Source organism: Streptomyces mirabilis (assembly GCF_039503195.1).
GTDB lineage: Bacteria > Actinomycetota > Actinomycetes > Streptomycetales > Streptomycetaceae > Streptomyces > Streptomyces mirabilis_D.
Genome location: NZ_JBCJKP010000001.1, coordinates 6290043 through 7212788, shown reverse-complemented (window position 1 = coordinate 7212788; position 922746 = coordinate 6290043). Strand labels below are relative to the sequence as shown.

Sequence of the window (922746 nt, the reverse complement as noted above, 5' to 3'; positions counted from 1 at the left end):
CTCACCAGGTCCTTGAAGCCCTGACCGGCGCGGAAGCGCGGCACAGAGGTCTTCTTGACCCGAACACGCTCACCGGTCTGCGGGTTGCGGGCGTAACGAGCCGGACGGTCTACCTTCTCGAAGGAACCGAAGCCGGTGACCGAGACCCGGTCCCCGCCGACAACTGCACGGACGATCGCGTCCAGTACGGCGTCGACCGCGTCGGCGGCCTGCTGACGCCCGCCGACCTTGTCGGCAATCGCTTCTACGAGCTGCGCCTTGTTCACGTCTTCCCCTTCGGAGACATTGCCCGAACGAATGCGTTCAAGCTTTTTCGCACGTTAGGCAGATATATACCGCAAATCAAACACGAAACGGGCTAATCACCCTTGTGCCGCAACGAACTCGGGCTGTCGCGGAGTTCCTCAGCGATCCCCTTCGAGGAATCGACCCTCGTCGAGGTCGGTGGTGAACCGCTCCAGCCGCCTTGTCGCGTCGGCGAGATCGTGCTTGGCCACGGCCGTAATGACCAGCAGCTTCCGGGTCAGCGCCATCCGTACGCCCTCCGGGACTTGCAGTGCGCGCACTCTTGTGTGCGCTTCCTTCAGTTGGGCCGCGACTGCCGCATAGAGCTCGAGTTGGCCGTCGTGTTCCATGCACAGATTGTGCCATCTGGGGCGAGTTGTCGCCTGCCCAGGGGGTAACTGCCGCCCCTGGAGAGGGTCCTGGGCGCCCCGGAGCACCGCGTCCCCAAGAGGCGCGTACCCAGGCAATCTCCGTTGTAACTGGGGGAGTTGGAGCCTCTCGAAGGGGCGTTCCAGGGGCGTCCGGGGGCAGACACAGCTGTACCCCCAACCGTCCACGATTGGGGGTACAGAGGGGTGTTGCGGTGGCTGAAATCAGCCCTGCCTCAGCCGCGAAGCGGCGCGGGCGTCAGACCTGGAGCGTCTTCGGCTTGTGCGACGGCCGCTTGGCCTCGTACTCCGCGATGTCGCCCTCGTTCTGGAGGGTGATGGAGATGTCGTCCAGCCCGTTCAGCAGCCGCCAGCGGGCGTTCTCGTCGAGCTCGAAGGCGGCGGTGATGCCCTCGGCGCGCACTTCGCGGGCCTCCAGGTCGACCGTGATCTCGGCCTCGGGGTCCTTCTCCGTCAGCTCCTGCAGCGCGTCCACGATCTTCTGCTCCAGAACCACCGTGAGCAGGCCGTTCTTGAGCGAGTTGCCCCGGAAGATGTCCGCGAACCGGGACGAGATGACGGCCTTGAAACCGTAGTTCTGCAGCGCCCAGACGGCGTGCTCGCGGGAGGAGCCGGTGCCGAAGTCGGGGCCCGCTACCAGGACCGTGGCGCCCTTGCGCTCGGGCTGGTTGAGGATGAAGGACGAGTCCTTGCGCCAGGCCTCGAACAGCCCGTCCTCGAAACCGTCCCTGGTCACCTTCTTGAGCCAGTGGGCGGGGATGATCTGGTCGGTGTCGACGTTACTGCGGCGCAGCGGAACGGCCCGGCCGGTGTGCGTGGTGAATGCTTCCATGACTTCTCAGACTCCAGCGGGCGTGCGGGCGGCAGACGAGTCGGCGAGATCGGCCGGGGAGGCCAGGTGGCCGAGTACGGCGGTGGCGGCGGCGACCTGCGGCGACACCAGGTGCGTACGGCCGCCCTTGCCCTGCCTGCCCTCGAAGTTGCGGTTCGAGGTGGACGCGGAGCGCTCACCGGGGGCCAGCTGGTCGGGGTTCATGCCCAGACACATCGAGCAGCCCGCGTGCCGCCACTCGGCGCCGGCCTCCTTGAAGACCACGTCCAGGCCCTCGGAGACGGCCTGCAGACCGACCCGCGCGGAACCGGGGACCACCAGCATCCGTACGCCGTCGGCGACTTTGTGGCCCTCGACGATCGCGGCGGCGGCGCGCAGGTCCTCGATGCGGCCGTTGGTGCAGGAACCTACGAAGACGGTGTCGACCTTGATGTCGCGCAGCGGCTGCCCGGCGGTCAACCCCATGTACTCCAGGGCCTTTTCGGCGGCCATGCGCTCCGAAGCGTCTTCGTACGAAGCCGGGTCGGGGACGGACGCCGAAAGCGGCGCTCCCTGGCCGGGGTTGGTGCCCCAGGTGACGAACGGCGCCAGCGACGGGCCGTCGATGACCACCTCGGCGTCGAAGACCGCGTCCTCGTCCGACTTCAGGGTCTTCCAGTACGCGACCGCCGCGTCCCACTCCTCGCCCTCGGGGGCGTGCGCACGGCCCTTGAGGTACTCGAAGGTGGTCTCGTCGGGGGCGATCATGCCCGCGCGGGCGCCGGCCTCGATCGACATGTTGCAGATGGTCATCCGGGCTTCCATCGAGAGCTTCTCGATGGCGGAGCCGCGGTATTCCAGGATGTAGCCCTGGCCGCCACCCGTACCGATCTTGGCGATGATCGCCAGGATCAGGTCCTTGGCGGTGACGCCGTCGGGCAGCTCGCCGTCGACCGTGATGGCCATGGTCTTGGGGCGGGCCAGCGGCAGCGTCTGGGTGGCCAGCACATGCTCGACCTGCGAGGTGCCGATGCCGAACGCCAGCGCGCCGAAGGCGCCGTGCGTGGAGGTGTGGGAGTCGCCACAGACCACCGTGGTGCCGGGCTGGGTCAGACCCAGCTGCGGTCCCACCACGTGGACGACGCCCTGCTCGACGTCACCCAGTGAGTGCAGCCGTACACCGAACTCGGCGCAGTTCTTGCGCAGGGTCTCCAGCTGGGCCCGGGAGACCGGGTCCGCGATGGGCTTGTCGATGTCGAGGGTCGGGGTGTTGTGATCCTCGGTGGCGATGGTGAGGTCGAGACGGCGCACGGGACGCCCCGCCTGGCGGAGGCCGTCGAAGGCCTGCGGGCTGGTCACCTCGTGCAGCAGGTGCAGATCGATGAAGAGGAGGTCGGGCTCGCCCTCGGCGCGCCGGACGACATGGTCGTCCCAGACCTTCTCCGCGAGTGTCCTACCCATCGCTTTCCCTCCGGCCGGCCTGTGTGGCGCCGGCCCAACTAGAGATTTCCGGGGCGGCGGCATCCGCACCCCTCGTCCGGACGCCCTCCACCGGGCCCGTTGGTCCGCGGGCCGCTGTGTCTACAAGGGTGGCGCGTTCCACCGAAAATTGAACTTGCGTTTCACAGAGTGAGACGCGAGTATCGTTGCATGGACAACAGTAGCGGCGTCGGCGTTCTGGACAAGGCAGCCCTTGTCCTGAGCGCTCTGGAGTCCGGTCCGGCCACCCTCGCGGGACTGGTCGCGGCGACCGGACTGGCACGACCCACGGCACATCGCCTCGCCGTGGCACTCGAACACCACCGCATGGTGGCGCGTGACATGCAGGGCCGTTTCATTCTCGGCCCCCGCCTCGCCGAACTGGCCGCGGCCGCGGGCGAGGACCGCCTCCTCGCGACGGCCGGCCCGGTGCTCACGCACCTGCGCGACGTCACGGGCGAGAGCGCCCAGCTCTACCGCCGCCAGGGCGACATGCGCATCTGCGTCGCCGCGGCCGAGCGCCTGTCCGGCCTTCGGGACACGGTCCCGGTCGGCTCGACGCTCACGATGAAGGCCGGTTCCTCGGCGCAGATCCTGATGGCCTGGGAGGAGCCGGAGCGTCTGCACCGCGGTCTCCAGGGCGCCCGCTTCACCGCCACGGCGCTCTCGGGCGTACGGCGCCGGGGCTGGGCCCAGTCGATCGGCGAGCGCGAGCCGGGCGTCGCGTCGGTCTCCGCGCCGGTGCGCGGACCCTCGAACCGGGTGGTCGCCGCCGTCTCGGTCTCCGGTCCGATCGAGCGCCTGACCCGGCACCCTGGCCGTATGCACGCCCAGGCGGTCATCGACGCCGCCGCCCGCCTCTCCGAGGCCCTCCGCCGCACCGGCTGAGCCACACCTCCAGTACGACACCGGTCCAGCACGACACCGGGGGACGAGCCGGCCTCAACGCCGCGGCAGGCTCACCCCCGAACACCTCCCTCCCTGCTCCGCCCCCAGGGACGCGAGGAACTGCGCGCTCAACCACGCACAACCCGCACAGCCCGATCAGCCATCGCCCCCAGGGACGCGAGGAACTGCGCGCTCAGCCACACACAACCCGCAGAGACCGACCGACGGTCACCCCCAGGGGCGCGGGGCGCAACCACCCGCAGCCGACCCGCACCATCCGGTCAACCCGCCACTCCCCCGGCCTCAGCTCCCGCCTTGGGCGACCGATGAGCGAACCGGTCCGCCGCCCGCCGCCCCCGCTTCTCCACGGGCAACGCCCCGTACGCGGCCGCGAGCCCGAAGGGCGGCATGTCCGCGTAGATCGACTCGTACGACCCCTCCGGCACCACATACGCCTCGTGCCAGATCCCCACGTGCTGCCGCACCTTCCCCGCCCGTTCCTTGCGGTTGATGATCGCCCACACCTTGTGGTGGAACATGTCGGGCGCCGACGCGTACGCGTACAGCTTCTCCTTGGACTCCCAGTACTGGACGACGTAGTACGTCCGTGGTGACGCCGTCAGCAGGACGCGGCCGAGCAGGCCCCGACTGCCGTCCTTCTCCAGGTCCCGCACCATGCGCAGCATGGCGAAGAACACCGGCACCCACTGGTGCACCGCCCAGAAGTGGTTGACGCGCATGCCGATCAGCAGGACGACCACGTCCCCCTCGGCTGCTGCGGTGGTACGGCCTGCGGTCACCCGGGTACCGGACATCTCGTCCCTTCCGTTGGCGAGCGGCGCTATCCGATGGCGCCATGCTTGGATAGTGACGCCACCCAAGGAAGGGCGCAAGAGATGCGGCTGTCGGAGTTGAGCGAGCGGAGCGGGGTGTCCACCGCGACGATCAAGTACTACCTGCGGGAAGGGTTGTTGGCTCCCGGGCGCCAGGTCAACACGACGACGGCCGACTACGACGAGAGCCATCTGCGCCGGCTGCGGCTGGTGCGGGCGCTGATCCAGGTGGGCCGGGTGCCGGTGGCCACGGCCCGGGAGGTTCTCGGACACATCGACGACGAGTCCCTGGGCCGGACGATCCGGCTCGGCGCGGCCCTGTGGGCGCTGCCGCAGGAGCCCGAACCGGACGATCAGGACCCGGCCGTCCGGTCCGCGCGCCGCGAGGTGGACCAACTGCTGGCGGACCTGGGCTGGGAGACCGCACGGGAGCTCGCACCCCTCTCCCCCGTGCACCGTTCGCTGGTGGCGGCGGTGGCCACGCTGATCCGACTCGGCTATTCCTGGGACGCCGAACTCCTGGCGCCGTACGCGGAGTTGATGCACCAGGTGGCGATGCGGGACCTGGACTACCTGGAGACGCACACGTCCGACGCGGAGCGGGTGGAGACCGCGGTCGCCTCGGCCGTGCTCTTCGAGCCGGTGCTGCGGGCGCTGCACCGGCTGGCGCAGGAGCAGGAGTCGGCGCGGCGGTACGGCATCGAGTGAGCGGTCGTACGGGCAGGGCACGTCGGGCCGTACGACGGGGTGCGGGACCGGCCGGGAAACGCCTACGGGCCCCCACCGAAGTGGAGGCCCGTAGGACTCTGTACCCCCGACCGGATTCGAACCGGCGCTACCGCCTTGAGAGGGCGGCGTGCTAGGCCGCTACACAACGGGGGCCTTGGATCTTGCGTTTCCGCAGATCCGAGCTGGGCTACCAGGACTCGAACCTAGAATGACGGTACCAGAAACCGGAGTGTTGCCAATTACACCATAGCCCATGGTGGTTTAGACCATTAAATGGTTTAGACCAGTACCCCCGACCGGATTCGAACCGGCGCTACCGCCTTGAGAGGGCGGCGTGCTAGGCCGCTACACAACGGGGGCCCTAGCGATCCTGCATGAGAGACAGCGGGTGCGACCCGGACTGTCTTCCTGGGAAGGATCTGTACCCCCGACCGGATTCGAACCGGCGCTACTGCCGTGAGAGGGCAGCGTGCTAGGCCGCTACACAACGGGGGCGTTGCGGAGTTGATCTCCGCATTTGCAGATGAGCTCTGCGAGCTGGCCTACCAGGACTCGAACCTAGACTAACGGAACCAGAAACCGTCGTGCTGCCAATTACACCATAGGCCACTGAAACTCAATCCCTTGCGGGATCTTGTTTTAGCTAGCGCCTCCGAGTCCCGGCCTTTCGGCCCGCTCTCGGCGGCGCAGGAAGAACATTACCTGAAGGTGGACGACGCTCCAAAACGGGTATCGGCGCCGAGGATCGCGGGGAGTTCGGCCAGCGAGGCGATCCGGTGCGGACCCGTCGGCGGATCACCTGCGGCGGCGTGAGTGCCGTCCCGGTCGATCCAGACGGAGAGCAGGCCGGCCTCGGCGGCGCCCCGTCCGTCGATCTCCGGGTGGTCACCGACGTAGGCGACCCGATGCGGCGGCAGTTCCAGGGCTTCGCAGGCCGCGTGGAAGGCGGCCGCGGCGGGCTTGGAGACGCCGAGCTCGGCGGCGCACAGGATCGCCTCGAAGCGGTCGTGCACACCGAGGACCCGCAGCTTGCGGTCCTGCACGAGGAGGCTGGAGTTGGACAGGACCGCGTGTCGGTGGCTGGCGACGAGGCTGTCCAGGACGGGCAGGACGTCCGGGAAGAGGCTCCAGGCGGACTCGTAGTGCGTGATGTAACGGTCGAACCACGCGTCGGCCTCGGTGTCGCTCAACGGCTCCTCCAGGAACACCCTCACGCGTTCCCTGCGCTGGCCCTGCCAGTCCGTCTCACCCGCCGAGAACCGCGCCCACTGCGCGTCGGTGACCTCGCGCCAGCGCGCGAGGGCCTGCTCGACGGACGCGCCGCCGAGCAGGCCCTCGGCCGCCAGATGGTTCCGCATGCCCGCCCTGTCCGCGGCCGTGTAGTCGAAGATCGTGTCGTCGATGTCCCAGACCACCGCGTCGATGCTCATGCACCGACCGTATCCCCGGGCGCGGGCGGCTGTCCCTCAGCCGGCCGTGGTCGTACCCGTCAGAGCGTGGGCCGGCCCCGGGCCGTCGCGCGGCTCGGCGGTCAGCTTCCAGGCGTAGGTGCCGGACGGAACGAAGGCGCCGGAGTCCGTACGGGCGTCCCAGGCGGGGCGGACCGCGGCGGCGGTGGAGCCCAGCTGGACGGTGGCCACGGGTGTGTCGACGCTCGGCGCGGCGTGCGCGGGCGCGGTGAGCACGGCGCACGACAGGGCCGCGGCCCCGCTGAGGGCCACTGCGGCAAGTCTTCGTGGACGGGTCACGTTCCCCTCCCCTGAAACATGGTGCACAGACGCGTCATGAGCACGGGGGAGATACAACTGGCCCGCCGGAGCGGGAGTTGACAGGAATGGTGAACTCCAGGTGATGGGTCGGCGCACACAAGGGGGGCGGCGTCCGAACCGGACACCGCCCCCCTGTGCGTACACCATGTGCCTACGCGGCGAGCCGCTCCAGTGCGGCGTCGACCCGGGCCAGCGTCTTCTCCTTGCCCAGGATCTGCAGGGACTCGAAGAGCGGCAGGCCCACCGTGCGGCCGGTGACGGCGACGCGGACCGGCGCCTGGGCCTTGCCGAGCTTGAGGCCGTGCTCCTCACCGGCGGCCAGGACGGCCTCCTTGAGGGACTCCGGGGAGGACCAGTCGGCGGCGTCCAGCTTCTCGCGGGCCGTGCGGAGCAGGGCGTCGCTGCCCTCCTTCATGGCCTTCGTCCAGGAGGCCTCGTCGACGGCCGGCTCCGGCAGGAACAGGAAGTCGACGTTGTCCGTGATCTCGGAGAGGACCTTCATCCGCGACTGGGCGTACGGGGCGATCGCCTGCCACTTCGCCTCGTCGAAGTTCTCCGGCGCCCAGGGGGCGAACGGGGCCCGCAGCCACGGGGCGCAGCGCTCGGTGAAGTCCTTCACGTCGAGCAGGCGGATGTGGTCGGCGTTGATCGCCTCGCACTTCTTCAGGTCGAAGCGAGCCGGGTTCGGGTTCACGTCCGTGACGTCGAAGGCGGCGACCATCTCCTCGATGGAGAAGATGTCGCGGTCCGCCGAGAGCGACCAGCCGAGCAGGGAGAGGTAGTTCAGCAGGCCCTCGGGAAGGAAACCGCGCTCCCTGTAGAGGTTGAGCGAGGACTCCGGGTCACGCTTGGAGAGCTTCTTGTTGCCCTCGCCCATGACGTACGGCAGGTGGCCGAAGGCGGGGGTCTCCTTGGCGATGCCCAGCTCGATCAGCGCCTTGTAGAGGGCGATCTGCCGCGGGGTGGAGGAGAGCAGGTCCTCACCGCGCAGGACGTGGGTGATCTCCATCAGGGCGTCGTCGACCGGGTTGACCAGCGTGTAGAGCGGCGCGCCGTTCGCCCGGACGATGCCGTAGTCCGGAACGTTCTCCGGGAGGTAGGTGATCTCGCCGCGCACCAGGTCCGTGAAGGTGATCGCCTCGTCGGGCATCCGGAAGCGGACGATGGGCGTGCGGCCCTCGGCCACGTAGGCGGCCTTCTGCTCGTCGGTGAGGTCGCGGCAGTGGCCGTCGTAGCCGGAGGGCTTGCCGGCGGCGCGGGCGGCCTCGCGGCGGGTGTCCAGCTCCTCGGTGGAGCAGTAGCAGGGGTACGCGTGGCCGGCGTCCAGCAGCTTCTGGGCGACATCCTTGTAGATGTCCATGCGCTGCGACTGGCGGTACGGCGCGTGCGGGCCGCCGATCTCGGGGCCCTCGTCCCAGTCGAAGCCCAGCCAGCGCATCGAGTCGAGCAGCTGGTTGTACGACTCCTCGGAGTCGCGGGCCGCGTCGGTGTCCTCGATGCGGAAGACCAGAGTGCCTTCGTTGTGCCGGGCGAACGCCCAGTTGAACAGGGCGGTGCGGACCAGGCCCACGTGGGGGTTGCCGGTCGGGGACGGACAGAAACGTACGCGGACGGTCGCGTTAGCCACGCTTGATCACCTTGTTGGTGAGAGTGCCGATGCCTTCGATGGTGACGGCGACCTCGTCGCCGACGTTCAGGGGGCCGACCCCAGCCGGGGTGCCGGTGAGGATCACGTCGCCGGGGAGCAGCGTCATGGCCTCGGTGATGTTGACGATCAGGTCCTCGACGGAGTGGATCATCTCGCTGGTGCGGCCGAGCTGGCGCTGCGCGCCGTTGACCGTGCACTGGATCGTGATGCCCTCGGCGATCGCGGCGAGGTCGAGGTCCGTCTCCACCCAGGGGCCGAGCGGGCAGGAGTTGTCGAAGCCCTTGGCCCGGGCCCACTGCTTCTCGCGCTTCTGGACGTCACGCGCGGTGACGTCGTTGGCGCAGGTGTAACCGAGGATGACGTCCTTGACGCGCTCGCGCGGGACCTCGCGGCACATGCGGCCGATGACCACGGCGAGCTCGGCCTCGTGGTGCAGCTCGCTGGAGAAGGAGGGGTACTGGATCTCGTCGCCGGAGCCGATCACCGAGGTCGACGGCTTGAAGAAGGCGAACGGAGCGTCGGGCACCTCGTTGCCGAGTTCCTTCGCGTGCTCCGCGTAGTTGCGGCCGAAGGCCACGACCTTGTTGGGGAGCACCGGCGGCAGCAGCCGCACCTTGCTCAGCGGGACCTTCGTACCGGAGAGCTCGAAGTCCGCGAACGGAATGCCCTTGATGATGTCGAGGACGAGCTCGTCCGGCTTGTCGCCCTCGACCGCGCCGAAAGCGACGTTGCCGTCGATGGAGAACCTGGCGATGCGCACGGGATCCTTGCGCCCCTCACTGAGCTGGCTGGAGTCTGACGCTCCAGGCTAACGCGGGGAAGGGGGCACGCCTCGCGTATATCCGCCGGTGGGCCGCAAGCCCTGTGCGCCGACGGCTGACCATCGTGTGTGCCGGGCGGCTGCCCGCCGTGCGCGCCGGTGGGCCGCAAGCCGTGCGCTCCGGCGGCTGCCCGCCGTGTGTGCCGGTTGGCTGTGCGCCGCCGGCCACCAGCGCCGGGGGCCGTCCTCCCCATGCCTCCGGCCATCGGCCGTAGGAGGCGGCCGGCCGCCGACCGTGCGCGCGGGGCGACCGGCGACCATGCGTGCCGTCCGTCGGCGATCGGCGCCTGGCGGCCCATCAGCCACCCGCGTCGCGCGACGCTCGGCCCTGCGCGGCGGCCGGCCCCGGCGCGGTGAGTCGGCGGCGGTCCGCGTGCGTACTACTCGGCGACGGCAGCCGCGACCGGGGCTTCCATCAGGATGGTGCGGCGGGGGTTGGCGGTCTGGGTGGGGAGGTCGACCGAGTGCTCCGGCTGCTCCGGCGTCTGCAGCGCGTCGGCGTCCTCGAGGTGCGCCAGCGTGGTGCGTCGCGGGTTGGCTATGTTGCGGAACATCATGGTCGTCTTCACTGTTGTCCTAGACCTCGTGGTGGTGGGCGCCGCGGGAGGTCAAGGACCGCCTGGTCGGCGCGGGTTGTCGGATTTGCCATCCATGTAAAGCGTCAGGCTAAACATGCAATTCCCGGTCGGAGCCGTGAAGACCTCATGATCGCCATGTGAGTTTGCTCACTTACTAGCAGGCAAACCGGTCAATTCAGGCCGTCGACTCACCTCGACGAAACGGACATTGCTCCACTGAACCCACCATTCCGCTCCTGATCATCGCGACTGGGACACCCCTCGCACACCCATGGCTCGTAGGCATACGCCCCTTATGTACGAGATCACTTTCTACGTCTCGTAACGCATCCCTCACAAGGTGTCACGGTGGTCACAGCCTGGTACACGGGCCTTGTTGGAGATCCTGCACTGTGCTGGAATTCCACGGACCGCCGCGGGATCCAACCGGCGCACAGGGGGCGCGACTCAGCGCCGGGTGGCGGCGGGAAGGGGGAGCAGCGCCGGTCACTCACGACCACACCTGGGGGCGTATCTGCGCCCCTGAACGACGCCGACACCGTCCCGCCGTTTCCGCGGAGGGGCGCCTGGTCCAGAGGTTGCGACGCTAGTGCAGGGACGTTTCAAGAGGGATGGCAGCGCTTCGGCGGAGCCGGAGCCGCACGGCGGGACCGACCGCGGTTCCTCGCCCCAGCACGCCCAGAACCCGGGACAATCAGAACTCGGCGGCGGTGAGCGCTCCGCGCGCCCCGGCGCGACGGCTCCCGACCAACCACCCGCGAAGCCGAAGGGTCCCCCCGGCCCCGGCTCCCGAATAGCTCTGCGCAACTGGCGCATCTCCACGCGTCTGGTGTCGCTGCTCGCGCTCCCCGTGGTCGCCGCGACCACCCTGGGTGCCCTGCGCATCAACCAGTCGATGGACGACATCCAGCAGCTCGACAACATGAAGCTGCTGACCGACATGACCAAGCAGGCGACCGAGCTCGCCGCCGCCCTCCAGAAGGAGCGCGACCAGTCGGCCGGCCCGCTCGCGCACGGCGCGAAGCCCAACGACATCACGGTCAAGGGTGTCCGCGACGCGACGGACGTCGCCAAGCAGCAGTTCATCACCGGCACGCAGGAGATCGACACCGCCAGCGCGAACGGACAGCTCACCGGTGTCCGTGACAGCCTCGTGGCCATCGCGGGCGAGCTGAACAAGCTGAACACCATCCGCAACGGCGCCTACAGCGACCCCAAGAACTCCTCGCAGACGGTCGACGGGTACCACCGCCTCATCACGCAGCTGATCAGCCTCTCCCAGGACATGGCCGAGGCGACCAGCAACCCGGAGATGATCTCGCGCACCCGCGCCCTGTCGGCCTTCTCCTCCGCCAAGGAGTACGCCTCCGTCCAGCGCGCCGTCATCGCCGCCGCGCTGCCCGCGGGCAACACGACCTTCGGCCAGCTCTCCGAGAACGACCGGCTGTACGCGAACTCCGCGCAGGACAGTGAGGCCTCCGAGCGCACCAGCTTCGCGAGCATCTACGGCTCCGGCGCGGAAGACCTCACCAAGCCGATCGACCAGGGCAACCCGACCATCCAGGCCGCCGACGCGTACTCCAACCGCGTACTCGGCTCGACGGGCGGTCTGAACACCCAGGACAAGCGCTCGTACAAGGACTGGGTCGACGACGACACGGCCAAGATCGAGCAGATGTCGAAGATCGAGCTGACGCTGCTCAACCAGATGGAGCAGAAGGCCCGTGAGCTGAAGAACGCCTCCCAGCAGGAAGCGATCATCTCCGGTGCGCTGATCCTGCTGGTCCTCGGCGTCTCGCTGGTCGGCGCCTTCGTCGTGGCCCGCTCCATGATCCGCTCGCTGCGCCGGCTCCAGGACACCGCGACCAAGGTCGCCCAGGACCGTCTGCCCGAGCTGGTCAAGCAGCTCTCCGAGTCCGACCCGCAGGACGTCGACACCTCCGTCGAGTCCGTCGGTGTGCACTCGCGGGACGAGATCGGCCAGGTGGCCGCGGCCTTCGACGACGTGCACCGCGAGGCCGTACGACTGGCCGCCGAGCAGGCCCTCCTGCGAGGCAACGTCAACGCGATGTTCACCAACCTCTCGCGCCGCTCCCAGGGCCTCATCCAGCGTCAGCTCTCGCTCATCTCCGAGCTGGAGTCCCGCGAGGCCGACCCGGACCAGCTGTCCTCCCTCTTCAAGCTCGACCACCTCGCGACCCGCATGCGCCGTAACGGTGAGAACCTTCTCGTTCTCGCCGGTGAAGAGCCCGGCCGCCGCTGGACCCGCCCGGTCCCGCTGGTCGACGTGCTCCGCGCCGCCGCCTCCGAGGTGGAGCAGTACGAGCGCATCGAGCTGTCCTCGGTCCCGACGACGCAGGTCGCCGGCCGGGTCGTCAACGACCTCGTGCACCTGCTCGCCGAGCTCCTCGAGAACGCCACCTCGTTCTCCTCCCCGCAGACCAAGGTCAAGGTCACCGGTCACGCGCTGCCCGACGGCCGCGTACTGATCGAGATCCACGACACCGGTATCGGCCTCTCCCCCGAGGACCTGGCCGCGATCAACGAGCGGCTCGCCTCGCCGCCCACCGTGGACGTCTCCGTCTCCCGCCGCATGGGTCTGTTCGTGGTCGGTCGTCTGTCGCAGCGGCACGGCATCCGCATCCAGCTGCGTCCGTCCGACTCCGGTGGCACGACCGCGCTCGTCATGCTCCCCGTCGATGTCGCCCAGGGCGGCAAGAAGGCTCCGGGCAAGCCGGGTCCGGGTGGTTCCGGTGGTCCGGCCGCCGCACAGGCCTCGGCCGGTGTCGCGGCGGCCCGCCGCGGCGGCCAGGGCGGCGGTCCGTCCCTCGGGGCGGGTGCCCCCGCCGGTGGTGGCGGTCTGCTCGGTGCCCCGGCGCAACGCGGACAGGTCGGCGCAGGTCAGGGTCCGCGGGCCGCGCTCCCCGGCAGCAACCAGGACGGTCGCCCGGGTGGGGCGCGTGGACCGCAGGGTCCCGGCAACCAGGGTCGGCCGGCCCCGGCCGGTGCGGGTGCCTTCGGTCAGGGCCCGCAGGGCCTGCAGGCCGCCGGAACCGGTGCCCCCCAGGGCTTCGGCGACGGACCCGCGGCCCGCCAGGGCTTCGACTTCGGTGACAGCAGTGCCCCTGCGGCCACTCCTCCGCAGCAGCCCGCGGGCAACAAGGGCGGCGGCCGTCGCAGGCCGCAGCTGCCCGGACGCGGTGGTCCGCGCGCCGAGCTGCCCGGTGGCAGCCCGCAGCAGTCCCGGCCGAGCTGGAGCGACGACAACGCGCAGCCGCCGGTGCCGCGCGCGTCCCTCGACACCCCGCGTGGTCACGAGGAACCCGACTCCACTTCGCGGATGCCGCGGATCGACGACCGGCAGGATCCGGCCGCGACCTCGGAGATGCCGCGCATCGACGACCGCCAGGGTCCCGCAGCCACCGCGGGGTTCCCCCGTCCCGACTTCGACGCCCCGCGCCCCGGCATGAACACGCCGCAGAACAACGGGCAGAACAACGGTCAGTTCGTCCGCCCCGACGTGTACGGCTCCTCGGGCACGGCTCCGGCCGCCACGGGCCAGTTCGCCACCCCGGGCTACGGCGCCTCCCAGGACCCGTCGTCCACCGGCCAGTTCGCGACGCCCGGCTACGGCGCCTCCCAGGACCCGTCGTCCACCGGCCAGTTCGCCCGGCCGGGTTACGGCAACGGCCAGGACCCCTCGTCGACCGGCCAGTTCGCGACGCCCGGCTACGGAAACCGCCAGGACCCCTCGTCCACCGGCCAGTTCGAGCGCCCGGCGCCCCCGCAGCAGCGGCCCACGCGTCCGCAGGAGCCCGAGGCGCTGCCGCCGGCGACGGGGCCCGGTGACGGACGTACGCCGCTGTACGACACGCTGGAGACCAACTGGTTCCACGGTCAGGCGAACGGCTCCCAGAACGGCTCCCCCAACGGAGCTCACAACGGCGCCCAGAACAACGGCGTCCACACCAACGGCTCGCAGCCCTCGCAGCAGCCGCCTCAGACCCCCACAGCACCACCGCAACGGCCGGCCGCCGCACCGGCCTCCGCCAACTGGCGCACCTCGCCGAACGACGACCTCGTCCGGCAGGCAGAACGCGTCCGTCAACCGTCGGCGGGCGGGGTCACCACCTCAGGCCTGCCGCGCCGCGTCCCGCGAGCCAACCTCGTCGCGGGCACGGCACAGCAGCAACAGCACCAAACTGGTCCGCAGGTCTCCCGTGCGCCTGATGACGTACGCGGCCGGCTGACCAATCTCCGTAGGGGCATTCAGCAGGGTCGACAGGCCGGTACCGGCCAGACCGGCAGCTTCCCCAGCCCCACTCACCAGCAGGAGCGTTAGTTGAGCCCGATGAGCCAGGCGGCACAGAATCTGAACTGGTTGATCACCAACTTTGTGGACAACACCCCTGGGGTGTCCCACACCGTCGTCGTGTCCGCCGACGGGCTCCTTCTGGCCATGTCCGAAGGATTCCCACGCGACCGCGCCGACCAGCTTGCGGCCGTCGCCTCCGGCCTGACCTCGTTGACCGCCGGGGCTTCCCGGATCTTCGAGGGCGGCACGGTGGCCCAGACGGTCGTCGAAATGGAGCGCGGCTTCCTCTTCCTCATGTCCGTCTCGGACGGCTCGTCCCTGGCGGTCCTCTCCCACCCGGAGTGCGACATCGGCCTTGTCGGCTACGAGATGGCGCTGCTCGTCGATCGGGCGGGTGCCGTACTCACGCCGGACCTGCGCGCTGAACTCCAGGGAAGTCTGCTCCACTAAAGGGCCCTGGTTCTAGAGACTGCACGAAATCACCGTCCGGCCGCCACAATCCCCCCACCGGCCCCAACAGACGGCACGAATGACCGACTTGCTGTCCCGCCCGGAGGATTCATGACCCCGCCCACCGCCTCTCATGATCCGTACGCACAGCCGTACGGGGACGAGGGCGACCAGCCGCTGGTACGTCCGTACGCGATGACCGGCGGCCGGACCCGGCCGCGGTACCAACTCGCCATCGAGGCGCTGATCAGCACTACGGCCGACCCCGCGCAGTTGATGGGGCTGCTCCCCGAGCACCAGCGGATCTGCCACCTTTGCCGTGAGGTCAAGTCGGTGGCCGAGGTGTCGGCCCTCCTGTCCATGCCACTCGGCGTGGCCAGGATCCTCGTCGCGGACCTCGCGGAGGCCGGACTCGTCGCCATTCACCAGCCTGGCGGCGATGAGAACAACGGCGGCGCGCCGGACGTGACTTTGCTCGAAAGGGTGCTCAGTGGACTTCGCAAGCTCTGACGGAGGTCGGACGACCACCTCCGCGAAGATCGTGGTGGCGGGCGGCTTCGGCGTGGGCAAGACCACGTTCGTCGGCGCCGTCTCGGAGATCAACCCGCTGCGCACCGAGGCCGTCATGACGTCCGCGTCCGCCGGCATCGACGACCTCACGCACACCGGAGACAAGACGACGACCACCGTCGCCATGGACTTCGGCCGCATCACCCTGGACCAGGACCTGATCCTGTACCTCTTCGGTACGCCGGGTCAGGACCGCTTCTGGTTCATGTGGGACGACCTGGTCCGCGGCGCCATCGGTGCCGTCGTCCTGGTCGACACCCGCCGTCTGGCCGACTGCTTCCCCGCGGTCGACTACTTCGAGAACAGCGGCCTGCCGTTCGTCATCGCCCTCAACGGCTTCGACGGACATCAGCCCTACAACCCCGAAGAGGTGCGCGAGGCGCTCCAGATCGGACCGGACGCCCCGATCATCACGACGGACGCCCGGCACCGTGCGGATGCGAAGAGCGCGCTCATCACGCTGGTCGAGCACGCGCTCATGGCACGTCTGCGGTAGCACTCAAGTCGACAGCTTCATAAGACAGTTGTCGTAGGGACATTGGAGCCGGCTGTGTCGTTTGACACGGTCGGCCACAGTGTTCATAACGTTTCGACATGGAATTCGGTGGACACCGACACGCATCGCGGTCATTCGGTGTCGCTGTGCTCACAAAAGCCCCGTCTTTTGACGGGGCTCGCTCTTTATGACCGTTTTATCTAGGGGATACGTCACCCGGAACCAGCGGTTCCGAGTGTTTGGAAGGGCGCTGCCTGACGTGCTGGAATGCGCTGAACTGCCCAGTAGTCAAGGGCGCTGGAGACACCGCGGCACAACGTAGGTGCCGACGCCGAGAGGTTGTTGGTCGAGTGAGGCGAAGCAAGAACGGTCCCGAGCCGTCGGCACGGGGCAACTTCACCCCGCCGCCGCGCGGCGCGGCGCCCGCACAGGTGCGCGTCCCGGAGCCCACGCCGGCGCCCCCGCCGAGCGGCGGTCGTCTGTCCCCCCGTAACTGGCGTGTGCCCACCAGGCTGAACGCGATCCTGCTCATACCTGTGATCGTCGGCCTCATCATGGGCGGCTTCCAGGTGAAGAACTCGATCGACACCTGGCAGGAGGCCCGCGACGCCGAGAAGGTCGCCAAGATCGTGGCGGCCTCCAGCGACTACGCGGAGGCTCTGCTCAACGAGCGTGACGTGTCCGCCGAGCCACTGCTCAAGGGCGACCGGAACAACGCCACGGTCAAGAAGGTCCGCGCGACCACCGACCAGATGGCCGACGCCTTCCACAAGGAAGTCGTCGGCATGCCGGCCAAGCAGGGTCTTGAGCGCCGGCTGAGCCTGGTGGTGAAGGCCGAGCCCCAGCTGGACCAGATCCGCAAACTCGCCTTCACCAAGGCCATGGACCCGGTGCAGACCGAAGAGGGCTACGTCACCGTCGAGCACCTGCTGATGGAGTTCTCGAACGAGCTCGGCCTCGGCACGGGCAACATCACGAGCTACGGCCGTTCGGTGTACGCCATCGCGCTCGCCAAGGGCGCCGAGTCGCTGCAGCGCTCGATCGGCACCCACCTGCTGGTCAAGCCCAGCACCGACCCGAAGAACCACGCGCTGCAGGTCACCTCCTTCACCTCGTACGCGTACCTGGAGAACATCGCTCTTCAGGAGTACGTCTCCGGTGGTACCGAGGCGGACGCCGCCCGGCTCACCACGGTGATGGAGCAGAAGACCGCCGAGGGCAAGAGCCAGCTGGCCGCGGCCAAGAGCAAGACCGAGGCCGCGGGCGGGACCTTCGTGGCGCCGCCCGCCATGGACAAGATGATCCAGGCGATCGCCAGCGGCGCCACGCCCACCCAGCTCGCCGCTCAGGGCATCACTCCCGAGACGTGGATGGCCGCCGCCACCCTCAAGTTCCAGGGCTACAGCCAGGTCGAGAACGAACTCATCGACCGGGCCGTCAACGACGCCGGAAGCATCGCCTCCGACGCCCAGCGCCAGGCCTACATCAACGGCGCCATCGTCGTGATCGCCCTGCTCGCCGCGTTCATCCTGGCCGGGCTCATGGCCCGCCAGATGAGCCGCGCGATGCGCCAGCTGCGCAACGCGGCCTTCGGGGTCGCCGAGCAGCGTCTGCCGATGCTGGTCGACCAGCTCTCGCGCACCGACCCGGGCCGCGTCGACACCCGCGTCACGCCCATCCCGATCACCACCACGGACGAGATCGGCGAAGTCGCCCGCGCCTTCGACCAGGTCCACCGTGAGGCCGTACGACTCGCCGCCGAGCAGGCCCTCCTGCGAGGCAACATCAACGCGATCTTCACCAACCTGTCGCGCCGCAACCAGTCCCTGATCGAGGGCCAGCTGACCCTGATCACCGACCTGGAGAACAACGAGGCCGACCCGGACCAGCTGGAGAACCTCTTCCGTCTGGACCACCTCGCGACCCGTATGCGCCGCAACGGCGAGAACCTCCTCGTCCTCGCCGGTGAGGAGCCGGGCCGCCGCTGGGACCAGCCGGTGCCCCTCGTGGACGTCCTGCGCGCCGCCTCCTCCGAGGTGGAGCAGTACGAGCGCATCGAGCTCTCCGGCGTCCCGGAGGCCGAGATCCACGGCCGCGCCGTGACCGACCTCGTGCACCTGCTCGCCGAGCTCCTGGAGAACGCCACCACGTTCTCCTCCCCGCAGACCAAGGTCCGCGTCACCGCGACCCGGCTGCCCGACGGCCGCATCATGGTCGAGATCCACGACAAGGGCATCGGCCTCACCGCCGAGGACTTCGCGGACATCAACCACAAGCTGGCCAACCCCCCGACCGTGGACGCCGCGATCTCGCAGCGCATGGGCCTGTTCGTGGTCGGCCGGCTGTCCGACCGGCACGGCATCCGCGTCCAGCTGCGCCCCTCCGGCGAGCAGGCCGGTACGACCTCGCTCGTCATGCTCCCCGACGCGATCACCCACGGTGGTGGCGGCGGCGAACAGCAGCTCCAGCGCGACGAGTTCACCGTCTCGCAGATCATCCCGGAGCCGCAGAGCTTCCAGCCGGAGCAGGCCTTCCAGTCCCAGGCCCAGCCGATGCGCACCGCCGCCGAACTCGGATTCGACGACAGCCGCTACACGGAGGTCCCCGACGACATCCGGGAGCTGGACCCCGTCGGGCGCTCGCTGATGCGTGAGGAGCGCCGTGCGGCCCTGGAGGCCCAGGCACAGGGCCAGCCGGATGCCATCGAGCCGCCGAGGTACCAGGAGGACTTCGAGGCCCCCCAGCCCGCGTACGACGACGCTCAGGCCTCCTACGGGAACGGGCAGCCCGGGTACGACAACGGCCAGGGTGCCTTCGAGGAGCAGCAGGCCTCGTACGACCAGCAGACGGGGTACGAGGAACCGCAGCAGGGGACGTACGACGAGACGTACTTCCCGTCGAACGGCGGCTACCCGGAACCCGCGTACGCGGAGCCGGTCCAGGAGGAGCACACGGGAGCCCGGAGTTCCGCTTCGGACACCTTCCCGACCTTCGACGAGCCGTCCTACCAGGACGACTGGCCGCAGCAGGACTCGTACCGGAACGGCTACCCGTCCGAGTACGCTCCCGAGGCGGAATCTTCGCAGGCCGCTGACGTGGGTGAGCAGGACCGCGTAGGCTTCAGCCGTCCGGGACCGACCTCCTCCGCCCCCCATGCGCTGACCGACGCAGGGCTGCCGCGCCGCGGATCCACCGCGAGCGGCACCAACGGCCAGCGGCCCGTGGACCATGGCACCCAGGGGGTTCAGGCACCGCCTGCGGCCACCGGGAGCAACGGCGACGGCGACTGGCGTACGTCCAACGACAACCGCTGGCAGCGCGCCGAGCAGCTCAAGAAGCCCAAGGCGGGCGGGGTCACCTCGTCCGGTCTTCCCCGGCGGGTGCCCAAGGCCAATCTGGTCGAGGGAACCGCGGAAACGACCCCACAGGGCGGCCCCCAGGTCTCCCGCGCTCCCGAGGACATCCGGGGCAGGCTGAGCAACCTGCGCCGCGGCGTCCAGCAGGGACGCAATGCAGGTAGTGACACGAACGGCCAGGGCTTCGGTCCTGACAGCACCTACAACCAGGAGCGTTAGTGTGAGCCCGATGAGCCAGGCGGCGCAGAACCTCAACTGGTTGATCACCAACTTCGTGGACAACACCCCCGGGGTGTCCCACACGGTGGTGGTCTCCGCCGACGGACTCCTTCTGGCGATGTCCGAAGGCTTTCCCCGTGACCGCGCCGACCAGCTCGCGGCCGTCGCGTCCGGGCTGACCTCGTTGACCGCGGGCGCGTCCCGCATCTTCGAAGGCGGCGGCGTGAACCAGACAGTTGTGGAGATGGAGCGAGGATTCCTCTTCCTCATGTCCATTTCTGATGGTTCCTCGCTCGCGGTCCTTGCACATCCCGAAGCGGACATCGGTCTCATCGGGTACGAGATGGCCCTTCTGGTGGACCGTGCCGGTACGGTTCTGACCCCGGATCTTCGAGCGGAGCTCCAAGGGAGCCTTCTCAACTAACAGACAGACCGTGCGTCTTGGCGTCCCGGGGCCGTAAGGTTTCGGGACGCGGTCCCACAGTGATGGGTGCCCGGCACAGTCGGAGGAGGAGAAAGTGGCAACACCCCCAGGCGGTTCGTCTTCGGGCAACTGGTCGTACGGCCCCGGCCAGGGGCAGGGCCAGGGCGACGGTTCACAGAACCCGAACCGATACAACTTCCCCTCCGCGCCAAGCCACCGCCGCCAGCAGCCGTACGCGCCGCAGGGCCCCGGCCCCTCGCCGTACGACCAGCCGCCGGCGCCGCGCATTCAGCCTGTGCAGCCTCAGCGACGCACCCCCGAGGCGGCGCCCGCGGGATCGTCGAACAATCCTCTGGTGCGCCCGTACGCGATGACGGGCGGCCGCACCAGGCCCCGCTACCAGCTCGCCATCGAGGCGCTGGTGCACACCACCGCACAACCGCACCAGATGCAGGGCCAGTTGCCCGAGCATCAGCGGATCTGCAACCTCTGCCGGGAGATCAAGTCGGTGGCCGAAATCTCGGCGCTGCTGACGATCCCTCTCGGTGTGGCCAGGATTCTCGTCGCCGACTTGGCGGAGGCGGGCCTGGTCGCCATCCATCAGCCCGGCGGCGACGAGAACGCCGGCGGCCAGCCAGACGTGACTTTGCTCGAAAGGGTGCTCAGTGGACTTCGCAAGCTCTAGCGGAGGGCCTTCCCGCTCCACCACGTCCGCGAAGATCGTGGTGGCGGGCGGCTTCGGCGTGGGCAAGACCACGTTCGTCGGGGCCGTCTCGGAGATCAACCCGCTGCGTACCGAGGCCGTCATGACGTCCGCGTCCGCGGGCATCGACGACCTCACGCACACCGGAGACAAGACGACGACCACCGTCGCCATGGACTTCGGCCGCATCACCCTGGACCAGGACCTGATCCTGTACCTGTTCGGCACCCCCGGTCAGGACCGCTTCTGGTTCATGTGGGACGACCTGGTCCGCGGCGCCATCGGCGCGATCGTCCTAGTCGACACCCGCCGTCTGGCCGACTGCTTCCCCGCGGTCGACTACTTCGAGAACAGCGGCCTGCCGTTCGTCATCGCCCTCAACGGCTTCGACGGCAACCAGCCCTACAACCCGGACGAGGTCCGTGAAGCCCTTCAGATCGGCCCCGACACGCCGATCATCACGACGGACGCCCGGCACCGCGCGGATGCGAAGTCGGCGCTGATCACGCTGGTCGAGCACGCCCTGATGGCACGTCTGCGGTAACACGCCGCAGGACTTGCGGGCCAGTCGCCGAGCGAAGGTTCGTGGTGGCTGGTCGCGCGGTTCCCCGCGGCCCGCACGGTGCGCAGCCCCCGGTACGTGAAAAGGGCCCCCTCCTCAGAGGGGGCCCTTTTCACGTACCGGGGAACGCCGGAGGCTAGCCGTGCCAGCTGTGCGGGGCGCGGAAGCCGGGCTCGCGCTCCAGGCGGCGCCAGCCGGCCTTCGCGCGGCCACGGTGGGTCGCAGTGGTGTCCGGCTGGGCTGCGGCGCGGGCCAGGAGGACGGCCGTGATGGCGGCGACTTCCTCGGGCTCGGCGTGGCCCTTCTCGACGCGGATGTCAGGGGTGTCCATAGGTGTCAGTCTCCGTGAGAGAGGTTTCCGCGGCGGTACCGCGGAGGATCCGCAGGGTTACTGCGGGGGGTTGCCGTGCTTGCGGGAAGGCAGGTCCGCGTGCTTGGACTGCAGCATGGCCAGGGAGCGGATGAGCACCTCGCGGGTCTCCGCCGGGTCGATGACGTCGTCGACCAGGCCCCGCTCGGCCGCGTAGTAGGGGTGCATGAGTTCGGCCTTGTACTCCTTGACCATGCGTACGCGCATGGCCTCGGGGTCGGCGGCCTCGGCGATCTGCCGGCGGAAGATGACGTTGGCCGCACCTTCCGCACCCATCACGGCGATCTCGTTGGTGGGCCAGGCGTAGGTGAGGTCGGCCCCGATGGACTGGCTGTCCATGACGATGTAGGCACCTCCGTACGCCTTGCGCAGGATGAGTGAGATCCGCGGCACGGTCGCGTTGCAGTACGCGTACAGCAGCTTGGCGCCGTGCCGGATGATCCCGCCGTGCTCCTGGTCCACCCCGGGCAGGAACCCGGGCACGTCCAGGAGGGTGATGATCGGAATATTAAAAGCGTCACACATCTGGACAAAGCGCGCAGCTTTTTCGGAGGCCTCGATGTCCAACACGCCCGCGAGGGACTGCGGCTGGTTGGCGACGATGCCCACCACCTGGCCGTCCAGACGGGCCAGCGCGCAGATGATGTTGCGGGCCCAGCGCTCGTGGACCTCCAGGTAGTCGCCGTCGTCGACGAGTTCCTCGATGACCTTCGTCATGTCGTACGGCCGGTTGCCGTCCGCCGGGACCAGGTCCAGGAGGACGTCCGAGCGGCGGTCCGCGGGGTCCTGCGAGGTCGCGTGCGGGGGGTTCTCGCGGTTGTTCTGCGGAAGCATCGACAGGAGGTAGCGCACCTCCGCGATGCAGGTCTCCTCGTCGTCGTAGGCGAAGTGACAGACACCGGAGGTCTCCGCGTGGACGTCGGCGCCGCCGAGCCCGTTCTGGGTGATCTCCTCGCCGGTGACCGCCTTGACGACGTCGGGGCCGGTGATGAACATCTGCGAGGTCTCACGGACCATGAACACGAAGTCCGTCAGCGCGGGCGAGTACGCCGCGCCGCCCGCGCACGGGCCGAGCATCACGCTGATCTGCGGGATGACACCGGAGGCCCGGGTGTTGCGCTGGAAGATGCCGCCGTAGCCGGCGAGCGCGCTCACACCCTCCTGGATACGGGCGCCCGCACCGTCGTTGAGGGAGACCAGCGGCGCGCCGGCCGCGATGGCCATGTCCATGATCTTGTGGATCTTCGTGGCGTGCGCCTCGCCCAGCGCGCCGCCGAAGATACGGAAGTCGTGCGCGTAGACGAAGACCGTACGGCCCTCCACCGTGCCCCAGCCGGTGACGACACCGTCGGTGTACGGCTTCCTGGCCTCCAGGCCGAACCCGGTCGCCCGGTGCCGGCGCAGCTGCTCGACCTCCTGGAAGGACCCGGGGTCGAGAAGCAGCTCGATGCGCTCCCGGGCGGTCAGCTTGCCCTTGGCGTGCTGCGCCTCGGTCGCCTTCTCGCTGGGTCCTCGCAGCGCCGCCGCACGAATCGCGTGCAGTTCGGCCACGCGCCCGCGTGCGTCCGTGGGTTCGCCTGAGGGTGCGGCCTCATCCAAAACGGTCATGTAGCGACCATACGAAGTCGAACAAGAAAACCGGGCCGTCGACTCCGTACAGTCTCCGGCCCGTTTTCCTGGTACCCCTGAACAGAACCGAGACGGCATGCAGGCGATCTGACTGCTCAGAGGGCATCTGGCTTGTAGAGGTCGCACAAAACCGCGGGCTGAGAGCCCGCTCACATTCGTGAGGGGCCCATGCCATCCCTAGAGTGACACGGAGCCTTGGACGAGACCCGTTCGGCGTACACCGCGCCGTCGGCCCGACCCTCGTCCAGGTGGAGCGAGGATACGCAGACTGCCGCGGGAAAGCGGAGAGTGACCGCCGGGAAGCGGGTCGACGAAGCGCGACGTAACGTCGTAACCACATGGCGGATGATGTTGAAACTTGAACGGAATAGGTCTACTGTCTCCCTTGTTGGCCTCGTTGAATCTTCAACAAACTCTCTGCCGCGGTTTTCGGCTTCCCGGCGAATCCGCGACCTGTCCCCCTAGGAGCACGTCATGGGCATCTTCGGCCGCAAGACCACCGACACCCCCGCCGCGACCACGGCCCCCGCCGCTGTGAGCCCCGAACTCGCGGCGCTCACCGGCGAATACACCATCGACCCGTCCCACTCGGAGATCGGTTTCATCGCCCGTCACGCCATGGTGACGAACGTCAAGGGCTACTTCAAGGACTTCGACGGCACCCTGCACCTGGACGGCACCGACCCGTCCAAGTCCACCGCCACGATCGACGTGAAGATGGAAAGCATCGAGACGGGCTCCGCGGACCGTGACGGCCACCTGAAGAGTTCCGACTTCTTCAAGATCGACGAGTTCCCGACGATGACCTTCCGCTCCACCAAGGCGGAGGCCCTCGGCGGCGACGACTACCGGATCACCGGCGACCTGTCGATCCTCGGCGTCACCAAGCCGCTCTCCATCGACCTGGAGTTCAACGGCTCCGCGAAGGACCCCTTCGGCAACGAGCGCGTCGGCTTCGAGGGCAAGGCGGAGATCCTGCGCTCCGAGTGGGGCCTCACCTGGAACGCGGCCCTGGAGACCGGTGGCGTCCTCGTCTCCGACAAGATCAAGCTGACCTTCGACATCTCGGCGATCAAGAAGGCCTGAGCCCTCGACTCACGCCGGTGCCCTGAGCGCGCCCGCCCTCTGACTCCCCCAGCGGGAGGGCGGGCGCTCGGCATGCCCGCGTACGCCGCCCCGCCGCCTGACTAGTCGGGTGGGTTCGGGTGGGCGAGGCCGAGGTCGTAGGCGAGGATGACCGCCTGGACGCGGTCGCGGGCTCCCACCTTCGCCAGGACCCGGCCGACATGGGTCTTCACGGTGGATTCCGCGACGACCAGCCGCTCGGCGATCTCGCTGTTGCTCCAGCCCCGGCCCATGGCGACGAAGATCTCGTACTCCCGTTCGGTGAGAGCACGCACCCGGGGGTCGTCCGCCGTCCTTGGGTCCGACTCACCCGGCCGGCCGGACGCGTCCCGGGGCAGGTGCTTGGCGTAGGCGTCGAGGAGGCGGCGGGTCAGTGCGGGGGCGATCACCGCGTCGCCCGCCGCGACCGCGCGGATGCCGGCCAGCAGCTCCTCGGGGTGGGCGTCCTTGAGGAGGAATCCGCTGGCTCCCGCGCGCAGCGCCGCGTGGGCGTATTCGTCCAGGTCGAACGTGGTCAGGATGAGGACGCGGGAGCGGTCACCGGAGGCGACCACGCGACGGGTGGCCTCGATGCCGTCCATGCCCGGCATCCGTACGTCCATGAGGATCACGTCCGGGCGCAGTTCGGCGGCCCTGCGCACGGCGTCGGCGCCGTGGGCAGCCTCGCCGACGACCTCGGTGTCGGGGGTGCTCTCCAGGAGCATCCGGAAGCCGAGGCGTTGCAGTGGCTGGTCGTCCACGATGAGCACGGTGGTCACACCGCACCGCCCGTGGCGGCCGGCGGCGTGACGTCGGTCTCGGCCGGGGTCTCCGCCGGGGTCTCCGCCGGGGTCTCCGCCGGGGTCTCGGCCGGGGTCTCCGCCGGGGTCTCGGCCAGTGGGGTGAGGTCGAGGATGGCCCGCACCGTCCATCCCCCACCGGGGGCGGGCCCAGCGGTGACGGTCCCGTTGTAGAGGGCTGCGCGTTCTCTCATGCCGGCGAGTCCGTGTCCTTCCTCCTGGAACGGCCCGGGAGGGACGGTACCGCCGCCCCGGCCGGTGTCGTGGACGTCGATGTGCAGTCGCGTGTCCTTGACGCCGACCGCGAGCTCGACGCGGGTGTCGTGGCCGGCGTGCTTGAGGGCGTTGGTGAGTGCTTCCTGCACTATGCGGTACACCGTCAGCTGGACCCCGCGGTCCAGGGTGTCCAGCTCGCCGCCCGTGCGGTAGACGACCTGGGGGCCGGCGGCGCGGATCCGGGCACACAGGGCGTCGATGTCCGCGATGCCCGGCTGGGGGCTGAGCCGGGGCGCGGCGGGGGTCTGGGTCTGCTCGCGCAGCACGCCGAGCATGCGGCGCAGTTCGCCCAGCGCCTGACGCCCGGTGTCACCGATGAGCAGCAGGGCCTGCTTGCCGCGTTCCGGTGCGATGTCGGTCGCGTACGCGCCGCCGTCGGCGAGCGTGATGATGACGGAGAGGTTGTGGCCGACGATGTCGTGCATCTCGCGGGCCACCCGGGTGCGTTCGGCGGCGGCGGCGAGCTTGCTGCGCTGGTCGCGTTCGATCTCCAGGCGGGTCGCACGGTCGCGCAGCACGGCGAGCTGGGCGCGCCGGATCCGTACGGCCAGACCGAGCGCGACCGCCGCGGTGATCGTGCTGAACAGGACGAACAGCGCGTCCAGGACGGACACCGCGGACGGCAGCCGCAGGGCGACCAGGCCGAGGGCGGCCGCGGTGACCGCGCAGGCCACCGGCAGCCGCCGGAGCTGTCCGTGCAGCACCAGGCTGTAGAGGGCGATCAGCAGGGCGACATCCGCGCGCAGCCAGACTCCCAGCGCCACCTGGAGGAAGAGCACCGCGGCGATCACGGCGAAGGCGAGTGAGGGCCTTCGCCGCCGCCACAGCAGCGGCAGGACCAGTCCGGCCTGCAGGGCGACGGTCACCGGCCAGGGCAGGTGGGTGACCTGGGTGTCGAAGGCGTGTCGTCGGCCGTCGTCGTCGTGCACCAGGTCCGGCACGCAGAACATCAGCGCCACGACCACGATCACGCCCGTGTCCAGGACCCACGGATGCTTCCGGTCGCCCTGCTTGAGTCGTCGGCCGAGCCGGGACAGCCCACGGGCCAGGGGGTGATTCCACGGGAGCTCCGCCTCCGCGAGGGGCAGGTCGGAAGGTGCCCCGGGGTGGGCGGTGTCGTCGATGCTCATGGGGGTCACTCGTCCGCGTTCATGGGTGTCACCTGTCCATTGTGTGTCCGGCCGCCTCCCCGTCCGCATGTCTCTCCGGGCGCTCTTCCATCAGGCGTCAGGCGTCAGGCGTCGGTACGCAGGAGGCGGTAGGCGGCGCCCGCCAGGGCCAGCACGGTCCAGCCGAGGAAGACCAGGAGCCCGGCCGTGGGCGAGAGGGTCGTCGAGTCGTGGGTGAGCGCGAACATCGACTCACCCGCGTTGCTGGGCAGGTACGGGCTGATGTTGTCCTGCCACGAGGTGGGCAGCAGCGAGATCAGGCCGGGGACCAGCATCAGCGAGGCGACCAGGACCGATATGCCGCCGGCGACCGAGCGCAGCAGGGCGCCCAGGGCGGTGCCGATCACGCCGACCAGGCCGAGGTAGAGGCCCGCGCCCAGCAGGCTGCGCACGACACCGGAGTGGGAGATCGTGAGGGCCGCCGGGGTGCCGGAGACGATCCCGCTGGTGATCATGAACGCGATGAAGACGCCGATGGTGGAGACGACGAGGGCGACCAGGCCGAACACGACCGACTTGGACCACAGCACCGGCAGGCGGCGCGGGACGGCGGCCAGCGTGGAGCGGATCATGCCGGTGGAGTACTCGCCGGCGGTGACCAGCACGCCCAGGACACCGAGCGCCAGCTGGGCGAAGTTCGTGCCGAACACGGAGAGGCTGAGCGCGGTGGCCGTGGCGTCGTCCGGGCGCAGCCGCTCACCGGAGTTGATCTGGGACTTGTAGTGCGCGGCGGCGATCACGCCGAAGGCGACCAGGAACAGCAGGCCCAGACCGAGGGTGATCCAGGTGGAGCGCAGGGACCACAGCTTGGCCCACTCCGAGCGCAGCACGCGCCGGCCGGTGACCTTGTACTCGGGACGTGCGGTCCGCGCCGGTGCGGGCGCGGAACGGTCGGTGACGGTGATGGTGGTGCTCATGCCGCCCTCCCAGGGGCCTCGACGGTGGCGGTGGCGTGGTACTCGACGGCGTCCCGGGTCAGGTCCATGAAGGCCTGTTCCAGCGAGACGGTCCGGGAGCTGAGCTCGAACAGGGCGATGCCGTGCTCGGCGGCCTTGAGACCGATGGCCCGCGCGGGCAGCCCCGTCACGTGCAGTTCCTCGGAGCCGACCTCGCCGGTGATCTCGACGCCGGGGCCGGCCAGCACCTCGCGCAGGCGGGCCGACTGGTCGGAGGCCACGGTCACGGTGTCGCCGCCGGCCCGCTGGACCAGCTCCTGCACGGTGGTGTCGGCGAGCAGGCGCCCGCGGCCGACGACGATCAGGTGGTCGGCGACCAGCGCCATCTCGCTCATCAGGTGCGAGGAGACGAAGACCGTACGGCCGTCCGCCGCGAGTCCGGTCAGCAGGTTGCGGATCCACAGCACGCCCTCGGGGTCCAGTCCGTTGACCGGCTCGTCGAGCATGATGGTGGCCGGGTCGCCGAGGAGCGCCGCGGCGATACCCAGCCGCTGGCCCATGCCGAGGGAGAAGGCGCCCGCGCGCTTCTTGGCCACGGACTGCAGACCGGTCAGCTCGATGACCTCCTCCACCCGGCGGCGCGGAATGCCGTGGGTGTAGGCCTGCGCCATCAGGTGGTCGAACGCGGAGCGGCCGGGGTGGATCGACTTGGCCTCCAGCAGCGCGCCGACCTCCTGGAGCGGCGCGGTGTGCTCGGCGTAGTGCTTGCCGTTGACCGTCACGCTGCCGCCGGACGGCGCGTCCAGTCCGACGATCATGCGCATGGTGGTGGACTTGCCGGCGCCGTTCGGGCCCAGGAAGCCGGTGACCGTGCCGGGCCTGACGACGAAGTCGAGCCGGTCGACCGCCGTCTTCTCCCCGTACCGCTTCGTCAGCTGATGTGCCTCGATCATCGTTCTTCCTTCGCGCTCGGGGGGTCTGACCCCGCCAGACTGCTCACCCGCCACGCTAGGGGCCCGCGGACCGGGATCCGTGGTACCCGGGAGCTCAATGAGGTGCGGCCCGTAGTACCGAGGTACCACGGGGCCGTGCGCGGGGGATGACGTCACCTCCCGCATACGCCCTGGTGGTTACGGAGGTCAGGGGCCCTCCCCTACAGTCGCCCGCGTGACTGATCTCGCCTACCTCGCCGCCGTTCGGGAGTCGTACAACAGGGTCGCCGCCGACTACGCCGAACAGGTCAAGACACCGGCGCAGCTGGATCCGCTGTCGCGCGCGATGCTCGTCGCCTTCGCCGAGATGGTGCGGACGGCCGACGTCGGCGCACTCGCGGACCTGGGATGCGGGCCCGGCCTGGTGACGGCTCATCTCGCCGACCTGGGGGTGTCCACCTTCGGCATCGACCTCTCCCCCGCGATGGTCGAGCTGGCCCGTCGAGCGCACCCGGGTCTGCGTTTCACCGTCGGGTCGATGACCGAGCTGCCCCTCGACGACGACGAGCTCGGCGGCATCCTCGCCTACTACTCCGTCCACCACACGCCACCGGAGTCGTTGCCCGTCGTGTTCGCCGAGTTCCGTCGCACGCTCGCGCCCGGCGGCCGTCTGATGATCGCCGGTTATGTGGGAGCCGGAGAACGTCTGCGTCCGACGCAGGCGTACGGCGGCCATCCGGTGTCCTTCGAGTCCTACCTGTTGCCGCCGGACCGGGTTGCCGGGCTGTTGGAGCAGGCGGGGCTCGTCGTCACCGCGCGGATGGTGCAGGAGCCCGGCGAGGGAGCCAAGAGGACGGTCGCCACGTTCCTCGCCCGAAAGCCGGAACGGTCATGAGCTCGGATGCCGACAGCACCCCGGCGCCACAGGCCCAGCCCTTCAGCCGCTAGCCCTTCAGGCGTTCCCGCAGTTCCTCGACATCGGTGAGGAACCAGGTCTGCCGCCCCCGGTTGCACTCACGGACGAAGTCCCGCAGCGCCGAACTGGCCTCCGTGTGACGGGAGATGTCGCCGAGGACGACGAGTGCCATCCGGTAGTTGGCGAACTTCTGGACGATGTCACCGGCCACGCGGGTACGCAGCTGAAAGAACGCCTCGTCGAACCGCTCGGCGGGAATGACCACACACTGGGCACCCTGGTAGGAGGCGTTGCCGATGAGATCCAGGACGTCGCCCTCGCCTCCGATGACCTCGCCCTCGGCGGCACACATCATCAAGGGCACGTCATGGATCGTCTGCAGGGTGCTCATGAGGTCCGAGGCTAGGTGTGAAGGCGCTGTGTGGGCCAGGGATTTCTCGGCTACGCGTCCCGGTGTGTGAATATCGCGCCGCCCACCAGCAGCACCCCCAGCGCGTATGCCGCCAGCACCCCCAGCCCCGGCCAGGGGCCGATCGGCAGACGGGCGAGGTCCTTCGTCGCGCGGATGGCGAGGCCGGCCGGTACGGGCGCCCAGCGTTCGAGGCGGTCCTTCCAGGTGGGTGAGCCCAGGAGGGCCGACATGAGCGGGATCACGTAGAGGACTCCCAGGCCCGTGGTGATCGCGGCCGCGCTGTCGCGGAGCAGGACCGCCAGCCCCAGGCCCATGAGGGCTATGAGGATCAGGCAGAGGGTGGAACCGAGGGCGGCGCGGAGGGTGGGGGTGTCGGTGAGGGAGAGGAGGGGGTAGCCCGCCTCTGGGGTGAAGCCGTTGCCCGGGAGGATCCAGCGGGCCGTGGCGAGGGAGGCCAGGATCGCCGTGCCGGCCGCGATGCCCGTCGCCGCGGCCGGCACCGCCGCCTTCGACGCCAGGACTGTCGCCCGGCGACAGACCGGAGCGTGAGGTGGTGCGACGGGCGGGGGCGCTGATGGACCGCCTTGCGGATACCGAGCCTCGGGGGACTTCGTCCGGGACGGCCGATCTTCAGAAGCCGCCGCCGAAGTCTCCTCCGCCGAAGTCGCCGCCGCCGTCCCCGAAACCGCCGCCGAAGTCGCCGGGGTCGAAGTCGGAGCCGGAGACGTCACCACCGCTGTAACCGCCGAAGTCTCCGTAACCGGCGCCGTAGTCGGACGCGTAGGAGGGGGTGGCCATCATGCTGCCGAGCAGGGTGCCGACGAGGAGGCCGGGGAGCAGGCCGCCACCGAAGTAGCCGCCCGCCCAGGGGCCATAGGCCGGGCCGGCGTCCCAGTACGGGCGGCGGCCGTAGTCGGTGTCGACCTCGCGGACCGCCGGGGCGCGGCCGTCCGCCAGACGGGCCTGGTCCGCCGCGCAGACCGGGACCTCGCGGGGAGCGCCGCCTGCCGGGGTCCACGTCGCGTCGGCGACCGACGGGCCGTGTCGCGGGTCGAAGAAGCAGGGGGCGCGTCGTTCGGGCAGGGGCCTGCCCTCGCGACGTGCCGACAGGAGCGCGAGGGAGAAGCGGCCGTCCTCCAGGGACTGGGTGACGGCGCGTACGTCCTCCGGGCGGCGGGCCGCCGCCATGGACGACTTCGCCTGTTCGTAGGCGTCGAGCGCGCGTTCGTAGTCGGCGCGCATCGCGTCGTCGGCGCCGGCCTCGGCGGGGTGGAAGTCGAGCCGGTCGAGTTCCTCGCCGAACGCGGTGATGTCCTCGTCGACGACCACGCGGAGTTTGTCCAGTGCTTCCTGTTGTTCCTGCTCTTTGCGGCGGCGGTTGCGGCGTACGAGGGTGTAGGCGCCCGCGCCGCCGGCCACGGCCACCGCGGCCACCGCGACGAGGGCGCTGGTGGAGACGCCGTTTCCGTCGGTCGAGCCCCAGCTCTTGGGGGCCGAGCCGTTGATGTTGGCCAGGGCGCGGTCCGTGAAGTTGTTCAGCTGGGTCTTCGCGGGTTCGCCCTGGACGCTGGTGACGAGGTTCTGGACCGCGGTGCGGGGCATGACGGCGGTGTCGGCGCGGGCGTCGAAGCGGGTGCCCAGTCTGATGGCGTACAGGCCTGTGATGCCGGTGTCGGTGCGAAGGTTCTGGAAGAGGTTCTGGGTGGGGAAGTCCGCGGGGAGGACGGCCACGAAGACGGGCTTGTTCGCGTTCTTGATCTTCTTGGCCAGAGTGTCGGCGTCCGCCTTGGAGAGTTGCGCGGAGGCTGCTGGGTCCACATAGACGGGGCTCTTGCGGAGGGCTGCCGCCACTGTTCCCACGTCTGTGGTCGCGTGGGCGGGGGGTGCGGTGAGAGTGAGTGCCGTGAGGGCGGCGAGTGTCAGCGCGATCAGCAGTCCGGGGAGTCCTCGGATCAGTGCGGCCTTCATATCTCCGAAGCTACCTGAACGTGCGCAAAACCGGGCATTGGGGTGAGGGCTCGTCCTCGGACGCCGGACGGGCTGAAGATGCGCGCAGCGCCCCTGAAGGGGCGCGGGGAACTGTGTGATCAGCCCCCACGCCCCGTCGTGTATCAGCCTCTGTCCGTCACCTGGCTCGGTAGGCCTCCAGGAGTTTCGTCAGTGCTTGGGTGTAGTGGGCGGTCAGGAGTAGGTGGTCGGCTTCCGCGAAGGGTTTGGCGAGGGCTGGGGTGATGATTGAGCCGGTGCTCTGCTGGACCAGGAGGCGGGCCTTGGTGACCGCGGCGCGGCCCAGTTGCGTCGAGCCGGTCCGGTCTGCCGCCCGAGCGGCGAGAGTGAGGACCTTGAGTGTGGCCTCGCCGCCCCCGGGGACCTTCGTCAGCGTGGTCAGGCCCCAGCCGTAGGGGAACTGGGGATCGTAGGACGCGTCGCCGACGTTGATCGGAAGCTGGGTCTCCGACTTGGGCCAGGTGACGGGGAGCTGGCCGGTGAAGGCGCGCTTGCCGTACAGGACGTCCGCCACGCCGTCGCCCTCCGTGCCGGGCAGCCACGAAGCCACCAGGGCGTCGATCTCACCCAGGCGGTCCCCGATGAGCTGCGGGCGGCCCGAGACGATCAGGACCGCGCACTTCATGGCGGCGCACACCTTGTCCACGGCGGCCTGGTCGGCGGGGGTCAGAGCGAGGTCGTTGCCGTTGCCCACATCGCCGACGCCCTCCGCGTAGGGGGTCTCGCCCACGACGACCACACCCACGTCGTAGCCGGACGTCGGTGCCGAGGCGTCCTTCGAGTAGGTGACGTCACCGCCGGCGTTCCGCATGCCCTGCAGGATCGTCGTACCGTCCGTGTGCTTCCCGGACGCGCCCTGCCAGGTGATCGTCCAGCCGCCGGTCTGGTTGCCGAGGTCATCGGCGTTCGAACCGGCCACGTACACCTTCTGGGACTTCTTCAGGGGCAGTACGCCGGTCGCGTTCTTCAGGAGGACCTGGGACTTGGCCGCCGCCTCACGGGCGACCGCCCGATGGCCGGCGGAGCCGATCTGTGCCGCGCCGCTCGTGTCCGCGTACGGCTTCTCGAAGAGGCCGAGTTTGAACTTCTGGGTGAGGATGCGGGACACGGCGTCGTTCACCCGAGCCTCGCTGACGCGGCCCGCCCGTACCTCGTCGACCAGCGTCGTACGGAAGTCCTTGTAGGCGTACGGGACCATGATCATGTCCAGGCCGGCGTTGATCGACGTACGGACGTCGGACGCGTAGTCGCCGGGGATCTGGTCGATGGCCTGCCAGTCGCTGATGACGAATCCGTCGAAGCCCATGCGGTCCTTGAGCACGCCGTTGATCATGTCCGCGCGGGCGTGCATCTTCACCGGGCCCCGGCCGTCACCGAGGATGTCGAGGGAGGAGTAGGACGGCATGACCGAGCCGATGCCACGGTCGACCGCCGTCCGGTACGGCGCCAGGTGGACGGCCTCCAACTGCTGCCGGGTGACCTTCGTGACGCCCTGGTCGATGGTGTACGAGCCCGTCGTGGACGAGCCGTACTCCGTGCCGCCGTCGCCGACGAAGTGCTTGGCCGTGGCCAGCACCTTGTCGTTGTGCTTCAGGTCCTTGCCGTTCGCGGCGCCCTGGAGGCCCTGGATCATCGTCTCCATGGACTCGACGAGCGCGGGGTCCTCGCCGAAGGACTCGTAGGAGCGGCCCCAGCGTTCGTCGCGGGTGACGCAGAGGCAGGGGGCGAAGTCCCAGGGGATGCCGGTGGCGCGCACCTCGGCCGCCGTCACGGCGCCTGTCCGCTCGGCCAGCTGGGGATCACGGGCCGCGCCGATGCCGATGTTGTGCGGCATGATCGTCGCGCCGGTGAGGTTGTTGTGGCCGTGCACCGCGTCCACGCCGTAGATCAGCGGGATCTGGAACCGTGTCGCCTGCGCCCGGAGCTGGAAGGCGTCGATCATCTTCGCCCAGGCCTCGGGGGTGTTGGGCGTCGGGGTCGAGCCGCCGCCGGACAGGAGCGAACCGAGGTCGTACGTCGCGATGTCGCCCTGCGCGGTGAGCGCGCCGCGTTCGGCCTGGGTCATCTGCCCGGCCTTCTCCTCCAGGGACATGCGGGACACGAGGTCGGCGACCCGTTTCTTCACGGGCAGTTTCGGGTCCAGGTACGGCAGGCCGTGGGCGTCGATGACGATCTGCGGGGTCTCGGCGGGGGCTTTCGCGCCAGTGACCGTGAGTTTCAGGGGGATCGTCTCGGCGGGTTCGGCGGACTTGTCGCGCAGCGTCGGGACCTGGATGGTGCGGGTGGTGCCGGAGGTGGTGCCCGCCGGGAAGGTGATCTCGCCCTTGACCGGTGTGTAGTCCTTGCCGGGCTCGGCGGTGCCGCCCGCGCTCTCGTAGGCGACGGTCACGGGCTCGTCGATCGGGGCGGCTCCGGTGGTGGCGACGGAGAGCTTCACCGTCGCCGTCGCTCCCTCCTTCACCGGGTGGACGACGGAGTCGGCGGTGACGGAGGCCCGCAGGGACTGGTCGGCCTTGCCGTACAACTCGACGTCGTCCATGGCGAACGAGCCCTTGACGCCGACCGGGAGCGTGAGGGCGTACCCCCACATCTGGGTGAGGCCGAGGACCTGGTCGATGCCACCGACGGGCTGGTAGTCCGTGCGGTAGGTGAAGTCGGTGAAGGGGATCTCGATCTGCTTCCAGCCGCTGAAGTCGTCGGTGAAGGACGTCGTCCACAGCTCGGAGGCCTCGCCGTTGGCACCGCCGTCCTTGATCTCGAAGGCGACCTTCTTGGCGTTGTTCTGGCCGTCCCACCAGAAGCGGATGCCCTGGTGAGCCGACCAGTCGTGGGCCGGCTGGTCGAAGGCGAAGTCGTGGGTGAAGCCGCCGTAGCCGCTGATGTCGTAGGTGCCGGTGAGGACCTCGGTGCCCTCGGGGGCGTCGGTACGGGTGGTCAGGGCGAGCGCGGGCGGGTCGTCCGCGTCACCGCCCCAGGTGAACAGGCCCCCGGCGGGAGGACTGGCGAAGGGGACCTCGCCCTCGAAGCGGTCGACGGGTACGGGGGCCGGTTCGTCGGCCGTGGCGGCTCCGGCCGAAAGGAGCGGCAGCAGCCCCGTGAGCAAAGCGGCGGAGGCGAGCAGGGCGGTTCTTCGCATGGACCTTCCCTCGACTCTACGTAGTCCCTGGTGTTCCCTGACCGGGCGCCTGACGGCATCTCCGGCTGGTCTCTTACGACTTAGATCACGGCGTGAGTTAACTGGCGTCCCGGAAGGCCGTCAAGACTTCACGTCAGAACCGGTACACGGGCAATGTGCGGCCGGATCAGGGCAGTTGTTCTTTCACGCCCTGAACGCGAGACCCCTTGACGTGGACCCGAAGCCGTCATTTACTCACGGCTCGCACGCCCCCTCCCCCACACCCAGAAGGGCGACGCGTCATGAGGAGATCCACTCGGGCGGTCCGTTTTCTTCTCGCCGGACTGCTCACCACCGCCGGACTGACCACCGTCACGGCGGCGCCCGCGCACGCCGCGGGCGAACCCGTCACGGCCTGGCTGACCACGACGGACGACGACGGCGGACGCCATGTCGTCCGCGGGCTGCAGGCCCAGACGCCGTTCGCCTTCCAGGCCGGTACCGGTGGCAGCGGCGAGAACATCACCGTCGACGAGAACACCCGCTACCAGACCTTCACAGGCGGCGGCGCGTCCTTCACCGACACCGCGGCCTGGCTGATGAACAGCAGCGGGGCGCTGTCGGGAGCCACCCGGGACGCGACGATGCGGAAGCTGTTCTCTCCGACGGAGGGCATCGGGCTCTCGTTCCTGCGCAATCCGATGGGCGCGTCCGATCTCGCCCGGTACGGGTACACGTACGACGACATGCCGGCCGGGCAGAGCGATCCGTCCCTCTCGTCGTTCTCGATCGCGCACGATCTGGCCGACGTGGTGCCGCTGACCAAGCAGGCGCTCCAGCTGAACCCCTCGCTCACCGTGATGGCCTCGCCGTGGACGGCGCCCGCCTGGATGAAGGACAGCGGGCAGCTCAACGGGGGCTGGCTGAAGGCGGAGGACTACGGGGCGTACGCCTCGTACTTCGTCAAGTACCTCCAGGCGTACCGGGACCAGGGGGTGCCGGTCTCCTACGTCACCGCGCAGAACGAGCCGACGTGCTGCTCGGGGTACCCGTCGATGAGCTGGAACGCGTCGGGGCTCGCGTACTTCACGAAGAGTGAGCTGCTCCCGAAGCTGCAGGCCGCGGGGCTGTCCACGAAGGTGCTGGCGCACGACTGGAACTGGGACGTGTACGACTCGTACGCCGCCCAGACCGTCGACGACGCGGCCGTGCGCGCGCATCCGAACTTCGGGGGGATCGCCTGGCACGGGTACGGCGGGGACGTGGGCAAGCAGACCAGCGTGCACAACCAGTACCCGGGGGTGGACGCCTTCGGGACCGAGCACTCCGGTGGCACCTGGATCGCCAACCAGCAGCGCGAGGACATGCTGAACATCGTCGACTACACGCGGAACTGGGCGAAGTCGGTGACGAAGTGGTCGCTGGCCGTCGATCAGAACCGGGGGCCGCACAACGGGGGGTGCGGGACGTGTTCCGGGCTGATCACCGTCCACAACGGGGACGGGGCGAGTGGGCAGGTCGACTACACGATCGAGTACTACACGATGGGGCAGTTGACGAAGTTCGTGCGGCCGGGGGCGCAGCGGGTGGCGTCTACGGCGAGTACGTCCGTGCCGAACGTGGCGTGGCGCAATCCTGACGGTTCCAAGGCGTTGATCGCCTACAACGACTCCTCGTCCGCGAAGACCGTGACCATCGACTGGGGCTCGCAGCACGCGACGTACTCGCTGCCGGGGAAGACGTCCGCGACGTTCACCTGGGCCGGGGAGCAGGTCGGTGGGGGTGGGCAGACGGGGGCGTTCGTGGGGCTCGCGGGCAAGTGTCTTGATGTGGCCGGGGGGTCGTCGGCGAACGGTACGGCGGTTCAGCTCTACGACTGCAATGGCTCGGACGCGCAGCGGTGGACGGTGGCGGGGGACGGGTCGGTCCAGGCGCTGGGCAAGTGCCTCGACGTCACGTCGGCGTCCACGGCTGATGGGGCGAAGGTTCAGCTCTACGACTGCAATGGGACTGGGGCGCAGCGGTGGTCGTACAACAGTTCGACGGGTGACGTGGTCAATGCGGCGGCGGGCAAGTGTCTGGATGTGACGGGCAACTCGTCGGTGAATGGGGCTCGGGCGCAGATCTGGTCCTGTACGGGAGCGGCCAATCAGAAGTGGGCGCTGCGCTGACAGGGTTCGCCCTCTTTCCTCACCCCCGCCGCCCCTACCCCTCCCCAAGCTCTCGGCTTCGCTCGAGCAGGGCGGACCCCCATCATCCCCAGGGGCTCCGCCCCTTCCACCCCGCCAGGGGCGCTGCGCCCCCTGGACCCCCGCACGGCCTGAACGACCTCGTCCTCAAACTCCGGACGGGCTGGAGGCGTGGACCGGGCGGGTGGGTGCGCCGGACGGGCTGAAAGATGCGCGCCGGCGCACCCGAGGGGCGCGGGGAACTGCACGGCCGGCCCCCACCGGCCGACCGCCGAACGAATCGGCCGAGCGGGGGAAGCGGGGCGAAGCCGCCGCCCTAGCGGCTACTCCGCCGGTTCTACGCCTGCGCGCAGCAGGCCGTACGTGTACGCGTCCTCCAGCGCCTGCCAGGACGCCGCGATCACGTTCTCCGCGACGCCCACCGTGGACCACTCCCCCGCGCCGTCGGACGTGGAGATGAGGACGCGGGTGGTGGACTGGGTGCCGTGCTTGCCTTCGAGGATGCGGACCTTGTAGTCGACGAGCTCCAGCTTGGCGAGCTGGGGGTAGATCTTTTCGAGGGCGACCCGCAGGGCACGGTCGAGGGCGTTCACCGGACCGTTGCCCTCCGCCGTGGCGACGATGCGCTCGCCCTTGGCGAAGAGTTTGACGGTGGCTTCGTTGGCGTGGGTGCCGTCGGGGCGGTCCTCGACGATCGCGCGCCAGGACTCGACCTGGAAGTACGTGCGGGCCCGTCCCTCCGCCTCCTCGCGGAGCAGGAGTTCGAAGGAGGCATCGGCCGCCTCGTACGTGTAGCCCTGGAGCTCGCGCTCCTTGACGCGTTCCACGACGCGGCCCACCAGCTCGCGGTCGCCGCCGAGGTCGATGCCGAGTTCCTTGCCCTTGAGCTCGATCGACGCGCGGCCCGCCATGTCGGAGACCAGCATCCGCATGGTGTTGCCGACCTGTTCGGGGTCGATGTGCTGGTAGAGATCCGGGTCGACCTTGATCGCGGAAGCGTGCAGGCCCGCCTTGTGGGCGAAGGCAGAGACGCCGACGTACGGCTGGTGCGTGGAGGGGGTGAGGTTGACGACCTCGGCGATCGCGTGCGAGATGCGGGTCATCTCGCGCAGGGCGCCGTCGGGGAGGACCTTCTTGCCGTACTTCAGTTCCAGGGCGGCCACGACCGGGAACAGGTTCGAGTTGCCGACCCGTTCGCCGTAGCCGTTCGCGGTGCACTGGACGTGGGTCGCGCCCGCGTCGACGGCGGCCAGGGTGTTGGCGACCGCGCAGCCCGTGTCGTCCTGGGCGTGCATGCCGAGCCGGGCGCCGGTGTCGGCGAGGACCGTGGCGACGACCGCCTGGACCTGGGCGGGGAGCATGCCGCCGTTGGTGTCGCAGAGGATGACGACGTCGGCGCCCGCCTCCCAGGCCGCGCGCACGACCGCCTTCGCGTACTCGGGGTTCGCGCGGTAGCCGTCGAAGAAGTGCTCGCAGTCGACGAAGACCCGGCGGCCTTGTGAGCACAGGTGGGAGACCGTGTCGCGGACCATCTCCAGGTTTTCGTCGAGGGTGGTGCGCAGTGCGAGTTCGACGTGGCGGTCGTGGGACTTGGCGACCAGGGTGATCACCTGGGCGCCGGAGTCGAGAAGGGCCTTGACCTGCGGGTCCTCGCTCGCCTTGCCGCCGGCGCGGCGGGTGGCGCCGAACGCGACCAGCTGGGCGTGCTTGAAGTCGATCTCCTGCTGGGCGCGGGCGAAGAACTCGGTGTCGCGCGGGTTGGCGCCGGGCCAGCCGCCCTCGATGAAGCCCACGCCGAAGTCGTCCAGGTGCCGTGCGATGGCCAGCTTGTCCGCCACGGTGAGGTTGATGCCCTCACGCTGCGCGCCGTCGCGCAGGGTCGTGTCGAAGACGTGGAACGAATCGTCGAGCTCGCTGGTTTCGGTCATGGTGTTCGGCTCCTGATGTCGGATCTCGGTCTGTACCGGAATGACCGGCTCCACCGTCCTCCAATGATCCCTCGCGCTCCCTTCCCGGCTTGAGGTGGGCCAGGAAAACGAAAAACCTCTCGCGGGTGCGAGAGGTCTGCGCGCGGGTCGAGGACGACGATGTCCGCCCGTACGTGGTGGTACGTGGCGGTCACTGCGGACCGGCGCGCCTGCTGCCAATAATCATGGCGAACGAGAGCACGGGGGCAGTCTGGCACATACCGCCCCCGTGCTCACGGGTTGTCTCAGGATGCGAGCCGCGCCTTGGGCTCCGAGGAGGGTTTCCGGCCGGAGCCGACCCGGTTGAGATCCAGGTCGCGGGTCTCCCGCATGGTGACGTAGACCACCAGGGACACCGCGGCGCACCCCGCCACGTACCAGGAGTAACCGGACTCGATACCCGCGTCCTTGAACCACAGGGCGACGTATTCGGCCGTACCGCCGAAGAGGGCGTTGGCGATGGCGTACGGGAGGGCGACACCCAGCGCGCGGACGCCGGTCGGGAACAGCTCGGCCTTCACACAGGCGTTGATGGAGGTGTAGCCGGTGACCACCACCAGGGCGAGCAGGGCCAGCGCGAGAGCGGGCCAGAAGCTGCCCACGTGCCCCAGCATCGTCATGATCGGGACCGTCAGGAACGTCGAGCCCACCGCGAAGGTGATGAGCAGCGGCCGGCGGCCGACACGGTCGGAGAGGCGGCCCGCGAGCGGCTGGAGACAGGCGAAGACGATCAGCGCGGTGAAGGAGACGAGGGTCGCGGTCTCCTTGGACAGACCCGCCGAGTTGGAGAGGTACTTCGTCAGGTAGGTGGTGTACGTGTAGTAGGCGACCGTGCCGCCCATCGTGAGCGCGACGACCAGGAAGGCCTCCCTCCGGTGCTGCCACAGCGCGCGCATCGTGCCGCGCTCCTCGCCGGACGCGGCCTCCTCGTACACCTCGGTCTCCAGCATCGTGCGCCGCAGATAGAAGACGACGGCGGCGCCGAGCGCGCCCACGACGAAGGGGATGCGCCAGCCCCAGCTGTGCAGCGCGTCGTCGGACAGGGTGCGCTGGAGGATGATCTGCAGGCCGAGGCCGAGGATCTGCCCTGCGGTCATCGACACGTACTGGAAGCTGGAGGCGAAGCCGCGCCGCTCGGGGGCGGAGGCCTCGGTGAGGTAGGTGGCGCTGGCCGCGTACTCGCCGCCCACCGAGAGTCCCTGCAGCAGGCGGGCGACGAGCAGGACGACCGCGCCGCCGTAGCCCGCCTCCGCGTAGGTCGGTGCGAGGGCGATGAGGAGCGCCGACAGCGACATCAGCGTGACGGTCAGCGTCAAGGCGGTCTTGCGGCCTCTGCGGTCGGCGATCCGGCCGAGCAGCCAGCCGCCGACCGGGCGCATGAAGAAGCCGACCGCGAAGATGCCCGCGGTGTTCATGAGCTGGGCGGTGGGGTTGTCGTCGGGGAAGAAGGCTCCGGCGAAGTAGGTGGCGAAGCTCGCGTACACGAACCAGTCGAACCACTCCACCATGTTGCCCGCCGAGCCGACCCAGATCTTCTTCCAGTGCTCTCGTCCCGTGAGTGCCATGAGCCGTAACGTGCCCGCTGATCACTGCCGCGACAAGGGCGCCTCACGTTTTGTTCATTGCGTTCATCACGTTCGGCCGAGTGACGGTCAGCTCAGGGATTCGTCCAGAAACTCCCTTACGTGGCGCAGGATCCGCTCTCTGTCCGTGCCGCGCAGTCCGATCGCCACATGGATGGAGAAGCCGTCGAGCAGGGCCCGCAGCCGGGCGGCGCAGCGGTCCGGGTCGACCGGCCGGAACTCGCCGCGCGAGACACCCTCGGCGAGCAGCGCGACCAGGTCGCGGTGCCAGGCGCCCTCGATGGCGACCTGCCGCTCGCGGGCGGCGTCGTCGGCGTTCTGCGAGCGGTTCCAGACCTCCAGCCAGAGCGTCCAGTGCGGGTCGCGGTGGCCGTCGGGGACGTACAGGTCGACGTACGCGTCGAGCCGCTCACGGGCGGTGCCCCGGGCGGCGAGCAACCGGCCGCGCTCGGCGCCGAGCCGCCCCTCGCTCCACTCCAGGGTCTGCAGCAGCAGCTCGTCCTTGGAGTGGAAGTAGTAGAGGAGATGACCGCTGCTCATGCCGACCTCGCGGCCGAGCGCCGCCATGGTGAGCTTCTCCAGACCGCGCTCGGCGATCATGTCCATGGCGGCTGCCAGCACGTCCTCGCGCGGAGGCGCGTTCTTCCTCCGCGGCGTGCTGTCCCCTGCCACGTGCGACTCCTGGTTCAGATCCTCGGCTGCTGCTGGGTGATGCAGTGGATGCCACCGCCTCCGGCAAAGATCGTACGTGCGTCCACCAGTGTCACCGTCCGCTCGGGGAAGAGCCGTCGAAAGACGCCGGCCGCGAGCTCGTCGCGCGGGTCGTCGAAGCCGCACAGGACCACGCCGCCGTTGCAGAGGTAGTGGTTGATGTAGGAGTAGTCGGCCCAGTGGCCGTCGGCCTCCAGGATCGTCGGGGCCTGGACCTCGACGACCTCCAGACGGCGCCCGCGCGCGTCGGTCGCGGCCTGGAGCCGGCCGATGACCTCCTTGGTCACCTCGTGGTCGGGGTGCGCCGGATCCGGCTGGGAGTGCGCGACCACGACTCCGGGGCGGGCGAAGGCGGCCACGATGTCGACATGGCCGAGCGTGCCGAAGCCGTACGGGGGGTAGTCGCCGGTCAGCCCGCGCGGCAGCCAGATCGCCTTGCGGGTGCCGAGGTGGGCGTGGATCTCCGCCTCCACCTGCTCGCGCGTCCAGTCGGGGTTGCGCTCGGGGCCGAGCTGCACCGTCTCGGTCAGGAGCACGGTTCCCTCGCCGTCGACGTGGATCGCACCTCCCTCGTTGACCAGCTTCGAGGCGTACGTCTTCGCCCCCGCGAGGTCCGCGACATACGCGCCGATCTTGGCGTCGTGCTCCCAGCGGGCCCAGTCCTGGGCACCCCAGCCGTTGAACGTCCAGTCCACGGCGGCCAGTTCGCCCTTCCCGTCGGTGAGGAAGGTGGGGCCGATGTCACGCATCCAGGCATCGTCGAGTCCACGTTCGACGGTGTCGACGTCCGGGCCGAGCAGCGCCCGGGCCGCCTGCGACTGGCCCGGCCCGCACACGACCGTCACCGGTTCGAACCGGCGGATCGCGCGCGCCACCGCCGCCCAGGCCGCGCGCGCCTCGGCGAGGTCCTCGGGGTTGTCGAAGGTCGGGTTGGGGCCCGGCCACGCCATCCAGGTGCGCTCGTGCGGGGTCCACTCGGCGGGCATCCGGAAACCGTCGGCGGCAGGGGTCATGACGTGCACCTTCATCACAGGAAGTAGAGGCGGTTGAGGGAGACCGAGTCGGCGGGTTCGGAGCGCAGCGGGTCACCGTCGAGGGTGACCAGGCCCGTGCGCTGGTCGACGTCGACGGATCCGGTACGGGAGTTGAGGCGCAGGTCGGCGGGGCCGATCCCGCGGGTGCCGCGCACGGCGACCCGGCGCCGGCGTGTCGGCATGAGGTCGTTGCCCTGGTCGAGCGCGGCCTGGGCGACGAAGGCGACCGAGATCTCGGCGGGCGTCGCGCCGTGCGCCCCGAACTGCGGCCCCAGGACGAGGGGTTCGCAGGTGTCGGTGGCGGCGTTCGGGTCGCCGACGACGCCGTACGCCGGGAAGCCGGACTTGAGGACGAGCTGCGGTTTGGCGCCGAAGAACTCCGGGCGCCACAGCACGATGTCGGCGAGCTTGCCGACCTCGATCGAGCCGACCTCGTGGGCGAGCCCGTGCGCGATGGCCGGGTTGATGGTGAGCTTGGCCATGTAGCGCAGGACGCGCTCGTTGTCGTGGTCCACGTCCGCCGGGGCGCCGCGCTCGGCCTTCATCTTTCCGGCCATCGCGAAGGTGCGGCGTACGGTCTCACCCGCGCGTCCCATGCCCTGCGCGTCCGACGAGGTGATCCCGATCGCGCCCAGGTCGTGCAGAACGTCCTCGGCGCCCATGGTTCCGGCGCGGATCCGGTCGCGGGCCATGGCCGCGTCGCCGGGCAGGTCGGTCTTCAGGTCGTGGACGGAGACGATCATGCCGTAGTGCTCGGCGACCGCGTCCCGGCCGAAGGGCAGGGTGGGGTTGGTGGAGGAACCGATGACGTTCGGGACCCCCGCCATCTTCAGGACGTTCGGCACGTGACCGCCGCCGCAGCCCTCGATGTGGAAGGCGTGGATGGTCCGGCCTTCGAGGACGCGCAGGGTGTCCTCGACCGACAGGCATTCGTTCAGCCCGTCGCTGTGCAGGGCGACCTGGACGTCGTGTTCCTCGGCGACGCGCAGCGCGGTGTCGAGGGCGCGGGTGTGGGCGCCCATGTCCTCGTGCACCTTGAAGCCGCTCGCGCCGCCCTCGGCCAGGGCCTCGACGAGGGGGGCGGCGTCGGAGGACGAACCCCGGCCCAGGAAGCCGATGTTGACCGGCCAGGCGTCGAAGGCGTTGAAGGCGTGACGCAACGCCCAGGGCGAGTTGACGCCGACGCCCCACACCGGCCCGAACTCCTGGCCGATGATCGTGGTGACGCCGGAGGCGAGCGAGGCCTCCATGATGCGCGGCGACAGCAGGTGCACGTGGGTGTCGACGGCTCCGGCGGTCGCGATCAGTCCCTCGCCCGAGACGATCGACGTCCCCGTACCGACCACCACGTCGACCCCGTCGAGGGTGTCGGGGTTCCCGGCCCGCCCGATCGAGCAGATCCGCCCCTCGCGGATGCCGATGGAGACCTTGCGGATTCCCTGGGCCGCGTCGATCACCACTACGTTGCTGATGACGACGTCGCAGGTCTCGCGGACGGCGGCGGCCTTGAGGTGCAGTCCGTCGCGGGCGGTCTTGCCGAAGCCCGCGAGGAACTCGTCGCCGTAGCGCTGGGCGTCGGACTCGACGCGGATGGTCAGCCCGGAGTCACCGAGGCGGACGCGGTCGCCGGCGCGGGGGCCGTGGGTGGCCGCGTACTCGTAAGGATTCATCGCGGCTCAGCTCCCTGAATTTCGCCGGTCTCCCCGGAGTCCCCGCCGTCTCCGGCGCCCTCGGCATCCCCGGCATCCCCGGCTCCGAGGTATCCGCAGGCGGCGGCCCTGCGCAGGGCCTCTTCCCTGGCCCCGGGCGCGTCCAGCGGCCCGTCGACCAGTCCCGCGAAGCCGATGGCGGTCCGCTCACCGCCGATGGGCAGCAGTCCGACCTCGATGCTCTCGCCCGGTCCGAAGCGCACGGAGGACCCGGCGGGGACCGCGAGCCGCATCCCGTAGGCCGCCGCCCGCGGGAAGTCGAGCCGCGGGTTGGTCTCGAAGAAGTGGAAGTGCGAGGTGACCGAGACGGGCACGGTCGCGGTGTTGGTGACCGTCAGCCGGACCACCGCGGCGGGCTCGACGTGCGCCGGCCCCGGCAGCAGCGCGCCCGGCGCCCGCTCCCCCAGCCCGCCCCCGAGGGGGTCGCTGACGACCGCGAGCCGGGACCCGTCGTCGAAGACGGCCTCGACGTGCACCTCGGTGACGATGTCGGCGACGCCCGGCAGGACGTCGTCCGGGCCGAGCACCTCCCGGGCCGCCGCGATCGCCTCGGCGAGCCGGCGCCCGTCCCGGGCCGCCTCGCACACGGTGTCCGCGATGAGGGCGGTCGCCTCGGGAACGTTCAGCCTGAGGCCCCGGGCCCGGCGGGCGCGGGCCAGCTCGGCGGCCCCGAAGAGCAGCAGCCGGTCACGTTCCGTGGGGGTCAGTCTCATGCCCGGGCACCTCCTTGCCTTCCTCGATTTAGAGCACCACTCTAAACGCGAGATTCATGGAACGGAAACATTGACATCGAGAATCTGGTCACAGACATTGAACGTCGCTCTAACTCTCAGGCGGCCGTCGAAGGAGACCAGCCATGCCGATCGAACAGCGCGGAGTCGACACCATCCCCGACGAGGAACGGACCAGCGGGCCGGCGGACCTCGTCTCGATCCTGCTGGGGTCGAACCTCTGCCTCGGTGTGATCATCTTCGGCTGGCTGCCACCCTCCTTCGGGCTCGACTGGTGGTCGTCGGTGAGCGCGATCGTGGCGGGCACGGTGATCGGCACGGCGCTCACCGCGCCGCTCGCGCTGGTGTCGCTGCGCACGGCGACGAACCTCTCCACCTCCTCCGGCGCCCAGTTCGGGGTGCGCGGACGGCTGGTCGGCTCGGTCGCCGGGCTGCTGCTCGCCCTCGGCTACACCGCGCTGACCGTCTGGATCGGCGGCGATGTGATGGTGAGCGTGCTCGGCCGCCTGTTCGGGCTGCCGGCGAACGGACTGTCGTACGCCGTCGTGTACGCCGTCCTCGCCGCCGCCACCGTCGCGGGCGCGGTGTACGGCTACCGCGTGCTGCTCGCGATGTCCCGGGTCCTCGCGGTCGGCATGACCGCGCTCCTCGCGCTCGGTGTGCTCGCCTACGCGCCGCACTTCACCGCCGCCGCGCTCCCGGAGACCGGCGGCTATCTGCTGGGCTCGTTCTGGCCGACCTGGCTGCTGGCGGCGGTCGCGGCAGGCCTGTCCGGACCGATCGCGTTCATCACCCTGCTCGGCGACTACACGCGCTACATCTCCCCGTCCCGGCACTCCTCCCGTACGGTTCTGCACGCCACGTGGCTTGGCTTGATCGCCGGGCTGCTGGTCCCGCAGCTCTTCGGCACCTTCACGGCGTACGCCGCCCGCGCGGCCCTCGACTACGCGGGGCCGCTGGTCTCCGCCTCCCCCACCTGGTACCTGGTCCCGCTGCTGCTCGCCGCCTCCGCGGGGTCGGTCGGCAACGCGGGCCTGATGCTGTACTCCATGGGCCTGGACCTGGACGCGATCCTGCCGAAGGCCTCGCGCGCCCGGGCCACACTCACGGTCGCCGTCGTCGCGACGGTCTGTGTCTTCGTCGGCCACTACGCCTGGAACGCGCAGTCCGCGATGACGTCCTTCGTCCTTCTCCTGACCGCCATCGGCACCCCGTGGGCGGTCATCACCCTCATCGGCTTCGCCCGCTGCCGCGGAATCTACGACCCGGACGCCCTCCAGGTCTTCAACCGCCGCTCCCGGGGCGGCATCTACTGGTACCGCGCCGGCTGGAACGTCCAGGCGACGGTGGCCTGGGCCCTGGGCGCCTTCGCCGGCCTCCTCGCCGTCTCCCTCCCGTCGTACCAGGGACCGCTGCTGTCCCTCACCGGTGGAGTGGACTGCAGCTTCGTCCTGTCGGGCCTGGTCGGCGGCCTCGTCTATATGGCCCTCTCGCCGAAGCGGGCGTCACACCGGGTCGAGGCCGGGCAGGAACTGGCTCGCGCCGAAAGCGGGCTTTAGGTCGCTGAACCAGGTGGCGTTCTCGTCGTACGCGGCGAAGAACGGGCGGCCCACCAGCTCCGGGTCGCGGGCCTGGATGAGGTGGAGCACGAAGACCTTCTCACCGGCCACCTCCGTGATCCCGTCCACGCACACCTTGCCCGGCATCGCCGACATGACCGGGCCGCGCACGGTCCGCGCGAGGCCGGACACCTGGGCGTAGGCGTCGCGGAAGATCTGGTGACCGCGGGCGAGCGGCACCCCGAAGTAGCCCTGCGGGCCGGTGTCCCGCTCCACGAACTGGTAGTACGGCACCGCCCCCAGCGCGGTCGTCTCGTTCCACAGCCCGGCCCACGCCTCGGCACTGTCGTTGATGCCCCTGACCAGCGGCCCCTGACAGCGGATCACGGCACCCGTGTCACGCACCCGGCGCATCGCCTCCCGCACCACCGGGGGCCGCAGCTCCTGCGGATGGGTGAAGTGGGCCATCAGCGCGAGGTGGCGGCCGCTCGCGACGACCTTCCCGAACAGGCGGAGCACGTCGTCGGCGTCGCGGTCGGTGAGGAAACGGTACGGCCAGAAGGCGAGCGACTTGGTACCGATGCGGATCGACTGAATCGACTCGATCTCCAGGAGCGGTTCGACGTAGCGGCGCAGCACCTCGGTGCTCATCACCATCGGGTCGCCGCCCGTGATGAGCGCGCTGGTGACCTCCGGGTGGGCGCGCAGATAGGCGGATGTGGTGGCGATGTCGTCGGTGGCGATGCGCAGGTCGGACTCGCCGACGAACTGGGGCCAGCGGAAGCAGTACGTGCAGTAGGCGTGGCAGGTCTGGCCCTGGCGCGGGAAGATCAGCACCGTCTCCGGGTACTTGTGCTGGAGGCCGGTGAGGCGCCGCCCCTCGAGCACGGGGACGTTGGCGTCGAGCTGGCCGGAGGGGTGCGGGTTGAGCTTCATCCGGATCGCGTGGGCCGCGCGCAGGACGTCGGCCTTCGGGGCGTCCCGCGCCAGCAGCTCCGCCATCTGCTTGAGGTCGGGCTCGGGCAACATCTCGGCCTGCGGAAACGTGAGCCGGAAGATCGGGTCGTCGGGCACGGCCGACCAGTCGATCAACTCGTCGACCACGTAGGTGTTCGTACGGAACGGCAGGACGGCCGCCACGGCCCGCAGGGCGAGTCGCTCGGCGGGCGGCAGGGACACGCGCCGCAGCAGGCCGTCCAGGTCACGGGGCGTGAAGGCGCGAAAACGGGGGCTCGGGTGCGAAGACCGGGAGCTGGTGTCCGGAGATCGGAGACTCAGGTGCGCGGATCCGGGTCTCGCGGGCTGAGCGGGGTGGAGCGCTGAACTCATGTGTGCCGGGGCCTCTATTCCCTGACCAGGACCAACGGCCGCAACTCGACGAAGGCGCCCGCCGACGCATCGTACTTCTCCGCGAAGCGCTGCATGAGCAGCCCGTGCAGCTCGCTCTCGTCGTCCACGACGATCAGCTCGTGTGCGCCGGAGGCGGTCAAGGCGTCGCTGTAGGCGGAGAGTTGGTCGAGGCGGTGGCGGGCCATGTACGACACGAGGTCGTGTCCGGCGACGTACAGGCAGTCGTCCACGTAGACGAAACGACAGCTGAACGCCCGGCGGCCGTCGGTCGCGTCGACCAGGGTCAGCGGCAGATGGGTGAATCGCTCCATCGGCTTGCTCTGCTGCCACAGTTCGTCGAAGCGTTGTTCGACGAAGGTGCCGAGCGGGGAGTGGACGGCGACCTCCAGCTGGACTCCCTCGCCGGACAGACGCCCGACGGTCAGGAAGGAGACCAGGGAGCGCTCGTCCCAGCGGTAGAGGGTCACGCCGGGGGAGGTGGAGCAGAGGCGTACTTCGAGGAGCTGACGGGAGTTCTCGTCGAGCCGGAGCGCGAACCGGTCCAGCGTGCGCAGGTTGCGCATGATGTCGCGGCGGATGTCGGCGCTCTGCTCGCCCAGTTCACGGCCGCGCAGGATGACCGCGAGGGAGTCGGGGTCGAGGAGGAGGATCTGCACGCGGGCGCCGTGCCCGGTGGCCGCCTTGATGCCGCGGAAGAGGCGCTCGGAGAACTGCGGCCCGAACACGTTGGAGAAGGTGTCGAGGACCTTCACGTTCGAGGTCGAGCCGTAGACCTGGGCGCTGAACCACTCGTAGTCCAGCCGGGTGTGTTCGCGGACCCGGCCCTCCTGGGCGCGGCTGATCAGCGGGCCGATCACGAACACGGTGACGACGACGCCGACGATGTCGGTGCCGAGGTTGAGGGTGAGGTTCTCCTCGTAGTTGTCCATCCGCGAGCTGCTCCAGAGGAGGAGGGCTGCGACGGCGGCGAGCAGGACGAGGACGGTGAGGCTCTGGGGGCGGCGTGGGGTGCGTAAGGTGCGCAGCAGCCAGCGCAGTCGTGGTATCGGCGACCCTGCGCTCACCTGCGCTCCCTCCGTGCGGGCACACGGGAGGGCGGCACGCTCCCCCCGTGGAATCTGTGGATACCCGTGTCACGGAGCCGCTACGCGTCGAACGAACCGCCGGTCCCCGCACTCCTGTTGGGGAGAGAGGGACCGGCGGGAGGCGTGGGTTGCCGTGGACCCACGGGCGCGCGGACCGTCCTAGCCCAGCGGGTGCATCCAGCCGTGCTTGTCCTCGCTGATGCCGCGCTGGATGTCGAGGAGCGCCTCGCGCAGCTTCACGGTGACCTCGCCGGGCTCACCGCCGGACTGCTGCCACTCGGCACCGGTGCGCTTGACCGTGCCGACGGGGGTGATGACCGCGGCCGTGCCGCAGGCGAAGACCTCGGTCAGGGTGCCGTTCTCCGCGTCGCGCTGCCACTGGTCGATGGAGACGCGGCCCTCCTCGGAGGTGTAGCCGAGGTCGCGGGCGACGGTGAGGAGGGAGTCGCGGGTGACGCCCTCCAGGATGGAGCCGGTGAGGGAGGGGGTGATGATCCTGTCCCCGTACACGAAGTACAGGTTCATGCCGCCGAGCTCCTCGATCCACTTGTGCTCGACCGCGTCGAGGTAGCAGACCTGGGCGCAGCCCTGCTCGGCGGCCTCGGCCTGGGCGAGGAGGGAGGCCGCGTAGTTGCCGCCGGTCTTGGCGTCGCCCATGCCGCCGGGGACGGCGCGGACGTGGTCCTCGGAGACCCAGATGGAGACGGGCCTGACGCCGCCGGGGAAGTAGGCGCCGGCCGGGGAGGCGATGACCAGGAAGAGGTACTCGTTGGCGGGCTTCACGCCCAGGCCGACCTCGGTCGCGATCATGAACGGGCGCAGGTAGAGGGACTCTTCGCCGCCGTGCGCCGGGACCCAGGCGCAGTCCTGCTGGACCAGCACGTCACAGGCCTCGATGAACGTCTCCACGGGCAGCTCCGGCATGCCGAGCCGACGGGCGGAGGCCTGGAAGCGCCGGGCGTTCTTGTCCGGGCGGAAGGTGGCGACGGAGCCGTCGGGCTGGCGGTAGGCCTTGAGGCCCTCGAAGATCTCCTGCGCGTAGTGCAGGGTCATGTTCGCGGGGTCGAGGGAGAGCGGGCCGTACGGGACGAGCTGGCCGTCGTGCCAGCCGCGGCCCTCGGTCCACTTGATCGTCACCATGTGGTCGGTGAAGTGGCGGCCGAACCCGGGGTTGGCGAGGATCGCCTCGCGCTCCGCCGCGGAGCGGGGCTGCGAAGAGGGCTTGAGCTCGATCGTGGGCGTCGTCATGTGGTTGTCCTTCACCGGTTGTGTGTGACGGGCCGCGCTCACGCCTGTACTGCCAGTGGCCAGTACTAGGACGTCCGAGCATTCCCTCATTCCCGCGGCTCCGCGTTCGATTATCGCGCGCGCGAAGCCGTGGACGAAACGGGGTGAAGACGGCCCAGGGGTTGCCCAGGGGTTGTTGATGGTGACACCCGGCGAGGGCATAGGAAAAGCCGCCGGGTGCGGATGCGACCCGGCGGCTCCTACGAGACGTAAGTGGCGCGGCGGGTCAGCCGGCTACTCGTACGGCGAGCGCGTCGCCGATTTCCTCGGTGCTGCGGGTGGGCTTGCCCACGCGCTCGGCGAGGTCGGCCGAGACGGCGCCCTCGATGCGGGCGGCCTCGGCCTCGTAGCCGAGGTGGCGCAGCAGGAGGGCGACGGACAGGACGGTGGCGCTGGGGTCGGCCTTGCCCTGGCCCGCGATGTCGGGCGCCGAGCCGTGCACGGGCTCGAACATCGAGGGGAATTCACCGGAGGGGTTGATGTTCCCGCTCGCGGCGACGCCGATGCCGCCGGAGACGGCCGCGGCGAGGTCGGTGATGATGTCGCCGAAGAGGTTGTCGGTGACGATCACGTCGAAGCGCGCGGGGTCCGTGACCAGGTAGATCGTCGCTGCGTCCACGTGGATGTAGTCCGTGGTGACCTCGGGGAACTCCTCGGCCACCCTGTTGAAGACGTTCGTCCAGAGGTGACCCGCGAAGGTCAGCACGTTGTTCTTGTGGACCAGCGTCAGCTTCTTGCGCGGGCGGGCCTGGGCGCGGGCGAAGGCGTCACGGACGACTCGCTCGACACCGAAGGCCGTGTTGACGGAGACCTCGGTGGCGACCTCGTGCTCGGTGCCCTTGCGGATCGTGCCGCCGTTGCCCGTGTACGGGCCCTCGGTGCCCTCGCGGACCACGACGAAGTCGATCTCCGGCTGGCCCGCCAGCGGGGTGGCGACACCCGGAAGGAGCTTCGACGGACGCAGGTTGACGTGGTGGTCGAAGGCGAAGCGGAGCTTGAGCAGGAAGCCGCGTTCCAGGACGCCGGACGGGACCGAGGGGTCACCGATCGCGCCGAGCAGGATCGCGTCGTGCTGCTTGAGGGCGTCGAGGTCGGCCTCGGTGAGGGTCTCACCCGTGGCGTGGTAGCGCTTGGCCCCGAAGTCGAACTCCTTGGTCTCCAGCTTCACATCCTGCGGAAGGACGGCGGAGAGCACCTTCAGCCCCTGGGCCACGACCTCCTGGCCGATGCCGTCACCGGGGATCACTGCGAGATTGATGCTGCGAGACATGAAGGCACCGTACTCCGTGTCCCATGGAATGACACGAGGTGTCCGCCATCCGGACATCCTCGGGGTGTCGCGAACCGTTTCGTCGATGTGCGTTCACCCGTACGTATGGCGGGCGTTGGGACTTGCTGGGAAGTTCACCAGCATGGACCTTCCCGACTTCGGCATTCCGGAGCAGCTCGCGAGCCGGATGAGCATGGCGGAGCAGTACGAGTACCTGCGTACGAAGCTCACGCGGCGCCGCGCCCTGGTGTCGGCGGGTGCGTTCGCGGGCGGCGGGCTGCTGGCCGGCTGCTCGTCCCCGTCGGGAACGGTGAGGCGCGGCTCCGCCCCGAGCCCGAGCGTCACCGGGCAGGCGCACGGTTCCGTCGTCACCCCCTTCGGCCGTCACCTCGCCTTCGGCGCCGACCCGAAGACCCAGATGCGGGTCTCCTGGCAGGTGCCGCTCGCGGTCCGGAGGCCGTATCTGCGGGTGGGCACGCATCCCGGACAGCTGAGCCGGAAGGTCGGGGCCGAGGTCCGCGCCCTGCACACGCCGGGGGTCACGGGCGTACGGCCGGCACTGGACCAGTACTACGTGCACGCGGCCCTGGACGGTCTGCGGCCCGGCACGACGTACTACTACGGCGTCGGCCACGACGGCTTCGACCCGGCCTCGCCGGCGCACGGGTCGACCGTCGGCTCCTTCCGCACGGCGCCCGCGAACCCGGAGAAGTTCGTGTTCACCGCCTTCGGCGACCAAGGTGTCAGCTCGGCCGCGCTCGCCAACGACAAGGTGCTGCTGCGCCAGAACCCCGCCTTCCACCTCCACGCGGGTGACATCTGCTACGCGGACGGGACCGGGAGCGGCAAGAAGTCGGACGGGTTCGACCCCGGGTACTGGGACCTGTTCCTCAAGCAGACCGAACCGGTGGCGAAGTCGGTGCCGTGGATGGTGACGACCGGCAACCACGACATGGAGGCCTGGTACTCGCCGGACGGCTACGGCGGCCAGGCGGCCCGCTTCTCCCTCCCGGACAGCGGCTTCGACCCACGGACGGCACCGGGCGTCTACTCCTTCACCTACGGCAACGTCGGTGTCGTGGCACTGGACGCGAACGACGTGTCGTACGAGATTCCCGCCAACCAGGGCTACTCGGGCGGGCAGCAGACGAAGTGGCTGGACAGGAAGCTGGGCGAGCTGCGCTCCTCGGCGGCGGTGGACTTCATCGTGCTCTTCTTCCACCACTGCGCCTATTCGACGTCCGCGCACGCCTCCGACGGCGGGGTGCGCGCGGCGTGGCTGCCGCTGTTCGACAAGCACCAGGTGGATCTGGTGATCAACGGGCACAACCACGTGTACGAGCGGACGGACGCCGTCAAGAAGGGTGCGGTGGGCCGTGCGGTGCCGGTGGGCGGCTCGACGGATCCGACACGGGACGGGATCGTCTACGTCACGGCGGGCGGCGGCGGCAAGGATCTGTACGGCTTCCCGTCGGGCGTGAAGGACAGTTACGAGGGGCACGTCGGCCGCCACGAGTCGGTGAGCAGCTTCCACTGGACCAAGTCGCAGGACCAGCAGCGGGAGACGGTGGAGTGGTCCCGGGTGCGCTACGCCGGCTTCTCCTTCCTCTCGGTGGAGGCGGAGGCGGGCACGACGCCCCGGCTCAAGGTGTCGGCGCTCGCGGAGAGCGGCGGGCGCATCGACCACTTCGAGGTGCGGCGCGGTCACTGAGCACACGGCGGCGGCCGAGCACTCCGAGGTGCGGCGCGGGGCGTGGACCCCGCGCCGCACCCCGTGCGGGTGCGGCTCCCGGTATGGGGGTGGTGTGGTGCGGGCGGGTCAGTGACCCGTCTCGCCGCCGTTGTCCCTGCGGTCGAGGGCGCGCTGGAGGGCGGCGGCCGCGTTCTTGCGGTCGGACTCGCTCGTGCGGGACACGTGGCGGACTCGGCGGACGGTCGTCTCGGCCATGATGAATCGACTCCTTGCCTCCGGAAAGCGGCCCGGAACGGACCACCGGAAGTGCGATGAGGGAGGGATACGAGACGCCGGGGGCGGGGAACGGTGCCGCAGGGGTTGCCTGCCAGGGGCTCCGGCTCACGACCGCCATTCGCTTGGTCTAGCGAGACGTTCGGCTCCTACAAAACTAAGCGAGGAAGGGGCATCTGTCTCCACAGTTAGTCGGACTTCCTACTATCTGAGACGGTGGATTGGGTCACACGGCCCTGAGCTGGGACAACAGTGCGCGCGGCATCGCCCGCCGCCGGGTGCAGCCGCAGGGCGCCCGCCGTCGGAACGAGACACAGCACGCCGAGCACCACGAACGCGACGGCATACGCCGAGCGCGTCCCGTCCGTCAGCGCCGCGCCCCCGCGAAGCGCGACGGCGGTGACGGCCACGCCCAGCCCCGCGGCCAGTTGGTGGGAGGTCGCGAAGAGGGCGTTGGCGTCGCGCAGCCGCTCCGGCGGGGTCTCGCTGAAGGCGATGGTCGCGTAGCCGCTGAGGCCGACCGAACGGGCGACACCGGAGAGCACCGCGACGACCGCGATCACCGCGACCGGCGTCCCCCGGGTGAACAGCGCGCAGGCCGCGGTGGTGACCGCGAGCCCGAGCGTGGAGACGATCAGCAGCGGACGGAAGCCGAAGCGGTTGATCAGATACGTGGTCGCGGGCTTGACCCCGATGTTCCCGACGAAGACGAACAGCACCACCGCGCCCGACCTCACCGCGCTCCAGCCGAACACCTCCTGGAAGAGCAGCGGGAGGAGGAAGGGCAGGGCGGCGACGACCGCCATGGAGAGCGAGCCGTCGAGCGCCGACACGCGGAAGGACTGGACGTCCAGGGTGCGCAGGTTGACCAGCGGGTGCGGGGTGCGCAGCAGATGCCGCACGGCCGCGGCGAGCGCCACGACGGCGAGCGCGCCGACCGCCACCGTCCGGGCCTGAGCACCTCCGCCTCCGGCCGGGTCGGAGAGCAGGTGCGCGGTCCAGGTCAGGGCGGCGAGGCCGGTGCAGGTGAGCAGGGTGCCGACGAGATCAAGCGGGGGTATCTCGTCCCGCGGGGCCGGTGCGATGAGGCGGTGCGCGACGAGCAGGGCGACCACGCCGAGCGGCACGTTCAGCAGGAAGATCCAGTGCCAGGAGGCGTACGTGGTGATCAGGCCCCCGAGCAGGGGCGCGAGCACCGGGGCGACGAGGCCTGGCCACACGATGTACGCGACCATGCGCGGCAGTTCCCGCTTGGCGGTGCCGGTCAGGACGACCAGCCGGCCGACGGGCACCATCATGGCGCCGCCGACGCCCTGCAGCACACGGGTGCCGACGAGCGCGCCGAGGTTCGGGGCGAACGCGCAGGCGAGGGAGGCGAGGGTGAAGACCGTGATCGCGGTGAGGAAGACCCGGCGTGGGCCGAAACGGGCGGTGAGCCAGCCGGAGAGGGGGATGAGGACGGCGAGGGTGACGAGGTAGGCGGTGATGACCAGGCCCACGGAAGTGGGGGCGGTGTGCAGGTCCCGGGCTATCTGCGGAGCCGCGGTCGACACGATCGTGCCGTCCAGCATCTCCATGAAGAAGCAGCCCGCGACGAGGAGCGCGGTCGCGGTGCCGCGCCGGTGAGAATCCGTCATGGGTCCAGGTTCGGGGCGCCCATTGCTGCACACAAGGTCCGATTGCTTCACGTAGCCTTGCGTCCCATGCAGCATTCAGCGCATGCGTCGTCCGGGTCCGGGCTGACCGCTCCCCTCCCCGACATGAACCTCCTGCCCGCCCTCGACGCCCTGCTGCGCGCGGGAAGCGTGGCGGGTGCGGCGGCCGAACTGAACGTCTCCCCCTCGGCGATGAGCCGCACTCTGGGCCGGCTGCGCCGGGTGGTCGGCGACCCGCTCCTCGTCCCGTCGGGGCGGGGGTTGACCCTGACACCCCGCGCGCGGGAGATGCAGCCTCGGGTGCAGGCCGCGCTGGCGGGCGCGGTGGCGGCGCTGCGACCGCCGACCGACATCGAACTCTCCTCCCTGCGAAGGGAGTTCAGAATCCGTGCCAACGACGGGGTCGCCCTGTCCCTCGGCGCCCCGCTGCTGGAACTGGTGGCCCGGGAGGCACCCGGCGTACGGCTGCGACTGCTGCCCGAGGGCGAGGAGGACCCGGCGGATCTGCGCACCCATGTCGACCTGGACGTGGGCGAGTTGCCGGACCCGCTGCCACACGACGTGCGCGCCTCGACGCTGCGGGAACACCGGATGGTGGCGGTGGCGCGGGCCGGCGCGGAGTTCGCGGGCGAGCCGCTGACGCCGGAGCGGTTCGCCGCGCTGCCGCACATCACGGTGACGCGGCGCGGCCGGGCGCACAGCGTGGTGGACGAACACCTCGCCGGGCTCGGCCTGCGCCGCGACGTCCTGGCGACGGCCCCCACCTTCGGCGCGGCCTGCTTCTTCGTCCTGCGCACCGACGCCCTGGCGCTCGTCCCGGCGGAGGTCGCGAGGGAGGCGGCACGCTGGATGCCGCTGGCGGTGCTGGAGATTCCGCTGGACCTGCCGGGGTTCTCGTCGGGCCAGGCCTGGCACGTACGGCTGGACACGGATCCGGCGCACCGGTGGCTGCGCGGGGCGCTGACGCGGGTGGCGGAGGAGGTCAGGCGCGACATCGAAAATTGATCCTACCTCTGATGCGGTCAGACGCCTTGACAGGCCCATTGCGCACCTTCACTCTCACAATCATCGGATGACTACAGGTGATGACTGCGAGAAGGAGGGTTCCTGATGTCGGTCCAGTTACGCGCCCGCACCATCGTGTTGACGCTCTGCTCCACCCTGCTCGCCACGGCGGTGGCGGCGCTCCCCGCCCGCGCCGAAGGGACGGCGCGGGCCGCCTGGGAGGTGAAGGGGCCGCACGGCTCCCCGACGGCGGTCGTCGCGCTCGATCGGTCCGACGGACGTCCCACGCTCGCCGTCAGACGCGAGGGCAGAACGGTCCTGGAGCCCTCCCCCTCGGCCTGGTCACCGAACAGACCGACTTCTCCCGGGGGTTGACCCTCACCGGACGCTCCGAACGCACGATCACCGAGCGCTACACGAGCCCGACCGGCAAGTCCCGCGAGCGCGTCGCCCGCATGACCGAGGCCCGCTTTCGCTTCCGCACCGCCGACGGAGCCCGGCTCGACCTGGTGACACGAGTCGCCCGCGACGGCGTCGCCTACCGCTACGTCATGCCGCACAACCACGGCAACGTACTGCGCGAGGCCTCCGCCTTCACCCTCCCCACCGGCGCGAACGCCCTCCTCGGCGGCTACCGCGCCGACAACGAGCTCCGCTTCACCCGCTACGAGTCCGCGGCGGCGGCGCCGGCGGGCGCATACATGATGCAGGGCCTGTTCAGGACGGACGGGGGCAACGGCGCCGCCGCCGACGGCGACTACGCCCTGATCGCCGAGTCGGACGTCAACGGCACCTACGCGGGGGCCCATCTGACGCACACCGCGGACTCGTCGACGTACGGACTGAGTCTCTGGAACGACGAGCCGATCCTGACGACCGGCCCGCTCACCACCCCCTGGCGCGCGATCGTCACCGGTGATCTCGTCACCGTCACCGAGTCGACGTTCACCGACGACCTCGCCCCGGCGTCCCGGGTCCGCGACACCTCCTGGATCAAGCCGGGCCCGGCGCTGTGGACCTGGCTGGCGGGCGGCAAGGAGGCGGGACAGAGCCTGACCGCGCAGGAGAAGTACGTGGACTACGCGGCCGAGCGCGGTTGGCCGTACGAAGTGGTGGACGCGGGCTGGTACTACAAGACCGGCGACTGGGAGGTGATCGATCCCCGGTGGCAGACGGACAGCTGGATGCCGGAGCTGGTGCGCTACGCGGCGGCCAAGGGCGTGGGCATCCACGTCTGGCTGCACTACAGCCTGCTGACCGATCCCGTCGAGCGCGAGAAGTGGCTTTCCACGCTCGCGGGTTGGGGCGTCAAGGGCGTGAAGATCGACTTCATGGACTCGGAGTCCCAGGAGCGGATGCGCTGGTACGACGACGTGCTGGAGTCCACGGCCCGCCACCACCTCATGGTGAACTTCCACGGCTCGACGATCCCCAAGGGCATCCAGCGCACCTGGCCGCAGGTCATGTCGATGGAGGGTGTCGGCGGCGAGGAGAAGCGCAACAACACCGCGGAGCAGCTGGCCTCGCTCCCCTTCACTCGCAATGTCATCGGCTCCATGGACTTCACCCCGGGCGCCTTCCACCGCCCGTACCGCCCGAACGTCGCCTCGGACGCGGGTGAGCTGGGCCTGAGCGTCCTGTACGAGTCCGGGATCCAGAACCTCTCCGGCACCCCGGAGTCGTACGACGCGCGGCCCGAGGCCCGCCGCTATCTGGAGCAGCTTCCCGCCCGCTGGGAGGAGACCCGGCTGCTGACCGGCGATCCGGGCCGCTCGGCGGTCCTCGCCCGGCGCGCCGCCGACGGCCGGTGGTTCATCGGCGGCACGTTCACGGGCGCGGCCCGCACGGTCGACGTACCGCTGCGGCTGAGCGCGGGCCGCTGGCTGGTGGAGACCCTGACGGACGGTCCGTCGGGCCTGGTGCGCGAGACGCACGTCGTCCGGGGCGGCGGCACGCTGACCGTACCGGTGGTGGCGGACGGCGGCTTCGCGGCGCTCGCCTGTCGCGCGCGCGAAGGCCGTACGACCTGCGAGAACTGACCCACCTGAGCGACCCGTGGCTCCCCCGGTCCCGAACGGGGTCGGGGGAGCCGTTCGTGCACGGCGACCGCCGACGGCCGAGCAGCGGCTCGCCCACACGACTGATCCTCCGCGCGGCATGCGACATCGGGCTCCGGCAGGGGGAACGGTGACGTCATGAGCGACACGACCAAAGCACTGCTCGAGGGCGGCCCGGACGATCTGCCCGAGCGGATCGTCCCGGTCCCGCCTCCTGGAACGGACGTGAAGATCGAGCTGCGCGGTGGATACGAACACTTCAGGGCGACCCCGCGGCAGGCGGACACGCCGGAGGGCAGGCTGCCGGTGTACGAGTGGTGGGAGCGGACGGAGTTCGCCGGGTAACGCCACCTCCGCCGCGGCGGGGACGGCGGCCCACCGCAGGGCCGCCGTCACCGTCTCCCGAAAGCCCCTCGGATCCTCGGCCCACGGCAGGTGCCCGGTCTCCGGAAGGCACCCGGCGCACCCGGGGCAGCACCCTCTCCAGTGAGTCGACCGCCGAGCGCGGCCGGATGTCGAGCGCTCCGTCGACGACGACCACGGGCAGGTCGCGTTCTTGGCAGGCGGCGTACAGCTCCGGGGTGCCCCGGGTCCCGCTCGCGGTCCACGAACTCGGCGGACCACTGCAGCACCGCACGCTCCCGTTCCGCGGTCTCGGAGCAAACCGGACGGTCCGTCAACTCCTGCCAGCGGGCCATGCGTTCGGGGAGACCGGTCCGTCAGTGCTCCGGCCACGTCCTCGAACATGTCCCCCAGGCCGGGGCCGCCGTGGCACAGCACGAGCGGGGGGCCTTCACCCGACCGCTCCGCCCACAGACGCACTCCGTCGCCGGTCTCGACCGTCTCACTCCGCGTCCGGGCCATGGGGAGATTCTGCCCGCGGACGCCCGGAGACGGAGACGGGCCGGACATGGAGACGGGCCGGGAAGCCTGCCCGGAGGTCGGGCTTCCCGGCCCGGGTTCGGAAGGGCTGATCAGCCCATGTGCGGGTACGTGTAGTCGGTCGGCGGGACCAGGGTCTCCTTGATGGCGCGGGTCAGCGTCCAGCGCATCAGGTTCTGCGGCGCGCCCGCCTTGTCGTTGGTGCCGGAGGAACGGCCGCCGCCGAAGGGCTGCTGGCCGACGACGGCGCCGGTCGACTTGTCGTTGATGTAGAAGTTGCCCGCGGCGTAGCGGAGCTTCTCCATCGTGTACGCGGCGGCCGCACGGTCGCCCGAGACGACCGAGCCGGTCAGCGCGTAGTCGGACGCCGACTCCATCTGGGTCAGCATCTCGTCGTAGTTCTCGTCCTCGTAGACGTGCACGGCGAGGAACGGGCCGAAGTACTCCGTCTTGAAGACCTCGTTCTCCGGGTCCGAGCACTCCACGACGGTCGGGCGCACGAAATAGCCGACCGAGTCGTCGTACGAACCGCCCGCGACGATCGTGCAGGCCGGGTCGGTCTTCGCCCGGTCGATCGCCGCCTTGTTCTTGGCGAACGCGCGCTCGTCGATGACCGCGCCGACGAAGTTCGCGAGGTCGGTCACGTCGCCCATGGTCAGGTAGTCGACCTCGGCCGCGAACTCCTCCTTGAACCCGGAGTTCCAGATGGACGCCGGGATGTACGCGCGGGAGGTGGCCGAGCACTTCTGGCCCTGGTACTCGAAGGCACCACGGGTCAGGGCGGTCTTCAGAACCGCGCGGTCGGCGCTGGGGTGCGCGACCAGGAAGTCCTTGCCGCCGGTCTCGCCGACCAGACGCGGGTACGAGCGGTACTTCTCGATGTTGTTGCCGACCGTCTTCCACAGGTACTGGAAGGTCTTGGTCGACCCGGTGAAGTGGATGCCCGCGAGGTCGCGGTGCTCCAGGGCGACCTTGGAGACCTCGATGCCGTCTCCGGTGACGAGGTTGATGACGCCCTTGGGGAGACCGGCCTCCTCCAGGAGCCGCATGAGCAGCACGGCGGCGTGGGTCTGCGTCGGGGACGGCTTCCAGACCACGACGTTGCCCATCAGCGCGGGCGCGGTCGGCAGGTTGCCCGCGATCGCCGAGAAGTTGAACGGCGTGATCGCGTAGACGAAGCCTTCGAGCGGGCGGTGGTCGAGGCGGTTCCAGACGCCCGGCGAGTTGGCCGGGGGCTGCTCGGCGAGGATCTGGCGCGCGTAGGCGACGTTGAAGCGCCAGAAGTCGACGAGCTCGCAGGGGCAGTCGATCTCGGCCTGCTGGGCGGTCTTCGACTGGCCGAGCATGGTGGAGGCGGCCAGCGTCTCGCGCCAGGGGCCGGCCAGCAGCTCGGCGGCGCGCAGGATGATCGCGGCGCGGTCGTCGAAGGACATCGCGCGCCAGGCGGGCGCGGCGGCGAGGGCCGCGTCGATGGCGTCCTGCGCGTCCTGCTGGGTGGCGTGCGCGCCGGTGCCGATGACGGCCTTGTGGTTGTGCGGCTGCACGACCTCGAAGCGCTCACCGCCGCCGAGCCGCTTCTCGCCGCCGATGGTCATCGGCAGCTCGATCGGGTTCTCCGCCAGCTCCTTGAGCTTGGCCTCCAGGCGGGCGCGCTCGGGCGAACCGGGGGCGTAGCCGTGCACCGGCTCGTTGACGGGGGTGGGGACCTGGGTCACAGCGTCCATGGTTTCCGTAACTCCTTTATGAGCGGGTGGTTCGGGCTCGGCCCGTGGATCAGCCCTTGGTCAGAATCGAGCGTGCGAAGAAGAGGAGGTTGGCCGGCTTCTCGGCCAGGCGGCGCATGAAGTAGCCGTACCAGTCGGTGCCGTACGCGGTGTACACCCGCATGCGGTGGCCCTCGGCGGCGAGCCGCAGGTGCTCCTCGCTCCGGATGCCGTACAGCATCTGGAACTCGTACTCGTCCAGCTTGCGCCCGGCCTTGCGCGCCAGCTCCTGGGCGATGGAGATGAGGCGCGGGTCGTGGGACCCGATCATCGGGTACCCCTCGCCCTCCATCAGGACGCGCAGGACGCGGACGTACGCCTTGTCGGTCTCGGCCTTGTCCTGGTACGCGACCTCGGCGGGCTCCTTGTAGGCCCCCTTCACCAGGCGGACGCGGCTGCCGCTCGCGGCGAGGCGGCGGGCGTCGGCCTCGGTGCGGTACAGGTAGGCCTGGATGACGCAGCCGGTCCGGGGGAAGTCCTTCCGCAGCTCCTCGTGGATGGCGAACATCGAGTCGAGGGTGGTGTGGTCCTCGGCGTCCAGGGTGACGGTGGTGCCGATGGCGGCGGCGGCCTCGACGACGGGGCGCACATTGGCGAGGGCCAGCTCGTGGCCGCCCTCCAGCGCCTGTCCGAACATCGACAGCTTGATCGACATCTCGGCCTTGGTGCCGAGGTCCAGCTCCTTCAGGTGCTCGATGAGCTCCAGGTACGCGTCCCGGGCGGCGAAGGCCTGCTCGCGGGTGGTGATGTCCTCGCCGACGACGTCGAGGGTGACTTCCAGACCCTTGGCGACGGCGTCCTGGACGACCGGAACGACCTGGTCGACGCTCTCACCGGCGATGAAGCGGGCGACCACCTGCTTGGTGCCGGGGGCCGCCGACACGAAGCGGCGCATCCGGTCGCTGCGCGACGCGGCGAGAATCACGGGACCCAGCACGGGGCACCTCCACAACAAGGCGAGCAGAAGGCCGTATCCCGACCATTCGGGTACGGCACGGAGAACCACCGTGAAACCTAAGGATCCCTCCGATCCTGAGCCATCGACAGCTGTCACGCATCCGTGCCCTGGATCTCAGACAGATGTATGAAGGGCTGCGGAATTGCGGGAGAATGCCCGGGTGAGCGACGAACACAGGGAGCACAGAGAGCACCGGGAGCACCGTGTCGATCACGGCGGCTATCAGGAGCTGGTCGACGAGATCTCGGCGCTCCTCGGCGTGCCCGCGACGCTGGAGAACCGGGACTTCGAGCTGATCGCCTTCGGCGCCTACGACAGCGAGGGCGAGCTCGACCCGTCGGCCCTGGACCCCGTACGGACCCGCTCGATCCTCACCCGTCGCTCCACGGCGACGGTCCGTACCTGGTTCGAGGGCTTCGGCATCACACGCGCGACGGCCCCCGTGCACATCCCGCCCACCCCGGAAGCGGGCGTGTACCGGGGCCGGATCTGTCTGCCGGTACGCCATCGGGGTGTCGTCCTCGGCTATGTCTGGCTGCTGGAGGACGACCCCGGCCCGTCCGAGGCACAGCTCTCCGCGGCGATGGAGGTCGCCGCCCGCATCGGCGACCTGCTCGCGGACGAGGCACAGGCGGGCGCGGACCTCACCCGCGAGCTGCGGGCGGTCCTCACCGCCGAGCGCGGCTGGCAGCGGGACATGGCGGTGGCCGAGCTGCGCACCGCCCTAGGCCCGCGCGGCGACGGCCTGCACGCGGTGGTGTGCGTCGCCCCCTGGCCCTCCGCCGACCCCGACGACGCCCCTTCGGTCCGTACGGTGCCGGGCGCGACCGCGCTGTGCACGGTGCCGTGGGGAGCCACCGGCCAGAGCCTGGCCCTGCTCGTACGGCTGCGCTCGGCGGACGTACTGACTCCGGCACTCACGGCGGCGACACGCTTCGTACGGGAGGCGGACGGGGAGCGCGGGGGCGGGCAGGGAACGGCGGCGCCCCGGCCTTCGTCGACTCCCGGGACTTCCGGAACGACGAAGGGCGCCGGGACGACCGTGGCCGCCGGTGTCGCCGGGGCCCGGGTGGGCCTCGCCGAGCTGGGGGCGGCCTGGCAGGAGGCGTCCGCCGCCGCCCGCGCGGTCCTCGCGGAACCCCGCCTCGGTCCGGTCGCCGAGTGGGCCTCCATCGGCCCGTTCCGCCTCCTCACGGCCCTCCCCCCGGAGGCGGCCCACGACCCGGCCGTCCGCACCCTCCTCTCCCCCGCTCACCGCGAACTCGCCCGCACCGCCGAGGTGTTCCTCGACTGCGCGGGCCAGGCGGGGCGTACGGCTGCGGAGTTGGGCATCCACCGGCAGACCCTCTACTACCGCCTGTCCCGCGTCGAGCAGCTGACCGGCCTCGACCTGGACGACGGCGAGGACCGCCTGCTGCTGCACATGGCGTTGAAGGGGGCGCGGCTGTGATGCCCGCGCGCGGCGATCAGCCGTAGGGTGTGCCGTCGAAACGCTCGCCTCGGACTCGGGCGACGGTGCGCTGCGCAGGGAGTAGGGGGACCCGGGAATGCCCACGTCTCAGCAGAAGTTGACCATCAGTCAGGTGGAGGCGCGTCGGCTGGCGCTGTCGCGGCAGTGGCTCGGCGGGGTGCGTCCGCCGGGCGACGGGGAGGGGCTGCGGGCCGTTCTGCGGTCGTTGCGCTATCTGCAGTTGGACCCCATCAGCGTCGTGGCGCCGAGTCATGAGCTCGTGGTGTGGAGCCGCCTCGGGGCGGGAGCCGGTTCGCATCTCGGCGCGTTGTGGTGGGAGGAGCGGTGGCTGTTCGAGTACTGGGCGCACGCAGCGGCACTGGTGCTCACCGAGGACTACCCGATCCACCGGGTGTCGATGGACGGCTATCCCCCGAAGAACCTGTCGTTGACCAAGGTCTGGATGGAGGCCAACGAAGGGCTCCTGGCGCACATCCTCACCCGGCTCGCCGAAGGCACCCCGCTGCCCACCGACGCCTTCGAGGACCGCTCGGTCATGGAGTGGCCCTCCAGCGGCTGGACCGCCGGCCGCAACGTCGAGCGGATGCTGACGTTCCTGTGGCTTCAGGGCCGGATCATGGTCGCGGGGCGCGAGGCGGGCCGGCGGTTGTGGGGCCTCCCGGACGCCTGTCTGCCGCCCGGCGCCGACCGGGTCGCGGTGTCGGCGCGCGAGATGGTGACCACGGCCGTGGAGCACACGCTGCGCGCCCTCGGCGTCGCCCGCCCCCTGGACATCAAGCAGTACTTCCTGCGGGGCAAGTACGACGGCCTGGCCGAGGTGTTGCGTACTCTCACGAGGGAGGGTCGCGTCCTACCCGTACGGGTGGAGGGGGCGACCTCGACCACCGAGACGTGGTACGTGCACGTCGACGCCATGGCCGAGCTGGAGGCGATCCGCGCCGGTGACTGGCACGGGCGCACCGCGCTGCTCTCCCCCTTCGACAACCTCGTGGGCGACCGGCGCCTGACCGAACGCCTGTGGGGCTTCGCCTTCCGCAACGAGATGTACGTGCCCAAGGCCAAACGGGAGTACGGGTACTACCTGCTGCCGATCCTGCACGAGGACCGCCTGGTCGGCCGTGTCTCGCCCCGTCGCGACCGGAACCGGGGCACCCTGCTGGTCGAAGGCCTCTACCTGGAGCCCGACGTCAGACCGACGGTGGCCCTGCGCAAGGCCGTCACCGGGCAACTCGCCGACCTGGCCGCCCTCGTGGGAACCACCGACGTCGAGTACGGCGAGACGGTACCCGAACCCTGGCGCGCGGCCCTGCGCCGGTCCTAGGACCGGTCCTCGGTGCTAGGACCGGTCCTCGGTGCTAGGACCGGTCCTGGCCGGCCGCGAGCCGTCCGGGCCGACCAGCGCCGGCGAGCAGGTCGCCGATCGTCGCGATGCCCTCCGTGATCGCGCGTTCCCCCACGTCACCGAAGCCCAGGACGAGTTGGGGCGGCGCCGTCGCCCGGTTCGAGCGACAGGCGCTCATCCCGTACAGGCCGACGGACCGTGCGCGCGCCCCGTCGACGACGGCCCGTTCGGCGGCCGCGTCCGTGCCGGGCAGGTGCGCGACGGCGTGGAACCCAGCCGCGAGGCCCGTCAGCCGGACCTCCGGGGCGTGTGCGGCGAGGGCCGTGACCAGGGCCGTACGCCGGGCCGCGTAGGTCGTGCGCATGCGGCGCAGATGGCGGTCGTAGCGGCCGGACTCGACGAGTCGGGCGAGGGCGAGCTGGTCGAGGGTCGGGGAGCCGCGGTCGGTGCGCAGCTTGGTCGCCGTGATCGGGGCGGTGAGCGCGGGCGGGCAGAGCAGCCAGCCGATGCGCAGCGCCGGGGCGAGGGACTTGCTGACGGTGCCGATGGAGACGACCCGGTCGGCGGCCAGTCCCTGCAGGGCTCCGACGGGTTCACGGTCGTAGCGGAACTCCGCGTCGTAGTCGTCCTCGACGACGTACGCGTCCCGCCGCGTCGCCCACTCGATCAGCGCGAGCCGGCGTTCGGGCGCCAGGACGACGCCGGTGGGCCACTGGTGCGCGGGGGTGACGACGACGGCCCGTGCCCCGGTCGCCTGCAGCGCCCGTACGTCGATTCCCTGCTCGTCGACCGGGACGGGCACCGCCGTCAGACCCGCCGCGGCCGCGGCCGCCGTCACCGTGGCGGGGGCGCCCGGGTCCTCGTACGCCACGACACGCACCCCCGCCCCGGCCAGGCTCTCCAGGGCGAGGCCCAGGCCCTGCGCGTAGCCGGAGCAGACGACGATCCGCTCGGGGTCGGCCGCGGCGGCACGCACCCGGCGCAGATATCCGGCGACGACCTCGCGCAGCACGCAACTCCCGCGCGGATCCCCGTAGTCGAGGTCCGCGGTCGGCAGGGTGCGGCCCGCCTCGCGCAGCGCCCAGAGCCAGTCGGAGAGCGGGAAGCCGGTCAGGTCCGGCACGCCGTGCCGGAAGTCGGCGATGGGCCGCTCGGGCGCGCTCCGGTGCGGTGCTGGCGCGGGCGGCACGTGGGCGCACGCCGCGACCCGGGTGGCCGAGCCGACGCGCGTCACGAGGTAGCCCTCGGACTGGAGTTGGGCGTAGCAGTCCTGGACGAGGCCCCTGGACAGCCCCATCTCGCGGGCGAGTTCACGCGAGGAGGGCAGCCGCTCGCCGGCGCCGAGGCGGCCCGTGCGGATCGCGTCCCGCAGCTGCCTTTCGAGCTGGGCGCGCAGCTGCTCGCCGCTCTCCCGGTCGACGGACAGGAGCAGTTCGGGTGACAGACCGGCCCACTGCAACGGCATGGAATTGGAGCTTACCGGGGGTCCGGCGGCTGCCTACCGTCGTTCCCATGACAACGACCAGGCCCCGCGTCCCGGCGGCAGCTTCAAGGCCCCCTCTCCTCACCCGCCCCCTGCTGCTCCGTTTCGTGAGCATGGTCGGCGCCTCGGTGAGCTTCTTCCTGCTCCTGTCGGTCGTGCCCCGCTACGCCACGACGTCGGGGGCGGGCCTGGCCACCGGCGCCCTGATGCTCTCCACGGTCCTGGGCGAGCTGGCCGCTCCCCGCCTGGTCGCCCGCTACGGCTACCGGGTCGCGCTGATCGCCGGTCTCACCCTGCTCGGCGCTCCCGCGCTGGTCCTGACCGTCTCCGACGGCATGGCGTGGATCGTGACGGTCTGTCTCGTCCGCGGCCTCGGCTTCGCGCTCACGCTCGTCGCGGGCGGCGCGCTCACCGCGTCGCTCATTCCGGCCGAGCGGCGCGGGGAGGGCCTCGCGCTGGTGGGCGTGGTCTCCGGAGTGCCGTCGCTGATCGCGCTGCCGCTCGGCGTGTGGCTCGCCGCGCACGCCGGATACGGGCCGGTCGCCGTGGCCGCGGGCGTGGCGGCGCTGGCCGCGATCGTCGCCGTACCGGGCCTGCCGGACCGGGAGCCGACGTCCGGGAAGCCGGTGGGGGTGCTGGCCGGGCTGCGCACCGGTGGTCTGATGCGGCCCGGGGCCGTCTTCGCGACCACCGCCCTCGCCGCCGGGATCGTCGTCACGTTCCTGCCGCTGGCGGTCCCGGCCGCCTACGGCACGGTCGTCGCCGTGGCCCTCTTCGTGCAGCCGGCCGCGTCGACCGCGGCCCGGTGGGCGGCCGGCCGGTACGGAGACCGGCACGGGCCCGCGCGACTCCTCGTGCCCGGCCTGGTCCTCTCGGCCGGGGGCCTGTCGATCACGGCGGTGACCGGCAGTCCCGTCGCCGTCCTCGTCGGAGTCGCGGTCTTCGGCACCGGCTTCGGCATCGCCCAGAACGCCACGCTGACCCTGATGTACGCGCGCGTTCCGGCCACCGGATACGGCACCGTCACCGCGCTGTGGAACATCGCGTACGACGGTGGCATGGGCGTCGGCGCGGCGGGTTTCGGCGTGCTGGCCGGGGTGACGGGGTACCCGTCGGCGCTCGCCGTCACCGCCGCACTGATGCTGGTGGCGCTGATCCCGGCGTACCGCGACGCGCGATCCGATCGTGCGACCCGCACCTCACCGACCGGAGTCGTGGCCGGGTGACGCCTCAGTCCCGCGGCCCGGTCGCGCCCTCGATCACCCGTCGCAGCCCCTCCGTGAGGTCGTCCGCCGTGGAGGCGCTCGCCGGGTCGAAGAGCCACTGCACCATCAGACCGTTGAGCAGCGCCTGGTAGAAGCCGCCGAGGGACTGGACGGTGCGCTCGTCGAGCGTCTCCTCGTCCAGACCCGTGAGCATCGCGACGAGCCCGGACCGTCCTTCGATCTGCGCCTTCGCCATCAGTTTCCGCAGCTCCGGAACCCTCTCCCCCTGCGTCACGATCTCCATGCTGGCCGCCCAGACGGGCCGGAACTCCTCGAAGGACTCCAGCATCCGCGCCCACACGCTGTGGAACCGCTCCACGGAACCCCCGGGTGCGTCCTCGCGCTCCTGGTGGGGGCGAACTTCTCGCCCCACTCCTGCACCAGCTCCACGAAGGCCTGCGTCAGCAGCGCGTCCTTCGACCCGTAGTGGTAGCCGATGGACGCCAGGTTCGTCCCGGACTCCTTCACGATGTCGCGCGCCGTGGTGCGCACGAACCCCTTCTCCAGCAGGCAGCGCTTGGCGCCTTCGAGCAGATCCTCACGGTGTCCCATGCCGATCAGCGTACCCCCGATACAGACAAACGTCCCAGACGATTGTTTTAAACAACCGTACTAGACAAGCGTTTAATACGCCCGTACAGTCCCTGCCATGACGAACTCGAAGCACTCGACGAGCACCACCCCCGCACCCGGCGGAGGCCTCGCCGGCCGCCGCGAATGGACCGCCCTCGGCGTCCTGATGCTTCCGCTCCTGCTGGTCTCGATGGACGTCTCGGTCCTCTACTTCGCGATCCCCGCGATCAGCGCGGACCTGGAGCCGAGCGGCACCCAGCAGCTGTGGATCTTCGACATCTACGCGTTCGTGCTCGCCGGACTGCTGATGACGATGGGCTCCCTCGGCGACCGCATAGGCCGCCGCAAGCTCCTCCTCATCGGCGCCGCCGCCTTCGGCACGGCCTCGGTCATGGCCGCCTACGCCGACAGCGCCGAGATGCTGATCGCGGCCCGCGCGGTCCTCGGCATCGGTGGCGCCACCCTCATGCCGTCGACGATGGCGATCATCCGCACGATGTTCACCGACCCCGGGCAGCGCGCGAAGGCGATCGGTCTGTGGTCCGGCGTCATGACCGGCGGCATCGCGCTCGGTTCGGTGATGAGCGGCGTCCTCGTCGAGTACTTCTGGTGGGGCTCGGTCTTCCTCGTCAACCTGCCCGCGATGGTGCTGCTGCTGGTCCTCGGCCCGATCCTGCTCCCCGAGTCCAAGAACCCGGAACCGGGCCGTTTCGACCTGCTCAGCGTGCCGCTGTCGATGGCCGCCGTGCTGCCCGTCATCTACGGCGTGAAGGAAATCCCGTCCGAGGGCTGGAAGTTCGAGTACGGCGCCTCGATCGTCGTCGGTCTCGTCTTCGCCGCGCTCTTCGTCCAGCGCCAGCGCACCGCCAAGTCCCCACTGATCTCCCCCGAGTTGTTCCGGGGCCGGGGCTTCGCACCCGCCGTCGTGCTCAACCTGGTCTCCGCGTTCGGGATGATGGGGTCGGCGTACTTCACCACGCAGTATCTGCAGTCGGTCCTCGGCAAGAGCTCCATGGAGGCCGCGCTGTGGTCACTGCTGCCGACGGTCCTGGTCGGGGTCGCCGCGCCGGTCGCCGCGCAGCTGGTGCAGATGGGCGTCCACCGCGCCCACGTCGTCTCCGGCGGTTTCGTCCTCGGCGCGTGCGGCTACGGTCTGCTGGCCTTCACCGGGACCGACTCGATGTGGCTGGTCCTCGCCGGGGCCGGTGTCCTCGCCTCGGGGATCGTCACCGTGATGTCCCAGATGATGGATCTGGCGCTGGGCACCGTCCCCGTCGGCAACGCGGGCGCCGCGTCGTCGCTGCTGGAGACGGGTGCCGAGTTCGGCGGGGCGCTCGGTATGGCGGTCCTCGGGTCCATCGGTACGGCCGTCTACCGCCACGAGATTCCGTCCGGCGCCCCGGCGCCGGCCCAGGAGACCCTCGGCGGCGCGCTGGCGGTCGCCCACCGGTTGCCGGGCGGCGCGGGGGATGCCCTGGTGCGGGCCGCGCGGGAGGCGTTCACCAGTGGGATGCAGGCGGCGGCGATCGCGGGGGCGGTGTTGTTGCTGGGGGCAGCGGGGGTCGCGTCCGCGACGTTGCGGCGCGTGCGGGTGCGGGAGATCGGGGCCGAGGCCCCCCACCCCGAACAGGCTCCCGCCTGACGCCGCTTCACCAGGGCTACGCCCTTGGAACCCCGGCTGTGCGCTCCGACTACGGGGGGGGCGGGGTCCGGTCGCGCAGTTCCCCGCGCCCTTCGGGCGGGGCTACGCCCCGGATCCCCGCCCTCCCTGAGTGCTTCGCTTGCGGGCCGGTGAGGACCGATCGCGCCGCTCCCCGCGCCCTTCATGCGGGGCTGCGCCCCGAAACCCCGCCCTCCCTGAGTGCTTCGTCTGCGGGCGGCGGGGTCCGGTCGCGCCACTCCCCGCGCCCCTAAAAGCCCCGGCCCACGCCATCCAGCCGGTCCGGCGCTTGAGGACGAGGCCGAAGGGCGATGCCCCGCCCACCCCGCTCAACCCCACCCACCCCGAGCCGCACCACCCAGCCCGTCCGGCGTTCGGGACGAGGCCGTTCAGGCCGACGCGAGAGGTCTGGGGGCGGCAGTCCCCACTGGGGTCGAAGGGGCGGAGCTCCTGGGGATGACGGGGGTCCCCTGCTCGAGCGAAGCCGAGGGCTTGGGGGAGGGCAGGGGCGGCGGGGGCGAGGACAAAGGGGCGGGACCGTGTCGGTGGGGCGTGTCAGGATGGGCGGCGTGGCACAGACATCCGATACGCCGTTCATCGGCCGGGACGACGAACTCGCCCGGCTCACCGGCGTGCTGGACCGCGCCCGCTCAGGCACCCCCCGCGCCGTCGTCCTCTCCGGAGACGCCGGCGTCGGCAAGACCCGCGTCCTGACAGAGGCCGCCGCACATGCCACCCGCACCGGCATGACGGTGCTCACCGGCCACTGCGTGGACCTCGGCGACGTGGGCCTGCCCTATCTGCCGTTCACGGAGATCCTCGGCGTGCTCGGCGGAGACGAGCGCTTCGCCGCCGCCCTCGCGGCACACCCGGCGGTCGAGCGCCTGCTGGGCTCCGGCAGCGGGACCGACACGGACACCGGCAGCCGGCTGCGACTCTTCGAGGGCGTGGCCGGCCTGCTGGCGGACGCCGCCGACATCACCCCCCTCCTCCTCGTCCTCGAAGACCTCCACTGGGCCGACCAGTCATCGAGGGACCTCCTGCGCTTCCTCCTCAGCCGAGGCGTCCTGCAGAACCCGACCCCCGGCTCCCCCACCCACCACCTCGCCCTCTTCGCCTCGTACCGCTCGGACGACCTGCACCGCCGCCACCCCCTGCGCCCCCTGCTCGCCGAACTGGCCCGGCTCCCCTCCGTGGACCGGCTCGAACTGCGCCCCATGGCCGACGCCGAAGTGGCCCGCCTGGTCCGCGCCCTGCGGACCGACGCCCTCTCCGACACCACCGTCCGCCGCATCGTCGACCGCGCCGAGGGCAACGCCTTCTACGCGGAGGAGCTGCTCGCCGCGCTGCCTGGCGACCTCGACCCGGCGGCGCCCGCCATGCCGAGCGGCCTCGCCGACCTCCTCCTCATCCGGATCGAGCAACTCTCCGACACCGCCCAGCAGGTGCTGCGCACGGCCGCGGTCGCCGGGCGGCGCGTCGAGCACGACCTGCTGCGTGACGCCGTGCAACTGCCCGAGGAAGAGCTGGAGTCGGCGTTGCGGGAGGCCGTGGGACGGCAGCTGCTGGTCCCCGGCGACGACGCCACGTACTCCTTCCGGCACGCCCTCGCCCGTGAGGCCGTCTACGCCGATCTGCTGCCCGGCGAGCGGGTCCGGCTGCACGGCGCGTTCGCCAAACTCCTCGCCGGACGCGGTCACACGGCGGAGAGCGCGGCCGAGCGCGCCCATCACTCGCGGGAGAGCCACGATCTCGCGGACGCGCTGACCGCCTCGTTGGAAGCGGCCGACCACGCCCAGCGGGTCGGTGCGCCCGCCGAGGAGCTGCACCACGTGGAGGCCGCGCTCGAACTGTGGCCCGCCGTGGACCCCGGCGCCCGCCCCCGCAAGGGCGACCCGGTCACGCTCACCCTGCGCGCCTCCGCCGCCGCGGCGCACGCCGGGGAGACCCACCGGGCGGTCTCCCTCACCCGCGCCGCCCTCGCCAGGGCGGGGTCGGACGCGGACTCGGAGCTCGCCGCCCGCGTCCGCTACACCCTCGCGGGCAATCTGATGCGCGTCGACAGTCTGAAGGCCGCCTTCACCTACAGCAGCGAGGCACTGGCCATGATCCCGGCCGAGCCCCCGTCGCACACCTGGGTGTGGGCGGCGGCCACCCATGTCATGGCCGCGCGGTACATGGGCCACGACGAGGACGCCGAGCGCGTCGCCCGGCAGGCGCTGCGCACCGCCGAGGAGCTCCGACTCGCCGACGCCCAGGCCGACTTGATCATCTCCCTGGTCGGTCTCGAAGACCACAACCGGCGTACGGCCGAGGGCCGGGAGCGGCTTCGGGAGGCCCGTGACCTGGCCCGGCGCGCCGGCAATGTCTCCGTCGAGATGCGCGCGCTGTTCAACCTCGCCATCGGGGCCTACGAGTCCGGGGCCCTGGACGAGTGCCTGACCTGGCTCGCCGAGGGACTCGAGCGGGCGAACCGCTCCGGCCTCGTCTCCTCCCCGTACGCGCTGGAGCTGCGCTACCTCCAGTCCCTGATCCTCTACACCCTGGGCCGCTGGGACGAGTGCGCGCGGGCGGCCGCCGTCGACGCCGAACGGCTGCCACCGGCGGGCGGCTTCGCCGTCGGGCCCGCGTTGTACGTCGCCCTGGCACGCGGCGAGGAAGGGGCCGCCGAGCGGGCCCGCGCGCTGCTCGACGGACCGTTCGACTGGATGGCCACACTCGTCGCGGGCATCGTGCTGACCGACGCCGCCGCCCTGCGCGGCGACCCCGAGGGCGCCGTCGCCTCCGTACGTGCGACGCTCGCATCGCTCAGCGACGGCTCCGGCAGCGAGCGGCCCGACATCGGTGTGCGGCTCGCGGCGCTGGCTCTGTCGGCGGTCGCGGACGCCGCCGTCGAGCTGCGTCTGACCGGCGACGAGGCGGGCGCCCGGCGCTGGGCGGACCTCGCGACCGAGCTGGTGGAGGTGGCCCGGAGCACGGCCGCGAAGGGGGAGGACGGCTCACGGCAGGGACCGGAGGGGCTGGCCTGGCTCGCCCGCGCCGAGGCGGAGTGGGTGCGCGCGCACTCGGGTCCCGAGGTGGCCGCCTGGGAGCAGGCGGTCGCCGCGTTCGACTACGGCGATCCCTACGAACTGGCCCGCTGCGAAAGACGGTTGGCCGAGGCACTGCTCGTGGCGGACCGCCGGGAGGAGGCCGCCGAGCGGGCCCGCGCGGCGCGCGACACCGCCGTCCGGCTCGGCGCCGTACCGCTGCGCGAGGAGCTGGACACCCTCATCCGGCGCGGTCGGTTCGCCGACTCACCGTCCGCCGCGGACCGTGTCCCGGCGCTGACCGCCCGCGAGAGCGATGTCCTGAGGCTGCTGGCGCGCGGCCGCACCAACCGTCAGATCGGCGAGGAGCTGTTCATCACGGGGAAGACGGCGAGCGTGCACGTCTCCAACATCCTCGCCAAGCTGGGCGCCTCGGGCCGCACCGAGGCCGTGGCCATCGCCTACCGGGAGGGGCTGGTCGAGCCGCCCCCGGGACTCCCGCGCACGACCGGCCCCCGCGCACGGCCGGGGCCCGGTCACCTGAGGTGACCGGGCCCCGGCCCGCGTACTGCGAAGGTCAGACGAGGTTCACCGAGCGCGCCGACGTGGCGCCGATCTCCTCGGCCACCTCGCTCAGCACGTTCTGCGGGACCGTGTCGTCGACGGTGAGGACCGCGAGGGCCTCGCCGCCCGCGGCGGCCCGCGCGACCTGCATGCCGGCGATGTTGATGCCCGCCTCGCCGAGGATGCGGCCGACGGTGCCGACGACACCGGGACGGTCCTCGTAGCTCAGCACGACCATGTGGGCGGCGAGTGCGAGGTCCACGTCGTACTCACCGACGGCGACGATCTTCTGCAGGTGCTTGGGGCCGGCCAGCGTGCCGGAGACCGAGACCTCCTGGCCGTCGCCGAGCGTGCCGCGCACGGTGACCACGTTGCGGTGGTCGGGGGACTCCGAGCTCGTCGTCAGACGGACCTCGACGCCGCGCTCCTGCGCGAACAGCGGGGCGTTGACGTACGACACCGTCTCGTCGACGACGTCCTCGAACACGCCCTTGAGCGCGGAGAGTTCGAGCACCTTGACGTCGTGCTGGGTGATCTCGCCGTACACCTCGACGTCGAGGCGGACCGCGACCTCGCCCGCGAGGGCGGTGAAGATGCGGCCGAGCTTCTCGGCGAGCGGCAGACCGGGCTTGACGTCCTCGGCGATGACACCGCCCTGCACGTTCACCGCGTCCGGGACGAGCTCACCGGCGAGGGCGAGGCGCACCGAGCGGGCGACGGAGACACCGGCCTTCTCCTGCGCCTCGTCCGTGGAGGCGCCGAGGTGCGGGGTGCAGACGACCTGGTCGAGCTCGAAGAGCGGGGAGTCCGTGCAGGGCTCCTTCGCGTACACGTCGAGGCCGGCGCCGGCGACGCGGCCCTCCTTGAGCGCCGAGAACAGCGCCTCCTCGTCGACGATCCCGCCGCGCGCGGCGTTGACGATCCGCACCGACGGCTTGACCTTGTGCAGCGCCTCGTCGCCGATGAGACCGACCGTCTCGGGGGTCTTGGGCAGGTGCACGGTGATGAAGTCCGCGACCTCGAGCAGCTCGTCGAGGGAGAGGACCTTGACGCCCATCTGCGCGGCCCGGGCAGGCTGGACGTAGGGGTCGTAGGCGACGACCTTCATCCCGAACGCGGACATGCGCTGCGCGACCAGCGCGCCGATGCGGCCGAGGCCGACGACTCCGAGGGTCTTCTCGGCGAGCTCGACGCCGGTGTACTTCGAGCGCTTCCACTCACCGTTCTTCAGCGCGGAGTTGGCCTGCGGGATGTGGCGCGCGGTGGCGAGGAGGAGGCCGCAGGCCAGCTCGGCCGCGGTCACGATGTTCGAGGTGGGGGCGTTGACGACCATCACGCCGGCCTTGGTGGCGGCGGAGACGTCGACGTTGTCCAGGCCGACGCCGGCTCGTGCGACGACCTTGAGCTTCTTCGCGGCGGCGACGGCCTCCGCGTCGACCTTGGTGGCCGAACGGATCAGGATCGCGTCGACGTCGGCGATCGCGGGCAGCAGCTCGGCGCGGTCCGCGCCGTTGCAGTGCCGGATCTCGAAGTCCGGGCCCAGGGCGTCAACAGTCGCGGGCGACAGCTCTTCAGCGATGAGTACGACAGGTTTCGAGCTCACGTGAGTCCTCACAGATCCAATGCGGACGGCCGTCCCGACGGCCGCATGCGGTGGAGGGTTGTAGCGGCCCCGGGGAAGTCTAGGTGCGTTCCCGCGTCGTTCGGTGCGTGCTGTCGGCGTGCCGGACGAAGGTCCTCGTAGCGGAGCTACTCGGGCCTTTGGCCGGTGCGGCGAGAGTGCGTGCCGGGCGGCGTGGGGGCGGGCCTGCATTTCTTCGGGGTCGCTCGAGCCGCGTGGAAGACGCACGACGCTGTGGGCCTGACGCGTATGTTGTGCAGCAGTGTAGTGCCGCTACGGGGGCCTTCTTGCGCCTCCGTGGAAGGATCACCCGTCCGTGGCTGGACGGGGTGGACAACGTCGCGCTCACGGGCGTTACCCAGGGTTGACCGAAGGGACCGGAGCGGATGCTCCGGCCCCTCGGCCGTACGGCTTACGCCTCGTCGTTGACCCACGACATGAGCTTGCGGAGCTCCTTGCCGGTGGTCTCCAGGAGGCTGTTCTCGTCCTGCGTCTTGTACTCGTTGTACTTCTTCAGGCCGGAGTGGTACTCCTCCATCCAGTTCTTGGCGAAGGTGCCGTCCTGGATCTCCGCGAGGACCTTCTTCATCTCGGCCTTGGTCGCGTCCGTGATGATCCGCGGGCCGGTGACGTAGTCGCCCCACTCGGCGGTCTCGGAGACCGACCAGCGCATCTTCTCCAGGCCGCCCTCGTACATGAGGTCGACGATGAGCTTCAGCTCGTGGAGGCACTCGAAGTACGCGATCTCCGGCTGGTAGCCGGCCTCGGTCAGCGTCTCGAAGCCCGCCTTGACCAGCGCCGCGGTGCCACCGCAGAGAACGGCCTGCTCACCGAACAGGTCGGTCTCGGTCTCCTCCGTGAAGGTCGTCTTGATGACGCCCGCGCGGGTGCCGCCGATGCCCTTGGCGTAGGACAGGGCGAGCGGGAAGGCGCTGCCCGTGGAGTCCTGCTCGACGGCCGCGATGCAGGGAACGCCGCGACCCTCCTCGTACTGGCGGCGCACCAGGTGGCCCGGGCCCTTGGGGGCGACCATGCACACGTCGATGCCGGCCGGGGGCTTGATGAAGCCGAAGCGGATGTTCAGACCGTGGCCGAAGAACAGCGCGTCGCCGTCCTTCAGGTTGTCCTTGATGGACTCCTCGTAGACCTGGGCCTGGATCGGGTCCGGCACCAGGATCATGATGACGTCGGCCTCGGCCGCGGCCTCCGACGGCGTCACCACGCGCAGGCCCTGCTCCTCGGCCTTGGCCTTGGACTTGGAGCCCTCGTGCAGACCGACGCGGACGTCGACACCCGAGTCGCGCAGCGACAGCGCGTGGGCGTGACCCTGGCTGCCGTAGCCGATGACCGCGACCTTGCGGCCCTGGATGATGGACAGGTCGGCGTCGTCGTCGTAGAACAGCTCGGCCACTGGGGTTCTCCTTGGTGTGCGGTGTTGCGTCCCACCGTACGGCGGGCGGGGGAAGGGAAGTTTTCGGGTCTCGGTATACGGGCGGTCGGTGATCGCCGACCGCCCCTACCAAGGATCAGGCTGATCGGTCGAGCGCGCGAAGCGAGCGGTCCGTGATCGAACGCGCCCCGCGTCCGATCGCGATCGTGCCGGACTGGACGAGCTCCTTGATGCCGAACGGCTCCAGCATCTTGAGCATGGCCTCCAGCTTGTCGCTGCCGCCGGTGGCCTCGATGGTGACGGCCTCCGGTGAGACGTCCACGGTCTTGGCGCGGAACAGCTGGACGATCTCGACGATCTGGGAGCGCGTCTCGTTGTCGGCGCGCACCTTCACCAGAACGAGTTCGCGCTGCACCGCCGAGCCGGGTTCCAGTTCGACGATCTTCAGCACGTTGACGAGCTTGTTGAGCTGCTTGGTGACCTGTTCGAGCGGCAGCGCCTCGATCACGTTCACCACGATGGTGATGCGCGAGATGTCGGGGTGCTCGGTGACACCGACGGCGAGCGAGTCGATGTTGAAGCCGCGGCGGGAGAACAGGGCGGTGATCCGGGCGAGGACACCCGGCTTGTTCTCGACGAGGACGGAGAGGGTGTGCTTGGTGCTCATGGTGGTGGACTCGGCTCTCTCTCGGTCTCAGTCGTCTTCGTTGTCGCCGAAGTCGGGGCGGACGTCCCGGGCGGCCATGATCTCGTCGTTCGAGGTGCCGGCGGCGACCATCGGCCACACCATGGCGTCCTCGTGCACGATGAAGTCGACCACGACGGGGCGGTCGTTGATCGAGTTCGCCTCCGCGATGACCTTGTCGAGGTCCTCGGGGGACTCGCAGCGGATCGCGTGGCAGCCCATGGCCTCCGACAGCTTCACGAAGTCGGGGACGCGGGTGCCGGCGCTCGGCTGCTTGCCGTCCGCGTCCGGGCCGGAGTGCAGCACGGTGTTGGAGTAGCGCTGGTTGTAGAAGAGGGTCTGCCACTGGCGGACCATCCCGAGGGCGCCGTTGTTGATGATGGCGACCTTGATCGGGATGTTGTTCAGGGCGCAGGTGGTGAGCTCCTGATTGGTCATCTGGAAGCAGCCGTCACCGTCGATCGCCCAGACCGTCCTGCCCGGCTGACCGGCCTTGGCGCCCATCGCGGCCGGGACCGCGTAGCCCATCGTTCCGGCGCCGCCGGAGTTCAGCCAGGTCGCGGGCTGCTCGTACTGGACGTAGTGCGCGGCCCACATCTGGTGCTGGCCGACGCCCGCCGCGAAGATGGTGCCCTCGGGGGCGAGCTGTCCGATGCGCTCGATGACCTGCTGCGGGGACAGGGAGCCGTTGTCCGGCTGCTCGTAGCCCAGCGGGTAGGTCTCGCGCCAGCGGTTGAGGTCCTTCCACCAGGCGGTGTAGTCGCCGGCGTGGCCCTCGCTGTGCTCCTTCTGCACGGCCTGGACCAGGTCGGCGATGACCTCGCGGGCGTCACCGACGATCGGGACGTCCGCGGCGCGGTTCTTGCCGATCTCGGCCGGGTCGATGTCGGCGTGGACGATCTTGGCGTACGGGGCGAAGCTGTCCAACTTGCCGGTGACGCGGTCGTCGAAGCGGGCTCCGAGGGCGACGATCAGGTCGGCCTTCTGCAGCGCGGTGACGGCGGTGACCGCACCGTGCATGCCCGGCATTCCCACGTGCAGCGGGTGGCTGTCGGGAAATGCGCCGAGCGCCATCAGGGTGGTGGTGACGGGCGCTCCGGTGAGTTCTGCGAGGACCTTCAGCTCGGCGGTGGCCTTGGCCTTGAGGACGCCGCCGCCGACGTAGAGGACGGGCCGCTTGGCCTGGGTGATCAGCTTGGCGGCCTCGCGGATCTGCTTGGCGTGCGGCTTGGTCACCGGGCGGTAGCCGGGCAGGTCCTGGGTGGGCGGCCACTGGAAGGTGGTCCGCGCCTGGAGGGCGTCCTTGGCGATGTCGACGAGGACGGGGCCCGGGCGGCCGGTGGAGGCGATGTGGAAGGCCTCCGCGATCGTCCTCGGGATGTCCTCGGCCTTGGTCACCAGGAAGTTGTGCTTGGTGATCGGCATGGTGATGCCGACGATGTCCGCCTCCTGGAAGGCGTCGGTGCCGATCGCCTTGGACGCGACCTGCCCGGTGATCGCCACGAGCGGCACCGAGTCCATGTGCGCGTCCGCGATCGGCGTCACCAGGTTGGTGGCACCCGGGCCGCTGGTCGCCATGCAGACGCCGACCTTGCCGGTGGCCTGCGCGTAACCGGTGGCCGCGTGACCCGCGCCCTGCTCGTGCCGCACGAGCACGTGCCGCACACGCGTGGAGTCCATCAGCGGGTCGTACGCCGGAAGGATCGCGCCGCCGGGAATGCCGAATACCGTCTCGGCCCCGACCTCCTCAAGCGAGCGGATGAGGGACTGCGCTCCCGTGACGTGCTCGGGGGCGGACTGCTGTCCTCCGGAACGGGGCCGCGGCTGCGGGTGATGGGCCCCGGTGGCCTGCTCGGTCATCGGCATTCTCTTCTCGATGCTGAGGGTTTTTGCGAGTTTTGTGCGGTGTACGACTGGTGCCTGTGCAACAAAAAACCCCTCGTGCCGTGAGGCAAGCGAGGGGAGCGCGCCGGGTGCGGTCGCTGAGTGTTCCGGGTCCGTCCGGTGGCCACCAGCTTCAGCCGACGCGCTTTCCAAGTACGAGAATTCGGGTGCGCATGGCATTGACCCTCCCCCCGGCACGCACTGACTGTCAAGTGGGTGGGACGGGAGTCTCATTATGTGAGCGGAGGGCCGTACCGCCCCCGAAAACTGCGGGCACACCACTCGTATACACCCCCGCGCCGCCGCCCGCGAACGCGGGCTCGGCCGGGCCGTGCGGCACCGGGTAGTGGCCGCAGGACAGCGCTCTGCGCAGCCGGTACTCGTCGAGCGGACCCGAGAAGGCCATGCCCTGTCCGTGCGTGCAGCCCATCGCACGCAGGGCGACGACCTGCTCGGGCAGGTCCACACCGTCGGCCACGGACTGCAGCCCGAGGTCGGTGGCGATCCGCAGCAGCCCGCTGGTGATCTTGTGCAGCCGGGCGGACTCGACGACACCCTCCACGAGGCCCCGGTCGAGCTTCAGTACGTCGACGGGCAGCCTTCTGAGCGTCGTGATGGCCGCGTAGCCACTGCCGAATCCGTCCAGGGCGATCCGGACGCCGAGCCGTCGCAGCGCGTTCAGCCGCCGCTCCAGCTCGTCCAGGGAGACCCTGGGGTCGGTGTCGGCCAGCTCGACGATCAGGGAACCGGAGGCGAGCCCGTGCCGGGTCAGCAGGGCCTCCACGGAGCCGAGAGGCATCGAGCGGTCCAGCAGACGCCGGGCGCTCATCCGCACGGCGACGGGCACCGTGACACCCGCGGCGGCCCGCTCGACGGCCTGCTCGACCGCCTCCTCGAGCATCCATCGGCCCAGCTCGGCGGTCTTGTCGCTGTCCTCGGCGACGCGCAGGAACTCCGCCGGCGTGAAGAGCACCCCTTGGGAGGAACGCCAGCGGGCCTGGGCGGTGACCGTCACGATCCGGCCGTTCCCGAGGCAGACCACGGGCTGGTGGAGCAGTGCGAACTCGCCGTCCTGGAGCGCGGAGCGCAGCCGGGTGGCCAGCTCCGCCTTGCGTACGACGTCCTGCTGCATCTGCGGCGCGTACAGCTCGACGCGGCCCTTTCCCGCCGCCTTGGCCCGGTACATGGCGAGGTCGGCGTTGCGCAGCAACTCGCCCGCGCCCAAGCCGGGTTCGGCGAAGCCGACGCCGATGGACGCGGCGACGCGGACATCGTTGCCGCCGATGACGTACGGCTGGGAGAGCTTGATCCGCAGCCGGTCGGCGAGCTCCAGGATCTGCTGTTCGCGCGCGCCCCGGTCGCGGCTGCCGTCGCTGACGATGAGCGCCGCGAACTCGTCGCCGCCGAGGCGGGCGGCGGTGTCGCCCTGCCGCACCGAGTCCTGGAGTCTGCGGGCGGCCTGGACGAGGAGCTCGTCGCCCGCCTGGTGCCCGATCGTGTCGTTGACGGCCTTGAAGCCGTCGAGGTCGATGAAGAGGACGGCCGTGCCGCGCAGCGCGGCGCCGCGGTCGGTGGAGCGGCGGCCGGACAGGGCCTGCTGGACGCGCCGGGTGAACAGCGCGCGGTTGGGCAGGTCGGTGAGCGGATCATGTTCGGCGTTGTGCTGGAGCTGCGCCTGGAGCCGGACCCGCTCGGTCACGTCACGGCTGTTGAAGATGAGGCCGCCGTGGTGTCGGTTGACGGTGGACTCCACATTGAGCCAGCCGCCGTCGCCGGACTTGAAGCGGCACTCGATGCGGGTGGTGGGCTCCTCCAGGTGGCTTGCGGCCAGGAAGCGGCGCACCTCGTGCACCACGCACCCGAGGTCCTCGGGGTGGATGAGGGAGGCGAGCTCGGAGCCGACGAGCTCCTCGGCGTTGCGGCCGTAGACCCCGGCGGCGGCCGGGCTGACGTACCGCAGAATGCCGTTCGGTGCGGCGATCATGATGACGTCGCTGGAGCCCTGCACCAGGGAGCGGAAGTGGTTCTCCTGCTGGGCCAGCTCCTGGGTGAGGGTGATGTTGTCGAGCAGCATGATGCCCTGGCGCACCACGAGGGCGAGTACGACGAGGCCGGCCGTGATGAGCACGACGCGGTCGACGCTGCGGCCGTTCAGGACGTTGTAGAGAATGCCCAGCGTGCACACGGCGGCGGCCAGGTAGGGCGTGAGTGCGGCCAGCGATCCGGCGATCGGACGGGTGGTCGGGTACCGGTTGTGGCCACCGTCCTGGGGCTCCTGGGACCCCGGAGGTTCCTGATGCCCTTGAGATCCCTGAGACCCCTGAGATCCCTGGGTGATCCCTGGTCCGCCCTGGCGGGGCCCCGGGATGTGCTCGTGCGCCACGCGCGCGTGCCCGTCCCTACCGGACTCCTCCATGCCGTGACCGTCGGCGACCGGCTGCCCGGGTCGGGGACCGACCCAGGGGGCGTACGCGAGGAGCAGTGACCCGGCGAACCAGCCCGCGTCGAGGAGCTGCCCGGAGTGGTAGTTGTTGTGCAGGAGGGGCGAGGTGAACAGGGCGTCGCACATCACGGTCAGGGCGAGCGCGCCGATCGCGGTGTTCACCGCCGAGCGGTTCACCGACGAACGCCTGAAGTGCAGCGCGAGCACCATGCTGACCAGGGCGATGTCCAGCAGCGGGTACGCCAGCGAGAGCGCGGTGTGCGCGACGCTCGGCCCGTCGAACTTCGCCGCCTGGGCGAGCGCGAGGCTCCAGGACAGCGTGAGCAGGGAACCGCCGATCAGCCAGGAGTCGAGCGCCAGGCAGACCCAACCCGCCTTGGTCACGGGCCTCTTGGCTAGCACGAGCAGTCCTACGATGGCGGGCGGAGCGAAACAGAGGAAGAAGAGATCGGCGTAGCTGGGACTCGGGACCTGGCGGTCGAGGACGACCTCGTACCACCCCCAGACTCCGTTGCCCAGCGAGGCCATGGTGGAGGAGAGCGCGAACAGCAGCCACGCGGGTCGAAAGCGGCTGCGGCGATTGCGGGCGTAGAGGAAGCAGGAGACCGCGGCGGTGCCCGCGGCGGCGCTCAACCCGAAGTCGCCCATGAACAGCGCGAGGCCCGCGGAGCCCCAGCCGAGCGCGGATCCGAAGGCGTAGCCCGCGCACACCAGGACCAGCACGAGTTGCGGAATCAGGCCCGTCCCAGCGCGGTACAACGGCCGACGGGACAGCAGCGCCCCGGGGGAGCTCACCGGGTCCACCTGGTCCGCGCGGGGTCCCGCTGGCCCGTGTGCGCTGGGTGCGCATGCCTTCTGCGACCGCTGTGCCCGCGTGGGTGAGGGCCACCGTGACCACCATGGCCGCTGTGGCCGCGTCTGCGCGTGGCCGCGCGCCAGGGTCGTCGGCGGCCCCGCCGCGTCGGATCGTTGGTCCATAGGCCGTGCATCGCCCGTCGCCCCCCTCGCAGTCCGAATGTCCATCCCCGGCGCCGAACGGTGCGCGGCGCAGCCCCTGTCGGGACGATACACCAGTCTCGTCACTCAGGGACATAGTGCCTCTACGCTCCGTGACGATCAGCGGCGGTGCGGACACCGCCCGCATCCGCCGGACTGCGGAGGGTGTCCAAAGCCGGCTACGCGCCCGTCGTCAGGACCACGTTGCCCAGGGGTTCCCGGTTCACGAAACGACTCAACTGCGCGGTCAGAAGCCGCTTGGCGCGCGGCAGGAACGCGGAGGTGGGGCCGCCGACATGGGGGCTGATGAGCACGCCGGGCGTCTGCCACAAGGGATGTCCCTGGGGCAGCGGCTCCGGATCGGTGACGTCGAGGGCCGCGGTGAGGCGCCCGCTGTCCAGCTCGGCGAGCAGCGCCTTGGTGTCGACGACGGGCCCGCGGGCGACGTTCACCAGCAGCGCGCCGTCCTTCATCCCGGCCAGGAACTCGGCGTTCACCAGGCCCCGTGTGCTGTCGGTGAGGGGCGTGGAGAGCACCACGATGTCGGCCTCGGGGAGCAGTGCGGGCAGTTCCGTGAGTGGGTGCACCGGACCGCGCGCCGTGGTGCGCTCGGAGCGCGCGACGCGCGCCACCCGCGCTACTTCGAAGGGCGTGAGCCGGTCCTCGATCGCAGATCCGATCGAGCCGTAGCCCACGATCAGTACGGACTTGTCGGCCAGCGCCGGATGGAATCCGGAGTGCCACTCCCCCTTGTCCTGCGCCCGTACGAAGCCGGGGACACCCCGCAGCGAGGCGAGGATCAGTGTGAGCGCGAGCTCGGCCGTACTCGCCTCGTGCACTCCGCGCGCGTTGCACAACTGCACACCCGGGGGCAGGGACTGCACTCCCTGCAGAACGTGGTCGACCCCGGCGGAGAGAGTCTGCACGACCCGCAGGGAGGTCATTTCGGCCAGCGGCCGCTGCCCGACGCCGGGCGCCTTCATATAGGGGACGACGTAGAACTCGCAGTCCGCGGGATCCGCGGGAAACTCCTGGTCGCCGTCCCAGAAGCGGTAGCTCAGGCCCTCGGGGAGGCCCTCGATCTCGTCGGCGTGAAAGGGAAGCCACACATCGGAAGTCATGCTCAGGAGGCTATGCCAGGTGCCTGGTCGCGCAGAGGTTAGGTTGGGGTGCCGGAAGAAGGAGGGTCAGGGCCAGGTGGAGCGCAGGACGATCGGCGCGGCAACGCTCGATGTGGGGGCGATCGGGCTCGGGTGCATGCCGATGAGCTGGGCGTACACCTGTTCGCGACAGCGCGGTGAGGAGTCGCTGCGCGCGGTGCACGCGGCGCTCGACCGGGGGTCGACGCTGCTCGACACGGCCGACATGTACGGGCCGTTCACCAACGAGCTGCTGGTGGGGCGGGTGTTGAAGGAGCGGCGCTCCGAGGCCTTCGTGTCGACGAAGGTGGGGCTGCTGGTGGGCGAGCAGCACATCGTGGCCAATGGGCGCCCCGGCTATGTGCGGCGGGCGTGCGACGCTTCGCTGCGCCGCCTCCAGACCGATGTGATCGACCTGTACCAACTGCACCGCGCGGACCCGGAGGTTCCGGTCGAGGAGACGTGGGGCGCGATGGCCGACCTGGTGTCGGCCGGAAAGGTGCGCTCGCTCGGGCTGTGCGCGGTGGGCGCCAGGTCCGCCCGTCGTGCGGGGGCGCGGCTGCACGACGGAACGATCCGGCAGCTGGAGCGGGTGCAGCAGGTCTTCCCGGTGAGCGCGGTGGAGGCGGAGCTGTCGGTGTGGTCGACGGAGGCGCTGGACGCGCTGCTGCCGTGGTGCGCGGCGCGCGGGGTGGGCTTCCTGGCGGCGATGCCCCTGGGCAACGGCTTCCTGACCGGCACCCTCACCCCCGGCGAGGGGTTCGAGCCCGATGACCTGCGCGCCCGCCACCCCCGCTTCACGGCCGAGATGATGGCCGCGAACCAGCCCCTCGTCGTCGGGCTGCGGCGTATCGCCCGGCGCCACGGCCTGCTCGGGAACACGGTCACGCCGGCCCAGGTGGCGCTGGCCTGGGTGCTGGCCCAGGGACGGCACGTGGTCCCGGTGCCGGGGGCCAAGCGGGAACGGTGGGTCACGGAGAACGCCGGGGCGGCGGGGCTGCGGCTGACGGCGGAGGACCTGGCGGAGGTGGCGGCGCTGCCGGGGGCGCGGGGATCCTGGGACTGAGGCCGCCCCGCTCCGGAGGGACCGGGTGTTCGGGTTCGGGAACCCCTGGGGCTCGCGCGGTGTATGAACAGGAGGACCGCCGCGTCGAAGGGACCTCTGATCGTGCAACGTCGAGTGATGAAGGCCGTGTTGGCCGCGGCAGCGCTGGTGGTGACGGCCGGCTGTTCCTCCGGTGGCGGAGGAGGGGCGCCGATCGGCGGCCTGAGCCCGTCGTCGAGCGGTAGTACGGGGACGGGGGCGTCGTCAGCCCCGCGGGCCACCGAGACGGCCGCGCCGGCCAAGGGCTCGGTGAAGGTGCTGCGCACCGTCACCGAGAACCTCAAGTCGCCCTGGGGCCTGGCGCCGCTGCCGGAGGGCGGCCTGCTGGTGTCCTCGCGGGACGAGGGGACGATCACCCGGGTCGACGAGAAGACCGGCAAGAAGACCGAACTCGGCCAGGTGCCCGGCGTGGCCCCCGCCGGCGAAGGCGGCCTCCTCGGCATCGCGCTCTCCCCCACGTACGCCTCCGACCACATGATCTACGCGTACCTCACGACGGCCTCGGACAACCGCATCGTCCGCATGCTGTACGACGAGAAGAAGCCGTCCGGGGAGCAGCTCGGGGCGCCGGACACGATCTTCAAGGGCATCCCCAAGGGGATGATCCACAACGGTGGGCGGATCGCCTTCGGACCCGACCGGATGCTGTACGCGGGGGCGGGCGAGACGGGTGACCGGGGGCAGGCCCAGGACACGAAGGCGCTCGGCGGCAAGATCCTGCGGATGACGCCGGACGGCGACCCGGCGCCCGGCAACCCCTTCGACGACTCGGTGGTCTACTCGTACGGCCATCGCAATGTGCAGGGCCTCGCCTGGGACGACAAGCAGCGGCTGTGGGCGTCCGAGTTCGGCCAGGACACCTGGGACGAGCTGAACCAGATCAAGCCGGGCGACAACTACGGCTGGCCGGTGGTCGAGGGCAGGAGCGACGACCCGAAGTACCACAACCCGGTCGCCCAGTGGCACACGGACCAGGCCTCGCCGAGCGGTATCGCCTACGCCGAGGGCTCCATCTGGATGGCGGGGCTGCGCGGCCAACGGCTGTGGCGCATCCCGTTGAAGGGCACGGAGGCCGCCGCCGCCCCGCAGGCCTTCCTGAAGGGCGAGTACGGCCGGCTGCGCACGGTGGTCCCGGCGGGCGGCGACAAGCTCTGGCTCGTGACGAGCGAGACGGACGGCCGCGGCAGCCCCGGCAAGGGCGACGACAGGATTCTGGAGCTGGAGGTGAAGTAGGCGCCAGGCCTCAGGACTCGTCCGGCTCCGACACGGGTTCCTCCCCCGTGTCCCCCTCCTGCCCGCCCTCCCGCTCCTGGTCTCGCTCCCGCTTGGGCAGCCGTACGACCACCTTGCCGGAGGTCAGGTCTATGGGGCCGCGGCCCGGGTCACCGTCGTTCAGGTCCACACGGCTCAGTTCGAGCCGCTTGCGTTCGTCGTTGGTGTGCTTGCGGCCTGGTGCGAAGAGCTCCTCGAACATGTTGAACACGGCGCCTCCCTCGGCCCGGGTCCCTGCCAGCGTATGCCTCAGCCCGCCGCCCGGGCCGTGGGGGCCTCCTGGGGGAACAACCGCAGTCGGTGCGCCAGCGCCGCCGCCTCCCCCCGGCCCGAGACGTCCAGCTTGGCCAGGATGTTCGAGACATGGACGCTGGCGGTCTTCGGGGAGATGAAGAGTTCCTCGGCGATCTGGCGGTTGCTGCGGCCGGCGGCGACCAGGCGCAGGACGTCGCGCTCACGGCTGGTGAGGCCGAGGGCCTCGGCCGGGTCGGCGGGAGCCGGGGCCGACGGCTCGGGAGCGCGGCCCAGGGCGAGGCGGGCCCGCTGGGCGAGGAGCGCGACGGTGTCGGCGAGCGGGCGGGCGCCGAGATGGCCGGCCGCCGCCCCGGCCAGCCGCAGAAGCTCCGTGGCGCGGGCCCGGTCGTCCTCGTCGGCGCCCGCGATCAGCAGGGACTCGGCCAGGCGGTGCCGGACACGGGCCAGGTCGTAGGGGCGCTCCAGCGGTTCGAAGGCGGTGACCGCCTCGGACCACTCGTGCGGGTCGGCCGTGCCCTCGGCGCGGCGGAGCTCGGCGCGTACCCACTGTTCGTGGGCGAGCCAGACGGGCGCTCCGGTGGCCAGGGACTTGGCGGCCGTGCGCAGCCGCTCCAGGATCCCGGCGCGGCCCGCCTCTGCGACGGGCAGTCCGCGGGCGTCGGCCTCGGCGGTGGCGGCGGCGAGCAGCAGCGGCCAGCCGTCGCGCTGGGTGCCGGGTGGGAAGCCCGCGTCGAGGGCGTCCTCCAGGGCGGCGCGGGCGTCGAGGAGGCGGCCCTCTCCGGCGGCGATGCCGATCGCGGTGCGGACCAGGGGCAGCGAGTGCTGCGGCATGGGGTCGTGGGTGCCGAAGTGGGCGCGGGCGGCGGCGAGTTGGCGTGCCGCTTCGGCGAGGTCGCCGCGGGCGAGCGCGAGGTCCGCGAGGCGCATGGCACCGCTGCCGGACGGTTTGCCGCTGAGCCCGACACCCAGCGCGTTGCGCGCGGCCTCGACGGCCTCGTCCCACCGGCCGAGCGCGTAGAGCGACTCCGAGAGGTTGCCCCACACCCAGGCCTCGGTGTCCAACAGCCCGGATTTACGGGCGAGTTCGATGCCCTCACGCAGGACCGTGACCGCTTCCCGGGAGCGGCCGACGGACTCCAGGTGGGAGGGCAGGTTGATGTGGACGCGCCCCGTGACCATGGAGGGGGCGTGCCGGAGCACCCGCTCCTTGACCTCGTACATCTCCGCGATGCCCGTCTCCACGTCGCCCGCGTCGACCATCAGGCCGCCGAGCGTGAGCCGGGCGTTCAGCTCGATGTCCCGGGCGCCCACCATGCGCGCGTACTCCACGGCGCGCTCGGCTGCCGAGAGGGCGCCGGGACCCGGTTCGTGCAGGCTGCACCAGGCGGCGACCATGGAGAGCACCTCGGCGTGCACCTCCGACGGCGGCAGGCCGCGCACCAGGTCCTGGGCGGTGGCGAGCTCCGTCCAGCCGTCCCCGCGGGCCTGTGCCTGCACCAGGCGGGAGCGCTGGATCCAGAACCAGGCGGCACGGAGGGGGTCGTCCTCGTCCTCCAGGACGCGCAGCGCCCGCTTGGTGATCTTCAGGGCGCGCTCGCGCTCCCCGCACAGCCGGCCCGCGACGGCGGCCTCGGCCATCAGGTCGAGGTAGCGCAGGGGGGTGGTGGCCGGGTCGCAGCCACAGGGGGGAAGACCTCCACGTAATCGATGGGGCGCAGCTCGTCCCGTACGGCTTCGGGGGTGGCCTCCCACAGCTCCATCGCGCGCTCCAGGAGCCTGAGTTGCTCGGAGTGGGCGTGTCGGCGGCGGGCCTCGACGGAGGCGTCGAGGACGGCGGGGAGGGCCTTGGCGGCGTCGTGCGCGTGGTACCAGTAACTGGCCAGGCGGGTGGCGCGCTCGTCGGCCGGGACGAGAGTGGGGTCGGCCTCCAGGGCTTCGGCGTAGCGGCGGTTGAAACGGGAGCGCTCACCGGGGAGCAGGTCGTCGCTGACGGCCTCGCGGACCAGGGAGTGGCGGAATCGGTATCCGTCGCCGCCGGGTGAGGCGTGCAGGATGTTGGCGCCGACGGCGACGCGCAGCGCCTCGATGAGGTCGTCCTCGGCGAGCCGGGCGACGGCGGCGAGCAGCGGGTACTCGACGGTGGAGCCGCCCTCGGCGACGATCCGGGCGATGCGCTGGGCGCTCTCGGGGAGGCCTTCGACGCGGACGAGGAGCAGGTCGCGCAGGGAGTCGGTGAGCCCGGTGCGGCAGCCCTGGTGGGCGGCGACGGCGAGCTCCTCCACGAAGAACGCGTTGCCGTCGGAGCGTTCGAAGATGTCGTCGACCTGGGCGGGGTCGGGTTCGTGGGCGAGGATGCCGGCGATCTGACGGCCGACCTCGGCGCGGCTGAAGCGGCCGAGTTCGATGCGGCGGACCGTGCGGAGGCGGTCGAGTTCGGCCAGCAGGGGGCGCAGGGGGTGGCGGCGGTGGATGTCGTCGGCGCGGTAGGTGGCGATGACGACGAGGCGGCCGCTGCGCAGGGTGCGGAAGAGGTAGGCCAGCAGGTGGCGGGTGGAGGCGTCCGCCCAGTGCAGGTCTTCGAGCGCGACGACGACGGTGCGGTCGGCGGCGACGCGCTCCAGGAGGCGGGCGGTGAGTTCGAAGAGGCGGGCCATGCCCTCCTCGTCGGGTCGGCCGCCGCGGCCGGTCTCGCCCAGCTCGGGCAGCAGCCGGGCCAGCTCGTCCTCCTGTCCGGCGGCCGCGGCGGCGAGCTCGTCGGGGAGCAGTCGGCGCAGGGCGCGCAGGGCGGTGGAGAACGGGGCGAAGGGCAGCCCGTCGGCGCCGATCTCCACACAGCCGCCGCTCACGAAGACGGCGCCCTCGCGGACGGCCGCGGTGGCGAACTCCTCGAGCAGGCGGGTCTTCCCGACCCCGGCCTCACCGCCGAGCAGCAACGCCTGCGGCTCTCCCCCCGTGCTCAGCGCCTGGGAGGTGCCCCCAGTGACCGTACGGGCGAGCGCGTCGTGCAGGACGCCGAGTTCGTCGGTGCGGCCGACGAACACCGGGCTGACGGACCTGGTTTCCACAGGCCCGAGCATCGCACAGGGGTCTGACAGTGCGGCACTGGTTATCGAGCGGGCGACCGTCGCCCCCTTCGTGTGACGGGCGACCGTCGCCGGGTCGCGGCGGTCACCGCTCACCGGGAGGCGGCCGACCCCCGTACGGCCGCCCCCGCCCCCGCGCTCATGCGGCGCGGGCGAACCGGTGCCGGCGGGGACGCGGGCTATGCGCCTGCCCCTCCGGGTCGTTCTGCCCGGACTCGCGCGCGGCGGCGCGACGGCCACGGAGGGCTTCCTGTGCCCGGCGGTGGTCCTGTGCCTCGCGGATCAGCTCGTTGGATCGCATCTGCTGGAGCTCGTACTCGAACATGTCGTGTCCCTCGTGAGGAGTCGGTGTCGTCATCGCTTTCCGCGATGCCTCAACCTTCGTCTCCCAGGGGGGTGCGTCACATCGGGAGAGTTCCGCATCTTGCGCACGCGAAGGGCCTTAGGGCCGCCGTAAGTGGCTTACGGCGGCCCTAAGGCCCCTCAGAGGTACGGAGATCCAGCCGGGGAATCGGCCGGGGATTCAGTCGTGGTCTCAGCTGGTGGACGGCAGTCCGAGAATGATGTCGGAGTACTTGGCGACGGCGAGGACCAGGCCGATCACGCCGAGCGAGACGCCGGCCCAGGCGACCGACTTGATCCAGGCGGCCTGCGGCTTGCCGGGGGCCCCGAAGGCGGGCCGGACCAGGACCACGACGCCGACGATCAACGCGGCCAGCGCGAAGAGGCCGCCGACCAGCGCGGTGGTCGCCCACGCGTCGCCGTAGACCTCCTTGACCTGCTTGGCGACGCTCGCGGTCGAGGAGGTTCCCAGCTGACCGACGAGGGTCTCGCGGGCGGCTGCCACGGTGGCGACCCAGCTGCCGGTGAGGGACACGACGCCAAGGCCCGCGGAGACGACGGCGGCGGCGCCCTGGCCGACCCCGGGGGTGCCCTTCTCGGCCTCGGGGGTGTCCTCGCCCTCCAGGGCCTCGGCGTCGAGGTCGTCCTGGTCCTCGGCGTCCTCGGCTTCGGCGTTGCCGGTCTCCTCGACCTCGGAGTCCGGCGCCTCGTCGGTCTTCGTGGCGTTCACGGTCTCCTCGTCGCTCTTTGCCTCGGTGCCGTTCGCGTCCACGGCTTCGTCAACTGTCTTGGTTCCCATGACCCGCACCGTACGGACGGAGTCTGAGAAGTCTCTTAATGATCGTTGCGAGCGGCGGCCGAGATCATCGTTGCTCACGCGCGCGTGCCGCCCGCCACTCGGGCGCGAGTACCGACCAGACCTCCATGTCGAGGCGTACGCCCCGGTGGGGGTAGCTCTCCCGCAGCACCGCGTCCCGGGTCATCCCGAGCCGCCGGGCGCCGTTCACACTCGGTACGTTCGCGGAGGCGGCTATCCACTCCACCCGATGGATCCCGCGCTCCTCGACCGCCCAGTCGATGAGGATCCGCATCGCCCGGGTGACCAGACCGCGTCCGGTGCCGGCGGGTTCCAGCCAGCAGCCGACCTCGCAGTTGCCGTGCTCGGCGTCGAAGTTCAGGAAGAGCACCCCGCCGACGAGTTTCCCCTCCAGCCACAGGCCGTGCAGGGACCCGGTGTCGGCGGCGCGCAGGTCGGCGTACCGCTGGAGTGTCTCCCGCGCGGAGGGCACGTCCGTGGCCTTGGACCCGAAGGGGATGTACTGCCCGATGAACTCCCTGCCCCGGTCCAGGTGCGCGAGGAACTCCTCCGCGTGCCAGGGCTCCAGGGGCCGCAGTTCCGCGCCGTCGTCACCCAGGGATATCGCGTACATCCCGTTGCCGCTCCTTCTCCAGCTCGTCCTCCAGTACGTCCGCCACCTCGGCGTCCGTCGCGGCGGCCAGCCTCTCATGGGCGGCGCGGCACTCGGGCGGTTCGACGCTGACGCGCGGCAGCCACCGGTCGAGCCGGCGGGGCAGCCACCAGTTGGCGCCGCCGAGCAGATGCATGAGGGCGGGGACCAGGAGGGTGCGCAGGACGAAGGCGTCGAGAGCGACGGCGGAGGCGAGGGCGATGCCGAACATCGCGATGACGCGGTCGCCGCTGAGCACGAAGGCGAGGAAGACCGAGATCATGATGACGGCGGCGGAGTTGATCACCCTGCTGGTCTCGGCGAGCCCGACCCGGACGGCACGCCGGTTGTCTCCGGTTTCCAGCCACTCCTCGTACATCCGGCTGACCAGGAAGACCTGGTAGTCCATGGAGAGCCCAAAGAGGACCGACACCATGATCACGGGAAGGAAGGGCTCGATCGGACCCGCGCGGCCGAGGCCCAGCAGCTCGCTCCCCCAGCCCCACTGGAAGATCGCTACGACCACCCCGAACGCGGCGGCCACGGCGGCGATGTTCATCACGGCTGCCTTCAGCGGGATGCCGAGCGAGCGGAAGGCGAGCAGGAGCAGGACGCAGCCGAGACCGATCACGACGCCCACGAAGAGGGGCAGTCTGCCGACGATGACGGCGGCGAAGTCGTCGTAGCTCGCCGTCACCCCGCCGACACGCACGTCGAGCCCGCTGCCCGCCTCGACGCGTGGCAGCACCTCGGTGCGCAGCCGGTCCACGAGGTCGCTGGTCGTCTGGGACTGCGGCGCGGAGTCCGGGACGAGGGTGAGGTACGCGGCGTCGCCCCCGGTGTCGTAGGCCGCCGGGGTCACCGAGGCGACCCCGGCGGTCGCCCGGAGCGTGCTGTCCAGGCTGTCGAGGGCGAGTCTGTCCTCGGCGCCGCCGACGTGGGTGACCAGGGTCAGCGGCCCGTTCACGCCCGGCCCGAAGCCCTTGGCGAGGAGGTCGTACGCCTGCCGGGTGGTCGCCGACCTGGGGTTGTTGCCCTGGTCGGAGGTGCCGAGGTGGAGCGAGAGCGTGGGCAGCGCGAGTAGCGCCATGACGACCACGGCGACCGCGCCGAGCAGCTTGGGGTGGCGCTCCACGAACACCGACCAGCGGGCGGCGAGTCCGGTGGGGAGTTCCGTCTGGGGCCCGTGCTCGTACAGCCTGCGCCGCTCACGTCGGCTGAGGGCGCGCGGGCCGATGAAGGACAGCAGGGCGGGCAGCAGGGTCACGGAGGCCGCGACGGTGAGGACCACGGTCAAGGAGGCCGCGATCGCGACACCGTTCAGGAAGCTGAGCCGCAGGATGAGCATGCCGAGCAGGGCGATACAGACGGTGGCGCCCGCGAAGACGACCGCACGGCCGGTGGTGGCGACGGCGTTGCGGGCCGCCTCGGCCACGGCGAGCCCGCGTTTCAGCCCGCGCCGGTGCCGGGTCACGATGAACAGCGCGTAGTCGATGCCGACGCCGAGGCCGATCAGCATGCCGAGCATGGGCGCGAAGTCGGCGACCGTCATCGCGTGCCCCAGGAGCACGATCGAGGCGTACGCCGTCCCGACGCCGACCAGGGCGGTGGCGATGGGCAGCAGGGAGGCGGCGAGCGAGCCGAAGGCGAGGAAGAGCACCACGGCGGCCACGACCACGCCGACGACCTCGGCGAGGTGTCCGCCGGAGGACTCCGTGAGCCCGATGGCGCTGCCGCCCAACTCCACCTGGAGCCCGTCGGTCTCGGCGGCCTTGGCGGCGTCGACGACGGCCTGTGCCTCGCTCCTGGAGAGGTTGTCGGCCTGGTCGTCGAAGGTGACGGTGGCGTACGCCGTACGCCCGTCGCCGCTGATCCGGCCCGTGCCCTGCCCTTCGTAGGGGCTGACGACGGAGGCCACGCCGGGCAGCGCGGCGATCTCGTCGAGGGCGCGGGTCATGGTCTGTTCGACGGCGGCGGAGCGGACGGTGCCGGGGCCGGTGCGCCAGACGACGGTGTCGCTGTCGCCGCCGAGACCGGGGAAGCCCTGCCGCAGAAGCCGGTCGGCGCGGCCCGATTCGGTGCCGGGCACCTCGTAGTTGTTCGAGTACGCGGAGCCCGCGACGGCCTCGGCGGCGCTCACCCCGCCGAGGGCGAGGAGCCACAGCAGAACGGTGACGAGGCGGTGCCGTACACACCAGCGTGCAAGGGCTGCCAACGGACGAGCTCCCTGAGTGATCTATGGATCTTTACCGGGAGTTGCCCGCAAAGAACGCATGACGAATACGTCATCACTCTTGCAGCCAGAAGCGACCGTTCATCTCATTCGTGGGCCTGCTCAGGAGAGTGCGAGTTAGTTCACACGACAATCCGATGAACTCTGTCGCACCAAGCGGCCCGGGCACGCCTGGGGGATGCATCGGAGCCGATGCATCCCCCCAGGTGGGTACGTGACGGGTACTCAGCCCTCGCTGACGCCCAGCTTCTCCAGGATGAGTTCCTTGACGCGGGCCGCGTCGGCCTGGCCACGGGTGGCCTTCATGACCGCGCCGACCAGGGCGCCGGCCGCGGCCACCTTGCCGCCGCGGATCTTGTCCGCGACGCCCTGGTTGCCGGCGATGGCCTCGTCGACGGCGGCGGTCAGCGCACCCTCGTCCGAGACGACCTTCAGACCGCGCTTGTCGACGACTTCGTCCGGGGTTCCGTCGCCCGCGAGCACGCCCTCGATGACCTGGCGGGCGAGCTTGTCGTTCAGATCTCCGGAGGCCACGAGCTGCGCCACCCGGGCGACCTGCGCCGCGGTGATGGGCAGGTCCTCCAGGGCCTTGCCCGACTCGTTGGCGCTGCGCGCCAGTTCACCCATCCACCACTTACGGGCGGACGCGGCGTCCGCACCGGCCTCGATCGTGGCGACGATCGGGTCGATGGCACCGGCGTTCAGGATCGACTGCATGTCGTGCGCCGAGACACCCCACTCCTCACGGAGGCGGTTGCGACGCGCGAGCGGCTGCTCGGGCAGACCCGCGCGCAGCTCCTCGACCCACTCGCGGGACGGGGCGACGGGGACGAGGTCGGGCTCCGGGAAGTACCGGTAGTCCTCGGCCTCCTCCTTCACGCGGCCCGAGGTCGTGGACCCGGTGTCCTCGTGGAAGTGGCGGGTCTCCTGGATGATCGTGCCGCCGCTGTTGAGAACCGCGGCGTGCCGCTGGATCTCGAAGCGGGCCGCACGCTCCACGGAGCGCAACGAGTTGACGTTCTTCGTCTCGGAGCGCGTACCGAACTGCTCGCGGCCGTGCGGGCGCAGCGACAGGTTCACGTCGCAGCGCATCTGGCCCTGCTCCATGCGTGCCTCGGAGACGCCGAGCGCCTTGATGAGCTCGCGCAGCTCGGCGACGTACGCCTTGGCGACCTCGGGAGCGCGCTCGCCCGCACCCTCGATCGGCTTGGTGACGATCTCGATGAGGGGGATGCCCGCGCGGTTGTAGTCGAGCAGGGAGTGCGAGGCGCCGTGGATACGGCCGGTCGCGCCACCCACGTGGGTGGACTTGCCGGTGTCCTCCTCCATGTGGGCGCGCTCGATCTCCACGCGGAAGACCTCGCCGTCCTCCAGCTGTACGTCGAGGTAGCCGTCGAAGGCGATCGGCTCGTCGTACTGGGAGGTCTGGAAGTTCTTCGGCATGTCCGGATAGAAGTAGTTCTTCCGGGCGAAGCGGCACCACTCGGCGATCTCGCAGTGCAGCGCGAGACCGATCTTGATGGCGGACTCGACGCCGGTCGCGTTGACGACGGGCAGCGAGCCGGGCATGCCGAGGCAGGTCGGGCAGGTCTGCGAGTTGGGCGCGGCGCCCAACTCGGTGGAACACCCGCAGAACATCTTGGTCTTGGTGCCGAGCTCGACATGGACTTCGAGGCCCATGACGGGGTCGTACGTCGCGAGAGCGTCCTCGTACGACACCAGCTCGTCGGTCGTGGTGGTCACGGTGAAAACTTCCCTCTCAGCCCAGCAGGACGTCGTCGTCGCCCAGGCGCCTGAGCTCCCGGTAGAGGATGGCGAGGCCGGTGACGATGGCGGCGGCGGACACGGCCGCGTCGATGAGGCGCAGCGTGTCGTGCTCCGTACGGGCCTTCTTGGCCTGCTTGGCGACGCCGATCGCACCGAACGCGGTGCTCGCGATGGACAGGTACGTGCCGGACTTGGACTTCTTGAAGCCCTTGGCCTTGGTCAGAGCCTTACTCACAACGACGGAGCCTCCTCGAGCAGCGGGTGGCCCCACTTTTCCACGAAGGCGGCCTCGACGGCGGCGCCGACCTTGTACAGACGGTCGTCCTTCATCGCGGGGGCGATGATCTGCAGACCGACCGGGAGGTTGTCCTCCGGGGCGAGACCGCAGGGCAGCGACATGGCGGCGTTGCCCGCCAGGTTGGTGGGGATGGTGCACAGGTCCGCGAGGTACATCGCCATCGGGTCGTCGGCGCGCTCGCCGATCGGGAAGGCGGTGGTGGGCGTCGTCGGGGAGACGATGACGTCGACCTTCTCGAACGACTTCTCGAAGTCGCGCGTGATGAGCGTACGGACCTTCTGGGCGCTGCCGTAGTACGCGTCGTAGTAGCCGGAGCTGAGCGCGTACGTGCCGAGCATGATGCGGCGCTTGACCTCGGGGCCGAACCCCGCCTCACGGGTGAGGGAGGTGACCTCCTCGGCCGACTTCGTGCCGTCGTCGCCGACCCTGAGGCCGTAGCGCATGGCGTCGAAGCGGGCGAGGTTCGACGAGCACTCGGACGGGGCGATGAGGTAGTACGCCGCCAGCGCCAGGTCGAAGGACGGGCAGTCCAGCTCGACGATCTCGGCGCCGAGCTCCCCCAGCAGGGCGACGGCCTCGTCGAAGCGCTGCACGACACCGGCCTGGTAGCCCTCGCCGCGGAACTGCTTGACGACACCGACGCGCATGCCGGCGACGGAGCCGTTGCGGGCCGCCTCGACGACCGGCGGGACCGGGGCGTCGATGGAGGTGGAGTCGAGCGGGTCGTGGCCCGCGATGACCTCGTGCAGCAGCGCGGCGTCCAGGACCGTACGGGCGCAGGGGCCGCCCTGGTCGAGGGAGGAGGAGAACGCGACCATGCCGTACCGCGACACCCCGCCGTACGTCGGCTTGACGCCGACCGTGCCGGTGACGGCGGCGGGCTGGCGGATGGAGCCGCCCGTGTCCGTGCCGATGGCGAGGGGCGCCTCGAACGAGGCGAGCGCGGCGCTCGACCCGCCGCCGGAGCCGCCGGGGATACGGGTGAGGTCCCAGGGGTTGCCGGTGGGGCCGTAGGCGCTGTTCTCGGTGGAGGACCCCATGGCGAACTCGTCCATGTTGGTCTTGCCGAGGATGACGACGTCGGCGGCCTTCAGCTTCTTGGTGAGGGTCGCGTCGTACGGCGGGATCCAGCCCTCGAGGATCTTCGAACCGACGGTCGTCGGGATGCCCTCGGTGGTGAAGATGTCCTTGAGCGCGAGCGGCACACCGGCCAGGGGGCCGAGCTTCTCGCCCCGCTCCCGCTTGGCGTCGACGGCGCGGGCCTGCGCGAGCGCGCCCTCGCGGTCGACGTGCAGGAAGGCGTGCACCTTCTCGTCGACGGCCTCGATCCGGGCGAGGTGGGCCTCGGTGACCGCGACGGCCGTGAGCTCGCCCGCGGCGATCTTCGCGGCGATCTCGGCCGCCGTCAGCTTGATGATGTTGACGTTGGTGTCCGTCATGGTGATTAGTCCTCCCCCAGGATCTGCGGCACCTTGAAACGCTGCTGCTCCTGGGCCGGGGCGCCGGAGAGCGCCTGCTCGGGGGTGAGCGACGGACGGACCTCGTCCGCGCGCATGACGTTCGTCAGCGGCAGCGGGTGAGAGGTCGGCGGTACGTCTTGGTCGGCGACCTCGCTGACGCGGGCGACCGCGCCGATGATGTCGTCGAGCTGGCCGGCGAAGTGGTCGAGCTCTTCGGCCTTCAGCTCCAGACGCGCCAGCCGTGCGAGGTGGGCGACCTCCTCGCGCGTGATGCCAGGCATGCAGCGATCCTCTGGGTGAGAGTGTGTGGTTTGGGCCAATCCTATGGGTCCGGGGCCGATGCCCGCGCCCGGGTTTGCCTCCGCCCCTGACGGACGGGACCGCGGCGCGCCGTCAGGGGCGCCGGGAACTGCGCGGCCGGCCACAACGGACAAACAGACGCCGATGGCGACGAAGCCCCACGAACCGCCGGAACTACTCGGCGGCCGGCAGCGCGGCACGCGGCCGCTGCCAGCCGCGCGACCCCCGCGCCAGCAGCCACGCCGTCGCCTCCTCCGGAGGCATCGCCGCCGCGACCAGCCAGCCCTGCACCGCGTCACACCCGAGATCCCGCAACCGCTCCCACGTCTCGTCGTCCTCGACACCCTCCGCCACGACGAGCAGCCCCAGCGAATGCGCGAGATCGACGGTGCAGCGCACGATCGCCGCGTCCTCGTTGTCCACGGCGAGCCGCGCGACGAAGGACCGGTCGATCTTCAGCTCGCTCACCGGCAGCCGCCGCAGATGCACCAGCGAGGAGTACCCCGTACCGAAGTCGTCCAGCGACATCTTCACGCCGTGCCCGGTCAGCCCGGCCAGCGTGTCCGCGGCCCGCTGCGGGTCCTCGAGGAGCACATGCTCCGTTATCTCCAGCTGCAACGCCCCCGCCGGGACCCCGTGCCGGGCGAGCCGCGCGGCCACCGAGCCCGCGAAACCGGGGCTGTGGACGTCCCGCGGGGACACGTTCACCGCGACCGGTACGTGCAGTCCCTGCGCCCGCCACCGCGCGACCTGCGCGAGCGCCGTCTCCAGCACGTACTCGGTGAGGTGCGGCATCAGTCCGGACGACTCGGCGATCGCGATGAACTCGTCCGGCGGCACCTTCCCCCGCTCGGGATGCACCCAGCGGACCAGCGCCTCGAGCCCGGCCACCTGACCGTCGAAGCGGACCTTGGGCTGGTAGTGCAGTTCGACGTCACCGGCTTCCAGCGCCCGGCGCAGATCCCCCAGCAGACCGAGCCGGTCCGGTGTGTTCGAGTCCCGCTTGGACTCGTAGACCTCCACCCCCGTGCGGTCCCGCTTGGCCTGGTACATCGCCACGTCCGCGCGCCGCAGCAGCCCCTCCGCGTCCAGCGCGTGGTCGGGGAAGACGGCGAGCCCGGCGCTGGCCTCCAGGACGAGGGTGAGTCCGTCGAGGTCGAGCGGCGAGCCGAGGGCGGCGACGAGGTTGCGGGCGACCCGCGTGGCCGACGTGGTGGAGTCGGCGACGGGGAGTAACACGGCGAACTCGTCCCCGCCGAGCCGCGCGGCCTCCGCCCCGCGCGGCAGTGCCAGCCGCAGCCGGTCGGCTATCTGAAGGAGCAGCCGGTCACCGGCGAGGTGCCCCAACGTGTCATTCACGGAACGGAAGCGGTCGAGGTCGATCAGCATCAGGGCGGAACGCGCGCCGATGCGCTCGGCATCGTCCAGAGCCGTCCAGGTCCGTTCGAGCAGCCACTGGCGGTTGGGCAGCCCGGTCAGCGGGTCGCGCAGTTGCTCCTCGGCCCGGACGCGGGCGATCCACAGGGTGGAGTCGAGTGCGATGAGGGGGATCGAGAACAGCGGCAGCAGCATCGGCTGGGCGATCGCGACCACGCAGATCAGCGGCGCGATACCGAGCAGCGCGACGGCGACCAGGCCCTGCCGGACCAGCGCCGTGCGGGTGGCGGTCGGCAGTCCCCGGGTGCCCGGCGCGTGCAGGTACCAGAGCAGGACGCGCGTGACCGCGAGATAGGCGGTCGCGACCAGCACCACCTCGGGTGCGGCGTAGAAGTTCCAGCTCTCCGGGTTCCAGGGCGCCTCCACGGACGGCACCCGACCGAACATGGCGAGGACCAGCGCTCCGGCGCCGATGCCGAGGATGTCGACCGCGCCGTGCAACACCCCCTGGCGCCAGCGGCCTCGGCGCGCGGCGCCGACCAGCACGACGACGGTCAGACTGACCATCCCGGCGGCCACCCAGCCGTACAGCAGCAGGACCGCGAGGGTGAGCGCGGCGCCGGAGCCCGTGCCGCCCCACCAGCGGGCGCGGCCGAGAGCGACCAGATGGCCGACGATGATGCCGGCCAGCACCGCCAGCGACCAGCCGACCGCGCCGGACGGGAAGAGGGCGTGGTGGCCGCCGAACGCCCGGTAGAAGCCGCCGCCGAGGACGAACGCGGCCACCCCGACGACCGCGGCGGGCAGCGTGGGCCAGGAGATGTGCCGTTCGGGTTCGTGACCGGACGGGCCTCCGCCACGCCCTGCGGCGAGCCTGCCGGCACCCGGGGCGGGGGCGGCTACGGTGAGGGGTGGTGCGGAGCCCTGCCCGCCCGTGCCGGGGCGCTCCGACGGACGCCCCGTCCGGAGGCCGGCCATCCACGCGCCGGTCATCCGGCGCAGGCGCAGCCGTGAGTCCGGGGCGGCGCTCTCGGTCGGTTCCATTCCCGTCCCTCTCACAGCCGGCGGTGCCCACGCCACGCGGCCCGTTGCCGGCGACAACTGCCAACGGCACCGCGTCTGAAAACCCTTCCCCAGACTCTCGCGGAGCAGGGGATGCCCCAACCGCAGCCGGGCACGGCAGGCGCACACCTCAACAGTAGGCCGCAGAAGGCTTCTACGGGCAGCGGTCGACGACGGTTGCCCGAATGCGCCCCGGCCACCCGTATGCATCTGATATGCACCGAACGGGTGGCCTTCAACCGCTACTCCTCGGTCGGGAGGGCGACTTCCGCGGCGGCCTCCGGTCCCTGTTCGAGCAGAACGGCGAAGCCGTCCTCGTTCAGAACCGGCACCTTCAGCTGCATCGCCTTGTCGTACTTGGATCCTGGATTGTCGCCCACCACCACGAAAGACGTCTTCTTCGAGACCGAACCGGTCACCTTCGCTCCCCGGCTCTGAAGGGCCTCCTTCGCGCCGTCCCGCGTGTGGTGTTCGAGCGTGCCGGTGACGACGACGGTGAGTCCTTCGAGCGGCCGCGGGCCCTCGTCCTCGCCGGAACCCTCGTCCTCCATACGGACGCCCGCCGCCCGCCACTTGCGGAGGATCTCGCGGTGCCAGTCCTCCGCGAACCACTCCTTGAGCGAGGCGGCGATGATCGGGCCGACTCCCTCGGTGGTGGCGAGCTCCTCCTCGGTGGCCTGCTCGATGCGGTCGATGGAGCGGAACTCCCGCGCCAGCGCCTCCGCCGCGACCGGCCCGACATGACGGATCGACAGGCCGGTCAGGATCCGGGCGAGCGGGCGCTCCTTGGCCGCCGCGATGTTGTCCAGCATCGCGATCGCGTTCTTCTTGGGCTCGCCCTGCTGGTTGGCGAAGACCGTGGCGATCTTCTCCTCACCGGTCTTCGGGTCACGCTTGGGCAGGCCGCTGTCCTGGTCGAGGACGTACGCCTTGATGGGCAGCAGCCGCTCGATGGTGAGGTCGAAAAGATCGCCCTCGTCGGCCAGCGGCGGTTCGGCCGGCTCCAGCGGCTTGGTGAGGGCCGCCGCCGCCACATACCCGAAGTGCTCGATGTCGAGTGCCTTGCGGCCCGCGAGGTAGAAGAGCCGCTCACGCAACTGGGCCGGACACGAGCGCGCGTTCGGACAGCGCAGGTCGACGTCGGCCTCCTTCATCGGCCGCAGCGGCGTACCGCACTCGGGGCACTCGGCCGGCATCACGAACTCGCGCTCGCTGCCGTCCCGCAGGTCGACGACCGGGCCGAGGATCTCGGGGATGACGTCACCGGCCTTGCGCAGCACCACCGTGTCCCCGATGAGGACGCCCTTGGCCTTCACCACGTCCTGGTTGTGCAGGGTGGCGAACTCGACCTCCGAGCCGGCCACCGTGACCGGCTCGACCTGCGCGTACGGCGTGACGCGGCCCGTGCGGCCGACGCCGACCCGGATGTTGACGAGCTTGGTGTTGACCTCCTCGGGCGCGTACTTCCAGGCGATGGCCCAGCGCGGCGCGCGCGAGGTGGAGCCGAGGCGGCCCTGCAGCGGGATCTCGTCGAGTTTGACGACGACCCCGTCGATCTCGTGCTCCACGGAGTGCCGGTTCTCGCCGTAGTACGCGATGAACTCCCGTACCCCGTCGAGGTCGTCGACCACCTTCGCGTACCGCGTGGTCGGCAGGCCCCAGGAGTGCAGCAGCGCGTACGCCTCGGAGAGACGGGAGAGGCCCTCGAAGCCCTCCAGGGCGCCGATTCCGTGGACCACCATGTGCAGCGGGCGGCTCGCGGTGACGCGGGGGTCCTTCTGACGCAGCGAACCCGCCGCCGCGTTGCGCGGGTTGGCGAAGAGCTTGTCGCCGGCCTGCACCAAGCGGGCGTTGAGCTCCTCGAACTTCTCCATCGGGAAGTAGACCTCGCCGCGGATCTCCACCAGGTCCGGGACGTGGTCGCCCTTGAGGCGGTCCGGGATCTCCGCGATCGTGCGCACATTGGGCGTGATGTCCTCGCCCGTGCGGCCGTCGCCGCGGGTCGCGGCGCGGGTGAGGCGGCCGTGCTCGTAGGTCAGGTTGACCGCGAGGCCGTCGACCTTCAGCTCGCACAGGAAGTGGTGGTCCGAGGTGCCCACGTCCTTGGCGACGCGCTCGGCCCAGGCCGCCAGCTCCAGGTCGCTGAAGGCGTTGTCCAGCGAGAGCATCCGCGAGCGGTGCTGGACCGAGGTGAACTCGGTCGCGTACGCGCCCGCGACCTTCTGGGTCGGGGAGTCCGGGGTACGCAGCTCGGGATACCGCTCCTCCAGTGCCTCCAGCGAGCGCAGCAACTGGTCGAACTCCGCGTCGCTGACGACCGGCTGGTCCTTCACGTAGTACCGGAAGCGGTGCTCCTCGATCTGCTCAGCGAGCTGCGCGTGCTGCTCCCGCGCCTCGGCGGGCAGGGAATTGGGCTGTGCGTCCTTGTCGCCGGCCACCGTGTTGTCCTCCCGTTACTCTGGGTTGTCCGCGAGGGATCTCGCCGCCCGGGCGCAGTGGGCGAGTGCCCGGCGCGCGTACTCCGGGGAAGCGCCCGCGAGTCCGCACGACGGGGTGACCGTGACCGCCTCCGCGAGAAGACCCGGATGCAGCCCCAGCCTGCGCCACAGCGTCCTGACACCCATGACGCTACCGGCAGGGTCTGACAACGGTCCGTCCGTGCCCGGCACGACACCGGCGAACAGCCGGGTGCCGCCCTCCACCGCCTCGCCGATGACATCGTCGTCACGCTCGGTGAGCAACGAGAAGTCGAACGAGACGGCGGCGGCCCCCGCCCTGCGCAGCAGCGCGAACGGGACGTCGGGTGCGCACGAGTGCACCACGACCGGGCCCTCGGTGTGCACCCCGACGACGTCCCGCAGCGTCGCCTCCACCCGTTGCCGGTCGACGGCGCGGTGGGTGCGGTAGCCGCTGGCGGACTTCACCTGGCCGCGCAGCACCGCGATGAGCGAGGGCTCGTCGAGCTGCAGCACGATCTGGGCGCCGGGCACCCGGCGCCGTACCTCGTCGAGGTGCGTGCGCAGCCCCTCGGCGAGCGATCCGGCGAGGTCCCGGCAGGCGCCGAGGTCGGAGAGCGCCGCCTCGCCGCCCCGCAGCTCCAGCGCGGCGGCCAGCGTCCAGGGACCCACGGCCTGCACCTTGAGCGGCCCCTCGTAGCCTTGCGTGAACTCCTCCAGCGCGTCGAGGTCTTGGCCGAGCCAGGACCTCGCCCGCTTGGTGTCGCGCCCCGGCCGGTCCCCGATCCGCCAGCCGCTGGGCTCCACGCGCGCGTAGAGCTCGACCAGCATCCCGGCGGTCCGTCCGATCATGTCCGCGCCGGGTCCCCGGGCGGGCAGTTCGGGCAGGAAGGGGAAGTCGTCGAAGGACCCGGTCACGGTCTTGGCGGCCTCGCGGGCGTCGTCGCCGGGCAGGGATCCGACCCCGGTGGCGGGGCCCCAGGTGAAGCTCATCGTCCCGGCCGCACGGTCAGGTCGTTGACCTCCGCGTCGCGCGGCAGGTCGACGGCCATCAGGATCGTCGTCGCGACGGACTCCGGGTCGATCCACTTCGAGGCGTCGTACTCCTTGCCCTCCTGCTGGTGGACCTTCGCCTGCATGGGGCTCGCCGTCCGGCCGGGATAGACGGAGGTCACCCGGACGCCGTTCGCGTGCTCCTCGTGGCGCAGGGAGTCCGCGAGGGCCTTCAGGCCGTGCTTGGAGGCGGCGTACGCGGACCAGTCGGCGTGCGCGGCGAGGCCGGCGCCGGAGTTCACGAACACGACGTGGCCCTGGGCGACGCGGAGTTGCGGCAGGAAGTGGCGGGTCAGTTCGGCGGGGGCGATCAGGTTGACGTTGAGCTGGTGACGCCAGGACTTGGGGGTCAGCTCCCCGACGGGGCCGAGGTCGACCACGCCCGCGATGTGCAGGAGCGAGTCGACGCGCTCGGGCAGGGACTGGTGCGAGAACGCCCAGGAGAGCTTGTCCGGGTCCGCCAGGTCGCCGACCAGGGTCCGGGCGCCGGGGAACTCGGCCGCCAGTTCCTTCGCGCGGCCCGCGTCGCGCGCGTGGAGCACGAGGTCGTCCCCGCGCGCGTGCAGACGGCGGGCGACGGCCGCGCCGATGCCGGAGCCCGCCCCGGTGATCACATGTGTAGCCATGGACGCCATGCTCGCATCACCGGGTGCCCACGCTCTCCTCCAGGTAGGCCAGCGCGCCCACCGGCTCCTCGGCGAAGAACACCAGGTCGGTGAGCGGGCACGGCAGGAAGCCCTCGGCCTCCATACGGCGGAACTGCTCCTTCAGGCCGTCGTAGAAGCCCGCCGTGTTGAGCAGGACGACCGGCTTCTCGGTCTTCCCGTGCTTCTTCAGCTCCAGGATCTCGGTCGCTTCGTCGAGGGTCCCGGCACCGCCCACCATGATCACGACGGCGTCGGCCTTGGCCAGGAGCAGCGCCTTGCGCTCGGCGAGGTCCCGGGCGATCACCATCTCGTCGGCGCCCGTCCGCGCCGTGGCCGCCAGGAAGTGCACGGAGACGCCCAGCAGCCGACCGCCCGCCTCCTGCACCCCGTCGGCGACCACCTTCATCAGCCCGACGTCGGAGCCGCCCCACACCAGCGAGTGGCCGCCCTTGCCGAGGAGTTCGGCGAACTCCCGGGCGGGACGGGTGTAGCGGTCGTCGAGGTCGGCGGCGGAGAGGAAGACGCAGATGTTCATGTGCCTACGGTACGAGGGAAGAACCCGGGTCCCACGCGCGCTGTACGGGTATGGCCAATGGACACACGATCACCATCGAACAGGGCACGGAGCGGGTACGCGTCGTGCACGGCGACCAGGTGCTGGCGGAGAGCGACCGGCCCCTGGTGCTGCGCGAGACCGGCTGTCCCGTGCGCTACTACCTACCGGCCGAGGACGTCCGCCTCGACCTGCTGACGACCTCCGACACCCACACGCACTGCCCCTTCAAGGGCGACGCGTCCTACTGGTCCCTGCCCGACGCCCCCGACCTCGTCTGGTCCTACCCCGACCCCAAGCCGGACGTCGCCCGGATCAAGGACCACTTCTGCTTCTACGAAGTCGAAGTGGCGTAATCGCACCGGCGCCACGCCGACGGCCCGGGTGTTCCCGGGCCGCTTCGGTGGTCAGCGGGTTCGCCGTCCACGAAGGGCCCGGATCGGCCCCAGGACCTGTCGTTCGGATCAGGCCTGGGCCGCGGGGTCTGGCACGCACACCGGCACCGACCAAGCCCCGTCTCCTGAAACGACCTGATCCAGACGACAGGCCCTAGACGCTCGCCGTCGCGCGGGTGGTCGTCGCGATCGTCGCCGAGCCCACCACGCGCGTGCCGTCGTACAGGACGATCGCCTGGCCGGGAGCGACGCCGCGGACCGGCTCGGTGAACGTGACCTCGAGTCCGCCGTCGACCAGCTCGGCCGCGACCTCCGTCTCGCCTCCGTGGGCGCGGAGTTGGGCGGTGTAGGTGCCAGGGCCGGTGGGGGCGGCGCCGCACCAGCGGGGCTTGATGGCGGTCAGCCCGCTGACGTCGAGGGATGCCGCCGGACCCACGGTCACCGTGTTGCTCACCGGCGAGATGTCCAGGACGTAGCGCGGCTTGCCGTCCGCGGCCGGGGTCCCGATGCGCAGCCCCTTGCGCTGCCCGATCGTGAAGCCGAACGCGCCCTCGTGGGAGCCGATGACCGACCCGGACTCGTCGACGATGTCGCCCTCCGCCTTGCCCAGGCGGTTCGCCAGGAAGCCCTGGGTGTCGCCGTCGGCGATGAAGCAGATGTCGTGCGAGTCGGGCTTCTTGGCGACGGCCAGGCCCCGGCGCTCCGCCTCCGCGCGGATCTCGTCCTTCGTCGTCACCGTGTCACCCAGCGGGAACAGCGCGTGGGCGAGCTGGCGGTCGTCGAGGACACCGAGGACGTACGACTGGTCCTTGGCCATGTCCGAGGCCCGGTGCAGCTCGCGCGTGCCGTCCTCGTTCACGATCACCTGGGCGTAGTGGCCCGTGCAGACCGCGTCGAAGCCGAGGGCGAGCGCCTTGTCGAGCAGGGCGGCGAACTTGATCTTCTCGTTGCAGCGCAGGCAGGGGTTGGGGGTGCGTCCGGCCTCGTACTCGGCGATGAAGTCCTCGACCACGTCTTCGCGGAAGCGCTCGGCGAGATCCCACACGTAGAACGGGATGCCGATGACGTCCGCGGCGCGGCGGGCGTCGCGCGAGTCCTCGATGGTGCAACAGCCTCGCGCGCCCGTGCGGAACGATTGGGGGTTGGCGGAGAGCGCGAGGTGCACGCCCGTCACGTCGTGACCGGCTTCCGCCGCGCGGGCGGCGGCGACGGCGGAGTCCACGCCGCCGGACATGGCGGCGAGGACGCGGAGGGGGCGGGGGCTCTGCGAGGTCTCAGTCATAGCCCCTCCAGAGTACGGGGCCGCGGGAACCGAAGCCCGCGGGTATCCGTTGGTGATCGCAACGGGGACCGCTGGCGGACGGGCGGGTACGGAGCACGGGGGGCGGCGCGATGAGTGAGGACGCGGAGAACACGGGAATCACCGGAGCCACGGGAACCGCCAGGACCACGGGAGCGCCACAAGCCCCTGGGGGTGCCGGGCACGCGGACGGCGCCGAGGAGGGGCGCGTCGGCCGGGACCGTGACCGGCGGATCGGACGGCGGACGCTGCTGATCGGCGGCGCCGCGGCCGCCGTGGGCACGGCGGTGCTCGCACGCGGTGAGCTCGGCCACCTGTGGTGGCGGCTGCCCGGCGTCGAGAAGCCCCGGGTGGCGGGAGCCGTCGACTTCCGGGGTGCGCAGTGGGTGGCCGCCTCGTCGGCGAACTGGCGGCGGGCGGACCGGCCCGACGACTACGGGATAGACCGGGTCGTCATCCACGTCACCCAGGGCAGCTACCGAAGCGCCGTGAAGGTCTTCCAGGACCCGGCACACGGCGCCGCCGCGCACTACATCGTGCGCAAGGACGGACACATCACGCAGATGATCCGTGAGCTGGACGTGGCCTTCCACGCGGGCAACCGGGGGTACAACGAGCGGAGCGTCGGCATTGAGCACGAGGGCTTCGTGGAGCGCGCCTCGTCGTTCACGGACGCCATGTACGCGGCCTCGGCGCGGCTGACGGCCGCCGTCTGCGGGCGGTACGGCATTCCCGTCGACCGTGCGCACATCATCGGACACGTCGAGGTGCCGGGCACGGACCACACCGACCCCGGGCGGTTCTGGGACTGGGACCGGTACATACGGCTGGTACGGCAGGCCCGCACGGCGGCGGAGCCGACACGCACAGCCGGGGCGTAGCCGCTGGAGAGCGCTTTCGATGCGCGCTCACAGACAGCGGCGCGCAGGGCTCCAGTCACCTAATCGTGATGCTGTGAGGCGCCGGCGGGACGGGGCTGTCCCTTGCGTCCCCTGCTGCCGATGTGACCAGCTACACGTCAACTCTCGCTGTTTCCAGGGGAGTTGATCCTGACTTTAAGTCATCGGATTTCACAGCGACGACGGCGTTCTCCTAACTCCGGCCCAGTCTTTACATAGCCCTTAGGCCGAGAGTCCACCGCTATGACTCACACCACGGGCAAGGGCACCGGCAAGGGCATGCACCGCCGCAAGTTCCTCGGCGGCATGGCCGGAGCGGGCATCGCGGCGGTGACCGCCGGCGGCACGGCCATCGCCCTACTGACGAACGCGACGCAGAACAAGGCGCACGCCGCGGGCACCACGCTGACCATCCCCGACCTCCTGGAGGGGACCACCACGGACGGCACCACGACGTACACCCTGGAGGCGAAGACCGGCACCAGCGAGGTGCTCAGCGGAGTGACCAACACGACCGCGGGCTACAACCAGTCGTTCCTCGGCCCCACCATGAAGTGGACCTCGGGCGACACCGTCCTGCTGAACATCACCAACAGCCTCACCGAGGCCACCACCGTCCACTTCCACGGCGCGCACGTCCCGCCCAGCATGGACGGCGGCCCGCAGAACGCCTTCGCCGCGGGGAAGACCTGGTCGCCCACCTTCACGGTCAAGGACGAGGCGAAGACGCTCTGGTACCACCCGCACGCCCTGGGCACCACGGCGGAGCAGGCCACCCACGGCCTCGCGGGCATGATCATCGTCGAGGACGACTCGGACGCGTCCGCGGCCCTGCCCAGCACCTACGGCACCGACGACATCCCGATCATCCTGCAGTGTCTGGCCACGGACAGCGCGGGAGACATCAAGTACAACCTGAGCGGCTACCTCGGCAACGGCCTCAGCTTCCCGCTGCTGTGCAACGGCACGAACGTCGACGACACCACGCTCTCCTTCACCGCCACCAAGAAGCGCACCCGCTTCCGGCTGCTCAACGCCTCGCCGTCCGACATCATCACCATCCAGCGCAGCGACGGCGCGACGCTCACCCAGATCGCCACCGACCAGGGTTATCTGCCCGAGGCCACCGAGGTGGCGTCGATCCGGCTGGTGGCGGGCGCGCGGGCCGAGTTCGTCATGGAGCTCAGCGACGCGGTGACGTTGGAGGCCGTGGTGACGACGGGCTGGGTGCGCGGCGGCAGCGGGACGTACGAGTTCCTGAGCGTCACCCCCGACGCCTCGGACGCTCCGGAGACCCTGCCGACCCTCAACACCATCTCCCGCTACGACACCAGCGACTTCACCGCCCGGACGATCACGCTCGGTCAGAGCGGCACGACGATGACGATCAACGGCTCGGCCGGGACGAGCATGTCCTCGATGGCGATGATCAGCACCACCCTGGGTGCCGAGGAGGTGTGGACGGTCAAGAACAGCACGCAGCTTGAACACTCGTTCCATCTGCATGATGTGCCGTTCCAGCTGATCTCCATCAACGGGGAGGATCCGACGGGCGTCCAGCTGGGCTGGTACGACACGTTCGAGGTGGTCGGCGGCGGCTCCATCGAGATCGCGATGAAGTTCACCGACTTCTCGGACGACACCTATATGTACATGCTCCACTGCCATCTGCTGCAACACGAGGACGAGGGCATGATGGCCTCCCTCATGGTGACGGACAGCTAGCGCCTGTCCGACCGTGCGGGCGGGCGCCGGCGTGTCAGGTCAGGCCTGCCGTCCGTGCCCGCTCCACCGCCGGGCCGATCGCCTTGGCCACCGCCTCGACGTCCGCCTCCGTGGAGGTGTGACCGAGGGAGAAGCGCAGGGTGCCGCGGGCCAGGTCGGGGTCGGTGCCGGTGGCCAGCAGGACATGGCTGGGCTGGGCGACGCCCGCCGTGCACGCGGAGCCCGTGGAGCACTCGATGCCCTGGGCGTCCAGCAGAAGCAGCAGGGAGTCGCCCTCGCAGCCCGGGAACGTGAAGTGCGCGTTGGCGGGCAGCCGGCCCCCGGTCGCGGGGTCACCGCCGAGGATCGCGTCGGGCACGGCGGCGCGTACGGCGTCGACCAGGTCGTCGCGCAGGGCGCCGATCTCCCGGGCGAACCACTCGCGCTGCTCGGCGGCGAGCCGCCCGGCGACCGCGAACGAGGCGATGGCGGGTACGTCGAGGGTGCCGGAGCGCACATGCCGCTCCTGGCCACCGCCGTGCAGCACGGGTACGGGCGTGTACTCACGGCCCAGCAACAGGGCGCCGATGCCGTACGGGCCGCCGATCTTGTGGCCGGAGACGGTCATCGCGGCGAGGCCGGAGGCGGTGAAGTCGACGGGCACCTGACCGAAGGCCTGGACCGCGTCGGCGTGCAGCGGGATCCCGAACTCGGCCGTGACGTCGGCCAGTTCGCGGACCGCCATCACCGTGCCGATCTCGTTGTTGGCCCACATGACGGTGACGAGGGCGACGTCGTCGGGGTTTCGGGCGATGGCCCCGCGCAGGACGTCCGGGTGCACGCGGCCGTGGGAGTCGACGGGCAGGTACTCGACCGTGGCGCCCTCGTGTTCGCCGAGCCAGTGGACGGCGTCGAGAACGGCGTGGTGTTCGACCGGGCTCGCGAGGACCCGGGTGCGGGCCGGGTCTGCGTCGCGGCGGGCCCAGTACAGGCCCTTCACGGCGAGGTTGTCGGCCTCGGTGCCGCCGGAGGTGAAGACGACCTCGCTGGGGCGGGCGCCGAGGGCCTCCGCCAGGGTTTCCCGGGCTTCCTCGACCGTCCGCCGGGCGCGACGGCCGGCGGCGTGGAGGGAGGAGGCGTTGCCCGTGACGCTCAGCTGGGCGGTCAGCGCCTCTACCGCCTCGGGGAGCATCGGTGTGGTCGCGGCGTGGTCGAGGTAAGCCATGATGGGCCCGATTCTACGGGCCGTCCGTCCGCGGCCTCGGCCCCCGTCCGGGTAGCCGCCCGTCCGCCCCTCGTTCCGCCGTGGATCGAACGCCTCGTTCGGCGGCGGCTCAGAAGTTCCAGGACACCGTGCTGTCGAACTGCATGAACGCCACCAGCACCAGCAGATCGGCGATGCCGAGGCCCAGGCCGAGGAAGGCGCGGCCACGGCGGGCGGTGCCGCGCCAGAGGGCGACGGAGGCCAGGGCGATGGCGATCGGGCCCAGGAAGACGTTCAGGACCAGCAGGCCGAGGAGGCCGAGGATGAAGGAGGCGACGGCCATGCCGTCGGCGTCCTTGGTGCCGGTCGCGCGGGTGGGCGCGGCGGGCTTGGTCGCGGCGGGCTTGGTCGCGGCGGCGAGGTGGGTTCGCTCGGTGAGTTCCATGACGTGAGTCAGCTCCCAACGATCAGTTGGTGGAGGTGTGGCGCCGGCGGGCGTTGCGCTCGCGGACCGCGAAGACGGCCAGCCAGACGCCGATGACGACCGCGGCGACGAGGGTGACGGGCAGCGGGGCGTGGGCTATGGAGCCCATCACGACACCCAGCAGCAGGAGGGCGGCGACGAGGAACAGCATGAGGTGCCTCTCGACAGTGAACCCCGATTGTTTCGGGGACTTGACGACTCAGTGAACGGTTGTAGTAACACTTGTTCACTGACTCCAGAGTCTAGCGCGTCGCCCGGCTTTTCAATTACAGAGAACAGTTGTTAACTGCATGGTATGAGTCACACTCTCGGCATCCGGCAGGCCCAGAAGCAGAAGACCCGTCAGGCGCTCCTGGACGCTGCGCTGGAACTGCTGGAGGAGCAGAGCCTGAGCAGCCTGGGTCTGCGCGAGGTCACCCGCGCCGTCGGAGTCGCACCGACCGCCTTCTACCGGCACTTCCGCTCGACGGAGGACCTCGGCGTGGCGCTGGTCGAGGAGGCGCTCGGCAGTCTGCACCCGATGATCGGGGACACGGTCTCCGCGGCCGGCGACAGCGCCGGACGCATCGAGCGCGCGGTCGACCTGATCGCCCACCATGTCGAATCCCATCCCGCGCACGTCCGTTTCATCGCGCGCGAGCGGCACGGCGGCGTCCAGCGGGTGCGTCGGGCGATCAGGGAGCAACTGGAGCGGTTCGCCGAGGAGGTGAAGGTCGAGCTGGCCAAGCACCCCGAGTCGGAAGGGTGGAGCGACGACGACCTGCTGATGCTCGCGGGGCTGTACGTCGACCAGATGCTGATGACGGCCTCGCTCTATCTGGAGGCACTGGAGGCGTCCGAGGAGGAGCGGGAGCGGGTGGCCCGTGTCGCGACCCGCCAGATGCGGCTGATCGCCATCGGCCGCCGCAACTGGCTGGGATGACGCGCCCGTTCCCGAAGGGCGGCGTGACGGCACCCCCGAAGGGCGGCGTGACGGCACCCGTTCACCGAAGGGCGGGGTGACGGCACCCGTTCACCGAAGGGCGAGGTGACGGCACCCGTTCACCGAAGGGCGAGGTGACGCACCCGAGTTTCGAGTACGCCACCCCTGAGAGAACCGGGACGGGCTCAGCCCTGTGCCGCCTGCCCGCTGGGCTGCCCGCTCGGCTGCCCCCGCCGCCCGGGCCGCCGCCGCAGCCGCCCTGACCGCCGCCCCGGCCACCACCCGGACCGCCGGACGGCATGCCCGAGGGACCGCCGGAGGGCATCTTGCCGGTGGGCATGTTCGAGGGTGTCCCGGAGGGCGAGCCCGTGGGCATCCCGGAGCGCCCGCCGCTCGGCATGCCCGACGGGCCTCCGCTCGGCATTCCGGAGGGCCGCTGACAGTTCTGGCTCGAGTTGCCGCTGTTCGAGGACGACGAGTCGTCCGAGCCGCAGGCCGCAAGCAACGGCGCGAGCGCCAGCAGGGCGACGGCGGGGACGAGTCGGGCACGACGGTTCATGGGGTAACTCCCAGTCAAGCCACGTGGACCGGTTCATGAAGGCCGGATGAGTGCGGGATGAGCGATGGACAGAGGACCAGATCCACGTAGGGCCGCGCTGTGCCGAACCTGTGGTTACCTGTGGGTCAACTTCCCTCGTGCGGGGCGCGATCCCCGCCGTACACCGCGCCGATCGCGGCCGCCGCCCCGGCCAGTTCCGCCCGCGCCTCCGGCGGCGACAGCACCTCCACCGTGTCCACGAAGGCCAGCAGCGTGCGGGCCTCGCGGACGACGCCGTACGACAGGTGCGCGAGGACCCACTCGCTCTCGCCGTCGTCCTCCGGAAGCGCCGTGAGGGAGGCCGCGTTGAGCCTGAGGAACATGTCGAGACGGGAACGCCGTACCCGAACTGTGACATCGAGACCGCCCGGCCGCTCCTCGACATGGCGTCGCAACACCTCCCAGACGTCACCCAGTTCGACGCCCGGGCGCCGCTTCACCGGATCGTCCAGGAGCGTCGCCGAGCGCACCCGGTCGGCCCGGAACAGCCGTAGCCGGCCGCGCCGGTCGGCCACGAGGTACCAGACGCCCGCCTTGGACACGAGCCCGTACGGGTCGACGGTGTAGGTGCTGGGCTCGCTGTGCCCGCCGTGCCGGTAGCTGAGCCGCAGCCTGCGGTCGGCGAAGACCGCGTCCTGGAGCACCTCCAGGTCCACGGCCCGCTGGGGGCCGCCCTTCCAGCGCGTCGCGTCGACGAGGATCCGGCGGCTGGTCACCTCGGCGGCCGGACGGTGCGGCGCCGGCAGCGCCGCCATCACCTTGCGCAGCGCGGAACCGAGCGCCGCGTCCAGGCCGAGCGCGGCGTGCGCGCCCTGCGCGGCCAGGATGAACAGCGCGCGGGACTCGTCGGCGGTCAGCCCCGTGACGTCCGTACGGAATCCGGCGAGCAGTTCGATGCCGCCGTGCCTCCCGCGCTCGGCGTACACCGGGACTCCGGAGGCCGAAAGGGCCTCGATGTCGCGGTAGATGGTGCGCACCGACACCTCGAGCCGGTCGGCGAGTTCGTGTGCGGGGACGCGGCCGCGGGTCTGCAGCAGCAGAAGGATCGAGAGCAGACGGTCGGACTTCACGCGCACCAGGATCGCGCACCGCGGATCACGTCCGCCGATCCCCACGGACGCTCGTCCGAAGCTCGTCGTAGAGCCCGTCCTCAATGCTGACGGGAACTGTCAGGTTATCCGGCCAACCTGAGGCGCAACGGCACGACAACGCAACGCCGACACGCGCCGTCCGATACGCGCCACCGCCACACCTACGCCGACAGAGGTCCGCCATGAACATCGACCCCCGCCCCCTCTACACCCGCGCCACCGAGCAGATCGCCGCTCTGGTCGCGACGGTTCGCCCGGAGCAGCTCGCCGGTCCCACCCCGTGCGCCGAGTTCGACGTACGGACCCTGCTGTCGCACATCGCGGGCGGTACCCGCCGGATCGCCGTGGTCGGCGCGGGCGGTGACGGAATGGCCGTACGACCCTTCCTCGACGGCGTCGAGGACGACCGCTGGAGCGCGGCGTACGACGAGGTCAGGACGGAGGTCCGGACGTCCTGGGCGGACGACACGCGCCTGGACGCCCTCGTCACGGTGCCGTGGGGCGAGGCCCCCGGTCGTATCGCCCTGTCGGGCTATGTGATGGAGGCCGTCACCCACACGTGGGATCTCTCCGAGTCCCTCGGACGGCCGCTCGTACTCGATCCGGAGCTGGCCGAGTTCGCGCTCGGGATCGCCCGGCGCGTGCTGCCGGACGAGCGGCGCGACGACGAGGAGTTGCCGTTCGACTCGGCGGTGCCGGCCCCCGAAGGGGCCGACGCCTACGGACGGCTCGCGGCCTACCTCGGCCGGCGACCGCTCAGCTGAGCCGGACCCGGGCGAGCTGTCGGGACTGCGCGACCAGCCGGTCCGCGCTGTCCCACACCTCGGCGTCCTCCTCCAGGAAGCCGCCGGCGAGGTTGCGGGTGGTGATCGACACCCGCAGTGGGCCCGGCGCCGGACGGCAGCGCACATGGACCGTCAGTTCGACCGTCGGTACCCAGCCGGAGATGCCGAGTTCGAAGGCGGTGGGCGGCAGCGCGTCCACCGCGAGGAGCAGCGAGAGGGGGTCGGGGTCACGGCCGTCGGCGAGCCCGAACCAGGAGCGCATCTCGCCCTTCCCGGACGGCGCCCCCAGGGCCCAGCCGAGGGTCGCGGGGTCGAGCTTGAGCATCAGCCGCTCGGTGATGGCGGAGCTGCCGTCGACGGGCGCCGGTCCGTCCTCCGGCCCGAAGCAGTGCTCCATGGGCGGGATCGCGGGAGGTGTCGCCGTGGTGCGGACGTCGTCGGGCAGGGCGTCGAGATCGCCGTACGAGGCGAGTACGCGGATGCGTTCGACCTCGCGGCCCTCGTCGTCGTACTGGAAGAGCGAGGCCTGACCGGTCGACAGGGTCCGCCCCGTCCGGACGACATCCGTTCGGACCACCGCCGGGCCGGGTTGCGACGCGGTCAGATAGTGGGCGGAGACGGTGAACGGGTCGCTGTGCGGCAGGGCGTCGGAGAGGGCGCGGCCCAGGACGGCGAGCAGATAGCCGCCGTTGACGGCGCTGATGATGGTCCATCCGGCGGACAGGTCGATGTCGTAGACGCCGGGTTCGCGCAGGGTGACCGCGGTGTCGCGGTCGAACTCGCTGTCACCGATCGCGGCGCGCGCGGCCTGTGCGGTAGCTGCTTCTGACATGCCTGAACGGTACAACAGGTGATTACTAAGCGGTAGCTTTTACTGTTTCGGGCATGTGAACCCCGTCACCCGAGAGTGAGGTTTCGGCAATTTCTTAGTAAGTGTCCGAACTCTTCCGTGAACCAACGGCATCGGATCCCCCTCTCCAAGGACATAGAACCCGATGCAGCTGCAGACCGTTGATCCAGCCCGTCACAGGAAGAGCCGCACACACCGTGAGCCTCACCGGAACGCCGTTCCTCCTCACCGCCATCGTCCTGGTCGCGGTCGCCCTGATCCTTCCCCTCGTGCTGTGGTCGCGCATTCCCGGCCCCAAGGTGCTGCGCAGCGCGGCCCGGATGGTGATGCTGCTGTTCGCCCAAGGCACCGCGATCACCCTCGTGTTCGTGCTCGTGAACAACGCCAACAGCCTGTACGACAACTGGTCCGACCTGCTCGGCACGGGCAACCACGTGCGGGCGGCCGCCAACCTCGGCCGTGACGGCACCGGCGGCATCTCGCTGCACAGTCTCCCCAAGGTCCGCCAGACGTTCTCGGCGGCCGACGGCCCCGGTATGTCCCAGGCGGGCGGGGTGAAGGTCACCCAGCTGCACGGCCAGGTGTCGGGTGTGGACGCGGAGGTCTACGTCTGGCTGCCGCCGCAGTACAACCAGCCCGCCTATCGCAACCGGAAGTTCCCCGTCGTGGAGCTGCTGCCCGGCTATCCGGGCTCGGCGAAGGCGTGGTTCGGTTCGTTGAAGGTGCATGAGCAGTTGCTGCCGCTGATGCGCGACGGCCAGGTCGCGCCGTTCATCCTGGTGGCGCCGCGCACGAATCTGCTGGCCAAGACCGACACCGGTTGCGCGAACGTGCCCGGCAAGGTGAACGCCGACACCTGGCTCAGCATCGACGTGCCGAAGATGGTGATGGACAACTTCCGGGCGAAGTCCGCGCCGGACGGGTGGGGCGTGGCCGGCTACTCGGCCGGGGCGCACTGCGCGGCCAAGCTGGCCGTCGCCCACCCCGACCGCTACCGGGCCGCGGTGAGCATGTCCGGGTACAACGACCCGATCGGCGAACGCAACTCGCTCGCGGCGCGGAGCCTGACACTGCGCCGGGAGAACAACCCCTACCTGCTGCTCAAGTCGTACCGCACGCCGCCCCGCGTCTCCCTCTACATCTCCGGCGAGGCGCACGACGGCTACGAGGCCGGCGCGGCGCTCCAGTCGGTCGCGAAGGCGCCGACGAGCGTGCAACTGGTGCTGCTGCCGCGGAGCGCGGGCGGCCACAACATGGCCCTGTGGCGGCCGCAGATCCCGGAGACCTTCCGTTGGCTGACCCTGCAGATCGGGCCGGGGGCGCACGCTAAGGAGTCTCCGACTCCGTCGCCGTCGACCGGCGGTGCCAAGCACGCGGCGCTCGCCAGTGGTACCGCATCGCGAGCAACCGCAGGACGAAAGCGGTGACGGCGGCGAGCCCGCTGGTGAACGGGGACAGCGCGTCGTAGCGGATGCACAGGACCACCATCGTGGCGCCGACGATCGCCGGGACCGCGTACAGATCGCGGTCCCAGCGCAGCAGTGAGGGCACCTCGTTGGCGAGGACGTCGCGCAGCACACCGCCGCCGACCGCGGTGGCCAGACCCAGGGCCGCGGACGGGGTGAGGCCGAGGCCGTACTCGTACGCCTTCGTGGTGCCCGCGACGCAGAACAGGCCGAGTCCGGCCGCGTCGAAGACGTTGACCGCGACCTGGATGCGCTCCACCTCCGGGTGAAGGAAGAACACCAGCAGGGCGGCGAGCAGCGGGGTGCTGAAGTAGCCGAGGTCGGTGAACGCGGCCGGGGGTACGGCCCCGATGACCATGTCGCGGAACAGCCCTCCGCCCAGTGCGGTGACCTCGGCGAGGACGGCGATGCCGAAGACGTCGAAGTTCTTGCGGACGGCCAGCAGGGCGCCGGAGATCGCGAAGACGAAGATCCCCACGAGGTCGAGCACATGCTGGACGGAGGGGGTGAACAGTTCCTGAAGCACCCGGACATTCTCACCCGTCGCGGGGCTCGCGCCTTACAAAGAAAGGCCTACAGGGTTGGTTTCCCTGTGGTGAACAGCCAGGTCCGGAAAAGGTCGTCGAGCTGTCGTCCCGAGATCCTCTCGGCGAGGTGGATGAAGTCGGCGGTGTCGGCGTTGCCGTACTTGTGGAGCTTCGTCCAGGCGGGCAGCAGTTCGAAGAACGCGGTGTCGCCGATACGCTCGCGCAGCATCTGGAGGGTCATCGCGCCGCGCTGGTAGACCGCCGAGGCGAACATGGTGTCGCGCTGCGGGTCGGCGACGACGGTCCCCCAGAAGGCGGAGTCCGCGGGCCGCGCGTTGTACCCGGCGAGGAACGAGTCGTGGGCCGAGCGGATCCCCTTGTGCTCGGACCACAGCCACTGGGCGTAGGTCGCGAAGCCCTCGTTCAGCCAGATGTCCTTCCAGCGTTCCACCGACACGGAGTCGCCGAACCACTGGTGGGCCAGCTCGTGCACGATGGTCGACTCCGAGCGCACGGCGGAGTACGCGGGCTTCGACTGCACCTCCAGCGAGAACCCCGCCTGGGGCATGTCGTCGACGATCGCGCCGGTCTCCTCGAAGGGGTAGGGGCCGAAGACCTGCGACCAGTAGTCGGTGGCCTCGGCCGTCACGGCGTACACGTCGACGCTGTTGCTGTTGGTGAGCACCGGGTCGATGGCCACGTAGATCGGCGTCCCGGCCGGGGTCGTCCCCGTCCTCACGTCGAACTTCCCGATGGTCGCGGTCGCGAGATAGGTCGCCATCGGCCTGCTCTCGCGCCAGTGCGCGACCGTGCTGTCGCCTTGGTCGTACGTCGATATCAGCCGCCCGTTGGAGACGCCCGTCAGGCCCTTGGGCGCCTTGATCCGGATGTCGTAGGTGGCCTTGTCGGAGGGGTGGTCGCTGGAGGGGAACCAGGTGGAGGCGGCGTTGGGCTCACAGGCGACGAAGACTCCGTCGGCGGTCTTCATCCACCCGTAGTCGGAGCCGAAGACGATGGGACCGTTCAGGGCTTCGGGGACGCCGCCGTAGGTGACGGTGACGGTGAAGGTCCTGCCCTTGCCGATCGCCCCGTGCGGGGAGATGTGGATCTCGTCGCCGTCGCGGGTGAAGTCGGCGCGTCTGCCGTTCACTTCGACGCGCGTGACCTCCAGTCTCTGCAGGTCGAGGTCGAAGGAGGAGAGGGACTGGGTCGCGCGGGCCGTGAGCGTCGTACGGCCGTCCAGACGGTCGGTGTCCGGGTTGTACGCCACGTTGAGGTCGTAGTGCCGGGCGTCGAAGCCGCCGTTGCCGAGCTGGGGGAAGTAGGAGTCGCCGATGCCGTCGGCGCCCGGGGTCGGGGCGGAGGAGGCGGCGATGACGAGGAAGGAGGCCGCCGCGGTCGCGAGGGCTCCTAAACGTGCCGAACGGGAGAGTGCCATGAGCGTCCCTTTCGTACGTGTTCCGATCGTTCCCGATCAGTTGGACACGCGAGACTCTGCACTCTTCCCTTCGGGCATGCTCATGACTTTGCCCAATCGTCATGGCCTACCCGCCGGTTGACTCCTGACGATCGACTTCCGGTCTCCCCGAACGGGCGGAACCGGTCCGTCATTTGACCACACGAAGACCCCGGCATTTCCGAGTTTTTACCGCCCGAAGCGGCAGGCTCAATTGTTGCTCAACTCCGCAGAATGTGATTGACCGGTCTCGGTCAACTTCATAGTCTCATTCCAGCTTGACGGGCTCCGCCGAAACGGAGGCCGGACCACTTGCATGGGGGAAATTCATGCGTAAGAGAACCAAGCTGGCCACACTCGTCGTCGCCGGAGTAATGCCGCTCGTCGCGGGTGCGGCGCCGGCCTCGGCGGTCGTCACTCCGAAGAGGTCGTGCCCGGTCGATTACGGGGTTCTGATCACCTCGCACTCGGCCTATCGGATTCCCGCCTCGGGGGCCTACTTCAAGGACGGTCCGGGCGGCACCATCACCGCCTCCGTCACCAGGGCGTCCACCATCACGTACAGCCTCTCCGCCTCCCTGGAGGTGAGCGCGAGCTACCTCTTCGCCTCGGCCAAGGCGTCGGTGAGCGGCAGCATCACCAAGTCCGTGGCGATCACGACCGGCCACACGTACTCGCACAACATCCACTCCAACAAGTACGGGAACCTGCAGTACGGCTCCAACGGCTTCAAGGTCGGATGGGAGTCGAACCGCACGAACCCGAACTGTTCGGTGACGACGCTCGCGCGGGGAACGGCCAAGCTTCCGGCGACTTCGGTCGGCTGGCACTACTGGGAAACCAGTTCCTGATAATTCTTCAAAACAAATGCCCCGGTAACCATTCATCTGGTTACCGGGGCATTTGTTTCGGTGAATTCACACCGCCCTGTTCACTTCTGGCTGCCGGTTCCCGACTCCTCCGACGAGTCCGACTCGTCGACGGCGGCCGTTTCGGAGGCCTCTTCGGCAGCAGCCTCCTCAGCGGCGGCGGCCTCCTCGGGGGCGGCCTCCTCAGCGGCGACGGCCTCCTCGGGGGCGGCCTCCTCAGCGGCGGTCTCCTCGGCGGGCTCGGTGGTCGTCTCCGCGGCGGGCTCCGGAGTCTCCTCCGTGGATTCCAGTTCCGCGGCTACCGCAGCCGACGTCTCCGCCGACTCCGCCAGCACCTCGTCGGCCACGAGCGCCGCGGCCTCCTTCGCCGCGGACAGCAGCACGGTGTCCTGGGGCGCCTGGTCCTCGAAGTTCTCCGGGTGGTGGCAGGCGACCTGCTGGCCGGGCTTCAGCTCCAGGAGCGGCGGCTCGGTCGTCTTGCAGACCTCCGTGGCCTTCCAGCACCGCGTGTGGAAGCGGCAACCGCTCGGCGGCGAGATCGGCGAGGGCACGTCGCCCTTGAGCAGGATGCGCTCGCTCTTCACGTTCCGGCGCTTGGGGTCCGGGATCGGCACCGCGGACATCAGCGCCTTGGTGTACGGGTGCATCGGCGCCCTGTAGAGCGAGTCGCGGTCGGCGAGCTCCACGATCTTGCCGAGGTACATCACCGCGATCCGGTCCGAGACGTGCCGGACCACCGACAGGTCGTGCGCGATGATCACGTACGTCAGGCCGAGTTCCTGCTGCAGGTCGTCGAGGAGGTTGACGACCTGCGCCTGGATCGACACGTCGAGCGCCGAGACCGGCTCGTCCGCCACGACCAGCTTCGGGTTGAGCGCGAGCGCGCGGGCGATGCCGATGCGCTGGCGCTGACCGCCGGAGAACTCGTGCGGATAGCGGTTGTAGTGCTCGGGGTTGAGGCCGACGACCGACAGCAGTCGCTGGACCTCCTTCTTGACGCCGCCCTCGGGAGTGACGCCCTGCAGCTTGAACGGGGCACTGATGATCGTGCCGATCGTGTGCCGGGGGTTCAGCGACGAGTACGGGTCCTGGAAGATCATCTGAACGTCACGGCGCATCGGGCGCATACCGCTCACACCGAGGTGCGTGATGTCCTTGCCCTCGAACTCGACCTTGCCCGCGGTCGGTTCGAGCAGCCGCGTGATCAGCCGGCCCATCGTGGACTTGCCGCAGCCGGACTCGCCCACGACGCCCAGGGTCTCCCCGGAGCGCACCTCGAAGTCGAGGCCGTCGACGGCACGCACCGCGCCGACCTGACGCTGCAGCAGACCCTTGCGGATGGGGAAGTGCTTCTGCAGCCCGGTCACCTTCAGCAGGACGTCACCCGGGGCGGCGTCCTTGGTGAGGGTGGCGCCGCCTTCGTCCTGTGCCTGTGCGGGAATGGTCACTTCCGCGTCCTTGGCTTTCTCGCTCACAGCTTCGGCGCAATCTCTTCGGTCCAGATGCGTTCCCGCTGCTCCTGGGTCATGTGGCAGGCGGCCCAGTGCCGTCCGCCGACCTCGGTCAGCTCGGGGCGGACCGTGCGGGTCACGTTGTCCTTGGGAACGTCCGCGTACGGGCAGCGCGGGTTGAAGGCGCAGCCGGACGGGATGTTGATCAGCGAGGGCGGGGAGCCCTTGACGGGGATGAGGCGCTCGGTCTGCTCACGGTCCAGGCGCGGCATCGAGCCGAGCAGCCCCCAGGTGTAGGGGTGCCGTGGCTCGTAGAACACCTTCTCGGCCGGACCGCGCTCGATGCAACGGCCGCCGTACATCACCAGGATGTCGTCGGCGAGCTCCGCGACGACGCCCAGGTCGTGGGTGATGATGATGACCGCGGAGCCGAACTCCTTCTGCAGGTCCCGGATCAGGTCGAGGATCTGCGCCTGGACGGTCACGTCCAGGGCGGTCGTCGGCTCGTCCGCGATGAGCAGTTCGGGGTTGTTGACCAGCGACATCGCGATCATCGCGCGCTGGCGCATACCACCGGAGAACTCGTGCGGGTAGCTGTCGACGCGCTTGTCCGGCTGCGGGATGCCCACCCGGTCGAGCATCTCGACCGCGCGACGCTTCGCCGTCTTCTTGTCCACGTTGTTGTGGATGCGGTACGCCTCCACGATCTGCTGACCGATCGTGTAGTACGGGTGCAGCGCGGAGAGCGGATCCTGGAAGATCATCGCCATCTCGCGGCCGCGCAGCTTGCGTACGTAGTCCGGGTCGGCGGACAGCAGTTCGGTGCCGTTCAGCCAGATCTCGCCGGAGATCTGCGCCTTGCGCTTGCCGTACTGGCCGGCCGTGTGCAGGCCCATGATGCCGAGCGAGGTCACCGACTTGCCGGAGCCGGACTCGCCCACGATCCCGAGGGTCTTGCCCTTCTCCAGCTGGAAGCTGAGCCCGTCGACGGACTTGACCAGACCGTCGTCGGTCGGGAAGTGCACCTTCAGGTCGCGTACTTCGAGGAAGGCGGAGGATGCGGGCGAGTCCTTGACGGGCTCGGCCACCGCTCCGCTCTTGCTGAGTTCGGTCATGACAGCCTCACTCGGGGGTCGATCACGGCGTACAGGACGTCCACCACGAGGTTGGCGATCAGCACCGCGAGAGAAGTGATCAGGGTGACGCCCAGGATGATGGGCAGGTCCTGGTTCTTGATGGCGTCGAGCACCGCACGGCCGAGACCGGGCAGGTTGAACGTGGACTCCGTCAGGATGGCGCCGCCGATGAGGGCGCCGAGGTCCATGCCCAGCATGGTGAGGATGGGGGTCATCGTGGAGCGCATGGCGTGCTTGCCGATGACGACCTGCTCCTTGAGGCCCTTGGCGCGTGCCGTGCGGATGTAGTCCTCGCCCAGGATCTCCAGCATGGTGGCGCGGGTGATCCGGGCGTACATCGCCGCGTAGAGGAACGCGAGGGTGATCCAGGGCAGGATCATGCCGCCGAACCAGCCGCTGAAGCTCTGGCCGAGTGGCACGTACTGCGCGTTGATCCATTTCAGGCCGAAGGCGAAGATCGCCAGGCTGAGCAGACCGGTGAAGTAGATGGGGAGGGAGACACCCGCCAGGGCGACGACCATCGCGCCACGGTCCCAGATGCTGCCCCGCTTGAGCGCGGAGAGCACACCGGCCGCGACACCGAAGACCAGCCACAGCACGGCGGCACCGAGCGCGAGCCCCAGGGTCACCGGGAAGCGGTCGGTGAGCACCGGCCAGACGGCCTGCTCGCTGCGGAAGGAGTAGCCGAAGCAGGGCGCGGCGCAGTGCGTGACATCGCCGCCGCCGGAGTAGGTGCGTCCGACGAAGATGCCCTTGAAGAAGTGCCAGACCTGGGCGTAGATCGGATCGCTCAGGCCCAGCTTCTGCCGTACGGCCTCGACGGCTGCCGGGTCGGCCTGCTTGCCCACGAAGCTCGTGGCGATGTCGACGCCCGCCCACTTGGGGACGAGGAAGAAGATGCCGAAGACCACCATGACGATGACCACGAGCATCACTGCGGCGGCGAACAGCCGCCTGATGAGGTAAGCGAGCACAGCTTACGGCCCGCCGCGGGGCCGCGGGCCACCGGAGGTCATCCGATGGCCCACGGCCACGCCGCGCCGGCCTTCACCTGCCTTTCGTGCCGTACGGCGGGTGTGCCGGGATTACTTTGCGGACTTCAGACCGAGGTTCACGAAGTCGTACGTACCGCTGTAGTTGTCCGTCGTGTAGACGTTCGCGAGGTTGTCGCCGCGCCAGTTGATGAACTTCTCGAAGGTGAAGGGCAGGTAGTACGCGCCCTCCATGACCTTGTGGTTGATCTCGGTCGAGAGCTTGGTCTTGCCCGCGTCGTCCAGCGTGGTGACGTACTGCGAGAACAGACCGTCGATCGTCTTGTCCTTGATCAGCGCGTAGTTGTTGTTGCCGCTCTGCGCGATGTACTTGCTGTCCCACAGCGGCAGACCGAAGCCCTGGACGGTCGGGAAGTCCGGGCCCCAGCCCATGATGATGATGCCGTAGCCCTTCTTCTGGACGTTCGAGGGGCTGCCGATGATGCCGGTGGTCTGCGAACCGTCGTACTGGTCGATCTGGGCGTTGATGCCGATCTTCTTCAGCGACGCCTGGAGCGACTGGGCCGTGGCCACCTCGACGGGCTTGTTGTTGCGCACCGCGATGGTGGTGGAGAAGCCGTTCGGCTTGCCGCACGCCTTCAGCGCCGCCTTGGCCTTCTCGACATTGCCGTTCTTGTCGGCGCCGGAGATGCCGTACGGGTCGTACTTCTGGCCCTCGGCGCCCGGGACGGACGGCGGGAGCATGTTGGTGCCGATGTCACCACCGGCGATCGGGCCACCGCGCGCGGTCTGCAGCGAGACGTGGTCCGCGCCGAGGATCACGGCCTTGCGGCACTCGACGTTGTCGAACGGCTTCACGCTCTGCGGGAAGGCCGCGTACCGGATGTAACCCGAGATCGGGTTGTCCAGGTTGGCCTTGTGCTCCTTCAGGGCGGTGGTGCGGCCCTGCGGGGACATGCCGGTCTGGTTGATGTCCAGGTCCAGGTCACCGTTGAGCAGGCGCTGGTCCAGCTGGTTGGCGTCCGAGAAGAACTGGACGGTGATCTTGTCCGGGTACGCCTTGCGGATCGGGTCCGAGGACTGCTTCCAGTTCGCGTTGCGCACCAGCGTCAGGCTCTTGCCGGGGCTGTAGGAATCGAACTTGTACGGGCCGGAGGAGAACGGCTTCAGGCCGTACTTGGACTTGGTGTCCATGTCCTGGCGGACCGGGGAGGCCGAGACCAGACCCAGCACCTCCTGGAAGTCCGAGTTGGCCTCCGGCAGGTGGAAGACGACCGTCTTGTCGTCCGGCGTGGTGATCGCCTTCAGGCCCAGCTTGTCCTTGGACGTGTCCTTGTAGGGACCCTTGTACTCGCCCTTCGGGTCCAGGAAGTCCTTGAGGTAGGTCGGACCGCCGGACAGCACGTCCTGCGCCCAGACGCGCTCGATGCCGTACTTGACGTCCTTGGACGTGATCGGCTTGCCGTCCTCCCACGTGACGCCGTCACGCAGGGTGTAGGTGTACGTCTTGCCGTTGTCCGTGACCTTCGCGAGACCGGTGGCGAGGTCCGGGGTGAGCTCGGCGCCGGCCTTGCCCGGCTCCGTCTTGCCCGTGACCAGCTGGCGGCTGTAGTAGCGCGCGAAGTTCCACATGAAGCCGTAGTAGCCGCGCGTGGTGTCCCACGAGTCCGCGTCCTGGGCACCGCCGAACCGCAGCGTGCCACCCTTCTTGGCCAGAGAGGCCTGGGCGACCTTGTTGTTCGCGGCGTCGAAGCCGGCGGCGCCGGTCTTCGAACCGTTGTTGTCGCTGCCTCCACCGCCGCACGCCGCCGTGGTCAGCAGTGCGGCGACCGCAGCAGCGGCGGCAAACGCCTGCTTACGCCGCCCTGAGGTGCGTTGGGTAGTCACGATCTCGGATCCTCCGGATTTGATGAGAGACCCCGTGTCGATGCCACGGGACGCTTGGGGTGTGGCAGTTCAGCGGGAAGCCTTCGGGTCCAGCGCGTCCCGCACACCGTCGCCGAAGAGGTTGAAGGCAAGGACGGTGATGAAGATCGCCACACCAGGGACCACCATGTACATGGGGTCGGACTCGTAGTAGTCGATCGCGCTCGACAGCATCTGTCCCCAGGACGAGGTGGGCGGCTTGACGCCCACACCCAGGAAGCTGAGTGCCGCCTCGGTGAGGATGTTCGTGGGGATCATCATCGTCGTGTAGACGATGATCGGTGCGACCAGGTTGGGCAGCAGTTCCTTGAACAGGATGTAGAAGCGCCCGGCGCCCAGCGACCGCGCGGCCTCGACGTACTCACGCTCACGCATCGAGAGCGTCTGGCCGCGCACCACGCGTCCGATGTAGGGCCAGCCGAAGAAGCCGATGACCAGGATCATCACGAACACGCGCACGTTGGAGCCGGACAGGCCCAGCATGTTGTTCGGCATCACCGAGACCAGGGCGATCGTGAACAGGAGTTGCGGGAAGGCCAGCAGGCCGTCCATCACGCGGCTGATGAGCGAGTCCACCCAGCCTCCGAAGAAGCCCGCCAGGATGCCGAGCACGGTGCCGAGGACGACCGCGACGACGGCGGAGAGGAAGCCCACCAGGAGCGAGACGCGGGCACCGTAGAGGATGCGGGCGAGGATGTCGCGGCCGTTGACGGGCTCGACGCCCAGCAGGTGGTGGCCGCTGATGCCGCCCAACGACCCCGTGGGAGTGCCGAACAGAGGGTCGATCAGCTTCTCGTTGAAGGTGTCCGGGTCCTGACCGAGCAGGTTGGTGATCACTGGCGCGAGCAGGGCGATCACGATGAGGACGAGCACGACGATGCCGCCGGTCAGGGCGAGCTTGTCCCTCTTCAGGCGCTCCCAGGCGATCCGGCCCAGGGAACGTCCCTGCACGACCTTTTCGCCGGCGGCGGCAGCCGCCGCTTCTTCGGCCGCACTCGGGGCCGCTTCCGCGGTCGGCTCGTGCAATGGTGCCGTCATCTGGCAGGGACCCCTCTCAACCGGCGGTAGCCGGCCCACACGTGCCGCTTGTAGCGGCGTGATCAGTCCGTCGTACACAGGGGCTAAACCCCCTGGAGCGGGAGTCTTCAACGCCTCGGCGATCTGTAGCCAGACTTGACGGTGAATGGATGCGTAAACGTGATGCTGTCAGGGGGGTTCCGTTATCCGGACGGCGGGTAACGGGGGTCGGACGCGGGGCAATTAGGACACTGGGCGTCAATACGGGCATAACCCGGACGATCCCTAGTCATCTACGCGCGAAGAAATGCAGAGCCGCGGTGAAGGAACCGTGCCGATCCTTCACGGTTCGCCGGATTGCGGATCAGTATCCGCCGGGTGCCGGTGGATAGCCGTACCCACCCGCCATCGGAGCCTGGGCGGGGGCCGCGGGGGCCGCGTGGGCCTCGCGGTCGTAGAACGGCCGCGCGTTGGCGCCCAGCCACATCGCCACCGGGTCGTACTCGTCCGACATCGCGACGGTCGACACGGGCAACCCGTCCGGAACCGCGCCGATGGACTGCTGCATCATCGCCCGCACCGAGTCGACGGCGGGCGGCGACGTGTCGTAGACGTCCAGTCCGATGGCCAGGTACGGCGCCCCGAGCGCCGGCTGCACCCAGGCGCGGCGCAGCGAGCGCACGGCGGTGGTGCGATGGGCGTTCTGCGTGAGCAGGGCGTAGAACTGCGGGATCTCGATGCCGGGTTCGGACAGTCGCAGCGGGCCGGCGGGCTGGCGCTCCAGACCCGCCGCGATTCTGCGCAGATCGAGCCAGGGAATGCCGACCCCGCCGCCCGGGGCGTGCGGATTGAGCCAGAGCCCGAAGTGGTCGGGGTAGAGGGTGCGGGCGACGTCGAGACCGTCGACGACCTCGTACGACCGGTTCCAGCCGCTGGCCGAGAGCTCCTGGGCGGAGGTGACGCACGGCGCGTAGCCGAAGCCCTCCACCTCCATGTTCCCGTACTGGGCGTCCGGGGAGCCCGCCTGGCCGTGCCAGAGCAGCATCCACACCTGACCCGACGACGGGGTCGCGAGCGCGCGAAGGAGCGCCTCGTAGGCGTCGTAACGCCCGGGCGTCACCTGGCGCAGCATGTGCTCGACCTGACCGGCCGCGGCCGTGCCCGACGCGCTCACCTTCAACCGCCCCTTCGCGAAGAAATCATGACGTCGACCAACACCTCGGCCGAACCCCGGCCGAGCCATGGAACCAGCTTAAGCGGCGAATGCGCTCCGCCGGGGAAGCCGTTGGAAGCCCGGGCTCGCTGTGTTTGGGCCGCGGCAGGTCCGTTGTGGTGCTCACGCGGTTCCCCGCGCCCCTGACGGGGCGCTTCTACTGGCCTTGCTGATAAAAGGGCCGTACCTGGGCTCGCATCCAGTCGGCCACCGGGTCCTGGGCGACGTCGAGGAGGACGAGGTTCACCGGCCACTTGACCGCGACGCGGGCGAGGGCGCGGGAGAGGGCGTCCATGGGGAGTGTCCGGAGGTCTCCCTCCCACACGGAGAGTTCGACCCCGACGAACATGACCGGGTCGTCGCCCTCGATGCTGGCCAGACAGCGGCGGGCGGTCAGGACGACTCCCGTCGCCGCGAACTCGGCCGAGGCGGCGGCGAAGAAGTCCACCGGGTCGTCCTGCCAGTCGGGCTCGTAGAGTTTCACCCGGCCACCGCTCGTGGGCCCGTCCAGCGGGGTGCGCCCGGTCCGGCACAGCTCGGCGACCGCGAGGGGCGGCAGCGGCACACCGACCACCCCGTCCGGGTTGATCGCGATGCCGACCTGCGGGGGCAGCCCGCGGGCGAACTCGACCGCGGGCGCGATCGTGTACGACAGATGGCCGCCCGCGACCTGGCGGAACTGCTCCTCGGAGCTGAAGACCGGCACGTACGCCTGGCCCTCGATCTCCAGGGTGGGCAGGTCGAGGGATCCCGCGTGCGGTCCGCCGCCGTTGGGCAGCGGCACCCAGACGAAGCTGCGGCCGAGGACCTCGACGATGCGGCCGCCGGCCGAGGGCACTCCGAGGGACGCGGAGAGCACCTCCTCCAGTTCGTTGCCCGGCCAGCCACCGTGCGAGTGGGGGTGGGGGCCGGGTTGCGGGTACGCCGGTACCGAGAAGTCCGGGAAGTCGGGGATGTCCATCTGTCTACCTGTCTACCGCCTGCGGTGAACCACTGTTCTGGTGTTCTGGCTGGAAAGGTTAGTGGGCCCGTATGACTTCCCGACCGCTCTCGACCGCACTCTCGGCTGCTCCCGACCGCTCTCGGCCACGCGCGGCCGTTTCTCAGTCATCGAAGCCGATCCTCCGCAGTACGTCCGCCGCGTCCCGGTCGAGGAGCACCGCCGAGCCGCAGCCCTCCGGCAGGTCGCCCCGCTCGACGGAGCGCAGCAGCCGGGCGACCGCGCCCCGGTGACGGGCGAACGCGTACCGCGACACACCCCGGCCGCGCTCGCGCTGACCCTCCAGCGCCGTACCGGGCGTGACGTCGAGCAGCAGCAGGTGGAGGGTGCCGCCACGGCGCTGGGCCTCGCGGGCGAGCCAGCGGCGCACCCAGGCCTGTGTACCGCAGTCGTGCACGACGAGCCCGGCGCCGGAGCGCAGGGAGCGACGCAGGCCCGCGTAGTGCGCGAGGCGGACGAGGGGCCGGTAGACGGCATACGGCAGCCGGCCGCCCGTCCACTCGTCCCAGCGGTCCCGGGTGTCCTGGGAGTCGATGCGCGGGCCCTCGACGGCGCGGCGCATCAGGGTCGACTTGCCGCTGCCCGGCAACCCGGTGACCACGACGACGTCGGGCGCCGCGAAGTGCAGACCGTGCGGAGAGTGTCCCGCGCGCTCCCTGAGGTCCCGGACGACGGCTGTCGGCAGCGCTCCGCACGCCTCCCGGGTCCTGGCCGGGGCACCGGGCTGCTCGGGCAGCGCGAGGCCCGAGGTCGTGGCGTACGCCGTGGTCCTGTTCACCGTGATCGTCCTCCCCTTGGGTGTGGAGTCCCATCCCCGTCGAGTGTAAAGAGAAGGTAATGCGCGGTGTCTCTCGTTTCCGTACGCGGACTGCCACAGGCCGGTTACAGATGCGGACTGCCGTGATCGGACGGCGCGTGCGATGATGTGCCCGCCAACTGCATACCGGCCGCTTGAATCCGCGCGGGAGAGTTCCGGGTACCTTCGGGTACCCGGGCGCCGAAGGAGCAAGTCCCTCCCTTGAATCTCTCAGGCCCCGTTACCGCGCGGGCGAGGCACATCTGAAAAGCGGGCCGCTGTCCAGTGGCTCCACCCAAGGTGCAAGTCAGGACCTCCGTTCGCGGGGTCGTGATGAACCTCTCAGGTTCCGATGACAGATGGGGAGGAACGACCTCGCCGTCATGCCTTGGGAGCCCCACCGATGAGCAGTAACGCACCCCGTCTCACCGCGCTCGATGCCCTGCATCGCTCGCTCGGCGCGACGATGACCGACTTCGCGGGCTGGGACATGCCCCTGCGCTACGGCTCCGAGCGCGACGAGCACCTCGCCGTGCGCACCCGGGCCGGCCTCTTCGACCTGTCGCACATGGGCGAGATCACGGTCACCGGGCCGCAGGCCGCCGCCCTTCTCAACCACGCGCTGGTCGGCAACATCGCCTCCGTCGGCGTCGGCCGCGCCCGCTACACGATGATCTGCCGGGAGGACGGCGGCATCCTGGACGACCTGATCGTCTACCGACTGGCCGAGAACGAGTACATGGTCGTCGCGAACGCCTCCAACGCCCAGGTGGTGCTGGACGCGCTGGCCGAGCGTGCCGCCGGCTTCGACGCCCTCGTGCGCGACGACCGGGACGCGTACGCGCTGATCGCCGTGCAGGGCCCCGAGTCCCCCGGCATCCTCAAGTCGCTGACCGACGCCGACCTGGACGGGCTGAAGTACTACGCGGGCCTGCCGGGCACCGTCGCGGGCGTCCCGGCGCTGATCGCCCGGACGGGCTACACGGGCGAGGACGGCTTCGAGCTGTTCGTGGCCCCGTCCGACGCCGAGAAGCTGTGGCAGGCGCTGACGGACGCGGGCGCGCCCGTCGGGCTCGTCCCCTGCGGCCTCTCCTGCCGCGACACGCTGCGCCTGGAGGCGGGCATGCCGCTGTACGGGCATGAGCTGACCACCTCGCTCACCCCCTTCGACGCGGGGCTCGGCCGGGTCGTGAAGTTCGAGAAGGAGGGGGACTTCGTGGGACGTGCCGCGCTCCAGGAGGCCGCCTCCCGCGCCGAGGAGAACCCCCCGCGGGTACTCGTCGGGCTTGTCGCCGAGGGCCGTCGCGTGCCGCGCGCCGGGTACCCGGTCGTCGCCGACGGCAAGGTGATCGGCGAGGTCACCTCCGGCGCGCCCTCCCCCACGCTGGGCAAGCCGATCGCGATGGCGTACGTCGACGCCGCGCACGCCGCGCCGGGCACGGCCGGAGTCGGCGTGGACATCCGGGGCAGCCATGAGCCGTACGAGGTCGTGGCGCTGCCGTTCTACAAGCGCCAGAAGTAGCTTCGGGGCCGAAAGGGCCCCGTCCAGCGCGCCCACGTGACGCACGCCGCTGTGTCACGTCTCGTATCCCAAGACCACTCGGTCATCCCCGTTCATCCGCACTCCCCCGCGTACAGGAGAATTCAGGCCATGAGCAACCCCCAGCAGCTGCGCTACAGCAAGGAGCACGAGTGGCTGTCGGTCGCCGAGGACGGCGTCTCGACGGTCGGCATCACCGAGTTCGCGGCCAACGCGCTCGGCGATGTCGTCTACGCCCAGCTTCCGGAGGTCGGTGACACGGTGACCGCGGGCGAGACCTGCGGCGAGCTGGAGTCGACCAAGTCGGTCAGCGACCTGTACGCGCCGGTCACCGGCGAGGTCGTGGAGGCCAACCAGGACGTGGTCGACGACCCGTCGCTGGTGAACTCCGCCCCCTTCGAGGGCGGCTGGCTGTTCAAGGTACGCGTCACGGACGAGCCGGCCGACCTGCTCTCCGCCGACGAGTACACCGAGTTCTCCGGCTCTTAAGGACTTCTGACTGATGTCGCTTCTGAACACGCCCCTGCACGAGCTGGACCCGGACGTCGCCGCCGCCGTCGACGCCGAGCTGCACCGCCAGCAGTCCACCCTGGAGATGATCGCCTCGGAGAACTTCGCTCCGGTCGCGGTCATGGAGGCCCAGGGCTCGGTCCTGACCAACAAGTACGCCGAGGGCTACCCGGGCCGCCGCTACTACGGCGGCTGCGAGCACGTCGACGTGGTCGAGCAGATCGCCATCGACCGCGTCAAGGCGCTCTTCGGCGCCGAGCACGCGAACGTGCAGCCCCACTCGGGCGCCCAGGCCAACGCGGCGGCGATGTTCGCGCTGCTGAAGCCGGGCGACACGATCATGGGTCTGAACCTCGCGCACGGCGGGCACCTCACCCACGGCATGAAGATCAACTTTTCCGGCAAGCTGTACAACGTGGTCCCGTACCACGTGAACGACGAGACCGGCCAGGTCGACATGGACGAGGTCGAGCGCCTCGCCAAGGAGTCCAGGCCGCAGCTGATCGTGGCGGGCTGGTCGGCCTACCCGCGTCAGCTGGACTTCGCCGCGTTCCGCCGGGTCGCGGACGAGGTCGGCGCGTACCTGATGGTCGACATGGCGCACTTCGCGGGGCTCGTGGCCGCGGGTCTGCACCCGAACCCGGTGCCGCACGCCCACGTGGTCACGACCACGACCCACAAGACGCTGGGCGGCCCGCGCGGTGGCGTGATCCTGTCCACCGCCGAGCTGGCGAAGAAGATCAACTCCGCGGTCTTCCCCGGTCAGCAGGGCGGTCCGCTGGAGCACGTGATCGCCGCGAAGGCCGTCTCGTTCAAGGTCGCCGCCTCCGACGACTTCAAGGAGCGCCAGCAGCGCACGCTGGACGGCGCGCGGATCCTGGCGGAGCGCCTGGTCCAGGACGACGTCAAGGCCGTGGGCGTGGACGTCCTGTCCGGCGGCACGGACGTGCACCTGGTCCTCGTCGACCTGCGCAACTCCGAGCTGGACGGTCAACAGGCCGAGGACCGTCTCCACGAGGTCGGCATCACGGTCAACCGCAACGCCATCCCGAACGACCCGCGCCCCCCGATGGTCACGTCCGGCCTGCGCATCGGCACGCCCGCGCTCGCCACCCGCGGCTTCCAGGCCGAGGACTTCACCGAGGTCGCGGACATCATCGCCGAGGCGCTGAAGCCCTCCTACGACGCGGAGTCACTGAAGACCCGCGTGTCCGCCCTGGCCGACAAGCACCCGCTGTACCCCGGCCTGAAGTAGTACCGCCTGAAGCAGTACAGAACCAGTTCCTGCGAAAGTTCACTTTCGTACAGAAATTCGCACGGAACGTACGATTCACCAGGACGCCGCGCACACTGGAACCGCAGGTGTGCGCGGCGCCCGCCCCCATGCACCACCCCCGTTGTGAGGAGTCCCCGTGGCCATCTCGGTCTTCGACCTGTTCTCGATCGGCATAGGCCCATCGAGCTCCCACACGGTGGGCCCGATGCGTGCGGCGCGCATGTTCGCCCGCCGGCTGCGCAACGAGGAGCTGCTGGACTCGGTGGTCTCCGTCCGGGCCGAGCTGTACGGCTCCCTGGGCGCGACCGGTCACGGCCACGGCACCCCCAAGGCGGTGCTGCTGGGCCTGGAGGGCGCGTCGCCGCGAACCGTGGACGTGGAGGGCGCCGACGACCGCGTGGAGCGGATCAAGTCGTCGGGCCGCCTCTCGCTCCTCGGCACGCACGAGATCTCCTTCTCCTTCGCCGACGACCTGGTCCTGCACCGCCGCAAGGCCCTGCCGTACCACGCGAACGGCATGACGGTCTTCGCGTACGACGCCTCCGGCACGCTCGTCCTGGAGAAGACGTACTACTCGGTCGGCGGCGGCTTCGTGGTCGACGAGGACGCGGTGGGCGAGGACCGCATCAAGCTCGACGACAGGGTGCTCAAGTACCCGTTCCGCTCGGGCGACGAACTGCTGCGGCTGACGAAGGAGACCGGCCTGTCGATCTCCGCCCTGATGCTGGAGAACGAGCGGGCCTGGCGCACCGACGAGGAGATCCGCGAGGGCCTGCTCGCCATCTGGCGTGTGATGCAGGCGTGCGTCTCCCGGGGCATGTCCCGCGAGGGCATCCTGCCGGGCGGGCTCAAGGTCCGCCGCCGCGCCGCCGTCTCGGCCCGCCAGCTGCGGGCGGAGGGCGACCCGCTGGCCCACGCGATGGAGTGGATCACGCTCTACGCCATGGCGGTGAACGAGGAGAACGCGGCGGGCGGCCGGGTGGTCACGGCCCCCACGAACGGCGCCGCGGGCATCATCCCGGCGGTCCTCCACTACTACATCAACTTCATCCCGGGCGCGGACGAGGACGGCGTCGTGCGCTTCCTGCTGGCCGCCGGCGCCATCGGGATGCTCTTCAAGGAGAACGCCTCCATCTCCGGCGCCGAGGTCGGCTGCCAGGGCGAGGTCGGCTCGGCCTGCTCGATGGCCGCGGGCGCCCTCGCCGAGGTCCTCGGCGGCAGCCCCGAACAGGTCGAGAACGCCGCCGAGATCGGCATGGAACACAACCTCGGCCTCACCTGCGACCCGGTCGGCGGCCTCGTCCAGATCCCCTGCATCGAACGCAACGGCATGGCGGCGGTCAAGGCGGTCACCGCCGCCCGCATGGCCATGCGCGGCGACGGCTCCCACAAGGTCTCCCTCGACAAGGTCATCAAGACCATGAAGGAGACGGGCGCGGACATGAGCGTCAAGTACAAGGAGACGGCGCGGGGCGGGCTCGCGGTCAACATCATCGAGTGCTAGGCGAACAGGCCCTGACCAGCGGATTGTGACCAGCAGGTCCGTAGCACGTACGCAACGTCGAATGCCCCTCCGGCGCAGCCGCCCCGGCGGCTCGTCACAGCGAACCCCTCCCGTTCTCCGGTGCCGTGAGCGGCCGGGGCAGGATCGTGCTGCCGGGTGACCCCGGACGGGGCGCGTGTCCGCGCCCCGACAGCGAGAACACCTGGGAGAAATGACGTGCAATTCCGCTGCGCCGTACTCGACGACTTCCAGAACGTGGCGAGCGCATGTGCCGACTGGTCGACGCTGACCGATCGGGTCGAGGTCGTCTCCTTCGCCGAGCACTTCGCCACCGAGGACGAACTCGCCGCGGCTCTCGCCGACTTCGACTTCGTGGTCACCCTGCGCGAGCGGGTGCCCTTCCCGGACTCGTTGCTGAACCGGCTGCCCCGCCTGAAGCTGCTGATCGCCTCCGGCATGCGCAACTCGGTGATCGACTACGCGGCCGCGAAGGCGGCCGGCGTCACCGTGTGCGGCACCCAGAGCTCCTCGACGCCGCCGGTCGAACTCACCTGGGCCCTGCTGCTCGGACTCGCCCGCGGCATCGTCCAGGAGAACAACGCCCTGCGCGACGGCGGCCCCTGGCAGTCCACCGTCGGCGCCGACCTGCACAGCCGCACGCTCGGCCTGCTCGGTCTCGGCAAGATCGGCAGCCGGGTGGCCCAGGTCGGACTCGCCTTCGGCATGGAGGTCACCGCCTGGAGCCGGCACCTCACCAAGGAACGCGCGGACGAGGTCGGCGTCGAACTCGCCTCCTCCAAGGAGGAGTTGCTGGCAAGCAGCGACTTCATCTCCGTCCACCTCGCGCTGAGCGACCGCACCCGGGGCCTGCTCGGCGCCGCCGAGATCGCCCTCCTCAAGCCCACCGCCTACCTGATCAACACCTCGCGGGCCGCGATCGTCGACCAGGAGGCCCTGCTCGCCGCGCTGCACGAGGGCCGTATCGCCGGCGCCGGCGTCGACGTCTTCGACGTCGAACCGCTGCCGGGCAACCACCCGATGCGCACCGCACCGCGGCTGCTCGCCACCCCGCATCTCGGCTATGTGTCCCGCGCCAACTACGCGCGCTACTACGGCCAGGCCCTGGAGGACATCCAGGCCTACCTCGACGGCGACCCGGTCCGGGTCCTCGGCTGACGTGCCGTCGTGAGCCCCGGCGGCAGCGGTGGGACGGAGCTGCCGCGTGTCCGGGTGAGGCCGCACCTGCCGAACGGCCTACCTGAGTGGCTTTCAGCAGGCGCGGGCCCCTCTCGCTGCATACCGTCACCAGAGGAACAGCTCCCGGTCTTGATCGTCATGGGTCGGAGGGGTGAACCGAACACGACGTTCGAGGACGAGCGGCACCGCCGTCGGAGAAGGGTTCCGGGTGCCAAGGAGGTCGGCAAATGGTGACGCGAGAGCCGCGGGTCCGCCGGACACGGGGAAGGACCCGCCGCACCGTCGGAGCATGCGTGCTCGCGGCAGGGTGTGTCTTCGCACACTCCGTGCCGTCGGCCATGGCGGGTCCCCAAGGGGGCGCGTCCCGCCGGTGCGCGACGAAACCCTTCCCTCCGTCGGAAAGTACTCCACCTCCGATCCTGTCGGGCAGCGATGTGTGGAGTTTCGTCTCCGAACCGGGTCTTCACCCCATGCGGGTGACCGTGACCGCGAACAAACCGGGAACGGCTCACGGAGACGTCTTTGTCGCCCCGTTCAGCGCGGACCGGATGGTCGGCCAGACGGGGGCACTGGTCAATGACAACTCGGGTGATCCGGTCTGGTTCCGCCCGCTGCCTTCCACGAACCTCCAGAACGCCGATTTCAAGGTCCAGACCTATTACGACGGCCGCGGGGGCCGGGGACAACCGGTGCTGACCTGGTGGCAGGGGACTCTCGCCCTTCCCCGGCGTATACGAACCTGCCGGCCGGTGCGCCGGAACCGGGCGGGTGCTACTACATCTACGACTCCCACTACCGCCTGCTCAAAACGGTCTTCGCGCATCACGGCTACTACCCGGACGAGCACGAGTTCACCCTGACCCGCCGGGGCACCGCCCTGTTCATCGCCTCCAGACCGGTGCCCATGGATCTCACACCCTATGGAGGTCCGAAGAACGGAGCGATCGAGAACAGCGAGATCCAGGAGGTCGACCTCGCCACGGGGAGACTCCTCTATTCATGGAACGCCCTGGACCATATCGACCCCGCCGATTCCGAGGAGGCGGCCTCCAGCGCGTCGTCGTCCGGCGGAGTGTGGGACGCCTTTCACATCAACTCCGTCGACGAGGGCCCTGACGGCCGGCTGTTGATCTCGGCCCGGAACATGTGGGCGATCTACGACGTCACCAAGAAATCCGGGAAGGTCCGCTATCGGATCGGGGGAAAGAAAAGCGACTTCACCTTCGGTCCGAACGCGGACTTCTACTGGCAGCACGATGCCCGATTCCGGCCAGGAAACCGGATCAGCATGTTCGACGACGGCTGCTGCGACCTGCCCGACGGCGCCCCCGAGCAGCGTTCGCACGGCCTGATCCTCAGCCTTGATTTCCGCAGCCACAGGGCGACGGCGGTCAAGACCTACTACCACCAGCCGCCGTTGGAGTCACCAACCCAGGGAAACACCCAGGCCCTCTCCAACGGCAACGAATTCATCGGGTGGGGTCAGAGCCCGTACTACTCGGAGTACGCGGGTGCGGGGAACACCGAGGCCAACGCCTCGCGGAACCTGCTCTACGACGCGAAGCTGCCGGGCTCCGACATCTCTTACCGAGCCTTCCGGAACAAATGGATCGGCACGCCCTCCTACCCACCGAGTGCGGCGGCACGGTCCGACGGCGGGCACAGCGTCGTCTACGCCTCCTGGAACGGCTCGACGCAGACCGCAGCATGGCAGGTACTCGCCGGATCCGACCCCGATTCCCTGTCGGTCGTCGTCCGACACGCCCCACGGTCCGGGTTCGAGACCGCCGTCACCACACCCGAGCCAGGACCGTACTTCAAGGTCAGGGCGCTGGACGCGAAGGGCAGGGTCATCGGGGACTCCCGCGTGGTGAAACTCTCCGGCTGACCGTTGACGGGGGCACCATGAGGGAGTCACAGCATGACCGAAGTGAGAGAACCGCGCCCGGACCCCGCCCGCCGGCCCCACCTGGGAATGCACCCCGGCGAACTCGACGGCAAATGGTACGCCAAGTACTGGAACCCGGTGATGGCACCAATGCCGGAGCACATCAAGGAGGCGATCGGTCTTGGCCCGCAGCCGCCCCCGCTGTTCGTGTCCTGGCTGGGGCGGCCTGAACTGCGTACCGCTGCCGCGGACACCAAGGACAGCCCGGTGGCCGGCCCGAGCGAATGATCGGAGCGGAGGCCGAAGGGTCGCCGACAGCTGCGACCCCGGGTCGATCGGCCCCACCCCCTTCGCGAGCGCCAAGGGGCGCAGACCTCGACAGCCGTGACCGCGACCACTCGACCCCTGTCGCCTGTCGCCTGTCGTCGAACGCTCATTCGGCCGGCGCCGCCCACCGCAGCCCGTCGGCCGAGGGCACCAGTCCGCCCGGAAAGAGCGCGGCCTCCGGATCGAGATCGCCTCCGAGCACGGCTTGGACCTGGATCTGGGTGCCCTGCTCCATCACGCTACCCATGATGTCCGACTGGTACATGGGGGTGGAATCGTCTCCGCGGGTCCGGTCGACCTGGGACACCGACCGCTCGAGTTCGCCGGCGGTGTGCTTGAACCGTGCCCGGGCCGACTCGGCGTCGACGAAGGTGCCGTCCAGGGAGGCGACGCCGCCCACCAGCTCGACGAACGCCTCGAGCTCCGACTCCGCGAAGGCGGTGACCTTCTTCGCCTGCCAGAAGTACGATTCGTGGTCGCTGTTCATGTCGTAGAACGAGACCAGGAACTCGTAGAAGAGGCCGTACTCGTGGCGGTACCGCGCTTCGAACTCGGCGAAGCTCTCGTCTTCGCCGAGGTCGCCCGCCAGTACGGTGTTGATGGACCGCGCGGCGAGCAGGGCGCTGTAGGTCGCGAGGTGCACCCCTGAGGAGAAGACCGGGTCGACGAAGCACGCGGCGTCTCCGACCAGGACCATTCCCGGGCGCCAGTACCGGCTGTTGCTGTACGAGTAGTCCTTGCGAACGCGCACCTGTCCGTACACGCCCTCGGTGATGCGCTCGGCGTCGGCCAGCATGTCGTCGATCCGGGGGCACTTCGCGATGAGCCGCGAGAGCGCATCGGCGGGATCGCCCTGCACCGAGTCCGCGAACGCGCGGCTCACCACCGCACCCACGCTGGTGATCCGGTCGCTCAACGGGATGTACCAGAACCAGCCTTCGTCGAAGGCGGCGCAGAAGATGTTGCCGTCCCTCGGCGCGGGCAGCCGCTTGCCGCCCTCGAAGTAGCCGAAGACGGCGATGTTGCGGAAGAAGTCCGAGTAGATGCGATCGCCGCCGGCCTCGCGGTGGATCCGGCTCTTGTTCCCGGACGCGTCGACGACGAACCGCGCGCCGACCGTGTGCCGGGCGCCGGTGGAATCGGTGTAGACGAGCCCTCGGACCCGTTCCTCGTCCTCGGTCACCTCGACCACGGAGCACTCCTCCCGCACCTCCACCCCGAGCTTGCGGGAGTGCTTGAGCAGGATGTCGTCGAACTTCATCCGCTCGACCTGGTAGGCGTGCGAGGTCGGGCCCGCCATCCGCGGCGAGATGGCGAACGCGAACGACCACGGCTCGGGGCTGCTGCCCCAGCGGAAGGTGCCACCGTGCTTGCGCATGAAGCCGGCCCGCTCGATCTCCTCGGAGACGCCCAGCAGCCCGCAGATTCCGTGCACGGTCGCCGGCAGCAGCGACTCTCCGATCTGGTACCGCGGGAACGACTCCTTCTCGAGCAGGAGCACCCGATGCCCCTGCATGGCGACGAACGACGCGACGGTCGAGCCGCTCGGGCCGCCGCCGACCACCACGACGTCGAACTCTTCTCCGGTTGACACGGTTGTTCTCCTTCTCTGCTGGTCAAGAGCGGGACGGTGCGGGCGGCGACCGCACCGGGGCGGGGCAGGCCGGGACCGGACGGTCAGTCACCCTTCGGACGGGCACGCGGCCGCAGTACCGGCCGCTCGCGCCTGCGCGCCACGGCCAGTCGGCGCGAGAGCTGCTCGACGGTGGGCGCGCCGAACAGGTCGGGGATGGCCAGTTCGACTCCCAGCGTGGCCCGGATACGGGACACCAAACGCGTCGCCAGCAGGGAGTGCCCGCCGAGGTCGAAGAAGTCGTCGTCGATGCCGACCTGCGGAATGCCGAGCAGTTCGGCGAACAGGCGGCACAGCACTTCCTCGCGCTCGTTCCGCGGGCCCCGGCCGGTCCCGGCGCCGGCGAAGTCCGGAGCGGGCAACCCGCGCCGGTCCACCTTCCCGTTCGGTGTGAGCGGCAGCTTCTCCAGCACGACCAGGGCCGTCGGGACCATGTGGTCCGGCAGCGAGTCCTGCGCGTGTGCCTTCACCGCGGCGACCAGGGACGCGGCGGCGGCGGACCGGGACGGGTCGTTGGTCAAGGGCCGCCGTACCGAGCGCGGCGGCTCGGCCGGCCGGTACCCGCTCGTCGGCACCCCCGTCGCGGCCCGGTCCACGAACAGGACGTCGAACAGTCCGCTCTCGCCCGAAGGCAGCACCATCGCCCGGTAGCCGGCCCGGTCGGCCGGCTCGTGGAAGGCCTCGGGGTCGGGGACGGCCGCGTCCCGTTCCGTCAACCTGGTCCGGGCGGCCGCCGGGCTGCCGCCGTCGGCCAGGATCCGGGCCGCCGCGAGCTCGTGGTCCACCCTCAGGTCGGGGACATCGCGGAGCCGCACGGGCGCCGGGTGCGCCGACGCCAGTTCGGCGCTCAGTGCACCCAGCTCGGTCACCTCGGCGCCCCAACCGAACTCGCGGACGGCCTCGGTGTCGATCCGCTCGCACGGCTCCTTGTGGAGGACGACGTCGTACCGGTGCGCGGTCATCTCGTTGTGGAAGCTCGCCCGCTTGCCCCGCAGGTCCACCGCGGCGGGCAGTGTGGTGAAGAAGGCCGGGTCGATCAGCAGTTCCTTCTCCAGGGCCACGGCCTGCCCGACCGCCTCCCGTACCGCCTCGGCATCCGCCGTGTCGTCCGTTCTGCCCAGTTCGACGGCCGTCCGCAGTGCCTTCAGCAGGTGCAGGTTGCGGACGTCGCCCACGAGCACCCTGCCGCCCGGGGCGAGCAGCCCGAGGACGCCTTCCAGGACCTTCTCCAGGTAGGCGGCGTTCGGGAAGTACTGCACGACGGAGTTCAGCACCACGGTGTCGAAGAACCCCGACGGCAGTTCGTCGAGGACGTGGGCGGGCTGGACCCGCAGTGCGACGCGGTCCGCCAGGCTCGGGTCCCGGGCCACTTGCGCGCGGACTCCGTCGACGACCCGGGCCGAGATGTCGGTGCCCCAGTAGGTCGCGCACTGCGGCGCGACCTTCGCCAGGATCAGTCCGGTGCCGATGCCGATCTCGAGCACCCGCTTCGGCCGCAGCTCGAGAATCCGGTCGACGGTCGCATCGCGCCACTCACGCATCTGCTCAACGGGAATCGGCAGTCCGCTGTAGCTGCTGTTCCAGCCGGAGAAGTCCTCGCCGAATGCGGCCGCGCCGGCAGCGGAGTCGGCGTGGAGCGAGTCGGAGGTGAGCCGCCACTCCCCCACCTGCCGCTCGTCCCGGTCCCGGTCGACAGCCGGGTCGCCCCCGCCCGGCACGAGATAGCCGACCAGCCGCTTGTCGCCCGGCTGGTCGTCCCTGGCCACCACGACCGCCTGGTCCACGCCGGGGTGGGCGGTCAGTACCGCCTCGACCTCACCGAGCTCGATCCGGAAGCCACGGACCTTCACCTGGTCGTCGGCGCGGCCGACGAACTCGAGTTGACCGTCGGCGCGCCACCGGACCACATCCCCGGTCCGGTACATCCGCTCGCCGGGGGCGCCGAACGGGCAGGCGACGAACCGGCCGGCCGTCAGTCCGGGACGCCGGAGATAGCCGCGCGCGAGTGCCTCGCCTGCGATGTACAGCTCCCCCGCGACGCTCGGCGGCGTGGGCCTCAGCCGGTCGTCGAGGACGTAGAGCCGGGTGTTGTCCAACGGCCGTCCGATGGGGGGCAGTTCGCCGACGACCAGCCGGTCGCTGATGGTCGCGCACACGGTGGCCTCGGTCGGACCGTAGGCGTTGACCATCCTGCGGCCGGGCGCCCAGCGGGCGACGACGTCGGCCGAGCACGCGTCACCGGCGGCGATCAGCATCATCCCGGCCGGCAGGCCGTCGTCGGCCAGGGCCGCCAGCACCGGTGGCGGCAGGGTCACGTGGGTGATGCCCTGCTCGTACATCAGCGTGCTCAGCGCCGGTCCTGGCATGGTCCTCGCGCTGGGCGCGACGACCAGCGCCGCACCGGCCAGCAACGCCATGCACATGTCGGAGAACGCGCCGTCGAAGCTGGGGGACGCGAACTGCAGCACCCGGCTGTCCGGCACAACCTCCAGCCGCTCGATCTCACAGCCCATCCGGCTGGCGATCCCTGCGTGCGAGACCACGACGCCCTTCGGGACACCGGTGGAGCCGGAGGTGTAGACGACGTAGACGGCGTGACCCGGCCGCAAGGGGGCCACTCGGTCGCCGTCCGTCAGGTCCGCGTCGGACAGTCCGGACACGGCGGACCACATGTCGTCGTCGAGGACGATCCGGTCGAGCCCAGCGGGCAGCGCAACCGCGACGCGTTCGCCGGTCATCACGCATCGCGGCGCGGCGTCGGCGAGCATGAACTCGATGCGCTCCGAAGGGTAGTCGGGATCGATGGGCAGGTAGGCGGCGCCGGCCTTCAGCACCGCCAGCATGGCCGTGATCAGCTCGACCGACCGGGGAAGCGCGAGCGCGACGAACCGGTCCGGCCCCAGACCGCGGTCGACCAGCAGCCGGGCCAGCCGGTTGGCGTTCCCGTTCAGCTCCCGGTAGGTGAGCGAGGTGCCCTCGTAGCGCACCGCGATCGCCTCGGGGGTCGCCGCCACCTGGGCCTCGAAGAGCGCGGGGAAGGTCGACACGGCGATGTCCCGGTCGGTGTCGTTCCACTCGTGAAGCACCAACTGCCGCTCGGCGGAGCCGAGCAGGTCGATCTCACCGAGCCGCGCCTCGGGATTCGCCACCATCGTCTCGAAGACCTGCACCAGTCGAGACAGCATCCGATCCACGGTGGCCGGGTCGAACAGTTCGACCGCGAACTCGACCACACCGGTCAGACCGCTCGGCGCGCCCTGCTCGTCGAAGCTCTCGAAGGCACTGAACGCCAGGTCGAACTTGGCCGTCTCGGTGTAGAGCTGCTCGGCCTCCACCGCCAGCCCGGGGAGCCGGAACTCCACGTCGGCCAGGTTCTGGAACGCCAGCATCACCTGGAACAGCGGGTGGCGCGAAGCCGACCGGCTCGGGTTGAGGATCTCCACCAGGCGCTCGAACGGCAGGTCCTGGTTGGCGTAGGCGCTGAGGTCCGTTTCCCGCACCCGTGCGATGACCTCCCGCATCGACGGGTCGCCGCTGAGGTCGGTGCGCAGCACCAGGGTGTTGACGAAGAACCCGACGAGGTCGTCCAGGTTCTCGTCGGTACGGCCCGCGATGGCCGAACCGATGGGGATGTCCGTGCCCGCGCCCAGCCGGCTCAGCAGCGCGGAAAGTCCCGCCTGCACCACCATGAACAGGCTCGCGTCGCTCTGCCTGGCCAGCTCGGTGAGCCGGGCGTGGAGGCTCGCACCGATCTCGAACGGAATGGTCGAGCCTCGGTAGCTGGAGACCGCCGGCCGCTGCCGGTCCACTGGCAGCGGCAGCTCGTCCGGCAGTCCGGCCAGTGCTGCCGACCAGTAGTGGATCTGACCGTTGATCAGGCTGTCCGAGTCGTCCTCGACGCCGAACAGCCGGTGCTGCCACAGCGTGTAGTCCGCATACTGGACCGGCAGTTCCGCCGCGCCGGATTCGAGCCCGGCGCACCGCGCCTCGTAGGCCACGGCGAGGTCGTCCGCCAGCGGCGCCATCGACCAGCCGTCTCCGGCGATGTGGTGGATCACCAGGGCGAGCACGTGCTCGGTCGGGGAGAGGGCGAAGAGCCGGGCCCGCAGCGGCGGTTCGACGGCGAGGTCGAACTCCCGGCCGCAGAACCCGGCGATCTCGGCGGCCAACCCGTCCGGGGTGACATCGGTGCACAGAAGTTCGGGCCGGACGTCGAGCACGCGCTGGAAGGGCACTCCGTCGAACTCACGGAACACTGTCCGTAGCGCTTCGTGCCGGTCGCTCACGTCGCCGAGCGCGGCGGCCAGCGCCGCCCGGTCGAGTTCACCCGAGAGTCGGAGCACGGCCGGCATGTTGTACGTCGCGCTCCGGCCCTCCATCTGGCTGAGGAACCACAGACGGCGCTGGGCGAAGGAGAGGGGCACCCGTTCGGGCCGCGTCGTACGGGCCACGGGAGGGCGCGGCGATCCGCCGACCTCGTCCAGTCGCCGCGCGAGCTCCGCCACGGTAGGCGCGCCGAAGACGTCACGGACGGTGAGTTCCACACCGAACGCCGGCCTGATCCGGGCGACCAGTCGGGTGGCGAGCAGCGAGTGTCCGCCGAGGTCGAAGAAGTTGTCGTCGATCCGGACCTTCGGCGCGCCGGTGACGTCCGCGAACAGGCCGCAGAGGATCTCCTCGCGCGGACTCCGCGGGGCCCGGCTCGCTCCGGCGCCGGTGAACCTGGCGGCGGGCAGGGCTCGGCGGTCGAGCTTCCCGTTGGGGGTCAGCGGAAGCCGGTCGAGGACGACGACCGCCGCAGGCACCATGTACCGGGGCAGGACCTCACCGGCCGACCGCCGGGCCGACGCCGGGTCGACCGTCCGCCCCTCGTGCGGGACGACATAGGCGATCAGGCGCTTGTCCCCGGGGGCGTCCTCCCGGACGACCACGGCGACCTCTCGCACGGCCTCGTCGCGGGCCAGCACTGCTTCGATCTCGCCGGGTTCGATCCGGAAGCCGCGGATCTTGACCTGGTCGTCGGCGCGGCCGAGGAACTCCAGTTGACCGTCGGCGCGCCGGCGGACGAGGTCGCCGGTCCGGTACATCCGCGCCCCCGGCGCCAGTCCGGCCTCGGACGGGCAGGCGAGGAACCGCTCCGCGGTCAGGGCCGGACGTCCCTGGTAACCGCGCGCCAGGCCCGGGCCCGCCAGGTAGAGCTCGCCGGCGACGCCCACCGGCACCGGTCGCAGCGCGCTGTCCAGGACGAACGCGCGCATGTTGTCGATCGGGCGGCCGATCGGCGGATTGTCCGTGCCGGACAAGGGGTCCGACATCGTCGCGCAGACCGTGGTCTCGGTCGGGCCGTACGCGTTGAGCAGGCGACGGCCCGGCGACCAGGCCGCCACGGTCTCGGCCGGGCATGCCTCTCCTGCGACGTTGAGGGTCAGGTCCGCGGGCAGTTCGCCGGGCCGCATCGTGGCGAGAACCGCCGGTGGGAGGGTGACGTGGGTCAGAGCGTGTTTGACGGCCAGTTCGGTCAGGGCGACGCCCGGGACGAGCTGGTCGGCACCCGCGAGCACCAGTGCGGCGCCCGAGAGGAGCGCCATCGACACCTCGGAGAACGCCGCGTCGAAGCTCGGGGACGCGAACTGAAGTACCCGGCTGTGCTCGTCCACTCCGAGCCGGGCGATCTGTGCGAACGCGAGCGCCGCGACACCGGTGTGGGTGACGACGACGCCCTTGGGCACGCCGGAGGAGCCGGACGTGTAGACGACGTAGGCAGGGTGGTCCGGCCGCAGGGGGGCGAGCCGGTCGGCGTCGGTCAGATCGTCGTCGGCCAGATCGTCGTCGTGGGTGTGCTGCGGTCCGTCGAGCACGATCCTCGGGATGGTGCCGGGCAGTCCCGCCGGGGTCTCCCTACCGGTGATGACGCAGGCGGGCGCGGTGTCGGAGAGCATGAACGCCAGGCGCTCAGCCGGATGTTCCAGATCGAGCGGCAGATACGCGCCGCCCGCCTTGGACACCGCGAGCATGGCGATGACCAGATCGATCGAGCGGGGCAGGCCCAGGGCCACCACCCGCTCGGGGCCGATGCCCGACTCGACCAGCGACCGGGCGAGCCGGTTGGCGCGAGAGTTCAATTGGGCGTAACTCAGAGCGGTGTCCTCGAAGACCGCCCCGACCGCGTCGGGGGTCCTGGCGGCCTGAGCCTCGAACAGCGCGGGCCACGTGGCCGCCGGATGCGTACGGTCCGTGTCGTTCCACTCGTGCAGAACGCGCCTGCGCTCGGCGGCGTCCAGCAGCTCGATCCGGCCGACCTGCGCGGCCGGGTCGTCCGCCATCGCCTCCAACACCCGCAGGAAGCCGCGCTGATGGGTGTGCAGATCCTCCCCCGGTACAACGACGCGTTGGCGTCGAAGTCGATGCGGAGCCCCTGCCCCTCGCCCCGGTCGTAGACCGTGATCGACAGATCCTCGGCCAGTCCGCCCGCCAGGTTGTGGGAGGTCATCGGGTGGCCGCCGAAGCCGTGGTCGTAGCTGAACGGCACGACGTTGACCACCGGTCCGACGAGTGGTTCGTCCTCCAGGGCCAGCCGTTGGTCGCGGCGTATGTCCTCGTAGCGGTAGCGCTGGTGGCGCAGGGCCTCGCGGGTCCGGGACAGCACATGCCGGGCCAGCTCGGCGCAGGTCTGCTCGCCCGTCACGGTCAACCGCAGCGGCAGCAGGTTGGACACCATCCCGGCGGTTCCGGCGGTGGCGGATCCCGCCCGTGCCGTGACGGGCAGGCCGAGCACGAGGTCGCGCGCGCCGGTCAGCCGGTGCAGATAGGCGGCCACGGCCGTGAGCATGACGGTGGGCAGTGCCCGCCCGGTGGACTCGGAGAGCCGGCGCTGTTCGTCCGTGCCGAGCTGTGCCGAGGAACGCACCAGTCCGTCGGCTTCGGCGGACACCCGGTCGGCCAACGTCGCGGGCTCCGCCCGGTCGGCCAACCGGGACCCCCAGTACTCCTGGTCGAGGAGGAAGGCGTCGGACACGCGATAGGCGAGATCCTCGTCGAGGAGGTCGCGCAGCGGGCGGGGGTCAGGCTGGACGGCCGGCGCGCCGGTGACGAGGGCCGAGTACACCTCGGCGACCCGCCGCACCACCATGGCCCCGCTGTAGCCGTCCAGGATGACGTGGTGGAACTGGAAGTACCAGAAGTAGCGGTCCTGGGCCAGCCTGAACAGCAGCACGGTGTGCAGAGGGTCTCGGGTCAGCTCGAGCCGCCGGTCGAGGTCGGCGCGCATCCGTTCCAGCGCCGCGCCCTCGGGGTCCGGCCGGCGGGAGACGTCCACCAGTTCGACGGCGGCGGTCTCGACGGGTCCGACGTACTGCCGGGGCCCGTCGGCCTCTTCGATGAACCGGACGCGCAGCGCCTCGGTCTCGCCGACGACCTGGCGCCAGGCCGCGTCGAACACCACGGGATCCACCGGGCCGCGAATGTCGAAGTACTCCGCGATCCGGTAGCGCCGGCCACCGGGGTCGAGTTGACATCCGAACCAGATTCCGCGCTGCGCAGCGGAGAGCGGCAGCGTGTCACCGCCGACGTTGCTCATTGTGTTCCCCCGGGGTAGTTGTCGGTGGACCGGCGGAACGTGTCAGGAGGCTTCGCTCAAGCTCTTCGGCCGCATGTCCGTCCAGTGCTCCTCGATGTACGCCAGGCAGGCCTCACGGTCTGCCTCGACGAGCTCCGCGGTCCAGCCCGCAGGAATGTCGGCGAATGCCGGCCACAGCGAATACTGGCCCTCATCGTTGACGAGAACCGAATAGACCGCATCCGCATCCTCAAACGGATTCGTCATTGATCTCCCCTTGTCGAATGTGGAGTGCTCACCGCAGGCTCGCCCGCGCGACGCTGTCCCAGCAAGGGGGCGGACGCCATGGGACGGAACGAGACAGCGGGCATACGTCTGCCGGAAAGGGCGGTTCCTTTTTGTTCAGGTCGTGGTTGACGACCCACAGGCCGACTTGTAGCCTCCAAATGGATCGACACCAAATGATTTCGCGCTGCCAGTGAATCCGCGTAGGAAATACCCCGGGAATCACCATCACTCGGCACTCATTGCGCGAATGTCGACCATTCACCCCCCATCCTGAATTGGAGCCAGCACCTTGATTTCCAAGAAGAGGATCGCGCTCATTTCGAAGGCCGGTCTCACCGGCGCCGCGGCCGTCACGGCCATGCTGGCCGTGTCGGTTCCCGCCACGGCCGCGGCCACGGCGGTCGGCGTGACGGTCACCCCCTCGACCGGTCTCTCCGACGGCGCGAGCGTCACCGTGAACGTCACGGGCTTCGGTGCCGCCGAGGCCGTCTCCGCGACCGAGTGCGCCGGCGACCCCGCGGCCGGGACGCTGGTGTGCGACGTCGCCGGAATCAAGCAGCTCACCACCGACGCCACCGGCGCCGGCTCGACGGCGTTCACCGTGAAGAAGACGTTCCAGGGCCAGGACCAGTCCGGGGCCACGGTGGACGTCAACTGCGCCACCATCGCCGGTGGCTGCTTCATCGGTGCGTCCAACGAGGCCCAGAACCACGACACCGCGGCGATCTCCTTCGCCTGAGCAACACCGCCCGAGGGGCGGTCGCTCCGTATGACCGTGCCGCTGCCCGAGGTGTTCCGGACACCTCGGGCAGCGGCACACTTCGTCGATGGCCGACCGAGTGACGTGCACAGTCCCGGTGACGGGCGTCAGCGGCGAGCGGCACGCCGGAAGCGGTCGACCGCCAACGGCAGGAAGACGGCCAGGATCACCGCGATCCAGCCAAGCGAGACCAGCGCGGGATGCTCGGCGGGCACGCCCGCCACGGGCCGGGCCGGCCGGGGCGTTGCCCCACAGATCGCGCAGCGCGAGCGTGACCGTGCTGATCGGGTTCCAGTCGGCCACCGGTCGCAGCCCGGACGGAAGTGTGTCGCCTGCGACGAACACGTTGGACACGAAGGTCAGCGGGAACAGCAGGAGGAAACCGGCGGTCTGGGAGACTTCGGGGCTGCGCACGGTCAGCCCGATCGTGGCCGAGATCCAGCTCATCGCGTAGGCGAACAGCAGGAGCAGGCCCAGTCCGGCGGCCACCTGACCGAGGCCGGTGTGTGTCCGCCATCCGACGAGCAGCCCGCACAACGCCATGGCCAGCACGGTGACCAGATTGCCCAGCAGGTCGCTGGTGGTGCGACCGAGCAGCACCGCCGCCCGGGACATCGGCATGGACCGGAACCGGTCCATCACTCCCGTCTGCAGGTCGGCGGCCAGTCCCGCGCCCGTCATCGACGAGCCGAACGCCACCGTCTGGACGAAGATCCCGGCCATCAGGTACTCGCGGTAGTTCACCCCCGGCACCTTGATGGAGCCACCGAACACGTACGCGAACAGCAGCACGAACATGATGGGTTGGAGCAGTGTCAGAAGCAGTACGTCCGGCGCCCGTCGCGTCCGGATGACGTTGCGGCGCGCGATGATCCATCCATCGGCCAGCCCGTCGGTCAGCGCGGTCATGCCGTACCCCTCCGTCCCGTCCGCCCCGGTCGGGACGGCCCGGTCCCGGCCCCCGTCAGCTGAAGGAAAACGTCGTCCAGCGTGGGACGCCGCAGCCCGATGTCGACCGGCCGCACTCCCGCCGTGTCGAGTGCGCGGACTCCGGCCGTCAGCGCGTCGGTTCCCCCGGACACGGGGACCGCGATCGTGTTCCGTTCCTCGTCGACGACCGGCGCTCCGATCCCGATTCCGCTCAGCGCCCGCGCGACCAACGAGGTCTCCTCGCGGTTCGCCAGCATGACGTGCAGACTCTCTGTCCACGAGGGCCCGGACGGTGCTCGCCGCTCAGTCGCCGAACTACGGCATGGGACCGGACGTCGCGACGGTGACCACGCATGCGATGGTGACCGACCACTATCTCCGAGGCGCCTACGTCCCGGTCGGCGGCGGGCAGATGCTGGCCGCGACGCTGATCGAGGTCCTGGAGGCGCACGGCGGTGAACTGCGTACCCGCAGCCGGGTCGCCTCGATCGACGTCGCCGACCGGGTGGCCACCGGTGTACGACTGACGGACGGGGCCTCGCTCACCGCGCCGTTGGTGATCTCCAACGCCGACTACCGGCGCACGGTGCTGGATCTGGCCGGAGCGGGACACTTCAACCCGCGGATCGGCCGCACCACCCGCGAGGCGACGATGGGCCTGCCTTTCGCGACCGTCTACGTCGCGCTCGACCGGGAGTTGACGCGGCGGGCCGAGGCGAACATCTGGTGGTACGACCGCGAGGACATCGACGAGCTCTACGGAGGGCTGTACGCCGGCGAGCAGCCGGAGGACGTGCGGTTCCTGTTCGTCTCGGTCGCCTCGCTCAAGAATCCCGGCGCGAGGCACCTCTGTCCGCCCGGACACACGAACATCCAGCTGATGACGATGTGCCCGCCCGGTTACCGGCACTGGGGAGTCGAGCAGGGGCCGGCCGAAGGCGGCCGGTACCGTCGCGAACCCGCCTATCTGGCTGAGAAGCAACGGTTCACCGATGCGGTGGTGCGCGCCGGCGAGCGCGTGCTGGGGCCGTTCCGGGACAGCATCACGCATCTGGAACTGGCCTCCCCGCTCGCCCAGGAGCGCTACACGCTCTCCACCGGCGGCACTCCGTTCGGCCTCGCCACCTGGGGTGGAACCGGCGCCCGGCCGGACACCGCCACCGGCGTCCGGGGCCTGTACGTCGTCGGCCAGAGCACCCGCTACGGCAGCGGGGTGACCGGCGTGATGGTCAGCGGGATCGCCTGCGCGGCCCAGATCCTGGGGCGGCCGCTACTGGCCGAAGCCCACGGCGGCACGGTGTTCGGCGATCCCGGCCGGCTGCCCGCGCGCGGCGCCGGCTGGGACCCGCTCGCGGTCTCCCGAGGTGCGGCACGGCGGAACGCGCGCGGACCGGCCAGGGTGGACTGAACCCCGAAGGCAGGGGGTCCGGTCAGCGCTTCACGGCGAGGGTCAGACCATCGGCGAACGGCAGCATGGACAGGTGCACGCGGTCGTCCTCGTAGAGTTTCGTGTTGAAGGCGCGCAGCGCGCGGGTCTCGTCGTCCTGCACCGACTCGTCGATCACCAGGCCCGACCAGAGCACGTTGTCCGCGACCAGGAGGCCGCCGGGCCGCAGCAGGGTCAGTCCGTACTCGTAGTAGGTCTCGTAGCCTTCCTTGTCCGCGTCGAGGAACACGAAGTCGAACGAGCCGGCCGCGCCCTCCTCCTGGACGAGGGCGGCCAGGGTCTCCCGGGCGTCGCCGACCCGGAGGTCCACCTTGTCCGCGACCCCGGCCCGCTCGCAGTGCCCGAGCGCGACCTCGGCCCACTTCGCGCTGATGTCGCAGGCCGTGACGCGGCCGTCCGCCGGCAGGGTCAGGGCCGTGCGCAGCAGGCTGTAGCCGGTGAAGACCCCGACCTCCAGCGTCCGCTTCGCCCCGATCGCGCGCAGCAGCACGGACAGGAACTGCCCCTGCTCGGGCGAGATCTGCATATTGCGCTCGGCGAGCAGCGAGGTCTCCTCGCGCAGCTCACGCAGCGGCGGCGGTTCGGACAGGGACACGTCCGCGACGTAGTTCTGGAGCTTCTCGGTCAGGTTGACCTGAATGCGCATATCTCCGCTCTCCGTGTGAGGTCGCCCGGCACGAGGTTCACAGCCGGGTCAGGAATCGGTTCAGCTCGGTGACCAGGTGGTCGACCGACTCGACGGCGAAGAGCACCGGCATGCAGTGCATGTCGTCGAAGTTCTGGGAGACGATCTCGGCGATGTCGAACGGCCGCAGGTCCACCTGCGACAGCGACTCCATCTCCGCGACCGAAGACAACAGGGCCGCGCCGTAGACCCGCGGCCGGCCTCCTTCGAGCACGACGCCGACCTCCAGGGTGAACCAGAACACCTGGATCAGGGCCCGCAGAACGTCAGGTGAGGAGACCCGCTTGGCGGTCTGCCCGAAGCGCCGGTAGAGGTCCGCGAAGACCGGGTCGCCGAGCATCACTGCGTGGCCGACCAGTTCGTGGAGGACGTCCGGCTCGGGAGAGTGGTAGGGCGATTCGGGTCGCCGCAGGTACTGCGTCGCGTAGAACCCGTCCTCCTCGAAGGCGCCGAGGAACCGCTCGACGGGAACAGTGCCTTCGGCCGGTCGCAAGTGGAATCCGGTCAACGCGGTCAGCACGGGCGAGACCTCGGCCAGTTGTGGCACCCGCTCCCGTTCCAGGACGACGGACTCGCAGGCGCGCCGGTAGTGCGCACACGCCACGCCCTCGTGCAGCGACCGAAGCTTGGCGGTCACCGTCTCCCAGAGAGCGTCCTCCTCGGGCGTGTACGAGATGGTCGGCAACGGCTCGCCGAGCCGCCATTCCCTGGCCTGTCGCTGTCGCCTGGCCTTCTCCTGCTCGTATTCATCATTCATCGCAATTCTCTTTCGCTGATCCGTTCGCAGCGGCGGAGCGGCCTCGGGAGTTTTCACTCGAACCAGGCGCGCTTAATTCTCCGGGCCAGCCGCGGGAGCGCCCCCATAATCGCTTTTCGATATTAGCCCGCGACCCTGCGGCGAGGACACCGTGAACAGCCGTCTCATTCCGTCCCGTAGCGTCCATGATCTTGCGGGACACCGCCCGCGCAGGTGAAATCTGATTACTGAATCGATGCTCTACGCCCATACCGGAGAACGGGGTTCCGACAGTGGTCAACATCGCTGAGAAGAATTTCGAGAAGATTAAAGAAATCGTCTGCGACATCCTTGAGCTCGAAGAGGACGAAGTCACGGACGAGGGCCTGTTCAAGGAGGAGTACGGCGCGGACTCGCTGCGCGCCATCGAGATCCTGGGGTCACTGGAGCGCGAGTTCGGCGTCGTCATCGACCAGGCCGATCTCGAGCGGATGACGAATCTTCGGGGCGTCTACGACGTCGTGGCCGGATCCGCGGGCTGGACGAAGTAGCGACCGGCTCGCACAGGGAAGGTGGAGCTGATGGCGTCATCCGACAGGCGGGTCGTCCTGACCGGCCTCGGCGTGCTGTCGAGCATCGGTACCGGGGTCGACGAGTTCGTCGCCGGCCTACGAGCCGGACGCAGCGGTGCCAAACCGATCACGGCGTTCGACACCGTCGGCTTCGAGCACTCCACCGGCTGCGGGCTCGGTGAGTTCGACACGGAGGAGTGGGTCCGCGATCTTCCCGTCGGCTCGCTGGGACCGGCAAGCCGGTTCTCGGTGTCGGCGGCACGGATGGCCGTCCAGGACGCCGGGCTGGATCTCGATGTGCTGCGCGGGCAGCCCGGCCTGATCTCCATCGGCACCACCGACGGCGAGTCGCGCGACCTCGACGAACTGGTCGAGACCGAACTGGCGGACGGCTCCGCGGCCATGGACCCGCGGGTCGCGGCCCGGCTGCGGGCCGGCCGGCTCTCCTCGGCCGTCGCCTTGGAGCTCGGACTGTCCGACGTCGAGGCAGTGACCATCCCGACGGCCTGCGCCGCCGGGAACTACGCCATCGGCTACGGCTACGACGCGGTCCGCTCCGGCGACGTCGACTTCGCACTCTGCGGCGGCGCGGACGCCATGTGCCGGAAGACCTTCGCCGGGTTCTACCGGCTGGGCACCATCGCCCCCGACTGCTGCCGTCCCTTCGACATCGAGCGCAAGGGCATCCTCACCGGCGAAGGCGCCGGCGTGCTGGTGCTGGAGAGCCTGGACTCGGCGCTCGCCCGTGGAGCCCGGATCTACGCGGAGGTGCTCGGCTACGGCCTCAACTGCGACGCCTATCACCAGGTCGCGCCGGATCGGTCCAGCGTGGCCCGGGTGATGGCGCTCGCCCTGGAGAACGCGAAGGTGAAGCCGCACGAGGTCGACCTCATCTCGGCGCACGGTACCGGCACCAAGGCCAACGACGTCACGGAGTCCCAGGCGATCCGGGAGATCTACGGCGACCGTCCGCCGCGCGCGGTGTCGGTCAAGTCGATGCTGGGGCACACCATGGGCGCCGCGAGCGCGCTGGCCGCGATCGCCTGCGCGCTGGCGATCACCCACCGGTTCATCCCCCCGACCATCAACCACAACCGCACCGACCCGGAGTGCCGTATCGATTGTGTGCCCAACCACGCCGTCGAGGCCGATCTGCGGATCGTGCAGAACAACGGACTCGGCTTCGGGGGCAACAACGCGGTCGCGGTCCTGGGCCGGTACGAGGAGTCCGTGTGAGCGAGCATCCAGGCTGGCCGATCGCCGGCGCCGGCGCGGTGGCCGCCATCGGCCGGTCCCCCGCCGAGATCTTCGACGCCCTGTGCGCGGGCACGTCCGGGCTGCACCCCATGCGCGGCTTCGACCGGTCGCACTACACCGGCGACCGCCTGTTCGAGATCGACGACCGCGTGGGCTCCGGGGACGTCCCGGGCCGGGCTTCCGCCTTCCTCCTCGACGCGATCGGACAGGCACTCGCAGACGCCGGGATGGGCGAACAGCTGGGAGACACCCCCGTCCTGGTCGGCACGGGGCTGCGTGAACTGCGCTCGGTCGAGCTGTGGGCACGCGAGGGCATCCCGTGGTCCGCCGACCGGCTGCACTTCGGCCACGCGCTACGGGAACGCTTCGGCGCGACGATGACGTACACCTTCTCAAATGCCTGTTCAGCCTCGCTCTACGCGCTCTCGATGGCCTGCGACCTGCTGGCCGGCGGTGCCGAGACCGTGGTCGTGGCGGGCGTCGATGTCGTCACCGAGAGCATGGTCGGGGTCGCCGACCGCCTGCAGTCGGTGGCGCCGGACACCGTGCGACCGTTCGACCGCAACCGGCGGGGCACGATCCTCGGCGAAGGGGCCTCGGCCGTGGTGCTGCGCCGCACCCGCGAGCCGGGTCGCCCGTGCCTCGGCCGGGTGCGCGGCGTCGCCGTCAACTGCGACGCCCACCATGCCACCGCGCCGCACGCCGGGAACATCGCCGCCGCCGTCCACGACGCGCACCGGCGGGCCGGCACCGGACCGAAGGACGTCGATCTGGTGATGCTCCACGGCACCGGAACCCACGCCAACGACGTCGCCGAGGCACAGGCCATGCGTGCGGTGTTCGGAACCACCCCGGAAACGACACTGATGACGGCGATGAAATCGATGACCGGTCACACCTCCGGCGCCTCCGGTCTGCACAGCCTGATCATCGCGCTCAGAGCCATGGCGGACGGGCTCGTTCCCCCGACCCTGGGCCTCGACGAACCGATCGACGAGGTCGCGGACTTCAGGATCGTGCGGGGCGCGCCCGCACCGGCGGACCTGGCGCTGGCGCAGGTCAACGCCTTCGGTTTCGGCGGGATCAACGCCGTCGCGCTCGTGGCCGGTGGCCGATGAACGCGGTCGTGACCGGAATCGGCCTGGCGATGCCCGGTGTCCTCATACCCTCCGACCTGACGACCGGGACCGCCGTCGGCGCGGCGCCGGTCGACCCGGCGGCCCGGATCGGCAAGAAGGGACTGCGCCATCAGGACCGCGCGACCCAACTCGCGCTCTGCGCCGCCCGGGACGCGCTGAACTCCGCCGGGCTGATGCGCGGCGACGCCCGGATGAACACCCAGCGCGGCGGCGCGCCGGTCGTCGACGCCGAACTGCTGGTGCCCGCCGAGTCGGTCGCAGTCGTCGTCAGCTCGAACTTCGGCAACCTCGACTCGGTGTGCGAGGTCGTCGCCGCCATCTCGGCGGACCACGGCACCCGGCTCATCAGCCCGGTCCTCGCACCGCGGCTGTCGAGCAACGTCACCGCTTCCGAGCTCGCGATCCGGTTCGGGCTGCGCGGCCCGAACGTGATGGTGTGCAATGGAGCGACCTCCGGTCTCGACGCCGTGCACTGGGCGACGATCTGGCTGTCGAGCGGCCGCGCCCGGCATGTCCTGGTGGTCGGCGTCGAGCCGGCCAACGACGTCGTCCGGCAACTCGTCGGACAGGACCAGCCGTTGGACGGCGCCGCCGCTCTGCTGCTGGAGACCACGAAAGCCGCGGCCGGGCGCAACGCCCCCGCCCTCGCCGGAGTGGACGGCTATCTCCGCACCGGCGGGCTGGCCGACTGCGTGTCCGCGCTCGCAGGCTCCGCGCGCGCGTGGTTCGCGCCGCGGAACGCACCGGCCTCGACCCTCGCCGGTGTGCTCCGGCACGATCTCGAAGACCGCTGGGGCCCGGCCTCGGGCGCGCTGGGGGTCCTTCAATGCGCCGCCGCCGTCGGCCACTTCGCCGTCGGCGGGGACGGTCCGGTGTACGCGGTGTCCGGCACAGATGCCGACGACGCCGTCGCGGGGCTCGTCCTCACAGCACCGGTTCACACCGCTGCCGGGGACACGGTGAGCCGCCCATGATGCCTACGCACCCGCCCCACCGGGCCGAGCGAGTGGCCCCGGTCCTGCTCCAGCAACGCACGACCGCCGATGCCGGCGAGGCAGGGCCTCGGGTGCTGCTGCTGCACGGCATGGCGGACAGCAGCGCCGTCTGGGACAGGCTGTGCGCGCTCGCGCCGCACCACGACGTCCTGCGGCGAGCCCGGCTTCACTCGGCCGCACTGCCCTGGCGCGGCACCGGACCCTCCGACTGGGCGCACCGTCCCGAGCCCACCACGTGGATCTCCGACACACTGGACCAGATGGCCGCCACAGCCGGCCCGGCCGATGTCGTGGTGGCGCACTCGTTCTCCGCCATGCTGCTGCTCGACCTCCTCTGCGGACCGTCAGCACCCGCCGAACACCGCATCGGGGGAATCGTGCTGGTGTCCCCCTTCTTCCGGCCCCGGCCCGAGGACTTCGACTGGGACACCCTGAAGGGACTGCCCGAGCAGTTCGTCCGCACCATGGAGGAGGGCATTCGCGTCGCGGCCGGGTCGCGGGCGAAGCCCGAACTGCACCGCGCCATGGCGGAACGGCTGTGCGAGACGATCGGCCCCTACGGCTGGTCGCGGTTCCTCGAGACGTACCTCCGTACACCGTGGCTGCGCACGGCGGAGCTGCGGACCACCACGCTGGTCGTGTCCGGCGCCGAGGACCGCATCGCTGTGCCCGCGGAAGCCGAGACCCTGGTCGCGCGGACGCCCTCGGCGGCCCTGCACACGATCGAGGGGACCGGGCACTTCCCGATGTCCGAGCGGCCCGCCCGGTTCGCGGCCGTGCTCGACGGGTTCCTGCGCCGGATCACCGCCCACCCCGAAACGGCCCGGATGCGGCCCCTTTCAACGCTAGTGGAGCGCACCTGATGACTGACACCGAGACCGCGGTCAAGAACGTCCTGACGGAGACCACCACCGTTGCGCTCACGCCCGGGTACGAGGGCGCGAACATCGGAACGTACATCGGTTTCAAGCACGTCAACTACCTTGTCGAGAAGGCGGTGATCGAGCACTTCCGGCGCTCCGGGCTGCCGGTCGGAGAGCTCTATGAGCGCTATGGGCTCGGCTTCGACCTCGTCGACCTGGAGGCCCGGCTGCGCGGCGGGCTGTTCGTCGACGACGAGGCCTCGCTCCAGGTGCAGCCGATGACCGAGCACCACGACACCGTGTTCCGGTTCAAGATCGCGATCACCGTGCTGCGCGACGGGGAGCCGAAGAAGGTCGTCACCGCCTCGGTGTCGGCCGTCCTGCGCCGGGACGAGGACGACCGGCGGCTGCCGGGCCGAGTGCCCTCCCCCGCCGTGCTCGACCGCTTCACCGTTGCCGTCATCGGCACCCCGGAGCCCGGCGAAGAGGTTCCCGCCGCCGGTACGGACCAGCTGGTGTCCGGCGGCTCCACCGACCGGGACCCGGTGCTCGAACACCTCCTGGCCGGCCGCAACGGCTACGGCTGGAAGTTCAGGATCCCCTACCCGTACGTGCACTTCTTCAGCCGGATGCACATGTCGTCCTACCTCCGCCAGATGGAGGAGGCCAAGCACCGCTTCGTCGACGCCCGCGGCATCTCCATCGGAGCGCAGCTCGCCGAACGCAACTGGATCCCCGCGGTGACCCACTCGCGGATCGAGATCCTCGGCGAGGCCCTGCTCGAAGAGGATCTCTACACCGTCTACACGGTCGAGGACATCTTCAAGAACCTGCTCTACACCGCGCGGATGGACTGCTACGTGGTGCGTGACGGCCGACCGGTGCAGGTGGCCACCGGTGTCATCACGCACGGCTACGGTGTCGTGGAGAACGGCAACCAGGCGAGGGTCGTCGCCTGGGACGAGCGGATCGACAGCGCCCTGCGGAACCTGCCCGGCGAGGGCGCATGACCGCGCCGGTCATCTCCGCCTGGTCGGCGATCTCGCCGTACGGCGTCGGCCGAGAGGCGTTCGTGAACGGAGTCGCGGCGGGGACGCCCGCGGTGACCCGCCTCAGCCCCGACCCGTGGCCGGTCCCGCAGCGCCGGGCCGCCCGGGTGCCCGGCTTCGTCACCGAGGAAGTGCTCGGGCGCAAGGGCACCCGGTCGATGGACCGGGTCTCGGCGCTGGCCGTCGCAGCGGTCGGCGAGCTGCTCGACTCGGCCGGTCGCCATCGCACGGTCGCCACCGGCGAGCACGCGGCGCTCGTGCTCGGCACCACCGCCGGCAGCGCCAGGAGCATGATGGAGATCACCCGGGACACACTCACCCGGGCACGGCCGTACCACATCGACACGGCGCGGATCCCCAACGCGATCATGAACAGCTCGGCCGCGCAGTGCGCCATCCGGCACGACCTCAAGGGCCCCAACACGACCGTCGCGGGCGGCCGGGCGGCCGGACTGTTCGCCCTGCGCTACGCCCTCCGGCTGCTCTCCTCGGGCCGCGCCCGCTCGGTGCTCTGCGGCGGTGCGGAGGAACTCACGCCCGAACGGGCTTGGCTGGAGTACCACTCCGGCGACCCCGCACGGCCGGCCGTGCTCGGCGAGGGCTGCTCACTGCTGCTGCTCGAACCCGAGGCACCCGCCGACGCGCCGGTGCTCGCCGAGGTCCTCGGGGTCACGCTGGGGGTGTTCCGGGACGGCGATCTGGCTGCCTCACTGACGCGCTGCCTGTCCCGCTCGCTGGCACAGGCCGGGGCAACGGCAGCGGATCTGTGGGCCGTCTCCCCCTCGGCCGGGCAGGCCCCGGTCCCCTTCGACGGGGCCGACCCGCTGACACTGCCCGGTGAGGACGTCTGGGGGGACGCCGGTGCCGCGGCCGCCCCGTTCCAGATCGCTTCGGTGCTGGCAGCGGCCGAACGAGACCCCGCCGCCCGGGGCCGGATCGCGGCGGTGCTGTCGGCCGACCGCGACAACGTGCTCGGCTGCGCGCTGTTCCGGCTGCGATGAGGGGCAGGACAGCGATGCCGTCCGCCGTACCCCGCTGCCCCACGCCGACTCTTGACGAACTTGCGAAGGAATATGGGAGCGCGCATGTCTGAGACACCGTCACCGGTCGCGCTGGTGAGCGGCGGGTCCCGCGGCATCGGCCGTGCGATCGTGCACCGCCTGGCGCACGACGGCTACGACGTCGCGTTCTGCTACCGCAGCAGCGAGGATTCGGCCCGGGAGCTGGAGAAGGAGGTCGCCCGGCTGGGAAGGCGGGCGGTCCCCACCCGCGTCGACGTCGCGGACGCCGACGGCGTGCGGGCGTGGGTCCGCGGCACCGAGGACGAACTCGGCCCCATCGACGCCGTCGTGACCTCCGCAGGCGTGACCAAGGACGGCGCGCTGGCCCTGATGCCGGACGAGAACTGGCACAGCGTCCTCGACGTCAACCTCGATGGCATGTACAACGTCTGCCGTTCCGCGATCTTCGAGATGATGAAGAGCAAGTCCGGGGTGATCGTCAATCTGTCCTCGGTCGCCGGTGTGCACGGACACGCCCGGCAGACCAACTACGCGGCGGCCAAGGCGGGGATCATCGGCTTCACCCGTTCGCTGGCCAAGGAGGTCGGCCCCTACGGGATCCGCGCGAACGTCGTGGCCCCCGGGTACATCGACACCGACATGACCGCCGTCCTCAGTCCGAAGGTCACCGAGGACGCCGTCGGGCGGACGGCACTGCGGCGGATGGGTCGGGCCGGGGAGGTGGCCGACCTGGTGTCGTTCCTCGTCTCCCCCGCGCGGCCTACATCACCGGGACGGTGCTGGAGATCGACGGCGGCATCTCGCTCTGAACCCCACCGGAAAGGAGGCCACCCGACATGGCCAGGAAACCACCCCGCTGGTACTTCTCCCTGCGCAGCCCCTACTCGTGGTTCGCCTACCACGACCTGCTGAGCCGCTACCCCGACGTGGCGGACACGATCGAGTGGATCCCGTTCTGGGAACCGGACGAGCAGACCCAGGAGCTGCTGGACGCGGACGGCGTCCGGCTGTCGATCGTGGAGATGTCGCGGGCGAAGAACTTCTACATCCTCCAGGACACGCGCCGGCTGGCCGAGGCCCGCGGACTCGCCGTCACCTGGCCGGTGGACCGGGACCCCAACTGGGAAGTCGCCCACCTCGGCTATCTGGTGGCGGAGGAGGCCGGGCTGGGCCGGGAGTACGTGGCGCTCGCCTACCGTGCCCGCTGGCAGCAGAGCCGGGACATCACCGACCGTGCCACCATCGCCGAACTCGCGGTCGAACTCGGCCTGGACCCGGGCCCGGTGGCCGACGCCTCGGATGATCCGGCCGTACGGCGCCGGGGCGCGGACACCCTGATCCGCTCGCACAAGGACGGTCTGTTCGGCGTCCCGTTCTTCATCCACGGCCACGACAAGTACTTCGGCGTGGATCGGCTGCGCGCCTACGTCGCGAAGGCCCGGGGCCAGGAGCCGGGCGAGGAGGTCGAACTCGGCTGGCTGGACGAGGCCGGTCCGCTGCCCGAAACGATCCGCGCCGGCGGGGACGCCGGCCACGCGGGCGGCTGCGGCTGACCTTTCGGTCGGCCCGGAGACGAACAACGGAGGGGAATCCCATGAGTGTCGAGGCCACCTTCGACGTGGACGAGCTGCGCGAGATGATCGCCGATGTGCTGGAGGTCGACGGGGAGTCGATCACACAGGAGATCGATTTCATCCGCGACCTCGGCGTCGACTCACTCCTGGCCATGGAGCTGGCGGTCACGCTGGAACGCCACTATCGAGTCAAGATCGAATCGCATGAGATAGCGGACGTGCGGACGTTGCCGGACATCTGCGCGCTGCTGAACCGGAAACTGCGGAAGGCGACGTGAGCCAGGACCCTGCGGCCACGTCGTACCTGCTCGTCGAAACCCGCTTCGACGGCACCGCGGAACGCTTTCTGGCCGACGCCGCCACGCTGGTACACACCGGCGGTCGGGTGCGCCTGTTTCTCGCGGCCGACGCCGTCGCACTCGGCATCCGGGGGGCGAGCGCGGAGCTGCGCGAGTTCCTCGACGCCGGTGGGCGGGTCTGGATCGACGAGTTCACTCTCGACCACCGGACCCTGCGCGCCGCACCGCTCGAGGCGGGCGTGACGTCCGCCGGTACGGCCGACGTGGCCCGGCTGCTCCTGGAGTCCGGCACCCGGGTGGTGTGGCACTGACCATGAGTCCGATCGTCGAACGCCGCACCTGGGACGTGCTCGTCATCCTCACCGCGCCGCCCCACACCACCGACACCCTGACCACCGTGCTCCGACTGGCACAGGCCGTACTGGACCAGGAGCACACCATCCGGGTCTGGGCGTGCGGGTACAACACGATGCTGACGCAGAGTTCGCTGGGCGATGTCAAGCCGGCCGACCTGCGGGACCCCACGAAGTCGGCGCCGACGGCCGCCGCACTGATCCGGGGCCTGCTCACCGCGTACAAGGGCCGTTTCAGCTGGATCGTCTGCACGGCGTGCAGCGCGGAACGGGGAGCCCGGGACCACATCGCCGCGGTCCGGCTGCGCTCCGACGCCCGGCTGGCGGCCACGATCGCCGCGGCCCACCGGACCGTCTACATCGGAGGTGCGTAGATGGCCTATCTGGTCATCGTCGACCGCGGTTACCGCGGAAGCGCGGAAGCGCAGTTCTTCGACGCGCTCTACGGAGTCCAGATGCTCGGCGACCAACTCGGTGGCATGGATATCATCCTGCGCGGGACGACGGTCACCGCCGCGTTGGCCGATGCCGGCCCCCTGCCCGAACTCCGTGTGGGTCCGACGGTGTTGGACTCCCTGCCGGACCCGCGACGGTCCGTGCGCGCGCTGGTGGACAAGGGGGCGGCCGTCTTCGTCGACCAGCCGGGGCTGGCGGCCTTCGGCCTGGCCGACGCCGCCCTGCTGCCCGGGATCACGCGGCTGGACACCGCCCACCTCGCGCATCGCTGGGGGGACTACGACGGGGTGTGGTTCCTGTGAGAGGGGAACGGACCTACGCCCGGCCGCTCGATGCCACCGACCGGATCACCGCGCGGGCCGACGCGGACGCGCTCCTGATCGAGGCGGCCAAGACCGTCCGGGCGACCGATCCCTATCTCGCCGGTCACTTTCCGGGGATCACGCTCTACCCGGCGATCTTCCTCCTCGACGGCATCCGGCAGGCGGTCGGCGCCGAACTGCACCGCTCCCCCGTGCTCGCCGCCCATCTCGGCCGGGGCGGCCCGCACGGCGACTGGCTCGAACTGGGGACGCTCGGGTCGGCGCGGGTGCTCAGGCCCATGCTCGAGGGGGACGAACTCCTCCTGCGCATCAAGGTCACGGCGGGGCCGCCGGGGGCCCTGCGGGCCGTGCTCGACTGCCGGCGTGCCGACGACACACAGGTCGCGAAGATGACCACCGAGCTCGTTCGGGGAGGGATCGCGTGAGGTCCGGATACGGGCAGATCCTCGCGTCCCTCCCGGTGCGTCATCCGATGGTGCTGGTGGATCGGATCACGGAGTTCAACGCGGACCGCAGCATCGAAACCGCGAAGGCGGTCGCGGGCAGCGAACCGTGCTACCAGGCCATGGCCGACGATCTCCCGCCCGAGCGGTACGCCTATCCCCGGTCGATGATCCTCGAGTCGTTCGGACAGTCCGCGGCACTGCTCTGGCTCGGCAGCCACGGTGGCCCGGACGCCGCCGGGGGCGGCCTGCCGATGGTCGGCCGGCTCCGGAACTGCCGGTTCACCGGCTCCGCTTTCCCTGGCGACGTGATCCGGCACCGTGTACGCATCGACCGGCTGGTGGACGACAACGCGTTCATGTCCGGCGAGAGCCTCGTCGGCGACCGTGTCGTCCTCACCGTCGGATCGCTGATCGCCGTGGCACGCCCGTTGTCCGTCGTGGCCGGGGGTGGGGCAGCGGTATCCACCACCGCTGCCCCACCCGCCCCACGTCGCCCGGGAAACCCACGGAAGTAAGGAGGTGGGCGTACCGCTCACCCCGCCAGCATCGTCCGGCTCTCGCAGGTCGCGCGCCTCATGGTCCGGGCGAAGGCCTGGAGCACTCGGTCCATGGTGAAGCGGCTTCTGCCCACCCCCGCCACGAAGTGTTCCGACTCCAGCAGCCCGGTCAACCGGTCGGCCTCGGCGACCGAGATCCCGGCGAGCGCCGCACTGCTTTCCAGGGTGAACTCCGCATCCTCGGCGAGCGCGAGCGTGCGGAAGAAATACCTCGCGTCGAGGTCGAGCATCCAGTAGGAGGACTCCAGTGCCGCGCGGACCGAGCTGTCCCGGTCGTCGTCGAGTTTCAGCGAGAGCAACCGGTCGTTGTCACGCAACGCGCTGACAAAGTTCTTGAAGCCTTGACCGGGCCGGTCGGCGAACTTGACCGCGGCCAGCCGCAGCACGAGCGGCAGGTACGCACACAGCTCGGCCAGTTCCTCGAGCTCGGCCCGTGCGTCACGCACGTACTCCTCACCGATGATGGCGGTCAGGACCGTGCAGGCGGACTCGGCGCTGAGCACGTCGAGGACCAGTCGGCGCGCGCCCTCCCTGGCCACCAGTCCCGACATCCGGTTGCGGCTGGTGACGATGGTCCGGCAGCGCCCACCGGTCGCGAGCAACGGGCGCACCTGTTCGGTGTCGCAGGCGTTGTCGAGGACGACGAGCATCCGGTGATCGGCTATCAGCGACCGGTAGCACTCCACTCGCCGCCACGGATCCGCCGGCCAGTCGTCCTCGTGCAGGCCCAGGCCGCCCAGCAGCACTCCGAGGGCACTCTCCGTGGTCAACAGGCCGTCGGCACCGCGCAGATCGACATACAACTGGCCGTCCGGAAAGTCGTTGATCAGTCGGTGCGCCCACCGGATCGCGAACGCGGACTTCCCGACGCCGACCGGGCCCGAAACGAGGACGACGTTGTCAGGCGCCTGCAGTCGGCTCACCTCGTCGGCCGCCTTGAGCTCTGCCTCACGGCCGACCAGGAACCCTACGTCGAGCGGGAGATGCCGTGGCACGTTCACGGTTCTCGACGGCTCGACGGTCACCTCGCCGTCCGTGGTCTCCCCCACCTCGCCCTCCGCCGCTTCCGCCGCGTAGAGCGTCCGCCAGCGAGCCAGCCAGCGCTCAGTGGTCTCTGCCACCTTGTCGGGCGGATGATTTCCGTGTACCAGACAAGCTGTCACGAATGCGGAGACGAACTCCGCACGCGGCAGTTTACTGCCCCGCAGGATCGTCGAGATCGTACTTCGCGGCAACGCGTCCACCACGTCACCACTGGGTGCGGTGGTCTGCCCGCCCAGTTGCTGCAGACGCCGCATGGAAGGCTGCCCAGCCCTCAGACGAAGCTCTCGCAAATTCTGAACAAATTCCGTCACACTGTCAGACGTTGCCCAAGACAACTAATCCCCCGTAGTGCCGAATGCTCACCTGGACCAGGCCCGGTGAATTCACCCTTCCCTCAGTGAGCCGTTATGCTTCTCAATTCAACTTCTCCGGTCATTTCTTTCCCGAAGCTCCGCGCCGCCAGCCCGAACAGCACTCCGCCGAGAATGAACCAGGGGTTCCACAAGGCGAGTGTCCAGAATTTCTGCGCGGAGCTGACTCCGTCGACTTCCGCCACACCCGTGATGAGCAGCACCTCTACGAGGATCCCCCGGACGAGCAACAGCCCGCCGATACCCCAGCCGAGCATCTTGAGAAATCCCCACGGGCGCCCGTCGACACCACGTCGACGCAGGCCCAGCGCCACCGAGGCGCCGATCAGACAGAGGCAGCCGACTCCCCACAGGCCGCCGGCCACGAACCAGCCCGGCCGCTCGTCCGCGAGCCGCTGTCCCGCGGAGATGTCCAGCCCGACTTTCCCCCGAGCGCCCAGAAGAAATGCGCACTCGCGAAAATCGTCGCCCAGCCGGCGGCGAGATACCCATACCACCGCGAACTCTTCAATCGCAATCCGTCACCATCCCCCGATTTGTGACTGTTCTGCGTACGGCCTGAAATGCACGATGCCGCACACCCGGCAACGGTGCAATATCCCGACAACGCTCCGTCAGTGACATGCGCCACGTTGACAGACCCTCGGCGCCATTACCATACGATCACCCGGAAACCCTTGCAATGGCATTTTTTGCACGGCCCGGCCGATGGACCGAAAGGATTGGCGGAGCAAGCCCGGCAGGCTCCGCGTCCCCCAAGGGACAGCTCGGCCGGCGCGGGATGTCGGCCAGGCGGCACCGGCGCGTCCGCTGATCCGCCCGGTCCGCGGCGACCTACACGGGTGACTCCTCCTGCGGACCCTGCCCACGTCCGGACCCGGACTCCCCTCCGGCGCCGGACGGGCCCGCCGACCGCGGACCGGTCCGCCCTCCCGCGGGCAGGATGACTATCCGGGCCGTGCCGGAGGCCAGGTCGATGCGCGTGCGTGGCGGAGCACCGTCGCCCTCCTCCTCACGGCGTCCTTCATCCTGTTGCTGCTGTTCGATCTCGATCGACTTGTTGCCGTTGAACATCAGGCCGAACTCGTCGAACGCGGAACCCGTCAGGGGGCGTCTCGCGGGCCCCCGCCGGGAGCGCAGGACACTGCGCCCCTTGAAGCCCCGCATCGCCAACTCCGCCCCGCAGCAGACGAACAACAGTAACGCCAGCGCGGGGAGTGCAGCCTCTGCCCACATGCCTGTCATGTGAGGTAAAACGCGTCTCCTGTCCGGAAGGTTCCATCCCCCGGTTCGGGCCCGGCGGTCGGAGTGGCTCGAACTCGCCCAGAAGCAGAGGCACTTCAGGTCCGAACTTGCCCTCCGCGTTGTCTCGTTCCGTCCGGTGCTGTCCCGAAGCTTGCAACGACAAGCCGACGCGACAGAGTCTGCAGGTGTCCGCACGGTGCACGTATGCCGGCCCCCGTGGCCATCCGGCGAGGGGAGCCGAGCGGGGAATGAAACCGCCCGCGCCGTCAACCCGGGCGCGGTGGGCACGGGCCGGATGGAGCCTGCGCGAGGCGTGCTTGCCACGGTTGCGGGCCGGATCGCCGGACACGCCGCCGGCGAAGGTGACGAAGTAGCCGCGAACGTGCTGCGACCACGGGCGCAGACTGAGGAGATTCGATGATCCCGCTCTCGCACGCACAGCAGCGACTGTGGTTCCTCAACCGGTTGGAAGGTCCCAGCGCCACCTACAACATGCCGGCGGTGCTGCGGCTGACAGGCGCGCTCGACCGGACCGCGCTCGCCGTGGCACTCCAGGACCTGGTCGACCGGCACGAGCCGTTGCGCACGGTCTTCGTCGACCAGGAGGACGTGCCCTACCAGCGCTTCATCGAGCCGGGCGACGCCCGGCTCGATGTGCCCGTCACCGAGGTCGGGTCCGCGGACTTCACCGACCGGATTGCCGAGCTGGCCGCTCGCCCGTTCGACCTGGCGGCCGAGATCCCCATACGGGCCGAGCTGTTCGCGGTCTCCGACCATGAACACGTTCTGGCTCTGGTGATCCATCACATCGCCGCGGACGGCTGGTCGATGGCCCCGTTGGCCCGTGATCTCACCGCGGCGTACGAGGCCCGCCGTGCCGGGCGGGCGCCGGACTGGCCGGACCTGCCGATCCAGTACGCGGACTACACCCTGTGGCAGCAGGAGCTGCTCGGCGGAGAGGACGACCCGGAGAGCCTGATCAGCGAGCAGATCGAGTACTGGCGCAAGGCGCTGGCCGATCTGCCGGACGAGCTGCGGCTTCCGGTGGACCGACAGCGGCCGGCCACGTCGAGCAACGAGGGCGGCAACGTCCCGTTCCACGTCGACGCGACGCTGCACCGGAAACTGTCCGAGCTGGCCGTCCGGTCGGACGCGAGCCTGTTCATGGTGGTGCAGGCGGGGCTGGCCGCCCTGCTCAGCCGGTTGGGCGCCGGCACGGACATCCCGATCGGCTCGGCCATCGCCGGCCGTACCGACGAGGCGCTCCACGAACTCGTCGGGTTCTTTGTGAACACCCTCGTTCTGCGCGTCGACACCGCCGGCAACCCGACGTTCCGCGAGCTCATCGCCCGGTCCCGGGAAAGGGCTCTGTCTGCCTACGCGCACCAGGACCTCCCGTTCGAGCGGCTGGTCGACATCCTCCGGCCGGACCGGAGCCTGGGCAGGCATCCCCTGTTCCAGGTGATGCTCGCGTTCCAGAACAACACGCTGCCACAGCTGCGGCTGCCGGGGCTGGTGGTGGAGGGCGAGCAGCTGTACACCGCCACATCGAAGTTCGACCTGGCGTTCAGCATGGGCGAACAATTCGACCAGGGGGGCGGGCCCGGCGGCCTGGCCGGCACCATCGAGTTCGCCACCGACCTGTTCGACCGGGCGAGCGTGGACCGACTGGGCGCCCGCCTCATCCAGGTGTTCGAGGCTATGGTCTGCGACCCCGACCGGCCGCTCGGCTCTCTGGACGTGCTGGTGCCGGACGAGCGACAGCGGGTGCTCGACACATGGAACCGGACCGCGCACGAGGTCGACGCGGCAGGGTTCGCGGAGATCTTCCGGTCCAACGCCATCGCGCACCCGGACGCGCCCGCACTGGCGTCCGACACGGTCACGCTGACCTACGGTGAGCTCAACACCGCCGCGAACCGGCTGGCACGGCTGCTCACCGAGCGGGGTGCCGGACCGGGGCAGCTGGTGGCGCTGGCGATGCCCAGGTCACCCGAGCTGATCACCGCGATGCTCGCCGTGGCCAAGGTCGGGGCGGCCTATCTGCCGGTCGATCCCGACTACCCGGCCGAACGCATCGCGTTCATGCTCGACGATTCCCGTCCCGCGCTGGCGGTGACCGTCCGGGAACTGGCCGAGCGCCTCCCGGCCGGCATCCCGCGCCTGGTGCTCGACGAGGAGGGCACCCGCGCCGAACTCGACCGGCAGAGCGCGGACGACCTGCCACCGAACCGGTCGCTCGACAGCCCTCTGTACGTGATCTACACCTCGGGGTCCACCGGGACCCCGAAGGGCGTTGTGGTCTCGGACGCCGGAGTGGCCAGCCTGGCCCGCAGCCAGCAGGAACGCTTCGGCGCGGGGCCGGGCAGCCGGGTGCTCCAGTTCGCCTCGCCGAGTTTCGACGCGGCGTTCTGGGACTGCTGCCTGGCGCTGCTCTCCGGGGGCACGCTGGTCATCGGATCCGCCGAGCAGGTCACGCCCGGGCCGCAGTTGGCCGCGTTCGTCCGGGCCATGCGCGTCACGCACGTCACCATGCCGCCGTCGGTGCTGGCGGCACTGCCTTCCGACGGCCTGCCGTCCGGTACGACCGTGGTGGTGGCCAGTGAGGCGTGCCCCGGCCCCCTGGTGGCGCGATGGGCTCCGGGCAACCGGATGTTCAACGCCTACGGCCCCACCGAGTCGACCGTCTGCGCGACGGTCAGCGAGCCGCTGTCCGGCTCCGACGGCCCCCCGATCGGCAGGCCGCTGGACAACACACGCGTCTACGTGCTGGACGAGGCCCTGCGTCCGGTGCCGGTGGGCGTGGTGGGAGAGCTGTACATCGCGGGCGCGGGCCTGGCCCTCGGCTACCTGCACCGTCCCGGGGTGACCGCGGAGCGGTTCGTGGCCTGCCCGTTCGGCGGGCCCGGGGAGCGCATGTACCGCACCGGCGACCTGGCCCGCTGGCGGCCCGACGGGCAGGTCGACTTCGCCGGGCGCGCCGACCAGCAGGTGAAGATCCGCGGCTTCCGGATCGAACCGGGCGAGGTCGAGGCGGTGCTGACCGGGCATTCCGCGGTACGGCAGGCGGCCGTGGTGGCGCGCGAGGACCGCCCGGGCGACCCGCAGTTGACCGCGTACCTCGTCCCGGCCGAGGACGACGGCCACCGTGACCGGGTGGGGGAACAGCAGCAGCTCGGCACCTGGCAGGCGACCTACGATGCCCACCACGCGGGCTTGTCCGCCGGACTGGGCGAGGACTTCTCCGGCTGGAACAGCAGCTACACCGGCCAGGCCATTCCGGTCGAGGAGATGCGGCGGTGGCGCGACGCCACCGTGGACCGGGTGCGGGAGCTCGACCCCCGACGGGTGCTGGAGATCGGGGTCGGCAGCGGCCTGATCCTCGCGCCGCTGGCACCGCACTGCGACGCCTACTGGGGCACCGACATCTCCGAGGTGGTCATCGACCGGGTCCGCGGCCAACTCGCCGACAGGCCCGAACTGGACGGCCGGGTCGAACTGAGGGCACAGGCGGCCCACATCTTCGACGGCCTGCCGACCGGGTTCTTCGACACGATCATTCTGAACTCCGTCGTCCAGTACTTCCCCAGCTCCGGCTATCTGACCGACGTACTCACCCGGGCGCTTGACCTGGTCGTTCCCGGTGGCGCCGTGTTCGTCGGGGACGTACGCAACCTGCGGCTGCACCGCGCCCTGCGGACCGCCGTCGAACTCCGCTCGGTCGACGCCGCGGACGGTGACGCCGCCGAGCTGTGCAAGGCCGTCGACCTGGCCGTCTCCCGGGAGACGGAACTCCTCGTCGATCCAGACTACTTCGCCACCGTGGCCCCGTCCGTCGACCTGAGGATCAAGCCCGGCACGGACCGCAACGAACTCACGGGCCACCGCTACGACGTGGTGCTGCGCGCGGAGCCGACCCCCGCACCGGCTGTCGGCCGGGAAGCCGTGTGGGGCCGGGACATCACCGACGTGGACGCCTTGCGGGCACTGCTGGTCACCCGGCCGGCCGGCCTGCGTGTCACGGGCATACCCAACCGCCGGGTCGCCGGTGAGATCGCCGCCGTGCGGGCCCTCGAAGCGGGCGATCTCGCGGCCGCCCTAGCCGTGCTGACGGAGCCCGAGCCCGAACTGCCCGATCCCCAACTGCTCGCCGGGCTGGGCGCCGAGTGCGGTTACCGGACCGACCTGACCTGGTCGGGCGCCGACCATCGGGGCGGCGGCCTGGAGGCCGTGTTCAGCGCGCCCGGGACGACGGGCGGCGCCTACCGCCCCGGCCCGTCACCGACCCCCGACTCCCGTTCGTACACCAACGCCCCGGCCACCACGCTGACCTCGGCGGCGATGGTCGAGTCGGTGCGCGAGCACCTTCGGAACGTGCTGCCGGACTACCTGATACCGACGGCGTTCGTGGTGCTGGACCGGATGCCGTTGACGCCGAACGGCAAGGTGGACCGGCGCGCCCTGCCGGCGCCCAGCGTCTCCGCCCGGGCCTCCAGCCGTGGCCCGCGCAACGAGCGGGAAGAGGTCCTGTGCCGGATCCTGGCCGAGGTGCTCGGCCTGCCCCGGGTGGGGATCGACGACGGGTTCTTCGACCTCGGCGGCCATTCGCTGCTGGCGACCCGGCTGATCTCCCGGGTGCGGGCCGCTCTGGGAGTGGACCTGTCCATCCGCGACCTCTTCGCCGCGCCGACGGTGGCCGGGCTCGCCCAGGTGCTGGACCGGGTCGCCGGCACCCGGCGCCGGCCGGTGGTACGGGCACGGCGCCCGGAGCGGACCCCGCTCTCGCACGCGCAACAGCGGCTGTGGTTCCTGAACCGGCTGGAAGGCCCGAGCGCCACCTACAACATGCCGATCGCCGTGCGCCTGAAGGGCAGCCTCGACCGTGCCGCACTCACCGCGGCGATCCAGGACCTGTCGGACCGGCACGAATCGCTCCGCACCACCTACCCGGACGTCGACGGCACCCCCTACCAGCGCATCGTGCCGCCGGAGCAGGCCCAGGTCGAGCTCCGGGTCACCGGGACCACGGAGACCGAACTGGCCGAGCGACTCGCCCTCGCCGCCGGCCGCGCCTTCGACCTCGCCGACGAGCTGCCGCTGTGGGCGCACCTGTTCGCGGTGTCGGCGGACGACCACGTGCTGATGCTGGTGCTGCACCACATCGCGGGTGACGGATGGTCGATGGGGCCGCTGACGCGTGACCTCACGGATGCGTACGCCGCCCGGCTCGACGGCCGTCGGCCGCGGTGGACGGAACTGCCCGTCCAGTACGCGGACTACGCGCTGTGGCAGCGGGAGCTCTTCGGCCGCGAGGACGAGCCGGACAGCCTGATCAGCGAACAGATCGCGTTCTGGCGCGAGACGCTGGCCGATCTGCCCGAGGACCTGCGGCTGCCCTACAGCCGGCCTCGAAGCACGAGCGGCGAGTACCACGGTTCCACCTTCTCGTTCCGGATCGGGGCGGAGACCCATCGTCGCCTCGCCGCGCTGGCCAACGACTCCGGCACCAGCCTGTACATGGTCAGCCAGGCGGGGCTCACCGCCCTGCTCACCCGGCTCGGCTCCGGCACCGACATCCCCATCGGCACCCCGGTCGCCGGACGCACCGACCAAGCCCTCGACGAGCTCATCGGCGTCTTCCTCAACACCCTGGTGCTGCGGACCGACACCAGCGGAAATCCCACGTGGCACGAGCTGCTCGGCCGCATCAGCGAGACCAATCTCAACGCCTACGCGAACCAGGACCTGCCGTTCGAGCGACTCGTCGAGATCCTGAACCCGAGCCGATCCAACGGGCGCCTGCCGCTGTTCCAGATCCTGCTGTCGCTGCACGGCGCCACACCGGAGCCGGCGTTCCCCGGCCTGGTCGCCCGGGGCGAAGCGCTCGACCGGATCGTGCAGAACAAGTTCGACCTGGCCATCCACCTCCGCGAGGCCTTCGACGAGGACGGTGCCCCGGCAGGCCTGGACGGCATGGTCGAGTACTCGACCGACCTGTTCGACGAGGCGGCCGTCGAGCAGCTGTCCGACCACCTGGTGCGTCTACTCTCCGCGATGGCCACCGATCCAGGGCAGCGGATCGGTGCGGCCGAACTGCTCGATCCGGCCGGTCGCGAGCGGGTCGTACGGACCTGGAACGACACGGCGCACGAGGTGCCGCGCACGACTCTGCCCGAGCTGTTCGCCGCGCAGGCGGCCCGGACGCCCGACCGGACAGCGGTGGAGTTCGAGGACGCCTCACTGACCTACAGCCAACTGGACCTGCGGGCGGGCCGACTCGCCCGGCTGCTGGCCGAACACGGTGCCGGCCCCGAGCAGTGCGTCGCGGTCGTGCTGCCGCGCTCCGAAGCCCTGGTCGTCACGCTGCTGGCCGTGCTGAAGACCGGTGCCGCGTACCTGCCGATCGACCCCGGCTATCCGGCCGAGCGGATTCAGTACCTGCTCGACGACGCCCGACCGGTGCTCACACTCACCGAGGACCATCCGGTCTTCGGCGTCGAGCCGGCGGGCCCCGTGCTCGGCCGCGACGAGGTCGCATGCGTTCCGGAGCACCCCGCCTACGTGATCTACACCTCGGGATCGACCGGACGGCCCAAGGGCGTGGTGGTGTCCCACGCGAGCATCGTCAACCGACTGCTGTGGATGCAGGACCGGTACGGGCTCGACGAGACCGACCGGGTGCTGCAGAAAACCCCCGCCGGGTTCGACGTCTCGGTCTGGGAGTTCTTCTGGCCGCTGATCACCGGCGCCACGCTGCTGGTGGCCAAGCCCGACGGGCACAAGGATCCGGCGTACCTGGCCGAACTGATCCGCGAACAGCGGGTCACCACAGCGCACTTCGTACCGTCGATGCTGGCCGCGTTCGTCGCGGAGCCGGGTGCGGCACGGCTGCCGGACCTGCGCCGACTGATCAGCAGCGGAGAAGCGCTGCCGGTCGAGCTGGCTCAGCGGGCCCACGCGACGATCGGGGTCCCGGTGCACAACCTGTACGGGCCGACCGAGGCGTCGGTCGACGTGAGCGCCTGGGAGTACCGGGACGAGCCCGGCGCCGTCTCCGTGCCGATCGGCCGTCCGGTGTGGAACACCGCGCTGTACGTGCTCGACGCCGCGCTGCGTCCGGCGCCGGCCGGGGTGGTCGGCGAGCTGTATGTCGCCGGTGCCCAGCTGGCCCGCGGGTATCTGCGCCGCCCGGCCCTGACCGCCGAGCGGTTCGTGGCCAGCCCCTTCGGCGAAGCCGGTGAACGGATGTACCGAACCGGCGACTTGGCGATCTGGCGCGCCGACGGGCAGCTCGAGTTCGTCGGCCGCGCCGACGACCAGGTCAAGGTGCGCGGCTTCCGGGTCGAGCCCGTCGAGATCGAGGCGGCCCTGGCCCGGCACGACGGCGTCGCGCAGGCCGCGGTCGTGCCCCGCGCGGACGACTCCGGGGACACCCGGCTCTTCGCCTATGTCGTCCCGTCCCGGAGGCCGGAGACCGACCAGGACACCGCGGACCGGCCCGAGCCCGCGGCGTTGCGCGAGTTCCTCCTCCGTTCCCTGCCGGAGCATCTGGTCCCGGCTGCGTTCGTGGTGCTGGACGCACTGCCTGTCACACCGAACGGGAAGCTGGACCGACGGGCACTGCCGGCGCCCGACTTCGCCGGCCGGGAGGTGGGACGGGGGCCGCGCGATCCGCGCGAGGCCGCGCTCTGCCGGATCTTCGCGGAGGTCCTCGGTCTGCCCGGAGTGGGGATCGACGACGGGTTCTTCGACCTCGGCGGCCACTCCTTGATGGCGACCCGGCTGATCTCCCGAGTACGGGCCACGTTCGGCGTCGATCTGGCGATCCGCGACCTGTTCGGCACACCGACCGTGGCCGGGCTCGTCCGGGTGCTCGACCGGGCCGGCGACACCCGACGGCAGCCGGTCGTGCGGACGCGGCGGCCGGAGCGGGTGCCGTTGTCGCACGCGCAGCAGCGGCTGTGGTTCCTGAACCGGCTGGAAGGCCCGAATGCCGCCTACAACCTACCGATGGCGGTGCGGCTGATCGGTTCGCTGGACCGGTCGGCGCTGACCGCCGCGATCGCCGACGTCGTCGCGCGGCACGAGGCGCTGCGCACGGTCTTCCCGGACGTCGACGGCGTTCCCTACCAGCTCATCCTCGACCCCGACCGGGCGCAGGTGGAACTCGTGGTGACCGAGGTCGGCCGGGACGAGCTGGCCGCGGCGATCGCGGAGACCGCCGAACGGGGCTTCGACCTCCAGAGGGACCTGCCGCTGCGCGTTCGGGTGCTCACCGTGTCCCCGACCGAGCACGTGCTGGTGCTGGTCGTGCACCACGTCGCCGGCGACGGCTGGTCCCTGGTCCCGCTCACCCGCGACCTGAGCACCGCGTACGCGGACCGCTGCGCGGCCCGAGCGCCCCGGTGGACCGAACTGCCCGTGCAGTACGCGGACTACGCGTTGTGGCAGCGGGAGTTGCTGGGCCGCGAGGACGATCCGTCGAGCCTCATCAACGAGCAGGTCCTGTACTGGCGTGACGCGCTGGCCGGGATTCCGGACGAGCTGCCGTTGCCGACGGATCGTGCGCGGCCGAAGACGCCGAGCTACGCCGGCGGCAGTGTCGAATTCGGCTACGGCCCGGAGCTGCACGCCCGGATCAACAAGCTGGCTGTCGACTGCCACGCGACCGCGTTCATGGTCGTCCAGACGGCGCTCGCGTCTTTGCTGACCCGGCTCGGCGCCGGCACCGACATCCCGATCGGCTCGCCCATCGCCGGGCGTACGGACGAAGCCTTCGACGAGCTCGTCGGGTTCTTCGTCAACACGCTGGTGCTACGCACCGACACCAGCGGCGATCCGACGTTCCGCGAGGTCATCGACCGGGTGCGGGAGGCCAACCTCAACGCCTACGCTCACCAGGATCTGCCGTTCGAGTACCTCGTCGAGGCTCTCAACCCGGACCGGTCGGTGGCCCGGCATCCGCTGTTCCAGGTGATGTTCGCCTTCCAGAACACTCGGGACACCGAGCTGCGGCTGCCCGGCCTCGCCGCCGAGGGCGCTCCGGTCGGCGTCGAGGCCGCCATGTTCGACCTGTCCGTCCACCTGGAAGCCAGGTACCACGCGGACGGCCGGGAGGGCGGTGCGCGCGGCGCGCTCGTCTACAGCACTGACCTGTTCGACCGGGAAACCGCTGAGGCGATCGTCGCCCGCCTGCTGCTGATGCTTGAGGCGATCACTGCCGATCCGGGGCAGCGGATCAGCCAGGTCGAGCTGCTCGAACCGGCCGAGCGGACGCGGATCCTGCGGGAGTGGAACGGCGAGACCGCAGAGGTCCCGGCAACGACCCTGCCGCGGTTGTTCGCCGCCGCGGCCTCCCGTGACGGCACCGCCACCGCGGTCCGCGCGGCCGGCGCGCGGTTGAGCTACGACGAGCTGCGGGCGGCCGCGAACCGGTTGGCACGGCTGCTGGTGGCGTACGGCTGCGGCCCGGATCAGCGGGTCGCGCTGGCCCTGCCGAGGGACGAGCGGCTGCCGATCGCGATGTGGGCGGTGCTGAACTCCGGTGCCGCTTACCTGCCGATCGACCCCGGTCATCCGGCGGAGCGCGTGCGGTATCTGATCGAGGACGCCCGGCCGGTGCTGGTGCTGACGGACAGCGCCGGCGCGGCTGTCCTCCCCGACGACCAGGCCCGGATCGTGCTCGACGACCCGGCGACCGAAGCCGCGCTGGCCCGGCTCGACCCCACCGACCTGGGCGACGCGGACCGACTGGCGCCGCTGCACCCGGACGACGCGGCCTACGTGATCTACACCTCGGGGTCGACCGGGCGGCCCAAGGGCGTGGTGGTCACGCACCGGTCGGTGGCGAACCTGGCAGCGTGGGCACGGGACACCCTCCCCGAGGACGTGTTCGGCGCCGCGCTCGCCTCGACCTCGGCGAGCTTCGACGTCTCGGTGTCGGACATGATCCTGCCGCTGGTGGGCGGTGGATGCATCGAGGTGGTGCGGGACGTGCTCGCTCTCGCCGGGGAGGACCGTCCAGAGGCGAGCCTGGTGTGCACGGCGCCGTCCGCGATGTCGGCGGCCCTCGCTCCGGGCGGTGAGCTCCGGATCGGCACCCTCATCCTGGTGGGCGAGGCGGTCTCGCCGCGGTTGGTGCACGAGCTGCGGGCCGCCGCACCCGGTGTGCGGATCGCAAACCTCTACGGCCCGACGGAGGCCTGCGTCTACGCCACCGCGTGGTTCGACGACGGGAACGCCGCGGGGGTGGCACCCATCGGCCGGGCGATCACCAACTACCGGACGTACGTGCTGGACGACGGCCTCCGTCCGGTGCCGCCCGGTGTCGCCGGGGAGCTGTATCTGGCCGGGGCGGGTCTTGCCCGGGGCTATTTCGGGCGGCCCGCGATGACCGCGGAGCGGTTCGTCGCCTGCCCGTTCGGCCATGCGGGGGAACGCATGTACCGGACCGGTGACCTGGTGCGCTGGCGCTTCGACGGCCAGTTGGAGTTCATCGGCCGGGTCGACGACCAGGTCAAGATCCGCGGTCACCGGGCCGAACCCGCCGAGACCGAGGCCGTGCTCGCCCGGCACGGGTCCGTGGCCCAGGTCGCGGTGCTCGCCCGGCAGGACCGGCGGGGGGACACCACCCTGGTCGCGTACGCCGTCCCTGCCGACGGCCACGAGGTCCGGCCTGCCGAGATGATCGAGTTCGCCCGCCGTGAGCTGCCGGGGCATCTGGTCCCTTCGGCGGTCGTGTCGCTCCCGCGCCTCCCGTTGAACGCAAGCGGAAAGCTGGACCGGCGCATGCTGCCGGCACCCGAGACCGCGAAGGCCATCAGCAGCAGGGAACCACGCGACGCGCGGGAACGGGCGCTGTGCGAACTGTTCGCCGAGGTGATCGGTGTGCCGGCGGTCGGAGTCGACGACAGCTTCTTCGAACTGGGCGGGCATTCCCTGCTCGCCACTCAGCTCGTCGCGAAGGCACGGGCCCGGCTCGGCGTCGAGTTCGCCGTGCGCACCCTGTTCGAGGCGCCGACCGTGGCCGGCCTGGCTGAGCGCCTCGACTCCGACAGCCCGGCCAGCTCGCTGGAGGTCCTGCTGCCGCTGCGTGCCGAAGGCGGCCGGCCCCCGCTGTTCTGCGTGCATCCGGCGACCGGGCTCGGCTGGGTGTACGCGGGCCTGCTACAGCATCTCGACCGGGAGCAGCCGATCTACGCGCTTCAGGCCCGCGGTCTGGCCGGGCAGGTCGAGTTCGCCGAGTCCCTCGACGACATGGCGGCCGACTACGTCGCCCAGATCCGCGCGGTACAACCACACGGGCCCTATCACCTGCTCGGCTGGTCGTCCGGTGGCGCGGTGGCCCACGCCATCGCCGCGTTGCTGCGCGCCGATGGCGAACCGGTGCGCCTGCTCGCCATGCTGGACACCACGGTTCCCGGGCACGGGTACCGGCAACCGGACACCGACGTGCTGTTCAGGGCCCTGCGGGACCTCGGTCTGGATCTGGCGCCGACGGCGGAGGGGGAGCTCGACTTCGCCCGGGTGCACTCGTTCCTGCGCGAAGTCGACCACCCGCTGGCCGGTCTCGGCGAACGCAGCCTGGCCGCGCTGTCGGAGGTCTACGGCCGGCAGACCTCGATGCTGCACGAACCGTTCAGTCGCACGGTCGACGCCGACCTGCTGTTCTTCACCGCGTCCCGCAGCCATCCGGACGATCCGGACTTCGCGATGGCCTGGCAGCCGCTGATCGCGGGCCGGATCACGGAAATCGAGATCGACTGCGAACACAACCAGATGACCGAAGCGGCGGCGCTGTCCCGGATCGCTCCGGTTCTTCGGGCGAAGCTCTCGGCAGCCGATGAGTGAGGAATACCGAAGGAGGAGAGCTCCGGTGTCGTCGGCGGTAGGCAGGTCACCCTGACCTGAACCGCGTCGCCCTGCGCGGCGGCCGCAGGCTTCCACAGCGCGCAGATGCGGCGGTCCGCGGCCGGCCACGGTGCGCGTCGAGAGCCGACCGGATCGAGTGGGCCCGACGGCACTCTCTTCGGCAACGGCGAACGCACGGCGGCATCCGCCTGGCCGCTCTCGCCCTCGACCTCTTGAGCCGCGGTGTCCACCCCCGCCACCCGTACGACGGCGACGGCCTTTTCTGTACCGCTTCCTCCGGCACCCACCTCGGCGTCCCGTCAGTAACGGCTTCGTACGGAAAGTCGACACATTGGAATCGCATGCCCCTGTTGCCGCCGCGTACGCGCCGTCAGGAAGTCTGCTGGGCGCACTGGCCCTGATCCTCGCGGCCGCTTACGTCTTCGCCTGGCTGGCGCGACGGGTACGGCAGCCCATCGTCGTCGGCGAGATCGTCGCCGGCATTGCGCTCGGCCCCAGCGTGCTGGGGCTGTTCCCGGGCGACTTGGTCGACCTCGCGTTTCCCGCGGACGTCAGGCCCTGTCTGCAAGTCCTTGCCCAGCTCGGACTCGTTCTCTTCATGTTCGATGTCGGCTACCACTTCGACAGCTCGCGGCTGAAAGGCCACGGACGCCAGGTGATGGCGGTGTCCCTCAGTTCGGTCGCGCTGCCCTTCGCGCTCGGAGCGGGACTGGCCTGCGCGACAGCCCCCTGGTTCGACCGCTCCGCGATGACGGCGGACGGCCTGCTGGTGCCCGCCCTGTTCCTGGGCGCGGCCATGTCCATCACGGCGTTTCCGGTGCTTGCGCGGATCATCGGCGAGCGGGGCCTGCAGCAGGACCGCATCGGAGCCATGGCTTTGGCGTGCGCCGCCATCCAGGACGTCCTGGCCTGGACTGTGCTGGCGGTGGTCGTCGCGCTCGCGAACAGCACGGGTGCCGGACCGCTGTTACGCATGGCCGTCGCGTCGGTTGCGCTGCTGGTCGGTCTGCACTACGTGGTCCGCCCCGCGTTGACCTGGTTGTTCGCTCCAGAGCGCCGACGGGCGGGCAGCGCCCTCACCCAGGCGGTACTGGTCGTCGGCCTCCTGCTGAGCGCCTGGACCACCGAGGCGATCGGCCTGCACGCGGTGTTCGGCGCATTCGCCTTCGGCGCGATCGTCCCGCGCGCGCGGATCGACGCCACGGCTCCTCAGGTCCCTGAACGCCTTGAGCAGATCAGCCTCTTCCTGCTGCCCGTGTTCTTCATCGTCACCGGTCTGTCGGTGAACCTCGGCGGACTCGGCGGACCGGGACTGCTCCTCCTCCTGGCCGTACTCCTCGTGGCCTGCTTCGGGAAGTTCGTCGGCGCTGCGAGCGCCGCACGACTCACCGGCGCCACCAAACGGGAGGCGGCTACTCTCGGCGTACTGCTCAACGCCCGCGGCCTCACGGAACTCGTCATCCTCAACGTCGGACTCGCGCTCGGCGTCCTCGACGGCCGGCTGTTCACCGGCATGGTCGTGATGGCGGTCGTGACCACGATCATGACCGGACCGCTGCTGGACCGCTTCCACCCGACGGCAGGGACCCTGTCGGTGCACGGCGTGGAGGCCACTCGTACCTGCGCGGCCAAGAGCGACCGCGGTCTCGTGCCGTCGCAGGACGACACCACCTGAGCGCCGAAGGCGGGTGACGGGCGGGCCGTGACGGAACGACGGCGGTAGCAAGGGTTCCGCGTCCGGGCCGGTGTTCGAGGGTGTGGTGGGGGAAGCAGGGGCATCTGACAAGTAGTCGGCCCCCGCACGTATCAGGCAGGACGGTACGTGTACATCCCCCACGCATGGAGGAGTCGCCCATGCTGCGCGGCATCGACGTCAGCGCCTACCAGTCGTCCGCTTTCTCCACCGACGGTCTCTCGTTCGTCTTCGTCAAGGCGACGGAGGGCCATACGTACGTCAATCCGAAACTCACGGCACAGGTGAAGACGGCCCGGGACGCCGGGTGCGTGGTCGGGTTCTACCACTTCCTGTGGCCCGGCAACATCGCCGCCCAGGCCGAGTACTTCGTCGGCAAGGCCCCCGAGAAGGCCGGGGACCTGCTCGCCGTCGACTGGGAGGCCACGGGTGACGGCACGCACGCGAGCAACGCCGAGAAGGACCGTTTCATCCGGATGGTGAAGCAGCATCGGCCGAACCACCGAGTCCTCCTCTACACCAACCGCGACTACTGGCTCACCGTCGACACCACCTCGTACGCCGGAGACGGGCTGTGGATCGCCGACTACGTGACCGCGGGCCAGCCCCGTATCAAAGCCTCGTGGCGATTCCACCAGTTCACCGACGAGCCCCTGGACAGGGACGTCGCGAACTTCGACAGCAAGGCCGCGCTGAAGGAGTGGGCGACGGGGGGCTGACGGCCGGCCGCCGCCCGCCGCGGAACGGACGGAAACCTCGTGGCCGCCGGCTCACGACGCCGGTATCGTCCGGGCTCCCCCGTACCTCCCCCTTCGAAAGCGGTGCGCATGTCCAGCCAGCCGGCGACCACGACCCTGTGGCGCCCCACCGGCCCCGAGGAGCTGGACCTGGTCCGGCAGTCGGGGTGGCGCGCCTGGCCACCCCGACTGCCCGAGCAGCCGATCTTCTATCCGGTGCTCAACGAGGACTACGCGATCAGGATCGCGCGGGACTGGAACGTGAAGCACAGTGGCGCCGGCTACGTCACTCGCTTCGAGGTCGAGTCGGAGTTCCTGAGTCGGTACCCCGTCCAGCAGGTCGGCGGGCGGACCATCCTCGAGTTGTGGGTGCCGGCCGAGGAACTCCACGAGTTCAACGCCCACATCGTCGGAGAGATCCGGCTGACCCATGAGTTCTCCTGACGCATACGCGTCGACGCGTAGGCTCTGACCTGCGGCTCGGTGGGAGCTGCCGAAGAGAGGGGAGCTCTCGCGGATGGGCGGGGCGGTCACGGCGGTCAGCAGTAACGGGACGTATTCCTTCACCAAGCCGAACCGGGAGAGCATCACGCTGCTCGCCGGGCTCGGGGTGGAGGGTGATGTGCACGCGGGAACCACCGTGAAGCACCGGTTCCGGATGGCGAAGGACCCGTCGCAGGTGAACCTTCGGCAGGTGCACCTCATGCACGAGGAGCTGTTCGACGAGCTGCGCGAGAGCGGCTTCACCGTCGCTCCCGGGGAACTCGGGGAGAACGTCACCACCCGGGGTGTCGATCTGCTGGGCCTGCCGGTGGGCACGCTGCTGCGTCTCGGGGGCGAGGCCGTCGTGGAGATCACCGGGCTGCGCAATCCCTGCGCACAGATCGACGACTTCCAGAAGGGGCTGCTCAAGCAGGTCGTCGGGAGGGACGAGGACGGCGGCGGTGTCGTCTACAAGTCCGGTGTCATGAGCGTCGTACGGGAAGGCGGTGTGGTGCGGCCCGGGGACCCCGTCGAGATCGAGTTGCCGGTCGGGCCGCACCTTCCGCTGCGGATCGTCTGACGTTACGCGCGGAAGTCCGCGGAGCGCTCCCGGGACGCCTGGGCCAGCGCCTCGGTCACCTCCTCGACGCCCTTCTGGAGGCCGTATACCGGGGTGCCGGGCTGCTGGCGCCAGGAGTCGTCGAGGCCGCCCGCGTCGACCGTGTCGAAGCCGAGTTCGTCGATGAGCTCACGTACGACGCGCTTGGCGGCCTCGTCGTCACCGGCCACCGGCAGCGCCAGGCGGTCGGGGGCACCGGCCGGACGGTGCCGGTCCAGGATGTCCTGGGCGTACGTGCCGTTGAACGCCTTGACGACGGTGTGGCCGATCTGCCGGGCCGTCCAGCCGCTCTCGGTCAGGCCCTCGTCCTCGATCGCGGCGATCCTGCCGTCACGCTGTTTGGGGTAGTAGTTGCCGGTGTCGATGACGGCGACGCCCTCGGCGGCCTGGTCCACGAGCCCGTGCGGCAGGTTCGGGACCGCCTTCAGGGGAACCGTGACGACGACGACCTCGGCGTCGCGCGCCGCGTCCTCGACCTTGACGGGGGTCGCCCCGGTCTCCTCGGCGAGCGCGGTGAGGGTCTCCGGACCGCGGGAGTTCGCGACGGAGACGTCGTGTCCGAGGGCGGTGAGCCGTCGGGTGAGGTTGCCGCCGATGTTGCCCGCTCCGATGATGCCGATCTTCATGATGGACAGGCCCTTCCGAGGTTGACGCCACTGGACTGACGATGATCATCAACCGTGGTACAGGCACGCCTATTCCAGGACGTACGGCGTTCGGGTGACGGGCCGCCGCAACAGGGCGAGCGTCTCCTCCAGCTCCTCTCGGAGCACCGTCCCCGCCGTGTCCGCGTCCCCGTCCGCGACGGCCCGTACCAGCGCCGCGTGGACGTCGTCGCCCGTGTTGGGGTCGTGCTCCCGCACCCCCACCAGGTCCAGCATCTCGATCAGGCCCGCGGCGCGGCGCAGCCGGCCTTCGCGGAGGCGCTGGAGGCCGGGCGCCGCCGACGCCTGGAGAGCGGCCACGCTTGCGGCGACCGTGGTGCGGTCACGGCTCCTGCGCACCGCGCGCGGCATGACGAAGGGGCGCCCGCCGGATGGTCGGCGGGCGCCCCGGTGTCCGGGTCACCTGGTCAGGGCCCGGGTCACTTGTTCAGGTGGGTCCAGAACTCGTCGAACGAGAGGACCTTGTCCCCGTTGAGGTCGCGGGTGGCGATGATGGCCTCCGCCACCGAGTCGGTGACGTTCCAGTCGCCGCCCTGGGCGAGGGCGCTCTTGAACTCGGCCGCGGTGATGAAACCGTCACCGTCCGAATCGATCCGCTCGAACTGCTTGCGTGCTTCCTCGATGTCCGCCACCGATCCGCCCCTTCGTAGTGCATGACAGCTGTATTGACGGAGGTCAGATTAACGGTCCGCGCCGGCCCTCAGTGCGGCGACCACCCAGCCGAACTCCGCACGGTGCACGGACGGGGTCCCCGCGCCCTTCACCGTGGACAGCAACTCCCGGTACCGGGCGAGCCGGTCGTTGGACGCCGACTCCATGCGTTCGAGGACGGCGGCCGGATCGCCGTCCCCCAGCACCTCCCGCAGGAGCGCCGCCGCCTCCGGCGACTCGGGGGCGATTCCCCGGGCGCGGGCCTCGGTCCCCAACCGGAGCAGGCGCATGGGGAACCACACGGATCGCCCGGCGGCCGCGGCGTGGTCCCGGTCGGCCGCGTTGAACTCGACCACCTCGCGCATCTGCGCCCGGAACTCCGGATCCTGGACCATCTCCGCCAGCTCCACCCAGGCGTCCACCTGCTCTGGGGTCGGCTCCTGAGGCAGGTCCACCGCGGTGGAGCGCATCCGCTCCTGGATGGCCGGATCCACGGAGTCGAGCCCGTGGAACAGCTCCTCCACGAACTCCTCCATGATCCGTTTTCGTTCGGCGGCCGACAGCCGCGCCAGTGTGTTCATGAGCGTCATCTCCTCCGCGGTCGAACCGCGTCGCGCCACGGACGACAGCACCGCCCTCGTCACCTTCAGCGAGCTGATCTGCGCGTCCAGCGCCGCCACATGGGCGGCGGCCACCTCCGCGACCGTCGTCTCGCCGGCCAGCACCTTGCGTACGGCGTCCAGACCGAGGCCCAGTTCGCGCAGGGTGCGGATCAGTTCGAGGCGGGCCACGGACGCGGCGTCGTACAGCCGGTAGCCGCCCGCGGAGCGGGCCACCGGGGGCAGGGCGCCCTCGTCCGACCAGTAGCGGATGGTGCGCACGGTCAGTCCGGTGGCCCGGGCCAGCTCGCCGATGGTGAGAAGTCCGGTGCCGTCGTCGATCATGTCTGCGAGTCTGGGCCTTCCAGTGGGTGGAGACTCAAGGAGCGCGGTGGTGGAGACTCTTCGGGACATTCTCGACGCGGCCGCACGGGGCGTCTTCCCGCCGCCGGACGGTCGTACGACCGTCGTGGCGCAGGCGTCCCACCGGGACGCGGGTGTGCTCGCCTTCACCGCGCACGCGGTGGTCTTCACGGACGAGGATCCGCGGTGGGTGCACGACACGCTGGCCACCGTGCCGTGCGACGCCCTCGCCGCGCCGATGAACGCGCGGTTCCTGGCGGCCTTCCTCGAGCGGACGGGGCGTACGTCCGAGACGATCGACGCGATGCTCGTGGGCTCTCCCCTGCCGGGCGAGCCGGCGCTCCCGCTGCGGGAGATCACGGACGGCGAGCATCCGCGGATCGTGTACGCCCGTAGGCGCCGTGCCGACGTACGCGCGTGGACGACGGAGGGCGGTGTGCTGGTGCTGGGGCGAGGGATCGCGGGGCGGCTCGAGGTCTCCGTCGAGGTGGACGACGGAGTACGGCACCGAGGCCTGGGCCGGGCCCTGGTGACGGCGGCCCGGCAGCTCGCCCCGGAGCCGCTGTGGGCCCAGGTCGCGCCGGGGAACGCCCGCAGCATGCGGGCGTTCCAGGCGGCCGGTTACCGTCCCGTGGGCTCGGAGGCGCTGCTCATCGCCGGATAGGCCTCAGTGCCAGGGCTCGTAGTACGGGTTGCTCTCGCAGTCGCTCATGATCTCGGTCTTGGTCTTCTTGTCGACCGGGCAGACGCCGATGATGTACTGGCGCGCGATACCGCCGGGGAAGGCGACCTCGACCTGGTCGGCCCACTTGTGGGTGTCACCGATGGTCTTGTTGACGTCGACGCCGCCGGGCGCGTCGATGTAGTAGTTGAAGCCCGACTTGTACCAGGTCTTGTACAGGTCGTGGTCGTACGTCGTCGACACGTACGGCGAGGGCTGGTTGACCAGGACGTACTGCTCGATGTCGTACTGCCCGTTGATGACGTCCTTGGGGTGGAAGCCCTGCTCGAAGACGGTGTCGGGGCCCCGGCTGTCGCTGCGGTACAGCGTGCCGCAGGTCTTGCGCCAGACCGGCTCTGGGGTGATGCGGTCGACCTCCACGCGGTGGTCGGCGGCGGCCTTGACCGGGTCGTCGAACTGGGGACAGGCGGGCGCGACGGCCTTGGCGAGCGGGGCGGCGGGGGTCGCGGGGAGCGTCGCGGCGGAGGTCGCGAAGACGGCCGAGAGGGAGACGACGACGGCTGCGGCCCGCCGCCGCAGGCGAGTTGTGATCATGGGGAGCACGATCTCGGTTCTGCGGCGGCGGGCCGGGGATCCTCACTCGTACGGCGGCGTGTCACCGCCTTCCGGTCGACCGGGCGTGGATCAGCGGAAGACGCCGGTGTGGCCGAGCGAGTAGCGGCCCGGCTGCGGGTAGACGGCCAGGCCGTGCGGGCCGCTGCCGACCGGGATGCGGGCCAGCTGGACGCCGGTGCGGGTGTCGATGGCGTACACCTCGGAGTTGTAGCGGCCCGACAGCCACAGGACCTTGCCGTCGGCGGAGACGCCGCCCATGTCGGGGCTGCCGCCGTGCGGCAGGCGCCACTTCTTGGTCAGCCTGTTCTGGGCGAAGTCGAAGACGGAGATGGTGCCCTCGCCCCGGTTGGAGATGTACATCTCGCGCGAGTCACGGCTGACGTACAGCCCGTGGCAGCCCTTGCCGGTCGGGAGGAAGGACGGCTTCGTGAACTTGTCCCCGTCGAGGATCCACACGCCGTTGGCCACCATGTCGGCGATGTAGTACCGCTTGCCGTCGGGGGAGATCTTGACGTCCTGCGGCATGGCGCCGCGGAAGGGCAGCTTCTCCTGGGCGATCACCTTCATCCGCGCGGTGTCGACCTTCAGCAGTTCGCCGCTGAACTCGCAGGAGACGATGAAGTAGCGGCCGTCGAGGGAGAAGTCGGCGTGGTTGACGCCGTAGCAGCTGACCGGCTCGGTCTTCACGCGATCCATGGTGTGCGCGTCGCGGAAGACCAGCTGGCGGTCGAGGGAGGCCATGACGATCGCGTACTTGCCGTCGGGCGTGAAGTACAGGTTGTACGGGTCGTGCACGTCGACGGTCTTGCCCGCCTTGCCGGTCCTCGGGTCGATGGGGGTGAGGGTGTTGCCCCGGTCGTTGTTGACCCAGAGCGTCTTCATGTCCCAGGAGGGGACGACGTGCTGGGGCTGCGCGCCGACCCGGATCGTCTCGATGACCTCGTACGTCTTCGGGTCGATCACGGAGACCGTGTTGGAGTTGGTGTTGGGGACGTACACGCGGGACGGGAAGTCCTTGACGACCGGCGAGAGCTTGTTCGGCCGGTCGGCGGCGTAGACGTCCCTCGGGTCGAGCACGGGCGGCATGCCGGGCAGGCCGTCGGGCTGCTTCGGCTGGGCCGGTTTGACGGCGGCCTGGGTGCCGACGGCCTCGTGCGCGGTGTTCTTGGACTCGCCGTCGCAGCCCGGAAGTACGGCGAGTGCGGCGAGTACCGCGCCCGTGAGCAGGGCGCGCTTCGTGAGGTTCCGGTTGCGGTGCATCAGCTCAGCAGCTCCGTGGTGGTGACCGCGCGCAGACCGCGGCGGCCGAGTTCTTCCAGGACGGCGGGGAGCGCGGCGACCGTGTCCGCGTACCCGAAGTGCATGCTCACCACGGATCCCTCGCGGACCCCGCCGATGACCTGGCGGGTGACGGCGGGGGCGCCCGGCGAGGTGTAGTCGAGCGAGTCGACGTCGTAGGAGAGGACGTGCGGGTAGCCCACGCGGCGGGCCACGCCCGCCACGAGGGCGGAGGCGGTCGGGGTACGGGAGGGCCTGAACCAGGTGCCGATGGACCCGGTCAGCCGCCGCAGCCGGTCCGCGCAGCCCCGGATCTCGGCCTCCGCGTCCGCCTCGGACATCGCGTTGACGGCGAGGTGGCGCAGGGTGTGATTGCCGAGGTCGTGGCCGCCGTCGAGGATGCGGCGGGCGATGTCGGGGTGCTCGTCGAGCCAACTGCCCACCGCGAGCACGGTGACCCGGGCGCCGGCCTTCTCCGCCTCGCCGAGCAGTGCCTTGGCGACGGCCGGGTCGCCCTGGCCGTGGAAGGTGAGGGCGACCCGGGGACGGTCGCGGGGGCCGTGGGTGATCTCGGCGGGCTGCTGCGGGAAGCGGCGGGGCGCGGGCGCGGCGGCGGGCTTGGCAGAGGGGTTCGGGGAGGCGTTCGCCGAGGGAGAGACGGCCGTGCGGGACACGGCGACCGGGTGGGCGACGACGCCGGTCGTGGAACACCCCGCGGCGAGTGTCCCGGCGGCGAGCGCGACACCCGAGCGCAGCGCCGCACGCCGATCCGGAACCGTACGAGGATCCGGCGCCGCGCGCGCGACGCTTCCGTCGGGGCTTCCGTCGAGGGACGGCTGAGGGGGACGAGCGGGCGTGATCACCCGCACCATTTAAGGGTGTAATGGTAAGAAAACGGGCGATTGGTCCGATTGATGAAGGTGCGGGTCGCGGTGCGGACCCCGGGGACGAGCGGTCAGCGATCGGCGACGCGCATCTCGAACCAGGTGGTCTTGCCGCGAGGCAGGAGGTCGACCCCCCAGCGGTCGGAGAGCTTGTCGACGAGAAAGAGACCGCGGCCGCTCAGGTCCATCTCCTGGACCGGCATCAGACAGGGAAGACCGCGGGAGGGGTCACGGACCTCGACACGGATCCAGCCCCGGCGGCGCCGCATCCGAAGTCCGAAGACGCGGGCGCCCGTGTGCCGTACGGCGTTGCCGACGAGTTCGGACACCAGTAACACGGCGTCCTCGGTCATCTTCGGGGAGAGCCCCCAGTGCCGCAGGACGATGACCTGGGTGAGCCGCCGCGCGGTGGCGGCGGACTCGGGGCGGGACGGCAGCGGGACCTCGCCCTCCGTCGGGTTGCCGAACAACTCGAGCGCCTTGAGTGCCCGCTCGTCCTCGACCGCAGGCGACCAGCGCGCCGCGGTCGCACTCCCGTGCCGCCGCGGCTGTTCGATACCCTCCAGCCCCGCCATGCCCCCCATCATGGCCGCCCAGAGCCCGCTTCGGGGCCGTTCCGGAGGAATACACCCCCCGGAACCGCCCATTCCGCACCATCCTGTCGGCATATGCCCCGGGCAGTTCGGGGCTCGTCAAGGCCCATCTGACCTGCCGGAACGACCCAGTTGACGGCAATCGCCAGTAGCCCCCGACAAGGCAGACTTAAGGTTCCCTTAAGGCTGGCATAAACAAGCCCTTCGGGGGACACCGGATAAGACGTCGCGTCAACTGCAAGGCGATCAGAGGAACTTCGCCTTCCCCGGCCCCTCCTCCACGAAGCTGCGCATGCCGCGCTCTCGGTCCTCGGTCGCGAACAGCCCCGCGAACCAGTTCCGTTCAATCGCGAGCCCCGTCTCGAGATCGGTCTCCAGACCCGCGTCGATGGACTCCTTGGCGGCGCGCAGCGCGAGCGCGGGACCCTGCGCCAGCTTCGCGGCCCACGCGTGTGCCTGGGTGTACACCTCGTCGGCCGGGACGACCCGGTCCACAAGACCGAGCGACAGCGCCTCGTCGGCCTTCACCATCCGCCCCGTGAAGATGAGGTCCTTCGCCTTGGAGGGGCCGATCAGACGGGACAGGCGCTGGGTGCCGCCGGCGCCGGGGATCAGTCCCAGCAGGATCTCCGGCTGGCCGAGCTTGGCGTTGTCCGCGGCGATACGGAAGTCCGCGCATAGCGCCAACTCGCAGCCACCGCCCAGCGCGTACCCGGTGACGGCGGCGACGACCGGCTTGGGGATACGGGCCACGGCGCTGAAGGAGTCCTGCAGACCACGGGACCGCACGACCATCGCCGCGTGGTCCATGGCCTGCATCTCCTTGATGTCCGCGCCCGCCGCGAACACCTTCTCGCCGCCGTAGATGACCACGGCGCGCACGTCCTCGCGGCGGGTGGCCTCCTCGGCGAGCTCCTTGAGCCGGTCCTGTGTGGCGACGTCCAGCGCGTTCATGGGCGGGCGGTCCAGGCGGAGGGTGCCGACGCCTTCGGCCACTTCGAGATGCACAGTCATGAAGGCACCGTATCGGGGGTTGTCCCCCGGGGCAGGTGCAGCACGGGGACCAACGACAACGGGCCCGGTGTACTCGGTCACAGAGGTGACCTGGCACAGCGGGCCCGTCGAGGCGAAAAGGTCAGGCGGTCCAGGCCGACCAGGACATGTTCCAGCCGTTGAGGCCGTTGTCCGGGGCGACCGTCTTGTCGTGGGAGTTCTTCACGATCACCACGTCACCGGTGATGGAGTGGTCGAAGAACCAGGCGGCGGGCGCACTGCGGTCGCCGCCGCCACGCACGTCACGCAGGCCCACGCAGCCGTGGCTGGCGTTGTAGTTGCCGAAGGCGTCGCCGCCCCAGTAGTTGCCGTGGATGAAGGTGCCGGAGTCGGTCAGGCGCTGGGCGTCGGGCACGTCCTTGATGTCGTACTCGCCGCCGTAGCCGACCGTCTCACCGTTCATACGGGTCACCCGGAGCTGCTCGCTGATGACCATCTGGCCGTTCCAGGTGTCGTAGCCCGGCTTGCCCGTGGTGATCGGGATGGTCTTGATGACCTTGCCGTCGCGCTTGACGACCATCTTGTGGGTCTTGGCGTCGACCGTGGAGACCTGGCTGCGGCCGATCGTGAAGGTCACGGTCTTGGCCTGCTTGCCGTAGACCCCGGGCCGGCCCTCGACGCCGTCGAGGTTGAGGGTGACGGTGACCTTCGTGCCGGCCTTCCAGTACTGCTCGGGACGGAAGTCGAGGCGGTCGTTGCCGAACCAGTGGCCCTGGACGTCGACGGCCGGCTCGGTCTTGATCTTGATGGCCTTCTCGACGGCGTCCGGGTGCGTGATGCCCCGGGTGAAGCGGACCGAGAAGGGCATGCCGACGCCGACCTTGGAACCGTCCTCGGGCGTGAACATACCGACGAAGGTGTTCTTCGGGGTCAGCGTGGTGAAGGCGGACTCCTCGGCGGCCTCACGGCCGTCGGCGTCCTTGGCCACCGCGTGGACCTTGTACTTGGTGGCGGAGGCGAGGTGGGTCGAGGGCGTCCAGGTGGCACCCCCGCCGGTTATCGCGCCGTCGACCGCGTTGCCCCTGCCGTCCTTGACCGTGACCTCGGTCAGCTTGCCCTTGGCCGCGGTGACCTTGAGGGCCCCGCTGGTGGCCACGCCGTTCGTGCCGTCCTTCGGGGCGATGGTCACCACGGCCTGCGAGACCTTGGTGTCGGCCTTGGTGGAGCTGCCCGTGCTCCTGCCCTTGCCGTTCCCGGAGTCCGAGCCCCCTCCCCCGCCGCACGCGGTCACGGCGAGCAGCAGCACGCCCAGCAGCAGCGCCAGGATCCCCTTGCTCCCCCGTGCCCGCGTTCCAACCGACGCCCCCGATATCGGTCGCCCGTTCAAGTCTGTTCTCCCCTCGCACGGCCTGATCAGGCCCGCACCCCAGCGCGTCGCCGCGCGTATCGCGCTAATTAATCACACGGCTCTGAGAGATGGCTCCCCGGGATTGTCACCGTTCAGTCCCAAGTTCGACCGTGTGGGGGCGCGCTGGAGTCCCCTGCCCTACGACACGTACGTACCCCTTTGACCGGGCCGCTTCGCCGGGCTACTTCACCGCGCTGCCCGCCTTCCACTCCTTCCAGTCCATGTTCCAGCCTCCGAGGCCGTTGTCGGGAGCGACTTCCTTGTCGTCGCTGTTGACGACCTCGATGACGTCGCCGATGAGACTGCGGTCGAAGAACCAGCCCGCGGGGGAGTCGGAGCTGCCGCCCTTCACGTCCTGGAGACCGACGCAGCCGTGGCTGACGTTGCTGTTGCCGAAGACGCCCGAGGCCCAGTAGTTGCCGTGCACGAAGGTCCCGGAGTCGGTGAGGCGCATCGCGTGCGGGACGTCCGGGATGTCGTACTCGCCGCCGAAGCCGACCGTGCGGCTGTTCATCCGGGTCACGTCCAGCATCTCCATGACGACCATCTTCCCGTTGTACGTCGTCCTCTTGGGGGCGCCCGCCGTGATCGGCACCGTGGCGAGGAGGTCGCCGTCGCGGCGTACCTCCATGGTGTGCGCGGCGGCGTCCACCAGCGAGACCTGGCTGCGTCCGATGGTGAACGAGAAGGTCCTGTACTGGAGTCCGTAGACCCCCTTCGCCGCCTCGACGTCGCGCAGCCGCAGCCCGACGGTGACCTTCGTGCCCGGTTTCCAGTACTTCTCGGGCCGGAAGTCGACGCGGCTCTTGCCGAACCAGTGCGGACGGACCTCGACCGCGGGGCTGGCCTCGATGTGGATCGCGCGCTCGACGGCGGACCGGTTCTCGATCTCCCGGTTGAACGCGAGGGAGACGATCATGCCGGTGCCGACGGTGGACCGGTTCTCCGGCGTCACGTATCCGATGAACCGCTCCTCGGGGACGTAGGTCGTGAACGTCGTGTGCCGCGCCGAGCGCCGCCCCTGCCCGTCGAGGGCCACCACGTCCACGGTGTACTTGGCGGCGAGCGCGAGCCGCGGATCGTCGGGGGCCCAGGTCAGGCCGTCGGCGGAGATGTGCCCGGGCACCGCGGACTCCTGCGCGTCCTGGTCCTTGACGACCTGCACGGACTCCAGACGCCCGTCGGGTACCCGCACCCGCAGCGCCTGTCGCGGGCGTACGCCCTTGCTGTTGTCGTCGGGAGAGATCCGGATGACGTCCTCGGCGGCGGGGGGTTTGCCGAGCACCTCCTCCATCCCGTGCGAGGTGCAGCCGGCGGCTCCGGCGAGCAGGCCGGCCCAGGTCAGTACGGCGGCCAGCGCGGCCCCTGCGTGCCGCGCGCGTGTCTGTTCGTGCTTCACAGCGGGCCCAACGAGTGTGCACCTCTGGGGAAACGTGAGTGCGAGCCAAGCGCTGGGCAGAACAGTGGGGAGGACGACGCGAAGGGGAGCCGCGGCCGGGACGCCGCACGCTCCTCTTCCGGCCGTCCACCGAGCCGCAGGAGGCTGAACGGTGTCGAGCGCAGCCGAGCAGGAGGCAGTGCCGGAGGGGCGGGCCACGGGTGAGAAGCTGCCCGCGCAGTCGTCTCCCGTACTGAACGGCGCCCAGCGGGCACCGTCGCCCGCCGTGTCCGTGTGGCCAGGCGCCCCGACCCCGCTCGGGGCGCGCTTCCGCGTCGGCCCCGACGGCGCGGCGGGCACCAACTTCGCCCTGTGGGCGGGCGGGGCGGAGGCCGTCGACCTCTGTCTCTTCGACGAGCGGGACGGCGAGGTCCACGAGACACGCGTACCGCTCACCGAGCTGACCCACGAGATCTGGCACGGCTTCGTCCCCGGCGTGCTGCCCGGCCGCCGCTACGGCTACCGCGTGCACGGCCGCTGGGACCCGTGGACCGGCGCCCGCTGGAACCCGGCGAAGCTGCTCCTCGACCCGTACGCCCGTGCGGTGGACGGCGACTTCAGTCTGCCGCCCGAGGTGTACGGGCATGTCCGGGACTGGCCCCAGCAGCAGGTCGCGGACACCGTGCGCGACGACCGGGACTCGGCGCCCTACGTCCCCAAGGGCGTCGTCGTCCACGATGACGACGACTGGTCGGACGACCACCGCCCGAAGACCCCGTGGGCGGACTCGGTGATCTACGAGCTGCACGTCCGCGGCTTCACACGGCTGCACCCCGGGATCCCGGAGGAACTGCGCGGGACCTACGCCGGGCTCGCCCACCCGGCGGCGATCGAGCACCTGGTCGGGCTGGGCGTCACGGCCGTGGAACTCCTGCCCGTCCATCAGTTCGCCCACGAGGACCACCTCCTGCGGCGCGGAATGAAGAACTACTGGGGCTACAACTCGATCGGCTACTTCGCCCCGCACGCGGGCTACGCGTCCTCCGGGACGACGGGACAGCAGGTCGGCGAGTTCAAGCGGATGGTGCGGGCGCTGCACACGGCCGGTATCGAGGTGATCCTCGACGTGGTCTACAACCACACGGCGGAGGCCGGCGAGTTGGGCCCGATGCTGTCCCTTCGCGGCATAGACAACCGGGGCTATTACCGGCTCCAGTCGGACGCCCGCCGGTACGCCGACTACACGGGCTGCGGCAACACGCTGCACGTGGTGCAGCCGCACGTCCTGCGCCTGATCACGGACTCGCTGCGGTACTGGGTGACGGAGATGGGGGTGGACGGCTTCCGCTTCGACCTGGCGGCGGCGCTGGCCCGCTCGATGCACGACGTCGACATGCTCTCCCCCTTCCTCGCGGTCATCGCCCAGGACCCGGTCCTGCGTCGGGTGAAGCTGATCGCCGAACCGTGGGACGTCGGTTCCGGCGGCTACCAGGTGGGCGCCTTCCCGCCCCTGTGGACGGAGTGGAACGACCGCTATCGCAACGCGGTCCGGGACTTCTGGCGGGGCGCGCACCCGGACGTACGGGACCTGGGGTACCGCCTCTCGGGGTCGAGCGACCTGTACGCGTGGGGCGGGCGGCGCCCCTATGCCTCGGTGAACTTCGTGACCGCCCACGACGGCTTCACGCTGCGCGACCTCGTCTCCTACGAGCGCAAGCACAACGAGGCCAACGGGGAGGGGAACCGGGACGGCACGAACGACAACCGGGCCTGGAACTGCGGGGCGGAGGGGGAGACGGACGAAGAGCGGGTACGGGGGTTGCGGCGGCGCCAGTTGCGGAACCTGCTGACGACGTTGCTGCTGTCCACCGGAGTGCCGATGCTCGTCGCGGGGGACGAGTTCGGACGCACCCAGCGCGGCAACAACAACGCGTACTGCCAGGACAACGAGATCAGCTGGGTCGACTGGAGCCTGCTGGAGGAACCGGGCTGGCGGGCCCTGTTCGACCTCACCTCACGTCTGATCGCGCTGCGGCACCGGCACCCCGTGCTGCGGCGCCGCGCGTTCTTCTCCGGCCGGGCCCATTCCGTGGACGGGTTGCGAGACCTGGCGTGGTTCACCCCCCGCGGGACGGAGATGACGGAACGGGACTGGTACGCACCGGCCGCGACGCTGGGGATGTACCTCTCCGGCCGGGACATCCCCGGACGCGACGCCCGAGGAGCGCCGGTCGTGGACGACAGCTTCCTCGCGGTGCTGCACGCCGGGGACCGTCCGGTGAGCTTCGTCCTGCCGGGGCCTCCGTGGGCCTCGCGCTACGAAATCGTGGTCGACACCTCGACGGAGGATCAGGCGCGGGCGCCGGGCGTGATCCACCGCGCGGGCGGCACGGTCACCGTGCCGGCACGGGCGGTGCTGTTGCTACGGGTGGTGGGCTGAGGCCTTCAGGGGCGCGGGGCGTCAGCCCAGGATGCCCCGGTCGTACGCGACCGCCACCGCCGCCGCGCGGTCGTTGACGCCCAGCTTGGCGTACAGGTGGGTGAGGTGGGTCTTGACCGTGGCCTCGCTGATGAACAGGACGCGGGCGATCTCACGGTTCGAGGTGCCCTTGGCCACCAGGGCCAGGACCTCGCGCTCGCGGGCCGAGAGGGAGTCCTGGGTCGAGGCGGGCGCGCGGACCGCCGAGACCAGGCGGGAGGCGACCGCCGGGGAGAGCACCGTACGGCCCTGCGCCGCCGCGCGGACGGCGGTGAACAGCTCCTCCCGCGGGGCGTCCTTCAGCAGATAGCCCGTCGCGCCCGCCTCGATCGCGGGGAGGGTGTCGGAGTCGGTGTCGTACGTGGTGAGGACGAGCACCTTGGCGCGGGCGGCGCGGCGGGTGAGTTCCGCGATGGCCTCGACGCCGTTGCCGCCGGGCATGCGGAGGTCCATCAGGACGACGTCCGGGTCGAGGGAGGCGGTGAGGGCGACGGCCTCGACGCCGTTCGCGGCCTCACCGAGGACCGTGAATCCCGGCGCGGACTCGAACATGCCGCGCAGACCGTCCCGCACGACGGGATGGTCGTCGACGACGAGGAGGGTGATCGCGGCGTCATCGGCCGGGGCGAACGAGTCATCGGTCATGGCGGACCAACGGTACGCGCGCCGAGACCGCCGTACCCCGGCCGGGTTCGGACTCCAGGGTGAGGGAGCCCGCGACGCGTTCGGCGCGGGCCCGCATGCCGTCCAGGCCGAAGCCGCCGTTGCCGGTGCGTTCGGGCACGGCGGCGGGGTCGAAGCCGCGTCCGTCGTCGCGTACGTCCAGGGTCACCTCGTCGCCCATGAAGGAGAGGGTGACGCCGAGCCGGGCCGCGCGCGCGTGCCGGGACGCGTTGGACAGGGCCTCCTGGGCGATACGCAGGAGCGTCGCCGAGATCTCCTCGTGGAGGTGTTCCGCCGTGCCGGTGAGGGTGAAGTCCGCGCGGACGCCGGTGCGTCGGGCCCAGTCCGCGACCGTCTTCTTCAGCGCCTCGGGAAGGCCGTCGTGTTCCAGGGCGGCCGGAGCGAGGTTGTGCACCGAACGGCGCGCCTCACCCAGGCTCTGGCGGGCCAGCTCCGACGCGCGGCCCAGATGTACGCGGGCGGCCCCCGGATCGGGGGTGTTCGCGACGACCTGGAGCTGCGCGATGATGCCGGTCAGGCCCTGGGCGATCGTGTCGTGGATCTCGGCCGCCAGCCGCCGGCGTTCGTCGGCCACGCCGGCTTCCCTCGCCTGGACGAGGAGTTGGGCGTGCAGGGCGGCGTTCTCGTCGAGGGCCTGTTGCAGGGCGGCGTTGGTGCGTTCGAGTTCGGTGATGGTCTCGGTGCGCTCCCGGGAGCGCTGGGCCTCCTGCTGGGTGAGATGGGCGACCACCATCTGCAGGCCGGAGTTGGCGACCAGGAGCGCGGCGAAGAGGATCCACTGGACGCCGCTCCCGAACGGCAGCCCGCCGGCCTGCGCAGCGGCCACGGTGACCGCGCTCGCGAACAGTCCGAGCCGCTGCCATCTGCCCGGGATCAGCTCGTCGGCGTCCATGTAGCCGGCGGCGGCGTAGAACGCGAAGAACGGGTCCATCCAGGTGAGGGCGAAGCCGATGCCCCAGCGCACGACGTAGTACGCCGTCCCCGCCCGGGACGGGATCCGGCCACGGCCGGCCCGGCGGGCGCGGGTGCCGTGCCACCACAGCTGGAGGGCGACCGCGGCGACGACCAGGGCCCAGGCGGCGTACCACTCGGTGGAACGGTCGATCACGCCGGCGGAGGCGAGCGCCAGGACGACACTGATGCCGAGCAGACCATACGGCCCCCAGGTGTGCAGCTGCTCCCAACGCCGCTCGATCTGCCGGTCCTTGGTGGTCATCTCCCCAGTCTGCACGGCCCCTCGCCTACTCCCATCGGAACCAGCGGGAGGCACCCGCCGTGAGCAGCACCGTCCAGGCCGCGAGCACCCCCAGGTGCGCCCAGCCCGGCCAGTCGCCGGCCGCCGCCCGGTTCAGGGCCTGCGCGGCGGCGCCGAACGGGGTGGAGCCGACGACTCGGGCGAGTCCGTCCGGCATGGCCTGCACCGGCAGCCACACACCCGCGCAGAACATCATCGGGAAGAACACCGCCGACCCGATCGCGCCCGCGATCTTCGTCGTCCGGGACAGCGCGGAGACCACCGCGCCCAGCGCGAGCGCGGCCAGGATCGCGAGGAGCAGGGCGAGGAGATAGCCGTACGGCTGCTCGGGCAGTCGTACGTCGAAGGCGAGTCGGCCCACCGCCAGCGCGCACAGGGCCGAGACGAGCGCCGCCGCGCCGTAGACCAGCATCTGCGCGGACAGCAGGGCGGACGGGCGTACCGGAGTGGTGGACATGCGGCGCAGGATGCCGCGCTCGCGGTAGCCGGTGATGTTCTGCGGCATCGACTGCAGCGCGCCGACGATCATGCCGAGGAGCACGGCGACCGGGACGTACACGTCGACCGTGCGCAGGCCCCCCAGGTCGGCGTGGTGTTGGCGGAAGGACGGGATGGAGCCCAGGATCACCAGCAGCAGGGTGGGGAACGCCAGGATCCAGAAGAGGGCGCCCGGTTCGCGGCGGAAGAGGCGCAGCTCGGCGCGCAGGACTGCGGTGTTCATGGGGTGACCTCCGTCAGGTCCAGGAACGCGTCGTCCAACGTGGCGTCGGAGACGCGGAGTTGGTGGGCGGTGATGTGGCCCCGGGCGAGCAGGGTGATGACCGCGTTGACGGTCTCGTCGGTGCCGGACAGCGTGATCCGGCCGTCCTTGTGCTCGACCGACGCGAGCGCGGGCAGCGCGTTCAGGTCACCCTCGTCCAGCGGCGCGGACGGCGTGAAGCTGATGACGGTGGAGCCCGCCGAGCGCCGGATCAGCCCTGACGGGGTGTCCAGGGCTGCCACCCGGCCCTTGTCGATCACAGCGATCCGGTCGCACAGGCGCTGCGCCTCCTCCATGAAGTGCGTGACGAGCAGGACGGTGACCCCGCTCGCCCGGACGTCCTCGATGAGCTGCCAGGTGTCGCGGCGGGCGCGCGGGTCGAGCCCGGTGGTCAGTTCGTCGAGGACGACGACCCGGGGGTTGCCGATGAGGGCGAGCGCGATGAACAGGCGCTGTTTCTGGCCGCCGGAGAGCTTCGCGAAGCGGGTGGCGAGCTTGGCGGTCAGGCCGAGGCGTTCGGCGAGGGGCCGCCAGTCGGCGGGGTGCGGATAGAAGGCCGCGTACAGCTCCAGGGCTTCGCGGACGGTGAGCTTGGCCTGGAGCTCGCTCTCCTGGAGCTGGGCGCCGAGGACGCGGGCGACCTGTTCGTGGTCGGCGACGGGGTCGAGCCCGGTGACCCGGACGCGGCCCGCGTCGGGGATCCGCAGGCCCTCGACGCACTCGACGGTGGTGGTCTTGCCGGCGCCGTTCGGGCCGAGGATCCCGAAGATCTCGCCCTCCTCGACGGCGAAGGAGACACCGTCGACGACGGGCCGGCCGCCGTAGGACTTGCGCAGTCCGGTGACTTCGATGACTGACATGTCCCGAGGATCCCGGCGGGACGGGAGCGGGCACATCATCCATCGCGCTCGAAGCGGCATCAACCGATCGGTTGATGCGGCGATACGACCGAGCCCCGGGGCACCGGTCCCGGATCCGTGGAACGATTCAGGTCGGGCCAAAACTCGGTGGGCTCTGTCAGTGCCGAACCGTAGGCTCGCTCCTGATGTCCACTTCAGATGCGGTGACCCCGGGCCGAGCCGACCATTCGACCGTACGCAGCCTGCTGCGCCTGTGGCCGTACGTGCGGCCGGTGCGCACGCGGCTGTTCAGCGCCGCCTTCGTCGCGGTCCTCGCCTCCTGTACGGGGCTGGTGTTCCCGCTCGTCCTGAAGTGGATGGTGGACGGTCCCGTGGCCGAGCACGACGCGGCGGGCATCTGGCTCGGCGCGCTGTATCTGCTGCTGCTCGGGATCGCGGAGGCGGTGCTGTTCGGGCTGCGGCGGTGGCTGGTGGCGCGGCCCCTGTCGGGGGTCGAGGCCGACATGCGGGCGGATCTGTACCGGCATCTGCAACGGCTCCCCGTCGCCTTCCACGACCGCTGGGCCTCCGGTCAGCTGCTGTCCCGGGGCACCACGGACCTGATGCTGGTGCGCCAGTTCCTCGCCTTCCCCCTGACGTTCCTGCTGGTCAACTCCGTGACGATCCTCGTCGGCGTCATGATCATGCTGGCCCAGGAGTGGACCCTCGGCCTGGTGCTGCTGGCTCCCGCGGTGCCTCTGATGGTGGTCTGCTGGCTCTTCGAGCGGCACTACTCGCTGGTGGCGCGGCGGGCCCAGGACCAGGTGGGCGATCTCACGACGGTCGTCGAGGAGAGCGTGCTCGGCATCCGCATCATCAAGGGCTTCGGACGCCACCGCAGCCAGGCCCTCGCCTTCCGGGAGCTGTCCCGCACCCTGCGCGGCACGGAGCTGGCCAAGGCGCGCCTCCTCGCCGCCATCCTGACGGTCATCGTCACGCTCCCCGAACTCGCCATCGGCGCGGCCCTCGTGCTCGGCACGGTCCAGGTCGCCGACGGACACCTGTCCGCCGGCACGCTGGTGGCGTTCCTGTCCACGGCGCTGGCGCTGCGCTGGCCCGTCGAGTCCATCGGCTTCCTCCTCGCGATGAGTCAGGAGGCGGCGACGGCGACGGAGCGGTACTTCGAGGTGATGGACGAGCAGCCGGAGTCCACCGGGACGTCCGCGATCGCCGACGGATCGTCCGCCGTCTCCGACGGATCGTCCGCGGTCGCCGCCGGGAAGGGCGAGGGCGGACTCCGCTTCCACGGCGTCCAGTTCCGCTATCCCGACGCCCCGGCGGACGCGCCCCCCGTCCTCGACCGCATCGATCTGCACATCCGTCCGGGTGAGTCGATGGCCCTGGTCGGTGCGACCGGCACCGGGAAGACCACCCTCACCGCCCTCGTCCCACGGCTGCACGAGGTGACGGCCGGGCGGATCACGCTGGACGGCGAGGACATCACGGCGATGCCCCGCGAGGAGCTTCGCGCGCGCGTGGCCGTGGCCTTCGAGGAGCCCACGCTCTTCTCGGCCGCCGTCGGGGAGAACGTGCTCATGGGCGCCCCGGACACCGCGGGGGAAGCGGACCTGGACCGTGCCCTCGCCGTCGCCCAGGCCGACTTCGCGCACGCGCTCCCGCAGGGCACGCGGACCCAGGTCGGCGAGCAGGGCCTGAGCCTGTCCGGCGGCCAGCGCCAGCGCCTCGCCCTCGCGCGGGCCGTCGTCGGCCGCCCCGGCTTCCTCGTCCTCGACGACCCCCTGTCGGCGCTGGACGTCCACACGGAGGCCGCGGTCGAGGCCGCGCTGCGCCGCGTACTGGCGGAGACGACCGCGCTGATCGTGGCGCACCGCCCGTCCACGGTCCTGCTCGCCGACCGCGTGGCCCTGCTCTCCGGCGGCCGTATCACCGCGGTCGGCACCCACCACGAACTGCTGCGCAGCAACGCCGAGTACGCCCATCTGATGTCAGGTGACGAGGAGGCCGACCGATGAGGGCGCCCACGACGACCGCGCCGAACAAGGAACCGGACCGGGAACCGGGCAGGGAACCGGGCAGGGAAGGGGGCACGGCACCCGACGGCGGGGAGCCCGGCACGGACCGTGCGGACGCGCGGGACTCCCACGAGCACCAGGACCCCTTCGACCGCGACGCCCTGCCCACTCCCCCGGGCGCCACCGCAGCGCTCCTGCGTTCCCTCCTCGCCCCGCTCAAGGCCCGTGTGGTGGTGACGATGGCGCTGCTCCTGCTCCAGCAGGCCGCCATCCAGGCGGGCCCACTGATCGTCGCGTACGCCATCGACCGTGCCGTACCGGCCTTCCGCGCGCACGACCACGGCCCGCTGATCGCGGTGGGTGTCGGCTATCTGCTGTGCGCGCTGGCCGCCGGCGGGCTCCAGTACGCCTTCACCCAGGCGTCCGCCCGCGTCAACCAGGACGTGCTGCTCGACCTGCGCGGCCGGATCTTCCGCCACGCACAGGCGCTCAGCATCGACTTCCACGAGCGCTACACCTCGGGCCGGCTGATCTCCCGCTCCACGACGGACGTCGAGTCGCTGCGCGAACTGCTCAGCGAGGGCCTGCAGGAACTCATCACGGTGATCCTGTCCTTCGTCTACATCTCGGCGATGCTGCTCTGGCTGGACCTGGGTCTGGGCGCGGTGGCGGTGGCGTCCTTCGTGCCGCTCCACCTCCTCGTACGGCAGTACCGGCGCCGCGCCGGCCGTATCTACCGCCTCCGCTCGACCGCGATCGCCGCCGTCATCGTGAAGTTCGCGGAGACGATGAACGGGATCCGGCCGGTGCGCGCGTTCCGCCGCGAGGACGCCAACGACGCCGAGTTCCGGGTGCTCAACAAGCGCCACGAACGCACCAACGGCGACGCCCTGCTGGAGATGGCCCGCTATGTCGTCGGCTCCCGGCTGATCGCCAACGCGGCGGTCGCGGGGATCGTGCTGTGGGGCGCGTACCGGGTGGCCGGGGGTTCGCTGGCGCTGGGCGTGCTGGCCGCCTCGGTGCTGTATCTGCGCCGCCTGTACGACCCGATCGACCGGCTGGGCATGTTCCTCAACGCCTACCAGTCCGCGGCGGCCTCGCTGGAGAAGATCGCGGGCCTGCTGGCCCAGACGCCGTCCGTGCCGGAGCCGGCCGAACCGAGGCGGCTGCCCGCGCTCGCCTCCGCGCAGCCGGGCCGCGAGGTCGTCTTCGAGGACGTCCGCTTCGCCTACCGCACCGGCGGCGAGGTGCTGCCCACGTTCTCGCTCACGATCCCCGCGGGGCAGACGGTGGCCGTGGTCGGCTCGACGGGCGCGGGCAAGTCGACGCTCGCCAAGCTGCTGGCCCGCTTCTACGACCCCACGGACGGCCGGGTCCTGCTCGACGGCGTCGACCTGCGCGAGCTGTCCGTGCCCGAACTGCGGCGCGGGGTGGTGATGGTGACCCAGGAGGCCTTCCTGTTCTCGGGCACGGTCGCCGAGAACATCTCCATCGGCCGCTCCGACGCGAGCCGCGAGGAGATCGAGCGGGCCGCCAAGGCGATCGGCGCCCACGACTTCATCAGCGCGCTGCCCGAGGGCTACGACACGGACGTACGCAAACGAGGCGGCCGTATCTCCGCCGGGCAGCGCCAACTCGTCGCCTTCGCACGAGCGTTGCTCGCCGACCCGGCCGTCCTCATCCTCGACGAGGCGACCAGCTCCCTCGACATCCCGGGGGAACGGGCGGTGCAGCGCGCCATGTCGACGGTCCTGCGCGGCCGGACGGCGGTGGTCATCGCCCACCGCCTGTCGACGGTGGAGATCGCCGACCGGGTGCTGGTGATGGAGCACGGGCGGGTGGTCGAGGACGGCAGCCCGGCCGAGCTCGTCGCGTCCACCGGCAGGTTCGCGGACCTGCACCAGGCATGGCGCGACAGCCTCGTGTAGCCGACGGCGAGCGACTCGTACAGCGGACGGCGAGTGAAAGGCATGAGGGCCCGATGATCGACGCTCACGAGGACCCGGGGACGCCCGACTGCCGGGGCGGGTGGCGGTATCTGTGGTGGCTGGTCACCCGGCAGTCGGGGCGCAGCGCGGCCGGCGCGCTGCTCGCCACGGTGTGGATGACGCTCCTGGCGCTGCCGCCGTATCTGCTGTCCCGGGCGATCGACGACGGCCTGGAGCCGGACGACCGGGGCGCGCTGTTCGGCTGGACGGCCGCCGTGCTGGGTATCGGCGTGTTCAACGCCTGGCTGGGCATCATGCGGCACCGGACCATGACCAAGGTCCGGATGGACGCCAACTTCCGCACGGTCAAGGTCGTGGTGGGGCAGTCGGCGCGGCTGGGTGCCGCGCTGGGCCGCCAGGTCGGCGCCGGGGAGGTCGTCACGATCGGCGTCGGTGACGTCCAGACGATCAGCCAGTCGCTGACCGTCGTCGGTCCCGGCATCGCCGCGATCGTCACCTACGGCGTGGTGGCCGCGCTGCTGATGTCGGTCTCGCTCCAGCTGTCGGTGGTGATACTCCTCGGGGTGCCGCTGATCGCCGGGCTCGTCGGCCCGCTGATGGGTCGGTTGCAGGGTGCGGAGACCGAGTACCGCGAGCGGCAGGGGGTGCTGACCGCGCGGATCGGCGACCTCGCGGGGGGCCTGCGTGTCCTCAACGGTCTGGGTGGCAAGGGGCTGTTCGCGGACACCTTCCGCCGCGACTCGCAGCAGCTGCGGGCGCAGGGGTACCGGGTCGGGGCGGCGACCAGCTGGATCCAGGCACTGGGCACGGGACTGCCGACCCTCTTCCTCGCCCTCGTGACCTGGCTCGCGGCCCGGCTCGCCGCCCAGGGCGAGATCTCCATCGGCCAGTTGGTTTCCGTGTACGGCTATGTCGCGGTCCTCGTGATGCCGGTGTACTTCTTCATCGAGAGCGGCTACCAGCTCAGCCGGGCCGTCGTCGCCGCCCGGCGTGTCGTACGGTTCCTGTCCCTGGAGCCCGTCGCCGACCACCCCGACGCCCGGGACGCGCCCGCCTCCCCGGCGGTGCTGCACGATCCGGACTCCGGGGTACGGGTGCTGCCGGGGCGGCTCACCGCGCTGGTCGGAGCCGTTCCCGTGGAGTCCGAGGCCGTCGTCGACCGCCTCGGCCGGTACGCGGAGACGGCGGTCACGTGGGGTGGCGTACGGCTCGACGAGATCGCCCTGGCGCAGGTGCGCGAGCGGATCCTGGTCGCGGACAACGAGGCCGACCTGTTCGCGGGCACCCTGCGCGAGCTGATTTCCGGCCGCCGGGAGCACGACGAGGAGGCGATCGCCCGGGCGGTGCGCGCGGCGGCGGCGGACGACATCGTGCTCGGTCTCCCCGACGGTCTCGACTCGGACGTCACCGCCCAGGGCCGCAGCCTCTCCGGCGGCCAGCGACAGCGCGTACGTCTGGCGCGGGCGCTGCTCGCCGACCCCGAGGTACTGCTCGCCGCCGAACCCACCTCGGCGCTCGACGCGCACACCGAAGCGGCCGTGGCGGCCCGGCTGCGGGCCGCACGCTCGGGCCGTACGACCGTCGTCACCAGCACCTCGCCGCTGATGCTCGACCAGGTGGACACCGTGCACTTCCTGGTCGACGGCAAGGTCGCGGCGAGCGGCAGCCATGACGAACTCCTCGACGGGGAGCCGGCATACCGGGCGCTGGTGGCCCGCGACACGGAAGAGGTCCTGCGATGAGCGCGCATCTGCCGGTCGCCGAACCCGTCGAGGTGCGCCGGGCGGCAGTGCGGCTGATCCGGGCGGACGGGCGGTCCTTCGCCGCCGTGCTCGGCCTCAACTCGCTGGCCGCGGCGGCCGGTCTGGTCGGGCCCTGGCTGCTCGGGCGGATCATCGACGACGTACGGGCCGGGGACGGTGTGGACGTCGTGGACCGGCTGGCGTCGGTCATCCTGGTGTGCTCGCTGGCGCAGCTGCTGCTGGCGCGGTGGGCACGGTACGTGGGGCACCGCTTCGGGGAGCGGACGCTGGCCCGGGTGCGGGAGCAGTTCGTGGAGCGGGCGCTGAGTCTGCCCGCCTCGGTCGTGGAGCGGGCCGGCACCGGCGACCTGACCGCGCGCGGCACCGCCGATGTCACCGTGGTGGGCAACACCCTGCGCGACGCCGGGCCCGAACTGCTCATCTCGTGCGCCCAGGCGTTGTTCATCCTCGGCGCGGTCTTCGTCATCGCCCCGCTGCTCGGCGCCTGCGGGGTGCTCGGGCTCGTCGGCATCTGGTTCGCCCTGCGCTGGTATCTGCGCCGTGCGCGCACCGCGTATCTCGCCGAGGGCACCGCCACCTCGGACGTCGCCGAGATCCTCGCGGCCACCGCGTCCGGTGCCCGTACGGTGGAGGCGTTCGGGCTGCAGCGCGGCCGGATCGCCGCGAGCCGTCGGACGCTGGAGACGTCCCGCGTCCGGCGGATGCGGACCCTGTTCCTGCGCAGCGTGTTCTTCCCGGCCGTGGAGGTGTCGTACGTCGTTCCCGTGGTCGCCGTCCTGCTGGTGGGCGGTGCCCTGCACGCGAGGGGGGCGATGAGCCTGGGTGCGGTGGTCGCCGCGACCCTGTATCTGCGCCAGCTCGCGGAGCCGCTCGACCAGATCCTGATGCAGGTCGAGCAGTTGCAGAGCAGCGGCGCCTCGTTCGCCCGCGTCGAGGGGCTGGCCCGCGCGCCACGGGCCGTGCCGTCGGGCTCGCCGACCCCGGTCGACGACCGGATCGACGTGACGGATGTCCGCTACTCCTACGACCGCGGGGGCGAGGTGCTGCGCGGAGTCGACCTGACCGTGCGGCCCGGGGAACGGCTGGCCGTCGTCGGGCCCTCCGGCGCCGGGAAGACCACTCTGAGCCGACTGCTCGCGGGCATCGACGCGCCGCGGTCCGGCTCGGTGACGGTGGGGGGCGTACCGATCGCCGACCTCGATCCCGAGCAGTTGCGCCGGCAGGTCGTCCTCGTCACCCAGGAGCACCACGTGTTCCTGGGCACCGTTCGCGACAACCTGCTGATCGCCGAACCCGCCGCCGACGACGCGGCGTTGTGGGCGGCGCTGGCCGCCGTCGGCGCCGACGGCTGGGTCCGGGAGCATCCGGACGGCCTGGACACCGAGCTCGGCACCGGCGGCCGCCGGACGGACGGGTCGCGGGCCCAGCAGCTCGCCCTGGCCCGGGTGGTGCTGGCCGACCCGCACACCCTCATCCTCGACGAGGCGACCGCCCTGCTCGATCCGACGACCGCGCGCCACACCGAGCGTGCGCTCGCCGCCGTGCTGGAGGGGCGCACGGTGATCGCCATCGCGCACCGGTTGCACACCGCGCACGACGCGGACCGGGTCGCCGTGATGGAGGACGGACTGCTCACCGAACTCGGCACGCATGACGAGCTGGTGGCGGCCGAGGGGGCGTACGCGGCACTTTGGCGGACGTGGCACGGGGACTGATGCGGGGGCCGAGCGGGGACCAGGACGGGGGCCCGAGCGGGGTCGGAGCGAGGCCCTGAGCGGGGCTCAGGGCGAGGCCCTGAGCGGGGGTCAGGGCCGGGTGCGTCGGGGCTCGTCCGGCCGCTCTGGCGAGGTGCGGCAGGGCCCTCGCACCTCGCCCCGCCACGGACCGGACACGCTCCGGCAAACAGTCCGCATGCCGAACATGAACACCCGGACAACGGACGAATTCCGGCCAAGTTCCTGACGCGGTCCTGACAGAAAGCGAAATCTCCTGCCACTCTTCCCACGGCAACTTCACAGCAACCTCACAGCACCGTCGCCGTGTCGTGGCCGTGGAACCCCAGGCAACTGGTTCCGCGATCCACACTGTTCTGCCCTGTTCTGCCCTGTTCTGCCCGGACGGGTACCCACCCCGACCGGATCCCCACTGGCCGCGCGAGCCGTGGCCACGCAGAAGGAGTCAGTGTGTTGAGCAGCAGTTCCTCCCACAGACGCACCTCCCACACCCAGCGCCGTGTCGCGGCCGTCGCCCTCGTCGGCGTCTCCGCCCTGCTGGCCGCGGCCGTCCAGTCGGGCGCCGCGAGCGCGGCCCCCCAGAAATCCTCCCTCGGCAAGATCAACCGTGGTTCCCTCGCCGTCCAGCTCACACCTTCGCAACGCGCGGAGCTGATACGCGACGCGGACGCCGCCAAGGCGGCCACCGCCAAGGACCTGGGCCTCGGGGCCAAGGAGAAGCTCGTCGTCCGCGACGTCATCAAGGACGCGGACGGCACGGTCCACACCCGCTACGAGCGCACGTACGCGGGACTCCCGGTCCTCGGCGGCGACCTGGTGGTCGACACCACCAAGACAGGGAAGACCGAGCAGGTCATCAAGGCGACGCGGGCCACCCTCAAGGTCGCCTCGCTCACGCCCGCCATCGCCGCCTCCAAGGCGGAGAAGCAGGCCCTGTCCGTCGCCAAGGCCGACGGTTCGAAGAAAACGGACGCCGACCGGGCGCCCCGCAAGGTGATCTGGGCGGCGAACGGCACACCGACCCTGGCGTACGAGACGGTCGTCGGCGGCTTCCAGGACGACGGCACCCCGAACGAGCTGCACGTCATCACCGACGCGGCCACCGGCAAGAAGCTCTACGAGTACCAGGGCATCGAGACCGGCATCGGCAACACCCAGTACAGCGGCCAGGTGACGCTGACGACCACGCAGTCGGGCTCCAACTACACACTCACCGACGGCGCGCGCGGCGGCCACAAGACGTACAACCTCAACCACGGTACGTCCGGCACCGGCACCCTGTTCTCGCAGACCAGCGACACCTGGGGCAACGGCACCACGTCGAACGCCGCGACCGCGGGCGCCGACGCCCACTACGGCGCCGCCGAGACGTGGGACTTCTACAAGAACACCTTCGGCCGCAGCGGCATCAAGAACAACGGCGTGGGTGCGTACTCCCGGGTCCACTACGGCAACGCGTACATCAACGCGTTCTGGGACGACAGCTGCTTCTGCATGACGTACGGCGACGGGGCAGGCAACGCGGACCCGCTGACCGCGCTGGACGTGGCCGGGCACGAGATGAGCCACGGCGTCACCTCCAACACCGCGGGTCTCAACTACACCGGTGAGTCCGGCGGCCTCAACGAGGCGACCTCCGACATCTTCGGCACCGGCGTCGAGTTCTACGCCAACAACTCCTCCGACGTGGGTGACTACCTCATCGGCGAGAAGATCGACATCAACGGCGACGGCACCCCGCTGCGCTACATGGACAAGCCCAGCAAGGACGGCAGCTCGGCGGACAACTGGTCCTCCAGCGTGGGCGGTCTCGACGTCCACTACTCGTCCGGTGTCGCCAACCACTTCTTCTACCTGCTGAGCGAGGGCAGCGGCGCCAAGGTCATCAACGGCGTCAGCTACAACTCGCCGACCGCCGACGGCCTTCCGGTCACCGGCATCGGCCGCGACAAGGCCCTGCAGATCTGGTACCGGGCGCTCACCACCAAGTTCACCTCGACCACCAACTACGCGGCGGCCCGCACCGGCACGCTCGCGGCGACGGGCGAGCTGTACGGCACGACGAGCGCCGAGTACACGGCGGTGCAGAACGCCTGGGCGGCCGTGAAGGTCGGCTCGCGTCCGGGCGGCGGCGGCACCGGTACGTCGTTCGAGAACACCAGCGACGTATCGATTCCGGACAACGGGCCGGCCGTGACGTCGTCGATCGCGGTCACCGGCCGTACCGGCAACGCCCCGTCGAACCTTCTGGTCGACGTGGACATCGTGCACACCTGGCGCGGCGACCTGGTCGTGGATCTGCTGGCCCCGGACGGCACGGTGTACCCCCTGAAGGCCTTCAGCTCCTCCGACTCGGCGGACAACGTCCAGGAGACCTACACCGTCAACGCGTCCTCCGAAGTCGCCAACGGCACCTGGAAGTTGCGGGTCCAGGACAAGGCCGCGCAGGACACCGGCTACATCAACAGCTGGAAGCTGACGTTCCCGTAGACCGCACCTGAACACACGGCACCGACAGGGCGTCGCCCCGGGGTTCGACTCCCGGGGCGGCGCCCTCTTTGCCGCGCCATGACCCTGCTTTTGTTGCCGCTTGACCAAGATCGAGATCCGCTTAACGAACAGCGATCTTCATCCAACGGACGCTTTTCGGCCAAGATTTCATCGCCCTCCTGACATGTACGCGCCCTGGATGTCACTCTTCCACCGCACGGCTCACCCGCACCGCAACTTCGCACCTTCCGTACGGCCACCCCACGCCGTCCGGTCGCCCCCACAAGAGGAGATTGCGTGACCCCCCTCTACGCGCGTCACAAGCGCACCACTCTGGCCATCGCCACCGCTGTCGCTGCCGGAGCCCTGCTCACCACCGGTCTGACCACCGGTGCCTCCGCCCAGACCGAGTCGGCCGCCGCCAAGGCGAAGCTCCCCGGCGCCACGGTCCAGCTCTCCGCCGCCGCACGCACGAGCCTGATCCAGCAGGCCGACGCGGCCGCGCCCGAGACCGCCCAGCAGATAGGCCTCGGCGCCAAGGAGAAGCTCGTCGTCAGAGACGTCCTCAAGGACGCGGACGGCACCGTGCACACCCGCTACGAGCGCACGTACAACGGCCTTCCGGTCCTCGGCGGCGACCTGGTCGTCCACGAGTCCAAGGCCGGCAAGACCGAGGGCGTCACCAAGGCCGTGAAGACGGCCATCAAGGTCGCCTCGCTGAAGCCGCAGGTCACCACCGCGAAGGCCGAGAAGCAGGCTCTCACCGCCGCGAAGGCCGCCGGTTCGGAGAAGACCACGGCCGACCGCGCCCCCCGCAAGGTGATCTGGGCCGCCACCGGCAAGCCCACCCTCGCCTACGAGACGGTCGTCGGCGGTCTCCAGGACGACGGCACCCCGAACGAGCTGCACGTCATCACCGACGCGGCCACCGGCAAGAAGCTCTACGAGTACCAGGGCATCGAGACCGGCACCGGCAAGACCCTCTACTCGGGCACGGTCAGCCTCAACACCACCCTGTCGGGCTCGACGTACCAGCTGACCGACGGGACCCGCGGCGGCCACAAGACGTACAACAAGTCGCACAGCACCTCCTCCTCCACGGGCACCCTGTTCACCGACGCGGACGACACCTGGGGCACCGGCGCGGCCTCCAGCTCCACCACCGACCAGACCGCGGCCGCCGACGCCGCGTACGGCGCGCAGGAGACGTGGGACTTCTACAAGAACACCTTCGGCCGCAGCGGCATCAAGAACAACGGGGTCGGCGCGTACTCCCGCGTCCACTACGGCAACGCGTACGTCAACGCGTTCTGGGACGACAGCTGCTTCTGCATGACGTACGGCGACGGCTCCGGGAACACCCACCCGCTGACCTCGCTGGACGTGGCCGGGCACGAGATGAGCCACGGCGTCACCGCCAACACGGCCGGTCTCAACTACTCCGGCGAGTCCGGCGGTCTGAACGAGGCGACCTCCGACATCTTCGGCACCGGCGTCGAGTTCTACGCCAACAACTCCTCCGACGTGGGTGACTACCTCATCGGCGAGAAGATCAACATCAACGGCGACGGCACCCCGCTGCGCTACATGGACAAACCCAGCAAGGACGGCGGCTCCGCCGACTACTGGTCCTCCAGCGTCGGCAACCTGGACGTGCACTACTCGTCCGGTGTCGCCAACCACTTCTTCTACCTGCTGAGCGAGGGCAGCGGCGCCAAGACCATCAACGGCGTCAGCTACAACTCGCCCACGTACAACGGCACGGCCGTCACCGGCATCGGCCGGGACAAGGCCCTGCAGATCTGGTACAAGGCGCTGACGACGTACTTCACGTCGACGACCAACTACAAGTCGGCCCGCACGGGGACGCTCTCCGCGGCGTCCGCCCTGTACGGCTCGACCAGCGCCGAGTACAAGGCGGTGGCCGCGGCCTGGACAGCGGTCAACGTGAGCTAGTGCCCACGGGGTCCTCGGGACCCCCTCAGGCACCTTGGGCGGTACCCGGAGGGAAGGCACCTCCGGGTACCGCCCTACGCTGTCCCCCATGGTCTCCCCGGACAACCCCTTCACCTACGAGGACGTGGGCGCGACGCGCGACGGCCGCTGCCCGCCGGGGTTCCACCCCCTGCACCTGCGCACCCGCGTCGGCGAGGGCGAGGCCGTCTTCCGCGCGGCCTCCGAAGCGCTGATGACCTGGGAGATGCACCGCGCCATGGGCGTGGGCATCACCGCCACCGCCGACAAGGCAGCCCCCGGAGTCGACGTCACCGTCGGACTCGGCCCCCTCAGAGCCCCCTGCCGTGTGGTCTGGACGGTCGAGGAGTACCGCCGGGCCGGCTGGGCCTACGGCACCCTGCCCGGCCACCCCGAGCACGGCGAGGAGGCCTTCGTGGTCGACCGCACGGGCGACGGCACGGTCTGGCTGACCGTGACCGCCTTCAGCCGTGCGGCCAAGTGGTACACCCGCGCGGGAGGACCGGCGACCCGGGGGCTCCAGCACGCCTACGCACGGCGCTGCGGGACCGTACTGCGTCGGCTGTGCGCGGGGTTCGAACCGTAGGCCCGCAGTCCGCCTTCCGCTTTCGGCCCGCTCAGCGCATCAGGACCCCGGCCTCCTCCCCCACCTCCTCCGAAGGCATCGTGACCAGGCCCAGCTCGGCGCCGGACGCGAGCAGTCGGTGCGTGGGGAGAATACGGACCGTGTAGCCGAACGGGCCGGTGCGGTCCAGGGAGAGCGGCCCCTCGTACACCCAGCGCCCTTCCAGGTCCGGGCCGCCCGCCGGTTTCAGCGGGACGCAGCTCGCGTCCGCGATGCGGTCCTGCGAGTCGACGCGGCCCGAGACCGCCTGGACCTCGACGTCGTCCGGGGCGAGGTCGGCCAGCGCCACCCGCACGCGCAGGGAGAGGGTGGTGCCCAGTTCGGCGGTCGTGGTGGCGGCGGAGGCCTCCAGATGGTCCACCGTGACCCGGGGCCAGGCCGCCCGGACGCGGGACTTCCAGGCGGCCAGTTCGCGGGCCGCCTCCGGGGCCAGGGCGCGGTGGGCGCGGGCCGCGGGGGCGTAGAGGCGCTCCACGTACTCGCGCACCATCCGGCCCGCCAGGACCTTCGGGCCGAGATGGGTCAGCGTCTGGCGGACCATCTCGATCCACCGGTCGGGCAGACCGTGCTGACCCCGCTCGTAGAAACGGGGCGCCACGCGCTGTTCCAGCAGCTCGTAGAGGGCCGCCGCCTCCAGGTCGTCGCGGCGGTCGTCGTCCGTCGCCGTGCCGTCCGCCGTCGGGATCGCCCAGCCGAAGTCCGGCTGGAACCACTCGTCCCACCAGCCGTCCAGGACGGAGAGGTTCAGACAGCCGTTGAGTGCCGCCTTCATCCCGGACGTGCCGCAGGCCTCCAGCGGGCGGAGCGGGTTGTTCAGCCAGATGTCGCAGCCCGGGTACAGCTTCTGCGCCATCGCCATCCCGTAGTCCGGGAGGAAGACGATCCGGTGGCGTACGCGCGGGTCGTCCGCGAACCGGACCAGTTCCTGCACGAGTCGCTTGCCGCCGTCGTCCGCGGGGTGAGCCTTGCCCGCGACCACGATCTGGATCGGGCGTTCGGCGTGCAGGAGGAGGTCCATCAGGCGGTCGCGGTCGCGCAGCATCAGGGTCAGACGTTTGTAGGAAGGGACGCGGCGGGCGAAGCCGATCGTGAGGACGTCCGGGTCCAGCACCCCGTCGATCCAGCCGAGTTCGGCCGTTCCGGCGCCGCGCTGGCGCCAGGAGGCGTGCAGGCGTTCCCGTACCTCGAGGACCAGTTGCTCGCGCAGTACCCGGCGCAGGTCCCAGATCTCCTGGTCGGCGATGTCCGCCACCGCGTCCCAGCGGTCCGAGCCGCCGACCGTCATCGCGTCCTCGGTGCGCTGCGCGCCGATCTGGCGGGCGCCGAGACGGAAGACCTCCGGTGCCACCCAGGTCGGTGCGTGCACGCCGTTGGTGACCGAGGTGATCGGGACCTCGTCCGGGTCGAAACCCGGCCACAGCCCGGAGAACATCTCGCGGCTGACGTGACCGTGGAGCAGCGACACCCCGTTGGCCCGCTGGCCGAGCCTGAGCCCCATCACGGCCATGTTGAAGAGGTTCGGCTCACCGCCCGGATAGGTCTCCATGCCGAGGCCGAGGATGCGCTCGACGTCGATACGGGGGAGTTCGGCGTCCGGGCCGAAGTGGTGGGCGACCAGTTCGCGGTCGAAGCGGTCGATACCGGCGGGGACGGGGGTGTGGGTGGTGAAGACGGTACCGGCGCGGACGGATTCGAGAGCGGCCTCGAAGTCCAGCCCGCCGTTGCCGTCGTCCCCGTCCTGTCCCTCGGCGAGTTCGGCGATGCGTTCCAGGCCGAGGAAGCCCGCGTGGCCCTCGTTGGTGTGGAACACCTCGGGCTGGGCGTGGCCGGTCAGCCGGCAGTACGTCCGTACGGCGCGCACCCCGCCGATGCCGAGCAGCATCTCCTGCAGCAGCCGGTGCTCGCTGCCGCCGCCGTACAGCCGGTCGGTCACCCCGCGTTCGCCCAGGTCGTTCTCCTCGACGTCGGAGTCGAGCATGAGGAGGGGGACGCGACCGACCTGGGCCAGCCAGATGCGGGCGCGCAGGGCGCGGGCGCCGGGGAGGGCGAGGGTGACCTGGGCCGGGGTGCCGTCGGATTCGCGCAGGGGTACGAGAGGGAGTTCGTTGGGGTCGAGGACGGGATAGTGCTCCTGCTGCCAGCCGTCTCGGGAGAGGGACTGGCGGAAGTAGCCGTGCCGGTAGAGGAGTCCTACGCCGATGAGGGGTACGCCGAGGTCGCTGGCGGCCTTGAGGTGGTCGCCGGCGAGGATGCCGAGGCCGCCGGAGTACTGGGGCAGGGCCGCGGTGATGCCGAACTCGGGTGAGAAGTAGGCGATGGCGGCGGGGAGGTCGGGAATCTGGGTCTGGGTCTGATACCAGCGATCGCCGGTCACGTAGTCGCGCAGGTCGTCGGCGACGGCGGCGAGGCGGCGCAGGAAGCGGCGGTCCTCGGCGAGTTCCGCGAGGCGGTGGGGAGGGACGCTGCCGAGCATGCGTACGGGGTCGCCGTCGGAGGCGGTCCAGCGTTCGGGGTCGACGGACTGGAACAGGTCGCGGGTCTCGGCGTGCCAGGACCAGCGCAGGTTGCGGGCGAGGTCGCTGAGCGGGTGAAGGGCGTCGGGCAGTACGGGGCGAACGGTGAATCTGCGGATTGCCTTCACAAGTTCCACCTTCACAAAAGACGTATGCGGCGGGATGTACGTCACCGACGACGGTAGCGGCGAGGGTGTTTCCACGACACGGCGCATCGATGAACTCCGACGTCGTGGGTGGCGGGTGCGTGGGTGGGTCGGGGGGCGCGCGTGGGTGGGTCGGGGGGCGTGGGGGTGCGTCGAGCCCGTCGCCGCCGGATCAGACGTGGGCCGGGCCGGCGAGCCGCTGCTCGATCCGAACGTGAGCGACGGGCTTGCGACACACCCCCACGCCCCCTTCCGCAGTCCGCTGGCCGCGGGCGAGTGGAACACGACGTCAGAACACGCCTGAACACGACGGGGCGCAGCCCCCGCCTCAGGGGCGCGGGGAACTGCGCGACCAGCCCCCACCGGCCGCCGGTCGAGCCAATCGCCCGAGCGGGGGATCGGGGCGCAGCCCCGGCCTGGGGGCGCGGGGAACTGCGCGAACGGACCCCACCGGCCCACAGTCGACGGACTCGGCCGAGGGCGTCGACGAGAGGAACCGTCGGCCGGGAATCGACGCGACCATTCCGCCCCACCCCCGGAGGGTATGGCCGATTCCGCCCGCATGGGCGGCCTTGTGGTGCTTCACACCACACGAGAGGCTGCCAAGTGGCGTACGCGCGACCCCGGTCGCACACCGGTCGGTCCCGGTCGGCGTACGCCGACTTGAGGAGGGGAACTCACGTCATGGCACAGACGAGACAGCGGCGTCTGCGCTGGGCAGGATGCCTCACCGCGGTCACGACGGCCGCGGTGCTTTCGGCCGTCACCCTGCCCGCGCACGCCGCCCCGGAGGGGCGGATACTCGGCGCCGGCGAACCCGGTTCCGTCAGCGGTAGTTACATCGTGACACTCAAGGGGGGTACGAGGGCTCCGTCGTCGGTGGGTAAGGGCATCGCCGAGAAGTACGGAGCGCGAATCAGCCACACGTACGGCACGGCGCTCAACGGGTACGCGGTTCAGGTGCGCGAGAAGCAGGCGCGGCGGCTCGCGGCGGACTCCCGTGTGGCCTCCGTCGTCCAGGACACCCGGGTGACACTCGACCACTTCGAGAAGAACCCGCCGTCCTGGGGGCTGGACCGGATCGACCAGCCCGCTCTGCCGCTCGACAAGGGCTACACGTGGCCGGAGTCGGCGGGCGCGGGCGTGACGGCGTACGTCATCGACACGGGGATCCGGATCACGCACAAGGACTTCGGGGGGCGGGCCGGTTACGGCTGGGACTTCGTGGGCAACGACAAGGCGGCGGGGGACGGGAACGGGCACGGGACGCATGTCGCCGGGATCATCGCGGGGACGACCTACGGTGTGGCGAAGAAGGCCAAGGTCGTGTCCGTGCGGGTGCTGGACAACGCCGGATCCGGCACCACCGCGCAGGTCATCGCCGGTATCGACTGGGTGACCCGGCACGCGCACAAGCCCGCGGTCGCCAATCTGAGCCTGGGCGGCCACGCGAACGCCCAGTTGGACGCCGCCGTCCGCAACTCCATCGCCTCCGGAGTGACGTACTCGGTCGCGGCGGGCAACGACGGACTGGCCGCCGGGCTGTACTCCCCCGCCCGGGTCAAGGAGGCGCTGACGGTCGGGGCGAGCGACAGGGCCGACGCCCGGGCGAGCTTCTCCAACTTCGGGGCGGCGCTCGACCTGTTCGCGCCCGGCGTGGCGATCACGTCGGCGTCGTACGCGAGCGACACCGGGAAGGCGACCTTCTCCGGTACGTCGATGGCGAGCCCGCATGTCGCGGGCGCGGCGGCGCTCTATCTCGCCGGTCACCCGAAGGCGACCCCGGCCCAAGTGGGCACAGCGTTGGTCGGGCGGGCGGTGTACGGGAAGGTCGTCGGTGCGGGGCTCGGTTCGCCGAACAGGCTTCTGCAGGTCGGCTCTTCGTAAAGAACCGCCGTAGCAGGCACCAGCCTCGCCCGTCGGACGAGGCCGGTCTTGTGTGTAGACATACGCGTAAGTAGTTAGCAACCTGCCGGATTGCTCACCCGAATAGGGTGGGAAGGCTCCCCCGGTACGCCCCGCAGGCCCCACCTCCCCACACCGTCATCCGCCCACCCACGTTGACGCGGACAGGAGCGGTCATGCCCGCCACGCACCACACGTCGCCACCCCCGACGACCACCTCCGACACACCCCCCATACACAAGGTCGACGCCGTCCCGCGCGCCCCGGAGCAACCCTCCGAACAGGCGGGTGAAAGGGGCGAGAGCGTCGGACGCATTCCCGTCGTCGACGTTCGGCCCCTCGTCCTGCAAGGCCGTCGCCCCGCCAAGGCGGTCGTCGGCGAGGTCTTCGAAGTCACGGCCACCGTCTTCCGCGAAGGTCATGACGCCGTCGCCGCGAACGTCGTCCTGCGCGATCCGGAGGGCCGCACCGGCCCCTGGACCCCGATGCGCGAACTCGCCCCCGGCACCGACCGCTGGGGCGCCACCGTCTGTGCCGGGACGACCGGCCACTGGACGTACACCGTGGAGGCCTGGAGCGATCCGGTCTCCACCTGGCGCCATCACGCGGGGATCAAGATCCCGGCGGGCATCGACACGGAACTGGTCCTGGAGGAGGGCGCCCGGCTGTACGAGCGCGCTGCCGCCGGAGTGCCGAAGAGCAAGGGCAGAAGGGATGTCGTCCTCGCCGCGGCGGACGCACTGCGGGACACCGGCCGTTCCTCGGCGGCCCGGCTCGCCGCCGCCCGTACCCCTGAAGTGGACAGGGTCCTCACTCGTCATCCGCTGCGTGAGCTGGTCAGCAGCTCGGAGCCGCTGCCCCTGCTGGTGGAGCGCGAGCGGGCGCTGTACGGCTCCTGGTACGAGTTCTTTCCGCGTTCGGAGAGCGGACATCTCGATCCGCCGGTGCACGGCACGTTCCGCAGCGCCGCCGAGCGGCTGCCCGCCATCGCGCGGATGGGTTTCGATGTCGTGTATCTGCCGCCGATTCATCCCATCGGGACCACTTATCGCAAGGGGCCCAACAACACTCTCTCTGCGGGGGCGTACGACGTCGGTGTGCCGTGGGCGATCGGCTCCCCGGAGGGCGGGCACGACGCCGTTCACCCGGACCTCGGCACGATCGACGACTTCGACGCCTTCGTGAGGCGGGCGGAGCGGGAGGGGCTGGAGATCGCGCTCGACTTCGCGCTCCAGTGCTCGCCGGATCATCCGTGGGTGCAGAAGCATCCCGAGTGGTTCCACCACCGGGCGGACGGGTCGATCGCGTACGCGGAGAATCCGCCGAAGAAGTACCAGGACATCTATCCGATCGCCTTCGACCAGGACATGCCGGGGCTGATCCAGGAGACGCTGCGGGTGCTGCGGCACTGGATGAGCCACGGTGTGCGGATCTTCCGCGTCGACAACCCGCACACGAAGCCGGTCGTCTTCTGGGAGCGGGTCATCGCGGACATCAACCGCACCGACCCGGACGTGATCTTCCTGGCCGAGGCGTTCACCCGGCCCGCGATGATGCGCACGCTGGGGGCGGTCGGCTTCCAGCAGTCGTACACCTATTTCACCTGGCGCAACACCAAGGAGGAGCTGACCGACTACCTCGGTGAGCTGTCGGGGGAGGCGTCCGCCTACATGCGGCCCAATTTCTTCGTGAACACCCCGGACATCCTGCACGAGTTCCTTCAGCACGGCGGGCGGCCGGCCTTCGAACTGCGTGCGGTGCTCGCCGCGACGCTGTCTCCGACCTGGGGCGTCTACAGCGGATTCGAGCTCTGTGAGCACACCCCCCTGCGTGCGGGCAGCGAAGAGTACCTGAACTCCGAGAAGTACCAACTGCGTCCGCGGGATTGGGAGTCGGCGGAGCGGGAGGGTCGTAGCATCGCGCCATTGCTGAGGGCGCTCAACGCCATCCGCCGGCGCAGTCCGGCACTGCGCCAGTTGCGCGGCCTCCACTTCCACCACACGGACAAGGACGCGGTGATCGCCTACTCGAAGTCGGTCACGGACGGGAGCGGATCGAACACGGTTGTGGTGGTGGTCAACCTCGACCCCCACCACACCCAGGAGGCGACGGTCTCGTTGGACATGCCGCAACTCGGCCTGGACTGGCACGAGTCCGTGCCGGTGCGCGACGAGCTCACCGGCGAGACCTACAACTGGGGCAGGGCCAACTATGTGCGTCTTGAGCCAGGGCATAGCCCCGCGCACATCCTCACCGTCCTGCGACCGTCCTCACCGCAGATCGGAGGGTCACCCACCACATGATCGTCAACGAGCCCGTCCCGGACACTTTCGAGGACACCCCGGCCAGGGACCGCGACCCCGACTGGTTCAAACGCGCCGTCTTCTACGAGGTCCTGGTCCGCTCCTTCCAGGACAGCAACGGCGACGGCATCGGCGACCTCAAGGGCCTCACCGCGAAACTCGACTACCTGCAATGGCTGGGCATCGACTGCCTGTGGCTGCCCCCGTTCTTCAAATCACCCCTCAGGGACGGCGGCTACGACGTCTCCGACTACACCGCCGTCCTGCCCGAGTTCGGTGACCTCGCCGACTTCGTCGAGTTCGTCGACGCCGCCCACCAGCGCGGCATGCGCGTCATCATCGACTTCGTCATGAACCACACCAGCGACCAGCACCCGTGGTTCCAGGAGTCCCGCACCAACCCCGACGGACCCTACGGCGACTACTACGTCTGGGCCGACGACGACAAGCAGTACGAGGACGCCCGGATCATCTTCGTCGACACCGAGGCCTCCAACTGGACCTTCGACCCGGTCCGCAAGCAGTACTTCTGGCACCGCTTCTTCTCCCACCAGCCCGACCTCAACTATGAGAACCCCGCCGTCCAGGAAGAGATCATCTCCGCGCTGCGGTTCTGGCTGGACCTGGGCATCGACGGGTTCCGGCTGGACGCGGTGCCGTACCTGTACCAGGTCGAGGGAACGAACTGCGAAAACCTTCCGGCCACGCACGAGTTCCTGAAGCGGGTGCGCAAGGAGATCGACACGCACTATCCGGACACGGTGTTGCTGGCGGAGGCGAACCAGTGGCCCGAGGACGTCGTCGACTACTTCGGCGACTTCCCCTCCGGCGGCGACGAGTGCCACATGGCGTTCCACTTCCCCGTCATGCCGCGGATCTTCATGGCGGTACGCAGGGAATCCCGGTACCCGGTCTCGGAAATCCTGTCGAAGACCCCGGCGATCCCGTCCGGCTGCCAGTGGGGCATCTTCCTGCGCAACCACGACGAGCTCACCCTCGAAATGGTCACCGACGAGGAACGCGACTACATGTACGCGGAGTACGCCAAGGACCCGCGGATGCGCGCCAACATCGGCATCCGGCGCCGGCTCGCCCCGCTGCTCGACAACGACCGCAACCAGATCGAGCTGTTCACCGCCCTGCTGCTGTCCCTGCCCGGCTCGCCGATCCTCTACTACGGCGACGAGATCGGGATGGGCGACAACATCTGGCTCGGCGACCGCGACGCGGTACGCACCCCGATGCAGTGGACACCCGACCGCAACGCGGGCTTCTCCTCCTCGGATCCCGGCCGGCTGTTCCTGCCCACGATCATGGACCCCGTCTACGGCTACCAGGTGACGAACGTCGAGGCCTCCATGTCCTCGCCCTCGTCCCTGCTGCACTGGACCCGCCGCATGATCGAGATCCGCAAGCAGAACCAGGCCTTCGGCCTCGGCTCCTACACGGAACTCCAGTCCTCCAACCCCGCCGTCATCGCGTTCCTGCGCGAGGCCCCCTCCACCGAGGGCACAGAGGACGACCTCGTCCTGTGCGTGCACAACTTCTCCCGCTTCGCCCAGCCCACCGAACTGGACCTGCGGGCCTTCAACGGCCGCCACCCGGTCGAACTCATCGGCGGGGTGCGATTCCCGGCCATCGGAGAGCTGCCGTACTTGCTCACCCTCGCGGGCCACGGCTTCTACTGGTTCCGGCTCCGCAAGGACGCCGTCTGATCCAAGGACAGACTCCAGAACCCGGTCGGCGGGGCGGTTTCCTCCGTCCCGCCCTGGGCACGCATCAGTAACACCCCGACTCCCCCGGTCTCCGGGCCCCTGGGGAAAGGACGCGACGTCATGTCGGAAGCCGCAATCCACTCTGTCACGGCCCCCGTCGCACGCCCCGAGTTGCTCGCGTCGCTCGATCCACTCCTACGGGAATGGCTGCCACGGCAGCGCTGGTTCGCGGGCAAGGGCCGTCCGGTGACCGGGTTCTCCCTGGTGACGGCCAACGAACTGCTGCCCTCGACGGCTCAGTTGGGCCTGCTCCACCTGCTGGTCCGGGCGCACCAGCCGCTCACCCCCGCCCAGGGAGCCGGCGCCCAGCCCGGCGACTGCTACCAACTGCTCCTCGGCGTACGCGAGGCACTCCCGCCGCACCTCGCGCCCGCGCTGATCGGGCACGTGGAGGAGGGACCGCTGGCGGGACACACGGTCTACGAGGCACTGCACGACCCGCGCCCCGCCGACGTACTCCTGGAGGCCCTGCGCACCCGGGCCCGCGTCGGCGAGCTGCGTTTCGAACGGGACCGACGCCAGGAGATACGGGGCGATCTGATACCGCGCCTGATCACCGCGGAACAGTCCAACTCGTCCCTGGTCTTCGGAGATACGTTCATCCTGAAGCTGTTGCGCCGCATCGTCCCGGGGGTGAACCCCGATCTGGAGCTGCCGCTGACGCTCGCCCGGGAGGGCTGCCCACGGGTGCCGGCACCGACGGCGTGGATGGCCGCCGACCTGGACGGGGAGACGTACACACTGGGCGTGCTGCAACCCTATGTCCAGGGCGCGGTGGACGGCTGGGAGCTGGCCCTGAGCGAACTGGCCAAGGAGAGCGAACTGGCGAAGGACGGCTGTCGCGACGGCGAGGGCTTCACCGGGGAGGCGCGAGCGCTGGGCCGGGCCACCGCCGAGGTGCACACGGCCCTCGCCCGGGCCCTGCCCACGGTCACCCTGGGGCACGTGCAGATGGAACTGCTCGCCGACGGCATGACCGAGCGGCTGGCCACGGCGGCGCAGGCGGTGCCCGCGCTGCGGCCGTACGCCGCCGGTCTGCGCACCGCCTTCGAGGCGCTGGCCGACCTGGCCTCCGAGGGGCGGACCTGGACCGCCCAGCGCATACACGGGGATCTGCACCTCGGCCAGTGCCTGCGCGCGCCCTCCGGGGAGTGGTCGCTCATAGACTTCGAGGGCGAGCCCTCGAGACCGCTCGCCGAGCGCCGCATGCCCCAGCCGCCCCTGCGGGACATAGCGGGGATGCTCCGCTCCTTCGACTACGCGGCCCACGCCGTCCCCGGGGCCCTCGGCTCCGCTCGAGCAGGGGGCGGCACCCCAGTCCCGGCGGTGCCCGACTGGGCCGACATCTGCCGGGCCGCGTACTGCGCCGGATACGCGGAGGTCGCCGGCCGCGACCCGCGCGCCGATCCCGTACTCCTGCGCGCCTACGAGACGGACAAGGCGATCTACGAAGTCCTGTACGAGGCCCGGCACCGGCCCGACTGGCTGCCGGTCCCGATGGCGGCGATACGCCGACTCGCCGCGTCCCCCTGACCTTCCCCACCTCACCCCGCCGAGGAGGCCCTGCCCGTGACGCCCCGCCCCCCGTCCGACGACAGTCCGAAGAAGAACGGTGCCAAGAAGCCGGCTGCCGCCAAGAAGGCGGCGGTGAAGAAAGCGACGGTCGAGAAAGCGACGGTCGAGAAGGCCGCCGTCAAGAAGGTCGCCGCTCAGAAGCCTGCCGGGAGCAAGGCCGCGAAGGCCGCGAAGGTCTCGACGGTCTCCAAGGTCTCGAAGAAGGGAGCCGCGGCCAGGGTTCCCGAACCGCGCGCCGCGGAGCCGAAGGGCGCCGAGCCCGTGGTCGGGGTTTCCGAGCCCGCCGACAGCGCTCCCGTCTTCGCCGGGGTCGATCCCGGTGACCGCGAGCGGCTGCTCTCCGGCACGCACCACGATCCGCACGGGGTGCTCGGCGCCCATCCGGTGCCCGGCGGCGTGGCCTTCCTGGCCTTCCGCCCGTACGCGCTCGGGGTGACCGTCGTGACGGACGACCTGCGGGCCGAGCTGCACGACGACGGGGACGGGTTCTTCTCGGCGCTGGTGCCGCTGCGCGCGGTCCCGGAGACGTACCGGCTGCTCGTCGCGTACGAGGGGACGGTTCAGGACACCGAGGACGCGTACCGTTTCCTGCCCGCGCTCGGGGAGTTCGATCTCCATCTGCTCGGCGAGGGACGCCACGAGGAACTGTGGCGCGCCCTGGGCGCGGAGCCGATGGTGCACCAGGGGGTGACCGGCACCCGCTTCACGGTCTGGGCGCCGAACGCGCGCGGTGTCCGTCTCGCCGGCACCTTCAACTTCTGGGACGGCACCGGGTTTCCGATGCGGTCGCTCGGCTCCTCCGGGGTGTGGGAGCTGTTCGTGCCGGCGATCGGCGAGGGCGAGCTCTACAAGTTCGAGATCACCCGCCCGGACGGCTCCCGCACCCTGCGGGCCGACCCGATGGCCCGGCGGACCGAGGTCCCGCCGCGCACGTCGTCGATCGTGCACGCCTCGCACCACGTGTGGAGGGACGAGGAGTGGATGGCGGGGCGGGGCGCCCGCCCCGTGCACGAGGCACCGCTGTCGGTGTACGAGGTCCACCTGCCCTCGTGGCGTCCGGGCCTGACCTACCGCCAACTGGCCGAGCAACTGCCCGCCTACGTCTCCGACCTGGGCTTCACCCATGTCGAGCTGATGCCGGTCGCCGAACACCCCTTCGGCGGCTCCTGGGGCTACCAGGTCACCGGCTTCTACGCCCCCACCGCACGGCTCGGCACCCCCGACGACTTCAAACACCTCGTCGACGCCCTGCACCGGGCCGGGATCGGCGTCCTCATGGACTGGGTACCGGCCCACTTCCCGCGCGACGCATGGGCCCTCGCCGAATTCGACGGACGCCCCCTCTACGAACACGCGGACCCCCAACGGGCCGCCCACCCCGACTGGGGCACCCTCGAATTCGACTACGGACGCCGCGAGGTACGCAACTTCCTCGTCGCCAACGCCGTGTACTGGTGCGAGGAGTTCCACATCGACGGCCTGCGCGTCGACGCCGTCGCCTCGATGCTCTACCTCGACTACTCGCGCGAACCGGGACAGTGGACCCCCAACGAACACGGCGGCCGGGAGAACCTCGACGCCGTCGCCTTCCTCCAGGAGATGAACGCCACCGTCTACCGCCGCGCACCCGGCGTCGTGACGATCGCCGAGGAGTCCACGGCCTGGGACGGCGTCACGCGGGCCACCCATCACACCGGGCCCGGCGGGTTCGGGGGGCTGGGATTCGGGCTGAAGTGGAACATGGGGTGGATGCACGACTCGCTGAGCTACGTGCAGCACGAGCCGGTCCATCGCAAGTACCACCACAACGAGATGACGTTCTCGATGGTGTACGCCTACAGCGAGAACTACGTCCTGCCCATCTCCCACGACGAGGTCGTCCACGGCAAACGCTCACTCGTGTCGAAGATGCCCGGCGACTGGTGGCAACAACGCGCCACCACCCGCGCCTACCTCGGCTTCATGTGGGCCCACCCCGGCAAACAACTCCTCTTCATGGGCCAGGAATTCGCCCAGGGCGCCGAATGGTCCGAAACCCACGGCCCCGACTGGTGGCTCCTGGACCCCGCCTACCCCGCCGAACCCGACCACCGCGGCGTACGCGACCTCGTCCGCGACCTCAACACCGTCTACCGCCACGAACCCGCCCTCTGGCAACGCGACACCGACCCCGCCGGCTTCACCTGGATCGCCGGCGACGCCGCCGACGACAACGTCCTCGCCTTCCTCCGCCACGACACCGACGGCACCCCCCTCCTCGCCGTCTCCCACTTCTCCCCCGTCGTCCGCCACGACTACCGCCTCGGCATCCCCGAAGACATCCCCGCCTGGCACGAAGTCCTCAACACCGACGCCGCCCGCTACGGCGGCAGCGACATCCACAACCCCCACCCCGTCAAACCCGAGCCCCACCCCGCCCACGCCCATCCCACCAGCCTGCGCCTGACCCTGCCTCCCCTGGCCACGATCTGGCTCCGCCCCGCCTGAGGGCTTCGGCTGCCACGACGAGGGGCGGGGCGAAGGAGCGTGAACTCCTCGCCCCGCCCGGTGGTCAGACCGTCGCCGCCCGCAGCGCCTGCGGCAGCTCGCCCTCGTACACGATCCCGAGGGCCTGCGTCGCCCGCGTCAGCGCCACGTACAGGTCGCTCGTGCCGTATCGCGCCGGTTCGACCACGAGGACGGAGTCGAATTCCAGCCCCTTGGCCTGACGGGGGTCGAGGAGGACGACCGTCCGGGTCAGGTCGGGCTCCTCCCCCGCCGTCACGTCCTCCAGCCGGGCCGCGAGCGAGGTGTGCAGTTCGCGGGGCGCGATCACCGCGAGCCGTCCCTCGGCGGGGGTCAGTTCGGCGACGGCCTTCGCGACGGTGCCGGCCAGGTCGTCCCCGGCGGCGCGTGCCCACGGCCGTACGCCCGTCGAACGCACCGAACGCGGCGGCTCGAAGTCCGGGTGCCGCGCGCGCAGGACGCCCGCCGCCACGTCCATGATCTCGGACGGGGTGCGGTAGTTGACGGCGAGGCGCTTGTGCTCCCAGCGGTCCTCGACATAGGGGGAGAGGATCTCCGACCAGGAGCCCACTCCGGCCGCTTCCGCGGTCTGCGCGGGGTCGCCGACCAGGGTCATCGAGCGGGTCGGGCTGCGCCGCATCAGCAGGCGCCAGGCCATCGGCGAGAGCTCCTGCGCCTCGTCGACGATGATGTGGCCGAACGCCCAGGTCCGGTCGGCCGCCGCGCGTTCGGCCGCGCTGCGGTGGTCGTCCTCCTCGTGCCGCTCGGCCATCCGCTCGGCGTCGATGATGTTGTGCGCGGACAGGACCTCGGAGTCCTCCTCGTCCTTGTCCTCGAACTCGTAGGTGCGGGAGGCGTAGGACACGTCCAGTACGCCCTGCGCGTACGCCACCTGGGCGCGGCGTTCCTGGTCGGCGAGGGCGCGGGCCACGCGGTCGTCCTCGCCGAGCAGTTCGGCGGCCTCGTCGAGGAGGGGGACGTCGGCGGTGGTCCAGGCCCGGGTGACCGGGCGGCGGATCGCGGCCGCGTCCTCGTCCGGGACGTATCCCTCGGGGTCCGCGAGGAAGTCGGCGACCAGGCGCTGCGGGGTCAGCCGCGGCCACAGCTGGTCGATGGCCGTCCAGACCTCGGGGTTCTCGGCGAGGTCGTCGCGGATCTGGGTGATGTCGCTCGGGTCGAGCAGGTTCGAACCGTCGAAGGGGTCGGTGCCGATGCGCTCGGCCAGCATGTCGGTGAGCGTGTTGAGGATGTGGCCCTCGAAGTACTCGCGGGCCACGTTGTGCGGCAGCTGCGCCTCACGGGTGCGCTCGCGGGCGACCTGGACGAGCCCGGCGTCGAGCATCAGGATGTCCCGGTCGTGCTCGATCGCGATGACCGGGTCGGGCAGCGTCTGGCGGCCCTGGACCACGGCGGCGAGCACCTCGGCCATGTCGGCGCGGCCCTTTACCGCGGCGGCCCGCGGGGCGTCGGTGGCGGTCGCCCGGACGCCGGGGAACAGTTCGCCGACGGTCGCGAGCAGCACGCCCGTCTCGCCGAGCGAGGGCAGTACCTCGCCGATGTATCCGAGGAAGGCGGGGTTCGGTCCGACGATCAGGACGGCGCGCTTCGCCAGCAGTTCCCGGTACTCGTACAACAGGTACGCGGCCCGGTGCAGCGCCACGGCCGTCTTTCCGGTGCCGGGGCCGCCCTCGACGACCATCACGCCCTTGTGCGGGGCGCGGATGATCCGGTCCTGTTCGGCCTGGATGGTCTGCACGATGTCGCTCATGCGGCCGGTGCGCGCCGAGTTCAGCGCGGCCAGCAGTACGGCGTCGCCGGTCGGGTCCTCGTGGCCGGTGCGCTCGTGGTCGCCGAGGTCGAGGATCTCGTCGTGCAGGTCGGTCACCCGGCGGCCGTCGGTGGTGATGTGCCGGCGGCGGCGCAGGTCCATCGGCGTGTGGCCGGTGGCGAGGTAGAAGGGGCGGGCGACCGGGGCCCGCCAGTCGATGAGGATGGGGGTGTGCTCGGTGTCGTCGGCGCGGACGCCGATACGCCCGATGTGATGGCTGACGCCGGAGGTGAGGTCGATCCGGCCGAAGCAGAGCGAGCCGTCCACGGCGTTCAGCGCGGCGAGCAGGCCCGAGCGCTCGGCGACGAGCACGTCCCGTTCGAGCCTGGCCTGCATGGGTGTGTTGCCCTGCGCGAGCGCGTCGCCGACGGAGGCCTCGGTGTCGCCCCGCAGCACGTCCACGCGTGCGTACAACCCGTCGATGAATTCCTGCTCGTGCAGCAATTCATCGTCGGGAAATCCTGTGGTGCCCTCTGCGTTTGCGCCCCTGTTTGACAATTCCGCTCCCGGCCGGATATACTGTGCCCAGTGAACTTCTCCGCGACTCAATTCTCCTGAAGTCGCGAATCATTCAATATACGCAAGGAAATCCCCCGCGCGCAATTGCTCGGGGGATTTCTTGTAGTTCTGCTGTATATCGGGGAGGTCGGGGCACGCCGGACCGTCAGAGCACCTCGGACAGCTCCTCCAGCAGCCGGCGCTTCGGCCGGGCGCCCACCATCGACTTCACCGGCTCGCCACCGCGGAACACCATGAACGTGGGCATCGACAGCACCCGGTAGGCGTTCGTCGTCAGCGGGTTGGTGTCCACGTCCAGCTGGACCACCTTGAGCCGCTCGCCCTCCTCGGCCGCCAGGGCACTGAGCACCGGCCCCATCTGCCGGCACGGCGGGCACCAGTCGGCCGTGAACTCCACCAGCACCGGGAGCTCGGCGCCGATCACCTCCGTCTCGAAGTCCGCGTCCGTCACCGAAGCCACGCCTGCCACCTTGATCACCGTGTCCGCCCTTCCAGTTCGCATACGGGTTCCGGGCCGCCCGGAACCTCCGCCTCGGCCGCCAGCTCGTCACGCGCCCGCTCGGCCCGCGCCAGCTGCGCGCCGACCTCGGCCCGTACGGCCTGCAACTCGTCGATCAGCGAGTCGAGCTCGCCCAGCTTGCGCCGGTAGACCGCGAGCGAGGCCGGACAGGAGTCGCCCTCCGGGTGCCCCGCCCGCAGACACTCCACGAAGGGCCGGGTCTCCTCCAGGTCGAACCCGAAGTCCTGCAGCGTCCTGATCTGCCGCAGCAGCCGCAGGTCGTGCTCGTCGTACGTCCGGTACCCGTTCTCGCCCCGTCGCGCGGGCAGCAGCCCCCGCGACTCGTAGTACCGAAGCGTCCGCGTGGTGGTCCCGGCCCGCGCCGCCAGCTCGCCGATTCGCATGCCCCGACGGTATTCCTTGACGCCGACGTCAACGCAAGGGCAGCAGTGGCTTTCGCGGCACCGGTGAGGACAGGACGATCGAGGTCGTCGTGCGCCCCAGTGCGGAGGTCTGTTCCAGGACGTCCTCCAGATGGAGTGTGTCCGCGACGGCGACCTTGAGGATCCAGCAGTCCTCGCCGACGACGTGGTGGACCTCGATGATCTCCGGGCGGGAGATCAGCTCCAGGGTCCTGGGGTGGCGCAGGGTGTATCCGCCGTGCGGGTCGACACGGACGAAGGCCTGGATGCCGTAGCCGAGGAGAGGTGGTGAGACATGGGCGCCGTAGCCGGTGACGGCTCCCGTGGACTCCAGCCGGCGCACGCGTTCGGCGACGGCCGCCGGGCTCAGCTGGACGCGCCGGCCGAGCTCGCTGAGCCTGATCCGGCCGTCGCTCTGCAGCAGTTCCAGGATCTGCCGGTCCACCGCGTCGAAGGCCACCGACGTTTCGTCGGCGGCGGCGCGCGGTTGCCGTGGTTCCTTCGGTGCAGCGGCCGGATCTCCCATGTCTCCCCCTTCAGACGTGACGCGTACGCCGGGAGAATGATGATCACAGAAGCCCGGTGGGTGCCGGAAGCACGAGGGGGAGGAACGCCGTGCGCGAGACAGGTGTCATCGGCGGAAACCGCTATTTCGGAAAGCGACTGATTGCCCGGCTGCTGGCCGCCGGAGACCACGTCACCGTCATCAATCGCGGTTCCTCCGCGCCGCCCGCCGGAGCGGTCCCTCTCGTGGCGGACCGCAATGACGGGAATTCCCTGGAGAAGGCACTGGGTTCACGCACCTTCGATGTCGTGGTCGACCAGGTCTGCTACACACCGCGGCAGGCGGAGATCGCCCGACGGGTCTTCGCGGGACGCACCCGGCGGTACGTCATGACCTCCACCGTCGAGGTCTACGAGTACGAGGACTCGGCGGATCTCGTACGGGAGGACGCCGTGGACCCGCGTACCGTGCCCGTCGACCTGGGGCTCCCCTGGGACGAGCCGGAGTTCCTCGAGGGCCACTACGGGGAGGGCAAGCGCCAGGCCGAGGCGGTGTTCGCGGCCGACCCCGCGTTTCCGTACGCGGCCGTCCGGGTGGCCCACGTCCTGGGCGGGGACGACGACTTCACCGGCCGCCTCCAGCACTACGCGGAGCGCATCCACGCGGGCGAGGCGATCGCCGTACCGCCCGTGAACCGCCCGGCGACGTACATCCACGTCGAGGAGATCGCCGACTTCCTGTTCTGGGCGGCGGGCGAGGACTTCACGGGCCCGGTCAACGCGGCCTCCCACGGGCCGCTGACCACGCAGGAGCTGTGCGAGGCGATCGCCGCGCACCTCCCGGACGGCAAGACCCTCCTGCGGCCCGTCGAGGTCGGCGCGGTCTCCCCGTTCTCCTTCAGCCGTTCCTACGGCATGGACAACTCCCGGGCCACCCGGCTCGGGTTCGCCTTCGGCGACGCACGGGCGTGGCTACCACGCGCCGTGGCCGAGACCCTGGGCCCCCACCACCCGTAGACGATCCTCGCCGGCGCCGTGTGGTGCGGGGGGTCAGGCGTGCGCGGCCACGCCCGCCGACTCCTCGACCTCCAGCAGCGACGCGCTGTGCCGCTCCTCCTCGAACGCCCTGCGTCCGCCGCGCAGCCCGAAGAGGCGTTTGGCCAGGGCGATGTAGAGGACGGCGAGGATGTTGAGGACCAGGGTGGCGATCTTCAAGTAACTGACGTGCTCGGTGAGTTCGTAGATCTCCAGGGGCAGGAAGGCGGCGGTGGCGACCACCGTCAGATACTCCGCCCAGCGCTTGGCGTACCAAAGGCCGCCCGCCTCGACGAGTTCGATCAGCGCGTATGCCAGCAGCAGCGCGGCCACCAGGGCCAGCGTGGAGTGTTTGTAGCCGAAGGACTTCTGGATGGTGCCGACGACCGGCGAGTGGTCGAGGTCGTAGTGGAAGTGCTTGAAGACCGGCCGGAAGACGTCGAGGTTCTGGTCGAAGAGCCGGCGCACCGAGTCCTGGCTGTTGCTGAACTTCCACACCGCGGCCGCGACCAGCACGATGAACACCCCGCGCACGGCCCGTTCGACCGCCAGGAAGCGCAGGATGAACAGATCGCGCAGCACCTTGCCGCGCGGCACCAGGGGTGCGTCCTCCGCGGGGCCCGAGCCATGTGGTTCGCCCAGCACGAAGTCGCCGCAGCGCAGACAGCGCCAGGCCTCGCCGAGGCTCGTCTCGGCGCGCAGCCGCCGGCGCAGTTCCGGCTCGTCGGGCGCGTACGTCACATGACTTTTGCGCGCGCACGTCCGCCGGTCCCAGTCGATCTTCATACTCCGTGTCCTCCGCAGAACATGCCGTGCCGTGCCGGTCAGTCCGGCACGGCACGGTAGTGCATGTTCTACGAGACGACGGCCCGAGGGTCACGGTTCCGAGGCGGACGGGGGGTGCGCTCAGCGCGTCGCCGCGCCGGTGAGTTCCGGCTGTTCCTCCGCCGCCCGCTCCGGGGCCTCCCCCGGGTGCGCGCCGCCCTTCCTGGGCAGCAGGAAGGCGACCAGCACGGTTCCCACGCCCAGGATCACCGCGCCGATCAGGCTGGTGTGCGCCACCGCGTCCGAGAACGACGAACCGACGGCGTCCGCCATCCGCTGCGCCCCGTGGGCGAGTTGGTCGGCCTGTGCCTTCAGCTGCGCGGCCTTCTCGGCGTTCCCGGCCTGCCCCGCCCGCGCGGCCTGCTCGCCGAGCTGCCGGGCCTTGTCACCGATGCCCTGGGCGACCGCGTAGCCCGCGCCGACCGAGTCCTGCGCCGTGGACAGGGCGCCCGCCGGAAGCTTGCTGCCCGCGGTGGCGTCCGCGAGGTGCGCGGAGTACGAACTCGCCAGCACGGAACCGAGGATCGCGATGCCGAGCGAGCCGCCGAGCTCCAGCGAGGTGTCGTTGACGGCTCCGCCGACGCCGAGTTCGGCCTCGGGGAACGCCCCCATGATGGCGTCCGTGCAGGGCGAGAGCGCGAGCCCGATCGCGAGGCCCAGGATGGCGAGGGGCGGCACGAGATCGCCGTACGAGGATGCCGCGTCGACCCGGGTGAGCAGCGCGAGCGCCGCCGTGCCGCCGACCATGCCCGCGGTCACCGTGATCTTCATGCCGATGCGCGGGGTGAGGTATCCGGTGAGCGCCGAGCCGACGAACACGGCCCCGGCGAGCGGCAGCATCCGCACCCCGGTGTCCAGCGCGTCGTGGCCGAGGACGAACTGGAGGTGCTGGGTGAGGTAGTAGAAGGCGCCGAAGACGGCCAGGAAGAAGAGGGCGACGGCGAGGTTGGAGCCCGCGAACCGACGGTGGGCGAAGCGGCGTACGTCGACGACCGGGCGCGGGTGGCGCAGCTCCCACACCACGAAGGCCACCAGGCCGGCACCCGCGACGACCGCGGCGGTCACGGCTTTGACGCCCCATCCGAAGTGCGGCCCCTCGATGATCATGTAGACCAGCGAGCCGATCCAGACCACGGACAGCAGGCCGCCGACGTGGTCGATGCGGTGGTGGTGCGCGGCCCTGGACGGCGGTACGAGGACGAGGGCGCCGACGATCGCGAGCGCGGCGATGGGGACGTTGATCAGGAACGTGGACGACCAGCCGTGGTGCTCGAGCAGCGCACCGGCGACCAGGGGCCCGGCCGCGATGGCGAGTCCGGCGGTGGCGGTCCACAGGGTGATCGCCTTCGCCCGCTCCGCGCGCGGGAAGGTCGCGGCGAGCAGGGAGAGCGTCGCGGGCATGATCAGGGCGGCGCCGACGCCCATCACGGCACGGGCCGCGATGACCCCGGTGGAGCTGTCGACGAGCGAGCCCGCTACCGCGCCCCCGCCGAACACGACGAGCCCGAGGATGAGCGCCCCGCGCCGGCTGTACTTGTCGCCGATCGCGCCGAGCAGCAGCATCAGCGCGGCGTACGGGACGGTGTAGCCGTCGATGACCCACTGCAGGTCCGCGCTGGACAGGCCCAGGTCCTGGGTCATGTCCGGGGCCGCGACGGTGAGGGCGGTGTTCGCCATCACGATGATCAGCAGGCTCAGGCAGAGCACCAGCAGCGCCCACCAGCGCCGGGCGTAGGGCCGGTCCATCCCCTCGACCGGTTCGTTCATGACGAGACGCATGACTACGGTCGCCCCTTCTCTTCGCTCCATTTGCACATTGGCGTGCAGTTGCACAACCATGTGCAATGTATCGAGATGCACAACGCTGTGCAAATCAAGGAGGTGGAGCCCTTGTGGAGGGCGCGGGTGATCACCTCGCGCGGATCCGGGGGCGTGCAGAATGGCAGCCATGACCACGGGTAGTGCCAGCCGCGCGGATGCGAACCGCCGCCGCATCCTCGACGTCGCGCTCGCCGAACTGCTGCGCGACCCCGACGCGTCCATGGACCAGATCGCACGGGCCGCGGGCGTCGTGCGGCGCACGGTGTACGGGCACTTCCCCAGCCGCGAGGTACTGGTCAGCACGTTGACCGACGGCGCGGTGGAGGCGGTGGCCGCGGCGCACGCGGCGGGCCGGGAGAGCGGCCGGGACCCGGCGGAATCACTGGTCCGCTCGACGCTCGCCGTCTGGGAGATCGCCGACCGCTACCGGCTGCTGGTCGCTCTCGCCCAGCGCAGCGTCACGGTCCAGGGCATCCGCGAGCGGCTCACGCCGGTGCGCGAGGCCTGCGCCGAGCTGCTGCGGCGCGGCCTCGATCAGGGCGTGTTCGAGTCTCCGCTGCCGGCGCCCGCACTGGCGTACGTCCACGAGCAGATGCTGTTCGCCCTCATGGAGGCGGTGAACGACGGCCTGCTGGCACCGCAAGAGGCGGGCCGCTCCGCCGCGATCACCATGCTGACCGCGGCGGGCGTACCCGCCTCCAGAGCCACCGAACTGGTGACCAAGCTGAGCGATTGAGCTCGTCCGACGCATACACCGGGCGGCCAGGTCCACGGGGGAGAACCTGGCCGCCCGGCGGCTTGGGGCGCCCCGAAGGGGCGCGGGGAACTGCGCGACCAGCCACAACGGACCCGCAGCTCCAAACGGCGCTTACGCCTTTGCCAGCTCCTTCTCGCCGCCCTGCTCCGGCACCTCCGGGGCGACGTCGACCGCGTCATCCTCGTCGCTGTCCAGCAGAGTCTTCTCGTCGAACGGCAGCTCCCCGGCGAGAACCCGGTTCACCCGCTCCTTGTCGACCTCACCGGTCCACGTACCGATGAGCAGCGTGGCGACCGCGTTGCCCGCGAAGTTGGTGACCGCGCGCGCCTCGCTCATGAACCGGTCGATACCGATGATCAGACCGACACCGTCCACCAGCGCGGGCTTGTGCGACTGCAGACCACTGGCCAGGACGGCGATACCGGAGCCGGAGACACCCGCCGCGCCCTTCGAGGCGACCATCATGAAGAGCAGCAGACCGATCTGCTGACCGACGCTCATCGGCTGGTCCATCGCGTCGGCGATGAACAGCGAGGCCATGGTCAGGTAGATCATCGTGCCGTCGAGGTTGAAGGAGTAGCCGGTCGGCACGGTGATGCCGACGACCGGGCGGCTGACACCCAGGTGCTCCATCTTGGCGATGAGCCGCGGCAGCGCGGACTCGGACGACGAGGTGGACACGATCAGCAGGAACTCCCGGCCGAGGTACTTCAGCAGCTGGAAGAGGCTGACCTTGGCGACGAGCTTCGTCAGCGTGCCGAGCACGATGACGATGAAGAGCGCACAGGTGATGTAGAAGCCGAGCATGATCGTGCCCAGCGCCTTCAGCGCGTCCATACCGGTCTCGCCGATGACGGCCGCCATGGCACCGAAGGCACCGACGGGCGCGGCCCACATGATCATGCCCAGGATGCGGAAGACCAGCTTCTGGATGTGCTCGACACCCTTCAGCACCGGCTGCCCCGCACGGCCCATGGCCTGCAGCGCGAAGCCCACGAGGAGGGCGATCAGCAGGGTCTGGAGCACCTGGCCCTCGGTGAAGGCCGAGACGAAGGTGGTCGGGATGATCCCGAGGATGAAGTCGACGGGGCCCTCGGCGGCGGCCGCGGCCTGCGTGTGCCCGACGCCCTTCACGGCCTCGGTCAGGTGCATCCCGCTGCCCGGGTGGATGATGTTGCCGACGACCAGGCCGATGGCCAGCGCCACGAAGGACATACAGATGAAGTAGCCGAGCGCGAGACCGCCGACCTTGCCGACCTTGGCGGCCTTGCGTACCGAGCCGACGCCGAGCACGATCGTGCAGAAGATGATCGGGGAGATCATCATCTTGATCAGGCTCACGAAGCCCGTGCCGATCGGCTTGAGCTCCTTGGCGAAGTCCGGCGCGGCGAACCCGACGGCGATGCCGAGCACAACCGCGATGATCACCGCGATGTACAGATAGTGGGTGCGGTCCCGCTTGGCGGCGGGTGCGGCAGGTGCCGTTTGGGTGCTGGCCACGGCTGCCCTCCTTGACGACGTCATCGGCATCATCCGGCGTGCGGCTCACGTCCGGCGGAACCCGGGGTGCGGCCTGCTCCGGGGGATCCCGGGGTGCGGCTCACTCGCGGGGATCCCGGGGTGCGGCTCACTCCGGGGGATGCGGTGACTATCTCCCGCCCTATGAGGGCGGTCACCCTTCCGTTCATTTAGTTCACACTTATAAGCAGAGGCAGACTGAACGACATGCGCTTCCTCCCCGTCCAGCGACCCCGCAGCCTGGCCGGCCAGCTCTTCGCCATGCAGGCCGTGCTCATCGCGGTGCTCGTCGCCGGGTACGCGCTGTTCAGCTACGTCAGCGACCGCAGCCAGGCCGAGGACGCGGCGGGCCGCCAGGCCATGGCCGTGGCCCGCTCGATCGCCGACGCACCCTCCGTCCGGGACGCCATCCGCACCACGAACCCCACCAAGGACCTCCAGCCGTACGCGCTCCAGGTGCAGCGGGACACCGGCGTGGACTTCGTGACGATCATGAACCCGCAGGGCATCCGCTGGACCCACCCCGACGAGACACTGATCGGCAAGCACTTCCTCGGCCACATCGGGCCCGCCCTGCACGGCAAGTCCTTCACGGAGACGTACACGGGCAGCCTCGGGGCGTCCGTCCGTGCCGTCACCCCGGTCCTGGACAACGGCCACATCGTCGGCCTGGTCAGCGCGGGCATCAAGGTCGAGGCGATCACCCAGCGCGTGCAGGACCAGGTGACCGCCCTAGTCGGCGTCGCGGGCAGCGCACTCGCGCTCGGCGGCATCGGCACCTACGTCATCAACGCCCGGCTGCGCCGCTCCACGCACGGCATGAACGCGGCCGAGCTGAGCCGGATGCACGACTACCACCAGGCCGCGCTGCACGCCGTGCGCGAGGGGCTGCTGATGCTGGACGGGCAGTACAGGGTGGCGCTGATGAACGACGGCGGGCGGGAGCTGCTGGGGGTGACGGACGAGGTCGTCGGACACTCCGTGGCCGAACTCGGGCTGCCCGCACCGCTCACGGGCGCCCTGCTGTCGGCGGAGCCGCGGGTGGACGAGGTGCATCTGACGGCGTCGCGCGTGCTGGTCGTCAACACCTCCCCGGTGTCCGGCGGCGAGCGGCGCGGCACCGTGGTCACCCTGCGCGATGTGACCGAACTCCAGTCCCTGATGGGTGAGTTGGACTCCGAGCGCGGCTTCACCCAGGCGCTGCGCTCGCAGGCGCACGAGGCCGCGAACCGGCTGCACACGGTGGTCTCGCTGATCGAGCTCGGGCGCGCCGAGGAGGCCGTCGAGTTCGCCACCGCCGAGCTCGAACTCGCCCAGACGCTCACCGACGAGGTGATCTCGGCGGTCAGCGAGCCGGTCCTCGCCGCCCTGCTGCTGGGCAAGGCGGCCCAGGCGAACGAGCGGGGCGTGGAGCTGGTGGTGTCGGAGGAGAGCGGCATCGACGACGGGCTGCTCCAGACCGGCCTGCCGGCCCGTGACCTGGTCACCGTGCTGGGCAATCTGATCGACAACGCGATGGACGCGGCGCAGGGGACGGTCGGGGCGCGAGTGACCGTCACGGCCTTCACGGACGACGCCGGGCTGGTCCTGCGGGTCGCGGACACGGGCGCGGGAGTCGACCCCGCCCACGCGGAGGCGGTCTTCCAGCGCGGCTGGTCCACCAAACCGGCGGGGCCCGGCGGCCGGGGCCTCGGGCTGGCCCTCGTACGCCAGGCGGTGAGCCGGCACGACGGCACGCTGACGGTGGCGGAGGCGCGCGGGGGCGGGGCGGAGTTCGAGGCGCGGCTGCCGTTGCCTACGGTGGCCCCGGGCGCCCCTGCCGCACCCGTGCCGGAGGCCGCCGAAGAACCGGCCCCGGCCACCACCGAAAGAGCCACCACCGAAGGGGCCACCGCCGAAGGGGCCACCGCCGAGCCCGAGTCCGCCCAGCACACTCTGCCTGGAGGCGACGTATGACCGCCGACCCCATCCGCGTACTCGTCGTCGAGGACGACCCGGTCGCCGCCGACGCGCACGTCATGTATGTGGGCCGGGTGCCCGGCTTCACCGCCGTCGGCAAGGCGCACACGGGCGCGGAGGCGCGGCGCGCGCTGGACCGTACGCCGGTGGACCTGCTGCTGCTCGACCTGCACCTGCCGGACGTGCACGGACTGCAGCTGGCCCGCTCCCTGCGCGCCGCCGGCTATCACGCGGACGTGATCGCGGTGACGTCCGCGCGGGACCTCGCGGTCGTACGGGAAGGGGTCTCGCTCGGGGTCGTCCAGTACGTCCTGAAGCCCTTCACCTTCGCCACCCTGCGCGACCGCCTCGTGCGGTACGCCGAATTCCACGCGGCGGTGGGCGAGGCGAGCGGCCAGGACGAGGTGGACCGCGCCCTGGCCACCCTGCGCGCCCCTGGCCCGGCCGCCCTCCCCAAGGGCCTCAGCGCGCCGACGCTGGAGCGGGTCACCCGGACGCTGCGGGACAGCGCCGAGGGCCTGACGGCGGCCGGGGTCGCGGAGTCGGTCGGCATCTCCCGGATCACGGCCCGGCGCTATCTGGAGCATCTGGTGGAGGCGGGACGGGCGGCGCGGGCCCCGCAGTACGGGCAGGTGGGGCGGCCGGAGCTGCAGTACCGGTGGGTCAAGGGCTGATCGCGCGGGGCGTCAGCCGTTCGGCAGGATCACGGCGCGGCCGTTCACCTTCCCGGCGTGCAGCCGCTCGTACGCGAGGGGTGCCTCGTCGAGGGAGTACGTCTCGGTGTGCACGGACACGGCTCCGGCGCGGGCGAGGTCGAGGACCTCGATCAGCTCGCCGCGGGAGCCCCAGTAGGGGGCGTGGACCGACACCTCGAAGGGCAGCGCGCCGAAGCCGACGGGCAGGGCGCCCCCGCCGATCCCGACGATGCTGATCTCGCCCTCCACCGCGGCGAGCGCCCCGGCGGTCCGCACGGTCGGCTCCGCGCCGACGAAGTCGAACACGGCCTGGGCGCCGATGCCCCCGGTGAGTTCCCGTACCTTCGCGGCGGCCCCGGCGTCGGACAGGACGCTCTCGTGCGCCCCGACCCTCCGGGCGAGCGCGAGCTTGTCCTCGTTGACGTCGAGGGCGATCACCCGGGCCGCGGTCATGGCCCGCAGCAACTGGATGGCGACGTGGCCGAGTCCGCCCGTGCCGATGACGACGGCGGTGGACCCGGGCAGCAGCTTGGGCAGCGCCCGCTTGATCGCGTGGTACGGGGTCAGCCCGGCGTCCGTCAGGGGCACCGCGGCGACCGGGTCGAGACCGTCGAGCGGTACGAGGTGACGGGCGTCGTCGACGATCAGGTACTCGGCCATCGCACCGGGCGCGCCGAGCCCCGGCGGGCGGATGCCGAGCTCGTCGGCGCGCAGACAGTAGTTCTCCTTGCCCTCGGCGCACTTGGCGCAGAGGCCGCAGCCCCACGGCCCGTAGACGGCCACCGGGTCGCCCTCCCTCAGTCCGCTCACTCCGTCGCCGAGCGCGGCGACCGTGCCCGCGCCCTCGTGCCCGAGGGTCAGCGGCAGTGCGTACGGGAAACTCTCGGCGGGCCAGCTCATCACGGCGATGTCCGAGTGGCAGACGCCCGCCGCGGAGACCTTCAACAGGACCTGTCCGGGGCCGGGTTCGGGATCGGGGACGGTGACGACCTCGGGGGCGGCACCGATGGTGCGGTACTGGAGTGCCTTCATTCTTCCAACTCCTTCGAGGAGGGCCGCTGGTGACTCAGACGGCCGTGTAGGCGCCGTCGACCAAGTGGTAGCTGCCGTGGACGAAGGAGGCGCGCTCGGAGAGCAGGAAGGTGACCAGTTCGGCGACCTCCTCGGGGCGGCCGAGGCGGCCTGCCGGGTGCAGCGCGACCAGGCCGTCGTACTGGGCCTTCTCCATCTCCTTCAGCAGTGGGGTGTCGATGAAGCCGGGGCCGACCGCGTTGACGCGGATGCCCTTCGGGGCGTACTCGGCGGCCGCGGCCTTCGTCAGTCCCACCACGCCGTGCTTGGCGGCGACGTACGCGGACGAGCCGGCCGAGGCGACCGAGCCGAGGATCGAGGAGACATTGACGATCGCGCCGCCCGTGCCCGCCGCCTCGATGGCCGGAAGCTCGTAGCGCAGGCAGTGGAAGACCCCGTCGAGGTTCGTGCGTACCACCCGGTTGTAGGCGTCGATGTCGTACGCGCCGATGGGCACGACGGGTCCGCCGACGCCCGCGTTGTTCACGGCGAGGTGCAGGCCGCCGAAGGTGTCGACGGCGAAGGCGACGGCCGCCTCGACGGACTCGGGCCGGGTGACGTCGACCGCGACGGCGGCGGCGTGGAGGCCCTCGGCCCGGAGTTCGGCGGCGGCCTTCTCGGCGCCCTCGGCGTTGTGGTCGGCGATGACGACGCCCGCACCGCCGGCGCCGAGGCGGCGGGCGGTGGCGAGGCCGATGCCGGAGGCGGCGCCGGTGACGAGGGCGGCCTTGCCGGAGAACTCGGTGGAGCAGTCGGGGACGAGGACGCTGGGGGTGGTGAGGACCATGTCGCTGATCACTTTCCTGGTACGGGGGTGGCGCGGTGGGAGGCCGCGAGGGCGGCTTCTCCCATCAGGGCGTCGTAGGCCTGCTCCACGAGAGCGGCGAGGTCGACGGCGTCCGGGTCGTGGTGGTCTTCGGGGCGGTCCCCGGGGTGCGCGTCGCGACGCTCGCCGGGGTCCGCGTCGGAGTGGTCCGCCTGTATGCCGCGCGCCCAGGCGCGCAGCGCGGCGGTGAGGACGCCCGCGGCGGCGTCGACGACGACGGCCGGGCGCAGATCGCGGACGTCGTCGACGTGGAGCCGGTCGGCGATGATGCGGATCGACTCCTCCTGGGCGTCGACCCGGATGCGCTCGTACGCGGCGAACAGCGCGGGTTCGGTGTCGACGAGGGCGAGCAGCGCGCGCATGCGCGGCCGTATGTGCGAGGCCGGGTTCTCCCGGTCGGCGAGCCAGTCGGCGACGGCCCTGCGGTAGGCGAGGAGCGGGGGTTCGTCGGCGGGCCGGGCCCGCAGGAGGGCGTTGATGCGGTCCCCGTCGCCCCGGACGAAGTCGAGGGCGGCGTCCTCCTTGCCCACGAAGTGGCGGCTGAAGGTGCGGCGGGTGACGTCGGCGCGATCGGCGACGGCCCCGACGGTGACGTCGGCGAGGCCACGCTCCAGGATCAGGTCGAGCGCGGCGGCGGCCAGGGCGTTGCGGGTCTGCCGGGCCTTGCGCTGCCGACGGTCCTCGACTCCGTCCTGAGCCGGGACGGGGTCGGGAAAGGTGTCCTCGTTGACCTTCATGTCCCCGACCGTACTCCACAGATGTCCCAGTGGGACATGAGACCCGGTGAGACTCATGTCCCACTGGGACATCTCACGCCCGCCGCCCTCCCTGGGCCACCGCAAGGTCACGAGCCGCTGCAAGGTCATTGACGTGGACTAGTCCACGCTCTTACGTTCACCGGGCAGACAACTCGGCCACCAATGACGTCGGCCAGTAGGAGGTCGTGCCCGTGCGCCCCACCGCCGCCCCGCTGCTCCTCGCCACTCTGCTCACCGCGACCGCGCTCAGCGCCTGCGGATCGGGCTCCGGAAGCGATCCGGACACCGTGAAGGTCTCCTTCAAGCAGTCCACGGACAACTCGATCCGCGTCATGGACACCTACTTGGGGGAGATGAAGAAGGAGTTCGAGAAGGCCAACCCCGGCAAGAAGGTCGAACTCGTCCCGATCAAGGCCCCGGACTCCGAGTACTACACCAAGCTCCAGCAGATGCTGAGATCCCCCAAGACGGCCCCCGACCTGGTCTACGAGGACACCTTCCTCATCAACTCGGACATCACGAGCGGGTACTTGAAGCCCCTGGACCCCTACCTCGACAAGTGGCCCGACTGGAACCAGTTCGTCGACACGGCACAGTCGGCCGCGAAGGCGCAGGACGGGAAGACGTACGGCGTCCCGGACGGCACGGACACCCGGGGCCTCTGGTTCGACAAGGGCATCTTCAAGAAGGCGGGCCTGCCCGCGGACTGGCAGCCGAAGACGTGGGACGAGGTGCTGGCCGCCGCACGCACCATCAAGGCGAAGGTCCCCGGCGTCACCCCGCTGAACGTCTACACGGGCAAGCCGGCGGGCGAGGCGGCCACCATGCAGGGCTTCGAGATGCTGCTGTACGGGACGGGCGACGGTACGTCGGACCCTCTGTACGACACGGCGTCGAAGAAGTGGATCGCGGGCAGTCAGGCCTTCAAGGACGCGCTCACCTTCGTGCACACGGTCTACAAGGAGAAGCTGGGCCCCGATGTCTCGGACGCCCTGGACCCGAACTTCCCCACGAACGTCCGCGGCGAACTGATGCCCAAGGGCAAGCTCGGCATCAACCTGGACGGCAGCTGGCTGCCGCAGGACTGGCTGAAGGGCGCGGGGCACGAGTGGCCCGAGTGGTCGCAGAAACTCGGCCTCGCGTACATGCCGACGCAGACCGGCCAGGCTCCCGGCAAGGTGAGCATGTCCGGCGGCTGGACCTGGTCGATCCCCGCCAAGGCGTCCAACCCGGATCTCGCCTTCAAGTTCATCGAGACGATGCAGACCAGGGCGAACGCGCAGAAGTGGTACATCGCCAACTCCGGCATCGCGGTGCGCAAGGACGTGGCCTCCGACCCCGGGTACGTGAAGGCGCAGCCCGGCATCAAGTTCTTCACGGACCTGGTCGCGAGCACGCACTACCGCCCCGCGTACCCGGCCTATCCCAAGGTCTCGACGGCCATCCAGGAGGCCATGGAGGGCGTGACGACGGGTGACAGCTCGGTCGACAAGGCGGCGAGCGGGTACGACGAGGAACTGAAGACGGCCACCGACAACCAGGTGATCAGGAAGTGAGGCTGCGCCGCAGCCTGACCCGCGCCCTCCCCCTCACCCCCGCCGTCGCCCTCCTGCTCCTCTTCCTGGCGGGCCCGATCGCGTACTGCGCGTACATCGCCTTCACCGACCTCCAGCTCACCGGCCAGGCGCACTCGTCCTTCGTCGGCTTCGAGAACTTCCGGGCGGCGTTCAGGGACGACGCGTTCCTGAACGCGGTCTGGCTGACGCTGGTGTTCACGGTCCTGTCGTCACTGGTCGGCCAGAACACGCTGGGCCTGGCGCTGGCTTCGCTGATGCAGCGGGCGTCGAAGCCGGTGCGGACGGTCGTGGGCGGGATCGTGGTCACGGCGTGGGTGCTGCCGGAGGTGGTGGCGGGGTTCCTGCTGTACGCGTTCTTCCGACGGGAAGGCACGCTGAACGCGATCCTGGACTGGCTCCACCTGCCCACCCAGAACTGGCTGTTCACGCTGCCGATCCTGGCGGTGTCGTTCGCGAACGTCTGGCGGGGGACGGCCTTCTCCATGCTGGTGTACTCGGCGGCCCTGAACGAGATACCGAAGGAGATCACCGAGGCGGCGGAGGTGGACGGGGCGGGTGGCTGGCGCCGCATGTGGCACATCACGCTGCCGATGATCCGCCGCTCGATCGGCACGAACCTGATGCTCAACACCCTTCAGACGCTGTCGGTGTTCGGGCTGATCTGGGTGATGACGAGGGGCGGCCCGGGGAACAGGAGCCAGACGCTGCCGCTCTTCATGTACGAGCAGGCCTTCCAAAAGAGCATGATCGGATACGGCACCGCGGTGGCGCTGCTCCTGCTGGTGGTCGGCTCGCTGTTCTCGCTGGTGTACATGCGGCTGCTGCGGACGGAGGTCTGAGATGCCGGTCCGTACGACACCGAGGTCCCGCCGCACCGGCCGCCGGCTGGCCGCCGACGCGGGCCTGCTGGTGGTGGCGGCCGCCTTCGCCCTCCCGCTCGCCTGGGTGGTCCTGTCCGCCCTCGACCCGCACGCGGGCCTCAGGGTGCAGGTCCCGGACGGTCTCACGCTGGACAACTTCGACGCGGTCCTGAAACCGGACATCACCTACACACCGCTGCTCAACAGCCTGATCCTGTGCGGAGGCGGGACACTGCTCACGGTGGTGTGCGCGGCGCTGGCCGCGTATCCGCTGTCGCGGTTCCGCTCGCGACTGAACCGTCCCTTCCTCCTGACGATCCTCTTCGCGACGTGCCTGCCGATCACGGCGATCATGGTCCCGGTGTACGCGTTGTTCGTACGGGTGAACCTCATCGACACCGTGCAGGGCACGATCTTCTTCTTCGCCGCGTCCCAACTCCCCTTCGCCATCTGGCTGATGAAGAACTTCATGGACGGCGTGCCGAAGGAGCTGGAGGAGGCGGCGTGGACGGACGGGGCGTCGTCGCTCCAGTCCCTGGTACGGATCGTGCTGCCGCTGATGGGGCCGGGGGTGGCGGTGGTGACGGTCTTCTCGTTCGTGATGATGTGGGGGAACTTCTTCGTCCCGTTCATGCTCCTGCTGACACCGGACCAGATGCCGGCGTCCGTGAGCATCAACGACTTCTTCGGAAACCGGGGAACGGTGGTCTACGGACAACTGGCCGCGTTCTCGGTCATCTACTCGACGCCGGTGATCCTGCTGTACGTACTGGTGGCCAGGCGATTGGGCGGGGGGTTCGCGTTGGGCGGCGCGGTCAAGGGGTGAGGGCCGGGCCTGCCCCTACCCGCCGAGGCCAAGGCCGAGGCCTACTCCTCCTCCCACTCCAGCACCCCCACCGTCTGCCCCCCGCTCGTCTCTCCGGTCAGCTTGAATCCCAGCCCGAGATAGAAGCCTTCCGGGCCGGTCTCGCCGGGATGCCAGGTGACCGTGAGACGGGTGCCGCCGCGGCGCCTGATCTCGGCGGCCACGGCCTCGACCGCGAAGCGGCCGTACCCCCTGCCCTGTTCCGCGGCCGCGATGTTCAGACGCCACAGCCCGGAGCGGAGGTCGGTGCCCGTCTCGCCTCCGTCCCAGTTGATGTCGAAGAAGGCCATCAAAAACCCGACGGTCCGCTCCCCGTCCACGATGAGGCGGGGCCAGGCGACACCCGGATACACATAGGCCTCGGCCAGCGACTTCACGACGGGCGCGACCAGGTGCTCCTGATCGGGGCGGACCTTCAGTCCGATCGCGGTGTCGAAATTGCCAGGGGTGATCTGCTCGAGGCGCGGTGCGGTCGTCATGCCCTCACCCTAGGTGACCGAATCAAACGATTTTTCGACGCACCCTCAGGGGCACGGGGAACCGCGCGACCAGCCACCACCCGCCCGCAGGCCACATCCCCGGCCCCGAACCCCTGGGAGGTTCGGACGAGAAGGGGCGGTGAGGGCAGAGCCGTATGTTCGTACGATCCGTGATTGTGGCCGAACAGACCGTAGTCACCGCCGCCCCGGCCCCATACTTTGTGCGCGTGCAGCGACCGCAGGCCCATCAGCCCACCCCGCCCTTCAACGCTCCGGCCGCCCGCAGGCTGCGGGCCGCCCTCGGCATGGGCCCGGAGCACGTCGCGTACGGGATGAGAGCCTCGTACGGGCTGCCGTACGTCACCCCCGACCTCGTCCTGGCCTGGGAGAGAGGGACGACCACCCCCAGCGGGCCCGAACTCACCGCGCTCGCGAGCGTGTTGTGGTGTTCGCCGGGTGAACTCATCGGCGCGCCAAGGACGTTGCGTGAGCACCGCGTGTCACGCGGGCTGGCCCAGGAGGACGTCGCCCGTACCGTCGGCCTTGAACTCCTCGCCTACCAGCGGATGGAGGAGGCCGACGAGTGGCGCGGCAACGACCGGCAGTCGGTCGTCCTCGCCGACACCCTCGAACTGTCGCTGCGGGACTTCATCACCGTCACGGGACGCGACGACAAGCTGGCCGAGCTCTTGCGCAGCGCGGTGACCACGCGCTGGCAGGCGTACGTCCGTCCGGTCGGGAAGATGATCCCGCTGGACCGGCGCCTCCTGGAGGACGTCCTCCAGGCGATGCACTCGGAGTACCAGGGGCAGATGGTGGCCACGCTCAGCTGGAGCGGCGGATCGGCCGCCGCCGACGCCGACGACTCCGGCCGAGACTTCCTCGACCGGATCGTCGATCACTTCTGGGCGATGGTCCAGAGAACCACGTACTGAGTCCGCTCGAACCGAGCCCGTGCGACCCCAGGCCGTACGACGACCAGGCCGTACGACCCGGCCGTACGACCTAGAAGACCGACTCCGCCTCGTCCATCCGGTCCTTCGGCACCGTCTTCAGCTCCGTGACCGCCTCCGCCAGCGGCACCATCAGCACGTCCGTCCCCCGCAGCGCCGTCATCCGGCCGAAGTCACCCCGGTGCGCCGCCTCCACCGCGTGCCAGCCGAACCGCGTGGCGAGCACCCGGTCGTACGCGGTCGGGGTGCCGCCCCGCTGCACATGGCCGAGGATGACCGGCTTGGCCTCCTTGCCGAGGCGCCGCTCCAGCTCGTACGCCAGCGCCGTACCGATGCCCTGGAAGCGCTCGTGGCCGAACTGGTCGATGGCACCGTGGCCGTAGTCCATGGTGCCCTCGACGGGGTGGGCGCCCTCGGCGACGCAGATGACCGCGAACTTCTTGCCGCGGGCGAAACGCTCCTCGACCATCGCCATCACGTGGGACGGGTCGAAGGGGCGCTCGGGCAGACAGATGCCGTGGGCGCCGGCCGCCATGCCGGACTCCAGGGCGATCCAGCCCGCGTGCCGCCCCATGACCTCGACGACCATCACACGCTGGTGGGACTCGGCGGTGGTCTTCAGACGGTCCATGGCCTCCGTGGCCACCCCCACCGCCGTGTCGAAGCCGAAGGTCCGGTCGGTCGACGAGATGTCGTTGTCGATCGTCTTGGGGACACCGACCACCGGCAGCCCCGCGTCCGACAGCATCCGGGCGGCCGTCAGCGTGCCCTCGCCGCCGATCGGGATCAGCACGTCGATGCCGAACTCGCGGGCCATGTCCTGCGCGTTCTCGCAGGCCTCGCGGAGCCGGTCGCGCTGCAGTCGCGAGGAGCCGAGAATCGTGCCGCCACGGGCGAGGATGCCGCTGACCGCGTTGAGGTCGAGGGTGCGGTAGCGGCCGTCGAGCAAGCCCGCGTAGCCGTCCTCGAAGCCGATGACCTCGTCCCCGAAATTGGTGACCGCTCGGTGCACGACCGACCGGATCACGGCGTTCAGGCCCGGGCAGTCGCCGCCTGCGGTGAGAACTCCGATACGCATCGTGCTGTGTCTCCTGCTCGCTGCTGGTACGTGTGAGCCGGTCCGATTGTTTCATGAGCCGAAGGCCACCGACGATTCCCTCCTTCCCACCAGGACGTTTGTCCTGGCGGGCGCCCTATCTACCCTCAGAGGTATTGTCAAGAGGGTTCCGCTCACCCCAGTGGGCCATTTTCCCGAGCCCCGAAACCACCCAGCGCCGCAACGGATGGAGAGCACGCGTGACCCGCAGCGTCTACGTGACCGGGATCGACCGCGGCGACGGCCGCCAGGTCGTCGAGCTGGGGGTCATGGAGCTCCTGACTCGCCAGGTCGACCGGGTGGGCGTCTTCCGTCCACTCGTCCACGACGGCCCGGACCGGCTCTTCGAGCTGCTGCGCGCCCGCTACCGGCTGACCCAGGACCCGGCGAGCGTGTACGGCATGGACTACCACGAGGCGTCCACGCTCCAGGCCGAGCAGGGCGCGGACGAGCTGGTCTCCTCCCTCGTCGACCGCTTCCACCTCGTCGCCCGTGACTACGACGTCGTCCTCGTCCTGGGCACCGACTTCGCCGACACCCAGTTCCCGGACGAGCTGGCGCTGAACGCGCGGCTCGCGAACGAGTTCGGCGCCTCCGTGATCCCCGTGGTCGGCGGACGCGGGCAGACCGCCGAGTCCGTGCGCGCCGAGACGCGCAACGCCTACCGCGCGTACGACGGTCTGGGCTGCGACGTCCTCGCCATGGTCGTGAACCGGGTGGCCCCGGCCGACCGCGCCGACATCAGCGAGCGGATCGACCACCGTCTGCCCGTCCCCTGTTACGTGCTGCCCGACGAACCCGCCCTCTCCGCGCCCACCGTCGCGCAGATCACCCACGCCCTCGGCGGCAAGGTGCTCCTCGGCGACGACGCGGGCCTCGCCCGGGACGCGCTCGACTTCGTCTTCGGCGGCGCCATGCTGCCGAACTTCCTGAACGCCCTGACCCCGGGATGCCTCGTGGTCACCCCGGGCGATCGCGCCGACCTGGTCGTCGGCTCGCTCGCCGCGCACAGTGCCGGCACCCCGCCCATAGCCGGCGTGCTCCTGACCCTGAACGAGCGGCCCAGCGACGAGGTCCTCACCCTCGCCGCCCGCCTCGCCCCCGGCACCCCGGTGATCTCGGTGGCCGGCAACTCCTTCCCTATCGCGGCCGAACTCTTCTCCCTGGAGGGGAAGTTGAACGCCGCCACCCCCCGCAAGGCGGAGACCGCCCTCGGCCTCTTCGAGCGGTACGTCGACACCAGCGACCTGCTCAGGCGCGTCTCCGCGCCGAGCAGCGACCGCCTCACCCCGATGATGTTCGAGCACAAGCTCCTCGAACAGGCCCGCTCCGACAAGCGCCGCGTCGTGCTCCCCGAGGGCACCGAGGCCCGCGTCCTGCACGCCGCGGAGGTGCTGCTGCGCCGGGGCGTGTGCGACCTGACGCTGCTCGGTCCGGTCGACCAGATCCGCAAGAAGGCCGCCGACCTCGGCATCGACCTGGGCGACAGCCAGCTGATCGACCCGGTCACCTCCGAGCTGCGCGAACGCTTCGCCGAGAAGTACGCCGCCCTGCGCGCCCACAAGGGCGTCACCGTCGAGCTGGCCTACGACGTCGTCGCCGACGTGAACTACTTCGGGACGCTGATGGTGCAGGAGGGGCTCGCCGACGGCATGGTCTCCGGCTCCGTGCACTCCACCGCCGCGACCATCCGGCCCGCCTTCGAGATCATCAAGACCAAGCCGGACACCAAGATCGTCTCGTCCGTCTTCTTCATGTGCCTCGCCGACAAGGTCCTGGTCTACGGCGACTGCGCGGTGAACCCCGACCCGGACGCCGAGCAGCTCTGCGACATCGCCATCCAGTCGGCCGTCACGGCCGAACAGTTCGGCGTCGAGCCCCGGATCGCCATGCTGTCGTACTCGACGGGGACGTCCGGGTCGGGCGCCGACGTCGACAAGGTGCGCGAGGCCACCGACCTGGTACGGCTGCGCCGCGACGATCTGAAGATCGAGGGGCCGATCCAGTACGACGCCGCGGTCGAACCGACCGTCGCGGCGACCAAGCTGCCGGACTCGGAGGTCGCCGGGCAGGCGTCCGTGCTGATCTTCCCCGACCTGAACACCGGCAACAACACCTACAAGGCCGTACAGCGCTCGGCCGGCGCGATCGCCGTCGGCCCGGTCCTGCAGGGCCTGCGCAAGCCCGTCAACGACCTGTCCCGCGGGGCGCTGGTACAGGACATTGTCAACACGGTCGTGATCACGGCGATCCAGGCCCAGACTTCGAGCAGGGCATGACCACCACCCTCGACCCAGAAGGCACCCCCGCAGTGACCGCCACCCGCGTCCTCGTCCTCAACTCCGGCTCCTCGTCGGTGAAGTACCAGCTGCTCGACATGCGCGACAGCAGCCGTCTCGCCATGGGCCTCGTCGAGCGCATCGGCGAGGGCACCTCCCGGCTGAAGCACACGGCGCTCACCACGGGCGAGACCCGCGAGACGATCGGCCCCATCGCCGACCACGCCGCCGCCCTCAAGACCGTCGCCGAGGAGCTGACCAAGGACGGCCTCGGCCTGGACTCGCCCGAGCTGGCCGCGATCGGCCACCGGGTGGTGCACGGCGGGCAGCAGTTCACCGCGCCCACGGTCATCGACGAGGCCGTGCTCGCCGAGATCGAGCGGCTGATCCCGGTCGCCCCGCTGCACAACCCGGCGAACCTGATCGGTATCCGTACGGCCCAGGCGCTGCGCCCCGACCTGCCCCAGGTCGCCGTCTTCGACACCGCCTTCCACACGACGATGCCGGAGTCGGCGGCGCGCTACGCGATCGACGTGAAGACCGCCGACGCGTACCGCATCCGGCGCTACGGCTTCCACGGCACCTCGCACGCGTATGTGTCCCGGGCGACGGCCGAGCTCCTGGGCAGGGCCCCCGAGGACGTGAACGTCATCGTGCTGCACCTCGGCAACGGCGCGTCCGCCTCCGCCGTACGGGGCGGCCGCTGCGTGGACACCTCGATGGGGCTCACGCCGCTGGAGGGACTGGTCATGGGCACGCGGTCGGGCGACATGGACCCCGCGGTCATCTTCCATTTGATGCGCGTTGGCGGGATGTCCACGGACGAGATCGACACTTTGCTGAACAAGAAGAGCGGCCTGATCGGTCTGTGCGGCGACAACGACATGCGGGAGATCCGTCGCCGTGTCGACGAGGGTGACGAGCAGGCGCGGCTCGCCTTCGACATCTACATCCACCGCCTGAAGAAGTACATCGGCGCCTACTACGCGGTACTGGGCCGGGTGGACGCGATCGCCTTCACCGCCGGAGTGGGCGAGAACGCCGCCCCGGTGCGCGAGGCCGCGGTGGCCGGTCTGGAGGAACTCGGCCTGGCGGTCGACGCCGACCTGAACGCGGCTCGAGGGGACGGGCCCAGACTCGTCTCCCCCGAGGGCGCACGGGTCGCGGTCGCCGTGGTGCCGACCGACGAGGAACTGGAGATCGCCACGCAGACCTACGCACTCGTGGGCGCGTCCCACGACCTCATCTGAGCGGCACCACGCCACCTCGAACGGGGGGCAGGTGCCACCTCAGCTGAGCGGCAGCGCGCCCCTTTGTATCTTCCGCCAGACGGAATATTCCGTAGCGAAACAAACCGATAGGATCGCCCTATGCGCCGTTCGAAAATCGTCTGTACTCTCGGCCCCGCGGTCGACTCCCACGAGCAGCTCGTCGCGCTGATCGAAGCCGGCATGAACGTGGCCCGCTTCAACTTCAGCCACGGCACGCAGGCAGAGCACCAGAGCCGCTACGACCGGGTCCGGGCCGCCGCGGCCGAGACCGGCAAGGCCGTCGGTGTCCTCGCCGACCTGCAGGGCCCGAAGATCCGTCTGGAGACCTTCGCCGAGGGACCCGTCGAGCTGGTGCGCGGTGACGAGTTCACCATCACCATCGAGGACGTGCCCGGCGACAAGCACATCTGCGGCACGACCTACAAGGGTCTGCCCGGTGACGTCTCCAAGGGCGACCCGATCCTCATCAACGACGGCAACGTCGAGCTGAAGGTCGTCGAGGTCGACGGTTCCCGCGTCAAGACGGTCGTCATCGAGGGCGGTGTGATCTCGGACCACAAGGGCATCAACCTGCCCGGCACGGCCGTGAACGTGCCGGCGCTGTCCGAGAAGGACGTCGAGGACCTGCGCTTCGCGCTGCGGATGGGCTGCGACATGGTCGCCCTGTCCTTCGTGCGTGACGCCCACGACGTGAACGACGTGCACAAGGTGATGGACGAGGAGGGCCGCCGGGTCCCCGTCATCGCCAAGGTCGAGAAGCCGCAGGCGGTCGAGAACATGGAGGCCGTCGTCGCGGCGTTCGACGCCGTCATGGTGGCCCGTGGCGACCTGGCCGTCGAGTACCCGCTCGAGAAGGTCCCGATGGTGCAGAAGCGCCTCGTGGAGCTGTGCCGCCGCAACGCCAAGCCGGTGATCGTCGCGACCCAGATGATGGAGTCGATGATCACCAACTCCCGGCCGACCCGCGCCGAGGCCTCCGACGTCGCCAACGCGATCCTCGACGGCGCCGACGCGGTCATGCTCTCGGCCGAGTCGAGCGTGGGCGCGTACCCGATCGAGACGGTCAAGACGATGTCGAAGATCGTCGTGGCGGCGGAGGAAGAGCTCCTCTCCAAGGGGCTGCAGCCCCTGGTCCCCGGCAAGAAGCCCCGCACGCAGGGTGGTTCGGTCGCCCGTGCCGCCTGCGAGATCGCCGACTTCCTCGGCGGCAAGGGCCTGGTCGCCTTCACCAAGTCCGGTGACACCGCCCGCCGGCTCTCCCGCTATCGCGCGGCCCAGCCGATCCTGGCCTTCACCACCGACGAGGGCACCCGCAACCAGCTCGCGCTGAGCTGGGGCGTCGAGTCACACGTCGTGCCGTTCGTGAAGAGCACCGACGAGATGGTCGACCTCGTCGACCACGAGCTCCAGAAGCTCAAGCGGTTCAACGACGGCGACATCGTCGTGATGACCGCCGGCTCGCCCCCCGGCGTCCCCGGCACCACCAACATGGTCCGGGTGCACCACCTGGGCGAGAGCGGTCGCACCGCCTGACCCGCGGCCCCCGTACGCCACTGAGGGCGCCTCCTGTGACAGGGGGCGCCCTCGGTGTTCGATGCGCACAGGCGGTTCACGGCAGCTCGTCGGCCAACCGCTGGTACGCAGGACTGTGGCCCGGCCCTCCGCGTGAGCGGAGGTACCGGGCCACAGCCCTGTGTGCGGCTCCCGGACGGGTCTTGGTCGCGACCGGCCGTCAGCCGGTCACGTACTGGTGCAGCCCGGGGATCGTCAGCGTGCCGCCGAACTGACCGGCCTGGACGACCTTCACCTTGGTGAAGTAGATCAGCGGTATGTTCAGCGGCGGCGGGTTGTCCGGGCTGAACGTGATCGGGATCAGGCCGAGCAGGTTGCCGGAGATGCTTTCGGTGTACATCACCGTCTTGCCGTCACGGATGGTGGACGTCGTACCGCTGCCGGCCTGCACGTGGTACGTCTTGCCGGACTCCTTGTCGTTCACCGTCTGGTGCAGGTCGCCGATGTCGGTGCCGTCGGAGATGACGTACTTCAGGACCTTCTTGACGGTACCGTTGGCGGTCTTCACCTTCACGATGCCCTGGTAGTCCGCGCCCTTGAGGAGCAGCGAACTGGCGTTCAGGTACCAGGGGTCGTCGGGCAGGGTCACCGGGTTGTCGACGCCGCCCTCGGCGTCGGTGGCGACCGGGCAGTCCGCCGCGTTGGTGGTGGAGCTCGCGGACGGGCTGGGCGAGGTGACCGCGCCGGTCGCGTCCTTGACCGCCTTGGTGGTGTCCTCGGCCGCCTTCGTCGCCGTGTCGGTCGTGTCCTTCACGGTGTTCTTGACCGTGTCGGCGACCTTGCCGGTGGTGTCCTTGAGCGTGCCGGACGTGGTCGTGTCGCCGGTGCCCTTGGTCGCGCTCGCCGGGGCGGACGCGGAGGCCGACGGCGCGGGGCTCGTGGTGGCGCTCGCCGTGGAGCCGCTGCCGCCGGTGAAGATGCCCGTGATCGCGTCGCCGATGGTGCCCAGCAGGTCGCCCCCGCTGCTCGCGGAGGCCGACGGGGGCGCCGTCGAAGCGCTGCCACCGCCACTGCTCTGCGCCGACTTGCTCGCGGACGGCGTCGGTGTGGACCCGGCCTTGTCGTCGGAACCTGAATCCGGCGAAGAGGTCTTGTCCGGCGACGAGGGCGTGCTCGCCGAGGGCGTCGGATCCGGCTTGTCGGCGGACGCGGCGGCGCTCGGCGAGGAAGAGGAGGAGGCCGAAGCGGAGGGAGTCGGACTGGCCGACGTGTCCTTGCCGTTCACAGCCTCGACGCACTTCTGGTACTCGTCGGCGGTCAGGCTCTTGGCGGGCGAGTGGTCGTCGGCCCGGGCGAGTGTCGGCGTGAACCCCATCCCCATGAGAACGGCGGTCGGCATCGCCGCGATGGCGACGGCCTTGCCCGCGGGCACGTGGAACCTGGTGAACAGCGGCTTCCTCGGGGCCGCGTGGCGCGGCCCGGTTCTCACCCGGGACTCGTCCACCTCGATCCCGCGGGTCACCTCGTCAGCCGGCACTGTGCCTCCCGTTCGCCCCGTGAGCGGAGCTCATTCCTGACAGGTCCCTCGGCTCGCCCGACTCGTCGGCGACCGCGGGGCCCGCGCTGTCGGCACCGTGCTGGAGGCCCGTGGACTCCGGGCTCTGCGGCAGGTGCGGGGTTTTCGGGGTGATGTCGGGGGCGCCCGGGGCGCCGCCCTCGCTCTTGTGCGCCGGCGCACGCTGCTCCTCGCCGGGCTCTCCAGGAACCCAGGAGACCGCCATCGCGCCGCCGGTCATGGCGAAGAGGAAGCCGATGAGGAAGCCACCGAGGTTGGACACCGGGATGGAGACCAGCGCGAGCAGGATCGCCGCGACCCCGGCGAAGGTCCGTACGTGCTTCTGGAACCAGAGACTGATGCCCAGGACCCAGAGCAGCACGCCGATGATCAGGGAGCCGGCGCCGGCGGTGGTGGACATCGCCAGCGTCAGATGACCGATCTGAAGGTTCGCGTACGGGAAGTAGGCGATGGGGAAGCCGCCGAGCAGGATGAACAAGCCGGCCCAGAACGGGCGATCGCCCCTCCAGGTACGGAAGTTCCGCCGGAAGACTTGGAGATAGTGCTCGCTCTGCCCGGGTGACTCGGCGCTCATGGAAACGGCTCCCTGGAACGGCTTTACTGTGTGGCGTACGCGCTTGAGTAGTTCACGTACTGCGGGAAAAGGTGGGGCGGGCGGGGCAGCTGCCGGCTCCCCCGCCCGCCCCTGGAGTGCCTAGTAGCACTCCTTGACGCCCTTGGACAGCGACATCTTCAGGCCGCTGAGCTTGAACGTACCGGCGGTGGTCGCCCACGCCGTCTGCTTCACATCGGTAAGGTCGGCCGAATCGGCCTGCTGGGCGAATCCGTACGGGTTCGCCTGGTCACCCTTGGCAATGCCCGGACCCTTGCTGGCGTCCTTGGCCGCAACACCGATGTCGATGTTGTGGAACGTCGCGTCAGCCTGCAGGTCCTCGACGTCGATGTACAGGTTTTCGGCCTGGACCGGCGTGCCACCGCCGCCCGCCTTCAGGACCAGGCTGACCGATCCGAGCAGCGGGATGTTCGGGGTGACCACGGACTGGCACATGTTGGTGATCGACGCGGACTTGAACGCCGAGACCGCGACGGGGTGAGCCGTCTTCTGGCCGTCGAGGGTGTACCCCGAGTCGATGGCTCCGTACTGCGAGAAGCCTTCTCCGTGGAGCGAGTCCGCCGTCACCTTGAACGACTGACCCGACACGCTGAACGACGCGGCGAGAGCGCCCTGCGCGAGGGCGACACCTATCGCTGCCGTGGCGGCCACGCTGGGCACCATCACGACCGCGAACCGCTTCCATCTGGTCCCGCCACGCACCTGGGACTCCATATTTCCTCCTTCTCGGACGTACATCTCCTGGCCCTGACTGACCCAATGTCGGCGGCTCAGCCGGGCAGGGATGGGAGAAGTGCTACGTCCTCGGGAAGGAGAGCGCCCGTACTCGTCGAGCGCCAACTGCGCCCGGCATCACCGGCGATCACCCCCGAGCGACAACCACTGGTCGCGCCTGACACACATCACGCACAACCTGCTGGACAGGCTCCGCCGAACGGCAGAGACCCCCCTGTCCAAGGGCCGGCGCCACTGCCGCCGCCCCTACTCGGTGGGGACCCAGAAAACCCCTTGACCCGATTGGCTGTCGGGGTAGGGGGAATGGACCGAGCGTCGCCGATCGTGGTGCATTCTGGCCGCCCGCACAAGGGGGTTCGTTACTCGCTAGTAACGGCCGGATAACCGAACAACGACCCGGCGGTGTCGGTCGGCGACTCTGGGTGGCACCAAGGGTGACGCCAAAACAGTTGATCCTCGGACAGAATCCGACAGATCAACGCCCCCGACTTACTCCCAGTAACAGCGGCCGCGTTTACCAAGTTTTGGTAAAGCGCGGCCACCTGCCGCTCTCTCGGCAAATCTTTCACCTGGGCATCACACGCCCCGGCGTTTAGGAACAGGTCAGCACACCGGGCGGAACCCGGTCGCGGAGGCGATCAGAACAGCGCCCGCGCCAGTGCCCGGCGCGCCGCGATCACCCGCGGATCGTCGCCGCCCACGACCTCGAAGAGCTCCAACAGCCTCAGCCGTACGGCATCCCGGTCGTCGCCCGCCGTGCGCTGCACCGTGTCGATGAGCCGCCCGAGCGCGTCTTCGACGTGCCCGCCCACCAGGTCGAGGTCCGCGGCCGCGATCTGCGCCGTTACGTCCTTGGGCTTCTCGGCGGCGTCCTTGCGCACCTGGAGCGGGTCGGCACCCTGCACGCGCTGCAGCAACTCGGCCTGCGCGAGGCCGAGCTTGGCCTCCGTGTTGCCGGGGTCGTCGCTCAGCACGTTCTTGTACGCCTGTACGGCACCGCCGAAGTCACCCGCGTCCAAGGCCTGCACAGCGGCCTCCAGGAGCGCGTCGTAGGGCCCTGCCGGTACCTCGTGCGCCGCCGGGGCGCTGCCGGACTCGGCGTCGGGGTCGACCGTCAGGCCGGTCAGGCCGAAGCGCTGCTCGGCGACCTCGACGAGCTGGTCGAGGGTCCCGCGGATCTGCGCCTCTCCGGCCGCACCCTGGAAGAGCGGCAGCGCCTGCCCCGCCACGACGGCGAACACGGCCGGGATCCCCTGGATCCCGAACTGCTGCATCAACATCTGGTTGGCGTCGACGTCGATCTTGGCAAGGACGAAGCGTCCGTTGTACTCGACGGCCAGCCGTTCGAGTACCGGGCTCAACTGCTTGCAGGGCTCGCACCACTCGGCCCAGAAGTCGATGACGACCGGGACCTCGGTGGACCGCTGCAGGACATCTCGCTCGAATCCCGCCTCGTCGACATCGATGACGAGGCCGGCGGGAGACACGGCCCCGCCTCCGCCGCCCTCCCTGGCCGCTTCGGCGCGCGCCTGCTCCGCCTTCGCCTTGGCCTCCTGGGCCGCCTTCACCGCGGCGAGGTCGACGACTCCGCTCATGGACATGTTCCGTGGCTGCATGAGTACATCCTCCCCCTTCCTCGCGCACGTGTGAAAAGCGCTGTGAAAGCCGGGCCGCTTTACGACGCGACCCGACTCGATCCGTGCTGTCGGGCACCGGGTCCCCACCTGGCGCCCATGGTTGTCGCCCGTCCACGAGTCACCGCGTACGAGCTTTCGCTACGGCTCGTAGCGTAACTGTCCCGCTGCCCCCCTGTCCGCCATACCCCGGTGATCTCCCTCACGACTTCACACAACCGCCCGATTTGGCCGGCCGGGGCGGCGGATAAGGTCCTGACATGCAGAGTCGCGCCACCACCCCCCGCACGGGACGCCCGCGCAGCGCTGCCGCGGACGCCGCGATCCTGCAGGCGACGCGGGCGGCGCTGGTCGAACTGGGCTGGTCCAAACTGACGTTGGGGGACGTGGCGACGCGGGCCGGAGTCGCCAAGACGACCCTCTACCGTCGCTGGGCGGGCAAGAACGAGCTCGTGGTCGACGCGGTGGCCGTCCTCTTCGACGAACTGGAACTCCCCGACCGCGGGAGCCTGGCCGCCGACATCGAGGGCGTGGTGCTTCAGTTCGCGGCGCTCCTGAACCGGCCCGAGACCGCGACGGCCCTGATGGCGGTGGTGGCCGAGTCGACCCGCGACGAGCCGCTGCGCGAACGCATCCGCACGTCCATCGTCGACCGGCAGAAGCGGCTCGTCGTGGAGGGGCGGGCCCGGGCCACCGCGCGCGGCGAACTCCCTCCGGAGTCCGACCCCGAGGTCGCCGCGCGTACGGCGGACCTCATCTTCGACGTGGTCGCGGGGGCGGTGGTGCATCGCACACTGGTCAGCGCGGAGCCCGCGGACGAGGAGTGGGTCCGCGCGTTCACCCAGGTCCTCCTCCTGGGCCTGACAGGCACGCCTCCCACCCCCTGAGCGGCCTCGCCCTCAACCGGTGGGCGGGTCGGGGAAGGTGGGACGCGGTGAGTGGCCTCGCCGTCGAACACCGGCCGACCCGAGGCTTTCAGGGGCGCGGGGAACTGCGCGGCCGGCCCCCACGCACCCGCGGTCGAAGAAGGGTGTCCGGGGTCCGGGGCGGAGCCCCAGGGGGTCAGAAGCCCGCCGGTTCCGTGTACACCCCCCACTCGTCGCGGAGCACGTCACAGATCTCGCCGAGCGTAGCCTCGGCCCGCACCGCCTCCAGCATGGGCACGATCATGTTCGACCCGTCCCGCGCGGCGGCGAGCATCGCGTCCAGCGAGGCCCGTACGCGCGCGTCGTCGCGCCCACCGCGCCGCACCCCCAACTCCCGTACCTGCTCCCGCTCCACTTCGTGACTGACGCGCAGGATCTCCAGGTCCCCGGTCACGGACCCGTGATGGACGTTCACGCCCACCACCCGCTTGTCACCCTTCTCCAACGCCCGCTGGTACTGGAACGCCGACTCGGCGATCTCCCCGGTGAACCAGCCGTCCTCGATGCCCCGAAGGATGCCGGAGGTGATGGGACCGATCGGGTGCTGCCCGTCGGGATGCGCCCGCAGCCCCCGCTCCCTGATCTGCTCGAAGATCTTCTCCGCGTCGGCCTCGATCCGGTCGGTGAGCTGCTCGACGTACCAGGAACCGCCCAGCGGGTCGGCGACGTTGGCGACGCCCGTCTCCTCCATCAGCACCTGCTGCGTCCGCAGGGCGATCTCGGCGGCCTGCTCGGACGGCAGCGCGAGCGTCTCGTCCAGCGCGTTGGTGTGAAGGGAGTTCGTGCCGCCCAGAACGGCCGCGAGCGCCTCCACCGCCGTACGGACGACGTTGTTGTACGGCTGCTGCGCCGTCAGCGAGACACCCGCGGTCTGCGTGTGGAAGCGCAGCCACTGCGCCTTGTCCGACTTCGCCCCGTACACGTCCCGCATCCACCGCGCCCAGATCCGCCGCGCCGCCCGGAACTTGGCGATCTCCTCGAAGAAGTCGAGGTGCGCGTCGAAGAAGAAGGAGAGGCCGGGGGCGAAGACGTCCACGTCGAGGCCGCGCGAGAGCCCCAGCTCGACGTAGCCGAACCCGTCCGCCAGCGTGTACGCCAGCTCCTGCGCGGCCGTGGAGCCGGCCTCCCGGATGTGGTAGCCGGAGACGGACAGCGGCTTGTACGCGGGGATCTTCGCGGCGCAGTGCTCCATCAGGTCGCCGATGAGGCGCAGGTGCGGCTCGGGCTGGAAGAGCCACTCCTTCTGGGCGATGTACTCCTTGAAGATGTCGGTCTGGAGGGTGCCGTTCAGAACGGACGGGTCGATCCCTTGCCGTTCCGCGGCGACCAGGTACATGCAGAAGACGGGTACGGCCGGTCCGCTGATCGTCATCGACGTCGTGACGTCACCCAGCGGGATGTCCTTGAACAGGACCTCCATGTCGGCCGCCGAGTCGATCGCGACCCCACAGTGCCCGACCTCGCCGAGGGAGCGCGGATCGTCGGAGTCGCGCCCCATGAGCGTCGGCATGTCGAAGGCGACCGACAGTCCGCCGCCGCCCGCGGCGAGGATCATCTTGTAGCGCTCGTTCGTCTGCTCCGCGTTCCCGAACCCGGCGAACTGGCGGATCGTCCACGTACGCCCTCGGTAGCCGGTCGGGTACAGGCCGCGGGTGAAGGGGTACTCGCCGGGCCAGCCGATCCGCTCGAAGCCGTCGTACCTGTCCCCCGGCCGTGGCCCGTACACCGGCTCCACCGGGTCCCCGGAGAGCGTGGTGAAGTCGGCCTCACGCGTGCGCGAGGTGTCGTACCGGGCCTGCCAGCGTCGGCGGCCCTCTTCGATGGCGTCAGCGTCCATGCTTCGAATTTACTAGGACGTCCTAGTAAATGTCGATGGGGAACCGCCACGGACCACTCCCGTGGCGGTAAGGGTTACGCCTCGGCGACCACGGGAGAGTCCTCCGCGATCTTCGACTCCAGCTCCTGGGTGACCTTCCGCTCCACGAAGAACGCAGCCGTCGGAACGGTGCCCGCGAGCAGCACCCACAGCTGCTTGCCCACCGGCCACTTCGCCTTGGAGCCGAGGTCGAAGGCGAAGACCAGGTAGACGACGTAGAGCCAGCCGTGTGCGAAGCCGACGGCGAAGGTGACGTCACCGGCACCGTTCATGTGGAGCACGTACTTGGCGATCGTAGCGAGGGTCAGCAGGACCAGCAGCACACCGGTGACGTAGGCCATCACGCGGTAGCGGGTCAGCACGCTCTTCTTCATGGGGATGAGCGTAACGACCCCTTTTGCGCGATCTACGAGCACCCCCGCCCCGGCGCGCCTGCGTACCTCTGTTCCCCTGTTCCTCTGTTCCTCGTCTATTCCTCGTCGAAGTCGCTCGCGGCGATGCGCAGGGGCCGCAGCATCGCGAAGATCTCCGCGCACTCCTCGGAGTCGTAGGCCCCGAGCCCGAAGTCCATCGCCATCAGATCGCGGGTCGCCGCGTCGCAGACCTCACGGCCCTTCTCGGTGATGGAGGCGAGCGTTCCGCGCCCGTCGTTGGGGTTGGGCCGCTTGTCGACGAGCCCGGACCTCACCAGCCGGTCCACGGTGTTCGTGACGGAGGTCGGGTGCACCATGAGGCGCTCGCCGATCTTGGACATCGGGAGCTCGCCGGCCTTGGAGAAGGTGAGCAGGACCAGTGCCTCGTAGCGCGCGAAGGTGAGCCCGTACGGCTTGACGACCGCGTCGACCTCGGCGAGCAGGATCTGGTGCGCGCGCATGATCGAGGTGATCGCGGCCATGGACGGCACGGATCCCCAGCGCTGCTTCCACAGTTCGTCGGCGCGGGCGATGGGATCGAAGGCAAGGCTGAGCGGCTTCGGCACGGCATAAGACCTTACCCGCCGGTCATATGCTGGTCAGCCCCGTCTCGCCTTTCGGTCCCGGCCCCCTCCACGACGGGGGTCGCGGCCCCTTCCGTACGCCGCGCCTCCACCGCCAGCAGTACGCAGCAGACGGTGCCGAGCACCCCCGCGCCCGCGACGGTCGCCCGCACTCCGGCGAACTCCGCCGCCACCCCCGACAGCGCCATCCCCACCCCCTGGACGGTCATCAGACCGGCGGTGTTCAGCGTCATCGCCCGCCCTCGCAGCTCCTCGGGCACGGCCCGCACGAACCACTGGTCCAGGCCGAGCGAGTACGCGGATCCGGTGCCCGCGAGCAGCAGCAGGGCCAGCGACCAGCCGAGGCCCGGCCGCAGGACGTAGCCGACGTACGGCAGCAGGGTGACGCAGACGAGCGGGAGGGCGAGCCGGGTGCGGGTGGCGGGCCGCAGCCTCGAACCCGCGTACAGCTCCCCCGCGATCGTGCCGACCGGCAGGGCACACATCAGCAGGCCGAGCCCGGCCGATCCGGCGCCGAGCCCGTCGGCGTAGGGCGCGGCCAGCGCCTCCGGCGCGACGGCGAACATCGGCGGCACCCAGAACAGCAGGAGCAGGGCCCGTACCCGCCGGTCGGCGAGGATCCGGCGGGTTCCGTGGAGCGAGTCCCGCACCAGCGCGCCTTCGTGACGGGCCCGCGCGGGCCGTCGCCGGGTGCCCAAGCGCAGCAGCGCGGCGGAGGTCAGGAAGGTGCACACCGTGATGAGCAGCGCGCCGCGCGGTGACACGACGGTGAGCAGCACGCCGCCGAGCCCGAACCCGGCGAGCAGCGCGCCCTGCGAGACGATCCGCAGCAGCGAGCGGCCCAGTACGAACAGGTCGCCGTCGCCGAGGACGTCGGTCAGCGTCGCCGTCCGCGCCCCCTGGAAGAGCGGTGAGACGACGGCGAGCGCGCAGCGCATGGCCAGCAGTACGGCGATGGGCGCGCCCGGCACCACCATGACGGCCACGCAGCCCGCGCACACCAGGTCGCACACCACGAGGACCCGGCGGGCCGGGAAGCGGTCCGCGGCACCGGCGAGGAGGGTGCCGCCGACGAGGTAGGGGAGGAAGCCGAGCGCGAACGTCAGGGCGCTCATCAGGGGCGAGCCCGTCAGGTCGTAGACCAGGACGGACAGGGCGAGCTCGCTGACCACGAGCCCGAGCAGCGAGAACGCGTGGGCGGCGAAGACGGCGCGGAACTCCCGTACGGCGAAGACTCGGCCGTAGCCCGTGGCTTCGGGCGCGTTCGGTGGGGTGGGCGGCGTCGTTGTGGCCTTCGTCTCCGCCCTCTCTGCTTCCGGCATGGGCACCAGCGTGCTCACCCGTCGGGCCGGCCCGTAGAGTTTCGGCTCCAGCCGAATCTTCAGGGGTGCCTTTCCTTGCCTTCCCTTCTGCACTTCGGGGAGGACGACCTCCTCAACTGCCGTTTCGCGGTGTCGCCCCTGTGGGAGACGCAGGAGGCGGTCCGCACGCTCAACCGTCCCGCGCGGCACGGCTACCACGCGCACTGGCTGCGCCGTATCCGCGCGGCAGCCGCCGGGCTGGACCTCGCACCGCTGTGGCTGCTGATGCCGCAGCGCGGCTACTGCCCCGACTGGCTCTGCCCGCCTCCGATCGGTCCTGCGGCCACCTTCGAGGAGGAGATCGCGGCGGTCCGCGCGGCCGACCCCGAGGCGGCCCGCGAGGAGGCCGCGAGGTCACTCGCGGACACTCCGGGCGCCCTCGAGTCGTCCCGCGGCCGGTCGCTGGTGAAGGATCCGACGCGCATGGTCCAGGAGCTGGCCGACCTGATGGAGACGGCCTGGCACGCGCTCGTCGAGCCGGACTGGCCGCGGCTGCGCGCCCTGCTGGAGGCGGACATCGCGTTCCACTCGCGGCGGCTCGCGGAGGTCGGTCTGGGCGGGCTGCTGCCGGAGATCGACCGTCGGTTCGGCTGGCGCTCCCACACGCTGACCATCGAGTGGAAGGGCCGGCACGAGCGGGACCTCGCCGGCCAGGGCCTGATTCTGGTGCCCAGCGTCTTCATCTGGCCGGAGGTGGTCAGCTCCTTCGATCCGCCCTGGCAGCCCACGCTCGCCTACCCCGCCCGCGGCATCGGCGGTCTGTGGGCCGAACCGACGGACCACACCCCCGACGCCCTCGTGCGACTCCTGGGACGGGGCAGGGCCACCGTCCTCACGGCCCTGGACGAACCCACCACCACGACGGCCCTCGCCCACCGCCTCCGCCTCGCCCCGTCGTCCGTCTCCGCCCACCTCACGGTCCTGCGCGCCGGAGGTCTGCTCACCTCACGCCGCTACGGCCACCAGGTGCTGTACGAACGCACCCCCCTGGGGATGGCGCTGGCATCGGGTCCGGAGCAATAGGCCGCCCCGCGTCGCCCCGGTCAGCCGCGCGTGGTGCGGCGCAGGTGGTGGCGGATGGCTCGTTGGGCGACGGGACCCAGGGTGTCGAGGGCGGCGAGCAGGGCGGCCAGTTGTTCCAGGGCGTCGAGGGCGGCCCGGGAACCCTCGGGGTCGACCCCCTCGTACAGCTCGATGCCGACGAAGGACGCGGCGACGGCACGCGCCAGTCCGGCCGGATCGGCGAACTCGCCGAGCGGGGTCGGCGCGAGGACCCGGACCAGGACGCGCTCGATCTCGGTGATCCACAGATCGAGCCCCGCCGAGGTCGCGGGCGCCAGACGCGCGTCCGTCTGCGCCCCGGCGAGGAGCTGCCCCAGGACGGCGACATGCCCCTCGGCCCGCTCCACCTCGTGCATCTCCCGTCCGAACGCCAGGAGTTCCGCCAGCGACCCGACCTCGGCGAGCCGTTCCCGGTGGTTCGCGACCCGCTGCTCCGCCCCGTGGCGGACCGCGGCCGACAGCAATTCGTCCACGGACCCGAAGTGGTAGAAGACGAGTGCCTGGTTGACCCCGGCGGTCGCCGCGATCGTACGGGCCGAGGCTTTCGCGATCCCCTGCTCGGTGAGCGTCCGCAGGGCGCCCTCCAGCAGTTTCGCCCGGGTCGCCTCACTCACGCGCGCGCCTCCTCGCGGACGGGCCGCAGCCCGGGCCGCACCCCGCGGGTACGGATGTCGGTGTACGTCGCCCGGAAGCTGCCTTCGTAACCGAAGAGCGGACCGAAGCGGCGGTTCACGACCCGGACCCGGATGTGGAAGCGGCCCGTGGAGTCGTCGAAGGACTCGCGCACCTCGGCGTCGGCGCCGATGAGTTCGGGGACGCGGACGTCCACCGGGCCCTCCCGGAAGCGGTGTTCGCCGGAGCGGATCAGCAGGGAACCGTCGGGCTCGGCGCGCAGGTGCAGGTCGCTGGCGAGGTGCTGATGCGTGCCGAGGTAGTCGAGGACGCGGTCGCCCTTCGGGCTCAGCACCATCTGGGCATCGAAGCGGCGGGAGCGGCCGGGCAGGTCGAAGGTGCGCACGAAGCTCACCGTCTCACGGCCGAAGGTGTCGGCGTAGGGCACATTCTCGATCATGAAGGGGACGTTCCGGCCCGCACGCGGGACGAGGATGTTGCGGGTGCCGCCGAGGACCAGGAACGGCTTCACGAAGCCCCTGCCGTGCCAGACGCGGTCCATGACGCCGTGGCCGGTGCACGCCTCGCCGCCGGCCAGGCCCACGGAGAAGCGTCGCCTCAGCTCGGGGTGGAGGCGATCGAAATCGGCGCCCATCGCGGTGCGGAAGATGGAAGGGGTCACCGCTGCTCCAGGGTGGCGAGGACGCGGGGGGCGCGGACCCGCGCGATCGGGGTGCGCAGGCAGCGGCGGGCGGCCGGGGTGCCGGGCAGCGGGGGCGCGAAGAGCGCCAGAAGGGCGGCGACAACCGCCAGTACGGGTGTCGAGTAGAGGGCGAGCGGCGCCAGCGGGCCCGCCGCGTCCACGAGCGCGCCGTACACCGTGCCCGAGCAGGCGGCCAGCAGGACGAAACCGCGCACGGCGCACTCGGCGAGCCAGTGGCGCAGCGCCCGCTCCGGTGTGACGCCCCGCTCCAGCCAGATCCGCAGCCGGTCGAAGGACCAGGCCGTGGCCCAGCCGATGAGGGGGCGGAAGAGGAGCCGGTCGGCCACGGCTCCGAAGCGGCCCCAGCGCGGGCGGTAGTCGTACCCGGTGAGGAAGCGGACGCCGTCGGCGTCGGGGACGTAGCGCCAGTAGCCGCTGCCCTCGGCGAGGAGGGAGAGCGGGTGCGGGGAGGCGAAGCGCAGGGCGGAGGTGCGGGTGCCGTCGGGGCGCTCCTTCTCCCCGGCGCAGGCGCCCGTCCCGGCGACGGTCAGGAAGGGCAGCACCCGGGTGGCGTACCGGAAGCGCTGCGGCTCGCCCTCGACGCGCGGGAGGTAGTCGATGGAGGTGAACCTCAGGTCCCAGCGCTGGTGTTGCGCGGGGTCCTGCGTCCGTGCCCACAAGTCGTCGAGATCGCCTCGTACATGTGCCTCTACGTAGAGCCCCATTTACCGAACCCCCAGATCAGTGACCACTTTTGAGCGATCGCTCAATCGATCGCGCCTGAGATTACCGGGGTTTGAGCGATCGCTCAAACAGTCGGGCGCGAAAAACCCCGGCCCACTGGACCGGGGTTTCGGGTGTTCCCGCCGGAGGCCTACACGGACAGGTGCCTCTCCACCGTCTCCACCTTGGAGGTGAGACCGTCCGTCACACCGGGGCGGATGTCCGCCTTCAGGACGACGGACACGCGCGGCGCCCGTGCCTCGACGGCGGCGACGGCGCGCTTGACCACGTCCATCACCTCGTCCCACTCCCCCTCGACGGAGGTGAACATGGCGTCGGTGCGGTTCGGCAGCCCCGATTCACGCACGACCCGGACGGCGTCGGCGACGTACTCCCCCACGTCCTCGCCGACACCCAGGGGCGTCACGGAGAAGGCGACGATCATGAGGACTTCACGACTCCCTCGCGGCGGGCACGGGACGCGATGACCGCGTCCTCGCTCTCGCGCCGCAGCTTGCGCTCGGCGAAGAAACCGCCGGTGGGCAGCACGGACAGGATGAAGTAGAGGGCCGCCGTCTTCTTGCTCCACTTGGTGCGGCTCCAGGCGTCCGCCCAGAAGATCACGTACAGGACGAAGAGGATCCCGTGGATGGAGCCCATGACGGGCACCCCGTTGAAGTCCGTGGTCCGCTTCAGCACCGAGCAGAGGAGCAGCAGCAGGAAGGAGACGGCCTCGGGGGCCGAGACCAGGCGGAGGCGGCGGAGGGCGGTGGCGGTCTTTATGTCCACGGGTCACCTTCGGTGGGAGATTCGCTTTCGGCGGGGAGCCGCTTTGTGAACGTAAGCACAAGCGTCGACCATTGTGGCACCCGAGCCGGGGCGCCCCCGCCCCGGGGTGCGGGGCGGGGGTGTCCGCTTGGCCCCTAAGGGTCCGCTCAGGGGTGAGATCCACCCGTGGGCCCTGTCCGCGTTCACGCCCTGCCGCTACCTTCACCACGTGGCGATGTTCCGACTTCAAGGCAGCAAGGTGCTGGCCGTCGACATGACCGGGGACGCCGTGAAGGCGAAGAACGGCTCGATGGTCGCGTACGACGGTCAGATGGCGTTCAAGAAGCTGAGCGGCGGTGGGGAGGGGATCCGCGGGATGGTGACCCGACGCATCACCGGCGAGCAGATGACGGTGATGGAGGTGAAGGGGCAAGGGACCTGCTGGTTCGCGGACCGGGCCTCCGAGATCAACCTGGTGAACCTCCAGGGGGACAAGCTGTACGTCGAGTCGAGCAACCTGCTCGCGACCGACGCGGGCCTGCGGACGGGCACGTCCTTCACGGGCCTCAGAGGCGCCTCCCAGGGCAACGGGTTGTTCACGACCACCGTCGAGGGCCACGGCCAGGCGGCGATCACGTCCGACGGCCCGGCGGTGGTGCTGCGCGTCAGCTCCCAGTACCCGCTGACGGTCGACCCGGGGGCGTACATCGCGCACCAGGGCAATGTCCGGCAGTCCTTCCAGGCCGGCGTGACCTTCCGCACGTTCCTGGGCGAGGGCGGCGGCGAGGCCTTCCAGATCCGCTTCGAGGGCGACGGACTGGTCTACGTTCAGCCCAGTGAGCGCAACACGATCGCGGGGGACCTGTGACATGCCGTTCCGCGAAGTGAACTCCAAGATGATCGAGGCGACGGTCCTGCCCGGCCAGCGCCTGTTCAGTCAGCGCGGCGCGATGCTCGCCTACAAGGGTGAGGTCTCCTTCACACCCAACGTCCAGGGCGGCCAGGGCGGGATCATGTCGATGATCGGCCGCCGGGTCGCCAATGAGGCCACCCCGCTGATGACCGTCGAGGGCAGCGGCACGGTCTTCTTCGGGCACGGCGGCCATCACATCCAGGTGATCAACCTCTCGGGCGACACCCTGTACGTCGAGGCGGACCGGCTGCTGGCCTTCGACGGCACCCTCCAGCAGGGCACGATGTTCCTCGGCTCGCAGGGCGGGGTCATGGGCATGGTCCGCGGCCAGGTGACGGGCCAGGGGCTCTTCACGACCACACTCAAGGGGCACGGCGCGGTGGCCGTGATGGCCCACGGGGGCGTGATCGAAGTTCCCATCTCCCCCCAGCGCCCCGTCCATGTCGACCCCCAGGCGTACGTGGCGCACCACGGTGACGTACGCAACAAGCTGTCCACGGCGCTCGGCTGGCGCGACATGGTGGGCCGCGGCTCGGGCGAGGCGTTCCAGCTGGAGCTGAGCGGCAGTGGTGCGGTGTACGTCCAGGCCTCGGAGGAGAAGCTGTGAGCGCGTACGGGACCCCGGGCGGCCCGGTGATCTACGACCCGATGACCCTGCCGGTCGACGACAACGTGAACAAGTACACCTTCTGCGTGGAGCTCAAGGGGAGCCAGTGGTTCCTGCAGAAGGGCAAGATGATCGCCTACTACGGGTCGATGGATTTCAACGGCATCGGGCACGGCCGACTGGACCGTCTCGTGCGCACATCTTTCCATTCGCCTCTGCACGCGAGCGACTGGGTGGTGGCGGAGGGCTCGGGCAAGATGCTCCTCGCCGACCGGGCCTTCGACGTGAATTCGTATGACTTGGACGAGGGCAACCTGACCATTCGCTCTGGCAACCTGCTCGCTTTTCAGCCAAGTCTCGCGCTCAAGCAATCGATCGTGCCGGGCTTTTTGACGCTGATCGGAACCGGCAAGTTCGTGGCGGCCTCTAACGGCCCGGTGGTGTTCATGGAGCCTCCCATCCGGGTGGATCCGCAAGCGCTTGTCGGCTGGGCCGACTGCCCGTCCCCGTGCCATCACTACGACCACGGGTACATGACAGGCCTCATGGGCGGTCTACGTGCACTGACAGGCCTCGGCGGGGCCTCTGGAGAGGAGCACCAGTTCGAGTTCGTAGGGGCCGGCACGGTCCTGCTGCAGTCCACGGAGGTCCTCATGGCCGAGCAGGCCACGGGGGCCGTTCCGCATGAGCCGGGCGTGCCCGGCGGTGGCGGGGTACCCGGTCACCAGGGGCAGCACGGTCAGCAAGCCGGCACACCGCGTCTTCCCGGACAGCTCGGGGACCTCCAGCGTCGCTTCGGTCTGTGAGCGGTAGTCTGCGGAGTGTGACGTCGAACGCGTGCGCGTAGTCACACCACCCTCACTAGTTCGCCTTTCAACATTTTAGGTAGACTTCATTCATGGAGACCGAGACGGCCACGCGCTGGCTGACCGATGCGGAGCAGTGCGCCTGGCGCACCCACCTGGAGGTCAACAGGCTGTTGACGTACCAGCTCGAAAGGGATCTGCAGCCGTTCGGGCTGACGATGAACGACTACGAGATCCTGGTGAACCTCTCCGAGTCGGAGGGCTTCCGGCTGCGGATGAGCGACCTCGCGGCCGCCACCCTTCAGTCCAAGAGCCGGCTCTCGCACCAGATCACCCGCATGGAGAACGCGGACCTGGTCCGGCGCGAGAACTGCGAGTCCGACCGCCGGGGACTGTTCGCCGTCCTCACCGATCACGGCATGGAGACGATGAAGAAGGTCGCCCCGCACCACGTGGCGTCCGTGCGCAGGCACTTCATGGATCTGCTGTCCCCGGAGGCCCTGGAGGAGCTGCACAAGTCGTTGCGGCCGATCGCGGAGCATTTGCGGGGGCAGCGAGGCAAGCCGTAACGGCTCGGTGAGTGCGGACCGGCCGTAGCCGCGGGTTGCCTGTCACTGCGGGTGGTCCGTGGCTGGTCGCGCCGTTCCCCGCGCCCCTAAGGGGCGCGGGTCAGCTCGGGCGTGTCCCTGGAGGCTCCGTGCGACGCCCTCGCCGCACGAGCACCCTGCGCCGAGAGCACGCCCACCGCCACCGCCACGGCCCCCGCGATCGCGAAGCACAGGCCCAGAGGTAGGCGGCCCACCAGAAGGCCTACTCCCGCGGTGCCACTCGCGCTTCCGGCGTTCACCGCGGTGTTGACCCAGGCTCCGGCCTGGGTACGGCGGCCCGACGGGGCCGCCTCGTCGGCGATCAGATACGACGTCGTGAGGGCCGGGGCGACGAAGAAACCGGCGCAGGCCACGGCGACGGTCAGGGCGCCGAGGCCGGGAGCGAGACCCGCGGCCGACAGGGCGAGGCCCAGGCCGCCCGCCAGCAGCGGCAGCCGCGCCCGTGCGGGCGTACGCCAGTCGACGGCGCCGTTCAGGAGGCCGCCCAGGGCGCTGCCCAGCGACAGTGCGGCGAGTACCCAGGCCACCACGTCGTTCCCGTGATGGTGTCGTGTGGCGTAGGCCATCACCAGAAGGTCGACGGCTCCCACCGACAGGCCGACGCCCGCCGCGACGACGACGGGCTGCAGGAGCGCGCGTCCGTCGCGGAAACGGCGCCCCGCGCGTGCGACGGGCTTCGTCACGGCCGGACGTACGCCCGCCACGGCCGGCGACAGGACGAGGGCGAGGGTTCCGGCCCACACCAGCAGGGCGCAGAGCGCGAGCGCGGCGGCCGGGGGTGCGAACTGGACGACCGCGCCCACCAGCAGCGGACCCGAGACGAAGAGGATCTCCTCGGCGATCCCGTCCAGGCTGTACGCCCGCTGCAGGACCCGGTTGTCCTCGATGACCTCGCCCCACAGGGCGCGCACCGTGGGGCCGAGGGGTGGCGTGCAGGCGCCCGCGGTGACGGCGAGGGCGCCGAGGGCGGGTGCCGGTGTTCCGGGCCGCCAGGCCGCTGTCGCGAGGGCCGCGAGCAGGGTGGCGTAGAGCGAGGCCATCGGGATGAGGGCGCGGCGGGGGCCGTGGCGGTCGATCAGGGCCGCCCTGACGGGTGACAGGAGCACGCTGGTCGCGCCGAACAGTGCCATGACCGTGCCGGCGGCGGCGTACGAGCCGGTGGCCTCGGTCACGCTGAGCATCACGGCCAGCGAGACCATGCCGTAGGAGAGTCTGCCGATGAGGGCGGCGGTGAAGGTGTGGCGGGTGTGGGGGATGCGGAAGAACGCGGCGTACGAGGGCCGCGGCGCGGGCGCAGACATGTTGGGGTTCCTCGAGCGGGAGGCGGAAAGGGGTCGCCTGAGTGCCGCGACGGCGCACCCACCGGTGTCCGTCGCGGGCCTGGGCGGGCCCTATGCCAAGAGGAGGAACACGGGCCTTAACGTAACAGCGGGCGCCGAGAGTTGACAGGTACCGGGTCCTCGCCCCCGCCGCCCCTACCCGTCCCTTCCCCAGGGGCTCCGCCCCTTCGACCCCGAACCCCCGCGGGGCTCCGCCCCTGCACCCCACCAGGGGCTGCCGCCCCCTGGCCCCCGCATCGGTCTGACAGCCTCGCCCTGAAACGCCGGACGGCCCCAAAAACGCGCGCCACCGCCCTCAAGGGCCGCGAGGAACTGCACGACAAGCCCCCACCGCCCCGCGGCCGAAGCACTCCCCCGCGGACGCGATCCGGGGCGCAGCCCCGCCCCAGGGGCGCGGGGAACGGCGCAACCAGCCCCCACCCACCCGCAGGCAAGGAACTTGCGGTGGCAGCGGGATTCGGGCGCAGCCCCGCCCCAGGGGCGCGGGGAACGGCGCGACCAGCCCCCACCCACCCGCAGGCAAGGAACTTGCAGCGGACGGGGGATCGGGGCGCAGCCCCGGCCCCAGGGGCGCGCGCGAGCGGCCCGCAGGCGCTCGCAGGCGAAGAACCCGCCCGGGGGTCCGGGGGCGGAGCACCCGGGGGCGGGGTGGGCGGGTGGGAAACCCCGTCTCAGCTCTCCGTCAGGCCCTCCACCAACGAGTCCGCCGCCCGGTAGGGATCCAGCTCCCCCGCCACGATCCGCTCCGCGAGCGCACTCAGGCGGCGGTCACCATGAAGGTCACCGATCCGTTGACGCAGCGCCGTGACGGCGATCGTCTCGACCTCCTGGGACGCCCGGGCGAGGCGGCGCTCGGCGAGGACACCATGCTCCTCCATCCAGGCGTGGTGCTTCTCCAGGGCCTCGACGACCTCGTCGATGCCCTCACCCCGCGCCGCCACCGTCTTGACGATCGGCGGCCGCCAGTCCCCGGGACCTCGGGACTCGCCGAGCCCGAGCATGTGGTTCAGCTCACGCGCGGTCGCGTCGGCACCGTCCCGGTCGGCCTTGTTCACCACGTACACGTCGCCGATCTCCAGGATTCCGGCCTTCGCCGCCTGGATGCCGTCGCCCATGCCGGGGGCGAGCAGGACCACCGAGGTGTCCGCCTGGGAGGCGATCTCCACCTCCGACTGGCCCACACCGACCGTCTCCACCAGGATCACGTCACAGCCCGCCGCGTCCAGGACGCGGATGGCCTGGGGGGCCGACCAGGCCAGACCGCCCAGATGGCCTCGCGTGGCCATCGAGCGGATGTAGACGCCGGGGTCGGAGGCGTGCTCGGACATGCGCACACGGTCGCCGAGCAGGGCGCCTCCGGAGAACGGCGAGGACGGGTCGACGGCCAGGACTCCGACCCGCTTGCCCTGCCGCCGGTACGCCGTCACCAGCGCCGAGGTCGAGGTCGACTTGCCCACGCCCGGAGAGCCGGTGAGCCCGACGACGTACGCGTTGCCGGTCAGCGGGGCCAGCGCCGCCATGACCTCGCGCAACTGCGGGGACGCCCCCTCCACCAGGGAGATCAGCCGGGCCACGGCCCGCGGCCTGCCTTCCCTGGCCTGGGCCACCAGCGAGGAGACGTCCTGCATCACAGCTCCGTTCAGATCCGTTCAGAGTCGTACGCACCGAGGTCGTTCAGAGTCGTACGCACCAGGGTCGTACGGAAAGAGACAACGGCTTCAGGCCTTGGGTACCCGCACGATCAGCGCGTCACCCTGCCCGCCCCCACCGCACAGCGCCGCCGCGCCGACCCCGCCGCCGCGCCGCTTGAGCTCCAGGGCGAGGTGCAGCACGAGGCGGGCGCCGGACATCCCGATCGGGTGACCGAGGGCGATGGCACCACCGTTGACGTTCACCTTTTCCGTGGATACGCCGAGGTCCTTCATTGACTGCACGGCGACCGCGGCGAACGCCTCGTTGATCTCGATCAGGTCGAGATCGGAGACATCGAGGCCCTCCTTCTTCAGGGCGTGCAGGATCGCGTTCGACGGCTGGGACTGGAGGGAGTTGTCCGGACCCGCGACGTTCCCGTGCGCGCCGATCTCGGCGATCCACTGGAGGCCGAGCTCCTGCGCCTTGGTCTTGCTCATCACGACCACGGCCGCGGCGCCGTCGGAGATCTGCGAGGAGGTGCCCGCCGTGATCGTGCCGTCCCGGGTGAAGGCGGGGCGCAGCTTGGCCAGCGACTCCGCCGTGGTCTCGGCGCGGATGCCCTCGTCCTTGCTGAAGACGACGGGCTCGCCCTTGCGCTGCGGAATCTCCACGGGCGTGATCTCCGCCTCGAAGATGCCGTTCTTCTGGGCGGTGGCCGCGCGCTGGTGGGAGAGGGCCGCGATCTCGTCCTGCTCCGGGCGGGCGATGCCCAGGCGTGTGTTGTGCTTCTCCGTCGACTCGCCCATGGCGATGTTCTCGAAGGCGTCGGTGAGGCCGTCGTACGCCATCGCGTCGAGCATCTCGATCGCGCCGTACTTGAAGCCCTCGCGGGACTTGGGGAGCAGGTGGGGCGCGTTCGTCATGGACTCCTGGCCGCCCGCGACCACGATGTCGAATTCACCCGCGCGGATCAGCTGGTCCGCGAGCGCGATGGCGTCGAGACCGGACAGACACACCTTGTTGATCGTGAGCGCCGGGACGCTCATCGGGATGCCCGCCTTGACCGCGGCCTGGCGCGCCGGGATCTGGCCCGCCCCGGCCTGCAGCACCTGACCCATGATCACGTACTGCACCTGGTCGCCACCGATCCCCGCACGGTCGAGGGCGGCCTTGATCGCGAAGCCTCCGAGGTCGGCCCCGGAGAAGGACTTCAGCGAGCCAAGCAACCGTCCCATGGGCGTTCGGGCGCCCGCGACGATCACCGAGGTACTGCTGTTCGTTCCAGACATGAGGTGCGATCCCCTTACCGGCTGCACAGCCGAGGAGTGAACGAGGGTTTACTTGAATGTACTGAGCGGTAGGCCACCCGTCATCCGGCAGTCAGTGTGATCGCGCGCACGTTGCGTAACCGCCGTATGAGCGCTGCACTGACTCCATGCTGACGCGAATCGACCACATCGGTATCGCCTGCTTCGACCTCGACGCGACTGTCGAGTTCTACCGGGCGACGTACGGCTTCGAGGTCTTCCACTCCGAGGTCAACGAGGAGCAGGGCGTCCGCGAGGCCATGCTCAAGATCAATGAGACGTCCGACGGCGGCGCCTCCTACCTCCAGCTCCTGGAGCCGACCCGCGAGGACTCGGCCGTCGGGAAGTGGCTGGCGAAGAACGGCGAAGGTGTCCATCACATCGCGTTCGGCACGGCGGACGTAGACGCCGATGCCGCCGATATCAGGGAGAAAGGCGTACGAGTCCTCTACGACGAGCCCCGACGCGGCTCCATGGGGTCACGAATCACGTTCCTTCACCCAAAGGATTGCCATGGTGTCCTGACAGAACTGGTCACTTCGGCGGCTGTTGAGTCACCTGAGCACTGACCTCCGTATATCTGGGCCGGTAGGGTTGGGGGTGGCCGCTGCCGTTTGGGGGCGGCCCAGGGTCTGTCCGGCGACGGGCCCTGAGGTCATGCCGTCCAAAGGACGGCGTGGTCAAGGGCCGGGGTCCAGGTTTCGGGGGACGAGCGTCGGGGCGACAGCCCGTGCTCCGCTGTTGATCTGACACCATTCCCCGGGGGCCCCGTTCGGCGGATGGACGGGGTTCGTTTGGAGAGACTTGCGACCAGGGGACGGATGGGACCGCGCAGTGCGGGGCTACGAACGCCAGGAGCGAGAGCCGGCGGCTGACGTCGACCACCTCTCTCGGTTCGAGGCCGAGATGGAACGGCTGAAGACCGAGCGGGAGAAGGCCGTCCAGCACGCCGAGGACCTCGGCTATCAGGTCGAGGTGCTGCGCGCCAAGCTGCACGAGGCGCGCCGCAGTCTGGCGACCCGGCCTGCCTACGACAGCGGTGGCGACCTCGGCTATCAGGCCGAGCAATTGCTCCGTAATGCCCAGATCCAGGCCGATCAGCTGCGCGCCGACGCCGAGCGCGAGATGAGCCAGGCCCGGGCCCAGACGCAGCGCATCCTCCAGGAGCACGCCGAGCAGGCCGCCCGCTTGCAGGCGGAGCTGCACCAGGAGGCGGTCGCGCGCCGCCAGCAGCTCGATCAGGAGCTGGCCGAGCGCCGTCAGACCGTCGAGTCGCACGTCAACGAGAACGTGGCGTGGGCCGAGCAGCTGCGCGCCCGCAGCGAGCAGCAGGCCCGGCGGCTCCTGGAGGAGTCGCGCGCGGAGGCGGACCAGGCGCTGAGCGCCGCCCGCACGGAGGCCGAGCGGATCGCCGCCGAGGCCCGCCAGCGGCTGACGAACGACGCCGAGTCGGCCCGCGCCGAGGCCGAGGCGCTGCTGCGCCGGGCCCGCACGGACGCCGAGCGGCTGCTGAACGCCGCGTCGATGCAGGCCCAGGAGGCCACCGACCACGCCGAGCAGCTGCGCAGCTCCACGGCGAACGAGTCGGACAACGCCCGCCGCCAGGCCACCGAGCTGAGCCGGGCCGCCGAGCAGCGCATGACGGAGGCCGAGGCGGCGCTGCGCGAGGCGCGGACCGAGGCGGACAAGGTCGTCGCCGAGGCGAAGGAGGCCGCGGCCAAGGCCCTGGCGAGCGCCGAGTCGGCGAACGAGCAGCGCACGCGGACGGCGAAGGAACAGGTCGCCCGGCTGGTCAGCGAGGCCACCAAGGAGGCCGAGACCACCAAGTCCGACGCCGAGCAGGCCGTCGCGGACGCCAAGGCCAAGGCCGAGAAGATCGTCGCGGAGGCCGAGGAGACCGCGCGCAGCCTCACCGCCGAGGAGACCGCCTCCCAGCTCTCCAAGGCGGCCCGTACCGCCGAGGACGTCCTGAACAAGGCGTCCGAGGACGCCAAGGCGACCAGGAAGGCGGCGGCCGAGGAGGCCGAGCGGATCCGCACCGAGGCGGAGTCCGAGGCGGACCGGCTGCGTGCCGAGGCGCACGACATCGCCGAGCAGCTCAAGGGCACGGCGAAGGACGACACCAAGGAGTACCGCGCCAAGACGGTCGAGCTGCAGGAGGAGGCGCGCCGGCTGCGCGGCGAGGCCGAGCAGCTGCGCTCCGACGCCAATGCCGAGGGCGAGCGGATCCGCTCCGAGGCCCGGCGCGAGGCCGTCCAGCAGATCGAGGAGGCGGCCAAGACCGCCGAAGAGCTGCTCGCGAAGGCCAAGGCGGACGCGGACGAGCTGCGGAACACGGCCACCAGCGACAGCGAGCGGGTACGCACCGAGGCCATCGAGCGCGCCACGACGCTGCGCCGTCAGGCCGAGGAGACCCTGGAGCGCACGCGCAAGGAGGCCGAACGCAACCGCGAGGAGGCCGTCGAGCTCTCCGAAACGATCAAGGCGGAGGCCGAGCGGGCCGCCGAGACGTTGCGCGAGGAGACCGAGCGCGCCATAGCGGCCCGTCGGACGGAGGCCGCCGAGGAGCTGACCCGGCTGCACACCGAGGCGGAGCAGCGGCTCGCCTCGGCCGAGCAGGCGCTGAGCGACGCACGGGCGGACGCCGAGCGGATCCGCCGCGAGGCCGCCGAGGAGAGCGACCGGCTGCGTTCGGAGGCCGCCGAGCGGATCCGTACGCTCCAGGCACAGGCCGAGGCGGAGGCGGAGCGGCTGCGCAACGAGGCCGCCGCGGACGCCTCCACGTCGCGCGCCGAGGGCGAGAACATCGCCGTACGACTGCGCTCGGAGGCCGCGGCGGAGGCCGAGCGGCTGAAGTCGGAGGCCCAGGACACCGCCGACCGGGTACGGGCGGAGGCCCAGGCCGCGGCCGAGCGGCTGGCCACCGAGGGCGCGGAGACGCTGGCCGCCGCCCAGGAGGAGGCCGCCCGGCGCCGCCGCGAGGCCGAGGAACTCCTCGGTTCCGCGCGCCAGGAGGCGGACCAGGAGCGCGAGCGGGCCCGGGAGCAGAGCGAGGAGCTCCTCGCCTCCGCGCGCAACCGTGTCGACGAGGCCCAGGCCGAGGCCGTACGGCTGGTCGAGGAGGCCGACCGGCGCGCGACCGAGATGGTCTCCAGCGCCGAGCAGACCGCGCAGCAGGTGCGCGACGCCGTGGCGGGGCTGCACGAGCAGGCCCAGGAGGAGATCACCGGCCTGCGCAGCGCCGCCGAGCACGCGGCGGACCGGACCAGGACCGAGGCGCAGGAGGAGGCGGACCGGGTCCGCGCCGACGCGTACGCGGAGCGGGAGCGGGCCTCCGAGGACGCGAGCCGTATCCGGCGTGAGGCGGCCGAGGAGACGGACGCCGCCAAGTCGCTCGCGGAGCGTACGGTTTCGGAGGCGATCGCCGAGTCCGAGCGGCTGCGTTCGGAAGCCGCCGAGCACGCCGAGCGGGTGCGCGCCGAGGCCTCCGACACCATCGCGAACGCCGAGCAGGACGCTTCGCGCAGCCGTGCCGAGGCCCGGGAGGACGCGAACCGGATCCGTTCGGACGCGGCCACGCAGGTCGACACGCTCATCACCGAGGCGCGCTCCGAGGCGGAGCGGCTGACGAACGAGACGAACGCCGAGGCCGAGCGCGTGCGCGCGGAGTCCGTGGCCAAGGCCGAGCGGCTGGTCTCGGACGCGACCGGGGACGCGGAGCGGCTGCGCGCCGAGGCCGCCGAGACGGTCGGTTCCGCGCAGCAGCACGCCGAGCGGATCCGCAGCGAGTCCGAGCGCGTCAAGGCCGAGGCGGCGGCGGAGGCCGAGCGGCTCACGTCCGAGGCCCGTGAGGAGGCCGACCGGACGCTGGACGCGGCACGCCGGGAGGCCAACAAGCGGCGCTCCGAGGCGGCCGAGCAGGTCGACACCCTCATCTCGGAGACGGCGTCCGAGGCGGACAAGCTGCTCGCCGAGGCGCAGCAGAGCGCGCAGAAGACCACGGCGGACGCCGAGTCGCAGGCCGACACGATGGTGGGCGCGGCACGCAACGAGGCCGAGCGGCTGGTCTCCGAGGCGACCGTCGAGGGCAACACCCTGGTGGAGCGGGCCCGTACGGACGCGGACGAGCTGCTGGTCGGCGCGCGCCGGGACGCGACCGCCATAAGAGAGCGGGCGGAGGAGCTGCGCGACCGCGTCACCACCGAGATCGAGGAACTGCACGAGCGGGCCAGGCGTGAGTCGGCCGAGGCGATGAAGACGGCCGGCGAGCGCTGCGACGCGCTGGTGCGGGCCGCCGAGGACCAGCTCGCCGAGGCCGAGGCGAAGGCGAAGGACCTGGTCTCGGAGGCCAACTCCGAGGCGAGCAAGGTCCGTATCGCCGCGGTCAAGAAGGCCGAGGGGCTCCTCAAGGAGGCCGAGCAGAAGAAGAGCTCGCTCATCGCGGAGGCGACGGAGATCAAGGCCGAGGCCATCCGCGAGGCGCGGGCCGCGGTCGAGGAGGGCAAGCGCGAGCTGGAGGTGCTGATCCGCCGGCGCGAGGACATCAACGCCGAGATCTCCCGTGTCCAGGATGTCCTGGAGGCGTTGGAGTCCTTTGAGGCCCCGTCCGCAGGCAAGGACGGTGGGGTCAAAGCGGGCGCTGCCGTCGGCGCAACTCGTTCGAGTGGCAAGTCGTCAGAAGGCTAGCCATAACCACCCATTCCGTGCTTTGCACGGACCTTTGCCACAGGTCCTGGCAAGCCGTCTGACAGTTAGCCACCCAAAAGGAGTCTCATTCTCCAGATCAAACACGCATCCGCTCGATGACACACCGCTTTGGCCCCTAGGATTCCCCCTATCACCTCACCGGTCTCATTCGACAGGAACCCCATGAGCGACACTTCCCCCTACGGCTTCGAGCTTGTGCGGCGTGGGTACGACCGCGCTCAGGTGGACGAACGCATTTCGAAGCTCGTCTCCGACCGTGACAGCGCTCTGGCCCGTATCACTGCTCTCGAAAAGCGCATCGAGGAGCTCCACCTCGAGACGCAGAACGCCCAGGCCCAGGTCAGCGACGCGGAGCCGTCGTACGCGGGTCTCGGCGCGCGTGTCGAGAAGATCCTCCGCCTCGCCGAGGAGGAGGCGAAGGATCTGCGCGAGGAGGCCCGTCGCGCGTCCGAGCAGCACCGTGAGCTCGCCGAGTCGGCCGCCCAGCAGGTCCGCAACGACGCAGAATCGTTCGCTGCAGACCGCAAGTCCAAGGCCGAGGACGAGGGCGTCCGGATCGTCGAGAAGGCCAAGAGCGACGCCTCCCAGCTGCGCCAGGAGGCGCAGAAGGACGCGCAGTCCAAGCGCGAGGAGGCGGACGCCCTCTTCGAGGAGACCCGTGCCAAGGCCGCACAGGCCGCCGCCGACTTCGAGACGAACCTCGCCAAGCGCCGCGAGCAGTCCGAGCGCGACCTGGCGTCGCGTCAGGCCAAGGCCGAGAAGCGCCTCGCGGAGATCGAGCACCGCGCGGAGCAGCTCCGCCTGGAGGCCGAGAAGCTGCGCACGGACGCCGAGCGCCGCGCCCGCCAGACGGTGGAGACGGCCCAGCGCCAGGCCGAGGACATCGTGGCCGACGCGAACGCCAAGGCCGACCGCATCCGCTCGGAATCCGAGCGCGAGCTGGCGGCGCTGACGAACCGTCGCGACTCGATCAACGCTCAGCTCACGAACGTCCGCGAGATGCTCGCGACGCTCACGGGCGCCGCGGTGGCCGCCGCGACCACGCCCGCCGAGGACGAGCCGATCTCCCGCGGGGTTCCGGCCCAGCAGTCCCGGTAGGTTCGGGCAGTTTCCGACAGCACTCCGGCCCGCGCTCTCTTCTCGGGAGCGCGGGCCGTCGGCGTGCCCCGCGAGGGGCGCGGGGCGGTGACATTTCGCCGCTCCGCCGCGTGGGCGCGACAAGCCACGATGACGCGGCGGTCGGAGACGGTGAACATGCGGCAAACACACCGCCGCCCAAGTGGCACGGCCCCAGACCGCGTCCTACCGTGTCCGCATGATCGAGCTAGAGGGGCTGACCAAGCGGTACGGCGAGAAGGTGGCGGTCAACCATCTGACCTTCACCGTCAGACCCGGTATCGTCACGGGGTTCCTCGGTCCGAACGGCGCGGGCAAGTCCACGACGATGCGGATGATGCTCGGCCTCGACCACCCCACCGCGGGCGACGTACGCATCGACGGGAAGCACTACGACCACCTCAAGGACCCGCTGAAGTACATCGGCGCCCTGCTGGACGCCAAGGCCATGCACGGCGGCCGCAGCGCCTTCAACCACCTCCTCTGTCTCGCCCAGAGCAACGGCATCCCCAAGGCGCGGGTGGACGAGGTCCTGGACACCGTGGGCCTCACCTCGGTGGCCAGGAAGAAGGCCAAGGGCTTCTCGCTCGGCATGGGCCAACGACTCGGCATCGCGGGCGCGCTGCTCGGCGACCCGCGGATCCTGATGTTCGACGAGCCGGTCAACGGCCTCGACCCCGAGGGCATCCACTGGATCCGCAACCTGATGAAGTCGCTGGCCGGCCAGGGCCGTACGGTCTTCGTGTCGAGTCACCTCATGAGCGAGATGGCGCTGACCGCGGATCACCTCGTCGTCATCGGCCAGGGCCGCCTCCTCGCGGACACCTCCATGGCCGACTTCATCGCGCAGAACTCGCGGTCGTACGTCCGTATCCGCTCCCCCCAGCGCGAGCGGCTGCTCGACGTCCTGCACGGGGCGGGGATCACCGTCGTCGAGAGCGGCAGCGGGACGCTGGAGGTGGACGGCGCGAAGTCGGAGCAGATCGGTGAGCTGGCCGCGCAGCACCAGATCGTGCTGCACGAGCTGAGCCCCCAGCAGGCCTCCCTGGAAGAGGCGTTCATGCGGCTGACCGCGGAGTCGGTGGAGTACCACGCGCACACCGATGCCCCGCCCCAGCAGTGGGGCGGCGGCTGGAACAAGGAGACCTGAGCATGGCGGCGACCCAGGTCCTCAAGTCCGAGTGGACCAAGATCCGGTCGGTCGCGTCCACCGTCTGGACGCTCAGTCTCGCCGCGGTGGTCACGATCGCGCTGGGCATCCTGATCTCGCTGCTGTCGAACAACGAGTTCGACAAGATGGGCGAGAAGGACCGGCTCTCCTTCGACCCGACGTTCATCAGCTTCGCGGGGATGACCCTCGGTCAGCTCGCGATGATCGTGTTCGGGGTGCTCGTGGTCGGCAACGAGTACAGCACCGGCATGATCCGCACCTCGCTGGCCGCGGTCCCGCAGCGCGCCACGTTCCTCTTCAGCAAGATCGCGGTGGCGGCGGGGCTCGCCCTCGTCGTCGGCATGATCACCAGCTTCATCGCCTTCTTCCTCGGACAGGCGGCGCTCGGCACGCACAGCGCGTCGATCAGCGACTCCGGGGTGCTGCGCGCGGTGGTCGGCGGCGGCCTCTACATGACGCTGATCGCGGTCTTCTCGATGGGCGTCGCGACGATGCTGCGCAGCCCGATGCTCTCGCTCGGCATCCTCATGCCGTTCTTCTTCCTGATCTCCAACATCCTCGGCGCGGTGTCCGCGACCAAGAGGATCGGCCGCTATCTGCCCGACCAGGCCGGCAGCAAGATCATGCGGGTGGTGACCCCGATCGGCGACGACACCCCGTACGGCCCCTGGGGCGGCCTGGCGATCATGGTCCTGTGGGTGGTCGCGGCGCTCCTCGGCGGCTATCTGCTGCTGAAGAGGCGGGACGCGTAGACGACCTTCAGGGCCTGAGGTCCTCGCCGTTCGGGTGGGGTTCCAGGGCGTCGAAGTCCGTCCAGCCCTCCCAGCGCCACACGTCCTTGTCCAGGTCCGGCTGGAGCGGCACGAAGCGGCCGAGTTCGAAGTCGCCCGCCTCCAGGTCGAACCAGCGCTCGTCGGCGACCTCGGTGCCCAGGCCCACCGTCCGTGCCGTCAGCCGGACGAGGAGCTTGACGCCGTACGAGCCGGACAGCTCCTTGCCCTGGATACGCCGGAACGGCAGTTCGGCCACCGGTGCCTCGACCGGTATCCACACGGTGAACGGCGCCCCGCGCTCGACCGCGAGCCAGTACCGCTCGTCGGCCGGTTCGCCCTGCGCGTCCAGGACCTTCAGCCACTGCTTGTAGATGACCAGGCTGCCGTCGTGCGGGGAGCGCTCCAGGTAGCGCAGATGGGCACGGGCGCGCAGATCCACGACGGACAGGTTGTCGAAGCGGTTGTAGAAGCGGACGGCGATGATCGCGTCCTCGCTGTCGGCGTGGCGCCTCGAGTAGCCGGGGAAGTCCGCGGTCCAGGCGTGCGAGATGCTGGCCCGCTGCCGCCAGACGAACGGCCGCAGCGCGAACATCTTGATCAGGACGATGCCCAGCAGCACCGCGGGCACCAGGGAGCCCGTGACGGAGGCGACCGTGGCGAGCAACTGGTGCGCGGTGCTGTCCGGCTCGGGGCTGAGATTGTCCGTACCGACACTCGCCCGCAGCACCGCGAGACTCAGGTCGAAGAGCCGCTCCCCGTTCGAGAACCGCTGCGCCATCGACCGCGACGAGTGCTCGGTGAGCGTCCACGCGGTCGCGATGACGACGGAGAGCCCGGCCAGCGCGCCCAGCGTCATCAGAAGGAGGGCGTGGACGGTACGTCCGGCGATCCACCAGCGAACGGACGTACGGAAGCGCGGATGGGCCCGGCCCCGCCCCGAGGACCCCACCCGACTCCACCCGCGTCTCATCAACCTCAACTCACTTCCCCCGTAACCCACTTCGCCCCCACTCGTACAATGGGACGGCATGATTCCCGGTGTCCGTTCCGGCCAACCCCGTCCGGACGGGGAGACCGGGCCCCGCCCCGGGTACACCTCGCGTGGAAGGCTGTTGCCCCTATCGCGCGACCACCCCCGAAGGGCGTCACCGTGACGACGAAGGACCGAAGCCTGCAGGCGCTGGGCCTGGACGACGTGCCCGCGAAGCAGCCGCTCACCTATCCCGGCCGTCCCACCACCGAGCCCTCGCTGCTCACCGGCGGCGAACTGCTCCAGCTCGACGTGCGGCCGCTGCGGCTCGGCGAGTGGTACGTCGAGGAGCGCCAGGAGCAGCAGCGGCTCGACGAGGCGCTCGCCGACCTCGGGCAGGTCGGCACCGGGCACCGCCACCCGGTGATCGCCGTCGGCTCCAACGCCTCCCCCGGCCAGGTCGCCCACAAGCTGACCCGGCTCGGCATCCCGGCGACGGTGCCGATGGTGCCCGTGCGGGTGCACGGCATCGGGGTGGGCTGCTCGGGGCACATCAGTCCGGCGGGGTACGTGGCGGGGACGCCGTACGTGGACCCGCGCGCCGAGACCACGCTCGTCGTCACCTGGCTGGACTCGACGCAGCTGAAGGCGGTCGACGACACCGAGTTCCCGGACTACCGGCGGGCGATACTCCCGGGCGACGCGTTCGCGATGACGATGCCCTCCGGGGAGCGGCTCGGCGGCGCGTACATCTACTTCAGCGCGCACGGGGTGCTCGCCGATCCGGCCACCGGGCAGCCGCGTCCGGGCGGCGGTGACCAGGCGCAGCTGCTCGCCGCACTGCTGGCCGACTCCGCCCGGCTGCGCGAACTGCTCGGTCCCGACCCGGCCACCTGGGTGCGGCGCGCGGGAGCCGACCGCGCGCTGCGCGAGCGGGGCACGCTGGTCTTCGGTGAGGAGGGCTGGGTACTGCCGCAGACGGACTTCCTGCCGTACGTCGACGACGCGTCCGAGCTGCGGCTGTACGACGACCTGCCGCCGCTGGACGACTCGCTTCCCCGTCGGGTGTGAGGCGTGCTCCGTATCGGCTGCGGAGATTCCGTTTCCGGCCTGACCAGGCAAGACGGGTACCTGACAAAGGTAGGGTGCGGGTAAGGCCCCAGGTAAGGCCGTTCTCCTGCCCGCCCCCCGCGTGACCTGCACATTTTTACTTACTCTTGAGTGGAACCGTCAGCGCCCCGATATCCTCCTAACCCTTACGGGGGCGTGCGCCCCGACGTCCTGAACCTTTCGATGGGTGCGGAGCATGATCGAGGCAGTCGGCCTGACGAAGCGCTACGGCGCCAAGACGGCCGTGTACAACCTTTCCTTCCAGGTGCGGCCGGGTGCCGTCACCGGCTTCCTCGGGCCCAACGGCTCGGGCAAGTCGACGACGATGCGGATGATCCTCGGCCTCGACAACCCCACCTCGGGGCAGGTCACCATCGGCGGCTTCCCCTACCGCAAGCTGCCCAACGCGCCGCGCCAGGTCGGCGCGCTCCTCGACGCCAAGGCCGTGCACGGCGGCCGGCACGCCCGCAACCACCTGCTCTGCCTCGCCCAGCTGTCGGGCATCCCGGCCCGCCGGGTCGACGAGGTACTCGGCGTGGTCGGGCTGCAGGACGTGGCCAAGAAGCGCTCCAAGGGCTTCTCGCTCGGCATGGGACAGCGGCTCGGCATCGCCGCCGCGCTCCTCGGCGACCCTCAGGTGCTGCTCTTCGACGAGCCGGTCAACGGCCTCGACCCCGAGGGCATCCTCTGGGTCCGCAACCTGATGAAGGCGCTCGCGGCGGAGGGACGCACGGTCTTCGTCTCCTCGCACCTGATGAGCGAGATGGCGCTGACCGCCGACCACCTGATCGTGATCGGGCGCGGTCAGCTGCTCGCCGACCAGAACATCAAGGACTTCATCTCGCACAACTCGGCCGACTTCGCCCGGGTCCGCACCCCGGAGACCGAGCCGCAGCAGCGCGAGAAGCTGACCGCCGCGCTCACCGAGGCGGGCGGCCAGGTGCTGCCCGAGCAGGACGGCGCGCTGCGCGTGATGGGCCTGCCGCTGCCCCGCATCAGCGACCTCGCGCACTCCGCCGACGTACGCCTGTGGGAGCTCTCTCCGCACCAGGCCTCGCTGGAGGAGGCGTACATGCGGATGACACAGGGCGCCGTCGACTACCGCTCGACCATCGACCAGAAGGCCGGGCTCCAGCAGGAGCTGCCGCCGGGTGCCATGCCGCCGCAGCAGCTGCCGGTCGCGGGCCAGGGCCAGCCGGGCTGGTACGCACCGCCGCCGCCCCAGCAGGGCGGGCAGCCGTTCGCGATGCCGCAGGGCGCCCCGCAGGCGGGTCCCTACGGCGCTCCGGGCAACCCGGGTGCGCCGGGTGCCGCGGACGTCAACCCGTACGCCCAGCCCGCTCCCCAGGCCCCCGCGCAGCCGCCCGTCGCACCCCCGGCGCCCGCCGCTCCCGCCACCCCCGACCTGACCAAGCCCGAGGACGCCCGATGAGCACGCCCCCGCCCCCGATGCCGCAGCAGGCCGCCGCTGCCCCCACCTGGCAGGCGGCGCCCGGCACTTCGTACAGCTCGCCGATCCCGGTCACCCCCACCCACCTCGGCCACGCGCTCACCTCCGAGTGGACGAAGATCAAGTCGGTGCGCTCGACGCTCTGGACGCTCGGCATCTTCCTGCTCCTGGTGGTCGGCATCGGCTTCCTGGTCGCCGCGCAGACCCAGGACTCCGACTTCGGCGACGTGCCGTACACGATCCCGGCCTTCTTCGGGCTGATACTGGGCCAGATCTGCCTGATCACGCTGGGCGTCCTGGTCGTCTCCTCCGAGTACGGCACGGGGATGATCCGCACGACCTTCACGGCCTCGCCGCAGCGCCACCGGGTGCTCACCGCCAAGTTGATCATCTTCTTCGCGGTGGCGTTCACCGTCTCGGTGTTCTCCATCGGCCTGGTCGGCCTCATGACCTCGGCCATGCACAGCGGTTCCTCGCACGTCTCGTGGGGCGGCACGGTCGTCAAGGGTGCGCTGTACGTCTCGCTGCTCGGCGTCCTGTCCCTCGCGGTGGGCTCGATGCTGCGGCACTCGGCGGGCGCGATCACCACGATGCTCGGGGTCGTGCTGGTGCCCGCGATCCTGCCCGCGTTCCTGATGATGTCGCAGAGCATGCGCACGATCGGCGAGAAGATGCAGGAGTACGCCGCTCCCAACGCCCTCGCCAGGGTCTTCGCCCTGAACAACGAGAACGGCAGCGGCGTCGCGCAGCTCGGTCTGCTCGCCGGGGTGACGGCGGCGGCGATCGCCGGCGCGTACGTGCTGCTGGAGCGCCGGGACGTGTGAGTCCGCTCCGGCCCGAAGTGGCCTAGAACCTGGGCGCGTTACGGGACCGCTGCACCCTTGAGGTGCGGCGGTCCTTCGCGTTCCAGCAGGCCTTGTGCCAGTGACGGCGCTCGTCGACGCCCGAGTGCTCGGGCCAGGCCACCACGTGCGGGACGCCGGAGGGGATCATCTGGTCGCAGCCCGGGCAGCGGTAGGTCTTGCCCTCGGCGCTGGCGCCCGCCACATGACGCACGCTCCACTCCTCGCCCTGCCAGCTCTCCGTGGACTGCCAGCCGCCGTACCGCCCGGAGCGGTCGTCCTCCGCGCTCCGGTCGGAGGGGTCGGAACCCTTGGGGCGGTTGCGACGCGGGGACACAGGACACCTCACGGAGCTATACAGGGAGCAGGGCCTGCTCCAGCCTACGCGGAGCGGACAGGGGTAGCCGTACCCCATCAACCCCCTCAGATCGCCCTCCCGTCGGCTCATTCTGCAGACAATCCGCAAATCTCTCCGACAGGCCGTGTCCTCGGCACGTGTCGGGCGGTTATGCCGGTGGGGGAGCTCCGCGTCGGAGCCGAGGAAGCAGGAAAGCACCATGCACGTGGGAAGTTTTGTACTGGCGGCCCAGTTCCCGGGACAGGGCCAGGGGGAGGCCCTGCACCGCGCGGTGCGCACGGCCGAGGTCGCCGAAGAGGCCGGGCTCGACGCGGTGTGGCTGGCCGAGCACCACTTCGTGCCGTACGGGACGTGCCCGTCGGCGGTGACCCTGGCCGCCCTGCTGCTGGGCCGCACCAGCCGCATCCGCGTGGGTACGGCGGTGAGCGTACTGCCCACCGTCCACCCCGTCGCCCTCGGTGAGCAGGCCGCGCTGCTGCACGTGACGTCCGGCGGCCGTTTCACGCTGGGCGTGGGGCGCGGCGGGCCCTGGGTGGACCTGGAGGTCTTCGGCGCGGGCCTGGAGGCATACGAGAAGGGGTTCCCGGAATCACTCGATCTGCTGGTGCGCTGGCTGCGCGAGCCGTCCGTGGAAGGGCGGGGCGAGCGGTTCAGGTTCCGCGAAGTGCCCGTCGTGCCCCGGCCGTCGGAGTCGCTGAGCGGCTCCCCCGGCCCCGAGGTCGTCGTCGCCTGCACCTCGCCGGCGAGCGTGCGGCTCGCCGCCGAGCGGGGGCTGCCGATGCTCCTCGGTATGCATGTCGGTGACGAGGAGAAGGCCGAAATGGTGTCCCTGTGGCGACAGTTGGCACGTGTGGCGGGCCGTTCGACGGACGAGATCCTCGGCGCGGCCCATGTGTCGGCCGGCGTCTGCCAGATCGCGGACCGTCGCACCGACGCCGTCGAGACACTCCTCAAGGCGATGCCCGGCTGGCTGAGGCAGGGGTTGGACGCGCATGTGACGGTCGACGGCCGCGCCCGCGCGATGCGGGACCCGCTGGCGTACACGGAACTCCTGTGCGGGCTGCACCCGGTGGGCACGCCGCGCCTGTGCGCCGACCGTCTCGCGGCCACCTCGGAGCGCACCGGCATCTCCCGCTTCGCCCTCCTCGTCGAGGGCTCCGGCGACCTGGCGGCGACAGAGGAGAACGTCCAACGACTCGGCTCCGAGGTACTCCCCCACCTCGGCTGAGACAGGTCACCGCGGACGGCGTGGGCCCGGGAGAGGGTGCGGGCGCCCTGGGCCCACCAAGGGTCTCCAGGGCCCCACAACCGACTTGTCCCGCCCCGCGGCCCGGACAACTCGGTCTCCCTGACCCGACGCACACACCCACCCACGATCCGCGTCCCGCTGTCGGCCCGGGGACCCGGGGGAGCCTGCCGCCCCGTACAGATGCACCTCCCGCGTACGGAGCGGCAAGCAATGCGGCATCAAGGCGTCACGTCAGCAGTCTCGGAACTCCGGCGACTGATTCAGCAGCTGACTGCGCACCGAGGTGAAGCGTGCCAGCGTGTCGTCCACTGAGGTGTCCAGTGGGAACACCGCCACCCGATGGCAGTTCTGGAAGGCCAGCCGCACACCGAAGTGCCGCTGCAGCGCGCCGCGTATCGCGTCACTCGCGAGCGCACGCAGCAGCTGGCCACGCGCCTGCTCGTCCGGCGGAGGCGTCTGGTTGTCGGCGAAGTTGCCGCCGTCCACCTTCAGCTGAGCCACCAGGGAGCTGATCATCTCCCATGCGTAGGGCAGGGAGGTCCGGACGCAGTCGACGAATTCTGCTTCGTCGACCTCGCCTCGCTCGGCCTTCTCGAGTAGGGCCGGTGAGACGTCGAGCGACATGGGTTCTCCTCTCGCACCCCCAGACCTCGGGGGTTGCCGGACAGGTAAGGGACATTCGCGATATCGAACACTCTGAGTACACGCATCGCGACCTCCCGTTTATACGGTAAGCAACGTACGGTGACGGCACCAGGAGAATGCGCACATAGCGAACTCCCAGTAGGCCCACAATCAGCCACGACCGAACAGGCGTCTTCCAGGGCGAATCGCGTGGACCTCCGCCCGTCGAGTAGCGTTGCGGACCATGCGTCTCGTCATTGCCCGCTGCTCCGTTGACTACGCGGGCCGGCTCACCGCCCATCTCCCGTCGGCCCCCCGTCTCATCCTGGTGAAGGCGGACGGCAGCGTCTCGATCCACGCTGACGACCGGGCCTACAAGCCCCTCAACTGGATGTCGCCGCCCTGCACCCTGAAGGAGGGCTCCGGCGACGAGGAGGGCGTCTGGACCGTCATCAACAAGGCGGGCGAGAAGCTCATCATCACGATGGAGGAAGTCCTCCACGACTCCTCGCACGAACTCGGCGTGGACCCCGGCCTGATCAAGGACGGCGTGGAAGCGCACCTTCAGGAGCTCCTCGCCGACCGCATCGAAACGCTCGGCGAGGGCTACACGCTCATCCGCCGCGAGTACATGACGGCCATCGGCCCCGTCGACATCCTGTGCCGCGACGGCGAGGGCCAGACCGTCGCCATCGAGATCAAGCGCCGCGGCGAGATCGACGGCGTGGAGCAGCTCACCCGCTACCTGGAACTGCTCAACCGCGACCCGCACCTCGCGCCGGTCCGTGGCGTCTTCGCCGCCCAGGAGATCAAGCCGCAGGCCCGCGTCCTCGCCACGGACCGCGGCATCGGCTGCACGGTCCTGGACTACGACGCGTTGCGGGGCATCGAGGACGACAAGCTGCGGTTGTTCTGATTCGAACGACTTTGACTCAATCGGCCATGTAGTTCGCCGGTCAGAAGTGAGGGCCGGGTCCGATGTCGGACCCGGCCCTCACTTCTGTCGTGGTGCTCAGATCACCGAACCGTTCGGCGACCCGGCGGCGCTGCTGCTCGCCGGAACACTCGCAGAACTGCTTTGCGGGGCCCCGGCGCTGGTGCTCGCGGGGACGCTGGAGGCGGGGCCGCTGGCGGTGGTTGTGGTGGTGGACGGCGGCGTGGTCGGAGGGGTGGTGGGCGCGGAGGGCGACGTCGACGACGTGGGACCCGTCGGGCTCACCGACGACGAAGGGCTCGTCGACGGCTTCGGCGACGTCGACGACGACGGCTTGGTCGTCGGCGGCTTGGAAGTCGACTTGGACGGCGACGTCGACGTACCCCCGCCCCCCTTCGTCCCACTCGGGCTGTCCGAAGGCCGCCCGCTCGTGTTCGTCGGCGGCGTCGGGTCGTCCGAGGTCCCGTACGTGCCGTCGGGGCCCGGGTCCGTCGGCGTGGACACCACGCCCGCGTCGCTGCCGCCGCCCTTCTTCGCCTTGTCGGCGCCGAGGCTGTCGTCCTGGCCGCCCTGGCTGGCCGAGGGGTTGACGCCGACCTTCTCGGACGGGTTGTCGGTGTTGTTGTTCGAGGTCGCGCCGAGCGTCACCACGGTGCCCAGCACCGCGACGAGCAGCGCGCCCGCGCCCGCGGCCACCAGGTTGCGCCGGGTGCCGGCCACCAGACGACTGCCCACGCCCACGCGCTTCGACGCCGGACCCGGTTCGGCCCGGTGGGTGACCAGCGTCGAGGGCTCCCCGACCGGAGCGGAGAGCACGAACGCGGCCGGTACGCCGCCGGGCGGCGACACCGACTCCTCGTGCCGTGCGTCGGGCACCTCCTCGCCCGCCGCCGTGCGCCCGCCGGGCAGTACGGCCACGCCGGGCAGTACGGCCCCGGAGCGGTCGGCGATCAGCGCGAGGGCCCGGCGGCCCGCGACGGTGCCGCGCTTGTCGGCGAGGGCACCGCGCAGCCCGATGGAGGACTCCAGCTCGGCGCGGGCCCGGTCCAGCTGACCGGCGCAGAGCGCGAGGATGCCCAACTCGTGGTGGAAGTAGGCTTGTTCGCCGACCTCGCCGGCGAGCCTGGAGGCCTCCGCGCCGGAGCGCAGGGCGCGCTCCCAGGCGTTCCAGTTCAGTCCCGCGGCGAAGGCGGGCGCGGCCGTGCGGGCCAGCCGCACGGCGACGCTCTCGTCCTGCTCGTCGGCCGGGGCCGTGGTGAGCGGGACCAGGACGGTGAGGGCGGCGAGCACGGCGTCGGCCTCGGCGCTGACTCGTTCCGGGGTGACCGAGGGGTGTCCGGCCCACCAGGTGTAGTGCTGGGCCGCGGTGCGGGCCTGCTCCTCCAGCCCGTCGGCGTATCCGGCGGCCTCCAGCTGGGCCTGCACGCCGGCGGCGAGCCGGTAGCGGGAGCCGACCGGGGAGACCAGCGCGCAGCCCGCCAGTTCGGCGAGCGCGGCGTCGGCGTGGGTGTCGTCCACGAGGGCGGGCAGATGCGTCTGGTGCGGCACCTCACCGCCGAGCGCGACGGCGAAGCGCAGGGTGGCACGGGCCGACCCGCTCAGGCGGGAGGCGAGCAGCGCGGCGGGCGCGGCCCCCTCGGCGAGCGAGGGCAGCGGTACGTCGTGGCCGTCGGCGGCCTCGAAGGGCGCGTCGACCGGCAGGTCGACCGGGGCGTCCTGGAAGACGCCGAAGTCGTCGAAGGCGTTCTCCTTGGCCTGCAACTGGTCGCGCTGTCGCAGCAGGGCACCGGCCTGCATGAAGCGCAGCGGCAGACCCTCGGACTCGAACCAGAGGTCGCCCGCCCAGTTCGCCTCCTCCTCGGTCAGCACGCGTCCGACGGTCCGCTCCAAGAGCTCGAGGCCGCCGCTGCGGTCGAGTCCGCCGAGGAAGACCTCTTCGAGGAGGGAGTCGGCGGAGGGCGCGGGGACGTCGGGGGTCGCGGCGATGACGAAGGCGCACTCGGGGGTGGCGTCGAGGAGTTCGTCGAGCGCGGTGCCGCCGATCTCCACGTCGTCGAGGACGACGACCGCGCCGATCCCGTGGACGAGTTCGAGCAGTTCGTCCCGTTCGGGACGGTACAGAGGCGCGCTGTGGACAGCGGCGAACAGGTCGTACAGCAGGTCGGTCGCCGTGCGCCGGTATCCGGAGAGGCGGACGACGCCGTCGGGGGCGAGGTCCGCGCAGTCGTCGGCGACGGCGTCGAGCAGGCTGGTGCGGCCGGAGCCGGCGGGGCCGGTGAGGCGTACGGAGCGCCCGCGCGCCAGCAGGCGGACGAGCCGCTCGCGCTCCTCCTGGCGCTCCAGGAGCGGCAGTCGGGGCTGGGCGGGGCCCGGCGGTACGGGCGGCAGGGCGGCGCGGGCCAGATCGGCTCGCTCGGCGGCACTGAACTTCGTGGGCCGCTGCGGTCGCTCTCCCGGCGGGCAGACCTCTATCTCGCTGCCGTCGACGGGGTTGACCGTGAGCAGGAAGTCGCCCGAGACGAGTTGGACGGTGCGGGCGAGTGCGGGTGTGTACTGACCCAGGTCGGCGGTGAGCGCATCACGCGGTGGGCGCGAGCGAGGCGCCTGGCCGTCGTCGTCATGGCCGTACTCTTCGGGTCCCCGGTTGTTCGGGTCCATGTTCCAAGCCCCCCAAAAGCGTCGTGTGCGGATCTTGTCGCCGGGAGTCCGGTGACAAGGACCCAGGCCCCTCCCGGCCTTGCTGCACACCGCGCTGTCGCTTCTGGTCCGGTGCCCGCTCGTAGGGTTTCGGGTGGCGGGCAGCCGAACCCTAAACCTTCGCACAGTATCTCCGACAGGCCGGGGTACCGCGCCGCCCGAGACGTCACAGTCTCGTGAGGATTGTGCGCGAGGTGCGTTTCGTACGCCGCTCAGGAGGCGTACGCCGGGTCACACCCGGGGCAGTGACTCGACTCCGATGCCGCCCTCGATCGCGAGGATCCGGTGCAGCCGGGTGGCCACCAGCAGGCGCTGCATCTGCGGTGGTACACGGCGCAGCACGAGCCGTCGGCCGCACCGCCCGGCCCTTCGGTGGGCCCCCATGATGACACCGAGCCCGGTGGCGTCCCAGGAGTCCAGCTCGGACAGGTCCAGCACCAGATCGCCGACTCCGTCGTCGACGGCCGAGTGCAGGACCGTACGGGCGTCCGCCGCGCTGCGTACGTCGAGGCGGCCCCCGACGACCAGCTCGGCGTGGTCGCCCCTGATGTACATATGCGCTCCCCGAGAGTGCGTCTCGTCCTCTGCGTCAGTCTCTCTGCGTCGGTGTCGGTCCGCGTTGTGCGTGTGCACCGTCTGACTGGCTTGAGGCCGCAGAGGTTGCCGTCTGTAAGCGAACCGATACCGAATTCACCTCATGGGGTGACACCCCAGAGGCACGTGCGGTTTCCGTGACGGGTGATGCTGGATGACTCGCTTGATTCAGTGCTTGTAGAAGCCCTGCCCGCTCTTGCGCCCGATGTCACCGGCGTCAACCATCCGGCGCATCAGCTCCGGCGGAGCGAACTTCTCGTCCTGGGTCTCGGTGTAGATGTTGCCGGTGGCGTGCAGGAGGATGTCGACGCCTGTGAGGTCGGCCGTGGCGAGCGGGCCCATGGCATGGCCGAAGCCCAGTTTGCAGGCGAGGTCGATGTCCTCGGCGGTGGCCACGCCGGACTCGTACAGCTTGGTGGCCTCGACGACGAGCGCCGAGATGAGACGGGTCGTCACGAAGCCGGCCACGTCACGGTTGACGACGATGCAGGTCTTGCCGACGGACTCGGCGAACTCCCGTGCGGTGGCGAGGGTTTCGTCGCTCGTCTTGTAGCCGCGCACCAGTTCGCACAGCTGCATCATCGGTACGGGTGAGAAGAAGTGGACGCCGACGACCCGCTCCGGGCGCTCGGTGGCCGCGGCGATCTTGGTGATCGGGATGGCGGAGGTGTTCGAGGCGAGCACGGTGTCGTCCCGCACGATCTTGTCGAGCGCGCGGAAGATGTCGTGCTTGACCTCGAGCTTCTCGAAGACGGCCTCGACGACGATGTCCGCGTCCGCGGCGGCGTCGAGATCGGTGGTCGCGGTGATCCGGCCGAGTGCGGCATCGGCGTCGCGCGCCTCCAGCCTGCCCTTGCTCACGAACTTGTCGTAGGAGGCCTTGATGCCGTCGATGCCTCGCGTGAGCGCCTCGTCGGTGACATCGCGCAGAACGACTTCCCAGCCCGCCTGCGCGGACACCTGGGCGATACCGGACCCCATGAGCCCGGCTCCGATGACGGCGAGCTTCCCTGCCACTGTGCGACTCCCCTGACGCGGTGTTTATGTCTGCCTCTCGGGCGGACACTAGCGCTCGTGAGGGCCTGTGTGACGAGTAAGTAATGCGTGTCACGGTCTCACGCCGTGAGACGGTCGTCACGTCTCAACTGACGGACTTGGCGATCCTCCTCCGACCGAAGTCAGGGGGATTCCGACCTAGGCGGTCGGTGCGTTAATTCCGCGCGGTTGCACGCTGGTTGGCGCTTCACGGACCGGCTGGAGCCGAGGTCTCCACGCCCTGTGACCCGCATGCCCGCGGGCCAGCGTGTTCTTCGCGCCGACCGTGTCAGCGTGCTCCTTGTGACCGCAGGCGGTGCACACGAACCTCGCTTGGCTCTTGCGATGGTCCGGATGCACATGCCCACAAACAGGGCACGTCGTTGACGTATGAGCGGGATTCACCGTGCGCACCGTGGCGCCGGTACGGCGGGCACGGTCGCGAACCGCCAACTCGAAGGAATGCCGGCCTTTGTCCTGGATGGAACGGTTGAGTCCGGACTTCTGCCGAACTCTGACACCGGGCTCCGCCACGGATCCCCTGGCAGTGGCGGTCATGGCCCCGGTGTTGAGGTCTTCGAGGACCACGAGGGCATTGCCGTCCACCATCTGACGGGCGCTCTGCGCATGGAAGTCCTGGCGCCGGTCACGGACCCTGCGCATGATGACCCGCATCTTCGCCCGGCATGCCCTTCGCCTCCCGGATCCCTTCCGAGAGCGGGCAAGCTGTTGCTGGAGCCGCCGGTACCGTGCGGCCTCACCAGGAGAGACGAAGCGACGGTCAAGGAATTGGCCGGCGAGGCGGTACTCCACGCCCACCAGCATGGTTCACCACCTTCCCTTCCGGGCGCAGCCAGGGCTCCACTCCGGTTAGCGCCGTTCCCGATTCAAGGACACGGGTACGAAGGGAGAACATGCGCACGGAATCGAACGCCTGAGAGGAACGGTGCAGAGGCGCCGAAGCAGTGCTCGGTCACACGTCGGCTCCCCTCGCGAGACCGTCTAAATTGGCCCCATGGTCAATCTGACGCGCATCTACACCAGGACCGGCGACCAGGGCACCACCGCTCTCGGGGACATGAGCCGGGTCGCCAAGACCGATCCCCGGATCTCGGCCTACGCGGACGCCAACGAGGCGAACGCGGTCCTCGGGACGGCGATCGCACTGGGCGGCCTCGACGAGGAGGTCGTCGCGGTCCTCACCCGGGTGCAGAACGACCTCTTCGACGTCGGCGCGGACCTGTCGACCCCGGTGGTCGAGGACCCGAAGTTCCCGCCCCTGCGGGTCGAGCAGTTCTACATCGACAAGCTGGAGGCGGACTGCGACCGCTTCAACGACGAGCTGGAGAAGCTGCGCTCCTTCATCCTGCCCGGCGGCACCCCGGGCGCGGCACTGCTGCACCAGGCGTGCACGGTCGTACGCCGCGCCGAGCGGTCGACATGGGCGGCGCTGGAGGTCCACGGCGACGTCATGAACCCGCTGACCGCCACCTACCTGAACCGGCTCTCCGACCTGCTGTTCATCCTCGCCCGCACGGCGAACAAGGAGACCGGGGACGTGCTGTGGGTGCCGGGCGGCGAGCGCTAGGGCCCTGTCCTTGGGATCAGGCCTGGCCGCGGGGCCGGCACGCACATCTGCGGCGTTGTCGTCAGTCGCCATGCCTCCCTCCTCCGCCTTGCACCTGCACGCACCAGCCCCCGCTCACCGGCACCGATCAAGCCCCGTCGCCCAAAACGACCTGATCCAAACGACAGGCCCTAGCCGCCGGACCGACCCTGCGTGACCGGGGCCCGTTTGGGCCGGAGGACATACGTCAGGGCGATCAGGCCGTGGATCCCCACCGCCCGTAGCGCCACCCACTGGAAGGCGCGCAGCGACGAGGTGTCGCCGACGCCCACGAACCAGATCGCGCCCTGGAGGAGGGCGCACGCGACGGTCGCCGCGAGGAGGGTACGGAGCCAGAGGCGGCCCTCGTGGGCGGCCCGGGGCCTGCCGAAGCGCGGGGGCTTCGGCGGGGGCGGGCCACCGGCCAGGCGGTGGGCGGCGTGGCCGTCCAACCAGCGGATGGTGTAGTGGCCGTACGCGACGGTGAAGCCGATGTAGAGCGCCGCCAGGCCGTGTTCCCAGCTCGGCTCGGCGCCGTTCCGGAGGTCGAGCGCCGTCACCACGAAAAGCACCACCTCCAGCAGCGGCTCGCACAGCAGCAGGGCCACGCTCGTACGGCGCAGCCTCAGCAGATAGCGGACGGCGAGGCCCGCGGCCAGCAGCAGCCAGAAACCGGCCTCGCACGCGACGATCAACCCGACGATCACGGTTCGCCCCTCTCGGTCACCCCTCCAGGCTCACGTCCGGGGCGGCCCGGATCGTCATCGGCGGTGACGAGGTCCCGGTACATCGAAAGTTGCAGTTCCGGACCCTTCCCGGGCATCAGGCGGTGGGCCGGTGCGCCGTGTTGGATGGAGTCATGGATGCAGTCATGGCCCGGCGACCCGCCCGCCCCCACCGCGACGACGTGGGCATCGCGGCCGGCGGACTGCTCGGCGGGCTCTTCCTGTGGAGCGTCGGTCTCTACAGCCGTACGCCGGACGATCCGATGTCCCGTGCGGACCAGGGCTGGGCCGTCCTGGTGCCGCTGGCCGTGATGGCCTGCTGTGAACCGCTGCGCCGGACACGGCCGCGCACCGCCCTGCTCGTGGGCACACTCGCGCTCGTCGCCGACCTGCTGACCCGCGGCAGCCTGGCCACGGTCGTGATGTTCACGGACCTGGTCTACGCGGCCGTCCTGTACGGCTCCCCCGGCGCGGCCCGCCGCATCCCCTGGATCACCGGGCTGATCACGGTGATCGCGACCGTGTGGCCGGTCGCGGCCTGGCACAAGCCGGAGGGGCTGTTGATCGGCGCGTTCACCGGCCTGGTGACGTTCACCCCCGCCGCCACCGGCTGGATCGTCCGCAACCACCGCGACACCGCCGTCGCCGAACGGCTGCGCGCCGAACAGACGACCCTGCTCGCCGAGATGGACCGCGCCCACGCCGTCACCGCCGAACGAGCCCGGATGGCACGGGAGTTGCACGACATGGTGGCCAACCATCTCTCCGCGATCGCGATCCACTCCACGGCCGCGCTCTCCATCGACGACCCGAACACGTCCAGGGACGCGCTCACCGTCATCCGTGAGAACAGCGTCGAGGGGCTCGCGGAGATGCGCCGGCTGATCGGGATCCTGCGCGACGGCAGCGACGACCGCGAGCCGTCCGCCGCACCCACCCTCGACGGACTCGGCGCCCTGGTGGCCGGCGCCCGCACCAACGGACTCGACGTCACGCTCACCACCGCGCACGGCAAGGTGCCCGCCCCGGTCGAGCTCGCCGCGTACCGCATCGTCCAGGAGTCGCTGACCAACGCCCTCAAGCACGCGCCCGAGGGCCGTGTCACGGTGACGCTCACCCAGCGGGACGGCTCGCTCGCCATCGCGGTGACCAGTCCGTACGGCGGTCCGAGCGGCCCCCGCGCCCCCGGTTCCGGCGCCGGTCTCGTGGGGATGCGGGAGCGGGCCGACCTGCTGGGCGGCAGCTTCGAGGCGGGGCCGGAGCCCTCCCCGGACAGCGGGCACGTCAAGCACCGCAAGGGTGGAAAAGACGGCAAGGACGGCGCGATCTGGACCGTACGCGCCACCCTGCCCCTGGTCCAAGGAGAACCCGGATGATCCGCGTGCTCGTCGCCGAGGACCAGTCCGCCGTACGGGCCGGGCTCGTCCTCATCCTGCGCAGCGCACCCGACATCGAGGTGGTCGGCGAGGCCGCGGACGGCCAGCGGGCGGTCGCGCTCGCCCGCGAACTCCGCCCGGACCTGGTCCTGATGGATGTGCAGATGCCCCGGCTCGACGGGGTGTCCGCCACCCGTCAGGTCGTCGCCGAGCGGCTCGCCGACGTGCTCGTGCTCACCACCTTCGACCTCGACGAGTACGTCTTCGGTGCGCTGCGTGCGGGCGCCTCCGGGTTTCTGCTGAAGAACACGGAGGCGAGGGACCTGCTGGTGGCGGTGCGGACGGTGGCGAGCGGCGAGGGGCTGATCGCCCCGGCCGTGACGCGTCGGCTGATCGCCGAGTTCGCCGCGAAGCCGGTACGGGAGCCGAGCGCCGACCCGGCCGTGCTCGACGCGCTGACGCGCCGGGAGCGGGAAGTGCTGTCCTGCCTGGGTGAGGGGCTCTCCAACGCGGAGATCGCGGGTCGACTGGAGATGGCGGAGGCGACGGTGAAGACCCACGTCAGCCGTCTGCTGGGGAAGCTGGAGCTGCGGAGCAGGGTCCAAGCGGCCGTGCTGGCACAGGAGTTGGGCGTCTGACTCACCGCGCGGGTGCACTGGTCCAGACCTATTGACCTATGGTCCAGACCTTTCTATTCTCGCCGCACTGCGCTTAGCCATGCCCACGACATCCCCGAGGAGAGGCATCATGCGCTTCAGAACCAGAGTCCGACAGCGAACCGTGGCAGGACTCACCACCCTGCTGCTTCCGCTCGCCGCCCTCGTCGGGCTCGCGAGCCCCGCCTCGGCAGCCACCTCCGCCACCGCCACGTACACCAAGACCCAGGACTGGGGTACGGGCTTCGAAGGCAAGTGGACGGTCACCAACACCGGTACCACCAGCATCAGTTCCTGGACGATCGACTGGGACTTCCCCTCCGGTACGTCCGTCACCTCGGCCTGGGACGCGGACGTCACCTCCTCCGGCACCCACTGGACCGCCAAGAACAAGTCCTACAACGGCACCCTCGCCGCGGGCGCCTCCGTCTCCTTCGGCTTCAACGGCGCCGGCTCGGGATCTCCGTCCAACTGCACGCTCAACGGCGGCAGTTGTGACGGCGGCACCACCGTCCCCGGTGACAACCCGCCCGGCGCGCCCGGCACCCCCACCGCCTCCGCGATCACCGACACCTCGGTGAAGCTCTCCTGGAGCGCGGCCACCGACGACAAGGGCGTCAAGAACTACGACGTCCTGCGCGGCGGCACCAAGGTCGCCACCGTGACCACGACCTCGTACACGGACACCGGTCTGACCGCGGGCACCGACTACTCGTACACCGTCCAGGCCCGTGACACCGCCGACCAGACCGGTCCGGTCAGCGGCGCGGTCGCCGTGCACACCACCGGTGGCGGCACCACCCCGCCGCCCACCGGCAACGCCGTCAAGCTCGGCTACTTCACCGAGTGGGGCATCTACGGCCGCAACTACAACGTCAAGAACCTGGTGACGTCCGGCTCGGCCGCCAAGATCACGCACATCAACTACGCCTTCGGCAACGTCACCAACGGCCAGTGCGCGATCGGCGACTCCTACGCCGACTACGACAAGGCCTTCACCGCCGACCAGTCGGTCAGCGGCGTCGCCGACACCTGGGACCAGCCGCTGCGCGGCAACTTCAACCAGCTGCGCGAGCTGAAGGCCAAGTACCCGAACATCAAGATCCTCTGGTCCTTCGGCGGCTGGACCTGGTCCGGCGGCTTCGCCCAGGCCGCGGCCAACCCGACCGCGTTCGCCCAGTCCTGCTACAACCTGGTCGAGGACCCGCGCTGGGCCGACGTCTTCGACGGCATCGACATCGACTGGGAGTACCCGAACGCCTGCGGCCTGTCCTGCGACACCAGCGGCGCCGCCGCCTACAAGAACCTGATGCAGGCCCTGCGCGCCAAGTTCGGCACGAACAACCTGGTCACCGCGGCCACCACGGCGGACGGCACCTCTGGCGGCAAGATCGACGCCGCCGACTACGCGGGCGCCTCGCAGTACGTCGACTGGTACAACGTGATGTCGTACGACTTCTTCGGAGCGTTCAACGCGCAGGGCCCGACGGCCCCGCACTCCCCGCTCACCTCGTACAGCGGTATCCCGACGCCCGGCTTCACCACGGCCGACGCGATCGCCAAGTTCAAGGCGAAGGGCGTGCCCGCGAGCAAGCTGCTGATCGGCATCGGCTTCTACGGCCGCGGCTGGACGGGCGTCACCCAGGACGCGCCGGGCGGCACGGCCACGGGGCCGGCGCCGGGAACGTACGAGCAGGGCATCGAGGACTACAAGGTGCTCAAGACGTCCTGCCCGGCCACCGGCACGATCGCCGGGACGGCGTACGCGCACTGCGGCAGCAACTGGTGGTCCTACGACACCCCGGCGACCATCGGCACGAAGATGGCCTGGGCCAAGAGTCAGGGCCTGGGCGGCGCGTTCTTCTGGGAGTTCAGCGGAGACACCAGCAACGGCGAACTGGTGAGCGCCCTCACCAACGGGCTCGGATAGCCGCCAAGCACCATTGACGCTCCCCGGACTTCGTCCGGGGGGACCCCCACCCAGCGAGTGAGTGTGGCCTCTCAGGCCACATTCACTCGCTGTCCGGGCGGGGCCGCCTCCAGCCACGCGAGGAAACCGGTCAGCGCGTCCTCGCTCATCGCCAGTTCCAGCCGGGTACCCCGGTGCACACAGGCCAGGATGATCGCGTCGGAGAGCAGGGCGAGCTCCTCCTCGCCGTCCGGGGTGCGGCGGCCGGCCACCTCGATCGCCGAGCGTTCCAGCACGCGGCGCGGGCGGGGGGAGTACGAGAAGACGCGGTACCACTCGATGCGGTCGCCGTTGTAGCGGGCGACGCCGTAGCCCCAGCCTTTTCCGTTGGGGTCGCTCTTCTCCGGGACGTCCCAGCGCAGGCTGCAGTCGAAGGTGCCTCCGGAGCGCTGGATCAGCCGGCGGCGGAGGCCGAAGACGAACAGCCCCACCACCACGAGCGCCACTACCAATCCGCACACAGTCAGAGCGAGGACCATCGACACCGACCTCCTCGTCTCCTAGGTAACGGAAAAGAAAAAACCTCCGCATTTGCCTCAGCCGCGGCGGGGTCCGGAGTGATCCGGTCCCCGCCGCGGCTGAGGCAAAGCATCACACAGCGCGGCGACTCAGCGCGCCGACACCGCCCGCAGACGGACGTCCGCGCGGCGCTCGGCGGAGGCATCGCCCTCCGCCTTCGCGCGCTCGAGCTCCCGCTCCACGCGCTGGACGTCGATCTCGTCCGACAGCTCGGCGATCTCGGCCAGCAGGGACAGCTTGTTGTCGGCGAACGAGATGAAACCGCCGTGCACCGCGGCGACGACCGTTCCACCATCACTCGTACGGATGGTCACCGGGCCCGACTCCAGCACACCGAGCAGCGGCTGGTGACCGGGCATGACGCCGATGTCGCCGGACGCGGTACGCGCGACGACCAGGGTGGCCTCGCCGGACCAGACACTGCGGTCCGCGGCGACGAGCTCGACGTGCAGCTCAGCAGCCAAGGTGGGCTCCTCGGGTCACCACCCGGCATGGCCGCCGGGTGTTGGGTCAAAGTCTAATGGGCGTACGGAGGGGGACGGGACGCGCCCCGCGAGGTGCGGCCCCGTCCCCCTCCTTTGCGAACACGAGTTCCTCAGGAACCGGAGCCCCTCAGGTACGCGAGGTTCAGGAGACGCCGAGCTCCTTGGCGTTGGCCTTGAGGTCCTCAATGCCACCGCACAGGAAGAACGCCTGCTCCGGGAAGTGGTCGTACTCACCGTCGATGATCGCGTTGAAGGCCGCGATCGACTCGTCCAGCGGGACGTCCGACCCGTCGACGCCGGTGAACTGCTTGGCGACGTGGGTGTTCTGGGACAGGAAGCGCTCCACGCGACGGGCGCGGTGGACAGTGAGCTTGTCCTCCTCGCCGAGCTCGTCGATACCGAGGATCGCGATGATGTCCTGGAGGTCCTTGTACTTCTGCAGGACCGACTTGACCCGCATCGCGGCGGCGTAGTGATCCGCCGCGATGTAGCGCGGGTCCAGGATGCGGGACGTGGAGTCCAGCGGGTCCACGGCCGGGTAGATGCCCTTCTCGGAGATCGGACGGGAGAGCACCGTCGTCGCGTCGAGGTGGGCGAACGTGGTGGCCGGGGCCGGGTCGGTCAGGTCGTCCGCGGGGACGTAGATCGCCTGCATCGAGGTGATCGAGTGACCACGGGTCGAGGTGATGCGCTCCTGGAGGAGACCCATCTCGTCGGCCAGGTTCGGCTGGTAGCCCACCGCGGAGGGCATACGGCCGAGCAGGGTCGAGACCTCGGAACCGGCCTGCGTGAAGCGGAAGATGTTGTCGATGAAGAACAGCACGTCCTGGTTCTGGACGTCACGGAAGTACTCCGCCATCGTCAGACCCGCGAGGGCCACGCGCAGACGGGTGCCCGGGGGCTCGTCCATCTGCCCGAAGACAAGCGCGGTCTTGTCGATGACGCCCGAGTCCGACATCTCCTCGATGAGGTCGTTGCCCTCACGGGTGCGCTCACCGACACCGGCGAACACGGAGACACCGTCGTGGTTGTTGGCGACGCGGTAGATCATCTCCTGGATGAGCACCGTCTTGCCGACACCGGCACCACCGAACAGACCGATCTTTCCACCCTTGACGTACGGGGTGAGAAGGTCGATGACCTTGACGCCGGTCTCGAACATCTCGGTCTTCGACTCGAGCTCGTCGAAGCGCGGGGCCTTGCGGTGGATGGTCCAGCGCTCGCCCTCGTACTTCTCGTCGGAGTTCAGCACCTCACCGAGGGTGTTGAACACCTTACCCTTGGTGAAGTCACCGACCGGGACGGTGATGCCCGTACCGGTGTCGGTGACCGCGGCCTGGCGGACCAGACCGTCGGTGGGCTGCATGGAGATCGTGCGGACCAGGCCGTCACCCAGGTGCTGGGCGACTTCCAGGGTCAGCGTCTTCTTCTCGCCGGCGTTGGCCGGGTCGGCCACCTCGACGTGAAGGGCGTTGTAGATGTCCGGCATCGCGTCGACGGGGAACTCCACGTCGACGACCGGGCCGATGACCCGGGCGACGCGGCCCGTGGCAACGGCCGTCTCAGAAGTCGTCGTCATTACTTGTCACTCCCCGCGGTCGCGTCGGCAAGGGCTGCGGAGCCACCGACGATCTCGCTGATTTCCTGGGTGATTTCGGCCTGGCGGGCCGCATTGGCAAGACGGGAGAGCGTGGTGATCAGGTCTCCCGCGTTGTCGGTCGCCGACTTCATCGCGCGGCGGGTGGCGGCGTGCTTGGAGGCAGCCGACTGGAGCAGCGCGTTGTAGATACGGCTCTCGACGTACCGGGGCAGCAGGGCGTCGAGGACGTCCTCCGCCGACGGCTCGAACTCGTACAGCGGAAGGATCTCGCCCTTGGGCGCCTCTTCCGCGACCTCTTCGAGGCGCAGTGGCAGCAGGCGGCCGTCGACCGCGTTCTGCGTCATCATCGAGACGAACTCGGTGTAGACGATGTGGAGTTCATCCACGCCGCCGTCCGCCGTCGCCGTTTCGATTGCCTCGATGAGCGGAGCCGCGACCTTCTTGGCGTCCGCGTAGGTGGGCTCGTCGGTGAAACCCGACCACGACTCCACGACCTTGCGCTCGCGGAAGTTGTAGTGGGCCAGACCGCGGCGGCCGACGATGTACGTGTCGACCTCCTTGCCCTCCGCCTCAAGACGGGCGGTCAACAGCTCCGCCGCCTTGATGGCGTTGGAGTTGAAGGCGCCGGCCAGTCCGCGGTCGCTCGTGAGGAGCAGCACCGCGGAACGGGTCGCCGTCTCCGCCTCCGTGGTCAGCGGGTGCTTGGTGTTCGAGCCGGTGCCGACCGCCGTGACCGCGCGGGTGAGCTCGGTCGCGTACGGCGCGGAGGCCGCCACCTTGCGCTGCGCCTTGACGACGCGCGAGGCGGCGATCATCTCCATCGCCTTGGTGATCTTCTTGGTCGCGGTGACGGATCGGATGCGACGCTTGTAGACCCGGAGCTGGGCTCCCATGAGTCAGGTCCCTTCCTTACGTCACTTGGCCGCGGCCGGAACGTCTTCGCCGAGAAGCTTGCCGTCCGAGGTCTCGAACTGCTTCTTGAAGTCCGCGATGGCGTCCGCGATGGCCGTGAGGGTGTCGTCCGACATCTTGCCGCCCTCCTTGATGGAGGTCATGAGTCCCTGCTCCTTGCGGTGCAGGTACTCAAGAAGCTCCTTCTCGAAGCGACGGATGTCGGCGACCGGTACCTCGTCCATCTTGCCGGTGGTACCGGCCCACACGGAGACGACCTGGTCCTCGGTGGCCATCGGCTGGTACTGAGCCTGCTTGAGCAGCTCGACCAACCGCTGACCGCGCTCCAGCTGGGACTTCGACGCGGCGTCCAGGTCGGAACCGAAGGCGGCGAACGCCTCCAGCTCGCGGTACTGGGCGAGGTCCAGGCGGAGTCGGCCGGAAACCTGCTTCATCGCCTTGTGCTGGGCGGAGCCACCGACGCGGGAGACCGAGATACCGACGTTCAGGGCCGGACGCTGGCCGGCGTTGAACAGGTCGGACTCCAGGAAGCACTGGCCGTCGGTGATGGAGATGACGTTGGTCGGGATGAACGCCGACACGTCGTTCGCCTTGGTCTCGACGATCGGCAGACCCGTCATCGAACCGGCGCCCAGCTCGTCGGAGAGCTTCGCGCAGCGCTCCAGCAGACGGGAGTGCAGGTAGAAGACGTCACCGGGGTAGGCCTCGCGCCCCGGCGGACGGCGGAGCAGCAGGGACACGGCGCGGTAGGCGTCGGCCTGCTTCGAGAGGTCGTCGAAGATGATGAGGACGTGCTTGCCCTCGTACATCCACTGCTGGCCGATGGCCGAACCGGTGTACGGCGCAAGGTACTTGAAGCCGGCCGGGTCGGACGCCGGGGCGGCGACGATGGTCGTGTACTCCAGCGCGCCGGCCTCTTCGAGGGCGCCACGCACGGAGGCGATGGTCGAACCCTTCTGACCGATGGCGACGTAGATGCAGCGGACCTGCTTCTTGGTGTCGCCCGAGCGCCAGTTGTCGCGCTGGTTGATGATCGTGTCGACAGCCAGCGCGGTCTTGCCGGTCTGACGGTCGCCGATGACCAGCTGACGCTGGCCACGGCCGATCGGGGTCATCGCGTCGACGGCCTTGTAGCCGGTCTCCATCGGCTCGTGCACCGACTTGCGGACCATGACGCCCGGGGCCTGCAGCTCGAGGGCGCGGCGGCCGGTGGTCTCGATCTCGCCGAGGCCGTCGATCGGGTTGCCGAGCGGGTCGACGACGCGGCCGAGGTAGCCCTCGCCCACGGCGACGGACAGCACCTCACCGGTGCGCTGCACCGGCTGGCCCTCCTCGATACCGCTGAACTCGCCGAGGACGACCGCACCGATCTCGCGCTCTTCCAGGTTCAGCGCGAGACCGAGGGTTCCGTCCTCGAACTTCAGCAGCTCGTTCGCCATCGCCGAGGGAAGGCCCTCGATCTTGGCGATACCGTCGCCGGCGACGGTGACCGTACCGACCTCCTCGCGCGAGGCCGCGTCCGGCTTGTACGACTGGACAAAGTTCTCCAGCGCGTCCCGGATCTCCTCCGGCCGGATCGTGAGCTCCGCCATCTGGGTTCCCTGCTCTCCTTGTTGGGCCCGAAGTTTTCTTGGGGGGTCTGGGGTCAGCCCCCAGGAATCCTCTGCACGGCCCAACCAGGGCCGTAAGTACTACGTGGTTACGCGTATTGAGTTGCTACTGGCCGACGATGCGGCGGCGCGCGTCCTCGAGTCGGTCCGAGACGGCACCGTCGATGATCTCGTCGCCGACCTGCACCCGGATCCCGCCGACGACCTCGGGGTCCACGTCGAGGTTGAGGTGCATCGGGCGGCCGTAGAGCTTCGCCAGAGCGGCGCCGAGGCGCTGCTTCTGTCCGTCGCTCAGCGGGACCGCCGAGGTGACGACGGCGACCATGCGGTTGCGGCGATCGGCGGCGAGCTTGGACAGGGACTCGAGTCCCGCCTCCAGGCTACGTCCCCGGGGCGCGGCCACAAGGCGCGTCACCAGGCGTTCGGTGGTCGGGTTGGCCCGGCCGCCGAGCAGCCTGTGCAGCAGCTCGCTCTTGGCCGCCTTCGAGGCGGTGCGGTCGGTGAGCGCGGCGCGCAGCTCGGTGTTCGAAGAGACGATCCGACCGAAGCGGAACAGTTCGTCCTCGACGTCGTCGAGCGCGTTCGCCCGCTGGGCGGCCGTGAGGTCGGCGATACTCGCCAGCTCCTCCAGCGCGTCCACCAGGTCACGCGACTGCGACCAGCGCGAGCGCACCAGGCCGGCCACCAGGTCCGCGGTCGGCCCGCCGACCTGGGCGCCGAGCAGGCGCTGGGCCAGCTCGGCCTTGGCCTCGCCGGGCTGCGCCGGGTCGGTCAGGACCCGACGCAGCGACACCTCGCGGTTGAGCAGCGCGGTGACGGCGGCCAGCTCGTCGGCGAGCTGGACCGCGTCCACGGACGTCGAGTCCGTCAGCGCATCGAGACGCTCACGAGCTGCAGCGAGGGCCTCGCGGCTTGCTCCGTGTGCGGTCATCGAGTCGCCTCGGCCTTCTCCTCGAGGTCGTCGAGGAAGCGGTCGATGACGCGGCTCTGCCGGGCGTGGTCCTCGAGGGACTCACCGACCAGCTTGCCGGCCAGGTCGGTGGCGAGCTTGCCCACGTCCTGGCGCAGCGCCTGCGAGGCGGCCTTGCGGTCGGCCTCGATCTGGGCGTGACCGGCGACGACGATCTCCTCGCGCTGCCGCTGGCCTTCCGCACGCATGTCGGCGATGAGCTGGGCACCCTGCTCCTGCGCCTCCTGGCGCAGACGCGCGGCCTCGTGCCGTGCCTCGGCGAGCTGGGCCTTGTACTGCTCCAGCACGCTCTGGGCTTCGACCTTCATGGCGTCGGCCTCTTCGATACCGCCTTCGATCGCCGCGCGGCGCTCTTCCAGAACCTTGTTGATGTTCGGGAGGAGCTTCTTCCAGAAGAAGAAGAACACGATGGCGAAGGCGATGGTGCCGACGAGCAGCTCGGGACCCGCCGGGATGAGCGGGTTCTGCTCTTCCTCGGCTGCGAGTGCAACCAGGTTGGCGATCACATCAGTGCCTTTCGTCGTTTCGTGTCAGTAAGGGGTGATTACTTACCGAACACGAACGGCATAACGATGCCGATGAGGGCGAGCGCCTCACAGAAGGCGAAGCCGAGGATCTGGTTGGCGCGAATCAGACCGGCGGCTTCGGGCTGACGGGCCAGGGCCTGGGTGCCGTTACCGAAGATGATGCCGACGCCGACGCCGGGGCCGATGGCGGCGAGGCCGTAGCCGATGGAACCGAGCGAACCGGAGACAGCGGCGAGGGTCTCAGTGGCAGCCATGCTGAATCTTCCTTCTCTTTCTTGGACCGGCGGGGGTTGGCCACCGGACGTTCTGGGGCGTGTGGGGCGGTGACTCAGTGGTGCTCGGCGAGAGCGCCCTGAAGGTACGAGCAGGCCAGCAGCACGAAGACGTACGCCTGGACGGCCTGCACGAAAAGCTCGAAGAGGATCATGACGATGGTCATCACGAACGACACACCGGCCGCCGGGACCATCCAGCTGTTCAGCAGGTACCAGGAGGCGACCGTGAACATCACCAGCATCAGGTGGCCGGCGAACATGTTGGCGAAGAGTCGGACCGCGTGCGTGAAGGGCCGGACGATCAGGTTCGAGAGGAACTCGATGACCATCACGAGCGGCAGCACCCCGCCGAGCGACTTGTCGTAGCCCGTCACGTTCTTGAAGAAGCCGACGAAGCCGTGGCGCTTGAACGTGACCGAGACCCAGAGGATCCAGACCAGCGCGGCGAGTACCACCGGGAAAGCGAAGACCGACGAGACCGGGAACTGGGCCAGCGGGATCACGGACCAGATGTTCATGATCCAGATGAAGAAGAACAGCGAGACCATCAGCGGGACGTACTTCTCGCCCTCGCGTTTGCCGAGCGTCTCGTAGACGATGCCGCGGCGCACGAAGTCGTAACCGGCCTCACCGACCATCTGCAGCTTGCTCGGGATCACCTTGGCCTTGCCGAAGGCCGCCCAGAAGAAGGCGACGACAAGGATGGAGGTGAGGAGGGCGAGCAGCATGACCTTGTTGAACTCGAACCCCCCGACCGTGGCGAGCGGCTTGAAGAGGAACGAGTGCAGGCCCGGAGCCGGAAAGCCACACCCGTTGTCGGACATGATCCGACAGCTCCAGTCAAAGGCGAGCTGGGTCTGGTCAGCACTCACCACGGGCTCCTTCGGCGTGACGCATAGGTACGGCAACCTCGTTGTGTCGGCGCGGCGCGCAGCCGCGGTTCGGCACTGGACTGGTGTAACGGATGTGAGGGCGGCTGTGGGGCATCAAGCCTCGCGATTGAGCAGGCGTCAGCTCAGATGCCCGCGCCCGCGATGCCGCAGTTGGCACCGGACGATAGCAGGATCTCCCACATGGCCTTATCCCACCCCTACCCCTCACGACGAGGACCCTGATTTCTCGGGCTTCTCGCTCTTCTCGGGTTCGGGGTCGACATAGAAGATCTTGGCCTTCATGTGCGCACGCGCCTGCGCCGCCATCCACACGACGGTCGCGAGGACGAGGCCGACCGCGAACGCCCTGGGGTTGAACAGAGACGTGTTCTTGAAGAGTGCCACGAAGATCAGGAGCAGCAGGAGCTGGGCCACGTAGAGCATCAGGCCCATCGCCTGGAACAGCTGCGGGAGCGTTTTTGCCGTCCACTGCAGGACGTAGAGGCCGATCCCCATGAAGAGGATGGCCAGCAGTGTGCCGATACCCGCACCGAGCGCACCCTTGCCACCCGCGACCACGCCACTGACGGCGACGGCGATCACGCCGACAGCCGCCGTGGGGACAGCGGTGTGCAATAGGTTCCGGGCGTCATTGGACGGCATGGCGGCAACTCCGCTTGCTTCGGGGGCAGGGTGTCGTCATGGACGAGCGTAGTCCCGGGCTGAGAGAGAACCTCACGCCAAGGGGCCGCCTCACGACGGTCCTTCGGCTCTATCCCGGGTTCTCGTGAACCGTATCACAAACTATTTGATGCGGTCTTTACCTAGAAGGTGTGCTCGCTGTCACACATGAGAGTGAACCCGCGCGTTTGTGCAATATCGAGGGCGACTTGTCTGGTATTGGCGCGGTTTGCCGATGATCCCTCTTGCAGGATTCTTACTTTGCGTCAGCGTGAAGATTCGGCTTTGCGCCCTTCAAGGAAGCGCGCACGGGGCCCAATGGCCGTCGCTCCGTTGACTCCTGAGACACCCGTGGTGACCGGGGAACGGTGTTCGCGGACGCCCTCTTCCTGCTCCTGGGCCGCCTTCTCGTGGGACGTCGGCTCCTCGTATCCGACGGACGCCATGGCCGCCTCCGCCTCGGCCGCCAGGACGACCCTGCGCCGGCGGCGGTAGCGCGGCGGCACCAGGTGCTCGGCCCAGCGCGGGGCACGCGGCGTGAAGCGCGGCAGCAGGAGCAGTACGAGACCCACCGCGCTGAGCGCCGCGATGCCGAGCACGATCCACATGGACGCCGAGTTCACCGAGAAGGCGAGCGCCCCGAAGGCGATCAGCGCCGACCAGAAGTACATGATCAGGACGGCCCTGCTGTGCGAGTGGCCGACCTCCAGGAGGCGGTGGTGCAGGTGGCCGCGGTCGGCGGCGAAGGGCGACTGACCACGCCAGGTGCGCCGCACGATGGCGAGCACCAGATCGGCGGCCGGGACCGCGATGATCGTCAGCGGCAGCAGCAGCGGGATGTAGACCGGCACCGTCTGGTGCACGGTGTTGCGTTCCGAACCGGAGAACAGGTTCATCGCGTCCGGGTCGATCTGCCCGGTGATGGAGATCGCGCCTGCGGCCAGCACCAGGCCGATCAGCATCGAGCCGGAGTCACCCATGAAGATCCGGGCGGGGTGCATGTTGTGCGGCAGGAAGCCCAGACACATGCCCATGAGGATCGACGCGAAGAGGGTCGCCGGGGCGGCGGCCTCGATGCCGTAGCTGTACCAGATGCGGTACGCGTACAGGAAGAACGCGGCGGAGGCGATGCACACCATGCCGGCGGCGAGACCGTCGAGGCCGTCGACGAAGTTCACCGCGTTGATGGTGATGACGACCAGCGCCACGGTGAGCAGCGTGCCCTGCCACTGGGTCAGCGCGACCAGGCCGACGCCGGGGACGGGCAGCCACAGGATCGTCAGACCCTGCATGACCATCACACCCGCGGCGATCATCTGGCCGCCCAGCTTGATCAGGGCGTCGATCTCGAACTTGTCGTCCAGGACACCGATCAACCAGATCAGCGCGGCGCCGGAGAGCAGTGCGCGGGGCTCGTTGGAGTCCGAGAAGACCGCGTTGAGGTTCCGCAGGTGGTCGGCGACCAGCAGGCCGGCGCACAGACCGAAGAACATCGCGATGCCGCCGAGCCGTGGCGTGGGTTCCCGGTGCACGTCACGTGCCCGGATCTGCGGCATGGCTCCGGCCACGATCGCGAACTTCCGTACCGGCCCTGTCAGCAGATACGTCACCGCGGCCGTGATGCAGAGCGTCAGCAGATATTCACGCACGGGCTTCCCCACAGGTCTCGCTGGCCATCTCAGCCCCACACCCTAGCGATGCGCGCATATGGTTGGGGACTTCCGGGTAGCGACGATGGTTGCACGAGTGGCTGTGCACACGTGTGCGTGTACCCCTCACTCGTCCGGATAGGGCGGAAATCTCCCGGCCAGATCCCTTACTTCTTCACGTGCCCGCTTGCTGTCGGCCTCGTCCCGCAGCACCGCCGCGAACAACTTCGCGACCTGCGACATCTCCGCCTCGCCCATCCCCTGCGTGGTCAACGCGGCCGTGCCCAGGCGCAGGCCGCGGACGTCGCCGTGGGGCAGTGCGCAGGTGTCGAGAACCATTCCGGCGGCGGCCAGACGGCCTCGTGCGCTGCGTCCGTCGAGACCGAGCGGAGTGGTGTCCGCGGTGAGCATGTGGGTGTCGGTCCCCCCGGTGGTGACGGCGAGCCCCTCCGCGGCCAGCCCCTCGGCCAGCACCTTCGCGTTGGCGACCACCTGATGCGCGTACGCCGCGAACGCGGGCGTCGCGGCCTCGCCGAACGCGACGGCCTTGGCGGCGATGGTGTGCATCTGGGCGCCGCCCTGGGTGAAGGGGAAGACGGCCCGGTCGACCCGCTCGGCCAGCTGGCTGCCACAGAGGATCATGCCGCCGCGGGGGCCGCGCAGGACCTTGTGCGTGGTGGCGCAGACGATATCGGCGTACGGCACCGGACTGGGCGCCGCTCCCCCGGCGACCAGGCCGATGGGGTGGGCGGCGTCGGCGATGAGATAGGCGCCGACCTCGTCGGCGATCGCCCGGAAGAGCGCGTAGTCGATGTGCCGGGGGTAGGAGATCGCCCCGCAGACGATGGCCTTCGGCCGGTGCGCACGGGCCAGAGTGCGCACCTGGTCGTAGTCGATGAGCCCGCTCTCCGCCTCCACCCCGTACCCGACGAAGTCGAACCAGCGGCCGGAGAAGTTCGCGGGCGACCCGTGCGTGAGGTGGCCGCCGAACGGCAGCCCCATGGCCAGGACGGTGTCCCCCGGCCGCAGCAGGGCGGCGTACGTGGCGAGGACGGCCGAGGATCCGGAGTGGGACTGCACGTTGGCGTGCTCGGCGCCGAAGAGGGCCTTGGCCCGCTCGACGGCCAGGCGCTCGGCGACGTCGACGATCTCGCAGCCGCCGTGGTGGCGGGCGCCGGGATACCCCTCGGCGTATTTGTTCGCCAGCGGCGACCCGAGGGCGGTCAGCACCGCCTTCGAGGTGAAGTTCTCGGCCGCGATCAGCTGGAGCGTCGTCGACTGCCGCGCCAGCTCCCCCATCAGGATCTCGGCGAGCTCCGGGTCCTGCAGACGCAGAACATCCGCTTCCAGCGTTTGTGTGACCGGCATGGTGGACTCCGGGCCTCGGCGGGGTGCGCTACGTCCAATGTAGAACCGGGACCGGTGGGACGCCCGGTATTACGGCCTATCGGGCGCTCCACAAGAAAACGCCCACACCGACCTACGCGCGCGCCCGCACCCCCGTCAGCGCCGTCACCACCGGATCCAGTGCCTCGTTGATCTCGTCGCCGATCGAACGGAAGAACGGCAGGGGCGCACCGTACGGGTCGAACACCTCGTCCGCCTCCGCCGTCGGGGCCAGCAGCCACCCGCGTAGAGCGGCCGCGGCCCGCACCAGGGCACGGGCCCGTTCGACCACACCGTCCTCCAGGGGAGGAAGCGTGGCGGGGTCTATGGCGCGGACCAGCCTGGTGAACTCCTTCAGGGTGAAGGTGCGCAGGCCCGCGGAGTGGCCCATGGAGATGACCTGGGCGCGGTGGTCGCGGGTCGCGGTGAGGACCAGGTCGGCCCTGATGACGTGGTCGTCGAGGAGCTCGCGGCCGACGAAGCCGGAGGGGTCCGCGCCGAAGTCCGCGAGGACCGTCTCGGCGTTGGCCTCCATGGGGGCGCCCTCGTGCCCCCAGGTGCCGGCGCTCTCGACGATGAGGCCGCCCCACAGGGGGTCGCCCAGCCGGTCCGCGAGGGCATGGCGGGTCAGCCGCTCGGTGATCGGCGAGCGGCACACGTTGCCGGTGCTGACGTGGAGGATGCGGAAGGACCCCCTGGGGGACCCATTGGTCCCCGTGATCCCCGTGCCTATGCCACGCCCCGCGTCAGGGGCTGTCAATTCGCCACCTCGAGGTCGGGTACGACCTTCCGGAGCTCCTCCGCCGACAGCGCACCCGCACGCAGCAGGACCGGCACCTTGCCGGTGACGTCGACGATGGAGGAGGGAACGTTGCCGGGGGTCGGACCGCCGTCGAGGTACACGGAGACGGAGTCGCCGAGCATCTCCTGCGCGGCGTCACAGTCCTCCGGCGCCGGGTGGCCCGTGAGGTTCGCGGAGGAGACGGCCATCGGGCCGACCTCCGTCAGCAGTTCGATGGCGACCGGATGCAGCGGCATACGGATGGCCACCGTGCCCCGGGTGTCGCCCAAGTCCCACTGCAGGGACGGCTGGTGCTTGGCGACGAGGGTGAGCGCACCCGGCCAGAACGCGTCGACGAGCTCCCAGGCCATCTCGGAGAAGTCCGTGACGAGGCCGTGCAGGGTGTTCGGGGAGCCGATGAGGACAGGGGTGGGCATGTTGCGGCCCCGGCCCTTGGCCTCGAGGAGGTCGGCGACGGCTTCCGAGGTGAACGCGTCGGCGCCGATGCCGTACACCGTGTCCGTCGGGAGGACCACCAGCTCGCCACGGCGAACGGCGGACGCGGCCTCACGCAGACCGGTGATGCGGTCGGTCGCGTCGTTGGTGTCGTATCGCCGTGCCATTTAGCGGGCCTCCTCGTACACGTACTGCTGGCTGGGGGTCACGATGCGCGCGCTCACGGCATCGCCTTGCGGGCGGTCGCGAACCGCGGCCGGTTGTTGAGGTCGGGGTGATCGGCCGCGTCGGCCCAGCCCCGCTCCTCGGTGAAGATCCACGGCACCTGCCCGCCCTGGGTGTCGGCGTGCTCGATGACGACGACGCCGCCGGGGCGCAGCAGCCGGTGCGCCGTGCGCTCGATGCCACGGATGAGGTCCAGTCCGTCCTCGCCCGAGAACAGGGCGAGTTCGGGATCGTAGTCCCGGGCCTCCGGCGCCACGTACTCCCATTCCGTGAGCGGGATGTACGGCGGGTTGGAGATCACCAGGTCCACCTGGCCGTCGAGGTCCCTGAAGGCCTCCAGGGCGTCTCCCTGGCGCAGGTCGACCCTGGACCCCTCGACGTTCTTGCGCGTCCACTGGAGGGCGTCCTCGGACAGCTCCACGGCATGTACGCGGGAGCGCGGGACCTCCTGCGCGAGCGCGAGCGCGATGGCGCCCGAGCCGGTGCACAGGTCGACGATCAGCGGCTCGACGACATCCATCGCGCGGACGGCGTCTATGGCCCAGCCGACGACGGACTCCGTCTCCGGACGCGGGACGAACACCCCGGGGCCCACCTGGAGTTCCAGATAGCGGAAGTAGGCGTGCCCGGTGATGTGCTGGAGCGGCTCGCGGGCCTCGCGGCGCGCGGTCACCTCCCAGTAGCGGGCGTCGAAGTCCACGTCCTTGACGGTGTGCAGCTCGCCCCGCTTCACGCCGTGCACGAAGGCGGCGAGCTCCTCCGCGTCGTTGCGCGGCGAGGGCACGCCGGCGTCGGCCAGCCGCTGGGTGGCCTGGGCCACTTCCGCGAGCAGCAGGTTCACGCTGGTCCTCCGGGGCTGAGCTGTTGTCGTACGGCTTGACGAGCAGGGCTTACGGGTACGGCCTCACAAAGCTGCGTCCGGCCGTCCGGCCGTTGCGCCGTTCGGCCGTCCGCCGTTCCGCCTTACGCGGCCGCGAGCTTCGCGGCCGAGTCGGCGTCGACGCACGCCTGGATCATCGCGTCGAGGTCCCCGTCGAGCACCTGGTCCAAGTTGTACGCCTTGAATCCGACGCGGTGGTCCGAGATGCGGTTCTCCGGGAAGTTGTACGTGCGGATCTTCTCGGAGCGGTCGACGGTGCGGACCTGGCTGCGGCGGGCGTCCGCGGCCTCACGCTCCGCTTCCTCCTGCGCCGCGGCGAGGAGCCTGGAGCGCAGGATACGCATCGCCTGCTCCTTGTTCTGCAGCTGGCTCTTCTCGTTCTGGCAGGAGGCGACGACTCCGGTCGGAATGTGCGTGATGCGCACCGCGGAGTCGGTCGTGTTGACGGACTGGCCGCCGGGGCCCGACGAACGGTAGACGTCGATGCGCAGGTCGTTCGCGTGGATCTCGACGTCGACCTCCTCGGCCTCGGGCGTGACCAGCACACCGGCCGCGGAGGTGTGGATACGGCCCTGCGACTCGGTCGAGGGCACCCGCTGCACGCGGTGCACCCCGCCCTCGTACTTCAGGCGCGCCCAGACACCCTGACCGGGCTCGGTGGCACCCTGGCCGCCCTTGGTCTTCACCGCGACCTGGACGTCCTTGTAACCGCCGAGCTCGGACTCGGTGGAGTCGATGATCTCGGTCTTCCAGCCGACGCGCTCGGCGTAGCGCAGGTACATGCGCAGCAGGTCGCCGGCGAACAGGGCCGACTCGTCGCCGCCCGCGCCCGCCTTGATCTCGAGGATGACGTCCTTGTCGTCGCTGGGGTCGCGCGGGACCAGCAGCAGGCGGAGCTTCTCGGTGAGCTCCTCGCGCTGCTTCTCCAGTTCCTTGACCTCGGCCACGAAGTCGGGATCGTCGGCGGCGAACTCCTTCGCCGTGCCGATGTCGTCCCCGGTCTGCTTCCAGGAGCGGTACGTCGCGACGATCGGGGTCAGCTCGGCGTAGCGCTTGTTCAGCTTGCGTGCGTTGGCCTGGTCGGCGTGGACCGACGGGTCAGCGAGCTTCTTCTCCAGATCGGCGTGCTCGCCGATCAGTTCCTCGACCGCCTCGAACATCTCCGGCTCCAATGGACTGTCCCCAGCTCCATCATGGGCTCAGGGACGTAGGTAAGACGAATGTGGGGGCTGCACCGCAAAGCGCCGGTCCCGGCGCCCCCGTGCCGGGGACGCCGAAGACCGGCGCTGTGGGCTCGCTACTTCTTGGCAGCGGCAGCCTTGCCGAAGCGGGCCTCGAAGCGGGCCACGCGGCCACCGGTGTCGAGGATCTTCTGCTTGCCCGTGTAGAACGGGTGGCACTCGGAGCAGACCTCGGCGCGGATGGAGCCGCTGGAGATCGTGCTACGGGTGGTGAACGACGCGCCACAGGTGCAGCTGACCTGCGTCTCGACGTACTCGGGGTGGATGTCGCGCTTCAAGGTGTCTCCTAGTTTCGGGAGGGCGCCGGGTCGCCACCGCGGGATGCGGGTGCGTGAACCGGAGCCGACGTACCAGTCTGCCAGGACTGGCGCCATCCCCCAAAACCGGGGGCTTGGGCGATCTATTCCCGAGCCTGTGTACGGGGCTCGTACGGCCCTCGGCGCGGCCTCCGTACCGGCGCAGCTACGAGCTGACGACGCCCTTCGCGGTGCCCGTGGCCGTGCCCTTCGTGGCCGCCTTCGGGATCGCGCGGTCGTTCTTCAGGGCGGTCCACACCAGCTGCGCCTTGGCCTTGTCGACGAGGACGCGGTTGGCGTCCGCGCTGTCGTACTGGACCGGCATCGTCACCATGTTCATGTTCGACGAGCTGATGCCCTTGAGACCGTTGGCGAAGGACGCGAGGTTCTTGACCGTGCCGAGGTCGGAGTCGGTCGTGACGGTCTTGGTCGCGGTGTCGGCGAGGTCGTACAGCTTCGTGGGGCTGGACAGCACGCCGATGTGCTTGACCTGGTTGACCAGGGCCTTGATGAACGCCTGCTGGAGCTGGATGCGGCCGAGGTCGGAGCCGTCGCCGACGCCGTGCCGGGTGCGGACGAGGCCGAGCGCCTGCTGTCCGTCGAGGGTGTGCGTGCCGGCGGTCAGGTTCAGATGGCTGTCGGGGTCCTTGATGTTCTTGGTGGTGGTCACCCGAACACCGTCGAGGTCGTCGATGAGCTTCTGGAAGCCGCTGAAGTCGACCTCGATGTAGTGGTCCATGCGGATACCGGACATGGATTCGACGGTCTTCACCGCGCAGGCGGCGCCGCCGGTGGAGTACGCGGAGTTGAACATCACGCCGGTCGCGGCGGCGTGGGTGACACCCTTGGCGTCGGTGCAGGAGGGGCGCGGGACGAGGGTGTCGCGGGGTATGGAGACCACGCTGGCCTTCTTGTGGCCCTCGTATAGGTGCACGATCATCGCCGTGTCCGAGCGGGCGCTGCCGTCGTCGGTGCCGCCGCCCAGCTTCTTGTTGCTGCCGGAGCGGGTGTCGGAGCCCAGGACCAGGATGTTCTCGGAGCCGTTGTCGACCTTCAGCGGCCGGTCGGTACCGAGGGCCTGGTTGATGTCGACGGTCTTGATGTTGCCGTTGAGCTTGAAGTACAGGTACCCGGCGCCGGTGCCCCCCAGCACCACGATGCCCGCCGCGGTCCAGGCCGTGATGAGCAGGGCCTTGCTGCGCGTGCTGCGCGGCTTGCGGCGGCTGCCCTTCGCGCGGCCTCGCGGGGCGCTCGTTCCGGGATCACCCGGTGTGCCGGGTTCCGGCATGCTCTCGGCAGACATGGGCTCCTCTTGTCCTCGCTGCGGTCGGTTACCCCCTGCTTTCAGGGCCAAGCCCGGTCCGGTGCGCCATGTAGTTCCTCATGGTCGCTCCGTACGGTCAGACGGGGAAACTCGGGCAAGGGTTGCACAACGCACTGTGCCCACCGCGTGGCGCGATGGGCACAGTGCGTGACGGGTGAGTTCGGGGAAACCCCGCTCACCTGCGATTTCAGCCGAAGATGTCGTACTGCTTGAAATCAGTGCCGATCTTGATGGCTGTGGCAAAGATCTCGCTGGTCGCCTTGCCCGTACCGGGGTAGAGGTAGAGCGTGCCGGCGGGCGTACGGGCCAGGAAGTCGGCCTTGCCGTCACCGGTCACGTCGCCCACCGCGTCGAAGGCGTTGTAGCCGGCCCAGGTGCGCACCTTGATCCGGCTGGAGAACGCGCCGGAGCCCGCGTTGCCGGTGCCCTTGAAGAGGTAGACGTACGAGCCGGTGGTGCTGCGCGCGATCAGGTCGGCCTTGCCGTCGCCGGTGAAGTCGCCATGGGCGCGCAGGGAGTTGTACTGGTTCCAGCCGGAGCTCACCTTGACGCGGGCCGAGAAGGTGCCGTTGCCCTTGCCCGGGTAGATCCACAGGACGCCGCCGGAGTCGACCGAGAGGAGGTCGGGCAGGGCGTCACCGGTGACGTCGCCCGGGGCGACGACGCGGGTGCGGGTCTTCCAGTCGCTGAAGAGCTTGGTGTCGGCCCACTTGCCCGTGGACGGCAGGTAGTGCCACCAGTGGATGTCGCCGTTGGAGGTGCGGCGCTCGACGACGTCCTGGTAGCCGTCCCGGTCCAGGTCCGTCTGCAGGACGACGTTCGACGCGCTCCAGCCGCCCCACGACTGCCGGGCGCCGAACGAGGTCCCGTTGGAGTCCTTCTCGTACAGCGTCTTGGTGGAGGAGTTGCGGACGAACAGGTCGGCCTTGTGGTCACCGCTCAGGTTCGTGTCGTCGACGCGCGGGTAGGCGGCACCGACGTACGTGCTGACCTTGGTGAAGACGCTGTACGCGCCCTTCTCGACGCAGTCCACCACGCCCCAGGAGACGACGCCCACGACGCGGCCGCCGACGATCAGCGGGCCGCCGGAGTCGCCGTTGCAGGCGGAGGTGGTGCCGGTGTCGCTGCCGGTCGCGGGGTTGCCCGCGCAGACCATGTGGCCCTTGATGAACTCGGCCTTGTAGTAGCCGCCGCACGTGGCGTCGGACTTGATGGGCAGCGTGGCCGTCTTCAGGGTCCCGGAGATGTCCTGCGTGGCCGAGGAGGTGCGGCCCCAGCCGTAGAGCGTCGCCTTGGTGCCGGAGGCGTACGAGGCGGTGTCGCCCGACGTCGTCATCCGGATCGGCTTGGCCTTGACGGGCCCGTCCAGCGTGAGGACCGCGATGTCGTTGTCGACGGTCGACGCGTTGTAGGAGGGGTGGTTCCACTGCCGCAGGACGGACGTGGCGGTGCCGCCGTGCAGATCGGTTCCACCTGCCGAGGGAAGCTGAGAAGTGCCGGTCACGACGGCGCCGTGGACCTTCCAGTCGTAGCCCTTGACGCAGTGCGCGGCGGTGAGGATCTTCGTCGGCGAGACGACGGAGCCGCCGCAGAAGAAGCCGACGTCGTCACTGGTGTTGCTGGTGCCCTTGTCGTCGAGGTACCAGAGCTGGGCCATCCACGGCGCCGTGGTGATGGTGGTCGTGGTGCCGCCGATGATCTTCGGGTCGACGGAGGCGCCGCTCGTGTTCGCGCTCGCACCTGTGCTCGTACCGGTGGTCGCGGTCTTGCCCGAGCCGGTACCTGTCGTACCCGTACTCGCACTCGCACTCGCACTCGGCGAGGACTTACTCGTCGGCTGTCCGGCCGTGCCGTCACTCGCCATGGCCCCGCCGATCCGCTTCTCCAGCGTGGCCAGGCTCGGCGAGGTGCCGCTCGTCTTGGCGAGCGGAGCCGGCTGCGCGGTGGCGGCGTTCGCCGACGACATCAGGAGCGCACCCCCGACGGCCGCCGCCAGAGCCGCCGCCGCGACGGGCACGGCGATGCGTATCCGGCGTCTGTGACGACCGCGCCCGGACATGGAGGTATCCACTCAAGTCCCCCTGAGACTCATACGTTGAAAGAGAGCGCGATCGTACATGTGTCCCAGGCAGCACAAAGGGCCGCCCCCGTCACGGGGAGCGGCCCTCAGCTGTGCGGATGTCGTCAGTCGTTGCCCGGCATCGGCGTCGTCTTCTGGATCTGCAGCAGGAACTCGGCGTTCGACTTCGTCTGCTTCATCTTGTCGAGCAGCAGCTCGATCGCCTGCTGCTGGTCGAGCGCGTGCAGCACGCGACGCAGCTTCCAGGTGATGGCGAGCTCGTCGCTGCCGAGCAGGATCTCTTCCTTACGCGTACCGGACGCGTCGACGTCCACCGCCGGGAAGATGCGCTTGTCGGCGAGCTTCCGGTCGAGCTTGAGCTCGGCGTTGCCGGTGCCCTTGAACTCCTCGAAGATGACCTCGTCCATGCGGGACCCGGTGTCGACGAGCGCGGTCGCGAGGATGGTCAGCGAGCCGCCGTCCTCGATGTTGCGCGCGGCACCGAAGAAGCGCTTCGGCGGGTAGAGGGCCGTCGAGTCGACACCACCGGACAGGATGCGGCCGGAGGCCGGGGCGGCGAGGTTGTACGCACGGCCCAGACGGGTGATCGAGTCGAGCAGGACGACGACGTCGTGGCCCAGCTCCACGAGGCGCTTGGCACGCTCGATGGCGAGCTCGGCGACCGTGGTGTGGTCCTCGGCCGGACGGTCGAAGGTCGAGGAGATGACCTCGCCCTTCACCGACCGCTGCATGTCGGTGACCTCTTCCGGACGCTCGTCGACCAGGACGACCATCAGGTGGCACTCGGGGTTGTTGTGCGTGATCGCGTTGGCGATCGCCTGCATGATCATGGTCTTGCCGGTCTTCGGCGGGGCCACGATCAGACCACGCTGGCCCTTGCCGATCGGTGCGACGAGGTCGATGATGCGGGTCGTCAGCACGCCCGGGTCCGTCTCCAGGCGGAGGCGGTCCTGCGGGTAGAGCGGCGTCAGCTTGTTGAACTCCGGGCGGCCGCGGCCGTGTTCGGGCGCCATGCCGTTGACGGAGTCCAGGCGCACGAGCGCGTTGAACTTCTCGCGGCGCTCGCCCTCCTTGGGCTGGCGGACCGCGCCGGTGACGTGGTCACCCTTGCGCAGACCGTTCTTGCGGACCTGGGCGAGGGAGACGTACACGTCGTTCGGGCCCGGCAGGTAGCCGGACGTACGGATGAACGCGTAGTTGTCGAGGATGTCCAGGATGCCCGCGACGGGGATCAGGACGTCGTCGTCGGCGAGCTGCGGCTCGTTGGTGGCGAACTCGTCGCGGCCACGACGGCCCCGACGGTCGCGGTAGCGCCCGCGACGGCCGCGACGGCCGCCCTCGAAGTCGTCGTCGTCCTGCGGGCCGTTGTCACGCTGCTGGCGGTCCTGACGGTCCTGACGGCCGCCGCCCTGCTGCTGGCGGTCCTGACGGTCCTGACGCTGCTGACCGGCGCCGCCCTGGCCCTGGCCCTGCTGCTGCTCGTCGCCCTTGCCACCGCGGCGGTCACGGTCACGGCCGCCCCGCTCGCGGTCGCCACGCTCGCCGCGGTCACGGCGGTCCCGGCGGCCCTGCCGACCGTCGACGCCGTCACCGGCATCGGACCTGGTCTCGGCGGGGGCCTCGACGGCGACGGCCTTCGGCTCGCTCTTCGCCTCGGCGGTGACCGTCTCGGGGCTGCCGGCCTCGGCCACGGCACGACGACGGCGGCGCTCACCCGCGGGGGCGTCGTCGCTGGCCGGCTGGCCGGGGATCTCGATCTGCTGCTGGGCCACGGCCTTCTCGGCCGCGGGCTTCTCGGCGGCCTTCTTCTCGGCGGCCGGAGCGGCGTCGTCGCCGGTACGGGCCTTGGAGGTGGCCCGGCGCTTCGGCTTGGTCTCGGTGGCGGCCTCGGCGGTCTTCGCCGGGGCACCCCCGCCCGCCTGCGCCTCCTTGATGACCTCGATCAGCTGGCTCTTGCGCATCCGCGCGGTGCCCCTGATACCGAGGCCGGACGCGACCTGCTGCAGCTCGGCCAGCACCATGCCCTCAAGGCCGGTACCGCGGCGCCGCCGGAGCCGGCACCGGAGGCAGGCGAGGCAGAGGCGTCCGTGGCGGGCGCGGCAGCGGTCTCCTCGACACGTGCGCCCATCAGATCGGTGGTGTCGCTCACGAAGGGTCCTTCCCTGGAGCGGACGTCGGCCTGTCTGGCTCGGCGACCGGTTGTGCTGTCCGGCATTGGTCCTTGCTGTGTGGACCGTGCCGGGGCGGTGGTCCGCCAAAGAGGCGGAAGACATATCTGGTGATGACGATTCCGGAGCCGTGGCACTGAATTGCGGTGTCATCGGCACGGTCACGCCGGTTCCGGAGCGTGCTCAGCACTGCTCAGCGCATAGCACCCAATGCATGGCACAAAGCAGTTTGGGAGGCTCCCGGAAGAATGGTTGTCCCGGACGGGGACACGAAGCACCTCGCCATGGTGGGGTCGGGTGCAGACTTGAGGTTAACACTACCGGATCCAACAAACATTCCCCCTCTCCAAATCCGGCAACCGCGCGCTTTTAATGGACGCCCGCCGGGGCGAGCGGTAGAACGCACGCCCCCGCCTCGTCGAGGTCCAGCCGATTGGCGGCCCAGCCCTGACCTGCGAGATGGGCGACCTTGTCGGCGGATTCCTCGTCGGCCAGCGCGAGGACTGTGGGGCCCGCGCCGGAGATCACCGCGGGGATGCCGTCGGCCCGCAGCCGCTCCACCAGCGCCGCGCTCTCCGGCATGGCCGGGGCGCGGTACTCCTGGTGCAGCCGGTCCTCGGTGGCGGGCAGCAGCAGCTCGGGGCGCCGGCTGAGGGCCTCGACGAGCAGTGCGGCCCGGCCCGCGTTGGCGGCGGCGTCGACGTGCGGAACGGTGCGCGGCAGCAGACCGCGCGCGGTCTCGGTGAGAACCGGCTTTCCGGGAACGAAAACCACCGGAACGATGGAATCGGCAGGGTCCATCCTGATCGCCCGCGCGGCTCCGGCCTCCATCCAGGAGAGCGTGAATCCGCCGAGCAGACAGGCCGCGACATTGTCGGGATGGCCCTCGATCTCGGTGGCGAGCTCAAGAAGCGCGGTGTCGTCGAGTTTGCTGTCGCCGCCTATGGTCACGGCGCGCGCGGCGACGATTCCGGCGCAGATGGCGGCCGAGGAGGAGCCGAGGCCCCGCCCGTGCGGAATGCGATTGGCGCAGACGATCTCGAGGCCGCGCGGTTGTCCGCCCAGCAGATCGAAGGCGGTGCGCAGGGAGCGTACGAGGAGGTGATTCTCGTCGCGGGGCAGCGTCTCGCTGCCCTCACCTGCGATGTCGATGTGCAGCCCGGAGTCGGCCACCCGGACGACCACGTCGTCGTACAGCCCCAGTGACAGGCCGAAGGCGTCGAAGCCCGGCCCGAGGTTGGCGCTGGTGGCGGGGACGCGCACCCGGACGGCGGCGGCGCGGAACGCTGGACCGGCCATCGCTCGATGACTCTCCTTGAGCTGCGTGATGTACGAGATTTTCGATGTGCTGCGAGAGGAACTGCGTGTTTCGGATGAACTCGGATGAACTGAGAGAGGGACTGCGATACGTACGGAAGACCCGGAGACCGCAGTGACTGTCCTGACTGCACCGACGGCGCGGCACCGCGGCATATGCGGCGGGCGGGTTCGGTACAGCCTATCGAAGGAAGGTTCTGTGGCGACATAGGGCGCACAGGAGGCGCACGATGCGTGTCGTAAGCCCCCCGTGCACCCCCTGTCGGGTTGCGGTAGGGGTGACCTTGACAGGGGCCGGATTCCGCCAACTTCTGGCGAATTCCGCCCGCCGCTGATGGCCTCTGACAGGCCCCGACGGCATTTGGCGGATGTACGCCAGGCGGCTTTACGCCACTCTGCCCACCCCGCCGTCCGCCGGTCCGAGCCCCTTTGCCATACGGCCCTTTTGCCTTACGCGAGTCCGAGCCGCTCCGCCGCCGCGGCCGCGTCCACAGGAACGGTAACCGGTTGCGGGGCGCCCGCAACGGCCCAGTCCGGATCCTTGAGCCCGTTTCCAGTGACCGTGCAGACGATCCGCTGGCCGGGATCGACCTTGCCCTGCTCGGCGGCCTTCAGCAGACCGGCGACCGACGCGGCGGACGCGGGCTCGACGAAAACGCCCTCCTGCGCAGCCAACAGCCGGTAGGCGCGCAGGATCTCACGGTCCGTCACCTCGTCGATGAAGCCGCCGGACTCGTCCCGCGCGGCCAGCGCGAACTTCCACGAGGCAGGGTTGCCGATGCGGATCGCCGTGGCGATCGTCGACGGGTCCTTGACGACCTCGCCGCGCACGATGGGCGCGGAACCGGAGGCCTGGAAGCCCCACATGCGCGGGGTGCGCCCGGCGATGCCGTCGGCGGCGTACTCCGTGTAGCCCTTCCAGTACGCGGTGATGTTGCCCGCGTTGCCCACCGGCAGGACGTGGATGTCGGGCGCGTCGCCGAGCATGTCCACGATCTCGAAGGCGGCGGTCTTCTGGCCCTCGATGCGCACCGGGTTGACCGAATTGACCAGCGCCACGGGGTAGTTGTCGGACAGCGAGCGCGCGAGCGTCAGGCAGTCGTCGAAGTTGCCGTCGACCTGGAGGATCTTCGCCCCGTGCACGAGGGCCTGGCCCATCTTGCCGATGGCGATCTTGCCCTGCGGGACGAGCACGGCACACACCATGCCCGCACGCACGGCGTACGCGGCGGCGGAGGCGGACGTGTTGCCCGTGGAGGCACAGATGACGGCCTTCGCGCCCTCCTCCTTGGCCCGCGTGATGGCCATGGTCATACCGCGGTCCTTGAAGGACCCGGTCGGGTTGGCGCCCTCCACCTTCAGGTGGACCTCGCAGCCCGTGCGCTCGGAGAGCACCTGCGCGGGCACGAGCGGCGTACCGCCCTCACGGAGCGTCACGACCGGCGTGCTGTCGGACACCGGAAGCCGGTCCCGGTACTCCTCGATGATTCCGCGCCACTGGTGGGTCATTGCTGGTTACTCTCCTTCAACCCGCATGATGCTGGCGACACCCCGCACGGTGTCGAGGCTGCGCAGCGCCTGCACGGTCCCGTTCAGGGACGCGTCGGACGCTCGGTGGGTGACGACGACGAGAGAGGCCTCGCCGTCCTTGCCCTGCTGGCGCACCGTATCGATCGATACGCCGTGCTCGGCGAAAACGGTGGCCACCTGGGCGAGAACACCAGGTTTGTCCGCCACGTCGAGGCTGATGTGGTAGCGCGTCACGACCTCGCCCATGGGCGAGACGGGCAGCTGGGTGTACGCGGAGTCGCCGGGCCCGGTCGCGCCGCTGAGCTTGTTGCGGCAGACGGCGACGAGGTCACCGAGCACGGCGGAAGCGGTCGGGGCGCCGCCGGCGCCCGGCCCGTAGAACATGAGCTGCCCGGCGGCATCCGACTCGACGAACACCGCGTTGTACGCGCCGCGCACGGAGGCGAGGGGGTGGCTCAGCGGAATCATCGCCGGATGCACGCGCGCCGTCACCGATCCCCCGTCCGCCGCCCGCTCACAGATGGCGAGCAGCTTGATGGTGCAGCCCATCTCCTTCGCCGAGGCGAAGTCGGCGGCGGTGACCTCCGTCATGCCCTCGCGGTACACGTCGTCGAGGCGCACACGGGTGTGGAAGGCGATTCCGGCGAGGATGGCGGCCTTGGCGGCCGCGTCGAACGCCTCGACGTCGGCGGTCGGGTCGGCTTCGGCGTACCCGAGCGCGGTGGCCTCGTCGAGGGCTTCCTGATAGCCGGCCCCGGTGGAGTCCATCTTGTCCAGGATGAAGTTCGTCGTCCCGTTGACGATCCCCATCACGCGGTTGATCTTGTCACCGGCGAGGGACTCGCGCAGCGGCCGGATCAGCGGGATGGCGCCGGCGACGGCGGCCTCGTAGTAGAGGTCCCGGTCGTTCGCCTCCGCCGCCGCGTGCAGGGCCGCCCCGTCCTGGGCGAGGAGCGCCTTGTTGGCGGAGACGACGGAGGCGCCGTGCTCGAAGGCGGTGGTGATGAGGGAGCGGGCGGGCTCGATACCGCCGATGACCTCGACGACGACGTCGATGTCCCCGCGTTTGACGAGGGCGGTGGCGTCGGTGGTGACGAGCTCGGGGTCGATGCCCTCGCGCACCTTGGAGGGCCGGCGGACGGCCACGCCCGCCAGCTCGACGGGGGCCCCGATCCTGGCCGCGAGGTCGTCGGCGTGCGTCGTCATGATGCGCGCCACCTCTGAGCCGACAACCCCACAGCCCAGCAGCGCCACCTTCAGCGGACGCGTACGCATCATCCGACCTCGTTTCCTCATACCGTCTACGGTTGGACCAGTCTCACTCACCGGACGGGAGTTTCTATCCCTGGTCCGGATCGTGAGACATCTATTTCATTTTTCCGACAGGCGGCGGCAGGAGATCTTCCACCTGCGCCAACCGTCCGTTCCGACCTCGATCAGCCGGTCGTTCCGACCTCCACCAGCCACGGTCGTTCCTCCCCCGACCAGCCACGGTCGTTCCTCCCCCGACCGGCCGGTCATCCGACGTCGAGCCGCAGGAGGTCCTCCTCCGTCTCCCGACGGACGATCACCCGGGCCTCGCCGTCGCGCACGGCGACGACCGGCGGGCGCAGGGCGTGGTTGTAGTTGCTGGCCATGGACCGGCAGTAGGCACCCGTGGCGGGTACGGCGATGAGGTCGCCGGGGGCCAGGTCGGAGGGCAGGAAGGCGTCCTTGACCACGATGTCGCCACTCTCACAGTGCTTGCCGACGACACGGACGAGCATGGGCTCGGCGTCGGAGGTGCGCGAGACGAGGGCGACGCTGTACTCGGCGTCGTACAGCGCGGTCCGGATGTTGTCGGACATGCCCCCGTCGACGGAGACGTACGTCCGCAGCCCATCGAGCGGCTTGATGGTGCCGACCTCGTAGAGCGTGAAGGCGGTGGGCCCGACGATGGCCCGCCCCGGCTCGACCGAGATCCGAGGTGTCCGCAGCTTCGCGGCCTCGCACTCCCGCGTGACGATCTCGCCCAGCGCCTTCGCGATCTCGTGCGGCTCGCGGGGATCGTCGTCACTCGTGTACGCGATGCCGAGACCACCACCGAGGTCGATCTCGGGCAGCTCGACCCCGTGCTCGTCACGAACGGCGGCCAGCAGCGACACCACCCGCCGGGCGGCGACCTCGAACCCGGCCATGTCGAAGATCTGCGAACCGATGTGCGAGTGGATGCCCACGAGCTCGAGCCCGTCGAGCGCGAGCGCCCGCCGTACCGCCTCCGCGGCCTCCCCGTCGGCCAGCGCGATCCCGAACTTCTGGTCCTCGTGGGCGGTGGCGATGAACTCGTGGGTGTGCGCCTCGACCCCCACGGTCACGCGGATCTGCACCCGCTGCCGCTTGCCGAGGGACCGCGCGATGTGGGCGACGCGGACGATCTCCTGGAAGGAGTCGAGAACGATCCGCCCGACCCCGCTCACGATGGCGGTGGTGATCTCTTCCTCGGACTTGTTGTTGCCGTGGAAGGCGATGCGGTCGGCGGGCATCCCGGCGGAGAGGGCGGTGGCGAGCTCACCGCCGGAGCACACGTCGAGGTTGAGCCCCTCCTCGTGCAGCCACCGCACGACGGCGCGCGAGAGGAAGGCCTTCCCGGCGTAGAAGACGTCGGCGTCGTGCCCGAAGGCGGTCCGCCAGGCACGGGCGCGCTCGCGGAAGTCGGTCTCGTCGAGGAAGTAGGCGGGGGTGCCGAACTCTTCGGCGAGCCTGGTCACTTCCATCCCACCGACGCTGACGACTCCGTCGTCCGTACGGCTGACGGTGTGCGCCCAGACCTTGGGGTCGAGGGCGTTGAGGTCGGCGGGCGGGGCGCTGTAATGGCCCTCGGTGAGGACATCGGCGTGACGGGGCCCGGCGGGGTGTGCGGAACGGCTCATTTTTCTCTCACAGACGGTCACAGATAGTCAGGGGCGCTGATGCCGAGCAGGGACAGGCCGCCGGCCAGCACCGTCCCGGCGGCTTCGGCGAGCGCGAGCCGGGCGCGGTGGGCGGCCGAGGGTTTCTCGTCGCCGAGCGGCAGCACGGTGTGCTGGAAGGCGAGGAGGGCGTCGGCGGTGGTGACGAGGTGCCGGGCGAGCCGGTCGGGCGCGCGGTGCAGGGCCGCCTGCGTCAGCACGGCCGGATACCCGGCGAGCGCCCCGACGAGCTCGCCGCCGCCGGATACGTCTTCGGGTACGTCACCGGGGTCGCCGGTGCAGCCGAGCGCGGCGGCGTTGCGGGTGAGGGCCCGGGTGCGGGCGTGGGCGTACCGGACCCGGAAGAGGGGGTTGCTCTCCCGCTGCAGCAGGTGATCGGCACTGATCCGCGGCCGGTCGTGGGACGCGGGGTGCAGCAGGGCCCACCGGGCGGCGTCGGGGCCGAGGGGGGTGGGGTCTTCCGGGGCGGGGGTGGGGCGCAGGGTTGTGATCTGGGGGCGCGGGCGGTGGAGACGGTGGGGGCGCGCGGGATCGACCTGCGGCGCGTTGGTGCGGGGGGGCTCGGCGGGCGAGGGGTCATTGCCGTGTGTCTTGGCCTGCGAGGGGTCGGTGCCGGCGGGCTCGGCGCACGAGGGATGGATATGGATGTGGCGCACCTCCGCACGGCCGCCTTGGGTGGCCACGATCCGTACGAGCGTGTCGGCGACGACTTCGGCCCTGATGTCGTACGGGATCCGGAGCGGGACGATCTGCCCGGCGAGGATGTCGCCGTGCCCATAGGCGTCACTTCGGCGCTGGATCTCCCGTACGAGTGAGGCGCCCGCGCCACCCCCCAGCCGAATGTTGAGGAACCCCGGCCCGGTGATCGCGACGTCGGCGACACCTTCGCTGCGGGTGAGGTGGGGCCGCAGGATCTCCGCGACCTGCCGAGCCGGCCTCCCGGCGGGCCGCGCCAACTGCAACGCGATGTTCGTGGCGTAGTCCCCACACCCACCCGGCCCCGGCGGCGTCACCACCGCCCGCACCGGCACGACCACGCTCAGCTCACCCTCGTCCACGGCACGACGCACCGCGCGCAGCACGGTACGGGAGAGCTCGACGGGGGTCACGGGACAAGCGTAGGGGAGGAGGGGGGTGGGTAGGCGACTCGGTTTGGCAAGGGTCCGGGATGTGGACGGGGCACGGAGGGCGAGGGTGTTCTCACGGACACAGGGGTCGCCGTCCACGTCGTTGAGCGTCGGCCGTGGTGTCGGAGTCCGGGTGACGGCGTGGACGGAGTAAGGGGTACGGCAACACGGACGGAGCGCGGGAAGGCCGGCGAAGTGGGGCCGGAACGCACGAGGGCCGCATCCGGACGACGGACACCGACCACGCTCACGCAACACCGATCACAGACACACGGATCACCGACAGACGGATCACCGACACACGGAGGGACACACGCTCGCGGGGGAGCCAACCGCCGACTCCTCACCCCTCAGCGGCGCGGCGCCCGCTCAATGACCGGCGCGCTGGGCCTCCTCGGCCCCGAGCTCCTCGGCGCCAAGCGCATCGGGACCGAACGCTTCCCCGCCAAAGGCACCGCCGGCACCGCCCCCGCTCCCCCTCCGATCCATCAACTCCCGTACGAGCCGCACAAGTTCGGCAGGCTCGAAGGGCTTGGCGAGAAAGGCATCAACGCCGACGTCGAGCCCGCTCTCGACCTCGTACTGCGTACAGGCACTGACGATGGCGAGGGGAAGGTTCCGGGTCCGGGGGTCGGCACGCAGCCGGGCGGCGGTACGCAACCCGTCGAGCCGAGGCATGACCACATCCAGGGTCACCACATCGGGCCGCACGTGATGCACGACGTCCAGGCATTCGGCACCGTCGGCCGCGGTCACGACCTCGATGCCCTCCAGCTCGAGGTTGACCCTGATCAGCTGCCGGATGACCTTGTTGTCGTCCACAACAAGCACCCGGCCGGACGCGCCTGGCACAACTCGAGAGTAGGTCCGCGCCCACCGCGCCGTCCGGGTTTTCCCCACTTCCACCCCCGTGCGGGGGTCCCGACCACCCCCAGGACGCCCCTCGCGGACGCCTCCACTCCCCCTCCCTCGAACACCGCCCCGCCCCCACATAAACCCATGCCAGTCCCCCACGAAAGAGCTGGTAGGGTTCTACCCGTCGCCGCGAACACCGCGCCCGACACGCCCCCGTAGCTCAGGGGATAGAGCAACGGCCTCCGGAGCCGTGTGCGCAGGTTCGAATCCTGCCGGGGGCACCCCTCATGAGGTGCCCAAAGACCCCGTCATCAGCGGAAACGCTGAGGCCGGGGTCTTCGCGTATCTACGGCCGTGTGCAGCCGTATGCCACCCGACGCGGCCCTATGCCAGACCCTGTGGACTATTCGTGGACAGGATCTTGGAACGTTTCCCCTGATCAGCCCCGCAAAACGGCGAAGGCCCCCGGAGAAGTCCAGGGGCCCAGCGTAGGACGCGCAACGCTCGCGCTGTCAGTCGTACTCGTTCAGAAGATCCTCGATGCGCCGGTTGGCCACTTCCTGACGCCCATCCAGGCACTTCGCGTACCGACCGAGCAGGACCTCAACACTGTTGCCTGCTCGTTCGGCCACCTCAGTCGGGTCAACGCCTGCGTTGAGCCACGTCGACAGCGCGGAGTGGCGGAGGTCGTACGGCCGACGGGCCAACGGAGAGGCCACCGCGGCCGGCGGGAGCGCGAGCGTCCGGGCTTCCTGCCAGGCTCGCGAGTAGGTCGAGGAGGCAACCACTCCCCCGCCCTCGCTGTAGAAGAGGCGCCCGTCGGCAGCAGTCCCGAAGGTGTCGAGCTGTTCGCGGAGGATCACCACGAGTTGGGGCGGGATCGGCACCCGGCGCACGTCTTCGGCCGGCCGGTTCTTCAGCCCACGGTCGTCGTGGCTCTCTCCCGAATCCGTCCACTGCTTGCCGACGCTCGGGCGTGTGCGGTGCAGGAGCACGGCGCCCCAGCCCTGCTCAGGCAGCGTCAGATCAGCTTCGGCCAGGCCGATAGCCTCGGCGGGCCGCAGACCGGCGAAGTACATGCTGGCGAAGAGTCCGACCAGTCGACGACCGCGGGCTCTGCGGTAGCCGCCCACGTAGGACACCGCGTGGAGCAACGAGAGAGCCTGCTTCGGATTCACCACCACGCGCGGATCTACCTCACTGGACACCTTGGGTTTCTGCCAGCGCACGGCCGTCAGAGGGTTCTCTTTGAATTCGCCCAGGTCAACGGCGTAGTGCAGGGCATTGACGAAGGTACGTCGCTTACGGCGGACAGTCTCGGCCGCGGCAGACTTCCCGTCGAGTCGGATCTTGAACGAGTCGAGTACTTCACGCGCCGTCACAGGATCGGCCAGATCATTCAACGGGCGTGACGCCTTGGCGATCCAATGCAGGGTGTTCGCAATCTCGGTAGGCGCTTCCCGCCCGGCCGGCCCAGGGAGGACAAACGCCCAGTTGCGCAGAGCCTGCCTGATCAAAGGAGCACCCGGCCTTCCCGGGCGGTCGCCGAGGAGTGCGATCGTCACCGAGGTCAGCGATTCATTGATTCCGTCGCGGGTGTTGGGGGCAGCGTGCGGCCATTTCATGGCCAAGTACTTCAAGGCGAAGTCGTACCAGGTGAGCTTGGCCTTTTGCTCGGCCATCGGGTCCGGAAGGCCGGTGATGTCGTCGAATTCCTGGCCGTCGCGCGCAACGGCCATGAGCTTGGTCCGGTAGTGATCCGCCAGGCCTTTGGTGCGAAATGTCTCGGAGAAGACCTTTCCCGCCACGGCCCATCGGACGTCGTAGGAGGTCCGCTTTGAGGGGCGCTTGCGGACCCCCCAGATCTTCACGTCCAGGGACTTCACGCGGCTTCCTCCCGCTCCCGCAGCCATGCCGTGAAGTCGCTCCGCCACACCCGCAGCTCACCGTTGGGGAGCTTCATGGCTTTCGGCGCCTGACCCAGCTCCCGCCAGCGGTAGAAGGTGCGCCGGGAGACCTTCCGCAACTCGCTGAGGATCTCTGGGACTGTCATCAGTTCATCCCTCACAGGAGCACTCCTTCCAGAGCGAGTTGGTCGGGTAGGGCTTCGCGTGCGGTTTCGCGGTTGAGTTGGATGTCGCGGCGGATGTTGGCGGCGAGCCAGGATTCGCCGGGGGTGTAGCCGTGGCCGGCGTAGGTCCAGTGGGAGAGCACGAGGGTGGTGGCCTCCGGGTTGTCGTCGGGGTCGGGCAGGCCGAGGGCGGCGCGTTGCTGGGCGGCGCGGTAGTCGGCTCTCACCTGGCGCAGCGCGCCGAGGGTGGTGGAGTAGCGGCGGGACTTGGTGGAGAAGTGGCCGCGGAAGCCGAGCATGTGAGCCCAGTCCCGTAGCTTCCGGTCGGGGTAGAGCGCGTGCAGGTCGAGGCAGGCCTCCATCAGCCGGCGGGGGTGGTCGGGCACGTCGAGCAACACGAGGGCCTCTTTGTTGCCGACCCGGCGGTCAACAGCCCCGGTCGTCTCGGCTGCCTTGGTGGCGTACTTGGCGACGTAGGAGGCAACGGCCTGTTCGGTGAGTTCCTCGCCGTTGCCGAAGGCTTTGATCCGCTGGACGTCGAGCTGTGTGCCCCATCGCAGCGTGCGCGCCGGCTCTGTGAGGACTGGTTGGTCGGGGTCCGGCCGGTATCGGGCCGGGGGCACGTCGACCACGACGCGGGCCGCGGCGGCGCGGATGGCGTCGGTGAGCAGGTCGAGGGTGGCCCAGTGCGGGGGCGGGGTGTCGGGTCCCTCGGGTCCGTCGAAGCGGATCACGGCGTGGAAGTGGACGGCCCCGCGCTTCTGGTATTCGGCGACCTTGCCGAAGGAGACGCGGGACTGTTCGCGGGCGTCCTTCTGGGTGAGGCCGGCTCGCTTTGCGATCTCGCGGCGGAGGTAGATCGTGAAGTAGCGCCACAGGTCGGATGCGTGGTTGTTCCACAGCACGGCGCCCGCGTAGTCGTAGGTCGTCGGGTCGAGCGGGGTGCCGAGTTCGGGCGCGTCCTCCCGGTGGTGCTGGCCGCAGCGGCAGGGCCGGTTGCCGGGGCGGTTGTGGACGGGGCCGAACGAGGGGGCGGTGAGGGTGGCGAAGACGCGGGGGTGATCGCGCACGGTGTGCGGGGTGCCCTTGTCCGGGTCTCCGGTCAGTCCGGCGCGGATCAGGTGGTAAGTGTCGCCGGCGTAGGTCCAGGCGCAGGCCGGGCAGCGGGAGGCACGGCGGTTGCCGCAGGCCACCCGGAGCATGCCGCCCGGCTCGTGCTCGGTCGTGTAGGAGTGCAGCACGGTCTTGGTGGTCGGGTCGATCGTCTTCGTTGCGCCGGTGAGTCGGATCGGGTCGGAGCAGCCGCCGGTGCGGCGGATCTGGTCTTGCCAGCGGTCGAAGTCGGCCGAGCCGGCCACCCTCAGCACGTCGCCGAGGGTGGCCGGGTCGAGACCCGCCAAGGTGGCGGTGTCGGTCACGCGAGCACCTCCGACGCGGCGGGCACGAGGGGGCGCAGTACGGCCGTGACGAGCAGCGGGGGAACGGCGTTGCCGATCTGCTCGAACTGCTTGGTGCGGGAGCCGGCCCACGGGTAGTTGGCGGGGAATGATTGGAGAATCGCCGCTTCCGCGAGCGCGAGGTTGCGTTCCTCGACTCCGTCCTTCACCCACTTGCAGCGGTTCGCTGAGCCGGTGATGGTGAAAGAGGGCTCGCTGATCGCGCGCTCGTACCGGCTAACGCCGCCAGCGAACTGACCAGCGGGCAATTTCCAGCCCTGCCCGGAGCGGAGTTTCCAGGAGCGTGCCCGACCGGTGAGCGCGTTGCTCGGGCCGTCGGCCGAGAACTCGTTGCCACCAGCTGACCGACCCCTCTCGTCAGTTGAGCGGTCGCCACGGGTGTTGACCTTGACCCCGGGCGGCAGACTCAGCGCATCGGCCATGGACACCCACGGGGCCAGGCGCACACCGAACAAGTCCCACTGCGGAACCTTCGCGTGGGTGGGCTCCGGGGGCAGCGCCGAACGGGTGCGGGAGGCAATGAGGAAAGCGCGGCGCCGGGTCTGGGCGAGGCCGAAGTCCGCGGCGTTGAGGACGCCCGTCCAGGTCGAGTAACCGGCGGCAGCCAGGAGGCGGGCGCTGTGCTCGAACACGGGCAGCACCGAGGGAACTTCCTCCAGGGCGATCCACTCGGGGCGCAGGTCCAAGGCGTATCGCAGAGGTTCAACGACCAGGAGGGAACGCGCGTCGGAGCACGCCTCACGCAGACTCGCCCGGGTGTCGTTCCCGCGGGCCATGTCGTCCAAGCCCTGGTGGCACAACGGCAGGTCGTCGTTCCCCGCGCGCAGGCCAGCCGCACTGAAGGTCTGGCAAGGGGCCGAGCTGATCAGACCGGACACCTTCCCGCGAAGCGACATCGTGGGGTAGTTGGCGACGTCGGCGCGGATCGTGAGGTGCCCAGCGGCGGCACGGGTGGTGCAGACAGCGGGGTCGATCTCGATTCCCACCTCACGCACCCCCAGACCGCGCAGGCTCTGAGACCAGCCACCGGGGCCGGCGAAGAGGTCGAGGACGGTCATCGTCGGCCCCCGTTGCGATGGGCGGGGCCGTGGTTGGCGGTGTAGTCCTCGACCAGGGCCTTGACGTCGTTGTCGCCGTTGGCGTGGTCCTCGGCGCCGCAGCCGCACACGTAGTCGCCCTGCGACCGGGTGTACTTCGTGCCGCCACGCACCCGGAGGCCGGGGCTTTCCTCGGTCGGGGTGAGGTCGGCGGGGAGTTTGCGGAACATCCCGGTCACCTCCCGGCGCGGGCGAGGACGGCGACGGGGGCGATGCGTCCGGTGCCCTTGCAGGCCCGGCAGGCGACACGGAGGGTGGCGCGGGAGCCGTCGCGGTTGCGGGTGCCGGTGGTGATCGCGGCGGTGGCGAAACCGTCGCAGTCACGGCAGACGGGCGTGTTCTGGGCGTGCTGAGGCATGATGGGGCTTCCCTTTCGGGTCCGTTGGATCTGGAAGGTGGTGAGGCGCCCGGAGCGGCGGAAGTTTGGCGACCGAGGCCGCTCCGGGGGCCGGTTAGCGCTGCTTGTTGACGTCGCTCAGGAGCGAGCGAAGGACGACCGCGCACAGGGCCACGGACATGGCCGTGATGGCGACGGCGAGGAGCATCGAGACCAGGACCGCACCCACGACGAGGACCACCGCGGTACCGCCACCGACGAGGGCGACGACGGTGCCGGGGGTGAGCTGGACGGTGGGCCGCGCCGGGGCCTGCACCACCGGAGCCGGGGCGGGGGCCGAGGTCACCGGGGTGTTCGCGGCCGGGGCTGGCATGGGGGGCGGGGCGGTGTCGGGGGTCGGGTACTTCGGGGTAAACACGAGCTTTTCTCCCTTCGGGTGGGGTTACTTGATGGCCGTGCCGACGGCGGGGCCGAGGAAGCTGTGGGCGAGGAGGTAGCCGCCGAGCAGGAGCACGGCCACGAGCCACCAGGGCGGGCGGGCGAGCTTGACGCCGAGCCAGCCGATGACGATCAGGGCGAGCCAGAGCGGAACGTCCATCGGGGTCTCCTAGGGCTGGCAGCGGTGGGTGCGGGCGGCGAGTTCGGCGGCGGCGCGGTCGTTGTAGTCGGTGGAGAAGCCGCAGCCGGGGGCGGTGCAGGCCGCCGTGTGCCGGTTGCGTCCGCGGCCGTCGAAGTAGGTGCCGACCTCGACGGGGCCGATGCGGATCAGGTTGCGGAAGCGCCGGTAGACGGGCATGTCTGTCCCTTCTGGTCAGGTGAGTTGGAGTTCTGCCGCGATCGCGGCGGACATCGGGCCGGGCAGTCCGAGCCGGGTGGAGAGAGCGTCCGCGGCCATCGGGGTTCCGGTCGTGGCGCGGTGTGCTTCGGCGATCTTTCGGGCGTGGTCCAGGAGCGCGGCCGGCACCGTCACCGCAGGCGCGGCGGGTTCGGGCAGTGCGGGCGGAAGCTCGGGGGCCGCGGGCGGGGCCGGGGTGTCGGCGCGGTGCATGTCGACCTCGGTCAGGGCCGGTTCGTCCACAGGCTGTGTACGGGGTTCGGCGGGTGCGTGGACCAGGAGGGTGCCGCCGAGGAAGGCGAGCGCGGGCCAGCCGGCGACGAGGATGCACAGCCAGGCCGGGACGTCGTGCAGGTCGAGGAGTCCGGCGGTGGCGATGTTCGCGCCGAGCGAGGCGAACAGGGCGATCACGAACCAGGTCCACGCCGATCGGTCCTTGCGGGCGGTCCGCAGCCGGCGCCATGCGGCCACGAGCAGCAGGTCGACGCTGATGGGGTAGGCCCATGCCTTCCATCCGGTCTGCCCGGCGGCATCGGCAAGGTCGTGCAGGTGGGCGAAGGACAGCGCACCGGCGATCACGGCCTGTACGAGTACGGCGTCCGGGCGGATCGAGCGGGACATGTCCTCACCTCCTTCGCGGGGGTCGGGCCGGGGGCGGGCGGTGAACGGTGTCCGGCCGCCCGGCCCCGGCGGTTCAGTCGGTGGTGGCTTCGCCGGTGCCGAAGCAGGCCAGGCAGATACCGGCCTGTTTGCCGACGGTGCGGCGTTTGCGGCCCACGTGGACCGTGGTGGCGACCTCCCCGGTGCCGTCGCACGGACCGCACTTCGGGGGAGCCGGGGCCGCGGTGGGGGCGGGTCGCGGGGGTGTCTTCTTGGTGGCCACGGGTCACTCCTCGTCGGGGTACTCGGGGCCGTCGGTGGGGTCGAAGCCGGGCGGGAACAGGCCCGGCGGGGGCTCGGGAAGGGATGCCGCGATGGACGGGGCGATCGCGTCCACGAAGGCGTGGTCGGCGCCGTACTGGTCGGCGTACAGGGCCAGGGAGCCGAGCATCAGCACCGTGCGGTGGAAGTCCTCGCAGTGCTCGCACATGCCGCTCACCTCACCTGCCTGGTCTCGGTGTCGGTGGGCAGAGCGGCGGCGTAGCGCTGCACGGCCGCGAGGTAGTCGGCCGCGGCCTTGGCCAGCTTCTCGGCGAACGCCTGGTGGTCGACGATCGGCCGGCTGTCGAACACCGAGATGCTCAGGGAGTAGCCGTCCCCGTCGAGCGCCAGGATCGGCAGGCGCTCGGTGCCGTAGTCGTGGAGGCGGACCCGGCTGGAGGCGTCACCGTGGAAGGTCATCGAGGCGGGCATCGGTCATTCCTCTCTGCGTTCGGGCATGGAGGGGGTAGGGACCTGGCGCGAAGCGGTCGCGCCCACCGGGGTGGAACAGGGGGTGCTACTCGGGGACCGGTACCGGCTTGACCAGCGGCGGCACGCTCTGCGGCGTCGAGCCGGCCGGGACGTGCGGGCGGAACGGGTCGAGCGCGGGCAGGTACGGGACCAGGTGGGCGAACTCCCGGCACACCGCCGTGGCTTCAGCCTGCGTCGTCATCGGAGTACGGATGCGGGACCAGCCACCGGAGGAGTCCGCGGCGACCGCCAGACCAGGCTTGTCCGGCGGGATCGTCGTGACCATCGGGACCGCCTCGGGGGCGACGTCACCGAGGCCCATTTCGGCGGTCTGCTTGTCGTTGACGCGGTGCACCACACGCCCGGTGAGCTGGGCACGGAGCATGGTGGCGCCCTTGCCGAGTTCGGAGCCGAAGCGCTGCCCGCAGATCTCCAGGTAGATCCCGGCGGCACGGGCCATCTGCGCCAGCCGGATCAGCGCCGTCACCAACCGTTCGCGGCGCTCCTCATCCCTCTTCGAGGAGATCAGGAAGAGTTCCGCGATCTCGTCGACGAGGAGCACGATCGGCACCGGCCGTACCTTCTCGGGCAGCTCCCACAGGTCCGAGACTCCATACAGGCTCAGCAGGTCGAACCTGGATTCCATCTCTGCCACCAGGACATCGAGCAGTGCGGCGGCGCGGTCCGGATCGGTGGCCAGGGCTGACAGGCGCGGCGCATAGGCGGACTGTTCGACACCGCGCTTGCAGTCGATGCCCGCCAGCGCCACCGGCAGTTGGGCCAGGCCCTTGACCAGGTTGCGTTGGAACATGGACTTTCCCGACTGGTTGGCGCCCAGCGTGAGGGCCATCGGGACCTTGCGGTAGTCGCGGACGAACGCGGTCCCGTCCTCGCGCAGCGCCACCGGGACGATCACGTCGTGAGGCCGTGCCTTGCGCGGCATCCGCACCCGGCGCAGTACGTCGTACCCGGTCATCCGCAGTTCCACGAACCCGGGCTTCGTCTCGATCACGGTGACCGAGTGCACGCCCCAGGCGTGACGCAGCCGTTCCGAGGAGGCGACCACGTCCGCCGGCTCCAAGCCCGCGGGGAGCCGCAGCGTGACCCGCAGACCGGTGGACGTTCCCCGGACCCGGCGGACCCGCGGCGGCACCGGCGGAACCTCACGCCGGGCGACGTTGCGAACCATGAACGCCCGCAGACCCGACGGCTGCACCGTCAGCCCGCACACATCCATCGTCGAGCGGTACGACAGGGTGAAGCGACCCCAGGCCGCCGGCAGCCCGACAAACGACCAGTACACGCGCGGCGCGCGGAACTTGGCGTAGCCGAGACCACCGGCACCCGCTAAGGCGCCCGACGCCTCCAGCCACAGGGACAGATCAGCCATGGCTCAGGCCACCGCCGTCACGGCCACCGCGCGGAACGAAATGCCGTGCCGCTTCTGCCCGTTGAACTCGTTCTCCCAGTCCCGCGCTTTCAGGCCGATCACCTTCACCGGGATACCCGGCACGAGCCCCTCCGGGAGGCCGGTCTCCGGCACGGCCACCTGATACAGGTTGCCCTCACCCTCGTCGGAGACCAGCAGGCCCACGGTGTAGAGCGTCGCCTTGGTCACCTTGTCGACCGCGAGCTGCCCGGTCTCCTTGTTGATCACCTTCGGTTCAGGCGCGGTCGCCACGAACACGAGAGCGGTCGAAACATCGATCTTGAAGGACGGCATTATGGAGTTCTCCTCTTGTGGGATGAGCCCCGGACTGCGTTGTGATCTTGGCGGATGGCACGCAGTCCGGGGTGCCTTGTTCTCTGACACTCCCGAAGCTACTCGCAGTTTTTCTGCGGGTCAACAGAAAACCTGCGACTAGCAGCAAAACTCTGACTCTGCGAGACTGGGCGCGGGAAGAAGGAGGAGTTATGGCAAACTTTGCTCTCTTTGTCCGATTCACCCTGCGTAAAGGCATGGAGAACGCTTTCGATGCCCTGGTGAAGGAGACCGAAGCGGGAATTCGGGCGCACGAGCCGGGGACGCTGGTCTACGCCTGCCACACAGTCGAGGGGGCGCCCAACGAGCGGATCTTCTTCGAGATCTACGCTGATCGGGCAGCGTTTGACGAGCACGAGCGCCAGCCGCACACGCTGCGCTTCCTGAGCGAGCGCACGCGGTACGTCGAGAAGACTGACGTGGACTGGCTTGAGCCGTACGCCGGCAAGTACCCGCGCGAGGCCACGAAGTGAGCACCCTCCCACCCACAACCGGGCAGAGAATTAAAGAACTGCGGCGGGCAGCAGGCATGTCACAAGCCGACCTTGCCACCGCCATGGGGCGGTCTGAGAGCTGGGTGTCCCAAGTCGAACGCGGCGTGCAGCCCGTTGAACGCCTGGCGATCCTCCAAGGCCTCGCTGATGCACTGGGCGTCTCGGTACGGGAGGTTCGGCCCGACGCTGCTCTCTCCCCGGCGGATCTCGTGGACCACACACCCGAGCCGGAAAGCAACGATCTAGACGGCCTGCGCGTCGCCCTCACGGGCCATCCCGCCTTGGGCAGCCTGTTCGACCGCGGACCGAGTTCCCCTGTGCCCGCGCTTGCCGAGTTCCGCCACCTCGTTGACCAAGCGTGGGAGTACGTGCACGCGTCGAGCTTTGCAGCCTTGAGCGACCACCTCGCCAAGTTGCTCCCCGCCATCGAAGTCGCGGTACGCCACGCGCCGGCAGCCGATCGCGTCGAGCTGCACTCACTCAGGGCGCGGAGCTACCAGGCAGCCGCCGCCAGCTTCACCCGGCAGGACCAGGCCGATGCCGCATGGGTAGCCGCAGACCGCGCCTTGCAAGCGGCCGAGATGGCTGGCCAGCCTCTGGAGGTGGTGGCCGGGCTCTTTCGCATGGCTCACGCGTTCATGCGGCAGCAGCACATGGACCAGGCCGAACAAGCCGCAAAGTCGGCGGTTGAAGTCTTGGACCCACGGACAGAAGACCCCGCCTGCCCACCGGAGGAACTGTCACTTCTCGGCGCCATGAACCTTGTGCTTGCCGTGATCAACGCACGGGAGGGCAACCGACCCGGGACACACGCTCACCTCAACCGGGCAGGACAGATCGCCACCCGCTTGGGCGAGGACCGGAACGACTTCGACACTGAGTTCGGCCCCACAAACGTCAGGCTCCACGCGGTAAGCACAGCCGTGGAATTGGGGGATGCCGGACTGGCATTGGAGATCGCGACGGAAGTCGACGCCGGCGGGCTCTCAGCCGAACGTCAAGCGCGCTTCCTGCTCGACGTGGCACGGGCCCATGCGCAGCGCCGACACGTCGGCGAGGCGACCGCTGCGCTCTTGGAAGCTGAGACCCTCGCGCCTGAGCAGATTCGCGATCACCACTTGGCCCGCGAGATCATCCGCGACCTAATTCAGCTATCGGGCCGACGCGTGCCCGATACGCTCCGGGAGCTTGCCGACCGATGCGGCGTGAGCTGACCTGTTACAGGTTTCTCTACCTCATCAAGTGCCCGCGCAAGCGCGGGCTGGCCCCTGGGGCCCGACCCCTCTGCGCCTTCGGCGCCGGGGCCGGCCCCTGGGGCCGCAGCAAGCAACGGCCCATGTAGAGACCTGGACACGGAGTGCCCCGGTCAGAACATGCCTCCAGCGGGGGCGCTCAGGCTCCGAGATGGCGGGGACGCCGTTCGCGAGTGCCGGCCGGTCAGTGGCGTGCGCGGGGTGCTCCCATCCCGTCCGCCATCGACCCAGGCAGAGCCGAGCGGACGCGGCCCAGGGCGTCAAGGTCGTTCGTACAGTGGCGCGCTCCACCTTGACGCCCTGAACCACGCCCGCTCCACGGTGTGTGGGCCGACGGCAGACGGGATGGGAGCCGGACAAGGTGGTGCGTTGGAGTCAATAGCGGGGTGCTGGCCTGCTCTGTGGTCGTGCGGGCATACATGATCACGTTCCTCTAGCCAGGCCAGGGGCCACCCGCTATCTCAGGTCCACAGGCTGCCGGGGGCGACGGACGCATGCAGAGCTGTGATCACTCGCCGCCAACATCGACTACTAGGTAGAAGTAGCCGCGCAAGCCGCTCTGTTCAGCTCACGGCTTCGGTACTCAGCAACCCGCCACACGAAGATCCTCCGCATGGCAACCTACCTCCATGCAAGAACACTGGGACCTTTCGGGACGCGATGTCGTACCAGACCTACGTGCCACGGCACGTCCAGCTGATGTAGGTGCAGCCGCCCTTCACGCGATGCTGAGTTCATCGGGAACTCGCTGGACACCGCCTTACGAAGAAGTGCGCAAAAATCTGCAGATCAGAAGTAAGCAGGTTGCGCCCGAACTGCAAGATCAAGCAGACCAGCGCTTCAGAACATACATGGCATTGTTCCGTGGAATCGGCCTGCTATACGAAGAAAGCGGCGCGCTGGAGTCTACAGATATTGGCAGAAGCCTACTAGATCTCCTGAATGAACAATACCAGCGTATCGATGACTTTAGCCAGCAGGTCTATGGCACTTACCGCGCTCAGCTGGCCCAGATGGTGGCCCCTAGCCTCGCCAGGTACCAACTCGCAAATCCCCTCACACGGGACTCTTATCCGCCGGGAACCGACATCAGGCCCTTGTTGGCGATCTGGCGTGCGATGAGAAAACTAGACAACAAACTACATTGGGAAGAAATGGGGCGATGTCTCACGACCTGCCTGAAAGAATCAGAAATCGATCCAGCAATCGCTAAGATTGCAGATGCTCGCACGCAGGCTGGCTACGATCCAAACGACACTGTAATCATGGATCGGTTTCTCGGTCCTCGTCGTCCCGACAAGGGGGCCAATCAGTCCGACAGGCTAGACACATGGTTCTCCCGTGCAGCCTTCAAAAATCTCTTGCTTGAATATCGCGATCGACCGGATGGCTACCGCTACCTCAACCCAGAATTCATCCCACTAATCGACGATACGATTGAGGCTTCCTCCGCGCCACGTCAGTTTGAAGACCGAGGGGAGTACGTGCGTTGGCTTGGAAAAATGCCAGAAAAGCCAACACTCGTTCTGGCGCAATCCGACGATAAGTTCCGAAACCTCATCGTCGAGAAATGCCGCCGCTATGGAGATCGTCAGATCGTGGCGCTCGTCGGACCAGCGGGGACTGGAAAAACAAGAGTGGCGCAGGAAGTTGCCATGGCCTTGTCGGAAGGAGACATTACGCGCATTTTGACCGTGCAATTCCATGCCGCATTCACTTACGAGGAGTTCGTGGGCGGACTCGCCCCCAGCGACGGCGGCGGTTTTGAGCCTTCACCCGGGGCCCTTATACAGATAAACGAGTCAGCTCTGGCGTCTCCAGATAAGACGCACGTTCTCATCGTCGACGAGTTGAGCAGAGCCGACGTCGCCAATGTCCTAGGCGAACTCCTCACCTACATCGAGTACAGAAACCGCCCATTCCTAGTCCCCGGACTGAATAAACGGGTATCCATCGCTCCAAACCTGGTGATCATAGCAACGATGAATCCTGCCGACCGAAGCGTCATCAACATGGACGACGCATTGGTAAGAAGGCTGAGGCAGATTGAAATTCCGCCCAGTCGCGATGCTCTCGAAGCAATCCTGACCGAGTCAGGAATGGCCAATGACCTCCGAGGCCAAGTAGTGCAGTGGTTCGAGGGCCTGCCAGCAGATGCCCCCTTCGGGCATGGTCTATTCGTTGGCATGCGCGACGAACATGACCTGCACGATCTTTGGAACGAATCCCTACGATACTTCCTTCGCCGGGGCGGTATCACAACATACCCCAATCCGGAAAAGATCGAGAATGGTTACGTCTGGAGAAACGCGACCTATAACGGGGCAACCAAGGAAGAGATGTGAGAGCCACCACGTACGGACGCGTTCAACTCACGCATGAAGAGGTTGGATACTCCTTCGAAGAGCTTTCTCAGCTTTCTTGGGTTCAAGGAAGAGTCGCTTCTGTGAGGCCAAATCGTTTCGGGTACGACCTCGAGATCGGCCCCTACGCCGGCACTCTCGTCGTCCACGAAAACCTCATTATTACTATCGAAGAGATGATTCCTGGAACTGTCGACGCGTGTCTCAGTCTTTCCTCCAGCGGCCGGCGGCAATCCTCACAAGCAGCCCAACCCGGTTCGACGCTGCCTCCACTCGCTTCCGTTGCACGAGCATTCTCCGAAATGATCGAGAGGGAGTTGGCGCTAGGACCGCAGAAGCAGTACACCGCAACCTCTGCCTACAGTAATCGCGTCAGAGGCAAGATCCATGTCGGCGAGACGGTCCGCAATTTGTGGAGTCGCGGGCGACACGACCTGCTGGCAATACGCTACCGCAATCTAACCGAAGATACAGAGATAAACAGGTACCTTCTGGCTGCTTGCATCCGGGCCGAGCATCTGCTGAATAAGCACGACGAGGAAAGAGTGGCAGTACAGCGATGCATCCAAATGCTTTCGGGAGCAAAAATGCTTCTCGAGCCAACACTTACATCTCCTCCTCCTAACATCAGCGCAAGCCTGAAAGAGACCCTGCAAGTAGCAAGGACTCTGATCCGCGGCGTGCCGTTCAACTTCCGAAATACAGGAAATTCGCCGTTTAGTGCTTGGGTGAACATTGACCGAATCTTCGAAGAAGCCGTGCGCACTATCTGCCGGACTTCGATTCCCACCGACTGTACGGTGACGGACGGGAAATCTCAGAAAATTCCCTTGTTTCACGCAATGGAGGGAGAACCAGCACCTGTAGCCAAAAGAGCCGATCCAGACATCGTCATCCGTGGCGCAACTAGGACCGGACTACTTGATGCTAAGTATAGGAAGTCAGGAGAAAAGGTCACCGAAGACGCTATATATCAGCTGATCTCTCACGCTGGAGCCTTCTCGGCCGACGCTGCTGCACTCGTAGCGCCAGCTCTGCATGGCCCGCCAGGCATCCGCAGACTAGGCCGTATCAGCACGGGGTGCTCTGTGGATGTCATCGCAGTGGATCCCACACGAGCAGACGTGATGAGCGACCTGATCGGTCAGTGGACCGCGAGACTAGCGCAGTGATTTAGCTCACGTCGGGATGATCGGTGAGGCATGCTGTGTTCACAACACACCGTCATGTCCCCATGGCTGTACCGGCTCACCCTCGAGGTCCGATGGTCTCGGATGGTGCGCCAGAGACCGCGCTGTCAGACCGAGCTCTTAGGATCTATCCCATGGACAAGGGTGAACCCGGTTGGGCATACGCCGACCTCTTCAGCGGTTGTGGCGGCATGTCGGCCGGCCTGGCAGCAACAGGCCAGTTTGAGGCGGTCTACGCCGCTGACAACGACCGTTGGGCCAACGCTACTTACGCTGCCAACATCGGCCACACACCGGACGATATGGACCTGCTGACACTGCAGGACCCTGCCGCTCGGCGTTCGTGGGCCGCCCAGATCCGCGAGTCAGTCGGAGCCCGACCCTTCCTCCTCTCTGGAGGACCGCCGTGCCAGGGCTTCTCGTCACACGTCAAAACACGTGGCGACCGCAAGGGGCGAAACCAACTCTTCAGCGTATTCGGCGATTTGGCGGTCACACTCAAGCCAGATGTCGTTATGGTCGAGAATGTCGCTGACCTTGTCTCGGCTCGCTCATGGGATTTGTTCGACGAATTTCGTTCGAAGCTGGAGAAAGCTGGCTACCGCGTTCGAGCGCGGATCATGAATATGGCTCAGCTTGGTGTTCCACAAGAACGCTTCCGGACCGTAGTGTTGGCGTCTCTGCATCAAATGCCAACGTTTCCTTCGGTTCGAAACACGCCAGAGACGTTCGCCACCGTCAAGGAATGGATTGGCCAACTGCCCCATATTTCCAGCGGCGAGGCGAATCCTGATGATCCGATGCACGTCACGTCGCGTCACCGGCCATCCACGATCGAGATTCTGAAGCAAGTCCCTCATGATGGCGGCTCGCGTCCACCGGGGGTCGGTCCGGAGTGCTTGGATCGCACACGTGGGTCCCACGGTGGGTATACCGATGTGTACGGGCGTCTCCCTTGGTCCGGCCCGGCACCTACCATCACTGCTCGATGCCGAACTCCTAGCTGTGGGCGATTCGCTCATCCTGAGCAGGACCGTGGTTTGACAGCAAGAGAAGCCGGGCTTCTGCAGACATTCCCCGCGACGTGGCAGTTCAAGGGGCCTTTCGACGACCGCTACAAGCAGATCGGAAATGCGGTGCCTCCGCTAGCCGCTCAGGCTTTCGGTGAACACATCGCAGCGGGCATGCCGCCCGTGGAATCCGAGGTAGGACTCTTTGAGGTGGCCGACAAGCCAGTTGGTAGTAGCTTCTCGGTGCTGATCCCCGGCATCCGCAGGCGCGGAGGGTTGCTGACCCAGTGACGCTTAATGCAATTGACGCATTTGCTGGCGCAGGTGGACTCAGCCTAGGGCTTACCCGCGCCGGGTATTCGGTTCGATTGGCTTTCGATAACAGCCAGGTCGCCATAGACACGCATCGCAAGAATCTGTCATGCCGTGCCGAAACACTCGATGCCGCTACTACCAGCGGGAGTGAGCTTCTCGACCTTGCTGGACTAAAGCGCGGCGAAGTGGATTTGCTTGCTGGCGGTCCTCCTTGCCAAGGCTTTTCCCTTCAGCGTAGAGGAGAGCGAGAGGACCCAAGGAATCTTCTCGTTCTTCGATATCTCGACTGGCTCGAAGAGATGCGTCCTCGTGCATTCCTTATGGAAAACGTCGCTGCCATCCAGAGCGTGCGCGGGAAGCACATTTTGCGGGCCGTGGAAGAGGCCGCACAGGACCTAGGTTTTCAGGTTCACGCGACAATTCTTGATGCTTCTCAATATGGCGTTCCCCAAAAACGTCGGAGAGCATTTCTAGTAGGACTTCCCGCCGGCACGCATTTCTCTTGGCCTGCAGCGATTACCCAATCTCCACGCACAGTGGGGGACGCCATCCGGGATCTTCCGTCGCCACCAGAAGATGGGTCTAGTCATCCATCAATAGCGAACCACTACAGGGAAGCTAGGCTGAGTGACCTCAACATCGAACGGATCAAACACGTCCCCCCTGGGGGCGGCCGAGAGTACCTTCCTAAGCACCTCCAGCTTGCGTGCCACCAGGGCAACCATCGTCATCTAGACACCTACGGACGCCTCTCGTGGGATGAGCCAGCGGTGACGATTACGGCGCGGTTCGACAGCTTCACCCGCGGCAAGTTCGGCCACCCGGAAGAGCATCGGACTATCACTCTTCGCGAGGGAGCGCGCCTCCAGTCATTTCCGGATGATTTCGTTTTCCTTGGAAATCGAGAAGAAGGCGCAAGGCTGATCGGTAATGCGGTCCCACCCTTGCTCGCACAAGCGATCGGGCAAAGCATCAAGTCAGCCCTGTCCGGAAGTCAGACACCAGGCGACTCCGAACCGGTACAGATGTCTTTGTGGGGTGCCGGCGTCGCTGCTGTTTAAGCGTGGTCGCACTCGAAAGCGTCATCACAGCTTGCGGACCATATGCGGACAGACGGAGCTAGTCGGGAGATCCGCACTCACCTGACCAACGCTTACGAGTGAGGCACACGGGGCCTCCGGAACTGTCGCAGCAGTGCAGCGCAGTAGATCGAACCCGTCGGCCAGCGAAAACCATAGGGGCTGCCGTGGACAGGCTGATCAGCACCTCGAGGTCCGGAGCGACGGTGACAGATCCCGCCTGGCAGTGACCGAGGATCGCTGCTTTGCGGCCCCAAAGCATGCGCTACGGGGCCGCAGGGTCACCTGGGCCGTCGGACGTCCGTCAGAACGTCGTCCAGCAGTCCTCTCACGTCGCTTCCGCCCAGGACCAGCTGTCGATCCAGCAGCCGGTTTCCGGTCTCGCAGGAGGTCTCACTCACCAGGGAGCACCCATGGCAGGCTGAGAGGTTCAGCTGTGAGGCTCCCTGACGGTCACTTTCGATGCAGACTGGGTCGTTGGAGCAGAAGTCCGCGTCGTCCAGGGCGGCCACCAGGAGTGGGATCAGCTTCTTGGGATCCCCGAGCCTGACGAGACCGCCGAGAGTCCCTTGGGCGTCCCCTGCCGCGGTATAGATCAGGATCCCGGCGGTCTTGTCCGTGCGGTCGGAGTTCGCGTAGATCCTTTCCTGCAGCGAGGCAGACGCGTAGCCGCTGGCGAACGCCAGCCGCCGGATGAGCAGGTGCGCCAGCGTGTGCAGGGCGATGTACCTGGGTTCCGGCACGTCAAGGCGGCCGGCCCAGGGAGAGTCGGCCCTTCTCGTCTTGAGGATGCCGGCGCGTGCCTGCACCCCCGGCTGTGCCTCCCATGCGGCGAGCTTCTCTTCGTCGAACCGCAGGAAGATTCCTTCACCGAACAGTTCGATCGCCGGATAGGTGGGCCGATATGACTGGTCCGCCCCCAAATCGGCGTTGATCAGCGTTGCTTCCGCGTCGTGGCGTCGGAACCCCTGCAGGGCACGGACCTCCCGAACCCGGCGTACCTGTCCGATGCCGCTGATCTTGGCGAGGAGGCTCTGCGGTCCCGCGAGCCCTTCGAGGCTTCTCCCGTCGACGACGAAGTCGCTTCCCGTGCGGTCGCGCCCTTCGTCGAGTTTCTTCAGGAACGCCGCCCACTCACCGTCCTTCAGGTCGAGCAGCAGCTCACTCGCGGGGTTTTCCTCCCCCGCCGCGACGCCGAGGACGGTTTCCGCCGTCACTCCGATATCGTCGGCAATCAGCTGCGCCAACACTTCCGACTGGGGTCCGCCGTTGTCGGTCACGACTTTCCCGAAGAGCATGTGACCACGGATCTTGTCGGCCATCTCCGCGGATTGCGGGCGTTCCTCCGGGATGTCGAGAGCCGAGATTTTCTCGACGATGTAGTTGCCGGTGGCACCACGCTGCACCGCAACCAGCTCATACGGGCAAGGCCTCTTGACGGAGGCCTCCGGCTCCCAGGGCTGCCGTCCCGCGCAACGAATCCCGTCGCGGTGCAGGGCCCCCTTCGTCACGAGTTCAGCGAGACTGCGCTCATTCCCGCACCCGTGACACTTCACCACCAGGGCCGCGAGGCCTTCGCCACGAGTGGCCAGCTTGCGGAACCTGAGCGCCTTGTAGTCACGGCAGAAGCGGACCGCCTCGTTCAGGCTCGCCGCACGCCCACGGTGTGCCCACTGGAACCAGTTGATGTCCTGGATGTGGCTGCCTTTTTCGCAGACGGCGACATATCGCATAGGTACGAGCGCGCCGCCGCAGTCGCAGGTGTTGCTCCACTTGCCTTTTTTCCTACCGGTCAGCTTCGAGAGCTTGTCGCAGCGCTCGCAGAACCGCCAAGCGGGAAAGCGCCAGTACGGCAGCGCAGGGGTTTCCTTTGCGGCCCGGCCCGCATGTGCGGGTGGTTGTCTCAGAACACCAGCACCAAGGCGGGCCATCAGACGCTCACAGCTGATCTCATGGGTGAACTTCTTGTCCCACCAGGACGTGTCCGGCGCCATGAGCGACTCGCCTCGCACGTCGACGATCGCTCCCACCCCGAACGGTGAGATCGTCTCGGAGAGGCGCAGGTCATGCTTGATCTTCTCCATGGTGCACCTCCTCCTGCGGTTCCTGGACCTCGACCGCCACATTGGGCTCCACGGACCTCATCGAGTCTGCGACGAGCCACCCTTCGCCGGGCTGGCCGAACTTCTTCAACAAAGCTGCCTGGTCTTTCTTCGTCCGCTGGTAGTACAGAGGCTCGTCCGACTCCCGTGCCTGGGCTGCCCGTCGGTCCCAATCCCTCAGGAGGCTCCATACGGCGGAGCGCGTTTCCGGGGCTTCGAGACCGTCGGCGCGCGTGACGTAGCCGAGGAACCGTTCCACGAGTCGATCGACCGCATCGCGAATCCTGTCGTCCCCGAGGTCGAACCGACCCGCCGCTTCCTTCGGGGCAAGCGTGGTGAACGACTGCCGCAGCAGCGCCACGAGCGCGCCGGCGAGCGATCGCTCGCGCGAGGCCAGCGACCACGGCGTGACGCTCGTGGGCTCCACGCTCCGGTAGAGGGCCTCGTGGTAGCCACGGAAGGTCTCGAAGTGCGACCGATCACGGGCCCTTCCCGACCGGAACAGCGTGACGACGACGCCCTTCGTGTCTCCACGTCCGACACGGCTCGTGGCCTGGATGTACTCGGCCGTGGTCTTCGGCTGCCCCACCATGAGCATCAGCGCGAGCCGCGGGATGTCGATGCCCACGGAGAGCATGTTCGACGAGAGGACCACGTCGACGGCCTCCGGCGACTCGTCGGCCCTGACCCTTAGCGCGCGGAGATCGTTCGGCAGCTCCTCGGCTCCGCGACGGCTCGTCAGTTCCAGGACCTTCCCCGCCCTGACGGGCCGCAGCGGGAAGCCGAGTCTCTCGGCTCGGGGCTCCAGACGACCGTTGACGTCGTCGATGACCAGCGTCCCGGTGCGTCCGAGCTCACGAAGACTGTTGTGGTACATGACCAGCGTCCAGTACGCGTCCCGTGACGCGGCGGACGGGGCGCGGGCGGCGAGCGCCTCCGGCATCTCCACCATGGGGGTGACGGCTGCGATGACGGCCGACGGCTGCGAGACCGACTGCGGCATCAGGCCGACGTAGAGACGTCCTTCTCCGCTCTCCACCGGGCGGGAGAAGAAGGTCCGGTCGTCGTCGAGTCCCGATGGCGGATACAGTGCGACCTCACGCCCGTACAGTCCCTCCACCTGCTCCTCGGACGCGCGGATGGTGGCCGTCGAGGCCACGATCTTGGGGCTGGAGCCCGACCGGCTCAGCAGGACCTGGATCACCGCGTCGAAGACGGCGACGGTGGTTCCGAGCGGCCCCGAGAGCAGGTGCAGCTCGTCCTGGATGATCATGGATGGTTGCCTGAAGGTGGTCCCGAGACCGAGCAGCCTGCCTGCTTCCGGCTTGAACTGCAGACGCGCGAACTTGTCGACGGTGGCCAGGAGGATCGTGGGCGGTTCCTTGTACAGCACCTCGTCGACGACAGCGAGCGGAAGCTCGCCGGCGAAGTCGCACGACGCGTCGACACAGTGGAGCACGACGTCCACGCCCTCCAGGCGCATGCCGTAGTCCTCTGGCTTGTCGCTCCTGAGCCTCGGCACCAAGGGCGTCAGACACCATGGGCAGCTCTCGACCTGGAACTCGTTCGCCTCTTCCGGACGCGCGGCCTTCTGAAGCCGCTTGAGTGCTTCACGTGCGTCTACTCGCGTGCCGGGGGTGACTTCGTTGCCCACCCACAGACCGATCGAGAACGGCGCCATGCCCTTCGCCCGGTCGTCCGTGGCCCGCAGCCGCTCCATCGCGCAGACCAGTGCCGCGGCCCGTTGGAACTGTTGAGAGGTCAGGAGCCGCAGGGTGTAGCGGGTGATGACGGCGGTTCCCCCGCCGGCAGTGCCGTGAGCGAGCCGTCGGCGGAACACCTCGATCGCGGCGAGACCCAGGTATGCCTCAGTCTTGCCGCCACCGGTCGGGAACCAGATGAGGTCGACGAGGTCCCGATCCTTGTGCCCCTCATCGACGGTGGAGGCCAGCGACACGAGCAGGAAGCCGAGCTGGAAGGGTCGCCACCGCGGCTCCGACACCTGCTCCTCCGGCTTCCCGCGGTTGATGGACGCCTGCCGCATCTGAAGACGCATGGCGGCAATGCCGAGGGAGAAGGCCGTTCGAAGGTCCTGTCGTCCCGGCGCCCGGAGGAGGTCTATGCCTTCCCTCATCCTGTCGACGGCGTCCTGCGAACGCTCGGCGATGCGGACGGCCACGGCCCTGTCGTCGCTGAATGCCTCCGCCCGTTCCATCTGTCGGGAGGCCCAGCCGGCGAACGCCTCGAGGAAGGCGTCCAACGATCGAAAGACCGCTTCGGGATTCTTGTCGATCTGCTGGAGGTGCCCCAGCTCCAAGGCCTCGGCCTCGGCCGTCCCTTCGTCGAACCCCGTGGTCTCGACGGCGGGCACCACGAAGGCCGGCACGGGCTCGAGGAAGACCTTGGTACAACGGTCCTCCGCGAAGTCCCAGTCCGCGGCCATTCCGTGCCCGACCGCGTAGACCTTTCGGTTGCGATAGCGCAGGCGCAGCTCGGCGGCTTCCGGGTCGGTGTCGATCGAGCGCGTGGTGTCGTACTCCAGGATCTCCGCCCCGGCGGAGGGAGCGGCGGCCAGGTGGACCTGGAACAGCGTCCGAGGGATGTCGAGTCGGTCGTCGCCCGTTGATTCGGTCAGGACCCGTACGTGGACGGTGACCAACGAGTCGCCCTGGAAGCCGCGCCAACGTGACCCGATCTCGACCGAGACTCCGCCCACGGAAAGGCGCTCGGGCCCCTTCCCTCGCCGGAGGTCGAGGCCGTCGACGGAGAACGGGGTACGCCGCCACCTGGGCGGCCCGTCTCCCTCGACAGCGGCGTACGTACCGCACGAGAAGTCGACGTCGACGGAGTCGCCGTCGGTGACGAAGGAGAGCGCGACGGACGAGGGCTTCCAGTCCTCGGCCAGGGGGGCCCCAGCCCCGCTCTCCTCGACATCGCCGTCGCCGTCGGGGACATCGGCCGATACCTCTTCGTACGTGTTCCCGTCGCCGTGAGAGCCTCGTGCCTCGGCTGCGACGGGGAAGAGCATGCCGACGGCGTACTGTCGGTGAGGCAGGTTCGCGGTGACCTCCTCGTCTCCGGCCTCGGGCCCCACGTAGGAGGCTCGGAGATGGTGGAGGGCCTCCTTTTGGGCCGCTGTGAGGTTCACTTCCCAACCTGCTTTCGAAGAAGTTCCTGGAGCCGCTTCTTGTCGTTCTTGGACGCGACCACGTGGAGCGTGACCCGCGCCCTCGTGACGGCCACGTAGAACGCGGCGAGTGCCCGGTCTTTGTATTCCTGGGGCAGGTCGCAGACGATGACGTGCTCTGCTTCCAGCCCCTTGGCATAGCGGGGGTTGGTCACGAGGAATCCGGCCTCGCTTCTGCGCGGCTCGGCGTCCTCGGACACACTGATGATCCAGATGTCCTGGCGACGGGCCCCGTTGGCCACGAGGTCTCGAGCCACGGTCTCGGCCGCGGACACACCGGCTGTCCCGTCGGACCACCGCCATTCCACTCGGTCGCCATGGACGATGCCCGGGTCCCCGACGTCGGCGCCGAGGTACTCCTGCACGACGTGGACGATCGCACGAGTGTTGCGCACGTTCCGGTCCAGGTCGTACTGGAGCGCCTCCTGCTGTACCAACTCGCATACGTCCGCGTCGAACTCGCCGTCGACGCGTGCTTGGTTGTTGGGGTCGAGGAACATCCTCCACCGGCCGCCTTCTCGACCCCCGCGGATCACAGCGTCCAAGGCATCCATGCCCTCGGCGTTCATGAGGTCCTGTGCCTCGTCGACGAAGACGACGTCGTACTGCTTGTCACCGGACAGGTCCGCGAACGGAAGGAGATCGATGTCTCTGCCCTCGATCCGCGGACCGAAGAAGTCGACCAGGGCGGGCGAGTGGAAGGTGATGAGCACCGACTTCCCTTCACCCGCCTCCTGCTTCGCGCCCTCCGCCAGCACCAGGGATTTCCCGGTGCCCGCGCCACCGAAGATGAGCATCCTCGGGTTCCGGGAGAGCGCGGCCAAGACCCTGGCCTGTCCCTCAGTCGCTCGATTCTGCTCCTCCAGCACGGCGCCCCGCTGCGCATCGATGACGGGCATCCTGGTGAACTCACCGAAGAGGCGCGCCCGGAGAGTCTCGGACCGGGAGACTCTGACTCCGTTGGGAGCGAGCCTCGCCTCGCCGGCAACCTTCTCGAAGGCTTCCGTCAGTGCGGCAATGCTCATCTGCTCCTTCGCCCACCAGTGGCTTCCCTTCCATTCGACGGCTGCCGGAGGCGCGTCTATGTCGGGGGTGAGGGCAACGGCCTCGGTCGCGAACCAACCGACCCCTTCCTCCCGGAGGATGTCGCGCAGCGCGTACATCGCCGACTGCGCCTGGTCCATCGGCGACTCGCGCAACTTCTTCCAGTCACCGTGGCGGTCGATGGAGTACCAGACGCCGTCGTACTTCCTGACGCCCCCGCCCTTGACCTCGACGATGACGACGACGCCGTTCCAGAGCACGACGAAGTCCGCTTCCCCCTGCTGCTTGACCGCGTGGCTCCGCAGCTTTACGGAGTGGAAGGCGACGGCGTCGGGAGGGCCGTCGATCGCTCGCAGCAGTCGGGCCACCCGCCGTTCGGCGTTGCTGGTGGTGGTCGTCTCGATGTCGGCGAGATCCGGTATGACGATCATGATCCCTGCTTCCGCCAGAGGCCCTCGTAGGCACGGAATCCGAGGAAGTCGTTGACCGCGCCGAAGTTGTCAGCGACGTCCACGATGAGGCACTCCTCCTTGCCGCCGTTCTCAGGACCACGCAGACCGCGGCCGGCCATCTGGATGTAGGCGCTGGGACTGAACGTGGGCCTCGCGATGTACAGAGCCCGGACGCCGGGCGCGTCGAATCCCTGGATCAGCAGGTCACAGTTGGCCAGAACCCTGATCTCGTTCCTCTTGAACCTCTCGATGACGTCACGGCGCGTCTGCCGTCCGGTCTGGCCGCTGACCGCCTCGGCCGTGACCTTTCGGTAACGCAGTGTCGCGGCGAGGACCTGGGCGGACAGGACGTTCGGCGTGAACACGAGGATCGGCCATTCCGGATCCCGCTTCAGGATGTCGTCCACGAGGATCTTCATGCGGGCCTGGTCCCGGCCGATGCGGTCGAGGACCTGGGGTTCGAGTTTGCGCAGGGACCGCACCTGTGCGAGTTCGTCCGGCTCCAGCGCGACCTTCACGCCGTCCAGCACTTCATGTCGGACTCTGGCGAGGACACCTCTCTTCGACAGCTCCGGGTAGGCGTTGCCGTCGAAGGCGCTCATCTTGTGGTGCCCGAAGCGGGCCGCCAGTTCCTTCGTCGGCTCGGTGACGTCGCCGCTGCCCTTGAACGGCGTCGCCGAAATGCCCACCAGGGGCCGTTCCCAGCTACGACCGTCGACTCCGAGCCATCTGAGAATCTTCGTGTACATCTTCGACCCGCCGGCCCGGTGCGCCTCGTCGATGAACACCGCGGAGGCCCTGCTCAGCCACTCGTACTCAGGAGTGTCGGCCACCCGGTCGAGCTTGGCGTCGGTGGCCACGACCACGCTGAACTCGGTGTCGGGTTCGTGGACGACGTTGGTGTTCCAGAGCCGGCCGATCGTCAACGGACGCTCGTCCCCGAGCCAACGCCAGACGGTCCCGAACGTCTGGACCGCCTGCTCGCAGAGCTCTTCCGACTGCGCGATCCAGAGCACGGTCCCGCTCACGTCGCCGTCGACGAACAGCCGCAGCACGGTTTCGGTGGCCACCCGGGTCTTCCCGGCTCCCGTCGGGAGCTCCACCATGCCCTTGAGCGCACGACCGTCCCGTCCCCGGGACGTCAGGACCTGTTCCAGTTCCTCCCTGATCTTCTCCTGGAAGTCGTGCAGGGGCTTGAGCTTCACGGCACCGGGCACGACGAACTCATCGTCCTGGTGTCGGGTGCGACGGCCGGCGTACTTGGCGCCGAACCCCATCTTCCGAAGCCAGGCGACGGTCGACGCTCCCCCGGCCCATGTCGTGGGAACGTCCGTGTACCCCTCGGCGCTGAACTCCTCCGCGAGAAGCTTGATCGAGTCGCTGCCGTAGACAGTCAGGAAGAGCTCGGCGACAGACGTGGAGCCGTCCACCAGGCCTTGGCCCTCAAGCGCCTGCCAAAGCCCTTTCGGCAGGTTCTCCTTCAGCGTGTCGTCACCGATGTAGATCGCCAGCCGCTCCACGTCACTGGACGCGGCCCGGGCGTCCTGCCGTTGCGTCTCCAGATGTTGGTCGACGCTAGCCTGGAGGATGTCGCTCAACTCGGTGTTCGACAGGCGCAGGTCGAATGCCTCGTTGACGATCTGCAGGACACGACGTTCGTCGAGTTCTGCCTGGACCACCAGGGTCATTCCCTGACAATGCCACTCGAGCGACTGGTCCTCGACACCGTCCTCTGTGGTCACACGCTTCGTGATCTGGACGGCCTTCGCCACGGTCGCGTTCGTGACCTTGTCCTCGACGAACGTAGAACGCAGTCCGGTGTACAGGTCGATGACGCGCTCCTCGACCTGCTGGCCGTCGACCAAGAGCGAGAAGGAGAAGCTGTCCTCGAACCGTCGGCATCCGACCACGTCGACGAACTCGTCCGCTTCGCCCTCATCCACCTTGAGGTACGGCTTCTGCCTCAAGGTGAGGAACTCGCGTTCCTCCTCGGTCGTCGCCAAGTACACCGCATCGGGACGCCTCCTCTCGATGACGCGTCCCACCCGGGCGGGGATGAACATGGGATGCCCGTTCGGGAATGCGAACCGACTCGCGGTGAGGACGAATCCCGTCAGGGCCACGTTGCTGATTTGCGAGGTGACCTCCGCCTCGAGCGCTTCACGCAGGACCTCCACAGGGACCTCGCCCAGGTCCTTGGGCAGCTGCAGGGCGTCCTCGACGTGGCGCGGCCCTCGGAAGAGAGGCAGCAGGGCCTCGTACTCGACGAGAGACGCGGAGACAACGCGGTCGGGAGTCCGGTAGCCGCGAGCCGACTTCAGCAGGCCGGCTCGGCCAGCCGCCCATCGAACAGGGGACAGGACCCGGTGGCTGAGCCCCGTGTCGATGTCCGTGCAGAGCCAGTGACCTGCCTGGTCGAGCCTGAGCAGTCCTTCCGTCCACCGCTCGCGTACGAGTTCGGACGCGCCCGCGTCCTCCAACATCAGGAGTACCGAGAAGGGACCGGGGCCGTCCCCCCTGTCGAACTCGACCTGCTCAACGAGGCGCTCTCCGGGCCCAAGCCTCCGGTTCACCTCGTCCAGCACGTACTGGCAGTAGTCCTCGAAGTGGACCTCGTCCTCGAGCGAGTACGAGCCGACCGGCTCGGTGATGACGCCTGCCGCGTGTGCGAGCTGGGGAACACACTTCGTCCGGTCCAGAACTCGATCGGGAGCGCCGTCGCCAAGGCCGTCGATGTCCAGCACGTACGTGGGTGAAGCCCAACCACCTTCGCGTGTCGGAACCTTGAGAGCGCCCGCCTTGTTGCCCGCCACGACCTTCTGGGCCTGTGCCATGGGCACATCGGTGGCAGCGTCCCAGAACTTCGGGAGCTCGTCGTCCTCGGCCTCCGGCGACAGCCTGGCCATCCTGGCCTCGAACATCGAGAGCGGATCGAGGTCCCGGAAGCCTCTGTCCCCGAGCTTCTTTTCGACGCCAGGAACGGCCAGGAAGTCCGGATCGACGAAGCACGCTCCTTCAATGTCGACATCCTCCGCACGATGGAGGAAGACCCGGTCACGGTCCTTGATGGACAACATGCCACCGGTCGTCGGTATGACCTTCGCCGGACCGAAGCCGTTGGAATTGCGCAGCACGAAATCGAGCGCCTTCGCTGCAGAGGCCACGTCGGGCCCCTCCGCCCACTCACGCAGCCAGGACAGGACACCTCGCTTGGGGATCCTCTCCAACGCCTTCAAATCATCTCTGGGCCGTGAGTCGGCGAAGGCGGGGGAGACGCTGCACACGTAGAGCGCCCTCAAGCGAGTCACACGCTGCTGACCGTTGGCATAACAACGCCAGTGCGGCACGGCGTCGTCGGTGTGGGGCGATTGGATCCACTCTTCGTGGTCACGTTCGGAAGCCTCACTGACGCCGAAGTCGAGGGGACGGAGCTCCGGCGGCGTGCGTAGCACGCCGGTCGCGTCGGGGATCAGAGCCTTCTCGGAACCGAGCTGCGGTACATGGGCGCAGAGGATCTCGTCGCCGAACGAGTGGGTCTCACGGCCACGGGCCGGCATGTAGTCCAGGTGTGCTGCCGGATCGTCGACGGACGAGACCTTCGGCAGCATGTCGAGGAACATTCCCGAGAGAGTCACGAGGATCTCCCGGTTGTACGTGTTCGAAAGCAGGGTGGTGCGGTCGTCGTTGACGCTCCAGGGGGCGTTGAAAAGGGCGGACGCCGATGTCCTGTCCTGGAGCGGGAAGTACGACCAGAACTCGCCCGTTCTCAGTTGTGCGAAGCGTGCCGGCATCGCAACCGTGACCTTCATTCGGTCACGTGACACCGCTTCGCCGACTTCGATCCGAGCCTCGGGGCTCGGTGCATGCATTCGGTTGTCGACATACCACTCTTCGTGGTCACCGTCTGGGCGCTCGATCCGAAACCTGCCGTCCCCCAGCTCCCGCGACACATGACTCGTCACGAAGTTCGCGTCGGCTCCGATTACCCGGAGCCGGATCTCACGCACCGAGTTGACGAAGAGGAGGAACTCGGACCGAAATTCCTCGATCTCCTTCTTGAGATTCTCCAGCCTCGTCGCATGCGGCAATCTGACTACCGTCACCGCCCACTCCGCCAGCTCGGCAAGGATCGGATCCTTGACGAACTCGACCTCCGCGTCGATCCGGGTCAGGGTCCTCAGAATCGGAAGTCTCTTGGAGGCGGGCCCGATCGTCGCGATCGCCGCCTTCGCCTTTGACGAGTTGAACTCGAAGGCGACCGATCGGCTGAACACCTGTGGACTATCGGTGACCGCGAGCACCGATTTGAAGCCGAGTCCGAACCGCCCGATCTCGTCGCCTCGCTTACCACTGAGATGCGCATGGGCCAGCGTGGTGAGGCCGCTTCGGGAGAACGGACGGCCGGCGTTCGCGCAGTACAGTGTCTGGCGGTCAAGATCGAGGACGATCTCGACTCGCCCTGCCCCCTCCTCGTGCTCGGCAGCCCCCGACATGGCGTCAGCTGCATTCTGCACCAGTTCCAGAAGTGTGCGATTCGAGTAACCGCCGACCCGGATGGACTCCTCTTGGTTGGCGTGCTCCGTAATCAGGTTCGGATTCGCACGATACGAATCGATCGCCCGCCCGAAGAGGTCATCAACCTCGCGGACCAACCCGGCGTCGGGGACCCACTCGGCACGTTTGTTCATCACGACTACACCGCCTCAACTGCTGTCACCACGATGCACCGCTGACAGCCCTGCATTTACGTGGCTCCTGAACTACGATCGCCCTGTTTCTGCTAATGCGTTTCATCGCACGCCGTCGGGCCTGCTGCGGACAGTAAGAACAGCCACCGACAGGTCGGTTCTTGTGGCCTTGGCGGACGAGCCGTGGTCATCCGGCGTCCGAACGTCCAACTCAGTGCAGGTCGATGACTTGGGGCCCTAACCCGCTCTGCAACCAGCGCGTCCTGATGTCAGCGATCGGGTTTACAGGCTGGCATCGCGCATTCATTGCAGGGATCAGCCGAACGTATCGCTCCAACGTGCCGATGTTCAGGGTGGACCCAGACCTCAAGCCACTGAGGCGCGGCCGACTGCCCTGGAAGCGGAAGCCTTCGACATCGACCCTGCATGGACCGCGCCGCGGGAGTGGTCCTGCCAGCTCCAGCGGGGTGCAGCCGGGTCTCCTCGTGTGTGACTGCAGGATCAATGAAGCGCCCGAGCCCCCCGCCTGACCCCCCGCCAGGCACGCACAACGACCTTCACAAGTCCCCCTCTTTCATGGAGCTTAAGCGTTCAATAAAACGCCATGACAGGGAACCCCTGTTACCGATTCGCAATCTATGTGCGGCATGCGGATGCGTCGCAGCAGAGGCATCGCGTCATCAAGAAGTTTGCCTGCCAGACAAAAAGCCCCGCACCGGGAGCTACCTCGACCGAACCAACCGGCCACCTCGACGGCGATCCACGTCTGGCGCCGCACCTCGGTGGCACATGAATCGATCTTCACAAATCCCTATGTCTCGTGCCCTGTTCAAGGGTTCAGGAACCCCTCAGGAAGCGGAAGCCGTTTTGCCGAATCAGCTGAGCCCAGTGGGGCACACCACCGAGAGAGTGCGCCCCTTGTGCGCCCCCGTACCACCCCACCGGATCACGGAACGGCTCACGGCATGCGGCATGGCTCCGATCTCACGGGAACACTCTCGTCCGGAGCTGAGCCATAGGCGAACAGGACCGCGTACAACGGCGGCATCCCCAAGGGTGACGACATGGCCTGAGAAGGCTTCTCGAAACCGAGTGTGGTGGCTGAGTTTGTGCTGGTCAGGCATGATGCTGGGGTGGGTGAGGTAGGTCCGGTGCGTCCGTGGAGGTGGCGTGCTGGAGGTGTGTGATGGCATCGGTGTTGGGGCGGCTGGAGGAGCGGGAACGTGCGGCCCGGAAGCGGGTGGAGGAGTTGCAGACCGAACTGGAGGCGGCGCAGTCGGAGTGGGACGAGTGGCTGATCGCCCGCAGGCGGGTCGGCGAGGTGTGGGACGCGGGTGAGACCGCAGGCCAGAAGGCTGTGGCGGGGAAGCCGCCGGAAGGGAACGAGGCCAGGACGCTGTCGGCGGTGAAGCCCGGGTCGCTGGTTCCGGTCTGGCGGGAGGGGCTGTCGACCGACGTGTTGGCGCCGGAATATCAGCAGGTCATGGGCCTGCTGGCTGAACGTCGCGTCAATGGCGGTGAGCCACTGAACTGCCGTGAGATCACTGCCTTGTTGGGGCTGGAGGTGGTTCCTGCGAAGGTCGAGGGCGTGCGGTGCAAGCTCAAGAGGCTCGTTGCGCGGGGATGGGCGCACGAGCCGGCACCGGGCCGGTTCGCCTGCGGCGACGGCCGAGGCGGCGGGTCATGACCATGGTCATCGACCACAGGATCATCGCCTCCGACGACGCGGGCAGCCGCTCGTAGTCGCGGGCCAGGCGCCGGGAGCGGGTGAGCCAGGCGAAGGTCCGCTCGACGATCCACCGTTTGGGTAGCACAACGAAGCCTTTGTGGCCGTCGCTGCGGCGGATGACGGTCAGCATCAGGTTCAAGGCGGTCGTGCACCAGCCCACCAGCATGCCGGTGTATCCGCTGTCCGCCCATACGCGCCTGAGCCGGTGATGCCGTCTGGTGGTCTGGGCCAGGAGGTCCTGGGCGGCGTCCCGGTCCCCCGTCGAGGCGGGGGTGACCATGACGGCCAGGATCAGGCCGAGGGTGTCCACCACGATGTGCCGCTTGCGCCCTTTGATCTTCTTCCCGCCGTCATAGCCGCTGGTCGCCGCCTCGACCGTCGACGTGCCCTTCGCGGACTGCGAGTCGATCACCCCCGCCGTCGGCTCCGCGTCCCGGCCCTCCGCTTCACGGGTCGCAGCGCGGAGCCGGTCGTGGAACTCGCCGGTCAGCCCCTGCTTGCGCCAGCGGGTGAAGAACCGGTGCACCGCCTTCCACGGCGGGTAATCGGCAGGCAGCGCAGGCCACTTCACGCCGTTGTCCACCACATACCGGATCGCGTCGAGTATGTCCCGGTGGCAGTACTCCTCCGGCCGGCCGCCCCGGCCCTCGGCCCACGCGGGCTTCGGGATCATGCCGCGGACCGCCGCCCACTCCGCGTCCCTCATGTCGGTCGGATAGCAGTGCCCGCCTGACGGATGGTCCGCGGCGTTGCCGTACGTGTGGGCGAAGCAGTCGCACTTCCGTGTGTCCGGAATGGACTCTTTCACAGCAGACCGATACAACTGCGGCAACAGGGCCTCCTGGTGAGCAGTGGCGTAGACACCCTCTGTGCTACCGAGAGGCCCTGCCTTCATGCCGCCGCGCGGCCCCAATCACCTGAACAGCACACCCGTACGCCCCTCCCAACCCCACACTCGGTTTCGAGAAGCCTTCTGAGGACCTCGCTGCTGCACTCGATTGGAGACAACCCAACCTACGGTGCGTGAGCCTTCCTTGACTCCGGCTCTGGCAACGGCCTTTGCGCCCCGCACTGTCCTGAGCACGTGGCAGGAAAGGGATCGCCCCTGCCCTCGTCCGGACACAGGACCGCTACCACGGGGACCCCGTGCCGACGGGCGGTACTAGACCAGTGGCCCGCTCCCCCTTGCTGGTGCCCGGCAGGTGCGCAGGTCGCGGAAATCCAGTAGAGAGTCGCGCTCGCTGCGGCACGGGTGGCGGTCTCCCATTCAACCTGGGTGTAGCGGTTGGCGCGCTCGCCGTGCCAGGACTCGGGGCTCAGGACGGTCAGCGGCTGATCGCCGGTCCACTGGGCGGCGAGGGCACGGACGGCCTCAGGCCACCAGGGCAGGACGGGCGCGCTCATGTCGGGGTGGAGCCGGCGAGAAGACGCACAGGCCGCACCAGCGATCGTTTGCTGTGGACTAGCTATGGACGAACTTCTCCTCGGCGAGCCGGTGAAAAGGCCTGACCTGCGCAGACGTAGCGGTCCTCAACGGCCTCCGGAGCCGTGTGCGCAGGTTCGAATCCTGCCGGGGGCACTCGCCACACAGCCAGCTTGAATCAAGCGCTGAGCTGGGCGGATGCCTAGATTCGAGAGCGGGAGTCAGTCTCACTGACTCCCGCTCTTCTCGTTCTCTCTCACTGTTCGCGCACCATCTGGCGATACACGCGACACACCAGGTGTGGACGCCATGCGGCCGCAGAAGGATGCGGCCACGCCCAAGCCGAAGAGTTTCACTGACGCAGATACCTACTGAGTGTCAGCGGCACCATCCTGGCCACTGAACAAGTCTCCAGGCCTAACGTTTCCACAGGTCACAGCCCGGCCGGGGAAAAGTCCTCAGGCTACTTGCCGGTCGCGCCTCTCAGGGCGTCCGAGCCGGAGCCGTCTCCTCCGGCCGCCGGGGCGGCCGGTGCCTTGCTCGGCGGCATCGGCGCGGCGGTGACCAGCACTCTGGCGTAGGCGCCCATCACGGCCGCGGTCACGACGAGGATCACCAGCCAGCGCAGGTGCAGGCGAGCGGGCAGGCTCAGCGCCCAGCGCAGCAGACCGCCGGACGGTGGACGCCCGGAGCGGCGGCCACGTGCACGTCCGCCTCGGCTCATCGTCTGCTCCTTCTGTTCAGGGCCCGCGAGCGCGGACGGGATCGGCCGATCTGGTCCCGGTATTCGAGAAGTTCCAGGGGCATGTCGAAAGCGACGGCTGCCACGATCTGCGGGCCGTAAGCCGTCTCACGGGTGTAGCGGGCGACGAAGCGCTCGGAGCGCAGCGACCCTTCGGTGATCTCCACATCGGTTCCGAGAGCGGGGATTCCCACGGCCTGGATGCGGGTGCCGTGCTGCTCGGACCAGAAGCGCGGGACCGGTGCGAAGCGGGCGGCGCGGTCCGGGCCGCGCAGCAGCGCGTCAGCGGCGTGCTGGCCCATCTCCACGGCGTGGATGAGGTGCTCGGTCCGGCGCGGCTCGGCGTCGAAGCGCAGATTGGGCCAGCGGGCCACGTCGCCCGCGGCGACGACGTGGGGAGTCGGCCGACCCCAACGGTCGATCGCGTGGCAGGTGGGAGTGCACAGCACACCGTCGGAGACGTCCAGTCCGCTGTCGCGCAGCCATTCCGTGCGCGGTTCGCTGCCCAGGCCGAGGACGACGAAGTCCGCGTCGATCACCTCGCCGTCGTCCAGACGCAGCCTGAGTACGTCACCGTGATCCTGCCAGTCGGTGATCCGTGTACCGAGCCGCACGTCAGCCCCTGCCCTGCGCTGGATGTCGGCGACCACGGCCCCGACCCGCTCGCCGAGGACCCGGCGCAGCAGCGGTGCGCTGTGCACGACGAGGGTGACGTCCAGGCCGCGGGCGCGGAGGGTGCAGGCCAGTTCGCAGCCGACGAATCCGCCGCCCAGGATCACGACGTGGCGAGCGTGCGCGGCGTCCATCGCCCGCCGTACTGCGGCTGCGTCCTGCAATGTGCGGATCGTGCGGATCCGGTCGCTGAAGAGCGGGGCTTCGGGAAGGCGCTTGGCGTCCACCCCGGTGGCCACGACCAGCCCTTCGAAGGGAAGCCGCTCGCCACCCCGCAGATGCACGGCCGACCCGTGGAGGTCGAGCCCGACCATCCCGGTGTCCAGCAGCCAGTGGGCGTCCAGCGCCTCCTCGGCCCTGAACATCAGCTGTTCCGCCTCGAGTTCGCCGGAAAGGAACTGTTTGGAAAGGGGCGGGCGGCTGTAGGGGCGGTGTGCCTCCTCGCCCACGATGACGAGTTCCCCGTCGAAGCCGCGTTCTCTGAGGCGGCTCGCCGCGCTGAGCCCGGCCAGTCCGGCGCCGGCGACGACGATGCGCTTGCGGCCTGCGCGCGCTGACGCCCCGCTGCGCAGGGGACGTCCGGGAAGGCGTTCGCCGGCGGGACCGGAGGTGCGGGTGCGCCCTCCCTCGATCCTGATCGCCTGCATGGGGCAGCAGCGCGTGGCCTGGCGCGCTTTGGCCGCGAACTCAGCCGGAACGGCCCGGGTGTAGTGCAGCGAGCCGCCCTCGGAGATCCTGAAGACCTCGGGCGCCTCCTGCTGGCATATCCCGTAAATGTGGCACCGGTTGTTGTCCACGCTGACCCGGACGGGCTCGTCCTCCGGGACCAGCACGGGGCGCGGCAGATCGAACGACTCGGCAGGGAGCGCGGCGGCGGCCGGGAGTTCGGCCGGGGCCTGAGCCGTCCGGGCCTGGTACGGGACACCCGGCTGGGCCTGCTGGGGGATGAACGGTACGACCCCATGACCGTGTCCCGGTGCCGTGGGCGGGAAGTGCTCCGCCGGATGCCCAGTGTGAGGATGGGTCACCTGGTGGCTCCGGCTCCGCTCGGGAAGGCCCGCTGGCGCAGTCTGGAGCGCGAGGGGAAGAGGCGGATGAGGAAGGCCACGAGCACGGTGCCGGCTCCCGCGGCGATGCCGACCGCGACCAGGTTCAGGTGGCGCGGTTCCGGGTGGACCAGGAAGATGTGCAGCCAGATCAGGGCGAAGGACGCGTAGGCGAACTGGTGGATCCGCAGCCAGCGGTGGTAGCCCAGGCGGTTCTGCAGCCAGACCGAGCAGGCCACGGCGATGGCCAGTTCCGTCCCGAGGATACCCATGCCCACCGGTACGCGCTGGACGCCGCCGAGAAAGGGCAGCGTCAGCTGGGCCCACCCGATCCGCCAGATCGGCTGGTAGAGGAACGTCAGGCCGTGGATGCCCCCGAAGATCATCGCTGAGAGAGCCAGCGTCATGTGAGCGCCGTAGAACGTAGCTCTGTTGACGGCGCGTTGCATGAACCGCAGTCTCAGCATCACCCCCAGGACAACGGTCGCGACCATCAATACGTAGGCGATGATGGCGGCCAGCCGTGCGATCTTGTGCACTCCCATGTCGTACGGCACGTGCTCGCGGTACGCGTCCAACGGTGATCCCGGTATCGGCGGCGCGGCGGCGAAGGCCTCGGGTGCCAGGAGTGCGGTGACGCCGACCACCATCACGGCGACGACCAGCCGCCTGGCGGATCCGGCCACGGCAGGACCGCGCCTGGTCAGCGCCTTGTCCCTCAGCATGTTGTGAGCTCCTCGCATCGACATGCCCGCGGAACACACCAGGCGGGTCGGCCGGTCAATGCCGCCGCACTCGAAGTGCGCTCACACAGGGGATGACATCTATGCCCCCCGAGGGCGAGCCACCTGCGGATGATCCCCTTCCCCACGCAGACGGCACGCTGATGGCGGCAGACGCTACACGAATCCGGGCGGCCCATCGGCGTCTCCGGGAAGGCGAACACAGAAGAAATGCCATGAAATGTTCCCTTCGCGAAGCTGAAAGGGCCGGTTCGGTGGGCAACCTCTGAATGTCCTCTGAATCCTGTGTCGACGTGGCGCTTCACACGGAGATTCCGCCAAAAGTGAGCACCCCGCGTGAAAAGCGCCACTTCATTTGCTCTCGGCATCGATCACCGGAAATTCATCTGCAAATGGAGCACCAACGGAGGAAGTTGCTGCGCCGGGGCCGGCGTGATCCACACGCGCAGGTCTCCTGCCGACTTCATCTCCGCGGTCAGCCGACACCAGCTCCCCCGGCCCGCCGGTGTCTCGGTGTCCGCCATGCCGATCTCCGCGAATACCGCACGCTCCGTGATCGCAGTACTGCTGGACCAGGCGATCGCCTTGCCCGGGATCTTGACACTGCCCGTACCTGCGCGGGTGAGCCTGGTCACGTCGCTCTCGGCAACTACTAGGCACGGTCGTTGGCGACAAACTGCCACCGGCGCCCGGAAAACCGGCGTCGACGCTGGGGGTCGCTACGGTCGTGGGCAGTATCAGGAGCGGTTGGCACTGGGCTGGATCCGGGCTAACGATGTGCCCTGCCGTGTAGTGCCGCCGGTGCCACACGTCCCGGCCATGCCCCCCGACGTGGGCATGCGGAATCCCGATCCGTCCCGCCACGGATTGGCTGCGCGACCCGAGCGCAAGGAAGAAGGTGCCCCATGTCCAGCGTCGCCCTGCTCGCCCGTCCTGGGCTCGGCACCGTGTCGGCCGCGGCAGTCGGCCGGACGATGGCCTTCCTGGACTACTTCGCCGGCGTCTTCACCCTGGTCTCGCTGACCGTCGTGGTGGCATGCGGGCTCGCCGCCACCGACCGGCTGGTGCTGACCCCCCGACTGCGAGTGGCCGTGCAGTCGGTGCACCGGGCGAGCGCCGTCGCAGCGCTCGGCTTCCTCGCCATCCACATCGCGGTCAAGGTCGTCGAGCGGCACGCCGCTCCACAGACCGCGGTGGTCCCCTTCACCGGCGGCACCGCCCTGGCAGTGAGCCTGGGCACCATCGCCGCCGACCTGCTCGTCCTGATCACGGCCACCGGCGTGCTGCGCGGCCGCTTCGCCGGCCACCACCCCTGGCTGTGGCGGGTACTGCACTCGACGGCATACATCTGCTGGCCGATCTCCCTGGCGCACGGACTGACAGCGGGACGCAAGGCACACGCGTGGGTGCTCTGGGGCTACGGCATGTGCGCGGCCCTGGTGGCACTCGCACTGCTGGTCCGTGCCCTTTCACATCTGGGCCGCCACCGGAACCGGACCCGACGGCGTCGCGCCGCCAAGGCATACCGGCCCGCTGCCGTCCGCCCGGCCGCGCTGTCCGCACTGTCCACGCGCTCCACTCGCCCCACGACCGGCGCCCGCCCGATCGCCTGGCACGCAGCACCGACAACGGCGACCCGCCGTTCCGCGCAGAGTAATGGCGTACCCAAACAGCCCAAGCACGCCATGAGACCAGGGCCCCGGCCGCTCCGCCTGGCCCAGCCCGGGAGCAGCGAATGAAGAACGCCCCGCTGAAGCTCCCCGAGGTGCGCTGGCTGGATCCGGCCCGGCTGACACTGGGCCTGGACCGCCATCAGCGCCTGGACCTCTCCACCCACACCCGTGTTCACCCGCCACTCCCCGAACCGGACCAGGAGGATCTGCTCGTCCTCGCCGAGACCGTCGAACTGTCCGGCCGCGGCGGCGCCGGCTTCCCGTTCGCCCGCAAGGCCCGAGCCACGCTCGCCACCGCCGACCGCACCGGCAGGGCACCGGTCATCGTGGTGAACGGCGCGGAGGGCGAACCAGCCAGCGTCAAGGACAAGATGCTGCTCGCCCGCGTGCCGCACCTGGTACTGGACGGCGCCTGCCTGGCCGCGGCCGCGTTCGACGCCGAGGAGATCGTGATCGGCGTCGCCGCGGGCAGCCCCGGCGAGATCTCGGTCCCGGCCGCCCTCGCCGAGCGCGAACTTCCCTGCCCGGCCCGGACCATATCCCTGCCCGAACGCTTCGTCTCCGGCGAATCCGGGGCCCTGATCCGTGGCATCAACGGTCTGCCGGTGACACCGGCGCCGCTGAAGGCCCGCGCGGCCGACGGCGCAGCGGGCGGGGTGCACCGCCGCCCAACGCTGCTCTCCAACGCCGAGACCTGGGCCCAACTCGCCCTCGCAGCCCGACTCGGACCCGACGCCTACACCGCCGTCGGCACCGCCGCCGAACCCGGCACGATCCTGCTCACCGTCAACCGACCAGGCACCGATCCGCTCGTCGTCGAAGTTCCGACCGGCACCCAACTGGGCCCGGTACTGGACGCCTGCGGCCTCCAGCCGGGCGCCGGAGTGCTGGTGGGCGGCTACCACGGCGCCTGGCTGCACCCATCGGACGCCGCCGACGCGCCGCTCTCCCGCGCCGGACTCGCCGCCCTCGGCGGGACCCTCGGCGCGGGCGCGATCATCGCGCTCCCCGACGACACCTGCCCGCTCGGCGAGACCGCCCAAGTCGCGGCCTGGCTGGCGACCGAGTCCACCGGCCAGTGCGGACCGTGCAAACGCGGCCTGCCCGAAGCCGCCGAGGCCCTGGCCCTGCTGGCCACCGGTGCTGCCAAGCCCGCGATACTGGAGGACGCCCGGCGAGCCCTCGGCGCGGCCCAGGCCGGTGGCGCCTGCTCACACCCCGACGGCACGGCCCGCTTCCTACTCACCGCGCTGGACGTCTTCTCCGAGGACGTCGACGCACACCTGTCCGGCCCCGGCTGCGGTCTTCCCGTGCGCGGCGTATTGCCCCTCCCGCCTGCGAAGGGCGCCCGGCTCGAGGTGGACTGGTCCCGCTGCACCGGCCATGGTCTGTGCGCCGTGCTAGCCCCCGACCTCATCCGCCTCGGCCCGCACGGCTACCCCACCTCCGCCACCATCCCGGTCGCCCCCTGGCAGGAACACGACGCCCGCCGCGCCGTCAACCAGTGCCCGGCCCTGGCAGTGCGTCTCCGCCGTCGCGTGTGACGCCCCTTTGAGGACAGGCACCTGCACCTACCTGCCGCGCGGGGCAGGCGAGTCGGAATCGCGTTGATGCTGTGCAGGGTGAGGGAACCAGCACCGCAGGCGGGCGATGCGAACCGGATCAGCCATACGGCGATGAGGATCCCCAAGTGACCTACGCCTCTCAGATATCCGACCTGACGCAACTCACCGAGGAAGCCCTCCAGGACCCAGGACTTGCCGACGACCCCACGAATTAGACGCCGTCCGCTTATCGATCACGGGGCTGGGCTGGTCGAACAGGGTTCCTGATCGGGTGATCGCGTGAGGGCCGACGCATGGCAGCAGGGCCTCTTGGTAGTTCGGGGGTGCGATCCCAACCGAGTACCAGGAGGCCCTGTTGCCGCAGACAACTCGCTGCCACCGTCGTGTGACTGCCTCGCGCACAGGTTCGGCAACGCGGCGGACGGGCCGGACCGCACTCCGAGTTATGGCTCCGACATGTCAGAGGCGGAGTGGCGGGTGGTGCGGCCGTTGCTTCCGGTTCCGGCCTGGCTGGAGGGGCGGGGCGGGCGGCCGGAGGGCTATTGCCACCGCGTGACGCTCGACGCGGTGCGCTATGTCGTGGACAACGGCGTGAAGTGGGCCAACCTGCCCGCGGACTTCCCGCCGTACCGGCGCGTGCATGCCTTCGCCCGCCGCTGGCAGGTCACGGGGCTACTCGCCGAACTCCACGACCGGCTGCGCGACCGCGTCCGGGAGAAGGAGGGCCGCTTGCCGGACCCGACGGCTGCGATCGTGGACTCCCAGTCGGTGCGGGCGGCGGTGAACATCCCCCGCTCGACGTCCGGCTGGGACGGCGGGAAGAAGGTGGGCGGCCGCAAGCGGCACCTGGTGGTGGACTGCCTCGGCCTGGTCCTGGCCGTCGCAGTGAGCGCGGCGAGCGTGCAGGACCGCGACGCCGCCGTGCCGCTGCTTCAGCGGCTGCGAGGGCAGTACTTCTCCATCCGACTGGTGTGGGCGGACGGCGGCTATGCCGGCCGGCTCGTCGACTGGGCCCGCGAGAAGCCCCGGCTCACCCTTCAGATCGTCAAACGCACCGATGACACGGTGGGGTTCGTGGTGCTGCCGCGTAGGTGGGTGGTGGAGAGGACGCTGAGCTGGCTGATGCGCTCGCGTCGCCTGGTGCGCGACTACGAAACACTGCCGGCCATGCACGAGGCCATGGTGCTGTGGTCGATGACCATGCTCATGAGCGGTCGCCTGGCCGGACGCCGCCCGGCCGGCTTCAGACGGCCGGCACCGCGAGAGCGGTGAACACTCCCGGCCGCACCTGGAGTGCCCACCCCCGCTCCACCAGGCGTTTCGCCTTCGATCGCAGTCCCTCGACCTTCGCCGGGACGGCCTCCAGCCCGAGAGCGACGGCCAGTTGCTGGCAGCGCATGCCCTCCCGGCCCGCTTCAGACTCCAGCACCGACAAGATCCGCTGGTAGTCCGGCGCGAGGGCTGTCTCCGCCATGCCCGTCTCCCGCCGGGGCACCGGCGAACCCGCCACCGCGCTGCCCGTCGGCTCCGCGACCACCGAAGGCGGCCCGGCCAGTACCTCGGCCACTGTCACCCGGGCGTCCACCAGCCGCTGAAGCACAGCTTCCGCCTCACCGAGCGCGGCCTGCACCCGCTCGGCTTCCTCCCGCAACCGCGCGATCTCTTCCCGGACCCTCTTCTCCCTGGCCTCCAGCAGACCGAGCACCGACGCCACCAGCGACCTCCACGAGCCAGACGAGCGGATGAACCACGCCCATCTCTCCCGCCACGAACGGCAGTTCATGCCCACCCACCCGAACTAAACGATCACGTTCGGAAAACGGATGGCGTCTGAGACCCGGTCTTGCGTAGACGGGTTACCAGCCCTTGAGTGAACCGACCCGGCATGGCCGCGCACTCCGCCGTACTGCCACGGGTGCGGATCCTCCCCGGACCCTTCCGGGGAATCTATAAATGCTCTGGCTAGGAAGGGACGACGACCTGGTTCACGCCGCTCCCCTCTGGTGGTAGCACAGGCCGAGAGCGCAACTGTCGCCCGCGGTCAGCAACTCTGACGATAGCCCTGGACAGGCCGGCAGCGTCGTGCACATCCGGGGAGGACCAACCTCAGCCTCTGGACTATCCGTGAAGCAGGCCGCGGAAACTTCATCCGTTCACGCTCCTGAGCAGCGCGTTGTCTGTGAGCCGAAGCCCCCTCCGGACCGTTGCACTACAGCAGCGAAGTACGGCAGCCACCGCAAGGCCACGCGAGCTTCAGTTGCTTGGCGTCAGCCGCCGAGCGGCCATGTGCATCCGGCGTCGTTTTTCGGCCGCAGGCCCGGCTCGCGGACCATCGCGGTGATCTCGGCGGCGGCACGCTCAGCACGGCCTGGGCGGCGCAGCCGTCGCTCCAGCGGCGGGAAGCCGACACTGCCGACGGGGGTGTCGTCGACATTGGTGCGGCAACGGACGATCAGCTCACCTTCGGGGGTGTAGACAGCGCCGATGACATCCGCCCACGGGAGGTGGGCAGTACGCCACAGGCCGCGAACGTGCAGTCCCTTGGAGTCGGCGGTGATCCGCCAGATCATCATCCGGAGGCAGACGCTCGCCCAGTACAAACCACCTACCGACCAGAAGGGCAGCTGCCACCACGTAGGGGAACCCGTGAAGAGCGTCCCCAGCAGCATGAGGGTCACGACGATCAACGCCGCTCCGACGGAGCGCGCCACCGGACCGGCCTGCCACCGGACCGGTCCGGTAGCAGGGGTCATCGCGGCGAGGGCGTTTTGGACGCGGGCCTCAGCGGCCCGGCGGTGTGCGGCCGTGCGTGCTGTGCCGGGACGGTATACCCCGGGCTTGCCCGTGCCGTCGGGAGAACCGTGCCGTATCGGGGACGCGGTTCCCTCGACGAGCCACTGCCCGGACTCCGTTGCGCTCGCCAGAATCAACTCACCGCCCTCGCGAGGTGCACCGTAGAGCAGGGCTTGGCGCAGTGCCGTGCGGGTGCGAGTGTGGGGCTCGTAGCTCAGCACCGGGCGCAGGGTGGCGGTGTCGTCGGCGGCGAATATCTCCGTACGCCCCTGATCGTGACGGGTCAGGACGCGCAGTACCGGGACCGGGGCGCGGTGCAGCGCCCTCGCCCGGCGGCGGGAGAGCAGGCCCGAGCCAAGCACGGTGACACCGAGCCCGGCGAGGACGAGTGCCAGCGCCTGACGGCCGCTGCGGTCGCCGTAGGGCTCAGTGGCGAGCCGCATCCAATCGCCGTGCACCAGCACCGGCACGCTACTGCCGACCCGATAGCTGCCCTGCGCGTCGAACCTGTGTCGTGTGTTATCGGAGAGGCGGACGGTGACGGTGTAGTCGTCAGTGTTGTAGGCCACGACTCGGGCGTTCTCCGACGTGGCCGTACGAGCCAGGCGGTCGTCTGCCCGGTCGTCCACGACGACGGTCGTCATCAGGGCACCGGCCACCGCGCACAGGATCGCCCCCGCAATGCCGCGGACCAGGCCCCGGCGCCAAGGGCGGACGTCGTCCGTCGCCGGGGCAGGCACCGTGATGCCGCCGGCCGCGTCGAGCACGAGCGAGCGTTGGCGGCCGCGCGCCCGCAGCCGCGCCACGACGGCCGCCCAGCCCCAGCACAGCCCTGCCACAACGACGGCGTCCGCGATCTTCTCGGCCGGCCCACCCAGCCAAATATCGGGATTGCTCATCCAGATCAGCAGCAACGGAGCGGACACGAGCGCGAGTTCCGGTAGCACAAACAACCACACCAAGTGCGGCAGGAAGAGCATCGATCCGGCCGCATCGAGCCAGTCCGCCCCACAGGGCGTTGCCACCGTGCACATCGAGTCGGGCGAGAGCACCACCGCCGCCATGACCACCGCCACCAGCAGCACCACAGCCGGCCCCACCGGCCGCGCCCACGCGGGCACCCGGACGTCCGCCCACCGCCTGGCATCGGCGGACACCCAGGGGCGAGCGGGAACATCCGCATACGGCACTGAACTCGTCGTCACCCGCGCATTATTCGTCACGGTTGTATGCCCCCTGCGCCTGGGGCCACCCCGAGTAGTACGCCCGGTGGCGAACGCCGATCGATACTGCCGTTGGTCTCAGTTCCGGTCTCATTCACTGACGGTCGCGAGTGTTCGCGACCGTTCGCCGCTCCCCCGCGCTCCTCACGCGCGGACGGGCGGCACGCCGGGGGGCTGTCGCCCCAGGACAGCCACACTGGACGAGTCCCGCCCAAGTTGCTTGGGGACAAGGCAGTCTCTGGCCCACGGCGCCCAGAGTCTTTGTCCGCACGTGGGAATGGGCCAGCACAGCGTCCAGTCGGGGGCTCGCTGCGACACAGCTCCGACGCAGTGTGTGTATCCGTACCACAAGGGACTGGCTCCCGCGCAGGTCAGGCGGGGTGCGAGGCTCGATCGGCGCAATCACTCCGGAGCCGTGTGCGCAGGTTCGAATCCTGCCGGGGGCACGGAAGCCGGAACAGCGTGATCAACCCGCTGACCAGGCAAAGTGCCAGACGTCGAGAGCCGGGCCCAGGCCTACTGGGTCCGGCTCTTTGTCATTGTCACGCACTGATCGCGCGTGAGCAGCGAGTGGGTTTCAGGTACCTGAAGGCCGGTAGCGGACGGCGGGGCACGGGCGTGCCGTGGGTGTCCGAGTTCAGGGCAGTGGAGTGGTCCAGAACATCAGACGGCTTTGGCTCAGCTCTTGCGCCCGCTGTCGTCCCGACGGCCGATCTCGGATCGTCGGCTTGGCGTCTCTTGGTTCGACAGTCCCTGCCCGTGCCCGGAACTGTGGCTTCCATCATGGCGGATGTGATCTTGTCCTGGTGAGATCGCCGGATGCTCGGTTTCCTCCTCCGTCTCCTGCCGTTCTGGGTCCGCGAGCCCCTGCTCATCGCGGTCGGGTCAGTTCTCGGCGTACGCATCATGTATCTCGCCGTCCGCGATCACGATCGGGTCGCGGCCGGTCTCGGCGTGGTGTTCCTCGTGTTCACCGCAATACGCGTCCACGCGGTGATCCGGGCCCTGCGCGCACGCCGGAACCCGAGTCCGGCAGCCTCCGCAGACGGGGCGGCAGTCGATGCCGCCGCCCAGGCGCAGGCCCAGGCGCAGGCCCAGCCTCAGGCGCAGGCGCAGGCGCAGGCGCAGGCGCAGGCGCAGGCGCAGGCGCAGGCCGGAACCGGGTCGCGTCCCAGGCCGGATGTTCCGGAGAAGGAGCACAACGCATGGGGCCAGGCCGTCGCGGCCGTGGCCGTGTTCGGGGCACTCGGGGCCGCGCTGTGGGTGGCCCCACGCTTCATGCCGTCCGACGACAACGCCGCGCAGCCCGCCTCGTGTTCGGGCGGGACACACGAGAAGCTTCCGAAGGCCTACAAGGACACGCCCCGGCCTGTGACCGGTGAAGAGCTGTGCAAGGCGCTCAACCGGCCGGACCTGGCCAAGCTCCTTGGAACGCCTGAAGAGACCGCGACCACTGTTTCCAGCACCAACAACACCGCTCCTCTGACTGATGGGAAGGTCGCCCAACCGGAGGCCGAGGTCACGTTCGACACGTACACCGTGAATGTCTCGGCCACTTACAACGAGCTGTCGACCGACCAGTACGTGAAGCTGATGAAGTTCGGGGATGAGAAGGACGTCAAGACGCTGACGGTTCTCGGTCGGCCCGCGGTCCTCTCCTCGGATCACACCATGAAGCTCGAGATCAATCTCGGGAGTGGCGGATCCGGCGGACCGGTCGAAGAAGGCCCCCTGGCCAGGACACTGTCCGTGGCCCTGGACCGTAAGGACCGAGGCGGCTACTGCGACATCACCGTGTGGAGCACGTCCGGAGCCCTCCCCAACGACAGTGCTCTCCTCAACATCGCCGAGAAGGTTCTTCCGAGGATCCCCGAACGACCTGTCCGATGAGACACCGAAGTCCTCTCGGTGAGAAGATCGGTCCAGTCGCGCCGCGGGCGACCGCATCAGCCTTGTGGAACTTCATTACTGGCTCAACCGCGCTACAACGACGACGTTCCGCGGCTCTCCGTACGGAGCCAACGTCTCGGCGTCGTCGACCGCAGGCCGGTGTGCGCCGGTGGTGAGCGGCCTCACCTGGGCGAAATGGAGTCGACCCGGGTGAACATCCTCAGCTTGATCGTGGTGCAGAATCCGACATGCTTCGGTGCCGGGACTCGTGCGACAGCGGCGGATCTGGGGCAACACCGGTCTGAGGGCGAACAGGACGCCGGCGCCTGTGAACTCGCCGACGTCCCCTCCAAGGACTGCACGATCGCGGTTGGCTGAAGCGGGCGTCTGCTCGTTGCGTGCCCGATCAGCGGGCCGCATCCCCGGCGAGCCTCTTCCTACGGCCTCGCTGTCGTACAGCAGTGAGGTACAGCAACTATCGACACCGGAGTCAACCGTCAGCAGTCCCGCATGACCGTCTGCCCGTCTGCCCGTCTGCCCGTCTGAGCAGGCGAGCAGACCTCAGTGACCGTCGTGCCCATGGTCCGCATCCAGGGGCGCTGACCAGTTGGAAGGTTGCTCAGCCGTGCCAGACGGCTCGGACCTCTTCGGTGTACTCGGCCGCCTGGCGTAGGCCTGCCTGGGCCGCGCCCGGAATGCGGGACGCGTCCAGCGGGTTGCGGCCGAACGCGCGGCGGGCCGCTCGGTCCGGGACCAGTAGGGCGGCCCGGGTACCGCCCGCCTCGAGGGAGGCCACCTGATCGAAGGCGCTCGGGGTCGCGCCCGGCACGTCGGGGATCGGGGCCAAGACCACAACCCGTCGGCAGTCGTGCGCCAAGTCGGCGTTGGTCGTGGAGCGTACGCCCCCGTCCATCCAGCGGCCCGCCCCGATCGTGATCGGCGGGAACAGCGGTGGCAGTGCGCACGTGGCCGACATCGCCGTCACCAGGTCGACACCGCTGTCGGCGCTGAAGCCGGTCGGTTCCCCGGTGAGCGCGTCCACCGCGAACAGCCGCACGGGCCGCTCCGGCCAGTCCTGAACCGGCAGTTGGGGGCGGATCGCGTCGAACACGTCGGCCTCCGTCACGTCGCGCACGTTCAGGGAGAGTCGGCCCAGCCGCTTGACCACGGTCGCCGGATCGCGTGAACCGAGCGCCGCCCACAGGTACTTGACCGTCATGAAGAAGGTGAAGTCCACCTCCATCATGGCTCGCTTCCGGGCGACCTGTACCTCGTACAAGTCGGTGGGCGCCGCTCCTGCGGCCAGTTCCACGGCGAGCAGCGAGCCGGCCGACGTGCCGGCGAGCACGTCGGCGCCGGCGAGGTCCAACCCCGTGTCGGCCAGCCCCGCCAGCATGCCGACCTGCCATGCGTACGCGGTCAGGCCGCCCCCGCCCAACACCAGCGCCGTATCCGCCACGTCCACCCTCCCCACCAACGGGGACTGATCCCCGTTTCTTGCCTCGACGCTAGCACGTAACCGGGGAGCAATCCCCGTTTCTGATCGAAGGGCCCCATCGAAGTACCCCATTGCGGGACCCATTCGCAGCACCCGCCCGAGGTGGCCGACCATGAAGTGACCGACACGGATGCGCCCCGAAATAGTCAGTTATGGGATGATTCTGCTGACATAGTGCGGCCATGGAGATCCACGACCCCCGGCAGCCGAATCAGTTCCATGGCCCGCGCGGCCTCCGCAGCCTCCGTGGCCTCCGTGGTCCCCATGGCCTACGTGGTCTCCTGGGCCTCCGTGGTCTCTCAGGACTCCGTTCCCGCCGTACGGCCCTCCTCCTCACCCTCACCGGCACCGTCGGAATCGGCGGTGCCGTCGTCCTCGTCGGCGCCCTCCCGCACGGAGACCACCCCTCCCCCGCCCGCCCAGGCACCCTCGCCACCACCGCCCCGTCCAGCACCGCTCCCTCCGCCGGATCACTCAGGGCGGCCCCCTCCCCCGGTGCCCCGGGTATCGGCGACGCGCTTCTGCCGCTCGACGGCAACGGGGGGTACACGGTGAGCCGCTACACGCTCGCCTTCGACTGGCGGGCGCCGAGGACGCGCTTCGACGCCAGTACGACCATCAGTGCGAGCGCCACGCAGGCCCTGTCCCGCTTCGACCTCGACTTCGCGGGCAACACGCTGCACTCGGTCACCGTGGACGACGTACCGGCGAGGACCGTGCGCGACGGGGACGAACTCGTCGTCACGCCCGCGAAGCCGATCCCCCAAGGCGGCGCGTTCACCGTGCGGGTCGCCTACACCGCCGACCCGACACAGCGAAGGCACCGCGGCGACGCGATCGGAGACTACGGCTGGGTGCCCACGCCCGACGGCACCGTGCTCTATCCGCAGCCCGACGGGGCCAAGATGATCTTCCCGACGAACGACCATCCGAGCCTGCGGGCGCCGATCACCTTCCTCATCACCACTCCACCGGGTGTCAGTGCGGTGGCCAACGGGCGGCTCGTCGAGCGCGCCCCACGGCCCGACGGACGGGTCCTGTGGACGTACGACTCCGAGCAACCGGTCGCGGCGCAGCTGGTGCAGATGGCGATCGGGAAGTTCACGTTCGTCGAGAGCACCGGTCCGCACGGGCTGCCCGTCCGCGACGTGGTCCCCGGGGACCTGGTCACCGGGACCAAGGCCTATCGCTCGCTCACGCCCGAGCACCTGGCCTGGCTGGAGCAGCGGCTCGGCCCGTACCCGTTTCGCCGCTACGGCGTGCTGGTGGGGGACACGGACCTGCCGGTGGCGTTGGAGACGCAGTCGCTGTCCCTTGTGCCGAAGGGCGACCTGCAGGGTGGCCGGATCGACGCCGAACGTGACCTCGTGCACGAGCTGACGCATCAGTGGACCGGCGACAGCGTGGCCATCCGGCGGTGGTCCGACCTGTGGCTGAGCGAGGGGCACGCCCGTTTCTACGAGCGTCTCTACTCCGAGGCGCACGGCGGCGACAGCATCGAGTCCGCGATGCGGGCGGCGTACGAGCAGCACGACCAGTGGCGTCACAACGACGGGGCGCCCGCCGAACCCCGCACCGAGGCCGCCCTGTTCAAGCAGGTGCGGTACGACGGCTCGGCGCTCGTGCTCTACGCCCTCCGGGAGAAGGTCGGCGAGGGGGCCTTCGAGAGAATCGAACGGTCCTGGGTGACGAAGTACCAGGGGCGGGCCGCCGGCACCCAGGACTTCGTCGCGCTCGCGTCCGAGGTCGCGGGCGAGGACCTGAAGCCCTTCCTGACGCCGTGGCTGTACGGAGACCGCACCCCGCCCATGCCGGGACACCCCGACTGGCAGGTGGACCCCGTCCAGGACTGAGCCGTCACCTCCACCGTACGAAGGAACTCCCGCGGCCCGTGCGACGGCACTCCCGCGGCCCGTACGACGGCACTTCCACGCGCCCGTACGACGGCGCTCCCGCACGCCGCGGCGCGCTCGCGCCGACTCCCCGCCGGGGCGGACGTTCTGCCGCCGACCGGGTGGCCTCTGCCGGGTGGCTGGGCCACACCAGTGACGCTTGGCGCGACGGGGCGTGTCGGGCACGGAAACGTACGGGGGGTGATGCAGAGGGCAACTCCTTTGTCCTGATTGCGACGAGCATGATTGGAGACCCTTGCGATGAGAAGACGTGTCGCCCCTCGTGTCCCCAACTCCCCACGTGAGCACCGCCGTACAGTCCGCATGACCGCTTCCGCGGCGCTGCTGATGCCGCTGCTGGCCGGCCCGGCGGCGTGCGCCGGCGGGACATCGGCCGACCGCCAGCTTCAGAACGTCTTCACAGACGCCGCGAACGAATACCACGTGCCGCGCAGTGTGCTTCTGGGCGTGTCCTACCTGCAGTCGAGATGGGACGCCCGGCCGGGCACCCCGAGCGTCGTCGGCGGCTACGGGCCGATGCACCTGGTCGACGGCCGCCGGGCCAACGCCAGGGGCAAGTCCCCGACACCGGCTCCGTCGGAGTCGCACCGCGGAGGTGCTCAGCCGCCCGCGGCCGCGGCGGGACCCTCGGCCTCGCCCGGGGCGGCGGGCTCCCCGGGCGGACGCTCCGCGCAGCCCGCGGACCTGCGCCGGGCCGCCGGCCTGATCGGAGCCCCGGTGGCACGGCTTCGCACCGACGCCGCCGCCAACGTACGCGGAGGTGCGGCGCTCCTCGCGGAGACACAACGGCAGCTCGGCAAGCCGCTCAGCGCCAACCCGGCGGACTGGTGGGAGGCGGTGGCACGCTTCCCGGGGACGGGCGACACCGCGTCGGCGGCGGAGTACGCGAACAACGTCTTCGCGTTGATTCGCAAGGGCGCGCACCGCACCACCGACTCCGGACAGCAGGTCACCCTCCCCGCCAGCCCGGGCGTACACCCCCGCACCCCTCACCCCCAGGCGGCACGGCGGCCCAAGGAGGTCGAGTGTCCCGCGGCGCTGACCTGCGACTGGCTCGCCGCGCCGTACGTCGAGTACAACGACAACGGCGACTACGGCAATCACGACCTGGCCGACCGGCCCAGGGACCAGAAGATCGAGTACATCGTCATCCACGACACGGAGGCGGACCTGCCGTCCATGCGTCAGACCGTGCAGGATCCGACGGAGGCGTCCTGGCACTACTCGATCCGCTCCAAGGACGGCCACGTCACCCAGCACATCAGGACCAAGGACGTGGCCTGGCACTCCGGGAACCAGTTCGTGAACGCCCGTTCGATCGGCATCGAGCACGAGGGGTTCCTCAGACAGCCCGACGCCTGGTACACGGAGCAGATGTACCAGTCCTCGGCCAAACTGGTGCGTTACCTGGCGAAGAAGTACGACATCCCGCTCGACCGGCAGCACATCTTCGGGCATGACAACGTGGCGTCGCCGACCACCTCGAGCATCCCCGACATGCACGACGACCCCGGCCCCTTCTGGGACTGGCGGCACTACTTCGATCTCCTCGGCGCGCCCCTGCGTGCCACGGCCGGGCCCGACAGCGACCTGGTGACCGTGCTGCCGGACTTCGCCACCCACAAGCCGCTGTTCACGGGGTGCACCAAGAGCGGTGTGAAGTGCGCGCCGCACGGCTCCAGCGCCGTCCGCCTGCACACCAAGCCGGACGAGCACGCGCCACTGATCCAGGACCCGGGCCGTCGCCCCGACGGCGAGGACTCCACGGAGGACGTCAACGACCTGGGGTCGCGGGTCTCCGCCGGCCAGACCTACGCGGTCGCCGGACGCAGTGGCGACTGGACGGCGATCTGGTATCTGGGCCACAAGGCGTGGTTCAAGAACCCGAAGGACCATCCGACGGCCGTCGGAGCGAGCGGCCGGTTCGTGACTCCGAAGGAGGGCTTGAGCGAGATCCCGGTGTTCGGGCGTGCCCTCCCGGAGGAGGAGGCCTACCCGGAGGGAGTGGAACAGCAGTCAGAGTCCCCACTCCCCTACAGCCTCCTCGCGGGCCAGCGGTACGTGGCACAGTCCCGGCCCGTCGGTTCCTACATCGACAGGTCGACCTTCAGCGACACACCGAGCCTGGTGGTGACGGGACGCGAGGAGTACTACGAGATCCAGTTCGGCCACCGGATCGCCTACGTCCGCGCGAGCGACGTGGACCTGGTGCGTGTACCCGGAACGGAAAAGACGCCGTCGGGACACGCGGCGCCCCCCGCTGGGCAATAACGGGTCCCTGCCTGAGCCGGAGGCGTCCACGCGACCGCGTGGGCGCCTCCGGCTCAGGCAGGTACGGGGAGCCGGGCGGCTCAGGCATGACAGGGTGCCGGGCGGCTCAGGCATGACAGGGTGCCGGGCGGCTCGGGCGTGTGGGGGTGCCGGGCGGCTCGGGCGTGTGGGGGTGCCCGGCGGCGGTTCTCTTCGTGGACGCGCCCGCGCCCTCTCCTCGCGCCCGTGAGAGGCCGGAGGCCGGGCCGCGCGCCGCGCCTCTCCTCCACGCCTCCGCAGATCTCCACGTCCCCACAGACCTCCACGTCCCCACAGATCTCCGCCTGCCCAGAGCCCTCCACGTCCGCGTCGCGTCCGCGATCCCGTCGACGGTGTCCGCCCGCCGTTCCGGAACAGGTACACACCACTCGTACGCAGTAAGGCGAATCCCGTGCGCAACTCCTCGCCGGCCCGTCGGGCGGGATCGTGGACGAGGAGTGAAAACGGGCGGCGACCGCTCTGTGCCGCGGGCATCGGGCGTCAGCAGTGAGGACCCCCTGACGCCGTCGAAGGCCAGTGCCATACCGACACGATCCGGTTCGAGTGGCAGCCCCACGGATGGGCGGCTAAGACTGAGTCAACGGTCTTGTGACCGGGCCGGTTTTGTGACCGGACAACAGATTGATCCCGCCTCATGGCTTCCGGATTACTCGCTCCGGCCATCGAAAAGCGCGCGTGCAGGGCGTCGACCGAATTGGCAGGCGGCGTTCGAAAGTTCCTCAAGGAGCTCGTATGGAGGAGAAGTCCGTCGAAGTCCTGACGCCTGGTCCGGGTGAATCCGCACTCGAGAAGCGTGGGTACACCGGACCGAAGAGCGGCATCGAGAAGGAGCTCGCCGAGGTGTTGGCCGGCGTCATCGACGTCGAACGAGTATCGGTCGAGAGTCACTTCTTCAACGACCTCGGCGCCAACTCATTGGTGATGGCCCAGTTTTGCGCACGGATCAGGAAGCGGCCGGATCTCCCCTCGGCGTCGATGAAGGACATCTACCGGCACCCGACGATCCGAAGCCTCGCGACGGGCCTCGCGGACGCCGAACCGCTTCCGGCCGAGTCGTCGGTTCCGGCACCGGCCACGGTGGTGACGCGGGCCGGGACAGCGCGATACGTCCTCTGCGGAGCACTTCAGTTCTTGTTCTTCATGGGATATTCATTCCTCGCCGCAATTGTCGCCGACCGGGGATACGCATGGGTTTCCGCCGGCTCGAACGCGATCGGAATCTACCTGCGTTCGCTCGTCTTCGGCTCCATCGCTTTCGTCGCTCTGTGCACCTTCCCGATCGTGGCCAAATGGATTCTCGTCGGCCGGTGGAAACCGCGCGAATTCCCGATCTGGGGACTGACGTATCTGCGCTTCTGGACGGTCAAGGCGCTGATCCACGCCAACCCGATGATCTTCTTCGTCGGCAATCCCCTGTACGTGCTGTACCTGCGCGCCCTGGGCGCCCGGATCGGCAAGGGGGTCACGATCCTCTCCCGCCAGACTCCGGCCTGCCCCGACCTGCTCACGATCGGCGCCGGAACGGTGATCCGCAAGGACTCGTTCTTCCACTGCTACCGGGCGCACGCAGGGCGTATCCAGACCGGCCGGGTCACTCTGGGCCGGGACGTGTTCATCGGTGAGAAGACCGTGCTCGACATCGACACGGCGATGGGCGACGGGGCGCAGCTCGGCCACACGTCCACGCTGTACAGCGGCCAGACGGTCCCGGACGGCCAGCAGTGGCACGGATCCCCGGCACAGCCCACCGAGCACGACTACGTGAGGGTCGAGTCGGTCGCGTGCGGCACCCTGCGTCGGGTCGGCTTCGGTTTCGTCACCCTGCTTCAGGTGTTCTTCCTCTACGTGCCGCTGATGGTCGGGGGCGCGTACATGCTGATCGATCTGATTCCGGCGCTGCACGACCGACTGGGCCCGGGCTCGGTGGGGTTCACCTCACCGGGTCTCTACGGCGACGCGCTGATGCTGTCCTTCGTGCTGTTCTTCGGCTTCGTCGTCTTCGGCGTGGCCGTGCTGTTCACCGTTCCGCGCCTGCTGAACCTGGTCATCAAGCCGGACAAGGTCTATCCGCTGTACGGCTTCCACTACTCGACGTTCCGCGCGATCGGGCGCATGACCAACATCAAGTTCTTCAAATGGCTGCTCGGTGACAGCTCCTACATCGTCTACTATCTGCGCGGCCTCGGATACGACTTGTCCCGGATCGAACAGACCGGGTCGAACTTCGGCACGGAAGTGCAGCACGAGTCCCCGTATCTGTGCTCGGTCGGCAGCGGCACGATGGTCGCCGACGGGCTCTCCATCGTCAACGCGGACTATTCGAGCTCCTCTTTCCGGGTGTCCAGGGCCTCGATCGGACCACGCAACTTCATCGGGAACAACATCGCCTATCCGTCGGGGGCCAGGACGGGCGAGAACTGCCTCCTCGCGACGAAGGTGATGATTCCGCTCGAAGGCGAGGTGCGCGAGGGGGTGGGCCTGTTGGGCTCGCCGTGTTTCGAGATTCCCCGGTCGGTCGAGCGCGACTCACGGTTCGATCATCTCCGCAGCGGCGAGGAGTTCCGTCGCAGTCTCGCCGCGAAGAATCGATACAACCTCCGCTCGATGGTCCTGTTCCTGACGGTGCGGTGGATCTACTTCTTCGTCCTCACGGTGGTCGCTCTCGCCGATGTCGATCTGTACGACTCCTACGGTCATGTGCTGATCGCCGCGTTCCTGATGTTCAGCCTTGCTTTCACGCCTCTCTACTTCGTGCTGGTGGAGCGCTGCATCGCCGCATTCCGCGGGCTGCAACCGCAGTTGTGTTCCATCTACGAGCCGTACTTCTGGTGGCACGAGCGCCTCTGGAAGGTGCCCGAGAACTACCTCAACATCTTCAACGGGACCCCTTTCAAGAGTCTGATCTGGCGGATGCTGGGCGTTCGGATCGGCAGCAGGGTCTTCGACGACGGCTGCCACCTGACGGAGCGGATGCTCACCACCATCGGGAGCGACTGCACGCTCAATGCGGGAAGCAAGATCCAGTGCCATTCGCAGGAGGACGGCACCTTCAAGTCCGACCGCAGCACGATCGGCGCCGGCTCCACGCTCGGTGTCGGCGCCCATGTCCACTACGGCGTGACGATGGGCGACGGCGCGGAACTCGCCCCCGACTCCTTCCTCATGAAGGGCGAGGAAGTCCCGGAGCGCGCCCGGTGGGGCGGAAATCCGGCGGCCGAAATGCGCGAGGCCCCCTATCAGCCCGCCGCGCTGACGTACGAGGCACAGCGTGACCGCTCCGGCCTGCAGGCCCAGTCAAACGGGAAGATGCGATGAGAGTGCAAGTGGAGGCCGATCGGGAGTTCTGGCGCGGTCAGCTCGTGGCCGGTGGGTTCACCGCGGTGCCGCGGTGGACGCCGCGGCCGGTGGCGGGCGTCGCCGACCACGAGACGACGGTCCCGGAGGACGTCGCGGGACCGCTGCGCGGGCTGGCGCAGGACCTGGCGGTACCGCTCGACTCGGTGCTGCTGGCCGCGCACGCCAAGGTGCTCACCGCGCTGTCCGGTGAGCGCGAGGTCGTGTCCGGCTACGTCCCCGCCGACGGCGGCCGGCCGTTGCCCTGCCGGCTGACGACCGAGCCCCCGACGTGGCGGACGCTGCTGCTGAACGCCCATCAGGCCGCGTCGGAGCTGTTGGCGCACCAGGACTTCCCGGTCGACGACCTCAGGCGCGAACTCGGCCTGACCGAACCGCCGTTCGAGGCTGTCTTCGATCCGGGCGGTGTGGGCGGTGACCTGGCCGAGGACACCGTGGTGCGGATCGGGTTCTCGTGGCGGGACGACCGGCTCGTGCTGCGGCTGCGCTACCGGACCGACGTACTCGACGCGGACTGCGCCGCCCGGATCGCCGGTTACCACGTCACCGCGCTCGCCCTGATCGCCGTCGGTCCGGACGCCGAGCACGGACGGCAGGGCCTGCTCTCCGCCGAGGAACTCCACTTCCAGCTCGAAGGGCTCGCCGGACCCCGCCGGGAGCTGCCCGACCGCCGGATGCACGAGCTGTTCGAACAGCGGGTGCGGGAACACCCGGACGCCGTCGCGGCCGTACACGGTGAACGGCGGTGGACCTACCGCGAGCTCAACGCCCGGGCCAACCGGCTGGCACGCGCGCTGCTGGCGCGCGGGCTGCGCCGGGAGGGCGTGGTCGCGGTGGTGACCGAACGCAACCTGGACTGGCCGGCCGCCGTGCTGGCGGTCTTCAAGGCCGGGGGCGTGTACCTGCCCATCGAGCCGCACTTCCCGGCCGGCCGCATCGCCACCACCCTCACGCGCGCCGGGTGCGCCCTCGTGCTGACCGAGCACGGCAGCACCACCACCCTCGACCAGGCCCTGGAGTCCCTGCCCGGGATCGGGAAGGTCCTCATCGACGCGGCCTACGCGGAGGACCACGCCGACGACGATCCGGGCGTGCCCGTCGCACCGGACCAACTCGCCTACATCTACTTCACCTCCGGCTCCACGGGTGAGCCGAAGGGCGCGATGTGCGAGCACGCGGGGATGCTCAACCACCTCTACGCCAAGATCGACGACCTGGAACTCGGCGAGGGACAGGTGGTCGCGCAGACCGCGCCCCAGTGCTTCGACATCTCCCTGTGGCAACTGGTGTCCGGGCTCCTGGTCGGCGGGCAGACCCTGCTGGTGGAGCAGGAGGTGATCCTCGACGTACAGCGGTTCGTCGACAAGATCGTCGAAGGCCGGGTCGCCGTCCTCCAGGTCGTGCCCTCGTACCTGGACGTCGTCGTGTCCTGTCTGCGGCAGCACCCCCGCGAGCTGCCGGACCTGCGATGCGTGTCGGTCACCGGCGAGGCGTTGAAGAAGGAGCTCACGGAGCGCTGGTTCGCCGTCCAGCCCGGGATCAGGCTGGTCAACGCCTACGGGCTGACCGAGACCTCGGACGACACCAACCACGAGGTCATGGACCGGGCGCCGGACCGCATCCTGCTCGGCCGCGCCGTCAACAACGTACGCGTCTACGTCGTCGACGAACACCTCACCCCGGTGCCGCTCGGCGCCCCCGGTCTGATCGTGTTCTCCGGCGTCTGCGTCGGCCGCGGCTACATCAACGACCCCGAGCGCACCCGGCAGGCCTATCTGAACGATCCGCACCGTGAGGGCGCCCGGCTCTACCGGGGCGGCGACTACGGCCGCTGGCAGCCCGGGGGCAAGCTGGAGTTCCTCGGCCGCCGGGACACCCAGGTCAAGATCCGCGGCTTCCGGATCGAGATCGGCGAGATCGAGAACACCCTGTTGCGGGTGCCGGGGGTGCGCGACGGCGCGGTGGTCGTCGCCGAGCGGGCCGACCAGAGCAAGCACCTGGTGGCGTTCTACTCGGGCCCGCAAGCCCTCGACGACGACGTCCTGCCGGCCCGGCTCGCCGAGTCGCTGCCCGAGTACATGGTCCCGTCGGCCTTCCACTGGCGTGAAAGCCTGCCGCTGACCGCCAACAGCAAGATCGACAGGAAGACCCTGCAGGCGCTCGCCGGAGAGCTCGACGTCGTCCAGGACGACTACCACGCGCCGAACACGCCGACCGAACACCGGCTGGCGGCCGCCTGGGCGAAGGTCCTCGGCGTCCCGCAGGACCGGATCGGACGCCGCGACCACTTCTTCGACCGCGGCGGCACCTCCCTCTCGGCGGTGAAGCTCGCCATCACCCTGGACCGCGCGGTGTCCCTCAAGGACGTCACCGCACACCCGGTCCTCGCCGACCTGGCCGCGCTGGTCGACGGCAGGTCCGAGCGGCGCCCCGGGCTGCTGCACCCGCTGTCGGAATCGGACGACGCGCGGGGCGGGGCCCTGGTGTGCTTCCCGTACGCCGGTGGCAACGCGGTGAACTTCCAGCCGCTGGCCAGGGCGCTGCCGCCCGGCGGGCCCGCCGTCTACGCCGTCGAGCTGCCCGGTCACGACGTGGCCGCCGACCGCGAACCGTTCGCACCGATGACACAGGTGGTCGAACAGGTCGTCGACGAGATCGTCCGGCGTGGCCTGACCAGGATCCTGCTGTGGGGCCACTCCTCGGGCGCCGCGCCGGCCGTGGAGACGGCCAGACGGCTCCAGGAGCGCGGGGTGGACGTCCAGCGGGTGTTCCTCGGCGCGCAACTGCTCGGCGACGCCGCCCGGCGGCGCGCCGCCATCGACGAGCTGACGGCACTGAGCGACGCCGAGATCGCCGCGCGGCTGAGCGCGGCCAGCGGCTACACCGAACTCGGCGAGCTGGACACGGGGCACGCCGAGCACGTGGGTGCCGCCTATCGGCACGACTGTGTGTCCGCACACCGCTGTTTCGCCGACCTCCTGGACGATCCGCCGACGCCGAAGCTGTCCGCTCCGGTCACCGTGGTCGTCGCCGCCGACGACCCGAGCACCGCGGACCACCCGCAGCGCTACCGCGACTGGCAGCTACTGGCCGAACAGGTCGATCTGCACGAGCTCGCCGACGGCGGCCACTACTTCCCGCGCACCCGTCCGGTCGAAGCGGCACAGGCCGTTCTGCGCGCCGCCGAACTGTTCGCTCCTTCCTGAGTGACAACTGACCAGTGACAACCGACCCATGACAACTGACGGATGACAACCGACGAGTGACTGACCCGAGTGACAACCGACTGAGTGGCTACGGAAAGGAAATCGAGATGTCGTCCACTTCCACGGCGTCGATGGTCGACGTGGAACTGCAGCCCGGCAGACCTCCGCTCCTGCGGGCCGAGGTCACCGGTGGCGCGGCGGGCTGGGCAGCCGCGCACCGGGACGCGCTGCGCGCCGTCGTCGCCGAGCACGGCTGCGTCCTGATCCGCGGTCTCGGGCTGCGTGACGCGGCCGAGACCGGTGCCGTCTTCTCGAAGCTCGCCACCGGTCTGATGACCGAGAAAGAGGTCTTCGCACCCCGACGGACCTACTCCGACGGTGTGTACTCCTCGACGAAGTGGCCGCCGAACCAGCCGATGTGCATGCACCACGAACTGAGCTACACGCTCGAGTTCCCCAGCCTGATGATGTTCGCCTGTCTGAGCGCGCCCACCGACGGCGGGGCGACCGCGGTGGCCGACGCGCCGACCGTGCTCGACGCGCTGCCCGCCGAGTTGACCGAGCGGTTCGAGCGCGAGGGCTGGCTGCTCACCCGCAGCTACAACGACGAGATCGGGGCGTCCGTGGCCGAGGCGTTCGGCACCGAGGACCGTGCTGCCGTCGAGAGCTACTGCCGCGCCAACGAGATCGCGTTCGAGTGGCAGCCCGACGGTGGGCTGCGCACCCGACAGCGCCGCAGTGCCGTGGTGCGCCACCCGGTCACCGGCCGCCGCTGCTGGTTCAACCAGATCGCGTTCCTCAACGAGTGGACGATGGCCCCCGAGGTGCGTGAGTACCTGATGGACGTCTACGGGGCCGACGGGCTGCCGTTCAACACCCGCTTCGGCAACGGCGACCCGATCGGCGAGGACGTCGTGGAGCTGCTCAACAGCGTCTACGAGGCCCACACCGCACGTGAGCCGTGGCAGGCCGGCGACCTGATGCTCGTCGACAACATCCGCACCGCGCACAGCAGGGAGCCCTTCGAGGGACCACGCGAAGTGCTCGTGGCCCTGGCCGACCCGGTGCGTCTGACCGACTGCTCCCCCACCGTCGAGGTGACCGCGTCATGACCACCACCCGTTCCACCACGTCACCATCCGCACCGGAATCCGCGCCGAAGTCCACTCCGGCCGCGCCCATCACCGTGCCGCCCTTCGCGGTGATCCCCGGCGCCCAGGTCCAGCGCGCGCTGCGCGGACGCGAGAAGCAGATCGTGGAGTTGGTCGAGGCCACCTACCGGGTGCACGGCGCCGGTGACTCGGTGAACCCGCCGTCGTACTTCCTGCGGTTCCCCGACCGTCCGTCCTCCCGGATCATCGCGCTGCCCGCCTCGATCGGCGGGGAGGTACGGGTGGACGGCCTGAAATGGATCTCCAGCTTCCCGGAGAACGTGGCGGCCGGTATCCCGAGGGCCTCGGCCGTACTGATCCTCAACGACCATGACACCGGCTACCCGTTCGCCTGTCTGGAGAGCTCGATCATCAGCGCCACCAGGACGGCCGCGTCGGCCGCGGCGGCCGCCGACCGGCTCAGCCGTGACCGGCCGCGACCGACGCGGGTCGGCTTCTTCGGGGTGGGCCTGATCGCCCGGTACATCCACACCTTCCTGGTCGGCACCGGCTGGTCGTTCGACGAGATCGGTGTGCACGACCTGTCCACCGACAGCGCGGCGGGTTTCCGGTGCTACCTGGAGCAGTCGGGCGCCACCGGCCGGATCACCGTGCACGACAGCGCCGAGCAGTTGATCCGCAACAGCGACCTGGTGGTCTTCGCCACTGTCGCCGGGCAGCCGCACGTCGGCGATTTGTCCTGGTTCGAACACAATCCTGTGGTACTACATGTGTCGCTGCGCGACCTCACACCGGAGATCCTGCTCGCCTCGACCAACATCGTCGACGACATCGAGCACTGCCTGAAGGCCGACACCTCGCCGCATCTGGCCGAGCAGCTCACGGGCAACCGGGACTTCGTGCACGGCACGTTGGACGACGTGATGGCCGGGCGGGTGACCGTGCCGGCGGACCGGCCGGTGGTGTTCTCGCCCTTCGGCCTCGGGGTGCTCGACCTCGCGGTCGGCAAGTACGTCTACGACGAAGTGGCCCGCTGCGGCGAACTGCACGTCGTCGACGACTTCTTCCACGAACTGAGCCGGTACGGATGAGCCGGCCTCGACCCCGGGCCGCAGAAAACAGCGGCCCCTGACGCAGGGCCCTGTCCGACCCGGATGGACACGGCCTCCCGCCCGAAACAGCGAAGAAGCCCGCCCACGGTCGGACGGACATTCCGAAAGTGCTCTGCTCCAGATTGAGGAGACCGTCGTGCCCGTCATTTCCGTTCCCCAGGCCTTCAACGAAGAGGATCTCTATGTCGACCTCCGGGCGATCATCGGGCACTCGCTCTTCCTGAAGTGCGAGGGCTTCAACTTCGCCGGTTCCATCAAGATGAAGGCCGCCCTCGAGATGGTGGAGGCCGCCGAGCGGGACGGAGTTCTGAAGCCGGATTCGATCCTGGTCGAGTCCTCGTCCGGGAACCTCGGCGTGGCGCTGAGCATGATCGCGGCGAGCAAGGGTTATCGGTTCCTGTGCGTGACGGACTCCCGCGGCAACCTGTCGACCAGGATGATGATGGAGGCCCTGGGCAGCCAGGTGCACATGATCGCCGGTCAGCAGGAGAGCAACGGCGGCTATCTCGGCGCGCGGATCGAGTACGTGCGTGCGCTGTGCGCCTCCGACGACCGGTATGTGTGGCTCAGTCAGTACACCAACCCGAGCAACTGGAAGGCGCACTACCGCAGGACGGCGCCGGAGATCGCCCGTCAGTTCCCGCAACTGGACGTGTTGTTCGTCGGCGCCGGCACCACCGGCACCCTGATGGGCTGCGCGCGCTACTTCCGGGAGTGGCACCGGCCGGTGCGGGTCGTCGCGGTGGACAGCGTGGGCTCGGTGTCCTTCGGAGGTCCGCCCGGCCGCCGCATGATTCCGGGCCTCGGGATGAGCATGCGCCCGCCGCTGCTCGACGAGTCCTACGTGGACGAAGTGATACGAGTCGAGGAGAGGGACACCGTCCGTACCTGCCACCGGCTGGCCAGGAGCGGGTTCGTGTTCGGCGGCTCCACCGGCACGGTGGTCAGCGGCGCGACCGACTGGTTGAGCCGGCACGACGCACGCGAACTCACCGCCGTGGCCATCGGTCCGGACCTCGGCGAGCGCTACCTCGACACCATCTACCAGGCCAGTTGGCTGCGGGATCTCTACGGCGACGACGTGCTCAACTCCGAAGAGATCGCCGCCGAATCCTGGGCGCCCTGCCCCACGCCACCGACACGGTGGGGCCGGCCGGACGACCTCCAGAACGGCGAGCGCGACAAGAGCCAACGCCCTCAGCTCCAGGACCGTAAGAGCTAGGGCCCTGTCTTCACGGGTGGGCGGGGTCCGGTACGTGCCGGGCCCCGCGGCCCGGGCCGCCCACAGCGGGGCGGCACTTCGACGAACTCGGCGGCCACGGGATTCGGTTGTCCGACCAAGGGAGGTGTTGGAGGTACGGGAGCGACATACTGATCGCTGTTTTCGGTGACGTTGCCCACTATGTGATGGGGACATCTAGGCAATTCCTATTTTGTCACCGAAAGTTGGGGACGGAAATCCCCACAGAAAGCAATCGCTCCCCATGCACCGTTCGTCCGACGTTCCCGTACAGCCCCACGCCGTCACCGTCGCCGAAGTGATCCCCGGTGATCTGGTCGCCCTGTCCGAACAGGATGTGGCGGAGAACACCTGGTACGTGGTGATGCACACCCTGCCCGAGACCCCCCACACCATTCGCCTGACATTGCGGCCACCACTCGGCGGAATTGATCACGACAAGGTATTCGAACGCGGTCACCAAGTGACCACGGCCTGCCGCCGAATGGATGTCGGGGCAATTCCCGAGATCACCTCCACCGACCTCGGCCCGGTGGAATTCCGGGACGGCGACCGCATCACCTCACTGCGCGCCGTGGACCCCCGGGCGGTCGAGGAGTCGTACACCCGCAGATGGGGCCACTGGCACCGGGACCTGGACCGCCGGGCCGAGAATCCCGTCCCCGACGAGGAACTGCGGAACCTGGCCGAACAAGTCGCCCAAAAGGGATATATCGTACGGCATTACCCACGCCCGCGACGGGCCGCCGAGGCGTACGCACCCCGCCGGGTCGTCGTCACCGGGCTCGGTGCCGTGACGCCGCTCGGTGTCGGGGTCGAGGAGCTGTGGCGGGGCCTGGTCGAGGGCCGGTGCGGGATAAGCGAGTTGGAGGGCGAGGAGTTCGCCGAACTGCCCGTGCGGGTCGCGGGCAGCGTGCCCGTGGACCCCGTCGGACTGCTGCCCCGGCCGCAGGCGCGGCGGATGAACCGGTCCGCCCAGTTCGCGGTGCTCGCCGCCCGTGAGGCCTGGCAGGACGCCGGGCTGGACCCGGCCGGTACGACGGAGAGCGGGCTGGCGCCCGAGCGGGTCGGCGTCTCGGTCGGGGCCATCCTCGGTGACGCCTCCGTGCTCGTCGGCGCCGACCGCAAGCTGCGGGACAAGGGTCCGCGCGCGGTCTCCCCGCTCACCACTCCGATGACCGTGCCCTCCCAGGCCGCCTCCCAGGTGTCGCTCGCGCTGCACATCACCGGCGAGGCCCGCACCGTGACCAGTGCGTGCGCCTCCGGCACCGAGGCCATCGGACAGGCCATCGACCGCATCCGGTACGGCCGGGTGGACGTCGCCCTCGCCGGGGGCGCCGAAGCCGTCGTCACCCCCGCGATCATGGCCTCGTTCGCCGCCATGCGCGCGCTCTCCACCCACGAACTCGGATCCACCAGCCCCTCCCGGCCGTTCGCCAGCGACCGCGACGGCTTCGTGAACGGCGAGGGCGCGGGCTTCCTGCTCCTGGAGGCCGAGGAGCACGCCCGGGCACGCGGCGCGCGCATCTACTGCGAGGCCGCGGGCTGGGGACTGTCCGCCGACGCCCACCACATGGCCGCGCCCGACCCGTCCGGCAGCGGCGTGGCGCTGGCACTGCGCCGGGCCGTCCACGACGCCGGTGCCCATGTCGTGGACGTCGTCCACGTCAACGCCCATGCCACCGCCACCGTCGACGGCGACCTCGCCGAGGCGAGCGCGCTGCGCGCCGTGCTCGGCGGGAGCGTGCCCGTGACCGCGCTGAAGGGCCACCTCGGACATCTCCAGGGAGCCGCGGGCGGTGTGGAGGCCGTCGCCACGGTGCTCACCCTCCACCACGGCCTCATCCCGCCCACCATCGGCTGCGACGACCAGGACGACGCGATCGACCTGGACGTGGTGACCAAGCGCCCCCGCCGGCTGCCCGCGCTCGGCGACCTCGCCCTGAGCAACTCGTTCGGGTTCGGCGGCCACAATGCGGTGCTGGCCCTGCGGCGTACGGCGTGAGTCGTACGAGGTGAGTCGTACGAGGTGAGTCGTACGAGGTGACGGGGCTCCGGGGCCCGCGGGGGCCCCGGGGGGGTCAGGCCGAAGCGCGTCCCCGCGGGGTGGCCTTCTTCGCGGCCGTCTTCTTCCCCGTCGCCTTCTTGGCGGTCGTCTTCTTGGCCGCCGTCTTCTTCGCGGTGGACCTGGTCGCCGTCGCCTTGCCGGCCGCCTGACCCGTCGACTTCGCCGTGGACTTCGCGACCGTCTTCTTCGCCGCCGTCTTCCTCGCGGTCGACGTGGACTTCTTCCCGCCGACCTCCTTGGGTGCCGTACGGGCCGACCTGCGGGAGGGCAGCGGGGTGATCTCGGCGGATTCGCCGGTCCGCGCCCCGGCTTCCTCGCCCTTCTCCTCGCCCGTCTCCTCGCCCCGGGACGCCTTGGCCGCGCGCACACTCTTCTCCAGGGCGGCCATCAGGTCGAGCACCTTGCCGCCGGCCCGCTCCCCGGCGGGAGGCGCGGCCGGGAGTTCGCCGGAGGCCTTGGCTGCGATGAGTTCCTCGACGGCCTCGCGGTAGTCGTCGTGCAGTTCGGTGAGCTCGACCTCGCCGAGGGTGTCCATGAGGGCGTCGGCCAGGTCGAGTTCCTTGTCCCGTACGGTCACGCTCGCGTCCGGGGCGACCTCCTCCGTGGACCGGATCTCGTCCGGCCACAGCAGCCCGTGCATGGCGATCACGTCGTCCACCACGCGCAGCATGCCGAGCCGCTCCCGCCCGCGCAGTGCGAACTTCGCGACGGCGACCTTCTGGCTGCGCTTGAGCGCCTCGCGCAGCAGGACGTACGGCTTGGTGGCGGGGACGCCGTTCGCGGCCAGGTAGTACGCCGTGTCCATCTGGAGCGGGTCGATCCGCTCGGCCGGCACGAACGCCACGATCTCGATCGTCCTCGCGGTGGGGATCGGCAGCGCGGACAGTTCCTCGTCCGTGATCGGGATCAGCGTGCCGTCCGCGTCCTCGTACGCCTTGCCGATCTCACCGGTGGTGACCTCGCGGTCCTCCAGTTCGCAGAACTTGCGGTACCGGATGCGACCGCCGTCGTCCAGGTGGACCTGGCGGAAGGAGATCGAGTGGCTCTCCGTCGCGTTCACGACCTTGATCGGGATGCTGACCAGACCGAAGGAGATGGCGCCGTTCCAGATGGATCGCACGTGCGGCACCTTCCTGGTGGTTCTTGCTGACGCGGGTTCTTGCCGACGCGGCTTCTTGCTGACACGGGTTCTTGCTGACACGGGTTCTTGCTGACACGGGCTCGCGGGGTGCGGCTGAAAGCCAGGCTAGACGGGTGTGCGCGACCTCACATCCGCAAGGGAGCGGCGGGGCGATCTGGGCGCCTTGATGGCGATTTCATGCGACTCTCGTCGTATGACGCCGATCACGGAAGTGGAGGGACGGCGGCTGGCGCTCACCAATCTGGACAAGGTGCTGTACCCCGCGACCGGCTTCACCAAGGGTGAGGTCCTGCACTACTACGCGACGGTCGCGGAACCCCTGCTGGCGCACCTCCACGACCGGCCGGTCTCCTTCCTCCGCTACCCCGACGGGCCGGACGGACAGGTCTTCTTCACCAAGAACGTGCCGCCCGGCACCCCCGACTGGGTCCGGACCGCCGAGGTCCCCCGGACGGAGGGCCCCGCCCGGATGGTGCTGGTCCAGGACCTCCCCTCGCTGATGTGGGCGGCGAACCTCGTCACCGAGTTCCACACGCCGCAGTGGCAGGTGGACGCGCCCGGGCTGGCCGACCGGCTCGTGTTCGACCTCGACCCGGGGGCGCCGGCGACGGTCGTCGAGTGCTGCGAGGTCGCGTTGTGGCTGCGGGAGCGGCTGGCTGGGGACGGGATCGAGGCGTACGCGAAGACGTCCGGGTCGAAGGGGCTGCATCTGCTGGCGGCGGTGGGGCGGATGCCGTCCTCGGACGTGAGCGCGTATGCGAAGGAGCTGGCCGTGGACGCGGAGCGGGCGTTGCCGGCGCTCGTCACGCACCGGATGACCAAGAGTCTGCGGCCCGGGAAGGTGTTCGTCGACCACAGTCAGAACGCCGCGCGGAAGACGACGGCCACGCCGTACACGCTGCGTGCGCGGTCCGCGCCCACCGTGTCCGCCCCCGTCACCTGGGACGAGGTCGCGTCCTGCGGGGACCCGTCCCGGCTCGTGTTCCACGCCGACGACATCGCTCCGCGTCTGCTCCGACACGGCGACCTCCTCGCCCCCCTCCTCACCCCGTCCCGCTGACCCGACCCGTCCCCCGCCGCCCCTACCCTCCCCCCAAGCTCTCGGCTTCGCTCGAGCACGAGGGACCATCCCCAGGGGCTCCGCCCCTTCCACCCCGCCAGGGGCGCTGCGCCCCCTGGACCCCCGCAGCGGCCTGAACGGCCTCGTCCTCACACGCCAGCCGGGCTGAAAGGCGCGGGCCGGGATGGGCGGGCCGCGGCCACGGCCCCACACGCCGGACGGGCTGGAGGGTGCGGGTCCGGGTCGGTCCGGTGGGACCTCGCCCTCGAACGCCGACCGAGCCGAGGGTCTCAGCGGCGTGAGGAACTGCGCGACCAGCCCCCACCGACCCGCGGCCAAAGAACCTCCAGCGGACGCGGGATCCGGGGCGCAGCCCCGGCCCCAGGGGCGCGGGGAACGGCGCGACCAACCCCCACCCACCCGCAGCCGAACAGATACCGGCCCGCAGCGATCCAGGGCCACAGGGTCACGTTCGTAGCCATGTGTGGCGGTCGCGGGCCATCGCGTGCAGGGCTTCGACGTCCGCCGGCTTCAGGACACCCCCGAGGCGGGCCAGCGAGGACACGTCGGTGTCCTGCAGGACGCGGACCTCGCGGAGGGGGGCGAGGACATCGAGGTCGGCGGGGCCGGCCACGGCCAGGACGGCGTGGACCTCGGCGGTCAGCGCGTACGAGGCCCGGTCGGCGTCGGCTCGGACCCGGCGCAGAAGCGGATACGGCTCCCGGCGGCCGACGGTCACCATGGGGTCGGCGACGAGAACCCGCTGCTTGCGGGCGTACAGGGAGCGCAGGACGAAGATGCCGCCGGGGCCGATCAGCAAGTGGTGGACGCGGTCGCCGCCAGGGAGCGGGATGGAGTGGACGGTGTGCCAGCCCGCGCCCTCCAGATGGTCCAGTGCCTCTCCGACCGCCTGCTCGGCGGCGAGCGCGCGGCGCCGCGGGTCGGGCCGCAGGCGGCGCGCCGGTCCCGGATCGCGGTCGAGGTCGATCACCAGCGCCTCGCCGGGCCGGTTCGGCGCGAGGTCGTCGTCCGGGTGGAGGGTCAGTCGGGCCAGTTCCGCGGGGGTCGGGACCGGTGGGGGCCCCACCGTCACCGGGCCGGTCAGGAACGGGCCGAGCGCGTCGAGCACGTCCTCCCGCCGCTCCTCGCTGAGCAGATTGACGCGCGCTGCGTCACGGTCGTACCAGGCGACGTTCCTCCCGTCGGTCAGGCACACGTACAGGCGCTCCTGCCCGTGGCGCCAGGTCGGTATGACGCGCAGTCCGTTCATGCACCATCACCCCATGACCATGGGACCAGGCGGGGTGCTCCAGGGGCAAGAACCCGGTTACCTTTGTGAGCAGTTGGGGGAGTTGTGGGAGGCGCTGTTGCGGACTCGCAGAAAGCAACCCGATGTGCCCGCTCCGGACAGCCCGTGGAGCGAGATCGTGCCTGGCCTGTGGATGGGCGGACACGCGTTCGCGGGGCGTGCCGGCGAGCCGGAATTCGCGGTCGTGAGGAATGAGTTCGACCTGGTCCTGACGCTGCTGCGGCTGCCGGGGCACGGCCCCGACCCGGGCGTCGAGCACCATGTGTGGCCGATTCCGGACGGTCCCCTGGACGGGACACAGCTCGCGGGGGTGATCCGGCTCGCGCGGGCCGCGGACGACGCGCTGGAAGACGGGCGCCGGGTCCTGGTGCGCTGCTACCACGGCTACAACCGCTCGGGGCTCGTGGTCGCGCACGCGCTGGTCCTCGCGGGACACACCTCCGACGAGGCGATCCGCCTGATCCGCAGCCGCCGCTCGCCCTGGGCCCTGCACAACGAACTGTTCGTGGAGTACCTGCGCGCCGGTCTGCCCACGGCCCGCCTCCTGGAGGAACTGGCGGAATAGCCCCCCGACCCCTGGGCCCCCGCCCCGGATCTCCGGCCTCCGCCGCCCGCACGTCCGGCACCCCACGGCCTCACGCCGTCGTGCCCTCACGGCTTCACGCCCCCGGCCGTCCCGCCCTCACCAGCCCCACCGACCCCACCCGCGAACAAAAAGGACTTCCCTACGAATATGGTGTAGGGCGTTGGTTCCGTCGATTTCACGCCGACCTCGCGCACCGAGCCGTCCCCCTGGCCCCGGGTCGAGGCCGGCCCGGACGCAGGAGCGCAGTGACCCCCACCCGGCCCAGCCGTCTCGTGCTCGCAGCCCTCGCCGCCCTGCTGGCGGCGGCCGTGGCGGGCTGTGGCGACTCCGGTGCCCTGCGGGGCGCGGGAGCGACGCCCACCGCCGTCGGCCCGGCCCGGCTCTGGCCCGAGCTGCCGCCCGCGTCGACGGCCGCCCTCGACTACGGCGAGGCGGACACCGAGTCGGTGACGGGCGTCACGGCGCCGGGCGACGACATCCACAAGGTGGATCCGATCGCCGTGTTCCGAGCCGAGGTCGGCCGCCACCCGGACGAGTACAGCTCCGTCCACGCCCCGTACCGTGAGACGGCCCAGCAGCTCAAGTACTGCACCGGCAAGGACACGCTCGGCGGGAAGTGCCCGATCCTCCAGGCGTACTACCGAGATCTCACGGGTGACCGGAAGGACGACCTGGTGCTCGGCATCCGCTTTCCGCAGAACCAGCTGGCGGTGCGTGTGTACACCTTCGAGCACCACAAGCTGGTCCAGATCATGGGCACCGCGGACAGCACGATCAGCGTCGAGGTCGCGGGCCGTGACGTGATCATCCGCTCGCCCTCGACCCTGCCGGGCTACGAGTACCGCACGGTGTGGACCTGGGACCCGCACCAGCACGCGATGCTGGCGACCCGGGACGAGATCCTCCGGGTGGGCACGCCCCGCCCCACCAGGCGCGGCACCATCGGACCCGTCCCCTCGGCACCCCCCGCCCCACCGGTCTCGCCCTCAGCCTCTCCCGCGGCCTCTCCGTCCGCCTCGCACTTCGTCTCCCCCTCCGCCTCCCCCGCGCCGTCGACCGCCGCGAGCACCCCATGAGGCTGCACGCGCGCCGCTTCCGGCCGCCCCGCCGTCTCCCCCCTGGGCCGCCACCCTCACCTGGAAGGCCGCCGCCTTCATCACGGTGATGTGCTGCGGTCTCGCCGCCCTGCTCGGCGTCCTCGTGCATGTCTCGGTGACCGACCAGACCGTCGGCGAGGCCCGCGGCCGGGCGCTCGACCGGCTGGCGGAGGTGACGGCGGACTATGAAGCGGGCGACCGGCTGCCGCCGGGCGCGGGGCTGGATCTCCCGGGTCTGCCGGCGCCGCTGCGCGAGCTGGCGACGGACGGGCGCCGCGGCACGATGGTCGGGGACAACGACCCGCACCCCACCATGTGGGCGGCCGGACCCGCGAGCGGCGGGCGGGCGCTCGCCGTGCAGTTCGACTACTCGCAGGGCGCGCACGCCATCGACGCCCTGGACCGGTCGATCGTGTGGTCCTCCGCGCTGGCGATCGGCGCGACGCTGCTGGTGGGAGTGTTCGCGGTGACGCGGGTGACCCGTCGGCTGCACGCGACGGCACAGGTGGCCCGGCGGATCAGCGCGGGCGACCTGGACGCGCGCGTCAACGACCCCCGTACGGCCGTGGACCCCCGTACGCGGTACCCGGCCGGCCCCCAGGACGAGGTGGCGGCGGTCGCCGGGGCCCTCGACACGATGGCGTCCTCGCTGCAGAGCAAGCTGACGAGCGAGCAGCGCTTCACCGCGGACGTGGCGCACGAACTGCGCACCCCGCTGACCGGGCTGCACGCGGCGGCGGAGCTGCTGCCGCCGGGCCGGCCGACGGAGCTGGTCCGCGACCGGGTGGCCACGCTGCGGACGCTCACCGAGGACCTGCTGGAGATCTCCCGGCTGGACGCCGGGCGGGAGTTGCTGGAGCTGGACTCGGAGCCGCTGGTCCCGCTGGCCGAGCGGGTGGTGCGGGCGTCGGGCACCGAGACCGAGGTGCGGGTCGTGGAGGACGTCCGGGTGGAGACCGACCGGCGCCGTCTGGAGCGGGTGCTCGGCAATCTGGTGGCCAACGCGCACAAGCACGGCGCGGGCCCGGTGGTACTGACCGTCGACGGCCCGGTGGTGACGGTGCGGGACCACGGCGGCGGCTATCCGGAGTACCTGCTGGAGCACGGGCCGCAGCGGTTCCGTACGGAGGGCGGCTCGAAGGGCCACGGGCTGGGGTTGACGATCGCGCTCGGCCAGGCGGAGGTGCTGGGCGCGCGGTTGGTCTTCGCCAACGCTCCCGAGGGCGGTGCGATCGCGACACTGACGCTTCCTCAGAACGAACGGGGCGCGCCCGGACCGACCGGTGAGGAAGGGCCGACCGGGGCACGCTGAGCGTCCTCGCGTCCCCGATGGCTCAGTGCGGCCTGCGCGTGCCCGAGCTCACTCCTAATGTGGCGATTAGTCAGATTTACCACCTTTCCGGAGGAGCCCCCATGTCCCTGCGCCACACCCTTGCCCGCACCGGGATGGTGCTCGCCGCCGGCACGCTCATCGCGGCCGCGGGCGCCGGACCCGCCTTCGCCGCCGGCAAGCCCACCGCGACCACGGGCGTCGGGCCCGGCCTCATCGACGACACCGGGTCCTTCGCCCGCGACTGGGACAGCCCCGACTGGGACAACGGCGACTGGGACTACGGCGACGACCCCTACTTCGACGAAGACGGTCTGGGCGACGTCCGCTCCGAAGACCCGTTCCACGACGGACGGCCCGACGACCACCACCGCTTCGAGGGCCGGATCATCTCCCGCGACGGCCTCGCGCTGCACAACCGGCCCGACCGTCGCAGCCGGATCATCCGTATCGCGCCGCACGACGAGCGGGTCCGCATCTACTGCAAGACCAGGGGGGAGCGCGTCGGCGGCAACCCGATCTGGTACCTGATCACCGACGGCACCTGGTCCTGGGGCCCGGCGCAGCACATCGCCAACATCGGCCCGTCCCCGCGCTGGTGCTGACGCCGGGTCGCGCCCGCCGGATCCGCCCGTTTGTCACCACCTAACGGGACATCAGGTTCGGTGCTTGCTACGTTCCGGACATGATTCAGCCCGGAATGCCCGGAATTTCCGGTACACGGGGAACCACCGTGGCAGCGGACCCGCCCACCTCCGCCGTCCGCCTGCCCCGGCGCCGTGGCATCGAGTTCACCCTGATCGTCATGGCCGTACTGCTGTCCGTGTTCGGCTACTGCGCGGTCGGATACGCCCGGCACAGCACGCTCCCGCCCGGCGCCGCGGTCTACGGCGCCGGGCTCGGCGTGCTCGCACTCCTCGCGCATGTCGCGGTGCGGCTGCGGGCGCCGTACGCCGATCCGCTGCTGCTGCCCATCGCCGTCCTGCTCAACGGCCTGGGCCTGGTACTGATCTACCGCCTGGACCTGGAGACCCCGGGCGACCGGGCCGCCCCCATCCAGCTCATCTGGTCGACGCTCGGCGTCGCGCTCTTCATCGCGGCCGTCCTCTTCCTGCGCGACCACCGCGTCCTGCAGCGTTACACCTACGTCTCGGTCGTCACGGCGCTGGGCCTGCTGGTCCTGCCCATCCTCTTCCCCGCCGTGAACGGCGCCCGGATCTGGATCCGGATCGCCGGGTTCTCCATCCAGCCGGGCGAGTTCGCGAAGGTGCTGCTCGCGGTCTTCTTCGCCGGCTACCTCGCGGCCAACCGCAACGCGCTCGCCTACGCGGGGCGCCCCGTCTGGCGGTTCAAGCGGCTCCAGCTCCCCACCGGCCGGGTCCTCGGCCCGATCGTCGCGATCTGGCTGCTGAGCGTGCTGGTCCTGGTCCTGGAGCGGGACCTCGGCACCTCGTTGCTGTTCTTCGGACTCTTCGTGATCATGCTGTACGTCGCCACCGGCCGCACCGGCTGGATCGCGGTGGGCCTGCTGCTCGCCTGTGTGGGCGCGGTCGCCGTCGGCTGGCTGGAACCGCACGTCCACAGCCGGGTGCAGGACTGGCTGCACCCCTTCGCGACGATCGAGGCGGGCCAGGGGCCGAACCAGCTCGCCCAGTCCCTGTTCGCGTTCGCCGCGGGCGGGATGCTGGGCACCGGCCTCGGGCTCGGCCACTCCATCCTCATCGGATTCGCCGCCAAGTCGGACTTCATCCTGGCCACCGCGGGCGAGGAACTGGGCCTCTTCGGGCTCTGTGCGATCTTCCTCCTCTACGGCCTCCTCGTGGAACGCGGCTATCGCGCCGGCCTCGCCCTGCGCGACCCCTTCGGACGGCTCCTCGCCATCGGCCTCGCCTCGATCGTGGCGCTCCAGGTCTTCGTGATCGCGGGCGGCGTGACCGGTCTGATCCCGCTGACCGGGATGGCGATGCCGTTCCTCGCCCAGGGCGGCTCCTCGGTCGTCACCAACTGGATCATCGTGGCGCTGCTGATCCGCGTCAGTGACTCGGCACGCAGCCAGTACGACGGGACGGCGGCGCCATGACCAAGTACATCCGCCGGGCCGCCGCGCTCTGCGCCGTGCTGCTGCTGGCGCTCCTCGTCAACGCCACCCGCGTCCAGGTCTTCCAGGCCGGGGCGTACGACGACAACCCGGCCAACCGCCGCCAGACGATCGCCCGTTACGGCCAGCCGCGCGGTGACATCCTCGTCGGGGGCCGGCCGGTCACCGGCTCCAGGGACAGCGGCCAGCAGCTCCGCTACGAACGGACCTACACGGACGGACCGTTGTACGCGCCCGTGACCGGCTTCGCCTCGCAGGTGTACGGGTCGACGTTCCTGGAGAACACCGAGGACGGCATCCTCTCCGGCAGCGACCCGCTGCTCTCGCGTTTCCCCCTGTGGAACGACGCCACCCGCGCCCAGAACCCCGCCGGCAAGGTGATCACGACGATCGCCCCCGCCGCACAGCGCGCCGCGTACCGGGGTCTCGGTTCGCGGCGCGGGGCGGTGGCGGCCATCGAGCCGTCCACCGGCAGGATCCTCGCGCTGGTCTCCACCCCGTCGTACGACCCGGGGGAACTGTCCGGGACGGGCAAGGCGGTCACGCACGCCTGGGAGCGGCTGAACGGGGCGGCGGACAAGCCGATGCTCAACCGGGCGATCCGGCAGACCTATCCGCCCGGGTCGACGTTCAAGGTGGTGACGGCCGCGGCGGCCCTCGACGCGGGGGTGGTGACGGACCTCGACACGTCGACCACCTCCCCGGACCCGTACCGGCTGCCCGGCACCACGACCCGGCTGACGAACGAGAGCGAGGGCTGCGAGGACGCCTCGCTGCGGTACGCCTTCGAGTGGTCCTGCAACACGGTCTTCGCCAAGCTGGGCGTGGACGTGGGGCTGAGCGACATGACCCGCACGGCGACGGACTTCGGTTTCAACGACCACCTGCGGATCCCCTTCTCCGTCGCCCCCAGCAACTTCGACACGACGCTCGACAAGGCGCAGCTCGCGCTCTCCTCCATCGGTCAGTTCAACACCCGGGCCACTCCCCTCCAGATGGCGATGATCTCGGCTGCCGTCGCGGGCGGCGGGTCCGTCAAAACGCCCTATCTGGTGGAGAAGACGACCACCCGGAACGACAGCACGGTGTCGACGACCGGTCCCCGCACGCTCCACCAGGCGATGAACCCGGCGACCGCCATGCGGATGCGGGAGCTGATGACGGACGTGGTGACGGAGGGCACCGGCACCAACGCCGCGATTCCAGGAGCGACGGTCGGCGGCAAGACCGGGACCGCCCAGCACGGCATCGACAACCTGGGGATGCCGTACGCCTGGTTCATCTCCTGGGCCCAGGCGGACGGCGCGATGGAGCCCGCGGTGGCGGTCGCGGTCGTCGTCGAGGACGCGGCGGCCGACCGCGGGGACATCAGCGGGGGCGGGGACGCGGCGCCGATCGCGAAAGCGGTGATGAAGGCGGTACTCGGGTTCTGAGCCGGGAGTCGGGGCCGCCTTGCGGGAATGAACGCCCCCGCCTGAACGGGCGTACCTATACGGGCGTATTTATGGGGAGGGGAACCCACCCACGAGATTCCAGCCCGTGCCCTGCCGGAGGTACCTCGCCCGTGAGCATCACCAAAGCGGCCCCGCCCGGGGCCGACCACCGCGACGCGGACGCACCGGACGGTCCACGGGAACAGACGGACGCACCGGACGGTCCGAGGAAGCAGGCGGCCGCGGCCCACGGCTGGCAGTTCAACTCGCCGCTCGTCCTGGTCATGCTGCTGCTCGTCCTGGTGGTGGCGCAGGGGCCGATCCGCCGGGCGCTGTCGGCGCCGGTGATGCAGAGCTGGATGACCGTGTTCGTCGCGGTGGTCTGCCAGGCGCTGCCCTTCCTCGTCCTCGGTGTGCTGCTGTCGGCGGTCATCGCGGTGTTCGTGCCGCCGACGTTCTTCGCCCGGGCGCTGCCGAAGCGGCCCGCGCTGGCCGTGCCGGTCGCCGGGATGGCGGGGGCGGTACTGCCCGGCTGCGAGTGCGCGTCGGTACCGGTGGCGGGGGCGCTGGTACGACGGGGGGTCACGCCCGCGGCGGCGCTGGCGTTCCTGCTGTCGGCGCCCGCGATCAACCCGATCGTGCTGACGGCCACCGCCGTCGCGTTCCCCCGCAACCCCGAGATGGTCCTCGCCCGGTTCGTGGCGAGCCTGCTCGTGGCCTGCGTGATGGGGTGGCTGTGGCAGCGGCTGGGGCGGGCGGACTGGATGCGGCCGCCGGCCCGGCCCTCGCACGAGGGGCTCGGCAAGGGCGCCGCGTTCTGGGATTCCGTACGGCACGACGTGATGCACGCCGGCGGGTTCCTCGTCATCGGGGCGATGGCGGCGGCCACGCTGAAGGCCGTCGTCCCGGCGACCTGGCTGCACGCCGCGGCCGCCAACCCCGTGGTGGCGATCCTCGCCCTCGCGGTCCTCGCCGTGCTGCTGTCCATCTGCTCCGAGGCCGACGCGTTCGTCGTCTCCTCGCTGACCCAGTTCTCGCTGACCGCGCGGCTGGCCTTCCTCGTGGTGGGACCGATGATCGACCTGAAGCTCTTCGCCATGCAGGCGGGCACGTTCGGCCGCGGGTTCGCCCTGCGGTTCGCGCCCGCCACCTTCGCCCTCGCCGTCCTCGGCTCGGTCCTGGTCGGGACGGTGCTGCTGTGAACCGGCAGGCACAGGCGGCGGTCCTGTTCCTCGTCGGCGCGGCGGTCCTGCACGCCGGACTCACCGACCTCTACCTGCGCTACGTCAAGGCCGGGTTGCGGCCGTTGCTGCTGGCCGCCGGGGTCGTGCTGATCATGGCGGCGGTGGCGACGGTCTGGTACGAGCGACGGGGCCGGGGTGAAGCCGGCGACGGTGACGGACACGGACACGTCCACCGCGAACCCCGGGTCGCCTGGCTCCTCGTCCTCCCCCTCCTCGCCCTGATCCTGGTCTCCCCGCCCTCGCTGGGCTCCTACAGCGCCATGCACGCCGGTACGGCCCTGCAGGCGCCCCTCGCCTACCCGTCCCTGCCGGCCACCGACCCGCTCCCGCTCGGCGTCGTCGACTACGCGGGCCGCGCCGCCTACGACCACGGCCGCACCCTGGCCCACCGTCGGGTCCAAGTCACCGGCTTCGTCGCCCTCGCCAAGGACGGCACCCCGTACCTGGTCCGGATGGCCCTCAACTGCTGTGCCGCCGACGCCCAACCGGTCAAGATCGGCCTGACCGGCAACATCCCGCCCGTCCTTCAGCCCGACACCTGGCTCCAGGTCACCGGTACCTACACCGCCGAGCAGACCAAGGACCCCGTCAACGACGGCCGCATCCCGTTCCTCGACGTCACCGTGGCCAAACCGGTCCCGACCCCGCACGACCCGTACGACGAGAGCTGGAACAACTGACGCGGTGCCCGGCGCGGCCTATGCGGCGCCGGGGACCGCCTCGCGGCGGCTCAGCCATTCCTCGGGTACGTTCCCCACTCCCGTACGGGCGCCCACGATGCCGCCCGTGATGGCGCAGGTCGTGTCGACGTCGCCGAAGCCCTCCGCCGTGCTCCACAGGGCCGAGGTGAGGTCGTCGGGGTGGCGGGCGGCGCACCAGACGGCGAAGGGAACGGTGTCGTCGGCGCGGATGCGCCGGCCGTTGCCGAGGATGTCCGCGGCCTTCCAGGGTTCGGTGGCGAAGGGAAGGCTCGCGGCGCGCCGCAGCCCCTCGCGGACGGCGCTGTCCGGCGTGGCCTCGACGACCGTGCCGATGGTGAGGTCCCAACGAGTCGACAACGCCGCCGCGACGGCCACCGCCACCGCGCCCGCGATGCCCTCCGGGTGGGCGTGGGTCACCTCCGCCGACAGCGTCGCCTGTGCGATCACCAGGCGCAGGTCGTGCCGGAACCAGGCGCCCAACGGGGCCACCCGCATCGCCGCGCCGTTGCCGAGGCTGCCCTCGCCGTCGAAGAGTCCGCGTGCCAGTTCCGCCCAGCGGTCCGGCTCCTGGAGGAGGCGCGGGAGCAGTTGGTGCATGCCGTAGCCGTAGCCCCGGGCCGGGTCGGCGTCGTAGCCGAGGGCGAAGGCCTGGGCCAGTTCCGGTTGCCGGATCTCGCCGTGTTCGTCGAGGACACGGAAGATGCCGAGTGCCATCGCCGTGTCGTCCGTCCAGTGCCAGTCCGGTTCCTCGGGGGTGCGCCGGGCTCGGATCTCCTCGTACGCCTGGGGGCGGTCCCGGAAGAGGGGGAACCAGCGTTCGCCGAAGGCGTCACCCAGGGCCAGACCCTCCAGACTGCGGCGGGCCAGGACGCGTGGTGGGACATGGGGGTTCGGGGCGGATGTCATGATGTGAGCATGCCGGTCCGAGTGGGCCGGCGCACGCGCGTTCGGGCAGGCCGTCTCCGGCGGTTCGTCCTACGAGCCCTCACCCTTCTCGATCATCTCCGTCACCTCCGCCACCCGTTCCCTCTCCTCCGCCGCGAACCGCTCCGCGTCCAACCGCTCGGCCACCTCCTCGTCCTGGGCCATCAGGAGGTCGAGGTTGGAGTCGCCCATCTCGAAAACGCCCATGTCGACGTACGCCCGCTGGAGACGTTCGCCCCACAGGCCGATGTCCTTGACGCACGGGACGATGCGACTGAAGAGCAACTGGCGGAAGAGGCGCAGGAATTCGGACTGTTCGCTGTATTCCTCGGCCTCGGCCTTGGGAATGCCGAAGTTCTCCAGGACCTCGACGCCGCGCAGCCGGTCCCGCATCAAGTAGCAGCCCTCGATGACGAATTCCTCGCGTTCGCGGAGTTCGGCGTCGGAGAGTTGTGTGTAGTAGTCGCGCAGCGCCATCCGGCCGAAGGCGACATGGCGGGCCTCGTCCTGCATCACGTAGGCGAGGATCTGCTTGGGGAGGGGCTTGTCGGTGGTGTCCCTGATCATGCCGAAGGCCGCCAGGGCCAGGCCCTCTATGAGGACCTGCATCCCGAGGTACGGCATGTCCCAGCGGGAGTCCCGGAGGGTGTCGCCGAGGAGCGACCGCAGGTTGTCGTTGATCGGGTAGAGCATCCCGATCTTCTCCTGCAGGAAGCGGGCGTAGATCTCGGCGTGGCGGGCCTCGTCCATGGTCTGGGTGGCCGAGTAGAACTTCGCGTCCAGGTCGGGGACCGACTCGACGATGCGCGCGGCGCAGACCATGGCCCCCTGCTCACCGTGCAGGAACTGGCTGAACTGCCAGGACGCGTAGTGCTTGCGCAACTCGCCCTTGTCCCGGTCGGTCATCTTCGCCCAGTACGGGGTCCCGTAGAGGGTCATCGACTCGTCGGGGGTACCGAGAGCGTCGTGGGGGTCGACCTCCAGGTCCCAGTCGATTCTCTTCTGGCCGTCCCACTGTTTGTCCTTGCCCTTCTGGTACAGGGCGAGGAGTCGGTCGCGACCGTCGTCGTACTCCCAGCTGAAGCGTGCCGCCCCTGAGGCCGGTACCTGCCAGAGGGGGTCTCCCGGGTCCTTGGCGTACAGCTCGTGCGTCGACATACATCGCAGGCTCACACGAGGTAGACGCGTCGTCAACAAGTCGCGCGCAAGGGATTGACGAGCTTGCTGACAAGCAGTCTCATAAGTCGTGACCGCCGGTAACCCGGATGGATCCCGTACTGGACCCCGTACGACGAGGTGGGAACAGCCATGACGACCGTGACGGAAGTGGACGTGCTGCGCGATGCGCTCGGTCTGCTCAAGGACCGGGAGCAGGTCGCCGAGCGGCTGCTCGACTCCTCCGCCAAGCACTCCTTCGACCCGGACAAGGAGCTGGACTGGGACTCGCCCTTCGAGGAGGGCAAGTGGTTCTGGCCGCCGGAGCTGGTGTCGCTGTACGGCACCCCGCTGTGGAAGCGGATGGGCGAGGAGCAGCGGGTTCTGCTCTCGCACCACGAGGCGGCCGCGCTGGCTTCGCTGGGGATCTGGTTCGAGATCATTCTGATGCAGTTGCTGGTGCGGCACATTTACGACAAGGCGGCGACGAGTGCGCATGTGCGCTATGCGCTGACCGAGATCGAGGACGAGTGCCGGCACTCGAAGATGTTCGCCCGGCTGATCTCGCACGGGGGAACGCCGTACTACCCCGTGAGCCGGACGCATCTGAATCTGGGGCGGGTCTTCAAGACCATCTCGACCACGCCCGGGTCCTTCACGGCGACTCTGCTCGGCGAGGAGATCCTCGACTGGATGCAGCGGCTGACCTTTCCGGACGAGCGGGTGCAGAGCCTGGTACGGGGGGTCACCCGCATCCACGTGGTGGAGGAGGCGCGGCACGTGCGGTACGCGCGGGAGGAACTGCGACGACAGATGGTGACGGCGCCGCGGTGGTCGCAGGAGTTCACGCGGGTGACGTCGGGGGAGTTCGCCCGGATCTTCTCCGTCGCCTTCGTCAATCCCGAGGTCTACACGAACGTCGGCCTCGACCAGCGGGAGGCCGTGGCGCAGGTACGGGCGAGCGGGCACCGGCGGGAGGTCATGCAGACCGGCGCCAAGCGGCTGACCGACTTCCTGGACGACATCGGGGTGCTGCGGGGAGTCGGACGGCGGCTGTGGAGGGCGTCGGGGCTGCTGGCCTGAGGGCGGGGCGCCCGACGGCCGTGGTGGGTCGCGGCCGCGGCGGGGAAGGGGCTCGTGTCCTGGCCGTTACGCTGCCGATATGACCTCGCAGGCTCCCACCCCCGCATACCGTCGGCTGAGTGTCGAGGAGCGGCGCTCGCAGCTCCTCGAAGCGGCACTGTCCCTCTTCGCGCACCGGGCACCCGAGGAGGTCTCGCTCGATGACGTGGCGGAGGCGGCGGGCGTGTCACGGCCTCTGGTGTACCGGTACTTCCCGGGCGGCAAGCAGCAGCTGTACGAGGCTGCCCTGCGGTCCGCCGCGGAGGATCTGGAGCACTGTTTCGCGGAGCCCCCCGAGGGGCCGTTGAGCGTGCGGCTGGCCCGGGCCCTGGATCGGTACCTGGCGTTCGTGGACCAGCACGACGCCGGGTTCACCGCGTTGCTTCAGGGAGGCAGTGTCGTCGAGACCTCCAGGACGACGGCCATAGTGGACGGCGTGCGGCGGGCGGCGGCAGAGCACATTCTGGATCATCTGGGCGTGAAGGATCCGGGGCGACGGCTGCGCATGACCGTGCGGATGTGGATCACCGCGGTGGAGGGCGCCTCGCTGAGCTGGCTGGACGGGGGCAAGGAGCCGCCGCTGGACGAGCTGCGGGACTGGCTCGTGGAGCAGTTCGTGGCGATGCTCGTGGTCAGTGCCGGACGTGATCCGCAGACCGCCCGCGTGGTGCGGGCCGCGCTCGTCCTGGAGGGGCGGGAAGGTGCCCTGGGGAAGCTGGCCCGGGCGGTTCTTCCGGTGATCGGTGATGCCGCGCGGCTGCTGTGACGGGTGCGTTTGTGACACTGGTGCCGTGAAGAGCGAAGACACCCCCTTCGAGGGCGGCCCGCTGGACGGGCGTGTGCTGCCCGTCCTGCTCGGTCTGACCGGACACCCGCCGAAGGTGTACCGGGTTCCGGTTCCGGATGCCGACGGCGGTCCGCCGACCGTGCTCGTCTACCGGCGCGTCCAGGCGCGGGTGAGCAAGCGACTGGGGCTGCATCAGGCGTGGAAGTACGAGTACGACCCCTCGGGCGACGCGGGGAGCGGGCGCAAGTGGCCCTGGTCCAAGCCCGGCGGCAAGAGCGCGGGAGCCACGCCGGAGTCCCACGCCGACGAGTGAGGTTCTTGGGCCGAACCGGTCAGTCGGCGCGCGCTCGGGATGCGCCTCCCTGATCCTGCCGGTGCGAGGTGGAGGTACCACCTCGGCACCGGAGGTGATGAAGTGTCAGGAAGGCTTGTACGTCTGGCCTGTACGGCCGCGATGGCGTCGGGGGTGCTGCTGGCCTCCGCGCCGGCGGTGGTGGCCGCGCCGGACCCCGGGGCCGAAGAGCATTCCGTGACTCACCTACTGACGGATCTTCAGCAGCTCTACCAGGACGCCGAGCGCGCCACCGAGACGTACAACGCCACTGCGGAGAAGCTGAAGAAGCAGAAGGCCGAGGTCGCCCGGCTCGACGGGAACCTCGCCAGGGCCCGCCTCTCGCTGCACGACAGCCGCACGGCGGCGGGGCGGCTCGCCCGGCAGGAGTACCAGAACAGCGGCGAGATCTCGTCGTACGTACGGCTGCTGCTCGCCCGTGATCCACAGCATGCCCTGGACGAGGGGCATGTGATCGGGCAGCTGGCGCGGGAGCGGATCGAGACCGTCGAACGGCTGCAGGAGACGGAGCGCAGGACCGACGGTCTTGCACGGAAGGCGCGCAAGGCGCTCGACGGTCAACTCTCTCTCGCCGAACGTCAGAAGAAGGAGCGCGACGAGGTGCGGGGGCGGCTCAAGGACGTCGAGGTGCTGCTCGCCTCGCTCAGCCCCGATCAGCTCGCCAAGCTCGCCCGGCTGGAGAAGTCGGGAGTCACCGAGGCGCAGCAGAAGTTCGTGGCGTCAGGGGCGCTCAGCAGTGCGCGACCGCCCACGCGGGAGGGCGAGAAGGCGGTGCGGTACGCCGTGGACCAGATCGGGAAGCCGTACGTGTGGGGGGCCGAGGGTCCCGGGGCGTACGACTGCTCGGGGCTCACTTCGCAGGCCTGGGGGCACGCAGGGCGGCCCATCCCCCGGACCAGCCAGGAGCAATGGGCCCAGTTGCCCCACATTCCGCTGAACGATCTCCGCCCCGGGGATCTGGTGATCTACTTCCCCAAGGCCACCCATGTCGCCCTGTACCTGGGGGACGGCCTGGTCGTACAGGCCCCGAGACCGGGAACCGACGTCAAGGTCTCCCCCATCGCCGCCAACCCGCTGCTCGGAGCCGTCCGCCCGGACCCGGACGGAAAGCTCCTGCGGCACTACACACCACCAAGAGTCGCGTCCCGTTAGGGGCGCGCCCCCGAGGGGCGCGGGGAACCGCGCGACCAGCCACGGACTCCCCGCGCCCGGAGGGACAGGTCAGGCCCCCGTCACGGAAGCGAGGTACGCCTCCGTCTTCTCCGGCTCATAGAAGAAGTTCTCGAAGTCCGCCGGGTCGTTGAACCCGTTGGCGAAACGATGCGCCACCGCCGGAATCTGTCCCCCGGCCCCGATCAGGTTGAGGACGTGCTCCGGCGGCACGCCCAGCATGGCGTTCGTCCACTTCGTCACGTGCTGGGCCGTGTCCCAGTACCGGTCGAACGCGGACCGCATCCACGCCTCGTCGAACTCCTTGTCCTCGCGCTCGAGGATCGCGCCGAGGTACGCCGCCGCGCACTTGGAGGCGGAGTTGGAGCCCTGGCCGGTGATCGGGTCGTTGGCGACGACCACGTCGGCGACGCCCAGGACCAGGCCGCCGCCGGGGAGGCGGCCGATCGGGTTGCGGACGGTGGGGGCGTAGCGTCCGGACAGTGTTCCGTTGGCGTCGGTGAGTTCGACCTTGGTGGCCCGGGCGTACTCCCACGGCACGAACTTCTCCATGAGTTCCAGGGTCAGGGAGAGGTGTTCGGCGGGGTCCTTGATGCCGTTGAAGGCGTCGACCGGGCCGCCGGGTATGCCCTCCCAGAAGAGGATGTCCGCACGGCCGGAGGTGGTGAGGGTCGGCATGACGAAGAGCTCGCCGACGCCGGGGACCAGGTTGCAGCGGACCGCGTCGTAGTCGGGGTGCTCGGGGCGCGGGCCCAGACCGTGGACGTAGGCGACGGCGAGGGCGCGCTGCGGCTGCGCGTACGGCGAACGGGCGGCGTCCCGGCCGAACATGGAGACCAGCTCGCCCTTGCCGGCCGACACCAGGACCAGGTCGTACGTACGGGCGAAGTAGTCCAGGTCGGAGACCGCCGCGCCGTGGATGACCAGTTGGCCGCCGCGCTGGGCGAAGGTCTCCATCCAGCCGGCCATCTTCACCCGCTGGTCGACCGACTGCGCGTAGCCGTCGAGCCTGCCCACCCAGTCGATCGCCCGCTGGGTCGGACCGGGGTCGTGCGAGCCGGGGGCGGCGACCGAGACGCCGAGTCCTTCGATCTTCGGGGCCTGGGACTCCCAGAAGTTCAGCTGGAGATCGCGCTCGTGCTGGAGTGCCGTGTGGAACATGCACTGCGTCGACATGACGCGGCCGGTGCGGATCTCGTCCGCCGTCCGGTTCGACATCAGGGTGACCTCGTACCCGTGCGACTGGAGGCCGAGGGCAAGCTGGAGTCCGGACTGACCGGCTCCGACGACGAGTATCTTCCGCATGCGCGTCCTAACTCCGTGTACGTCTTATTCGGGGCTCGCGTCGAGCGCGTGCCCCACCAGCGCGAGCAGGGTCTCGACGACCGAGATCCGGCGCCTGGCATCCATGATCATGACAGGTATGTGTGGGGGCACCGTGAGGGCCTCGCGCACGTCGTCGGCGTCGAACCGCTCGCTGCCGTCGAAGTGGTTGACCGCGACGACGTACGGCAGTCCGCAGCTCTCGAAGTAGTCGAGCGCCGGGAAGCAGTCCTTGAGGCGGCGGGTGTCGGCGAGGACCACGGCGCCTATCGCACCGCGCACCAGGTCGTCCCACATGAACCAGAACCGCTGCTGGCCCGGCGTTCCGAAGAGGTACAGGACCAGGTCGTCGTCGAGTGTGATGCGGCCGAAGTCCATGGCCACGGTCGTGGTCACTTTGTCCGGGGTGCCGGTGAGGTCGTCCGTCTCCTCGCTGGCCTGGGTCATCAGCGCCTCCGTCTGGAGAGGCGTGATCTCGGAGACCGCGGTCACCAGCGTGGTCTTGCCCACGCCGAAGCCGCCCGCCACCACGATCTTCGTCGCGATCGGGGCGCGGGTGCGGTCGGTCTGCCAGGCCTGGAGGTTCTCGTCGGACTCGGGCAGCGGCACCGGGGCCAGAGGCATCGGAGCCGAGGCGGGGGAGGCCGTTCTCGGCGCACCCTCAGAGACGACGGAGTCCATTCAGCACCCTTTCCAGCAGAGCGCGGTCCGGCTGTCCCGGGCCGTGACCTGTTCCGTACACACGGATCTTTCCCTGGTCCGCCAGGTCGCTCAGGAGGACGCGGACCACACCCAGCGGCATCCTGAGGAGGGCGGCGATCTCGGCCACCGTACGCATCCGGCGGCAGAGTTCGACGATGGCCCGCATCTCGGGCATCACCCGGGTCGCGAGGGAGCCGTTGGTCAGCTCCTTGCGCTCCTCGGGGGCCTCGAGCGCCGCCACGAACGTCTCGACCAGCAGCACGTGCCCGAAACGGGTACGGCCGCCGGTGAGCGAGTACGGGCGCACGCGGGCCGGTTTGCGCTCCCCGCCACGTATGGGGAGCTTGGGCGCGGAGGAAGAACTCACTGGGCACTCCCCGTCGGCTTGGCTTCGAGTGACTGGCGTAGCTCGCTGCGGAGTTCGGGCGTCAGGACGTGCCCGGCACGGCCGACGAACAGCGCCATGTGGTACGCCACCACGCTCATGTCGCAGTCCGGGGCGCCGTGCACCCCGAGCAGCGAGCCGTCGCTGATCGACATGACGAAGAGGCTGCCCTCGTCCATCGCGACCATCGTCTGTTTCACCCCGCCCGCGTCCATCAGCTTGGCGGCGCCGATGGTGAGGCTGCCGATGCCGGAGACGATGGTGGCGAGGTCCGCGGAGGATCCCTTGGGGCCGGTGGGGCGCGCCTCCGCCCCGGTGCGGGCCTCCGCGTTCCTCCCGGGGTCGGACGACAGCAGCAGCAGACCGTCGGAGGAGACGACCGCGACCGACTGGAGGCCCGGCACCTCCTCGACGAGGTTCGTCAACAGCCAGTGCAGATTGCGAGCTTCACTGCTCAGGCCGAAGGTACTGGGCGCGGTCAACTGCTTGCCTCCTCGACTGTGCCCCCCGATGCGTCTACTGCGTCCTGCCGGCGCACCGCGTCCTGTGCTTGGTCCTGCGCGGTGTTCCGTGCGGTGTGGTGCGGGGTGGGCGTCTGGGCCGTCTGTTCGGCGATCTCGGCCTCCACGTCGCGGCGGCCCTCCGTCGCGCCCCGGTGGAAGCCGCCGAGCCTGCGCCGCAGCGCCTCGGCGTCCACACCACCGGCGCGCGGCCGGGGAACCGGTGCGGGCGCCGAGATCTTCGGCGTCCGCTTGGGCAGTCCCTTGTCGGTGACCCGCTCCGTCTCCTCGTCCGACACCCGTTCGTGGGAGTCGGGGCCGATGGCGTAGGGGTCGGCAGTGGGCGCGGACACTGCGGGCTCGTGCGCCGGAGCCACCGGCTCGTCCGGCGGGACCAGCGGTGCCAGCAGCTCCATGGTGGTCTCGGAGGGCGTCGGCTCGGGTGCGTATGCCGCCTCCTGCGCGGCGGCGTCCGACCGTACGGCCTCCTCCGCGGCGGCGTCCGCGCGTACGGCCTCCTCCGCGGCGGCGATCAGCGGGTCCTCGTCACCGGCGGGAGTGGTCGGAACGGCCGGCCTCGCCTGGCCCCGTGCCGTGAGGGCCGAACGGCCGTGCAGCACGTTCGAGTTGGCCTCCGCGTCGGCGCCCGGGAGGACGGCCGAGGGGGCGGCTCCGGCGACCGGGGAGGCCGAGGGGACCGTGACGGCGGGGGCGGTCGCGAGCAGCGTCCTGGGGAGGACGACCACGGCCGCGGTGCCGCCCTGCTTCTGCTCCCGCAGCTGTACGCGGACGCCGTGCCGGTGGGCGAGCCGGGCCACCACGTACAGGCCGAGCCCGAGTCCCTCGCCGCTCTCCTGGTCGTAGGCGTCCTCCGGGTCGAACGCGGAGAGGCGGGCGTTGAGCTGGGCCATCCGGTCGGCGGCCATGCCGATGCCCTCGTCCTGCACGGAGAGCATCACCTCGCCGTTCTCCAGCAGCCAGCCGGAGACCTCGACGGGCAGGTCGGGTGGAGAGAACGAGGAGGCGTTCTCCAGGAGTTCGGCCACCAGGTGCGAGAGGTCGTCCGCGGCGAACCCGGCGAGGTGCGCGTGCGGCGGCAACACGGCGATACGGACGCGCTCGTACCGCTCGATCTCGCTGACCGCGGCCCGTACGACGTCGACCAGCGGGACGGGGCCCGCGTGGTGCTGGACGTGCTCGTGGCCGGCGAGGACGAGCAGGTTCTCGCTGTGGCGCCGCATGACGGTCGCGAAGTGGTCCAGCTTGAAGAGCGTGCCGAGGCGGTCCGGGTCCTGCTCGCGCTCCTCCAGGCCCTCGATGACCCCGAGCTGCCGCTCGACCAGGCCGAGGGTGCGCAGCGCGAGGTTGACGAAGGTGCCGTGGATGGTGCCGCGCACCTGCTCCAGGTGGGCCGCCGCGTCGGCGAGTTCCGCGCGCAGCCTGTCGCGCTCGTCGGCCATCAGCTGGCGCTGCCCGATGAGGTGCTTGCGGTCCGCCTCGAGGGTGGTCAGCCGTTCATGGAGCGCGGCGGCGTGCGCGTGCAGCGCGTTGACGGAGCGGACCACCTGGGCGAACTCGTCGTTGCGGCCGGTGAACTTGACCGGCTCCCGCGCTCCCGGGTCCGCGGCGAGGCGGGCCGAGCCCAGGCGCAGCACGGCCAGCGGGCGGGTGAGTGTGCGGGCCATGGCCATCGAGACGCCGACCGCGACCAGCAGCAGGGTGCCGATGAGGGCGATCCGGATCTCCAGCGCGGTGACGTCGTCGTCCCGCAGCCGCTCCAGGTCCTTGGTGCGGTGGTCGTTGAGCGCGGACTCGGCGCCGCGCATCAGCTCGACGCGGGCGGAGAGCGCCGCGTCCACCTTGTTCGTGCTGGAGTCGAGCTCGGAGTCGGAGAGCGTCGGCTGGTCGGTGAGGTCGGTGAGGTACTTGTCCGCGGTCGTGACGTCGGGTCCGGTGACCGTGGAGTCGTACGAGTCCTTGGCGTCCTTGGGGGCCGTCTCGCGGAAGTCCGCGAGGGCCGCGTCCGAGCGGAGCCGGGCCTGCTGGGCGGCGGCGCTGAGCGCGTCGCGCTGCTTCGCGCCGGCGGAGGACGAGCTGCTGATGGTGGACGCCAGCCCGGTGACGGGGTTGATGACCGTCTGGGTGGTGCGCGGGATGTTGAGGGCCGCGAGGAGCAGTCCGCGGGCGGCGGCGGACTGCTGGACCGCGGAGTCCAGCTCGGCGAGGGCGTGCGCGCCGGAGCCCGCGCGGGGCGGCAGCTGCTCGGCCAGGTCCTCGGCGAGGGCGTGGAGTTCGGTGATGACGTCGGAGTACGCCTCGTGCGCTTCGAGAGCGGTGCTCTTGCCGGTGAGCGCCGCTCTGCGGGCGGTGCCGATGCCGTCCAGGTCCTTCAGGAGGACGGTGGGCGCGTTCGCGTCCGCCCGCACCTCGTCGACCTGCCGGTCGACCCGGGCGCTGCGCTGCTCGGAGGGCGCCTTGGACTTCGGCCGGCCCGCGGCGATGTACGAGGTGACCTCGTCGCGCTCGTCGGCCAGCGAGTGGGCGAGCGTCAGCGCCTGCTGGGTCCGCCCGGAGAGCGTCACCAGGTTCTGGGAGTCGTTCAGCTGCTCGGAGGCCGCGAGGACCGTGGGGGCTCCGGCGCCGACGATGGCGGCCGCGACGACCGCCACGGCGATGATCAGCCGATTGCGCACGTGAGCGGAGCGGCCCTTGCCCGCAGGGGTCTGCCCCGCGGCGCCCGGCGTGCGCTCCGCGCCCCCTTCGGAGGCCGACTGCCCGGCTCCGGAGGCCGCCTGCTTGCCTGTGCGCCGAGACCGCATCTTCTGCACCGGTGCTCGCATTCCTGACTCGTGTACCCGAGGTCCCGGGTGACGTTCCGTCAACTGGGCGTCCGCCCTCCCCAAGCTCTCGACTTCGCTCGAGCAGGGGGTGTCCCATCGGCTCCCGACCCTCCCAGTGCCGGTGGGCAGTGGTCCCGCATCATCCGGCCCGCCACCCGAAGGAGTGAACCCCGGACCGGAGTTGGCGGGCAAGTTCCTGTGGCGCGTGCGACCCCCCTGCACGGCGGGCCGGTTGGACGTCTGCGGCGCGCTTTGGCAATATTCGCCGCCACGCCTTGCCGGAGTCGATCATTCCATGCCAAACCCGGCGGCTGAGCTGCTGGTCCGCACCGGCCCTGCGACCGTTGCCAGCCTTTCGTGGACCTTGTGAAGGGCTCGTGCAGACTGGCTGAATGCGCACCGAACTCGTCTCAGAGCCGGGCGACCCGGCCCGCCCCAATGAGGACTTCGCATCGGTCGGCCTTCCGGCGTCAGGACAAGGAGGATCACTGGTCGTCCTCGACGGCGTGACTCCCCCGCCGGGCGACGACGGCTGTCTGCATTCCGTCCACTGGTTCTCCGCACACCTCGGCGGAGCCCTGACCGAACTGTCCGTTTCCCGCCGGGATCTGACCTTGGCGGAGATCCTTTCCCGGTCCATCCGGCGCGCTTCCGAGGCCCACTCCGACACCTGTGACCTTTCTCACCCGCGCACGCCGCAGGCAACCGTGGTCCTCGCCCGCTGGTCGGCCGACCTCGTCGAGTACCTGGTCCTCTCGGACTCCGCCCTTTTGCTGGAGTCCCCCGCGGGCGAGGTGACACCGGTCCTGGACGACCGCCTCACCCGTGTCCCCCGCGCCTCTCTCGCCTCGGACGTGATCGCCGACGCGACCGTCCGCAACAAGGAGGGGGGCTTCTTCACGGCCGCCGCCGATCCCTCGGTCGCGGCCCGGGCTGTGACGGGGACCGTGCCCCGGGCCGAGGTCCGTGCCCTGGCCGCCCTGACGGACGGGGCGACCCGTTGGGTGGAGAAGTTCGGGGAGGGCGACTGGGGCGGCCTGTTCACCGTCGTCCGCAAGGAGGGCGCCCAGTCCCTCGTGGACCGCGTACGGACTCTGGAGCGGGCCGACGCCGAGGCGCGGGCACGGCTGAGGCGGAGCAAGACGCACGACGACGCGACGGTGGTCTTCGTGGAGTGGTGAGCGGGGCGGATCGGAGCGTTACTTCTCCATGCCCCGGTTCAGCTGGTGGAGCAACCGGGCCAGTTCGGCGACCTCGCGCGGGTCCCAGCCCGCGAGTTCACGGACGTACCGTGCCCGGCGCGCCTCCCGCACCGTACGGAACCGGTGCCGGCCCTCGTCCGTGAGACGGACGAGCCAGGCACGCCCGTCGACGGGATCGGGCTCACGGGCGACCAGACCGAGCTCCTCCAGGGCATGGAGCTGACGGGACATCGTGGCCTTGCCGACGCCGATGTACGCGGCCAGTTCGGTGGCGCGCTGACGGCCGCACTCGTCGAGGCGGAAGAGGAGCCCGTACGCGGAGGCCTCCAGGTCGGGGTGGACCTCTCGGGCCATCTCGCCGGAACTGGCCCGGGCGCGCCGCAGCAGCAGGGTCAGCTCCCGCTCCAGCGCGGGGAATTCCTCGTCCACGCCCGCCTCCTCCTACTTCTCCATGCCGAGGTTCAGCTGGTGCAGCAGCCGCGCCAGCTCCGCGACCTCGTGAGGATCCCAGTGGGCGAGCTCACTCACGTACCGGGCGCGCCGGGCCTCGCGCACCTGGCCGACCCGGCCGCGGCCCTCCTCGGTGAGGTGGACGAGCCAGGCACGGCCGTCGGCGGGGTCGGGCTCACGGGCGACGAGGCCGAGCTCCTCCAGGGCGCGCAGCTGGCGGGACATGGTGGCCTTGCCGACGCCGATGTAGGCGGCCAGTTCGGTGGCGCGCTGGCGGCCCCACTCGTCGAGGCGTACGAGGAGTCCGTACGCGGCGGACTCCAGGTCCGGATGGACCTCACGGGCCATCTCACCCTGGTTGGCGCGGGCACGGCGCAGGAACACGGTCAACTCGCGCTCCAGGGAGAGGAACTCCGGGTCCGGGCCGCCGTGCGCGGCGGGCTGGTCCACACCCCTGCCCGGCCCGTCGAGGCCGGCCGGACGTCGGCCTCCGTTCCTGTCCTCGCGCACGTCTGCCCCTCACCCGGTTTCCCGACTCTGAAAGTTTCCGCCAAAAGGTGGCCATAGCCACAGCTCCGTAAGTATTTCTCAGGCGTAGACCAACGGCAGCCCACGGCCCCTCTTCCCAGCGCGTTCTCCCCGTGCGTAGCTTCGTGAACAGGCACCCAATGGCATGCCCATGCCGCCAGGTCGACGAGGACCTGACCCCCCACTCACGGCACACATGCCCGCACCACTCACGGCACGGATGTCCGCACCGTTCCCCCCACCTGGCTCCATCGAGCCCTTCGGAGGCCCGTCATGCCCGTGCACAGATCCGGAACGCCGAACCGCCTGCGCCTGCTCGCGCCGGGAACCCTGCTCGCCGCCTTCTCCCTGCTCTGCGCCCTCTCCGCCCCGCCCTCCTCGGCCGCCGACACACCCGCCCGGGGCTCGGCCCGCCTGGGCATGGGCGTCCTCGCGCACGACGGCCAGGCCGGCACGCCCACCACCGGTGACGCCACCCAGACGGAAGGCGTGGACGTCAGCGGCTACCAGGGCAACGTCGCCTGGTCGACCCTGTGGAGCAGCGGGGTCAAGTGGGCCTACACCAAGGCCACCGAGGGGACCTACTACACGAACCCCTACTTCGCCCAGCAGTACAACGGCTCGTACAACGTCGGCATGATCCGCGGCGCGTACCACTTCGCGACCCCCGACACGACGAGCGGCGCCACCCAGGCCAACTACTTCGTGGACCACGGCGGCGGCTGGTCCGGTGACGGCAGGACGCTGCCGGGCACGCTCGACATCGAGTGGAACCCGTACGGGGCCGCCTGCTACGGCAAGACCCAGAGCGCGATGGTCAGCTGGATCAGCAGCTTCCTGGCCCAGTACAAGGCGCGCACCGGCCGGGACGCCGTGATCTACACGGCGACCAGCTGGTGGAGCGACTGCACCGGCAACTACGGCGGCTTCGCCTCCGCCAACCCCCTGTGGATCGCCCGTTACGCCGCCGACCCCGGCGCGCTGCCGGCCGGCTGGGCGTACTACACGATGTGGCAGTACACCTCGTCCGGACCGACGGTCGGTGACCACGACAAGTTCAACGGCGGGCTGGACCGGGTGCAGGCGCTGGCCAACGGCTGACCGAGGCCGATGACCGATGGCGGCTGACGGCTGACAGCTGACAGCTGACAGCTGACAGATTTCAGATTTCAGATTTCAGATTTCAGTCGACCGATGTCGGCCGACAGCCGACACAAACGGCTGACGGCACGGCGAAGGCCCGGGCCTCCCTCACGGGACCCGGGCCTTCCCTTCCGGCAGCGTCCGTCACGCCGCTACCGGAACCTCCGACGTCGCGCCGTTCATCGCCGGCGACAGCGCCAGTTCCAGGACCTGGCGGACGTCCGTGACGGCGTGGACGTCCAGCTTCTCCAGCACCTCGGCCGGGACGTCGTCCAGGTCGGCCTCGTTGCGCTTCGGGATGATGACCGTGGTGACACCCGCCCGGTGCGCGGCGAGCAGCTTCTGCTTCACCCCGCCGATGGGCAGGACACGGCCGGTCAGTGAGACCTCACCCGTCATCGCCACGTCCGTGCGGACCAGTCGGCCGGACAGGAGCGAGGCCAGCGCCGTCGTCATGGTGACGCCCGCGCTCGGACCGTCCTTGGGGACCGCGCCCGCCGGGAAGTGGATGTGCACGCCCCGGTCCTTCAGGTCGCCGACCGGCAGTTCCAGCTCGGCGCCGTGCGAGCGGAGGAAGGAGAGCGCGATCTGCGCCGACTCCTTCATCACGTCACCCAGCTGTCCGGTCAGGGTCAGACCGGCCGCGCCGGTCTCCGGGTCGGCCAGCGACGCCTCCACGAAGAGGACGTCACCGCCCGCGCCCGTCACGGCCAGACCGGTGGCGACACCGGGCACCGCGGTACGGCGCTCGGCCGGGTCCTGGGCGGACTCGGGCACGTGGTGCGGCCGTCCGACGAGCCCGCGCAGGTCGGCGTCGGTCACCGTGAAGGGCAGCACCCGCTCGCCGAGTTCGTGCTGCGCCGCGACCTTGCGGAGCAGGCGTGCGACGGCCCGCTCCAGGTTGCGTACGCCCGCTTCCCGGGTGTACTCCCCGGCGAGCTTGCGCAGCGCGCTCTCGTCGAGCGCGACCTCCTCCTTCTCCAGACCGGCCCGCTCCAGCTGACGCGGCAGCAGGTGGTCACGGGCGATGACGACCTTCTCGTCCTCGGTGTACCCGTCGAGCCGGACCAGTTCCATACGGTCGAGCAGCGCCTCCGGGATGGCTTCGAGCACGTTGGCCGTCGCCAGGAACACCACGTCGCTGAGGTCGAGCTCGACCTCCAGGTAGTGGTCCCGGAAGGTGTGGTTCTGGGCGGGGTCGAGGACTTCGAGCAGCGCCGCGGCGGGGTCGCCGCGGAAGTCGGAGCCGACCTTGTCGATCTCGTCCAGCAGGACCACCGGGTTCATGGACCCGGCCTCCTTGATGGCGCGGACGATACGGCCGGGCAGCGCGCCGACGTATGTACGCCGGTGGCCTCGGATCTCGGCCTCGTCCCGTACGCCGCCGAGCGCGACCCGGACGAACTTGCGGCCCATGGCGTGCGCGACGGACTCGCCGAGCGAGGTCTTGCCGACACCGGGCGGACCGACGAGCGCGAGCACGGCACCGCCGCGCCGCCCGCCGACGACGCCGAGACCACGCTCGGAACGCCGCTTGCGCACGGCCAGGTACTCGGTGATGCGCTCCTTCACGTCCTCCAGACCGGCGTGCTCGGCGTCCAGGATGCCCTTGGCGCCCTGGATGTCGTACTCGTCCTCGGTCCGCTCGTTCCACGGCAGTTCCAGGACCGTGTCGAGCCAGGTCCGGATCCAGCCGCCCTCGGGCGACTGGTCGCTGGACCGCTCCAGCTTGTCGACTTCCTTGAGCGCGGCCTCGCGGACGTTCTCGGGGAGGTCGGCGGCCTCGACGCGGGTCCGGTAGTCGTCGGACTCCTCGCCCTCCTTGGCGTCGCCGTTCAGCTCGCGCAGCTCCTTGCGGACGGCTTCGAGCTGGCGCCGCAGCAGGAACTCGCGCTGCTGCTTGTCGACGCCTTCCTGGACGTCCTTCGCGATGGACTCGGCGACATCCTGCTCGGCGAGGTGCTCACGCAGCTGCTCGGTGGCGAGCTTCAGCCGGGCGACCGGGTCGGCGGTCTCCAGCAGCGTGACCTTCTGCTCGGTGCTCAGGAACGGGGAGTAACCGGAATTGTCGGCAAGGGCGGACACGTCGTCGATGGCCTGCACGCGGTCCACGACCTGCCAGGCGCCGCGCTTGCGCAGCCAGCTGGTGGCGAGGGCCTTGTACTCCTTGACCAGCTCGGCGACATGGCCGGGCAGCGGGTCGGGCACGGTCTCGTCGACCCGGGTGCCCTCGACCCACAGGGCGGCACCAGGACCGGTCGTCCCGGCGCCGATCTTCACGCGCCCACGGCCGCGGATCAGCGCGCCCGGGTCGCCGTCGGCCAGTCGGCCGACCTGCTCGACGGTGCCGAGCACGCCCGTGCTCGGGTACGCCCCGTCGATGCGTGGCACCAGCAGCACCTTCGGCTTGCCGGGCTCCGACCGCGCGGCGGCCTGGGCGGCCTCCACCGCGGCGCGCACATCGGCGTCGTTCAGGTCCAGCGGAACCACCATCCCGGGCAGCACGACCTCGTCATCGAGCGGCAACACGGGCAGGGTGAGCGGTGTGGACGTCGAAGCCATTATCTCTCCCTAGGCAGTCAAGTTGAGCTATGCCGACTCAATGCACGTGAGCCCCGGATTGTTCCCCAGGGTCTGTTCGCTGTGAGCGATCGCTCTCCCGACTCCGCGCCACGGAGACATCCGCACAGGTCGGCGGGGTATCCGCCCCGCTTCCCTCTTGGTCGGCGCCACTCCGCCGCAAATACGCGGCGAGCGCCTGTGGTGCGGTCAACGCCGTCGGCCCGCCGTCCCTTCCCGTACGAGGGCAGAACAGGTCCCGCACGAGGGCAGGAGCAGGGACGGGGACGGGGGTCGACTCGGCGCCGGGTGGTCGTGGGCGCCGGGACGGCGGCCGTCGGGCGGGCCCCGGCCGCCACCGCGCCCGCCGCTCCCGGCGGCCATCGTTCCGGGCGGCCCACCATCCTCGTCGTCGTCACCGACGACCCACCCAGAGGAACGGAGCGGGCGAGGCCCGAGACCGTCGACTGGCTCGGGGGACTCGGCACGGCCAGGACCGACGACCGGCTCACGGCGCACGGCGCACGTCGAGGACAAGCAGCCGATCCACAGCTGGGCGACGTACATCGGCAAGACGGAGCAGTACGGCGACGTACATCGGCAAGACGAAGCAGTACACGGAGTGCTACGGCCTCCGCGTACTCCGGGCCTCCGCGTACTCCGGCCTCCGCCTGGACCGGCAGGGTCGGCTGCCCGGCGGGGTGAACGGCGGCGAGGTCCTGTTTCGCGAGTACTACGGCGCGTACTACGACCTGCGCGGCGACCCGTACCAGCTCACCGACAGGCTCCACGGAGCGCGTGCGCAACAGGAGCGCCGCCTCGGCGTCCCGGAGCGGGCCCGACGGCTGACGGCGGCCCGGGCCACCTGGCCCGACCGGACCGGGCCCGCCCCGAACACCCCGACCACCCGCGGTGCTAGGCGGCGACGGTGCCGGGCGTCCGAGCGGTGTGTACGGCGGCGGGGGTGGCGGGGCCGGAGGCCGCCTGCGTACGGGCGCGGCGCCAGCCCCGGACCAGCGGCCAGGTCGACACCCCGATCGCCAGGGACATCACGTGCCCCCAGTCCGTCATCGGGTCGGCGAATTCGAGCAGGTCCCCGACGACCATCGAGCCGAAGACGACCAGCAGCGGCCAGCGCAGCCAGGGCCTCAGCAGCCCGGCGAGCGCGCCGACGCTCGTGGCGACGCCGAAGCTGATGCCGTAGTCGAGGCGGTGCAAGGAGCTGTCGGGGAGGTCTCCCACCAGCACGGAAAGGCCGACGGGCACCTCGGTGGCCAAGGTGGCCACGACGTGCCCGAGCAGAAAGACTCCGGCGGCCCGCAGGCCGCCTATCCGCCGCTCCAGCGCGGTCAGCACCAGCACGAACCCGATGGCGTACGGCGAGGTGATCCCGCCCGCCATCCACAGCGCGCTGGCCAGCAGCACCAGCACCGGTTCGCGTACGAGGTGCGCGACATCGGTGCTGGACCCCTGCTGCAAGGCGTGGACGAGGGAGGGGTCCGCGTAGTCGGTGACCATCGCGGTGACGGTGAGCACGACCGCGTAACCGAAGGTGAACGGCGTTCCGGTGGGGGTGGGCAGCAGCCGCCAGGGACGAAGTGACCGGAGCCGGGCGAGGGCGCGGGAGACGGGTGGAGCGGATGGGGCGGGAGGGGCGAGTACAGGGGATGTCGTCGCCGGGCGGGGGCGGGCAACACGGCCGTGGCGCCGCGTTGTCGCGGCACCCCGTCCAGGAGAAGCGTGCCTGCCTGTGGGTCCTTGAGCGCGGCATCGGCCGAGGAGGCCGTCGGGGCCGTGGTCGTCGCCACTGCCGTCGCCGTCGCGGTCGTGCTCCGGTCCAAGGTGAGGGGCTCCTTCCGTCCCGCCCCACCTTTGGGGGCTCGCGGCGCCGCTGTCTATGACCGACGCCACGTGGGAGGCGATTCATAGCAACCTGATAAGCGCGTACGGCGTCCGGGGTCGCCGTCTCCGCACACGCGTCCGAGTCAGTCCGTGCGCGCGTCCGAGTCGGTCCCTGCGTGCGAACAAGTCAGTCCTGCATGTGCGTCCGAAGGCAGCCCCGCGCCCGAGACGGTGATCGAGCGCAGCAGCCGGTGGAGGTAGGCCCGCGTCCGAGCGGACATGTCGACGCCCGTGGGGTCGAGGGCCCACTGCAGCTGGATGCCGTCCATGACGGCGGCGAACTCCTCGGCGAGCGCCTCGCAGTCGGTGTCGGGCTTCAGTTCGCCGCTCGCGACCGCCTCGTGCAGTGCTACGCCGACCTCGACGAGATCGGCGTAGCACTGCACGAAGAACGCGTGGGCGGGGTGGCCGGGATCGCCCGCCTCGGCGAGCAGGACGCGGACGGCACCTTCGCCACCGACGGGCCCCTCGTGCACGCCCCGCCCCCGAGCTGATCGAGGGCAGGGGACTGACCCACTTCAACCTCGTCGGCCAGTACGGCGTGCGCGAGACGGCCCAGTGGGTCAACCAGGTCCAGGAGCCGGCCGCGAGCACCCGTCTGGGCATCCCGGTCACCCTCTCCACCGACCCGCGCCACGCGTTCACCGACCACCCGGGCGCCTCCTTCAACTCCGGCGCCTGCTCCGCCTGGCCCGAACCCCTGGGCCTGGCCGCGATCGGCGACCCGGCGCTGGTGGAGCGCTTCGGGGACACGGTCCGTCGCGAGTACCTGGCGGTGGGCTTCCGGGTCGCGCTGCACCCGCCGATCGACCTGGCCACCGAGCCGCGCTGGTCGCGCCGGAGCGGCACGTTCGGATCCAGCGCGGAGCCGACGAGCGAGCTGGTTCGGGCGTGCGTACGCGGTCTCCCGGGGACGAGGCTCGGACCGGACTCCGTCGCCGCCATGGTCGAGCACTTCCCCGGCGGCGGACCGCAGAAGGACGGCGAGGACCCGCACTTCGCGCAGGGCAAGGAGCAGATCTACCCGGGCGGCCTGCGTGAGTACCACCTCCAGCCCTTCGAGGCGGCCGTGGAGGCCCGCCTCCGAGCAAGTGGCCGCCGCGTACGGCAATGTCGTCGCCGATCCCGTCGACGCGGACCTCGCGGTCCTGCGGCTGCGCACGCCCTCCGAGGAGCGCCTCGGTCTCTTCGAGTCCTTCTTCCACTCGGGGTCGCTGGCCTTCCCGGAGGACGAGCTCAAGGAGATCCTGCGACTGCTGGACGCGGTGCCCACGCTGGTGTGCGTCAACCTCGAACGGCCCGCCGTCCTCACCGGGATCGCCGCGAAGGCGGCCGCGCTGGTCGCCGACTACGGCGCGAGCGACACGGCACTCCTGGACGTCGCCATCGGACGGGCGCGGGCCCAGGGGCGACTGCCGTTCGAACTGCCGCGCTCCATGGGGGCGGTCGAGGCGTCACGGCCGGACGTCCCCGGCGACACCGAGGACTCCGTGTTCCCTTACGGGCACGGACTGAACCTCTGACCTCCCGAGGGTTAATTCGGCTGCCCATCCTGGTGAAAGTGCCAGGATGGGAGCCATGACTGCCTCGTACGACATCCCTGTAGTCATCGATCGCCGGGAAGGCCCCTACGGCGAGGTCGTGTTGCGGCGTCACGGGGCGCTGCTGCAGATCATCGCCAACGGGTGCTTCCTGATGGACACCTCCGACGGCCGCTCGGAACGGCTGCTCGTCGACGCCGCGCTGGACGCCCTGGACGGACGGGCGGAGCCCAGGGTGCTGATCGGGGGGCTCGGTGTCGGGTTCTCCCTCGCACACGCCGCCGCCGACCCGCGCTGGGGGCACATCACCGTCGTCGAACGCGAAGGGGCCGTCATCGACTGGCACCGTGACGGACCGCTGGCGGAACTCTCCGCGGCGGCGCTCGCCGACCCCCGGACCGAGATCGTGAGATCCGATCTGCTCGCTCACGTCAATGAGACTTCCGACACGTACGACGCGCTGTGCCTCGACATCGACAACGGCCCCGACTGGACCGTCACCGAAGACAACACCGGGCTGTACGGACCGGCCGGACTGGCAAGCTGCGCAAGGGTGTTGAAGCCGGGCGGGGTGCTCGCCGTGTGGTCGGCGCAGCCCTCTCCGGAATTTGAAGGAACGCTGCGGAATGCCGGATTCCACCAGGTGCGTACCGAAGAGATCCCCGTTGCCCGGGGCGTTCCGGACGTCGTCCACCTCGCGGTCGGGCCTGGATAGCCGAGCGAAGGTGACTGCCCGTACCCTGCTTCCCTGGCGCAGATCATTCAAGCGTCAAGCGCAGTCATGGGATCACCCCACGGATTCCGGAAAGCACACCTCAGGGGCGGGCGATGGAGCAGACACACACCTCGCACAACGGCACGGCGGCCACGCCAGGCGCTCAGCGCCGGGTGCTGGTGGTCGAGGACGACCCGACGATCGTCGACGCCATCGCGGCCCGCCTGCGAGCCGAGGGATTCCTCGTGCAAACCGCGGGCGACGGACCGGCCGCCGTCGACACAGCAGAGGCCTGGCAGCCCGACCTGCTGATCCTCGACATCATGCTGCCCGGCTTCGACGGCCTGGAGGTCTGCCGACGCGTGCAGGCCCAGCGCCCGGTGCCGGTGCTGATGCTCACCGCGCGCGACGACGAGACCGACATGCTGGTCGGGCTCGGCGTCGGCGCCGACGACTACATGACCAAGCCGTTCTCGATGCGCGAGCTGGCCGCGCGCGTGCACGTCCTGCTGCGCCGGGTCGAGCGGGCCGTGGTGGCCGCCTCGACGCCACGCAGCGGGATCCTGCGCCTCGGCGAGCTGGAGATCGACCACGCGCAGCGCCGGGTGCGGGTGCGCTCGGAGGACGTGCACCTCACGCCCACCGAATTCGACCTCCTGGTATGCCTCGCCAACACTCCGCGCGCGGTACTCTCCCGCGAGCAGTTGCTGGCCGAGGTCTGGGACTGGGCGGACGCCTCGGGCACTCGGACCGTGGACAGCCACATCAAGGCGCTGCGCCGGAAGATCGGTGCCGAGCGGATCCGTACCGTCCACGGCGTGGGCTACGCCCTGGAGACCCCGACTCCCTGAGCCGGGTCTCCGCAGGGACCAGGAACCTCATGTAGGGGGCTGATGTCATGAGCGGGCTCGGTGAATCGGGCAGAACCACGGGCGTCGTGAGCGGTCCCGGTGAGCCGGGCCGCGGCGAGGGGTTCTGGGGCTCCGTACGCCCCTTCTCGATCAAGACCAAGCTGGGCGCTCTGGTCGTCATCTCCGTGCTCATCACCACGGGCCTGTCGATGATCGCGGTGCACACCAAGACGGAGCTCCGCTTCATCACGGTCTTCTCGATGATCGCCACACTGCTGATAACGCAGTTCGTGGCCCATTCGCTCACGGCTCCGCTGGACGAGATGAACACGGTCGCCCGCTCCATCTCGCACGGCGACTACACCCGCCGGGTGCGTGACGACCGGCGGGACGAGCTGGGCGACCTGGCCCAGACGATCAACCTCATGGCCGACGAACTGGAGGCCCAGGACCGCCAGCGCAAGGAACTCGTGGCGAATGTCTCGCACGAGCTGCGCACCCCCATCGCGGGCCTGCGCGCGGTCCTGGAGAACGTCGTGGACGGCGTCTCCGCCGCCGATCCCGAGACGATGCGTACGGCCCTGAAGCAGACGGAGCGGCTGGGCCGGCTGGTCGAGACGCTGCTGGACCTCTCCAGGCTGGACAACGGCGTCGTACCCCTGCGCAGGCGCCGTTTCGAGGTGTGGCCGTACCTGTCCGGCGTGCTCAAGGAGGCCAACATGGTCGCCTCCGTGCGCGCGGGCATCGCCTCGGGCTCCGGCAGTCACACCCGCACCGACGTCCATCTGCACCTCGACGTGTCCCCGCCGGAGCTGACCGCGCACGCGGACCCGGAGCGGATCCACCAGGTCGTGGCGAACCTCATCGACAACGCGGTCAAGCACAGCCCGCCGCACGGCCGGGTGACGGTCAAGGCGCGGCGCGGCGACTACCCGGAGTCACTCGCCCTGGAGGTCCTGGACGAGGGCCCCGGCATTCCGCAGTCGGAGTGGCACCGGGTCTTCGAGCGCTTCAACCGTGGCGGGGTGCCCTCGCCGCACGGCCCGGGCAGCGACGGCGGTACGGGGCTCGGGCTCGCCATCGCCCGGTGGGCGGTCGATCTGCACGGCGGTCGGATCGGCGTGGCCGAATCCCAGCGGGGCTGCCGGATTCAGGTCATCCTTCCAGGGCTTCCTTCTCTCCCAAGTTGACGTAAAGTTCGAACCGGAGCCACAAGATCCACCGTCGTCCCGTGCTCGTGGACACGTGTGATCAGGCACAGGGCCGTGTGAGTCGTACCGCGACCCTGGATCGACGTACCCATTCCGGACCGAAACCCCGCTTGTTTCCCGCCATTTCCTTCCCCGAAACACGCTTTCCGATGTGACTTACACGACGTTGGACCGGCCCGGCCTGACCTTCTCGGCCATGGGGGCGTAGCCTTAATTCCCGCTGTCCATCACCTTGTGAAGCGGAAGAGGGCGGTTGCCGCCGTGTCGCCACAGTCCCCCAGTAACTCGAGCATCTCGACCGATGACCAAGCCGCCGGGAAGAACCCCGCGGCCGCGTTCGGTGCGAACGAATGGCTCGTCGACGAGATCTATCAGCAGTACCTCCAGGACCCGAATTCGGTAGACCGAGCCTGGTGGGACTTCTTCGCCGACTACAAGCCGGGGGCTCCTGCCGCCTCGGCTTCGGCGGGTACTGCGGCCGCGGGGGCCGCAGGGACCACCACCCCGTCAGCGACGCCACAGGCCGCGCCTGCCGCTCCGGCGGCCCCGGCCGCACCCGCGGCGCCCGCAGCCCCGGCTCAGGCCGCTCCTGCGCCCGTCCAGGCCGCCGCTCCCGCCGCCGCTCCGGTGGCGCCGAAGCCCGCTGTCGCCGCCCCGGCCCCCGTGAAGGCCGCTCCGGCCGCCGCGAAGCCGAAGGCCGAGCCCGCGACCCAGGCCCCCGATGGTCCCGAGTACGTCACGCTGCGTGGTCCCGCCGGTGCCGTCGCGAAGAACATGAACGCCTCCCTGGAGCTGCCCACGGCCACGTCCGTGCGCGCGGTCCCGGTGAAGCTGCTCTTCGACAACCGCATCGTCATCAACAACCACCTGAAGCGCGCCCGGGGCGGGAAGATCTCCTTCACCCACCTCATCGGCTACGCGATGGTGCAGGCCATCAAGGCCATGCCGTCGATGAACTGGCACTACGCGGAGAAGGACGGGAAGCCCACCCTCGTCAAGCCCGCGCACGTCAACTTCGGTCTCGCCATCGACCTGGTGAAGCCGAACGGCGACCGCCAGCTCGTCGTCGCCGGCATCAAGAAGGCCGAGACGCTGAACTTCTTCGAGTTCTGGCAGGCCTACGAGGACATCGTCCGCCGCGCCCGCGACGGCAAGCTGACGATGGACGACTTCACCGGTGTCACGGTCTCCCTGACCAACCCCGGCGGCCTCGGCACCGTCCACTCCGTCCCGCGTCTGATGCCCGGCCAGTCGGTCATCATGGGCGTCGGCTCCATGGACTACCCGGCGGAGTTCCAGGGCACCTCCCAGGACACCCTGAACAAGCTCGGCATCTCGAAGGTCATGACGCTCACGTCGACCTACGACCACCGGGTGATCCAGGGCGCCGCCTCCGGCGAGTTCCTCAGGATCGTCGCGAACCTCCTCCTCGGTGAGAACGGCTTCTTCGACGAGATCTTCGAGGCCCTGCGCATCCCCTACGAGCCGGTCCGCTGGCTCAAGGACATCGACGCCAGCCACGACGACGACGTCACGAAGGCCGCCCGCGTCTTCGAGCTGATCCACTCCTACCGGGTCCGCGGCCACGTCATGGCCGACACCGACCCGCTGGAGTACCGCCAGCGCAAGCACCCCGACCTCGACATCACCGAGCACGGCCTCACCCTGTGGGACCTGGAGCGCGAGTTCGCGGTCGGCGGCTTCTCCGGCAAGTCGATGATGAAGCTGCGCGACATCCTCGGTGTGCTGCGCGACTCGTACTGCCGCACCACCGGCATCGAGTTCATGCACATCCAGGACCCGAAGCAGCGCAAGTGGATCCAGGACCGCGTCGAGCGCCCGCACTCCAAGCCGGAGCGCGAGGAGCAGCTGCGCATCCTGCGCCGCCTGAATGCGGCGGAGGCCTTCGAGACCTTCCTGCAGACGAAGTACGTCGGCCAGAAGCGCTTCTCCCTGGAGGGCGGCGAGTCCGTCATCCCGCTGCTCGACGCCGTGATCGACAGCGCCGCGGAGTCCCGCCTGGACGAGGTCGTCATCGGCATGGCCCACCGCGGCCGCCTGAACGTCCTCGCCAACATCGTCGGCAAGTCGTACGCGCAGATCTTCCGCGAGTTCGAGGGCAACCTCGACCCGAAGTCGATGCACGGCTCCGGCGACGTGAAGTACCACCTGGGCGCCGAGGGCACCTTCACCGGCCTCGACGGCGAGCAGATCAAGGTCTCGCTGGCCGCGAACCCCTCCCACCTGGAGACGGTCGACCCGGTCATCGAGGGCATCGCCCGCGCCAAGCAGGACATCATCAACAAGGGCGGCACGGACTTCACCGTCCTGCCGGTCGCCCTGCACGGTGACGCGGCCTTCGCGGGCCAGGGTGTGGTCGCCGAGACGCTGAACATGTCGCAGCTGCGTGGCTACCGCACCGGCGGCACGGTCCACATCGTCATCAACAACCAGGTCGGCTTCACCGCCGCCCCGGAGTCCTCGCGCTCCTCCATGTACGCCACCGATGTGGCCCGCATGATCGAGGCGCCGATCTTCCACGTGAACGGCGACGACCCCGAGGCCGTCGTCCGCGTCGCTCGCCTGGCCTTCGAGTTCCGCCAGGCGTTCAACAAGGACGTCGTGATCGACCTCATCTGCTACCGCCGTCGCGGGCACAACGAGTCGGACAACCCGGCGTTCACGCAGCCGCTGATGTACGACCTGATCGACAAGAAGCGCTCGGTGCGCAAGCTCTACACCGAGTCCCTGATCGGCCGCGGCGACATCACCCTCGAAGAGGCCGAGCAGGCGCTGCAGGACTTCCAGGGCCAGCTGGAGAAGGTGTTCACCGAGGTCCGCGAGGCCGTCTCGCAGGGGGCCGAGGTGCAGATCTCGGACCCGCAGGCGCAGTTCCCGGTGGCCGTGCAGACCGCGGTCTCCCAGGAGGTCGTCAAGCGGATCGCCGAGTCCCAGGTCAACATCCCCGACAACGTCACCGTCCACCCGCGTCTGCTGCCGCAGCTGCAGCGCCGGGCGGCGATGATCGAGGACGGCACGATCGACTGGGGCATGGGCGAGACCCTCGCCATCGGCTCCCTCCTCCTGGAGGGCACCCCGGTCCGGCTGTCGGGCCAGGACTCCCGCCGCGGCACCTTCGGCCAGCGCCACGCGGTCCTGATCGACCGGGTCACGGGCGAGGACTTCACCCCGCTCCAGTACCTCTCCGACGACCAGGCCCGCTACAACGTCTACGACTCCCTGCTCTCCGAGTACGCGGTCATGGGCTTCGAGTACGGCTACTCGCTGGCCCGCCCGGACGCCCTCGTGATGTGGGAGGCGCAGTTCGGCGACTTCGTCAACGGCGCGCAGACGGTCGTCGACGAGTACATCTCGGCCGCGGAGCAGAAGTGGGGCCAGACGTCCGGCGTCACCCTCCTCCTCCCGCACGGCTACGAGGGCCAGGGCCCGGACCACTCCTCGGCCCGCATCGAGCGCTTCCTCCAGCTGTGCGCGCAGAACAACATGACGGTCGCCCAGCCGACGCTCCCGTCGAACTACTTCCACCTCCTGCGGTGGCAGGTGCACAACCCGCACCACAAGCCGCTGGTCGTCTTCACCCCGAAGTCGATGCTGCGCCTCAAGGCCGCCGCGTCGAAGACGGAGGAGTTCACCACGGGCGCCTTCCGCCCCGTCATCGGCGACGACTCGGTCGAGGCCGCGGCGGTCCGCAAGGTCGTCTTCTGCGCCGGCAAGCTGTACTACGACCTCGAGGCCGAGCGGCAGAAGCGCGGCGTCACGGACACCGCGATCATCCGCATCGAGCGCCTGTACCCGCTCGCGGGTGCGGAGCTCCAGGCGGAGATCGCCAAGTACCCGAACGCCGAGAAGTACCTGTGGGCCCAGGAGGAGCCGGCGAACCAGGGCGCGTGGCCCTTCATCGCCCTCAACCTGATCGACCACCTGGACCTGGCCGTCGGCGCCGACATCCCGGGCGCCGAGCGGCTGCGCCGCATCTCCCGCCCGGCCGGCTCGTCCCCGGCCGTGGGCTCGGCGAAGCGGCACCAGGCCGAGCAGGAGCAGCTGGTGCGTGAGGTGTTCGAGGCGTAGCCCTCGACCCGCTCACGTCCGGTGAAGGGCCCGGCTTCCGAGAACACCGGAGGCCGGGCCTTTCCCTGTGCCACCGTTCCTGCGGTGCTACGGGGTCCGAGGCCCTCCGGGCGCCCCGTGCGCCCACTTATCCTTTTCTCAGCGTTCCCCTTCACTTTCACCGACGGAGCACCATCCATGTACTTCACCGACCGTGGCATCGAGGAACTGGAGAAGCGGCGCGGCGAGGAGGAGGTCACCTTCGAGTGGCTCGCCGAGCAGCTGCGTACGTTCGTCGACCTCAATCCGGACTTCGAGGTGCCCGTGGAGCGGCTGGCGACGTGGCTGGCGCGGCTGGACGACGAGGACGACGAGGAGTAGGCCCCCGACGTCGGGAGCGGGTGGGCGTCAGTCGAAGGCGCGCAGCCGGTCGTACGCGAGGCCGAGCGCCCCGTGGAACATCAGGAGCGTCCCCGCGACGATCCAGCCTGCGCTGTGGCGCCGTACGCCCCACACGGTGAGCGGCAGCCCGGCGGCCAGCTGCCCGGTCGCGAGGACACGGGCCCGGCGCCCGCGCAGCCAGGAACTCCCACCGGCGCCTTCCACCGCCTCCAGCTCCGCCCGGACCGCCGCCCGCCACCCGTGCCACTCGATCTGCTCGGCACCTGGCTGGGTCCGGGCCACCTCGAGGAGCCGGTCGGCCGGCTCCCCGGGTCCGAGCCCGGCCGGCAGCAGCACCCCCGCGCGCGTGAGGACGGCGAGCAGTCCCCGCAGGCGCGCGCGGGCGTCCGCCCCGGATCCCGGCCTGGTCAGCGGGTCGAGCGCCTGCATGTCGAGGACCGGGTCGAGGCCGAGCCGCGCGGCGAAGGTGCACATCGCCTCGTCCTCACCGACCGGGGTGCCGTTCGCCAGCCATTCGTAGCCCACGGTGCGCCGGAAGCCCGCCGCGAGGGTGAGGCCGCTGCGGTCCGCGTCCCACCACAGGGCCAGTACGGGCCAGGGAGCGCTGACGGCCAGGGCGGTGGCCCACCCCGTGACCACGCGGTCGACGGGCTCGGCGCCGTGCAGCCAGGGCTCCCCCTCCGGAACGAGCACGCTCCACCCGGGTCCCGCCCCGGTGAGCAGCATCCGCTCCCGCAACAGCTGGGCGGCCAGACCGACGGACTCGTGCCCTGCCCGGCAGAGCAGCAGGGCGCCGGCGGCCTTGGCCTGGGACGGGTCGGGCGTCGTGGGCATGGGCACACCGTAGATCGACGGCGACCGCAATGGCCCGTTTTGCCCACCACGTCCCCGCCACTCACCCGCAAGCCCCGACAGCGAGGGCGTCACTTCCCCCAAACGAGTGCCTTGACTTTCCGCACCCGCGATATATCGTGAATAGCGGAAGACGCGATATGGCGCGTCGAGTCCAGATTACGTCGAGTCCAGACGCGCGCCCGGTCTGGTCGGGTCGTTGGGAGGTCTGCACCATGTCCGAGTGGTCCGTCGCAGAGCCGAGGAAGCTCACCTTCGACGACCCCGTGACGGCACTTCATGTGCGCGTCGTCAACGGAACGGTGAACGTCGTGGGGACCGACGAGGGTTCCGCCCGCCTGGAAGTCTCCGAGCTGGAGGGCCCGCCACTGCTCGTGACCCAGCAGGACGGCACGCTCACGGTGGCATACGAGGACCTGCCCTGGAAGGGCTTCCTCAAGTGGCTCGACCGCAAGGGCTGGCGCCGCAGCGCCGTCGTCACGTTGGCCGTCCCGGCCGGCACCTCCGTCGAGGTGGGCGTCGTCGGCGCCGCCGCCGTGGTCTCCGGGATGGAGAACCGGGTGGCGGTCAGGGGCGTCACGGGCGACACGACCCTCGTGCGGATCACCGGCCCCGTCCGCGTGGAGACCGTCTCCGGGAGCCTGGAGGCCCAGGCCGTCTCCGGCGACCTCCGCTTCAACTCCGTCTCCGGCGACCTGACCGTGGTCGAGGCCTCGGGCTGCTCCGTGCGCGCCGAATCGGTGAGCGGCTCGATGATCGTGGACCTCGATCCCAGGGGCACCCCCACCGACGTCCAGCTGTCGAACGTCTCGGGGGAGATCGCCATCCGCCTCCCGCACCCCGCGGACGCCGAGGTGGAGGCCAACACCGCCAGCGGCACGGTCTCCAGCGCCTTCGAGGACCTCCGGGTCAGCGGCCAGTGGGGCGCCAAGAAGATCACCGGCCGACTGGGCGCGGGCAACGGCAAGTTGAAGGCGATGACCGTCTCCGGCTCCATCGCCATGCTCCGCAGGCCGACGGCGGAGGACGAGCCCCGCGAGGACGGGTCGTCCGCTTCTCCGGAGACCCCGACCGACAAGAAGGTGCTCTGACATGCCTCCCGTCTTCGCCCACGGCCGCCTGCGCCTCTACCTGCTGAAGCTGCTGGACGAGGCCCCCCGCCACGGGTACGAGGTGATCCGGCTCCTGGAGGAGCGCTTCCAGGGGCTGTACGCGCCCTCGGCGGGCACCGTCTACCCCCGGCTGGCGAAGCTGGAGGCGGAAGGGCTGGTCACCCACACCACCGAGGGCGGCCGCAAGGTGTACGCGATCACGGACGCGGGCCGCGCCGAACTGGCCGACCGCAGCGGCGAACTGGCCGACCTGGAGCTGGAGATCCGCGATTCGGTCGCGGAGCTCGCCGCGGAGATCCGCGCCGATGTGCGGGGCGCGGCGGGCGATCTGCGCCGAGAGATGCGGGCCGCTGCCACCGAGGCGAGGCGCACCGGCAAGAGCGGCACCGGTACCGGCACCGGCACCGGAGAACACGAAGGTCCCGCGGGCGAGTTCGGGGACTTCGGAGACTCCCGGGACAAGGAATCGTGGCGGGTCGCCAAGGAGGAGATGCGGCGGGTCAAGCAGGAGTGGAAGGAGCAGAACCGGCGCGCGAAGGACGAGAGCCGCCGGGCCCGCGACGAGGCGCAGCGCGCGCGGCGCCAGGCCAAGGAGGCGCAGGAGGAGATGCAGCGCATGGCCAAGCGGGTCCAGGAGCAGGTCCAGGACCGCTTCGCGCGCGGCGACTGGCCGAACGGGGTCCGTGAGGGCCTGAGCGAACTGGCCAAGGAGTTCGGCGACTTCGGAAAGACCTTCGGCAAGGACTTCGGCTTCGGCCGCGCGGGTGCGGCGGCCACCGGGTCGGCGAAGCCCGAATACGCCGAGTACACGGACACTCCGGAGGAGTTCCCTGCCGACTACGCACCCTCCTGGGCCCACGAGGACTCCACCGGCGACCCGGCCCGTGACCTCGAACGCCTCCTGGACCGCTTCCGCGACGACATCCGCGACGCCGCCCGTGACCACGGGGTGACGGAGGACCAACTCCGCTCGGCCCGCCGCCACTTGTCGACGGCTGCGGCGCACATCGGGGCCGCGCTGCGCACGTCGAAGAGCTGACACCCATCGCCGCCCGGGGCTTTCCGAGCCCCGAGGGGATCCCCGGGCTCCGGCCGGGGACCTCGGAGAAGCCCCCGGCGAAGTCCCCGGTGCCGACCGCTCACTCACCCCGCCTTGGCCTCCCCGCCGCCGTACAGCACGCGCGTGACCGCCTCATAGGTGACCCCGTGGTCGGCGAGCACCTCCGCCGGCACACCGGGTCGAGCAGTCAGGGCCATCAGCAGATGCTCGTCGCCGATGTGCCGGTCATGACGGGCGAGCGCCGCACGAAGGGAACGCGTCAGCACGTCCTTGGCCCCCGGGGCGAACGGCCGACGCCTGGAACGGCGACCGCCGCCCCCTCCGTTCCCCGATCCCAGCGCCCCGACCCCGTGGGCCTCCTCCACCCGGGAGACAATCTCCGAGAGGTCGATCCCGAGCCCGGAGAGCGCCTCCGTGTCGGCGCGGGAGAGCCCGCCCCGCCGGCGTGCCTCGGCGAGCGACCGTTCCATGGAGTCCCGACGACCGGCCGCCCCGAGTGAGACCAGCGCGAACGAGCCGCGGCTGCCCTCCCGATCGAGGAGGGCGAGAAGCATGTGCTCCTCGTCCACCGCCTCGGCACCCGTGCGTTCGGCGTGCCCGACCGCTCCCGCGACCACGGCCCGGGCGTCCTTCGTGAACCGCTCGAACATCACTGCCTCCCGTATTTCTTGTGCACGGCCTGCCTGCTCACTCCGAGTTCCGCGGCGATCTCCTGCCACGACCAGCCCTGATTGCGCGCACTGCGCACCTGTACCGCTTCCAACTGCTCCAGCAGCCTCCGCAGCGCGGAGACCGCCCGCAGTCCGATCCGCGGATCGCGATCACCCGCACGCTCGGCGAGATCCGTTGCTTCGGTCATGCTGTCAATCTAAGTTGACAACTGGGCGGGCGTCAACCCCAGTTGACAGACGGCACGCGAAACGGCGGGCTCGAATCCTCCCGAGCCCGCCGCGACCACCCCGCACTGCACCTCGGCCGGAACGGCCGAGGCTTCCCTCATCCCTCATCCCACCGTAAGAACGATCTTCCCGAACTGATCGCCCGCCGCCAGCCGCTCGAACCCTTCCCGGGCCTGGTCCAGCGGAAGCACCTCGTCGATGACGGGGCGCACACCCGTGGCGGCGCAGAAGGAGAGCAGATCCTCCAGCTCGTCCTTGGTGCCCATCGTGGAGCCGACGACCTTGAGTTCCAGGAAGAAGATGCGGGTGAGCTCGGCGTGCGAGGGGCGGTCGCCGCTCGTGGCGCCCGAGATGACCAGCGTGCCGCCGGGACGCAGCGACTTGATGCTGTGCGACCAGGTGGCCGCGCCGACCGTCTCGATGACCGCGTCCACGCGCTGCGGCAGCCGTGCGCCGGACTCCAGTGCCTCCACGGCGCCCAGCTCGACCGCCCGCTTGCGCTTGGCCTCGTCGCGACTGGTGGCGAAGACGCGAAGACCGGCGGCCTTGCCGAGCACGATCGCGGCGGTCGCCACGCCGCCGCCGGCGCCCTGGACGAGGACGGAGTCGCCGGGCCGTACTCCGGCGTTGGTGAAGAGCATGCGGTACGCCGTCAGCCATGCGGTCGGCAGACAGGCGGCCTCCTCGAAGGAGAGTTCCTTGGGCTTGGGAATGACGTTCCACGTCGGGACGGAGACCTGTTCGGCGAACGTGCCCTGGTAGCGCTCGGTGAGGATGGAGCGGGGCTCCTTCGGGCCGACCCCGTGCCCCGTCTGTCCGATGACCGAGTGCAGCACGACTTCGTTGCCGTCCTCGTCGACGCCGGCCGCGTCGCATCCGAGGATCATCGGCAGCTTGTCCTCGGCGAGACCGACGCCGCGCAGGGACCAGAGGTCATGGTGGTTCAGGGACGCTGCCCTGACGTTCACGGTGGTCCAGCCCGGCCTCTGCTCGGGGGCCGGGCGCTCCCCCAACTCCAGGCCGGTGAGCGGCTGGTCACGGTCAATGCGGGCGGCGTAGGCAGCGAACATGACCTTGACGATAGGCTCCGCCCCCGCCCGACGGAACCACGTCCCCCTGTGACACACGTCCCGCCACCCTCACGCTCCACGTCACACCGGTCCGCGCCGGCCGCAAGCGAAAGCAACCGCCGACCTCCCACCCGGGGCTCCGCCCCGATTCCCCACCCGCCCGCGCGCACTCGGCCGCGGGCGCGTGGGGGCTGATCGCGCAGTTCCCCACGCTCCTCAGGTAGGGCTCCGCCCCATCCCCCGCTCCCCGCTCTCCCCTGCCGCGCGCCCGCCGAGGGGCGGACAAGGGCCCCCGTACGGACCAGTCCGGGACACGAAGCAGGGCCCCGCCGGGAGCACCCCGGCGAGGCCCTGAAATCACGCGACCGCGTCAGCGACGGGCAACGCCCTCGGCCCGAGCAGCCGCGGCCACCGCCGCGGTCACCGCAGGAGCCACCCGCTCATCGAACGGCGACGGAATCACGTAGTCCGCGGCAAGGTCGTCCCCGACGACCGCGGCCAACGCCTCGGCCGCCGCGATCTTCATCCCCTCGGTGATCCGGGACGCCCGCACCTGCAACGCCCCCGCGAAGATCCCGGGAAACGCCAGCACGTTGTTGATCTGGTTCGGGAAGTCCGACCGCCCGGTGGCGACCACGGCCGCGTACTTGTGGGCGATCTCGGGGTGCACCTCGGGATTCGGGTTGGCCATGGCGAAGACGAAGGCCCCCTCGGCCATCGACGCCACCGCCGGCTCCGGCACCGTACCCCCGGACACGCCGATGAAGACGTCCGCACCCGCGAGCGCCGACTCCAGCGACCCCGTGAGCCCCGCCTTGTTGGTGATCCCGGCGAGCTCCCGCTTGACGTCGGTCAGATCGTCCCGGTCCGCGGAGACGATGCCCTTGCGGTCCGCGACCGCGACGTCACCGATCCCCGCCTCCAGCAGGAACTTGGCGATGGCGACCCCGGCCGCCCCCGCCCCCGAGATCACCGCACGCAGATCACCCAGCGTCCGACCGGTCAGCTTCGCGGCATTCCGCAGCGCCGCCAGCGTCACGATCGCGGTCCCGTGCTGGTCGTCGTGGAAGACGGGAATGTCGAGCCGCTCCTGGAGCTTGCGCTCGATCTCGAAGCACCGCGGCGCGGAGATGTCCTCCAGGTTGACGCCCCCGAACGAGGGAGCGAGCCGGACCACGGTCTCCACGATCTCGTCGACGCCCGTGCAGTCCAGCGCGATCGGCACGGCATCCACCCCGCCGAACTGCTTGAACAGGATGGCCTTGCCCTCCATCACGGGAAGGGAGGCCTCCGGGCCGATGTCACCGAGTCCCAGCACCGCCGTACCGTCCGTCACCACAGCGACGACGGACGACTTCCACGTGTAGTCGTGGACGAGCTCGGGCTGCTCGGCGATGGCGCTGCACACCTTCGCCACGCCGGGCGTGTACGCCAGGGACAGGTCGTCCTTGTCACGGACGGGCACGGTGGCCTGCACGGCCATCTTGCCGCCACGGTGCAGCGCAAAGGCAGGGTCGAAGTCGAGGGAGTCGACGGAACCGTCGGAACCGACGGTGTCGACGGAGCCGGCGGAATTGACCGGCTCCACGTCGCCTTCAAGACCCGTACTGCTGTCGCTGCGAGGATTGACGATCTCCGCTGCCACTTTGTTTTACCCCTTAAGTCTTCATTGATTTGAGGGTGACCACTCCTGGTTGAGGGGTGGGCGGGCACCGCGTAACCCTGCCGCCGTGGTGGTGCGTACGGGCGGATACGCGACGGGCGCGCCGCACACGCGCCCTGAGCCCCGGATGAGGGGTGTTGAGAACCTTCTTACCGGACGGACCAGGTCGGCGACGAGTCCATACCGCGAAGCTCACACGCCGGTGACATGACTCATACCTGGATATGCGGACAAGTCCAGGACATGACCTCAAGACACTACAAGTGCGGAGTCGTGGCGGCCCGCATCATGAGATGCGCCGAAGATCTTCCGGCCGGAAGGAGGGATTCCCGTACAAGGTCCGGCCCTGATGGAGCCGTCCGCGACGGTTCGGGGATCACCCGTTATCCGATTTTGACATAGCGAGTCCCCTGAAGCGCGCAGTCCGAATGGCAAGATGCCGTCATCACACGAGGTCGCGACACCCAAAGGTGTGTGTTCTCGTCGACCCATCGGCAACTCCCTCATCCGCCGGAGGCACCCACCATGACCGCAAGCACCACCCGTCGTTCGACCGCCGCGCAGTCCCGGATAGCAGCGGTCGGTGCGATCGCGGTCGCCGGGGCCCTGGTCCTCACCGGCTGCGGTGACCAGACCAAGAAGGACTCCAACAGCTCCTCCTCGAGCGCCGCCTCAGCTCCGCTGGCCTCGAAGCTGCCCGCGTCGATCCGTGACGCGGGTGTCATCAAGGTCGGCTCGGACATCGCGTACGCGCCGGTCGAGTTCAAGGACAGCTCCGGCAAGACCGTGGGTATCGACCCCGATCTGGCGGACGCGATGGGCAAGCAGCTCGGAGTGAAGTTCGAGTTCCAGAACGGCACCTTCGACACCCTGATCACGGGTCTGCGCTCCAAGCGGTACGACATGGCGATGTCCGCGATGACGGACACCGCGGACCGCCAGAACGGTGTCGACGCCGACACCGGCAAGAAGGTCGGCGAGGGCGTCGACTTCGTCGACTACTTCACCGCGGGTGTCTCGATCTACACCCCCAAGGGCAAGACCCAGAACATCAAGACCTGGGCCGACCTCTGTGGCAAGAAGATCGCGGTGCAGCGCGGCACGGTCTCGGAGGACCTCGCCAAGTCCGAGTCGAAGAAGTGCACGGGCGGCAAGAAGATCGCCATCGAGTCCTACGACAACGACCAGCAGGCCCAGACCCGGGTGCGCGCCGGTGGCGCCGACGCCGGTTCCTCGGACTTCCCGGTCGCCGCGTACGCGGTGAAGACCTCGGGCGGCGGCAAGGACTTCGAGCTCGTCGGCGAGCAGGTCGAGGCGGCGCCGTACGGCATCGCGGTCGCCAAGTCCAACACGCAGCTCCGCGACGCACTGCAGGCCGCGCTCGACGCGATCATCAAGAACGGCGAGTACGACAAGGTGATAGCGAAGTGGGGCGTCGAGGCCGGCGCCGTCAAGACGGCCGCGGTCAACGGAGGAAAGTGACCGCGGGCGCGAGCGGGCACTGAAAGGCAACAACACCCGTGACTGTTGACATCGACAAGACGGCAGGGCCGGAGGGCACTCCTCCGGCCGGGCCGGAGGCCATCAAGGCCATCCCCGTCCGGCACTACGGACGCTACCTCTCGGCTGTCGTCGCGATCGCCGTGCTCGTCGCGATCATCTACGCGTTCGGCCAGGGCAAGATCAACTGGCATGCGGTGCCGGACTACTTCTTCGACCACCGCATCATCAAGGGCGTCGGCCAGACGCTGCTGCTGACGGTGCTCTCGATGGCGATCGGCATCCTCGGCGGCATCCTGCTCGCGGTGATGCGCCTGTCGAAGAACCCTGTGACCTCGTCCATCGCGTGGTTCTACATCTGGTTCTTCCGCGGCACCCCGGTCCTCGTCCAGCTGTTCGTCTGGTTCAACCTGGGTCTGGTCTTCGAGTACATCAACCTCGGGCCGATCTACAAGGACTACTGGTCCAGCTTCATGACGCCGTTCCTGACGGCGCTGCTGGGCCTGGGCCTGAACGAGGCCGCGTACATGGCCGAGATCTGCCGCGCCGGTCTGCTCTCGGTCGACGAGGGCCAGACCGAGGCCGCGCACGCGCTGGGCATGAGCCACGGCAAGACGCTGCGGCGGATCATCATCCCGCAGGCGATGCGCGTGATCGTGCCGCCCACGGGCAACGAGGTCATCAACATGCTCAAGACGACCTCCCTCGTGTCGGCGGTGCAGTACTACGAACTCCTGCGGTACGCCCAGGACATCGGACAGACCTCCGGCGCCCCGGTGGAGATGCTCTTCCTGGCCGCCGCCTGGTACCTGATCATGACCTCGGTCCTGAGCGTGGGCCAGTACTACGTCGAGCGGTACTACGCCCGCGGTTCGAGCCGTCAGCTGCCGCCCACCCCGTGGCAGAAGATCAAGGCCAATGTGACGTCCCTGTCGAGCCGGAAGGGGGCGACGGCATGACCGAGAAGGAAACCGGCAAAGACATTTCCGGTACGCCGATGGTGAAGTCCGAAGGCGTCCACAAGTCCTTCGGCGCGGTCGAGGTCCTCAAGGGCATCGACCTGGAGGTCAGGCCCGGCGAGGTCTTCTGCCTCATCGGCCCCTCCGGCTCCGGCAAGTCGACCTTCCTGAGGTGCATCAACCACCTGGAGAAGATCAACGCCGGCCGGCTGTACGTCGACGGGGAGCTGGTCGGCTACCGCCAGAAGGGCGACAAGCTGTACGAGCTCAAGGACAACGAGGTCGCGCTGAAGCGCCGGGACATCGGCATGGTCTTCCAGCGCTTCAACCTGTTCCCGCACATGACGGCGCTCGAGAACGTCATGGAGGCCCCGGTCCAGGTCAAGGGCATCAGCAGGACCCAGGCCCGGGCGCGTGCGGAGCAGCTCCTGGAGCGCGTCGGCCTGGCCGACAAGGCGGCCAGCTACCCTTCGCAGCTCTCCGGCGGTCAGCAGCAGCGTGTCGCCATCGCCCGCGCGCTGGCGATGGACCCGAAGCTGATGCTCTTCGACGAGCCGACCTCGGCGCTCGACCCGGAACTGGTCGGTGACGTCCTCGACGTCATGCGCGACCTCGCCGAGTCCGGCATGACGATGATCGTCGTCACCCACGAGATGGGCTTCGCCCGCGAGGTGGGCGACTCGCTGGTCTTCATGGACGGCGGTGTGGTGGTCGAGTCCGGCCACCCGCGTGACGTACTGACGAACCCGCAGCACGAGCGGACGCAGTCGTTCCTGTCCAAGGTGCTCTGAGCCACGGACAAGCGTGAAGGGGCGGTACGGGATTCCCGTACCGCCCCTTCTTCGTCCGGTCCGGGCCCGGACTCCTCGTCCGGACCCCCGCGGCCTGCTTACTTCACTGCCAGCACCAGCGCGTCGGACGGCGACCGCCACACCGCCCGCGCCTCCCCGAAGCCCCTTTCGCGCAGCACGCGCGTGTGCCAGTCGACGGACGGCATGTCGCCGTCGGCGTGCTCCCCGTAGATCTCGAAGCGGCGGGCGGTCGGCGCGGCGAGGGCGGGGTCCTGGGCCGCCAGCTCCCACCAGGCGGCCCAGTCGAGCACCCCGCGCGCCCTGGCCTGGTCCATCCGGGCGTGCCGCTGGGCGCGCTCGGCCTCGTTGATCCGGGGCGTGGACTCGTCGATCATGTGGTCGGCGTTCATGAAGACGCCGCCGTCGCGGACGAGCTGGGCGACCTGGCCGTAGAGGACCGCGAGGGGTTCGCTGTGCAGCCAGTGGAGGGCGGTGGCGGTCAGGACGGCGTCGTACGAGTCGTACGGCAGCCGGGTCGCCCAGTGCGGGTCCTTGAGGTCGGCCGTGACGAAGGAGACCCTCGCGTCGCCCGCGAAGGTGCCCTCGGCGATGGTGAGCAGCGCCGGGTCGAGGTCGACGCCGGTGCTGGTGGCCTTCGGGAAGCGGTCGAGGAGCCGGGCCGTGATGGTGCCGGTGCCGCAGGCCAGGTCGAGGACGCGCGGCTCCGGGCCGCACAGGGCCTCGACCATGTCGAGCATCACCCGGAAGCGCTCCTCGCGGTCCGGCATGTACCACTCCTGTTGCCGGTCCCAGCTCTCCTGCCAGGCGTGCCAGTCGGTGCCGTTGCCATGGGTCTCGTCGCTGTCGATTCCGGTGCCGACGGTCATGGAAGCCTCTTCTCCGTTCGTCCTCACTCGCCCGCGTAATACCCTGGAAGTGCAATCAGCCGTTACCTGACCGCACGCACGACGATAGAGCGCCTCCGTAAGGACTACAAGTGGAACTGGCCTATTACTCGGATTACGCGGTACGCCTCGTCAACACCGAGGAGCCGACCCGGGGCAAGGATTCGCTCACCTCGGTCGAGGCGGTCCGGGACCTCTTCGGAGGGAACTCCTCCGCGGCCCGCCGCGCCACGGACGCGGACGTCACCCGCTTCCGGTCGGTCCGCGCCCGGCTGCGCGCCGTCTTCGAGGCGGCCGACGGCGGCGACGAGACCCTGTCCGTGGACCTGCTGAACTCACTCCTCCTGGAGTTCCCCGTCAGCCCGCAGATCTCCGGGCACGACCACCGGGACGACGACGGGCGCCCGCTGTGGCACATGCACCTGGCGGACCACCCGTCGAACGCGACCGCGGGCTACGCGGCGATCGCCGCCATGGGACTCGCCTTCCACCTCACCGCGTACGGCGTGGACCGCCTCGGCCTCTGCGAGGCGGCCCCCTGCCGCAACGCGTACCTGGACACGTCGACGAACCGCTCCCGGCGCTACTGCTCGGACCGCTGCGCGACGCGCGCCAACGTGGCCGCCTACCGGGCCCGCAAACGCCTGGAGGCCGACCGGTCGGAGAGCACCGGCCTGGCGGCGCCGAGCGCCCAGCGGACGACCGCGAGCGGCGAGCGCTGACCCGGGAGGTGGGGCCGGTAGCGGAAACGCACCTTCCCGAGGACGAGGTCCTCGGGCACGGTCCCGTAGTCGGTGCTGTCCCCACCCGCGTAGGCGTTGTCCCCGAGCACCCACCAGCCCCCCTCGCGCCGCTCCGCGATCCGCTTCACGACCAGCAGGTCCTGCTGGAACGGATGGCGCAGAACGACCACGTCACCGGGCCCGACCCGGGCCCCGTACTGCACGACGAGCCGATCCCCGTGCTGGAGCGTGGGCACCATGGAGGGCCCCGTCACCTCGGCCGCCCCGAACGGCAGCACGGCCCTCCCACGCTCGGTCTCCTGCGACAGCTCCGGCATCACCGGCACCTCCCCGGTCCATCCTCCACCAGTCCCAGTCTCACCCTGGACTTTTGTCCTAAGCCCATGGGGGCACTCGAGAAAAGACGTCTCCTACGGAGTAATGTCCCACCTGAGAAGACGATCACGAGGAAGGACAGCTCAATGCTCTCCCGCCTGTTTGCCCCCAAGGTCAAGGTCAGCGCGCACTGCGACCTGCCCTGCGGCGTGTACGACCCGGCCCAGGCCCGCATCGAGGCGGAGTCGGTGAAGGCCGTCCAGGAAAAGATGGCCGCAAACGACGACCCGCACTTCCAGGCTCGCGCCACGGTCATCAAGGAGCAGCGCGCCGAGCTCGCCAAGCACCACGTGTCGGTGCTCTGGAGCGACTACTTCAAGCCCCCGCACTTCGAGAAGTACCCGGAGCTGCACCAGCTGGTCAACGACACCCTGAAGGCCCTCTCGGCCGCCAAGGCGTCCACGGACCCGGCCACGGGCCAGAAGGCGCTGGACTACATCGCCCAGATCGACAAGATCTTCTGGGAGACCAAGAAGGCCTGACCTTTGGTCATACGGCTCGACCCGCGACCTGTTCGGTTTCTCAGGTCGCACGGTCGCTCTGCCCGCACCCGGCCCGCGGGACGCCGAACTCGGCGTCCCTGACGGTCCGGGTGCGGTCTTCTTTCGCCGGACTTCTTCCGCCGGCGTCTCGTTCGTCCTTCGTCGGGGCTTCGTTGCTCCTTCGTCGGGGCCGTTGGGCCTTCGTCGGGGCTTCGTTCGTCCGACGTCATTCGGACACGGCGACCACGTGCTTGCCGACGACGCCGCCGCGTTCGAAGGCCTGGTGCGCCGCGGCGATGTCCGCGAGTGGGTACACGCTGTTCACCACCGGGCGCAGCGCTCCCGAGGTGACGTGGTCGGCCAGGGCGCGCAGCACGGTGGCGTCGGGGTTGGCGCTGAAGGTGCGGACGCGACGGGCGCCGTACACGCTGGACGCCGCGATCGCGGCCAGGGCGGGGGCCGACAGCCCGACGGTGACCATCCGGCCGCCCTTGGCCAACCGGCTCCGGTAGCAGTTCAGTTCCGTACCGACCGTGTCGACGACGACGTCGAAGGGGCCGATCCGGTCCGAGGTGGTGGAGCCGTGGTCGAGGACCTCGTCGGCGCCGAGGTCGGTGAGGGCGGGGGCGTGACGGGCGCGGGCCAGCGCGGTCACGTGGCAGCCCAGGGCGTGGGCGAGTTGGACGGCGGCCGTGCCGACGCCGCCCGCCGCGCCACGGACCAGCACCTTCTCTCCGGGCGCGAGGCGTACGGTGTCCCGCACCGCGATCAGCGCCGTCGCACCGGCGACGGCCAGGGAGGCCGCTTCGGCCGCGGAGAGTGCCGCCGGGGCGGGCGCGAGCCGGTCCGCGGGGACGACGACGTACTCGGCCGCCCCGCCGATGGTGTGTCGCTGCCGGGGGTGAACCGTGCCCCACACCCGGTCCCCGACCCGCAGGCCCTCGACGCCGGTGCCGGATCCGGTGACGACGCCGGCGAAGTCCAGCCCTGTGCCGAGCGGGAACCGGCGCCCCGAGACGATCTTCATCTCCCCGGAACGGACGATCACGTCGTGGCCGTTCACGCTGGACGCCTCGACGCGGACCAGTACGTCACCCGCGCCGGGGACGGGCCGGTCGACGTCGTTGATCCGCAGCACGTCCACCGCGTCGCCGTAACTCGTGATCTGAGCGGCCTTCATGGCGCTGTTCCCTTCCGCGGTCGGCTGTTGCGGTGCAGATCCTGGTAGCGGGCCGCGGCATCACGGTCGTTCGCCTTTTCCCCGGTTCGGCTTTCCTGGGTCCGGCAGACCCACCCTCGCGGGCCGCGCCGCGGGGATACTGAAGCCGTGACCGACGAACCCGTCGCGGTGAGCGACGATCCCCGACACGAGCTCGGGGAGTTCCTCCGGACTCGCCGCACCCGGCTGCGGCCGCAGGACGTCGGTCTGGAACCCGGTCCGCGGCGGCGCGTCGCCGGGCTGCGGCGCGAGGAACTGGCCCTGCTGGCCGGGGTCAGTTCGGACTACTACCAGCGCATGGAGCAGGGCCGCGACGTACGCCCCTCCGAGCAGGTCCTCGACGCCCTCGCGCGCGCCCTCAACTTCACCGCCGAGGAGACCCGGCATCTGCACAGCCTCGCCGCCGCCGTGCGCACGCCCGCGAAGCGCCCGCGCCACCACGCGCCCGAGGAGGTACCGCCCACCACCCTGCGGCTGCTGCGTACGATGACCTCGCCCTCCGTGGTCGTCGGCCGCTTCCTGGACGTACTGGCGTGGAACCCGCTCGCCGGTGCCCTGCTCGGCGAGTTCACCCAACGCCCGCGGAGCGAACGCAACCTGCTGTCGCTGCTGCTCCACCCGGAGGCCGACCGGACGTGCCCGGAGCGGGCCGCCACCGTCGCCGAGCTGGTCGCGATGCTGCGCACGCAGGTCGCGGCCGAGCCCGGACATCCGCGCGCCGTCGAGCTGGTCGGTGAACTCGCCGTCCGAAGCGACGAGTTCGCGGACCTGTGGGCGCGTCATGACGTGGCGGAGACCACGCGCGGCCGGATGCGCGTCCGGCACCCCCTGGTCGGGGAGCTGAACCTGGACTGGGACGCGTACCCGATGCCGGACGCCACCGGCCCCGTACTCATCGCCTTCACCGCCGAGGAGGGCGGGCCCGACGCCGAGCGTCTCCAACTGCTCGCCGGCCTGCTGGTCGCCCCCGGCCCGGCGGCGGCGTCCCCTCCCCGTCGTTGACCCACCGGCCTCTGTCAGTGGCGCGTGCCATCCTGAAGAAATGACTCTGGAGGATCTGGTCCGGCTGCGCCGGGCACGCGACCGGATGGACCGCGAGTACGCGGAGCCGCTGGACGTCGCCGCGCTCGCGCGCACCGCGCTGATGTCACCCGGGCACTTCCAACGGAGCTTCCGGGCGGCGTACGGGGAGACGCCGTACAGCTATCTCATGACCCGCCGAATAGAGCGGGCCAAGGCCCTGCTGCGGCGGGGCGACCTGACGGTCACGGAGGTCTGCCTCGCCGTGGGCTGTACGTCGCTCGGTTCGTTCAGCTCCCGCTTCACGGAGCTGGTCGGCGAGACCCCGAGCGCGTACCGGGCCCGGCCGCACGACCACGGCGCCCCGATCCCGCCGTGCGTGGCCCAGCGCCTGACCCGCCCGACCCGCCACCGCAACCCGGAAGCGGAACCGGGTACACGGCTCTAGGACCTGTCCGGCCGATCACGGGGGAGGAAAGCCGCGGCGCCTCGTCGATACCGGCCGTGATCGGCCGGACAGGTCCTAGCGTGGAGCCATGGACCTGAAACTCTCACAGTGCTTCATCGCCGTGGACGACCATGACAAAGCGCTCGCCTTCTACCGGGACGTCCTCGGTCTGGAGGTCCGGGGTGACGTCGCCTTCGAGGGGATGCGCTGGGTGACGGTCGGCTCCCCGCTCCAGCCGGACGTCCAGATCGTCCTGGAGCCCCCCGCCGCGAGCCCGGACATCTCCCCCGCCGACAAGCAGGCCATGGCCGAGCTCCTCGCCAAGGGCATCCTGCGCGGTGTCATCTTCTCCACCGCCGACTGCGACGCCCTCTACGAACGCGTCCGCGCCTCCGGCGCCGACGTCCTCCAGGAGCCGATGGACCAGCCGTACGGCGTCCGCGACTGCGCCTTCCGTGACCCGGCGGGCAACCTCCTGCGCTTCACCGAGCGCCCCGATGCCTGACCCCGGCCACCCCCGCCTCGGCCGGCGCGAGGCAGACTACGTCCGTCTGTTCCCTGGGAGCGGGTCGCCCAGGGAACGGAACGTCTGAAGTCCCGCAGTCCGAGGAGTCATCGATGCCGTCCGCGCGCCCCCGCGTCCTCTACGTCAGTGACCTGGCCTACCCGGCCAAGGGGCGGCGGTACTGCGACGAGGACATCTTCCTCACCTCCCGGCTGCGTGAGGAGTTCGACCTGGCCGTGTGCCACCCCCTGGACGCGGCCGCGCTGATGACCGGCTTCGACGCCGTGGTCGTGCGGAACAGCGGGCCCGTGCTGCACTACCAGGCGCAGTACGACGCGTTCCGGAAGCAGGCGGTCACGGAAGGTGTCCGCGTGTACAACCAGCTGTCCGGCAAGGGCGACATGGCGGGGAAGGGGTACCTGCTGGACCTCACCGCGGCGGGGTTCCCGGTCATCCCGACCATCGACCGCGCGGACGACCTCGACCGGCTTCCGGACGTCGACACCTACGTCGTGAAGCCCAAGCTGGGAGCGGATTCCATCGGCCTGGAGTTCGTACCGCGCGACCGGCTGCCCGAACTGCCGTACGGCAACATCCTCGTCCAGCCACGCATCGACTTCCGCTACGAGGTGTCCTTCTACTTCGTCGACCACACCTTCCAGTACGCCCTGTACGCCCCCCGCCCGGAGGAGCGCTGGGCCCTGGAACCGTACGAGCCGACCGAGCGGGACCGGGAGTTCGCGCAGCGGTTCGTCGACTGGAACGACATCGCGTACGGCATCCAGCGCGTCGACGCCTGCCGGGCCCCCGACGGCGAACTGCTCCTCGTGGAGCTGGAGGACCTGAACCCGTACCTGTCCCTGGACGTCCTCTCCCCCGACGCGCGGGACACCTTCGTCTCACGGGTGAAAACATCGTTGCGCGGGCTGATCGGACAGGAGACGGTACGAGCCGCACACGGCGTCTGAGAGGGAGCGGGAAACGGCCCATGGCTGACCCCATTCGATGGACCTACGCCTTCGTCGACCGGCCCATGAAGGACTTCGGTCGCGCCTGCGGCTTCTGGACCGCGGTCACGGCGACGAAGCTGTCCGAACCGCGCGGTGAGCAGGGCGAGTTCGTGACCCTGCTGCCCGACGGCACCGACGCCTGCGTCAAGGCGCAGGGCGTCGACGCGGGCGAGGGCGGCGCCCATCTCGACCTCGCCGTCGAGGACGTACCGGCGCTGGCGGAGTCGGCCCGGCGGCTCGGCGCCGAGATCGTCACCACCGAAGAGGACCTGGTCGTCCTGCGCTCCCCCGGTGGTCAGCCGTTCTGCGCGGTCCGCTGGCACGGCGAGTCGGCGCGGCCTCCGGTCGTCCCGGGCCCCACCGGCACCACCAGCCGCCTCGACCAGGTGTGCCTGGACGTGGCGCCCACTCGCTTCGAGGCCGAAGTCGCCTTCTGGAGCGCCCTGACCGGATGGGAGTCGCACCCCGGCGCGCTCCCGGAGTTCCACCTGCTCAGGCCACCCGCCGGGCTCCCCTTCCGCATCCTCCTGCAACGCCTCGACACCGCCCGCCCCGCCGCCGCCCACCTCGACATCGCCTGCTCGGACATCGAGGCGGTACGCGCCCACCACGAGCGGCTCGGTGCCGTGCTCCTCGGCCACGGCGCCCGCTGGACCGTCATGCGCGACCCGGTCGGCGGCACGTACTGCCTGACCGGCCGGGACCCGGCGACGGGCAGCCTCCCGGCCCCGGCCTGATCCGGAGAACGGCCCGAAGCGGACGGCCGCGGACGACCCTACGCGGACTCCCACACCTCCACGTCCACCACGGCCGCCACCGGAATCGGCCCATAGATGTGCGGGAACTCCTCGCCCCCGGGCTTGACCGCCTCGTAGCGCACCGGCACGTCCAACCGTTCGGGATCGATGACCAGGAGCACCAGCTCGTCGGGGCCGTCGTACCCGCCGTACAGGAAGGAGGCGACCCCGGGGACCTGGTGCCGTAGCGAGCAGTGGATGAAGCCCTCCTCCTGGAGGGTGCGGCCACGGGTGGACATCTCGTACGCGCCGGACGCGCGCGCCGCGTCCCACAGGGAGCGCTCGGTGAGGTGCAACAAGGGTTCGGACATGCCCACACGCTACGGCCTCGGCCGGGCCGCCCGCGGCTTCGAGTAGCGCCGCTCGGGGAGCCCGAGAGTCCCGCGGGCGCGTCCCGCTCAGATGTCTCCGGCGCCGTCCAGGACGGGGCGGATGACCACCGGGTCGTTCGTGGCGCCCTCGGGTCCTGGGCAGCGGGTGACGCGCTCGGCGATCTCGGTGACCCGCTCCAGACTCGCGCACTCCAGGACCCAGTAGCCGGCGATCAGCTCCTTGGTCTCGCCGTACGGCCCGTCGGAGATGCCGGCCTTCCCGTCCTGCCCGGCCGTGACCAGGCGGGTCTGTGCCGGTTCGGCCAGCCCCTGCCCGTCGACGAGCTGACCGGACTTCGAGAGGTCGTCGTTGATCGCGCCCATGTACGCGTACATCGCCTGCAGCTCCTGCTCGCTCCAGGCCGGGGCGTGCGCGGAGCCCTTGCCCCGCGTGCCCTCGTAGCCCGTCGGCGTGCCCTGCACCATCACCAGGTACTTCATGAGTCGGCTTCCTCGGCTTCCTCATTTTTCCGCGACGGACTCCCCGGGATGCTCCCGGGGCTCCCCGGCGTCCCCGGTGTCCCTGCCGGGCTCGGCTCCGGTCGCGGGCACGGACCGGGACCCCGTGCCGCCTCCGGCTCCGGCTCCGGCTTTGGCGCCGCCGCCGGACCTGGCTCCGCCTCCGGCCCCGGGCCCGCCGACGTACGCCTCGCACTCCGGGTTGTGGCAGGGGCCGGGACCCCACACGGGAACGAACGCGCCCAGCGTCTTGTGGCGCCGCACGACGGTGGTGACCGGCTGCCGACAGGCGGGGCAGACATGCTCATCGGTGCCCATGCATTCAGGGTAGGGCGGGAGACGCTTCACCGCTTCCCGCTGTACGTCCGCATGAAGACGCCGCTCTTGAACGCGCGCGCCTCGGTCGAGCGGCGCCCCCGCGGGCCGCGCACCGCCGCCAGACGGATGCCGAACCCGCCGTCCTCCGACTTGCCCGATCAGACCCCCCGCCCGGGCTGCGGCTCGCGCCACATCGGCCACATCCGCGGACCGTCCGGCAGATCGAGAGGGCGCCCCGTGAGAGCGAAGCCGAGACGCTCGTAGAGGCGGCGGCTACCGGCGTTGCTCGCCTCCAGATAGGCGGGCAGACCCTCGCGGTCGCAGCGGTCGAGGACCGACCGGACGAGCGCGGTACCGAGGCCCTCGCCCTGACGCTCCGGCGCCACGCCGATCATCCACAGGTACTCGTGGGCGCGGCCCGCGGGGTGGATCCCGGCCGTCAGGCGGCCGATCAGCTCGACGCGCTCGTTGTCCGGGTCGACGGCCTCACGCAGCCGTACGGGACCGTCGTCCTCCTCGTCGGCGTGGCCTGCGTCGGCGGGCACGGGCAGCCACAGCGCGCACGCCGTGCCGTCCTCCGTGACGTCCACACGGCCCTCGGCGAGCACGACCTCGGTGAACATCCCCATCAGCCCGGGGTGCTTGGCGCGGCGGTGCGCCGCGTCCGGAAAGACCCAGACACTCACCGGGTCGTCCTGGAACGCCTCGTCGAGCAGCCGGGTGACCAGCTCCCGATCGCCCTCGTCCGCCGTCCGGATCACCACGCCCATGTCCCACCCTCTCGCCTCAACCGCCGCTGATCGTACGGCTGTTGCAGCCTAGGGCCTTCGGGCCTGTCCGGCCCTGGGAGGGGCGGGCCCCGCACACCGTGGGGATGCGCGGGACCCGCTCCGGCCGGAGCCCGGTGCCGTACGGAGGTCAGGTGCCGTACGGTCCTGGAGGCCCCGGGGTCTTCAACCGCCCTTCTGAAGGGTCGAACGGGTCATCCGAAGGGTCGAACGCGTCAGTTGCTGCGCCGCGTCACGAACTCCGCGAGCGCGAGGAGGCCGCCCGCCGCCTCCGGGTCGGGGATCGCCCGGGACAGCGCGTGCATCGCCCGCGACATCCGGTCGGCCGCCTGGAGCTGCGCCCAGTCACGGCCGCCCGCCCGCTCGACGGCCAGGACCGTGCGCTCCAACTCCCCTTCCTCGTAGGGAACTCCATACAGCTCGGCGAGTTCCGTCGCCGCCGGGGTGCCGGAGGCGAGCGCAGCGACCACGGGCAGCGACTTCTTGCGGGCGATGAGGTCCGCCCCGGCCGGCTTGCCGGTGCGGCTCGGGTCCCCCCAGATCCCGATCACGTCGTCGATCAGCTGGAAGGCGAGGCCGGCCTCCCGGCCGAACGCGTCCAGCGCGTCGACGTCCTGCTCGTCCGCGCCCGCGTACAGCCCGCCGAGCGCACACGCGCAGCCGAGCAGCGCGCCGGTCTTGGCCTCGGCCATGGCGAGCACTTCGTCGAGGGTGACCTCGGCGGGTCCGCGCTTCTCCATGGCCGTGTCCGCGTGCTGCCCCTCGCACAGCTCGACGACACAGGAAGCGAGCCGGGCGGCGGCGGCCTGGGACGCCGGGTGCGAGTCCTCGGCGAGCATCCGCTGGGCGAGCGCCTGCATGGCGTCCCCGGCGAGGATCGCGTCGGCGTCGCCGAACACGGTCCACGCGGTGGGGCGGTGTCTGCGGGTGGTGTCCCGGTCCATGACGTCGTCGTGCAACAGCGTGAAGTTGTGGATCAACTCCACGGCGGCCGCCGCCTGTACGGCGGCCTCGTGCTGACCGCCGAGCGCTCCCGTGGCGGTGAGCACCAGGGCCGGGCGGATCGCCTTGCCCGCGTTGCCCGCCGCCGGGGTGCCGTCCGCGTGCTCCCAGCCGAAGTGGTAGAGCGCGATCCGGCGCATGGATCCCGGCAGCGAGTCGACGGCCCTGCGCAGCGCGGGGTCGACGGACGCCCGCGCGTACTCCAGGATGCCCGTCGCCTCCTGTCCGTCCACCGGGCCGGGCGCGACCTGCCGATCCATGGGCCTCCCGTCCGCGGAACCGCCGTCCGAGGGCCTGCCTTCCGTGGGCTTGCCGATGCGGCCCCGCCTGTCCAGGGTCTCGGCCGGACTCCGCCTCGTCCCCGGTGTTCCCGCCTGATCGGGCGGGAACACGGCGGCGGGCGTCGGGAAGGTCACCGCCAGCGGCCGATCTCGACGTTCTCCAGGATGCCGAGGGCGTCCGGCACGAGAACCGCCGCCGAGTAGTACGCCGTCACCAGGTAGGAGATGATCGCCTGTTCGTTGATCCCCATGAAGCGCACCGACAGGCTCGGCTCGATCTCGTCGGGGATGCCCGCCTGCTGGAGGCCGATGACACCCTGCTCGGCCTCGCCGGTACGCATGGCGATGATCGAGGTCGTACGGGCGTCGCTGACGGGGATCTTGTTGCACGGGAACAGCGGCACACCGCGCCAGGTCGGGATGCGGTTGCCCGCGATCTCGACGCTCTCGGGGACCAGCCCACGCTTGTTGCACTCGCGGCCGAACGCGGAGATCGCGCGCGGGTGGGCGAGGAACAGCTTGGTGCCACGCCGGCGGCTGAGCAGCTCGTCCAGGTCGTCGGGGCTGGGCACCCCGTCGTGCGGCTGGAGCCGCTGGTCGTACTCGCAGTTGTTGAGCAGTCCGAACTCCCGGTTGTTGATGAGCTCGTGCTCCTGGCGCTCCTTCAGCGCCTCGACGGTGAGGCGGAGCTGCTGCTCCGTCTGGTTCATCGGCTGGTTGTAGAGATCGGCCACACGCGTGTGCAGGCGCAGCACGGTCTGGGCGATGCTCAGTTCGTACTCGCGCGGTGCGGCCTCGTAGTCCACGAAGGTGCCGGGGATGTCCTGCTCCCCGGTGTGGCCGGCCGCGAGGTCGATCTCCTTCTCGCCGTACTTGTTGGTGCGCTGCTCCGGAATCGCGCGCAGCGACGTGAGGTGCTCGCGCAGGGCGTCGGAGCGCTCGGCGACCTGCTCGAGGTCCTGGCGGGGCAGCGCGAGCACGGTGACCGCGGTGACGGCGCGGGCCGTGTACTCCCAGATGGCGTCCGGGTCGATGAGCGCCTGCTCGCCGAAGTACGCGCCGTCGGCGAGGACGCCGAGGACCGCGTCGTCGCCGTACGGGCCGGTGCCGATCTTCTCCACCTTGCCGTGCGCGAGCAGAAACACCTCGTCGGACGGGCTGCCGAACGAGGCGAGCACTTCGCCCGGTACGAACTCCCGCTGCTGGCATCGCTGGGCGAGCTCGCCCAGCACCTCCTGATCCTCGAACGAGCGGAGCACGGACAGCTCGCCGAGCTCCGCGGGGATGACCTGCACACGGTCACCGGTCTTCACGAACGTCACGCGGCCGTCGCCCACGGAGTAGCTGAGCCGCCGGTTCACGCGGTACGTGCCACCCTGCACGTTCACCCACGGGAGCATGCGCAGCAGCCACCGTGAGCTGATCTCCTGCATCTGGGGTGCGGACTTGGTGGTGGTGGCCAGGTTCCGCGCGGCCGATGTGCCGAGACTCTGCTGCGGCTTGCCCTGACCCGCACGGACCTCTTCGCCTACCGACATGAAAATTGCCCTCCCGGTCGTGCACTGATCTGCGCCGACCAGCCTTCCATCACGGAGCGTGCCCGTGCTATTACACGAATGAGCGGGAATGGATCACGGGGGATTGGGCAGAGGATCCGCTTTTGTCGATCGATCGAACAGACGGTGCCGTCGCCCTCGAACAGCCGCAGCCCTCGCCTTCGAACAGCGCGGAGCCGTTGCGAGCGGGAACTCCGAGATCAGGCCAACCGTTTGACGCGGTGACGGACGACGACAGGAGACGGCAATGGCAGGCTTCCTGGACCGCGCCAAGGAACAGGCGCAGCGAGGGCTCACTCAGGGCAAGCAGAAGCTCGACGAGGTGCAGGCGCAGCGTGCGGGCGGCGACCTCCTGAAGAAACTGGGCGCGGCGTACTACGCGGAGCGGCGCGGCAGCGGCTCCCCCGAGGCGACCCAGCAGGCCCTGCAGGCGCTGGAGAGCCACATCGCCGTGAACGGGGACGCGTTCCTGCGCTCCTGACGGGTCTCGCGGACGCACCGCAGACACACTGCCGACGCACCGCGAAGGCGCCGTGAACGCGCTGGTCAGACGCGCCCGCGCCCCTGACCGGATCGACTCGCACGCCGTACGAACGGCTGGGCCGGAGCCCCGGGTTCCGGGTACAAGCTGCGGTACGAGACGGCCGCGACCGGTGGCCGCCGCGCAGTGCGAAGGAGGCGGTCATGGCCCCACCCATGTCCGCGGGCGGTTTCCTGAACCGGCTCGGGGAGGAAGGCGTCACCGTCGTCGAGGTCGGCGACTGGGAGCATCACAACCGCAATCACAAGGGGCCCTGGGGTCCGGTGTACGGCGTGATGATCCACCACTCGGTGACGTCGGGCAGCGAGCACACCGTCGGGATCTGCCGTGCGGGCCGCCCGGACCTGCCCGGTCCGCTGTGCCACGGCGTCATCACCAAGGACGGTGTCCTGCACCTCGTGGGCTACGGCCGGGCCAACCACGCGGGCCTGGGTGACGACGACGTGCTGCGCGCCGTGATCGCGGAGAAGGCGCTCCCACCGGACGACGAGGCGAACACCGACGGCAACCGCCACTTCTACGGCTTCGAGTGCGAGAACCTCGGCGACGGAAGGGATCCGTGGCCCGAGGTGCAGCTGGAGGCCATCGAGAAGGTCGCGGCCGCGATCTGCCGCCACCACGGCTGGACGGAGCGTTCGGTCATCGGCCACCTGGAGTGGCAGCCGGGCAAGGTCGACCCGCGCGGCTTCACGATGGCCTCGATGAGAGAGCGCGTCCGCGACCGCCTCAAGTGACGGACGGGCACGGGGTGGCCGCCCGTATACCGGACAGGTGTCCGACAATGGTGGGGTGCCCAGCCCCACACCCCCGGACGACCCCACCACCCCGGACGGCCCGACCACCCCGGCCACTCCGGACGTCCCCGAAGCGCTCGACCCGACGGTGCTGCGGCCGAGGCTGCCCTCGCCGCTGTGGCAGGTCGAGGACGAGCGCTTCACGCGCCGTGGCGTGCGGCTGCTGCTCAAGCGGGACGACCTGATCCACCCGGAGCTGATCGGCAACAAGTGGCGCAAGCTCGCCCCGAACCTCCGCGCGGCGGCGGGCCGCACGGTGGTCACGTTCGGCGGCGCGTACTCCAACCATCTGCGCGCCACCGCCGCCGCGGGCCGCCTCCTAGGGCTGACGACCGTGGGGGTGGTCCGCGGCCAGGAGCTGGCCGACCGCCCCCTCAACCCCTCACTGACCCGCTGCGCGGCCGACGGCATGCGACTGCACTTCGTCGACAGATCGACGTATCGCCGCAAGGGCGAACCGGAGACGCTGGCCGCCCTGCTGCGCTCGGTGGGCGCCGAGGACGCGTACGTCGTCCCGGAGGGCGGCAGCAATTCCCTTGCCGTACGCGGCTGCCGGGAACTCGGCGCGGAGCTGCGGGGCCATGACGGTGTCCACGTGGCCGCGCTGGCCTGCGGCACCGGCGGCACCCTCGCCGGCCTGGCCGCCGGCCTCGCCCCCGACCAGCGGGCCCTGGGGATCCCCGTCCTCAAGGGCGGCTTCCTGGGGAGTGACATAAGCGCCCTCCAGGAAGCCGCCTTCGGTGGCCGGCGCGGCACCTGGTCACTCGACGACCGCTTCCACTTCGGCGGCTACGCCCGCACCACGCCCGAACTCGACACCTTCGCCGCGGACTTCGAACAGCGCCACGGCCTGCCCGTGGAACATCTCTATGTCGCCAAGTTGCTCTACGGACTTGTCACCCTGGTGGAGGAGGGGGCGTTCGTGCGGGGGACGACGGTGGCGGCGGTGATCACGGGGGCGCCGCTCTGAGCCCTCGTACGGCGCCTCACGCTGCTTCCCGGTAGGCCGCCGCCTCCTCCAGGTCGAGTCTGCGCAGGAGCGTGCGGAGCATTTCGTCGTCGATGTAGCGGTGGTCGCGGAGTTTCACGAACATCTCGCGTTCGGCGCTGATCATCTCGCGGGACAGGCGGCGGTAGGTGTCGTCGGCGGTCTCCCCGGTCACCGGGTTGACGGCGCCGAGCCGCTCCCAGACGGCGTTGCGGCGGCGTTCCAGGACCGAGCGGAGCCGGTCGGCGAGCGGCGGGGGCAGGGCGTTGCGCTCGTCGGTGAGGAGTGCGTCGAGGCGCTCCTCGGCGACCCGGGACGCCTGCGCCTGGGCGTTCGCCTCGGCGAGCGTCTCGGCCTGGACGTCGCGCCCCGGCAGCTTCAGCAGGCGGATGAGAGGGGGCAGGGTCAGCCCCTGGACGACCAGGGTCCCGATCACGGTGGTGAAGGTGAGGAAGAGGAGCAGGTTGCGATCGGGGAAGGAGGCACCACCGTGCACGGTGAGCGGGATGGAGAAGGCGATGGCGAGCGAGACCACCCCGCGCATGCCGGCCCAGCCGATGACGAACGGGCCCTTCCAGGTGGGGGACCCCTCGCGCTCCCGGATGCGCGCCGACAGGAGCCGTGGCAGGAAGGTGGCCGGATAGACCCACACGAACCGGGCGGCGACCACGACCAGGAAGACGGCCACCGCATACCAGGCGGCCTGGGCTCCCTGGTACTGGCCGAGGCCTTTGAGGACGACCGGCAGTTGCAGTCCGATCAGGGCGAACACCGCCGACTCCAGGACGAACGCGACCATCTTCCACACCGCCTCCTCCTGGAGCCGGGTCGCGAAGTCCACCTCCCAGGCACGGTGCCCGAGGTAGAGCGCGACGACGACCACCGCGAGCACTCCGGAAGCGTGCACCTGCTCGGCGATCCCGTAGGCGACGAAGGGGATCAACAAGGAGAGGGTGTTCTGGAGAAGCGCCTCATTCAGGTGCGTGCGCAACCAGTGGATCGGAACCATCAGGACGAGACCGACGACCACACCCCCGACCGCCGCGAGGAGGAACTCACGGACACCGCCCGCCCAGGTCGCGCCCTCGCCGACCGCGGCGGCGAGGGCCACCTTGTAGGCGGTGATCGCAGTCGCGTCGTTCACCAGGGACTCGCCCTGAAGGATCGTGGTGATCCGCGAGGGCAGCCCCACCCGGCGCGCCACCGCCGTGGCCGCCACCGCGTCCGGCGGCGCCACCACCGCTCCGAAGACCAGCGCCGCGGGCAGCGGCAGGCTCGGCACGATCAGATAGGCGGCCCAGCCGACGGCCAGCGTCGCGAAGAGCACGTACCCCACCGACAACAGCGCGATGGGCCGCATGTGCGCCCGAAGATCGAGGTACGAACTGTCGGTGGCCGCCGTGTACAGCAGCGGGGGCAGCACCAGCGGGAGCACGATCTCCGGGTCGAGTTCGTATCCGGGCACTCCAGGGACGTACGAGACGGCCAGGCCCGCCGCGACGAGCAACAGCGGCGCCGGCACCGGGGTACGACGGGCGAGCCCGGCGACCGCGGCGCTCCCCGCGACCAGCAACAGCAGTGGCAATACGTCCATCGTCTTCCGCCCGCCCTCGTTTTCGCGCGACATGCCGCACGCCCGACGTAACCTGGCAATCATGAAACAGTGCACGCACGCCGACGAGCTGCCGCACCCCGAACCCGGACCGCTGAGCGAGACGTGCCTGGAGTGCCAGGCCGCCGGTACGCATCCGGTGCAGTTGCGGCTGTGTCTGAGCTGCGGGCACCTCGGCTGCTGCGACTCCTCGCCGCTGCGGCACGCGACGGAGCATTTCAAGGAGACCGGACACCCCGTGATGCGGACCTTCGAACCCGGTGAGAGCTGGCGCTGGTGCTTCGTCGACCACGTACTGGCGTGACCCACGGCCCGGACGGTTCGACCGTCTGACGCCTGGGTACGTCAACCCGGCGCGCGCTCTTCCTATTTGGGCCCGCAGACCCCTAGCCACTGTGCGTACTCGTAGGCTTACTATGAGTGACAGCAAGGGGCGGGGTCCCCAGGACAGGAAAGTTGGGAGCGCGGTAGCGTCACCGCTGAACCACCTAGCGCGTTACCCCGGGGGGCGACCCTCGGCCCCCGAAAAGAGCTCGAAAGAGCTTGTACCACCTTGGAGGTGAGGGTGTCCCAGATCGCAGGCGAGCCCGCGACGAAGGACTTCGTGGAAGTCCGGCTGCCGGCCGCGGGTGCCTACCTGTCGGTGCTGCGTACGGCTACGGCCGGTCTCGCGGCGCGTTTGGACTTCACCCTCGACGAGATCGAGGACCTCCGCATCGCGGTGGACGAGGCCTGCGCGATTCTGTTGCAGCAGGCCGTCCCCGGATCGGTGCTCAGCTGTGTCTTCCGGCTCATCGACGACTCGCTCGAGGTGACGGTCTCAGCTCCGACCACCGATGGTCACGCTCCGTCACGGGACACGTTCGCGTGGACCGTCCTGTCGGCGCTCGCGGGCAAGGTCGACTCCACCGTCGCCGAGGACAAGACCGTTTCGATCAGCCTCTACAAACAGCGCGGCGCGGGACCCGGGCCGGCGTGAGGAACGGGGACGGGCCGGTGCGGGACGAAGAGCGCGGCACACGGGAGCTTCCCACCGGACGCGTCGACGGCCTCGACGGGCCGCGGCGCGCGGTGGAAGGCGTCGACGGCATCCCCGAACAGGCCCGGCCGCACCCGGAGGACGCACAGGAGAGCCTCTCCGGCCAGGACGACGGGCAACGGGATCCGGAGGGTGCCGCGCCGAGCACGTCCTCGGAAGGGCGGCGGCTGGTGACGGGCGGGACTATGAGCGAGCACGAGCGACACGACAAGCCAGGGGTGCAGAGCGTGCAGGGCACGCAGCAAGGGCCGAGCGCCCAGCACATCCAGCACGACCCGCAGGACCGCAGCGGCGCGCGGGCGATGTTCATCGAGCTGCGCAAGCTGCAGGACGGCAGCGCGGAGTACGCGGAGCTGCGCAATCAGCTGGTCCGCATGCACCTCCCGCTCGTCGAGCACCTCGCGCGCCGCTTCCGCAACCGCGGTGAGCCGCTGGACGACCTCACCCAGGTCGCGACCATCGGCCTGATCAAGTCGGTCGACCGCTTCGACCCGGAGCGCGGCGTCGAGTTCTCCACGTACGCGACTCCGACGGTCGTCGGTGAGATCAAGCGGCACTTCCGCGACAAGGGCTGGGCGGTGCGGGTGCCGCGGCGCCTGCAGGAACTGCGCCTGGCCCTGACGACGGCGACGGCCGAGCTGTCGCAACAGCACGGGCGCTCTCCCACGGTCCACGAGCTGGCCGAGAAGCTGGCCATCTCGGAGGAGGAGGTCCTGGAGGGCCTGGAGTCCGCCAACGCGTACTCCACGCTGTCGCTGGACGTCCCCGACACGGACGACGAGTCCCCGGCGGTAGCGGACACGCTGGGTGCCGAGGACGAGGCCCTGGAGGGCGTCGAGTACCGGGAGTCGTTGAAGCCCCTGCTCGAGGACCTCCCCCCGCGAGAGAAGCGGATCCTGCTCCTTCGCTTCTTCGGCAACATGACCCAGTCGCAGATCGCACAGGAGGTCGGCATCTCCCAGATGCATGTCTCCCGCCTGCTGGCCCGCACCCTCGCTCAGCTCCGCGAAAAGCTCCTGGTCGAGGAGTAACCGGGCAGCCGCCGAGCGGGGGCGTCGCCACGGAGTCCCCGGTAGGCGGACGAGCCCGGCCCTCCGGGCGCGGATCCCGCCTTTTCAGCGGGCGCGCAACTGGTGTGGATCCCGCCGGCAGGCCGAAGCTACTTGGTTTCCTCGGCGGCACCGGGGCCACGGATGCCCAGCGCCCGGGTGGTCTCGGGATTGACGAGCAGGACCAGCGCCGTGAGCGCGACCGCCGCGAGGGCGATTCCGGCGGGGATCGCCACGCTGTCCGCCTGGAGCAGGCTGTAGGCGACGGGCAGCGCCATGATCTGGGTGATGACCGCGGGCCCCCGGCTCCAGCTGCGGCGCAGCAGCAGGCCGCGGGCGGCCAGCAGGGGCAGCAGCGCGAGCACGATCAGCGTCACACCCAGGGTCACGCCCTGCTGCCGGTCTCCCGAGTCACTCGTGGCCCCCAGGACGAGCATCCACACGCCCCCCACGGCGAGCACCAGCCCCTCCAGCCCGGCCAGCGCGGCCGCGGCGGTCAGCCGTCCGGGACGGGGCTCTGCGGAGGGGGCGTCAGGGGTGGGGATCTGCTCAGCGCTCACCCCCGAAGGGTATCCCTCGGGCCCCGGCGCGCGGCCCGACCCCGCCCGCCACCCCACCGCGTCCCGCACCTGACCGTGTCGAGACTCACGTCCCCATCTCTTACCGGATCCCTACTCTGTCTGGGACCAGTACCCCTCGGTAGGTACGCTGCATCGCATGCGTGCACTTCTCGTGGTCAATCCGGCAGCTACCACCACGAGTGCGCGCACGCGCGATGTCTTGATCCACGCGCTGGCGAGCGAGATGAAGCTCGAGGTGGTCACGACCGAGTACCGCGGGCATGCCCGGGACCTCGGTCGGCAGGCCGGGGAGAGCGACGACATAGAACTGGTGGTCGCACTCGGCGGCGACGGCACCGTCAACGAGGTCGTGAACGGTCTCCTGCACAACGGCCCCGACCTGGACCGTCTGCCCCGCCTCGCGGTGGTCCCCGGCGGCTCCACCAATGTCTTCGCCCGCGCCCTGGGCCTGCCCAACGACGCCGTGGAGGCCACCGGCGCCCTGTTGGACGCGCTCAGAGAGGACCGTGAGCGCGCGATCGGCCTCGGTCTCGCCGCGGGTACCCCGGGCACCGAGGACGAAGCCGTCCCCTCCCGCTGGTTCACCTTCTGCGCGGGACTCGGCTTCGACGCGGGGGTGATCGGCCGGGTCGAACAGCAGCGCGAGCGCGGCAAGCGTTCCACCCACGCCCTCTATTTGCGCCAAGTGGCACGTCAGTTTTTGGACGAACCTCACCGCAGACACGGAACGATCACACTGGAGCAGCCCGGCCAGGACCCGGTCACCGATCTCGTGATGTCCATAATCTGCAACACCTCGCCCTGGACGTTTCTCGGCAATCGTCCGGTGTACGCGTCACCTAAGGCTTCGTTCGATACCGGGCTCGACGTACTCGCTCTCAACCGCATGTCGACGGCCTCGGCCGCCCGGTATGCCACCCAGTTGCTCACTTCGTCCCCCGAGCGCGGACCCCACGGCAGGCACGCCCTGTCCCTGCACGACCTGACCGACTTCACCTTGCATTCGAAGGCGCCGCTCCCCCTCCAGATGGACGGCGACCACCTGGGACTGCGCACTAGCGTGACGTTCACAGGCGTACGCCGTGCACTGCGTGTGATTGTGTGAGCGGAAGGGCCCAAAGTCCTTTCACTCGAACGTTTAGACCAGGGTCCACCCCATGGAAGTACGGCTGTGACCTAGTCGACACCGAGGAATCAAAAAAAACTTTCCAGAAGGGGTTGTATCCGCCGCTGAGGTTTGCGAGTCTCTACGTGGCGATCGGGACGGCCCGCAACATCGGCCCCACAGAGAGCCAGAACCCCTCCTCAAATCACAGGACCACGTCAGGGAATCCTGGCAGTCGGCCCTTCACTTGTTGAGGGATTCGTGAAAGCGTTCACATTCACAAGCAACGTGCATGTAATACCAAGGAGAGGTAGCAGCCATGGACTGGCGTCACAACGCCGTTTGCCGCGAGGAAGACCCCGAGCTCTTCTTCCCCATCGGCAACACCGGTCCTGCGCTGCTGCAGATCGAGGAAGCCAAGGCCGTCTGCCGCCGCTGCCCCGTCATGGAGCAGTGCCTGCAGTGGGCGCTCGAGTCCGGCCAGGACTCCGGCGTCTGGGGTGGCCTCAGCGAGGACGAGCGCCGCGCGATGAAGCGCCGTGCCGCCCGCAACCGGGCCCGTCAGGCCACCGCCTGACACCCCACCCCGTAACGAGCCTGAGCCCGGCGGCGCGTACAGCGAGTACGCATCTCCCGCCCCCGAGCCGCAGCGCGCAGTACCCCCGATGCGCATAGCAACGTAAGCAGTGGCCCCGGACCTTCTGGTCCGGGGCCACTGTCATGCGCGAGGTGTGGGTGCGTCAGATACTTCTGCTGGTACTTCTGCTCGCGCCCCTACGTGTACTCCTACTTGTGCGCCCGCACCGGAATGTCCAGGATGACCTGCGTGCCGCGCTCCGGGGCCGCCACCATGTCGAAGCTGCCCCCCAACTCGCCTTCCACCAGCGTCCGTACGATTTGCAGCCCGAGGTTGCCCGAGCGGTGCGGGTCGAAACCCTCCGGGAGACCGACCCCGTCGTCCTGGACGGTGACCAGCAGGCGGGCGTCCTTGCTGGTGCCTCCGCGCACCGCCGAGACCTCGACCGTGCCCCGGTCGCCCTCGCGGAAGCCGTGCTCCAGCGCGTTCTGCAGGATCTCGGTGAGCACCATGGAGAGCGGGGTGGCGACCTCGGCGTCGAGTATGCCGAAGCGGCCGGTACGGCGGCCGGTGACCTTGCCGGGTGAGATCTCGGCGACCATGGCGAGCACCCGGTCGGCGATCTCGTCGAACTCCACCCGCTCGTCCAGGTTCTGAGACAGCGTCTCATGCACGATGGCGATCGAGCCGACCCGCCGGACGGCCTCCTCCAGGGCCTCACGGCCGCGCTCCGACTCGATGCGCCGGGCCTGGAGCCGCAGCAGCGCCGCCACCGTCTGGAGGTTGTTCTTGACCCGGTGGTGGATCTCCCGGATGGTCGCGTCCTTCGTGATCAACTCGCGTTCGCGGCGGCGCAGTTCGGTCACATCACGCAGCAGGACGAGCGAACCGACCCGGGTGCCCTTGGGCTTGAGCGGGATCGCACGCAGCTGGATCACCCCGTCGGCGCTCTCGATCTCGAACTCGCGGGGTGCCCAGCCGCTGGCGACCTTGGACAGGGCCTCGTCCACCGGACCGCGGGACGGGGCGAGTTCGGCGGTGGTCACACCGAGGTGGTGGCCCACCAGGTCGGAGGCGAGGCCGAGGCGGTGGTACGCGGACAGCGCGTTCGGGGACGCGTACTGGACGATGCCCTCGGCGTCCAGGCGGATCAGTCCGTCGCCGACCCGCGGGGAGGCGTCCATGTCGACCTGCTGGCCGGAGAACGGGAAGGAGCCGGCGGCGATCATCTGGGCGAGGTCGGACGCGCTCTGGAGGTACGTGAGCTCCAGCCGGCTCGGGGTGCGCACAGTGAGGAGATTGGTGTTGCGCGCGATGACACCGAGGACGCGCCCCTCCCGCCGTACCGGAATGGACTCGACCCGTACCGGCACCTCCTCGCGCCACTCGGGATCGCCCTCGCGCACGATCCGGCCCTCGTCCAGCGCGGCGTCCAGCAGCGGACGACGGCCGCGTGGGACGAGGTGGCCGACCATGTCGTCCTGGTACGAGGTCGGGCCGGTGTTGGGCCGCATCTGCGCGACGGAGACATAGCGGGTGCCGTCGCGGGTGGGAACCCACAGCACGAGGTCGGCGAAGGAGAGGTCGGAGAGCAACTGCCACTCCGAGACCAGCAGATGCAACCACTCGAGATCGGAGTCACCGAGAGCGGTGTGCTGGCGGACGAGGTCGTTCATGGAGGGCACATCTGCGAGCGTACCTGGGGCTTTGGCCCGGCTCCGAAAACACCCGCGGGCCGCGGCGCCTGGGAGGGACCCTCAACCCTCCCGGCACCGCAGCCCGGAGCAGCAACGGCCGCGGGGTGTGCGGTCCCGGTCGGCCGAAGGAGAGGACCCGGAGCAGTCAGGGCAGAGAGCGCCGGTTCCTCGGTCCGCCTTCCTGTGCGGGGAAGACGGATGCTTGTGTGGATCAACGCCTCGCCGTAAGCGACGCTTCGTCGATCGAAGGCTTTACCTGCACATTGTGGACTAGACCACGTGCCGCGTCCATGCGCCGGCGGATGTTAGTTGTTGTCTCTTTTTCGAACTTCCAACAGCATCCACCACGCAGACTAGCCCGGTTCGGCCCCCGGTGGGGGCCGGATCGGCTCATGAACAAGGCCGGATCACCTTGGCCTCGTCCACCCGTCCGGGGGCGCGTCGGTCAGCGGGTCTCGGTCACCTTCGCCAGGGCGCGCGGCGCGTCCGGGTCCTGGCCGCGGGCGATGGTGACCTCGTAGGCCAGGAGCTGGAGCGGGAGGATCTCAAGGATCGGCTGAAGCTCCTCGGCCACCCCCTCGGTGGGCAGGACGAACCCGCCCGAGGCCTGCTCCACCTGGGCCCGGGGGCCGATGACGACCAGGTCGGCGCCGCGCCCGCGCAGCCGGTCGAGCACGGGCTGGAGCGCCTCGCCGCCCTTGCCGTCGGTGACGACCGCGATGACCGGGGAGATGTTGTCGACCATGGCGAGGGGGCCGTGCAGCAGATCGGCGCCGGAGTACGAGAGGGCCGGGATGTAGCTGGTCTCCATCAGCTTCAGAGCGGCTTCCTTGGCCGTGGGGTAGCCGTAGCCGCGCGAGGTGATCACCATGCGCTCGGCGAAGCGGTAGCGGGAGGCGAGCGTGCGGATCTCGTCCTGGCGGGTGAGGAGGTGCGCGGCGAGGTCGGGCAGCGCCTTGGCCGCGGCGCCGTCGCCGCCGCGCAGTCCTTCGACGAAGAGATAGAGGGTGAGGAGGGAGGCCGTGTAGGTCTTGGTGGCGGGCAGGGCCTTCTCGGGTCCGGCCATGATGTCGAGGTGGTACTCGGAGACGGCCGCCAGCGGTGAGTCCGGGTTGTTGGTGACCGCGAGCGTGATGGCGCCGGCCTCACGGGCGGCCCGGGTCGAGGCGACCAGGTCCGGGGAGCCGCCGGACTGGCTGACGGTGACGACCAGGACGTCGGTGAGATCGGGCCGCGCGCCGTACGCCGTGGTCGTCGACATCGAGGTGAGCCCGCACGGCAGGCCCAGCTGGATCTCCAGCAGGTACTTCGCGTACAGGGCGGCGTTGTCGGAGGTGCCGCGGGCGGTGAGCAGTACGAAGCGGGGCTCGCGGGCCGCGATCTGCCGGGCCACTTCCTGGATCCGCGGTGCGCCCGCCTCCAGGATCCGGCGCAGCACGTCGGGCTGCTCGGCCATCTCGCGGGCCATGATCCGACCCGGGCGGTCGTCGCCGGTCCGGGGGTCCGGGGTAGGGGCGGACATGGGGCCTCCTGGGGACGTCCGGTCGTACGCGTCGACCGTGGCCGATACGGGGTGGTACGGGCGGTGCGGGGTGGTACGGGCGGTACCGGGTAGTGCGTGCGGTGCGATCTCGAGGATCGGTATCAGCATCTCATCGCCTGTGTGGGCAGGGCTTTGTCGGGTGTGCCGTTACCCATGGGGGTGTCGAGCGGGCGTCCGGGCGGCGGGCCTGGACGCGTCGTGAAACCGTGACGGGCCGCGGAGGGGACTCCTTTGCTAGATTGGTCTACACCACATGTGTTCCCTCACGGTTCCCGGCGAGTCACTCTCCAGATCGGCAGGCCCAGCGTGGAAGTTGTCATCGTTCCCGACGCCAAGGCGGGCGGCGAGCTGATCGCCGAGGCCATGGCGGAGCTGCTCCGGCGCAAGCCCGACGCTCTGCTCGGCGTGGCCACCGGCTCGACGCCGCTGCCCATCTACCAGGCGCTGGCGGCGAAGGTCGGCTCCGGTGCCGTGGACGCCTCGCGGGCGCGGGTCGCCCAGCTCGACGAGTACGTGGGACTGCCGGCCGAGCACCCCGAGTCGTACCGTTCGGTGCTGCGACGCGAGGTGCTCGAACCGCTGGGGCTGGGCATGGACGCGTTCCTGGGCCCGGACGGCACCGCCGAGGACGTGCAGGCCGCGTGCCAGGCGTACGACAGGGCGCTGGCCACGGCCGGTGGCGTCGACCTCCAGCTGCTCGGGATCGGCACCGACGGGCACATCGGGTTCAACGAGCCCTGCTCCTCGCTCGCCTCGCGGACCCGGATCAAGACGCTGACCGAGCAGACCAGGGTCGACAACGCGCGGTTCTTCGAGGGCGACATCGAGCAGGTGCCGCACCACGTCATCACCCAGGGCATCGGCACGATCCTGGAGGCGCGGCATCTCGTCCTGCTGGCCACGGGTGAGGGCAAGGCGGACGCGGTCGCGGCGACCGTGGAGGGGCCGGTGGCCGCGGTGTGCCCCGCCTCGGCGCTCCAGCTCCACCCGCACGCGACGGTCGTCGTGGACGAGGCCGCCGCGTCCAAGCTGAAGCTGGCGGACTACTTCCGCCACACGTTCGCGAACAAGCCGGACTGGCAGGGGATCTGACCCCGAGGGGGCGAAGAAGAACACGCAAGGGAAGAAGAAGGAAGGTGCCGGGCCCCTGGGGTCCGGCACCTTCCTTCTTCTTGTCCTGCGTGCTCCTCCTCGCGGGCCGTCACTCCCCCGCGATGACCTCCGCCGCCGCCCGGCCGCACACCCTCGCCGCGCCGTGCGTGGCGATGTGGAGGGCGCCCCGGGGCGGGGCCTGGGGGACGCCCATCTCGACCACGATCGTGTCGGGGCGTTCCCTCAACAGCGTGTCCAGGGCGGCCGCCATCCAGGGGTGGCGGTGTTCGTCGCGGACGACGGCGACGACGCGGCGGCTGCCCGCGGCGGCCAGGGCCGCCGTCGCCGCCCCCTCCCCGCGAAGCTGCCCGTCTCCGTGCCGGGCAGCAGCCTGGCCAGTTCCGCGGCCACGCCCCAGGGGGTCTCGTCCCCGACGGCGATGTTCGCCACGGGGGTGAAGGCGGCGACGAACGGCGCCGCGCCCACCGGCTCGTACGACGGCGCGCGTGTCACCGCCAGTGCGCGCCGGGCGGCGACGAGCCCCACGTCGGCCGGCTCCCGCTCGGCGGCGGGCGGAGCCGCGGAGGCCGCCGCCGTCCAACCGGCCAGCGCCCGTACCCGCTCCGCCGCGTCCGCGAGGCGCTCCTCGGGGAGTTCACCGGTGCGCACCGCCGTGACAAGGGCGTCGCGCAGGCGCCGTACCGTCTCGTCGTCCGCGAGCCCGCCGCCCACGCAGATCGCGTCCGCGCCGGCCGCGATGGCGAGGACGCTGCCCCGCTCGATGCCGTACGTCCCGGCGATGGCCTGCATCTCCATGCCGTCGGTCACGATGAGGCCGTCGTAGCCGAGTTCCTCGCGGAGCAGGCCGGTGAGGATGCGGCGGGAGAGGGTGGCCGGGCGGTCCGGGTCCAGCGCCGGGACCAGGATGTGCGCGCTCATCACGGCGCGTGTGCCCGCGGCGATCGCGGCGCGGAACGGGGCGAGTTCGCGGGCCTCGATGACCGAGAGGTCGGCGTCGATGCGCGGCAGCGCGTGGTGCGAGTCGACCGCCGTGTCGCCGTGGCCGGGGAAGTGCTTGGTGCAGGCCGCGACGCCCGCGGACTGGAGCCCGGTGACGTAGGCGGCGGTGTGCCGGGCCACCAGGTCGGTGTCGGCGCCGAAGGACCGTACGCCGATGACCGGGTTGTCGGGATTGGAGTTCACGTCCGCGGAGGGGGCCCAGTTCAGGTTCACCCCGCAGGCCGCGAGGCGGTGGCCGAGTGCCGAGGCCACCTCGCGCGTCAGCTCCACGTCGTCGACCGCGCCCAGCGCGTGGTTGCCGGGGTAGGAGGAGCCGGCGCGGACCTCGAGGCGGGTGACGTCGCCGCCCTCCTCGTCGATGGCGACCAGGACGTCGTCGCGCTCCGCGCGCAACTGGGCGGTCAGGGCCGCGAGCTGTTCGGGAGAGGCGATGTTCCGGCCGAACAGGCCGACGGCGGCGAGCCCTTCGCCGAGGCGGCGCAGCAGCCAGTCGGGGGCGGTGGTTCCGGTGAAGCCGGGCTGGAGGACGGTGAGCGCGTCGCGTGCCAAGCCGTTCCGGCCGGAAGAGGACGCGGTCGTACCACTGGCGAGTGTCGTCATCGGGTGGCGTTATCCCTTCACGGCGCCCGCGGTCAGCCCCGCGGCCATCTTGCGCTGGACGATGAGGAAGAGCACGACGATCGGCACGGCCATCATCGTGGCGCCGGCCATCATCGGGGCGTACTCGGTGCCGTGCTTGGTGGTGAAGTTGCCGAGCCAGACGGTGGCGGTCTGGTGCTCCTGGCTCATGAGCATCAGGGCGTAGATGTACTCGTTCCAGGCCTGGATGAACGCGTACACGGACGTGGCGACCATGCCGGGCGCGAGCAGCGGGAAGACCACCCGTATGAAGGCTCCGGTGCGCGAGCAGCCGTCGACCATGGCCGCCTCCTCCAGCTCCTTCGGGATGTTGACGATGAAGCCGCGCAGCGTCCACACCGTGAAGGGGAGGATGAAGGTCAGGTACGTGATGATCAGGCCGGTGAGCTTGTCGTACTGATTCAGGTCGTTGAGCAGCAGGAAGACCGGGATGATCATGGCGACCAGCGGGATCATCTGGACCGCGAGGATGCCGACGATCACGATCTTGCGGCCGCGGAAGGCGAAGCGGGAGATGGCCAGCGCGGCCAGCATCCCCACCACGACGCCGATCACGACGACCGACAGGGAGACGATCAGGCTGCGGCCGACGGGGCCCCAGAAGTCCGCGATGTCCAGCGCGCGACGGAAGTTGTCGAGCGTGAGCCCCGTGGGCAACAGGCTCGGGTCCGGGTCGATGGCGTCCTTCGCCGGCTTGAACGCCGTGTTCAGCATCCAGTAGACGGGGAAGCCCGCGGTGACGAAGACGAGGAGGCCGAGGAGGTTCCAGCCGAGCTTGGACTTCCCCCGGCGCCGGCCCGCCGTGGCGAGGGTGCTCATTCGACCTCTCCGATCTGCAGCATCTGACGCATGTACACGGCGACCACGCCCAGCAGCAACAGCACGGTCAGCAGGGCGATCGCCGACCCCTGCGCGTAGTCGTTGACGACGAAGGCGCGGTCGTAGGAGTACGTGGTGAGCAGTTGGAACTCCGCCTCCGGGTGGCCGCCCCGCATCACGAAGACCTGCGGGAAGACGCCCATGTCCCAGATGACGGAGAGCGTCGTGAGCATCACGACGATGGGCTTGAGGAACGGGAGCGTGACGTAACGGAAGACACCCCAGGCGCCGGCACCGTCCAGCCGGGCCGCCTCCTCCAGTTCGCTCGGCACCTGGGTCAGCCCCGCGCTGAGCGTGATGACGACGAAGGGCACCGCGCCCCACACCACCAGGAGCATGATCACGGCCAGTCCCTGGGGACCGCTGGCGAACCAGTTGTGGCCGATCATGTCGACGCCCGGCAGCTTGCTCAGCAGCGCGTTGAAGACGCCGTAGTCGGAGTCGAAGAGCCACTTGAAGACGGTGGTGGCCACGATGATGGGCATGCCCCAGCTGGCCACCAGCGCGATGTTGATCAGCGTCTTCACCCAGCCCGAGACACGCTGGAGGAGCAGCGCGATCAGCATGCCGATGACCATGGTGAAGACGACGGACCCGACGGCGAAGACGATCGTGCGGACGACGACCGTCCAGAACTCGCTGTCGCCCAGCACCTCGCCGAAGTTGTCGAAGCCGACCGACTCGGCCGGCTGGAAGCCCCACAGCTGGGACTGTCCGAACTTCTGGAAGGAGAGGGTGACCAGGCGGACCAGGGGATAGCCCATGACCAGCGCGAGGATCAGCAGACAGGGCGCGAGCAGGGCCCAGGGGACCGCCCCTCCGCCCGAGGTCCGCCTTCTGCGTGGCGCCTTGGGGACGGCCGGTGGCGGTGCCTGCCGCGGCGGCGGCACCTTGGCGGGGGTGGTCGTGTCTGCGGCACTCATCGCGCGCTCCTCAGCGGTCCCTCAGGTCGTACGTGGTCGAAGCCCCGCACGGGGTCGTACGCGGGGCAGGCCCCACACGGTCGAACACAGGCGAAACACGCCCGGGCCGTGCGCGGCCGGCGCCTCGCACGGTCGTACGCGGCCCGGCTCCGCACGGTCTGCGCGGGGGCGGACCCTCGCGATCCCACACGGGGCGGACCTTCGCGGTCGTACAGGGTCCAGGACCCGGTGCGGTCGCATCCGGGCGAAAGCCGCCCGGGACGCACACGCCCCGAACCCCGCACGGTGGTGCACAGTCCGAGCCCCGCACGGTCGTGCGCAGTTCGAACCCCGCACGGTCGTGCACGGCCCGAGCCCCGAGCAGGTCGTCCACCGGGGCCGACCCTCTCGGTCGTACGCGGCCCCAACCCCGCACGTCGTGCACGGGGGCGGACCCCCGCGGTCGTACGCGGGCCGAGCCCGCGCAGGTCATGCATGGGGGCGGGCCCCCGCGGTCGTACGCGGGGCGCTCGCCGGGGCGGGCTCTCGGTCGTGCGCGAGGCGGCCCGGCCGGTCCTGCCCCGCCCTGGTCGGTCCAGTTCGGTCCGAGTCAGGGGCGGGTCGTGCGTGGTCCGAACCCGGTGCGGTCGGTTCCGGTCGGGGGCCGCCCGGGTCGTGGACCGGCCGGACCCACCCGGCCCGCCCTCGCACGGTCGTACGCGGCGGGGGCCCCGCGCGGTCGTACGTCGCCGGGTCCCGCGCGTCGTGCGGGAAGCGGCTGGAACCCGGGCCCGAAGAGGACCCCGGCAGGCGTGCCCAGGAACATCCCTGGAACGTCCCGGGATCGCCCCGACGTACTCGGACGTACCCCCAGAGGCACACCCCGGACGCCCCCCGGGGCGGACCCTGGGCGCACCCCGGGTGAAGCCCCGGACACGCCCCGGGGTCCCACCACGCCCCGCGCTCACGTCACTTGGTGTTGATGACCTTGTCGATCGCGGCGTCCGCATCCTTCGCGGCGGCCTCGACCGACTTCTTGCCGGTGCCGATGTTCTGCAGCATGGTCTGCAGGACCTGGGCCTTCTCGACCTGGCCCCAGCCGGGAGCCATCGGCACGAACCAGTTGGACTCGGCCGCGGTGGCCGGAACCACGGTCGCCGGGTCGTTCTTGAGGGTGGCGAGGTCGGTCTTGTTGTTGGGCAGGTTGCCCTTGGCCATCAGACCCTTCTGACCGGCGGAGCCCGTGAAGGCGTTGATCCACTCGGCGGCGAGCGCCTGCGCCTTGGACTTCACCGGGACGGCGAGGTCGGAACCGCCGAGGAAGACGGGGATGTTCTTGCCGGACGGGCCGGGCATCACGAAGTTCTCGAGGTTGCCCTTGAGCTTGCCGGTCTTGTCGTTCTTCGGGTCCTCGGAGGTCGCACCCTCCCACGCGGCGCCGAAGATCATGGCGGACTTGCCCTGGCCGTAGACGATGTAACGGTCGGACTCGTCCTTGGTCTTGTCGCCGTGCATGTACTTGTCGACGATGGTCTTCCAGTCGTTGAGCCCCTTGATGGACTCCGGAGACGACAGGTTGGCCTTCCACTGGCCGCCGTCCTCCTTGGCGATGGAGCCGCCGGCGTCGTAGACGAAGGACATCGCGGCGTACCAGTCGCGCGTCGGCTGGTACCAGGCGCTGAACTTGCTCCCCTCCTTCTTCTGGATCTTGTCCAGGTCGGAGATGAGTTCCGTGTACGTCTTCGGGGGCGTCTTGACACCGACCGAAGCCGCCACGTCCTTGCGCCAGTTGCCGACGCGGCCACCGGCGTAGTACGGCACGCCGTAGGTCTTGCCGTCGTAGGTGACGGAGGCCTTCAGGCCGTCCAGCCACGCGGCCGAGTTGTCGAGCTTCGACGCGTCGATGGGAGCGAAGGCGCCCTTGACCATGTAGCCGAGCATCTCGGTGTTGCCCATCTCGACCACGTCGGGCGCCTTGTCGGTGGCGAGGACCGCGTCGAGCTTGGTGTTCTTGTCCGGCCAGCCGTAGTACTCGTGGTTGATCTTGACGCCGGGGTGCGCCTTCTGCACCGCCGCGTCGGCGGCCTTGACCAGCTCGGGCCAGTTGTTCTGCGCGTCCACCGTGAGCCAGACGGTCAGTGCCTTCGCGTCCGCGCCCTTGTCCGACCCCCCGGACTTGTTGTCGCTGCTCCCGCACGCCGCGATGGAGACCATCATGCCCGCGATACCGATCGCGGCTGCCAGCTTCCGCTTCACGCCACCCTCCTCAGGGATGCCATAAACCCCCCTGCCCACCGCGGTGACACATGCCGAAGCGCTGCCGAGTACTGCCCGTGGGACTGGGACTGGACCAATGGTGTAGACCAGTACGGGGAGCTTGGCCTAGACCTGGAGGGGTGTCAAGGGTGTGTAAGCCCGACTGGTCGTCCGTTATGGGACCTACATATGCAAGGACCTTTAAGTAGGTAAGTGGCATAAACGGCGGGGCCGTTCACCGGCCCCACATGCCTCCCGGTCGACCCGAGTCCACACTATGGACTAGACCAACGGGTACGCCGACGGTATATAGAGGGGATCACGGAGCGTGCGGGGGACACTCGCACACGAAGCCGTGCCACGATGTGAGCCGTGGCCGACGGGATGTCGGTCGCTTCGGCACCCGGAGCCGGGAAGGCAGAGCATGAGCACCGACGTCAGCAGTGCGGAGAACGAGGGTGGGGCCCCCATCCGTACCGCGCGCGTGCCCAAGTACTACCGCCTCAAGAAGCACCTGCTCGACATGACGGAGACACTGCCACCCGGCACGCCCGTACCGCCCGAGCGCACCCTCGCCGCCGAGTTCGACACCTCGCGCACGACCGTGCGCCAGGCCCTCCAGGAACTGGTCGTCGAGGGCCGCCTCGAACGCATCCAGGGCAAGGGCACGTTCGTCGCGAAGCCCAAGGTCTCCCAGGCGCTCCAGCTCACCTCGTACACCGAGGACATGCGCGCCCAGGGCCTTGAACCCACCTCGCAGCTCCTGGACATCGGCTACATCACCGCCGACGACACCCTCGCCGAGCTGCTCGACATCTCGGCCGGCGGCCGGGTGCTGCGCATCGAGCGGCTGCGCCTCGCGAGCGGCGAGCCGATGGCCATCGAGACGACCCACCTCTCCGCGAAGCGCTTCCCCGCCCTGCGCCGCAGCCTGGTGAAGTACACGTCCCTCTACACCGCGCTCGCCGAGGTGTACGACGTCCATCTCGCCGAGGCCGAGGAGACCATCGAGACCTCGCTGGCCACCCCGCGCGAGGCCGGCCTGCTCGGCACCGACGTCGGCCTGCCCATGCTGATGCTCTCCCGGCACTCGCTGGACCGGCAGGGCGAGCCGGTGGAGTGGGTGCGGTCGGTGTACCGGGGCGACCGGTACAAGTTCGTGGCACGGCTCAAGCGCCCGCAGGAGTAGCGCACCTGCCGCGTTGCCCGGACCGAGATACGGACGAGGGGTTCCGCTTGGCTGACGCCGTCGCCTAGATTGCCTGCGCATTGCACAGGTGAACAGCGAGGGGACGGAGTCGCCGTATGTCAGACGTGTCGGACGTGCCAGACGCGCCGAAGGTCGAACCGCCGGTGGTGACACCGATCCGGGTGGTCATCACCCTGTGCCTGATAGCCCCGTTCGTGGCGATGCTGTGGGTCGGCTCCTACGCCAAGACCGACCCGGCGTTCATCGGCATCCCGTTCTTCTACTGGTACCAGATGCTGTGGGTGCTCGTGTCCACGGCGCTCACCGTGACCGCGTACCAGCTGTGGCAGCGTGACCAGCGCGCCCGCGCGTCCCAGGGCGGGGGTGCGGCGAAATGAAGGACGGCGTGAACGGCGTCGCGCTCGGCGTCTTCATCTTCTTCTTCCTGGCCGTCACGGTCATGGGCTTCCTGGCCGCACGCTGGCGCAGGGCGGACGACGAGCACAGCCTCGACGAATGGGGCCTGGGCGGACGGTCGTTCGGCACCTGGGTCACCTGGTTCCTGCTCGGCGGCGACCTCTACACGGCGTACACCTTCGTCGCCGTACCGGCGGCGATCTACGCGGCGGGCGCGGCCGGCTTCTTCGCCGTTCCGTACACGATCCTCGTCTACCCGCTGATCTTCATGTTCCTCCCCCGCCTGTGGTCGGTCTCCCACAAGCACGGGTACGTGACGACCTCGGACTTCGTGCGCGGGCGCTTCGGTTCGAAGGGCCTGTCCCTCGCCGTGGCCGTGACCGGCATCCTCGCGACCATGCCGTACATCGCACTCCAGCTGGTCGGCATCCAGGCCGTCCTGGACGTGATGGGCGTGGGCGGCGGCGAGAACACGAACTGGTTCGTGAAGGACCTTCCGCTCCTCATCGCGTTCGGCGTACTGGCCGCGTACACCTACTCCTCGGGGCTGCGGGCCCCCGCCCTGATCGCGTTCGTGAAGGACACCCTGATCTACATCGTGATCGCGGTGGCCATCATCTACATCCCGATCAAACTGGGCGGGTTCGACGAGATCTTCAAGGCGGCGAGCGACAAGTACACGGCGGCGGGGGCGGGCGGGCTCGTGCCCGCCGAAGCGGGCCAGTGGACGTACGCCACGCTCGCGCTCGGATCGGCGCTCGCGCTGTTCATGTACCCGCACTCGATCACGGCGACGCTCTCCAGCCGCAGCCGTGAGGTGATCCGCCGCAACACCACGATCCTCCCGCTCTACTCCCTGATGCTGGGGCTGCTCGCCCTGCTCGGTTTCATGGCGATCGCGGCCGGGGTCAAGGTCACCAACGGCCAGCTCGCCATACCCCAGCTCTTCGAGAACATGTTCCCGGACTGGTTCGCGGGAGTGGCCTTCGCGGCGATCGGCATCGGAGCGCTCGTCCCGGCGGCCATCATGTCCATCGCGGCCGCGAACCTCTTCACCCGCAACATCTACAAGGACTTCATCAAGCCGGACGCGACCCCGCAGCAGGAGACCAGGGTCTCCAAGCTGGTGTCGCTCCTCGTGAAGGTGGGCGCGCTGGTCTTCGTCCTGACGATGGACAAGACCGTCGCGATCAACTTCCAGCTTCTGGGCGGCATCTGGATCCTCCAGACCTTCCCGGCGCTGGTCGGTGGCCTGTTCACCCGCTGGTTCCACCGCTGGGCGCTGCTCGGGGGCTGGGCGGTGGGCATGCTGTACGGCACGTTCGCCGCGTACGGGGTCGCCTCTCCCACCCAGAAGCACTTCGGCGGCAGCTCGAAGGAGATCCCGGGCATCGGGGAGATCGGCTACATCGGTCTGACGGCCTTCGTCCTGAACGTCGTGGTCAGCGTCGTCCTCACCTTCGCCCTCCGCGCCTTCAACGCGCCGGACGGCGTCGACGAGACGTCTCCGGAGGACTACACGGCGGACGCGGGCGATCCGGGCGTCGAGACGGAGCTTCCCCGGCCACGGCCGGTTCCACCCACTGACCCCGGGGGTCCGCCCCCAGACCCCCGGTTTGCGCGTCGGCTGCGATCACCCCCCACCCGCCCGCAGCCGAAGAACCGCGCCAATCAACCCCCACGGGCCGTCGGACATAAATCCGGCGGCCCGTTCCCGCACCCTGTTGCACACTCACCGGCATGGACATCCGCATCCGACACGCCCACCCCCACGAATACGACCGCATCGGCGAGATCACCGCACAGGCCTACCTCGGCGACGGCCTGCTCGACTTCGGGGAAAGCGACGAGTACCTCGGCGAACTGCGAGACGTGGCGAAACGGGCCACCGCCGCGGAGGTCCTCGTCGCCGTGGACCACGACCACGTCCTCGGCGCCGTGACCTTCGTACCGCGCGGCGGCCCCATGGCCGACATAGCCCGCCCCGGCGAAGCCGAGATCCGGATGCTCGCCGTCGCACACGAGTCCCGCGGCCGAGGCGTCGGCGAGACCCTCGTCCGCGCCTGCGTCGACCACGCACGCGCGACCCCCGGCTGCGTACGCGTCGTGCTCTCCACCCAGCGCACCATGCGCCCCGCCCACCGCATCTACGAACGCCTCGGCTTCACCCGCACCCCCGACCGCGACTGGAACCCGCTCCCGGACCTCGACGACATCACTCTCCTCACCTATGAGTTGACACTCTGACACCGGCACGACACAACATGTGGGGGTGTCACCTCAGCCCGGCACAAGATGTATGCTCATGCTCGCTGTCGCCGCAGGGGAATCCGGTGCAAATCCGGAACTGTCCCGCAACGGTGTACTTGTACGTGTTCGCACACCCGCGCCCACGTACTCGCGTCAGTCCGAGGACCTGCCGACAGCGCGCCCGGCCATCCGGCCCGGGTGCATGACGTCCGGGCCTCGCGGAATGGGCCGGTGGACGCGACGCCGCGTGCGCTCGTGAGCTGCCCTGCCCTCCGCCAGGCCCCGTGCCGAGCGAGGGAGAGCCCCAAGTGACCATCGCGCCAGCCGATCCGGCTTCAGCTACCGCTTTCGCACAGCAGAAGCAGGAGCAGCAGCGGAAGCAGGCCCCGGTGGAGACGGACGGTCCCGGTACCACGCTGCTGCGTACCCTGACCGACCTCACCGCCGACCTCCCCGACGCCGACCCCGGCCGGGTCGCCGCCGCCGCGCTGCGCGGCCGGTCCGCGCACGCGGACGACACGGAGCTGCGCGAACTGGCCACCGAGGCGGCCGCGGGCCTCATCTCCGAGGACCCCGTCTACTCCCGACTGGCGGCCAGGCTGCTGACGATCAGCATCGCGGCGGAGGCCGCCTCGCAGGGCGTCACGTCCTTCTCCGGGTCGATCGCCGCGGGTCACCGCGAGGGCCTGATCGCCGACCGCACGGCGGAGTTCGTCCGGCTGCACACGGCCCGGCTGGACGCGCTGATCGACACCGAAGGCGACGACCGCTTCGGCTACTTCGGCCTGCGCACCCTGCACAGCCGCTATCTGCTCCGGCACCCGATCACCCGCAAGGTCATCGAGACGCCCCAGCACTTCATGCTGCGCGTGGCGTCGGGCCTGGCCGAGGACGACACGAACCGCGCCCTGGACGAGGTCGCGGCGCTCTACGGGCTCATGAGCCGCCTCGACTACCTCCCCTCCTCCCCCACGCTGTTCAACTCCGGTACGCGGCACCCGCAGATGTCGTCCTGCTACCTCCTCGACTCCCCGCTGGACGAGCTGGACTCCATCTACGACCGCTACCACCAGGTGGCCCGCCTCTCGAAGCACGCGGGGGGCATCGGTCTTTCGTACTCCCGGATCCGTTCGCGCGGTTCGCTGATCCGCGGTACGAACGGGCACTCCAACGGGATCGTCCCGTTCCTGAAGACCCTCGACGCCTCGGTCGCCGCGGTGAACCAGGGCGGCCGGCGCAAGGGCGCGGCCGCGGTCTACCTGGAGACCTGGCACTCCGACATCGAGGAGTTCCTGGAGCTGCGCGACAACACCGGTGAGGACGCCCGCCGTACGCACAACCTGAACCTCGCGCACTGGATCCCGGACGAGTTCATGCGCCGGGTCGACACCGACGGGCAGTGGTCCCTCTTCTCTCCCTCCGACGTGCCCGAGCTGGTCGACCTGTGGGGCGACGAGTTCGACGCGGCGTACCGCAGGGCGGAGGCGGCCGGCCTCGCCAAGAAAACCATCCCGGCCCGTGACCTCTACGGCCGCATGATGCGCACCCTCGCGCAGACCGGCAACGGCTGGATGACCTTCAAGGACGCCGCCAACCGCACCGCCAACCAGACGGCGGAGCCGGGCCACACCGTCCACTCCTCGAACCTCTGCACCGAGATCCTGGAGGTCACGGACGACGGGGAGACGGCGGTCTGCAACCTCGGCTCGGTCAACCTCGGCGCCTTCGTGGTCGACGGGGACATCGACTGGGAGCGGCTGGACGAGACGGTCCGTACCGCCGTCACCTTCCTCGACCGTGTCGTCGACATCAACTTCTACCCGACCGAGCAGGCCGGCCGGTCGAACGCGAAGTGGCGGCCCGTCGGCCTCGGCACGATGGGCCTGCAGGACGTCTTCTTCAAGCTGCGCGTCCCCTTCGACTCCCCGCAGGCCAAGGCCCTCTCCACCCGGATCGCCGAGCGGATCATGCTCGCCGCGTACGAGGCCTCGGCCGACCTCGCGGAGCGCAGCGGCCCGCTCCCGGCCTGGGAGAAGACCCGTACGGCCCGTGGCGTCCTGCACCCCGACCACTACGGCGTGGAGCTGACCTGGCCGGAGCGCTGGGCGGCACTGCGGGAACGTATCGCCGCGGTCGGCATGCGCAACTCCCTCCTCCTCGCCATCGCCCCCACCGCCACCATCGCGTCCATCGCGGGCGTGTACGAGTGCATCGAGCCCCAGGTGTCCAACCTGTTCAAGCGCGAGACGCTCTCCGGTGAGTTCCTCCAGGTCAACTCCTACCTGGTGGACGAGCTGAAGAAGCTCGGCGTGTGGGACGCGCAGACCCGCGAGGCGCTGCGCGAGTCCAACGGTTCGGTGCAGGGCTTCACCTGGGTGCCGCAGGACGTCCGCGACCTGTACCGCACGGCCTGGGAGATCCCGCAGCGTGGCCTGATCGACATGGCCGCCGCCCGCACCCCGTTCCTGGACCAGGCGCAGTCCCTGAACCTCTTCCTGGAGACGCCGACCATCGGCAAGCTCTCCTCGATGTACGCGTACGCCTGGAAGTCGGGTCTGAAGACGACGTACTACCTGCGCTCGCGCCCGGCGACCCGTATCGCCCGTGCCGCCCAGGCGCAGGCCCAGCCCGAGAAGACCATCCCCGTGCAGGCGATCCCCGACGAGGACGCCGTCGCCTGCTCCCTTGAGAACCCCGAGTCCTGCGAGGCCTGCCAGTAATGAGCTCCACCGAAAAGAACCTGCTCGACCCGGGCTTCGAACTCACGCTCCGCCCCATGCGCTACCCCGATTTCTACGAGCGCTACCGGGACGCCATCAAGAACACCTGGACCGTGGAGGAGGTCGACCTCCACTCGGACGTGGCCGACCTGGCGAAGCTCTCGCAGGGCGAGCAGCACATGATCGGCCGGCTGGTCGCGTTCTTCGCGACGGGCGACTCGATCGTGTCGAACAACCTCGTGCTGACCCTCTACAAGCACATCAACTCCCCCGAGGCGCGCCTGTATCTCTCCAGGCAGCTGTTCGAGGAAGCGGTCCACGTCCAGTTCTATCTGACCCTGCTGGACACCTACCTTCCCGACCCGGAGGACCGCGCCGCGGCCTTCGACGCCGTCGAGAGCATCCCCTCGATCCGCGAGAAGGCCGAGTTCTGCTTCAAGTGGATGGACTCGGTGGAGAAGCTGGACCGTCTGGAGACCAAGGCGGACCGGCGTCGCTTCCTGCTCAACCTCATCTGCTTCGCCGCGTGCATCGAGGGCCTCTTCTTCTACGGCGCCTTCGCGTACGTCTACTGGTTCCGCAGCCGGGGTCTGCTGCACGGTCTCGCCACCGGCACCAACTGGGTGTTCCGCGACGAGACGATGCACATGTCCTTCGCCTTCGAGGTGGTGGACACCGTGCGCAAGGAGGAGCCGGAGCTCTTCGACGACCAGCTCCAGCAGCAGGTCACCGACATGCTGAGGGAGGCCGTCGAGGCCGAGCTGCAGTTCGCGCGCGACCTGTGCGGTGAGGGTCTGCCGGGCATGAACACCGACTCGATGCGCCAGTACCTGGAGTGCGTGGCCGACCAGCGTCTCCAGCGCCTCGGCTTCGCCCCGGTGTACGGCTCCGAGAACCCCTTCTCCTTCATGGAGCTCCAGGGCGTCCAGGAGCTGACCAACTTCTTCGAGCGCCGCCCCTCGGCGTACCAGGTGGCGGTGGAGGGCTCGGTCGGCTTCGACGAGGACTTCTGACGGACGGGAACGTCCGGCGGTACGAGGACTTCTGACGGTACGACACCGGTGATGCCGGGCCGCATGTCGCGGCCCGGCATCACCGCGTCTCGTCCATGGGCCGTCCATGCACCGTCCATGGACCCCCTATGGGGCGGCAAAGTTCTTCGGGCGTGGCTATCCGGCGTCATTGGCCCCGGCTAGGTTCTGCCCGTCCTGACATGTCACGTACAGCGGCACGACAGGGCGAGCAGTTTGGCATGCCCATGGCACATCCGCACTTCTCTCACGCTACGCGCGTCACGGGCCTGCCACGCAACGCCGAGAACCCCCACTTCCGGCTGTGGAGCCGTGCGCGGCCCTACCCCGGCCCCCACGGCACCCGCCTCAAACCAATGGAGGCAGCACCCATGCGTGAGACACCCCCCAGCAGGCCGGCCCGGCGACTGCGAAGACTTCTGACCGCCGCCGCGCCCGCCCTCGCCCTCACGGTCGCCGGACTCATGGCCGCCCCGGCCGCGAACGCGCAGCCGGCGCCGACCACCGCCAAGCCCTCCCGGACCGCCCAGAACGCGAAGGCCCTGACCGCCCCGGGCGCGCAGGCCGTGCACTCCACGGGCAAGGCGGGCCAGAAGGTGCCGACCACGCACCTGTGCGGCGCCCCGACGGCCGGACACGCGACCTGTTTCGCGCAGCGCCGCACCGACATCAAGCAGAAGCTGGCCGCAGCGATCTCGCCGAACGCCGCCGCCGCGGTGTCCGGTCTGAGCCCGGCCAACCTGCACAGCGCCTACCACCTGCCCTCCACCGGCGGCTCCGGCCTGACCGTCGCCGTGGTCGACGCGTACAACGACCCCAACGCGGAGTCGGACCTCGCGACCTACCGTTCGCAGTTCGGCCTGTCGGCCTGCACCAAGGCCAACGGCTGCTTCAAGCAGGTCAGCCAGACCGGCTCGACCAGCTCCCTGCCGACCAACGACACCGGCTGGGCGGGTGAGGAAGCGCTCGACATCGACATGGTCAGCGCGGTCTGCCCGAACTGCAACATCGTCCTCGTCGAGGCCAACTCGGCCACCGACTCCGACCTCGGCACCGCCGAGAACGAGGCCGTGGCGCTGGGCGCGAAGTTCGTCTCCAACAGCTGGGGCGGCTCCGAGTCCTCCTCGCAGACCAGCGAGGACACCTCGTACTTCAAGCACCCGGGCGTCGCCATCACCGTCTCCTCCGGTGACTCCGCCTACGGTGCCGAGTACCCGGCCACGTCCCAGTACGTGACGGCCGTCGGCGGCACCGCGCTGTCCACCAGCTCCAACAGCCGCGGCTGGACCGAGTCCGTGTGGAAGACCAGCAGCACCGAGGGCACGGGCTCCGGCTGCTCCGCCTACGACCCGAAGCCGAGCTGGCAGACCGACACCGGCTGCTCCAAGCGCATGGAGGCCGACGTCTCCGCGGTCGCCGACCCCGCCACCGGCGTGGCCGTCTACGACACCTACGGCGGCTCCGGCTGGGCGGTCTACGGCGGTACGAGCGCCTCCTCGCCGATCATCGCGGGTGTGTACGCCCTCGCGGGCACCCCGGGCTCCAGCGACTATCCGGCGAAGTACCCGTACTCCCACACCTCGAACCTGTACGACGTGACCAGCGGCAACAACGGCTCCTGCTCGCCCTCGTACTTCTGCACCGCGGCCACCGGGTACGACGGCCCGACCGGCTGGGGCACCCCGAACGGCACCACCGCCTTCGCCTCGGGTACCAGCACCGGCAACACGGTGACCGTCACCAACCCGGGCAGCCAGTCCACCACCACCGGCGGTTCGGTCAGCCTGCAGATCTCGGCGAGCGACAGCGCGGGCGCGACCCTCACCTACAGCGCGAGCGGTCTGCCGACCGGTCTTTCGATCAGCAGCTCCACCGGTCTGATCTCCGGCACCGCGAGCACGGCCGGTACGTACAGCGTCACCGTCTCCGCCTCCGACAGCACGGGCGCCTCCGGCTCCGCCTCCTTCACCTGGACCGTCAGCACCTCCGGCGGCACCTGCACCTCGGCGCAGCTGCTCGGCAACCCGGGCTTCGAGTCGGGCAACACGACCTGGAGTGCCAGCAGCGGCGTGATCACCAACTCCAGCAGTGAGGCCGCGCACGCCGGTTCGTACAAGGCGTGGCTGGACGGCTACGGCTCGACGCACACCGACACGCTCTCCCAGTCGGTGACGATCCCGTCCGGTTGCAAGGCCAGCTTCACCTTCTACCTGCACATCGACACCGCGGAGACCACCACGGGCAGCCAGTACGACAAGCTGACGGTCACCGCCGGATCGACCACCCTGGCGACGTACTCGAACCTCAACGCCGCCTCCGGCTACGCCCAGAAGACCTTCGACCTGTCCTCGTTCGCCGGGTCCACCGTCACCCTGAAGTTCAGCGGGGTCGAGGACTCCTCGCTCCAGACCAGCTTCGTCGTCGACGACACCGCCGTCACGACCAGCTGACCAGTGGGGCCCTGGCCGGCGTCGCGGCCAGGGCCCTGTGTCCCTGTGTGGATCCTGATGCGGGGGTGGCACGTCCAAGCGACAAGGAGGTGCCACCCCATGCGCCGTACGACCCACCATCGGATCCTCGCCCTCACGGCCCTGACACTGCTCCTCGCGGGCTGCGGCACACAGGGCGGCGGTGACGCGGGCGGCAGCCGCTCCGTGTCGCCGTCCCCCACGACGAGCCACCCGAGCTGCGACACGGCTCCCGCGGAACTCGGCGCCGCCGACACCGGCCACACGTACTGCCTCACGGCCGGCGGCGTACTCCGCCTCACCCTGGACGGCACCCCCAGTCGGCCCTGGACACCCGTCAAGGTCAGCGGCACCGGGCTAGAGGCCACCAACAGCGGCATCGTCCTCCAGGCGGGCGACGCGAGCTCCGCCTTCAAGGCGGTCTCGGCGGGAACCGCCCACCTCACCTCGTCCCGGCCGCTCTGCGCGACCGCCCCGGGCAAGGTGTCGTGCAAGGGCATTCAGGAGTGGACGGTCACGGTGCTGGTCACGAAGTCCTAGCTGACGGTCGATGCGCCGCTCGTGGGCCGCGCCGATCAGCGCGGGCAGGGCCACGACCACGAAGAGCGCGAGGACCGTCAGGATTCCGGCGGTGGTGTCCATGAGTGTCTTCATGAACACCACTGTCGTACCGCTCACCCTTCGGCGTCAGTGGCAGGACTGCCGTACACCCTCGATTTCCTGCCACCGACGAGGCACACTGGCGGGCATGCTGAAAAACGTGGCCGCGGTCCTGCTCGACGGTGTGCACCCCTTCGAACTCGGGGTCGTCTGCGAGGTGTTCGGCATCGACCGCAGCGACGACGGCCTGCCCACTTACGACTTCGCGGTCGCCTCCGCCGAGGGCCCGACCCTGAGCACCCACGCGGGGTTCTCGCTGACCACGGAGCACGGCCTGGAGCGACTGGAGAGCGCCGACCTCATCGCTCTGCCCGCCGGGAACTCCTATGTGTCCCGGTCCTATCCGACCGAACTGCTCGACGCCCTGCACCGCGCCACGGACCGGGGCGCCCGGGTGCTCAGCGTCTGCTCCGGTGTCTTCGTGCTCGGCGCGGCCGGGCTCCTCGACGGGCGGCGCTGCGCCGTGCACTGGCACCACGCCGAGGAGCTCACCCGGCAGTACCCGAAGGCGATCGTGGAACCGGACGTGCTGTACGTGGACGAGGACCCGGTGATCACTTCGGCGGGCACCGCCGCCGGAATCGACGCCTGTCTGCACATCGTCCGCAAGGAACAAGGCCCCGAGGTCGCCAACGCCATCGCCCGCCGGATGGTGGTGCCCCCGCACCGGGACGGCGGGCAGGCCCAGTACATCGAGCGTCCGCTGCCCCGCTCCACCTGCGACACGGTCGGCGAGGTACTGGTGTGGATGGAGCGCCACCTCGACCGGGAGGTGACCGTCGAGCAGCTCGCTGCCCGCGCCCACATGTCACCGCGCACCTTCGCACGCCGCTTCCAGCAGGAGACCGGCACCACCCCGTACCGCTGGATCCTGCGCCAAAGGGTGCTGCTGGCCCAGGAGTTGCTGGAGGCGTCGGACGAGACGATGGACGCGATCGCGGGCCGCACCGGTTTCGGTACCGCGGCCGCGCTGCGCCACCAGTTCGTCCGGAGCCTGGGGACGACCCCGCAGGCGTACCGGCGCACGTTCAGGGGCCCGCGGGCTGCCTGAACGCGCACCGGTACGGACACGGGGTCACCGCGGACGACACCGCGCGGTCACCGCGGCAGGGCCCTCAGCAGCAGCCGGTACGGACGCAGGGTGATGCCGACGCGGGTCGCGTCATTGGACCCGGAGACCTGCTCGAACCGCCACCGGGACGCCACCGTCGCCGTGATCAGGCTGAGCTGCGCCATCGAGAAGTGGTCGCTCGGGCACTTCCGGTTGCCCACACTGAAGGGGCTCATGGCGTGCTTCGGGACGTCCTTGGCGCGTTCCGGAAGCCAGCGGTCGGGGTCGAAATCCAGATGCCCGTCGTACGAGCGCGGATCACGCTGGATGGCGAACGGACTGTAGACGATGTCGGCACCGGCCGGTATCCGATAGCCGCCGAGTTCGGTTTCGGTCACCGCCCGCCGGGTCAAAATCCATACGGCAGGGCGCAGCCGCATCGACTCGACAACGACATTGTTGGTGTACGACAGCTTCCGGACGTCGTCGAATGCGACGGGCCGGTCCCCGACGACGGATTTGACCTCCTCGGCCACCCGCGTGGCGTGTTCCGGGTGTTCGGTGAGGACTTGCAGCAGCCACATGATCGTGGACGCCACGGTTTCGCTGCCGGGCGTGAGTATCGCTACGACTTGGTCGTGGATCTCCTGTTCGCCGATCGGCCCGCCGTTCTCGTCCTTCGCTTCCAGCAATGCCGTCAGCAAATCGTCCGGCTTTTGACCGGATGCGCGGCGCTCGGCGACGATCTCGTCGACGAGAAGATGCAAATCGGCCAATGCGCGGTCGAATTTTCGGTTGGCCGGAAGCGGCAGCCGATAGAGCGGGCCCGCCGGGATCACCATGCGCCGGTACATGCCGCGGAACACGGTGGCGAGCGCGACGCTCAGCCGTTCGGCGCGCTCGTCCATGAACTCGCCGCGCAGCAGACAGCGGGCCGCGATGCGCACGGCGACGCGGAACGACTCGGAGGTGCAGTCGACGGGCTCGCCCGACCCCATGCGCGCGGCGAGCGCACGCGCCTCCTCCTCCATGATCGGTCCGTACTCGGGGATGACGTCGAGCCGGAACGCGGGCTGGATGGTGCGGCGCTGGCGACGGTGCCTCGGCCCGTTCGCGGTGGCGACGCCCTCCTTGCCGAGCAGGCCTTCCAGGGACTCCCAGAGGGGTCCGTCGATCTTGAAGTCGGTGCTGAGCGCCATCGCTCCGGTGAGGGCCGGCGAGGTGAGCGCGTACACCGTCTTGGGGCCCAGCTTGAGCCGTACGACGTCGCCGTGGTCGCGGAGCCGGGCGAGGAAGCCCAGCGGGTCGCGGACCAGTTTCCAGCCGTGGCCCAGGACGGGTACGCCGCCCCCGGCCAGGGGTGGGACGGGCAGCTGCGGTGCCGCGGGTTGCGCGGGCTTCACGGACTCGACGGTCATGACTCACCTGCCGCTTCGTTGTTGACGTACGGGGGTGTGGAGCGGTCGTCCCAGCTGTCGACGGTGTACCGGCCGGACTCGTGGTGGAACCAGTACACGGAGCTGAACCAGTTCCGCATATTGCCGAGGCACGCTTTCACGGCGAGACTCAATTCCTTGCCGTGCACGGTGCCGTCCGCGAGGGTGTCGGCGAACCGGTTGAGGTCGTTTTCCGCGTCGAGGAATTCGGTGATGCATTCCTCGATCCGCCGCCGGGTGTCCTGGACCGCTTCTTCGAGTGTCAGCCCCTCGTGATGAATGAGGCTGATTCCGAGATTGTGGACCTCGTCGCCCGCGATTTCTTTCGGGAGCGAGCAGAGGTCGTTGTACCACGCGGCGAATTCCTGACTCAGCAGCGCCGCTCGCCGATATGCGAAATGGTTCCGCACGGCGGTGGGAAGTTCACAGCCCGCACTCGGCTCCAGCAGGTCGGTCCAGATCCAGTGCGCGAAGGTGAGCCGCCGCAGTTCCAGATATTCCTCGACCGTGGGGACGGTGCCGTTGACCCGGTTGCGGAATTCCCGGTCGTACGCCTCGATCACCGCGTGGAAATGCCGGGCGAAGCGCGCGTTCCACTTCTTGGTCAGGAACGAGTACAGGCGCACCATGCTGTCCGCGAACCCCGCGACCAGTGGATCCCGGTGGTGCAGGTGCTCCCTGGGGGAGTCCAGAGCCGCGTGCAGCTGGAACCTGAGCCTCCGCCAGGCGCCGGGCCTGGCGTGGATGACATCGCGGTCGTGACGGTCGTCCCAGACGAAGAACCACGCGCTGTAGTCCGCTATCGCCTGCAGGACCTCGTCGGGAGCGCCAATGTAGTAGCCCGCCATCAGGTCCGTATAGCAAAGGCCGTCGGCATATTCGTCGACCTTGTCCGCCGACATGAGGCGTTTTTCCCTCAGCCACGAACGTGTGTTCTCCTGAAGCCTCGGCCAATACGGGTGCAGTTGACGGGGAAACGCGGACTCGATCACCGGGAGAGAGAGCGCCGGTGGAACCGCGACCACGGTCGGTGTCGATGAAGTGCCGTGTGAGAATGCATGCACGAACAAACCCCTCTCAGCCGCCAGTTGACGCTGCGCCCCTCCCGCTGTGCCGGGCGTGCGCCGTTGCGTATCCCCGCACTTCCCATTCAGCACCACAACTGACCGTTCTGGGAACGGATTTACTCCACTCACTACCTCACAGTGCTGAGAATCTCCCCTTGTGTGACTGAATATGGATCACTTGAGGAGCACAGGGGATCGAACGTGCGACGCACATACGAACGGCGCCTGGTCAGGGAGTTCCCCCTGACCAGACGCCGCTCGGGCCGACCCGCGCGTGCGCGCGAACCCCAACTGTCCTGCCGCGACTCAGTCGTTCGCGACGATCGGGTAGCGGGGCTCGTTCTCGGCCATCTGCCGCAGGGCTTCCTTGCGCTCGCGCTTGGAGAGCCGGTCGATGTAGAGGTAGCCGTACAGGTGATCGGTCTCGTGCTGGAGGCAGCGCGCGAAGTATCCGGTACCGCGCACCTTGATCGGGTTGCCCTTCTCGTCCTGCCCGGTGACCTCCGCGTAGTCGGGGCGGGCCAGCGGCGCGTACGCGGTCGGCACCGAGAGGCAGCCCTCGTTGCTGTCGTCGAGGCGGCGCTGCTCGGCGGGCAGCTCGACGAGGACGGGGTTGCAGACGACACCGACGTGCCGCTTGCCCTCGTCGTCCTGGCAGTCGTAGACGAAGACCTTCAGGTCGACGCCGATCTGGTTGGCCGCCAGGCCCACGCCCTCGGCGGTGCGCTGGCTGGCGAACATGTCGGCGACCAGCTGGTCGAGCTCGGGCCCGAACTCGGTGACGTCCTTGCACTCCTTGTGCAGCACCGGGTTGCCGACGACCGTGATCGGCCGCGAGGTACCGCGCTCACGGTAGGCCGCCTCGCGCTCCTCACCGTCCTCGGTGTCGTTGACGAAGCCCTCGTCGTCCACGGGGAGCACTCCAGAGTGCTGCTGCTCGGTGTCCTGCTGCGCCATGACCGACGTACGCCTTCCTCGAAACCAGGGGTGTGGTGCTCATACAGGGTACGGGGGTGGCATCCCGCGAAGGCGCGGGACCGTGTTGATCTGCGGCTCCGCCGCGTGGGCGCGACAAGCCCCCACCGACCCGCGGTGAACCCGCAGCACTCAGCAGACCTCTTCGAGATCCCGCCAGTCCCGGGAGTCGGGACTGTCCGCGACCCACCCGTCCAGCAGCCCCCTGACCAGCGGAGCCGGCGCAGCCACCCCGCACTCCCGCTCCGGCACCCACAGCTGCCCGTCGGTGCGGTGACCGAGCGGCCCCGGATGCCCGGGCTCGCTGTGGTCGTGCGGGTCGAGATGCTCACCGTCGCCCTCGTCGGACGGCATCCGCGACTCGGAACACATCCGGCACAGCAGCCGTACGGACGAGGACCAGTCCTCCGCGGCGAAGCCGGCGTCCGCCGCGAGCTGCTCCAGGGCGTCCCGGTCCTCCTCGGTGGCTGCCTCCAGGAGGACCACCCAGGTGGGCACCGGGGAGGGCGCCCACAGCTCGATCTCGTCGAAGACGGGATAGGCGTGCCCGGCGGCCGTCGTCCGCTCCCCGTGCGGCACACCGTCGTGCAGAACGACCTCGCCCCAGCGCCGCCCCGAGGACGGCAGCGGAATGGACAGGACCTCCACCCGGGCCGGATCGAGCCTGCGCCCCCACACGACCTCGGCCTCGCCCTCCGGCGACAGCCGTACGGCCGCACTGCCGAGGTCCATCCCCACCGGCTCCCCGGAGACGGCGGCCCCGCCGGGCACCCGCAGCCCGTACGCCTGCCAGGCACGGCGGGCCAGCGGCCAGTCCTGCAGAGCGGTGGCGGCGATCCCGACGTTCCACCAGTCGGGGGCGCCCGCCTCCCGGTCGAGAAGTGCGACGGCCCTGAGGCCCGCGGCCCGCGCCTGCTCCCAGTCGTGCCGGAACTTGTGCAGCAGGGCCAGGTTGAACCAGGACTCCGACAGCCAGGGCTCCAGGTCCGCGGCGCGCGTCAGCAGCGCTCCCGCGTCCTCGTACCGGCCGTCGCCGATCAGCGTGAACGCGCGATCGGTGGCCTGCCGCCATGAGGCGGAGGGCCGGTGCCGTCCCTTGCCGAAGATCCTCACGATTCCCGCCTGCCAGTTCCTTGCGTTTCCCGCCTGCCGGTCCCTTGAAGAGTTTCTTGAAGACAGCGCGGCCCCGGGCCGACCCGTGCCCCCGAACACCCTCTTCCTCGCATCCAACCACGGACCGTTGGACGGGCGCTCATTACCCATGGGTTACCCAGCCTGGGGCAGGGTAAGGGTGCCCCGCAACAGGACCCTGGCCAGCGACTCCACCACCTCGGGCTGATAGTCGCGGGCGGTGGCCAGGCGCAGCTTCTCCAGGGCGGTGAGGGGCCCTCCCGGGCCTGCTTCCCTGGCCATCTCCTCGTACGCGTTGACGGCCCGCACGATCCGTGCCGTGACCGGCTGTTCCCGGTACGGATCGGCCTGCCGCTCCACGACCACGGCGACCTCGGCGTCCACGCCGGTCTGGCGTACGACGGCGCCGCCGAGGAGGGCGATGCGCCGCTGCTCGTCGGCGGAGAGCACGGAGGTGGCGCCGGCCGGCACCGGGTCGACGAGGCTGAGCTGTCCGATGTCGTGCATGAGCGCCGCGTACTCCAGGACGGTCAGATCGGGCTCGGACAGGCCCAGCTCACGGCCGACGGCCCGGCTGAGCGCGGCGACCCGCCGGGCGTGCCCGGTGGGGGTGTACCCGGCGATCTCGGTGGCCCGCGCGAGTGAGGCGATCGTCTGCCGGTAGGTGACGCGCACGGCGGCGTACCGCCGGACGGAGAGCTGGGTGAGCAGCAGGGGCAGCGAGAACACGGGCAGCGCCCACAGCCCGACGACCGCCACCGCGAGCGACATCACGGCCCCGGTCGCGCAGACCGCCGACCCGATGCCGAGCGTGGCCCGCAGCTCGTCCCGCAGCAGCGGTCCGAAGGGCCAGCGGGTCCGGGCGTGCGCCATCGCCGCCGCGAGCACGGCGTCGCACAGCGCGGTGAGCACCAGCAGGGAGACCAGCAGCAGGGCGTACGAGGGGCCGCCCCAGCCCATCAACCTTCCCTGGCTGTAGAGGGGTTGGAAGCAGACGGCGGCGAAGCCGACGGTGAGGACGCGCCGGGTGAGGTGGTCGGCGGTGGGCCCGCGGCCCCGGGCGACGTGCGGTACGCAGCCGATGAGGGCCGCGGCCACGACGACGGCGACGATCTCGAGGACGCCGTGGTCGGTGCGGTGTCCGGCGTTCTCGCCGAGCAACGCGTACGCGAGGGCTCCGGCGGCGGCGAGGGGCGCCGGCTCTCGCTCCTCGGCCCCGCTCCAGCGGGTCAGCTCCCCCACGGCGATGAGGATCCCGAAGGCGAGCGCGGCACCTCGTTCGTCCAGACCGTGCCAGAGGACGACGGCCAGCGAGACAACGGCGAGGAGCAGGGCGACCGCGTGAACGAGGGTGAGGGTGAACGGGGCTCGCCCGACGACCCCGTACCCGGGAATCTCCACCCCGACGGCACTCATGACCGCCCCCGCCCGACGACACCGCTCGACGGAGGATCGACACCATCCGGGTCCCGGCCCGCGCCACGCCCGTCGGCGCCCGTCGGGGAAGGGTCTTTGTCTTTCGGGTGCTCCTCTGTCCGACTGGAAACGGGCGGAGCGGGCGGGTAAACCCCCGCGGTCACCGCAGGATGCCACCCGTGTCGGTTCAGCGCTCGCACCAGGGCCCGTACCATCCCCGGATCGAACTGCGCCCCCGCACACCGTTCCAGTTCCTCCAGTGCCACCGGCACCGGCCGGGCCCGCCGGTAGGACCGGGTCGACGTCATCGCGTCGAACGCGTCGGCGACGGCCACCACGCGCGCGAACTCCGGGATCTGGCGTCCCACCAGCCCGTACGGATACCCGCTCCCGTCGATCCGCTCATGGTGGTGCAGGATCGCCGAGCGCGCCTCCCCGAGGAAGCCGATGCCGCGCACCATCTCGTGCCCGTACTCGGGATGCAGCTCGATGATCCGCCGTTCCTCCGGCGTCAGCGGCCCGTCCTTGCGCAGGAGCCGCGTGGGCACGCCCAGCTTCCCCACGTCGTGCAGGATCCCGGCGAACCGCAGCACTTCGACGCGCTCGTCGTCCATGCCCAGCTCACGGGCGATCATCATGGACGCCTGCCCGACCCGCTCACTGTGCCCGCGCGTGTACCCGTCCTTGATGTCGACGGCCTGCACGAGGGCCCGGATGGTGGCCTGGTGGGCGGCCCGCTCCCGGTGGTACTGGGCGAACGCCCAGCAGGACACATACATCGGCAGCAGCACGAGCAACGCGGCGACGGGACCGTACTGACTGCGCCACAGCACCGCCATCATCAGCCCGGCGAGCCCGTGCACGGCGACCGAGGCGAGGGAGCGCGAGAAGAGCCCGCGCCAGGCACCCCGCACCGGCACCCGCTCGGCGAGCGCCAGGATCCCGCCGTCGAGCGCGGTCAGGACCAGACAGAAGGTGAGCACCGCGGCCCCGGCGGGCACGAGCGCGTACGGGAAGTGGGGCAGGGCGATCGCGTCCCGGCCGCCCAGCGCCCAGTGCACCCGGGACGCCGCCCAGACCGCGACGGCGAGCTGGGCCGCGCGCCAGACCCGGCGCAGCCACCGCGGCCGCTGCTCCACACGGGCGAGCAGCGCGCCCGGCAGCGCCACGAGCGCGGCGGCCGACGGCGGCAGCAGAAAGGCCCCGGCGAGCAGCACGGGCAGGAAGGTGCCCAGCCCTCTGGGGGCGCCTCGCTCGGCTGCGCGGGCGGCGGCACCCTTGGGGCTGTGCGGGAAGGGGATCCGCTCGCAGCCGGCGTACAGCGCGGCGAGCAGGGCGACGATCCACCAGGGTGCGTGCACGGCGGGCAGCGGAGCCAGGCAGGCCACGGCGGCCAGGACGACACAGACGAGGTAGACACGGGCCCACGTCGGAATCGACCCCATCGCCTCGTTCCCTCCCCCGGACGTCCCCTGCCCCGGTCAGGATCCGGAGCCTAGGGCGGTGGGAACGGTACGGGGGCGGCAATGGCCGAATCCGCGGGCTCGGAGCCCGCGGATTAGCACGTTCGGGTGATAACCGGACGATCTCCCCGGGGAGTTCAGGACTCCTGGGGCGTCGCGGTGACGTCGTGCTCGGGCACGGTCTGACCGGACCGGATCAGGTCGATGCGCCCCATGACCTTGGCGCGCAGATCGGTCGGCACGTCGTCCTGGCCGCAGCACCGCTTGACCAGCTTCTTCACGGCCTTCTCGAGTCCGTACTTCTCGAGACACGGGGAGCACTCCTCGAAGTGCACCTCGAACTTGGTGCAGTCCGAGTCCGGCATCTCATGGTCGAGGAACTCGTACAGGTGGTCGAGTACCTCACTGCAATCCGTCTCGTGCGGCTCTCCGCAGCTCATGAGCCCGAGCCTTTCGCTTCGTTCGACTCTCCGGCGCCGGCCGGGACCAGCCCGCGGTCACGGGCGTAGTCCTCGAGCATGCCGCGCAGTTGGCGACGGCCCCGGTGCAGCCGGGACATCACCGTACCGATGGGTGTCCCCATGATGTCCGCGATCTCCTTGTACGCAAAGCCTTCTACATCAGCGAGATAGACCGCGATGCGGAATTCCTCGGGGATCGCCTGCAGCGCAGCCTTGACATCCGAGTCGGGCAGGTGGTCGAGCGCCTGCGACTCCGCGGAGCGCAGACCGGTCGACATGTGCGACTCGGCACGCGCGAGCTGCCAGTCCTCGATCTCCTCGGCCGCACTGCGCTGGGGTTCGCGCTGCTTCTTGCGGTACGAGTTGATGAAGGTGTTGGTGAGAATGCGATACAGCCAAGCCTTGAGGTTGGTGCCCTCGCGGAACTGGTGGAAGGACGCGTACGCCTTCGCGTACGTCTCCTGCACCAGGTCCTCGGCGTCGGCCGGGTTGCGCGTCATGCGCAGGGCGGCCGAGTACATCTGGTCGAGGAATTCGAGCGCGTCCCGCTCGAAGCGCGCGGTGCGCTCGGCGGACGACTCCGTGCTCGTGCCCTGGCCCTCGGGCTGCTCCGCCTGGCCGTGATCGGTCCCTGCGTCGGTCCCAGTGACCGGACCCACCTCCTCCAGCGACGTGGCAGGACCGAAACCGGTCCCACTCGAATCGGAGGATAGACGAACATCCACACCCGCCGCCGCTCGAACGGGGACGGTCTTCGCCGCGTGCAGCACCGTCCAGTCCAGCTCAGGGCTACTGCTGCGGTTCGGGCAGATGGTCGAACCCATGCGGCGGACTTCCTCTCGTTCGAACGGTTCAGCACGCTCCGTGCTGTCTGCTCGGCACAACAGTGGTCCACCGCCCGACATTCCCGTGCGTCACCCGAGTGACGCGATCCACCCCACGACGCCCTCGGTGATGACCTCCAGGGCCGCATCCTGGTCGATCGGTGCCCGTTTCGGGACGGCGAATCCATGATCGCCGTACGGCACCTCGATCAGCTCGTGCGAGCCGTTCGGGAACTCCGCGGGCTTGCCGAACGGGTCGTTGCCGCCCTGGACGACGAGGGTGGGCACCCCGGCGCCGAGGAGTTCGTCGGCGCGGGACTTCTCGGGCCTGCCGGGCGGATGCAGCGGGAAACTGAGGGCGAGGACGGCGGTGGCGCCGAGTTCCGTCGCCGTACGGCAGGCGACACGGGCTCCGGCGCTGCGCCCGCCCGCGACCACCGGCAGTCCGGGCTTCGCGACCGTGGGCCACAGGCCCCGCCATCCCACGTCCAGGGTCTTGGGCGCGGGCGCCACCTTCTTTCCGGCCACCCGCCAGGGCTGCTCGACGAGCGCGACGCTCACGCCGTGCCCGGGCAGCACCGCGGCCAGCGCCTGGAGATCACGCGCCTCGATACCGCCGCCCGCACCGTGACTCACAGCGAGCACGAGGCGTGGCTTCTTGGCCCGGTGCCACGTGATGCGGGCTGGACCGGCGTCCGTCTCGACCGTCTCGATCGCGTCCATGATCTCCGTCACGTCAGATTTCCATGGCCTCCGTCGCGGAAGGCTTCCATGACCTCCGTCACGTCAGAAGAGTGTGCCCTCTTCGGGGCCCTCCAGCTCCTTCAGCAGCTCCGGCCCGTTGTTGCGGACGTTGCTGACGGCCGTGGAGACGGGATAGGCGCGCATCAGCCCGGCGGGCGGCGGCGCGAGCAGCTCGCGCAGGCCGTCGACATCCGTACGGGCCGGGTCGAGCCAGGCGTCCCAGCGGTCCGGGGTGAGCATCAGGGGCATCCGGGGGTGGATGTCGGCGAGGGCGTACGGCCCCTCGGCGGGCGCGACCGCGAGCGGCGAGGTCTCCGCCTCGGTCGTGATCACCGAGCACGTCGCCCACCAGGCCCGGGGGTGGTCGTCGGGGAGCGTCCGGTCGCGCCAGAACTCGTACAGACCCGCCATCGCGAAGACCGAGCCGTCCGCGGGCAGCACGAAGTACGGCTGCTTGCGCGGCCGCTTCTTCTTGCCCTCGACCTCGAGATCGCGCTCGCCGGACCCGGTGACCCACTCGTAGTAGCCGTCGGCGGGGACGATGCAACGCCGGGCGGCGAAGGCACGGCGGTACGAGGGCTTCTCGTGCACGGTCTCCGCGCGGGCGTTGATCATCCGGGCGCCGCCCTCGGGCGTCTTGGCCCAGGACGGGACGAGCCCCCACTTGAGTCTGCGCAGCTGGCGAACCGGCTTCGGGCTCTGGGCGTCCTTAAGGGGACGGTCGAGGACGGCATAGACGTCCTTGGTCGGAGCCACGTTGTAGTCGGGGTCCAAGGTCTCCTCGGGCTCCCACTTCTCGACCTCAAAGATTCCTGCGAGATCCTCGGGCCCACGACTCGCTGCATACCGTCCGCACATACGTGCCACACTGCCAGATTCCGCGACACCAGAGGGAGCCACCGCAGACAATGGACAGCACCGCAGCCACCTCGCTGGCCTCGCTCTGGGACCAGGTCTCCGGCACCCAGCCGGACCCCGACCTGTGGGTGGTGATAGCCACCATGGTCGCCGCTCTCGCGGTGATCGTCCCGCACGGCGTCTGGCGTGTCTCCCGCAACGCCATCACCATCGCGCACGAGGGCGGCCACGGGCTGGTGGCGCTGCTGACCGGGCGGAGCCTCAGTGGTATCCGGCTGCACTCCGACACCAGCGGCCTCACCGTCAGTCGCGGCAAGCCCACCGGCCTCGGCATGATCCTCACCGCGTCGGCCGGCTACACCGCTCCCCCGCTGCTCGGCCTCGGCGGCGCCGCGCTGCTGGGCCTGGGCCGCATCACCCTGCTGCTGTGGCTGGCCACGGCCCTGCTCGTCGCGATGCTGGTGATGATCCGCAACGCCTACGGCGCGCTCACGGTGGTCCTCACCGGCGGCACGTTCCTGGTGGTGTCCTGGCTCGCCGGACCCCAGGTGCAGGCGGCGTTCGCCTACGCCGTGGTGTGGTTCCTGCTGCTCGGCGGCGTCCGTCCGGCCTTCGAGCTCCAGGCCAAGCGCAGCCGGGGCGGCGCCGGCGACTCCGACGCCGACCAGCTCTCCCGCCTCACCCACGTCCCGGCGGGGCTGTGGCTGTTCCTGTTCCACGCGGTGTCCCTGTGCTCTCTGCTGGGCGGCGGCCGCTGGCTGCTGGGGCGTTGAAGTGCGGGGCGGCGAGCGCGGGGGCGTTGGATGCGGGGGCGTTGAGCGCGGGGGCGTTGAGGCACCCCTGAAACTTTCGCTCACATTCCGTCACTTTTGATCAAGATCTACCCCCACCCCCACCCACTAAAGTGGGCGCATGACCGCGAACCCCGCCCACACCGCCCTCTGGCCCGCCCCGCACGCGAGCGGAGCCGTCGACGCGACGGTCCACGTGCCGGGGTCCAAGTCGGTCACCAACCGTGCCCTGGTCCTCGCCGCGCTCGCCTCGGAGCCGGGCTGGCTGCGCCGCCCGCTGCGCTCCCGGGACACGCTGCTGATGGCGGGCGCGCTGCGCGCGATGGGCGTCGGCATCGAGGAGACGGTGGCGTCCAGCTCCACGGTCGCCGCCGGCCCGGACGCCTCCGGCGAGGCCTGGCGGGTCATCCCCTCGGGTCTCCAGGGTCCGGCCACGGTCGACGTCGGCAACGCCGGCACCGTGATGCGCTTCCTGCCCCCGGTCGCCGCCCTCGCGGACGGCCCCATCCGTTTCGACGGCGACCCCCGGTCGTACGAGCGTCCGCTGAACGGTGTGATCGACGCGCTGCGTCTGCTCGGCGCCCGCATCGACGACGACGGCCGCGGCGCGCTGCCGCTGACCGTGCACGGCGGCGGCGCCCTGGACGGCGGCCCGGTGGAGATCGACGCGTCCTCGTCGTCCCAGTTCGTGAGCGCCCTCCTCCTGTCCGGCCCCCGCTTCAACCAGGGGGTGGAGGTCCGCCACACCGGCTCGACGCTGCCCTCGATGCCGCACATCCGGATGACGGTCGACATGCTGCGCGCGGTCGGCGCGCAGGTGGACACCCCGGAGTCGGGCGGCGAGCCCAACGTCTGGCGGGTCACGCCCGGCGCGCTGCTCGGCCGCGACCTGATCATCGAGCCGGACCTGTCGAACGCCCAGCCGTTCCTGGCGGCGGCCCTGGTGACCGGCGGCACGGTCGTCGTCCCCGACTGGCCCGCGCACACCACCCAGCCCGGTGACCGGCTGCGGGAGATCTTCACCGAGATGGGCGGTTCCTGCGAACTGAACGACAGCGGTCTGGAGTTCACCGGTTCGGGTGCGGTCCACGGCATCGACGTGGACCTGAGCGAGGTCGGCGAGCTGACCCCGGGCATCGCGGCGGTCGCGGCCCTCGCCGACTCCCCGTCCACCCTGCGGGGCGTGGCGCATCTGCGCCTGCACGAGACGGACCGGCTGGCCGCGCTCACCAAGGAGATCAACGAACTCGGCGGTGACGTCACCGAGACCGCCGACGGCCTGCACATCCGCCCGCGCCGACTGCACGGCGGCATCTTCCACACCTACGACGACCACCGCATGGCGACCGCCGGCGCGATCATCGGGCTGGCGGTGGAGGGCGTACAGATCGAGAACGTGGCGACGACGGCGAAGACCCTGCCGGACTTCCCCGATCTGTGGACCGGAATGCTCGGGAACTGACGGGCGGACCGGGATCATGCGCCGCTACGGCAAGCACACCGACGAGGACGACATCCGCCAGCGCCCCAACCGCAAGGGCAACCGTCCGCGTACGAACATCCGCCCCAAGCACGAGGAGGCGGTCGAGGGCATGGTCGTCACCGTCGACCGGGGCCGTCTGACCTGCCTCGTCGAGGACCGCCTCGTGATGGCGATGAAGGCCCGCGAGCTGGGTCGCAAGGCCGCCGTCGTCGGGGACCGCGTCGCGATCGTCGGTGACCTGTCCGGCGAGAAGGACACCCTCGCCCGCATCGTCCGCATCGAGCCGCGCAGCTCGGTGCTGCGCCGCACGGCCGACGACGACGATCCCTACGAGCGCGTGGTCGTCGCCAACGCCGACCAGCTCGCGATCGTCACCGCCCTCGCCGACCCCGAGCCGCGCCCCCGCCTGATCGACCGCTGCCTGGTCGCGGCGTACGACGCAGGCCTGGAGCCCCTGCTGGTGCTGACCAAGTCGGACCTCGCCCCGCCCGACGAACTCCTCGAGCTGTACGGGGCCTTGGGCGTCCCCTACGTCGTGACGAGCCGTGCGGAGCTGGAGAGCGGCACGGCGGTGGACCGGGTGCGCAAGCAGCTGGACGGCAAGATCACGGCGTTCGTCGGGCACTCCGGCGTCGGCAAGACGACCCTGGTCAACGCGCTGGTCTCGCTGGAGCGCCGGCGCAGCACGGGCCACGTGAACGCCGTCACGGGCCGCGGCCGGCACACCACGACCTCGGCGCGCGCGATCCCGCTGCCGGGCAGTGAGGGCTGGGTCATCGACACCCCCGGCGTCCGCTCCTTCGGCCTGCACCACGTCGACCCGTCCCGGGTCATCCACGCCTTCCCCGACCTCGAACCCGGTACCGAGGGCTGTCCGCGCGCGTGCAGCCACGACGAGCCGGACTGCGCGCTGGACCAGTGGGTGGCGGACGGACACGCGGACCCGCAGCGGCTCTACTCCCTGCGCCGACTGCTGGCGACGCGGGAGCGCACGGAGGGTGACTGAGTCCCCTGAGCCCCCTTGTGACCTCCGCGTTGTTTGCGTGGGCGGCCCGTCGGTAAGTGCTTAGCCGGTCGGCGAATGCATAATCGCACCAAGCCGGAACCAGGCCAGGCGAAGCAGTCGACGTGCTTACACCGGAGGACGAGACATGGCGTGGCTGCTGGTCGTTGTGGCGGGACTGCTCGAAACCGGCTTCGCCGTCTGTCTGAAGCTCTCGCACGGCTTCAGCAGACTTTGGCCGACGGTCGCCTTCTGCGTCTTCGCGCTGGGCAGTTTCGGCCTGCTGACCCTCTCGCTGAAGAAGCTCGACGTCGGCCCGGCGTACGCGGTGTGGACCGGCATCGGCGCGGCGGGCACCGCCATCTACGGCATGATCTTCCTCGGCGACCTGGTGTCGACACTCAAGATCGTCTCCATCAGCTTCGTCATCATCGGCGTCATCGGCCTCCAGCTCTCGGGCTCCGCCCACTGAAGCGTCCCCGTGGGGCACGGGGAACTGCGCGACAAGCCACAACGACGCCGCACCCGCCGACGCACGCTCCCCGGCATCCCGGTAGGCGAGTCATCTCCACTGCCGCGGCAGCGCACCTCGCACCAGCTCCGTCACTCCCCCCTCCCCCGGCGGAGCCGCCACACACGACAACGACAACCGCACCACCAACTCGCACGCCCCCGCCAACTCCCCCAGGTCCCCCCGCATCGCCCCGGGCCCGGACAACGCCGTGACGGCCCGATCCCGGACGAGCGCCACGAAGTCCGCCGGCGAGGGCAACGGCCCGTCCGCCCTGCGCTGCGCGGGCACCGCGGACGACGACGGCACCGCCGAGAGCGTCGGCGACGGCAGTCGCTCACTCCAGCACCCGGTCAGCATGGCCCGTACGAGCGCGTTGCCCCGGGCCGCCGACGTGGTCCACTCGGCGGTCGCGAGCAGCCGCTCGCGCGCGTCCGCGTGGGTGGCCAGCGCGCGCTCGACACCGGCGAGAAAGCCGTCGGCCTCCCTCCGTACGAGGGCGCGTGCGAGCCCCTCCTTGCTCCCGAACTCGTTGTAGAGCGTCTGGCGGGACACACCGGCCACGGCGGCGACGTCGACCATCCGCACCGTGGACCACGGGCGGTGTGCGAGCGCCGTATAGGCGGCATCCAGAAGGGATTCCCGCGCTGCAGGCATCTTTCGCCTCCCTGGGGGCGAGCGGGCGGCACTGCAGCTCAGATTTGACGCGCGCGGGGGCACTGTCAAGGGTTCGCGGCGGCGTCGAGGGGCGTACGTCGACCCCCGCACGCCGCGATGATCAATCAGGCCGTGCGGCCCGCGCCCCGGAGGCGCCCCGAGCCCCATGACCGTGCCCGATGATCCCCCAGGCCGTATGGCTGTGGCCCGAGTGGGCCATATACGGTGCAGTCATGCCCGACTATCGCGATGACCTGCGCCTGGCCCATGTCCTGGCGGACGCCGCCGACGCGGCGACGATGGACCGGTTCAAGGCGCTCGACCTCAAGGTCGAGACCAAGCCGGACATGACACCGGTCAGCGAGGCGGACAAGGCCGCCGAGGAGCTGATCCGCGGCCACCTCCAGCGGGCACGGCCGCGCGACGCGGTCCTCGGCGAGGAGTACGGCATCGAGGGCACCGGTCCGCGCCGCTGGGTGATCGACCCGATCGACGGCACCAAGAACTACGTCCGCGGGGTGCCCGTCTGGGCCACGCTGATCTCCCTGATGGAAGCCGGCGAGGGCGGCTACCAGCCGGTGGTCGGAGTGGTCTCCGCCCCCGCGCTGGGCCGCCGCTGGTGGGCGGCGAAGGGGCACGGCGCGTTCACCGGCCGCAGCCTGTCCTCGGCCACGCGCCTGAAGGTCTCCCAGGTCTCGCGGATGGCCGACGCGTCCTTCGCGTACTCCTCGCTGTCCGGCTGGGAGGACCAGGGCCGCCTCGACGGCTTCCTGGACCTGACGAAGGCGGTCTGGCGCACGCGCGGGTACGGCGACTTCTGGCCCTACATGATGGTGGCGGAGGGCTCGGTGGACATCTGCGCGGAGCCCGAGCTGTCGCTGTGGGACATGGCGGCGAACGCGATCGTGGTGACCGAGGCGGGCGGATCCTTCACGGGCCTCGACGGCCGCCCGGGCCCGCACAGCGGCAATGCGGCCGCGTCGAACGGCATCCTCCACGACGAGCTGCTGGGTTATCTGAACCAGCGCTACTGAGCCGACGGGCTGCCGGGACACCTGAACCAGCGGTGCTGAAGAGCCGTTGGCGCGCCCTTGTGACCCATGGGCGCCCCCGAAACTCACCGCACGCCCTCTTGTTGACCCTCCCTTTAACTGCGACTCTGAGAGTCCCCCCACTTGTGAAATTGTGAATCGCTTCTCTTGGCGCTTCACCAAGGAGGTGGCTCCAGCCCATGCTCGTCCGCGACGCCATGAGCACGGTGGTCCTCACCATCGGCCCGGCACACACACTCCGCCAGGCGGCCTGCCTGATGTCCTCCCGCCGCGTAGGCGCGGCCGTCGTCCACGACGAGGACTCCTCCGGCCTCGGCATCCTCACCGAACGCGACATCCTCAACTCGATCGCCCTCGGTCAGAACCCGGACACCGAGACCGCGGGCACCCACACCACGACCGACGTCGTCTTCGCCGCCCCCGTCTGGACCCTGGAGGAAGCCGCGGCGGCGATGGCACACGGCGGTTTCCGACACCTGATCGTGCTCGACGACACCGGCCCGGTCGGCATCGTCTCGGTCCGCGACATCATCCGCTGCTGGGCCCCGAAGCGGCAGCGGGTACCCGCGTAGACGCCCCCGCACCCCTCCCGGGCACCACTGCCGGGCCCGCTCATGCCGACGGGCCGGACCCCTCATCACGCAGAGGGATCCGGCCCACCGCCCACGACAAGCGATCCAGTGCCGGTGGTCAGCCGCGCAGGGCCCGGACCGCGGCCGCCAGCCGCTTGCCGCATTCTTCGTCAGCCTGACGGAAGTTGTTGATCGCGCGCTCGGCGATGTCGTCACGGGAGACCTTGGCGATGAAACCCGCCAGATTCGCGATCAGACGCCCCTGCTCGTCCTCCGACATCAGGCGGTACAGACTGCCCGCCTGCACGAAGTCGTCGTCCTCGGAGTGGGACGCCGCCTCGGTCTCACCGGTGTGGCCGGTCACCGCGATCGGCTGCCACAGCGGACGGTCCGTCTGGAACGGACCGCCGAAGCTGTTCGGCTCGTAGTTCTTCGCGCCCTTGTGGCGACCGTCGTACAGGGAGCCGTCACGGGAGTTCGTGCGCGCCTCGGCGGCGTGCGGGCGATTCACCGGCAGGTGGTCGGCGTTGATGCCGACGCGGTAGCGGTGCGCGTCGCCGTAGGCGAAGAGCCGCCCCTGAAGCATCCTGTCGGGGGAAGGCCCGATCCCCGGCACGAAGTGCGCCGGCGAGAAGATCGACTGCTCGACCTCGGCGAAGATGTTCTCCGGGTTGCGGTTGAGCTCCAGCCTGCCGATCTCGATCGGCGGGTAGTCCTCGTGCGGCCACACCTTGGTGAGGTCGAACGGGTTGAACCGGTAGGTCGCCGCGTCGGCCGCCGGCATGATCTGCACCTGCACGGTCCAGGACGGGAACTCACCGCGCTCGATGGCCTCGCGCAGGTCGCGCTGGTGGGAGTCGGGGTCCTCACCGGCGAGCCTGTCGGCCTCCGCCTGGGTGAGGTTCTTGATGCCCTGGTCGGTCTTGAAGTGGTACTTGACCCAGAACACCTCGCCGGCCTCGTTGTTCCACTGGTACGTGTGCGAGCCGTACCCGTGGAGATGCCGGTAGGAGGCGGGAATCCCCCGGTCGCCGAAGAGCCAGGTGACCTGGTGCGTGCTCTCGGGGCTGAGGCCCCAGAAATCCCACACGTTGTCGGCTTCCTGCGAACCGGTGTACGGGTCGCGCTTCTGCGTGTGGATGAAGTCGGGGAACTTGATGGCGTCCTTGATGAAGAACACCGGGGTGTTGTTGCCGACGAGGTCGTAGTTGCCCTCCTCGGTGTAGAACTTCAGCGCGAAGCCGCGGGGGTCACGGACCGCGTCCGCGGAGCCGAGGTTGCCTGCCACCGTCGAGAACCGCAGAAAGGTCTCGGTCTGCTTGCCGACCTCGGAGAGGAACGTGGCGCGGGTGTACGGGGTGACATCCGCGGTGACCGTGAAGGTGCCGTAGGCGGCGGCGCCACGGGCGTGCACGACACGCTCCGGGATGCGCTCACGGTTGAAGTGGGCGAGCTTCTCGAGAAGCAGCTGGTCCTGAACGAGCACCGGGCCGCCGACGCCTGCGGTCTCGCTGTTCTGGTTGTCGGCCACCGGCGCGCCGGCCTCCGTCGTCAGCGGTCCCTGCGTCACGTGCGCCTCCTGCGTCATTCCGCACCGGTCCTGCCCGGTCCCACCCGACATCCAATATCGAACCGATCCTACATTAGACAAAATCCAAATCAAGCACTCATCCAAATTCACACCTATTCGGGATCTGGTCACCTTGCTGTTAAGCTGACGTGTATGAGTGACCTGTTGGAACGACTGCGCGGACGCGGATGGCGAATGACCGCGCAGCGGCGTGTCGTGGCCGAGGTCCTCGACGGCGATCACGTCCACCTGACGGCCGACGAGGTGCATGCCCGGGCCGTCGCCAAGCTGCCCGAGATCTCCCGGGCGACCGTCTACAACACGTTGGGTGAGCTGGTCTCGCTCGGCGAGGTGCTGGAAGTCGCGACGGACAAGCGCGCCAAGCGCTACGACCCGAACGCGCACCGTCCGCACCACCACCTGGTCTGCGCCCAGTGCGGCTCGATCCGCGACGTCCACCCGAGCGGCAACCCGCTCGCCGACCTCCCCGACTCGGAGCGTTTCGGCTTCACGGTCTCGGACGTAGAGGTGACATACCGGGGCCTGTGCCCCACCTGCGCCTCAGCCTGATTCTCCCGAAGCCCCGGCCTCCACGGACGCCGGGGCTTCGCCGTGTCCGCCGCACCCCGAAAACGCCGAAGGACCCAGATCTCAATGATCTGGGTCCTTCGCCTTCAAGTAGCGGGGACAGGATTTGAACCTGCGACCTCTGGGTTATGAGCCCAGCGAGCTACCGAGCTGCTCCACCCCGCGTCGATGAACTGAACATTACGTCAACCAGGTGGACCAGTGCAAATCCCATGGACGCCGCCTTGAACACGGGGCGAGGAGAGCCTCCAGGCCCGCGAGATACGACGAGAAGAGAAGCACCCACGGGGCACGGGGCGAGGCCCCCGCCGGGATTGCAGGGGCGCAGTCCCGCCGGGGGCCGAGGGCCCGGTCCGACGGCGTGCAGGGACGCAACCCCGCAGAGATCCCGGGGCACGGCCCCACAGGGGTCCAGGCCCGGTCCGCCGGAGTTCAGGGGCGCAGCCCCCAGGAAGCCAGGGCCGGCCTGGCGGGGTACAGGGGCCCAGGATCAACCTGGTGGGACACAGCCCCGCGAAGGTCCAGGGGCACGGCCCGGCGGGGTCCAGGGGCGCAGCCCGCAGGAGGCCAGGGGGCTCGCCCCGCGGGGCGCGGGGGCGCAGCCCCGCCGGGGTTCAGGGGCGGAGCCCCGGGCGAGGTTCGGGGCGGAGCCCCAGGGATGGGTCGGGTAGGGGCGGCGGGGGCGAGGACAACCCGAGACCAGCCCCCACCCACCGCCACAAAATCACGCAGACAACTCCTGCCGCAACGCATCCCGCAACCGAGCCGCCCGCTCAGCCACCTCCGCTGGCCCCAGCGCAGCGGCCCGATCAGCCCACCGCTGCCCCTCCGCCAACTCCCCCCGCCGCGCATACACGAGCGCGAGCCGAAGCGCCGCCCGCCCATGCCCCGCATCCGCCGCCCGGGTCCACCACAACGCGGCCTCCGGCTCACTCCCCTCCCGAGCCAACAACAGCCCCAGATTGAAGGCCCCGTTCCGAGACCCGGCCTCCGCGGCCGACCGGTACCACCGAGCCGCCTCCACCACATCGCCCCGAGCCGCGGCGAGCATCCCGACCCGCACCTGCGCCCGCCGATGCCCGAGGGAGGCAGCCCGCTCGTACCACTCCTCGCACTCGCTCTTCTCCTGCGTCGGCTCCCCGAGCTCGTGCGCGGGCGGCGGCGGCCGCCGGGCGTCGAGCACGGCGGCCAGCCGGTACGCGGCCTCCGCGCTACCGCCCCCCGCCGCACACCGCAGATGCCGCTCGGCCTCCAGCTCGTCCCCGTCCCGCAGCCGCGCGATACCGACCTGCAGCGCCGCCTCGGTGTGCCCGGCGGAAGCCGCCCGCTCGTACCACCGCAGCGCCGCCTCCTCGTCGTCCTCGCTCCCCCGCCCGGCGTGCAGGATCCCGAGATTGAACGCGGCGTCCACACTGCCGGCCTCCGCGGCCTTGGAGAACCACGGCTCGGCCCCGGCCGAGTCCCCGACCTGAAGCAACAGGATCGCCAGCGCGTTCGCGGCCTCACGGTGCCCCGCGTACGCGGCCCGCCGGTACCACTGCTCGGCCTGCGCGGTCCGCCCCTGCTCGGCGCAGAGCAGCCCGAGGTTGTACGCGCCGTTCACATCACCGGCGTCCATGGCGGCCCGGTACCACCGCTCCGCGGTCTGCGTCTCGCCGCGCTCGGCGTGCAGCGCCCCCAGCGCGTTGGCGGCGTTCCCGTCCCCGTCCTGCGCGGCCCGCAGCCACCACACGGCCGCGCTCTCCGTGTCCCCCGCGTCCCTCAGCAGGAACCCGAGTGCGCAGGCGGCCCGCGCCTCGCCGTCCTTGGCGGACGTCAGATACCAGCGCCCCGCCTCCTTGAGGTGCCCCCGCTTCTCCAGGATCGCCCCGAGGTGCAGCGCGGCCCGCCGGTGCCCCCGCGCGGCGGCCTGCCGGTACCACTGCTCGGCCTCTTCACCGGCGGCTCCTATGACCCCGATGACACCGTTGTCGCCCCTGCCCTCGCCCGCGTCCGCCGCCTTGCGGTCGAGCGTGCGCGCGAGCCGGTACGCCGCCTCGCGGTGCCCCCGCTCGGCGGCCGCCCGCATCCACTGCTCCGCGCCGACGTCACTGCGATGCTCCAGCAGATCGGCGAGCGCGTACGCCCCGAGGGCGTGCCCCTGCTCGGCGGACTGGCGCAGCCAGTACTCGGCGGCGGGCTCGTCTCCCCGCTCCCGGTGATAGCGCCCGAGCGCGTGCGCTGCGGCCGCGGACCCGGCGACGGCGGCGATCCGCCACCACCCGGCGGCCTCGTCGGTGTACCCGCGCTGATGCAGGAGGACACCAAGGTTGTTGGCGGCGGCGCGGTCACCGACGGCGGTGGCCGCGCGCAACTGAGGCTCGGCTCCGTCGAGATCGCCACGGCGCAGCAGCATCGCCCCGAGGACACTCATCGCCTCGACGTCGCCGGCCTCGGCGGCGAGCCGCTGACGTGCTTCCTCGGCAGCCTCGCCGGTTTCGTCCCGGTCTGAAGGCTGCACAAAACGCCCTGTATCCAACAGAGTTGCCTTGTCCCCCATAACGTCCATCGTCGCACCACCTGCAACCTGGGTACACCTGGTATACCGCAGTCAGTGAGGTCACTTCAGCGTTTTGTCGACATGCCCACAGAGAGACAAGTCAAACACAGTTATCCCAACTCCCCACGGATGGCGCAGCCTTCGGCGCGTCGCCCATGGTCGTCGCACGCACCCCGCGCACGCGTCCTACTCGGGTCGTCATACGGGTGCGGTACACGTGTGCGCACACGGCGAAGGCCCGGATCCTGTGAGGATCCGGGCCTTCGCTTTTCAGTAGCGGGGACAGGATTTGAACCTGCGACCTCTGGGTTATGAGCCCAGCGAGCTACCGAGCTGCTCCACCCCGCGCCGTTGTGTTGCAACCGTACCACGGCGCGGAGGGGGCCTCTGACCAGCGGCGAAAGGGGCCTCCGACCAGCAGCTGAGCCAGAACCGGACCAGCCGCCGACCGGCCCGACGGACCGGCCGGCGCCCCGGCCCGTACCGCCGCCCTAGGTCGTACCGCCGCTGGGACTACTGCTGCCGCTGGGGCTCGGACTGCTGCTGCCGCTCGGGCTCGGACCACTGCTCGGGCTGCTGCCCTTGTCGTTGTTCTTGCTGCCGCCGCCGCCACCGGTGGCGCTCTTGTCGGCCTTGGCCTGAGCGTCCTCGGCCCGCTTCAGCGCGTCCTGAAGATCCTTCTGCGCCTGCCCGTACGCCGTCCAGTCGCCCTTCTTGAGGGCGTCCTGGCCCTCGTTGAAGGCCTTCTGGGCGTCGGTGAGCGCCTGTTGGACCGTCGGGTTGCTCGACGTCGGCGGTGGAGTGGTCCCCGTGTCGGCCGGTGGACTGGTCGTACTGTCCGTCCCGAAGATCTTGTTGAGCGCCTGGTCGAGCGTGTCCTCGAAGGCGGTGTTGCCTCCGTAGGTCACCAACACCTTGCGCAACAAGGGGTACTTGAGGTCGCCACCGCGTACGTAGACGGGCTCCACGTAGAGCAGTCCTCCGTCGAGCGGAACCGTCAGCAGATTGCCGTACTCGACTTCCGAGTCCCCGCCCTTGAGAAGTCTGATCGACTCGGCGATGTCCTGTTGGGAGTTGAACTGGCTCTGGACCTGTTTGGGCCCGTCGACGGGTTCGCTGGTCGGCAGTTTCAGGATTCTGATCTTGCCGTAGTCACTGGTGCCCGCCTCGGAGTCGACCGACATGAAGGCGCTCAGGTTGTCCCGGCCGTTCGGCGTGAACGTCGTCGTCAGTGAGAACGTCTGCGCCTGCTGGTCGGGCATCCGCATGCTCAGGTAGTACGGCGGCACCGCGTTGCCCGACTTGTTGGTCGGGTCGTCCGGGACCTGCCACACCTCGCTGCCGCTGAGGAACGTCTGCGCGTCCTTCACGTGGTAGCGGGTGAGCAGCTCGCGCTGGACCTTGAACAGGTCCTGCGGGTACCGCAGATGGTCCATGAGCGACTGCGAGATCGCCGTCTTCGGCTCCACCGTGTTCGGGAACGCCTTCATCCAGGTCTTGAGGACCGGGTCCTTGGTGTCCCACTGGTAGAGCTTGACCTCGCCGGTGTACGCGTCGACGGTCGCCTTCACCGAGTTGCGGATGTAGTTGACCTGGTTCTGCTGGGCCACCACCGCGCGCTGGTTGTTGGTCGCGGTGAGCGAGTCCGCCGTCGTGTCACCGAGGGTGGTGCGGGAGGCGTACGGGTAGCCGTTGGTCGTGGTGTAGGCGTCGACGATCCACTGGATCTTGCCGTCGACCACGGCCGGGTAGGCGTCGCCGTCGATGGTCAGCCAGGGGGCCACCGCCTCGACGCGGTCCTTGGGGGTGCGGTTGTAGAGGATCCGGGAACCCTCGCCGATCGCGCCCGAGTAGAGGATCTGCGGCTCGCCGAACGCCACCGCGTACGCGGCGCGGTTGATCGGGTTGGAGAGGCTGACCCCGCTCTTGCCCTGGTAGCTGGTGGTCTTCTCACCGCTGTCGTCGGAGTAGTCGATCTCCTTCTGGGGACCGCCGACGATCGAGTACTGCGTGGTCTTCTCGCCGTAGTAGACCCGCTGCTCGTACGTCCCCAGGTCGCCCTTGGACGGCAGGTCGGACTCGGTGAAGACGGGCCGGCCGCCGGAGGTCGCCGTGGTGCCCTTGGCGGCCACCACACCGTATCCGTGCGTGTAGCGGAAGTGGTCGTTGATCCAGTTGTTCTTCGGAATGCCGTTCAGGTTCAGCTCGCGCAGTCCGATGACCGTGTCCTGGTCCTTGCCGTCCTTGCTGTACCGGTCGACGTCCAGGTTGGTCGGGAACGCGTAGTAGTTCTTCATCTGCTGCAACTGCTGGAACGTCGGCGAGACGATGTTCGGGTCCAGCAGACGGATGCTCGCCGTGGTGTCGGCGTCGTCGCGCTGCTTGGTCTTGTCCTTGGTGTCGCTCTTGCCCGCGTACTCCGAGACCTGGGTGCCGTCGATGCCGTAGGCCTCGCGGGTCGCCTTCAGGTTCTTCTCGACGTACGGCGCTTCCTTGGCCTGCTCGTTCGGCTGGACCTGGAACTTCTGCACGATCGCCGGGTAGAGACCGCCGATGAGGATCGCCGAGAGGACCATCAGGCCGAAGCCGATGACGGGCAGCTGCCAGGTGCGCCGCCACAGGGTGGCGAAGAACAGCAGCGCGCAGATGACGGCGATGCAGAACAGGATCGTCTTGGCGGGCAGATACGCGTTGGCGTCGACGTACCTGAGACCCGTCCAGTTGCCCGTCGCCTTGAAGTCGCTTGACTTCACGGCGAGTCCGTAGCGGTCGAGCCAGTAGGCGACCGCCTTCAGGGCGACGAAGATGCCCAGCAGCACCGACAGGTGCCCGGTCGCCGCGGCCGTGGCGCGCGCGCCCGGGGAGGTGACCCTGAGCCCTCCGTAGAGGTAGTGCGTGAACGCGGCGGCGATCAGCGAGAGCACGGCGGCGGCGAAGCCGAAGCCGAGCAGGAACCGGTACCAGGGCAGGTCGAAGGCATAGAAGGAGACGTCGAGGTGGAACTGGGGGTCCTTCTGGTCGAAGGGGACCCCGTTCACCCACATCAGCCATGTACGCCACTGGCCCGACGCCGACGCGCCGGCGATCAGCCCCACCAGGGAGGTGATGCCGACCAGCAGCCACCTCTTGTAGGGCGCGATCCCCATCCGGTACCGGTCGAGGCTCTGCTGCTCCATCGACATCGCGCTCAGCGGCGGTCGCAGCCGGTGGGCCAGCCAGATGTTCACGCCGACCGAGGCCGCCATGATCAGGCCGAAGACGAAGAAGAGCCCGATCTTGGTCCACAGGGTGGTCGTGAAGACGGACGAGTAGTGAACCGACCGGTACCAGAGCCAGTCCGTCCAGAACCCCGCGAACATGACGAACGCCATGGCCAGCACGGCCAGCACGCCCAGTGTCATGAGCAGGGTCCGGACACGCCGGGACGGTCGGCCCACTCTGATCCGTGGCCCCGTCGGGCCTCCGCCGCGGTCCGGCATCTGGAAAGCCAAGGTGCGCACCTCGAAGTTCGCTGTTGATCCGTCAGGTCCCCGTGAAGCGGACCACCCGTCAGGCTCCGTGATCGTGGAGCCTCATCTATGCAACTTACTCACGCTTTACTCGGTTCCCGGATCCGGGTACTAACGAGGCAGGATTGTGACCATGTCCAACACTCCCATGGCAGCGAGCCCGCTCACCCGGGCCGTACTCGAGATCGACGAGTACGCCTCCGGCCTCGGCTGGGACCAGCCCGCTCGCCTTTTCGCCCTCGTAGACACCGCGCGACTGCGGGCCCAGGAGCCCGGCCTCGCGGCCCAGCTCGGCCTGCAGGACGAGCCCGAGACCACCGGTCTCACCCCCATCGAGCAGGACGAGATCCCTGCCGACAAGCCGCTGGACGAGTTCCTCGGCACCATCGCCTGGCCCGACGCCGTGGTCGGCTGCGCGCTCACCGTGGAGCGGCTGATGCTGCCGCCGTCCGCGGAGGCCTCCGTCCCGGAGGGCCTGAGTGACAAGAAGCTCGCGAAGTGGGTCGCCGAGCACCCGGACCGCCAGGAGGTCCGTATGACGGTCGGCGTCCTGCGCGACGGCACCCGCGACTCCGCACTGCGTCTGCGCGAGAAGGACACGCCGACCGAGGTCCTCACGGGCGCGAGCCTGGTGCCGGGCCTGGCGGAGGCGCTGTCGGCGACGTTCGCGGACTGACGTCCTGGTGTACGTGATGGGGGCGACCCCGGACTTCCGGGGGCGCCCCCATCACGCCGTACGGCCCATGCCTGCCGTCGCCGGTCGCTCCCTCAGCCCTTGGTGGTGCACTTGGGCAGGTCGGCGGTCTTGCCGGAGCTGATGTCCTTCAGAGCGTTCATCGCGTCGTCGATGGTGTTGACCTTGACGAGGGTGAGCCCCTTGGGGGTGTCCTTGGCGGCGGCCGCGCAGTTGTCCTTGGGCGTCAGGAAGTACTGGGCGCCCTTCTCGCGCGCTCCGATCGTCTTCAGCTCGATGCCGCCGATCGGACCGACGGTTCCGCTGTCGTCGATGGTGCCGGTGCCGGCCACGAACGTGCCGCCGGTGAGGTCGCCCGGGGTCAGCTTGTCCACGATGCCCAGCGCGAACATCAGCCCGGCGCTCGGACCGCCGACGTCGGCGAGCTTGATGTCGATGCTGAACGGGAACGTGTGATCGGTCCCGGCCGAGATGCCGACGATGGCGCGGGACGCCCCACTGTCGCTGGACTTCGCCGTGGTGATGGTCACGTCCGTGGTCGCGGTGGCCGTCTTGCCCGCCTTCTCGGCGGCGGCCTGCTCCTTGGCGGGCACCACCGTGAAGACGACCTTCTCGCCGGGCTTGTGCTTGGTGACCAGCTTGGCGACGTCCTCGGGTGCCTTGACGGCCGTACCGTCGACGCTCTTGATCACGTCACCGGCGTGCAGCCGGCCCTCGGCCGGGGAGCCCTTGACGACGGTCGACACGATCACCCAGGACTTCACCGGGATGCCCAGCTCCTTCAGAGCGGCCACCTTGGCGCTCTCCTGGGACTGGCTGAACTCCTCGGCGTTCTCCTGCGTCGACTGCTGCTCGGTCTTGCCGTCCGGGTAGAGCGTGTCGTGCGGCACGACCTTGTTGTCATGCGCGAGCCACCCGTACACGGCCTCTACGAGGTTCATGTTGTAGTCGGCGCTGGTGACCCGCACAGTGGTCATGTTCAGGTGCCCGGTGGCCGGGTACGTCTTGCGTCCGGAGATCTGCAGCACCGGCTCGCCGTCGTGCTCGCCCAGGGTGTTCACCGTCGGCCCCGGTGACATCTCCGAGTACGGCACTTTGATGAACACTCCCGCGCACAGGAGCGCGATCAGGATCAGGGTGGAGGCGAGCATCGTCGCGGTGCGGCGTGGCATGCCACGACAGTACGGGACGGTGCTGTCAGCGCACTGTCGGGGCCGTCCGTACGGGGCCCGGGCGGCCCTTGCGGGGCCCTGGGCTCAGACCGCGTCGGAGTGCGGCTTCTCCCCGGCACCGGGCCGCACCATGACGGCCTCGGAGCGCTCCATGGCCGCGCGGAAGCGCGCGTACCCCTCGAGCTCGACGCCGTCGCCCACCGTCTTGCGGTTCCGGCTGGCCCAACCGCCCCACAGTCCGGCACCGATCGCAGCCAAAAGCGGAATCAACAACCAGGCGAGCGACGCCATGCCGACCTCCCAACCCCACGAGCGACCGCAACTGACTGATCAGCAGATTAACCATCCGCCGTGTTAACGCTCATACCAGGGGGTCGGTTACGCAACCGGAGCAAGGGTGAGAACTCGGTGAGGCCGGACTCACACGTCCGGCCGACTCCCTCAACAGGCTCCGACCCACTCCTCCGTGCCGTCGGAGAACTTCTGGTGCTTCCAGATGGGCACCTCGTGCTTGAGGTCGTCGATCAGCTTGCGACACGCCTCGAAGGCCTCACCGCGGTGCGGACACGACACCGCGACGATCACCGCGAGATCACCGACGGCCAGCTCACCGACCCGGTGCACGGCGGCCAGCGCCCGCACCGGATACTCGGCGACCACCTTCTCGGCGATCCGCCGCATCTCGGCCTCCGCGCTGGGATGACACGAATACCCCAGCCCGTCGACGTCGGCACCGCCGTCGTGATTGCGCACGGTCCCCACGAAGAGCGCGGTCCCCCCGGCGGCGTCGTCCCCGACGGCCCTGAAGACCTCGTCCAAGGAGAGCGGCTCGTCCCGAATCGCCAGCAGCCGAATCGGATCCTGCGCGCCCGACTCACCCGGATGCTCAAAGGTAGGTGCCATGGCCCCATCGTGCCGCACCCCACGGCACCCACGAAATACGCCGTTCCCCCGCGCACTCACCTGACTTTTGGAGCCTCCTACAGATCGGACAAGCCCGTACCCACCCACCCCGACGAGCCCGTTCAGTCCCCACCGGCGTCCGGGGCGAAGCCCCGAGGCCATCGGGAACACGAACCCACCGAGATACCGGGGCGCAGCCCCACCGGGCCCACCGAGATACCGGACGGAGCGCCGGGGTACAGAGGCGGAGCCCCGCCAGGGGTCCGGGGGCGCAGCCTCCGGGGATGGGACGGGTAGGGGCGGCGGGGGCGGAACACCGGCCCCCAGCCACAACGCACCCGCAAACGCCCCCCAGAACTCAGATCCGCCGCCGAGCCTTCCGAGCCCGCCGAACCAACGCGGCCGTACCCAGAAGAGCAACCGTCGCCCCCGCGGCCCCCGCCGCAGTCGCGTCCTTCCGCCCCAGCCGCCGCCCAGCCACGGTGTGCCGCCCGGCAACCTCCTCCAGCAGCTCCGCGAGAACCTCCTCGTTGGTCCACTGCGGCCGCCACCCGGCGTCATGCATCCGGCTCCCACTCACCACCCAGGGGTACATCGTGTACGCCAGATCCCCGGCGGGCGAAGGAGTGAGCCCAATCCGGTGAAGTCGCGCGGCAGCCCCCAGCGCGACGGCGGACGGCAACTCCATCCGCCGAATCCCGCTGAGCTCCTCGACCTCCTCCTGCTCCAGCCACCCGTCGCACCCGACGGCCAGCTCCCCCTCCACCTTCTCCAGGACGGCGTACTCCAGAGCACTGCACAGATCCTCGATGTGGCAGAACTGCCAGGCAGGCCGTGACCCCGCCACCACAAGGAGCCGAGGAGACTCGAAGTACCTGGTCAGGGCGGTGTCGGTACCACCACCGACCAGGACCCCCGGCCGCACGACGGTGACATTGAGCCCCGGATGCGCGCGCGGCGCCCGCCGGGCGAGCCGCTCGATCTCCAGCAGGTCCCCGACCCCCGTGGCCTCGGCGGTCGCCCGCAGTTCGGCGTCTTCGGAGAGGGGCAGTTCGTTGTCGGGCAGCGCCCCGTAGACCATCGCGGAGGTGCACAGCACGACCCGGTGCACCCCGGCCGCGGCGGCGGCCGTCAGCACGGTCTGCGTCCCCCGGACGTTGTACGCCGTGCGCGCCGCCGCGTCCGTCTCCAGGTCGAGGTCGAGCGCGAGATGCACCACGACGTCCGCGCCACGCAGCTTCTCGGCGATCGCCGGGTCCCGCACGTCGAGGATCTGCCACTGGGCGCCCTCGCACTCGCCGCGACGCTCGTCGATGGCGATGACCTGCTTGATCTCCTCGCTGGCGGCAAGCCGCTCGGTCAGCATCGCGCCCACGCCGGACGCGGCGCCGGTGACCGCGACGACGGGCCCGCGCAAGGGCGGACTGGTTGAGTGGTTTCGCGCTGCGCGAACCTGTGGATCTGGGGAACTCACCGGGCGTCTCCAGCGGTTGTCTTCAGTAACGGACACGCGTGACGCGTCCGTACCAGGTGGCATCCATCCTGCCGCAGGCCAAGAGTCGGCGAAGCACCGAGGCCCGATCGGGTTCGGGTGTCTACGCTGGGTGGTGTTGTCGGGCAGTCGCCGTCGGAACGAACCGGCGGCCTTACCAGCCGAGGAATCCCGTGAGTGACACCCCATTCGGATTCGGCCTTCCGCCGGAGGAGCCGGAGAACGGCGACGAGGGCAAGAAGAAGGACCAGCAGAGCGGCGGTGGACAGGGACCGTTCGGTTTCGGGCCGCCCGGAGCCGGCGGCCCAGGTGCCGACAATCCGCTCGCAGCGATGTTCGGTTCCATGAACCCCAACGATCTGGGGGCCGCGTTCCAGCAGCTGGGCCAGATGCTCTCGTACGAGGGCGGCCCGGTGAATTGGGACATGGCCAAGCAGATCGCCCGCCAGACGGTCTCCCAGGGCACTTCTGACGGCACCAAGGACGCGAGCGTCGGTCCCGCCGAGCGCACCGCGGTTCAGGATGCCGTGCGCCTGGCCGACCTGTGGCTGGACGACGCGACGTCCCTGCCGTCCGGCGCCGCCTCCGCCGTGGCCTGGAGCCGCGCGGAGTGGGTCGAGGCGACCCTGCCGGTATGGAAGGAGCTCGTCGACCCGGTCGCCGAGCGCGTCGGCGCGGCGATGGGCGATGTCCTGCCGGAGGAGATGCAGGCCATGGCGGGCCCGCTCATCGGCATGATGCGCTCCATGGGCGGCGCCATGTTCGGTACGCAGATCGGGCAGGCCGTCGGCGTGCTCGCGGGCGAGGTCGTCGGCTCCACCGACATCGGCCTGCCGCTCGGCCCGGCCGGCAAGGCCGCGCTGCTGCCGCTGAACATCGCGTCGTTCGGCAAGGACCTGGGCATCCCCTTGGAGGAGGTGCGGCTCTACCTCGCCCTGCGCGAGGCCGCCCACCAGCGTCTCTTCTCGCACGTGCCGTGGCTGCGCTCGCACCTGTTCGGCGCGGTCGAGGGCTACGCGCGCGGGATCAAGGTCGACACGGCCAAGCTGGAGGACGTGGTCGGCCAGCTCGACCCGCAGAACCCCGAGCAGCTGCAGGACGCCCTCCAGCAGGGCATGTTCCAGCCGGAGGACACGCCGGAGCAGAAGGCGGCGCTGGCCCGTCTGGAGACGGCGCTCGCGCTCGTGGAGGGCTGGGTGGACGCGGTCGTGCACGCGGCCGCGAAGCCGCGTCTTTCCTCCGCGGACGCGCTGCGCGAGACGCTGCGCCGGCGCCGCGCCACGGGCGGTCCCGCCGAGCAGACGTTCGCCACGCTGATCGGCCTGGAGCTGCGCCCGCGCCGACTGCGGGACGCCTCGCGCCTGTGGGCCTCGCTCACCGACGCGCGCGGTGTCGACGGCCGCGACGGCCTGTGGGCTCACCCGGACATGCTGCCGACCGCGTCCGACCTCGACGACCCGGACGGCTTCGTGCACCGTGAGCAGCTGGACTTCTCCGAGATCGACAAGATGCTCGGCGAGGCGGCGAGCGGCTCCGCCGAGAAGACGAACCTGAAGAAGGACGACGCTCCCGCGGACGAGGACAAGGACGACGACAAGGGCGACGGCACCGAGTGACCCTTCACGACGACGCCGTCCTCGTACTGAAGCAGTACGAGGACCAGGAAGAGCTGCGCCAGGTCTATCTGGACCATCTGTCCGAGCATCCCGACGGCATGTGGAAGGCCCGCACGGCGGGGCACGTCACGGCCAGCGCCCTGGTCATCGACCCGGTCGGCGGCCGCGTCCTGCTGACGCTGCACCGCAAGCTGGAGATGTGGCTGCAGATGGGCGGCCACTGCGAGCCGGGCGATCCGACGCTGGCGGCGGCCGCGCTGCGCGAGGCGACCGAGGAGTCGGGCATCGAGGGTCTGATCCTGCTGCCGGGCGGCCCCGTGGCCCTCGACCGGCACGCCATCCCGGCGCCGTGCAACTGGCACCTGGACGTCCAGTACGCCGCGCTCGCCCCGGCCGAGGCCGTGGCGGCGATCAGCGACGAGTCCCTGGACCTGCGCTGGTTCCCCTACGAGGAGGTCGCGGACGTGGCGGACGCCTCGGTCGTACGGCTCCTGGAAGCAACCCGCGCACGACTCTCGGCCTGAGGCACGGGTGGCACGGGTAAGGGGCGATCGCCATGGCGATCGCCCCTTACGTTCGTTTCCCGGACCGTCACCCGGTCGACTGACCGCCGGTCGATCAACCGACGTCGGGTCCGGCCGATCAGCCGACCATCGGCGGGTCAGCTCCAGACGTTGCCCTGGTTCTGTGCCCGGGCCCCCTGCTGCCCCATGCCGTACTGGGCGCGCAGCCCCTGTCCGATCACCGCGTTCTGGGGCGGCAGCAGCTCGCTGGGCTGGACGAGCGCGAAGCCCTGGCCCAGGAAGCTGAGCTCCCAGCCCTCACCGGTGTTGCCCCGCCGCCGCCACACCCCGGAGGAGTGTGTCTGGGCCTGCATCTGGACACGCAGGCCGGTGGACCAGGCGACGATCGCGTCGGCGTCACAGTTGACGTACTTGTCCGGCGTGACCTGCATCATCAGCGGCATGCCCGAGGTCATCAGGGCGACCTTGCCACGGCCGGTGATGTTGAGCTGGTACTTGCCGGAGCCGGAGATGCCGTACTGGCTGTCCACGGCGATGACCTCGTGGTGCAGCGAGGAGTCCATGGCCAGGACGTAGCTGCTGTCGACGGTCAGCCCGTCCTGCTCCACGTCGACCACGTGCACGTGCTGGGCGAGGTTGGCCAGATAGACCGTCCCCTGCCCATGGCAGCGCATGAGGTCGAGGCCTTCACCGGTGTACGCACGTGCGCGGTGCTGGCTGTTGTTCTGGTACTCGGCGTCGAACTCCACGAGCCCCTGATACGCGACCATGGTTCCCTTGCGGGCCAGGATGTCGTCGTGCCCCTCCATGACGACTCGCAGCATCTGCGAGTTCTGGAGGCTGTAGCGCTCCTGGGTCTGCTGCTCGTTGTAGCCGAAAAGCGGGCTCTGCATGATGTGGTGGTCCCCCTCAGCCCCGGATCCGGAGGCGGTCGGTGCTGTCCTCGCTGGGCTGGACGACGACGATGCCCTGTCCGGAGAACGCCATCTGGTACGCCTCGCCGCTGCCGCGTCCGATCAGCGACTGCGCCTTGAAGCTGCGCTTGCCCTTCACCTTGAGGTTCGGGGACCAGGCGACGAGCGCGTCCGGATCGACGTACGTCTCGTCCTCACCGCCGCCGCAGTCGACCACGATCGGCTTGCCGCGCGAGGTCAGCGCGACCCAGCCCTGACCGGAGATCTTGGTGTTCCACAGGCCCTGTCCGGCGAACTTGGCGAGCCCCTTCACCCGCTCGACGCCCCACTGGAGATGGGCATCGAAGGCGAGCAGGTTGGTGGCGTTGACGGAGATCGCGTCCCCGTTGAGGTTGATGACGACGACGTTCGCCCCGTAGTCGGCCAGGTAGAGCAGGCCGTCGCCGGTGCACTTCATGAGGGGCGCGCCCTCACCGGTCATCCAGTCCCGCGCGATCTGGCGTACGGCGGGCGGGTTGGGCTCGTACTGGACGAACCCTTCGTAGGCGACCATCGAGCCCACGCGCGCGAAGAGGTCGTTTCCGGTCTGCATGGCGACCTTGAGCATGTGGTTGCCGTGGTTCTCCATGCGGGCGGTGACAGGTGCCGGGGCGAAGCCCGCGAGTGGCTGGTTCATGACGGGCTCCCTCAGACCTCGTACGGCTGGACGACGATGAAATTGCCGGGCGCGCCGCGGAACTGGAGGTTCACGCTCTCCCCGGTGTCGCCGGGGTAGGCGTTGCGGCGCATCCGCACCTGGCTGGAGACGATCACCTGGGAGGCCGCGGACCAGGCGACGACGGCGTTGCAGTCGGCGAAGGTCGTCGGCGTCACGGGCAGCACTACGGGGGCGCCGTGCGTCTTGACGACGATCGTTCCGGTCCCCTGGAACTGCATGGTGAACAGCGCGCCTCCGGGGATGCCGTGGCCCTCGATACGCCGGACCTCGTACTGGAGGGACTCGTCGAAGGCGAGCACGCTCTCCGCGGAGACGCAGATCGCGTCGCCCTGGAGTTCGATGGGATGCACGTGGCTGGCGTTCTCGGCGAGGAACACCTGTCCCTGGCCGGTACAGCGCATGAGCTGCATCTCCTGGCCGGTCGCGTTGCCCACGATCCGCCCGGCGAAGCCGGCGCCCTTGTAGCTGAAGTCGACCTTGCCCTGGTAGAGCACCATGCTGCCCTGGCGGGCCAGCACGGGCTGGCCGCCGATACCGAGGTCGACGCGGATGAGCTTCTTGTTCTGCTGGGTCCACCGCTGACCGGTGGGCGTCTCCTTGTAGGCCCCCAGCGCGGCGGCCACACCGGCACCGCCCTGCGGGGCGCCCTGAGGAACGCCGTACGGGGACGGCGCGCCGGGCTGACCCGGCGCCTGGCCCGGAACCTGGCCGTACGGCGGCTGCTGGCCGTAGCCGGGAGGCGCCGTCGGGGCCTGCTGCCCGTAGCCGGGGGGCGCGGGCGGTGTCTGCTGGCCGTAACCGGGCGGCATGGGAGCCGTCTGACCGGGAGGCTGCTGTCCGTACCCCGGCGGCGGACCGGGCGGACCGGGCGGCTGGATGTACGGAGCGGGGCCCGGCGGTGGCACGGTGCCGCCCGGCGGGGTGTGCAGCGGGGCGATGATGGTCGGCGCGGCGTGCACCGAGGGCGCGGCGGGCGGCGGCGCGAATCCCTGCGCGGCGGGCTGCGGCGCGGGGGCCGGAGCCGGGGCGCCGAACGCGGGGGGTGCGGTGGCCTGGGCCGGCGGAGCGAAGGACGGTGCGGCAGTGGCCTGCGGCTCCTGCGCGGCGGGCTGCTCGTCGGCGACCTCACCACCGAAGTTCTTGAGCAGCGCGTCGAGGCCGCCGTCGAAGCCCTGCCCCACGGCGGCGAACCGCCAGACGTCCTTCAGGTAGAAGTCGCCCAGCATCACGGCACGCTCGGTGGAGAACTCCGCGCCACTGAACGAGTACCGGGCCACCTCCTCGCCGCCCGCCACAACACGGAGGTATCCGGGGGCGATCTGCGACATCTGTCCGGCGCCGTCGATCGTCGCCGTGAACGACAGCTTCTGGATCTGCGCCGGGATCCGGTCGAGCGTGACGCGGAAGGACTCCGTGTCACCCGACTGGGCGCCGAGGAGCTGGATGGATTCTTCGGGGGTCTTCGGCTGGTTGAAGAAGACGAAGTACCGGTCGTCCGAAAGCCTTTCGTCGGCGTCCAGACCGAAGCAACTGATGTCGAAGGTCAGTCCGGGACCGGTGATCTGTACACCTACGTACAGATCCGTGCCCGCGGTGAGGTCACTGATCCTGGCCTTGTGGCCGCGTTGGAATTCCCTGGCCATGCGTAACGACCGTCCCCCATCCCGAGTGCGATTGCGTCGCGTCAGGCTAACGGGAAACTCTGGGAGTGAACGCCGCCGGTACAGACCCGGTACACAATCACCTCCCGGCAGGGACGGTCCGCCGCCGCCCGCCCGCTACTCGTCGCTCGCCACGGGCAGATGTGGCAACCGTTCGGCCGCGACCACCCCTTCGAGATAGCCGCGGGCACGCTCCGTACGTGGGTACGCCTCCAGCAGCCGCCAGAAACGGGGCCCGTGACCGGGCACCAGAAGGTGCGCGAGTTCGTGGACGAGGACGTAGTCGACGACATACTCGGGCATGCCCTGCAGGCGATGCGAAAGACGGATACTGCCCTCGGCCGGGGTGCAGGACCCCCAGCGCGTGTTCTGATTGGTGACCCAGCGGACCGAGGCGGGGCGGGCCCGGCCGTCGAAGTACTGCTCCGACAGCCGCGCGGCGCGCTCGGTCAGCTCGGCGTCGCCGAGCACCCGTTTGCTCTCCTGGGCGGCCAGCTTGTCGAGCATGACGGTGACCCAGCGCTGTTCCTCCGCCTCGGACATACGGGCGGGGATGAGCACGACGGTGCGATCGCCCTCGCGGTACGCGGAGACCGTTCTGCGCCGGCGCGCGCTCCTGCGAACCTCGATCGCGCTCGCCCCCGAGCCGCTTGGCGGCGGGCTCGTCGTGCTGCGCTGTGGCTTTCCGGCGCGGTGCAGTGGGTCGGCGGGCACGCCCCGACGTTACCCGCTGCACATGGGGGAAGTCCCGTCCCCTGGACGGTTCGATGCCGATCCGCACCCCGTGCGCTTGATTCATACGACGAACACCACCGCCTGTGGACAACTTTCGGCACGGTTCGGCCGGGCGGGGCATGCTGACATTCGATCGGCGGGGCCCGGGACGGACCCCGCCGACACACGGGGATGCTCTACGGGGACGGGGGTCGGTCATGCACCCGATGGTGAAGCCCGCGCTGCGGCGCGGCTGGCGGGATCTCAACACCGTGCAGTTCGGGATGGCGCCCGCGCACGCGATGGTCCTTGGCCCGGTGGACACGGCGACAGGCAGCTTTCTCGACCTGCTCAACGGAACACGCGGGCTGCCGCTCCTTCGCGACCTGGGTCGCGCGATGGGCCTGCCCGACGGCCATGTCGACGCACTCGTGGAGCGACTGGCCCGCTCGGGTCTGCTGGACGACGCGACGGGCGGCGGCCGGGCCGCGGACTCCCTGCGCGAGAAGAAGGAGGTCCTGGACCGGCTCCGCCCCGACCTCGCGTCCCTGTCCCTCGTCGCCCGCGCGCCGGGCGACGCCCTGAAGCATCTGGCCGCCCGCCGCTCCCTGCGGGTGCAGGTGCGGGGCGCCGGCCGGGTGGGAGCCGTCCTGGCCTCCCTGCTGGCCGGCGCCGGTGTCGGCCAGGTCGAGGTGCGCGACATCGGCAGCGTCGAACCCTGGGACGTGGCACCGGGCGGACTGCCCTCGGCGTCCATCGGCGAGCGCCGGGAGGAAGCCGCCCGGCGCGCGGTGCGCCCATCTGCACCGGATCGGCCACCACGGCCCACTGCCGAAGGCGAGGAACTCGGTCTCTCCCTGGTGATCCTCGCGCCCCGGGACGGCCTGGCGGTGCACGCCCCCGACCCCGCCGTCGCCGAGCCCCTGATCACCTCCGGCACACCCCATCTGTACGCGGGGGTCGTGGAGGGAACAGGTGTCGTCGGCCCCCTGGTGCTGCCCGGCGACACCGGCTGCGCGGGCTGCCTGGACCAGCAGCGCATCGACCGGGACCCGACCTGGCCACGCCTGATCGCCCAGTGGCGCTCCGGAGCCTCGCACCAGGTCCCGGCCTGCGACCTCGCCCTGGCGACCGGGGTCGCCGGACTCGCGGCGGGACACGCCCTCGCCTTCCTCGACGGACGGCTGCCCTCCAGCGCCGGAGCACGCTGGGAGTCCTCCGTGCCGGGCTTCGACTGGCATGCGAAGCCGGTGTGGTCGCATCCCGCATGCCCGTGCGGCGCGGCGGAGAAAAGTAAGAAGGGGGAGCGCGCCGTCGAGGACGGGCAGCCGCACGAGACAATGGCCGGGCAACAGCCGCACGCGGCACGGCTGTCTGGGACTTGGAGGGCGCATGTCTGATCTTCCCCGGAAGGCAGTCACCCGAACTGCCAAACTCGCCGCACTACCGCTCGGCTTCGCCGGGCGAGCGACCTGGGGGCTGGGCAAGAGGATCGGCGGGAAGTCCGCGGAGATCGTCGGCCGTGAACTGCAACAGCGCACGGCGGAGCAGCTCTTCAAGGTCCTCGGCGAGTTGAAGGGGGGTGCCATGAAGTTCGGACAAGCACTGTCCGTCTTCGAGTCGGCGCTGCCCGAGGAAGTCGCGGGGCCCTATCGCGCGGCGCTGACGAAGCTCCAGGAGGCGGCGCCGCCGATGCCGACGCGCACGGTGCACTCCGTTCTGCGGGAGCGCCTCGGCGAGGACTGGTCCGAGCTGTTCCAGGAGTTCGAGGACAAGCCGTCCGCGGCGGCCTCGATCGGCCAGGTGCACCGGGCTGTGTGGCACGACGGACGCGAGGTCGCCGTCAAAGTGCAGTACCCGGGGGCGGGTGAGGCTCTGCTGTCCGATCTGACCCAGCTCAGCCGATTCGCCAGGCTCCTGGGTCCCCTGATCCCCGGCATGGACATCAAGCCGCTCATCGCGGAGCTGCGCGACCGGGTGTCCGAGGAGCTCGACTACGCGCTGGAGGCAGAGGCCCAGGAGACGCATGCCACGGAGTTCGCCGGCGATCCGGACGTGCTCGTCCCCGCGGTGGTCCACCAGTGCGACCAGGTCCTGGTGACCGAGTGGATCGACGGGATACCGATGTCGGAGGTGATCGCCGAGGGCACCCAGGAGCAGCGGGACCGCGCGGGCCAGCTGCTGGCCCGGTTCCTCTTCTCGGGTCCCGCCCGTACCGGACTGCTGCACGCCGATCCGCACCCGGGCAACTTCCGCCTCCTGCCGGACGAGGAGAGCGGCTGGCGGCTGGGCGTCCTGGACTTCGGCACGGTCGACCGTCTTCCCGGCGGTCTGCCCTCGACGATCGGCTACTCCCTCCGGATGACTCTCGAGGGCGAGGCCGAAGCGGTCTACGAGCTGCTGCGTGAGGAGGGCTTCGTCAAGGAGTCCATAGAGCTCGAACCCGACGCGGTCCTGGACTACCTCCTGCCGATCATCGAACCGGCCCAGGTCGACGAGTTCACGTTCACCCGTGGCTGGATGCGCAGTCAGGCCGCCCGCATCGCCGACCCCCGCTCCCCCGCACACCAGTTGGGCAGGCTGCTCAACCTGCCGCCGTCGTATCTCCTGATACACCGTGTGACGTTGAGCACCATCGGAGTCCTGTGCCAGCTGGGCGCGGCGGTGCGGCTGCGCGACGAACTGGAGGAGTGGTTGCCGGGTTTCGTGCCGGGAGAGGACCCGACGGAGGAACTGCTGGACGAGGAGGAATCAGCGGCCGGAGCATGACTCGGGCCGCCTTCGGCCAGCGGGCCTGCCTGGGCGTGACCCGGGCCTGCCTGGCGTGGCCTACCACCAGGCCGAGTCCAGCCGTCCCTCGATCGCCCTGAGGTTGCTGCGGGCGCAGTTGTCGCAGAAGTAGTGGCGGGTGCCGTTCTCCATGGAGCAGGTCCACGTCAGCGGAGGTCCGTCGGCCGGGGTGCCGCAACGGGCGCACACGATGTGCCGGGCCTCGGCCGTGTCGGGCCGCGGCATGGAGCCGGTGCTGTCACTGTCCCCGGGAAGACTCGTCACTCGGCGACGATAACGCCGTGGTCGGCGGTTCGCCCGGCACAACGCACCGCGGGGGCCGGTCCGTTCGGACCGGCCCCCGCGAAGAGCTGCTTACTGATACTGCAGCGACTGCCTTCGGCTAGTGCATGACCGCCATGGCCAGCGCGCGCCGGGCGCGCATGGAGGCGCGCTCGGCCCGACGCTGCATCCGACGGGCGGAGGCCAGGCGCACGGCCAGGCGTTCCCGCTCGGCCTCGTGCAGTCGCTCGTGCATATGCGCACGAGCCAGGGCTTCTGGGATGAGTTGCATCTCGCGGGTCCTGTTCTGACGCGAGTCGCTCGCGCCGGTGGTGGTGAAGTCTGGGATGGCGGAGCCTGCGGGCTCGCTGGTGGACGGCTTCATCGGGGCCTGTTTCTTGGGGTCGTGCGTCAGGGGGCGATCGATCGTTCCTACGGTGTTCATGCCGCAACCGGGTTCTTGCGCGGGCGGCCACGCGGCCGCTTGCGGGCCACGACGACACCCTGAACGAAGAGCTCGCCGCCCCAGACACCCCAGGGCTCGCGCCGCTCCTTGGCGCCGGCGAGGCAGGCCTCGATCAGCGGGCAGGTGCGGCAGAGGGACTTGGCGTACTCGACGTCGGCCGGCGACTCGGCGAAGAAGACCTCCGGGTCGTAGGAGCGGCAGGGGACGGGTACGCCGAGGTTCTCGATGGCGTCGTCGAGCGCGGTGAGCGCAGTGAGCGGGATCAAGGTGGAGTCCTCCGTGAGGCCGGGCGGGGGGATCGTTTCGGAAGGCGGTACGGACGGGGCGTGCGCTTCGAGTTGCACGGTTGGTCTTCCTCGTCTGGTCGTGCCGGCCGGGTTGGCCGGTTGGCGGCTGGTACCGGGTTCTTTTCTTGTCCCGAGGCCCCTTCGCTCTGCCGTCCCCGGTCGGGGACAAACAGAAGGGCCGCGGATCCCGGGTGGGGTTCCGCGGCCCTGAAGGCGCCGGCCTGATCGAAGATCAGGCTGGATCACTCCAGGGTTCAGGCCCACGGAAGGCCCACATCGTGTGGTGCTGCTTCGTCTGCTTCAGGGATCCGGCACCGGCTGCCGCAAAGGCATAGGCCTGGGCCTCTGCCACTACTGCCGCTTCCAGTGCCTTCATCGGTCGCTCATTGCGCTCACGGATGGGAAGAACCGCGAGAGACAGAGGGGAGGCCGGCCGGACGGCAGCGATGCCGGACAGACCGGTGCCCAGGTTCGAGACGCCGAGCAGGCACGTGGAGACGACCGAGCGATCGGTCATTTTGGCGGTGCTGATGGAGCTGATGTTGATGCTGATCACTGGAATCGCCTCCTCTCGGCGTCTTGGGGGACTGGGGTGAGCCAGTCCGACGGCTATTAAGTACAGCACGGAACCAGGGCCTTGGAGAAGGCCGCTGCTGCCGTGGTTAAGAACCTATGGGGATTGCTGGGGCATGCGCAAACTATTTTTTCGACGAGTTTGCATCAGTCACCCTCGCGGCCCTCCGTAGGCTCTTGACCTGCACAGATGGCCAGAACATCGGCCCCGAAGCGGTTGAACTTGCGCACGCCGACCCCGGGGATCCGCGCCAACTCGCCCTCGTCGTCCGGCGCGGCCTCGGCGATCGCCATGAGTGTCTTGTCGGTGAAGACGCAGAACGCGGGCTGCCCACTGCGCTGCGCCTGTACCGCCCGCCACTCCCGCAGCCGCTCGTAGAGGCCTTCGTCCATGTCGGAGGGGCAGTCCTCACAACGCATCAGTTTCATCTCACCGGCGTCGGTCAGCGTGCGCCCGCAGACCCGGCAGCGGGCCGGGGTCCGGCTCGTCCGCCGTACGATCGTGCCTCCGCTGCTTCCGATGCCGCGCTCGATGCCTCCTGGGCCGCCGCCGGCGCTGCGGCCCGCGGTGGCGACGGAGCCGGGGCGCAGCCCGTCGAGGAAGCGGCTGGGCCGGCGGTTGGGTCGGCCGCCGGGTGAGCGGGACAGGGCCCAGGAGACGAGGAGGTGTTCTCTGGCGCGGGTGACTCCGACGTAGAGGAGTCGGCGTTCTTCCTCGATCTGCTCGTCGGTCTTTGCGTAGGTGATCGGCATCATCCCCTCCGCGACGCCGACCAGGAAGACGACGTCCCACTCCAGTCCCTTGGCGGAGTGCAGGGAGGCGAGGGTGACGCCCTGGACGGTCGGGGCGTGCTGGGCACTCGCACGCTCGTCGAGTTCGGCCACCAGGTCACCGAGGGTGGCGCCCTGTTTGGCGGCGGCGAAGTCCTGGGCGAGATGGACGAGGGCGGCCAGTGACTCCCAGCGCTCTCTGACGGCGCCGGATCCGGCCGGGGGTTGGCTGGTCCAGCCCTCGCCGGAGAGCACCGCTCGGACCTGGGAGGGCAGGTCGACGGCGTCGTCGAGGAGGGAGTCGTTGGCGCCGAAGCGGGCGGCCGCGCGCAGGGCGGCGCCTGCTTTGCGCACCTCAGGGCGGTCGAAGAACCGCTCGGCGCCACGCAGCTGGTAGGGCACTCCGGCGTCGGCGAGGGCCTGTTCGTAGATCTCGGACTGGGAGTTCGTGCGGAAGAGGATCGCGATCTCGCCCGCGGGGATGCCGGAGGCGATGAGGTCGCGGATGCGGCCGGCGGCACCCTCGGCCTCGGCGGGTTCGTCCGTGTATTCGGCGTAGACGGGCTCGGGGCCCGGGGCGCGCTGGGAGATCAGTTCCAGGCGGTGGTCGGCGGCCCGGCCGCGGGCCTGGGAGAGCAGGCCGTTGGCGAGGCGCACCACCTGGGGTGAGGAGCGGTAGTCGCGGACGAGCTTGACGACGGTGGCCCCGGGGTGGCGGGTGCGGAAGTCGAGCAGGTGGTCGGGAGTTGCACCGGTGAACGAATAGATCGTCTGGCTGGCGTCGCCGACGACGCAGAGGCTGTCGCGCTCGCCGAGCCACAGTTCCAGGAGACGCTGCTGCAGGGGGCTGACGTCCTGGTACTCGTCGACCACGAAGTGCTGATACTGGGAGCGGACCTGCTCGGCGATGTCGTGACGGTCCTGGAGGATCGCGACGGTCAGCAGCAGGACGTCCTCGAAGTCGATGACGGCGCGGTCGCGCTTGAGGTCCTCGTACGTGGCGTAGAGCTGGGCGATCTCGGCCGGGTCGCGGGGCGAGAGACGGCCGGTCTTGGCCGCGGCGGCCGCGTAGTCGGCGGGTACGGTCTGGGTGACCTTGGACCATTCGATCTCGGCCGTGACATCGCGCAGCTCGCCCCGGTCGAGGCGGATGCGGCAGGCGGCTGCCGCGTCGGCGACGAGCTGGATCTTGCGGTCGATGAGCCGGGGCAGGCCGCCACCGACCGCTTTCGGCCAGAAGTACTGGAGTTGGCGCAGCGCGGCGGAGTGGAACGTGCGGGCCTGGACACCACCAGCGCCGAGCTGGCGGAGCCGGCCGCGCATCTCGCCCGCGGCCCTGTTGGTGAACGTGACGGCGAGCACACTGGAGGGCTGGAGGATCCCGGCACGCACCCCGTAGGCGATGCGGTGGGTGATCGCTCGTGTCTTGCCCGTGCCGGCGCCTGCCAGCACGCACACCGGACCGTGCAGGGCGGTGGCGACCTCGCGCTGCTCGGGGTCGAGCCCGTCGAGCACCGCGTCGGCCGTGTCCGGTGCCTGCGGGAAGAGGGTGGAGTGCGTTGCTGCTGTCACCCCGCCATGCTGCCAGGTCGGCGGGGACGCATGAGCCGGTTGTCCACAGGGAGGCCCTTGCAGTCGTACTAATGCGGCAGGCGCTGGGCGTGCTCTTGCTCACCCGTCCCCCGCGAGGTGCACTCGTGTACCGGGCCGGGGTACCCGGGCACGGGAATGGTGGCCCGCTCGCGTACGTTCCACCTCTGCGACAACGCACCCCCAGCAGCAAAGGAGCGCGAGACACATGCCGGGCACTGTGACGATGTACAGCACCACGTGGTGCGGCTACTGCACGCGACTGAAGGGCCAGATGGACCGCGCGGGCATCGCGTACAACGAGATCAACATCGAGCAGGACCCGGAGTCCGCGGCCTTCGTGGAGAAGGCGAATGGCGGAAACCAGACGGTTCCGACCGTGCTGTTCGCGGACGGCTCGACGCTCACCAACCCTTCGCTGGCGCAGGTCAAGCAGAAGATCGGCGCGTAAGCGGATCATCATCGGAGCGCCCCCGGCGGTTGCCGCGGGCAGTGACGGGGGCGGTCCTTGAGTCAGACTCAAGGACCGCCCCCGTTGTGTGACTTGCGCCACTCGCCCGAGTGGTGTGGTGTGTCGGTCAGGCGGCTACCGCTCCCGGGCGCGGCAGGGGCTTGCCGTACCAGAGCTCGATCAGGCGGGCGGCGATGGAGATGCCGAACGGAGGCAGTACCTCGCCGGACTCGAAGGCGGTGCGCAGGTCCTCGCGGGAGAACCAGCGGGCCTCGTGGATCTCCTCGCCGTCGACGTTGATCTCGGACGAGGTGGCGCGGGCCATGAAGCCGAGCATGAGGCTGGAGGGGAACGGCCAGGGCTGGCTGGCGACGTAGTCGACCTCGCCGACCGTGACCCCCGCCTCCTCGAAGACCTCGCGGCGCACGGACTGCTCGATGGACTCGCCGGGTTCGACGAAGCCGGCGAGCGTGGAGAAGCGGCCCTCGGGCCAGTGCACCTGGCGGCCGAGCAGGATGCGGTCCTCGTCGTCCGTCACCGCCATGATCACGGCCGGGTCGGTGCGCGGGTAGTGCTCGGCGCCGCAGGCGGGGCAGCGGCGGATGTGTCCGGCCGCCGCGATCACGGTGCGCTCGCCGCAGCGTGAGCAGAAGCGGTGCAGCCGCTGCCAGTTCTCCAGGGCGACGGCGTGCACCATCAGACCCGCGTCGCGGGGTGAGAGCAGGAGTCCCGCCTCGCGCAGGCCCGCCGCGCGGGCGGACTGGTCGATGCGGCCGGGGAGGGCGTCCTTCTGGAGTGCGAAATAGCTCACACCGTCGTCGTCCGTGCCGAGGAAGTAGCGGTGCGCCTCGGTGAGCGGGGCCTCGAAGGAGGGGGTCATGACGAGTTCGGTGGTGCCGTCCGTCGTCTCGTCGATGAGCACCTGACCGCCGGAGACCACGAAGACGCGGGTGGTGGGGTGGCTCCAGGCCGCCGCGAGCCAGGCCTCGTCGAGCCGGTGGTGGGCGGCCCTGTCGATGCCGCTCGGGGCGGTGAGCGAGATGGGGCGGTCGGCGGTTCGGTCGGTCCAGGTGGTCACGGGTGCTTCCAACTCCCCCGGTGGAACGGTTATTTCGGCGGGCGGTTCAGCAGGGCGGGTGCGAAGGGCGCTGTTCGGGGTGGGGACGGACTTTTCAAGAAGGGTGGAGACGGGCTCTTTCAGTGTGCCTCGCGCCAGTTCTCGGCCAGGTCGCCCCACAGGTAGGCGCTGGTTTCGACGCCCTTCATGAGGAGGTCGAGTTCGACCTTCTCGTTGGGGGCGTGCCAGCCGTCGGAGGGGACGGAGATGCCCAGGAAGAGCACGGGAGCGCCGAGGACTTCCTGGAGGTCGGCCGCGGGTCCCGAGCCACCCTCGCGGGTGAAACGGATCGGCTGTTCGAAGGCGCGGCTCATGGCGCGTACGACGGACTGCAGGGCGGGGTGGTCCAGCGGTGTGAGGCAGGGGCGGGTGGCGGCGCCGAACGTGATCTCGTGCCGGATGCCGGCGGGCAGCCGGTCGGCGGCCCAGGCGCGGACTGCCTTCTCGATGTGGTCCGGGTCCTGGCCCGCCACCAGCCGGAACGAGAGTTTCACGGTGGCCGAGGACGGGATGATCGTCTTGCTGCCGGGGCCCTGGTAACCGCCGCCGATGCCGTTGACCTCGGCGGTGGGGCGGGCCCAGATGCGCTCCAGGGTGGTGTGTCCGGCCTCTCCGTAGGTGGCCGTCGACTTGGCCGTGCTCAGCCAGCGCTCCTCGTCGAAGGGCAGTTCGGCGAAGAGCTCACGCTCGCGTTCGGTGAGTTCGGTGATGCCTTCGTAGAAGCCGGGGACGGCTACGCGCGCGTGCTCGTCGTGAAGGGCCGCCACAAGGCGGGCGGCGGCGGTGGCCGGGTTGGGCACGGCACCGCCGAAGGAGCCGGAGTGGATGTCCTGTCGCGGCCCGTACAGCTCGATCTCGCATTCGGCGAGGCCACGCATGCCGGTGCACACGGTGGGGGTGTCCTCGGACCACATGCCGGTGTCGGAGACGATCACCGCGTCGGCGGTGAGCCGGTCGGCGTGGCTTTCGACGAGGTCGCGGAAGTGCGGGGAGCCGGACTCCTCCTCGCCCTCGATCAGGAGCTTGAGGTTCACGGCCGGTGCGCCGCGCCCGGTGGCGGCGAGGTGCGCGCGGACTCCGAGTGTGTGGAAGAACACCTGACCCTTGTCGTCGGCGGCACCGCGCGCGTGGAGGCGGTTTCCGCGGATCACCGGTTCGAAGGGGTCGGTGTCCCAGCCGTCCTCGCGGGCTGCGGGCTGCACGTCGTGGTGTCCGTAGACGAGAACCGTGGGGGCCCCGGGGTCCTCGGCGGGCCATTCGGCGAAGACGGCGGGGGCGCCCTCGGTCGCCCAGACCTCGGTGATCGGGAAACCGGTCTCCTGCAGCTTGGCGGCGAGCCAGTCGGCGCTGCGTGCCACGTCCGCGGCATGGTCGGGCTGGGCCGACACCGAAGGGATGCGCAGCCACTCCGCGAGGTCGTCGAGGAAGGCCGTGCGGTGGTTCTGGATGTACGTGCGGACGGTGCTGACGGCGTTGTCAACGGGCTTGCTCATGCTCACGAGCCTATCCGCCCACGGAGGCGTGTTCGTCCGGCGGATCCCCGGCGGAAGCTTGCTGTGGGTCCGCCGGGTCCTGGGTGAGCAGTCGTTCCAGTGCCGCGCGGTCCGGGAGCCCGTCCGGGTGGACCACCTCCCCGCTGCGGACGTACAGGAACGCGGCCTTGACGGACTCCAGGGGCACGCCTTGCTGTTCGGCCCAGGCGAGGCGGTACAGGGCGAGCTGGAGGGGGTCGGCGGTACCGGTGCGGCTGGTCTTCCAGTCGACGATCTCGTACGTCGTGCCGGCGTCGTCCTGCGCCCGGTAGACGGCGTCGATCCGGCCCCGTACGACGCGTCCCGCGATGGCGAGCTGGAACGGTGCCTCGACGCGGTGGGGGGTGCGGTGCGCGTAGGGAGTGCGTTCGAAGGCGTCCTTGAGCTCCTCCAGGTCGCGTTCGTCGGCGATCTCGGCGTCGCTGCCGGGGAGCTCCTCCGGTTCCAGCATCGGCAGCCGCAGCTCTTCGAAGCGGGACTCCAGCCAGGCGTGGAAGCGTGTTCCGCGGCGCGCGGCGGGCTGTGGGGGGCGTGGCATGGGGCGTGCGAGCTCCTGCGCGAAGCCGTCCGGATCGGTGGCCAGGCGCATGAGCTGCGTCACGGTGAGCGAGGCAGGCAGGGGGACGTCGGTGACGCTCGCGCGGGCGCGCAGGAGCTCTCCGGTCAGGGCGTCGAGGTCGCGGTCCCAGGAGGCGAGGGTGCGGGCCTCCTCCGGGGTGAGGTGCGCGGGTTCCTCAAGGTGCGGTTGCTCAGGAAGGTGCGGTTGCTCAGGGTGCGGTTTCGCAGGGTGCGGGCGAGCCCCCGGAGCCGGCGCCTGGTGCGGGATCGTCGGGCGGTCCTGCGCGGGGCGCGTCGGACGGTCCTCCGGGCGGTCGACCGACCAGGAGTCCCAGTCGGAGGCGTCCCCGTCGGGGAAGCCGTCGTCGGGGAAGTCGTCGTCCCCGTAGGGCACGTCGTCGTACGCGGGATCGTCGTCCTCGGGCGGAGGTGGCCAGTCCGGATCGAGGTACGGGGTGGGGTCGTGGTCGGCCGTGTGCCGGGCTCCCTCCGCCCCGGGGTGGGGCTCTTCGTGGGACGCCGCGCGCTCCAGGTGGGCGAGTACGGTCTCGGCGGCGGCGCGGCGGCGGGCCAGTGCCGCGTCGTCGAGCGGGAGCGGCCACGCGTGGTCGGCGGCCGCCTCGCGCAGGGCGGGGTTCTCCTCGTCCTCGGCGGGCTCCTCGGCCCAGACCTCGATCTCGCCGTGTCCGGCGGCGCAGTGCTCGTAGAGGGCGTCCAGGAAGTCCGAGGGGCCGCGCGGCTTCTTCTGGGAGGGGCCCCACCAGTGGCCGGAACCGAGCAGGAGCGAGCGGGGGCGGGTGAAGGTGACGTAGCCGAGGCGGAGCTCTTCGGTGTGCTGGTGGTCCTTCATGGCCTCGTGGAAGGCCTTGATGCCCTTGGCGTCCCAGGTGCCGATCTCGGGGAGCGTGTCGGCGTCGCCGCGCAGCTCGTGCGGCAGGACCTTGCCCTGGGCGGTCCACTTCTCGCGGCCCTGGCCGCTGGGAAAGGTGCCGGTGACGAGTCCGGGGACCACGACGACGTCCCACTCCAGGCCCTTGGACTTGTGCGCGGTGAGCACCTTGACGGTGTTCTCGCCGCCGGGCAGGGCGTTGTCGAGGCCCTTCTCGTACTGGGCGGCGGTGCGCAGGAAGCCGAGGAAGGCCAGCAGCGTGGCCTCGCCGTCGCCCGCGGCGAAGGACGCGGCGACGTCGAGGAAGTTCGACAGGGTCTCTCGGCGGCGGGCGGCCAGCGCGTGCGGGGACGCGGAGAGCTCGACCTCGAGGCCGGTGACGGCGAGCACCCGGTGCAGGACGTCCATCAGGGGGTCGGCGAGCGAGCGGCGCAGGTCGCGCAGCTCGGCGGCGAGCCGCGCGAACCGCACCCGCGCGTCCGGCGAGAAGGGCAGCCCGTCGTCGTCCCCTTCGGCCTCGATGGGCATCTCCAGGAACGTGTCGAGGGCGTCGGCGAGCGATACCACCTCGGCCGGGTCGACCCCCTCCACGGCCGCCGCGAGCCGGCGGTCCGGGTCCTCGTCGGCGCCCACGCGCGCGTGGGACACGAGCAGGCGGGCGCGCCGCCCCAGAAGGGCGAGGTCGCGCGGGCCGATACGCCAGCGGGGGCCGGTGAGCAGACGGACCAGGGAGGCGTTCGCCCCGGGGTCCTGGAGGACTTCGCAGACGGCGACGAGGTCGGCGACCTCGGGCAGGTGCAGCAGGCCGGAGAGGCCCACCACCTCGACGGGGATGTCCCGGGCGACGAGCGCGCCCTGGATCTCGGCGAAGTCGCCCGCCGTACGGCACAGCACGGCGATCTCGCCGGGTGCCTTTCCGGTGCGCACCAGGTGGGCGATGGAATCGGCGAGCCAGTCGATCTCCTCGGCGTGGGTGCGCAGCAGCGCGCAGCGGACCTGGCCTTCGTGCTCGGCTCCTGGGGCCGGGCGCAGGGCCTCCACGCCCTCGTGCATGGCGCGCAGGGGCTCCGCGAGGCCGTTGGCGAGGTCGAGGAGGCGGCCGCCGCTGCGACGGTTCTCGCTGAGCGCCTGGCGGGCCGCGGGGCGGCCGTCGGCGTGTGCGAAGTGCTCGGGGAAGTCGTCGAGGTTGGCGACGGAGGCGCCGCGCCAGCCGTAGATGGCCTGGCAGGGGTCGCCGACCGCGGTCACGGGATGGCCGGTGCCGCCGCCGAAGAGTCCCGCGAGCAGGATGCGCTGGGCCACCGAGGTGTCCTGGTACTCGTCCAGCAGCACCACCCGGAACTCGTCGCGGAGGATTTCCCCGACCTCGGGGCGGGTGCGGGCCAGGGTGGCCGAGAGGGCGATCTGGTCGCCGAAGTCGAGGAGGTCGCGCTCGCGCTTGGCCGATCGGTAGCGGCCCACCAGCTCGGCCAGTTCACGCCGGGCCGCGGCCGCCTCGGGGACTTTCCGCAGGTCGGCGTTGGTGAGTTTGGCGCCCTCCAGGGAGCGCAGCAGCTCGGCGTCGTAGGCGCGCAGATCCTCGGGCCGTACGAGGTGTTCGGCGAGCTCGGAGTCGAGTGTGAGGAGATCACCGACGAGGTCCGGGAAGGAGCGGGTCAGCGCCGGGTACGGTCCCGGGGCCTCGCGCAGTACGCGGGCGGCGAGCTGGTAGCGGGTGGCGTCGGCGAGCAGGCGGGAGGTCGGTTCGAGTCCGATGCGCAGGCCGTGGTCGGTCAGCAGGCGGCCTGCGAAGGCGTGGTAGGTGGAGATCACCGGCTCGCCGGGCGGGTTGTCGGGGTCGATCACGTCCGGGTCGGTGACTCCGGCCTTGATCAGCGCCTTGCGGACGCGCTCGGCGAGTTCGCCCGCCGCCTTGTTGGTGAACGTGAGACCGAGGACCTGTTCGGGGGCGACCTGTCCGGTGCCGACGAGCCACACCACACGAGCCGCCATCACCGTGGTCTTGCCCGATCCGGCTCCGGCCACGATCACCTGCGGGGCGGGCGGTGCGGTGATGCAGACCGTCTGCTCCGGGGTGAACGGGATGCCGAGGAGCTCCTTGAGCTGCTCGGGGTCGGTGATACGGGCGGGCATGTCGGAGAGGCTAGCGGCGCCCACTGACAGCGGAGGCCACATCGGCCGCCGGGACAATAGAAGTGCTGGTCAACACGTGTGGTGCCGTACGTCACTCGCTGACGTGACGTCCCCTTGGGCCCCTCACTCGACCACGTGGCGTCCCTCGGGCCGAGCACTGCACGATGCCCGGAAAGCACAGTGTGTGCAGTGTTGTCCCGTGGTCGGTGAGAACCGTTCGTCGAGGACCTTCCCGGCCGCGGTGGCCAGCAGGTCGCCGACCCACTCGCCTTCGAGGGGCTCCTGGGCCTGCACCTTGGGGAGGGTCTCGCCGCCGTTCTTCTTGGCGGCGCCCTGACGCAGCTGGACGAGTTCCGCGCCGCCCGGCTCGGGGCGTACGCCGTCGAAGGTGTCGTCGACGGCCCCCTCGCGGACGGCGAGCTGGTAGACGGCGAGCTGCGGGTGGTGCGCCACCTCCGCGGCGCTGGGCGCGTGTTTGCCGGTCTTGAAGTCGACCACGTAGGCGCGGCCCTCGGTGTCCGTCTCGACGCGGTCCATGGAGCCCCGGATGCGCACCTCGTAGTCGCCCGCCTCCAGGGTCACGTCGAAGTCGTGCTCACTGGCCACCGGCACGCGTCCCGCACGGACGCCGTTGGAGTCGACGTGCCACTTCAGGAAGCGTTCGAGCGCCACACGCGCGTGCTCCTTCTCCTGTGCGGACTTCCAGGGCGCGTCGAAGGCGAGCGCGTTCCACACGGAGTCCAGACGTTCCATGAGGACGGCGAGGTCGGCGGGGGTGCGTCCGGAGGCGACCTCGTCGGCGAGGACGTGCACCACGTTGCCGAAGCCCTGGGCGGCGGTCGCGGGCGCGTCGGCCTTGACCTCGCGGCCCAGGAACCACTGCAGGGCGCAGGTGTTGGCGAGTTGGTCGAGGGCGCTTCCGGAGAGCACGACGGGCTGGTCGCGGTCGCGCAGCGGCACCTTGCTCTCGGTCGGCTCGTACATGCCCCACCAGCGGTAGGGGTGCGCGGACGGCACGAGCGGGCGGCCGTCCTCGTCGCCGAGGGCGGCGAGCTTGGCCAGGCGGTGGGCCGCGGCCTGCCGGAGGGTGTCCGAGACCCGCGGGTCGACCGTGGTGGCGCGCAGTTCGGCGACCAGGGCGGCGACGGACAGCGGGCGGCGGGGGCGGCCGGTGACGTCCCTGGGTTCGACGCCGAGTTCGGTGAGGAAGCGGGAGGGCTGGTCTCCGTCGTCGGCGGGGGCCTTCACGGCGGTGACGATCAGGCGTTCACGCGCGCGCGTGGCGGCCACGTAGAACAGACGGCGCTCTTCGGAGAGGAGCGCTCCGGGGGTGAGGGGTTCGGCGAGGCCGTCGCGTCCGATGCGGTCGGCCTCCAGCAGGGAGCCGCGGCGGCGCAGGTCCGGCCACAGGCCCTCCTGAACGCCCGCGACGACGACCAGGCGCCACTCCAGGCCCTTGGAGCGGTGCGCGGTCATCAGGCGTACGGCTGCGGGGCGCACCGCCCTGCGGGTGAGCGTGTCGGCGGCGATGTCCTGGGCCTCGATCTCCTCCAGGAAGTTGAGGGCGCCGCGCCCGCCTGTGCGTTCCTCGGCGCGGGCCGCGGTCGCGAACAGCGCGCAGACGGCGTCGAGGTCGCGGTCGGCGTTGCGTCCGGCCGCGCCACCACGCCGGGCGGCCCGCTCCAGGCGCTGCGGCCACGGTGTTCCCTCCCAGAGGTCCCAGAGCGCCTCCTCGGCCGTCCCGCCGCCCGCCAGGCGCTCCCGTGCCTTGCGCAGCAGCGCGCCGAGGCGCTGGGCTCCCCGGGCGTACGCCGGGTCGTGCGCGACGAGCCGCTCCGGCTCGGCCAGCGCGCGGGTGAGCAGTTCGTCGGAGGGCTGCGGTACGTGGTTGCCCGCGGCGCGCTCCTCCTCGCGCAGCGCGCGCCCCAGACGCCGCAGATCGGCCGCGTCCATGCTCGCGAGGGGCGAGGCGAGCAGGGTGAGCGCGGTTTCGGTGTCGAGCCAGGGCGCGGCTTGCGGGTCGGCATCCTCAGGTGCGTCGGCGTCTTCAGGTGCGTCGGCGTCTTCAGGTGCGTCGGCGTCGCCGCCGGAGGGCGTGGCCGTACCCGACTCCGCGCGCGCCACCGCCCGCAGTGCCGTCAGCAAGGGCGTCACCGCCGGTTCGTGCCGCAGCGGCAGGTCGTCGCCGTCGATGTCGAGCGGCACACCCGCCGCGGTGAGCGCCCGCCTGATCGTCGGGATCGTGCGGGAACCGGCGCGCACCAGGACGGCCATGTCGCCCCAGGGGACGCCGTCCTCCAGATGGGCGCGACGCAGGAGGTCCGCGATGTTGTCCAGCTCCGTGCCCGCCGTCGGGTACGTGTAGACCTCGACGGCGCCGCCGTCCCGTACCGGAGACAACTGGCGGTGGGCGCGTACCTTCTCCGCCGGAAGGCGGGTCAGCGGCATGCGCTGGGTGATCAGACGCGTGGCGGTCAGCAGGGCGGCGCCGGAGCGGCGGGAGGTGCGCAGCACCTCGACCGGCGCGGGGCGGCCGTCCGCACGCGGGAAGGCGTCGGGGAAGTCCAGGATGCCGTTCACGTCCGCGCCCCGGAAGGCGTAGATCGACTGGTCGGGGTCACCGAAGGCGACCAGGTTGCGGCCGCCGCCGGCGAGGGCGCGCAGCAGCCGGACCTGCGCGGGATCGGTGTCCTGGTACTCGTCCACGTAGACGGCGTCGTACTGCGCGGCGAGGCGTTCGGCGACGCCCCGACGCCCGGCGAGCAGGACCGCGCGGTGGACGAGTTCCGCGTAGTCGAGCACTCCTTGGAGGTCGAGAACGTCCAGGTACTCGGCGAGGAAGGCGGCAGCCGCGCCCCAGTCCGGGCGGCCGATGCGCCGGGCGAAGGCGGTGAGGGCGTCGGGGCTCAGGCCCAGTTCGCGGCTGCGCGCCAGTACCGCGCGGACCTCGTCGGCGAAGCCTCGCGTGGTCAGGCAGGCGCGCAGCTCGTCCGGCCAGCGGACATGGGCGAGGCCGAGCCGCTCCAGGTCGGGCTGGCCGGCGAGCAGTTCGCGCACCGCCACGTCCTGTTCGGGTCCGGACAGCAGCCGCAGGGGCTCCACGAACAGGTCACTGTCCTGGTGGGCGCGGACCAGGGCGTAGCAGAACGAGTGGAAGGTGGTCGCCCGGGGAGCGCGGGCGGCCCCTATGCGCAGCGCCATGCGGTCGCGCAGTTCGACGGCCGCCTTGCGGCTGAACGTCAGCACCAGGATGCGTTCAGGGTCGCCGCCCCGCGTGATCCGCGCCGCGACGGACTCGACGAGCGTGGTCGTCTTGCCGGTGCCGGGGCCGGCGAGCACGAGCAGCGGTCCCGTGTCATGGTCAACCACCGCGCGCTGCTCTGCGTCCAGACGAGGGGGCCCCACTCGGACCGGCGCGGTACGTACCAGTCGGTACGCGCCGCGGGTCCCCTGCCGCACCTGGGGGTGCGACAGGCGCCGGGTGGAAGAAGAGGAGCTCACGTGGTTCGCCGGTCCTGGAGGTTGTGCGGGATATCACTGCCGGCGCGGAGCGCCGTCGTTGAGGGGTGGTGGTCGGGCGACGGGTGGGAGGAGCGCCGCGCGTTCAGGGCGGTGGCCGCGGGGTGAGGGGGATGCGTGCCGTCGACGCTACGCCGGTGGGCAGCGTGGAAGGAGGGCTTCCCCTTCTTCCCTCGCACCACGTGCGTCCCCCGGCTCTCGAACGTACGGCATGTCACGGGCGTGCCCCGTTTCCCCCGTACGGGCCACAGGTTCCCCCTCGCCCCGTCCGATGCCGGAAGCTGTCAGGTGTGACCCTGCGCGCGTTCGCCGCCGTCCCATCGTGCCCGTCTCATGTCGATGCGCGGCAGATGCCCCTCGGAGGCCCTGCTCGCCTCCTTCAGGGGCGTGCCCTCGTCGCGGTAGTGGCCCAGCGCATCGAGTTCGTGGCCCGGGAGCAGCGCGCCGTCCGCGCGGACGACCCGCCACCACGGGACCGCTCCTCCATAGAGGGCCATCACCCGGCCCACCTGGCGCGGTCCGCCCTCCTCCAGCCACTCGGCGACGTCCCCGTACGTCATCACGCGCCCGGGCGGGATCGACTCGGCGACCTCAAGGACGCGCTCCGCGTACTCCGGCAGGGCATCCGTCGGAAGGCTCTCCTCGCTCATCCGCCCCATCCTGCCCCATCCCACCGACAGTGCGACGATTCGGTGACTGTGCGTATCCCTCGCCACGAAGGCGCACTTGGGGCAGACTGTGCGCCCCCGTATTTGCACCCTGATGCCCCCGTGTGTCGGTGGGGCATGCCACCATCGTGCGGGCGGTGACTGGTGATACGAGATCAAGAAGAGACGATGAGGCAGCAGGGCGTGCACCCCGAAGACGCGGAGAGCACCTCCGCGGCCTCGTCGCGTCCGGACACCGGCGACAGCGACCCGAAGGACCCGGGCGAGGCTGCGGACGAGCCCACCACGACGGTGGACGAAGAACCCGTTCCTGACACCCACGGACGAGCCCAGAAGCGACTCGATCCGGCGGACGACTGCGGCGACGAGGTCCACAACGACGAGGTCGAGGGCGACGAACCGCTGCTGCCCGCGCGTGTGCACCGTCCGTCCGATCTGATGCGGCTCATGGTCGGCGTCCTCGCCATCGTCGTGCTGCTGGCCGTCGCCGCGTTCGCGCACGGCACCACCTCGGGGCTCGAACAGGACATCAACAAGGGCACCGGCCAGGCACCCGATCTGCTGATCAAGATCGCGGGTCTGGCGTCGAGCATCGCGATCCTCCTGGTGCCGGTCGCCTTCGCGATCGAGCGACTGATCAAGCGGGACGGGCTGCGCATCGCCGACGGCGTGCTGGCCGCGGTCCTCGCGCACGGAGTGACACTCGCCACGGACCTGTGGGTCGCCAAGGGCGCCCCGAACTCCATCCAGGAGGCACTCACCCAGCCCTCGCCGGGTGACATCCACGCCCTGACCGATCCGGTGCACGGCTATCTGGCGCCGGTCATCGCGTACATGACTGCCGTCGGGATGTCCCGCAGACCGCGTTGGCGCGCGGTGCTGTGGGTGGTGCTGCTCCTCGACGCCTTCTCCATGCTGGTCACCGGCTACACCACGCCGTTCTCGATCATCCTGACGGTGCTGATCGGCTGGAGCGTCGCGTACGGGACGCTGTACGCGGTCGGCTCACCGAATGTGCGTCCGACCGGGCGGACGCTGATGGCGGGCCTGCGGCACGTCGGTTTCCACCCCGTCAGCGCGGCCCGCGAGGACACGCCCGACACCACCGAGAACGGCGACCGCGGGCGGCGCTACTTCGTCACCCTGGAGGACGGCCCGCCCCTGGACGTCACAGTGGTCGACCGTGAGCAGCAGGCACAGGGCTTCTTCTACCGAGTGTGGCGCAACCTGACGCTGCGCGGTCTCGCCACCCGTCGCAGTCTCCAGTCGCTGCGCCAGGCCCTGGAGCAGGAGGCGCTCCTCGCGTACGCGGCCATCGCGGCCGGGGCCAACGCCCCGAAGCTGATCGCGACCTCCGAGCTCGGCCCGGACGCCGTGATGCTCGTCTACGAGCACACCGGCGGGCGCACACTGGACTCGCTGCCCGACGAACTCATCACCGACGATCTCCTGCGCGACACCTGGCATCAGGTGCAGGCCTTGCAGTCGCGACGCATCGCACACCGCAGGCTCGCGGGTGACGCGATCTTGGTGGATCGTTCCGGCATGGTGATCCTCACCGACCTTCGCGGCGGTGAGATCGCGGCCGGTGATCTGCTGCTGCGCATGGACATCGCCCAGTTGCTGACCACACTGGGGCTGCGCGTAGGCGCCGAGCGCACGGTGGCGTCGGCCGTCGGTGTGCTCGGCCCGGACGCGATCGCCGACTGCCTGCCGCTGCTGCAGCCCATCGCACTGACCCGCTCCACCCGCGCGACGCTGCGCAAGCTGGCCCGGGAGCGCGCCCAGCGAGAACGCGACGCCGTCCTGGACGCCTCCCGGCAGAACAAGCTCGCCCGCGCGGAACAGACCCAGCACGCCGAGGCCGCGGTGGAAAAGCCCGGCAAGAAGGCCGTTCGCGCGGAGCAGCGGGCCGAGAAGCGGGCGATCGACGAGGCACTGGACGAAGCACGCGAGGAGGATCTCCTCACCCAGATCCGCCACCAGGTACTGCTGATCCGCCCACAGGCGCCGGTCGAACCGGCCCGCCTGGAGCGAGTGCGGCCACGCACACTGATCAGTTTCATCGCCGGTGCCATCGGCGGGTACTTCCTGCTGACGCAGCTCACCCACATCGAGTTCGGGCCCCTCTTCGACAACGCCCAGTGGGGCTGGGTCGCCGCGGCCGCGCTGTTCTCCGCGGTGAGCTACTTCGCGGCGGCGATGGCGCTGCTCGGCTTCGTACCGGAGCGGGTGCCGTTCATGCGGGCCGTCGGGGCGCAGGTCGCCGGCTCGTTCGTGAAGATCGTGGCGCCCGCCGCGGTCGGCGGTGTGGCCCTCAACACGCGCTTCCTGCAGCGTGCGGGGGTGCGGCCGGGGCTCGCGGTGGCGAGTGTCGGCGCGTCCCAGCTGTTCGGGCTCGGCTGCCACATCCTGATGCTGCTGTCCTTCGGCTATCTGACCGGTACCGAGAAGACGCCGTCCCTGTCGCCCTCCCGCACGGTCATCGCCGGTCTGCTGACGGTCGCCGTACTGGTGCTCGTCGTGACGTCGGTGCCGTTCATGCGCAAATTCGTCAGCACGCGCGTGAGGTCGCTGTTCGCGGGCGTCGTACCGCGCATGCTCGACGTGCTCCAGCGACCCCAGAAGCTGATCACCGGCATCGGCGGCATGCTGCTGCTGACCGCCTGCTTCGTGATGTGCCTGGACGCGTCGATCCGCGCCTTCGGCCACCAGCAGCCCACCACGCTCAGCCTCGCCAGCGTCGCCGTCGTCTTCCTCGCCGGTAACGCGCTCGGCTCCGCGGCGCCGACCCCCGGCGGTGTCGGCGCCGTCGAGGCGACCCTCACGGTCGGTCTGATCGCCGTGGGGCTCCCCAAGGAGGTCGCCGCTCCCGCGGTGCTGCTGTACCGGCTGCTGACACTATGGCTTCCGGTGCTTCCGGGCTGGCTGTTCTTCAATCACCTGACCCGCAAGGGCGCCCTCTAGAACCCCGCGCCGACCCTCCCGTACGAGCCCCCCGCGCGCCCTCACCCGCACGGCCCGCGCCCCGAGCGCCCCGCCCCGCACGACCGCAGGATGGGGAGCATGCCGAACCCGTCTCCGCCGCGCGCCGCTGCGCTGGTGCTCTCCGTCGCTGTGCTGTCCACCGTGCTGACGGGTTGCAGCGACGACTCGAAAAGCGAGGACCTGCCGGCCCAGAAGCTGAGCTGGAAGGACTGCCCGGCCCCCGCCGAGTCCGAGGGCGGCGGCAACGCCCCCTCTCCCCTGCCGGGTGGCACACAGTGGCAGTGCGCCACCATGAAGGCACCCCTCGACTGGGCCGATCCCAAGGGCGACACCATCGGGATCGCGCTGATCCGTGCGCGGACGAGCGGCGACCAGAGCAAACGCATCGGCTCCCTCATCTTCAACTTCGGCGGCCCCGGAGGCTCCGGCGTCACCACGCTGCCCGCCTTCGGCGAGGACTACGCGAAGCTGCGCACCCGCTACGACCTGGTGAGCTTCGACCCGCGTGGGGTCGGCCGCAGCGCGGGCGTGCAGTGCGAGGACGACAGCAGGCTCGACGTGTTCTTCCAGCAGGACGCCACCCCCGACGACACCGCCGAGCAGAAGAACCTCCTCAACACCACGAAGACGTTCAACGCGGCCTGCGAGAAGAACTCCGGGCGGACCCTCCCCCACGTGCGCACCACCGACGCGGCCCGCGACATCGACCTCATGCGCCAGGTGCTCGGCGACGCCAAACTGCACTACTTCGGCATTTCGTACGGCACCGAACTCGGCGGCGTCTACGCCCACTTGTTCCCCAAGAAGGTGGGGCGCGCCGTCTTCGACGCGGTCGTCGACCCGACGCAGAACCCGGAACAGAGCGCGCTCGGGCAGGCCAGGGGCTTCCAGCTCGCGCTCGACAACTTCGCCACCGACTGCACCTCGAAGACCGAGCCCTGCCCGATCGGCGACACTCCGCAGGACGTCAAGAACCGCATCGCCAAACTCTTCAAGGACCTGGACAGCAAGCCCATCCCCGGCGTCTTCCCACGCCAGCTCACCCAGACCGAGGCCACCAACGGCATCGCGCAGGCCCTGTACTCCAAGGACTTCTGGGAGTACCTGACGGAGGGTCTGGACCAGGCATACAGCGGTGACGGCAAGGTATTGATGCTGCTGTCCGACTCGATGAACGGGCGCAGCCAGAACGGCCAGTACAGCAACCTCTACGCGGCCAACGTCTCCATCAACTGCGCCGACGAGAAACCGCGGTACACGATCTCCGACGTGCAAGCCGGTCTGCCGGCGTTCCGGGCCGCCTCACCGCTCTTCGGCGACTATCTGGCCTGGGGCATGCTCAGCTGCACCAACTGGGCCGTCCCGGGCGCCGCCGACCACCCGGACGTCAGCGCCACCGGTGCGGCGCCGATCCTCGTGGTCGGCAACACCGGCGACCCGGCCACGCCGTACCAGGGCGCGAAGAAGATGGTGGACGCGCTGGGCAAAGGCGTCGGCGTCGAGGTGACCTACAAGGGCCAGGGGCACGGCGCGTACGACAGCGGGAACAAGTGCGTGCACAACGCGGTGAACGGCTATCTGCTGGACGGGACCGTGCCGCCCGCGGGAACCGTCTGCACCTAGAACCAACGCCATCCCCACCGAGAAAAGCGCAGGTCAAAGGGTTATCCACAGGCGTCCGCGGCGTCGGCCGCGGACGCCTACCATGGCCTGCATGTGATCCGCGACATCCGGCGGACCACGGGCGAGGGGGGGAAGTTCATGACGCGTTTCGCACGGTGGACGGCCGCGGCGGCCGCCGCGTTGCTGGTGGCGGGCTGCGGCAGCGGCTCGTCGGGGGACGGCAAGGACGAGGGGAAGAACAGCGGCCGGCCGTCGACCGGGGCGCCTTCCTCCGGCACCGCCTCGGGGCTGCCCGCCTCGCTCACCTCGCAGAAGCTCGACTGGGGCCACTGCAAGAGCTCCTCCGCGCCGGGCAGCGGCTGGCAGTGCGCGACACTCAAGGTGCCGCTGGACTACGCGAAGCCGGACGGCGAGACGATCGGCCTGGCGCTGATCCGCTCGAAGGCGACCGGCGGCCAGAGCAAGCGCATCGGCTCACTCCTGTTCAACTTCGGCGGCCCCGGCGGCTCGGGCGTCGACACGATGCCGTCGTACGAGAGTGCCGTCGGCCCGCTCCACGAGCGCTACGACCTCGTGAGCTGGGACCCGCGCGGCGTCGCCGCCAGCGAGGGCGTGCGCTGCCGCAGTGACAAGGCGATCCAGGCAGCCGAGTCCGTGGACGCCACCCCGGACGACGCGGCCGAGGAGACCGCGTACTTCAAGGACGCCGCCGACTTCGGCAAGGGCTGCGCGAAGGCCGCCGGAAAGCTGCTGTCACACGTCTCCACGACCGACACGGCCCGCGACATGGACCTGATGCGCCAGGTCCTCGGCGACGGGACGATGCACTACCTCGGCTTTTCGTACGGGACCGAACTCGGCGGCGTGTACGCCCACTTGTTCCCCAAGAACGTGGGCCGTCTGGTGCTGGACGCCGTCGTCGACCCGAGCGCCGACACGGTCGGCCACGCCAAGAACCAGACCCTGGGCTTCCAGCGCGCCCTGGACGACTACCTCAAGTCCACCGGCCAGGACCCCAAGCAGGGCTCCCAGAAGATCGTGGACCTGCTGAAGCGCATCGACGCGAACCCCCTGCCGACGGCCGACGGCCGCAAGCTCACCCAGACGCTGGCGCTCACCGGCATCGTCCTGCCCCTGTACAGCAAGGAGGGCTGGCCCCGCCTGACCAGCGCTCTCAAGGGCGCCGAGGGCGGTGACGGTTCGGGACTGCTGGCCCTCGCCGACGGCTACAACGACCGCGATTCCTCGGGACACTACGGCACGACGACCCACTCCCAACGGGTCATATCGTGCTTGGACGACAAGCAGCGGCCGACCCCCGCGGAGACGAAGAAGCTGCTGCCCGAGTTCGAGAAGATCTCGCCCGTCTTCGGGGACTTCATGGGCTGGGACACCGCGGGCTGGTGCCACGACTGGCCGGTCGCCGGCCAGTACGAGAACCCGGAGGTCAGCGCGCCCGGAGCCGCGCCCATCCTGATCGTCGGCAACACCGGGGACCCCGCGACTCCTTACGAGGGCGCCCGCAGAATGGCCGACGAGCTGGGCCAGGGCGTCGGAGTGGAGCTCACCTGGAAGGGCGAGGGCCATGGCGCCTATGGGAGCGGGAGCGAGTGTGTCGACTCCACGGTGAACAGCTATCTGCTGGACGGGACGGTGCCGAAGGACGGAAAGGTCTGCGCGTCGTAGTGGCGGGTGCGGCCGACGGGCGCGGGCCTGTACCCGCGCCCACACGGCCGACGAGCACTCGGCCGGCGAACCCCGGGCCGACGAGCAACCGGCGGGCGAACCCCCCGCCGGCGAAGACCCGGCTCACGGACGCCCGTTCGGCGAACCCGCGGCCCGCGAGTGACCGGTCAACGGAAAGGGGCCCGGCACGCACGGTGCCGAGCCCCTCCCGAAAAGCCGTTCACGTGGTGCGCCGGCGCCTAGTACACCGGCTTCTCCGGCTCGATCTGATGGACCCAGCCGATCACACCGCCGCCGACGTGCACCGCGTCCGAGAAGCCCGCGGACTTCAGCACGGCGAGCACCTCCGCACTGCGGACGCCCGTCTTGCAGTGCAGGACGATCTTCTTGTCCTGCGGAAGGGTCTCCAGGGCGGTGCCCATGAGGAACTCGTTCTTCGGGATCAGCTTGGCGCCGGGGATCGAGACGATCTCGTACTCGTTGATCTCGCGGACGTCGATGATCTCGATGTTCTCGCCGTCGTCGATCCACTCCTTGAGCTGCTTGGGAGTGATCGTCGAGCCGGCCGCCGCCTCCTGGGCCTCCTCGGACACGACACCGCAGAAGGCCTCGTAGTCGATGAGCTCGGTGACGGTCGGGTTCTCGCCGCAGACCGCGCAGTCCGGGTCCTTGCGGACCTTGACCTGGCGGTACTGCATCTCGAGGGCGTCGTAGATCATCAGGCGGCCGACGAGCGGCTCACCGATGCCCGCGAGAAGCTTGATCGCTTCGTTGACCTGGATGGAGCCGATGGACGCGCACAGCACGCCCAGCACGCCGCCCTCGGCGCAGGAGGGGACCATGCCCGGCGGCGGGGGCTCCGGGTAGAGGCAGCGGTAGCAGGGACCGTGCTCGGACCAGAAGACGGAGGCCTGGCCGTCGAAGCGGTAGATCGAACCCCACACGTACGGCTTGTTGAGCAGGACGCACGCGTCGTTGACCAGGTAGCGGGTCGCGAAGTTGTCCGTGCCGTCGACGATCAGGTCGTACTGGCTGAAGATGTCCATCACGTTCTCGGCCTCGAGCCGCTCTTCGTGAAGGACCACGTTCACGTACGGGTTGATGCCCAGCACGGAGTCACGGGCCGACACGGCCTTGGAGCGGCCGATGTCCGCCTGACTGTGGATGATCTGGCGCTGCAGGTTCGACTCGTCGACCTCGTCGAACTCCACGATGCCGAGCGTGCCCACGCCCGCGGCGGCCAGGTACATCAGCGCCGGCGATCCGAGGCCGCCAGCGCCCACACACAGCACCTTGGCGTTCTTCAGCCGCTTCTGCCCGTCCATGCCCACATCGGGGATGATCAGGTGGCGGGAGTACCTGCGGACCTCGTCTACGGTGAGCTCAGCAGCTGGCTCAACCAGGGGTGGCAGCGACACGGGGACTCCGTTGGTCGGTCAATCACTACAGTTGTTCTCCCCGTAACACTGCCACGCCCTTCTTCATTCCGAGACACCCGTTCCGATCCGCGAGACGATCTCGTCCCAGTAGCCGGGCATCGTCTCCCAGGGGTCGGCCCGTCCACCGTGATCCGTGCGGTCGGTGAAGTAGATCGTCGCGGCGCCCTGCCAGCGGGCGATGCGCAGCGCTTCGTCGAGATGACCGCGCGGTACCCCGTGCACGAAGTGGCAGAAGCGCTCGGGCGGATAGTCGGCGGTCCACTCGGCCACCTGCGACCAGCGGTAATCGCTCCAGGTGCCGGAGAAGGTCACCAGTTGGTCGGCGCTTTCGGCATAGCCGGGGTAGGGGTGGGTGCCGTGACCGAAGACGAGGTGCGCGTCGTCGAGGAGCGTGCGCAGCGCGGTGGCCGCCCGGCGGACCTCGGGGAGCGCGGCGCGCTCGGTGGGGCAGCGGTGCAGGAGGAAGCCACCGACCCGGTACCAGTCGAGATACCGGTGTGCGTCGGAGATCACCTCGGCGAAGGCGCGTGCGCCGTACGTCACGTCCAGGTGCCCCAGGACGCGCACACCCGCGTTGCGGAGTCGGCCGGCGGCCTCCAGGCAGTGCGGGTCGGGGCGGATGCCGGGACCGTTGGCCACGTTCAGGACGGCCCAGTGCACGGGGGTCCCGGGGCGGGTGAGTTCGCCCCACTCGGCCGGAGCGACGAGGGGGTGCGCATAGCCGGGGACGCCGAGGCCGACCCTTAAGTCCGTGCTCGCGATGTCCGTCGCGGCGCTGGTCAGATGCGGCATGCCGCCTCCATCCAGATATCGGCGAGGGATTCCTCGAGGTTGATCCGGGGCCGCCAGCCGAGCCGGTCGCGTGCGGTGCGCACATCGGCCTGCTGCCAGCTGCCGCAGCCGTCCGGGTAGGGGTACGCGACCGGCGCCCCGTGATCCGCTTCGGTGCGGGGATGGCCGATGGCCGACCTCATCGGTCCGGGTGGGCCGTCGAGTTCGTGCAGCGTGCCTCCGTAGCCGGCCACGCGGGCGAGGACGGCGGCGGCGTCGCGCAGGCGGACGGCGCGGCCCGAGCCGATGTTGATGACGCCCTGCGCGGCGGAGAGCGAGGCGGCGTGCACGGCGCGGGCGACATCGCGGACGTCGATGAAGTCGCGCTGGACGCCGAGTCCGCCGAGTTTGAGTTCGCCGTCGCCGGACTGCATGGCGCGGCGCAGGGCCTCGGCGAGGCGGCCGAGCGGGGATCCGGCGGGGGTGCCGGGGCCCGCGGGCGAGAAGACGCGCAGGACGACGGCGTCGAGGCCGGAACCGAGGACCAGTTCGGTGGCGGCGAGCTTGCTGACGCCGTACGGGCCGCCGGGGCGCGGTACGGCGTCCTCGGCCGTGGAGGAGCCGGGCTGGCTGGGCCCGTACTCGGCGCCGCAGCCGATCTGCACCAGGCGGGCACCGCAGCCGCTGCGGCGCAGGGCCTCGCAGACGGTGGCGACGGCGACGGTGTTGTGCCGGGTCAGTTCGCGGGCTCCGCCGCGGGTGGCGCCCGCGCAGTTGATGACGACCCCGGGGTGCACCGCGTCCAGGAAGCGGGTGAGGGCGCCGGGGCTGCCCGAGGCGAGGTCGAACCGTACGTCGGCGTCGTCGCCCCGGCCGAGGGCGGTGAGCTGCACGGCCGGATCGGCGAGCAGTCTGTCGGCGACGAAACGGCCGAGGTATCCGTTGGCTCCGATCAGCAGGACCCTCATCGGGCGGCTCCCGGGGCGGATTCTCCGGTTCGGGAGGTGATCATCTGGCGTTCTCCTTCGGGGTGGTGCCGTGTGTCGGACGGAGCGCCCGCGGTGTCGGCCCCGCGGGAGGGTGCGCCCGGCACGAGGGCTGGACCCTCGGGCGCCGGTCGCGGCTCATGGCGTCCCGCCCGGTGTGGCGTGGGCCGAGGCCCGGGTCAGGGTGCGGGTCGCGTGAATCAGGAGGACGAGCGCCGCCGCGCCGCACACCAGGGCCGGGACGGCACCCGGACCCCAGGCGTCGGCGACGGTCTCGACGGGGGTGGCGACGAACGAGCAGCCGGGCAGGCGGGCCGCGAAGACCGTGGTGAGGGCGGTCACTTCGGCCGCGCCCGCGGCGCCGAGGACGACGGCCGGGGCGTGGGTGAAGCCGCGCGTCGTGAGCAGGCGCGCGAGCAGGAGCAGCGCGCCGAGGGCGCCCGCTCCGACGTACGCGCCGGGCCCGTTGTAGGCGCCGTCGCTCGGCGCCGCCCGGCACAGTGCGAGCAGCGCGCCCAGGGCGCAGAGGAAGAGGGCGAAGACTCCCAGGAGCAGGGGCCGCACGGAGACGGCGAACTCCTCCAGTCCTCGGCTCGTGGTCAGTTTGCGGCGGGCGCCCGCAGTGAAGAGGTGGGCGCACCAGACCGCGGGGGCGCACGCCAGGGCGAGGGCCAGCACGGGTGCGGTGGCGGGGGGCCACGGGCCGTCGGGGCCGCCTTCGATGCCGACGCTCAGCAGTCCGTCGCCGAGCAGGGCGTACGCGATCAGCCAGCAGGTCCAGGCAAGGGTGCCGCTCGTCGTGCGGTGCGTGGTGCCGAGGGGACCTCGGCGCAGCGCGGCACGCAGGCCGAGCGTCACCGCGAGGGTGCCGCCGGCGGCGACCGCGAGGCGCGGCTGCCCTTCGGTGAGCCGCAGCCCGGCCACGGTCGCCGCGCACAGCGCGCCCGGTAGCAGGGAGAGCACGGCCCAGTCGGCGCGCGCGCCGGGGTGTTCGGGGGCCGCGGGCCGCGGCGCCGGGTCCGAGTCGCGGGCCGCGCGCGCGTACATCTCCTCGGCCAGCGAGAACACGTCCCGGTGCCGGAACCGTGCGGCCGTGCGGTCGGTCACCCCGTGTGCCTCCAGGCCCGCCGCGATCTCCAGGGGGTCGACGGCACGCTCGCAGAGTTCACGATGCCGGTGCATCAGCGCCTTCACGGGGTCCACGGCACCGCGGCGACCACCGCCGAGGGACGTGCGCGCGCCCCCCGAGGCACTCCCCGGATCGCCCCCGGCGTCGCCGCGCGCAGCACCCGAGCCGTCCCGTACGAGGTCGCTCATCACGCGCCCTCCCCCGCGGGCAGCGGAACTGTGGCACGCACCGGCGCCCCCGCCGCCCAGCGCGGGCGTCCCATGGCCATGAGGCGGGCCTCGGTCCAGCGACCGGGTACGTGGGCCTCGGCCGGCACGCCGAACGGCAGGGGATCCCCCGCGTCGTCCACGACGAGCCGCCGGACCGGCGCACGCGAGACGATCTCCAGGTAAATGCCGTGAAATGCCGTGATGTTCTGCTCGACCGTGAAGAGTTCGAGGGCTCGCGCGCGGGCCGCCGCGCCCAGGCGCGCACGCCGTTCGGGGTCGCGCAGCAGTGCTACGCACGCCTCGGCGAGCGCCCGCGGATTGCGCGGCGGCACCACCAGCCCCGTACCGCCGATGACTTCGACGACCGCGCCGACGTCCGTGGACACGGTGGCACGGCCGCAGAACATGGCCTCGACCAGGCTGATCGGGAAGCCTTCGACGACGCTGGAGAGGACGACCACGGCGCCGGACGCGTACGCCTCCGCGAGGCTCGGGACCTCCGGGCCGCCGATCTCCTCGAAAGACACCGGGTTGTCGCCGACCGCGTGCACGCCCTCCGCCTCGTCGGGGAAGAGTTGAGCGGCCAGCGCCTTGCAGTGGGCCAGGTACGGCGCGCCCTCCGGCCCGTCGGCGGGCGCGCCGACGATCCGCAGCCGCGTCTTCGGTGCCTCCTTGCGGACCTCGGCGAAGGAGTGCAGCAGTGAGATCAGGTCCTTGGCCGGTTCGATGCGGCCGACCCAGACCAGGGTGTCCGGGGCCACGCACCCGGAGCCGTCGGCCCGCTCGCCCACCTCCGCGAAGCGGGCGGCCTCCATGCCGGGGTAGACGGTGCGCAGTTTGGCGCGGTCGGCGCCGCAGCGCTCCTGCCAGCGGCGCGCGTGGGTGTTGCCGGGCGTGATGAGCGCGGCCCGGCGGTAGACCTCGGCGGCCAGCGCGCCGTGGAAGGCCGCGAGCAGCGCCCGTACCGCGGGGGACTCCTCGGCGGCGGAGGAGGCGAGGTAGTGCGCCCGCAGCTGCACGCCGTACTCCGTCACCAGCAGGGGCACCCCGGCGAAGTGCAGGGCGAGCAGGCCGGGCAGAGCGGCCTCGCCGCCGGCCGCCGCGTGGCAGAGGTCGACCGAGCCGAGCCCGTCGTCCTCGTACCAGTCCAGCGAGAGGGGGCGCAGCGCGCGCTCGACGTGAGCGGCGACGCACAGCAGGTCGGGCACACGCGCGGTACGCGCGGCGCGCAATGCGCCGGGCGCACGGCAGGCGCGCTCCAGGGCGCGCACGGCCCCCTCGGAGCGCAGCGCCCCGACCAGCCCGCCCTCGTCGCGGGCCAGTTCCGCGAGGCCGTACAGCGCACTGCCGAAACGGTCCGCCACCACTCCGCGAGAGGCCTCCGACGCCGTCACACCGCCAGAGACCTCCGATCCGTCGAGGACCGCGGGCGCGGTACACACCGCCGCCGCCAACTCCCCGAAGCACTCGGCGAACCGCCGGCGCGCCCGTCGCCCGTGTACCACGCCGTCGTCCTCGGCCGTCCACAGCGGAGCCGTCCGCACCCGGCTGACCTGCGGCGGCAGCTGGATCCAGCCCTCGTCCTCCTGCCGCTCGCTGCGACTGAGCGCGTAGATGTCGAACTCGTGCTGCCCGAGCCCGCGCACGAGCCGGTCGCACCAGAGTCTGGCGTCACCGCTCACATACGGATAGCCACCCTCCGTAAGCAGTCCGATGCGCACCAGTGCACCCCCGATCTCCCTATGGGGAGCCGCCGTTGACCCGGCGGCTCGCAGCGGGAAGAACGTATGCGCACATGGCGGTGGCGCGACGGACGGTTGTCCATCGCGCCACCAAAAGGGGTGAACGGTCGTAACTTTCCCGTGCGGGTCGCGTTCCGTCGCGCTACGAGATCAACCAGTCACGTTGCATCACACCGCCGTCAGCTGCCTCCGAGCCGTCCGTCGCTGCGCCGCGACCTCCGGATCCAACGCCGGTACGGCGGCCAGCAGCTGCTTGGTGTACGGGTCGCGCGGCGACTCGTACACCTCGTCGGCGGGCCCGTACTCGACGATCCGGCCGCGTCGCATCACCGCGACCCGGTCGCTGACCTGGCGGACCACCGCGAGGTCGTGCGCCACGAACACGAGCGCGAGCCCGAGTTCCCGCTGCAGTTCGGCGAGCAGGGCGATCACCTGGGCCTGGGTGGTCACGTCGAGCGCGGAGACCGGTTCGTCGCAGACGATGACACGTGGATCGGCGGCGAGCGCCCGGGCGATGCCCACACGCTGGCGCTGTCCGCCGCTGAACTCGTGCGGGTAGCGGTCGTAGTGCGCCGCTTCGAGCCCCACACGCTCCAACAGTTCCCGTACGCGCCCCCGAATGCGCGCCTCGTCCCGTTCCCCCTGCGCGCGCAGCGGATCGGCGATCGACTCGCCCACGCTGCGGCGCGGGTTGAGGGAGGAGACGGGGTCCTGGAAGACCATCTGGACGTCCGGGCGCACGCCTCCGCCGGGCTTGATCTCCCCCGCCGTGGGCTCCAGCAGCCCCACGAGCATCCGTCCCAGGGTGGTCTTGCCGCTGCCGCTCTCGCCCACGATTCCGAGGGTCTCGCCCCGGTGGATCGTCAGCGACACGTCGTCGACGGCCGCGAACGCCTTCTTCCCGCGCCCGAATTCGCGCCGCAGGCCGCTCGCCTCGAGAACGACCTCCTCCGTCACCGCGGAGGCGGTGCGCGGCGCGTCCACACGGGGCACCGCACCGAGGAGCTCTTGGGTGTACGCCTGCGCGGGCGCCCCGAGGACGGCACCGACGAGGCCGTGCTCGACGGCCCGCCCGTGCCGCATGACCAGGATCTCGTCGACGCTCTCGGCGGCGACGCCCACGTCGTGCGTGACGAGGAGCAGGCCCATTCCGGTCTCCTCGCGCAGGGTGTGCAGCAGGTCGAGGATCTGGGCCTGGACGGTCACGTCGAGGGCCGTGGTCGGCTCGTCGGCGATCAGCAGGTCGGGTTCGCAGGCCAGCGCCATCGCGATCAGCGCGCGCTGGCGCATACCGCCGCTGAACTCGTGCGGGCGGGAGCGCGCCCGGCGCGCGGCGTCCGGGATGCCGACGCGGTCGAGCACCTCGACGGCACGCGCGCGTGCGGCACGCCGGGAGGTCTTCACGTGCACCCGGTACACCTCGGCGATCTGGTCGCCGACCGCGTAGTACGGGTCGAGGGACGACAGGGGGTCCTGGAAGACCATGGCGGCCTTCCCGCCGCGCAGCCGCCGCAGTTCGGCGTCGGACGCCTCCTGTACGTCGATGCCGGCCACGCGCACCGAGCCGCCGACGTCGGCTCCCGTGCCGCGGTGCAGCCCCAGGAGGGCCGAGGCGACCGTGGACTTGCCCGAGCCGGACTCACCGACCAGGCCCAGCGCGGCGCCCTTCGCCAGCCGGAAGGACAGGCCGTCGACGGCGCGCAGCGATCCGAACCCGACCGTCAGGTCGGTGACTTCCACCAAGCTCATACGAGCACCACCCGTCGGTCGGCCACCGCGTACAGCACGTCCGCGACGGCGTTGGCGATGACCACGAAGAAGCCGATGACCAGGACCATGCCGACGACCACCGGCAGGTCGACGACGTTCACCGCGTGCACCAGCTCCTGTCCGATGCCGGGCAGTCCGAAGAGCGTCTCGGTGAGCACCGCGCCGCCGACCGCCGAGCCGACGTTGTTGGCGTTCAGCGCGATGATCGGCGCGAACGCCCCGCGCAGCGCGTGCCGCCCGATGATCGACCGCTCACCGACGCCGTACGCCCGGAAGGTCCGGATGTGGTCCTCGGCGAGGGTCTCCAGCATCGCGGCCCTGGTCAGCCGGGCGAACGCGGCGGCTTCGATGAGGGCGAGGGAGAGCCAGGGCAGCAGCAGGTTCCAGGCCCACTGTTCGGGATCGTCGGTGAGGCCGACGTACTGCGGGAAGGGCAGCAGTTGCAGCTGGCCGCAGACGACGATCATGAGCACCAGGCCGATCACGAAGACCGGTGTGGCGACGCCCGCGAGGGTGATGCCGGTCAGCACGCGCTCGGTGAGCCGACCGCGCCGCCACGCGGAGAGGATGCCGGTGCCGACGCCGAGGATCAGCCACAGCACCATCGCGCCGAACACCAGGGACAGGCTGACCGGCAGCTTCGCCAGGATCAGCTGGGTGACCTGGGTGTCGCCCTGGTACGACAGGCCGAGGCAGGGCGCCGAGCAGTGCTCCACCGAGGTGCCGGTGGAGAAGTCCTGCCCGACGAGGATGCCCTGCAGGAAGTGCCAGTAGCGCACGTACAGCGGGTCGTCGAGCCTCAACTGCTGGGCGACCTGGTGCACTTGTTCCGGAGAGCAGCGCGGGCCGCAGGTGATCTGGGCGACGTTGCCGGGGGTGGCGTAGAACACCACGTAGACGATCACCGAGATGGCGAGCAGGGTGATCACGGTGCCGACGGCGCGGCGCAGGACGAATCCTCCGAAGCCGCTCATGCCTTGGCCTCCTTATTGGTGCTCGCGTCCACCGCGGCCTTCTCGGCGCTCGCGTCCGCCGCGGCCTTCTTGGAGTCCGCGGCCGCCTTGGCCTCCCGTTTGCGGCCCGTGCCGACGCGCAGGCGCGAGGCGGCGCGTGGGTCCAGGGCCGTGCGGACGCCGTCGCCGAGGACGGTCAGGGCCAGCACGGTCACCAAGAGCGCCCCGGCGGGCAGCAGCAGGTACTGCGGGGCCGCCTGGTACCAGACGTTGGCGGCCGTGAGCATCTGCCCCCAGGACGGCGTCGGGGGTTTCACTCCGACGCCGAGGAAGGACAGCGCGGCCTCGGCGGAGATGTTCATCGGCACGAGGAGCGCGGCGTAGGTGATGACGGGGGCGGCCAGTCCGGGCAGGAGTTCGCGGCGGGCGATGCGCCACGTGTTCCAGCCGCTGAGCCGCGCGGCGGAGACGTAGTCCAGCCCCTTGAGGGTGAGGGTCTGGGCGCGCACGATCTTCGCGGTGTTGCCCCAGGCGATCAGGCCGATGACGAGCGCGACCAGCAGGGGCCGCGGGAAGCTGCTGGGCACGATCGCCAGCAGGGCCAGCGACATGATCATCAAGGGCATCGCGACGAAGATGTCGGTGATCCGGCTCAACAGTTGATCGATCCATCGGTTGCCGAGTGCGGCCGCGACGCCCACCACGACACCGACGAGGACCTGTACGACGGTCGCCCCCAGCGCGACTCCCAGCGAGACCCGGGCGCCGTACACGAGCCGGGCGAAGAGGTCGCGGCCGGTCTGCGGTTCGACGCCGAGCCAGTGGTCGCCGCTGACGCCGCCGAACGAGCCCACGGGCACACCACCGCGCGCCGAGTCGATGAGGGACGGGTGGTAGGTGGTCGGGTCCTGGCCCTCGATCGCGGTGAGAAGCGGGGCGGCGAGCGCGAGCAGGACGAGCAGCGCGACGACGCCCGCCGCGACGAGGGCGGCGCGCTGCGTGCGCAGCCGCCGCCAGAACTGACGGGCCCCCGAGGCCCCCGGGACGGACACGAGGTCCGTCCCGGGGGCCTGAGAGGCGACGATTGCCTCGCTCACAGCGCTACTTCACCGCGACCTGGGAGATGTCCAGCACGCCGGTCCAGTCGCTGATCACGATGTTCTTGACCGCGCTGCCGTACAGGCGCTTGTAGACGGGGTGGAACAGCGGCACGGTCAGGGCCTGCTGGCCGATCTTCTTGTCCAGTGCGCCCCAGCGCTTGGCGGCCTCGTCAAGATTCGTCAACTTGTTGATCGCGTCGATCTCGTCATTGACGGACTTGTCGTCGAGGAAGCCGGTGTTGAAGTTCGCGCCGTCCTTGACGATCTGGCGGCCGTCGAAGATCGGGGCCAGGAACGGGCCGCCGGAAGGCCAGTCGGCACCCCAGTGGGCGAGGAAGAAGCCGGGCTCGGTCTTCACGCCGTGGATCTTGTCCCGGTAGTCGTTGTCCTCCAGGCCCTGGAGCTTGACCGTGATGCCGGCCTTCTTCAGGGCGTCCTGGAGGGCGGTCGCGATCTCCGGGCTGGTCTCGAAGTTCTTGTCGTTGGAGTGCGTGAGGGTGACGGTGATCCCGTTCGGGTGACCGGCCTCCTTCAGCAGCTCCTTGGCCTTCGCCGGGTTGCCGGACGCGCCCGCCGGGAACTGGTCGTAGGGCGTGTAGCCGAAGGACTTCTGATTCGGCAGATACGTGGTCGCGGCCTCGGCCAGCGACGAACCACCGGCCGCGTTGATCACCGACGAACGGTCGACGGCGTACGCGATCGCCTGCCGCACCTTCGGGTCGTCGAACGGCTTCACCTTCGGGTTGAAGGCGATGTAGTTGGTGTAGCCGAAGTGGCCGGTGCCGACGCGTGCCGCCAGCGCCTTGTCACCCGTCACCTTGGCGAGCTCGGCCGGGCCGAGGTTGGTGTCCGTGGTGACGGCGGTGGCATCCGCCCCCTGGGACGCGGACAGCCGCTGGTTGATCACGGAGGAGTCCAGGCCCGACCGTACGTCGATCTTGTCCGGGTAGGCCTTGCGCTCGGCGTCGGTCGCCGCGGACCAGTACGGGTTGCGCTCCAGGGTGATCCGCTCGCCGTCGTTCTCGTTCTTGACGACCTTGTACGGACCGGAGGAGATCGGGTGCTCCTCGTACTTCGTGCCGTTGTCCTTGGCCTTCGGGACCGGCGTGAACTGGGTCTGCGTGGCGAGGTAGGGGAACTCGCCCTCGGGCTTGTTCAGGTGGAAGACGAGGGTCAGGTCGTCCGGGGTCTCGATCGAGGCGAGGCCCTTCTTGTCCTTGTACGGCCCCTGGTAGTCGGCTCCGCCGATGAGCCAGTCCCGCAGGTAGGGCGCGCCGCCGGAGAGCTCGGCCGCGAAGGAACGCTCGATGCCGTACTTGATGTCGGCGGAGGTGATCGGCGTACCGTCCTCGTACTTGAGGCCCTTCTTCAGGGTGTACGTCCACACGGTCGCGTTCTCGCTCGGGCGGCCGGTGTCGGTGGCGAGATCGGGGACGACCTTGGCGCCGGCGGCCCCGCTCTCGCGGTTGCGCGTGGTCAGCGTACGGAAGACGAGGGAGGGGACGTTGCCGCCGCCGGAGGTGTAGAGGCGCGCCGGGTCGAAGTCCTCCTGCGGACTCGCGTTGAGGACGGTGAGCGTGCCTCCCTTCTGCGGCTTGGAGTCGCCACCGGCGCCCTTGGCATCGTTGTCCTTCGGCCCGCAGGCGGCCGCGCCCGCTGCCACGACCAGGGTGACGGATGCCGCGGCCACGCGGCGGGCTATGACGGACGGTTGACGCATCGGAAGACGACCTCTCGAATGATGAGACAGATTGACGAGGAGTGAGACGGAAGTGAACGGACGTCTGCCCCGGCGTCAGGTCGTCGAAAAGAGGTCGCGAAGTCGGAGAACCAGGGACCAGAAAAAGGTCACCCACGGTCACGACGGAAGCGGAAGCACGACGCACACGCCAAGGGCGGGCGTCAGCGACAGTGGATGTCTGCGACGCAGAGCGCGGTCACGCCGATCAGCGCCAGCTCGATGGCGGCGCGACGGACGACATGACTAGACCACATGCGCAGAAATATGAACGAACTTTCGGAGCATGTCAACGTGGCCCCAGTGGCCCCCCGCGAACCCTCCGTCAACTCCCAGGGTAGGGCCAGGGGTTGGCCCGGCAGTGAATTCCGTCATGGTCGAGGAACTTCGTCTGCTGCTGCATGACGGGCGCGAGCTCGCCGTCCTTGTCGCAGGTGACATGGCCGTATCCGAGGCGGTGGCCGACCTCGTGGTTGATGAGCATCTGCCGGTACGGGTGAATCGCGTCACCGTAGGTCTTGGAGCCCTGCGCCCAGCGGTACGCGTTGATCATCACGCGCTCGGTGGAGGCCGAGTCGCACGACACGTTGTCCTCGGTCGTGTCCAGCCCGGACTTGGCGCACCACTCGGCGGTGGTGCCGGGACTCGCCAGCGTGATCACGAAGTCGGGCTTGCCGGAGGAGATCCGCTCGAAGGTACGGGCGCCGTTGTGGGCCCAACTCCGTTTGTCGTTCAGCGTCTTCTGGACTGCCTGCGCGAAGAGGGCGACGTCGAGGCCGAGGCCCTTCTCCACGTCCACCCGGTATGTGTACTTCTGACCCTTTCCGGGCGCCTTGTCGAACCCGGGGACGGCGTCGAACTTCCCCGAGGCCTTGAGGGTGGCACTGAGCGGGTACCTCACCGCCATCTTCTGGTCGTACGTCAGCGGTGTCGCGCTCGGCGTCACGGACGGGGTCGACCCGGTGTCCCCGGGCGAGGCGGACGCGCGGGCGTCCAGTCCGCCACCGGCGGCGGACTGCGTCTGCGCGGTGGCGTCGTGCCGCCCGGCGGCCACCTGTCCCGCCACCACCACGGCGAGCACGGTGGTGACGGCGGCCGCGGCGATTCCGGTGAACGCCCGCCCCTTGGCGCCCTTGCCCTTCTCCGCCTCCTCGGTCCCCGACTCGTCGGTCCCCGGCCCCTCGCCGCCGCTGCCCTCGCTCTCGTCGAAGGCGTCCACGTAGGCCTGCCGGAGCCCCGGGCCGGGCCCGAGCCCGGCATCGGTCTCCTGCCGCTGCCGGGGGATCCGCGGTCCGGGTGCCCCCTGGGGCATGCCTTGCGGCGCCCCCTGCGGCATGGCCTGCGGCCCGCCGTCCGTGGTCCCCGCCGTCCGCGGGCCACCCCTGAACGCGCCCCAGCCACCGCCGGGTTCACGCTGCTCGGGGTGCCCCGCACGCGCCTGGGGCACACCACGCGCGGGGGTGCCATCGGCGAACCGCGGAACACCGTGGGCCGGCGTGCCCTCAGGAAGACGCGGGAAACCGTGCGCCGGAGTCCCGTCCGGAAGACGCGGAACACCCTGCACCGGCGCCCCGCTCGCCATCCGCGGGAAACCGTGCGCCGGAGTCCCATCAGGAAGACGCGGGAAACCGTGCGCCGGAGTCCCGTCCGGAAGACGCGGAACACCCTGCACCGGAGTCCCCACTTGGGGGCGGGGAGTGCCGGTCGGTGTGGGGCGTCGAGGTCCTGGTGGTTGTGGGCCCAGGGGGCCGCGCGTGGCCCCCTGCGGCGAGGTCGCCGCAGGGCCCGTACCCGGCGCCATCCCTTGAGCCGTGCCCGGTGCGGCACCGGGTGCCGGAACCCTCGGCATCTCCCCCGTGTCGCTCCTACCGGCCCGCCCCCGGCGACTGTGACGTCCCACGCCCCGCCTCAGCTCCCCGCGTCCGCACCGGCCGGGGAGGTCAACTCGCCCGTTTCCGCGAGGAGTTCGCGGAACGCCGAGGCCACCGTCTCCGGATACTCCATCATCGCGACATGCCCCGCGTCCGGCAGCGACAGCAGCCGGGAGTCGCGGAAGGCGCGCGCCGCGCGTCGGGCCATACGGTACGCGACGAGCTGGTCACGGCCGCCGTAGACGAGCAGCGTCGGCGCGAGCACCCGCTCGGCCTGGCGCCACAGCCCGTGCTGGCCGCCCAGCGTGTACGCGTTCACCAGACCGCGCGACGAACGCGCCATGGCGTCCCAGAAGTAGGGCAGCGCGAGCCGCCGCTCCATCTCCTCGACCGCGTCGCGGAACCCCTCGGGCGTCACCATGCCGGGATCGCCGTAACAGAGCGCCATGACCCCGCGAACGCGCTGCTCGGCACTCCAGTCCTTGGTGAGCCGGGTGAACAGCCGCGCCACACCCGGCACCGAGAGCAGCGCCGTCGGCCACGCGGTGCGCTGCGCGCGGATCTCCGGGAGCGCGGGCGAGATCAGGGTGAGCGTCTCGACCAGGTCGGGCCGTACCGCGGCGACGCGCGTGGCGACCGCTCCGCCGAGCGAGTTCCCGAAGAGGTGCACGGGGCCACGCTCGGCCGCGTCGAGATAACGGATGACCGCGCGCGCGTGCCCGGTCACCGAGTAGTTGCCGTCGTCGGGCGGCGGCGAGTCCCCGAAGCCGGGCAGATCGACCGCCTCGCTGTCCACGAGCCCGTCGAGCAGCGGCATCAGCGCCGACCAGTTCTGCGACGAACCGCCCAGTCCATGGACGTACAGGGCGGCCGGCAGTCCCTCTCGCGCGGGCGGTCTCGAACGCACGGTCAGGGTGATCCCGGGCAGCCCGACCGATCGCAGACGCTCCCCCTCCGCGACCCGGACGGTCCCGACCCTCGGCGTGACGGTGGTGGCCAGCACGGCGGGCAGCTCGGTCGAAGACATGCGGCAATGTTACGAGACGATCACGCAGTGGTTCATGTGTTCGCTGTCACAGATCGTGCGCGGATCGTCTAGCGCCTCGATCGGGTGTCTCCTAGGCTTCGATCGAGGGCACTCGTACGTACACCAGGATCCCTACCCAGGGATCCGCACCCAGGGATCCGTACATCAGGAGCGCACTCGCACCGCTCGGGAAGAGGAATCATGACAGTCGACCCGACAGACCCCGAGACCTTCAACGACCGGTTCCGGGAGATCCTTGACCCGGAAGCCCCGGAGGCGGACCTCGCCGAGCAGCTCAGCGAACTGGATCCGGTGGACGACATCGACCCCGAACCCCCCGGTGACCCCCTCAACGCCAACGAGGCCGACCTCGCCGAGCAGGCCAGGGTCGTCCGACTCAACGAGGACGACTACAGGGGATGACCCCATGTGACCGGACCCCGCCGACCAGCGGTATCCGGCGCGGCTTCACGCCCTTCTCGCCCCGTTCGTCACCCTCTGTGTCGTTATCGCACGCGTCCGGTCCGTGAAATTCTGCGCTCGCACCGCGCACAGTGGGGTTACCGAAAAGTACGATGGCGGCGCGGCGCACACCGCATGTGGACAATTTTGGGAGGCGGCGTGACAGCCATCGAGCAGACAGAGGCGGCACGCCCGCGGGGCACTCGCCTGCCGCGCCGTGCCCGACGCAACCAGCTCCTCGGCGCCGCCCAGGAAGTATTCGTTGCGCAGGGGTATCACTCGGCCGCCATGGACGACATCGCCGAGCGCGCGGGCGTCAGCAAGCCGGTTCTCTACCAGCACTTCCCGGGCAAGCTCGACCTCTACCTCGCGCTGCTGGACCAGCACTGCGAGTCCCTGCTGCATGCGGTGCGGACGGCGCTCGCGTCCACCACGGACAACTCGCTGCGCGTCCGCGCCACGATGGACGCCTACTTCGCGTACGTCGAGGACGACGGCGGTGCCTTCCGGCTCGTCTTCGAGTCCGACCTGACGAACGAGCCCGCGGTCCGCGAGCGCGTCGACAAGGTCACGCACGAGTGCGCGGAGGCGATCTGCGAGGTCATCGCGGAGGACACCGGTCTCTCGCGCGCCGAGTCGATGCTCCTCGCCTCGGGCCTGGGCGGCCTCGCACAGGTGGTGGCCCGCTCCTGGCTGCACAGCGACCGCAGCGTCCCGCGCGACCAGGCGGTGCAGCTGCTGACGTCACTGGCCTGGCGGGGTATCGCGGGGTTCCCGCTGCACGGCACCGATCACCACTGACTCACGCCCGACGCCTCACGCCCGACCGCCCCGACCGTGTCTTTGTTCCCGTCCGCTGTTCGCTCTTGGCGTTCTCGGCCGGAACGTGCACGTCCCCTCACCGGGCTAATGTGTGCAGCGTACGGCGCGGAGAGACGCGCACATGACTGACCGTCGGAGGGACAAAGCCGTGGAGGTCAAGATCGGCGTGCAGCACGCGCCCCGCGAGATCGTTCTGGAGAGCGGTCAGACCCCGGAAGAGGTCGAGCGCGCGGTGTCCGAGGCGCTGGCCGGCAAGTCGCAGCTGCTGAGCCTCGTGGACGACCACGGCCGCAAGGTCCTGGTTCCGGCCGACCGCCTCGCGTACGTGGAGCTCGGCGAGCCCACGCAGCGCAAGGTGGGATTCAGCGCGCTGTAGTTCAGGCGAGCGAAAGGGGGCCCGGTGACACTGTCGCCGGGCCCCCTTCGCATGCGCGGAACCGCATCCTCCGCGCGCGTCGCGCCGGGCCCGTACCCCTGGTCTCACCACCACGGATGGAGCACAGCACATCCACAGGGGAGGATTGCGTTCCGCACCTCGGGGGTAGACCCGCTACGACCGATTTGCACCGGCCGTGCGGGAGGGACCCCCACCATGTTCTTGGAAGCGCTCGGCGCCGCGATGCTCGGTCTCGCGCTGGCATGGGGGGCGGCGTACCGACTGCCGCACCGTCTGCCGAGCCGCGGCCTGGTCCTGTCGACCGGTGTCGCCGGAGCCCTGTTCGGGGCCTTCCTGACGCACACGGCCCTGGGCTCCGGTCACTTCCTGGTCATCCTCGCCGGCGCCGTGATCGTCTCCGCCGCGCTGCTGTCGCTTCTGCTGCGCCCCGCGGAAAGATTTCGCCGCCGCTCGGCGACGGCGTGACCGAAGCGGGCGACGGCAAAACTCCTGAGGCCGACAAGCACCAAGGGAACCAAGGGAACCAAGGAAACCGAGGAAACCGGGTCTAGGCCGCCAGGCCCAGTGCCGCCATCCGCTTGGTGTGGGCCTCGGTGATCCGCGAGAACATCCGGCCGACCTCCGCGAGGTCGAACCCGTCCGCCACACCGCCCACGAGCATCGTCGACAGCGCGTCACGGTCCGCGACGACCCGCTGCGACTGCGACAGCGCCTCGCCCATCAGCCGCCGCGCCCACAGCGCGAGCCGACCGCCCACGCGCGGGTCCGCGTCGATGGCGGCGCGCACCTTCTCGACGGCGAAGCTCGCGTGCCCGGTGTCGTCGAGGACGCTGAGCACGAGCCCGCGCGTGTCGGCGTCGAGGCGCGCGGCGACCTCACGGTAGAAGTCGCTGGCGATCGAGTCGCCGACGAACGCCTTGACGAGGCCCTCCAGCCAGTCCGAGGGAGCCGTCTGCCGGTGGAAGCCGTCGAGCGCGGCGACGAACGGTTCCATCGCCTCGGTCGGCTCCGCGCCGACCGAGGCGAGCCGGTCCCGCAGCCGCTCGAAGTGGTGGAACTCGGCCGACGCCATCTTCGCCAGCTCGGCCTTGTCACTGAGCGTCGGGGCCAGCTTGGCGTCCTCCGCGAGCCGCTCGAACGCCGCCAACTCGCCGTAAGCGAGCGCTCCGAGCAGGTCCACGACCGCGGCGCGGTACTGGGGGTCGGCGGCGGCCGTGTCCCAGTTCTGCGCGGCGACTCCGGTGGCCGCGGGGGTGGTCTTGTCGGTGGCCTCGGCGGACCGGTCAGCGGCGTTGTCAGGCGTCGTCATGAAGCGCACAATAGCCCGCTCAACGCACCAGGGAAGTCCCTGGTCAATCAGTGTGACGACGACTACGTGACCAAATCGGCCATCGCATATGCGCGATTCCGGGGTATGGTGGTAATGCGCCCGGCGAGTATTCGACGGGCCGCACGAATGAGGATGCCCGGTCGGTGGCCCGATCGGCTCCGACCCGACAGCCCTCCTCGTCCGTACGGCACATTGCGTACGACATCCGGAGGGAACCCTCAGCGGTACGAGAGCTCGAGCGTCGGCAGTGGTCCCATGCCACTCGGCCAGCCCGTCAAGAGCGGCCGACGTCCCCGGCACGGTCCCCGACACGACCCCCGCGCTCGCCTCGCGCCGCGTACACAGAAGAGGCAGCACCCTGACTACGACTTTCCGAGAGCTCGGAATCCTTCCCGAGACGGCCGAAGCCCTTGAAGCCGTCGGCATCATCACTCCCTTCCCCATCCAGGAGATGACGCTCCCCGTAGCCCTCTCGGGCTCCGACGTCATCGGCCAGGCCAAGACCGGCACCGGCAAGACGCTCGGCTTCGGCCTCCCGCTCCTCGAGCGTGTCACCGTCCCCGCGGACGTCGAAGCGGGCCGGGCCCAGCCCGAGCAGCTCACCGACGCCCCGCAGGCCCTCGTCGTCGTCCCGACGCGCGAGCTGTGCACCCAGGTGACCAACGACCTGCTGACCGCCGGCAAGGTCCGCAACGTACGCGTTCTCGCCATCTACGGCGGCCGGGCGTACGAGCCGCAGGTCGAGGCCCTCAAGAAGGGCGTCGACGTCATCGTCGGCACCCCGGGCCGACTGCTGGACCTCGCGGGCCAGAAGAAGCTCAACCTCAAGCACATCAGGGCGCTCGTCCTCGACGAGGCCGACGAGATGCTCGACCTGGGTTTCCTGCCCGACGTCGAGAAGATCATGAACATGCTGCCGGCCCGCCGTCAGACCATGCTGTTCTCGGCGACCATGCCGGGTGCGGTCATCGGTCTCGCGCGCCGCTACATGTCGCAGCCCACGCACATCCGCGCCACGGCGCCGGACGACGAGGGCGCGACGGTCCGCAACACCGCGCAGTTCATCTACCGCGCGCACAACATGGACAAGCCCGAGCTGGTCGCACGCATACTGCAGGCCGACGGTCGCGGGCTCGCGATGGTGTTCTGCCGCACCAAGCGGACGGCGGCGGACCTCGCCGACCAGCTCCAGCAGCGCGGCTTCGCCTCCGGCGCGGTCCATGGCGACCTCGGCCAGGGCGCCCGCGAGCAGGCACTGCGCGCGTTCCGCAACGGCAAGGTGGACGTCCTCGTCTGCACCGACGTCGCCGCCCGCGGCATCGACGTCGAGGGTGTCACCCACGTCATCAACTACCAGTCCCCCGAGGACGAGAAGACGTACCTGCACCGCATCGGCCGTACGGGTCGCGCGGGCGCCAAGGGCATCGCGATCACCCTCGTCGACTGGGACGACATCCCGCGCTGGCAGCTCATCAACAAGGCACTGGACCTCGGCTTCGGCAACCCGCCGGAGACGTACTCCACGTCCCCGCACCTCTTCGAGGAACTGAACATCCCGGCCGGCACCAAGGGTGTCCTGCCGCGGTCCGAGCGCACCCGCGCCGGCCTCGCGGCCGAAGAGGTCGAGGACCTCGGCGAGACCGGCGGGCGTGGCGGTCCGCGCGGTCGCGGCGGCCGTTCGTCGGCGCCGGCGCCCGTGGAGCGCGAGCGCGAGCATGAGCGCCCGGCGCGCACGCCCCGCCGCCGTCGCCGTACGCGCAACGGTGCCGCGCTGGAGGAGACGTCCACGACGCCGACTCCGGAGGCGACCACCGAGCCCGCCGCCGTGGAGGCCACCGAGCCCCGCACCCCGCGTCGCCGTCGCCGTACGCGCGCCGGGGGTACGGCGGAGACAGTGGCGGCTGCCGCTACGGTCTCCGAGCCGTCGGTGAGCGAGACCTCGCAGGCCGCGGAGACCGCGGTCTCCGCGGCCGAGGGCGCGGTCGAGGCCACGCCGGAGGACGCGGTCGCGAAGCAGCGTCGACGTCGGACCCGTAAGACGGCGGAGGCCGCTCCTGCCCCGGTCGAGACCGTGGCCGTCGTGGCGGAATCCGCGCCCGTCGTGGAAGCCGTCACCGAGGCTGTCGTCGAGGCCGTCGCGGAGGCTCCGGCCAAGCCGGTTCGTCGCCGTACCCGCAAGGCCGCCGAGGCCGTCGTCGACGCGGCCGAGGGCGTGGTCGAGGCCGCGCCGGAGGCCCCCGCCGCCAAGCCGCGGCGTACGCGGGCCAAGGCCACGGCCGAGGCGCCCGCCGAAGCGGCCGTGGACAGCGCCGAAGCCACCGCCAAGCCCGTCCGTCGCCGCACTCGCAAGGCCGTCGCGGAGCCCGTCGCGACTGTCGAGGCCGTGGCGCCCGTAGAGGCCGGGATTCCGGCGCAGACCGCCGCCGTCGTCGAGGCCGTCGCGGAGGCTCCGGCCAAGCCGGTTCGTCGCCGTACCCGCAAGGCCGCCGAGGCCGCGGAGGTCGCGGTCGACACGGCGGAGGGTGTCGCCGAGGCGCCGGTCGCCAAGCCGCGGCGTACGCGCAAGGCGGCGGTGGCCGTGGTCGACGCGGTCGAGGCCGCGCCGGAGGCCCCCGCCACCAAGCCGCGGCGTACGCGGGCCAAGGCCACGGCCGAGGCGCCCGCCGAAGCGGCCGTGGACAGCGCCGAAGCCACCGCCAAGCCCGTCCGTCGCCGGACCCGCAAGGCCGTCGCGGAGCCCGTCGCGGAGCCCGTAGAGGCGGCGATCCCCGCTCAGCCGGCCGCCGGTGACGAGCCGGAGGCCAAGCCGCGTCGGCGTGCCCGCAAGGTCGTGGAGCCCGCGGTCGCCGCGGAGGCCGCGCCCGAGGCGGCAGCGCCGCGTCGGCGTACGCGCAAGGCGGCGGCTGCCGCGGAGAGCTGATTCTCAGCCGATGGCCCGGTCCCACAACACGCAGTGGGGCCGGGCCATCGGCGTTCTCCCGACCCCCCGGGTGGGTTCATCGGCTGCGGGTGGGTGGGGGCTGGGAGGGCAGTTCCCCGCGCCCCTGGGGCACGGGGCTGCGCGCCGGCGCCCCATCGGCCTGACGGCCTCGTCCTCACACGCCGGACGAGCTGGGGGCTTTCAGGGGCGCGGGGAACTGCGCGCTCAGCCCCCACCGGCCGTCAGCCGGACAACTACGGGCGGGCGGGGAGCCGGGGCGCAGCCCCGCCCGATAGCCTCGGGGCATGAGCAGGCCCCCCTCCTTCGCGCCGCCCGCCGGTGTCCGTGCCTACCGTCTCCGCACCGACCGCGGCGAGTTCGCCGCGCTCGACGCCGCGCCGCAGGCGCGGCTGAAGGGAACCGTGCTGCTGCTGCCGGGTTTCACCGGCAGCAAGGAAGACTTCATCGCGCTGCACGAGCCGCTCGCGGCGCGCGGGTACCGTACCGTCGCCGTGGACGGCCGCGGGCAGTACGAGAGCGACGGTCCCGAGCACGACGAATCGGCGTACGCGCAGGCCGAGTTGGCGAAGGACGCGCTCGCCCAGGCGGCAGCCGTCGGCACTCCCGTGCACATTGTCGGCCACTCCCTCGGCGGACTGGTCGCCCGCGCCGCCGTCCTCCTCGACCCGACCCCCTTCGCCTCACTCACCCTCATGGCCTCGGGCCCCGCCCAGATCTCCGCCTCCCAGCAACAGCGCGTCGAACTGCTCCGGGACGCCCTCGCCGTGATGGACATGGCCCAGGTGTGGGACGCCATCCAGGCGATGGAACCGCCGGAGGAGATCGACACGGCCGATCTCGACGGTGGGCTGGACGACCGCGAGGACCTGCGGCGCCGCTGGCTGCTCACCCGACCGGCCCAGCTGATCGCGACCGGCCGTCAGCTGTGCACGGAGCCGGACCGCGTCGCCGAGCTGGCCGCCGTACACCTGCCCAAGCATGTGCTGTCGGGTGCGTTCGACGACACCTGGCCGGTGCCGCTCCTGGACGACATGGCCGTACGTCTCAAGGCCCGGCGCACGGTCGTACGGGGAGCCGAGCACTCCCCGAACACGGACCAGCCCGAGCAGACGGCCCTCGCCCTCGCCAAGTTCTGGGATCAGACGCAGGAGTGATCCGGGGGCGGCCCGGTAGCAGCTAGTACTGCGCCTGCAAGTGCTCCCAGAAGCCGTCCCGGAGCGCGCGGCGCAGGTCCGCCTGGCCCCGCAGGGAGTACTGCAGCAGCCCCTCGGCCTCGACCAGCAGATCCTGGTCGACCGAGCCGGGCAGGTAGGGGTGGCCCGGCAGCAGTTCCACCAGCGCCTCGCGACCCCGCGCGGCCAGCCACTTCGCGGCGATCTGGGCGCCCACGAACCGCACGTCCTCGCGGGAGGGCCGGCTCGCCGCCGTCGGGTCGTAGGTCGCGGAGGTGCGCCGGGACACGTAGGGCTTGAAGAATTCGAGGTCGAACGTGCGCTGGCTGTCGACCTCCCACAGCAGCGGCTCGGCCTGGTTGCGGCCCTCGGGCGCCTCGATACCCCAGAGGTGGACCCGCGCCCCGTACCCCTGCGCCGCCTCGACCGCCGACACCAGGTCCTCGTCGCCGCCGAGCAGTGCGGCGTCGCTGATGGCGCGGTGCCGGGCGAGGGACTCCAGGTCGGAGCGGATGAGGGAATCGACGCCCTTTTGCTGGTTGTTGGCGTTGAGGTTGCCCAACCGGACCTTCACGTCCGGGAGTTCGGCGATCGTCTGCTGTTCCGCGGTGTGGATACGGCGGCGTGCGCCGTCGTACCAGTAGACGCGCAGCAGCCTGCTGTCGGCGAAGATGGTGCGGGCCCTGTCGATGAGCGCGTCGATGAGACCTTCGGCGTCGAGGTCGAAGGCGCGGCGGTCCTCGGTCCCGGCGACGAGCCGCCCCGCGGCCGCGTACAGGTATCCGGCGTCGACGAAGATCGCATGGGTCGAGGGCGTCTTCGCCACCTCGGCGAGCATGCGCTGGAGCAGCTCGTTCGTGCGGTCGATGCGGGCGCCGAGCGCCGCGTGGTCGTCGTTCATCACCTCCATTGTCCCGGCGGTCACGCTGCGAACACAACCGGTCCCGTTCAGTCTCCTCCAGACTTCTTACCGGACAGTAATTAGGTTCTCGAAAAATTTCCTTAGCGTAGGGAATGTTTGTAACACGCACCCCGTTGAATACGAACGGAAGCGCGAGCACCGACGTCTCGCGCACCGCACGCCAGTAGTTCTCCTCAGGAGGATGACCAGACGAAGGGAGAAGCCCATGCGCTTCGAAATCATGCGACTCGACGATGTCGACGGCACGCCCGTGGACACCACCGTTGTAGACGCCGCCTCCGTCAACCGGATCGTTCAGCAGGCCGCCGCCATCGGGCAGCGACTGTGGATCCGCCCGACCGAATCGTCCGCTTCATAACATCTCAGAGCAGTTCGAAGCATCACGGAGCAGTTCACCTCCGGGGGACGCCTTCAGCTTTCAAAGCCCCGTACGGCACGACGCCGTACGGGGCTTTGCACGTTCTCACCGGCTCACGATCAGCTCGCCCGGATCACCTGGGTGATCCCGTTGATGATCTGCTGCACGGCGATCGCGGACAGCATCATGCCCGCCAGCCGCGTCACCAGCACGACACCGCCGTCCTTGATGACGCGGATGATCAGCAGCGAGTAGCGCATGACCAGCCACAGCACGACGTGGATGGCGAGGATCGCGGCCCACACGGACACCTGGGTGGCGACGGTGTCGGCCTTCTGGACCGCGAGGATCACCGACACGATCGCGCCGGGGCCCGCGAGCAGCGGCATGCCGAGCGGTACGAGGGCGACGTTGACGTCCTTGGTCTGCTTGGGCTCGTCGGTCTTGCCGGTCAGCAGGTCGAGGGCGATCAGCAGGAGCAGCAGCCCGCCCGCGATCATCAGCGCGGGCACGGACACATGCAGGTAGTCGAGGATCTGGTGGCCGAGGAGGCCGAAGACGGCGATCACGCCGCCGGCCACGCAGACGGCCTGGAGGGCCATCCGCTTCTGCACCTTGGCGGGGCGTCCCGCGGTGAGCGCGAGGAAGATCGGGGTGATCCCGGGGGGATCCATGATGACGAAGAGGGTGAGGAAGAGGGAGCCGAAGACGGCGACGTCGAACATGAGTGAGTGAGGCCTTGCGGAGGTGGGGAAACCGGCGCGGCGAGATCTGCCGCCACCGCTGGGGAAGGGCGTTCCGCCGGGCGGAACGGGGGCACACGACGGCCGGCGTCGGGTACGTTGCCGAGGCCTTGGGCAGGCGCTTGGGCAGGCGCTTCGTCAGGTGCCCTGTCGGGTGCTTCAAGGAACCTGGGGCGTGAAGGCGGGCGTCAGACTCCGCCGGCGCCCGGCACGGGGAACGCCCCGGTCGCACGCCGGGTGATCTCGCCGTACACCTCGGGGTCGGTGGTGAACTCCCCGAGCACGCAGGTCTTGCGGCTGCCGTGGTAGTCGCTGGATCCGGTGGCGAGCAGTCCCAGGTCGGCGGCGAGGCCGCGCAGCCGGGCGCGGGTGGCCGGCTCATGGTCCATGTGGTCCACCTCGATGCCGTCGAGCCCGGCGGCGGCCAGGTCGGCGATCGCGGACTCCGGCACGGTCCGGCCGCGCTTGGCGGCGGCCGGGTGCGCGAACACGGTCACGCCGCCCGCGGCCTTGACGAGACGGATCGCCTCGAAGGGGTCGGTCTCGTGCTTGGGGACGTAGGCCCGGCCGCCGTCGGCCAGCCAGTCCTGCGTGAAGGCGTCGGAGACGCTGTCCACGACCCCCAGCTCGACCAGGGCGGAGGCGACGTGCGGTCGCCCGACGGATCCGTCGCCCGCGATGCGCGCGACCTGCTCCCAGGTGACCGGCACACCGAGCTCCTGGAGCTTGGCGACCATGGCCCGGGCGCGCGGCACGCGATCGTCGCGCACCAGCTCGCGCTCGGCGAGCAGCCCGGGCTCCTCGGGGTCGAAGAGGTAGGCCAGCACGTGCATGCTGATGCCGTCGAGGCGGCAGGAGAGCTCGGCGCCCGTGACGAGGGTGAGCCCCTCGGGCAGCGCGGCCAGCGCCTCCGCGTACCCGCGGGTCGTGTCGTGATCGGTCAGCGCGACGACGTCGAGACCGGCGGCGCCGGCGTTGCGCACCAGCTCGGCCGGGGTGTCCGTACCGTCCGACGCGGTGGAGTGGGTGTGCAGATCGATGCGCACGACGCGGACTCCAGGCGATGACGGGGTGACAGGGGACGCTCAAGCATAACGGGATTTCCGAGCGCCTTGTCACAGCCGCAAGTACCGGGCGCCCCCTACAACCACCCTGCGCGAAGCGCCCCGTCAGGGGCGCGGGGAACCGCGCGCTCAGCCCAGAGCAAACCCGCACGCCTCCACGCAACCACCCAAGGACCCAAACCCGAGGACCCAAGAACCCCAGAACCCGAGGCACCGCACACCCCAGCGGAGCGCTACGGCTCCAGGATCCGTGGCGACAACGCCCCGCACGGCAACAGATCCACTTCCGCCCCCGCATCCCGCAGATCCGTCAGCACCAGCTCGTCGTACATCAGCAGCCCCGACTGCTCGGGCCACACCACCGCCCACACCCACAGCCCCAGCGCCTCGCCCGCGAAGACGGCACGGTCGTCGGGGCTGCCGGCCACATGCCAGAGCGGGGTCGGGCGGCCGGCCGCGAGGACCTTCGCCTGGGGCGGTTTCTCGACGTTCATGTACGGCCCCGGGTCGGGTCCGTCGATACCCGCGTACCGCGCGCCGAGGCCGACGCCGAGCTCCTCGGCGACGAGGATCAGCTCCCCTATGCCGCCGAGCGGCCCGGGACCCGAGCAGGCCACGGCCGTCGCGCGCCCTCCGCTGCGATCGTCACCGGCGAAGGCCGCACCGGTGAACAGCCAGCCGACCGGCAGTGGCCACGGCATCCACACCGGCACCTGGGCACGGTGCACCACTACACCGAGGGCCTCGACGCTGGGCGGGATCACGGGCTGCAGCGGATACACGGCCCCGTGCGCATCGCACTGCCAGGAGTCGGCAAAGAGGCCGGGAGCCCTGACCCGGCCACCACACTTCGGGCAACTGGGTTCGCCCCTCATAGGGCCCCACGGTCCTCCCCGTATTTCGCCGCGTCAAGGACGATCACCCGTCCGGAGGGCGCCGGTCACCCGATGGAACTAGATGCAGCTTGCATTAATTAGTCCTTCTAACTTATTATGTGTATACGCCAACGATCTAGCCATCGATCCACCGATCTCTCCCTACGCAGTCGAGGAGCGAGCATGACCAACACCACGGGAGGTCCCGCCGAGGGGGACACATTCGACGCCGGCGCGGGCAGCATCCTGCGGCAGCCGAAGGCCGTCTGGGCGACCGCCGGCGCATCCGTCGTCGCCTTCATGGGCATCGGGCTCGTCGACCCGATCCTGCCCTCCATCGCCAAGGGCCTGGACGCCACCCCGAGCCAGGTCTCGCTGCTGTTCACCTCGTACTTCCTGATCACCGCGGTCGCGATGCTGGTGACCGGCTTCGTCTCCAGCCGCATCGGCGGCAAGAAGACCCTGCTGCTCGGCCTCGCGCTCGTCGTGGTCTTCGCGGGGCTCGCGGGCACGTCGGGCTCGGTCGGCGAACTCGTCGGCTTCCGGGCCGGCTGGGGTCTGGGCAACGCGCTGTTCGTCTCCACCGCCCTCGCCGTCATCGTCGGCGCGGCGGCCGGCGGCAGCGCCGCGGCGATCCTGCTCTACGAGTCCGCGCTCGGCCTCGGCATGGCGTGCGGGCCGCTGCTCGGCGCCCTGCTCGGCAACGCCAGCTGGCGCTACCCCTTCTTCGGCACCGCGTTCCTGATGGCGGTCGGCTTCCTGTGCATCACGGCGTTCCTGAAGGAGCAGCCGAGGCCCGCGAAGAAGACCTCACTGCTCGACCCGATCAAGGCGCTCGGCCACGGCGGCCTCGCCTCGGCGGCCGTGTCGGCGTTCTTCTACAACTACACGTTCTTCACCGTGCTGGCCTTCACCCCGTTCGTGCTGAACATGACTCCCTACAAGTCGGGCGCCGTGTTCTTCTGCTGGGGCCTGCTGCTCGCCGTCTTCTCGGTGATCGTGGCGCCCCGGATGCAGGCACGGTTCGGCTCGCTCAAGGTGCTGGGCGGCTCCCTGGTCCTGCTCGCCGCCGACGTGCTCGTGCTCGGGTACGGCAACCACACCGCGGCCGTGGTCTGCACGATCCTGTCGGGCGCCTTCATCGGCGTGAACAACACCGTCTACACCGAGCTGGCCCTCGGCGTGTCGGACGCACCGCGCCCGGTGGCGAGCGCCGGCTACAACTTCGTCCGGTGGTTCGCCGCCGCGGCCGCGCCCTACTTCGCGCCGAAGATCGAGGAGTGGAGCGACATCCACATCCCGTTCGTGGTCGCCGCGATCACCGCCGTGATCGGAGCGGTCGTGGTCTTCGTACGCCGGAACGCGCTCTCCCACGAGGCCGAGGAGCTCCAGCCGAAGCACGCCACCGAGGACAGTGTGACCGTGTTCGCCAACTGACTGTTTTCGGCCAGGAGACCGGCCTGGTCTCAGGCCGGCGGAGCCGGGCGAGAAGTACTCAATCCAGCGGAACGGACCTGCGCGAGGGATCGCGCAGGTCCGTTCCGCCGTTCAGCCAACGTTCCTGAAGGGCCCCGGCGCCGTGCACACGCTTCCACGCGGCCTCGTTCGGCGTCATCGGGAGCAGCGGCAGGAACCGTACGGGATCGGCGGGCGCGTCCAGCTCCAGGTCCTCGACCAGACCACCGGACTCGGCGACCAGGACCGAGGTGAACGGCGCGCCGGGCCACAGCGCCCCGCCCACGTCGAGCGAGGCACCGGGGGCCACGATCAGCCCCTCGACCTGCGGGGACGCGGCGAGCACGGCGAGCGGGCGGAGCACCTTGTCGGTGTCGGCGGTACCGGGGCGGACCGACAGGACCAGCTCCGCGCGCGGGCCCTTCACCGGGTCGGCGAGGACCGCCGTGGGGTCCGCCATCGGCTGGGCGGACATACCCAGCGTGGCGTAGCGGACGACGTCACCCTCTGTGAAGCGCAGCACCTCGATACGGTCGGTGCCGAGGAAGGTGACCGCGGCCCGGGCGTCGGGTTCGCCCAGCGCGGAGCGCAACCGAGCCTCGACCAAAGGAAGAACATCAGCCATGAGCCGAGCATAGAACTCGTCAGCAACGGGCAAAGCGGCGGCTTGACGCTTCAGTGCGCTGATAGTCTTGGCCGCTGGTCGGGGCAGCACGCAGAAGCGTCGCTCTCAAGCTCCGACGCACTGAGACTGACTGTCTTCCCCACGGGGGGAGCCAGCTCCCCCACGGGGGATGGATCGTCCCTCACGGGGGACCGACCGGAGGAGGTGGGGCTGCAATGGACCGAAGTCGACCTGGCAGTACCACCCGCTCTTCCGGTCGCTGAAGTTCCGTAGCTGGTTCCAGCCGCTCCCCGGCTCTTGTAGCTCTGTCGGCTGCTTCCTCCTGCAAACGTGTGCATACGTGTCAGCGTTGTCCCGGTGCACCACGGAAGAGCGCTTCGTTTCCGCCTGATCCATCCGATCTGTCTGATCTGAATCAGTAGCGAAGCTGCCACCGCGACGGTGCGGTGCTCCCCGCTTTGTGGACGTGCCAAACATCCGCAGTCAGGACGTCCCCATTCCGGGTAGTTCCAACCGTCGTCGGTCGCCTCCGTTGCGAAGGAGCCCGTCATGTCGATGATTCGTGACCTGCGTGCCGCGGTCCGCCCCCGTCCCTCGCTGCGCAAGGACAGTGGCTCGTACGACCACACCCGCGCCCCCGGGACCAACTCCGCAGTGGTCGACTGCGCCGTCTACCGCGACGGTGCCCGCGTCCAGACCCCCGAGCCGCTGACGCCCCAGGAGGCGATGCGGCTGGTGCATCGCGACGGGGGCTTCGTGTGGATCGGCCTGCACGAGCCCACGGAGGCCGAATTCGCCGGTATCGCGGGCGAGTTCGGGCTGCACCCGCTGGCCGTCGAGGACGCCGTCCAGGCCCACCAGCGGCCCAAGCTGGAGCGCTACGACGACTCCCTGTTCACCGTCTTCAAGACCATCCACTACGTCGAGCACGACGAACTCACCGCCACCAGCGAGATCGTGGAGACCGGCGAGGTCATGTGCTTCACCGGGCGGGACTTCTTCATCACCGTCCGGCACGGCGGGCAGGGCTCGCTGCGGGCCCTGCGGCACCGGCTGCAGGACGACCCCGAGCTGCTCGCCAAGGGCCCCTCCGCCGTGCTGCACGCCATCGCCGACCACGTCGTCGACGGGTACATCGCGGTCGCGGACGCCGTGCAGGACGACATCGACGAGGTGGAGACCGAGGTCTTCTCGCCGGGCCGCAAGGGCACCCCGCGCGGCACGGACGCCGGCCGCATCTACCAACTCAAGCGCGAGGTGCTGGAGTTCAAGCGGGCCGTGTCCCCGCTGCTGCGCCCCATGCAGCTGCTCAGCGAGCGCCCGATGCGGCTGATCGACCCGGACATCCAGAAGTACTTCCGCGACGTCGCCGACCACCTCGCCCGTGTCCAGGAGCAGGTCCTCGGCTTCGACGAACTGCTCAACTCCATCCTCCAGGCCAACCTCGCGCAGGCGTCCGTGACGCAGAACGAGGACATGCGCAAGATCACTTCCTGGGCCGCGATCATCGCCGTACCGACGATGGTCTGTGGCGTGTACGGCATGAACTTCGACTACATGCCGGAGCTGCACTGGAAGTTCGGCTACCCGCTGGTGCTGGGCGCCACGGTCGGGATGTGTCTGGCGATCCACCGGATCCTGAAGCGCAACGGCTGGCTCTGAGCGCACCGGGTGACCGCCCGGTGCCCCTGGATAGGCTGGGCCCATGACGGAACAGCTGCTCGACCGGGCCCTCGTCGAGGAGGCCACGAAGAAGTCCGGGCTGATCTGGGTGCGGAGCGGCGGCGTGCCGGCGCCCGAGGCGACGGGTGCCGAGGCGCCCACCCGGGCGCTGTGGCACGTGTGGCACGACGGCGCGGCCTGCCTGGTCGGCGACGGGCCCGGAGAGCAGCCGCTGCCCGGGCTCGTCGACGGGGGCGACGCGGTCGTCGTCGTCCGCAGCAAGGACAAGGGCGGGCGGCTGGCCGCGTGGACCGCGAAGGTGGTCGAACTCGCGCCCGGCTCCCCCGCGTGGGAGGCGACCGTCGCCGAGCTCAAGGGCAAGCGTCTGAACGCGCCGGACGGCGAGGAGATGCCGGCCCGCTGGGCCCGCGAGTGCCGGGTGCTGCGCCTGGAGCCCCGGGCGGGCACCCTCCCGCTGCCGGAGGGCTCGCTGGCCGCCGCGCCGGTCCCGTCCCCCGCGACCACCCGCCAACCGATCCCGGCCGCCGTACCGCGCCTGCTCTTCAGGAAGCGGGGACGCCGCCGCTAGTGCCTGTCCGGCGGACAGGCCCCAGGGCTACGACGTCGGCAGCTGCTGGCCGTAGTCCACGGTCTCGTCCTTGGCGGGCTCCGCGAGGGCGAAGTTCTTGCCCCAGTCGGTGAGGCTGAGCGTGCCGGCGTCGCCCGCGCGGACCAGGAGCAGCGGGTACGGGGTTCCCTTCAGGGAGACGTCCAGGGTGCCGCCCGCGCCCTTGTCGCCGGTGATACGGATGGTGCGGACGCCGGACTGCTCGTGGTGGCCGTCCGTGGCGAGGGAACCGTGCAGGGTCAGCAGACCGTCGAGCAGGACGTCCTTGTCCGTGAAGCTGATGAAGCGCTTGTAGGCCGGGTCGCCGCTCGGGACCTTCACGTACTTGCCGTCGAGCTTGTCGGCGGCCGCGGTGTCCGCCGAGGAGGTGGCACCGCTCTTGCCGCCCTGGTGGTTCCAGAACTCGGCGCCGGCCTTGAGGAAGAGGTGCCGGCCGACCCGGAGCAGATGGAAGCTCGCCCCCTCCGAGGTGACCGAACCGGTGCCGCCGTCGGACGTCAGCCGCATGTCGAGCTTGTACGTGCGCCCGTTCGACACCACGGTCCCGGCGAGTCGTACCGCCTCGGCCGACGTGGCGGCCTTGCGCGTCTTCGACTGGATCTCGGTGGCGGACAGCTTCCCCACCCCGTTCGTGCCCGCGTCCGGATCCTCACTACCGCACCCCGTCAGCACCGTCCCCGTCACGACCAGTGCGCACAGCGCGCCCACCAATGCGGCCCTGCGGGTACGGCCCTGGGAAATCGCAGTCACAGGTAGGGCTGCCTTTCATACGGGGGTCCATGCGGGTGTCCAAGCGCGTGTCCGTGCGCGTGTCCGTGCGGGTGCCCATGCCGGGGTGGCCGTGCCGGGTGTCCCCAACGGCGTACGGCAGCGTACCGGTGCCGTACGTGCCCGGCGGAGCCAGTCCGTCCGGACCGCTCACCAGGGCGTATCCGACCGGGACGGGCTAGCCTGAAGCCCACCTGAGCGGACAGGTCGGGACCAAACGCCCGTACGGAGAAGGTCGGCACGCGTCCGGAGCAGCACACGACGCGCAACACACGACCAGCGACACGGAAGAAAGAGCAACGCGGAAAGAAGGAGGCGCGGGCATGGCCGCAGGCGCCCCCCGGATCTTCGTCTCGCACCTCGCCGGTGTCGCCGTCTTCGACCCCAGCGGCGACCAGGTGGGCCGCGTGCGGGACCTGGTCGCCATGCTCCGTGTCGGACGCCGGCCGCCCCGGTTGCTCGGGCTGGTCGTGGAACTCTCCACCCGGCGACGCATCTTCCTGCCCATGACCCGCGTCATCGGCATCGAGTCCGGCCAGGTCATCACCACCGGTGTCCTGAACGTGCGCCGCTTCGAACCGCGGCCCACCGAGCGGCTCGTCTTCGGCGAACTGCTCGACCGGCGGGTCCAGCTCGTCGAGACCCACGAGGAGGTGACCGTGCTCGACGTGTCCGTGCAGCAGCTGCCGGCCCGCCGGGAGTGGGAGATCGGCCGCGTCTTCGTGCGCAAGGGCCGCAGCGGGACCTTCCGGCGCACCAAGGGCGAGACGCTGACCGTCGACTGGTCCGCCGTCACCGGGTTCTCGCTGGAGGAGCACGGACAGGGCGCCGAGAGCCTCCTCGCCACCTTCGAGCAGCTGCGCGCCGCCGACCTGGCCAACGTCCTGCACCACCTGTCGCCGAAGCGGCGCGGGGAGGTGGCCGCCGCCCTGGACGACGACCGCCTCGCCGACGTCCTGGAGGAGCTCCCCGAGGACGACCAGATCGAGATCCTGGGCAAGCTCAAGGAGGAGCGCGCCGCCGACGTCCTGGAGGCGATGGACCCCGACGACGCGGCCGACCTGCTCGCCGAACTGCCCGAGGACGACGTGGAGCGACTGCTGACGCTGATGCGGCCCGACGACGCGGCCGACGTACGACGGCTGATGTCGTACGAGGAGCGGACCGCCGGCGGTCTGATGACGACCGAGCCCATCGTGCTGCGGCCCGACGCCACGGTCGCCGACGCGCTCGCCCGGGTCCGCAACCCCGACCTGTCCCCGGCGCTCGCCGCGCAGGTGTACGTGTGCCGCCCGCCGGACGAGACACCCACCGGCAAGTACCTGGGCACGGTGCACTTCCAGCGGCTGCTGCGCGATCCGCCGTACACGCTGGTCAGCTCGATCCTCGATGGCGATCTGCAGGCGCTCGCGCCGGACGCGGCGCTGCCCGTCGTCGCGGGCTTCTTCGCCACGTACGACATGGTCGCGGCGCCCGTCGTCGACGAGAGCGGCTCACTGCTCGGCGCGGTGACCGTGGACGACGTACTGGACCACATGCTGCCGGAGGACTGGCGCGAGACCGAGTTCCATCTGCGCGAGGACGACCCCCAGGACGAACACCTGGACGAACCTCAGGACGGGCGCCTTCGCGAACCTGAGGACGACCGGGGAGACGACGAGGAAGGCGACCAGAAAGACGGCCGTGAAGGCGTGGACGAAGGGGGGCGCGATGGGACCTGACCGCGAGACCCGCGAACGGGCCGCCACCGGGGCGACCGCCACCACCCGGCCCCGCACCCGCCTCGACCAGCCGCTGCCGCCGCGCCGCAGGCTGGTGCCCGAGTGGGACCCGGAGGCCTTCGGGCGGCTCTCGGAGCGGATCGCGCGTTTCCTCGGCACCGGACGGTTCATCGTCTGGATGACGGTCGTCATCATCGTGTGGCTGATGTGGAACATCGCGGCACCGCGCCATCTGCGCTTCGACCCGTACCCGTTCATCTTCCTGACCCTGATGCTCTCGCTCCAGGCCTCCTACGCCGCCCCGCTGATCCTCCTCGCGCAGAACCGCCAGGACGACCGCGACCGGGTCAACCTCGAACAGGACCGCAAGCAGAACGAGCGCTCTATCGCGGACACCGAGTACCTCACCCGCGAGATCGCCGCCCTGCGCATGGGCCTCGGCGAGGTCGCCACCCGCGACTGGATCCGCTCCGAATTCCAGGACCTGATCAGGGAGCTGGAGGAACACCGCGCCGACGGCCGGGTCGTATTCCCGGCAGAACGGCCGCCACGACGTGACGTAGACGACCGCTGACGGGGCTTTCCGGGCCCCGGGCCCGGCGCCGTACCATCGTCCTATGGCTACGGAAGACGCGGTGCGTGAAGCACTGGCGACGGTGAACGACCCCGAGATCCAGCGACCCATCACCGAGCTGGGGATGGTCAAATCGGTGGAGATCGGAGCGGATGGCGCGGTCGCGGTCACCGTGTATCTGACCGTCTCCGGCTGCCCGATGCGCGAGACCATCACGAAGAACGTGACGGAGGCGGTCTCGGCGGTCGAGGGTGTCACCCGCGTCGACGTGACCCTGGACGTGATGAGCGACGAGCAGCGCAAGGAACTGGCGACCGCGCTGCGCGGCGGTCAGACCGAGCGCGAGGTGCCCTTCGCCAAGCCGGGCTCACTCACGCGCGTGTACGCGGTCGCCTCCGGCAAGGGCGGTGTCGGCAAGTCCTCGGTGACCGTGAACCTCGCGGCGGCGATGGCGGCCGACGGCCTCAAGGTCGGCGTGGTCGACGCGGACATCTACGGCCACTCGGTGCCCCGCATGCTCGGCGCGCACGGCCGTCCGACCCAGGTCGAGAACATGATCATGCCGCCGTCCGCGCACGGCGTGAAGGTCATCTCCATCGGCATGTTCACCCCGGGCAACGCACCGGTGGTCTGGCGCGGCCCGATGCTCCACCGCGCCCTCCAGCAGTTCCTGGCGGACGTCTTCTGGGGCGACCTGGACGTCCTGCTCCTCGACCTCCCGCCGGGTACGGGCGACATCGCGATCTCGGTGGCCCAGCTGGTCCCGAACGCCGAGATCCTGGTCGTCACCACCCCGCAGCAGGCGGCGGCCGAGGTCGCCGAGCGCGCGGGCTCCATCGCCGTACAGACCCACCAGAAGATCGTGGGCGTGGTCGAGAACATGTCGGGCCTGCCGTGCCCGCACTGCGGCGAGATGGTCGACGTCTTCGGCACGGGCGGCGGTCAGACGGTCGCCGACGGCCTGACCCGCACCACCGGCGCGAGCGTTCCGGTCCTCGGCTCCATCCCGATCGACGTCCGCCTCCGCGAGGGCGGAGACGAGGGCGAGCCGGTCGTCCTGACCGACCCGGAGTCCCCCGCGGGCTCCGCCCTGCGCGCCATCGCCGGCAAGCTCGGCGGCCGCCAGCGCGGCCTGTCCGGCATGTCCCTGGGCATCACCCCGAGGAACAAGTTCTAGCCCATTCCCCGGCAGCACGTGGACGGGGGCGCCCCGCTGAGGAGCGCCCCAAAGGGGCGCGGGGAACTGCGCGACCAGCCAGAACCGGCCCGCAGCCGCCGAACGAGCCGACGCCCACATCGGCCCGCGTTCCCGTCCCCTGCCCGGAGGGCAGGGCACCGTCACTCGTACGCCGCGATGTCCTTGATCTTGGCGAAGGCCAACCCGTACGCGCTCATCCCCCGCCCGTACGCCCCCAGATGGACCCCCTCCTGGGTGGAACCCGCGAGGACCCAGCCGAACTCCAACTCGCGGTAGTGGAACGGCGTGGGGACGCCGTCCACGGGGAGGGACAGCGAGGACCAGTCGGGCCCTTCGAGGTCGTCCGCGAGGACCCACGCCGTCTCGGTCTGCTGGTCCAGCCAGTTGTCCCGCCGGGTGTGGTCCATCTGGCCGGGCCAGGTGAAGGACAGCAGCCCCACACCGGCCAGCCAGGCCGCCGAGGACACCGACGTGGCCTCGAGGAGCCCGGTACCGTCCGCGCTGCGGCGCGAGGGGCTGGCGGCGACGGTCACCACGACCGCGAACCGCTCCTTGTCCTCCGTCGACTCGCTGCGCACCGACGGCTCTTCCCCGTGCCCGATCGAACCGTGCTCGACGGCACCGTCCGCCGACGTACCGACCTGCATCAGCCAGCGCGGCCCCGTGAAGGCCTCGTCGAGGCCGTACCACGGGAAGGGTGCCAGCAGGTATCCGTCTACTGTGCGGCGGGCGGAGGGGACCTGCTGTCCGTCTTCCGCGGCCGGCGCCTGCGCGCCTACCCGACTTGTCGTCTCCATCTGCCCGGACGCCTCCTTGCTCTCGTCGGACCGGGTGGCCCGCCCCCCTCGGGCGTCCTCAGCGGTCCGCACAACAACTGGGCAGCATAGCCACACCGCTCCGAACAGCAGGGAAAGCACCCGGCGCGTGGGGCGCGCACGCGACATTTTCAGGCCGTGTCACACGCCTGCGGGTACGACTCGGGTCGTGTCACACGCCTGCGGGTACGACTCAGGTGGCGTCCGCGTCGAAGGGCGGGCGCTCGTCCGGATCGGTCTTCTCGGGCTTCTTGGTCATGTCGATCGGGCCGCCGGAGGAACCGGAGGACGAGGAAGACGAGGAGGAGTCCGTGTCGCGGCTGTGCACCGCGTCCGTGACCTCGGCCATCTCCTTCTTCAGGTCGAAGCCGTTGCGGATCTCCTTGAGCCCCAGCTCGTCGTTGTCCAGCTGCTTGCGGATGAACGTCTTGGGGTTGAGGTCCTCGAACTCGAAGTCCTTGAACTCCGGGCCGAGTTCCTCGCGGATGTCCGCCTTTGCGCTCTCCGAGAACTCGCGGATCTTGCGGATGGTGCGGGTGACGTCCTGGATCATCTTCGGGAGCTTTTCCGGACCGAAGACGAGCACGGCAAGGACAACGAGCGTCACCAGCTCGAGCGGTCCTATGTCATTGAACACCTGAAGCTCCTTGCGATGTCCTCAGTCCTCGGCCCTCGGGATTCTTCCGTGGTCCAGGCCGGGTCCACGGTACCCGTCGATCCCGTCCGTCCGGAACTGTCCCGGGGCTTCCGGGTTCGTGTACACGACGAGTTTCCGCGGATGTTCGCCGCTCAGCACGGACTTCGGGGCCCCTCCTGTGAAGTTCATGTCAATTGCTGTCGAAAGAGGTCAGCCGCCGCTCGCGGAGCCGAGGACCAGGGTGACCGTCCGCTGCGAGCCGCCCCGCCGCAGGGTCAGCCGGAGCCTGTCGCCGGGACGGTGGGCGCGTGTCTTCACGATCAGCTCCTCACCGGAGTGGACGCGCTGTCCGTCGACCTCGGTGATGACGTCGCCGGCCTTGATGCCCGCCTTGGCCCCGGGGCCACCCGCGGTGACCGGCGCGCCGCCGCCCTTCGTCCCGACCCGGGCGCCGTCGCCCGGGTAGTCCATGTCGAGCATGACCCCGATCACCGGGTGGGTCGCCCGGCCGGTGTTGATCAGCTCCTCGGCGACGCGCCTGGCCTGGTTGACGGGGATGGCGAAGCCGAGCCCGATGGAACCGGCCTGGCCGCCCTGGAGGTCGGTGCCGCCGTCGGCGGAGCGGATGGCGCTGTTGATGCCGATGACGCGGGCCCGGGTGTCGAGGAGGGGGCCGCCGGAGTTGCCGGGATTGATGGGCGCGTCGGTCTGCAGCGCGTCGACGTACGAGACGTCGCTCCCGTCGCCCTTCGCGCCGCCCGCCGTGATGGGCCGCTCCTTGGCGCTGATGATCCCGGAGGTGACGGTGTTGGCGAGGTCGAAGGGCGCGCCGATGGCGACGACGGGGTCGCCCACCTGGACGCTGTCGGAGTTGCCCAGCGCCATGGGCCGCAGCCCGACGACTCCCGACACCTTGACCACGGCGAGGTCGTAGCCGCTGTCGCGCCCGACCACGGTGGCCCTGGCGCTCTCGCCGCCACTGAACGTCACGGTTATCTCACCGCCGCTGCCGGCCGGCTCGACCACGTGGTTGTTGGTGAGGATGTGACCCCGGGTGTCGAGCACGAACCCGGTGCCGGTGTCCGCTTCGCCGGAGCCGCGCACATGCAGGGTGACCACGCTGGGCAGCGCGCGGGCCGCTATCCCGGCCACGCTGTCCGTGGCCCGCCCGGGCGCCTCCTTGGCGGCCTGGGGCAGTGTGATGTCACCGACCCCGCCGTTGCGCTCCAGATAGGCCCCTACGGCGCCTCCGACGCCTCCGGAGACGAGGGCGAGCGCCACGGCCCCGAGGACCAGCGCCTTCCTCGCCCGCTTGCGCCGCTCGGTCTTCGTCTCGACAGCCGCCCCGTTCTGCTGGAGCGGTCCCGGGGCGGCCCACGGGTCGTAGTTCTGCCACGGGGCGGGGGCCGGGTGGGGGTTGCTCGGATACGGGGCCGGGAGCGGCGCCGGGGCGGGGAGCGGGGCCGGGAGCGGCGCCGGGGCCGGAAGCGGAGGCGGGCCCGGGGGCATGGCGGTGCCGTGCGCGGGGGTGGCCGCCGGGTGCTGGACGGGCGGGGCGGGCGCCCAGGGGCCCGGCTCGCCGTACGGCGGGGTGCTGTAGGGGTCGGGGTCGTGCAGGGGCCGGGGGCGGTCTTCGGGGGCCTGCTGCGCCGGTACGGCGGCGACGGGGGCCCGGCCCGCGGGCACGACGTCGCAAGGGCCTCCGACCGCCTCCGCATCCGCCGCGCTTCCCTGAAGAGCCGCGGCAGGACGCTCCAGCTCGAAGTCACCGTCGCCGACACCACTCCTGGCACCGGACCCCGCCGGTGCGACGTACGGCGAAGCCTCACCGACCGCATCGACCGCACCGGCCACACCCGTCGGAGCCGTGGCCGTCGCCGGCCGGTCCAGTTCGTAGTCCCCGTCGGACTGGTGATCCCTCTCGGGCCGGTGGTCCCGGTCGGAGTGGTGGTTCGCGTCGGAGTCGCGGTCCACTCCGGGTCCGGAGATGTCCTCGACCGGGCCCACCTCGCCGACCCCCGGAGGGACCTGGCGGGGCCGACTCCACCACTTCGCCTTCGTGGGCTTCCCCTCGTTCATGCTCTCCCCACACCTGGCCCGCGGCACAACACGCCGACGGTCACCGCAGATTGCCGACTCCGCGTCCGGGAATCCCTCCGGCGGACGCGGCCCACCCTGGATTCAACCAGGTTCCGGGGCCGGGGCGCAGAGGGCCGGTCAGTGGGCGGTACGGGAGGAGGGGGACGGGGAGGAAGAGGGGGACGGGGAGGTGGCCGGGGCGGCGAGGAGCCGCGGAGGCGTGAGGCCGGGCGGCGTCGACCAGGAGGTCTGCGCGATCGGCTGGGTCTCGGTGAGCGGATGTATGAGCGGGGACATCACGGCGGCACCGGCCACCACGGGGGTGGTCAGCGTGTGCATGACGTCGTCTGCCCGGGTCACCGGAGCGGGGACTCCGGGGAGCAGGGGCGCGGACACCGAGGTCGGCACCGCGGGCGCCACGCCGAGCGCACGCTCGCCCTGGGCGAGCAGCGGCCCGTCGGAGCGGCGGCGCTGTGTCTCGGGGGCCGTCGCGGGCCCCGAGCCCGGCGTACGCGCCGGCGTCACATTGCTGCCGCCGGAGCCCCCGCGCGCGTCCGTGGTGTCGGCCGGCACTCCGGTCGACACCCCGCCGAGCGCGACCGCGGCCAGCGACACCGCACCGGCGGCGGCGAAGGCGAAGCGCAGCCCGCGCGAGGCCGATCGGTCGGTCTCGTGACGGCTGACGTCATGGATGCGGAAACCGCGCCCGGAGGCGGGCGGCAGCACGTCGCCGTGCGGCGCGGCGGGCACGTACCCGAAGGGCTCTCCGCGCACTCCGAAGACACCGGTCACCGGGGCGCCGGAGGGGAGTCTTCCGCCGAATCCGCCCCCGCCGAACGGTGAGCCATCACCGCCGTCGAAGTCACCTCCCCCGGGCAGTCCCTGGAGACGGGCCAGGAAGCTCTCGGAGGGGGGCGGCGGGGCGACTTCCGCGAAGACGTTCTTCAGTCGGCGCTGGGCGTCCGCCTCGGCCTTGCACTTCGCGCAGGTGACGAGGTGGGCCAGGACACGATCACGCGACTCATGACCGAGCTCTCCGTCCACCAGGGCGGAGAGTCGGTCCCCAAGATGCTGGTCGGCAACACGCCGCTCCGTAGAGTCGGGCCGGGATCCACTCACGCGGTCGCGCCCCCTCCTCCCAGCGCGGGAACTCCCGTGATCGCGAAGCCGCGGCGCTCGGCACGGGCCTCGGGAGACCGGTGTGCCAGGGCCTTGCGCAGCTGCGAACGGCCACGGTGGATCCGGCTGCGGACCGTACCGAGCTTGACGCCCAGGGTCGCGGCGATCTCCTCGTACGAAAGTCCCTCGATGTCGCAGAGGACGACGGCGGCGCGGAACTCGGGCGCGAGGGTGTCCAGCGCCTGCTGGACGTCCGCGTCGAAGTGCGCGTCGTTGAAGACCTGCTGGGGGAGGGCTCGCGGCTGGGCAGGCGCTCGGCGGCGTCGTCGCCGAGGGCGTCGAAGCGGATGCGCTGCTTGCGGCGCACCATGTCGAGGAAGAGGTTCGTGGTGATGCGGTGCAGCCAGCCCTCGAAGGTGCCGGGCGTGTAGGTCGACAGGGAGCGGAAGACGCGGACGAAGACTTCCTGTGTGAGGTCCTCGGCGTCGTGCTGGTTGCCCGTCAGGCGGTAGGCGAGCCGGTAGACCCGGCCGCTGTGCGTGCTGACGATCTCCTCCCAGGTGGGCGGAGTCCACGCCTGCGACTCCGCGTCGGTGGTGAACGTCGCGGTCTGCGCCGGGGCAGCAGCATGGAACTTGTCAGCGATGTCGGTCACGGATTTCGGCTCACCCGCTGATCTGAGAAGGCGCCGCAGCACCCCGCCCCGATCCGCAGGCGCAGCCGCACCTCCCCTGTCGGCTCTGGTGGTGTCCAGTGGAGCCCCTACCATAGCCACCTCGCCCGTTAGCTCCGGATAAGCGGTTTTACGAGAATTTGATACGTGCTCATATGCCTGCGTCAGCATGTGGTCGCCACCCCGCTCCCCGGACCGCTCCGCGCACTGTTCCATCGACTTCCCCCCGCTCTGTTTCCGCACCCTTCTAAACGCCTGGTCCCATCTGCGGGTTCCCGGCACCAACGGATACAGTCACGCCCAGGCAACCACGGGGACAGGGAGAGGGTCATTACCGGCAACCGGCAGACGAGCTGGGCGTTCGCCGACGCCTTTGTCGCCGAGGACGAAGCGCTGCGCTGGGCCCGCGACCGGGCCCACGAGGCAGGGCTGCGCCCGGTGTCGCCCGGCACGGGCGCCGCGCTGCGGTTGCTCGCCGCCACCGTGGACGCGAAAGCGGTGGCGGAGATCGGGACCGGGACCGGCGTCTCCGGAATTCATCTGCTGCACGGCATGCGGCCGGACGGGGTACTGACCACGGTCGATCCGGAACCGGACCGCCAGCAGTTCGCCCGCCAGGCCTTCCGCGCGGCGGGCTTCGCCAGCAACCGCGCCCGCTTCATCCCCGGCCGCGCGCTGGACGTCCTGCCCCGGCTCGCGGACGCGGGCTACGACCTCGTCTTCTGCGACGGCGACCGTCTGGAGTGCCTGGACTACCTCGCTGAATCGTTGCGCCTGCTGCGTCCGGGCGGGCTGGTCGTCTTCGAGGGGGTCTTCGCGGACGGCCGCACGGTCGAATCGGGCCCGCAGCCCGCCGAGGTCGGCCGGCTGCGCGAACTGCTGCGCGCGGTGCGCGAGAGCCAGGACCTGGTGCCCTCGCTGCTGCCGGTGGGCGACGGGTTGCTGTGCGGGGTCAAGCGCTGACCGCACGTTCGACCTCGTACCCGCGATTCATGCCTGACCTGCGTCGATGCGTACAGGCACACCGCTGTCGCACTCCAGGAAGACCACTGCCCCGGCACCGAATACGATGCCGGGGCAGCCGAAAGGTATGGTCGCGTTCCGCGTCAGCCGACGACCTTCTTGAGGGCGTCGCCGAGCGCGTCGGCCTCGTCAGGGGTCAGCTCGACGACGAGCCGACCGCCGCCTTCGAGCGGAACGCGCATGACGATGCCCCGCCCCTCCTTGGTCACCTCGAGCGGGCCATCGCCCGTCCGCGGCTTCATGGCCGCCATGCTCGTTCCCCTTCCTGAAACCAGCTCATCGTCGCCGACGGCCCCTTGAAGGGCACGCACGTCCCCTCATAGGACACACGTCACCGGCATCGAACACATTGCTTCCAGGCCATTATCCCGCATCTCAGGACCCGATGACCAACATCAGTCGGCATCGCTTGCGCAACGCGCTTGAGCAAAACCACTCAATTCGGCGATGTGACTGCGATACTGCGCCGCCGCATCGACTTCCAGGGCGTGGAATTCTTTGACGCAGGTCACATGTCCTGTCCACGCCCCGGACCGTGATCTCCGCCATGCTGTCCTGCATGCTGTCCTCGTACGCAGGACGTACCGACCGGTACGTCGGAGCCGCGACACCGGAGGAGACCCACCATGGCCGACACCGTGCTCTACGAGGTGAGCGACGGACTCGCGACGATCACGCTGAACCGCCCCGAGGCGATGAACGCGATGAACACCGAGACCAAGGTCGCCCTCCGGGACGCGGCCCAGGCCGCCGCGGCGGACGGCGGCGTACGGGCGATCCTGCTCACCGCCGCAGGTGACCGGGCGTTCTGCGTCGGGCAGGACCTCAAGGAGCACATCGGGCTGCTGGCCGCCGACAAGGAGTCGGGGTCGCGACACACGATGAGCACCGTGCGCGAGCACTACAACCCGATCGTGCGCGCCCTGACCGGGGCCCCGAAGCCCGTGGTGGCCGCGGTGAACGGCGTCGCCGCGGGGGCCGGCTTCGGCTTCGCCCTCTGCGCGGACTACCGGATCGTCGCCGACACCGCCGCCTTCAACACGTCCTTCGCCGGGGTCGCGCTGACCGCCGACTCGGGCATCTCATGGACCCTGCCGCGGGTGATCGGACCGGGCCGCGCCGCCGATCTGCTGCTCTTCCCGCGCAGCATCACCGCGCAGGAGGCCTTCGAGCTCGGGATCGCCAACCGGCTCGTCCCGTCGTCCGAACTGCGCGGCGAGGCGGAGAAGGTGGCACGGGCGCTGGCGGCGGGGCCGACGGTCGCGTACGCCGCGCTGAAGGAGTCCGTGGCGTACGGGCTCACTCATTCTCTGGACGAGACGCTGGAGAAGGAGGACGAGCTGCAGGCGCGGGCCGGGGCGTCCGAGGACCATGTGATCGCGGTGCAGGCGTTCGTCAACAAGGAGAAGCCGAAGTACTTGGGGCGGTGACGCTTCGCCGGCTTCGGCGGTCGGAGGTCGGTACGGGAACTGCGGGCCGTCCGCGGACGGTCGCGCAGTTCCCCGCGCCCCTTAAGGGGCGCTCCGGGCCGCGCAATCCTCCAAGTGGTCGTTGACCAGGCCGCACGCCTGCATGAGCGCGTACGCCGTGGTCGGACCCACGAAACGGATGCCGCGCTTCTTGAGGGTCTTGGAGAGGGCCGTCGACTCGTCGGTGACGGCCGGGACGTCGGCCAGCCGCTTAGGGGCCGGGCGGGCGGCCGGGTCGGGGGCGAAGGACCAGATCAGCTCGTCCAGCTCGCCCGGCGCCCAGTCGGCCAGCACGCGCGCGTTCGCGACGGTCGCCTCGATCTTGGCGCGGTTGCGGATGATGCCCGGGTCGCCGAGGAGGCGCTCCTTGTCGGCGTCCGTGAACGCGGCCACCGAGGCGATCTCGAAGTCGGCGAAGGCGGCACGGAAACCCGGCCGGCGGCGCAGGATCGTGATCCAGGACAGGCCCGACTGAAAGGCCTCCAGGCAGAGCCGCTCGTACAGCGCGTCGTCGCCGTGGACCGGGCGGCCCCACTCCTTGTCGTGGTACGAGACGTAGTCCTCGGTGGACAGGGCCCAGGGGCAGCGCAGCGCGCCGTCGGGCCCGGCGAGCGCGTCGCTCACTGCTGCTCCCCCTCGGCCGGCTTGCGCAGCGACATGGTCGCGGTGGCGCGGGCGCCGGCCAGCGCGGCCTCCAGGTCGGCGATCCTGGCGTCCCGCTCGGCGAGCTCGGCGCCGAGCCGGCCGAGGGCGTCGTCCACGTCCGCCATGCGGTAGCCGCGGGCGACGAGCGGGAAGCGCACGGACTCCACGTCCGCGCGGTTCACCGGCCGGTCCTGGGGCAGCGGGTCCACCAGCCGATCGGGCTCGGCGTCGGGAAGGGGGGCGCTCTCGCCGCCGCCCACCACGGACAGTGTCACCGCGGCGACCACGACGGCGAGCGCGACGACCAGGAACAAGAACATGAACATCGCTGAGGTCCCCACGCTCTGGTGCCGACGCGTTGGGCGCCGACGCGAAAGTACTGAAGCTGCTGAAAAATGTCTGACGAGTGCCGAAGCGGTCCGGCGCTGAAAGTGTCAGGGTCCGATCGTGCCATGCGAGTCTGACAGTTAAGGTCGCAGGCGGCTAAGCAGCGGGACTTATAGGAGAGGTCACAGGGGATGCTCAGGCTGGGCAGGCACGAATTCGACCCGCACGAGCCGGTGATCATGGCCATCGTGAACCGGACCCCCGACTCCTTCTACGACCAGGGAGCCACCTTCCGCGACGAGCCCGCGCTCGCGCGTGTGGACCAGGCGGTGGCCGAGGGCGCCGCCATCATCGACATCGGCGGGGTCAAGGCCGGGCCCGGGGAAGAGGTGACCGCCGAGGAGGAGGCGCGCCGTACGGTCGGTTTCGTCGCCGAGGTGCGGCGGCGGTTCCCGGACGTGATCATCAGCGTCGACACCTGGCGGCACGAGGTCGGGGAGGCGGTCTGCGAGGCGGGGGCGGATCTGCTCAACGACGCGTGGGGTGGCGTGGATCCGCGGCTCGCGGAGGTGGCCGCGCGGTACGGGGTGGGGCTGGTGTGCACCCATGCCGGGGGCGCCGAGCCTCGTACGCGGCCGCATCGGATCGCCTACGACGACGTCGTGGCCGACATTCTGCGGGTGACCGTGGGGCTGGCCGAGCGGGCGGTGGCCCTGGGCGTGCCCCGGGAGTCCGTGTTGATCGACCCCGGGCACGACTTCGGGAAGAACACGCGGCACAGCCTGGAGGCGACGCGGCGGCTGGGCGAGATGGTGGAGACGGGGTGGCCCGTGCTTGTCTCCCTCTCCAACAAGGACTTCGTCGGGGAGACGCTCGACAAGCCGGTGAAGGAGCGGGTGGTGGGGACGTTGGCCACGACGGCGGTGTCGGCGTGGCTGGGGGCACAGGTGTATCGCGTCCACGAGGTCGCCGAGACGCGTCAGGTCCTGGACATGGTGGCGTCGATCGCGGGCCACCGCCCACCGACGGTGGCCCGCCGGGGTCTGGCGTAGTCTTCCTCGCCCCCGCCGCCCCTGCCCTCCCCCAAGCTCTCGGCTGCGCTCGAGCAGGGGGGACGCCCATCGCCTTGGCGGGCCGCTCCGCTAGCGGCCTGCCTCCTTGGAGACCAAGGCGACCGCCTCTTCCACCTCGTCCGTGAGGTGGAAGAGGAGGAGGTCCTTTTCGGCGGCCTTGCCCTGGGCGATCAGGGTGTTCTTGAGCCAGTCGACGAGACCGCCCCAGTACGCCGTGCCGAACAGGACGATCGGGAAGCGGGTGACCTTCTGGGTCTGTACGAGGGTGAGGGCCTCGAAGAGTTCGTCGAGGGTGCCGAGGCCGCCGGGCAGCACCACGAAGCCCTGGGCGTACTTGACGAACATCATCTTGCGGACGAAGAAGTACCGGAAGTTGAGGCCGATGTCGACGTAGGGGTTGAGGCCCTGCTCGAAGGGGAGCTCGATGCCCAGACCGACCGAGATGCCCTTGGCCTCGCAGGCGCCCTTGTTGGCGGCTTCCATCGCGCCGGGCCCGCCGCCCGTGATGACGGCGAAGCCGGCTTCGACCAGGCCTCGGCCGAGCGCGACTCCCGCCTCGTACTCGGGCGAGTCCACCGGCGTACGGGCGGAGCCGAAGACGCTGATCGCGGGCGGGAGTTCGGCGAGCGTGCCGAATCCTTCGATGAACTCCGACTGGATGCGCAGGACCCGCCAGGGGTCGGTGTGCACCCAGTCGGAGGGGCCGCCCGCGTCGAGCAGCCGCTGGTCCGTGGTACTCGCCTGCACTTGACCCCGCCTGCGCAGTACCGGCCCCAGCCGCTGCTCCTCCGGTGGCTGCTTCTTGCCCTCGGGGTTGCCAGTAGCCATGTGCGCTCCCTCCGCTTGCAAGTGGTTCAGACCCAGCGTAGATCTACGCGGGTTACGGAGGGGGGACATGCGCATGTCCGCCGTGCACCGCGAAGGTTCGAGCGGGTCCTCAGGACGTCAGCCAGGCGCGCAGGCGCTCCTCGGCCTCGGGGATCTCCGACGCCCGCACCCGCTCGTCCACCTTGTGGGCGAGGAGCGGCGCGCCGGGCCCGTAGTTCACCGCGGGCACCCCGAGCGCGCTGAAGCGGGCGACGTCCGTCCAGCCGAACTTGGGGCGGGCCTCGCCGCCGACGGCCGTCAGGAAGGCCGCCGCGGCCGGATGGGTCAGGCCGGGCCGGGCCCCGCCGGTGTGGTCGTCGACGATGAACTCGTCGATGTCGCAGTCGGCGAAGAAGTCACGCACGAAGGCCTCGGCCTCCGCCTCGCTGCGGTCGGGCGCGTAGCGGAAGTTGACGACGACGGTGCAGGCGTCGGGGATGACGTTGGTGGCCACGCCCCCTTCGACGCGGACGGCGTTGAGGCCTTCGTGGAACCGGAGGCCGTCCACGACCGGCGTGCGCGGCTCGTAGGCGGCGAGCTTGGCGAGGATCGGGGCCGCCGCGTGGATCGCGTTGGAACCCATCCACGCGCGCGCGGAGTGGGCACGCTCCCCCTTGGTCTTCAGGAGCACCCGTAGCGTGCCCTGGCAGCCGCCCTCCACCTGGCCGTCCGTCGGCTCCAGGAGGATCGCGAAGTCGCCCGCCAGCCAGTCGGGGTGGGCCTCGGCGACGTGCTTCAGGCCGTTCAGGTGGGCGGCGACCTCTTCGTTGTCGTAGAACACGAAGGTGAGGTCGCGGTTGGGTGCGGGGACCGTGGCCGCGATGCGCAGCTGTACGGCGACGCCGGACTTCATGTCGCAGGTGCCGCAGCCCCACAGGACGCCGTCCTCGTCGAGGCGCGAGGGCACGTTGCCGGCGATGGGGACCGTGTCGATGTGGCCGGCGAGGATCACGCGCTCGGCCCGCCCCAGGTTCGTACGCGCCACGACGTTGTTGCCGTACCGGTCGACCGTCAGATGCGGCAGGGCGCGCAGCGCGGTCTCGACGGCGTCCGCGAGCGGCTTCTCGTTGCCGCTCTCCGAGGGGAAGTCGACGAGCCGCGCGGTGAGCTCGGCGGCGTCCAGCGTGAGGTCAAGGGTGGTGTCGGCCATGCCCTCGACCCTAGCGCCCCCTGCTCGGCGCTCCGCCGCACACGAGTTGTCCACAACCCCATACGTCTCCAACCGTCGCCTCCAGTACCTTGTAGGCGTGCCAGAGCCGTCCCCCACTCCTGTCCGGCGCGGCCGCCTCTTCCGTTTCGGGGCAGCCGTCGTAGTCACGCTCGCGCTCGCGGGTTACCTCGCGGTGCAGTACCTCACGGGAGGGACGGGTGCGCCGCGCTGCAGAGTCGTCTCGGGCAAGAGCGACGGCGCGTCGTACGAGTTCACCCCGGAGCAGGCGGTGAACGCGGCGACGATCTCGGCGGTCGGCACCACCCGCGGGCTGCCGGAGCGCGCCGTGGCCATCGCGCTCGCGACCGCGCTCCAGGAGTCGGGACTGCGCAACATCCAGCACGGCGACCGGGACTCGCTCGGCCTGTTCCAGCAGCGCCCCTCGCAGGGCTGGGGCACGACGAAACAGATCATGGACCCGACGTACGCGGCCGGCATCTTCTACGAACACCTGGCCAAGGTGCCGGGCTACACGCGGCTGCCGCTCACCGTCGCCGCGCAGCGCGTGCAGCGCAGCGGCTATCCGCAGGCGTACGCGAAGCACGAGCCGGACGCGACGCTGCTGGCCGCGGCCCTGACCGGCCACGCGGCGGCCACGCTGACCTGCGAGGGCCGCCCGGGTGCGACCCCGGTCGGCGGCCCTGACTCGGTGCGCGCAGCGCTCGTGAGGGACTTCGGGCGTGAGGTGCTGCAGGAGGCGGGAGCCGATGTGAGCACCGCGGGCTCCCCCGCCTCCTCGACGGCTTCGCCGACGCTCGCCCCCTCGCCTAGCGTCTCCGGCCGGACCGTGACCGTGCCCGTGCGCAAGGACCCCACCGGCGCCTCCACCGTTCGCCAGCGCGGCTGGGAGCTGGCGCACTGGGCGGTGGCCAACTCCTCGACGCTGCACATCCAACGGGTCTCCTACGCGGGGCGGGAGTGGACGGCCGGGGAGAGGAACGGCGAGTGGCGTGCGGCGGTCGCCAAGGGCGGTTCGACGACGACGCAGTCCGCCGTCGAGGTCCGCATCGTCACCGCGCAGTAGTACGGGGCCTCACCTGTACGGGGGATGCGCGGCGTGGCGCGTTGCCGCTGCGACCAGGTTTTCGCGTGCTCACTCCGGAATCCGCCGGACCCCTTGAAAACAAAGGGCCGTAAGGATTCGGCAGACTTTCCGACCGGATACTCTTTGCCCGTTTTTATCCACAACTGATAATGCGACGCATTGCCAACTCTTTACGTCGGGCCACCGCAACCTTCGCGGGTCTCGAGCGGTAGTCACTGCGTCCGAGCCCGGAACGATCAACGGGTCGCCCGACAGCCGGTCGGCGGCCGGTCGGTCAACTCCCGGGCACGGGTGGATACTTCACCGTTCTCTTCCGTCTAAGGAGCATCATGTCCCTCCCCCTGACCCGTCGGATCGCCCGTGCCGCGCTGCTCATCGCAGCGGGAGCGGCGCCCGTGGTCGGTGCGGCCGGCTCCGCCAGCGCGGCGGCCGAACTCCCGGCCACCCCCGACCTCGGCGGGCTGACCGCTCTGGACGGCGCGCACGTCGGCAACACGGTCGACGGTGCGACGCAGAACGTCACCGGGCTCGCGGGCGCGACCGGCGGCAACGCCCTGAAGAAGGCCGTCCCGGCCGCGGGCAAGACGGGTGGCAGTGTCGCCAGGACGGCGACGCCGGCCGCGCAGAAGGTGGCCGGGGACGCGGCGGGGCAGGCCGGGGGTCTGCTCGGCGACACCGCGAAGACCGCAGGTGGTGGTCTTCCGACGGACGCGGTGACCAAGGGTGGTCTGCCGACGGGGCAGCTGCCGCTGAAGGGGTTGCCGCTCGGCTAGCCGTCGGGGCCGTACGCATGCTGTAGCTGTACGGAGAAGGGGTCCAGGGATGTTCCCTGGACCCCTTCGTGCGTGTCAGTTCCTGGCGTGCGGGCCGGTGGGGGCGGGGCGCGCCCACGCGGCGGAACAGCACATGTCAGAGCCCCGCGCCCCTGGCGGGGCGCGTCTGAGGAGACGGCCCTAAAGGGGTGCCAGACGCTCTACCGCCGCCGCCACTCGCTCGTCCGTCGCCGTCAGGGCCACGCGGACGAAGTTTTCGCCCGCCTCGCCGTAGAAGTCGCCCGGGGCGACGAGGATGCCCAGTTCGGCCAGGTGGGCGACGGTGTCCCAGCAGGACTCGCCACGGGTGGCCCACAGGTACAGGCTCGCCTCGCTGTGCTCGATACGGAAGCCGTGGCGCAGCAGGGCCTCGCGCAGGGCGGTGCGGCGGGCCGCGTAGCGCTCGCGCTGTTCTCGGACGTGGACGTCGTCCGCGAGGGCGGCGACCACCGCGGCCTGGGTCGGCGCGGACGTCATCATGCCGCCGTGCTTGCGGATCTGGAGCAGGTCCCCGAGGACGGCGGGGTCACCGGCGAGGAACGCGGCGCGGTAGCCGGCCAGGTTCGAGCGCTTCGAGAGCGAGTGGACCGAGACGATCCCCTCGTACGAGCCGCCGCAGACGTCCGGGTGCAGGACCGAGACCGGGTCGACCTCCCAGCCCAGCTCGAGGTAGCACTCGTCGGAGAACACGAGGATGTCGTGCTCACGGGCCCACGCGACGATCCGGGCGAGTTCCGGGGCGGACAGCACCCTGCCCGTCGGGTTCGACGGGGAGTTCAGCCACAGGAGCTTCAGGTCCGTCGGGTCCAGCTCCGTGGGGTCGTCGTAGACCACGTGCTCCGCGCGGGCCAGGCGCGCGCCGACCTCGTACGTCGGATAGGCGAGGCGCGGGTACGCCACCTTGTCGCCGGGGCCCAGGCCCAGCTGGGTGGGGAGCCAGGCGACGAGTTCCTTGGAGCCGACGATCGGGAGCACGTGCTGGTGGGTGATGCCGCGTGCGCCGAGTCGCCGCTCGACCCAGCCGGTGAGCGCGTCGCGCAGTTCGGGCGTGCCCCACACCGTGGGATAGCCCGGCGAGTCCGCGGCCGCGACCAGAGCTTTCTGGATCAGCTCGGGCACCGGGTCGACCGGGGTGCCGACGGACAGGTCGACGATGCCACCCGGATGAGCGGCGGCCGTCGCCTTGAAGGGCTCCAGCTTGTCCCAGGGGAAGACGGGAAGCCGGTCGGAGACTGCGGACACGGGATCGGGCTCACTTTCTCGTTCGTACGACCCGTACACACACGGCCTGCGCGCCTGTGGCCGGTACGGGCCGCTACGGCAAACGCCTCGGCCCCGCACGGCGATCGAGGGGATCGGGCCGTACGGGACCGAGGCGGCGCGTAGGTGCGGCCGCTTACTGGTTCTGCGGCGGCAGCGCTGCGATGAAGGGGTGGTCGCGCTCGATCAGACCGAGCTTGCTGGCGCCGCCGGGCGAGCCGAGCTCGTCGAAGAACTCGACGTTCGCCTTGTAGTAGTCCTTCCACTCTTCCGGAGTGTCGTCTTCGTAGAAGATCGCCTCGACCGGGCACACCGGCTCACAGGCTCCACAGTCGACGCATTCGTCCGGGTGGATGTACAAGGACCGGGAGCCCTCGTAGATGCAGTCGACCGGGCACTCCTCGATGCACGCCTTGTCCTTGACGTCGACACAAGGCTGCGCGATGACGTAGGTCACGCTGTCGTTCCTCCTCGATAGGGCGCTGGCGGGCCTCCGTAGGCTCCGCCGCCTGGCGCGCGGGAGCGCGGCGTCGTCGATGCCCGCACCTAGTATCTCCGTTCCGGGGCGTGATCCATACAGGAGGGGTGAACTGACCTGTGGAAATCTCTGCGGCCGGACGTCTCGAGGTCCGAATCACCGCTGCTGACGTGGGCAAACGTGTCTCTGTTCGGCGGATGATCACAGATATCGAAGGTGCCGCCGGCAGTGAGAAGTTCACTGACACGGTCGGTGTTCTCACATCATGGGACGAGAGTGTGCTGCTGATCACACGGCGCGACGGCGAAGTCGTCCGGATTCCGGAATCCTCACTGGTCGCGGGCAAGGTCGTACCGGCCGCCCCGGCGCGTCGGCGTGGCCCCGCGGCCTCGTACGAGGAGCTGGCGCGGGTCGCGGCGCGGGCCTGGCAGCCGGTGGAGAGCGAGCGGCTCGGCGACTGGGAGCTGCGGGCGGCCTCCGGGTTCACCCGGCGCGCGAATTCCGTGCTGCCGCTCGGCGACCCGGGCGTGCCGCTCGACGAGGCACTGACGTACGTACGCGACTGGTACGCGGCCCGTGACCTGCCCGCCTACGTCCAGACCGCCACCGGGGCCGAGGGCACGCAGGAGGTGCTGTGCGCGGAGCTGGAGGCGCGCGGCTGGGCGCGTGAGGTGAGCGCCGGGCTGTGGATCGGCGCGCTCGCGCCGCTCGCCGACCGTGAGGTCGCAAAGGCCCCCGGGGTGGTCCTCGCCCGCGCGGCCGACGAGGCCTGGCTGGGCCGCTACCAGCGCAAGGGGCTGAGCGAGGTCGCGCTGCACGTCCTGGGCAGCGGGCCCTCGGTGTGGTTCGCGACGGTGCCCGGCGCCGAGGGGGGACCTCCGGCCGCGATCGGGCGGTGCGTCGTCGACGGGCGGTGGGCCGGTTTCGCGGCCGTCGAGGTCGACCCCGCCCAGCGTCGCCGGGGCCTCGCCACCGCCGTCATGGCCGCGCTCGCCCGCCGTGCCCTGGACGAGGGCGCCTCGGCGGCCTGGCTCCAGGTGGAGGCGGACAACGCGGGGGCGCGGGCGCTGTACGCCGGGATGGGCTTCGCGGCGCATCACACGTACCACCACTACCGCGCGCCCGAGACATCCGCCGACGACCGCCGTCGAGCGGCGTGAAGGGGTACCAGACCGCCATGCCTTCCCCCATCCCCCGGAGCCGGAGCGAGCCGCCGAGGTGCGGCGGAGGTTCGCCGAGGAGGCACGGTCCGAACGGCCCGACCTGGCGGCGCTGTGTCTGCTGATCGGGGCGGCGGCGGACGGCACGCTGGACGAGGCGGGGACGGACGCGGCCCAGATCGAACTCGACCGGCTCGCCGGACAGCTGCCGTTCCGGCCCGGTGGGGCGCTGTCCTGGGCGACCGCGCTCGCCGAGCTGCTCGGCGGACGCTGCGGGTTCCGGGGCTCGCCCGGGGACTATCAACGGCTGGAGTCGTCGCTGCTGCACGCGGTGCTGCGGCGGCGGCGCGGGCTGCCCATCCTGCTCTCCGTGGTGTGGATGGAGGTGGCCAGACGGGCCGGCGCGCCGGTGTACGGGGTCGCCCTGCCCGGGCATTTCGTGGTGGGCTTCGGGCCGGCCGAGCAGCAGGTGCTCGCCGATCCCTTCGACGGGGGGCGGGTGCTGAGCGGCTCCGATGCCGAGCTGCTCGTGCAGGGCGCCACCGGGGCGCCTCTCGATCCCTCGATGCTCGTCCCCGCCCCTCCCCTCGACGTGGTCGTGCGGATCCTGAACAACGTCCGGGCGTGGGCGGCGGCGCGGCCGGAGCGGTCGGATGTCGGCCTGTGGGCCGTGGAGTTGGCGCTGCTGTTGCCGTCGCATCCTGCGCGGTTGCGGTACGAGCGGGCTCAGTTGCTGGTGCAGCGGGGAGATTTCCTGGGTGGGGCCGCGGAGTTGGATGCCTACGCCGATGTGGTCGCCGCGGTGGATCCGCCTTCGGCGGAGAAGGTTCGGGGGCAGGCTCGGGCGGCTCGGGCGATGTTGAACTGAGTTCGCCCAAGCGCCGCTCGACTTTGGACACAGGGCGGCTGCGGGTTCGGTTCGGCTGAGCGCGCCCACGCGGCGGAGCCGCCTAATGTCACAGCCCCGCGCCCCTGGCGGGGCGCTTCCCTGCCCTGGATTTTTACAGCCAGCCCTTTTCCCGTGCTATCCGGACCGCCTCCGCGCGATTGCGGGCCGTCAGTTTCTGGATCGCCGTCGAGAGGTAGTTGCGGACCGTGCCCTGGGAGAGGTGGAGGGTGGTGGCCAGTTCGGCGTTGGTGGAACCGTCGGCCGCCGCGCGGAGGACCTCGCGTTCGCGGTCGGTCAGGGGGTTGGCGCCCTCGGCGAGGGCGGCGGCCGCGAGAGTGGGGTCGATGACCCGTTCACCGGCGAGCACCTTGCGGACCGCCGCGGCGAGTTGGGCGGCCGGGGCGTCCTTGACGAGGAAGGCGTCGGCCCCGGACTCCATGGCGCTGCGCAGATAGCCGGGGCGGCCGAAGGTCGTGAGGATGAGCAGTTTGATGCCGGGGAGTTCCTTGTGGACCTCGGCCGCCGCCTCGATGCCCGTCTTGCCCGGCATCTCGATGTCGAGGAGCGCCACATCCACGTCGTGGGCGCGGGCCGCGGCCAGCACCTCGTCGCCGCGCGCCACCTGGGCGACCACCTCGATGTCGGGCTCCAGGCCCAGCAACGCGGCCAGCGCCTCGCGGACCATCGACTGGTCCTCGGCGAGCAGGACCTTGATCGTGCGGCTCATGCACCGGATCCTACGGGGTGATCGGCGGCCTCGAAGGGGGCCTGCGCCGGTACCCGTGCGACCAGTCGGAAGCCGTGCCGCACCCGGCCCGCCTCCAGGGCTCCGCCCGCCTTCTCCAGCCGCTCGGTCAGGCCCGTCAGACCATTGCCGGGACCATGGCCCGAGCCGCCCGAACCGTCGTCCTCCACGCTCAGTTCGAGCATCGGGCCGTCCAGCGTCTGGCGGCGGACGAGCTCCACGGTGCAGCGCCGGGCTCCGCTGTGCCGTACGACATTGGTGACCGCTTCCCGCAGGGCCCAGGCGAGCGCGGACTCATTCTCCTCGGCGACGTCGGTGAGGTCCGGCTCGGCGGGCAGGTCCGCGGTGACGCCCGCCGCCGTCAACGCGACCTGCGCGCCCGCGAGTTCGCCGGACAGCCGGGGGCGCCGGTAGCCGGTGACCGCCTCGCGCACGTCGACGAGGGCCTGTCGGCTGACCTGCTCGATGTCGGCGACCTGCTGGGCCGCCTTCTCCGGGTGGTCGGGGAGCATCCGGCCGGCCAGCTCGCTCTTGAGGGTGATCAGGGAGAGCGAGTGGCCCAGCAGGTCGTGCAGATCGCGGGCCAGGCGCAGGCGCTCCTCGTTCGCGGCCAGTTGGGCGACCGTCGCACGGGCCTCGCGCAGCGCGATCGTCGTGCGGATCAGTTCGCGGACGCCGGTCATGGCGAACCCGCCGAGGAAGGCCGGGATGAGCAGCCCCGCCAGATACGCCTTGCCGCCCGACACGGTCAGGGCGATCCCCGTCAGCACGGCGGAGACGGCCGGGATGGCCCAGCGCGCCATCCGGAGCGGAAGCACCGCGCCGGACGCGATCGAGACGTACACGAACAGGACGAGCCACTCCCGCCCCAGGGTGAAGGAGAGCAGGGCGGCCTCGGCCGCGAGGAGCCCGAGCGAGACGAACACGAAGGGGGTCGTCTCGCCGCGGCCGGTGCGGAAGACCAGCGCCGCGTACCACCCGACGAAGGCCACCAGGCCGAACCAGCCGAGTACGACGACACCGGTGCTGTGCCCGCCGTGCACCAAGTCGCTGACGGGCGCGCTCAGATAGACGAGCCAGATGCCGGTCCAGATGGCCTTGACCATCTTCTGCCTGCGATTCTGCGGGCGTTGCCCGATGCCGGTGCTGCTCACGCCTTCAGCGTGTCCTTCCGGTACAGCCATGCCGCGCCGCCCGCGAAGAGGAGGAAGGAGACAGCGAGGATGGCGAGGTCCTTCGCGTGCGGGGCGTCGCCCAGTTCGATGGATCGCCCGAGGGCAGCGTACGCGTGCGTGGGCAGCCAGGACGCGATCTTCTGGAGCCAGTCGGGAAAGGTGGTCGTGGGCATCCACAGGCCGCCGAGCACCGAGAGCCCGAAGTACAGGATCATCGTGATCGGGCGGACCGCGTCGCCGCTCGCGAGATAGCCGATGGCCACGCCGAGCGCGGCGAAGACAAGGCTGCCGGCCCAGATCGCGCCGGTGAGCGCGAGCCACTGCCAGGCGTCCAGCCGTACGTGCTTCACGGCGGCGGCGACCGCGAAGACGACCACGATCGACGGCAGGCTGATCACGGCGGCGCTGGCGGTCTTCGCCAGGACATAGCCGCGGCCCGGCAGGGTGGTGAGCCTGAGCTGCCGTACCCAGCCGCTCTCGCGCTCCTTCGCGATGCGCTCGCTGTTACCCATCAGGACCGCGGTCAGGGCGCCGAAGGAGGCCATGGAGACCATGAAGAAGGTCGGCAGGGTGAGCCCGGTGCCGTCCACCTTGGTGGTGCTGTCGGCGCTGCCCGCGATCAGCAGGAACAGGGCCGAGGGGTAGACCACCGAGAAGAACAGGAACTTCTTGTTGCGCAGGGCGCGGGTGATCTCGAGCTTGATGAGGCTGTTCACTGCGACTTCGCCTCCTCGGCGGCCGTGATGGCGACGAAGGCCTGCTCGAGCCCGAGCCCGGCGACTTCGAGATTGCGCGGGTAGAGGCCGAGCCCGTACAGCGCGTGTACGGTCGCGTCGGCGTCGGAGGACTGGATGCGGACGGTGTGCCCGGAGACGTCGATCGAGGTCAGGAAGGGCAGGGCGCCCAACGGGGCCTCGTCGATGGGGCCTTCCAGGTCGAAGGCGATACGCCGGGCGCCGGCCTTCGCCTTGATCTCGGCGGCGGTGCCGTCCGCCAGCAGGCGGCCCCGGTGCAGCACGAGGACGCGGTCCGCGATGGCGTCGGCCTCCTCCAGGTAGTGCGTGGCGAACAGGACGGTCCTGCCCTGGTCGGCCTGCTCGCGCATGGTGGCCCAGAAGGCCTGGCGGGCGGAGACGTCCATGCCGGTGGTGGGCTCGTCCAGGACGATCAGGTCGTTGGCGCCGGCGGTGGCGAGCGCGAAGCGGACGCGCTGTTCCTGGCCGCCGGAGAGCTTGTTGACCTTGCGGTCGGCTATCTGCGAGATGCCCGCGCGGGCCAGCACGTCACTGACCTTGTACGGCTTCGGGTGCAGATCGCAGGCCAGCTTCACCAGCTCGCCGACCGTCACCTCGTCCATCAGGCCGCCGCTCTGCAGCATGGCGCCCACCCGGCCGCCGACGATCGCCTCGCGAGGGCTCGCGCCGAACACCCGGACCGCGCCGGTGTCGGCGTGCTTGAGGCCGAGGAGCAGGTCCAGCGTGGTCGACTTGCCGGCCCCGTTGGGACCCAGCAGGGCGACGGTCTCGCCCGGGTGCAGGTCGAGCGTCAGCCCGTCGACGGCCCGTACGTTCCCGTAGCTCTTGCTCACCTGATCGAACCCGACCACCGGGGTGGTGGCGGGCGCCGCTGTTGTCGTCATGGGGACCATCGTGGCCGCGCGGGCCGGGTGCGCGGCAGTGTCGGCGGTCCTGACTGCCGGATGACAGATGTCATGTCGTGCCTGGTGCTGGTCGAACCCTTCGGCACGGTGGCGGCCTCGGTGCGCGTGGAGCGCGTAGGCACATGCCGGCAATTTGGTGGCATGCACGTGCCAAGATAGGTAGTTTGATCGCCGCTCGGCTTGACCCGCCAGGCACCACCACCACAAGGGGGAAACTGTGATGCGCACACTTCTTGCCGGCGCCGCCACCGCCATGGCCGCCGTCGCCGGCCTCGCCTTCGCCGCCCCGGCGCAGGCGGCGCCGTCGGACACGGTCTCGGTCCAGGACATCAACTGCCACGCCAAGGAGAGCGTACGGATCCGGCAGTCGAAGTCGACCAGCTCGACCGCCCTCGGGCTCTTCCCCAAGGGCGCGGGGCAGACTGCGGCGGGGCCTCGGAGGGGGGCACCTACACCGCCTGCGGCCACACCGACGGATACTTCTGGATCGCGATCAACTACCAGGGCGTCAAGGGCTACATAGCCCTGTACTGCATCACGCGTCCGTGACCTCGTGAAGCCCGTGGAGGCCCGTCCTCCCAGGACGGGCCTCCACGCGTGCGCCCTGCGACGACGGAGCCCCTGCCCGGTGCGGGCAGGGGCTCCGTTCATCCGGACGACCAGGGGTCAGCTCACTTTGGTGGCGATGACCCCGACGCGCTCCGCCGGCGTCTTGCCGCGCAGGGCCTTGCCCAGTGCGGTGACGACGTCCTGTGGCGTGACAGCGCGCTTCCCGCTCGCGGTCTGGATCTGCACGCCGTCGAAGGTGGCGCCGTACGCCTTCTTGAGCGCCGTGAGGTCGTACGTCTCCACGAGCTTGCCGTTGACGGCCTTGAAGCCGAGGATCTTCGGCAGTGACAGGGCGCCGAACGGGATGCTGTGTGCCGCGTCGGTCTGAATGGTGACGCGGGCGGACATCGCAGGCTCGGCGAACTCCTTCATCATCCGATCGACCTCGGCGTTCGAGACGGTCGGCTGACGGGTCGTGGTGGCGACCTTCACCGGGGTGGTGGTGCCGCTCTCGACCTGGGCGCGGTACGCGTCCTCGACGGCCTGGGTCGAGGCCGCCACGTCGATGCCCTTGCCCGCCTTGCCGTACACGGCGACGGCCTTGCCGGACTCGAACTTGATGGTGCCGTCACTCGCCGAACCGGAGCCGCTCGCGGTGCGCTCCAGGGCGGCCTGGAGCTTCTCCTCGTCGACGGGCATCGCCGGCTCGACGACGCGCTGCTGACCGAACAGCGAGCCGATCACGGAGACCGGGTTGTAGTCGCTGCCCGCCGCGGCGCGGACCGTGTCCTGGGCGTTGAACTGGAGCCCGGCCTGGTCCGGCTTGAGCGAGACCGTGGTGCCGTCCACCGACAGCTGGAGCGCCTTGTTCATACGGGCCCCGAAGGCGTCGTCGAGCTTCTTGACGGCCTCGTCGCGGGTGCCGCCGCCGATGTCGACGCCGAGCACCGTGGTGCCCTTGGGGACGTCCGAGCGGTTCATCAGCAGCCCCGCGCCGTAGACGCCACCGCCGAGGAACACCACGCCGACGACCAGGAGCGTCAGCTTGCTGCGGCCCTTCTTCTTCGCCGGCTTCTTCGAGGAGGCGGCGGGCTTCGGGGCCGGCTCGGGCGCCTTCGGCGGGGTGTGCGGCAGCGGTCCGTCGGAGTGCGCGCCCGGCCCGAACGGCGAGTTCTGGGCCGGCGGCACGACGGGGATGCCACTGGTCAGGGTGTGCCCGGAGACGTTGTCCACCGGACCGCCGTAGCCCTGGCCGCCCGGATCGGGCGCGGGCTTCTGCGGGGTGAGGATCGCGGTGTCGTCGCTGAGGCCGCCCCCGGGGTACCCCGCGCCGTGCCCGCCGGGGACGCCATGGCCGCCGGGGCCACCGGGGCCACCGGGGCCACCGGGGCCACCGGCCAGGCTGCCCGGAGCCGCGCCCGGGCCGACCGGCGGCACCAACGGGCCGTCGCCGGTGACCGGACCGCCGGTCGGGCCCGCGGGACCGCCCCGGCCGTTCCCCGAGAAGTTCTCCGCGAAGTACGGGAGGTCGTCACGGCGCGGTTCGCCACCGGGCCCTGCAGGGCCACCCGGGCCTCCGGAGCCACCCGGGCCGCCAGGACCACCGGGCCCCCCCGGGCCGTCGCTTCCTATGGCCGGGAACGAGGCCGTGTTGCCCAGCGCCGCGGAGACGTCGAAGGAACCGGTGCCGCCGCCGTGACCGGGGGCCACGGGTCCGGCGCCGGTGGCGCCGGGCAGACCGGCACCGTTCGTACCGCCGTTTCCGGGGCGGGGCGCGTTCGCCCCGCCGGGCCGGGCACCGCCCGCGCCGCCCAGGGGACCGGCACCGTTCGCGCCACCGGGGGCACCCGGACGCGCACCTCCGGTGCCGTTGCCGCCCGGCGCGCCCGCGCCCTGCGGCGCCGCGGGTCCCGTGGGTCCCGAACCGCCGGGCAGACCGGCCCCGTTGGTGGACCCGCCGCCCGGGCCGCCGCCCGGCGCACCGGACTTGCGGGGCGCGAACCAGTCGCTGGTCTTCTCTCTGGCCGGAGCACCGCCCGCGGCGGCGGCTTCGGCCGAGGTCTCGGTGGCCGTGGCCGCTGCCACGGGCGCACTCACGGCACGCTGCGCCTCCGCGGGGGCTCCCGCGGAACCGGCGGACTCGGGGGGCGACTCGGCGTCCCCGACCGGTGTGCGCACGACGACCGGCGGGATGGGCCGCGATCCGGGGATGTTGATCCGGATCCGTGTCGTCAGCGTGGTCTCGGTCTTGCGCTCCTCCGGCGGGGCGCCAGTGGCCGAACGGCCCGCGTCGGCACCGTTCTCGGAAGCCGTGGGGGTCCCGTAGGGGGGCGTCCCCGACGGGTACGCGGCTCCACCGCGCCCGTTGGGCCCGGAGGACGAACTGTCAGTTTCACGACTCAAGGCAGGTTCTCCCGGTTGGCTCCGCCGCCCGTTTACTCGACCTCATCTCGGGCAGCTCGGCGGCGCGCACCACCATACTGGCCGTATTCGGCGCGCAAACCTCGCCCGCCCAGGAAACTCGCACGGGACCCGCACGTGTCCGGTACGGCGAAGTGGGACGTCACTTCCCAAGTCGGACGACGGAGTCGTGCGGTTGCCGCCCCAGACCAAGCGTGGCGCACATCACAGCCACGGCCATCCCGCCGAGCAGGAAGAGGTAGGAACCGAATCCCGCGCCGAAGAAGAAGTCCCCTTCCGGGCGGGTGGAGGTGAGCAGGACGACCGCGATCATCCAGCCCGCGGCGGGCGCGACGGCGCCGGCCCGGGAGCCGGTCGCCCGCGATCCGCCCAGGAAGAGCCCGGCCGCGCCGGCCAGGGCGAGCAGCAACCCGCCCGGGAACCAGGCGGCTTGCACCAGCGTTCCGGCGGCCCCGACCACCGCGCCGAACAGGAAGAGGCCCAGGTGGGCAGCGATCCGCCCGGCCGAGGGCCGCGGCAACGGCTGGGCGAGCGAACTCCCCCGCTGTCCCGACATGCTCATCACGCGTCCGCCCTTCCCTGCTCGCTCCCCGTGGATCTCTGCTCGATCCCCGTGGAACCCTGTTCGATCCCCGCGAAGAGGTCGGTCTCACGACCGGGTCCCGCGCGCTCCCCGCGCACCAACTCGTAGTACTCGGTGGTGAACAGCGGTTGCGCGAGTGCGTTCGACAGCGCGAACCAGGGTTCGGCCACCTCGATCTGGGTGGCGTGCGCCCGCATGGCGGCGGCCTTCGCGGCGGCGTACGCGGTCCCGTCGATCGCGGTGGTGACCACCGTGTCGTCGACCACGCCGGGTACGTCGGCCACGGCGGCGGAGTGCTCGAAGGGCAGTCCGGGCAGGGCCTCGCGCAGCTGCCGGAAGCCCTCCTCGACGACGGAGCGCGGGGCGCGGTTCCAGTAGACCTTGGTGATCTCCCAGGGTGCGCCGAGGTCGGGGCGGGCGGCGGGGTCCGCGGCCCGTTCGACGGCGCGCACGGCGACGCGGTGGGCCTGGATGTGGTCCGGGTGTCCGTAGCCCCCGTCGGGGTCGTAGGTGACGAGCACCTGGGGACGGACCTCGCGGATCACCTCGACCAGGTACTCCGCGGCCTCGTCGACGTCGGCGGACCAGAAGGCGCCCGCGCGGTGGTTCTGCTCCAGGCCCATCATCCCGGAGTCGCCGAAGCGCCCGGGACCGCCGAGGAAGCGGTGGTCGGTGACCCCGAGCTCCTTCATGGCGGCGGCCAGCTCACCGATCCGGTGCGGGCCGAGCCCGCCCTCGCGGTCGGGCGCGAGATGCGCCAGCTCGGGCGGGATGACCTCGCCCTCCTCGCCGAGGGTGCAGGTCACCAGCGTCACATGGGCGCCCTCGGCCGTGTACCTGGCCATGGTCGCGCCATTGTTGATCGACTCGTCGTCCGGGTGCGCGTGCACCAGGAGCAGACGCCGGTCGGGCAGTTCCGTCATGGAACCCACCCTACGAGGCGCCCGGCCCCCGGCCGAGGCGGGCACGGGTCGTGGCGCCGAAGCCCCCGCCAGGGCGTGAGGCTCCCCGTCAGGACGTGAGACTCCCCGTCAGGACGTGAGACTCCCCGTCAGAACTTGAAGCTGCCGATCATGTCCGCGACGTTCGTCGTCAGGTCGCTGATCGTGGGGGCCATCGTCGAAGAGGCGAGATAGAAGCCGAACAGGACACACACGACCGCATGGCCGGCCTTCAACCCGGACTTCCTGACCAGGATGACGACGATGATCGCCAGCAGCACCACCGCCGAAATCGAGAGTGCCACGGCGGCTCACCTCCAAAGATCCCAGGGACATGGGGGGGGTCGGACATGGGGGTCGGTAAATCCATACAGCGGCCAGCGGGTTCATACCCACACACCGCCAGTGATCATAACTATCCATACGCGCGCATCGATCGGCGCACGGCCGCACAAGGGGGCGCATGGCCAATATGGTCAAGGCATGACGACCGAGCCTCTCTCCTTCCCCCGCCGGTACGCCCGGACGCAGCGCTTCACCCTCGGCGCGCCCCGCGCGTTCACCGTCTCCCCGGACGGTTCCCGGGTGGTGTTCCTGAGGTCCTCCTCCGGCACGGACCGGGCGAATCAGCTGTGGGTCCTCGATGTCGCCGAGGGGCAGGAGCGCGTCGCGGCCGACCCGCGGACGCTGCTCGGCGGCGCCACGGAGCGCCTGTCGGCGGCGGAGCGTGCGCGCCGCGAGCGCAGTCGCGAGGGCGGCGCGGGGATCGTCGGCTACGCCACGGACACGGCGGTCGAGCTGGCCTCTTTCGCCTTGTCAGGGCGGCTTTTCACGGCGGAGTTGCGAGCCGGTACGGCACGTGAACTCCGGGTCCCCGGACCGGTGATCGACCCGCGTCCCTCGCCCGACGGACGGCTCGTGGCGTACGTCCGCGGGGGCGCGCTGCGGGTCGTCGGCGCCGAGGGGGACGGCGACCGGGCGCTCGTGGAGCCGGAGTCCGATGCGGATTCGGGGACGGTTTCCTATGGATTGGCCGAGTTCATCGCCGCCGAGGAGATGGGGCGTTCGCGCGGTTTCTGGTGGTCTCCGGAAGGGGACCGGCTGCTGGTCGCGCGGGTCGACGACGCGCCCGTGCGGCGCTGGTGGATTTCCGATCCCGCACAACCGGAACGCGCTCCGCAACAGGTCGGCTACCCGGCCGCCGGAACGGACAATGCGGACGTAAGGCTCTTCGTGGTGGGCCTCGACGGGGTGCGCACGGAAGTGGTGTGGGACCGGGCGCACTACCCGTACCTGGCGCATGTGCACTGGTCAGCGGCAGGCGCGCCGCTGATTCTGGTGCAGGCGCGGGACCAGCGCAGTCAGCTGTTCCTGGCCGTCGACCCGGACACCGGGGCGACCCGGATGGTGCACGCCGACGAAGATCGACAATGGCTGGATCTTTTCCCCGGCGTGCCGTGCTGGAGCCCCGCGGGACAGCTCGTACGGATCGCCGACGAGGGCGGGGCGCGGGTCCTGGCCTTCGGTGAACGCCCGTTCACGGGACCGCAGTTGCATGTGCGCGCGGTGCTGGACGTCTCGGACGACGACGTCCTGATCGCGGCGTCGGCCGGTGAGGCGGCGACCGCCCCGGAGACGGGCGAGGTGCATGTCTACCGCGTCAACGAGCTCGGTGTCGAGCGCCTCTCCCAGGAACCCGGCGTGCACGCGGCGGTGCGCGGCGGGGGCGTGACCGTACTGGTCTCCTCGGTGCCGGACCGGCCGGGAGCCCAGGTGCAGGTGCTGCGGGACGGAAAGCGGGCGGCGACTGTCACGTCGTATGCCGAAAGTCCCGGTCTGTCCCCGCGCGTGACGTTCACCGAGGGGGGCGCACGGAAAATCTCATGCGCCCTGCTTATGCCTACTGACTACGACGGTGTCACTCCCCTCCCCGTCCTCATGGACCCCTACGGCGGTCCGCACGGCCCCCGGGTGCTGGCCGCGCACAACGCGCACCTCACCTCGCAGTGGTTCGCCGACCAGGGCTTCGCGGTGGTCGTCGCCGACGGCCGCGGCACCCCCGGCCGCTCCCCCGCCTGGGAGAAGGCGGTCCGCGACGACTTCACGCTCGCCCTCGACGACCAGATCGACGCGCTGCACGGCCTCGCGGAGAGGTTCCCGCTGGATCTGTCCCGGGTGGCGATCCGGGGCTGGTCGTTCGGCGGCTGGCTCGCGGGGCTCGCCGTGCTGCGCCGCCCCGACGTCTTCCACGCGGGCATCGCGGGCGCCCCGGTCACCGACTGGCGGCTGTACGACACCCACTACACGGAGCGCTACCTCGGTGATCCGGCGACGGCCGCGGAGGCGTACGCGAAGAGCTCGCTGATCACGGACGACGGGCTGTCCGCGCCCGCCGAGCCGCACCGGCCGCTGATGATCGTGCACGGCCTCGCGGACGACAACGTGGTGGTCGCGCACGCCCTGCGGCTCTCCTCGGCGCTCCTGGCCGCGGGCCGCCCGCACGAGGTGCTGCCCCTGTCGGGCGTCACCCACATGACCCCGCAGGAACAGGTCGCGGAGAACCTGCTCCTGCTCCAGGTGGACTTCCTGAAGCGCGCCCTGAAGCTTGCCTGAGCCACGGAAAATCCCACCCGGCACCGCAACCATCAATTGAGGAACCCCGACGAAGCGCCAGCCAGGTCCGCGAGAGCGGCGCCGGTTTAGGCGCAACATGCGACGGGCCGGGGCGACATGGCGCGCCCCGGCCCATCTACGGCACCCGCACGGCCGTACGCTGATTACCTTGACGCGTCCGTATATCGGTGCCGCTTCGGTCAAGTTGCCTGCGTGTTAACGAAGTTCGCCATCATTTGCGCGGTTATGTCGCCCGCTCGGGCGGTTCCTCCGGCGGTACGACCCGCTTCTCCTCGGCGAAATGACAGGCCGAGTCGTGCGCGGCCGGGCCCTCCACGAAGCGGAACTCCGCGGGCACCGCGAGCGCCGGCACCTCCAGCGCGCAGCGCTCCTGGGCCTTCCAGCAGCGGGTGCGGAAGCGGCAGCCGGAGGGGATGTTCGCCGGGGAGGGCACGTCTCCGGCGAGGATGATCCGCTCCCGGCGCTCGCGGGCCTCCGGGTCGGGGACGGGCACGGCGGAGAGCAGGGCCTGCGTGTACGGGTGCGTCGGGTGGTCGTAGATCTCGGCGTCCCTGCCGGTCTCCACGATCCGTCCGAGGTACATCACGCCGACCCGGTCGGAGATGTGCCGCACGATGGAGAGGTCGTGCGCGATGAAGACGTAGCTCAGGTCGAACTCGTCCTGCAGCCGCTCCATCAGGTTGATCACCTGCGCCTGCACCGAGACGTCGAGCGCCGAGACGGGCTCGTCGGCGACGATGATCTCGGGGCGCAGCGCCAACCCCCGCGCGATGCCGATGCGTTGGCGCTGGCCGCCGGAGAACTGGTGCGGGTAGCGGTTGATGTACTCGGGGTTGAGGCCGACCACGTCCAGCAGGTCCTGGACGCGCTTCCTGCGGTCACCCTTGGGCGCGACCTCGGGGTGGATCTCGTAGGGCTCCCCGATGATGTCGCCGACCGTCATGCGCGGGTTGAGCGAGGTGTACGGGTCCTGGAAGACCATCTGGATGTTGCGGCGTACGGCCTTGAGCGCCCTGCCGGACAGTCGGGTGATGTCCTCGCCCTTGTACTTGATCGTCCCGTCCGTCGGTTTCTCCAGGTTGACCAGCATCCTGGCGACCGTCGACTTGCCGCAGCCGGACTCGCCGACGATGCCGAGGGTCTCGCCCGCGGCGAGTTCGAAGTCGACCCCGTCGACGGCCCTGACCGCGCCGATCTGCTTCTTGAAGAGGATCCCCCGCGTCAGCGGGTAGTGCTTGACCAGGCCGCTGACCTCCAGAATCGCCTCAGTCATCGAGGCACTCCCGCCAGAAGAAGCAGGCGCTGGTGCGGGCCCCGGCTTCCTGGTCCACCTCTGCGCGGTCCACCCCTTCGCGGTCCACCTCGAACAGCGGCGGCACCTCGGCGCGGCAGATGTCCTGGGCCATCGGACAGCGCGGGTTGAAGGCGCAACCGGGCGGGATGTGCATCAGGTTGGGCGGCAGGCCCTTGATCGCGTAGAGCTCCTGGCCCTTCTGGTCGAGGCGCGGGATCGACTCCAGGAGGCCCTTGGTGTACGGGTGGGCGGGGGCCTTGTAGATGTCGTGGACCGGCGCGGACTCGACGATCCGGCCCGCGTACATGACGGCGATCCGGTCGGCGACGTCCGCGACGACGCCGAGGTCGTGGGTGATGAGGATGAGCCCCATGTCGAGCTCGCGCTGCAACTCGGCGAGCAGGTCCATGACCTGGGCCTGGACGGTGACGTCGAGGGCGGTGGTCGGCTCGTCGGCGATGATCAGGGCGGGCTCCAGGGCCAGCGCCATGGCGATCATGATGCGCTGGCGCATACCCCCGGAGAACTGGTGCGGATAGTCGCGCACCCGGTCGGCGGCGGCCGGGATGCGCACCCGGTCCATCAGCTCGATCGCCCTGGCGCGGGCGTCCTTGCGGGACATCCCGCGGTGCACGGTGAACATCTCGCCCAGCTGGTCGCCGACGCTGAGCACGGGATTGAGGGAGGACAGCGCGTCCTGGAAGATCATCGCCATCTCGGCGCCGCGGACCTTGCGCCGCTCGTCCTCCTTGAGCTTCAGCAGGTCCCGGCCCTGGAAGAGGATCTCGCCGCCGGTGATCCGCCCGGGCGGCATGTCGAGGATGCCCATCACGGCCTGCGCGGTGACGGACTTGCCGGAACCGGACTCGCCGAGGACCGCGAGCGTCTCGCCCTCGTCCACGCCGTAGTCGACCCCGTTCACGGCCTTGGCGACCCCGTCCCGGGTGCGGAACTCCACGTGCAGATCGCGTACTTCGAGCAGCACGGCCGTCACCTCAGCTTCGGGTCGAGGGCGTCGCGCACCGCGTCGCCGAGCATGATGAACGCGAGCACGGTGATCGCGAGGGCGCCGGCGGGCCACAGCAGCATGTGCGGGGCCGTGCGGATGTAGGCGGAGGCCGAGGAGATGTCGATGCCCCAGCTGACCGTGGGGGGCTTCAGGCCCACGCCGAGGTAGGAGAGCGTCGCCTCCAGCGCGATGTAGGTGCCGAGCGCGATGGTGGCGACGACGATGACCGGCGCGACGGCGTTGGGGGTGATGTGCCGGAGCATCAGGCGGGAGTTCGAGGCGCCGAGGGCACGGGCGGCCTGGACGTAGTCGTTCTGCTTGATGGTGATGACGGAGCCGCGGGCGATGCGCGAGATCTGGGGCCAGCCGAGCAGCACCATGAACCCGATGACCGGCCAGATGGTGTTGCTGGTCACCACGGAGAGGAGGACCAGGCCGCCGAGCACGACGGGGATCGCGAAGAAGATGTCGGTGATCCGGGAGAGGACCGAGTCGCCCACTCCGCCGAAGAACCCGGCGAGCCCGCCGAGCACCGAGCCGAGGATCGCGACGCCGAGGGTGGCGCAGACGCCGACGCTGATCGACACGCGGGTCCCGTACACCACCCGTGTGTAGACGTCGCAGCCCTGCCCGTCGAACCCGAAGGGATGTCCCGGCTGCGAGCCCTCCTGGGCCTTGGCGAGGTCGCACTTGAGGGGGTTCTGGGTGGCGATCAGCGAGGGCCACAGGGAGATGACGACCAGGAAGAGGATGAGGAGCCCGGAGACGATGAAGACGGGGTTGCGCCGCAGATCGCGCCAGGCGTCGGACCACAGGCTCCTGGGCTTCTCCTGGGGGCCCGTGCCCTCGGGGCCGCCCGGTGTCCGCTCCAGGGTGGCGCCCTCGCTCGTGGCGAGGTCCATGGCGCCGCCCGCGCCGGTCGCGGCGATGGCGCCCTCCCGCTGGTACGGCGGCGGCTGCTCAGGCATAGCGGATCCTCGGGTCGAGTACGGCGTAGAGGAGGTCGACGAGCAGGTTGGCGACCAGGAACACGAGCACGAGGACGGTCACGAAGCCGACCACGGTCTGGGTGTTCTGCCGCACGATCCCCTGGTAGAGCTGGTAGCCGACGCCGTGGATGTTGAAGATCCGCTCGGTGACGATCGCGCCGCCCATGAGCGCGCCGATGTCCGTGCCGATGAAGGTGACCACGGGGATCAGCGAGTTGCGCAGCAGGTGCTTGGTGATCACCCGGTGCCGGGGCAGACCCTTGGCGACGGCCGTACGGACGTAGTCGGACCGCTTGTTCTCGGCGATGGAGGTCCGGGTGAGCCGGGTGACGTAGGCGAGGGAGACGGAGGCGAGGACCAGTCCCGGCACGATCAGTTCGCCGAAGGTCGCGTCCGTGGAGACCGAGGGTCGGATCCAGCCCCACTCGACACCGAAGAGCAGTTGCAAAAGCAATCCGGTGACGAAGGTCGGGATCGAGATGACGACGAGGGTGAGCAGCAGGACACCGGTGTCGACGGGCCGGCCGCGGCGCAGTCCGGTGACGACGCCCAGCAGGATGCCGATGACGATCTCGAAGAGGATCGCGACGATCGTCAGCCGGATGGTGACGGGGAAGGAGTCGGCCATCAGCTCGGTCACCGGCTGCCCGGTGAAGGCGGTGCCGAAGTCGCCGGTGAAGACATTGCCCATGTACGTGAGGTATTGCTGCCACAGCGGCTTGTCGAGGCCGAACTCCTTGCGCAGCTGGGCGGCGGTGGCGGGGTCGCACTGCCGCTCGCCGCACAGGCCCGCGATGGGGTCGCCCATCACGTTCACCATCAGGAAGATCAACAGCGTGGCGCCGATGAAGACCGGGATCATCTGGAGCAGACGCCGGATCACATACCGTCCCATGAGGGCTCCGGAGGTAGTACGGGGCCCACGTCCGGGTTCGCTTCAGCAACCCGGCGTGCACCCCGTGGACGGCTCAGCTGACCTTGATCTCGTTGTAGACGGGCACGCTGAACTGGTTGAGCGCCACGTTGGAGATCCTGTCCGAGTAGCCGGCGCTGCCGTTCTGGTACCAGAGCGGGATGGCGGCCATGTTGTCCCGTACGACCCCTTCGGCCTGCTGGAAGAGCTGGATGGCCTTGGCCTTGTCGGTAGCGGCGTTCGCCCGGTCGACGAGCTTGTCGAACTCCTTGTTCGACCACTTGCCGTCGTTGGAGGAGGCGTTCGTGTAGTACAGCGGCTGGAGGAAGTTCTGGATCAGCGGGTAGTCCATCTGCCAGCCGGCCCGGAACGGACCCGGCATCTTGTGCTGCCCGATCTGGTTGCGGAAGTCGGCGAAGGTGCCGATCGGGTTGCCGACGCAGGCCTTGTCGTTGCCCAGCGCGTTGTTGATGGAGTTGCAGACGGCGTCGATCCACTCCTTGTGGGAGCCGCTGTCCGCGTTGTACGAGATCTTGATCTGGCCGCCGGGCAGTCCGCCGCCGTCCTGGATCAGCTTCTTCGCCTGCGCGGGGTCGTACCGGCAGGAGGCGCCGCACAGGCCGTCCTGGAAGCCGCCGGCCGCGCCGAGCACCGGTGAGGTCCAGTCGGAGGCCGGGGTGCGGGTCTTCTGGAAGATCGTGCTGGTGATCTGGTCCCGGTTGATCGCCATGGACAGACCCTTGCGGACGTTCTCCATGCCGCTCTTGTCCCAGGCCTGGTCGTAGAAGGGGAAGGCGATGGTCTGGATGATGCCGGCCGGGGTGTTGATGTAGCGGCCGCCGAGATCCTTCTTCACGTTCTTGAGCTGGGCGGCGGGCACGTCGTCGACGAGGTCGAGGTTGCCCGCCATCAGGTCGGTGTAGGCGGTGTTGTTGTCGGTGTAGACCTTCAGGTCCACCCCGCCGTTCTGCGCCTTGTCCGTCCCCGGGTACGCGTCCCACTTCCGCAGGGACATCATCGAGCCCTTGGTGTACGAGTCGACGGTGTAGGGCCCGTTGCCGACCGGCTTCTTCAGCCAGGCCGCGTGGTCGCTGAAGAACGCCTTGGGCAGCGGCGCGAACGCCACGTAGCCGAGGGTGTCGGGGAAGGTCGAGAACTTCTGGTTGAGCTTGACGGTGAAGGTGTGGGCGCCGGTGACCTTCAGCCCCGACAGCGTGTCCGCGCTCTGCGTTCCCGTCTCGGGGTGGACCTTGTCGTAGCCCTCGATGTACCCGAAGAAGTACGCGTTCTTCTGGTTGTTCTTGAGACTGGCCCCGTAGTTCCAGGCGTCCACGAAGGACTGCGCGGTGACGGGCTCTCCGTTGCTGAACGTCCAGCCGTCCTTGACGGTGATCGTGAAGTTCTGCGAGTCCGAGGTGTCGATCTTCTGCGCCAGCATGTTCTGGGCGGCGCCGGTCCTGGCGTCGTACCGCTTCAGACCCCGGAAGATCATGTCGAGGACCTTGCCGCCCTGCACCTCGTTGGTGTTGGACGGCTCCAGCGGGTTCTGCGGGTCCCCCCAGGAGGAACTGAGCACTCCGGACGCGCCGCCGCTGCCGCCGCCTCCGCCGCCTCCGCCGCCTCCGCAGGCCGTCGCCACGAGGGCCACCGCCGCCGCGCCCACGGCCCATGTGGCGTGCGTCGCTCCACGCATGGAGTGCCTCCCAGAGTGCGCTGCCGCCAGCGCCGCGGCGCTGTTCCATTACCGGCCAATATCAACCGGCAACGCACATACCGCACATTCAGGCCACCCGTACGTGGAGTCACACACCCGCATGTGTCAGGCGCGCGCGACCAACTCCACCTCGAAGCCGTCCACGTCCTCCAGGTACGCGGCGCAGTGCTCCGGACCGCCCGCGTGCGGATAGCGGTCCGGAAAGAGGGGTGACCAGCCGTGGCGGGGCGCCTCGGCCACGAGCCGGTCGAGTTCGGTGCGGTCCGGCACGTGGAAGGCGAGGTGGTTCAGGCCGGGGCGCAGACGGTCGTGGGAGTCCGTCGTCAGCGCGGGCGACTGCTCGACGACGAGATAGGTCTCGTCCCGGCGCCAACTGCGGCCGTGCGGCCACTCCTGGTACGGCTCACAGCCCAGGCTCTCCAGCAGCCATCCCCAGGAGCGGACCGCGCGCTCCAGGTCCGGCACCCACAGTTCGACGTGATGCAGCATCTTCCCCCACCTGACCCCCGCCCGGCCCCCGCCCGATCTTCTCCCACCCGTTCCCGCCCCACCCGAAAACGCCGGTTCCCGGCACCGCGGTGGCGGTGCCGGGAACCGGCCTGTCGATCACGGGACGCACGGCGCTCAGGCCGCGTGCACGACGTCCTTCTCCTCGGCGAAGTGGCACGCCGACTCATGGGCCGCCGGCGAGTCCACGCCCATGAACACCTGGGGCACCGCGAGGATCGGGGTCTCCGCGGCGCACTTGTCCTGCGCCTTCCAGCACCGGGTGCGGAAGCTGCAGCCCGACGGCGGGTTGGCCGGGGACGGCACGTCACCGGTCAGGATGATCCGCTCGCGGTGCTCACGGGCCTCCGGGTCCGGCATCGGCACGGCCGACAGCAGCGCCTGGGTGTAGGGGTGCGTCGGGTGGTCGTAGATCTGCTCGTCGCTGCCGATCTCCGCCATCTTGCCGAGGTACATCACGCCGACCCGGTCCGAGATGTGCCGGACGATCGACAGGTCGTGCGCGATGAAGAGGTAGGACAGGTTGAACTCGTCCTGGAGCCGCTCCATCAGGTTGATGACCTGCGCCTGCACCGACACGTCGAGCGCCGACACCGGCTCGTCGCAGATGATGATCTCGGGGTTGAGCGCGAGACCGCGGGCGATGCCGATGCGCTGACGCTGACCGCCCGAGAACTGGTGCGGGTAACGGTTGATGTACTCGGGGTTGAGGCCGACCACGTCCAGCAGTTCCTGGACCTTGCGCCGCCGGTCGCCCTTCGGAGCCACCTCGGGGTGGATGTCGAAGGGCTCACCGATGATGTCGCCCACCGTCATACGGGGGTTGAGCGAGGTGTACGGGTCCTGGAAGACCATCTGGATGTTGCGGCGCACGGCCTTCAGAGCGCGCCCGGACAGCTTGGTGATGTCCTGGCCCTTGTAGAAGATCTCGCCCGCGGTGGCCCGCTCCAGGTTCATCAGGAGCTTGGCCACGGTGGACTTGCCGCAGCCGGACTCGCCCACGATGCCCAGCGTCTCGCCCTGGTGCAGATCGAAGGAGATGCCGTCGACGGCCTTCACCGCGCCGATGTGCCGCTTGAACAGGATGCCCTGGGTGAGCGGGAAGTGCTTCACCAGGTTGCGCACCTGAAGGATCGGCTCGCCACGGTCCACCGGCGCCTCGATCGCGGCGACCGCCTCCGTTTCGGAGTGGGCGTCGACGACCTCCACGTCGGAGACGTTCGGGGTGGCCTCCTGCTCGTCGTTCTTGCTGAGCTCAGCCATGGATCGTCTCCTTCCAGAAGTGGCAGGCCGAACCGCGGCCGACCAGCTCGGTGCCGTCCTGCTCGCTCACCGGGAGCAGCGCCGGCACGTCGGTGCGGCAGATGTCCTGGGCCTTGGGGCAGCGCGGGTTGAACGCGCAACCCGTCGGAATGCGCAGCAGGTTGGGCGGCAGCCCCTTGATCGCGTACAGCTCCTGGCCCTTCTGGTCCAGGCGCGGGATCGAGTCCAGCAGACCCCGCGTGTACGGGTGCGCGGGGCGCTTGTACAGCTCGTGGACCGGGGCGCGCTCCACGATCCGGCCCGCGTACATCACGGCGATCTTGTCCGCGACGTCGGCGACGACGCCGAGGTCGTGGGTGATCAGGATCAGGCCCATGTTGTACTCGCGCTGAAGGTCCGCGAGCAGGTCCATGACCTGGGCCTGGACCGTCACGTCGAGCGCCGTGGTGGGCTCGTCCGCGATGATCAGGTCCGGCTCCAGGGCCAGCGCCATCGCGATCATGATGCGCTGGCGCATACCGCCCGAGAACTGGTGGGGGTAGTCGTTCACGCGGGCCGCGGAGGCCGGGATCTTCACCCGGTCCATCAGCTCGATCGCCTTGGCCTTGGCCTCCTTCTTGGAGAGGCCCTGGTGCACCCGGAACATCTCGCCGAGCTGGTAGCCGACGGACAGGACCGGGTTGAGCGAGCTGAGCGCGTCCTGGAAGATCATGGCGATCTTCTGTCCGCGGATCTTGCGGCGCTCCTCGCCGGACATCTTGAGCATGTCCTGGCCGCGGAAGAGGATCTCGCCCTGCGGGATCCTCGCCGGCGGCATGTCGAGGATGCCCATGATCGCCTGCGCGGTCACGGACTTGCCGGAGCCGGACTCGCCGAGCACGGCGAGGGTCTCGCCCGCGCTGACGCTGTAGTTGACGCCGTTGACCGCCTTGGCCACGCCCTCGCGGGTGTGGAACTCGACGTGCAGGTCACGCACTTCGAGCAGCGGCCCGTCGTCGGCGCCGCCCTTACGCGGGGCGGGCACCGGGACGGAGTCTTCTTCGATGATGGTCACGTACGCCTCCCTCAGCGCAGCTTCGGGTCGAGGGCGTTACGGACGGCCTCACCGAGCATGATGAACGCCAGCACCGTGATGCTGAGCATGATCGACGGGTACAGCATGATCCACTGCGCCACGCGAATCTGGTTGCCGCCGTCCGAGATGTCGTTGCCCCAGGACACGCCGTTGAGGCCGAGTCCGAGGAAGGACAGGGTCGCCTCGGCGGAGATGTAGACACCGAGCGAGATGGTGGAGACGACGATCACGGGGGCGAGGGTGTTCGGCAGGATGTGCCGGAACATGATCCGCGGGGTGCTCGCACCCAGGGCCTTGGCCGCGTGTACGTAGTCGGCCTGCTTGGTGGTGATCACCGCGCCGCGCATCACGCGGGCGATCTGCGTCCAGCCGAAGGCGGCCAGCGCCCCGATGACGACCCAGGTCGTGCGGTCCGGGAAGGAGGTCAGCACGACCATGGTGGCGAGCAGGAACGGGATGCCGAAGAAGACGTCCGTCAGGCGCGACAGGATCGAGTCGACGATGCCGCCGAAGTATCCGGCGATCATGCCCATCAGGCCACCCACGACCGTCACCGCGAGGGTGGTGCCGAAGCCCACGGCCACGGAGGCCCGGGTGCCGTAGATCGTACGGGCGTAGACACTGCGGCCCTGCTGGTCGTAGCCCAGCCAGTCCGCGGAGAACACGTGGCCCCACTTCGGCTTCTGCAGGAAGTGCTTGGCCAGATCGCCCTTGATCGGGTCGGCGTCGGTGAACAGCCCCGGGAAGAAGGTGATGGTCAGCAGCAGCAGGATCAGCACCGCCGAGACCCCGAAGATCCAGCTGTGCCGGAGGTCGTTCCAGGCGTCGCCCCACAGGCTGCGGGACTTCTCCGGCTTGGCCGCGGGGACCGCCACCGGGGTGGTCCCGCCGTCGGTCGCCACCGCCGTCTGCACGTCGGTCTTGGTCACGTCAGGCATAGCGAATCCTCGGGTCCAGGACCGCGTACAGCAGGTCGACGAGCAGGCTGGCGAGGAGGTAGACCAGCACCAGGATGGTCACCAGACCGACGAGCGTGGTGCCTTCGCGCCGCACGATGGACTGGTAGATCGTGCCGCCGATGCCCTGGATGTTGAACAGGCCCTCGGTGACGACGGCTCCGCCCATCAGCGCGCCGATGTCGGTGCCCAGGTAGGTGATCACGGGGATCAGCGAGTTGCGCATGAGGTGGACACCCACCACACGACGCCGCGGCAGGCCCTTGGCGATGGCCGTACGGATGTAGTCGGCGCGCAGGTTCTCGGCGACCGACGTACGGGTGAGCCGGGTCACATAGGCCAGTGAGGCGGTCGCGAGGACGAACGCCGGCATCAGCAACTCGTTGTAGTTCGTGGAGTCGTTCACGTTCGGCGGCAGCCAGTTGAGCTGGAAGGCGAAGACGACCTTCAGGATGAAGCCGAGAACGAACACCGGAACGGAGATCAGCAGCAGCGAGACCAGCAGGATCGCGTTGTCCGCGAACCGCCCGGCGCGCATGCCCGCCCAGACGCCCAGGATCAAGCCCAGGACCAACTCGATGGCGAAGGCCAGCCCGCCAAGACGGAGGGTCACCGGGAACGCCTCGCCGAGCACGTCCGTGACGGGGCGGCCGCTCGCGATCTGCGTGCCGAAGTCGAAGTGAAGGATCATGTCCTTCATGTAGTGGTAGTACTGCACCAGGATCGGCTGGTCCAGGCCGTACTGATGTCTCAGTGAGGCGATGACGGCGGGGCTTCCGCCCTTGTCGCCGAACAGGCCTCGCACGGGGTCGCCGGGCAGGGCGTAGACCATGAGAAAGATCAGCAGGGTTGTCCCGATGAAGACCGGGATCATCTGGAGCAGTCGTCGTGCGACGTAGCGCCCCATCGTGCCTCCATGTAGTTACTACGACGACAGCCGACGGGCCCTTTCCCCGCGCACCCCTGAACGATGCGCGTGGAAAGGGCCCCCCGGCCGCTGCCGTCCCCGGGTGCGGCGCACGAGGCGGCGCCGCACCCGGGATCACGGGCTGATTGCGGTTACTTCTTGACCTGAACGCCGGTCAGGATCGGGTCGCCGTCCTGGGCGTACGCGACGCCGGTGACCTTGTCCGAGTAGCCCGCGTTGACCTTGTAGTACCAGAGCGGAATGCTCGGCATGTAGTTGACGAGCTCCTTCTCGATGTCCTGGTACTTCTTCTCCGAGTCCGCGAGCGAGCTGGCCGTGTCGGCAGCGGCGATGTCGGCGTCGATCTTCTTGTTCGAGAAGCCGCTCTGGTTGCCGTCCGACTTGCTGCCGTACAGGTCACGGATGAAGTTGGCGTTCATCGGGAAGTCGAGCACCCAGCCACTGCGGTACATGGACTTGACCTGGTGGGCGTCACGCGCGTTGAGGTCGGCCTGGAAGTCGGCCTTGGAGTCGCCGGAGCACTTGACACCGGTGGCGTTGGTGATCGAGTTGCAGACCGCCTCCACCCACTCCTTGTGACCGCCGTCAGCGTTGTACTGGATGGTGATGGCGTTGCCCGGGACGCCGCCGCCGTCCTTGATGAGCTGCTTGGCCTTGGTCGGGTTGTACGTGAAGACGTCACCGCCGACGTTCGGCTCGTAACCGAGCACACCCTTCGCGACCCAGCCGGTGGCGGGCTCACGGGTGCCCTGGAGCACCGTCTTGGTGATGGTGGCGCGGTCGATCGCCATCGACAGGCCCTGCAGGACCTTCGGGTCGATGTTCTTCCACTGCTTGGTGTAGAAGGCCGGCGCGATGGTCTGGATCGCCGAGTACGCCTTGTCCACCGCGCGGCTGCCGAGGTCCGACTTGTAGACCGGCAGGTCCTTCGGGGCGATCTGACGCAGGACGTCGACGTTGCCCGACTTCAGGTCCTCGTAGGCCGTCTCCAGGTTGGTGTAGTTCTTGAAGATCACACCACCGTTCTTGGCCTTGTCCGGACCCTGGTAGCCGTCGAACTTGGCGACCTCGATCTGCTTCTTGTGCGACCAGCTGACGAACTTGTACGGGCCGTTGCCGACCGGGTGCTCGCCCGCGGCCTTCGGGTCCTTGTAGAAGGACTCGGGCAGCGGCGAGAAGACCTCGTAGCCGAGCTTGTAGACGTAGTAGGGGATCGCCTTGGAGAGCGTGATCGTGAAGGTGTTGTCGTCGACGACCTTCAGACCGGACATCTCCGTGGCCTTCGGCTTGCCCTTCGCCGGGGCGACGTCGTCGTAGCCCGCGATGTCGGAGAACCAGAAGCTGTTGGTCTGCTTGTTCGCCGGGGCGGCCGCCCAGTTCCACGCCTTGACGTAGGACGTGGCGGTCACCGGGGTGCCGTCGTGGAACTTCCAGCCCGACTTCAGCTTGACCGTGTAGGTCTTGTTGTCCTTCGTGTCCACCGACTGGGCGTTCACGTAGACGATGTTGCCCTTGTCGTCGTAGCTGACCAGCTGCGAGAAGAGCGACTTGATGACGATGCTGCCGTTGGACTCCATGGTGTTGGCCGGCTGCAACGGGTTCTGCGGCTCGCCCACCTCGACCGAGAACTTACCGGCCGGGTCGACGGCGGCCTTGCTGTTGCTGCCCTTGTCGCCACCGCCACCACCACAGGCGGTCGCTCCCAGCGCCACAACCGCGGCTATCGCGACCCACTTGGCGCTCTTGGCACCGCGCATGGGTTCCTCCTCATGAGTCCATTGGTTCACCGCAAAAGGGAGCACTAGTCACACTGCCGACACTTGGGACGGAGAAAGTGCTGGTGCCCCCTGCGCTCGCAAGCCGACGCCACCTGAAGGCGTATGGCCCGTTGATCCGAGCTCTACGCGCCTAACTATCTGCCATGGGCCAGACCCCGACCACACTCACAAGGTCTCGGTTCGATCACACCTGACGCCTACTTCTTCCAAAATCCGGACAAAGGGTTTGCTGAAAGATCCCTGCGAAACGGACTTGTTACACATCTATCGGTCTCGACCGTCCGCATTGCGGACAGGCGGAGCGAAAAAAGAGGTTGCGGCTATCGTTGCCGTCATGTGGGGGTGCCATCGGCGTGCCCACCCACCCCGGACCGGCGGAGGCAGCTGCCCCGTTTCGCGGTCAACGGGCTTCCATGACGAGGCCGTTCGCTGATCCAGCGGGTACGTCCCCGACAGTGTGATCACGGCACCGAGACGCGCCGTGCGGCCGGAACCCACGTGATTGCAGGGTAGTGGGAACCGGCCATTTTGGAGGGCTCCTCCTCCGTAATGAAGGGTTTTCCCTACCCTCTCCTCGTTCCCCGCCCTATCGCAGCCCCGTACCGCTGTGCAAGCTGCTCGGCGCGCGCCCCAACGCGACGGGCACCCCGCGGATGCGAGGTGCCCGAAATCACTGCGGAACGGTCGAGGTCAGCCGTGCTTGGCCCGGCTGGCGGTGCGACCGCGCTCCTTCTGGTCGAGGACGACCTTGCGGATGCGCACGGCCTCCGGGGTCACCTCGACGCACTCGTCGTCGCGGCAGAACTCCAGGGACTGCTCCAGGGAGAGCTTGCGCGGCGGGACGATCGCCTCGAACGAGTCGGCGGCGGCGGAGCGCATGTTGGTGAGCTTCTTCTCCTTGGTGATGTTCACGTCCATGTCGTCGGCGCGGGAGTTCTCGCCGACGATCATGCCCTCGTACACCTCGGTGCCGGGGTCGGTGAACAGCACACCGCGCTCCTGGAGGTTCGTCATCGCGAAGGCGGTGACCGCACCGGCACGGTCGGCGACCAGCGAGCCGTTGTTGCGGGTCGTCAGCGTGCCGAACCACGGCTCGTGGCCCTCGTGGATGGAGTGGGCGATGCCCGTGCCGCGCGTGCCGGTCAGGAACTCGGTCCGGAAGCCGATGAGGCCGCGGGAGGGCACGACGAACTCCAGGCGGACCCAGCCGGAGCCGTGGTTCGACATGTTGTCCATACGGCCCTTGCGGACGCCCATGAGCTGCGTGACCGCGCCCATGTGCTCCTCGGGCACGTCGATCGTCATGCGCTCGACCGGCTCGTGCACCTTGCCGTCGATCATCTGGGTGACCACCTGCGGCTTGCCGATGGTCAGCTCGAAGCCCTCGCGGCGCATCTGCTCGACCAGGATGGCGAGCGCGAGCTCACCACGGCCCTGGACCTCCCAGGCGTCCGGACGCTCGGTGTCCAGCACCCGCAGGGAGACGTTACCGACCAGCTCGCGGTCGAGACGGTCCTTGACCTGGCGGGCGGTGACCTTGCGGTCCTTGACGGCGGCCTTCGCGGAGGCGCCCTTACCGGTGCCGCCGCGGCCGACCAGCGGCGAGGTGTTCGTACCGATGGTCATCGAGATGGCCGGCTCGTCGACCGTGATCAGCGGCAGCGCGATCGGGTTCTCGGGGTCGGCAAGCGTCTCGCCGATCATGATGTCCGGGATACCGGCGACCGCGCAGATGTCACCCGGGCCGGCCTTCTCGGCCGGCTTACGGGTGAGCGCCTCGGTCATCAGCAGTTCGGTGATGCGGACGTTGGACATCGAGCCGTCTCGCTTGATCCACGTGACGGTCTGGCCCTTGCGCAGCTCGCCCTGCTCGACGCGCAGCAGCGCGATACGGCCGAGGAAGTTGTCGGCGTCCAGGTTGGTGACGTGCGCCTGGAGCGGGGCGGACTCGTCGTAGGACGGGGCCGGGACGGACTCCAGGATCGTGGTGAAGAACGGCTCCAGGTTGTCGCTGTCCTGCGGGACCGTGCCGTTCTCCGGCTTGGTCAGGGAGGCGACGCCGTCACGCGCGCACGCGTAGACGATCGGGAACTCGATCTGGTCCTCGTCGGCGTCCAGGTCGAGGAAGAGGTCGTACGCCTCGTTCACGACCTCGTCGATGCGCGAGTCGGGACGGTCCGTCTTGTTGATGCACAGGATGACGGGCAGGCGGGCCTGCAGCGCCTTGCGCAGCACGAAGCGGGTCTGCGGCAGCGGGCCCTCGGAGGCGTCGACGAGGAGGACGACCGCGTCCACCATCGACAGACCGCGCTCGACCTCGCCACCGAAGTCGGCGTGGCCCGGGGTGTCGATGATGTTGATGGTGATGACCTCACCACCATCCTTCGGGTGGTACTTCACGGCCGTGTTCTTGGCCAGGATCGTGATGCCCTTCTCACGCTCCAGGTCGTTCGAGTCCATCATGCGGTCGTCAAGCGACTCGGCGGCGTGCGCGGCGAAGGCACCGGCCTGCTTGAGCATGGCATCGACCAGGGTGGTCTTGCCATGGTCGACGTGGGCGACGATGGCGACGTTGCGGATGTCGTGGCGCGTGGCCATATTGAGGCGCTTCTCCCGGAGTGAGTGGACGGCCTGCGCGTACGTCAGTGCTACGCGGACCCTGCCGGGCTGGACACGCCACGGCCTTACCCCATGGTACGTGGCCTTGACGGGCACGGCCTCCGCGGGCTATTCCGCGGAGGCCGTGAGCGGCGTCGATCGCCCTTCCTGCCTGCCCTTCCTACCTGTCCTTCTTCGTTGTCGTTCCCCCCTGCGCGCCCTTCTTCAGAAAGCCCATGTCCTCGTAGAGGGGGGTCTGGAACCCGAAGGCGCCGACGTTGGCGAGGTTCAGGCGGGTGGCCATGAGCTGGGGGCGCTGATACAGGGGAATCGATCCGGCGGCGGCCCAGATCCGGGCGTCGGCCTTGCGGACCAGGGAACGCGACTCGTCCTCGTCCAGCGTCGCGATGGCCTGGTCGAAGAGCTGGTCGACCTGGTCGGTGCCGACCCGGGTGTAGTTCTGCTCGACGGCGAGGGAGCCGTCCGCTGCCGGGACCGGCTTCGCGTAGATCGGGCGGGCGTCCGTGGCGGGGAAGGCCGAGGCGGGCCAGGAGTACAGCGCCAGGTCGTACTGGCCCGAGGCGATGTGGTCCTTGAAATAGCTGTCGTCCGGCACCCTGGACGTCTCGGTACGGATGCCGATGTGCTCCAGCATCCGCGAGATCTGGTCGGCGACCGTGCGCAGCGAGTCCGAGCCGGGACCCGAGGGCAGGACGAAGCGCAGCGTCAGCGCCTTGCCGTCCTTGGCGAGCGCGCCGGCCGCGGCGCCCGCCGGGGCGGCCGTGCCCTTGGGCGCGTACGCGCCGGGCGCCCCGCCCTGCCGGTTGTCCTTGGGGGCGTACTGCCTGCCGTCGAGATGCTTGCCGGCCTCGTCGTCCGCGTGCTCCTTCCCGTTCTTCCCGTGCTTGTCGGCGTGGTCCTTCGGGTCCTTCCTGTCCCGGTCGGCCTCGCCGTTCTTGTCGTCCTCGCCGACGATGAACGTTCCGTCGTCCGGGTCGGCGTCGGAGTCCGCCTTCTTGCCCTCGGGACCGGCCGCCTTGTCCTTCTCCTTCTTCTGCTGCTGTTGCTGCTCGTTCACCGGTCCCCCGGGCACCCATCCGGCATCCGCCAGCAGCGCCTGCGCCTCCTTGGTGTCCTGACCGCCGAGCGCGCCGCTGTTGTCGGCGTAGTCCGGCTGGCCGGAGAGCGCGAGGTGGCTGCCGACCGGGACGGCGGGCAGGCCCAGCGGGCCCAGGACGGCCTTGACGAGTTCGTCGCGGTTGATCGCGCGGGCGACGGCGCGGCGGACGCGCTCGTCGGCGAGCGGGCCCTCGGAGCCGTTCAGGGCCAGCTGGGTGTACGCGGGCTCGAGGGACTTGCGGACCACGAAGTCGCGCAGGGACGTCTGCTGACGGGCGTACGTCGCGATCGCCGAGCGCTGCAACTTGCGGGCCTTGATCTCGTCGGACGCGGCCTTCTCGTCGGAGCCGTGCGCGACCGCCCAGGAACGCAGCGCCGTCGCGGGCGTGAGCACGGAGCCCGGTCCCTGCGGCGGGGCGGTCCCCTTGTCACGGGCGGCGAGGGTGATCCGGCCGGCCTCTTCGGGGTCGATCTCGGCCAGGTCGACCTTGTCGGCGGCGAGCGCCTCGGCCCGCTGGTCGCGCGGGACGGCGACCAGCGCGATCTCGGAGAGCTTGGCGGGGCGGCCCCACCAGCGCGGGTTGCGGGCGAGGAGGACCTCGCCGCTCTTGTGGTCGATCGTCTGGAGGGTGAACGGGCCCGCGGTGGCCTGGAGCTTGCGGCGCGCCCCGTCGTTGAAGGCGTCCGCGGTGCCCATCACGTCCTTGGGGTACAGCGGCGAGAAGAGTGACTTCCAGTCGGCGTAGGGGCGACTGAAGGTGACGCGGACCTCCAGGTTGCTCTTGCCGCGCTCGATCTTCTCGATGCGGTCGTAGCCGGCGTTGCGGGCCGTCCAGTACGCGCTGTCCTTGCCGGACAGGGCGCGCCACTGGGCGGCGAAGTCGGCGGCGCCGATCTCGCGGCCGTCGCTCCAGACCGCCTGCTGGTTGAGCTTGTAGAGCACGACCTGCTTGGGCTCGGTCTCGACGATCTTGGCCGATTCGAGGTAGTCGGGGTTGAGCTGGGGGGCGCCGTTGGAGTCGAGGCGGTACAGGGAGGGCAGTACGGCGCCGGCGATCCGGGAGGTGCCGGCGTCGGCGTCCGCCTGGAACGTGTTGAGGGTCTGCGGTACGGCGTCCACCGCCCAGCGGAGGGTGCCGCCGTCCGCGATCCGGTCGCGGGTCGCGGGTGCGATGTCCTGCGCGGCGAGGGGCTTGGTGACCTCCTCGTCGGCGCTGCACGCGGCGAGGGCGGGTACCGCGAGTGCGCCCGCGGTGAGGAACGCGACCGAGCGCATCACCGCGCGCAGTCCGACGCCGTCGTGGGACATCACTGCAACCTCCGGTGGGGAGAACGGGGCCGGATCTGATCACTTTTGGCGGAATATGCGGTTGATCAGATGTATGTGCCCACTGAAGGGGAGGGGGAGCGTGGGGGTGCGGCGACACGACGTGGGGCACCCGGAACGCCACCCGTCCGGCCCAACGCTTCCGCCTCCGCCGCCCCTGCCGGCCGGCGGCCGTAGAACTTCGGGCGAGCGGGGATATGGGGCGCAGCCCCACCCCTGGGGGCGCGGGGAACTGCGCGACCAGCCCCCACCGGCCGGCAGCCGAGCGGCCACGGCCGAACGGGGATCCGGGGCGCGGCCCCGGGCCAGGGAGCGGATTCACTCACGTGTGGATGCAAATCGGCCCCGGGGGGGCGCATTCCGGGGGCCGTGAGCCGTCAATCCGTGCAGATCCCTTCCCACGGCTCGGTGTGACGCGCAACACTCGCAGGCGCATGAACGTTGCCGCCTTGGACCGCAGGGTCCTGGAAGTGAGGGCAAGTCATGTCCGTACACGACGATTTGACGTCAGTTCAGCGATGCATCGACGACCTCGTGAGGTCGGTGGGACGCCTGGAGCAGCAGATCGGCGGAGGCGGCCTGGAGATGCGCCGCGTCCGCGCCGACGCCGACCACCTGCGCGAGAGCGTCGCCCTGCTGCGCGAGTCCGCCCCCGGCCTCTCCCCGCCCCGGCGCCCCGATCTCGTCCCGATCCCCGACACCCCGTACGACAGCTCCTTGTGGACGGACTCGGACGACGAGGGACTCGGCGCCCACGACCGCCACGCCCCGTGAGCGCCCCGGAGGCGAAAAGTTGAGCACTGGCACTGAACCCCATCCGACCCGCGGCGGCGTACACACCGGTACCCGCGCCGCGATCACCGCCCCGCATCTGCGCACCGACCGCTGGTGGCTGGCGCCCGCCGCCACCGCCGCCGGGCTGCTGGCCTTCGTCGTGTACTCGACCTGGCGCGCGTTCGCGGACACGAACTACTACTCGGCGCCGTACGTCTCGCCGTTCTACTCGCCCTGTCTGGCCGAGCGGTGCCGGACGATGCACGCGGGCCCCAACGCGGACCTCTTCGGGAGCTGGTGGGGCATCTCCCCCGCCATCATCATCCTGATCTTCCCGCTCGGCTTCCGGCTGACCTGCTACTACTACCGCAAGGCCTACTACCGCGGCTTCTGGGCGTCGCCGCCGGCCTGCGCGGTCGCCGAGCCGCACACGAAGTACACCGGCGAGACCCGCTTCCCGCTCATCCTGCAAAACGTCCACCGGTACTTCTTCTACGCCGCGATCGTCGTCGCCGGGATCCTGACCTACGACACCGTGCTCTCCTTCCGCGACGAGCACTACCGCTGGGGCCACATGGGCCTGGGCACCCTGGTCTTCCTGCTCAACATCACGCTGATCTGGGCGTACACCCTGTCCTGCCACTCCTGCCGGCACATCGTCGGCGGAAAGCTCAAGCACTTCTCCAAACATCCCGTGCGCTACCGGATGTGGCAGTGGGTCGGGAAGCTGAACGCCCGCCACATGCTGCTCGCCTGGGCGTCGCTGATCAGCGTGGCGCTCGCCGACTTCTACGTGTACCTCGTCGCGTCCGGCGCCTTCGACGATCCGCGCTTCTTCTAGCTGAGTGGGGCCCTCTGATGTCCGTGGTTGACAGGCAGGAGTGGGACGTTGTCGTGGTCGGCGCCGGTGGCGCCGGACTGCGCGCCGCCATCGAGGCGCGCGAGCGTGGCGCCCGTACGGCCGTGATCTGCAAGTCGCTGTTCGGCAAAGCCCACACGGTGATGGCCGAGGGCGGCATCGCGGCCGCGATGGGCAACGTCAACTCCGGCGACAACTGGCAGGTCCACTTCCGCGACACCATGCGGGGCGGCAAGTTCCTGAACCAGTGGCGGATGGCCGAGCTGCATGCCAAGGAAGCCCCGGACCGGGTGTGGGAGCTCGAGACCTGGGGCGCCCTGTTCGACCGTACGAAGGACGGGCGGATCTCGCAGCGCAACTTCGGCGGCCACGAGTATCCGCGGCTCGCCCACGTCGGCGACCGGACCGGACTCGAACTCATCCGGACCCTCCAGCAGAAGATCGTGTCGCTCCAGCAGGAGGACATGAAGGAGACGGGCGAGTACGAGAGCCGGCTGAAGGTGTACCAGGAGTGCACCGTCACGCGTGTGCTGAAGGACGGCAACCGCGTCTCCGGCGCGTTCTGCTACGAGCGCGAGTCCGGGCGCTTCTTCGTGCTCGAAGCTCCCTCCGTCGTCATCGCCACCGGCGGTATCGGCAAGTCGTTCAAGGTGACGTCGAACTCGTGGGAGTACACGGGCGACGGGCACGCCCTCGCGTTGCTCGCCGGGGCGCCGCTGCTCAACATGGAGTTCGTGCAGTTCCATCCGACGGGCATGGTCTGGCCGCCGTCGGTGAAGGGGATCCTGGTCACCGAGTCGGTGCGCGGGGACGGCGGGGTGCTCAGGAACTCCGACGGCAAGCGGTTCATGTTCGACTACATCCCGGACGTCTTCAAGGAGAAGTACGCGCAGTCCGAGGAGGAGGGCGACCGCTGGTACGAGGACCCGGACCACAACCGGCGTCCCCGGAGCTGCTGCCCCGCGACGAGGTCGCGCGCGCCATCAACTCCGAGGTGAAGGCGGGTCGCGGGTCGCCGCACGGCGGGGTCTTCCTCGATGTGTCGACCCGTATGCCCGCCGAGGTGATCCGGCGCCGACTTCCCTCCATGTACCACCAGTTCAAGGAGCTCGCGGACGTCGACATCACGGCGGAGGCGATGGAGGTCGGGCCCACCTGTCACTACGTGATGGGCGGCATCGCGGTCGAATCGGACTCGGCGGCCGCGCGCGGCGTACCGGGCCTGTTCGCCGCCGGTGAGGTCGCGGGCGGCATGCACGGTTCCAATCGGCTCGGCGGCAACTCCCTCTCCGACCTGCTGGTCTTCGGACGGCGGGCGGGACTGCACGCCGCCGGGTACGCCGCCGACCTGGCCGGGGACCGCCCGCCCGTGGACGACATCCAGATCGACACCGCGGCGGCCGAGGCCCTGCGGCCCTTCTCGGCCGAGGGTCCGGAGCCCGGTACGGAGAGCGGACGCCCGCCCGAGAACCCGTACACCCTCCACCAGGAACTCCAGCAGACCATGAACGACCTGGTCGGCATCATCCGCCGCGAGGCCGAGATGGAACAGGCCCTGGAGAAACTCGCCGACCTGCGGGTACGGGCACGGCGGGCCGGAGTCGAGGGCCACCGGCAGTTCAACCCCGGCTGGCACCTCGCCCTCGACCTGCGCAACATGCTCCTGGTCAGCGAATGTGTGGCCCGCGCCGCCCTGGAGCGCACGGAGTCACGCGGCGGCCACACCCGCGAGGACCATCCGACGATGGAGCGGACCTGGCGTCGCGTGAACCTCCTGTGCCAACTCACCGACCCCACGGGCGGGTTGGCGGCCACCGACCCGGTGCACGGCCAGATCGACCTCAGCCGCGAGACCACCGAACCCATTCGTCCCGACCTGCTCGCCCTCTTCGAGAAGGAGGAGCTGGTCAAGTACCTCGCCGAAGAGGAGCTCTACGAGTGAGCAGCTACGAGGCCCGCTTCAAGGTGTGGCGCGGGGATGTGAAGGGCGGCGGCCTGGAGGACTTCGCGGTCGAGGTCAACGACGGTGAGGTGGTGCTCGACATCATCCACCGGCTCCAGGCGACCCAGGCCCCGGACCTGGCCGTCCGCTGGAACTGCAAGGCGGGCAAGTGCGGTTCGTGCTCGGCGGAGATCAACGGACGCCCCCGGCTGCTGTGCATGACACGCATGTCGGTGTTCACGCGGGAGGAGACGATCACCGTCACACCGCTGCGCGCCTTCCCGGTCGTCCGGGATCTCGTCACGGACGTGGGCTTCAACTACGCGAAGGCACGCCAGATCCCCGCCTTCGTCCCCCCGGCCGGTCTCGGCCCCGGCGAGTACCGCATGCAGCAGGAGGACGTGGACCGCTCGCAGGAGTTCCGCAAGTGCATCGAGTGCTTCCTGTGCCAGGACACCTGCCATGTCGTGCGCGACCACGAGGAGAACAAGCCGGCGTTCGCGGGCCCGCGCTTCCTGATGCGCGTCGCCGAACTGGACATGCACCCGCTGGACGCGGCCTCCGACACCGGCCTGGACCGCAAGCGCACCGCCCAGGACGAGCACGGCCTCGGCTACTGCAACATCACCAAGTGCTGCACGGAGGTCTGCCCCGAGGGCATCAAGATCACGGACAACGCCCTGATCCCCTTGAAGGAACGCGCGGTCGACCGCAAGTACGACCCGCTGGTGTGGCTGGGTTCGAAGATCAGAAGGCGGGATTCGTCTTCATAGGACCCTTGGGGCTCTAGGGAGTCGTAGGAGCGGTGGGGCCGCGGCGGCGGTCTCGGGTCGCCCGGTGCATCAGGGCGGCCCCGGTGATCAGGCCCGCGCAGCTCACGAGGGCGCCCGCGAACTGGAGGAAGCCGGGGCCCGAGAAGGCCAGGTTCAACGACTGGAGCGCGACGGCCGCCGTCACCAGCAGCGCGCCCTGGCCCCACAGGCGGCGGCGGACGACGGGACGACGCTCCCACCCCGGCACCCGGCCGCCGCGCACGGCGACGATCCCGACGGCCGCCGCGAGTCCGAGGACCACGCCCTCGCCGAGGCCCGCCGCGAAGAGCCAGCGCGCTGTCATCGGTGTTCGGGGATGTCGGGGCCACCGGGACGCCGCGAGGCCATCTGCAGCACCATCCCCGCGATGAACAGAGCCATACCGATCATCGCGAAGGGCGCCATGCTGAGGTCGGGCCCTCGGAACGGGCCGATGAACATGTACAGGGACATCCCGGCGGCCCCCACCACCGAGCCGTACCCCCACAGCTTCGGCCGGAGGACCCGGGGCGCAGCCAGGGCGGCACCCAGCCCGTGACGATCCCGGCGATCCCCATCAGCGCCGCGCCGGTCATCGCCAGCGCGGCGAAGCCCACCAGATACGGGTGCACCGTCTCTCCCTCCCCCACGGCGCGCCGACCAGGCGCGCCCCCAGATCATGGCACGGGGTCCTCCAGCAGCGTGAGGGTCTGCCCCATGCTGTGTTCCGCGATCGCCCGCATGAACTCCGGATCCGGGAAGTCGCCGTCGAGGAGCCGGAGCGGGCCGGCGACCAGCGAGAGGTGCATGGCCAGGCGGTAGAGCCGCAGCCGGTCCTCGTCGAGGCCGTCGGCGCGCAGTGCCTCGTAGGCGTGGTGGAAGCGCTGGCGCAGGAAGACGTGCTCCCACTCGGCGTCGAAGTAGAGCAGGCCCTCGATGTCGATGAGGGCGGGGTGGCCGTACTCGTCCACGAGGACGTGGTCCGGGCCGAGTTCGCCGTGGACCAGGCCGACGCGTCCGCGCGGTCGGACCCTCCCGGCGAGCGCGTGCAGACGGCCGTACAGGGCCTCGCGTACGGCGGCGATCCGAGGGTCGCGTGCGGCGGCCTCCGCCAGGTCGGCCAGGGCCCGTTCGAGGACGACCTGCTCGCACGAACCGCCGTACGCGCTGCCGCCGTTGTCGACGACGGCGACCTTGCCGTGGCGGGGTGCGGGGTGGGCGTGCAGGGTGTGCAGGGCCTCGGCCAGTTCCCGCAGGGGCCCTTCGGCGGCCTCGGGGTCGCGGTGCAGCAGGTCCTCCAGGCTGCCGCCGCGCACGTCCTCCACCACGGCCACGTCCGAGGGCAGATGGGTGTGGCTGCGGTCGGCGAACAGCAGGCGGGGGGTGCGGATGCCGAGGCCGGTGAGCCTGTCGTACGCGGCGGTGAAGAGGTCGAGCCCGGAGGCGTGCGAGAAGGAGTCGCGAGGGTCGGCCGGGGCCGCGTCCCAGTAGTCCTCGGCCGGGTCCCAGACGTAGGCGACCGCGGTGGAGCCGTCGTCGATGAAGAGCCGGTAGACACCCTTCTTGCTGCCGCCGCGCAGCCGGGTGACCGCGGTGAGCGTCCGGGCCCGGCCGAGAGCGGCACGGGCGAGGGGCGCGAGCGCGTCCCTCGTGAGCGGCCTGCGCGTGACGGTCATCGGACCCAGCCTTCCTCGTACGCCCTCCAGTCCTTCTCCCGGGCGGCGAAGTCCACGTACAGGGCGACGCCGAAGTGTTCCCTGGTGCGGTCGGTGCGGGAGAGGCCGAGGCGGGTGCCGCGGACGGCAGCCGCGACCGTCTCGGCGGAGCCGTGGTGGTCCATGTTGTCCTCGTAATAAAAGGGCAGGCCCATCAGCAGGTCGGTCGACTTCGGGGTGACTTCGAGCGCGAGGGAGGTCTGCTCGGCGACGTAACCCCCGTACAGGCTCTCCAGCGGAAGCGCCGTGTCGTACGACATCACGGCGATCTGGTCGACCCGGCGGGCGACCTGTCCGAAGAAGGACTGGGACCACCACTTGGGGTGCGCGGTGAAGGCGCCGACGACGGAGTGGAGGTTCGGGAGCGGGTCGATCTGGTGGGCGGCGACGGAGAGCTGGGCGTCGTGGGCGCGGGTGACGCGGCGCAGCTCGTCGAGCAGGGAAAGGTAGTTCGAGTCGTCGGAGTGCAGGGGCTCCAGGTCGAAGTGGGCGCCCTCGAAACCGGCGTCGAGGATCTGCCCGGCGGAGCGGACGACGGCGGCCCGGGTGGCCGCCCGTTCCAGGCGCATCCCGACCTCCCCCTCGGTGGCGAGCACGTCGCCGAGCCAGGCCTGGACACGGACACCGGGCAGTTCGCGGTGCACGGCCTCGACCAGCCAACGCGCCTTCGGGTACGCCGCCTCGGGCAGGGTTCCGTCGTGCTCCAGCGGTCCCGCGTGCACATACAGATCCCGGATCCCGGTCGCCCGCAGCCGCTTCGCGAGCGACTTGACGTCCGCGTCCTTCTTCCGGCCGTCCACCCAGGCGTGGCCCATCCAGAGGGCGTCGCGGTTCCTGGTCTGGGTACCGGGGGCCGGATCTCCGGAGTAATTGATCCGCAGGGCGATGCCCGTGGCGAGCGTGGAGAGGACCACCATCAGAACGAGGGCGAGCGCGACCCGTTTGGGCCAGCGGAGGCGGGGGTGCCGCCAGCCCCGGCCCACCGTTCGAAGCCAGGCGGGGACCCGGCCCGGGGAGGTACGGCCCTCGTCGTCCTCCGGCCCGCCCGCTCCCCTGTCCGTCCCTGCCCCGCCCGGTGTCGCCGGCGTCTCCGCCCCCGGCTCCGCCCCCGTGTCCACCTCGGTCCCCGTGCGCTGCTCGTCCATCCCCCGTGCCCCCTCCGTATGCCCCCGTATCCCCGGTACCTTAAGCGGCCCCGCCTCGGCGCACCCCCGGTCGCGCCCCGGCGCAAGCGGTCATACGCTCCCAAATGTGACGTCGCCCCTGAGCCGAAGCCGGTCGCGCCGAGCCACGTCCCACATAGCCGTGCGGGTGGCGCATGCCGTGCTCGGGGGGCTGCTGGCGGTGGGGTGGCTGCTGCTGCCCGTCACACGGGCCGGAGCCGACGAGGTGCGGGACGCGCCCGGGCGGGGTGGGACGAGCACCGGCGATCTCGTACTGCCCCTCGTCGCGGTGCTCGCCGCGGGAGCGCTGGCGGCGTACTCGTACGCGCGGCGGACACGACGGGCCCGAACCCGCACGACGCCCGGCGGCGGCACCCCGCACCCCGTGCCGTTCGCCGAACTCGACCGGCGGGCAGGGCGGTTGCTCGTCGAGATCGACGACTGCGTGCGCAGCAGCACGGAGGAACTCGGCTGGGCCGCCGACCGGTTCGGGGAGGAGGCCGTCGCGACGTGCACGAAGGCACTGGTGTTCGCGCGCTCCGAGCTGACGGCGTCCTTCCGGCTGTGGCAGCGGCTGGACGACACCCTCACGGACGACAGCCTCGTGAGGCGACAGCTGCTGGAGGAGATCGTCGCCCGCTGTACGGAGGCGGGGCGGCGGCTGGACGCGGAGGCGCCCGGGTTCGACCTGCTGCGCGCCCTGGAACGGACGCTGCCCGCCGCGCTGGAGTCGGCGGAGGCCCGCTTCCGGGAGCTCACCGCGCGCACCCCGGCCGCGGAGGCGACGTTCACCGAACTGCGCGAGCGGTACGCGCCCTCCGCGTCCCTGTCCGTCGCGGGCAACGTCGAACAGGCCAAGGACCGGCTCGTCTTCGCCACCACGCGCCTGGACCGGGCCCGGCAGTCCCTGGACCGGGGGAGGGCGCCCGGGCGACGGCGTATCTGCGGGCCGCCGAGGCCGCCGTCGACCAGGCGGACCTCTTCGTGGCCGGTATCGACCGGTTGGCCTCCGAACTCTCCTCCGCGACGGCCTTGTTGCCCGGTGCGCTGCGTGACGCGGACGCCGAGCTCGTGGCCGCGCGCGGCTTCCCGCCCGTCGGTGCGCTGCCCGGTCGGATCACACACGCCGCGTCGGCCGTCGCCGACGTGCGGCGGGACATCACGGGCGGCGTCCGTCCGTACGACCCCCTCGGCGCCCTCCGTCGCCTCGCCGACGCCGGGGCACCGCTCCTGGCCGAGGACCGCGTGCCCGTCGACCGGCCCTTCCTCGACCGGGCCTTCCTCGACCCCGCGCTCCTAGTGGCCCGCAGTGTCGTCGCCCTCGCCTCCGACTTCGTCACGACACACCGGGGAGCGGTCGGGGTCGAGGCCCGGACCCGGCTGTCGGAGGCGGAGCGGCTCCTCGCGCTCGCGCCTCGCACCCTCGTCGACGTCCGGTGCGCCGATGGGCTCGCTCTGGAGGCCCAGCAGCTCGCGGAGCGGGACGTGCGGGCGTACGGGAATCCGTACGCCGGGCCCGAGGGCGCGGGCGTCGGCGGTGCGGTGCTCGGCGGGATCCTGCTCGACGACACGCCCGGCGCCCCCGCGGCGAGCTTCGGCGGACCGAGGACACGCGGGCGCAGGGACTTCTGAGGGCGCGAAGGTTTTCAGGAGCGCGGGGGCTTTGGGCAGCGCGGCGGCTTTTAGGAGCGCGGCGGCCCTTTTAGGGGCGCGGCGGCCTTTTGCCTTTTTTGGGGGCTCGGGGAGTTGCGCGACCAGCCCCCACCGGCGCGCAGCCGAGGAACCACCGGCCGGGCGGGGAACCGGGGCGAAGCCCCGCCCAGGGGGCGCGGGGGAACTGTGCCGTCAGAACAGGCTCAGCAACGCCTCCGCCGGATCCGTGAGGGGCGTGCCGCCGTCCGGGAGCGGGAGTTCGAACCAGACCGTCTTGCCGCGCGGCGTCCGCCGCGAACCCCATGAGGCGGAGAGCAGACCGACGAGCTGCAGCCCCCGGCCCCCCTCGTCCGTGTCGCGGGCGCGGCGCCGGCGCGGCTGGACGAGGCCCGCGTCCCACACCTCGCACACGAGGGTCCGGTCCAGCAGCAGGCGCAGCCTGATCTCACCCTCGCCGTAGCGCAGCGCGTTGGTGACGAGTTCGCTGACCAGGAGCTCGGCGGTGTCGACGAGCGGCTCCAGGTCCCAGGCGGTGAGCTGGGTGCGCGCGTACTCACGGGCCCGCCCCACACTGCGCGGCTCGCGCGGCAGCGTCCAGTCGCCGACGGAATCGGCGGGCAGCCCCTGGACGCGAGCCATCAGCAGCGCGATGTCGTCCTCGCCGTGGTGGGTGTCGAGGGTGTTGAGGACGTGGTCGCACACGTCCTCCAGGGGGCGGGAGGGGTCGGTGAGCGCGCCGACGAAGGCCTGCAGACCCTCGTCGAGGGGGTGATCGCGCGATTCGACCAGTCCATCCGTGTAGAGCGCCAACAGTGCGCCTTCGGGTAGTTCGACCTCCACCTCCTCGAAGGGCTCGCCGCCCACCCCGAGCGGCATGCCCGGCGGCACGTCGAGCATCAGCGCGCTCTCGCCGGGTTCGACCAGCACCGGCGGCAGATGGCCCGCGTTGGCGAAGGTGCAGCGGCGGGTCACGGAGTCGTACACCGCGTACACACAGGTCGCCAGGTACACCTCGGAGAGGTCGGCGTCGCGGGGCTGGCGGGCCGCGCGGGTGGCCTGCTGGACTCCGCCGGGGGTGCCGAGGCCGCGAGCGATCTCGTCCAACGCCGAGAGGACTTCGGCGGGTTCGAGGTCGAGGAGGGCCAGGGTGCGCACCGCGGTGCGCAGTTCGCCCATGGCGACCGCCGCCCGCAGACCGCGCCCCATGACGTCGCCGACGACCAACGCCGTGCGGTGACCGGGGAGCTCGATGACGTCGAACCAGTCGCCGCCGACCTCGGTGGCCGCGTTGCCGGGCAGATAGCGACACGCGATGTCCAGACCGGAGGCCTCCGGGTCGCCCGGCGGGAGGAGCGAGCGCTGCAGGATCAGCGCGCGTTCGTGCTCGCGGCGGTACAGGCGGGCGTTGTCGATGCAGACCGCGGCCCGCGCCGCGAGTTCCACCGCCAGCGCCCGGTCGCGGTCGCCGAAGGGCTCGCTGCCCTTCGTACGGGAGAACTGGGCGAGGCCGACCACCGTGTCGTGGGCGACCATCGGGACCGCCAGCGTGGACTGGATGAGCCCGCCGTCCTCGGCGGGGACGTGCTGGGGGCGGGCGGTGCGCAGGGCGTCCGCGCAGGGCGAGTTGAACGGGTAGTGGTGGACGGCGCCCACGGCCACGGGGGCCGGTCCGCCGATGAACGGCGCGTCGGACACGGCGCTGGCGAAGGCGACCCGACGCAGCTCCGCGCTGCCGTCGGCGAGCGCCCGCGGGGTCTCGTCGCCCGCCAGCAGGCCCTGGTACAGGTCGACGGTGGCGAGGTCGCAGAAACCGGGCACGACGACGTCGAGGAGTTCGCGCGCGGTGGTCTCCAGGTCGAGGGAGTTGCCGATGCGGGCGCCCGCCTCGTTCAGAAGAGCGAGATTGCGCCGGGCGGCGGCCGCTTCCCGGGCCGCGGCCCGTCGGCTGGTGATGTCGGTTCCGAGCCAGGCGATACCGATGGGGCGGCCGGTACCGCTGTGTACGCGGTAGAGGTTGATCGACCAGTGCCGACGCTCGTCGGAGCCGGGTATGAAACCGGTGACGTGCATGTCCGTGATGGAGTCGCCGGTTTCGAGGACGCGGCGCAGCGTCGCGGCGACCCGATCGCCCTCGGAACGCGGCAGATAGTCGTGGACCGTACGGCCACGGTGGCTCTCCACGTTTCCGCCGAACACCGAGGCGAACCGCTTGTTGGCGCGCCGGACCCGCAGATCCGTGTCGATGAGCAGGAAGCCGAACGGAGATTGACCGAAAATCGCCTGCGAGGCGGCGAGGTCCGTCTCGATGCTGCGGAGGGTGCGGACGTCCACGACGATGCACACGGCGGCCCGCTCGCCGTCCTCCGTCGTGGTGGGCATCACATAGACCTCGGCGAGGCCCTCGGCGCCCGGCTCGCCGTCCTCGTCGGCCGGCATGCGGAAGGGGACCACACCGGTCCACTCGCGGCCGTCCAGGATCTCCGCCATCTTGCGCTGGCCGCGCTCGCGCTGGTCGGGTTCGAAGAACGCCTCGATGGGGTCCATGCCGAGGGCGCGCTCGGGGGATATACCGAAGAGCTGCTCGGCACGCAGGCTCCACTGGTCGACGAGGCCGTCGGCGCCGATGGAGAACGAGGCGACCTTGATGTAGTCGTAGATCGAACCGGGCGGGCTGCTCTGCCACATCGCGTCGCCCATGGGCTCGCCGGACGGTTCGACGGGCGGTACGTCGGACGGTTCGCCTGGTGGTAGGACGGATGCTCCGCCCTGCGGTCCACCAGGCGACACGGCCGTGGCCCGGTCGATGTCCACGCCGTTGTCCGCGCCCGCGTCCGTGCCGGAGTCCGTCGGATCGCCCGCCCGGGAACCCGTCGAGGCGCCCGCCGTCCGGTGCCTCGCGGCGTCGCTCGGTCCGGAGGGTGCGCCGCCCCATGGTGTGTTCGTCGGCTCGGTTCTCGCGTCGCCCCGCGGTCGGGTCATGGCGTCGCCCGTCGCCCCGCCCGTCGCTCCGGCCACGGCGGAATCGCCCGCGGCCCCCGCCCTCGCGCCGTCCGACGGGTCCTCGGACTCCGTGGCCTTCGCTGGTATCTCGCTCACGCGAACCGTCCCCTCCAGCTCACCGCGTCCGGCACCGGTCACCGGGGGCGGCTGCCCGCAGTATCCAGCACTACGGCGCCGCACAACACGGTGTTCACGATCACAGCACGGTCCCGATGGTTTTTGGACCGGCCGCGACATACTCCCAGTCTTCTAACCAGGTGGCGCCCCATCGAATCAAAGACTCCGGACAACTCTGGTGGCCTGAACCGATCGGTCGCCCCACCCTCCGCCCGACACACCCTCAGCACGACAGCCGACGCACCCTCAGCCGGGCACCGTCCACACCCTCGACCAGGTACCGTCCACACCCCCAACCGGCCATCGCCGGCACCCTCAACCGGGCACCCCCAGTTCGAACCACACCGTCTTTCCAGTGTCCCCGGGCCGGGTACCCCAACGCCGCGACGACCCCGCCACCAGTTGCAGTCCTCGACCACTCTCGTCGTCCTCGTCGGCGGACCGCTCACGGGGCGGGTCGGGCAACGGGTCGGAGACCTCCACGAGGAGAGCGCCCGACAGTCCCCCGGGCCTGACCAGACGGACACCGATGGGGCCGGCGGCATGCCGCAGCGCGTTGGTCACCAGCTCACTGACCAGCAGCGCGGTCACATCACCGAGGGAATCCAGCCCCCAGGTGCGCAGCTGGCCCCGGACGACGGCACGGGCGGTACGGACGGCACCGGGCTCCGCGGGAAAGCTCCACTCGGCGCAGTCGCCTTCGGTGTCGATCACGCCGATCACTTCCCAGGCCAGGAACCCACCCATGTCCGGTTTCGTGGGGTTAATGGGCACATACCCGATATCCGGGACGCTTTACCGCACATGCGGGCGCACTGTGGCACGAACGGCGTACGGGACTTCGAGCCGCGGACACGGCTCGCGCCCTCCCGCTCCCGAAAGCCGTACACACAGCGCCGCGCACCGGCACCCGCGCCCGCACCCCGTACGTCACCGGTGTCACCCAAAGAGAGGAGTCGGTGCACGGCACCCGACCCCGCGGCCCGCCGGCGCCTAGGACAGGTCCTGGCCGTCCCAGCGCCGCAGCACCGCCTTCACGGCGGGGACGTCCTGGTCCAGCCAGGCCACGTCCCAGAGCTCGTCCGGACTCAGCCAGCGCAGGTCGTCGTGATCCTCGAGGGGCGTGGGGGCGGCCGAGCCCGGGAGCAGCCGCGCGGTCCACACACGCAGGACGTACGGCGTCCGCAGGGGCCACTCCCCCGGGACGCGCTCGACGGACTCCGCCGTGACGCCGAGTTCCTCGCGCAGTTCGCGTACGAGGGCGGCTTCGGGGGCCTCGCCCGGTTCCACCTTGCCGCCGGGCAGCTCCCAGCGCCCGGCCAGTTCGGGGGGCGCGCTGCGGCGCGCGGCGAGGAGGCGTCCGTCGTGCAGCAGGGCGCCGCCCACCACCACGATCGTTTCGTCCATGCGCCGGAGCCTACGGCAGGGCGCGCCGGACACGGAGCAGGACGTCGGACCGTCGAAGCCGGGGCCCTCACACCGTCACTTGGATCCGTTCTGCGCGATCCGCTCGACCCAGTAGAGCTGCTTGTGGCCGCGGTCGTCGAGGCTGTCCGCGATCTTCTGGGCCTCGGCCCTGGTCGCGTACCTGCCGACGCGGTAGCGATTGCCGTTGTCGTCCTGCCGTATGACGAGCCAGGGAAGAGTGATCGTGCCGTCGTTCATCGAGCCCCTCCACTTCCCGCCCCCGGCCCGCGCCGTGCCCCGCACCCTAACGAAACCGCAATCCGCATATGCCCGAGCCTACGCCTAACCTTCACGCAGCGAATACGCCTTTACACAAAGAGGTACGCAACCAGCCAAGACGGAGGGGGCGCACGGGTACGAACGCGCCGTCGAGCGCCCTCCGTGCGCCCGTCAGGCAGCGCGAACTCCGCTCCGGGCCGGGCATTTGAGAAAGGCCAGATTGCAACTGACGCTGCACGCGGGGCACTTGGCGGTCGGCTCGCCCGGGAACGAGGGGTCCCCACCCGGCGGACGCCGACCGCCCGTGAACTCCTGCGTCTACTTCACGGGCAGGTGGTACGCGATGCGATACCGGTCCGCCGGTACGACGACGTCGGCCGTCTCCACCGGGCGCCCCGAGGCGAAGTACGTCCGCTGGATGACGACGACCACGTGTCCGGGGACACCGCCGAGCGCGAGGAGTTCCTCGGCGAGGCCGGGGCGGGCGCCCACTTCCTCCGTCACGTTGTCCACGATCACGTCGATGGCCGCCATCCGCTCGACGACGCCCATGCCCCCGAGCGGACCTTCTTCGGGGAGCATCACCGGGGTGCGGCCCGTGACGGCGAGAGGCTCCCAGGAGGTGGAGAGCATCATCGCCTCGCCGGCGTCCCGGAAGACGTAGTTCGTGCACATCACGCGGTCGCCGGGCCGGATCGAGAGGCGCTCGGCGATCGCCCCGCTCGCCTCGGCCTGTTCGCTGTGCGACTCCCAGGTGCCGCGCACGGCCAGGTCGGCCTGCTCCTGGCGGAAAGGGGTCGCTCCACTGTCCGGGCGGTACCCGGAGCGGGCGACCCGGCGCGGCACCGGCCGCTCCCGCACATACGTCCCCGAGCCGGAGCGGCCCTCGACCAGCCCTTCGGCCATCAGCACCTTGCGCGCTTCCAGGGCGACCGTGTCCGAGACGCCGTACTCCTCGCGGATCCTGGCCTGGGAGGGGAGGCGGGTGTGCGGTGGCAGCGAACCGTCGACGATCTTCTTGCGGAGATCACCCGCGACACGCAGATACGCCGGCTGCTCACCGAAAGTCACTGGCCGCTCCCATCAGGTTGTACAGACAGCTACAGCCTGGCAACCGTGGGTTGTGCCATGCAAGCGAAGGCCAAAGAATCACTCGATGTGATTACTAATCCCCGCCGTGGGCTTTACCCAGGCACTTTCTCCCCGCTGTAGCCCGCGTCACACCTCCAGAGCGCCACCGCTTCCCCCGTTGCCCCGACTGCCCCCGCCCCCGCCGTTCGACAGCGGGGTGGTGGTGGGGCCCAGAACCTTGCGTGCGGTGACCGTCCTCCTCGGGTCGATGAGCTTCAGGCCCTTCTTGTAGGGGGCGGAGAAGACGTCCGCGTCCGTGGCGACCGCCGCCTTCGTCCACCACCCTTCGGCTTGCTCGCCCTGCAGCGCACCTCGCGGCTCGTCCTCGCGGCGGGGTGGGTCACGGACCCGGAGCGGTTCCCCGAGGACGTCGAGGCGCACGCATAGCCTGCGCACATGACACCTTTGCCGGATCGCTTCTGCCCGGCGGACGGTACGCGCGTCCCCGGTGGCTCGCTCGACTGGTGCTGCCCGGTCTGCCGCGGCCCGCTCGACCTGGACTTCGCACCGACCCCCGCGCCCCTCACCTCCCTGACCGGGCGGATGAACTCACTGTGGCGGTACACGGAGTGCCTGCCGCTCGCGGCGCCCACGGTCAGCCTGGGCGAGGGCCGCACCCCGCTGGTGGAACTGCGCGGGGGCATCTCGGCCAAGCTGGACTTCCTGATGCCGACCCTGTCCTTCAAGGACCGCGGCGCCGTCCTGCTGGCCGAGCTGGCACTGCGGCTGGGCCCACGGCTGGTGATCGCGGACAGCAGCGGAAACGCGGGGACGGCGATCGCCGCGTACTGCGCGCGGGCCGCGCTGCCCTGCACGGTGTACGTCCCCGAGGACACCTCGCCGAAGAAGCTGGAGCAGATCGAGGCGCACGGGGCGCGGGTGCACCTCGTGGACGGGGACCGGGAGGCGACGGCGCGGACGGCGCGCGAGGCCGCGGACCTCCCGGGCACCTTCTACGCCTCGCACGTCTTCAACCCCTACTTCCTGCACGGTACGAAGACGTACGTGCACGAGCTCTGGGAGGACCTGGGCGGGCGCCTGCCCGACGTGATCGTCGTCCCCGTCGGCAACGGCACCCTGCTCCTCGGTGCCGCCCTCGCCGTCGCCGAGCTGCACGGGGCGGGGCTCATCGACCGGCGGCCCGCGCTGTACGCCGTCCAGGCCGCCGCGGTGGCGCCGCTCGCGCACGCCTGGGCCGAGGGCGCGGACGACCTGGTCGGCGTCACCCCTTCGGCCCCCACCTTCGCCGAGGGCATCGCCATCCCGCGCCCGCCCCGGGCCCGCCAGATCCTGCGCGCCGTACGCGACTCCGGTGGCACGTTCCTCACGGTGACGGAGGACCAGATCCGCCACGCCCAGAGGGACTTGGCGTCACGGGGTCTGTACGTCGAGTCGACGGGAGTGGCGTGCTGGGCGGCGGTACGGGAGGGGGTGCTCGCAGGACGTACGGCGGTGGTGCCGTTGTGCGGGGCGGGCGTGAAGACGGGACTGGCCCGGGGGTAGGCGCGGGGCCGGCCGTCGAAAGACATGTCCCTCAGGGCTGCCGCGCACCACCCTGCCCAGGCCCCACGACGCCCGCCAGTCGTATGTGCTCCTCCTCCACGATGCGGCGGGCGAGGGCGCTGTCGGAGACGTCGACCGCGTCCGGGCTCTGCTCGGCGGTGTCGCTGCGGCGGGCGTAGGCGTCGAAGAGGCGGGTCTTGTTCTTGAGGATGTGCAGCAGGCGCTGGTCGACGCTGTCGGTGGCGAGGAGGCGGTGCACCTGGACGGGGCGGACCTGGCCCATCCGGTGGGCGCGGGCCACGGCCTGGTGTTCCATGGTGGGCTTGACCTGCGGTTCGCACAGGACGACCACGGACGCGGCCTGAAGGTTGAGGCCGATACCGGCGGCCTCGATCTGGCAGAGGAGGACCGCGTGGCCGGGAGCGGCCGTGAAGTCGTCGACGAGACGCTGCCGGCGCGCGGCGGGCACGGCACCGGAGACCGGCCCGAACACGCCCTCTCCCAAGGCTTGTCGGACCAGTGCCAGCACATCGCGGAAGTAGGAGAACACCACCACCTTCAGGCCGTTCTCCGCCGCTTCGGCCACCAGTTCGCGCAGTCGTCCCAGCTTCGCGGACTTCTCCGCGTCGGCGTACGCGGCCCGGCGCATCGCCATGAAGTTTCCGTCCGCGACCGCTTTGAGGTACGCCTCCCGGTCCGCGGCGCTGAACTCCTCCCACTCGTCGACCTCCACCAGCGCGGGCAGTTCGGTGAGGACGTCGCGCTGGTTGCGGCGCAGATAGGCGGGGGCGACGGACTTGCGGAAGGCGTGCGGGCCGGCGGCCGCGGTGGTGTGCCGTATCGCGGGGAGGAGGGCCGGCTGGAGGTAGCGGACGAGGGTGCGGAACTCCTCGACCCGGTTCTCCATGGGCGTCCCGGTGAGGAACAGGACGCGCTCGCAGTGCCCTGTCCAGGCCGCGACCGCCCGGGAGCGGCGGGTGTCCGGATTCTTCACGTAGTGCGCCTCGTCGACGACCACCATCCCCGGCTTCGTGCCCTCGCCGTCCGGGGCGGGCAGCCGGTGCAGCATGTCGTACGTGGTGATCGCGACGCCCCCGCGCTCCCGCCACTCCTCGTAGGCGTCCAGCCGCTCCGCGCCGTGCACCGGCAGGGCCCGCAGTGTGCTGCGCGCGCCGATCTCGCGCGTCCAGTTGATCAGTACGCTGGCCGGGCAGACGACCAGGAAGTGGCTGTGTCCGTCCGCCGCGAGATGCGCGAGTACGGCGATGGCCTGCACGGTCTTGCCGAGCCCCATCTCGTCGCCGAGGACGACCCGGCGCTGGGCGAGCGCGAACCGGGCGCCGAAGTCCTGGTAGCCGCGCAACGAGACCCGGCGCCGGGTGTCGTCCAGCGTCTGGGCGTGCACCCGCTCGGCGACCTCCGAGGGCAGGAAGCCCTCGACGGCCGCCACGTCCGAACGGTGCTCGCAGACCTCCGCGAGCTGGCTGTAGTACTCCGCGGAACGCAACTCGAAGTCGACCCACGCCTCGATCTCGGAGGCGGGCGTCCGCAGCAGGTCGGTCGAGGCCTGCGCGAGCAGCAGGCGTACCTCACGGGCGCCGGCGTCGGCGGTCAGCTCGCGCAGTTCGGCGACCGCGCCGAGCGCGCTCCGTCGGCGCTCCCGCCCCGCGAGCACCATCCCCAGCCGTCCGCCGGCGGGCCTGGCCGCGGGCAGCAGCGCCCCGAGCCGCTCGTCGAGCCGCGTCGCCGCGTCCACGGCCCGGCGCAGCTCGGGACCGGCCTCGACGAGGGTGCGCAGCGCGATCACCAGGGCGGTCGTGCGGGGCTCGGGCCGGTCGACGTCCATCCGTACGGAGACGGTCTCCTCCACCGCCCTCGCGAGCTGCCGGGCCGCCGCGAGGGCACGGTCGGCGGTCTGCGCGCCCACCCCGGGCAGCCGGCGCAGCTCGTACCGCCCCGCCTCGTACACCGCCCGCACCGACGCGAACCCGGCCGTCTCCAGCGCTCCGAGCCGCAGCCGCCCCTCGGTGACGTCCTTCAGCCGGGAGACGGGGATGGACTCCAGCTCCTTGCCGACGAGTTCGGCGTGGATCGGGGCCAGCGCCGCGCGCACCGCGTCGAGCGCGCGGGCGTGATCGGCGAGCACACCCCGCGCGGCCTCGTGCAGTCCGACGCCCTCGGCGAGCAGACTCCGCTCACGTTTCCCCACCGGCCCGACCTTACTGCCCACCACCGACAGCCCGGCCCGGCTCCGGGTACGCCGACGGAGGCGAGCCCCTACGTCATCGGCCAGGAAGGTCGATCATCTCGTTGACGGTCTCACGGCTCGGGCGGGGTCGCGGTGCCGGGGACGGCGAGCATGTCACGCACCAAGGCGTCATAGTCGTTCCAGCGCCACGTCACCGCGGCCACGCTCGATGAGCGGGATCGCGCGTGCCAGGAAGGCCAGCCGGAACCGCAGACCCGACGAAGTGGACCTGCCGAGCCACCGGCCCACTGTCTGTACCGACGAGGTCGATCTCGGGACCTGCAGATTTGCCAGGCCGCCAACGTGGCGGTACGTCACCGGCTACACGTTGAAGCGGAACTCCACCACGTCGCCGTCCTGCATGACGTAGTCCTTGCCCTCCATGCGGGCCTTGCCCTTGGCGCGGGCCTCGGCGACCGAGCCCGTGTCGACGAGGTCCTCGAAGGAGATGACCTCCGCCTTGATGAAGCCCTTCTGGAAGTCGGTGTGGATGACTCCGGCGGCCTCGGGGGCGGTGTCGCCCTTCTTGATGGTCCAGGCGCGGGATTCCTTGGGCCGGCCGTCAGATAGGTCTGCAGACCGAGGGTGTCGAAGCCGACGCGGGCGAGGGTGGCGAGGCCCGGCTCCTCGGCGCCCACCGACTCCAGGAGCTCCATGGCGTCCTCCTCGTCGAGCTCGGCGAGGTCCGCCTCCAGCTTGGCGTTGAGGAAGATCGCCTCGGCGGGGGCGACCAGGGTGCGCTGCTCGGCCTTGAAGTCCTCGTCGACCAGCTCGTCCTCGTCCACGTTGAAGACGTAGAGGAACGGCTTGGTGGTCAGGAGGTGGAGGTCGTGCAGGAGCTCCTCGTTGCCGGAGCCCTGGACGATGCCCTGCGAGAAGAGCGTGTCGCCCTTCTCCAGGATGTCCTTCGCCGCCTCGACCGCCGCGACCTTGGGAGCGATGTCCTTCTTGATGCGCGACTCCTTCTGGAGGCGCGGCAGGACCTTCTCGATGGTCTGGAGGTCCGCGAGGATCAGCTCGGTGTTGATCGTCTCGATGTCGTCCTTGGGCGAGACCTTGCCGTCGACGTGCACGACGTTCTCGTCCTTGAAGGCACGGATGACCTGGCAGATCGCGTCCGACTCACGGATGTTCGCGAGGAACTTGTTGCCCAGCCCTTCGCCCTCCGAGGCGCCCTTCACGATGCCCGCGATGTCGACGAAGTCGACCGTCGCCGGAAGCACGCGCTGCGAGCTGAAGATCTCGGCCAGCTTGGTCAGCCGGGCGTCGGGGACACCGACCACGCCCACATTGGGCTCGATCGTGGCGAACGGGTAGTTGGCCGCGAGCACGTCGTTCTTGGTCAGGGCGTTGAACAGGGTCGACTTGCCGACATTGGGCAGACCGACGATTCCGATCGTGAGCGACACGTTGCGACTTCCCGTACGTGAGGGTGGGCGACAGGTCCGCGAAGGTGCGCGGGCCGATCCACCAGTCTACGGGGTGCGAGGTCCCTTACCGGCGACGCATCGAACGCATGGCCAAGGTCGGCCCATCGGCGTGTCTGAGGCGCTATTCCGCACATAAACCGACCTAAGTTGGTCCAGTGGAGCAACACAGGACGCGTCCCCCTCAGTACAGACCGCGACGCGGCGCACCTCTTCCCGCCCAGACCGGGCGCGCCGCCGCCGACCGTGTACGCAGGAGTGCGCCCCCCACGCGGCGACCCGCGCCTGCTCCCAGACCCGCTCCAGCGCGACGGCGGATGCCGAACCCCCGGCTCACCGGGCTCGGCGGCGGACTGTTCTGCGGGGCGACGATGTTCGCGCTCGCCTGTCTCGACCAGCTGCTCTTCGAGGCGTCGCTGGTGGTCTACGGGGTGCTGTTCCTGCCGGTGTCCGCGCTGACCGCGTTGTGGGTGCGACGGGGAGACATCGTCACCGCGCCCGTCGTCGTGCCCATCGCCTTCGCGTTCGGGCTGCTGCCCGTCGCCGACGGGGGCGGCGGTATCGGGGGCGAACTGATGGGGCTGGTCACCGCGCTGGCGACCCAGGCGGGATGGCTGTACGGGGGGACGCTGGTCGCGGGGGTCATCACCACCGTACGGAAGGTCCGCCTGATGACCCGCAGGGCCGCCCAGCGCAGGGCGGCCCGGGGGCCCCGCCCGGAGATCCAGCCGCGCCGCCGTCCGGTCTGACGGACATGAGGGACGCGACGGATACGACGGCTCGACGGACACAACGGGGCCGACGGGCGCGACGGGGCCGACTAACCCGACGGGCGCGGCCCCACCGGCGCCGGCTCCCGGCCCCGCCCCGCGCGCCCCGGAGGGTTTACGCGGACTTCGCCGCCCGCATCGCCGCCCCCACGATCCCCGCGTTGTTCTGCAGCTGCGCCGGGACAATCTCTGCCTTGATGCCCTCGATCAGCGGCAGGAACTTGTCGGCCTTGCGGCTGACGCCGCCGCCGATGATGAAGAGCTCGGGCGAGAAGAGCATTTCCACATGGGCGAGGTACTTCTGCACCCGGTGGGCCCAGTGCTCCCAGGTCAGCTCGTGGTCCTCCTTCGCCTTGGTCGAGGCGCGCTTCTCCGCGTCGTGGCCGTTCAGTTCGAGGTGTCCCAGCTCCGTGTTCGCCACCAGCTCGCCGTCGGCGAAGAGCGCGCTGCCGATGCCCGTACCGAAGGTGAGCAGGAGGACCGTGCCCCGACGGTCGCGCCCGGCGCCGAACTGCATCTCGGCGACACCCGCCGCGTCCGCGTCGTTCAGCACCGTCACCGGCAGGCCGCCCAGCCGCGCGCTCAGCAGGGCACGCGCGTCGGTGTCGATCCACGCCTTGTCGACGTTGGCAGCCGTACGAATGGTGGCGCCGTCGGTGACCACCCCGGGGAAGGTGATGCCGACGGGTCCCGTCCAGCCGAAGTGACCGACGACCTCCTTCACGCCGTCGGCCACCGCGTCCGGGGTCGCCGGACGGGGAGTGAGCACTTTGTAGCGCTCCTCCGTCAGTTCGCCGCGGTCCAGGTCCACAGGGGCACCCTTGATCCCGGATCCGCCGATGTCCACGCCGAAGATCTGCATGGCCCTACGCTACGTCGTACGACAGACAGTCACTTCTCGGAGGGGGCGGCAGAACCCGCCGCCGTGCGCTGCTCCACCAGCGCCGCCGCCTCCGCGCGCAGATCCCGGCGCAGCTCCTTGGGCAGCGAGAAGGTGATGGACTCCTCGGCCGCCTTGACGATCTCGACGTCCTCGAAGCCACGGGCGGAGAGCCACTCCAGGACCTGCTCGACCAGGACCTCCGGGACGGAGGCGCCCGAGGTGACACCGACCGTCGTCACACCCTCCAGCCAGCCCTCCTCGATCTCGTCGGCGAAGTCCACGAGGTACGCCGCCCGCGCCCCCGCGAGCTTGGCGACCTCGACGAGACGCACGGAGTTGGAGGAGTTGCGCGAGCCGACCACGATGACCAGGTCCGCTTCCTCCCCCATCCGCTTCACGGCCAACTGGCGGTTCTGCGTGGCGTAGCAGATGTCGTCGCTGGGCGGGGAGATGAGCTGCGGGAACTTCTCCTTCAGCGCGTCGACCGTCTCCATCGTCTCGTCGACCGACAGCGTGGTCTGGGAGAGCCAGACGACCTTGGACGGGTCGCGGACCTCGACCTTGGCGACGTCCTCGGGACCGTCCACGAGGGTGATGTGGTCGGGCGCCTCACCGGAGGTGCCGATGACCTCCTCGTGGCCCTCGTGGCCGATCAGCAGGATGTCGAAGTCCTCGCTCGCGAACCGGACGGCTTCCTTGTGCACCTTGGTGACCAGCGGGCAGGTCGCGTCGATGGTGGCGAGCCTGCCGGCCGCGGCCTCGTCGTGGACGACGGGGGCGACGCCGTGCGCCGAGAACATGACGATGGACCCCTCGGGGACCTCGGCCGTCCGCTCGACGAAGATCGCGCCCTTCTTCTCCAGGGTCTGCACGACGTACTTGTTGTGGACGATCTCGTGGCGGACATAGATCGGGGCCCCGTACTGCTCGAGGGCCTTCTCGACGGCGATCACGGCGCGGTCCACGCCCGCGCAGTAGCCACGGGGGGCGGCGAGCAGGACACGGCGGCCAGACGAAGCAGTCATGGCACCCATCGTAAGGCCGCGCCCGACGCGTCAAAGATGGCCTCCGTGACCGGCGGGTCCGCGGGCGCTGTCGAAGACCGATTCCGGGGTGCCGCGGGCCGCGCTGCCGTGCGCCGCGGTCATCACGCCGGTCGCGGCGGTGTGGGCGGCCCGGCACGACGGGCCCGACCGCCCGGTGTCGGTGGTCGGCATCGGCGCGCTGACCGCGTTCACGCCGCCGCACGCGAGTGTGGCGGCGGCACGTCGCTCCGCGGGCCTTTCCTCGCCGCTCCGCGGCGATCTCCCACCCGCCCACCCTCACTGGCGCTCCGCGCCAAGAACCGGTGCGGGCTCTGTGTCAGTGAGGGCCGTTAGTCTCGGGCGCATGGCTCTCAACACGTCCGCGGACGCCCCGCTGCCCGTCGGCGAGGTGTCGCGGCTCATCGGAGGGTGGATCGACCGGCTCGGCGCGGTGTGGGTCGAGGGACAGATCACCCAGTTGTCGCGGCGCCCCGGCGCGGGCGTCGTCTTCCTGACTCTGCGCGACCCGTCGTACGACATCTCGGTGAGCGTCACCTGCTACCGGCAGGTGTTCGAGGCGGTGGCGGACGTGGTGAGCGAGGGCGCCCGCGTCGTCGTCCTGGCGAAACCTGAGTGGTACGCGCCGCGCGGGCAGCTGTCGCTGCGGGCCACCGAGATCAAACCGGTCGGCGTGGGGGAACTCCTCGCACGACTCGAGCAGTTGAAGAAGTCCCTGGCGAGCGAGGGGCTGTTCGCGGCCGATCGCAAGAAGGCCCTGCCGTTCCTGCCGCAGCTCATCGGACTGGTGTGCGGGCGGGCGTCCGCGGCCGAGCGGGACGTGCTGGAGAACGCGCGGCACCGCTGGCCGGCCGTCCGCTTCGAGGTGCGCAACGTCCCCGTGCAGGGGGTGCACGCGGTGCCGCAGGTCGTGCAGGCCGTCAAGGAGCTGGACGCGCTCGACGCCGTCGACGTGATCATCGTGGCGCGCGGCGGCGGCAGTGTGGAGGATCTGCTGCCGTTCTCGGACGAGCAGCTCGTACGGGCGGTCGCGGCCTGTCGTACGCCGGTCGTGTCGGCCATCGGGCACGAGCCCGACAACCCGTTGCTGGACTTCGTGGCCGACCTGCGCGCGTCCACGCCGACGGACGCGGCCAAGAAGGTCGTGCCGGACGTCGGGGAGGAGTACGAGCGGGTGCGGTTCCTGCGGGACCGGGCGCGGCGGAGCGTCCAGTCCTTCATCGACCGGGAGGAGCGCGGGCTCGCGCACGCGCTGGCCCGGCCCTCGATAGAGGATCCGCACCGGATGGTCGACGAGCGCGCCGACCAGGTCGCCGCGCTGCTGGACCGCGGGCGGCGCACGCTCGGTCATCTGCTCGACCGCGCCGACTCGGAGCTGACGCACACCCGCGCGCGTGTGGTGGCCCTCTCCCCCGCCGCGACCCTGCAACGGGGGTATGCGGTGCTCCAGAAGGCCGACGGTCATGTGGTCCGGGATCCGGACGAGGTGGCGGCGGGCGAGGCGTTGCGGGCGCGGGTCGCCGAGGGTGAATTCACGGTACGAGTCGATGCATAGGGTGGGCGCATGACCAGCAAGGTGGACGAGGCGCTCGGGTACGAGCAGGCGCGGGACGAGCTGATCGAGGTCGTACGCCGGCTGGAGGCGGGCGGCACGACGCTCGAGGAGTCACTGGCGCTCTGGGAGCGGGGCGAGGAGCTGGCGAAGGTCTGCCGCCGCTGGCTGGAGGGCGCACGGGCCCGCCTGGACGCGGCGCTGGCCGAGGAGGAGTCGGAGAGCGGGGACGGAGACGGGCACGGGGACGGGGACGGGGGCCGCGACTCCGGGTGACGTCATGGCGTTCGCTCCCTTCCGCAAGCCGCTGACACCCGGCGACATCCCCAGTGACACCCGGCCGCCGTCCCGCTCGGTGACGGCGGCCTCGTCGTTCCCCCGGAACCCCGGCGCCCGGAAGCGACCTCGCTCCCCCTCACTCCCTGTGAAGCGGATCACCTCACCCCGTTTTTGGTTGAACCTTAAACCTCCTCCCCGTACTGTCGACATCGCCAACCGATCCCCCCGGATCCACCGCACATACCGAGAAGGTTTTAGATGTCCCTCGTTCTTGACCCCGCCGCCCAGGACCTGCTGTTCCGCGAGGCCCGTACCGCCAACACGTTCACCGACGAGCCGGTGACCGACGAGCAGGTGCAGGCGATCTACGACCTGGTCAAGTACGGCCCGACCGCCTTCAACCAGTCGCCGCTGCGCATCACCCTGGTCCGCTCCGCCGAGGCCCGCGAGCGCCTGGTGCAGCACATGGCCGAGGGCAACCAGCCCAAGACCGCCACCGCCCCGCTGGTCGCGATCCTCTCCGCGGACAACGAGTTCCACGAGGAGCTCCCCGCCCTGTTCCCGCACTTCCCGCAGGCCAAGGACGTCTTCTTCGCCGAGCGCCCGGCCCGTGAGGGTGCCGCCGCGCTGAACGCCGCGCTGCAGGCCGCGTACTTCATCATCGGCGTCCGCGCCGCCGGCCTCGCCGCCGGCCCGATGACCGGTCTCGACTTCGCGGGCGTCCAGAAGGAGTTCCTGGACGACGACCACACCCCGCTGATGGTCGTCAACATCGGCAAGCCGGGCGAGGACGCCTGGTTCCCGCGCTCCCCGCGCCTGGAGTTCGACCAGGTCATCACGACCGTCTGAGTCCCCGCGTACGCCCCGCGCGTACGCGCGTGAGACGAGAAGGGCCCCCGTCAATGGCGCCGGGGGCCCTTCTCACGCGTACACGGCCGTACGAGGCGGACGCATCACGACGTCACAGCATCACGACGTCGTGACGTCACTACGTCATGACGTCCTCAGCGCCTCCGCCATCTTCGTCAGCTGCCCGAACGACGCCGTCCCGGTCACCACGGTGGTCGCCCCCTTGGCCCTGAGCACGAGGGCGTCGTACTGGTCGCCCTCGTACCGCTGCCACGTCGCGTCACCGATCCGCTGGGTGGCCTTCGTCTCCTTGGCGCCCTGGCTGGCCGAGTCGATGAAGACGGCCGCGGGCTGAGTCGACTGCTCGATCGCCACGTACTGACCGTCGGGGTCGTGGAAGCCCAGGTGCCAGGCATCGAACTCGCTGCCGTCGTACCGCACCGAGGTCGCCTTCCACGCCGTCGGCAGACCCACGGGTGCCGCCACGGGATACGACGCCGCGCGGCGCGCCGTGAGCAGCTCGACGCGGTAGTCGACGCGCTTGAGAGGAGGCGCGGAGTCGTCGTGCGGGATGAAGATGTAGATCACGCCCGCCATGAGCCCGATCAGACCCAGGGAGAGGAGCATGTCCCGGACGCTCTGCTTGCCTTTCGTACCTGCCACGCCCCTATCGTCGCAGGTGCCCTGGTCTGCTCATCCGTGGGGCCCCCTGCTCATTTTGTCAGCCTGACGATAGAGTCGGGGCACACCCTCATCCGGCCGTCGTCGTATCAGAAAGGTGCGCTCCGATGACCGAGCATCATCTGCCGTCCGAACTCGAGGTCCCTTCCGAGGCCCCCGACCGAAATCTCGCCCTGGAACTCGTCCGGGTCACCGAGGCCGCCGCGATGGCCGCGGGCCGCTGGGTAGGCCGCGGCGACAAGATCGGCGCCGACGGCGCCGCCGTCCGGGCCATGCGGACCCTCGTCTCCACCGTCTCGATGAACGGCGTCGTCGTCATCGGTGAAGGCGAGAAGGACGAGGCCCCGATGCTCTTCAACGGGGAGCGCGTGGGCGACGGGACCGGCCCCGAGTGCGACATCGCCGTCGACCCGATCGACGGGACCACACTGACCGCCAAGGGCATGAGCAACGCGATCGCGGTGCTGGCCGCCGCCGACCGCGGCACCATGTTCGACCCGTCCGCGGTCTTCTACATGGACAAGCTGGTCACCGGGCCGGAGGCCGCCGACTTCGTCGACATCAACGCGCCCGTATCGGTGAACATCCGCCGGGTCGCCAAGGCCAAGAAGTCCTCGCCCGAGGACGTCACCGTCGTGATCCTCGACCGGCCGCGCCACGAGGGGATCATCAAGGAGATCCGCGAGACCGGCGCCCGGATCAAGCTGATCTCCGACGGCGACGTCGCGGGTTCGATCCTCGCGCTGCGCGAGGGCACGGGCATCGACCTGCTCCTCGGCGTCGGCGGTACGCCCGAGGGCATCATCTCCGCCTGCGCCGTGAAGTGCCTGGGCGGCACCATCCAGGGCAAGCTGTGGCCCAAGGACGACGAGGAGCGACAGCGCGCGGTGGACGCCGGGCACGACCTCGACCGTGTGCTGCTCACCGACGATCTGGTCTCCGGCGAGAACGTGTTCTTCGTCGCCACCGGGATCACGGACGGGGAGCTGCTGCGCGGGGTGCGGTACCGGGCGGAGACCGCGACCACCGAGTCGATCGTGATGCGGTCCAAGTCGGGTACGGTGCGCCAGATTCGGTCGGAGCATCGGCTGAGCAAGTTGCGGGCGTACAGCGCGATCGACTTCGACCGCGCCAAGTAGCTCCGCGGGGGCGTTCCGCCGGAAGTGCCGGGGAACTGCGGGTTGTGGGTCACTGCGGGTGCGTCGTGGCCGGTCGCGCAGTTCCCCGCCCCTTATATGGGGCGCTCTTATGGGGCGCTTGCCTTACGGGGCGCGTGAAGAAGTACCTACGGCCAACGTAATGAAGTACGTACGGCAGAGGGGCCGGCCCTGTGCGGAGGGCGGCCCCTTTGGCGTACGTACGCTCAGCCGGCTGCGGCTATCGTGCCGCGGGCGGCCTTCTTGAGTTCCAGGTCGCGCCGGCGGCGCCGGGCGAGCACCACGCGGCGCTCGGCGGCGGTGAGGCCGCCCCACACTCCGTACGGCTCGGGTTGCAGCAGCGCGTGTTCGCGGCACTCGACCATCACGGGACAGCGGGCGCAGACGCGCTTCGCCGCCTCCTCGCGGGACAACCGGGCGGCCGTGGGCTCCTTGGAGGGCGCGAAGAACAGGCCGGCCTCGTCCCTGCGGCACACCGCCTCCGTGTGCCATGGGGCTTCCTGATCCCTGTCCCGCACTGGCGCCCGCTGGGCCGGAACGGCAGCTACCTGCAGGGACTGATGCGGCGGTTGCAGCACGGTCTACTCCTGACGACGGCTTCGCGGGCGTGCCGGGCACCGCGGGAAGTCCCACAGCGCCCTCCAAGAGGCGATGCAGCAAGCCCTACCCGCTGTGCGCGCGCCTATGCACTGAGTTCCCGAGAGCGGAGCCGGTCGTTCAAAACGGGGTGCGGGTGAGTGGACCAATGCGCCCCGCGCGCCGTCGCGTTCACAGGCGTCAACGGTCGAGGTGCTTGCGCAAAGTCCTGTCCACGCGGTCCATCGTGCGGTCGAGGATGTCGGCGACGAGCTTGCCGCGCTTGGGCCGCGCCTCGATGTTCCCCAGCACCGCGAAGCCCTCGACGTAGACCACGGGGGCGTCGGGCTCGCCCGCGTCCGTGGTGTGCGTCTCGAAGTTGCCGAGGACTCCGCCGCCGCTGCCGCGCAGCGAGACGTTCTCCGGGACCTTGATCTCGACGTTGCCGAAGACCGATATCGCCTTGATCACGACCTGTTGGTACTCGAAGATCGCCTCGCTGAGGTCGATGTCGACGGAGCCGAAGACGGCGTACGCGTGGATGCGACGCCCGGCGCGCCAGCGGCCCTTGCGCACGGCGGCGCTGAACACCGCCACCACGTTCTCGTCGGCCTCCGCCGGGATGCCGCCCGGCTGGGGGCGGTTGGGCACGGACGTGTACGCGGGGGTCGCGCGGCCCGCGCGCGCGGCGGGCAGGTCCTGGACGAACCGGTCGAGCTCCCCCACCGTCTTCGTGGCCAGCACCCCCTCGATCCGCTCGGCGTGCTCGTCGGCGGTGAGGCGCCCCTCGGCGAGGGCATCGCGCAGAATGTCGGCGATCCGGTCACGGTCGGCGTCGGAGGCCCGGAGTTCGGCGTCGGAGGCCCGGGTTTCGGTGCGCTTCTGAAGGTCCACGACAGCAGCGTACCCAAACGCGATAGATCGCGACTACCCCTTCTCGCGACCTGTGGAAAACCGCCCCTTCACGCCAACTGAGCCTTACCTCACAGACTCACCGTCCGCGCCAGGTTCTACGCTGGTGGACGCTGCCAATGGAGGCATGCCGCTGTCTGTCGAGTGAGGAATGGGCTAGTGCCTGAGTTCGCGTACACCGATCTGCTCCCCCAGGGAGAGGACACCACCCCGTACCGGCTGGTGACCTCCGAGGGTGTCTCCACCTTCAAGGCCGACGGGCGCACGTTCCTCAAGGTCGAGCCGGAGGCGCTGCGCAAGCTCGCCGCGGAGGCCATCCACGACATCCAGCACTATCTGCGGCCCGCGCACCTGGCGCAGCTGCGGCGCATCATCGACGACCCCGAGGCGTCCGGCAACGACAAGTTCGTCGCCCTGGACCTGCTGAAGAACGCGAACATCGCGGCCGCGGGCGTGCTGCCGATGTGCCAGGACACCGGCACGGCGATCGTCATGGGCAAGCGCGGACAGAACGTGCTCACCGAGGGCGGCGACGAGGAGGCCCTCTCGCGTGGCATCTACGACGCGTACACCAAGCTGAACCTGCGCTACTCGCAGATGGCTCCGCTCACCATGTGGGAGGAGAAGAACACCGGGTCCAACCTTCCCGCGCAGATCGAGCTGTACGCGACCGACGGCGGCGCCTACAAGTTCCTGTTCATGGCCAAGGGCGGCGGTTCGGCGAACAAGAGCTTCCTCTACCAGGAGACGAAGGCCGTTCTGAACGAGGCCTCCATGATGAAGTTCCTGGAGGAGAAGATCCGTTCGCTGGGCACGGCCGCCTGCCCGCCGTACCACCTGGCGATCGTGGTCGGCGGCACGAGCGCCGAGTACGCCCTGAAGACCGCGAAGTACGCCTCCGCGCACTACCTGGACGAGATTCCGGCCGAGGGCTCGGCGCTCGGTCACGGCTTCCGGGACAAGGACCTGGAGCAGAAGGTCTTCGAGCTGACCCAGAAGATCGGCATCGGCGCGCAGTTCGGCGGCAAGTACTTCTGTCACGACGTGCGCGTGGTGCGTCTGCCGCGGCACGGCGCGTCCTGCCCCGTCGCGATCGCGGTGTCCTGCTCCGCCGACCGTCAGGCCGTCGCGAAGATCACCGCCGAGGGCGTGTTCCTGGAGCAGCTGGAGACGGACCCCGCGCGCTTCCTGCCGGAGACCACGGACGAGCACCTGGACTCCGCCGGGGACGACGTCGTCCGGATCGATCTGAACCAGCCGATGGACGACATCCTCGCCGAGCTGACGAAGTACCCGGTCAAGACCCGGCTCTCGCTCTCCGGCCCGCTCGTCGTGGCGCGCGACATCGCGCACGCCAAGATCAAGGAGCGGCTGGACGCGGGCGAGGAGATGCCGCAGTACCTGAAGGACCACCCGGTGTACTACGCCGGTCCGGCCAAGACTCCCGAGGGTTACGCGTCGGGTTCCTTCGGCCCCACCACCGCCGGCCGCATGGACTCCTATGTGGAGCAGTTCCAGGCCGCGGGCGGTTCCAAGGTGATGCTCGCGAAGGGCAACCGTTCCGCGCAGGTCACGGGCGCCTGTGACGCGCACGGCGGCTTCTACCTCGGCTCCATCGGCGGCCCCGCCGCGCGGCTCGCCCAGGACTGCATCAAGAAGGTCGAGGTCGTCGAGTACGAGGAGCTCGGCATGGAAGCGGTCTGGAAGATCGAGGTCGAGGACTTCCCGGCGTTCATCGTCGTCGACGACAAGGGCAACGACTTCTTCCAGGACCCGGCGCCGCAGCCGACGTTCACTTCGATCCCGGTGCGGGGTCCCGGGCTCGCATAGTGCCTTTCGGGGCGGCAGGGGAGGGAATTCGCCCCGGCCGCCCCTACCCGTCCCCTCCTCAGGGGGCCCCGCCCCTTCGCCCCCGCCGGGGCTGCGTCCCAGACCCCGCTTCGGCCTGGACGGCCTCGTCCTCCCCGCCCCTTCGACGCCGCTCGGGCTGCCGCCCCAGGACCCCGGTTCGCGCGGCGATTCCGGTGCGCGGCGCCGGGCTCGCGCGGCGTCCCGGGACACCAGAGGCAGTTGTTCGCCACCTGGACGCGTCCCGCCACGCCCCAATACCGTCCCACTTCGTCCCAGGAACGTATGGGACAGCATTTTTGTGAGCTTTGCCGGAAACCCTCCGTGATGACCGGATCACAGCCTGTGGTCCGCAGGTCATCTCGGAGGGAAATCCCATGATTGGTCGCACTTTGCGCAACGGCCTGGTGGCCGCGATCGCGGCTGTCGCCGTCTTCCCGGTGACAGCCGCCGCCTCCGCCGCCCCGGCCGCCCCGCACGTTCCCGGCCGGGGCGCCGCGTCCTCGCCGGTCGCGTCGTCGAACTGGTACCCGGCGTCCCCGCAGTCCTTGATCCCCGGCCTCCAGCGTGCCCCGCACACCCTGCCACTGGCCCCGCGGCACCACCACAAGCACTACGCGATCACCCCCGTGCGCCACCACGCCCGGCACCACCTCACCCGGCCCGTCCTGGGCCGGGTGACGACCCACCACATGCGTCTGCACGTCCGGTCCGGTCCGGGTACCGGCTACCGGATCGTCGGCTCGCGGCGGGCCGGCCGCGTGGTGACTCTCGTCTGCAAGAAGAGCGGTTCCTCCGTCATGGGCAACTCGCGCTGGTACAAGCTCGCCCACGGCCGGGGCTACGTCTCCGCCCACTACGTCCGCAACAGCCGCGCCGTCCGCTGGTGCTGACGAACACCCCGCCGCTCGCCTCCTGAGGTCCGGCGCCGGCCGGCGGGGCGCGGTCCGCCCCGCCGGCCCGTAGGACAAGTCGATCAGCCGACGACCCCACTCCCCTGACGAAACAGCAGGTCAACTCCCCTTCATATTCGGTTCGCATTCGGGCGATCGGGGTGTGCCCGGGCACCGCGCGAGGGAACACATCAGGGCGGTCACCCCGGCAGGCCGAGGGAGCGAGAGGAAGAGCCACGTGAGGGTCAAGAGACAGCCGCTGCCCGACTCGTTGGATGAGACAGAACACAGCAAGGCAGTACGTACGGGAACAGAACACATCAACATGGAGCACCTCAGCACCGAACGCATCAATATGGAACGCATCGGTACGGAGGACATCGGCACAGAGGACATCGACGAGGAGCAGCTGCTGATGCAGCGGCTCCGGTGCCTCAAGCAGCGGACGGGGCTGAGTCTGGCCGCGCTGGCCTCCGTCACCCCGTTCAGCAAGTCGACCTGGCACCGCTACCTGAGCGGTGATCAGTTTCCGCCGCGCTCGGCGGTCGAGTCGCTCGGCCGTCTGGCGGACACCGACCCGGGTCCCCTTCTCTCCCTGTGGGACGCCGCGTCCCGGGCCCAGTCCAGGGCGGCCACCCCGCCCCTGGGGGCCCCGGTCCCACAGGCCGCGGTTCCGGACGCGCCGGTTCGGGGCCGGCGCGTCCGGGGTCCAACCGGGCCGTCATCGCCCTCGCGGCGATGGCGGCCACGGTGGTGGTCACCGCGGGCGCAGCCGACGTCCTCGACCCCGACCTGCCCGTGGCCCCCGCCGGCGCCTCCTGCCGGGGCCACGGCTGCCAGGGGCAGTTCCCGACCTCCGAGGCCTGCGGCCGTGACGCGCGTACGGAGAGCACCGTCACGCGCGCCGGGCAGGTCGTGCTGCTGCGCTTCTCCCCCTCGTGCGCGACGGTCTGGTCGGAGGTCCGCACCACGACCGGCGGGGCGCGGGAGATCTCGATCAGATCGGACCAGGACGAGCTGTCCGCCGCCTACCCGGGTGACCCCTCGGACGGCTACAGCAGCCCGATGCTGGCCGCGTCGAGCCCGCGCGGGGCGGAGGCCTGCGCCAAGGTCGGCGGGATGTCGGCGTGCACCGGCCCGCTCGGCGGCTCACGGCGCTGACTCCTCGGGAGAGCGGCTCACGGCGCTGACTCCCCGGGAGAAACGGGAGCCGCCTCGCCGGGAACACGGGGCACGTCCGCGATGCTGTCCCCACTGGAGGTGATCGTCGATGGCCGACGAACAGGCAGCCCCGTACCGGATCGAGCACGACTCCATGGGTGAGGTCAGGGTGCCCGCGGACGCGAAGTGGCGCGCCCAGACCCAGCGGGCCGTGGAGAACTTCCCCATCTCGGGTCAGCGTCTGGAGCGCGCGCACATCGAGGCGCTGGCACTGATCAAGGGCGCGGCGGCCAGGGTCAACGCGAAGCTGGGGGTGGTCGACAAGGACGTGGCCGAGGCCATCCAGGAAGCGGCGGCCGAGGTCGCCGAGGGTCGCTGGGACGCGCAGTTCCCGGTGGACGTCTTCCAGACGGGTTCCGGTACGTCCTCCAACATGAACACCAACGAGGTCGTCGCCACGCTCGCGACCGAGCGGCTCGGCAGGGGCGTACACCCCAATGACCATGTGAACGCCTCGCAGTCGTCGAACGACGTCTTCCCGTCCTCGATCCACATCGCGGCCACCGCCGCCGTGACCAGGGATCTCGTCCCGGCTCTGGAACACCTCGCCGCCGCCCTGGAGCGGAAGGCCGAGGAGTTCGCGGACGTCGTGAAGTCGGGGCGTACGCATCTCATGGACGCCACGCCGGTGACGCTCGGACAGGAGTTCGGGGGGTACGCGGCGCAGGTGCGGTACGGCGTCGAGCGCCTCCGGGCCTCGCTGCCCCGGCTCGCCGAACTGCCGCTCGGTGGGACCGCCGTGGGCACCGGGATCAACACGCCGCCCGGGTTCTCCGCGGCCGTCATCGCGGAGGTGGCGCGGGCCACCGGGCTGCCGCTCACCGAAGCCCGTGACCACTTCGAGGCGCAGGGCGCGCGGGACGGGATCGTCGAGACGAGCGGGCAGCTGCGGACCATCGCGGTCGGGCTGACGAAGATCGCCAACGATCTGCGGTGGATGGCGTCCGGTCCGCGCACCGGGCTGGCCGAGATCAGCCTGCCCGACCTCCAGCCCGGCTCCTCGATCATGCCCGGCAAGGTTAATCCGGTCATTCCCGAGGCGGTGCTGATGGTCGCGGCCCAGGTGATGGGCAACGACGCGACGGTCGCCGTCGCCGGGGCCGCCGGCAACTTCGAGCTGAACGTCATGCTTCCGGTCATCGCGAAGAACGTCCTGGAGTCGATCCGTCTCCTCGCCAACGTCTCGCGCCTGCTCGCCGACCGCACCGTCGACGGGATCGTCGCCCACCGCGAACGGGCCCGCGAGTACGCCGAGTCCTCGCCGTCGGTCGTGACACCGCTCAACAAGTACATCGGCTACGAGGAGGCCGCCAAGGTGGCCAAGAAGGCACTGGCGGAACGCCGGACGATCCGCCAGGTCGTCCTGGAATCCGGGTACGTCGAGCGCGGTGACCTCACCCTGGAACAGCTGGACGAGGCGCTCGATGTCCTGAGGATGACGCATCCGTAAACGGCGTTCACTCCCCGGATGACCTTGGAAGCCGTGGGATGACGCCTCCGTTACGTCATTCGCTCCATGGCGCGAACCGTGACGCGCACCGCAGCGTCGTATGCCCGTGGCACCTAATATCTGGTCATGGCAGAGGGTGGAGCGGTGAGGCGAGTGACGGCGGGCGGGTCGACGGTGTACTGGGCCCCCGGGAGTCACATTCTGTGGCGGTACCGGGAGAACGCCGGTGAGCACTTCCACATCTGCCGCCCCGTGACCGTCGTACGGGACGACGAGGAACTGCTCGCGGTGTGGATGGCGCCCGGCACCGAGTGCGTGAAGCCCGTGCTCGCCGACGGTACCCCGGTGCACGGAGAACCGCTGGAGTCCCGCTACACCAAGGCGCGAACGGTGCAGCGGGGCCGCTGGTTCGGCAACGGAGTACTGAAGCTGGCGCGGCCCGGCGAGCCCTGGTCGGTGTGGCTGTTCTGGGAACCGGGCTGGCGGTTCAAGAACTGGTACGTGAACCTGGAGGCGCCGCTCGCCCGTTGGGAAGGCGGGGTCGACTCCGAGGATCACTTCCTGGACATCTCCGTGCACCCGGACCGCAGTTGGCACTGGCTCGACGAAGACGAGTTCGCACAGGCGCAACGGGCCGGATTGATGGATACTCAACTGGCCGCACAGGTTAGAGAGGCAGGGCACTGCGCGGTGGAGGTGATCCGTGCCTGGGGCGCGCCGTTCTCGGACGGCTGGCAGCACTGGCGCCCGGATCCCGCCTGGCCGGTTCCTTCCCTGCCGGATGACTGGGACCGTACGCCCGCGCACGTGTCCTCATGAGACCCTTGATGCGCCCCCGTGGTACAACCGTAGGATCGTCCTCCGCAAGGGCGCACAGCAGCAACTCCCGCAGCATGCGCTGGGCTTGACCAGACGTCACCGAGGGGCGGCAGGACGTGAGCGAGGGGTACGAGGGCCACGGCGGTACGGTCGGCGGACGGCCCGTCGGGCCGCACAGGGCGTTCGGCCCGACAACGGCGTTCACGTCGGCGACGGGCAGGCCCCGTCCTGACGACGCGCAGATTCCGTTCCCGGGACACACATTCCGGGTATCGGGGCTGCGGGACGAACTGCACGCACGGCGCGCAGCCCCGGACGGATGGATTCGACACGCGTGACGGAGCACCCCACCTCGCACGAGCGCCGCCAGAGCGGCGCCGGCCGGCCCTCCACCCCCGCGGACCCCCGCGGGGCGCTCCTGCGTACCCCGGAGCCGCAGCGCGCGCCCGGCGCATTACCCGCACAACCCGCCCGCACGGGCGACGCCCCCACCGGTTCCGCTCCGAGCACGCCCTACGGCCGGCACGGATCGCCCGCCACCCAGGCGTCGGCGAGCACCGACACGCCGTCGCCCTCGGGCACCGGCGCGTCCACGCCGTCGCCCGCCTCCCCCGGCCCCGAGCACTCCCAGCCCTCGGCCAGCGAGCCCGACGCGCACCGCCCGCGCCCGGCCCCCGAGGGCATCCCGGCCCAGCCGGGCATGGAGGGCGACCGGCCGTCCGGGACCTCCACGGGCACGGACCGGCGTACCGGGCAGGGGCTGCCGCACGCGGGCCCGATGCCGATGCGGCGTGACGGGGACCGGCTGCGCTTCGTGGGCGCGGCGACCCGGCGGATCGCCCGCGGCATCGACCTGGACGAGATCGTCATGGGCCTGTGCCGGGCCACCGTGCCGACCTTCTCGGACGCGATCCTCGTCTATCTGCGCGACCCGCTGCCGGTCGGCGACGAGCGGCCCACCGGGCCCCTCGTGCTGCGGCTGCGGCGCACCGACCGGATCCCCGAGGAGCGGGACACCGAGAACGGCTTCATGCCCGCACTGCGGCCCGAGCCGAACGAACTTTCGGCGATGACGGCCGAGCTGTGCGAGGTGCGCCCCGGCGGCGCCCTCGCCGAGGTGCTGCGCGGCGTGCGCCCGGTCTTCGCGGACGCGCCCGCCGCCCGGGCCGCGCTGCCCGAGCTGCTCGGCGACGAGCTGATCGTGCCCACCGGCCAGCGCGCGATCCTCGCCCCACTGCGCGGGCGGCGCCGGGTGATCGGCGCGGCGCTCTTCGTGCGCCGCCCCGAGCGGATGGCGTTCGAGACCGACGATCTGCTGGTCGCGGCCCAGCTCGCCACGCACAGCGCGCTCGGCATCGACAAGGCGGTGCTCTACGGCCGCGAGGCGTACATCGCCGACGAGCTGCAGCGCACCATGCTGCCCGAGACGCTGCCGCGCCCCACCGGAGTGCGGCTGGCCTCGCGCTATCTGCCGGCCGCGGAGACCGCCCGGGTCGGCGGCGACTGGTACGACGCGATCCCGCTGCCGGGCAGCCGTGTCGCCCTCGTCGTCGGTGACGTCATGGGCCACTCGATGACTTCCGCCGCGATCATGGGCCAGCTGCGCACCACCGCGCAGACCCTCGCGGGGCTCGACCTGCCCCCGCAGGAGGTGCTGCACCACCTGGACGAGCAGGCCCAGCGCCTGGGCACCGACCGCATGGCGACCTGCCTGTACGCCGTCTACGACCCGGTCGCGCACCGGATCACCATCGCCAACGCGGGCCATCCGCCGCCGGTGCTGCTGCACCTGGGCGGCCGGGCCGAGGTGCTGCGGGTGCCGCCGGGCGCCCCCATCGGCGTAGGAGGAGTGGATTTCGAGGCGGTCGAGCTGGACGCGCCCGCCGGGGCGACGCTCCTGCTGTACACGGACGGCCTGGTCGAGTCGCGCCTCAGGGACGTGTGGACCGGCATAGAGCAGCTGCGCGAGAAGCTCGCCGCCACCGCGCAGCTCACCGGCCCGGACCATCCGCCGCCGCTGGAAGCGCTCTGCGACGAGGTGCTGGACATGCTCGGTCCGGGCGACCGGGACGACGACATCGCGTTGCTCGCCGCCCGCTTCGACGGGATCGCGCCGAGTGATGTGGCGTACTGGCACCTGGAGCCGGAGGACGCGGCTCCCGGGCGGGCCCGGCGCCTCGCCCGCCGGGCGCTGTCCCGCTGGGGCATGGAGGACATGAGCGACTCCGTGGAGTTGCTGGTCAGCGAGGTCGTCACCAACGCCGTGCGCTATGCGTCACGCCCGGTCACCCTCCGTCTCCTGCGCACGGACGTGCTGCGCTGCGAGGTGGGCGACGACGTGCCGCAGCTGCCCAGGCTGCGGCAGGCGCGCGCCACGGACGAGGGCGGGCGTGGCCTGTATCTGGTCAACAAACTGGCCAGACGGTGGGGCGCCACGCGTCTGAGCACCGGAAAGGTGGTCTGGTTCGAACTGAGCCGGGGCTGATTGGACCGGGGGCCGAGGGGTACGCGATCCGCCTCGCCCCACGGTGGCCCGGTTGCCGACATCCTGTCGGCAGAGTTGACTGCTGAGGTGAGCGAAGCGATCTGAAGACTCTCTTCTTGACGGGAGGACGCTCGTGACGCAGGCACCCCAGAAGGCTCCGTACACCACGAACAACGTCGGCATTCCGGTGGAGAGCGACGAACACTCGCTGACCGTCGGTCCCGACGGCCCGATCCTGCTCCAGGACCACTACCTCATCGAGAAGATGGCCCAGTTCAACCGGGAGCGGGTCCCCGAGCGGGTGGTGCACGCCAAGGGCAGTGGCGCATACGGGTTCTTCGAAGTAACGAATGATGTCAGTCAGTTCACCAAGGCCGACCTTTTCCAGCCGGGCAGACGCACCGAGATGCTGGCCCGTTTCTCCACCGTGGCCGGCGAGCAGGGCTCGCCCGACACCTGGCGCGACCCGCGCGGCTTCGCGCTCAAGTTCTATACCGAGCAGGGCAATTACGACCTGGTGGGCAACAACACCCCGGTCTTCTTCGTCCGTGACACGATCAAGTTCCAGGACTTCATCCGCTCGCAGAAGCGCCACCCGGCTACCGGGCTGCGCAGCAACGACATGCAGTGGGACTTCTGGACCCTCTCGCCCGAGTCGGCACACCAGGTGACCTGGCTGATGGGCGACCGGGGCATCCCGAAGACGTACCGCAACATGAACGGCTACGGCTCCCACACCTACATGTGGATCAACGGCGCCGGTGAGAAGTTCTGGGTGAAGTACCACTTCAAGACCGACCAGGGCATCGACTTCCTCACCCAGGCGGAGGCCGACGAGCTGGCCGGGTCGGACGCGGACAAGCACCGCCGGGACCTGTACGAGTCGATCGAGTCCGGGAACGCGCCGAGCTGGAGCCTGAAGGTCCAGATCATGCCGTTCGAGGACGCGGCGGACTACCGCTTCAACCCCTTCGACCTGACCAAGGTCTGGCCGCACGGGGACTATCCGCTGATCGACGTCGGCCGGATGACCCTCGACCGGAACCCCGAGGACTACTTCATCCACATCGAGCAGGCCGCCTTCGAGCCGTCCAACCTGGTGCCGGGCATCGGCCCCTCGCCGGACAAGATGCTGCTCGGCCGGCTGTTCTCCTATCCGGACACACACCGGTACCGGATCGGCCCGAACTACGCCCAGCTGCCGCCGAACCGTCCGCACGCCCCGGTGAACTCGTACGCCAAGGACGGCCCGATGCGCTACGAGCCGTCGCTCGCGGCCCGCCCGTACGCGCCCAACTCCTACGGCGGCCCCGCGGCCGACTTCTCCCGCTTCGGCGACCCGGCGAGCTGGGAGGCCACGGGCGAGCTGGTGCGCGAGGCGTACAAGCTGCACCGCGAGGACGACGACTGGGGCCAGCCGGGCACGATGGTCCGTCAGGTCCTCGACGACGCGGCCCGCGACCGCCTGGTCTCGAACGTCACCGGCCACCTGTTGGCCGACGTCTCCCGCCCGGTCCTGGACCGCGCCCTGCAGTACTGGCGCAACATCGACAAGGAACTGGGCGACCGGATCGCCCACGACGTCAACGGAGGCTGAGCGAAGACGTCAACGGAGGCTGAGCGCCGGAGCGTCCGGTGCGTGGCGCCCGAGGTGGAATCGAACCGACTCCGCCTCGGGCGCCACGCGCTTGTGGTGTCGTAGGGGAGGCGGCATCCGGACGTGAGGACGAACCGTGCAGCTTCAAGACGTACCGTGCAGCTTCAAGACGTACTGAACCGTCTCGACCGGTGGCTGGAAGTCAACGTGCCGGATGATTTCGGCACGTTGAACCCGCCCGCGACGGCGTCGGAGATCGATGCGATCACCGAGAACAGGTTCTCGCTCGCCCCGGAGATCCGGACGTGGCTGGAGCATCACAACGGCGTGTCGACCCACTCCCGGCACAGCGGCCCCGGCGGCTTCAGGGGCCGACGCACGGCGCCGTCCTGGAGATCGACCAGGATCTGGAACTGTGGGGAGTCGTGCGCTGGAAGAGCCTGTCCGAGATGTTCCAGGGGACACTCGAATCCCTGGAGACCGGACGGCCCGTCGTCACGGCGATCGGCAGGGAGATCCGTCCCGAGACGGTCCGCGAGTCGGACGGTACGAGCACCATCGTCTGGACGTGACGCCGGACGGCCCACCGTGGGGGACCGGCCGTACCGGCGGCCCCCCACGTCCGTCGCCCTAGAAGGGCGGTGGTTCAGGGACGGATGACGCAGACGTCATCGGGACTGCACCCCTCCATCTGCGGAACCTCCATGTAGAACGCCCCGCCGTTGTGCACCCGTGCCTTCGTGAAGAAGCCCGACAGTCCCGGGCCTCTACCCGCGTCTCCGTTCTGCTTGCCCGGCATGGAAGAACGCCCGCAGATCTCCTTCCACGTGGGCGGTTCGTACCCGTCGTCGTCGAAGAGGCGCCAGGTGCCGTCGTCCTGCTTCTGCGCGAAGAGCTGCGCGCAGATCCCTCCGTTGACGACCGGTGGCGATATTCCAGGCACGACAGGAATTGAGCGCAGTCAGCCGGTCAGCGCGCAGCGCAAGGTGTCGCCAAGATTCCCTCCCCGTTGGCGGGAGAATGGTCCAGACACCCCACCCGAGTCAACGAATTTCTCATGGACCTCTAAAGTTCCGGCCTTTGTGGCCGATAATCAACCGGCAATAAATCGCCCCACCAAGGGAATCGGCCAGATATACGCGATCATCGCGACCGTGAGCTTCGGTCCGGTAGACACGAGAAGGGCGCCCGGTGGGTCACCGGACGCCCTTCTCCTCAGGCCCTGGTGGGCCTTTTTGACGGTTACTGCTGGTTGTTCGGGTTGAACGGGTCCTGTGGTGTGATCTGGTCGGTGGGGGTCCCCGTCGGAGTGGTCGGGGGTGTCGTCGCCGGGGTGGTCGGGGGCTCGGACGTCGGGGTCGGCGGAGCGCTGGTGGTGGGCGGCTCGCTCGTCGGGGGCTCGGTGGTCGGGGTCTGCGACGGCGTCTCGGTCGGCGTGTCGCTGATCGTCGGCGTGATGGTGGGCTCCATCGCCGCGCCCTGGGTGGTGTCCAGCTCGAACGTGCTCACACTGCCCATCGCGTTGAAGGTGTACGCCGCCCATATCTGGGCCGGGAAGCCGCCACCGTTGACACGGCCGCCGCCCGCGGCGCCCTTCAGGGAGACCTGCGTCCCCTGCTTGACCACCTTGCCGCCGCTGTCCTTGCGGTCCTTGGGGACCTCTCCGAACAGACCGACCGAGGTGACCAGGTTCGGCGTGTAGCCGGTGAACCAGGCCGACTTGTTGTTGTCGGACGTACCCGTCTTGCCCGCGACCTGCTGGCCGTTGCGGTCGACCGCCTGGGCCACCGAGACCTGGGCCGTACCGTCGTTGACCACGCCGGTGAGCACCGAGGTGACCGTGTCGGCCGCCTGGGGACTGATGACCTGGTCGCCGATCGGGTTCGGGAAGTCGACCCGGCTGTCCTTGTGCTCGGCCGAGGCGACGACGGCCGGGGTGACCTTGCGACCGTGGTTGTCGAGGGTCGCGTAGATGCCCGCCATCTCCAGCGGGCTCGCGCCCATGGTGCCGAGGGTCTGCGCGGGCACCGCCTGCATGCCCTTGGTGTCCATGCCGAGCTTGCCGGCGACCTTGAGGACCTCGTCCATGCCGACGTCGACGCCCATCTGCGCGAAGACGGAGTTGATGGACTTGTTCATCGCGGTCTGGACGGTGACGTCGCCGTAGTCCTGGTTGTCCTCGTTGGGCGGCGCGAAGCCGATGCTGCTGCCCTTGACGGAGCGACCGCTGGTGCCGTCGTAGACCGTGTCCGCCGTGATGTCCTGGCCGTCCTGCGTCTTGGCCTGCTCCTCCAGGGCCGCCGCGAAGATCAGCGGCTTGAAGGTGGAGGCGGGCTGGTAGTCGGGGCGGGTCGCGTTGTTCACGTAGTGCTTGAAGTAGTCCTCGCCGCCGTACATCGCCACGACCTTGCCGGTCTTGGGGTCGACGGACGCGGCACCGGCCTCGACATCACCGTCGACCCTGCGCTTCTTGGCGTCCAGCTTGCCGGTGAGCTTCGTCTTGACGGCGACTTCCAGCTGCGTCTGCTTCTTCTTGTCGATGTTGAGGGTGATCGTCCAGCCGCCCGCGTCGACCAGCGCCTTGGCGTCCTCGTAGTTGGCGGCGGCGCCCTTGGCCACCAGCCGGTTGGCCAGCGCGCTGTTGGCCGCGTCCACCAGATAGCCGGTCTGGCCCTCCATGCCGGGCACGCCCTTGGGGTCCTGCGGGACCGGGAACTTCATGGTCGCGCGCTTGGCGGCGGGCAGCCAGCCCTCCTCCACCATGTTGTTGAGGGTGTAGTTCCAGCGGGCCGTCACCAGCCGCTTGCCGGTGTCCGTGGCGACACCCCAGTCGTACTGGCTCGGGGCCTGGAGCAGCGAGGCGAGGTACGCGCCCTGCTCGACCGTGAGGTCGCTCGCGTCCTTGCCGTAGTACGCCTGGGCCGCCGCCTGGATGCCGTAGGAGTTACGGCCGTAGTAGCTGGTGTTGATGTAGCCCGCGAGGATGTCGTCCTTGGTCTGCTGACGGTCCACCTTCAGCGCGATGACCAGTTCCTTCAGCTTGCGCGTGACGGTCTGGTCCTGGGTGAGGTAGAAGTTCTTGACGTACTGCTGGGTGATCGTCGAACCACCCTGCCTGCCCTTGCCGGACAGGGTGTTGATCAGACCGCGGGCCGTGCCCTTGAGGTCGACGCCGGCGTCCTTGTAGAAGGACTTGTTCTCCGCGGCGACGAAGGTCTTCTGGACGTCCTTGGGCACCTTGTCCAGGCCGACGATCTCGCGGTTGACCTTGCCGGTTCGGGCGAGCGTGCTGCCGTCGCTGTACTTGTAGATGTTGCTCTGCTGCGTGGCGGCCGCGTTGCTCTGGGGTATGGACACCACCATGTAGAGGACGATGAAGGCACCCATGCCGAGCAGACAGAAGCCCAGGAAGGTGCCGAGGATCGTCTTCCAGTTCACGAACCGGCGTATGCCGGTGCGGCGGGGCTTTCCTCCGGACGAGGGCATGGCCGCCGCGCGGCGGCCACCGTGCTGCCGCGCTCGTCTCTCTTCCGCTCGTCCCATGGCTGCGTCCGCTCCGCTCGCTCTCGTGTCGCGCTCTCTTGTACGCGTGTCCTGCCGCGTTCACTCACGCGCTCGGGTGTCGCGTTCGTGTTCGCGCGTCACGCGGGTTCGCCGCTGAGGTCGACTCAGCAAACTAACACCACGCGCTATGACAAAGGGCTGCCGATCCGGTCTTTTGCGGACGTGACAATCAGCACGTACCACTCAGGACATCGCATCCGCCCCAACTCAACCGACGTGCGGGAGGGGTGGAAGGTTGCCGTGCCGGGTAAAGTGATATCACTTAGATAGGCCTCGACGGCCATGGACGGGCGGGAGCCACACGGGCTCCCGCCGTACGAAAACGGGGGCACCAATGCCGGAACACGACTCCACTCCCACCGACTCCTCCGCTCCCGCGGACGTGCCGCGGATGCCTGATCCGCGGGTACGGGAGTTCGCCGCGCACAGCATCGGCGGCGGGCTCGCACTACTGTTCGGGCTGGTCGGGCTGCTGCTCGGCGCCGGCATGATCGCGGCCGCCACGACGGTCGACGCCGGCGGGGCGAAGGCCGCGCTGATCGTCCCCGGCATCCTGATCGGCCTCGCCGCGTTCATCGCGATGTGCGGGCTGAACACGGTGGCGCCCGGTGAGGCGCGGGTCGTCCAGCTCTTCGGGCGGTACCGGGGGACGATCCGCCAGGACGGGCTGCGCTGGGTGAACCCCTTCACCTCCCGCACCAGGATCTCGACCCGGGTACGCAACCACGAGACCGCCGTCCTCAAGGTCAACGACGCCTACGGCAACCCGATAGAGCTCGCCGCGGTCGTGGTCTGGAGGGTCGAGGACACCGCGCAGGCCACCTTCGAGGTCGACGACTTCCTGGAGTTCGTCGCCACCCAGACCGAGGCGGCCGTGCGGCACATCGCGATCGAGTACCCCTACGATGCCCACGACGCGGACGGTCTCTCGCTGCGCGGCAACGCCGAGGAGATCACCGAGAAGCTCGCCGTCGAACTGCACGCTCGGGTGGAGGCGGCCGGGGTCTCGATCATCGAGTCGCGCTTCACGCATCTCGCGTACGCTCCCGAGATCGCCTCCGCGATGCTCCAGCGCCAGCAGGCCGGGGCGGTGGTCGCGGCGCGGCGGGAGATCGTGGACGGGGCGGTCGGGATGGTCGAGGCCGCGCTCGCCCGGATCGCCGAGCGGGACATTGTGGAGCTGGACCCCGAGCGGAAGGCGGCGATGGTGTCGAACCTGTTGGTGGTGTTGTGCGGTGACCGGGCTCCGCAGCCCGTCCTGAACACGGGGTCCCTCTACCAGTGACGGATCCCTCCGGGGGGTCGGTCCCCGAGCGTCGGCCACAGCCGCAGCAGCCGCAGCCGCGCAAGCAGGTTCTGCTGCGACTGGATCCGCTGGTCCATGAAGCGCTGGCCCGGTGGGCGGCGGATGAGCTGCGCTCGGCGAACGCGCAGATCGAGTATCTGTTGCGGCGGGCGCTTGCGGAGGCGGGACGGTTGCCGGGTGGGGCGGGGCCGATTCCTCGACGGGGGCGACCGTCCGCGTCCGCGCCGGACGCGGCGGAGGAGTAGGCACCGCCGGGTTCCTCTCCCGCCGCGTCCGCCTGTCTGCCGCCTGTGGGTGAGTGGGGGCCGATCGCGCCGTTCCCCGCGCCCCTGAAAGCCGGGGGTCGCACTACGACTGCGGGTGAGCGGGGGCCGGTCGCGCCGTTCCCCGCGCCCCTGAGGACCGGGGGTGGTTCTTCGGGTGCGGGCCGGTGGGGGCCGGGCGCGCCGTTCCCCGCGCCCCTAAAGGCCTCGGTCCTCGCGATGTTCCAGAACGGGGCCGGTGCCCCGCCCGCCCCGGCCCGCGGCATTCGGGCCGTCCCTCGATCGAGAACAAGGCGAGGGTCACCCCCCACCCACTCCAGCCCGCTCCCTGCGGCCCTCCGGCGTTTGAGGACAAGGCCGAAGGCCGGCGCTCCCACTCACCCGGCCCCCGCCCACCCCGGTCCCCTTCTTTCAGCCCGTCCGGCGTCCGAGGACGAGGCCGTTCAGGCCGATCAGGGGGGTCTGGGGGCGCAGCCCCCAGTGATGGGACGGGTAGGGGCGGCGGGGGCGAGGGAATCGCGGTGACGGAACCGTGACAATCCGGCGTGACCTGCACGAACGCGGGGCCCACCATGATCTATTCGCGGTGTGTATACGTGCGGTGTATACGCCGTGTGTAGAGTGCTCGGCATGTCCATCGGTCACACCCTCCTAGGACTCCTGGAGTCCGGGCCCCGCCACGGTTACGACCTGAAGCGGGCCTTCGACGAGAAGTTCGGTCACGACCGGCCGCTGCACTACGGCCAGGTCTACTCGACGATGTCGCGACTGCTCAAGCACGGACTCGTCGAGGTCGACGGGATAGAGGCGGGCGGCGGCCCGGAGCGGAAGCGGTACGCGATCACCGACGCCGGGATCACCGACGTACAGCGGTGGCTCGCGACGCCGGAGAAGCCCGAGCCGTATCTGCAGTCGACCCTCTACACGAAGGTCGTCCTCGCGCTGCTCACGCACCGGGACGCGTCCGAGATCCTCGACACACAGCGCTCCGAGCACCTGCGGATGATGCGCATCCTGACGGACCGCAAGCGCAAGGGCGACCTCGCCGACCAGCTGATCTGCGACCACGCCCTCTTCCACCTGGAGGCCGACCTGCGGTGGCTGGAGCTCACCGCCGCGCGCCTCGAAAAACTCGCCGAGGCGGTAACCCGATGACCCCCGCAGGCTCCCTGCTCACGGCCCACGACCTGCGCAAGGCGTACGGCCCCACCAGCGCCCTCGACGGCGCCGAGTTCTCGATCCACCCGGGCGAGGTCGTCGCCGTGATGGGCCCCTCCGGCTCCGGCAAGTCGACCCTCCTGCACTGCCTGGCCGGCATCGTGACACCGGACTCCGGGTCCATCGTCTACAACGGCCAGGAGATGGCGACCATGAACGACGCCCAGCGCAGCGCGCTGCGGCGCAGCGAGTTCGGGTTCGTGTTCCAGTTCGGGCAGCTCGTTCCCGAACTGACCTGCGTCGAGAACGTCGCCCTCCCGCTGCGGCTCAACGGCACCGGGCGCAAGGAGGCCGAGCGAACCGCCCTGTCCTGGATGGAACGGCTGGAGGTCGACGACCTCAAGGGCAAGCGGCCGGGCGAGATATCCGGCGGCCAGGGACAGCGGGTCGCCGTGGCCCGGGCACTGGTCACCAGCCCGCGCGTACTCTTCGCGGACGAGCCCACCGGAGCACTCGACTCCTTCAACGGCGAACGCGTGATGGATCTGCTCACCGAGGCGGCCCGCTCGACCAACGCCGCCGTCGTCCTCGTCACGCACGAGGCACGGGTGGCCGCCTACTCGGACCGCGAGATCGTCGTACGCGACGGAAAGTCCCGCGACATGGAGCGGGTGGTATGAGCGCCGCTCCCAGCCTCCGGCAGTGGTCCAGAGACCTGGCCATGGGCGCCAAGTTCGCCTTCACCGGCGGACGCGAGGGCTGGATGCGCGCGGTCCTCACGGCCGTCGGGGTCGGGCTCGGCGTCGCGCTGCTGCTGCTCACCACGGCGCTGCCGAGTGCGCTCCAGGCCCGCAGCGACCGCGAGAAGGCCCGTACGGACATCACGTTCACCGATGTGGGCATACCCAAGGCGTCCGATCGGACCCTTCTCGTCGCGGCCGTCGACGACACCTACCGCGACAAGGACATCCGCGGACGCGAGGTGCAAGCCGAGGGGGCCCGGGCGCCGCTGCCGCCAGGGGTGAAGAAGCTCCCGGCGCCGGGCGAGATGGTGGTCTCCCCCGCGCTGGCGGACCTGCTGAAGTCCGGCAGCGGGAAACTGCTGCGCGAGCGGCTGCCCTACCGCACCATCGGCACCATCGGGGAGCCCGGTCTCGTCGGCGCGAACGAACTCAGCTTCTACGCGGGCGCCGACAACCTCGCCCCGCGGATCGACGGCTCCAGAGTGACCCGTATCGACCACTTCGGGGAGCCCCTCGGGCCGCCCGACCGACTGGACCCGGTACTCCTCCTCCTGATCATCGTCGTCTTCGTGGTGCTGCTGCTGCCGGTCGGTGTCTTCATCGCCGCGGCCGTGCGCTTCGGCGGCGAGCGGCGCGACCGGCGGCTCGCGGCACTGCGCCTGGTCGGCTCCGACAGCCGGATGACCCGGCGGATCGCCGCGGGCGAGGCCCTCTCGGGCGCCGTCCTCGGGCTCGCCTTCGGCACCGTCTTCTTCCTGCTGGCCCGTCAACTGGCGGGATCCGTGGAGATCTTCGGCAAGAGCGTGTTCCCGAGCTATCTGAACCCCACGCCCGCACTGGCCGCCCTGGTCGCCGTCGCGGTGCCCGCGGCCGCGGTCCTCGTCACCCTGCTCGCACTGCGCGGGGTCGTCATCGAGCCGCTCGGAGTGGTCCGTGCGGCCAAGCCCGCGCGGCGCCGGCTGTGGTGGCGACTGCTGCTGCCGATCGGCGGGCTCGCGATGCTCTACCCGATGATCGGCAAGGGCAACACCAGCGGAAACTTCAACCAGTACCTGGTGATCGGCGGTGTCCTGCTGCTCCTGATCGGCGTCACGGCGCTGCTGCCCTGGATCGTCGAAACGGTCGTCGCCCGGCTCGGGTCCGGCTCGGTGTCCTGGCAACTCGCCATCCGCAGACTCCAGTTGAGCAGCGGAACGGCGGCCCGCATGGTCAACGGCATCGCGGTCGCGGTGGCCGGCGCCATCGCCCTGCAAATGCTGTTCGCCGGGGTCGAGGGCGACTACACCAAGGACACGTCGAACGACCTCCAGCGGGCGCAGATGCAGATCCGCCTCCCGTACGACGTCCCGCTCGACCAGGCCCGCGAGCAGTTCACGCGGACCAAGGGCGTACGACAGGTCACCACGATCGGCTCCGGTTCGCTGGGCGACAAGAAGCGGGACCCCACCACGTCCACGACCGTGACCGTCGGCAACTGCGCGTCGCTGCGCGAGGTGGCCACGCTGCCGACGTGCCGCGACGGCGACGTCTTCCTCGTCAAGGGCCCCGACAGCGACCTGGACGCGACGAAGCTCGGCAAGCCCGGCCGGACCCTCTACATCGACCCCTCCTACGCCGAGAGCTTCAGGGGCAGGCAGGCCGCCTGGACCGTGCCTCAGGACATCAAGGCAGCCCGGATCCGCACGGATGCGACGAACGGTCTGACCGGCGGCATCCTGTTCACCCCGAGCGCACTGCCGGCCGGGGCCGCGCAGGCGATCGAGGGCAACGCCTACCTGCAGATCGACCAGTCGGCACCGGACGTCTACGACCTCGTTCGCAACGCCACGGCGAAGCTCAGCCCGCTGGCCCACGCCTGGACCTGGGCGTCGACCGAGCAGGACAACCGCTACACCTCCATCCGCACCGGCCTGTCCGTCGGCGCGGCCTGCGTCCTGTTCCTGATCGGCGCGAGCCTGCTGGTCTCCCAGCTGGAACAACTGCGCGAGCGAAAGAAACTGCTCTCCGTCCTGGTCGCCTTCGGCACTCGACGCCGCACGCTGAGCCTGTCGGTGCTCTGGCAGACCGCGATCCCGATCGCGCTGGGTCTGTTGCTCGCTTCCGTGGTCGGCGTGACCCTGGGCGTGGTCCTGCAGAAGATGACGAGCGTCTCGGTGCGCGTGGACTGGCCGAGCCTGCTGTCGATGACCGGCATCGGCGCGGGAGTCGTCCTGCTGGTGACCGCACTCAGCCTGCCACCGCTGTTGCGCCTGATGCGGCCGGACGGCCTGCGCACCGAGTGACGGGTCCCGTGGGCCGGGGCGCTCAGGCGTCCCGGTCCCACACCCGTACAGGCAGCGGTCGCAGCGCTTCTCGGAGCGCTGCGGCCAGTTCTTCGTACTCGCCGCCGCGCGCGGCCCCGGCGCGCATCGCCAGCGCGATCCGCCGGGTCGGCGCCGGGTCCGCGAAGTAGCCGGTGAGGAGCTGGTTGCTGCGGGTCGTCTCGACCTTGACGGCGGTGCGCGGCAGCAGGGTGCAGCCGAGGCCGCCGGCGACGAGCTGGACCAGGGTCGACAGGCCCGCAGCCGTGGTGGTGACCGGCGCGTCCTCCCGGCCCGCCTCGCGGCAGATGTCCAGGGCCTGGTCGCGCAGACAGTGCCCCTCGTCGAGCAGGAGCAGATTGAGCTCGCGCAGGGCTTCGCGGGGGATTCCCTCCCGGCCGCCCAGCGAGTGGTCGAGCGGGGTGACGAGCACGAAGTCCTCGTCGAACAGCGGGAGTTCGGTGATGCCGGGCACACCGAGGGGGACGGCGAGCAGCAGCAGGTCGAGACGGCCGGAGGTCAGGCCGTCGAGGAGGTTGGCGGTCTGCTCCTCGTGGACCTGGAGGTCGAGGTCCGGGTAGCGGTCGTGGACCAGGTTGAGGACGGTGGGCAGGAGGTAGGGCGCGACGGTGGGGATGACGCCGAGGCGCAGGGCCCCGGTGAACGGCGCCCGTACCGCCTCCGCCTCCTCCATGAGCGCGCCGACCTCGTCCAGTACCGCCTTCGCGCGTACGGCGAGACGCTCGCCGGCGGGTGAGAGCAGCACCTTGCGGGTCGTACGCTCCAGGAGGGTCACGCCGAGCGTCTCCTCCAGGACGGACACCGCGCCCGACAGCGCGGGCTGGCTCATGCCGATCGCGGCGGCCGCGTCACGGAAGTGCAGGTGCTCGGCCACGGCGGCGAAGGCGCGCAGCTGGGCGAGGCTCGGCTGACGGCGCCCGTTCCCCTTGGAACTCATGGCTCCCTTGCCGCTCATGGAGCCCTTGGAGCTTGCGTTGCCCATCGGGCTGGCCATGGCCGTACCTCTTACTCATAGTCACTGATAGATGCAGTCGATCAACACGACCGAGTGTAGCTATTTCCGTAATCAATGCAGCGTGTGCCAACATCAGCTTCGTCCAACCCTCGGGAAACGCCCCCAAAAAGGGCTTTTCCCCGCTGCAAGGAGAGCGCGTGCTCACTGTCGGTGACAAGTTCCCCGAGTTCGATCTGACCGCCTGTGTCTCGCTGGAGAAGGGCGAGGAGTTCCAGCAGATCAACCACAAGACCTACGAGGGTCAGTGGAAGGTGATCTTCGCATGGCCCAAGGACTTCACCTTCGTGTGCCCGACCGAGATCGCGGCCTTCGGCAAGCTGAACGACGAGTTCGCCGACCGTGACGCTCAGGTGCTCGGCTTCTCCGGCGACTCCGAGTTCGTGCACCACGCCTGGCGCAAGGACCACGACGACCTGCGTGACCTGCCGTTCCCGATGATGGCCGACTCGAAGCACGAGCTCATGCGTGACCTCGGCATCGAGGGCGAGGACGGCTTCGCCAAGCGTGCGGTGTTCATCGTCGACCAGAACAACGAGATCCAGTTCTCCATGGTGACCGCCGGTTCCGTCGGCCGTAACCCCAAGGAGGTCCTCCGGGTCCTCGACGCGCTCCAGACGGACGAGCTCTGCCCGTGCAACTGGACCAAGGGCGAGAACACCCTCGACCCGGTGGCGCTCCTGGCGGGTGAGTAACCCTCCATGTCCCTCGACGAACTGAAGTCCGACCTGCCGGACTACGCGAAGGACCTGCGGCTCAACCTCGGCTCCGTCATCGGCAACTCGGACCTTCCGCAGCAGCAGCTGTGGGGGACGGTGCTGGCGTGCGCGATCGCGGCGCGGTCGCCGCGGGTGCTGCGGGAGCTGGAGCCGGAGGCGAAGGCCCAGCTGTCGCCGGAGGCGTACACCGCCGCCAAGTCGGCTGCCGCGATCATGGCGATGAACAACGTCTTCTACCGCACGCGGCACCTGCTGTCGGACCCCGAGTACGGGACCCTGCGGGCCGGTCTGCGGATGAACGTCATCGGCAACCCCGGTGTCGAGAAGGTCGACTTCGAGCTGTGGTCGCTGGCGGTGTCCGCGGTCAACGGTTGCGGGCAGTGTCTTGACTCCCATGAGCAGGTGCTCCGCAAGGCGGGCGTCGACCGGGAGACGATCCAGGAGGCGTTCAAGATCGCTTCCGTGATCCAGGCGGTCGCCACGACGCTGGACGCCGAAGCCGTTCTCGCGGAGTAACCTCCGCCTCTTCTCTCAGGCCCCGTTCACCCTGCCCGGGTGGGCGGGGCCTCGCCTTTCACCCCGGGGCTCCGCCCCCGGACCCGGGTGAGTTCTTCGGCTGCGGCTGAGTGGGGGCTTGGCGCGCAGTTCCCGTGCCCCTGGGGCACGGGGCTCCGCCCCGGCGCCCCAGGCTTTCAGGGGCGCGGGCAACTGCGCGACCAACCCCCACAGGGCCTGCTGCCAAACGAATCCGGGCGGGCGGGGGATGCGGGGCGAAGCCCCCGCCTCAGGGGTGGAATCGTCACAGAGACGGGGGACGCACCGGGGCCACATCCACCGCGGTGGCGCCGCGCGGCTCCGGCGCGTGGCGCAGTGCCGGCTCGCGGGAGTACGAACGCAGGTATCCCACCACCGTGTTGGTGACCGCCACCAGCGGCACCGCCACCACGGCCCCGCCGATCCCGGCGACCAGCCCACCCGCCGCGACGGACAGCACCACCGCCAGCGGATGGACCCGCACGGCCCGCCCCAGAATGAACGGCTGGAGGATGTGGCCCTCGATCTGCTGGACCGCGAGCACGACGAGCAGCGTCATCAGCGCGGTGAACACACCCTGCGTCACCACCGCGACCACCACCGCCAACGCCCCCGACATCACCGCGCCCACCAGCGGAATGAACGCGAAGAGGAAGATGAAGACGGCGAGGGGCACGGCCATGGGGACGTTCAGGAAGTAGATGCCGAGGCCGATGAAGATCGCGTCGATCAGAGCCACTATCACCGTGCCGCGCACATAGGCCGTCAGGGTCCGCCACGCGCGGGGCCCCGCCCCGGCCACCCCCGGCCGTGCCGCCGCCGGCACCAGCTTCAGCGTCCACTCCCAGATCCGCTTGCCGTCGTAGAGAAGGAAGAGCGTCGAGAACATCGTCAGAAGGATGCCGGTCAGGGCTTCCACTATGACCGTCACGCCCTCCAGCCCCGCCGACGTGATCTGGTCCGTGTTCGCGCCGATCGCGTCCCGCAGGTTCTTGGCGATCTCGTTGATCTGCTTGTCCGTCACGTGGAACGGGCTGTTGAGGAGCCACTTGCGCAACTCGTCGATGCCGTCCTGGATCTGGTTCGAGAGGTTGTCGATGTTCTCCTGGACCTGCCAGACCACGAACCAGCCGACCAGCCCCATGATGACGAAGCCGAGGATCGCGGTGAGCGCGGTGGCGAGGCCCCTGGGGAATCCCACTCTCTTCAGGCGCGCCACGGTGGGCTGAAGGAGCGCGGTGATGAGCAGCGCGGCGACGAAGGCCAGTACGACTAGTTGTACGGCGCTGATCACCCGCATCAAGACCCAGAGGGTGCCCGCGAGAACGAGCAGCCGCCAGCCGGCCTCGGCCGCGACCCGTACGCCCCACGGCACGGCCAGGACGGGATCGGGCCGGGTGTCCGTCTCCGGCCCAAGGGTGTAGTGGGCGGCGGGGGCGGAGACGGCGGAGGGCTCCGACTCGGAATCGGATCCGGGTTCACGTTCGCGGATGGGTTCGGGAGCGGCGTCGGCAGGGGATGCGGAAGGCTTCGCGTCCGTCCATGCCGTCGTCGTGGAGCCGCGCGGCGACCGGTCGTCGGTCTCGTCGATCAGGTCGAGCGAGCCCCCCGACTCCTTCTCCACCTCGGCGCGGCGCTCGTCCAACCGCGCACCCAGCTCGGTCAGCCCGGCGCCGAGCCGACCGAGCAACCCTGGCACTCTCGACATGATCCGTCCTTTTCCCCCGCTTCTCCCCACCACTCCCCCCTGGAGTCGTCGGTTCCGACCGTACATGGCCGAAGCCCCTCCCCCTAGGACGGGGAGGGGCTTCGAAAGGTTGAGCGGCCGGAGGTGACGACGGCTCAGTAGTTGCCGTGAGCCTGCCAGTACGACCAGGCATCGCAAGGGCTGCCGTAGCGGTCGTTCATGTAGTTGAGGCCCCACTTGATCTGCGTGGCCGGGTTGGTCTGCCAGTCGGCACCGACGGACGCCATCTTGCTGCCGGGCAGCGACTGCACGAGACCGTAGGCGCCGGACGAGGGGTTCTGCGCCCTGTAGTTCCAGGTGGACTCGTGGTCCACGATGTTGCTGAAGCACTGGAACTGACCGCTGGGGATGATCTGGCGCGCGATGGCCTGGACCTCAGCGACGGTGTACGAGGACTGCGGGGCCAGGCTGACAGCGGCAGCGGCACGCGTCTGGGAGCGGCTGGCCGCTTCCGCGGCATCCTTGCGCGCCTTGGCTTCCGCCGCGGCCTTCTGCTTCGCGACCGCGTCCTTGGCCGCCTGCTTACGGGCAGCCTCCTCCGCGTCCTTCTTGGCGCTCGCGTCCGCGGCGATGGCCTGTGCGTCGGCCTGCTGCGTCAGGGACGCGGTCTGCACCTGGGCCTGCTGGCCCGCGGGTATGTCCGCGAGGAGAGTCGAGTCGCTCGCCATCGCCTCGGCGTCGTTCGACGGCTGGCCGGTGTTGCCCGAGGCAACACCACTCACGGCGCCGACAGCGGTGACCGCGGTGGCCGAGGCCACTGCGAGTCCCCGGACCGAAATCCGGCTCACACGGTTTCCTTCCAGCATCGCCCGCTTAGGTGACCCTCGCGGACGCAATCGTGCCCCTGAACGCTGGCCTCCCAACTGCGGGGTCACGGGAGGCACGGGCCCGGTGGGCAACTCCCGTGACGGAAGTGCCGCGTGGTGCGCGGGCGGCATACGACGACTCTATGGAGTTCTGGTGTTCCTGAGGTGCGGTACCGCTGGGGGTACACGTGTGTCGTATGCGGGGCCTGACAGGAATGAGACTCTGCCGTAACCCGACGCCGCGAGGCAATTCCCAGTTGCGTGTGAAAGCTCACACCCCGTTTGCCCCAGGAGTTTTGCGGAAACAAGCGCGCACGAAGACGCCGCCCGGCTAGGCTCTTGGCCTTTTGCCGGGCGGCGTCAACTACCGTGCATCCACCACGTTTTGACCAACCGGGTCAAGTGGTGCCAGATGGATCCAGATGGGCCCAGGTGGAGTCAGACAGAGCCATAGGGAACCAGGTGGAACCAGGTGGGTCAGATCTGTCCGTCCTCCAGCATTTCGGTCACGAGCGCCGCGATCTGGGACCTCTCGGAGCGGTTCAATGTCACGTGCGCGAAGAGCGGATGACCCTTCAGTTTCTCCACGACGGCGACCACGCCGTCGTAGCGGCCGACGCGCAGATTGTCCCGCTGTGCCACGTCATGGGTGAGAACCACCCGCGAGTTGGCGCCGATGCGGGACAGAACGGTCAGCAGCACGTTCCGTTCCAGTGACTGGGCCTCGTCCACGATCACGAAGGCGTCGTGCAGGGAGCGGCCGCGGATGTGGGTGAGCGGCAGGACCTCCAGCATGCCGCGCGCGGTGACCTCCTCGATGACCTCGCGCGAGGTGACCGCCGACAGCGTGTCGAAGACCGCCTGCGCCCAGGGGCTCATCTTCTCGGACTCGGAGCCGGGCAGATAGCCGAGCTCCTGCCCGCCCACCGCGTACAGCGGCCGGAAGACCATCACCTTCTGGTGCTGGCGCCGCTCGAGCACGGCCTCCAGACCCGCGCAGAGCGCGAGCGCGGACTTGCCGGTGCCGGCCCGGCCGCCCATCGACACGATCCCGATGTCCGGGTCGAGCAGCAGATCGAGCGCGATGCGCTGCTCGGCGCTGCGGCCCTTGATGCCGAAGGCCTCCCGATCGCCGCGCACCAGCCGGACGTTGCCCTCGGAGGTGACACGGCCCAGGGCCTTGCCGCGCTCCGACTGGATCGTCAGACCGGTGTGCACCGGCAGGTCGGCCGCTTCGGGGACGTACGCGTGTCCCTCCTCGAAGAGGATGTCCACCTGCTCACCGGACAGGGTCAGTTCGGACATTCCGGTCCAGCCGGAGGAGCCCGTGATGGCCAGTTCCGCGCGGTACTCCTCGGCCAGGAGGCCGACGGACGAGGCCTTGATCCTGAGCGGCAGGTCCTTCGAGACGACGGTGACGTCGTACCCCTCGGCCTGCAGGTTGCGGGCGACCGCGAGGATGCGGGAGTCGTTGTCCCCCAGGCGGTACCCGCTGGGCAGGACGCTGGGGTCCGAGTGGTTGAGCTCGACGCGTACGGTCCCGCCGAGGTCCCCGATCGGGATGGGGGAGTCGAGGCGGCCGTGCCGCACCCGGAATTCGTCGAGCAGGCGCAGGGCCTGCCGGGCGAAGTAGCCGAGTTCCGGATGGTGCCTCTTGGCCTCCAGTTCCGTCACCACGACGATCGGAAGCACGACCTCGTGCTCGTCGAAGCGGCTCAGGGCGTTCGGGTCGGCCAGCAGGACGCTGGTGTCGAGAACATAGGTGCGCCGGTCGGGCTTGTGGCGCTTTGTGCTGGTCACCACGGAAGGACGTACCCCCTCGGATGAGGTCGGGGAGCGACGGAGAGGAGCTGGACCGGTCCTGGCCGCATTGCGCGGGCCGGAGACCGGCCCTCCGTCTCGTCCGTACTGACCGCACGGTCGGGCTGGTGCAAAGGGCCTCCCGGGCGGACGGCCCCGTGCCGTCCGCTGAGATACGACACCCGTGGTTCGGGCGTCGACCTGCATGGCTTATGCCCTCGAACATGCGCGGCCATGCAAGAGCATGTGACCACGCGTTCGTTAACTCCGGATGACGCGTACCCCTCGCACCCCTCTGGGTCAGCCTCCGTAGCGGCGGTGTCGCGCCGCGTAGTCGCGCAGGGCACGCAGGAAGTCGACCTTGCGGAACGCCGGCCAGAAGACTTCGCAGAAGTAGTACTCCGAATGGGCGGTCTGCCACAGCATGAATCCGGACAGCCGCTGCTCGCCGCTGGTACGGATCACGAGGTCGGGGTCGGGCTGGTCACTCGTATAGAGGTGCTTGCCGATGAGGTCGATGTCCACCGACTCGGCGATGTCCTCGATCGAGGAGCCCTTGTCGGCGGCGTCGAGGAGCATGGAGCGCACGGCGTCGGCGATCTCCTGGCGGCCGCCGTAGCCGATGGCGACGTTGACCAGTATCCCGTCGACGTGCGCGGTGGCCTCCTCGGCCTCCTTCAGCGCGGTCTGCATCTGGGAGGGCAGGATGTCCGGCGTGCCCACGTGGTGCACCCGCCAGCGGCCGTCGGCGGCGAGGGTGCGTACGACGCCCTCGATGATGCCGAGCAGGGGGACGAGCTCGTCCTCGGGGCGGTCGAAGTTGTCCGTCGACAGCAGCCAGAGGGTGACGACCTCGACGTCGGTCTCCGAGCACCAGCCGAGGAACTCCTCGATCTTGTCGGCACCGGCACGGTGCCCCTGGGCGGCCGTGCTGCCCGCCGCCTTCGCCCAGCGCCGGTTGCCGTCCATGATGACGCCGATGTGCTTGGGCACCTGGTCGTGGTCGAGGTGGCCCTCCACCCTGCGCGTGTAGAACCTGAGCAGCAGCCGGCGCAGGTTGTCCCGCAGGTTCACGTGTTGTCAGCCCCTCCGTGCGGATCGGACGGGCGCGGCAGAGCGGCCTCGCTCAGCGCAACCCCTGTCCATATGACGGTCCCCGGGGGCGAAGCCTACCCCCGTGAAACCAACGGTCCGGCAAGGGCCTGTCCGGTCGATCATGGTGGAGGAAAGCGGCGGCGCCGCGTCGATACCGGTGAACGGGGTGGGGGCGCTGCGTCACCAAGGCCGGTCGCCGGGGCCAGGGGGGCGCACGGGGGCGCAGGCCGAGGCGGCGGTGGGGTGGGGCGTGGGGGGACAAAAACGGGCCGGTCCGTGGGGGGAGACGGACCGGCCCGAGGGGGGGTTTCCACCATAACCCTTCGTAAGTGATGCTGCGTGCATCGGCGTGCCACAACTACTCTCCGAAACCGGACGACGACGCCACGGTGGCCCCGGAACCTCTCATTCAGGGCTCGATCATGGCCGAATCACAGCGGATTCAAAGGGAATGGAGAGGAAAACGGAGAGATCCGGAGAGTTTGCGACCAACTGCGCCTTCCCTGCCGACTCGCCCCCCGTACTCCGGGAGAGTGACGCGCCTTCGTGTCGCCCGCTTGACGGCGCCGCTAACTTCGCACCCATGGCCATGCTCACCACGCCGGGGATACCCGCACCGGTGCCGCTGGAGGTCGCCGCGTCGGCCCACGCCAGGCGCCGTGGACTGCTCGGGCGCGACGGGATCGACGGGGCCCTGCTGCTCTCGCCGGCCGCCGCGGTGCACACCCTGGGGATGCGGTTCGCGATCGACGTCGCCTATGTGGACCGGAAATTCCGCGTCCTGGCGGTACGGACGATGAAGCCGGGGCGCATGGGGTGGCCCCGTCCACGCTCCCGCCACATTCTGGAGGCGGAGGCCGGGGCGATGGAACGGTGGGGCGTACGGCGTGGGACACAGCTCACGGTGCACGACCGATGATGTGGCATGGGCCGCAGGTCACGGTGCACGACCGGTGATGCGGCGTCAGACGGGGGCGCAGCACCGCGCAGCCCCCTCCACTGCGCGGTGCCACACGCGCAGCTTTGCTCACGCGAATTACCTTGGTCCGAACTTACGTGAGGCGAACAGCCCAGACGACCCACCCCCGATAACGATGTGGAAAACCTGTGCAGAAGTCCGTCATGCGGACGGACATGTCAGCCATGACAGGTCGCATCAGGGTGTTTTCGGTCAATCGGTTCCCGGGTGCTCCAGCGGACAAGTTCTGACCTCATTCCCTCCTACCTTCGCCGCATGACCCTGAAGATCACATGGAACGAGGCGAGCGCGCGCCGCATGGAGCGCCAGTCCCTGGCCGTTCCGGCGCGCGGCGGGACCACGGTCGCCGATGTCGTCGGCGCGATGCTCGGCGCGCACGCACAGGTCCTGTCGGCGGCCGAGGTGTCCGTGGGCGTACGCGCCGACGGGGTCACGCGGGCAGACGTACGCTCCGCGCTCTGGGAGGACCGCTCGCTGGTGAAGACGTACGGACCGCGCGGCACCGTCCATCTGCTCCCCACCGCGGAACTCCCCCTCTGGACGGCCGCGTTGACGGCGATCCCGTCCGGCCGGAGCCCCTTCGCACCCGCCGTCCGGCTCACCGAGGAGCAGGCGGACGAGGTCGTGGCGGCGATCGGGGACGCCCTGGACGGCGCGCGGCTGACCATCGACGAGTTGAGCGACGAGGTGGTGGCACGCACCGGGTCCTGGGCCGGGGACCTGGTGATGCCCGCGTTCCAGGGCATGTGGCCGCGCTGGCGGCAGGTCATGCACCGGGCGGGTCAGCGCGGCGCGCTGTGCTTCGCCCCGAACCGGGGTCGCAAGGTGACGTACACCCGGCCCCCGCACTTCGAGCCGCTCGCCGCCGACGAGGGGCTCGCCCTGCTCGTAGGGCGCTATCTGCGCGCGTACGGACCGGCGACGCCGGGGCGGTTCGCCAAGTGGGCTGCGGCCCCGCGCGGTTGGGCCACGGAGTTCTTCGCCTCGCTGGCGGGGGCGGGGGTCATCGAGGAGGTCGACTTCGAGGGGCCGGCGTGGGTCGCGGCGGGCGACACGGAGTTTCCGGGGGCGCCGGTGCGCGGGGTGCGGCTGCTTCCGTACTTCGACGCGTACGCCATCGCCGCGGGTCCCCGCGAGATGCTCTTCCCCGGACCGGCGTACGCGCGTGCACTCGCGGGCGGTCAGGCCGGGAACTTCCCCGTGCTGCTGGTCGACGGTGTGGTGGCCGGGGTCTGGCACCAGAGGCGCCGGGGAGGGCGTACGACGGTCGCCGTGGAGCCGTGGGAAGGGCTGACGGCACAGCGGGAACGGGAGTTGGCGGAGCAGGTGGAACGGGTGGGCGAAATCCTGGAGGCGAGAGCGGAGTTGGTGGTGGGGAGGGTGACGGCGGGCCCGCACGCCTGAGCCACCGCTCCCCTACGGGTGACGCGGCTTGCGCGCCTCGATCAGGAAGCGGGCGCTGTGGGCGACGAACGGGCCCTTCGCCTCGATCCGCTCGTGCAGGGCACGCAGCTCGGTCCGGTACCGGTCGACGGTGAAGCCGGGGACCATCCAGACCACCTTGCGCAGGAAGTGGACGACGGCACCGATGTCGTGGAACTCGATGCGCAGCCGCTCCGCGCGCAGGTCGACGACGTCGAGCCCGGCGGCCTCGGCGGCGGCGCGGGCGCGGTCCGGGTGCCGGCCGTTCCTGACGTCCTGCGACAGCGGTCCGAGGAAGTACTCGACGAGTTCGAAGACACTCGCCGGGCCGACCTGCTGGGAGAAGTACGTGCCGCCGGGGCGCAGGACGCGCGCGATCTCGGACCAGTGCGTCGTGACCGGGTGCCGGCTGGTGACCAGGTCGAAGGCGCCGTCCGCGAAGGGCAGCGGGGCGTCCTCGGGAGAGGCGACGACCACGGCGCCACGGGGGTGCAGCAGGGCGGTGGCCTTCGCGACGTTCGGGGGCCAGCCCTCGGTGGCGACGATGAGCGGGGGCAGCGACGGCGCGGAGGCCAGCACCTCACCGCCACCGGTCTGGATGTCCAACGCGGCGGACGCGCACGCCAGCCGCTCCCCCATCGCCCGCGCATACCCCCAAGAGGGCCGCTCCTCGGTGGCACGCCCCTCGAACCAGGAAAAGTCCCAGCCCTCGACGGACGCCGCCACACCCTCGTCCACGAGGGCTTCGAAGGTACGGGTGGTGGTCATGGGGGGATCTTCTCAAGGGAGTGGCGGGGAGACGAGGGATTTTCCTTCGGGCAACGGGGTTCCGGGGCCGGGCGGCCAGGGTGCTCGTCGCCCGTGCCTTCACTCCCCAGGGAGTACGAGCAGGGTGTGGTCGTCGTCGCCGTGGCGGATGGTGTCGTGGTGGTGGAAGCCGTGGCGTTCCAGGAGGCGTATGGACGCGGTGTTGCCTGTGAAGGGGTCGGCGTACAGGGGGCGGTTCTTCTCCCGTTCGAGGAAGTGGGTCAGAGCCTTGGTGCCGATCCCCCGGCCCCAGTACGGGCGGCCGAACCAGTAGCCGATGAAGCGCCGCTCGCCGTCCCACCAGGAGACGAGGTTCCCCGCCGGCACACCGTCCACGGTGACCGTCTGCACGAGGACGGTGTCGTCACCGAGGATCCTGGTCCTCCAGTGGGACATGAACGCCTCCCGCGTCCGGGGCTCGAACCTCGACCGCCGGGCCGCCTCGGGATCGTGCTCGTAGACCAGGAACAGGTCGAGGTCGGCTTCGACCACGTCCCTCAGTCGCACGTCGTCATCGCTCATACCGACGAGTGTGGCAGCGGGTACTGACAACCTCCGGCCTACGTGATGAGCGGCCGTACTCCCTCCGCCGCGAACCGTACGAAGGCCTCGGCGTCCGGTTCGTCGGCGGTCGGCTGGAGGACCACGGTGTCGGCACCCGCCTCCGCGAGGCGCTGTACGGCCTTGGCGACCGCCCCCGCGTCCCCGGCGACGCCGTGCTCCGGCAGCGGATCCTCACCGTTCGCCTCGATCTCGGCGCGCAGCCGGGCCGCCGCGTCCGGACCGGTGGCCGTGTGGAGGTAGACGACCACCCGGTGGTGGTCGGTCCGGCCCGCCGACTCCCGCCCCTCGTCGATGAGCCGACGTGCCCGCCGTACTCCATCGGGCCCGGTGGCGGCGGTGAGGACGGTCCCGTCGGCGGCGGCCCCGGAGAGCCGGAGCGAACGCGGCCCGCCGGCGCCCGCGAGCACCTCCGGTGCCCCCGCCGGGGGCCAGTCGAGGGCGACGCCGTCCAGCTTCACGTACCGGCCGTCCGTACTGACCCGCTCGCCCCGCAGCAGCGCGCGCAGCGCGTCGAGGTACTCGTGCAGCAGCGTCACGGGCGACTCCGCACGCGCACCGACCTGCCCCATCCAGTCCTGTACGCCGTGACCGACGCCCAGGATCGCGCGCCCCGGGAACATCCGGTGCAGCGTCGCGGCCTCCATCGCGGTGACCGCGACGTTGCGCAGCGGGACGGGCAGCAGGCCCACGCCGACCCGGACCCGTTCGGTCCAGGCGAGGGCGGCCGCCGCGGCCGAGATGCCCCCTTCGAGGAAGCAGTCCTCCCACAGCCACAGCTCCTCCAGGCCCGCGTCGTCCGCCGCGCGCGCGACGGCCCGCAGACACTCAGGGGGCAGTTGGGGCCGGAACACCACGCCAAGAACAGTCATGGAGCCTTCCTACCGATGCCCCGGCTCGCGGACAACACCTTTACGCGTCGGCGGTTCCGGTAGCGGGGGCGGGGGCGGTGCTGTCGCGTTCGTAGCGCAGGAGTACGACCCCGTTGCCGAAGGCCCGTGACTCGGCGAACCGGAGACCGGTCGGGGTGTGCGACTCCGGGAACAGGGGTTTGCCGCCGCCGATCAGCACCGGATGGACGTACACCCGGAACTCGTCGACCAGGTCGTGCCGCAGGAACGCGGCCGTGAGGTCGGCGCCGCCGAGGCCGAGGTCCCCGCCGGGCTGTTCCTTGAGCGCCCTTACCTCGTCCGGTACGACGTCCCGGACGATCGTGGTGTTCCAGTCGGCGCTCCCCAGCGTCCGCGAGTACACGTACTTGGGGATGTCCCGCCAGATCCCCGCGAACTCGGCCACCTCGGCCGTACTGTGCGGATCCTGGTCGGCGGTCGGCCAGAACCCGGCCATCAGCTCGTGCGTCACGCGGCCTTCCAGCAGGCCCCCGAGCTTCCTGATCTCCTCGTTGAAGTGCTGGTGCAGCTCCGCGTCGACGCGGTGCCAGTCGATCTCACGGTTCGGTCCCTCGATGAATCCGTCCAGGGACACCGACATCATCAGGACGATTCTTCTCATGTCACCAGGTTCTCAGCTCTGGGCTCCCGAGGAGGCGCTGTTCACCGCACCGCGTGGGAACGTCACCTCCACCCGGCGGTTCTTCCGGCGGCCCTCCTCCGAGGTGTTGTCCGCGATCGGGTAGTCCTCGCTGTAGCCGCGCACCTCGAACGTGACGTCCGTCGAGCCGAGCGCCGCCGCCAGTTCGTCGTGGACGATCTCCGCGCGCTTCTTGGAGAGGACCAGGCCGTGGGCGTACGAGCCGAGGTTGTCGGTGAACCCGAACACCCTGACCGTCGTCGCCTTCTGGTTCTTGATCTCGTCCGCGATCGCCTGGATACGGGAACGGGCGTCGGGGTTCAGCTTCGAACTGTCCTTGGGGAACAGCACCTCCGCCTGCAACGCGAACGTCACGTCCGAGTTCGTGTCCTCCCGCCGCTCCTCACCCCCGAGGTCCTCGACGACCGACTTGATGTCCAACACCTTGGCCGGCGCGAGCGTGGCGCCGTCGGCGAGCTTCAGGCCGGGGCTGGTGGGGTCGACGGTGGGGGGTGGGGAGGTGGTCAGACTGCCCGGAGGTGCGCTCGGGTTCCCGCCGTCCGCGTACGCCTGGGAACCGCTGAGAGTCAGAGTGCCCAGGACGGCGATCGTCGTGAACATGGTGGCCACAGTGCGGGAGGTCAGGGCCATGGGTCACTCGCCGTCGGAGAGTGTGAGGGTGGCCGGGGGCATGGTCGGTACCTGGAACTGCACGCTCGTCGTCCCGGCGGGCGGCGCCGGGAACTGGGCGAACCAGTCGACGGTGGCGCCCTGGGAGACACCGCCCTGGAACTTCGTGCAGAGGCAGTGCCCTTCGGTGTCCCGGAGGATGAGGTACTTCTTCTTGCCCTTCTCGTCGACCAGACTGGCTCCGGCCAGGGATCCGCCGTTGCTCTTCAACTCGGTCTCGTCGCTGATCCATTCGGCGCCGATCCAGATGCCGGAGGTACCGTTGGTCACCGTGCCGTTGACAGTGACGAACCCACCCTGGTCGCGCTTGGCCGAGGTGATCGTCAGCGTGAGGCCGTTGCTCTTCACTTCGGCGATCGCTTGATTCACAGCAGGTGATCCGCTTTCCTTCGCCTTGCCGTCACCGGTGTTCCGGGCAGATGACGAAGTCGGCGCCTGCTTACCCGACTTGGCGTCTCCGCCCCCTCCGCAACCGGCCACCGTGAGGAGCAACCCAGCCGTGATCGCCAGTGCGCTCAGCGCCCTGCGGCCCTTCATGGTGTGCCGGAGATCCATCGGTACGGCTTCCTCTCACTCGGCCAGATGCACAGAGAACAGCACGGACGGGTCCGGAAGGTCGACCGGATCGAACTTTCCGGGGTCGATGTTGACGATCTGTCCGTCGCAGTTCAGTTCGACGGGCTTCTTGGGATCCGCGGCCGGATCGAAGTCGCAGCGCGGCTGGATGACAGCGGTGGCATGGGCCGTCGCATGCTTGTCCTCTGTACCAGGAATGATCGACTTGCCAACCGTGTACCGGGTCTCGATATCCACTCGGTAGCCCGGAAATCCGTTCACTGCGGTTGGTTTAAAACCCTGCACGGTCGAGTGGTTCTCGGCGGCCAGCCGACCGGCCGCAGCCTCGGCTCCAGTGCCCTTGAACAGGTTGCCCTTGAGCCAGTCCAGCCAGTGGTCATTCGTGCCCACGGCCCCCGTCAAGCCTGTCATCAGCTCGTCGCGGGAGTCCCGTGCGGCCGCCAACGCCGCAGCGTCCGCCGCGGATTGAGCTCCATTCCGGGCGGACGCTGCTTGGGCGAACACGAAGAAGGCGATCGCGGCGAAGAGCAGAATCCCCGTCATCCAGATGTAGATGGGGAGGGTCTGTCCTCGGTCGCTGTGCGGTGGGCCGCCGATCAAGCTCCGCCGATGACTCTGTTCACTGCGTTGCCGATCGCCTGCGAGATCTTTCCGTTCAGGCCGAGCTGATCGATGAGGGTGTAGATCCCCGCGATCAGAATCATCAGGCCCGCGTACTCCACAAACCCCGCCCCGGCATCCCGCCCGCGTCCGCGCATCCGGGTGGAAACCGTCTCCGTCCAGTCCTGCAGAGCGCGCTCCACCCGGACCCCCACCCTCAGCGTCCAGTCCCTCGTCACCATGGCCCCTGTCCTCCCACCCGACGCCACCACTACCGACCCGAGCACCGTACGTGAGACCACGCCTACTCCGGGTGGGCCCAGGGGCCCAACTTGCCGTTGGTGGAGTCATCGGCTCCACCCCTCACGTGCCGTGCCCAGCCAGTGGGCGATCGCTTCGCTGCGCGAGGAACTGTGCAGCTTTGCGAAGATGCGGTTGATGTGGTTCTTGACGGTCTTCTCGCTGATGAAGCAGGCGGCGGCGATCTGCTGATTGCTCATGCCGGACGCGATGAGATCCATGACCTCCACCTCCCGTGAACTCAGGCCGAAGTTGAGCCGGTTGGGCACGCGGCGGTGGAGCCTCGCCGCGAAGCCGGACCGGGCCTTCGACGACTGTCCCACAACCAGTTGCAGATGCGAAGGGAAATCGTTCGGTTCGTACGAAACACCGAGCGAATCCGGGACAGTCGTCTTCGCCTGCCGTACCTCCCGTACGGCGGAGATCAGTTCGGCGGCCGTGAACTCGCCGTGGACGAGATAACCGACCGCGCCCCGCCGCAACGCCTCGGCCACGACCTCGGGTTCGCCGCTGTAGGTCAGCATCATCACGGGGGCGAGCAGGGAGAGGGCGGGAAGGGCGGTCAGGCCGTCCGTGCCGGGCATGCGGACGTCGAGGAGGACGACGTCCGGGCGCAGTCGGGTCGCGGCCGCGATGGCCGTCTCGCCGTCGGCCGCCTGCGCGACGACCTCGAGGTCCGGGTGGCCGTCGAGCAGCGCGGCCAGGCCGGCCCGGACGACCGGGTTGTCGTCGGCCACGAGTACACGGAGGTTCGGGCCGGGAAGTGCCTGGTCAGGCATGTGCGGCCTCCTCTTGGGGGGTGGGGGGACGGTGGGGGACGGCGGAGGATCGCGGGAGGGTCAGATGAATCTCCGCGCCTCCTTGCGGGGAACGGTTCAGGTCGATACGGCCGCCCAGCGACGCGGCTCGCTCCGCCATGCCGAGCAGCCCGAAGTGGCCGGATCTGGTCAGGTCGTCGAGGGTCGGGTCGTCGAGGGCGGCGGGCGGGGGCAGACCGACTCCGTCGTCCCGTACGCGTACGGCGCACTCGGTTTCCGACACGTCGAGTTCCACCGTCACCCGCGTCGCGCCCGCGTGGCGGTGCGCGTTCTCCAGCGCCTCGGACACGATCGCCAGGACGTGGTGGGCGGTGGCGTACGGGAGGATCGGGGGCTCGCCCCGGTGGTGGAGGGATGTGGGGAGGTGGGTGCGGGACTCGAAGGCCCGCACCCGAGAGTCGAGTTCGGACAGGACGTCCGTGTTCGCACTCGTGAGGTCCGTGTGGCGGCGCAGGTCGGAGAGGAGGTCGCGGGACTCCGCGGCCGCCCGGCGGGCCGCGCCCGCGACCATCGTCGCCTGCCGCCCCAGCGTGTGCGGGTCCGCGTCCCCGGCGGCGGCCGAGGTGGCGAGGGCCTCGGCCGCCAGGGCCAGGCCGTGCAGGGTCTTCGCGACCGAGTCGTGCATCTCGCGGGCCAGGCGTGCCCGTTCGGACTCCACCGCCTCGGCGACGGCCAGGCGGGAGTTCGCCTCCGACAGCGCCTGGCTCGCCGTACCGAAGCGGAACATCAGGTTTCGCAGGGTGACGCCGATGATGCCGGCGCCGACGCAGAAGCCCGCCACGAGGAGGGTGCTGGCGCCGGATCCCGGGTGGTGTTGCCAGGCCCTGTACACCGTCACCAGCACGATCAGCTGCAGGCCGGTGAAGATGCCCGAGCCGCGCCAGCCGTACAGCAGGCCCGCAAGAAGTGGGGTGCAGACCGTCGCGTACGCGAGGGGGGACGCGGGGGACGCCGTCAGGAGCAGGACCGCGCCGAAGGTCAGGTCCACGGCCATGAGGCCGGGGTGCGCGAGGAGGCGGGGGCCGAACCGTTCCCAGTCCCTGAGCATGGCGTACGAGCCCATGACGCCGAGGACGGCGGCGGCCAGGACCGTGTAGCGGGGCGGGCCGTTCACGGCGTTGGTCATCGCGAAGGGGGCGCCGATGGCGATCGCGGCGAGGCGGACGCCGAAGGCCTGGCGACACAGTGCCTGGAGGGCGTTGAGCTGGAGGCGGACGCTGCCGGGGGCCGGGGCGTCGTCGGCCAGGTAGCCGTCCTCGGTGCTCGCGAGGTGCCGCCGCGCCCACAGCCGGGTCAGCCACGGCGGCGGCTGCGACAACCACTGAGGGAGCGTCCAGGGCGGTGACGGCCTCGGCAGGGGAGCACGGCGGCTGGTCATCAGCGGCCCAGGATCGAACCGAAGTTCGTGCCCGACCCCAGGAACATGCCCGTGGCGATCAGGATCATCGTCGCCGGGAGCATGAAGACGAGGGTCACCATCGTCGCCTTGGGGATGGTCTTGGCGGCGCGGCGGCGGGCGTTCTGGGCGTCCGTGCGGCGCATGTCCGTGGCGAGTTGGATGAGGGTCTCGGCGATGGGGGAACCCAGCTCCTCGCCCTGCTGCAGCGCCGAGACGAACTGGGCCACCTGCTCGGAGGAGTTGCGCTTGCGCAGTCCGTCGAAGGCCTGACGGCGGCTGACGCCCATGTCCATCTGGCGCAGCGTGATGCGCAGTTCGTCCGCCCAGGGGCCCTCGTACTTCTCCGCGACCCGGTCCAGCGCCTGACGGAAGCCGAGGCCCGCCGAGACCACGACCGCGAGGACGTCGAGGAAGTCGGGGAGGGTGCGGTCGATGACCTCCTTGCGTTCGCGGACGGCCTGCCAGATGAGGGCGTCGGCGGCGACGAGCCCGAAGGCCAGGGTGAGCACGGCGAACAGGAGCTGGCCGTTGGAGAGGAAGACGAGGCCGAGGACGACGCCGAAGACGCCGTACACCGCCCGGCGGGCGGCGTAGCGGTTGAGGGTCAGGCCGCCGGGATTGCCCGCCATGTCGATGCGGCGGCGTTTGGCCTCGACGCGGCGGGGGCCCATCAGACGCAGGACCGTGGGCGCGAAGCGCATGCCGAGGCGGTCGACGGCGGACTCGGCCGTGGAGACGCGGGTTCCGCCGACCTCCAGGGCGAGCGCGAGGTCGCTCGGGAGTTTGGCGTCGGCGCGGATCATGCGGATGCCCAGCAGGGCGCCCGCGACGGCTCCGGCCGTCAGGAGGGCGAGCAGCAGCGCGAGCAACGTGACCCCTCCTCTCTCAGACTTCGATCTTGCCGAGGCGGCGGATGACGAAGAAGCCGACGGTGTAGAGGCCGAGCGAGATCAGGACGAGGGTCTGGCCGAGGCCGGAGCCGGTGACACGGGCGAGGGCGCCCTCGTTCGAGGAGTTGATCAGGAGCAGCGAGCCGAGGCCGAGCATCGGGACCGTGAAGGCGGTGGCGTTGACCTCGGAGAGCATGGTGCGGACCTCGCGACGGGTCTCCTTGCGGTCCTCCAGGGTGTGGGTGAGGTTGCGTAGGGAGCTGACGACCGAACCGCCGGCCTTGTTGGCGAGGACCAGGGTCGTGACGAGGACGATCAGCTCACGGGACGGGAGGCGCTCGGAGAGTTCACCGAGGGCGTCGTCGATGGTGCGGCCCAGCATCAACTGGTCGGCCACGTGGGCGAGTTCCTCGCCCGCAGGGGCTTCGAGCTCCTCCGCCGCCATCGCCAGCGCCGTCCGCAGGGCCAGTCCCGCGGCGGTGGCGTTGGCCAGCAGGCGTGCCACGTCGGGGAGTTGGCCGATGAAGGCCTCGATGCGTTTCTGGCGCTGCCAGTTGAGGAAGATGGCCGCGCTCCACACGCCCACGAGGGCGGCGATCGGACCGAAGAAGGGGGCCAGCACCGACGCGGCGATCAGCCACAGCGCGACGACGACGGCCGTGACGTACGTGGCGAACTCCCCCGCCGTCACGTCCAGGCCCGTCGCCGACAGGCGCAGGTGGATCGTCCGGCCGAGGCGGGTGCGGCGCAGTCGGCGGTCGATCGCGGCGAAACGGCGTACGCGGCCGGCCGCGGTGCGCAGCGGGCCGCCGCCGGAGAGGCGGTCGACGAGGGCCTGGCGCTGGGCACGGCCCGAGGCGTACAGGTGGACGCCCGCGACGGCGAGGGTGCCGCACAGCACGGTGGCGCCGAGGGCGAGGAGTGCGGGGTCGTTCATGGCTGCCTCCCTTCGGGGGCGGGGTCGGTCATCCGATGGCCCGCCTCGTGTCGAGTACGTCGAGGACCTCGGCCACGCCGAACGCGGGCGGCAGCGGTTCGTTGGCGACGTACAGCTTCTCGGCGACCTGGCGCGGCACCGGCAGGTGCTCGAAACGGCCGTGCACGACACGGTCGGGTCCTGCGGGGCGGGGGACGAAGCGGGTGACGGGGACGACGCGGAACTGTTCGCGGCCGTGTGAGACGACCAGGGCTATCTCGGTGACCTTGCGGGAGCCGTCGGCGTGGCGGGTGAGCTGGACGACGACGTCCACGGCCGAGTTGATCTGGTCCTTCAGCGCCTCGAAGGGGATCTGGACCTCGGACATCGAGCCGAGGGTCTGGAGCCTCATGAGGGCGTCCTCGGCGGAGTTCGCGTGGACGGTGGCCAGGGACCCGTCGTGACCGGTCGACATCGCCTGGAGCATGTCGAGGGTCTCGCCGCCGCGGACCTCGCCGACGATGATGCGGTCGGGACGCATACGGAGGGAGTTGCGGACCAGGTCGCGGATGGTGATGTGGCCCTTGCCCTCGACGTTCGGGGGGCGGGACTCCAGCCGGATGACGTGTTCCTGCTGGAGCTGGAGTTCGGCCGAGTCCTCGATGGTGATGATGCGCTCGCGGGACGGGATCAGGCCGGAGAGGGCGTTGAGCAGGGTCGTCTTCCCGCTGCCGGTGCCGCCGCTGACGATGACGTTGAAGCGGGCCCGCACGAAGGCCGCGAGCAGCATCAGCATCTGCTCGTCGAGCGAGCCGAGATCAATGAGTTCGGGGAGGGTGTAGGCACGGGGGAAGCGGCGGATGGTGAGGGTGGGGCCGGTGAGGGCGAGCGGCGGGATGATGACGTTGACGCGCTCGCCGGTGGGGAGTCGGGCGTCGACCATGGGGTTCGACTCGTCGACGCGGCGGTTGACCGTGGAGACGATGCGCTCGATGGTCTGCATCAGCTGGTCGTGGGAGGCGAAACGGAGAGGGAGCTGTTCGACCCGTCCCGCCCGCTCCACGAAGATGGAGTCCGGCCCGTTGACCATGATCTCGGTGATCGACGCGTCGGCGAGCAGCGGTTCCAGGACGCCGAGGCCGAGGGCCTCGTCGACGACCCGCCGGATCAGCTGGGAGCGCTCGGCGGAGGACAGGACCGGGCCCTCACGGCTGATGATGTGGCCGAGCACGCGCTCCAGGCGTACCCGGCGTTCGGCCGCCGCCAGGCTCGACATCTCCGCGAGGTCGATCTCCTCGAGGAGCTTGGCTCGGTAGACGGCGACGAGGTGTCCGTCCTCGCGGGCGGGGCCCGACTCGTCGGGGGTGGAGAGTCGGCTGCGCAGACTCATGGGTTCAGCTCCTCCCGGTCATTCGTCGGTGTTCCGTTTCCGGGTCAGTTGTCGGTGGGCATGGTGGCGTGGCGGGTGACGGTGTAGGGGCCGAAGAGGGGGATCACTCCGGGGACTCTCACGGTGACCGTCGCCGTGGTGAGGTCGGCGCCCTCGTCGGGCGTCACGTTCGGCTTGAGCCAGCCGCTCACGGCGGCATGTCCGGCCGCCGTGCCCGCGTCGTTGCCCTCCTGCGAGGCGACCCGTGCCGCCGCCCGCGCCCCCGTCCCCGCCTGGTTGATCCCGTACCCGATGAGGCCCAGCTGAATGGCGGCCATCCCGATGACGAGCAGGATGGGCAGGAACCCGGCGAACTCCAGCATGGAGACGCCCCGGTCGTCGCGGAGCCGACGCCTCAGCCACCGTAGGGGCCTCATCCGTTGTTCCCCTCCAGCGCGGCGCCCGCGTTCCCCTTCACCTTGAAGCCGGCGTCGAAGCCCGGGAAGAAGAGCGGCACGTCGACCTTCACGGTGGCCTTCATCACCGAGCCCGCCGCGCCGCAGCTGATCTTGGCACCGTTCCAGGCGCCCGGCAGATGCTTGCTCCCGGCCGTCTGGCACGCCCCGGGTACGTCACCGTTGACCGCGTACGCCGCCGTCGCCGCCCGCGCCGCCTCGTCCGCCGCGTTCCCGGCCAGCGAGTACGAGTAGCCGTACAGCACGCACTGCCACAGGATCGTCATCACGACGAGCAGGATGGGGAACATGCCGGCGAATTCGAGGGTGACCGCGCCCCGGTCGCCGCCCTTGCGCCGCAGGGCCAGTGCGCCCCGGTCCGAGGAGGTCTTGCGGCGCCTGCCGCCTCCCCCGCCGGTCTCCTGGGCGACCACGAGACCGAGTTCCCCCGCCAGCGCCCACAGCGCCTGCTTGACCGTGGAGCGGGTGTCCAGGTCCTGGAGGCGCCCCGCGTCGACGACGGACTGGAGTTCCTTGAAGGCGGCGGGGACGGGGGTGCGGGCGACCTTGGTGCCGGTGACGCGTTCGACGAGGGAGGGCTGGATCTCCGTACCGCGGGCGAAACGGTTGACGACCGTGGTCGTCTCCTCCGCCTTGCGGATCTGGAGGCGGTCCCACATGCGGACCATGCGTTTGGCGGCGCGCACGGCGACCACGTCGGGGGTGACGAGGAGCAGGGCCCGGTCGGCCATCTCGACGGCCGCGGCGGTCGCGGAGTTCATCTGGGCGCCGCAGTCGACGACCACGACGTCGTGGCGGGAGCGCAGGGCGCCCAGGACCTGGCGGGTCACCCGGTCGGTGACCTCCTCGCCGCGCTCGCCCTCGGCCGGGGCCAGCAGGAGGCCCACTCCGCTGTCGTGGGTGTAGACGGCGTCCTGGAGGACGCGGTGGTTGATGTCGCTGATTCCGGCGAGGTCGGCGATCGACCGCCGGAACTGGACGTCCAGGTACGAGGCCACGTCCCCGGACTGCAGGTCGAGGTCGACCAGCGCGACGCTGCGCCCCGACGCCTGGGCGGCGAGGGCGAGTTCGACGGCGGTGACCGTCGCTCCGACGCCGCCCTTCGCCCCGGTGACGGTGACGACGGTGCCGCCGGGGCCCGCGTACAGCTCGGGGGTGCCGCTGCCGAGGTGGCGGCGCATGCCGAGCGACCACCCGGCGGCGGCCTGGACGCGTTCGGCGAGGGCGTCGTAGCCCAGCGGGAGGCCGATGATGCCGCGGGCGCCGGAGTCCATGGCGGCGGTGAGGACTCCGGTGCTGGTGTCCGCGGTGATGAAGACGACGCCGATCGCGGGGAAGCGCATGACCACGTCGCGGATCAGGTCCAACGCCGGTACGGGACCTATGCGTTCGTGGACCAGGACCACTTCGGGCAGCTCGTCGAGGGACTCGGTGGCGAGCCGCGCCAGGGTGTCGAGGAGCGCCGTCGAGTCGGAGACGGGCGGGGCCGGCTCGGCGTCCGCGAGCTGGCTCAGCAGGGTGGCGAGCGCGCGGGCCGAGTCGACGTCACCGACGGCCGGGAGGATACGGATGGTCATCGGCACAGCCCCGTGGGCGTGGACCTCATGCGCGGCCTCCTACTTGTCCTCGTCGAGGGTGTACGTACGGTCGCCGGGGGCGACGGTCGCGTCGGAGCCGCCCGCGACCAGGGCGAGGCGGACGTGTTCGGCGAACGACTCGGCGTACGCGACGCGTTGGGCGTCGGCGGTGTCGAGCGCGAAGGTGATGGGGACGGCCTGGGTGGCGCTGTTGCGCCGGTCGTTGGTGGACTGGCCGGGGTCGAGGGCGGTGAGCTTGCCGACGTCGATGACGCGGGCGTTGGCGACGATGACCTTGGACTGGTCCTTCTGCTTGTCGTTCTCGGCCTTGAAGGTGGCGTAGATGTTGACCCGGGAGCCGGGGTCGATCTTTCCGGCCACGCCGGTCGCCGCGTCGATCATGATCGCGATCTCCTGCTGGCCCGCCTCCAGCGCGGGCCGGTCCACGATCATGTCGGCCTGGAGCAGGGAGCCCTTCTGGAGCTGGGTGACGGCGATCTTCCCGCGGATCTGGCCGAGGTTCGTGACCGCTGTGCTCGACAGCCAGCGTTTGGGCATCGAGACCTTCTGGAACTGGTCGGCCGACAGCTCCTTGTAGGGCGCGATGTCGTCCTTCAGGCGGTACGCCGCCACCTCCGGGCCGACCTTGGAGTTCACGTCGCGGATGACCGAGAGCACTCCGGCGAAGGCGCCCAGGGCGCACAGGACCGAGAGGACCAGCAGGATGACGCCGCGGCGCTGGCGTGAGTTCATGACGCGGACAACCTCGATCGTGGGGCGGGGACGGCGGGGTCGAGCGGTCGTGCCTGGTGCTCTTCACGTGTACTGCGGGTGCTCAAGTTGCGCCTCGGGGCAGAGCGCGTACTGAGGATGCTGCCCGCACCGTGGCCGTCGGAAGCTCGGGAGGCGGGGGCAGCGGCGCGGCACAGAACCCGCAGCGGTCACCGATGAGTTCGAGACCGCACCAGTGGCACTCCTCCCGGCGGACGGACGACACGAGCTGGTAGAGCACGGAGACGTCGTACAGACCGGCGGCGAACTCGGCGAGCTTGGTGGTGCCCCACCAGCGGGCCGACTCCTGCGGCAGCGGTACGGTCGCGACGCCCTGCACCCGCCAGGCGGGCGCGAGGGTCGCCGTGACCCAGTCGGAGGGCGGCTGGCCCGCGGCGACGAGCAGCCGGGTGCCGAACTCGGGCCCGGTCAGCTCGTCCTGCCCGATCCGGGCCAGCTGCGGGCGTGGATGGGACAGTACGGCGAACTGGGCGCCCGGCACCCATGACTTGGCGTGCGACTTCAGCGTCACCGGAACCCGGTCGAGCTTGGCGACCGAGCCGAGCAGAGCCCCGGCGTAGATGTAGTGGGCGAGCAGCCGGGCGGAGGAGGCGAGCACGCCCGGGCTGAAGTCGCAGACCGACAGCTGCCGCAACTGCTGGCCCAGCAGGGCCACTCCGAGCGGCGGCAGGTCGATGCCGAGCAGGGCGATGCGGTCACTCTCCAGGACGGAGCGGACGGTGTGCAGCCGCCGGGTGACCGCGTCCTCGACCGAGGCCGGGTAGAGCGCGATGACGTACCCGTGCTGCTCGATGAGGGCGTGCATGCCCGTGAGGGAGCTTTCGAGACTGTCGAGGGGCTGGACCACGGCGGGTGGGGTCTGCCGGTCGTGCGGCGGGAGCACCAGATCGGGACTGGTGACGGCTATCGCGGTCGGCACGCTGCACACACCCCGTTCACTGTGGCGGGGTGGTCGACCACCGCCTCAGATGGCCCCTGTGACGTCCTCTTGCATCAGCACCATATCCACGGCATGGCCGCCTCAACACCGAATCTTCCACATCAACTCACGGAAGGTACGGCCTTGATCAACGGAGAGTGAGACGAATATGCCACAAGTCGCCCACCCCGTGGGCCCATTGAGGCACCCGGCCACCCCTGTCACCCGCCAGAGGTCTTGACAACCCAATTGGTCTGGACCAACTTGTACGCCAGCAACGTACGACGGTGGCCACCGTTCCGCATCCCCTCTTCTCCCCCTCCCCTCCCCTCACCGGAGGTCCCAGTGGACCGCGTCATACGTATGCCCCGACCGCCCCGACGGAGATGGGCGGGCGCCCTCGCCGCCGTCGTCACCGCCTCCGTCCTCTCCCTCACCGGTCTGGCGGGCCAGGCCCAGGCGGCGGACGTCAACAACGCGAAGAACGGCGGCTACGAGTCGGGCCTGAGCAACTGGACCTGTACGGCGGGCAGCGGTACGACCGTCTCCTCGCCGGTGCACGGCGGCTCGGCCGCGCTCAAGGGCACGCCCGCCGGGCAGGACAACGCCCAGTGCACCCAGGCCGTCGCGGTCAAGCCCAACGCGACGTACACGCTGAGCACGTGGCTGCAGGGCGGGTACGCCTATCTGGGCGTGACGGGCACCGGCACCACGGACGTCTCGACCTGGACCCCCGACTCCGCCTCCTGGAAGCAGCTCTCGACCACCTTCACCACGGGCGCGTCGACGACCTCGGTGACGGTGTACACGCACGGGTGGTACGGCCAGGCCCCGTACTACGCCGACGACCTCTCGGTCTTCGGCCCCGATGGCGGCGGAGGCGGCGACCCGGCCCCCACGATCCCGGCGGCGCCCACCGGTCTGACGGTCTCCTCCACCACGTCCTCCTCCGTCTCCCTCTCCTGGAACACGGTGTCGGGCGCGACGGGCTACAACGTCTACCAGGCGGGTACGAAGGTCCAGTCGACGACGGGGACCTCGGCGACCGTCTCGTCCCTCGCGGCCTCCACCTCGTACTCCTTCCAGGTCACGGCGACGAACGCGGCGGGTGAGTCGGCGAAGTCGACGGCGGTGACGGGCACGACGACCGCGTCCTCGGGCGGCGGTGGCGGCACCCTGCCCAAGCACGCCGTCACGGGCTACTGGCAGAACTTCAACAACGGCGCGACGGTCCAGAAGATCTCCGCCGTGCAGTCCCAGTACGACATCATCGCGGTGGCCTTCGCGGACGCGACGACCACGCCGGGCGCGGTGACCTTCAACCTCGACTCGGCCGGGCTGGGCGGCTACACCGTCGACCAGTTCAAGGCGGACATCAAGGCGAAGCAGGCCGCGGGCAAGAAGGTCGTCATCTCCATCGGCGGCCAGAACGGCACGGTGTCGATCAGCGACTCCACGTCCGCGACGAACTTCGCGAACTCCGTCTACTCCCTGATGCAGACGTACGGCTTCGACGGCGTCGACATCGACCTGGAGAACGGCCTCGACGCGACGTACATGACGCAGGCCCTGAGGTCCCTCTCCGCCAAGGCGGGCTCGTCTCTCATCATCACGATGGCCCCGCAGACGATCGACATGCAGTCCACGTCGAACGCGTACTTCCAGACGGCCCTGAACATCAAGGACATCCTGACGGTCGTCAACATGCAGTACTACAACAGCGGTTCGATGCTGGGCTGCGACGGCAAGGTCTACAGCCAGGGCTCGGTCGACTTCCTCACCGCCCTCGCCTGCATCCAGCTCCAGGGCGGCCTGGCCCCCTCCCAGGTAGGCCTGGGCCTGCCGGCCTCGACGAGCGGCGCGGGCAGCGGCTATGTCTCTCCGACGGTGGTGAACAACGCGTTGGACTGCCTGGCCAACGGCACCAACTGCGGTTCCTTCAAGCCCTCCAGGACCTACCCGGACCTGCGCGGCGCGATGACCTGGTCGACGAACTGGGACGCGTCGGCGGGCAACGCGTGGTCGAACTCGGTGGGGGCGCACGTGCACGCGCTCGGCTGACGCGCCTCTCTCCACGTCCCCTGAGCACGGCCCGCCCCGCCCGAGGCCGTCGTCGCATACCGGCTTGTTGCCCGGTGCGATCGGTCTCGGCGGTGGCGGGCCGAGGGGTTTGTTCCGGCGACCTGTCCTGGGTCGGCGCCAGAACAAGTGCTCACCGTCGGTCTCGGCTCAGGCGGCCGAGTGGACCGCCTCGGCCTGGTGGCGACCATGGCGTTCCCCGCAGTCCCGGCAGAGGGCGCGCGGATCAGATGTGCGGAAGGCGCGTTCGAGCTGTACTCATTCACTCGTTCGCCTTGTGGTCGACCACGACCCCTCCGAGTTCCCGGGCCGCTTCCTGCCCGGTGGCGGTGTCGCAGAACTGGATGGTCCAGTTCCCCGCCGTGGCGATGTGGTAGGGAACGTGGTCGTCGCTGAGGAGCAGCCGGATGTAGTCGTTCCGGGCGGCGGAGCTGTCGTGCAGCACGAGGTGGGCGTCGCTTCCGTCGCCGGACCGACCGCAGGGGCGCGTCTTCGCCGCCTGCGTCGCACACAGCACTTGGTCGGCTGACTCCGTCTTCCGCCGGTCGCAGCCGACGGACTTGCCCAGCGCGTCGGCGAGCGCGTCAACGCTCTTGTATCGGGCTTCTGGGGGGATGGCGGGCAGGCGATACAGAGGAGGAAGGACGACGGCGTCGAGGGCTTTGGCGATCTTTACGGAGTAGTCGGGGGAGCCGTTGGGCAGGACGCGGATGAACCAGTTGCCGGCGGCCACGACGGTGTTGCCGCTGCTGCGCCAGCTGGCGATGGAGTCCCCGACCTCGTTCCGGCTGGACTTCTTGGGATCCAGCACCTGGATCTGGTTCTCCACCTCCGCTCCGTCGATCGCTGTCCTGCAGTCGAGGCCACCGGCCTTGCGCCGGAGCACGTCACAGGTGATGCCCCCTCGCTCGAGCGCAGCCACCACGTCATCCGCCGTCCGGTACTGCGGCGTCGTAGGGACGTTGCCGGGCATGGGGGTGAGCTGATCGGAGCTGGGGGCCTTGAAGGCGTCACATGCGGTGAGCGGTACCGCCAGGAGACATGCGATCAGCGCTGCTGCGGTCCTCTTCATGGGGTCAGTGGGCTCCTGGCGGCGTGGGGGTCGGGCCGGGGCTCGGTGACGGTGTTCCCGGTTCGGGCTCGCCGGTGCCGGTGCCCGTGGTCTGGCCGGTGCTGTGGAGCGGGTCGAGGGAGACGTGGTGTCCTGCGGGAGTCTGCGACTCCAACTGCGCGATGGCCTTCGCGCGTTCATCGTCGCTGAGTGCGTTCCAGGCCATCGCATCGTCGAGGTGCGGCTCCATCTTGTCCCAGTTCTTGCCTCGGACCTTGATGTCGGCGCCGCGGTGGTCGGAGTCGTCACCGTACTGCTCGTTCTTCTCCCGCACGTCCGGGGTGTCGGCGGCGTAAAGGGTGAACAACTGCTTGTCCGTGTCGGCGCCGTAGGGATCGTCGCGCAGGTCCGAGAGGTGGTACGCGCTCAACCGGACGTCCAGGTCGGGGTGCCCTCGATGTTCGCGGCGAGTTCGGCGTCGCTCAGGTCACTGAGGTATCTGCCATCTTCGAGCTGGAACGCCTCGCGGTGCTGGTCTACGACCGACCGGGCCGTCTCCAGCTTCATGTGCGTGATGCCCAGCGACTTGTCGGGCTTCGCTCCGAGGGTGAGGCTCCAGTCGAAGAACCGACCGAACTCGGTCAGCGGCCCGCTCAGGCTCGGGTTGGAGTTCTGGTACCACTGCTGCTCCTGCCACAAGATGGCCAGCAGCAGCTTCTGGCTGACCCCGGTCTCGGCAGAGGCCAGTTTCACCTCGTTGAGGACGTTGGGCGGAACGCTGGGCCGGGTGGGGTCGGCGGGGTAGGCGGTCGCGAGGGGGCATGCGGACATCGGTCCTCCTGGGGGAGGGCAGCGGTGGCCTGTCGCGGGCAGGGGCCTGCGGGTGCACTTCCAACTGCCAAGAGTGGCTGGCGCGTTACCGAATGCAGGGATTGCGGGGTCACTGTGTCCATCACCTTGGGGATAATTACCCCCTTAGGGCGTGGGCCTGCCCCGCCAGACGCAGGCAGACTGTCGCCATGGCAACCAGAACCACCCCGACGGAACGGCAGAAGCGTCTCGGTGCCGAGCTGCGAAAGATGCGCCTGGCGGCGGGATCCACCACGGAGTACGCGGCGGGTCTTCTCGGCATCGACAGAACACGGCTGTCCAACATGGAGTCGGGTATCCGCCCCTTCTCGCCCGAGCGTGTCCGCACCCTCGCATGCAACTACGCCTGTACGGACAAGGGTTATGTCGAAGCCCTGGTGGCCATGGCGGACGGAAAGGAGCGCGGCTGGTGGGAGCGCCATCGGGGCACGCTGCCCTCCGGGCTCCTGGACATCGCGGAGCTGGAGTGGCACGCCACCCGTGTCCGGACCGCTCAGGTCATGCACGCACCGGGGTTGCTCCAGACCGAGGAATACGCCCGAGCCGTCTTCGCCGCCGTCCTGCCGCCGCTGACCCGGCTCGAGGTCGAACTGCGGGTCGCACATCGGATGGAACGCCAGCAGGTCTTCGAGCGGCCGGACCCGCTCCCGTACACCGCCTACGTCCATGAAGCAGCCCTGCGCATGCCGTACGGCGGGGCGGGCGCGACCCGGCAGCAACTCGGCCATCTGGGCGCCCAGTCCGAGCGCGAGAACATCGGGGTCCGTGTGATCCCCACGTCCAAGGGCGGGTTCCCCGGCGCGGGACACGCGGTGCTCTTCGCGGACGGGGCCGTGCCCCGGCTCGACACCGTGCAACTGGACTCGGCCCACGGACCGGAATTCACCCACGCCGAGGCTCAGCTCACGAAGTACCGTGCCCATCTGGACTGGATGGACGGTGCGGCGATGACCCCAGCAGCGTCACGCGACCTCATCCAACGGATCACCCACGAACTGTAGGAGACGTCGTGACCGACCACATCGCCTGGGAAGACCCGTTCTGCGGTGAAGGCAACAACTGCTTCCGCCTCGGCACCGACCCCCAAGGCAACGCCTACATCGCCATAGCCGGCGCTGAAGACACCTACCTCACCGACACCCGCGAAGCGCTCCGCACCATGATCCTCGACATCAAGGCGGGCAGGGCCGACCACCTGCTCTGAGCCGTCGGACGGCTACCCCATCGGCCGGTAGTACCCCAACACCCACGCCAACTGTGCGAACCACCCCCGCAGCAACTCCCGCGGCTTCGCGGTCACCACGCACTCGTAGACCCTGCCGTCCAGGTGGACCACGGCGACCATCAGGGCCTTGCCGTTGGGGCTCGCCTTGTAGTGGACGCTGCGGATCTCGGGCCAGGGGAAGTCGACCGTGATGTCGTACATCTCGAAGGCCACACCCGACGCGTCGACCACGACCGAGTTGTGCTTGTCGACCGCAAGGAACTCCGGGCCGGGCGCCGGGGGCTGGGGCGGCTGCGGGGCGTACTGCGGGGCATACCGCGGAGGGGGCGGGCCGAAGCCCGGTGGGGTGGAGGCGGGCGGCTGGTCAGTCACTCCGGCAACCTATCCGGCGTACGGGGATCCCCTACGTGGAGGGCCCTCTGTGGGCCCCTTCTGGACCTTCTCGTCGTCCGCTGAAACATTTCCGGGGGGCCGGCGCATCAATGAGGTGAAGGCGGCGGTACCACAGACACGGGGGCGGGATGAGACAGGTACGGGGGGACGAGTACGCCGAGTTCGCGGCGGCGCGGGCGGGGCATCTCTACCGTTCCGCCTGTCTGCTCACCGGCGGGGACACCCATCTCGCCGAGGACCTGGTGCAGGAGACCCTCGGTCGCCTGTACGTCCGCTGGTACCGGGTCTCCCGCGTCGGCAACCCCGCCGGATACGCGCAGACCGTCCTCACCCGTACCTTCCTCGCCCACCAGCGGCGCCGCAGCAGCCGGGAACGCGCCACGGACGAGTTCCCCGACCTTCCCGACCCACGCGCGGCCGACACCGACACACCCCTGCGGCTGACCCTGGTCGAGGCGCTCGGCCGGCTGTCCGCCAAGGACCGGGCCGTGGTCGTGCTGCGCTACTGGGAGGACCGCAGCGTCGAGGAGACCGCCGAGGCCATGAACGTGAGCTCGGCCGCCGTACGCACCCGCTGCACCCGCGCGCTCGCCCGGCTGCGGCTGCTGCTCGGGGACGCCCTCGGCGAGCACGCAAGACCCTGACCCCGGCCCGGCGCCAGCGCCGACGACCGTACAGACCGCTCCGACAGACAGCCCTTACGGAGAGCAGAGAGGGTGATTCGCCATGCCCGTTGACGACCGCGACCACGAACACGACCCGTACCCCGACCACCATCGCGACCACGACCACGAGGACCGTTTCGAGGAACGGCTCGGCGAGGCCCTGCACCAGGCCGGCGGAGCCTACGAGACCGACCGGCGCGCCCTGGTCGCCGCCGGCGAGACGCGCGGCCACCGACTGCTGCTGCGGCGCAGGGCCGCCGTCGTGGCGGGCGTGGCCTCGGTCGCGCTCGTGGGCCTCGGCGGGGCACTCCTCGTACCGGGCGGCGACGACGGGCGGCAGTCCGTGGCCACCGGTGCGAAGACCCCCGTCGCTTCGGCCACCCCCAAGGCGTCGTACACCGGCGACGAACTGATCGGCATCCTCGAGAAGCTGCTCCCGCGGGGCAAGTTCAGCTCGGCGGAAGCACGCGGCACGGACGAGCAGCTGCCGCCGTACGCCCAGGTCGTCTACAACGACGGCAAGGGCGAGGCGGCCATCGCCGTCGGTCTCGGCCGGGACCTGCCGGGCAGCGAGCAGACCCGCCAGGCCGTCGAGTGCCCGGACAAGGTCCTGGCGCCGTACGACAGTTGCGTCGTGACCAGGCTCCCCGACGGCTCGGCGCTCAAGATCTTCCAGGGGTACGAGTACCCGGACCGCCGTGCGGACACGAAGCTGTGGACGGCGGACCTCGTGACCCCCAGGGGTCAGCACGTCAGCGTGAGCGAATGGAACGCCGCGGCCGAGAAGGGCGCGCCGGTCAGCAGGGCCGAACCCCCCCTGTCTCCCGGACGGTTGAAGACGCTCGCCACGGCCGGCGCGTGGCTGGGCGTCGTCGACGCGATCCCGGTGGACCCCAGGGCCCCGACGGCGGCACCCGCACAGCCCTCGGGCATCGACGGCGGCGCGGTCGCTTCCACGCTCGTCTCGCTGCTGCCCAAGGGCGTCAAGGTGGTCGCCAAGAGCGGCCCGGACAGCGGGTACGCCTATGCCGTCGTCGACGACGGCAAGGGCAGGAGCCTGGTCCAGATCAACGTGCAGCCGAGCATGTCGGACGTCGAGCACCAGCTCTTCGGGGCGGGCACCGAGACGCTGGCCGACGGCACGAAGGTCATCACGCGCGAGGAGCCGGGCAAGAAGGGCGGCGCCGGCGTCGTCATGTGGACCGCCGACACCATCAGGACCGACGGGTTCCGCGTGGTGGTCAGTGCCTTCAACTCCGGCAGCCAGGTGACCGCCGCGACGCGCACCACCCCCGCGCTCACGACGAAGCAGCTCCGGGCGATCGCCCTCAGTGCGAAGTGGCGCGGCCTGGGCTGAGTTCCCCCACCCACTCGGACCCCGTCGGGCGGACCTGCCGGCGGGGTCCGCCGCATGACCGGTTTCCGCCACCGGCCCTTTAGCGACTCTTGACCTGCGCATGCCAACCCCTCACCATGAGCGCCACACCCGCACTCCGTACGTCGCACTGGTTCCACCCCCCACACTCCGCCAAGGAGACTTCATGCGACTTCACAGACGCGGCAGGCGCACCGCCACCCTCGCGACCCTGCTCGCGCTCGCCCTCGCCGCCCCGATCACCGCCACCGCCACCCACGCCACGGCGACCGGAGCGAAGGCCCCCGCGCCCTCGGCCGACGACATCCGCCAGTACGAGATCCACCAGAGCACCACCCCGGTGACCCGCACCGCCATCCAGCGGACCGGCGTCACCGTGGACGAGGCCGACGAGGAGACCGTCGTCGTCTCGGGCCGCGCCGACCAGGTCGAAAAGCTGCGCCGACTCGGCTACGAGGTCTCCCTGTTGGGGTCCGCGCCGAACCGGTCCGACGGCGCCGGTGACGTCCGCCTCCTCGACTTCCCCTCGGCCGACTCGAAGTACCACAACTACACCGAGATGAACACGGAGATCGACCAGCGGCTCGCGGCCTACCCGAGCATCATGAGCAAGCGGGTGATCGGCAAGTCGTACCAGGGCCGGGACATCGTCGCCATCAAGGTCAGCGACAACGTGGCCACCGACGAGAACGAGCCCGAGGTCCTCCTCACCTTCCACCAGCACGCCCGCGAGCACCTGACCGTCGAGATGGCGCTGTATCTGCTGCGCGAGCTCGGGGCCGGGTACGGCAGCGACTCCCGGGTCACCGACATGGTGAACAACCGTGAGATCTGGATCGTCCCGGACCTCAATCCGGACGGCGGAGAGTACGACATCGCGACCGGCTCCTACCGCTCCTGGCGCAAGAATCGCCAGCCCAACTCCGGTTCCTCGTACGTCGGTACGGACCTCAACCGCAACTGGAACTACAAGTGGGGCTGCTGCGGCGGCTCGTCCGGCTCCACGTCCTCCGAGACCTACCGCGGCGCATCCGCCGAGTCCGCGCCCGAGGTGAAGGTCGTCGCGGACTTCGTGCGCGGCCGGGTCGTCGGCGGGAAGCAGCAGATCAAGGCCGGGATCGACTTCCACACGTACAGCGAACTCGTGTTGTGGCCCTTCGGGTACACCACGGCCGACACCGCGACCGGCATGACCGCGGACGACGCCGCCGCGTTCAAGGCGGTCGGCCAGAAGATGGCGGCCAGCAACGGGTACACCCCGGAGCAGTCCAGCGACCTGTACATCACCGACGGGTCGATCGACGACTACCTCTGGGGCAGTCAGAAGATCTTCGACTACACCTTCGAGATGTATCCGACGTCCAGTTCCGGAGGTGGGTTCTACCCACCCGACGAGGTCATCGAGCGGGAGACCTCACGGAACCGGGACGCGGTGTTGCAGTTGCTGGAGAACGCGGACTGCATGTACCGGTCGATCGGGAAGGCGACGCAGTACTGCAGCTAGGAATGGGACAAACCGGTGGGTGGGGAACTGCGGGCCGGATGTGGCTGGTCGCGCAGTTCCCCGCGCCCCTACGGGGCGCTCTCGTCCGGGGCCTCTTCAGAATCCTCACCGTCTTCGAAGTAGGCGTCCAGGACCGCGTCCAGCTGGTCCTCCCACTCCTTGAAGCGCGTCCGGGCCGTCGCCTCGATCTCGATCGGGTACCAGCGGCGGTCCGGGGTGTGCACCGTGATGGTGAACCGCTTCCCGAAGCGGGGCGACTCCGTCTCGACGGCGCCGATCTCGTCCCAGCGGAACTCCGCCTCCTGGTCGTCCAGACGCAGCCGTACGCCGCTGTGGTCGGCCTTGATCGAGGCGCGCCGGTCGGACGCCTCGAACACCGGACCGTCCGGGTCCGGTTCGGGCTCGGAGTCCGAGTCGGATTCGGAGGTGGCCTCCTCTTCGGGCTCGGCGGATGCCTCCTCGGCGACCGCCGTCTCGGGGGCGGCGTCCTCGACAACAACCGCCTCCTCGGACGCGGCCTCTTCGGACGCGGCCTCCTCGACGGCCGCGTCCTTCGGCTCCGCCTTCGCGGGTGACGTGAGCCCGGGGATGTACGCCGGGTTCACCGCGGCGGCGTCCAGGGGCTGGCTCTTCGAACCTATGCGCTGCTCCACAGCGGGCAGTATGGTCGAAGATCCTGTGTCGGACACAGCCAGCCCCCAAGTTGGCAACGCGACTGTTGCACGAAGTGGCCCCGTACCTACACGAACAGGCTCACCACCGCCGCCACCGCGAAGCCCGCCACCGACAGCACCGACTCCAGAACCGTCCAGGTCTTGAGGGTGTCCCGTTCGGAGATGCCGAAGTACTTCGCGACCATCCAGAAGCCGCCGTCGTTGACGTGCGAGGCGAAGATGGAGCCCGCCGAGATCGCCATGATGACCAGGGCGACGAAGGCCTGGGAGTGGTCGCCCTCGGTCAGCAGCGGGGCCACGATGCCGGCCGTGGTGACGATGGCGACCGTGGCCGAGCCCTGGGCGACACGCAGGACCAGGGAGATGAGGTAGGCGAGGACGATCACCGGCAGGCCGACGTCGTTGAAGGTGTCGGAGAGGGCCTGGGCGACCCCGCTGCCCTTGAGGACCGCGCCGAAGACCCCGCCGGCGCCGACCACCAGCAGAATGTTGCCGACCGGCTTCAGCGAGGCCGTGGACACCGTCTCCAGCGACGTGCGGGACCAGCCGCGGCGGATGCCGAGCAGGTAGTACGCCAGGAGCAGCGCGATCGTCAGCGCGACGAAGGGATGGCCGAAGAACTCGATGACCGAGCGGCCCGTGGAGGGGTCGAAGGCGATCGAGGAGAAGGTCGCGAGCAGGATCAGCACCAGCGGCGTACCGATGATGGCCAGGACCGTGCCGAGCGGCACCGGCTTCTCCTGCGGCGCGACCCCGGCGGCCCGCTGCTCCTCGACCAGCGCGGCCCTCGCCTCGTCGGCGGCCTCGGCCATGTCCTGCGGTACGGGGACGAAGATCCGCCTGCCGATCCACGCGGACCAGACCCAGGCGGCGAGCACGGCGGGGATGCCGCAGACGATGCCCATGAGGATGACCCAGCCGAGCTGTACGTGGAGCAGTCCCGCCGCGGCGACCGGGCCCGGGTGCGGCGGCAGGAACGCGTGGGTCATGGAGAGACCCGCGAGCAGGGGCAGGCAGTAGAGCAGGATCGACTTGCCGCCGCGTTTGGCTGCCGCGTACACGATCGGCGCCAGGACGAAGATGCCGACGTCGAAGAAGACCGGGATACCGAAGATGAGGCCGGTGAGGCCCATGGCGAGGGGCGCCCGCTCCTCGCCGAAGAGGTTCAGCAGACGGGACGCCAGCACCTCAGCCCCGCCACTGACTTCGAGGATCGCGCCGAGCATCGTGCCGAGCCCGATGATGATCGCGATGTGGCCGAGGGTGCCGCCCATGCCGGACTCGATGAGGGAGACGGCGTCGGAGCGCTGGACCGTGCCGAAGAGTTCGGTGACGGAGAGACCGGCCGCGAGGCCGACGGCTATGGAGACCGCGAGCAGCGCCACGAAGGGCTGGAGTCTCGCCTTGATGATCAGGACGAGGAGCAGGGCGATGCCGAGCGCGGCGACGGTCAGCAGACCGGCGGTGCCGTGGATGAGGGCGATCAGGCCGCCGGTGTGGGGTGGGACCGGTGGTGCGGTGGTGGCGGCGAGCAGCATGGGTGAGGACATGGGCGGGGGACCTCTGCAGTCGGGTAAGTGGGGCATGCGGCTTTCGGGCAGGGGGGATCGCGGTACGGCGTCCCATGGGGAGGGAGGCCGTGCCGTGATGACGTACGGGGTGCGGGAGTTCGAGGGGGTCGCTCAGCCCAGTACGGCGAGCGCGTCGATCTCGATGAGGAGGCCGGCCGGCAGGCCGACGTAGACCGTGGTGCGAGCGGCGGGGGGCGCGGTGAGGCCCTGCTCCTCGAAGTAGGTGTTGTAGATCTGGTTCATCTCGGCGAAGTGGTCGACGTCCGTGAGGTAGACGCGGATCATCATCGCGTCGTCCCAGCTCGCGCCGCCCTCTTCGAGGATCGCCTGAACGTTGGCGAGGGTCTGGAGGGTCTGTTCACGCAGGGTGGGACCGGCGGGCGTGGGCGGCTTGCCCTCCTCGGCCGGGAGGAAGCCGACCTGTCCGGCGACCTGGAGGATGTTCCCCTTCTTCACGCCGTGCGAGAACTTCGCGGGCGGCGTGGTGTGGGTCTTGGGGGTGAGGGCGGTCTTCTCGGTCATGGACGTCGGGAACTCTCTTCCTTGGCTGGGGGCTTGCCGGAGTACTCGTGGCTGATGGCGTCGGCGGTCCGGCGCACCAGCGGGAGCAGGGTGAGGAGTTCGTCGGCGGTGACGACGACGTTCGGCGCGGAGACCGACATCGCGGCGACGACGCGTCCGTCGGCGCCGCGGATGGGGGCCGCGACGCAGTTGATGGACTCCTCGTGGCCACCGAGGTCGGTGGCCCAGCCCTGTTCGCGCACCGTGGCCAGCTCCTTGAGGAAGGCGGGCGCGTTGGGGGTCGAACGGGCCGTGTACATGGGGTAGTCGAGCTTGTCCGCCAGGGCGCGGCGTTCGGGCTCGGGGAGATCGGCGAGGAGGAGTTTGGCGACGGCGGCGACCGTGATGGCGACCGGCTTCCCGATCCGCGAGTACATGCGTACCGGGTAACGGCTCTCCACCTTGTCGATGTAGAGGACCTCGTTCTCCTCGTACACCGCGAGGTGGACGGTGTGCCCGCACGTCTCGTTGAGCCGTACGAGGTGGGGGTGGGCGATCTCGCGGACGTCGAGGTTCTCGACGGCCTCCTGGGCGAGGGCGAAGAGGCGGGCGCCGAGGCGGTAGCGCTGGTCGGACTGGCGGTAGACGAGGCCGTGCTCGTGCAGGGTGCGCAGGAGGCGGAGCGCGGTGGACTTGTGGACGCCGAGGCGGTCGGCGACCTGGCCGAGGTCGGCGGGGCCCTCGGCGAGCAGCGGCAGGATGCTCAGCGCTCGGTCGACGGTCTGGCTCATGGGGTACGTACCTCCTCCTGGGCCCGCGTGACGGCTTCGGTCCAGCCGGGGCCGAGTCGAAGTGTCTCCCACGCGTCGTCGTCCAGAGCGGCCAGCCGGTCGGCGTGGTCGCGGGAGGGGGGTGCGGCGAGGTCGCCGTGGACGGTGAGGGCGGCGGCGGCCATGAGGTGGCCGTGCCGGAGCCGCTCCCGGGCGGGCAGTGCGCGCAGGGTGGCGGAGAGGAACCCGGCGGCGAAGGCGTCGCCCGCGCCGACGGCCGCGATCACGTCGACGCGCAGGGCGCGGACGAACGTGGCGGTGTCGGGGGCGTCCTGGCCGGCCTCCGAAGGCGTGCGGCCCGCCGCGGCCCTCTCGAACACGGTCGCCCCGTCCCCGCCCTGCTTGACGACGAGGACGGCCGGTTCCGGCAGCGCGTCACGGATCGCCCGTGCCCCGGACAGCCCCCAGGCGGCGCGGGCCTCGTCGTCCCCGACGAACACGATGTCCGCGCCGCGCGCGAGGTCGAGCAGGACGCGTGGTCCGTCGGCGTCGCGCCACAAACCGGCGCGGTGGTTGACGTCGAAGGAGACGAGGGGGCGCCTCGCGCGGGGCGCGGTGAGTTCGCGCATCAGGCCGAGGCAGTCCTCGGAGAGCGCGGCGGTGATGCCGGACAGGTGCAGTACGCGGCCCGAGCGCAGGGCGTCCAGGTCCACGTTGTCCTTGGTCATCGCGGAGGCGGCGGATCCGGCCCGGTAGTACGCGACCTCGTGGGCGTCGCTCGCCCGGTCGCCCGCCGTGCGGAAGTAGATGCCCGTCGGGCGCGCGGGATCCCTTCGTACGGCGGAGGTGTCGACGCCGTACGCGGCGATCGCCTCGACCAGGTGGTCGCCGAACCCGTCGGTGCCGACCCGGCCGACCCAGCGCGCGGTGTGCCCGGTCGCGGCGAGCACGCACGCCACGTTGGACTCGGCTCCGCCGATCCCCCGTTCGAACGACGGCACGTCGGCGAGGCGCCCGGGCCGGGTGGGCAGGAACGTGACCATGGACTCGCCGAGCGCGACGACATCCACGACGTCCGGGGCGTCGACAGGTCCGTTGGGGGTCACGATGTCTGGGGCTCCTCGTTCTCGCGGCCGACGGGGACCGGGCGGCACCGTTGACCCTGCGTTGGCTGGGATGTTAGACAGCAGTAAACGACATACGCAATGACCGTTGCACATGATGCAACGCAGCGCAGCACCCTTGAAGGGATGGCCCCATGACCGCCTCCGAAGCCGCCGCCCGTCTGGCGGCGGACCGTCTCGCCGCGGACCGCGTCGACCACCGCTTCAAGGGCTTCCCCCGGACGCCGAGGGTCTGACCGTCGGCGAGCTGGCCGCCCAGCGCCGCGACCTCTTCACCGGCGGCTTCACCACCCCCGTCCTCGCCCTGTCCGCCGAGCGCCTGACGCACAACCTCGAACTGATGGAGACGTACGCCGTCCGCCACGGCCTCGCCTTCGCCCCGCACGGCAAGACCTCGATGGCCCCCCAGCTGTTCTGGCGGCAGATCGAGCACGGCGCCTGGGGCATCACGCTCGCCGTGCCCCACCAGGTGCGCGTGGCACGGGAGTTCGGAATCGAGCGGATCTTCCTCGCGAACGAACTCGTCGACGCGGCGGCGCTGCGCTGGATCGCGTCCGAGCTGGCGGCCGACCCGGACTTCCGCTTCGTCTGTTACGTCGATTCGGTGCGCGGCGTCGAGCTGATGGACGCGGCGCTGCACGGCTCCACCCGTCCGGTGGACGTGGTCGTCGAGCTCGCCGCCGGCGCGGGGGCCCGCACCGGGGTGCGTACGGAGGCCGAGTGCGCGGCGGTCGCGGACGCGGTGGCCGCGACGCGGACCCTGCGGCTGGTCGGCGTGGCGGGCTACGAGGGCGAGGTCCCGGCGGCGGACCCCGAGCGCGTGCACGCCTGGCTGCGGCGGCTGACCGCGCTGGCGGTGGACTTCGACAAGGCGGGCCGGTTCGAAGGACTGGCGGAGATCGTCGTCAGCGCCGGCGGCAGCGCCTGGTTCGACGCCGTCGCGGACGTCTTCTCCGAGCTCCCCGACCTCTCCCTGCCCGTACTGAAGCTGCTGCGCTCGGGCGCCTACGTCTCGCACGACGACGGCCACTACCGCCGGCTGACCCCCTTCACCCGGGTCCCCGAGGAGGGCGCGCTGCACCCCGCGTTCCGCCTCTGGGCCCAGGTCGTCTCCCGGCCCTCCCCCGAGCAGGCCTTCGTCAACGCGGGCAAGCGGGACGCGGCGTACGACCTCGATCTGCCCGAGGCCCAGGTGGTGCGGCGGGACGGTGCCGAGCGGCCGGCGACGGGTCTGACGGTGACCGCGCTCTCCGACCAGCACGCGTGGCTGCGCACGGACCCGGAGGCGGACGTGGAGGTCGGGGACTGGGTGGGCCTCGGGCTGTCCCATCCCTGCACGTCCTTCGACAAGTGGCAGCTGATTCCGCTGGTGGAGGCGGACGGCACGGTCGTGGACTACGTCCGTACGTTCTTCTGAGAGGCCGTTGTGACGCATGTTTCCAGGAGGCCCCTGTGATGGATCTCGTCATCCGCGACGCGGAGGTCGTCGACGGCACCGGAGGGCCCTCGTACCGCGCCGACGTGGGCATCGAGGGCGGCAGGATCACCACCGTGCTCAAGGAGGGCGCGGCGGCCGGCTGTCTGCGGCCGGTCGCCCGGCGGGTTCTTGACGCCGAGGGACTGGCCCTCTCCCCCGGCTTCATCGACATGCACGCCCACAGCGACCTCGCCCTCCTGCGCGACCCGGACCACAGCGCGAAGGCGGCCCAGGGGGTGACCCTGGAGGTCATCGGCCAGGACGGACTGTCGTACGCGCCGGTCGACGACCGCACCCTCGCGGAGGTCCGGTCGACGATCACCGGCTGGAACGGACCCGGCGACGACATCGACTTCGGCTGGCGTTCGGTGGGCGAGTACCTGGACCGGCTCGACCACGGCTTCGACGGCGAGGGCATCGCCGTGAACGCCGCGTATCTGGTCCCGCAGGGCACCGTCCGGATGCTCGCCGTCGGCTGGGAGGACCGCCCGGCGACGGCGCGGGAGCTGGAGCGGATGCGGCGGCTGGTGGCCGACGGGATGCGCGAGGGCGCCGTCGGCATGTCCTCCGGCCTCACCTACACCCCCGGCATGTACGCCCAGGACGCCGAACTCACCGAGCTGTGCCGGGTGGTGGCGGAGTACGGCGGCTACTACTGCCCGCACCACCGCTCGTACGGGGCGGGCGCCCTGGCGGCGTACGAGGAGATGGTGTCCCTCACCCGTGAGGCGGGCTGCCCGCTCCACCTCGCCCACGCCACCATGAATTTCGCCGTCAACGAGGGCAGGGCCCCGGAGCTGCTGGCCCTCCTGGACGACGCCCTCGCCGCGGGCGCGGACATCAGCCTCGACACGTACCCCTACACCCCCGGCTGCACCACGCTCGTGGCGATGCTGCCGAGCTGGGCGAGCGAGGGCGGCCCGGAGGCGATCCTCGCGCGCCTGAAGGACGAGGAGGCGGCCGAGCGCGTCCGGCACCACATGGAGGTGATCGGGGCCGACGGCTGCCACGGCGTGCCCATCGAGTGGGACACGATCGAGATCTCGGGGGTCACCGACCCGGCGCTCGCGTCGTACGTCGGCAGCACGGTCCGGCAGTCCGCCGACCGGCTCGGCGAGACCCCCTGGACGACCGCCCGCCGCCTGCTCCTCGACGACCGGCTGGGTCCGACGATCCTCCAGCACGTCGGCCACGAGGAGAACGTCCGCGCGATCATGCGGCACCGTGTGCACACCGGCGGTTCGGACGGCATCCTGCGCGGCGACAAGCCGCACCCGCGCGCGTACGGCACGTTCCCGCGGTATCTGGGGAAGTACGTACGGGAGTTGGGCGTCCTCTCCCTGGAGGAGTGCGTCGCCCATCTCACCGGCCGTCCGGCCGCCCGGCTGCGGCTGCCCGACCGCGGCCTGGTCCGCGAGGGGTACCGCGCCGACCTGGTCCTCTTCGACCCGGCCACGGTCGCGGCGGGCTCGACGTTCGAGGAGCCGCGCAGACTCCCCACGGGCATCCCGTACGTCCTGATCGACGGCCGGTTCGTGATCGAGGACGGGCGGCGGACGGACGTACTGGCGGGGCGGGCGGTCCGCCGGACTCCCCGGTGACCGCCCGCCGTCGCGCAGGTGTCACGGCTTGGGCAGGGTGCATCCGCTCGCGCTCAGGTTGAGCTTGTTGCCGGTCGTGAAGCACGCCGGGATCTGGTAGGTCTCCTCGGCGTAGTTGATGCCCGGGTGAATGGTGACGTTGCCGCTCGCGTCGACCTCGCAGGGGTTGTTCACCGTGCAGGTCTCGCCGTCCTCGTTACCGGTGTTGTTGACGGCGACGACCTTGCCGGTGGCCTGGTCGATGACCGGCGAGCCCGAGGTGCCGCCGATGGTGTTGCAGGCGGAGGTGTAGCGGATGGAGTCCTTCCAGGTCCAGTCGCCCTCCTTGAGGCGGTACGCGAACCCGTCGATGCTGCAGTTGTAGAGCCGCTTCCAGTAACCGGAGGCGACCGTGATGGCGGTGCCGACGGTCGGGTGCGTGTCCTGCACGGTCAGCGCGCTGATGCCGTACGAGTTCTTGATCGTCGTGTAGGTGCTGGTGAGCTGGTAGATCGTGACGTCCGTGTCGGTCATGGTCGAGTACGCGACCTTGCCGGCCCGCAGGGTCGCCACCCGGGTGCCGGCGGAGTTGAGCAGGCCGAAGGTACGGCTGGACGCCTGGTCGACGATCACTTCACCGGGCTCCGGGAAGCCCGTCTCCAGGCAGTGGCCGTTGGAGAGCACGAGCGCCGGGTCGCTGTCCGCGGAGTTGGGGAAGCGGATGACGGAGCCGGAGCAGTTGCTGAGCGCGACGGTCCCGGCGAGGCTGACGGCCTGGAGGGTCGGCGCCGCCGCCTTCGTGTCCGCCTTGACCGCGGACACGGACGCGGACGTGGACGCCGCCGCGGGTGCGGGTGCCGCGACCGCGGGTGCCACGCCGGCTCCGGTGATCACCAGGGCGAAGAGCGCGGCGACGAGAGGCTTTCTCATGTGGGGGTCCCCTCTTGCGACTTGGGCGACCGGAGATCTTCCGGCCACTTCCAGTTTTGTCATGCGCATTGTCAATCGAGGGGACGGGGGCGACAAGGAGCGGTTTCCGGCCATGGGCATGCCGGAGCGGCGGGACGGGGCGTGTCGTCCAGGCGGGCGAGCGACCGGGGGCGAACACCACCGCGGGGTCTGCCGTGGCCCGGACAGAACCCGGGGGATTGCGGCTACTTCGGCCGCTTGGTGGCGCCCTGACCGTGGCCAGGGTTGCCGTTGCCGGCACCGCGACCCGTGGTCGCGGTGGGGCTGGTGGTGGGGGTGGTGGAACTGGTGGGGGTCCCGGCCGACGGGGACCGCGGCGCCGTCGGCGACGGCGTCGCCGAGGTGGACGCGGACGCGCCCGGAGAGGTCCGCCCGGTGCTCGCGCCGGAGGCGGCGGGCGAGTCGCCCGGCGTCGTCTCCGCCGCGCCGGCGGTCGCGCCACCCGCGGAAGCCGTCGGCTCCGGGGACGCGGACGCGCCCCGGCCGTCACCGTCGCTCCACCCCGAGGGCGAGGAGCCCCCGGACGACCCGGAGTCGAACAGTCCCACGACCACCGCGCCGAGGACGACCGCGCACACCGCGCCGCCCGCCACCGCCACCCGCCGCCGCGGGAGCCGCTTCCGGCGGCGGCGCCGCGAGCCGTCACGGCGGCCGGCCCCGGAACGCGCCACGGCGCCGTCGCCGCCCGCCCCCGGCTCGTCGCCATCGGCCGTCCGCACACCCGGCCCGTCGTACGCACCCGCCCCGTCGTACGCGTCCTGCCAGCCGTGCGCCGCCGCCGGATCCGCGTACGCCTCGTACGCCGGGGGCGCCTCGCCGCCGCCACTCGGGAGGTACACCCCCGGCTCGGCCTCGGTCTCACCGTTCTGCCAGGACATCGGCGCGGATTCTAGGGACTGCAAGGGCTTACGGCACAACGCCGGGGAATAAAGCCACCCAAAACGCCACGTCTCACGTGGTGGAAAACACCCCCCGCCGAGCGTTACGCGGCCGTAAGCTCACCGTCATGCAGGTGATCCAGTCGACCAAGCTCGCCAACGTCTGTTACGAGATCCGGGGCCCGGTGCTCGAGGAGGCGATGCGGCTGGAAGCGGCGGGGCATCGGATCCTCAAGCTGAACACCGGCAACCCGGCCGCGTTCGGGTTCGAGTGCCCGCCCGAGATCCTGGAGGACATCCTCCGGAACGTGTCGACGGCGCACGGCTACGGCGACGCGAAGGGCCTGCTCGCCGCCCGCCGCGCCGTCGTGATGCACAACCAGACCCTCGGCATCGAGACCGACGTCGAGCACGTCTTCATCGGCAACGGCGTGTCCGAGCTGATCGTCATGGCGATGCAGGGCCTGCTGGACGACGGTGACGAGGTCCTCGTACCGGCGCCGGACTACCCGCTGTGGACCGCCGCCGTGTCCCTGTCCGGCGGCACCGCCGTGCACTACCACTGCGACGAGCAGTCGGACTGGATGCCCGACCTCGCGGACGTGGAGCGCAAGGTCACCGACCGCACCAAGGCGATCGTCATCATCAACCCGAACAACCCGACGGGCGCGGTGTACGACGAGGCGATGCTGCGCGGGCTCACCGACATCGCCCGCCGCCACAACCTCCTGGTCTGCTCGGACGAGATCTACGACAAGATCCTCTACGACGGCGCCACGCACACCCCGACCGCCTCGGTCGCGCCCGACCTGCTCACCCTCACCTTCAACGGCATGTCGAAGGCGTACCGGGTGGCGGGCTACCGGGTCGGCTGGATGTCGATCTCCGGCCCCCGTGCGCACGCCGACTCCTATATCGAGGGCCTGACGATCCTCGCGAACATGCGCCTGTGCGCGAACATGCCCGGTCAGCACGGCGTGGTCGCGGCGCTCAGCGGGCGGCAGACGATCAACGACCTGGTGCTGCCCGGCGGCCGACTCAAGGAACAGCGGGACGTCGCCTACGAGCTGCTGACCCAGATCCCGGGCGTGAGTTGCGTGAAACCCAAGGGCGCGCTCTACCTCTTCCCCGGCTCGACCCGAAGGTCTTCAAGATCAAGGACGACCGCCGGATGGTCCTCGACCTGCTCCGCCGAGAGAAGATCATGGTCGTCCAGGGGACCGGCTTCAACTGGCCCGAATCGGACCACTTCCGGGTGGTCACCCTGCCGAGCGTGGGCGATCTGACCGACGCGGTGACCCGGATCGGGAACTTCCTGGACGGTTACAGCCAGCCGTGACGCTCACACAGTGTGCGCGGGACGACAAGATGCGCGACATGGCTCAACTTTAGACGAAATCCAAGCTAGGATGGCTTCCTGAAAGAGCACAGGAGGCCGTCCCCATGTACGAACCGATCCGCACCAAGTCGGTCCACACGACGGCCGGCACCCCCTCCGACTTTCCCCACCGGTCGCGCGAGGAGGAGCTGGACATCCAGCTCGCCGGACACCTCGCGGCGCTCCTCGCGGTGACCGACGAGATCCGCGCGATCGGGCCGTCCGCCGACCTGGACGCGGCGGCCGAGAGGCTCGCCGAGCAGGTGGCGCGGCTGCGGGGAGGAGTGGCGCCGGTCCGCGCGTCGTCGGGCGCCGCCGTGCGCGAGCCGCACGTCGCCGCTCTCCACCAGCGGGCCCATGCCCTCGCCGGCCGTGCCCTCGTCGTCGCCGCGTCCCGCGCGGACACCGCGGTCGCGATCCTGGCCGCCGAGCGCATGGACGCCCACGCCCCGGCCGCCGAACCCCGCGAACTCGCGGCTCGCTGAGAGCCGCGTCCGAGCCCTCGGGCTCCCCCTGTACGGCCCCGGTCCGCGCGCACCCGCAGCGACGTGCGGACCGGGTGCCACACACCCGTCGGTCAGCCAAGGGCAGTGGCTGTCGTCTGCAACCCGAGCGTCGCGAGCAGCGCCAGTTGCCGCGCCGCCGCCGTGCCCGGCGCGGCCGAGCAGATCGTGATCCGCAGGTCCCCGCCCGGCACCGCGAGCGTGTCGCAGTCCAGGAGGATCGTCCCCACCTCGGGATGGTGGACCGTCTTGGTGTCGGCCTTGTGGAACCCGACCGCGTGCGAGGCCCACAGCTCACGGAACGGCTCGCTCTCCCGCCGCAGATCCGCGATCAGCGAACGCAGCCCCCGGTCGCCGGGATAACGGGCGGTGGCGGACCGAAGATCCGACACCAGGGCCGTGCGCAGCCTCTGCTTCTGCTCCGGGGTGTGCGTGGTCCGGCTGGGCAGGCCCGTGAACTGCCGCCACACGTAGTTGCGTTCCCGCCCGCGCCACCCGGACGGGTCCCCCGCCAGCGCGGCCCACAGCGGGTTCCACGAGATGAGGTTGTACGCCGCGTCGTGGACCCCGATCGGGGACTGACTCAGCTGGTCCAGGAGGCGCTGCACGCTCGGCGGGATGTGCTGCGAGATGTGTCCGGCCGCGGGCGGGGCCTGCCCGGCCAGCCGGTAGAGGTGGCCGCGCTCGGGCTCCGACAGGCGCAGGGCGCGGGCGAGCGCGCCGACCACCTGGCCGGAGGGGGCGGTGGCGCGGCCCTGTTCGAGGCGGGTGACATAGTCCACCGAGAGCCCGGCGAGCTGCGCCAGCTCCTCCCTGCGCAGTCCGGGCGCCCGCCGCGCGCCGCCCCTCGGCAGCCCGGCCTCCTGGGGTGTGGTCCGGTCGCGCCAGTACCGCAGCGCGGTACCGAGCTCTCCGTGCTCGCGAGGGTCTCGTTGGCTCACCCCTCCATGGTGCTCCCCCGGCGCCGCCACAGCCTGGTACTGCCAGTCCCCCCCGACACGGAGGGCTCTGTGCGGGCTCTCAGCGCCTCCGGCAACACCGCGATCTACACGTCGCTGGAGAAGGCGTACGAGCATCTGGGCGCGGGCGGCGACACGTTCACGTCGATCGTGCTGATGACGGACGGCGAGAACACGAGCGGCGCCGACCCCCCAGGACTTCGACGGCTTCTACGGTCGGCTGCCGGGCGGGCAGAAGGAGATCCCGGTCTTCCCGATCCTGTTCGGCGACTCCGACCGGGGCGAGCTCCAGCACATCGCCGACCGGCCGCCTCCTCGATGCCCGCAAGGGTTCGCTCGACGGCGCCTGGAACCTCATCGGCAGCGCCTGCGGGCTCATCGGTCCGGCCCTCACCTTCGCGGGGGTCGCGGGCCCGTACTGGCCGGTCGTCGTCGCGGGGCTGTACGGGGCGGGCGCCCTGATCGCCCCGCCGGAGCGGCCGCCGCTGCCGGACTTCCCGGATCCCTCGGCCCAGTTGGAGGAGCTACGTGGCGACTTCGGCCGCCTGCGGGAGTATCTGGACGATGTGGAACCACCCCCGGCGGCGGCGGGCCGGCTCACCGAACTGGCCGAGCTCCTGACCGCGCTGGATCCCGGCTGGGTCGCCGAGGTGATCGCGCGGGACCCGGAGGGCGTGCACGGGCTGTCCCGTGCCGTACGGCAGGACATTCCCGAGGCCGTCGACACCTACGTACGCACACGGTGGTGGACCCGGCTGACGCCCGGCACCGAACCGCCGGAGCGCCACCTGGAGCGCCAGCTCACCCTGCTGCACGAGGAGGCGGACCGGCTCGCGGCGGCCCTGCGGGAGGTCGAGGCCCGGCGCCATGAGTCGCACACGCGTCATCTGGAGGACCGCGGCCGCTCGCAATGAGCCACCATCGGCCCTGGGTCAGGCCGGTTCGGGCGGCTGGGAGGCATCGGTGGAGCGGGCGGCGAGCGGGGAAAATGCGTGACCTCGGGGGGTGCTCGCCGGATGCGGTGGCGGGATCTTCGGGTGCAGCCGGGCGAGGGTGAAGGGATCGTCCGGCTGACGAAAGCGGCGGAGCCGTTCGTCGCGCCCGGCCGGGACGACCACCAAGGCGTCGCACAACCAGTGGGCATCGGCTCGCCGCGGCCGGCTCGCGCACGTCCAGAACCTGGAAGCCGGTGTCAGAACCCTCGCGCACCGGCTGTTCCGCGGAAGTGAGCGGGAAGTCGACGTCGAACTCCGACAGGTCGAGTCCCTTCCGGCCGTCGTGCCTCGGTGTGAGCGCGGTGATGATGGCCTATCAGAGGATGAAGAGGGCATTCGGGTGGTCTGCAAACCCCAAGCGCCTGCCGCCTGGCAGCTCGCCAGGACAGCCTCGTAACGTCGGCGAAGATGACGGTGGTTCGGAATCCGGTACCGCTGGCAACGCCGCGGTCTTTCGCTATCGGCCGTCTGAGATCAGCCGCATCCATCCGTCCCTCACTATTCCACGAGATGTGACCAAGTGAAACGTAGGCGATTGTGGGCAGGCCTCGCCGGAACGCTGGCCGTTGCCACAGGCGTGACCGTCTGGGCGATTCAGCCCCATCCGACCCCGGCCACGGAATCCAAGTCCGCGCCAGGAACCTTGGCGCAGCGCCATCAGGTCGAAGTGCTCATGCAGACCGCTCTTCTGCAACAGAGTGAGATCCACGACTCCAAGGGGGCGGCCGATACCTACAGGCGGCTGCTGAAACTGGACCCTCGCAACAAGGTCGCCTGGTACAACCTGGGCGTCATCGGGCAGCAGGACGGCATGCCGGACGACGCCCGTACAGCCTACGACAAGGCCTTGGAGATCGATCCGTCGTTCACGTCGGCTCTCTTCAACGAGGCCATCCTGCTGAAGTCGAGCGACCCCGACCGGGCCATCGGACTCCTGAAGAAGTGCATCGCCGCCGACCCGAAGGCCGCCACGGCCTATCTGCAACTCGGTGACATCCTGGCGGAAAAGGACCGCGACGAAGAGGCCGGGGAAGCATTCCGTCGTGCCGTCGCGGCCGACCCCTCACTGCATTCCCAAGTACCGGAACCCTTTCGCAATTCCGTAACCCCTTCCCCGACATCGAGCCAAGCAGGGAGCACCAGATGACGTCGACCGCGACTCCGAGGTTCTCCGTCTTCACGCCCAGCCACCAGCCACGTTTTCTCGACGAGTGCCTGGCGACCTTGCAGGCGCAGACCTGTTCGGACTGGGAGTGGATCGTCCTGCTCAACAACGGCGCCCGGTGGCGGCCGGAGCGACCCGACCACAGGGTCCGGGTGGAGATCGCGGACGACCTCCGCGGCGTCGGCGCGGCCAAGCGCAGGGCCTGTGAACTGACGCGCGGCGAGATCCTCGTGGAACTCGACCACGACGATCTCCTGGCCAAGGCCTGCCTGACGGAGCTCGGCAAGGCGTTCGACGCGCATCCCGAAGCCGTTTTCGTCTACAGCAACACCGCGCAGATCACCGAGGACGGAAAGCGGGACGAGAGCCGTTTCGACGAGACGTGCGGCTGGCAGTACGAGGAGGTGAACGTCGACGGCCGCAAGCTGCTCCAAGTCATCTCCCTGGCGCCGACGCCGCACAACGTCTCCTACATCTGGTACGCGCCCAACCACGTGCGCGCGTTCCGCAGGGACAGCTATGAGAAGGCTGGCGGGTACGACGCCGCGCGTACGGTGCTGGACGACCAGGACCTGATGTGTCGCCTCTTCCACGTCGGCGACTTCCACCACATCAACCGCTGCCTCTACCTCCAGCGGGTGCACCCCGCGAACACCCAGAGCGACCCGGAGATCAACGGGCACATCCAGCGCGAGACCGTCGCCCTCTACGACAAGTACATCGAGGCCAACGCCCTCGCCTGGACCCAGCGGCGCGGACTGCTCGCGCTGGACCTCGGCGCGGCCCACCGGAAGCCGCCCGGCTACGTGGGCGTGGACCAGCGCCCGGAAGAGGGCGTCGACATCGTCGCGACCCTGCCCGAGAAGCTGGACCTGCCCGACGGCTCCGTCGGCCTGATGCGGGCGGTGGAGTTCTTCGAGCACGTGCCCGCGAAGGTGCCGCTGATCAACGAGCTGTACCGGCTGCTGGCGCCCGGCGGCATGCTCCTCGTCATGTCGCCGAGTTCCGACGGCCGCGGGGCCCACCAGAACCCGGCGCACGTCGCCCACTACAACGAGAACTCGTTCTGGTACTACACGGACGACCAGTACCGTACCTTCGTGCCCGAGATCGAGGCCCGGTTCCAGTCGTCGCGGCTGGTCACCTACTTCCCGACCGAGTGGCACTCCCAGAAGGACATCTCGTACGTGGTCGCCAACCTCATCGCGATGAAGGAGGGCACCCCGCGGTGCGGCGGACCCCTGCTGGTTTAGGCCCTGTATGCGGAAGGCGCCCGGCGGGACTGTCGCATTCCGCCGGGCGCCTTCCTGCGTTCGCCGGTGCCTCGTGCTTCAGGGCCTTTTCCGTCCCGGTCGTGGCCTTGGTTTCCTCAGGTCGGCAGGCTTCCGCCGCTCGTGCGCGCCGCGGCGGCCAGAGCGGCGAAGGCGGGCGTCTTCAAGGCCGCGGTCAGCTGGTCGTCCCAGCGGGGCAGTGGCGCGAGACCGGCCCGCAGCCAGTTGCCGTGACCGAGTACACCGAACGCCGGGCGGGCCGCCGGACGCGGGAACTTGTCCGAGTCGACCGGGCGGACGCGCTCAGGATCGAGTCCGCTGAGACGGAAGGTCTCACGGGCCAGACCGCACCACGTGGTGTGGCCGGCCGCCGTGCCGTGGTAGATGCCCGCCGGTGCCCGACCGGCCAGGGCGGCACGGCCGAGAGCCGCCAGCTGCCGGGCGAGCGCACGGGACCAGGTGGGCTGACCGTGCTGGTCGGCCACCACATCCAGGGTCTCGCTCCGGCCGGCCAGTTCGAGCATGGTGGCCACGAAGTTGGGACCGTGCGCGCCGTAGAGCCAGGCGGTGCGCACGATGTAGCCGGTACTCGGCAGCAGTTCGGCGACTGCCCGCTCCCCTGCCAGCTTGCTCCGTCCGTACGCGTTGACGGGTCCCGTCGGTGCGTCTTCGGGGTACGGCCGACGGGAGTCGCCCGGGAACACGTAATCGGTGGAGATGTGCAGCAGCAGGGCGCCGCTGTCCGCGCAGGCGCGCGCGAGATGGCGGACGCCTGCGCCGTTCACGGCTGTGGCCGCCGCCTCCGCCCGCTCGGCGCCGTCGACGTCCGTCCAGGCGCCGCAGTTGACGACCACCCCGTGACCGGTGACGGCCGCACGGACGGCCGTAGGGTCGGTGATGTCGAGCTGGTGACGGCCCAGTCCCGTCACCGTGGCATCCGGATCGGCAGCGAGTTCGGCCAGCACGTCCTGGCCGAGGAGTCCGCGCGCACCGGTCACCAGCCAGCTCGTGGTCGTCACAGCACGGCCCTCTCCTTCAGCGGCTCCCACCAGGAGCGGTGTTCGCGGTACCAGGCGACCGTGGCGGCCAGGCCCTCCGTAAAGGACACCTGCGGCGCGTAGCCGAGTTGCTCGCGGATCTTGCTGTCGTCCAGCGAGTAGCGCAGGTCGTGGCCTTTGCGGTCGGCCACGTACTCAACGCTGTCCCAGCCCGCGCCGACCGCGTCCAGCAGCAGGCCGGTGAGCTTGTGGTTGCTCAGCTCGGTCCCGCCGCCGATGTTATAGACCTCCCCGGCCCTGCCGCCGTGCAGGACCAGGTCGATGCCCCGGCAGTGGTCGGAGACGTGCAGCCAGTCGCGGAGGTTGCGGCCGTCTCCGTACAGGGGGACCGTGTTCCCGTCGATCAGGTTGGTGATGAAGAGCGGGACGACCTTCTCGGGAAACTGGTACGGCCCGTAGTTGTTGGTGCACCGGGTGACCACGACATCCAGGCCGTGGGTGCGGTGGTGGGCGAGCGCCAGCAGGTCGGAGCCGGCTTTCGACGCGGAGTAGGGGGAGTTCGGCGCGAGGGGCCACCCCTCGGTCCACGAACCTTCGCTGATCGAGCCGTACACCTCGTCGGTGGAGACGTGGACGAAACGGCCGACGCCGTGCCGGTGAGCCGCGTCCAGGAGCACCTGCGTGCCCATCACATTGGTGCGGACGAACGGACCGGCGCCGTCGATCGACCGGTCCACGTGGGACTCGGCGGCGAAATGGACCACCGCGTCCTGGCCCGCCATCACCTGGTCGACGACATCCGGGTCGCAGATGTCGCCCCGGACGAAGGTGTAGCCCGGGTGTTCAGCCACCGGTGCCAGATTTGCCTCGACCCCCGAATAGGTGAGTTTGTCGAGGACGGTGATCCGCGCTGCCGGATCCGAATTCAGCCGCCGCCGGATGTATTCCGAACCGATGAATCCAGCGCCGCCGGTCACAAGGATGCGCATAGTTCTCAGAGTCTTTCTCACTGCCCGGGATCCAGCACCGAGGCTTCGGACGCCAGGTCGCGGGCGCGGACGCAATGCGGACGGTGCCCGCGAGGCCGAAGCCTCGGGGGCACCGTCCGCTCGATCTCAGCGAAAGCGGTTGGCCGACAGTGCGCCACCGTTCGCGTGGGAGTTACAGATCGTTGCAGATCACGTAGCCGTCGGTCGTGGCAGAACCGGGCGGTGCCGTGATGGCGGCCGGCGTGCCAACCTGCCAGCCGATGGGGGTGCTTCCCGTCGTACTGGGGATGGGCTTGCTGACCGCGACGTTGGCGCCGCCTGAAGCGAATCCGCCGCCGGTGGCTTCGTCACCGGGCAAGCAGAAGATGTCCACGAACTTGGTGGGCTCAGTGAACGAGTCGTGGACGACGTACGTGTGGATGGTCGCGCCCTGCGCGCCCTGGGCACCCTGCGCGCCCTGCGCGCCCTGGGCACCCTGCGCGCCCTGGGCACCCTGGGCACCCTGGGCACCATTCTTACCCGGGTCACCCTGCGGACCCTGGGCGCCCTGCGCACCCTGGGCGCCCTGCGCACCCTGGTAGCCCTGCGGACCCCGCGGACCCTGCGGACCCTGGGGGCCCCGCTTGCCCTCGTGGCCGCGCGGTCCCTGCGGCCCGCGCTCACCATGACCGCCGCCGACGTCACTCTTGACGCCGTTCGGGCCGGGCAGCCCCGCGCTGACGTCGGCGCCGGACCTGTGGATCGCGTCGGCGATGGCCGTCGTGCTCGGGACGACGTTGAGCGCTACGGCAAGCGCACTCGCAGACACCAGAGTCGCGGTCTTCACGCGGGAACTTCGGATCGTTCTACGGCTCACCAGAGAACCTTTCTTACGAACTTGGAGTGACCACATCGCATGCGCGCGCACTCGGTGCGCTTTACTCGCAAACGTGTCGCGTCGCCTACGCCTACGGCTACGGACAGGCCCATTCTTCACAATCCGCGATTGAATGATCACGAGTTGCCCGTGTCGTAAACGAGGATCACCCGTGCGGCCTCAATGGCAGACGATCCGGGACGACCGGGACGACAACAGCCGAATTTCTCCGCAATTTCCTCGGGTTTCCATTGCCGGGCGGAGAGGTGCTGATCCGGCGTACTGCTGACCTTTCACAACGCGATGTCGTGGAGGGTGACACCCGGTGATCCGGGCGGCGAGCCGCCCCGCCGCAAGGGCGGGGCTCTGCCGAAGGGCAGCCCTCTCAGGCCCTGCTCACGAGACTTCTGCGATACGCACTGCAGTCCTCGAAGGAGGGCAGCAGCCCGTGCCGCTCGGCTTCCGCCAGCGTGGGCGCCGCGGCGTCCTTGTCGGAAAGACGCGGTGCGAGGTCCTCGGGCCAGGCGATGGCCAACGTCGGGTCCAGCGGGTCGATGCCGTGCTCGCGCTCCGGCGCGTATCCCTGTGAACACAGGTAGACGACGGTGGAGTTGTCCTCCAACGCCATGAAGGCGTGGCCCAGCCCTTCCGACAGATAGACACAGCGGTGCGTGGTGTCATCGAGCCGAACCGCCTCCCATTTCCCGAAACTCGGGGAGCCGGTGCGAATGTCGACCACCACGTCGAGGACGGCACCGCTGACGCAGGCGACGTACTTGGCCTGACCCGGCGGGACCGACGCATAGTGGATACCGCGAAGAGTTCCGCGAACCGAGCGAGAGCAGTTCGCCTGCTCGAGTGGGAACCCCTGGCCGATGGAATCGTGGAACCTGTCGTTCTTGAACCACTCGTGGAACCGCCCCCTGCTGTCCTCGAACGCCCTGGGTGTGTCCACCCAGGCCCCTTCGATGCCAAGTGGTCTCACGTGACTACTTCCTTCCGCCGCTCAGGTCTCTTCGCCGATTACTACGTCCTTGCCTTCGGGACATCCGTCGCGGAACTTTAGGCCGCACGGCGGCTCCCGTGTACGGCCATTCAGTGGATTCTGACTACACAAGAGTTTGAACGAGGTCGATTAACGCAGGCTGCTGGCATCTTGATGGCCGCCACTCCCGGTTCCCTGAAGGGCTCTCGATGCAGAAATCGCCCACCAAAAGCGCAACGGTCCCGATGCAACAACCGCTCTTGCAGAAAGAGGCGATGACCGACCCGCCTCCCAAGGGCCGCTTCGACGGCACATGGTGGATCTGGGCCATGACGGGAGCGCTGTTCGTGATGTACGCGGCGGTGTCGCTCCGTCTCCACCAACGGATGCTCACGAGCAGCTACGACCTGGGAATCTTCGAACAGGTCGTCCGCTCCTACGCGGAAGGACACTTGCCGGTCTCCGAAGTGAAGGGCCAGGACTTTCCCGTCCTGGGCGATCACTTCTCTCCCATCCTGGCGCTGGTGGCGCCTTTCTACTGGGTATGGCGGGGAGCGGAAACGCTCCTTGTCGTGCAGGCCGCGCTCATCGCCGTGAGCGTCATCCCGCTGGCCTTGTGGGCGCGCCGGACCCTGGGTGGCCCGGCCGGTGCGGTGATCGGTGCCTGCTACGGGCTCTCCTGGGGAATCGCGAGTGGGGTCGGCTACGACTTCCACGAAGTGGCCTTCGCCATTCCGCTCCTGGCGTTCTCGCTGACCGCCCTCGGGAATGACCGGCTGATGGCCGCGGCATGCTGGGCTCTGCCCCTGCTGTTCGTGAAGGAGGACCTCGGACTCACGGTTGTCCTCATCGGTCTCGTCATCGCCCGGCGGGGCGACCGCGGTCTCGGACTGTTCACGGCCACAGCCGGCCTCTGCGGGTCGGTGCTGGCGCTGTTTGTGGTTCTGCCGGGCTTCAACCCGAGCGGGTCCTTCGCCTATTGGTCCCTGGTCGAGGACGGTTCCGGAGCAGCGGGATCCAACGGCGGCAGCGCGGGCGGTCTGCTGGATCTGCTCCACCGGGGCACGATCGGTCTGGTCACCCCCGAGACCAAGGTGTCCACACTCCTCCTCGTGCTCGCCCCCACCCTGTTCCTGGCCACGCGGTCCCCACTGCTGTGGGTCGCCGTGCCGACTCTGGTGTGGCGCTTCACTTCGAGCAACGGCCTGCACTGGGGGACCGGCTTCCACTACTCGCTCGTCCTGATGCCGACCGTTTTCGCGGCCTTCATCGACGCCCTGGTGCGACGTGGGACGAACGGGCGCAGTCTGCGCCGCTACCTCGCGGGCTCTGCCGCCATCACCCTCGTGATCCTTCCGAACTTCCCTTTGTTCCACCTGGTCCAGCCGGACACCTGGCGGACCGACCCTCGCGTCGCCGTCGCCCATCGCCTGATGGACAAGATCCCCGACGGCGCCAGGGTCCAGGCGTCCAACGAACTGGTACCCCAGCTCGTCCACCGTACGAGCGTCGGCCTCTACGGCTCGCCGGGCAGCCGTCCCAACCCTCAGTGGATCATGGTGGACACATGGGTTCCGGACAGCGGACGAGGATGGCCGGGCGAGCCACTGAGCGTTGAGGCGGAACAGTCGCAGTTGGCGGAGAACCGCCGTACGGGGTACGACCTGGTGGCGGAGCAGAGCGGCTTCGTGCTGCTGCACCAGCGAGAGGCGAAGCCGCGCCACCGGAGCTGATCGAGCATCAGAGGCATTCGGCGGGGCATCCGTCCGGTCCGGGTCTCCGGGATGCCGGTGGCCGCCGCCGTCCACCCACATCTTGTGCGGGCGGGGTGGGACGGGCGGCTGCGACCACCGTCACACAGGAGCTCCCGGCCCTGTCCGCAGCGGTTCTTCGCGGCGCGATCCGCTGCCCCTTTGGGGCATGACGACGTAGCGGGAGTCCTCCAGAAGCCCCAGCAGATACTGGCCGTATCCGCTCTTGAGCAGCGGCTGGGCCAGCTGCCGGAGCCGGTGGTCGTCGATCAGGCCGGCCCGCCAGACCGCCTCCTCGACGCAGCCGACCTTGAAGCCCTGGCGCTCCTCGATCACCCGAACGAATTCCGAGGCCTGAACCATGGAGTTGAAGGTTCCGGTGTCAAGCCACGCGGTGCCCCGGTCGAGCCGGGTGACGTGCAGCGCCCCGGCCTCCAGATAGACACGGTTGAGGTCGCTGATCTCCAACTCGCCCCTGACACTCGGCCGTAGAGCGCGGGCGATGTCCACGACCTGGTGGTCATAGAAGTACAGTCCGGGCACGGCGTACCGGGAGCGGGGCCGGTCCGGTTTCTCTTCGATGGACAGCGCTCGGCCCAGTTCGTCGAACTCCACTACGCCGTAGGCCGAGGGGTTGGCGACCTGATAGGCGAATACCCTGCCGCCCTTCAGATCGTCGTGGCGGGCCAGTCGTGTGCCAAGGCCGCTGCCGTGGAAGATGTTGTCGCCCAGAATCAGGGCGACCGGCTCACCGTCGATGAAGTCGGCTCCCAGTACGAAAGCCTGAGCAATGCCCTCCGGGCGTTCCTGTGCCGTGTATTCCAGCCGCAGGCCCAGTTGGCTGCCGTCGCCGAGCAGACGACGGAACTGGAACTGGTCTTCGGGGGTGGTGACAATGAGAATCTCACGGACACCGGCCATCACCAGTGTGGTCAGCGGGTAATAGACCATGGGCTTGTCGAACACCGGCAACAGTTGTTTCGACACCGAGCGGGTCAACGGCCAAAGTCGCGAGCCGGTGCCTCCGGCCAACAGGATTCCACGCATGGCGTCACCATAGGCGAATTACCCACGAATCAGCCCTTTTCGCACCGTTTCACGGCGCGCATAAGGGCAGACCTGACGCGGATCACGTGCAGTCGCCACCGCCGGCCGCATCGTGCCGTGTGCCAAAACGGGCCCGTGTGCGCGCCGTACGTCGTTGCACGGCGCGCACACGGGCCCGTTCGTGATGTCGTCCCCGCGGCCGGCCTGGCGACGTCGCAGGTCAGGGCAAGTCGGACCGGCCGCGGAGTTCGAGGGTGGACTGCGGCCGCGAGGCCGCCGTCCACTGGGGGCTAGCCCAGGCGCCGCACCAGCGCGCGGTACTCGTCCCACAGCTCCTTCGGGGTGTGCTCGCCGAAGGTGTTGAGGTGCTCGGGCACGAGCGCCGCCTCCTCGCGCCACACGTCCTTGTCGACGGTGAGCAGGAAGTCGAGGTCGGCCTCGGAGAGGTCGAGTCCCTTGGTGTCCAGGGCGCCCTTGGCCGGCAGGATGCCGATGGGGGTCTCGACGCCCTCGGCGCGGCCGTCGAGGCGGTCCACGATCCACTTCAGGACACGGCTGTTCTCACCGAAGCCCGGCCACACGAACTTGCCCGCGTCGTTCTTGCGGAACCAGTTCACGTAGTAGATCTTCGGAAGCTTCGCCTGGTCCTTGTCCTTGGCGACGTCGACCCAGTGCCCCATGTAGTCGCCCATGTTGTAACCGCAGAACGGCAGCATGGCGAAGGGGTCGCGGCGCAGCTCACCGACCTTGCCCTCGGCGGCGGCGGTCTTCTCGGAGGCCACGTTGGCGCCGAGGAAGACGCCGTGATTCCAGTCGAAGGACTCCGTCACCAACGGTACGGCGGTGGCGCGGCGTCCGCCGAAGAGGATCGCCGAGATCGGCACGCCCTTGGGGTCCTCCCACTCGGGCGCGATGATCGGGCACTGCGAGGCGGGGACGGTGAAGCGGGCGTTGGGGTGGGCGGCGGGCGTACCGGACTCCGGCGTCCAGTCGTTGCCCTTCCAGTCGATCAGGTGGGCCGGAGTCTCCTCCGTCATGCCCTCCCACCAGATGTCGTTGTCGTCGGTGAGCGCGACGTTGGTGAAGACGGAGTTGCCCCACAGCGTCTTCATCGCGTTGGCGTTGGTGTGCTCACCGGTGCCGGGCGCGACGCCGAAGAAACCGGCCTCGGGGTTGATCGCGTACAGCCGGCCGTCCTCGCCGAACCGCATCCACGCGATGTCGTCGCCGATCGTCTCGACCGTCCAGCCGGAGACGGTGGGCTCCAGCATGGCGAGGTTGGTCTTGCCGCAGGCGCTCGGGAAGGCGGCGGCGACGTACTTGGACTCGCCCTGCGGCGGGGTCAGTTTCAGGATGAGCATGTGCTCGGCGAGCCAGCCCTCGTCACGCGCCATGACGGACGCGATACGCAGGGCGTAGCACTTCTTGCCGAGCAGCGCGTTGCCGCCGTAGCCCGATCCGTACGACCAGATCTCGCGGGACTCGGGGAAGTGCGAGATGTACTTGGTGGAGTTGCACGGCCACGGCACGTCCGCCTCGCCCTCGGCCAGCGGCGCTCCGAGCGTGTGCACAGCACGCACGAAGAAGCCGTCGGTGCCGAGCTCGTCGAGGACGGGCTGCCCCATGCGGGTCATGGTGCGCATGGACACGGCGACGTAGGCGGAGTCGGTTATCTCGACACCGATCGCGGAGAGGTCGGAGCCGAGCGGGCCCATGCAGAACGGGACGACGTACATCGTCCGGCCCTTCATCGAGCCGCGGAAGATGCCCTTCTCCCCCGCGACGCCGTTTCCTTCTCCGGTGAAGATGGCCCGCATCTCGGCGGGCGCCTTCCAGTGGTTGGTCGGACCCGCGTCCTCCTCCTTCTCGGAGCAGATGAACGTCCGGTCCTCGACCCGCGCGACATCGGTCGGGTCGGAAGCGGCGTAGTAGGAATGCGGGCGCTTGATCGGATCGAGCTTCTTGAAGGTGCCCTTGTGAACGAGCTCCTCACACAGGCGCTCGTACTCGGCCTCGGATCCGTCACACCAGACCACGTTGTCCGGCTGGGTCAGTTCTGCGATCTCGTTGACCCACGAGATCAGTTCCTTGTGCTGGGTGGGGACGGTGGAGGGAGCCGCGATGTCGCGCGCCACGATTGCTCCTAGATGAGGGGTTTTTTGTTGAGGCCCCGTGGGGGCTGCGACCCGGATGCTTCGGGGGTGTGGATTCCCATGGCGCTCATCCGGTGCCGACCGCACTCATTTGATCATCCGACGGGTTCGCCCATATGTCCAGAGGGCCTCACACGTGAGCGGAGTGACCATCGCCACGTGTATCCGCGATTCTTTGCGTACACGTTGGGTTCAGCTGAAGGTTCTTTTGCATGGACGCCGCATTGCGCCACGCTCGTGAGAACATGGCCACTCCTGGCTGTTCAGTGCGTCGTACTGACACGTAACTTACGGTTCCGTAGGTAGGATTCCGCCTATGACTGCGCCCGTCCCCGACGCGCCCACGGACTCGCCGGCCGCAGGCCACAGTCCCGCAGCGCTCTCCCCGTCGCATCCGGTCAAGCCCAAGCTCCGCGGCTGGCTGCACCTCGGCATGTTCCCGGCCGTCCTGATCTCCGGTCTGGTCCTCACCGCTCTGGCCAGTTCCACCCGGGCCCGCATCGCCTGCGGGATCTTCGTTCTGACGGCCTGCCTCCTGTTCGGAGTGAGCGCGCTCTACCACCGCGGCAACTGGAGCCCGCGGATGGACGGCGTGCTGCGCAGACTCGACCACGCCAACATCTTCCTGATCATCGCCGGCACGTACACACCGCTGACGATGCTGCTGCTCCCCGGCGCCAAGGGGCAGTGGCTCCTGTGGAGCATCTGGGCCGCCGCGGCGGCCGGGATCATCTTCCGGGTGTTCTGGGTCGGCGCCCCGCGCTGGCTCTACACCCCCTGCTACATAGCGATGGGCTGGGCGGCCGTCTTCTTCCTGCCGGACTTCATGCGCACGGGCGGCATCGCCGTGCTGGTCCTGGTGATCGTCGGCGGACTGCTCTACAGCGCGGGCGGTGTGATCTACGGGCTCAAGCGCCCCAACCCCTCACCTCGCTGGTTCGGCTTCCACGAGGTCTTCCACTCCCTCACCCTGGCGGCGTTCGTCGTGCACTACGTGGGCATCTCACTGGTGGCCTACCAGCACGGGTAACACACCCCCCTTCCTCCTTGAATGGCCGCGGCTTCCGAGCCGTGGCCATTTTTGTATGCCCTGACAGTACATTCCTATTGACACTGGCCACCTTTTGACAGCTACTCTCATTTCATGGTTACTGTCACTCAAGACAATGGCGTGCGGCGCGATCCGCGCCGCTGGTGGGCCCTCGGGGCCTTGGTCGCGAGCATGCTCACGCTCGGCTTCGACACCACGATCCTCAACGTGGCCCTGCCGACGATGGCGGGCGAACTCGGCGCCACCACCGGCCAGCAGCAGTGGATGGCGGACGCGTACGTGATCGTCTTCGCCGCGCTGATGCTCCCGGCGGGACTGCTCGGCGACCGTTTCGGACGACGCCGGATGCTCGTCGTGGGGCTCGGGATCTTCCTCGCCGGTTCCGTGGCCGGCGCCCTGGCCGACGACGTCAACTGGGTCATCGCGGCCCGCACGGTGATGGGCCTCGGCGCCGCGCTGGTCATGCCGCTCGCCCTGTCCGTGCTGCCCTCGCTCTTCGGACCCGACGAGCGCACCAAGGCCGTCGGCATCATCTCCGCCGCCTCGTCGCTCGGTCTGCCGCTCGGCCCGATCATCGGCGGCTGGCTGCTCAACCACTTCTGGTGGGGCTCGGTCTTCCTGGTCAACGTCCCGATGGCCGCGATCGGCATCGCCGCCTGCGTCTTCCTGCTGCCCGAGACCCGCGACCCCGCCTCCCCCAAGGTCGACGCCCTCTCCACCGCGCTCACCGCGGCAGGCCTCGGCGCCCTCATCTACGCGATCATCGAGGCGCCCAGCCGCGGCTGGGGCGACCCGCTGATCGTGGGCATGCTCGCCGGGGCCGCCGTTCTGATCGCCGCCCTCGTGCTCCGCGAGCGGCGCGTGGAACGCCCCATGCTCGACATGTCGCTGCTCACCCACCGCGGGTTCCTGTTCAACACGATCGCGGCGACCCTGGTGATGTTCGTCCTGTCCGGCCTGCTGTTCGTGCTGCCGCCGTATCTCCAGGCGGTGCTCGGCCACGACGCCTTCGGCACCGGCCTGCGGCTGCTGCCCATGATGGGCGGTCTGATCGTCGCGGCCCGGGTCGCACAGCCGGTCGTCGCCCGGTTCGGCTCCCGCGCGGTGGTCAGCGCGGGACTGGTGGTGCTGGCCTTCGCCGCGCTGCTCGGCAGCCGTACGACCGTCGACTCGGGCTACGGCTTCACCGCACTGTGGCTGTCCATCACCGGCTTCGGCTTCGGTTTCTCGGTCGTCCCCGCGATGGACGGCGCCCTCGGCGCCCTGCCCCGCGACCGGGCCGGCAGCGGCTCCGGGCTCCTCATGACGACGCGCCAGGTCGGCAGCGCGATCGGCATCGCCCTCCTCGGCAGCCTGCTGGTCGGCGCTTTCCGCGACCGCCTCGACGTCACCGGGCTGCCCGCGCAGGCCGCCGACACCGCCGGGGAGTCCGTGGTCGCGGCGCACATCGTCGCCCAGAAGGCGGGCTCGGCCGATCTCGTGGCCTCCGCGAACAGCGCGTACGTCCACGGCATGGGCCTGGTCCTGCTGGTGTGCGGCATCGCGGCCCTCGTCACCGCTTTGCTGGCCGCGGCGTTCCTGCCGAACACCCCGGTCACGCACGCCACGAAGGAGGACGAGGACCCGGCCATGGCCACCGCTGCGGCGGATGCCGGACAATGAACCGCATGACGGCCGCACCCTCCCCCTTCAGCCCCGCCGACCGCCCTCAGCTGGGCCTGCGCGAGCGGAAGAAGATCAAGACCCGCGAGGCGATCCGCACCGCGACGTACGCACTCGTCAGGGAACAGGGGTACGACGCGACGACGATCGAGCAGATCGCCGAGCGCGCCGAGGTGTCGCCGTCGACCGTCTTCCGCTACTTCCCCACCAAGGAGGACATCGTCCTGACGGACGAGTTCGACCCGCTCATCATGGAGGAGCTGCGGGCCCGGCCCGCGGACGAGCCGTGGATGGACACCCTCCGGTACGTGATGCAGAAGGCCATCCGGCTCGGCATCAAGGACGACCCCGAGGTGTCCCGGCTGCGGACCCACCTGATGGTCCAGGTCCCGGCGGTGCGCTCGCGGATGATGGAGAGCATGTCGGTCACCGGCACCATGCTCTGCCAGGCCATCGGCGAGCGCACCGGCCGGGACCCGGACAGCCTGGAGGTGCGGGTCTACGCGATGGCGATCATCGGCGGCCTGATGGAGACGTCCCTGTACTGGGCGGAGAACGACCACCGGGACGACTTCAAGGACCTGGTGGACCGCACGATGGACGTCCTGGAACACGGCCTCTCCGCCGAAAACCCCTGAGGCCACGGCTCTCCGGCGTGACATCCTGACCGGGTGAACGGACCGGAGATCCATGTCGCCTTCGCCCCCGAGCTGGGGATGTTCGTGCCGCACAGGCGTCGTTCGGGAGCCACGGCGGTCGCCACCGACGGCTCCTCCACCCTCGGCCATGTCGTCGAGTCGCTCGGCGTCCCGCTGACCGAGGTCGGCGCCCTCGTCGTGGACGGCCGCGAGGTGCCCGTCTCGCACCTCCCGGGGGCCGGCGAGAGCGTCGACGTACGGGCGGTCGAGCGCCCGCAGCGGGTTCCCGGCGCCCCGCTGCGCTTCCTCCTCGACGTCCACCTCGGCACCCTCGCGCGCCGACTGCGCCTCCTCGGGGTCGACGCGGCGTACGAGTCGACGGACATCGGCGACCCGGCCCTCGCCGCGCGCTCCGCCGCCGAACGTCGCGTGATGCTCAGCCGCGACCGGGGGCTGCTGCGCCGCCGCGAGCTGTGGGCGGGCGCGTTCGTCTACAGCACCCGGCCCGATGACCAACTCCGTGACGTGCTGGGCCGGTTCGCACCCGACCTCAGGCCCTGGACACGCTGCACCGCCTGCAACGGCCTGCTCAAGGAGGCCGCCAAGGAGCAGGTCGTGGACCAACTGGAGGGCGGCACCGAGCGGTCCTACGACATGTTCGCGCAGTGCGAGGAGTGCGGGCGCGCCTACTGGAAGGGCGCGCACCACGACAACCTGGAAGCCATCGTGGAGCGCGCCCTCACCGAGTTCGGGAGCCAGACGCCTAGCGACGCTTGAGATCCTTGGCGCCGCAGGCCAGCCCGTCCCCGTTGGGATCGAGACCCAGCGGGTCGTCCTTGCCGTTGACCTTCAGACGGCCGTAGTCGTTCGTCTTCAGCCACGCGCAACGCGAGGCCGTCGTCTTCTTGACGCCGTCCGGGAAGACGGTCGGCACACAGACGTTGATCGTGCCGTAGTGCCGGTCGCAGCCGGAGATCGTGGTGCTGACCTTCTGCGAGGTCCGCTTCTTGCCGCCCTGGGTGACCGTGCCCTCGAGGGAGTCGGCGAAGGAGTGGACGTGCGCCGAGGCGGTGTCCGTGGCCAGGGCGGCGGGGCCCTGGAGGTGCACCCACTTGGCGACCGAGGGCACCCCGTTGGCGTCGACCGCGAAGAGCATGTACCAACCGGGCGGGGCCATGTTGGGGTTGCTCGTCACGTTCAGGTCGACGTTGTTGCCGTCCACCGACAGGGGCAGGTCCACGAAGCGCTGGTTCGGGTCGGACGAGTGCGTCACGGCGGCGGGGCGGATCAGCTCGGCCTTCACGATGGGCCGGTCGACCGTGATGCGCTGCGTGTCCCCGTACACCCACTCGTTGTCGATCACCGAGGTGATCGTCGGACGGGTGCCCTTGAGGAGGTAGGGCGGGGTGTAGATGGACACGTTGTGGTTCCAGGTGCCGTTGCCCGGGTTGTCGCCGGTGGCCATCACCCGGCCGTCGGGCAGCAGGAACGCGGAGGAGTGGTAGCCGCGCGCCTCCGGGTCGGCGGCCACCGGGTCGAAGGTGGAGGTCGCCGGGTCGAACATCGACGCCTCGAACACCGGGTTGGCGCGGTTGTGCAGGCCACCGCCCGTCTCCAGCACCTTGCCGTCCGGCAGGAGGACGGCGGAGACGTACATCTTGCCCTGGTTGCCCGTCTCGGCGACCTTGCCGTTGCCGAGGTCGACCGTGCCCTGCGGGATCTGCGGGCCGACGGTGTACGCCGGGTTCGCGGCCTTCAGGTCGATGATGTCGGTGAGCCGGTTCGCCTCCGGGTTGGAGTCGATGTTGCCGCCGCCGATCGTCAGCACCTTCTGGTCCTGGGCCGGGGGCAGCAGCACGCTCGCGGACTGGTCGCGCTCGTCCTTGTCCTGGAGCCCGGGGATCGCCGTGACGGTGTTCGCGTCGTAGTCGTAGATCGCCGAGCCCGTGCCGGGCGTGCCGTTGCCGAAGACGTGGCTGCCCGAGTAGAAGAGCCGCCCGTCCTGCATCAGGATCATCGACGGGTACAGACCCCAGTACGACCAGGTCTGGTTGACCTGCGTGAACGGCAGCCACTGCTGCTGCGCCGCCGACCAGCGCTCGGCCGTCACCGACCCGGTGGAGTCCTCGCGCAGTCCACCGAACGAGATGACGTCCCCGTTGCCGAGCTCGGTGGCCGACGGGTACCAGTGGCCGTCGTTCAGGTCGTTCGTCTTGCTGTACGTCTCGGTGACCGGGTCGAAGATGTACGAGTCCTTGTACCCCTCGTAGCCGTGCCCGCCCGCGACCGGGAACGCCTTGTTGCCGCTCATCACCAGCACCCGCCCGTCGGCGAGCTGGACGTGACCCGAGCAGAACATGTCCTTCGGCGTGGGGATCACCTTGTACGTGCCCTTCACCGGGTCGTAGACCGCGGAGGTGAAGGTGCCCGCGTCGAAGTTCTCCTCGCTGTTGCCGGACCCGGCGATCAGCAGCACCTTGCCGTTGTTGAGGACGACGGAGTGCATGGAGCGCACCGGGTTCTGCGTGGGCAGCACGTCCCAGCGGCCGCCCGCGCACTCGTCGGTGGTGGCGGTGCAGGTGGCCGGCGGGATCGGGTCGGAGACCTGTTCCATCGTGTAGTCGTCGGTGGTCGCCGAGCCGGTGCCGTACACCGAGACGCCCCAGGTGATGCGGTCGGTACCGGCCGGGACGGCGGGCGTACGGACGCTCGCCTGCGTCCAGCCCGCCGCCATGTCCAGCGTCTTGAGGTCGGTCCAGTACTGCCAGCCCGCCGTGGCGTCGTGCCGGAAGAGGGTGATCGCGGTGTCCGGTGTCGTCGACTTGTACCAGAGGCCGAGGTCGTACTGCTTGCCCGCGGTGACCACCGGCGCGCAGGTCGCGGACTCCGTGATCAGGGCCTTGCGGTCGCCGTCGACGCGCCGGGTCAGCGTGACCTTCATGGCCTTGGAGCCGGAGTGGGAGTCGGCGACGGTGGCGAAGGTGAAGTCGTTGTCGCCCCAGCCGGACTTCTCCCAGCAGGACGGCATGCCGTCCGTGCCGTCGGACTCGAAACCCGGGTTGGTGACGAGGTTGGCGGCGGAGGCGGGCTGCGGCGAGGCGAGCAGCAGCCCGGCGGCCAGGCCCGCCACGGCCAGCAGTGAGGTTCTCCGTCTGGGTCGTGCCAGATGTTTCACGCGGCTCTCCTTGCTGTGCGGCTCCCGCCCGCAGCCTCACTGCTGCGGCGCGGCAGATAGACCAGCGCCTCGGTGCCCACGAAGCGCAGGACGAACGTCATCACCAGGGCCAGCGCGGTGGCGGACAGGGCGCCCATCCCGAAGTGGCCGACGAACAGGGCGATCAGCGGGATGCGCAGCACCAGGTCGGCGTTGGCGAGCAGCGCGAACCGGCCCACCCGGTCCCACCAGCTGCGGTGCTTTCGGCGCTCGCGGAACAACAGATGCTCGATGAGCAGGAAGTTCCAGGCGACGCCCAACTGGTTGGCGAGGATCTCGGCCGGTACGTAGTGCATGCCGGCGGCGGTGAGCGCGTACAGGCCGATCAGGTTCGGCAGGAAGCCGGTGGCGCCGATCAGACCGAAGACGACCATCCGGGCGACCGGCGAGGCGGTGCGCAGCCCGACGAGGTGACGCAGGAACCGGAAGCCCTCCTGCGCGGTCGACTTGGACTCGCCCGCGAACCGGTCCTGGAAGACGAAGGGCACCTCGGTGACCTCGCGGGGGCGGCTGCGGACGGCGAGTTCGAGGAGGATCTTGTAGCCGAGCGGCCGCAGGATCTCGGCGGTGACCGCGCTGCGGCGGATCGCGAAGAAGCCGCTCATCGGATCGCTGATACCGCGCAGTCGGCGCGGGAAGAGCGTCTTGGTCAGCCAGGTCGCACCGCGCGAGACGGCGATGCGGTAGCCGCCCGCGAGGCCCTCGCGGCTGCCGCCCTTGATGTACCGGCTGGCGACGACGAGCCCGGCGGCGGACCGCTCCCCCGAGGCCACCAACTCCGGTATCAGGGACGGCGGATGCTGGAGATCGCCGTCCATGACGACGATCCAGTCGGAGCTCGCCGCCTTCAGTCCCTCGACGACGGCACCGCCGAGCCCGCCCACGGCTTCCTCGCGGTGCAACAAGGTCACCGGAAACGGGCAGTCCTGCGCCTCCCGGGAGATCACCTCGGGGGTGTCGTCCGTGGAGTCGTCCACGAAGACCACCTCGCAGGGCAGCCGGTCGGGCACCGACTCGGTGATCCGGCGCAGGAGTTCACGGATGTTCGCGGACTCATTGAAGGTCGGTACGACGATGGTGACGGCGCCCGGTTCGGGCACCTCGACCGCCCTTACGGCGGGATCGCCGAGCTCCCCGGGGACGGTGCTCTCGAAGCTGCTCATCGACTGCCCCCGGACGTCGTCGTGGTCATGGTGTTTCCCGTGCTCTCGTCGATCTGCCGGATCTCGATCCGGTCGGCGCCCTTGCCGAAGGTGGCGACCGGCGTCGAATGCTCGATGGCCGCCTTGACGTTGGGCAGGTCGACCGCGTCACGCCGCACCGTCGGAGAGGCGACGACGTAGTCGATGTCCTTCCAGCCGCGCGGCATCGTCCTGGTCACCGCGGGGTCGAGGTCAGCCTTGTAGAACCAGATGACGCCGAGCCCGGGCCGGTAGCCGTCGTGGACCAGGTCGAGCCAGAGGGCGTCGTCGACCAGGACCCGGGTGTCCGCCGGGTCCTGGACCTCGGTCTTCAGCCAGGTGGCCGCCGCCCGGTAGGGGGCGTTGGCGTCGGCGGTCACGGCGGTGTGGTCGCCGTCGTACCAGTGCGGCAGCACATAGAGCGCGGCGACCGCCACGAGCGCGGCCGCCGTCACCCGCCGTCCCCAGGTGACGTACGGCTTCTCCTCGTCGCTCCGCCACCTGCGCAGCACCAGATGGGCGAGGCTGGCGGCGCCTCCGGCGAGGACCAGCGCGAGGAACGGCAGCGCCTGGATGATGTACATCGCGGGCAGATAGCCGCTCGGGCGCAGCGCCACCAGGGCGAGGATCGCCACCGTGAGGGCGGGTCCGGCGAGGGCGCGGGCGGTGACGGACCAGCGCCAGGTGGCCAGGAGCAGCAGCGCTCCGGCGAGGCCTCCGACGATCAGCACCCGGTCGTAGTAGAGCCAGGAGTGCAGCACGCCGTACGAGCCGGAGCCGGGGTCGAGGATGAAGCCGGAGCCGGGGCGGCTCATCTGGTACGTGATGCCGTCCCAGAGCGAGACATGGCCCGCGCCCGGGAACAGCTCGCCCTTGAGCAGGGCGAACAGCGGGTACGCGAGGCCGATCAGGACGCAGGCGGTGATGGCTCCGGTGAGCGCGAACTTGCGGGTGTCGCGGTGGCCGTGGCGCCACATGGTGACCAGGAGCGCGGGCAGGACGACGAGCATCGTCTCCTTGGTGAGCACGGCGGCCGCGGCCGCGATGCCCGCCCCGAAGTGGTGCCAGAGGTGCCGGCTCGGGGACGCGGCGAGGCAGAACGCGAGCAGCGTCCACATCACCGCGATGTTGTCGAGGAAGATCTCGCGCTGGAGCACCACCGACAGCGGGGAGAGCCCGAAGAGCACCATCGCGAGGCCCGCGGCCCAGCGCGGCAGCGAGAGACGGCGCGCGAGGACGTACAGCAGGACCGCGCTGGCGGCGCCGACCGCGAGCATCGCGACGCGCATCGAGCCGACCGTCATCAGCGAGGGGCTGACGTGGGCGGGGATCCAGGTCAGGGCGGCTATCTGGATCCAGCCCAGGGGCGGGTGGTCGTACCAGTACGTGTAGTGCGCGAGGCCCTTGCCCTGCTGCACGGCCCACGCCTGGGCGAGATAGGTGCCCTCGTCGTCGCTGAGTGTCGGGTAGTCGGTGATGTTCCAGCCCTGCACGACGATGATCGCCAGCAGCAGGGCGCCGCACAGCAGCAGGTCGGCGCGCGAGGTGCGCAGCCGCTGCAGCGGCGGGTGGTCGTGGACGATGTCGGGCGCGGCGGGTCGCGTCGCGGGGACCGTGGACGGGGTCACCGCGGGAAGTGTCGAGGTCACGCGGGAAGGTCCTCTCGGGACTTTCGGTACGTTCGGGATGTTCGGGCCCAAGGACTGCGGCACCAGTGCCTGCGGAACCGGGGCATGCGGAACCAAGGCGTACGGAACCAAGGCGTGCCCGCCGGCGGGCACGCCCGGCGGGTGACCTCAGGTCCTAGTGGGTCGCTTCGGCCTCGGTCAGGTGCGCGCCGACATGACTGGTCAACTCCCAGTCGTTGCGGCCCCTTTGCTCACGCCATACGGCACGGACGGCCGCACCGGCGAGAAGCACCTGATAGAAGGGGCCACCGACCACGAGCTTCAGGTAGTGGACGAACCGGACGCGCAGCCCGTACTGCTTGCCGAAGTCGTGCAGTCCGACGAGCTCGAAGACGAAGGTGACCAGGGCGGTCACGGCCGGCAGGAAGGTGATGAAGGCGATCCCGACGGGCACGTCGAGGAAGAGCGCGATGGCCACGTTGAGCGGGATGACCACCCCGGAGACGGCTTGCAGATACGGCGTCATCAGCGTGTAGCGGGCGAGCAACCGCTGTCCGAAGCCGGGCAGTTGCTTCCAGTCCTTCTTGCGGTAGACCTGCAGGAAGCCCTGGTTCCACCGGGTGCGCTGCTTCATCAGCGACACCAGGCTGCCCGGGGTCTCCTCCCGGGTCACCATGTCGGAGTCGTAGGCGACGACGACCTTCTTGCCGACGCTGGAGAGCCGTACCCCCAGGTCGCAGTCCTCGGCGAGGCACTCGGGGTCCCAGCCGTCCGCTTCCCGCAGTACGTCCGTCCGAACGAAGACGGTGTTGCCGCCGAGCGGGATGAAACCTTTTTGCGCATGCAGGTGCAGCCGCGAGCGGAACCAGAAGAAGTACTCCAGGCAGTTGCGCAGGCTGTACCAGTTGGAGTGGAAGTTGATGAGCTGGACCCCGCCCTGGACGACGTCCGCACCCGTCGTGCGGAACGCGTGGTCGACATGGGCGAGCAGCTCCGGATGGACCTGGTCCTCGGCGTCGAAGACCCCGACGACGTCGCCGCGGCAGTGCGGCAGCGCCGTGTTCATGGCCTTCGGCTTGTTCTTCTTCTCATGGTGGTCGACGACGACCCGCACCCGCCCGTCGCGGGCCTCGGCCTGCCGGGCGACCTCGGTGGTCTCCGGATCGTCGTGCCCGACGATGACGATGATCTCGAAGTCGGTGTGGCTCGATTCCAGCAGTCGCTGGATGGTGTGGTCGAGCACGGCCTGTTCGTGGCGGGCCGGCAGCAGCAGCGAGAACGCCAGCCGGTCGTCGCCGTCCGGTCTGCTGAACCGGGTGGACGCCAGTACCTCAGGCGTGCGCCACGCGTGCATCTGCCACCAGAGAGTGAACGCCGCCATCCAGAACAGGGCCAGTGAAACGGCAGCGATAAAGACAGACGTGAGCAACAGATCCCCCCAGATCCCAAAACCCCCAGTCGCGACGATGTGTCACATCTGCCGCGTCACGTTGCCGAGACTATGGGCGATCTGTGAAGCGCACAGACTGTTCTGGTGAAGAGCGTGTTTCATCACAGTCGGATCATTTGCTGAACAATTCGAACGCTGGTCGCGTTTCAGCCGGTTGATGAACAGTCTGATGATCTGTATTTCAGCTGCTCAGAGCCGTACGAAGCCGGTCGGGATCGGTCGTCGGAGCGTCACAGGTGAAGTTACGGCAGACATACGCGGCGGGTTCGCCCTGCACGAGGGGGCGGTCGGCAAGGAGCGGCAGCTCGTCACTCTCCGGAGTGCCCACGGCGACCACGGCGCCCGGCGCGGTACCGAGCAGGGCCGTCCGGTGCAGTGCTTTTGTCAGGGGATGCCCCTCCGGCCCCACGACCGCGACCTCACGCGGTCCGTCGAGCAGCGCCTCCGCCACCGCGAGCCCCCAGCCGATGAAGCGGGGAGCGCGCGGCCCGAGCGCCTTCACGACGCCCAACGCCCTTTCGGCGCCGGTCCGATGGGGCTCGGCGCCGGTCTGGGCGGCATAGCTCAGCAGGGCACCGGCCGCCGCGCTCCAGCCGGAGGGCGTGGCGTTGTCGGTGGGGTCCTGGGGCCGGCGGATGAGGCGCTCGGCGTCGGCCGCGGTGTCGTACAGCGCGCCGGACTCGGGATCGGTGAACTGCATGATCACCTGATCCAGCAGGAACCCGGCGAATTCCAGCCACACCCCTTCCCCGGTGACGGAGGCCAGCGCGAGGAACCCCTCGGCGACGTCCGCGTAGTCCTCCAACACCCCCGCGTTGGCCCCGGCCTGCCCGTCCTTGCTGGTACGCGACAGTCGCGCCCGGTCGTCCATGTGCACCCGTACGAGGAGATCCGCGGCGGCGATCGCGGCGTCCACGAGGTCGGGGCGGTCGAAGTAGGCGCCGGTCTCCGCGAGGGCGGCGACGGCGAGCCCGTTCCAGGAGGCGACGATCTTGTCGTCGCGCCCTGGAGCGGGTCGCTCGGCCCGCGCGGCGAGCAGCCGACGCCGGATGCCGGCCACCTTCTCCGCGTCGAACAACTCGTCCTGCTGCGGCAGTTGCAGCACGGAGGAGCCCTCTTCGAAGGTCCCCTCCTCCGTCACTCCGAAGTACCTGGCGGCGAGTTCGCCGTCCTCCGGGCCGAGCACCTCGCGCAGCTGCCGCGGGGTCCACACGTAGTACGCGCCCTCGACGTGCCTGCCCGTGCCGTCGTCACTGTCGGCGTCGAGCGCGGAGGCGAACCCGCCTTCGTTCGTGCGGAGTTCGCCCACCATGAAGTCGGCGGTCTCCAGGGCGACGCGACGGGCGAGCTCGGAGCCGGTGGTACGCCAGAGATGCGCATACACCCTGCACAGAAGTGCATTGTCGTACAACATCTTCTCGAAATGGGGCACAACCCACTCGCGATCCACGGAGTACCGCGCGAACCCCCCACCCAACTGGTCGTAGATCCCACCCCGCGCCATCCGCTCACAGGTGTCCTGCGCCATCTGGAGAGCGCCCTCGGAACCGGTCCGCGCGTGGTGTCGCAGCAGGAACTCGATCACCATGGACGGCGGGAACTTGGGCGCGCCCCCGAAGCCGCCGCGCGAGGCGTCGTACTCCCTGGTGAGCCCGAGTAGCGCACCGGCCAGGTCCTCCTCGCCGGGCACCTCGCCGCTCCCGAAGCTCATCTCCCGCTCGGCGAGATCCCGCACGATCTTCCCCGCGACCTCGGCGACCTCGCTCCGACGGTCGGTCCAGGCCCCGCGCACCCCCTCCAGCACCTGCCGGAACGACGGCATCCCGTGCCGGGGCGCGGGCGGGAAGTAGGTCCCGAAGTAGAAGGGCTCGGCATCCGGCGTGAGAAACACGGTCATGGGCCACCCGCCCTGCCCCGTGGCCGCCTGCACGGCCTCCATGTAGACGGCGTCGACGTCGGGCCGCTCCTCACGGTCGACCTTGACGCTGACGAAGTGCTCGTTGAGGTAGGCGGCGGTCGCCTCGTCCTCGAAGGACTCGTGCGCCATGACATGACACCAGTGACAGCTGCTGTACCCGACGCTGAGCAGCACGGGCACACCCCGCTTGCGCGCCTCTTCGAAGGCCTCGGCCGACCAGGGCCACCAGTCGACGGGGTTGTCGGCGTGCTGAAGCAGGTAGGGGGACGTCTCGTGGGCCAGTCGGTTCGGCATGGGTCCATCCTGCCTGACGGGGTCCATCCAGCCGTAGGACCGCCCGGCCCTCGGACGGTCGCTCATGCCGACGCAACCCGATCCGCGCAACGCCCCGGTCCGACAGCCGCCGACTCCTTACCCGCGTCTCCGCCTCCGCGACCTCCAGTGATCGCACAGCTTGCGCCGAACCATCTTGCGAGTACGGGTCTCGCACACCCTGCGGGTCGGCCTCAACGCGTCCTGGCTGACCGGTCAGCGCGGCACAGAACCTGACGAGATCCTCCGCACGGCGGTAGAGACGGTCGTCCGCGACGCAGATCACCCCTTCGATCGGCTGTCCGCTGTCGGTGCGCCCCCGCGTCAGGCCCGCGATCAGGCGGTCGAATCCCGGCCTCACCACCCCGGCCCTGGAGGCGCTGCGGCCGTTGTCGCTGTAAGTGGCAGCGGTAAGTGGCAACCACCGCGCATCCGTATGCGTACGCGGCCCGTTCGTTGATCCGTAGCTGGTGACGGACCCCGTGCCCGTCGCGCGGGCGGGTGTCCTGCGATGTACGCGCGTAGGACGCGACGGGGATCAAACCCGCCGACTCGCGCACAGCACGGTGGTTCACGACACTCCCCGTTCGACCAATAGCCCGACAGTCACAAGAACGAGCGAGCGATCTCGAAGTCACCGAACCAGCCTCGTGATCGCCGCCCCCTCGCGCTCACGCCCCCCACCAAGGACACTTGAACGTAAAGGAGTTGCCGCCGGAGGGGGACGTGACATGCGGGAAGGCCATCGGGCGGAGGCCGAGCGGCTGTTGACCCGGGCCGTGGAGGAAGAGGTACGGCGCTCGGGCGGGCGGAGCGACGGGGCCGTGTTGTTGTCGCGGGCCCGTGTCGCGCTCGACACCATGGCGGAGGCCGCCGCCGAGGAGTACGGGGCGTACACCCGGGCGCTGGACGAGGCGGAGGCCGGCCGGCTGACGTTCGGACAGCGGTACGCCCGGGAGGGCGCCGGAACTCCCCTGCTGGTGGCGGTGGTCGCCGCCGTCGCGGCCTGCGCGGCGGACCTGGCGCTGGGCACGGGCGCCGGAACGGCCGTCGGCGCGGGGGCGACCGTCGCCGTGGTGGGCGCGGCGGCCACCGTGCTCAAGGTGACCGCCTCGCACGTACCGGCCGCGAGCCGCCGGGCGGGAGCCCTGGGCCAGCCGGGCGGCCCCGAGCAGTTGCGGCTCCAGTGGCTGACGGCGCTGGAGGTACGGGGCATCCGGCCGTTCCTCGATCAGCAGCGCGTGCTCAGCGCCTCCGCGGGGGCCAAGCAGGGTGCGCCCCAGCTGCGGCGCACCGACAAGAGTGCCGCCGCGCGCAGACGCAACGTACTGGAGCAGTCGTTCGGGCAGCTTCCCGAGCCGGCCGGCCCGTTCACGGGGCGCCGGACCGAACTGTCCCGGGTGGCGCAGTGGGTGCAGGCGGCCCGCGCCAGCACCGAGACGAAGCCGACCGTGGTCGTCCTGCACGGCGCCCCCGGCTCAGGCCGCAGCACCCTCGCGATCCGGGCGGCGCACAGCCTGAAGGACCAGTTCCGCGGCGCGTGCGTGGTGGACCTGCGCGGCGACAGCACCGAGGAGCCGCCCCTCACCACCCGCGACGCCATGCTCCACCTCCTCAACCGGCTCGGCGCACCTCGCGAGCAGCTCCTCTTCCGTGAGCGTTCCTCGCAGGACCAGCAGGTCAGGCGCCTCGGCGAGCTGTACCACCAGCACCTGACGGGCCTGCCGGTCACGATCGTCCTGGACGACGCGAGCGACGCCGAACAGGTCCGCGCCCTGGTCCCCGAGCGCTCGGACAGCCTGGTCCTGGTCACGGCCCGCAAACCGCTCGACCTGCCCGCCGACCTCCCCGCCTGGGTGCACCAGCTCCCGGTCGACGCCCTGGACGCGGCGGGCGCCGAGGAACTGCTGAACGCGGCGGCGCAGGAGAAGCCGGACCCGTACGACGCCGAGGCCTCCGACCAGGTACGGGAGCTGTGCGGCAGCCTCCCCCTCGCCCTGCGCATCGCGGGTTCCTCCCTCGGCCCGCGGACCCCGCGTCAACTGGCTTCCGACCTCGGCGCGTACGGCCCCGTGGAGCCGGTCGAGCGGGTGCTGTGGCTGCGCTACACCGACCAGACCGACACGGCGAGGCGCCTGCTGCGCCGGCTGGCGCTGGCCGGCCGGGCCTCGCTCGGCGCCGCCGCCGCTGCCTCCCTGTTGGCGACGGACGAACAGGAGGCCACCCGCCACCTCACCGCGCTCGCGCAGGCGGGCCTCATCGACCACGTCCGCGGCAGCCGCTACCGGCTGCACGACCTCGTCCGGGGCTTCGCCCAGGCACGGCTGCTCGACGAGGAGGAGCCGTCCGAGCGGACGGCGGCCCAGGAGCGCCTGATCGTGAACTACGCGGAGCTGGCCGACTCGGTGATCCGCCTGGTCGACGGCAAGACGTCGACGCGGGCGGATCAGTTCGGGCCGCACGGCTTCACCTCCCTCGACGCGGCCCTGCGCTGGCTGGACGACGAGTCGAGCTTCATCACGGCCGCCCTGCGCCACGCGGAGGGCGTGAACCAAGCGGCCGTACTGAACCTCCTCGGCGCCCTGTGCGACTACTGCCTGCTGCGCGGCGACCTCTACCGCCTGGGCGAGATCAGCGAGTTGACGCAGGCCGTCGACCAGGGCCTGCTGGTGCGCTCGGTGCAGTGGCGCACCGGTATCGCGGCCCGCCAGCTCGGCGAGCTGGACAAGGCCCACACCACCCTGTCGTCCGTGGTGAACCTCTATTTCGAGGCGCACCACGACGCGGGCGCGGCCCGGGCCCTGTGCTCTCTCGGCATCACCCTGCACCACCAGGGCAACCTCACCGAGGCGGCCGCCAAGCTCCATGAGGCCATGGACCTGCAGGCCTCCCCCGACCTGGCGGCGGACCGCGCCTGGACGATGCACGCGCTGGCCGCCGTGGAGCGCGACCGGGGCCATCCCACCCTCGCCCTGGACCTGCTCACCGAGGCCCTGGTCCTGCACCGCGCGGGCGAGTCCGTGCACGGCGAGGCGTGGGCCCACTTCCAGCTCGGCCAGCTGGGCCTGCGGATGGGCGACGTTCCGCGCGCGGAACGGGAGTTGCGTGACGCCCTCGACCTGTACGGCCGTACGCGCGACGCCCGCGGCGAGGCCTGGGCCCTGACCCAGCTGGCCCGCGCCCGTCTCGTCGACGGCGACCCGTCCTCCGCGGCCGAGGGCCTGCGCCAGGCGGCCTCCCGGCACCGGGAGAACGAGGACGCGCGCGGCGAGGCCTGGACGGTCTACTACCTGGGCCAGTCCCTGGAGGAGACCGGCAACCTGGACCAGGCGGTCCGTGAACTGGAGCGCTCCCGCACGATGTTCTCGCGGATGCGGGACGTGTACGGGCTCGCCTGCGCCCGCCACCACTCGGCGCGCGTCACCCGGGACCAACGGGCCGCCCAGACCGGCTCCCTGCGCAACTCGGGCTTCGCCCGCCAGCTCCTGGTGGACGCGCGCGCCGACTTCCAGCGCATCGGCGTGGCCCACGGCGAGGCGTGGACCTGCCTGGAGCTCGCGGTGGTCGACGCCGGAAACGCCCGTACGCCGGGGGCCCTCGCCCTGTGCGACGAGGCGGCCGGCCTGTTCGCCTCGTACGGGGACCGGCGCGGCGAGGACTGGGCCAGGTTCCTGAGGTGCACCCTGCTGCCGTACGGCTCCCCGGGCGGTCTCGAAGTGGGCAGCGCCGTCGCCCAGGAGGAACTGGCGCAGCTCTCCCGCACCGGCCACCCGCTCCGCGACGGAAAGCTCGACGACTACGTGGAGGCCTACCAGCTCTTGCTGGAACGGGGGGTCGACCTGGACGCGGGATGGCAGGCTTGGCGCCTGGGAATGGTGCCGAGCCGGCATGCCCGGGAGGTCATGGGGGTGGCGGTGACCGCGGCGCGGTAGGGCCTGTCCGGCGGATCAGGTCGCAGGAAAACAACGGTGCTTCATCGGCGCAGATGTGCGTGCCAAGCCCCGCGTCTGCGGCATGATCCGGCTGACAGGCCCCGGCTCGGTGGGGATGTTCGGGTACGAGGGGGACTTCGGTGTCGTTCGTCGGGCACATACGCGACCTCGCCGCGGCACGGCGGGAGTTGGAGACCAGACGGCTCCTGGTGGTGGGCGGCGTTCCCGACGCGGACCGGTCCGCGTTTCTCGACGCGGTGGCAGGAGAGGTCGCGGACGAGGCGGGACTTCCGGTGTACCGCTTTCGGGTGGCGGACGCCGGGGAGCGGCCGGGGGAGGCCGGGCGGACGCCGGGCGAGGCGGCGGACGCGGTCGTCGAGGCCTGCCGGGGCGTGTGCGTCGTACATCCCTGCGTCCTGGTGGTGGACGGAGTGCCCGCGGGGGCGGCGGACGCAGTCCCCACCGGGACCGCTGGCGGGTCCCTTCTCGCCTGCCTGATCAGCGCCTTCGCCGAGTCGGAGTCCTTCCTTCTGGTGGGCTCGACGGACGCCCGGGAGGGCGCCTCCGCCCTCCTCTCCGACCGGTGCGCCGACGGCTGGGCGCTGCTCACCCGGGCCGCCGTCCACTGCGACCGCGGTGATCCGCGCGCGGCCGGTCCGCTGCTGCGGCGGGCCGTGGAGGCCCACCAGGTCGCGGGCGACCGGCGCGGCGAGGCGTGGGCGGTCTTCCTGTACGGGCGGATGTGCCGATTACGGGGCCGGGCCGAGGACGCGCGCAGGCTGTTGCACCTCGCGCGGGAGAGGTTCCGGGCGGTCGGTGAGACGCCGGGTGAGGCGTGGGCGGGCGGCGAACTCGCGCGGCTGGCCACTGGGTCGGGCGCCCCGGATCCGGACGCCCTCGCCGAGGCGCGTCGGCTGCACGAGCGCGCGGGCGACCGGCGCGGCGCCGCGTGGGCGCACCTGTGGTGGACCGTGGCGCGGGCGGACGAGCCCGGCTTCGCCTGGCGGGAGGAGTTCGCGAACGCCCAGGGCCGCTTCCATGAGGTCTCCGACCGGCTCGGGACGGCATGGACACTGCATCACCACGCGCTGACCCTGGCCCGTACGGACGGGACGGACGGCGTGGACGGGGCGGGCGGAACGAGCGGGACGGACAGGGCGGGCGAGCGTCGGCGCGAGGCCGACCGGCTGTTCGAGGGGGCCTTGGCGCTCTTCGAAGAGGCGGACTGCCCGCACGGGCGGGCCTGGACCATGCTCGAGTACGCGCTCCGCTCCCCCGCCCACCGTTTCCTGAACGGCGAGTGGGCGGCCGAGATCCGCCATGTGTTCCATGGGATCGGCGACGAGGCGGGCGAGGCCTGGGTGGACCTCGCCGAAGCCGGACCGTCCCCGGACGGCGAGCCGCCGTACGAACTGGCCTGCCGCTACCCCACCGCCCTGCTGGACACGCTCGGGTGGACGGAGGCCGGCGAACCGCTGATCCCGCGCGCCGCCCGCGACACCCAGCCCGAACCGCGACCCGGCTTCCCACGCCCCGGTGACCGCCCCGACGACTCCGGGGCCCACGTCCGGCTGACCCTTCTCGACGACGTACCCGTCCCGGACGTGCCCGCCCGTATCGCCCTCCAAGTCGTGCCCGGGCCCGGTCACCCGTGGTCCACCGCCCCGCTCCCCCCGCTCACGGCCCGCGCGACCTCCCTCGGCCATGCGGAGATCGACCCCGCACACGGCGTCCCCGCCGACGGGGCGGAGTTCCGCTTCACCCCGCACCGCCCCGGCTCGCACCGGCTGCGTTTCACCGTCGAGGACCCCGCCACCGGGACCGTCCTCCAGCAGGTCGAGGCCGAGATCGACGTCGTCCCGTGCGATCCGGGGCCGCACCGGCCCTCCGCGCCCCGCCCCTCCGCGCGGAGGACCTGAGCCCGATGGCCCGCGAACTTCTCAGCCAGGTCGTCCAGGACCCCAGCCGCGGCTTCACCCGCCACCCGGCTCCCACCGTCCGTCACCCGGACCTGGTCCTCGCCCTCGACGCCCACGCCGACGACCACATCCGGGCCCGGCTGTACGGCCCGGCCGCGCCCCCGTCCGCGACCGAGCACGCGCTGCGTCTGAATGTGAAGCCGGCCGCCGTCACCGCCGCCGCGGCGCATCTGCGGGCGCTGTGGAAACGGGAGCTGGTCGACTTCCAGCCCGTCGACGAGCACGGGATCCCGGTCGGGGGTCGCCCCCACTTCCCGTACGCCACCTGCCCGGATCTCACCGCCGAGCCCCGGCAGGAACTGCGCGGGATCCTCGACGAGCTCGCCCGCCAGGGCTCCCACCTGCTGTACGGGGGGCTGCTCGGCGACGGCGGCCGGGGCACCCGGCGCTTCGGCGCGATCCTGACCGACGCGCTGAGCCGCGAGGAGCCGTTGCGCATCCGCGTCGACTCCGACCTGTTCCTGCCCTGGCCGATGCTCGCGCTGCCCGAGGACACCACGAACGGGCCGGGCGGTCCCGGCGGCGAACCCTTCCGGCGTTTCCTCGGCTACCGGCACCAGATCGAGCAGACCGGCGGCCACCACCCGCGCTTCCCGGTCCCCGCCGGCGAGGAGCACGAGGCGCCGCCGCCCTTGTCACCGGTGGTGAGCCTGAATCACGACAAGGGCATCGACCCGCAGGGCGTCACCCGGGCCGCCGAGGTCGCCGGCGCCCTCGCCACCGGCACCGTCCGCGTCGAACGCGCCCTGCGCGACGAACTGCTGCGCGCCCTGCGCTCCGGCGGGCTCGACGAGCAGCTGATGTACTTCTGGTGCCACGGGCACTTCAGACCCGTCGCCGGCGACGGCGCCCCGCTGTTCGTTTTTCGGCTGAGCGACGGCAAGGACATCGACGTCCCTGCGGTCCTCACCGAGCGCGGCCCCGCCGACCCCCTGCTCGCACAGCGCCCCTTGGTGTTCCTCAACGCCGGTTACGCCGGGCTGCCCGCCACCGCCGAGCCGGCACGCCTGGGCGGCGCGCTCATCGAGGCGGGCGCGGGCGGGGTGCTGGGGCCGCAGATCGAGATGCCGCAGCTGTTCGCCGCCGAGTACGCCCACGCCTACGTCACCCGCTATCTCGGCGGCCGGGAGACGGCGGGCGAGATCGTCCACGGGCTCGCCCGGCACTTCGCCGACGCGTGGAGCAACCCGCTCGGCTTCGCGTACGCCCTGCAGTGTGGCATGGACAACAGACTGGAGCGGCCCGCGGTGTGACCGCGGCGAGCCACGGTACGACCATGCCGACGGCCACCGCTGCGTACGGAGTGACCCCTTCGTACGAGAGGACGGTGCCGAGGGTGAGGGTGCGCACTCCGACCACCCGTGGCCGGAGTCCGCACACCAGGCTCAGCCCTTCGCAGGCGAGGCCTTCCCGCCGGGACCGGCACCGGAGCCGCTCCCCTTGCCGGAGGCCACGGCGCCCTTCTCGGGCTTCTCCGGGTCCTCCTCGAAGGTGACCTTCCCCATGTGCCGGTTCATGGACTTCATCAGGCCCCACACCGCCAGGGCCAACGCCGCGAAGACGATGAAACCGAGGACGCCGGGGGTGACCTTGTTCTCGTCGACCTCCTTGGCGAGGGGAACGAGGTGCGTCAGTGCCAGGCTTGCGCTCATATCAGGCATTGTCGCGGATGCCCGCGAAGAGGTCGTCCTCGGGGAGGGAGGTGTCGACCAAAGAGGTGGCGAGCTCGTACTCCTCGGTCGGCCAGACCTCCTTCTGGATCTCCATCGGGACCTTGAACCAGCCGCCGTCGGGGTCGATCTGCGTGGCGTGCGCGATCAGCGCCTTGTCACGGATCTCGAAGAAGTCCGCGCACGGAACGTGCGTGGTCAGCGTGCGCTCGGTGCGCTCGAACTCGCTCCACCGCTTCAGCCAGTCCCCGTACGGCGACTCCAGACCGCGCTCGAGGAGGGCGTTGTGCAATGCCTCGGTCCTCGGGCGGTTGAAGCCCTGGTTGTAGTAGAGCTTCTGCGGCTGGAACGCCGGGCCGTACTCGGACTCCGGGTACTTCTCGGTGTCCGTCGCCCCCTCGAACGCCACCATCGAGATCTTGTGGGTCATGATGTGGTCGGGGTGCGGATAACCACCGTTCTCGTCGTACGTGGTGATCACCTGCGGACGGAACGAGCGGATCTGCCTGACCAGCTCTCCGGCCGCCTTGTCCACGTCCTCGAGCGCGAAGCAGCCCTCGGGGAGCGGCGGCAGCGGGTCACCCTCCGGAAGGCCGGAGTCCACGAATCCGAGCCACTCCTGCTTGATGCCGAGGATCTCGCGGGCCTCGTCCATCTCCTTCTTGCGTACCTCGTGGATGTGCTCCTCGATGTACTGGTCGCCCTGGAGCTTCGGGTTGAGGATGGAGCCGCGCTCCCCGCCCGTGCAGGTCACGACCAGCACGTCCACCCCCTCGGACACGTACTTCGCCATGGTGGCCGCGCCCTTGCTCGACTCGTCGTCGGGGTGGGCGTGCACGGCCATCAGTCGCAGCTGGTCAGTCAAGACTCGATCCTCAGTAAGTCGGCCGGTGAGGCCAGTCGGCAAGTCGGCGCCCGGCGTGTTTCGGCGTCATGGGCGGCTTCTATAGTGACGGAATCGGGGGACGAATAATTCCGGGACCCCGTCCCCGAGAGGACGATCATGAGCACGGCGAGCACACAGCTGCCCGAGGGCCGGTACGGCCGCTCCGAGGACGAGCGCGCGGACCGGAAACTCAAGGTCATCGGCAGTGTGCTGGGCGTGGCCCTGCTCGCCCTGATGGGCTGGTTCGCGTACTACTACGTCTTCTCGAGCAAGATCAGCGCCGAGGTGATCACCTTCAAGGCCGTCTCGGACAACGCGGTCGAGGTGCACCTGGAGGTGCGCAAGGACGCGGGCGCCCACGGCTACTGCACGCTGCGCTCACAGGCCGACGACGGCAGCGAGGTGGGCCGCGCGGACTTCCGTTTCGACCAGGACTCCTCCCGTATCGACAAGGTCGTCACGCTCCGTACCACCTCCCGCGGCGGCACGGCGGAGCTGCTCGGCTGCCACGCCGACTGACACCACCGCTGTCGCCCCCTCTCGCCCCCCTTGCACCGCCCGCCACCTCCGGCATCACCCGTGGCACCTACGCGCTGACCTGCGTTGACGTAATTCTGATGTCTTATGTCCTCCCCCTTCCGCCCGGTAATTGTTAGGCTCGTGGTTTCGCCCACCCGTGAAAGCACATTCTTCTGGGTAGGGCGATGCTTTGTATTCCCAGTACCTACGAGGAGCACCTGTGACCCAGACCAGCGAGAACGTCACCTGGCTGACCCAGGAGGCGTACAACCAGCTCAGGGCCGAGCTGGACTACCTGTCTGGTCCTGCGCGCACGGAGATCGCCGCCAAGATCGCGGCCGCGCGCGAGGAGGGCGACCTGCGCGAGAACGGCGGGTACCACGCGGCCAAGGAAGAGCAGGGCAAGCAGGAGCTCCGTGTGCGCCAGCTGACCCAGCTCCTGGAGAACGCCAAGGTGGGCGAGGCCCCCGCGGCGGACGGCATGGTCGCCCCCGGCATGGTCGTCACCATCGCCTTCGACGGCGACGAGGACGACACGCTGGACTTCCTGCTCGCCTCGCGCGAGTACGCCAGCGCCGACATCGAGACCTACTCGCCCCAGTCCCCCCTGGGCTCCGGCGTGAACGGCAAGAAGATCGGCGAGGACGCCCAGTACGAGCTGCCCAACGGCAAGCTCGCCTCGGTGAAGATCCTCAAGGCCGAGCCCTACAAGGGCTGAGCCGGGACCGACCACTGCGACGATGCCCCCGGCCGTGCCGGGGGCATCGTCATGCCCGCGTCACCGCCGTCACCGTCGTCTTCATGGGGCCGGGCCAAGTACCTCGTCGGCGCTGCGGGGCTCGATGCGCGGCTGCTGGTTGAGCTTGTGGCGCTCGATGGAGGATCGCCGGTAGACCTCCTTGCGGGCCCGCATGATGTTGCCCAGGGGCGCGTGCTCGGCGGTGACCCGCCAGGGCGTGAAGGACAGTGAGTCCATCTTCTCCAGGTTCTCCGGGCCGGAGATGTCCTGCTGCGGCAGCCGCAGCCTGGCCACGGTGACGGACGGCGAGAGCTGCTCGGGCCACTCCACGGTGGTGTCCTCCACCGGCATGCGCTCCAGGTCGGTGCAAAGCTGTACCTGGATGTCGAAGGCGTAGGGCCGCTCCTGCAACTCTGCTTGCAGGGCCGGTCGGAAGACCTCCTGCGCGGAGGCCGGGTCGATGGTGCGCCGGACCACCGCGGCGGCGAAGGACGGATCGGGGGTGATGCGCACCTTGGCGACGTAGTCCCCGTGCCGGACCGCGCCCATCGTCCAGTAGCTCGACAGCAGCAGGTTCGCCGGAGGGGTCTTCGACAGGCGCAGGAAGGCCAGGAACTCGTCCCACGCCCAGTTGTCCTGGTCCAGGGTTCCCTTGCCGGTCACGAACTCGGTGAAGAAGCGATGCGCGCCGGGTCGGCCCTGGGAGAAGTAGGCCGGCGCGTTCAGGAACAGTTCCTGGATGAACAGGTAGTGCTCGACCGTGTTGCAGAAGAAGATCGGCCCGTTGATGTTGGCGTAGTCGAATGTGCCCGTGTCCGGTTCGTCCTCCAGCAGGGTCGGGCCGGGGATGTCGAAGATCTTCAGCGCCAGTCCGGTGGCGGCGCCCAGTCGCGCGTCGGCTCCGGCGTGAGGCGATCCGTTGGAGAAGCGGATGAGCGCACCGTGGGTTCCCGGAGTCGCGTAGATTCCCTGGGCGTACTCGGGGGGCAGCCCGTCCAGGATCTCCACCTCCCCCCGGACCAGCCCATAGCCCTTGGCGTGGGCGTCGCGGAGGGCCCGTCCGGTGCCACCGGCCTTGACCGACTCGGCGATGTACCTCTCGGTCTTCTCGATCACCGTCTGCAGGTTGCGGTCGAAGTTCGGTTCGTCGTCTTCGACGTCAGGCGTGTAGCGGACGAACTGTGCTGCCATGACTGCGACCTCTCCTCGGAGACCGTGATGGGACCTCAGGGGCAGGAATTGCCGTCAGTCCTGCAGTTCGGCGAGCCAGCGCAGGGCACGCAGACCCGGCACGAAGCAGTACTCACCGCCCCGGGTGACCACGAAGCTCGGCAGATTCCGCAGGCGGCGCCGGACCGGCTTCTCCGGGATGGTGACGCTGCCCGTTCCGCCGTGATGGCCGGCCACCGGGTCCTGCTCCCCGGGATACCCGATGAAGTTGCCGTCGTTGACCCACTCGGCCTTGATGAATTCAAACTGCCGTTCAAGGTGTGCTCCGAGGAAGACTCCGACCAGCCCCCGGTCGGCGCCGTCGTCCTCCAGCACGCCCTCCGGCAGCGGCGGGCCGTAAGTGGTGCCGCGGCGGATGAGGCGGTGCATCCGTGCGTCGCCGATGATGGTGGAATCGCGGGGGTTGGTACGCCGGATGTGCGCACCGGCGGGGCACCGGAAGCCGCGATCGTCGTTCTCCCGGTACAGGAAGTTGTTGTTGCGGTGCGGATCGGCCGCCAGCTCCGGATCATCGTGCTCCGGCGTCAGCGTCAGCGGCGCCCCACTCGGCCAGCGCCCGACCAACTTCGCCGCCAGCAGTGCCTCCTCCTGGGCGGTGGAGGTGTGCGCACGCAGGTACTGCCGCCAGGCCGCCACGTTGGTGTGGATCTTGCGGACGGCCGCGTAGGTTCCGTTGCGCCCCAGCACATCGGGGCTGGGCATGGGCGGCAGGCTGCCGGTTTCGTCGGGGTAGCCGAGGATGAACTCGCCGGCCTTGATGGGGGCTTCCTGCGGGTTGGAGCCGGGCAGTCCGACGCCCTCGATGTTCGGATGGCTGATCCCGTCGCGGAAGCCGAAGGTGGTACGCCCGGTCGGGAGCTGTCGGACCTCCTGCTGCCAGATCACCTGGACACCGGGCGTGTCCTCGTAGGCGACGCGGGCCCGCTCCAGTTCCTTGTCCAGCTGCGCCGCATCGGAGGAGAGAGCACTCAACGCGATATGAACATCGCCCGTTCCGAACGGTGCCTCCCAGTGGGCCGGTGCGCTCTCGCCCACGTCGCCGATCAGCTCCGCCCGAGCGGCCATGCCCTCACGAAACGCCCGCGGAAAGCTGTCCAGCGACTCCTGAGGCACCCCCAGGGCCCTCAGTCCCTGGTAGGTGAACGCCACAGCCACCCAGGCATCCTGACTGCGGTCCACGCTGGGCAGACCACCCGCGGTCACCGGGAGCAGCCGCCGCAGCAGGGCGCGCCCGGCATGGCGGTCATCGACGCGCAGGAAGATGAACTTCCCCTCGTACGGCACAGGCCGTGGACGCAGTGCCCCGCTTTGGACGTCGTCGATCTCTACGCCCATACCGGCCGCGCTGCCGCTTGCCACCGTGTTCATGATCGCCTGTGCCTCCCTGTCGGCCTCCGCGTGGACGGACGTGCGGCCACGACCCGCGCCCGACGCGGTCCACCGATGTCGGGTCGGCTCTGAGGGTCGGTCGCGTCCGACTTCTACGCCGCGGCTTCCTCCAGCAGCTTCTGGAAGGCCGGCGTGGCCAGCAACTCGGCGTTCGCCGGGTTGTCCAGCGCCGCCCGGAACTCGGCGGTGTCCAGCACCGCCTCGAACGCCTCCTCCACGCGATGGTCCTTGTAGATCTGCTGAACGGTCAGATCGGGATAGGCGCTGACGAAGACCTCCGCGGGCTCCTGCTGGGCGACGAACCAGTCCTTCACGCCTGGGTCGGTGACGCCGGGGAACCCTTCGCTGTGCGAGAAGACCTTGTCGAAGCGGGCCCCGACCACCGTCTGGGCGAAGTCGTCGATGTACGTGTCCCAGGAGCCGTCGAAGACACTGGCGAACATGAACCGGGTGTCATTGTCGAAGATCACGTGCCGTGCGTCGTGCAGGGTGCCGATCTGGCGCACCGCCGCGTGGACGTTCTCGCTGGCCGCCGCGTCGGCGAGGGCGACGAGATCCTCACGCAACGCGTCGGCATGGCCCGGCTTGATCTTGGTAAAGACGGTGAACTCGCTGCAGACCCCATCCGACCTGCCCGGGCGCTCGGGCTGAGCTGATGGGGCCGCACCTGTCGTCGCGGTCATCGTGAGATTCACCTGCCACGGATCGGTCCGAGGGGCGCCAAGCGCTCGAATATGAGGCGCCATCGCCCTCACCTCCAATCCTGGATCCATACGCACCGCCTCGCACTCCGGCCAAGGTCGGGGTCCCGCGTTCCGAGGAGCTCCCGAGGACAGATCCCGAAAGGCGCAGGAAGATGGAGTTCGGCGTTCACAGGGACCACTTCCGGGACGGCTGCGCCCCACGGCCCAGGACCCCGGCAGTTCCGGCGTATGTGCACGACAGTCCCGCAGCCGGCCGCACAGGTAGTCGGGTCACCCACTCTCACCAAGCCTTGCCCAAGTCGATCGCCGCCCTGACCCATCCACCAGGAGGTAATCATGGGCAAAGTTGTCGGTGACGTGCTGGGTCTTGCGGCCGGCGTCGCGATCAGCCCGCTCCCGATCATCGCCATCATCCTCATACTCGCCACGCCTCGGGGACGTCTCAACGGCCCCCTCTTCACCGTCGGCTGGATTCTGGGGCTCTCGGCACTGGGCGCGGTGATGCTGGCGATCGCTTCCCCCGCAGGTGCCTCCACCCACAATCAACCGGCCACGTGGGTGGGAGCCCTCAAGCTCGCTCTGGGCCTGTTCCTCGCCCTCTTCAGTGCCCGGCAATGGCACCGACGACCGAAGGATCCCTCGCAGGCCCAGCTGCCGAAGTGGATGGGCGCGATCGACCGCCTCACGCCGGTCAAGGTCTTCGGACTCGGACTGGCCCTGGCCGCGCTCAACGCCAAGAACGCCCCGCTGACCATCGCCGCGGCCGCCTCCATCGGCTCAGCCGGACTGCCGGTCGGGCAGCAGATCGCATCGCTGGCGATCTTCGTCCTGATCGCCACCCTCGGCCTGCTGGCCCCCCTGGGAATCTTCCTGCTCGGAGGAGAGCGAGCCAGAACCACGCTCGGCAGCTGGAAGGACTGGGCAGCCCAGCACAATGTCGCCGTGATGGCGGTCCTCTTCTTCGTCATCGGGCTGAAGCTGCTCGGTGACGGCATCTCCATCCTCACCTCCTGACAGGCAACGACAGAGGCCCCGGCGTCTGCCAGGGCCTCCGGTCAATCCTTGCTCGGTCAGGCTGCGCCTAGTCGGCGGCCGTGCAGGGGGCGCGGTGAAGAAGCGTGATCAAGCGTCCGCCCGGCGGTACTTGCGTACCGCGAGCGTTCGGAACACCACGACGATCAGCACGGACCACAGCAACGATGCCCACACCGGGTGCTGCATGGGCCAGGCGTCCGGCACCGGATAGCCCGCCGGGAGGTTGCCGAAGAGCTGGCGGCAGGCCTGCACGGTGGCGCTGAACGGGTTCCAGTTCGCGATGGTCCGCAAGAACGCGGGCATGTTCTCCGACGGCACGAACGCGTTCGAGATGAACGTCAGCGGGAACAGCCAGATCAGGCCGCCGGAGGTGGCCGCCTCGGGGGTGCGTACGGACAGGCCGATCAGTGCGCCGATCCACGAGAACGCGTAGCCGAGCAGGAGCAGCAGGCCGAACCCGGCCAGCACCTTGCCGAAGTTCTCGTGCGTGCGCCAGCCGACCAGGACGGCGACGACCGCGAGGACCACCAGGGTGAGGGCCGTCTGCACCAGGTCGGCGAGGGTCCGGCCGGTCAGGACCGCGCCGCGCGCCATGGGCAGCGAGCGGAAGCGGTCGATGAGGCCCTTGTGCATGTCGTCGGCGATGCCCGCTCCGGCGCCCGCGGTGGCGAAGGTGACGGTCTGCGCGAAGATGCCGGCCATCAGGAACTCGCGGTATCCGGAGGGGCTGAGGCCCGCACCCGGGACGTTGATCGAGCCGCCGAACACATAGCTGAACAGCACCACGAACATGATCGGCTGGATCAGCCCGAAAATGACCATCTCGGGAATCCGGGTCATGCGGATCACGTTCCGCCGGGCGATGACCAGGGAGTCGCGCACGGACTGGACGACGGCGCCCTGGGGGGCCGTCGCGGGGACGGCGTCTGTCACGGCACTCACTTCGTGGCCTCCGTCTGCGCGGTTTCCGTCTGCGCGGTTTCGTTCTTCGCCGGGTCCTTCACGGGGTCCTTCTTCGGCTTGCGGCCCCTCGCCTCGCCCGCCACCCCGTTCTCCTCGTCCTTCACCTCGGCGACATGTCCGGTCAGGGAGAGGAAGACGTCGTCGAGCGTGGGCCTGCGCAGCCCGATGTCGTCGATCTCGATACCGCGGCTGTCCAGCTCGCGGATGACCTCCGCGAGGAGCTTCGCGCCGCCGGTGACGGGCACGGTGAGCTTGCGGGTGTGCTCCTCGACGGTCGTCTCGCCCTTGCCGAAGCCGCGGAGCACCTCCGAGGCCGTCGCTATGTGCTCGCGCTCGTGCACGACGACCTCGACGCGCTCGCCACCGGTCTGCGCCTTGAGCTGGTCGGCGGTACCGCGGGCGATCACACGGCCGTGGTCGACCACACAGATGTCGTGCGCGAGGTGGTCGGCCTCTTCCAGGTACTGCGTGGTCAGCAGCAGGGTCGTACCGCCGGAGACCAGTTGCTTGATGACCTCCCACAGCTGCTGCCGGTTGCGCGGGTCGAGGCCGGTCGTCGGCTCGTCCATGAACATCACCGGCGGTGAGACGACCAGCGCGGCGGCCAGGTCGAGCCGGCGGCGCATACCGCCCGAGTACGTCTTCGCGGGACGGTCGGCGGCCTCCGTCAGGTTGAACTGCTCGAGGAGCTCGGCCGCGCGGACCTTCGCGGCCTTCGCCTTCATCTGGTAGAGCTGGCCGACCATCTGGAGGTTCTCGCGGCCGGTCAGATACTCGTCGACGGCCGCGAACTGTCCGGAGAGGCCGACCCTGCGCCGCACCGCGTCGGGGTGCTTGAGCACGTCGACGCCCGCGACGATCGCCTTGCCGCTGTCGGGGCGCAGGAGGGTCGTCAGACAGCGGACGGCGGTCGTCTTGCCCGCGCCGTTCGGTCCCAGCAGACCCAGGACGGTGCCTTCCGGGACATCGAGATCGACGCCGTCCAGAGCCCTTACGTCACCGAAGGTCTTCACCAGACCTTCGGCATAGATGGCGCCTGGCATGTGAGTTCTCCACGTCGTTGGGGAATTTTCACGGTAACTTCTTACCTTTGCCCATCTCGTCCCGCCTCACAGGCTGCGACGAGTGCAGCGAGAGGCCGAGCGAGAACCGAGCACGACACACCGTAACGCGATGTATCGCGTTACTCAACAGATTTTTCCAAGGTTCGAGGACAGGGGCCTGACCTCGGACGATGGATGTCAGTCGATCAGTCGATGACCCTGTAGCCGGCCTCGCGCAGGGCGCGGCCGACCTCGGCGCAGTGCTCCGGACCCTTCGTCTCCAGGTGCAGCTCGACCTCCACCTCCGTGAGCCCGAGCCGGGGATCGGTCCGTACGTGGCTCACGTCGAGGACGTTAGCGTCCGCCACTGACAACACCCCCAGAAGTGTGGCCAGAGCGCCGGGACGGTCCGTCAGCCGCAGCGTGACCGCGAGGTAGCGGCCGCTCGCGGCCATGCCGTGGCGCAGGATGCGCTGCATCAGCAGCGGGTCCACGTTGCCGCCCGACAGCAGCGCGACGACCGGGCCCTCGAAGGTCCCGGGCTCGCTCAGCAACGCCGCGACGGGGCTCGCGCCCGCCGGTTCGACGACCAGCTTGGCCCGCTCCAGACAGAGCAGCAGCGCGCTCGACAGATGGCTCTCCGACACCGTGCGAACCTCGTCCACCAGCTCCTCGACGATCCGGAACGGCACATCGCCGGGCCGTCCGACCTTGATGCCGTCGGCCATCGTCGACGGGTTGTCGATCGCCACCGGGCGCCCTGCCGCCAGCGAGAGCGGATACGCCGCCGCGCCCGCCGCCTGCACGCCGATGATCCGTACATCGGGGCGCAGCGCCTTCACCGCGACCGCTATGCCCGCGGCCAGCCCCCCGCCGCCGATCCCGACGACGATCGTGCGCACCTCCGGGCACTGCTCCAGGATCTCCAGGCCGACGGTGCCCTGACCCGCGATGATGTCGGGGTGGTCGAAGGGGTGGATGAACACCGCGCCCGTTTCGGCCGCGTACTCCTGCGCGGCGGCCAGCGTCTCGTCGACCACCTGACCGTGCAGCCTCACCTCGGCGCCGTAGTCGCGGGTGGCCGCGACCTTCGGCAGCGGGGCGCCGGTCGGCATGAAGACCGTGGAACGCACGCCGAGCAGCGAGGAGGCGAGGGCGACGCCCTGCGCGTGGTTGCCCGCGCTGGCCGCGACCACACCCGCGGCGCGCTCCTCCGGAAGCAGCCCGGCGATCCGCACATACGCGCCACGCAGCTTGAACGAACCGGTGCGCTGGAGGTTCTCGCACTTGAAGTGCACCGGGGCGCCCACCAGCTGGGACAGGTACCTGCTGCCCTCCATCGCGGTCGTCCGCGCCACGCCCGTGAGCATCTTCTGGGCGCCTCGTACGTCGTCCAGAGTCACCCTGGGCAAGGAGTCGGCCGTGCTGTAGCTCATGACCACCAGTCTCCCAGTTCACACCCGAGGACTCCTGGTGTGACCACGGGCCGAGACCGGTTTTACTCAGCGTCGGTACGACCCGCGTCCGGGCCGCGTACCCTTTCCCCCAACCCAGCTCCCCACGCATGAATTGAGCCCCCGGCCATGCCCACAACACCAGAAATGTCGATGGACATGACGACCGTCGGTGACACCGGTCTCCTCGACACGCTTCAGCACGAGGTCGCGTTGTTCGCGCGCCGTGCCGAACAGACCCGGCTCGGTGGGGTGGGGCAGGTCCGCAACTCCATGGACCGCGCCGCATACCTGCTGCTCAACCGCCTCGACAAGGAAGGCCCGATGGGCGTCAAGGCGCTCGCCGCGAGCATGGGCATCGACTCCTCGACGGTCACCCGGCAGGTGGCGCCGCTGGTCGACACCGGTCTCGTCAAGCGGACCTCGCACCCCGAGGACGGACGCGCCGTGGTGCTCCAGCTGTCGCCGCGCGGGCAGTCGCGCCTCGACGAAGTGCGCTCCTCCAGGCGTCAGTTGATGGCCGAGCTGACCCACGACTGGGCGCCGGAGGAGCGCGAGGCCTTCTGCTCGCTCCTCACGCGCTTCAACAGCGCGCTCTCGTCCCGGATGGCCACGCCGGGGGGCGCGGCGGGGGAGCAGCCTGCTTCCTGACCCCTCCCGCGGGCTGCCTGACCGCCCCGCCGTTTCCTGGCCGTCCCGCCACTTCGTGAGCCTTCACACGTGTGTGTGTGTTCGCGGCTTCACCCGCGCGTGTCCTTTCGACTTCACACGTGTGTGCCCGCCGGACTCTTGACCGCGGGGCCGCGTCTGGCCTCATATGAGACCGGGTCCTTGTCGCACACGGTGCGGCCCGTCGTACACGGCCGGGCCCTTGGTTCCGTCAGGGTCGTCCTCGGGCGGGAGGCGTGGTGCGAGAACGGCGCGCGTTCCAAAACGCCCGCCGGGCCCGGGAGTTCGAGGCGTTCGTCGCGGGCGCGGCAGGGCGGCTGCTGCATGCCGCCACACTGCTCACCGCGGAGCCTCCGAACGCCAACCCGCGCGCGCGGCGCCTGCTGACACTGGCACTGGCCCACACGTACGCCTCCTGGGACCGGCTGCGCGGTGAGGACCCGTACGACCGGGCCCGCCAGCAGCTGGCCGTCCGCTTCGCGCGCGGGGCGTGGCACCAGTACGGGGCCCTGGGACGCTCCCGCCCGGCCCCATCCCCCTCCGTCTCCGGCTCCGTCCTGGCCCGGCTGACGCCCCAGGAGCGGCTGGTCCTGGTCCTGAGGATGTACGAGGGGGTCGCCGAGGAACAGACGGCGGCCCTGCTGGGGCTCCCCGTGGAACGGGTCAGGGCGATCTGTGCCCGGGCGATGACGACACTGCTGCACCCGCCGCGCGGACCGGCGCCGACCATGGCGAAGGTGGTGCCCTCATGAAGCACGGTGGTGCCGTCATGAAGCACGGTGGGGCCGTCATGAAGCACGGTGGTGCCGTCATGAAGCACGGTGGGGCCGTCATGAAGCACGGTGGTGCGCTCGTGAGGTTGGTGGTGTGGACGTGAACCTGCCCGAGCGCGAGGCGAACGTACGGCGGCTGCTGGAGCAGCGGCAGCCCTCCGTGCCGCACGACCTCTACGCGGACGTCGTGCGCCGCGGGAGCCGGATGCTGCGCCGCAGGACGCTGGCCCGGCGGGTGATGTGGCTGCTGCTGTTCGCCGCGGCCGTCGCCTTCGTGGTGTGGGCGTCCATGGCCCGTCCCTGGGTGGAGCCGCCTTCGCAGACGACCCCACCGCTGACGGGCTGGTGACCCCGAGGGGCCGACGCTGGGACTAGCCGAGGGCCTGCTGCAGATCCTGGAGCAGGTCGTCGACGTTCTCGATGCCCACGGAGAGGCGGACGAGGTCGGCGGGGACCTCCAGGGCCGAGCCGGCGGCGGACGCGTGCGTCATGCGCCCGGGGTGCTCGATCAGGGACTCCACGCCGCCCAGGGACTCACCGAGGGTGAAGACCTTGGCGCGGTTGCAGACCTCGACGGCCGCTTCCTCGCCGCCCTCGACCTGGAAGGAGACCATGCCGCCGAACGCCTTCATCTGCTTGGCGGCGATCTCGTGACCGGGGTGCTCCGGGAGGCCCGGGTAGAGAACGCGGGTCACGCGCGCGTGCCGGGTGAGCATGTCGGCGACCTTGGTGGCGTTCTCGCTGTGCCGGTCCATGCGCACCGAGAGCGTCTTGGTGCCGCGCAGCACCAGCCAGGAGTCGAAGGGACCGGCGACCGCGCCCATCGCGTTCTGGTGGTAGGCCAGCTCCTCGCCGAGCGCTTGGTCGCCGACGATCAGCGCGCCGCCGACGACGTCCGAGTGCCCGCCCATGTACTTGGTCAGCGAGTGCACGACGACGTCCGCGCCGAGCGCGAGCGGCTGCTGCAGATAGGGGGTGGCGAAGGTGTTGTCGACGACGAGCCGGGCGCCCGCCTCGCGCGCGATCTGCGCGACGGCGGCGATGTCGGTGATGCCGAGCAGCGGGTTGGAGGGGGTCTCCACCCACACGACCTTGGTCTTCGGCGTGAGGGCGGCGCGTACGGAGGCCGGGTCGCTGGTGTCGGCCACGGACCACTCGACGCCCCACCGCGAGACGACCTTCGCGAAGAGGCGGAACGTGCCACCGTACGCGTCGTTCGGGATGACCACGTGGTCGCCGGGGCTGAGCAGCGTACGCAACAGGCAGTCCTCGGCCGCCAGTCCGGACGCGAACGCGAGGCCGCGACGACCGCCCTCCAGGGCGGCGAGGTTCTCTTCCAGGGCGGTCCTGGTGGGGTTGGCGCTGCGGCTGTATTCGTATCCGCCGCGCAGCCCTCCGACGCCGTCCTGCTTGTAGGTCGAGACCTGGTAGATCGGCGGGACGACCGCGCCGGTGAGGGGATCGGCGGTGTTGCCCGCGTGGATCGCGAGGGTCTCGAAGTGCTGACTGATGTGCCTGTCGCTCATGGGTCCCGAGCGTAGTGCGCCCGTGGGCCTGATGACGGCTCACGGCCTGTGCGGGGGCGCCTCAAGGTCGGCGCGGGGGCGCGTCACGGCCTGCGCGGGGGCGCCTCAAGGTCGGCGCGGGGACGCGTCACGACCTGCACGGGGGCGCCTCGTGGTCTGCGATCGGGGCCGGGGCCGGATCGGAACCGGACCGGGTTGGCCAATTGTCGGACCCGTCTGGTTCGCTTGAGGCATGGAGATTCTCTGGGTCCTGATGGCGCTGGCCATGTTCAGCCTGGTCCTGCTGCCGGTCCTCAGGCGCAGGCGCACCGGCATACAGCTGGTCTCGCCCGGCGACCCGGACGCGGCGGACCCGGCGAACTACGGATTCCTGCGTCAGGAGGAGCTGGACATCCGTATGCCCGGACCGGACGGGGACCTCCTGGACGTCCTGGACCTGGTGCAGCGCACGCAGGAGTACCAAGCGGCCTCGCAGCTCCTGGCGGGCACGGAGATCTCGGGCGAGACACGCTGGCAGCGGGTGCAGGCCTTCGCCGGCGCCGCGTCCCTTGAGCTGCAGCAGCGTCCGGGCGGGGTCAGCGAGACGCCGGGCGGGCAGTGGTTGCGGGTGTGGCGGGCCGAGAAGCCCAAGGACGCGGGCGGCGCGGCGGTGCACGCGGAGTTCCTGGTCCAGCAGGCGTGGCGGACGTCGACGCCAGGGACGGACGAGTTCCGGATCATCATGGAGGAGGCGAGGACGGCATGCGGCGAGGCGGCCCTGCTCTCCCCCGGTGACCCGATCCCGTACATCATCGAGCTGTCGGTGGCCCGCGGACTCGCCTACCCCCGGCCGGAGTTCGAGGCGCTCTGGCTGAAGATCCTGGACCGCGCGCCGGCCCACATGGGCGCGCATCTGGCGGCCCTGCACTACTGGTGCGAGAAGTGGCACGGCTCGCGCGAGGTGGCGTACTCCTTCGCTGAGGCCGCGGCCGCCCGCGCCCCTCAGGGCTCCCTGCTGGCCGCCATGCCCCTCTTCGCGGTCTTCGAGCACCTCCCCGAGGTGAACCTGGTGCGCGGCTTCTACCAGAGCGAGGTCGTCACCAAAGCGGTCCACGGCGCGCTCTACGCGGTGCACGCGGCCCGCCCCGACGACCCGATGCTGGCTCACGTGCGCCACCTGCTGGTGCTCTTCCTGGTCCGCGGCGAGCGCTGGGCGGAGGCCATGAACCAGTTGGTGCACGTGGACGGCCACGTGGGCGCCCTCCCCTGGACGCTCACACCCGACCCCGCGGCGGACTACGCGCTCTACCGCGCCCTGGCGGTGGCGGGCTACGAGGCGAACGGCGGAACGCCGGCGTCACTGCCCCGCTGAGGGCGTACGAGCCCGGAATCCCGACCGGGGCTCACCCGTTGAACACCACGGCGCCCCGGCCCCGTGCCCCTGTGAACCCGTGGAGACCGCATGTTCCCGCACAGCCGTACCCCTCAGCTCCCGACCGCCGAACAGGCACTGCGCGGCCGCCCGGAGCCGATCTTCACGGTCCCCGGCCGGCACACCGTCCTCGGCAACCCCCTCCTCGGCCCCTACCCCCAGGGCCTGGAGATCGCCGACTTCGGCATGGGCTGTTTCTGGGGCGCCGAGCGCAAGTTCTGGCAGCTCCCGAAGGGCGTGTACACGACCCTGGTCGGCTACCAGGGCGGCTTCACCGAGCACCCCACGTACGAGGAGGTCTGCTCGGGCCTGACCGGCCACGCGGAGGTCGTCCGCGTGGTCCACGACCCCGGCCTGATCTCCTACGAGCGCCTCCTCCAGGTCTTCTGGGAGTCCCACAACCCGACCCAGGGCTTCCGCCAGGGCAACGACGTCGGCACCCAGTACCGCTCCGCCGTCCACACCCACACCCCAGCCCAGGCAGCCACGGCGGCCGCCTCCCGCGACGCCTACCAGAAGGTCCTGACCTCCTCCGGCTACGGCACCATCACCACCGAACTCCTCCCCGCGGAAGGCCGCACCTTCTACCCGGCCGAGGGCTATCACCAGCAGTACCTTTCGGGCAGCAAAAACCCGGACGGGTACTGCGGGCTGGGCGGGACGGGGGTCAAGCTGAGTACCCCATCCGAAACTGACTGGGGTGCTTCGTGTCCGACGGGCATTGCGCCTGTTGAGAGCTAGGCAAGGCCCTCGATCGATCCTCTGATCGGGGCTGTTGGAAGGGCGGGCTGACAGACATGGGTGAACTCTGGAGTGCGGTCGGCGCTACCAGCGGCCCGGCGGCCACGGCGTACCGGGAGTTCCACCGGGCGGCCACCGAGGACGCCGTACGCATCCGTGAAGTGATGAAGCTGCGGGAGGGGCCGTACGGCTGAGCCGGGACGGGTTCAGCGAACACGACCCGGAGGTGCTCGAACAGATGCAGCGCATCCAGGTGGACATCCACAGCGCAGTCGACAAGCTCTCCACGCCGAACCCGGAGATCGGGACGGGCGATGCTCCGTCACCACCACGCAGCAGCCTCGACTCCTTCTGACCTGAGCAGCCGCACACCAGGCACTCGCTTCGCACGCCCAGTTGCCGACACCAAGGGGGATCATGTCGACGAGGCCCGCCGCCGACGACGGCCGCATAGCCATCTCCTTCTCGACCCTCCACGTCTGGGAAGCACTCGCCCTCCGCCTCGTACTGCCGGCGGTCGACGCATCGCGCTTCCGGTCGCTGACCGCGGACGAAGACGCTGCCGTGGTGACCGGGCTCTTCACCCTGCTTGGGCAGTTCCGTGAGTCCAGGACGTCGAGCGATCACACACGGACGTACCGCTCGACGCGCATCGCTCCAGCCCGCGAAGTCACCAACGACTAGTCCGCCCGGGCGGCCGCGAGGTCGGCTTCCACGGCGACGACACCGTCGACGCCCTGGCACAGGCCCACGACCACCGGGACGAGCCGCGATTCCGGGACGTGACCCCGGAGGGTAACGTCCCCGTCCCGGACCTCGACCGCGACGGTGCCCTCTTCCAGGCCGAGGATGCGCCCCAGGACGTCCCGCTCGACCTCGCCGCGGATCTCAACGTCGGAGCGGATGAAAGTGTCCAACAGGTCGCTGCGGCTGACGATGCCGGTGAGGAGCCCGTGGTCGCCGACCACCGGCAGCTGCTTGACGTGCCGCCTGCGGAGTTCCCGCGCGGCCCGGGGGATTGTCCAATCGGCACGGGCGGTGAAGACGGGGCTGCTCATGAGCGCGCTCGCCGTCCGGGCCCGGGCCTTGCCCCAGGCACGCTCGTCGTTCCCGTCCTGCCCCTGCGGATCGGGCATGCCGGTCTCGCGCCGCAGCACGTCGGACGCGGACACGACGCCGATGGGGGCGCCCTCGTCGTCGATGACCGGGGCCGCGACGATGTCGTTCGCGTCCAGCAGGGCGGCGATCTCGTGGAACGGTGTGTTGGGGCGGAGGGTGATGACCTCCTCGGTCATCACGTCACCGACCGTGCGGCGGTGCAGCATGGCATCGGCCTCCTCCGCTTCTCGACGGGGCGGCGCCCCGGCCTGCGCGGCCGCTCGTCCACGCCCGTCTCCCTACCCATGACAGCACCGCGCCGCTCCGGCGGCCAGTGACGTTCGGCCTGACGGGAAGGGTCGGCGGTCCCACGGCGGCGTCCGGCGAGCCGAGGTACTCGCTTCGCACGCCCAGTTGCCGACATCAAGGGGAGTACCGGTCCGGCACGATCGCGTTCTCGTCCTCGGACTCCGGGTAGCGCCGTGCCGGCCACCCGACACCGCGACAGACACTGCATGGTGATAGTCCTCGGCCGGTGGGATGCCCTGCAGCTCCTGCTTCTCTTTCAGAGGCCGGCTGGGTGGCGGGAGAGCCGGTCGGTGTGCCGCCCGCGAAGCCGGTCGCGTTCCGCGGGTGTGGCGAGGATGACGTCTGCGCCGCCGTCGTAGGGGGGGTGGATGCGTCGTAGTTCCGAGCAGTACCTCGACAAGAAGCCGGCGGGCTACTGCGGCACAGGAGGGACGGAGGGCAAGCTGAGTGCCCCGTCCGAGAGCAACCGGGGGGCGTCCCGACCGACGGGCGTCGCGTCGGCTCCGGAGGTGTCGGAGAAGTAGCCGGAGGTACCGGAGGTGTCGGAGAAGCAGCCGGAGGTACCGGAGGGATCGGCGAAGGGGCCGAACCGGCCTGAGTCCGGCCCGACCGGGGCCATGGCGTCGATCGTCATTGGCGCGGCGCCACGGCCGGGTCGTCCTGCCGGGCCGAGAGGTGCGGGAAGGTCGCGAAGGGAGAGCGCGGGGAGGAACATCGGAGTCACGTAGGCAAGGTGGTGGCTATGGGGATGCCGTCGATGCATTTCAGCGAGAGTCCTGAGGATCCGTTCGCCCTCGGCCGCGGCGCCTCGGCCGTGCTCGACGATCGAGGCGACGTGGTCGGCTGGAGCACACGGGCACAGGAGCTGCTGGGCTATCCGGCCAAGGAAGTGATCGGACGGGCGTGGCAGGACCTCCTGGTGGACGCTCGTGACCTGCCTGTCGTACGGTCCGTCGTCGTGGACGCCATGAGGACGGGGGGCTGGTTCGGGGTCCTGCCCGTCCGACACCGCGACGGACGGCGGGTGGAGATGGGTTTCCGGGCCCGCGCGATCACTCGGGACGGGGACGGTCAGGAGTGGGTCCTGGTCGGAGCCCCCGCCGCGGAGGTCATTGCCTGGCAGCGGGACCGTGCGCTGCTGGACGGCCTGTACCGCCGGTCACCGATCGGTCTGGTCACTTACGGCCCGGACAGCAGAGTGATCCGGGTCAACCGCGCGGTCGAGAAGGCAAGCGGTGTCCCGGCCGAGGCGCCGGTAGGCCGTCGTCCTCGCGAATTCATGGTCGACGAGGACGCGGGTCCGACCGAGGAGCGGGTACGGCACGTCCTGGAGACCGGCGAGCCGTTGATCTTCACGGAACAGTCGGCCAGGGCACGCCATGATCCGGGCCGGAACCGGATCGTGTCCGTCTCGGCGTTCCGGATGGAAGACCCCGCGGGCCGGGTTCTCGGCGTGGCCGAGACGATCGAGGACGTGACCGACCGCCACCGGGCCCAACGCAGGCTCGCCCTGCTGAACGAGGCGAGCGCCCGGATCGGAACCTCGCTGGACGTGGTACAGACGGCCCGGGAACTGGCCGAGGTGGCCTCCCACGGCCTCGCCGACTACTGCTCGGTGGACCTCATGAAGCCGGTGACACTTGGTGACGAACCACCCCCCGGTGTGAGAGGTCCGCTGCTCCGAGTGGCCCTCTCGCCCCCGGAACGCCGGGTCCCGTACCAGGAGGGCGAGGTGGTCCCGCTCCTTCCGGAGTCCCCGCAGGCGCGGTGCTTGGCCGAGCGTCGCCCGATTCTCGACCGACTGCTGTCCCTGCGCCCCGAGTGGTACGCCATGGACCGGCGGCGGATCGAGATAGCCATGGGTCTCGGCGTTCATTCGCTGATCGTGGTGCCCCTGGTGGCTCGCGGCCTGGTACTGGGCGTGGTGAGCCTGTGGCGCGTGCGCCATTCGGAGCCTTTCGAGGACGACGATGCCGCGGTGGCCCATGAGTTTTCCTCGCGTGCGGCCGTCTGCATCGACAACGCGCGCCGCTTCACCCAGCAGCAGAGCGCCGCTCTGACTCTGCAGCGCAGTCTGCTGCCGAGCGCGGTGTCCGACCTGCCGGCGGTCGAGGTGGCCTGCCGATATCTCCCGGCGAGTGGTGAACCGGGCATCGGCGGTGACTGGTTCGACGTGATCCCGTTGTCCGGGGCCCGGGTCGCACTCGTGGTGGGAGACGTGGTCGGCCACGGGCTTCACGCCGCGGCCTCCATGGGCCGCCTGCGCGCCGCCGTGCGCACCCTGGCCAGCCTCGACCTGGAACCGGACGAGGTGGTGGCACGGCTGGACGATCTGGTCAGTCTGCTGGCCTCCGAGCTGGAGGCGAACGCCGACGACAGCGGGTCCACAGTGGAGCAGATGCTCGGAGCCACCTGCGTGTACGCGGTCTACGATCCGGTCTCCCGGCACTGCTCCCTGGCACGCGCCGGTCACCCGGCACCGATGCTGTCCACCCCGGACGGCGAGGTGACCGTGCTCGACCTGCCCGCGGGTCCACCGCTGGGTCTGGGCGGGCTGCCGTTCGAAACGTACGACCTCGACCTCCCCGAGGGCAGCCTGCTCACGCTGTACACCAACGGTCTTCTGGAGGCGCGCAACGGCGACATCGACGCCGCGCTGGAGCACCTGGACGAATGTCTCACCCACGTCGCCGATCCTCTGGACAGCACCTGCCACGCCGTGGTCGAAGCGCTGCTGCCGAAGGAGCACCTCCCCACCGACGACGTCGCGCTGCTCATCGCCCGTACCCGGGTGCTACCGCCACAGGATGTCGCCATCTGGCAGCTGCCCCTGGAAGCGACCGCCGCCGCCCGTGCCAGGGAGCTGGCCACGGCGAAACTGACCGAATGGGGGCTGACGGAACTGACCTTCACCACCGAGCTGGTCGCCAGCGAGCTCGTCACCAACGCCTACCGGTACGCGGCCGGCCCCGTCACCCTGCGCCTCATCCGTACGCACTGCCTGATCTGTGAGGTGTCGGACGCCAGCCACACGTCCCCTCACCTCCGACGGGCCCTCAGCACGGACGAGGGCGGACGAGGGCTCTTCCTGGTCGCGCAGCTCACCGAGCGCTGGGGCACCCGCTACAGCCACGACGGCAAGACCGTCTGGACAGAGCAGCCGCTGCCGCACCCGTGACCCGCAATCCCCGATGGCAGCGACCAACGCGCCGGCGCGAGTCGTCCTCCCCGCAACGCAGGCGCCGTCCCTCGCCGGACCAGCCCGTGAACGCGGCCTGACGACCTCAGCATCTGCCGACGTCAACTCAAGCGCGCACCGGCCCGCATCCAGTAGGACCCCGACCGCGACCTGCACCTGCGCCCCCTGACGTACCGAACGGACTACCGCCGTTCGGGTCGCCCGAGGCGGCCCTTCAGGTGATTGCCGGACGCCTCATGAGCCAGGCAGCCGTCGCAGGGGTACGACGTCCCAGCAGAGGACGAACCCAGAACGCCGTGAGGAGTTTGTCGATGTACGCAGCGATCCGGCGGTACGAAGGGGTGACCGATTCGGCCGAGGCCGCACGTCTCGTGAACGAGGGGTTCGTGCCGCTCATGCGCCAGGTTCCCGGCTTCGTGGCCTACTACTGGATCGACACCGGGGACGGAGCGATGGTCTCGACCAGCGTCTTCCAGGACCGGGCCGGTGCCGACGAATCGATCTCGAGGGCTGCGGACTTCGTGCGGGACAACCTCGCGTCACTGCTCCCCAATCCTCCCCAGGTCATGGCCGGCGAGGTGGTGGCTTCCGCATGACGGTGTTCGGGCCGGCCGCATGAGGCGTCACGGCCTTGGTCCCCGGTGGCGGGGCAGCGCAACTGGCAACAGCCCTTGAATCCACGGCCGTTGGAGATGGGCAGCCCGTTCTGGGTGAGCGGACGGGTCAGGCACCGGGCCATGGGGATACTGACCTGTATGTCGGAGTGGCTCATCTTCGCGGGCTATCTGGTGATCGCGTTGACGGCGTGGTCGCTCGACGGCAATGCGCGCGGCACTGCCGAAGATGCCCGGCTGAAGGCGTTCGTGGACCAGGACCGGCGCAGCGCCGTCGTTGAACCGGATGCCGGTGGAACGACTCGGTCCACCGGCCCCCCGCCGGGTGGAAGCGGGACCGAATGACGTGAATCACCAAGCCGCGTTCACAGCCCCTCTTTTCGTGCCTGGAGGGAGGCCGTCCGCGCCTTTGCGGGCCTGGCCGGCGACCGCGTGGCCACCCGACGACCACCGCCGGTCTCATGCGATCGATCGATAAGGTCGGCGGATGACCAGTCGCAGCCGCGACCGCGTCGCAGACGTCCGCGGCGTCGTGGTGACGCACATGCCCGACTATCAGATCGACTCCGTTGTGCCGCTTGGCGAGGGCCTGGACAACCTGGCGTACGAGGTCAACGGTGAGCTGATCGTGCGCTTCAGCAAGGAACCCGACCTGGCACGGCGGGCATCGCTGGTGGGCCGCGAGGCCCGCGTACTTGCTGCCGTCGCCGATATCTCGCCGCTGCCCGTCCCCGAACCGACGTTCACGGTCGCGGAGCAGGGATGTCTGGCCTACCACAAGCTCCCCGGCGCGCCGCTGTTGGACATGTCGCGGCACCAGCGATCGGCCCACGGCACGACGATCGGCGCCACGCTCGGCGAGCTGCTCACTGCGCTGCACGCTGTTCCGATCGAACGGCTGGCCGATCTGGTGGAAGTGGACCATCAGTCGCTGGCCGAGTGGCGACAAGAGGCCACGGAGAACTATGTGACGGTAGCCGGGCAAGTACCGGCGGCGCACCGTCGACCCGTCGAGGCGTTCTTGGATGCCGCACCACCGCACGATGGATACATCCCAACGTTCTCCCACAACGATCTGGGGATCGAACACGTTCTCATCGACCCGGTCGCATGGACGGTGACCGGCATCATCGACTGGAGCGATGCAGCCGTCGTCGATCCGGCCCATGACTTCGGGCTGATCTACCGGGATCTCGGCCCTGCCGCCACCCGCGCCGCCATCAGCAGCTATCGAACCGACGCCAACGACGTCGCGGCCCTCAGTGAGCGCGCCGTGTTCTACGCCAGGTGCAGTGTCTTCGAGGACCTGGCACACGGCATCGAGGCGGAACAAGGCAAGTACGTCGACAAGAGCCTCGCCGCGATGGAATGGCTGTTTCCGACATAGGTGTGTGCGGGCGGCTACGAACGGGGGCGCTGGAGATCGGCCGCGCGTGCGGCGCGGAAGCGTCGGCTACGCGCAGGCCGCTGACGCCGCGCACACGCAGCTTCGGGTCGACGACGGCCGTCTCGTCGGTGCCGATCCGGCAGGTTCCGGCGCGTAGTGGCTGTAGGTGCGCAGGTTCTTGTGCAGGTACGCGGTCCCTTGCTCGTCGTCGTGACGGCGGGGCCCGGCAGCACTTCCTCGCCGCGCCAGTCGGTCGGGGCGGGGGTGTTGCTCTCACGACCCGAGCCCTGAACCTCATCCGTCGTGCCAGCCATCATCACGACAGCTTGACGAAGGACGTAGGGGCACCCCCCGCAACCGGAAGTGCCCCGCTCACTCAGTGGTTCGGGCCTTTGGCCTGGTGATGAGAAACCTGTGCCCGTGCCGTCCGCCACCGTGACCGAGTCTGCTCGACGACGCTGTCCCACTGTCGGTGGACCTCGTGGTCGGAAGGGCGGTGGCCCTGGCGGATCCGGCTGAGCTCGTCCCGTACTTCTCGTCCCAGTGCCGCCGACGCGACCAGGACGAGCATGGCTGCGAAGAGGCCGGAGATCATCGCGAAGACGGCGCCGACCACCCCGTAGCGTGCGGCGGAGGAGTTGAAGAGGCGCGGCATGTAGAGGGCCGCGCCCACCGAGTAGGCCACCGTCAGAACGGCGGCGGTGACGCCGAAGGGGAGCAGGTCCAGCCGGCTGATCCGCTTCGCCGACAGGATCCGGCCGCTCCAGACAAGGAACGCGGCGGTCACCGGTACCTGGCACACGGAGGCGGCCAGACCCAGCGCGCCCCCGCCAAGGAGCGCGGAGAGCGTCGCGGCGACCACCCCGTAGCCGCCGAGAGTGAGGATCCACCACAGGCCGTTGCGCGTGTTGCGCACGCTGAGAGGCTTGAGTTCCCACGTCTGTTCGAAGAGCCGCTGCACGGCTCGCGCGAAACTCAGCACCGAGATCGTCAGAAACACGACCCCGAAGATGCCCACGCTCGCACTGGTGCCTTCGGCAGGAGAGAAGAGGGAGTTGACTGCCGTGGCGCCCGCTCCGGTGAGGTCGTAGCGCTTGATGATCCGCTCTGCGGCGTCGTAGTGCACGAAGTTGCCGAGGACGGCGCCGAGGAGGATGGAGAGCGGGACCAATGCCGTCAAGGCGCTGGACGCCAGGGCCATCGAGCGGTCGAAACCCACGATCTTCTGGAACCGGTTGATGACCCGCAACGCGAAGGCGGGACGCAGCCAGAAGGTCAGCGTTCTGACGAGGCGCTCTCGGTTGATCCCCGCCGTGTTGCCCTCCGTGAAGATCGGGACCTGTGGGACGAGGCGAGCCTAACGGACGGTCGCCGGACCGCTGAGGGGCGACACGAGCAGCCACCTGCCGGGCTCGAGCGCCGTGTCGGTGCTCGAACGCGGTGTCAGTTCTGGTCGACGAGCAGGTGGATGGGGCCGCGCAGGACGGGGCTGGGGCGGTACGGGGGTGGGTCGGTCACCAGGGTGGGGTCGGCCAGACGGCGTACCAGTGCGGTCAGGGCGATCTGGGTTTCCAGTCGGGCCATCGGGCCGCCGAAGCACAGGTGGATGCCACTGCCGAAACCCAGGTGCTGGTTGTCCCGGCGATCGGGGTCGAAGCGGTCGGGATCGTGGAAGCGCTCCGGGTCGCGGCTGCCCGAGGCGAGCATGAGCATGATCTTCGAGCCCTTGGGGATGACGGTGTCACCGACGGAGATGTCGCTGTACGCCGCCCGCCACGGAATGATGTGCACGGGGGGCTCGTAGCGCAGCAGTTCCTCGACCAGCCGTACGACCAGGTCCGGTTCGGCGCGCAGACGTTGCAGCACGTCAGGGCGGCGCAGCAGCGTCAGCATGCCGTTGGTGATGAGGTTGACGGTGGTCTCGTGGCCGGCGATGAGCAGCAGGTTGGCGGTGCTGACGATCTCGGCGTCGGTCATCCGCCCGTCGGGCCCGTCGTCGTTGGCCAGCCGTGTCAGGAGGTCGTCGCCGGGGCGGCCGTGGCGTTGTTCCAGCAGTCCGCCGAGGTAGTGGCGCAGGTCTTTGGTGGCCTGTACGCCGTTGTCCAGTTTCTCCTGCGGGTCGGTCTTGGGGTTGAAGTCGATCGAGTCGATGATGGCGTTCACCCACACGTGGAACCGTGGTTCGTCCTCGCGCGGCACACCGAGCAGGTGGCAGATCACGGTGACGGGGAACGGATAGGCGAAGTCGTCGACGATGTCGATCCGCTGCTTGCCCGCGAAGTCGTCGATCAGACCGGCGACGATGGCGGTCAGGTCGGGTTCCATGCCGGTCACGAGGCCCGGGGTGTGCGGGGGGCCGAAGTGACGCATCGCCAGGCGCCGCAGACGGTCGTGCTCGGGCGGGTCGAGGTTGATGAACGACGGTGTGGCGCGTTCCTCCATCGCGGGCATCGGATGCGTCAGGTTGCGGACGTCGGAGCTCAGGTGCGGGTCGTGCAGGATGCCGCTGAGTTCGCGGTAGGTGCTGATGACGTAACTGCCGTCCTCCTGCAGGGCCACCGGCGTCTTGCGCAGCTCGGCGTAGAGCGGGTACGGGTCGGCCCGGTTCGAGTAGTCGAGGATCCGGGGCAGGATGTCGGGCGTCTCGGTCGTGGTCATGTCGCTTTCCCTCCTGTTCCGTCCTGCCTGTTCCCTCCTAGCGGTGCTGCCGCATGGCGGTGACGCGCCGCTCGCCGGGGTCATGGCCGGTGACGACCACCGTGGCGCCCTGGGCGAGCAGGGTGGGGCCGGGGAAGTCGACGGGCACCGGTTTCGCGTCGAGGGGCTGGTCGGGCGTGGGGCAGGGGGGCGGGAAGGGCGCGGCCCTCTCGATCAGCTGCCGGTAGTGGTCCAGCCACTTCGCGTTGTTGAAACTGACGGCGGCGGTGACGCGCCCCTGGTACCCGTATGCGGCGACAAAGCGGTGGTCGGCCACGGATCCCTGGGTGACGACGACCTCGTCGGCGTAGGTCGGTACACCGACGGACTTGATGTTGACGCCGAACTGGATCGACCAGAACGTCGGGATGGACAGGTGCGGCCAGCGGTTCGCCTGGGTGCTGACCATGTTGTGCGCGGCGATCTCGGCCTGCTCCACGGCGTTGGCCCAGTGCTCCAGCGAGATGAACCGGTACTCGTACATCGGGTTGGGGCTGCGTGCCACGTCTCCGGCGACGAAGATGTCGTCGGTGACCAGGCCGTTGAGGTCGAAGGCGCGGCAGCCCGCGTCGCAAGCGACTCCCCATACGCCCACCGCCAGTCCCGAGTCGCGCAGCCACTCGGTGTTGCGGATGCCCCCGAGCGCGACCACCACCACGTCGGCGTCGACCGTACTGCCGTCGGAGAAGTGGGCGCGGCGAACCCGCCCCTGCGCGTCGCCCTCCAGCTGGGTGACCTTGACACCGCAGCGCAGGTCGACGCCGTGGGCGCGCTGCATGTCCGCCGCGATCTCGCCGATCATGGCGCCGAGTCCCCCGACCAGTGGGGACGGCGCGAGTTCGGCGACGGTCACCGGGATGTCGCGCTCGCGGCAGACGGAGGCGATCTCGGAGCCGGTGAAGCCCGCACCGATGATCAGTACCCGGGAGGGCCCGGCGGCGACCGCCCGCTGCAGGCCGGCCGCGTCCTCGCGCGTGCGGACCACGAAGACTCCGTCCAGGGCCGCCTCGGCCTCGACGGGCCAGGGCCGGGCCCGTACGCCGGTGGAGATCAGCATGCGGTCGAAGGGCACCGTGCGGCCGTCGGCGAGCCGCACATGGTTGTTCGCCAGGTCCAGTCCGTCGGCGGGGACGCCCAGGAGCCACTCCGCGTCGATGTCACGACGCCGTGGCAGGGTGGTGCCGTCGGCCGGCACCCATCCGGTCAGTACCTGCTTGGACAGTGGGGGGCGGTCGTAGGGCTCCCCCAGCTCGTCACCGATCATGGTCAGCTTCCCGGTGAACCCCTCGTCGCGCAGGGCCTCCGCGGCGCGCAGTCCCGCCAGTGACGCCCCGACGATCACGACGCGGCCGTCGCGCTTGAACCCCTGCAGGGTGTCCGCAGTGCTCATGACGGCGACGTCCCCACCGGCGCGTCCCGGCCCTCCAGCTGGTCGACCAGAATGGCCTGGAGGGGGCAGGCCGCCGCGGCGCGCAACACCTGGTGGCGCTGGGCGTCGTCGGGGTTCGAGGAGTACATCAGCGCTTCCTCGCCGTGCATCCGGAACGCGTCCGGGGCCAGGAACGCGCACTGCGCATACCCCTGGCACCGGGAAAGATCAACGACAACTCTCATCCCGACCTCCATTGCAGGGACCGCGAAGCCGCGGGTCCTGAGGCAGCACTCCTACGGCGTCCGAAGCGCGAGGCACGCCTTCTTCGAAGAAAGGAGTCGGCAGGTTTCCGCAGGAAGAATCGATCATCGCGAATGAGGCCTCGGCGTCTGCAAAACCGCCCGGAGAACCTGACCTTGCCGTCAAAAGCGTATCCCCCGTGCACGCCGTCCGCACGGTGAGGATTCAGGAGGTGAGGATTCAGGAGGTGGGGATTCAGGAGGTGGGGATTCAGGAATACGTCGACCGCACACCGACCGGCCGCACGATGTGGGCGGGCCTCAGAACACCTCGGTCATCCCCGCCACTCCGCCGATGAACGCGCTGAGCAGCATCAAGGCGCCCAGCGCACCGAGCAGCACCAGCAGCCCGCGCGGTACTCGACGCGCACCGCCCTTGCCGCAGACGACCAGAATCCCCAGCAGCAGCACCATCAGGCCGAGCAGGGAAATCGCCAGCCAGCCGAACGAGGACGCGGTGCCCGTCTGCTCGTATCCCCCGGAGGCCACCCGCTGCAACGCGACCGTGTCGCCGACGGGCAGGTTCTTGCCGATCGAGGCGTTCGGGTCGACGACGGTGCCGTCGGAGGAGCGGAAGATGCCACTGCAGTGCGGATACCGGTGGCCCCCGACGTGTTCCCAGGCGCACGCTTCGACCCGGAGATGCCCCGGGGTGCCGGCCAGGCCCGTGGCGTAGGCGAAATGCGTTCCGGCGAACCAGGTCAGCCCGATGCCCGCGGCCACGAGAACGACGACCATGACCGCCGGACGGCCTGCCCGAACTCTTTCCCCGCGCCGACCCCAGCCGTTCATCCGCTCTCCCCGAGAGTGCCCGCCCGAAACAACGCCCCGGTCGCCCCGGTCGCCCCGGCCGTCCCAAGCTACGCCTGGGTCACGACGTCGCTGCCGGGAGTCGTGCCCGGGAGCAGGCCGTCGTGGTCGGCGAGGTCGCGCGTACCGGCGACGGCGGCGTCCGTCGGGTCGGCCGACTGCGTCAAGGGTGCGTCGGCGCAGCGGTGTTCATCCCCTCCCCCGGCCTTCGGCCGAACCGCTTCCTCCGACACCCGAGCCGAAGCGCCGCTGGTGGCAGCGCCGCGGCTGATGCACGGAGGACGCGGTGGGCGGGCGGGCCCGCCCGCGGCTCGGGGCGGGGAAGGCACCTGCCGCTCGGGCACCTCGCCCGGGTCCTCGGCGAGCGCTTCGACGCGCCGATCGACTTCGGCGGCCTGCGCGGCTACCGCGTCTCCCTCCCCGAGCGGGGTTTCGCATGATCAGGTGACAACCCGTCGGTGGCTGGTGCCTCACTTCCGGTAGCCGAGGATCGTCATCATGCCGGACTCCGAGTGGTACTGGTTGTGGCAGTGGAGCATCCACAGGCCCGGGTTGTCGGCGTAGAAGTCGACGACGAGTTTGTGGTGCGGCACCACGTGGGCGGTGTCCTTGCGGGCACCGACCACGCCGAAGCCGGTGAGGGCGAAGGTGTGGCCGTGCAGGTGCATGGGGTGCCACATGTCGGTGGCGTTGATGAGGGTCAGGCGGATCCGTTCGCCGTAGCTGACCGGGTGGCGTTGCTCGACGGAGTACGGCCGGTGGTCGAAGGCCCAGTCGAACTTCTTCATCCCGCCGGTCAGCCTGATGCGCAGCTCGCGGTCCGGTTCGTCGTCGGTGAGGGCCACCGAGTCGTCCGGCACGAGGCGTCTGGCCGGGACGAGCTTGCCGTCGAGTTCGTCCGGGTGCACGGAGGGGCGGGGAATGTCCCCACCGCCGGTACGCAGGACGGCCAGGGCCCTGGCGTTCTTGCCCTCGGCGAGCGCGACCAGAGGGAACACCCCGTCCTTGGCGGTGATCAGCACGTCGTAGCGTTCGGCCATGCCGAGCAGCAGCGCGTCCGTCTGCGTGTGCTCGACGGGGTAGCCGTCCGTGTGCGTGATGGTCATCTCGTGGCCGCCCAGCGCCACCCGGAAGGCCGTTTCGGCGCCGGCGTTGATGATCCGCAGCCGGATACGGTCCCCCTTACGGGCCCGGAAGACCGAAGGAGCCTTCGGGAGACGGCCGTTGACCAGGTAGAACGGGTAGTCGACGCTGCCTCCCTCGCTGTGCAGGATGCGGCTGTGGGAGTTCCGCAGGACGCGGGAGGGGCCGTGGGGCTTCTCGTGGGCGGCCTTGTCATGGGCCTTGCCCCCGGGTTCGTCGTCCTCACCCATGCCCATGCCCGTCGCCATGCCCTTGCCGTCGAGCAGCTGTGCGAGCACCCCGTCGGGGGTGGAGCCGGCCACGCCGTCCACCCAGTCGTCCAGGATGACGACCCACTCCTTGTCGTAGGACAACGGCTCCCTGGGGTCCTCGACGATCAGCGGGGCGTACAGGCCGCGGTCGAGCTGCAGCCCCGAGTGCGAGTGCAGCCAGTACGTGCCCGGGTGGTCCACGGCGAAGCGGTAGTTGAAGTCGTCGCCGGGCCTGATGGGGTGCTGGGTCAGGCCGGGTACTCCGTCCATGTCGCAGCGCATGCGGACACCGTGCGAGTGCAGTGTCGTGGACACGGGCAGATGGTTGGTCAGGTTGAGATCGAGGATGTCGCCCGATTTGATCCGCACCTCCCTGCCGGGCAGCGAGTCGCCGTACGCCCATGATCTGACGGTCCGTCCACCCAGGTCGAGGGTGGTCTCGGCGGCCGTGAGCCTGAACGAGCGAACGGGGCCGGACCCGCGTTTCCTCTCGACGGCGAGGACCTCGGGATCGGACGGGTTCACGTACCCCTTGGGCCCCCTGGGGACGAAGGGTCTGCCGCCGTGGCTGCTCCCCTGGTGCTCGCCGGGGCCGGGGTGCGAGCCAGGTCCGGAGGGAGAGTCGGACCCGGAGCAGCCGGCCAGGAGTCCCGAGCCGGCGGCCGCGATCGAGGCACCGAGCACGGTGCGCCGCGTAGGTGAGTGCATGAATGAATAACACACGTTTTACGCTGATATGTCCTCGAACCCGGCACGGCGTGTCCCCCATCGGAGCAGACCCCGTCACCCCGAAACAGCGACTAAGGTTAGGCTTACCTCATCGATTGATCGGAGTATTTCGTGCGCACCTTGGGGTCGAAGGCCGTCCTGGCGGTTGCCGTCGTCGGCGGTCTGCTGGCCGGATGTTCGTCCGGGAGCGGGGACGGCGACAACGGCTCCGCGCAGAGCAGGAACACCTCCAGCGGCGACCGCAATCTGGTGAGCGGGGCCTCCGAGGGCCCCGCCGTCGCCCCCAGCGCCGTCGCCGCCGGGATGGGCGCGGGCAGCGCCAAGGACGGCGAATTCCCTCGGACCGTCGGGCACTTCGAGGGCAGGACGGAGATCAGGAGCGCGCCCAAGAAGATCGCCGCGCTCAGCACCGGTCAGCTGGACGACCTGCTGACCCTGGGCATCGTGCCGACCGTGACGACCCGCGCGGACAACGCCGGGCCGGCGCCGGACTATCTGAACGACGCCTTCCCCGCGTACAAGAAGCAGTTGTCGGCCATGACCGACGCGGGGACCCGCACCGCGCCCAACCTGGAGACGCTCGCCGCCACCAAGCCCGATCTGATCCTGATCAACGACTCGCTCGGCGACCTCTACCCGAAGCTGTCGAAGATCGCGCCCACCGTCGTGACGGCCGGCAACGGCATCAACTGGAAGCGGGATCTGCTCCTCGTCGGTGACGCGGTCGGCAAGGGAGACAAGGCGCAGGAACTGCTCGACGGCATCGTGAGCGACGCCGCCACGCGGGGGAAGCAGCTCGGCGATCCCGCCGTGTCCATGGTGCGGTTCACGCCGGACCGGACGCGGATGTTCGGCGTGTCGTCGTTCACCGGCTCCATCGCCGTCGACATGGGGCTCTCCCGGCCCAAGTCGCAGCAGTTCACGGCGATTTCGCAGGACATCGGGGCGGAGAGCATCGATGTCGCGGACGGGGACTGGATCTTCTACTCCGTGCAGGGCGACGCCTCCAGGACCGACGCGGGCAGCGTGCTCGCCGGGCCCCTGTGGAAGTCGATGAAGGCGGTCAAGGCCGGGCACGCGGTGAAGGTCGACGACGACCCCTGGTACCTCAACGCCGGCCCCACCGCCGCCCGGCTCGTCGTGCGACAGCTCGCGGACACCCTCGGCAAGTGACCGGTCCCACGTCCGTCGCGCGCCGCACGTCCGCCCCGACGGGCGCGCGGCGTGCGACCTGGCTGGGTGTGGCCCTCCTCCTCGCCGTCACCGCCGCCGCCCTCAGCCTCGCCGTCGGCACCCGCCCCGTCCCGCTGTCCGCCGTCCTCGACGCGCTGGTGCACGGCGGGAGTTCACCGGACGCTCTGGTCGTACGGTCGCTGCGGGTGCCGCGGACCGCGATCGGACTGACCGCCGGTGCCGCCCTCGGACTCTCGGGGGCTGCACTCCAGGCGGTCACCCGCAATCCGCTCGCCGACCCCGGCATCCTCGGGCTCAGTCAGGGCGCGGCGGCCGGTGTCGTGTTCGCCATCGCGCTCGGCTGGGCGAACGGCTTCGACGGGTACGTCTGGTACGCCTTCACCGGCGCGGTCCTCGCCGCCTGCGTCGTGTACGCCATCGCCTCGCGCGGACGCGGCGGCGCCTCCCCGGTGAAGCTGGCGCTCGCCGGCACCGCCCTGTCGGCGATGACGGCGGGAGCCACGACCGTGGTCCTCACTTCGAGTTCGGCCACGCTGGACCAGTTCCGGTTCTGGCAGGTGGGCGCGCTCAGCGGGCGCGACGCGGCAACCGTGGGGCGCATGCTGCCCTTCCTCGCCGCCGGTGCGTTGCTCGTGCTGGCCTGCGCCCGCGGCCTGGACGCACTCGCGCTCGGCGACGACACCGCACGGGCACTCGGCCACCGCGTCACGCTCGTACGGGGCTGTGCGGCGCTCGGCGCGACCGTGCTCACCGCGGCCGCGGTCGCCGCCACGGGCCCCATCGCCTTCGTCGGCCTCGCCGTCCCCCACCTCGCCCGCCGACTGGTCAACGGCGGCCACCGCTGGACCCTTCCCCTCTCCGCGCTCCTCGGCGCCGCCCTGCTGCTCGTCGCGGACGTGGCGGGCCGGGTGGTACGCGCCCCGGCGGAAGTGCCGGCCGGGGTCATGACCGCGCTGGTCGGCGTGCCGGTCCTGGTCGTACTCCTCCGACGCAAGGGCATGGCCTCGTGACCACAGCACCCACGACATCCACCGGGCCCACCACGAGCCGCACCCCGTACCCGCACTCGGCCGGGCTCTCCGTGCTCCGCCACCGGCGCCTCTCCCTCCTGCTGCACCGGCGCGCCGCCGTCGTCGTCACCGTCCTCCTCCTGCTCCTCGCGGGCGTGATGCTGCTCGCGGCGTGCGTCGGGCAGACGTATGTCCCGCCGGGCGAGGTCTGGCGGGTGCTGCGCGGCCACGGCGGCCCCTACGACCTGGTCGTCGGCGAACTGCGGGTCCCGCGGATCGTGCTCGGCGCGCTGGTCGGGGCGGCACTCGGGCTCTCCGGGGCGCTCGTACAGACCGTGACGCGCAACCCGCTGGCCAGCCCGGACGTCATCGGCGTCGGGCACGGGGCCGCCGCCGCGACCGTACTGGCGCTGGCCGCCGGAACCGTCGCCTCCCCCGGCGCGCTGCCGGCCGTCGCCGTCACCGGCGGACTCGCCGCCGCCGCCCTGGTGTCCGTACTGGCCTGGCGGCACGGAATGCAGCCGAGCCGGTTCGTCCTGACGGGGGTGGGCATCGGTGTCGCCCTCTCCGCCGTCGTCCAGCTCTACCTCACCGACAGCGAACTGGCCGCCGCCGAGCAGGTCAAGCTGTGGCTGACGGGCAGTCTGAACGGGCGCGGCTGGGAGCAGGCGGGGCCCCTCGCCCGGGTCCTCCTCCTCTCGCTGCCCGCCCTGGTGTGGGCGAGCCGAGCGCTGCGCCCGCTCGGCCTGGACGCCGACACGGCCGCCGCGCTCGGCGTCCGCGTGCAGCGCACCCAGCTCGGCCTGACCGTGCTCGGGGTGGTGCTCGCCGCGGTCGCGACCGGCGCGGCGGGCCCGATCGGCTTCGTCGCCCTCACCGGCCCCCAACTGGCCCGCCGCCTCACGCGCACCCCGCACCTCCCGCTCGCCGCCTCCGCCCTGACGGGCGCGCTGATCGTGGTCGGCGCCGACCTGGTGGCCCGCACACTGGTGCCGCCGCTGGAGATCCCGGTCGGGGCGCTCACGTCCTTGGTGGGCGGTCCCTATCTGCTCTGGCTGTTGGGCAGGTCGGGCCGCCGCTGACGGGATCGCTGTACGCACGGTGGAAACACCGAGGGCGCCGACCGGTCGTACGACCGGTCGGCGCCCTCCGAACGCCTGCGACTAGATGGTGGCGGTGTCGATCACGAAGCGGTAGCGGACGTCGCTCGCCAGCACCCGCTCGTAGGCGTCGTTGATCTCGGACGCGCTGATCAGCTCGATCTCGGCACCGAAGCCGTGCTCGGCGCAGAAGTCCAGCATCTCCTGGGTCTCCTGGATGCCGCCGATACCGGAACCGGCGAGGGTCTTGCGACCGCCGATCACGGAGAAGAGGTTGAGCTTGACGGGCTCCTCCGGGGCGCCCACGTTCACGAAGGCGCCGTCCGTCTTCAGCAGGGACAGGTAGGCGTCCAGGTCCAGCGGGGCGGACACGGTCGACAGGATCAGGTCGAAGGTGCCGCGCAGTTCCTCGAAGGTCTTCGGGTCGCTGGTGGCGTAGTAGTGGTCGGCACCCAGCTTCAGCCCGTCGTCCTTCTTGCGCAGGGACTGCGACAGGACGGTCACCTCGGCACCGAGCGCGTCCGCGATCTTGACGCCCATGTGGCCGAGGCCTCCCATGCCGAGGATCGCGACCTTCTTGCCGGGGCCGGCGTTCCAGTGCTTGAGCGGGGAGTACGTGGTGATGCCGGCGCAGAGCAGCGGCGCGGCCACGTCGAGGGAGATGCCGTCGGGGATACGGACGGTGTAGTTCTCGTCGACGACGATCTTCTCGGAGTAGCCGCCGTAGGTCGGCTCGCCGTTCTTGTCGAGGGCGTTGTACGTGCCGACGCCGCCTCCGGTGCAGTACTGCTCCAGGCCGGCCTTGCAGTTGTCGCACTCGCGGCAGGAGTCGACGAGACAGCCGACGCCCACGCGGTCGCCGACCTCGAACTTGGTGACACCGGAGCCGACCTCGGAGACGATGCCGGCGATCTCGTGACCCGGCACCATCGGGAAGATCGCCTCGCCCCAGCCCTCCCGGGCCTGGTGGATGTCCGAGTGGCAGATACCGGCGAACTTGATGTCGATCAGGACGTCGAACTCACCGACCGGGCGGCGCTCGATGGTGGTGCGCTCCAGCGGAGCCTTGGCGGCGGGAGCGGCGTACGCAGCAACAGTGGTCATGCCGGGGGTTCTCCTAAGGAGTGGTATGTCCTGTGCCCCGCTGCCTTCGGCCGGGCACGCTGTACAGCCTGCCCCAGCGGAGAGCCTTCACCCAGGCCACGGCTTTGCGTACGTCCGCTGGTCCTACTACTGGCGGGGTCAGGTTCACCGGCGTACGACCGTGAATACTGGACGTATGGACGAACAGCCCTCCCCGCCCCTGGACCGGCGTGCCGAGCTCAGCGAGTTTCTGCGCACCCGCCGGGCCCGGCTGAAGCCGGAGGACGTGGGGCTGCCCGACTTCGGCCGGCACCGCCGGGTACCCGGGCTGCGGCGCGAGGAGCTGGCGCAGCTGGCCGGGGTGTCCGTGGCGTACTACACGCGCCTGGAACAGGGCAACGGACGGAACGTGTCGGCGGAGGTGCTCGACGCGATCGCCCGCGCCCTGCGCCTGACGGACGCCGAGCACGCGCATCTCACGCACCTCGCGAAGCCCAAGGCGCACAAGAAGAGGCAGCCGGCACGGCCGCAGCAGGTACGGGGCGCGCTGCGGCAGCTGCTGGACTCGATGGACGGCGTCCCCGCGTACATCAGCGGGCGACGCTCGGACATCCTGGTCTGGAACCGGATGGCGGCGGCCGTGTTCGGTGACTGGTCGGAGCTGGCGCCGCAGGAGCGGAACTGGGCGCGGCTGGTGTTCCTGAAGCCCGAGTACCGCGATCTGTACGTGGACTGGGAGCAGAAGGCGATCGACATCGTCTGTCTGCTGCGCATGGACGCGGGCTGTCACCCGGACGACCCGCGACTCTCGGCCCTGGTCGGCGAGCTCTCGGTGAAGAGCGAGGACTTCCGGCGGCTGTGGGCCACGCACGACGTGAAGGAGAAGAGCCACGGGGTGAAGCGGTTGCGGCATCCGCTGGTGGGTGATCTCTCCCTCCAGTACGAGTCGTTCCGGCTGCCCGACGACAGCGAACAGTCGCTGGTCACCTACCACGCGGAGCCGGGGTCCGCCTCTGCGGAGGCGCTGCGGTTGCTGGCCAGCTGGGGCACGGACGCGACCCGCGCGGGCGCGACGACGCCCCAGTAGCCCCGCCCGCGCCCCTGAAAGCCCCGGTCAGGGCTGGTACGGCGGGGCCGCTCCCCATGTCCACCTCGGTACCGGTTGGTCGCCCGGAGGGGTCGCGTCCGGGGCGGAGAAGTGGACGGCCAGCCGTGTGCCCCATTCGGCGTAGGCGAGGAAGGCGGAGCGGAACTCGGCGTCCGTGGGCAGGCCCGCGTCGTCCGCGGCGTCCTGGAGCAGGTTGACCCACCGGCGTCGCTGCACCTCGGTGATGTTCTTGCCGAGGTGTTTGGCGACCATGTGGCCATGGCCGCCCTGGGCCTCGGAGTAGGCGGGCGGCCCGCCGAAGACCTCGCCGAGCCAGAGGGCGACGTGGACGGCGTGTTCGGGGGCGAGGCCGGAGAAGACCGGTGCGAGGACGTCGTCCTTGAGGACCTTGTCGTAGAAGACCTCGGTGAGGCGGGCGAAGGCCTCGGCGCCCCCGGCCCAGGCGTAGAGGGTGGGGACCGACGCGCCCGGGCCCCGTACCGTCGTCGGCGTGTAGTGGCGCATCTCCTCGATGTAGGGGATGTAGGGCCGGATCTCGGCGAGGAAGGCGGGGAACAGCTCCGACTTCCGGAATCCCTCGACGTGGTCCTCGGTCGAGGTCCAGGTGATGCGCAGGACGAAGTGCTCGAAGTCCTCCTCGCAGCGCGCCAGCTCGTAGTCCACGCAACTCGGCGACGCGGCGAGCTGGGCCGCGGCCCGCGTGTAGGCGGCCAGGAACTCCGCGGACTTCTCCTCGGGAATGCGATACCGGACGTACTCCACGGTCTGGTTGGTCATGGTGCCCACGGAAACACGGACGGCCCGCCGGAAGCTGCTCCTCCGACGGGCCGTTCGCTATCGGCACACTTCACGTGGCCGCGCTACGGATCACTTTCCGTAGTACGCGTTGTAGATCGAGACCGTCGACTTGTTGCCCTGCTTGTCGGTGATCTTCGCGTGGAAGGAGATGCCCATCCCCTTCGCCGGGTTCTTGACGGTGATCTTGCCGTTCTTGACCTTGAGCATCTTCCAGGTCTGGCCGTAGTCGTACGAGACGTAGACGTACAGCGACTTGAGGTTCCTGCCCGCGGCCGAGCCCTGCACGGAGACCGGGATCGTGACCGTCTTGCCGGCCGCGACACGGCTGTCGAGGCCGGTGGTGGCGTTGAAGCGGACCGTGGAGGTGGGCAGCTTGGCGAAGTCGGCCTTCTTGGACTTGAAGGTCCAGCTGACGTCGATCCGCGTGGAGGCCGCGGCGACCTTCACCGTGCGCTTGACCGAGGTCGTGAGCTTGTAGGTGGCCTCGGCGGCCGGGACCTTGAACTCCTTCATCCCGACGAGCGGGTCGTCGTTCGAGGCCACCTTCGCGCCGTTGCGGTACAGCGTCGTCGTCACGGAGGTGTACAGCGAGGAGCCGGGGTGACCGCTCCCGTCGGCGAACAGCGGCAGGTAGCCCGAGATGCTGTTGCCGTCCCGGAAGACGCCGTAGTCCGCGTTGATCTTCGGACCGAAGACGGCCGTGTTGTACGTCCTCGTGTAGCTCTTGCCCGCCATGAGGGTCTGCGGGTAGTCGTCCGTGTAGTAGGCGTCGATGATCGGGGTCCCGGTGGCGTCGACGCCCGCGTCCTGCTCGAGGTCGAACGCCCACTGGACCTTCTCACCGGTCGACACGTACAGCGTGCGCGAGGCCGGCAGCGTCTGGGGGACCCCGACGCTCATGCTGTCGTCGTCGGGCAGGAAGCCGTACGCGGTGACCGCGCCCGTCTTGCCGGAGGCCGCGGCCCCGAGGTTCGCCTTCACCTTGGCCAGCTCGCTCGCCTTGTAGTGCTTGACGTGCGCGCCCTGGAGCTGGGTGGTCCTGGTGCCGGTGAAGGTGTCGTACTCGGTGCCCGCACCCTTGGTCCACTGTCCGGACCAGCTCTGGAAGAGGCCGGAGGAGACCGCCGCGCCGACGTGCGCCACGCGCACGTCCTGGAAGGAGGCCAGGCCGATGCCGATGCCGATGCCGGTGGTGTCGTCGAAGTAGTTGACGAGTGCCGACAGCGGCTTCGCCCCCGCGTCCGGCACCGTGATGTCGGCGCCCTTGGCCGTACGCGCGTCGAGGGTCACCGTGGTGTTCCCGGTGACGCTCAGCCGGGGCTGGATCAGCCAGTCGACCCCGCCCTTCGCCTGGACCAGGTCCTTCACGAAGAGGGAGTTGAGCACGTACTTGCCCTTGGGAACGCGCAGGGTCGCGGTGTCGGCCGTGCTCTGCGACGTGTAGTCCCTGGCCTCGCCGACGCCGGAGTAGCCCGCAAGGTCGGTGAGGTGGGTGGGCGTCTCACCGGCACGGTTGACGTACTTGAGGGTGACGTCGTACGACTCCACCTCGCGCTCGACCGCGACGGCCGTGCGCACGGCCTGGCCGCCGCCGCTCGCCGTCACGTACGCCGAGTACGCGCCGTCGAGGGTTCCCCCGAGCTTCGTGTTCGAGGTGACGTCGACGGAGGCCTTGCCGCCGGCCGGGACGGTGACCGTCTTGGCGCCGAGCGCGAAGAAGCCCGCCGGAGCCGCCTGGCCCTTGGGGTTGGTCGCGGAGATGGCCAGGGTCAGGGTGACGTCCTTCGTACCCAGGTTGCGGTACGTCAGCTGCTTGGTCGTCGCCGTGTCGTCGGTGTGCGGCCACTGCGCCACGCCGAAGCTCACCGAGGACGGGTCGGCGATCACGGTCTGCTTGATCGCCTTGTCGACGGCGATCCGGCCCGAACCCTGCTGGAACGGCGTGTACTTGCCGCCCTTCGCGGAGCCCGTCAGCGCACTCTTGAGCTCGGTGTACGTCCAGTCCGGGTGTTCCTGCTTGAGGATGGCCGCGGCGCCCGCGACGTGCGGGGTCGCCATCGACGTACCGGAAATGGTCAGGTAGCCCGCCGGCTTCTCGCCGACTTCCTGGTCGATGACACTGCCCGGGGCCGCCGCCGCCGTGATGTCCACGCCGGGCGCGGTGACGTCCGGCTTGATGGCGCTGTCGCCGACGCGCGGACCGGTGCTGGAGAAGTCCGCGAGCTTGTCGTTGCCGTCGACGGCGCCGACGGTGAGCGCGGCGTCCGCGCTGCCGGGGGAGCCGATCGACTCGGGGCCCTCGTTGCCCGCCGCGATCGCGAAGAGGATGCCCTTCTCGGCCGAGAGCTTGTTGACCTCGGCCTCCAACGGGTCGATGTCGGGGGTGTCCTGGCCGCCCAGGCTCAGGTTCACGATGTCGGCGCCCTGCTCGGCCGCCCACTCCATGCCCGCGAGGATGCCCGAGTCGTCGCCGCTGCCGGTGTCGTCGAGGACCTTGCCGTTGAGGATCTTCGCGCCGGGCGCGACACCCTTGTACTTGCCGCCCGACTTGGCGCCGGTGCCCGCCGCGATGGACGCGACGTGGGTGCCGTGGCCGAAGTGGTCGGTGGCGTCGGCGGCGGTGGAGAAGTTCTTGGACTCGATCACCTGGGTCTTGAGGTCCGGGTGGCTCGCGTCGACGCCGGTGTCCAGGACGGCGATCTTGACGCCCTTCCCGTCGTATCCGGCCGCCCATGCCGTGGGGGCGCCGATCTGCGGCACGGACGTGTCGAGGCTCGCCTTGCGGACGCCGTCCAGCCAGACGTGCGCGATGCCGGAGGCCGTCTTCCCGTCGTCGGTGACCGCGGACCACAGCTCGGCCGCGTCCCGCTGCGGCGTCTGCACCGCGTCCGCGTTCAGGGCCTTGAGGCTCCTGCGGAGCGTGCCGGCGTCGCGGACCTCGGCCTTGGCGGCCGCCGCGGCTCCCCGGTAGCCGACGATCACCTTCAGGCCCCGCTGCTGGGACTTGCGGACCGCCGCCTTGTTGAGCTCGGTGACATCGAAGAGCCGCCGGTCGAGCTTGCCGCCGGCTATCAGCGCCTGGGCGTCGGCCGGCACCACCAGCGTGTGGCCGTCGGCCTTGCGGATCTGCACGGGCACGTGCTCGCGGCCCTTGGCCCGCTCGAAGCCGACGACGCGCCCCTTGGCGTCGACGACCACGCGGTCACCGGTGATCAGGGTGATGCGGTGCTTGGCCGTGATCCCGGCCGCTTTCCCGGCCGCGGACACGCCCGCGGTGCGCTGCTCCGCTCGCGCCGACGCCGGGCTGGTCATACCCGCCGCCAGCGCCACCGACGCCGCCATGGCGATGGTCGCCGCGCACGCTCTTTTCACTTGTCTGCGCAAGTCTCCCCCTGGAGATCAGGTCCGGACGAATCCCCGTTCATCCGGTCGGGGGAAGCCTCGTACGCATGCACGTACACCCCCCGGAATACGAAAGTATGCCCGGGGGGTGATCGTCCCCTCAATAGCGGGGTGAGGGTGAAGAGTTGACGGAGTTGTTCCGCTAAGCCCCCGCACGCTCCTTTTGCGCTTCTTTAAGCACCCGCGTTTTCCTTGACGGAGATCTTCCCCTTGCGAATCGTCGCGAGGCGCGGGGCCTTCTTCGCGATCGAGGAATCGTGCGTAACCATGATGAAAGTGAGCCCGTGCTCCTTCCACATGGCCTCGAGCACCTCCATGATCTCGTCGCGCATGGACTCGTCGAGGTTGCCGGTGGGCTCGTCGGCGAGCAGCACCTTCGGCTGCTTGACCAGGGCGCGGGCGATCGCGACACGCTGCTGCTGGCCACCGGAGAGCTCGGCGGGCAGATGCCCGAGCCGCTCGGCGAGTCCCACCGACTCCAGTGCGTCGGCGGCCCGTTGCCGCCGTTCCTTCACCTTCACACCGAGGGGTACGAGGGCGGTCTCCACGTTTTCCTGGGCGGTGAGCGTGGGAATCAGGTTGAAGCTCTGAAAGACGAATCCGATGTTCTCGCTGCGTACTTTGGTGAGCTTCGCCTCGGACAGTTTGGCCATGTCCGTGCCGTCGAGTTCGACACTGCCCTCGGTGGGCCGGTCGAGACCGCCGAGCATCTGGAGAAGGGTGGATTTTCCGCCACCGGTGGGGCCCTGGATGACGAGCCGGTCGCCGTCCGCGATGGTCAGGTCGACCCCCGCGAGCGCGTCGACCGTCTCCTTGCCCCGGGTATAGCGCTTGGTGACGCCTCTGAGTTCGTACATGGTGCAACTCCTGGATGAGGTGAAGGGGGTGCCCGGTACAGCGAGCAGCAGTGGGCGATGTCGGGCACCCCCTTGAGAGGGGCTGGGCCTATTCGACGCGGCGCAGGGCGTCCGCGGGGCGGAGTCGGGAGGCACGCCAGCCGCCGAAGGCGCCGGCGATCAGACCACCGGTGATGGCGAGGGCCACCGCGCCGACGATGGTGCCGAGGCTGACGGGCGCGGTGAGCGCGACGTCGAGGGCCTTGGCCGCGGCCTGCCGGCCGGGACCGCCGAAGCCGGGACCGCCGAAGCCGCGCCCGCCGCCGGGGCCGCCCTGGCCTCCGCCGCCGCCCGAACCGCCCACCTGCGCCTGCAGGGTGGGGCTGATCTCGGTGACGACGTAGGCGCCCGCGAGACCGATCGCGATACCGAGGGCGCCGCCGACCAGACCGTTGACCATGGCCTCGCCGACGACCTGCCGGGTCACCCGGCCCGACTTCCAGCCGAGCGCCTTGAGGGTGCCGAACTCGCGCACGCGCCGGGAGACGGCGGAGGAGGTGAGCAGGCCGGCGACCAGGAACGCGGCCACGAGCACCGCGATGGACAGCCACTTGCCGACGTTCGACGCGAGGCTGGAGGCGGTGGAGAGGGAGCCGGAGACGGTGGACGCGAGGTCGGCGGAGGTGGTGACCGTCGTCCCCGAGATGTTCTTCTGGATGGTGCTCTTCACGCTGGAGATCTGCTGCGAGTCCGACGCCTTGACGTAGATCGTGGTGACCTTGTCCTTGGAGCCGCTGAGCGTCTGGGCCTGCTTGAGCGGGATGTAGAGGTTGGCCGCCGCGTCACCGCTGTCGGGCGTGGCGATGCCGATGACCTTGTACTTGACGCTCTTGATGGTGACGGTGGAACCGACCTTGAGCTTCTTCTCCTTGGCGTACGAGACGTCGGCGACGACCACCTTGGCATCGGTCTCGGACGTCTGGAACGTACGACCGCTGGTGATCTTCGAGGAGGTCAGCGGGCCGAGGGCGGGCTTGGTGACGTCGGTGCCGTACACCGAGTAGTTGTTGACGTCGAAGTTGGCGCCGCCGCCCTCGACACGACCCTGCGGGGACTGCTGGGCGTCCGGGCGCCCGCCCCTCTGGCCGGTGCCGCTGTTCTGGTTCTGCTGGAACTGACCCCGCGTGAACTGGCCGTCGATCCTGATGACCTGGAGGCTCAGTCCGCCGACGGAGTCCGCGACGCCCTTCTGGGAGTCGACCTTGGTGACCGTGGAGGCGGCCAGGGTCTGGAAGCCCTGCACCATGACGCGGTCGCTGCTCTGCTCCTTGGTGGAGCCGTTGTCGTTCGCGTCGAAGTTGAAGCGCGGACGCTGGCCGGTGCTCGTCGCCGGCGCCGCCGCCTTGGTGACGGTCATGTCCGTACCCAGTCCGTACAGCGACTGGAGGACCTTGCCCTGCGCCTTCTCCATGCCGGACGACACGGAGCTGACCACGATGACCAGGGCGATGCCCAGGGCGAGTCCGGAGGCGACGACGAGCGCCGCCTTCCTGCGGCGGCGCAGTTCGCGCCTCAGGTAGGTGAAGAACATGGCGGAAAGCTAGGTACGGCGCGTGATGGCGCGATAAGCCCCGCATAAGAGAAGGATGAGAAGGCTGTGGCAGCCCGGAAGTTCACCTGTGGGCGGTCCCTGAAGGCTGTGAGAACGCCGATGGCGGCGGCGACCCGTGAGGGCCACCGCCGCCATCGGCGAACGAGGGATTGCGGCGCGATCAGGCGGCCGAGCCGGCCTTCCAGGCGGACCAGCTCAGGTTCCAGCCGTTGAGGCCGTTGTCCGGGGCGATGGTCTTGTCACCGGTGTTCTTGACGACCACGACGTCACCGATCAGCGAGTGGTCGTAGAACCAGGCCGCGGGCGTGTTCGGGTCGCCCGCACCCTTGGTGTCGGACAGACCCACACAGCCGTGGCTGGTGTTCACCGCGCCGAAGATGGACTTCGCGCCCCAGTAGTTGCCGTGGATGAAGGTGCCGGAGTTCGACAGACGCATGGCGTGCGGCACGTCCTTGATGTCGTACTCGCCCTTGCCGTCGGTCTTCGTGAAGCCGACCGTCGAGCCGTTCATCCGGGTCTCCTTGAACTTCTCGGAGATCACCATCTGGCCCTGGTACGTCTTGTGCTCCGGGGATCCCGAGGAGATCGGGATCGTCTTGATCGTCTTGCCGTCCTGCGTGACCTTCATGGTCTTGCTCTGCGCGTCGACGATCGAGACCTGGTTGCGGCCGATCTTGAAGGTGACCGTCTTCTGCTGCACGCCGTAGACACCGCTCGCGCCCTGGACGCCGTCCAGGTTGAGCTTGAGGGTGACGGTGGAGCCGCCGGTCCAGTAGTTCTCGGGACGGAAGTCGAGGCGGTTGGCGTTGAACCAGTGGCCGACGACCTCCTGGCCGCTGCTGGAGGAGACGGTGATCCCCTTCTGCACGGCGGCCTTGTTCGTGATCGCCTTGTTGAAGTTGATCGAGACCGGCATGCCGACGCCGACGGTGGAACCGTCCTCAGGCGTGAAGTTGCCTATGAAGCTGTTCGCCGGGGAGACCGTGGTGAACGAGGCGTTCTCGTGGGCGACGAGGCCCGCGGAGTCGGTGGCCTCGGCGGCCACCTTGTACGTGGTGGCGCGGTCGAGCGGGGAGGCGGGCTTCCAGCTCTTCTTGTCGGCGGATATCTGACCGGACACCGGCGTGCCCGACTCGGTCGTCATGGTGACGGCCGTGAGCGTGCCCTTGCTCACGGTGACCGCCGCGGCGTTGTTGATGGAGGCGTTGTCGGAACCGTCCGCGGGCGTGATCTTGATCTGGGCCTGCGAGCTCTTCTTGGCCGCCGCCGCATCGGCCTGGGCCTGCGAGGTCTCGCCGTCCGAGGCGCTGGCCTTGCTGCCACCCCCGCTGCTGCACGCAGAGAGCACCAGCACTCCGCCGAGCAGTGCGGACGCGGCCATCAGACCCTTGCGCCGCTTACTGTCCGTCATCACACGCTTCTCCATCGTCGCCAAATCACCTGGAACCACATGAGCCCCGTTCGAACCATCAACGCTACGACCGGTTCGTCCCATTCCTTATACTTCTGAGGTGTGGGTAACACCACGTCGGCCCACGGCGTCAACCGAATCGACCCGAGCCGGACCCCGATCGAGTGGTACCGACAGCCGGACCGAATTCTGGTGCGGAGGTGGTCGGTGCGTCGTCGGAGACGACAGAACCCCGGGCAGCGGTTGCCACCCGGGGTCACGTTTTCCCCAAGAGGCGTCAGCCGACTCCGACTTCCTCGTCGTCATCCTCGCCGCCATCATCCTCGTCGAGGTCCCATTCCGGCGAATCGGGGTCGTAGTCGATCGGCTCGCTGCTCCAGGAGGCCTGGGCGAGGTCGACCCCGGGCACCTCGCTGACCAGGTCGAACGGGTCTACGAGATAGGCCAGGGCCTCGGCAGTGTCTTCCGTCACTGCGTTCTCGGCGTGGGTCCGCTCGTCGGCCGGCATGCCGGAGTCGTCCGCGATGCGGCGCAACGCGGCCTTGGTGACGGCGTCCGCGTCGTCGACTTCCAACACCAGCTCCACGCGAAGCCGGACAAATCGTGATGTCTCAGGAGTACTCATGGGACGGAGCGTACGGCCCGTGGCTCCCACGACTTTCCCACGACCCGCGCCTTTCATTAGCATCGGCCCACACGGCCAATTCGCCAGCGCCACAAGGGGATCGATATTACGTGTCCGCCGCTCGTCGCTCGTTGCTGACCGCCACCGCAGCGGGAACCCTTCTGGGGGCCCTGTGGTTCGTCCCGTCCGCCAACGCGACCCCGGAAAAGCCTGCTCAGCACAGCAACATGTCGACGAACACCACGTCGAGAACCGCGCTGCAGGCCTCCACCGAGTCCGGCGACACCCAGCCGGGCGCCGCCGACGCGAGCGACGCCGGAGCGAACGACACGGGCTCCGACACCACCGGGTCGCAGGACAGCGGGACCCGGCTCGCCGACACCGGAAGCGTCGACACGACGCCGTACGTCGTCGGCGGAACCCTTTTCCTGGGCCTCGGCGCCGGCTTTGTGACCTACTCGGTGCGCCGGGAGCGCACGGCGGCCTTCTGAGCGCGACGCTCCGGCCCGGAACCCACGGGATACCCATGCGAGACCTGACCGAGCTGACTGATGTCGAGGAGCCGGCATGGCCGCTCCTCTCCGAGGCGATCTCCAACAGCAGGGTGTCCATGGATGTGCTGCCGGTGGACCCGGCGCAGGCCCGTGGATCCCTGCTGCAACTGCAAGCCACCGCGCGCTCCTCGCTCGGCTCCTTCGTGCTCAACTGCGGCGGGGTACTGCTGGACAGCGGCTGGCTGCGCATCTACGGCAGCCCCGACGACGACGCGCCTGCGGGGACGCCGAGCTTCGCCGAGATCAACGACCTCCCCGAGCGGTTCGACCCGGCATGGCGGCCGGAGGGCGGGCTCGTCATCGCCCATGACGTCCTCGGCGGCGTCTTCGTGGTCAACGGACCCGACCCCGCGCAGATGAACCGCCCCGGCGGTCCCGGCGAGGTGCTGTACTTCGCGCCGGACTCGCTGCGCTGGGACGCGCTCGGCGTGGGCCACGCGGACTGGCTCAACTGGCTCCTGGACGAAGGGGGCATAGAGCAGTTCTACGACACCCTGCGCTGGCCCGGCTGGCGCGCCGAGACGGGGCCCATGCCGGGCTCCCACGGGATCACCTTCGACCCGGTCCTGTGGACGGCCGCCAACCGCCGCGACCTTCCCGCGGCCCGCCGCCGTGCCATCCACATGTCGGATCTCATGGACCTCCACCGAGGCACCGGCCTGGAACTCGACAAGATCGACCCGGGCTTCCTGGGCAACTTCGACTACTGAGAAGTTCCCGCGCCCCTGGGAGCGCGCCCGCGGGGGCGCTCCCAGGGGCGCGGGGAACTGGGCGCGGGGAACCGCGCGACCAGCCCCCACCGGCCCGCGGACACAGACGAACCGGGCTACGCCGCGCGACGCCCGCCGCCGCCCTGCCCGCCACGCTCCGTACGCCGCTGCTGCGGAGCACGCCCACGACCACCGGAGCGACCCGCGCCCCCGGTACCGCCACCCGTACCGCCACCGGCCGTACCGCCGGCGGCACGCCGCGGCTGACGGCCCTGCGACTCCGAACCCGCGCCCGTTCCGGCCGGACGCCTCGCGCCGCCTCCGACCCGCGGCCGTGACCGCTTCTTCGGCTGTTCGGGCTGCTGCGGCACCTCGATGACGATCGGGACGCCGGAGGGCTCACGGGCGCCGGTGAGGCGGGCGAGCTCCTCGTCGCTGGACGCGATCCGCGCCGTGCGCGGGGTGATGCCGGCGTCGGCCATCAGCCGCGTCATCTCCCGCCGCTGCTCGGGCAGTACGAGGGTGACGACGCTGCCGGACTCACCGGCCCGGGCGGTACGTCCGCCGCGGTGCAGGTAGTCCTTGTGGTCGGTCGGCGGGTCGACGTTGACCACGAGGTCGAGGTCGTCGATGTGGATGCCGCGCGCCGCGACGTTGGTGGCGACGAGCGCGGTGACCTGACCGTTCTTGAACTGGTCCAGGGTGCGGTTGCGCTGCGGCTGGCTGCGCCCGCCGTGCAGCGCGGACGCCCGGACACCGCTCGCGAGCAGCCGCTTGGTGAACCGGTCGGCGCCGCGCTTGGTGTCGACGAAGAGGATCACCCGGCCGTCGCGCGCCGCGATCCGCAGGGCGACGGCCTTCTTGTCGGTCTCGTCGGCGACGTGGAGCACGTGGTGCTCCATGGTGGTCACCGCACCCGCCGAGGGGTCGACGGAGTGCACCACGGGGTCCGTGAGGAACATCTTCACGAGCCGGTCGATGTTCTTGTCGAGCGTGGCCGAGAAGAGCAGTCGCTGACCGCCCGGCTCGACCTGCTTGAGCAGCGCGGTGACCTGCGGCATGAAGCCCATGTCGGCCATCTGGTCGGCCTCGTCGAGGACCGTGATCGCGACCTGGTCGAGGACGCAGTCGCCGCGCTCGATGAGGTCCTTGAGCCGCCCGGGGGTGGCCACGAGCACCTCGGCGCCGCGCCGCAGCGTGCCGGCCTGCCGGCCGATCGACATCCCGCCGACGGCCGTGGCCACGCGCAGGTTGACCGCGGTCGCGTACGGCGTGAGCGCGTCGTCGACCTGCTGGGCGAGTTCGCGCGTGGGGACGAGGACGAGCGCGAGCGGCGCCTTCGACTCCGCCCGGCGACCCGCCGTACGGGCCAGCAGGGCCAGTCCGAAGGCGAGCGTCTTGCCGGAGCCGGTGCGGCCACGGCCGAGGACGTCGCGTCCGGCGAGGGAGTTGGGCAGCGTCGCGCCCTGGATCGGGAAGGGCTCGGTGACGCCCTGCGCGGCGAGGGTCTTGGTGAGGGCCGCCGGCATGTCGAGCGCGTCGAAGGAGTCGACGGCGGGCAGCGCCGGGGTGATGGTCTCGGGCAGGGAGAACTCCTGCGGCGCCACGGCCTTGCGGACCGGGCCCTTACCGGTGCCACGGCCGCCGCCGCGGCCCGCGCCCTTCGCGAAGCCGCCGGTCTGGGCGCCACCTCGTGCGTTTGCCGGCCGCTTACGGACGGGACGTTCGGATCGAGTCATGCTGGATCTGGATTTCCTTCCTGGGCCCCACGGACTGCACGCACAGCGCTCGCAACTGACAAGCACTCACAGCACGAGCCGGGACCCGCACCCCGAAGGTGCGGGCCCCGGCTCTGGAAAAGCGCGTCCCCGAAATCAGGCGGGGATGATGTTCTCCGCCTGCAGGCCCTTCTGGCCCTGCGCGACGTCGAACGAGACCTTCTGGCCCTCCAGCAGCTCACGGAAGCCGGAGCTGGCGATGTTGGAGTAGTGGGCGAAGACGTCGGGGCCGCCGCCGTCCTGCTCGATGAAGCCGAAGCCCTTTTCCGAGTTGAACCACTTCACGGTGCCAGTTGCCATGTTTTTCTCCTGAATAGGTAGGGCCCCAATCCGGAGATGCACCGGGAAAAGCCGGAGATGCCGGTAAAACAAAACGCGCCTGCGGAGGATTCCGATCAGGCGCACAAAGTAAATGGGTACCAAAAACGTATCAATGAGACAGTAGCACACTTCGGGCCGCCCCTGTGACAGCGGCGGCCCGAAGGCGCTCCGGTCAGGCCAGCGGTCCGGTCACCGGCTCCACCGCCGCCACCACCCGGCCGCCGCGCACGAACGCGTCCGCCGCCTCCAGGTCCGGGGCGAGGAAGCGGTCGGGGCCCGGGCCCTGGACGCCGGCCGCGCGGACGGCCTCGATGACGGCCTGCGAGGCGGGGGCCGGGGTCAGCCCCTCGCGCAGTTCGATCGCGCGGGTGGCCGCGTACAGCTCGATCGCGACGATACGGGTCAGGTTGTCCACCGCGGTGCGCAGCTTGCGCGCGGCCGACCAGCCCATGGAGACGTGGTCCTCCTGCATGGCGGAGGAGGGGATGGAGTCCGCGGACGCCGGTACGGCGAGGCGCTTCATCTCGCTCACCAGCGCCGCCTGGGTGTACTGGGCGATCATCAGGCCCGAGTCGACGCCCGCGTCGTCCGCGAGGAACGGCGGCAGACCGTGCGAGCGGTTCTTGTCGAGCAGCCGGTCGGTGCGGCGCTCGGCGATCGAGCCGAGGTCGGCGGCGGCGATGGCGAGGAAGTCGAGGACGTAGGCGACCGGGGCGCCGTGGAAGTTGCCGTTCGACTCGACGCGGCCGTCGGGCAGCACGACCGGGTTGTCCACGGCGGAGGCGAGCTCGCGCTCGGCGACGAGCCGGGCGTGCGCGAGCGTGTCGCGTCCGGCGCCCGCGACCTGCGGGGCGCAGCGCACGGAGTAGGCGTCCTGGACGCGCGGGGCGCCGTCCTGGTGGTGGCCGGTCAGCTCCGAGCCCTTCAGGACGGCCAGCATGTTGGCGGCGCTGGCGCTCTGTCCCGGGTGCGGGCGGATGGCGTGCAGCTCGGGGGCGAGCACCTTGTCCGTGCCGAGGAGCGCTTCGAGGGAGAGCGCGGCGGTGACGTCGGCCGACTTGTAGAGCGTCTCCAGGTCGGCGAGGGCCATGACCAGCATGCCGAGCATGCCGTCGGTGCCGTTGAGAAGGGCGAGGCCCTCCTTCTCGCGCAGTTCGACGGGGGTGATGCCGGCCTCGGCGAGCAGCTCGCCCGCGGGCCGTACGACACCGTCGGGACCCTCGGCGTCACCCTCGCCCATCAGCGTCAGCGCGCAGTGGGAGAGCGGGGCCAGGTCGCCGGAGCAGCCGAGCGAGCCGTACTCGTGGACGACCGGGGTGATCCGGGCGTTGAGGATGTCTGCCATGGTCTGGGCGACCTCGGGCCGCACACCGGTGTGCCCGGAGCAGACGGTCTTGAGCCGCAGGAACATCAGCGCGCGGACGACCTCGCGCTCCACGCGCGGGCCCATGCCGGCGGCGTGCGAGCGGACGATGTTGCGCTGCAGCTGGGCGCGCAGCTCCGGGCTGATGTGCCGACTCGCGAGGGCGCCGAACCCGGTGGAGACGCCGTAGACCGGCTCCGGCTTGGCGGCCAGCGCGTCCACGATCTCGCGGGCCGCGGCGAGGGCCGCCACCGCCTCTTCGGAGAGCTCGATCCGGGCGCCGCCGCGCGCCACGGCGAGTACGTCGGACGCGGTCACTCCGGACGTCCCCACCACCACAGTGTGCATATCCATATTCAGGAGCGTACGCAGTGAATTCGATGATGTCACTAGTGGGTGGGCGGTTGACCCCTTACTTCGACGTACGTCACACACGCCCGCGCGGACTCAGGGGCGGGGGTGCTCGTGACGCCCACGGAAGCGGCGGCGTTCCCCCGCGCCGGGGAGGGCGCGTCGGCGAGACGCACGACCGGGTCGTCGGGGCCCTCGCGCCCGGCGACGACGGGCTTCGCGGCCCGTACGGCCTTCGCGCGGTACTGGGCGGCGTCGGCCAGCCGGAAGAGCCGCCGTGCCGAGCGCACCGGACCGATCGGGTCCGCGGTCGAGGCGACCCCGCACGCCACCCCCTCCCCCAGCTCCAACTCGGCGGCGCGGCGGCAGAGTTCGTCCGCGATGCGGACGACCTCGTCGGCCGGCGGGCCGACCGCGAGCAGGCAGAACTCGTCACCGCCGAGGCGGGCGGCGAGCGTGCCCGGGAGCATCGCCCCGCACAGCGACAGCACCGATCCGAACCGCTCCAGGAGCCGGTCGCCGACGGCGTGCCCGCGGGTGTCGTTGACGTTCTTGAGTCCGTTGAGGTCACAGACGACGAGGCTGACCGCGGCCCCTTCCTGCCGGTGCAGCTCGATGGCCTCGTCCAGGCGTACGTCGACCGCGCGGCGGTTGGCGAGTCCGGTGAGGGCGTCCGTGAACGCGAGGCGCCGGGCCTCCTCCAGGCGCTCGGTCTGGGCGAGCCCGGCGGCGACGACGGAGGCCAGCACGGTCGCGAAGTCCGCGTCGGCCCGGTCGAAGACGGGTGCCGTGACCGGACGGGCCACGTACAGCTCGCCCCACGCCCGCCCGTGCAGCACGATCGGGGCGACGACGCAGCAGCCGCGGCGGCGCCGGCGCAGGGCGGCGACCCTCCCCCGGCCAACACCGGGAGGTGCCCCCAGATGGCAGTAGCCGACGGGACCGGCCGCCGGCCCGTCGGCGGTCTCCACCCAGGCGTTCGGGCCACCTCCCCCGGCCCAGCGCTCGTGCAGGAACTCGGTGATCTCCGGGAACTGGTGCACGGGGTAGGCCTCGCCGTCCGGGAACTCCTCCTCGTCCGGCGCGCGTTCGCCCACGTTCGCCAGGACCCGCAGCCGGCCGAGCTCGCGCTCCCACACGGAGAGCGCGGCGAAGCTCCCGGCGAGCGCGTGGCAGGCGCCGAGCGCCGCGGCCCGCCAGGACTCGCGTGGGGTGCGTGCCGCCGCCATCCCCTGCGCCAGCTCCACCACGGCCCTCAGCCGTCTGTCCTCACCCATCACTCCAGGCTAGGGATATTCACGACGATTCGGGATATTGGTGAGGCGAACAGGGGTCCGAGTGGCCGTACCTGCCGGAGGGCACCGGAAAGCGTGGGGGGCTACTCCCCCGGCCACTGCGGCGGGCGCTTCTCGTTGAACGCGGCGACTCCCTCCGCGCGGTCCCCCGAGAAGGCGACGGACCGCCAGGCCGCGTCCTCCACCTCCAGGCCCGCGCGCAGGTCGAGCCCGTGCCCGAGCCGCAGCGCACGCTTGGCGGCGCGCAGTCCGACGGGGGAGTTGGCGGCGATGCGGGCGGCGAGCGCGAGGGCTTCACCGCGGTCCTGGCCCGCGTCCACGAGTTCGTCGACGAGGCCCAGCTCCCTCGCCTCGCCCGCCTCCAGCCGCCGTGCCGAGAAGATCAGCTCGGCCGCGCGGGCCGCCCCGACCCGCCGCGGCAGCAGCTGCGTACCGCCGCCTCCGGGAATCACCCCGACCGACACCTCGGGCAGCCCGAGCACCGCCGTACGGTCGGCCACGATCAGGTCGCACGACAGGGCGAGCTCGAAGCCGCCACCGAGCGCGAAGCCGTGCACGGCGGCGATCGTCGGCATCGGCAGCTCCAGGACGCCGGTGTACGCGGCCCGTGCGACGGGGCGCTGGCGGACCAGGTCGGCATCGCTGAAGGAGTTGCGCTCCTTCAGGTCGGCGCCGACGCAGAAGGCGCGCTCGGCGGTGGAGGTCAGCACGACCACGCGTACGTCGCGCGCGCCGCCGAGCGCCTCGCAGGCGGCCGTGATGGAGCGGGCCATGTCCGTGGACACGGCGTTCATGGCCTTCGGCCGGTCGAGGGCGAGCTCCGCGACGTACGCGTGCCGCCGTACGACGACGAACTCCCCGAACCGCCGCTCGTCCCCTTGCTCCGCCATGACACCCTCCCGGTGAACGGTTAACGCGGGTTAACTCCCGACGCCTCCGATCATCGCAGCCACCCCCGCCCGGCGAAACCCGTCCCCTGCCCTCCCCTCGCCCCGCGCTCCCCGTTCGAGTGACATCCCGCCCAACTCCCGCCCCACGCCCGCAAAACGCGCATAACCTGCGCACCACCCGGTGCTTCGGGGGGCGCGGGCACATCGGGGAGGGATGACCATGACGAACGGCACGACGACAGACGTGACGAGGCCGTCGAGAACACCGACGGACTCTCCACTCACCCCGTACTCCCCGCCCACGGCCTGGCGCGTACCGGTTCCCCCGGGCACGCGTGAACCCGGCGGCACGGCAACCCGCCCCGCGCCCCGGCCCGCGGCCCGCCCCGTGGGGGGCGACCGCACGCCCGCCGGTCGCCCGGCGGCGGACCCCGCACCCGCCTCCGGCGCCTCCGCGAGCCTCGCGGAGGGCGAGGCGGTCGGTCCGCTCCGCGAGCGCGGCGGCCGGGGGCGGCACCGTAAGCCGCGGCCCCGGCGGGCGCTGTTCGCCGTGGGTGGCCTCGCGCTGGCCGCGGGGGCGTTGAGTCTGGCGCGGATGGCGCCGGAGTCGGTGGTCGGCGGCGGGAGCGGGAACACGGAGGCCGAGCCGAGGCCCGGGGTCGCCACGGACGAGGCGCTCGACGCCGCGCCGACCGTCTGGGCCGTGCCCTCCGCGCATCCGGCGTCCCCGGGTTCGACCGGCGCGCAGGGCGGGGCGAGCGCGACCCCGACCTCGGGCGTGAGCCCGGCGCCCACGGCACCGCCGACGGCCGCCTCGCCCTCGGCGACGGCGACGATCCCGTCCGCCCGGGCGAGCGCCCCCGTGGGGAGCGTGCCCGACACGACCGGCATCCCGACCGCGCCCGTCGTCGTACCGTCGCAGCCACACACGCGGCCGACGCCCGCCCCGAGTCCCACCACCCACACCCCGACCCCGGCACCCACCCAGAACCCACCGGGTCTGTGCGTGCCGATCGTCGGCATCTGTGTGAACGATCTGGCGGGCCCCGCCGGAGGCCATTGAGGGAAACAGGGCTTGAGGGCCAGGGCCTACGGCTGGTCGCCGCTTCGGCGGGCCAGCAGCCACGGTTCGACCACACCGAGGCCGCGGACGGGACGCTGCCACATCGGCTGGAGGGCGAAGCGGTAGACGGGCGGCTCCTCGCCCTCCTTCTCCGCGGTGGCCGCGGCCTCGGCGGCCTCCGCCTCGGAGGCGGGCGCGTCCCCGGTGCGGATCAGTTCCTCCGCGAAGGCGCCGTCCACCAGGACGGCGTCCCGTGGCGCTATCGACGTGAGCCGCGAGGCGAGGTTCACCGTCGTACCGAAGACGTCGCCCATGCGGGTCGTCACGGTGCCGAAGGCGATGCCGACGCGCAGCTCCGGCATCGTCTCGTCGTTGGCCATCGTCTCGATGAGGCGCAGCGCGATCTCGGCGGCGATCCCGGCGTCGTCCGCGGCGTACAGCACCTCGTCACCGAGGGTCTTGATGAGGCGCCCCCCGTGCGCGGCCACCAGGTCGGCGGCGGTGGTCTCGAAGGCCTCGACGAGCTCGCCGAGTTCCTCCTCCTCCATCCGGCGCGTCAGCCGCGTGAAGCCGACGAGGTCCGCGAAGCCGACGGCGAGGCGGCGGTCGACCATCTCCTCGTCGTCGCCGGCCTGGACGACGCGGCCGGTCGCGGCGGCGAGCTGGCGCCGCCAGACGTAGACGATGAACTCCTCCAGCTCGGGCAGGAGCAGCTCGATCAGGGGGTACGTGACCTCGGTGCGCGTCATGCCCGGTTCGGGGGGCTCGGTCAGGCCCTCCAGGAAGGAGTCGATCTGCCATTCGGCCAGGCGGGCCGTGGTCTGCCCGGTGGAACGGGCGACCTGGACCGCCATCGCCTCGCTCAGCAGGCCCGCCTCGACGAGACCGGCGAGGCGCCGCAGCGCCAGCACGTCGGCCTCGGTCAGCGCCTTGGCCTGGCCGATGTCGGCGAAGCCCATGGCCCGCCAGAAGCGCGAGGCCAGTTCCATGGAGACGCCTGCGCTGCGGGCGGCCTGGAAGGGGGTGTAGCGGCGCTCGGCGCCGAGGATGAGCGTTTCGAGGCGCAGCGCGAGGGGGTCCTCGCCGGAGTCGACGGACTCCTCGTCCATCCGGTTCTGCGCGTCCAAGCGGCTCTGTCCGTCCATCCGCCCGGTCGTCTCACCGGTCGGCCCGACGGTCCTCTCGCCGGCCATGTCACCGTTCGTGTCGACGCGCGCGGGCGCCGGGTCGGTGACCGGCCCGGCGGTACGCCCCGGCTCACCGTCGGGGGCGGGGTGTGCACCCGTGCCGGAGCCCGTGTCGTCGACGGTCACGCCTGCTGCCCTTCCGATCTGCCGTGGTCAGGGATCGACCGCGCTCAACTCTACGGCAGGTGTGCGCTGGCTCACTCCTGACTCGTACGCCCGGTCGGAGCTCGGCACCACGATCGGTTCCGGGCCCCACCGCTCAGTACGGTCCACCGACCTCCTCGGCTCACGCCGGCCGCAGATGAACGATGTCCCCCGCTCCCACCGGCTGCTGTACGCCCTCCTCCGTGGCCAGGACCAGACGCCCGTCCCCGTCGACCGCCACCGCTTCCCCGGTGATCGACGTGCCGCCGGGCAGTTCGGCACGCACCACCCTTCCGAGGGTCGCGCATCCCGCGGCATACGTCTCCTGGAGACCGGAGGCGGCGGGGTCGCCACCCGCGGACCGCCACTTCTCGTACCACTGCTCCAGGGAGCGCAGCACGGCCCGAAGCACCGTGTCACGGTCCGTGGTCGTGGCGCCCGCGAGGGCGAGGGAGCCCGCGCCGGGCACGGGGAGTTCGTCCTCGCGCAGGGTGACATTGATTCCGATGCCGACGACGACCGCGTCGTTCCCGGCGCGCTCGGCGAGGATGCCGCCCGTCTTGCGCTCCTCGCCGCCCACCGTGACCAGCAGGTCGTTGGGCCACTTGAGCGCCGTGTCGACACCCGCCACCTTGGACAGGGCCGTGGCCACCGCGACCCCGGTGAGCAGCGGGAGCCAGCCCCAGCGCTCGACGGGAACCCCGGTGGGCCTCAGCAGTACGGAGAAGAACAGGCCCGAGCGGGCCGGTGCCGTCCACTGGCGGTCCAGACGGCCCCGCCCGGCGTTCTGCTCCTCCGCGACGAGGACGACGCCCTCGTCGGCCTTCTCGTCCGTGGCGAGGGCCACGAGGTCGGAGTTGGTGGACCCGGTGCGCGGCGTGACCCGGACATCACCCCAGAGCCCGCCCTCGCGGACCAGTGCCCGGCGCAGGGCGGTCCCGTTCAGCGGTGGACGGTCCAGGTCGGACCACCGGTTGTCGTTCGCGTCTGAAGCATCTCGCGGCGTCATGCAACCCACCCTAGGTGTGGTAAACGCCGCACTGCCGAACGGTATCGACACCACTACCCTACGAGTCAGTAGCAACCCCCTGAGCACATCACCCTCATATTCGCACTGAGCAGGCAGGGAGCCGCATCCCGATGTCCGAGCCGGAAGAGCTGCACCACCCCGACATCCACACGACCGCGGGCAAACTCGCGGACCTGCGGCGCCGCGTCCAGGAAGCGACGCACGCCGGCTCGGCACGCGCTGTCGAAAAGCAGCACGCCAAGGGCAAGCTGACGGCCCGTGAGCGGATCGAGCTGCTGATCGACGAAGGCTCGTTCGTCGAGCTGGACGAGTTCGCGCAGCACCGCTCGACCGACTTCGGCATGGAGAACAACCGGCCCTACGGCGATGGTGTCGTCACCGGCTACGGCATGGTCGACGGCCGTCCCGTCGCCGTCTTCTCCCAGGACTTCACCGTCTTCGGCGGCGCCCTGGGCGAGGTCTTCGGCCAGAAGATCATGAAGGTGATGGACTTCGCGCTGAAGACCGGCTGTCCGGTCATCGGCATCAACGACTCCGGCGGCGCCCGCATCCAGGAGGGCGTCAGCGCGCTCGGCATGTACGGCGAGATCTTCCGCCGCAACACCCACGCCTCCGGCGTCATCCCGCAGATCTCGCTCGTCGTCGGCCCCTGCGCGGGCGGCGCGGTGTACTCCCCCGCGATCACCGACTTCACGGTCATGGTCGACCAGACCTCGCACATGTTCATCACGGGGCCGGACGTCATCAAGACGGTGACGGGCGAGGACGTCGGCTTCGAGGAGCTCGGCGGCGCGCGCACCCACAACGCGGTGTCGGGTGTGGCCCACCACATGGCGGGCGACGAGAAGGACGCCATCGAGTACGTCAAGCAGCTGCTGTCGTACCTGCCGTCCAACAACCTCAGTGAGCCCCCGGTCTTCCCCGAGGAGGCGGACCTCGCGCTCACGGACGAGGACCGCGAGCTGGACGTGATCGTGCCGGACAGCGCGAACCAGCCGTACGACATGCACGCGGTGATCGAACACATCCTGGACGACGCCGAGTTCTTCGAGACCCAGGCGCTGTTCGCGCCGAACATCCTCACCGGCTTCGGACGGGTCGAGGGCCACCCGGTGGGCATCGTCGCCAACCAGCCGATGCAGTTCGCCGGCTGTCTGGACATCGACGCGTCCGAGAAGGCGGCCCGCTTCGTGCGCACCTGCGACGCCTTCAACGTCCCCGTCATCACCTTCGTGGACGTCCCCGGCTTCCTCCCGGGCGTCGACCAGGAGCACACGGGCATCATCCGTCGCGGCGCCAAGCTGATCTACGCGTACGCCGAGGCGACCGTCCCGCTCATCACGGTCATCACCCGCAAGGCCTTCGGCGGCGCCTACGACGTCATGGGCTCCAAGCACCTGGGCGCGGACCTCAACCTCGCCTGGCCGACCGCCCAGATCGCGGTGATGGGCGCGCAGGGCGCGGTGAACATCCTGCACCGTCGCACGATCGCCACCGCCGAGGACCAGGACGCCACCCGGGCCCGCCTGATCCAGGAGTACGAGGACACCCTCCTCAACCCCTACACCGCGGCCGAGCGCGGCTACATCGACGCGGTGATCATGCCGTCCGACACCCGCTCCCACGTCGTACGGGGCCTGCGTCAGCTGCGTACGAAGCGGGAATCACTCCCTCCGAAGAAGCACGGCAACATCCCGCTCTAGAACCCCGGACCCTTGGGAGCAGACATGACGATCAAGGTCGTACGGGGCAATCCGACCCCGGAGGAGCTGGCCGCCGCTCTGGCGGTGGTCCGAGCGCGCGCCGCGGCGGCCACCACGCCACCCGGCGCGCCCGGCACCCGGGACTCCTGGTCGGACCCGTCCCGCATAGCCGCCCAGCACCTGCCCCAGCCGGGCCCCACGGCATGGACGCGGACGTACTGGCCCGCCTAGAAGCACTCCGCCACCTCCTCGGCCATCACCTCGTACCCGGCGTCATTGGGGTGCAGGTGATCGCCGAAGTCGTACACACCCCGTAGGCGATCCGGATCCTCCGGATCGGCCAACACCCCGTTGAGGTCCACCACCGCGTCCCACTCCCCCGCCCCGAGAATCCACCCGTTCACCTCACGGCTCACCTTCGCCGCCCGCTCCCCCCAGTGATCGGACCCCCCGAAGGGGAGCAGCGTCGCCCCGATCGCCCGCAGCCCCCGCCCCCGCCCCCGAGCCTGCCGTATCAACTCCCGGTACCCGTCGATGAGTTCATCGGCCTCCACCACCGGCGCGGGCTTGTACGTCGGCTGTTCGTCCGTCTCGCTGAACCCGATGTCGTTGAGCCCCAGCAGCACGACGACCGCCTCGACCCCGGCCTGTTCGAGAACGTCCCGCCCGAACCGCCGGACGCCCTTCTCCCCGTACCAGGCGGAGTCGTTCAGCAGCAGGTTCCCGCCGATGCCCGCGCCCAGCACGGGTCGCCCCGTGCGCTCGGCGAGCGCGTCCGACCAGCGGCGGTTCGCGCCCGGCGTCGAGCCGAACCCGTCCACGATGGAGTCCCCGAAGAGCACGACACCGTCCGTACGGCCCGCGTCGACCTCGACGGCCGACAGGAAGTACCAGGACTCGCTCGTCTCGCCGAATCCGTCGCCGTCGAGGTCGTCGAGGCGGTCACCTCCGCCCCGATGGCTCGTCGCGAAGGCCTGGGCGTGGAAGGTCGCGGGCCCGGTGGCGGCGTCGAGGTGCAGGGTGACGGTCACGGACTCCAGGGCCTCCACCACGAGTTCGGCGGGGTCGCTGGCGATCTGTCCGCGTGCCGGGATCTCGACGCCCCCGGCTCCCTCGAAGGTGAGCCGCCGCAGTGAGCCGGGCTCGACACCGGCCCCCTCGCCCGCACGGGCCACGGTGGCCCCGGCGATCCGCAGCGGCGAGGTGCCGTACGCGTTCGACAGTCGTATACGAACCCGGCCGCCGCCCGCCCCGATGCGGACGACCTGGCGCAGGGACTGGCGCCAGAAGCCCTCCTGGGACCAGTTGGGGGTGAAGCCCACGGCGGGGAGCTGGGGCGATGCGGTCCAGGCGGTGGTGAACACGGCGACTGCCTCCCTAAAAGGGACCAGAGTTCCTTTAGTGACGCCATGACCGTAGCAGGCGGACGCGTACTAAAGGAACCCTGGACCCGTTTAATCGGGTCGAGGGCAAGTTGAGTACGCGTACTCAGGCGGTCGGCGCCCTCGCCGCCGCACGATCGAAGGCATGCTGTGGTCCGACCCGGAGAACGAGCCGCCCAAGGAACTTCGCGACATGCAGGAGATGTTGCGGCGGCTCGGCCTTCTCATGGCGTTGGCCATGCTGCTCGCGATGATCGTCCTCGGAGTGATGTGATCGACGCCGTGTGATCGGCGCGAGGTGATCGGCGCGAGGTGCGACAGGGCGACGGGGGACGACACGCCCACGCCGATACCCTGACCGCATGACTGATCAGCCGCGCCGCCGCCTCGTGCTCGCCTCGCAGTCCCCCGCCCGGCTCGGCCTGCTGCGCCAGGCCGGACTCGACCCCGAGGTCATCGTGAGCGGCGTCGACGAGGACGCCGTCTCCGCCCCGACCCCCGCCGAACTCGCGCTCGCCCTGGCCGAGGCCAAGGCCTCCGTCGTGGCCGCCCGGCCCGAGGTCCAGGGCGCCCTGGTGATCGGCTGCGACTCGGTCCTCGACCTGGACGGCGAGGCGCTGGGCAAGCCCGCGGACGCCGAGGAGGCCACCGCCCGCTGGAAGGCGATGCGCGGCCGGGCCGGCACCCTCCAGACGGGGCACTGCGTCTACGACACGGCCGCCAAGCGCTACGCGTCGGGGACCGCGTCCACGGTGGTCCGCTTCGGCGACCCGACCGACGCCGAGATCGCCGCGTACGTCGCCTCGGGCGAGCCGCTCCACGTCGCCGGGGCCTTCACGCTCGACGGCCGCTCGGCCCCCTTCGTCGAGGGCATCGACGGCGACCACGGCAACGTCATCGGCATCTCCCTGCCGCTGGTGCGTCGCCTGCTGGCCGAACTGGGCGTGGGCATCACGGAGTTGTGGACCCCGCGGGAGAAGTGATCAGGACACGCTCGGTGTCGGGGGCGCCGTGACCGGGGATCCCCCCGTACCTCCGTCCGTACCACCGTTCGTGTCTCCGTTCGCGTCCCCGTCCGCGCCTCCGTTGCCGTCCTTGCCGCCCGCGCCGTCGCCCGGCGCGGCGTCGGCGGGACCCGCGCCGCGGTCGAAGGCCAACAGAGTGAACACGATCAGCCCGAGCGCCACCATCATGAACACGAACGCGCCCCAGCCCACCAGGCCCACCGTGAACGCGCCGAGCAGACCGTGCACCACGGCGGCGCTGATCAGCAGGATGCGGCCGAAGAGACCCGGGGCGCGGTCGCGCACCGCGACGAGCAGCGCGGCGACGCCGCACAGCGCGAAGTAGAGGCCGAAGACCAGCCCCCCGACCTTGGACGAGACGGACATCATGTTCGAGTCGAGACCCGCCAGAGACATGTCCTGGCGGTCGACGACCACGCCGAGGAACCAGTTCAGCAGCGCAATGCCGATCGCCTCCACGAAAAGCACGATCGCCGCCACCCACGCCACCGGTCTGCGCGCCACCGGTCCCCACCCACTTCCGAGTGCTGTTACCCCAAGTATGTTCGAGACCTCCCGCACGCTACTAACGGGTAAACGCCGGGACAAGGGTTCGGCCGCGGGCAAAGAATCGTTGGGCCATTCGTAGGGACTCCACAAAGAAACGCTGTGCGTCGCAGCACGGCCTCACAGAGACCTTGGCCACACAGGAGGGCTAGGGTTCAGCCAAGGATTCCTGCGTACCGCGGTGTGACAAGGGATCTCGCGGGTCGAGCGAGCCTCGAATCACGCTCCGTGTGGGCAAGCTCACCATTGGGGACGGGTCGAAAGGTCGTGTCGGCAGTCCCTAAACTCGGCTTGTTTCAAGGAGGGAGCCATCGTGCGCAAGGTGCTCATCGCCAACCGTGGCGAAATCGCTGTCCGCGTGGCCCGGGCGTGCCGGGATGCCGGGATCGCGAGCGTTGCCGTGTATGCGGAACCAGACAGGGACGCTCTGCATGTCCGGGCGGCGGACGAGGCGTTCGCTTTGGGCGGTGACACCCCCGCCACCAGCTACCTGGACATCGCCAAGGTCCTCCAGGCCGCCAAGGACTCCGGCGCGGACGCCATCCACCCGGGCTACGGCTTCCTGTCGGAGAACGCCGAGTTCGCCCAGGCGGTCCTGGACGCCGGCCTGACCTGGATCGGCCCGCCCCCGCAGGCCATCCGCGACCTCGGCGACAAGGTCGCCGCCCGCCACATCGCCCAGCGCGCGGGTGCGCCGCTGGTGGCGGGCACCCCCGACCCGGTGTCCGGCGCCGACGAGGTCGTCGCCTTCGCGCGGGAGCACGGGCTGCCCATCGCGATCAAGGCGGCCTTCGGCGGCGGCGGACGCGGCCTGAAGGTCGCCCGCACCCTCGAAGAGGTCCCCGAGCTGTACGACTCCGCCGTGCGTGAGGCGGTGGCCGCGTTCGGCCGCGGCGAGTGCTTCGTCGAGCGCTACCTCGACAAGCCCCGCCACGTCGAGACCCAGTGCCTGGCCGACACCCACGGCAACGTCGTCGTCGTCTCCACCCGCGACTGCTCCCTCCAGCGCCGCCACCAGAAGCTGGTGGAGGAGGCGCCCGCGCCGTTCCTGTCGGACGACCAGGTGGCGGAGCTGTACTCCTCCTCCAAGGCGATCCTCAAGGAAGCCGGCTACGTCGGCGCCGGCACCGTGGAGTTCCTCGTCGGCATGGACGGCACGATCTCCTTCCTCGAGGTCAACACCCGCCTCCAGGTCGAGCACCCCGTCACCGAGGAAGTCGCCGGCATCGACCTCGTCCGCGAGATGTTCCGCATCGCCGACGGCGAGGAACTCGGCTACGGCGACCCCGCCCTGCGCGGCCACTCCTTCGAGTTCCGCATCAACGGCGAAGACCCGGGACGCAACTTCCTGCCCGCCCCCGGCACGGTGACGCTGTTCGCCCCGCCGTCGGGTCCGGGTGTGCGCCTGGACGCGGGCGTCGAGTCCGGCAGCGTGATCGGCCCGGCCTGGGACTCCCTGCTCGCCAAGCTGATCGTCACCGGCGCCACCCGCGAGCAGGCGCTCCAGCGCGCCGCCCGCGCCCTCGAGGAGTTCCAGGTCGAGGGCATGGCGACCGCCATCCCGTTCCACCGCGCGGTCGTCAAGGACCCGGCATTCGCTCCCGAACTGACCGGTTCCACCGACCCGTTCACGGTCCACACCCGCTGGATCGAGACCGAGTTCGCCAACGAGATCCCCGCGTTCACGGCCCCCGCGGACACGGAGACCGACGAGGAGCCGGGCCGCGAGACGGTCGTCGTCGAGGTCGGCGGCAAGCGCCTCGAGGTCTCGCTGCCGTCCTCGCTGGGCATGTCCCTCGCCCGCACCGGCCTCGCCGCCGGCGCCAAGCCCAAGCGCCGCGCGGCCAAGAAGTCCGGCCCGGTCGCCTCCGGTGACACGCTCGCCTCGCCCATGCAGGGCACGATCGTCAAGGTCGCGGTCGAGGAGGGCCAGGAGGTCAAGGAGGGCGACCTCGTCGTCGTCCTGGAGGCCATGAAGATGGAACAGCCCCTCAACGCCCACCGCTCCGGCACCATCAAGGGCCTGAGCGCGGAGGTCGGCGCGTCCATCACGTCCGGCGCCGCGATCTGTGAGATCAAGGACTGACGACTAGGTCGTACGACATCCGAAGCGCCCGCCGAACCGAACAATCGGTCCGCCGGGCGCTTCGCCGTCTCCGGCAACGACCGGATCGCTTACCCCTAGGCCGAGCCACAGCCAATCCGTCCGAGCCGGAGCCCGGGGACCGGAGGCCGGAGCCCAGGGAAATCGTCGCCTCAGCCGGGCGAGCGGCCGGGAAGATCCGGCCCGCGCCGGGCGGGCGACCGAGACGGTCCGGCCCGCGCCGGACCCGCACCTCGCTCATGCCCGCGCCGGACCCGCACCTCGCTGATGGCGGCGGCCCGCAGACCGCCCTCCCGACCCCCGACCCACGGACCGCCTCTCCCAGCGGCAGGCCGCAGACCATCCTCCCTGCCGTAGCCCGCACACCATCTCCGCCAGCCGCGACCCACCGACCATCTCTCCCGGCCGCAGGCCGGAGAATTCGTCGCCTCAGGCAGGTGCGCGGCCGGGATGGTCCGGGGCGGGGCGGGTTCGGATCTCGCTGATCACGGACCAGGCGACCGACACCATCGGGACGGCGACCACCGCGCCGATCACACCGGCGAGGATGCCGCCCGAGATGACGGACAGGGCCACGACCACCGGATGCAGCCGGACCGCCCAGCTCAGCACGAGCGGGTGCAGGACATGACCCTCGATCTGGCCGACGACCACGATCATGGCGAGCACCACGAGCGCGATGACCGGCCCCCGTGAGGCCAGCGCGACGACCGTGGCCACGGCCAGCGCGATGGGCGAGCCCACCAGCGGGATGAACGCGGCGAAGAACTCCAGCAGCATCAACGGCAGGGCCAGCGGCACGCGCAGCGCGAACAGGGCGATCCCGACCAGTACGGCGTTGGTGGCGGCCACGATGATGATGCCGCGGGTGTACCCGGCGAACGTCCGCCACGCGACCCGTCCTGCACGGCCCCAGGGATCCCGGGCGCTCTCGGGCAGCAGGCCCTGGAACCAGTGCCAGAACCTGTCTCCGGAGTGGATGAAGAACAGCGAGCAGAACAGCGCGAGCACCGCTCCGGTCAGCACCTCCACCGCCCGCCCGGCACCGCTGAGCGCGCTGCTGATCACTGTGGAGCGGTGCTCCTTGACGTACGTCGTCACCTTGCCCTGAAGGTTAGACAGCACGGTATGGCGCACGCGGAAGGGAGGGCCTTCCAGCCACCGCTGGATCCGCGCGATGCCCCCGGCGAACTGCTGCCCCAACTGGTCCGACTCGCCCGCGACCTGGCTGCCGACCAGCGCCAGCAGCCCGAGCATCAGCACCAGACTGCCCACGACGCTCACCACGACGGCCAGGGACCGGGGCATGCGCCGCGCCAGCAGATCGGCCAGGGGACGCAGCACCGAGGTCACCACCAGCGCGAGGAACAGCGCCACGGCGACCAGTTGCAACCGGCCCAGGATCTTGAAGGCCGCGTACACGGCCACCCCGAGCACCAGCAGCCGCCATGCGTACGCCGCGGCCACCCGCAGCCCCTGGTTCACCGGAACGTCGTCGCGCTCCGCGGCACGCCGCACCGCCGTCCCCGACGTACGGGCCCGTGCCACCGCCCTCACCCCGCGGGCGGACCCGCGGGCGGACCGGCTCCCCAGGACGACGTACCGCATCCGTCGCCGGTGCGAACGGCGCGATCCGTCGTTCACCTGTGCGTCACCGCCTCCCGTCGCCGTGTCAGGGACAGGTTGCGGGTGGACGAGGAGCCGTCGCAAGCCGGGACGCATGCGGACAAACCGCACCCATACGCCGTGAGCTGGGCCGCTTCCCCGTAGCGCGGCGGGGGGGATGGCCGAGGGGAGGGTGCCCGGCGTACGCCATACGGCCCATGGGGGTGCACGCCGGTCGAGTCGGTCAGCGGCGGCGCAAATCCGCCACTCGCGCCCGCTCTCCCGGGGACTGCTCGCCCAGGACGGTAGCGCTGCGCAACTGCGGTCCCGCACCCGGCACCTGGCCGCGGCGCGGACCGGGGAGGGGCATGTCCCGGCGCGGCTGGCGCCCCGTCGGGACCGCATCCCCTCCCGTGCCGCCGCCCGACTGCCCGGCCACCGCGATCTGCACGCCCTGGTCCGCCAGGGCCTGCAGTTCGGTGACCGCACGGTCGTCATGCGCCGGCGGCTCGTCCGTGACCAGGCGGGTGATCAGATCGGTCGGCACCGTCTGGAACATGGTGTCGGTGCCGAGCTTGGTGTGGTCGGCGAGGACGACGACCTCCGCGGCGGCCTGCACCAACGCGCGGTCGACGGACGCCGACAGCATGTTGGAGGTGGACAGCCCGCGCTCGGCGGTGAGCCCACTGCCGGAGAGGAAGGCCCGCGAGACCCGCAGCCCCTGGAGGGACTGCTCGGCGCCGCTGCCGACCAGGGCGTAGTTGGAACCGCGCAGGGTGCCGCCGGTCATCACGACCTCGACGCGGTTGGCATGGGCCAGCGCCTGTGCCACCAGCAGGGAGTTGGTGACGACGGTCAGCCCGGGCACCCGCGCGAGCCGGCGCGCCAGCTCCTGCGTAGTGGTGCCCGCGCCCACCACGATGGCCTCGCCCTCTTCGACGAGACCCGCGGCGAGATCGGCGATGGCCGTCTTCTCGGCGGTCGCGAGATGCGATTTCTGCGGAAAGCCGGACTCCCGCGTGAACCCGCCCGGCAATACCGCACCGCCATGCCGGCGGTCGAGGAGTCCTTCTGCCTCCAGTGCGCGCACGTCCCGCCGTACGGTCACTTCGGAGGTCTGGACGACGCGGGCGAGCTCACGGAGCGACACGGCCCCGTTCGCTCGCACCATTTCGAGGATCAATTGGCGACGTTCTGCAGCGAACACGAAACTGACAGTAACCCCAACGACCGTCTGCTTTCAGCAGTTTGCGCCGAATAACAGAAGTTGTTCGCATGGCAGTACGTGAAGTGGTATACGCGCCTACTCGCTCCGCCTATGCCGTACGAATGGTCGACAACTCCCCGTGACCAGCGGGAAGTCGGGGTGGGGCGTCAGCCTTCGTCGCCCGCCTTGCGGGTGTGCAACTGCCGTGCGACCTCGGCGATCGAGCCCGAAAGGGAGGGATAGACGGTGAACGCGTTCGCGATCTGTTCGACCGTCAGATTGTTGTCGACCGCGATCGAGATGGGATGGATCAGTTCCGAGGCGCGCGGCGCGACGACCACGCCACCGACGATGATCCCGGTGCCGGGGCGGCAGAAGATCTTGACGAAGCCGTCCCGGATGCCCTGCATCTTGGCGCGGGGGTTGCGCAGCAGGGGCAGCTTGACGACCCGGGCGTCGATCTTGCCCGCGTCCACGTCGGCCTGCGAGTAGCCGACGGTGGCGATCTCGGGGTCGGTGAAGACGTTGGACGAGACGGTCTTCAGGTTCAGCGGAGCGACCGCGTCGCCCAGGAAGTGGTACATGGCGATGCGTCCCTGCATCGCCGCGACGGAGGCGAGGGCGAAGACGCCCGTCACGTCACCGGCGGCGTACACACCCGGGGCGGTGGTCCTGGAGACCTTGTCGGTCCAGATGTGCCCGGAGTCCCTGACCCTGACCCCGGCCTCCTCCAGACCCATTCCGCTGCTGTTCGGGATGGCGCCGACGGCCATCAGACAGTGCGAGCCGCTGATGACCCGGCCGTCGGAGAGCGTGACCTCGACCCGGTCGCCGACGCGCTTGGCGGACTCGGCGCGGGAGCGGGCCATGACGTTCATGCCACGGCGCCGGAACACGTCCTCCAGCACCGCGGCGGCGTCCGGGTCCTCGCCCGGCAGCACGCGGTCGCGGCTGGAGACGAGCGTGACGCGCGACCCGAGCGCCTGGTAGGCGCCGGCGAACTCGGCACCGGTGACACCGGAACCGACGACGATGAGCTCCTCCGGGAGCTCGTCGAGGTCGTAGACCTGCGTCCAGTTCAGAATCCGCTCGCCGTCCGGCTGCGCGTCGGGCAGCTCACGCGGATGCCCGCCGGTCGCGATCAGCACCGCGTCGGCGACGAGCGTCTCCTCGGTCCCGTCCGCGGCCCGTACGACGACCTTGCGCGAGCCGTCCAGGGACTGCATGCCTTCCAGTCGCCCACGCCCGCGCAGCACCCGCGCGCCGGCCCGCGTCACGGAGGCCGTGATGTCGTGCGACTGCGCGAGCGCGAGCCGCTTCACACGCCGGTTGACCTTCCCGAGGTCGACGCCGACGACCCGGGCCGCCTGCTCCGCGGGAGGGGTGTCGTCGGCGACGATGATCCCCAGCTCCTCGTACGACGAGTCGAAGGTGGTCATCACCTCGGCCGTCGCGATAAGGGTCTTCGACGGCACGCAGTCGGTGAGCACCGACGCCCCGCCCAGACCGTCGCAGTCGACGACGGTCACCTCCGCGCCGAGCTGGGCGGCAACCAGCGCCGCCTCATATCCGCCGGGTCCGCCACCGATGATCACGATCCGAGTCACGTACTCCATTGTCCCGCACGCTTCAAGATGCTTCCGCCCGGGGGCCGCGCCCGCCCCCATCCGAGCCCCTTCCGTTATGTGCTCCTCCGTTATGCGCTTATGCGTTCTGTTACGCAAGAGGCTCGTGTGTTCCCTGCCGTACCCTCGACCTCATGTCGCTCTACGCCGCGTACGCCGGCAATCTCGACCCGCGGCTCATGACGCGCCGCGCCCCGCACTCGCCGCTGCGCGCCACGGGCTGGCTGAACGGCTGGCGGCTGACGTTCGGGGGCGAGCACATGGGCTGGGAAGGCGCGCTGGTGACCCTCGTGGAGGCCCCCCGCTCGCAGGTCTTCGTGGCGCTGTACGACATCGCCCCCCTGGACGAGGACTCCATGGACCGCTGGGAGGGCGTGGGCCTCGACATCTATCGCCGGATGCGCGTACGGGTGCACACACTGGAGGGCGAGGAACCCGCGTGGGTGTACGTACTGAACGGGTACGAGGGCGGACTCCCCTCCGCGCGCTACCTCGGTGAGATCGCCGACGCGGCGGAGTCGGCGGGCGCGCCCCACGACTATGTGATGGAACTGCGCAAGCGTCCCTGCTGAGGGGCCCTTCCGCGCCCCGGGCGGCCCTGCCGGGGGCACCCCTGGTGGGGAGCGCCGGCCCACCGCGTTCCCACCCCTTCGTCGGAAACGACAAGACAACGATCGCAAGACCGTGACCTCCGTCATCTACGCGCGTAGGCCTGGACCAGCTACCCTCATGCGCGTGAACGCATCTCTTCTTCCGGACGACATCCAGGGCGACCCCCACGCCGCCGCCGACGCCGCCGCCACCCGCCTGCGGGAGCTCACGGGCGCCGAGACCCACGACGTCGCGCTCGTGATGGGCTCCGGCTGGGCTCCGGCCGTGGACGCCCTCGGCACCCCCGAGGCCGAGTTCCAGGTCACCGAGCTGCCCGGGTTCCCCCCGCCGGCGGTCGAGGGGCACGGCGGCAAGATCCGCTCGTACAAGGTCGGTGACAAGCGGGCCCTGGTCTTCCTCGGCCGCACCCACTACTACGAGGGCCGCGGGGTCGCCGCCGTCGCGCACGGCGTGCGTACCGCCGTCGCCGCGGGCTGCAAGACCATCGTGCTCACGAACGGCTGCGGTGGCCTGCGCGCGGACATGCGCCCCGGCCAGCCGGTGCTGATCAGCGACCACATCAACCTGACGGCGACGTCCCCGATCGTCGGGGCGAACTTCGTCGACCTGACCGACCTGTACTCGCCGCGGCTGCGCGCCCTCTGCAAGGAGGTCGACCCCACCCTGGAGGAGGGCGTCTACGCGCAGTTCACCGGGCCGCACTACGAGACGCCGGCCGAGATCCGGATGGCTCGTGTCCTCGGCGCGGACCTCGTCGGCATGTCGACGGTTCTCGAGGCGATCGCGGCGCGTGAGGCCGGTGCGGAGGTCCTCGGCATCTCCCTCGTCACCAACCTCGCCGCCGGTATGACGGGCGAGCCTCTCAACCACGAGGAGGTCCTCCAGGCGGGCCGCGACTCCGCGACCCGCATGGGCTCCCTGCTCACCCAGGTCCTGGACCGCCTGTAGGGCTCGATCGCCCCCGCCGCCCCTGCCCTCCCCCGCGCTCTCGGCTTCGCTCGACCAGGGGGCACCCCCATCATCCTCAAACTGGGGGCTCCGGCCCAGACCCCCATCGGCGTGAAGGGCCTCGTCCTCGAACGCCGGACGGGCTGGAGGGTGCGCGCAGCACCCCTTCAGGGGCGCGGGGAACTGCGCGACCGGCCCCACCGGCCCGCAGCCGACACACCCACCCCCTGGCCGGGTACACAAGCAAGGGCAGCACAAACAGAGAGGTTCACCCGACGTGCAGGACGAACTCATCGCACGGGCCGAGGCGTGGCTCGCCGAGGACCCCGACCCGGAAACCCGCGAGGAACTCGCCGAGCTCATCGCCGCCAAGGACGTCCCCGAGCTCACCGCACGCTTCAGTGGCACCCTCCAGTTCGGCACCGCCGGCCTCCGGGGCGAACTCGGCGCGGGCCCGATGCGCATGAACCGCGCGGTGGTCATCCGTGCCGCCGCCGGCCTGGCCGCGTACCTCAGGAAGCAGGGCGAGACGGACGGCCTCGTCGTCATCGGCTACGACGCCCGCCACAAGTCCGCCGACTTCGCCCGCGACACCGCCGCGGTGATGACGGGCGCGGGCCTGCGCGCCGCCGTCCTCCCCCGCCCCCTGCCGACGCCCGTCCTGGCGTACGCCATACGGCATCTCGGCGCCGTGGCCGGCGTGGAGGTCACCGCCAGCCACAACCCGCCCCGCGACAACGGCTACAAGGTCTACCTGGGCGACGGTTCGCAGATCGTCCCCCCTGCGGACGCCGAGATCGCCGCCGAGATCGCCGCCGTCGGCAGCCTCGCCGACGTCCCCCGCCCGGACTCCGGCTGGGAGACCCTCGACGAGGGCGTCCTGAACGCCTACCTGGCCCGTACGGACGCCGTCCTCGCCCAGGGCTCCCCCCGCACCGCCCGCACCGTCTACACGGCGATGCACGGTGTCGGCAAGGACGTCCTGCTCGCCGCCTTCGCCCGGGCCGGCTTCCCGGAGCCCGTGCTCGTCGCCGAGCAGGCGGAACCGGACCCCGACTTTCCCACCGTCGCCTTCCCCAACCCGGAAGAGCCCGGCGCGATGGACCTGGCCTTCGCGAAGGCCCGCGAGACCGGACCCGACCTGATCATCGCCAACGACCCGGACGCGGACCGTTGCGCGGTGGCCGTCAGGGACGGTGCCGACTGGCGCATGCTGCGCGGCGACGAGGTCGGCGCGCTGCTCGCCCAGCACCTGGTGAACCGCGGCGCGCGCGGCACCTTCGCGGAGTCGATCGTCTCCTCCTCCCTCCTCGGCCGGATCGCCGAGAAGGCGGGCCTCCCCTACGAGGAGACGCTCACCGGCTTCAAGTGGATCGCCCGGGTGGAGGGCCTGCGCTACGGCTACGAGGAGGCGCTCGGGTACTGCGTCGACCCGGACGGCGTACGCGACAAGGACGGCATCACCGCGGCCCTGCTCATCACGGAACTCGCCTCCGAGCTGAAGGAGGCGGGCCGCACCCTCCTCGATCTCCTCGACGACATCGCCGTGGCACACGGTCTGCACGCCACCGACCAGCTCGCGGTCCGCGTGGAGGACCTGTCGGTCATCGCGAACGCGATGGGCCGGCTGCGCGAGCAGCCCCCGACGGAGCTGGCGGGCCTGCCCATCACCAGGTCCGAGGACCTGACGAAGGGCACGGACACGCTTCCGCCGACCGACGGGCTGCGGTACACGCTGGCCGGCGCCCGCGTCATCGTCCGCCCCAGCGGCACCGAGCCGAAGCTGAAGTGCTACCTGGAGGTCGTGGTCCCGGTGGGCTCGCACGCCGAGCTGCCCACGGCCCACGCGAAGGCCGCCGAGCTGCTCGCGGGGATCAAGCGGGACCTGTCGGCGGTGGCCGGCATCTGATCCCGCGTCTCGGATCCCGCGCCTCGGATCCCGCGTCTCGGATCCGGCGCCTCGGATCCGGCGCCTTCGCGAGGGCCCGAGTCCAGCACCCAGCCACGTACGGGTGAATTCCGCCCGGCAGTTGACGCAGCGCTCCGGTGCGCCACCATCCGACCGAGGAACGGTTGGCGGTAGCGCACCGCCGAGCCCCAGGAGCTGCCGCGTGTCCTCGACCGCCTCCCGGCCGACATCCTCCCCACCCCGGAACGCTCCCGGCGAATTCCCCGCGACCACGAACACGAACACCAGTACGGGCACCAGCACGTGGGCGCGCACAGGCACCCTGTGCGCCTTCCGCACCCAGCTGCGCCGGGCGGCCCCCGCCCTGCTCGCCTACGGGGCCGTACGCCTCGTGAGTCTGCTGTTCCTCACCCAGTGGGCGCACCATCAACACCACGGCGTGTGGCCCGTCCTGGCCACGCAGTGGGACGCGGACTGGTATCTGGGCATCGCCCAGCACGGCTACACCCACCACCTGGGCACCCGGTACGACGCGAACAACCTCGCGTTCTTCCCGCTGTACCCGTTGCTGGTCAAGGCGGCCGCGGTCCTGACCCCGGGTACGCGCGCCACGACGGGCCTGGCGATCTCGATCGTCGCCTCCTTCCTCGCCGCGTGGGGGGTCTTCGCCGTCGGCCACCATCTCCACGGCCGGCGCGTGGCCCTGCTGCTGACGTTCCTGTGGGCGGCCCTTCCGGTCGGCCAGGTCCAGTGGATGGGTTACACCGAGTCCCTCTTCACGGCGTTCGCCGCCTGGTCGCTGTACGCGGTGCTCACCGGCCGCTGGCTCTGGGCGGGCACCCTGGCGTCGTTGTCGGGCCTGACCCGCCCGACGGGCATCGCGGCGGCGGCCGCGGTCACCGTCACGGCCCTGCTCTCCCTGCGGCACCGCTTCTCGCCCCGCGTCCTCGCGGCCGCGGCCCTCGCCCCGGCGGGCTGGTTCGCCTACGTCGGCTGGGTGGGCGTGCGCCTGGGCCGATGGGACGGGTACTTCGCCGTGCAGCGGCTGTGGCACAACGACTGGGACGGCGGCGCGGAGACCCTGCGCCGTGTGCGGGAGGTCCTCGCGAACGACTCCAGGCCGGAGCTGTTCCTGGTGATGGTGACGCTCACGCTGATCGTGTCCGTGGTCCTCTACGCCCTGGGGGCCTGGGACCGGCAGCCGCTCCCTCTGCTGGTCTTCACCGGTGTCCTGCTGCTGATCGTGCTGGGCAGCGGCGGCGTCTACTTCCCCCGTGCCCGCTTCCTCCTGCCCGGCTTCCCGCTCCTGCTCCCGCTGGCCCTCCATCTGTCCCGCGCCTCAGCCCGCTTCCGGGTCCTCGCCGTGACCGCGGCGCTGCTGAGTTCGGCGTACTGGAGCGCGTACATGGCGCTGGTGTGGCCGAGCGCGCCCTGAGCCGGCGTCCGTACGGCACCACACCTGGATTCGAACGTCTCGCGCTTCACGGGGAGTTGGGCTGTCGCATGCCCCGTCCGTTCGCTCGGGGTCGCCCCATCACTCGGGCCCCCCACTCGGCTCGCCCCATCCCTCGGCCTCGTCCCACGGGACCACCCCACCCGACCGAGCTCGGCCAGGAGAACCGGAAACGTTCGTAGGCGGCCCGGCGCGTCGAGTACCGCTCGTAGGCACGCGAGGACACGGCCACGGCGCCGCCGTTGCCGTCACGCAGCCGCCAGACCCATCCACCGCCTTCCGCGGTGTGGTGCACCGCGCCGGGTAATTTCCCGATGTCGGCGCACAAGCACTCGAACGCCGCACGGCACTCGCCGTAGTTCCGGTACGGCCGACCCGTCCGGTCTCCAGCAGGTCAACGCCACGCTCTACCACGGCCCCTTCGGCGCCCCGGACAGCACCGTCGCCTCGACGGCGACCTGCGGTCCGACGGGTCGCCACCACGACCACCTGCACCCTGACCTTCGCCCTGCCCCCCGGCACCGCCCCGGCCGACGACTCGTTGGGGGCGATGGGTCAGGGTCGGCGCTGCGCGACGACGGACACCGGTCCGCCGCGCCGTCCTGGCGTCACCCCACCGCCAGCAGGATCACCAGGACCACGGCCCCCGCGAGCGCGGGAGCCATGACCTCGTACGCCCACCGCACGCTCACCTCGCCCTGCGCGCCCGCCGAGGCCGCCCGGGCCTCGGCGAGTTCGCGCAGGTCGTCCATGACCTGGTCGGAGTGCGAACGGGTGGGCCCGCTCGCCACCGAGGAGGTACGGCCGCTGCTGTCGGCTGCGGCGTTGCGCGCCTGCCGTCGGGCCGCGGCCTTGCGGGCGCGCAGCGAGACGGGGATCGCCCAGAGCTGGAACTTGGCGCCCTCGGCGTCGACCACCTCGTTGGAGTACCCGGAGCGCAGGGAGGCGACCTTGCTCCAGGGCAGCACGACGACACGGAACGGGTTACGCACGCGCAGCCGGTCCTCGTTGGCGTAGACGGCGGGGCGCAAGGTGAAGGCGGCCACCAGCGGAACCAGGAGGATCAGCGCGGCGAGTGCCAGCCAGGGGGTGCGGCCGTGGCCGGTGACCAGCGCGTCGATGCCGAGCCAGCCCGTGATGGCGAGCAGCAGTACGCCGCCGGCGATACCGGCGTGCGACCGGTAGATCCGGTCCTGCGACTCGGGTCGCGGGGCGTCCGGCGCGGGTGGCTGGTCATCCGGGGTCGTCATGCCTCCGATTCTGCCCGACGCCTCCTGAACACTTCCTTCACCCCCGCCCACGCCGCCGCGTCGCCGCGGGCGGGCGGGGATTCGTTCGTCTACGGGTGGACAAGGGCTGATCGCGCAGTTCCCCGCGCCCCTGAAAGCCCGGCCCCCCGGCGTTCGAGGGCGAACCATTCGGGCGATGCGGGGATCCAGGGGCGGACGGCTGACCGGTGCAGGCGAACCCCCGGCGGAGTCGAAGGGGCGGAGCCCCCTGGGATGATGGAGTCCCCCTGCTCGAGCGAAGCCGAGAGCTTGGGGGAGTCTGGGGGCGGCGGGAGATGTCCGGGCGTGCACTGCCCCACACCCGCCCCCGGGGGTGTACAGCCGCTACGCGCGTAGATATGCTCAGCTCGTGACCATGCCCACCACTGCACCCGCACTCGGCGACGTAACCGCGTCGGACAGCACGCTGCGCCGCTTCCTCCACGGGCTCCCCGGCGTCGACACGGTCGGCCTGGAGGCGCGCGCCGCCTCGCTCGGCACCCGTTCCATCAAGACGACCGCGAAGGCGTACGCCATCGACCTCGCCATCTCGATGGTCGACCTGACGACGCTGGAAGGCGCGGACACCCCGGGCAAGGTCCGGGCGCTCGGCGCCAAGGCGGTCCACCCCGACCCCACGGACCGTACGACGCCCACCACCGCGGCCGTCTGCGTGTACCCCGACATGGTGGCCACCGCCAAGGACGCCGTCGCCGGCTCCGGCGTGAAGGTCGCCTCGGTCGCCACCGCCTTCCCGGCCGGCCGCGCGGCCCTCGACGTGAAGCTCGCCGACGTACACGACGCGGTCGCCGCCGGCGCCGACGAGATCGACATGGTCATCGACCGCGGGGCGTTCCTCGCGGGCAAGTACATGAAGGTGTACGACGAGATCACCGCCGTGAAGGAGGCCTGCGGGACCAGTGCCCGCCTGAAGGTCATCTTCGAGACCGGCGAGCTCTCGACGTACGACAACATCCGCCGCGCGAGCTGGCTCGGCATGCTGGCGGGCGCGGACTTCATCAAGACCTCGACCGGCAAGGTCGCCGTCAACGCGACCCCGGCGAACACGCTCCTCATGCTGGAGGCGGTCCGCGACTTCCGCGCCCAGACCGGCGTCCAGGTCGGCGTGAAGCCCGCCGGCGGCATCCGCACCACCAAGGACGCCATCAAGTTCCTGGTCCTGGTGAACGAGACCGCGGGCGCGGACTGGCTGGACAACCACTGGTTCCGCTTCGGCGCCTCCTCGCTCCTGAACGACCTGCTGATGCAGCGTCAGAAACTGGCCACCGGCCGCTACTCCGGCCCCGACTACGTGACGGTGGACTGATCACCATGGCATCCGCATCCGCATTCGAGTACGCACCGGCGCCCGAGTCCCGCTCCGTCGTCGACATCGCGCCCTCCTACGGCCTGTTCATCGACGGCGAGTTCACCGAGGCGGCGGACGGCAAGGTCTTCAAGACCGTCTCCCCCTCCACCGAAGAGGTCCTGTCCGAGGTCGCCCAGGCGGGCGCGGAGGACGTGGACCGCGCCGTGAAGGCCGCCCGCAGGGCCTTCGAGAAGTGGTCGGCCCTGCCGGGCTCCGAGCGCGCCAAGTACCTCTTCCGCATCGCCCGGATCATCCAGGAGCGCAGCCGCGAGCTCGCCGTCCTGGAGACCCTGGACAACGGCAAGCCGATCAAGGAGACCCGCGACGCCGACCTCCCCCTGGTCGCCGCGCACTTCTTCTACTACGCGGGCTGGGCCGACAAGCTCGACCACGCCGGCTTCGGCGCGAACCCCCGCCCGCTGGGCGTCGCGGGCCAGGTCATCCCCTGGAACTTCCCCCTCCTGATGCTGGCGTGGAAGATCGCCCCGGCGTTGGCGACCGGCAACACGGTCGTCCTCAAGCCCGCCGAGACGACCCCCCTGTCCGCCCTGTTCTTCGCGGACATCTGCCGCCAGGCGGGCCTGCCCAAGGGCGTCGTCAACATCCTCCCGGGATACGGCGACGCGGGCGCCGCGCTCGTCGAGCACCCCGACGTGAACAAGGTGGCCTTCACCGGCTCCACCGCCGTCGGCAAGGCGATCGCCCGCCAGGTCGCGGGCACGGACAAGAAGGTCACCCTCGAACTCGGCGGCAAGGGCGCGAACATCGTCTTCGACGACGCCCCCATCGACCAGGCCGTCGAGGGCGTCGTCACCGGCATCTTCTTCAACCAGGGCCAGGTCTGCTGCGCGGGCTCCCGTCTCCTCGTCCAGGAGTCGATCCACGACGAGCTGCTGGACTCGCTCAAGCGCCGCCTGTCCACCCTCCGCCTCGGCGACCCCCTGGACAAGAACACGGACATCGGCGCGATCAACTCCGCCGAGCAGCTGTCCCGTATCACCTCGCTCGTCGAACAGGGCGAGGCCGAGGGTGCCGAGCGCTGGTCCCCGGCCTGTGCACTCCCCTCCTCCGGCTACTGGTTCGCCCCGACGCTCTTCACGAACGTCACCCAGGCGCACACCATCGCGCGCGACGAGATCTTCGGCCCGGTCCTGTCCGTCCTCACCTTCCGGACCCCCGACGAGGCCGTCGCCAAGGCCAACAACTCCCAGTACGGCCTCTCCGCCGGCATCTGGACCGAGAAGGGCTCCCGGATCCTCGCCGTCGCGAGCAAGCTGCGCGCGGGCGTCATCTGGTCCAACACGTTCAACAAGTTCGACCCGACCTCGCCGTTCGGCGGTTACAAGGAGTCGGGCTTCGGCCGCGAGGGCGGTCGCCACGGCCTGGAGGCGTACCTCGATGTCTGAGAAGACCGACAAGACCGAGCAGCAGCGACTGAGCGTCTTCAAGACCTACAAGCTGTACGTGGGTGGGAAGTTCCCGCGTTCCGAGAGCGGCCGGGTGTACGAGGTGACCGACTCCAAGGGCAAGTGGCTGGCCAACGCGCCGCTCTCCTCCCGCAAGGACGCCCGTGACGCGGTGGTCGCCGCCCGTAAGGCGTTCGGCGGCTGGTCCGGCGCGACGGCGTACAACCGCGGTCAGATCCTCTACCGCGTCGCCGAGATGCTGGAGGGCCGCAAGGACCAGTTCGTCCGTGAGGTCGCGGACGCGGAGGGCCTGTCGAAGTCCAAGGCTGGCGCGGTCGTCGACGCGACGATCGACCGCTGGGTCTGGTACGCGGGCTGGACCGACAAGATCGCCCAGGTGGTGGGCGGCGGCAACCCGGTCGCGGGTCCCTTCTTCAACCTGTCCACCCCGGAGCCGACGGGCGTCGTCACCGTCCTCGCGCCCCAGGAGTCGTCCTTCCTGGGCCTGGTCTCGGTGATCGCCCCGGTGATCGCGACCGGCAACACGGTGATCGTGATCGCGAGCGAGAAGTCCCCGCTCCCGGCGCTGTCGCTGGGCGAGGTGCTGGCGACCTCCGACCTTCCGGGCGGTGTCGTCAACGTCCTCTCCGGAAAGACGGCGGAGATCGCGGCGCCCCTCGCCGCGCACCAGGACGTCAACGCGATCGACCTCGCGGGCGCGGACGACGTACTGGCGAAGGAGCTGGAGATCGCCGCGGCCGACAACCTGAAGCGGGTCGTCCGTCCACAGGCTGTGGATTATTCACGGACGCCCGGCATCGAGCGCCTGACGGCCTTCCTGGAGACGAAGACGGTCTGGCACCCGACGGGCGCGCTCGGCGCCTCCGGCTCGTCCTACTGAGCGTTTCCCCGTGCCCCGGGACGGGGCACGGGGCACGGGGAGACTCACGCACCCCCCAGCGACCCCAACGCCTGCCCCACCACCGGCACGCTCCCCACCGACCGCGCCTGCGCCAGCGGCCCCGTCAGGGCCCGCGAGGTCAGCGGCTTGAAGTCCGCGAGCTGGGTGCCCACCCCGTTGTCGAGCGGGTCGACCCCCGTGCCGGCGAGCGGGTTGGGCTTGAGGCCGGCGATCGGACCGGTGACGTATCCCACCGAGCCGGTCAGGACCCCCAGGCCCGCCTGCGGGTCGAGGTTGCCCAGCGAGGTGGGCTGGGTGCGCGTCAGATCCACGGCGGGGGCCGCGACGGCCGGACTCGCGGCGGCCGCACCGGCGGCGACCACCCCGAGCGCGACGGCGATGCGCGTGGTGGTGCGGGCCAGGGGGGTCTGCTGGTGTGCGTGTCGCGCCATCGGGTGTCCTCTTCGGTGAACGTAACGAATGCGGGCGGAGAGCAACGGGATTCGCACGCAGAGTAGTTGACCCGGATGCCGTTCCGGGCGGCGATGGCGGCGGATTCCCCTGTGCGGGTCAACAGGCATACGGACGTAACCCCGATAATCCTTCGGGATAATGTTCCGGAGGCCTGCCGAAGCGCGGCGTGGCCCGGCCGAGTCACAGAAGGTACAGAGAATTGGGTTCCCATCCTCCGATACCGACCCGTGTGGTGCTGCTCTGCGGCCCCTCCGGCTCTGGAAAGTCCCTTCTCGCGGCCGCCTCCGGACTTCCCGTGCTCCGCCTCGACGACTTCTACAAAGAGGGCACCGACCCGACGCTCCCCCAGGTCGAGGGCAGCTCCGACATCGACTGGGACCATCCGCAGTCGTGGGACGCGGACATCGCGGTCGCGGCGATCGAGGAGCTGTGCCGTACGGGACGCACGACCGTTCCCGTCTACGACATCGGGCTGAGCGCCCGTACCGGCGCGGAGGCGCTGCACATCGAGCGGACACCGCTGTTCATCGCGGAGGGCATCTTCGCCGCCGAGATCGTCGAGCGCTGCCGGGAGCTGGGGATGCTGGCCGACGCGCTGTGTCTGTCCCGCGGCCCGCTGACCACGTTCCGTCGCCGTTTCCTGCGGGATCTGCGGGAGGGCCGCAAGTCGGTCCCGTTCCTGCTGCGCCGCGGCTGGCGCCTGATGCGCGCCGAACGTTCGATCGTGGCCCGGCAGAGCGCGCTGGGCGCCCACCCCTGCGACAAGGACGAGGCCCTGGGCCGACTGGCCGCGGCGGCCGCCGGACGCTGCACGGCACCGGCGTAGTCAGGGGCCCTGCGCCGGGACACGCGAAGAGGCCACCCACCGCGAGGGGCCAGAACGCGAAAAGAGGCCCAGGCGGACCCCCCGTCCGCCCGGACCTTTTCTCGTTTCCCCCGTGCTCCTCAGGGGTCCCCCGACCCCGTTGGCTTTCCCCCCGGTACTGCTCCCCCGTACCAACCGGTACCACCGGTTGCCCCGCTCCCCACAGACCTTCAGGCGACGAGCTCCCCGAAGGACTCCTCCTCGTCACGGCCGAAGCTGAGGACCTCGTCCTCACGCATCCGGCGCAGCGACCGCCAGATGCTCGACTTCACCGTGCCGACACTGATGTCGAGGATCTCCGCGATCTCCGGGTCCGTGCGGCCCTCGTAGTAACGAAGGACCAGCATGGTGCGCTGGAGTTCGGGCAGCCGGGCCAGCGCCTGCCACAGCACGGCGCGCAGCTCGGTGCCGCGCATCGCGTCCGTGTCACCGGCGGTCTCCGGCAGTTCCTCGGTCGGGTACTCGTTCAGCTTGCGGCGGCGCCACGCGCTGATGTGCAGATTGGTCATGGTGCGGCGGAGGTAGCCCCCGACCGCGGCCTTGTCACTGATCCGGTCCCAGGCCCGGTACGTCGAGAACAGCGCGCTCTGCAGCAGGTCCTCGGCCTCGAAGCGGTCCCCGGTCAGGTGGTAGGCGGTTGCGTACAGGGAGGCGCGGCGCTCCTGGACGTAGGCGGTGAACTCCGCCTCCGACACCGAGCGACGTTCCCCCGTGGCCTCCCTGTACGCGGCTCCCCCGTGAGCTCCCCCGTTACCGCCGTTCTCCCCCGTGAAGGCGTCAACCACCGTCATGTACGTGGTGTGCTGACGCCCGGTGCCGCGAGCGCACCCCCGCCCGCTCACGGCACCGGACTTCTCCGAACCCCTGACGTCGTGGAGCCGCGTGACAACTGCGCTAGTGCTGGTGCTGTGCAGCGTGTTCATCTCGCGCCCCCCGTCGTGGAGTTCCGGTTCTTCTGTTCGTTCCGTCGTGCTGTGTTGCCGTCTTGCCGTCGTGCTCTCTTGCTTGTGTCGAAAAGCTTGCCCGGGCCACTTCATGGCCGTGTCCGCCGACTGTCACAGACCTGTCACAGGGCCCCTCCCCAGACGCGTCACGGCACGATCACAGCGCGGTCACAGAGGAGAGCGGTACGGCTACGCGGACGCCCTTCGGGCGCCCCCTTCTGTGCGAGAGATGGGTGGGAGCGCTCCAACTGTCGAAAGAGTCCCTCGCCATGGGCCAGAATGACGTTCGTGCCTTCCCTGTTGCTGATCGAGGACGACGACGCCATCCGGACGGCCCTGGAGCTCTCTTTGACGCGCCAGGGACACCGGGTGGCCACCGCTGCCACCGGCGAGGACGGTCTGAAACTGTTGCGTGAGCAGCGGCCGGATCTGATCGTGCTGGACGTGATGCTGCCCGGCATCGACGGGTTCGAGGTGTGCCGGCGCATCCGGCGCACGGACCAGCTGCCGATCATTCTGCTGACCGCGCGCAGCGACGACATCGACGTCGTGGTCGGACTCGAGTCCGGCGCCGACGACTATGTCGTCAAGCCCGTGCAGGGGCGGGTGCTCGACGCCCGTATCAGGGCCGTGCTGCGGCGCGGGGAGCGTGAGGCCAACGACTCGGCGACGTTCGGTTCCCTCGTCATCGACCGTGCGGCCATGACGGTCACCAAGAACGGCGAGGATCTGCAGCTGACACCCACCGAGCTGCGGCTGCTCCTGGAGCTGAGCCGCCGGCCCGGACAGGCGCTGTCCCGCCAGCAGTTGCTGCGGCTGGTGTGGGAGCACGACTACCTGGGCGACTCGCGGCTGGTGGACGCGTGTGTCCAGCGGCTGCGCGCGAAGATCGAGGACGTTCCGTCCTCGCCCACCCTGATCCGTACGGTCCGCGGAGTCGGCTACCGACTGGACACTCCTCAGTGACCCCACCGCACGACGAGCTCCGCGGCTGGGCCGCGGCGCGCCGGGCGATCCTGGCGGGGTTGCGCTTCACGAGCCTGAGACTGCGGCTGGTCGTGGTGTTCGGACTCGTCGCGCTCACGGCCGCCGTGTCGGCGTCGGGCATCGCGTACTGGCTCAACCGCGAGGCCGTGCTGACGCGTACGCAGGACGCGGTGCTGCGCGACTTCCAGCAGGAGATGCGCAACCACGCGAGCATGCTGCCGGTGCACCCGGCGCAGGACGAACTGCAGCGCACGGCGGGCCAGATGGCCAACAGCAGCCAGCGCTTCAGCGTGCTCCTCGTCGCCCAGGACGGCAACGGCAAGAAGGTCATCGGCAACTCCGCGCTGGACACCTTCACGCTGGACGACGTACCCAAGTCCCTCCAGAAGGCCGTGAACAAGGAGCAGCCGCTCTCCTCGAACAACAAGTCGGCCTATCACCTGTACTGGCAGCGCGTCACCGACCACGACAAGCCGTACCTGGTGGGCGGCGCGAAGGTGATCGGCGGGACGACGACCGGCTACATGCTCAAGTCCCTGGAGCCCGAGGCCAAGGACCTCAACTCGCTGGCCTGGTCACTGGGCATCGCGACCGGCCTGGCCCTGATCGGCTCGGCGCTGCTCGCCCAGGCCGCCGCGACGACGGTCCTCAAGCCGGTGCACCGCCTCGGCATCGCGGCCCGCCGTCTGGGCGAGGGCAAGCTCGACACCCGGCTGCGCGTCTCGGGTACGGACGAACTCGCGGACCTCTCCCGTACGTTCAACCACACCGCGGAGTCCCTGGAGAAGCGCGTGGCCGACATGAGCGCCCGCGAGGAGGCGTCCCGCCGCTTCGTGGCGGACATGTCCCACGAACTCCGTACGCCGCTCACCGCGATCACCGCCGTGACGGAGATCCTGGAAGAGGAACTCGACGCGGAGACCGGCAGCGTCGACCCGATGATCGAACCGGCCGTCCGGCTGGTCGTCAGCGAGACCCGCCGCCTCAACGACCTCGTCGAGAACCTCATGGAGGTCACCCGCTTCGACGCGGGCACCGCCCGGCTGGTCCTCGACGACGTGGACATCGCCGACCAGATCACCGCGTGCATAGACGCGCGCGCCTGGCTGGACGCCGTCGACCTGGACGCCGAGCGCGGCATCATGGCGCGCCTCGACCCGCGCCGCCTGGACGTGATCCTCGCGAACCTCATCGGCAACGCGCTCAAGCACGGCGGCAGCCCGGTCCGTGTCTCGGTCCGCGTGGAGGCCGACGACCTTCTCATCGAGGTCCAGGACCACGGGCCCGGCATCCCCGAGGACGTCCTCCCGCACGTCTTCGACCGCTTCTACAAGGCGAGCGCCTCCCGCCCCCGCTCCGAGGGCAGCGGTCTGGGCCTGTCCATCGCCCTGGAGAACGCGCACATCCACGGCGGCGAGATCACCGCGGCCAACACGCCCAAGGGGGGCGCCGTCTTCACGCTCCGCCTCCCCCAGGACGCGTCGGAGCTGCTCGCCGACGACGAGCGCGAGCGCGGACGGAACGGGAACGGTACGGAGGGCAGCGCCGGATGACGACCTTGGTACGAGGCCGAGGCGGGCGCCGACGGACGCCTCTCGCCTCTCTCTCCCTCCTCTCGCTCCCCCTCCTCGCCGTCCTGCTCGCGGGCTGCGGTATCCGCTCCACCCAGGTCCCGACGGACTTCGGTCCGGCGCCGTCCCGGGTCCCGTGCGCGCTGTCCGGCCAGGACATCACCACCCAGTCCTCGCGCGGCATCCCGGTGCAGGTCTTCCTGATCTGCTCCGGGCAACTGGTGACGGTCGACCGGTCCGTGCGGATTCCCGACGGTACGGCGGAGGGCGTGCGGCGGGTTCTGGTGGCGCAGGGGCTCCTCGACGAGCTCGCCGAGACGCCCTCCACGCCCGAGCAGCAGGCCGGCTACACGACCGACGTGCGGGGCGGGATGACGGTGAGCGGGCCTCGGCCCAAGGACCCCGAGGACGCGCTCCGCCTCAGCACCCCTCCTCAGGACCTGACCTCCGCCGCCCTCGCCCAGATCATCTGCACCTTCTCCGACTCCGCCGCCGCGCGGGACGACGGTTCGGTCATCCTCGGTGGCCCCGACGCCACCCCGCTGCGCAGCTACGAGTGCCCCACCGACGTGCGCGCCAACCCCACCACCAAGTCCCCTCCGTCCACACCGATCTCCGGCGCGTAGTCAGGCGCGCGGGGAACCGCGCGATCCATCCCCACCGGCCCGCGGACGAGCGCCTACGCACGGGCAGGGATACGGGGCGAAGCCCCGGGCTCAGGCGCGCTGGGAACCGCGCGACCCGGCCCCCACCGCCCCACGGCCACACCCCTATGCGCGCGCCGAGCCGCCCCGCTCCGCCCCGTACGTGTGGCGCATCCCTCACCCCTCGGCCCCAAGCTCACCAACAACCCGGAACCGATCCTGCCGACCCCCGCGTCTTGGGAGGCGTGCAACGTCAAGGCGAAGGCGGCGGCAGCGCCGTGACCCGCGTCCGTGCGACAGGAGCTCTCCTCCTCGTCGCACATCTCGCGCTCGTCGCCTGGATCACCCTGCGTCCCCTGGACGTCCCCTGGGTGAGCCCCGCCAACCTCCGCCCGTTCGCCGGCATCAGAGCCGATCTCGCGCTGGGCCCGGCGGAAGCCGCCCGCCGGATAGGCCATGGCCTCGGCCTGCTCGCCCCACTCGGCGTCCTGCTCCCCATGGCCGGCGGCAGGCTGACGGCGTCCCCGCTCGGCTCCCTCGTCCGCACGGTCGCCGCCGGCGCCCTGATCTCGCTGGGCATCGAACTGCTGCAGACCGGCGTTCCCGGCCAGGTCGTGGATGTCGACTCCCTGCTGCTCAACACGGTCGGCGTCGCCCTGGCCCATCTCGCGATCGTGCCGGCCGCCAGGGTCAGGTTCCGCCGCCGGGCCGAGACCCGGCGCCGCGCGGCCCTCCCCCGGGAGGACACGGCTCAGGGTCGGACCCCGACGATTCCCAGGGTCGGCATCGCCCCATAGAGCGACGCTTCGCCCCCTTCGTCACCGTAGCGTTGAAGACGTCGAAGCCGGAGACATCGAAGAAGACGCCGAAGACGACGTCGATGTCCCAACACCCCGGCATCCCGCCACGGTTCACGAAGGAGCCATCATGACCGCCCTTGCCCGCCCCACCAACGGCCGCATGATCGGCGGAGTGTGCGCAGCGCTGGCGCGGCGCTTCGGCACCTCCGCGACCACGATGCGCGTGATCTTCGTTCTCTCCTGCCTGCTCCCGGGCCCGCAGTTCCTGCTCTACATAGCGCTGTGGATCCTGTTCCCCTCCGAGGACAAGGCCCGCACGGCCTGGTGACCCCCGGCCCGGCTCAGGGCATGACACGTCGGTGGGGCGCACCCCATCAGGGTGCGCCCCACCGGCGTTCGTACGGGCGAAGGACCGAAACAAGCGGAAGGCGTCAGCCGATCGGCAGCCCGTTCACCGGCAGACCGTGCGTCGGCAGGCCCTGCAGCGGCAGCCCCCCGAGCAGACCGGCCAACGGCGCCGCCGGACCGTCGGCAAGGACCTTCGCGACGGCGGGCTGGGCCGCGGCCACCCCCGCGCCGAGCGCGCCCTGCCCGTGGGCGAGCGCCTCTCCCGCACCCGGGAGCGCCGCCGCGGCGTTCTGCGCGGGCAGCGTCTGGGTAACGGTGTCCAGCGCCTGGGAGGCGTCCGGCACGGCCGGGGCGGCGTTCGCGGCGCCCGCGCCGACGGCGGCGAATGCGGCACCGAGAGCGGCGACACCGAGGGTCTTGGCAGCAGACTGCTTCATATTGAATGCGTCCTTGGATCCGTGTGACGGGGATGTGAGCGGTCCAAAAACGTAAACACGCAGAGCCACCCTCCGCAAACATCGGAAAGCAGCCGAGTCATGGAGAACAAGTGAAGACCCGGCCGCTTTTCGCTCCTTCGATCAGCCCTGTTCCTTCAAGGAACCCCTGGTGGAGGCGGTCTGCTGGAACAGCCATTCGGACTTGAGCTCTGCATATCCAGGCTTGATCACGTCATTGATCATGGCCAGTCGTTCATCGAAAGGAATGAATGCTGACTTCATAGCATTGACAGAGAACCACTGGATATCATCGAGCGAATAACCGAACGCCTCGACCAGGTGCTCGAATTCACGCGACATGCTCGTCCCCGACATGAGCCGATTGTCCGTGTTCACGGTCGCCCGGAAGTGCAGGCGCCGCAGCAGACCGATCGGGTGCTCCGCGTAGGAGTCGGCGGCGCCGGTCTGGAGGTTGGAGCTGGGGCACAGTTCCAGCGGGACGCGCTTGTCACGGACGTACGAGGCCAGCCGTCCGAGCTTCACCGAGCCGTCCGCCGCGACCTGGATGTCGTCGATGATCCGCACACCGTGGCCGAGCCGGTCCGCACCGCACCACTGGAGCGCCTGCCAGATGGAGGGGAGCCCGAAGGCCTCGCCGGCGTGGATGGTGAAGTGGTTGTTCTCGCGCTTGAGGTACTCGAAGGCGTCGAGGTGACGGGTGGGCGGGAAGCCCGCCTCGGCGCCCGCGATGTCGAAGCCCACCACACCCAGGTCGCGGTAGCGGTTGGCCAGTTCGGCGATCTCCAGGGCACGGGCCGCGTGCCGCATGGCGGTCAGCAGGGCGCCGACCCGGATGCGGTGGCCGTTGTCCCGGGCACGCCGTTCACCCTCCCGGAAGCCCTCGTTGACGGCCTCGACGACCTCTTCGAGGGTGAGTCCGGTCTCCAGGTGCTGCTCGGGCGCGTAGCGCACCTCGGCGTAGACGACCCCGTCCTCGGCGAGATCCTCGGCGCACTCGGCGGCGACCCGCACCAGCGCCTCACGCGTCTGCATGACGGCACAGGTGTGGGCGAAGGTCTCCAGGTACCGCTCCAGGGACCCGGAGTCGGCGGCCTCGCGGAACCAGACGCCGAGTTTGTCGGGGTCGGTCTCGGGGAGCCCGGAATAGCCGGTCTCCTGGGCGAGTTCGACGATCGTCCCGGGGCGCAGGCCCCCGTCGAGGTGATCGTGCAGCAGGACCTTGGGTGCCCGGCGGATCTGTTCCGAGCTCGGGGTGTTCTGGATCTGGCTCGTCATTTTCGCACTGTAGCCCCTACGCGCGTAGATCTCTTGTCGCGGCGTCCGTCGATACGTAACGGTGACCACGCGGACGGGTGGCGTACACCGTCACTTCTGACACTGTTCTGTCATGGCACAGCAAGCGACGCCGGTTCGCAGCGCCCGGCTGGGGAGGACGATCGGCCCGGAGCCGACGGCCGTCAGCGGAGTGGTTCTGCTGCTCCCGGGCGGCGACGAGGTCTCCGCGCGCAGACCGTCCCCGATGTGGGCGACCGCCTCCGTACGCGCGCTCGGCCGCCGGCTCATGCGCGCGGGACACGCGGAAGGCCTGGCCACCCATGTCGTGCACTACCGCTTCCGCGGCTGGAACGGCAGCGAGGCGCACCTCGCGAACGACGCGTCCTGGGCCGCCGACGAGGTCGTACGCCGCTACGGGGACGTGCCGGTGTGCCTCGCCGGTGTGGGCATGGGAGGCCGCGCGGCGCTGCGCGCGGCCGGGCACACGGCCGTCAACTCCGTTCTGGCGCTCGCCCCCTGGCTGCCCGAGGACGACGTGGCGGCGCCACCCGAACCGGTGAAGCAGCTCGCCGGGCGGCGCGTGCTGATCGTGCACGGCACCAACGACGAGCGCACCGACCCGGAGTTGTCCTTCCGGCTCGCGGCGCGGGCGAAGAAGTCCAACCGGGACATCTGCCGGTTCGAGGTCCACTCCGACGGGCACGGGTTGCACCAGTACCGGTCCGAAGTGCACGCGCTGGCGGAGGACTTCGTGATGGGGGCGTTGTTCGGACACGGGGTGTCGCGCCCTCTGGAGGACGCGCTGGCCGCGCCGCCGCCGTTGGGGTTGCGGATGCCGCTTGCCTCCGGCTTCGGGCGGGCGTTGCGTCGTTAGGTTGTTGGTGTCTGCGGGTGCGTGGGGGCTGGTCGCGCCCACGCGGCGGAGCCGCATATGTCAGAGCCCCGCGCCCCTGAAGGGGCGCTCCTGGTGCCCCTAGTCGGGCAGCAGATGGCCCCTTCGCGACAGTAGGAACCTTTTGAAGGCGGCCACCGGTGGGGTGTCCGGGTGGCCGTCCAGCCATGCCACTCCGATCTCGCGGACCGCTCTCGGGGCCGTGACCGTCAGTTCGACCACCCCTGGGCGGGGCACGGCCGGCGGAGGCAGGAGGGCGACTCCGAGGCCGGCGGCCACCAGGCCCCGTAGGGTCTCGGCCTCCTCGCCCTCGAAGGCGATGCGGGGCTTGAAACCGGCCTCCTGACAGAGGTCGTCGGTGATGCGGCGCATGCCGTAGCCGGGTTCGAGGGTCACGAAGGTCTCGTCGGCGGCCTCGGCGAGGCGGATGCGCTTGCGGGCGGCGAGGCGGTGGTCGGCCGGGACGACGAGCCGGAGCTTCTGCTCGTCGAGGAGGCGGCCCACCAGGTCGGGCGCGTCCGGCACCGGCGAGGTGAGGCACAGGTCCAGCTCGCCCGAGCGCAGTCCCTCCAGCATCGCCTCGCCGTAGTTCTGGACGAGGCTGAAGCGGACCCGGGGGTGATCGGCGCGGAAGGCGCGGATCAGGCCGGGGACGGTCTCCGAGCCCATGGTGTGCAGGAAGCCGAAGGCGACCTTGCCGGTGGCCGGGTCGGCGTCCGCGCGCACCTCCTCGGCGGCGCGCTCGATCTCGGCGAGGGCCCGCTCGACGGAGGAGAGGAACGTACGGCCCGCGGGGGTGAGGGAGACCGTGCGGCCCCGGCGGGCGAACAGATCGACGCCCAGGTCATGTTCGAGCCGGGCCATGGCCCGCGACAGCGTCGACTGGGGGACCCGCATCTCCTGCGCGGCGCGCGTGACGTGCTCCGTACGGGCGACCCCGGCGAAGTACGCGAGGCGTGGGGCGAGCAGCCTCGACATGCCCGCGCTGTCTTCTGTGTCACTGGACGGTGACAGGTGAGGCCCTGACCTTTGCTGATGCGCCATGGGAACGATTATGGCGATTCCATGCATTGGACGGATGAGCGACGGCTCTTTAGTTTCGAAGCATGCCTTCCGCCAGTACCGGGGCGTCCACCACCGTGGGCGCCACCTCCTCCGTCACGTCCTCCACCGCCGCCGTCGACTCCCGTCTCACCCCGGGTGGGCCCGGCTACCGCCGCATGAGCTTCGCGCTCTTCCTCGCGGGTGTGGCGACCTTCGCGCTCCTCTACTCCACACAGGCCCTCCTCCCGCTCGTCTCCACGGACTTCGGGGTCAGCGCGAGCGAGGCGAGCTGGACGGTGTCCGCGGCGACGGGTGCGCTGGCGCTGTTCGTCCTCCCCATGAGCGCGCTGTCGGAGCGGTTCGGACGGCGTACGTTGATGACGACGTCGCTGGCGGTCGCGGTAACGGTCGGGCTCCTGGTCCCCTTCGCCCCGTCGATCGGCGCGCTGGTCGCGCTGCGGGCGGTGCAGGGCGCGGCGCTGGCGGGCCTTCCGGCCTCCGCGACGGCCTATCTGGCGGAGGAGGTCCGCCCGAAGGCCCTGATCACGGCGATCGGCCTCTTCGTGGCGGGCAACAGCGTCGGCGGGATGAGCGGCCGGGTCATCACCGGCTGGGTCGCGCAGGAGTGGGGATGGCGGGTCGCCGTCGCCACGATCGGGATCATCGCGGTGGCCTGCGCGGTCGCCTTCCGTATGCTCCTGCCCGCGCCGAAGCACTTCACGCCCGGCTCGCTGCGGCCGCGGGTGCTGGCCCGTACGGTCCGTGACCACCTCGCGAACCCGCTGCTGCGTCGGCTGTACGCGATCGGCGCGCTGTTCATGATGGTCTTCGGCGGGGTCTACACGGTGATCGGCTACCGCCTGACCGAGGCCCCGTTCTCCCTCCCCCAGGGCATCATCGGCTCGATCTTCCTGGTGTACCTGGTCGGTACGGTGTCGGCGTCCACGGCGGGCAGGCTGGTCGCCCGCCTGGGCCGGCGCGGCTCCCTGTACCTGGCGGGCGGCACCACGACCGCCGGCCTGCTCCTCTCCCTCGTCGACTCCCTCCCCCTCGTCCTGCTCGGCCTGGTGCTGATCACCGCGGGCTTCTTCGCGGGCCACGCGGTGGCGTCCTCGTCGGTCAGCCACACCGCCAAGCAGGGCCGCGCCCAGGCCTCCGCCCTCTACCAGTCCGCGTACTACATCGGCTCCAGCGCGGGCAGCACGCTCGGCGCGGTCGCCTTCCACGCGGGCGGGTGGGCCGGGACGGTGGCACTCGGACTGTTCGCGGTCCTCGGCGTCGTCACGATCACACTGCTCGGCTCCCACGCGGCCCGCGCCCAGGCCCGCCACGAACCGGCCCTGGCGCACTGAGCGTCCCAAACGCTCCTACGGTCCCCCTGGTCGGACCCCGTTGTCAGTGGCGGCACCTAGCCTCCACGCCGTCAACCGGCCCGAACAGGGGGATCTTTCATGGAGTTCCGCGTCGATCGCGACGACCTCGCCGAGGCGGTGGCCTGGGCGGCCCGCACCCTGCCCGCCCGCTCGCCGGTACCGGTGCTGGGCGGACTGCTGCTGGAGGCCGGTCCTGGACGACTCGGCATCTCGGGGTTCGACTTCGAGGCGGCGGCGAGCATCGAGACCGATGCCGAGACGGGGGCGGACGGCCGGATCCTCGTGCTGTCGCCGTCGCGGCCGGGCGCGACGACACACTGCCGGTCCTCACCGGCGTACAACTGCGGCTGTCCGGCGAGGACATGACACTCTCCGCGTCGGACCGCTACCGGTACGCCGTGCGCACCCTGGCCTGGAAACCCGAGGCCCCCCCTCGACGGCGTCGTGGAGGCCCTGCTGCCCGCGCGTCGGCTGCACGAGATCGCCCGGTCGCCGGCCCGCTCCGGTGACGTGCGCATCGGGCTCGACCCCGCGGGCGGCGGGATGTTCGGCTTCGAGGGCGGGCCGATGCGGACGGCGGTGCGGCTGATGGAGGGGCGGCTGCCGCGGCACGGCTCGCTGTTCTCGGTGCCCGAAGCCGCGGTCGCGGAGGTGGAGCGCGAGGCGCTGGCGGAGGCCGTACGGCGCGTCGCCGTCGTCGCGGAGGTGAACAGTCCCGTACGGCTGGACTTCACCGGTGACGGCGAGGGGTCCGTTCTGCTGCGCGCCGGATACGCCGACGACGTGGCCTCGCAGCGACTGCCCGCGGCGCTGACCGGCACGGCGGAGATCACCGTCGCCTTCAACCCGGCCTATCTGCTGGACGCCCTGAACTCCTTCGAGCAGCCGCGGGTACGGCTGGAGCTGCTGGGGCCGGGGCAGCGGGCGCTGCTGAGCGGGGCCGAAGCCAGGGCCGAGGCGGTGGACGGAACCGGGGGCGAAGCGGGCGGTGCGCACCGGCATTTGCTCATGTCCGTGAAGCAATTGGTCTGAGCTCCGCTTTTTCCCACTCCGGGGGCCATTGTCAGTGGGCTGCGGTAGCTTCCGAAGTGCCGGCGCAACGAGGCGACGGTGCGACGGGAACGGCCACAGGGGTGGGTTGGCTATGAGCGACGGTACGGCGACGACAGATCTGGACGTGCGGCTGGAGAAGCACCGGGTCGAGCTGACCGGGTACTGCTATCGGATGCTCGGCTCCTCCTTCGAGGCGGAGGACGCGGTGCAGGACACGATGGTCCGCGCCTGGCGGAGCTACGACAAGTTCGAGGGCCGTTCGTCGATGCGGTCCTGGCTGTACCGGATCGCCACCAACGTCTGCCTCGACATGCTGAACGCGGGCAACCGGAGGGCGCGTCCGATGGATCTGAGTGGTCCCTCACCCCTGGCTCAGGCGGCGCTCACCCCGCGCCCGGACAACACCTGGCTGGAGCCGATGCCCGACGCGCGCGTGCTGCCCACGGTCGGTGACCCCGCCGAGGCCGCGGTGGCCAAGGAGTCGGTGCGCCTCGCCTTCATGGCCGCCCTGCAGCAGCTGCCGCCCAAGCAGCGCGCCGTGCTCATCCTGCGTGAGGTCCTGGCCTGGAAGGCGTCGGAGGTCGCCGAGCTGCTCGGGACGACGGTCGCCTCGGTCAACAGCGCGTTGCAGCGGGCCCGCGCGACCCTCTCGGAGAGCGACAGCGCCGAGGCCGCCGTCTCCGACCCGCTCGACGAGGAGCAGCAGAAGCTGCTCGAGCGCTATGTCGCCGCGTTCGAGGGGTACGACATGACGGCGCTGACCGCGCTGCTCCACGAGGACGCGATCATGACGATGCCGCCGTTCGACCTGTGGCTGCGCGGCACGGGCGACATCACCGGTTTCATGACGACCCTCGGTGCCTCCTGCGCGGGTTCGCGCCTGCTGCCGGTCGCGGTCAACGGTCTGCCGGGATTCGCGCACTACAAGCCGGATCCCGAGGAGGGCGGCTTCAGTGCCTGGGCGATCCAGGCACTGGAGATCTCAGACGGCCGCATCACCGGGTTCCACTGCTTCCTGGACACCAAGCGCTGGTTCCCGCTCTTCGGCCTCCCCCTCCACCTCGAAGCGGAGTCCGACTAGATCGAGAAGCAGGAGGAGAGGCGGGGCCGGGGCGCGCAGACGGACGCGGCCCCCGGCCCGGCGGGCGGTGAGCTGCATCCTGGCCAGGGCGTCGACGGTGGCCAGGCCGGGTGGACCGAGGCCCGCGACATCGCAGACCACCACCCCGGCGCCGGTCGCCGCCAGCCGCGCGCGCACGTCGTCACAGAGCCCTGGCACCTGGTCACGGGTGACGGGGCCGGGCAGCACGAGTACGGCGGGTGTCGTGGCGTCCACAGTCAGTAGACCGGCCGGAGGCACGGAACTCATCGCGCCGAGCCGACCCGTTCGAGGCGCGCGCCCGCAAAGGATCACATTGACCTGCGCCCCTCCCACCCCAGAGGGTTGGGTGTATGCCCCATGAATCAGCGCCTTCCGTGATACCCGACGGCCTCCTCCGACCGACGGGGGCACCGTGCAAGGGGTGCTGACGGGCTTCGCGGTCATCGCCGTCGTCATCGGAGTCGGTTACGTCATCGGACGCCGCGGCTATCTCGGGGAGAACGGGCGGGAGGTGCTGACGAAGCTCGCCTTCCATGTGGCCTCTCCCGCCCTGCTGTTCACCACGCTCGCCCGGGCCGACCTGTCGGTGATCTTCTCCAGCCGGCTCCTGGTGACGGCGATGAGCACGGCCGCGGCGGCCGGGGTCTTCGTCGCGGTCGGGGTCGTACGCGGCTGGGGCGTGGGCCGGACGACGATCGGCGCGCTCTGCTCCAGCTACGTCAACTCGGGCAACCTCGGCATCCCGATCGCGGTGTACGTGCTGGGGGACGCCTCGCTCGTCGCGCCCGTACTGCTCTTCCAGCAGATCATGGTCACGCCCCTCGCGCTCACCGTCCTCGACCTGTCGGGGGACGGCGAGAAGGGCCCCCTGTGGCAGCGGCTGATCACTCCCCTGCGCAACCCCATCGCGGTCGGCTCGCTGAGCGGGGTCGCGGTGTCGGCGACCGGTCTGACGCTGCCGGGACCGGTCATGGACCCGCTCACGCTGATCGGCAACATGTCGGTGCCCGCGGTGCTGCTGGCGTTCGGCATCTCGCTGTGCGGCAGCACGCTGCCCGGCCGGGGCGCGGACCGGTACCCGGTGCTGCTGTCCGTCGCCCTGAAGTCGGTGGGCCAGCCGCTGGCCGCCTGGGCCCTGGCGGTGGGCCTGTTCGGGCTGCACGGCGCGCCGCTGCTCGACGTCGTGGTCACCTCGGCGCTGCCCGCCGCCCAGAACCTCTTCACCTACGCCTCGCGTTACCGGGTCGGCGAGACGCTGGCGCGGGAGTCGATCCTGCTGTCGACGATCCTGTCGGTGCCGGTGCTGGTGGTGATCGCGGCCGTGCTCGGCTGACGAGTACTCGGCTGACGGCACCGGCCCAGGGCACGCGAAAGGGCCGGCGCGTCCGCGCCGGCCCTTCCACCGCCGTACGAAATCAGCTGCCGGACGGGGCAACTGCCGCACGGAGTCAGGCGATACGTTCCAGCACGACCGGCGTGGCCTTGAAGTCCGTGCCCGCGGCGGCGATGTCGTAGGAACCCTCGACCGACTCCAGGGCGTACTCGAAGCGCTCGGGGGTGTCGGTGTGGAGGGTCAGCAGGGGCTGGCCCGCGGTGACGGTGTCGCCGGGCTTGGCGTGCAGTTCGACGCCCGCGGCGGCCTGCACCGGGTCCTCCTTGCGGGCGCGGCCCGCGCCGAGGCGCCAGGCGGCGATGCCGATGTCGTAGGCGTCCAGGCGGGTCAGGACGCCGGAGGACGGGGCCGTCACCACGTGCTGCTCGCGGGAGGTGGGCAGCGCGGCGTCCGGGTCACCGCCCTGCGCGGCGATCATGCGGCGCCAGACGTCCATCGCGGAGCCGTCCGCGAGGGCCTTCGCCGGGTCGGCGTCCTTGATGCCCGCCGCGTCCAGCATCTCGCGCGCCAGGGCGAGGGTGAGTTCGACGACGTCGGCCGGACCGCCGCCCGCCAGGACCTCCACCGACTCCCGTACTTCGAGCGCGTTGCCGGCCGTCAGGCCCAGTGGGGTCGACATGTCCGTGAGGAGTGCGACCGTCTTCACGCCGTGGTCGGTGCCCAACCCGACCATCGTGGCGGCGAGTTCACGGGCGTCCTCGATGGTCTTCATGAAGGCGCCGGTGCCGACCTTCACGTCCAGGACCAGCGAGCCCGTGCCCTCCGCGATCTTCTTCGACATGATGGAGGAGGCGATGAGGGGGATCGCCTCGACCGTGCCGGTGACGTCGCGCAGCGCGTACAGCTTCTTGTCGGCGGGGGCCAGGCCGTCGCCCGCCGCGCAGATGACCGCGCCGGTCGTGTCGAGGACGTTCAGCATCTCCTCGTTCGACAGCAGGGCGCGCCAGCCGGGGATGGACTCCAGCTTGTCCAGCGTGCCGCCGGTGTGGCCGAGGCCGCGTCCGGACAGCTGCGGGACCGCCGCGCCGCAGGCGGCGACCAGCGGGGCCAGCGGGAGGGTGATCTTGTCGCCGACGCCGCCCGTGGAGTGCTTGTCGGCGGTCGGGCGGGAGAGGGAGGAGAACTCCATGCGCTCGCCGGAGGCGATCATCGCGGCGGTCCAGCGGGCGATCTCACGACGGTTCATGCCGTTGAGCAGGATCGCCATGTTGAGGGCGGCCATCTGGTAGTCGGCGACCTCGCCGCGGGTGTACGCGTCGATGACCCAGTCGATCTGCGCGTCGCTGAGCTCGGCGCGGTCCCGCTTGGTGCGGATGACGGAGACGGCGTCCATGGCCATGGCTTTCCTTCCGAAGACTTCCGAAAATCCGCGGCCCCTCCCGATCGGTCGTTCATCGTCCGGTCGTCGGAAGGGGCCACGCAGGCGTTACTTGGTGAGATTCTCCGGCCCGAAGGCCTGCGGCAGCATCTCGGAGAGCGGCAGGATTCCGGCCGGGGTCTCCAGGAGCAGATCGGCCCCACCGAACTCGTACAGCAGCTGCCGGCAGCGTCCGCACGGGACGAGGATCTCGCCCTGTCCGTCGACGCAGGTGAAGTGCGTCAGCCGACCGCCACCGGTGTTCAGCAGCTGGGAGACCAGACCGCACTCGGCGCACAGTCCTAGCCCGTACGAGGCGTTCTCGACATTGCAGCCGGTGACGGTCCTGCCGTCGTCGACGAGGGCCGCGACACCGACCGGGAAGCCCGAGTAGGGGGCGTAGGCCCGGGACATGGCGTCCCGCGCGTGCTCCCGCAGAGCCTCCCAGTCGACGGCCGCGGACCCGGCGTCGGCGGACGTCACTTGCCCTGTCCTCTCCGGTACGGCATGCCGTCCGCCTTCGGCATCCGCAGGTGCTGCGCGGACAGCGAGAGAACGAGCAGGGTCACGATGTACGGCGTCGCGCTGACGACCTGCTTGGGGACATCGCTGGTGGTGACGTACCAGACGAACATCAGCGCCGACACCGCGGCGGTGACCAGCGCGGGCACGAGCCGCTTCTTCCACGCGAGGTAGGCGGCGCCGAAGACCAGCAGAATCGCGATCAGCAGGATCAGCGCGTGCACGTTGGTGGTGCCGCCGCGCAGGTTGAGGCTGTCGGTGTAGCCGAACAGACCCGCTCCGAGGGCGAGACCGCCCGGCATCCAGTTACCGAAGATCATCGCGGCGAGACCGATGTATCCGCGGCCGGCCGTCTGACCGTCCAGGTACACGTTGGACGCGACGATCGAGAGGAAGGCACCGCCGAGGCCGGCGAAGCCACCGGAGATGATCACGGCGAGGTACTTGTACTTGTAGACGTTGACGCCGAGGGACTCGGCGGCCATCGGGTTCTCGCCGCAGGAGCGCAGCCGCAGGCCGAAGGACGTACGCCACAGCACCCACCACGTCGCCGGTACGAGGGCCACGGCGACGACCGTGAGCGGCGACAGGTCGGTGACCAGCCCGCCGAGCAGGCCCGCGATGTCCGAGATCAGGAACCAGTGCTTCCCGTTGAGCGTGTCCAGACCGCTCGACAGTCCCGGAATGTCGAAGGTGCCGAGCGAGTCGATGGGCGGGGACTGCTTGGAGGAGCCCTGCGGCGCGTTCTCGAAGGTGAACTTCGACAGGTAGCGGGTGGTACCGAGCGCCAGGATGTTGATGGCCACACCGGAGACGATGTGGTTGACGTTGAAGGTCACCGTGGCGATGGCGTGCAGGATGCCGCCGAGCACACCGCCGATGATGCCGAAGGCGACACCGGTCCACGGGCCCCACTGATAGCCGGCCCAGGCTCCGAACCAGGTGCCGAGGATCATCATGCCTTCGAGGCCGATGTTGACGACGCCCGCGCGCTCGGACCACAGGCCGCCGAGGCCCGCGAGTCCGATCGGCACCGCGAGGCGCAGCGCCGTGGACATCTGTCCGGTCGAGGTGATGCCGTCCGCGCCGGTGATCAGGCGGACAGCCGAGGTCAGGATGAGTACGCCCGCGATGATCAGCAGGAGCACGGGGAGCGAGAATCGGCGGCTGCCCTTGCCGGGCTGCTGCGCCTGCGGCTTGGCGACGGTCGCGGTGCTCATCGGGCAGCCACCTCCTTCGGGGAGTTGTTGTTGGCGGCGGCCGCGGCCAGTTCCTCACCGACCCGCTTCTGCTGGCGGCGCAGGCCCCAGACACGTACGGCCTCGTAGGAGATGACGACCGCGAAGACGATCAGACCCTGCATGATCGTGGCGATCTCCTTCTCGTACGCCACCGGGGTCGCGTAGTCGAGCGCCGGGGACGCCTTGTCGAGGAAGGCGATCAGCAGGGCGGCGAAGGCGATGCCCACCGGGTTGTTGCGGCCGAGCAGGGCGATCGTGATGCCGGTGAAGCCGAGTCCGGTCGGGAAGCTCAGGCTGTAGCTGTGCGCGTCGCCGAGCAGCAGCGGCAGGCCGGAGAGGCCCGCGACCGCGCCGGAGATCAGCATCGCGGTGAGCACCATCTTCTTGGCGTCGACACCGGAGGCCGCGGCGGCGGTCTCGGAGGCACCGGTGGCGCGCAGGTCGAAGCCGAAGCGGGTGCGGTTGAGGACCACCCAGTACAGGACGCCCATGAGGACCGCGAGGAAGACCAGGCCGTAGATCTCGCCGACGTCCGAGCCGAGGTTGATGCCGGGAACCCAGCCGGACTTCTTCATGATGCCGGTCGTGTTGTTGTTGCCGACCTGCACACCCCAGATGTTGTCGAGGGTGAGATAGCCGATGAGGCTGGTGGCGATCGCGTTGAGCATGATCGTCGCGACGACCTCGCTCACTCCCCGGGTGACCTTCAGGACACCGGCGATGCCGGCCCAGAAGGCACCGGTGAGCATGCCGACGAGCAGCAGCAGCGGCACCTGCAGGACGCCGGGCAGCGCGATGTGCGTGCCGACGACCGCGGTCATCATCGCGGCGAGGCGGTACTGACCGTCGACACCGATGTTGAACAGGTTCATGCGGAAGCCGATGGCCACCGCGAGCGCCGCCAGGTAGTACAGCGACGCCTGGTTGATGATCAGCACCTGGACGTCGGAGTACGTCGCCTGCTGGAGCATCAGGGAGTACGGCTCGAACGGGCTCTTGCCCGAGGCGAGCAGCACGACCGAGGTCAGCGCGATCGCCGCGACGAGCGCGATGACCGGGCCGGCCACCGCGAGGAGCACGCGCTCCTTGTCGAACTTCTTCATCGGGCCTCGTCCTCCGGGGCGGCGCTTTCCGCTACGTGCTCCAGGTGTCCGGAGGCGGCGCCGGTCATGGCCGAGCCGAGTTCCTCCGGGGTGACGGTCGCCGGGTCGGCGTCCGCCACGAGCCTGCCGTTGTAGATCACCCGCAGGGTGTCCGACAGGCCGATCAGCTCGTCCAGGTCGGCCGAGATCAGCAGCACGGCCAGGCCCTCGCGGCGGGCCTCGCGGATCTGGTCCCAGATCGCGGCCTGCGCGCCGACGTCCACACCGCGGGTGGGGTGGGCGGCGATCAGGAAGCGCGGCTTGTGGCTCATCTCGCGGCCGACGATCAGCTTCTGCTGGTTGCCGCCGGAGAGCGAGGCGGCGGTGACGTCGATGCCGGGGGTGCGGACGTCGTACTCCTCGACGATCCGCCTGGTGTCCTCCTGGGCGCCCTTGATGTCGAGCCAGAAGCCCTTCGCGTTGGGGGCCTCGGTGACATGGCCGAGGATGCGGTTCTCCCAGAGCGGGGACTCCAGCAGCAGGCCGTGGCGGTGGCGGTCCTCGGGGATGTACCCGATGCCCTTCTCGCGGCGCTTGCGGGTGGCCCACCCCGTGATCTCGTCGCCGAGGAACGTGATGGCTCCCGCGTCCGCGGCCTTGAGGCCGATCAGCGCGTCGATGAGCTCGGTCTGACCGTTGCCCTCGACACCGGCGATGCCCATCACCTCACCCGCGTGGATGGTGAAGGTGACGTCGTCGAGGATGCGCCGCACCGCGGCGGCGGTCTCGGCGGTGTCCTCGGTGAGCAGCCCGGCGCCCGTCGGCTCGGCGAGCTCGCCGAGGGAGGGGGCACCGCTGGCGAAGACCGTGAGGCCCTCGACCTGGATGACCGGCTTGTCCGTGACGGTGGACTCGGCGGTCTCCGGGGTCGGGAGCTCGCTGCCGACCATCATCTCGGCGAGCTGGCGGGGGGTCGTCTCGGCGGGGACGGCCGTGCCGACCGTCGTACCGCGCCGGATGACCGTGATCTCGTCGGCGACCGAGAGGACCTCGCCCAGCTTGTGCGAGATGAAGATGACGGCCAGGCCCTCGGACTTGAGCTCGCGCAGGTTGTCGAAGAGCGCGTCCACCTCCTGCGGCACCAGTACGGCGGTGGGCTCGTCCAGGATCAGGGTGCGGGCGCCGCGGTAGAGGACCTTGAGGATCTCCACGCGCTGACGCTCGGCGACACCGAGGCCCTCGACCAGGACGTCCGGGCGGACGTTCAGGCCGTACCGGTCGGAGATCTCCTTGATCTTCTTACGGGCGCCGCCGCCGATGCCGTACAGCTTCTCGCTGCCCAGGACCACGTTCTCCAGGACGGTGAGGTTGTCGGCGAGCATGAAGTGCTGGTGGACCATGCCGATGCCGCGCGAGATGGCGTCGGCGGGGCTGTGGAAGGTGACCTGCTCGCCGTCGACGGTGATCGTGCCCTCGTCCGGCTTCTGCATGCCGTAGAGGATCTTCATCAGCGTCGACTTGCCGGCACCGTTCTCGCCGACGAGGGCGTGGACCGTGCCCTTGCGGACCGTCAGGTGGATGTCATGGTTGGCCACCACACCGGGGAAACGCTTGGTGATCCCCGCCAGCTCGACCGCGGTCGACTGCGCGGTGAGCGGAGGGCTGCTGGACGCGTCGATGGCGCACTCTCCTTGGAAAAGGGGCCTATCTACGCGCGTAGCGCCCCTGCTTTGAATTGCACTCGGACGGACCGGGCTCTTTCCGGACTGCCTTCGGTCCGATCCGATCCGATCCGAGCATTCTGCCGCGCGAACGGGGCACGGGAAGGTCATCCTCCCCACACCCCGTTCCGTGGCCGTAACGCTGCCATTACAGCGTTGCCATGGCCATGGTTTCGACGTCTGGTGATGACGTCGTGACCTGGGCCGGGATCAGGGCTCCGGTCAGGAGGTCTTGACCGTGATCGAGCCGTCCTTGATACCCGCCTCGGCCTTCTTCAGCGCGGCCTGCAGGTCGGCGTTGTTCTTGAACGCCGGGTTCGAGTCGGCGAGGCCGACACCGCCGGTGGCGAGGCTGGCACGGACGACGCCGGTCGCGGGCTTGCCGTCCGCCACCGACTTCGCGAGGTTGTAGACCGCCCCGGCGACGTCCTTGGTGGCCGAAGTCAGGATGTAGTCCTTGTACTTGGCCAGCGCGTCCTGCTTGTACTGGTCGGAGTCGACGCCGATGGCCCACACCTTGTGCGAGGCGGCGGACTGGATGACACCCTGACCCGACAGGCCCGCGGCGGCGTAGATCACGTCGGCGCCCGCCTCGATCTGACCCTCGGCCGCGTCCTTGCCCTTGTCGGGGCTGGAGAAGCCACCCTCCTGGGGCGTCTGGGTCAGGTACTGCTTCTCGATCTTTATCTTCGGGTTGACCGACTGGGCACCCTGGACGTAACCGGCCTCGAACTTGTGGATCAGCGGGATGTCCACGCCGCCGACGAAGCCGATGTGGTTCTTCTTGGTGGCCTTCGCCGCCGCGACACCCGCGAGGTAGGAAGCCTGCTCCTCGTGGAAGACCATGTCGGCGACGTTCGCGGCCTTGTCCTGCTCGTCGTCGATGATGCCGAAGGTGATCTTCGGGTACTTCGCCGCGACCTCCTTGACGGCCGGCGCGTACACGAAGCCGACGCCGATCACCGGGTTGTAGCCGGACTTGGCGAGCTGCTCCAGGCGCTGGACCTTGTCGGCGTCGGACTCGCCGTCCTGCGGCTCGATGTCCCGGCCGCCGATCTTGAGGTCGGTCTCGGCCTTCTGGAAACCGGCGTACGCGGCGTCGTTGAAGGACTGGTCGCCCTTGCCGCCGATGTCGTACGCAAGGCCGATGCCCTTGGTCTTGGCCGAGCCGCCGCTCGAGGCTTCGGTGGACGAGCCGCCACAGGCGGAGAGAGCAACGGCGAGGGATGCGGTCGCAACGCCCGCAACCGCGATTCGGGACACCCGGCGCATGAACGTGACTCCTTTGTGCAGGCGCCCAAACCAGGCGCTGATTCCGCCGCAGCGTAACGCGCGTAGACAGAGCAGAGAACCCACGTCGCCAGAGTGTTATCCGACCGTTTTGAACCCTCGGCGAACAATCTCCGAACACCTAGGGCGCACCTGGGGCTTCCACTCGGCAAAGGCGCCCGGACCCCGGGCGCGGTGTCCACGCGGTGTCGACACACCTTCGACGCGGCATCGACGTATGCGATGCCATATACGAGACCATGGTACTTTGCGGGATTCTGACCAGGTTTGATCTTTTCGCCGGGATCATCGTCGTGCCAGAACGACCCCGCGAGAACGCATGAACGCATGAACGCATGAACGCATGAATCCTGAACGCGTGAATGAGGGAGCCCCCGGCCCGTACATCGGGCCGGGGGCTCCCTCATCGGTGATCAGTGACGCCAGGTCGGTGATCAGTGACGACGGGCGCGACTCACTGGGTCGTCTTGACGGTGACCTTGCCGTCGATGATGTCCTGCTTGGCCTTGTCGACCGCCGCGACCACGTCCGTCAGGGCCTTGTACTTCGGGTTGGAGTCGGCGAAGCCGACGCCGCCCGACTTGAGGTCACCACGCACGACGCCGCTCAGCGGCTTGCCGTCGACGACGGACTTGGCCAGGTCGTACACCGCGCCGCCGACGTTCTTCAAGGCCGAGCCGAGGATCCAGTCCTTGTACTTGGCCAGCGAGCTCTGCGCGTACTGGTCGGAGTCGACACCGATGGCCCACACCTTCTTGGACGCGGCCTCGGAGATCACGCCCTGACCGGACAGGCCGGCCGCGTGGTAGAGCACGTCGGCGCCCTTTTCGATCTGGCCGGCCGCCGCGTCCTTGCCCTTGTCGGGGCTCGAGAAGCCACCCTCCTGGGGCGTCTGCGTCAGGTACTGCGACTCGATCTTGATGCTCGGGTTGACCGACTTCGCGCCCTGGTCGAAGCCCGCCTCGAACTTGTGGATCAGCGGGATGTCCACGCCGCCGATGAAGCCGATGTGGTTCTTCTTGGTGGCCTTCGCCGCCGCGACACCCGCGAGGTAGGAGGACTGCTCCTCGTGGAAGACGAGGTCGGCGATGTTCGCGGCCTTGTCCTGCTCGTCGTCGATGATGCCGAAGGTCACCTTCGGGTACTTCGCCGCGACCTCCTTGACGGCCGGCGCGTACACGAAGCCGACGCCGATCACCGGGTTGTAGCCGGACTTGGCGAGCTGCTCCAGGCGCTGCACCTTGTCGGCGTCGGACTCGCCGTCCTGCGGCTCGATGTCCCGGCCGCCGATCTTGAACTCGGTCTCGGCCTTCTGGAAACCGGCGTACGCGGCGTCGTTGAAGGACTGGTCACCCTTGCCGCCGATGTCGTACGCGAGACCGATGCCCTTCCCGGTGTAACCCGACGAGCTCTTCTTGGAGTCGCTGCTCGTGTCGGTGCTCGACTTGCCACAACCGACCGCCGCGAGGGCGATGACCGAGACGGCCACCGCTGCTTGGGAGAACCTGGTCCTCCGAGACATCAGACGCACAGCAAGCACCCTTCATCCCCACGGCCGTCGCCGGTCCGCTTCCCCAACACGCCGCCGACGCAGCGATTTCGGCGCACAGTAACGCGCGTAGAAGGGGAGGGGAACGGTGTTTCTCCGGGCCGTTATCGAACCGTGCCGCCACCGGGTTACGTTTGCACGCCACCCGTTACGGCGGGGTGACGCAAGCGGACAAAGAGGTGCCGATCGGGGCATCGGCGGACCGGCGGACCGGGTACCCCTACGTCACTTGTGCGCCATCTCCGAGTGAGCGTCTCGTGTTCGGGGGACCGCGTCCAGACCCTGTCCGGCGGATCGCGCCGGACAGGCCCTGGACCTACAGGCCTGGCAGGCCCTAGCGGATCGCGTCCAGCAGGGCCGCCGCGGTGAAGAGCTCGACTCCGACCGTGATGGCCGACTCGTCGGCGTCGAAGTCGCCGCGATGGAGGTCACGGGTGGTGCGCTCGCCCGGCGTACGGACGCCGAGGCGCGCCATGGCACCGGGCACGTGCTCCAGGTACCAGGAGAAGTCCTCGCCGCCGAGGCTCTGCTCGGTGTCCTCGACGGAGTGCGTGCCGCGCCGCGAGGTCATGGCGTCATGGAGGAGCTCCGTGACCGCCGGGTCGTTGACGACCGGCGGGACGCCCCGGATGTAGTTGATCTCGGACTTGGCGCGGTACAGGTTCGCGATCTCGTCGATGGCCGCGTGCACCAGGTCGGGCGCCTGCCGCCAGGCCTCGAGGTCGAGGCAGCGGACGGTCCCGGACAGCTCGGCGTGCTGCGGGATGACGTTGCAGGCGTGCCCGGACTCGACGCGTCCCCAGGTCACCGCGAGCCCGCTGCGGGCGTCCACCCGCCGGGCGACGAGCGACGGCACGTCGGTGACGACGCGCGCGGCGGCGGTGACGAGGTCGGTGGTGAGATGGGGACGCGCGGTGTGACCGCCGGCGCCGTCGAGTGAGACTTCCAGCCGGTCGCAGGCGGAAGTGATGGGACCGTGGCGCAGTCCGATCCGTCCGGCGTCGACCTTCGGATCGCAGTGCACGCCGATGATCCGCCCCACGCCGTCCAGCACTCCGGACTCGATGGCGTCGGGCGCGCCCCCGGGCAGGACCTCTTCGGCGGGCTGGAAGATCAGCCGTACGGGATGCGGCAGGAGCCCCTGGCGATGCAGCTCGGCGAGGACGAGCCCGGCGCCGAGGACGACGGTCGTGTGCACGTCGTGGCCACAGGCGTGCGCGCGGCCGGGCACGGTCGAGCGGTAGGCGCAGTCACTCTTCGTGTCCGGGATGGGCAGCGCGTCGATGTCGGCGCGCAGGGCGAGCATGCCGCGTCCGCCGTCGACCACACGGTCCCGTGCGCGGTCGCGCGCCCCGCCCCCTTCGCCCTCCCCCGCACCTTCACCGGCGTCGATCCCGATGTCACAGATGAGCCCGGTTCCGATGTCGAGCACGCGGGGCTTGAGGCCCGCCTGCTCCAGGCGCGCCTTGAGTGCCGCGGTGGTGCGGAACTCCTGGTTGCCGAGCTCCGGGTGCATGTGCATGTCGCGCCGGAACGCGATCAGCTCGGCACGCAGGGCGTCGGGCAGGGTGCCGGGGAGCGCTGCTCCCCCGGGGACATCGGCCTCGTACTCTCGGGACATCAATTGGTTCACCCTTTGAAGGGTAGGGCGGCGGGGCGGCCAACTGACCCACGATCAACAAAACTTCAGCCCGTTAGGGGAAGAAACTTGGCCACGCGCCGCATAGATTTCCGGTGGGATGGGTATGCTCGCCCGTCTTTCCGGACGATGGGATCTTGAGCCAGACGGTATGCGCGCCCTGCCCGGACCGCATCCGGACCGAAGGCCGACGGTCGCGTCCGGGACGATGGCCGACTGCCATGTCCGCCACGATGGCCGACTGCGGTGACGGCCCGTGACCACGGGGTGACGCGGGCCCTTGATGCGGGCCACCGCCCCTCTCCAGATCCAGTCCGCCGGGGCTGCCGGCGAACTCCCATAGGGAAACGCTCGGGGTGTCCGAACCCATTCCCGTACCCTACGGTCCCACAGACCTGACCAAGATCATGCGCACGCATGCCCGAACACCACCCCCTGTCGACCCGGGCGCGAGGGGGCCGCCGGGGTCCGCGCCGGAGGGGCGTGGGGACGACCTGGGGCGCCTGGCCGGTCGACGGCGTCGGACAGCCGTACTGCCGACCATGAGGATCTTGATCGCGCCGGCGTCTTCGCCGTTTCCTACGGGGTCAGACATCAAGATCCCCGCGTATATCCAGCTCCGCCCAGACGGTCTTGCCGACGGTGAGTTTCTCCACGGACCAGCGGTTCGCCAGTGCGCGGACGATGAGGAGGCCTCGGCCGAACTGGTCATCCGCGACGGGCGTGGGCGGATACGGAAGCCGCTCACCTCTCGGGTCGGTCACGGCGACGCGCAGGGCGTTGCCCGTCAGCGACGTCTCGACGCGGAACAGGCGGTCCCGTAAGCACCCGTGGAGCAGGGCGTTCGTGCACAACTCGCTCGCCAGCAGCGCCGCGTCACCGGCGACGTCGGGGTGGCCCCAGTCGACGGCGAGTTGGGCGACGCGTCTGCGGGCGCGGGGGATGTTGCCCGGGTAGGGGGTGTAGTCCACGGAGTCGTAGCGGTCGTCGCCCTTGCGGAAGCGAGGGGGAGGACAGGAGTTGGTCACGGGGTGCGTCTCCTTGCGCGAGGGCGGGCGCCAGGTGGGGTGGCTCTGCCGCGCGGTGCCCGTTCGGGAGCACGGTGCACTTCCGCCGCCTGGTGTCATTGAGTAACCGTCCGGACACCGAAGGTAGCGTTATTCCCGAGGGCCATCAACTATGAGGCCATAAATTTCTACTCGAACTTGCTTGCTCACAGTGCGCCGACGGCACAGACTGTGACCAACTCGGCTGGAGGGAACGCGAGATGGCAGGCAGAAGCCCTGATCGCGGAGTGTCCGTGTCGACCGTGCTGGCACGACGACTGGGCGGCGAGCTGTTGCGTATGCGCGAGGCACACGGGTTGCGTCAGGCACACGCGGCCGAGGCGCTGTCGGCGTCGGTGGCCAAGGTCGCCAAGATGGAGCGTGGGTTGGTGCCGATCCGCGACCCGGACATCCGTGCGTTGTGCCATCTGTACGGCGAGACCGGCGAGCCGGCGATCGGGAGGCTGCTGACCCTGGCCCGCACGGATCGCGAGAGACGCAAGGCCCACGGCTGGTGGAACCAGTACCCACAGCTTCCCGCCATGGTGGAGTACGTCGCCCTGGAGGACATCGCCACCAGCATCCGAACCTGGCAACTCGCCTTCATCCCTGGCCTGTTGCAGACCCCCGACTATGCGCGGGCGGTGGCCGTCGGAGCCGGTTCGTGGGAGGACCCGAGCGAGATCGAGCCATTCGTCGAGGCGAGGCTGGCCCGTCAGGCGCGACTGCGGTCGGAACGACCTCTAGAACTCTGGGTCGTGCTCCACGAGGGGGCGCTGCGCCAACTCGTGGGCGGTCGCGAGGTGATGAGGGAACAACTGGGGCAACTGCTCGACTTGGCCGACATGGATACGGTGAAGGTGCAGGTGGTCCCCTGGCTGGCGGGGGCGAACCCGGGCATGACCGGGTCGTTCAGCGTCGTCTCGTTTGCCGAGCTTGGCGCGCTGGACGTCGTACATATGGACGTACCGTCTTCTACGCTCTGGTTGGAAAGCGAGGAGGATGCCGCCCGGCACGGCCGGATCTTCGACCGCATCGCGCGGATCGGGCTGGCGGAACGCAACGCCCTCGACCTCATCGAAGCCATTCGCAAGGAGATGTAGCCCCGGTGGCCGATTTCGTGTTCGTCAAGTCCAGCTACAGCGGCGGCGATGCCGGCCAGGAGTGCGTCGAAGTCGCCCGCAACATACCCGGCACCGTCGCCGTCCGTGACTCGAAGGACGTGGACGGGTCCCTAGTCGTGGTCGCTTCGTCCACCTGGGCGGCGTTCGCGGTGTACGTGGGGCAGCGAACGGGCCGAGCGCTTCACTGACCGGCGTCCGGCCCGTAGTCCGCGCGCGGATACCCGAGTCGTTGGGAGACGAGGGTGAGCCAGCCGCTGGGGCTGTAGGGAGCCGGCGGGTCGACCTCCATGCCCAGTTCGGCGACGGCCAGGGCGTAGTCGGGCTCGTCCAGGTCCAGGGCGAGGAGTTCGGACAGTTCGCCGACCAGGCGGGCGACAAGCTGGGGGTGGGTACCGGCCGCGTAGTCGCCGACGGCGGCGTCGTGGTCGTCGAACTCGTCCGGCATGTCCTGGGAGAACCAGCCGCCGAGGAACTGGGCGAGTTCGGGGAAACGGGCGCGCCATTCCCAGTGGGTGACGGGGGTGGCCGGGGGCGGGGCGTCGCCGGTCTCGACGCTGTGCTTGATGTGGTCGGCGAGGCAGGTCAGCCACTGCTCGATGTCCGACTCGGGCAGCCCGACGTCCGGGATCGCGTAGAACTCGCCGAGGCGCAGGCGGAGTCGGCCCGGCGGGTTGCGGGCGTACTCCCGCAGCTGGGTCTCCGCCGTGGCCAGTGCCCAGGGACGGGTGTGCCAGGTGTGGCGGAGGTAGGCGGTCAGGGCCTGGCTGGGCTTGTCCGGGGTGTCGTCGGCGGGCTGCCCGGCGTAGGCGCGGATCACCTGGTCCAGTTCGCCGTGGCGACGGTCGTGTTCGAGGGGGCTCAGGGGCACGGTGATCAGCCTCTACTGGTCTCTACGGGGCTCTACGGGGCTCTACGGAGCTCTACAGATAGACGGGGAAGGTGGTCTGGACGACGAAGCCATGGGGGCGGGTCGCGTCGCGCCTGAGCACCACGCGGGCCGCGCGTACGTCGACGGGCTCACGGCCCGCCAGCATCATCGCCTGGATCAGCACCCGGCCGACCGGCTCGGTGCGCGAGGGCCACGACGCCTCGATCGTCAGACGGGGACGGGTGGCCTGGGCGAGCCAGCGGTGGATCAGCTGCTCATTCGCGGTGACGACCTGCTGGGTGGCCCATTGGGCGGTTTCGCGGTCGGGGTAGGTGGCGGAACGGGTACGCATGGTGTGCCGATTGTCCCTCGTCGTGAATTTACCTGGGTTCCCACATCGGTGAGTGGAACTCTCTCATGTGCTCGCTGCAGAGGCGGGCGAAGAGGGGGAGGAAGTCGGTGAATTCGTCGCTACCCGAACCGCCGTGCATTCCAGCCTCGCAGAAGAATCTGTCCAATTGATCCTCGGTGTGGAAAATCGCCAGAGCTTCGTGGCATTCGGCGACAGCAGCCGGAAGATTCCACGGGCATCCAGGGTGCGTCTCGTCGATGTACATGCGGATGCCCTCCTCCGTGCTCGCGTCCTGCATGTCGTCACTTACGGCCGCACCATCCTGCCCGAAATAGAGGGGCAGGATACTACTCAGACGCGGGAAGCGCATGATCAGTTCTCGAGCGGTTACCGGGGTATTGCTGATTGCTTCCATGTCCAGCGGGGAAGCCCACTGTTCCACATAGTCGGCGATTTCCCGAAAAATGGCAGCCGTACGTTCCATGGGGTACCCCATGGGAAAATTCTTCAAGGCGTGGTGCGAGCCATCTGGATGGGTTTCAAACAAATCGGCGGCAGTTCGGAGTTGCGCTCCGATCTCGTACCGGTTCCTACCGCCGTCCATTTCCGAGTTCCAAATTCCACGAACTACAGGAAAGAGCTCCTTCTTCCACTCCGAAGCGTCGTCCGGAATATTATCTTGATAGCGCCCGTAGAGCTTGAGAAGGTTTCTTGCTCCTTCGAGGTGAAAATACTCAATTACATCCTGGCGTGTAATTGCCATTCTGGGCACCCGTCTCCGCTTGACCGGCATGGACGTCATGACGGTGAACTTCATCATCGCCTGAATCAGCGCCCTGTCGACCGGCTCGGTGCGCGAGGGCCACGACGCCTCGATCGTCAGACGGGGCTGGCCTGGGCGAGCCAGCGGTGGACGAGCTGCTCATTGGCGGTGCCGACCTGCTGGGTGGCCCATTGGGCGGTTTCGCGGTCAGGGTAGGTGGCGGTGCTCTGTTGGCGGTCGGCCTTGTCATCGCCCTGAGACTCCATGCAACTCGGCGAGGTGTTCATTTCCCTTCCGGACGATCTCCAGCAGAACATTGCGAGACACCCAAGGGATGCTCTGCGAAAGTGTCGAGCGCAGAACGTCCGGATCCGGAAAGAGGAGCAGGTCTTCTTGTGCCTGCGCTATGAGAGCCGTTGCCCTGCTCGCGCATTCTCCGGGGTGCATGCTGTCGAACCCGGCCCACAAACACTCGTCGAGTGTTTCGAACTCGTCGGTCTCCACCCAGTATTTGAAGTCGATCACTTCCGGAAACGCGAGGGAGACCTCCCAGGGAGCCATGGGAAGCTCTCCGTAGCCGGGCACAATCTCACTGTCGAGTTTGCGGATGGCCGAGGCGGCGTCCGACAGATACTCCTCCACCGGACGACCGCCGGCCGCGAGGCTCAGCCTCTCCTCAAAACCTGCCGGAAGTCGGGTTCGCAAGGAGCTCACGAACACCTCTGCGACAAGATCCACCGTGGCCGCGGCAGTGGCCAGCGGCAGCACCCAGGAGGCACCCTGCGCACGCTGCATGCTCCAGCAGAGGCGAGCAATCTCGTGCTCGAAGTCCTCGTCCTCCGAGGTGTTCGCGCGAAGGGACAGGTCGAGCAACCGCGTAACAAATCCGTTGTTGAACACTGCCCCGATGTATGTGGTCAACGCCGGCGACACCTTTCTTGCTTCCTCTTGAACGCTCACGGGCCAGGCAGTGTCGGCTCACGGCGTCATGGGCATGGAGGCGAGGACCACGAACTTCGGTTCCACGGCTTGTTTGTAGCGCAGCACTACTCGTCAAATGGGGTTGAACGACCAGAAGACACCGACCTCTTCCGGCGAGACGACGACGAATCCGAAGTCGCCGTCGTACTGAGTGAGAGACAGCCACCCGTCGACTCCGCCGGTGAGATCAGGCGACGGAGTCGCGCGCGCACGGGTGATGTTGCTGTAGCAGGAGATCTGCTCCCCGTACCGGCTCAACAAGGTCCGGGCATCGGCATACGCGTCCGCTGCCGCGTCCTCGTCCTCGTCCTCGTCCTGGGGGACCGGGCCCCAGTCGTAGGTCATCGTCACCAGCAGGCGCTCGGCCGTCGCCGGCGTGACGGGGAACAGCCGCTCTTCCAGGTGCTCGCGGGAGGGCGGGCGGAAGGGGAAGGACGGACCGGCCGTCGCCCGCTCCTCCTTGTCCGTCTCCCAGTCGAGGACGTTCCAGCCGCGCGGGTCGTCCACTTCGTGGTTCATCACGGCCAGCACATCGTCCCGCCAGTCGGAGTGGGCCCTCGGGCCGGTCGCCGCGAACGCGTAGACGTCGTCGAGCAGGCGCACGGAAGCTTCCTCCCATGCGGTTCGGTTCACCGTTTCCATTCTCGTTCCAGATCTCATTCTTCCCGACGGAATTGGTCAGCGCGCCGGCATGGAAGTCATGACGACGAAGGGGGGATCGAGGCTGGGATCGTACTTCAGGCGGGTATCGATGTTCTTCACCTCCAGGGGCTTGGCGTCCATACCACCTTGCTTGAAACCGGTCATCGGATCGTTCGGGTCGTACGGTTGCTTCGTGACGCTCGTACCCGTGACTTCTCCGTTGGGTCCCGGACCGACCAGCTTCTTCACTTCCCCGTCCTGGGGCGGTGGCGGCCCGTCAAGCCATGCTTTGATGTCGCCGGAGTACTGGTCGATGTTGTACTGCGTGTACCGCTGCGCGCTCTCCAGGTTGTCGAAGCTGGAGGCCGCACTGACCTTGGGCTTACCGTGCGGCCATGCGTCAGTGGCGGGATCACCCTGGTCACGAAGACGTTGGGCGAGTTGCTCGGAGGTCTTCCCGACGTGCTTGTCCAGGGTATGGCCGTCGTTCAACCATTCGCTGCTGGCCAGGTCAATCTTGTAGACGCCGTTCTTGGTGTCCTCCGGATTGGTCCACGGGTGCTCTTTCTTGAATTCGTCGAGCGCCCTCACACCGAAAGCCTCGGCGCGTGCCTCTTCCGCGGAATATCTGGGAACGCTGCGCTCCGCCTCTTCCAGCGCATGCTTGAGTTCGATCAAGTTGCCGGCAAGGGTGTGGATTTCTCGGTTGTACATGTCGACGGCATGGTTGAGGCGACCCGTGTCGATGTTCGAGACGAACTCCAGGGCCAGCTCAGGAAGTTTGAGGGCCAGTTCCAGAGCGGCCTCGATGCTCTTCGCGACAAAGGTCTTCTCAGCCGCGTGCTTGTAGACATCGGTGATCGTGGACCTGATCTTCGTCACTTCCGCACTCAGCGCGTCGCACGCCGTCGCGACGTCGCGTGCGGTGTCCTGGAGGACATCCAAGGCGGGGCGCTGGCCGTCCTCCTGGTTCCACCGGTAACGGCCGTTGTGACTCGCTTTGCCCCAGGCCGTACTCCCCCAGATCGCAGAACAGAACTGCTTCATCGCGCTCTGCCACTCGTCGTGTCCCGGCGCGGGGTTGGTGAGATACGCGATGGCGTCGTCGAAGGTGTCCGCGGACGTCTTGGCGTCCTTGGCCGCCGTCCGCCACGCCAGCGCGATCTTGGGAAGGTCGATGTCGTCGCCGCCCGGCGTGATGTCGGCGACCTTCCCGTGCCGCAGCGCGTACTCCAGGATCGGGCGCAGGACGTAGTCGCCGACCCGGCTCAGGCCCCCGGCGACGTCGTCGATGATCTCGTTGCCCCAGCCCGCCTCCGCAGGGGCGTTGCCCCAGCCGAGTTCGGCCACGGGTCCGCCCGCGCCGGCCTTCTTCAGGACGTCCGGGACTTTTTTCCTCACTACAACCGGGCTCAGCGGATTGGTCGCGTGCTCCGCCTGCGCGTAGTTGTTCGCCGTCACCGTGAGGCCCACCGCAGCGCCGCCGACACCCTCCGTCGCTCTGCTCCACACTTGCAAGAAGAGATCGGCGACTTCGGCGTACGCCTTCGCGAAGGCCTCAGGGCCGGTCCCACAGCCCGCCGCATGCGCGTACCCGTCCAGGGTGTCGACGAGACTCTTGGCCCGGTCCGCGAAGTCGTACTGGGCGTTCCGCAGTACGTACGACGCGTAGTACACGTGCTTCGGCTGGATGTCGAAGCCGACGGCGTTGCCCGGCGCGGCGGGCTTCATCGCCGCCAGTTCGTCGGAGCGTTGACGCCGCGCCGAGCCTGAGTCCTGCTGTGAAATGTTCTTGCCCTGGGGGTCCTTGAGAGAGCCGGGAGAGGGGGCAGGGGTCACACCCGAGCCGGACGACGGGGCGGGCAGCGCGCCGTTGCCCGTGGTGGCCGGGGGCGTGGTCGAGGGCGAGGGCGTTGCCATCAGGCGACTCCCCAGCCCCGCAGAACCGCCCGGTGCGCCGCCGCATAGTTGGCGTGGCCGGTGGTCACGTACTCGTGCAGCCACTTCTGGGCCGCCTGGAGGTCCTGCGCCGAGCGGTCCCACTCATCGAGCTTCTTCACGAAGACCTCGCGGGCCTCGCCCTTCCATGACAGGACAACGGGTTCGGCGCGGTCGTAAAGGTCGTCGAGCTTGCCGTTGAGCTGCTTGAGGATGTCTTCCAGTTCGCCGGCGAGGTCGTGGAGCGTGGCGAAGGAGACGGCTATGCGGTCGTCGTCGGTGGCCCCGGTCGACATGATCCCCCTAGGTGTCGGAAACGGCGGGGTGCGAAGCGAGTACTTGGCGGTTCTCTCGGAACGCCGGATTCAGAAGGAGTCGAGGCTGCTGCGCGCCGGTGACGACTCACCATTCGCCCCTGCCGCCGGACTCGGCGTGGAGAGTCTGCCTACCTCGCTGTCGACGTCCACCTGGATCCGCCGAATCTGTTCGAGCACGTCCAGGTCGCGCTCGGTGAAACCGTCGCGGCTGAGCCGTACGGCCCGCTCCAGCAGCTTCATCACTTCGCGGATGCGTACGGCGTCCTCGGTCGCCGCCCAGTGGAACTCGCGGTACGCCGTCGCCGCCGGGCCCCGCCAGCCCGCCTCGATGCGGTCGACGATCGCGTCCATGCGCTTGACCTGCTGGTCCAAGTGGTTCTGCATGTCGTCGAGGTCGTCAGCCAGCTTCGTCAGGTCCTGCCCTGACACCCTCAGGTCGGAGCCACCGCCTCCTTGTCCCCCGCCTGCTCCGTGCACTCTCATGCCGTACCTCCGCCCCCGTCACATCGGCATCGCACGTCACGTACGCCCAAGAATCTTACGAGGTTTCAGGTGGCGTCGAAGGACCAGAAGAGGCCGAGTTCGGTCCCGGAGACCGCGATCAGGCCGAGGTCCCAGTCGTACTGGGAGAGAGGGGTGCAGCCGGTGGTCGCCTCGTAGAAGTCCGGGGCGTCGGTTTGGCTGTCACTCCTCGATCTCGGGTACCCGGCGTTCGTGTGGAAGGACGTTTCCTCCGGAAAGCGGGAGAGGATCACCCGGGCCTTCCGCTCCAATTCCGGACGACGGGTCTCGAAGTCATTGCGGGCGCGTTCGCGCGGGACGTCCAGCCATGTGGTGGACAGCATGACCAGCAGTCTTTCCACCGATGTCCGGGGCACCGTCCGCAGTCCGCGCCGCCACGCGGCCGCGCCTTGTGGAACGGAGGGCGGCAGGACGAAGGGGAAGGACGGCTCCTCCAGCCGTTCCTCCTCGCCTTCGTCGACGTCGAGCCACCTCCAGGACCGGGGATCCGTCACCCCCCGGCGCATGACTGCCGCGACATCCCGCACCCAGTCCTGGTGGGCGCGGGGCCCCACCGACACGTACGAGTACCGCTGCTCGTACATGCTGAGCGCCTCGGCCCAGGCCCGAGCATCCGGCGTCGGCATCGCGGCTCCCTTTCGGCGGTCGGGTTCGGTGAGGGGACACCACCGACGATACGGCCGCCATCAGGTCGACCATGGTCACCAGGGTGCGGCGCAGCTTGCGCGGGGCCACGTCGGAGATGAACAGCGCGGTCCCCACGGCCAGCGGCACGGAGGGCGTCACCGCGACGGCGGCGATCAGCAGGGTGCCGGTGAGGACGGCCGCGATGCCGAACCGGTGGACGTCCGGCTGCCATGCGGCGGTGGTGAGGAAGGAGAAGCCGGTGGCCTTGAGTGCCTGACCGGCGATCAGGAGCAGGAAGAGGCCGACTCCCGCCATGACGGCGAGGACGACGACACCGGCGGCCGTCAGCTGGTACCTGAAGATGCGGTCACCGAGCCCACGGGCGGCGTACGGCCGCCGGGACGCGGGTCTGTCGGAGTCCGATCTGTCGGACTCCACATGTGCGGACGCCACGTGTGGTCCCCCCGCTGCGTAAGCGAAACAGGCGTGCGGCGACCGATTGGTGCCGTTCGGGGAGATTCAATGGCTGGATGGTGTCGGTCCAACGCGCGATCCAGGGATGGCCGACGAACAACACGTGTCCGTTCGGTGCAACCGGTGTGGAGAAGATTCGGGGTTCCTGTGTCCCGCCCGGAAGGGGCCGCCGCCGCGAACTCAGTCGTGGAGCCTCTCGATCCTTGCCAGGAGGAGTTCGAGATCCCGCGTGGCACGGATGCAGAAGTCCTGGTCCTCGTGCTTGAGGTCGGACAGGACACCCGGGTACCCCGGAGCGGCTCCGGAGAGTTCGTCCCGCACCCTCCGTGGCTCGAGGCGCCAGCTCTCGGCCGAGACGTCCGTGACCCACCCGACCTTTCCCTCGAACGTCTCGACGGTCGGCGGGATCGCCAGGCGTACCCGGTCCTGCGGGTCGGCGTAGCGCCAGACGACCAAGGGCGGACGGACGAGGCAATCCAGCGGATCCACCCCGGCCGAGATCCGGAACCACGCGATCGTTCCGTGGGCGCGCAGTGCCCGCAGCACCTCCGCCGAGCCGATCACGAGAACGGCCCGGCGCAGCCCGGAGACCTCGGCCTCAACCCCGGATCGATCGACTTCATCGGTCTCCCGCAGTGACTCGCCGGACGGTGCGCGGCTTCCCTACGCCGACGTCACCGCCGACAACCGGTGTACGTCCCGTGCCGTTCCCGTCACCCCGGACAGGAAACCCTGGGCGCGCGGAGAGGCGTTCTCCGTCAGCCAGGCCGGGTCGATGTCGCAGACGGCGACGCGGACCTCGGTGCCGGCCAGGGCCAGCGGCAGCGTGTGGACGACCGTGGAGGGGAAGCTGAGGATCGTGCGGCCGATGGGGCCGCGGCGGGCGATCAGTTCCAGGGGGAGATCGGGGCGGACGATCTCCAGGCCCGTCTCCGCGGCCAGCCGGTGGAGCTTTTCGACGCTCTCGCGGCGGTGGGCGAAGTAGCGGGTGGCGCCGTGGGACTTGGCGAGGGTGCGGACCGCCTGGAGATAGCGGTCCGGGTCGACCACACCCGTCTCGACGAGGGACGTGCCGACCAGGTCCGCGCCCTTGGTGAGGCGGGGCGGCCCGAAACGGGCCCGGGTCCAGGAGAAGTCGTTGGCGCTGACGCGCACACCGATCGGGGTCTCGTCGATCGGCATCGAGGAGAACACCTCGACCGTACGGCGCTCACTGGGCGTCAGCCGGCGCCTGGCCAAGGAGGACACCGGGGCGAAGAGCAGGTCGCGCGGGCCCGGGCGGCCACCCTTGCGGTGCCAGCGGACCAGTCGTTCGCCACGGGCGAGCTGGGCGACGAACTCCATCGTCGCCGTGCCGTCGTCGACCACGACCAGGTCGGGAGCGTGGGTGATGGTCAGGAGGAGTTGCACATAGCGGGAGAACGGGTCTCCCATGACGATGCGGCGGGCCCTGCGCAGCAGCGGGGCGAGGCCGCCGATGGTGTGGAAGGGCGCCGTGGTGCCACCGCGCGCCTCCTCCCAGCGGACCGAGTGGCCCTCGTCGCGGGCCAGTTCGGCCATGCGGCGCAGTTGGCCACGGGTCATCGGGTCGTTGGGGGACAGGACGACGAGGGTGAGCCCCGCGCCGGGCGCCGTGCCGTGGTGGGCGGAGGTGTGCGCCCATTCCAGCACGTTCAGGAGCTGTACCGGACTCTCGACGAAGGCGAGAGTGTGGGGGCCGGTGGATCCGGCGCGGGGGCTCATCGACGTACGACCGTCCTGTCGTGAGGAGTTGTCGTAGGGAGGTGGGAGGTAACGCGTGGGGGGTTCTGGAGGTCAGGACCTCAGACCGTGACCGGCTCGCCCGCGGCCGCGGCGATCTCGGCCTCGGCGACGACGCCGGTGACGCGGCGCAGCTTCTTCATGGGGCCGAGCTCGGACTCGTAGACCTTCTTGACGCCGTCGCCGAGGGAGGCCTCGATGGTGCGGATGTCGCGGACGAGGCGGGTGAGGCCCCCCGGCTCGACGGAGGCGGCCTGGTCGGAGCCCCACATCGCGCGGTCGAGGGTGATGTGGCGCTCGACGAAGGCGGCGCCCAGGGCGACCGCGGCCAGCGTGGTCTGCAGGCCCGTCTCGTGGCCGGAGTAGCCGATCGGGACGTTCGGGTACTCGGCCTGGAGGGTGTTGATGACGCGGAGGTTGAGCTCCTCGGCCTTCGCCGGGTACGTCGAGGTGGCGTGGCAGAGCAGGATGTTGTCGCTGCCCAGGACCTCGACCGCGTGGCGGATCTGCTTCGGGGTCGACATGCCCGTGGAGAGGATGACCGTGCGGCCGGTGGCGCGCAGGGCGCGCAGCAGCTCGTCGTCGGTGAGGGACGCGGAGGCGACCTTGTGGGCGGGGACGTCGAACTTCTCGAGGAAGGCGACGGCCTCGGTGTCCCACGGGGAGGCGAACCAGTCGATGTTCTTGCTCTTGGCGTACTCGTCGATCTGGCGGTACTCGTCCTCACCGAACTCCACGCGGTGGCGGTAGTCGATGTAGGTCATGCGGCCCCAGGGGGTGTCGCGCTCGATGTCCCACTGGTCGCGCGGGGTGCAGATCTCCGGGGTGCGCTTCTGGAACTTGACCGCGTCGCAGCCGGCCTCGGCGGCGGCGTCGATCAGCTTGAAGGCGTTCTCGAGCTCGCCGTTGTGGTTGATGCCGATCTCGCCGACGACGTAGACGGGGTGGCCGGGGCCGGCGGTCTTCGAACCGAACTGGCGCAGACGGGAGTTGGTGCTCATGGTGGAGAAGTTCCTTACTTGTCGAGGGAGTCGAGAGAAGGGCCGAGGATCCAGCTGGCGATCTCTCGGATCGCGCCGTCGCCGCCGGGGACGGTGGTGACCGCGCGTGCGGCGCCGCGCACGACGTCGTGGGCGCTCGCGACCGCCACGGGCCAGCCCACGAGGGCGAAGCACGGGAGGTCGTTGACGTCGTTGCCGACGTAGAGCACGCGCTCAGGCGCGATGCCCTGCTCCTCGCACCACTGCTTCAGTGCGAGGTCCTTGCGGTCGATGCCGTGCAGGACCGGAATCTTGAGCTTCCGGGCCCGGGCGGCGACCACCGGGTTCTGTTCCGTGGACAGGATCAGCATCGTCAGCCCGCTCTTGCGGAGGGCGGCGATACCGAGGCCGTCTCCGCGGTGCACGGAGACGAACTCCCGTCCGTCGGAGTCGATCAGCACCCTGTCGTCGGTCTGGGTGCCGTCGAAGTCGAGGACGACCGCGTCGATGTCCTCCGCGGTCGGAAGCGAACCGGCTCGGTTCGCGTCGAAGAGGGGGGCCAGCGCGCGGGCGCGGGCGAGGTCGTGCGGGTCGTCGATCTCCAGCACGCGGGCCGGGTCGGTGCGGACGAGCTCCGTGCGGCCGAAGAAGCGGTGCTGGTGCTCGCGCAGGCCCGCCGCGGCCATGGCGTAGGCCGCGCCGGTCTCCAGGAGGTCCTGGGGCCGGTCCTGGCGGCGGGGCCGGAAGGACTTGTCGTGGTTGACGCCGTTGCCGCCCTCGGTGGACTCGTCGGCGGCGTCGCGCCAGATGAAGCCGTGGAAGTCGGCCACCGTCAGCGCGGTGTCGGCGCCGTTCTCGACGACCGCCCCGGCGACCCCGTCGATGTCCTCCCGCGTGATGAACGGGCTGGTGCACTGGACGAGCAGGACCACGTCGACCGCGGATCCGTGCAGCGCCTCGTGGGCGTCCAGGGCGTGCAGGACGGCGGCCTCGGAGGTGGCGGTGTCACCGGCGATGGCGGCGGGGCGCAGTACGACCTCGGCGCCCGCCTCGCGGGCGGCGGCGGCGATCGCCTGGTCGTCGGTGGAGACCACGACGTCCGTGACGAGCCGCGTCGCCCGGCACTCGCGCACCGCGCGGGCCACCAGCGGCACTCCGCCGACCGGGAGGAGGTTCTTGGCGGGGACGCCCTTGGAGCCGCCGCGCGCGGGAATCACCGCGAGCACCCGGCGCACCGGCGCCGCGTGACCCGCTTCCGAGTTGGTCATGCGCTGTTCTCCTTGACGAGGGACACGGGGAAGGCTTGGGATCGGCGGAAGGCCCGAGCGATCGGCGGTGGTCACAGCTCCCCCATCCGCCGGATCACGGGGGCCACGCGCTGCACTCCGTGGCGGTAGGCGCCGCGGGCCGCCCGGCGGACGATCTGCCGTACGGGGCTGGGCTCCTTGTCGGCCGCGGGGGCGCCGGGCAGCGGGCTGCCGTCCGGGGCGAGGTGGTGGCGGGCGAGGATCCCGGGGAGGTACCCGGGGGCGGTGACGGGCGTGTAGTAGGGGGCGAGGGGCAGCAGTCCGGGGGCCGCCAGCAGGCCGGTGATCCGGGCGCGCGCCTCGTCGAAGGCCGTCTCGTACCGGCCGTCGGCGGCGACGCCCTGCCGGGCCACCCACACCGGGTCGGGGGCCGGCTCGTGTCCGGCGTCGAGCTGGTCCCAGGAGGCGAGGCAGCCGGAGCCCACGAAGTGGTGGTTGCCGAGCGCCTCGCGCACCCCGAGGTCGCTGAGGACGACGGTGGGGATGCGGCGGTGCAGGGACTCCAGGGCCGCCGTGGAGCTGATGGTGACCAGCAGGTCGGTGCGGTCGAGCACCTCGCCCATGTGGCCGTACACCAGCCGGAAGTTGGCGGGCAGATCGGTCTTCTGCGCCAGCTTCTGGTAGGGCAGCTCCTCGATGTGCGTGGTGTGCTCGCCCGGCTTGGAGCGCAGCTTCAGCAGCACCTCGCGGTCCGGGTGGAGGCGGGCGTGCTGGATCAGCCGGTTCAGCAGGTACGTACGGTCCTTGCGGTTCTCCGGGACCGAGGGCTGGGCGGCGAAGACGACCGTGTACGGGTCGTGCTTCTCGTAGGCGGCGCCCCCCAGGAAGGGCAGTGCCACCTCCGTCACCGAGGAGGCGTCGGCGCCCACTCCCTCGTACACGGCCCGGAACCGTTCCGCGTCCTGTCGGGAGTTCGCGAGGACGAGGTCCGCGCCGTGCCGCAGCAGCAGGCCGTCGGCGAGCTTCTCGTAGACGACGCCGACATAGCCGGTGACGACCACGGGCCGCTTGCTCCGCCCCTCCCAGACGTGGGCCAGCCCGTGCAGGATCGCCTGCACACCGCCGCCCACGAGGGCGATGACGAGGACGTCGTACGGTTCCCCTTCCATGGCGCGCAGGAATTCGACGGCGGTGACCTCGCGGAGGGAATCCGCGCGGACGCCGACTTCTTCGAGCTGGCGGGCGGTGGGGGTGGCTCGGCCACGCAGGAGATAACCGTCGAGCAGAATGTCCGATTCAGTCGGCGAAATGCGATTCGCGGTGAGCGAACCCCATTTCCACCGGGTGTCGGAATCCGCGAGAACGGCGACCCGCAGGGACTTCCTGGTACTTGCTGGCACGTCCAAGACGCTAGGAAGCCATTCCGAGTTGCGGCCCAACCTGAATGCAACAAACGGTTAACAGCACATCGACGAATGGCGAATCAGGCCGTGCTCCAGCCGGAAATCAGCTGGGTTCACGGCTTCGCCACGCGTCGTTCACCTGACATCTCACCAACGGTCAAGACGAATGCCGGGCTGCCGCCTAACGTCACGTGGGTGGTCAAGCTCTCCGTCATCGTGCCGTTCTACAACGTGCAGCAATATGCACCCGACACCTTGAAGAGCCTGCGTGCGAACGCACGTGAGGACTTCGAATTCGTTCTCGTGGACGACTGTTCGCGAGACGAGACTCCGGACATTCTCGCGCGCGCGGAGCGCGAGCTCCCGGGCGCGGTGTATGTCAGACACGAGAAGAACGGAGGACTGGCGACCGCGCGCAACACGGGCATCGACGCGGCGCACGGCGAATACCTCACGTTCCTCGACGGGGACGACTGGCTCGCCCCCGGCTATTACGAACAACTCGTTGCCTCCATCGAGCAGCTGGGCTGTGACTTCGTCCGTACGGACCATGTCCAGTGCACCGCGCGGGCCCGCACCATCCACAGGGTCCCGCACGGCCGGCGCGGAGTGGTGCTGAACCCCCGCGACGCGATACTGCCCGCCGACCGCTCCACCCCCGTCGACTACGCCTACGCCTGGGCGGGCATCTACCACCGCCGGCTGGTCGACCGGGGGCTGTTGCACTTCACCGACGGCCTGCGGACGGCCGAGGACCGGCCCTGGATCTGGAAACTGCACCGGGAGGCGGAATCCTTCGCCACGGTGGGGCTTCTCGGTGTGTTCTACCGACGTGGCGTGGCCTCCTCCCTCACCCAGATCGGGGACGTGCGTCAGCTCGACTTCATTCGCGCGTTCGACCAGGTGGTGGCGGAAACCGCGGCGGACCGCGACGCCGAAAAACTCCTGCCCAAGGCCGTGCGCACCTATTGCGCGATTATTTCCCATCATCTGGGATCCATCGAAAGGTTCGAGCCGGCAGTGGCACGGAAACTGAAGTCGATGAGCGCCGTCGCTCTGCGGAACATGCCGCAGGACGTGCTCGACGACGCCCTCGACTCGATGGACGTGCAGCGCGCCACGCGGCTGCGCCGGCTGCGCCGCCGTCCGGCTTCCACCACGGGGGTGGCCGCGTGACCACCCAGATCTTCATGGCGTCCACGCTGTACGGCACGGCCACGCTCGCCGCGGCCCTGGACAGCGATTGCTTCCGCCCCGCCGACCGGCGCATCCTGCTCGTCTCCAACAACGCGGCGACGCCCGAGACGACGCCCGGCCTCGACGAGATGCCCGGGTTCGAGCAGCTGCGCGGCCGCTTCGACGACGTGATCTCGTGGAACGAGACCATCTCCCCCTTCCACCCGGGCGGCTGGGCCCCTCGGCTCGACGACGTCCCCCTGTGGGAGCGGCACCTGCGGCTCGCCTGGAACCTCGGCGACGACGACATCGAGCTGGCCGTCGAGTCGATCCAGGTCAACCCGGCACTCGGCATCTCGCAGATCTTCATGGGCGCTCCCGTCACCGTGTACGCGGACGGCCTGATGAGCTACGGACCCACCCGCAACAAGATCGACCCGCTGGTCGGCACGCGCGTGACCCGCCTGCTCCATCTGGACCTCGTCCCCGGCCTCAAGCCGCTGCTCCTCACCGAATTCGGCGTCGAGCCGGAGATCGTGCCGACGGACGCGTTCTCGAAGGTGCTCGCCGAACTGGTCGACACCGGCGACGAGCTGCCCTTCGTCGACGAACCGGCCCTCCTGCTCGGCCAGTACCTCTCCGCGCTGGACATCCTCACCGCCGAGGAGGAGGAGAACCTCCACGTTCGGATGCTGAAGGGCGCCCTCGCGCTCGGCCACACGCGCGTGGTGTTCAAGCCGCACCCCTCGGCCCCGGCCCGCTGGTCGCGCCTGCTGGAGAAGGAGGCCGAGAAGCTCGGTGCCGACCTCACCGTGCTCGACACCCCGGTCCTCGCCGAGGTGCTCTACCAGCGGATGCACCCCGCCCTGGTGGTCGGCTGCTTCTCCACCGCGCTGCTCACCGCGTCGGCGCTGTACGGCCTGCCGGTCGCCCGCGTCGGCACCGGCCCCCTCCTCGACCGTCTCACGCCGTACGAGAACAGCAACCGCGTCCCCGTCACGATCGTGGACGCACTGCTGCCCGAACTGACGGACGAGTCGGCGGTCAACGAGCAGCGCCGGAGCATGGACGTGACGGCCCTGACGGACCTCGTCCGGGCCGTCGGCTTCGCGATGCAGCCGAAGATCTACCCGGACCTGCGCCCGGCCGCCGAGACCTACCTGACCAGGCATCTGAACCACCACACCCGGCGCTACTTCAAGCGCAAGCGCCTCACCTCGCTGGCGCTGCCCGGCGCGGTCCCGGCGCAGCTGGCGTTCATCCCGCGCAACGCCACCGTGCGCCGCGTGGCGCGCCGCGCGCGCTCGCTGAAGCGGGCGGTGGGTCGCTGATCCGGTTCCTGGGCCGGGCCGCGCGAACCGGCCCAGGAACCCGAAACGACGTGCGAGTGAACGCGTAGGGACCGTCGGGCGAATCGTCGGTCGGACGGCCAGGTAAACCTTATTGATCGGATTAGTGTGCTGTGGGTCCACTGAGTCCCGTTGAGGGGAAACCTGTGATCGACTCGCGCGAGGCCGTCCAAGTGGCCTCCACGGGCACCGTGGCCCGCACCGTCCTGCCGCCCACGGACGCAACGCCCCCCGCGATACCGGCCAAGCGCCGGGAGACGCGGCTGCGCGCACTGGACGGACTGCGGCTGGTCGCCGCGCTGATGGTGGCCGCGTACCACTACGGCGGACGCGACGGCGAGGTCGCGAAGGCCTGGGGCAGCTCGCCGCGCCACCAGTTCCCCGTGCTGCACGGGTACTTCGCGTACGGCTGCCTGGGCGTCCAGGTGTTCTTCGTGATCAGTGGCTTCGTCATCTGCATGAGCGGCTGGGGCCGCCCCCTGCGCTCGTTCTTCGCCTCCCGCGCCTCCCGGCTGCTGCCCGCGTACTGGGCCGCCATCATCCTGGTGACGGTGGTGTTCGCGCTGCCGATGGTCGCGTTCAAGACGGTCTCGCCGAGCGACACCCTGGTCAACTTCACGATGCTGCAGTATCCGCTCGGCGTCGACCGGGTGCTGGGCGTGTGCTGGACGCTGTGGGCGGAGGTCCGCTTCTACGCCCTCTTCGCGCTGTGCATCGTCCTGCCGGGCGCGAACCGCCGCCGCGTGATCATGTTCTGCGCCGGCTGGACGCTGGCCTACGTCATCGCGCAGGGCGCCAAGATGCCGCTGCTGGACATCGTCCTGATGCCCGAGTACGCGCCGTACTTCGTCGGCGGCGTCGGCCTCTACCTGGTGCACCGCGACCGCAAGGACGTGTACGCCTGGGGCATCGTGGCCGTGAGCTGGCTGATCGGCCAGCACTACGCGGTGCAGGGGCTGTGGCACGCCCCGCAGGCGGGCGGCTTCTCCTACCGCACCACCTACGGCATCGTCCTCGTCGTCACCTTCGGCTACGTCGCGGTCGCCGCGATCGCCCTGGGCTGGCTGCGCTGGGCCAACTGGCGCTGGCTGACGGTCGCGGGCGCGCTGACGTACCCCTTCTACCTCGTCCACGAGCACCTGGGCTGGGTCGTCATCAAGGCCCTCCACCAGGGGCTGCACATCCCGTCGTACGCCACGTTCCTGCTGACGGCGGCGAGCATGCTGCTCCTGGCCTGGCTGCTGAACCGGTACGTGGAGAACTGGCTGACGCCCCAACTGCGCACGGCGCTGGCGAAGCCCCGGCCGACCGTGGGGACGCCTCGGCCGTAGGGCCGGTCGTAGTCCTCGAACAGCTCCGCGCCCGCCGCGGCCGACCGAGGGAAGTCGGCCAACCCCCTGTTCCTCGGTGACGCCGCCTCTTCCTGATCCGCCCCGACGGTTACGTGGGGTGGACGGGCGACACGGCTTCGAGGCTGCCGGAGTGCGCGAGGCGCTTGGGCGTCCCAGGACCTGGCCGAGGAGCTGTCCTAGGCGCTGGCCAGGGTGAGCTTCACGGCGAAGCCCAGGAACAGGGCGCCCGCCGCGGTCGTGGCCCCCGCCGAGAGCCGCTTGCGCCGCCGGAAGGCCGCCGCCAGCTTCGTCCCGCTGAAGATCAGCGCGGTGAGGTACAGGAAGCTGGCGAGCTGGGCGAAGGCGCCCAGGACGACGAAGGAGAGGGCCGGGTAGGCGTAGCCCGGGTCCACGAACTGCACGAAGAAGGCGACGAAGAACAGGATCGCCTTCGGGTTGAACAGGCTGATCACCAGCGCCCGCCGGTAGGGCCGCTCCTCGGCGGCCGGCGCCGCGGCGGCCTCGCTCTCCTCGGCCCGCTCGTGCCGGGTGCGCCACATGCCCCACGCGGCGCGCAGCATCCCGACCGCCAGCCATGTCAGATATCCGGCCCCGGCGTACTTCACGATCCCGAACAGCACGGCGTTGGCCTGCAGCAGCGAGGCGACTCCGGCCGCGGACAGGGTCATCAGCACGGTGTCCCCGCACCAGACACCCGCGGCGGCCGTGTATCCCGTGCGTATGCCCTTGCGGGCGGCGACGGACAGCACGTACAGCGAGTTCGGACCGGGAAGCAGAACGATCAGCACGAGTCCCGCGAGATAGGTCGGGAGGTCGATAACACCAAGCATGAGGTGGAGTGTCGCACGAGAGTACGACACTCCACCTTCGGACGTCGGTGGTCAGTCGCCGTCGAGGAGGGTGTCGACGGAGAGGTCGAGCGTGACACCGACGAACTCGGGCACACCCCTCCAGCTCACGGGTGAGCCAGGCCTCGGCCTCGATGACAGTCGTCCGCCTCTGTGACGACACCGCCGCGCCAACTCCTCCCCGGATGAACCCCGTTCACAGAACGTATCCGGATCGGCACCCTCAGAACGCATCCGACGGCACATACGCCCCCCAAACCCCCCGCAACGCGTTGCACACCTCGCCCACCGTCGCGCGGGCGCGCAGGGCGTCCTTCATGGGGTAGAGGACGTTGTCCGTGCCCTCGGCCGCCTTCTTGAGGTGGGCGAGGGCCGCGTCCACCGCCGACTGGTCGCGCTCGGCGCGGAGCTTGGTGAGGCGTTCGGCCTGCTGGGCCTCGATGGCCGGGTCGACGCGGAGGGGCTCGTACGGCTCCTCCTCGTCGAGCTGGAAGCGGTTGACGCCGACCACGACCCGTTCACCGGAGTCGGTCTCCTGCGCGATCCGGTAGGCGCTGCGCTCGATCTCACCCTTCTGGAAGCCGTGCTCGATCCCGGACACCGCGCCGCCCAGCTCCTCGACCCTCGCCATCAGTTCGACCGCGGCCGCCTCGACGTCGTCGGTCATCTTCTCGATGACGTAACTGCCGGCGAAGGGGTCGACCGTCGCCGTCACGTCCGTCTCGTACGCCAGGACCTGCTGCGTCCGCAGGGCCAGGCGCGCGCTCTTGTCCGTCGGGAGCGCGATCGCCTCGTCGAAGGAGTTGGTGTGGAGCGACTGCGTACCGCCGAGGACCGCGCCCAGGCCCTGGACCGCGACGCGCACCAGGTTCACCTCCGGCTGCTGGGCGGTCAGCTGGACCCCGGCGGTCTGGGTGTGGAAGCGCAGCATCAGCGACTTCGGGTTCTTCGCGCCGAACTCCTCCCGCATCACCCGCGCCCAGATGCGCCTGGCCGCACGGAACTTCGCGACCTCCTCCAGGATCGTCGTACGGGCGACGAAGAAGAAGGACAGGCGGGGGGCGAAGTCGTCGACGTCCATGCCGGCGGCCACGGCCGTGCGGACGTACTCGATGCCGTCGGCGAGGGTGAACGCGATCTCCTGCGCGGGCGAGGCACCGGCCTCGGCCATGTGGTAGCCGGAGATCGAGATCGTGTTCCACTTCGGGATCTCGGCCTTGCAGTACTTGAAGATGTCCGCGATCAGCCGCAGGGAGGGCTTGGGCGGGAAGATGTACGTGCCGCGCGCGATGTACTCCTTGAGCACGTCGTTCTGGATCGTGCCCGTCAGCTGGTCGGCCGGGACGCCCTGCTCCTCCCCCACCAGCTGGTACATGAGCAGGAGCAGCGCCGCGGGAGCGTTGATCGTCATCGACGTGGACACCTTGTCCAGCGGGATGCCGCCGAACAGGATCCGCATGTCCTCCACCGAGTCGATGGCCACGCCGACCTTGCCGACCTCGCCGTGCGCGATCGGCGCGTCCGAGTCGTGGCCCATCTGGGTGGGCAGGTCGAAGGCGACCGACAGGCCCATCGTGCCGTTCGCGATCAGCTGCTTGTAGCGCGCGTTCGACTCCACGGCCGTGCCGAAGCCCGCGTACTGGCGCATCGTCCACGGGCGGCCCGTGTACATCGACGGGTAGACACCGCGGGTGAAGGGGTACGCGCCCGGCTCGCCCAGCTTCTCGGCCGGATCCCAGCCCTCCAGAACCTCGGGTCCGTAGAGGGGTTCGATGGGCAGTCCGGACTCCGACTCGCGCGCCATTGCTGTGCCTCCCGCTGAAGTTACTTACTGGTAGGTCCGACCCTCGCCACGGACTGTAGCGGCGGCCGTGCGCGGGATGGAGAGGACCGCGCTGGGACCTTGCTCACAGGCTTCATGGCTCTCAGGATTCATTGGTCACACGCTTCATTCCCCAGGATGGCGCGTCGTTCGCAACCGGGCGCGCGTGGGGAGCATCTCAGGGGACACGACGACGCACCGGGGGTTGGAATGCGTACGACTGGTATGGGGAGATCGCTGGCCGCCCTCGTGGCACTCGTCGCGGTGAGCGGCTGCACGGCCCAGGCCGTGGACGCGCACGGGAGCACGCAGGGAAAGACGTCGGGCAGCACGCGGGGCAACACGCCGCCGTCCGCCTCGAAGACGGACCCTTCGGCCACGCCGGGGGACGACAGGCCGGGCGGCACGACGCCGTCCGCCGCCGCCAAGGTCCTCTGGTCCCGCGGCGACAAGGGGAACGACGTCCGTGAGGTCCAGGCCCGGCTGCACCAGCTCGCCTGGCTCATCCCGGCGCCGACGGGGACGTACGACACCCCGACGGTCACGGCGGTGAAGGGGTTCCAGGGCAAGCGCGGGCTGCCGCGGACCGGCGAGCTGGACGCCGTCACCTGGGAGCGGCTGCGGGGGATGACGCACAAGCCGGCCGCGTGGGAGTTGTACCCGTACGGCGGGCAGCCCGCCGCGCGGCCCGACCCGCGCTGTATGACGGGCCGAGTGCTGTGCGTCAGCAAGACGAGCCGCACCCTGCGCTGGATGATCGATGGGAGGACGGTCTCGGAGATGGACGTGCGGTTCGGCTCGCAGTACACGCCGACCCGGGAAGGTGTCTTCAGCGTCTACTTCAAATCCCGCTACCACGTGTCGACGATCTACCACACGTCCATGCCGTACGCGATGTTCTTCAGCGGCGGCCAGGCGGTCCACTACTCCCCCGACTTCGCGGCCCGCGGCTACTACGGCGCCTCGCACGGCTGCGTCAACGTACGGGACGAGGGGAAGATCGCGGCGCTGTTCGCCCAGGTCCGGAACGGGGACAAGGTCGTCGTCTACTGGTGACGGCCGGCCCGGAGGGGGCGGAAGGAGTGATGGGGCGCGGGCGGGACCGGGGGAACGTGTCCCGCCCGCGCCGATGTGCACCGGGCCTGGGTACGGGGGGAACCCCGGCTCGGTGCGACGGCCGATGACCAGTCGGCTCACCCAGTACTGCGTCGGCGCGGCCGAAAACGTCACACCCGGGCGGAAGAAATTTCCGAGGGAGTAAGAAACCGCAGGTCAGACGGAAGATTGCAGGGTTCTCGGAGTTCGCGTGGCTGAGAACACGCCCGGGCCGGATGGCCGAAAGCTCGCCCAGAGGGCCGACAGCGGCGACTGCCCGGAGGGTCGGCCTCAGGGCCGACCGGAGGGCCGGCCTCAGCGGCTGCTCAGAGGGCCGACCGCAGCGGCGCGACGACCGAGCTCGGCGACGGGGCGAGGATCCCGCTGTGGCCCTGATGGCTCCCCGTACCGCCGGAGCCTGTGTGGCCGTCGCCGTCACCGCCGTTGTCCCCGCCATCGGAGCCGCTGCCCGAACCGTCGCCGAAACCGCCCCCGGCCCCCTGGCCGGAGCCGGAGTCCGAGCCCTGATCGCCCCGGCCGTCGCCCGCCCGGCCCAGGACGCCCTTGCAGTACTTCGTCACGCGCCAACCGCCGCCCGCGGCGTCCACCAGGACACGTCTGCGGCCGGACTCCAGGGTCTTGCCGTCCAGCACGTCGCGGCAGTACGAGCGTGTCTTGGCCCACCACTCGCGGGCGCGGGCCGACCGCCCCGCGTCGGAGGAGTCGGGCTGTCCGCTCGGCGCGCCGGGCCCCTGGGCCTCGTCGTCGCCGGAACCGGCACCGGCCGGCGCGCTCGTGGTGGCGCCCGGGACCGGCACCTGGGAACCGTCGCCCTTCGACGCCTCCGGCGACGGCGAGAGGGACGGCTGCCGCGGTGTCTGTGCCGCGGAAATCGTCGCGGCCGGGTGCGGCGAGTCGTCACGGAACGGAGTCGGCAGCACTCCGGTTCCGGCCGCGACGGCGACCCCGCCGATCATCCCCGCGGCCAGCGCGGCGACGATCCCGAGGCGCACCGGGCGGCCCCAACGGGGCCCCCGCGGGGGCGGACCCGGACGGCCCAGCCGGACGAGACCCGCATCGGCGGAGTGGGCCGCGGCCCCCGGGCGCACCCGTCCGCCGCGCTGGGCGACCTCACCGTTGCGGTCCGCGCGAGCCCGCTGGAACGCGGCCAACGCGACAGCCTCGCCGGGGAGTTCGGCACTGGTCGGCGTGGGTTCGGGGGCCAGCGCACCGAGCACGTCGGCGAGCCGCTTGGCCCGGCCCTGGGTGTCGGCGTCGACGGCTTCCAGCGGCTCACCACGCAGCAGACGCTCCGCGGCGTCAGGGTCCAGCCACTTGTCCTGCTCGTCGGCCATCACATGTCCTTCTGCGTCCGCGAACGCGTATGCGTCACACCCGCGGACGTCACCGCGCGTGTGCGCGACTCTGTTCGTGACTCTCTTTGTGGGGGGACGGCACCGAGGCCGCCGGCGGATTCCGGATCCGCGCCGAGCAGCTCCGCGAGCCGCTTGAGACCGCGGTGCGCCGCGGTGCGGACGGCTCCGGGGCGCTTGCCGAGGGTCTCGGCCGCGGTCTTGGCGTCGAGGCCGACGACCACGCGCAGTACGACGGCCTCCGCCTGGTCCTGGGGGAGTTGGGCGATCAGCGAGAGGGTGCTGTTGGTGGCCAGCGCCTCGATCGCCTCGCCCGCGGTGTCGGAATCCCCCGCCTTCGCGGTCAGTTCCGTCTCGTCACCGCCGATCGCAGGGCGGCGCCCGCGCATGCGTATGTGGTCGAGGGCGCGGTTGCGGGCGATCCGGGCGGCCCAGCCACGGAAGCGGTCCGCGTCACCGCTGAACCTCTCCAGGTCACGGGCGATCTGCAGCCAGGCCTCGGACGTGACGTCCTCCGCGTCCGGGTCGCCGACCAGCGTCCGTACGTATCCGAGCAGCCGTGGGTGCACCGAGCGGTACACAGTCCGGAACGCGGTCTCGTCCCCGTCCTGTGCCGCAAGCACCGCGGCGGTCAGCTCCGCGTCGTCCCCCAGCACCGCGCGCCCTTCTGCGCCTAAGCCGGCGCCGCTTTCGCGGACCGGGCTGCTCGCCGTTGTGGTTCCTCGATTGGTGGATGCGGTCCTAGGCCCCTCATGGGTGTGGTTGTCCGTCCTCCGCACCCCGGCGCGAATGGCACGTTACGGCCTGAAACCGCTCCCCGTCCATGTTCGTACAGGATGCAACTAACTGGTGACACAGCGAGGTGTGACAGAAAACGCAGCCGCGGCGCTGTAGAGAGTACGGGTCGCCGCGCGGCCCGTGCCGCGCGACGGTCGGGGCCTCTCCTGTGGGGGGTGGCGGCCCCGGCCGTTGCCATCGGCCTTCTGACTCTCCTTGAACTTGCGCCCCGGTCGGCGCTGCTCGCGCGGTCGCCAGTCGTCGCGCCACCGGGTCCGCGCCCCCTGCGCCCCGCCCTCGCGAGCGGCCCGGTACGCGGCGACGGCCCGCCCCTCGGCCTCCGGATCTACGGGAACACCCCTTACGGCGAAGGCGAGCAACACGTCGAGGGAGGTCCCGTTCTCCCCCAAGCCCCTGCCCGCCCCTGCCCGTCCTCGGTCGACCGCTTCCCGACGCTCGTCCCGAATCCCTTGGCGTCCAGGGATCGTTGGGCGTCACACCCCGGACTCCCCGTCGGCGCCGAGCTGCTGCGCCAGGCGCTTGAGGCCACGGTGGGCGGCGGTGCGGACCGCGCCCGGGCGCTTGCCGAGGACACGGGCGGCGGCGGGACCGTCGAGCCCGACGACCACCCGCAGCAGTACGGCCTCGGCCTGGTCGCGGGGCAGCCGTGCGACCAGTTCCAGGGCGCGCTCCGTGGAGAGGCTCTCCAGCGCCTGGTCGGGGGTGCTGTGGGTGCCGGGCAGTTCCAGTACGTCGTTCTCGAGCCCGGTCGCCCTGGGCCGTACCTTCTGCCTCCGCAGATGGTCGAGCGCGCGGTGCCGCGCGATGGTCGCGGTCCAGCCGCGGAACCCCGCCCCGTCCCCCTTGAACCGCCCGAGGTCCCGCGCGATCTCCAGCCAGGCGTCGGACGCCACGTCCTCCGCGTCGTCCCCGACGATCCCGCGCACGTACCCGAGCAGTCCGGGCTGCACGATCCGGTACGCCAGCGCGAAGGCCGCCTCGTCCCCCTGCTGCGCCCGCGCCACGGCCGCACCGAGCTCACCGTCGTACACCTGTACGCGGCGGGGTTCCCCTCCCTGGCCCAACGCTGTCCTCGTTCGCCCCGAGTCGGTCAGAATGCGCACCGTGCGACACGGTCGGCCGTGTCGACGCCCACGTGGTCATCTGCGTCGGGCCCCACATAAATGTCACAGCTCGTCAGGCACCCCGGGCGTCCCTCGGAACACGTCCTGGCTCAGGCGTCCGTCTCCACCGGTTCGGGCAGCGGAGCCGGCCGCGCCTGGGAGGCCGGCATCCGGTCCGCGTTCACCACGAACCCGGCGATCAGCGCGGCCAGCAGCAACGCTCCCATCGCCCACCAGGTGGCCACGTTGAAGCCGTGCACGGCGGCCCTGGAGGCGAGGGCGCGACGGTCGACGCCGGGGGCCGCGTGCGCGGTCGCGTACCGGGTCGTCACGCTCGCGGCGATCGTGTTGAGCAGCGCCGTGCCGATCGAACCGCCGACCTGCTGGGCGGTGTTGAAGGTGGCGGAGGCCGCGCCCGCGTCCCGGGGCGCGACACTCACCGTGGCCAGCGAGATGGAGGTCATCATCGCCGTGCCCATGCCGAGGCCGAGCATGAGCATGCCGGGCAGGATGTGCGAGACGTACGCGGGTGCCACCCCGACCTGCGCGATGATCGCCAGCGCGCCCGCGGCCAGCAGCAGCCCGGGGACGATGAGGGCGCGCGGCGGGACCCGGTTCAGGAGGCGGGCCGCGACCTGCGTGGAGCCGGTGATCATGCCGACGGTGATGGGGAGGTAGGCGAGTCCGGTCTTCATCGGCGAGTACCCGAGCACGCGCTGCATGTAGTAGGTGAGGAAGAGGAAGACCCCGAACATCCCGATGGTGACGAAGAGGATGGTGAGGAACGCCCCGACCCGCTGCCGGTCCCTTACCACCGACATCGGCAGCAGAGGCACCCGGGCGCGGGTCTGCCAGAGACCGAACACGCCGAGCAGCACGACCCCGGCGGCCAGCAGTCCAAGGACCAGTCCGTCGCCCCAGCTCCTCGACTCCGCCTCCGAGAAGCCGTAGACCAGCGAGAGCATTCCGGCGGAGCCGAGCACCGCGCCCGGCACATCGAGGCGCGCGTCCTCGTAGCGACCGCCGCCGCTGAGCACCGCCAGGGCGCCGGCGAACGCGACCAGGGCGATGGGCACGTTGACGTACAGGCACCAGCGCCAGTCCAGGTACTGGGTGAGGAAGCCGCCGGCGAGCAGCCCGAACGCCGCGCCCGCGCCGACGATCGCGCCGAACACGCCGAACGCCTTGCCGCGTTCCGCGGGGTCGGTGAACGTCGTCGTGAGCAGCGACAGGGCGGCGGGAGCGAGCAGTGCGGCGAACACGCCCTGGAGGGCGCGCGCCCCGAACAGCATCCCGGAGTTCGCGGCCGCGCCGCCCAGCGCGGACGCGGCGGCGAAGCCCAACAGGCCGATCATGAAGGTGAGTCGGCGACCCGCGAGGTCGGCGATCCGGCCGCCGAGCAGCAGCAGTCCGCCGAAGGCGAGGGTGTACGCGGTGATGACCCACTGCCGGTTGCCGTCCGACATGTGCAGGTCGCTCTGGGCGGAGGGCAGGGCGATGTTCACGATGGTCATGTCGAGGACGACCATCAACTGGGCGAGCGCGATGACGACCAGCGCCCACCAACGGCGGTTGTCGGCCACGAGGCCTCCCGGGTCCGGCGGTTGTCCTCATGTTCACTCCGGAGACCGCCGTTTGGGAACGGTCGCGTACCTTAAGAACCGGCAATCTCGCCGCCGTTCGGCACGCTTCCCCCTATCCCACGGCCTCGCGGCACAGCAGCCGCAGCGAGCCGTCGCCCGCGTAGCAGCGGCGGGCCTCGTCGATGGGATCCCACAGGCGCCCGTCGGGGGTGCGCAGCCAGTGCTCGCCGCCCGTCTCCCACCACTCGGCGCCGGTGCGCCGGACGACGACCTCACCGGCGTACGCGCCGAAGCCGCGCAGCACGGTGTGGAGGGCGGCGTACGGCGCCCCCTCCCGGCGTATCTCCTCGATCAGCCGGTCGACGCGCCACAGGCTCTGCGCCGAGTAGTCGAGGCGCAGCCGTGCGCCCTCGCGCATCGTCGCGACGGTGTCCGCGGCCCAGCGCACGGGCTTGGTCGCGGCGGAGGGCCTGGTCGCCCGGATCGGGTTCGCACTCGTAGCGTTCACACTCGGAAGAGCGCCTTCCGGACGGGATTCGTCACGCGTCCCGGGCACCTTCGCGACACCGGCCCAGGACCCCCATCTCCGGCCCCGAGACGGTCACAGGAACCCCTCAGGGAAACAGGTTTACGACCGTCCGCGCGCCCGGCGCGACACCACCGCGCGCAGGACGCGCCGCCCCTCCGTCGACACCTCCAGGGCGGGTCGCAGGCCGCCCGCGCCGCGGCCCGCGAGCAGTTCCAGGACGGCGACCTGGCGGCGCCGTTCGGCCGCGACGAGGGGGCCGTCGCCGTCGGCGGCGACATCGAGGAGCCGGTGGATCTGCAGGGCCGCCGCCGAACAGGCGTCGGCCCAGGCGCGCAGGGCGGACGCGCAGGGGTCGCCGGGGGCGGTGGCGAGCATGCGGCGGGCGAGTGCGGCGGCACGGTCCTCGTCACTCACGGCGGCCTCGGTCGCGGTCTCGGCTCCTGAGCCGGATCCGGGGGCGGGGACGAGGCTGGGGACGGTGTCGGCGGAGGGGTCGGCGCAGTCCAGTTCCGCCCGTGCCTTGGCGAGCCGTTCACCCCAGGCGTCGCCGTCCGCGCCGCCGTCCGCGAGGCTCGACCAGAGCGGTCGCAGAACCTCGTCGTCGCCGCCCAGCAGCGGTACGCACCGATCCAAACAAGCCAGCCCGCTCGCCGCCAGACCACGCTCGTCGGCCCGAGCGATCAGGTCCACCAGGCTCATCACGCCTCCCTCGACAGGGCGCTCCCGCTTACGGAGCCCGCACTTTCCCTTACTGCGTGCTCCGGAGCGGGAGTGTCACAGGGGCACCACTCCGAGCCGGTCGAGGAACCGGAAGAGCAGGTTTTCGGCCAAGGGGTCGGCGTCCGCGGTCAGCACGGCGAGCAGGGGCTCGGCCACCACCGTGTGCCCGGCCTCCGCGGCCCAGGCGACGGCCCGTGCCGCGGCGTCGGAGGGCTCCAGGAAGTAGTCGTCGACGGTGAGCCCCTCCTCGCCCTGCCCCAGGTGCGCGGCCATCGCCGTGCGCGCCAGACAGGTCGTCCACGCGCCGCTCCCGGGACCGGCCGCCTCGACGACCACACAGTCGCTGTTCATGACGTACCCGAAGAGCGCGGGCGCGCCGGTCTCCCGGGCGAGCGTGTTCATGCTCCCGACGTCGCCGTCACCGCTCGGGTACTCCCAGACCTGCCAGCCGTCGGGCGCCGTGGTCCGCAGCACCATCCCGTGCGCCGCGCCCAGCGCGTCCAGCTCCGCTAGCGGCCGCTCGCTTCTGCCCACGACGTAGTAGCCCCAGTAGCCCATGCCGGTTTCCCCCCGGTGGTGTTTCGGTTCGGCCGCGCCGAATACACCACAGGGCCAAGTGAATTGGCCAGGGAATCGGCCGAACCGGCGCGCCGCCTGCCTCCGACGGCCCAACGCCGACGGTCAGCGGTGGTCCCGGACGGCCGCCGGGACCGGCTCCCCGGGCGGGACCGGGCCGCGCAGGGCCTTCTCGTTCTGCATCCGGGTCAGCCGCAGGACGACGAGGATGGCGAGTACGGCGGCCACGACGCCGGTGACGTCCGCGAACAACACGTCGCCCGCGGCGACGTAGAGCTCCGCGGCGGTCTCGGCGCTGCGGTAACGGACGAACCCGGTCCGGCCGACGACCAGTGTGATGATCCACATCGCCCACCAGGCGTTGACGAGCCCGTGTGAGGTGCGGGTGCCGGCGGGACGGCTCGCGTCCCAGGTGTTGAGCATGATCCGGCGCGGGAACCAGAGGTTCACCACCGGCACGAACCAGCCCCAGCCCGTCCAGGCGCGCCCCATCTCGTGCCCGAACGGGTCGAACACCTCGGCGTTGATCCGCACCCGGTGGAACCAGACGAGGTAGACGACGACCGTGGCGACCAGGGAGGCCACTTGCACGACCCCGACCGCGGCCATGACCGAGTCCGCGTGGGCCGCGTCCCGCTGGACCGCCTCGCCGACCTCGCCGTCCACGATGGTGCCCGTGACGTCGTAGACCTTGACGCCCGCCCAGATCGCGAGGAGACCCACGGCGACGACCATGCCGAGCAGCACCGCGACCGCCCTCCCGAGACCCACCGGCGAGCGCAGCCAGGCATCCCCGTGCGGCGGCGCCGTGGTGCCCCCGGGCACGGGCATGGGCGTACTGGACATGAAACCCCCCGAATCACCGGCACATGAGTCCGTGCCGGTGGAAGAAACCGGGCGCGCTCCTCCCCAGGGGCACACCCGGCACACGAATCACCAGGGAAGATACGCCTCAGCCCAGCCGGTTCGCCAAATTCTTGAAGTCCGTCCAGGACAGCGTCGGCCGGCCCGGGTCCCACAGCTTCTGGATCGTGGCGCGCAGCGGCATCCTGATCCCCGCCGCCACCTGGTCCTGGGTCTGGGAGTTCGCGCGGTCGGACCAGACGGCGAAGCTCCCGCCGAGGATCTGGCCGTCGTACTTGGCGGGGACCGGTGTGGTGCCGCGGACGACGAGCGGGGTCCACTGCTCGTAGATGCGCTGCCCGGTCGGGTAGACGAAGGTCTGCGGCTCACCGAGGACGTAGTAGAGGTACTCGTCGTTGTAGTTGATGAGTTTGCGGCCCGCGCTCAGGTATTCGACGGGCGGCCGCGCGCCGAGCTCCTTGCCCGTCCAGTACGCGACCTCCAGGTCCTTGTCCGCCTGGACCGTGCCGCCGCGGAAGAACCCGTCGTTCCAGGCCCGTGCGGTCCGGTCGTGGCCGCGCACCACCTGGGCGCGGGCGTTGAGCCAGCCGGTGGCGAGGTCCGCGACGGTGGCGCCGGGGCCGTAGGCCTGCTTGGCGGCCGCGGCCAGCTGAGGGTAGGAGGTCGACGGGCTGGCCACGGTCAGGGCCTGGTACTCGTCGCCGCCGAGGTGCCAGTACGGGCCGGGGAAGAGACCGGCGTACTCGTTCAGCAGGTCGTCGACGAGGGAGGCCGCGGCGGGCTTGGAGATGTCGACGGTGCCGCGCGGGGCGGTTCCCGCGACGCTGCGCAGCTGGAGGTCGGGGTGGGCGGCGATCACCGCGCCGAGGTGGCCCGGCGAGTCGATCTCGGGGACGACATGGATGTGGCGGCTCTCCGCGAGGGCGACGATGTCGCGGACGTCCGTCTTGCTGAGGTGGTCCTTCGACACGATCTCCGGGTGGGTGTCCGACTGGATACGGAAGCCCTGGTCGTCGGAGAAGTGCAGCCCCAGTTCGTTGTACTTCAGATCGCCCAGTTCCCGGATCCGGTCCTCTATCCAGGCCGCGGAGTAGGGCTTGCGCGCGATGTCGAGCATGAACCCGCGGCGTGGCTTGGCGGGCTGGTCGCGCACGACGCCCTCGGGCGCCGTACCGCCCCCGTGCACCTCCTGCTTGAGGGTGCGGGTGCCGTAGAAGACGCCCGCCTCGCCGGGCGCGGAGATGGTGACCCGACGGTTCTTGACGGTCAGGGTGTAGGACTCCGGGTCGGCGCCGCCGCTGTTCAGGCCGAGCTCGACGTCACCGTCCTTGGCCCCCGTCTGTCCGGCGTACGACAGTTTCAGCTCGTCGGCGAGCAGCTTTCCCTCGTCGGCGAGGGCGGCGTCGTCGACGACCACGCGGGCGCCCGCCGCGGGACGCCAGCCGGGGCCGCGCGCCGGGGTGTGCTCGCGCACGGCGGGGATGGTGCGCGGGGCCCGGGAGAGAGGGTAGGTCCGGGTCGGTGTGGGGGACGGTGGGGGCGCGGCCCCGGCCGCCGTCCGGCCCGGAGTGACGCTCGCCCCGGTCGGCGCGCCGGCGTCACCGGACGGCCACAGCGTGACGGTCGCCGCCACGGCACCCGTCACCACCGCCACCCCGACCGCTATCAGTACCGGCCGCTTCCCGTCCTGCACCGGCGCCCGTCGTCGCCTGCCCGTGCTCACCGCACCACGCCCTTCGCTTCGGTAACCGAGGCCCACGCCCTGACGTACGCATCGAGCGCCTCGTACACCTCACGTCGTACCCCCCCGGACGTTCCACGCTCCCCCTCTCCACGTCACCCGTCCACCGCAGGCTCCGAAACTCTCCCGTCCGGGTGACATTCGGGCATCCGTCGGACACCTCCCGTCAATCATGGATAACGTGGTGGCACGACTCTCACTTCTTCCCCTGCCGCACCACACGTGACGTTCACAGGACGTCACGGCATCCCGTCGACATCCCACCGCCGAGGACCCACGCTGCCGTCGCACCGTCTTCCACGCCTCCCCGGCCAGGTCGCCCCACCCCAGCAGAAGAGCGTGCCGTCGTCCCCGGCGCGCCTGGAGCCGTTCAACTCAGCGCCCGCCGACTCCGTCGTGCGCGCGCTCCTGACCTGCTGCCGCAGCCTGCGCTGGGCCCACCGGCTGGCCGATCACCGGCCCTACCCGGACCTGGACGCCTTCCTGGCCGCGGCCGACGAGGCGGGCTACGACCTCACCCCGGCCGACCTGACCGAGGCCCTCGCGGGCGAGTCCCTCACGCTGCTCCCGGACGGCGCCTACTCCGCCGCCCACACGGCCCTGAGCGCGGCCCACGCGGCCTACGAAAGCCGATTCGGGCACGTGTTCGTCATCTGTCTGGACGACTTCTCCCCGGAGGAATCACTGGATCAGGTGCTGGCCGGAATCCGATCACGATTGACAAACGATCCCGAAGAGGAGCGGCTGGTCACGGCGGAGGAGCTGCGCCGTCTGGCCAGGGGGCGCCTGACGCGCCTCCTCGGGGACGCGGCGTCCTGGACCGTCCGGAATAGCCCGAACGTGCCTGATTGATTGCCAGTTTGATCACATAGATAGGGCCGCTGTAAACGTTCCGACAAGTCGTCGCTACGATGGCCGGGGCCGGTGGACCGTACCCGGCCGGGCCGACCGACACAGAAGCCGGCAGGCCCCAATCCCCGCTCCCGGAGGGTTCTTCCGTGCCGGCTGGAACGCTGTACCGCGGCCGGGAAGGAATGTGGTCCTGGGTGGCTCATCGAGTCACCGGCGTCCTCATCTTCTTCTTCCTGTTCGTACACGTGCTGGACACCGCTCTCGTCCGTGTCTCCCCCGAGGACTACGACAGGGTCGTGTCCACGTACAAGAATCCGATCGTCGCGCTGCTGGAGTACGGCCTCGTCGCCGCCATCCTCTTCCACGCGCTCAACGGCCTGCGCATCATCGCCGTCGACTTCTGGTCGAAGGGCCCGCGCTACCAGAAGCAGATGCTCTGGTCCGTCGTCGGTATCTGGGTCGTGCTGATGGTCGGGGCCCTCTACCCCGTCCTCGGTCACGCATTCCGCGAAGTCTTCGGGAGCTGACGCAGATGTCCACTACTGAGACCGCCGCTTCCGGCATCGGCCCCGTCGAGGGCGCGGGTGAGTTCTCCGCGTACAGCGTCGACAACCCGGCGCCGTTCATCGAGGCCCCGCGCAAGCGCACCAAGAAGACCCCGAAGTCCACTCGTGGCAACTTCGAGATGTACGGCTGGCTGTTCATGCGCCTGTCCGGCATCGTGCTGGTCGTCCTCGTCATCGGCCACCTGCTCATCCAGCTCGTCCTCGACGGCGGTGTCTCCAAGATCGGCTTCGCGTTCGTCGCGGGCCGCTGGGCCTCCCCGTGGTGGCAGGCCTGGGACCTCGCGATGCTGTGGCTCGCGATGCTGCACGGCACCAACGGCCTGCGCACGGTCATCAACGACTACGCGGAGCGCGCGAACACCCGGCTGTGGCTCAAGGGCCTGCTCTACACCGCCACGGTGTTCACCATCCTGCTGGGCACGCTGGTGATCTTCACCTTCGACCCGAACATCCGCTAGGCACGGGGCTGAGGTAACCGACTCATGCAGATCCACAAGTACGACACCGTCATCGTGGGCGCCGGCGGCGCCGGCATGCGCGCCGCCATCGAGGCGACGAAGCGCAGCCGCACCGCCGTGCTGACGAAGCTCTACCCCACCCGCTCCCACACGGGCGCGGCGCAGGGCGGCATGGCCGCCGCGCTCGCCAACGTGGAGGAGGACAACTGGGAGTGGCACACCTTCGACACGGTCAAGGGCGGTGACTACCTGGTCGACCAGGACGCCGCCGAGATCCTGGCGAAGGAGGCCATCGACTCGGTCCTCGACCTCGAGAAGATGGGCCTTCCCTTCAACCGGACGCCCGAGGGCAGGATCGACCAGCGCCGCTTCGGCGGTCACTCCCGCAACCACGGCGAGGCCCCGGTCCGCCGGTCCTGCTACGCCGCGGACCGCACCGGCCACATGATCCTCCAGACGCTGTACCAGAACTGCGTCAAGGAGGGCGTGGAGTTCTTCAACGAGTTCTACGTCCTCGACCAGCTGATCACCGAGGTCGACGGCGTCAAGCACTCGGCCGGTGTGGTCGCCTACGAACTGGCGACCGGCGAGATCCACGTCTTCCAGGCGAAGGCCGTGATCTACGCGTCCGGCGGCACCGGCAAGTTCTTCAAGGTGACCTCCAACGCGCACACCCTGACGGGTGACGGCCAGGCGGCCGTCTACCGTCGCGGGCTGCCGCTGGAGGACATGGAGTTCTTCCAGTTCCACCCGACCGGCATCTGGCGCATGGGCATCCTGCTGACGGAGGGCGCCCGCGGTGAGGGCGGCATCCTCCGCAACAAGGACGGCGAGCGCTTCATGGAGAAGTACGCGCCGGTCATGAAGGACCTCGCGTCCCGTGACGTCGTCTCGCGCTCCATCTACACGGAGATCCGTGAGGGCCGCGGCTGCGGTCCCGAGGGCGACCACGTCTACCTCGACCTCACGCACCTCCCGCCGGAGCAGCTGGACGCCAAGCTCCCGGACATCACGGAGTTCGCGCGCACCTACCTCGGCATCGAGCCCTACACGGACCCGATCCCGATCCAGCCCACCGCGCACTACGCCATGGGCGGCATCCCCACGAACGTCCAGGGTGAGGTGCTCCGCGACAACACGACCGTCGTGCCGGGCCTGTACGCCGCCGGCGAGGTCGCCTGTGTGTCCGTGCACGGCGCCAACCGCCTCGGCACCAACTCGCTCCTGGACATCAACGTGTTCGGGCGCCGCGCGGGCATCGCCGCCGCCGAGTACTCGGCGAAGGCCGGCTATGTCGAGCTGCCCGAGGACCCCGCCTCGCAGGTCGTCTCGCAGGTCGAGCACCTGCGCAACTCCACGGGCACGGAGCGGGTCGCCGCGCTGCGCCTGGAGCTGCAGGAGTGCATGGACGCCAACGTGATGGTGTTCCGCACCGAGCAGACGATCAAGACGGCGGTCGAGAAGATCGCCGAGCTGCGCGAGCGCTACCGGAACGTCTCGATCCAGGACAAGGGCAAGCGGTTCAACACGGACCTCCTCGAGGCCATCGAGCTGGGTAACCTGCTCGACCTGGCCGAGGTCATGGCCGTCTCCGCGCTCGCCCGCAAGGAGTCCCGCGGCGGTCACTACCGCGAGGACTACCCGAACCGCGACGACGTCAACTTCATGCGCCACACCATGGCGTACCGCGAGGTCGGCGACGACGGCACCGAGTCCATCCGTCTCGACTACAAGCCGGTCGTCCAGACCCGCTACCAGCCGATGGAGCGTAAGTACTGATGGCTACCCCGACCCTCGACAAGGCGGACAGCGCCGGCCAGCCCGAGGCGGGCTTCGCCGACTCGCCGTACATCACCGCCACCTTCCGCATCCGCCGCTTCAACCCCGAGGTCGCGGCGGAGGCGGTCTGGGAAGACTTCCAGCTGGAGATCGACCCGAAGGAGCGCGTCCTCGACGCCCTCCACAAGATCAAGTGGGACCAGGACGGAACCCTCACGTTCCGTCGCTCCTGCGCGCACGGCATCTGCGGCTCGGACGCCATGCGGATCAACGGCAAGAACCGTCTCGCCTGCAAGACGCTGATCAAGGACATCAACCCCGCCAAGCCGATCACGGTCGAGCCCATCAAGGGTCTGACGGTCCTCAAGGACCTCGTGGTCGACATGGAGCCGTTCTTCCAGGCGTACCGCGATGTGATGCCCTTCCTGATCACGAAGGACACCAACGAGCCGACGCGCGAGCGTCTGCAGTCCGCCGAGGACCGCGAGCGCTTCGACGACACCACCAAGTGCATCCTGTGCGCGGCGTGCACGTCGTCCTGCCCGGTCTTCTGGAACGACGGCCAGTACTTCGGTCCGGCCGCCATCGTCAACGCGCACCGCTTCATCTTCGACAGCCGTGACGAAGCGGGCGAGCAGCGCCTGGAGATCCTCAACGACAAGGACGGCGTGTGGCGTTGCCGCACCACGTTCAACTGCACGGACGCCTGCCCGCGCGGTATCGAGGTCACGAAGGCGATCCAGGAAGTGAAGCGCGCGCTGATCACGCGTCGCTTCTGACGCTTCTGTCAGCTTTCGCATCAAGAACCCCGCCTCCGTACAAGCTACGTACGGAGGCGGGTTTTTCTTTCCACATGTGACCGTATACGGTCAATCCGATCCCTCTGCCACAGTTCGAACCCCGATGTCCACAGCAACGGGGGCGGCATAAGCACGCCGGCCACTCGGGCGGTTGCCGGCCAGCGGTCCCAGTACCCCCGCTCCTGGCCCTGCTCCTCCAGCCCTTTCAAGTCCGGGCCGTACGCGTGCTGGAAGTCACTGTGCCCCGTGCAGCTTCCGGCGCGCACAAGGCTCCAGAAACCGCCGACCATTTTGGACACAAGGGAGTGGACCTGCCCCGCGTGCGGCACGGTCCATGACCGGGACCACAATGCCGCGAAGCATGTCAAAACGGCCACCGGACTGGCGGTCGCAGCAGCGAACGAGAAGCCCCGAATCCTCGGGCTCGAGCCCGAGGAGCATTCTCGCGTCCCGCCCCCGCGCGGCCCTCGATCCCTACGGCACCGGCACCCCCGGCGTCTTCCTGTGCTCGGCGGCGGCCCCGCCCGGCCCCGGCGTGCATGGCAGGTGCGGCTACCCCGCGGCGCGCCCGGCCTTGCACCACCTGGGGGACCCGCACGGTCAGCCACCGGGACCCCGGCGCGGCCCGTACCTAATCTGATGGCATGTCAGATGATGTGTCGTACGAGCTGCTCGGCTTCGACAACGTGCTGCTGCCCGTCGGGAACCTCGGTGCCGCGGTGGAGTTCTACGGGCGGGCCGGCATTCCGGTGGCGTTCCGGCTCGATGAGGCCGGGATCGCGCTGCTGAAGGTGGGCAAGGAGACGCCGGGACTGCTGCTGCGACTGGAGGAGGAGCTCGGCCCGCGGCCGCCGCTGTGGGCCTCGGCGCGGGTGTGGCTTGAGGTCAGGGACGCGCGGGCCACGGCCGACGCGCTGGCCTCGGCGGGCATCCGGCCGCTCGCGCCCGTCTTCCCGGTCGCCACCGGCTGGACCGTCGAGATCGCCGACCCCTGGGGCAACGTCATCGGCTTCACGGACTACGGCAAGCGGCCCGAGCTGGGCCGCCACCAGGCGTGACCCGCCTCACCCCACACCGCGCACCCTCCTGACTTGAACATGTTCAAAAGCAGGTCTACATTCCTTCTCGACAGCGTTTTGAACGCGTTCAAGAAGGGGTGGGGACATGGACCTCACGGTCGTCGCGTACGTCATCTATCTGCTGGTCAGCATCGCGCTGACGGTCTGGGTGGCACGCACGCTCAGCCACAACGGGCGGATCTTCCTCGCCGACGTGCTGCACGGGAACGAGAAACTCGCCGACGCCGTCAACCACCTCCTGGTGGTGGGCTTCTACCTCGTCAACCTGGGCTTCGTCGCGCTCTATCTGAACGGCGACGACGCCGGGATCACCGACACCCGCGGGATCTTCGAGGCCCTGTCGACCAAGCTCGGCGTCGTCCTGCTCGTCCTCGGGGTCATGCACCTCGGCAACGTGTACGTGCTCAACAAGATCCGGCGGCGGGGCGTCATGGAGCGGGAGCAGCTGCCGCCCGTCGCGCCGACGGACTGGGTGGCGCCGACGGCCGGGGCGTGAGCACCATGACCGGCCTCGAGGCCACCCGTGACCGGGACGCCGCACGCGTCCCGGTCCTCGGGCTCACCGTCCTCTACGACGCCTCGTGCTCGCTGTGCACCTTCCTGCGCGACTGGCTGGGCAAGCAGCCCCAGCTGGTGCCGCTGCGGCTCGTGCCGGCCGGTTCCGAGCTGGCCAGGGCACTCTTCCCCGCCCTCGACCACCGCGCCACCCTCGACGAGATCACCGTCGTCGGGGACGGCGGTCAGGTCTACCGCGGGGCCGCCGCCTGGGTCGTCTGCCTGTGGGCGCTGCGCGAGCACCGGCCGCTCGCCCACCGGCTGAGCACCCCGGCAGGGGCCCGGCTCGCCAAGGGCGCGATGCTCGCCGCCGCGAAGTGGCGCTCCGCGCACGCCCAGCAGGGATGGGGCGGGGGCGCGTACCGGCGGGGGGACGGGTGGGTGTACGAACCGGGTGGCGGATGGACGTACCGGCCTCCCGGCTGTGACAGCGGCTCCTGTTCGACTCGTTAGGCTCTGTTCCCGTGCCAGCACCGACAGACAGCCCCGGCCCGGACGACACCAGCGCGCCAGGAAAGGCCCAGGAAAAGGGTCCCGCCAAGAGCGAGCAGACCCGCGCGCTGATCCTGGAGACCGCGCTGCGGCTGTTCCAGGAGCGGGGGTACGACAAGACGACCATGCGGGCGATCGCCCAGGAGGCCGGGGTCTCCGTCGGCAACGCGTACTACTACTTCGCCGGCAAGGAGCACCTCATCCAGGGCTTCTACGACCGGATCGGCGCCGAGCACCAGGCGGCGATCCGGCCGGTCCTGGAGCGCGAGAAGGATCTGGAGGCGCGGATCGCGGGCGTACTGAAGGCGTGGCTGGACGTGGCGGAGCCGTACCACGAGTTCGCGGCGCAGTTCTTCAAGAACGCCGCCGACCCGGAGAGCCCGCTCAGCCCCTTCTCCCCCGAGTCGGCGGGCCCGCGCGAGGAGTCCATCGCCATACACCGCGAGGTGCTCGCCGGATCGAAGGCGAAGGTTCCGGAGGAGCTGAGGGACGTCCTGCCCGAGCTGATGTGGCTGTCGCAGATGGGGCTCGTCCTGTACTGGGTCTTCGACCGCACGGAGGGGCGCGAACGCAGCTACCGGCTCGCCGAGCGCGGCGCCCGCATCACCACCCGGGGCGTCTCACTGGCCCGCTTCCGCGTCCTGCGCCCGCTCGTCCACGAGGTGCACGAGCTGTTCACGGACTTCCTGCCGGGGATGACGAAGCTGCTGCCGGATCCGGGGCGGGGCTCCACGACCGGGTGACGAGACGTTCGACCTACGAGGATGTTCTCGACACCAGCCATGGGAGGCACGTGATGTCCGCGGCAGCTGTCGAGCGACCGCACGAGGACCGGCCGCTGATCGCCGAGGCGAACCTCCTCATGGAGAGTCTTCCGGGCCGCCGCGTCGCACCAGGTTGGCGGTAGTCGTCGTCGACCACCGACAGGTCGGGGATCACGTAGTCCTCTGGACCGCTGGGCAGCCAGAGGCCGATTCCCTGCAGGACTCGCACCAGGCCCAGTTGCATGAACGGGGCAGCGAAGAGCTCAGGGCCTCGGAGTGAGGGCCGTCCGCGGGACAAGGTCTCCTCCTACGCCAGGGCCCGCATCCCCGTCTGCGTCATCGTCGACCGCCAGCACCCGCGCCTCCACGTCCTCACCGATCCGGCCGCGGACCGCTACACGGTGCATGGCGTCCACACCGCCGACGAACTCGTCACGCTCCCCGAGCCCGTCGGCGGCAAGGTCACCCTCGATGTGAAAAGGATCCTCGAAGCCGGGCACCCCACGGCTAGTTGACGGCGTCCACCTCCCCCTCCGTCAACTCCAGGTCGTGCACCAGCGGTTCGTCGGTCACGATGACGTGCCGGGCGCGGGCTCCGTACGAAGAGGCCGTCGCCGACAGCAGGTACGTGCCAGGAGCCGGTACCGAGACGATGTACGAGCCGTCCGCCAGTGAGGTCACCCGGTCCAGTTGACGCCCGCCCTTGCTGAGCAGGGTGAGGACCGCCCCGTCGACCGGCGCTCCCTCCGCGTCACGGACGAAGCCGTGCACGACCGTCGGTCCTCCCGTCGAAGCCCGCGGCAGCTCCGCCTCCTCAGCCGGCTCCACCGCCAGGTGCGGCAACCGCTTCTCCAGACCCGCCGGCAGCCACCAGTTGGACTTGCCCAGCAGATGCATCGCGGCCGGCACCAGCGCCGTACGGAGAATGAACGCGTCCAGCGCGACCGCCGCCGCGAGGCCCACGCCCGCCATCGCCGCCCCCGAGTCACCGCTGAGGACGAAGGCGAGGAAGACGCAGACCATGATCAGAGCGGCGGAGTTGATGACACGGCTGGTCTCCGCGAGGCCGACCCGGACCGCCCGCGCGTTGTCCTTGGTGTGCACCCACTCCTCGTGCATCCGGCTCACCAGGAACACCTGGTAGTCCATGGAGAGGCCGAAGAGGAGGGAGAGCATGATGACGGGCAGGAAGGCGTTGATCGGCCCCTCCTTGCCGAGGCCCAGCAGGCTCAGCCCCCAGCCCCACTGGAAGATCGCGACGAGGACGCCGAAGGACGCGGCGGCCGCGATCAGGTTCATCAGGGCGGCGGTCAGGGGCACCACCAGGGAGCGGAAGGCGACCATCAGCAGCAGGAAGCCCAGGCCGATGATGGTGGCGATGAAGAGTGGCAGCCGGTCACCCGTGACGGTCGAGAAGTCCTTGGAGATCGCCGTCACACCGCCGACGTGCGCCTGTGCCCCGGCGTCCGGGATCACCTTGTCCCGCAGGGTGTCGATGAGCTGGTCCGTCTTCTCGGACTGCGGTGACGTGGTCGGTACGACCTGGATCACCGTGACGCCCTGCGCGGGCGGCAGCGCCGCGACCTGGGCGACGCCGTCGGTCGCGCGGATGCCCTGCACCAGCTTGTTCGTGTCGCCGCTGGTGGAGACCACCTGGAGCGGGCCGTTGAAGCCGGGGCCGAAGCCCTCCGCGAGGAGGTCGTACGCCTTCCGGGTCGTCGTCGACGCGTCGTCGTTGCCCTGGTCGGTCGCGCCGAGCCGCAGCGACAGCACCGGGATGGCGAGGATCGCCATGACGACGACAGCCATCACGGCGATCGAGCGCGGGCGCTTCTGGACGTTCGCCGACCAGCGGGCCGCGAAGCCGCTGGCCCGCTCCTGCTCGGGGCCTTCGGCGGCCAGCTTGCGCCGCTGGCGGCGGCTGAGCACCCGGGAGCCGAGGAAACCGAGCAGCGCGGGCAGCAGCGTGACGGCCGCGAGCACGCTGAACACGACGGTGAGCGAGGTGCCGATGACCACGCCGTCCAGGAAGCGCAGGTTCGTCACGAGCATCCCGGCGAGCGCGATGCACACCGTGCCGCCCGCGAACAGCACCGCGCGGCCGGAGGTGTTGAGGGCGGTGACCGCCGACTCCTCCGGGTCCATGCCGCGCAGGATGCCGCGCCGGTGCCGGGTGACGATGAACAGCGCGTAGTCGATGCCGACACCGAGGCCGATCAGCGTGGCGAGCAGCGGTGCCAGGTCGGGCACCGACGTCACATGGCTGAGCAGCTGGGTGGAGAACAGGCCCGTGCCCACCCCGAAGATCGCGATGCCGATCGGGAGCAGCATCGCGAAGAGCGAGCCGAAGGCGAGGAAGAGGACGACCGCCGCGGCCAGGATGCCGATCATCTCGGCGAGTCCGGTGGGCGGTTCCTGGACGCGCTGGATCGCCTGACCGCCCAGCTCGACGTGCAGACCGCCGCGTCGGGCGCCCTGTGCGGTGTCGACCACGTCCTGCACCAGCTGTTTGGGCACCGCGTTCGCCTGGTTGGCGAAGGTGATCTGGGCGTAGGCGATCCTGCCGTTGGCGCTGATCTGCGCCGCGCCCCGGTCGCCGGCGTACGGGCTGGTCACGCCGCCGACCCCCGCCATCTTGCCGATCCTCTCCAGCGCGGGCTGGATCCGGGACTGTACGGACTGGTCCCGGACGGTTCCCGTGTCGACCTTCCACACCACCGTGTCGGTGTCGCCCGCGCGCTCCGGGAAGGCCTTCTCCATCTGGTCGTACGCGCGCTTGGAGTCCGTGTTCGGAAGGGAGAAGACGTTCGCGTAATCCGTGCCCGCGGTCGAGGCCGCGGCCCCGAGCCCGAGCAGTGCCCCCACCCACAGCAACAGGACCACCAGCCGGTGCCGATAGCACCACCGTGCCAATGTCGCCACGCTCAACGCTCCTTAGTCGACCGGTCATCCGGTCGTTCGGTTGTCGGTTGGTCCCCCAGGTCCTGGGACCAACCATCGACCGGCACGCTCGAGCGACGACACAGACCGCCCATGACTCTCAAGGAACTCCAAAGGGGGGAGCCGCCCCCTGGCGCGACCCGCGTGCGGATACTGGGGGCATGACCGCTCACGAGGGGGCCACCGTTCTCGTCGTCGAGGACGAACCGAGCATCGCGGACGTCCTCGCCATCGCGCTGCGCTACCACCGTTTCGAGGTGATGACCGCGGGCACCGTCCGTCAGGCGCTCACGCTCGCCGAACGCACCCGCCCCGACGCGGCGCTGCTCGACGTGATGCTGCCGGACGGCGACGGGCGGGCGCTGGGCCGTGAACTGCGCCTGCGCCGGCCCGACCTGGCGATCGTCTTCCTCACCGCGCGGGACGCGCCCGCCGAGATCGTCGGCGCGCTCGGTTTCGGCGACGACTACATCACCAAGCCGTTCAACATCGACGAGGTCGTCGCCCGGATCACGGCCGTACTGCGCCGCACACGCCCCGACGACGTCCTTCCCCAGCGCCCGCCCCTTCGCTACGGCGAACTCGAACTGGACGAGACGACGTACTCCGTGCACCGCGGGGACCGCACGGTGGAGCTCACCCCCACCGAGTACGCCCTGCTGCGTTTCCTCGTCCGCAACGGCGGCCGGATCGTGCCCAAGGAACAACTCCTGCGGCACGTCTGGCAGTACGAACACTCCGCCGAGTCGACCGTCGTCGAGACGTACATCAGCTATCTGCGCCGCAAACTCGAACCCCTCGGCCCACCGGTGATCCAGACCCGCCGGGGCGTCGGATACGGCCTCGCATGACCCCGGCATCCCCGGACCCGGGGGCCGCCGCGGCGCAGGCGGAGCCCTCCCCGCGCGGAACCGGCGTCCCGGACCGAGCTCGCCCTCTGTGCGGGGATTCCCGCGTACGTGAGTGTGCGGCGCCCCCGGCGTCACCGCGGGATCCACTCGTTGCGCGGCAAACTGACGCTCGCGAACGTGGGGTTGCTGGCGCTGGGCATCATCGTGGCGACCGCCGTCAGTCTGATGGGGATGCGGCACTATCTGCTCGACCAGGTCGACACGGAACTGTCCAAGACGCGGGAGTCGCTGACCGGTTCGCGGCTCACCCTCCACCAGATCGACTCGCTCACCGCGCTCGCCTTCGTACGCGAGCGGATGGTCCCCGGCGCGGACCGGTCCGACAAGCCCGACTCGATCTTCGCGGCGGTGGACGGCCACGGGACCCCCCTCAGCGTCGGCGGTTTCAAGCCCACCGACATCCAGCGCGCGCTGGTCGCCGCGGCGGACGACCCGGGCGCCCTCGCGCACGACCCCGCCCCGCACGACACCACCGTGCACGGCGCCTCCTACCGGGTCACCGGAGCCCGGCTCGCCGACGGCACGTACGTGCTGCTCGCCGCCTCCACCGACGCCCTGCACAAGGGCATCGCCAAGGCCCTCAAACTCGATCTGGGCGTCGGCACCCTGCTGTTGTCGCTGCTCGCGGTGCTGACCATGATCAGCGTGAGCCGCCGGATGCGGCCACTGGAGGACATGGTGGAGACCTCGTCCGCCATCGCCGAGGGAGACCTCACCCGGCGCGTGCCCTCCAGCCACCATCCGACCCAGGAGGTCGAACAGCTGCGGCTCGCCCTCAACTCCATGCTTCACCAGGTGGAATCGGCGTACCGGACCCGCGAGCGCAGCGCGACGCAGCTGCGCCGGTTCGTCGCGGACGCCTCGCACGAGCTGCGCACCCCGCTGTCGGCGATCCGCGGCTACCTCCAGCTGTACGAGAAGGGGATGCTGCGCGAGCCGGGTGAGCGCCGACGGGCCTGGGACCGGATGAACGCCGAGGCCGACCGCATGGGGCGCCTCGTGGACGAACTGCTCATCCTGGCCCGCCTCGACCAGAGCCCCGAGCTGCGTTTCAAGAACGTCGACCTGAGCCGTCTGGTGCGCGACGCAGCCGAGGATCTGCGGGCCCAGCAGCCCGGTCGTCCGGTGACCGTGGGCGCCGACGGGACACTGCTGGTGCACGCCGACGAGTCGGGGCTGCGGCAGGTGCTGGGCAACCTGGTGGCCAACGTACGCACCCACACGCCCGCCGACGTGCCGGTGCGGCTCGGTCTCGAACGGGAGGACGGGACCGTACGGCTGTGTGTCGCGGACCAGGGGCCCGGGCTGGCGGAGGAGGACGCGGCGCGCATCTTCGACCGGTTCTTCCGGGCGGGCGGTGGCGCGGGCAGCGGGCTGGGAATGGCGATCGTGCAGGGAGTGGTGGCCGCGCACGGGGGTGACGTGGCGGTACGGACGGCGCCGGGAGCGGGGCTCGAGGTCACGGTGACGCTTCCGACGCGGTGAGCTGCTTTAACAAGCACAGTGAGGTGCTTGAACAAGCTCGGTGACTCGCTTGAACATAAGCAAACCCGGATGATTGAACACCGGCCGGTACGACCTCGTACCCAACAGATGAAGGCGGCCTCGACCTCAGCCTGGTCCGCCGCGCCACCACCGGGCTTCGCACGGAAGGACCGCCGGGTTGTCGTTCAACACGAGCTCTCGACAGCTGTCGAAAACGGACGAGGCGCCGGAGGACCAGCCCTCGCAGGAGGTCACACCCCTGGAGGCCCCCGCCCCGAGGGACACCGTCCAGACCTCCGAGGCGGAGACCCCCGAGGTGAGCGCTCCGGAGGCGAAGGCCCCGGAAGCCCCGGAGACGGAATCTCCGGAGACGGAAGCCCCGGAGACGGAGACTCCCGAGGCGGAGACGTCTGCGACCGAGACATCCGAGACCGAGATCACTGAGACGGAAAGCCCCGAGACGGAAGCCCCGGACGCCGACGTTCCGGAGGGCGAGGTCGACGCCCCGGAGCAGGCCGCCGCCGCACCCGACCCCGCCGTGTCCGACGCCGACACCCCCACCGCCCCCCGCCCACGCGGGTGGCGGCGCGTCTGGGGTGGGTGGCGGGAGAAGTACCCGGTAGCGGCCCGCGTTCTCGCGTGGACCACCACCGCCGTGGCCCTCGCTGTCGTGGTCGTCGCGCTGCTCATGCCGACCCAGGCGGACAAGGTCCGGCTGGCCGCTTTCGTGCGTCTCCCGGTGGAGGCGATCTTCGGCGCCGCCCTGCTGATCGTCCTGCCCCGCAAGCCGCGGATCGCCGTGGCGGCGTTCGCCGGGCTCGGCCTGGGCGCCCTGACCGTCGTGAACTTCCTCGACATCGGTTTCAACGAATACCTCGGGCGAGGCTTCAACGTCGTCCTCGACTGGTCGCTCTTCAGTGATGCGCTGGGATACCTCCAGGACACGTTCGGCAAGGGTGGCGCGCTCGGCATCGCGGCCCTGGCCGTGACGCTCGTGATCGCCGTACTCGCCCTCACGACGATGTCGGTGATCCGACTGGGCAACCTGGCGGCCCGGAACACCGAGACGGCGACCCGCACGACGCTGGTGCTGGCCATCGCCTGGGTCACCTGCGCGGCGCTGGGCGTGCAGTACGCCGCGGGGATACCCATCGCTTCGGAGCACACCATGCAGGCCCTCCAGTTCAAGGCGGAGCAGGTGCGGCGGACACTGCGGGACGAAGCCGAGTTCGCCAAGATCGCGAAGAAGGACGACTTCGCCAACACGCCGCCCGACCAGCTGCTCACCGGGCTGCGCGGCAAGGACATGATGATCACCTTCATCGAGAGCTACGGCCGCAGCGCGATCGAGGACCCGGTCATGGCGCCGGGCGTCGACGCGACGCTCACCGCCGAGAACAAGAAGCTGACCGACGCCGGGTTCGCGGCGAAGAGCGGCTGGCTGACCTCGGCGACGTACGGCGGAAGCAGCTGGCTGGGTCACTCCACCTTCATGTCGGGCCTGTGGATCAGCAACCAGCAGCGCTACCGCACCGTCACCGCGGGCGAGCGCCTGACCCTCCCCGGCGCGTTCAAGAAGACGGGCGCCTGGGACACGGTCGGCGTGATGCCGGGCGTCCAGAAGGCGTGGCCCGAGCAGAATTTCTACGGCATCGACAAGCTCTACGACTCCCACAAACTCGGCTACAAGGGCCCGAAGTTCAGCTGGTCGACCATGCCCGACCAGTACGCGCTGACCGCGTTCGAGCGCCTGGTGCACAGCAAGAAGCACGACAAGCCGCTGATGTCGACGATCATCCTGACCTCCAGCCACCAGCCCTGGGCGCCGATCCCCGAGCTGGTCCCGCAGGACCAGGTCGGCGACGGCTCGATCTACAACGCGATCGAGAAAGCCGGCAAGAAGCCCGCGGACATCATCACCGACTCCACCAAGTCGAAGCAGGAGTACGGCAAGTCCATCCAGTACTCGGTGTCGAGCCTCATCAACTACCTGGTGAAGTACGGCAACAAGAACACCGTGCTGATCTTCCTCGGCGACCACCAGCCCATCGCCCGGGTCAGCGGCAACCACGCCAGCCGTGACGTGCCGGTCTCGATCGTCGCCAAGGACCCGAAGGTCCTGGACAAGATCGCCGCCTGGAACTGGGCGGACGGCCTGCAGCCGAAGCAGGACACCCCGGTCTGGAAGATGAACTCCTTCCGCGACCGCTTCCTGACGGCGTACGGCTCGACCCCGGCGCCGTGATTCACGGGGCCGGGGACGCCACGAGCGCCCACACGGTCTTGCCGTGGCGGCCCCGGCTCCACACCCCCCACGCCACGGCGACGCCCTCCACGAGGTGCAGGCCGCGGCCGGTCTCCTCCCCCACGGAGACCGGCCGCGGCCGTGGTACGGCGAGGCCCTCGTCGGAGACCTCGACGAAGCAGGAACCGTCGGCGAGGGCGGTCACCGCGACCTCGAACTCCCCTTCGTGACCTTCGTGAAGAGGTCCGTGGCGTACGGCGTCGGTCGCGAGCTCGGAGACGATCAGGACGACGTCCGTGAGGGCCGGGTCGTCGGTGCCGTGGCCCCAGTCCCGCAGATGGTCGCGTACCCGGCGCCGGGCGAGTCCGACGGAGGCCGGGTGCCGGGGCAGCCGGAACGCGTTGCGTCTCAACACCTCAGCCCCTCACCGTGCGCACACCTCCGGCACATAGTGCGCGCATGGTGCCGCGTTGGGCGAGAGCCCGATGTCACCGGGGTGGGGGGCCACCCCGCGGGATCACGTCACGTGTCATATCCAGCTCAGCCGCCAGAGGCGGAAGACGCCGGTCCCGTCCGACAGGTACTGGCCGCCTCCGACGTCCTCACTGCTGAGTACATACTCCTTGCGCTGCCACAGGGGAATCAGGGGAACATCGCGGGCCACGATTTCCTGCAGTGTCTGGAAGTCGTCGGACGTGCGGCTGCGGTCCTCGTACTGCTGACTGTCCTGAATCAGCCGGTCCACGTCCTTGTCGCTGTACCCGTTCTTCATGCTGTTGCCGGTGCCGACGAGCGGGGCGCTGAAGGTGTCCGGGTCGGGGAAGTCGGCGACCCAGCCGACCGCCCAGGCGTCCAACTGGCCCTCGGCGTACCGCTTCTGGAAGTCGGTCCACTCGTAGCCCTTGATGTCCACCTTGAACAGGCCGCTCGCCTCCAGCTGACGCTTGAGCTCGGTGGCCTCCTCGCCGGCGGCGCCCCGTCCCTCGGCGTACCCGTAGGTGAAGCGCACCGGCGTCGACACCCCGGCCTCGGCCAGCAGGGCCTTCGCCTTCTTCGCGTCGGGCTTGGGGTAGGCGTCGAAGAACGACGTCGAGTGCCCCGTGATGCCCGCCGGGATCAGCCCGTACAGCGGATCGGTCGTCCCCTTGTAGGTCTGGCTGACCAGTTGCTCGCGGTTGATCAGTACGGCGACGGCCTGCCGTACGAGGCGGTTGTGCAGCGGCGAGTTCGCGCGGACGTTGAGGACGAGGTTGCGGGTCTCGGCGCTGTCGGACTCGGTGACGTGCTGGTTCGGGTCGCTCGGCGAGAGGGTGGCGAGCGTCGCGGGCGGCAGCTGACGCGTCGCGACGTCGACCTGCTTCGCCTTCCAGGCGCTCTCCAGCGCCTTGGGGGTCGCGTAGTAGCGCAGCACGGTGGGCGTGCCGCTCCCCTCGACGGAGCCCTTGTAGTGCTTGTTGGGCACGAGGACGGCCCGCTTGTCCTTCGTATACGACTTCAGTACGTACACTCCGGTGCCGTCGGCGCCCGCGTCCTTGCGCAGGGCGTGCTTCGGGTAGCGGGTGTGGTCGACGATCGACCCGGCTCCGGTGGCCACCTTGAAGGGGAAGGTGGCGTCCGGCGAGGACAGGTGGAAGGTGACCTTGAGGCCCCGGGCGTCCACCGAGCCGAGGGTGGAGAGCAGGGACGCGGGCCCCACCTCGGAGTTGATGGCCTTGACGCGGTCGAAGGAGAACTTCACGTCCTCGGCGGTCACCTTGCTCCCGCTCGGGAACGTCAGGTCGTCGCGCAGGGTACAGGCGTAGGTCCGCAGTCCCGCGCCCACGAACCCGCAGCTCTTCGCCGCGTCCGGCACGGGGGCGGCGCCGCTGGGATCGAACGTCAGCAGTGACTGGAACACGTTGCTGAACAGGGCCCAGGAGCCGGCGTCGTAGGCGCCTGCCGGGTCGAGTGACGTGACGGCGTCCGTCGTCCCGACCGTGATGGTCCTGTTGCCGTTCTCCTTCGACGGCAGTAACTGCCAGCCGCCCACACCCACGGCCGCCAGTACCACCAGCACCGCGAGAATCCGTATGCGAACCGATCGCATCGGCGCCCCTCCCCAGGCCACGCCCCGTGTCACTCCCCAGTGACGCGGATCACCCAACCACAGGTGTTTCGTCTGTGGGAAGAGGTGTCCGAAGAATCAGACGGGGTATTGGGAAAGACCGTTTCGCCCCTGTTTCACAGCCGGTTCTCAGGCTTGCGGGGACGCCAGTTCCACGACGGTGATGTCCGACGGCGCGCCCACCCGCGTCGGCGGCCCCCAGGCGCCCGCGCCCCGGGAGACGTACAACTGCGTGTCGCCGTACCGCTCCAGGCCCGCGACCGTGGGATTGGCCAGTTCCGCGATGTAGTTGCCCGGCCAGAGCTGGCCGCCGTGGGTGTGCCCGGAGAGCTGGAGGTCGACACCGTGCTTGACGGCGTCGTGGATCTGGACCGGCTGGTGGGCGAGCAGCACCACGGCCCGCGCGGTGTCCCGGTCCCCCAGCGCCCTCCCGAAGTCGGGCCCGTGCCCCTCGCTCTCCCCCGCGACGTCATTGACGCCCGCGAGATCGAATCCGGCCATTTCCGTCCGGGCGTTCTCGAGCGGGTGCAGACCCAGTTCCCGTACTTCCCTGACCCATTGCGCGGCACCGGAGTAGTACTCGTGGTTGCCCGTGACGAAGTACGAGCCGTGCCGTGCCCGCAGCCGCGCGAGAGGCGCCGCGGCGGGGCCGAGGTCCTTCACACTCCCGTCGACGAGGTCCCCGACCACCGCGATCAGGTCGGGCTGCGTCGAGTTGATCGTGTCGACGACCCGCCGGCAGAAGTCCCGCCCGAGGGTGGGGCCGAGGTGGATGTCACTGACGACGGCGATCCGGTAGCCGTGCGCGGACCGGGGCAGTTTGGCCAGCGGCACGGTGACCCGCTTCACCCGAGGCCCGCGCAGCACCCCGTACGTCCCGTGTCCCACGGTCCCCAGGGCGACGGCCGCGGCGGCCCCGCCGACGGCACGCGAGACGAAGAGCCGCCGCGAGGGGGTGGTGACGGGCCGTGGCGGTTCGGCGGGCGAGGGCTCCTGGGGGGCCGCCGCTCCCGTCGGCACCGGCTCCGGGTGCGGTACCGGCTCCGGGTGCGGTACGGGTGCCGGGTGCGGTACGGGTGCCGGGTGCCGTACGGGTGCCGGGTGCCATACGGCCGCAGAGGGGGCCGCGCGCCGCTCCATGACCCGGCGCAGCAGCGGTCGTACGACCTCTCCCGCCACCACCCCCAGCAGCAGGTAGATCGACAGCGCCATCCACAGGAACCCCGGCCAGGCCAGCGCCTGCTGGAGCCGGAAGGGCGCACCGGCGCGCTCCGCGGTGACCGCGGCGATCATCAACACCGGCCCGGCGACGAAGACCACCGTGCCCGCGCGCCGGGCGAGCCCCGGACCGGACGTGGTGTCACGCACCAGACGGCGCCACACGTACCAGTACAGCCCCGCGACCGCGGCGAGGGCGAGCAGTCCCACCAGTACGAAGACGATCACCAAGACGCCGTATCCCCCGTTGCCCGCCGTTGTGTTCTGTTGTCCCCCGTTTGTCCCCTGTTGCTATGACGTCTGGCGCAATGCGCGCAGTCCGCGGAACCCGATGCCGCCGACGACCGTCCCCAAGACAAAGGAGACGACGGCGAGCGTCAGGTGCACCCAGAAGTACGCCGTCGGATTCCCCGCGTCGTTGAACGCGAGCCCGCTGCCGTCCTTCCACAAATTCTTGACGAAAGTGACCCAGATGATCCAGCTCCATACTCCGAAGACGAGCAGGAACCAGGAGACGGGGCGGCTGAGCTTCATGGGTCCAGTATCGCCGTCGCCGGCCGGGACCCGGCGCCGGGGTGGCCGGGACCAGGGGACTCCAGCATCGGGTGAGGGGACTTCCCGGCCCACGCCCTGTAATTTCTCGACCGTGCCCGCCACCAAGAAGACCATCCGGCGATCGATGCTGGTCACTTCCGCCACCCTGTTGACCCTTTCGCTGACGACGACGGTCCCCGTCTTCGCGGCCGACAAGCCGTCGTCGTCACCGTCACCGACGGCGAGCCCGAGCGCGACTCCCCCGGCGCACATGTCGACGGTGGGCGGAGCGCGGCTGGGGGAGGCCGGGACGCAGGTGGACCTCGGCATGGGCGCCCCGGTGCTGCCCAAGGATGTGACCGCACGCTCCTGGATCGTCACCGACGCCGAGTCGGGCGACGTGCTGGCCGCCCACAACGCGCACTGGCGGCTGCCCCCGGCGAGCACGCTGAAGATGCTCTTCGCCGACACCGTGCTGCCGAAGTTCCCCAGCACCGAGCAGCACAAGGTCGCCGTCACCGACCTCTCGGGCATCGGCGCGGGCTCCAGCATGGTGGGGATAAAGGAGGAGGAGACGTACAGCGTGCACGATCTGTGGCTCGGCGTCTTCCTGCGCTCCGGCAACGACGCCGTGCACGTGCTGTCGGCGATGAACGGCGGCGTGGAGCAGACGGTCAAGGACATGCAGGCGCACGCCGAGGACCTGCAGGCCCTCGACACGCACGTGGTCAGCCCCGACGGCTACGACCAGCCGGGCCAGGTGTCGTCGGCGTACGACCTGACGCTGTTCGCCCGCTCCGGGCTGCAGAAGAAGGACTTCCGGGAGTACTGCTCGACGGTGCGGGCGAAGTTCCCGGGCGAGACGAAGAAGGACGACAAGGGGAAGACGACCCGCGAGTCCTTCGAGATCCAGAACACCAACCGGCTGCTGACCGGTGACACCGACGTCTCCACGTACCAGGGCATCGCGGGGGTGAAGAACGGCAACACCACCAACGCGGGCGCCACCTTCACCGGTGTCGCCGAGCGGAACGGCAAGGTGCTCCTTGTCACCGTGATGAACCCGGAGAAGGACGAGCACAACGAGGTCTACAAGGAGGCCGCGCGGCTGCTCGACTGGGGCTTCAGCGCGGCCGGCAAGGTCACACCGGTGGGTGAGCTGGTGCCGCCGAAGGGCGTCGACACCGGCGTGCAGGCGGGTGCGACCGCGTCCGCCGGGTCCAACACGCCGGTGTCGTCCGGAGACCAGGGGGCCAAGGCCTCGTCGTCGCCGGTGGCCGCCTCCGCGGCGGCGAAGGGCGGTTCCAGCGGGATCGGCACCGCCCTGGCCATCACGGGCGGTCTGCTCGCCCTGGTCGCCGGCGCCGTCTTCCTCGTCAACCGCCGCTGGCCCCTCCCCGACCTGATGCGCCGCCGCCGCTGACCTCCTCGAGGTCCTCGGGCTCCGCGGGCCTGTCGGGGTCGTCGGCGCGTTGCTTCGGGCCGGAGTCGGCATGTCCCGTGGCCGTCCAGGCGGCGCAGAACAGGACGAGTTTCGAGGTGAAGTTGATCCACAGCAGCAGCGCGACGGGCACACCGAAGGCGCCGTACATGCTCTTCGACGCCACGCCCCGCATATAGCTGCTGAGCAGCAGCTTGAGCAGTTCGAAGCCGACGGCGCCCATCAGCGCGGCGACGACGAGCCGGTGGCGCGGCGGCTCGACGCCCGGCAACAGGGTCAGGACGTACAGGAGCACCAGGAAGTCGGTGAGTACGGCGACGGCGAACGCGGCGGACTGCAGCAGCACGCTCCCCCAGCCGTGTTCGCCGAGGCCGAGCTGCCGGGCCGACCAGCCGACCAGTGAGGACGCGACGGTGGAGACGGCGATGGTGACGAGTACGGCACCACCGAGTCCGACGAGGATCCCGGCGTCCAGGAGCTTGCGCAGGAGGGGGTTCTCCTCCCTGTCGGGCAGCTCCCAGACCGCGCGCAGACAGTCCCGCATCGAGCCGACCCAGCCGATGCCGGTGAACAGCAGGACGGCGCCCGCGATGAGCCCGATGGTGCCGGCGTTCTGGACCAGTGCGTTGATGTCGAGTTGGTCGGAGATGCCCGGCACCTGCTCGGCGATCTTGTCCTGAAGCTCCTTCTGCCGCTGGCTGGTGAGGGTGGCGGCGGCGATCGCGGCGCCGACGGTCAGCAGCGGGAAGAGCGCCACGAAGCTGATGAAGGTCATCGCGGCGGCGAGCCGCGTCCACTTCACCCGGTCCAGACGCTCGTACGACCGCCACCCGTGGGTGGCCATCAGGCGGGTGACCAACGGCCCCACGCCGGGGAGCTTTTTCAGCCAGTCCATGATCCGACTCTGCCCTCACCTCGGAAAACCCATGTCCGGGTACCCCAAAAACGCAGGACCGTGGCGAGTGCCATACCGATCCCCGCACCGGAGACCGTGTCGGCGCGTCGCGAGGTGAGCCCGAGGCCATAGTGGCTGACGGCGACGCACAGGAGCTGGACGAGGGCGCCCGCGAGGTTCACGGCGAGGAACGCGAAGAAGTCGGCGTACCGCCGGGGCCCCCGCACGGGGTGGTGCCGGTACGTGCCGAGCGCGTTGCCGGTGTACGCGACCGAGCAGCCCGCCACGAACGACAGCGCCTTGGCGGTGAGCGGGTCGAGGCCCACCGGGCCGCGCAGCCAGAGGAAGAGGCCGAGGTCGGCGGCGTAGGCGAGGACGCCGACGGTGGCGAAGCCCAGGAGCTCCTGGGTCAGGGGCCGCCGGGCGAGGCTCACCAGTTCACGACCGCGAGCCCGTACATCGCGAGCCACACCAGTCCGATCAGGGCGAGCGCGCGGTCGCGCAGGACGACGTCCTCGGGCTCGCCCGCCGCGCCCCGGTCGGCGAAGACGGCGTACCGCAGGACGGCCAGGATGAAGGCGACCATGGACAGCTGACGCCAGGGCAGCACCCCGGCGCTGGGCGCGCCGCCCTCCTCCAGGGCCCACAGGCAGTAGGCGAGCACGGCGACCCCGGCGGCCAGTTGCCAGACGAAGCGCAGATAGCCGGTGGTGTACTCGGTGAGCAGCGCGCGGGTGGCACCGGCGTTCCCGCCCAGTTGGACGGCCTCGGAGTACCGTTTCGCCGCCACCATGAAGAGCGCGCCGAAGCCCGTGGTGATCAGGAACCAGCGGGAGAGCGGGATGCCGAGGGCGAGCCCGCCGATCATCGCCCGCATCAGGAACCCGGTCGTCACGACGGCGAGGTCGACGACCAGGACGTGCTTGAGGCTCACGCAGTACGCCAGTTGCATGCCGAGGTAGGCGGTCAGCAGTGCCGCGGTGACCGGGGAGGACAGCAGGGCGGCGGCGGTCGGGGCGAGGACGGCGAGCACGCCTCCCGTGGCGTAGGCGAGGGGGACGGGGACCTGGCCCGTGGCGACCGGGCGGTGGCGCTTGACCGGGTGGGCGCGGTCGGCTTCGGCGTCCCGGGCGTCGTTGATCAGGTAGACGGCGGCGGCGCAGGCCGTGAACAGGACGAAGACGAGCGCGAGTTGGATCACCGCGTGCCGGGAGAAGAGCTGGCCCGCCGCCGCCGGGGCCGCCACGACCAGCAGGTTCTTCACCCACTGGCGGGGGCGGGTGGTCCTGAGGAGACCCCGGGCGAGGCTGGTGAGGGTCCGCACGGGAACCGGGGCGGTCGGCGTGGGGTCCAGGAGCACCGTGCGTTCAGCCATGGCCGGCCTCGATCCAGTGGGCGCCCAGACGGGCCGTCAGGGCGCCCAGGGCGGCGCCCGCGAGCACGTCCGAGGGGTAGTGGACGCCGGCCACCAGCCGGGAGAGGCACATCGCGGCGGCGAGCGGCGGCAGCGGGCGGACTCCGAGCGCGCCGAAGGCGACCGCCGCGGCCGTCGCGGAGGCCGCGTGGGAACTGGGGAACGAGTGACGTCCGGCCGTGCGCACCAGCGGGACGATGTGCGCGGGGCGTGGACGGCGCACGATCTGCTTCACGCCCATGCTGGCGAGGTGCGCGGTGGCGGTGAGCGCCGTGCCGCGCAGCCACGCGCCGCGCCGCCCGCGGTCGACCACCGCGCCCGTGAGCCCGGCAGCGAGCCACAGCACGCCGTGCTCCCCGCTCCAGGACAGGGCGCGTGCGACGGCCGCCACGCGTGGATCCGTGCCGCGCTCGTGGAGGGCCGACAGCAGCCGACGGTCCATGCCGTCCCACCGTCGGCGGTCCATGTCGTCAAGGTCGTCCATGTGATCTCACTCTTCTAGGGAGTGGCCGCAGAATTACGGAAATCTTGTACGACATCCCATTAATCACCCATTTCGGTGAGGAGCCGGGAAGACGGGAGAGGTGAGGGCTTTATGCACCTTTTTCGCCGATACGGTCACGGTCATGCCTGCCGACACCGCCTCCGCCCCGGCCGAACCCGTCTCCGTCACGGGCTGGGGCCGCACCGCCCCGACCACCGCCCGTGTGGTCCGCCCGCGCACCTACGAGGAAGCGGCGGCCGCCGTCCGCGCCTGCGGGGTCCGCGGAGGCATCGCCCGGGGCCTCGGGCGGGCGTACGGGGACGCGGCGCAGAACGCGGGCGGGGCCGTGCTCGACATGACCGGCCTCGACCGCGTCCACACGATCGACGTCGACGGCGGGACCGTGCTCTGCGACGCGGGCGTGAGCCTGCACCGGCTGATGGAAGTCCTGCTCCCGCTCGGCTGGTTCGTGCCGGTCACGCCCGGGACCCGCCAGGTGACCGTCGGCGGCGCGATCGGCGCGGACATCCACGGCAAGAACCACCACGTGTCCGGCTCGTTCGCCCGCCACGTCCTCTCCTTCGAGCTGCTGACCGCGGACGGCGCGATCCGCACGGTGGGCCGGGGCACCCCCCTCTTCGACGCCACCGCGGGCGGCATGGGCCTGACCGGGGTGATCCTCACGGCGACCGTCCGGCTCCAGCCCGTCGAGACCTCGCTGATGTCCGTCGACACCGAACGCGCGGCGGACCTGGACGACCTGATGGCCCGTCTCACCGCCACGGACCACCGCTACCGGTACTCGGTCGCCTGGATCGACCTGCTCGCGCGCGGCCGCTCGACGGGACGCTCGGTGCTCACCCGCGCGGAACACGCCCCCCTGGGCGCGCTCCCCCACGCGCGCGCCGACGCCCGCTGGCGTTCCGACCACCGCGGTTCCCGTCCGCGCCCCCCTTCGTACCGGAGGGACTGCTCGGCCGCGGGACGGTGGCCCTCTTCAACGAGCTCTGGTACCGGAAGGCACCCCGCGCGCGTGCCGGTGAACTACAGCGGATCCCGGCCTTCTTCCACCCGCTCGACGGGGTGCCGCACTGGAACCGGATCTACGGGCGCGGCGGCTTCGTGCAGTACCAGTTCGTCGTCGGACACGGGCGCGAGGAGGCCCTGCGGCGCATCGTGCGGCGCGTCGCCGAACACCGGTGCCCGTCCTTCCTCGCCGTCCTGAAGCGTTTCGGCGAGGGCGATCCGGGCTGGCTCTCCTTCCCGATGCCGGGCTGGACCCTCGCCCTGGACATCCCCGCGAGCCTGCCGGGCCTCGGCGCCTTCCTCGACGAGCTGGACGAGGAGGTGGCCGGGGCGGGCGGACGCGTCTACCTGGCGAAGGACGCGCGACTGCGGCCGGAACTGCTGGCCGACATGTATCCACGACTGACCGAATTCCGGCAACTGCGGTCCGAGTTGGACCCGCGCGGGGTGTTCACCTCCGACCTGTCCCGCCGCCTCGACCTCTAGAACCGGTCGACCCTCCCGCCGCCCCGGCCTCCAGAACCGGTCGACCCTCCCGCCTCCTCACCCCTCTAGGAGTTGTCATGAAGGACGCCTTCGGAGCCCCCCAGTCCCTGCTGATCCTCGGCGGCACGTCCGAGATCGCGCTGGCCACGGCGCGCCGTCTGATCGCCCGGCGCACCCGCACGGTGTGGCTCGCCGGACGGCCCTCGCCGGCCCTGGAGCGGGACGCCGAGCACCTGCGCGCACTGGGCGCGGACGTCCGTACCCTCGCCTTCGACGCGCTCGACCCCGAGTCCCACGAGACGGTCCTCGGCAAGGTCTTCGCCGAGGGCGACCTCGACATGGTGCTGCTCGCCTTCGGGGTCCTCGGCGACCAGGCCCGGGACGAGCGGGAGCCGGTGGCCGCCGCCCGGATCGCGCAGACCAACTACACGGGCGCGGTGTCGGCCCTGCTGGTGTGCGCGCGGGCCCTCCAGACCCAGGGGCACGGCTCCCTGGTGGTGCTCTCCTCGGTCGCGGGCGAGCGCGCCCGCCGCTCCAACTTCATCTACGGGTCGAGCAAGGCGGGGCTGGACGCCTTCGCCCAGGGTCTGGGCGACGCGCTGCACGGCACCGGCGTCCACGTGATGGTCGTACGCCCGGGGTTCGTCCGTACGAAGATGACCGCGGGGCGCGCGGAGGGACCCATGGCCACCACACCGGAGGCGGTCGCGACGGCCGTCGAGGTGGGGCTGCGACGGCGCTCGGAGACGGTGTGGGTGCCAGGGGCGCTGCGGCTGGTGATGGCGGCGCTGCGGCACGTACCGCGAGCGGTGTTCCGCCGCCTGCCGATCTAGCCCGACCGCGGCTGCCCGACTCGACCACGGCTGTTCGGCTCGACCGCGGCTGTTCGGCTCGACCGCGGCTAGCGGCTGGCGATGGTCCCGCGCTCCACGTCCGCGTGGCCCGCCTGCGGTGGCACCACGGATCCACCGAAGGCGAACTCCCGGAGCTTGCGCCACACACTGTCGGAGCCCTGTTCGTAGAGCGCGAACCCCGTGCAGGGCCACTCGGCGTCGTAGTCGGCGAGTTCCTGGAACGCGCGGTCCATCGCCGCGTCGTCGATGCCGTGCGCCACCGTGACGTGCGGGTGGTACGGGAACTGCAGTTCGCGCGCCACGGGTCCGGAGGCGTCGCGGACCCGCTGCTGGAGCCAGGTGCAGGCCTCGGCGCCCTGGACGACCTTCACGAACACCACCGGCGACAGGGGCCGGAAGGTGCCGGTGCCCGACAGCCGCATCGGGAAGGGCCGGCCGGCCACGGCGACCTCGGTCAGGTGTGCCTCGACGGCCGGCAGGTCGGCGGCGTGGACCTCCGTCGGCGGCAGCAGGGTGACGTGCGTGGGGATGCCACAAGCCGCGGGGTCGCCGAAGCCCGCGCGCCGCTCCTGGAGCAGGCTGCCGTAAGGCTCCGGGACCGCGATCGACACGCCGATCGTTACGGTCCCCACGTCGTCTCCTGTCGTCGTGTCCGGTGCGTCGTCGGTCGCGTCACCGGTTGCGTTGTCCTTCGCGTCGCCGGGCGCGTTGTCTGGTTCGTACTCAGCCGTCCGGCTATCGACTGTAAGGCCACGGCTGTGTGGTGGGCAGGCGCAGCCGTAGTGATGTGCAGCGCTCTGCCCAGTGGTACGTGTGTGCGGTCGTACGCCTCAGTGCTTGGCGGGCAGGAAGCCCACCCGGTCGTACGCCTGCGCGAGCGTCTCCGCGGCGACGGCGCGCGCCTTCTCGGCTCCCTTGGCCAGGATCGAGTCGAGCGTCTCCGGGTCGTCCAGGTACTGCTGGGTGCGCTCCCGGAACGGGGTCACGAAGTCGACCATGACCTCGGCGAGGTCCGTCTTGAGCGCACCGTAGCCCTTGCCCGCGTAGTTCTCCTCCAGTTCCGCGATACCGGTACCGGTGAGGGTCGAGTAGATGGTCAGCAGATTGCTGATACCCGGTTTGTGCTCGCTGTCATACCTGATGACGGTGTCCGTGTCGGTGACCGCGCTCTTGACCTTCTTGGCGGTGGTCTTCGGCTCGTCGAGCAGGTTGATGAGGCCCTTCGGCGTGGACGCCGACTTGCTCATCTTGATCGACGGGTCCTGGAGGTCGTAGATCTTCGCCGTCTCCCTGAGGATGTACGGCTTCGGGATCGTGAAGGTCTCGCCGAAGCGGCCGTTGAAGCGCTCGGCGAGGTCGCGGGTGAGCTCGACGTGCTGGCGCTGGTCCTCACCGACCGGAACCTCGTTCGCCTGGTACAGCAGGATGTCCGCGACCTGGAGGATCGGGTACGTGAACAGGCCGACGGACGCGCGGTCCGAGCCCTGCTTGGCGGACTTGTCCTTGAACTGGGTCATGCGGGAGGCCTCGCCGAAGCCGGTGAGGCAGTTCATGATCCAGGCGAGCTGGGCGTGCTCGGGGACATGGCTCTGCACGAAGAGCGTGCAGCGGTCCGCGTCGAGACCGGCGGCGAGCAGCTGCGCGGCGGCGAGCCGGGTGTTCGCGCGCAGGTCCGCCGGGTCCTGCGGAACGGTGATCGCGTGCAGGTCGACGACCATGTAGAAGGCGTCGTGGGACTCCTGCAGGGCCACCCACTGGCGGACGGCGCCGAGGTAGTTGCCGAGGTGGAACGAGCCTGCTGTGGGCTGGATTCCGGAGAGCACGCGGGGACGTTCAGAGGCCATGTTCACCATTCTCTCAGGTACACCCGGGAGCTCGGGAACAGGTGGGAACGGAGCTCTCCCCCAAGGGGGACCTGGGCGGATACTCGGGCGGGTACTCAAGGCACGTACCGGGGCGGCGGACGGGGGACGCATGGCGGGCCGGGGCAGACGGGCGAGGTCGGGGATCGCGGGGTTCGTGGGGTTCGTGGGGTTCGTGGGGGTGGTGCTCGCCGTGCTGGGGGCGCACCCGGCGCGGGCTTCCGCACCGGCCGCGGGGCGCGGTGCCCCGGACGTCGCGCTGGTCATCGAGGGCGGCACGGGGCGCACGACCGCGCTGCGCTCCGGGGAGCGGGACTTCACGCGGCTGTGGGACCTGCTGACTCCCACCTACATGGGGACGGAACGGGTGCCGGACGCGTGGACGGCGGGCGGCTTCCCGCCGGTACGGGCCACCGTGATGTGGGGGCTGAGCGGGGTCGGGGGCTGGCCGCGGACCGACAGCGCGCCGGGGGCCGACGTCGCCATGGGACGCCAGGACCAGCTGTTCCTGGCCGCGGACGGCACGCCCTGGGTACGCACGGACCCCTCGCCCGACGTGGTGGACGACGACATCCGCTGGCACCGCGCGTCGCGCTCGGTGTACGAGCGGGTGGTCGAGCGGGGGAAGCTGCTCGGCGCCGCCGCAAGCGCACCGGGCTCGGAACGGGGTGTCGAGGAGCGTGCGCGGTGGGTGCTGCCGGGGCTGGGAGCGGGTCTGCTCCTCGGGGTCGGCGGCACCCTCCTGGTACGCCGCGCGGCGGCCTGGCGCGAGGGCGCCGGACCGCCGCGGGAACCACGACAGGAGCTGATCGACCTCTGAACCCGGAGGTGGGTCAGCCGAGGTCGATCTCCGGGTAGAGCGGGAACGGGGCCAGCAGGTCGGTGGCGCGGTGGGAGATCTCGTCGGAGATCTTCCGGTCCAGGACGTGCTGGGCCTTGGACGGGGCGCCCTTGGCGGTGGTGCCGGGCTCTGCGGCGGTGAGGACGCGGTCGATGAGACCGGCGATCTCGTCCATCTCGGTGGTGCCCAGGCCACGGGTGGTCAGCGCGGGCGTGCCGATACGGATGCCGGAGGTGTACCAGGCGCCGTTCGGGTCGGCGGGGATGGCGTTGCGGTTGGTGACGATGCCCGAGTCGAGCAGCGCGGACTCGGCCTGGCGGCCGGTGAGGCCGTAGGAGGAGGCGACGTCGATCAGGTTGAGGTGGTTGTCCGTGCCGCCGGTGACCAGGGTGGCGCCGCGCCGCATCAGGCCCTCGGCGAGGGCGCGGGCGTTGTCGACGACGGCCTGGGCGTAGTCGCGGAACTCGGGGCGGCGGGCCTCGGCGAGCGCGACGGCCTTGGCGGCCATGACGTGCGGGAGGGGGCCGCCGAGGACCATCGGGCAGCCGCGATCGACCTGCTCGGCGAGGCTCTCGTCGCACAGGACCATGCCGCCGCGCGGGCCGCGCAGCGACTTGTGCGTGGTGGTGGTGACGATCTGGGCGTGCGGGACGGGGTCGAAGTCGCCGGTGAGGACCTTGCCCGCGACCAGACCGGCGAAGTGCGCCATGTCGACCATCAGGGTCGCACCGACCTCGTCGGCGATCTCCCGCATGATCCGGAAGTTCACCAGGCGGGGGTAGGCGGAGTAGCCGGCGACGATGATCAGCGGCTTGAACTCACGGGCCGACGTCCGCAGCGCCTCGTAGTCGATGAGGCCGGTGGCGGGATCGGTGCCGTAGGAACGCTGGTCGAACATCTTTCCTGAGATGTTCGGGCGGAAGCCGTGGGTGAGGTGGCCGCCGGCGTCCAGGGACATGCCGAGCATGCGCTGGTTGCCGAAGGCCTGGCGCAGCTCGGCCCAGTCGGCCTCGGAGAGGTCGTTGACGTTGCGGACGCCGGCCTTCGCGAGGGCCGGGGCCTCGACGCGGGCGGCGAGCACGGCCCAGAAGGCGACCAGGTTGGCGTCGATGCCGGAGTGCGGCTGGGCGTAGGCGTGCTCGGCGCCGAAGAGCTCGCGGGCGTGTTCGGCTGCGAGGGCCTCGACGGTGTCGACGTTGCGGCAGCCGGCGTAGAAGCGGCGGCCGACGGTGCCCTCGGCGTACTTGTCGCTGAACCAGTTGCCCATGGCCAGCAGGGTGGCCGGGGAGGCGTAGTTCTCCGACGCGATCAGCTTGAGCATGTCGCGCTGGTCCGCGATCTCCTGGCCGATCGCGTCGGCGACGCGGGGCTCCACGGCCCGGATCACGTCGAGGGCGCTGCGGAAGGCGGTGGACTCGGTGGAAAGGGGCTCGGGCATTGACGGCCTCCGGACGTGGCGTTCAGCGTTCACGGGTCGGCCCAGGCGCACGGCACACGGTTCATGGGCCGCTCCCCGATGGTCGGTCCCATCCCAGCGCGCCAGTCACGGCCCCGCCCGCCAGCCTACCGGGCGCGCCGGATCACCGGGTTCGCCCGTCCACCATGCGAGCGACGATAGGAAGGGAGCCACGAGCCCGCCCCCCGTGCAGTGGTCCCCGCGCTGCAGGAAACGGAGATCCCGTGACCACCACCGAACGACTCATCGCCTCGGCCGACGCGCACGGCGCGCACAACTACCACCCGCTGCCGGTCGTCGTGGCGACGGCGGACGGGGCCTGGATGACGGACGTCGAGGGCCGCCGCTTCCTCGACCTGCTGGCCGGCTACTCGGCGCTGAACTTCGGCCACGGCAACCGGCGGCTGCTCGACGCGGCGAAGGCGCAGCTGGAGCGGGTGACGCTGACCTCGCGGGCCTTCCACCACGACCGGTTCGCCGACTTCTGCGCGCAGCTCGCACAGTTGTGCGGCATGGAGATGGTGCTGCCGATGAACACGGGTGCGGAGGCGGTGGAGACCGCCGTGAAGACGGCCAGGAAGTGGGGGTACCGCGTCAAGGGCGTCCCCGACGGCCGGGCGAGGATCGTCGTGGCGAGCGACAACTTCCACGGCCGTACGACGACACTCATCAGCTTCTCCACGGACGCGGAGGCGCGGACGGACTTCGGGCCGTTCACGCCGGGCTTCGACATCGTGCCGTACGGGGACCTGGCCGCGCTGCGGGCGGTGGTCACCGAGGAGACGGTCGCGGTGCTGCTGGAGCCGATCCAGGGCGAGGCGGGCGTGCTGGTGCCGCCGCCCGGCTACCTCGCCGGGGTGCGGGAGCTGACGCGCGAGCGGAACGTCCTCTTCGTCGCGGACGAGATCCAGTCCGGTCTTGGGCGCACGGGCCGCACCTTCGCGTGCGAGCACGAGGGCGTGGTGCCGGACATGTACGTACTGGGCAAGGCGCTCGGGGGCGGGGTCGTACCGGTGTCGGCGGTGGTCTCGAGCAGGGAGGTGCTCGGGGTGTTCCGGCCCGGTGAGCACGGGTCGACGTTCGGCGGGAACCCGCTGGCCTGCGCGGTGGCGCTCGAGGTGATCGCGATGCTGCGGTCGGGCGAGTACCAGCGGCGCGCCGCGGAACTGGGTGACCACCTGCACCGGGAGCTGGGGCTGCTGGCGGGCACGGGGCATGTCACGGCGGTGCGCGGGCGGGGGCTGTGGGCGGGCGTCGACGTCGCCCCCGAGTACGGCACGGGACGCGAGATCTCCGAGCGGCTGATGGACCGGGGTGTCCTGGTCAAGGACACCCACGGGGTCACGGTCCGGATCGCCCCGCCGCTGGTCATCAGCAAGGAGGACCTGGACTGGGGGCTGGCTCAGCTGCGTGCGGTGCTGGGTGTCGGCTGAGCGCCGACCGGGCGCCTAGAGGATCACGTGGGGCAGGAAGCGGGCGTACTCGTCCGTGACCAGCCCGGACGACTCACGGATGCCGAGCCCCGCCGACTCGCCGTCCACGACCCAGGCACCGAGGACGACATGGTTGCCGTCGAAGGAGGGAAGGGGGGCCAGTTCCTGGTAGCAACAGGGCTCGTCCTCGCGTACGACGGGGGCGGCGCCCGGCGCGTGCACCGTCACCCCGGCGCCCTCGCGGCCGAGGAGCGGCTTGGCGACGTACCCCTGGGTGGTGGCCAGCTCCCGGGGTCCGTCGAGGTAGGCGGGGAGGAGGTTGGGGTGGCCCGGGTACAGCTCCCAGAGCACGGCGAGGAGGGCCTTGTTGCTGAGGAGCATCTTCCAGGCGGGCTCGATCCACAGGGTCGTGCCCGTACCGCCGCCGTTGTCGAGGGTGTCCAGGACGTGGTCGGCGAAGCGGTCGGTGGTGAGCCACTCCCAGGGGTAGAGCTTGAAGCAACTGCGGATGAAACGGAGCTGGTTGTCGACGAAGCGGCCGGAGAGGGGGTCCCAGCCGATCTCCTCCACCGAGATCCAGTCGGTGTCGAGGCCCGCCTGCTGCGCCGTCTCCTTCAGGTACGCGACGGTCATCAGGTCCTCGCCGAGTTCGTCGGCGGCGGAGTGCGCGAAGTAGAGGGGGCTGCCCGGCGGGAGGAGGACGGCCTGCTTCTTCCAGGCGGCGACGAGGCGTTCGTGCAGGGAGTTCCACTGGTCGGCGCCGGGGAAGCGGTCCTCCATCCAGAACCACTGCGGGCTCGCCGCCTCGACGAGGGACGTCGGGGTGTCCGCGTTGTACTCCAGCATCTTGGCGGGGCCCGTGCCGTCGTGACGCAGGTCGAAACGGCCGTAGACGGAGGGGAGTTCGCCGCGGCGCTGCCAGGCCTCGGCGACCGCCCGCACCACGCGCGGGTCGGTGATGCCGAGGTCGGCGAAACGGTTCTCCGTGACGATGTGCTCGGCCGCCGCCAGGCACATGCGGTGCAGTTCCTCGACGACCTCCTCCAGCGCCTCCACCTCCGGGAGTGAGAAGGCGTAGTACGCGCTCTCGTCCCAGTAGGGGCGCAGGGAGTCGTCCGGGTAGCGGGTCAGGGGGTAGATGAGACCCTGTCGCTCGACGGTCTGCTGCCAGCCGGCTCGGGGCTCGATGGTGCGGCGCTCCATGGCGTACGGGTCCGATCGGTGCTGGGCGCGCGGCCCACGGCTACGGGTGCGGTGACGTGGTGTCGCGTCGCTCAGCCGCCGGAGCTGCCCTTGCCGCTGCCGAAGCCGCCGCGGTCGACGGAGTGGTGGCTGCCGCCGCTGGTGCTGCTGCCGGATCCCTTGCTCGCCTTGGTGAAGGAGCCGCCGTCGACCCAGCCGCCCTTCTTCTTGCCGCCGTAGTACCAGCCGCTGCTGACCGAGGTCTTCGTGGTCCTGGTCTTGGTGGTCTTGACGGACTTGGTGGTCTTGCAGTTCTTGTCGGCGATGACCTTGTAGCCCTTGAGCGAGGTGTAGCTGTCGCGGTCGACGCAGCGCTTGTCCGGCTCCGAGGAGCAGGCGGTGAGGGCCGCCGCGAGGAGTCCCATGCCGCCGAGTACGACCGTGCCCGAGCGCAGTTGCCGTCGTGTGTCCGCCATCTTCGATCCCCCGTTTGTCATGAGCGTGCGCGCGCTTTGCTTGACGCAGGCGATCAGATTAGAGGTCCTTTGCGCAAGGCGGGCGAGGGACCCCTTCGATTCGGCGTCGCCTACAGTCACTTCGTGCTCTTTGGAATGGTGTGCGCGCTCGGCGCGGCGGTCTGCTTCGGTACGGCGACGGTGTTGCAGGCGATCGCCGCGCGGGCGGCGGCCGACAGCGGCGGCTCGGGCGGGGACGCGGCTCTGCTGCTGCGGGCGCTGCGGCAGTGGCGGTATGTGGCGGGCCTCGCGCTGGACGGGCTTGGCTTCCTGTTGCAGATCGCGGCGCTTCGCTCCATCCCCATCTACGCGGTCGGGGCGGCGCTGGCGGCGAGCCTCGCGGTGACGGCGGTGGTCGCCGCGCGGCTGCTGCACGTGCGGTTGAGCGGGGTGGAGTGGGCCGCGGTGGGAGTGGTGTGCGCGGGGCTGGCGATGCTCGGGCTGGCGTCCGGGACGGAGGGCAGCGAGGCCGGGTCCATGACGCTGAAGTACTGGATGCTGGGGACCGCGGTGGTGGTACTGCTGCTCGGTCTGGTGGGCGGGCGGTTGTCCGGGCGGGGCCGGGCGTTGGTCCTCGGGCTCGGGGCCGGGTTCGGGTTCGGGGTCGTAGAGGTCTCGGTACGACTGATCGACGACCTCGCGCCCGCCACGCTGCTGACCAACCCGGCGACGTACGCGCTGCTCATCGGCGGAGGCGCCGCGTTCATCCTGCTGACCTCGGCGCTGCAGCGCGGCTCGGTGACGACGGCCACGGCCGGTCTGGTCATCGGCGAGACCATCGGACCGGCCCTGGTGGGCGTGATCTGGCTGGGCGACCGCACCCGCGAGGGCCTGGCCTGGCTGGCGGTACTGGGGTTCGCGGTGGCGGTGGCGGGCGCGTTGGCGCTGGCACGGTTCGGGGAGGCGCCGGTGGAAGAACCGGCGAAGGAGCCCGTGCAGGAGGGGTGACGGAGCCCTCGGCGTAGCAGTCGAACCGCTTGATCTTGCCGTCGACGAGCTCGAACACGTACGGAACGAACACCACCGGAGAGGCCCGAGCAGGACAAGGAGCGCTGGAGCGTACCGACGAGCTGCAGCACCGCAGCCCTGACAGCACGCGCAAGATCCCCGAGTGCTCCGCGGCCGCGGGTGCGTCTCGCCCCGGCCGGCGATCGTGGTCGGCGTACCAGGACCCCGCGTTCGAGCGGCTCCACGCGGGCGCGAGTGGGCGGCCCCCGTTCGCGTCCGGGCCGCCGCGGATCCCTGGAGGGAGAAGCACGGCGCAGCCCCGCCGCAGGGGGCCGTCCGCGGCGGCGCGCCCCTCCGGTCCTCAGGTCATCGCCTCCACGATCCCGTCCCACAACCGGACCCTCGCCTCCAGGGCCAGCGTCGCTGTTTCGACCGCCTCCTGCCAGCGCGTGTCGTCCGTGCCGCAGAGGTCGGCCACCATCTGCAGGGCCATGGGGGTGTGTTCCTCGCCGTCGACCTCGATATGTCGGGCCAGGTAGTCGCAGAAGAGCGGGAAGCGGTCGGTGCCCTCCTTCTTGATGACCTGATCGAACATGTCGGGGATGAGGTCCTCCCGGGAGAAGGCGAACGCGGCCGCCCGGCAGTGCAGCGGCCGGTCCGAGATGATCTCGAAGGTGGTGCGGACGAACCCGGCTGCGGGCGCGGGGACTTGGGCGACGCGGAGCGCGGAGGGCACGTCGTGGCCCTCGGCGATCAGGGCGAGGAAGGTGTCGATCCTGGTCCCGTCGGCGTCCGCCTCGGTCATGCCCGCGCGGTACAGCTCGAAGTGGCTGGTGAAGCCGCCGTTCAGTTCGTCGCTCTCCTCGACCAGGACGATGTCGTTGATCAGGCGTCGGCTCGCCTCCGTGCCACGCGGCACCCAGGGGACGTCGACGCAGGTCAGTTCCCGTTGGAGGGACTTCAGGAGCGACATGAAGTCCCATACCGCGAACACATGGTGCGCCATGAACGTCGCCATGTCCTCCCGGCTGTTCATCCGCTGGTAAATCGGGTGGGTGGTGACCTCCTTGCGAGCGGGTTCGATCACGGAACGCGCCCGCTCGATTTCCTCGTGGTTCATATTCCAGTCGTACCTGGACATGGGATCTCCTTCTTGGTGCAAGAGAGGGGCCGCAGCGGCGACGGATGGCGATCGTGCAGCTTTATCTGCGGGCCTCGCAAGCACTTTCTGAAATTACGGGAGAGTTACCAGGAGTATCGATCTGCAGAAGATGCCAAGACAACCGAAAGGTAAACAAAAGGTCACGATCCGGACGCTCGGGAAACTTCGTTGAAGATTTGAACGCGCTGTACGCGCTTTCCGTACTCGATGGCGTGACCAGGAATCCCGTAACCGTCACCGTGGCGTATCACGTGATCCCGGGCCGCGAGACCGACTTCCACTCCTGGGGGTGGGCCGTACTGCGGGCGAGCTCGCGCGAACCGGGCTTCCTGGGGGGTGGTGTACTTGCCGACGGAGGGGCGGAGTGGCATGTGGTCTACCGCTTCGACAGCGAAGGGTCGGCCCTGGCCTGGGAAGACTCGACCATCCGGGCGCAGTGGGCCACCCGGGCGGACCCGTTCGCCCGGGAGACGGGCCGGCGGAGCGTGCGGGGCTCCAAGAGCTGGTTCGATGCCCAGACCGGCCCGCCGAAACCGCCGGCCGCACCGCCCTCGCCCGCGAAATGGAAGCTTTGGTTCGTGAATATGAGCGCGGTTTTCCCACCGGTGCTGCTATTCAATCTGCTAGTGATTCCGTATCTCGGTGGTCTCAATCCGCTCATCCGAACACTGCTGTTGTGTCTGTGTGTGACGGCCCTCGTCACCTGGATTCTCATGCCGCGCCTTCAGCGGTTCTTCAAGAAATGGCTGTACCCACCGCTCCAGGCGCTCCGCGGACGCCACAAAAGACGGACCGCGTAGGCCCGAGAACGATCAAAGGGAGGTGGGCGGGTGAAGACCCTGCTCATCGACAATTACGACTCGTACACGTACAACCTGTTCCAGCTGATCGCCGAGGTCAACGGCGAGGAGCCGGTGGTGATCCTCAACGACGCCACCCCCGACGGAACAGAAGGAAGAACTCCGGATCTCTCGGAATTCGACAATGTGGTGGTGTCGCCGGGACCGGGGCACCCGGCCGAATCCCGTGACTTCGGGATCAGCGCCGGAGTGCTCGCGGAGTCCACGATCCCGGTGCTCGGTGTCTGCCTGGGCCACCAGGGCATCGCACTCGGGGAGCGGGGCCGGGTGCTGCCCGCCCCGGAGCCCCGGCACGGGCATCTGTCGAGAATCCGGCACGACGAGCGGGACCTGTTCCAGGGGCTGCCGCAGCACTTCACCGCGGTCCGCTACCACTCGCTGTCCGTGCGCGAGCCGCTGCCCGAGACACTGGAGGCCACGGCCTGGTCCGAGGACGGCGTCCTGATGGGGCTGCGGCACCGAACCCGGCCGCTGTGGGGGGTGCAGTTCCACCCGGAGTCCGTCCTCACCGAGTACGGCCACCGGATGCTCGTGAACTTCCGCAACCTCACGGCGCAACGCGCCCGCAAGACCCGTACGAAGAACACCGCGGTCCCCCCGTCCGCGGCGGCCGTCCCCGCCCCCGCCACGCCCTCCCGCCCCGCGCGGACCGTCCGCCCCGCCCACCGGCTGCACACCCGCCGCATCGCCACCCCCGTCGACGCGGAGGCCGCCTTCACCCGCATGTACGCCGCCTCCCCGCGGGCGTTCTGGCTGGACAGCGCGCGGGTCGAGGAGGGGCGGTCACGGTTCTCGTTCTTCGGTGACGGCTCCGGGCCGCTCTCGGAGTTCGTCCGGTACGACGTCACGAGCGGCCGCTGCGAGATCGAGCGGGCCGGCCGGCCCGCGCGCAAGGTCCGGGCGAGCGTCTTCGACTACCTCAAGCGGCAGTTGGCGAACCGCCGCGTGGACGCCACCGGGCTGCCCTTCGACTTCACCGGTGGATACGTCGGCTACTTCGGTTACGAGACCAAGGCCGACTGCGGCTCCCCGAACCGCCACCGGGCCGAAACCCCCGACGCCTGCTGGCTGTTCGCCGACCGGCTGATCGCGGTGGACCACCAGGAGGGCTTCACCTACGCCGTCTGTGTGGCCGAGGACACCCCCCAGGCCACCCGGGAGGCCACCGACTGGCTCGACGGCGCACTCGCCCAGCTCACCTTCGTCGGCCCCGACCCGCAGCCGTTACCGCCCGCTCCCGTGTCGGCCGAGCCGGACCTCGACGCCGCCGAACCGTGGCTCGTCCGCGACCGGTCCGCCTACCTCGCGGACATCGAGGCCTGCGCGCGCGAACTCCGCGCGGGCACCAGCTACGAGATCTGTCTGACCAACGCCGCCCGCCTGCCCGCGCCGACCGACGCCTACGACTTCTACCGGGTGCTGCGCCGCGTCGACCCGGCGCCGTACGCGGCCTTCCTCCGGTTCGGCGACCTCGACGTGGCGGGCGCCTCCCCCGAGCGCTTCCTGCGGATCGCCCGCGGCGGCGTCGCCGAGGCCCGGCCCATCAAGGGCACCGCGCCCCGGGGCGGCACCCCGGAGGAGGACACACGTCTGCGGGACGCGCTGGCCGCCGACGCCAAGACCCGCGCCGAGAACCTGATGATCGTCGACCTGCTCCGCAACGACCTGGGCCGGGTCTGCCGGACCGGGACGGTACGCGTCTCCCGGCTCATGGCCACCGAGACCTACGCCACCGTGCACCAGCTCGTCTCCACCGTCGAGGGCCGGCTGCGCCCGGAGACGGACGCGGTGGACTGCGTCCGCGCCTGCTTCCCCGGCGGCTCGATGACCGGCGCGCCGAAGCTGCGCACCATGGAGATCATCGACACGCTGGAGACCGAGGCGCGCGGGGTGTACTCCGGCGCCCTCGGCTACCTGGGGTGCAGCGGCGGCGCCGACCTCAGCATCGTCATCCGTACCGCCGTACTCGCGGACGGGCTGACGCACCTGGGCGCGGGCGGCGCGATCGTCCTCGACTCCGATCCGGCCGCGGAGTACGACGAGATGCTGCTGAAGACGGCGGCACAGATGCGGGCCCTGCGGGAGCACCAGGAAGCCACCCCGGCAGGGGTGAGCGCCCGTCGGGCGGACACCCCCCGCCGAGCCGCCGTAGAGGAGCCCGCCCGGTGACGATCCCCACGTCCACGCCCACTCCGCAGTCGCCGACCGGCACCCACACGGACTCCGACGCCCCCGGCAACCTCGCCACCCATCTCGCCGCGCTCGCCGAGCGGCGCGGCTGGGGCGACCGGATCGCCTTCCACCAGGGCCACCGGGCCTGGACGCACGGCGAGGTGCACGAACTCGCGGGCCGCGCGGCCGGTGTGCTCCGCGGGCACGGCGTGGGCGCGGGCGACCGGGTACTGCTCGCGCTGCCCGACGGCATCGCCTGGGTGGCGGCGTTCCTCGCCACCGCCCGGCTGGGCGCCGTCGCGGTCCTGGTCAACCCCGAACTGCCCCCGCCCGAGCACGCGTTCATGGCCGAGGACGCCAAGGCCGTGCTCTGCGTGACCGGACCGGGCCTGGAGGACCGCTTCACCGACCGTGTGCGCCTCGGCGCCGATCAGCTGATGGCGCTCACCGCCGACGCCGAACCGGCCACCGCGCACCCCGTCGACGCGCACACCCCGCTCTACGTCCAGTACACCTCCGGCACCACCGGCCGGCCCAAGGGTGTCGTGCACTGTCACGGCGACCCGAAGACGTACCACGACCTCATCGGCCGACGGCTGCTGCGGATCACCCCGGACGACGTCACCCTGTCGGTGTCGAAGCTGTACTTCGCGTACGGCTTCGGCAACGCCTTCGTCTTCCCGCTCTTCTCCGGCTCCTCCGCCGTCCTGGTGGACCGGCGTCCGAACCCCGCCGCCGTGGACGAACTGGTCGCCCGGCACCGGGTCACCCTGCTTTACTCCGTGCCCTCCGCGTACGCCGCCCTCGTCGCCGACCGGGGCAGCGGCCACGCGACCTGCTTCGCCTCCGTACGCGCCGCCGTGTCGGCCGGGGAGTGCCTGCCCGAGGGGCTCGAGAAGCAGGTCGCCGATCTACTGGGCGCGCCGGTCCTGGAGCAGATCGGCTCCACCGAGGCCGGTCACGCGTTCTGCGCCAACAGCTTCGAGCACCACCACCCGGGCACGGTCGGCCGCCCGGTCCCCGGTTTCGAGGTGGAACTGCGCGACGGCGCCGGTGTGCCGGTGGAGGACGGCGCGGAGGGCGAACTCTGGGTGCGCGGCCCGACGCTGACGCCCGGCTATCTGAACCGGCCCGAGGAGACGGAACGCACCCTGGTCGGCGGCTGGCTGGCCACCCACGACCGGGCGCGCCGGGAGCCGGACGGCAGCTACCGGCACCTGGGACGCACCGACGACCTGGAGATGGTCGGCGGGATCACCATCTCCCCACTGGAGGTCGAGGCCGTACTGCGGACCCATCCTGCGGTGAAGGAGGTCGCGGTCGCGGCCATGACCGACTGGCGCGGCTTCAGCCGGCTGCGGGCCTTCGTCGTCCCCGTCTCACCCCTGCCGCACGGCCTCTCCGGACTGTCCGGGCCGTCAGGTCTCGAGACAGAACTCGTGAGCCTGGCACGCGAGCACCTCGCCGCGTTCAAGGTCCCCAGAGCCATCAGCTTCGTCCCGTCCCTGCCCCGCACCTCGACCGGAAAACTCCGCCGCCACCTCGTCCGCCAGGGCGCCTGGTGACCCCCGCGGCACCACGACCACAGACCACGACCACAGACCCGGACCACAGCCACAGCCACAGGACAGACAGGACAGAAGGGAACGGGCCCATGCGACAGCAGCAGCCCCTGCTCGCCGACCGCGGTTTCTACCTGGGCCCGATGTTCCGCCACGCGGCGGACCGCCACGGAGCCGTGTTCGTCACCCTGGACCGGCCGCTCGACGTCCGTCCCGGCCTCGGGGTCGACCTCAGCTATCCGGTACTGGCCGAGGTGGTCGAGGAGCTCTCCGGACGGCTGTGGGAGGCCGGGGTCCGGCCCTCGGAGGAGGTGGTCGTCCACAAGACGGACAACGTCGACATCGTCCTGCTGACCTGCGCCGTCTCCCGTATCGGGGCCGTTCCCGTCCTCCTGTCCCCCGCGCTCGCAGGCCCGGTGGTGGGCCGGCTCCTCGAACGGCTCCACCAACCCTGGCTGATCACCGACAGAGCCAAGCTGGAAGGCCCGCTGGCGGACGTCGGCCTCTCCACCCTCGTACGACGGACGCTCTCCGTGGACGACGCGCCCGGGGTCGAACCCCTGGAGAAGTACGCCGGGGCGGAAACCCCCTCGCCCGTCCGGCTGCATCCGCGCGAGCCCGCCCTGATCACCCACAGCTCGGGCACCACCGGCCTGCCCAAGCTCGCGGTGCACTGCGCGAACACCATGTGGAACCGGCTGGTCCCGCAGAAGGCGATGGGCTGGCCCACCCGCGGCGAGACCGCCGCGCTGCACATGTCGTTCGTGCACTCGCGCTTCTACCACCTGCTCGGCGTCCTGCTGCACTTCGGCAGCCCGCTCGTGCTCATCACCGACCCGGACCCCGCCACGGTGGGACCGCTGCTGACCCGGCACCGACCCGGCATCGTCGAGACCCACCCCAACACCTTCGTGCTGTGGGAGGAGCTGGCCGACGCGCCCGGAGCGCCGCTGTCCCGGGTCCGCTCGTACGGCTCCACGTTCGACGCGATCCATCCGCGGACCGTACGGCGGCTGCTGGACGCCTCGAAGCGACGCACGCCCTGGCTGATCCAGCTGTACGGGCAGAGCGAGACGGGTCCGGTGGCCTTCCAGTGGTTCACCCGGCGCAGCGCCGCCCGCGCCGACGGGCGCCGGGTCGGGATAGGGATCCCCGGCTTCACCCGGGTCCGGGTCACGGACGACTCCGGCGGGCGGGCCAGGCCCGGCACGCCCGGCCGCATCGAGGCCCGCACCAGAGGGCGGATCCTCACCTATCTCGGCGCCCGGGAGCAGTACCTGCGCCAACTGGACGGCGGCGGCTGGTGGCAGATGGGCGACATGGGGTACCAGGGCCGGCTGGGCGGGCTGTATCTGATCGACCGTGAGATCGATCGGATCGACTCGGTGCACAGCAATCTGGAGGTCGAGGACGCGCTGATGGACCGGCTGGAGGAACTGCGTGAGGTGGTCATCGTGCCCGGCGCGGACCGCGAACCGGTGCCGGTGGTGTGCGTGCGCGGCGAACAGCCGCTGGACCCGGCGCGCTGGCGGGAGGCCACGGCCGATCTGCCGCCCCTGGCCGAGCCCCGGCAGTGGCGCTTCGAGGCACTGCCGATGACCGCGACCTGGAAGGTGAAGCGGGTGGAGATCACCCGCATGCTGGCCGAGGGCGCGCGCACGTGAGCGGCGACGCCCCCGGCCGACCGGTCCTCGTGGTGGGTGCCGGGCCCGTCGGGCTTTCGGCGGCGCTCGCGCTGCGCGCGCACGGGCTGCCGGTCGTGCTCCTGGAGGCGGACCCCGAGGAGCGCGAACGCGCGGGCAGCCGCGCCCTGTTCGTCCACCGGGAGACCCTGCGGCTGCTCGACGGGATGTGCCCGGGGCTGGCCGCCGAGATCACGGCGTACGGGCGCACCTGGCACACCAGACGGACCCTGTACCGGGGCCGCGAGGTGTACGCCCGCACCTTCCCGCCGCCGTCCACGCCCGGCCTCCCGCCCTTCACCAGCCTGCGTCAGGTGGACACCGAGCGTTTCCTGCGCACCGCGTGCGAGGGGGCCGGAGTGGAGTTCGCGTGGGGGGTGCGGGTGACGGGGGTGCGCGTCGCACCGGCGGAGGTCGTGCTCACCGGCGAGGACGGCCGCGTCTGGACCGGCACGCACGCCGTCGCCGCGGACGGGGCGCGCTCGGCGGTCCGGGGCGAGCTGGGCATCCCGATGGAGGGGACGCGCGCGGACGGCTTCCATGTCGTCGTGGACGTCGCCGACCTGCCCGGCGCCGAGCTGCCGTTGGAGCGGGTCTTCCACTACGAGCACCCGGGGGTGGGCGGCCGCAGTGTGATGCGGGTGCCGTTCACCGGGGGCTTCCAGGTCGACCTGCAGTGCCGGGACGACGACGCGCAGGAGACGTACGGGACCGAGGAGGCCGTACGGGAATGGCTGCCCGCGGTGGTGGGCGACGGGTACGCCGAGCGGATCCTGTGGGTGTCGACGTACCGTTTCCTGCGCAAGGTCGCCGTCTCGTTCAGCGACCCGCACCGGCGGGTGCTGCTGGTCGGCGAGGCCGCCCATCTGTTCCCGCCGTTCGGCGCGCGCGGGATGAACAGCGGGATCGCGGACGCGGCGGCCGCCGCGCGGGCGATCACCGACGGGACGGCCGAGGCCGTCGCCGGGTTCGCCGAGGTCCGGCGGGCTGCGGCCGTGTTCAACAGCGCGGCTGCCGGCAGCGCGCTGGACCATCTGCGACCGCACCGCCGGATCGTCCGCGTCAAGCAGCGGGCGGCTGCGGCGCTCGCGCCCGTGCTGCCGTGGTGCGGTTCCTGGCTGGAGCACGCGCCGTACGGGCCACGGAACGGTTCGCCCGCTGCCGCGGGTCGCAAGTACTGAGACCGAGAGGGGTACGCAGTGACACAACCGGCCATCGCGGAGGAGTTGTTGGCGTGGGCGCCAGGCCGTGGGCTGACCTCCGGTCCGGCCCCCGGTACGTTGCCGGGCGGCCGGCTGCTCGTCGCGGACTCGTGGCTGCTGCGCGACGGCCGGATGCGCGGCTTCGACCGGCACCGGGAACGCTTCCTGCGGGCCTGCGGCGACTGCGGCGGCCCACCGCTGGACCGGCTCGTCGCGTTCTGGCGGGACATGACGGCCGCGCTGCCGCGCACCGGGGAGTGGTTCCCCCGGGTCGAACTGGCCTCGGGTTCCATGGAGTTGCGGCTGCTGCTGCGGCACGCGCCGCCGCTCGGCACGGGTGTACGGGTCTGGGCGGCGGGGCAGAGCGATCCACGGACCGTCCCCCGCCGCAAGGGGCCCGACCTGGACACCCTGGCCCGGGTGAGGCGGCGGGCCTCCGGGGAGGGCGCGGAAGAGGCGGTGCTGATCGCGTCCTCCGGTGTGGTGCTTGAGGCGGCCACGGCCAGCGTGCTGTGGTGGGAGGACGACACCCTGTGCCTGCCCTCGCCGCAGCTGCCCGTCCTGGCCGGAGTGACGGCCGGCCTCATCCAGGAGCGGGCCCACCGGTCCGGGATCCGTGTCGCCCACCGCGAACGGACCGTGGCCGAGCTCGACGGCCGTGAGGTGTGGCTCGTGAACGCGCTGCACGGAATTCGGCCGGTGACCGCCTGGACGGCGCGGCCGATGAGCCCGGCGCCGGCCGTGCGCGCCCCGGAATGGCGGCAGTGGCTGGACGACGTCATGGAACCGCTGCCGGCCGACTGAATTCCGGGCACAAAAACCGAAGAAGGACCGACGACCGAAAAGCAGCGCCGGGACGAATTCGATTCGTCCCGGCGCTCCCTCTCGTGCCCTCGTTCCCGAATTCAGCTTTTCTTCTGGGCCGGCTGATGGGCACCCGGCACCATACGGGTCGCGATCGCGATCCGGTTGTACGCGTTGATGACGGTGGCCGCCCAGATCAGCGCCGCGATCTGGGCCTCGTCGAAGACCTCCGCCGCCGCGGCGTAGACCGCGTCCGGCACGTGTCCGTCGTGGACCAGCGTCACGGCCTCGGTCAACGCCAGTGCGGCACGCTCCCGTTCGGTGAAGAACGGGGTCTCCCGCCAGGCGTTCAGGGCGTAGATCCGCTGCTCGGTCTCGCCCCCGGCGCGGGCGTCCTTGGTGTGCATGTCGAGGCAGAACGCACAGCCGTTGAGCTGCGAGGCGCGAATCCTGATCAGCTCCAGGAGTTCCGGTTCGACCTTGGCGTCCTGCGCCGCAAAAACGGCGGCACCGTGCAAGGCGCCCATGGCACCGGAAACCTCGGGGGTAATCTTCTTCAGAGCCACGCGGGACAGGGCTTCACTATTACTCATGAGGCGACTCTATTCCACGAAAAAGACCGTCGTCTCCCTCGTTGCGGAAAGTGCCGTTGAAAGTGCTGGGGAAGGTTCCATTGAAAGTGCCGTTGAAAGGCAGTGCCGCGCACAAGGCGTCCAGCGCCCCGGACCACCCGTGGTCCGGCGGTGTCCCGTACCCCACCACCAGTGCGTCGGTCCGCTCGGCGGGCGACTCCGGGTGGCGGTAGCGGTCGAGCCCGTGCACCGCGAGCCCCTGCCAGGCCGCCGCCCGCAGCGTCTCCTGCTCGGTGCCGGGCGGCAGGCGCAGCACCACGTGCAGGCCCGCCGCGATGCCCGTGGCCCGGACCCCGGGAGCCTGTTCGGCGAGCCGCGCCACCAGGGCGTCCCGGCGGCGCCGGTAGCGCAGCCGGGACGCGCGGACGTGGCGGTCGTAGGCGCCCGACGTGAGGAACTCCGCCAGGGTGAGCTGGTCCAGCACCCCGCACGACCAGTCCACCCCGCCCTTCGCCGCGACCACCTCCGGGGCGAGCGACGGCGGCAACACCAGCCAGCCCAGCCGCAGACCCGGGGCCAGCGACTTGCTGGCCGTGCCCACATGGACCACGTGGTCGGGATCGAGACCCTGAAGGGCGCCGACCGGCTGACGGTCGTAGCGGAACTCCCCGTCGTAGTCGTCCTCCAGGATCAGACCGTCCCCGCGCCGCGCCCAGTCCACCACCTGCGCCCGCCGGTCGGGGTGCAGCGGTACGCCCATCGGGAACTGGTGGGCGGGCGTCATCAGCACCGCCCGTACGCCTCCCAGCGCGTCGCCGCCCTGCGAGCCGGCCGCCAACTCCTCCGTGCGCGTGCCGAGTTCGTCGAACCCGAGCGGCACCGTCCGCAGCCCGGCCCGCTCCAGCAGCCGCCAGTGGACGTCGAGCCCGTAGGACTCCACGGCCAGCGAGTTCAGTCCCCGCCCGCGCAGCACCTGGCCGAGCAGCATCAGGCCGTGCGCGAAGCCGGAACAGATGACGATGTGCTCCGGGTCCGTGCGGACGCCCCGGGCGCGGGCCAGATAGCCGGCCAGGGCGGTGCGCAGTTCCACCCGGCCGCGCGGGTCGCCGTAGTCGAGGGCCTCGTGCGGGGCGACGGTCAGGGCGCGGCGCGCGGCCTTCAGCCAGGCCGCGCGGGGGAAGGAGGACAGGTCGGGGGAGCCGGGGACCAGGTCGTACGCCGGGCGGGCGTGGGTCGGGCGGCCGGGTGCGGAGGTGGCGGAGGGGGCGGGCACCGGGCGGCGGGCGACGCTCGTGCCCGAGCCCTGGCGGGCGGTGAGCCAGCCCTCCGCCACCAGGTCCGCGTACGCCTCCGCGACCGTGTTGCGGGCGACGCCCAGGTCCGCGGCGAGGGAGCGGGAGGAGGGCAGCCGGGTGCCGGGCGCGAGGCGGCCACTGCGGACCGCCTCGCGGAGGGCTTCCGTCAGACCCCTGCGGACACCGGGTCCGGTCGGCTCGACGTGGAGGTCGACCCCGAAAGTGGCCCAAGATTTCGCCATGTAAATGGACCATACTCCTGGGCTGCTTCGCTCGTAGGGTCGAGAACATGACGACGAACGACACCACCATCGAGACGACCGCCACGACCGACACCACCGCCGGGTACGCCCCCGAGCACAGCCCTCGCCTGCACTGGGCCAAGCACGCCCCCGAGGTCTACAAGGCCATGCTCCGGCTGGAGACGGCCGCGCAGCAGGGGCTGGAGCCGAAGCTGCGCGAGCTGGTGAAGATCCGTGCCTCGCAGCTCAACCACTGCGCGTTCTGCCTCGACATGCACACCAAGGACGCGCTGGCCGCCGGGGAGAGCGTGCAGCGGATCGTCCAGCTCAGCGCGTGGGAGGAGTCGAAGCACTTCTACACGGCGAAGGAACTCGCGGCGATCGAGCTGACCGAGGCCGTCACCGTCCTCACCGACGGATTCGTGCCGGACGAGGTGTACGAGAAGGCGGCCCAGCACTTCGAGGAGGCCGAGCTGGCGCAGCTGATCGCCGCGATCACGGTGATCAACGCGTGGAACCGGTTCGGCGTGAGCACGCGGATGGTCCCGGGGCACTACGAGGCGGGCCGGCACCAGTGACGGAGCGCGGCGATGCCACGAGGGAGCGTACGAAGCTGCTCGACCCGGCGGTCGGGCGGGCCCTGTCCGCGCTGAGCGCCGCCGCGAAGAAGGGGCTCGGCGAGCCCGCGCTCGCCGAACTCGTCATGATCCGCGCCTCCCAGCTCAACCACTGCGCCTTCTGCCTCGACATGCACCTCGATCTGGCCCGCAAGAACGGCGAGTCCGAGGACCGCCTCCAGCTCCTCGACGCCTGGGAGGAAGCGGAGGACCTCTACAGCGGGCGCGAGCGGGCGGCGCTGGCGCTGACGGAGGCGGTGACCGTCCTGACGGAGGGCTTCGTGCCGGACGAGGTGTACGCGCGGGCGGCCGAGCACTTCGACGACGTCCGGCTCGCGCATCTCATCGCCCTGGTCACCGCGATCAACGGCTGGAACCGGGTGATGGTGAGCCGTCGGATCCCACCGGGGGGATACGCGCCGTGAGCGTGGTCGAGGCCGCGCAGGACGTCCCGGCGGGCGCCGACCGCGGGGATCGGTCGGCGCCCCCGTCGACGTGCTGCCACTGCCGCGGGCGGGGATCCCGGGCCCGGTCAACGGGGTCGCGCGGTGGCCGGGGTCACGACAGCCACGCGCGCCACGTCGACGCGTGGCTGTCGACCCACTTCTTCGCCGCGTCCTGCGCCGACAGCTTGTCGTTCGCGATCATCAGGGAGACCTCGTTCTGGTCCTCGGTGGTCCACTTGAACTTCTTCAGGAAGGCGGCCGCCTTGCCGCCGCTCTTCGCGAAGTCGGCGTTCAGGTACTTCTGGAGCGGTGTGTGCGGGTAGGCGCAGGCGACCTTGGCCGCGTCGGCGTCGCAGCCCTCCTTGTACGGCGGCAGCTTCACCTCCGTCATCGGGACCTTCTTGAAGAGCCACTGGGGCGAGTACCAGTAGGTGAGGAAGGGCTTCTTCTCCTTGGCGAACTGCTTCATCTGGGTGATCTGCGCGGCCTCCGAACCGGCGAACACCACCTGGTAGTTCAGCTTCAGGTTGGCCACCAGGGCCTTGTCGTTGGTGACGTAGGAGGGCGAGCCGTCCATGAGCTGGCCCTTGCCGCCGCTCTCCGCGGTCCGCATGTGGCCGGCGTACTTGTTGAGGTTCTTCCAGTCGGTCACGTCGGGGTGCTGCTTGGCGAAGTACGTCGGGACGTACCAGCCGATGTGCCCGGTGACGCCCAGGTCCCCGCCGGGGGCGATGGTCTTCTTGTCCTCGACGTACCGCTTCTCCTGGTCGGGGTGACCCCAGTCCTCCAGGATGGCGTCGACCCGGCCCTGGCTGAGCGCGTCCCACGCGGGGACCTCGTCGACCTGGACGGTGTCGACGCGGTAGCCGAGCTCGTGCTCCAGCAGGTACTGCGCGACGGCCACGTTGGCCTGCGCGCCGACCCAGGACTGGACGGAGAGGGTCAGGCTCTTCGAGCCCCGCGCGTTCGCGAAGGGCGAGGCCTGCTTGGTCATGTCGACGGCGCCGCAACCGGTCAGCGTCAGCAGCGCGGCCGCACCGGCCATCACCGAAGTCGTACGTAGGCGCATGTCACGCTCCCTTCTTCGTGGTCCGCGCGGTCGGCTGGGTCACCCGGTCGAGCATCAGGCCGAGGCAGACGATCGCCGCGCCGGCCACGAGGCCGGTCGCCAGGTCACCCTGCGCGAGGCCGAACACGACGTCGTAGCCGAGTGCGCCACCGCCGACCAGACCGCCGATGATGACGACGGCGAGGACGAGCACGACGCCCTGGTTGACGGCGAGCAGCAGCGACTGGCGGGCCAGCGGCAGCTGGACCTGGCGCAGCTGCTGGGCGCCGGTGGCGCCGAGCGAGCGGGCCGACTCCAGCGCGGCCGGGTCGACGGCGCGCAGGCCCTGGGTGGTGATGCGGACGACGGCGGGCAGCGCGTAGACGACCGCGGCGGCCACGGCGGGCGCGCGGCCGACGCCGAACAGCGCCACCACCGGGATCAGGTAGACGAACTGCGGCATCGTCTGGAAGACGTCCAGGACCGGCCGCAGCAGCCGCTCGACGCGCTCGCTGCGTGCCGCCGCGATACCGGTCGCGAAGCCGAGCACGAGGGTCACGGCGACCGCGGCGAGGACCTGCGACAGCGTGTCCAGGGACGGCTTCCACACGCCGAGCACCCCGATCGCGGCCATCGCGAGGACCGCGGTGAGGGCGGTGCGCCAGGTGCCGATCAGCCAGGCGAGGGCGGCGACGATCAGCAGGACCGACCACCAGGGCAGCCACTGGAGGCCGTCCCGGACGGGGTCCAGGACCCAGGTGGTGAAGTGGCCCGCCCAGTCGGCGGTGCCGCCGATGTAGGGGACGCCGGAGTAGAGGTGATTGGTCATCCAGTCGACGACCCGGTTCACGGGCTCGGCGATGGAGAGGGTCCAGGAGGCGGGCCAGTCGAGCCGGCCGGTGAGATGTCCGGCCAGCGCCACGGCGAGGGCCGCGGCGGCGGCGTACGCCCAGCGCAGTGCCGTCGCCCCGGAGTCCGAGCCGAGCCGCTCCCCCGCCGCTCCCG

799 protein-coding genes, 8 tRNA genes, 23 pseudogenes and 4 riboswitches (2 of these 834 running past the window's edge) are annotated in these 922746 nt (G+C 70.2%); of the genes and pseudogenes, 349 read left to right on the top strand and 481 right to left on the bottom strand.

Going from position 1 to position 922746, the window contains the following annotated elements:
* From AAFF41_RS33190 to leuC, 4 genes are all read right to left on the bottom strand, one after another.
* Positions 1-266, bottom strand: partial view of an HU family DNA-binding protein gene (locus AAFF41_RS33190; protein WP_054235399.1) — the start only. Its footprint begins 394 nt before the window's first position; the window shows 266 of its 660 coding nt (coding positions 1-266); it begins with the start codon at positions 264-266; the stop codon falls past the left edge of the window.
* Positions 267-404: 138 nt separating this feature from the next.
* A complete protein-coding gene (locus tag AAFF41_RS33185; RefSeq protein WP_054235400.1) occupies positions 405-635 on the bottom strand; it encodes an SCO5555 family protein in 231 nt (76 codons plus the stop codon).
* Between the two features lie 277 nt (positions 636-912).
* On the bottom strand, positions 913-1506 hold the full coding sequence (gene leuD / locus AAFF41_RS33180) for a 3-isopropylmalate dehydratase small subunit (protein ID WP_054235401.1): 594 nt from the start codon (positions 1504-1506) through the stop codon (positions 913-915).
* Between the two features lie 6 nt (positions 1507-1512).
* Positions 1513-2946 (bottom strand): 3-isopropylmalate dehydratase large subunit, encoded by a 1434-nt coding sequence (leuC, locus tag AAFF41_RS33175; protein ID WP_060901228.1) that lies wholly within the window; start codon positions 2944-2946, stop codon positions 1513-1515.
* A 189-nt stretch (positions 2947-3135) separates the two neighbouring features.
* On the opposite strand from leuC, the gene ndgR reads away from it, so the two are divergent.
* Complete coding sequence (gene ndgR / locus AAFF41_RS33170) at positions 3136-3852, top strand: IclR family transcriptional regulator NdgR (RefSeq protein WP_015036427.1); 717 nt, start codon at positions 3136-3138, stop codon at positions 3850-3852.
* Between the two features lie 281 nt (positions 3853-4133).
* Here ndgR and AAFF41_RS33165 read toward each other — a convergent pair whose 3' ends face one another.
* Complete coding sequence (locus tag AAFF41_RS33165) at positions 4134-4667, bottom strand: DUF4188 domain-containing protein (RefSeq protein WP_054235403.1); 534 nt, start codon at positions 4665-4667, stop codon at positions 4134-4136.
* Between the two features lie 81 nt (positions 4668-4748).
* Between AAFF41_RS33165 and AAFF41_RS33160 the strand changes: the two genes are divergently transcribed.
* A complete protein-coding gene (locus AAFF41_RS33160) occupies positions 4749-5393 on the top strand; it encodes a MerR family transcriptional regulator (protein WP_319747157.1) in 645 nt (214 codons plus the stop codon).
* Positions 5394-5494: 101 nt separating this feature from the next.
* Here AAFF41_RS33160 and AAFF41_RS33155 read toward each other — a convergent pair.
* The 10 genes from AAFF41_RS33155 to AAFF41_RS33110 form a co-directional block, all read right to left on the bottom strand.
* Positions 5495-5567: transfer RNA gene (locus AAFF41_RS33155), tRNA-Glu, on the bottom strand.
* A 29-nt stretch (positions 5568-5596) separates the two neighbouring features.
* Positions 5597-5668: transfer RNA gene (locus tag AAFF41_RS33150), tRNA-Gln, on the bottom strand.
* Between the two features lie 33 nt (positions 5669-5701).
* Positions 5702-5774: transfer RNA gene (locus tag AAFF41_RS33145), tRNA-Glu, on the bottom strand.
* A 62-nt stretch (positions 5775-5836) separates the two neighbouring features.
* Positions 5837-5909 (bottom strand) — tRNA-Glu (locus AAFF41_RS33140).
* A 42-nt stretch (positions 5910-5951) separates the two neighbouring features.
* Positions 5952-6023 (bottom strand) — tRNA-Gln (locus AAFF41_RS33135).
* A gap of 89 nt (positions 6024-6112) precedes the next feature.
* On the bottom strand, positions 6113-6844 hold the full coding sequence (locus tag AAFF41_RS33130) for an HAD family hydrolase (RefSeq protein WP_319747155.1): 732 nt from the start codon (positions 6842-6844) through the stop codon (positions 6113-6115).
* Positions 6845-6880: 36 nt separating this feature from the next.
* A complete protein-coding gene (locus AAFF41_RS33125; protein WP_319747152.1) occupies positions 6881-7162 on the bottom strand; it encodes a T9SS type B sorting domain-containing protein in 282 nt (93 codons plus the stop codon).
* A gap of 172 nt (positions 7163-7334) precedes the next feature.
* Complete coding sequence (gene gltX, locus AAFF41_RS33120; RefSeq protein ID WP_319747150.1) at positions 7335-8810, bottom strand: glutamate--tRNA ligase; 1476 nt, start codon at positions 8808-8810, stop codon at positions 7335-7337.
* The gene (locus AAFF41_RS33115; protein ID WP_319747147.1) at positions 8803-9591 is read right to left on the bottom strand and encodes a fumarylacetoacetate hydrolase family protein; all 789 of its coding nucleotides are present in this window, start codon (positions 9589-9591) and stop codon (positions 8803-8805) included. Before AAFF41_RS33115 ends, gltX begins: the two co-directional genes overlap by 8 nt.
* 440 nt (positions 9592-10031) lie before the next feature.
* Entirely contained in the window at positions 10032-10220 is a 189-nt protein-coding gene (locus AAFF41_RS33110; RefSeq protein WP_097286380.1) for a hypothetical protein, read from the bottom strand.
* Positions 10221-10818: 598 nt separating this feature from the next.
* Between AAFF41_RS33110 and AAFF41_RS33105 the strand changes: the two genes are divergently transcribed.
* The 8 genes from AAFF41_RS33105 to AAFF41_RS33070 all read left to right on the top strand — a co-directional run bounded on the left by AAFF41_RS33105 (position 10819) and on the right by AAFF41_RS33070 (position 21306).
* Positions 10819-14571: a sensor histidine kinase gene (locus AAFF41_RS33105; protein ID WP_319747145.1), complete on the top strand. Its 3753-nt coding sequence runs from the start codon at positions 10819-10821 to the stop codon at positions 14569-14571.
* 9 nt (positions 14572-14580) lie between these two features.
* The gene (locus tag AAFF41_RS33100) at positions 14581-14994 is read left to right on the top strand and encodes a roadblock/LC7 domain-containing protein (RefSeq protein WP_010984127.1); all 414 of its coding nucleotides are present in this window, start codon (positions 14581-14583) and stop codon (positions 14992-14994) included.
* 111 nt (positions 14995-15105) lie between these two features.
* Complete coding sequence (locus AAFF41_RS33095; RefSeq protein ID WP_054235411.1) at positions 15106-15504, top strand: DUF742 domain-containing protein; 399 nt, start codon at positions 15106-15108, stop codon at positions 15502-15504.
* Positions 15485-16060 (top strand): GTP-binding protein, encoded by a 576-nt coding sequence (locus AAFF41_RS33090; RefSeq protein ID WP_054235412.1) that lies wholly within the window; start codon positions 15485-15487, stop codon positions 16058-16060. The genes AAFF41_RS33095 and AAFF41_RS33090 overlap by 20 nt, the downstream gene beginning before the upstream one ends.
* Before the next feature lie 350 nt (positions 16061-16410).
* A complete protein-coding gene (locus tag AAFF41_RS33085) occupies positions 16411-19635 on the top strand; it encodes a sensor histidine kinase (RefSeq protein WP_319747143.1) in 3225 nt (1074 codons plus the stop codon).
* 10 nt (positions 19636-19645) lie between these two features.
* The gene (locus AAFF41_RS33080; RefSeq protein ID WP_054235443.1) at positions 19646-20059 is read left to right on the top strand and encodes a roadblock/LC7 domain-containing protein; all 414 of its coding nucleotides are present in this window, start codon (positions 19646-19648) and stop codon (positions 20057-20059) included.
* A gap of 94 nt (positions 20060-20153) precedes the next feature.
* A complete protein-coding gene (locus tag AAFF41_RS33075) occupies positions 20154-20744 on the top strand; it encodes a DUF742 domain-containing protein (RefSeq protein WP_054235413.1) in 591 nt (196 codons plus the stop codon).
* Positions 20725-21306, top strand: coding sequence for a GTP-binding protein (locus AAFF41_RS33070; RefSeq protein WP_026248371.1), 582 nt, complete (start codon positions 20725-20727; stop codon positions 21304-21306). Before AAFF41_RS33075 ends, AAFF41_RS33070 begins: the two co-directional genes overlap by 20 nt.
* A 154-nt stretch (positions 21307-21460) precedes the next feature.
* Here the strand turns inward: AAFF41_RS33070 and AAFF41_RS33065 are convergent, their stop codons facing one another.
* The gene (locus AAFF41_RS33065) at positions 21461-21655 is read right to left on the bottom strand and encodes an acyl-CoA carboxylase subunit epsilon (protein ID WP_319747141.1); all 195 of its coding nucleotides are present in this window, start codon (positions 21653-21655) and stop codon (positions 21461-21463) included.
* Between the two features lie 57 nt (positions 21656-21712).
* Positions 21713-23302: an acyl-CoA carboxylase subunit beta gene (locus AAFF41_RS33060; RefSeq protein ID WP_319747139.1), complete on the bottom strand. Its 1590-nt coding sequence runs from the start codon at positions 23300-23302 to the stop codon at positions 21713-21715.
* Positions 23303-23797: 495 nt separating this feature from the next.
* On the opposite strand from AAFF41_RS33060, the gene AAFF41_RS33055 reads away from it, so the two are divergent.
* A complete protein-coding gene (locus AAFF41_RS33055) occupies positions 23798-24409 on the top strand; it encodes a YceI family protein (protein ID WP_319747137.1) in 612 nt (203 codons plus the stop codon).
* Between the two features lie 101 nt (positions 24410-24510).
* Here AAFF41_RS33055 and AAFF41_RS33050 read toward each other — a convergent pair whose 3' ends face one another.
* The 4 genes from AAFF41_RS33050 to AAFF41_RS33035 all read right to left on the bottom strand — a co-directional run bounded on the left by AAFF41_RS33050 (position 24511) and on the right by AAFF41_RS33035 (position 28521).
* Positions 24511-25206 (bottom strand): response regulator transcription factor, encoded by a 696-nt coding sequence (locus tag AAFF41_RS33050; protein WP_319747135.1) that lies wholly within the window; start codon positions 25204-25206, stop codon positions 24511-24513.
* Positions 25203-26633, bottom strand: a complete 1431-nt coding sequence (locus AAFF41_RS33045; protein WP_343325094.1) for a sensor histidine kinase — start codon at positions 26631-26633, stop codon at positions 25203-25205. The genes AAFF41_RS33050 and AAFF41_RS33045 overlap by 4 nt, the downstream gene beginning before the upstream one ends.
* Positions 26634-26737: 104 nt before the next feature.
* Complete coding sequence (locus AAFF41_RS33040; protein WP_319747131.1) at positions 26738-27589, bottom strand: ABC transporter permease; 852 nt, start codon at positions 27587-27589, stop codon at positions 26738-26740.
* On the bottom strand, positions 27586-28521 hold the full coding sequence (locus tag AAFF41_RS33035; RefSeq protein WP_343325093.1) for an ABC transporter ATP-binding protein: 936 nt from the start codon (positions 28519-28521) through the stop codon (positions 27586-27588). The genes AAFF41_RS33040 and AAFF41_RS33035 overlap by 4 nt, the downstream gene beginning before the upstream one ends.
* Before the next feature lie 214 nt (positions 28522-28735).
* Between AAFF41_RS33035 and AAFF41_RS33030 the strand changes: the two genes are divergently transcribed.
* Positions 28736-29395, top strand: coding sequence for a class I SAM-dependent methyltransferase (locus tag AAFF41_RS33030; protein WP_343325092.1), 660 nt, complete (start codon positions 28736-28738; stop codon positions 29393-29395).
* A 49-nt stretch (positions 29396-29444) separates the two neighbouring features.
* Here the strand turns inward: AAFF41_RS33030 and AAFF41_RS33025 are convergent, their stop codons facing one another.
* The 4 genes from AAFF41_RS33025 to AAFF41_RS33010 all read right to left on the bottom strand — a co-directional run bounded on the left by AAFF41_RS33025 (position 29445) and on the right by AAFF41_RS33010 (position 34971).
* Positions 29445-29807 (bottom strand): DUF4180 domain-containing protein, encoded by a 363-nt coding sequence (locus AAFF41_RS33025; protein WP_343325091.1) that lies wholly within the window; start codon positions 29805-29807, stop codon positions 29445-29447.
* A 50-nt stretch (positions 29808-29857) separates the two neighbouring features.
* Complete coding sequence (locus AAFF41_RS33020; protein ID WP_319747123.1) at positions 29858-30328, bottom strand: hypothetical protein; 471 nt, start codon at positions 30326-30328, stop codon at positions 29858-29860.
* A gap of 130 nt (positions 30329-30458) precedes the next feature.
* Positions 30459-31796, bottom strand: a complete 1338-nt coding sequence (locus AAFF41_RS33015) for a hypothetical protein (protein WP_343325090.1) — start codon at positions 31794-31796, stop codon at positions 30459-30461.
* Positions 31797-31953: 157 nt separating this feature from the next.
* The gene (locus AAFF41_RS33010; protein WP_319747120.1) at positions 31954-34971 is read right to left on the bottom strand and encodes a glycoside hydrolase family 3 protein; all 3018 of its coding nucleotides are present in this window, start codon (positions 34969-34971) and stop codon (positions 31954-31956) included.
* A 281-nt stretch (positions 34972-35252) separates the two neighbouring features.
* Between AAFF41_RS33010 and AAFF41_RS33005 the strand changes: the two genes are divergently transcribed.
* On the top strand, positions 35253-37121 hold the full coding sequence (locus tag AAFF41_RS33005) for a ricin-type beta-trefoil lectin domain protein (protein WP_343325089.1): 1869 nt from the start codon (positions 35253-35255) through the stop codon (positions 37119-37121).
* 341 nt (positions 37122-37462) lie between these two features.
* On the opposite strand, the gene cimA is transcribed toward AAFF41_RS33005, so the two are convergent.
* The 6 genes from cimA to ureA all read right to left on the bottom strand — a co-directional run bounded on the left by cimA (position 37463) and on the right by ureA (position 44856).
* Positions 37463-39067, bottom strand: a complete 1605-nt coding sequence (gene cimA, locus AAFF41_RS33000; RefSeq protein ID WP_319747116.1) for a citramalate synthase — start codon at positions 39065-39067, stop codon at positions 37463-37465.
* Between the two features lie 284 nt (positions 39068-39351).
* Positions 39352-40671, bottom strand: coding sequence for an MFS transporter (locus AAFF41_RS32995; RefSeq protein ID WP_319747114.1), 1320 nt, complete (start codon positions 40669-40671; stop codon positions 39352-39354).
* Positions 40672-40758: 87 nt separating this feature from the next.
* On the bottom strand, positions 40759-41295 hold the full coding sequence (locus tag AAFF41_RS32990) for a TetR/AcrR family transcriptional regulator (protein ID WP_079065152.1): 537 nt from the start codon (positions 41293-41295) through the stop codon (positions 40759-40761).
* An 80-nt stretch (positions 41296-41375) separates the two neighbouring features.
* The gene (locus AAFF41_RS32985; protein WP_319747112.1) at positions 41376-42413 is read right to left on the bottom strand and encodes an agmatine deiminase family protein; all 1038 of its coding nucleotides are present in this window, start codon (positions 42411-42413) and stop codon (positions 41376-41378) included.
* A gap of 14 nt (positions 42414-42427) precedes the next feature.
* Positions 42428-44104, bottom strand: a complete 1677-nt coding sequence (locus AAFF41_RS32980; RefSeq protein WP_095852443.1) for an urease subunit alpha — start codon at positions 44102-44104, stop codon at positions 42428-42430.
* The gene (gene ureA / locus AAFF41_RS32975) at positions 44101-44856 is read right to left on the bottom strand and encodes an urease subunit gamma (protein ID WP_343325088.1); all 756 of its coding nucleotides are present in this window, start codon (positions 44854-44856) and stop codon (positions 44101-44103) included. Before ureA ends, AAFF41_RS32980 begins: the two co-directional genes overlap by 4 nt.
* 143 nt (positions 44857-44999) lie before the next feature.
* Here ureA and AAFF41_RS32970 point away from each other — a divergent pair, with 143 nt between their 5' ends.
* Positions 45000-46433, top strand: a complete 1434-nt coding sequence (locus tag AAFF41_RS32970) for a cytosine permease (protein WP_343325087.1) — start codon at positions 45000-45002, stop codon at positions 46431-46433.
* On the opposite strand, the gene AAFF41_RS32965 is transcribed toward AAFF41_RS32970, so the two are convergent.
* From AAFF41_RS32965 to AAFF41_RS32950, 4 genes are all read right to left on the bottom strand, one after another.
* Positions 46380-47612, bottom strand: a complete 1233-nt coding sequence (locus AAFF41_RS32965) for a KamA family radical SAM protein (protein WP_343325086.1) — start codon at positions 47610-47612, stop codon at positions 46380-46382. The genes AAFF41_RS32970 and AAFF41_RS32965 overlap by 54 nt on opposite strands.
* Before the next feature lie 164 nt (positions 47613-47776).
* A complete protein-coding gene (locus AAFF41_RS32960) occupies positions 47777-48847 on the bottom strand; it encodes a hypothetical protein (protein ID WP_319747104.1) in 1071 nt (356 codons plus the stop codon).
* A 180-nt stretch (positions 48848-49027) separates the two neighbouring features.
* A complete protein-coding gene (locus AAFF41_RS32955) occupies positions 49028-50116 on the bottom strand; it encodes a branched-chain amino acid aminotransferase (RefSeq protein ID WP_319747102.1) in 1089 nt (362 codons plus the stop codon).
* A gap of 265 nt (positions 50117-50381) precedes the next feature.
* Positions 50382-51425 (bottom strand): 3-isopropylmalate dehydrogenase, encoded by a 1044-nt coding sequence (locus tag AAFF41_RS32950; protein WP_343325085.1) that lies wholly within the window; start codon positions 51423-51425, stop codon positions 50382-50384.
* A gap of 142 nt (positions 51426-51567) precedes the next feature.
* Between AAFF41_RS32950 and AAFF41_RS32945 the strand changes: the two genes are divergently transcribed.
* Positions 51568-53136, top strand: a complete 1569-nt coding sequence (locus AAFF41_RS32945; RefSeq protein ID WP_343325084.1) for a purple acid phosphatase family protein — start codon at positions 51568-51570, stop codon at positions 53134-53136.
* Between the two features lie 108 nt (positions 53137-53244).
* Here the strand turns inward: AAFF41_RS32945 and AAFF41_RS32940 are convergent, their stop codons facing one another.
* Positions 53245-53373 (bottom strand): hypothetical protein, encoded by a 129-nt coding sequence (locus AAFF41_RS32940; RefSeq protein WP_097286358.1) that lies wholly within the window; start codon positions 53371-53373, stop codon positions 53245-53247.
* Positions 53374-53579: 206 nt separating this feature from the next.
* Positions 53580-55028, bottom strand: a complete 1449-nt coding sequence (locus AAFF41_RS32935; RefSeq protein ID WP_319747099.1) for a DHA2 family efflux MFS transporter permease subunit — start codon at positions 55026-55028, stop codon at positions 53580-53582.
* Positions 55029-55094: 66 nt separating this feature from the next.
* On the opposite strand from AAFF41_RS32935, the gene AAFF41_RS32930 reads away from it, so the two are divergent.
* The 3 genes and pseudogenes from AAFF41_RS32930 to AAFF41_RS32920 all read left to right on the top strand — a co-directional run bounded on the left by AAFF41_RS32930 (position 55095) and on the right by AAFF41_RS32920 (position 58453).
* Entirely contained in the window at positions 55095-56051 is a 957-nt protein-coding gene (locus AAFF41_RS32930) for a LysR family transcriptional regulator (protein WP_319747097.1), read from the top strand.
* Positions 56052-56156: 105 nt separating this feature from the next.
* Positions 56157-58090 (top strand): annotated as a pseudogene (locus tag AAFF41_RS32925) (glycoside hydrolase family 97 protein).
* Between the two features lie 156 nt (positions 58091-58246).
* On the top strand, positions 58247-58453 hold the full coding sequence (locus AAFF41_RS32920) for a DUF5988 family protein (protein ID WP_054234564.1): 207 nt from the start codon (positions 58247-58249) through the stop codon (positions 58451-58453).
* Between the two features lie 629 nt (positions 58454-59082).
* On the opposite strand, the gene pruA is transcribed toward AAFF41_RS32920, so the two are convergent.
* Both pruA and AAFF41_RS32910 read right to left on the bottom strand, forming a co-directional pair.
* Complete coding sequence (gene pruA, locus AAFF41_RS32915) at positions 59083-60714, bottom strand: L-glutamate gamma-semialdehyde dehydrogenase (RefSeq protein ID WP_099920514.1); 1632 nt, start codon at positions 60712-60714, stop codon at positions 59083-59085.
* Positions 60715-60763: 49 nt separating this feature from the next.
* Entirely contained in the window at positions 60764-61690 is a 927-nt protein-coding gene (locus AAFF41_RS32910) for a proline dehydrogenase family protein (protein WP_054234566.1), read from the bottom strand.
* Positions 61691-61871: 181 nt separating this feature from the next.
* On the opposite strand from AAFF41_RS32910, the gene AAFF41_RS32905 reads away from it, so the two are divergent.
* The gene (locus AAFF41_RS32905; protein WP_343325083.1) at positions 61872-63161 is read left to right on the top strand and encodes a PucR family transcriptional regulator; all 1290 of its coding nucleotides are present in this window, start codon (positions 61872-61874) and stop codon (positions 63159-63161) included.
* A gap of 97 nt (positions 63162-63258) precedes the next feature.
* Entirely contained in the window at positions 63259-64503 is a 1245-nt protein-coding gene (locus tag AAFF41_RS32900) for a winged helix-turn-helix domain-containing protein (RefSeq protein WP_319747093.1), read from the top strand.
* A gap of 34 nt (positions 64504-64537) precedes the next feature.
* Here the strand turns inward: AAFF41_RS32900 and pdxR (AAFF41_RS32895) are convergent, their stop codons facing one another.
* Positions 64538-65989: a MocR-like pyridoxine biosynthesis transcription factor PdxR gene (pdxR, locus tag AAFF41_RS32895; RefSeq protein WP_319747091.1), complete on the bottom strand. Its 1452-nt coding sequence runs from the start codon at positions 65987-65989 to the stop codon at positions 64538-64540.
* A 47-nt stretch (positions 65990-66036) separates the two neighbouring features.
* On the opposite strand from pdxR (AAFF41_RS32895), the gene AAFF41_RS32890 reads away from it, so the two are divergent.
* The gene (locus AAFF41_RS32890) at positions 66037-67233 is read left to right on the top strand and encodes an MFS transporter (RefSeq protein WP_319747089.1); all 1197 of its coding nucleotides are present in this window, start codon (positions 66037-66039) and stop codon (positions 67231-67233) included.
* A gap of 4 nt (positions 67234-67237) precedes the next feature.
* Here the strand turns inward: AAFF41_RS32890 and AAFF41_RS51715 are convergent.
* Positions 67238-67824, bottom strand: a pseudogene (locus AAFF41_RS51715) (TetR/AcrR family transcriptional regulator).
* Positions 67825-67921: 97 nt separating this feature from the next.
* Between AAFF41_RS51715 and AAFF41_RS32875 the strand changes: the two are divergent.
* Positions 67922-69487: an MFS transporter gene (locus tag AAFF41_RS32875; RefSeq protein WP_319747085.1), complete on the top strand. Its 1566-nt coding sequence runs from the start codon at positions 67922-67924 to the stop codon at positions 69485-69487.
* 587 nt (positions 69488-70074) lie between these two features.
* Positions 70075-73083, top strand: coding sequence for a helix-turn-helix transcriptional regulator (locus AAFF41_RS32870; RefSeq protein ID WP_425526180.1), 3009 nt, complete (start codon positions 70075-70077; stop codon positions 73081-73083).
* 28 nt (positions 73084-73111) lie between these two features.
* Here the strand turns inward: AAFF41_RS32870 and serA are convergent, their stop codons facing one another.
* The 6 genes from serA to AAFF41_RS32840 all read right to left on the bottom strand — a co-directional run bounded on the left by serA (position 73112) and on the right by AAFF41_RS32840 (position 83238).
* Entirely contained in the window at positions 73112-74701 is a 1590-nt protein-coding gene (gene serA, locus AAFF41_RS32865) for a phosphoglycerate dehydrogenase (protein WP_319747083.1), read from the bottom strand.
* A 430-nt stretch (positions 74702-75131) separates the two neighbouring features.
* On the bottom strand, positions 75132-76130 hold the full coding sequence (ilvC, locus tag AAFF41_RS32860; protein WP_054234574.1) for a ketol-acid reductoisomerase: 999 nt from the start codon (positions 76128-76130) through the stop codon (positions 75132-75134).
* A 115-nt stretch (positions 76131-76245) separates the two neighbouring features.
* Complete coding sequence (gene ilvN / locus AAFF41_RS32855) at positions 76246-76776, bottom strand: acetolactate synthase small subunit (RefSeq protein WP_054234575.1); 531 nt, start codon at positions 76774-76776, stop codon at positions 76246-76248.
* A 27-nt stretch (positions 76777-76803) separates the two neighbouring features.
* Positions 76804-78660, bottom strand: coding sequence for an acetolactate synthase large subunit (locus tag AAFF41_RS32850; protein ID WP_319747081.1), 1857 nt, complete (start codon positions 78658-78660; stop codon positions 76804-76806).
* 226 nt (positions 78661-78886) lie between these two features.
* On the bottom strand, positions 78887-81916 hold the full coding sequence (locus tag AAFF41_RS32845) for a putative bifunctional diguanylate cyclase/phosphodiesterase (RefSeq protein ID WP_343325080.1): 3030 nt from the start codon (positions 81914-81916) through the stop codon (positions 78887-78889).
* A gap of 380 nt (positions 81917-82296) precedes the next feature.
* Positions 82297-83238 (bottom strand): 2-hydroxyacid dehydrogenase, encoded by a 942-nt coding sequence (locus AAFF41_RS32840; RefSeq protein WP_319747077.1) that lies wholly within the window; start codon positions 83236-83238, stop codon positions 82297-82299.
* Positions 83239-83314: 76 nt separating this feature from the next.
* Between AAFF41_RS32840 and AAFF41_RS32835 the strand changes: the two genes are divergently transcribed.
* Together AAFF41_RS32835 and AAFF41_RS32830 are read left to right on the top strand one after the other, a co-directional pair.
* Positions 83315-84322, top strand: a complete 1008-nt coding sequence (locus tag AAFF41_RS32835) for an aldo/keto reductase (RefSeq protein WP_343325079.1) — start codon at positions 83315-83317, stop codon at positions 84320-84322.
* A gap of 117 nt (positions 84323-84439) precedes the next feature.
* Positions 84440-85594 (top strand): PQQ-dependent sugar dehydrogenase, encoded by a 1155-nt coding sequence (locus tag AAFF41_RS32830; protein WP_319747073.1) that lies wholly within the window; start codon positions 84440-84442, stop codon positions 85592-85594.
* 10 nt (positions 85595-85604) lie between these two features.
* Here AAFF41_RS32830 and AAFF41_RS32825 read toward each other — a convergent pair whose 3' ends face one another.
* The 15 genes and pseudogenes from AAFF41_RS32825 to AAFF41_RS32755 form a co-directional block, all read right to left on the bottom strand.
* Positions 85605-85844 (bottom strand): DUF6191 domain-containing protein, encoded by a 240-nt coding sequence (locus tag AAFF41_RS32825; protein WP_319747071.1) that lies wholly within the window; start codon positions 85842-85844, stop codon positions 85605-85607.
* 38 nt (positions 85845-85882) lie between these two features.
* A pseudogene (locus AAFF41_RS32820) lies at positions 85883-88965 on the bottom strand (helix-turn-helix transcriptional regulator).
* A 145-nt stretch (positions 88966-89110) separates the two neighbouring features.
* The gene (locus tag AAFF41_RS32815) at positions 89111-89296 is read right to left on the bottom strand and encodes a hypothetical protein (RefSeq protein ID WP_319747067.1); all 186 of its coding nucleotides are present in this window, start codon (positions 89294-89296) and stop codon (positions 89111-89113) included.
* Between the two features lie 210 nt (positions 89297-89506).
* The gene (locus AAFF41_RS32810) at positions 89507-90112 is read right to left on the bottom strand and encodes a hypothetical protein (RefSeq protein ID WP_319747065.1); all 606 of its coding nucleotides are present in this window, start codon (positions 90110-90112) and stop codon (positions 89507-89509) included.
* A 64-nt stretch (positions 90113-90176) separates the two neighbouring features.
* Positions 90177-90743 carry a GNAT family N-acetyltransferase gene (locus AAFF41_RS32805; RefSeq protein WP_319747063.1) on the bottom strand — a complete coding sequence of 189 codons (567 nt, stop codon included), beginning with the start codon at positions 90741-90743 and terminating at the stop codon, positions 90177-90179.
* A complete protein-coding gene (locus AAFF41_RS32800) occupies positions 90721-92976 on the bottom strand; it encodes an MMPL family transporter (protein WP_343325078.1) in 2256 nt (751 codons plus the stop codon). The genes AAFF41_RS32805 and AAFF41_RS32800 overlap by 23 nt, the downstream gene beginning before the upstream one ends.
* A 243-nt stretch (positions 92977-93219) precedes the next feature.
* Positions 93220-94737, bottom strand: coding sequence for an Asp-tRNA(Asn)/Glu-tRNA(Gln) amidotransferase subunit GatB (gene gatB, locus AAFF41_RS32795; protein ID WP_319747059.1), 1518 nt, complete (start codon positions 94735-94737; stop codon positions 93220-93222).
* Positions 94738-94753: 16 nt separating this feature from the next.
* Positions 94754-94996 (bottom strand): hypothetical protein, encoded by a 243-nt coding sequence (locus tag AAFF41_RS32790; protein ID WP_054234587.1) that lies wholly within the window; start codon positions 94994-94996, stop codon positions 94754-94756.
* Positions 94993-96498, bottom strand: a complete 1506-nt coding sequence (gatA, locus tag AAFF41_RS32785) for an Asp-tRNA(Asn)/Glu-tRNA(Gln) amidotransferase subunit GatA (RefSeq protein ID WP_054234588.1) — start codon at positions 96496-96498, stop codon at positions 94993-94995. The genes AAFF41_RS32790 and gatA overlap by 4 nt, the downstream gene beginning before the upstream one ends.
* A 5-nt stretch (positions 96499-96503) precedes the next feature.
* Positions 96504-96800, bottom strand: a complete 297-nt coding sequence (gene gatC / locus AAFF41_RS32780) for an Asp-tRNA(Asn)/Glu-tRNA(Gln) amidotransferase subunit GatC (RefSeq protein WP_010984178.1) — start codon at positions 96798-96800, stop codon at positions 96504-96506.
* 193 nt (positions 96801-96993) lie between these two features.
* Positions 96994-99240, bottom strand: a complete 2247-nt coding sequence (locus tag AAFF41_RS32775; RefSeq protein ID WP_319747057.1) for a putative bifunctional diguanylate cyclase/phosphodiesterase — start codon at positions 99238-99240, stop codon at positions 96994-96996.
* A 260-nt stretch (positions 99241-99500) separates the two neighbouring features.
* The gene (gene ligA, locus AAFF41_RS32770) at positions 99501-101696 is read right to left on the bottom strand and encodes an NAD-dependent DNA ligase LigA (protein WP_319747055.1); all 2196 of its coding nucleotides are present in this window, start codon (positions 101694-101696) and stop codon (positions 99501-99503) included.
* A 15-nt stretch (positions 101697-101711) separates the two neighbouring features.
* Positions 101712-102707: a methionine synthase gene (locus tag AAFF41_RS32765; protein WP_319747053.1), complete on the bottom strand. Its 996-nt coding sequence runs from the start codon at positions 102705-102707 to the stop codon at positions 101712-101714.
* Positions 102704-103402 carry an SDR family oxidoreductase gene (locus tag AAFF41_RS32760; RefSeq protein WP_067370876.1) on the bottom strand — a complete coding sequence of 233 codons (699 nt, stop codon included), beginning with the start codon at positions 103400-103402 and terminating at the stop codon, positions 102704-102706. The genes AAFF41_RS32765 and AAFF41_RS32760 overlap by 4 nt, the downstream gene beginning before the upstream one ends.
* 7 nt (positions 103403-103409) lie before the next feature.
* Complete coding sequence (locus AAFF41_RS32755; RefSeq protein ID WP_319747051.1) at positions 103410-103949, bottom strand: LOG family protein; 540 nt, start codon at positions 103947-103949, stop codon at positions 103410-103412.
* Between the two features lie 50 nt (positions 103950-103999).
* Between AAFF41_RS32755 and AAFF41_RS32750 the strand changes: the two genes are divergently transcribed.
* A complete protein-coding gene (locus tag AAFF41_RS32750; RefSeq protein ID WP_060901251.1) occupies positions 104000-104323 on the top strand; it encodes a DUF427 domain-containing protein in 324 nt (107 codons plus the stop codon).
* Positions 104324-104516: 193 nt separating this feature from the next.
* On the opposite strand, the gene mnmA is transcribed toward AAFF41_RS32750, so the two are convergent.
* A complete protein-coding gene (gene mnmA / locus AAFF41_RS32745) occupies positions 104517-105644 on the bottom strand; it encodes a tRNA 2-thiouridine(34) synthase MnmA (protein ID WP_343325077.1) in 1128 nt (375 codons plus the stop codon).
* 110 nt (positions 105645-105754) lie between these two features.
* Between mnmA and AAFF41_RS32740 the strand changes: the two genes are divergently transcribed.
* Positions 105755-106543, top strand: a complete 789-nt coding sequence (locus tag AAFF41_RS32740; RefSeq protein WP_343325076.1) for an N-acetylmuramoyl-L-alanine amidase — start codon at positions 105755-105757, stop codon at positions 106541-106543.
* Between the two features lie 261 nt (positions 106544-106804).
* Positions 106805-108286 (top strand): multicopper oxidase family protein, encoded by a 1482-nt coding sequence (locus tag AAFF41_RS32735; protein WP_343325075.1) that lies wholly within the window; start codon positions 106805-106807, stop codon positions 108284-108286.
* Between the two features lie 34 nt (positions 108287-108320).
* Here AAFF41_RS32735 and AAFF41_RS32730 read toward each other — a convergent pair whose 3' ends face one another.
* The 3 genes from AAFF41_RS32730 to AAFF41_RS32720 form a co-directional block, all read right to left on the bottom strand.
* On the bottom strand, positions 108321-109490 hold the full coding sequence (locus tag AAFF41_RS32730) for a cysteine desulfurase family protein (protein ID WP_319747043.1): 1170 nt from the start codon (positions 109488-109490) through the stop codon (positions 108321-108323).
* A 109-nt stretch (positions 109491-109599) separates the two neighbouring features.
* Positions 109600-109812, bottom strand: coding sequence for a hypothetical protein (locus AAFF41_RS32725; RefSeq protein ID WP_054234680.1), 213 nt, complete (start codon positions 109810-109812; stop codon positions 109600-109602).
* A 124-nt stretch (positions 109813-109936) separates the two neighbouring features.
* Positions 109937-110104: a hypothetical protein gene (locus tag AAFF41_RS32720; RefSeq protein ID WP_097286339.1), complete on the bottom strand. Its 168-nt coding sequence runs from the start codon at positions 110102-110104 to the stop codon at positions 109937-109939.
* Positions 110105-110248: 144 nt separating this feature from the next.
* Between AAFF41_RS32720 and AAFF41_RS32715 the strand changes: the two genes are divergently transcribed.
* Entirely contained in the window at positions 110249-110875 is a 627-nt protein-coding gene (locus AAFF41_RS32715; RefSeq protein ID WP_054234597.1) for a TetR family transcriptional regulator, read from the top strand.
* Positions 110876-111174: 299 nt separating this feature from the next.
* Positions 111175-111315 carry a hypothetical protein gene (locus AAFF41_RS32710; RefSeq protein ID WP_343325074.1) on the top strand — a complete coding sequence of 47 codons (141 nt, stop codon included), beginning with the start codon at positions 111175-111177 and terminating at the stop codon, positions 111313-111315.
* Positions 111316-111559: 244 nt separating this feature from the next.
* Here AAFF41_RS32710 and AAFF41_RS32705 read toward each other — a convergent pair whose 3' ends face one another.
* Positions 111560-112543, bottom strand: a complete 984-nt coding sequence (locus AAFF41_RS32705; protein WP_343325073.1) for a helix-turn-helix transcriptional regulator — start codon at positions 112541-112543, stop codon at positions 111560-111562.
* Positions 112544-112746: 203 nt separating this feature from the next.
* Between AAFF41_RS32705 and AAFF41_RS32700 the strand changes: the two genes are divergently transcribed.
* Positions 112747-113328 carry a TIGR03086 family metal-binding protein gene (locus AAFF41_RS32700; protein WP_319747038.1) on the top strand — a complete coding sequence of 194 codons (582 nt, stop codon included), beginning with the start codon at positions 112747-112749 and terminating at the stop codon, positions 113326-113328.
* Here the strand turns inward: AAFF41_RS32700 and AAFF41_RS32695 are convergent.
* Positions 113321-114181 carry a thioesterase family protein gene (locus tag AAFF41_RS32695; RefSeq protein ID WP_054234599.1) on the bottom strand — a complete coding sequence of 287 codons (861 nt, stop codon included), beginning with the start codon at positions 114179-114181 and terminating at the stop codon, positions 113321-113323. The two genes, AAFF41_RS32700 and AAFF41_RS32695, sit on opposite strands and share 8 nt — an antisense overlap.
* A gap of 215 nt (positions 114182-114396) precedes the next feature.
* On the opposite strand from AAFF41_RS32695, the gene AAFF41_RS32690 reads away from it, so the two are divergent.
* The gene (locus AAFF41_RS32690; RefSeq protein ID WP_319747036.1) at positions 114397-115626 is read left to right on the top strand and encodes an alpha/beta hydrolase; all 1230 of its coding nucleotides are present in this window, start codon (positions 114397-114399) and stop codon (positions 115624-115626) included.
* Here AAFF41_RS32690 and AAFF41_RS32685 read toward each other — a convergent pair.
* Positions 115526-116191, bottom strand: a complete 666-nt coding sequence (locus AAFF41_RS32685) for a trimeric intracellular cation channel family protein (RefSeq protein WP_082417539.1) — start codon at positions 116189-116191, stop codon at positions 115526-115528. The genes AAFF41_RS32690 and AAFF41_RS32685 overlap by 101 nt on opposite strands.
* A 47-nt stretch (positions 116192-116238) precedes the next feature.
* A complete protein-coding gene (locus AAFF41_RS32680; protein WP_319747034.1) occupies positions 116239-117630 on the bottom strand; it encodes a M1 family metallopeptidase in 1392 nt (463 codons plus the stop codon).
* 347 nt (positions 117631-117977) lie between these two features.
* On the opposite strand from AAFF41_RS32680, the gene AAFF41_RS32675 reads away from it, so the two are divergent.
* Entirely contained in the window at positions 117978-118499 is a 522-nt protein-coding gene (locus AAFF41_RS32675) for a hypothetical protein (protein WP_060896609.1), read from the top strand.
* A gap of 80 nt (positions 118500-118579) precedes the next feature.
* Here the strand turns inward: AAFF41_RS32675 and AAFF41_RS32670 are convergent, their stop codons facing one another.
* From AAFF41_RS32670 to AAFF41_RS32635, 8 genes are all read right to left on the bottom strand, one after another.
* The gene (locus AAFF41_RS32670; protein WP_343325072.1) at positions 118580-119965 is read right to left on the bottom strand and encodes an ABC transporter ATP-binding protein; all 1386 of its coding nucleotides are present in this window, start codon (positions 119963-119965) and stop codon (positions 118580-118582) included.
* A 23-nt stretch (positions 119966-119988) separates the two neighbouring features.
* Positions 119989-121083, bottom strand: coding sequence for an ABC transporter ATP-binding protein (locus AAFF41_RS32665; RefSeq protein ID WP_319747030.1), 1095 nt, complete (start codon positions 121081-121083; stop codon positions 119989-119991).
* The gene (locus AAFF41_RS32660) at positions 121080-122078 is read right to left on the bottom strand and encodes an ABC transporter permease (protein ID WP_319747028.1); all 999 of its coding nucleotides are present in this window, start codon (positions 122076-122078) and stop codon (positions 121080-121082) included. Before AAFF41_RS32660 ends, AAFF41_RS32665 begins: the two co-directional genes overlap by 4 nt.
* Positions 122079-122189: 111 nt before the next feature.
* Positions 122190-123983, bottom strand: coding sequence for an ABC transporter substrate-binding protein (locus AAFF41_RS32655; protein WP_319747027.1), 1794 nt, complete (start codon positions 123981-123983; stop codon positions 122190-122192).
* Positions 123984-124052: 69 nt separating this feature from the next.
* On the bottom strand, positions 124053-125060 hold the full coding sequence (locus AAFF41_RS32650) for an ABC transporter permease (protein ID WP_319747025.1): 1008 nt from the start codon (positions 125058-125060) through the stop codon (positions 124053-124055).
* A gap of 343 nt (positions 125061-125403) precedes the next feature.
* Positions 125404-126213 carry an enhanced serine sensitivity protein SseB C-terminal domain-containing protein gene (locus tag AAFF41_RS32645; RefSeq protein ID WP_319747021.1) on the bottom strand — a complete coding sequence of 270 codons (810 nt, stop codon included), beginning with the start codon at positions 126211-126213 and terminating at the stop codon, positions 125404-125406.
* 196 nt (positions 126214-126409) lie between these two features.
* Positions 126410-127213 carry an enhanced serine sensitivity protein SseB gene (locus AAFF41_RS32640; RefSeq protein WP_319747019.1) on the bottom strand — a complete coding sequence of 268 codons (804 nt, stop codon included), beginning with the start codon at positions 127211-127213 and terminating at the stop codon, positions 126410-126412.
* 142 nt (positions 127214-127355) lie between these two features.
* Positions 127356-128036 (bottom strand): AAA family ATPase, encoded by a 681-nt coding sequence (locus AAFF41_RS32635; protein WP_319747418.1) that lies wholly within the window; start codon positions 128034-128036, stop codon positions 127356-127358.
* 168 nt (positions 128037-128204) lie between these two features.
* Positions 128205-128305: riboswitch (glycine riboswitch) on the top strand.
* Positions 128306-128417: riboswitch (glycine riboswitch) on the top strand. It abuts the riboswitch before it with no gap.
* 34 nt (positions 128418-128451) lie between these two features.
* Between AAFF41_RS32635 and gcvT the strand changes: the two genes are divergently transcribed.
* The 7 genes from gcvT to AAFF41_RS32600 all read left to right on the top strand — a co-directional run bounded on the left by gcvT (position 128452) and on the right by AAFF41_RS32600 (position 136251).
* The gene (gcvT, locus tag AAFF41_RS32630) at positions 128452-129570 is read left to right on the top strand and encodes a glycine cleavage system aminomethyltransferase GcvT (protein ID WP_054234609.1); all 1119 of its coding nucleotides are present in this window, start codon (positions 128452-128454) and stop codon (positions 129568-129570) included.
* Between the two features lie 129 nt (positions 129571-129699).
* A complete protein-coding gene (gcvH, locus tag AAFF41_RS32625) occupies positions 129700-130077 on the top strand; it encodes a glycine cleavage system protein GcvH (RefSeq protein WP_054234610.1) in 378 nt (125 codons plus the stop codon).
* A 13-nt stretch (positions 130078-130090) separates the two neighbouring features.
* A complete protein-coding gene (gene glyA, locus AAFF41_RS32620; protein WP_319747009.1) occupies positions 130091-131353 on the top strand; it encodes a serine hydroxymethyltransferase in 1263 nt (420 codons plus the stop codon).
* A 157-nt stretch (positions 131354-131510) separates the two neighbouring features.
* Positions 131511-132878 carry an L-serine ammonia-lyase gene (locus AAFF41_RS32615; protein WP_343325071.1) on the top strand — a complete coding sequence of 456 codons (1368 nt, stop codon included), beginning with the start codon at positions 131511-131513 and terminating at the stop codon, positions 132876-132878.
* A 216-nt stretch (positions 132879-133094) separates the two neighbouring features.
* A complete protein-coding gene (locus tag AAFF41_RS32610) occupies positions 133095-134054 on the top strand; it encodes a D-2-hydroxyacid dehydrogenase family protein (RefSeq protein WP_343325070.1) in 960 nt (319 codons plus the stop codon).
* A gap of 721 nt (positions 134055-134775) precedes the next feature.
* The gene (locus AAFF41_RS32605; protein WP_343325069.1) at positions 134776-135963 is read left to right on the top strand and encodes an arylsulfotransferase family protein; all 1188 of its coding nucleotides are present in this window, start codon (positions 134776-134778) and stop codon (positions 135961-135963) included.
* Between the two features lie 33 nt (positions 135964-135996).
* Complete coding sequence (locus AAFF41_RS32600; protein ID WP_319746997.1) at positions 135997-136251, top strand: hypothetical protein; 255 nt, start codon at positions 135997-135999, stop codon at positions 136249-136251.
* A gap of 145 nt (positions 136252-136396) precedes the next feature.
* On the opposite strand, the gene AAFF41_RS32595 is transcribed toward AAFF41_RS32600, so the two are convergent.
* From AAFF41_RS32595 to AAFF41_RS32580, 4 genes and pseudogenes are all read right to left on the bottom strand, one after another.
* Positions 136397-137884 (bottom strand): tryptophan 7-halogenase, encoded by a 1488-nt coding sequence (locus AAFF41_RS32595; RefSeq protein WP_319746993.1) that lies wholly within the window; start codon positions 137882-137884, stop codon positions 136397-136399.
* A gap of 83 nt (positions 137885-137967) precedes the next feature.
* Positions 137968-144123 (bottom strand): annotated as a pseudogene (locus AAFF41_RS32590) (amino acid adenylation domain-containing protein); the annotation flags it as partial.
* Positions 144057-145499, bottom strand: coding sequence for a condensation domain-containing protein (locus AAFF41_RS32585; protein ID WP_343325068.1), 1443 nt, complete (start codon positions 145497-145499; stop codon positions 144057-144059). The pseudogene AAFF41_RS32590 and the gene AAFF41_RS32585, both read right to left, overlap by 67 nt.
* A 42-nt stretch (positions 145500-145541) precedes the next feature.
* Positions 145542-145745: an MbtH family protein gene (locus AAFF41_RS32580; protein WP_054234618.1), complete on the bottom strand. Its 204-nt coding sequence runs from the start codon at positions 145743-145745 to the stop codon at positions 145542-145544.
* A gap of 310 nt (positions 145746-146055) precedes the next feature.
* On the opposite strand from AAFF41_RS32580, the gene AAFF41_RS32575 reads away from it, so the two are divergent.
* Positions 146056-146505: an enediyne antibiotic chromoprotein gene (locus AAFF41_RS32575; RefSeq protein WP_319746989.1), complete on the top strand. Its 450-nt coding sequence runs from the start codon at positions 146056-146058 to the stop codon at positions 146503-146505.
* Positions 146506-146838: 333 nt separating this feature from the next.
* On the opposite strand, the pseudogene AAFF41_RS32570 reads toward AAFF41_RS32575, so the two are convergent.
* Together AAFF41_RS32570 and AAFF41_RS32565 are read right to left on the bottom strand one after the other, a co-directional pair.
* Positions 146839-147435: pseudogene (locus AAFF41_RS32570) on the bottom strand (ABC transporter permease); the annotation flags it as partial.
* On the bottom strand, positions 147432-147713 hold the full coding sequence (locus AAFF41_RS32565; RefSeq protein ID WP_343325067.1) for a hypothetical protein: 282 nt from the start codon (positions 147711-147713) through the stop codon (positions 147432-147434). The pseudogene AAFF41_RS32570 and the gene AAFF41_RS32565, both read right to left, overlap by 4 nt.
* 35 nt (positions 147714-147748) lie before the next feature.
* Here AAFF41_RS32565 and AAFF41_RS32560 point away from each other — a divergent pair, with 35 nt between their 5' ends.
* Positions 147749-148864, top strand: coding sequence for a phytoene desaturase family protein (locus tag AAFF41_RS32560; protein ID WP_343325066.1), 1116 nt, complete (start codon positions 147749-147751; stop codon positions 148862-148864).
* Between the two features lie 22 nt (positions 148865-148886).
* Here the strand turns inward: AAFF41_RS32560 and AAFF41_RS32555 are convergent, their stop codons facing one another.
* Together AAFF41_RS32555 and AAFF41_RS32550 are read right to left on the bottom strand one after the other, a co-directional pair.
* Complete coding sequence (locus AAFF41_RS32555) at positions 148887-149549, bottom strand: O-methyltransferase (RefSeq protein WP_054234625.1); 663 nt, start codon at positions 149547-149549, stop codon at positions 148887-148889.
* 37 nt (positions 149550-149586) lie between these two features.
* Positions 149587-150345 (bottom strand): phenylalanine 4-monooxygenase, encoded by a 759-nt coding sequence (locus AAFF41_RS32550; RefSeq protein ID WP_319746974.1) that lies wholly within the window; start codon positions 150343-150345, stop codon positions 149587-149589.
* 272 nt (positions 150346-150617) lie between these two features.
* On the opposite strand from AAFF41_RS32550, the gene AAFF41_RS32545 reads away from it, so the two are divergent.
* The 15 genes from AAFF41_RS32545 (at position 150618) to AAFF41_RS32475 (ending at position 161187) form a co-directional block, all read left to right on the top strand.
* Positions 150618-150875: an acyl carrier protein gene (locus AAFF41_RS32545; RefSeq protein WP_054234627.1), complete on the top strand. Its 258-nt coding sequence runs from the start codon at positions 150618-150620 to the stop codon at positions 150873-150875.
* Positions 150876-150905: 30 nt separating this feature from the next.
* Positions 150906-152132: a beta-ketoacyl-[acyl-carrier-protein] synthase family protein gene (locus AAFF41_RS32540; RefSeq protein ID WP_319746972.1), complete on the top strand. Its 1227-nt coding sequence runs from the start codon at positions 150906-150908 to the stop codon at positions 152130-152132.
* Positions 152129-153271 carry a beta-ketoacyl synthase N-terminal-like domain-containing protein gene (locus AAFF41_RS32535; RefSeq protein ID WP_319746970.1) on the top strand — a complete coding sequence of 381 codons (1143 nt, stop codon included), beginning with the start codon at positions 152129-152131 and terminating at the stop codon, positions 153269-153271. The genes AAFF41_RS32540 and AAFF41_RS32535 overlap by 4 nt, the downstream gene beginning before the upstream one ends.
* Positions 153272-153279: 8 nt before the next feature.
* Positions 153280-154266, top strand: coding sequence for a beta-ketoacyl synthase N-terminal-like domain-containing protein (locus AAFF41_RS32530; RefSeq protein ID WP_343325065.1), 987 nt, complete (start codon positions 153280-153282; stop codon positions 154264-154266).
* Entirely contained in the window at positions 154263-155150 is an 888-nt protein-coding gene (locus AAFF41_RS32525) for an alpha/beta fold hydrolase (protein WP_343325064.1), read from the top strand. Before AAFF41_RS32530 ends, AAFF41_RS32525 begins: the two co-directional genes overlap by 4 nt.
* Entirely contained in the window at positions 155150-156160 is a 1011-nt protein-coding gene (locus AAFF41_RS32520) for an acyl-CoA thioesterase family protein (RefSeq protein ID WP_319746964.1), read from the top strand. The genes AAFF41_RS32525 and AAFF41_RS32520 overlap by 1 nt, the downstream gene beginning before the upstream one ends.
* Positions 156157-157200, top strand: a complete 1044-nt coding sequence (locus AAFF41_RS32515) for a beta-ketoacyl synthase N-terminal-like domain-containing protein (RefSeq protein WP_319746962.1) — start codon at positions 156157-156159, stop codon at positions 157198-157200. Before AAFF41_RS32520 ends, AAFF41_RS32515 begins: the two co-directional genes overlap by 4 nt.
* Positions 157201-157284: 84 nt before the next feature.
* Complete coding sequence (gene fabG, locus AAFF41_RS32510) at positions 157285-158133, top strand: 3-oxoacyl-ACP reductase FabG (RefSeq protein ID WP_343325063.1); 849 nt, start codon at positions 157285-157287, stop codon at positions 158131-158133.
* Positions 158058-158774 carry a 2-hydroxychromene-2-carboxylate isomerase gene (locus tag AAFF41_RS32505; RefSeq protein ID WP_097286312.1) on the top strand — a complete coding sequence of 239 codons (717 nt, stop codon included), beginning with the start codon at positions 158058-158060 and terminating at the stop codon, positions 158772-158774. The genes fabG and AAFF41_RS32505 overlap by 76 nt, the downstream gene beginning before the upstream one ends.
* A gap of 41 nt (positions 158775-158815) precedes the next feature.
* A complete protein-coding gene (locus AAFF41_RS32500) occupies positions 158816-159073 on the top strand; it encodes an acyl carrier protein (protein ID WP_054234636.1) in 258 nt (85 codons plus the stop codon).
* Positions 159070-159405: a hypothetical protein gene (locus tag AAFF41_RS32495; RefSeq protein ID WP_319746959.1), complete on the top strand. Its 336-nt coding sequence runs from the start codon at positions 159070-159072 to the stop codon at positions 159403-159405. The genes AAFF41_RS32500 and AAFF41_RS32495 overlap by 4 nt, the downstream gene beginning before the upstream one ends.
* A gap of 2 nt (positions 159406-159407) precedes the next feature.
* On the top strand, positions 159408-159821 hold the full coding sequence (locus tag AAFF41_RS32490; protein WP_060894791.1) for a DsrE family protein: 414 nt from the start codon (positions 159408-159410) through the stop codon (positions 159819-159821).
* Positions 159822-160205: a hypothetical protein gene (locus tag AAFF41_RS32485; RefSeq protein WP_343325062.1), complete on the top strand. Its 384-nt coding sequence runs from the start codon at positions 159822-159824 to the stop codon at positions 160203-160205.
* Complete coding sequence (locus AAFF41_RS32480; protein ID WP_054234640.1) at positions 160202-160651, top strand: hypothetical protein; 450 nt, start codon at positions 160202-160204, stop codon at positions 160649-160651. The genes AAFF41_RS32485 and AAFF41_RS32480 overlap by 4 nt, the downstream gene beginning before the upstream one ends.
* On the top strand, positions 160648-161187 hold the full coding sequence (locus tag AAFF41_RS32475; RefSeq protein ID WP_319746955.1) for a 3-hydroxyacyl-ACP dehydratase FabZ family protein: 540 nt from the start codon (positions 160648-160650) through the stop codon (positions 161185-161187). The genes AAFF41_RS32480 and AAFF41_RS32475 overlap by 4 nt, the downstream gene beginning before the upstream one ends.
* Positions 161188-161204: 17 nt before the next feature.
* Here the strand turns inward: AAFF41_RS32475 and AAFF41_RS32470 are convergent, their stop codons facing one another.
* The 3 genes from AAFF41_RS32470 to AAFF41_RS32460 all read right to left on the bottom strand — a co-directional run bounded on the left by AAFF41_RS32470 (position 161205) and on the right by AAFF41_RS32460 (position 163880).
* Positions 161205-162350 carry an NB-ARC domain-containing protein gene (locus AAFF41_RS32470; protein WP_319746953.1) on the bottom strand — a complete coding sequence of 382 codons (1146 nt, stop codon included), beginning with the start codon at positions 162348-162350 and terminating at the stop codon, positions 161205-161207.
* A 317-nt stretch (positions 162351-162667) separates the two neighbouring features.
* On the bottom strand, positions 162668-163141 hold the full coding sequence (locus tag AAFF41_RS32465) for a DUF3995 domain-containing protein (RefSeq protein WP_343325061.1): 474 nt from the start codon (positions 163139-163141) through the stop codon (positions 162668-162670).
* Positions 163142-163478: 337 nt separating this feature from the next.
* Entirely contained in the window at positions 163479-163880 is a 402-nt protein-coding gene (locus AAFF41_RS32460; RefSeq protein ID WP_319746947.1) for a DUF6191 domain-containing protein, read from the bottom strand.
* A gap of 426 nt (positions 163881-164306) precedes the next feature.
* Here AAFF41_RS32460 and AAFF41_RS32455 point away from each other — a divergent pair, with 426 nt between their 5' ends.
* From AAFF41_RS32455 to AAFF41_RS32435, 5 genes are all read left to right on the top strand, one after another.
* Positions 164307-175739 (top strand): amino acid adenylation domain-containing protein, encoded by an 11433-nt coding sequence (locus tag AAFF41_RS32455; RefSeq protein ID WP_343325060.1) that lies wholly within the window; start codon positions 164307-164309, stop codon positions 175737-175739.
* A gap of 352 nt (positions 175740-176091) precedes the next feature.
* On the top strand, positions 176092-177435 hold the full coding sequence (locus AAFF41_RS32450; protein WP_319746942.1) for a cation:proton antiporter: 1344 nt from the start codon (positions 176092-176094) through the stop codon (positions 177433-177435).
* A 179-nt stretch (positions 177436-177614) separates the two neighbouring features.
* Positions 177615-178172: a glycoside hydrolase family 25 protein gene (locus AAFF41_RS32445; protein WP_319747416.1), complete on the top strand. Its 558-nt coding sequence runs from the start codon at positions 177615-177617 to the stop codon at positions 178170-178172.
* A 108-nt stretch (positions 178173-178280) separates the two neighbouring features.
* Positions 178281-178634 carry a hypothetical protein gene (locus tag AAFF41_RS32440; protein WP_054234646.1) on the top strand — a complete coding sequence of 118 codons (354 nt, stop codon included), beginning with the start codon at positions 178281-178283 and terminating at the stop codon, positions 178632-178634.
* A 73-nt stretch (positions 178635-178707) separates the two neighbouring features.
* The gene (locus AAFF41_RS32435; RefSeq protein ID WP_319746940.1) at positions 178708-179253 is read left to right on the top strand and encodes an MOSC domain-containing protein; all 546 of its coding nucleotides are present in this window, start codon (positions 178708-178710) and stop codon (positions 179251-179253) included.
* 2 nt (positions 179254-179255) lie between these two features.
* Here the strand turns inward: AAFF41_RS32435 and AAFF41_RS32430 are convergent, their stop codons facing one another.
* The 4 genes from AAFF41_RS32430 to AAFF41_RS32415 all read right to left on the bottom strand — a co-directional run bounded on the left by AAFF41_RS32430 (position 179256) and on the right by AAFF41_RS32415 (position 181552).
* Positions 179256-179927, bottom strand: coding sequence for an NADPH-dependent F420 reductase (locus AAFF41_RS32430; protein WP_343326387.1), 672 nt, complete (start codon positions 179925-179927; stop codon positions 179256-179258).
* 60 nt (positions 179928-179987) lie between these two features.
* Positions 179988-180296: a hypothetical protein gene (locus tag AAFF41_RS32425; protein ID WP_343325059.1), complete on the bottom strand. Its 309-nt coding sequence runs from the start codon at positions 180294-180296 to the stop codon at positions 179988-179990.
* Between the two features lie 80 nt (positions 180297-180376).
* The gene (locus AAFF41_RS32420) at positions 180377-180589 is read right to left on the bottom strand and encodes an EF-hand domain-containing protein (protein WP_054234650.1); all 213 of its coding nucleotides are present in this window, start codon (positions 180587-180589) and stop codon (positions 180377-180379) included.
* Between the two features lie 48 nt (positions 180590-180637).
* Positions 180638-181552, bottom strand: a complete 915-nt coding sequence (locus tag AAFF41_RS32415) for a helix-turn-helix domain-containing protein (RefSeq protein WP_343325058.1) — start codon at positions 181550-181552, stop codon at positions 180638-180640.
* Between the two features lie 49 nt (positions 181553-181601).
* Here AAFF41_RS32415 and AAFF41_RS32410 point away from each other — a divergent pair, with 49 nt between their 5' ends.
* A complete protein-coding gene (locus tag AAFF41_RS32410; protein WP_343326386.1) occupies positions 181602-182234 on the top strand; it encodes a GNAT family N-acetyltransferase in 633 nt (210 codons plus the stop codon).
* Positions 182235-182237: 3 nt separating this feature from the next.
* On the opposite strand, the gene AAFF41_RS32405 is transcribed toward AAFF41_RS32410, so the two are convergent.
* The 7 genes from AAFF41_RS32405 to AAFF41_RS32375 all read right to left on the bottom strand — a co-directional run bounded on the left by AAFF41_RS32405 (position 182238) and on the right by AAFF41_RS32375 (position 189422).
* Positions 182238-182846, bottom strand: a complete 609-nt coding sequence (locus tag AAFF41_RS32405; protein ID WP_319746928.1) for an ADP-ribosyltransferase — start codon at positions 182844-182846, stop codon at positions 182238-182240.
* Between the two features lie 90 nt (positions 182847-182936).
* The gene (locus tag AAFF41_RS32400) at positions 182937-184127 is read right to left on the bottom strand and encodes a YncE family protein (RefSeq protein ID WP_343325057.1); all 1191 of its coding nucleotides are present in this window, start codon (positions 184125-184127) and stop codon (positions 182937-182939) included.
* Positions 184127-184900: a polysaccharide deacetylase family protein gene (locus AAFF41_RS32395; protein ID WP_415925858.1), complete on the bottom strand. Its 774-nt coding sequence runs from the start codon at positions 184898-184900 to the stop codon at positions 184127-184129. Before AAFF41_RS32395 ends, AAFF41_RS32400 begins: the two co-directional genes overlap by 1 nt.
* A gap of 200 nt (positions 184901-185100) precedes the next feature.
* Positions 185101-185604, bottom strand: a complete 504-nt coding sequence (locus AAFF41_RS32390) for an ATP-binding protein (RefSeq protein WP_054234655.1) — start codon at positions 185602-185604, stop codon at positions 185101-185103.
* A 264-nt stretch (positions 185605-185868) separates the two neighbouring features.
* On the bottom strand, positions 185869-186636 hold the full coding sequence (locus AAFF41_RS32385; RefSeq protein ID WP_319746922.1) for an enoyl-CoA hydratase/isomerase family protein: 768 nt from the start codon (positions 186634-186636) through the stop codon (positions 185869-185871).
* Positions 186637-186757: 121 nt separating this feature from the next.
* The gene (locus AAFF41_RS32380; protein WP_319746920.1) at positions 186758-188002 is read right to left on the bottom strand and encodes a L,D-transpeptidase; all 1245 of its coding nucleotides are present in this window, start codon (positions 188000-188002) and stop codon (positions 186758-186760) included.
* A gap of 202 nt (positions 188003-188204) precedes the next feature.
* Positions 188205-189422, bottom strand: coding sequence for a L,D-transpeptidase (locus tag AAFF41_RS32375; protein WP_319746917.1), 1218 nt, complete (start codon positions 189420-189422; stop codon positions 188205-188207).
* 151 nt (positions 189423-189573) lie between these two features.
* On the opposite strand from AAFF41_RS32375, the gene glgX reads away from it, so the two are divergent.
* On the top strand, positions 189574-191841 hold the full coding sequence (gene glgX, locus AAFF41_RS32370; protein ID WP_343325056.1) for a glycogen debranching protein GlgX: 2268 nt from the start codon (positions 189574-189576) through the stop codon (positions 191839-191841).
* Positions 191842-191862: 21 nt separating this feature from the next.
* Here glgX and AAFF41_RS32365 read toward each other — a convergent pair whose 3' ends face one another.
* The 4 genes from AAFF41_RS32365 to AAFF41_RS32350 are packed head-to-tail and all read right to left on the bottom strand — an operon-like array spanning position 191863 to position 195439.
* The gene (locus AAFF41_RS32365) at positions 191863-192525 is read right to left on the bottom strand and encodes a response regulator transcription factor (protein WP_319746911.1); all 663 of its coding nucleotides are present in this window, start codon (positions 192523-192525) and stop codon (positions 191863-191865) included.
* A complete protein-coding gene (locus AAFF41_RS32360; protein WP_319746909.1) occupies positions 192515-193780 on the bottom strand; it encodes a sensor histidine kinase in 1266 nt (421 codons plus the stop codon). Before AAFF41_RS32360 ends, AAFF41_RS32365 begins: the two co-directional genes overlap by 11 nt.
* A 25-nt stretch (positions 193781-193805) precedes the next feature.
* The gene (locus tag AAFF41_RS32355; protein WP_343325055.1) at positions 193806-194540 is read right to left on the bottom strand and encodes an ABC transporter permease; all 735 of its coding nucleotides are present in this window, start codon (positions 194538-194540) and stop codon (positions 193806-193808) included.
* Positions 194537-195439 carry an ABC transporter ATP-binding protein gene (locus AAFF41_RS32350; RefSeq protein WP_319746904.1) on the bottom strand — a complete coding sequence of 301 codons (903 nt, stop codon included), beginning with the start codon at positions 195437-195439 and terminating at the stop codon, positions 194537-194539. Before AAFF41_RS32350 ends, AAFF41_RS32355 begins: the two co-directional genes overlap by 4 nt.
* A 185-nt stretch (positions 195440-195624) precedes the next feature.
* Between AAFF41_RS32350 and AAFF41_RS32345 the strand changes: the two genes are divergently transcribed.
* The 7 genes from AAFF41_RS32345 (at position 195625) to AAFF41_RS32315 (ending at position 207946) form a co-directional block, all read left to right on the top strand.
* A complete protein-coding gene (locus AAFF41_RS32345) occupies positions 195625-197451 on the top strand; it encodes an ABC transporter ATP-binding protein (protein ID WP_319746901.1) in 1827 nt (608 codons plus the stop codon).
* Positions 197448-199379, top strand: coding sequence for an ABC transporter ATP-binding protein (locus AAFF41_RS32340; protein ID WP_343325054.1), 1932 nt, complete (start codon positions 197448-197450; stop codon positions 199377-199379). The genes AAFF41_RS32345 and AAFF41_RS32340 overlap by 4 nt, the downstream gene beginning before the upstream one ends.
* Positions 199380-199432: 53 nt before the next feature.
* Complete coding sequence (locus AAFF41_RS32335; protein ID WP_343325053.1) at positions 199433-201142, top strand: ABC transporter transmembrane domain-containing protein; 1710 nt, start codon at positions 199433-199435, stop codon at positions 201140-201142.
* Positions 201139-202878 carry an ABC transporter ATP-binding protein gene (locus tag AAFF41_RS32330; protein WP_319746895.1) on the top strand — a complete coding sequence of 580 codons (1740 nt, stop codon included), beginning with the start codon at positions 201139-201141 and terminating at the stop codon, positions 202876-202878. Before AAFF41_RS32335 ends, AAFF41_RS32330 begins: the two co-directional genes overlap by 4 nt.
* Before the next feature lie 471 nt (positions 202879-203349).
* The gene (locus AAFF41_RS32325) at positions 203350-205386 is read left to right on the top strand and encodes a M4 family metallopeptidase (protein WP_343325052.1); all 2037 of its coding nucleotides are present in this window, start codon (positions 203350-203352) and stop codon (positions 205384-205386) included.
* A 297-nt stretch (positions 205387-205683) separates the two neighbouring features.
* Complete coding sequence (locus AAFF41_RS32320; protein WP_319746891.1) at positions 205684-207342, top strand: M4 family metallopeptidase; 1659 nt, start codon at positions 205684-205686, stop codon at positions 207340-207342.
* Between the two features lie 88 nt (positions 207343-207430).
* A complete protein-coding gene (locus AAFF41_RS32315; protein WP_319746889.1) occupies positions 207431-207946 on the top strand; it encodes a DUF1990 domain-containing protein in 516 nt (171 codons plus the stop codon).
* Positions 207947-207977: 31 nt separating this feature from the next.
* Here AAFF41_RS32315 and glgP read toward each other — a convergent pair whose 3' ends face one another.
* Complete coding sequence (glgP, locus tag AAFF41_RS32310) at positions 207978-210626, bottom strand: alpha-glucan family phosphorylase (RefSeq protein ID WP_319746887.1); 2649 nt, start codon at positions 210624-210626, stop codon at positions 207978-207980.
* A gap of 702 nt (positions 210627-211328) precedes the next feature.
* On the opposite strand from glgP, the gene AAFF41_RS32305 reads away from it, so the two are divergent.
* From AAFF41_RS32305 to glgB, 5 genes are all read left to right on the top strand, one after another.
* Positions 211329-212531, top strand: coding sequence for a S8 family peptidase (locus tag AAFF41_RS32305; RefSeq protein WP_319746886.1), 1203 nt, complete (start codon positions 211329-211331; stop codon positions 212529-212531).
* A gap of 194 nt (positions 212532-212725) precedes the next feature.
* Positions 212726-214852 (top strand): alpha-1,4-glucan--maltose-1-phosphate maltosyltransferase, encoded by a 2127-nt coding sequence (locus AAFF41_RS32300; RefSeq protein WP_319746883.1) that lies wholly within the window; start codon positions 212726-212728, stop codon positions 214850-214852.
* Positions 214849-216567, top strand: a complete 1719-nt coding sequence (treS, locus tag AAFF41_RS32295) for a maltose alpha-D-glucosyltransferase (RefSeq protein ID WP_054232351.1) — start codon at positions 214849-214851, stop codon at positions 216565-216567. The genes AAFF41_RS32300 and treS overlap by 4 nt, the downstream gene beginning before the upstream one ends.
* Positions 216568-216687: 120 nt before the next feature.
* Positions 216688-218160, top strand: coding sequence for a maltokinase N-terminal cap-like domain-containing protein (locus AAFF41_RS32290; RefSeq protein ID WP_343325051.1), 1473 nt, complete (start codon positions 216688-216690; stop codon positions 218158-218160).
* 36 nt (positions 218161-218196) lie between these two features.
* A complete protein-coding gene (gene glgB, locus AAFF41_RS32285; protein ID WP_343325050.1) occupies positions 218197-220689 on the top strand; it encodes a 1,4-alpha-glucan branching enzyme in 2493 nt (830 codons plus the stop codon).
* Positions 220690-220753: 64 nt separating this feature from the next.
* Here the strand turns inward: glgB and AAFF41_RS32280 are convergent, their stop codons facing one another.
* From AAFF41_RS32280 to AAFF41_RS32265, 4 genes are all read right to left on the bottom strand, one after another.
* Complete coding sequence (locus AAFF41_RS32280) at positions 220754-223051, bottom strand: HelD family protein (protein WP_425526258.1); 2298 nt, start codon at positions 223049-223051, stop codon at positions 220754-220756.
* Positions 223052-223199: 148 nt separating this feature from the next.
* A complete protein-coding gene (locus tag AAFF41_RS32275; protein ID WP_190174271.1) occupies positions 223200-223514 on the bottom strand; it encodes a thioredoxin family protein in 315 nt (104 codons plus the stop codon).
* A gap of 14 nt (positions 223515-223528) precedes the next feature.
* Positions 223529-223957, bottom strand: coding sequence for a MerR family transcriptional regulator (locus AAFF41_RS32270; protein ID WP_054233164.1), 429 nt, complete (start codon positions 223955-223957; stop codon positions 223529-223531).
* 28 nt (positions 223958-223985) lie between these two features.
* Complete coding sequence (locus tag AAFF41_RS32265) at positions 223986-224501, bottom strand: Lrp/AsnC family transcriptional regulator (protein WP_343325048.1); 516 nt, start codon at positions 224499-224501, stop codon at positions 223986-223988.
* Positions 224502-224590: 89 nt separating this feature from the next.
* On the opposite strand from AAFF41_RS32265, the gene AAFF41_RS32260 reads away from it, so the two are divergent.
* On the top strand, positions 224591-225496 hold the full coding sequence (locus AAFF41_RS32260; protein ID WP_343325047.1) for a Rossmann-fold NAD(P)-binding domain-containing protein: 906 nt from the start codon (positions 224591-224593) through the stop codon (positions 225494-225496).
* A 33-nt stretch (positions 225497-225529) separates the two neighbouring features.
* On the opposite strand, the gene AAFF41_RS32255 is transcribed toward AAFF41_RS32260, so the two are convergent.
* A complete protein-coding gene (locus AAFF41_RS32255; protein WP_319746118.1) occupies positions 225530-226300 on the bottom strand; it encodes a DUF2127 domain-containing protein in 771 nt (256 codons plus the stop codon).
* A gap of 120 nt (positions 226301-226420) precedes the next feature.
* Positions 226421-228118, bottom strand: a complete 1698-nt coding sequence (locus tag AAFF41_RS32250; protein ID WP_319746120.1) for an MFS transporter — start codon at positions 228116-228118, stop codon at positions 226421-226423.
* A gap of 160 nt (positions 228119-228278) precedes the next feature.
* Between AAFF41_RS32250 and AAFF41_RS32245 the strand changes: the two genes are divergently transcribed.
* A complete protein-coding gene (locus AAFF41_RS32245; RefSeq protein ID WP_319746122.1) occupies positions 228279-228896 on the top strand; it encodes a TetR/AcrR family transcriptional regulator in 618 nt (205 codons plus the stop codon).
* Positions 228897-229028: 132 nt separating this feature from the next.
* Here AAFF41_RS32245 and AAFF41_RS32240 read toward each other — a convergent pair whose 3' ends face one another.
* Positions 229029-230450 (bottom strand): cation:dicarboxylate symporter family transporter, encoded by a 1422-nt coding sequence (locus AAFF41_RS32240; RefSeq protein ID WP_388407155.1) that lies wholly within the window; start codon positions 230448-230450, stop codon positions 229029-229031.
* A gap of 192 nt (positions 230451-230642) precedes the next feature.
* On the opposite strand from AAFF41_RS32240, the gene AAFF41_RS32235 reads away from it, so the two are divergent.
* Positions 230643-232391, top strand: a complete 1749-nt coding sequence (locus AAFF41_RS32235; RefSeq protein WP_343325046.1) for an ATP-binding protein — start codon at positions 230643-230645, stop codon at positions 232389-232391.
* Complete coding sequence (locus AAFF41_RS32230) at positions 232388-233068, top strand: response regulator (RefSeq protein WP_054233170.1); 681 nt, start codon at positions 232388-232390, stop codon at positions 233066-233068. Before AAFF41_RS32235 ends, AAFF41_RS32230 begins: the two co-directional genes overlap by 4 nt.
* Before the next feature lie 12 nt (positions 233069-233080).
* Here the strand turns inward: AAFF41_RS32230 and AAFF41_RS32225 are convergent, their stop codons facing one another.
* The 3 genes from AAFF41_RS32225 to AAFF41_RS32215 are packed head-to-tail and all read right to left on the bottom strand — an operon-like array spanning position 233081 to position 235723.
* Entirely contained in the window at positions 233081-234121 is a 1041-nt protein-coding gene (locus AAFF41_RS32225; protein ID WP_319746128.1) for an NAD(P)-dependent alcohol dehydrogenase, read from the bottom strand.
* A 34-nt stretch (positions 234122-234155) separates the two neighbouring features.
* Positions 234156-234947, bottom strand: a complete 792-nt coding sequence (locus AAFF41_RS32220; RefSeq protein ID WP_319746130.1) for an SDR family NAD(P)-dependent oxidoreductase — start codon at positions 234945-234947, stop codon at positions 234156-234158.
* A gap of 8 nt (positions 234948-234955) precedes the next feature.
* Positions 234956-235723 (bottom strand): TetR/AcrR family transcriptional regulator, encoded by a 768-nt coding sequence (locus AAFF41_RS32215; RefSeq protein ID WP_319746133.1) that lies wholly within the window; start codon positions 235721-235723, stop codon positions 234956-234958.
* Between the two features lie 206 nt (positions 235724-235929).
* On the opposite strand from AAFF41_RS32215, the gene AAFF41_RS32210 reads away from it, so the two are divergent.
* From AAFF41_RS32210 to AAFF41_RS32200, 3 genes are read left to right on the top strand one after another with little or no spacing between them, the layout of a single operon-like run.
* Positions 235930-237300, top strand: a complete 1371-nt coding sequence (locus tag AAFF41_RS32210) for an extracellular solute-binding protein (protein WP_343325045.1) — start codon at positions 235930-235932, stop codon at positions 237298-237300.
* On the top strand, positions 237297-238160 hold the full coding sequence (locus AAFF41_RS32205) for a carbohydrate ABC transporter permease (RefSeq protein WP_319746137.1): 864 nt from the start codon (positions 237297-237299) through the stop codon (positions 238158-238160). The genes AAFF41_RS32210 and AAFF41_RS32205 overlap by 4 nt, the downstream gene beginning before the upstream one ends.
* A gap of 1 nt (position 238161) precedes the next feature.
* Positions 238162-239007, top strand: coding sequence for a carbohydrate ABC transporter permease (locus AAFF41_RS32200; protein ID WP_319746139.1), 846 nt, complete (start codon positions 238162-238164; stop codon positions 239005-239007).
* A 41-nt stretch (positions 239008-239048) separates the two neighbouring features.
* Here AAFF41_RS32200 and AAFF41_RS32195 read toward each other — a convergent pair whose 3' ends face one another.
* On the bottom strand, positions 239049-239525 hold the full coding sequence (locus tag AAFF41_RS32195; protein WP_319746141.1) for a GNAT family N-acetyltransferase: 477 nt from the start codon (positions 239523-239525) through the stop codon (positions 239049-239051).
* A 305-nt stretch (positions 239526-239830) separates the two neighbouring features.
* Here AAFF41_RS32195 and AAFF41_RS32190 point away from each other — a divergent pair, with 305 nt between their 5' ends.
* Entirely contained in the window at positions 239831-240460 is a 630-nt protein-coding gene (locus AAFF41_RS32190) for an XRE family transcriptional regulator (protein WP_319746825.1), read from the top strand.
* 70 nt (positions 240461-240530) lie between these two features.
* On the opposite strand, the gene AAFF41_RS32185 is transcribed toward AAFF41_RS32190, so the two are convergent.
* Positions 240531-241556 (bottom strand): ATP-dependent 6-phosphofructokinase, encoded by a 1026-nt coding sequence (locus tag AAFF41_RS32185; RefSeq protein ID WP_319746143.1) that lies wholly within the window; start codon positions 241554-241556, stop codon positions 240531-240533.
* A gap of 218 nt (positions 241557-241774) precedes the next feature.
* On the opposite strand from AAFF41_RS32185, the gene pta reads away from it, so the two are divergent.
* The 3 genes from pta to pyk all read left to right on the top strand — a co-directional run bounded on the left by pta (position 241775) and on the right by pyk (position 246657).
* Complete coding sequence (gene pta / locus AAFF41_RS32180; RefSeq protein ID WP_319746145.1) at positions 241775-243853, top strand: phosphate acetyltransferase; 2079 nt, start codon at positions 241775-241777, stop codon at positions 243851-243853.
* Between the two features lie 32 nt (positions 243854-243885).
* Positions 243886-245103 (top strand): acetate kinase, encoded by a 1218-nt coding sequence (locus AAFF41_RS32175; protein ID WP_319746829.1) that lies wholly within the window; start codon positions 243886-243888, stop codon positions 245101-245103.
* A 120-nt stretch (positions 245104-245223) separates the two neighbouring features.
* Positions 245224-246657: a pyruvate kinase gene (gene pyk / locus AAFF41_RS32170; protein ID WP_319746147.1), complete on the top strand. Its 1434-nt coding sequence runs from the start codon at positions 245224-245226 to the stop codon at positions 246655-246657.
* Positions 246658-246856: 199 nt separating this feature from the next.
* Here the strand turns inward: pyk and AAFF41_RS32165 are convergent, their stop codons facing one another.
* From AAFF41_RS32165 to AAFF41_RS32150, 4 genes are all read right to left on the bottom strand, one after another.
* Positions 246857-248173 carry a hypothetical protein gene (locus tag AAFF41_RS32165; RefSeq protein WP_343325044.1) on the bottom strand — a complete coding sequence of 439 codons (1317 nt, stop codon included), beginning with the start codon at positions 248171-248173 and terminating at the stop codon, positions 246857-246859.
* A complete protein-coding gene (locus AAFF41_RS32160; protein ID WP_319746152.1) occupies positions 248163-248786 on the bottom strand; it encodes a DUF6114 domain-containing protein in 624 nt (207 codons plus the stop codon). The genes AAFF41_RS32165 and AAFF41_RS32160 overlap by 11 nt, the downstream gene beginning before the upstream one ends.
* Before the next feature lie 120 nt (positions 248787-248906).
* Positions 248907-249539, bottom strand: coding sequence for a DUF6230 family protein (locus AAFF41_RS32155; RefSeq protein ID WP_054233181.1), 633 nt, complete (start codon positions 249537-249539; stop codon positions 248907-248909).
* A 659-nt stretch (positions 249540-250198) separates the two neighbouring features.
* Complete coding sequence (locus AAFF41_RS32150; RefSeq protein ID WP_319746155.1) at positions 250199-251176, bottom strand: tetratricopeptide repeat protein; 978 nt, start codon at positions 251174-251176, stop codon at positions 250199-250201.
* A gap of 278 nt (positions 251177-251454) precedes the next feature.
* On the opposite strand from AAFF41_RS32150, the gene AAFF41_RS32145 reads away from it, so the two are divergent.
* Positions 251455-252081 (top strand): TetR/AcrR family transcriptional regulator, encoded by a 627-nt coding sequence (locus AAFF41_RS32145; RefSeq protein ID WP_054233183.1) that lies wholly within the window; start codon positions 251455-251457, stop codon positions 252079-252081.
* 175 nt (positions 252082-252256) lie between these two features.
* On the opposite strand, the gene icmA is transcribed toward AAFF41_RS32145, so the two are convergent.
* The 4 genes from icmA to AAFF41_RS32125 form a co-directional block, all read right to left on the bottom strand.
* Complete coding sequence (gene icmA, locus AAFF41_RS32140) at positions 252257-253957, bottom strand: coenzyme B12-dependent isobutyryl-CoA mutase large subunit (protein ID WP_343325043.1); 1701 nt, start codon at positions 253955-253957, stop codon at positions 252257-252259.
* A gap of 74 nt (positions 253958-254031) precedes the next feature.
* On the bottom strand, positions 254032-254370 hold the full coding sequence (locus AAFF41_RS32135) for a DUF3817 domain-containing protein (RefSeq protein WP_319746159.1): 339 nt from the start codon (positions 254368-254370) through the stop codon (positions 254032-254034).
* A 95-nt stretch (positions 254371-254465) separates the two neighbouring features.
* Entirely contained in the window at positions 254466-254975 is a 510-nt protein-coding gene (locus tag AAFF41_RS32130) for a MarR family winged helix-turn-helix transcriptional regulator (protein WP_054233186.1), read from the bottom strand.
* Positions 254976-254986: 11 nt separating this feature from the next.
* Positions 254987-256315: an MFS transporter gene (locus AAFF41_RS32125; RefSeq protein ID WP_319746162.1), complete on the bottom strand. Its 1329-nt coding sequence runs from the start codon at positions 256313-256315 to the stop codon at positions 254987-254989.
* A gap of 75 nt (positions 256316-256390) precedes the next feature.
* Between AAFF41_RS32125 and AAFF41_RS32120 the strand changes: the two genes are divergently transcribed.
* On the top strand, positions 256391-257377 hold the full coding sequence (locus tag AAFF41_RS32120; protein WP_319746164.1) for an ArsR/SmtB family transcription factor: 987 nt from the start codon (positions 256391-256393) through the stop codon (positions 257375-257377).
* A gap of 20 nt (positions 257378-257397) precedes the next feature.
* On the opposite strand, the gene AAFF41_RS32115 is transcribed toward AAFF41_RS32120, so the two are convergent.
* The 5 genes from AAFF41_RS32115 to AAFF41_RS32095 all read right to left on the bottom strand — a co-directional run bounded on the left by AAFF41_RS32115 (position 257398) and on the right by AAFF41_RS32095 (position 260243).
* Positions 257398-258030, bottom strand: coding sequence for a TetR/AcrR family transcriptional regulator (locus AAFF41_RS32115; RefSeq protein ID WP_343325042.1), 633 nt, complete (start codon positions 258028-258030; stop codon positions 257398-257400).
* Positions 258027-258683 carry a DUF4166 domain-containing protein gene (locus tag AAFF41_RS32110; RefSeq protein ID WP_319746832.1) on the bottom strand — a complete coding sequence of 219 codons (657 nt, stop codon included), beginning with the start codon at positions 258681-258683 and terminating at the stop codon, positions 258027-258029. Before AAFF41_RS32110 ends, AAFF41_RS32115 begins: the two co-directional genes overlap by 4 nt.
* Positions 258684-258706: 23 nt before the next feature.
* Positions 258707-259456, bottom strand: a complete 750-nt coding sequence (locus AAFF41_RS32105) for a hypothetical protein (protein WP_319746168.1) — start codon at positions 259454-259456, stop codon at positions 258707-258709.
* A gap of 149 nt (positions 259457-259605) precedes the next feature.
* Positions 259606-259899, bottom strand: coding sequence for an MTH1187 family thiamine-binding protein (locus tag AAFF41_RS32100; protein WP_319746170.1), 294 nt, complete (start codon positions 259897-259899; stop codon positions 259606-259608).
* On the bottom strand, positions 259896-260243 hold the full coding sequence (locus AAFF41_RS32095) for a DUF3817 domain-containing protein (RefSeq protein ID WP_319746174.1): 348 nt from the start codon (positions 260241-260243) through the stop codon (positions 259896-259898). The genes AAFF41_RS32100 and AAFF41_RS32095 overlap by 4 nt, the downstream gene beginning before the upstream one ends.
* A gap of 214 nt (positions 260244-260457) precedes the next feature.
* Between AAFF41_RS32095 and AAFF41_RS32090 the strand changes: the two genes are divergently transcribed.
* The 4 genes from AAFF41_RS32090 to AAFF41_RS32075 all read left to right on the top strand — a co-directional run bounded on the left by AAFF41_RS32090 (position 260458) and on the right by AAFF41_RS32075 (position 263117).
* Positions 260458-261090: an AIM24 family protein gene (locus AAFF41_RS32090; protein WP_054233193.1), complete on the top strand. Its 633-nt coding sequence runs from the start codon at positions 260458-260460 to the stop codon at positions 261088-261090.
* Position 261091: 1 nt separating this feature from the next.
* A complete protein-coding gene (locus tag AAFF41_RS32085) occupies positions 261092-261742 on the top strand; it encodes an AIM24 family protein (RefSeq protein ID WP_075028947.1) in 651 nt (216 codons plus the stop codon).
* Entirely contained in the window at positions 261739-262548 is an 810-nt protein-coding gene (locus AAFF41_RS32080; RefSeq protein ID WP_060900268.1) for an AIM24 family protein, read from the top strand. The genes AAFF41_RS32085 and AAFF41_RS32080 overlap by 4 nt, the downstream gene beginning before the upstream one ends.
* 92 nt (positions 262549-262640) lie before the next feature.
* Complete coding sequence (locus AAFF41_RS32075) at positions 262641-263117, top strand: MarR family winged helix-turn-helix transcriptional regulator (RefSeq protein ID WP_168511268.1); 477 nt, start codon at positions 262641-262643, stop codon at positions 263115-263117.
* Between the two features lie 86 nt (positions 263118-263203).
* On the opposite strand, the gene AAFF41_RS32070 is transcribed toward AAFF41_RS32075, so the two are convergent.
* From AAFF41_RS32070 to AAFF41_RS32060, 3 genes are all read right to left on the bottom strand, one after another.
* On the bottom strand, positions 263204-264457 hold the full coding sequence (locus AAFF41_RS32070; RefSeq protein ID WP_343325041.1) for an MFS transporter: 1254 nt from the start codon (positions 264455-264457) through the stop codon (positions 263204-263206).
* A 710-nt stretch (positions 264458-265167) separates the two neighbouring features.
* Positions 265168-266124 carry a methylmalonyl Co-A mutase-associated GTPase MeaB gene (gene meaB / locus AAFF41_RS32065; RefSeq protein ID WP_319746180.1) on the bottom strand — a complete coding sequence of 319 codons (957 nt, stop codon included), beginning with the start codon at positions 266122-266124 and terminating at the stop codon, positions 265168-265170.
* Between the two features lie 90 nt (positions 266125-266214).
* A complete protein-coding gene (locus tag AAFF41_RS32060) occupies positions 266215-267417 on the bottom strand; it encodes an acetyl-CoA C-acetyltransferase (protein ID WP_099943358.1) in 1203 nt (400 codons plus the stop codon).
* Between the two features lie 146 nt (positions 267418-267563).
* Here AAFF41_RS32060 and mce point away from each other — a divergent pair, with 146 nt between their 5' ends.
* The 5 genes from mce (at position 267564) to AAFF41_RS32035 (ending at position 275181) form a co-directional block, all read left to right on the top strand.
* Entirely contained in the window at positions 267564-268004 is a 441-nt protein-coding gene (mce, locus tag AAFF41_RS32055) for a methylmalonyl-CoA epimerase (protein WP_054233200.1), read from the top strand.
* A 265-nt stretch (positions 268005-268269) separates the two neighbouring features.
* On the top strand, positions 268270-272121 hold the full coding sequence (gene scy, locus AAFF41_RS32050; RefSeq protein WP_319746183.1) for a polarized growth protein Scy: 3852 nt from the start codon (positions 268270-268272) through the stop codon (positions 272119-272121).
* A gap of 183 nt (positions 272122-272304) precedes the next feature.
* Positions 272305-273240, top strand: coding sequence for a coiled-coil domain-containing protein (locus AAFF41_RS32045; protein ID WP_060901293.1), 936 nt, complete (start codon positions 272305-272307; stop codon positions 273238-273240).
* 217 nt (positions 273241-273457) lie between these two features.
* Entirely contained in the window at positions 273458-274408 is a 951-nt protein-coding gene (locus AAFF41_RS32040) for an ABC transporter ATP-binding protein (protein WP_054233260.1), read from the top strand.
* Positions 274409-274410: 2 nt separating this feature from the next.
* Positions 274411-275181 (top strand): ABC transporter permease, encoded by a 771-nt coding sequence (locus AAFF41_RS32035; protein ID WP_343325040.1) that lies wholly within the window; start codon positions 274411-274413, stop codon positions 275179-275181.
* 7 nt (positions 275182-275188) lie between these two features.
* Here AAFF41_RS32035 and AAFF41_RS32030 read toward each other — a convergent pair whose 3' ends face one another.
* Positions 275189-276058, bottom strand: a complete 870-nt coding sequence (locus AAFF41_RS32030; RefSeq protein WP_343325039.1) for a hypothetical protein — start codon at positions 276056-276058, stop codon at positions 275189-275191.
* Positions 276059-276352: 294 nt separating this feature from the next.
* On the opposite strand from AAFF41_RS32030, the gene AAFF41_RS32025 reads away from it, so the two are divergent.
* The 3 genes from AAFF41_RS32025 to AAFF41_RS32015 all read left to right on the top strand — a co-directional run bounded on the left by AAFF41_RS32025 (position 276353) and on the right by AAFF41_RS32015 (position 279556).
* A complete protein-coding gene (locus AAFF41_RS32025; RefSeq protein ID WP_319746191.1) occupies positions 276353-277243 on the top strand; it encodes a hypothetical protein in 891 nt (296 codons plus the stop codon).
* A gap of 235 nt (positions 277244-277478) precedes the next feature.
* Positions 277479-278714 (top strand): ABC transporter ATP-binding protein, encoded by a 1236-nt coding sequence (locus AAFF41_RS32020; protein ID WP_343325038.1) that lies wholly within the window; start codon positions 277479-277481, stop codon positions 278712-278714.
* Positions 278711-279556, top strand: coding sequence for an ABC transporter permease subunit (locus tag AAFF41_RS32015; RefSeq protein WP_097286255.1), 846 nt, complete (start codon positions 278711-278713; stop codon positions 279554-279556). The genes AAFF41_RS32020 and AAFF41_RS32015 overlap by 4 nt, the downstream gene beginning before the upstream one ends.
* Before the next feature lie 22 nt (positions 279557-279578).
* On the opposite strand, the gene AAFF41_RS32010 is transcribed toward AAFF41_RS32015, so the two are convergent.
* Positions 279579-279911 carry a hypothetical protein gene (locus AAFF41_RS32010; protein ID WP_054233208.1) on the bottom strand — a complete coding sequence of 111 codons (333 nt, stop codon included), beginning with the start codon at positions 279909-279911 and terminating at the stop codon, positions 279579-279581.
* A 220-nt stretch (positions 279912-280131) separates the two neighbouring features.
* Between AAFF41_RS32010 and AAFF41_RS32005 the strand changes: the two genes are divergently transcribed.
* Positions 280132-281160, top strand: a complete 1029-nt coding sequence (locus AAFF41_RS32005; protein ID WP_143628128.1) for an LLM class flavin-dependent oxidoreductase — start codon at positions 280132-280134, stop codon at positions 281158-281160.
* A gap of 252 nt (positions 281161-281412) precedes the next feature.
* Here the strand turns inward: AAFF41_RS32005 and AAFF41_RS32000 are convergent, their stop codons facing one another.
* Entirely contained in the window at positions 281413-281805 is a 393-nt protein-coding gene (locus AAFF41_RS32000) for an SCO5389 family protein (RefSeq protein WP_067369067.1), read from the bottom strand.
* A 244-nt stretch (positions 281806-282049) separates the two neighbouring features.
* On the opposite strand from AAFF41_RS32000, the gene nucS reads away from it, so the two are divergent.
* Entirely contained in the window at positions 282050-282721 is a 672-nt protein-coding gene (gene nucS / locus AAFF41_RS31995) for an endonuclease NucS (RefSeq protein ID WP_060901300.1), read from the top strand.
* A 96-nt stretch (positions 282722-282817) separates the two neighbouring features.
* On the opposite strand, the gene AAFF41_RS31990 is transcribed toward nucS, so the two are convergent.
* The 4 genes from AAFF41_RS31990 to AAFF41_RS51710 all read right to left on the bottom strand — a co-directional run bounded on the left by AAFF41_RS31990 (position 282818) and on the right by AAFF41_RS51710 (position 287890).
* Positions 282818-285397 (bottom strand): ATP-binding protein, encoded by a 2580-nt coding sequence (locus AAFF41_RS31990; RefSeq protein WP_343325036.1) that lies wholly within the window; start codon positions 285395-285397, stop codon positions 282818-282820.
* Between the two features lie 270 nt (positions 285398-285667).
* Positions 285668-285991 (bottom strand): STAS domain-containing protein, encoded by a 324-nt coding sequence (locus AAFF41_RS31985; RefSeq protein ID WP_030596935.1) that lies wholly within the window; start codon positions 285989-285991, stop codon positions 285668-285670.
* A 207-nt stretch (positions 285992-286198) separates the two neighbouring features.
* Positions 286199-287047 carry a 3-hydroxyacyl-CoA dehydrogenase family protein gene (locus AAFF41_RS31980; protein WP_319746200.1) on the bottom strand — a complete coding sequence of 283 codons (849 nt, stop codon included), beginning with the start codon at positions 287045-287047 and terminating at the stop codon, positions 286199-286201.
* Positions 287048-287224: 177 nt separating this feature from the next.
* Positions 287225-287890, bottom strand: coding sequence for an RNA-guided endonuclease InsQ/TnpB family protein (locus AAFF41_RS51710; RefSeq protein ID WP_351520281.1), 666 nt, complete (start codon positions 287888-287890; stop codon positions 287225-287227).
* 190 nt (positions 287891-288080) lie between these two features.
* Between AAFF41_RS51710 and AAFF41_RS31975 the strand changes: the two genes are divergently transcribed.
* A complete protein-coding gene (locus AAFF41_RS31975) occupies positions 288081-288653 on the top strand; it encodes a cob(I)yrinic acid a,c-diamide adenosyltransferase (protein WP_054233214.1) in 573 nt (190 codons plus the stop codon).
* A gap of 170 nt (positions 288654-288823) precedes the next feature.
* On the opposite strand, the gene AAFF41_RS31970 is transcribed toward AAFF41_RS31975, so the two are convergent.
* Entirely contained in the window at positions 288824-289378 is a 555-nt protein-coding gene (locus AAFF41_RS31970) for a hypothetical protein (protein WP_319746203.1), read from the bottom strand.
* A 164-nt stretch (positions 289379-289542) separates the two neighbouring features.
* Between AAFF41_RS31970 and AAFF41_RS31965 the strand changes: the two genes are divergently transcribed.
* The 3 genes from AAFF41_RS31965 to AAFF41_RS31955 all read left to right on the top strand — a co-directional run bounded on the left by AAFF41_RS31965 (position 289543) and on the right by AAFF41_RS31955 (position 293358).
* Positions 289543-290772: a sensor histidine kinase gene (locus AAFF41_RS31965; RefSeq protein WP_343325035.1), complete on the top strand. Its 1230-nt coding sequence runs from the start codon at positions 289543-289545 to the stop codon at positions 290770-290772.
* Complete coding sequence (locus tag AAFF41_RS31960; protein ID WP_319746208.1) at positions 290769-291410, top strand: response regulator transcription factor; 642 nt, start codon at positions 290769-290771, stop codon at positions 291408-291410. The genes AAFF41_RS31965 and AAFF41_RS31960 overlap by 4 nt, the downstream gene beginning before the upstream one ends.
* 109 nt (positions 291411-291519) lie before the next feature.
* Entirely contained in the window at positions 291520-293358 is a 1839-nt protein-coding gene (locus AAFF41_RS31955; RefSeq protein ID WP_319746210.1) for a glycoside hydrolase family 18 chitinase, read from the top strand.
* Between the two features lie 71 nt (positions 293359-293429).
* Here AAFF41_RS31955 and AAFF41_RS31950 read toward each other — a convergent pair whose 3' ends face one another.
* The 26 genes and pseudogenes from AAFF41_RS31950 to AAFF41_RS31825 form a co-directional block, all read right to left on the bottom strand.
* Positions 293430-293876 (bottom strand): DUF2550 domain-containing protein, encoded by a 447-nt coding sequence (locus tag AAFF41_RS31950; protein WP_054233219.1) that lies wholly within the window; start codon positions 293874-293876, stop codon positions 293430-293432.
* A 129-nt stretch (positions 293877-294005) separates the two neighbouring features.
* Positions 294006-294380: a F0F1 ATP synthase subunit epsilon gene (locus AAFF41_RS31945; protein ID WP_054233220.1), complete on the bottom strand. Its 375-nt coding sequence runs from the start codon at positions 294378-294380 to the stop codon at positions 294006-294008.
* A 163-nt stretch (positions 294381-294543) separates the two neighbouring features.
* Complete coding sequence (gene atpD, locus AAFF41_RS31940; protein WP_319746212.1) at positions 294544-295980, bottom strand: F0F1 ATP synthase subunit beta; 1437 nt, start codon at positions 295978-295980, stop codon at positions 294544-294546.
* Complete coding sequence (locus AAFF41_RS31935) at positions 295980-296894, bottom strand: F0F1 ATP synthase subunit gamma (protein ID WP_054233222.1); 915 nt, start codon at positions 296892-296894, stop codon at positions 295980-295982. The genes atpD and AAFF41_RS31935 overlap by 1 nt, the downstream gene beginning before the upstream one ends.
* Before the next feature lie 21 nt (positions 296895-296915).
* Entirely contained in the window at positions 296916-298505 is a 1590-nt protein-coding gene (atpA, locus tag AAFF41_RS31930; RefSeq protein ID WP_319746214.1) for a F0F1 ATP synthase subunit alpha, read from the bottom strand.
* A 124-nt stretch (positions 298506-298629) separates the two neighbouring features.
* Positions 298630-299454: a F0F1 ATP synthase subunit delta gene (locus tag AAFF41_RS31925; RefSeq protein WP_319746216.1), complete on the bottom strand. Its 825-nt coding sequence runs from the start codon at positions 299452-299454 to the stop codon at positions 298630-298632.
* Complete coding sequence (locus AAFF41_RS31920) at positions 299451-299999, bottom strand: F0F1 ATP synthase subunit B (protein ID WP_099920646.1); 549 nt, start codon at positions 299997-299999, stop codon at positions 299451-299453. Before AAFF41_RS31920 ends, AAFF41_RS31925 begins: the two co-directional genes overlap by 4 nt.
* 38 nt (positions 300000-300037) lie before the next feature.
* On the bottom strand, positions 300038-300274 hold the full coding sequence (locus AAFF41_RS31915) for an ATP synthase subunit c family protein (protein ID WP_015657805.1): 237 nt from the start codon (positions 300272-300274) through the stop codon (positions 300038-300040).
* A 74-nt stretch (positions 300275-300348) separates the two neighbouring features.
* A complete protein-coding gene (gene atpB / locus AAFF41_RS31910; RefSeq protein WP_487007382.1) occupies positions 300349-301167 on the bottom strand; it encodes a F0F1 ATP synthase subunit A in 819 nt (272 codons plus the stop codon).
* 225 nt (positions 301168-301392) lie between these two features.
* Positions 301393-301830 (bottom strand): Cg1360 family ATP-synthase-associated protein, encoded by a 438-nt coding sequence (locus AAFF41_RS31905; protein ID WP_054233227.1) that lies wholly within the window; start codon positions 301828-301830, stop codon positions 301393-301395.
* Between the two features lie 284 nt (positions 301831-302114).
* Positions 302115-303497 carry an MraY family glycosyltransferase gene (locus tag AAFF41_RS31900; RefSeq protein WP_319746218.1) on the bottom strand — a complete coding sequence of 461 codons (1383 nt, stop codon included), beginning with the start codon at positions 303495-303497 and terminating at the stop codon, positions 302115-302117.
* A gap of 126 nt (positions 303498-303623) precedes the next feature.
* Positions 303624-304865 (bottom strand): serine hydroxymethyltransferase, encoded by a 1242-nt coding sequence (locus AAFF41_RS31895; RefSeq protein ID WP_319746220.1) that lies wholly within the window; start codon positions 304863-304865, stop codon positions 303624-303626.
* 112 nt (positions 304866-304977) lie between these two features.
* Positions 304978-305643, bottom strand: a complete 666-nt coding sequence (locus tag AAFF41_RS31890; protein WP_054233230.1) for an arsenate reductase/protein-tyrosine-phosphatase family protein — start codon at positions 305641-305643, stop codon at positions 304978-304980.
* On the bottom strand, positions 305640-306287 hold the full coding sequence (locus AAFF41_RS31885; RefSeq protein WP_054233231.1) for an L-threonylcarbamoyladenylate synthase: 648 nt from the start codon (positions 306285-306287) through the stop codon (positions 305640-305642). Before AAFF41_RS31885 ends, AAFF41_RS31890 begins: the two co-directional genes overlap by 4 nt.
* Positions 306288-306340: 53 nt before the next feature.
* Positions 306341-307186, bottom strand: a complete 846-nt coding sequence (gene prmC / locus AAFF41_RS31880; protein WP_054233232.1) for a peptide chain release factor N(5)-glutamine methyltransferase — start codon at positions 307184-307186, stop codon at positions 306341-306343.
* A gap of 122 nt (positions 307187-307308) precedes the next feature.
* The gene (prfA, locus tag AAFF41_RS31875) at positions 307309-308385 is read right to left on the bottom strand and encodes a peptide chain release factor 1 (RefSeq protein WP_097227448.1); all 1077 of its coding nucleotides are present in this window, start codon (positions 308383-308385) and stop codon (positions 307309-307311) included.
* Between the two features lie 137 nt (positions 308386-308522).
* Positions 308523-308744, bottom strand: a complete 222-nt coding sequence (gene rpmE / locus AAFF41_RS31870; RefSeq protein WP_033323852.1) for a 50S ribosomal protein L31 — start codon at positions 308742-308744, stop codon at positions 308523-308525.
* 184 nt (positions 308745-308928) lie between these two features.
* A complete protein-coding gene (locus AAFF41_RS31865; RefSeq protein ID WP_319746222.1) occupies positions 308929-310065 on the bottom strand; it encodes an LCP family protein in 1137 nt (378 codons plus the stop codon).
* Positions 310066-310273: 208 nt separating this feature from the next.
* Positions 310274-312145, bottom strand: coding sequence for a trypsin-like serine protease (locus AAFF41_RS31860; protein WP_343325034.1), 1872 nt, complete (start codon positions 312143-312145; stop codon positions 310274-310276).
* 125 nt (positions 312146-312270) lie between these two features.
* Positions 312271-314315, bottom strand: a pseudogene (rho, locus tag AAFF41_RS31855) (transcription termination factor Rho).
* A 388-nt stretch (positions 314316-314703) separates the two neighbouring features.
* Positions 314704-315633: a homoserine kinase gene (gene thrB / locus AAFF41_RS31850; protein WP_054233236.1), complete on the bottom strand. Its 930-nt coding sequence runs from the start codon at positions 315631-315633 to the stop codon at positions 314704-314706.
* Between the two features lie 468 nt (positions 315634-316101).
* On the bottom strand, positions 316102-317160 hold the full coding sequence (thrC, locus tag AAFF41_RS31845; protein ID WP_054233237.1) for a threonine synthase: 1059 nt from the start codon (positions 317158-317160) through the stop codon (positions 316102-316104).
* Positions 317161-317166: 6 nt separating this feature from the next.
* On the bottom strand, positions 317167-318456 hold the full coding sequence (locus AAFF41_RS31840) for a homoserine dehydrogenase (protein ID WP_319746836.1): 1290 nt from the start codon (positions 318454-318456) through the stop codon (positions 317167-317169).
* Positions 318457-318698: 242 nt separating this feature from the next.
* Positions 318699-320090: a diaminopimelate decarboxylase gene (gene lysA / locus AAFF41_RS31835; RefSeq protein WP_319746228.1), complete on the bottom strand. Its 1392-nt coding sequence runs from the start codon at positions 320088-320090 to the stop codon at positions 318699-318701.
* Positions 320091-320107: 17 nt separating this feature from the next.
* Positions 320108-321238: an ArgS-related anticodon-binding protein NrtL gene (gene nrtL / locus AAFF41_RS31830; protein WP_319746231.1), complete on the bottom strand. Its 1131-nt coding sequence runs from the start codon at positions 321236-321238 to the stop codon at positions 320108-320110.
* A gap of 387 nt (positions 321239-321625) precedes the next feature.
* Positions 321626-322162 carry a response regulator gene (locus AAFF41_RS31825; RefSeq protein ID WP_319746233.1) on the bottom strand — a complete coding sequence of 179 codons (537 nt, stop codon included), beginning with the start codon at positions 322160-322162 and terminating at the stop codon, positions 321626-321628.
* Between the two features lie 158 nt (positions 322163-322320).
* Here AAFF41_RS31825 and AAFF41_RS31820 point away from each other — a divergent pair.
* Positions 322321-322392 (top strand) — tRNA-Arg (locus AAFF41_RS31820).
* 231 nt (positions 322393-322623) lie between these two features.
* Here the strand turns inward: AAFF41_RS31820 and AAFF41_RS31815 are convergent.
* The 15 genes from AAFF41_RS31815 to AAFF41_RS31745 form a co-directional block, all read right to left on the bottom strand.
* Positions 322624-323997, bottom strand: coding sequence for a tyrosine-type recombinase/integrase (locus tag AAFF41_RS31815; RefSeq protein ID WP_343325033.1), 1374 nt, complete (start codon positions 323995-323997; stop codon positions 322624-322626).
* Positions 323994-324164: a helix-turn-helix transcriptional regulator gene (locus AAFF41_RS31810; RefSeq protein ID WP_328671422.1), complete on the bottom strand. Its 171-nt coding sequence runs from the start codon at positions 324162-324164 to the stop codon at positions 323994-323996. Before AAFF41_RS31810 ends, AAFF41_RS31815 begins: the two co-directional genes overlap by 4 nt.
* Positions 324165-324175: 11 nt before the next feature.
* On the bottom strand, positions 324176-325600 hold the full coding sequence (repSA, locus tag AAFF41_RS31805; protein ID WP_343325032.1) for a replication initiator protein RepSA: 1425 nt from the start codon (positions 325598-325600) through the stop codon (positions 324176-324178).
* Positions 325597-326697 carry a DNA cytosine methyltransferase gene (locus AAFF41_RS31800; protein ID WP_343325031.1) on the bottom strand — a complete coding sequence of 367 codons (1101 nt, stop codon included), beginning with the start codon at positions 326695-326697 and terminating at the stop codon, positions 325597-325599. The genes repSA and AAFF41_RS31800 overlap by 4 nt, the downstream gene beginning before the upstream one ends.
* Positions 326694-326906: a hypothetical protein gene (locus AAFF41_RS31795; protein WP_343325030.1), complete on the bottom strand. Its 213-nt coding sequence runs from the start codon at positions 326904-326906 to the stop codon at positions 326694-326696. Before AAFF41_RS31795 ends, AAFF41_RS31800 begins: the two co-directional genes overlap by 4 nt.
* Before the next feature lie 5 nt (positions 326907-326911).
* A complete protein-coding gene (locus AAFF41_RS31790; RefSeq protein ID WP_343325029.1) occupies positions 326912-327094 on the bottom strand; it encodes a hypothetical protein in 183 nt (60 codons plus the stop codon).
* Between the two features lie 94 nt (positions 327095-327188).
* Positions 327189-327491 carry a SpdD protein gene (locus tag AAFF41_RS31785; RefSeq protein WP_425526179.1) on the bottom strand — a complete coding sequence of 101 codons (303 nt, stop codon included), beginning with the start codon at positions 327489-327491 and terminating at the stop codon, positions 327189-327191.
* A 24-nt stretch (positions 327492-327515) separates the two neighbouring features.
* Positions 327516-327671, bottom strand: coding sequence for a hypothetical protein (locus AAFF41_RS31780; RefSeq protein ID WP_343325028.1), 156 nt, complete (start codon positions 327669-327671; stop codon positions 327516-327518).
* Between the two features lie 9 nt (positions 327672-327680).
* On the bottom strand, positions 327681-327869 hold the full coding sequence (locus AAFF41_RS31775) for a mobile element transfer protein (RefSeq protein WP_343325027.1): 189 nt from the start codon (positions 327867-327869) through the stop codon (positions 327681-327683).
* A 15-nt stretch (positions 327870-327884) separates the two neighbouring features.
* The gene (locus AAFF41_RS31770; RefSeq protein WP_343325026.1) at positions 327885-328529 is read right to left on the bottom strand and encodes a DUF2637 domain-containing protein; all 645 of its coding nucleotides are present in this window, start codon (positions 328527-328529) and stop codon (positions 327885-327887) included.
* 73 nt (positions 328530-328602) lie between these two features.
* Positions 328603-328791 (bottom strand): hypothetical protein, encoded by a 189-nt coding sequence (locus AAFF41_RS31765; RefSeq protein WP_343325025.1) that lies wholly within the window; start codon positions 328789-328791, stop codon positions 328603-328605.
* Positions 328792-328794: 3 nt separating this feature from the next.
* Entirely contained in the window at positions 328795-328998 is a 204-nt protein-coding gene (locus tag AAFF41_RS31760) for a hypothetical protein (RefSeq protein WP_343325024.1), read from the bottom strand.
* Between the two features lie 5 nt (positions 328999-329003).
* Positions 329004-329261 (bottom strand): hypothetical protein, encoded by a 258-nt coding sequence (locus tag AAFF41_RS31755; RefSeq protein WP_343325023.1) that lies wholly within the window; start codon positions 329259-329261, stop codon positions 329004-329006.
* Positions 329262-329346: 85 nt separating this feature from the next.
* Positions 329347-330690 (bottom strand): FtsK/SpoIIIE domain-containing protein, encoded by a 1344-nt coding sequence (locus AAFF41_RS31750; protein WP_343325022.1) that lies wholly within the window; start codon positions 330688-330690, stop codon positions 329347-329349.
* A gap of 3 nt (positions 330691-330693) precedes the next feature.
* Positions 330694-331023, bottom strand: a complete 330-nt coding sequence (locus tag AAFF41_RS31745) for an SCO3933 family regulatory protein (protein ID WP_343325021.1) — start codon at positions 331021-331023, stop codon at positions 330694-330696.
* Positions 331024-331214: 191 nt separating this feature from the next.
* On the opposite strand from AAFF41_RS31745, the gene AAFF41_RS31740 reads away from it, so the two are divergent.
* The 6 genes from AAFF41_RS31740 to AAFF41_RS31715 all read left to right on the top strand — a co-directional run bounded on the left by AAFF41_RS31740 (position 331215) and on the right by AAFF41_RS31715 (position 338748).
* Positions 331215-331535, top strand: a complete 321-nt coding sequence (locus AAFF41_RS31740; protein WP_075031197.1) for a putative quinol monooxygenase — start codon at positions 331215-331217, stop codon at positions 331533-331535.
* Positions 331532-332770 carry a helix-turn-helix domain-containing protein gene (locus AAFF41_RS31735; protein ID WP_343325020.1) on the top strand — a complete coding sequence of 413 codons (1239 nt, stop codon included), beginning with the start codon at positions 331532-331534 and terminating at the stop codon, positions 332768-332770. Before AAFF41_RS31740 ends, AAFF41_RS31735 begins: the two co-directional genes overlap by 4 nt.
* Positions 332771-333534: 764 nt before the next feature.
* The gene (locus tag AAFF41_RS31730; RefSeq protein ID WP_343325019.1) at positions 333535-335154 is read left to right on the top strand and encodes an McrB family protein; all 1620 of its coding nucleotides are present in this window, start codon (positions 333535-333537) and stop codon (positions 335152-335154) included.
* Positions 335151-336344 carry a 5-methylcytosine restriction system specificity protein McrC gene (locus AAFF41_RS31725; RefSeq protein WP_343325018.1) on the top strand — a complete coding sequence of 398 codons (1194 nt, stop codon included), beginning with the start codon at positions 335151-335153 and terminating at the stop codon, positions 336342-336344. Before AAFF41_RS31730 ends, AAFF41_RS31725 begins: the two co-directional genes overlap by 4 nt.
* Positions 336345-336496: 152 nt before the next feature.
* Positions 336497-337663: a DNA cytosine methyltransferase gene (locus tag AAFF41_RS31720; RefSeq protein ID WP_343325017.1), complete on the top strand. Its 1167-nt coding sequence runs from the start codon at positions 336497-336499 to the stop codon at positions 337661-337663.
* Positions 337660-338748 (top strand): DNA cytosine methyltransferase, encoded by a 1089-nt coding sequence (locus tag AAFF41_RS31715; RefSeq protein ID WP_343325016.1) that lies wholly within the window; start codon positions 337660-337662, stop codon positions 338746-338748. Before AAFF41_RS31720 ends, AAFF41_RS31715 begins: the two co-directional genes overlap by 4 nt.
* A gap of 299 nt (positions 338749-339047) precedes the next feature.
* Here AAFF41_RS31715 and drmB read toward each other — a convergent pair whose 3' ends face one another.
* Genes drmB through AAFF41_RS31695 form a run of 4 tightly spaced genes read right to left on the bottom strand, consistent with a single transcriptional unit; the run spans position 339048 to position 350239 of the window.
* Positions 339048-340850, bottom strand: coding sequence for a DrmB family protein (gene drmB, locus AAFF41_RS31710; RefSeq protein ID WP_343325015.1), 1803 nt, complete (start codon positions 340848-340850; stop codon positions 339048-339050).
* The gene (locus tag AAFF41_RS31705; protein WP_343325014.1) at positions 340831-344016 is read right to left on the bottom strand and encodes a helicase-related protein; all 3186 of its coding nucleotides are present in this window, start codon (positions 344014-344016) and stop codon (positions 340831-340833) included. The genes drmB and AAFF41_RS31705 overlap by 20 nt, the downstream gene beginning before the upstream one ends.
* Positions 344013-345530 carry a nuclease-related domain-containing DEAD/DEAH box helicase gene (locus AAFF41_RS31700; protein ID WP_343325013.1) on the bottom strand — a complete coding sequence of 506 codons (1518 nt, stop codon included), beginning with the start codon at positions 345528-345530 and terminating at the stop codon, positions 344013-344015. The genes AAFF41_RS31705 and AAFF41_RS31700 overlap by 4 nt, the downstream gene beginning before the upstream one ends.
* Positions 345527-350239: a DEAD/DEAH box helicase gene (locus AAFF41_RS31695; protein WP_425526257.1), complete on the bottom strand. Its 4713-nt coding sequence runs from the start codon at positions 350237-350239 to the stop codon at positions 345527-345529. Before AAFF41_RS31695 ends, AAFF41_RS31700 begins: the two co-directional genes overlap by 4 nt.
* A 1186-nt stretch (positions 350240-351425) precedes the next feature.
* Between AAFF41_RS31695 and AAFF41_RS31690 the strand changes: the two genes are divergently transcribed.
* A complete protein-coding gene (locus AAFF41_RS31690) occupies positions 351426-351926 on the top strand; it encodes a hypothetical protein (RefSeq protein ID WP_343325011.1) in 501 nt (166 codons plus the stop codon).
* Here the strand turns inward: AAFF41_RS31690 and AAFF41_RS31685 are convergent.
* From AAFF41_RS31685 to AAFF41_RS31660, 5 genes are all read right to left on the bottom strand, one after another.
* Positions 351841-352674: an IS5 family transposase gene (locus AAFF41_RS31685; protein WP_343325010.1), complete on the bottom strand. Its 834-nt coding sequence runs from the start codon at positions 352672-352674 to the stop codon at positions 351841-351843. The genes AAFF41_RS31690 and AAFF41_RS31685 overlap by 86 nt on opposite strands.
* Before the next feature lie 1180 nt (positions 352675-353854).
* Positions 353855-354115 (bottom strand): hypothetical protein, encoded by a 261-nt coding sequence (locus AAFF41_RS31675; protein WP_343325009.1) that lies wholly within the window; start codon positions 354113-354115, stop codon positions 353855-353857.
* Entirely contained in the window at positions 354112-355833 is a 1722-nt protein-coding gene (locus AAFF41_RS31670) for an FAD-dependent oxidoreductase (protein ID WP_343325008.1), read from the bottom strand. Before AAFF41_RS31670 ends, AAFF41_RS31675 begins: the two co-directional genes overlap by 4 nt.
* Entirely contained in the window at positions 355830-356576 is a 747-nt protein-coding gene (locus AAFF41_RS31665) for a ferric reductase-like transmembrane domain-containing protein (protein WP_343325007.1), read from the bottom strand. Before AAFF41_RS31665 ends, AAFF41_RS31670 begins: the two co-directional genes overlap by 4 nt.
* Before the next feature lie 389 nt (positions 356577-356965).
* Complete coding sequence (locus AAFF41_RS31660) at positions 356966-357229, bottom strand: hypothetical protein (RefSeq protein ID WP_343325006.1); 264 nt, start codon at positions 357227-357229, stop codon at positions 356966-356968.
* Between the two features lie 270 nt (positions 357230-357499).
* Between AAFF41_RS31660 and AAFF41_RS31655 the strand changes: the two genes are divergently transcribed.
* From AAFF41_RS31655 to AAFF41_RS31645, 3 genes are all read left to right on the top strand, one after another.
* The gene (locus AAFF41_RS31655) at positions 357500-358333 is read left to right on the top strand and encodes a hypothetical protein (protein WP_343325005.1); all 834 of its coding nucleotides are present in this window, start codon (positions 357500-357502) and stop codon (positions 358331-358333) included.
* The gene (locus AAFF41_RS31650; RefSeq protein WP_343325004.1) at positions 358330-359811 is read left to right on the top strand and encodes an NADH-ubiquinone oxidoreductase-F iron-sulfur binding region domain-containing protein; all 1482 of its coding nucleotides are present in this window, start codon (positions 358330-358332) and stop codon (positions 359809-359811) included. The genes AAFF41_RS31655 and AAFF41_RS31650 overlap by 4 nt, the downstream gene beginning before the upstream one ends.
* A 477-nt stretch (positions 359812-360288) precedes the next feature.
* Positions 360289-361104, top strand: coding sequence for an IS5 family transposase (locus tag AAFF41_RS31645; protein ID WP_343325003.1), 816 nt, complete (start codon positions 360289-360291; stop codon positions 361102-361104).
* Here the strand turns inward: AAFF41_RS31645 and AAFF41_RS31640 are convergent.
* Positions 361076-361546: a hypothetical protein gene (locus tag AAFF41_RS31640; protein ID WP_343325002.1), complete on the bottom strand. Its 471-nt coding sequence runs from the start codon at positions 361544-361546 to the stop codon at positions 361076-361078. The genes AAFF41_RS31645 and AAFF41_RS31640 overlap by 29 nt on opposite strands.
* A 553-nt stretch (positions 361547-362099) precedes the next feature.
* The gene (locus tag AAFF41_RS31635) at positions 362100-363830 is read right to left on the bottom strand and encodes a hypothetical protein (protein ID WP_343325001.1); all 1731 of its coding nucleotides are present in this window, start codon (positions 363828-363830) and stop codon (positions 362100-362102) included.
* Positions 363831-364667: 837 nt separating this feature from the next.
* Between AAFF41_RS31635 and AAFF41_RS31630 the strand changes: the two genes are divergently transcribed.
* Together AAFF41_RS31630 and AAFF41_RS31625 are read left to right on the top strand one after the other, a co-directional pair.
* A complete protein-coding gene (locus tag AAFF41_RS31630) occupies positions 364668-365738 on the top strand; it encodes a DUF6215 domain-containing protein (protein ID WP_343325000.1) in 1071 nt (356 codons plus the stop codon).
* A 210-nt stretch (positions 365739-365948) separates the two neighbouring features.
* Positions 365949-366116, top strand: a complete 168-nt coding sequence (locus AAFF41_RS31625; protein WP_319746278.1) for a hypothetical protein — start codon at positions 365949-365951, stop codon at positions 366114-366116.
* Between the two features lie 241 nt (positions 366117-366357).
* Here the strand turns inward: AAFF41_RS31625 and AAFF41_RS31620 are convergent, their stop codons facing one another.
* Complete coding sequence (locus tag AAFF41_RS31620) at positions 366358-367197, bottom strand: patatin-like phospholipase family protein (protein WP_319746280.1); 840 nt, start codon at positions 367195-367197, stop codon at positions 366358-366360.
* Between the two features lie 221 nt (positions 367198-367418).
* Here AAFF41_RS31620 and AAFF41_RS31615 point away from each other — a divergent pair, with 221 nt between their 5' ends.
* The 8 genes from AAFF41_RS31615 to AAFF41_RS31580 all read left to right on the top strand — a co-directional run bounded on the left by AAFF41_RS31615 (position 367419) and on the right by AAFF41_RS31580 (position 383488).
* Positions 367419-369089, top strand: coding sequence for a M1 family metallopeptidase (locus AAFF41_RS31615; RefSeq protein ID WP_343324999.1), 1671 nt, complete (start codon positions 367419-367421; stop codon positions 369087-369089).
* A gap of 363 nt (positions 369090-369452) precedes the next feature.
* Positions 369453-371420, top strand: a complete 1968-nt coding sequence (locus AAFF41_RS31610) for a peptidoglycan recognition family protein (protein ID WP_319746284.1) — start codon at positions 369453-369455, stop codon at positions 371418-371420.
* Between the two features lie 771 nt (positions 371421-372191).
* Positions 372192-374774, top strand: coding sequence for a Pls/PosA family non-ribosomal peptide synthetase (locus tag AAFF41_RS31605; protein WP_319746286.1), 2583 nt, complete (start codon positions 372192-372194; stop codon positions 374772-374774).
* Positions 374771-378019 carry a non-ribosomal peptide synthetase gene (locus AAFF41_RS31600; RefSeq protein ID WP_343324998.1) on the top strand — a complete coding sequence of 1083 codons (3249 nt, stop codon included), beginning with the start codon at positions 374771-374773 and terminating at the stop codon, positions 378017-378019. Before AAFF41_RS31605 ends, AAFF41_RS31600 begins: the two co-directional genes overlap by 4 nt.
* A 107-nt stretch (positions 378020-378126) precedes the next feature.
* Entirely contained in the window at positions 378127-379131 is a 1005-nt protein-coding gene (locus AAFF41_RS31595) for a TauD/TfdA family dioxygenase (protein ID WP_319746290.1), read from the top strand.
* Positions 379128-380222 (top strand): 2,3-diaminopropionate biosynthesis protein SbnB, encoded by a 1095-nt coding sequence (sbnB, locus tag AAFF41_RS31590; protein WP_319746293.1) that lies wholly within the window; start codon positions 379128-379130, stop codon positions 380220-380222. Before AAFF41_RS31595 ends, sbnB begins: the two co-directional genes overlap by 4 nt.
* A 157-nt stretch (positions 380223-380379) precedes the next feature.
* A complete protein-coding gene (gene sbnA, locus AAFF41_RS31585) occupies positions 380380-381465 on the top strand; it encodes a 2,3-diaminopropionate biosynthesis protein SbnA (protein WP_319746295.1) in 1086 nt (361 codons plus the stop codon).
* A 262-nt stretch (positions 381466-381727) separates the two neighbouring features.
* Positions 381728-383488 (top strand): beta-ketoacyl-[acyl-carrier-protein] synthase family protein, encoded by a 1761-nt coding sequence (locus AAFF41_RS31580; protein WP_343324997.1) that lies wholly within the window; start codon positions 381728-381730, stop codon positions 383486-383488.
* Between the two features lie 76 nt (positions 383489-383564).
* Here the strand turns inward: AAFF41_RS31580 and ku are convergent, their stop codons facing one another.
* Positions 383565-384671, bottom strand: coding sequence for a non-homologous end joining protein Ku (ku, locus tag AAFF41_RS31575; protein WP_415925844.1), 1107 nt, complete (start codon positions 384669-384671; stop codon positions 383565-383567).
* 214 nt (positions 384672-384885) lie between these two features.
* Between ku and ligD the strand changes: the two genes are divergently transcribed.
* Positions 384886-385752 (top strand): non-homologous end-joining DNA ligase, encoded by an 867-nt coding sequence (gene ligD, locus AAFF41_RS31570; RefSeq protein ID WP_319746301.1) that lies wholly within the window; start codon positions 384886-384888, stop codon positions 385750-385752.
* A gap of 466 nt (positions 385753-386218) precedes the next feature.
* Here the strand turns inward: ligD and AAFF41_RS31565 are convergent, their stop codons facing one another.
* Positions 386219-387022, bottom strand: coding sequence for a nuclease-related domain-containing protein (locus AAFF41_RS31565; RefSeq protein WP_343324996.1), 804 nt, complete (start codon positions 387020-387022; stop codon positions 386219-386221).
* 97 nt (positions 387023-387119) lie between these two features.
* Between AAFF41_RS31565 and AAFF41_RS31560 the strand changes: the two genes are divergently transcribed.
* The 8 genes from AAFF41_RS31560 to AAFF41_RS31525 all read left to right on the top strand — a co-directional run bounded on the left by AAFF41_RS31560 (position 387120) and on the right by AAFF41_RS31525 (position 395529).
* Positions 387120-387626, top strand: coding sequence for a protein-tyrosine phosphatase family protein (locus AAFF41_RS31560; protein ID WP_079090273.1), 507 nt, complete (start codon positions 387120-387122; stop codon positions 387624-387626).
* 266 nt (positions 387627-387892) lie between these two features.
* Positions 387893-388723: a hypothetical protein gene (locus AAFF41_RS31555; protein ID WP_319746305.1), complete on the top strand. Its 831-nt coding sequence runs from the start codon at positions 387893-387895 to the stop codon at positions 388721-388723.
* An 88-nt stretch (positions 388724-388811) separates the two neighbouring features.
* Positions 388812-390056 (top strand): ATP-binding protein, encoded by a 1245-nt coding sequence (locus AAFF41_RS31550; RefSeq protein WP_425526178.1) that lies wholly within the window; start codon positions 388812-388814, stop codon positions 390054-390056.
* Between the two features lie 101 nt (positions 390057-390157).
* Positions 390158-390679: an SH3 domain-containing protein gene (locus tag AAFF41_RS31545; RefSeq protein ID WP_343324995.1), complete on the top strand. Its 522-nt coding sequence runs from the start codon at positions 390158-390160 to the stop codon at positions 390677-390679.
* A gap of 80 nt (positions 390680-390759) precedes the next feature.
* Positions 390760-392154: an FtsW/RodA/SpoVE family cell cycle protein gene (locus AAFF41_RS31540; RefSeq protein ID WP_343324994.1), complete on the top strand. Its 1395-nt coding sequence runs from the start codon at positions 390760-390762 to the stop codon at positions 392152-392154.
* Complete coding sequence (locus AAFF41_RS31535; protein ID WP_319746312.1) at positions 392151-393605, top strand: penicillin-binding transpeptidase domain-containing protein; 1455 nt, start codon at positions 392151-392153, stop codon at positions 393603-393605. The genes AAFF41_RS31540 and AAFF41_RS31535 overlap by 4 nt, the downstream gene beginning before the upstream one ends.
* Before the next feature lie 131 nt (positions 393606-393736).
* Positions 393737-394807: a permease gene (locus AAFF41_RS31530; protein WP_319746314.1), complete on the top strand. Its 1071-nt coding sequence runs from the start codon at positions 393737-393739 to the stop codon at positions 394805-394807.
* On the top strand, positions 394804-395529 hold the full coding sequence (locus tag AAFF41_RS31525) for a TIGR03943 family putative permease subunit (RefSeq protein WP_319746316.1): 726 nt from the start codon (positions 394804-394806) through the stop codon (positions 395527-395529). The genes AAFF41_RS31530 and AAFF41_RS31525 overlap by 4 nt, the downstream gene beginning before the upstream one ends.
* Before the next feature lie 18 nt (positions 395530-395547).
* On the opposite strand, the gene AAFF41_RS31520 is transcribed toward AAFF41_RS31525, so the two are convergent.
* On the bottom strand, positions 395548-396456 hold the full coding sequence (locus AAFF41_RS31520) for an ADP-ribosylglycohydrolase family protein (protein WP_343324993.1): 909 nt from the start codon (positions 396454-396456) through the stop codon (positions 395548-395550).
* A 69-nt stretch (positions 396457-396525) separates the two neighbouring features.
* Positions 396526-397632 (bottom strand): ferritin-like domain-containing protein, encoded by a 1107-nt coding sequence (locus AAFF41_RS31515; protein WP_343324992.1) that lies wholly within the window; start codon positions 397630-397632, stop codon positions 396526-396528.
* Positions 397633-397782: 150 nt separating this feature from the next.
* On the opposite strand from AAFF41_RS31515, the gene AAFF41_RS31510 reads away from it, so the two are divergent.
* The 4 genes from AAFF41_RS31510 (at position 397783) to AAFF41_RS31495 (ending at position 401042) form a co-directional block, all read left to right on the top strand.
* Positions 397783-398712 (top strand): AurF N-oxygenase family protein, encoded by a 930-nt coding sequence (locus tag AAFF41_RS31510; RefSeq protein WP_343324991.1) that lies wholly within the window; start codon positions 397783-397785, stop codon positions 398710-398712.
* 79 nt (positions 398713-398791) lie between these two features.
* A complete protein-coding gene (locus AAFF41_RS31505) occupies positions 398792-399517 on the top strand; it encodes a TetR/AcrR family transcriptional regulator (protein WP_319746325.1) in 726 nt (241 codons plus the stop codon).
* Between the two features lie 25 nt (positions 399518-399542).
* Positions 399543-399851: a hypothetical protein gene (locus AAFF41_RS31500; protein WP_054236694.1), complete on the top strand. Its 309-nt coding sequence runs from the start codon at positions 399543-399545 to the stop codon at positions 399849-399851.
* Positions 399852-399953: 102 nt separating this feature from the next.
* Positions 399954-401042 carry a C40 family peptidase gene (locus AAFF41_RS31495; RefSeq protein WP_319746327.1) on the top strand — a complete coding sequence of 363 codons (1089 nt, stop codon included), beginning with the start codon at positions 399954-399956 and terminating at the stop codon, positions 401040-401042.
* Positions 401043-401111: 69 nt separating this feature from the next.
* Here the strand turns inward: AAFF41_RS31495 and AAFF41_RS31490 are convergent, their stop codons facing one another.
* From AAFF41_RS31490 to AAFF41_RS31470, 5 genes are read right to left on the bottom strand one after another with little or no spacing between them, the layout of a single operon-like run.
* Positions 401112-402365: a styrene monooxygenase/indole monooxygenase family protein gene (locus AAFF41_RS31490; RefSeq protein ID WP_319746329.1), complete on the bottom strand. Its 1254-nt coding sequence runs from the start codon at positions 402363-402365 to the stop codon at positions 401112-401114.
* A gap of 24 nt (positions 402366-402389) precedes the next feature.
* Positions 402390-403064, bottom strand: a complete 675-nt coding sequence (locus AAFF41_RS31485) for a GTP-binding protein (protein ID WP_060894584.1) — start codon at positions 403062-403064, stop codon at positions 402390-402392.
* On the bottom strand, positions 403045-403452 hold the full coding sequence (locus AAFF41_RS31480; protein ID WP_319746333.1) for a DUF742 domain-containing protein: 408 nt from the start codon (positions 403450-403452) through the stop codon (positions 403045-403047). Before AAFF41_RS31480 ends, AAFF41_RS31485 begins: the two co-directional genes overlap by 20 nt.
* The gene (locus AAFF41_RS31475; RefSeq protein WP_054236699.1) at positions 403449-403952 is read right to left on the bottom strand and encodes a roadblock/LC7 domain-containing protein; all 504 of its coding nucleotides are present in this window, start codon (positions 403950-403952) and stop codon (positions 403449-403451) included. Before AAFF41_RS31475 ends, AAFF41_RS31480 begins: the two co-directional genes overlap by 4 nt.
* Positions 403949-406789: a sensor histidine kinase gene (locus AAFF41_RS31470; RefSeq protein WP_343324990.1), complete on the bottom strand. Its 2841-nt coding sequence runs from the start codon at positions 406787-406789 to the stop codon at positions 403949-403951. The genes AAFF41_RS31475 and AAFF41_RS31470 overlap by 4 nt, the downstream gene beginning before the upstream one ends.
* A 413-nt stretch (positions 406790-407202) precedes the next feature.
* Between AAFF41_RS31470 and AAFF41_RS31465 the strand changes: the two genes are divergently transcribed.
* The gene (locus tag AAFF41_RS31465; protein WP_343324989.1) at positions 407203-407991 is read left to right on the top strand and encodes a protein phosphatase 2C domain-containing protein; all 789 of its coding nucleotides are present in this window, start codon (positions 407203-407205) and stop codon (positions 407989-407991) included.
* Positions 407992-408009: 18 nt separating this feature from the next.
* On the opposite strand, the gene AAFF41_RS31460 is transcribed toward AAFF41_RS31465, so the two are convergent.
* Positions 408010-408441 (bottom strand): MarR family winged helix-turn-helix transcriptional regulator, encoded by a 432-nt coding sequence (locus tag AAFF41_RS31460; RefSeq protein ID WP_319746339.1) that lies wholly within the window; start codon positions 408439-408441, stop codon positions 408010-408012.
* Positions 408442-408453: 12 nt separating this feature from the next.
* On the bottom strand, positions 408454-408972 hold the full coding sequence (locus AAFF41_RS31455; RefSeq protein WP_388407375.1) for a MarR family winged helix-turn-helix transcriptional regulator: 519 nt from the start codon (positions 408970-408972) through the stop codon (positions 408454-408456).
* 291 nt (positions 408973-409263) lie between these two features.
* Here AAFF41_RS31455 and AAFF41_RS31450 point away from each other — a divergent pair, with 291 nt between their 5' ends.
* Positions 409264-410091 carry a lysozyme gene (locus tag AAFF41_RS31450; protein WP_319746341.1) on the top strand — a complete coding sequence of 276 codons (828 nt, stop codon included), beginning with the start codon at positions 409264-409266 and terminating at the stop codon, positions 410089-410091.
* 186 nt (positions 410092-410277) lie between these two features.
* Here AAFF41_RS31450 and lon read toward each other — a convergent pair whose 3' ends face one another.
* The 3 genes from lon to AAFF41_RS31435 all read right to left on the bottom strand — a co-directional run bounded on the left by lon (position 410278) and on the right by AAFF41_RS31435 (position 415070).
* Entirely contained in the window at positions 410278-412695 is a 2418-nt protein-coding gene (gene lon, locus AAFF41_RS31445; RefSeq protein ID WP_319746343.1) for an endopeptidase La, read from the bottom strand.
* A 912-nt stretch (positions 412696-413607) separates the two neighbouring features.
* On the bottom strand, positions 413608-414228 hold the full coding sequence (locus tag AAFF41_RS31440; RefSeq protein WP_425526177.1) for a rhomboid-like protein: 621 nt from the start codon (positions 414226-414228) through the stop codon (positions 413608-413610).
* A 449-nt stretch (positions 414229-414677) separates the two neighbouring features.
* Positions 414678-415070 carry a TetR family transcriptional regulator C-terminal domain-containing protein gene (locus AAFF41_RS31435; protein ID WP_319746347.1) on the bottom strand — a complete coding sequence of 131 codons (393 nt, stop codon included), beginning with the start codon at positions 415068-415070 and terminating at the stop codon, positions 414678-414680.
* A gap of 65 nt (positions 415071-415135) precedes the next feature.
* On the opposite strand from AAFF41_RS31435, the pseudogene AAFF41_RS31430 reads away from it, so the two are divergent.
* The 7 genes and pseudogenes from AAFF41_RS31430 to AAFF41_RS31400 form a co-directional block, all read left to right on the top strand.
* Positions 415136-415621 (top strand): annotated as a pseudogene (locus tag AAFF41_RS31430) (glycoside hydrolase family 3 N-terminal domain-containing protein); the annotation flags it as partial.
* A gap of 10 nt (positions 415622-415631) precedes the next feature.
* Entirely contained in the window at positions 415632-416117 is a 486-nt protein-coding gene (locus tag AAFF41_RS31425) for a glycoside hydrolase family 3 C-terminal domain-containing protein (RefSeq protein WP_343324988.1), read from the top strand.
* A gap of 55 nt (positions 416118-416172) precedes the next feature.
* Positions 416173-416850, top strand: coding sequence for a spermine/spermidine synthase domain-containing protein (locus AAFF41_RS31420; protein ID WP_319746844.1), 678 nt, complete (start codon positions 416173-416175; stop codon positions 416848-416850).
* A gap of 113 nt (positions 416851-416963) precedes the next feature.
* A complete protein-coding gene (locus AAFF41_RS31415; RefSeq protein ID WP_054236710.1) occupies positions 416964-417701 on the top strand; it encodes a response regulator transcription factor in 738 nt (245 codons plus the stop codon).
* A 47-nt stretch (positions 417702-417748) separates the two neighbouring features.
* The gene (locus AAFF41_RS31410; RefSeq protein WP_225900459.1) at positions 417749-418891 is read left to right on the top strand and encodes a HAMP domain-containing sensor histidine kinase; all 1143 of its coding nucleotides are present in this window, start codon (positions 417749-417751) and stop codon (positions 418889-418891) included.
* A 282-nt stretch (positions 418892-419173) separates the two neighbouring features.
* Positions 419174-423001, top strand: a complete 3828-nt coding sequence (locus AAFF41_RS31405; protein ID WP_343324987.1) for a multifunctional oxoglutarate decarboxylase/oxoglutarate dehydrogenase thiamine pyrophosphate-binding subunit/dihydrolipoyllysine-residue succinyltransferase subunit — start codon at positions 419174-419176, stop codon at positions 422999-423001.
* Between the two features lie 177 nt (positions 423002-423178).
* Positions 423179-423361 carry a DUF6104 family protein gene (locus AAFF41_RS31400; RefSeq protein WP_005312030.1) on the top strand — a complete coding sequence of 61 codons (183 nt, stop codon included), beginning with the start codon at positions 423179-423181 and terminating at the stop codon, positions 423359-423361.
* 27 nt (positions 423362-423388) lie between these two features.
* Here AAFF41_RS31400 and AAFF41_RS31395 read toward each other — a convergent pair whose 3' ends face one another.
* Positions 423389-424216 carry a hypothetical protein gene (locus AAFF41_RS31395; RefSeq protein ID WP_343324986.1) on the bottom strand — a complete coding sequence of 276 codons (828 nt, stop codon included), beginning with the start codon at positions 424214-424216 and terminating at the stop codon, positions 423389-423391.
* A gap of 233 nt (positions 424217-424449) precedes the next feature.
* On the opposite strand from AAFF41_RS31395, the gene AAFF41_RS31390 reads away from it, so the two are divergent.
* Positions 424450-425325 carry a DUF4097 family beta strand repeat-containing protein gene (locus AAFF41_RS31390; protein ID WP_343324985.1) on the top strand — a complete coding sequence of 292 codons (876 nt, stop codon included), beginning with the start codon at positions 424450-424452 and terminating at the stop codon, positions 425323-425325.
* A 1-nt stretch (position 425326) separates the two neighbouring features.
* Positions 425327-426385 carry a PadR family transcriptional regulator gene (locus AAFF41_RS31385; protein WP_343324984.1) on the top strand — a complete coding sequence of 353 codons (1059 nt, stop codon included), beginning with the start codon at positions 425327-425329 and terminating at the stop codon, positions 426383-426385.
* A gap of 104 nt (positions 426386-426489) precedes the next feature.
* Here AAFF41_RS31385 and AAFF41_RS31380 read toward each other — a convergent pair whose 3' ends face one another.
* The 4 genes from AAFF41_RS31380 to AAFF41_RS31365 all read right to left on the bottom strand — a co-directional run bounded on the left by AAFF41_RS31380 (position 426490) and on the right by AAFF41_RS31365 (position 430020).
* Entirely contained in the window at positions 426490-427056 is a 567-nt protein-coding gene (locus AAFF41_RS31380; RefSeq protein WP_343324983.1) for a Clp protease N-terminal domain-containing protein, read from the bottom strand.
* Entirely contained in the window at positions 427056-427265 is a 210-nt protein-coding gene (locus AAFF41_RS31375; protein ID WP_010984411.1) for a helix-turn-helix domain-containing protein, read from the bottom strand. The genes AAFF41_RS31380 and AAFF41_RS31375 overlap by 1 nt, the downstream gene beginning before the upstream one ends.
* A 144-nt stretch (positions 427266-427409) precedes the next feature.
* Positions 427410-428375, bottom strand: coding sequence for a zinc-binding dehydrogenase (locus tag AAFF41_RS31370; RefSeq protein ID WP_319746361.1), 966 nt, complete (start codon positions 428373-428375; stop codon positions 427410-427412).
* Between the two features lie 370 nt (positions 428376-428745).
* Entirely contained in the window at positions 428746-430020 is a 1275-nt protein-coding gene (locus AAFF41_RS31365; protein ID WP_054228111.1) for an NAD(P)-dependent malic enzyme, read from the bottom strand.
* Between the two features lie 543 nt (positions 430021-430563).
* Between AAFF41_RS31365 and AAFF41_RS31360 the strand changes: the two genes are divergently transcribed.
* Genes AAFF41_RS31360 through AAFF41_RS31350 form a run of 3 tightly spaced genes read left to right on the top strand, consistent with a single transcriptional unit; the run spans position 430564 to position 433288 of the window.
* Complete coding sequence (locus AAFF41_RS31360) at positions 430564-431520, top strand: ABC transporter substrate-binding protein (protein WP_319746364.1); 957 nt, start codon at positions 430564-430566, stop codon at positions 431518-431520.
* Between the two features lie 38 nt (positions 431521-431558).
* Positions 431559-432497: an amino acid ABC transporter permease gene (locus AAFF41_RS31355; RefSeq protein WP_343324982.1), complete on the top strand. Its 939-nt coding sequence runs from the start codon at positions 431559-431561 to the stop codon at positions 432495-432497.
* Positions 432494-433288 (top strand): amino acid ABC transporter ATP-binding protein, encoded by a 795-nt coding sequence (locus AAFF41_RS31350; RefSeq protein ID WP_319746369.1) that lies wholly within the window; start codon positions 432494-432496, stop codon positions 433286-433288. The genes AAFF41_RS31355 and AAFF41_RS31350 overlap by 4 nt, the downstream gene beginning before the upstream one ends.
* 98 nt (positions 433289-433386) lie before the next feature.
* On the opposite strand, the gene AAFF41_RS31345 is transcribed toward AAFF41_RS31350, so the two are convergent.
* Positions 433387-434175 carry a class I SAM-dependent methyltransferase gene (locus AAFF41_RS31345; RefSeq protein ID WP_319746372.1) on the bottom strand — a complete coding sequence of 263 codons (789 nt, stop codon included), beginning with the start codon at positions 434173-434175 and terminating at the stop codon, positions 433387-433389.
* 110 nt (positions 434176-434285) lie between these two features.
* On the opposite strand from AAFF41_RS31345, the gene AAFF41_RS31340 reads away from it, so the two are divergent.
* On the top strand, positions 434286-434915 hold the full coding sequence (locus AAFF41_RS31340; protein WP_319746375.1) for a CGNR zinc finger domain-containing protein: 630 nt from the start codon (positions 434286-434288) through the stop codon (positions 434913-434915).
* Here AAFF41_RS31340 and sodX read toward each other — a convergent pair.
* On the bottom strand, positions 434819-435253 hold the full coding sequence (sodX, locus tag AAFF41_RS31335; RefSeq protein WP_054228272.1) for a nickel-type superoxide dismutase maturation protease: 435 nt from the start codon (positions 435251-435253) through the stop codon (positions 434819-434821). The genes AAFF41_RS31340 and sodX overlap by 97 nt on opposite strands.
* A gap of 144 nt (positions 435254-435397) precedes the next feature.
* On the opposite strand from sodX, the gene sodN reads away from it, so the two are divergent.
* Positions 435398-435793, top strand: a complete 396-nt coding sequence (sodN, locus tag AAFF41_RS31330; RefSeq protein ID WP_020136639.1) for a superoxide dismutase, Ni — start codon at positions 435398-435400, stop codon at positions 435791-435793.
* Between the two features lie 226 nt (positions 435794-436019).
* Here the strand turns inward: sodN and AAFF41_RS31325 are convergent, their stop codons facing one another.
* Complete coding sequence (locus AAFF41_RS31325; RefSeq protein WP_343324981.1) at positions 436020-436973, bottom strand: NAD(P)-dependent alcohol dehydrogenase; 954 nt, start codon at positions 436971-436973, stop codon at positions 436020-436022.
* Positions 436974-437120: 147 nt separating this feature from the next.
* Between AAFF41_RS31325 and AAFF41_RS31320 the strand changes: the two genes are divergently transcribed.
* The 5 genes from AAFF41_RS31320 to AAFF41_RS31300 all read left to right on the top strand — a co-directional run bounded on the left by AAFF41_RS31320 (position 437121) and on the right by AAFF41_RS31300 (position 440732).
* On the top strand, positions 437121-438014 hold the full coding sequence (locus AAFF41_RS31320) for a helix-turn-helix transcriptional regulator (protein ID WP_319746381.1): 894 nt from the start codon (positions 437121-437123) through the stop codon (positions 438012-438014).
* Positions 438015-438054: 40 nt separating this feature from the next.
* Positions 438055-438480: a helix-turn-helix transcriptional regulator gene (locus tag AAFF41_RS31315; RefSeq protein ID WP_054228117.1), complete on the top strand. Its 426-nt coding sequence runs from the start codon at positions 438055-438057 to the stop codon at positions 438478-438480.
* 88 nt (positions 438481-438568) lie between these two features.
* Positions 438569-438985 (top strand): VOC family protein, encoded by a 417-nt coding sequence (locus tag AAFF41_RS31310; RefSeq protein WP_054228118.1) that lies wholly within the window; start codon positions 438569-438571, stop codon positions 438983-438985.
* A 113-nt stretch (positions 438986-439098) separates the two neighbouring features.
* On the top strand, positions 439099-439953 hold the full coding sequence (locus AAFF41_RS31305) for an ATP-grasp domain-containing protein (RefSeq protein ID WP_319746384.1): 855 nt from the start codon (positions 439099-439101) through the stop codon (positions 439951-439953).
* Between the two features lie 20 nt (positions 439954-439973).
* A complete protein-coding gene (locus tag AAFF41_RS31300; protein WP_343324980.1) occupies positions 439974-440732 on the top strand; it encodes a VOC family protein in 759 nt (252 codons plus the stop codon).
* 38 nt (positions 440733-440770) lie between these two features.
* Here AAFF41_RS31300 and AAFF41_RS31295 read toward each other — a convergent pair whose 3' ends face one another.
* The 6 genes from AAFF41_RS31295 to AAFF41_RS31270 form a co-directional block, all read right to left on the bottom strand.
* Entirely contained in the window at positions 440771-441103 is a 333-nt protein-coding gene (locus AAFF41_RS31295) for a DUF952 domain-containing protein (RefSeq protein ID WP_060898647.1), read from the bottom strand.
* Between the two features lie 87 nt (positions 441104-441190).
* Positions 441191-441604: a YciI family protein gene (locus AAFF41_RS31290; protein ID WP_319746391.1), complete on the bottom strand. Its 414-nt coding sequence runs from the start codon at positions 441602-441604 to the stop codon at positions 441191-441193.
* Between the two features lie 21 nt (positions 441605-441625).
* The gene (locus AAFF41_RS31285) at positions 441626-441940 is read right to left on the bottom strand and encodes a hypothetical protein (protein WP_343326500.1); all 315 of its coding nucleotides are present in this window, start codon (positions 441938-441940) and stop codon (positions 441626-441628) included.
* 158 nt (positions 441941-442098) lie between these two features.
* Complete coding sequence (locus AAFF41_RS31280; RefSeq protein WP_054228123.1) at positions 442099-442710, bottom strand: GNAT family N-acetyltransferase; 612 nt, start codon at positions 442708-442710, stop codon at positions 442099-442101.
* A 233-nt stretch (positions 442711-442943) separates the two neighbouring features.
* Positions 442944-443990, bottom strand: coding sequence for a family 2 encapsulin nanocompartment cargo protein polyprenyl transferase (locus AAFF41_RS31275; protein ID WP_319746395.1), 1047 nt, complete (start codon positions 443988-443990; stop codon positions 442944-442946).
* Between the two features lie 152 nt (positions 443991-444142).
* A complete protein-coding gene (locus tag AAFF41_RS31270) occupies positions 444143-445549 on the bottom strand; it encodes a family 2B encapsulin nanocompartment shell protein (protein ID WP_319746397.1) in 1407 nt (468 codons plus the stop codon).
* Positions 445550-445814: 265 nt separating this feature from the next.
* Here AAFF41_RS31270 and AAFF41_RS31265 point away from each other — a divergent pair, with 265 nt between their 5' ends.
* The 3 genes from AAFF41_RS31265 (at position 445815) to AAFF41_RS31255 (ending at position 447872) form a co-directional block, all read left to right on the top strand.
* Positions 445815-446048 carry a hypothetical protein gene (locus tag AAFF41_RS31265; RefSeq protein ID WP_054228125.1) on the top strand — a complete coding sequence of 78 codons (234 nt, stop codon included), beginning with the start codon at positions 445815-445817 and terminating at the stop codon, positions 446046-446048.
* 203 nt (positions 446049-446251) lie between these two features.
* On the top strand, positions 446252-446842 hold the full coding sequence (locus tag AAFF41_RS31260) for an N-acetylmuramoyl-L-alanine amidase (protein ID WP_319746401.1): 591 nt from the start codon (positions 446252-446254) through the stop codon (positions 446840-446842).
* Positions 446843-446990: 148 nt separating this feature from the next.
* Positions 446991-447872, top strand: a complete 882-nt coding sequence (locus AAFF41_RS31255; protein WP_343326381.1) for a 1-aminocyclopropane-1-carboxylate deaminase/D-cysteine desulfhydrase — start codon at positions 446991-446993, stop codon at positions 447870-447872.
* Positions 447873-447888: 16 nt separating this feature from the next.
* Here AAFF41_RS31255 and AAFF41_RS31250 read toward each other — a convergent pair whose 3' ends face one another.
* Positions 447889-449484: a Na+/H+ antiporter gene (locus tag AAFF41_RS31250; RefSeq protein ID WP_319746403.1), complete on the bottom strand. Its 1596-nt coding sequence runs from the start codon at positions 449482-449484 to the stop codon at positions 447889-447891.
* Between the two features lie 61 nt (positions 449485-449545).
* Here AAFF41_RS31250 and AAFF41_RS31245 point away from each other — a divergent pair, with 61 nt between their 5' ends.
* The 3 genes from AAFF41_RS31245 to AAFF41_RS31235 all read left to right on the top strand — a co-directional run bounded on the left by AAFF41_RS31245 (position 449546) and on the right by AAFF41_RS31235 (position 451572).
* Complete coding sequence (locus AAFF41_RS31245; RefSeq protein WP_054228128.1) at positions 449546-449806, top strand: UBP-type zinc finger domain-containing protein; 261 nt, start codon at positions 449546-449548, stop codon at positions 449804-449806.
* A gap of 261 nt (positions 449807-450067) precedes the next feature.
* Positions 450068-450481: an ATP-binding protein gene (locus AAFF41_RS31240; protein WP_054228129.1), complete on the top strand. Its 414-nt coding sequence runs from the start codon at positions 450068-450070 to the stop codon at positions 450479-450481.
* Positions 450482-450498: 17 nt separating this feature from the next.
* Positions 450499-451572 (top strand): RNA polymerase sigma factor SigF, encoded by a 1074-nt coding sequence (locus AAFF41_RS31235; protein ID WP_388407427.1) that lies wholly within the window; start codon positions 450499-450501, stop codon positions 451570-451572.
* A gap of 128 nt (positions 451573-451700) precedes the next feature.
* Here the strand turns inward: AAFF41_RS31235 and AAFF41_RS31230 are convergent, their stop codons facing one another.
* Complete coding sequence (locus tag AAFF41_RS31230) at positions 451701-452150, bottom strand: hypothetical protein (RefSeq protein WP_343324979.1); 450 nt, start codon at positions 452148-452150, stop codon at positions 451701-451703.
* 157 nt (positions 452151-452307) lie between these two features.
* Between AAFF41_RS31230 and AAFF41_RS31225 the strand changes: the two genes are divergently transcribed.
* Together AAFF41_RS31225 and AAFF41_RS31220 are read left to right on the top strand one after the other, a co-directional pair.
* Positions 452308-453276 (top strand): diacylglycerol/lipid kinase family protein, encoded by a 969-nt coding sequence (locus tag AAFF41_RS31225; protein ID WP_319746408.1) that lies wholly within the window; start codon positions 452308-452310, stop codon positions 453274-453276.
* 319 nt (positions 453277-453595) lie between these two features.
* Positions 453596-453853, top strand: coding sequence for a WhiB family transcriptional regulator (locus AAFF41_RS31220; RefSeq protein ID WP_006380970.1), 258 nt, complete (start codon positions 453596-453598; stop codon positions 453851-453853).
* A 209-nt stretch (positions 453854-454062) separates the two neighbouring features.
* Here the strand turns inward: AAFF41_RS31220 and AAFF41_RS31215 are convergent, their stop codons facing one another.
* Both AAFF41_RS31215 and AAFF41_RS31210 read right to left on the bottom strand, forming a co-directional pair.
* Positions 454063-455529 (bottom strand): sensor histidine kinase, encoded by a 1467-nt coding sequence (locus AAFF41_RS31215; protein ID WP_319746847.1) that lies wholly within the window; start codon positions 455527-455529, stop codon positions 454063-454065.
* A 466-nt stretch (positions 455530-455995) separates the two neighbouring features.
* Positions 455996-457072: an SIS domain-containing protein gene (locus AAFF41_RS31210; RefSeq protein ID WP_319746410.1), complete on the bottom strand. Its 1077-nt coding sequence runs from the start codon at positions 457070-457072 to the stop codon at positions 455996-455998.
* A gap of 327 nt (positions 457073-457399) precedes the next feature.
* Between AAFF41_RS31210 and nagB the strand changes: the two genes are divergently transcribed.
* Complete coding sequence (gene nagB / locus AAFF41_RS31205; protein ID WP_319746412.1) at positions 457400-458185, top strand: glucosamine-6-phosphate deaminase; 786 nt, start codon at positions 457400-457402, stop codon at positions 458183-458185.
* Between the two features lie 109 nt (positions 458186-458294).
* Here nagB and AAFF41_RS31200 read toward each other — a convergent pair.
* From AAFF41_RS31200 to AAFF41_RS31185, 4 genes and pseudogenes are all read right to left on the bottom strand, one after another.
* A pseudogene (locus AAFF41_RS31200) lies at positions 458295-459805 on the bottom strand (glycoside hydrolase family 3 protein).
* A 9-nt stretch (positions 459806-459814) separates the two neighbouring features.
* Positions 459815-460663: a carbohydrate ABC transporter permease gene (locus tag AAFF41_RS31195; protein WP_319746416.1), complete on the bottom strand. Its 849-nt coding sequence runs from the start codon at positions 460661-460663 to the stop codon at positions 459815-459817.
* A complete protein-coding gene (locus AAFF41_RS31190) occupies positions 460660-461646 on the bottom strand; it encodes a carbohydrate ABC transporter permease (RefSeq protein ID WP_319746418.1) in 987 nt (328 codons plus the stop codon). The genes AAFF41_RS31195 and AAFF41_RS31190 overlap by 4 nt, the downstream gene beginning before the upstream one ends.
* 948 nt (positions 461647-462594) lie before the next feature.
* The gene (locus AAFF41_RS31185; protein WP_060901328.1) at positions 462595-463881 is read right to left on the bottom strand and encodes an extracellular solute-binding protein; all 1287 of its coding nucleotides are present in this window, start codon (positions 463879-463881) and stop codon (positions 462595-462597) included.
* A gap of 424 nt (positions 463882-464305) precedes the next feature.
* On the opposite strand from AAFF41_RS31185, the gene AAFF41_RS31180 reads away from it, so the two are divergent.
* The 9 genes and pseudogenes from AAFF41_RS31180 (at position 464306) to AAFF41_RS31140 (ending at position 475667) form a co-directional block, all read left to right on the top strand.
* Positions 464306-465070: a GntR family transcriptional regulator gene (locus AAFF41_RS31180; protein ID WP_054228140.1), complete on the top strand. Its 765-nt coding sequence runs from the start codon at positions 464306-464308 to the stop codon at positions 465068-465070.
* A 116-nt stretch (positions 465071-465186) separates the two neighbouring features.
* Complete coding sequence (locus tag AAFF41_RS31175; protein ID WP_319746423.1) at positions 465187-465468, top strand: DUF3311 domain-containing protein; 282 nt, start codon at positions 465187-465189, stop codon at positions 465466-465468.
* A pseudogene (mctP, locus tag AAFF41_RS31170) lies at positions 465465-467074 on the top strand (monocarboxylate uptake permease MctP). Before AAFF41_RS31175 ends, mctP begins: the two are co-directional and overlap by 4 nt.
* A gap of 153 nt (positions 467075-467227) precedes the next feature.
* Positions 467228-467734: a GNAT family N-acetyltransferase gene (locus AAFF41_RS31165; protein WP_319746427.1), complete on the top strand. Its 507-nt coding sequence runs from the start codon at positions 467228-467230 to the stop codon at positions 467732-467734.
* A 52-nt stretch (positions 467735-467786) separates the two neighbouring features.
* A riboswitch (cobalamin riboswitch) is annotated at positions 467787-467925 on the top strand.
* Between the two features lie 120 nt (positions 467926-468045).
* Positions 468046-470457 (top strand): ribonucleoside-diphosphate reductase subunit alpha, encoded by a 2412-nt coding sequence (locus tag AAFF41_RS31160; protein WP_425526176.1) that lies wholly within the window; start codon positions 468046-468048, stop codon positions 470455-470457.
* Positions 470457-471470 (top strand): ribonucleotide-diphosphate reductase subunit beta, encoded by a 1014-nt coding sequence (locus AAFF41_RS31155; protein WP_054228144.1) that lies wholly within the window; start codon positions 470457-470459, stop codon positions 471468-471470. The genes AAFF41_RS31160 and AAFF41_RS31155 overlap by 1 nt, the downstream gene beginning before the upstream one ends.
* A gap of 389 nt (positions 471471-471859) precedes the next feature.
* Positions 471860-473938: a putative Ig domain-containing protein gene (locus AAFF41_RS31150; RefSeq protein ID WP_319746429.1), complete on the top strand. Its 2079-nt coding sequence runs from the start codon at positions 471860-471862 to the stop codon at positions 473936-473938.
* A 99-nt stretch (positions 473939-474037) separates the two neighbouring features.
* The gene (locus tag AAFF41_RS31145; protein ID WP_319746431.1) at positions 474038-474496 is read left to right on the top strand and encodes a hypothetical protein; all 459 of its coding nucleotides are present in this window, start codon (positions 474038-474040) and stop codon (positions 474494-474496) included.
* 208 nt (positions 474497-474704) lie between these two features.
* Entirely contained in the window at positions 474705-475667 is a 963-nt protein-coding gene (locus AAFF41_RS31140) for a GlxA family transcriptional regulator (protein ID WP_054228277.1), read from the top strand.
* Between the two features lie 47 nt (positions 475668-475714).
* Here AAFF41_RS31140 and AAFF41_RS31135 read toward each other — a convergent pair whose 3' ends face one another.
* The 10 genes from AAFF41_RS31135 to AAFF41_RS31090 all read right to left on the bottom strand — a co-directional run bounded on the left by AAFF41_RS31135 (position 475715) and on the right by AAFF41_RS31090 (position 486042).
* Entirely contained in the window at positions 475715-477085 is a 1371-nt protein-coding gene (locus AAFF41_RS31135; RefSeq protein WP_343324978.1) for a bifunctional albaflavenone monooxygenase/terpene synthase, read from the bottom strand.
* Positions 477082-478167 carry an epi-isozizaene synthase gene (cyc1, locus tag AAFF41_RS31130; protein ID WP_319746853.1) on the bottom strand — a complete coding sequence of 362 codons (1086 nt, stop codon included), beginning with the start codon at positions 478165-478167 and terminating at the stop codon, positions 477082-477084. Before cyc1 ends, AAFF41_RS31135 begins: the two co-directional genes overlap by 4 nt.
* A gap of 309 nt (positions 478168-478476) precedes the next feature.
* Positions 478477-479127 (bottom strand): peptide deformylase, encoded by a 651-nt coding sequence (def, locus tag AAFF41_RS31125; RefSeq protein ID WP_054228148.1) that lies wholly within the window; start codon positions 479125-479127, stop codon positions 478477-478479.
* Between the two features lie 150 nt (positions 479128-479277).
* The gene (locus AAFF41_RS31120; RefSeq protein WP_060897921.1) at positions 479278-480258 is read right to left on the bottom strand and encodes a tetratricopeptide repeat protein; all 981 of its coding nucleotides are present in this window, start codon (positions 480256-480258) and stop codon (positions 479278-479280) included.
* Positions 480259-480411: 153 nt separating this feature from the next.
* Positions 480412-481692 (bottom strand): HD-GYP domain-containing protein, encoded by a 1281-nt coding sequence (locus AAFF41_RS31115; RefSeq protein ID WP_319746438.1) that lies wholly within the window; start codon positions 481690-481692, stop codon positions 480412-480414.
* Positions 481689-483137, bottom strand: a complete 1449-nt coding sequence (locus AAFF41_RS31110; RefSeq protein WP_319746440.1) for an HD-GYP domain-containing protein — start codon at positions 483135-483137, stop codon at positions 481689-481691. The genes AAFF41_RS31115 and AAFF41_RS31110 overlap by 4 nt, the downstream gene beginning before the upstream one ends.
* Before the next feature lie 155 nt (positions 483138-483292).
* Positions 483293-483595: a mycothiol system anti-sigma-R factor gene (rsrA, locus tag AAFF41_RS31105; protein WP_319746443.1), complete on the bottom strand. Its 303-nt coding sequence runs from the start codon at positions 483593-483595 to the stop codon at positions 483293-483295.
* Positions 483592-484275: an RNA polymerase sigma factor SigR gene (gene sigR, locus AAFF41_RS31100; protein WP_054228152.1), complete on the bottom strand. Its 684-nt coding sequence runs from the start codon at positions 484273-484275 to the stop codon at positions 483592-483594. Before sigR ends, rsrA begins: the two co-directional genes overlap by 4 nt.
* A gap of 255 nt (positions 484276-484530) precedes the next feature.
* Positions 484531-485163 carry an alpha/beta hydrolase family protein gene (locus tag AAFF41_RS31095; protein WP_319746855.1) on the bottom strand — a complete coding sequence of 211 codons (633 nt, stop codon included), beginning with the start codon at positions 485161-485163 and terminating at the stop codon, positions 484531-484533.
* A gap of 63 nt (positions 485164-485226) precedes the next feature.
* On the bottom strand, positions 485227-486042 hold the full coding sequence (locus AAFF41_RS31090; RefSeq protein WP_319746445.1) for an SOS response-associated peptidase: 816 nt from the start codon (positions 486040-486042) through the stop codon (positions 485227-485229).
* Between the two features lie 50 nt (positions 486043-486092).
* On the opposite strand from AAFF41_RS31090, the gene AAFF41_RS31085 reads away from it, so the two are divergent.
* The 4 genes from AAFF41_RS31085 (at position 486093) to AAFF41_RS31070 (ending at position 489791) form a co-directional block, all read left to right on the top strand.
* Positions 486093-486815 carry a M50 family metallopeptidase gene (locus AAFF41_RS31085; RefSeq protein ID WP_054228154.1) on the top strand — a complete coding sequence of 241 codons (723 nt, stop codon included), beginning with the start codon at positions 486093-486095 and terminating at the stop codon, positions 486813-486815.
* Between the two features lie 139 nt (positions 486816-486954).
* A complete protein-coding gene (aroA, locus tag AAFF41_RS31080; RefSeq protein WP_343324977.1) occupies positions 486955-488295 on the top strand; it encodes a 3-phosphoshikimate 1-carboxyvinyltransferase in 1341 nt (446 codons plus the stop codon).
* 16 nt (positions 488296-488311) lie between these two features.
* On the top strand, positions 488312-489322 hold the full coding sequence (gene rsgA, locus AAFF41_RS31075; RefSeq protein WP_343324976.1) for a ribosome small subunit-dependent GTPase A: 1011 nt from the start codon (positions 488312-488314) through the stop codon (positions 489320-489322).
* Positions 489323-489467: 145 nt separating this feature from the next.
* A complete protein-coding gene (locus AAFF41_RS31070) occupies positions 489468-489791 on the top strand; it encodes a DMT family transporter (protein ID WP_054228157.1) in 324 nt (107 codons plus the stop codon).
* Between the two features lie 90 nt (positions 489792-489881).
* Here AAFF41_RS31070 and AAFF41_RS31065 read toward each other — a convergent pair whose 3' ends face one another.
* Entirely contained in the window at positions 489882-490487 is a 606-nt protein-coding gene (locus tag AAFF41_RS31065) for a TetR/AcrR family transcriptional regulator (RefSeq protein WP_343324975.1), read from the bottom strand.
* Positions 490488-490720: 233 nt separating this feature from the next.
* Between AAFF41_RS31065 and hisN the strand changes: the two genes are divergently transcribed.
* Positions 490721-491521 carry a histidinol-phosphatase gene (gene hisN / locus AAFF41_RS31060; protein ID WP_319746453.1) on the top strand — a complete coding sequence of 267 codons (801 nt, stop codon included), beginning with the start codon at positions 490721-490723 and terminating at the stop codon, positions 491519-491521.
* A 197-nt stretch (positions 491522-491718) separates the two neighbouring features.
* Entirely contained in the window at positions 491719-492111 is a 393-nt protein-coding gene (locus AAFF41_RS31055) for a CBS domain-containing protein (RefSeq protein WP_319746496.1), read from the top strand.
* A gap of 118 nt (positions 492112-492229) precedes the next feature.
* On the opposite strand, the gene AAFF41_RS31050 is transcribed toward AAFF41_RS31055, so the two are convergent.
* Complete coding sequence (locus AAFF41_RS31050; protein ID WP_343324974.1) at positions 492230-493699, bottom strand: catalase; 1470 nt, start codon at positions 493697-493699, stop codon at positions 492230-492232.
* A 135-nt stretch (positions 493700-493834) separates the two neighbouring features.
* Between AAFF41_RS31050 and AAFF41_RS31045 the strand changes: the two genes are divergently transcribed.
* Positions 493835-494251: a Fur family transcriptional regulator gene (locus tag AAFF41_RS31045; protein ID WP_054228161.1), complete on the top strand. Its 417-nt coding sequence runs from the start codon at positions 493835-493837 to the stop codon at positions 494249-494251.
* 109 nt (positions 494252-494360) lie between these two features.
* Here AAFF41_RS31045 and AAFF41_RS31040 read toward each other — a convergent pair.
* From AAFF41_RS31040 to AAFF41_RS31025, 4 genes are all read right to left on the bottom strand, one after another.
* A tRNA-Met gene (locus tag AAFF41_RS31040) sits at positions 494361-494434 on the bottom strand.
* 559 nt (positions 494435-494993) lie between these two features.
* On the bottom strand, positions 494994-496817 hold the full coding sequence (locus AAFF41_RS31035; RefSeq protein WP_319746501.1) for a tetratricopeptide repeat protein: 1824 nt from the start codon (positions 496815-496817) through the stop codon (positions 494994-494996).
* Between the two features lie 265 nt (positions 496818-497082).
* Positions 497083-497156: transfer RNA gene (locus tag AAFF41_RS31030), tRNA-Met, on the bottom strand.
* 143 nt (positions 497157-497299) lie between these two features.
* On the bottom strand, positions 497300-500287 hold the full coding sequence (locus AAFF41_RS31025; protein ID WP_343326379.1) for a UPF0182 family membrane protein: 2988 nt from the start codon (positions 500285-500287) through the stop codon (positions 497300-497302).
* A gap of 163 nt (positions 500288-500450) precedes the next feature.
* On the opposite strand from AAFF41_RS31025, the gene AAFF41_RS31020 reads away from it, so the two are divergent.
* Positions 500451-500993 (top strand): PPA1309 family protein, encoded by a 543-nt coding sequence (locus AAFF41_RS31020; RefSeq protein ID WP_054228163.1) that lies wholly within the window; start codon positions 500451-500453, stop codon positions 500991-500993.
* A gap of 92 nt (positions 500994-501085) precedes the next feature.
* On the opposite strand, the gene AAFF41_RS31015 is transcribed toward AAFF41_RS31020, so the two are convergent.
* The 4 genes from AAFF41_RS31015 to AAFF41_RS31000 all read right to left on the bottom strand — a co-directional run bounded on the left by AAFF41_RS31015 (position 501086) and on the right by AAFF41_RS31000 (position 504560).
* Positions 501086-502183, bottom strand: coding sequence for a YlbL family protein (locus AAFF41_RS31015; RefSeq protein WP_319746503.1), 1098 nt, complete (start codon positions 502181-502183; stop codon positions 501086-501088).
* Positions 502184-502267: 84 nt separating this feature from the next.
* Entirely contained in the window at positions 502268-502474 is a 207-nt protein-coding gene (locus tag AAFF41_RS31010) for a hypothetical protein (RefSeq protein WP_319746505.1), read from the bottom strand.
* 150 nt (positions 502475-502624) lie between these two features.
* Positions 502625-503086, bottom strand: coding sequence for a molybdenum cofactor biosynthesis protein MoaE (locus AAFF41_RS31005; RefSeq protein ID WP_319746507.1), 462 nt, complete (start codon positions 503084-503086; stop codon positions 502625-502627).
* A gap of 358 nt (positions 503087-503444) precedes the next feature.
* The gene (locus tag AAFF41_RS31000; protein WP_319746509.1) at positions 503445-504560 is read right to left on the bottom strand and encodes an SDR family oxidoreductase; all 1116 of its coding nucleotides are present in this window, start codon (positions 504558-504560) and stop codon (positions 503445-503447) included.
* A 191-nt stretch (positions 504561-504751) separates the two neighbouring features.
* On the opposite strand from AAFF41_RS31000, the gene AAFF41_RS30995 reads away from it, so the two are divergent.
* Entirely contained in the window at positions 504752-506194 is a 1443-nt protein-coding gene (locus AAFF41_RS30995) for a zinc-dependent metalloprotease (RefSeq protein ID WP_319746511.1), read from the top strand.
* Positions 506191-506718: an NUDIX hydrolase gene (locus tag AAFF41_RS30990; RefSeq protein WP_343324973.1), complete on the top strand. Its 528-nt coding sequence runs from the start codon at positions 506191-506193 to the stop codon at positions 506716-506718. The genes AAFF41_RS30995 and AAFF41_RS30990 overlap by 4 nt, the downstream gene beginning before the upstream one ends.
* A gap of 137 nt (positions 506719-506855) precedes the next feature.
* On the opposite strand, the gene AAFF41_RS30985 is transcribed toward AAFF41_RS30990, so the two are convergent.
* The 4 genes from AAFF41_RS30985 to AAFF41_RS30970 all read right to left on the bottom strand — a co-directional run bounded on the left by AAFF41_RS30985 (position 506856) and on the right by AAFF41_RS30970 (position 510725).
* Positions 506856-507611 carry an AIM24 family protein gene (locus AAFF41_RS30985; protein WP_060900241.1) on the bottom strand — a complete coding sequence of 252 codons (756 nt, stop codon included), beginning with the start codon at positions 507609-507611 and terminating at the stop codon, positions 506856-506858.
* A gap of 16 nt (positions 507612-507627) precedes the next feature.
* On the bottom strand, positions 507628-508308 hold the full coding sequence (locus AAFF41_RS30980; protein ID WP_054228171.1) for an AIM24 family protein: 681 nt from the start codon (positions 508306-508308) through the stop codon (positions 507628-507630).
* An 11-nt stretch (positions 508309-508319) separates the two neighbouring features.
* The gene (locus tag AAFF41_RS30975) at positions 508320-509993 is read right to left on the bottom strand and encodes a TerD family protein (RefSeq protein WP_319746515.1); all 1674 of its coding nucleotides are present in this window, start codon (positions 509991-509993) and stop codon (positions 508320-508322) included.
* Positions 509994-510128: 135 nt separating this feature from the next.
* Complete coding sequence (locus tag AAFF41_RS30970) at positions 510129-510725, bottom strand: M48 metallopeptidase family protein (protein WP_075028823.1); 597 nt, start codon at positions 510723-510725, stop codon at positions 510129-510131.
* A 218-nt stretch (positions 510726-510943) separates the two neighbouring features.
* Here AAFF41_RS30970 and AAFF41_RS30965 point away from each other — a divergent pair, with 218 nt between their 5' ends.
* Complete coding sequence (locus AAFF41_RS30965; RefSeq protein ID WP_343324972.1) at positions 510944-512125, top strand: TOMM precursor leader peptide-binding protein; 1182 nt, start codon at positions 510944-510946, stop codon at positions 512123-512125.
* Positions 512118-513494: an ABC1 kinase family protein gene (locus AAFF41_RS30960; RefSeq protein WP_343324971.1), complete on the top strand. Its 1377-nt coding sequence runs from the start codon at positions 512118-512120 to the stop codon at positions 513492-513494. Before AAFF41_RS30965 ends, AAFF41_RS30960 begins: the two co-directional genes overlap by 8 nt.
* A gap of 60 nt (positions 513495-513554) precedes the next feature.
* Here the strand turns inward: AAFF41_RS30960 and AAFF41_RS30955 are convergent, their stop codons facing one another.
* The 5 genes from AAFF41_RS30955 to AAFF41_RS30935 form a co-directional block, all read right to left on the bottom strand.
* Positions 513555-513779, bottom strand: coding sequence for a hypothetical protein (locus AAFF41_RS30955; RefSeq protein ID WP_129592095.1), 225 nt, complete (start codon positions 513777-513779; stop codon positions 513555-513557).
* 118 nt (positions 513780-513897) lie between these two features.
* Positions 513898-514221: a hypothetical protein gene (locus AAFF41_RS30950; protein WP_099943232.1), complete on the bottom strand. Its 324-nt coding sequence runs from the start codon at positions 514219-514221 to the stop codon at positions 513898-513900.
* The gene (locus AAFF41_RS30945) at positions 514218-514586 is read right to left on the bottom strand and encodes a WhiB family transcriptional regulator (protein ID WP_054228178.1); all 369 of its coding nucleotides are present in this window, start codon (positions 514584-514586) and stop codon (positions 514218-514220) included. Before AAFF41_RS30945 ends, AAFF41_RS30950 begins: the two co-directional genes overlap by 4 nt.
* A gap of 175 nt (positions 514587-514761) precedes the next feature.
* On the bottom strand, positions 514762-515085 hold the full coding sequence (locus AAFF41_RS30940; protein ID WP_054228179.1) for a hypothetical protein: 324 nt from the start codon (positions 515083-515085) through the stop codon (positions 514762-514764).
* Positions 515086-515249: 164 nt separating this feature from the next.
* Complete coding sequence (locus AAFF41_RS30935; protein ID WP_343324970.1) at positions 515250-517445, bottom strand: ATP-dependent DNA helicase UvrD2; 2196 nt, start codon at positions 517443-517445, stop codon at positions 515250-515252.
* A 226-nt stretch (positions 517446-517671) separates the two neighbouring features.
* Here AAFF41_RS30935 and AAFF41_RS30930 point away from each other — a divergent pair, with 226 nt between their 5' ends.
* Positions 517672-517914: a mycoredoxin gene (locus AAFF41_RS30930; protein WP_054228181.1), complete on the top strand. Its 243-nt coding sequence runs from the start codon at positions 517672-517674 to the stop codon at positions 517912-517914.
* A gap of 127 nt (positions 517915-518041) precedes the next feature.
* Here the strand turns inward: AAFF41_RS30930 and nudC are convergent, their stop codons facing one another.
* The 5 genes from nudC to AAFF41_RS30905 form a co-directional block, all read right to left on the bottom strand.
* On the bottom strand, positions 518042-518992 hold the full coding sequence (nudC, locus tag AAFF41_RS30925) for an NAD(+) diphosphatase (protein ID WP_319746524.1): 951 nt from the start codon (positions 518990-518992) through the stop codon (positions 518042-518044).
* Positions 518993-519111: 119 nt separating this feature from the next.
* Positions 519112-520524 (bottom strand): dipeptidase, encoded by a 1413-nt coding sequence (locus tag AAFF41_RS30920; protein ID WP_343324969.1) that lies wholly within the window; start codon positions 520522-520524, stop codon positions 519112-519114.
* A 10-nt stretch (positions 520525-520534) separates the two neighbouring features.
* Positions 520535-524143: an ATP-dependent helicase gene (locus AAFF41_RS30915; RefSeq protein ID WP_343324968.1), complete on the bottom strand. Its 3609-nt coding sequence runs from the start codon at positions 524141-524143 to the stop codon at positions 520535-520537.
* A 123-nt stretch (positions 524144-524266) separates the two neighbouring features.
* On the bottom strand, positions 524267-527644 hold the full coding sequence (locus tag AAFF41_RS30910; RefSeq protein ID WP_343324967.1) for an ATP-dependent helicase: 3378 nt from the start codon (positions 527642-527644) through the stop codon (positions 524267-524269).
* A gap of 302 nt (positions 527645-527946) precedes the next feature.
* Positions 527947-528312, bottom strand: a complete 366-nt coding sequence (locus tag AAFF41_RS30905) for an MGMT family protein (protein WP_054228186.1) — start codon at positions 528310-528312, stop codon at positions 527947-527949.
* A gap of 186 nt (positions 528313-528498) precedes the next feature.
* On the opposite strand from AAFF41_RS30905, the gene AAFF41_RS30900 reads away from it, so the two are divergent.
* From AAFF41_RS30900 to AAFF41_RS30890, 3 genes are all read left to right on the top strand, one after another.
* A complete protein-coding gene (locus AAFF41_RS30900) occupies positions 528499-531297 on the top strand; it encodes a lysylphosphatidylglycerol synthase domain-containing protein (protein WP_343324966.1) in 2799 nt (932 codons plus the stop codon).
* A 99-nt stretch (positions 531298-531396) separates the two neighbouring features.
* On the top strand, positions 531397-532941 hold the full coding sequence (locus AAFF41_RS30895) for an alpha/beta hydrolase (protein ID WP_319746535.1): 1545 nt from the start codon (positions 531397-531399) through the stop codon (positions 532939-532941).
* A gap of 138 nt (positions 532942-533079) precedes the next feature.
* The gene (locus AAFF41_RS30890) at positions 533080-534627 is read left to right on the top strand and encodes an alpha/beta hydrolase (protein WP_343324965.1); all 1548 of its coding nucleotides are present in this window, start codon (positions 533080-533082) and stop codon (positions 534625-534627) included.
* A 239-nt stretch (positions 534628-534866) separates the two neighbouring features.
* Here AAFF41_RS30890 and moeZ read toward each other — a convergent pair whose 3' ends face one another.
* The 12 genes from moeZ to AAFF41_RS30830 form a co-directional block, all read right to left on the bottom strand.
* Positions 534867-536045: an adenylyltransferase/sulfurtransferase MoeZ gene (gene moeZ / locus AAFF41_RS30885; RefSeq protein ID WP_343324964.1), complete on the bottom strand. Its 1179-nt coding sequence runs from the start codon at positions 536043-536045 to the stop codon at positions 534867-534869.
* A gap of 63 nt (positions 536046-536108) precedes the next feature.
* On the bottom strand, positions 536109-536858 hold the full coding sequence (locus tag AAFF41_RS30880; protein WP_343324963.1) for a spherulation-specific family 4 protein: 750 nt from the start codon (positions 536856-536858) through the stop codon (positions 536109-536111).
* Positions 536846-537805, bottom strand: coding sequence for an NAD-dependent epimerase/dehydratase family protein (locus tag AAFF41_RS30875; protein WP_054228192.1), 960 nt, complete (start codon positions 537803-537805; stop codon positions 536846-536848). Before AAFF41_RS30875 ends, AAFF41_RS30880 begins: the two co-directional genes overlap by 13 nt.
* Before the next feature lie 156 nt (positions 537806-537961).
* Entirely contained in the window at positions 537962-539140 is a 1179-nt protein-coding gene (locus tag AAFF41_RS30870; RefSeq protein ID WP_343324962.1) for a hypothetical protein, read from the bottom strand.
* The gene (locus AAFF41_RS30865; RefSeq protein WP_319746546.1) at positions 539140-540882 is read right to left on the bottom strand and encodes a DUF3492 domain-containing protein; all 1743 of its coding nucleotides are present in this window, start codon (positions 540880-540882) and stop codon (positions 539140-539142) included. Before AAFF41_RS30865 ends, AAFF41_RS30870 begins: the two co-directional genes overlap by 1 nt.
* A gap of 189 nt (positions 540883-541071) precedes the next feature.
* On the bottom strand, positions 541072-542652 hold the full coding sequence (locus tag AAFF41_RS30860; protein WP_319746548.1) for an ABC transporter ATP-binding protein: 1581 nt from the start codon (positions 542650-542652) through the stop codon (positions 541072-541074).
* Positions 542649-543647: an ABC transporter permease gene (locus AAFF41_RS30855; RefSeq protein WP_067368552.1), complete on the bottom strand. Its 999-nt coding sequence runs from the start codon at positions 543645-543647 to the stop codon at positions 542649-542651. Before AAFF41_RS30855 ends, AAFF41_RS30860 begins: the two co-directional genes overlap by 4 nt.
* On the bottom strand, positions 543644-544723 hold the full coding sequence (locus AAFF41_RS30850) for an ABC transporter permease (protein WP_343324961.1): 1080 nt from the start codon (positions 544721-544723) through the stop codon (positions 543644-543646). Before AAFF41_RS30850 ends, AAFF41_RS30855 begins: the two co-directional genes overlap by 4 nt.
* 4 nt (positions 544724-544727) lie before the next feature.
* Complete coding sequence (locus AAFF41_RS30845; RefSeq protein ID WP_343324960.1) at positions 544728-546446, bottom strand: ABC transporter substrate-binding protein; 1719 nt, start codon at positions 546444-546446, stop codon at positions 544728-544730.
* Between the two features lie 182 nt (positions 546447-546628).
* The gene (locus tag AAFF41_RS30840) at positions 546629-546721 is read right to left on the bottom strand and encodes an Ms4533A family Cys-rich leader peptide (protein ID WP_319746554.1); all 93 of its coding nucleotides are present in this window, start codon (positions 546719-546721) and stop codon (positions 546629-546631) included.
* 68 nt (positions 546722-546789) lie between these two features.
* Entirely contained in the window at positions 546790-548046 is a 1257-nt protein-coding gene (locus tag AAFF41_RS30835) for a DUF3152 domain-containing protein (protein ID WP_425526175.1), read from the bottom strand.
* A gap of 326 nt (positions 548047-548372) precedes the next feature.
* A complete protein-coding gene (locus tag AAFF41_RS30830; protein ID WP_319746558.1) occupies positions 548373-549362 on the bottom strand; it encodes an alpha/beta fold hydrolase in 990 nt (329 codons plus the stop codon).
* Between the two features lie 201 nt (positions 549363-549563).
* On the opposite strand from AAFF41_RS30830, the gene AAFF41_RS30825 reads away from it, so the two are divergent.
* The 4 genes from AAFF41_RS30825 to AAFF41_RS30810 all read left to right on the top strand — a co-directional run bounded on the left by AAFF41_RS30825 (position 549564) and on the right by AAFF41_RS30810 (position 551508).
* Positions 549564-549785: a hypothetical protein gene (locus AAFF41_RS30825; protein WP_067368536.1), complete on the top strand. Its 222-nt coding sequence runs from the start codon at positions 549564-549566 to the stop codon at positions 549783-549785.
* Between the two features lie 198 nt (positions 549786-549983).
* Entirely contained in the window at positions 549984-550625 is a 642-nt protein-coding gene (locus tag AAFF41_RS30820) for a TetR/AcrR family transcriptional regulator (RefSeq protein WP_054228200.1), read from the top strand.
* A gap of 169 nt (positions 550626-550794) precedes the next feature.
* Complete coding sequence (locus tag AAFF41_RS30815) at positions 550795-551022, top strand: DUF3107 domain-containing protein (protein ID WP_028801993.1); 228 nt, start codon at positions 550795-550797, stop codon at positions 551020-551022.
* Between the two features lie 216 nt (positions 551023-551238).
* The gene (locus AAFF41_RS30810) at positions 551239-551508 is read left to right on the top strand and encodes a hypothetical protein (RefSeq protein WP_054228201.1); all 270 of its coding nucleotides are present in this window, start codon (positions 551239-551241) and stop codon (positions 551506-551508) included.
* A gap of 82 nt (positions 551509-551590) precedes the next feature.
* On the opposite strand, the gene AAFF41_RS30805 is transcribed toward AAFF41_RS30810, so the two are convergent.
* Positions 551591-552352 (bottom strand): ferritin-like fold-containing protein, encoded by a 762-nt coding sequence (locus AAFF41_RS30805; protein ID WP_082416308.1) that lies wholly within the window; start codon positions 552350-552352, stop codon positions 551591-551593.
* 472 nt (positions 552353-552824) lie between these two features.
* Here AAFF41_RS30805 and AAFF41_RS30800 point away from each other — a divergent pair, with 472 nt between their 5' ends.
* The gene (locus tag AAFF41_RS30800; protein WP_343324958.1) at positions 552825-555293 is read left to right on the top strand and encodes a DEAD/DEAH box helicase; all 2469 of its coding nucleotides are present in this window, start codon (positions 552825-552827) and stop codon (positions 555291-555293) included.
* Positions 555294-555598: 305 nt separating this feature from the next.
* Positions 555599-556468 carry an alpha/beta fold hydrolase gene (locus AAFF41_RS30795; protein WP_319746565.1) on the top strand — a complete coding sequence of 290 codons (870 nt, stop codon included), beginning with the start codon at positions 555599-555601 and terminating at the stop codon, positions 556466-556468.
* 22 nt (positions 556469-556490) lie between these two features.
* On the opposite strand, the gene AAFF41_RS30790 is transcribed toward AAFF41_RS30795, so the two are convergent.
* The gene (locus AAFF41_RS30790; RefSeq protein WP_179858560.1) at positions 556491-557396 is read right to left on the bottom strand and encodes an NYN domain-containing protein; all 906 of its coding nucleotides are present in this window, start codon (positions 557394-557396) and stop codon (positions 556491-556493) included.
* A gap of 217 nt (positions 557397-557613) precedes the next feature.
* Between AAFF41_RS30790 and AAFF41_RS30785 the strand changes: the two genes are divergently transcribed.
* Entirely contained in the window at positions 557614-557766 is a 153-nt protein-coding gene (locus tag AAFF41_RS30785; protein ID WP_097286158.1) for a hypothetical protein, read from the top strand.
* A gap of 119 nt (positions 557767-557885) precedes the next feature.
* Here AAFF41_RS30785 and AAFF41_RS30780 read toward each other — a convergent pair whose 3' ends face one another.
* From AAFF41_RS30780 to AAFF41_RS30770, 3 genes are all read right to left on the bottom strand, one after another.
* A complete protein-coding gene (locus AAFF41_RS30780) occupies positions 557886-558491 on the bottom strand; it encodes a MarC family protein (RefSeq protein ID WP_075028797.1) in 606 nt (201 codons plus the stop codon).
* Between the two features lie 206 nt (positions 558492-558697).
* Positions 558698-559555: a PHP domain-containing protein gene (locus AAFF41_RS30775; protein WP_099920771.1), complete on the bottom strand. Its 858-nt coding sequence runs from the start codon at positions 559553-559555 to the stop codon at positions 558698-558700.
* Between the two features lie 251 nt (positions 559556-559806).
* Entirely contained in the window at positions 559807-560448 is a 642-nt protein-coding gene (locus AAFF41_RS30770) for a DUF6758 family protein (RefSeq protein ID WP_054228207.1), read from the bottom strand.
* 183 nt (positions 560449-560631) lie between these two features.
* On the opposite strand from AAFF41_RS30770, the gene AAFF41_RS30765 reads away from it, so the two are divergent.
* On the top strand, positions 560632-561885 hold the full coding sequence (locus AAFF41_RS30765; RefSeq protein WP_054228208.1) for an MFS transporter: 1254 nt from the start codon (positions 560632-560634) through the stop codon (positions 561883-561885).
* A gap of 58 nt (positions 561886-561943) precedes the next feature.
* On the opposite strand, the gene AAFF41_RS30760 is transcribed toward AAFF41_RS30765, so the two are convergent.
* Complete coding sequence (locus AAFF41_RS30760; RefSeq protein ID WP_054228209.1) at positions 561944-562528, bottom strand: suppressor of fused domain protein; 585 nt, start codon at positions 562526-562528, stop codon at positions 561944-561946.
* Between the two features lie 549 nt (positions 562529-563077).
* Between AAFF41_RS30760 and AAFF41_RS30755 the strand changes: the two genes are divergently transcribed.
* Positions 563078-564190: a magnesium and cobalt transport protein CorA gene (locus tag AAFF41_RS30755; RefSeq protein ID WP_266642050.1), complete on the top strand. Its 1113-nt coding sequence runs from the start codon at positions 563078-563080 to the stop codon at positions 564188-564190.
* A gap of 43 nt (positions 564191-564233) precedes the next feature.
* Complete coding sequence (locus tag AAFF41_RS30750) at positions 564234-564779, top strand: hypothetical protein (protein ID WP_319746571.1); 546 nt, start codon at positions 564234-564236, stop codon at positions 564777-564779.
* A gap of 27 nt (positions 564780-564806) precedes the next feature.
* Here AAFF41_RS30750 and AAFF41_RS30745 read toward each other — a convergent pair whose 3' ends face one another.
* Positions 564807-565568, bottom strand: a complete 762-nt coding sequence (locus AAFF41_RS30745) for a hypothetical protein (RefSeq protein WP_319746573.1) — start codon at positions 565566-565568, stop codon at positions 564807-564809.
* Between the two features lie 341 nt (positions 565569-565909).
* On the opposite strand from AAFF41_RS30745, the gene AAFF41_RS30740 reads away from it, so the two are divergent.
* Genes AAFF41_RS30740 through AAFF41_RS30730 form a run of 3 tightly spaced genes read left to right on the top strand, consistent with a single transcriptional unit; the run spans position 565910 to position 569058 of the window.
* Entirely contained in the window at positions 565910-567307 is a 1398-nt protein-coding gene (locus AAFF41_RS30740; protein WP_319746576.1) for a magnesium transporter MgtE N-terminal domain-containing protein, read from the top strand.
* The gene (locus tag AAFF41_RS30735) at positions 567297-567881 is read left to right on the top strand and encodes a DUF1003 domain-containing protein (RefSeq protein WP_319746579.1); all 585 of its coding nucleotides are present in this window, start codon (positions 567297-567299) and stop codon (positions 567879-567881) included. Before AAFF41_RS30740 ends, AAFF41_RS30735 begins: the two co-directional genes overlap by 11 nt.
* A 43-nt stretch (positions 567882-567924) precedes the next feature.
* Positions 567925-569058 (top strand): Mrp/NBP35 family ATP-binding protein, encoded by a 1134-nt coding sequence (locus AAFF41_RS30730; protein WP_343324957.1) that lies wholly within the window; start codon positions 567925-567927, stop codon positions 569056-569058.
* 161 nt (positions 569059-569219) lie between these two features.
* On the opposite strand, the gene AAFF41_RS30725 is transcribed toward AAFF41_RS30730, so the two are convergent.
* The 5 genes and pseudogenes from AAFF41_RS30725 to sigE all read right to left on the bottom strand — a co-directional run bounded on the left by AAFF41_RS30725 (position 569220) and on the right by sigE (position 574498).
* On the bottom strand, positions 569220-569876 hold the full coding sequence (locus AAFF41_RS30725) for a hypothetical protein (RefSeq protein WP_319746584.1): 657 nt from the start codon (positions 569874-569876) through the stop codon (positions 569220-569222).
* A 211-nt stretch (positions 569877-570087) separates the two neighbouring features.
* Complete coding sequence (locus AAFF41_RS30720) at positions 570088-570531, bottom strand: sec-independent translocase (protein ID WP_319746587.1); 444 nt, start codon at positions 570529-570531, stop codon at positions 570088-570090.
* A 210-nt stretch (positions 570532-570741) separates the two neighbouring features.
* On the bottom strand, positions 570742-572610 hold the full coding sequence (locus AAFF41_RS30715) for a trypsin-like peptidase domain-containing protein (protein ID WP_343324956.1): 1869 nt from the start codon (positions 572608-572610) through the stop codon (positions 570742-570744).
* A gap of 138 nt (positions 572611-572748) precedes the next feature.
* Positions 572749-573729 carry an anti-sigma factor family protein gene (locus AAFF41_RS30710; RefSeq protein WP_319746593.1) on the bottom strand — a complete coding sequence of 327 codons (981 nt, stop codon included), beginning with the start codon at positions 573727-573729 and terminating at the stop codon, positions 572749-572751.
* A pseudogene (gene sigE, locus AAFF41_RS30705) lies at positions 573726-574498 on the bottom strand (RNA polymerase sigma factor SigE). The gene AAFF41_RS30710 and the pseudogene sigE overlap by 4 nt, the downstream one beginning before the upstream one ends.
* 342 nt (positions 574499-574840) lie before the next feature.
* Here sigE and AAFF41_RS30700 point away from each other — a divergent pair.
* On the top strand, positions 574841-575365 hold the full coding sequence (locus tag AAFF41_RS30700; RefSeq protein WP_054228219.1) for an O-methyltransferase: 525 nt from the start codon (positions 574841-574843) through the stop codon (positions 575363-575365).
* A gap of 143 nt (positions 575366-575508) precedes the next feature.
* Here the strand turns inward: AAFF41_RS30700 and AAFF41_RS30695 are convergent, their stop codons facing one another.
* A complete protein-coding gene (locus tag AAFF41_RS30695; protein ID WP_003966491.1) occupies positions 575509-575676 on the bottom strand; it encodes a DUF3117 domain-containing protein in 168 nt (55 codons plus the stop codon).
* Positions 575677-576051: 375 nt separating this feature from the next.
* Here AAFF41_RS30695 and chcB point away from each other — a divergent pair, with 375 nt between their 5' ends.
* Entirely contained in the window at positions 576052-576855 is an 804-nt protein-coding gene (gene chcB, locus AAFF41_RS30690; protein WP_343324955.1) for a 2-cyclohexenylcarbonyl CoA isomerase, read from the top strand.
* A gap of 81 nt (positions 576856-576936) precedes the next feature.
* On the opposite strand, the gene AAFF41_RS30685 is transcribed toward chcB, so the two are convergent.
* The gene (locus AAFF41_RS30685) at positions 576937-577518 is read right to left on the bottom strand and encodes a DNA-3-methyladenine glycosylase I (RefSeq protein ID WP_099920783.1); all 582 of its coding nucleotides are present in this window, start codon (positions 577516-577518) and stop codon (positions 576937-576939) included.
* Positions 577515-577865: a DivIVA domain-containing protein gene (locus AAFF41_RS30680; RefSeq protein WP_319746601.1), complete on the bottom strand. Its 351-nt coding sequence runs from the start codon at positions 577863-577865 to the stop codon at positions 577515-577517. The genes AAFF41_RS30685 and AAFF41_RS30680 overlap by 4 nt, the downstream gene beginning before the upstream one ends.
* A 192-nt stretch (positions 577866-578057) precedes the next feature.
* Between AAFF41_RS30680 and folP the strand changes: the two genes are divergently transcribed.
* The gene (gene folP, locus AAFF41_RS30675; RefSeq protein WP_054228223.1) at positions 578058-578918 is read left to right on the top strand and encodes a dihydropteroate synthase; all 861 of its coding nucleotides are present in this window, start codon (positions 578058-578060) and stop codon (positions 578916-578918) included.
* A gap of 90 nt (positions 578919-579008) precedes the next feature.
* Here folP and AAFF41_RS30670 read toward each other — a convergent pair whose 3' ends face one another.
* Complete coding sequence (locus AAFF41_RS30670; protein ID WP_319746603.1) at positions 579009-579767, bottom strand: LOG family protein; 759 nt, start codon at positions 579765-579767, stop codon at positions 579009-579011.
* A gap of 109 nt (positions 579768-579876) precedes the next feature.
* The gene (gene dapE, locus AAFF41_RS30665; RefSeq protein WP_319746605.1) at positions 579877-580956 is read right to left on the bottom strand and encodes a succinyl-diaminopimelate desuccinylase; all 1080 of its coding nucleotides are present in this window, start codon (positions 580954-580956) and stop codon (positions 579877-579879) included.
* A gap of 97 nt (positions 580957-581053) precedes the next feature.
* On the opposite strand from dapE, the gene AAFF41_RS30660 reads away from it, so the two are divergent.
* On the top strand, positions 581054-582040 hold the full coding sequence (locus AAFF41_RS30660; RefSeq protein ID WP_343324954.1) for a VldE C-terminal domain-containing protein: 987 nt from the start codon (positions 581054-581056) through the stop codon (positions 582038-582040).
* 350 nt (positions 582041-582390) lie between these two features.
* Positions 582391-582834 carry a hypothetical protein gene (locus AAFF41_RS30655; RefSeq protein ID WP_054228227.1) on the top strand — a complete coding sequence of 148 codons (444 nt, stop codon included), beginning with the start codon at positions 582391-582393 and terminating at the stop codon, positions 582832-582834.
* A 180-nt stretch (positions 582835-583014) separates the two neighbouring features.
* Here AAFF41_RS30655 and AAFF41_RS30650 read toward each other — a convergent pair whose 3' ends face one another.
* Both AAFF41_RS30650 and fdxA read right to left on the bottom strand, forming a co-directional pair.
* Entirely contained in the window at positions 583015-584115 is a 1101-nt protein-coding gene (locus tag AAFF41_RS30650; protein WP_343324953.1) for a bifunctional succinyldiaminopimelate transaminase/glutamate-prephenate aminotransferase, read from the bottom strand.
* A 154-nt stretch (positions 584116-584269) separates the two neighbouring features.
* On the bottom strand, positions 584270-584590 hold the full coding sequence (fdxA, locus tag AAFF41_RS30645) for a ferredoxin (RefSeq protein WP_018089397.1): 321 nt from the start codon (positions 584588-584590) through the stop codon (positions 584270-584272).
* A gap of 140 nt (positions 584591-584730) precedes the next feature.
* Here fdxA and AAFF41_RS30640 point away from each other — a divergent pair, with 140 nt between their 5' ends.
* The gene (locus AAFF41_RS30640) at positions 584731-585771 is read left to right on the top strand and encodes a GNAT family N-acetyltransferase (protein WP_343324952.1); all 1041 of its coding nucleotides are present in this window, start codon (positions 584731-584733) and stop codon (positions 585769-585771) included.
* 58 nt (positions 585772-585829) lie between these two features.
* Positions 585830-586639, top strand: coding sequence for a transglutaminase family protein (locus AAFF41_RS30635; RefSeq protein WP_343324951.1), 810 nt, complete (start codon positions 585830-585832; stop codon positions 586637-586639).
* Positions 586640-586772: 133 nt separating this feature from the next.
* On the opposite strand, the gene AAFF41_RS30630 is transcribed toward AAFF41_RS30635, so the two are convergent.
* From AAFF41_RS30630 to AAFF41_RS30615, 4 genes are read right to left on the bottom strand one after another with little or no spacing between them, the layout of a single operon-like run.
* Positions 586773-587387, bottom strand: a complete 615-nt coding sequence (locus AAFF41_RS30630; RefSeq protein WP_060901376.1) for a response regulator transcription factor — start codon at positions 587385-587387, stop codon at positions 586773-586775.
* Entirely contained in the window at positions 587384-588559 is a 1176-nt protein-coding gene (locus tag AAFF41_RS30625) for a sensor histidine kinase (RefSeq protein WP_319746613.1), read from the bottom strand. Before AAFF41_RS30625 ends, AAFF41_RS30630 begins: the two co-directional genes overlap by 4 nt.
* A complete protein-coding gene (locus AAFF41_RS30620) occupies positions 588556-589296 on the bottom strand; it encodes an ABC transporter permease (RefSeq protein WP_101400493.1) in 741 nt (246 codons plus the stop codon). Before AAFF41_RS30620 ends, AAFF41_RS30625 begins: the two co-directional genes overlap by 4 nt.
* Positions 589293-590219: an ABC transporter ATP-binding protein gene (locus AAFF41_RS30615; protein ID WP_319746614.1), complete on the bottom strand. Its 927-nt coding sequence runs from the start codon at positions 590217-590219 to the stop codon at positions 589293-589295. Before AAFF41_RS30615 ends, AAFF41_RS30620 begins: the two co-directional genes overlap by 4 nt.
* A 241-nt stretch (positions 590220-590460) precedes the next feature.
* Here AAFF41_RS30615 and AAFF41_RS30610 point away from each other — a divergent pair, with 241 nt between their 5' ends.
* The gene (locus AAFF41_RS30610; protein ID WP_343324950.1) at positions 590461-590763 is read left to right on the top strand and encodes a hypothetical protein; all 303 of its coding nucleotides are present in this window, start codon (positions 590461-590463) and stop codon (positions 590761-590763) included.
* Between the two features lie 143 nt (positions 590764-590906).
* Here the strand turns inward: AAFF41_RS30610 and AAFF41_RS30605 are convergent, their stop codons facing one another.
* The 4 genes from AAFF41_RS30605 to AAFF41_RS30590 form a co-directional block, all read right to left on the bottom strand.
* A complete protein-coding gene (locus tag AAFF41_RS30605; protein ID WP_343324949.1) occupies positions 590907-593192 on the bottom strand; it encodes a peptidoglycan binding domain-containing protein in 2286 nt (761 codons plus the stop codon).
* Positions 593193-593352: 160 nt separating this feature from the next.
* The gene (locus tag AAFF41_RS30600; RefSeq protein WP_319746621.1) at positions 593353-593772 is read right to left on the bottom strand and encodes a DUF6113 family protein; all 420 of its coding nucleotides are present in this window, start codon (positions 593770-593772) and stop codon (positions 593353-593355) included.
* Positions 593772-594716, bottom strand: coding sequence for an N-acetyl-1-D-myo-inositol-2-amino-2-deoxy-alpha-D-glucopyranoside deacetylase (mshB, locus tag AAFF41_RS30595; protein WP_319746623.1), 945 nt, complete (start codon positions 594714-594716; stop codon positions 593772-593774). Before mshB ends, AAFF41_RS30600 begins: the two co-directional genes overlap by 1 nt.
* Before the next feature lie 128 nt (positions 594717-594844).
* Positions 594845-595039 carry a hypothetical protein gene (locus AAFF41_RS30590; RefSeq protein WP_054228237.1) on the bottom strand — a complete coding sequence of 65 codons (195 nt, stop codon included), beginning with the start codon at positions 595037-595039 and terminating at the stop codon, positions 594845-594847.
* A gap of 178 nt (positions 595040-595217) precedes the next feature.
* Here AAFF41_RS30590 and AAFF41_RS30585 point away from each other — a divergent pair, with 178 nt between their 5' ends.
* On the top strand, positions 595218-597347 hold the full coding sequence (locus AAFF41_RS30585; protein WP_319746625.1) for a prolyl oligopeptidase family serine peptidase: 2130 nt from the start codon (positions 595218-595220) through the stop codon (positions 597345-597347).
* 244 nt (positions 597348-597591) lie between these two features.
* Here the strand turns inward: AAFF41_RS30585 and AAFF41_RS30580 are convergent, their stop codons facing one another.
* From AAFF41_RS30580 to AAFF41_RS30520, 13 genes are all read right to left on the bottom strand, one after another.
* Complete coding sequence (locus AAFF41_RS30580; protein WP_319746627.1) at positions 597592-598641, bottom strand: ABC transporter ATP-binding protein; 1050 nt, start codon at positions 598639-598641, stop codon at positions 597592-597594.
* The gene (locus tag AAFF41_RS30575) at positions 598634-599647 is read right to left on the bottom strand and encodes an ABC transporter ATP-binding protein (protein ID WP_319746629.1); all 1014 of its coding nucleotides are present in this window, start codon (positions 599645-599647) and stop codon (positions 598634-598636) included. The genes AAFF41_RS30580 and AAFF41_RS30575 overlap by 8 nt, the downstream gene beginning before the upstream one ends.
* A gap of 5 nt (positions 599648-599652) precedes the next feature.
* The gene (locus tag AAFF41_RS30570; RefSeq protein ID WP_075028759.1) at positions 599653-600639 is read right to left on the bottom strand and encodes an ABC transporter permease; all 987 of its coding nucleotides are present in this window, start codon (positions 600637-600639) and stop codon (positions 599653-599655) included.
* On the bottom strand, positions 600632-601555 hold the full coding sequence (locus AAFF41_RS30565; protein ID WP_054228241.1) for an ABC transporter permease: 924 nt from the start codon (positions 601553-601555) through the stop codon (positions 600632-600634). The genes AAFF41_RS30570 and AAFF41_RS30565 overlap by 8 nt, the downstream gene beginning before the upstream one ends.
* Before the next feature lie 73 nt (positions 601556-601628).
* Complete coding sequence (locus AAFF41_RS30560) at positions 601629-603266, bottom strand: peptide ABC transporter substrate-binding protein (RefSeq protein WP_319746631.1); 1638 nt, start codon at positions 603264-603266, stop codon at positions 601629-601631.
* Between the two features lie 126 nt (positions 603267-603392).
* Positions 603393-603776: a VOC family protein gene (locus AAFF41_RS30555; protein WP_319746633.1), complete on the bottom strand. Its 384-nt coding sequence runs from the start codon at positions 603774-603776 to the stop codon at positions 603393-603395.
* A 135-nt stretch (positions 603777-603911) separates the two neighbouring features.
* Complete coding sequence (locus AAFF41_RS30550; protein WP_319746635.1) at positions 603912-605057, bottom strand: ABC transporter ATP-binding protein; 1146 nt, start codon at positions 605055-605057, stop codon at positions 603912-603914.
* Complete coding sequence (locus AAFF41_RS30545; RefSeq protein WP_054228245.1) at positions 605050-606111, bottom strand: ABC transporter ATP-binding protein; 1062 nt, start codon at positions 606109-606111, stop codon at positions 605050-605052. Before AAFF41_RS30545 ends, AAFF41_RS30550 begins: the two co-directional genes overlap by 8 nt.
* 11 nt (positions 606112-606122) lie before the next feature.
* Positions 606123-607070 (bottom strand): ABC transporter permease, encoded by a 948-nt coding sequence (locus AAFF41_RS30540; RefSeq protein WP_319746638.1) that lies wholly within the window; start codon positions 607068-607070, stop codon positions 606123-606125.
* Positions 607063-607995, bottom strand: coding sequence for an ABC transporter permease (locus tag AAFF41_RS30535; RefSeq protein WP_319746640.1), 933 nt, complete (start codon positions 607993-607995; stop codon positions 607063-607065). The genes AAFF41_RS30540 and AAFF41_RS30535 overlap by 8 nt, the downstream gene beginning before the upstream one ends.
* Positions 607996-608147: 152 nt before the next feature.
* On the bottom strand, positions 608148-609773 hold the full coding sequence (locus AAFF41_RS30530; RefSeq protein WP_319746642.1) for a peptide ABC transporter substrate-binding protein: 1626 nt from the start codon (positions 609771-609773) through the stop codon (positions 608148-608150).
* A 711-nt stretch (positions 609774-610484) separates the two neighbouring features.
* Positions 610485-612392 (bottom strand): translational GTPase TypA, encoded by a 1908-nt coding sequence (gene typA, locus AAFF41_RS30525; protein WP_054228249.1) that lies wholly within the window; start codon positions 612390-612392, stop codon positions 610485-610487.
* Between the two features lie 181 nt (positions 612393-612573).
* Positions 612574-614820, bottom strand: coding sequence for an ABC transporter family substrate-binding protein (locus AAFF41_RS30520; RefSeq protein WP_343324948.1), 2247 nt, complete (start codon positions 614818-614820; stop codon positions 612574-612576).
* Positions 614821-615321: 501 nt separating this feature from the next.
* On the opposite strand from AAFF41_RS30520, the gene AAFF41_RS30515 reads away from it, so the two are divergent.
* The 4 genes and pseudogenes from AAFF41_RS30515 to AAFF41_RS30495 all read left to right on the top strand — a co-directional run bounded on the left by AAFF41_RS30515 (position 615322) and on the right by AAFF41_RS30495 (position 619186).
* Positions 615322-615612 (top strand): hypothetical protein, encoded by a 291-nt coding sequence (locus AAFF41_RS30515; protein ID WP_054228251.1) that lies wholly within the window; start codon positions 615322-615324, stop codon positions 615610-615612.
* A gap of 19 nt (positions 615613-615631) precedes the next feature.
* Positions 615632-616453 (top strand): hypothetical protein, encoded by an 822-nt coding sequence (locus AAFF41_RS30510; protein WP_319746647.1) that lies wholly within the window; start codon positions 615632-615634, stop codon positions 616451-616453.
* Between the two features lie 17 nt (positions 616454-616470).
* A pseudogene (locus AAFF41_RS51705) lies at positions 616471-618413 on the top strand (fumarate reductase/succinate dehydrogenase flavoprotein subunit).
* The gene (locus AAFF41_RS30495; RefSeq protein ID WP_343324947.1) at positions 618410-619186 is read left to right on the top strand and encodes a succinate dehydrogenase/fumarate reductase iron-sulfur subunit; all 777 of its coding nucleotides are present in this window, start codon (positions 618410-618412) and stop codon (positions 619184-619186) included. The pseudogene AAFF41_RS51705 and the gene AAFF41_RS30495 overlap by 4 nt, the downstream one beginning before the upstream one ends.
* Before the next feature lie 13 nt (positions 619187-619199).
* Here the strand turns inward: AAFF41_RS30495 and AAFF41_RS30490 are convergent, their stop codons facing one another.
* The 4 genes from AAFF41_RS30490 to AAFF41_RS30475 all read right to left on the bottom strand — a co-directional run bounded on the left by AAFF41_RS30490 (position 619200) and on the right by AAFF41_RS30475 (position 622064).
* Positions 619200-619529, bottom strand: coding sequence for a hypothetical protein (locus AAFF41_RS30490; RefSeq protein ID WP_343324946.1), 330 nt, complete (start codon positions 619527-619529; stop codon positions 619200-619202).
* Entirely contained in the window at positions 619526-619678 is a 153-nt protein-coding gene (locus AAFF41_RS30485) for a hypothetical protein (protein WP_343324945.1), read from the bottom strand. The genes AAFF41_RS30490 and AAFF41_RS30485 overlap by 4 nt, the downstream gene beginning before the upstream one ends.
* 203 nt (positions 619679-619881) lie before the next feature.
* Entirely contained in the window at positions 619882-620880 is a 999-nt protein-coding gene (locus AAFF41_RS30480) for a phosphotransferase family protein (RefSeq protein ID WP_343324944.1), read from the bottom strand.
* Positions 620877-622064, bottom strand: coding sequence for a glycoside hydrolase family 18 protein (locus AAFF41_RS30475; protein WP_343324943.1), 1188 nt, complete (start codon positions 622062-622064; stop codon positions 620877-620879). The genes AAFF41_RS30480 and AAFF41_RS30475 overlap by 4 nt, the downstream gene beginning before the upstream one ends.
* Before the next feature lie 106 nt (positions 622065-622170).
* On the opposite strand from AAFF41_RS30475, the gene AAFF41_RS30470 reads away from it, so the two are divergent.
* Together AAFF41_RS30470 and AAFF41_RS30465 are read left to right on the top strand one after the other, a co-directional pair.
* On the top strand, positions 622171-623382 hold the full coding sequence (locus tag AAFF41_RS30470) for a hypothetical protein (protein ID WP_343324942.1): 1212 nt from the start codon (positions 622171-622173) through the stop codon (positions 623380-623382).
* On the top strand, positions 623328-623714 hold the full coding sequence (locus AAFF41_RS30465) for a hypothetical protein (RefSeq protein ID WP_343324941.1): 387 nt from the start codon (positions 623328-623330) through the stop codon (positions 623712-623714). The genes AAFF41_RS30470 and AAFF41_RS30465 overlap by 55 nt, the downstream gene beginning before the upstream one ends.
* 213 nt (positions 623715-623927) lie before the next feature.
* Here AAFF41_RS30465 and AAFF41_RS30460 read toward each other — a convergent pair whose 3' ends face one another.
* The 6 genes from AAFF41_RS30460 to AAFF41_RS30435 form a co-directional block, all read right to left on the bottom strand.
* Positions 623928-626831, bottom strand: coding sequence for a SpoIIE family protein phosphatase (locus AAFF41_RS30460; RefSeq protein WP_319746660.1), 2904 nt, complete (start codon positions 626829-626831; stop codon positions 623928-623930).
* A gap of 336 nt (positions 626832-627167) precedes the next feature.
* Positions 627168-627599, bottom strand: a complete 432-nt coding sequence (locus AAFF41_RS30455; protein ID WP_319746662.1) for an ATP-binding protein — start codon at positions 627597-627599, stop codon at positions 627168-627170.
* Between the two features lie 246 nt (positions 627600-627845).
* Complete coding sequence (locus tag AAFF41_RS30450) at positions 627846-628259, bottom strand: (deoxy)nucleoside triphosphate pyrophosphohydrolase (protein ID WP_319746665.1); 414 nt, start codon at positions 628257-628259, stop codon at positions 627846-627848.
* A gap of 75 nt (positions 628260-628334) precedes the next feature.
* A complete protein-coding gene (locus AAFF41_RS30445) occupies positions 628335-628517 on the bottom strand; it encodes an SPOR domain-containing protein (RefSeq protein WP_054228261.1) in 183 nt (60 codons plus the stop codon).
* Positions 628518-628856: 339 nt separating this feature from the next.
* Positions 628857-629609 carry a GntR family transcriptional regulator gene (locus AAFF41_RS30440; protein ID WP_054228262.1) on the bottom strand — a complete coding sequence of 251 codons (753 nt, stop codon included), beginning with the start codon at positions 629607-629609 and terminating at the stop codon, positions 628857-628859.
* 147 nt (positions 629610-629756) lie between these two features.
* The gene (locus AAFF41_RS30435) at positions 629757-630065 is read right to left on the bottom strand and encodes a hypothetical protein (protein ID WP_343324940.1); all 309 of its coding nucleotides are present in this window, start codon (positions 630063-630065) and stop codon (positions 629757-629759) included.
* On the opposite strand from AAFF41_RS30435, the gene AAFF41_RS30430 reads away from it, so the two are divergent.
* Positions 630066-631172 (top strand): pyridoxal-phosphate dependent enzyme, encoded by a 1107-nt coding sequence (locus AAFF41_RS30430; protein WP_319746669.1) that lies wholly within the window; start codon positions 630066-630068, stop codon positions 631170-631172.
* Positions 631173-631203: 31 nt separating this feature from the next.
* On the opposite strand, the gene AAFF41_RS30425 is transcribed toward AAFF41_RS30430, so the two are convergent.
* Complete coding sequence (locus tag AAFF41_RS30425; protein WP_343324939.1) at positions 631204-633381, bottom strand: DEAD/DEAH box helicase; 2178 nt, start codon at positions 633379-633381, stop codon at positions 631204-631206.
* A 360-nt stretch (positions 633382-633741) separates the two neighbouring features.
* A pseudogene (ychF, locus tag AAFF41_RS30420) lies at positions 633742-634829 on the bottom strand (redox-regulated ATPase YchF).
* A gap of 335 nt (positions 634830-635164) precedes the next feature.
* On the opposite strand from ychF, the gene AAFF41_RS30415 reads away from it, so the two are divergent.
* Positions 635165-635596, top strand: coding sequence for a DUF6542 domain-containing protein (locus AAFF41_RS30415; protein ID WP_319746674.1), 432 nt, complete (start codon positions 635165-635167; stop codon positions 635594-635596).
* Positions 635597-635732: 136 nt separating this feature from the next.
* On the opposite strand, the gene ppgK is transcribed toward AAFF41_RS30415, so the two are convergent.
* Genes ppgK through AAFF41_RS30400 form a run of 3 tightly spaced genes read right to left on the bottom strand, consistent with a single transcriptional unit; the run spans position 635733 to position 637738 of the window.
* Positions 635733-636479, bottom strand: a complete 747-nt coding sequence (gene ppgK / locus AAFF41_RS30410) for a polyphosphate--glucose phosphotransferase (protein WP_343324938.1) — start codon at positions 636477-636479, stop codon at positions 635733-635735.
* Between the two features lie 29 nt (positions 636480-636508).
* Positions 636509-637534 carry a 4-hydroxy-3-methylbut-2-enyl diphosphate reductase gene (locus tag AAFF41_RS30405; RefSeq protein ID WP_319746679.1) on the bottom strand — a complete coding sequence of 342 codons (1026 nt, stop codon included), beginning with the start codon at positions 637532-637534 and terminating at the stop codon, positions 636509-636511.
* Between the two features lie 21 nt (positions 637535-637555).
* Positions 637556-637738 (bottom strand): hypothetical protein, encoded by a 183-nt coding sequence (locus AAFF41_RS30400; protein WP_319746681.1) that lies wholly within the window; start codon positions 637736-637738, stop codon positions 637556-637558.
* A gap of 151 nt (positions 637739-637889) precedes the next feature.
* On the opposite strand from AAFF41_RS30400, the gene xseA reads away from it, so the two are divergent.
* From xseA to AAFF41_RS30385, 3 genes are all read left to right on the top strand, one after another.
* Positions 637890-639098 (top strand): exodeoxyribonuclease VII large subunit, encoded by a 1209-nt coding sequence (gene xseA / locus AAFF41_RS30395; RefSeq protein WP_343324937.1) that lies wholly within the window; start codon positions 637890-637892, stop codon positions 639096-639098.
* Positions 639099-639107: 9 nt separating this feature from the next.
* The gene (locus AAFF41_RS30390; protein ID WP_319746685.1) at positions 639108-639371 is read left to right on the top strand and encodes an exodeoxyribonuclease VII small subunit; all 264 of its coding nucleotides are present in this window, start codon (positions 639108-639110) and stop codon (positions 639369-639371) included.
* Between the two features lie 261 nt (positions 639372-639632).
* On the top strand, positions 639633-640223 hold the full coding sequence (locus tag AAFF41_RS30385; RefSeq protein WP_060901389.1) for a malonic semialdehyde reductase: 591 nt from the start codon (positions 639633-639635) through the stop codon (positions 640221-640223).
* Positions 640224-640367: 144 nt separating this feature from the next.
* On the opposite strand, the gene AAFF41_RS30380 is transcribed toward AAFF41_RS30385, so the two are convergent.
* Positions 640368-640886 carry a DUF4245 domain-containing protein gene (locus tag AAFF41_RS30380; RefSeq protein WP_319746687.1) on the bottom strand — a complete coding sequence of 173 codons (519 nt, stop codon included), beginning with the start codon at positions 640884-640886 and terminating at the stop codon, positions 640368-640370.
* Between the two features lie 125 nt (positions 640887-641011).
* Here AAFF41_RS30380 and glpX point away from each other — a divergent pair, with 125 nt between their 5' ends.
* A complete protein-coding gene (gene glpX / locus AAFF41_RS30375; protein ID WP_054235023.1) occupies positions 641012-642043 on the top strand; it encodes a class II fructose-bisphosphatase in 1032 nt (343 codons plus the stop codon).
* Between the two features lie 224 nt (positions 642044-642267).
* Here the strand turns inward: glpX and AAFF41_RS30370 are convergent, their stop codons facing one another.
* Together AAFF41_RS30370 and AAFF41_RS30365 are read right to left on the bottom strand one after the other, a co-directional pair.
* Entirely contained in the window at positions 642268-642639 is a 372-nt protein-coding gene (locus AAFF41_RS30370) for a WhiB family transcriptional regulator (RefSeq protein WP_075028724.1), read from the bottom strand.
* A 199-nt stretch (positions 642640-642838) separates the two neighbouring features.
* The gene (locus AAFF41_RS30365; protein WP_319746689.1) at positions 642839-643531 is read right to left on the bottom strand and encodes a DUF1707 SHOCT-like domain-containing protein; all 693 of its coding nucleotides are present in this window, start codon (positions 643529-643531) and stop codon (positions 642839-642841) included.
* A 177-nt stretch (positions 643532-643708) separates the two neighbouring features.
* On the opposite strand from AAFF41_RS30365, the gene AAFF41_RS30360 reads away from it, so the two are divergent.
* The 9 genes and pseudogenes from AAFF41_RS30360 (at position 643709) to AAFF41_RS30320 (ending at position 654434) form a co-directional block, all read left to right on the top strand.
* Positions 643709-645379 (top strand): fumarate hydratase, encoded by a 1671-nt coding sequence (locus tag AAFF41_RS30360; protein WP_319746691.1) that lies wholly within the window; start codon positions 643709-643711, stop codon positions 645377-645379.
* Positions 645380-645774: 395 nt separating this feature from the next.
* On the top strand, positions 645775-646290 hold the full coding sequence (locus AAFF41_RS30355; RefSeq protein WP_319746693.1) for an SH3 domain-containing protein: 516 nt from the start codon (positions 645775-645777) through the stop codon (positions 646288-646290).
* Positions 646291-646615: 325 nt separating this feature from the next.
* Positions 646616-646858: pseudogene (locus tag AAFF41_RS30350) on the top strand (helix-turn-helix domain-containing protein); the annotation flags it as partial.
* 170 nt (positions 646859-647028) lie between these two features.
* On the top strand, positions 647029-647451 hold the full coding sequence (locus AAFF41_RS30345) for a DUF2690 domain-containing protein (protein WP_343324936.1): 423 nt from the start codon (positions 647029-647031) through the stop codon (positions 647449-647451).
* Between the two features lie 109 nt (positions 647452-647560).
* Positions 647561-648961, top strand: a complete 1401-nt coding sequence (locus tag AAFF41_RS30340; protein ID WP_319746699.1) for a class II fumarate hydratase — start codon at positions 647561-647563, stop codon at positions 648959-648961.
* Between the two features lie 126 nt (positions 648962-649087).
* Positions 649088-649780 (top strand): cytidylyl-2-hydroxypropylphosphonate hydrolase, encoded by a 693-nt coding sequence (gene fomD / locus AAFF41_RS30335; RefSeq protein WP_319746701.1) that lies wholly within the window; start codon positions 649088-649090, stop codon positions 649778-649780.
* A gap of 319 nt (positions 649781-650099) precedes the next feature.
* Positions 650100-652265: a SpoIIE family protein phosphatase gene (locus AAFF41_RS30330; RefSeq protein WP_319746703.1), complete on the top strand. Its 2166-nt coding sequence runs from the start codon at positions 650100-650102 to the stop codon at positions 652263-652265.
* Between the two features lie 133 nt (positions 652266-652398).
* Positions 652399-653862 (top strand): catalase, encoded by a 1464-nt coding sequence (locus AAFF41_RS30325; protein ID WP_319746705.1) that lies wholly within the window; start codon positions 652399-652401, stop codon positions 653860-653862.
* Positions 653863-654167: 305 nt separating this feature from the next.
* Positions 654168-654434 carry a hypothetical protein gene (locus AAFF41_RS30320; protein ID WP_343324935.1) on the top strand — a complete coding sequence of 89 codons (267 nt, stop codon included), beginning with the start codon at positions 654168-654170 and terminating at the stop codon, positions 654432-654434.
* A gap of 74 nt (positions 654435-654508) precedes the next feature.
* On the opposite strand, the gene AAFF41_RS30315 is transcribed toward AAFF41_RS30320, so the two are convergent.
* Both AAFF41_RS30315 and AAFF41_RS30310 read right to left on the bottom strand, forming a co-directional pair.
* Positions 654509-654805: a hypothetical protein gene (locus tag AAFF41_RS30315; RefSeq protein ID WP_319746709.1), complete on the bottom strand. Its 297-nt coding sequence runs from the start codon at positions 654803-654805 to the stop codon at positions 654509-654511.
* Between the two features lie 299 nt (positions 654806-655104).
* On the bottom strand, positions 655105-657405 hold the full coding sequence (locus tag AAFF41_RS30310) for a transglycosylase domain-containing protein (protein WP_319746711.1): 2301 nt from the start codon (positions 657403-657405) through the stop codon (positions 655105-655107).
* Positions 657406-657760: 355 nt separating this feature from the next.
* On the opposite strand from AAFF41_RS30310, the gene AAFF41_RS30305 reads away from it, so the two are divergent.
* From AAFF41_RS30305 to AAFF41_RS30285, 5 genes are all read left to right on the top strand, one after another.
* Positions 657761-658711: an SPFH domain-containing protein gene (locus AAFF41_RS30305; RefSeq protein WP_319746714.1), complete on the top strand. Its 951-nt coding sequence runs from the start codon at positions 657761-657763 to the stop codon at positions 658709-658711.
* A complete protein-coding gene (locus AAFF41_RS30300) occupies positions 658708-658977 on the top strand; it encodes a type II toxin-antitoxin system antitoxin (protein WP_319746716.1) in 270 nt (89 codons plus the stop codon). The genes AAFF41_RS30305 and AAFF41_RS30300 overlap by 4 nt, the downstream gene beginning before the upstream one ends.
* A gap of 648 nt (positions 658978-659625) precedes the next feature.
* Positions 659626-660150, top strand: a complete 525-nt coding sequence (locus AAFF41_RS30295) for a PadR family transcriptional regulator (RefSeq protein WP_101400410.1) — start codon at positions 659626-659628, stop codon at positions 660148-660150.
* Positions 660147-660833, top strand: a complete 687-nt coding sequence (locus AAFF41_RS30290; RefSeq protein ID WP_097286090.1) for an ABC transporter ATP-binding protein — start codon at positions 660147-660149, stop codon at positions 660831-660833. Before AAFF41_RS30295 ends, AAFF41_RS30290 begins: the two co-directional genes overlap by 4 nt.
* Complete coding sequence (locus AAFF41_RS30285) at positions 660830-663178, top strand: ABC transporter permease (protein WP_343324934.1); 2349 nt, start codon at positions 660830-660832, stop codon at positions 663176-663178. The genes AAFF41_RS30290 and AAFF41_RS30285 overlap by 4 nt, the downstream gene beginning before the upstream one ends.
* A 22-nt stretch (positions 663179-663200) precedes the next feature.
* Here AAFF41_RS30285 and AAFF41_RS30280 read toward each other — a convergent pair whose 3' ends face one another.
* Complete coding sequence (locus AAFF41_RS30280; protein WP_319746862.1) at positions 663201-664154, bottom strand: LysR substrate-binding domain-containing protein; 954 nt, start codon at positions 664152-664154, stop codon at positions 663201-663203.
* Positions 664155-664369: 215 nt separating this feature from the next.
* Here AAFF41_RS30280 and AAFF41_RS30275 point away from each other — a divergent pair, with 215 nt between their 5' ends.
* On the top strand, positions 664370-664924 hold the full coding sequence (locus AAFF41_RS30275) for a peroxiredoxin (protein ID WP_054235005.1): 555 nt from the start codon (positions 664370-664372) through the stop codon (positions 664922-664924).
* 6 nt (positions 664925-664930) lie between these two features.
* On the top strand, positions 664931-665464 hold the full coding sequence (locus AAFF41_RS30270; RefSeq protein ID WP_343324933.1) for an alkyl hydroperoxide reductase: 534 nt from the start codon (positions 664931-664933) through the stop codon (positions 665462-665464).
* Positions 665465-665747: 283 nt separating this feature from the next.
* Here AAFF41_RS30270 and AAFF41_RS30265 read toward each other — a convergent pair whose 3' ends face one another.
* The 4 genes from AAFF41_RS30265 to AAFF41_RS30250 all read right to left on the bottom strand — a co-directional run bounded on the left by AAFF41_RS30265 (position 665748) and on the right by AAFF41_RS30250 (position 670909).
* Entirely contained in the window at positions 665748-667190 is a 1443-nt protein-coding gene (locus tag AAFF41_RS30265; RefSeq protein ID WP_319746720.1) for an AI-2E family transporter, read from the bottom strand.
* A gap of 134 nt (positions 667191-667324) precedes the next feature.
* A complete protein-coding gene (locus tag AAFF41_RS30260) occupies positions 667325-668017 on the bottom strand; it encodes an aggregation-promoting factor C-terminal-like domain-containing protein (RefSeq protein WP_319746723.1) in 693 nt (230 codons plus the stop codon).
* A gap of 495 nt (positions 668018-668512) precedes the next feature.
* Positions 668513-669838, bottom strand: coding sequence for an RNA 5'-3' helicase PhoH2 (gene phoH2, locus AAFF41_RS30255; RefSeq protein WP_054235001.1), 1326 nt, complete (start codon positions 669836-669838; stop codon positions 668513-668515).
* Positions 669839-670135: 297 nt separating this feature from the next.
* Positions 670136-670909 (bottom strand): isoprenyl transferase, encoded by a 774-nt coding sequence (locus AAFF41_RS30250; protein ID WP_319746725.1) that lies wholly within the window; start codon positions 670907-670909, stop codon positions 670136-670138.
* Positions 670910-671513: 604 nt separating this feature from the next.
* Here AAFF41_RS30250 and AAFF41_RS30245 point away from each other — a divergent pair.
* A complete protein-coding gene (locus AAFF41_RS30245) occupies positions 671514-671849 on the top strand; it encodes a DUF192 domain-containing protein (protein WP_319746727.1) in 336 nt (111 codons plus the stop codon).
* Between the two features lie 315 nt (positions 671850-672164).
* Positions 672165-673313: a winged helix DNA-binding domain-containing protein gene (locus tag AAFF41_RS30240; RefSeq protein WP_319746729.1), complete on the top strand. Its 1149-nt coding sequence runs from the start codon at positions 672165-672167 to the stop codon at positions 673311-673313.
* Between the two features lie 12 nt (positions 673314-673325).
* Here the strand turns inward: AAFF41_RS30240 and AAFF41_RS30235 are convergent, their stop codons facing one another.
* The 17 genes from AAFF41_RS30235 to AAFF41_RS30155 form a co-directional block, all read right to left on the bottom strand.
* Positions 673326-674099, bottom strand: coding sequence for a class I SAM-dependent methyltransferase (locus tag AAFF41_RS30235; RefSeq protein ID WP_319746731.1), 774 nt, complete (start codon positions 674097-674099; stop codon positions 673326-673328).
* Positions 674100-674198: 99 nt separating this feature from the next.
* Positions 674199-674660 (bottom strand): GNAT family N-acetyltransferase, encoded by a 462-nt coding sequence (locus AAFF41_RS30230; RefSeq protein ID WP_319746733.1) that lies wholly within the window; start codon positions 674658-674660, stop codon positions 674199-674201.
* Positions 674661-674698: 38 nt separating this feature from the next.
* Positions 674699-675571 (bottom strand): LLM class flavin-dependent oxidoreductase, encoded by an 873-nt coding sequence (locus tag AAFF41_RS30225; protein WP_319746735.1) that lies wholly within the window; start codon positions 675569-675571, stop codon positions 674699-674701.
* A 40-nt stretch (positions 675572-675611) separates the two neighbouring features.
* Positions 675612-676211 (bottom strand): dihydrofolate reductase family protein, encoded by a 600-nt coding sequence (locus tag AAFF41_RS30220; protein WP_319746737.1) that lies wholly within the window; start codon positions 676209-676211, stop codon positions 675612-675614.
* A gap of 12 nt (positions 676212-676223) precedes the next feature.
* Positions 676224-676850, bottom strand: a complete 627-nt coding sequence (locus AAFF41_RS30215; RefSeq protein ID WP_343324932.1) for an OmpA family protein — start codon at positions 676848-676850, stop codon at positions 676224-676226.
* A gap of 33 nt (positions 676851-676883) precedes the next feature.
* Entirely contained in the window at positions 676884-677474 is a 591-nt protein-coding gene (locus tag AAFF41_RS30210; RefSeq protein ID WP_343324931.1) for a hypothetical protein, read from the bottom strand.
* 15 nt (positions 677475-677489) lie between these two features.
* On the bottom strand, positions 677490-678095 hold the full coding sequence (locus AAFF41_RS30205) for a pilus assembly protein TadG-related protein (protein ID WP_343324930.1): 606 nt from the start codon (positions 678093-678095) through the stop codon (positions 677490-677492).
* Positions 678092-678337 carry a hypothetical protein gene (locus AAFF41_RS30200; RefSeq protein WP_054234991.1) on the bottom strand — a complete coding sequence of 82 codons (246 nt, stop codon included), beginning with the start codon at positions 678335-678337 and terminating at the stop codon, positions 678092-678094. Before AAFF41_RS30200 ends, AAFF41_RS30205 begins: the two co-directional genes overlap by 4 nt.
* A gap of 105 nt (positions 678338-678442) precedes the next feature.
* Positions 678443-679174 carry a response regulator gene (locus AAFF41_RS30195; RefSeq protein WP_343324929.1) on the bottom strand — a complete coding sequence of 244 codons (732 nt, stop codon included), beginning with the start codon at positions 679172-679174 and terminating at the stop codon, positions 678443-678445.
* Positions 679167-680531: a sensor histidine kinase gene (locus tag AAFF41_RS30190; RefSeq protein ID WP_425526174.1), complete on the bottom strand. Its 1365-nt coding sequence runs from the start codon at positions 680529-680531 to the stop codon at positions 679167-679169. Before AAFF41_RS30190 ends, AAFF41_RS30195 begins: the two co-directional genes overlap by 8 nt.
* A gap of 59 nt (positions 680532-680590) precedes the next feature.
* Entirely contained in the window at positions 680591-681481 is an 891-nt protein-coding gene (locus AAFF41_RS30185) for a DUF5936 domain-containing protein (protein WP_343324928.1), read from the bottom strand.
* 16 nt (positions 681482-681497) lie between these two features.
* Complete coding sequence (locus tag AAFF41_RS30180; protein ID WP_343324927.1) at positions 681498-682439, bottom strand: type II secretion system F family protein; 942 nt, start codon at positions 682437-682439, stop codon at positions 681498-681500.
* 28 nt (positions 682440-682467) lie between these two features.
* Positions 682468-683808, bottom strand: coding sequence for a TadA family conjugal transfer-associated ATPase (locus tag AAFF41_RS30175; protein ID WP_060901399.1), 1341 nt, complete (start codon positions 683806-683808; stop codon positions 682468-682470).
* A gap of 44 nt (positions 683809-683852) precedes the next feature.
* Positions 683853-684224: a TadE/TadG family type IV pilus assembly protein gene (locus tag AAFF41_RS30170; RefSeq protein ID WP_319746745.1), complete on the bottom strand. Its 372-nt coding sequence runs from the start codon at positions 684222-684224 to the stop codon at positions 683853-683855.
* Complete coding sequence (locus tag AAFF41_RS30165) at positions 684221-685840, bottom strand: CpaE/TadZ family protein (RefSeq protein ID WP_343324926.1); 1620 nt, start codon at positions 685838-685840, stop codon at positions 684221-684223. Before AAFF41_RS30165 ends, AAFF41_RS30170 begins: the two co-directional genes overlap by 4 nt.
* A 39-nt stretch (positions 685841-685879) precedes the next feature.
* Complete coding sequence (gene cpaB / locus AAFF41_RS30160) at positions 685880-686593, bottom strand: Flp pilus assembly protein CpaB (protein ID WP_319746749.1); 714 nt, start codon at positions 686591-686593, stop codon at positions 685880-685882.
* A gap of 82 nt (positions 686594-686675) precedes the next feature.
* Positions 686676-687551 (bottom strand): hypothetical protein, encoded by an 876-nt coding sequence (locus AAFF41_RS30155; protein WP_319746750.1) that lies wholly within the window; start codon positions 687549-687551, stop codon positions 686676-686678.
* A 363-nt stretch (positions 687552-687914) separates the two neighbouring features.
* Between AAFF41_RS30155 and AAFF41_RS30150 the strand changes: the two genes are divergently transcribed.
* Entirely contained in the window at positions 687915-689612 is a 1698-nt protein-coding gene (locus AAFF41_RS30150) for a chitinase (RefSeq protein ID WP_343324925.1), read from the top strand.
* A gap of 280 nt (positions 689613-689892) precedes the next feature.
* Here AAFF41_RS30150 and AAFF41_RS30145 read toward each other — a convergent pair whose 3' ends face one another.
* From AAFF41_RS30145 to AAFF41_RS30135, 3 genes are read right to left on the bottom strand one after another with little or no spacing between them, the layout of a single operon-like run.
* On the bottom strand, positions 689893-690702 hold the full coding sequence (locus AAFF41_RS30145) for a hypothetical protein (protein WP_343324924.1): 810 nt from the start codon (positions 690700-690702) through the stop codon (positions 689893-689895).
* Positions 690703-690706: 4 nt separating this feature from the next.
* Complete coding sequence (locus AAFF41_RS30140) at positions 690707-691111, bottom strand: hypothetical protein (RefSeq protein ID WP_319746756.1); 405 nt, start codon at positions 691109-691111, stop codon at positions 690707-690709.
* A complete protein-coding gene (locus AAFF41_RS30135; RefSeq protein ID WP_343324923.1) occupies positions 691108-691512 on the bottom strand; it encodes a hypothetical protein in 405 nt (134 codons plus the stop codon). Before AAFF41_RS30135 ends, AAFF41_RS30140 begins: the two co-directional genes overlap by 4 nt.
* A 188-nt stretch (positions 691513-691700) precedes the next feature.
* On the opposite strand from AAFF41_RS30135, the gene AAFF41_RS30130 reads away from it, so the two are divergent.
* Together AAFF41_RS30130 and AAFF41_RS30125 are read left to right on the top strand one after the other, a co-directional pair.
* Positions 691701-692552, top strand: coding sequence for a helix-turn-helix domain-containing protein (locus AAFF41_RS30130; RefSeq protein ID WP_343324922.1), 852 nt, complete (start codon positions 691701-691703; stop codon positions 692550-692552).
* Between the two features lie 8 nt (positions 692553-692560).
* Complete coding sequence (locus AAFF41_RS30125; protein ID WP_099920878.1) at positions 692561-692755, top strand: hypothetical protein; 195 nt, start codon at positions 692561-692563, stop codon at positions 692753-692755.
* 12 nt (positions 692756-692767) lie between these two features.
* Here the strand turns inward: AAFF41_RS30125 and AAFF41_RS30120 are convergent, their stop codons facing one another.
* Positions 692768-693148, bottom strand: coding sequence for a hypothetical protein (locus tag AAFF41_RS30120; RefSeq protein WP_319746762.1), 381 nt, complete (start codon positions 693146-693148; stop codon positions 692768-692770).
* Between the two features lie 149 nt (positions 693149-693297).
* Here AAFF41_RS30120 and AAFF41_RS30115 point away from each other — a divergent pair, with 149 nt between their 5' ends.
* The 3 genes from AAFF41_RS30115 (at position 693298) to AAFF41_RS30105 (ending at position 696713) form a co-directional block, all read left to right on the top strand.
* Positions 693298-693813 carry a SigE family RNA polymerase sigma factor gene (locus AAFF41_RS30115; RefSeq protein WP_343324921.1) on the top strand — a complete coding sequence of 172 codons (516 nt, stop codon included), beginning with the start codon at positions 693298-693300 and terminating at the stop codon, positions 693811-693813.
* 82 nt (positions 693814-693895) lie between these two features.
* Positions 693896-695191 (top strand): hypothetical protein, encoded by a 1296-nt coding sequence (locus AAFF41_RS30110; protein ID WP_319746767.1) that lies wholly within the window; start codon positions 693896-693898, stop codon positions 695189-695191.
* 184 nt (positions 695192-695375) lie between these two features.
* Positions 695376-696713, top strand: a complete 1338-nt coding sequence (locus tag AAFF41_RS30105) for a M14 family metallopeptidase (RefSeq protein WP_319746770.1) — start codon at positions 695376-695378, stop codon at positions 696711-696713.
* A gap of 68 nt (positions 696714-696781) precedes the next feature.
* On the opposite strand, the gene AAFF41_RS30100 is transcribed toward AAFF41_RS30105, so the two are convergent.
* The 5 genes from AAFF41_RS30100 to AAFF41_RS30080 form a co-directional block, all read right to left on the bottom strand.
* Positions 696782-697366 carry a hypothetical protein gene (locus AAFF41_RS30100; protein ID WP_319746775.1) on the bottom strand — a complete coding sequence of 195 codons (585 nt, stop codon included), beginning with the start codon at positions 697364-697366 and terminating at the stop codon, positions 696782-696784.
* Between the two features lie 86 nt (positions 697367-697452).
* A complete protein-coding gene (locus AAFF41_RS30095; RefSeq protein ID WP_319746778.1) occupies positions 697453-698937 on the bottom strand; it encodes a GntP family permease in 1485 nt (494 codons plus the stop codon).
* Between the two features lie 132 nt (positions 698938-699069).
* Entirely contained in the window at positions 699070-699480 is a 411-nt protein-coding gene (locus AAFF41_RS30090; protein ID WP_054234976.1) for a RidA family protein, read from the bottom strand.
* Positions 699477-700250: an IclR family transcriptional regulator gene (locus AAFF41_RS30085; RefSeq protein WP_060899204.1), complete on the bottom strand. Its 774-nt coding sequence runs from the start codon at positions 700248-700250 to the stop codon at positions 699477-699479. Before AAFF41_RS30085 ends, AAFF41_RS30090 begins: the two co-directional genes overlap by 4 nt.
* Positions 700247-701335, bottom strand: a complete 1089-nt coding sequence (locus tag AAFF41_RS30080; RefSeq protein ID WP_319746785.1) for a sugar kinase — start codon at positions 701333-701335, stop codon at positions 700247-700249. The genes AAFF41_RS30085 and AAFF41_RS30080 overlap by 4 nt, the downstream gene beginning before the upstream one ends.
* Before the next feature lie 152 nt (positions 701336-701487).
* On the opposite strand from AAFF41_RS30080, the pseudogene AAFF41_RS30075 reads away from it, so the two are divergent.
* Both AAFF41_RS30075 and AAFF41_RS30070 read left to right on the top strand, forming a co-directional pair.
* Positions 701488-702770: pseudogene (locus AAFF41_RS30075) on the top strand (amino acid deaminase).
* 38 nt (positions 702771-702808) lie between these two features.
* Positions 702809-704431, top strand: a complete 1623-nt coding sequence (locus AAFF41_RS30070; RefSeq protein ID WP_319746789.1) for an N-acyl-D-amino-acid deacylase family protein — start codon at positions 702809-702811, stop codon at positions 704429-704431.
* 21 nt (positions 704432-704452) lie between these two features.
* On the opposite strand, the gene AAFF41_RS30065 is transcribed toward AAFF41_RS30070, so the two are convergent.
* Both AAFF41_RS30065 and AAFF41_RS30060 read right to left on the bottom strand, forming a co-directional pair.
* Positions 704453-705340, bottom strand: coding sequence for a S1 family peptidase (locus AAFF41_RS30065; protein ID WP_319746791.1), 888 nt, complete (start codon positions 705338-705340; stop codon positions 704453-704455).
* A gap of 224 nt (positions 705341-705564) precedes the next feature.
* Positions 705565-706257 carry a hypothetical protein gene (locus AAFF41_RS30060; protein WP_343324920.1) on the bottom strand — a complete coding sequence of 231 codons (693 nt, stop codon included), beginning with the start codon at positions 706255-706257 and terminating at the stop codon, positions 705565-705567.
* Between the two features lie 128 nt (positions 706258-706385).
* On the opposite strand from AAFF41_RS30060, the pseudogene AAFF41_RS30055 reads away from it, so the two are divergent.
* Positions 706386-707596, top strand: a pseudogene (locus tag AAFF41_RS30055) (pyridoxal phosphate-dependent aminotransferase).
* A gap of 104 nt (positions 707597-707700) precedes the next feature.
* A complete protein-coding gene (locus AAFF41_RS30050) occupies positions 707701-708120 on the top strand; it encodes an SCO4983 family protein (protein ID WP_319746795.1) in 420 nt (139 codons plus the stop codon).
* A gap of 92 nt (positions 708121-708212) precedes the next feature.
* On the opposite strand, the gene AAFF41_RS30045 is transcribed toward AAFF41_RS30050, so the two are convergent.
* A complete protein-coding gene (locus tag AAFF41_RS30045; RefSeq protein ID WP_343324919.1) occupies positions 708213-709079 on the bottom strand; it encodes a helix-turn-helix transcriptional regulator in 867 nt (288 codons plus the stop codon).
* A 72-nt stretch (positions 709080-709151) separates the two neighbouring features.
* On the opposite strand from AAFF41_RS30045, the pseudogene AAFF41_RS30040 reads away from it, so the two are divergent.
* The 4 genes and pseudogenes from AAFF41_RS30040 to AAFF41_RS30025 form a co-directional block, all read left to right on the top strand.
* Positions 709152-709456 (top strand): annotated as a pseudogene (locus tag AAFF41_RS30040) (hypothetical protein); the annotation flags it as partial.
* Positions 709454-710011 (top strand): hypothetical protein, encoded by a 558-nt coding sequence (locus AAFF41_RS30035; RefSeq protein ID WP_343326376.1) that lies wholly within the window; start codon positions 709454-709456, stop codon positions 710009-710011. The pseudogene AAFF41_RS30040 and the gene AAFF41_RS30035, both read left to right, overlap by 3 nt.
* 658 nt (positions 710012-710669) lie before the next feature.
* Complete coding sequence (locus AAFF41_RS30030) at positions 710670-711239, top strand: tetratricopeptide repeat protein (protein WP_343324918.1); 570 nt, start codon at positions 710670-710672, stop codon at positions 711237-711239.
* On the top strand, positions 711236-712510 hold the full coding sequence (locus AAFF41_RS30025; RefSeq protein ID WP_343324917.1) for a glycosyltransferase: 1275 nt from the start codon (positions 711236-711238) through the stop codon (positions 712508-712510). Before AAFF41_RS30030 ends, AAFF41_RS30025 begins: the two co-directional genes overlap by 4 nt.
* A 116-nt stretch (positions 712511-712626) precedes the next feature.
* Here the strand turns inward: AAFF41_RS30025 and rfbD are convergent, their stop codons facing one another.
* From rfbD to AAFF41_RS30005, 4 genes are all read right to left on the bottom strand, one after another.
* On the bottom strand, positions 712627-713547 hold the full coding sequence (gene rfbD, locus AAFF41_RS30020) for a dTDP-4-dehydrorhamnose reductase (RefSeq protein WP_343324916.1): 921 nt from the start codon (positions 713545-713547) through the stop codon (positions 712627-712629).
* Positions 713544-714515, bottom strand: coding sequence for a dTDP-glucose 4,6-dehydratase (gene rfbB, locus AAFF41_RS30015; protein ID WP_343324915.1), 972 nt, complete (start codon positions 714513-714515; stop codon positions 713544-713546). The genes rfbD and rfbB overlap by 4 nt, the downstream gene beginning before the upstream one ends.
* Before the next feature lie 172 nt (positions 714516-714687).
* Complete coding sequence (locus AAFF41_RS30010) at positions 714688-715341, bottom strand: hypothetical protein (protein ID WP_343324914.1); 654 nt, start codon at positions 715339-715341, stop codon at positions 714688-714690.
* A 415-nt stretch (positions 715342-715756) separates the two neighbouring features.
* On the bottom strand, positions 715757-716356 hold the full coding sequence (locus tag AAFF41_RS30005; protein WP_343324913.1) for a dTDP-4-dehydrorhamnose 3,5-epimerase family protein: 600 nt from the start codon (positions 716354-716356) through the stop codon (positions 715757-715759).
* Between the two features lie 275 nt (positions 716357-716631).
* On the opposite strand from AAFF41_RS30005, the gene AAFF41_RS30000 reads away from it, so the two are divergent.
* Positions 716632-718089: a DUF2079 domain-containing protein gene (locus AAFF41_RS30000; RefSeq protein ID WP_319753590.1), complete on the top strand. Its 1458-nt coding sequence runs from the start codon at positions 716632-716634 to the stop codon at positions 718087-718089.
* 120 nt (positions 718090-718209) lie between these two features.
* On the opposite strand, the gene rfbA is transcribed toward AAFF41_RS30000, so the two are convergent.
* A complete protein-coding gene (gene rfbA, locus AAFF41_RS29995) occupies positions 718210-719154 on the bottom strand; it encodes a glucose-1-phosphate thymidylyltransferase RfbA (RefSeq protein ID WP_319753589.1) in 945 nt (314 codons plus the stop codon).
* Between the two features lie 290 nt (positions 719155-719444).
* Positions 719445-721289 (bottom strand): phosphoenolpyruvate carboxykinase (GTP), encoded by a 1845-nt coding sequence (locus AAFF41_RS29990; protein WP_319753588.1) that lies wholly within the window; start codon positions 721287-721289, stop codon positions 719445-719447.
* A 334-nt stretch (positions 721290-721623) separates the two neighbouring features.
* Between AAFF41_RS29990 and trhA the strand changes: the two genes are divergently transcribed.
* From trhA to AAFF41_RS29970, 4 genes are all read left to right on the top strand, one after another.
* Positions 721624-722337, top strand: a complete 714-nt coding sequence (trhA, locus tag AAFF41_RS29985; RefSeq protein WP_319753587.1) for a PAQR family membrane homeostasis protein TrhA — start codon at positions 721624-721626, stop codon at positions 722335-722337.
* Positions 722338-722451: 114 nt separating this feature from the next.
* Entirely contained in the window at positions 722452-724020 is a 1569-nt protein-coding gene (locus AAFF41_RS29980) for an MFS transporter (RefSeq protein WP_319753586.1), read from the top strand.
* 5 nt (positions 724021-724025) lie between these two features.
* On the top strand, positions 724026-724658 hold the full coding sequence (locus AAFF41_RS29975; protein ID WP_450531020.1) for a TetR/AcrR family transcriptional regulator: 633 nt from the start codon (positions 724026-724028) through the stop codon (positions 724656-724658).
* Between the two features lie 33 nt (positions 724659-724691).
* Entirely contained in the window at positions 724692-725435 is a 744-nt protein-coding gene (locus AAFF41_RS29970) for a Mut7-C RNAse domain-containing protein (RefSeq protein WP_319753583.1), read from the top strand.
* Here AAFF41_RS29970 and AAFF41_RS29965 read toward each other — a convergent pair.
* The 5 genes from AAFF41_RS29965 to AAFF41_RS29945 all read right to left on the bottom strand — a co-directional run bounded on the left by AAFF41_RS29965 (position 725422) and on the right by AAFF41_RS29945 (position 734343).
* Positions 725422-727824 carry a galactose oxidase family protein gene (locus AAFF41_RS29965; protein WP_319753595.1) on the bottom strand — a complete coding sequence of 801 codons (2403 nt, stop codon included), beginning with the start codon at positions 727822-727824 and terminating at the stop codon, positions 725422-725424. The genes AAFF41_RS29970 and AAFF41_RS29965 overlap by 14 nt on opposite strands.
* Positions 727825-727829: 5 nt before the next feature.
* Positions 727830-729035, bottom strand: coding sequence for a glycosyltransferase family 2 protein (locus AAFF41_RS29960; protein ID WP_319753582.1), 1206 nt, complete (start codon positions 729033-729035; stop codon positions 727830-727832).
* The gene (locus AAFF41_RS29955) at positions 729032-730702 is read right to left on the bottom strand and encodes an ArnT family glycosyltransferase (RefSeq protein WP_343324912.1); all 1671 of its coding nucleotides are present in this window, start codon (positions 730700-730702) and stop codon (positions 729032-729034) included. Before AAFF41_RS29955 ends, AAFF41_RS29960 begins: the two co-directional genes overlap by 4 nt.
* 154 nt (positions 730703-730856) lie before the next feature.
* The gene (locus AAFF41_RS29950) at positions 730857-732110 is read right to left on the bottom strand and encodes a glycosyltransferase (RefSeq protein ID WP_319753580.1); all 1254 of its coding nucleotides are present in this window, start codon (positions 732108-732110) and stop codon (positions 730857-730859) included.
* Between the two features lie 202 nt (positions 732111-732312).
* Complete coding sequence (locus tag AAFF41_RS29945; RefSeq protein WP_343324911.1) at positions 732313-734343, bottom strand: thioredoxin domain-containing protein; 2031 nt, start codon at positions 734341-734343, stop codon at positions 732313-732315.
* Between the two features lie 749 nt (positions 734344-735092).
* Between AAFF41_RS29945 and AAFF41_RS29940 the strand changes: the two genes are divergently transcribed.
* The 3 genes from AAFF41_RS29940 (at position 735093) to AAFF41_RS29930 (ending at position 741525) form a co-directional block, all read left to right on the top strand.
* Positions 735093-738293 (top strand): tetratricopeptide repeat protein, encoded by a 3201-nt coding sequence (locus AAFF41_RS29940; RefSeq protein WP_319753578.1) that lies wholly within the window; start codon positions 735093-735095, stop codon positions 738291-738293.
* A gap of 140 nt (positions 738294-738433) precedes the next feature.
* Positions 738434-740212, top strand: a complete 1779-nt coding sequence (locus AAFF41_RS29935; RefSeq protein ID WP_319753577.1) for a tetratricopeptide repeat protein — start codon at positions 738434-738436, stop codon at positions 740210-740212.
* A gap of 5 nt (positions 740213-740217) precedes the next feature.
* Positions 740218-741525: a hypothetical protein gene (locus AAFF41_RS29930; RefSeq protein ID WP_319753576.1), complete on the top strand. Its 1308-nt coding sequence runs from the start codon at positions 740218-740220 to the stop codon at positions 741523-741525.
* Positions 741526-741657: 132 nt separating this feature from the next.
* Here the strand turns inward: AAFF41_RS29930 and AAFF41_RS29925 are convergent, their stop codons facing one another.
* Positions 741658-741933 carry a hypothetical protein gene (locus tag AAFF41_RS29925; protein WP_079174528.1) on the bottom strand — a complete coding sequence of 92 codons (276 nt, stop codon included), beginning with the start codon at positions 741931-741933 and terminating at the stop codon, positions 741658-741660.
* Complete coding sequence (gene mca, locus AAFF41_RS29920; protein ID WP_075032337.1) at positions 741926-742786, bottom strand: mycothiol conjugate amidase Mca; 861 nt, start codon at positions 742784-742786, stop codon at positions 741926-741928. Before mca ends, AAFF41_RS29925 begins: the two co-directional genes overlap by 8 nt.
* Positions 742787-742945: 159 nt before the next feature.
* Between mca and AAFF41_RS29915 the strand changes: the two genes are divergently transcribed.
* The gene (locus AAFF41_RS29915; protein WP_054234774.1) at positions 742946-743347 is read left to right on the top strand and encodes a DUF4307 domain-containing protein; all 402 of its coding nucleotides are present in this window, start codon (positions 742946-742948) and stop codon (positions 743345-743347) included.
* Between the two features lie 220 nt (positions 743348-743567).
* Complete coding sequence (greA, locus tag AAFF41_RS29910; protein ID WP_054234773.1) at positions 743568-744065, top strand: transcription elongation factor GreA; 498 nt, start codon at positions 743568-743570, stop codon at positions 744063-744065.
* A gap of 81 nt (positions 744066-744146) precedes the next feature.
* Here the strand turns inward: greA and AAFF41_RS29905 are convergent, their stop codons facing one another.
* The 3 genes from AAFF41_RS29905 to AAFF41_RS29895 all read right to left on the bottom strand — a co-directional run bounded on the left by AAFF41_RS29905 (position 744147) and on the right by AAFF41_RS29895 (position 747388).
* Positions 744147-745277 carry a catalase family protein gene (locus tag AAFF41_RS29905; protein WP_319753575.1) on the bottom strand — a complete coding sequence of 377 codons (1131 nt, stop codon included), beginning with the start codon at positions 745275-745277 and terminating at the stop codon, positions 744147-744149.
* Between the two features lie 54 nt (positions 745278-745331).
* Positions 745332-746684, bottom strand: coding sequence for a Dyp-type peroxidase (locus tag AAFF41_RS29900; protein WP_319753574.1), 1353 nt, complete (start codon positions 746682-746684; stop codon positions 745332-745334).
* A 113-nt stretch (positions 746685-746797) separates the two neighbouring features.
* The gene (locus tag AAFF41_RS29895) at positions 746798-747388 is read right to left on the bottom strand and encodes a hypothetical protein (protein ID WP_319753573.1); all 591 of its coding nucleotides are present in this window, start codon (positions 747386-747388) and stop codon (positions 746798-746800) included.
* Positions 747389-747745: 357 nt separating this feature from the next.
* Between AAFF41_RS29895 and AAFF41_RS29890 the strand changes: the two genes are divergently transcribed.
* On the top strand, positions 747746-748423 hold the full coding sequence (locus AAFF41_RS29890; protein WP_319753572.1) for a GAP family protein: 678 nt from the start codon (positions 747746-747748) through the stop codon (positions 748421-748423).
* 108 nt (positions 748424-748531) lie between these two features.
* Here the strand turns inward: AAFF41_RS29890 and AAFF41_RS29885 are convergent, their stop codons facing one another.
* The 3 genes from AAFF41_RS29885 to ilvA all read right to left on the bottom strand — a co-directional run bounded on the left by AAFF41_RS29885 (position 748532) and on the right by ilvA (position 751886).
* Entirely contained in the window at positions 748532-749386 is an 855-nt protein-coding gene (locus tag AAFF41_RS29885; protein WP_319753571.1) for an ABC transporter permease, read from the bottom strand.
* On the bottom strand, positions 749383-750450 hold the full coding sequence (locus AAFF41_RS29880) for an ATP-binding cassette domain-containing protein (protein WP_319753570.1): 1068 nt from the start codon (positions 750448-750450) through the stop codon (positions 749383-749385). Before AAFF41_RS29880 ends, AAFF41_RS29885 begins: the two co-directional genes overlap by 4 nt.
* Before the next feature lie 206 nt (positions 750451-750656).
* Positions 750657-751886 (bottom strand): threonine ammonia-lyase, encoded by a 1230-nt coding sequence (gene ilvA / locus AAFF41_RS29875; RefSeq protein WP_060899017.1) that lies wholly within the window; start codon positions 751884-751886, stop codon positions 750657-750659.
* Between the two features lie 165 nt (positions 751887-752051).
* On the opposite strand from ilvA, the gene AAFF41_RS29870 reads away from it, so the two are divergent.
* From AAFF41_RS29870 to AAFF41_RS29860, 3 genes are all read left to right on the top strand, one after another.
* Complete coding sequence (locus tag AAFF41_RS29870) at positions 752052-752555, top strand: MarR family winged helix-turn-helix transcriptional regulator (protein WP_067368082.1); 504 nt, start codon at positions 752052-752054, stop codon at positions 752553-752555.
* 257 nt (positions 752556-752812) lie between these two features.
* Entirely contained in the window at positions 752813-753325 is a 513-nt protein-coding gene (locus AAFF41_RS29865) for a sigma factor-like helix-turn-helix DNA-binding protein (protein WP_319753569.1), read from the top strand.
* Between the two features lie 121 nt (positions 753326-753446).
* Positions 753447-753695: a hypothetical protein gene (locus tag AAFF41_RS29860; protein ID WP_319753568.1), complete on the top strand. Its 249-nt coding sequence runs from the start codon at positions 753447-753449 to the stop codon at positions 753693-753695.
* A gap of 22 nt (positions 753696-753717) precedes the next feature.
* Here AAFF41_RS29860 and AAFF41_RS29855 read toward each other — a convergent pair whose 3' ends face one another.
* Positions 753718-754872 carry a cystathionine gamma-synthase gene (locus AAFF41_RS29855; RefSeq protein ID WP_054234766.1) on the bottom strand — a complete coding sequence of 385 codons (1155 nt, stop codon included), beginning with the start codon at positions 754870-754872 and terminating at the stop codon, positions 753718-753720.
* A gap of 232 nt (positions 754873-755104) precedes the next feature.
* Here AAFF41_RS29855 and AAFF41_RS29850 point away from each other — a divergent pair, with 232 nt between their 5' ends.
* From AAFF41_RS29850 to AAFF41_RS29835, 4 genes are all read left to right on the top strand, one after another.
* Positions 755105-756223 carry a hypothetical protein gene (locus AAFF41_RS29850; protein WP_054234765.1) on the top strand — a complete coding sequence of 373 codons (1119 nt, stop codon included), beginning with the start codon at positions 755105-755107 and terminating at the stop codon, positions 756221-756223.
* A gap of 90 nt (positions 756224-756313) precedes the next feature.
* On the top strand, positions 756314-757024 hold the full coding sequence (msrA, locus tag AAFF41_RS29845; RefSeq protein WP_343324910.1) for a peptide-methionine (S)-S-oxide reductase MsrA: 711 nt from the start codon (positions 756314-756316) through the stop codon (positions 757022-757024).
* A 56-nt stretch (positions 757025-757080) separates the two neighbouring features.
* On the top strand, positions 757081-757218 hold the full coding sequence (locus AAFF41_RS29840) for a hypothetical protein (RefSeq protein ID WP_343324909.1): 138 nt from the start codon (positions 757081-757083) through the stop codon (positions 757216-757218).
* 223 nt (positions 757219-757441) lie between these two features.
* Positions 757442-757708: a hypothetical protein gene (locus AAFF41_RS29835; protein WP_343324908.1), complete on the top strand. Its 267-nt coding sequence runs from the start codon at positions 757442-757444 to the stop codon at positions 757706-757708.
* Here AAFF41_RS29835 and AAFF41_RS29830 read toward each other — a convergent pair.
* From AAFF41_RS29830 to AAFF41_RS51695, 3 genes are all read right to left on the bottom strand, one after another.
* Complete coding sequence (locus AAFF41_RS29830) at positions 757705-758349, bottom strand: CBS domain-containing protein (protein WP_343324907.1); 645 nt, start codon at positions 758347-758349, stop codon at positions 757705-757707. The genes AAFF41_RS29835 and AAFF41_RS29830 overlap by 4 nt on opposite strands.
* Positions 758350-758687: 338 nt before the next feature.
* Positions 758688-758831 (bottom strand): DUF3885 domain-containing protein, encoded by a 144-nt coding sequence (locus AAFF41_RS51700; protein WP_425526173.1) that lies wholly within the window; start codon positions 758829-758831, stop codon positions 758688-758690.
* Positions 758832-758843: 12 nt separating this feature from the next.
* Positions 758844-759065: a hypothetical protein gene (locus AAFF41_RS51695; RefSeq protein ID WP_425526172.1), complete on the bottom strand. Its 222-nt coding sequence runs from the start codon at positions 759063-759065 to the stop codon at positions 758844-758846.
* Positions 759066-759173: 108 nt separating this feature from the next.
* On the opposite strand from AAFF41_RS51695, the gene AAFF41_RS29820 reads away from it, so the two are divergent.
* The 4 genes from AAFF41_RS29820 to AAFF41_RS29805 all read left to right on the top strand — a co-directional run bounded on the left by AAFF41_RS29820 (position 759174) and on the right by AAFF41_RS29805 (position 763631).
* Positions 759174-761609: a SpoIIE family protein phosphatase gene (locus tag AAFF41_RS29820; protein WP_319751468.1), complete on the top strand. Its 2436-nt coding sequence runs from the start codon at positions 759174-759176 to the stop codon at positions 761607-761609.
* Between the two features lie 332 nt (positions 761610-761941).
* Entirely contained in the window at positions 761942-762226 is a 285-nt protein-coding gene (locus AAFF41_RS29815; RefSeq protein WP_054234762.1) for a hypothetical protein, read from the top strand.
* Between the two features lie 159 nt (positions 762227-762385).
* Entirely contained in the window at positions 762386-762589 is a 204-nt protein-coding gene (locus tag AAFF41_RS29810; protein WP_343324906.1) for a hypothetical protein, read from the top strand.
* 142 nt (positions 762590-762731) lie between these two features.
* The gene (locus AAFF41_RS29805; protein WP_319751470.1) at positions 762732-763631 is read left to right on the top strand and encodes a phosphotransferase family protein; all 900 of its coding nucleotides are present in this window, start codon (positions 762732-762734) and stop codon (positions 763629-763631) included.
* A gap of 97 nt (positions 763632-763728) precedes the next feature.
* On the opposite strand, the pseudogene AAFF41_RS51690 reads toward AAFF41_RS29805, so the two are convergent.
* The 7 genes and pseudogenes from AAFF41_RS51690 to AAFF41_RS29770 all read right to left on the bottom strand — a co-directional run.
* Positions 763729-763929 (bottom strand): annotated as a pseudogene (locus AAFF41_RS51690) (hypothetical protein); the annotation flags it as partial.
* A gap of 78 nt (positions 763930-764007) precedes the next feature.
* Positions 764008-764880 (bottom strand): YhjD/YihY/BrkB family envelope integrity protein, encoded by an 873-nt coding sequence (locus AAFF41_RS29795; protein WP_319751471.1) that lies wholly within the window; start codon positions 764878-764880, stop codon positions 764008-764010.
* A 194-nt stretch (positions 764881-765074) separates the two neighbouring features.
* Positions 765075-766289: a cytochrome P450 gene (locus AAFF41_RS29790; RefSeq protein ID WP_319751472.1), complete on the bottom strand. Its 1215-nt coding sequence runs from the start codon at positions 766287-766289 to the stop codon at positions 765075-765077.
* 37 nt (positions 766290-766326) lie between these two features.
* Positions 766327-767718, bottom strand: a complete 1392-nt coding sequence (locus tag AAFF41_RS29785) for an NAD(P)/FAD-dependent oxidoreductase (RefSeq protein ID WP_319751473.1) — start codon at positions 767716-767718, stop codon at positions 766327-766329.
* On the bottom strand, positions 767715-767942 hold the full coding sequence (locus tag AAFF41_RS29780) for a ferredoxin (RefSeq protein WP_319751474.1): 228 nt from the start codon (positions 767940-767942) through the stop codon (positions 767715-767717). The genes AAFF41_RS29785 and AAFF41_RS29780 overlap by 4 nt, the downstream gene beginning before the upstream one ends.
* Before the next feature lie 318 nt (positions 767943-768260).
* Entirely contained in the window at positions 768261-768791 is a 531-nt protein-coding gene (locus AAFF41_RS29775) for a hypothetical protein (RefSeq protein WP_343324905.1), read from the bottom strand.
* A gap of 488 nt (positions 768792-769279) precedes the next feature.
* A complete protein-coding gene (locus AAFF41_RS29770) occupies positions 769280-770911 on the bottom strand; it encodes a multicopper oxidase family protein (RefSeq protein ID WP_319751476.1) in 1632 nt (543 codons plus the stop codon).
* A 132-nt stretch (positions 770912-771043) separates the two neighbouring features.
* Here AAFF41_RS29770 and AAFF41_RS29765 point away from each other — a divergent pair, with 132 nt between their 5' ends.
* From AAFF41_RS29765 to AAFF41_RS29755, 3 genes are all read left to right on the top strand, one after another.
* Positions 771044-772105 carry an iron-siderophore ABC transporter substrate-binding protein gene (locus AAFF41_RS29765; protein ID WP_343324904.1) on the top strand — a complete coding sequence of 354 codons (1062 nt, stop codon included), beginning with the start codon at positions 771044-771046 and terminating at the stop codon, positions 772103-772105.
* A gap of 62 nt (positions 772106-772167) precedes the next feature.
* Complete coding sequence (locus tag AAFF41_RS29760; protein WP_319751577.1) at positions 772168-773136, top strand: FecCD family ABC transporter permease; 969 nt, start codon at positions 772168-772170, stop codon at positions 773134-773136.
* Positions 773133-774218 (top strand): FecCD family ABC transporter permease, encoded by a 1086-nt coding sequence (locus tag AAFF41_RS29755; RefSeq protein ID WP_343324903.1) that lies wholly within the window; start codon positions 773133-773135, stop codon positions 774216-774218. The genes AAFF41_RS29760 and AAFF41_RS29755 overlap by 4 nt, the downstream gene beginning before the upstream one ends.
* An 81-nt stretch (positions 774219-774299) precedes the next feature.
* Here the strand turns inward: AAFF41_RS29755 and AAFF41_RS29750 are convergent, their stop codons facing one another.
* Entirely contained in the window at positions 774300-775340 is a 1041-nt protein-coding gene (locus AAFF41_RS29750) for an NAD(P)-dependent alcohol dehydrogenase (protein ID WP_319751479.1), read from the bottom strand.
* A 175-nt stretch (positions 775341-775515) separates the two neighbouring features.
* On the opposite strand from AAFF41_RS29750, the gene AAFF41_RS29745 reads away from it, so the two are divergent.
* A complete protein-coding gene (locus tag AAFF41_RS29745; protein ID WP_319751480.1) occupies positions 775516-776406 on the top strand; it encodes a helix-turn-helix domain-containing protein in 891 nt (296 codons plus the stop codon).
* 27 nt (positions 776407-776433) lie between these two features.
* Here AAFF41_RS29745 and AAFF41_RS29740 read toward each other — a convergent pair whose 3' ends face one another.
* The 6 genes from AAFF41_RS29740 to AAFF41_RS29715 all read right to left on the bottom strand — a co-directional run bounded on the left by AAFF41_RS29740 (position 776434) and on the right by AAFF41_RS29715 (position 785072).
* Entirely contained in the window at positions 776434-777204 is a 771-nt protein-coding gene (locus tag AAFF41_RS29740; RefSeq protein WP_319751481.1) for a group II truncated hemoglobin, read from the bottom strand.
* A gap of 90 nt (positions 777205-777294) precedes the next feature.
* Complete coding sequence (locus AAFF41_RS29735) at positions 777295-780567, bottom strand: S8 family peptidase (RefSeq protein WP_343326375.1); 3273 nt, start codon at positions 780565-780567, stop codon at positions 777295-777297.
* Between the two features lie 233 nt (positions 780568-780800).
* Entirely contained in the window at positions 780801-781484 is a 684-nt protein-coding gene (locus AAFF41_RS29730) for an ABC transporter ATP-binding protein (protein WP_319751483.1), read from the bottom strand.
* A gap of 88 nt (positions 781485-781572) precedes the next feature.
* Complete coding sequence (locus AAFF41_RS29725; protein ID WP_319751484.1) at positions 781573-783054, bottom strand: ABC transporter permease; 1482 nt, start codon at positions 783052-783054, stop codon at positions 781573-781575.
* A 181-nt stretch (positions 783055-783235) separates the two neighbouring features.
* Entirely contained in the window at positions 783236-784501 is a 1266-nt protein-coding gene (locus tag AAFF41_RS29720; RefSeq protein ID WP_343324902.1) for a L,D-transpeptidase, read from the bottom strand.
* Between the two features lie 262 nt (positions 784502-784763).
* Positions 784764-785072, bottom strand: coding sequence for a hypothetical protein (locus AAFF41_RS29715; protein ID WP_343324901.1), 309 nt, complete (start codon positions 785070-785072; stop codon positions 784764-784766).
* Between the two features lie 149 nt (positions 785073-785221).
* Between AAFF41_RS29715 and AAFF41_RS29710 the strand changes: the two genes are divergently transcribed.
* The gene (locus AAFF41_RS29710; protein ID WP_319751487.1) at positions 785222-785602 is read left to right on the top strand and encodes a cell wall protein; all 381 of its coding nucleotides are present in this window, start codon (positions 785222-785224) and stop codon (positions 785600-785602) included.
* 35 nt (positions 785603-785637) lie between these two features.
* Positions 785638-786375: a DUF2625 family protein gene (locus tag AAFF41_RS29705; RefSeq protein WP_319751488.1), complete on the top strand. Its 738-nt coding sequence runs from the start codon at positions 785638-785640 to the stop codon at positions 786373-786375.
* A 116-nt stretch (positions 786376-786491) separates the two neighbouring features.
* Here the strand turns inward: AAFF41_RS29705 and AAFF41_RS29700 are convergent, their stop codons facing one another.
* From AAFF41_RS29700 to AAFF41_RS29680, 5 genes and pseudogenes are all read right to left on the bottom strand, one after another.
* The gene (locus AAFF41_RS29700) at positions 786492-788114 is read right to left on the bottom strand and encodes a DEAD/DEAH box helicase (RefSeq protein ID WP_319751489.1); all 1623 of its coding nucleotides are present in this window, start codon (positions 788112-788114) and stop codon (positions 786492-786494) included.
* Between the two features lie 135 nt (positions 788115-788249).
* A complete protein-coding gene (locus AAFF41_RS29695; RefSeq protein WP_028803001.1) occupies positions 788250-788453 on the bottom strand; it encodes a cold-shock protein in 204 nt (67 codons plus the stop codon).
* A 193-nt stretch (positions 788454-788646) separates the two neighbouring features.
* On the bottom strand, positions 788647-790185 hold the full coding sequence (gene hutH, locus AAFF41_RS29690; protein ID WP_097286017.1) for a histidine ammonia-lyase: 1539 nt from the start codon (positions 790183-790185) through the stop codon (positions 788647-788649).
* Positions 790186-790284: 99 nt separating this feature from the next.
* Positions 790285-791465 (bottom strand): annotated as a pseudogene (locus AAFF41_RS29685) (GGDEF domain-containing protein).
* 101 nt (positions 791466-791566) lie between these two features.
* Positions 791567-792373, bottom strand: a complete 807-nt coding sequence (locus AAFF41_RS29680; RefSeq protein WP_319751491.1) for an enoyl-CoA hydratase/isomerase family protein — start codon at positions 792371-792373, stop codon at positions 791567-791569.
* A 220-nt stretch (positions 792374-792593) separates the two neighbouring features.
* On the opposite strand from AAFF41_RS29680, the gene AAFF41_RS29675 reads away from it, so the two are divergent.
* Positions 792594-793436, top strand: coding sequence for a hypothetical protein (locus AAFF41_RS29675; protein WP_343324900.1), 843 nt, complete (start codon positions 792594-792596; stop codon positions 793434-793436).
* Positions 793437-793462: 26 nt separating this feature from the next.
* Here the strand turns inward: AAFF41_RS29675 and AAFF41_RS29670 are convergent, their stop codons facing one another.
* Both AAFF41_RS29670 and AAFF41_RS29665 read right to left on the bottom strand, forming a co-directional pair.
* Complete coding sequence (locus tag AAFF41_RS29670; RefSeq protein WP_319751493.1) at positions 793463-794749, bottom strand: adenylate/guanylate cyclase domain-containing protein; 1287 nt, start codon at positions 794747-794749, stop codon at positions 793463-793465.
* A gap of 160 nt (positions 794750-794909) precedes the next feature.
* Positions 794910-795776: a biotin--[acetyl-CoA-carboxylase] ligase gene (locus AAFF41_RS29665; protein ID WP_319751495.1), complete on the bottom strand. Its 867-nt coding sequence runs from the start codon at positions 795774-795776 to the stop codon at positions 794910-794912.
* A gap of 131 nt (positions 795777-795907) precedes the next feature.
* Between AAFF41_RS29665 and AAFF41_RS29660 the strand changes: the two genes are divergently transcribed.
* Together AAFF41_RS29660 and AAFF41_RS29655 are read left to right on the top strand one after the other, a co-directional pair.
* Positions 795908-797500 carry an acyl-CoA carboxylase subunit beta gene (locus AAFF41_RS29660; RefSeq protein ID WP_054234736.1) on the top strand — a complete coding sequence of 531 codons (1593 nt, stop codon included), beginning with the start codon at positions 795908-795910 and terminating at the stop codon, positions 797498-797500.
* Between the two features lie 24 nt (positions 797501-797524).
* On the top strand, positions 797525-797731 hold the full coding sequence (locus tag AAFF41_RS29655) for an acyl-CoA carboxylase epsilon subunit (protein ID WP_054234735.1): 207 nt from the start codon (positions 797525-797527) through the stop codon (positions 797729-797731).
* Here AAFF41_RS29655 and AAFF41_RS29650 read toward each other — a convergent pair.
* On the bottom strand, positions 797728-798864 hold the full coding sequence (locus AAFF41_RS29650) for an SGNH/GDSL hydrolase family protein (RefSeq protein WP_343324899.1): 1137 nt from the start codon (positions 798862-798864) through the stop codon (positions 797728-797730). The genes AAFF41_RS29655 and AAFF41_RS29650 overlap by 4 nt on opposite strands.
* A 163-nt stretch (positions 798865-799027) precedes the next feature.
* On the opposite strand from AAFF41_RS29650, the gene mmpB reads away from it, so the two are divergent.
* The gene (mmpB, locus tag AAFF41_RS29645; RefSeq protein ID WP_096239832.1) at positions 799028-799156 is read left to right on the top strand and encodes a morphogenic membrane protein MmpB; all 129 of its coding nucleotides are present in this window, start codon (positions 799028-799030) and stop codon (positions 799154-799156) included.
* Between the two features lie 88 nt (positions 799157-799244).
* The gene (locus AAFF41_RS29640) at positions 799245-799865 is read left to right on the top strand and encodes a Maf family protein (protein ID WP_054234733.1); all 621 of its coding nucleotides are present in this window, start codon (positions 799245-799247) and stop codon (positions 799863-799865) included.
* On the opposite strand, the gene AAFF41_RS29635 is transcribed toward AAFF41_RS29640, so the two are convergent.
* The gene (locus tag AAFF41_RS29635; RefSeq protein WP_319751497.1) at positions 799866-800411 is read right to left on the bottom strand and encodes a hypothetical protein; all 546 of its coding nucleotides are present in this window, start codon (positions 800409-800411) and stop codon (positions 799866-799868) included.
* Positions 800412-800766: 355 nt separating this feature from the next.
* Between AAFF41_RS29635 and AAFF41_RS29630 the strand changes: the two genes are divergently transcribed.
* Positions 800767-802539, top strand: coding sequence for an acetyl/propionyl/methylcrotonyl-CoA carboxylase subunit alpha (locus tag AAFF41_RS29630; protein WP_343324898.1), 1773 nt, complete (start codon positions 800767-800769; stop codon positions 802537-802539).
* Between the two features lie 447 nt (positions 802540-802986).
* On the opposite strand, the gene AAFF41_RS29625 is transcribed toward AAFF41_RS29630, so the two are convergent.
* The 3 genes from AAFF41_RS29625 to AAFF41_RS29615 all read right to left on the bottom strand — a co-directional run bounded on the left by AAFF41_RS29625 (position 802987) and on the right by AAFF41_RS29615 (position 806985).
* Positions 802987-804105, bottom strand: a complete 1119-nt coding sequence (locus AAFF41_RS29625; RefSeq protein WP_319751500.1) for an AI-2E family transporter — start codon at positions 804103-804105, stop codon at positions 802987-802989.
* A gap of 301 nt (positions 804106-804406) precedes the next feature.
* Positions 804407-805369: a DeoR/GlpR family DNA-binding transcription regulator gene (locus AAFF41_RS29620; protein ID WP_319751501.1), complete on the bottom strand. Its 963-nt coding sequence runs from the start codon at positions 805367-805369 to the stop codon at positions 804407-804409.
* 167 nt (positions 805370-805536) lie between these two features.
* A complete protein-coding gene (locus tag AAFF41_RS29615; protein WP_054233630.1) occupies positions 805537-806985 on the bottom strand; it encodes an NAD(P)H-quinone dehydrogenase in 1449 nt (482 codons plus the stop codon).
* Between the two features lie 143 nt (positions 806986-807128).
* Between AAFF41_RS29615 and AAFF41_RS29610 the strand changes: the two genes are divergently transcribed.
* From AAFF41_RS29610 to AAFF41_RS29595, 4 genes are all read left to right on the top strand, one after another.
* Positions 807129-807566 carry a gamma-glutamylcyclotransferase family protein gene (locus AAFF41_RS29610; RefSeq protein WP_054233631.1) on the top strand — a complete coding sequence of 146 codons (438 nt, stop codon included), beginning with the start codon at positions 807129-807131 and terminating at the stop codon, positions 807564-807566.
* A 163-nt stretch (positions 807567-807729) separates the two neighbouring features.
* Complete coding sequence (locus AAFF41_RS29605; RefSeq protein ID WP_343324897.1) at positions 807730-808554, top strand: purine-nucleoside phosphorylase; 825 nt, start codon at positions 807730-807732, stop codon at positions 808552-808554.
* A gap of 277 nt (positions 808555-808831) precedes the next feature.
* A complete protein-coding gene (locus AAFF41_RS29600; RefSeq protein ID WP_319751502.1) occupies positions 808832-810463 on the top strand; it encodes a phospho-sugar mutase in 1632 nt (543 codons plus the stop codon).
* Between the two features lie 202 nt (positions 810464-810665).
* Positions 810666-811898 (top strand): hypothetical protein, encoded by a 1233-nt coding sequence (locus AAFF41_RS29595; protein ID WP_415925958.1) that lies wholly within the window; start codon positions 810666-810668, stop codon positions 811896-811898.
* Positions 811899-812524: 626 nt separating this feature from the next.
* On the opposite strand, the gene AAFF41_RS29590 is transcribed toward AAFF41_RS29595, so the two are convergent.
* Entirely contained in the window at positions 812525-813166 is a 642-nt protein-coding gene (locus tag AAFF41_RS29590; protein WP_343324896.1) for a PH domain-containing protein, read from the bottom strand.
* Between the two features lie 394 nt (positions 813167-813560).
* Between AAFF41_RS29590 and deoC the strand changes: the two genes are divergently transcribed.
* Genes deoC through AAFF41_RS29575 form a run of 3 tightly spaced genes read left to right on the top strand, consistent with a single transcriptional unit; the run spans position 813561 to position 816860 of the window.
* Positions 813561-814511, top strand: a complete 951-nt coding sequence (gene deoC / locus AAFF41_RS29585) for a deoxyribose-phosphate aldolase (protein WP_168501258.1) — start codon at positions 813561-813563, stop codon at positions 814509-814511.
* Between the two features lie 5 nt (positions 814512-814516).
* Positions 814517-815959 carry an aldehyde dehydrogenase family protein gene (locus AAFF41_RS29580; RefSeq protein WP_343324895.1) on the top strand — a complete coding sequence of 481 codons (1443 nt, stop codon included), beginning with the start codon at positions 814517-814519 and terminating at the stop codon, positions 815957-815959.
* Positions 815952-816860, top strand: a complete 909-nt coding sequence (locus tag AAFF41_RS29575) for an aldehyde dehydrogenase family protein (protein ID WP_343324893.1) — start codon at positions 815952-815954, stop codon at positions 816858-816860. Before AAFF41_RS29580 ends, AAFF41_RS29575 begins: the two co-directional genes overlap by 8 nt.
* Positions 816861-816904: 44 nt before the next feature.
* On the opposite strand, the gene AAFF41_RS29570 is transcribed toward AAFF41_RS29575, so the two are convergent.
* The gene (locus tag AAFF41_RS29570; protein ID WP_319751506.1) at positions 816905-817312 is read right to left on the bottom strand and encodes a hypothetical protein; all 408 of its coding nucleotides are present in this window, start codon (positions 817310-817312) and stop codon (positions 816905-816907) included.
* A 221-nt stretch (positions 817313-817533) separates the two neighbouring features.
* Here AAFF41_RS29570 and AAFF41_RS29565 point away from each other — a divergent pair, with 221 nt between their 5' ends.
* Positions 817534-818160, top strand: a complete 627-nt coding sequence (locus tag AAFF41_RS29565) for a uridine kinase family protein (protein WP_319751507.1) — start codon at positions 817534-817536, stop codon at positions 818158-818160.
* A gap of 209 nt (positions 818161-818369) precedes the next feature.
* On the opposite strand, the gene AAFF41_RS29560 is transcribed toward AAFF41_RS29565, so the two are convergent.
* Positions 818370-819122 (bottom strand): SigE family RNA polymerase sigma factor, encoded by a 753-nt coding sequence (locus tag AAFF41_RS29560; protein ID WP_075028321.1) that lies wholly within the window; start codon positions 819120-819122, stop codon positions 818370-818372.
* A gap of 309 nt (positions 819123-819431) precedes the next feature.
* Here AAFF41_RS29560 and afsQ1 point away from each other — a divergent pair, with 309 nt between their 5' ends.
* The 5 genes from afsQ1 (at position 819432) to AAFF41_RS29535 (ending at position 823473) form a co-directional block, all read left to right on the top strand.
* Positions 819432-820109, top strand: coding sequence for a two-component system response regulator AfsQ1 (afsQ1, locus tag AAFF41_RS29555; RefSeq protein ID WP_054233761.1), 678 nt, complete (start codon positions 819432-819434; stop codon positions 820107-820109).
* The gene (locus AAFF41_RS29550; RefSeq protein ID WP_415925959.1) at positions 820007-821683 is read left to right on the top strand and encodes an ATP-binding protein; all 1677 of its coding nucleotides are present in this window, start codon (positions 820007-820009) and stop codon (positions 821681-821683) included. Before afsQ1 ends, AAFF41_RS29550 begins: the two co-directional genes overlap by 103 nt.
* Entirely contained in the window at positions 821680-822327 is a 648-nt protein-coding gene (locus tag AAFF41_RS29545) for a hypothetical protein (RefSeq protein WP_060901423.1), read from the top strand. The genes AAFF41_RS29550 and AAFF41_RS29545 overlap by 4 nt, the downstream gene beginning before the upstream one ends.
* A 263-nt stretch (positions 822328-822590) precedes the next feature.
* On the top strand, positions 822591-823142 hold the full coding sequence (locus AAFF41_RS29540) for a VanZ family protein (protein ID WP_319751510.1): 552 nt from the start codon (positions 822591-822593) through the stop codon (positions 823140-823142).
* Positions 823143-823272: 130 nt separating this feature from the next.
* The gene (locus AAFF41_RS29535) at positions 823273-823473 is read left to right on the top strand and encodes a PspC domain-containing protein (RefSeq protein WP_054233643.1); all 201 of its coding nucleotides are present in this window, start codon (positions 823273-823275) and stop codon (positions 823471-823473) included.
* Positions 823474-823576: 103 nt separating this feature from the next.
* Here the strand turns inward: AAFF41_RS29535 and AAFF41_RS29530 are convergent, their stop codons facing one another.
* Both AAFF41_RS29530 and AAFF41_RS29525 read right to left on the bottom strand, forming a co-directional pair.
* On the bottom strand, positions 823577-823930 hold the full coding sequence (locus AAFF41_RS29530) for an ATP-binding protein (protein WP_319751511.1): 354 nt from the start codon (positions 823928-823930) through the stop codon (positions 823577-823579).
* 141 nt (positions 823931-824071) lie between these two features.
* Complete coding sequence (locus AAFF41_RS29525) at positions 824072-825226, bottom strand: adenosine deaminase (RefSeq protein WP_319751512.1); 1155 nt, start codon at positions 825224-825226, stop codon at positions 824072-824074.
* A gap of 112 nt (positions 825227-825338) precedes the next feature.
* Here AAFF41_RS29525 and AAFF41_RS29520 point away from each other — a divergent pair, with 112 nt between their 5' ends.
* On the top strand, positions 825339-826100 hold the full coding sequence (locus AAFF41_RS29520; RefSeq protein ID WP_343324892.1) for an alpha/beta hydrolase family protein: 762 nt from the start codon (positions 825339-825341) through the stop codon (positions 826098-826100).
* Between the two features lie 99 nt (positions 826101-826199).
* Here the strand turns inward: AAFF41_RS29520 and AAFF41_RS29515 are convergent, their stop codons facing one another.
* A complete protein-coding gene (locus AAFF41_RS29515; protein ID WP_343324891.1) occupies positions 826200-827162 on the bottom strand; it encodes a LysR family transcriptional regulator in 963 nt (320 codons plus the stop codon).
* Positions 827163-827224: 62 nt separating this feature from the next.
* On the opposite strand from AAFF41_RS29515, the gene AAFF41_RS29510 reads away from it, so the two are divergent.
* The 3 genes and pseudogenes from AAFF41_RS29510 to AAFF41_RS29500 all read left to right on the top strand — a co-directional run bounded on the left by AAFF41_RS29510 (position 827225) and on the right by AAFF41_RS29500 (position 830669).
* Positions 827225-828514 carry an MFS transporter gene (locus AAFF41_RS29510; RefSeq protein WP_319751515.1) on the top strand — a complete coding sequence of 430 codons (1290 nt, stop codon included), beginning with the start codon at positions 827225-827227 and terminating at the stop codon, positions 828512-828514.
* 99 nt (positions 828515-828613) lie between these two features.
* A pseudogene (locus tag AAFF41_RS29505) lies at positions 828614-829567 on the top strand (DNA polymerase III subunit beta family protein).
* Between the two features lie 112 nt (positions 829568-829679).
* Entirely contained in the window at positions 829680-830669 is a 990-nt protein-coding gene (locus AAFF41_RS29500; protein ID WP_097285992.1) for a sigma-70 family RNA polymerase sigma factor, read from the top strand.
* Here AAFF41_RS29500 and AAFF41_RS29495 read toward each other — a convergent pair.
* Positions 830571-830957 (bottom strand): STAS domain-containing protein, encoded by a 387-nt coding sequence (locus AAFF41_RS29495; RefSeq protein ID WP_082417399.1) that lies wholly within the window; start codon positions 830955-830957, stop codon positions 830571-830573. The two genes, AAFF41_RS29500 and AAFF41_RS29495, sit on opposite strands and share 99 nt — an antisense overlap.
* 145 nt (positions 830958-831102) lie before the next feature.
* Here AAFF41_RS29495 and AAFF41_RS29490 point away from each other — a divergent pair, with 145 nt between their 5' ends.
* Positions 831103-832023: an AEC family transporter gene (locus AAFF41_RS29490; protein WP_319751516.1), complete on the top strand. Its 921-nt coding sequence runs from the start codon at positions 831103-831105 to the stop codon at positions 832021-832023.
* Positions 832024-832138: 115 nt separating this feature from the next.
* Here the strand turns inward: AAFF41_RS29490 and AAFF41_RS29485 are convergent, their stop codons facing one another.
* The 9 genes from AAFF41_RS29485 to AAFF41_RS29445 form a co-directional block, all read right to left on the bottom strand.
* The gene (locus AAFF41_RS29485; protein ID WP_319751517.1) at positions 832139-833422 is read right to left on the bottom strand and encodes a thymidine phosphorylase; all 1284 of its coding nucleotides are present in this window, start codon (positions 833420-833422) and stop codon (positions 832139-832141) included.
* Positions 833423-833509: 87 nt separating this feature from the next.
* Positions 833510-833923 (bottom strand): cytidine deaminase, encoded by a 414-nt coding sequence (locus AAFF41_RS29480; protein WP_082417401.1) that lies wholly within the window; start codon positions 833921-833923, stop codon positions 833510-833512.
* Positions 833920-835182, bottom strand: a complete 1263-nt coding sequence (locus AAFF41_RS29475; protein WP_319751518.1) for an ABC transporter permease — start codon at positions 835180-835182, stop codon at positions 833920-833922. Before AAFF41_RS29475 ends, AAFF41_RS29480 begins: the two co-directional genes overlap by 4 nt.
* On the bottom strand, positions 835179-836306 hold the full coding sequence (locus tag AAFF41_RS29470) for an ABC transporter permease (RefSeq protein WP_054233654.1): 1128 nt from the start codon (positions 836304-836306) through the stop codon (positions 835179-835181). Before AAFF41_RS29470 ends, AAFF41_RS29475 begins: the two co-directional genes overlap by 4 nt.
* Positions 836303-837883, bottom strand: coding sequence for an ABC transporter ATP-binding protein (locus AAFF41_RS29465; protein ID WP_388149637.1), 1581 nt, complete (start codon positions 837881-837883; stop codon positions 836303-836305). Before AAFF41_RS29465 ends, AAFF41_RS29470 begins: the two co-directional genes overlap by 4 nt.
* A gap of 345 nt (positions 837884-838228) precedes the next feature.
* Positions 838229-839278, bottom strand: a complete 1050-nt coding sequence (locus AAFF41_RS29460) for a BMP family lipoprotein (protein WP_319751519.1) — start codon at positions 839276-839278, stop codon at positions 838229-838231.
* Positions 839279-839750: 472 nt separating this feature from the next.
* On the bottom strand, positions 839751-840818 hold the full coding sequence (locus AAFF41_RS29455; protein ID WP_075028633.1) for a BMP family lipoprotein: 1068 nt from the start codon (positions 840816-840818) through the stop codon (positions 839751-839753).
* Positions 840819-841179: 361 nt separating this feature from the next.
* Positions 841180-842466 (bottom strand): amidohydrolase, encoded by a 1287-nt coding sequence (locus AAFF41_RS29450; RefSeq protein ID WP_319751520.1) that lies wholly within the window; start codon positions 842464-842466, stop codon positions 841180-841182.
* A gap of 605 nt (positions 842467-843071) precedes the next feature.
* Positions 843072-843512, bottom strand: a complete 441-nt coding sequence (locus AAFF41_RS29445) for an ATP-binding protein (protein WP_343324890.1) — start codon at positions 843510-843512, stop codon at positions 843072-843074.
* Between the two features lie 239 nt (positions 843513-843751).
* Here AAFF41_RS29445 and AAFF41_RS29440 point away from each other — a divergent pair, with 239 nt between their 5' ends.
* Complete coding sequence (locus AAFF41_RS29440; RefSeq protein ID WP_181650235.1) at positions 843752-844633, top strand: helix-turn-helix domain-containing protein; 882 nt, start codon at positions 843752-843754, stop codon at positions 844631-844633.
* A gap of 5 nt (positions 844634-844638) precedes the next feature.
* The gene (locus AAFF41_RS29435; RefSeq protein ID WP_319751522.1) at positions 844639-844842 is read left to right on the top strand and encodes a DUF397 domain-containing protein; all 204 of its coding nucleotides are present in this window, start codon (positions 844639-844641) and stop codon (positions 844840-844842) included.
* Here AAFF41_RS29435 and AAFF41_RS29430 read toward each other — a convergent pair.
* From AAFF41_RS29430 to AAFF41_RS29385, 10 genes and pseudogenes are all read right to left on the bottom strand, one after another.
* Positions 844836-845522 carry a contact-dependent growth inhibition system immunity protein gene (locus AAFF41_RS29430; RefSeq protein ID WP_343324889.1) on the bottom strand — a complete coding sequence of 229 codons (687 nt, stop codon included), beginning with the start codon at positions 845520-845522 and terminating at the stop codon, positions 844836-844838. The two genes, AAFF41_RS29435 and AAFF41_RS29430, sit on opposite strands and share 7 nt — an antisense overlap.
* A gap of 52 nt (positions 845523-845574) precedes the next feature.
* Positions 845575-845880 (bottom strand): annotated as a pseudogene (locus AAFF41_RS29425) (RNase A-like domain-containing protein); the annotation flags it as partial.
* A 22-nt stretch (positions 845881-845902) separates the two neighbouring features.
* Complete coding sequence (locus AAFF41_RS29420; RefSeq protein WP_343326499.1) at positions 845903-846694, bottom strand: hypothetical protein; 792 nt, start codon at positions 846692-846694, stop codon at positions 845903-845905.
* Positions 846689-846903, bottom strand: a pseudogene (locus tag AAFF41_RS29415) (hypothetical protein); the annotation flags it as partial. The pseudogene AAFF41_RS29415 and the gene AAFF41_RS29420, both read right to left, overlap by 6 nt.
* Complete coding sequence (locus AAFF41_RS29410) at positions 846884-847558, bottom strand: hypothetical protein (RefSeq protein WP_343324888.1); 675 nt, start codon at positions 847556-847558, stop codon at positions 846884-846886. The pseudogene AAFF41_RS29415 and the gene AAFF41_RS29410, both read right to left, overlap by 20 nt.
* A 132-nt stretch (positions 847559-847690) precedes the next feature.
* On the bottom strand, positions 847691-848251 hold the full coding sequence (locus AAFF41_RS29405) for a hypothetical protein (RefSeq protein ID WP_343324887.1): 561 nt from the start codon (positions 848249-848251) through the stop codon (positions 847691-847693).
* 45 nt (positions 848252-848296) lie between these two features.
* The gene (locus AAFF41_RS29400; protein WP_343324886.1) at positions 848297-850180 is read right to left on the bottom strand and encodes an RNase A-like domain-containing protein; all 1884 of its coding nucleotides are present in this window, start codon (positions 850178-850180) and stop codon (positions 848297-848299) included.
* A complete protein-coding gene (locus AAFF41_RS29395) occupies positions 850180-850494 on the bottom strand; it encodes a WXG100 family type VII secretion target (RefSeq protein WP_319751529.1) in 315 nt (104 codons plus the stop codon). Before AAFF41_RS29395 ends, AAFF41_RS29400 begins: the two co-directional genes overlap by 1 nt.
* Before the next feature lie 69 nt (positions 850495-850563).
* Positions 850564-850998, bottom strand: a complete 435-nt coding sequence (locus AAFF41_RS29390) for a WXG100 family type VII secretion target (RefSeq protein WP_343324885.1) — start codon at positions 850996-850998, stop codon at positions 850564-850566.
* 65 nt (positions 850999-851063) lie between these two features.
* The gene (locus AAFF41_RS29385; protein ID WP_319751531.1) at positions 851064-851663 is read right to left on the bottom strand and encodes a hypothetical protein; all 600 of its coding nucleotides are present in this window, start codon (positions 851661-851663) and stop codon (positions 851064-851066) included.
* A gap of 83 nt (positions 851664-851746) precedes the next feature.
* On the opposite strand from AAFF41_RS29385, the gene AAFF41_RS29380 reads away from it, so the two are divergent.
* On the top strand, positions 851747-851941 hold the full coding sequence (locus tag AAFF41_RS29380; RefSeq protein WP_319751532.1) for a hypothetical protein: 195 nt from the start codon (positions 851747-851749) through the stop codon (positions 851939-851941).
* Positions 851942-852318: 377 nt separating this feature from the next.
* Here the strand turns inward: AAFF41_RS29380 and AAFF41_RS29375 are convergent, their stop codons facing one another.
* The 5 genes from AAFF41_RS29375 to AAFF41_RS29355 form a co-directional block, all read right to left on the bottom strand.
* Positions 852319-852702: a hypothetical protein gene (locus tag AAFF41_RS29375; protein WP_343324884.1), complete on the bottom strand. Its 384-nt coding sequence runs from the start codon at positions 852700-852702 to the stop codon at positions 852319-852321.
* Positions 852703-852801: 99 nt separating this feature from the next.
* On the bottom strand, positions 852802-853881 hold the full coding sequence (locus AAFF41_RS29370) for a hypothetical protein (protein ID WP_319751534.1): 1080 nt from the start codon (positions 853879-853881) through the stop codon (positions 852802-852804).
* A gap of 80 nt (positions 853882-853961) precedes the next feature.
* Entirely contained in the window at positions 853962-854900 is a 939-nt protein-coding gene (locus AAFF41_RS29365; protein WP_143655605.1) for an N-acetylneuraminate synthase family protein, read from the bottom strand.
* Positions 854901-854914: 14 nt separating this feature from the next.
* On the bottom strand, positions 854915-856147 hold the full coding sequence (locus AAFF41_RS29360) for an N-acylneuraminate cytidylyltransferase (protein WP_319751536.1): 1233 nt from the start codon (positions 856145-856147) through the stop codon (positions 854915-854917).
* 71 nt (positions 856148-856218) lie between these two features.
* The gene (locus AAFF41_RS29355; RefSeq protein ID WP_143602714.1) at positions 856219-857526 is read right to left on the bottom strand and encodes a DUF6716 putative glycosyltransferase; all 1308 of its coding nucleotides are present in this window, start codon (positions 857524-857526) and stop codon (positions 856219-856221) included.
* A 198-nt stretch (positions 857527-857724) separates the two neighbouring features.
* On the opposite strand from AAFF41_RS29355, the gene AAFF41_RS29350 reads away from it, so the two are divergent.
* The 3 genes from AAFF41_RS29350 to AAFF41_RS29340 all read left to right on the top strand — a co-directional run bounded on the left by AAFF41_RS29350 (position 857725) and on the right by AAFF41_RS29340 (position 861385).
* Positions 857725-858705, top strand: coding sequence for a glycosyltransferase family 2 protein (locus tag AAFF41_RS29350; protein WP_319751537.1), 981 nt, complete (start codon positions 857725-857727; stop codon positions 858703-858705).
* Positions 858702-860036 carry an alpha-2,8-polysialyltransferase family protein gene (locus AAFF41_RS29345; protein WP_319751538.1) on the top strand — a complete coding sequence of 445 codons (1335 nt, stop codon included), beginning with the start codon at positions 858702-858704 and terminating at the stop codon, positions 860034-860036. Before AAFF41_RS29350 ends, AAFF41_RS29345 begins: the two co-directional genes overlap by 4 nt.
* 224 nt (positions 860037-860260) lie before the next feature.
* Positions 860261-861385, top strand: a complete 1125-nt coding sequence (locus AAFF41_RS29340) for an acyltransferase family protein (RefSeq protein WP_343326374.1) — start codon at positions 860261-860263, stop codon at positions 861383-861385.
* Positions 861386-861582: 197 nt separating this feature from the next.
* Here AAFF41_RS29340 and leuE read toward each other — a convergent pair whose 3' ends face one another.
* Together leuE and AAFF41_RS29330 are read right to left on the bottom strand one after the other, a co-directional pair.
* On the bottom strand, positions 861583-862236 hold the full coding sequence (gene leuE / locus AAFF41_RS29335; RefSeq protein ID WP_060901432.1) for a leucine efflux protein LeuE: 654 nt from the start codon (positions 862234-862236) through the stop codon (positions 861583-861585).
* A gap of 241 nt (positions 862237-862477) precedes the next feature.
* The gene (locus AAFF41_RS29330) at positions 862478-864058 is read right to left on the bottom strand and encodes an acyl-CoA mutase large subunit family protein (RefSeq protein WP_343324883.1); all 1581 of its coding nucleotides are present in this window, start codon (positions 864056-864058) and stop codon (positions 862478-862480) included.
* Between the two features lie 228 nt (positions 864059-864286).
* On the opposite strand from AAFF41_RS29330, the gene AAFF41_RS29325 reads away from it, so the two are divergent.
* A complete protein-coding gene (locus AAFF41_RS29325) occupies positions 864287-865132 on the top strand; it encodes a L,D-transpeptidase family protein (protein ID WP_319751541.1) in 846 nt (281 codons plus the stop codon).
* 365 nt (positions 865133-865497) lie between these two features.
* Here AAFF41_RS29325 and AAFF41_RS29320 read toward each other — a convergent pair whose 3' ends face one another.
* From AAFF41_RS29320 to AAFF41_RS29280, 9 genes are all read right to left on the bottom strand, one after another.
* The gene (locus tag AAFF41_RS29320) at positions 865498-866526 is read right to left on the bottom strand and encodes a hypothetical protein (RefSeq protein ID WP_319751542.1); all 1029 of its coding nucleotides are present in this window, start codon (positions 866524-866526) and stop codon (positions 865498-865500) included.
* On the bottom strand, positions 866526-867200 hold the full coding sequence (locus tag AAFF41_RS29315) for an RNA polymerase sigma factor (protein WP_319751543.1): 675 nt from the start codon (positions 867198-867200) through the stop codon (positions 866526-866528). The genes AAFF41_RS29320 and AAFF41_RS29315 overlap by 1 nt, the downstream gene beginning before the upstream one ends.
* A 615-nt stretch (positions 867201-867815) precedes the next feature.
* The gene (locus AAFF41_RS29310) at positions 867816-868406 is read right to left on the bottom strand and encodes an RNA polymerase sigma factor (RefSeq protein ID WP_319751544.1); all 591 of its coding nucleotides are present in this window, start codon (positions 868404-868406) and stop codon (positions 867816-867818) included.
* 149 nt (positions 868407-868555) lie between these two features.
* Complete coding sequence (locus tag AAFF41_RS29305; RefSeq protein WP_343324882.1) at positions 868556-870028, bottom strand: DHA2 family efflux MFS transporter permease subunit; 1473 nt, start codon at positions 870026-870028, stop codon at positions 868556-868558.
* 112 nt (positions 870029-870140) lie between these two features.
* Positions 870141-870536: a hypothetical protein gene (locus AAFF41_RS29300; protein ID WP_060899930.1), complete on the bottom strand. Its 396-nt coding sequence runs from the start codon at positions 870534-870536 to the stop codon at positions 870141-870143.
* A 120-nt stretch (positions 870537-870656) separates the two neighbouring features.
* Positions 870657-871256 (bottom strand): hypothetical protein, encoded by a 600-nt coding sequence (locus tag AAFF41_RS29295; RefSeq protein ID WP_343324881.1) that lies wholly within the window; start codon positions 871254-871256, stop codon positions 870657-870659.
* 75 nt (positions 871257-871331) lie between these two features.
* Entirely contained in the window at positions 871332-871835 is a 504-nt protein-coding gene (locus tag AAFF41_RS29290; protein WP_060901438.1) for a hypothetical protein, read from the bottom strand.
* A gap of 123 nt (positions 871836-871958) precedes the next feature.
* Complete coding sequence (locus tag AAFF41_RS29285) at positions 871959-872684, bottom strand: DUF4328 domain-containing protein (RefSeq protein WP_343324880.1); 726 nt, start codon at positions 872682-872684, stop codon at positions 871959-871961.
* Between the two features lie 121 nt (positions 872685-872805).
* On the bottom strand, positions 872806-874440 hold the full coding sequence (locus AAFF41_RS29280; RefSeq protein ID WP_343324879.1) for a beta-N-acetylhexosaminidase: 1635 nt from the start codon (positions 874438-874440) through the stop codon (positions 872806-872808).
* A gap of 357 nt (positions 874441-874797) precedes the next feature.
* Between AAFF41_RS29280 and AAFF41_RS29275 the strand changes: the two genes are divergently transcribed.
* The 10 genes from AAFF41_RS29275 to AAFF41_RS29230 all read left to right on the top strand — a co-directional run bounded on the left by AAFF41_RS29275 (position 874798) and on the right by AAFF41_RS29230 (position 881782).
* Complete coding sequence (locus AAFF41_RS29275; RefSeq protein ID WP_319751550.1) at positions 874798-875310, top strand: 2-oxo-4-hydroxy-4-carboxy-5-ureidoimidazoline decarboxylase; 513 nt, start codon at positions 874798-874800, stop codon at positions 875308-875310.
* A gap of 146 nt (positions 875311-875456) precedes the next feature.
* Positions 875457-875837: a succinate dehydrogenase, cytochrome b556 subunit gene (gene sdhC / locus AAFF41_RS29270; RefSeq protein ID WP_075028381.1), complete on the top strand. Its 381-nt coding sequence runs from the start codon at positions 875457-875459 to the stop codon at positions 875835-875837.
* Between the two features lie 5 nt (positions 875838-875842).
* Positions 875843-876334, top strand: a complete 492-nt coding sequence (locus AAFF41_RS29265; protein WP_319751551.1) for a succinate dehydrogenase hydrophobic membrane anchor subunit — start codon at positions 875843-875845, stop codon at positions 876332-876334.
* 24 nt (positions 876335-876358) lie between these two features.
* Positions 876359-878113 (top strand): succinate dehydrogenase flavoprotein subunit, encoded by a 1755-nt coding sequence (gene sdhA, locus AAFF41_RS29260; protein ID WP_054233702.1) that lies wholly within the window; start codon positions 876359-876361, stop codon positions 878111-878113.
* Positions 878113-878892 carry a succinate dehydrogenase iron-sulfur subunit gene (locus AAFF41_RS29255; protein ID WP_054233703.1) on the top strand — a complete coding sequence of 260 codons (780 nt, stop codon included), beginning with the start codon at positions 878113-878115 and terminating at the stop codon, positions 878890-878892. The genes sdhA and AAFF41_RS29255 overlap by 1 nt, the downstream gene beginning before the upstream one ends.
* 267 nt (positions 878893-879159) lie before the next feature.
* Entirely contained in the window at positions 879160-879702 is a 543-nt protein-coding gene (locus AAFF41_RS51685; RefSeq protein ID WP_425526171.1) for a zinc ribbon domain-containing protein, read from the top strand.
* Positions 879600-879971 carry a VOC family protein gene (locus AAFF41_RS29245; RefSeq protein WP_425526170.1) on the top strand — a complete coding sequence of 124 codons (372 nt, stop codon included), beginning with the start codon at positions 879600-879602 and terminating at the stop codon, positions 879969-879971. The genes AAFF41_RS51685 and AAFF41_RS29245 overlap by 103 nt, the downstream gene beginning before the upstream one ends.
* A 106-nt stretch (positions 879972-880077) precedes the next feature.
* Positions 880078-880488, top strand: coding sequence for a hypothetical protein (locus tag AAFF41_RS29240; protein ID WP_054233707.1), 411 nt, complete (start codon positions 880078-880080; stop codon positions 880486-880488).
* Between the two features lie 5 nt (positions 880489-880493).
* Complete coding sequence (locus AAFF41_RS29235; protein WP_319751581.1) at positions 880494-881000, top strand: thiol-disulfide oxidoreductase DCC family protein; 507 nt, start codon at positions 880494-880496, stop codon at positions 880998-881000.
* Positions 881001-881011: 11 nt separating this feature from the next.
* Entirely contained in the window at positions 881012-881782 is a 771-nt protein-coding gene (locus tag AAFF41_RS29230; protein ID WP_097285955.1) for a TetR/AcrR family transcriptional regulator, read from the top strand.
* Positions 881783-881942: 160 nt separating this feature from the next.
* On the opposite strand, the pseudogene AAFF41_RS29225 reads toward AAFF41_RS29230, so the two are convergent.
* Positions 881943-882097: pseudogene (locus AAFF41_RS29225) on the bottom strand (Uma2 family endonuclease); the annotation flags it as partial.
* A 29-nt stretch (positions 882098-882126) separates the two neighbouring features.
* Between AAFF41_RS29225 and AAFF41_RS29220 the strand changes: the two are divergent.
* Positions 882127-882318, top strand: a complete 192-nt coding sequence (locus AAFF41_RS29220; RefSeq protein WP_343326373.1) for a hypothetical protein — start codon at positions 882127-882129, stop codon at positions 882316-882318.
* Here the strand turns inward: AAFF41_RS29220 and AAFF41_RS29215 are convergent.
* Positions 882311-884716 carry an MMPL family transporter gene (locus AAFF41_RS29215; RefSeq protein ID WP_343326372.1) on the bottom strand — a complete coding sequence of 802 codons (2406 nt, stop codon included), beginning with the start codon at positions 884714-884716 and terminating at the stop codon, positions 882311-882313. The genes AAFF41_RS29220 and AAFF41_RS29215 overlap by 8 nt on opposite strands.
* A gap of 188 nt (positions 884717-884904) precedes the next feature.
* Here AAFF41_RS29215 and AAFF41_RS29210 point away from each other — a divergent pair, with 188 nt between their 5' ends.
* From AAFF41_RS29210 to AAFF41_RS29200, 3 genes are all read left to right on the top strand, one after another.
* Positions 884905-885594: a response regulator transcription factor gene (locus AAFF41_RS29210; protein ID WP_054233711.1), complete on the top strand. Its 690-nt coding sequence runs from the start codon at positions 884905-884907 to the stop codon at positions 885592-885594.
* A 114-nt stretch (positions 885595-885708) separates the two neighbouring features.
* Complete coding sequence (locus AAFF41_RS29205; RefSeq protein ID WP_425526256.1) at positions 885709-887139, top strand: sensor histidine kinase; 1431 nt, start codon at positions 885709-885711, stop codon at positions 887137-887139.
* A 178-nt stretch (positions 887140-887317) separates the two neighbouring features.
* Positions 887318-889384, top strand: coding sequence for a sulfatase-like hydrolase/transferase (locus AAFF41_RS29200; protein ID WP_343324877.1), 2067 nt, complete (start codon positions 887318-887320; stop codon positions 889382-889384).
* 1 nt (position 889385) lies between these two features.
* Here AAFF41_RS29200 and AAFF41_RS29195 read toward each other — a convergent pair whose 3' ends face one another.
* The 4 genes from AAFF41_RS29195 to AAFF41_RS29180 form a co-directional block, all read right to left on the bottom strand.
* Entirely contained in the window at positions 889386-889799 is a 414-nt protein-coding gene (locus tag AAFF41_RS29195; RefSeq protein WP_343324876.1) for an ATP-binding protein, read from the bottom strand.
* Positions 889800-889913: 114 nt separating this feature from the next.
* Positions 889914-891470: an ABC transporter substrate-binding protein gene (locus tag AAFF41_RS29190; protein WP_319751557.1), complete on the bottom strand. Its 1557-nt coding sequence runs from the start codon at positions 891468-891470 to the stop codon at positions 889914-889916.
* A gap of 147 nt (positions 891471-891617) precedes the next feature.
* Positions 891618-892937 (bottom strand): metallophosphoesterase, encoded by a 1320-nt coding sequence (locus tag AAFF41_RS29185; protein ID WP_343324875.1) that lies wholly within the window; start codon positions 892935-892937, stop codon positions 891618-891620.
* A gap of 60 nt (positions 892938-892997) precedes the next feature.
* Complete coding sequence (locus tag AAFF41_RS29180; protein WP_319751559.1) at positions 892998-893240, bottom strand: SCO4848 family membrane protein; 243 nt, start codon at positions 893238-893240, stop codon at positions 892998-893000.
* 112 nt (positions 893241-893352) lie between these two features.
* Here AAFF41_RS29180 and AAFF41_RS29175 point away from each other — a divergent pair, with 112 nt between their 5' ends.
* On the top strand, positions 893353-894663 hold the full coding sequence (locus tag AAFF41_RS29175; protein ID WP_343324874.1) for a D-alanyl-D-alanine carboxypeptidase family protein: 1311 nt from the start codon (positions 893353-893355) through the stop codon (positions 894661-894663).
* Here the strand turns inward: AAFF41_RS29175 and AAFF41_RS29170 are convergent.
* The 4 genes from AAFF41_RS29170 to AAFF41_RS29155 are packed head-to-tail and all read right to left on the bottom strand — an operon-like array spanning position 894617 to position 897474.
* Entirely contained in the window at positions 894617-895576 is a 960-nt protein-coding gene (locus AAFF41_RS29170; RefSeq protein WP_343324873.1) for a YihY/virulence factor BrkB family protein, read from the bottom strand. The genes AAFF41_RS29175 and AAFF41_RS29170 overlap by 47 nt on opposite strands.
* A complete protein-coding gene (locus AAFF41_RS29165; protein ID WP_319751562.1) occupies positions 895564-896010 on the bottom strand; it encodes a GtrA family protein in 447 nt (148 codons plus the stop codon). Before AAFF41_RS29165 ends, AAFF41_RS29170 begins: the two co-directional genes overlap by 13 nt.
* Positions 896007-896951: a decaprenyl-phosphate phosphoribosyltransferase gene (locus tag AAFF41_RS29160; RefSeq protein ID WP_319751563.1), complete on the bottom strand. Its 945-nt coding sequence runs from the start codon at positions 896949-896951 to the stop codon at positions 896007-896009. The genes AAFF41_RS29165 and AAFF41_RS29160 overlap by 4 nt, the downstream gene beginning before the upstream one ends.
* Entirely contained in the window at positions 896944-897474 is a 531-nt protein-coding gene (locus AAFF41_RS29155; RefSeq protein WP_319751564.1) for a phosphatase PAP2 family protein, read from the bottom strand. The genes AAFF41_RS29160 and AAFF41_RS29155 overlap by 8 nt, the downstream gene beginning before the upstream one ends.
* A 142-nt stretch (positions 897475-897616) precedes the next feature.
* Here AAFF41_RS29155 and dprE1 point away from each other — a divergent pair.
* Positions 897617-898986, top strand: a pseudogene (gene dprE1, locus AAFF41_RS29150) (decaprenylphosphoryl-beta-D-ribose oxidase).
* A gap of 77 nt (positions 898987-899063) precedes the next feature.
* Complete coding sequence (dprE2, locus tag AAFF41_RS29145) at positions 899064-899819, top strand: decaprenylphospho-beta-D-erythro-pentofuranosid-2-ulose 2-reductase (protein ID WP_054233722.1); 756 nt, start codon at positions 899064-899066, stop codon at positions 899817-899819.
* Positions 899820-899887: 68 nt separating this feature from the next.
* Here dprE2 and AAFF41_RS29140 read toward each other — a convergent pair whose 3' ends face one another.
* A complete protein-coding gene (locus AAFF41_RS29140) occupies positions 899888-900472 on the bottom strand; it encodes a 2'-5' RNA ligase family protein (protein WP_054233723.1) in 585 nt (194 codons plus the stop codon).
* Positions 900473-900670: 198 nt separating this feature from the next.
* On the bottom strand, positions 900671-901684 hold the full coding sequence (gene trpS / locus AAFF41_RS29135) for a tryptophan--tRNA ligase (protein ID WP_054233774.1): 1014 nt from the start codon (positions 901682-901684) through the stop codon (positions 900671-900673).
* Positions 901685-901859: 175 nt separating this feature from the next.
* Between trpS and AAFF41_RS29130 the strand changes: the two genes are divergently transcribed.
* Positions 901860-902522, top strand: coding sequence for a hypothetical protein (locus AAFF41_RS29130; RefSeq protein ID WP_425526169.1), 663 nt, complete (start codon positions 901860-901862; stop codon positions 902520-902522).
* 13 nt (positions 902523-902535) lie between these two features.
* Here AAFF41_RS29130 and AAFF41_RS29125 read toward each other — a convergent pair whose 3' ends face one another.
* Positions 902536-904032: a glycine hydroxymethyltransferase gene (locus AAFF41_RS29125; protein ID WP_388412601.1), complete on the bottom strand. Its 1497-nt coding sequence runs from the start codon at positions 904030-904032 to the stop codon at positions 902536-902538.
* Positions 904014-904100, bottom strand: a riboswitch (ZMP/ZTP riboswitch). It overlaps the preceding gene by 19 nt.
* A gap of 123 nt (positions 904101-904223) precedes the next feature.
* On the opposite strand from AAFF41_RS29125, the gene rocD reads away from it, so the two are divergent.
* Complete coding sequence (rocD, locus tag AAFF41_RS29120) at positions 904224-905432, top strand: ornithine--oxo-acid transaminase (RefSeq protein WP_343324871.1); 1209 nt, start codon at positions 904224-904226, stop codon at positions 905430-905432.
* A gap of 15 nt (positions 905433-905447) precedes the next feature.
* On the opposite strand, the gene AAFF41_RS29115 is transcribed toward rocD, so the two are convergent.
* Together AAFF41_RS29115 and AAFF41_RS29110 are read right to left on the bottom strand one after the other, a co-directional pair.
* Positions 905448-906635: a glutathionylspermidine synthase family protein gene (locus tag AAFF41_RS29115; RefSeq protein WP_319751568.1), complete on the bottom strand. Its 1188-nt coding sequence runs from the start codon at positions 906633-906635 to the stop codon at positions 905448-905450.
* 71 nt (positions 906636-906706) lie between these two features.
* Positions 906707-907090, bottom strand: a complete 384-nt coding sequence (locus tag AAFF41_RS29110; RefSeq protein WP_343324870.1) for a hypothetical protein — start codon at positions 907088-907090, stop codon at positions 906707-906709.
* Positions 907091-907225: 135 nt separating this feature from the next.
* On the opposite strand from AAFF41_RS29110, the gene AAFF41_RS29105 reads away from it, so the two are divergent.
* Positions 907226-908077: a DMT family transporter gene (locus AAFF41_RS29105; protein WP_343326371.1), complete on the top strand. Its 852-nt coding sequence runs from the start codon at positions 907226-907228 to the stop codon at positions 908075-908077.
* Between the two features lie 361 nt (positions 908078-908438).
* Here AAFF41_RS29105 and AAFF41_RS29100 read toward each other — a convergent pair whose 3' ends face one another.
* Positions 908439-909218 (bottom strand): DUF3050 domain-containing protein, encoded by a 780-nt coding sequence (locus AAFF41_RS29100; RefSeq protein WP_343324869.1) that lies wholly within the window; start codon positions 909216-909218, stop codon positions 908439-908441.
* 206 nt (positions 909219-909424) lie between these two features.
* On the opposite strand from AAFF41_RS29100, the gene AAFF41_RS29095 reads away from it, so the two are divergent.
* The 6 genes from AAFF41_RS29095 (at position 909425) to AAFF41_RS29070 (ending at position 917521) form a co-directional block, all read left to right on the top strand.
* Positions 909425-910039 carry a putative antibiotic biosynthesis monooxygenase gene (locus AAFF41_RS29095; protein WP_425526255.1) on the top strand — a complete coding sequence of 205 codons (615 nt, stop codon included), beginning with the start codon at positions 909425-909427 and terminating at the stop codon, positions 910037-910039.
* A gap of 30 nt (positions 910040-910069) precedes the next feature.
* Positions 910070-912268, top strand: a complete 2199-nt coding sequence (pabB, locus tag AAFF41_RS29090; RefSeq protein WP_343324867.1) for an aminodeoxychorismate synthase component I — start codon at positions 910070-910072, stop codon at positions 912266-912268.
* The gene (locus AAFF41_RS29085; protein ID WP_343324866.1) at positions 912265-913836 is read left to right on the top strand and encodes an AMP-binding protein; all 1572 of its coding nucleotides are present in this window, start codon (positions 912265-912267) and stop codon (positions 913834-913836) included. The genes pabB and AAFF41_RS29085 overlap by 4 nt, the downstream gene beginning before the upstream one ends.
* An 89-nt stretch (positions 913837-913925) precedes the next feature.
* Positions 913926-915497, top strand: a complete 1572-nt coding sequence (locus AAFF41_RS29080) for a class I adenylate-forming enzyme family protein (protein WP_343324865.1) — start codon at positions 913926-913928, stop codon at positions 915495-915497.
* A complete protein-coding gene (locus tag AAFF41_RS29075) occupies positions 915494-916696 on the top strand; it encodes an FAD-dependent monooxygenase (protein ID WP_343324864.1) in 1203 nt (400 codons plus the stop codon). The genes AAFF41_RS29080 and AAFF41_RS29075 overlap by 4 nt, the downstream gene beginning before the upstream one ends.
* 18 nt (positions 916697-916714) lie before the next feature.
* Positions 916715-917521 carry an aminotransferase class IV gene (locus tag AAFF41_RS29070; protein WP_190170025.1) on the top strand — a complete coding sequence of 269 codons (807 nt, stop codon included), beginning with the start codon at positions 916715-916717 and terminating at the stop codon, positions 917519-917521.
* A 101-nt stretch (positions 917522-917622) separates the two neighbouring features.
* Here the strand turns inward: AAFF41_RS29070 and AAFF41_RS29065 are convergent, their stop codons facing one another.
* Together AAFF41_RS29065 and pdxR (AAFF41_RS29060) are read right to left on the bottom strand one after the other, a co-directional pair.
* A complete protein-coding gene (locus tag AAFF41_RS29065) occupies positions 917623-918114 on the bottom strand; it encodes a carboxymuconolactone decarboxylase family protein (protein WP_343324863.1) in 492 nt (163 codons plus the stop codon).
* Positions 918107-919630 carry a MocR-like pyridoxine biosynthesis transcription factor PdxR gene (gene pdxR, locus AAFF41_RS29060; RefSeq protein ID WP_319751705.1) on the bottom strand — a complete coding sequence of 508 codons (1524 nt, stop codon included), beginning with the start codon at positions 919628-919630 and terminating at the stop codon, positions 918107-918109. Before pdxR (AAFF41_RS29060) ends, AAFF41_RS29065 begins: the two co-directional genes overlap by 8 nt.
* Before the next feature lie 47 nt (positions 919631-919677).
* On the opposite strand from pdxR (AAFF41_RS29060), the gene AAFF41_RS29055 reads away from it, so the two are divergent.
* The gene (locus AAFF41_RS29055) at positions 919678-920208 is read left to right on the top strand and encodes a carboxymuconolactone decarboxylase family protein (RefSeq protein ID WP_343324862.1); all 531 of its coding nucleotides are present in this window, start codon (positions 919678-919680) and stop codon (positions 920206-920208) included.
* On the top strand, positions 920205-920672 hold the full coding sequence (locus AAFF41_RS29050) for a carboxymuconolactone decarboxylase family protein (protein WP_343324861.1): 468 nt from the start codon (positions 920205-920207) through the stop codon (positions 920670-920672). Before AAFF41_RS29055 ends, AAFF41_RS29050 begins: the two co-directional genes overlap by 4 nt.
* A gap of 133 nt (positions 920673-920805) precedes the next feature.
* On the opposite strand, the gene AAFF41_RS29045 is transcribed toward AAFF41_RS29050, so the two are convergent.
* Both AAFF41_RS29045 and AAFF41_RS29040 read right to left on the bottom strand, forming a co-directional pair.
* Entirely contained in the window at positions 920806-921762 is a 957-nt protein-coding gene (locus AAFF41_RS29045) for an ABC transporter substrate-binding protein (RefSeq protein WP_319751708.1), read from the bottom strand.
* A 1-nt stretch (position 921763) separates the two neighbouring features.
* Positions 921764-922746: the 3' portion of an ABC transporter permease gene (locus AAFF41_RS29040; RefSeq protein ID WP_343324859.1), read on the bottom strand. The gene runs 976 nt beyond the window's last position; 983 of the gene's 1959 nt are visible here — the last part of the coding sequence; the start codon falls outside the window, past its right edge; the stop codon is at positions 921764-921766.

What these genes read in the sequence shown, in the direction of transcription:
- AAFF41_RS33185 (WP_054235400.1), bottom strand. Translation starts at nt 635, where the DNA reads ATGGAACACGACGGCCAACTCGAGCTCTATGCGGCAGTCGCGGCCCAA.
- leuD (WP_054235401.1), bottom strand. Translation starts at nt 1,506, where the DNA reads ATGGAAGCATTCACCACGCACACCGGCCGGGCCGTTCCGCTGCGCCGC.
- leuC (WP_060901228.1), bottom strand. Translation starts at nt 2,946, where the DNA reads ATGGGTAGGACACTCGCGGAGAAGGTCTGGGACGACCATGTCGTCCGG.
- ndgR (WP_015036427.1), top strand. Translation starts at nt 3,136, where the DNA reads ATGGACAACAGTAGCGGCGTCGGCGTTCTGGACAAGGCAGCCCTTGTC.
- AAFF41_RS33165 (WP_054235403.1), bottom strand. Translation starts at nt 4,667, where the DNA reads ATGTCCGGTACCCGGGTGACCGCAGGCCGTACCACCGCAGCAGCCGAG.
- AAFF41_RS33160 (WP_319747157.1), top strand. Translation starts at nt 4,749, where the DNA reads ATGCGGCTGTCGGAGTTGAGCGAGCGGAGCGGGGTGTCCACCGCGACG.
- AAFF41_RS33130 (WP_319747155.1), bottom strand. Translation starts at nt 6,844, where the DNA reads ATGAGCATCGACGCGGTGGTCTGGGACATCGACGACACGATCTTCGAC.
- AAFF41_RS33100 (WP_010984127.1), top strand. Translation starts at nt 14,581, where the DNA reads ATGAGCCAGGCGGCACAGAATCTGAACTGGTTGATCACCAACTTTGTG.
- AAFF41_RS33095 (WP_054235411.1), top strand. Translation starts at nt 15,106, where the DNA reads ATGACCCCGCCCACCGCCTCTCATGATCCGTACGCACAGCCGTACGGG.
- AAFF41_RS33080 (WP_054235443.1), top strand. Translation starts at nt 19,646, where the DNA reads ATGAGCCAGGCGGCGCAGAACCTCAACTGGTTGATCACCAACTTCGTG.
- AAFF41_RS33065 (WP_319747141.1), bottom strand. Translation starts at nt 21,655, where the DNA reads ATGGACACCCCTGACATCCGCGTCGAGAAGGGCCACGCCGAGCCCGAG.
- AAFF41_RS33060 (WP_319747139.1), bottom strand. Translation starts at nt 23,302, where the DNA reads ATGACCGTTTTGGATGAGGCCGCACCCTCAGGCGAACCCACGGACGCA.
- AAFF41_RS33055 (WP_319747137.1), top strand. Translation starts at nt 23,798, where the DNA reads ATGGGCATCTTCGGCCGCAAGACCACCGACACCCCCGCCGCGACCACG.
- AAFF41_RS33045 (WP_343325094.1), bottom strand. Translation starts at nt 26,633, where the DNA reads ATGAGCATCGACGACACCGCCCACCCCGGGGCACCTTCCGACCTGCCC.
- AAFF41_RS33040 (WP_319747131.1), bottom strand. Translation starts at nt 27,589, where the DNA reads ATGAGCACCACCATCACCGTCACCGACCGTTCCGCGCCCGCACCGGCG.
- AAFF41_RS33035 (WP_343325093.1), bottom strand. Translation starts at nt 28,521, where the DNA reads ATGATCGAGGCACATCAGCTGACGAAGCGGTACGGGGAGAAGACGGCG.
- AAFF41_RS33025 (WP_343325091.1), bottom strand. Translation starts at nt 29,807, where the DNA reads ATGAGCACCCTGCAGACGATCCATGACGTGCCCTTGATGATGTGTGCC.
- AAFF41_RS33015 (WP_343325090.1), bottom strand. Translation starts at nt 31,796, where the DNA reads ATGAAGGCCGCACTGATCCGAGGACTCCCCGGACTGCTGATCGCGCTG.
- AAFF41_RS33010 (WP_319747120.1), bottom strand. Translation starts at nt 34,971, where the DNA reads ATGCGAAGAACCGCCCTGCTCGCCTCCGCCGCTTTGCTCACGGGGCTG.
- AAFF41_RS33005 (WP_343325089.1), top strand. Translation starts at nt 35,253, where the DNA reads ATGAGGAGATCCACTCGGGCGGTCCGTTTTCTTCTCGCCGGACTGCTC.
- cimA (WP_319747116.1), bottom strand. Translation starts at nt 39,067, where the DNA reads ATGACCGAAACCAGCGAGCTCGACGATTCGTTCCACGTCTTCGACACG.
- AAFF41_RS32995 (WP_319747114.1), bottom strand. Translation starts at nt 40,671, where the DNA reads ATGGCACTCACGGGACGAGAGCACTGGAAGAAGATCTGGGTCGGCTCG.
- AAFF41_RS32990 (WP_079065152.1), bottom strand. Translation starts at nt 41,295, where the DNA reads ATGGACATGATCGCCGAGCGCGGTCTGGAGAAGCTCACCATGGCGGCG.
- AAFF41_RS32985 (WP_319747112.1), bottom strand. Translation starts at nt 42,413, where the DNA reads ATGACCCCTGCCGCCGACGGTTTCCGGATGCCCGCCGAGTGGACCCCG.
- AAFF41_RS32980 (WP_095852443.1), bottom strand. Translation starts at nt 44,104, where the DNA reads ATGAATCCTTACGAGTACGCGGCCACCCACGGCCCCCGCGCCGGCGAC.
- ureA (WP_343325088.1), bottom strand. Translation starts at nt 44,856, where the DNA reads ATGAGACTGACCCCCACGGAACGTGACCGGCTGCTGCTCTTCGGGGCC.
- AAFF41_RS32970 (WP_343325087.1), top strand. Translation starts at nt 45,000, where the DNA reads ATGCCGATCGAACAGCGCGGAGTCGACACCATCCCCGACGAGGAACGG.
- AAFF41_RS32955 (WP_319747102.1), bottom strand. Translation starts at nt 50,116, where the DNA reads ATGACGACGCCCACGATCGAGCTCAAGCCCTCTTCGCAGCCCCGCTCC.
- AAFF41_RS32950 (WP_343325085.1), bottom strand. Translation starts at nt 51,425, where the DNA reads ATGTCTCGCAGCATCAATCTCGCAGTGATCCCCGGTGACGGCATCGGC.
- AAFF41_RS32945 (WP_343325084.1), top strand. Translation starts at nt 51,568, where the DNA reads ATGGACCTTCCCGACTTCGGCATTCCGGAGCAGCTCGCGAGCCGGATG.
- AAFF41_RS32940 (WP_097286358.1), bottom strand. Translation starts at nt 53,373, where the DNA reads ATGGCCGAGACGACCGTCCGCCGAGTCCGCCACGTGTCCCGCACGAGC.
- AAFF41_RS32935 (WP_319747099.1), bottom strand. Translation starts at nt 55,028, where the DNA reads ATGACGGATTCTCACCGGCGCGGCACCGCGACCGCGCTCCTCGTCGCG.
- AAFF41_RS32930 (WP_319747097.1), top strand. Translation starts at nt 55,095, where the DNA reads ATGCAGCATTCAGCGCATGCGTCGTCCGGGTCCGGGCTGACCGCTCCC.
- AAFF41_RS32920 (WP_054234564.1), top strand. Translation starts at nt 58,247, where the DNA reads ATGAGCGACACGACCAAAGCACTGCTCGAGGGCGGCCCGGACGATCTG.
- pruA (WP_099920514.1), bottom strand. Translation starts at nt 60,714, where the DNA reads ATGGACGCTGTGACCCAGGTCCCCACCCCCGTCAACGAGCCGGTGCAC.
- AAFF41_RS32900 (WP_319747093.1), top strand. Translation starts at nt 63,259, where the DNA reads ATGCCCACGTCTCAGCAGAAGTTGACCATCAGTCAGGTGGAGGCGCGT.
- pdxR (WP_319747091.1), bottom strand. Translation starts at nt 65,989, where the DNA reads ATGCCGTTGCAGTGGGCCGGTCTGTCACCCGAACTGCTCCTGTCCGTC.
- AAFF41_RS32890 (WP_319747089.1), top strand. Translation starts at nt 66,037, where the DNA reads ATGACAACGACCAGGCCCCGCGTCCCGGCGGCAGCTTCAAGGCCCCCT.
- AAFF41_RS32875 (WP_319747085.1), top strand. Translation starts at nt 67,922, where the DNA reads ATGACGAACTCGAAGCACTCGACGAGCACCACCCCCGCACCCGGCGGA.
- ilvN (WP_054234575.1), bottom strand. Translation starts at nt 76,776, where the DNA reads ATGAGCACCAAGCACACCCTCTCCGTCCTCGTCGAGAACAAGCCGGGT.
- AAFF41_RS32850 (WP_319747081.1), bottom strand. Translation starts at nt 78,660, where the DNA reads ATGCCGATGACCGAGCAGGCCACCGGGGCCCATCACCCGCAGCCGCGG.
- AAFF41_RS32840 (WP_319747077.1), bottom strand. Translation starts at nt 83,238, where the DNA reads ATGACTTCCGATGTGTGGCTTCCCTTTCACGCCGACGAGATCGAGGGC.
- AAFF41_RS32830 (WP_319747073.1), top strand. Translation starts at nt 84,440, where the DNA reads ATGAAGGCCGTGTTGGCCGCGGCAGCGCTGGTGGTGACGGCCGGCTGT.
- AAFF41_RS32815 (WP_319747067.1), bottom strand. Translation starts at nt 89,296, where the DNA reads ATGTTCGAGTACGAGCTCCAGCAGATGCGATCCAACGAGCTGATCCGC.
- AAFF41_RS32810 (WP_319747065.1), bottom strand. Translation starts at nt 90,112, where the DNA reads ATGGGAACCAAGACAGTTGACGAAGCCGTGGACGCGAACGGCACCGAG.
- AAFF41_RS32805 (WP_319747063.1), bottom strand. Translation starts at nt 90,743, where the DNA reads ATGTACGCGATATCCCTGGGTGACGACGGCGCGGAACTGCGGCCCCTG.
- gatA (WP_054234588.1), bottom strand. Translation starts at nt 96,498, where the DNA reads ATGACGGACACCAACGTCAACATCATCAAGCTGACGGCGGCCGAGATC.
- gatC (WP_010984178.1), bottom strand. Translation starts at nt 96,800, where the DNA reads ATGCCTGGCATCACGCGCGAGGAGGTCGCCCACCTCGCACGGCTGGCG.
- AAFF41_RS32775 (WP_319747057.1), bottom strand. Translation starts at nt 99,240, where the DNA reads ATGGAACCGACCGAGAGCGCCGCCCCGGACTCACGGCTGCGCCTGCGC.
- AAFF41_RS32765 (WP_319747053.1), bottom strand. Translation starts at nt 102,707, where the DNA reads ATGAGCTTCACCTGGGGCCCCGCCACCGGGGTCGGATCCCTGCCCGGC.
- AAFF41_RS32760 (WP_067370876.1), bottom strand. Translation starts at nt 103,402, where the DNA reads ATGGCGTCCATGGCTACACATGTGATCACCGGGGCGGGCTCCGGCATC.
- AAFF41_RS32755 (WP_319747051.1), bottom strand. Translation starts at nt 103,949, where the DNA reads ATGAACATCTGCGTCTTCCTCTCCGCCGCCGACCTCGACGACCGCTAC.
- AAFF41_RS32750 (WP_060901251.1), top strand. Translation starts at nt 104,000, where the DNA reads ATGGCCAATGGACACACGATCACCATCGAACAGGGCACGGAGCGGGTA.
- mnmA (WP_343325077.1), bottom strand. Translation starts at nt 105,644, where the DNA reads ATGACTGAGACCTCGCAGAGCCCCCGCCCCCTCCGCGTCCTCGCCGCC.
- AAFF41_RS32740 (WP_343325076.1), top strand. Translation starts at nt 105,755, where the DNA reads ATGAGTGAGGACGCGGAGAACACGGGAATCACCGGAGCCACGGGAACC.
- AAFF41_RS32735 (WP_343325075.1), top strand. Translation starts at nt 106,805, where the DNA reads ATGACTCACACCACGGGCAAGGGCACCGGCAAGGGCATGCACCGCCGC.
- AAFF41_RS32730 (WP_319747043.1), bottom strand. Translation starts at nt 109,490, where the DNA reads ATGGCTTACCTCGACCACGCCGCGACCACACCGATGCTCCCCGAGGCG.
- AAFF41_RS32725 (WP_054234680.1), bottom strand. Translation starts at nt 109,812, where the DNA reads ATGGCCGTCGCCTCCTTCATCCTCGGCCTCCTCGGCCTGCTGGTCCTG.
- AAFF41_RS32720 (WP_097286339.1), bottom strand. Translation starts at nt 110,104, where the DNA reads ATGCTGTTCCTCGTCGCCGCCCTCCTGCTGCTGGGTGTCGTGATGGGC.
- AAFF41_RS32715 (WP_054234597.1), top strand. Translation starts at nt 110,249, where the DNA reads ATGAGTCACACTCTCGGCATCCGGCAGGCCCAGAAGCAGAAGACCCGT.
- AAFF41_RS32710 (WP_343325074.1), top strand. Translation starts at nt 111,175, where the DNA reads ATGCCCGAGGGACCGCCGGAGGGCATCTTGCCGGTGGGCATGTTCGAG.
- AAFF41_RS32700 (WP_319747038.1), top strand. Translation starts at nt 112,747, where the DNA reads ATGAACATCGACCCCCGCCCCCTCTACACCCGCGCCACCGAGCAGATC.
- AAFF41_RS32695 (WP_054234599.1), bottom strand. Translation starts at nt 114,181, where the DNA reads ATGTCAGAAGCAGCTACCGCACAGGCCGCGCGCGCCGCGATCGGTGAC.
- AAFF41_RS32680 (WP_319747034.1), bottom strand. Translation starts at nt 117,630, where the DNA reads ATGGCACTCTCCCGTTCGGCACGTTTAGGAGCCCTCGCGACCGCGGCG.
- AAFF41_RS32675 (WP_060896609.1), top strand. Translation starts at nt 117,978, where the DNA reads ATGCGTAAGAGAACCAAGCTGGCCACACTCGTCGTCGCCGGAGTAATG.
- AAFF41_RS32665 (WP_319747030.1), bottom strand. Translation starts at nt 121,083, where the DNA reads ATGACCGAACTCAGCAAGAGCGGAGCGGTGGCCGAGCCCGTCAAGGAC.
- AAFF41_RS32650 (WP_319747025.1), bottom strand. Translation starts at nt 125,060, where the DNA reads ATGACGGCACCATTGCACGAGCCGACCGCGGAAGCGGCCCCGAGTGCG.
- AAFF41_RS32640 (WP_319747019.1), bottom strand. Translation starts at nt 127,213, where the DNA reads ATGGACATCCCCGACTTCCCGGACTTCTCGGTACCGGCGTACCCGCAA.
- gcvT (WP_054234609.1), top strand. Translation starts at nt 128,452, where the DNA reads ATGAGCAGTAACGCACCCCGTCTCACCGCGCTCGATGCCCTGCATCGC.
- gcvH (WP_054234610.1), top strand. Translation starts at nt 129,700, where the DNA reads ATGAGCAACCCCCAGCAGCTGCGCTACAGCAAGGAGCACGAGTGGCTG.
- glyA (WP_319747009.1), top strand. Translation starts at nt 130,091, where the DNA reads ATGTCGCTTCTGAACACGCCCCTGCACGAGCTGGACCCGGACGTCGCC.
- AAFF41_RS32600 (WP_319746997.1), top strand. Translation starts at nt 135,997, where the DNA reads ATGACCGAAGTGAGAGAACCGCGCCCGGACCCCGCCCGCCGGCCCCAC.
- AAFF41_RS32585 (WP_343325068.1), bottom strand. Translation starts at nt 145,499, where the DNA reads ATGAGCAACGTCGGCGGTGACACGCTGCCGCTCTCCGCTGCGCAGCGC.
- AAFF41_RS32580 (WP_054234618.1), bottom strand. Translation starts at nt 145,745, where the DNA reads ATGACGAATCCGTTTGAGGATGCGGATGCGGTCTATTCGGTTCTCGTC.
- AAFF41_RS32565 (WP_343325067.1), bottom strand. Translation starts at nt 147,713, where the DNA reads ATGCTGGCGAACCGCGAGGAGACCTCGTTGGTCGCGCGGGCGCTGAGC.
- AAFF41_RS32555 (WP_054234625.1), bottom strand. Translation starts at nt 149,549, where the DNA reads ATGCGCATTCAGGTCAACCTGACCGAGAAGCTCCAGAACTACGTCGCG.
- AAFF41_RS32550 (WP_319746974.1), bottom strand. Translation starts at nt 150,345, where the DNA reads ATGAATGATGAATACGAGCAGGAGAAGGCCAGGCGACAGCGACAGGCC.
- AAFF41_RS32540 (WP_319746972.1), top strand. Translation starts at nt 150,906, where the DNA reads ATGGCGTCATCCGACAGGCGGGTCGTCCTGACCGGCCTCGGCGTGCTG.
- AAFF41_RS32525 (WP_343325064.1), top strand. Translation starts at nt 154,263, where the DNA reads ATGATGCCTACGCACCCGCCCCACCGGGCCGAGCGAGTGGCCCCGGTC.
- AAFF41_RS32520 (WP_319746964.1), top strand. Translation starts at nt 155,150, where the DNA reads ATGACTGACACCGAGACCGCGGTCAAGAACGTCCTGACGGAGACCACC.
- AAFF41_RS32515 (WP_319746962.1), top strand. Translation starts at nt 156,157, where the DNA reads ATGACCGCGCCGGTCATCTCCGCCTGGTCGGCGATCTCGCCGTACGGC.
- fabG (WP_343325063.1), top strand. Translation starts at nt 157,285, where the DNA reads ATGTCTGAGACACCGTCACCGGTCGCGCTGGTGAGCGGCGGGTCCCGC.
- AAFF41_RS32505 (WP_097286312.1), top strand. Translation starts at nt 158,058, where the DNA reads ATGGCCAGGAAACCACCCCGCTGGTACTTCTCCCTGCGCAGCCCCTAC.
- AAFF41_RS32500 (WP_054234636.1), top strand. Translation starts at nt 158,816, where the DNA reads ATGAGTGTCGAGGCCACCTTCGACGTGGACGAGCTGCGCGAGATGATC.
- AAFF41_RS32490 (WP_060894791.1), top strand. Translation starts at nt 159,408, where the DNA reads ATGAGTCCGATCGTCGAACGCCGCACCTGGGACGTGCTCGTCATCCTC.
- AAFF41_RS32485 (WP_343325062.1), top strand. Translation starts at nt 159,822, where the DNA reads ATGGCCTATCTGGTCATCGTCGACCGCGGTTACCGCGGAAGCGCGGAA.
- AAFF41_RS32460 (WP_319746947.1), bottom strand. Translation starts at nt 163,880, where the DNA reads ATGTGGGCAGAGGCTGCACTCCCCGCGCTGGCGTTACTGTTGTTCGTC.
- AAFF41_RS32455 (WP_343325060.1), top strand. Translation starts at nt 164,307, where the DNA reads ATGATCCCGCTCTCGCACGCACAGCAGCGACTGTGGTTCCTCAACCGG.
- AAFF41_RS32445 (WP_319747416.1), top strand. Translation starts at nt 177,615, where the DNA reads ATGCTGCGCGGCATCGACGTCAGCGCCTACCAGTCGTCCGCTTTCTCC.
- AAFF41_RS32440 (WP_054234646.1), top strand. Translation starts at nt 178,281, where the DNA reads ATGTCCAGCCAGCCGGCGACCACGACCCTGTGGCGCCCCACCGGCCCC.
- AAFF41_RS32435 (WP_319746940.1), top strand. Translation starts at nt 178,708, where the DNA reads ATGGGCGGGGCGGTCACGGCGGTCAGCAGTAACGGGACGTATTCCTTC.
- AAFF41_RS32415 (WP_343325058.1), bottom strand. Translation starts at nt 181,552, where the DNA reads ATGATCGACGACGGCACCGGACTTCTCACCATCGGCGAGCTGGCCCGG.
- AAFF41_RS32405 (WP_319746928.1), bottom strand. Translation starts at nt 182,846, where the DNA reads ATGATCACAACTCGCCTGCGGCGGCGGGCCGCAGCCGTCGTCGTCTCC.
- AAFF41_RS32400 (WP_343325057.1), bottom strand. Translation starts at nt 184,127, where the DNA reads ATGCACCGCAACCGGAACCTCACGAAGCGCGCCCTGCTCACGGGCGCG.
- AAFF41_RS32390 (WP_054234655.1), bottom strand. Translation starts at nt 185,604, where the DNA reads ATGGCGGGGCTGGAGGGTATCGAACAGCCGCGGCGGCACGGGAGTGCG.
- AAFF41_RS32385 (WP_319746922.1), bottom strand. Translation starts at nt 186,636, where the DNA reads ATGACTGTGCATCTCGAAGTGGCCGAAGGCGTCGGCACCCTCCGCCTG.
- AAFF41_RS32365 (WP_319746911.1), bottom strand. Translation starts at nt 192,525, where the DNA reads ATGACCGATGACTCGTTCGCCCCGGCCGATGACGCCGCGATCACCCTC.
- AAFF41_RS32360 (WP_319746909.1), bottom strand. Translation starts at nt 193,780, where the DNA reads ATGACCACCAAGGACCGGCAGATCGAGCGGCGTTGGGAGCAGCTGCAC.
- AAFF41_RS32355 (WP_343325055.1), bottom strand. Translation starts at nt 194,540, where the DNA reads ATGAACACCGCAGTCCTGCGCGCCGAGCTGCGCCTCTTCCGCCGCGAA.
- AAFF41_RS32350 (WP_319746904.1), bottom strand. Translation starts at nt 195,439, where the DNA reads ATGTCAGTCATCGAAGTCACCGGACTGCGCAAGTCCTACGGCGGCCGG.
- AAFF41_RS32345 (WP_319746901.1), top strand. Translation starts at nt 195,625, where the DNA reads ATGTCCACTTCAGATGCGGTGACCCCGGGCCGAGCCGACCATTCGACC.
- AAFF41_RS32340 (WP_343325054.1), top strand. Translation starts at nt 197,448, where the DNA reads ATGAGGGCGCCCACGACGACCGCGCCGAACAAGGAACCGGACCGGGAA.
- AAFF41_RS32335 (WP_343325053.1), top strand. Translation starts at nt 199,433, where the DNA reads ATGATCGACGCTCACGAGGACCCGGGGACGCCCGACTGCCGGGGCGGG.
- AAFF41_RS32330 (WP_319746895.1), top strand. Translation starts at nt 201,139, where the DNA reads ATGAGCGCGCATCTGCCGGTCGCCGAACCCGTCGAGGTGCGCCGGGCG.
- AAFF41_RS32315 (WP_319746889.1), top strand. Translation starts at nt 207,431, where the DNA reads ATGGTCTCCCCGGACAACCCCTTCACCTACGAGGACGTGGGCGCGACG.
- AAFF41_RS32305 (WP_319746886.1), top strand. Translation starts at nt 211,329, where the DNA reads ATGGCACAGACGAGACAGCGGCGTCTGCGCTGGGCAGGATGCCTCACC.
- AAFF41_RS32300 (WP_319746883.1), top strand. Translation starts at nt 212,726, where the DNA reads ATGCCCGCCACGCACCACACGTCGCCACCCCCGACGACCACCTCCGAC.
- treS (WP_054232351.1), top strand. Translation starts at nt 214,849, where the DNA reads ATGATCGTCAACGAGCCCGTCCCGGACACTTTCGAGGACACCCCGGCC.
- AAFF41_RS32290 (WP_343325051.1), top strand. Translation starts at nt 216,688, where the DNA reads ATGTCGGAAGCCGCAATCCACTCTGTCACGGCCCCCGTCGCACGCCCC.
- AAFF41_RS32270 (WP_054233164.1), bottom strand. Translation starts at nt 223,957, where the DNA reads ATGCGAATCGGCGAGCTGGCGGCGCGGGCCGGGACCACCACGCGGACG.
- AAFF41_RS32265 (WP_343325048.1), bottom strand. Translation starts at nt 224,501, where the DNA reads ATGGGAGATCCGGCCGCTGCACCGAAGGAACCACGGCAACCGCGCGCC.
- AAFF41_RS32255 (WP_319746118.1), bottom strand. Translation starts at nt 226,300, where the DNA reads ATGAAGATCGACTGGGACCGGCGGACGTGCGCGCGCAAAAGTCATGTG.
- AAFF41_RS32250 (WP_319746120.1), bottom strand. Translation starts at nt 228,118, where the DNA reads ATGCGTCTCGTCATGAACGAACCGGTCGAGGGGATGGACCGGCCCTAC.
- AAFF41_RS32245 (WP_319746122.1), top strand. Translation starts at nt 228,279, where the DNA reads ATGGCAGCCATGACCACGGGTAGTGCCAGCCGCGCGGATGCGAACCGC.
- AAFF41_RS32240 (WP_388407155.1), bottom strand. Translation starts at nt 230,450, where the DNA reads ATGATGCCGATGACGTCGTCAAGGAGGGCAGCCGTGGCCAGCACCCAA.
- AAFF41_RS32235 (WP_343325046.1), top strand. Translation starts at nt 230,643, where the DNA reads ATGCGCTTCCTCCCCGTCCAGCGACCCCGCAGCCTGGCCGGCCAGCTC.
- AAFF41_RS32230 (WP_054233170.1), top strand. Translation starts at nt 232,388, where the DNA reads ATGACCGCCGACCCCATCCGCGTACTCGTCGTCGAGGACGACCCGGTC.
- AAFF41_RS32225 (WP_319746128.1), bottom strand. Translation starts at nt 234,121, where the DNA reads ATGAAGGCACTCCAGTACCGCACCATCGGTGCCGCCCCCGAGGTCGTC.
- AAFF41_RS32220 (WP_319746130.1), bottom strand. Translation starts at nt 234,947, where the DNA reads ATGGTCCTCACCACCCCCAGCGTCCTCGTCCCCGACTGCTCCACCGAG.
- AAFF41_RS32215 (WP_319746133.1), bottom strand. Translation starts at nt 235,723, where the DNA reads ATGAAGGTCAACGAGGACACCTTTCCCGACCCCGTCCCGGCTCAGGAC.
- AAFF41_RS32200 (WP_319746139.1), top strand. Translation starts at nt 238,162, where the DNA reads ATGCCGGTCCGTACGACACCGAGGTCCCGCCGCACCGGCCGCCGGCTG.
- AAFF41_RS32195 (WP_319746141.1), bottom strand. Translation starts at nt 239,525, where the DNA reads ATGACGACCGCACCGCGCCTCGAGCAGATCACCCCTGGCAATTTCGAC.
- AAFF41_RS32190 (WP_319746825.1), top strand. Translation starts at nt 239,831, where the DNA reads ATGGGCCCGGAGCACGTCGCGTACGGGATGAGAGCCTCGTACGGGCTG.
- AAFF41_RS32185 (WP_319746143.1), bottom strand. Translation starts at nt 241,556, where the DNA reads ATGCGTATCGGAGTTCTCACCGCAGGCGGCGACTGCCCGGGCCTGAAC.
- pyk (WP_319746147.1), top strand. Translation starts at nt 245,224, where the DNA reads ATGCGCCGTTCGAAAATCGTCTGTACTCTCGGCCCCGCGGTCGACTCC.
- AAFF41_RS32160 (WP_319746152.1), bottom strand. Translation starts at nt 248,786, where the DNA reads ATGAGCGCCGAGTCACCCGGGCAGAGCGAGCACTATCTCCAAGTCTTC.
- AAFF41_RS32155 (WP_054233181.1), bottom strand. Translation starts at nt 249,539, where the DNA reads ATGGAGTCCCAGGTGCGTGGCGGGACCAGATGGAAGCGGTTCGCGGTC.
- AAFF41_RS32150 (WP_319746155.1), bottom strand. Translation starts at nt 251,176, where the DNA reads ATGCAGCCACGGAACATGTCCATGAGCGGAGTCGTCGACCTCGCCGCG.
- AAFF41_RS32145 (WP_054233183.1), top strand. Translation starts at nt 251,455, where the DNA reads ATGCAGAGTCGCGCCACCACCCCCCGCACGGGACGCCCGCGCAGCGCT.
- icmA (WP_343325043.1), bottom strand. Translation starts at nt 253,957, where the DNA reads ATGGACGCTGACGCCATCGAAGAGGGCCGCCGACGCTGGCAGGCCCGG.
- AAFF41_RS32135 (WP_319746159.1), bottom strand. Translation starts at nt 254,370, where the DNA reads ATGAAGAAGAGCGTGCTGACCCGCTACCGCGTGATGGCCTACGTCACC.
- AAFF41_RS32125 (WP_319746162.1), bottom strand. Translation starts at nt 256,315, where the DNA reads ATGCCGGAAGCAGAGAGGGCGGAGACGAAGGCCACAACGACGCCGCCC.
- AAFF41_RS32110 (WP_319746832.1), bottom strand. Translation starts at nt 258,683, where the DNA reads ATGGGCGCCGATTTCGATCGCCTCCACCCCGAGCTGAGGCGACGCTTC.
- AAFF41_RS32105 (WP_319746168.1), bottom strand. Translation starts at nt 259,456, where the DNA reads ATGGGGCTCTACGTAGAGGCACATGTACGAGGCGATCTCGACGACTTG.
- AAFF41_RS32100 (WP_319746170.1), bottom strand. Translation starts at nt 259,899, where the DNA reads ATGATCGTCGCCTTCTCCGTGACGCCCCTGGGTGTCGGCGAGGACGTG.
- AAFF41_RS32090 (WP_054233193.1), top strand. Translation starts at nt 260,458, where the DNA reads ATGTTCCGACTTCAAGGCAGCAAGGTGCTGGCCGTCGACATGACCGGG.
- AAFF41_RS32085 (WP_075028947.1), top strand. Translation starts at nt 261,092, where the DNA reads ATGCCGTTCCGCGAAGTGAACTCCAAGATGATCGAGGCGACGGTCCTG.
- AAFF41_RS32075 (WP_168511268.1), top strand. Translation starts at nt 262,641, where the DNA reads ATGGAGACCGAGACGGCCACGCGCTGGCTGACCGATGCGGAGCAGTGC.
- AAFF41_RS32070 (WP_343325041.1), bottom strand. Translation starts at nt 264,457, where the DNA reads ATGTCTGCGCCCGCGCCGCGGCCCTCGTACGCCGCGTTCTTCCGCATC.
- meaB (WP_319746180.1), bottom strand. Translation starts at nt 266,124, where the DNA reads ATGCAGGACGTCTCCTCGCTGGTGGCCCAGGCCAGGGAAGGCAGGCCG.
- AAFF41_RS32060 (WP_099943358.1), bottom strand. Translation starts at nt 267,417, where the DNA reads ATGTCTGGAACGAACAGCAGTACCTCGGTGATCGTCGCGGGCGCCCGA.
- mce (WP_054233200.1), top strand. Translation starts at nt 267,564, where the DNA reads ATGCTGACGCGAATCGACCACATCGGTATCGCCTGCTTCGACCTCGAC.
- AAFF41_RS32045 (WP_060901293.1), top strand. Translation starts at nt 272,305, where the DNA reads ATGAGCGACACTTCCCCCTACGGCTTCGAGCTTGTGCGGCGTGGGTAC.
- AAFF41_RS32040 (WP_054233260.1), top strand. Translation starts at nt 273,458, where the DNA reads ATGATCGAGCTAGAGGGGCTGACCAAGCGGTACGGCGAGAAGGTGGCG.
- AAFF41_RS32035 (WP_343325040.1), top strand. Translation starts at nt 274,411, where the DNA reads ATGGCGGCGACCCAGGTCCTCAAGTCCGAGTGGACCAAGATCCGGTCG.
- AAFF41_RS32030 (WP_343325039.1), bottom strand. Translation starts at nt 276,058, where the DNA reads ATGACGCTGGGCGCGCTGGCCGGGCTCTCCGTCGTCATCGCGACCGCG.
- AAFF41_RS32020 (WP_343325038.1), top strand. Translation starts at nt 277,479, where the DNA reads ATGATCGAGGCAGTCGGCCTGACGAAGCGCTACGGCGCCAAGACGGCC.
- AAFF41_RS32015 (WP_097286255.1), top strand. Translation starts at nt 278,711, where the DNA reads ATGAGCACGCCCCCGCCCCCGATGCCGCAGCAGGCCGCCGCTGCCCCC.
- AAFF41_RS32005 (WP_143628128.1), top strand. Translation starts at nt 280,132, where the DNA reads ATGCACGTGGGAAGTTTTGTACTGGCGGCCCAGTTCCCGGGACAGGGC.
- AAFF41_RS32000 (WP_067369067.1), bottom strand. Translation starts at nt 281,805, where the DNA reads ATGTCGCTCGACGTCTCACCGGCCCTACTCGAGAAGGCCGAGCGAGGC.
- nucS (WP_060901300.1), top strand. Translation starts at nt 282,050, where the DNA reads ATGCGTCTCGTCATTGCCCGCTGCTCCGTTGACTACGCGGGCCGGCTC.
- AAFF41_RS31990 (WP_343325036.1), bottom strand. Translation starts at nt 285,397, where the DNA reads ATGGACCCGAACAACCGGGGACCCGAAGAGTACGGCCATGACGACGAC.
- AAFF41_RS31985 (WP_030596935.1), bottom strand. Translation starts at nt 285,991, where the DNA reads ATGTACATCAGGGGCGACCACGCCGAGCTGGTCGTCGGGGGCCGCCTC.
- AAFF41_RS51710 (WP_351520281.1), bottom strand. Translation starts at nt 287,890, where the DNA reads ATGCTGGTGGGCGTGGAGTACCGCCTCGCCGGCCAATTCCTTGACCGT.
- AAFF41_RS31975 (WP_054233214.1), top strand. Translation starts at nt 288,081, where the DNA reads ATGGTCAATCTGACGCGCATCTACACCAGGACCGGCGACCAGGGCACC.
- AAFF41_RS31965 (WP_343325035.1), top strand. Translation starts at nt 289,543, where the DNA reads ATGGCCCGGCGACCCGCCCGCCCCCACCGCGACGACGTGGGCATCGCG.
- AAFF41_RS31960 (WP_319746208.1), top strand. Translation starts at nt 290,769, where the DNA reads ATGATCCGCGTGCTCGTCGCCGAGGACCAGTCCGCCGTACGGGCCGGG.
- AAFF41_RS31955 (WP_319746210.1), top strand. Translation starts at nt 291,520, where the DNA reads ATGCGCTTCAGAACCAGAGTCCGACAGCGAACCGTGGCAGGACTCACC.
- AAFF41_RS31950 (WP_054233219.1), bottom strand. Translation starts at nt 293,876, where the DNA reads ATGGTCCTCGCTCTGACTGTGTGCGGATTGGTAGTGGCGCTCGTGGTG.
- atpD (WP_319746212.1), bottom strand. Translation starts at nt 295,980, where the DNA reads ATGACGACGACTTCTGAGACGGCCGTTGCCACGGGCCGCGTCGCCCGG.
- AAFF41_RS31935 (WP_054233222.1), bottom strand. Translation starts at nt 296,894, where the DNA reads ATGGGAGCCCAGCTCCGGGTCTACAAGCGTCGCATCCGATCCGTCACC.
- atpA (WP_319746214.1), bottom strand. Translation starts at nt 298,505, where the DNA reads ATGGCGGAGCTCACGATCCGGCCGGAGGAGATCCGGGACGCGCTGGAG.
- AAFF41_RS31925 (WP_319746216.1), bottom strand. Translation starts at nt 299,454, where the DNA reads ATGACCGCACACGGAGCAAGCCGCGAGGCCCTCGCTGCAGCTCGTGAG.
- AAFF41_RS31915 (WP_015657805.1), bottom strand. Translation starts at nt 300,274, where the DNA reads ATGGCTGCCACTGAGACCCTCGCCGCTGTCTCCGGTTCGCTCGGTTCC.
- AAFF41_RS31905 (WP_054233227.1), bottom strand. Translation starts at nt 301,830, where the DNA reads ATGCCGTCCAATGACGCCCGGAACCTATTGCACACCGCTGTCCCCACG.
- AAFF41_RS31895 (WP_319746220.1), bottom strand. Translation starts at nt 304,865, where the DNA reads ATGCCGGTCACACAAACGCTGGAAGCGGATGTTCTGCGTCTGCAGGAC.
- AAFF41_RS31885 (WP_054233231.1), bottom strand. Translation starts at nt 306,287, where the DNA reads ATGGCACGGCGATACGACACCAACGACGCGACCGACCGCATCACCGGT.
- prfA (WP_097227448.1), bottom strand. Translation starts at nt 308,385, where the DNA reads ATGTTCGAGGCGGTCGAGGAACTGATCGGCGAGCACGCCGATCTGGAG.
- AAFF41_RS31865 (WP_319746222.1), bottom strand. Translation starts at nt 310,065, where the DNA reads ATGTCTGCCGAGAGCATGCCGGAACCCGGCACACCGGGTGATCCCGGA.
- AAFF41_RS31860 (WP_343325034.1), bottom strand. Translation starts at nt 312,145, where the DNA reads ATGTCCGGGCGCGGTCGTCACAGACGCCGGATACGCATCGCCGTGCCC.
- thrB (WP_054233236.1), bottom strand. Translation starts at nt 315,633, where the DNA reads ATGGCCGGTCCAGCGTTCCGCGCCGCCGCCGTCCGGGTGCGCGTCCCC.
- thrC (WP_054233237.1), bottom strand. Translation starts at nt 317,160, where the DNA reads ATGACCCACCAGTGGCGCGGAATCATCGAGGAGTACCGGGACCGGCTT.
- AAFF41_RS31840 (WP_319746836.1), bottom strand. Translation starts at nt 318,456, where the DNA reads ATGCGTACGCGTCCGCTGAAGGTGGCGCTGCTGGGCTGTGGGGTTGTC.
- lysA (WP_319746228.1), bottom strand. Translation starts at nt 320,090, where the DNA reads ATGAGCCGTTCCGCACACCCCGCCGGGCCCCGTCACGCCGATGTCCTC.
- AAFF41_RS31810 (WP_328671422.1), bottom strand. Translation starts at nt 324,164, where the DNA reads ATGACAGTCCCAGAGATCCTCAGCGAGTTGCGGAAGGTCTCCCGGCGC.
- AAFF41_RS31800 (WP_343325031.1), bottom strand. Translation starts at nt 326,697, where the DNA reads ATGACCGTCCTCGACCTCTTCGCCGGCCCCGGTGGCTGGTCTCAGAGC.
- AAFF41_RS31795 (WP_343325030.1), bottom strand. Translation starts at nt 326,906, where the DNA reads ATGTTCCGCAAACTCCCCGCCGACCTCACCCCGACCGAGGAAAGCCCC.
- AAFF41_RS31790 (WP_343325029.1), bottom strand. Translation starts at nt 327,094, where the DNA reads ATGCCTCAGCACGCCCAGAACACGCCCGTCTGCCGTGACTGCGACGGT.
- AAFF41_RS31780 (WP_343325028.1), bottom strand. Translation starts at nt 327,671, where the DNA reads ATGGACGTTCCGCTCTGGCTCGCCCTGATCGTCATCGGCTGGCTCGGC.
- AAFF41_RS31775 (WP_343325027.1), bottom strand. Translation starts at nt 327,869, where the DNA reads ATGCCCGTCTACCGGCGCTTCCGCAACCTGATCCGCATCGGCCCCGTC.
- AAFF41_RS31770 (WP_343325026.1), bottom strand. Translation starts at nt 328,529, where the DNA reads ATGTCCCGCTCGATCCGCCCGGACGCCGTACTCGTACAGGCCGTGATC.
- AAFF41_RS31760 (WP_343325024.1), bottom strand. Translation starts at nt 328,998, where the DNA reads ATGTGCGAGCACTGCGAGGACTTCCACCGCACGGTGCTGATGCTCGGC.
- AAFF41_RS31755 (WP_343325023.1), bottom strand. Translation starts at nt 329,261, where the DNA reads ATGCCCGCCTCGATGACCTTCCACGGTGACGCCTCCAGCCGGGTCCGC.
- AAFF41_RS31750 (WP_343325022.1), bottom strand. Translation starts at nt 330,690, where the DNA reads ATGGCTGATCTGTCCCTGTGGCTGGAGGCGTCGGGCGCCTTAGCGGGT.
- AAFF41_RS31745 (WP_343325021.1), bottom strand. Translation starts at nt 331,023, where the DNA reads ATGCCGTCCTTCAAGATCGATGTTTCGACCGCTCTCGTGTTCGTGGCG.
- AAFF41_RS31740 (WP_075031197.1), top strand. Translation starts at nt 331,215, where the DNA reads ATGGCAAACTTTGCTCTCTTTGTCCGATTCACCCTGCGTAAAGGCATG.
- AAFF41_RS31730 (WP_343325019.1), top strand. Translation starts at nt 333,535, where the DNA reads ATGCTGAGTTCATCGGGAACTCGCTGGACACCGCCTTACGAAGAAGTG.
- AAFF41_RS31720 (WP_343325017.1), top strand. Translation starts at nt 336,497, where the DNA reads ATGGACAAGGGTGAACCCGGTTGGGCATACGCCGACCTCTTCAGCGGT.
- drmB (WP_343325015.1), bottom strand. Translation starts at nt 340,850, where the DNA reads ATGGAGAAGATCAAGCATGACCTGCGCCTCTCCGAGACGATCTCACCG.
- AAFF41_RS31700 (WP_343325013.1), bottom strand. Translation starts at nt 345,530, where the DNA reads ATGATCGTCATACCGGATCTCGCCGACATCGAGACGACCACCACCAGC.
- AAFF41_RS31695 (WP_425526257.1), bottom strand. Translation starts at nt 350,239, where the DNA reads ATGAACAAACGTGCCGAGTGGGTCCCCGACGCCGGGTTGGTCCGCGAG.
- AAFF41_RS31690 (WP_343325011.1), top strand. Translation starts at nt 351,426, where the DNA reads ATGGCATCGGTGTTGGGGCGGCTGGAGGAGCGGGAACGTGCGGCCCGG.
- AAFF41_RS31685 (WP_343325010.1), bottom strand. Translation starts at nt 352,674, where the DNA reads ATGAGGGACGCGGAGTGGGCGGCGGTCCGCGGCATGATCCCGAAGCCC.
- AAFF41_RS31675 (WP_343325009.1), bottom strand. Translation starts at nt 354,115, where the DNA reads ATGAGCCGAGGCGGACGTGCACGTGGCCGCCGCTCCGGGCGTCCACCG.
- AAFF41_RS31665 (WP_343325007.1), bottom strand. Translation starts at nt 356,576, where the DNA reads ATGCTGAGGGACAAGGCGCTGACCAGGCGCGGTCCTGCCGTGGCCGGA.
- AAFF41_RS31655 (WP_343325005.1), top strand. Translation starts at nt 357,500, where the DNA reads ATGTCCAGCGTCGCCCTGCTCGCCCGTCCTGGGCTCGGCACCGTGTCG.
- AAFF41_RS31650 (WP_343325004.1), top strand. Translation starts at nt 358,330, where the DNA reads ATGAAGAACGCCCCGCTGAAGCTCCCCGAGGTGCGCTGGCTGGATCCG.
- AAFF41_RS31645 (WP_343325003.1), top strand. Translation starts at nt 360,289, where the DNA reads ATGTCAGAGGCGGAGTGGCGGGTGGTGCGGCCGTTGCTTCCGGTTCCG.
- AAFF41_RS31630 (WP_343325000.1), top strand. Translation starts at nt 364,668, where the DNA reads ATGCTCGGTTTCCTCCTCCGTCTCCTGCCGTTCTGGGTCCGCGAGCCC.
- AAFF41_RS31615 (WP_343324999.1), top strand. Translation starts at nt 367,419, where the DNA reads ATGGAGATCCACGACCCCCGGCAGCCGAATCAGTTCCATGGCCCGCGC.
- AAFF41_RS31610 (WP_319746284.1), top strand. Translation starts at nt 369,453, where the DNA reads ATGACCGCTTCCGCGGCGCTGCTGATGCCGCTGCTGGCCGGCCCGGCG.
- AAFF41_RS31605 (WP_319746286.1), top strand. Translation starts at nt 372,192, where the DNA reads ATGGAGGAGAAGTCCGTCGAAGTCCTGACGCCTGGTCCGGGTGAATCC.
- AAFF41_RS31600 (WP_343324998.1), top strand. Translation starts at nt 374,771, where the DNA reads ATGAGAGTGCAAGTGGAGGCCGATCGGGAGTTCTGGCGCGGTCAGCTC.
- AAFF41_RS31595 (WP_319746290.1), top strand. Translation starts at nt 378,127, where the DNA reads ATGTCGTCCACTTCCACGGCGTCGATGGTCGACGTGGAACTGCAGCCC.
- sbnB (WP_319746293.1), top strand. Translation starts at nt 379,128, where the DNA reads ATGACCACCACCCGTTCCACCACGTCACCATCCGCACCGGAATCCGCG.
- AAFF41_RS31580 (WP_343324997.1), top strand. Translation starts at nt 381,728, where the DNA reads ATGCACCGTTCGTCCGACGTTCCCGTACAGCCCCACGCCGTCACCGTC.
- ligD (WP_319746301.1), top strand. Translation starts at nt 384,886, where the DNA reads ATGACGCCGATCACGGAAGTGGAGGGACGGCGGCTGGCGCTCACCAAT.
- AAFF41_RS31565 (WP_343324996.1), bottom strand. Translation starts at nt 387,022, where the DNA reads ATGAACGGACTGCGCGTCATACCGACCTGGCGCCACGGGCAGGAGCGC.
- AAFF41_RS31550 (WP_425526178.1), top strand. Translation starts at nt 388,812, where the DNA reads ATGTGCTGCGGTCTCGCCGCCCTGCTCGGCGTCCTCGTGCATGTCTCG.
- AAFF41_RS31545 (WP_343324995.1), top strand. Translation starts at nt 390,158, where the DNA reads ATGTCCCTGCGCCACACCCTTGCCCGCACCGGGATGGTGCTCGCCGCC.
- AAFF41_RS31540 (WP_343324994.1), top strand. Translation starts at nt 390,760, where the DNA reads ATGATTCAGCCCGGAATGCCCGGAATTTCCGGTACACGGGGAACCACC.
- AAFF41_RS31535 (WP_319746312.1), top strand. Translation starts at nt 392,151, where the DNA reads ATGACCAAGTACATCCGCCGGGCCGCCGCGCTCTGCGCCGTGCTGCTG.
- AAFF41_RS31520 (WP_343324993.1), bottom strand. Translation starts at nt 396,456, where the DNA reads ATGACATCCGCCCCGAACCCCCATGTCCCACCACGCGTCCTGGCCCGC.
- AAFF41_RS31515 (WP_343324992.1), bottom strand. Translation starts at nt 397,632, where the DNA reads ATGTCGACGCACGAGCTGTACGCCAAGGACCCGGGAGACCCCCTCTGG.
- AAFF41_RS31510 (WP_343324991.1), top strand. Translation starts at nt 397,783, where the DNA reads ATGACGACCGTGACGGAAGTGGACGTGCTGCGCGATGCGCTCGGTCTG.
- AAFF41_RS31505 (WP_319746325.1), top strand. Translation starts at nt 398,792, where the DNA reads ATGACCTCGCAGGCTCCCACCCCCGCATACCGTCGGCTGAGTGTCGAG.
- AAFF41_RS31490 (WP_319746329.1), bottom strand. Translation starts at nt 402,365, where the DNA reads ATGCGGAAGATACTCGTCGTCGGAGCCGGTCAGTCCGGACTCCAGCTT.
- AAFF41_RS31485 (WP_060894584.1), bottom strand. Translation starts at nt 403,064, where the DNA reads ATGGACTCCGTCGTCTCTGAGGGTGCGCCGAGAACGGCCTCCCCCGCC.
- AAFF41_RS31470 (WP_343324990.1), bottom strand. Translation starts at nt 406,789, where the DNA reads ATGCGGTCTCGGCGCACAGGCAAGCAGGCGGCCTCCGGAGCCGGGCAG.
- AAFF41_RS31465 (WP_343324989.1), top strand. Translation starts at nt 407,203, where the DNA reads ATGCGCACCGAACTCGTCTCAGAGCCGGGCGACCCGGCCCGCCCCAAT.
- AAFF41_RS31450 (WP_319746341.1), top strand. Translation starts at nt 409,264, where the DNA reads ATGCCCGTGCACAGATCCGGAACGCCGAACCGCCTGCGCCTGCTCGCG.
- lon (WP_319746343.1), bottom strand. Translation starts at nt 412,695, where the DNA reads ATGGCTTCGACGTCCACACCGCTCACCCTGCCCGTGTTGCCGCTCGAT.
- AAFF41_RS31420 (WP_319746844.1), top strand. Translation starts at nt 416,173, where the DNA reads ATGACTGCCTCGTACGACATCCCTGTAGTCATCGATCGCCGGGAAGGC.
- AAFF41_RS31415 (WP_054236710.1), top strand. Translation starts at nt 416,964, where the DNA reads ATGGAGCAGACACACACCTCGCACAACGGCACGGCGGCCACGCCAGGC.
- AAFF41_RS31410 (WP_225900459.1), top strand. Translation starts at nt 417,749, where the DNA reads ATGAGCGGGCTCGGTGAATCGGGCAGAACCACGGGCGTCGTGAGCGGT.
- AAFF41_RS31400 (WP_005312030.1), top strand. Translation starts at nt 423,179, where the DNA reads ATGTACTTCACCGACCGTGGCATCGAGGAACTGGAGAAGCGGCGCGGC.
- AAFF41_RS31395 (WP_343324986.1), bottom strand. Translation starts at nt 424,216, where the DNA reads ATGCCCACGACGCCCGACCCGTCCCAGGCCAAGGCCGCCGGCGCCCTG.
- AAFF41_RS31390 (WP_343324985.1), top strand. Translation starts at nt 424,450, where the DNA reads ATGTCCGAGTGGTCCGTCGCAGAGCCGAGGAAGCTCACCTTCGACGAC.
- AAFF41_RS31385 (WP_343324984.1), top strand. Translation starts at nt 425,327, where the DNA reads ATGCCTCCCGTCTTCGCCCACGGCCGCCTGCGCCTCTACCTGCTGAAG.
- AAFF41_RS31380 (WP_343324983.1), bottom strand. Translation starts at nt 427,056, where the DNA reads ATGTTCGAGCGGTTCACGAAGGACGCCCGGGCCGTGGTCGCGGGAGCG.
- AAFF41_RS31375 (WP_010984411.1), bottom strand. Translation starts at nt 427,265, where the DNA reads ATGACCGAAGCAACGGATCTCGCCGAGCGTGCGGGTGATCGCGATCCG.
- AAFF41_RS31370 (WP_319746361.1), bottom strand. Translation starts at nt 428,375, where the DNA reads ATGTTCGCTGCCTACGCCGCCCGCATTGACCGTGACCAGCCGCTCACC.
- AAFF41_RS31360 (WP_319746364.1), top strand. Translation starts at nt 430,564, where the DNA reads ATGACCGCAAGCACCACCCGTCGTTCGACCGCCGCGCAGTCCCGGATA.
- AAFF41_RS31350 (WP_319746369.1), top strand. Translation starts at nt 432,494, where the DNA reads ATGACCGAGAAGGAAACCGGCAAAGACATTTCCGGTACGCCGATGGTG.
- AAFF41_RS31345 (WP_319746372.1), bottom strand. Translation starts at nt 434,175, where the DNA reads ATGACCGTCGGCACCGGAATCGACAGCGACGAGACCCATGGCAACGGC.
- sodX (WP_054228272.1), bottom strand. Translation starts at nt 435,253, where the DNA reads ATGCCGGAGCTGTCGCAGGAGACCGAGCGTGGGAGGGCCGTGCTGCCG.
- sodN (WP_020136639.1), top strand. Translation starts at nt 435,398, where the DNA reads ATGCTCTCCCGCCTGTTTGCCCCCAAGGTCAAGGTCAGCGCGCACTGC.
- AAFF41_RS31325 (WP_343324981.1), bottom strand. Translation starts at nt 436,973, where the DNA reads ATGAAGGCCGCTCAGATCACGAGTTACGGCGACGCGGTGGACGTGCTG.
- AAFF41_RS31315 (WP_054228117.1), top strand. Translation starts at nt 438,055, where the DNA reads ATGACTCTGGAGGATCTGGTCCGGCTGCGCCGGGCACGCGACCGGATG.
- AAFF41_RS31310 (WP_054228118.1), top strand. Translation starts at nt 438,569, where the DNA reads ATGGACCTGAAACTCTCACAGTGCTTCATCGCCGTGGACGACCATGAC.
- AAFF41_RS31305 (WP_319746384.1), top strand. Translation starts at nt 439,099, where the DNA reads ATGCCGTCCGCGCGCCCCCGCGTCCTCTACGTCAGTGACCTGGCCTAC.
- AAFF41_RS31300 (WP_343324980.1), top strand. Translation starts at nt 439,974, where the DNA reads ATGGCTGACCCCATTCGATGGACCTACGCCTTCGTCGACCGGCCCATG.
- AAFF41_RS31295 (WP_060898647.1), bottom strand. Translation starts at nt 441,103, where the DNA reads ATGTCCGAACCCTTGTTGCACCTCACCGAGCGCTCCCTGTGGGACGCG.
- AAFF41_RS31290 (WP_319746391.1), bottom strand. Translation starts at nt 441,604, where the DNA reads ATGAAGTACCTGGTGATGGTGCAGGGCACGCCGACGGGCTACGAGGGC.
- AAFF41_RS31285 (WP_343326500.1), bottom strand. Translation starts at nt 441,940, where the DNA reads ATGGGCACCGATGAGCATGTCTGCCCCGCCTGTCGGCAGCCGGTCACC.
- AAFF41_RS31280 (WP_054228123.1), bottom strand. Translation starts at nt 442,710, where the DNA reads ATGGGCGTGGTGATCCGGACGGCGGACGAGGGCGATCGGGAGCTGGTC.
- AAFF41_RS31275 (WP_319746395.1), bottom strand. Translation starts at nt 443,990, where the DNA reads ATGGATCGGCAGGTCGCGCCCGGCCCGGTGGACGGACAGGAGGCGACG.
- AAFF41_RS31270 (WP_319746397.1), bottom strand. Translation starts at nt 445,549, where the DNA reads ATGTCGGTAGGCGAAGAGGTCCGTGCGGGTCAGGGCAAGCCGCAGCAG.
- AAFF41_RS31265 (WP_054228125.1), top strand. Translation starts at nt 445,815, where the DNA reads ATGGCAGGCTTCCTGGACCGCGCCAAGGAACAGGCGCAGCGAGGGCTC.
- AAFF41_RS31260 (WP_319746401.1), top strand. Translation starts at nt 446,252, where the DNA reads ATGGCCCCACCCATGTCCGCGGGCGGTTTCCTGAACCGGCTCGGGGAG.
- AAFF41_RS31250 (WP_319746403.1), bottom strand. Translation starts at nt 449,484, where the DNA reads ATGGACGTATTGCCACTGCTGTTGCTGGTCGCGGGGAGCGCCGCGGTC.
- AAFF41_RS31245 (WP_054228128.1), top strand. Translation starts at nt 449,546, where the DNA reads ATGAAACAGTGCACGCACGCCGACGAGCTGCCGCACCCCGAACCCGGA.
- AAFF41_RS31225 (WP_319746408.1), top strand. Translation starts at nt 452,308, where the DNA reads ATGCGTGCACTTCTCGTGGTCAATCCGGCAGCTACCACCACGAGTGCG.
- AAFF41_RS31220 (WP_006380970.1), top strand. Translation starts at nt 453,596, where the DNA reads ATGGACTGGCGTCACAACGCCGTTTGCCGCGAGGAAGACCCCGAGCTC.
- AAFF41_RS31215 (WP_319746847.1), bottom strand. Translation starts at nt 455,529, where the DNA reads ATGAACGACCTCGTCCGCCAGCACACCGCTCTCGGTGACTCCGATCTC.
- AAFF41_RS31210 (WP_319746410.1), bottom strand. Translation starts at nt 457,072, where the DNA reads ATGTCCGCCCCTACCCCGGACCCCCGGACCGGCGACGACCGCCCGGGT.
- AAFF41_RS31195 (WP_319746416.1), bottom strand. Translation starts at nt 460,663, where the DNA reads ATGAGCACCCTCGCCACGGCGGGCCGGCGCCGGGGGAAGTCCAAGCTC.
- AAFF41_RS31190 (WP_319746418.1), bottom strand. Translation starts at nt 461,646, where the DNA reads ATGAGTGCCGCAGACACGACCACCCCCGCCAAGGTGCCGCCGCCGCGG.
- AAFF41_RS31180 (WP_054228140.1), top strand. Translation starts at nt 464,306, where the DNA reads ATGAGCACCGACGTCAGCAGTGCGGAGAACGAGGGTGGGGCCCCCATC.
- AAFF41_RS31175 (WP_319746423.1), top strand. Translation starts at nt 465,187, where the DNA reads ATGTCAGACGTGTCGGACGTGCCAGACGCGCCGAAGGTCGAACCGCCG.
- AAFF41_RS31165 (WP_319746427.1), top strand. Translation starts at nt 467,228, where the DNA reads ATGGACATCCGCATCCGACACGCCCACCCCCACGAATACGACCGCATC.
- AAFF41_RS31155 (WP_054228144.1), top strand. Translation starts at nt 470,457, where the DNA reads ATGAGCTCCACCGAAAAGAACCTGCTCGACCCGGGCTTCGAACTCACG.
- AAFF41_RS31150 (WP_319746429.1), top strand. Translation starts at nt 471,860, where the DNA reads ATGCGTGAGACACCCCCCAGCAGGCCGGCCCGGCGACTGCGAAGACTT.
- AAFF41_RS31145 (WP_319746431.1), top strand. Translation starts at nt 474,038, where the DNA reads ATGCGCCGTACGACCCACCATCGGATCCTCGCCCTCACGGCCCTGACA.
- AAFF41_RS31140 (WP_054228277.1), top strand. Translation starts at nt 474,705, where the DNA reads ATGCTGAAAAACGTGGCCGCGGTCCTGCTCGACGGTGTGCACCCCTTC.
- AAFF41_RS31135 (WP_343324978.1), bottom strand. Translation starts at nt 477,085, where the DNA reads ATGACCGTCGAGTCCGTGAAGCCCGCGCAACCCGCGGCACCGCAGCTG.
- def (WP_054228148.1), bottom strand. Translation starts at nt 479,127, where the DNA reads ATGGCGCAGCAGGACACCGAGCAGCAGCACTCTGGAGTGCTCCCCGTG.
- AAFF41_RS31115 (WP_319746438.1), bottom strand. Translation starts at nt 481,692, where the DNA reads ATGAGTGCCGTCGGGGTGGAGATTCCCGGGTACGGGGTCGTCGGGCGA.
- AAFF41_RS31110 (WP_319746440.1), bottom strand. Translation starts at nt 483,137, where the DNA reads ATGGGGTCGATTCCGACGTGGGCCCGTGTCTACCTCGTCTGTGTCGTC.
- rsrA (WP_319746443.1), bottom strand. Translation starts at nt 483,595, where the DNA reads ATGAGCTGCGGAGAGCCGCACGAGACGGATTGCAGTGAGGTACTCGAC.
- AAFF41_RS31095 (WP_319746855.1), bottom strand. Translation starts at nt 485,163, where the DNA reads ATGGACGCGATCGAGACGGTCGAGACGGACGCCGGTCCAGCCCGCATC.
- AAFF41_RS31090 (WP_319746445.1), bottom strand. Translation starts at nt 486,042, where the DNA reads ATGTGCGGACGGTATGCAGCGAGTCGTGGGCCCGAGGATCTCGCAGGA.
- AAFF41_RS31085 (WP_054228154.1), top strand. Translation starts at nt 486,093, where the DNA reads ATGGACAGCACCGCAGCCACCTCGCTGGCCTCGCTCTGGGACCAGGTC.
- aroA (WP_343324977.1), top strand. Translation starts at nt 486,955, where the DNA reads ATGACCGCGAACCCCGCCCACACCGCCCTCTGGCCCGCCCCGCACGCG.
- rsgA (WP_343324976.1), top strand. Translation starts at nt 488,312, where the DNA reads ATGCGCCGCTACGGCAAGCACACCGACGAGGACGACATCCGCCAGCGC.
- AAFF41_RS31070 (WP_054228157.1), top strand. Translation starts at nt 489,468, where the DNA reads ATGGCGTGGCTGCTGGTCGTTGTGGCGGGACTGCTCGAAACCGGCTTC.
- AAFF41_RS31065 (WP_343324975.1), bottom strand. Translation starts at nt 490,487, where the DNA reads ATGCCTGCAGCGCGGGAATCCCTTCTGGATGCCGCCTATACGGCGCTC.
- hisN (WP_319746453.1), top strand. Translation starts at nt 490,721, where the DNA reads ATGCCCGACTATCGCGATGACCTGCGCCTGGCCCATGTCCTGGCGGAC.
- AAFF41_RS31055 (WP_319746496.1), top strand. Translation starts at nt 491,719, where the DNA reads ATGCTCGTCCGCGACGCCATGAGCACGGTGGTCCTCACCATCGGCCCG.
- AAFF41_RS31050 (WP_343324974.1), bottom strand. Translation starts at nt 493,699, where the DNA reads ATGACGCAGGAGGCGCACGTGACGCAGGGACCGCTGACGACGGAGGCC.
- AAFF41_RS31045 (WP_054228161.1), top strand. Translation starts at nt 493,835, where the DNA reads ATGAGTGACCTGTTGGAACGACTGCGCGGACGCGGATGGCGAATGACC.
- AAFF41_RS31035 (WP_319746501.1), bottom strand. Translation starts at nt 496,817, where the DNA reads ATGGACGTTATGGGGGACAAGGCAACTCTGTTGGATACAGGGCGTTTT.
- AAFF41_RS31025 (WP_343326379.1), bottom strand. Translation starts at nt 500,287, where the DNA reads ATGCCGGACCGCGGCGGAGGCCCGACGGGGCCACGGATCAGAGTGGGC.
- AAFF41_RS31020 (WP_054228163.1), top strand. Translation starts at nt 500,451, where the DNA reads ATGTCCAACACTCCCATGGCAGCGAGCCCGCTCACCCGGGCCGTACTC.
- AAFF41_RS31015 (WP_319746503.1), bottom strand. Translation starts at nt 502,183, where the DNA reads ATGCCACGCCGCACCGCGACGATGCTCGCCTCCACCCTGATCCTGATC.
- AAFF41_RS31010 (WP_319746505.1), bottom strand. Translation starts at nt 502,474, where the DNA reads ATGGCGTCGCTCGCCTGGTTGTTGATTCCGCTTTTGGCTGCGATCGGT.
- AAFF41_RS31005 (WP_319746507.1), bottom strand. Translation starts at nt 503,086, where the DNA reads ATGGCACCTACCTTTGAGCATCCGGGTGAGTCGGGCGCGCAGGATCCG.
- AAFF41_RS30985 (WP_060900241.1), bottom strand. Translation starts at nt 507,611, where the DNA reads ATGCAGAGCCCGCTTTTCGGCTACAACGAGCAGCAGACCCAGGAGCGC.
- AAFF41_RS30980 (WP_054228171.1), bottom strand. Translation starts at nt 508,308, where the DNA reads ATGAACCAGCCACTCGCGGGCTTCGCCCCGGCACCTGTCACCGCCCGC.
- AAFF41_RS30975 (WP_319746515.1), bottom strand. Translation starts at nt 509,993, where the DNA reads ATGGCCAGGGAATTCCAACGCGGCCACAAGGCCAGGATCAGTGACCTC.
- AAFF41_RS30965 (WP_343324972.1), top strand. Translation starts at nt 510,944, where the DNA reads ATGCACCCGATGGTGAAGCCCGCGCTGCGGCGCGGCTGGCGGGATCTC.
- AAFF41_RS30960 (WP_343324971.1), top strand. Translation starts at nt 512,118, where the DNA reads ATGTCTGATCTTCCCCGGAAGGCAGTCACCCGAACTGCCAAACTCGCC.
- AAFF41_RS30950 (WP_099943232.1), bottom strand. Translation starts at nt 514,221, where the DNA reads ATGAACACCGTAGGAACGATCGATCGCCCCCTGACGCACGACCCCAAG.
- AAFF41_RS30930 (WP_054228181.1), top strand. Translation starts at nt 517,672, where the DNA reads ATGCCGGGCACTGTGACGATGTACAGCACCACGTGGTGCGGCTACTGC.
- AAFF41_RS30920 (WP_343324969.1), bottom strand. Translation starts at nt 520,524, where the DNA reads ATGAGCAAGCCCGTTGACAACGCCGTCAGCACCGTCCGCACGTACATC.
- AAFF41_RS30915 (WP_343324968.1), bottom strand. Translation starts at nt 524,143, where the DNA reads ATGCCCGCCCGTATCACCGACCCCGAGCAGCTCAAGGAGCTCCTCGGC.
- AAFF41_RS30905 (WP_054228186.1), bottom strand. Translation starts at nt 528,312, where the DNA reads ATGAGCGAGGAGAGCCTTCCGACGGATGCCCTGCCGGAGTACGCGGAG.
- AAFF41_RS30900 (WP_343324966.1), top strand. Translation starts at nt 528,499, where the DNA reads ATGAGGCAGCAGGGCGTGCACCCCGAAGACGCGGAGAGCACCTCCGCG.
- AAFF41_RS30895 (WP_319746535.1), top strand. Translation starts at nt 531,397, where the DNA reads ATGCCGAACCCGTCTCCGCCGCGCGCCGCTGCGCTGGTGCTCTCCGTC.
- AAFF41_RS30890 (WP_343324965.1), top strand. Translation starts at nt 533,080, where the DNA reads ATGACGCGTTTCGCACGGTGGACGGCCGCGGCGGCCGCCGCGTTGCTG.
- AAFF41_RS30880 (WP_343324963.1), bottom strand. Translation starts at nt 536,858, where the DNA reads ATGCCGCATCTGACCAGCGCCGCGACGGACATCGCGAGCACGGACTTA.
- AAFF41_RS30875 (WP_054228192.1), bottom strand. Translation starts at nt 537,805, where the DNA reads ATGAGGGTCCTGCTGATCGGAGCCAACGGATACCTCGGCCGTTTCGTC.
- AAFF41_RS30870 (WP_343324962.1), bottom strand. Translation starts at nt 539,140, where the DNA reads ATGAGCGACCTCGTACGGGACGGCTCGGGTGCTGCGCGCGGCGACGCC.
- AAFF41_RS30860 (WP_319746548.1), bottom strand. Translation starts at nt 542,652, where the DNA reads ATGAGCTTGGTGGAAGTCACCGACCTGACGGTCGGGTTCGGATCGCTG.
- AAFF41_RS30855 (WP_067368552.1), bottom strand. Translation starts at nt 543,647, where the DNA reads ATGAGCGGCTTCGGAGGATTCGTCCTGCGCCGCGCCGTCGGCACCGTG.
- AAFF41_RS30845 (WP_343324960.1), bottom strand. Translation starts at nt 546,446, where the DNA reads ATGCGTCAACCGTCCGTCATAGCCCGCCGCGTGGCCGCGGCATCCGTC.
- AAFF41_RS30840 (WP_319746554.1), bottom strand. Translation starts at nt 546,721, where the DNA reads ATGTGGTCTAGTCATGTCGTCCGTCGCGCCGCCATCGAGCTGGCGCTG.
- AAFF41_RS30835 (WP_425526175.1), bottom strand. Translation starts at nt 548,046, where the DNA reads ATGGCGAGCGGGGCGCCGGTGCAGGGTGTTCCGCGTCTTCCGGACGGG.
- AAFF41_RS30830 (WP_319746558.1), bottom strand. Translation starts at nt 549,362, where the DNA reads ATGTCTTCGACCGAGCTGCCCGCCGTGCTGGCCACCACCGTCACGCCG.
- AAFF41_RS30825 (WP_067368536.1), top strand. Translation starts at nt 549,564, where the DNA reads ATGACAGTCGACCCGACAGACCCCGAGACCTTCAACGACCGGTTCCGG.
- AAFF41_RS30810 (WP_054228201.1), top strand. Translation starts at nt 551,239, where the DNA reads ATGTTCTTGGAAGCGCTCGGCGCCGCGATGCTCGGTCTCGCGCTGGCA.
- AAFF41_RS30805 (WP_082416308.1), bottom strand. Translation starts at nt 552,352, where the DNA reads ATGACGACGCCTGACAACGCCGCTGACCGGTCCGCCGAGGCCACCGAC.
- AAFF41_RS30800 (WP_343324958.1), top strand. Translation starts at nt 552,825, where the DNA reads ATGACGCTCCCCGTAGCCCTCTCGGGCTCCGACGTCATCGGCCAGGCC.
- AAFF41_RS30795 (WP_319746565.1), top strand. Translation starts at nt 555,599, where the DNA reads ATGAGCAGGCCCCCCTCCTTCGCGCCGCCCGCCGGTGTCCGTGCCTAC.
- AAFF41_RS30790 (WP_179858560.1), bottom strand. Translation starts at nt 557,396, where the DNA reads ATGGAGGTGATGAACGACGACCACGCGGCGCTCGGCGCCCGCATCGAC.
- AAFF41_RS30785 (WP_097286158.1), top strand. Translation starts at nt 557,614, where the DNA reads ATGCGCTTCGAAATCATGCGACTCGACGATGTCGACGGCACGCCCGTG.
- AAFF41_RS30780 (WP_075028797.1), bottom strand. Translation starts at nt 558,491, where the DNA reads ATGTTCGACGTCGCCGTCTTCGGCTCCCTCTTCCTCACCCTCTTCGTC.
- AAFF41_RS30770 (WP_054228207.1), bottom strand. Translation starts at nt 560,448, where the DNA reads ATGAGGGGCGAACCCAGTTGCCCGAAGTGTGGTGGCCGGGTCAGGGCT.
- AAFF41_RS30765 (WP_054228208.1), top strand. Translation starts at nt 560,632, where the DNA reads ATGACCAACACCACGGGAGGTCCCGCCGAGGGGGACACATTCGACGCC.
- AAFF41_RS30760 (WP_054228209.1), bottom strand. Translation starts at nt 562,528, where the DNA reads ATGGCTGATGTTCTTCCTTTGGTCGAGGCTCGGTTGCGCTCCGCGCTG.
- AAFF41_RS30755 (WP_266642050.1), top strand. Translation starts at nt 563,078, where the DNA reads ATGTCGATGATTCGTGACCTGCGTGCCGCGGTCCGCCCCCGTCCCTCG.
- AAFF41_RS30750 (WP_319746571.1), top strand. Translation starts at nt 564,234, where the DNA reads ATGACGGAACAGCTGCTCGACCGGGCCCTCGTCGAGGAGGCCACGAAG.
- AAFF41_RS30740 (WP_319746576.1), top strand. Translation starts at nt 565,910, where the DNA reads ATGGCCGCAGGCGCCCCCCGGATCTTCGTCTCGCACCTCGCCGGTGTC.
- AAFF41_RS30735 (WP_319746579.1), top strand. Translation starts at nt 567,297, where the DNA reads ATGGGACCTGACCGCGAGACCCGCGAACGGGCCGCCACCGGGGCGACC.
- AAFF41_RS30730 (WP_343324957.1), top strand. Translation starts at nt 567,925, where the DNA reads ATGGCTACGGAAGACGCGGTGCGTGAAGCACTGGCGACGGTGAACGAC.
- AAFF41_RS30725 (WP_319746584.1), bottom strand. Translation starts at nt 569,876, where the DNA reads ATGGAGACGACAAGTCGGGTAGGCGCGCAGGCGCCGGCCGCGGAAGAC.
- AAFF41_RS30715 (WP_343324956.1), bottom strand. Translation starts at nt 572,610, where the DNA reads ATGAACGAGGGGAAGCCCACGAAGGCGAAGTGGTGGAGTCGGCCCCGC.
- AAFF41_RS30695 (WP_003966491.1), bottom strand. Translation starts at nt 575,676, where the DNA reads ATGGCGGCCATGAAGCCGCGGACGGGCGATGGCCCGCTCGAGGTGACC.
- chcB (WP_343324955.1), top strand. Translation starts at nt 576,052, where the DNA reads ATGGCCGACACCGTGCTCTACGAGGTGAGCGACGGACTCGCGACGATC.
- AAFF41_RS30680 (WP_319746601.1), bottom strand. Translation starts at nt 577,865, where the DNA reads ATGTTCATGTTCTTGTTCCTGGTCGTCGCGCTCGCCGTCGTGGTCGCC.
- folP (WP_054228223.1), top strand. Translation starts at nt 578,058, where the DNA reads ATGCTCAGGCTGGGCAGGCACGAATTCGACCCGCACGAGCCGGTGATC.
- AAFF41_RS30670 (WP_319746603.1), bottom strand. Translation starts at nt 579,767, where the DNA reads ATGGCTACTGGCAACCCCGAGGGCAAGAAGCAGCCACCGGAGGAGCAG.
- dapE (WP_319746605.1), bottom strand. Translation starts at nt 580,956, where the DNA reads ATGGCCGACACCACCCTTGACCTCACGCTGGACGCCGCCGAGCTCACC.
- AAFF41_RS30655 (WP_054228227.1), top strand. Translation starts at nt 582,391, where the DNA reads ATGTCCCTCCCCCTGACCCGTCGGATCGCCCGTGCCGCGCTGCTCATC.
- AAFF41_RS30630 (WP_060901376.1), bottom strand. Translation starts at nt 587,387, where the DNA reads ATGAGCCGCACGATCAAGGTCCTGCTCGCCGAGGACCAGTCGATGGTC.
- AAFF41_RS30615 (WP_319746614.1), bottom strand. Translation starts at nt 590,219, where the DNA reads ATGACGACAACAGCGGCGCCCGCCACCACCCCGGTGGTCGGGTTCGAT.
- AAFF41_RS30610 (WP_343324950.1), top strand. Translation starts at nt 590,461, where the DNA reads ATGCGCACACTTCTTGCCGGCGCCGCCACCGCCATGGCCGCCGTCGCC.
- AAFF41_RS30600 (WP_319746621.1), bottom strand. Translation starts at nt 593,772, where the DNA reads ATGAGCATGTCGGGACAGCGGGGGAGTTCGCTCGCCCAGCCGTTGCCG.
- mshB (WP_319746623.1), bottom strand. Translation starts at nt 594,716, where the DNA reads ATGACGGAACTGCCCGACCGGCGTCTGCTCCTGGTGCACGCGCACCCG.
- AAFF41_RS30585 (WP_319746625.1), top strand. Translation starts at nt 595,218, where the DNA reads ATGACGACCGAGCCTCTCTCCTTCCCCCGCCGGTACGCCCGGACGCAG.
- AAFF41_RS30580 (WP_319746627.1), bottom strand. Translation starts at nt 598,641, where the DNA reads ATGACTGAGGCGATTCTGGAGGTCAGCGGCCTGGTCAAGCACTACCCG.
- AAFF41_RS30570 (WP_075028759.1), bottom strand. Translation starts at nt 600,639, where the DNA reads ATGCCTGAGCAGCCGCCGCCGTACCAGCGGGAGGGCGCCATCGCCGCG.
- AAFF41_RS30565 (WP_054228241.1), bottom strand. Translation starts at nt 601,555, where the DNA reads ATGGGACGGTATGTGATCCGGCGTCTGCTCCAGATGATCCCGGTCTTC.
- AAFF41_RS30560 (WP_319746631.1), bottom strand. Translation starts at nt 603,266, where the DNA reads ATGCGTGGAGCGACGCACGCCACATGGGCCGTGGGCGCGGCGGCGGTG.
- AAFF41_RS30555 (WP_319746633.1), bottom strand. Translation starts at nt 603,776, where the DNA reads ATGCTGCATCACGTCGAACTGTGGGTGCCGGACCTGGAGCGCGCGGTC.
- AAFF41_RS30550 (WP_319746635.1), bottom strand. Translation starts at nt 605,057, where the DNA reads ATGGCTGAGCTCAGCAAGAACGACGAGCAGGAGGCCACCCCGAACGTC.
- AAFF41_RS30540 (WP_319746638.1), bottom strand. Translation starts at nt 607,070, where the DNA reads ATGCCTGACGTGACCAAGACCGACGTGCAGACGGCGGTGGCGACCGAC.
- AAFF41_RS30535 (WP_319746640.1), bottom strand. Translation starts at nt 607,995, where the DNA reads ATGGGGCGCTACGTCGCACGACGACTGCTCCAGATGATCCCGGTCTTC.
- AAFF41_RS30530 (WP_319746642.1), bottom strand. Translation starts at nt 609,773, where the DNA reads ATGCGCGGTGCCAAGAGCGCCAAGTGGGTCGCGATAGCCGCGGTTGTG.
- typA (WP_054228249.1), bottom strand. Translation starts at nt 612,392, where the DNA reads ATGGCCACGCGCCACGACATCCGCAACGTCGCCATCGTCGCCCACGTC.
- AAFF41_RS30520 (WP_343324948.1), bottom strand. Translation starts at nt 614,820, where the DNA reads ATGTCCCACGACGGCGTCGGACTGCGCGCGGTGATGCGCTCGGTCGCG.
- AAFF41_RS30515 (WP_054228251.1), top strand. Translation starts at nt 615,322, where the DNA reads ATGTCCGTACACGACGATTTGACGTCAGTTCAGCGATGCATCGACGAC.
- AAFF41_RS30490 (WP_343324946.1), bottom strand. Translation starts at nt 619,529, where the DNA reads ATGACAGCGCGCTGGCTCTTCGCGGCGGGCCTCGGCGAGGGCGTGGTC.
- AAFF41_RS30485 (WP_343324945.1), bottom strand. Translation starts at nt 619,678, where the DNA reads ATGTCCCTGTACATGTTCATCGGCCCGTTCCGAGGGCCCGACCTCAGC.
- AAFF41_RS30480 (WP_343324944.1), bottom strand. Translation starts at nt 620,880, where the DNA reads ATGACCGTCACGCGCAGGCCGCTCACGAGGGACGCGCTCGCGCCCCTC.
- AAFF41_RS30475 (WP_343324943.1), bottom strand. Translation starts at nt 622,064, where the DNA reads ATGGACGAGCAGCGCACGGGGACCGAGGTGGACACGGGGGCGGAGCCG.
- AAFF41_RS30455 (WP_319746662.1), bottom strand. Translation starts at nt 627,599, where the DNA reads ATGGGTGGGTTCCTGGCCTGGGAAGTGATCGGCGTGATCGACACCGAA.
- AAFF41_RS30450 (WP_319746665.1), bottom strand. Translation starts at nt 628,259, where the DNA reads ATGGACGAAACGATCGTGGTGGTGGGCGGCGCCCTGCTGCACGACGGA.
- AAFF41_RS30445 (WP_054228261.1), bottom strand. Translation starts at nt 628,517, where the DNA reads ATGAACGACGGCACGATCACTCTTCCCTGGCTCGTCATACGGCAGGAC.
- AAFF41_RS30430 (WP_319746669.1), top strand. Translation starts at nt 630,066, where the DNA reads ATGACACCTTTGCCGGATCGCTTCTGCCCGGCGGACGGTACGCGCGTC.
- AAFF41_RS30415 (WP_319746674.1), top strand. Translation starts at nt 635,165, where the DNA reads ATGCCGAACCCCCGGCTCACCGGGCTCGGCGGCGGACTGTTCTGCGGG.
- ppgK (WP_343324938.1), bottom strand. Translation starts at nt 636,479, where the DNA reads ATGCAGATCTTCGGCGTGGACATCGGCGGATCCGGGATCAAGGGTGCC.
- AAFF41_RS30405 (WP_319746679.1), bottom strand. Translation starts at nt 637,534, where the DNA reads ATGGGTGCCATGACTGCTTCGTCTGGCCGCCGTGTCCTGCTCGCCGCC.
- xseA (WP_343324937.1), top strand. Translation starts at nt 637,890, where the DNA reads ATGGCTCTCAACACGTCCGCGGACGCCCCGCTGCCCGTCGGCGAGGTG.
- AAFF41_RS30390 (WP_319746685.1), top strand. Translation starts at nt 639,108, where the DNA reads ATGACCAGCAAGGTGGACGAGGCGCTCGGGTACGAGCAGGCGCGGGAC.
- AAFF41_RS30385 (WP_060901389.1), top strand. Translation starts at nt 639,633, where the DNA reads ATGTCCCTCGTTCTTGACCCCGCCGCCCAGGACCTGCTGTTCCGCGAG.
- glpX (WP_054235023.1), top strand. Translation starts at nt 641,012, where the DNA reads ATGACCGAGCATCATCTGCCGTCCGAACTCGAGGTCCCTTCCGAGGCC.
- AAFF41_RS30355 (WP_319746693.1), top strand. Translation starts at nt 645,775, where the DNA reads ATGATTGGTCGCACTTTGCGCAACGGCCTGGTGGCCGCGATCGCGGCT.
- AAFF41_RS30345 (WP_343324936.1), top strand. Translation starts at nt 647,029, where the DNA reads ATGGCGGCCACGGTGGTGGTCACCGCGGGCGCAGCCGACGTCCTCGAC.
- AAFF41_RS30340 (WP_319746699.1), top strand. Translation starts at nt 647,561, where the DNA reads ATGGCCGACGAACAGGCAGCCCCGTACCGGATCGAGCACGACTCCATG.
- fomD (WP_319746701.1), top strand. Translation starts at nt 649,088, where the DNA reads ATGGCAGAGGGTGGAGCGGTGAGGCGAGTGACGGCGGGCGGGTCGACG.
- AAFF41_RS30330 (WP_319746703.1), top strand. Translation starts at nt 650,100, where the DNA reads ATGGATTCGACACGCGTGACGGAGCACCCCACCTCGCACGAGCGCCGC.
- AAFF41_RS30310 (WP_319746711.1), bottom strand. Translation starts at nt 657,405, where the DNA reads ATGGGACGAGCGGAAGAGAGACGAGCGCGGCAGCACGGTGGCCGCCGC.
- AAFF41_RS30305 (WP_319746714.1), top strand. Translation starts at nt 657,761, where the DNA reads ATGCCGGAACACGACTCCACTCCCACCGACTCCTCCGCTCCCGCGGAC.
- AAFF41_RS30295 (WP_101400410.1), top strand. Translation starts at nt 659,626, where the DNA reads ATGTCCATCGGTCACACCCTCCTAGGACTCCTGGAGTCCGGGCCCCGC.
- AAFF41_RS30290 (WP_097286090.1), top strand. Translation starts at nt 660,147, where the DNA reads ATGACCCCCGCAGGCTCCCTGCTCACGGCCCACGACCTGCGCAAGGCG.
- AAFF41_RS30285 (WP_343324934.1), top strand. Translation starts at nt 660,830, where the DNA reads ATGAGCGCCGCTCCCAGCCTCCGGCAGTGGTCCAGAGACCTGGCCATG.
- AAFF41_RS30280 (WP_319746862.1), bottom strand. Translation starts at nt 664,154, where the DNA reads ATGAGTTCCAAGGGGAACGGGCGCCGTCAGCCGAGCCTCGCCCAGCTG.
- AAFF41_RS30270 (WP_343324933.1), top strand. Translation starts at nt 664,931, where the DNA reads ATGTCCCTCGACGAACTGAAGTCCGACCTGCCGGACTACGCGAAGGAC.
- AAFF41_RS30265 (WP_319746720.1), bottom strand. Translation starts at nt 667,190, where the DNA reads ATGTCGAGAGTGCCAGGGTTGCTCGGTCGGCTCGGCGCCGGGCTGACC.
- AAFF41_RS30245 (WP_319746727.1), top strand. Translation starts at nt 671,514, where the DNA reads ATGGCCATGCTCACCACGCCGGGGATACCCGCACCGGTGCCGCTGGAG.
- AAFF41_RS30240 (WP_319746729.1), top strand. Translation starts at nt 672,165, where the DNA reads ATGACCCTGAAGATCACATGGAACGAGGCGAGCGCGCGCCGCATGGAG.
- AAFF41_RS30235 (WP_319746731.1), bottom strand. Translation starts at nt 674,099, where the DNA reads ATGACCACCACCCGTACCTTCGAAGCCCTCGTGGACGAGGGTGTGGCG.
- AAFF41_RS30230 (WP_319746733.1), bottom strand. Translation starts at nt 674,660, where the DNA reads ATGAGCGATGACGACGTGCGACTGAGGGACGTGGTCGAAGCCGACCTC.
- AAFF41_RS30225 (WP_319746735.1), bottom strand. Translation starts at nt 675,571, where the DNA reads ATGACTGTTCTTGGCGTGGTGTTCCGGCCCCAACTGCCCCCTGAGTGT.
- AAFF41_RS30220 (WP_319746737.1), bottom strand. Translation starts at nt 676,211, where the DNA reads ATGAGAAGAATCGTCCTGATGATGTCGGTGTCCCTGGACGGATTCATC.
- AAFF41_RS30215 (WP_343324932.1), bottom strand. Translation starts at nt 676,850, where the DNA reads ATGTTCACGACGATCGCCGTCCTGGGCACTCTGACTCTCAGCGGTTCC.
- AAFF41_RS30210 (WP_343324931.1), bottom strand. Translation starts at nt 677,474, where the DNA reads ATGGATCTCCGGCACACCATGAAGGGCCGCAGGGCGCTGAGCGCACTG.
- AAFF41_RS30200 (WP_054234991.1), bottom strand. Translation starts at nt 678,337, where the DNA reads ATGGTGACGAGGGACTGGACGCTGAGGGTGGGGGTCCGGGTGGAGCGC.
- AAFF41_RS30195 (WP_343324929.1), bottom strand. Translation starts at nt 679,174, where the DNA reads ATGCCTGACCAGGCACTTCCCGGCCCGAACCTCCGTGTACTCGTGGCC.
- AAFF41_RS30180 (WP_343324927.1), bottom strand. Translation starts at nt 682,439, where the DNA reads ATGAACGACCCCGCACTCCTCGCCCTCGGCGCCACCGTGCTGTGCGGC.
- AAFF41_RS30175 (WP_060901399.1), bottom strand. Translation starts at nt 683,808, where the DNA reads ATGAGTCTGCGCAGCCGACTCTCCACCCCCGACGAGTCGGGCCCCGCC.
- AAFF41_RS30170 (WP_319746745.1), bottom strand. Translation starts at nt 684,224, where the DNA reads ATGAGGCCCCTACGGTGGCTGAGGCGTCGGCTCCGCGACGACCGGGGC.
- AAFF41_RS30165 (WP_343324926.1), bottom strand. Translation starts at nt 685,840, where the DNA reads ATGACCATCCGTATCCTCCCGGCCGTCGGTGACGTCGACTCGGCCCGC.
- cpaB (WP_319746749.1), bottom strand. Translation starts at nt 686,593, where the DNA reads ATGAACTCACGCCAGCGCCGCGGCGTCATCCTGCTGGTCCTCTCGGTC.
- AAFF41_RS30150 (WP_343324925.1), top strand. Translation starts at nt 687,915, where the DNA reads ATGCCCCGACCGCCCCGACGGAGATGGGCGGGCGCCCTCGCCGCCGTC.
- AAFF41_RS30145 (WP_343324924.1), bottom strand. Translation starts at nt 690,702, where the DNA reads ATGAAGAGGACCGCAGCAGCGCTGATCGCATGTCTCCTGGCGGTACCG.
- AAFF41_RS30135 (WP_343324923.1), bottom strand. Translation starts at nt 691,512, where the DNA reads ATGTCCGCATGCCCCCTCGCGACCGCCTACCCCGCCGACCCCACCCGG.
- AAFF41_RS30130 (WP_343324922.1), top strand. Translation starts at nt 691,701, where the DNA reads ATGGCAACCAGAACCACCCCGACGGAACGGCAGAAGCGTCTCGGTGCC.
- AAFF41_RS30115 (WP_343324921.1), top strand. Translation starts at nt 693,298, where the DNA reads ATGAGACAGGTACGGGGGGACGAGTACGCCGAGTTCGCGGCGGCGCGG.
- AAFF41_RS30110 (WP_319746767.1), top strand. Translation starts at nt 693,896, where the DNA reads ATGCCCGTTGACGACCGCGACCACGAACACGACCCGTACCCCGACCAC.
- AAFF41_RS30105 (WP_319746770.1), top strand. Translation starts at nt 695,376, where the DNA reads ATGCGACTTCACAGACGCGGCAGGCGCACCGCCACCCTCGCGACCCTG.
- AAFF41_RS30095 (WP_319746778.1), bottom strand. Translation starts at nt 698,937, where the DNA reads ATGTCCTCACCCATGCTGCTCGCCGCCACCACCGCACCACCGGTCCCA.
- AAFF41_RS30090 (WP_054234976.1), bottom strand. Translation starts at nt 699,480, where the DNA reads ATGACCGAGAAGACCGCCCTCACCCCCAAGACCCACACCACGCCGCCC.
- AAFF41_RS30085 (WP_060899204.1), bottom strand. Translation starts at nt 700,250, where the DNA reads ATGAGCCAGACCGTCGACCGAGCGCTGAGCATCCTGCCGCTGCTCGCC.
- AAFF41_RS30070 (WP_319746789.1), top strand. Translation starts at nt 702,809, where the DNA reads ATGGATCTCGTCATCCGCGACGCGGAGGTCGTCGACGGCACCGGAGGG.
- AAFF41_RS30065 (WP_319746791.1), bottom strand. Translation starts at nt 705,340, where the DNA reads ATGAGAAAGCCTCTCGTCGCCGCGCTCTTCGCCCTGGTGATCACCGGA.
- AAFF41_RS30060 (WP_343324920.1), bottom strand. Translation starts at nt 706,257, where the DNA reads ATGTCCTGGCAGAACGGTGAGACCGAGGCCGAGCCGGGGGTGTACCTC.
- AAFF41_RS30050 (WP_319746795.1), top strand. Translation starts at nt 707,701, where the DNA reads ATGTACGAACCGATCCGCACCAAGTCGGTCCACACGACGGCCGGCACC.
- AAFF41_RS30025 (WP_343324917.1), top strand. Translation starts at nt 711,236, where the DNA reads ATGACGTCGACCGCGACTCCGAGGTTCTCCGTCTTCACGCCCAGCCAC.
- rfbB (WP_343324915.1), bottom strand. Translation starts at nt 714,515, where the DNA reads ATGCGCATCCTTGTGACCGGCGGCGCTGGATTCATCGGTTCGGAATAC.
- AAFF41_RS30000 (WP_319753590.1), top strand. Translation starts at nt 716,632, where the DNA reads ATGACCGACCCGCCTCCCAAGGGCCGCTTCGACGGCACATGGTGGATC.
- rfbA (WP_319753589.1), bottom strand. Translation starts at nt 719,154, where the DNA reads ATGCGTGGAATCCTGTTGGCCGGAGGCACCGGCTCGCGACTTTGGCCG.
- trhA (WP_319753587.1), top strand. Translation starts at nt 721,624, where the DNA reads ATGACTGCGCCCGTCCCCGACGCGCCCACGGACTCGCCGGCCGCAGGC.
- AAFF41_RS29980 (WP_319753586.1), top strand. Translation starts at nt 722,452, where the DNA reads ATGGTTACTGTCACTCAAGACAATGGCGTGCGGCGCGATCCGCGCCGC.
- AAFF41_RS29975 (WP_450531020.1), top strand. Translation starts at nt 724,026, where the DNA reads ATGACGGCCGCACCCTCCCCCTTCAGCCCCGCCGACCGCCCTCAGCTG.
- AAFF41_RS29960 (WP_319753582.1), bottom strand. Translation starts at nt 729,035, where the DNA reads ATGAGCAGCTTCGAGAGCACCGTCCCCGGGGAGCTCGGCGATCCCGCC.
- AAFF41_RS29945 (WP_343324911.1), bottom strand. Translation starts at nt 734,343, where the DNA reads ATGCCGAACCGACTGGCCCACGAGACGTCCCCCTACCTGCTTCAGCAC.
- AAFF41_RS29940 (WP_319753578.1), top strand. Translation starts at nt 735,093, where the DNA reads ATGCGGGAAGGCCATCGGGCGGAGGCCGAGCGGCTGTTGACCCGGGCC.
- AAFF41_RS29930 (WP_319753576.1), top strand. Translation starts at nt 740,218, where the DNA reads ATGGCCCGCGAACTTCTCAGCCAGGTCGTCCAGGACCCCAGCCGCGGC.
- AAFF41_RS29925 (WP_079174528.1), bottom strand. Translation starts at nt 741,933, where the DNA reads ATGCCTGATATGAGCGCAAGCCTGGCACTGACGCACCTCGTTCCCCTC.
- mca (WP_075032337.1), bottom strand. Translation starts at nt 742,786, where the DNA reads ATGGCCGTGCACGCCCACCCCGACGACGAGTCGAGCAAGGGCGCGGCC.
- AAFF41_RS29915 (WP_054234774.1), top strand. Translation starts at nt 742,946, where the DNA reads ATGAGCACGGCGAGCACACAGCTGCCCGAGGGCCGGTACGGCCGCTCC.
- AAFF41_RS29905 (WP_319753575.1), bottom strand. Translation starts at nt 745,277, where the DNA reads ATGGCAGCACAGTTCGTCCGCTACACGCCTGACGTCGAAGACGACGAA.
- AAFF41_RS29900 (WP_319753574.1), bottom strand. Translation starts at nt 746,684, where the DNA reads ATGAACACGGTGGCAAGCGGCAGCGCGGCCGGTATGGGCGTAGAGATC.
- AAFF41_RS29895 (WP_319753573.1), bottom strand. Translation starts at nt 747,388, where the DNA reads ATGACCGCGACGACAGGTGCGGCCCCATCAGCTCAGCCCGAGCGCCCG.
- AAFF41_RS29890 (WP_319753572.1), top strand. Translation starts at nt 747,746, where the DNA reads ATGGGCAAAGTTGTCGGTGACGTGCTGGGTCTTGCGGCCGGCGTCGCG.
- AAFF41_RS29880 (WP_319753570.1), bottom strand. Translation starts at nt 750,450, where the DNA reads ATGCCAGGCGCCATCTATGCCGAAGGTCTGGTGAAGACCTTCGGTGAC.
- ilvA (WP_060899017.1), bottom strand. Translation starts at nt 751,886, where the DNA reads ATGAGCTACAGCACGGCCGACTCCTTGCCCAGGGTGACTCTGGACGAC.
- AAFF41_RS29870 (WP_067368082.1), top strand. Translation starts at nt 752,052, where the DNA reads ATGTCGATGGACATGACGACCGTCGGTGACACCGGTCTCCTCGACACG.
- AAFF41_RS29855 (WP_054234766.1), bottom strand. Translation starts at nt 754,872, where the DNA reads ATGAGCGACAGGCACATCAGTCAGCACTTCGAGACCCTCGCGATCCAC.
- AAFF41_RS29850 (WP_054234765.1), top strand. Translation starts at nt 755,105, where the DNA reads ATGGAGATTCTCTGGGTCCTGATGGCGCTGGCCATGTTCAGCCTGGTC.
- msrA (WP_343324910.1), top strand. Translation starts at nt 756,314, where the DNA reads ATGTTCCCGCACAGCCGTACCCCTCAGCTCCCGACCGCCGAACAGGCA.
- AAFF41_RS29840 (WP_343324909.1), top strand. Translation starts at nt 757,081, where the DNA reads ATGGGTGAACTCTGGAGTGCGGTCGGCGCTACCAGCGGCCCGGCGGCC.
- AAFF41_RS29835 (WP_343324908.1), top strand. Translation starts at nt 757,442, where the DNA reads ATGTCGACGAGGCCCGCCGCCGACGACGGCCGCATAGCCATCTCCTTC.
- AAFF41_RS29830 (WP_343324907.1), bottom strand. Translation starts at nt 758,349, where the DNA reads ATGCTGCACCGCCGCACGGTCGGTGACGTGATGACCGAGGAGGTCATC.
- AAFF41_RS51695 (WP_425526172.1), bottom strand. Translation starts at nt 759,065, where the DNA reads ATGACGATCGACGCCATGGCCCCGGTCGGGCCGGACTCAGGCCGGTTC.
- AAFF41_RS29820 (WP_319751468.1), top strand. Translation starts at nt 759,174, where the DNA reads ATGGGGATGCCGTCGATGCATTTCAGCGAGAGTCCTGAGGATCCGTTC.
- AAFF41_RS29815 (WP_054234762.1), top strand. Translation starts at nt 761,942, where the DNA reads ATGTACGCAGCGATCCGGCGGTACGAAGGGGTGACCGATTCGGCCGAG.
- AAFF41_RS29810 (WP_343324906.1), top strand. Translation starts at nt 762,386, where the DNA reads ATGTCGGAGTGGCTCATCTTCGCGGGCTATCTGGTGATCGCGTTGACG.
- AAFF41_RS29805 (WP_319751470.1), top strand. Translation starts at nt 762,732, where the DNA reads ATGACCAGTCGCAGCCGCGACCGCGTCGCAGACGTCCGCGGCGTCGTG.
- AAFF41_RS29790 (WP_319751472.1), bottom strand. Translation starts at nt 766,289, where the DNA reads ATGACCACGACCGAGACGCCCGACATCCTGCCCCGGATCCTCGACTAC.
- AAFF41_RS29785 (WP_319751473.1), bottom strand. Translation starts at nt 767,718, where the DNA reads ATGAGCACTGCGGACACCCTGCAGGGGTTCAAGCGCGACGGCCGCGTC.
- AAFF41_RS29780 (WP_319751474.1), bottom strand. Translation starts at nt 767,942, where the DNA reads ATGAGAGTTGTCGTTGATCTTTCCCGGTGCCAGGGGTATGCGCAGTGC.
- AAFF41_RS29775 (WP_343324905.1), bottom strand. Translation starts at nt 768,791, where the DNA reads ATGAACGGCTGGGGTCGGCGCGGGGAAAGAGTTCGGGCAGGCCGTCCG.
- AAFF41_RS29770 (WP_319751476.1), bottom strand. Translation starts at nt 770,911, where the DNA reads ATGCACTCACCTACGCGGCGCACCGTGCTCGGTGCCTCGATCGCGGCC.
- AAFF41_RS29750 (WP_319751479.1), bottom strand. Translation starts at nt 775,340, where the DNA reads ATGACCACTGTTGCTGCGTACGCCGCTCCCGCCGCCAAGGCTCCGCTG.
- AAFF41_RS29745 (WP_319751480.1), top strand. Translation starts at nt 775,516, where the DNA reads ATGGACGAACAGCCCTCCCCGCCCCTGGACCGGCGTGCCGAGCTCAGC.
- AAFF41_RS29740 (WP_319751481.1), bottom strand. Translation starts at nt 777,204, where the DNA reads ATGACCAACCAGACCGTGGAGTACGTCCGGTATCGCATTCCCGAGGAG.
- AAFF41_RS29735 (WP_343326375.1), bottom strand. Translation starts at nt 780,567, where the DNA reads ATGGCGGCGTCGGTGGCGCTGGCGGCGGGTATGACCAGCCCGGCGTCG.
- AAFF41_RS29730 (WP_319751483.1), bottom strand. Translation starts at nt 781,484, where the DNA reads ATGTACGAACTCAGAGGCGTCACCAAGCGCTATACCCGGGGCAAGGAG.
- AAFF41_RS29725 (WP_319751484.1), bottom strand. Translation starts at nt 783,054, where the DNA reads ATGTTCTTCACCTACCTGAGGCGCGAACTGCGCCGCCGCAGGAAGGCG.
- AAFF41_RS29720 (WP_343324902.1), bottom strand. Translation starts at nt 784,501, where the DNA reads ATGGAGAAGCGTGTGATGACGGACAGTAAGCGGCGCAAGGGTCTGATG.
- AAFF41_RS29705 (WP_319751488.1), top strand. Translation starts at nt 785,638, where the DNA reads ATGCGAGACCTGACCGAGCTGACTGATGTCGAGGAGCCGGCATGGCCG.
- AAFF41_RS29700 (WP_319751489.1), bottom strand. Translation starts at nt 788,114, where the DNA reads ATGACTCGATCCGAACGTCCCGTCCGTAAGCGGCCGGCAAACGCACGA.
- AAFF41_RS29695 (WP_028803001.1), bottom strand. Translation starts at nt 788,453, where the DNA reads ATGGCAACTGGCACCGTGAAGTGGTTCAACTCGGAAAAGGGCTTCGGC.
- hutH (WP_097286017.1), bottom strand. Translation starts at nt 790,185, where the DNA reads ATGCACACTGTGGTGGTGGGGACGTCCGGAGTGACCGCGTCCGACGTA.
- AAFF41_RS29680 (WP_319751491.1), bottom strand. Translation starts at nt 792,373, where the DNA reads ATGGCGGAGCAAGGGGACGAGCGGCGGTTCGGGGAGTTCGTCGTCGTA.
- AAFF41_RS29675 (WP_343324900.1), top strand. Translation starts at nt 792,594, where the DNA reads ATGACGAACGGCACGACGACAGACGTGACGAGGCCGTCGAGAACACCG.
- AAFF41_RS29665 (WP_319751495.1), bottom strand. Translation starts at nt 795,776, where the DNA reads ATGACGCCGCGAGATGCTTCAGACGCGAACGACAACCGGTGGTCCGAC.
- AAFF41_RS29660 (WP_054234736.1), top strand. Translation starts at nt 795,908, where the DNA reads ATGTCCGAGCCGGAAGAGCTGCACCACCCCGACATCCACACGACCGCG.
- AAFF41_RS29655 (WP_054234735.1), top strand. Translation starts at nt 797,525, where the DNA reads ATGACGATCAAGGTCGTACGGGGCAATCCGACCCCGGAGGAGCTGGCC.
- mmpB (WP_096239832.1), top strand. Translation starts at nt 799,028, where the DNA reads ATGCTGTGGTCCGACCCGGAGAACGAGCCGCCCAAGGAACTTCGCGAC.
- AAFF41_RS29640 (WP_054234733.1), top strand. Translation starts at nt 799,245, where the DNA reads ATGACTGATCAGCCGCGCCGCCGCCTCGTGCTCGCCTCGCAGTCCCCC.
- AAFF41_RS29615 (WP_054233630.1), bottom strand. Translation starts at nt 806,985, where the DNA reads ATGGAGTACGTGACTCGGATCGTGATCATCGGTGGCGGACCCGGCGGA.
- AAFF41_RS29610 (WP_054233631.1), top strand. Translation starts at nt 807,129, where the DNA reads ATGTCGCTCTACGCCGCGTACGCCGGCAATCTCGACCCGCGGCTCATG.
- AAFF41_RS29590 (WP_343324896.1), bottom strand. Translation starts at nt 813,166, where the DNA reads ATGACGACCCCGGATGACCAGCCACCCGCGCCGGACGCCCCGCGACCC.
- deoC (WP_168501258.1), top strand. Translation starts at nt 813,561, where the DNA reads ATGCCCACCACTGCACCCGCACTCGGCGACGTAACCGCGTCGGACAGC.
- AAFF41_RS29580 (WP_343324895.1), top strand. Translation starts at nt 814,517, where the DNA reads ATGGCATCCGCATCCGCATTCGAGTACGCACCGGCGCCCGAGTCCCGC.
- AAFF41_RS29575 (WP_343324893.1), top strand. Translation starts at nt 815,952, where the DNA reads ATGTCTGAGAAGACCGACAAGACCGAGCAGCAGCGACTGAGCGTCTTC.
- AAFF41_RS29570 (WP_319751506.1), bottom strand. Translation starts at nt 817,312, where the DNA reads ATGGCGCGACACGCACACCAGCAGACCCCCCTGGCCCGCACCACCACG.
- AAFF41_RS29560 (WP_075028321.1), bottom strand. Translation starts at nt 819,122, where the DNA reads ATGAACACGCTGCACAGCACCAGCACTAGCGCAGTTGTCACGCGGCTC.
- AAFF41_RS29545 (WP_060901423.1), top strand. Translation starts at nt 821,680, where the DNA reads ATGACGACCTTGGTACGAGGCCGAGGCGGGCGCCGACGGACGCCTCTC.
- AAFF41_RS29535 (WP_054233643.1), top strand. Translation starts at nt 823,273, where the DNA reads ATGACCGCCCTTGCCCGCCCCACCAACGGCCGCATGATCGGCGGAGTG.
- AAFF41_RS29530 (WP_319751511.1), bottom strand. Translation starts at nt 823,930, where the DNA reads ATGAAGCAGTCTGCTGCCAAGACCCTCGGTGTCGCCGCTCTCGGTGCC.
- AAFF41_RS29525 (WP_319751512.1), bottom strand. Translation starts at nt 825,226, where the DNA reads ATGACGAGCCAGATCCAGAACACCCCGAGCTCGGAACAGATCCGCCGG.
- AAFF41_RS29520 (WP_343324892.1), top strand. Translation starts at nt 825,339, where the DNA reads ATGGCACAGCAAGCGACGCCGGTTCGCAGCGCCCGGCTGGGGAGGACG.
- AAFF41_RS29515 (WP_343324891.1), bottom strand. Translation starts at nt 827,162, where the DNA reads ATGGCGCATCAGCAAAGGTCAGGGCCTCACCTGTCACCGTCCAGTGAC.
- AAFF41_RS29510 (WP_319751515.1), top strand. Translation starts at nt 827,225, where the DNA reads ATGCCTTCCGCCAGTACCGGGGCGTCCACCACCGTGGGCGCCACCTCC.
- AAFF41_RS29500 (WP_097285992.1), top strand. Translation starts at nt 829,680, where the DNA reads ATGAGCGACGGTACGGCGACGACAGATCTGGACGTGCGGCTGGAGAAG.
- AAFF41_RS29495 (WP_082417399.1), bottom strand. Translation starts at nt 830,957, where the DNA reads ATGAGTTCCGTGCCTCCGGCCGGTCTACTGACTGTGGACGCCACGACA.
- AAFF41_RS29485 (WP_319751517.1), bottom strand. Translation starts at nt 833,422, where the DNA reads ATGGCCATGGACGCCGTCTCCGTCATCCGCACCAAGCGGGACCGCGCC.
- AAFF41_RS29475 (WP_319751518.1), bottom strand. Translation starts at nt 835,182, where the DNA reads ATGAGCACCGCGACCGTCGCCAAGCCGCAGGCGCAGCAGCCCGGCAAG.
- AAFF41_RS29470 (WP_054233654.1), bottom strand. Translation starts at nt 836,306, where the DNA reads ATGAAGAAGTTCGACAAGGAGCGCGTGCTCCTCGCGGTGGCCGGCCCG.
- AAFF41_RS29460 (WP_319751519.1), bottom strand. Translation starts at nt 839,278, where the DNA reads ATGCGCCGGGTGTCCCGAATCGCGGTTGCGGGCGTTGCGACCGCATCC.
- AAFF41_RS29455 (WP_075028633.1), bottom strand. Translation starts at nt 840,818, where the DNA reads ATGTCTCGGAGGACCAGGTTCTCCCAAGCAGCGGTGGCCGTCTCGGTC.
- AAFF41_RS29450 (WP_319751520.1), bottom strand. Translation starts at nt 842,466, where the DNA reads ATGTCCCGAGAGTACGAGGCCGATGTCCCCGGGGGAGCAGCGCTCCCC.
- AAFF41_RS29440 (WP_181650235.1), top strand. Translation starts at nt 843,752, where the DNA reads ATGGCAGGCAGAAGCCCTGATCGCGGAGTGTCCGTGTCGACCGTGCTG.
- AAFF41_RS29420 (WP_343326499.1), bottom strand. Translation starts at nt 846,694, where the DNA reads ATGATGAAGTTCACCGTCATGACGTCCATGCCGGTCAAGCGGAGACGG.
- AAFF41_RS29400 (WP_343324886.1), bottom strand. Translation starts at nt 850,180, where the DNA reads ATGGCAACGCCCTCGCCCTCGACCACGCCCCCGGCCACCACGGGCAAC.
- AAFF41_RS29395 (WP_319751529.1), bottom strand. Translation starts at nt 850,494, where the DNA reads ATGTCGACCGGGGCCACCGACGACGACCGCATAGCCGTCTCCTTCGCC.
- AAFF41_RS29390 (WP_343324885.1), bottom strand. Translation starts at nt 850,998, where the DNA reads ATGAGAGTGCACGGAGCAGGCGGGGGACAAGGAGGCGGTGGCTCCGAC.
- AAFF41_RS29385 (WP_319751531.1), bottom strand. Translation starts at nt 851,663, where the DNA reads ATGCCGACGCCGGATGCTCGGGCCTGGGCCGAGGCGCTCAGCATGTAC.
- AAFF41_RS29370 (WP_319751534.1), bottom strand. Translation starts at nt 853,881, where the DNA reads ATGAGCCCCCGCGCCGGATCCACCGGCCCCCACACTCTCGCCTTCGTC.
- AAFF41_RS29365 (WP_143655605.1), bottom strand. Translation starts at nt 854,900, where the DNA reads ATGAGCACCAACTCCCGTCTGCGCCAGTTCGGTTCGAAGACCGCCGGC.
- AAFF41_RS29360 (WP_319751536.1), bottom strand. Translation starts at nt 856,147, where the DNA reads ATGACCAACTCGGAAGCGGGTCACGCGGCGCCGGTGCGCCGGGTGCTC.
- leuE (WP_060901432.1), bottom strand. Translation starts at nt 862,236, where the DNA reads ATGCTTGGTGTTATCGACCTCCCGACCTATCTCGCGGGACTCGTGCTG.
- AAFF41_RS29330 (WP_343324883.1), bottom strand. Translation starts at nt 864,058, where the DNA reads ATGGCGCGCGAGTCGGAGTCCGGACTGCCCATCGAACCCCTCTACGGA.
- AAFF41_RS29325 (WP_319751541.1), top strand. Translation starts at nt 864,287, where the DNA reads ATGCGTACGACTGGTATGGGGAGATCGCTGGCCGCCCTCGTGGCACTC.
- AAFF41_RS29320 (WP_319751542.1), bottom strand. Translation starts at nt 866,526, where the DNA reads ATGGCCGACGAGCAGGACAAGTGGCTGGACCCTGACGCCGCGGAGCGT.
- AAFF41_RS29295 (WP_343324881.1), bottom strand. Translation starts at nt 871,256, where the DNA reads ATGAGCCTGGTGGACCTGATCGCTCGGGCCGACGAGCGTGGTCTGGCG.
- AAFF41_RS29290 (WP_060901438.1), bottom strand. Translation starts at nt 871,835, where the DNA reads ATGGGCTACTGGGGCTACTACGTCGTGGGCAGAAGCGAGCGGCCGCTA.
- AAFF41_RS29285 (WP_343324880.1), bottom strand. Translation starts at nt 872,684, where the DNA reads ATGCCCGTGCCCGGGGGCACCACGGCGCCGCCGCACGGGGATGCCTGG.
- AAFF41_RS29265 (WP_319751551.1), top strand. Translation starts at nt 875,843, where the DNA reads ATGTCCACTACTGAGACCGCCGCTTCCGGCATCGGCCCCGTCGAGGGC.
- sdhA (WP_054233702.1), top strand. Translation starts at nt 876,359, where the DNA reads ATGCAGATCCACAAGTACGACACCGTCATCGTGGGCGCCGGCGGCGCC.
- AAFF41_RS29255 (WP_054233703.1), top strand. Translation starts at nt 878,113, where the DNA reads ATGGCTACCCCGACCCTCGACAAGGCGGACAGCGCCGGCCAGCCCGAG.
- AAFF41_RS29240 (WP_054233707.1), top strand. Translation starts at nt 880,078, where the DNA reads ATGGACCTCACGGTCGTCGCGTACGTCATCTATCTGCTGGTCAGCATC.
- AAFF41_RS29235 (WP_319751581.1), top strand. Translation starts at nt 880,494, where the DNA reads ATGACCGGCCTCGAGGCCACCCGTGACCGGGACGCCGCACGCGTCCCG.
- AAFF41_RS29210 (WP_054233711.1), top strand. Translation starts at nt 884,905, where the DNA reads ATGACCGCTCACGAGGGGGCCACCGTTCTCGTCGTCGAGGACGAACCG.
- AAFF41_RS29190 (WP_319751557.1), bottom strand. Translation starts at nt 891,470, where the DNA reads ATGCGATCGGTTCGCATACGGATTCTCGCGGTGCTGGTGGTACTGGCG.
- AAFF41_RS29180 (WP_319751559.1), bottom strand. Translation starts at nt 893,240, where the DNA reads ATGAAGCTCAGCCGCCCCGTCTCCTGGTTCCTGCTCGTCTTCGGAGTA.
- AAFF41_RS29170 (WP_343324873.1), bottom strand. Translation starts at nt 895,576, where the DNA reads ATGGACTGGCTGAAAAAGCTCCCCGGCGTGGGGCCGTTGGTCACCCGC.
- AAFF41_RS29160 (WP_319751563.1), bottom strand. Translation starts at nt 896,951, where the DNA reads ATGGCTGAACGCACGGTGCTCCTGGACCCCACGCCGACCGCCCCGGTT.
- AAFF41_RS29155 (WP_319751564.1), bottom strand. Translation starts at nt 897,474, where the DNA reads ATGGACGACCTTGACGACATGGACCGCCGACGGTGGGACGGCATGGAC.
- dprE2 (WP_054233722.1), top strand. Translation starts at nt 899,064, where the DNA reads ATGAAGGACGCCTTCGGAGCCCCCCAGTCCCTGCTGATCCTCGGCGGC.
- trpS (WP_054233774.1), bottom strand. Translation starts at nt 901,684, where the DNA reads ATGGCCTCTGAACGTCCCCGCGTGCTCTCCGGAATCCAGCCCACAGCA.
- AAFF41_RS29115 (WP_319751568.1), bottom strand. Translation starts at nt 906,635, where the DNA reads ATGGAGCGCCGCACCATCGAGCCCCGAGCCGGCTGGCAGCAGACCGTC.
- AAFF41_RS29110 (WP_343324870.1), bottom strand. Translation starts at nt 907,090, where the DNA reads ATGGCGGACACACGACGGCAACTGCGCTCGGGCACGGTCGTACTCGGC.
- AAFF41_RS29105 (WP_343326371.1), top strand. Translation starts at nt 907,226, where the DNA reads ATGGTGTGCGCGCTCGGCGCGGCGGTCTGCTTCGGTACGGCGACGGTG.
- AAFF41_RS29100 (WP_343324869.1), bottom strand. Translation starts at nt 909,218, where the DNA reads ATGTCCAGGTACGACTGGAATATGAACCACGAGGAAATCGAGCGGGCG.
- AAFF41_RS29080 (WP_343324865.1), top strand. Translation starts at nt 913,926, where the DNA reads ATGCGACAGCAGCAGCCCCTGCTCGCCGACCGCGGTTTCTACCTGGGC.
- AAFF41_RS29065 (WP_343324863.1), bottom strand. Translation starts at nt 918,114, where the DNA reads ATGAGTAATAGTGAAGCCCTGTCCCGCGTGGCTCTGAAGAAGATTACC.
- pdxR (WP_319751705.1), bottom strand. Translation starts at nt 919,630, where the DNA reads ATGGCGAAATCTTGGGCCACTTTCGGGGTCGACCTCCACGTCGAGCCG.
- AAFF41_RS29055 (WP_343324862.1), top strand. Translation starts at nt 919,678, where the DNA reads ATGACGACGAACGACACCACCATCGAGACGACCGCCACGACCGACACC.
- AAFF41_RS29045 (WP_319751708.1), bottom strand. Translation starts at nt 921,762, where the DNA reads ATGCGCCTACGTACGACTTCGGTGATGGCCGGTGCGGCCGCGCTGCTG.